This window comes from Burkholderia pyrrocinia (assembly GCF_018417535.1).
GTDB lineage: Bacteria > Pseudomonadota > Gammaproteobacteria > Burkholderiales > Burkholderiaceae > Burkholderia > Burkholderia pyrrocinia_E.
The window spans coordinates 738837-1661582 of record NZ_CP070977.1; the positions used below are offsets into that span (position 1 = coordinate 738837).

At 66.3% G+C, this 922746-nt stretch carries 843 protein-coding genes, 10 tRNA genes, 1 other RNA gene, 9 pseudogenes and 3 riboswitches (2 of these 866 running past the window's edge); of the genes and pseudogenes, 432 read left to right on the top strand and 431 right to left on the bottom strand.

Annotated elements, in window-relative coordinates:
- From JYG32_RS03485 to JYG32_RS03500, 4 genes are all read left to right on the top strand, one after another.
- Positions 1-311 carry the 3' portion of a Dabb family protein gene (locus tag JYG32_RS03485; RefSeq protein ID WP_174380865.1) on the top strand. The gene continues 4 nt to the left of window position 1, outside the view, so 311 of the gene's 315 nt are visible here — the last part of the coding sequence; its start codon lies off the left edge, out of view; its stop codon occupies positions 309-311.
- Entirely contained in the window at positions 308-787 is a 480-nt protein-coding gene (locus JYG32_RS03490) for a PaaI family thioesterase (protein WP_047900904.1), read from the top strand. Before JYG32_RS03485 ends, JYG32_RS03490 begins: the two co-directional genes overlap by 4 nt.
- A 195-nt stretch (positions 788-982) precedes the next feature.
- Entirely contained in the window at positions 983-1942 is a 960-nt protein-coding gene (locus JYG32_RS03495; protein ID WP_213264659.1) for an alpha/beta hydrolase, read from the top strand.
- Positions 1943-1984: 42 nt separating this feature from the next.
- Positions 1985-2425, top strand: coding sequence for a GNAT family N-acetyltransferase (locus tag JYG32_RS03500; protein WP_213264660.1), 441 nt, complete (start codon positions 1985-1987; stop codon positions 2423-2425).
- Positions 2426-2441: 16 nt separating this feature from the next.
- On the opposite strand, the gene JYG32_RS03505 is transcribed toward JYG32_RS03500, so the two are convergent.
- On the bottom strand, positions 2442-3287 hold the full coding sequence (locus JYG32_RS03505; RefSeq protein WP_174380862.1) for an NRDE family protein: 846 nt from the start codon (positions 3285-3287) through the stop codon (positions 2442-2444).
- A gap of 76 nt (positions 3288-3363) precedes the next feature.
- Positions 3364-4398 carry a YgfZ/GcvT domain-containing protein gene (locus JYG32_RS03510; protein WP_213264661.1) on the bottom strand — a complete coding sequence of 345 codons (1035 nt, stop codon included), beginning with the start codon at positions 4396-4398 and terminating at the stop codon, positions 3364-3366.
- A gap of 77 nt (positions 4399-4475) precedes the next feature.
- On the opposite strand from JYG32_RS03510, the gene mltG reads away from it, so the two are divergent.
- From mltG to JYG32_RS03555, 9 genes are all read left to right on the top strand, one after another.
- Positions 4476-5495 carry an endolytic transglycosylase MltG gene (gene mltG / locus JYG32_RS03515; protein ID WP_213264662.1) on the top strand — a complete coding sequence of 340 codons (1020 nt, stop codon included), beginning with the start codon at positions 4476-4478 and terminating at the stop codon, positions 5493-5495.
- Complete coding sequence (gene tmk, locus JYG32_RS03520; RefSeq protein WP_213264663.1) at positions 5495-6115, top strand: dTMP kinase; 621 nt, start codon at positions 5495-5497, stop codon at positions 6113-6115. The genes mltG and tmk overlap by 1 nt, the downstream gene beginning before the upstream one ends.
- A gap of 19 nt (positions 6116-6134) precedes the next feature.
- Complete coding sequence (locus tag JYG32_RS03525) at positions 6135-7163, top strand: DNA polymerase III subunit delta' (protein WP_174380858.1); 1029 nt, start codon at positions 6135-6137, stop codon at positions 7161-7163.
- A gap of 141 nt (positions 7164-7304) precedes the next feature.
- Positions 7305-8084: a TatD family hydrolase gene (locus JYG32_RS03530; RefSeq protein WP_213264664.1), complete on the top strand. Its 780-nt coding sequence runs from the start codon at positions 7305-7307 to the stop codon at positions 8082-8084.
- A gap of 43 nt (positions 8085-8127) precedes the next feature.
- Positions 8128-8835, top strand: a complete 708-nt coding sequence (locus JYG32_RS03535) for an ankyrin repeat domain-containing protein (protein WP_213264665.1) — start codon at positions 8128-8130, stop codon at positions 8833-8835.
- A 131-nt stretch (positions 8836-8966) separates the two neighbouring features.
- Positions 8967-9323 (top strand): Rap1a/Tai family immunity protein, encoded by a 357-nt coding sequence (locus tag JYG32_RS03540; RefSeq protein WP_011885036.1) that lies wholly within the window; start codon positions 8967-8969, stop codon positions 9321-9323.
- A 96-nt stretch (positions 9324-9419) separates the two neighbouring features.
- Positions 9420-10592: a mechanosensitive ion channel family protein gene (locus tag JYG32_RS03545; RefSeq protein WP_213264666.1), complete on the top strand. Its 1173-nt coding sequence runs from the start codon at positions 9420-9422 to the stop codon at positions 10590-10592.
- A gap of 30 nt (positions 10593-10622) precedes the next feature.
- Complete coding sequence (locus JYG32_RS03550) at positions 10623-11801, top strand: AAA family ATPase (protein ID WP_213264667.1); 1179 nt, start codon at positions 10623-10625, stop codon at positions 11799-11801.
- A gap of 283 nt (positions 11802-12084) precedes the next feature.
- Positions 12085-13149, top strand: coding sequence for a glycosyltransferase family 4 protein (locus JYG32_RS03555; RefSeq protein WP_213264668.1), 1065 nt, complete (start codon positions 12085-12087; stop codon positions 13147-13149).
- A gap of 96 nt (positions 13150-13245) precedes the next feature.
- On the opposite strand, the gene JYG32_RS03560 is transcribed toward JYG32_RS03555, so the two are convergent.
- The 3 genes from JYG32_RS03560 to JYG32_RS03570 all read right to left on the bottom strand — a co-directional run bounded on the left by JYG32_RS03560 (position 13246) and on the right by JYG32_RS03570 (position 15136).
- Positions 13246-13833 (bottom strand): BPSL1445 family SYLF domain-containing lipoprotein, encoded by a 588-nt coding sequence (locus tag JYG32_RS03560; protein WP_047900893.1) that lies wholly within the window; start codon positions 13831-13833, stop codon positions 13246-13248.
- A 233-nt stretch (positions 13834-14066) separates the two neighbouring features.
- Entirely contained in the window at positions 14067-14516 is a 450-nt protein-coding gene (locus tag JYG32_RS03565; RefSeq protein ID WP_213264669.1) for a hypothetical protein, read from the bottom strand.
- Positions 14517-14845: 329 nt separating this feature from the next.
- On the bottom strand, positions 14846-15136 hold the full coding sequence (locus JYG32_RS03570; RefSeq protein WP_034181226.1) for a PsiF family protein: 291 nt from the start codon (positions 15134-15136) through the stop codon (positions 14846-14848).
- Positions 15137-15396: 260 nt separating this feature from the next.
- On the opposite strand from JYG32_RS03570, the gene JYG32_RS03575 reads away from it, so the two are divergent.
- A complete protein-coding gene (locus JYG32_RS03575) occupies positions 15397-16419 on the top strand; it encodes an asparaginase (RefSeq protein WP_213264670.1) in 1023 nt (340 codons plus the stop codon).
- Positions 16420-16514: 95 nt separating this feature from the next.
- Here JYG32_RS03575 and lysM read toward each other — a convergent pair whose 3' ends face one another.
- The 4 genes from lysM to gcl all read right to left on the bottom strand — a co-directional run bounded on the left by lysM (position 16515) and on the right by gcl (position 21019).
- Positions 16515-16985 (bottom strand): peptidoglycan-binding protein LysM, encoded by a 471-nt coding sequence (gene lysM, locus JYG32_RS03580; RefSeq protein ID WP_034181228.1) that lies wholly within the window; start codon positions 16983-16985, stop codon positions 16515-16517.
- Between the two features lie 459 nt (positions 16986-17444).
- A complete protein-coding gene (locus JYG32_RS03585; protein ID WP_174380851.1) occupies positions 17445-18338 on the bottom strand; it encodes a 2-hydroxy-3-oxopropionate reductase in 894 nt (297 codons plus the stop codon).
- A 52-nt stretch (positions 18339-18390) separates the two neighbouring features.
- On the bottom strand, positions 18391-19200 hold the full coding sequence (gene hyi / locus JYG32_RS03590; protein WP_213264671.1) for a hydroxypyruvate isomerase: 810 nt from the start codon (positions 19198-19200) through the stop codon (positions 18391-18393).
- Between the two features lie 43 nt (positions 19201-19243).
- The gene (gene gcl / locus JYG32_RS03595) at positions 19244-21019 is read right to left on the bottom strand and encodes a glyoxylate carboligase (protein ID WP_213264672.1); all 1776 of its coding nucleotides are present in this window, start codon (positions 21017-21019) and stop codon (positions 19244-19246) included.
- Positions 21020-21191: 172 nt separating this feature from the next.
- Here gcl and JYG32_RS03600 point away from each other — a divergent pair, with 172 nt between their 5' ends.
- From JYG32_RS03600 to JYG32_RS03705, 22 genes are all read left to right on the top strand, one after another.
- Positions 21192-22103: a LysR family transcriptional regulator gene (locus JYG32_RS03600; RefSeq protein WP_174380848.1), complete on the top strand. Its 912-nt coding sequence runs from the start codon at positions 21192-21194 to the stop codon at positions 22101-22103.
- A gap of 176 nt (positions 22104-22279) precedes the next feature.
- Positions 22280-22921, top strand: a complete 642-nt coding sequence (locus JYG32_RS03605) for an RNA polymerase sigma factor (protein ID WP_213264673.1) — start codon at positions 22280-22282, stop codon at positions 22919-22921.
- A complete protein-coding gene (locus JYG32_RS03610) occupies positions 22911-23813 on the top strand; it encodes an anti-sigma factor family protein (protein WP_213264674.1) in 903 nt (300 codons plus the stop codon). The genes JYG32_RS03605 and JYG32_RS03610 overlap by 11 nt, the downstream gene beginning before the upstream one ends.
- Before the next feature lie 237 nt (positions 23814-24050).
- Positions 24051-24425 (top strand): 30S ribosomal protein S6, encoded by a 375-nt coding sequence (gene rpsF, locus JYG32_RS03615; protein ID WP_004193673.1) that lies wholly within the window; start codon positions 24051-24053, stop codon positions 24423-24425.
- A 40-nt stretch (positions 24426-24465) separates the two neighbouring features.
- Entirely contained in the window at positions 24466-24765 is a 300-nt protein-coding gene (gene priB, locus JYG32_RS03620) for a primosomal replication protein N (RefSeq protein ID WP_011657069.1), read from the top strand.
- Between the two features lie 4 nt (positions 24766-24769).
- Positions 24770-25045, top strand: a complete 276-nt coding sequence (gene rpsR, locus JYG32_RS03625) for a 30S ribosomal protein S18 (protein ID WP_174382170.1) — start codon at positions 24770-24772, stop codon at positions 25043-25045.
- 27 nt (positions 25046-25072) lie between these two features.
- Positions 25073-25525, top strand: coding sequence for a 50S ribosomal protein L9 (gene rplI, locus JYG32_RS03630; protein WP_174382169.1), 453 nt, complete (start codon positions 25073-25075; stop codon positions 25523-25525).
- A gap of 139 nt (positions 25526-25664) precedes the next feature.
- On the top strand, positions 25665-28088 hold the full coding sequence (gene dnaB, locus JYG32_RS03635; RefSeq protein ID WP_213264675.1) for a replicative DNA helicase: 2424 nt from the start codon (positions 25665-25667) through the stop codon (positions 28086-28088).
- 460 nt (positions 28089-28548) lie between these two features.
- On the top strand, positions 28549-29541 hold the full coding sequence (locus JYG32_RS03640; RefSeq protein WP_249744575.1) for a tyrosine-type recombinase/integrase: 993 nt from the start codon (positions 28549-28551) through the stop codon (positions 29539-29541).
- A 489-nt stretch (positions 29542-30030) separates the two neighbouring features.
- Positions 30031-30219 (top strand): helix-turn-helix transcriptional regulator, encoded by a 189-nt coding sequence (locus JYG32_RS03645; protein ID WP_244137034.1) that lies wholly within the window; start codon positions 30031-30033, stop codon positions 30217-30219.
- 10 nt (positions 30220-30229) lie between these two features.
- Positions 30230-30436 (top strand): MarR family transcriptional regulator, encoded by a 207-nt coding sequence (locus tag JYG32_RS03650; protein WP_213264676.1) that lies wholly within the window; start codon positions 30230-30232, stop codon positions 30434-30436.
- A complete protein-coding gene (locus tag JYG32_RS03655; protein ID WP_213264677.1) occupies positions 30429-31184 on the top strand; it encodes a helix-turn-helix domain-containing protein in 756 nt (251 codons plus the stop codon). The genes JYG32_RS03650 and JYG32_RS03655 overlap by 8 nt, the downstream gene beginning before the upstream one ends.
- Before the next feature lie 586 nt (positions 31185-31770).
- Positions 31771-32286, top strand: a complete 516-nt coding sequence (locus JYG32_RS03660) for a hypothetical protein (RefSeq protein WP_213264678.1) — start codon at positions 31771-31773, stop codon at positions 32284-32286.
- Positions 32287-32300: 14 nt separating this feature from the next.
- Positions 32301-32612 carry a hypothetical protein gene (locus JYG32_RS03665; protein WP_213264679.1) on the top strand — a complete coding sequence of 104 codons (312 nt, stop codon included), beginning with the start codon at positions 32301-32303 and terminating at the stop codon, positions 32610-32612.
- Between the two features lie 19 nt (positions 32613-32631).
- A complete protein-coding gene (locus JYG32_RS03670) occupies positions 32632-32892 on the top strand; it encodes a hypothetical protein (RefSeq protein ID WP_213264680.1) in 261 nt (86 codons plus the stop codon).
- 354 nt (positions 32893-33246) lie between these two features.
- The gene (locus JYG32_RS38810) at positions 33247-35784 is read left to right on the top strand and encodes a hypothetical protein (protein WP_249744576.1); all 2538 of its coding nucleotides are present in this window, start codon (positions 33247-33249) and stop codon (positions 35782-35784) included.
- A 289-nt stretch (positions 35785-36073) separates the two neighbouring features.
- Positions 36074-37195 (top strand): hypothetical protein, encoded by a 1122-nt coding sequence (locus JYG32_RS03680; protein ID WP_213264681.1) that lies wholly within the window; start codon positions 36074-36076, stop codon positions 37193-37195.
- A 59-nt stretch (positions 37196-37254) separates the two neighbouring features.
- Entirely contained in the window at positions 37255-39375 is a 2121-nt protein-coding gene (locus JYG32_RS03685; protein WP_213264682.1) for a hypothetical protein, read from the top strand.
- Positions 39375-39653: a hypothetical protein gene (locus JYG32_RS03690; RefSeq protein WP_213264683.1), complete on the top strand. Its 279-nt coding sequence runs from the start codon at positions 39375-39377 to the stop codon at positions 39651-39653. The genes JYG32_RS03685 and JYG32_RS03690 overlap by 1 nt, the downstream gene beginning before the upstream one ends.
- Before the next feature lie 84 nt (positions 39654-39737).
- Positions 39738-40142 carry a hypothetical protein gene (locus tag JYG32_RS03695; protein WP_213264684.1) on the top strand — a complete coding sequence of 135 codons (405 nt, stop codon included), beginning with the start codon at positions 39738-39740 and terminating at the stop codon, positions 40140-40142.
- A 46-nt stretch (positions 40143-40188) separates the two neighbouring features.
- Positions 40189-40752 (top strand): HGGxSTG domain-containing protein, encoded by a 564-nt coding sequence (locus JYG32_RS03700; RefSeq protein ID WP_283842726.1) that lies wholly within the window; start codon positions 40189-40191, stop codon positions 40750-40752.
- On the top strand, positions 40752-41324 hold the full coding sequence (locus JYG32_RS03705) for a helix-turn-helix domain-containing protein (RefSeq protein WP_213264686.1): 573 nt from the start codon (positions 40752-40754) through the stop codon (positions 41322-41324). Before JYG32_RS03700 ends, JYG32_RS03705 begins: the two co-directional genes overlap by 1 nt.
- 41 nt (positions 41325-41365) lie before the next feature.
- Here the strand turns inward: JYG32_RS03705 and JYG32_RS03710 are convergent, their stop codons facing one another.
- Entirely contained in the window at positions 41366-41767 is a 402-nt protein-coding gene (locus tag JYG32_RS03710; protein WP_213264687.1) for a DUF4145 domain-containing protein, read from the bottom strand.
- Between the two features lie 431 nt (positions 41768-42198).
- On the opposite strand from JYG32_RS03710, the gene JYG32_RS03715 reads away from it, so the two are divergent.
- Both JYG32_RS03715 and JYG32_RS03720 read left to right on the top strand, forming a co-directional pair.
- Positions 42199-42786, top strand: a complete 588-nt coding sequence (locus tag JYG32_RS03715) for a recombinase family protein (protein WP_213264688.1) — start codon at positions 42199-42201, stop codon at positions 42784-42786.
- A 60-nt stretch (positions 42787-42846) separates the two neighbouring features.
- Positions 42847-43773: a hypothetical protein gene (locus JYG32_RS03720; RefSeq protein ID WP_213264689.1), complete on the top strand. Its 927-nt coding sequence runs from the start codon at positions 42847-42849 to the stop codon at positions 43771-43773.
- Between the two features lie 27 nt (positions 43774-43800).
- On the opposite strand, the gene JYG32_RS03725 is transcribed toward JYG32_RS03720, so the two are convergent.
- Together JYG32_RS03725 and JYG32_RS03730 are read right to left on the bottom strand one after the other, a co-directional pair.
- Positions 43801-44079, bottom strand: coding sequence for a pyocin activator PrtN family protein (locus tag JYG32_RS03725; RefSeq protein WP_213264690.1), 279 nt, complete (start codon positions 44077-44079; stop codon positions 43801-43803).
- A 30-nt stretch (positions 44080-44109) separates the two neighbouring features.
- Positions 44110-44379: a pyocin activator PrtN family protein gene (locus JYG32_RS03730; protein WP_034195384.1), complete on the bottom strand. Its 270-nt coding sequence runs from the start codon at positions 44377-44379 to the stop codon at positions 44110-44112.
- A 425-nt stretch (positions 44380-44804) separates the two neighbouring features.
- Here JYG32_RS03730 and JYG32_RS03735 point away from each other — a divergent pair, with 425 nt between their 5' ends.
- Positions 44805-45230 carry a hypothetical protein gene (locus JYG32_RS03735; RefSeq protein ID WP_213264691.1) on the top strand — a complete coding sequence of 142 codons (426 nt, stop codon included), beginning with the start codon at positions 44805-44807 and terminating at the stop codon, positions 45228-45230.
- 122 nt (positions 45231-45352) lie between these two features.
- Here JYG32_RS03735 and gspG read toward each other — a convergent pair.
- Both gspG and JYG32_RS38820 read right to left on the bottom strand, forming a co-directional pair.
- A pseudogene (gspG, locus tag JYG32_RS38815) lies at positions 45353-45661 on the bottom strand (type II secretion system major pseudopilin GspG); the annotation flags it as partial.
- An 81-nt stretch (positions 45662-45742) separates the two neighbouring features.
- Positions 45743-45904 (bottom strand): annotated as a pseudogene (locus JYG32_RS38820) (hypothetical protein); the annotation flags it as partial.
- A gap of 320 nt (positions 45905-46224) precedes the next feature.
- Between JYG32_RS38820 and JYG32_RS03745 the strand changes: the two are divergent.
- Both JYG32_RS03745 and JYG32_RS03750 read left to right on the top strand, forming a co-directional pair.
- Positions 46225-46851: a DUF47 domain-containing protein gene (locus JYG32_RS03745; RefSeq protein ID WP_166965829.1), complete on the top strand. Its 627-nt coding sequence runs from the start codon at positions 46225-46227 to the stop codon at positions 46849-46851.
- Between the two features lie 10 nt (positions 46852-46861).
- Positions 46862-47872, top strand: a complete 1011-nt coding sequence (locus JYG32_RS03750) for an inorganic phosphate transporter (RefSeq protein ID WP_174382167.1) — start codon at positions 46862-46864, stop codon at positions 47870-47872.
- Between the two features lie 144 nt (positions 47873-48016).
- On the opposite strand, the gene JYG32_RS03755 is transcribed toward JYG32_RS03750, so the two are convergent.
- Together JYG32_RS03755 and JYG32_RS03760 are read right to left on the bottom strand one after the other, a co-directional pair.
- The gene (locus tag JYG32_RS03755; RefSeq protein ID WP_213264693.1) at positions 48017-49111 is read right to left on the bottom strand and encodes a C40 family peptidase; all 1095 of its coding nucleotides are present in this window, start codon (positions 49109-49111) and stop codon (positions 48017-48019) included.
- 238 nt (positions 49112-49349) lie between these two features.
- Positions 49350-51152 carry a PhoH family protein gene (locus tag JYG32_RS03760; RefSeq protein ID WP_174382165.1) on the bottom strand — a complete coding sequence of 601 codons (1803 nt, stop codon included), beginning with the start codon at positions 51150-51152 and terminating at the stop codon, positions 49350-49352.
- Here JYG32_RS03760 and JYG32_RS39560 point away from each other — a divergent pair.
- A pseudogene (locus JYG32_RS39560) lies at positions 51048-51292 on the top strand (hypothetical protein); the annotation flags it as partial. The gene JYG32_RS03760 and the pseudogene JYG32_RS39560 sit on opposite strands and share 105 nt — an antisense overlap.
- A 192-nt stretch (positions 51293-51484) precedes the next feature.
- On the opposite strand, the gene JYG32_RS03765 reads toward JYG32_RS39560, so the two are convergent.
- The 9 genes from JYG32_RS03765 to JYG32_RS03805 all read right to left on the bottom strand — a co-directional run bounded on the left by JYG32_RS03765 (position 51485) and on the right by JYG32_RS03805 (position 59848).
- Positions 51485-51946: a peroxiredoxin gene (locus tag JYG32_RS03765; RefSeq protein WP_174382164.1), complete on the bottom strand. Its 462-nt coding sequence runs from the start codon at positions 51944-51946 to the stop codon at positions 51485-51487.
- 110 nt (positions 51947-52056) lie between these two features.
- Complete coding sequence (locus JYG32_RS03770) at positions 52057-52953, bottom strand: polysaccharide deacetylase family protein (RefSeq protein ID WP_124450330.1); 897 nt, start codon at positions 52951-52953, stop codon at positions 52057-52059.
- A 13-nt stretch (positions 52954-52966) separates the two neighbouring features.
- Complete coding sequence (locus JYG32_RS03775) at positions 52967-54022, bottom strand: bifunctional UDP-4-keto-pentose/UDP-xylose synthase (protein WP_174382163.1); 1056 nt, start codon at positions 54020-54022, stop codon at positions 52967-52969.
- Positions 54019-54966: a formyltransferase gene (locus JYG32_RS03780; protein ID WP_213264694.1), complete on the bottom strand. Its 948-nt coding sequence runs from the start codon at positions 54964-54966 to the stop codon at positions 54019-54021. Before JYG32_RS03780 ends, JYG32_RS03775 begins: the two co-directional genes overlap by 4 nt.
- Entirely contained in the window at positions 54963-56000 is a 1038-nt protein-coding gene (locus JYG32_RS03785) for a glycosyltransferase (protein ID WP_213264695.1), read from the bottom strand. The genes JYG32_RS03780 and JYG32_RS03785 overlap by 4 nt, the downstream gene beginning before the upstream one ends.
- 6 nt (positions 56001-56006) lie before the next feature.
- The gene (locus JYG32_RS03790) at positions 56007-57158 is read right to left on the bottom strand and encodes a DegT/DnrJ/EryC1/StrS family aminotransferase (protein ID WP_213264696.1); all 1152 of its coding nucleotides are present in this window, start codon (positions 57156-57158) and stop codon (positions 56007-56009) included.
- A 130-nt stretch (positions 57159-57288) separates the two neighbouring features.
- Positions 57289-57660 (bottom strand): SMR family transporter, encoded by a 372-nt coding sequence (locus JYG32_RS03795; protein ID WP_114177246.1) that lies wholly within the window; start codon positions 57658-57660, stop codon positions 57289-57291.
- Between the two features lie 13 nt (positions 57661-57673).
- The gene (locus tag JYG32_RS03800) at positions 57674-59350 is read right to left on the bottom strand and encodes a glycosyltransferase family 39 protein (protein WP_213264697.1); all 1677 of its coding nucleotides are present in this window, start codon (positions 59348-59350) and stop codon (positions 57674-57676) included.
- A 123-nt stretch (positions 59351-59473) separates the two neighbouring features.
- The gene (locus JYG32_RS03805) at positions 59474-59848 is read right to left on the bottom strand and encodes an Mth938-like domain-containing protein (RefSeq protein ID WP_174382157.1); all 375 of its coding nucleotides are present in this window, start codon (positions 59846-59848) and stop codon (positions 59474-59476) included.
- 316 nt (positions 59849-60164) lie between these two features.
- On the opposite strand from JYG32_RS03805, the gene JYG32_RS03810 reads away from it, so the two are divergent.
- The 6 genes from JYG32_RS03810 to JYG32_RS03835 all read left to right on the top strand — a co-directional run bounded on the left by JYG32_RS03810 (position 60165) and on the right by JYG32_RS03835 (position 66759).
- Positions 60165-61403, top strand: coding sequence for a pyridoxal phosphate-dependent aminotransferase (locus tag JYG32_RS03810; protein ID WP_174382156.1), 1239 nt, complete (start codon positions 60165-60167; stop codon positions 61401-61403).
- 53 nt (positions 61404-61456) lie between these two features.
- A complete protein-coding gene (locus JYG32_RS03815; RefSeq protein ID WP_174382155.1) occupies positions 61457-62785 on the top strand; it encodes a homoserine dehydrogenase in 1329 nt (442 codons plus the stop codon).
- A gap of 19 nt (positions 62786-62804) precedes the next feature.
- Complete coding sequence (gene thrC / locus JYG32_RS03820) at positions 62805-64256, top strand: threonine synthase (protein WP_213264698.1); 1452 nt, start codon at positions 62805-62807, stop codon at positions 64254-64256.
- Between the two features lie 276 nt (positions 64257-64532).
- Positions 64533-65780 carry a molybdopterin molybdotransferase MoeA gene (locus JYG32_RS03825; RefSeq protein ID WP_213264699.1) on the top strand — a complete coding sequence of 416 codons (1248 nt, stop codon included), beginning with the start codon at positions 64533-64535 and terminating at the stop codon, positions 65778-65780.
- Between the two features lie 19 nt (positions 65781-65799).
- Positions 65800-66057: a molybdopterin converting factor subunit 1 gene (gene moaD / locus JYG32_RS03830; RefSeq protein WP_011352296.1), complete on the top strand. Its 258-nt coding sequence runs from the start codon at positions 65800-65802 to the stop codon at positions 66055-66057.
- A 225-nt stretch (positions 66058-66282) separates the two neighbouring features.
- Positions 66283-66759, top strand: coding sequence for a molybdenum cofactor biosynthesis protein MoaE (locus tag JYG32_RS03835; protein ID WP_213264700.1), 477 nt, complete (start codon positions 66283-66285; stop codon positions 66757-66759).
- A 66-nt stretch (positions 66760-66825) separates the two neighbouring features.
- Here JYG32_RS03835 and JYG32_RS03840 read toward each other — a convergent pair whose 3' ends face one another.
- Entirely contained in the window at positions 66826-67386 is a 561-nt protein-coding gene (locus JYG32_RS03840; RefSeq protein ID WP_213264701.1) for a group III truncated hemoglobin, read from the bottom strand.
- A gap of 252 nt (positions 67387-67638) precedes the next feature.
- On the opposite strand from JYG32_RS03840, the gene JYG32_RS03845 reads away from it, so the two are divergent.
- Entirely contained in the window at positions 67639-68157 is a 519-nt protein-coding gene (locus tag JYG32_RS03845; RefSeq protein ID WP_213264702.1) for an Rrf2 family transcriptional regulator, read from the top strand.
- A 139-nt stretch (positions 68158-68296) separates the two neighbouring features.
- Positions 68297-70894: an ATP-dependent chaperone ClpB gene (gene clpB, locus JYG32_RS03850; RefSeq protein ID WP_213264703.1), complete on the top strand. Its 2598-nt coding sequence runs from the start codon at positions 68297-68299 to the stop codon at positions 70892-70894.
- Positions 70895-71007: 113 nt separating this feature from the next.
- Here the strand turns inward: clpB and JYG32_RS03855 are convergent, their stop codons facing one another.
- Complete coding sequence (locus JYG32_RS03855) at positions 71008-71445, bottom strand: YidB family protein (RefSeq protein ID WP_047900861.1); 438 nt, start codon at positions 71443-71445, stop codon at positions 71008-71010.
- Positions 71446-71533: 88 nt separating this feature from the next.
- Positions 71534-72139: a ComEA family DNA-binding protein gene (locus JYG32_RS03860; protein ID WP_213264704.1), complete on the bottom strand. Its 606-nt coding sequence runs from the start codon at positions 72137-72139 to the stop codon at positions 71534-71536.
- A gap of 285 nt (positions 72140-72424) precedes the next feature.
- On the opposite strand from JYG32_RS03860, the gene JYG32_RS03865 reads away from it, so the two are divergent.
- Positions 72425-72886: a MerR family transcriptional regulator gene (locus JYG32_RS03865; protein WP_174382147.1), complete on the top strand. Its 462-nt coding sequence runs from the start codon at positions 72425-72427 to the stop codon at positions 72884-72886.
- Positions 72870-73304, top strand: a complete 435-nt coding sequence (locus JYG32_RS03870; protein WP_213264705.1) for a carboxymuconolactone decarboxylase family protein — start codon at positions 72870-72872, stop codon at positions 73302-73304. The genes JYG32_RS03865 and JYG32_RS03870 overlap by 17 nt, the downstream gene beginning before the upstream one ends.
- 19 nt (positions 73305-73323) lie before the next feature.
- Here the strand turns inward: JYG32_RS03870 and JYG32_RS03875 are convergent, their stop codons facing one another.
- Complete coding sequence (locus JYG32_RS03875; RefSeq protein WP_213264706.1) at positions 73324-75240, bottom strand: sigma-54-dependent Fis family transcriptional regulator; 1917 nt, start codon at positions 75238-75240, stop codon at positions 73324-73326.
- Positions 75241-75777: 537 nt separating this feature from the next.
- Between JYG32_RS03875 and JYG32_RS03880 the strand changes: the two genes are divergently transcribed.
- The 5 genes from JYG32_RS03880 (at position 75778) to lipA (ending at position 81158) form a co-directional block, all read left to right on the top strand.
- Positions 75778-76836, top strand: coding sequence for an ATP-NAD kinase family protein (locus tag JYG32_RS03880; protein ID WP_213264707.1), 1059 nt, complete (start codon positions 75778-75780; stop codon positions 76834-76836).
- Positions 76837-77027: 191 nt separating this feature from the next.
- Positions 77028-78011: a thiamine pyrophosphate-dependent dehydrogenase E1 component subunit alpha gene (locus tag JYG32_RS03885; protein WP_213264708.1), complete on the top strand. Its 984-nt coding sequence runs from the start codon at positions 77028-77030 to the stop codon at positions 78009-78011.
- Between the two features lie 54 nt (positions 78012-78065).
- Positions 78066-79070, top strand: coding sequence for an alpha-ketoacid dehydrogenase subunit beta (locus JYG32_RS03890; RefSeq protein ID WP_213264709.1), 1005 nt, complete (start codon positions 78066-78068; stop codon positions 79068-79070).
- Between the two features lie 4 nt (positions 79071-79074).
- On the top strand, positions 79075-80190 hold the full coding sequence (locus tag JYG32_RS03895; protein ID WP_213264710.1) for an acetoin dehydrogenase dihydrolipoyllysine-residue acetyltransferase subunit: 1116 nt from the start codon (positions 79075-79077) through the stop codon (positions 80188-80190).
- A gap of 2 nt (positions 80191-80192) precedes the next feature.
- A complete protein-coding gene (lipA, locus tag JYG32_RS03900) occupies positions 80193-81158 on the top strand; it encodes a lipoyl synthase (protein ID WP_213264711.1) in 966 nt (321 codons plus the stop codon).
- Positions 81159-81169: 11 nt separating this feature from the next.
- Here lipA and JYG32_RS03905 read toward each other — a convergent pair whose 3' ends face one another.
- The 8 genes from JYG32_RS03905 to trxA form a co-directional block, all read right to left on the bottom strand.
- Positions 81170-82525, bottom strand: coding sequence for an MATE family efflux transporter (locus JYG32_RS03905; RefSeq protein WP_174383375.1), 1356 nt, complete (start codon positions 82523-82525; stop codon positions 81170-81172).
- A gap of 2 nt (positions 82526-82527) precedes the next feature.
- Positions 82528-84360, bottom strand: coding sequence for an ArnT family glycosyltransferase (locus JYG32_RS03910; RefSeq protein WP_174383376.1), 1833 nt, complete (start codon positions 84358-84360; stop codon positions 82528-82530).
- Between the two features lie 143 nt (positions 84361-84503).
- Positions 84504-84764 carry a type B 50S ribosomal protein L31 gene (locus JYG32_RS03915; RefSeq protein ID WP_006753671.1) on the bottom strand — a complete coding sequence of 87 codons (261 nt, stop codon included), beginning with the start codon at positions 84762-84764 and terminating at the stop codon, positions 84504-84506.
- Between the two features lie 157 nt (positions 84765-84921).
- Entirely contained in the window at positions 84922-85755 is an 834-nt protein-coding gene (locus JYG32_RS03920) for a zinc-dependent peptidase (RefSeq protein ID WP_174383377.1), read from the bottom strand.
- 38 nt (positions 85756-85793) lie between these two features.
- Positions 85794-87350: an MFS transporter gene (locus JYG32_RS03925; RefSeq protein WP_213264712.1), complete on the bottom strand. Its 1557-nt coding sequence runs from the start codon at positions 87348-87350 to the stop codon at positions 85794-85796.
- Positions 87347-87847, bottom strand: a complete 501-nt coding sequence (locus JYG32_RS03930; RefSeq protein WP_213264713.1) for a MerR family transcriptional regulator — start codon at positions 87845-87847, stop codon at positions 87347-87349. Before JYG32_RS03930 ends, JYG32_RS03925 begins: the two co-directional genes overlap by 4 nt.
- Positions 87848-87978: 131 nt before the next feature.
- Positions 87979-89241: a transcription termination factor Rho gene (gene rho / locus JYG32_RS03935; protein WP_006478662.1), complete on the bottom strand. Its 1263-nt coding sequence runs from the start codon at positions 89239-89241 to the stop codon at positions 87979-87981.
- A 194-nt stretch (positions 89242-89435) separates the two neighbouring features.
- Entirely contained in the window at positions 89436-89762 is a 327-nt protein-coding gene (trxA, locus tag JYG32_RS03940) for a thioredoxin TrxA (RefSeq protein WP_006402348.1), read from the bottom strand.
- Between the two features lie 391 nt (positions 89763-90153).
- Here trxA and ffs point away from each other — a divergent pair.
- From ffs to JYG32_RS03990, 10 genes are all read left to right on the top strand, one after another.
- Positions 90154-90252, top strand: an RNA gene (gene ffs / locus JYG32_RS03945) — signal recognition particle sRNA small type.
- A 127-nt stretch (positions 90253-90379) separates the two neighbouring features.
- Positions 90380-92779: a DNA polymerase III subunit gamma/tau gene (locus tag JYG32_RS03950; protein ID WP_213264714.1), complete on the top strand. Its 2400-nt coding sequence runs from the start codon at positions 90380-90382 to the stop codon at positions 92777-92779.
- A gap of 92 nt (positions 92780-92871) precedes the next feature.
- Positions 92872-93198, top strand: a complete 327-nt coding sequence (locus JYG32_RS03955; protein ID WP_006482124.1) for a YbaB/EbfC family nucleoid-associated protein — start codon at positions 92872-92874, stop codon at positions 93196-93198.
- A gap of 31 nt (positions 93199-93229) precedes the next feature.
- Complete coding sequence (gene recR, locus JYG32_RS03960) at positions 93230-93826, top strand: recombination mediator RecR (RefSeq protein WP_034181272.1); 597 nt, start codon at positions 93230-93232, stop codon at positions 93824-93826.
- 48 nt (positions 93827-93874) lie between these two features.
- Positions 93875-95080: a CaiB/BaiF CoA transferase family protein gene (locus tag JYG32_RS03965; RefSeq protein ID WP_174384352.1), complete on the top strand. Its 1206-nt coding sequence runs from the start codon at positions 93875-93877 to the stop codon at positions 95078-95080.
- A gap of 106 nt (positions 95081-95186) precedes the next feature.
- Positions 95187-95948 carry a 5'/3'-nucleotidase SurE gene (surE, locus tag JYG32_RS03970; RefSeq protein ID WP_213264715.1) on the top strand — a complete coding sequence of 254 codons (762 nt, stop codon included), beginning with the start codon at positions 95187-95189 and terminating at the stop codon, positions 95946-95948.
- Positions 95945-96877 carry a protein-L-isoaspartate(D-aspartate) O-methyltransferase gene (locus JYG32_RS03975; protein ID WP_174384354.1) on the top strand — a complete coding sequence of 311 codons (933 nt, stop codon included), beginning with the start codon at positions 95945-95947 and terminating at the stop codon, positions 96875-96877. The genes surE and JYG32_RS03975 overlap by 4 nt, the downstream gene beginning before the upstream one ends.
- Before the next feature lie 5 nt (positions 96878-96882).
- Positions 96883-97785 carry a peptidoglycan DD-metalloendopeptidase family protein gene (locus tag JYG32_RS03980; protein WP_213264716.1) on the top strand — a complete coding sequence of 301 codons (903 nt, stop codon included), beginning with the start codon at positions 96883-96885 and terminating at the stop codon, positions 97783-97785.
- Between the two features lie 11 nt (positions 97786-97796).
- A complete protein-coding gene (gene rpoS / locus JYG32_RS03985; protein ID WP_213264717.1) occupies positions 97797-98882 on the top strand; it encodes an RNA polymerase sigma factor RpoS in 1086 nt (361 codons plus the stop codon).
- Between the two features lie 3 nt (positions 98883-98885).
- Positions 98886-99662, top strand: coding sequence for a 3'-5' exonuclease (locus JYG32_RS03990; RefSeq protein ID WP_213264718.1), 777 nt, complete (start codon positions 98886-98888; stop codon positions 99660-99662).
- A 30-nt stretch (positions 99663-99692) separates the two neighbouring features.
- Here the strand turns inward: JYG32_RS03990 and JYG32_RS03995 are convergent, their stop codons facing one another.
- Complete coding sequence (locus tag JYG32_RS03995) at positions 99693-100547, bottom strand: endonuclease/exonuclease/phosphatase family protein (RefSeq protein ID WP_213264719.1); 855 nt, start codon at positions 100545-100547, stop codon at positions 99693-99695.
- Positions 100548-100767: 220 nt separating this feature from the next.
- On the opposite strand from JYG32_RS03995, the gene rlmD reads away from it, so the two are divergent.
- A complete protein-coding gene (gene rlmD, locus JYG32_RS04000; protein WP_174384371.1) occupies positions 100768-102165 on the top strand; it encodes a 23S rRNA (uracil(1939)-C(5))-methyltransferase RlmD in 1398 nt (465 codons plus the stop codon).
- A 62-nt stretch (positions 102166-102227) separates the two neighbouring features.
- On the opposite strand, the gene JYG32_RS04005 is transcribed toward rlmD, so the two are convergent.
- Positions 102228-102926 carry a Bax inhibitor-1/YccA family protein gene (locus JYG32_RS04005; protein ID WP_006761414.1) on the bottom strand — a complete coding sequence of 233 codons (699 nt, stop codon included), beginning with the start codon at positions 102924-102926 and terminating at the stop codon, positions 102228-102230.
- A gap of 249 nt (positions 102927-103175) precedes the next feature.
- On the opposite strand from JYG32_RS04005, the gene ndk reads away from it, so the two are divergent.
- The 17 genes from ndk to JYG32_RS04090 all read left to right on the top strand — a co-directional run bounded on the left by ndk (position 103176) and on the right by JYG32_RS04090 (position 121904).
- Positions 103176-103601, top strand: a complete 426-nt coding sequence (ndk, locus tag JYG32_RS04010) for a nucleoside-diphosphate kinase (RefSeq protein ID WP_174383085.1) — start codon at positions 103176-103178, stop codon at positions 103599-103601.
- Positions 103602-103656: 55 nt separating this feature from the next.
- Complete coding sequence (gene rlmN, locus JYG32_RS04015; protein ID WP_213264720.1) at positions 103657-104796, top strand: 23S rRNA (adenine(2503)-C(2))-methyltransferase RlmN; 1140 nt, start codon at positions 103657-103659, stop codon at positions 104794-104796.
- Between the two features lie 164 nt (positions 104797-104960).
- On the top strand, positions 104961-105980 hold the full coding sequence (locus JYG32_RS04020; protein ID WP_213264721.1) for a helix-turn-helix domain-containing protein: 1020 nt from the start codon (positions 104961-104963) through the stop codon (positions 105978-105980).
- A 112-nt stretch (positions 105981-106092) separates the two neighbouring features.
- Entirely contained in the window at positions 106093-107400 is a 1308-nt protein-coding gene (ispG, locus tag JYG32_RS04025; RefSeq protein ID WP_174383088.1) for a flavodoxin-dependent (E)-4-hydroxy-3-methylbut-2-enyl-diphosphate synthase, read from the top strand.
- 16 nt (positions 107401-107416) lie between these two features.
- Entirely contained in the window at positions 107417-108757 is a 1341-nt protein-coding gene (gene hisS, locus JYG32_RS04030) for a histidine--tRNA ligase (protein ID WP_174383089.1), read from the top strand.
- Positions 108758-108812: 55 nt separating this feature from the next.
- Positions 108813-109442, top strand: coding sequence for a tetratricopeptide repeat protein (locus JYG32_RS04035; protein WP_047900839.1), 630 nt, complete (start codon positions 108813-108815; stop codon positions 109440-109442).
- Positions 109443-109483: 41 nt separating this feature from the next.
- Entirely contained in the window at positions 109484-110629 is a 1146-nt protein-coding gene (gene bamB / locus JYG32_RS04040; protein ID WP_174383090.1) for an outer membrane protein assembly factor BamB, read from the top strand.
- Between the two features lie 247 nt (positions 110630-110876).
- Entirely contained in the window at positions 110877-112214 is a 1338-nt protein-coding gene (der, locus tag JYG32_RS04045; RefSeq protein WP_174383091.1) for a ribosome biogenesis GTPase Der, read from the top strand.
- 155 nt (positions 112215-112369) lie between these two features.
- Complete coding sequence (gene hfq, locus JYG32_RS04050) at positions 112370-112609, top strand: RNA chaperone Hfq (protein ID WP_047901242.1); 240 nt, start codon at positions 112370-112372, stop codon at positions 112607-112609.
- A gap of 72 nt (positions 112610-112681) precedes the next feature.
- The gene (gene hflX / locus JYG32_RS04055) at positions 112682-113857 is read left to right on the top strand and encodes a GTPase HflX (RefSeq protein WP_174383097.1); all 1176 of its coding nucleotides are present in this window, start codon (positions 112682-112684) and stop codon (positions 113855-113857) included.
- A gap of 47 nt (positions 113858-113904) precedes the next feature.
- Positions 113905-115245, top strand: coding sequence for an FtsH protease activity modulator HflK (gene hflK, locus JYG32_RS04060; RefSeq protein WP_213264722.1), 1341 nt, complete (start codon positions 113905-113907; stop codon positions 115243-115245).
- Positions 115246-115260: 15 nt separating this feature from the next.
- Positions 115261-116160, top strand: coding sequence for a protease modulator HflC (gene hflC, locus JYG32_RS04065; RefSeq protein WP_213264723.1), 900 nt, complete (start codon positions 115261-115263; stop codon positions 116158-116160).
- A gap of 36 nt (positions 116161-116196) precedes the next feature.
- Entirely contained in the window at positions 116197-116388 is a 192-nt protein-coding gene (locus JYG32_RS04070) for a DUF2065 domain-containing protein (RefSeq protein ID WP_006478685.1), read from the top strand.
- A gap of 113 nt (positions 116389-116501) precedes the next feature.
- Complete coding sequence (locus JYG32_RS04075; RefSeq protein ID WP_213264724.1) at positions 116502-117650, top strand: ATP phosphoribosyltransferase regulatory subunit; 1149 nt, start codon at positions 116502-116504, stop codon at positions 117648-117650.
- A 113-nt stretch (positions 117651-117763) separates the two neighbouring features.
- Complete coding sequence (locus tag JYG32_RS04080) at positions 117764-119110, top strand: adenylosuccinate synthase (RefSeq protein ID WP_096471056.1); 1347 nt, start codon at positions 117764-117766, stop codon at positions 119108-119110.
- A 6-nt stretch (positions 119111-119116) separates the two neighbouring features.
- Complete coding sequence (locus tag JYG32_RS04085) at positions 119117-119713, top strand: phosphoribosyltransferase (protein WP_174383095.1); 597 nt, start codon at positions 119117-119119, stop codon at positions 119711-119713.
- Positions 119714-119987: 274 nt separating this feature from the next.
- Positions 119988-121904: a potassium transporter Kup gene (locus JYG32_RS04090; protein WP_174383096.1), complete on the top strand. Its 1917-nt coding sequence runs from the start codon at positions 119988-119990 to the stop codon at positions 121902-121904.
- Between the two features lie 273 nt (positions 121905-122177).
- On the opposite strand, the gene JYG32_RS04095 is transcribed toward JYG32_RS04090, so the two are convergent.
- Positions 122178-124502, bottom strand: a complete 2325-nt coding sequence (locus JYG32_RS04095) for a Tex family protein (RefSeq protein WP_213264725.1) — start codon at positions 124500-124502, stop codon at positions 122178-122180.
- A 160-nt stretch (positions 124503-124662) separates the two neighbouring features.
- On the opposite strand from JYG32_RS04095, the gene JYG32_RS04100 reads away from it, so the two are divergent.
- From JYG32_RS04100 to JYG32_RS04110, 3 genes are all read left to right on the top strand, one after another.
- Positions 124663-125418 (top strand): hypothetical protein, encoded by a 756-nt coding sequence (locus JYG32_RS04100; RefSeq protein WP_174384144.1) that lies wholly within the window; start codon positions 124663-124665, stop codon positions 125416-125418.
- Positions 125419-125495: 77 nt separating this feature from the next.
- Positions 125496-125711: a YdcH family protein gene (locus JYG32_RS04105; RefSeq protein ID WP_174384145.1), complete on the top strand. Its 216-nt coding sequence runs from the start codon at positions 125496-125498 to the stop codon at positions 125709-125711.
- 55 nt (positions 125712-125766) lie between these two features.
- Positions 125767-128016, top strand: a complete 2250-nt coding sequence (locus tag JYG32_RS04110; RefSeq protein WP_174384146.1) for an ATP-dependent DNA helicase — start codon at positions 125767-125769, stop codon at positions 128014-128016.
- A gap of 121 nt (positions 128017-128137) precedes the next feature.
- Here JYG32_RS04110 and JYG32_RS04115 read toward each other — a convergent pair whose 3' ends face one another.
- Complete coding sequence (locus JYG32_RS04115) at positions 128138-128962, bottom strand: outer membrane protein assembly factor BamD (protein ID WP_174384147.1); 825 nt, start codon at positions 128960-128962, stop codon at positions 128138-128140.
- Between the two features lie 41 nt (positions 128963-129003).
- On the opposite strand from JYG32_RS04115, the gene JYG32_RS04120 reads away from it, so the two are divergent.
- The 7 genes from JYG32_RS04120 to JYG32_RS04150 all read left to right on the top strand — a co-directional run bounded on the left by JYG32_RS04120 (position 129004) and on the right by JYG32_RS04150 (position 137378).
- Positions 129004-130212: an RluA family pseudouridine synthase gene (locus JYG32_RS04120; protein ID WP_213264726.1), complete on the top strand. Its 1209-nt coding sequence runs from the start codon at positions 129004-129006 to the stop codon at positions 130210-130212.
- 6 nt (positions 130213-130218) lie between these two features.
- Positions 130219-131058: a peptidoglycan editing factor PgeF gene (pgeF, locus tag JYG32_RS04125; RefSeq protein ID WP_213264727.1), complete on the top strand. Its 840-nt coding sequence runs from the start codon at positions 130219-130221 to the stop codon at positions 131056-131058.
- Between the two features lie 362 nt (positions 131059-131420).
- The gene (phaC, locus tag JYG32_RS04130) at positions 131421-133286 is read left to right on the top strand and encodes a class I poly(R)-hydroxyalkanoic acid synthase (RefSeq protein WP_213264728.1); all 1866 of its coding nucleotides are present in this window, start codon (positions 131421-131423) and stop codon (positions 133284-133286) included.
- 99 nt (positions 133287-133385) lie between these two features.
- A complete protein-coding gene (locus tag JYG32_RS04135) occupies positions 133386-134567 on the top strand; it encodes an acetyl-CoA C-acetyltransferase (RefSeq protein WP_213264729.1) in 1182 nt (393 codons plus the stop codon).
- A 119-nt stretch (positions 134568-134686) separates the two neighbouring features.
- Entirely contained in the window at positions 134687-135427 is a 741-nt protein-coding gene (locus JYG32_RS04140) for a 3-ketoacyl-ACP reductase (RefSeq protein ID WP_174381539.1), read from the top strand.
- A 119-nt stretch (positions 135428-135546) separates the two neighbouring features.
- A complete protein-coding gene (gene phaR, locus JYG32_RS04145) occupies positions 135547-136113 on the top strand; it encodes a polyhydroxyalkanoate synthesis repressor PhaR (RefSeq protein ID WP_129512258.1) in 567 nt (188 codons plus the stop codon).
- 371 nt (positions 136114-136484) lie between these two features.
- Positions 136485-137378, top strand: coding sequence for a lysozyme inhibitor LprI family protein (locus JYG32_RS04150; RefSeq protein ID WP_249744577.1), 894 nt, complete (start codon positions 136485-136487; stop codon positions 137376-137378).
- Between the two features lie 65 nt (positions 137379-137443).
- On the opposite strand, the gene JYG32_RS04155 is transcribed toward JYG32_RS04150, so the two are convergent.
- A complete protein-coding gene (locus JYG32_RS04155) occupies positions 137444-137698 on the bottom strand; it encodes a hypothetical protein (protein ID WP_174381538.1) in 255 nt (84 codons plus the stop codon).
- A 448-nt stretch (positions 137699-138146) separates the two neighbouring features.
- Here JYG32_RS04155 and darT point away from each other — a divergent pair, with 448 nt between their 5' ends.
- Complete coding sequence (gene darT, locus JYG32_RS04160) at positions 138147-138788, top strand: type II toxin-antitoxin system toxin DNA ADP-ribosyl transferase DarT (RefSeq protein ID WP_213265371.1); 642 nt, start codon at positions 138147-138149, stop codon at positions 138786-138788.
- Between the two features lie 10 nt (positions 138789-138798).
- On the top strand, positions 138799-139845 hold the full coding sequence (gene darG, locus JYG32_RS04165) for a type II toxin-antitoxin system antitoxin DNA ADP-ribosyl glycohydrolase DarG (RefSeq protein WP_213264730.1): 1047 nt from the start codon (positions 138799-138801) through the stop codon (positions 139843-139845).
- A gap of 49 nt (positions 139846-139894) precedes the next feature.
- Here darG and JYG32_RS04170 read toward each other — a convergent pair whose 3' ends face one another.
- Together JYG32_RS04170 and JYG32_RS04175 are read right to left on the bottom strand one after the other, a co-directional pair.
- Positions 139895-140182: a hypothetical protein gene (locus JYG32_RS04170; RefSeq protein WP_213264731.1), complete on the bottom strand. Its 288-nt coding sequence runs from the start codon at positions 140180-140182 to the stop codon at positions 139895-139897.
- A 1208-nt stretch (positions 140183-141390) separates the two neighbouring features.
- Entirely contained in the window at positions 141391-141882 is a 492-nt protein-coding gene (locus JYG32_RS04175) for a helix-turn-helix domain-containing protein (RefSeq protein ID WP_213264732.1), read from the bottom strand.
- Between the two features lie 74 nt (positions 141883-141956).
- On the opposite strand from JYG32_RS04175, the gene JYG32_RS04180 reads away from it, so the two are divergent.
- Positions 141957-142214, top strand: a complete 258-nt coding sequence (locus JYG32_RS04180; RefSeq protein WP_213264733.1) for a hypothetical protein — start codon at positions 141957-141959, stop codon at positions 142212-142214.
- Positions 142215-142409: 195 nt separating this feature from the next.
- Here the strand turns inward: JYG32_RS04180 and JYG32_RS04185 are convergent, their stop codons facing one another.
- A complete protein-coding gene (locus tag JYG32_RS04185; protein WP_213264734.1) occupies positions 142410-142688 on the bottom strand; it encodes a hypothetical protein in 279 nt (92 codons plus the stop codon).
- Positions 142689-142831: 143 nt separating this feature from the next.
- Here JYG32_RS04185 and JYG32_RS04190 point away from each other — a divergent pair, with 143 nt between their 5' ends.
- The 18 genes from JYG32_RS04190 (at position 142832) to JYG32_RS04270 (ending at position 154272) form a co-directional block, all read left to right on the top strand.
- Positions 142832-143131: a DNA-binding protein gene (locus tag JYG32_RS04190; RefSeq protein ID WP_213264735.1), complete on the top strand. Its 300-nt coding sequence runs from the start codon at positions 142832-142834 to the stop codon at positions 143129-143131.
- Positions 143132-143273: 142 nt separating this feature from the next.
- On the top strand, positions 143274-143894 hold the full coding sequence (locus tag JYG32_RS04195; RefSeq protein WP_213264736.1) for a hypothetical protein: 621 nt from the start codon (positions 143274-143276) through the stop codon (positions 143892-143894).
- A gap of 22 nt (positions 143895-143916) precedes the next feature.
- The gene (locus tag JYG32_RS04200) at positions 143917-144189 is read left to right on the top strand and encodes a hypothetical protein (RefSeq protein WP_213264737.1); all 273 of its coding nucleotides are present in this window, start codon (positions 143917-143919) and stop codon (positions 144187-144189) included.
- A gap of 80 nt (positions 144190-144269) precedes the next feature.
- On the top strand, positions 144270-144539 hold the full coding sequence (locus tag JYG32_RS04205) for a hypothetical protein (RefSeq protein ID WP_213264738.1): 270 nt from the start codon (positions 144270-144272) through the stop codon (positions 144537-144539).
- A gap of 94 nt (positions 144540-144633) precedes the next feature.
- Entirely contained in the window at positions 144634-144843 is a 210-nt protein-coding gene (locus JYG32_RS04210) for a hypothetical protein (RefSeq protein WP_213264739.1), read from the top strand.
- Positions 144830-145642 (top strand): hypothetical protein, encoded by an 813-nt coding sequence (locus JYG32_RS04215; protein ID WP_249744579.1) that lies wholly within the window; start codon positions 144830-144832, stop codon positions 145640-145642. Before JYG32_RS04210 ends, JYG32_RS04215 begins: the two co-directional genes overlap by 14 nt.
- Positions 145643-145664: 22 nt before the next feature.
- On the top strand, positions 145665-146756 hold the full coding sequence (locus JYG32_RS04220; protein WP_213264740.1) for a transporter substrate-binding and LysM peptidoglycan-binding domain-containing protein: 1092 nt from the start codon (positions 145665-145667) through the stop codon (positions 146754-146756).
- 22 nt (positions 146757-146778) lie between these two features.
- Positions 146779-147207, top strand: coding sequence for a hypothetical protein (locus tag JYG32_RS04225; RefSeq protein ID WP_213264741.1), 429 nt, complete (start codon positions 146779-146781; stop codon positions 147205-147207).
- Between the two features lie 12 nt (positions 147208-147219).
- Positions 147220-147933: a metallophosphoesterase gene (locus tag JYG32_RS04230; protein ID WP_213264742.1), complete on the top strand. Its 714-nt coding sequence runs from the start codon at positions 147220-147222 to the stop codon at positions 147931-147933.
- Complete coding sequence (locus JYG32_RS04235) at positions 147930-148151, top strand: hypothetical protein (RefSeq protein WP_213264743.1); 222 nt, start codon at positions 147930-147932, stop codon at positions 148149-148151. The genes JYG32_RS04230 and JYG32_RS04235 overlap by 4 nt, the downstream gene beginning before the upstream one ends.
- Positions 148152-148394: 243 nt before the next feature.
- The gene (locus JYG32_RS04240) at positions 148395-148814 is read left to right on the top strand and encodes a hypothetical protein (RefSeq protein WP_213264744.1); all 420 of its coding nucleotides are present in this window, start codon (positions 148395-148397) and stop codon (positions 148812-148814) included.
- On the top strand, positions 148811-150097 hold the full coding sequence (locus JYG32_RS04245; protein ID WP_213264745.1) for an ATP-binding protein: 1287 nt from the start codon (positions 148811-148813) through the stop codon (positions 150095-150097). Before JYG32_RS04240 ends, JYG32_RS04245 begins: the two co-directional genes overlap by 4 nt.
- Positions 150084-150614, top strand: coding sequence for a hypothetical protein (locus tag JYG32_RS04250; protein WP_213264746.1), 531 nt, complete (start codon positions 150084-150086; stop codon positions 150612-150614). Before JYG32_RS04245 ends, JYG32_RS04250 begins: the two co-directional genes overlap by 14 nt.
- Positions 150615-150633: 19 nt before the next feature.
- Positions 150634-151794: a DNA-methyltransferase gene (locus JYG32_RS04255; RefSeq protein WP_213264747.1), complete on the top strand. Its 1161-nt coding sequence runs from the start codon at positions 150634-150636 to the stop codon at positions 151792-151794.
- Complete coding sequence (locus JYG32_RS04260; RefSeq protein WP_213264748.1) at positions 151791-152753, top strand: phosphoadenosine phosphosulfate reductase family protein; 963 nt, start codon at positions 151791-151793, stop codon at positions 152751-152753. Before JYG32_RS04255 ends, JYG32_RS04260 begins: the two co-directional genes overlap by 4 nt.
- A 111-nt stretch (positions 152754-152864) precedes the next feature.
- Positions 152865-153392 (top strand): hypothetical protein, encoded by a 528-nt coding sequence (locus tag JYG32_RS04265; RefSeq protein ID WP_213264749.1) that lies wholly within the window; start codon positions 152865-152867, stop codon positions 153390-153392.
- Positions 153393-153479: 87 nt separating this feature from the next.
- Positions 153480-153800, top strand: a complete 321-nt coding sequence (locus tag JYG32_RS39665) for a ParE family toxin-like protein (RefSeq protein ID WP_433960847.1) — start codon at positions 153480-153482, stop codon at positions 153798-153800.
- Positions 153801-153882: 82 nt separating this feature from the next.
- Positions 153883-154272 carry a hypothetical protein gene (locus JYG32_RS04270; RefSeq protein ID WP_213264750.1) on the top strand — a complete coding sequence of 130 codons (390 nt, stop codon included), beginning with the start codon at positions 153883-153885 and terminating at the stop codon, positions 154270-154272.
- Here the strand turns inward: JYG32_RS04270 and JYG32_RS04275 are convergent.
- Positions 154240-154803, bottom strand: coding sequence for a hypothetical protein (locus tag JYG32_RS04275; protein WP_213264751.1), 564 nt, complete (start codon positions 154801-154803; stop codon positions 154240-154242). The two genes, JYG32_RS04270 and JYG32_RS04275, sit on opposite strands and share 33 nt — an antisense overlap.
- Positions 154804-154897: 94 nt before the next feature.
- Here JYG32_RS04275 and JYG32_RS04280 point away from each other — a divergent pair, with 94 nt between their 5' ends.
- The 36 genes from JYG32_RS04280 (at position 154898) to JYG32_RS04455 (ending at position 193520) form a co-directional block, all read left to right on the top strand.
- Positions 154898-155053: a hypothetical protein gene (locus JYG32_RS04280; protein WP_213264752.1), complete on the top strand. Its 156-nt coding sequence runs from the start codon at positions 154898-154900 to the stop codon at positions 155051-155053.
- On the top strand, positions 155050-156579 hold the full coding sequence (locus JYG32_RS04285) for a UvrD-helicase domain-containing protein (RefSeq protein WP_213264753.1): 1530 nt from the start codon (positions 155050-155052) through the stop codon (positions 156577-156579). The genes JYG32_RS04280 and JYG32_RS04285 overlap by 4 nt, the downstream gene beginning before the upstream one ends.
- A gap of 83 nt (positions 156580-156662) precedes the next feature.
- A complete protein-coding gene (locus tag JYG32_RS04290; protein ID WP_213264754.1) occupies positions 156663-157781 on the top strand; it encodes a YdaU family protein in 1119 nt (372 codons plus the stop codon).
- Entirely contained in the window at positions 157741-158574 is an 834-nt protein-coding gene (locus JYG32_RS04295; protein ID WP_213264755.1) for a hypothetical protein, read from the top strand. The genes JYG32_RS04290 and JYG32_RS04295 overlap by 41 nt, the downstream gene beginning before the upstream one ends.
- On the top strand, positions 158571-158810 hold the full coding sequence (locus JYG32_RS04300; RefSeq protein WP_213264756.1) for a hypothetical protein: 240 nt from the start codon (positions 158571-158573) through the stop codon (positions 158808-158810). Before JYG32_RS04295 ends, JYG32_RS04300 begins: the two co-directional genes overlap by 4 nt.
- Before the next feature lie 31 nt (positions 158811-158841).
- Complete coding sequence (locus JYG32_RS04305; protein WP_213264757.1) at positions 158842-160047, top strand: hypothetical protein; 1206 nt, start codon at positions 158842-158844, stop codon at positions 160045-160047.
- Positions 160048-160081: 34 nt separating this feature from the next.
- Positions 160082-160264: a hypothetical protein gene (locus JYG32_RS04310; protein WP_213264758.1), complete on the top strand. Its 183-nt coding sequence runs from the start codon at positions 160082-160084 to the stop codon at positions 160262-160264.
- A 147-nt stretch (positions 160265-160411) separates the two neighbouring features.
- A complete protein-coding gene (locus JYG32_RS04315) occupies positions 160412-160936 on the top strand; it encodes a hypothetical protein (RefSeq protein WP_213264759.1) in 525 nt (174 codons plus the stop codon).
- Positions 160936-161514 (top strand): hypothetical protein, encoded by a 579-nt coding sequence (locus JYG32_RS04320; RefSeq protein ID WP_213264760.1) that lies wholly within the window; start codon positions 160936-160938, stop codon positions 161512-161514. The genes JYG32_RS04315 and JYG32_RS04320 overlap by 1 nt, the downstream gene beginning before the upstream one ends.
- 225 nt (positions 161515-161739) lie before the next feature.
- Positions 161740-162576, top strand: a complete 837-nt coding sequence (locus JYG32_RS04325) for a ParA family protein (RefSeq protein WP_213264761.1) — start codon at positions 161740-161742, stop codon at positions 162574-162576.
- On the top strand, positions 162566-163732 hold the full coding sequence (locus JYG32_RS04330; protein ID WP_213264762.1) for a ParB/RepB/Spo0J family partition protein: 1167 nt from the start codon (positions 162566-162568) through the stop codon (positions 163730-163732). The genes JYG32_RS04325 and JYG32_RS04330 overlap by 11 nt, the downstream gene beginning before the upstream one ends.
- Positions 163733-163734: 2 nt before the next feature.
- A complete protein-coding gene (locus JYG32_RS04335; RefSeq protein ID WP_213264763.1) occupies positions 163735-164367 on the top strand; it encodes a hypothetical protein in 633 nt (210 codons plus the stop codon).
- Positions 164367-165011, top strand: coding sequence for a lytic transglycosylase domain-containing protein (locus JYG32_RS04340; protein WP_213264764.1), 645 nt, complete (start codon positions 164367-164369; stop codon positions 165009-165011). The genes JYG32_RS04335 and JYG32_RS04340 overlap by 1 nt, the downstream gene beginning before the upstream one ends.
- On the top strand, positions 165011-167155 hold the full coding sequence (locus JYG32_RS04345) for a DNA topoisomerase (RefSeq protein ID WP_213264765.1): 2145 nt from the start codon (positions 165011-165013) through the stop codon (positions 167153-167155). Before JYG32_RS04340 ends, JYG32_RS04345 begins: the two co-directional genes overlap by 1 nt.
- Positions 167156-167357: 202 nt before the next feature.
- A complete protein-coding gene (locus JYG32_RS04350) occupies positions 167358-167651 on the top strand; it encodes a TrbC/VirB2 family protein (protein ID WP_213264766.1) in 294 nt (97 codons plus the stop codon).
- Between the two features lie 27 nt (positions 167652-167678).
- Positions 167679-170492, top strand: coding sequence for a VirB4 family type IV secretion/conjugal transfer ATPase (locus JYG32_RS04355; protein WP_213264767.1), 2814 nt, complete (start codon positions 167679-167681; stop codon positions 170490-170492).
- Positions 170492-171688 carry a type IV secretion system protein gene (locus JYG32_RS04360; RefSeq protein WP_213264768.1) on the top strand — a complete coding sequence of 399 codons (1197 nt, stop codon included), beginning with the start codon at positions 170492-170494 and terminating at the stop codon, positions 171686-171688. Before JYG32_RS04355 ends, JYG32_RS04360 begins: the two co-directional genes overlap by 1 nt.
- Before the next feature lie 20 nt (positions 171689-171708).
- A complete protein-coding gene (virB5, locus tag JYG32_RS04365; RefSeq protein WP_213264769.1) occupies positions 171709-172428 on the top strand; it encodes a P-type DNA transfer protein VirB5 in 720 nt (239 codons plus the stop codon).
- Positions 172429-172639: 211 nt separating this feature from the next.
- Positions 172640-173410 carry a virB8 family protein gene (locus JYG32_RS04370; protein WP_213265372.1) on the top strand — a complete coding sequence of 257 codons (771 nt, stop codon included), beginning with the start codon at positions 172640-172642 and terminating at the stop codon, positions 173408-173410.
- Between the two features lie 41 nt (positions 173411-173451).
- Entirely contained in the window at positions 173452-174312 is an 861-nt protein-coding gene (locus JYG32_RS04375; RefSeq protein ID WP_249744580.1) for a TrbG/VirB9 family P-type conjugative transfer protein, read from the top strand.
- Positions 174305-175687 carry a type IV secretion system protein VirB10 gene (gene virB10 / locus JYG32_RS38830; RefSeq protein ID WP_249744581.1) on the top strand — a complete coding sequence of 461 codons (1383 nt, stop codon included), beginning with the start codon at positions 174305-174307 and terminating at the stop codon, positions 175685-175687. The genes JYG32_RS04375 and virB10 overlap by 8 nt, the downstream gene beginning before the upstream one ends.
- A gap of 74 nt (positions 175688-175761) precedes the next feature.
- Positions 175762-176796, top strand: coding sequence for a P-type DNA transfer ATPase VirB11 (gene virB11, locus JYG32_RS04385; protein WP_249744618.1), 1035 nt, complete (start codon positions 175762-175764; stop codon positions 176794-176796).
- 12 nt (positions 176797-176808) lie between these two features.
- Entirely contained in the window at positions 176809-177027 is a 219-nt protein-coding gene (locus JYG32_RS04390) for a TraR/DksA C4-type zinc finger protein (protein ID WP_213264771.1), read from the top strand.
- An 862-nt stretch (positions 177028-177889) separates the two neighbouring features.
- Entirely contained in the window at positions 177890-179587 is a 1698-nt protein-coding gene (locus JYG32_RS04395; protein WP_249744582.1) for a YadA-like family protein, read from the top strand.
- A 70-nt stretch (positions 179588-179657) separates the two neighbouring features.
- Positions 179658-180680, top strand: coding sequence for an OmpA family protein (locus tag JYG32_RS04400; RefSeq protein WP_213264773.1), 1023 nt, complete (start codon positions 179658-179660; stop codon positions 180678-180680).
- 120 nt (positions 180681-180800) lie between these two features.
- Complete coding sequence (locus JYG32_RS04405) at positions 180801-181604, top strand: hypothetical protein (protein WP_213264774.1); 804 nt, start codon at positions 180801-180803, stop codon at positions 181602-181604.
- A gap of 137 nt (positions 181605-181741) precedes the next feature.
- Positions 181742-182272: a phospholipase D family protein gene (locus JYG32_RS04410; RefSeq protein WP_433960848.1), complete on the top strand. Its 531-nt coding sequence runs from the start codon at positions 181742-181744 to the stop codon at positions 182270-182272.
- A 33-nt stretch (positions 182273-182305) separates the two neighbouring features.
- Complete coding sequence (locus tag JYG32_RS04415; RefSeq protein WP_213264776.1) at positions 182306-183643, top strand: type IV secretory system conjugative DNA transfer family protein; 1338 nt, start codon at positions 182306-182308, stop codon at positions 183641-183643.
- 12 nt (positions 183644-183655) lie between these two features.
- On the top strand, positions 183656-184141 hold the full coding sequence (locus tag JYG32_RS04420) for a PH domain-containing protein (RefSeq protein WP_213264777.1): 486 nt from the start codon (positions 183656-183658) through the stop codon (positions 184139-184141).
- A 10-nt stretch (positions 184142-184151) separates the two neighbouring features.
- The gene (locus JYG32_RS04425; protein WP_213264778.1) at positions 184152-184532 is read left to right on the top strand and encodes a hypothetical protein; all 381 of its coding nucleotides are present in this window, start codon (positions 184152-184154) and stop codon (positions 184530-184532) included.
- The gene (locus JYG32_RS04430; protein ID WP_213264779.1) at positions 184529-186508 is read left to right on the top strand and encodes a type IV secretory system conjugative DNA transfer family protein; all 1980 of its coding nucleotides are present in this window, start codon (positions 184529-184531) and stop codon (positions 186506-186508) included. Before JYG32_RS04425 ends, JYG32_RS04430 begins: the two co-directional genes overlap by 4 nt.
- 1 nt (position 186509) lies before the next feature.
- A complete protein-coding gene (locus JYG32_RS04435) occupies positions 186510-189101 on the top strand; it encodes a pentapeptide repeat-containing protein (RefSeq protein ID WP_213264780.1) in 2592 nt (863 codons plus the stop codon).
- Between the two features lie 83 nt (positions 189102-189184).
- A complete protein-coding gene (locus tag JYG32_RS04440; protein WP_213264781.1) occupies positions 189185-191149 on the top strand; it encodes an LPD7 domain-containing protein in 1965 nt (654 codons plus the stop codon).
- 3 nt (positions 191150-191152) lie between these two features.
- Positions 191153-191719 carry a plasmid mobilization protein gene (locus tag JYG32_RS04445; protein ID WP_213264782.1) on the top strand — a complete coding sequence of 189 codons (567 nt, stop codon included), beginning with the start codon at positions 191153-191155 and terminating at the stop codon, positions 191717-191719.
- 8 nt (positions 191720-191727) lie between these two features.
- On the top strand, positions 191728-192726 hold the full coding sequence (locus tag JYG32_RS04450) for a relaxase/mobilization nuclease domain-containing protein (protein ID WP_213264783.1): 999 nt from the start codon (positions 191728-191730) through the stop codon (positions 192724-192726).
- Between the two features lie 5 nt (positions 192727-192731).
- On the top strand, positions 192732-193520 hold the full coding sequence (locus tag JYG32_RS04455; protein ID WP_213264784.1) for a DNA adenine methylase: 789 nt from the start codon (positions 192732-192734) through the stop codon (positions 193518-193520).
- A 99-nt stretch (positions 193521-193619) separates the two neighbouring features.
- On the opposite strand, the pseudogene JYG32_RS04460 reads toward JYG32_RS04455, so the two are convergent.
- Positions 193620-193846 (bottom strand): annotated as a pseudogene (locus tag JYG32_RS04460) (hypothetical protein).
- Between the two features lie 206 nt (positions 193847-194052).
- Between JYG32_RS04460 and JYG32_RS04465 the strand changes: the two are divergent.
- From JYG32_RS04465 to JYG32_RS04510, 10 genes are all read left to right on the top strand, one after another.
- On the top strand, positions 194053-202296 hold the full coding sequence (locus JYG32_RS04465; protein ID WP_433960849.1) for a filamentous hemagglutinin N-terminal domain-containing protein: 8244 nt from the start codon (positions 194053-194055) through the stop codon (positions 202294-202296).
- A 416-nt stretch (positions 202297-202712) separates the two neighbouring features.
- Positions 202713-203291, top strand: coding sequence for a hypothetical protein (locus tag JYG32_RS04470; RefSeq protein WP_213264785.1), 579 nt, complete (start codon positions 202713-202715; stop codon positions 203289-203291).
- A 557-nt stretch (positions 203292-203848) separates the two neighbouring features.
- Positions 203849-204064 carry a hypothetical protein gene (locus tag JYG32_RS04475; protein WP_213264786.1) on the top strand — a complete coding sequence of 72 codons (216 nt, stop codon included), beginning with the start codon at positions 203849-203851 and terminating at the stop codon, positions 204062-204064.
- Positions 204065-204084: 20 nt separating this feature from the next.
- Positions 204085-204489 carry a hypothetical protein gene (locus JYG32_RS04480; protein WP_213264787.1) on the top strand — a complete coding sequence of 135 codons (405 nt, stop codon included), beginning with the start codon at positions 204085-204087 and terminating at the stop codon, positions 204487-204489.
- 173 nt (positions 204490-204662) lie between these two features.
- Positions 204663-206699 (top strand): filamentous hemagglutinin N-terminal domain-containing protein, encoded by a 2037-nt coding sequence (locus tag JYG32_RS04485; RefSeq protein ID WP_213264788.1) that lies wholly within the window; start codon positions 204663-204665, stop codon positions 206697-206699.
- A gap of 3 nt (positions 206700-206702) precedes the next feature.
- Positions 206703-206843, top strand: a complete 141-nt coding sequence (locus JYG32_RS04490) for a hypothetical protein (RefSeq protein WP_213264789.1) — start codon at positions 206703-206705, stop codon at positions 206841-206843.
- Complete coding sequence (locus tag JYG32_RS04495) at positions 206840-208639, top strand: ShlB/FhaC/HecB family hemolysin secretion/activation protein (protein ID WP_249744584.1); 1800 nt, start codon at positions 206840-206842, stop codon at positions 208637-208639. The genes JYG32_RS04490 and JYG32_RS04495 overlap by 4 nt, the downstream gene beginning before the upstream one ends.
- Positions 208639-209487, top strand: coding sequence for a peptidylprolyl isomerase (locus tag JYG32_RS04500; RefSeq protein WP_213264790.1), 849 nt, complete (start codon positions 208639-208641; stop codon positions 209485-209487). The genes JYG32_RS04495 and JYG32_RS04500 overlap by 1 nt, the downstream gene beginning before the upstream one ends.
- A gap of 13 nt (positions 209488-209500) precedes the next feature.
- Entirely contained in the window at positions 209501-209959 is a 459-nt protein-coding gene (locus JYG32_RS04505) for a hypothetical protein (RefSeq protein WP_213264791.1), read from the top strand.
- Positions 209956-211425: a DUF746 domain-containing protein gene (locus JYG32_RS04510; RefSeq protein WP_249744585.1), complete on the top strand. Its 1470-nt coding sequence runs from the start codon at positions 209956-209958 to the stop codon at positions 211423-211425. The genes JYG32_RS04505 and JYG32_RS04510 overlap by 4 nt, the downstream gene beginning before the upstream one ends.
- Positions 211426-211567: 142 nt before the next feature.
- Here the strand turns inward: JYG32_RS04510 and JYG32_RS04515 are convergent, their stop codons facing one another.
- Positions 211568-212209: a hypothetical protein gene (locus JYG32_RS04515; RefSeq protein WP_213264792.1), complete on the bottom strand. Its 642-nt coding sequence runs from the start codon at positions 212207-212209 to the stop codon at positions 211568-211570.
- Positions 212210-214721: 2512 nt separating this feature from the next.
- On the opposite strand from JYG32_RS04515, the gene JYG32_RS04520 reads away from it, so the two are divergent.
- On the top strand, positions 214722-214976 hold the full coding sequence (locus JYG32_RS04520) for a hypothetical protein (protein ID WP_213264793.1): 255 nt from the start codon (positions 214722-214724) through the stop codon (positions 214974-214976).
- Positions 214977-215736: 760 nt separating this feature from the next.
- Positions 215737-218214 (top strand): hypothetical protein, encoded by a 2478-nt coding sequence (locus tag JYG32_RS04525; RefSeq protein WP_213264794.1) that lies wholly within the window; start codon positions 215737-215739, stop codon positions 218212-218214.
- 708 nt (positions 218215-218922) lie between these two features.
- Here JYG32_RS04525 and JYG32_RS04530 read toward each other — a convergent pair.
- Both JYG32_RS04530 and JYG32_RS04535 read right to left on the bottom strand, forming a co-directional pair.
- On the bottom strand, positions 218923-219363 hold the full coding sequence (locus JYG32_RS04530) for a hypothetical protein (RefSeq protein ID WP_213264795.1): 441 nt from the start codon (positions 219361-219363) through the stop codon (positions 218923-218925).
- 42 nt (positions 219364-219405) lie between these two features.
- Entirely contained in the window at positions 219406-219870 is a 465-nt protein-coding gene (locus JYG32_RS04535; RefSeq protein WP_249744619.1) for a hypothetical protein, read from the bottom strand.
- Positions 219871-220198: 328 nt separating this feature from the next.
- On the opposite strand from JYG32_RS04535, the gene JYG32_RS04540 reads away from it, so the two are divergent.
- On the top strand, positions 220199-220870 hold the full coding sequence (locus tag JYG32_RS04540; protein ID WP_213264797.1) for an SOS response-associated peptidase family protein: 672 nt from the start codon (positions 220199-220201) through the stop codon (positions 220868-220870).
- A gap of 101 nt (positions 220871-220971) precedes the next feature.
- On the opposite strand, the gene JYG32_RS04545 is transcribed toward JYG32_RS04540, so the two are convergent.
- Together JYG32_RS04545 and JYG32_RS04550 are read right to left on the bottom strand one after the other, a co-directional pair.
- A complete protein-coding gene (locus JYG32_RS04545) occupies positions 220972-221328 on the bottom strand; it encodes a hypothetical protein (RefSeq protein ID WP_213264798.1) in 357 nt (118 codons plus the stop codon).
- A 66-nt stretch (positions 221329-221394) separates the two neighbouring features.
- A complete protein-coding gene (locus tag JYG32_RS04550) occupies positions 221395-223098 on the bottom strand; it encodes a recombinase family protein (RefSeq protein ID WP_213264799.1) in 1704 nt (567 codons plus the stop codon).
- Here JYG32_RS04550 and rimO point away from each other — a divergent pair.
- The 5 genes from rimO (at position 223080) to JYG32_RS04575 (ending at position 228499) form a co-directional block, all read left to right on the top strand.
- Positions 223080-224453 (top strand): 30S ribosomal protein S12 methylthiotransferase RimO, encoded by a 1374-nt coding sequence (gene rimO / locus JYG32_RS04555; protein ID WP_213264800.1) that lies wholly within the window; start codon positions 223080-223082, stop codon positions 224451-224453. The two genes, JYG32_RS04550 and rimO, sit on opposite strands and share 19 nt — an antisense overlap.
- Positions 224454-224456: 3 nt before the next feature.
- Complete coding sequence (locus JYG32_RS04560) at positions 224457-225383, top strand: sugar kinase (protein WP_213264801.1); 927 nt, start codon at positions 224457-224459, stop codon at positions 225381-225383.
- 69 nt (positions 225384-225452) lie between these two features.
- The gene (gene bktB, locus JYG32_RS04565; RefSeq protein ID WP_213264802.1) at positions 225453-226643 is read left to right on the top strand and encodes a beta-ketothiolase BktB; all 1191 of its coding nucleotides are present in this window, start codon (positions 225453-225455) and stop codon (positions 226641-226643) included.
- A gap of 18 nt (positions 226644-226661) precedes the next feature.
- Entirely contained in the window at positions 226662-227204 is a 543-nt protein-coding gene (locus JYG32_RS04570; RefSeq protein WP_174381529.1) for a hypothetical protein, read from the top strand.
- 113 nt (positions 227205-227317) lie between these two features.
- Positions 227318-228499 carry a cystathionine beta-lyase gene (locus JYG32_RS04575; protein WP_213264803.1) on the top strand — a complete coding sequence of 394 codons (1182 nt, stop codon included), beginning with the start codon at positions 227318-227320 and terminating at the stop codon, positions 228497-228499.
- Between the two features lie 87 nt (positions 228500-228586).
- Here JYG32_RS04575 and serB read toward each other — a convergent pair whose 3' ends face one another.
- Both serB and JYG32_RS04585 read right to left on the bottom strand, forming a co-directional pair.
- Positions 228587-229432 (bottom strand): phosphoserine phosphatase SerB, encoded by an 846-nt coding sequence (gene serB, locus JYG32_RS04580; protein ID WP_213264804.1) that lies wholly within the window; start codon positions 229430-229432, stop codon positions 228587-228589.
- 205 nt (positions 229433-229637) lie between these two features.
- The gene (locus tag JYG32_RS04585) at positions 229638-230579 is read right to left on the bottom strand and encodes a LysR family transcriptional regulator (protein ID WP_213264805.1); all 942 of its coding nucleotides are present in this window, start codon (positions 230577-230579) and stop codon (positions 229638-229640) included.
- 124 nt (positions 230580-230703) lie between these two features.
- Here JYG32_RS04585 and JYG32_RS04590 point away from each other — a divergent pair, with 124 nt between their 5' ends.
- The 3 genes from JYG32_RS04590 (at position 230704) to JYG32_RS04600 (ending at position 233262) form a co-directional block, all read left to right on the top strand.
- Complete coding sequence (locus tag JYG32_RS04590; RefSeq protein ID WP_174381526.1) at positions 230704-231720, top strand: zinc-binding alcohol dehydrogenase family protein; 1017 nt, start codon at positions 230704-230706, stop codon at positions 231718-231720.
- 264 nt (positions 231721-231984) lie between these two features.
- Positions 231985-232536, top strand: a complete 552-nt coding sequence (locus JYG32_RS04595; RefSeq protein WP_213264806.1) for a DUF6013 family protein — start codon at positions 231985-231987, stop codon at positions 232534-232536.
- Between the two features lie 252 nt (positions 232537-232788).
- On the top strand, positions 232789-233262 hold the full coding sequence (locus JYG32_RS04600; RefSeq protein WP_174381524.1) for a PliI family lysozyme inhibitor of I-type lysozyme: 474 nt from the start codon (positions 232789-232791) through the stop codon (positions 233260-233262).
- Between the two features lie 40 nt (positions 233263-233302).
- Here the strand turns inward: JYG32_RS04600 and JYG32_RS04605 are convergent, their stop codons facing one another.
- Together JYG32_RS04605 and JYG32_RS04610 are read right to left on the bottom strand one after the other, a co-directional pair.
- Positions 233303-234106, bottom strand: coding sequence for an ABC transporter permease (locus tag JYG32_RS04605; protein ID WP_213264807.1), 804 nt, complete (start codon positions 234104-234106; stop codon positions 233303-233305).
- Positions 234103-234804: an ABC transporter ATP-binding protein gene (locus JYG32_RS04610; protein WP_213264808.1), complete on the bottom strand. Its 702-nt coding sequence runs from the start codon at positions 234802-234804 to the stop codon at positions 234103-234105. Before JYG32_RS04610 ends, JYG32_RS04605 begins: the two co-directional genes overlap by 4 nt.
- Before the next feature lie 152 nt (positions 234805-234956).
- On the opposite strand from JYG32_RS04610, the gene JYG32_RS04615 reads away from it, so the two are divergent.
- The 7 genes from JYG32_RS04615 to JYG32_RS04645 all read left to right on the top strand — a co-directional run bounded on the left by JYG32_RS04615 (position 234957) and on the right by JYG32_RS04645 (position 244120).
- A complete protein-coding gene (locus JYG32_RS04615) occupies positions 234957-237245 on the top strand; it encodes an AsmA family protein (RefSeq protein ID WP_213264809.1) in 2289 nt (762 codons plus the stop codon).
- Positions 237246-237377: 132 nt separating this feature from the next.
- Positions 237378-238970, top strand: a complete 1593-nt coding sequence (locus JYG32_RS04620) for an ABC-F family ATPase (protein WP_213264810.1) — start codon at positions 237378-237380, stop codon at positions 238968-238970.
- Between the two features lie 244 nt (positions 238971-239214).
- Positions 239215-239964: an FkbM family methyltransferase gene (locus JYG32_RS04625; RefSeq protein WP_174381519.1), complete on the top strand. Its 750-nt coding sequence runs from the start codon at positions 239215-239217 to the stop codon at positions 239962-239964.
- Positions 239965-240960 carry a phosphotransferase enzyme family protein gene (locus JYG32_RS04630; RefSeq protein ID WP_213264811.1) on the top strand — a complete coding sequence of 332 codons (996 nt, stop codon included), beginning with the start codon at positions 239965-239967 and terminating at the stop codon, positions 240958-240960. It begins immediately after the preceding gene.
- A gap of 1 nt (position 240961) precedes the next feature.
- Positions 240962-241840 carry a 4Fe-4S cluster-binding domain-containing protein gene (locus JYG32_RS04635; RefSeq protein ID WP_213264812.1) on the top strand — a complete coding sequence of 293 codons (879 nt, stop codon included), beginning with the start codon at positions 240962-240964 and terminating at the stop codon, positions 241838-241840.
- Positions 241837-242907, top strand: a complete 1071-nt coding sequence (locus JYG32_RS04640; protein ID WP_213264813.1) for an asparagine synthase-related protein — start codon at positions 241837-241839, stop codon at positions 242905-242907. The genes JYG32_RS04635 and JYG32_RS04640 overlap by 4 nt, the downstream gene beginning before the upstream one ends.
- 7 nt (positions 242908-242914) lie before the next feature.
- Positions 242915-244120 (top strand): glycosyltransferase, encoded by a 1206-nt coding sequence (locus JYG32_RS04645; RefSeq protein WP_213264814.1) that lies wholly within the window; start codon positions 242915-242917, stop codon positions 244118-244120.
- Here the strand turns inward: JYG32_RS04645 and JYG32_RS04650 are convergent.
- Positions 244077-244766 (bottom strand): cephalosporin hydroxylase family protein, encoded by a 690-nt coding sequence (locus JYG32_RS04650; protein WP_213264815.1) that lies wholly within the window; start codon positions 244764-244766, stop codon positions 244077-244079. The two genes, JYG32_RS04645 and JYG32_RS04650, sit on opposite strands and share 44 nt — an antisense overlap.
- A gap of 25 nt (positions 244767-244791) precedes the next feature.
- Here JYG32_RS04650 and JYG32_RS04655 point away from each other — a divergent pair, with 25 nt between their 5' ends.
- Positions 244792-245757 (top strand): phosphotransferase, encoded by a 966-nt coding sequence (locus JYG32_RS04655; protein ID WP_249744586.1) that lies wholly within the window; start codon positions 244792-244794, stop codon positions 245755-245757.
- Positions 245758-245769: 12 nt separating this feature from the next.
- Here JYG32_RS04655 and JYG32_RS04660 read toward each other — a convergent pair whose 3' ends face one another.
- The 5 genes from JYG32_RS04660 to JYG32_RS04680 form a co-directional block, all read right to left on the bottom strand.
- Complete coding sequence (locus JYG32_RS04660; protein ID WP_213264817.1) at positions 245770-246345, bottom strand: polysaccharide deacetylase family protein; 576 nt, start codon at positions 246343-246345, stop codon at positions 245770-245772.
- Positions 246346-246485: 140 nt separating this feature from the next.
- On the bottom strand, positions 246486-247295 hold the full coding sequence (locus JYG32_RS04665) for an ABC transporter ATP-binding protein (RefSeq protein WP_213264818.1): 810 nt from the start codon (positions 247293-247295) through the stop codon (positions 246486-246488).
- Entirely contained in the window at positions 247288-248352 is a 1065-nt protein-coding gene (locus tag JYG32_RS04670) for a FecCD family ABC transporter permease (protein WP_213264819.1), read from the bottom strand. Before JYG32_RS04670 ends, JYG32_RS04665 begins: the two co-directional genes overlap by 8 nt.
- Positions 248349-249278 (bottom strand): alpha/beta hydrolase, encoded by a 930-nt coding sequence (locus tag JYG32_RS04675; protein ID WP_213264820.1) that lies wholly within the window; start codon positions 249276-249278, stop codon positions 248349-248351. The genes JYG32_RS04670 and JYG32_RS04675 overlap by 4 nt, the downstream gene beginning before the upstream one ends.
- A gap of 1 nt (position 249279) precedes the next feature.
- Positions 249280-250401, bottom strand: coding sequence for an ABC transporter substrate-binding protein (locus JYG32_RS04680; RefSeq protein WP_213265377.1), 1122 nt, complete (start codon positions 250399-250401; stop codon positions 249280-249282).
- Between the two features lie 161 nt (positions 250402-250562).
- On the opposite strand from JYG32_RS04680, the gene JYG32_RS04685 reads away from it, so the two are divergent.
- The 6 genes from JYG32_RS04685 (at position 250563) to JYG32_RS04715 (ending at position 257058) form a co-directional block, all read left to right on the top strand.
- Entirely contained in the window at positions 250563-251534 is a 972-nt protein-coding gene (locus JYG32_RS04685) for a helix-turn-helix transcriptional regulator (protein WP_213264821.1), read from the top strand.
- A gap of 117 nt (positions 251535-251651) precedes the next feature.
- A complete protein-coding gene (locus tag JYG32_RS04690) occupies positions 251652-253859 on the top strand; it encodes a TonB-dependent receptor domain-containing protein (RefSeq protein WP_213264822.1) in 2208 nt (735 codons plus the stop codon).
- A gap of 151 nt (positions 253860-254010) precedes the next feature.
- Positions 254011-254634 (top strand): phosphopantetheine-binding protein, encoded by a 624-nt coding sequence (locus tag JYG32_RS39435; RefSeq protein ID WP_283842724.1) that lies wholly within the window; start codon positions 254011-254013, stop codon positions 254632-254634.
- A complete protein-coding gene (locus JYG32_RS04705) occupies positions 254631-254957 on the top strand; it encodes a DUF2218 domain-containing protein (RefSeq protein ID WP_213264823.1) in 327 nt (108 codons plus the stop codon). The genes JYG32_RS39435 and JYG32_RS04705 overlap by 4 nt, the downstream gene beginning before the upstream one ends.
- Before the next feature lie 44 nt (positions 254958-255001).
- Positions 255002-255784 carry a condensation domain-containing protein gene (locus JYG32_RS04710; RefSeq protein WP_249744587.1) on the top strand — a complete coding sequence of 261 codons (783 nt, stop codon included), beginning with the start codon at positions 255002-255004 and terminating at the stop codon, positions 255782-255784.
- A gap of 35 nt (positions 255785-255819) precedes the next feature.
- Complete coding sequence (locus JYG32_RS04715) at positions 255820-257058, top strand: MFS transporter (protein WP_213264824.1); 1239 nt, start codon at positions 255820-255822, stop codon at positions 257056-257058.
- Between the two features lie 35 nt (positions 257059-257093).
- Here JYG32_RS04715 and JYG32_RS04720 read toward each other — a convergent pair whose 3' ends face one another.
- On the bottom strand, positions 257094-257651 hold the full coding sequence (locus JYG32_RS04720; protein WP_213264825.1) for a hypothetical protein: 558 nt from the start codon (positions 257649-257651) through the stop codon (positions 257094-257096).
- A 299-nt stretch (positions 257652-257950) separates the two neighbouring features.
- Here JYG32_RS04720 and JYG32_RS04725 point away from each other — a divergent pair, with 299 nt between their 5' ends.
- Positions 257951-258427, top strand: a complete 477-nt coding sequence (locus tag JYG32_RS04725) for a DUF2501 domain-containing protein (RefSeq protein ID WP_174381834.1) — start codon at positions 257951-257953, stop codon at positions 258425-258427.
- 271 nt (positions 258428-258698) lie between these two features.
- Here JYG32_RS04725 and JYG32_RS04730 read toward each other — a convergent pair whose 3' ends face one another.
- Positions 258699-259064, bottom strand: a complete 366-nt coding sequence (locus tag JYG32_RS04730) for a hypothetical protein (RefSeq protein WP_047900785.1) — start codon at positions 259062-259064, stop codon at positions 258699-258701.
- A 416-nt stretch (positions 259065-259480) separates the two neighbouring features.
- Between JYG32_RS04730 and JYG32_RS04735 the strand changes: the two genes are divergently transcribed.
- The 3 genes from JYG32_RS04735 to JYG32_RS04745 all read left to right on the top strand — a co-directional run bounded on the left by JYG32_RS04735 (position 259481) and on the right by JYG32_RS04745 (position 262937).
- Positions 259481-260917: an aldehyde dehydrogenase family protein gene (locus JYG32_RS04735; protein ID WP_213264826.1), complete on the top strand. Its 1437-nt coding sequence runs from the start codon at positions 259481-259483 to the stop codon at positions 260915-260917.
- Positions 260918-261039: 122 nt separating this feature from the next.
- Positions 261040-262230: an NAD(P)H-dependent flavin oxidoreductase gene (locus JYG32_RS04740; RefSeq protein WP_213264827.1), complete on the top strand. Its 1191-nt coding sequence runs from the start codon at positions 261040-261042 to the stop codon at positions 262228-262230.
- A gap of 65 nt (positions 262231-262295) precedes the next feature.
- Positions 262296-262937, top strand: coding sequence for an OmpW/AlkL family protein (locus tag JYG32_RS04745; RefSeq protein WP_174381831.1), 642 nt, complete (start codon positions 262296-262298; stop codon positions 262935-262937).
- A 73-nt stretch (positions 262938-263010) separates the two neighbouring features.
- On the opposite strand, the gene JYG32_RS04750 is transcribed toward JYG32_RS04745, so the two are convergent.
- Positions 263011-263214 (bottom strand): DUF1289 domain-containing protein, encoded by a 204-nt coding sequence (locus JYG32_RS04750; RefSeq protein WP_006493160.1) that lies wholly within the window; start codon positions 263212-263214, stop codon positions 263011-263013.
- A 532-nt stretch (positions 263215-263746) separates the two neighbouring features.
- Between JYG32_RS04750 and JYG32_RS04755 the strand changes: the two genes are divergently transcribed.
- From JYG32_RS04755 to JYG32_RS04770, 4 genes are all read left to right on the top strand, one after another.
- Positions 263747-264841: a polyamine ABC transporter substrate-binding protein gene (locus tag JYG32_RS04755; RefSeq protein ID WP_174381830.1), complete on the top strand. Its 1095-nt coding sequence runs from the start codon at positions 263747-263749 to the stop codon at positions 264839-264841.
- Positions 264842-264928: 87 nt separating this feature from the next.
- Positions 264929-266089, top strand: a complete 1161-nt coding sequence (locus JYG32_RS04760) for an ABC transporter ATP-binding protein (protein WP_174381829.1) — start codon at positions 264929-264931, stop codon at positions 266087-266089.
- Complete coding sequence (locus tag JYG32_RS04765) at positions 266086-267012, top strand: ABC transporter permease subunit (protein WP_072441279.1); 927 nt, start codon at positions 266086-266088, stop codon at positions 267010-267012. Before JYG32_RS04760 ends, JYG32_RS04765 begins: the two co-directional genes overlap by 4 nt.
- Complete coding sequence (locus JYG32_RS04770) at positions 267009-267830, top strand: ABC transporter permease subunit (RefSeq protein ID WP_174381828.1); 822 nt, start codon at positions 267009-267011, stop codon at positions 267828-267830. Before JYG32_RS04765 ends, JYG32_RS04770 begins: the two co-directional genes overlap by 4 nt.
- A 106-nt stretch (positions 267831-267936) precedes the next feature.
- On the opposite strand, the gene JYG32_RS04775 is transcribed toward JYG32_RS04770, so the two are convergent.
- From JYG32_RS04775 to JYG32_RS04785, 3 genes are read right to left on the bottom strand one after another with little or no spacing between them, the layout of a single operon-like run.
- The gene (locus JYG32_RS04775; protein WP_213264828.1) at positions 267937-268743 is read right to left on the bottom strand and encodes a sulfite exporter TauE/SafE family protein; all 807 of its coding nucleotides are present in this window, start codon (positions 268741-268743) and stop codon (positions 267937-267939) included.
- A gap of 18 nt (positions 268744-268761) precedes the next feature.
- Positions 268762-270432, bottom strand: a complete 1671-nt coding sequence (locus JYG32_RS04780; protein ID WP_213264829.1) for a bifunctional protein tyrosine phosphatase family protein/NAD(P)/FAD-dependent oxidoreductase — start codon at positions 270430-270432, stop codon at positions 268762-268764.
- A gap of 29 nt (positions 270433-270461) precedes the next feature.
- Positions 270462-271346: an MBL fold metallo-hydrolase gene (locus tag JYG32_RS04785; protein WP_174381825.1), complete on the bottom strand. Its 885-nt coding sequence runs from the start codon at positions 271344-271346 to the stop codon at positions 270462-270464.
- 249 nt (positions 271347-271595) lie between these two features.
- Here JYG32_RS04785 and JYG32_RS04790 point away from each other — a divergent pair, with 249 nt between their 5' ends.
- The 5 genes from JYG32_RS04790 (at position 271596) to JYG32_RS04810 (ending at position 275329) form a co-directional block, all read left to right on the top strand.
- Positions 271596-272978 carry a sigma-54 interaction domain-containing protein gene (locus JYG32_RS04790; protein WP_213264830.1) on the top strand — a complete coding sequence of 461 codons (1383 nt, stop codon included), beginning with the start codon at positions 271596-271598 and terminating at the stop codon, positions 272976-272978.
- An 80-nt stretch (positions 272979-273058) separates the two neighbouring features.
- Positions 273059-273589, top strand: coding sequence for a M949_RS01915 family surface polysaccharide biosynthesis protein (locus tag JYG32_RS04795; protein WP_174381823.1), 531 nt, complete (start codon positions 273059-273061; stop codon positions 273587-273589).
- A 159-nt stretch (positions 273590-273748) separates the two neighbouring features.
- Entirely contained in the window at positions 273749-274312 is a 564-nt protein-coding gene (locus tag JYG32_RS04800) for a DUF2975 domain-containing protein (RefSeq protein WP_174381822.1), read from the top strand.
- Positions 274313-274320: 8 nt separating this feature from the next.
- Positions 274321-274545 (top strand): helix-turn-helix domain-containing protein, encoded by a 225-nt coding sequence (locus tag JYG32_RS04805; protein WP_048250941.1) that lies wholly within the window; start codon positions 274321-274323, stop codon positions 274543-274545.
- Positions 274520-275329: a hypothetical protein gene (locus JYG32_RS04810; protein ID WP_249744588.1), complete on the top strand. Its 810-nt coding sequence runs from the start codon at positions 274520-274522 to the stop codon at positions 275327-275329. Before JYG32_RS04805 ends, JYG32_RS04810 begins: the two co-directional genes overlap by 26 nt.
- Positions 275330-275383: 54 nt before the next feature.
- Here JYG32_RS04810 and JYG32_RS04815 read toward each other — a convergent pair whose 3' ends face one another.
- The 4 genes from JYG32_RS04815 to JYG32_RS04830 all read right to left on the bottom strand — a co-directional run bounded on the left by JYG32_RS04815 (position 275384) and on the right by JYG32_RS04830 (position 282349).
- The gene (locus tag JYG32_RS04815) at positions 275384-276412 is read right to left on the bottom strand and encodes a MerR family transcriptional regulator (RefSeq protein ID WP_213264831.1); all 1029 of its coding nucleotides are present in this window, start codon (positions 276410-276412) and stop codon (positions 275384-275386) included.
- A gap of 122 nt (positions 276413-276534) precedes the next feature.
- The gene (locus tag JYG32_RS04820; RefSeq protein WP_213264832.1) at positions 276535-278091 is read right to left on the bottom strand and encodes an efflux transporter outer membrane subunit; all 1557 of its coding nucleotides are present in this window, start codon (positions 278089-278091) and stop codon (positions 276535-276537) included.
- A 2-nt stretch (positions 278092-278093) separates the two neighbouring features.
- Entirely contained in the window at positions 278094-281243 is a 3150-nt protein-coding gene (locus JYG32_RS04825; protein WP_213264833.1) for an efflux RND transporter permease subunit, read from the bottom strand.
- Positions 281240-282349, bottom strand: coding sequence for an efflux RND transporter periplasmic adaptor subunit (locus JYG32_RS04830; protein WP_174381816.1), 1110 nt, complete (start codon positions 282347-282349; stop codon positions 281240-281242). The genes JYG32_RS04825 and JYG32_RS04830 overlap by 4 nt, the downstream gene beginning before the upstream one ends.
- A gap of 147 nt (positions 282350-282496) precedes the next feature.
- Between JYG32_RS04830 and JYG32_RS04835 the strand changes: the two genes are divergently transcribed.
- Entirely contained in the window at positions 282497-283117 is a 621-nt protein-coding gene (locus JYG32_RS04835) for a TetR/AcrR family transcriptional regulator (RefSeq protein WP_174381815.1), read from the top strand.
- A gap of 77 nt (positions 283118-283194) precedes the next feature.
- Here JYG32_RS04835 and JYG32_RS04840 read toward each other — a convergent pair whose 3' ends face one another.
- Together JYG32_RS04840 and JYG32_RS04845 are read right to left on the bottom strand one after the other, a co-directional pair.
- Positions 283195-284928, bottom strand: coding sequence for a ClcB-like voltage-gated chloride channel protein (locus tag JYG32_RS04840; RefSeq protein WP_213265378.1), 1734 nt, complete (start codon positions 284926-284928; stop codon positions 283195-283197).
- Between the two features lie 103 nt (positions 284929-285031).
- Positions 285032-286099: a YeiH family protein gene (locus JYG32_RS04845; protein WP_213264834.1), complete on the bottom strand. Its 1068-nt coding sequence runs from the start codon at positions 286097-286099 to the stop codon at positions 285032-285034.
- 112 nt (positions 286100-286211) lie between these two features.
- Here JYG32_RS04845 and JYG32_RS04850 point away from each other — a divergent pair, with 112 nt between their 5' ends.
- The 8 genes from JYG32_RS04850 to JYG32_RS04885 all read left to right on the top strand — a co-directional run bounded on the left by JYG32_RS04850 (position 286212) and on the right by JYG32_RS04885 (position 294249).
- Positions 286212-287105, top strand: a complete 894-nt coding sequence (locus JYG32_RS04850; protein ID WP_174381812.1) for a LysR family transcriptional regulator — start codon at positions 286212-286214, stop codon at positions 287103-287105.
- Positions 287106-287266: 161 nt separating this feature from the next.
- On the top strand, positions 287267-288031 hold the full coding sequence (locus JYG32_RS04855; RefSeq protein ID WP_174381811.1) for a sugar phosphate isomerase/epimerase family protein: 765 nt from the start codon (positions 287267-287269) through the stop codon (positions 288029-288031).
- A gap of 28 nt (positions 288032-288059) precedes the next feature.
- Positions 288060-289052 (top strand): sugar kinase, encoded by a 993-nt coding sequence (locus JYG32_RS04860; protein WP_174381810.1) that lies wholly within the window; start codon positions 288060-288062, stop codon positions 289050-289052.
- A 158-nt stretch (positions 289053-289210) separates the two neighbouring features.
- Positions 289211-290491, top strand: a complete 1281-nt coding sequence (locus tag JYG32_RS04865) for an MFS transporter (protein WP_174381809.1) — start codon at positions 289211-289213, stop codon at positions 290489-290491.
- Positions 290492-290496: 5 nt separating this feature from the next.
- Positions 290497-291474 (top strand): NAD(P)-dependent oxidoreductase, encoded by a 978-nt coding sequence (locus JYG32_RS04870; protein ID WP_213264835.1) that lies wholly within the window; start codon positions 290497-290499, stop codon positions 291472-291474.
- A 513-nt stretch (positions 291475-291987) separates the two neighbouring features.
- Positions 291988-293031, top strand: coding sequence for a LacI family DNA-binding transcriptional regulator (locus tag JYG32_RS04875; RefSeq protein WP_213264836.1), 1044 nt, complete (start codon positions 291988-291990; stop codon positions 293029-293031).
- A gap of 53 nt (positions 293032-293084) precedes the next feature.
- Positions 293085-293873: a YhfC family intramembrane metalloprotease gene (locus JYG32_RS04880; protein WP_213264837.1), complete on the top strand. Its 789-nt coding sequence runs from the start codon at positions 293085-293087 to the stop codon at positions 293871-293873.
- Positions 293874-293886: 13 nt separating this feature from the next.
- Entirely contained in the window at positions 293887-294249 is a 363-nt protein-coding gene (locus JYG32_RS04885) for a DUF3022 domain-containing protein (protein ID WP_174380238.1), read from the top strand.
- A gap of 33 nt (positions 294250-294282) precedes the next feature.
- Here the strand turns inward: JYG32_RS04885 and JYG32_RS04890 are convergent, their stop codons facing one another.
- Both JYG32_RS04890 and JYG32_RS04895 read right to left on the bottom strand, forming a co-directional pair.
- On the bottom strand, positions 294283-294714 hold the full coding sequence (locus JYG32_RS04890) for a PGDYG domain-containing protein (RefSeq protein WP_174380239.1): 432 nt from the start codon (positions 294712-294714) through the stop codon (positions 294283-294285).
- 135 nt (positions 294715-294849) lie between these two features.
- Positions 294850-295401: a Spy/CpxP family protein refolding chaperone gene (locus JYG32_RS04895; protein ID WP_174380240.1), complete on the bottom strand. Its 552-nt coding sequence runs from the start codon at positions 295399-295401 to the stop codon at positions 294850-294852.
- Positions 295402-295776: 375 nt separating this feature from the next.
- Between JYG32_RS04895 and JYG32_RS04900 the strand changes: the two genes are divergently transcribed.
- Positions 295777-296241, top strand: a complete 465-nt coding sequence (locus JYG32_RS04900) for an Lrp/AsnC family transcriptional regulator (RefSeq protein WP_047900755.1) — start codon at positions 295777-295779, stop codon at positions 296239-296241.
- A 3-nt stretch (positions 296242-296244) separates the two neighbouring features.
- Here JYG32_RS04900 and JYG32_RS04905 read toward each other — a convergent pair whose 3' ends face one another.
- The 4 genes from JYG32_RS04905 to JYG32_RS04920 all read right to left on the bottom strand — a co-directional run bounded on the left by JYG32_RS04905 (position 296245) and on the right by JYG32_RS04920 (position 299642).
- Entirely contained in the window at positions 296245-297669 is a 1425-nt protein-coding gene (locus tag JYG32_RS04905) for a sensor histidine kinase (RefSeq protein ID WP_213264838.1), read from the bottom strand.
- On the bottom strand, positions 297645-298310 hold the full coding sequence (locus JYG32_RS04910; RefSeq protein ID WP_213264839.1) for a response regulator transcription factor: 666 nt from the start codon (positions 298308-298310) through the stop codon (positions 297645-297647). The genes JYG32_RS04905 and JYG32_RS04910 overlap by 25 nt, the downstream gene beginning before the upstream one ends.
- Before the next feature lie 82 nt (positions 298311-298392).
- Positions 298393-298821: a hypothetical protein gene (locus JYG32_RS04915; RefSeq protein WP_213264840.1), complete on the bottom strand. Its 429-nt coding sequence runs from the start codon at positions 298819-298821 to the stop codon at positions 298393-298395.
- 38 nt (positions 298822-298859) lie between these two features.
- Positions 298860-299642, bottom strand: coding sequence for a COG4705 family protein (locus JYG32_RS04920; protein ID WP_213264841.1), 783 nt, complete (start codon positions 299640-299642; stop codon positions 298860-298862).
- Between the two features lie 249 nt (positions 299643-299891).
- Here JYG32_RS04920 and JYG32_RS04925 point away from each other — a divergent pair, with 249 nt between their 5' ends.
- On the top strand, positions 299892-300992 hold the full coding sequence (locus JYG32_RS04925; protein ID WP_034181371.1) for a saccharopine dehydrogenase family protein: 1101 nt from the start codon (positions 299892-299894) through the stop codon (positions 300990-300992).
- 96 nt (positions 300993-301088) lie between these two features.
- On the opposite strand, the gene JYG32_RS04930 is transcribed toward JYG32_RS04925, so the two are convergent.
- Together JYG32_RS04930 and cydX are read right to left on the bottom strand one after the other, a co-directional pair.
- On the bottom strand, positions 301089-301706 hold the full coding sequence (locus JYG32_RS04930) for an AAA family ATPase (RefSeq protein WP_213264842.1): 618 nt from the start codon (positions 301704-301706) through the stop codon (positions 301089-301091).
- Positions 301703-301849: a cytochrome bd-I oxidase subunit CydX gene (cydX, locus tag JYG32_RS04935; RefSeq protein ID WP_213264843.1), complete on the bottom strand. Its 147-nt coding sequence runs from the start codon at positions 301847-301849 to the stop codon at positions 301703-301705. The genes JYG32_RS04930 and cydX overlap by 4 nt, the downstream gene beginning before the upstream one ends.
- Before the next feature lie 179 nt (positions 301850-302028).
- On the opposite strand from cydX, the gene corA reads away from it, so the two are divergent.
- Positions 302029-303006: a magnesium/cobalt transporter CorA gene (corA, locus tag JYG32_RS04940; RefSeq protein WP_213264844.1), complete on the top strand. Its 978-nt coding sequence runs from the start codon at positions 302029-302031 to the stop codon at positions 303004-303006.
- Positions 303007-303019: 13 nt separating this feature from the next.
- Here the strand turns inward: corA and JYG32_RS04945 are convergent, their stop codons facing one another.
- Both JYG32_RS04945 and JYG32_RS04950 read right to left on the bottom strand, forming a co-directional pair.
- Entirely contained in the window at positions 303020-303307 is a 288-nt protein-coding gene (locus tag JYG32_RS04945) for a YciI-like protein (RefSeq protein ID WP_174380248.1), read from the bottom strand.
- Positions 303308-303624: 317 nt separating this feature from the next.
- Complete coding sequence (locus JYG32_RS04950) at positions 303625-304113, bottom strand: adenosine-specific kinase (RefSeq protein WP_174380249.1); 489 nt, start codon at positions 304111-304113, stop codon at positions 303625-303627.
- Between the two features lie 142 nt (positions 304114-304255).
- Here JYG32_RS04950 and JYG32_RS04955 point away from each other — a divergent pair, with 142 nt between their 5' ends.
- The 16 genes from JYG32_RS04955 to JYG32_RS05030 all read left to right on the top strand — a co-directional run bounded on the left by JYG32_RS04955 (position 304256) and on the right by JYG32_RS05030 (position 326142).
- Complete coding sequence (locus JYG32_RS04955) at positions 304256-305242, top strand: cysteine synthase A (protein ID WP_174380301.1); 987 nt, start codon at positions 304256-304258, stop codon at positions 305240-305242.
- 93 nt (positions 305243-305335) lie between these two features.
- On the top strand, positions 305336-305821 hold the full coding sequence (locus JYG32_RS04960; RefSeq protein WP_174380250.1) for an aminoacyl-tRNA deacylase: 486 nt from the start codon (positions 305336-305338) through the stop codon (positions 305819-305821).
- An 855-nt stretch (positions 305822-306676) separates the two neighbouring features.
- Positions 306677-307378, top strand: a complete 702-nt coding sequence (locus tag JYG32_RS04965; protein ID WP_213264845.1) for an energy transducer TonB — start codon at positions 306677-306679, stop codon at positions 307376-307378.
- Between the two features lie 86 nt (positions 307379-307464).
- A complete protein-coding gene (locus JYG32_RS04970) occupies positions 307465-308373 on the top strand; it encodes a MotA/TolQ/ExbB proton channel family protein (protein WP_213264846.1) in 909 nt (302 codons plus the stop codon).
- A 20-nt stretch (positions 308374-308393) separates the two neighbouring features.
- Positions 308394-308816, top strand: a complete 423-nt coding sequence (locus tag JYG32_RS04975; RefSeq protein ID WP_174380253.1) for an ExbD/TolR family protein — start codon at positions 308394-308396, stop codon at positions 308814-308816.
- A gap of 273 nt (positions 308817-309089) precedes the next feature.
- Complete coding sequence (locus JYG32_RS04980) at positions 309090-309521, top strand: ExbD/TolR family protein (protein WP_047900734.1); 432 nt, start codon at positions 309090-309092, stop codon at positions 309519-309521.
- A 16-nt stretch (positions 309522-309537) separates the two neighbouring features.
- On the top strand, positions 309538-310728 hold the full coding sequence (locus tag JYG32_RS04985) for a tetratricopeptide repeat protein (protein ID WP_213264847.1): 1191 nt from the start codon (positions 309538-309540) through the stop codon (positions 310726-310728).
- 301 nt (positions 310729-311029) lie between these two features.
- Positions 311030-311605, top strand: a complete 576-nt coding sequence (locus JYG32_RS04990) for a helix-turn-helix domain-containing protein (protein ID WP_174380255.1) — start codon at positions 311030-311032, stop codon at positions 311603-311605.
- A gap of 354 nt (positions 311606-311959) precedes the next feature.
- On the top strand, positions 311960-314758 hold the full coding sequence (locus tag JYG32_RS04995; RefSeq protein ID WP_213264848.1) for a TonB-dependent receptor: 2799 nt from the start codon (positions 311960-311962) through the stop codon (positions 314756-314758).
- Positions 314759-314998: 240 nt separating this feature from the next.
- On the top strand, positions 314999-316921 hold the full coding sequence (locus JYG32_RS05000; RefSeq protein WP_213264849.1) for an extracellular solute-binding protein: 1923 nt from the start codon (positions 314999-315001) through the stop codon (positions 316919-316921).
- Positions 316922-316932: 11 nt separating this feature from the next.
- Positions 316933-317985 carry a microcin C ABC transporter permease YejB gene (locus JYG32_RS05005; protein ID WP_213264850.1) on the top strand — a complete coding sequence of 351 codons (1053 nt, stop codon included), beginning with the start codon at positions 316933-316935 and terminating at the stop codon, positions 317983-317985.
- Entirely contained in the window at positions 317939-319042 is a 1104-nt protein-coding gene (locus JYG32_RS05010; RefSeq protein ID WP_174380259.1) for an ABC transporter permease, read from the top strand. Before JYG32_RS05005 ends, JYG32_RS05010 begins: the two co-directional genes overlap by 47 nt.
- Complete coding sequence (locus JYG32_RS05015; protein ID WP_213265379.1) at positions 319042-320676, top strand: ABC transporter ATP-binding protein; 1635 nt, start codon at positions 319042-319044, stop codon at positions 320674-320676. Before JYG32_RS05010 ends, JYG32_RS05015 begins: the two co-directional genes overlap by 1 nt.
- A gap of 112 nt (positions 320677-320788) precedes the next feature.
- A complete protein-coding gene (locus tag JYG32_RS05020; protein WP_213265380.1) occupies positions 320789-323962 on the top strand; it encodes a multidrug efflux RND transporter permease subunit in 3174 nt (1057 codons plus the stop codon).
- A gap of 188 nt (positions 323963-324150) precedes the next feature.
- Positions 324151-325635 carry an ISNCY family transposase gene (locus JYG32_RS05025; protein ID WP_213264851.1) on the top strand — a complete coding sequence of 495 codons (1485 nt, stop codon included), beginning with the start codon at positions 324151-324153 and terminating at the stop codon, positions 325633-325635.
- Positions 325636-325935: 300 nt separating this feature from the next.
- Positions 325936-326142 (top strand): type II toxin-antitoxin system VapB family antitoxin, encoded by a 207-nt coding sequence (locus JYG32_RS05030; protein ID WP_213264852.1) that lies wholly within the window; start codon positions 325936-325938, stop codon positions 326140-326142.
- A 265-nt stretch (positions 326143-326407) separates the two neighbouring features.
- On the opposite strand, the gene JYG32_RS05035 is transcribed toward JYG32_RS05030, so the two are convergent.
- Both JYG32_RS05035 and JYG32_RS05040 read right to left on the bottom strand, forming a co-directional pair.
- On the bottom strand, positions 326408-327748 hold the full coding sequence (locus tag JYG32_RS05035) for an APC family permease (RefSeq protein WP_213264853.1): 1341 nt from the start codon (positions 327746-327748) through the stop codon (positions 326408-326410).
- Between the two features lie 131 nt (positions 327749-327879).
- A complete protein-coding gene (locus JYG32_RS05040) occupies positions 327880-328725 on the bottom strand; it encodes a carbon-nitrogen hydrolase family protein (protein ID WP_213264854.1) in 846 nt (281 codons plus the stop codon).
- 177 nt (positions 328726-328902) lie between these two features.
- Between JYG32_RS05040 and JYG32_RS05045 the strand changes: the two genes are divergently transcribed.
- On the top strand, positions 328903-329721 hold the full coding sequence (locus tag JYG32_RS05045; RefSeq protein ID WP_213264855.1) for a response regulator transcription factor: 819 nt from the start codon (positions 328903-328905) through the stop codon (positions 329719-329721).
- A 79-nt stretch (positions 329722-329800) separates the two neighbouring features.
- Here the strand turns inward: JYG32_RS05045 and JYG32_RS05050 are convergent, their stop codons facing one another.
- Positions 329801-330499: a GNAT family N-acetyltransferase gene (locus tag JYG32_RS05050; protein WP_213264856.1), complete on the bottom strand. Its 699-nt coding sequence runs from the start codon at positions 330497-330499 to the stop codon at positions 329801-329803.
- 330 nt (positions 330500-330829) lie between these two features.
- On the opposite strand from JYG32_RS05050, the gene JYG32_RS05055 reads away from it, so the two are divergent.
- Genes JYG32_RS05055 through JYG32_RS05080 form a run of 6 tightly spaced genes read left to right on the top strand, consistent with a single transcriptional unit; the run spans position 330830 to position 335930 of the window.
- Positions 330830-331282 carry a MaoC family dehydratase gene (locus JYG32_RS05055; RefSeq protein ID WP_174380264.1) on the top strand — a complete coding sequence of 151 codons (453 nt, stop codon included), beginning with the start codon at positions 330830-330832 and terminating at the stop codon, positions 331280-331282.
- A gap of 40 nt (positions 331283-331322) precedes the next feature.
- Entirely contained in the window at positions 331323-332042 is a 720-nt protein-coding gene (locus JYG32_RS05060) for a flavin reductase family protein (RefSeq protein WP_213264857.1), read from the top strand.
- A gap of 17 nt (positions 332043-332059) precedes the next feature.
- A complete protein-coding gene (locus JYG32_RS05065; RefSeq protein ID WP_213264858.1) occupies positions 332060-333223 on the top strand; it encodes an alpha/beta fold hydrolase in 1164 nt (387 codons plus the stop codon).
- 25 nt (positions 333224-333248) lie between these two features.
- Positions 333249-334142 carry an alpha/beta hydrolase gene (locus JYG32_RS05070; RefSeq protein WP_213264859.1) on the top strand — a complete coding sequence of 298 codons (894 nt, stop codon included), beginning with the start codon at positions 333249-333251 and terminating at the stop codon, positions 334140-334142.
- Positions 334143-334171: 29 nt separating this feature from the next.
- Positions 334172-334960 (top strand): enoyl-CoA hydratase/isomerase family protein, encoded by a 789-nt coding sequence (locus JYG32_RS05075; protein ID WP_213264860.1) that lies wholly within the window; start codon positions 334172-334174, stop codon positions 334958-334960.
- Between the two features lie 58 nt (positions 334961-335018).
- Positions 335019-335930, top strand: a complete 912-nt coding sequence (locus JYG32_RS05080) for a LysR family transcriptional regulator (RefSeq protein ID WP_174380269.1) — start codon at positions 335019-335021, stop codon at positions 335928-335930.
- A gap of 95 nt (positions 335931-336025) precedes the next feature.
- Here the strand turns inward: JYG32_RS05080 and JYG32_RS05085 are convergent, their stop codons facing one another.
- Entirely contained in the window at positions 336026-336739 is a 714-nt protein-coding gene (locus JYG32_RS05085; RefSeq protein WP_213264861.1) for a gamma-glutamylcyclotransferase, read from the bottom strand.
- A 158-nt stretch (positions 336740-336897) separates the two neighbouring features.
- On the opposite strand from JYG32_RS05085, the gene JYG32_RS05090 reads away from it, so the two are divergent.
- Positions 336898-337320 (top strand): DUF4148 domain-containing protein, encoded by a 423-nt coding sequence (locus JYG32_RS05090; protein WP_249744589.1) that lies wholly within the window; start codon positions 336898-336900, stop codon positions 337318-337320.
- Between the two features lie 154 nt (positions 337321-337474).
- On the opposite strand, the gene JYG32_RS05095 is transcribed toward JYG32_RS05090, so the two are convergent.
- Positions 337475-338860 carry an ATP-binding protein gene (locus JYG32_RS05095; RefSeq protein WP_213264862.1) on the bottom strand — a complete coding sequence of 462 codons (1386 nt, stop codon included), beginning with the start codon at positions 338858-338860 and terminating at the stop codon, positions 337475-337477.
- A complete protein-coding gene (locus JYG32_RS05100) occupies positions 338857-339522 on the bottom strand; it encodes a response regulator transcription factor (protein ID WP_213264863.1) in 666 nt (221 codons plus the stop codon). Before JYG32_RS05100 ends, JYG32_RS05095 begins: the two co-directional genes overlap by 4 nt.
- 149 nt (positions 339523-339671) lie before the next feature.
- Between JYG32_RS05100 and JYG32_RS05105 the strand changes: the two genes are divergently transcribed.
- The 9 genes from JYG32_RS05105 to JYG32_RS05145 all read left to right on the top strand — a co-directional run bounded on the left by JYG32_RS05105 (position 339672) and on the right by JYG32_RS05145 (position 347619).
- A complete protein-coding gene (locus JYG32_RS05105) occupies positions 339672-340325 on the top strand; it encodes a DedA family protein (RefSeq protein WP_249744590.1) in 654 nt (217 codons plus the stop codon).
- A 43-nt stretch (positions 340326-340368) separates the two neighbouring features.
- Entirely contained in the window at positions 340369-341100 is a 732-nt protein-coding gene (locus tag JYG32_RS05110; RefSeq protein ID WP_213264864.1) for a class I SAM-dependent methyltransferase, read from the top strand.
- Complete coding sequence (locus tag JYG32_RS05115; protein WP_213264865.1) at positions 341097-341972, top strand: lipid A biosynthesis lauroyl acyltransferase; 876 nt, start codon at positions 341097-341099, stop codon at positions 341970-341972. Before JYG32_RS05110 ends, JYG32_RS05115 begins: the two co-directional genes overlap by 4 nt.
- A gap of 368 nt (positions 341973-342340) precedes the next feature.
- On the top strand, positions 342341-343345 hold the full coding sequence (locus JYG32_RS05120; RefSeq protein ID WP_213264866.1) for a LysR family transcriptional regulator: 1005 nt from the start codon (positions 342341-342343) through the stop codon (positions 343343-343345).
- 142 nt (positions 343346-343487) lie between these two features.
- On the top strand, positions 343488-344285 hold the full coding sequence (locus JYG32_RS05125; protein ID WP_213264867.1) for an alpha/beta hydrolase: 798 nt from the start codon (positions 343488-343490) through the stop codon (positions 344283-344285).
- A gap of 49 nt (positions 344286-344334) precedes the next feature.
- Positions 344335-345096: an SDR family oxidoreductase gene (locus JYG32_RS05130; RefSeq protein ID WP_213264868.1), complete on the top strand. Its 762-nt coding sequence runs from the start codon at positions 344335-344337 to the stop codon at positions 345094-345096.
- Positions 345097-345245: 149 nt separating this feature from the next.
- Positions 345246-345650 carry a nuclear transport factor 2 family protein gene (locus JYG32_RS05135; RefSeq protein ID WP_213264869.1) on the top strand — a complete coding sequence of 135 codons (405 nt, stop codon included), beginning with the start codon at positions 345246-345248 and terminating at the stop codon, positions 345648-345650.
- Positions 345651-345688: 38 nt separating this feature from the next.
- Positions 345689-346411: a hypothetical protein gene (locus tag JYG32_RS05140; RefSeq protein WP_213264870.1), complete on the top strand. Its 723-nt coding sequence runs from the start codon at positions 345689-345691 to the stop codon at positions 346409-346411.
- 242 nt (positions 346412-346653) lie between these two features.
- Positions 346654-347619: a D-2-hydroxyacid dehydrogenase family protein gene (locus JYG32_RS05145; protein ID WP_213264871.1), complete on the top strand. Its 966-nt coding sequence runs from the start codon at positions 346654-346656 to the stop codon at positions 347617-347619.
- A 220-nt stretch (positions 347620-347839) separates the two neighbouring features.
- Here the strand turns inward: JYG32_RS05145 and JYG32_RS05150 are convergent, their stop codons facing one another.
- From JYG32_RS05150 to JYG32_RS05170, 5 genes are all read right to left on the bottom strand, one after another.
- A complete protein-coding gene (locus JYG32_RS05150) occupies positions 347840-349396 on the bottom strand; it encodes a DHA2 family efflux MFS transporter permease subunit (protein WP_174380280.1) in 1557 nt (518 codons plus the stop codon).
- A 78-nt stretch (positions 349397-349474) separates the two neighbouring features.
- Complete coding sequence (locus JYG32_RS05155; protein ID WP_213264872.1) at positions 349475-350635, bottom strand: HlyD family efflux transporter periplasmic adaptor subunit; 1161 nt, start codon at positions 350633-350635, stop codon at positions 349475-349477.
- A 69-nt stretch (positions 350636-350704) separates the two neighbouring features.
- A complete protein-coding gene (locus tag JYG32_RS05160) occupies positions 350705-352225 on the bottom strand; it encodes an efflux transporter outer membrane subunit (RefSeq protein ID WP_213264873.1) in 1521 nt (506 codons plus the stop codon).
- A gap of 119 nt (positions 352226-352344) precedes the next feature.
- Positions 352345-352779, bottom strand: a complete 435-nt coding sequence (locus JYG32_RS05165; RefSeq protein WP_213264874.1) for a MarR family winged helix-turn-helix transcriptional regulator — start codon at positions 352777-352779, stop codon at positions 352345-352347.
- A 106-nt stretch (positions 352780-352885) separates the two neighbouring features.
- Positions 352886-353791 (bottom strand): LysR family transcriptional regulator, encoded by a 906-nt coding sequence (locus JYG32_RS05170; RefSeq protein WP_213264875.1) that lies wholly within the window; start codon positions 353789-353791, stop codon positions 352886-352888.
- 834 nt (positions 353792-354625) lie between these two features.
- On the opposite strand from JYG32_RS05170, the gene JYG32_RS05175 reads away from it, so the two are divergent.
- Positions 354626-355333: an SDR family NAD(P)-dependent oxidoreductase gene (locus JYG32_RS05175; protein ID WP_174380284.1), complete on the top strand. Its 708-nt coding sequence runs from the start codon at positions 354626-354628 to the stop codon at positions 355331-355333.
- A 29-nt stretch (positions 355334-355362) separates the two neighbouring features.
- On the opposite strand, the gene JYG32_RS05180 is transcribed toward JYG32_RS05175, so the two are convergent.
- Entirely contained in the window at positions 355363-356328 is a 966-nt protein-coding gene (locus JYG32_RS05180) for a LysR family transcriptional regulator (RefSeq protein ID WP_213264876.1), read from the bottom strand.
- Between the two features lie 215 nt (positions 356329-356543).
- Here JYG32_RS05180 and JYG32_RS05185 point away from each other — a divergent pair, with 215 nt between their 5' ends.
- From JYG32_RS05185 to JYG32_RS05205, 5 genes are all read left to right on the top strand, one after another.
- Positions 356544-357008, top strand: a complete 465-nt coding sequence (locus JYG32_RS05185; protein ID WP_213264877.1) for a RidA family protein — start codon at positions 356544-356546, stop codon at positions 357006-357008.
- 275 nt (positions 357009-357283) lie between these two features.
- Positions 357284-357703, top strand: coding sequence for an organic hydroperoxide resistance protein (locus JYG32_RS05190; RefSeq protein WP_174380287.1), 420 nt, complete (start codon positions 357284-357286; stop codon positions 357701-357703).
- A gap of 63 nt (positions 357704-357766) precedes the next feature.
- Positions 357767-358093: a DUF4148 domain-containing protein gene (locus JYG32_RS05195; protein WP_213264878.1), complete on the top strand. Its 327-nt coding sequence runs from the start codon at positions 357767-357769 to the stop codon at positions 358091-358093.
- A gap of 74 nt (positions 358094-358167) precedes the next feature.
- Positions 358168-358497 (top strand): DUF4148 domain-containing protein, encoded by a 330-nt coding sequence (locus tag JYG32_RS05200; RefSeq protein WP_213264879.1) that lies wholly within the window; start codon positions 358168-358170, stop codon positions 358495-358497.
- Between the two features lie 248 nt (positions 358498-358745).
- The gene (locus JYG32_RS05205; protein ID WP_174380289.1) at positions 358746-359462 is read left to right on the top strand and encodes a GNAT family N-acetyltransferase; all 717 of its coding nucleotides are present in this window, start codon (positions 358746-358748) and stop codon (positions 359460-359462) included.
- 49 nt (positions 359463-359511) lie between these two features.
- On the opposite strand, the gene JYG32_RS05210 is transcribed toward JYG32_RS05205, so the two are convergent.
- From JYG32_RS05210 to JYG32_RS05235, 7 genes are all read right to left on the bottom strand, one after another.
- Complete coding sequence (locus JYG32_RS05210) at positions 359512-359967, bottom strand: MarR family winged helix-turn-helix transcriptional regulator (protein WP_174380290.1); 456 nt, start codon at positions 359965-359967, stop codon at positions 359512-359514.
- 124 nt (positions 359968-360091) lie between these two features.
- Positions 360092-360220, bottom strand: coding sequence for a hypothetical protein (locus JYG32_RS39440; protein ID WP_258281806.1), 129 nt, complete (start codon positions 360218-360220; stop codon positions 360092-360094).
- A complete protein-coding gene (locus JYG32_RS05215) occupies positions 360217-360588 on the bottom strand; it encodes a GFA family protein (protein WP_174380291.1) in 372 nt (123 codons plus the stop codon). The genes JYG32_RS39440 and JYG32_RS05215 overlap by 4 nt, the downstream gene beginning before the upstream one ends.
- Positions 360589-360768: 180 nt before the next feature.
- The gene (locus tag JYG32_RS05220; protein ID WP_213264880.1) at positions 360769-361869 is read right to left on the bottom strand and encodes an NAD(P)H-dependent flavin oxidoreductase; all 1101 of its coding nucleotides are present in this window, start codon (positions 361867-361869) and stop codon (positions 360769-360771) included.
- A 259-nt stretch (positions 361870-362128) separates the two neighbouring features.
- A complete protein-coding gene (locus JYG32_RS05225) occupies positions 362129-363385 on the bottom strand; it encodes an MFS transporter (protein ID WP_213264881.1) in 1257 nt (418 codons plus the stop codon).
- Positions 363382-364584, bottom strand: coding sequence for a YbfB/YjiJ family MFS transporter (locus JYG32_RS05230; protein WP_213264882.1), 1203 nt, complete (start codon positions 364582-364584; stop codon positions 363382-363384). The genes JYG32_RS05225 and JYG32_RS05230 overlap by 4 nt, the downstream gene beginning before the upstream one ends.
- Positions 364585-364702: 118 nt before the next feature.
- Positions 364703-365629, bottom strand: a complete 927-nt coding sequence (locus JYG32_RS05235; RefSeq protein ID WP_213264883.1) for a LysR family transcriptional regulator — start codon at positions 365627-365629, stop codon at positions 364703-364705.
- Between the two features lie 233 nt (positions 365630-365862).
- Here JYG32_RS05235 and JYG32_RS05240 point away from each other — a divergent pair, with 233 nt between their 5' ends.
- Together JYG32_RS05240 and JYG32_RS05245 are read left to right on the top strand one after the other, a co-directional pair.
- Positions 365863-366495: a 5-formyltetrahydrofolate cyclo-ligase gene (locus JYG32_RS05240; protein WP_213264884.1), complete on the top strand. Its 633-nt coding sequence runs from the start codon at positions 365863-365865 to the stop codon at positions 366493-366495.
- A 62-nt stretch (positions 366496-366557) separates the two neighbouring features.
- The gene (locus JYG32_RS05245) at positions 366558-367241 is read left to right on the top strand and encodes a hypothetical protein (RefSeq protein ID WP_213264885.1); all 684 of its coding nucleotides are present in this window, start codon (positions 366558-366560) and stop codon (positions 367239-367241) included.
- 64 nt (positions 367242-367305) lie between these two features.
- Here the strand turns inward: JYG32_RS05245 and JYG32_RS38835 are convergent.
- Positions 367306-367551, bottom strand: a pseudogene (locus JYG32_RS38835) (AAA family ATPase); the annotation flags it as partial.
- A gap of 265 nt (positions 367552-367816) precedes the next feature.
- Here JYG32_RS38835 and JYG32_RS05250 point away from each other — a divergent pair.
- The 4 genes from JYG32_RS05250 (at position 367817) to JYG32_RS05265 (ending at position 372880) form a co-directional block, all read left to right on the top strand.
- Entirely contained in the window at positions 367817-369202 is a 1386-nt protein-coding gene (locus JYG32_RS05250; protein WP_213264886.1) for a sodium:solute symporter, read from the top strand.
- Positions 369203-369236: 34 nt separating this feature from the next.
- Entirely contained in the window at positions 369237-370193 is a 957-nt protein-coding gene (gene speB / locus JYG32_RS05255; RefSeq protein WP_174380299.1) for an agmatinase, read from the top strand.
- A gap of 75 nt (positions 370194-370268) precedes the next feature.
- The gene (locus JYG32_RS05260; protein WP_174380300.1) at positions 370269-371183 is read left to right on the top strand and encodes a LysR family transcriptional regulator; all 915 of its coding nucleotides are present in this window, start codon (positions 370269-370271) and stop codon (positions 371181-371183) included.
- A gap of 239 nt (positions 371184-371422) precedes the next feature.
- Entirely contained in the window at positions 371423-372880 is a 1458-nt protein-coding gene (locus JYG32_RS05265) for an MFS transporter (protein WP_213264887.1), read from the top strand.
- A gap of 58 nt (positions 372881-372938) precedes the next feature.
- Here the strand turns inward: JYG32_RS05265 and JYG32_RS05270 are convergent, their stop codons facing one another.
- The 5 genes from JYG32_RS05270 to JYG32_RS05290 form a co-directional block, all read right to left on the bottom strand.
- On the bottom strand, positions 372939-373832 hold the full coding sequence (locus tag JYG32_RS05270; RefSeq protein ID WP_213264888.1) for a LysR family transcriptional regulator: 894 nt from the start codon (positions 373830-373832) through the stop codon (positions 372939-372941).
- 95 nt (positions 373833-373927) lie between these two features.
- Entirely contained in the window at positions 373928-374755 is an 828-nt protein-coding gene (locus JYG32_RS05275; protein WP_174383587.1) for an alpha/beta hydrolase, read from the bottom strand.
- Positions 374756-374989: 234 nt separating this feature from the next.
- Positions 374990-375373, bottom strand: a complete 384-nt coding sequence (locus tag JYG32_RS05280; RefSeq protein WP_034184203.1) for a VOC family protein — start codon at positions 375371-375373, stop codon at positions 374990-374992.
- Between the two features lie 23 nt (positions 375374-375396).
- Positions 375397-376359 carry a hydroxymethylglutaryl-CoA lyase gene (locus tag JYG32_RS05285; protein WP_213264889.1) on the bottom strand — a complete coding sequence of 321 codons (963 nt, stop codon included), beginning with the start codon at positions 376357-376359 and terminating at the stop codon, positions 375397-375399.
- A gap of 29 nt (positions 376360-376388) precedes the next feature.
- The gene (locus JYG32_RS05290) at positions 376389-377579 is read right to left on the bottom strand and encodes a CaiB/BaiF CoA transferase family protein (protein WP_213264890.1); all 1191 of its coding nucleotides are present in this window, start codon (positions 377577-377579) and stop codon (positions 376389-376391) included.
- Here JYG32_RS05290 and JYG32_RS38840 point away from each other — a divergent pair.
- Both JYG32_RS38840 and JYG32_RS05295 read left to right on the top strand, forming a co-directional pair.
- A complete protein-coding gene (locus tag JYG32_RS38840) occupies positions 377578-377970 on the top strand; it encodes a hypothetical protein (RefSeq protein ID WP_249744591.1) in 393 nt (130 codons plus the stop codon). The two genes, JYG32_RS05290 and JYG32_RS38840, sit on opposite strands and share 2 nt — an antisense overlap.
- A complete protein-coding gene (locus JYG32_RS05295; RefSeq protein WP_249744620.1) occupies positions 377909-378808 on the top strand; it encodes a D-2-hydroxyacid dehydrogenase in 900 nt (299 codons plus the stop codon). Before JYG32_RS38840 ends, JYG32_RS05295 begins: the two co-directional genes overlap by 62 nt.
- A gap of 286 nt (positions 378809-379094) precedes the next feature.
- Here the strand turns inward: JYG32_RS05295 and JYG32_RS05300 are convergent, their stop codons facing one another.
- Positions 379095-379307: a hypothetical protein gene (locus JYG32_RS05300; protein ID WP_047900698.1), complete on the bottom strand. Its 213-nt coding sequence runs from the start codon at positions 379305-379307 to the stop codon at positions 379095-379097.
- 219 nt (positions 379308-379526) lie between these two features.
- On the opposite strand from JYG32_RS05300, the gene JYG32_RS05305 reads away from it, so the two are divergent.
- The gene (locus tag JYG32_RS05305) at positions 379527-379820 is read left to right on the top strand and encodes a DUF4148 domain-containing protein (RefSeq protein WP_213264892.1); all 294 of its coding nucleotides are present in this window, start codon (positions 379527-379529) and stop codon (positions 379818-379820) included.
- 134 nt (positions 379821-379954) lie between these two features.
- Here JYG32_RS05305 and JYG32_RS05310 read toward each other — a convergent pair whose 3' ends face one another.
- The 13 genes and pseudogenes from JYG32_RS05310 to JYG32_RS05370 all read right to left on the bottom strand — a co-directional run bounded on the left by JYG32_RS05310 (position 379955) and on the right by JYG32_RS05370 (position 391817).
- Positions 379955-380392 (bottom strand): hypothetical protein, encoded by a 438-nt coding sequence (locus tag JYG32_RS05310; RefSeq protein ID WP_174383582.1) that lies wholly within the window; start codon positions 380390-380392, stop codon positions 379955-379957.
- 171 nt (positions 380393-380563) lie between these two features.
- The gene (locus tag JYG32_RS05315; protein ID WP_174383581.1) at positions 380564-381487 is read right to left on the bottom strand and encodes an ABC transporter permease; all 924 of its coding nucleotides are present in this window, start codon (positions 381485-381487) and stop codon (positions 380564-380566) included.
- Complete coding sequence (locus JYG32_RS05320; RefSeq protein ID WP_047900691.1) at positions 381487-382356, bottom strand: ABC transporter permease; 870 nt, start codon at positions 382354-382356, stop codon at positions 381487-381489. Before JYG32_RS05320 ends, JYG32_RS05315 begins: the two co-directional genes overlap by 1 nt.
- A 37-nt stretch (positions 382357-382393) precedes the next feature.
- Positions 382394-383473, bottom strand: a complete 1080-nt coding sequence (locus JYG32_RS05325) for an ABC transporter ATP-binding protein (RefSeq protein ID WP_213264893.1) — start codon at positions 383471-383473, stop codon at positions 382394-382396.
- Positions 383474-383522: 49 nt separating this feature from the next.
- Positions 383523-384698, bottom strand: a complete 1176-nt coding sequence (locus JYG32_RS05330; RefSeq protein ID WP_213264894.1) for an ABC transporter substrate-binding protein — start codon at positions 384696-384698, stop codon at positions 383523-383525.
- Between the two features lie 374 nt (positions 384699-385072).
- Positions 385073-385351: pseudogene (locus JYG32_RS05335) on the bottom strand (type II toxin-antitoxin system death-on-curing family toxin); the annotation flags it as partial.
- Between the two features lie 108 nt (positions 385352-385459).
- Positions 385460-385633, bottom strand: a complete 174-nt coding sequence (locus JYG32_RS05340; protein WP_167347848.1) for a hypothetical protein — start codon at positions 385631-385633, stop codon at positions 385460-385462.
- Between the two features lie 133 nt (positions 385634-385766).
- A complete protein-coding gene (locus JYG32_RS05345) occupies positions 385767-386360 on the bottom strand; it encodes an RBBP9/YdeN family alpha/beta hydrolase (protein WP_213264895.1) in 594 nt (197 codons plus the stop codon).
- A gap of 17 nt (positions 386361-386377) precedes the next feature.
- Positions 386378-387706, bottom strand: a complete 1329-nt coding sequence (locus tag JYG32_RS05350) for an MFS transporter (protein ID WP_213264896.1) — start codon at positions 387704-387706, stop codon at positions 386378-386380.
- Between the two features lie 156 nt (positions 387707-387862).
- Positions 387863-388918, bottom strand: coding sequence for a 3-keto-5-aminohexanoate cleavage protein (locus JYG32_RS05355; protein WP_213264897.1), 1056 nt, complete (start codon positions 388916-388918; stop codon positions 387863-387865).
- A gap of 117 nt (positions 388919-389035) precedes the next feature.
- A complete protein-coding gene (locus JYG32_RS05360) occupies positions 389036-389884 on the bottom strand; it encodes a TauD/TfdA dioxygenase family protein (RefSeq protein ID WP_174384440.1) in 849 nt (282 codons plus the stop codon).
- A gap of 10 nt (positions 389885-389894) precedes the next feature.
- Positions 389895-390875 (bottom strand): quinone oxidoreductase family protein, encoded by a 981-nt coding sequence (locus JYG32_RS05365; RefSeq protein WP_213264898.1) that lies wholly within the window; start codon positions 390873-390875, stop codon positions 389895-389897.
- 18 nt (positions 390876-390893) lie between these two features.
- A complete protein-coding gene (locus JYG32_RS05370; RefSeq protein WP_213264899.1) occupies positions 390894-391817 on the bottom strand; it encodes a universal stress protein in 924 nt (307 codons plus the stop codon).
- A 250-nt stretch (positions 391818-392067) separates the two neighbouring features.
- Between JYG32_RS05370 and JYG32_RS05375 the strand changes: the two genes are divergently transcribed.
- The 3 genes from JYG32_RS05375 to JYG32_RS05385 all read left to right on the top strand — a co-directional run bounded on the left by JYG32_RS05375 (position 392068) and on the right by JYG32_RS05385 (position 397138).
- Positions 392068-394761 (top strand): LuxR C-terminal-related transcriptional regulator, encoded by a 2694-nt coding sequence (locus JYG32_RS05375; RefSeq protein ID WP_213264900.1) that lies wholly within the window; start codon positions 392068-392070, stop codon positions 394759-394761.
- A gap of 354 nt (positions 394762-395115) precedes the next feature.
- Complete coding sequence (locus tag JYG32_RS05380) at positions 395116-396240, top strand: porin (RefSeq protein WP_213264901.1); 1125 nt, start codon at positions 395116-395118, stop codon at positions 396238-396240.
- 193 nt (positions 396241-396433) lie between these two features.
- Positions 396434-397138, top strand: coding sequence for a glutathione S-transferase N-terminal domain-containing protein (locus tag JYG32_RS05385; RefSeq protein WP_213264902.1), 705 nt, complete (start codon positions 396434-396436; stop codon positions 397136-397138).
- Between the two features lie 113 nt (positions 397139-397251).
- On the opposite strand, the gene JYG32_RS05390 is transcribed toward JYG32_RS05385, so the two are convergent.
- Positions 397252-397776: a MarR family winged helix-turn-helix transcriptional regulator gene (locus JYG32_RS05390; protein WP_213264903.1), complete on the bottom strand. Its 525-nt coding sequence runs from the start codon at positions 397774-397776 to the stop codon at positions 397252-397254.
- A gap of 131 nt (positions 397777-397907) precedes the next feature.
- Between JYG32_RS05390 and JYG32_RS05395 the strand changes: the two genes are divergently transcribed.
- The gene (locus JYG32_RS05395; RefSeq protein ID WP_213264904.1) at positions 397908-399086 is read left to right on the top strand and encodes an MFS transporter; all 1179 of its coding nucleotides are present in this window, start codon (positions 397908-397910) and stop codon (positions 399084-399086) included.
- 46 nt (positions 399087-399132) lie between these two features.
- Here the strand turns inward: JYG32_RS05395 and JYG32_RS05400 are convergent, their stop codons facing one another.
- The 6 genes from JYG32_RS05400 to cbiE all read right to left on the bottom strand — a co-directional run bounded on the left by JYG32_RS05400 (position 399133) and on the right by cbiE (position 404213).
- Entirely contained in the window at positions 399133-400002 is an 870-nt protein-coding gene (locus JYG32_RS05400) for a hypothetical protein (RefSeq protein WP_213264905.1), read from the bottom strand.
- A 97-nt stretch (positions 400003-400099) separates the two neighbouring features.
- Positions 400100-400285, bottom strand: a complete 186-nt coding sequence (locus tag JYG32_RS05405; RefSeq protein WP_213264906.1) for a hypothetical protein — start codon at positions 400283-400285, stop codon at positions 400100-400102.
- 86 nt (positions 400286-400371) lie between these two features.
- A complete protein-coding gene (gene cobM / locus JYG32_RS05410; protein ID WP_174383934.1) occupies positions 400372-401100 on the bottom strand; it encodes a precorrin-4 C(11)-methyltransferase in 729 nt (242 codons plus the stop codon).
- Between the two features lie 43 nt (positions 401101-401143).
- Positions 401144-401875, bottom strand: coding sequence for a cobalt-precorrin-6A reductase (locus tag JYG32_RS05415; RefSeq protein ID WP_174383935.1), 732 nt, complete (start codon positions 401873-401875; stop codon positions 401144-401146).
- A complete protein-coding gene (locus tag JYG32_RS05420) occupies positions 401872-402960 on the bottom strand; it encodes a cobalt-precorrin-5B (C(1))-methyltransferase (protein WP_213264907.1) in 1089 nt (362 codons plus the stop codon). Before JYG32_RS05420 ends, JYG32_RS05415 begins: the two co-directional genes overlap by 4 nt.
- Complete coding sequence (gene cbiE, locus JYG32_RS05425; RefSeq protein ID WP_213265383.1) at positions 402960-404213, bottom strand: precorrin-6y C5,15-methyltransferase (decarboxylating) subunit CbiE; 1254 nt, start codon at positions 404211-404213, stop codon at positions 402960-402962. Before cbiE ends, JYG32_RS05420 begins: the two co-directional genes overlap by 1 nt.
- Positions 404214-404413: 200 nt before the next feature.
- Positions 404414-404605, top strand: a riboswitch (cobalamin riboswitch).
- A gap of 68 nt (positions 404606-404673) precedes the next feature.
- On the opposite strand from cbiE, the gene cobG reads away from it, so the two are divergent.
- From cobG to cobJ, 4 genes are read left to right on the top strand one after another with little or no spacing between them, the layout of a single operon-like run.
- The gene (gene cobG, locus JYG32_RS05430) at positions 404674-406077 is read left to right on the top strand and encodes a precorrin-3B synthase (RefSeq protein WP_249744592.1); all 1404 of its coding nucleotides are present in this window, start codon (positions 404674-404676) and stop codon (positions 406075-406077) included.
- A complete protein-coding gene (locus JYG32_RS05435; RefSeq protein WP_213264909.1) occupies positions 406070-406696 on the top strand; it encodes a precorrin-8X methylmutase in 627 nt (208 codons plus the stop codon). The genes cobG and JYG32_RS05435 overlap by 8 nt, the downstream gene beginning before the upstream one ends.
- Positions 406693-407427 carry a precorrin-2 C(20)-methyltransferase gene (locus JYG32_RS05440; protein ID WP_174383939.1) on the top strand — a complete coding sequence of 245 codons (735 nt, stop codon included), beginning with the start codon at positions 406693-406695 and terminating at the stop codon, positions 407425-407427. The genes JYG32_RS05435 and JYG32_RS05440 overlap by 4 nt, the downstream gene beginning before the upstream one ends.
- On the top strand, positions 407424-409133 hold the full coding sequence (gene cobJ / locus JYG32_RS05445) for a precorrin-3B C(17)-methyltransferase (RefSeq protein WP_213264910.1): 1710 nt from the start codon (positions 407424-407426) through the stop codon (positions 409131-409133). Before JYG32_RS05440 ends, cobJ begins: the two co-directional genes overlap by 4 nt.
- A 6-nt stretch (positions 409134-409139) precedes the next feature.
- Here the strand turns inward: cobJ and JYG32_RS39670 are convergent, their stop codons facing one another.
- The gene (locus JYG32_RS39670; RefSeq protein WP_433960841.1) at positions 409140-409508 is read right to left on the bottom strand and encodes a hypothetical protein; all 369 of its coding nucleotides are present in this window, start codon (positions 409506-409508) and stop codon (positions 409140-409142) included.
- A 217-nt stretch (positions 409509-409725) separates the two neighbouring features.
- Between JYG32_RS39670 and JYG32_RS05455 the strand changes: the two genes are divergently transcribed.
- Positions 409726-411081, top strand: coding sequence for a chitinase (locus JYG32_RS05455; RefSeq protein ID WP_213264911.1), 1356 nt, complete (start codon positions 409726-409728; stop codon positions 411079-411081).
- A gap of 112 nt (positions 411082-411193) precedes the next feature.
- Here the strand turns inward: JYG32_RS05455 and JYG32_RS05460 are convergent, their stop codons facing one another.
- The 4 genes from JYG32_RS05460 to JYG32_RS05475 all read right to left on the bottom strand — a co-directional run bounded on the left by JYG32_RS05460 (position 411194) and on the right by JYG32_RS05475 (position 415873).
- Complete coding sequence (locus tag JYG32_RS05460; protein WP_213264912.1) at positions 411194-411937, bottom strand: IclR family transcriptional regulator; 744 nt, start codon at positions 411935-411937, stop codon at positions 411194-411196.
- A gap of 53 nt (positions 411938-411990) precedes the next feature.
- Entirely contained in the window at positions 411991-413157 is a 1167-nt protein-coding gene (locus JYG32_RS05465) for an acyl-CoA dehydrogenase family protein (RefSeq protein ID WP_213264913.1), read from the bottom strand.
- A 127-nt stretch (positions 413158-413284) separates the two neighbouring features.
- A complete protein-coding gene (locus JYG32_RS05470; RefSeq protein WP_174382854.1) occupies positions 413285-414586 on the bottom strand; it encodes a CitMHS family transporter in 1302 nt (433 codons plus the stop codon).
- A 123-nt stretch (positions 414587-414709) separates the two neighbouring features.
- Positions 414710-415873 (bottom strand): CaiB/BaiF CoA transferase family protein, encoded by a 1164-nt coding sequence (locus JYG32_RS05475; RefSeq protein ID WP_213264914.1) that lies wholly within the window; start codon positions 415871-415873, stop codon positions 414710-414712.
- Positions 415874-416148: 275 nt separating this feature from the next.
- Between JYG32_RS05475 and JYG32_RS05480 the strand changes: the two genes are divergently transcribed.
- Positions 416149-416379 carry a hypothetical protein gene (locus JYG32_RS05480; RefSeq protein ID WP_174382852.1) on the top strand — a complete coding sequence of 77 codons (231 nt, stop codon included), beginning with the start codon at positions 416149-416151 and terminating at the stop codon, positions 416377-416379.
- A 150-nt stretch (positions 416380-416529) separates the two neighbouring features.
- Positions 416530-416952 carry an NUDIX hydrolase gene (locus tag JYG32_RS05485; RefSeq protein ID WP_174382851.1) on the top strand — a complete coding sequence of 141 codons (423 nt, stop codon included), beginning with the start codon at positions 416530-416532 and terminating at the stop codon, positions 416950-416952.
- A gap of 21 nt (positions 416953-416973) precedes the next feature.
- Here JYG32_RS05485 and JYG32_RS05490 read toward each other — a convergent pair whose 3' ends face one another.
- From JYG32_RS05490 to JYG32_RS05525, 8 genes are all read right to left on the bottom strand, one after another.
- Positions 416974-417300, bottom strand: coding sequence for a low molecular weight protein tyrosine phosphatase family protein (locus JYG32_RS05490; RefSeq protein ID WP_174382850.1), 327 nt, complete (start codon positions 417298-417300; stop codon positions 416974-416976).
- 24 nt (positions 417301-417324) lie between these two features.
- On the bottom strand, positions 417325-417897 hold the full coding sequence (locus JYG32_RS05495) for a DUF1993 domain-containing protein (protein WP_174382849.1): 573 nt from the start codon (positions 417895-417897) through the stop codon (positions 417325-417327).
- A gap of 172 nt (positions 417898-418069) precedes the next feature.
- Entirely contained in the window at positions 418070-418522 is a 453-nt protein-coding gene (locus JYG32_RS05500; RefSeq protein WP_047900659.1) for a YaiI/YqxD family protein, read from the bottom strand.
- 82 nt (positions 418523-418604) lie between these two features.
- A complete protein-coding gene (locus JYG32_RS05505; RefSeq protein ID WP_213264915.1) occupies positions 418605-419213 on the bottom strand; it encodes a vWA domain-containing protein in 609 nt (202 codons plus the stop codon).
- A 68-nt stretch (positions 419214-419281) separates the two neighbouring features.
- Positions 419282-420358: an ATP-binding protein gene (locus JYG32_RS05510; protein WP_213264916.1), complete on the bottom strand. Its 1077-nt coding sequence runs from the start codon at positions 420356-420358 to the stop codon at positions 419282-419284.
- The gene (gene cobN / locus JYG32_RS05515; protein WP_213264917.1) at positions 420355-424164 is read right to left on the bottom strand and encodes a cobaltochelatase subunit CobN; all 3810 of its coding nucleotides are present in this window, start codon (positions 424162-424164) and stop codon (positions 420355-420357) included. The genes JYG32_RS05510 and cobN overlap by 4 nt, the downstream gene beginning before the upstream one ends.
- A gap of 6 nt (positions 424165-424170) precedes the next feature.
- Positions 424171-425250 (bottom strand): cobalamin biosynthesis protein CobW, encoded by a 1080-nt coding sequence (cobW, locus tag JYG32_RS05520; protein ID WP_213264918.1) that lies wholly within the window; start codon positions 425248-425250, stop codon positions 424171-424173.
- A 25-nt stretch (positions 425251-425275) separates the two neighbouring features.
- Positions 425276-426334 (bottom strand): HoxN/HupN/NixA family nickel/cobalt transporter, encoded by a 1059-nt coding sequence (locus JYG32_RS05525; RefSeq protein WP_213264919.1) that lies wholly within the window; start codon positions 426332-426334, stop codon positions 425276-425278.
- Positions 426335-426522: 188 nt separating this feature from the next.
- Positions 426523-426788: riboswitch (cobalamin riboswitch) on the bottom strand.
- Positions 426789-426972: 184 nt separating this feature from the next.
- Here JYG32_RS05525 and JYG32_RS05530 point away from each other — a divergent pair.
- The 5 genes from JYG32_RS05530 to JYG32_RS05550 all read left to right on the top strand — a co-directional run bounded on the left by JYG32_RS05530 (position 426973) and on the right by JYG32_RS05550 (position 432742).
- On the top strand, positions 426973-429123 hold the full coding sequence (locus JYG32_RS05530; protein WP_213264920.1) for a TonB-dependent receptor: 2151 nt from the start codon (positions 426973-426975) through the stop codon (positions 429121-429123).
- 143 nt (positions 429124-429266) lie between these two features.
- A riboswitch (cobalamin riboswitch) is annotated at positions 429267-429504 on the top strand.
- Positions 429505-429614: 110 nt separating this feature from the next.
- Positions 429615-430424 (top strand): uroporphyrinogen-III C-methyltransferase, encoded by an 810-nt coding sequence (gene cobA, locus JYG32_RS05535; RefSeq protein WP_213264921.1) that lies wholly within the window; start codon positions 429615-429617, stop codon positions 430422-430424.
- Complete coding sequence (locus tag JYG32_RS05540; RefSeq protein WP_213264922.1) at positions 430421-430798, top strand: cobalamin biosynthesis protein; 378 nt, start codon at positions 430421-430423, stop codon at positions 430796-430798. The genes cobA and JYG32_RS05540 overlap by 4 nt, the downstream gene beginning before the upstream one ends.
- Positions 430799-430832: 34 nt before the next feature.
- Entirely contained in the window at positions 430833-431435 is a 603-nt protein-coding gene (gene cobO / locus JYG32_RS05545; protein ID WP_174383737.1) for a cob(I)yrinic acid a,c-diamide adenosyltransferase, read from the top strand.
- Between the two features lie 2 nt (positions 431436-431437).
- Complete coding sequence (locus tag JYG32_RS05550; RefSeq protein ID WP_213264923.1) at positions 431438-432742, top strand: cobyrinate a,c-diamide synthase; 1305 nt, start codon at positions 431438-431440, stop codon at positions 432740-432742.
- Between the two features lie 91 nt (positions 432743-432833).
- Here JYG32_RS05550 and JYG32_RS05555 read toward each other — a convergent pair whose 3' ends face one another.
- The 4 genes from JYG32_RS05555 to JYG32_RS05570 all read right to left on the bottom strand — a co-directional run bounded on the left by JYG32_RS05555 (position 432834) and on the right by JYG32_RS05570 (position 435333).
- Positions 432834-433133, bottom strand: a complete 300-nt coding sequence (locus tag JYG32_RS05555) for a type II toxin-antitoxin system RelE/ParE family toxin (protein ID WP_213264924.1) — start codon at positions 433131-433133, stop codon at positions 432834-432836.
- Positions 433123-433368 (bottom strand): type II toxin-antitoxin system ParD family antitoxin, encoded by a 246-nt coding sequence (locus JYG32_RS05560; protein WP_213264925.1) that lies wholly within the window; start codon positions 433366-433368, stop codon positions 433123-433125. Before JYG32_RS05560 ends, JYG32_RS05555 begins: the two co-directional genes overlap by 11 nt.
- Positions 433369-433489: 121 nt before the next feature.
- Complete coding sequence (bamE, locus tag JYG32_RS05565; protein WP_213264926.1) at positions 433490-434029, bottom strand: outer membrane protein assembly factor BamE domain-containing protein; 540 nt, start codon at positions 434027-434029, stop codon at positions 433490-433492.
- A 134-nt stretch (positions 434030-434163) separates the two neighbouring features.
- On the bottom strand, positions 434164-435333 hold the full coding sequence (locus JYG32_RS05570) for a M20 aminoacylase family protein (RefSeq protein ID WP_213264927.1): 1170 nt from the start codon (positions 435331-435333) through the stop codon (positions 434164-434166).
- Between the two features lie 342 nt (positions 435334-435675).
- Between JYG32_RS05570 and JYG32_RS05575 the strand changes: the two genes are divergently transcribed.
- Positions 435676-436749 (top strand): type IV toxin-antitoxin system AbiEi family antitoxin, encoded by a 1074-nt coding sequence (locus tag JYG32_RS05575; protein WP_213264928.1) that lies wholly within the window; start codon positions 435676-435678, stop codon positions 436747-436749.
- Positions 436718-437623, top strand: coding sequence for a nucleotidyl transferase AbiEii/AbiGii toxin family protein (locus tag JYG32_RS05580; protein ID WP_213264929.1), 906 nt, complete (start codon positions 436718-436720; stop codon positions 437621-437623). Before JYG32_RS05575 ends, JYG32_RS05580 begins: the two co-directional genes overlap by 32 nt.
- 48 nt (positions 437624-437671) lie before the next feature.
- Here the strand turns inward: JYG32_RS05580 and JYG32_RS05585 are convergent, their stop codons facing one another.
- The 9 genes from JYG32_RS05585 to JYG32_RS05625 form a co-directional block, all read right to left on the bottom strand.
- Positions 437672-438088: a type II toxin-antitoxin system VapC family toxin gene (locus JYG32_RS05585; protein WP_213264930.1), complete on the bottom strand. Its 417-nt coding sequence runs from the start codon at positions 438086-438088 to the stop codon at positions 437672-437674.
- A complete protein-coding gene (gene vapB, locus JYG32_RS05590; protein WP_174383728.1) occupies positions 438085-438348 on the bottom strand; it encodes a type II toxin-antitoxin system VapB family antitoxin in 264 nt (87 codons plus the stop codon). The genes JYG32_RS05585 and vapB overlap by 4 nt, the downstream gene beginning before the upstream one ends.
- Before the next feature lie 250 nt (positions 438349-438598).
- Positions 438599-439615, bottom strand: coding sequence for a GNAT family N-acetyltransferase (locus JYG32_RS05595; protein WP_213264931.1), 1017 nt, complete (start codon positions 439613-439615; stop codon positions 438599-438601).
- A complete protein-coding gene (locus tag JYG32_RS05600) occupies positions 439615-440454 on the bottom strand; it encodes a formyltransferase family protein (protein ID WP_213264932.1) in 840 nt (279 codons plus the stop codon). Before JYG32_RS05600 ends, JYG32_RS05595 begins: the two co-directional genes overlap by 1 nt.
- An 86-nt stretch (positions 440455-440540) precedes the next feature.
- On the bottom strand, positions 440541-442829 hold the full coding sequence (locus JYG32_RS05605; protein WP_213264933.1) for a TonB-dependent siderophore receptor: 2289 nt from the start codon (positions 442827-442829) through the stop codon (positions 440541-440543).
- Positions 442830-442851: 22 nt separating this feature from the next.
- A complete protein-coding gene (locus JYG32_RS05610) occupies positions 442852-444228 on the bottom strand; it encodes a lysine N(6)-hydroxylase/L-ornithine N(5)-oxygenase family protein (RefSeq protein WP_213264934.1) in 1377 nt (458 codons plus the stop codon).
- A 32-nt stretch (positions 444229-444260) separates the two neighbouring features.
- Positions 444261-445301, bottom strand: coding sequence for a GNAT family N-acetyltransferase (locus JYG32_RS05615; protein ID WP_213264935.1), 1041 nt, complete (start codon positions 445299-445301; stop codon positions 444261-444263).
- Positions 445291-450294, bottom strand: a complete 5004-nt coding sequence (locus tag JYG32_RS05620; RefSeq protein WP_213264936.1) for a non-ribosomal peptide synthetase — start codon at positions 450292-450294, stop codon at positions 445291-445293. Before JYG32_RS05620 ends, JYG32_RS05615 begins: the two co-directional genes overlap by 11 nt.
- 9 nt (positions 450295-450303) lie before the next feature.
- Positions 450304-459978, bottom strand: a complete 9675-nt coding sequence (locus tag JYG32_RS05625; protein WP_213264937.1) for a non-ribosomal peptide synthetase — start codon at positions 459976-459978, stop codon at positions 450304-450306.
- A gap of 271 nt (positions 459979-460249) precedes the next feature.
- Here JYG32_RS05625 and JYG32_RS05630 point away from each other — a divergent pair, with 271 nt between their 5' ends.
- On the top strand, positions 460250-461995 hold the full coding sequence (locus tag JYG32_RS05630) for a cyclic peptide export ABC transporter (protein ID WP_213264938.1): 1746 nt from the start codon (positions 460250-460252) through the stop codon (positions 461993-461995).
- 177 nt (positions 461996-462172) lie between these two features.
- Here JYG32_RS05630 and JYG32_RS05635 read toward each other — a convergent pair whose 3' ends face one another.
- The 7 genes from JYG32_RS05635 to JYG32_RS05665 all read right to left on the bottom strand — a co-directional run bounded on the left by JYG32_RS05635 (position 462173) and on the right by JYG32_RS05665 (position 468969).
- Positions 462173-463195 carry an ABC transporter substrate-binding protein gene (locus tag JYG32_RS05635; RefSeq protein WP_213264939.1) on the bottom strand — a complete coding sequence of 341 codons (1023 nt, stop codon included), beginning with the start codon at positions 463193-463195 and terminating at the stop codon, positions 462173-462175.
- Positions 463192-463992: a siderophore-iron reductase FhuF gene (gene fhuF / locus JYG32_RS05640; RefSeq protein ID WP_213264940.1), complete on the bottom strand. Its 801-nt coding sequence runs from the start codon at positions 463990-463992 to the stop codon at positions 463192-463194. The genes JYG32_RS05635 and fhuF overlap by 4 nt, the downstream gene beginning before the upstream one ends.
- Positions 463989-466079: a Fe(3+)-hydroxamate ABC transporter permease FhuB gene (fhuB, locus tag JYG32_RS05645; RefSeq protein WP_213264941.1), complete on the bottom strand. Its 2091-nt coding sequence runs from the start codon at positions 466077-466079 to the stop codon at positions 463989-463991. Before fhuB ends, fhuF begins: the two co-directional genes overlap by 4 nt.
- Positions 466076-466924: an ABC transporter ATP-binding protein gene (locus JYG32_RS05650; protein WP_213264942.1), complete on the bottom strand. Its 849-nt coding sequence runs from the start codon at positions 466922-466924 to the stop codon at positions 466076-466078. The genes fhuB and JYG32_RS05650 overlap by 4 nt, the downstream gene beginning before the upstream one ends.
- Positions 466914-467933 carry a TauD/TfdA family dioxygenase gene (locus tag JYG32_RS05655; RefSeq protein ID WP_213264943.1) on the bottom strand — a complete coding sequence of 340 codons (1020 nt, stop codon included), beginning with the start codon at positions 467931-467933 and terminating at the stop codon, positions 466914-466916. Before JYG32_RS05655 ends, JYG32_RS05650 begins: the two co-directional genes overlap by 11 nt.
- Before the next feature lie 45 nt (positions 467934-467978).
- A complete protein-coding gene (locus JYG32_RS05660) occupies positions 467979-468212 on the bottom strand; it encodes an MbtH family protein (protein ID WP_213264944.1) in 234 nt (77 codons plus the stop codon).
- Positions 468213-468300: 88 nt separating this feature from the next.
- Positions 468301-468969, bottom strand: coding sequence for an RNA polymerase factor sigma-70 (locus JYG32_RS05665; RefSeq protein ID WP_213264945.1), 669 nt, complete (start codon positions 468967-468969; stop codon positions 468301-468303).
- Positions 468970-469368: 399 nt separating this feature from the next.
- On the opposite strand from JYG32_RS05665, the gene JYG32_RS05670 reads away from it, so the two are divergent.
- Both JYG32_RS05670 and JYG32_RS05675 read left to right on the top strand, forming a co-directional pair.
- Positions 469369-469632: a hypothetical protein gene (locus JYG32_RS05670; protein WP_213264946.1), complete on the top strand. Its 264-nt coding sequence runs from the start codon at positions 469369-469371 to the stop codon at positions 469630-469632.
- Between the two features lie 48 nt (positions 469633-469680).
- Positions 469681-469818 (top strand): HHHH-motif protein, encoded by a 138-nt coding sequence (locus tag JYG32_RS05675; RefSeq protein WP_213264947.1) that lies wholly within the window; start codon positions 469681-469683, stop codon positions 469816-469818.
- An 89-nt stretch (positions 469819-469907) separates the two neighbouring features.
- On the opposite strand, the gene JYG32_RS05680 is transcribed toward JYG32_RS05675, so the two are convergent.
- The 7 genes from JYG32_RS05680 to JYG32_RS05710 form a co-directional block, all read right to left on the bottom strand.
- Positions 469908-470933, bottom strand: a complete 1026-nt coding sequence (locus JYG32_RS05680) for a fimbrial protein (RefSeq protein WP_213264948.1) — start codon at positions 470931-470933, stop codon at positions 469908-469910.
- On the bottom strand, positions 470930-471676 hold the full coding sequence (locus JYG32_RS05685; protein WP_213264949.1) for a fimbrial biogenesis chaperone: 747 nt from the start codon (positions 471674-471676) through the stop codon (positions 470930-470932). The genes JYG32_RS05680 and JYG32_RS05685 overlap by 4 nt, the downstream gene beginning before the upstream one ends.
- Before the next feature lie 16 nt (positions 471677-471692).
- Positions 471693-474146 carry a fimbria/pilus outer membrane usher protein gene (locus JYG32_RS05690; protein WP_213265384.1) on the bottom strand — a complete coding sequence of 818 codons (2454 nt, stop codon included), beginning with the start codon at positions 474144-474146 and terminating at the stop codon, positions 471693-471695.
- A 122-nt stretch (positions 474147-474268) separates the two neighbouring features.
- Positions 474269-474781, bottom strand: a complete 513-nt coding sequence (locus JYG32_RS05695) for a fimbrial protein (RefSeq protein ID WP_174383965.1) — start codon at positions 474779-474781, stop codon at positions 474269-474271.
- A gap of 854 nt (positions 474782-475635) precedes the next feature.
- Positions 475636-477102: an efflux transporter outer membrane subunit gene (locus tag JYG32_RS05700; RefSeq protein ID WP_213265385.1), complete on the bottom strand. Its 1467-nt coding sequence runs from the start codon at positions 477100-477102 to the stop codon at positions 475636-475638.
- On the bottom strand, positions 477102-480239 hold the full coding sequence (locus JYG32_RS05705; protein ID WP_213264950.1) for a multidrug efflux RND transporter permease subunit: 3138 nt from the start codon (positions 480237-480239) through the stop codon (positions 477102-477104). Before JYG32_RS05705 ends, JYG32_RS05700 begins: the two co-directional genes overlap by 1 nt.
- Positions 480240-480254: 15 nt before the next feature.
- Complete coding sequence (locus tag JYG32_RS05710; protein ID WP_174381093.1) at positions 480255-481457, bottom strand: MexX/AxyX family multidrug efflux RND transporter periplasmic adaptor subunit; 1203 nt, start codon at positions 481455-481457, stop codon at positions 480255-480257.
- Positions 481458-481606: 149 nt separating this feature from the next.
- Between JYG32_RS05710 and JYG32_RS05715 the strand changes: the two genes are divergently transcribed.
- Entirely contained in the window at positions 481607-482269 is a 663-nt protein-coding gene (locus tag JYG32_RS05715; protein WP_174381094.1) for a TetR family transcriptional regulator, read from the top strand.
- Positions 482270-482592: 323 nt separating this feature from the next.
- Positions 482593-483861 (top strand): M23 family metallopeptidase, encoded by a 1269-nt coding sequence (locus JYG32_RS05720; RefSeq protein ID WP_213264951.1) that lies wholly within the window; start codon positions 482593-482595, stop codon positions 483859-483861.
- Positions 483862-484027: 166 nt separating this feature from the next.
- Here the strand turns inward: JYG32_RS05720 and JYG32_RS05725 are convergent, their stop codons facing one another.
- The 20 genes from JYG32_RS05725 to JYG32_RS05820 form a co-directional block, all read right to left on the bottom strand.
- On the bottom strand, positions 484028-484753 hold the full coding sequence (locus JYG32_RS05725; RefSeq protein WP_213264952.1) for an amino acid ABC transporter permease: 726 nt from the start codon (positions 484751-484753) through the stop codon (positions 484028-484030).
- A 2-nt stretch (positions 484754-484755) separates the two neighbouring features.
- Complete coding sequence (locus JYG32_RS05730; RefSeq protein ID WP_213264953.1) at positions 484756-485478, bottom strand: amino acid ABC transporter permease; 723 nt, start codon at positions 485476-485478, stop codon at positions 484756-484758.
- A 94-nt stretch (positions 485479-485572) separates the two neighbouring features.
- Positions 485573-486388 (bottom strand): ABC transporter substrate-binding protein, encoded by an 816-nt coding sequence (locus JYG32_RS05735; RefSeq protein ID WP_213264954.1) that lies wholly within the window; start codon positions 486386-486388, stop codon positions 485573-485575.
- A gap of 203 nt (positions 486389-486591) precedes the next feature.
- The gene (locus JYG32_RS05740) at positions 486592-487698 is read right to left on the bottom strand and encodes a fimbrial protein (protein ID WP_249744593.1); all 1107 of its coding nucleotides are present in this window, start codon (positions 487696-487698) and stop codon (positions 486592-486594) included.
- A 131-nt stretch (positions 487699-487829) separates the two neighbouring features.
- Positions 487830-490826: a GLUG motif-containing protein gene (locus JYG32_RS05745; protein WP_213264956.1), complete on the bottom strand. Its 2997-nt coding sequence runs from the start codon at positions 490824-490826 to the stop codon at positions 487830-487832.
- An 80-nt stretch (positions 490827-490906) separates the two neighbouring features.
- Positions 490907-491554 (bottom strand): fimbria/pilus periplasmic chaperone, encoded by a 648-nt coding sequence (locus tag JYG32_RS05750; protein ID WP_249744594.1) that lies wholly within the window; start codon positions 491552-491554, stop codon positions 490907-490909.
- 154 nt (positions 491555-491708) lie between these two features.
- Positions 491709-494351, bottom strand: coding sequence for a fimbria/pilus outer membrane usher protein (locus JYG32_RS05755; RefSeq protein WP_213264958.1), 2643 nt, complete (start codon positions 494349-494351; stop codon positions 491709-491711).
- Between the two features lie 179 nt (positions 494352-494530).
- A complete protein-coding gene (locus JYG32_RS05760; RefSeq protein ID WP_213264959.1) occupies positions 494531-495289 on the bottom strand; it encodes a fimbrial biogenesis chaperone in 759 nt (252 codons plus the stop codon).
- Between the two features lie 24 nt (positions 495290-495313).
- On the bottom strand, positions 495314-495898 hold the full coding sequence (locus JYG32_RS05765) for a fimbrial protein (protein ID WP_213264960.1): 585 nt from the start codon (positions 495896-495898) through the stop codon (positions 495314-495316).
- 998 nt (positions 495899-496896) lie between these two features.
- On the bottom strand, positions 496897-498201 hold the full coding sequence (locus JYG32_RS05770; protein ID WP_213264961.1) for an MFS family transporter: 1305 nt from the start codon (positions 498199-498201) through the stop codon (positions 496897-496899).
- 235 nt (positions 498202-498436) lie between these two features.
- Positions 498437-500116: a SpoVR family protein gene (locus JYG32_RS05775; RefSeq protein ID WP_174381105.1), complete on the bottom strand. Its 1680-nt coding sequence runs from the start codon at positions 500114-500116 to the stop codon at positions 498437-498439.
- Positions 500113-501381, bottom strand: coding sequence for a YeaH/YhbH family protein (locus tag JYG32_RS05780; RefSeq protein WP_174381106.1), 1269 nt, complete (start codon positions 501379-501381; stop codon positions 500113-500115). The genes JYG32_RS05775 and JYG32_RS05780 overlap by 4 nt, the downstream gene beginning before the upstream one ends.
- Before the next feature lie 125 nt (positions 501382-501506).
- Positions 501507-503429, bottom strand: coding sequence for a PrkA family serine protein kinase (locus tag JYG32_RS05785; protein WP_174381107.1), 1923 nt, complete (start codon positions 503427-503429; stop codon positions 501507-501509).
- A gap of 544 nt (positions 503430-503973) precedes the next feature.
- The gene (locus JYG32_RS05790) at positions 503974-505746 is read right to left on the bottom strand and encodes a methyl-accepting chemotaxis protein (protein WP_213264962.1); all 1773 of its coding nucleotides are present in this window, start codon (positions 505744-505746) and stop codon (positions 503974-503976) included.
- Between the two features lie 292 nt (positions 505747-506038).
- The gene (gene rbsK, locus JYG32_RS05795) at positions 506039-506968 is read right to left on the bottom strand and encodes a ribokinase (RefSeq protein WP_213264963.1); all 930 of its coding nucleotides are present in this window, start codon (positions 506966-506968) and stop codon (positions 506039-506041) included.
- Positions 506965-507996 carry a LacI family DNA-binding transcriptional regulator gene (locus tag JYG32_RS05800; RefSeq protein ID WP_174381110.1) on the bottom strand — a complete coding sequence of 344 codons (1032 nt, stop codon included), beginning with the start codon at positions 507994-507996 and terminating at the stop codon, positions 506965-506967. Before JYG32_RS05800 ends, rbsK begins: the two co-directional genes overlap by 4 nt.
- Before the next feature lie 35 nt (positions 507997-508031).
- A complete protein-coding gene (locus JYG32_RS05805; RefSeq protein ID WP_174381111.1) occupies positions 508032-509051 on the bottom strand; it encodes an ABC transporter permease in 1020 nt (339 codons plus the stop codon).
- On the bottom strand, positions 509048-510661 hold the full coding sequence (locus JYG32_RS05810) for a sugar ABC transporter ATP-binding protein (protein ID WP_213264964.1): 1614 nt from the start codon (positions 510659-510661) through the stop codon (positions 509048-509050). The genes JYG32_RS05805 and JYG32_RS05810 overlap by 4 nt, the downstream gene beginning before the upstream one ends.
- Before the next feature lie 145 nt (positions 510662-510806).
- A complete protein-coding gene (locus JYG32_RS05815) occupies positions 510807-511757 on the bottom strand; it encodes a sugar ABC transporter substrate-binding protein (RefSeq protein ID WP_174381112.1) in 951 nt (316 codons plus the stop codon).
- A 326-nt stretch (positions 511758-512083) separates the two neighbouring features.
- Positions 512084-512470 (bottom strand): DUF805 domain-containing protein, encoded by a 387-nt coding sequence (locus JYG32_RS05820; protein WP_174381113.1) that lies wholly within the window; start codon positions 512468-512470, stop codon positions 512084-512086.
- Between JYG32_RS05820 and JYG32_RS05825 the strand changes: the two genes are divergently transcribed.
- Complete coding sequence (locus JYG32_RS05825) at positions 512470-512808, top strand: hypothetical protein (RefSeq protein WP_213264965.1); 339 nt, start codon at positions 512470-512472, stop codon at positions 512806-512808. The two genes, JYG32_RS05820 and JYG32_RS05825, sit on opposite strands and share 1 nt — an antisense overlap.
- A gap of 145 nt (positions 512809-512953) precedes the next feature.
- Here the strand turns inward: JYG32_RS05825 and JYG32_RS05830 are convergent, their stop codons facing one another.
- The 5 genes from JYG32_RS05830 to JYG32_RS05850 form a co-directional block, all read right to left on the bottom strand.
- Entirely contained in the window at positions 512954-513880 is a 927-nt protein-coding gene (locus JYG32_RS05830) for a CysB family HTH-type transcriptional regulator (protein WP_027784384.1), read from the bottom strand.
- A 75-nt stretch (positions 513881-513955) separates the two neighbouring features.
- A complete protein-coding gene (locus JYG32_RS05835) occupies positions 513956-515014 on the bottom strand; it encodes a sulfate/molybdate ABC transporter ATP-binding protein (protein ID WP_213264966.1) in 1059 nt (352 codons plus the stop codon).
- Between the two features lie 13 nt (positions 515015-515027).
- Positions 515028-515978, bottom strand: coding sequence for a sulfate ABC transporter permease subunit CysW (cysW, locus tag JYG32_RS05840; RefSeq protein ID WP_174381116.1), 951 nt, complete (start codon positions 515976-515978; stop codon positions 515028-515030).
- Complete coding sequence (gene cysT / locus JYG32_RS05845) at positions 515975-516868, bottom strand: sulfate ABC transporter permease subunit CysT (protein WP_174381117.1); 894 nt, start codon at positions 516866-516868, stop codon at positions 515975-515977. Before cysT ends, cysW begins: the two co-directional genes overlap by 4 nt.
- Before the next feature lie 121 nt (positions 516869-516989).
- Positions 516990-518027 carry a sulfate ABC transporter substrate-binding protein gene (locus tag JYG32_RS05850; RefSeq protein ID WP_213264967.1) on the bottom strand — a complete coding sequence of 346 codons (1038 nt, stop codon included), beginning with the start codon at positions 518025-518027 and terminating at the stop codon, positions 516990-516992.
- A gap of 264 nt (positions 518028-518291) precedes the next feature.
- On the opposite strand from JYG32_RS05850, the gene lexA reads away from it, so the two are divergent.
- Genes lexA through JYG32_RS05865 form a run of 3 tightly spaced genes read left to right on the top strand, consistent with a single transcriptional unit; the run spans position 518292 to position 520046 of the window.
- The gene (gene lexA / locus JYG32_RS05855; protein ID WP_009689103.1) at positions 518292-518939 is read left to right on the top strand and encodes a transcriptional repressor LexA; all 648 of its coding nucleotides are present in this window, start codon (positions 518292-518294) and stop codon (positions 518937-518939) included.
- A 25-nt stretch (positions 518940-518964) separates the two neighbouring features.
- On the top strand, positions 518965-519300 hold the full coding sequence (locus JYG32_RS05860) for a hypothetical protein (RefSeq protein ID WP_034184111.1): 336 nt from the start codon (positions 518965-518967) through the stop codon (positions 519298-519300).
- Between the two features lie 29 nt (positions 519301-519329).
- Positions 519330-520046: a DUF2939 domain-containing protein gene (locus tag JYG32_RS05865; RefSeq protein ID WP_213264968.1), complete on the top strand. Its 717-nt coding sequence runs from the start codon at positions 519330-519332 to the stop codon at positions 520044-520046.
- Between the two features lie 79 nt (positions 520047-520125).
- Here the strand turns inward: JYG32_RS05865 and JYG32_RS05870 are convergent, their stop codons facing one another.
- Positions 520126-520623: a universal stress protein gene (locus JYG32_RS05870; RefSeq protein ID WP_034184109.1), complete on the bottom strand. Its 498-nt coding sequence runs from the start codon at positions 520621-520623 to the stop codon at positions 520126-520128.
- A gap of 331 nt (positions 520624-520954) precedes the next feature.
- On the opposite strand from JYG32_RS05870, the gene nodI reads away from it, so the two are divergent.
- Positions 520955-521869: a nodulation factor ABC transporter ATP-binding protein NodI gene (nodI, locus tag JYG32_RS05875; protein ID WP_213264969.1), complete on the top strand. Its 915-nt coding sequence runs from the start codon at positions 520955-520957 to the stop codon at positions 521867-521869.
- A 6-nt stretch (positions 521870-521875) separates the two neighbouring features.
- Positions 521876-522709 (top strand): ABC transporter permease, encoded by an 834-nt coding sequence (locus tag JYG32_RS05880; protein ID WP_174381121.1) that lies wholly within the window; start codon positions 521876-521878, stop codon positions 522707-522709.
- Positions 522710-522744: 35 nt separating this feature from the next.
- Here JYG32_RS05880 and JYG32_RS05885 read toward each other — a convergent pair whose 3' ends face one another.
- The 4 genes from JYG32_RS05885 to JYG32_RS05900 form a co-directional block, all read right to left on the bottom strand.
- Positions 522745-523167 (bottom strand): hypothetical protein, encoded by a 423-nt coding sequence (locus tag JYG32_RS05885; RefSeq protein ID WP_164462574.1) that lies wholly within the window; start codon positions 523165-523167, stop codon positions 522745-522747.
- Positions 523168-523268: 101 nt separating this feature from the next.
- Positions 523269-524327, bottom strand: a complete 1059-nt coding sequence (locus JYG32_RS05890) for a permease (RefSeq protein ID WP_174381122.1) — start codon at positions 524325-524327, stop codon at positions 523269-523271.
- Positions 524324-525451 (bottom strand): tRNA 2-selenouridine(34) synthase MnmH, encoded by a 1128-nt coding sequence (mnmH, locus tag JYG32_RS05895; RefSeq protein ID WP_213264970.1) that lies wholly within the window; start codon positions 525449-525451, stop codon positions 524324-524326. The genes JYG32_RS05890 and mnmH overlap by 4 nt, the downstream gene beginning before the upstream one ends.
- A gap of 63 nt (positions 525452-525514) precedes the next feature.
- Entirely contained in the window at positions 525515-526468 is a 954-nt protein-coding gene (locus JYG32_RS05900; RefSeq protein ID WP_174381124.1) for a LysR family transcriptional regulator, read from the bottom strand.
- A gap of 165 nt (positions 526469-526633) precedes the next feature.
- Here JYG32_RS05900 and JYG32_RS05905 point away from each other — a divergent pair, with 165 nt between their 5' ends.
- Entirely contained in the window at positions 526634-528055 is a 1422-nt protein-coding gene (locus JYG32_RS05905; RefSeq protein ID WP_213264971.1) for a M20 family metallopeptidase, read from the top strand.
- 35 nt (positions 528056-528090) lie between these two features.
- Positions 528091-529377, top strand: a complete 1287-nt coding sequence (locus JYG32_RS05910) for an MFS transporter (RefSeq protein ID WP_213264972.1) — start codon at positions 528091-528093, stop codon at positions 529375-529377.
- 77 nt (positions 529378-529454) lie between these two features.
- On the opposite strand, the gene JYG32_RS05915 is transcribed toward JYG32_RS05910, so the two are convergent.
- Both JYG32_RS05915 and JYG32_RS05920 read right to left on the bottom strand, forming a co-directional pair.
- The gene (locus JYG32_RS05915; RefSeq protein WP_213264973.1) at positions 529455-530507 is read right to left on the bottom strand and encodes an NADP(H)-dependent aldo-keto reductase; all 1053 of its coding nucleotides are present in this window, start codon (positions 530505-530507) and stop codon (positions 529455-529457) included.
- Between the two features lie 196 nt (positions 530508-530703).
- Positions 530704-531141, bottom strand: coding sequence for a PaaI family thioesterase (locus tag JYG32_RS05920; RefSeq protein WP_174381675.1), 438 nt, complete (start codon positions 531139-531141; stop codon positions 530704-530706).
- A 176-nt stretch (positions 531142-531317) separates the two neighbouring features.
- Between JYG32_RS05920 and JYG32_RS05925 the strand changes: the two genes are divergently transcribed.
- Together JYG32_RS05925 and JYG32_RS05930 are read left to right on the top strand one after the other, a co-directional pair.
- Entirely contained in the window at positions 531318-531806 is a 489-nt protein-coding gene (locus JYG32_RS05925) for a winged helix-turn-helix transcriptional regulator (RefSeq protein WP_174381676.1), read from the top strand.
- A gap of 312 nt (positions 531807-532118) precedes the next feature.
- Positions 532119-532742, top strand: a complete 624-nt coding sequence (locus JYG32_RS05930) for a phospholipase D family protein (RefSeq protein ID WP_034201824.1) — start codon at positions 532119-532121, stop codon at positions 532740-532742.
- 124 nt (positions 532743-532866) lie between these two features.
- Here the strand turns inward: JYG32_RS05930 and JYG32_RS05935 are convergent, their stop codons facing one another.
- Together JYG32_RS05935 and JYG32_RS39675 are read right to left on the bottom strand one after the other, a co-directional pair.
- Positions 532867-533094 (bottom strand): hypothetical protein, encoded by a 228-nt coding sequence (locus JYG32_RS05935; RefSeq protein WP_213264974.1) that lies wholly within the window; start codon positions 533092-533094, stop codon positions 532867-532869.
- A 39-nt stretch (positions 533095-533133) separates the two neighbouring features.
- The gene (locus tag JYG32_RS39675; protein WP_433960855.1) at positions 533134-533664 is read right to left on the bottom strand and encodes a hypothetical protein; all 531 of its coding nucleotides are present in this window, start codon (positions 533662-533664) and stop codon (positions 533134-533136) included.
- On the opposite strand from JYG32_RS39675, the gene JYG32_RS39680 reads away from it, so the two are divergent.
- Positions 533549-533857 (top strand): diguanylate cyclase domain-containing protein, encoded by a 309-nt coding sequence (locus tag JYG32_RS39680; protein ID WP_433960842.1) that lies wholly within the window; start codon positions 533549-533551, stop codon positions 533855-533857. The two genes, JYG32_RS39675 and JYG32_RS39680, sit on opposite strands and share 116 nt — an antisense overlap.
- Before the next feature lie 66 nt (positions 533858-533923).
- Here JYG32_RS39680 and JYG32_RS05945 read toward each other — a convergent pair whose 3' ends face one another.
- The 6 genes from JYG32_RS05945 to JYG32_RS05965 all read right to left on the bottom strand — a co-directional run bounded on the left by JYG32_RS05945 (position 533924) and on the right by JYG32_RS05965 (position 536917).
- Positions 533924-534397 carry a VOC family protein gene (locus JYG32_RS05945; RefSeq protein ID WP_213264975.1) on the bottom strand — a complete coding sequence of 158 codons (474 nt, stop codon included), beginning with the start codon at positions 534395-534397 and terminating at the stop codon, positions 533924-533926.
- Positions 534398-534563: 166 nt separating this feature from the next.
- On the bottom strand, positions 534564-535103 hold the full coding sequence (locus JYG32_RS05950) for an aspartyl-tRNA synthetase (RefSeq protein WP_213264976.1): 540 nt from the start codon (positions 535101-535103) through the stop codon (positions 534564-534566).
- A gap of 215 nt (positions 535104-535318) precedes the next feature.
- The gene (locus JYG32_RS05955) at positions 535319-535726 is read right to left on the bottom strand and encodes a lysozyme inhibitor LprI family protein (protein WP_213264977.1); all 408 of its coding nucleotides are present in this window, start codon (positions 535724-535726) and stop codon (positions 535319-535321) included.
- A 34-nt stretch (positions 535727-535760) separates the two neighbouring features.
- Positions 535761-536015, bottom strand: a complete 255-nt coding sequence (locus tag JYG32_RS05960) for a hypothetical protein (protein WP_174381681.1) — start codon at positions 536013-536015, stop codon at positions 535761-535763.
- A gap of 147 nt (positions 536016-536162) precedes the next feature.
- Positions 536163-536402, bottom strand: coding sequence for a hypothetical protein (locus tag JYG32_RS39570; RefSeq protein ID WP_349631811.1), 240 nt, complete (start codon positions 536400-536402; stop codon positions 536163-536165).
- Between the two features lie 206 nt (positions 536403-536608).
- Positions 536609-536917, bottom strand: coding sequence for a phosphatidylserine/phosphatidylglycerophosphate/cardiolipin synthase (locus JYG32_RS05965; RefSeq protein ID WP_213264978.1), 309 nt, complete (start codon positions 536915-536917; stop codon positions 536609-536611).
- A 197-nt stretch (positions 536918-537114) separates the two neighbouring features.
- Between JYG32_RS05965 and JYG32_RS05970 the strand changes: the two genes are divergently transcribed.
- On the top strand, positions 537115-537858 hold the full coding sequence (locus JYG32_RS05970; RefSeq protein WP_213264979.1) for a DUF695 domain-containing protein: 744 nt from the start codon (positions 537115-537117) through the stop codon (positions 537856-537858).
- 396 nt (positions 537859-538254) lie between these two features.
- Here JYG32_RS05970 and JYG32_RS05975 read toward each other — a convergent pair whose 3' ends face one another.
- Both JYG32_RS05975 and JYG32_RS05980 read right to left on the bottom strand, forming a co-directional pair.
- Positions 538255-538845 (bottom strand): hypothetical protein, encoded by a 591-nt coding sequence (locus JYG32_RS05975; RefSeq protein WP_249744597.1) that lies wholly within the window; start codon positions 538843-538845, stop codon positions 538255-538257.
- A 270-nt stretch (positions 538846-539115) separates the two neighbouring features.
- Complete coding sequence (locus JYG32_RS05980; RefSeq protein WP_213264980.1) at positions 539116-539514, bottom strand: hypothetical protein; 399 nt, start codon at positions 539512-539514, stop codon at positions 539116-539118.
- 313 nt (positions 539515-539827) lie between these two features.
- Between JYG32_RS05980 and JYG32_RS05985 the strand changes: the two genes are divergently transcribed.
- On the top strand, positions 539828-540292 hold the full coding sequence (locus tag JYG32_RS05985; protein ID WP_174381685.1) for a plasmid fertility inhibition factor family protein: 465 nt from the start codon (positions 539828-539830) through the stop codon (positions 540290-540292).
- 95 nt (positions 540293-540387) lie between these two features.
- On the opposite strand, the gene JYG32_RS05990 is transcribed toward JYG32_RS05985, so the two are convergent.
- Positions 540388-540903 carry a GNAT family N-acetyltransferase gene (locus tag JYG32_RS05990; RefSeq protein WP_213264981.1) on the bottom strand — a complete coding sequence of 172 codons (516 nt, stop codon included), beginning with the start codon at positions 540901-540903 and terminating at the stop codon, positions 540388-540390.
- A gap of 566 nt (positions 540904-541469) precedes the next feature.
- Between JYG32_RS05990 and JYG32_RS05995 the strand changes: the two genes are divergently transcribed.
- Positions 541470-541988 (top strand): papain-like cysteine protease family protein, encoded by a 519-nt coding sequence (locus tag JYG32_RS05995; protein WP_174381687.1) that lies wholly within the window; start codon positions 541470-541472, stop codon positions 541986-541988.
- A gap of 355 nt (positions 541989-542343) precedes the next feature.
- Positions 542344-543450: an acyltransferase family protein gene (locus JYG32_RS06000; RefSeq protein WP_174381688.1), complete on the top strand. Its 1107-nt coding sequence runs from the start codon at positions 542344-542346 to the stop codon at positions 543448-543450.
- Between the two features lie 57 nt (positions 543451-543507).
- Here JYG32_RS06000 and JYG32_RS06005 read toward each other — a convergent pair whose 3' ends face one another.
- A complete protein-coding gene (locus tag JYG32_RS06005; protein ID WP_249744598.1) occupies positions 543508-543855 on the bottom strand; it encodes a putative metallopeptidase in 348 nt (115 codons plus the stop codon).
- A 166-nt stretch (positions 543856-544021) separates the two neighbouring features.
- Between JYG32_RS06005 and JYG32_RS06010 the strand changes: the two genes are divergently transcribed.
- Together JYG32_RS06010 and JYG32_RS06015 are read left to right on the top strand one after the other, a co-directional pair.
- The gene (locus JYG32_RS06010; RefSeq protein WP_213264982.1) at positions 544022-544282 is read left to right on the top strand and encodes a winged-helix domain-containing protein; all 261 of its coding nucleotides are present in this window, start codon (positions 544022-544024) and stop codon (positions 544280-544282) included.
- 120 nt (positions 544283-544402) lie between these two features.
- Positions 544403-544708 (top strand): hypothetical protein, encoded by a 306-nt coding sequence (locus JYG32_RS06015; protein ID WP_213264983.1) that lies wholly within the window; start codon positions 544403-544405, stop codon positions 544706-544708.
- Between the two features lie 282 nt (positions 544709-544990).
- On the opposite strand, the gene JYG32_RS06020 is transcribed toward JYG32_RS06015, so the two are convergent.
- The 3 genes from JYG32_RS06020 to JYG32_RS06025 all read right to left on the bottom strand — a co-directional run bounded on the left by JYG32_RS06020 (position 544991) and on the right by JYG32_RS06025 (position 545670).
- On the bottom strand, positions 544991-545236 hold the full coding sequence (locus JYG32_RS06020) for a hypothetical protein (protein ID WP_213264984.1): 246 nt from the start codon (positions 545234-545236) through the stop codon (positions 544991-544993).
- Complete coding sequence (locus JYG32_RS39445; RefSeq protein ID WP_283842730.1) at positions 545233-545364, bottom strand: hypothetical protein; 132 nt, start codon at positions 545362-545364, stop codon at positions 545233-545235. The genes JYG32_RS06020 and JYG32_RS39445 overlap by 4 nt, the downstream gene beginning before the upstream one ends.
- Before the next feature lie 87 nt (positions 545365-545451).
- Complete coding sequence (locus JYG32_RS06025; protein ID WP_213264985.1) at positions 545452-545670, bottom strand: hypothetical protein; 219 nt, start codon at positions 545668-545670, stop codon at positions 545452-545454.
- Between the two features lie 88 nt (positions 545671-545758).
- Here JYG32_RS06025 and JYG32_RS06030 point away from each other — a divergent pair, with 88 nt between their 5' ends.
- Genes JYG32_RS06030 through JYG32_RS38855 form a run of 5 tightly spaced genes read left to right on the top strand, consistent with a single transcriptional unit; the run spans position 545759 to position 548942 of the window.
- On the top strand, positions 545759-546310 hold the full coding sequence (locus tag JYG32_RS06030) for a hypothetical protein (protein WP_213264986.1): 552 nt from the start codon (positions 545759-545761) through the stop codon (positions 546308-546310).
- A complete protein-coding gene (locus JYG32_RS06035; protein WP_213264987.1) occupies positions 546307-546543 on the top strand; it encodes a hypothetical protein in 237 nt (78 codons plus the stop codon). Before JYG32_RS06030 ends, JYG32_RS06035 begins: the two co-directional genes overlap by 4 nt.
- The gene (locus tag JYG32_RS06040; RefSeq protein ID WP_213264988.1) at positions 546540-547634 is read left to right on the top strand and encodes a phage Gp37/Gp68 family protein; all 1095 of its coding nucleotides are present in this window, start codon (positions 546540-546542) and stop codon (positions 547632-547634) included. The genes JYG32_RS06035 and JYG32_RS06040 overlap by 4 nt, the downstream gene beginning before the upstream one ends.
- Before the next feature lie 10 nt (positions 547635-547644).
- Complete coding sequence (locus JYG32_RS06045) at positions 547645-547824, top strand: DUF4224 domain-containing protein (protein ID WP_213264989.1); 180 nt, start codon at positions 547645-547647, stop codon at positions 547822-547824.
- Positions 547821-548942 (top strand): hypothetical protein, encoded by a 1122-nt coding sequence (locus JYG32_RS38855; RefSeq protein WP_249744599.1) that lies wholly within the window; start codon positions 547821-547823, stop codon positions 548940-548942. Before JYG32_RS06045 ends, JYG32_RS38855 begins: the two co-directional genes overlap by 4 nt.
- An 11-nt stretch (positions 548943-548953) precedes the next feature.
- Here the strand turns inward: JYG32_RS38855 and JYG32_RS06055 are convergent, their stop codons facing one another.
- The 9 genes from JYG32_RS06055 to ssuD form a co-directional block, all read right to left on the bottom strand.
- Entirely contained in the window at positions 548954-549454 is a 501-nt protein-coding gene (locus JYG32_RS06055; RefSeq protein ID WP_213264990.1) for a hypothetical protein, read from the bottom strand.
- A 136-nt stretch (positions 549455-549590) separates the two neighbouring features.
- Positions 549591-549666, bottom strand: a tRNA-His gene (locus JYG32_RS06060).
- 56 nt (positions 549667-549722) lie between these two features.
- Positions 549723-550709, bottom strand: a complete 987-nt coding sequence (gene dusA / locus JYG32_RS06065; protein WP_249744621.1) for a tRNA dihydrouridine(20/20a) synthase DusA — start codon at positions 550707-550709, stop codon at positions 549723-549725.
- A 130-nt stretch (positions 550710-550839) separates the two neighbouring features.
- Positions 550840-551088 (bottom strand): hypothetical protein, encoded by a 249-nt coding sequence (locus JYG32_RS06070; RefSeq protein WP_174381691.1) that lies wholly within the window; start codon positions 551086-551088, stop codon positions 550840-550842.
- A gap of 55 nt (positions 551089-551143) precedes the next feature.
- On the bottom strand, positions 551144-551341 hold the full coding sequence (locus JYG32_RS06075) for a hypothetical protein (RefSeq protein WP_114176916.1): 198 nt from the start codon (positions 551339-551341) through the stop codon (positions 551144-551146).
- Between the two features lie 143 nt (positions 551342-551484).
- Entirely contained in the window at positions 551485-551700 is a 216-nt protein-coding gene (locus JYG32_RS06080) for a TOBE domain-containing protein (RefSeq protein ID WP_006400187.1), read from the bottom strand.
- Between the two features lie 57 nt (positions 551701-551757).
- The gene (locus JYG32_RS06085) at positions 551758-552717 is read right to left on the bottom strand and encodes an ATP-binding cassette domain-containing protein (protein WP_213264991.1); all 960 of its coding nucleotides are present in this window, start codon (positions 552715-552717) and stop codon (positions 551758-551760) included.
- A complete protein-coding gene (ssuC, locus tag JYG32_RS06090; RefSeq protein WP_213264992.1) occupies positions 552714-553526 on the bottom strand; it encodes an aliphatic sulfonate ABC transporter permease SsuC in 813 nt (270 codons plus the stop codon). The genes JYG32_RS06085 and ssuC overlap by 4 nt, the downstream gene beginning before the upstream one ends.
- 17 nt (positions 553527-553543) lie before the next feature.
- Positions 553544-554701 carry an FMNH2-dependent alkanesulfonate monooxygenase gene (gene ssuD, locus JYG32_RS06095; protein WP_174381694.1) on the bottom strand — a complete coding sequence of 386 codons (1158 nt, stop codon included), beginning with the start codon at positions 554699-554701 and terminating at the stop codon, positions 553544-553546.
- Between the two features lie 341 nt (positions 554702-555042).
- Between ssuD and JYG32_RS06100 the strand changes: the two genes are divergently transcribed.
- Entirely contained in the window at positions 555043-555471 is a 429-nt protein-coding gene (locus JYG32_RS06100) for a hypothetical protein (protein ID WP_213264993.1), read from the top strand.
- 121 nt (positions 555472-555592) lie between these two features.
- Here the strand turns inward: JYG32_RS06100 and JYG32_RS06105 are convergent, their stop codons facing one another.
- The 3 genes from JYG32_RS06105 to JYG32_RS06115 are packed head-to-tail and all read right to left on the bottom strand — an operon-like array spanning position 555593 to position 557618.
- Positions 555593-556747 carry an enoyl-CoA hydratase/isomerase family protein gene (locus JYG32_RS06105; RefSeq protein WP_213264994.1) on the bottom strand — a complete coding sequence of 385 codons (1155 nt, stop codon included), beginning with the start codon at positions 556745-556747 and terminating at the stop codon, positions 555593-555595.
- 31 nt (positions 556748-556778) lie between these two features.
- Entirely contained in the window at positions 556779-557117 is a 339-nt protein-coding gene (locus tag JYG32_RS06110; RefSeq protein ID WP_174381697.1) for a DMT family transporter, read from the bottom strand.
- A 3-nt stretch (positions 557118-557120) separates the two neighbouring features.
- Positions 557121-557618 (bottom strand): heme-degrading domain-containing protein, encoded by a 498-nt coding sequence (locus tag JYG32_RS06115; RefSeq protein WP_174381698.1) that lies wholly within the window; start codon positions 557616-557618, stop codon positions 557121-557123.
- A gap of 197 nt (positions 557619-557815) precedes the next feature.
- Between JYG32_RS06115 and JYG32_RS06120 the strand changes: the two genes are divergently transcribed.
- From JYG32_RS06120 to JYG32_RS06150, 7 genes are all read left to right on the top strand, one after another.
- Positions 557816-557892, top strand: a tRNA-Met gene (locus JYG32_RS06120).
- 180 nt (positions 557893-558072) lie between these two features.
- Positions 558073-558618 (top strand): NUDIX hydrolase, encoded by a 546-nt coding sequence (locus tag JYG32_RS06125; protein WP_021161562.1) that lies wholly within the window; start codon positions 558073-558075, stop codon positions 558616-558618.
- A gap of 10 nt (positions 558619-558628) precedes the next feature.
- Positions 558629-559393 (top strand): leucyl/phenylalanyl-tRNA--protein transferase, encoded by a 765-nt coding sequence (gene aat / locus JYG32_RS06130; protein WP_174381699.1) that lies wholly within the window; start codon positions 558629-558631, stop codon positions 559391-559393.
- A gap of 33 nt (positions 559394-559426) precedes the next feature.
- Entirely contained in the window at positions 559427-560257 is an 831-nt protein-coding gene (locus tag JYG32_RS06135; protein WP_174381700.1) for an arginyltransferase, read from the top strand.
- A 98-nt stretch (positions 560258-560355) separates the two neighbouring features.
- Entirely contained in the window at positions 560356-561393 is a 1038-nt protein-coding gene (locus JYG32_RS06140; RefSeq protein ID WP_213264995.1) for a quinone-dependent dihydroorotate dehydrogenase, read from the top strand.
- Positions 561394-561493: 100 nt separating this feature from the next.
- Complete coding sequence (locus JYG32_RS06145; protein WP_174381702.1) at positions 561494-562288, top strand: cystine ABC transporter substrate-binding protein; 795 nt, start codon at positions 561494-561496, stop codon at positions 562286-562288.
- Between the two features lie 122 nt (positions 562289-562410).
- Complete coding sequence (locus tag JYG32_RS06150) at positions 562411-563103, top strand: amino acid ABC transporter permease (RefSeq protein WP_174381703.1); 693 nt, start codon at positions 562411-562413, stop codon at positions 563101-563103.
- A gap of 52 nt (positions 563104-563155) precedes the next feature.
- Here JYG32_RS06150 and JYG32_RS06155 read toward each other — a convergent pair whose 3' ends face one another.
- The 6 genes from JYG32_RS06155 to rnr form a co-directional block, all read right to left on the bottom strand.
- Entirely contained in the window at positions 563156-564142 is a 987-nt protein-coding gene (locus tag JYG32_RS06155; protein ID WP_213264996.1) for a Gfo/Idh/MocA family protein, read from the bottom strand.
- 101 nt (positions 564143-564243) lie between these two features.
- Positions 564244-564960 (bottom strand): FadR/GntR family transcriptional regulator, encoded by a 717-nt coding sequence (locus JYG32_RS06160; protein WP_096470823.1) that lies wholly within the window; start codon positions 564958-564960, stop codon positions 564244-564246.
- Between the two features lie 290 nt (positions 564961-565250).
- The gene (gene rpiA, locus JYG32_RS06165; RefSeq protein WP_213264997.1) at positions 565251-565946 is read right to left on the bottom strand and encodes a ribose-5-phosphate isomerase RpiA; all 696 of its coding nucleotides are present in this window, start codon (positions 565944-565946) and stop codon (positions 565251-565253) included.
- Positions 565947-566037: 91 nt separating this feature from the next.
- On the bottom strand, positions 566038-566910 hold the full coding sequence (locus JYG32_RS06170) for an N-acetylmuramoyl-L-alanine amidase (protein ID WP_213264998.1): 873 nt from the start codon (positions 566908-566910) through the stop codon (positions 566038-566040).
- A 97-nt stretch (positions 566911-567007) separates the two neighbouring features.
- Positions 567008-567751, bottom strand: a complete 744-nt coding sequence (gene rlmB / locus JYG32_RS06175; RefSeq protein WP_174381706.1) for a 23S rRNA (guanosine(2251)-2'-O)-methyltransferase RlmB — start codon at positions 567749-567751, stop codon at positions 567008-567010.
- 148 nt (positions 567752-567899) lie between these two features.
- A complete protein-coding gene (gene rnr, locus JYG32_RS06180) occupies positions 567900-570389 on the bottom strand; it encodes a ribonuclease R (protein WP_213264999.1) in 2490 nt (829 codons plus the stop codon).
- Positions 570390-570638: 249 nt separating this feature from the next.
- Between rnr and JYG32_RS06185 the strand changes: the two genes are divergently transcribed.
- Positions 570639-570725: transfer RNA gene (locus JYG32_RS06185), tRNA-Leu, on the top strand.
- A 225-nt stretch (positions 570726-570950) separates the two neighbouring features.
- On the opposite strand, the gene JYG32_RS06190 is transcribed toward JYG32_RS06185, so the two are convergent.
- Both JYG32_RS06190 and JYG32_RS06195 read right to left on the bottom strand, forming a co-directional pair.
- A complete protein-coding gene (locus tag JYG32_RS06190) occupies positions 570951-571388 on the bottom strand; it encodes a MarR family winged helix-turn-helix transcriptional regulator (protein ID WP_174382911.1) in 438 nt (145 codons plus the stop codon).
- Positions 571389-571487: 99 nt separating this feature from the next.
- Complete coding sequence (locus tag JYG32_RS06195; protein WP_213265000.1) at positions 571488-573050, bottom strand: DHA2 family efflux MFS transporter permease subunit; 1563 nt, start codon at positions 573048-573050, stop codon at positions 571488-571490.
- 372 nt (positions 573051-573422) lie between these two features.
- Between JYG32_RS06195 and JYG32_RS06200 the strand changes: the two genes are divergently transcribed.
- Positions 573423-574412: an aliphatic sulfonate ABC transporter substrate-binding protein gene (locus JYG32_RS06200; protein ID WP_174382913.1), complete on the top strand. Its 990-nt coding sequence runs from the start codon at positions 573423-573425 to the stop codon at positions 574410-574412.
- A 108-nt stretch (positions 574413-574520) separates the two neighbouring features.
- Positions 574521-574607: transfer RNA gene (locus tag JYG32_RS06205), tRNA-Leu, on the top strand.
- Positions 574608-574956: 349 nt separating this feature from the next.
- On the opposite strand, the gene JYG32_RS06210 is transcribed toward JYG32_RS06205, so the two are convergent.
- Entirely contained in the window at positions 574957-575520 is a 564-nt protein-coding gene (locus JYG32_RS06210; RefSeq protein WP_174382914.1) for a flavodoxin family protein, read from the bottom strand.
- A gap of 431 nt (positions 575521-575951) precedes the next feature.
- Here JYG32_RS06210 and JYG32_RS06215 point away from each other — a divergent pair.
- The 6 genes from JYG32_RS06215 (at position 575952) to JYG32_RS06240 (ending at position 582498) form a co-directional block, all read left to right on the top strand.
- Positions 575952-576038: transfer RNA gene (locus JYG32_RS06215), tRNA-Leu, on the top strand.
- A gap of 501 nt (positions 576039-576539) precedes the next feature.
- Positions 576540-577787, top strand: a complete 1248-nt coding sequence (locus tag JYG32_RS06220) for an ROK family protein (protein ID WP_174382915.1) — start codon at positions 576540-576542, stop codon at positions 577785-577787.
- A complete protein-coding gene (locus tag JYG32_RS06225) occupies positions 577774-579327 on the top strand; it encodes a sugar ABC transporter ATP-binding protein (RefSeq protein WP_174382916.1) in 1554 nt (517 codons plus the stop codon). The genes JYG32_RS06220 and JYG32_RS06225 overlap by 14 nt, the downstream gene beginning before the upstream one ends.
- Before the next feature lie 41 nt (positions 579328-579368).
- On the top strand, positions 579369-580406 hold the full coding sequence (locus JYG32_RS06230) for an ABC transporter permease subunit (RefSeq protein WP_174382917.1): 1038 nt from the start codon (positions 579369-579371) through the stop codon (positions 580404-580406).
- Positions 580407-580490: 84 nt separating this feature from the next.
- Positions 580491-581435 (top strand): ABC transporter substrate-binding protein, encoded by a 945-nt coding sequence (locus JYG32_RS06235; protein ID WP_065500159.1) that lies wholly within the window; start codon positions 580491-580493, stop codon positions 581433-581435.
- Between the two features lie 127 nt (positions 581436-581562).
- On the top strand, positions 581563-582498 hold the full coding sequence (locus JYG32_RS06240; RefSeq protein WP_213265001.1) for a carbohydrate kinase family protein: 936 nt from the start codon (positions 581563-581565) through the stop codon (positions 582496-582498).
- Between the two features lie 22 nt (positions 582499-582520).
- On the opposite strand, the gene JYG32_RS06245 is transcribed toward JYG32_RS06240, so the two are convergent.
- From JYG32_RS06245 to JYG32_RS06255, 3 genes are all read right to left on the bottom strand, one after another.
- The gene (locus tag JYG32_RS06245; RefSeq protein ID WP_174382919.1) at positions 582521-584251 is read right to left on the bottom strand and encodes a SulP family inorganic anion transporter; all 1731 of its coding nucleotides are present in this window, start codon (positions 584249-584251) and stop codon (positions 582521-582523) included.
- A 24-nt stretch (positions 584252-584275) separates the two neighbouring features.
- The gene (locus tag JYG32_RS06250) at positions 584276-584902 is read right to left on the bottom strand and encodes a ParB-like protein (protein WP_174382920.1); all 627 of its coding nucleotides are present in this window, start codon (positions 584900-584902) and stop codon (positions 584276-584278) included.
- Positions 584903-585031: 129 nt separating this feature from the next.
- On the bottom strand, positions 585032-585574 hold the full coding sequence (locus tag JYG32_RS06255) for a GNAT family N-acetyltransferase (protein ID WP_174382921.1): 543 nt from the start codon (positions 585572-585574) through the stop codon (positions 585032-585034).
- A 281-nt stretch (positions 585575-585855) separates the two neighbouring features.
- Between JYG32_RS06255 and JYG32_RS06260 the strand changes: the two genes are divergently transcribed.
- The 4 genes from JYG32_RS06260 (at position 585856) to JYG32_RS06275 (ending at position 590969) form a co-directional block, all read left to right on the top strand.
- A complete protein-coding gene (locus tag JYG32_RS06260) occupies positions 585856-587076 on the top strand; it encodes an MFS transporter (RefSeq protein ID WP_213265002.1) in 1221 nt (406 codons plus the stop codon).
- Positions 587077-587291: 215 nt separating this feature from the next.
- Entirely contained in the window at positions 587292-588110 is an 819-nt protein-coding gene (locus tag JYG32_RS06265; protein WP_174382923.1) for a TetR/AcrR family transcriptional regulator, read from the top strand.
- A 157-nt stretch (positions 588111-588267) separates the two neighbouring features.
- Positions 588268-590022: an AMP-binding protein gene (locus JYG32_RS06270; RefSeq protein ID WP_174382924.1), complete on the top strand. Its 1755-nt coding sequence runs from the start codon at positions 588268-588270 to the stop codon at positions 590020-590022.
- 29 nt (positions 590023-590051) lie between these two features.
- The gene (locus JYG32_RS06275; protein WP_174382925.1) at positions 590052-590969 is read left to right on the top strand and encodes a DUF1571 domain-containing protein; all 918 of its coding nucleotides are present in this window, start codon (positions 590052-590054) and stop codon (positions 590967-590969) included.
- A 27-nt stretch (positions 590970-590996) separates the two neighbouring features.
- Here the strand turns inward: JYG32_RS06275 and JYG32_RS06280 are convergent, their stop codons facing one another.
- Positions 590997-591281, bottom strand: a complete 285-nt coding sequence (locus tag JYG32_RS06280) for a PXPV repeat protein (RefSeq protein WP_174382926.1) — start codon at positions 591279-591281, stop codon at positions 590997-590999.
- 296 nt (positions 591282-591577) lie between these two features.
- On the opposite strand from JYG32_RS06280, the gene hfq (JYG32_RS06285) reads away from it, so the two are divergent.
- A complete protein-coding gene (hfq, locus tag JYG32_RS06285) occupies positions 591578-592159 on the top strand; it encodes an RNA chaperone Hfq (protein WP_213265386.1) in 582 nt (193 codons plus the stop codon).
- 81 nt (positions 592160-592240) lie between these two features.
- On the opposite strand, the gene JYG32_RS06290 is transcribed toward hfq (JYG32_RS06285), so the two are convergent.
- The 14 genes from JYG32_RS06290 to JYG32_RS06355 form a co-directional block, all read right to left on the bottom strand.
- Positions 592241-592948: a DUF2968 domain-containing protein gene (locus JYG32_RS06290; RefSeq protein WP_213265003.1), complete on the bottom strand. Its 708-nt coding sequence runs from the start codon at positions 592946-592948 to the stop codon at positions 592241-592243.
- Positions 592949-593002: 54 nt separating this feature from the next.
- The gene (locus tag JYG32_RS06295; protein ID WP_213265004.1) at positions 593003-594394 is read right to left on the bottom strand and encodes a sigma 54-interacting transcriptional regulator; all 1392 of its coding nucleotides are present in this window, start codon (positions 594392-594394) and stop codon (positions 593003-593005) included.
- A gap of 108 nt (positions 594395-594502) precedes the next feature.
- Positions 594503-596443 (bottom strand): pilus assembly protein TadG-related protein, encoded by a 1941-nt coding sequence (locus tag JYG32_RS06300; protein ID WP_213265005.1) that lies wholly within the window; start codon positions 596441-596443, stop codon positions 594503-594505.
- 101 nt (positions 596444-596544) lie between these two features.
- Complete coding sequence (locus tag JYG32_RS06305; RefSeq protein ID WP_213265006.1) at positions 596545-596874, bottom strand: DUF3613 domain-containing protein; 330 nt, start codon at positions 596872-596874, stop codon at positions 596545-596547.
- Between the two features lie 20 nt (positions 596875-596894).
- Positions 596895-597737, bottom strand: a complete 843-nt coding sequence (locus tag JYG32_RS06310) for a tetratricopeptide repeat protein (RefSeq protein WP_213265007.1) — start codon at positions 597735-597737, stop codon at positions 596895-596897.
- 18 nt (positions 597738-597755) lie between these two features.
- The gene (locus JYG32_RS06315) at positions 597756-598748 is read right to left on the bottom strand and encodes a type II secretion system F family protein (RefSeq protein ID WP_213265008.1); all 993 of its coding nucleotides are present in this window, start codon (positions 598746-598748) and stop codon (positions 597756-597758) included.
- A 4-nt stretch (positions 598749-598752) separates the two neighbouring features.
- Positions 598753-599751 (bottom strand): type II secretion system F family protein, encoded by a 999-nt coding sequence (locus tag JYG32_RS06320; protein WP_213265009.1) that lies wholly within the window; start codon positions 599749-599751, stop codon positions 598753-598755.
- Positions 599744-601114, bottom strand: coding sequence for a CpaF family protein (locus tag JYG32_RS06325; RefSeq protein ID WP_213265010.1), 1371 nt, complete (start codon positions 601112-601114; stop codon positions 599744-599746). The genes JYG32_RS06320 and JYG32_RS06325 overlap by 8 nt, the downstream gene beginning before the upstream one ends.
- Before the next feature lie 3 nt (positions 601115-601117).
- Positions 601118-602392: a fimbrial protein gene (locus JYG32_RS06330; RefSeq protein WP_213265011.1), complete on the bottom strand. Its 1275-nt coding sequence runs from the start codon at positions 602390-602392 to the stop codon at positions 601118-601120.
- Between the two features lie 60 nt (positions 602393-602452).
- A complete protein-coding gene (locus tag JYG32_RS06335; RefSeq protein ID WP_213265012.1) occupies positions 602453-603784 on the bottom strand; it encodes a type II and III secretion system protein family protein in 1332 nt (443 codons plus the stop codon).
- A gap of 65 nt (positions 603785-603849) precedes the next feature.
- Entirely contained in the window at positions 603850-604779 is a 930-nt protein-coding gene (gene cpaB / locus JYG32_RS06340; protein WP_213265013.1) for a Flp pilus assembly protein CpaB, read from the bottom strand.
- A gap of 93 nt (positions 604780-604872) precedes the next feature.
- Entirely contained in the window at positions 604873-605319 is a 447-nt protein-coding gene (locus tag JYG32_RS06345) for a TadE/TadG family type IV pilus assembly protein (RefSeq protein WP_213265014.1), read from the bottom strand.
- The gene (locus JYG32_RS06350) at positions 605316-605816 is read right to left on the bottom strand and encodes an A24 family peptidase (RefSeq protein WP_213265015.1); all 501 of its coding nucleotides are present in this window, start codon (positions 605814-605816) and stop codon (positions 605316-605318) included. Before JYG32_RS06350 ends, JYG32_RS06345 begins: the two co-directional genes overlap by 4 nt.
- Positions 605817-605932: 116 nt before the next feature.
- Positions 605933-606139 (bottom strand): Flp family type IVb pilin, encoded by a 207-nt coding sequence (locus tag JYG32_RS06355; protein ID WP_213265016.1) that lies wholly within the window; start codon positions 606137-606139, stop codon positions 605933-605935.
- Positions 606140-606816: 677 nt separating this feature from the next.
- Between JYG32_RS06355 and JYG32_RS06360 the strand changes: the two genes are divergently transcribed.
- The 4 genes from JYG32_RS06360 (at position 606817) to JYG32_RS06375 (ending at position 612405) form a co-directional block, all read left to right on the top strand.
- Positions 606817-608484, top strand: a complete 1668-nt coding sequence (locus tag JYG32_RS06360; RefSeq protein WP_213265017.1) for a collagen-like triple helix repeat-containing protein — start codon at positions 606817-606819, stop codon at positions 608482-608484.
- A gap of 40 nt (positions 608485-608524) precedes the next feature.
- Complete coding sequence (locus JYG32_RS06365; RefSeq protein WP_213265018.1) at positions 608525-609949, top strand: collagen-like triple helix repeat-containing protein; 1425 nt, start codon at positions 608525-608527, stop codon at positions 609947-609949.
- 142 nt (positions 609950-610091) lie between these two features.
- Positions 610092-611777: a ShlB/FhaC/HecB family hemolysin secretion/activation protein gene (locus JYG32_RS06370; protein WP_174381462.1), complete on the top strand. Its 1686-nt coding sequence runs from the start codon at positions 610092-610094 to the stop codon at positions 611775-611777.
- Between the two features lie 166 nt (positions 611778-611943).
- On the top strand, positions 611944-612405 hold the full coding sequence (locus JYG32_RS06375; RefSeq protein ID WP_213265019.1) for a DUF2147 domain-containing protein: 462 nt from the start codon (positions 611944-611946) through the stop codon (positions 612403-612405).
- Positions 612406-612507: 102 nt separating this feature from the next.
- Here JYG32_RS06375 and JYG32_RS06380 read toward each other — a convergent pair whose 3' ends face one another.
- The 6 genes from JYG32_RS06380 to typA form a co-directional block, all read right to left on the bottom strand.
- Positions 612508-612918 (bottom strand): transposase, encoded by a 411-nt coding sequence (locus JYG32_RS06380; RefSeq protein WP_174381460.1) that lies wholly within the window; start codon positions 612916-612918, stop codon positions 612508-612510.
- 144 nt (positions 612919-613062) lie between these two features.
- On the bottom strand, positions 613063-614160 hold the full coding sequence (gene zapE / locus JYG32_RS06385) for a cell division protein ZapE (RefSeq protein WP_096470789.1): 1098 nt from the start codon (positions 614158-614160) through the stop codon (positions 613063-613065).
- 98 nt (positions 614161-614258) lie between these two features.
- On the bottom strand, positions 614259-615689 hold the full coding sequence (gene lpdA / locus JYG32_RS06390) for a dihydrolipoyl dehydrogenase (RefSeq protein ID WP_213265020.1): 1431 nt from the start codon (positions 615687-615689) through the stop codon (positions 614259-614261).
- Between the two features lie 83 nt (positions 615690-615772).
- The gene (odhB, locus tag JYG32_RS06395; RefSeq protein ID WP_213265021.1) at positions 615773-617047 is read right to left on the bottom strand and encodes a 2-oxoglutarate dehydrogenase complex dihydrolipoyllysine-residue succinyltransferase; all 1275 of its coding nucleotides are present in this window, start codon (positions 617045-617047) and stop codon (positions 615773-615775) included.
- Between the two features lie 135 nt (positions 617048-617182).
- Positions 617183-620047: a 2-oxoglutarate dehydrogenase E1 component gene (locus JYG32_RS06400; RefSeq protein ID WP_174381457.1), complete on the bottom strand. Its 2865-nt coding sequence runs from the start codon at positions 620045-620047 to the stop codon at positions 617183-617185.
- Between the two features lie 319 nt (positions 620048-620366).
- Complete coding sequence (typA, locus tag JYG32_RS06405; RefSeq protein ID WP_174381456.1) at positions 620367-622193, bottom strand: translational GTPase TypA; 1827 nt, start codon at positions 622191-622193, stop codon at positions 620367-620369.
- A 328-nt stretch (positions 622194-622521) separates the two neighbouring features.
- Between typA and JYG32_RS06410 the strand changes: the two genes are divergently transcribed.
- The 4 genes from JYG32_RS06410 to JYG32_RS06425 all read left to right on the top strand — a co-directional run bounded on the left by JYG32_RS06410 (position 622522) and on the right by JYG32_RS06425 (position 627455).
- Positions 622522-623013 carry a MarR family winged helix-turn-helix transcriptional regulator gene (locus tag JYG32_RS06410; RefSeq protein ID WP_213265022.1) on the top strand — a complete coding sequence of 164 codons (492 nt, stop codon included), beginning with the start codon at positions 622522-622524 and terminating at the stop codon, positions 623011-623013.
- A gap of 87 nt (positions 623014-623100) precedes the next feature.
- A complete protein-coding gene (locus JYG32_RS06415; RefSeq protein WP_213265023.1) occupies positions 623101-624597 on the top strand; it encodes an efflux transporter outer membrane subunit in 1497 nt (498 codons plus the stop codon).
- A gap of 52 nt (positions 624598-624649) precedes the next feature.
- The gene (locus JYG32_RS06420; protein WP_174381454.1) at positions 624650-625867 is read left to right on the top strand and encodes an efflux RND transporter periplasmic adaptor subunit; all 1218 of its coding nucleotides are present in this window, start codon (positions 624650-624652) and stop codon (positions 625865-625867) included.
- Positions 625868-625895: 28 nt separating this feature from the next.
- A complete protein-coding gene (locus tag JYG32_RS06425) occupies positions 625896-627455 on the top strand; it encodes a DHA2 family efflux MFS transporter permease subunit (protein WP_213265024.1) in 1560 nt (519 codons plus the stop codon).
- Positions 627456-627552: 97 nt separating this feature from the next.
- Here the strand turns inward: JYG32_RS06425 and truB are convergent, their stop codons facing one another.
- The 9 genes from truB to JYG32_RS06470 form a co-directional block, all read right to left on the bottom strand.
- A complete protein-coding gene (gene truB, locus JYG32_RS06430; RefSeq protein WP_213265025.1) occupies positions 627553-628485 on the bottom strand; it encodes a tRNA pseudouridine(55) synthase TruB in 933 nt (310 codons plus the stop codon).
- A gap of 13 nt (positions 628486-628498) precedes the next feature.
- Positions 628499-628897, bottom strand: a complete 399-nt coding sequence (gene rbfA / locus JYG32_RS06435) for a 30S ribosome-binding factor RbfA (protein ID WP_174381451.1) — start codon at positions 628895-628897, stop codon at positions 628499-628501.
- 115 nt (positions 628898-629012) lie between these two features.
- A complete protein-coding gene (gene infB, locus JYG32_RS06440) occupies positions 629013-631958 on the bottom strand; it encodes a translation initiation factor IF-2 (protein ID WP_213265026.1) in 2946 nt (981 codons plus the stop codon).
- 91 nt (positions 631959-632049) lie between these two features.
- Positions 632050-633525, bottom strand: coding sequence for a transcription termination factor NusA (nusA, locus tag JYG32_RS06445; RefSeq protein ID WP_174381449.1), 1476 nt, complete (start codon positions 633523-633525; stop codon positions 632050-632052).
- Positions 633525-633983 carry a ribosome maturation factor RimP gene (gene rimP / locus JYG32_RS06450; RefSeq protein ID WP_011351796.1) on the bottom strand — a complete coding sequence of 153 codons (459 nt, stop codon included), beginning with the start codon at positions 633981-633983 and terminating at the stop codon, positions 633525-633527. The genes nusA and rimP overlap by 1 nt, the downstream gene beginning before the upstream one ends.
- A 456-nt stretch (positions 633984-634439) precedes the next feature.
- The gene (rluB, locus tag JYG32_RS06455; RefSeq protein ID WP_213265027.1) at positions 634440-636206 is read right to left on the bottom strand and encodes a 23S rRNA pseudouridine(2605) synthase RluB; all 1767 of its coding nucleotides are present in this window, start codon (positions 636204-636206) and stop codon (positions 634440-634442) included.
- Between the two features lie 60 nt (positions 636207-636266).
- On the bottom strand, positions 636267-637298 hold the full coding sequence (scpB, locus tag JYG32_RS06460) for an SMC-Scp complex subunit ScpB (RefSeq protein WP_213265028.1): 1032 nt from the start codon (positions 637296-637298) through the stop codon (positions 636267-636269).
- 272 nt (positions 637299-637570) lie between these two features.
- Positions 637571-638773 carry a pyridoxal phosphate-dependent aminotransferase gene (locus JYG32_RS06465; protein WP_174382251.1) on the bottom strand — a complete coding sequence of 401 codons (1203 nt, stop codon included), beginning with the start codon at positions 638771-638773 and terminating at the stop codon, positions 637571-637573.
- Between the two features lie 75 nt (positions 638774-638848).
- Positions 638849-639751, bottom strand: a complete 903-nt coding sequence (locus JYG32_RS06470; RefSeq protein WP_213265029.1) for a LysR family transcriptional regulator — start codon at positions 639749-639751, stop codon at positions 638849-638851.
- Positions 639752-640182: 431 nt separating this feature from the next.
- Here JYG32_RS06470 and JYG32_RS06475 point away from each other — a divergent pair.
- Both JYG32_RS06475 and JYG32_RS38860 read left to right on the top strand, forming a co-directional pair.
- A pseudogene (locus JYG32_RS06475) lies at positions 640183-640578 on the top strand (transposase); the annotation flags it as partial.
- A 201-nt stretch (positions 640579-640779) separates the two neighbouring features.
- The gene (locus tag JYG32_RS38860; protein ID WP_249744600.1) at positions 640780-641031 is read left to right on the top strand and encodes a hypothetical protein; all 252 of its coding nucleotides are present in this window, start codon (positions 640780-640782) and stop codon (positions 641029-641031) included.
- Positions 641032-641226: 195 nt separating this feature from the next.
- On the opposite strand, the gene JYG32_RS06485 is transcribed toward JYG32_RS38860, so the two are convergent.
- Positions 641227-641544 (bottom strand): hypothetical protein, encoded by a 318-nt coding sequence (locus JYG32_RS06485; RefSeq protein ID WP_006495354.1) that lies wholly within the window; start codon positions 641542-641544, stop codon positions 641227-641229.
- A 157-nt stretch (positions 641545-641701) separates the two neighbouring features.
- Between JYG32_RS06485 and JYG32_RS06490 the strand changes: the two genes are divergently transcribed.
- The 3 genes from JYG32_RS06490 to JYG32_RS06500 all read left to right on the top strand — a co-directional run bounded on the left by JYG32_RS06490 (position 641702) and on the right by JYG32_RS06500 (position 643311).
- Entirely contained in the window at positions 641702-642418 is a 717-nt protein-coding gene (locus JYG32_RS06490) for a YdcF family protein (protein ID WP_249744622.1), read from the top strand.
- A 220-nt stretch (positions 642419-642638) separates the two neighbouring features.
- On the top strand, positions 642639-642917 hold the full coding sequence (locus JYG32_RS06495) for a hypothetical protein (RefSeq protein ID WP_213265032.1): 279 nt from the start codon (positions 642639-642641) through the stop codon (positions 642915-642917).
- 136 nt (positions 642918-643053) lie between these two features.
- Complete coding sequence (locus JYG32_RS06500; RefSeq protein WP_011351788.1) at positions 643054-643311, top strand: hypothetical protein; 258 nt, start codon at positions 643054-643056, stop codon at positions 643309-643311.
- A 41-nt stretch (positions 643312-643352) separates the two neighbouring features.
- Here JYG32_RS06500 and JYG32_RS06505 read toward each other — a convergent pair whose 3' ends face one another.
- Together JYG32_RS06505 and bamC are read right to left on the bottom strand one after the other, a co-directional pair.
- The gene (locus JYG32_RS06505; protein ID WP_213265387.1) at positions 643353-643643 is read right to left on the bottom strand and encodes a putative quinol monooxygenase; all 291 of its coding nucleotides are present in this window, start codon (positions 643641-643643) and stop codon (positions 643353-643355) included.
- 532 nt (positions 643644-644175) lie between these two features.
- Positions 644176-645384: an outer membrane protein assembly factor BamC gene (gene bamC / locus JYG32_RS06510; protein ID WP_213265033.1), complete on the bottom strand. Its 1209-nt coding sequence runs from the start codon at positions 645382-645384 to the stop codon at positions 644176-644178.
- 357 nt (positions 645385-645741) lie between these two features.
- On the opposite strand from bamC, the gene JYG32_RS06515 reads away from it, so the two are divergent.
- The 3 genes from JYG32_RS06515 to JYG32_RS38865 all read left to right on the top strand — a co-directional run bounded on the left by JYG32_RS06515 (position 645742) and on the right by JYG32_RS38865 (position 648489).
- Positions 645742-646764 (top strand): tyrosine-type recombinase/integrase, encoded by a 1023-nt coding sequence (locus tag JYG32_RS06515; protein ID WP_213265034.1) that lies wholly within the window; start codon positions 645742-645744, stop codon positions 646762-646764.
- A gap of 78 nt (positions 646765-646842) precedes the next feature.
- Positions 646843-648053, top strand: a protein-coding gene (locus JYG32_RS06520) for an IS3 family transposase (protein WP_213264349.1) whose coding sequence is annotated in 2 segments (ribosomal slippage) — positions 646843-647158 and positions 647158-648053 — 1212 coding nt in all. Because the reading frame shifts where the segments join, the coding sequence is not laid out codon by codon here.
- Between the two features lie 238 nt (positions 648054-648291).
- Positions 648292-648489 (top strand): hypothetical protein, encoded by a 198-nt coding sequence (locus tag JYG32_RS38865; RefSeq protein ID WP_249744601.1) that lies wholly within the window; start codon positions 648292-648294, stop codon positions 648487-648489.
- Positions 648490-648974: 485 nt separating this feature from the next.
- Here JYG32_RS38865 and JYG32_RS06530 read toward each other — a convergent pair whose 3' ends face one another.
- The 3 genes from JYG32_RS06530 to JYG32_RS06540 form a co-directional block, all read right to left on the bottom strand.
- Positions 648975-649493, bottom strand: coding sequence for an SMODS domain-containing nucleotidyltransferase (locus JYG32_RS06530; RefSeq protein WP_249744602.1), 519 nt, complete (start codon positions 649491-649493; stop codon positions 648975-648977).
- 1541 nt (positions 649494-651034) lie between these two features.
- Positions 651035-652756, bottom strand: coding sequence for a GMC family oxidoreductase (locus JYG32_RS39685; RefSeq protein ID WP_433960843.1), 1722 nt, complete (start codon positions 652754-652756; stop codon positions 651035-651037).
- 238 nt (positions 652757-652994) lie between these two features.
- Entirely contained in the window at positions 652995-653603 is a 609-nt protein-coding gene (locus JYG32_RS06540) for a TetR/AcrR family transcriptional regulator (protein WP_213265037.1), read from the bottom strand.
- 145 nt (positions 653604-653748) lie between these two features.
- Between JYG32_RS06540 and JYG32_RS06545 the strand changes: the two genes are divergently transcribed.
- Positions 653749-654699, top strand: coding sequence for a hypothetical protein (locus JYG32_RS06545; RefSeq protein WP_213265038.1), 951 nt, complete (start codon positions 653749-653751; stop codon positions 654697-654699).
- A gap of 135 nt (positions 654700-654834) precedes the next feature.
- On the opposite strand, the gene JYG32_RS06550 is transcribed toward JYG32_RS06545, so the two are convergent.
- The 6 genes from JYG32_RS06550 to JYG32_RS06575 are packed head-to-tail and all read right to left on the bottom strand — an operon-like array spanning position 654835 to position 659684.
- A complete protein-coding gene (locus tag JYG32_RS06550) occupies positions 654835-655893 on the bottom strand; it encodes a maleylacetate reductase (RefSeq protein WP_213265039.1) in 1059 nt (352 codons plus the stop codon).
- A gap of 12 nt (positions 655894-655905) precedes the next feature.
- Entirely contained in the window at positions 655906-656250 is a 345-nt protein-coding gene (locus JYG32_RS06555) for a Dabb family protein (RefSeq protein ID WP_213265040.1), read from the bottom strand.
- A gap of 12 nt (positions 656251-656262) precedes the next feature.
- A complete protein-coding gene (locus tag JYG32_RS06560) occupies positions 656263-657174 on the bottom strand; it encodes an intradiol ring-cleavage dioxygenase (protein ID WP_213265041.1) in 912 nt (303 codons plus the stop codon).
- Positions 657175-657185: 11 nt separating this feature from the next.
- The gene (locus JYG32_RS06565) at positions 657186-658388 is read right to left on the bottom strand and encodes an alpha/beta hydrolase family protein (protein ID WP_213265042.1); all 1203 of its coding nucleotides are present in this window, start codon (positions 658386-658388) and stop codon (positions 657186-657188) included.
- Positions 658381-659358: an NAD(P)-dependent oxidoreductase gene (locus tag JYG32_RS06570; protein ID WP_249744603.1), complete on the bottom strand. Its 978-nt coding sequence runs from the start codon at positions 659356-659358 to the stop codon at positions 658381-658383. The genes JYG32_RS06565 and JYG32_RS06570 overlap by 8 nt, the downstream gene beginning before the upstream one ends.
- Positions 659355-659684: a YciI family protein gene (locus JYG32_RS06575; RefSeq protein ID WP_349631812.1), complete on the bottom strand. Its 330-nt coding sequence runs from the start codon at positions 659682-659684 to the stop codon at positions 659355-659357. Before JYG32_RS06575 ends, JYG32_RS06570 begins: the two co-directional genes overlap by 4 nt.
- Positions 659685-659790: 106 nt before the next feature.
- Between JYG32_RS06575 and JYG32_RS06580 the strand changes: the two genes are divergently transcribed.
- Positions 659791-661518 (top strand): extracellular solute-binding protein, encoded by a 1728-nt coding sequence (locus JYG32_RS06580; RefSeq protein WP_213265043.1) that lies wholly within the window; start codon positions 659791-659793, stop codon positions 661516-661518.
- Positions 661519-661649: 131 nt separating this feature from the next.
- Here JYG32_RS06580 and JYG32_RS06585 read toward each other — a convergent pair whose 3' ends face one another.
- From JYG32_RS06585 to JYG32_RS06595, 3 genes are all read right to left on the bottom strand, one after another.
- Positions 661650-662882, bottom strand: coding sequence for a porin (locus JYG32_RS06585; RefSeq protein WP_213265044.1), 1233 nt, complete (start codon positions 662880-662882; stop codon positions 661650-661652).
- Positions 662883-663094: 212 nt separating this feature from the next.
- Positions 663095-663817 carry a TetR/AcrR family transcriptional regulator gene (locus JYG32_RS06590; RefSeq protein ID WP_213265045.1) on the bottom strand — a complete coding sequence of 241 codons (723 nt, stop codon included), beginning with the start codon at positions 663815-663817 and terminating at the stop codon, positions 663095-663097.
- A 125-nt stretch (positions 663818-663942) separates the two neighbouring features.
- Positions 663943-665193 carry an MFS transporter gene (locus JYG32_RS06595; protein WP_213265046.1) on the bottom strand — a complete coding sequence of 417 codons (1251 nt, stop codon included), beginning with the start codon at positions 665191-665193 and terminating at the stop codon, positions 663943-663945.
- A gap of 1172 nt (positions 665194-666365) precedes the next feature.
- On the opposite strand from JYG32_RS06595, the pseudogene JYG32_RS06600 reads away from it, so the two are divergent.
- A pseudogene (locus tag JYG32_RS06600) lies at positions 666366-667400 on the top strand (IS110 family transposase); the annotation flags it as partial.
- 1022 nt (positions 667401-668422) lie between these two features.
- Here JYG32_RS06600 and JYG32_RS06605 read toward each other — a convergent pair.
- Positions 668423-668764: a helix-turn-helix domain-containing protein gene (locus tag JYG32_RS06605; RefSeq protein ID WP_213265047.1), complete on the bottom strand. Its 342-nt coding sequence runs from the start codon at positions 668762-668764 to the stop codon at positions 668423-668425.
- A 142-nt stretch (positions 668765-668906) separates the two neighbouring features.
- Here JYG32_RS06605 and JYG32_RS06610 point away from each other — a divergent pair, with 142 nt between their 5' ends.
- Together JYG32_RS06610 and JYG32_RS06615 are read left to right on the top strand one after the other, a co-directional pair.
- Positions 668907-669281: a hypothetical protein gene (locus tag JYG32_RS06610; RefSeq protein WP_213265048.1), complete on the top strand. Its 375-nt coding sequence runs from the start codon at positions 668907-668909 to the stop codon at positions 669279-669281.
- A 122-nt stretch (positions 669282-669403) separates the two neighbouring features.
- Positions 669404-669889 carry a hypothetical protein gene (locus JYG32_RS06615; RefSeq protein WP_213265049.1) on the top strand — a complete coding sequence of 162 codons (486 nt, stop codon included), beginning with the start codon at positions 669404-669406 and terminating at the stop codon, positions 669887-669889.
- 216 nt (positions 669890-670105) lie between these two features.
- Here the strand turns inward: JYG32_RS06615 and JYG32_RS06620 are convergent.
- Positions 670106-670182 (bottom strand) — tRNA-Pro (locus JYG32_RS06620).
- 160 nt (positions 670183-670342) lie between these two features.
- Positions 670343-671056, bottom strand: a complete 714-nt coding sequence (locus JYG32_RS06625; protein ID WP_174382256.1) for a class I SAM-dependent methyltransferase — start codon at positions 671054-671056, stop codon at positions 670343-670345.
- 530 nt (positions 671057-671586) lie between these two features.
- On the opposite strand from JYG32_RS06625, the gene JYG32_RS06630 reads away from it, so the two are divergent.
- Together JYG32_RS06630 and JYG32_RS06635 are read left to right on the top strand one after the other, a co-directional pair.
- Entirely contained in the window at positions 671587-672270 is a 684-nt protein-coding gene (locus tag JYG32_RS06630; RefSeq protein ID WP_249744604.1) for a tyrosine-protein phosphatase, read from the top strand.
- Between the two features lie 348 nt (positions 672271-672618).
- Positions 672619-674829 (top strand): hypothetical protein, encoded by a 2211-nt coding sequence (locus tag JYG32_RS06635; protein WP_213265051.1) that lies wholly within the window; start codon positions 672619-672621, stop codon positions 674827-674829.
- Between the two features lie 101 nt (positions 674830-674930).
- Here JYG32_RS06635 and JYG32_RS06640 read toward each other — a convergent pair whose 3' ends face one another.
- The 13 genes from JYG32_RS06640 to JYG32_RS06700 all read right to left on the bottom strand — a co-directional run bounded on the left by JYG32_RS06640 (position 674931) and on the right by JYG32_RS06700 (position 688044).
- On the bottom strand, positions 674931-675344 hold the full coding sequence (locus JYG32_RS06640; protein WP_174382259.1) for a MerR family transcriptional regulator: 414 nt from the start codon (positions 675342-675344) through the stop codon (positions 674931-674933).
- 62 nt (positions 675345-675406) lie between these two features.
- Positions 675407-675793, bottom strand: coding sequence for an integration host factor subunit alpha (locus JYG32_RS06645; protein WP_006486093.1), 387 nt, complete (start codon positions 675791-675793; stop codon positions 675407-675409).
- A gap of 72 nt (positions 675794-675865) precedes the next feature.
- Entirely contained in the window at positions 675866-678295 is a 2430-nt protein-coding gene (gene pheT / locus JYG32_RS06650; protein ID WP_213265052.1) for a phenylalanine--tRNA ligase subunit beta, read from the bottom strand.
- A gap of 96 nt (positions 678296-678391) precedes the next feature.
- Complete coding sequence (gene pheS / locus JYG32_RS06655) at positions 678392-679405, bottom strand: phenylalanine--tRNA ligase subunit alpha (protein WP_031402190.1); 1014 nt, start codon at positions 679403-679405, stop codon at positions 678392-678394.
- Between the two features lie 232 nt (positions 679406-679637).
- The gene (rplT, locus tag JYG32_RS06660) at positions 679638-679997 is read right to left on the bottom strand and encodes a 50S ribosomal protein L20 (protein ID WP_004192938.1); all 360 of its coding nucleotides are present in this window, start codon (positions 679995-679997) and stop codon (positions 679638-679640) included.
- Between the two features lie 30 nt (positions 679998-680027).
- Entirely contained in the window at positions 680028-680225 is a 198-nt protein-coding gene (gene rpmI, locus JYG32_RS06665; protein WP_004191477.1) for a 50S ribosomal protein L35, read from the bottom strand.
- 190 nt (positions 680226-680415) lie between these two features.
- The gene (gene infC / locus JYG32_RS06670; RefSeq protein WP_174382269.1) at positions 680416-680940 is read right to left on the bottom strand and encodes a translation initiation factor IF-3; all 525 of its coding nucleotides are present in this window, start codon (positions 680938-680940) and stop codon (positions 680416-680418) included.
- Positions 680941-680989: 49 nt separating this feature from the next.
- On the bottom strand, positions 680990-682897 hold the full coding sequence (gene thrS / locus JYG32_RS06675) for a threonine--tRNA ligase (protein ID WP_213265053.1): 1908 nt from the start codon (positions 682895-682897) through the stop codon (positions 680990-680992).
- Between the two features lie 271 nt (positions 682898-683168).
- Positions 683169-683245: transfer RNA gene (locus tag JYG32_RS06680), tRNA-Val, on the bottom strand.
- 85 nt (positions 683246-683330) lie between these two features.
- Positions 683331-685565, bottom strand: a complete 2235-nt coding sequence (locus JYG32_RS06685; protein WP_213265054.1) for a RelA/SpoT family protein — start codon at positions 685563-685565, stop codon at positions 683331-683333.
- 44 nt (positions 685566-685609) lie between these two features.
- Positions 685610-685963, bottom strand: coding sequence for a RidA family protein (locus tag JYG32_RS06690; protein WP_014897238.1), 354 nt, complete (start codon positions 685961-685963; stop codon positions 685610-685612).
- Positions 685964-686043: 80 nt separating this feature from the next.
- Positions 686044-686940 carry an alpha/beta fold hydrolase gene (locus tag JYG32_RS06695; protein ID WP_213265055.1) on the bottom strand — a complete coding sequence of 299 codons (897 nt, stop codon included), beginning with the start codon at positions 686938-686940 and terminating at the stop codon, positions 686044-686046.
- 195 nt (positions 686941-687135) lie between these two features.
- Positions 687136-688044, bottom strand: a complete 909-nt coding sequence (locus JYG32_RS06700) for a LysR family transcriptional regulator (RefSeq protein ID WP_213265056.1) — start codon at positions 688042-688044, stop codon at positions 687136-687138.
- A 138-nt stretch (positions 688045-688182) separates the two neighbouring features.
- On the opposite strand from JYG32_RS06700, the gene JYG32_RS06705 reads away from it, so the two are divergent.
- Genes JYG32_RS06705 through JYG32_RS06715 form a run of 3 tightly spaced genes read left to right on the top strand, consistent with a single transcriptional unit; the run spans position 688183 to position 690520 of the window.
- Positions 688183-688740: an ester cyclase gene (locus JYG32_RS06705; protein WP_213265057.1), complete on the top strand. Its 558-nt coding sequence runs from the start codon at positions 688183-688185 to the stop codon at positions 688738-688740.
- An 11-nt stretch (positions 688741-688751) separates the two neighbouring features.
- Complete coding sequence (locus JYG32_RS06710; protein ID WP_213265058.1) at positions 688752-689768, top strand: polysaccharide deacetylase family protein; 1017 nt, start codon at positions 688752-688754, stop codon at positions 689766-689768.
- A 35-nt stretch (positions 689769-689803) separates the two neighbouring features.
- Positions 689804-690520, top strand: coding sequence for an SDR family oxidoreductase (locus JYG32_RS06715; RefSeq protein ID WP_213265059.1), 717 nt, complete (start codon positions 689804-689806; stop codon positions 690518-690520).
- Between the two features lie 142 nt (positions 690521-690662).
- On the opposite strand, the gene JYG32_RS06720 is transcribed toward JYG32_RS06715, so the two are convergent.
- Together JYG32_RS06720 and JYG32_RS06725 are read right to left on the bottom strand one after the other, a co-directional pair.
- A complete protein-coding gene (locus JYG32_RS06720) occupies positions 690663-691304 on the bottom strand; it encodes a CoA transferase subunit B (protein WP_047900502.1) in 642 nt (213 codons plus the stop codon).
- Position 691305: 1 nt separating this feature from the next.
- Positions 691306-692010 (bottom strand): CoA transferase subunit A, encoded by a 705-nt coding sequence (locus tag JYG32_RS06725; RefSeq protein WP_213265060.1) that lies wholly within the window; start codon positions 692008-692010, stop codon positions 691306-691308.
- Positions 692011-692233: 223 nt separating this feature from the next.
- Between JYG32_RS06725 and JYG32_RS06730 the strand changes: the two genes are divergently transcribed.
- Positions 692234-692779 carry a LuxR C-terminal-related transcriptional regulator gene (locus JYG32_RS06730; RefSeq protein ID WP_174382266.1) on the top strand — a complete coding sequence of 182 codons (546 nt, stop codon included), beginning with the start codon at positions 692234-692236 and terminating at the stop codon, positions 692777-692779.
- A 115-nt stretch (positions 692780-692894) separates the two neighbouring features.
- Here the strand turns inward: JYG32_RS06730 and JYG32_RS06735 are convergent, their stop codons facing one another.
- Together JYG32_RS06735 and JYG32_RS06740 are read right to left on the bottom strand one after the other, a co-directional pair.
- A complete protein-coding gene (locus JYG32_RS06735) occupies positions 692895-693335 on the bottom strand; it encodes an acyl-CoA thioesterase (RefSeq protein ID WP_213265061.1) in 441 nt (146 codons plus the stop codon).
- Positions 693336-693367: 32 nt separating this feature from the next.
- Positions 693368-694150, bottom strand: coding sequence for an SDR family oxidoreductase (locus JYG32_RS06740; RefSeq protein WP_174382267.1), 783 nt, complete (start codon positions 694148-694150; stop codon positions 693368-693370).
- A gap of 176 nt (positions 694151-694326) precedes the next feature.
- Here JYG32_RS06740 and JYG32_RS06745 point away from each other — a divergent pair, with 176 nt between their 5' ends.
- Complete coding sequence (locus JYG32_RS06745) at positions 694327-696000, top strand: electron transfer flavoprotein-ubiquinone oxidoreductase (RefSeq protein ID WP_213265062.1); 1674 nt, start codon at positions 694327-694329, stop codon at positions 695998-696000.
- 149 nt (positions 696001-696149) lie between these two features.
- Here the strand turns inward: JYG32_RS06745 and aroC are convergent, their stop codons facing one another.
- The 3 genes from aroC to JYG32_RS06760 form a co-directional block, all read right to left on the bottom strand.
- Positions 696150-697250: a chorismate synthase gene (gene aroC / locus JYG32_RS06750; protein WP_213265063.1), complete on the bottom strand. Its 1101-nt coding sequence runs from the start codon at positions 697248-697250 to the stop codon at positions 696150-696152.
- A 246-nt stretch (positions 697251-697496) separates the two neighbouring features.
- Positions 697497-699431, bottom strand: a complete 1935-nt coding sequence (locus JYG32_RS06755) for an MFS transporter (RefSeq protein WP_213265064.1) — start codon at positions 699429-699431, stop codon at positions 697497-697499.
- A 142-nt stretch (positions 699432-699573) separates the two neighbouring features.
- Entirely contained in the window at positions 699574-700029 is a 456-nt protein-coding gene (locus JYG32_RS06760; protein ID WP_006488504.1) for a CBS domain-containing protein, read from the bottom strand.
- 161 nt (positions 700030-700190) lie between these two features.
- Between JYG32_RS06760 and JYG32_RS06765 the strand changes: the two genes are divergently transcribed.
- The 3 genes from JYG32_RS06765 (at position 700191) to JYG32_RS06775 (ending at position 701297) form a co-directional block, all read left to right on the top strand.
- Entirely contained in the window at positions 700191-700508 is a 318-nt protein-coding gene (locus JYG32_RS06765; RefSeq protein WP_096470759.1) for an Mpo1-like protein, read from the top strand.
- Positions 700509-700636: 128 nt separating this feature from the next.
- Positions 700637-700990: a type II toxin-antitoxin system RelE/ParE family toxin gene (locus JYG32_RS06770; protein WP_249744605.1), complete on the top strand. Its 354-nt coding sequence runs from the start codon at positions 700637-700639 to the stop codon at positions 700988-700990.
- Positions 700983-701297: a helix-turn-helix domain-containing protein gene (locus JYG32_RS06775; protein ID WP_213265065.1), complete on the top strand. Its 315-nt coding sequence runs from the start codon at positions 700983-700985 to the stop codon at positions 701295-701297. The genes JYG32_RS06770 and JYG32_RS06775 overlap by 8 nt, the downstream gene beginning before the upstream one ends.
- Positions 701298-701417: 120 nt before the next feature.
- Here the strand turns inward: JYG32_RS06775 and JYG32_RS06780 are convergent, their stop codons facing one another.
- Both JYG32_RS06780 and JYG32_RS06785 read right to left on the bottom strand, forming a co-directional pair.
- Positions 701418-701618 carry a hypothetical protein gene (locus tag JYG32_RS06780; protein ID WP_213265066.1) on the bottom strand — a complete coding sequence of 67 codons (201 nt, stop codon included), beginning with the start codon at positions 701616-701618 and terminating at the stop codon, positions 701418-701420.
- Positions 701615-702034: a hypothetical protein gene (locus tag JYG32_RS06785; protein ID WP_249744606.1), complete on the bottom strand. Its 420-nt coding sequence runs from the start codon at positions 702032-702034 to the stop codon at positions 701615-701617. Before JYG32_RS06785 ends, JYG32_RS06780 begins: the two co-directional genes overlap by 4 nt.
- A gap of 255 nt (positions 702035-702289) precedes the next feature.
- On the opposite strand from JYG32_RS06785, the pseudogene JYG32_RS06790 reads away from it, so the two are divergent.
- A pseudogene (locus tag JYG32_RS06790) lies at positions 702290-702499 on the top strand (transposase); the annotation flags it as partial.
- Positions 702500-702539: 40 nt separating this feature from the next.
- Here JYG32_RS06790 and JYG32_RS06795 read toward each other — a convergent pair.
- From JYG32_RS06795 to JYG32_RS06805, 3 genes are read right to left on the bottom strand one after another with little or no spacing between them, the layout of a single operon-like run.
- The gene (locus tag JYG32_RS06795) at positions 702540-703775 is read right to left on the bottom strand and encodes an IS256 family transposase (protein ID WP_213265068.1); all 1236 of its coding nucleotides are present in this window, start codon (positions 703773-703775) and stop codon (positions 702540-702542) included.
- On the bottom strand, positions 703772-704062 hold the full coding sequence (locus JYG32_RS06800; protein ID WP_213265069.1) for a hypothetical protein: 291 nt from the start codon (positions 704060-704062) through the stop codon (positions 703772-703774). The genes JYG32_RS06795 and JYG32_RS06800 overlap by 4 nt, the downstream gene beginning before the upstream one ends.
- Positions 704063-704116: 54 nt before the next feature.
- Entirely contained in the window at positions 704117-704419 is a 303-nt protein-coding gene (locus JYG32_RS06805) for a hypothetical protein (RefSeq protein ID WP_213265070.1), read from the bottom strand.
- A 169-nt stretch (positions 704420-704588) separates the two neighbouring features.
- On the opposite strand from JYG32_RS06805, the gene JYG32_RS06810 reads away from it, so the two are divergent.
- The 4 genes from JYG32_RS06810 (at position 704589) to JYG32_RS06825 (ending at position 707089) form a co-directional block, all read left to right on the top strand.
- Positions 704589-705158: a hypothetical protein gene (locus JYG32_RS06810; protein WP_213265071.1), complete on the top strand. Its 570-nt coding sequence runs from the start codon at positions 704589-704591 to the stop codon at positions 705156-705158.
- A gap of 246 nt (positions 705159-705404) precedes the next feature.
- Positions 705405-705755 (top strand): hypothetical protein, encoded by a 351-nt coding sequence (locus JYG32_RS06815; RefSeq protein WP_213265072.1) that lies wholly within the window; start codon positions 705405-705407, stop codon positions 705753-705755.
- 195 nt (positions 705756-705950) lie between these two features.
- Positions 705951-706097, top strand: coding sequence for a phage integrase Arm DNA-binding domain-containing protein (locus JYG32_RS06820; RefSeq protein ID WP_213265073.1), 147 nt, complete (start codon positions 705951-705953; stop codon positions 706095-706097).
- Positions 706098-706573: 476 nt separating this feature from the next.
- The gene (locus JYG32_RS06825) at positions 706574-707089 is read left to right on the top strand and encodes a tyrosine-type recombinase/integrase (protein ID WP_213265074.1); all 516 of its coding nucleotides are present in this window, start codon (positions 706574-706576) and stop codon (positions 707087-707089) included.
- Between the two features lie 91 nt (positions 707090-707180).
- Here the strand turns inward: JYG32_RS06825 and JYG32_RS06830 are convergent, their stop codons facing one another.
- Positions 707181-708512, bottom strand: coding sequence for a YihY family inner membrane protein (locus JYG32_RS06830; protein ID WP_213265075.1), 1332 nt, complete (start codon positions 708510-708512; stop codon positions 707181-707183).
- Positions 708513-708656: 144 nt separating this feature from the next.
- Between JYG32_RS06830 and wrbA (JYG32_RS06835) the strand changes: the two genes are divergently transcribed.
- Genes wrbA (JYG32_RS06835) through JYG32_RS06850 form a run of 4 tightly spaced genes read left to right on the top strand, consistent with a single transcriptional unit; the run spans position 708657 to position 711953 of the window.
- The gene (gene wrbA / locus JYG32_RS06835; RefSeq protein WP_213265076.1) at positions 708657-709268 is read left to right on the top strand and encodes an NAD(P)H:quinone oxidoreductase; all 612 of its coding nucleotides are present in this window, start codon (positions 708657-708659) and stop codon (positions 709266-709268) included.
- A complete protein-coding gene (locus tag JYG32_RS06840) occupies positions 709265-709657 on the top strand; it encodes a DUF2069 domain-containing protein (RefSeq protein WP_213265077.1) in 393 nt (130 codons plus the stop codon). Before wrbA (JYG32_RS06835) ends, JYG32_RS06840 begins: the two co-directional genes overlap by 4 nt.
- Positions 709658-709675: 18 nt before the next feature.
- A complete protein-coding gene (locus JYG32_RS06845) occupies positions 709676-711097 on the top strand; it encodes an FAD-binding oxidoreductase (protein WP_213265078.1) in 1422 nt (473 codons plus the stop codon).
- A 25-nt stretch (positions 711098-711122) separates the two neighbouring features.
- Complete coding sequence (locus JYG32_RS06850) at positions 711123-711953, top strand: metallophosphoesterase (RefSeq protein ID WP_213265079.1); 831 nt, start codon at positions 711123-711125, stop codon at positions 711951-711953.
- 59 nt (positions 711954-712012) lie between these two features.
- On the opposite strand, the gene JYG32_RS06855 is transcribed toward JYG32_RS06850, so the two are convergent.
- Both JYG32_RS06855 and JYG32_RS06860 read right to left on the bottom strand, forming a co-directional pair.
- A complete protein-coding gene (locus tag JYG32_RS06855) occupies positions 712013-712177 on the bottom strand; it encodes a hypothetical protein (RefSeq protein ID WP_174384446.1) in 165 nt (54 codons plus the stop codon).
- Positions 712178-712296: 119 nt separating this feature from the next.
- On the bottom strand, positions 712297-713238 hold the full coding sequence (locus JYG32_RS06860) for a LysR family transcriptional regulator (RefSeq protein WP_213265080.1): 942 nt from the start codon (positions 713236-713238) through the stop codon (positions 712297-712299).
- Between the two features lie 157 nt (positions 713239-713395).
- On the opposite strand from JYG32_RS06860, the gene JYG32_RS06865 reads away from it, so the two are divergent.
- From JYG32_RS06865 to JYG32_RS06880, 4 genes are read left to right on the top strand one after another with little or no spacing between them, the layout of a single operon-like run.
- Complete coding sequence (locus tag JYG32_RS06865) at positions 713396-715003, top strand: efflux transporter outer membrane subunit (RefSeq protein WP_213265081.1); 1608 nt, start codon at positions 713396-713398, stop codon at positions 715001-715003.
- 15 nt (positions 715004-715018) lie between these two features.
- A complete protein-coding gene (locus JYG32_RS06870) occupies positions 715019-717223 on the top strand; it encodes an FUSC family protein (protein WP_213265082.1) in 2205 nt (734 codons plus the stop codon).
- The gene (locus tag JYG32_RS06875) at positions 717220-717423 is read left to right on the top strand and encodes a DUF1656 domain-containing protein (protein WP_011351756.1); all 204 of its coding nucleotides are present in this window, start codon (positions 717220-717222) and stop codon (positions 717421-717423) included. The genes JYG32_RS06870 and JYG32_RS06875 overlap by 4 nt, the downstream gene beginning before the upstream one ends.
- Before the next feature lie 12 nt (positions 717424-717435).
- Positions 717436-718311 carry an efflux RND transporter periplasmic adaptor subunit gene (locus tag JYG32_RS06880; protein ID WP_014897260.1) on the top strand — a complete coding sequence of 292 codons (876 nt, stop codon included), beginning with the start codon at positions 717436-717438 and terminating at the stop codon, positions 718309-718311.
- Between the two features lie 21 nt (positions 718312-718332).
- Here JYG32_RS06880 and JYG32_RS06885 read toward each other — a convergent pair whose 3' ends face one another.
- Positions 718333-720006, bottom strand: coding sequence for a methyl-accepting chemotaxis protein (locus JYG32_RS06885; RefSeq protein ID WP_213265083.1), 1674 nt, complete (start codon positions 720004-720006; stop codon positions 718333-718335).
- A gap of 404 nt (positions 720007-720410) precedes the next feature.
- On the opposite strand from JYG32_RS06885, the gene JYG32_RS06890 reads away from it, so the two are divergent.
- Complete coding sequence (locus JYG32_RS06890) at positions 720411-721649, top strand: MFS transporter (protein WP_174383046.1); 1239 nt, start codon at positions 720411-720413, stop codon at positions 721647-721649.
- A gap of 63 nt (positions 721650-721712) precedes the next feature.
- Here the strand turns inward: JYG32_RS06890 and JYG32_RS06895 are convergent, their stop codons facing one another.
- Together JYG32_RS06895 and JYG32_RS06900 are read right to left on the bottom strand one after the other, a co-directional pair.
- Positions 721713-722510 (bottom strand): 5'-methylthioadenosine/adenosylhomocysteine nucleosidase, encoded by a 798-nt coding sequence (locus JYG32_RS06895; protein ID WP_213265084.1) that lies wholly within the window; start codon positions 722508-722510, stop codon positions 721713-721715.
- Complete coding sequence (locus JYG32_RS06900) at positions 722507-724870, bottom strand: UvrD-helicase domain-containing protein (RefSeq protein ID WP_213265085.1); 2364 nt, start codon at positions 724868-724870, stop codon at positions 722507-722509. The genes JYG32_RS06895 and JYG32_RS06900 overlap by 4 nt, the downstream gene beginning before the upstream one ends.
- A 213-nt stretch (positions 724871-725083) precedes the next feature.
- Between JYG32_RS06900 and JYG32_RS06905 the strand changes: the two genes are divergently transcribed.
- Positions 725084-727951 (top strand): valine--tRNA ligase, encoded by a 2868-nt coding sequence (locus JYG32_RS06905; protein ID WP_213265086.1) that lies wholly within the window; start codon positions 725084-725086, stop codon positions 727949-727951.
- Positions 727952-728052: 101 nt separating this feature from the next.
- A complete protein-coding gene (galU, locus tag JYG32_RS06910) occupies positions 728053-728937 on the top strand; it encodes a UTP--glucose-1-phosphate uridylyltransferase GalU (RefSeq protein ID WP_047900480.1) in 885 nt (294 codons plus the stop codon).
- A 52-nt stretch (positions 728938-728989) separates the two neighbouring features.
- Here the strand turns inward: galU and JYG32_RS06915 are convergent, their stop codons facing one another.
- The 7 genes from JYG32_RS06915 to JYG32_RS06945 form a co-directional block, all read right to left on the bottom strand.
- Entirely contained in the window at positions 728990-729604 is a 615-nt protein-coding gene (locus tag JYG32_RS06915; RefSeq protein ID WP_213265087.1) for a DUF4136 domain-containing protein, read from the bottom strand.
- Between the two features lie 42 nt (positions 729605-729646).
- Positions 729647-732034, bottom strand: coding sequence for a CHASE2 domain-containing protein (locus JYG32_RS06920; RefSeq protein ID WP_174383041.1), 2388 nt, complete (start codon positions 732032-732034; stop codon positions 729647-729649).
- Between the two features lie 10 nt (positions 732035-732044).
- Complete coding sequence (locus tag JYG32_RS06925; RefSeq protein ID WP_213265088.1) at positions 732045-733406, bottom strand: FecR family protein; 1362 nt, start codon at positions 733404-733406, stop codon at positions 732045-732047.
- Complete coding sequence (locus JYG32_RS06930; protein ID WP_174383040.1) at positions 733403-734107, bottom strand: response regulator transcription factor; 705 nt, start codon at positions 734105-734107, stop codon at positions 733403-733405. Before JYG32_RS06930 ends, JYG32_RS06925 begins: the two co-directional genes overlap by 4 nt.
- A gap of 268 nt (positions 734108-734375) precedes the next feature.
- Positions 734376-734798 carry a peptidase gene (locus tag JYG32_RS06935; RefSeq protein WP_213265089.1) on the bottom strand — a complete coding sequence of 141 codons (423 nt, stop codon included), beginning with the start codon at positions 734796-734798 and terminating at the stop codon, positions 734376-734378.
- A gap of 228 nt (positions 734799-735026) precedes the next feature.
- A complete protein-coding gene (locus JYG32_RS06940; RefSeq protein WP_006402122.1) occupies positions 735027-735254 on the bottom strand; it encodes a sulfurtransferase TusA family protein in 228 nt (75 codons plus the stop codon).
- A 114-nt stretch (positions 735255-735368) separates the two neighbouring features.
- On the bottom strand, positions 735369-736304 hold the full coding sequence (locus JYG32_RS06945; RefSeq protein WP_213265090.1) for a LysR family transcriptional regulator: 936 nt from the start codon (positions 736302-736304) through the stop codon (positions 735369-735371).
- A 109-nt stretch (positions 736305-736413) separates the two neighbouring features.
- Between JYG32_RS06945 and JYG32_RS06950 the strand changes: the two genes are divergently transcribed.
- On the top strand, positions 736414-737934 hold the full coding sequence (locus tag JYG32_RS06950) for a CoA-acylating methylmalonate-semialdehyde dehydrogenase (RefSeq protein WP_213265091.1): 1521 nt from the start codon (positions 736414-736416) through the stop codon (positions 737932-737934).
- A 57-nt stretch (positions 737935-737991) separates the two neighbouring features.
- Here the strand turns inward: JYG32_RS06950 and JYG32_RS06955 are convergent, their stop codons facing one another.
- From JYG32_RS06955 to JYG32_RS06990, 8 genes are all read right to left on the bottom strand, one after another.
- Positions 737992-738876: a MurR/RpiR family transcriptional regulator gene (locus JYG32_RS06955; RefSeq protein ID WP_174382975.1), complete on the bottom strand. Its 885-nt coding sequence runs from the start codon at positions 738874-738876 to the stop codon at positions 737992-737994.
- Between the two features lie 291 nt (positions 738877-739167).
- Positions 739168-740340, bottom strand: coding sequence for a Gfo/Idh/MocA family protein (locus JYG32_RS06960; protein ID WP_174382976.1), 1173 nt, complete (start codon positions 740338-740340; stop codon positions 739168-739170).
- A 48-nt stretch (positions 740341-740388) separates the two neighbouring features.
- Positions 740389-741315 (bottom strand): TIM barrel protein, encoded by a 927-nt coding sequence (locus JYG32_RS06965; protein ID WP_213265092.1) that lies wholly within the window; start codon positions 741313-741315, stop codon positions 740389-740391.
- 59 nt (positions 741316-741374) lie between these two features.
- Entirely contained in the window at positions 741375-742388 is a 1014-nt protein-coding gene (locus JYG32_RS06970; protein ID WP_213265093.1) for a Gfo/Idh/MocA family oxidoreductase, read from the bottom strand.
- 60 nt (positions 742389-742448) lie between these two features.
- The gene (locus JYG32_RS06975; RefSeq protein WP_213265094.1) at positions 742449-743360 is read right to left on the bottom strand and encodes a sugar phosphate isomerase/epimerase family protein; all 912 of its coding nucleotides are present in this window, start codon (positions 743358-743360) and stop codon (positions 742449-742451) included.
- 43 nt (positions 743361-743403) lie between these two features.
- Positions 743404-744429 (bottom strand): ABC transporter permease, encoded by a 1026-nt coding sequence (locus JYG32_RS06980; RefSeq protein WP_174382980.1) that lies wholly within the window; start codon positions 744427-744429, stop codon positions 743404-743406.
- Between the two features lie 27 nt (positions 744430-744456).
- Entirely contained in the window at positions 744457-746052 is a 1596-nt protein-coding gene (locus JYG32_RS06985) for a sugar ABC transporter ATP-binding protein (protein ID WP_213265095.1), read from the bottom strand.
- 69 nt (positions 746053-746121) lie between these two features.
- Complete coding sequence (locus tag JYG32_RS06990; protein WP_213265096.1) at positions 746122-747048, bottom strand: sugar ABC transporter substrate-binding protein; 927 nt, start codon at positions 747046-747048, stop codon at positions 746122-746124.
- Between the two features lie 307 nt (positions 747049-747355).
- On the opposite strand from JYG32_RS06990, the gene JYG32_RS06995 reads away from it, so the two are divergent.
- The 5 genes from JYG32_RS06995 (at position 747356) to JYG32_RS07015 (ending at position 753670) form a co-directional block, all read left to right on the top strand.
- Positions 747356-749311 carry a bifunctional 5-dehydro-2-deoxygluconokinase/5-dehydro-2-deoxyphosphogluconate aldolase gene (locus JYG32_RS06995; protein WP_213265097.1) on the top strand — a complete coding sequence of 652 codons (1956 nt, stop codon included), beginning with the start codon at positions 747356-747358 and terminating at the stop codon, positions 749309-749311.
- A gap of 47 nt (positions 749312-749358) precedes the next feature.
- The gene (gene iolD / locus JYG32_RS07000) at positions 749359-751242 is read left to right on the top strand and encodes a 3D-(3,5/4)-trihydroxycyclohexane-1,2-dione acylhydrolase (decyclizing) (protein ID WP_213265098.1); all 1884 of its coding nucleotides are present in this window, start codon (positions 749359-749361) and stop codon (positions 751240-751242) included.
- Positions 751243-751303: 61 nt separating this feature from the next.
- Complete coding sequence (gene iolE, locus JYG32_RS07005; RefSeq protein ID WP_213265099.1) at positions 751304-752233, top strand: myo-inosose-2 dehydratase; 930 nt, start codon at positions 751304-751306, stop codon at positions 752231-752233.
- Positions 752234-752277: 44 nt separating this feature from the next.
- Positions 752278-753096, top strand: coding sequence for a 5-deoxy-glucuronate isomerase (gene iolB / locus JYG32_RS07010; RefSeq protein WP_213265100.1), 819 nt, complete (start codon positions 752278-752280; stop codon positions 753094-753096).
- Positions 753097-753175: 79 nt separating this feature from the next.
- Positions 753176-753670 (top strand): heme-degrading domain-containing protein, encoded by a 495-nt coding sequence (locus JYG32_RS07015; protein ID WP_213265101.1) that lies wholly within the window; start codon positions 753176-753178, stop codon positions 753668-753670.
- Positions 753671-753731: 61 nt separating this feature from the next.
- Here JYG32_RS07015 and JYG32_RS07020 read toward each other — a convergent pair whose 3' ends face one another.
- The 8 genes from JYG32_RS07020 to JYG32_RS07055 all read right to left on the bottom strand — a co-directional run bounded on the left by JYG32_RS07020 (position 753732) and on the right by JYG32_RS07055 (position 760766).
- Positions 753732-754478 (bottom strand): SDR family NAD(P)-dependent oxidoreductase, encoded by a 747-nt coding sequence (locus JYG32_RS07020; protein ID WP_174382988.1) that lies wholly within the window; start codon positions 754476-754478, stop codon positions 753732-753734.
- Between the two features lie 161 nt (positions 754479-754639).
- Positions 754640-755344 (bottom strand): ABC transporter ATP-binding protein, encoded by a 705-nt coding sequence (locus tag JYG32_RS07025; protein WP_174382989.1) that lies wholly within the window; start codon positions 755342-755344, stop codon positions 754640-754642.
- The gene (locus tag JYG32_RS07030) at positions 755341-756093 is read right to left on the bottom strand and encodes an ABC transporter ATP-binding protein (RefSeq protein WP_213265102.1); all 753 of its coding nucleotides are present in this window, start codon (positions 756091-756093) and stop codon (positions 755341-755343) included. The genes JYG32_RS07025 and JYG32_RS07030 overlap by 4 nt, the downstream gene beginning before the upstream one ends.
- Entirely contained in the window at positions 756090-757319 is a 1230-nt protein-coding gene (locus JYG32_RS07035; protein WP_213265103.1) for a branched-chain amino acid ABC transporter permease, read from the bottom strand. The genes JYG32_RS07030 and JYG32_RS07035 overlap by 4 nt, the downstream gene beginning before the upstream one ends.
- The gene (locus JYG32_RS07040; RefSeq protein ID WP_213265104.1) at positions 757312-758247 is read right to left on the bottom strand and encodes a branched-chain amino acid ABC transporter permease; all 936 of its coding nucleotides are present in this window, start codon (positions 758245-758247) and stop codon (positions 757312-757314) included. The genes JYG32_RS07035 and JYG32_RS07040 overlap by 8 nt, the downstream gene beginning before the upstream one ends.
- Positions 758248-758256: 9 nt before the next feature.
- Positions 758257-758694 (bottom strand): acyl-CoA thioesterase, encoded by a 438-nt coding sequence (locus tag JYG32_RS07045; protein ID WP_174384159.1) that lies wholly within the window; start codon positions 758692-758694, stop codon positions 758257-758259.
- 139 nt (positions 758695-758833) lie between these two features.
- Positions 758834-759370: an NUDIX domain-containing protein gene (locus tag JYG32_RS07050; protein WP_174384158.1), complete on the bottom strand. Its 537-nt coding sequence runs from the start codon at positions 759368-759370 to the stop codon at positions 758834-758836.
- Between the two features lie 121 nt (positions 759371-759491).
- The gene (locus JYG32_RS07055) at positions 759492-760766 is read right to left on the bottom strand and encodes a YbfB/YjiJ family MFS transporter (RefSeq protein ID WP_213265105.1); all 1275 of its coding nucleotides are present in this window, start codon (positions 760764-760766) and stop codon (positions 759492-759494) included.
- A gap of 123 nt (positions 760767-760889) precedes the next feature.
- Between JYG32_RS07055 and JYG32_RS07060 the strand changes: the two genes are divergently transcribed.
- A complete protein-coding gene (locus JYG32_RS07060) occupies positions 760890-761804 on the top strand; it encodes a LysR family transcriptional regulator (RefSeq protein WP_213265106.1) in 915 nt (304 codons plus the stop codon).
- Positions 761805-762036: 232 nt separating this feature from the next.
- On the opposite strand, the gene alaS is transcribed toward JYG32_RS07060, so the two are convergent.
- Positions 762037-764661 (bottom strand): alanine--tRNA ligase, encoded by a 2625-nt coding sequence (gene alaS, locus JYG32_RS07065; RefSeq protein ID WP_213265107.1) that lies wholly within the window; start codon positions 764659-764661, stop codon positions 762037-762039.
- Between the two features lie 250 nt (positions 764662-764911).
- On the opposite strand from alaS, the gene JYG32_RS07070 reads away from it, so the two are divergent.
- The gene (locus JYG32_RS07070) at positions 764912-766132 is read left to right on the top strand and encodes a CaiB/BaiF CoA transferase family protein (RefSeq protein WP_174383926.1); all 1221 of its coding nucleotides are present in this window, start codon (positions 764912-764914) and stop codon (positions 766130-766132) included.
- A 49-nt stretch (positions 766133-766181) separates the two neighbouring features.
- On the opposite strand, the gene JYG32_RS07075 is transcribed toward JYG32_RS07070, so the two are convergent.
- Complete coding sequence (locus tag JYG32_RS07075; RefSeq protein WP_213265108.1) at positions 766182-766730, bottom strand: RBBP9/YdeN family alpha/beta hydrolase; 549 nt, start codon at positions 766728-766730, stop codon at positions 766182-766184.
- 164 nt (positions 766731-766894) lie between these two features.
- The gene (locus JYG32_RS07080) at positions 766895-767104 is read right to left on the bottom strand and encodes an ornithine acetyltransferase (RefSeq protein WP_213265109.1); all 210 of its coding nucleotides are present in this window, start codon (positions 767102-767104) and stop codon (positions 766895-766897) included.
- A gap of 252 nt (positions 767105-767356) precedes the next feature.
- Here JYG32_RS07080 and JYG32_RS07085 point away from each other — a divergent pair, with 252 nt between their 5' ends.
- Entirely contained in the window at positions 767357-769066 is a 1710-nt protein-coding gene (locus JYG32_RS07085; protein ID WP_174383924.1) for a glutamine--tRNA ligase/YqeY domain fusion protein, read from the top strand.
- Between the two features lie 135 nt (positions 769067-769201).
- Here JYG32_RS07085 and JYG32_RS07090 read toward each other — a convergent pair whose 3' ends face one another.
- The 3 genes from JYG32_RS07090 to JYG32_RS07100 form a co-directional block, all read right to left on the bottom strand.
- Positions 769202-769672, bottom strand: a complete 471-nt coding sequence (locus JYG32_RS07090) for an NUDIX hydrolase (RefSeq protein ID WP_174383930.1) — start codon at positions 769670-769672, stop codon at positions 769202-769204.
- 11 nt (positions 769673-769683) lie between these two features.
- Positions 769684-770070, bottom strand: coding sequence for an RT0821/Lpp0805 family surface protein (locus JYG32_RS07095; RefSeq protein WP_174383923.1), 387 nt, complete (start codon positions 770068-770070; stop codon positions 769684-769686).
- A 108-nt stretch (positions 770071-770178) separates the two neighbouring features.
- Positions 770179-771519: a cytochrome-c peroxidase gene (locus JYG32_RS07100; RefSeq protein WP_213265110.1), complete on the bottom strand. Its 1341-nt coding sequence runs from the start codon at positions 771517-771519 to the stop codon at positions 770179-770181.
- Between the two features lie 222 nt (positions 771520-771741).
- Between JYG32_RS07100 and JYG32_RS07105 the strand changes: the two genes are divergently transcribed.
- On the top strand, positions 771742-773328 hold the full coding sequence (locus JYG32_RS07105) for an acid phosphatase (RefSeq protein ID WP_174383468.1): 1587 nt from the start codon (positions 771742-771744) through the stop codon (positions 773326-773328).
- Positions 773329-773437: 109 nt separating this feature from the next.
- On the opposite strand, the gene JYG32_RS07110 is transcribed toward JYG32_RS07105, so the two are convergent.
- Genes JYG32_RS07110 through JYG32_RS07135 form a run of 6 tightly spaced genes read right to left on the bottom strand, consistent with a single transcriptional unit; the run spans position 773438 to position 779153 of the window.
- Positions 773438-774985 carry an alginate export family protein gene (locus tag JYG32_RS07110; protein ID WP_249744607.1) on the bottom strand — a complete coding sequence of 516 codons (1548 nt, stop codon included), beginning with the start codon at positions 774983-774985 and terminating at the stop codon, positions 773438-773440.
- Positions 774982-775677, bottom strand: a complete 696-nt coding sequence (locus tag JYG32_RS07115) for a YoaK family protein (RefSeq protein WP_213265111.1) — start codon at positions 775675-775677, stop codon at positions 774982-774984. The genes JYG32_RS07110 and JYG32_RS07115 overlap by 4 nt, the downstream gene beginning before the upstream one ends.
- Positions 775674-776588 carry a glyoxalase gene (locus tag JYG32_RS07120; RefSeq protein WP_213265112.1) on the bottom strand — a complete coding sequence of 305 codons (915 nt, stop codon included), beginning with the start codon at positions 776586-776588 and terminating at the stop codon, positions 775674-775676. The genes JYG32_RS07115 and JYG32_RS07120 overlap by 4 nt, the downstream gene beginning before the upstream one ends.
- A gap of 26 nt (positions 776589-776614) precedes the next feature.
- Positions 776615-777076 (bottom strand): DoxX family protein, encoded by a 462-nt coding sequence (locus JYG32_RS07125; RefSeq protein ID WP_213265113.1) that lies wholly within the window; start codon positions 777074-777076, stop codon positions 776615-776617.
- Position 777077: 1 nt separating this feature from the next.
- A complete protein-coding gene (locus tag JYG32_RS07130; protein ID WP_213265114.1) occupies positions 777078-778967 on the bottom strand; it encodes an amidohydrolase in 1890 nt (629 codons plus the stop codon).
- Between the two features lie 18 nt (positions 778968-778985).
- A complete protein-coding gene (locus JYG32_RS07135; RefSeq protein WP_213265115.1) occupies positions 778986-779153 on the bottom strand; it encodes a DUF1427 family protein in 168 nt (55 codons plus the stop codon).
- A 125-nt stretch (positions 779154-779278) separates the two neighbouring features.
- Here JYG32_RS07135 and JYG32_RS07140 point away from each other — a divergent pair, with 125 nt between their 5' ends.
- Positions 779279-780202: a LysR family transcriptional regulator gene (locus tag JYG32_RS07140; RefSeq protein WP_213265116.1), complete on the top strand. Its 924-nt coding sequence runs from the start codon at positions 779279-779281 to the stop codon at positions 780200-780202.
- Between the two features lie 63 nt (positions 780203-780265).
- Here JYG32_RS07140 and JYG32_RS07145 read toward each other — a convergent pair whose 3' ends face one another.
- Entirely contained in the window at positions 780266-780952 is a 687-nt protein-coding gene (locus JYG32_RS07145; protein ID WP_174383461.1) for a hydrolase, read from the bottom strand.
- Positions 780953-781233: 281 nt separating this feature from the next.
- Between JYG32_RS07145 and JYG32_RS07150 the strand changes: the two genes are divergently transcribed.
- Genes JYG32_RS07150 through JYG32_RS07165 form a run of 4 tightly spaced genes read left to right on the top strand, consistent with a single transcriptional unit; the run spans position 781234 to position 784466 of the window.
- The gene (locus tag JYG32_RS07150) at positions 781234-781494 is read left to right on the top strand and encodes a XapX domain-containing protein (protein ID WP_213265117.1); all 261 of its coding nucleotides are present in this window, start codon (positions 781234-781236) and stop codon (positions 781492-781494) included.
- Between the two features lie 25 nt (positions 781495-781519).
- Positions 781520-783100: a cation:proton antiporter gene (locus JYG32_RS07155; protein WP_213265118.1), complete on the top strand. Its 1581-nt coding sequence runs from the start codon at positions 781520-781522 to the stop codon at positions 783098-783100.
- Between the two features lie 47 nt (positions 783101-783147).
- Complete coding sequence (locus tag JYG32_RS07160; protein ID WP_047900437.1) at positions 783148-783540, top strand: OsmC family protein; 393 nt, start codon at positions 783148-783150, stop codon at positions 783538-783540.
- Between the two features lie 32 nt (positions 783541-783572).
- Positions 783573-784466 (top strand): pirin family protein, encoded by an 894-nt coding sequence (locus JYG32_RS07165; protein ID WP_213265119.1) that lies wholly within the window; start codon positions 783573-783575, stop codon positions 784464-784466.
- A gap of 54 nt (positions 784467-784520) precedes the next feature.
- Here JYG32_RS07165 and JYG32_RS07170 read toward each other — a convergent pair whose 3' ends face one another.
- The 13 genes from JYG32_RS07170 to JYG32_RS07230 all read right to left on the bottom strand — a co-directional run bounded on the left by JYG32_RS07170 (position 784521) and on the right by JYG32_RS07230 (position 804251).
- Positions 784521-784718 carry a hypothetical protein gene (locus JYG32_RS07170; protein WP_065500252.1) on the bottom strand — a complete coding sequence of 66 codons (198 nt, stop codon included), beginning with the start codon at positions 784716-784718 and terminating at the stop codon, positions 784521-784523.
- Entirely contained in the window at positions 784700-786259 is a 1560-nt protein-coding gene (bcsG, locus tag JYG32_RS07175; RefSeq protein ID WP_213265120.1) for a cellulose biosynthesis protein BcsG, read from the bottom strand. Before bcsG ends, JYG32_RS07170 begins: the two co-directional genes overlap by 19 nt.
- A gap of 27 nt (positions 786260-786286) precedes the next feature.
- On the bottom strand, positions 786287-788824 hold the full coding sequence (bcsA, locus tag JYG32_RS07180) for a UDP-forming cellulose synthase catalytic subunit (RefSeq protein ID WP_213265121.1): 2538 nt from the start codon (positions 788822-788824) through the stop codon (positions 786287-786289).
- Entirely contained in the window at positions 788821-789600 is a 780-nt protein-coding gene (bcsQ, locus tag JYG32_RS07185) for a cellulose biosynthesis protein BcsQ (protein WP_213265122.1), read from the bottom strand. The genes bcsA and bcsQ overlap by 4 nt, the downstream gene beginning before the upstream one ends.
- Positions 789597-789806, bottom strand: coding sequence for a hypothetical protein (locus JYG32_RS07190; protein WP_213265123.1), 210 nt, complete (start codon positions 789804-789806; stop codon positions 789597-789599). The genes bcsQ and JYG32_RS07190 overlap by 4 nt, the downstream gene beginning before the upstream one ends.
- The gene (gene bcsE, locus JYG32_RS07195; RefSeq protein WP_213265124.1) at positions 789803-791764 is read right to left on the bottom strand and encodes a cellulose biosynthesis protein BcsE; all 1962 of its coding nucleotides are present in this window, start codon (positions 791762-791764) and stop codon (positions 789803-789805) included. The genes JYG32_RS07190 and bcsE overlap by 4 nt, the downstream gene beginning before the upstream one ends.
- Positions 791765-791773: 9 nt before the next feature.
- Positions 791774-795706 (bottom strand): cellulose synthase subunit BcsC-related outer membrane protein, encoded by a 3933-nt coding sequence (locus JYG32_RS07200; protein WP_213265125.1) that lies wholly within the window; start codon positions 795704-795706, stop codon positions 791774-791776.
- Positions 795691-796920 (bottom strand): cellulose synthase complex periplasmic endoglucanase BcsZ, encoded by a 1230-nt coding sequence (bcsZ, locus tag JYG32_RS07205; protein WP_213265126.1) that lies wholly within the window; start codon positions 796918-796920, stop codon positions 795691-795693. Before bcsZ ends, JYG32_RS07200 begins: the two co-directional genes overlap by 16 nt.
- 3 nt (positions 796921-796923) lie before the next feature.
- Positions 796924-799272, bottom strand: a complete 2349-nt coding sequence (bcsB, locus tag JYG32_RS07210) for a cellulose biosynthesis cyclic di-GMP-binding regulatory protein BcsB (RefSeq protein WP_213265127.1) — start codon at positions 799270-799272, stop codon at positions 796924-796926.
- A 695-nt stretch (positions 799273-799967) separates the two neighbouring features.
- Entirely contained in the window at positions 799968-800420 is a 453-nt protein-coding gene (locus tag JYG32_RS07215) for a hypothetical protein (protein ID WP_213265128.1), read from the bottom strand.
- Positions 800420-801820: a phosphatase PAP2/dual specificity phosphatase family protein gene (locus JYG32_RS07220; protein WP_213265129.1), complete on the bottom strand. Its 1401-nt coding sequence runs from the start codon at positions 801818-801820 to the stop codon at positions 800420-800422. The genes JYG32_RS07215 and JYG32_RS07220 overlap by 1 nt, the downstream gene beginning before the upstream one ends.
- Complete coding sequence (locus tag JYG32_RS07225) at positions 801817-803586, bottom strand: bifunctional alpha/beta hydrolase/class I SAM-dependent methyltransferase (RefSeq protein WP_174383441.1); 1770 nt, start codon at positions 803584-803586, stop codon at positions 801817-801819. The genes JYG32_RS07220 and JYG32_RS07225 overlap by 4 nt, the downstream gene beginning before the upstream one ends.
- Positions 803587-803645: 59 nt before the next feature.
- On the bottom strand, positions 803646-804251 hold the full coding sequence (locus tag JYG32_RS07230) for a CDP-alcohol phosphatidyltransferase family protein (protein ID WP_072436404.1): 606 nt from the start codon (positions 804249-804251) through the stop codon (positions 803646-803648).
- A gap of 461 nt (positions 804252-804712) precedes the next feature.
- On the opposite strand from JYG32_RS07230, the gene JYG32_RS07235 reads away from it, so the two are divergent.
- Both JYG32_RS07235 and JYG32_RS07240 read left to right on the top strand, forming a co-directional pair.
- A complete protein-coding gene (locus JYG32_RS07235) occupies positions 804713-805342 on the top strand; it encodes a lysophospholipid acyltransferase family protein (RefSeq protein ID WP_213265130.1) in 630 nt (209 codons plus the stop codon).
- Between the two features lie 37 nt (positions 805343-805379).
- On the top strand, positions 805380-806309 hold the full coding sequence (locus tag JYG32_RS07240; protein ID WP_174383443.1) for a phosphatidate cytidylyltransferase: 930 nt from the start codon (positions 805380-805382) through the stop codon (positions 806307-806309).
- A gap of 42 nt (positions 806310-806351) precedes the next feature.
- Here JYG32_RS07240 and JYG32_RS07245 read toward each other — a convergent pair whose 3' ends face one another.
- Both JYG32_RS07245 and JYG32_RS07250 read right to left on the bottom strand, forming a co-directional pair.
- Positions 806352-807167, bottom strand: a complete 816-nt coding sequence (locus JYG32_RS07245; RefSeq protein ID WP_213265131.1) for a topoisomerase IV — start codon at positions 807165-807167, stop codon at positions 806352-806354.
- Between the two features lie 62 nt (positions 807168-807229).
- Positions 807230-807985 (bottom strand): hypothetical protein, encoded by a 756-nt coding sequence (locus tag JYG32_RS07250; protein ID WP_249744608.1) that lies wholly within the window; start codon positions 807983-807985, stop codon positions 807230-807232.
- A 666-nt stretch (positions 807986-808651) separates the two neighbouring features.
- Between JYG32_RS07250 and JYG32_RS07255 the strand changes: the two genes are divergently transcribed.
- Positions 808652-809473: a carbon-nitrogen hydrolase family protein gene (locus JYG32_RS07255; RefSeq protein WP_213265132.1), complete on the top strand. Its 822-nt coding sequence runs from the start codon at positions 808652-808654 to the stop codon at positions 809471-809473.
- Positions 809474-809507: 34 nt separating this feature from the next.
- On the opposite strand, the gene JYG32_RS07260 is transcribed toward JYG32_RS07255, so the two are convergent.
- Genes JYG32_RS07260 through JYG32_RS07270 form a run of 3 tightly spaced genes read right to left on the bottom strand, consistent with a single transcriptional unit; the run spans position 809508 to position 812516 of the window.
- Complete coding sequence (locus tag JYG32_RS07260; protein WP_213265133.1) at positions 809508-809819, bottom strand: AtuA-related protein; 312 nt, start codon at positions 809817-809819, stop codon at positions 809508-809510.
- Positions 809819-811177, bottom strand: a complete 1359-nt coding sequence (locus tag JYG32_RS07265) for an acyclic terpene utilization AtuA family protein (RefSeq protein ID WP_213265134.1) — start codon at positions 811175-811177, stop codon at positions 809819-809821. The genes JYG32_RS07260 and JYG32_RS07265 overlap by 1 nt, the downstream gene beginning before the upstream one ends.
- A 40-nt stretch (positions 811178-811217) precedes the next feature.
- A complete protein-coding gene (locus tag JYG32_RS07270; protein WP_213265135.1) occupies positions 811218-812516 on the bottom strand; it encodes a CitMHS family transporter in 1299 nt (432 codons plus the stop codon).
- Positions 812517-812613: 97 nt separating this feature from the next.
- Here JYG32_RS07270 and JYG32_RS07275 point away from each other — a divergent pair, with 97 nt between their 5' ends.
- Positions 812614-813510 (top strand): LysR family transcriptional regulator, encoded by an 897-nt coding sequence (locus JYG32_RS07275; protein ID WP_213265136.1) that lies wholly within the window; start codon positions 812614-812616, stop codon positions 813508-813510.
- 39 nt (positions 813511-813549) lie between these two features.
- On the opposite strand, the gene JYG32_RS07280 is transcribed toward JYG32_RS07275, so the two are convergent.
- A complete protein-coding gene (locus JYG32_RS07280; protein ID WP_213265137.1) occupies positions 813550-814134 on the bottom strand; it encodes a flavin reductase family protein in 585 nt (194 codons plus the stop codon).
- Positions 814135-814267: 133 nt separating this feature from the next.
- Positions 814268-814693, bottom strand: a complete 426-nt coding sequence (locus tag JYG32_RS07285) for a VOC family protein (RefSeq protein WP_213265138.1) — start codon at positions 814691-814693, stop codon at positions 814268-814270.
- 112 nt (positions 814694-814805) lie between these two features.
- On the opposite strand from JYG32_RS07285, the gene JYG32_RS07290 reads away from it, so the two are divergent.
- Entirely contained in the window at positions 814806-815693 is an 888-nt protein-coding gene (locus JYG32_RS07290; protein WP_213265139.1) for a LysR family transcriptional regulator, read from the top strand.
- A 34-nt stretch (positions 815694-815727) separates the two neighbouring features.
- On the opposite strand, the gene JYG32_RS07295 is transcribed toward JYG32_RS07290, so the two are convergent.
- From JYG32_RS07295 to JYG32_RS07310, 4 genes are read right to left on the bottom strand one after another with little or no spacing between them, the layout of a single operon-like run.
- Positions 815728-816507 carry a hypothetical protein gene (locus JYG32_RS07295; protein WP_213265140.1) on the bottom strand — a complete coding sequence of 260 codons (780 nt, stop codon included), beginning with the start codon at positions 816505-816507 and terminating at the stop codon, positions 815728-815730.
- Positions 816508-816562: 55 nt separating this feature from the next.
- Positions 816563-819139 (bottom strand): TonB-dependent siderophore receptor, encoded by a 2577-nt coding sequence (locus JYG32_RS07300; RefSeq protein ID WP_213265141.1) that lies wholly within the window; start codon positions 819137-819139, stop codon positions 816563-816565.
- A gap of 54 nt (positions 819140-819193) precedes the next feature.
- Positions 819194-820180 carry a FecR domain-containing protein gene (locus JYG32_RS07305; RefSeq protein WP_213265142.1) on the bottom strand — a complete coding sequence of 329 codons (987 nt, stop codon included), beginning with the start codon at positions 820178-820180 and terminating at the stop codon, positions 819194-819196.
- Between the two features lie 3 nt (positions 820181-820183).
- Positions 820184-820693: a sigma-70 family RNA polymerase sigma factor gene (locus JYG32_RS07310; RefSeq protein WP_213265143.1), complete on the bottom strand. Its 510-nt coding sequence runs from the start codon at positions 820691-820693 to the stop codon at positions 820184-820186.
- Between the two features lie 537 nt (positions 820694-821230).
- Between JYG32_RS07310 and JYG32_RS07315 the strand changes: the two genes are divergently transcribed.
- The gene (locus JYG32_RS07315; protein WP_174384076.1) at positions 821231-822391 is read left to right on the top strand and encodes a porin; all 1161 of its coding nucleotides are present in this window, start codon (positions 821231-821233) and stop codon (positions 822389-822391) included.
- A gap of 412 nt (positions 822392-822803) precedes the next feature.
- Positions 822804-824030 carry a transglycosylase SLT domain-containing protein gene (locus tag JYG32_RS07320; RefSeq protein WP_213265144.1) on the top strand — a complete coding sequence of 409 codons (1227 nt, stop codon included), beginning with the start codon at positions 822804-822806 and terminating at the stop codon, positions 824028-824030.
- 31 nt (positions 824031-824061) lie between these two features.
- On the opposite strand, the gene JYG32_RS07325 is transcribed toward JYG32_RS07320, so the two are convergent.
- The 3 genes from JYG32_RS07325 to JYG32_RS07335 form a co-directional block, all read right to left on the bottom strand.
- Positions 824062-824508, bottom strand: a complete 447-nt coding sequence (locus JYG32_RS07325; protein WP_249744609.1) for a hypothetical protein — start codon at positions 824506-824508, stop codon at positions 824062-824064.
- Between the two features lie 119 nt (positions 824509-824627).
- Positions 824628-824957 carry a hypothetical protein gene (locus JYG32_RS07330; RefSeq protein ID WP_213265146.1) on the bottom strand — a complete coding sequence of 110 codons (330 nt, stop codon included), beginning with the start codon at positions 824955-824957 and terminating at the stop codon, positions 824628-824630.
- Between the two features lie 323 nt (positions 824958-825280).
- The gene (locus JYG32_RS07335) at positions 825281-826027 is read right to left on the bottom strand and encodes a MipA/OmpV family protein (protein WP_174384080.1); all 747 of its coding nucleotides are present in this window, start codon (positions 826025-826027) and stop codon (positions 825281-825283) included.
- Positions 826028-826273: 246 nt separating this feature from the next.
- Here JYG32_RS07335 and JYG32_RS07340 point away from each other — a divergent pair, with 246 nt between their 5' ends.
- Together JYG32_RS07340 and JYG32_RS07345 are read left to right on the top strand one after the other, a co-directional pair.
- A complete protein-coding gene (locus JYG32_RS07340; RefSeq protein WP_174384081.1) occupies positions 826274-826999 on the top strand; it encodes a response regulator in 726 nt (241 codons plus the stop codon).
- A complete protein-coding gene (locus JYG32_RS07345; RefSeq protein ID WP_249744610.1) occupies positions 827000-828376 on the top strand; it encodes an ATP-binding protein in 1377 nt (458 codons plus the stop codon).
- 50 nt (positions 828377-828426) lie between these two features.
- Here JYG32_RS07345 and JYG32_RS07350 read toward each other — a convergent pair whose 3' ends face one another.
- The 6 genes from JYG32_RS07350 to JYG32_RS07375 form a co-directional block, all read right to left on the bottom strand.
- Positions 828427-829467: a FecCD family ABC transporter permease gene (locus JYG32_RS07350; protein ID WP_213265147.1), complete on the bottom strand. Its 1041-nt coding sequence runs from the start codon at positions 829465-829467 to the stop codon at positions 828427-828429.
- A complete protein-coding gene (locus JYG32_RS07355) occupies positions 829464-830456 on the bottom strand; it encodes an ABC transporter substrate-binding protein (protein WP_213265148.1) in 993 nt (330 codons plus the stop codon). The genes JYG32_RS07350 and JYG32_RS07355 overlap by 4 nt, the downstream gene beginning before the upstream one ends.
- Entirely contained in the window at positions 830453-831250 is a 798-nt protein-coding gene (locus JYG32_RS07360; protein ID WP_213265394.1) for an ABC transporter ATP-binding protein, read from the bottom strand. The genes JYG32_RS07355 and JYG32_RS07360 overlap by 4 nt, the downstream gene beginning before the upstream one ends.
- Positions 831250-833340: a TonB-dependent receptor gene (locus JYG32_RS07365; protein ID WP_213265393.1), complete on the bottom strand. Its 2091-nt coding sequence runs from the start codon at positions 833338-833340 to the stop codon at positions 831250-831252. The genes JYG32_RS07360 and JYG32_RS07365 overlap by 1 nt, the downstream gene beginning before the upstream one ends.
- Before the next feature lie 483 nt (positions 833341-833823).
- Positions 833824-834555, bottom strand: a complete 732-nt coding sequence (locus tag JYG32_RS07370; RefSeq protein WP_213265149.1) for a transporter substrate-binding domain-containing protein — start codon at positions 834553-834555, stop codon at positions 833824-833826.
- A 52-nt stretch (positions 834556-834607) separates the two neighbouring features.
- A complete protein-coding gene (locus JYG32_RS07375) occupies positions 834608-835915 on the bottom strand; it encodes a pyridoxal phosphate-dependent aminotransferase (RefSeq protein ID WP_249744611.1) in 1308 nt (435 codons plus the stop codon).
- A gap of 20 nt (positions 835916-835935) precedes the next feature.
- Here JYG32_RS07375 and JYG32_RS07380 point away from each other — a divergent pair, with 20 nt between their 5' ends.
- On the top strand, positions 835936-837369 hold the full coding sequence (locus JYG32_RS07380) for a PLP-dependent aminotransferase family protein (RefSeq protein ID WP_174383782.1): 1434 nt from the start codon (positions 835936-835938) through the stop codon (positions 837367-837369).
- Positions 837335-837610, top strand: a complete 276-nt coding sequence (locus tag JYG32_RS07385) for a hypothetical protein (protein WP_213265150.1) — start codon at positions 837335-837337, stop codon at positions 837608-837610. Before JYG32_RS07380 ends, JYG32_RS07385 begins: the two co-directional genes overlap by 35 nt.
- A 35-nt stretch (positions 837611-837645) precedes the next feature.
- Here the strand turns inward: JYG32_RS07385 and JYG32_RS07390 are convergent, their stop codons facing one another.
- The 22 genes from JYG32_RS07390 to JYG32_RS07495 form a co-directional block, all read right to left on the bottom strand.
- Entirely contained in the window at positions 837646-838398 is a 753-nt protein-coding gene (locus JYG32_RS07390) for a response regulator transcription factor (RefSeq protein WP_213265151.1), read from the bottom strand.
- An 83-nt stretch (positions 838399-838481) separates the two neighbouring features.
- Complete coding sequence (locus JYG32_RS07395; RefSeq protein WP_213265152.1) at positions 838482-839219, bottom strand: TenA family transcriptional regulator; 738 nt, start codon at positions 839217-839219, stop codon at positions 838482-838484.
- On the bottom strand, positions 839216-841633 hold the full coding sequence (locus tag JYG32_RS07400; RefSeq protein ID WP_213265153.1) for a putative bifunctional diguanylate cyclase/phosphodiesterase: 2418 nt from the start codon (positions 841631-841633) through the stop codon (positions 839216-839218). The genes JYG32_RS07395 and JYG32_RS07400 overlap by 4 nt, the downstream gene beginning before the upstream one ends.
- A gap of 194 nt (positions 841634-841827) precedes the next feature.
- Positions 841828-842604, bottom strand: a complete 777-nt coding sequence (locus JYG32_RS07405) for a Crp/Fnr family transcriptional regulator (protein WP_213265396.1) — start codon at positions 842602-842604, stop codon at positions 841828-841830.
- Between the two features lie 430 nt (positions 842605-843034).
- Entirely contained in the window at positions 843035-844048 is a 1014-nt protein-coding gene (locus JYG32_RS07410) for a lipase secretion chaperone (RefSeq protein ID WP_213265154.1), read from the bottom strand.
- Positions 844049-844051: 3 nt separating this feature from the next.
- On the bottom strand, positions 844052-845164 hold the full coding sequence (locus JYG32_RS07415; protein WP_213265155.1) for an esterase/lipase family protein: 1113 nt from the start codon (positions 845162-845164) through the stop codon (positions 844052-844054).
- A gap of 40 nt (positions 845165-845204) precedes the next feature.
- The gene (locus tag JYG32_RS07420; RefSeq protein WP_213265156.1) at positions 845205-845621 is read right to left on the bottom strand and encodes a DUF4345 domain-containing protein; all 417 of its coding nucleotides are present in this window, start codon (positions 845619-845621) and stop codon (positions 845205-845207) included.
- A 16-nt stretch (positions 845622-845637) separates the two neighbouring features.
- Positions 845638-846963 (bottom strand): hypothetical protein, encoded by a 1326-nt coding sequence (locus JYG32_RS07425; protein ID WP_213265157.1) that lies wholly within the window; start codon positions 846961-846963, stop codon positions 845638-845640.
- Complete coding sequence (locus tag JYG32_RS07430; protein ID WP_174383982.1) at positions 846960-847739, bottom strand: outer membrane lipoprotein-sorting protein; 780 nt, start codon at positions 847737-847739, stop codon at positions 846960-846962. The genes JYG32_RS07425 and JYG32_RS07430 overlap by 4 nt, the downstream gene beginning before the upstream one ends.
- Before the next feature lie 36 nt (positions 847740-847775).
- The gene (locus tag JYG32_RS07435; protein ID WP_213265158.1) at positions 847776-849203 is read right to left on the bottom strand and encodes an ABC transporter permease; all 1428 of its coding nucleotides are present in this window, start codon (positions 849201-849203) and stop codon (positions 847776-847778) included.
- Positions 849200-849913: an ABC transporter ATP-binding protein gene (locus tag JYG32_RS07440; RefSeq protein WP_213265159.1), complete on the bottom strand. Its 714-nt coding sequence runs from the start codon at positions 849911-849913 to the stop codon at positions 849200-849202. The genes JYG32_RS07435 and JYG32_RS07440 overlap by 4 nt, the downstream gene beginning before the upstream one ends.
- Positions 849910-851286 carry a flavin-containing monooxygenase gene (locus tag JYG32_RS07445; protein WP_213265160.1) on the bottom strand — a complete coding sequence of 459 codons (1377 nt, stop codon included), beginning with the start codon at positions 851284-851286 and terminating at the stop codon, positions 849910-849912. Before JYG32_RS07445 ends, JYG32_RS07440 begins: the two co-directional genes overlap by 4 nt.
- 20 nt (positions 851287-851306) lie before the next feature.
- Positions 851307-855395: a cytochrome P450 gene (locus tag JYG32_RS07450; RefSeq protein WP_213265161.1), complete on the bottom strand. Its 4089-nt coding sequence runs from the start codon at positions 855393-855395 to the stop codon at positions 851307-851309.
- Positions 855392-861490, bottom strand: a complete 6099-nt coding sequence (locus JYG32_RS07455) for an SDR family oxidoreductase (protein WP_213265162.1) — start codon at positions 861488-861490, stop codon at positions 855392-855394. The genes JYG32_RS07450 and JYG32_RS07455 overlap by 4 nt, the downstream gene beginning before the upstream one ends.
- Positions 861491-861568: 78 nt before the next feature.
- Entirely contained in the window at positions 861569-863083 is a 1515-nt protein-coding gene (locus JYG32_RS07460; protein WP_213265398.1) for an acyltransferase domain-containing protein, read from the bottom strand.
- A 26-nt stretch (positions 863084-863109) separates the two neighbouring features.
- Positions 863110-864537: a TolC family protein gene (locus tag JYG32_RS07465; protein ID WP_433960844.1), complete on the bottom strand. Its 1428-nt coding sequence runs from the start codon at positions 864535-864537 to the stop codon at positions 863110-863112.
- Positions 864534-866819: a peptidase domain-containing ABC transporter gene (locus JYG32_RS07470; protein ID WP_213265163.1), complete on the bottom strand. Its 2286-nt coding sequence runs from the start codon at positions 866817-866819 to the stop codon at positions 864534-864536. Before JYG32_RS07470 ends, JYG32_RS07465 begins: the two co-directional genes overlap by 4 nt.
- Positions 866820-866830: 11 nt before the next feature.
- Positions 866831-868108, bottom strand: a complete 1278-nt coding sequence (locus tag JYG32_RS07475; RefSeq protein WP_213265164.1) for an HlyD family secretion protein — start codon at positions 868106-868108, stop codon at positions 866831-866833.
- Positions 868109-868252: 144 nt separating this feature from the next.
- Complete coding sequence (locus JYG32_RS07480; RefSeq protein ID WP_174379991.1) at positions 868253-868450, bottom strand: hypothetical protein; 198 nt, start codon at positions 868448-868450, stop codon at positions 868253-868255.
- Between the two features lie 1125 nt (positions 868451-869575).
- Positions 869576-870175, bottom strand: a complete 600-nt coding sequence (wrbA, locus tag JYG32_RS07485) for an NAD(P)H:quinone oxidoreductase (RefSeq protein ID WP_213265165.1) — start codon at positions 870173-870175, stop codon at positions 869576-869578.
- A gap of 171 nt (positions 870176-870346) precedes the next feature.
- A complete protein-coding gene (locus tag JYG32_RS07490) occupies positions 870347-870763 on the bottom strand; it encodes a DoxX family protein (protein ID WP_213265166.1) in 417 nt (138 codons plus the stop codon).
- 49 nt (positions 870764-870812) lie between these two features.
- The gene (locus JYG32_RS07495; RefSeq protein WP_213265167.1) at positions 870813-871511 is read right to left on the bottom strand and encodes a pirin family protein; all 699 of its coding nucleotides are present in this window, start codon (positions 871509-871511) and stop codon (positions 870813-870815) included.
- A 180-nt stretch (positions 871512-871691) separates the two neighbouring features.
- Between JYG32_RS07495 and JYG32_RS07500 the strand changes: the two genes are divergently transcribed.
- Positions 871692-872609: a LysR substrate-binding domain-containing protein gene (locus tag JYG32_RS07500; RefSeq protein WP_213265399.1), complete on the top strand. Its 918-nt coding sequence runs from the start codon at positions 871692-871694 to the stop codon at positions 872607-872609.
- Between the two features lie 84 nt (positions 872610-872693).
- On the opposite strand, the gene JYG32_RS07505 is transcribed toward JYG32_RS07500, so the two are convergent.
- From JYG32_RS07505 to wecB, 6 genes are all read right to left on the bottom strand, one after another.
- Positions 872694-873674 carry an NADPH:quinone oxidoreductase family protein gene (locus JYG32_RS07505; protein ID WP_213265168.1) on the bottom strand — a complete coding sequence of 327 codons (981 nt, stop codon included), beginning with the start codon at positions 873672-873674 and terminating at the stop codon, positions 872694-872696.
- 148 nt (positions 873675-873822) lie between these two features.
- Complete coding sequence (locus tag JYG32_RS07510; RefSeq protein ID WP_213265169.1) at positions 873823-875652, bottom strand: acyl-CoA dehydrogenase; 1830 nt, start codon at positions 875650-875652, stop codon at positions 873823-873825.
- Between the two features lie 109 nt (positions 875653-875761).
- Positions 875762-876529 carry a class II aldolase/adducin family protein gene (locus JYG32_RS07515; RefSeq protein WP_213265170.1) on the bottom strand — a complete coding sequence of 256 codons (768 nt, stop codon included), beginning with the start codon at positions 876527-876529 and terminating at the stop codon, positions 875762-875764.
- A 69-nt stretch (positions 876530-876598) separates the two neighbouring features.
- Positions 876599-878923, bottom strand: a complete 2325-nt coding sequence (locus JYG32_RS07520) for a xanthine dehydrogenase family protein molybdopterin-binding subunit (protein ID WP_213265171.1) — start codon at positions 878921-878923, stop codon at positions 876599-876601.
- Complete coding sequence (locus JYG32_RS07525; RefSeq protein ID WP_213265172.1) at positions 878920-879381, bottom strand: (2Fe-2S)-binding protein; 462 nt, start codon at positions 879379-879381, stop codon at positions 878920-878922. The genes JYG32_RS07520 and JYG32_RS07525 overlap by 4 nt, the downstream gene beginning before the upstream one ends.
- 583 nt (positions 879382-879964) lie before the next feature.
- A complete protein-coding gene (gene wecB, locus JYG32_RS07530; RefSeq protein ID WP_213265173.1) occupies positions 879965-881182 on the bottom strand; it encodes a non-hydrolyzing UDP-N-acetylglucosamine 2-epimerase in 1218 nt (405 codons plus the stop codon).
- 1322 nt (positions 881183-882504) lie between these two features.
- Here wecB and JYG32_RS07535 point away from each other — a divergent pair.
- Positions 882505-883593 (top strand): hypothetical protein, encoded by a 1089-nt coding sequence (locus tag JYG32_RS07535; RefSeq protein ID WP_174380001.1) that lies wholly within the window; start codon positions 882505-882507, stop codon positions 883591-883593.
- Between the two features lie 48 nt (positions 883594-883641).
- Positions 883642-885459, top strand: coding sequence for a glutamine--fructose-6-phosphate transaminase (isomerizing) (gene glmS / locus JYG32_RS07540; protein WP_174380002.1), 1818 nt, complete (start codon positions 883642-883644; stop codon positions 885457-885459).
- 224 nt (positions 885460-885683) lie between these two features.
- Here the strand turns inward: glmS and JYG32_RS07545 are convergent, their stop codons facing one another.
- The 4 genes from JYG32_RS07545 to JYG32_RS07560 all read right to left on the bottom strand — a co-directional run bounded on the left by JYG32_RS07545 (position 885684) and on the right by JYG32_RS07560 (position 889116).
- Entirely contained in the window at positions 885684-886652 is a 969-nt protein-coding gene (locus JYG32_RS07545; protein ID WP_213265174.1) for a hypothetical protein, read from the bottom strand.
- 106 nt (positions 886653-886758) lie between these two features.
- Positions 886759-888402: a DUF2334 domain-containing protein gene (locus tag JYG32_RS07550; protein WP_213265175.1), complete on the bottom strand. Its 1644-nt coding sequence runs from the start codon at positions 888400-888402 to the stop codon at positions 886759-886761.
- A gap of 12 nt (positions 888403-888414) precedes the next feature.
- On the bottom strand, positions 888415-888711 hold the full coding sequence (locus JYG32_RS07555) for a hypothetical protein (RefSeq protein WP_213265176.1): 297 nt from the start codon (positions 888709-888711) through the stop codon (positions 888415-888417).
- Positions 888712-888807: 96 nt separating this feature from the next.
- Positions 888808-889116, bottom strand: coding sequence for a hypothetical protein (locus tag JYG32_RS07560; protein WP_213265177.1), 309 nt, complete (start codon positions 889114-889116; stop codon positions 888808-888810).
- Positions 889117-889685: 569 nt separating this feature from the next.
- On the opposite strand from JYG32_RS07560, the gene JYG32_RS07565 reads away from it, so the two are divergent.
- Positions 889686-891641: a glycosyl transferase family protein gene (locus tag JYG32_RS07565; protein WP_249744612.1), complete on the top strand. Its 1956-nt coding sequence runs from the start codon at positions 889686-889688 to the stop codon at positions 891639-891641.
- The gene (locus JYG32_RS07570) at positions 891638-893332 is read left to right on the top strand and encodes an NfrA family protein (protein WP_213265179.1); all 1695 of its coding nucleotides are present in this window, start codon (positions 891638-891640) and stop codon (positions 893330-893332) included. The genes JYG32_RS07565 and JYG32_RS07570 overlap by 4 nt, the downstream gene beginning before the upstream one ends.
- A 35-nt stretch (positions 893333-893367) precedes the next feature.
- On the opposite strand, the gene JYG32_RS07575 is transcribed toward JYG32_RS07570, so the two are convergent.
- Together JYG32_RS07575 and JYG32_RS07580 are read right to left on the bottom strand one after the other, a co-directional pair.
- Complete coding sequence (locus JYG32_RS07575; RefSeq protein WP_213265400.1) at positions 893368-894336, bottom strand: hypothetical protein; 969 nt, start codon at positions 894334-894336, stop codon at positions 893368-893370.
- Positions 894337-894836: 500 nt separating this feature from the next.
- Positions 894837-894969: transfer RNA gene (locus JYG32_RS07580), tRNA-Ser, on the bottom strand.
- Between the two features lie 109 nt (positions 894970-895078).
- Here JYG32_RS07580 and JYG32_RS07585 point away from each other — a divergent pair.
- The 21 genes from JYG32_RS07585 to JYG32_RS07685 all read left to right on the top strand — a co-directional run bounded on the left by JYG32_RS07585 (position 895079) and on the right by JYG32_RS07685 (position 911223).
- Entirely contained in the window at positions 895079-896446 is a 1368-nt protein-coding gene (locus tag JYG32_RS07585; RefSeq protein ID WP_213265180.1) for a tyrosine-type recombinase/integrase, read from the top strand.
- Between the two features lie 133 nt (positions 896447-896579).
- The gene (locus JYG32_RS07590) at positions 896580-897719 is read left to right on the top strand and encodes a hypothetical protein (protein ID WP_213265181.1); all 1140 of its coding nucleotides are present in this window, start codon (positions 896580-896582) and stop codon (positions 897717-897719) included.
- A 174-nt stretch (positions 897720-897893) separates the two neighbouring features.
- Positions 897894-898103: a DNA-binding protein gene (locus JYG32_RS07595; protein WP_213265182.1), complete on the top strand. Its 210-nt coding sequence runs from the start codon at positions 897894-897896 to the stop codon at positions 898101-898103.
- The gene (locus JYG32_RS07600; protein WP_213265183.1) at positions 898100-898816 is read left to right on the top strand and encodes a Rha family transcriptional regulator; all 717 of its coding nucleotides are present in this window, start codon (positions 898100-898102) and stop codon (positions 898814-898816) included. Before JYG32_RS07595 ends, JYG32_RS07600 begins: the two co-directional genes overlap by 4 nt.
- Positions 898813-899049 (top strand): transcriptional coactivator p15/PC4 family protein, encoded by a 237-nt coding sequence (locus JYG32_RS07605; protein WP_213265184.1) that lies wholly within the window; start codon positions 898813-898815, stop codon positions 899047-899049. The genes JYG32_RS07600 and JYG32_RS07605 overlap by 4 nt, the downstream gene beginning before the upstream one ends.
- 150 nt (positions 899050-899199) lie before the next feature.
- A complete protein-coding gene (locus tag JYG32_RS07610) occupies positions 899200-899463 on the top strand; it encodes an XRE family transcriptional regulator (RefSeq protein ID WP_175887506.1) in 264 nt (87 codons plus the stop codon).
- 337 nt (positions 899464-899800) lie between these two features.
- A complete protein-coding gene (locus JYG32_RS07615; RefSeq protein WP_213265185.1) occupies positions 899801-900100 on the top strand; it encodes a hypothetical protein in 300 nt (99 codons plus the stop codon).
- Positions 900093-900305: a hypothetical protein gene (locus JYG32_RS07620; RefSeq protein ID WP_213265186.1), complete on the top strand. Its 213-nt coding sequence runs from the start codon at positions 900093-900095 to the stop codon at positions 900303-900305. Before JYG32_RS07615 ends, JYG32_RS07620 begins: the two co-directional genes overlap by 8 nt.
- Positions 900298-900699, top strand: a complete 402-nt coding sequence (locus JYG32_RS07625) for a hypothetical protein (RefSeq protein WP_213265187.1) — start codon at positions 900298-900300, stop codon at positions 900697-900699. Before JYG32_RS07620 ends, JYG32_RS07625 begins: the two co-directional genes overlap by 8 nt.
- Positions 900699-903089: an AAA family ATPase gene (locus tag JYG32_RS07630; protein WP_213265188.1), complete on the top strand. Its 2391-nt coding sequence runs from the start codon at positions 900699-900701 to the stop codon at positions 903087-903089. The genes JYG32_RS07625 and JYG32_RS07630 overlap by 1 nt, the downstream gene beginning before the upstream one ends.
- Positions 903086-903574 (top strand): hypothetical protein, encoded by a 489-nt coding sequence (locus JYG32_RS07635; RefSeq protein ID WP_213265189.1) that lies wholly within the window; start codon positions 903086-903088, stop codon positions 903572-903574. The genes JYG32_RS07630 and JYG32_RS07635 overlap by 4 nt, the downstream gene beginning before the upstream one ends.
- Before the next feature lie 124 nt (positions 903575-903698).
- Positions 903699-904070 (top strand): single-stranded DNA-binding protein, encoded by a 372-nt coding sequence (locus tag JYG32_RS07640; RefSeq protein WP_213265401.1) that lies wholly within the window; start codon positions 903699-903701, stop codon positions 904068-904070.
- Between the two features lie 10 nt (positions 904071-904080).
- Complete coding sequence (locus JYG32_RS07645) at positions 904081-904788, top strand: hypothetical protein (RefSeq protein ID WP_213265190.1); 708 nt, start codon at positions 904081-904083, stop codon at positions 904786-904788.
- Between the two features lie 171 nt (positions 904789-904959).
- A complete protein-coding gene (locus JYG32_RS07650; RefSeq protein WP_213265191.1) occupies positions 904960-905916 on the top strand; it encodes a hypothetical protein in 957 nt (318 codons plus the stop codon).
- A gap of 109 nt (positions 905917-906025) precedes the next feature.
- Positions 906026-906688 (top strand): head decoration protein, encoded by a 663-nt coding sequence (locus JYG32_RS07655; protein WP_213265192.1) that lies wholly within the window; start codon positions 906026-906028, stop codon positions 906686-906688.
- 157 nt (positions 906689-906845) lie between these two features.
- Entirely contained in the window at positions 906846-907925 is a 1080-nt protein-coding gene (locus JYG32_RS07660; RefSeq protein ID WP_213265193.1) for a hypothetical protein, read from the top strand.
- 544 nt (positions 907926-908469) lie between these two features.
- On the top strand, positions 908470-909036 hold the full coding sequence (locus JYG32_RS07665) for a hypothetical protein (protein WP_213265194.1): 567 nt from the start codon (positions 908470-908472) through the stop codon (positions 909034-909036).
- Positions 909037-909075: 39 nt separating this feature from the next.
- Positions 909076-909152 (top strand) — tRNA-Met (locus JYG32_RS07670).
- 489 nt (positions 909153-909641) lie between these two features.
- The gene (locus JYG32_RS07675; RefSeq protein ID WP_213265195.1) at positions 909642-910550 is read left to right on the top strand and encodes a DUF4238 domain-containing protein; all 909 of its coding nucleotides are present in this window, start codon (positions 909642-909644) and stop codon (positions 910548-910550) included.
- Positions 910547-910807, top strand: a complete 261-nt coding sequence (locus tag JYG32_RS07680; protein WP_213265402.1) for a pyocin activator PrtN family protein — start codon at positions 910547-910549, stop codon at positions 910805-910807. Before JYG32_RS07675 ends, JYG32_RS07680 begins: the two co-directional genes overlap by 4 nt.
- A 155-nt stretch (positions 910808-910962) precedes the next feature.
- On the top strand, positions 910963-911223 hold the full coding sequence (locus JYG32_RS07685) for a pyocin activator PrtN family protein (RefSeq protein WP_213265403.1): 261 nt from the start codon (positions 910963-910965) through the stop codon (positions 911221-911223).
- 20 nt (positions 911224-911243) lie between these two features.
- On the opposite strand, the gene JYG32_RS07690 is transcribed toward JYG32_RS07685, so the two are convergent.
- The 6 genes from JYG32_RS07690 to JYG32_RS07715 all read right to left on the bottom strand — a co-directional run bounded on the left by JYG32_RS07690 (position 911244) and on the right by JYG32_RS07715 (position 915247).
- Complete coding sequence (locus JYG32_RS07690) at positions 911244-911732, bottom strand: hypothetical protein (RefSeq protein ID WP_213265196.1); 489 nt, start codon at positions 911730-911732, stop codon at positions 911244-911246.
- Positions 911733-912021: 289 nt separating this feature from the next.
- Positions 912022-912369 carry a hypothetical protein gene (locus tag JYG32_RS07695; RefSeq protein ID WP_213265197.1) on the bottom strand — a complete coding sequence of 116 codons (348 nt, stop codon included), beginning with the start codon at positions 912367-912369 and terminating at the stop codon, positions 912022-912024.
- A 225-nt stretch (positions 912370-912594) separates the two neighbouring features.
- Positions 912595-913539 (bottom strand): hypothetical protein, encoded by a 945-nt coding sequence (locus JYG32_RS07700; protein ID WP_213265198.1) that lies wholly within the window; start codon positions 913537-913539, stop codon positions 912595-912597.
- A gap of 6 nt (positions 913540-913545) precedes the next feature.
- A complete protein-coding gene (locus JYG32_RS07705; protein WP_213265199.1) occupies positions 913546-913746 on the bottom strand; it encodes a hypothetical protein in 201 nt (66 codons plus the stop codon).
- Positions 913747-914159: 413 nt separating this feature from the next.
- Positions 914160-914236 (bottom strand) — tRNA-Arg (locus tag JYG32_RS07710).
- Between the two features lie 180 nt (positions 914237-914416).
- Entirely contained in the window at positions 914417-915247 is an 831-nt protein-coding gene (locus JYG32_RS07715) for an undecaprenyl-diphosphate phosphatase (RefSeq protein WP_213265200.1), read from the bottom strand.
- A 479-nt stretch (positions 915248-915726) separates the two neighbouring features.
- Here JYG32_RS07715 and JYG32_RS07720 point away from each other — a divergent pair, with 479 nt between their 5' ends.
- The 5 genes from JYG32_RS07720 (at position 915727) to JYG32_RS07740 (ending at position 921245) form a co-directional block, all read left to right on the top strand.
- Positions 915727-916638 (top strand): aldose epimerase, encoded by a 912-nt coding sequence (locus JYG32_RS07720; RefSeq protein ID WP_213265201.1) that lies wholly within the window; start codon positions 915727-915729, stop codon positions 916636-916638.
- A gap of 132 nt (positions 916639-916770) precedes the next feature.
- Positions 916771-917472 (top strand): peptidoglycan DD-metalloendopeptidase family protein, encoded by a 702-nt coding sequence (locus JYG32_RS07725; RefSeq protein WP_213265202.1) that lies wholly within the window; start codon positions 916771-916773, stop codon positions 917470-917472.
- Positions 917473-917839: 367 nt separating this feature from the next.
- The gene (locus JYG32_RS07730) at positions 917840-919459 is read left to right on the top strand and encodes an acyl-CoA synthetase (protein WP_213265203.1); all 1620 of its coding nucleotides are present in this window, start codon (positions 917840-917842) and stop codon (positions 919457-919459) included.
- A 72-nt stretch (positions 919460-919531) separates the two neighbouring features.
- Complete coding sequence (locus tag JYG32_RS07735; RefSeq protein ID WP_174380014.1) at positions 919532-919855, top strand: DUF2288 domain-containing protein; 324 nt, start codon at positions 919532-919534, stop codon at positions 919853-919855.
- A gap of 10 nt (positions 919856-919865) precedes the next feature.
- Positions 919866-921245: an MATE family efflux transporter gene (locus tag JYG32_RS07740; protein WP_213265204.1), complete on the top strand. Its 1380-nt coding sequence runs from the start codon at positions 919866-919868 to the stop codon at positions 921243-921245.
- A gap of 19 nt (positions 921246-921264) precedes the next feature.
- Here JYG32_RS07740 and JYG32_RS07745 read toward each other — a convergent pair whose 3' ends face one another.
- On the bottom strand, positions 921265-921441 hold the full coding sequence (locus JYG32_RS07745) for a hypothetical protein (RefSeq protein WP_174380016.1): 177 nt from the start codon (positions 921439-921441) through the stop codon (positions 921265-921267).
- 136 nt (positions 921442-921577) lie between these two features.
- Between JYG32_RS07745 and JYG32_RS07750 the strand changes: the two genes are divergently transcribed.
- Positions 921578-921748, top strand: coding sequence for a hypothetical protein (locus JYG32_RS07750; protein WP_174380017.1), 171 nt, complete (start codon positions 921578-921580; stop codon positions 921746-921748).
- Between the two features lie 208 nt (positions 921749-921956).
- Here JYG32_RS07750 and JYG32_RS07755 read toward each other — a convergent pair whose 3' ends face one another.
- Positions 921957-922746, bottom strand: partial view of a GNAT family N-acetyltransferase gene (locus JYG32_RS07755; RefSeq protein ID WP_047900365.1) — the 3' portion only. 17 nt of this gene lie beyond the right edge of the window; 790 of the gene's 807 nt are visible here — the last part of the coding sequence; its start codon lies beyond the right edge, outside the window; its stop codon occupies positions 921957-921959.

Consider the following 922746-nt stretch of genomic DNA (forward strand, 5'->3'; position numbering starts at 1 on the left):
TCAGACATATTGTCATGTGGAAGTTGAAGGAATCGGCGGAAGGCGCGACGCGCGCGCAGAACGCGCTGAAGCTGAAGGAAAAGCTCGAAGGCTGCCGCGACCTCGTGCCGGGCATCCTGCAGATCGACGTCGGCGTAGCGACGCCGGGCCTCGATGCGACCTCCGACATCGTGCTCGTATCCGATTTCACGGACAAGGCCGCGCTCGACGCCTACCAGGTGCACCCGGTTCACCAGGAAGTGAAGAAATTCGTCGTCGCGGTGGCCGAATCGCGCGAGTGCGTCGACTACATCGTCGACAACGCACGATGAGCGACGCGGCATCCCCGACGGACGGCCCGTCGATCGAAAGCCCGTTCGTCGACCTGCTCGGCGTGCAGCTCGTGTCTGCGAAAGACGGCGCGAGCGAGATCGTGCTGCCGCTCGAAGAGCGGCACATGAACACGTGGAGTATCGCGCACGGCGGCGTGACGATGACGCTTGCGGACATCGCGCTCGCGATGGCCGCGCGCAGCCTGACCGACGACGGCGTCGGCGTCGTCACGGTCGAGATGAAGGTGAACTTCATGCAGCCGGGCCGCGGCGAGTTGCGCGCGTACGGGCGCGTGATGCATCGCTCGACCACAATGGCCTACTGCGAAGGCGAAGTGCGCGACAGCGACGGCAACTTCGTCGCGAAGGCGCTCGGTACGTTCAAGTACATGCGGCGGCTCGCGGTGGGCCGCGACATCAAGCGGCAACGCTCGCGCACGGCGCCGGACGCGCAGCCCGGCCCGAGCGACGCGTAAGCGCGCTCCCGGCCCTGCTGCTTCACCGGCAGGGCCGTTTTGTTTTGCGGCGCGGATTCGCGCGCCGGACGCGTTTCGCGGGACGCCGAAGTGCCGGTATTTCGACATGCAGCGTGCGTAGCGCCCGCCCGACGCGGGCGTGGCATCATGTGACGCTTGACCGTTTACGGCGCCGCGCAGGCGCCGTCCTCACCGATGCCGCTGAATCCGAAGATCGCCCAGGTGCTCGACATGATCGAGCGCGCGAAACGTCCGTCCTATCACCACCAGACGGCGCAGCAGGCGCGCGCCGCGTACGAGAAGAGTGCGCCGATCCTCGACGTGGCGCCGGCGCCGATGCATTCGATCGAGGAATGCGTCGTGCCGACGCGCGACGGCCGCACGATCGGCGCACGGCTTTACCTGCCGGTCGAGCCGAGCCTCGCGGAGCCGTTGCCCGCGCTCGTCTACTATCACGGCGGCGGCTTCACGGTCGGCAGCGTCGACACGCACGATGCGCTGTGCCGGATGTTCGCGCGTGACGCGCAATGCGCGGTGCTGTCGGTCGGCTACCGGCTCGCGCCCGAACACCGGTTTCCGACCGCGGTGAACGACGCCGACGATGCGTTGCGCTGGCTGCATCGCGAGGCTGCAGCGTTCGGCATCGACGCAGCGCGGTTGGCGGTCGGCGGCGACAGCGCGGGCGGCACGCTTGCGACCGTCTGCGCGGTGCTCGCGCGCGATGCAGGCATTCAACTTACGCTGCAAATGCTGATCTACCCGGGCGTGACGGGCTACCAGGACACCGCATCGCACGCGCGGCTCGCGAACGGCTACCTGCTGTCGCAGGACACGATCCAGTGGTTCTTCACACAATACGTGCGCGATCCGGCGGACCGCGACGACTGGCGCTTCGCGCCGCTCGACGGCATGCGCGGCGCGCCGTCGTTCGCGGGCGTCGCGCCGGCCTGGATCGCGACGGCCGAATACGATCCGCTGAGCGACGAGGGCGCCGCGTACGCGGACAAGCTGCGCGCGGCCGGCAATGCGGTTACGCTGGTCTGCTATCCGGGAATGATCCACGAATTCTTCAAGATGGGCGGCTACGTGCCCGAGGTGCGGGCCGCGCATGCCGATGCGGTCGCGGCGCTGAAGGCCGCATTCGACGACGTTTGACGGCGGGCGTTTGACGGCGTGCTTGCCGCATGGAGAACTGCTATGACGGACGGCGTGGTGGAAACGGGCGACTGGACGCTACTGGGAGGCGACGCCGCGCGCATTCGCGACGCGGTGTTCGTGCGCGAGCAGCAGATTCCGCCGGAATGGGAACTCGACGACGACGATCCGTTATCGTTCCATGCGGTCGCGTACCGGGTCGACGTGGCGACGGGAATCCGCCGTGCGGTCGCGACGGGGAGGCTGCTGCCGTCCGGTACGATCGGCCGCGTCGCCGTGTTGGCCGACGCGCGCGGGCAGGGCGTCGGGTCGGCCGTGCTGAACGCGCTGCTCGATGGCGCGCGGCGCCGCGGCGAAACCGTCGTGCGGCTCTACGCGCAGGATTCGGCGGTGTCGTTCTATGTGCGGCACGGCTTCGCGGCGGTCGGTGAACCGTTCGTCGAGGCCGGTGTGCCGCACGTCGAGATGACGCGCGCGCCGTAGCGCAGGGAATGCGCGTTCAGCGCGGCCGCGTTGCGTCGAGGTCGAACGTGAACGCGCGCTCGAACGAACCCGGGCGGACGGTGCGGTGCGAACCGTCGTCGTCGCAGCGCTCCTTGATCTCGACCGTCAGCCGCACGCCTTCCTTCATCGTGACGCGCAGCGCGGTCGTGCCGCGCGTGCCGTACTCGGGCGTCTCGATGAACGCGGCCGACAGCGCGCGCTCGCGCTCGATCGGAATGCCCGTGTGCGGCAGCGCGTCGTCGTCCGCGACATGCGGGTCGCGCATCAGATCGATCAGTTCGTCGAGCGACGGGGTCGGATTGTCGGTGAGCAGCGTGCCGAGCTCCGCGCGCTTGCGCACCACTTTCGGCCAGGGCGTATCGAGCCGCGCATTCGACAGCGCGTGCACACCGGGCGGGACCGCGACGGGCGCGGCGACGGCGCTCTCGCCCTCGGGCGCACGGTTGCAGAACCACGCGAGTTCGCGCCGCTTCCAGTCGCCGACGAGCAGGTTGAAGCCGTTGTACACGGCCGCGTGCTCGGCAAGCTGCCCGAGATAGTCGAGCGGCGCGACGGACGGGCCGCGGAGGAAATCGGACACGAGCTTGCCGCGCGTCGGCGCGCCGGCGCGGATGTCGAACGGCGCGCGGTAGTTCGTCAGCGCCGCGAAGCGGCCGTCGCGCGATACGCCGAGCCACGTGCCGCCGGCTTCGAGATCGCGGCCGGCCAGCACGCCCGGTACATCCTCCCACCAGGTGAGCGGCGCGCTCGTGCGACGAAAGAACTCGTCGCGGTTGGCGGTCAGGGTAAAGACGGGACCGGCGGCGGCATCAGGCTGCCAGTCGAAGGCAATCAGGCACATCGGGCGAATCTCTCGCAGGAAACATCGTGCACCGGCTGCGACTCGCGAGCCGGCGCACGAACGGGTTGTCAGTGCGTCACGCTTCCGTCGGCCACGCGTACGGGAGCGCGTCGAACGCGAGCACCGGGCCATCGGCCGAACCGAGGTGCACCGTGCCGTTGTCGAGCGCGGCGAGCTTGATCTCGACGAGCGCGTCGACGCCGCCCGCGGGCGCGGCCGCCGCGTTGACGATCATCCCGCACGGCTGGCCGGGATCGTCGCTGTGGAACAGTTCGACGCCGGCATGCACGGTATCGGTCTCGCCGGCGACGTGCGCGAGCGCGGTGCGGCGCTTGATGGTGCCGCGGTACTGGCTGCGCGCGACGATTTCCTGGCCCGGGTAACACCCCTTGCGGAAGTTAACGGCGCCGATTACGTCGAAGTTGACCATCTGCGGCACAAACTGTTCGACGGCCGGCTGCGTGATGCGCGGCTCGCCCGCACGAACGTCGAGCCAGTCCCACACGGCCGGCGACACGACCGGCAGTGTGCTGGCAAGCGCGGCGATGCGCGCATCGACTTCCGCGCGCGGGCCGATCCACAGATAACGCTTGCGGCCGGCCGCATCGGGCACGCGAATCAGCGTGCCGGCCGGGCCGTCGACCTTCACGTGCACGCCGTCCGGCAGCGCATCGAAGATGCCCGACAGCGCGTCGCGCACGTCGCCCGCGAAGCCGACCACCGCGAGCGCGTCGCTCGCATCGGTGAGCTTCGCCTTCGAGCGCAGCACGAACATCGACAGCCGCTTCTGCACGGCAGGCTGGACGTCCTTCGACACGAGCAGGCGCACGCCGTGGCCGGCACGCCACGTGAGGAACGACCCGAGGAGGCGCCCCTTCGGCGAGCAATAGCCGGACAGCCGCGCGCTCGCGGCGTCGAGGTGCTCGATGTCGTTGGTCAACTGGCTGTGCAGGAACGTCGCGGCGTCGTCGCCGGCCACGTCGATCACGCCGAATTGCGGCAGCGGCATGCAGGCGCCCGGCGCGTCGAAATCGGCGGCGGACGGGCGGGGGAAAACGGGGAGCGAGGCGGGTGCGGCCTGGGCAGCCGGTGAAGCGAACGGTGTGCTCATGGAATGAGGGAACAGTCAACCCTGACTTTGACGGAGGCGAGCAAGTATTATATGGGTCTTACCTGAGTCACGTTTCCATGTCCCTACTGAAGAAATGCGCCGCGACAGTCGTGGCGCTGGCCGTCGTTGTGGCCGCTGCCGGCGCGGGCGGCGGGTATTACTGGGCGACCCGGCCGCTGCTGCTGGGCTCGGCATCGCTCGACGTCACGATCAAGCCGCGCAGCACCGTGAAGAGCGTCGCGCTGCAGCTCAAGCGCGGCGGCGTGCCGGTCGAGCCGCTCGGTTTCGTCGCGATGACGCGCGTGCTCGGGCTGTCGAGCCGGCTCAAGTCCGGCAACTACGAATTCAAGACGGGCGTCACGCCGTACGAAGTCCTGCAAAAGATCGCGCGCGGCGACGTGAACGAGTACGTCGCGACCGTCATCGAGGGCTGGACCTTCAAGCGGATGCGCGCGGAACTCGACGCGAATCCCGATCTTGCGCACACGACGGCCGGGATGAGCGACACCGAGCTGCTGCGCGCGATCGGCGCGTCGGACAGCGCCGTGCAGCGCGGCAGCGGCGAGGGGCTGTTCTTCCCCGACACCTACCTGTTCGACAAGGGCACGAGCGACCTGAACATCTACCGGCGCGCGTACCACCTGATGCAGACGCGCCTCGACGAGGCCTGGGCCGCGCGCGTGCCGGGGCTGCCGTACAAGTCGCCTTACGAAGCGCTGACGGTCGCGTCGATCGTCGAGAAGGAAACGGGGCACGCGGCCGACCGCGCGTTCGTCGCGGCCGTGTTCGCGAACCGGTTGCGCATCGGGATGCCGCTGCAGACCGATCCGTCGGTGATCTACGGGCTCGGCGACGCGTACGACGGCCGCCTGCGCAAGCGCGACCTGCAGGCCGACACTCCTTACAATACCTATACGCGACGCGGCCTGCCGCCGACACCGATCGCGTTGCCGGGCGTCGCCGCGCTGCAGGCGGCAATCAATCCGGCGCAGACGAGCGCACTCTATTTCGTCGCGAAGGGCGACGGCACGAGCGTGTTCTCGGAAACGCTCGGTGACCACAACAAGGCCGTGGACAAGTACATACGAGGTCAATAATGGCGAGCGGTAAATTCATCACGTTCGAAGGCATCGACGGGGCGGGGAAGACCACCCACCTGCAATGGTTCTGCGAACGCCTCCAGGGCAAGCTGGCCGCGGCCGGCCGGCAGGTCGTCGTCACCCGCGAGCCGGGCGGCACGCAGCTCGGCGAGAAACTGCGCGAGATCCTGCTGAACCAGCCGATGGATCTCGAGACGGAAGCGCTGCTGATGTTCGCCGCGCGCCGCGAGCATCTCGCGCTCGTGATCGAGCCGGCGCTCGCGCGCGGCGACTGGGTCGTGTCCGATCGCTTCACCGACGCGACGTTCGCGTACCAGGGCGGCGGCCGCGGGCTGCCGCGCGACAAGCTCGAGACGCTCGAGCGCTGGGTGCAGGGCGGTTTCCAGCCCGATCTCACGGTGCTGTTCGACGTCGCGCCGCAGGTCGCGAGCGAGCGCCGCGGCGCCGTGCGGATGCCCGACAAGTTCGAAAGCGAGTCCGACGCGTTCTTCGCGCGTACGCGTGGCGAATACCTGCGGCGAGCGGAAGAGGCGCCGCACCGCTTCGCGATCGTCGACGCGACGCAGTCGATTCCCGAGATCCGCCAGCAGCTCGAACGCGTGCTCGCCGCGCTGTAACCCGCAAGGAACGCACCACATGATCTATCCGTGGCAGACCGACGACTGGAACCGCCTGCAGCAACTGCGAGCGCAATGGCCGCATGCGCTGCTGCTGCACGGCCAGGCCGGGATCGGCAAGCTGCAGTTCGCGCAGCATCTCGCGCAGGGCTTCCTGTGCGAATCGCCGCGGCCGAACGGCGAGCCGTGCGGCACCTGCGCGGCCTGCACCTGGTTCTCGCAGGGCAACCACCCGGACTACCGGATCGTGCTGCCCGAGGCGCTGGCCGGCGAAGCACCCGGCGCCGCGGACGACGCGAAGCCGGCCGACGCGGATGAAGGCGGCAAGAAGACGCGCGCGCCGAGCAAGGAAATCAAGATCGAGCAGGTGCGCGCGCTGCTCGATTTCTGCGGGGTCGGTTCGCACCGCGGCGGCGCGCGCGTCGTCGTGCTGTATCCGGCCGAGGCGCTCAACGTCGCCGCGTCGAACGCGCTGCTGAAAACGCTGGAGGAACCGCCGTCCGGCGTCGTGTTCCTGCTCGTGTCGGCACGCATCGACCGCCTGTTGCCGACGATCATCAGCCGCTGCCGGCAATGGCCGATGACCGTGCCGGCGCCCGACGCGGCTGCGGCCTGGCTCGCGGCGCAGGGCGTCGACCATGCGAGCGCGCTGCTCGCCGAAGTCGGAGGCGCGCCGCTCGCCGCGCTGGCGCTCGCGAGCGACGAGAACCGCCCGCTGCGCGACTACACGCTCGGGCAACTCGCGGCCGGTGCGGCGTGCGACCCGTTCGCATGCGGCGAGACGCTGCAGAAGTTGCCGGTGCCGCTGGTGCTGGGCTGGCTGCAGCGCTGGCTGTACGATCTGCTCGCGCAGCGGATGGCGGGCACGCCGCGCTACTTCCCGACGCACGCGGCGGCGCTCGCGCGCTGCGCGGAGTCGGTCGACGCGAACGCGTTCGCGCGCTTCATGAAAGCCGTGACGCGGCAGCGGACGGTCGAGAACCATCCGCTGAACGCGCGGCTCGTATTCGAGGAATTGTTTCTCGGATATCGGGAAATGTTCGCGTGATCCGCCATTGTTTCCCGGGGGTTTGGAAACGATGAACGGCTCACGCAGCGACGCGACCGTGGCCGGCCGGCCCGCGAACGCCGCCCGTTGCCGCACGCCGGCGAGCGCATGAGCGCCCGCCTTACGAATTCAGGAAACACGATGTTCGTCGACTCTCACTGCCACATCAATTTCAAGGGCCTGGCCGATCGCCTGCCGGCTGTTCTCGAGAACATGCGCGAGCACGACGTCACGCACGCGCTGTGCGTGTCCGTCGATTTCGAGACGCTGCCCGAGGTCCTCGCGATCGCCGACGCATACGACAACGTCTACGCGTCGGTCGGCGTGCATCCCGATCACGAGGACGCGCGCGAGCCGACGCTCGCGGAGCTCGTCGAGCTGGCCGCGCACCCGAAGGTCGTCGCGATCGGCGAATCGGGCCTCGACTATTACCGTCTCGAAGGCCGTTCGATCGCCGACATGGAATGGCAGCGCGAACGCTTTCGCACGCACATCCGCGCGGCGACCGCGACGATGAAGCCGCTGATCGTCCACACGCGGTCGTCGTCGGAGGACACGCTGCGGATCATGGCCGAGGAGCGCGCGGACGTGCCGGGCGGCGTGATGCACTGCTTCACCGAGCCGTGGCCCGTCGCCGAGCAGGCACTCGCGCAGAACTTCCATATCTCGCTGTCGGGCATCGTCACGTTCAAGAACGCGACCGACGTGCAGGACGTCGCGCGGCGCGTGCCGCTCGACCGGCTGCTGATCGAGACCGACTCGCCGTACCTCGCGCCGGTGCCGTATCGCGGCAAGCCGAATGAACCTGCGTACGTCAGCCATGTCGGACGCTTTATCGCATCCGAGCGCGGGATCGCCGTCGAGGCGCTCGCCGATGCGACCACACAGAACTTTTTCCGGCTGTTCAAGATCGCCCGCTAACGAAGCGCGCGCAGCCGACAACCCAGGGAAGGAGCCCACAACAATGTCGAAGCCGACCAACCATCTGACCAAACGCGCACTCGTCGCCGCCGCGCTGGTCGCGAGCGGCCTGTTCGCCGCCGCCGGCGCGCATGCCGAGTCGCTCGACGCGATCGTCAAGGCCGTCAAGTTCGACGACATCGCCGATATCGGCAAGCAGCTCAAGAACGGCCTCGATCCGAACACGCTCGCGCCGAACGGCGACCCGCTGCTGGTGATCGCCGCGCGCGAGAAATCCGACAAGGTCGCGGCGGCGATCGCCACGACGCCGAACGTCGATCTCGAGAAGGAAGACAAGGCCGGCGAGAACGCGCTGATGCTCGCGTCGCTGAACGGCGACCTCGGCCTCGTCAAGCTGCTGATCGACAAGGGTGCGGAAGTCAGCAAGAAGGGCTGGGCGCCGCTGCACTACGCGGCGACCAACGGCCAGGACGCGGTCGTCAAGGTGCTGCTCGACCACGACGCGTATATCGACACCGCGTCGCCGAACGGCACGACGCCGCTGATGATGGCCGCGCGCGGCAACCATGCGTCGACGGTCACGCTGCTGCTCGACCAGGGTGCCGATCCGCAGGTGAAGAACCAGCTCGGCATCACCGCGCTCGAGTTCGCGAAGCATTACAAGGCGCCGGATGCGATCGACATCCTGAGCAAGCGCACGGTGCGTATCGGCGGGTCGGCGCCGGCTGATGCGCAAAAGAGTGCAAAATGACGGTTTTCGGTGCGACCGGCCAGGGCGGCGGCGCGCACCCGGCCGGCCGGATTCCGGCCGGAGCAGGGTGTCCGGCGCCGCGCCGGCCAAGGCAGCAGGCGGTCTCGGGCCGCATTGACATAAGGAACACCATGTTGCGCGCAATGTTTTGTGCCGCGGCGTTTGCCGTGCCGTTGTCGGCGGCGGCTTTCACGGGCGCGGATCTCGACCGGCTGTGCGCGAAGACGGACGTCAAGTCGCGGGCGTCGTGCGCGGCCTATATCGAAGGCGCCGCCGACGGCGTCTACAACACCATCGACGCGATCGGCGGCACCACGGGGCCGCGTGTCGGCCAGTATTTCTGCCTGCCGCCCGACATCCGGGCGCAGCAGATGACCGATGCGGTGCGCAAGTACATCGCGGAAAATCCGAAGCTGGCCGACTACAACGCGAGCACCGCGGTGTCGCTCGGTCTCGGCAAGGCGTTTCCCTGCAGGGGCGGCAACTGATCTGACGCCGTGTCCGGGCGCGTGCATTGCCCGGATGTCGCCGACGCATCCAGGACGAGGCGTGCGCGCCTCATAACCGAAGCATCCCGGGCGCCGATGATTTCAATCGAGGAACTGCCGCGCATCGCCGATGCGCCGCTGCATTCGTGGCTCGGCACGCTGGCCGTGTCGGTCATCGTCGTACTGGTCGTCGCGATCGCGCACCGTCTTGGCGCACGGATCGTCAAGCGTATCGCGCAGCCGTATCCGCTGATGAGCGCAATCCTGCGCTACATCGACAAGTCGTCGCTCGTCGTACTCGCGCTGCTGACGCTCGAATTCCTGTGGGTCCAGGCCGACGACGGCATGTCGTTCGTGGGTGGCATGCGCACCGCGGCGGCGGTCGGCTCCATCGTGTCGCTCACGTGGCTGCTGGTGCGGCTCGCGGCCGGCGTCGGCGACGCGATCATCAAGGCGCATCCGATCGATACGGCCGACAACCTCCAGGCGCGGCGCATCCATACGCAGGCCCGGGTGCTCGTGCGGACCGTGATGGTGCTGGTCGTGATCATCGGCACCGGCGCCGCGCTGATGACGTTCCCGAATGTGCGCCAGGTCGGCGCGAGCTTGCTGGCGTCGGCCGGCGTCGCGGGCCTGGTCGCCGGTATCGCCGCGCGGCCGGTGCTCGGCAACCTGATTGCCGGGCTGCAGATCGCGCTCACGCAGCCGATCCGGCTCGACGATGTAGTCGTGATCCAGGGCGAGTGGGGGCGCATCGAGGAAATCACCGGTTCGTTCGTGTCGGTGCGGCTGTGGGACCAGCGGCGCCTCGTCGTGCCGCTGCAGTGGATCATCGAGAACCCGTTCACGAACTGGACGCGCAACAGCGCGGAAATCATCGGCACGGTCTACCTGTCGGTCGACTACCGCACGCCGCTCGCGCCGCTGCGCGAGGAACTCGCGCGGCTCGTCCACGCGGCGCCCGAGTGGGACGGCCGCGTGCAGGTGCTGCAGGTGACCGACGCGACGGAGCGTGCGATGCAGTTGCGCGCGCTCGTCAGCGCGGCCGATTCGCCGTCGTGCTGGGATCTGCGCTGCCGCGTGCGCGAAGGGTTGATCGCGTACCTGCAGGATCGCTATCCGCAATGCCTGCCGCGCAGCCGGACGGAGCTGTATCCGCATGAGTCCGCGCCGGACGCACCGAACCCCGAACGGCCGCACGCGCGGCCGCCTGCCGCCAGCACGGCGGCCAACACCGCAGCCGATCCGCAGGCCACCGACGGCCGCTGAACGCGGCCCGCGTGCCCGCCATCCATCGCCATGACCGCGCTGAACACGCTCGCCATCGCCAATTACCGCTCGCTGCGCGAGCTGATCGTGCCGCTCGCGGCGCTCAACGTCGTCACGGGGCCGAACGGCAGCGGCAAGTCGAGCGTGTACCGCGCGCTGCGGCTGCTCGCCGACACCGCGCAGGGCCGCGTGATTCCGTCGCTCGCCCGCGAGGGCGGCTTGCCGTCGACGCTGTGGGCCGGCCCCGAGCGCTTCTCGCGCGCGATGCTGGCCGGCGATGCGCCGGTGACCGGCACGGTGCGCAACGGGCCCGTGAGCCTGAAGCTCGGCTTCGCGTGCGACGATTTCGGCTATTCGATCGATCTCGGCCTGCCGGTGAAGAACGACGCGTCGATGTTCCGGCTCGATCCGGTGGTCAAGCGCGAGTGCATCTGGGGCGGTGCGCTGCCGCGCCCGTCGACGCTGCTGGTCGACCGGCAGGGCGCGCAGATCCGCGCGCGTACCGCGTCGGGCGACTGGCAGACGATTCCGCAGCCGGTCGCGAGCTTCGACAGCATGATGACCGAGTTCGCCGATCCGACCGGCGCGCCCGAGATGATCGCGGTGCGCGAGCGGATCCGCTCGTGGCGCTTCTACGACCATTTCCGGACCGATGCGCAGGCGCCGGCACGGCAGTCGCATATCGGCACCCACACGCCGGTGCTGGCGGACGACGGCGCCGACCTGGCCGCCGCGCTGCAGACGATCCGCGAAATCGGCGACGGCGCGGCGCTCGATGCGGCGCTCGACGACGCGTTTCCCGGCGCGTCGGTCGAGATCGACAATCCGGGCGGCCGCGGCCGCTTCGACGTGCTGATGCGCCAGCCGGGGCTGTTGCGGCCGCTCGCGGCGGCCGAGCTGTCCGACGGCACGCTGCGCTACCTGCTGCTCGCGGCCGCGCTGCTGACACCGCGGCCGCCGGCGCTGATGGTGCTGAACGAACCGGAGACGAGCCTGCATCCCGATCTGCTGCCGGCGCTCGGCCGCCTGATCGCGCAGGCCGCGCAGCGTTCGCAGGTGCTGGTCGTGTCGCATGCGGCGCGGCTCATCGCGACGCTCGAGCGCGAGGCCGGCTGCGAATCGCTGGTGCTCGACAAGCAGCTCGGCGCGACCGCACTCGTCGATGCCGACTCGCGCGACCTGCCGGCATGGAAGTGGCCGTCGCGCTGACGGGCACGGCGGCGTGGGTTCGGCCGCGCGCGTCGCCCAAGGGCCCGAACCGGCCCGGCTGTACCCGATGCGGTGCGATCGGGCCCGACGGGCGGAATGTATCCGGTCTGTAACAACGCCCATAAAATGAAAGACGGGCGGTTCCGCGCGTCGGGATCGCGAATAATAATGAGATATCCGGCTGGCGCCAGGCCGGTCGGCGCTGCACGGGAGCGGGACGGGCGCGAAAGCGCAAACGCCCGCCGGCCGTGCGGCAACGGACAGGACACAGGAGACGTGGACCATGAGAATCGCCCAGATCGCCCCGCTGACCGAATCGGTGCCGCCGAAGCTGTACGGTGGCACGGAGCGCGTCGTGTCCTATATCACCGAGGCGCTCGTCGATCTCGGCCATGATGTGACGCTGTTCGCCAGCGGCGATTCGACGACACGGGCGAAGCTCGAACCCGTCTGGCCGCGCGCGCTGCGCCTCGATTCGTCGATCCGCGACCGAGTCGCCCCGCACATGCTGCTGATGGAGACGGTTGCGCGCCGCGCGCAGGACTTCGACGTGCTCCATTTCCACATGGACTACTACTCGTTCTCGGTCTTCAACCGGCAGGAAACGCCTTACGTGACGACGCTGCACGGCCGGCTCGACCTGCCCGAGCAGCAGCCGGTGTTCGACACGTTCAACACGGCGCCGGTGATCTCGATTTCGAACTCCCAGCGCCAGCCGCTGCCGCAGGCGAAATGGCTGACGACCGTCTACCACGGGCTGCCCGATACGCTGTACATGCCGCAGCCCGTCGAGCCGCGCTATCTCGCGTTCCTCGGCCGCATCTCGCCGGAGAAGCGCGTCGACACCGCGATCGGCATCGCCCGCCAGTGCGGGCTGCCGATCCGGATCGCCGCGAAGATCGATGCGGCCGACCAGGAATACTTCGACCGCGAGATCAAGCCGCTCTTCGCGTTGCCGCACGTCGAATACATCGGCGAGATCGCCGATCACGAGAAGGCCGAATTCCTGTCGGGCGCGCATGCGCTGCTGTTCCCGATCGACTGGCCGGAGCCGTTCGGCCTCGTGATGATCGAGGCGATGTCGTGCGGCACGCCGGTGATCGCGTTCAATCGCGGCGCGGTGCCCGAAGTGGTGGACGAGGGCGTGTCGGGTTTCATCGTCGAGGACGAAATCAGCGCGGTGGCCGCCGTGAACCGGCTGCACCTGCTGCCGCGCGCGCGCGTGCGGCGGCGCTTCGAGGAGCGCTTCACGTCGCGCCGGATGGCACAGCAGTACGTCGACGTCTACCAGTCGGTGATCCGCGCGCAGAAGCGCTCGCGCTTCAAGGTGATCGATTCGACGACCTGACGCGGCGCGCGAGCGAATAAAAAAACGGCGATGCCCGCAAGGACATCGCCGTTTGCGCATGGCCCGCGCGCGTTGCGCACGGGCGGTGCGTGAGCGTCAGATCTTGAGCTTCGTGACCTTCGTGCCGTTGATCGACACGTCGCCCATCAGGCCCGCGTTTGTCAGCACGACGACCTGGACCGGCGCGGTGGCCGTGGTCGTGTCGACCGCGCCGTTCGCGCCCATTTTCACGAGCGCGACCGATGCGCCGGCGCCGGCGGCCCAGCCGTCCGAGCCGCGGAATTCGTCGAGCGCTTCCTGCGTCATGAACAGGAACACGATCGCCTTCGACTGTGCACCGGCCTGCAGGCCGACCGACAGCGACGACGTGTTGTAGTAGCCGACCGTCGCGCCACCGACGCGCAGCGCGCCGTTGCCGCTCTGGCCGCCGACGATGAAGCCGGCCTGGAGCACGTCCGGGAACACCAGCACGCCGCGCGACTTCGCGACGAGTTCACGCGAACCCTTGACCGTGGAATACAGGCGCGACAGCGTCCCATCGACACTCGCGTCGATCGCCTGGCGCTTCGACGCGTTGGTCGCCGCGTTGTCCGGCTTGTCCGGGGTGGTGGTGCAACCGGTAAGCGCGAGGCTACCGACGATGAGCGCAGCGGCGGCTTTCAGCACAAGATTCCGTTTTTGCATCGTTCTTCTCCATCGGATGACGTTCGGAGTGAGTCTCGCTCAAGGAGCGGATCACGTCGGCAGTTATATCACAGCGGATTACAACCCCTTTTCGATCGCGCATGAAAGAGCGTCAAATCGCGTTGGGTGTCGCGGCGCACCAACGGACGGACCGGCGCCCGCACGCCGACGCGGCATGCGGGGAGTGCAATGGTCAATCGGGCGGCGACGGCGCTTGCCGGCGTGTCAGTGCGTCAGTGCGTGACCGGCGGGACGGGCGGCTTGATCGGCGGGCGGCGCAGCGCGCGGCGGATCAGCGCGATCACGACGCCGCAGGCGAACAGGAACGCGGCCGGTACGACCCAGTAGCCGACGAACGCATGCCACAGATAGCCCGCGAGCGTATTGCGGCGCACCATATATTCGTCGCGGGCCGCCTGCTGGCGCGGCGCGTTGGCGGCGAGCACGTCGGCCGGGCAGCCGGCCGCGCGCGCCTCGTCAGGATCCCCGTGGCACTTCGCGGCGGCGCCGGCGGCCTGCTGCGCGTCGGTGAGTTGCCAGGTGGTCAGCGCGAGCTGCAGGTCTGCCTTGTTGTAGGCCATTTCCTCGCGGATCTCGCGCACGGCGACGATCGCGACGGGCACGGCCCAGAACACGATCACGATCAGCCAGCGGCGGAACCAGCGGTGTTGTCTCCATGCCATCCATGCCTCCGTTTGACGCGCGTGCGCGTCTGTCTCGAGGGCGGCCCGATGGCGCTTCTTGTACTTGGGTGGGCCGCGTTGCAGCCATCATAGAAGAAAACGCGGCGAATTGCCGCACCATCTGGCGGCGCCGGTACGGCGGGCCGGGAAAGCGGGGCGGGCGGAGGCGGGCAGGCGAACGGCGGCGGCGGAACGCGCGTTTCAGGTCGAGGTGCGCGACGCGCGCGGCAGGCGCTTCAGGCGCGTACGCATCGATGCGCATGCAACGAAAACAAAAATGCCGCGCCCGCCGAAGCGGTGCGCGGCATCCGAGGCGGGAGCGCCGGAGCTCAGGCGGCCGGCTGGCTGCTCAGGCAGCTCTTCATGAACGCCTTGCGGTCGTCGCCCTTCTTGCCGGTGGCCTGCGTGTTGCACGCCTTCATCTTTTCCTGCTGCGTCATCGCCTTCGCGGGCTTGGCAGACAGGCAGTCCTTCATGAACGCCTTGCGTTCGTCGCCCGTCTTGCCGGCTGCCTGGGTATTGCAGGCCTTCATCTTGTCCTGCTGGCTGTTCGCGGCGAACGCGGGGGAAGCCAGCATGCCGCCGAGAAGCACTGCGGCTACGAGCGATTGGATTTTCATTTCGACACTCCCATGGGGTGAATTGCGTGTTATCGACGCCGTCACGAAGCACGTCGCGATGCGGATAGGGCCGCATCGCACCGCGCGCTGCGATTATGGCAAATCAATGTGAAAACACCAAAACGGCACTTCCTATAACGTTGCGGACGTCACGGCCGTTGACGACGCGTGCGACCGGGCGATCGGGACAAACCATGACGCGCGGCGCCGTGCCGCCGGAACCTGCCGGCTCGCGGCCGCGAGCCATTACAATCGCGGCCATGAATACTCCGAATCCCGCATCTCCTCCGTCCGCGACGGCCCTGCCGCGCATCGCCGTGCTCGCCACCGGCGGCACGATCGCCGGCGCCGCGCCCGACGCGGCCAGCACGGCCGGTTACCAGGCCGGCGCGCTCGGCGTCAATTTTCTGGTCGACGCGGTGCCGGCGCTCGCGTCGGTCGCGCGTATCGACGCCGAGCAGATCGCCAGCATCGACAGCAAGGATCTCGCGCTGCCGCTGTGGAACACGCTTGCCGCGCGGATCGACGCGCTGATGGCCGATCCGGCGATCGACGGCATCGTGATCACGCACGGCACCGACACGCTCGAGGAAACCGCGTATGCACTGCATCTGGTCGTGAAAGGCGACAAGCCGGTCGTGCTGACGGCCGCGATGCGGCCGGCGACCGCACTGTCGTCCGACGGCCCGCTGAACCTGCTGAACGCGGTGACGGTGGCCGCGCATCCGGCCGCGCGCGGGCAGGGCGTGCTGGTCGCGTTCAACAACCGGATCCACGGCGCGCGCGACGTCGTGAAGACGAGCACCTATGCGGTCGACGCATTCCAGTCGCCGGAACTCGGCGCGCTCGGCTGGGTGCAGGACGGCCGCGTCGAATTCGCGCGCCGCGTCACGCGTTCGCGCGACACGCAACTGGCGATTGCAGCAACCTGGCCGCCGGTCGAAGTCGTCGCGAGCTATGCGGGCGTGACGCGCACGGCCGTCGACGCGCTCGTCGCGGCCGGCGTGCGCGGCCTCGTCGTCGCGGGCACGGGCAACGGGTCGATCCATGCGACGCTGCAGGCGGCGCTTGCCGATGCGATGCAGGCGGGTGTTGCCGTGATCCGCGCGTCGCGCGTCGGCTCGGGGCACGTGATGCGCAACGGCGCCGCGAACGACGATGCGCTCGGTTTCGTCAGCGCGGGCTCGCTGAATCCGTTCAAGGCGCGCGTGCTGCTGATGCTCGCGCTGGCGAACGGCATCAGCGCGCGCGACGAACTGCAGCGCCTGTTCGATACGTTCTGACCGATGTCCGCCCGCCGCTCCGGCGGCGCAGCGTCGCCAAAGAAAAAGGCAGGCCCGATGGCCTGCCTTTTTCGTTTTCAATCCTGCGCGTATGCTCAGGACTGCGGCGGAATCACGAGCTTCTGGCCTGGGTAGATCCGGTCCGGGCTCGACAGCATCGGCTTGTTCGCCTCGAAGATCGCCGGGTACTTGTTCGCGTCGCCATACACTTCCTTGGCGATCGCCGACAGCGTGTCGCCCGGCTTCACGTCGTGGTACTGCACTTCCGGATCGTCCGGCTGCAGATCGTCGTCGTTGACGCCTGCGACGCCTTGCACGTTGCCGGCCGCAACCTTGACCTTGGCCTTCGTGTCGAGATCGGCGACGCTGCCCGACAGCGTGACGGTGCGCGAGGCGCCGTCGAACGCGACGGTCAGGTTCGACGTGTCGAGACCTTGCGTGCTGATGTAGTTCTTGATTGCATCGGCCGCGGTCTGGTTAGCGGCATTCGGATCTTCCGCCGCTTGCGCGTCGGCATGACCCAGCAGTTTTTCACCCGCCTCTTTGATAAACGAAAGAAGACCCATCGTTGCACTCCTTAGGTGGTTGAAAAGAATACGCGCCGTGAAGTGGCGAAAAAAACACCGCGCTGGGCGCATTCACCGGAGTGAACGCAAGCGCGGCGGTTTTCTCGAAAGGCGTGGCGAAAGTGTAGGCGTTCATCGCGACGATTGCATGAAAAATCGCACGCTTGAACGTAAAGAAATGTAATACGCGAAATCCGACAGGCGGACACCCGACGACGACGTCTGACCGACCAAGGCTTCCCCGGCGCCGCCGGGTGCCGCTGCGGACCCCACCACGCCGCTCTCAGCCCAGAGCGGCGTTTTTCGCCCCGTCCCGCACGCGGTTGGCGATGCGGAGCGGGGCGCCCCACCGTGATGCGCGAGTGCGTCGCGCATCGATGCGACCGGCCGCAGCCGGATCGCGCGTGTCTGTCGCGCGCGTCCGCCGTTGCAGCGGAACCGCGCGTTTTTGCGTCCGCGTTACGCGGCCGGCGTCTGGCCGATCTCGAAGTTCGACATGATCTCGAGCGCGCGCACGAGTGCCGAGTGATCCCATGCCTTGCCGCCGTGCGATGCGCACACGCTGAACAGTTGCTGCGCGCTTGCGGTGTGCGGCAGCGCGAGGCCGAGCTTGCGTGCGCCGTCGAGCGCGAGGTTCAGGTCCTTCTGGTGCAGCTCGATGCGGAAGCCCGGATCGAACGTGCGCTTCGTCATCCGCGCGCCGTGCACTTCGAGGATGCGCGAGGCGGCGAAGCCGCCCATCAGCGCCTGGCGAACGCGCTCCGGATCGGCGCCCGAGCGTGCGGCGAACAGCAGGGCTTCGCCGACGGCTTCGATGTTCAGCGCGACGATGATCTGGTTCGCGACCTTGCAGGTCTGGCCCGCGCCGTTGTCGCCGACGAGCGTGATGTTCTTGCCCATCTTCTCGAACAGCGGCTTCGCGCGCTCGAAGGCCTGCTCCGGGCCGCCGACCATGATCGTCAGCGTCGCTTCGCGCGCGCCGACTTCGCCGCCGGACACCGGCGCGTCGAGGTAGTCGCAGCCGAGCGCGTTGATCTGCTTCGCGAAGGCCTGCGTGTCGAGCGGCGAGATCGAGCTCATGTCGATCACGAGCTTGCCGGCCGTCAGGCCCTTCGCGACGCCGTCGTCGGCGAACAGCACGTTACGCACGTCGGGCGTGTCCGGCACCATCACGACGATGACGTCCGCGTTCTGCGCGACTTCGGTCGAGTTCGCGACCACCTTCGCGCTGGCGCGCAGGTCGTCCGGGATCGGGAACGCACCGTTCACGACGAGCTGGTGGTCGCCCTTGAGCAGGTTGCGCGCCATGTGCGCGCCCATGATGCCGAGGCCGATGAAACCGATGGTTGCCATGTGAAAGTCTCCTATAGGGGCGAAAGCGGGAAAGGCGCGGGAAGGGCGGATCTCAGGCGGCGCGGCGCGCCGAGCCCGGTGCGCAGCCGGCAACGCTTTGCAGCCAGCCGAGGCCTTCCGTCGTGGTGGTGCGGGGCTTGTATTCGCAGCCGACGTAACCCTGATAGCCGAGCCGGTCGAGCAGTGCGAACAGGAACGCGTAGTTGATCTCGCCCGTGCCCGGCTCGTTACGGCCCGGGTTGTCCGCGAGCTGGACGTGGCCGATCGAGGCGAGGTTGCGTTCGATCGTCGCGGCCAGTTCGCCTTCCATGCGTTGCATGTGATAGATGTCGTACTGCAGGAACAGGTTGTCCGAGCCGACCGCGCGGATCACGTCGAGCCCTTCGGACGAGCGGTTCAGCGCGAAGCCCGGGATGTCGAAACTGTTGCACGGCTCGACGAGCAGGCGGATGCCTTCGCGCTTCAGCGCGTCGGCGGCAAAGCGCAGGTTGTCGACGATCGTGACGAACGTCTTGTCGCGCGCCGTGCTGGCCGACGGGATGCCGACGAGGCAGTTCAGTTGCGGCACCGTCAGGGCCTTCGCGTACTCGATCGCACGGCCCACACCTTCCTGGAACTCGCCGACGCGATCGGGCAGGCACGCGATGCCGCGCTCGCCCTGGTCCCAGTTGCCGGCGGGCAGGTTGTGCAGCACGAGGCGCAGACGGTGCGTCTCGAGCCGCTCGGCGAGCTCCTCTTTCGCGTACGGATACGGGAACAGGAACTCGACGGCGTCGAAGCCCGCGTCCGCGGCCGCCTTGAAGCGGTCGAGGAACGGCACTTCGTTGAACAGCATGGTCAGGTTTGCAGCAAACTTCGGCATGAGCTAAGCCTCTTCGGTCGGTCAGTCAAAAATGTCCTGCGGATCAGTCGAGCATCGAGATGGCGGTCGGTGCGTGCTCGGCCTTTTCGGCGAGATCCTCGAATTCGTTGATCGCGTCGATCTCGGTGCCCATCGAGATGTTCGTCACGCGCTCGAGGATCACTTCGACGACCACCGGCACGCTGAATTCTTCCGCGAGCGATTGCGCCTGCCGCAGCGCCGGCTCGATCTCTTCCGGCTTGAACACGCGCAGCGCCTTGCAGCCGAGACCTTCGGCAACGGCCACGTGGTCGACGCCATAGCCGTTCAGTTCCGGTGCGTTCACGTTGTCGAACGCGAGCTGCACGCAGTAGTCCATGTCGAACGCACGCTGTGCCTGGCGGATCAACCCGAGGTACGAGTTGTTCACGACGACGTGCACGTACGGCAGCTTGAATTGCGCGCCGGCTGCCAGTTCCTCGATCATGAACTGGAAGTCGTAGTCGCCGGACAGCGCGACGATCGGGCGGCTCGGATCGGCCGCACGCACGCCGAGTGCGGCGGGGATCGTCCAGCCGAGCGGGCCGGCCTGGCCGCAGTTGATCCAGTTGCGTGCCTTGAACACGTGCAGGAACTGCGCGGCGGCGATCTGCGACAGGCCGATCGTGCTGACGTAGCACGTATCGCGGCCGAACACCTTGTTCATTTCTTCGTACACGCGCTGCGGCTTGACCGGAACGTTGTCGAAGTGCGTCTTGCGCTGCAGCGTGCGCTTGCGTTCCTGGCATTCCGAGACCCACGCGCTGCGGTCCTTCAGCTTGCCGGCCGCCTTCCATTCCCGTGCGACGGCGACGAACAGTTCCAGCGCGGCCTTGGCGTCCGACACGATGCCGAGATCCGGGCCGAACACGCGGCCGATCTGCGTCGGCTCGATGTCGACGTGCACGAACTTGCGGCCCTTCGTGTAGACCTCGACGCTGCCCGTGTGGCGGTTCGCCCAGCGGTTGCCGATGCCGAGCACGAAGTCGGACGCGAGCATCGTCGCGTTGCCGTAGCGGTGCGACGTCTGCAGGCCGACCATGCCGGCCATCAGCGGGTGGTCGTCCGGAATCGCGCCCCACGACATCAGCGTCGGGATCACCGGCACGCCGATCGTTTCGGCGAACTGGACGAGCAGGTCTTCGGCCGCTGCGTTGAGCACGCCGCCGCCCGACACGATCAGCGGCCTGTCCGCGTCGTTGAGCATCGCGAGCGCCTTCTCGATCTGCGCGCGGCTGGCCGCGGGCTTGTAGACCGGCAGCGGTTCATACGTGTCGATGTCGAACTCGATCTCGGCGAGCTGCACGTCGATCGGCAGGTCGACGAGCACCGGGCCCGGACGGCCCGAGCGCATCAGGTGGAATGCCTGCTGGAACACGCGCGGCACGAGCGCCGGCTCGCGCACGGTGACGGCCCACTTGGTGACCGGCTTCGCGATCGACTCGATGTCGACGGCCTGGAAGTCTTCCTTGTACAGGCGGGCACGCGGTGCCTGGCCCGTGATCGCGAGGATCGGAATCGAATCGGCCGATGCCGAGTAGAGACCGGTGATCATGTCGGTGCCGGCGGGGCCCGACGTGCCGATGCACACGCCGATGTTGCCCGGCGCGGCACGCGTGAAGCCTTCGGCCATGTGCGATGCGCCTTCGACATGGCGGGCCAGCACGTGGCTGATGCCACCCGACTTGCGCATGGCGGAGTAGAACGGGTTGATGGCTGCGCCCGGCACGCCGAACGCGGTCTGGATGCCTTCCTTCTCGAGCACGAGCACTGCCGCGTCGACGGCTCTCATCTTGGCCATGAATGTCTCCTTGAATGTGGCGGATCTTGCGAATGGGTCTGTTGGGAACACTTTAGGGACGCAGGAAAGGTTTGATAAGATCCTCCGGAGTCGCTTATTTCGAAACTAAAAGTATGGAATGACGGCCGGACGGGGTTTCCCGCCGGTGTCGGAACAGAGACGGAGACGGGAGATGGATCGCTTCAAGCAGATCGAGACGTTCGTGCGGGTCGCCGACGCCGGCAGCCTCGCGGCGGCGGCGCTCGAGGAGGGCGTGTCGCCGGTGGTGCTCGGGCGGCGCATCGACGCGCTCGAGCAGCGCCTCGGCGTGAAGCTGATGTACCGCTCGACGCGGCGGCTGGTGGTCAGCGAGGAGGGCGCCGCGTTCCTCGAACGCTGCCGCGGGCTGCTGTCGGAATGGGACCAGGCCGAGAACGAGCTGGCCGCCGGGCGGCGCGCGGTCAGCGGGCACCTGATCGTGTCCGCGCCGGCCGCGTTCGGGCGCAAGCACGTCGCGCCGCACGCGCCCGGCTTTCTGGCCGACAAGCCCGAGATGCAGTTGTCGTTCAACCTGACCGACCGCGTCGTCGATCTCGTGCGCGAAGGCTACGACCTGTCGATCCGGATCGGCGGCGCCGTCGATCCGAACTTCGTCGCGGTGAAGCTCGCGTCGAACCGGCGCGTCGTGTGCGGCACGCCCGACTATTTCCGCCGGCACGGCCGGCCGAAGTCGCTCGACGACCTGCTGAAGCACAACTGCCTTGCCTTCAACCTGCAGGGCGGGCAGAACCGCGGCTGGTATTTCCAGCGCCACGGCAAGATCGCGACGATGCGCGTGGCGGGCAATCTCGACTGCAACGACGGCGAGCTGCTGCACCGCTGGGTGGCCGAAGGCCTCGGGCTCGGCTGGCGCTCGACGTGGGAAATCGCCGCACAGCTCGAAACGGGCGAGCTCGAGACCGTGCTCGACGAGTATGCGCTGCCCGACTACGACATCCTCGCGGTCTACCCGCAACAGCGCTACGTGCCGGCACGCGTGCGCTATTTCATCGACTACCTGCGCGCCGCGTACGCGCGCCCCGGCTACTGGAGCACCACGCCGTAACGGGGTCGGGCGCCCGGCCACCGGGCAGTCCGGTGTTTTTTTACGCTTCATGTGCGTTGCGCGGGAATAAACTCGACGCAACGACGGTAAGGTCATCAAGCGAGCACGTTGCCGGTCTGTCCGGGCACTGTGCGCGGAACGGGCGCGGTTTCGGCCGCCGGGACCAGGGAGGCCATGTGGGGCAAGCCGGACAGGCGGTCGATGAGCGGGTGGCGGACGACGCGATAGCGCGCGGCGAGCGGTTTCGTACGCTCGTGCTGCCGCATCTCGACGCCGCTTACAACCTCGCACGCTGGCTGAGCGGCAGCGCCAGCGATGCGGACGACGTGGTCCAGGACGCGTGCATGCGCGCGTTGCGCTTCGTCGATTCGTGTCGCGGCGACAACGCGCGGCCATGGCTGCTGACGATCGTGCGCCACACCTGGTACACGGAATGGCGCCGCCGTACGCACGCGCACGAGGTCGCGCTGCCCGACACGCTCGACGACACCGACGTTCCCGACGACTGGCAACCCGCGACCGAGGATCCGCTCGCGCAACTGCTGCGCGGCGAGAACGTGCGGCTCGTGAATGCAGCGCTTGCCAAGCTGCCGCCCGAATACCGCGAGGTGCTCGTGCTGCGCGAGATGGAGGACCTGAGTTACCGCGAGATCGCGGCGATCGCGGACGTGCCGGTCGGCACGGTGATGTCGCGACTCGCGCGCGGCCGGCGCAGGCTCGCCGCGTTGCTGGGCGGCGCGCCTGCGCCGGCGTCCGGAGGCAAGCCGGGCCGTGCGTCGGCGGGTGGAAATGCATCGGAGGCTATCGATGGACTGTAACGAAGCGCGAGCGTTGCTGGACGCGGACGTCGACCGCGAGCTGTCGGCGTCCGATGCGTTGCGGGTCCAGCAGCATGTCGAAGGGTGCGACCTGTGCCGCCGCGAACGCGCGCGGATCGTCACGCTGGTGCAGGCCGTGCGGCAGGCCGATTATCACCGCGCGCCGGATGCGCTGCGGGCGAGCATCCTTGCGAGCCTGCCGGCGGCGGCGGACGCACCCGCTCGCGAGCAGTCGCGGGCGGAGCCGCGGCCCGAACCTCGATCACAGGCGCAGCCGCGGCCGCGGCCGCGCGGTCGCCGCTGGTTCGCGTGGCTGACCGGTCGCGGCGAGTCGGCACGCCCGGCGCCGGCCGGCCTTGGGCCGCGCGTCGCCGCGCTGCCCGGGCTCGGCTGGGGCGTCGCGCTGCTGGTGGCGCTTGCGGCGGCGGCCGGGATGGCGCTGTCCGCGCGCCACGCCGATACCGACCGCACGGTCGACGAACTCGTCGCGAGCCACGTGCGGGCCGACCTGTCGGCGCGCGACATCGACGTGATCTCGACCGACCGGCACACGGTCAAGCCGTGGTTCAACGGCCGGCTCGACTATGCGCCGCCGGTCGAGGATCTCGCGGCGAGCGGCTTCGCGCTGGTCGGCGGCCGGCTCGATTACGTCGGGCGGCGCCGTGTCGCGGTGCTCGTCTACCGTTACCGGCAGCACGTGATCGACGTCTACGTGCGGCCGGCCGGCGAAGGGCCGGCGGCTCCGTACGCGACCGTGTCGCAGGGTTATGCGCTCGACCGCTGGGACGCGGCCGGGATGACGTGGTGGGCCGTGACCGACGCCGAGCCGTCGGCGCTGGCGGCGTTCAGGACGGCGCTCGACGCGCGGCTCGCCGGCACGCGCAGCGAGTGACGGCTCGCCGGGCCGCGGGCCCGGCGAGCGCATATGTTCCGACTCCGGTCGAACAAGGGCCGAACGGCGGCCGCTCGCGCCGGCCCGGCCCTTCAAGTCTTTGAAAACACGGCCGAATCCGGCCGCGAATCGTCGATTGGCCTTGCATGCGCCCTGTATCCGGGTTAGAATCTTCGGCTTCTCACTTGCCACACCGGTTCAGACGCCCGGGTGGCTTTTATCCACAAGGAGTGTGTAATGCGTCATTACGAAATCGTATTCATCGTGCACCCCGATCAGAGCGAGCAAGTGCCCGCGATGATCGAGCGTTACAAGTCCACGATCACGTCGCACGGCGGTCAGATCCACCGTGTCGAAGACTGGGGCCGTCGCCAGCTGGCCTACATGATCGAGAAACTCGCGAAGGCTCACTACGTCTGCATGAACATCGAGTGCGACCAGACGACGCTCGACGAACTCGAACACGCGTTCAAGTTCAACGACGCCGTGCTGCGCCACCTCATCGTCAAGATGAAGAAGGCCGAAACCGGCCCGTCGCCGATGATGAAGGAAGTTCAGCGCGAAGAAGCCAAGAAGGCGGCTGCAGCTCAGCCGACCGAAGCGCAGGCTTAAGTTCGTCATTCATTAAGCCATCGAGGAGCGCGTCACTCACGTGAACAGGTTGCAATTGACGGCGAGCGTCGTCGAACGCGCACCGGTGCGATATACGCCGGCAGGTGTTCCGATCGCAAGCGCCACATTGCATCACCGCACGGAAGTCGTCGAAGCAGGCATTCCCCGTCAGGTCGAAATGACGATCGAGGCGGTGGCGGCCGGTGAGGCGAGCGGCAGGCTGGAAAGCCGTGAAATGGGCGTCGAAACGCTGTTCACGGGCTTCCTGGCAAAGAAAAGCCGCAACGCGAGAACCTTGGTGTTTCACATCACTGCATTGCAGGACATTGGAAAGGACTGAAATCATGGCCCGCCCGACTGGTAAAAAATTCGACAAGCGTCGTCAGCAACAAAACCCGCTCTTCAAGCGCAAGAAGTTCTGCCGTTTCACGGCCGCCGGCGTCGAGCAGATCGACTACAAGGACACGGAAACGCTGAAGGACTTCATCGGCGAAAACGGCAAGATCACGCCGGCTCGCCTGACGGGTACGAAGGCGCACTATCAGCGTCAGCTGGATACGGCAATCAAGCGTGCGCGTTTCCTCGCGCTGATGCCGTACACCGATCAGCACAAGGCGTAATCAGGCGACGCAATAAGGAGAATTCGAATGCAAATCATTCTGTTGGAAAAAGTCGCCAATCTGGGCAACCTCGGCGACATCGTCAAGGTCAAGGACGGTTACGCTCGCAACTTCCTGATCCCGAACCGCAAGGCTCGCCGTGCAACGAAGGAAGCGATCGCCGAATTCGAAGTGCGCCGCGCTGAACTCGAAAAGATCGCCGCTGAAAAGCTGGCGGCATCGCAGGCAGTCGGCGAGAAGCTGAACGGCCAGGCGTTCGAAATCACGCAGAAGTCGGGCGTTGACGGCCGTCTGTTCGGCTCGGTCACGAACGGCGACGTCGCGGAACTGCTGAAGAAGGCAGGTTTCGAAGTCGAGAAGCTGCAAGTTCGCATGCCGGAAGGCCCGCTGAAGATGATCGGCGAGCACAACGTCCAGGTCGCGCTGCACACGGACGTCGTCGTCGACGTCACGATCAACGTGATTGGCGACCACGCGTAAGCGTACGCAAGCTTCCCGGGCGGCCTCCGCTGTCCGGACAAGGGCAGGCGCCCGGGCAACCGGGGCCTGCCTTTTTTATTGCCGCATCACTGGCGGCCGGTATGGCGCCGACCGGTGTAATTCGCGATAATCCCAACCCATGAACGCGCCGCAAGATCCCCAAATCGAATCGCTGAAAGTCCCGCCGCATTCGGTCGAAGCCGAACAGTCGGTGCTCGGCGGCCTGTTGCTCGACAACGCGGCATGGGACCGGATTGCCGACTTCCTGTCGCAGGGCGATTTCTACCGCTACGACCACCGGATCATCTACGAGCACATCGGCCGGCTGATCGCGTCGACGCGCCCGGCCGACGTCGTGACCGTGTACGAAGCGATGACCACGTCCGGCAAGGCCGACGACGTCGGCGGGCTCGCGTACCTGAATGCACTCGCGCAGAACACGCCGAGCGCGGCGAACATCCGTCGTTATGCGGAAATCGTGCGCGACCGTGCGGTGCTGCGCCGGCTCGTGTCGGTCGCCGATGAAATCTCGGCCGACGCGTTCAATCCGCAGGGCAAGGAAGTCCGCCAGTTGCTCGACGAAGCCGAGTCGAAGGTGTTCTCGATCGCCGAAGAGGGCGCGCGCGGCAACCAGGGCTTCCTCGAGATCGGCCCGCTGCTCACGCAGGTCGTCGAGCGCATCGACACGCTGTACCACACGGCGAACCCGAGCGACGTCACGGGCACGCCGACGGGCTTCGTCGACCTCGACCGGATGACGTCCGGGATGCACGGCGGCGAACTGATCATCGTCGCGGGGCGGCCGTCGATGGGCAAGGCCCAGCCGCTCGACGCACGCGTCAGGACGCTGACGGGCTGGAAGCCGATGGGCGAGCTGGCGGTCGGCGATGCGCTCGCTTCGGTTGACGGCGCACCGTCGGTCGTGACCGGCATCTACCCGCAGGGCGAGCGCCAGGTGTATCGGGTCCGCTTCTCGGACGGCCGCTCGGCCGAATGCTGCGACGAGCACCTGTGGTGCGTCCATTTCCGCGGGTGGGGCAAGCCGCGCGTGCTGTCGACCGGGGAGATTCGCACGTTGCTGGCGCGCGAACGCTACCGGAACCGGTTGTGGATCGACATGCCGAGCGGCGAGTTCGGCCATCGGGAAGCGCTGCCGGTCGACCCGTGGGTGCTCGGCGCGCTGCTGGGCGACGGCGCTATCGGCGGTACTGCCGTGCGTTTCAGCGTGAAGGCCGAGGAAACGCTGAACCGGATGCGTGCGCGCGTCGACGCGTCGCTCGAGCTCGAACACGCGGGCCAGTACGACTGGCGCATCAAGCGCCGTCCATCCGCGGCCGGCCAGGCCCGGCCGTCCGCCAACCCGCTCAAGACCGCCCTCGAGCAGCTCGGTGTGTGGGGGAGGACGAGCTACGACAAGTTCATTCCGCGCAGTTACCTCGATTCGGACAAGGACGCGCGGCTCGATCTGCTGCGCGGGCTGCTCGACACTGACGGCTGGGTCGAATCGTGGGGCACGGTGCGCTATTCGACCGCCAGTGCGCAGCTGGCGAACGACGTGCGCGAACTGGCGCGTTCGCTCGGTGCGTGGTGCCAGATTGCCGAAAAGGCGACGAGCTTCACGGTCGACGGCGAACGCAAGACCGGCGCGACGGCCTACGTTTGCACGATCAGTCATCCGGATCCGCAGAGCCTGTTCCTGTTCGAGGGCAAGCGCGAGCGGCTCGCGGGCGGACGGATGCGCCGCAAGATGCCGGTTATCACCGGCATCGAGCCGACGCGCCGAACGGCTACGCAATGCATTTCGGTCTCGCATCCGTCGCGGCTGTACGTGACCGACGATTACGTCGTGACCCACAACACGGCCTTCTCGATGAACATCGGCGAATATGTCGCGGTCGAGTACGGGCTGCCGGTCGCGGTGTTCTCGATGGAAATGCCGGGCACCCAGCTCGTGATGCGTATGCTCGGCTCGATCGGCCGGCTCGACCAGCACCGGATGCGTACGGGCCGCCTGACGGACGAGGACTGGCCGAAGCTGACCCATGCCGTGCAGAAGATGAGCGAGGCGCAAATCTTCATCGACGAGACGGGCGGCCTGAACCCTATGGAATTGCGCTCGCGCGCGCGGCGTCTCTCGCGGCAATGCGGCAAGCTCGGCCTGATCATCGTCGACTACCTGCAGCTGATGTCGGGTTCGTCGCAGGGCGAGAACCGTGCGACCGAAATCTCGGAAATTTCACGTTCGCTGAAGAGTCTCGCGAAGGAGCTCGACGTGCCGGTGATCGCGCTGTCGCAGTTGAACCGCGGCCTCGAACAGCGCCCGAACAAGCGTCCGGTGATGTCCGATTTGCGTGAATCGGGCGCAATCGAACAGGATGCGGACGTGATCCTGTTCATTTACCGCGACGAAGTCTACAACCCGGACAGCCCCGACAAGGGCACGGCCGAAATCATCATCGGCAAGCAGCGTAACGGCCCGATCGGCCCCGTTCGGCTCACGTTCCTGGGTCAATACACGAAGTTCGACAATTTTGCCGGAGCGCAGACCTTCTACGGCGAGTAACGCCGGTTGTAAAGCCCTAAATCGCCAAACGTTGTATCCAATCCCGGCGCGCGCATGTGCGCGCGTCGCGGCGCGACCGAAAACGGTACAATGTCGCCCGTTTTCGTGACAGTAGTTTGACAATCTCTCAGGAATCCCATGTTCGGTCGATTCATGCCCACCGAGGGCAGAAAATGCGGTCTGAGGGTGTCCAAGGTTGTCTGGTGAGGTACCTATAAGGTGCTGAAAATAAAGAAATTAGTGTGTGTTGATCTGATCTCGTCCGGCCTCGTCATTTCGTATAAAATCCGTATACGGAAATTGGTCGGGGTCAGCGGTGAGAAGAGAGAGCATCCTAACGAAGACGGCGAGAGCGAAGCTGACGCCTCGTCGCGAGCCCTATTGGGAGCGCGTCAGTACTGGCGTTCACGTGGGGTATCGAAAGTTGGAATCAGGGGCCGGTACCTGGATCGGGCGTCGCATGGCCGAGAATGGGAAATACCAGTTCAGCTCATTCGGCGATGGAATTTGCGAATACGACGAGGCGCGGAAAGCCGTCGAACGATGGGCGGAAGAGCTAACGGCGGGCGTCCATCACGACAAGAAATCTGTTGCTGACGTATGCCGCCTGTATGTCGAGAACCGGCGCAGGGAGAAAGGTGAGGCCACTGCCTATGACGCCGATGGGCGGTTTAGGCGGTTGGTGTACGACAGGCCCATCGGTGCAATCAATATTGCTAGATTGCGACCTCTCGACGTTGAGCAATGGCGGAACGCCCAACTGGACGACGATGATCCAGACGATGAAGAGAGCTATAAGCGAGCAAAGGATTCGGCGAACCGCAATCTCAAGTCGTTGAAAGCTGCACTGAACTACGCTAAGACGCGGCTCAAACTTGTTTCGAGCGATGCGGGTTGGAAGGAGGTCAATCAATTTCCTGATGTCGGCTCGCGTCGGAAAGGATGGCTGACGACCGAGCAGCGAACCGCGCTTCTCGGTGCGATGCAGGACGATTTGCGCACCCTTGCAACGGCACTGCTGCTCATAGGTGCGCGCCCAGGCGAACTCGCGAGTGCGAACGTATCTGACTTCGATCGCAATGCGGGCGTGCTCGTTCTCAATGGTAAGACCGGTCGTCGCGAAGTGCCGCTGTCCGATAAGGCTCGTGAATTCTTTGCGTTGCAAGCCAAGGACAAGATTTCCGGTGCGCCGTTGCTGACAACGGCGGATGCGCAGCGTTGGACGGCGCCAGCGTGGGGAAGGGAATTTAGGGCGGCGAGGGAGGCGGCGGGAATGTTTGATGCAGTTTTGTACTGCATGCGGCATACATACATCAGCGAGGCAATCGCGCAAGGTATCGACGTTTACACGGTGGCCGAGTTGACTGGTACGAGCGTGACAATCATCCAGTCGAATTATGGGATGCTCACAGGCAACATTGTGGAGCGGCTCAATCGGGTTTCCGTGTTGTAAGCGATGGAATTGGATTTATAAATTTGTGAATTAATATTTGTTTTTGATATTTTAGTTTTCGTATTTGAAAAGTCCCTCCTGGTTGTTTGACGTGGTGACGGGATTCCAGTAAGATTCAGCTACCGTCCGTTTTGTGCGTCGCTTGAATTTATTGACCAATCCGGTCAAGTCCACTATAGTTTAGCTACCGTGGCAGTAGTGCGTAGACGGTGAGGCGACAAAGATTCCAAGGGGCGAGCATTCGAAAGATGCTCGCCCTTTGTTTTGTGCGAAATTGACAGACTGGAACGACTCCACTATGATTTAGCTACCGTGACTTAGGTGCGCGGACAGAAAGCCGGCCTCTCCAATTCGGAGGGCCGGTTTTTTTTCGTCCGATGCGTCTGAGGTATTCCATATTTATCTGTATGTGGCTGTTGCTCGACAGAGCAGCAGCCATTTTTTCGTTTACCGCCCGTGTACCGCGGGTCCTTTGCGTTGGAGATGGTCATGATCGTTGATCGAGGTTTGTTGCGTATCGCAGATGTTGTGAAACTGACGGGCATCGGGCGGGCGACGATTTATGAGTTGATTGCACGCGGTGATTTTGTGCCCCGTATTCGTTTGTCTCCTGGTCGAATCGCTTTTCGAGCTGAAGACATCGAGCGATGGGTGGAATCGCGGCGTGAGAGCATTTAAGGGGGGCGATATGGCGAACGACAAATGTGCTCTGCCGCTCGTGACGCGCGAGCCGCTCTTTATCGGCGATCTTGCGAAAGAAGCCAGCATGAGCGTCGAGGCTTTTCAGCGGACGATGGCTGATCTTGAGCGCAAGGGGTGGCTCCGAGTCGAGCGAGTATCAGGCGACCTCATGCGGATTACGCCGACGATTCCTGTGGGGGCGGCTCATGAGTAAATCGAAGCCGCTCTACTTGCTAATGCAGGAGGCGATCCTCAGTTCCGACCTGACGATGGCCGAAAAGATGGTGTTCATCGCTCTGAAGGCGCACTACCACTTCGAGGACGAAGAGCCGTACTACGTTTCGCACAAACGGCTCGCGAAAGAATCTGGTTGTTCGGTGTCGACCGTCAAGCGCGCCATTGAGCGCCTAGAGTGTGACGGATGGGTGCGAGCTGGTGGCAGTGGGGCGCGGGACGGAAGCGCGCAGAGGTACCACGTGATGATTCCCCCCAAGTTCGAGCAGTGGACGGACGATAGCCGAGGGAAGGTAGCCCATGATGAGCTAAGGGTGGTTCACCATGAGCTAGGGGTAGCTCACAGTGAGCTAGGGGCAGCTCATGGTGAGCTACAAGTATTGAAGTCATTGAAACCATCGGATCCATCGGAAAAACATACGCCCGCCGTCGCGGGCGAGGCGGCGGCATCCGCCGCCGCTGCATCTGTCGTCTCAACCACGAGTTCTGCCGAAACGGATGCTTCGGCAACCGGCGACGAAGTGCCCGGCTACCTCCGCGCATTCTGCCAAGCGAGCCGGATCGGTGACGTTGATGGCACGTTTGACGCCTTCCGTAGGTACGCGGTGCGGGAGCGCTACCGATTCACGGGGGCGGCATGGGGAAAGCCTGCTGCCGAGCAACTGTTCAGCAAGTTTGTGCGTATTGGCATGGCGCAGGCGCTTGGAACTGCGGAAGAGGCCGCGTAGTCGACGCCCCTCTACAAGCCGTTTTTCCTGGGCGTCTACCTCGACGCCGATCAATCGGGGGTGTCCGACCGTGAAAAACGCCCGGATTCGACATATCCTCGCCCGCTGCGCCGTTCGCGTGGCGCGGGTAATGGGGTGGTTGGGGCGGGCGCTGCCGACGGCTCGTAGAGGGCGCGAACAGCAGAATCCAAAACCGACTGTTAAAGGAGTCGAAATGCGGAAAAGGCCAATTGCCAATGATCGACGCATCGCCGATCGGGTAACCGGGATCGTTGAGCGACTCGTTCGAGCCGCGTTTGCGTGCATGCCCGCTGATGAGGCGAGCAGGTTCGCGAAGCAACTCATCTTCAAGATGCACCGGCTGCGCGACGAGGTTCGCGCGTCCTAATCGCTGCGGCAGTGAACGAAACTGCCGCACGAAAGTTTGTGTCGTCCGAAATGTGATTTGGCTAGATTTCGTTCATGCCTGGAAGGCGTGATCGAATCCGTCCGATTTCGTGCAGCCCGGACGCCACGAACTGACCAGTAGCGCCCACACGCTAGACGTGCTGGGCGCTTTTTTTTGTTCAATCGAAAGGAGCATTGAATGTCGCAGGAAACCGCAACTGAGTCGAGCGTTGCAGACCGAGTAGCGAGCGCTTGGAACGAAGTGATTCGCGCTCGCAGCCACCATCAAGCCGTGCTGGACGAAATCAGATCGACGACCCGGGATCTCCACGAAGCCCAACGTGCCGCACATCGTGCGCGAGAACGATCGGCCGGATCCGAAGAGCTTCGGCATGTCGACGCCAGTGTAGCGGCCTCGTCTCAGAAACTCACGTCGTTGCAAGCTGAGCAACGAAATGCCGAGATCGCGGTGACGACTGCTGAAATCGCGTACTCGAAGGCGGCCGATATGGTCACAGAAGCGGAACGAGCGCGCGCGTCTGCTGAATATAGAGATCTGCTCGCGGAGTGGGCGGCGGTCATTGACGCAAACCGTGACCTACTGACCAACGTTATCGGTGCCGTGCGGGGTGAACGCCACTGCCGAAGCGGCAAGGCGCATGACGTGCTGACCCTGGTCGAGGTCGAAAGCCTTGTCCGCAATGGTCTTCTCTGATTCGGGGTTGTGACATGAAAACGATGGTTTCGCCCAATACCGCATCAGTGGTCGTAAACGGTCGCACGTATTCGGCGCCGGTTGCTGGTTTGACCGTTGCGAATGTTCCAGACGCCGACGTGGCGGGGCTCATGGCGCACGGCTGGCGGGATGCAGCTCATTTCCAGGGCCTAAGTAAGCCGACTCAGACCGCACGTCAGACGCAAATCGACGATGTGGCTGGCAACTTCTCGCCGAACAGTACTTACGGGAGAGTGTTCCCGTCGCTGAACGTCGAAGACGCGCTCGCGCAACTCGCAGCCCGACTGACCAAGATCGGTGCGTAACGAACAGTTTGGAGGATAGATGAAGGATAACGAAACGCTCGACGAATTCGAGACGCGCCTTAAGCGCGAATTCGACGAGCGTCAGGAGGCGGCTCGCCGCGAGAGTGGAAACGTGCGCGGTGTGTCGAGCGGTGATTACGAGTCGCGCAAGGCGGCGATGCTGTCGGGGACGAAAGCTGCGTTGATGCGTCGACCGGTGATCGAATATCCCGACGTGCGCGGTATGACGGATGCTGAGTATCGAGCAGAGCGGGCGAGGTTTGTGCGAGGCGGACGCTGATCGTGTAGCTAACGCAGTGGCGAGACATGGAGAACGGAGCGCGTGACGCTCCGTTTTTGCTTTTTAAGGGGATCCAAATGGATAGCGCTAGAAGAATTGACGGTGTAATTGAACCAAACGGAATCGGCGATGCCGTGCCGCTCGATCAGCACGAATCGGTAGTTGCGAACGTTCCTGAAGTTTGCTGGCCGCCAAATTTGGTTTCGAACCGCGGTTACGGATGCATGGGTGCCGGATACGGGCAGGGTGTATCGACAGGCGATCAGCCGTTGCAAGGGGCGAAAGCCTAATCTCGAAAGATTACTTCGGAGGGCGAAGGAAATGCCGCTACCGCTCTCTAAGATTGGAGAATGAATGGATCGACAAATAATTTACCCAGGTCAGACACCGCTCGAAACGGACCTGCTCAACACGAACCGGAATGCGTACACCGCTCTCGGCATGCTCATTCAAGATATGCTTGGAACGAACACAGTTTTCTCTGGGCTCGGATGCGTTCCGACTTCGCCCGCTGGAATGACGGTCAACGTGAATCCGGGGCGCGTGTACTCCCTTCAGCAGCGCGATCCGACCGCGTATTCGTCGCTCGGCCAGGACACGACGAACCAGATCATGAAGCAAGGGATCTTGCTGGCTGCGGCGAACTTCTCGTGTCCCGCGCCTGCAACGTCCGGCTACTCGATCAACTACCTGATTTCGGCGTCGTTCCTCGAACAAGACACGAACGCCGTTGTTCTGCCGTATTACAACTCGAATAATCCTGCGCAGGCATTCAGCGGGCCGCCGGTCAACGGACAGTCGAGCGGAACCGCGCAGAACACCACGCGACAAGACACGATCCAGCTCACGCTTACGCCGGGCGTTGCAGCGGCGACCGGATCGCAACAGACGCCCGCGACGCCGACCGGGCAAACCGCGCTGTGGGTCGTGACGGTCGCATATGGTCAGTCAACCATTACCGCATCCAGTATCGCCCCTGTAGCGAATTCGCCAACCACGCCGTTAGGCGGCTTCCTGAATGCGATCGGCGAGGGCTTCTCGACTATTCAAGTGGCAAGCGTGTCGGCAACACTGACGCTCGCATCGCTCGGCGCGTTGGTGAACATCGTCGCGACGGGCACAACGCAGACGCTCCCATCCGCGAGCCTCGTGCCGAAAGGCAAGGGAATTGCGTTCTCGTATGCGCAAGCGTCAGGTAGCGCGACGATTCAGCGCTCTGGCGCGGATACGATCACTTACGGGCAAGGAAACAACAGCTCGACGTTCACGCTTAACCCTGGTGAAGGCGCACTGTTTGTATCGGATGGCGTGAGCTACTGGACGGTCACCAGTCAAACACTGACGACGGGTGCAACGCCGGCGCAATTCGACAGTAGCAGTAAGCTTGCGACGACAGCATTCGTTCAGCGTGCGCTTGGCACGTTCAGCAGCGCGGCGTCTGCAATTAACGCCAACGTTACTCTGACGGCCGCCCAGTCCGGTACGTTCTTCGAGGTAGGGAATAGCTCGACGATTACGCTGCCAGCAGCACAGGGCGCATTGTCGTACATGTTTGGGTCGACAGCGAACTTCACCGTCAAGAGCCCGGGTCCGTCGATCTTCTTCGACAATATTTCTGCCACTAGCTGGGATTTCCCGGCCGGCGCGGCCGTCACGCTGTTCTGCGACGGCGCTAGCTGGTGGGTTGTCGCCTTTTCTGGTGTCGCAAACACGCCGGCGCAGTTCGACAATTCATCGAGACTGGCAACGACGGCATTCGTGCAAAACGCGCTTGGCAACTTCCAGTCGCGCCAAGTCGTTTATGGCGCTACAACATTCGCAAGCTCAGCGAGCGGATCATGGATCGAGTGTTCTGGTGGGGGGGGTTATTCGGTCACGCTGCCCTCGCCAACTACCCCAAATCTGACGTTCACGTTTTCAAACGTTGGTAGTGGTGTAGTTACGATTGCCACGCCGTCGGCAAATATCTATAACCAGGGCAACCCGGCGACGACGCTTGCGATCGATATTAGCGGGGCAGTGGAACTGGTAAGTGACGGTGCGAACTGGACAGTGCTCGGCTATTACTCGCCTACCCCTAAGGCGACGACTGCGACGCCACTCGACAACAGCACCAAGATTGCGACGACAGCATTCGTCAATTCCGTGGGTGGCGTGGTCGGCGCCGTGCGCAACGCGCAAATGTCCGTTACCGCAGCGAGCGCGAGTGCAACGTTCACCGCCGACGAGATCATTGTCGAGACTGCGCTCGGCGGTGCGCCGCGACGCCTGGGAGGCTTCAGCAAGGCGATCAACCTCGCGACGACTGGCGCGGGAGGCATGGACACGGGCAGCGCACCGGCAAGCGGCTACGTGGCCCTGTACGCGATCTACAACCCGACGACGCAGGCATCGGCGCTGCTCGCAACGAACGCAACTTCGTCGGTGGCGCCGAACGTGTACGGTGGCGCGAACATGCCGAGCGGCTATACAGCGTCCGCCCTCGTCAGCGTTTGGCCGACGAACGGCAGCGGGCAGTTCGTGGTCGGCGACCAAATTGATCGGCTCGTTTTGCTTCCGTATGCCTCGATCGCGAGCACATCGTCGCAGATTTCCACGCTCACTTCGCTGAGCATTTCGACGTTCGCGCCGCCGAATGCGAAAACTGTGAGCGGCTTCGTGAACATCGCAAGTTCGAACTCCAGCAACTCGTCGATCAACCTCGCTTCACGGGCATCGGGAATCGGGCAGCAGCAAAGCTCGTGCAGTGGCACGTCGGCCGGCGGCCTTTTGGCGGGTTCGTCGTTCAATAATCTGGCGGTTCTCACGCCTCAGACAATCTATTGGTCGGCAAGCGCCGCCTCCGGTACGTTCTCTTCGGCAGCCATCTTCCTGTCTTCATATAGCATCTAAGGAAAAATATGACGACTCTCAACGTTCAATTTTCAAGCCCGGCGCAATCCGAAATCGTCGCGTACTTCGCCGGTCCGCAAGACCCATCGGTCTATGAAAATCTCGGTACTGTCGAACGGAGTGATATGCGTTGGTCGACGTTCTATAACAACGTCGCCAGTTCTGGTGCGGGGTTTCCTTCGCCAGTATCAACGACATCGTAGCGCTTACGTGCCGATAGTCGGCACAGTCAGTCAACTTGAAAGCGGAGCGCATGACGCTCCGCTTTGTTTTTTGGAAGGGAGTATCGATGTCTGATTCGAATGCGAGTTCGGTTCGCGGTCTGGTCAAGGTGAACGACGAACGAATCGACGGATGGATCGATTTCGAGGTCGAGAACAATACATATGCATCGTCCGACTCGTTTAGAGTTCGGTTCGCAGCGAACGCATTACCGTCGGATAGGGCGGCCACATGGTTCTCGCAGCAACAAGACATGTACGTTGAACTGTTCGCGGGCGCGCCCGCTTATCCGACGAACTGGACCACGGCGGACATTTCGAGTTGGATCTACGGACAGGTCGATAACATCAACCATGACCCCGTGTCGGGCACCGTTGAGGTTTCCGGGCGTGATTTGGCGCGCATGCTCATCGACGCAAAGACGACTGAGAAATTCCAGAATAAAACGTCGTCGCAGATCGCCACAATCCTGGCAGCGCGCCACGGCCTCACCCCGCAAGTAACGAAAACTTCGACCCTCGTCGGCAAGTATTACGCGATTGACCATGATGCGATGAACAACGCTCGAACCGAGTGGGATTTGCTCTGCTACCTCGCTCGCATCGAGCAATTCGTTGTGTACGTGCGTGGGAAGACGCTGTACTACCAACCGAGGCCGGATCCGACGAAGACGACGCCGTATCGAATTAGGTGGACGCCTCCCGACGCGCACAACGGGTCTCCGACCTGCAACGTTGAGGGTCTGAAATTCTCGCGAACGCTGACGGTATCCCGTGGCGTCTACGTTCAAGTTCGATCGTTCAACGATGTCGACCAGCGCGCGTACACCGCGACTTATCCAACGTCTGCGAGCAAGAAGTCTACCGCGCCGGGTACGGTTGGAAGCTCCGGTGACGCTCAAACGTACTTTTACAGCATCCCGAATCTGACACAACAGCAGTGTGTACAAATGGCGCAAGCCAAGTATCAGGAAATCGTGAAGCATGAAGTGCGCGCTGAATTCGAGTTGCCCGCAGCAGGTAACGACGGGCTTGGCACGACATCCATCATCGAGATTTTGGGTACTGGCACGGCACACGACCAACTTTATTACCCGGAGTCGATCACGCGAGAACTCAGCTTTCTTAATGGTTACCGGATGACCGTGTGCGCGAAAAATCACGCGCCGGACTCGTTAGCGCAAGGCTAACGTGATGCCCGTCTTGTCGGGCACAGGAGAAGATCATATTTGAGGCATTCAAAATCGGTGTGCGGATCAGCCTCATCAACAGCGCGTCTCTCGGGCTGGCCGCACTATCGAAAGACTTCCTGAAAACGGAAGGGGCTGCGAACCGACTTCAACGACAAATTGCCAGTATCCAAAAGCAGGCCGCGAAGGGTGCTTTGATGCTGGGTATGTCCGCGGGTATTGCCGGAGCGCTCAAGGTTCCATACGAAGAAGCCAAGAAACTTCGCATGGAGCAAGAAAAGTTTCAAACGCTTAACCTCTCGTCTGCCGATAACGCGAAGGTATTCGCGACCGCGCAGACGCTCGCGCACAAGAACCTCGGCGCGACGATCGCGGACAACATCGCGCTCATCACCGACCTGCACACGGCGACCGGCGACCTCGGAAAAGCGCTGTCGCTGTCCGACGCATACAACCGGTTTGCGATCGCCGCGAAGATTCAGAACGACGGAAAGAATGTCGACGGTCTGGTGTACAACTCGGTCAAGGCGCTTGAGCATCGCGGCGACAAGGTGATGCAGAACCCGACCGAGTTAGCGAAGGAACTCGCGATGCAATCGCAGGTGTACTTCGCGACTCGCGGGCGCGTTTCGGCGAACGATTATTTCCATGCGTCGCAGACCGGCAAGATCGCCTATCAGCTCGCGTCGCCCGAATACCTGTATGGCGCATTTGCCGCGCTCATCAGCGCGAAGACGGGCTCGACCGCTGGCACAACGCTGATGACGTTCAATAGCTCGCTGATCGGCGGGCACATGGACAAGAAGGCGAAAGGATTCCTTTCTGGCCTGGGCCTATGGGATACGAAGATTTCTCCCGAGGCGCTCGCAATTCAGCGCGCCATCAACAAGACCGCCGACCCGGCAATGCGGGCGGCGCTTCGAGCGCAACACGTCGAAACGCCGGTAACGGGCGGCCTGTCAGGGGAGAACGCCAAGCTCGCGTCTCAGCGCCCGGATCTGTTCATTCACGACGTGCTCGTGCCAGCGATGCGACGCAAGTACGGAAATCTTGATGAAGAACAGCTCGCGATTCTCGTCGCGCAGCACTTCAACCGGGCGACTGGCGATTTCATCGGCTCGAACATCACGAGCGCGCAGAAGAACGCGAAGGACACGGCGATCTTCCGGAAGGCGGACGATTTTTCGGGAGCATATCGGCAGTACATCAAATCGCCGGAAGGCGCGGAAGTTGCCGCCGATGCCGCGTGGAAAAATTTCCTCGCCGTGTTCGGTTCGGTCTACCTGCCGACGATCACAAACGGGCTTTTGAAGATTGCGGGCGGCCTGGATCGATTCGGTCAGTTTGTCGAGCGGCACCAAACGCTGTTCAAGGTCATAGCGGACGGGTTCATTCTACTCGCTGGTGGCCTCGCTATAAACGGTGCCGTTCTGCTCGTTACGGCGGCGCTCCGCGGCTTCGGTTTGGCGCTTGCCATGCGCGCCATTGGCGGCCCGGCCGGATTGATGCGGCTCGGTCGCACTGCGGCCGGACTCGGAATGTCGATTTTCCGAATGGGCGGTATTGCGTTCCGGGCGCTGCGTATCACGGGCAACGGGATCGCGTTTCTGCGGGGCATGGCATTTATCGTGACGGGGCCGATCAGCGCCATCGCGCGCGGCCTTCTCTTCCTCGGCCGCGCTCTCGCGATGCAGGCGGTCGGCGGCGCCGCGGGGATTGTCCGCCTCGCAGGCGCGATCGCCGGAAGCGCATCGACGGCGTTCACTGGCGCGCTCGCCGCGCTCGTGAGTCCGCTCGGGATTGCCGTGCTCGCGCTCGGCACGCTGGCCGCCGCCGCTTACGCCTTCCGGCCGTTCACGCAGTCGGAAATCGATAGTTACAAGACGGACGGGGGCGTGAAGCTCTCGGCGGGTGCGCAGAAGCGCGTCGACGCAGGCGAACTCAAAGGCGCCACGGCGCCGACATTCTCGAGCGTCAATCAGCCGACGACAACGCAATCGCGATTCGTTCGCCCCGGACCTCCTGCTGTTCATGTAACAACCTACGCAGACTTCGGAAACGGATTCGAGAAGGGCGTTACGAAGGTCGTCGGCGGGATCGTTTCTAAGTCTTCGGCGCCGCTCGGATCGGGTTTCTACGACTCCGGTCTGAGCCAGCCGATTCCAGGACAGGGGTATTGATGCTGGCCGAAAACCAAGTGTTGAAGGCGCGCGATTACTTCGTTGGTGAGGTGATTCGATCCGGCGGTGACGATGCCGTAACGGCGGATGCGTTGAGGTGGGTGACGGGTGCGGCGACGGTGGCCGTCGATGAGCGCGAGGCTCTGGCGCGACGGTATCTCAGTGACAACGGGCTGAAGCCGAATCCAGGCGAAAGCGCGGTCGAGGCTCTTGACCGGTTTAGCGCGATGAGTGACGCCGAGCTTGTCGCGCACTTGATCGCGTGCGGAAGGCTGTAACGATCGAGTGGCCGGTAGAGATCGACGGGGTGCCGAGGTACGGCACCCCGTTTTCATTTGGTGACCAGGGTACAGGAAGCGAGTATGGGCAAGATGGAAGTAGGAGGCGTTCGAGGGCTGCGCGCCGAGGTTGATCGGTTGCGCACGGACATCGAAGCATTGGGGCGCGAGATTGCGACGGCGCCGCGGCCCGGCCTGCGTGCGGCGCTCGCGGCGAGACGGGAGACGTACGGAAGGCGGCTGCGGAGACTGGCCGAAATCATGCTCGCTGCGCCGATGCCGCGGCGCGAACTGACTCCGCTGCTCCGGAGGCAGCTCGACGCGATGGGGGCGACGGAACGCGATCGCGAGTGGATGTCAGGGCGTGCGCCATGCCCGACGTTCGACGGACGGGATGGCGAACTGACGGCGATCCGGGCGGAATGGTACGGGGGCGCGACGGAAGAGGCGGCCGACGATCGCGAAGGGGGCGCGCATGGCAAAGCGTGAGAATGATGTCTCGGTCGCTCCTGGAGGCGATCGGCGAAACAATGCCATGACGCCCGCGCGCGCACCCGCGCGTGGTCGTGCCAAATGTGGCGCCAAGACTCGATCCGGAACGCCATGTCAGGCGCCTGCGGTGAAGGGCAAGACACGATGCCGTCAGCACGGGGGATCGCTTCCTGGTGCCCCGGCGACCAATCAGCGGGCGAAGAAACACGGCATCTACGGAACCCACTTCACGCCCGACGAAATCGCCGAGCTTGATGACATCCGGGCACGGGTCGGCAGTCTCGATGCCGAAATCGAGTTGATGCGCATGCGCATTCGGCGCGCACTCAATGCTGAGGCCCGTGCGGCAGTGAACGAGCACAACGGCCTTGAACTGCAAAAGTTCGTGGACAAGCAAGCGACCGAGTTCACGGCAGGCCCCGAGCACGTCTACGAGCGGGTTGATTACAACGCGCATATCGAGCGCTTGGTGCGACGCATTGAATCGTTGGAGCGGACGCGGGCGGAACTGCTCGAAGCCGAGGCGAAGCGACGCGAGAACGAAGACCCGGACGGCGACGAAGCGCCGAGGTGGGAAATCACGATCGTTTCAGGGAAGGAGCGGTAATGGCGCAACCTGAAATCAACGCCGCGACCGATCCTCAACGGCTGGCGCTGCTGCATACCGACGAGCGAGTCGAGATACCGAACCGCGCGTCTATCCGCCCCATTGACGCGCCGTTCATCGACTTCGCGTCACCGTGCCAGATATGGATGAGGGCCACGGTCAAGGGTGGCTATCCGCTCGCCTTGGTCCGAGGGCGGATGACGATCGTAACGCGTTTCGCCTGGGCGCTGTCGCGGCGCGTGAGTCTTTCGGACATCGACGGGCTTGTCGTGCGGCACATAGTTTGCGATACGCCGGGATGCATCAACCCGTTTCACCTTGCGATCGGAACGCAGAAAGACAATGTCGGTGATTGCAAGCGGCAAGGTCGAACCAGGAAGGCGGGAGGAAGGTGCCCCGGCAACGCGGGCGAACGGAGCGCGCACGCGAAGCTGACGACGGCCGATGTTGTGGAGATTCGAAGCCTATTCGCTGAGGGGTGTCGGCAGCGCGTGCTCGCGCAACGGTTCGGCGTAAGTGAGACGCAAATTTCGCGCGTCGCCCGGCGTGTTTCGTGGGCGCACGTCGAATAAATCGGGATGCTCGAAAAAATGGCACGCAGCAAGCGGACGGCTTACTTTGCGCCGTCCCGCTTCTCAATGGCAGCTAGCGCACCGGCTGGCAAAGACGCGTATATGTCATCAACCATGCGCGGTCGGGTGATGCGATCTTCGACGATCATGTTGACGAGGGTGAACAGCGTTGTGCTTACACCCGAGATGTCTTCGTCGTCCATTTGTCCGGGGTGAACGGCATTGTTTCCTGTAACTCGGACGACATCCATTGCCTGAGCAATCTTCGGCGGCAGACCCTGACGAACCAAGTACGCAATTTGGGCGTTGATGTTTGCGCCTTCGGCGTTCAGGGTGACACAGAGTTTTTCGATGCACAGGCGAAGCAGCGCCGCTGCGGCGCGAGGCGAGACAGAAACAACCTGCCTCGCTTCTTCATAGTCTTGGAGCGCGATGTCGGGCATATCATCATGCGGCGGGGGCGCCGACGTTGTGCGCGGATATACCATCACGCCGTCCGCGTCGGTTGTGCTTTTCGACCACCAAACGCTTTCGCCATTACACCGGGTGCAGTGTGCCAGTGATACCCGAGTATGCGCGATGCCACTGCCTACAACGCACAACTGAGACCACATCATCTGCGCATAAGCTTCGCAATGCGGGCAGGTGAAAGCGGTCGCTCGAAATGAAGGTGCCTCATGTTTCATCGCGTACCCCGTGGCTCGTGTTTGCAGAGAAGCCTACCATTTTTTGCATGCGGGACAGCGCACGGGGGCTGCACGAAACCGAGCGGTTGCGTGCACGATCGTTCGTGGTGAACGAAAAATAGCTTTTACATGTTTCGTGCGGGATGTATGATTCGTTCGTCCATTTCGTTCACCCAAAGAGGCAGAACATGTCGCGCACGTTCATCTACGCCCGTGTTTCCACCGCAGAGCAGACGCCGGAAAACCAAATCCGTGAGATTGAGGCGGCGGGCTTCGCCGTTGACCAGGACAAACGGAAGCAGCGCATCGTCGCTGAGTGCATCAGCGGTAGCGTCGCGGCCAGCGAGCGGCCCGGCTTCTCGAAGCTCTTGGACAGGATGGAGTCGGGTGACGTGCTGATTGTGACTAAGCTCGATCGCCTAGGCCGAAACGCGATAGATGTGCGTGCCACTGTCGAGCGATTGGCGGCCGATGGCGTGCGGGTGCATTGTCTGGCACTAGGCGGCGTTGACCTGACCAGTAGCGCGGGAAAGATGACGATGCAGGTTTTGTGCGCCGTCGCCGAGTTTGAGCGCGATCTACTAATCGAGCGCACGCAAGCCGGGTTGGCCCGCGCGAAGGCGGAAGGTAAGGTGATGGGGCGCCCGTCAGCATTGTCCGCGGAGCAGCAAGAAGACGCACGCAGTAGGCTTGCGCAGGGTGCTACCGTATCGGAGCTTGCTCGCGCTTACAAGACGAGCCGCACTACGATTCAGCGTATCCGCGATCGTGGATGAGGCCGGAATAATCGTCATACAATAGTGCGGTAACACTGACCGACACAAGGAGTCATTGCAGTGGATACCGCACGCGACAAAAATACCCTCGAATTAGTTGAGGCCGAAGAGCTGTGGAATATGGCCACCGTCGATCAAGACGGGTACATATGCCCAGGATGCGAGACGAGCGTATTCCCCGCGTCATACGACAAGGAGAAGAACAAGAAGCGCCCGTATTTCACATTAGGGCCGACCAATAAGCACGTGCCCGGTTGCGACGTGGATGGCGAAGAGAAAGTTGTTAAGCGCGCAAAGAAAGAACGCGTAGGCACGCCCGAAGGGTTTCCACTTCCGTTTCCGAACAGATTGACGCTGACTGACGAGCGTCCGGTTGTTCCTAGCGGTGGAGGGAATCTGCCGACAGAGCAAGGTCCGGTGCGGACTGGTAGTCGGGCGCGGGCGGGAAGCGTGGGGGCCGGGCACCACGGACACACGGTAAAAACTATTCGCCCAGCCTGCCGAGCATTCATCAACTACCCGCACGATCGCGGACACCTGCCGTTTTCGATTGATGGTGTTCCGGGGAAAACTTACGCCGAGGTATTCTGGTACTTGCGCTCCAAAAAGCCGGAACATTTTAACACTCCAAGACATCTTTACTACGCGACGATACGCTGGAAATCTGAGCCTGTCGTAGCAGACTCACATTGTGAGTTGACGCTCAACGTCGGGGAGTGGGACGCAGCAAAGAAAGCGCACAAGAGTCTCTCGCGAGTCCGGGTGGATTGGTCGAATTGGAGTCAAACGCGCCGCGATTCGCTCATCAGAGAGTTTGAGGCGACTCGAAATGAAGCTGCGGAGCAAGCCAAGACAAGTAGCGACGTAAAAGGCTGGTTGTTTTTTGTTGGTACACAGGACACCGAGGATCCGGAGGTGTTTCACGTCAACAATCATCGACTGATCTGTTGTCTGTCCGCCGAAATAGTGTGGCCCGCAAGGTCGTGAGATAAGCGTTCCGGCCGGGCTGTCGGCTCATGGGCGGGATTGGCGTAGTCCGCAAAGCTGGTCCCGCTCCTTTACTGCCACGGCGCGCCGTTTGTCTATGTAATCCGCCAAGTCCTGCACATACACGCCGCGCATTGACTTTTGGCTCGACTCGATCTTGACCACTGGAATAGAGATTTCACCGAGCGCAATCTTTCTGAGCATTATATTGAATTCCAGGTGTGGAAAATATTCTCTGCGAACGTCGTCCAATGGAATGATTGCGCGTGCCCCAAATTGAGCTAAGAGTAAAAATACAGTGTTCATGTCGATTTCGGTCGGGGTTGCTTCGGCTGGTCAGAATATTTTGGCGAGCCGCTGCCGCTCTTTTTCGGCCTCTTCGCGTCGTGAATCGATGTATATGGCTAAATCGATCATATAAATTCCTTTCGTTGATTTTTGACTTGCCTCGATTCTCAAGAGCGGTAGTGGAATTTCACCGTGCGCGAGCTTTCTGATGAACACATGGGGTTCGAGGTGGCTGAAGTATTCCTTGCGCACCTCGTCGAGTGGGATCACTGCGCGCGGGCCGAACTGAGCCATAAGGAAAAAGAGTGTGTCAGTCATTTTCTGATTGCATGAAGGTAGGATGCCTATGATGCCATCAGTGGCGTTATATTTCATATTTTCTACCTAATTGGTTGCTGATCGTGAGCTATTGTGTGGATTTTGCTACCGAATTGGGATTAATGCGACGCTGAGAAAATATCGCTTGTAAACGCGGCCAATGATGATTAAACTGAATTCATCGCTGAAACAACAGCGATCAGGTTTGGCGACCTGAACTTACACACGGCGGACAGCCGCCTAAGCGCGGTTTTTTTACGTCCGCACGTCTCTGCACGCCTTCAAGATCAATGGGCGGGCCTGGACGGGGAGACCTTCGGGTCTGCCGGTTTCCGTGTGTGCCGGTTCGCCAACCCCGCTCAGTGCCCGCCCACCCCGTTTGGCGACGGGAGGCGGGCCTCCAACTCACACGCGGAGGTCTCATCATGCGTCAGTCCCAATGCAAGCAAGCCGTCCAATCTTCCGTTCGTGATTACGACCGAGCCGCAGAATTCGACGTGAACATGTATATCGGCATCCCTGCCGAGGTTCGCTCGCTTCTCAATGTTCCCGCTGTAGATCGCGCCGAAGCGTGCAATATCGGTGCGTTGTGTGCTGCGTTGCTCGCCGAGCATTTGCGCGATGAACCCGTGCTGACCGGTAGCAACCGTGTCGGGGCCGTGATCGAGCGCATGAAGGTGTTGGGCGGCGCGGGCGGCTATGAAGCCGGGCTCTTCGCTGTGCTTGAGCACTTGATTGTGGAGGGAGCGAAGCACGTCAACCCGGACGCGCTTGCAATTCGGGTGCTTGCGACAGGGGCGCGCACGCGATCGGCAAGAAGACGCGAGGAATCGGTAGCATCAATCGTCTAAGTCGGCTCAGGCGCCGCAGAAATCGCGGCGCGTCAGCAATAGAGCCCGTCGCGAGCGGGCTCGAACGATGGTTGCGGTTGGACGCGCTGTCGCCGGACTGCGGGTGATGCGGAGAGGGAGCGCTATTGCCAAGATCCGACGAATGAATCGCTGCCGTTTCCTTGGCCGCCTCCCGTGCTGAACACATCGATTTCCCCGTGCGTACCTGGGTTGCGATATTGGTACGGCGCACCCCACGGATCCGGCGGCATACGTTCAAGGTATCCGCCTTCCTTCCAATTGGCGGGCGCCGGGGCGCCGGTAGGCTTTTGCACGAGGGCGGCTAGGCCTTGCTCCTGCGTCGGATAGGCGCCGTTGTCGAGTCGGTACAACTTCAGTGCCTGGATCACCGTGCCGATGTCTTGGCGGGCGGCGAGTCGGCGCATTTCATCCTTGCCATTGCTTGTCGTTATCTGCGTCGCTGCCGCTGCCGCGTTGATGCAATTGGGATCATCTTTGAGTTGGCCTGGATTCGAACCGCACTCAGAGAGCGCGCGGTTGAGAGCGTCGCGATTTGCCACAAACTCGTCGACCTTCATCACACGATCGAGTCCGGCGACTTGGGTTCGATTGCACGCGGTTAGCGTGACCGTGAGCAAGACGGTGAGTGACGCCGCTTTGAGAGTGGTTCTCATGTGGATGGCCCCGTTTGAGTTGTTTTCGTGCTGCTGCGCATAGGCACAATATCCCCATTTGGCCCCGTATACAAGCGGGGTGAGGGCCGTTCCGTGACTGTCAAGTGCAAGGAATATGCATGCAACACGCTGCGCATCGAAGCTACGCAGTTACCGGACTATGGACGGTTTCCTATAGAATGCGGCCTGTCATGAATCCGTCATGAGCGGATGATTCGTGCGCGATATTCGTACAAATTTCGTATGGCCCAGTGCCTGGGTGCGCAGAAATCATCTAACGTACTGATTTAATTGCAAATTTACGCACTGGTCAAGCCCATATGTTTGGTCGTTTTATGCCCACCGAGGGCAAGTTCTTTGAACTCTTCAATGCGCACGCGAAGTACATCGTTTCCGGTGGCCGCGAGCTCGAACTGCTGATCGACAATCTCGCCGACGCCGAGATTCACAAGCAAAACGTGCAGACCGCCGAGAAGGCCGCTGACAAGCTCACGCACGAAGCGATCGATTTGCTGCACAAGACTTTCATCACGCCGCTCGATCGCGACGAGATCCACAAGCTGATCACGACGATGGACGACATTCTCGACCTGATGGAAGACGTCGCGACGGCCGTGTCGCTGTACGACGTGCAGTCCGTCACGTCCGAGGCGAGCCAGCTCGCGCACATCGTCACGCAGTCGGCACAGCACGTGCAGCAGGCAGTCGGGATGCTGTCCGACATGAAGCAGTCGGCGCAGATCCTCAAGCAGTGCGAGGAGATCGACCGCTGGGAGTCGGAGGCCGATCGCGTGCTGCGCGCGGCGATGTCGAAGCTGTTCCGCGAAGAAGACGACGTGAAGACGCTCATCAAGCTGAAGGCGATCTACGAGCTGCTCGAAGAGATCACCGACAAGTGCGAGGACGTCGCGAACATCATCGAAGGCATCGTGCTGGAAAACGCCTGAGCGGACCACGATGCATTCGATACAACTCGCCCTATGGATGGTCGCGACGCTGGTGCTCGTCGCGCTCGTATTCGACTTCATGAACGGCTTCCACGACGCAGCGAACTCGATCGCCACCGTCGTGTCCACCGGGGTGCTGAAGCCCCAGCAGGCCGTGGTGTTCGCGGCGGCGTTCAACGTCATCGCGTATTTCATCTTCCACCTGAAAGTTGCGCAGACCGTCGGTAAAGGCACGATCGATCCCGAGATCGTCGACCACTATGTCGTGTTCGGCGCGCTGATCGGTGCGATCGGCTGGAACGTGATCACCTGGTACTACGGGATCCCGTCGAGCTCGTCGCATGCGCTGATCGGCGGCCTCGTCGGCGCGGCACTCGCGAAGTCGGGATGGAGCTCGCTGAACATGGACGGGCTGATGAAGACCGTCGCGTTCATCTTCATTTCGCCGCTGCTCGGCTTCATCCTCGGTTCGCTGTTCATGCTCGGCGTGTCGTGGCTGTATTTCCGTACCGCGCCCAGCAAGGTCGACCGGCGGTTCCGGCGGCTCCAGCTGTTGTCGGCCGGCCTGTACAGCCTCGGCCACGGCGGCAACGACGCGCAGAAGACGATCGGCATCATCTGGATGCTGCTGATCGCGTCGGGCTATGCGTCGGCGACGTCCGATGCGCCGCCCGCGTGGGTGATCGGCGCGTGCTACCTGTCGATGGGCCTCGGCACGCTGTTCGGCGGCTGGCGCATCGTGCGCACGATGGGCCAGAAGATCACGAAGCTCAAGCCGGTCGGCGGTTTCTGCGCGGAAAGCGGTGGTGCGATCACGCTGTTCATCGCGTCGTTCCTCGGTATCCCCGTGTCGACCACGCATACGATCACCGGCGCGATCGTCGGCGTCGGCGCGACCCGGAAGCTGTCGGCCGTGCGCTGGGGCGTTGCCGGCAACATCGTGTGGGCGTGGGTGCTGACGATTCCCGCATCCGCGCTGATCGCGGCCGGCGGATGGTGGCTCGGACACCGGATCTTCTGATCGCAGACGCTGCCGGACCGACATGCAATGCGCCGCGAGCCGAAAGGCTGCGGCGCATTTTCCTTGTGGAGTGCGGGAGCTTGCGACGAGCGGCGGGGCTGCGGCGGATGCCGCCGAGGTTACCGTCGGGGTTTGAGCAGCGGGTCAGTAACTTCCGTTCGCGAACCGGGCAATCGGATCGTCTGACGTGCTGGTACGCGGGCTGACAGGCGCGGATTGCGTCGATGCACGCAACACCTGCACGGCTGTGGGCTCGGTGCTGCGCGGCGACGTCGCGGCGGGCGTCGCGGCAGGCGTCGGTTCCGCATCGAAAGCGGCAGCCTGGGCGGCGGTCAGTGCCGTCGTCGGAATCTGCGTGCCGGCCTCTGCCGGGCCGGCCGGTGCTGCATTCGCCGTCATCTCGGTCGCACCGCCATTCGCAGACGTCGCCTGTTGCTGAGCCGCCTGCACGCGCGGCGGCGGCGGTTCGTACGGATCGGCGGGCGCGGCCGCCGGTGCAACTGCAACGGCGGCGGTCGACACGGCCTGCGTGGCCGGCATGACCCGAGCGGGCGACTGGGTCGCTCCGGCTTGCGGCAAAGCATAGGCCGGCTGCCGCGGCGCGGCGGCAGTCATGACCGGGGCGGGCGCAACCGCCGGCGGGTTGCGCGGCTCGTCGCGCTTCGCCTCGTAGGTCGGCGCATCGAACGGCGTGGGCGTCGCGCGCGGCGGCGCGACGCGGCGAATGCCGTCGAAACGCTTGGCCCAGTACGGGTTCGTCAGGTAGTCGAGCCGCACGGTGCCGCCTGTCGACGGTGCGTTGACGAAGCGCAGCTTGCCGACATAGATGCCGACGTGCGAATGCGGTCGTCCGGTCGTATTGAAGAAGATCAGGTCGCCCGGCGCGATCTGGTCGGGTTCGATCGACGCGCCGCGGCCGCTCATGTCGGCGGTCGTGCGCGGCAGGTTCACGTCGGCCGCGCGGCCGATCACGTAGCGCACGAGCCCGCTGCAGTCGAAGCCGCTCGTCGGTGTGTTGCCACCCCAGCGATACGGGACGCCGACGAGGCTCATCGCCTGGATCGAGATTTCCTCCTGGCCGACGCTGTGATCGACGAATTTCGGGAAATTGGCGGGAGCGGGGAAGGCGCGCGGCGTCGTGATCGCCATTCCGGGCGCGCGCGATGCCGACTGCGGCGGCACGCTGGAGCAGGCCGCAAGCAGGGAAACGACGGCGACGGGAACCCAGATTCGAAACATGGCAAGGCGGGCGAACGCAGCGCGCTCGCGAATCGTATGACAACAGACAGACCCGATGGTAGACGCTCCGGCGGGGCTTAAGCAACCATTCTTGAGAATTTACTTGAAGTTTCGCGCGTAAGTGGGGTTGTTGCGTGACGATGCGTTACCTGCGTTTTCGACCCCAAATAAAAACGGCGCTCCGGAAACGGAGCGCCGCGATGCGTCGAAAGCCGGCCGGGGCCGGCCTGCCGCGTTGTTACAGGATGTCCGACGCGTAGTCGGCGAGTCGCGAGCGTTCGCCGCGCGCGAGCGTCACATGGCCGCTGTGGCCCCAGCCCTTGAAGCGGTCGACGACGTAGGTCAGGCCCGAACTGCCTTCGGTCAGGTAAGGCGTGTCGATCTGAGCGATGTTGCCGAGGCACACGATCTTCGTGCCGGGGCCCGCGCGCGTGACGAGCGTCTTCATCTGCTTCGGCGTCAGGTTCTGCGCCTCGTCGATGATCAGGTACTTGTCGACGAACGTGCGGCCGCGCATGAAGTTCATGCTCTTCACCTTCAGGCGCGAACGGATCAGCTCCTGCGTCGCGGCACGGCCCCATTCGCCGGCTGCGTCGTCGGTCTTCTGCAGCACTTCGAGGTTGTCGTCGAATGCGCCCATCCACGGCTGCATCTTCTCTTCCTCGGTACCGGGCAGGAAACCGATGTCCTCGCCGACGGGCACGGTCGCGCGCGTCACGATGATCTCGTTGTAGCGCTTGTCGTCGAGCACCTGCGCGAGGCCGGCCGCGAGTGCGACGAGCGTCTTGCCGGTGCCGGCCTGGCCGAGCAGCGTGACGAAGTCGATCTCGGGGTTCATCAGCAGGTTCAGCGCGAAGTTCTGCTCGCGGTTGCGCGCGGTGATGCCCCACACGTTGTTCTTGTGGTGGCTGTAGTCGCGCAGCGTCTGCAGCAGCGCCGTCTTGCCGTTCAGCTCGCGGACGATCGCGTGGAACGTCGGCTCGCCGTTCTGCGGCTCGAGATAGACGAACTCGTTGACGAGCATCGACGCGACGAGCGGGCCCGTCACGCGGTAGTACGTGGTGCCCGTCTTCGTGTCCTGCCAGCTCTCCATGCCCTTCGCGTGCTTGGTCCAGAAGTCCTGCGGCAGTTCGCGCACGCCGTTGTACAGGAGATCCGAGTCCTCGAGCACCTGGTCGTTGAAGTAGTCTTCCGCGGGCAGGCCGAGCGCGTGCGCCTTGATCCGCATGTTGATGTCTTTCGACACCAGCACGACCAGGCGGTCGGGCCGGTCGCGCTGCAGCGCGCGCACGACGCCGAGGATCTGGTTGTCGGCTTTGCCTGCGGGCAAGCCTTCGACGGGGGCGATGTCGGCGAGCTTCGTCTGGAAGTAGAGGCGGCCGAGCGCCTCGCGGCTGCCGAGGCGCGACAGCGGAATGCCGGACGAGATCGGGCCGCCATCGGCGACGAGCGCGTCGAGCGTACGGCTGACCTGGCGCGCGTTGCGTGCAACTTCGGACATCCCCTTCTTGTGGTTGTCGAGTTCCTCGAGCGTCATCATCGGCAGATAGACGTCGTGTTCCTCGAAGCGGAAGAGGCTGCTCGGATCGTGCATCAGCACGTTGGTGTCGAGCACGAACAGTTTCTGCAGTTCGGCTTCGGCGGGCTTGCGGTTGCGCGATTTCGTCGCTGCGCCGGCGTCGCGCGCGGGCGCAGCGGCCGGTTTGTCGGCGGCCGGTTTGTCGTTGCGCGCGACGACCGGCGCAGCGGGTTCGGCGGGCGCCGGCATCGGCTGCAACAGCGCAGCCGTCTGTTTCGTCTTGCGGCCGCGTGCGGGTGCGCTCGCGGCATCTGGCGCCGAAGACGCGACGGCACGCAGCGGCGCGGCCGTGTTCGCGGCTTCGATCATCGGTTGGGCCACGCTGGCCGGACCATAGTCACCGGCTGTGGATGCGTCCCCTTCGGCGGATTTCTTCGCGGCTTTCGCGGGCCGCGCTTTCGCCTTGTATTCGTCGGGCGGCAGCAGGCTGCCGAGCTTGCTGGGGGGAGTAGGCAAAGGCATGGTGTCCCTCGGGAGGAATCGTGTCGCATGGCATGCGCCGCTGATCGCATCCTGCGTGACGTAGACGCATGCAGTTTGCGCGCGGTGGCGCACAGGAATTTCGTCTAGCCGGTTCGCCTAAGTGTCGATCAGCTCCTTGACGGGGTGAGGGCCGGACCGAGGGCCGGCGCGCAATCCATAAAAAAAGCCGCTGCCCCGTCGACAGGGGCATGCGGCTCGGCTGATACCGTCGTGATGCGCGTCAGGTGCCGGGAAGCATCGCATCGAGCACCGGCGCAGCTACGAGAAATATGGGGCGAACTGGCATTCATTGCGGCCCAATATAACGCGCCTCAAAGCGCTTGTACAGCACTTAGCACGTCGTCGACATGACCCGGTACCTTGATGCCGCGCCATGCCTGACGGAGCACGCCGTCGGCGTCGATCAGGAACGTCGAGCGCTCGATTCCGCGTACTTCCTTGCCATACATTTTCTTCATCTTGATGACATCGAACAGCGCGCACAGCGCTTCGTCGGCATCGGAGATCAGCGGGAACGGCAGTTCGAGCTTTGCCTTGAAATTGTCATGCGAGCGCAGGCTGTCGCGCGACACGCCGATGACTTCCGCACCGGCTTTCTTGAACTTCGGATAGAGATCACGGAACTGCAGCCCTTCGGTCGTGCAGCCCGGCGTGTTGTCCTTCGGATAGAAGTACAGCACGAGCTTCTTGCCCTTCAGGTCGGACAGCGAAATGTCGCCACCCGTGGCCGCTGCGGTGAAATCGGGAACTTGACGGTCAACTTCGACAGACACGTGTTTCTCCTGTTGTTATGGAAAGGCGCCGCTGCGGGGGCGCGGTTCGGCGGAGCATCGCGGCAGCGCGCCGCAAGGGCGCGGCGGGCGACGCCGGCTCGCGTGCGAACTCAGTCGGGCTGGACGATCAGTTCGCCGGAACGGCCGGGGATTTCGCCCCACGTGACAGGGTACGATGGCAGCGAGTCGCGGTCCAGCGTCGCGTGGTAGTCGCCCATCGTCGCAAACGTGTGGCCTTGCGCGCGCCAGCCGGCGAGCAGTTGCTCGAACACGGGCGCGAGCTTCTGGCCTTCCAGTTCCGCATGCAGCGTGAACACCTGGTCGTGCGGATTGGTTTCGGTGAACTTGAGGATGTGCGCGGCGACGTTGTGCGTGTCGACGCCGTCGATGCCGAGCACTTCGTCGAGCGTGGGCAGCGTCGTCGGCATCTGCACGTGCGACAGCGTGCGGCCGCCGACGACGGGCAGGTACGGCGAATGGCCGCGACCGTCGGATGCGTAGCGCATCCCCCATGCGTCGATCTGCTCGAAAGCCGAGTCGTTCATCTGCCAGCCGGCCGCGCCGTGCGTGACGGGCGGTGCGCCGAAGATCTCGATGAAGCGCGCGTGGCTCTTCTGCATTTCACGCGCGGTCCAGTCGCGATCGCGCGCGCGGACGTTGTCCTGCCAGTACACGTGATCCCACGTGTGGATCCCGCATTCGAAGCCGGCCTCGTGGATCGCGCGCATGTCGGCGATCGCACGGCGGCCGATGTCGGGGCCCGGCAGCAGCACGCCGTACATCAGCTGCTTCACGCCGTAGTGCTCGACTACCGACGTGCGCGACACCTTCTTCAGGAAGCCGGGGCGGAACACGCGCCGCAGCGCCCAGCCCGTGTGATCGGGCCCGAGGCTGAAGAGGAAGGTCGCGCGCGCACTGAAGCGGTCGAAGATGCGCGCGAGGTTCGGCACGCCTTCGCGCGTGCCGCGCAGCGTGTCGACGTCGATCTTGAGGACGATGCGAGCCAAGCGAGCGTCCCGGTCAGCCTTGCTGTTCGACGAGCGCGCGGGCGTCGGCGACGTGGCCGCGATACGCTTCGAAGATGTTGCGCAGCGCGTCGTCGAACGTCGCTTGCGGCGCCCAGCCGAGTTCCTGCATCGTGTTGTCGATCTTCGGCACGCGGTTCTGCACGTCCTGGTAGCCGTTGCCGTAGTAGGCGCCGGACGTCGTCTCGACGAGCTTCACCTGCTTGGCCGAATCGGCGTACTCGGGGAATTCCGCCGCCAGTTCGAGCATCTTGTGCGCGAGTTCGCGAACCGAGAAGTTGTTCTTCGGATTCCCGATGTTGTAGATCTTGCCCGACGCGACGCCGTTCTTGTTGTCGATGATCTTCATCAGTGCGCTGATGCCGTCGCCGATATCGGTGAATGCGCGCTTCTGCGAGCCGCCGTCGACGAGGCTGATGTTCTCGCCGCGCACGATGTGGCCGAGGAACTGCGTGACCACGCGCGAGCTGCCTTCCTTCGGCGTGTAGATCGAGTCGAGGCCCGGGCCGATCCAGTTGAACGGACGGAACAGCGTGAAGTTCAGGCCTTCCATCCCGTAGCCCCAGATCACGCGGTCCATCAACTGCTTCGAGCACGCGTAGATCCAGCGCGGCTTGTTGATCGGGCCGTAGGTGAGCGCCGATGCGTCCGGGTCGAACTGCTCGTCCGCGCACATGCCGTAGACCTCGGAGGTCGACGGGAACACGAGGTGCTTGCCGTACTTGACGGCCGAACGCACGATCGGCAGGTTCGCCTCGAAGTCGAGCTCGAACACGCGCAGCGGCTGCTGGACATAGGTGGCGGGCGTCGCGATCGCGACGAGCGGCAGGATCACGTCGCACTTCTTCACGTGATACTCGACCCACTCCTTGTTGATCGTGATGTCGCCTTCGAAGAAATGCATCCGCTCGTGGTTGACGAGGTCGCCAAGCCGATCGGTCTGCATGTCCATGCCGAACACTTCCCAATCGGTGGTTTCAAGAATGCGCTTCGACAGGTGATGGCCGATGAAGCCGTTCACACCCAGGATCAGGACTTTTTTTGCTTTCATGAATGACGGGAAGAATGAATGAACTGCGCGAATTCCGCGGGCGTCACGACGGTTTCGCTGCCGTCGCGCTGCTGCCACAGCTCGAGAATGGATAGGGCGCGGCTGTCGCCGCAGACGCCGAATAGCGCATTATCGCTTACGTGCAGGCCGGGCGGCAAATCTGCCGCGGCGGCGGCCGCCGCGCTGCCGGGCGCCGCGAGGCGCGCGCGCGCGATCACGAAACGCGTGCCCTCGACGTCGGTGAACGCGCCCGGATACGGGGGCGCGACCGCGCGCACCAGGTTGTAGACGTGCGCGGCCGGCTTCGACCAGTCGACGCGGCCGTCTTCGGGCTTGCGCCCGCCGAAGTAGCTGCCGGTCGAGAGATCGTTCGGCAGGTGCGCCGCTTCGCCCGCGAGCAGCGCTGGGAGCACGCGCCAGAGCGTCTGCTCGGCGGCCACCGTGACCTTGTCGAACACCTGCGTGGCCGTGTCGTCCGGCAGGATCGGCACCGCGGTCTGGCCGATGATCGCGCCCGCGTCGGGCTTCGCGGCCATTTCGTGCAGCGTCGCGCCGGTTTCGGTCTCGCCGTTCAGCACGGCCCAGTTGGTCGGTACCCGACCCCGGTATTTCGGCAGCAGCGAACCGTGCATGTTGTACGCACCGCGCGGCGCGATCGCGAGCAGGTCCACCGGCAGCATGTGCCGGTAGTAGAACGAGAAGATGAAATCCGGCTGCGCGTCCGACACCGCGCGGCGCAGCGCCGGATCGGCGGGGTCGGACGGCGTGACGACCGGAATGCCGTGCTCGGTCGCGACCGACGCGACGCTGCCGAACCAGATGTTCTCGTTCGGGTTGTCCTCGTGCGTGACGACGAGCGCGACGTCGACGCCGCGTGCGAGCAGCACCTGCAGGCATCGCACGCCGACGTTGTGATACGCGAAGACGACCGCGCGCGGCTTCATTGCGTGGCTCCCGCGCGGTTCGCGCCGGCCGGCACCGCCGGCACGCCGTCGTGCTGCTCGAGCACGGCCTGGATCAGGTAGCGCGGCCGCGCGCGCACCTGCTGGTAGATGCGGCCGACGTATTCGCCGAGCAGGCCGAGCGCGAAGATGATCACGCCGAGCAGGAAGAACGTGATCGCGAACAGCGTGAACACGCCTTGCACTTCCGCGCCGACGATGAAGCGCCGCACGAGCAGCAGCACGAACAGTGCGGCGGAGCCGAGCGACAGGATCACGCCGATGAACGACAGCCACTGCAGCGGCACGACCGAGAAGCCCGTCACGAGGTCGAAGTTCAGCCGGATCAGGCTGTACAGCGAGTACTTCGACTCGCCCGCGAAGCGCTCCTCGTGCGCGACCTCGATCTCGGTCGGGTTCTGCGCGAACGTATAGGCAAGCGCGGGGATGAACGTGTTGACTTCGCCGCACACGTTGATCGTGTCGATGATGCGGCGGCTGTACGCGCGCAGCATGCAGCCCTGGTCGGTCATCTTGATGCGCGTGATGCGCTCGCGCAGCCGGTTCATCATCTGCGACGCCTTGCGTCGCCACAGGCTGTCCTGGCGCTGCTTGCGGATCGAGCCGACGTAGTCGTAGCCCTCGCGCATCTTCGTGATCAGCTTGCCGATTTCCTCGGGCGGGTTCTGCAGGTCGGCGTCGAGCGTGATGACGATCTCGCCGCGCGACTGCGCGAAGCCCGCGAGGATCGCCATGTGCTGGCCGTAGTTGCCGTTGAGCAGCACGACGCGCGTCGTGTCGGGGCGCACGCGGAACTGATCGGCGAGCATCGCGGCCGAGCGGTCGCGGCTGCCGTCGTTGATCAGGATCACTTCGTATGACGTGTCGAGTGCGTCGAGTGCCGGATACAGCCGCGCGAACAGCGCGGCGAGGCCATCTTCCTCGTTGTACACCGGAATGATGACCGATACTTCGGGCCGGCCGGCGTCCAGGTGTCCGGCGCCCGGATGCCCGGCGCGTGCTTCAAGGTGACTCATGTACGCTTATTTTCCGTATTGTTCGCAAATCTGGTTGACGGCGTCGACCACGCGACGCACGTCGCCTTCCGTCATCTGCGTGAAGAGCGGCAGCGTGACGGTCGACGCGCCGTACCGTTCGGCGTGGGGGAACATGCCCTCCTTGAAGCCTCGCGCGCGGTACAGCGTGAAAAGATGGATGGCCGGGTAATGGATCCCGGTGCCGATGCCGCGTTCCTTCATCTGCGCCATGAACTCGGCGCGGGTGATCGTCAGCCGGTCGAGCGGCAGCGTGACGAGGAACATGTGCCAGTTGCCGTGCTCGAATTCGGCGAGCGGCAGGCCGAGGCCGAGCTGCGCGGCCGGGCCGCTTTCGAACGCGGCGAAATACGCGCGGGCGAGCGCATGGCGCTGCGCGGTGAAGCGCTCGAGGTGCGGCAGCTGGCCGAGGCCGACGCGCGCGGCGACGTCGGTCAGGTTGTACTTGCCGCCGAGCACGTCGCAATCCATCCCGTCGAAGCCCGTGCGCGTGATGCCTTGCAGCCGGTACTTCTGCGCGAGCGTGGCCTCGTCCTCGTTGTTCAGCACGAGCGCGCCGCCTTCGATCGTCGTCAGGTTCTTGTTCGCGTGGAAGCTGAACGACACGATGTCGCCGATCGCGCCGATGCGCTTGCCGTTCCACGTCGAGCCGAGCGCCTGTGCCGCATCTTCGATCACGCGCAGGTTGTGCGCGCGCGCGATCGCGTACAGGCGATCCATGTCGACCGGCAGGCCGGCCAGGTAGACGGGGATGATCGCCTTCGTGCGCGGCGTGATCACCTGCTCGAGCTTGTCGAGGTCGATGTTGCGCGTGACGGGATCGATGTCCGCGAACACGGGTGTCGCACCCGTCTCGAGGATCACGTTGCTGGTCGAGACCCACGACGCCGGGCTCGTGATCACTTCGTCACCGGCGCCGACGCCCGCGATGCGCAGGCCGATTTCGAGCGTGCAGGTGCCCGAGTTGAACGCGCGGACCGGACGGGCGCCGCAGTATTCGGACAGCGCCGCTTCGAATTTCTGGCACTGCGGGCCGGTGGTGATCCAGCCCGAGCGCAGCACTTCGACGACGCCCTGGATGGTTTCCTCATCGATCTCGGGGCGGGTGAACGGCAGAAACGGAGCGGTAGTCTGGCTCATGAACGCTTTGGCCTGTAATGGCGTGTAATAAAAGGGTCGGGCAATCCCGTCCGAAACCGGCATTAAACACTGGTTGGCGGATTCGTACCGTGATTTTTTGTAGGCAGACGCTTAACGCCGCGAGGCATGCTCAGCTTCGCGCGAGCACGAGCACCCCGATCAGGATGATGCCGATGCCGATGAGCCGCTGGACCGACAGCACCTCGCCGAACAGGTACCACGCCGCGAATGCGTTGACGACGTAGCCGAGCGACAGCATCGGGTACGCGATCGACACGTCGACCCGCGACAGCCCGAGGATCCACACGACGACGCTCAGCACGTAGCAGCCGAGACCGCCGATGATCGGCAACTGGGTCGCGATCTTCAGGCCGACCGGGACGATGTTCGCGCGGCTGAATTCGAAGTGCCCGACGGCGTTGACGCCGGCTTTCAGCAGAAGCTGCGCACAGGCGTTGAGCATCACGCCGGTGATGATGCAGACGAACGAAACGGGATTCATGCGGTGGGCGTCCTTACGATTGCGGTTTCTCGACGATCACGCGGCGGTTGTCGCGCGCGATCACGCGCATCGGCACGCCTTGTTTGACCAGCGTGTCGTACTGGCCGGGCGGCATGATCGCGAGCGCATGGGTTTCCTGTTTCCAGCGCGCGATCCATTCGTCGACGGTCGGAATCCACTTGTTCGGCTCGACCGAGATCCCGAACGCGAGCTCGTCCTGGCGCTGGACCATGATCGTCGTGTGGCCCATATAGAACGGGAAGGTGTGATCGAGCATCTCGATCGAGTAGAACGGCGTGTCGGGCGGCAGCTTCGCGAGTTCAGCGCGCACGGCGGGCGCGAGCAGCGCGCCCGAGCTGTAGCGGCCGAACTCGTCGTGCCCGGTGCCGCCGATCGTGCCGAACGCGAGCCATGCGGCACCGAACGCGGCGATCGCGGCGGCCACGCCCGCGCGGCGGTTCAGCCACGCGGCCGCGAGCGTCAGCGCGGCCGCGACAGCGAGGCCCGCGTACAGCCACATCTGGAACGCGCGGTACAGCGCGTTCGGCGTGCGGGCGTCGCCCAGGTACGCGAGGAAGATGATCCCGAATGCCGCGACGACGACGAACACGAGGTAGCCGAGCAGGTGGCGGCGGAACCGGTCGGCCGACATCAGCGGCAGGTACGCGCCGATGATCAGCGCGAGCGCCGGCGCGACCGGCAGCACGTACGAGATCAGCTTCGAATGCGACGCGCTGAAGAACAGGAAGATGAACGCGCTCCAGATCAGCAGCACGAGCATCGGCGAGAAGCCGTTCGGCTGGCGCGGCATCCGCAGTGCATGGCGGATGCTCTGCCACGCGACCGACAGCCAGGGCAGGAAGCCGACCAGCAGCACCGGTACGAAGTAGTACAGCGGGCCCGGGCGGTTCTGGTCCGGGGTCAGGTACCGGCGGAACTGCTGGACGATGAAGAAGAAGTTGAAGAACTCGGGGTTGCGCTGCTGGACGAGCACGAACCACGGCGTGACGATCGCGAAGAAGATCACGAGACCGCTGACCAGGTACAGGCGCTTCCACAGCGCCCAGTCGCGCGCGATCAGCGTATAGAGCACGAGCACGGCGCCGGGCAGGATCAGGCCGACGAGGCCCTTCGACAGCACCGCGAACGCCATCGCGGCCCAGCACGCCCACATCCAGCCGCGCACCGCGGCCGGACGCAGCCCGGGCCGCTGCGCGAGCAGCAGCGAGCAGAGCGACAGCGCCATCCAGAACGCGAGCCCCATGTCGAGCGCGTTGAAATGGCCCATCAGGTTCCAGTACGGCGAGCACGCGAGCACGACGGCCGCGAGGAAGCCCGACAGCGGGTTGAACAGGCGCGCGCCGGTGAAGCCAACGAGCAGGATGCCGGCGAAGCTCGCGATGGCCGTGTAGAGGCGCGCCTGCCATTCGCCGATGCCGAACCACGCGAACGTCAGCGCGTTCAGCCAGGTCTGCAGCGGCGGCTTCTCGAAGTACTTGTAGCCGTTGTAGCGCGGCGTGATCCAGTCGCCGGTGACGAACATCTCGCGCGCCATCTCCGCGTAGCGGCCTTCGTCGCTCGGGATCAGGTGGCGCAGCCCGAGCGGCGCGAACCAGACGATCGCGAGCGCGACGAGCAGGAGGACGAGCGTGATGCGATTGAGCGGTAGCCTCGACGGCGTATCGTTCATGGATTTTCAGCCTGTTGGTTGTTGTGACGGGCCGCCGGCGGGTTGCGCCGGGGGCGGGCGGCCTGGCCGGGCCGATCCGGGGATCGACCCGCTGCGCCGGCCCGAGTTTTACCGCATCGGGGATTAACGTTCAATTAAGAGCGCGGCAGCGACTTTGCGGCCCTCGGCCATCAGGATGTTGTAGGTGCGGCAGGCCGCCTGGAAATCCATCGTCTCGACGCCGATCCGCCTGGCCGTGAGCGCCGCGACAAGCCGCGGGTGCGGGAAGCGCAGCCGCGCGCCGCTGCCGAAGATCACGAGTTCGGGGGGCGGGTCGAGCAGCATCGCGAAATGCTCGGGCGCGAGCGCGTCGAACGACGACACGGGCCATGCCTGGACCGGCGCGCCGGGCAGTACGATGACGCTCGTTTCATGGCGTTCGAGATTGACGTCGACATAATCGGGGCCGTAGCCGGTGACGGTGTTGAGCGCGCCGCTCGTGTCCTGGTGCAGTTTCAAATCGGTATTCCGCGGTTCCGTAGGGGGAATGTGTCGCAGGGCCGCAGGGGCCCGGGCGGCCGGTTTCGCGCGCCTGCGCACGCGGGACGCCTGACGGCGCGGGCCCGGCGCGGCTATGGTGCATTGCGAAAGTCGGCCAAAATCCGCTAAATTATAACTTTTTGGTCGCCCCCGGGCGGCACTTGCATCGCGCGCTGCCACAAGTCGTGCCCGATCGCCCGCTTTTTCCCAGTCTAGACAGCGCGCACAGACCGGCCGCTTTCCAGTTTTGATCCCGTCCCCCCGGCCGCAAGGCCAACCCAGGAACCGTGTCGTCGTGAAACCGATTCAGAAGTCGAACAAGCTGCTCAACGTCTGCTACGACATCCGTGGCCCGGTGCTCGAGCACGCAAAGCGCCTCGAGGAAGAAGGCCACCGCATCATCAAGCTGAACATCGGCAACCTCGCGCCGTTCGGTTTCGACGCGCCGGACGAGATCATCCAGGACATGATCCGCAACCTGCCGACGTCGTCGGGCTATTCGGATTCGAAGGGCGTGTTCTCGGCCCGCAAGGCCGTGATGCACTACACGCAGGAAAAGGGTGTCGTGGGCGTCGGCCTCGACGACATCTACATCGGCAACGGCGCGTCCGAGCTGATCGTGATGGCGACCCAGGGGCTCCTGAACGACGGCGACGAAGTGCTGCTGCCCGCGCCCGACTACCCGCTGTGGACGGCGGCGGTGAGCCTGTCGGGCGGCACGCCCGTGCACTACGTGTGCGACGAGCAGAACGCGTGGATGCCCGATCTCGACGACATCCGCCGCAAGATCACGCCGAACACGAAGGCGATCGTCGTGATCAACCCGAACAACCCGACGGGCGCGCTTTATTCCGACGAATTGCTGCTGGAGCTGATCGAGATCGCGCGCCAGCACGGGCTGATCGTGTTCGCCGACGAGGTCTACGACAAGATCGTCTACGACGGCCTCGAGCACACGGCGATGGGCGCGCTGTCGGAGGACGTGATCACCGTCACGTTCAACAGCCTGTCGAAGAGCTATCGCTCGTGCGGCTACCGCGCGGGCTGGATGGCCGTGTCGGGCCTCGGCGGCGACAACCGCCGGCGCGCGAAGGACTACCTCGAAGGGCTCGGCATCCTGTCGTCGATGCGCCTGTGCGCGAACGTGCCGGGGCAGTTCGCGATTCAGACGGCGCTCGGCGGCTACCAGAGCATCAACGAGCTGATCGTGCCGAGCGGGCGCCTGTACAAGCAGCGCGAACTCGCGTATGACATGCTTACGTCGATTCCCGGTGTGACCTGCGTGAAGCCGCAGGCTGCGCTGTACATGTTTCCGCGCCTCGATCCGAAAATCTATCCGATCCAGAACGACCAGCAGTTCATACTCGACCTGCTGCTCGAGGAGCGCGTACTGCTCGTGCAGGGCACGGGTTTCAACTGGGCGACGCCGGACCACTTCCGCGTGGTTTTCCTGCCGAACCTCGACGACCTGACCGATTCGATCAACCGGATCGCACGCTTCCTCGACGGTTACCGCAAGCGCCATTCGGCCTGAGCGGACAGGACCACACGGAACTCACTACTTCTTACTCATCGATCACACGCAGCATGGAACCGATCAAAGTTGGCCTGTTGGGCTTCGGCACGGTGGGCAGCGGCACCTTCACGGTGCTGCGCCGCAACCAGGAAGAAATCAAGCGACGCGCGGGGCGCGGCATCGAGGTGGCGCGCATTGCCGTGCGCAACCCGGCCAAGGCGCAGGCTGCGCTCGGCGGCGACGCCGGCGCCGCGCAGATCACCGACGATTTCAATTCGGTCGTCGACGATCCGTCGATCGCGATCATTGCCGAGATGATCGGCGGCACGGGCATCGCGCGCGAGCTCGTGCTGCGCGCGATCGCGAACGGCAAGCACGTCGTGACGGCGAACAAGGCGCTGCTCGCGGTGCACGGCACCGAGATCTTCGAGGCCGCGCGCGAGCAGGGCGTGATGGTCGCGTTCGAGGCGGCCGTCGCCGGCGGCATCCCGATCATCAAGGCGCTGCGCGAAGGCCTGACCGCGAACCGCATCCAGTACATCGCGGGCATCATCAACGGCACGACCAACTACATCCTGTCGGAAATGCGCGATCGCGGGCTCGACTTCGCGACCGCGCTGAAGGCCGCGCAGGAGCTTGGTTACGCGGAAGCCGATCCGACCTTCGACATCGAAGGCGTCGACGCCGCGCACAAGGCGACGATCATGAGCGCGATCGCGTTCGGCGTGCCGGTGCAGTTCGACCGCGCGTACGTCGAGGGCATCAGCAAGCTCGACGCGACCGACATCCGCTACGCTGAAGAACTCGGCTACCGGATCAAGCTGCTCGGCATCACGCGCCGCGCCGAAAACGGCATCGAACTGCGCGTGCACCCGACGCTGATCCCCGAGAAGCGCCTGCTCGCGAACGTCGAAGGTGCGATGAACGCGGTCGTCGTGCACGGCGACGCGGTCGGCACGACGCTGTACTACGGCAAGGGCGCGGGCGCGGAGCCGACCGCGTCGGCAGTGGTCGCGGATCTCGTCGATGTCACGCGCCTGCATACGGCCGACCCCGAGCATCGCGTGCCGCACCTCGCGTTCCAGCCCGACAGCCTGTCGAACACGCCGATTTTGCCGATCGAGGAAGTCACGAGCGGCTATTACCTGCGCCTGCGGGTGGCCGACCAGACCGGCGTGCTCGCCGCCATCACGCGCATCCTCGCGGAATCGGGCATCTCGATCGACGCGCTGCTGCAGAAGGAATCGGAGCAGATCGACGGCGCGAACGGCGAGACCGACATCATCCTGATCACGCACGAGACGCTCGAGAAGAACGTCAACGCGGCGATCGCGCAGATCGAGAGCCTCGCGACGGTCGTGTCGAAGGTGACGAAGCTGCGCATGGAAGCGCTGAACTGAGCGCGCTGAGGAAGACGACATGAATTACATCTCCACGCGCGGCGCCGGGATCGGCGAGCGCCATACGTTCTCCGACATCCTGCTCGGCGGCCTCGCGAAGGACGGCGGGCTCTACCTGCCGGCCGAGTATCCGAAGGTTTCGGCCGACGAGCTCGCGCGCTGGCGCGCGCTGCCGTACGCGGATCTCGCGTTCGAGATCCTGTCGAAGTTCTGCGACGACGTGCCGGCCGACGACCTGCGCGCGATCACGCGTCGTACGTATACGGCCGACGTGTACAGCAACACGCGCCACGGCGAGAACGCGTCCGACATCACGCCGCTGAAGACGCTCGGCACCGAGAACGGCGTGCCGATCTCGCTGCTCGAACTGTCGAACGGCCCGACGCTCGCGTTCAAGGACATGGCGATGCAGTTGCTCGGCAACCTGTTCGAGTACACGCTCGCGAAGCACGGCGAAGCTCTGAACATCCTCGGCGCGACGTCGGGCGACACGGGCAGCGCGGCCGAATATGCGATGCGCGGCAAGGCCGGCGTGCGTGTGTTCATGCTGTCGCCGCACAAGAAGATGAGCGCGTTCCAGACGGCGCAGATGTTCAGCCTGCAGGATCCGAACATCTTCAACCTCGCGGTCGAAGGCGTGTTCGACGACTGCCAGGACATCGTGAAGGCCGTGTCGAACGATCACGCGTTCAAGGCGCAGCAGAAGATCGGCACGGTCAACTCGATCAACTGGGCGCGCGTCGTCGCGCAGGTCGTGTACTACTTCAAGGGCTACTTCGCGGCGACGCAGTCCGACGACGAGCGCGTGTCGTTCACGGTGCCGTCGGGCAACTTCGGCAACGTCTGCGCGGGCCACATCGCGCGGATGATGGGGCTGCCGATCGCGAAGCTCGTGGTCGCGACCAACGAGAACGACGTGCTCGACGAGTTCTTCCGCACGGGCGCGTATCGCGTGCGCAGCGCCGAGAACACGTATCACACGAGCAGCCCGAGCATGGACATCTCGAAGGCGTCGAACTTCGAGCGCTTCGTGTTCGACCTGCTCGGCCGCGATCCGGCACGCGTGATGCAACTGTTCCGCGACGTCGAGGAGAAGGGCGGCTTCGATCTCGCGGCGAGCGGCGATTTCGCGCGCGTCGCCGAGTTCGGCTTCGTGTCGGGCCGCAGCAGCCACACGGACCGCATCGCGACGATCCGCGACGTGTTCTCGCGCTACGACACGATGATCGATACGCACACGGCCGACGGCGTGAAGGTTGCGCGCGAGCATCTCGACGCGGGCGTGCCGATGGTCGTGCTCGAAACGGCGCAGCCGATCAAGTTCGGCGAGACGATCCGTGAAGCGCTCGATCGCGAAGCCGAGCGGCCGGCCGCATTCGACGGGCTCGAGGCGCTGCCGCAGCGCTTCGAGGTCGTGAAGGCCGACGCGCAGCAGGTGAAGGACTTCATCGCCGCGCATACGGGCGCATGACGCACGGCCGGGCCCGCAGGCCCGGCTGCGCAGGACGGCCGGAATGCCGATTCGTCGAACGGATCGGGGTTCCGGCCGTTTCGTTTGGTGGCGTGGTGCTGCGATGCGCAGGCGTTCGGCAGCCCGCCGCGCGCGTGCCGCCGCACTTCGCGCGAAACAGGTGCCAGACCCGCGCGTTTGCGCCGATCACAGTTTTCGCATGTCGGCCATATCGCGCGCCCTCGCGACGGCGTCGCTACAATGACATATTGACGCCAACGATCCCCGATTCCATCGATGTCGAACCCGAATCCCGCGGCGCCGCGCGCGCCGATGCTGTCGACCGCCGAGGCGCTCGCCGCGCTGCTCGAAGCCGCGAAGCCGCTGACCGGCACCGAAACCGTCGCCACGCTTGACGCGCTCGGCCGCGTGCTGGCTGCCGACGTGAGCTCGCCGCTCGACGTGCCGCCGATGCATACGAGCGCGATGGACGGCTATGCGGTGCGCGTCGGCGACCTGCTGCACGGCGAGCGGCGTTTACCGGTGTCGCAGCGGATTCCGGCCGGTCATCCGGCCGCGCCGCTCGCGGCCGGTACGGCTGCGCGGATCTTTACCGGTGCGACGGTGCCGCCTGGCGCCGACGCCGTCGTGATGCAGGAGCAGGCATCGGCCGACGGCGACGCGGTCGAGATCCTGCATACGCCGAAGGCCGGTGAATGGATCACCGCGCAGGGCGCGGACATCCGGCAGGGCGCGGTGATCCTGCCGGCCGGCACGCGGCTCACGCCGCAGGCGCTCGGCCTTGCCGCGTCGGTCGGCTGTGCGCAGCTGTCGGTCGCGCGGCGGCTTCGCGTCGCGGTGTTCTTCACCGGCGACGAGCTGACGATGCCGGGTGAGCCGCTGAAGCCCGGCGCGATCTACAACTCGAACCGCTTCACGCTGCGCGGGCTGCTGGAGCGGCTCGGCTGCCACGTGACCGACTACGGGATCGTGCCCGACTCGCTCGCCGCGACGCGCGACACGCTGCGCGAGGCCGCGCGCGATCACGACGTGATCCTGACGAGCGGCGGCGTATCGGTCGGCGACGAGGATCACGTGAAGCCGGCCGTCGAGTCCGAAGGGCGGCTCGCGCTGTGGCAGATCGCAATGAAGCCCGGCAAGCCGCTCGCCTACGGCGCGGTGCGCCGCGGCGACGAACGCCCCGATGCGCACTTCATCGGGCTGCCCGGTAACCCCGTATCGAGCTTCGTCACGTTCCTGCTGTTCGTGCGGCCGTTCCTGCTGCGCCTGTCCGGCGTGCGCGACGTCGCGCCGCGCGCGCTGTCGCTGCGTGCCGATTTTTCGCAAGGCAAGGGCGACCGGCGCAACGAATTCCTGCGCGCGCGCGTCAATGCGGCCGGCGGCCTCGATCTGTTCCCGAACCAGAGCTCGGCGGTGCTGACGTCGACGGTCTGGGGCGACGGCCTGATCGACAATCCGCCGCAGCACGCAATCAGCGCCGGCGAGACCGTGCGTTTCATTCCGTTTTCCGAACTGCTGTCGTAACGCGACGGTTTCCCTAACCATGAAGATTCAACTGAAATTTTTTGCAAGCGTACGAGAAGCGCTGGGCGTCGCCGACGAGCAGGCCGACGTGCCGGACAGCGTCACGACCGTCGGCGACGTGCGTGCGTGGCTGCGCGTGCGCGGCGGTGCATGGGCCGAGACGCTCGCCGAAGGGCGCGCATTGCGCATGGCATGCAACCATGAGATGACCGATCCCGACACGCGACTCACCGAAGGTTGCGAGGTCGCGTTCTTTCCGCCGGTGACGGGCGGTTGAGCTTTGCATGGGACCGGGTGTGAAGCATGGGGCTGGATAAGTGCTGAAGCGCCAACTCCGGTCGACCGCGAAGCATGGGACCAGAGTAAGCGCTGAAGCGCTAACAGCTTTGCATGGGACCGGACTAAGCGCTGAAGCGCCAAGTCCGGTCGACATCTGGTCGACCGCGAAGCATGAGACCAGAGTAAGCGCTGAAGCGCTAACTCTGGTCGACAGAGGCAGATGATGGCAACGATACGAATCCAGACCGACGACTTCGATCTGAACGCCGAAGTCGTAGCATTGCGCGCACGCAACCCGAAGATCGGCGCGCTCGCGTGCTTCGTCGGCACCGTACGCGACCTGAACGAAGGCGATTCGGTTGCCGCGATGGAGCTCGAGCACTATCCGGGGATGACCGAAAAGGCGCTCGAGAAGATCGCCGCCGAGGCCGGCCGGCGCTGGCCGGGCATCGACGTCGCGATCGTGCATCGCGTCGGCAAGCTCCTGCCGCTCGACCAGATCGTAATGGTGGCGACGGTTGCCGCGCACCGCGGCGATGCGTTCGCGTCGTGCGAGTTCGTGATGGACTACCTGAAGACCGAAGCGCCGTTCTGGAAGAAGGAAACGACGCCGGACGGCGAGCGCTGGGTCGACGCGCGCAGCACCGACGATGCCGCGCTCGCGCGCTGGGGCGTCGAATCGGGCAATACGCCGCGCTGAGCACGGCGTCAGCACGATGCGGCGATGTGCTGCAGGTGCGCGATCGTCGCGCGTGATGTGTACGCGTTACGCGTCCGGATCGGCACTGCGCCCGATGATCTTCGTCGGAAACGGCTCGCCGCTGGCGCGCGACGGCAACGTGTGCGGATCGTCACCCGCATCGCGGCGGCGCGGCGCAATCGCATCGAGCAGCGCCTGCTGCTCGGGCGGAATCTGATAGTCCCAGCCGAACCGGCTCAACTGCAGGCTCTGCGCGATCCGCAGCGCGGGTTCCATGAAGCGGATCGCCGCGGGCGGCGCGTAGCGCGCGTCGACGGTCTTCAGGAACAGCGACAGCCAGCGGCTGAAATGGGCCGGCTCGATCCCGTCGAGCGGCTGGTGCGCCTGCTGCACGTTGCCGCGATAGCCCTTGGTGCCGAGCACGAGGCTCGACCAGAACGTGACCATCTTCGGCAGATGGTCGCCCCAGCGGCCGGCCAATTTCGCGTCGAACACGGGCCCGAGCAGCGGATCGGCGCGCACGCGGTCGTAGAACGCGTAGACGAGATCGCGGATGTTGTCTTCGGTCGGCTCGGCATCGCGAGGGCGGGCCGGTGCGGTTTCGGGCGAGGCGGGCAGGGCGGTCATGGCAAAAGGGCCGGAAGATCGGGGCGAAAAGCGGAGCGGCGGTGCGGGCGACAGGCAGGACGCCGGCAGGATTTTGACGCAAAATAGCGTCCACCAACCCCTGAAAAACGTGTAGATGCCACGCATCTTATTGCGCGCACGCGATCCCGGCAACCCACCGTCGCGGAACGGGGCCGCCGGCTGGCCCGGCGTGCGTTCCGGTCGGCTCGACTCACGTAATCGGGGCACGATCGATCCTTTCCGTATTCGCCCATGAGACTCACCGACTACACCGACTATTCGCTGCGCGTGATGCTGTACCTTGCCGTGCGGGGCGAGGGGCTCGCGACGATCCAGGAGATCTCGGACGCCTACGGCATCTCGAAGAACCATCTGATGAAAGTCGTGCAGCAGCTCGGCGAGCTGGGATGGGTCGACACGGTCCGAGGCCGCAATGGCGGGCTGCGGCTGTTCGCGGAATCGCTGCTGCTGACGGTCGGCCAGGTCGTGCGTGCGACCGAGAGCGACTTCGCGCTGGTCGGCTGCTTTTCGACCGACGGTAGCGAGTCGCGCGGCTGCGTGATCGAACCGCAGTGCCGCCTGAAGGGGGTGCTGGCGGCCGCGCGCGATGCGTTCTTCGCCGAGCTCGACCGCCACACGCTCGGCGAGCTGGTCGAACCCGCGTCGCCGCTCATGGCATTGCTCGGCATCCGTCCGGTCACGCTCTCGCGCGCCGCGCCGTCACCGGACGAATCGCCTGAGCCTGTCGAGCCGCCATCGACTGCCGGCTGACACGCGGCGCCGCGTCCCGCCCCCCGGCTGCGGCATTGCCATCCAGCGATTTTTTGCGCTGAATCAACCCGAATTTCGCTTGAAAGCCGCATAACCATCCTCATCTTGGTGTTAATCGAAAATTGGAGGTCTCGACTAAATGAGAATCGACAAGCTCACCACCAAGTTCCAGGAAGCACTCGCGGACGCGCAAAGCCTTGCGGCAGGCCGCGACAATCAATACATCGAACCCGTTCACGTACTGGCCGCGCTGGTCGCGCAGCACGACGGTTCCGCCCGCTCGCTGATGTCGCGCGCGGGCGTTCACATCCAGGCGCTGCAAGGCGCGCTGAACGAAGTGATCTCGCGCCTGCCGCAAGTCACGGGCACGGGCGGCGACATCCAGATCGGCCGTGAGTTGGCCGGGCTGCTGAACCAGGCCGACAAGGAAGCGCAGAAGCTCAACGACACGTTCATCGCGAGCGAGATGTTCCTGCTCGCCGTGTCCGACGACAAGGGCGAAGCCGGCAAGCTCGCGCGCCAGCACGGCCTCACGCGCAAGGCGCTCGAAGCCGCGATCGCTGCAGTACGCGGCGGCTCGCAGGTGCATAGCCAGGACGCCGAAAGCCAGCGCGAGGCGCTGAAGAAGTACACGGTCGACCTGACCGAGCGCGCCCGTTCGGGCAAGCTCGATCCGGTGATCGGCCGCGACGATGAAATCCGCCGTTCGATCCAGATCCTGCAGCGCCGCACGAAGAACAACCCGGTGCTGATCGGCGAGCCGGGCGTCGGCAAGACCGCGATCGTCGAAGGGCTCGCGCAGCGGATCGTCAACGGCGAAGTGCCCGAGACGCTGAAGGGCAAGCGCGTGCTGTCGCTCGACATGGCCGCACTGCTCGCGGGCGCGAAGTACCGCGGCGAGTTCGAGGAGCGCCTGAAGGCCGTGCTCAACGACATCGCGAAGGACGAAGGCCAGACGATCGTCTTCATCGACGAAATCCATACGATGGTCGGTGCGGGCAAGGCCGAAGGCGCGATGGATGCGGGCAACATGCTGAAGCCGGCGCTGTCGCGCGGCGAGCTGCACTGCATCGGCGCGACCACGCTCGACGAATACCGCAAGTACATCGAGAAGGACGCCGCGCTCGAGCGCCGCTTCCAGAAGGTGCTCGTCGACGAGCCGAGCGTCGAGGCGACGATCGCGATCCTGCGCGGGCTGCAGGAGAAGTACGAACTGCACCACGGCGTCGACATCACCGACCCGGCGATCGTCGCCGCGGCCGAGCTGTCGCACCGCTACATCACCGACCGCTTCCTGCCCGACAAGGCGATCGACCTGATCGACGAAGCCGCTTCGAAGATCAAGATGGAAATCGATTCGAAGCCCGAAGAGATGGACAAGCTCGACCGCCGGCTGATCCAGTTGAAGATCGAGCGCGAAGCCGTGAAAAAGGAGCAGGACGAAGCGTCGCAGAAGCGCCTGCAACTGATCGAGGAAGAGATCGACCGCCTCGGCCGCGAGTATGCGGACCTCGAGGAGATCTGGACCGCCGAGAAGGCCGCGGTGCAGGGCAGCGCGCAGCTCAAGGAAGAGATCGAGAAGGTGCGGGCGGACATCGTGCGGCTGCAGCGTGACGGCAAGCTGGAGAAGGTTGCCGAGCTGCAGTACGGCAAGCTGCCGCAGCTCGAGGCGCAACTGAAGCATGTCACGCAGGCCGAAGAGCAGGAGCAGCACAACCCGACGCGTCCGCGCCTGCTGCGCACGCAGGTCGGCGCCGAGGAAATCGCGGAAGTCGTGTCGCGTTCGACGGGGATTCCCGTGTCGCGGATGATGCAGGGCGAACGCGAGAAGCTGCTGCACATCGAGGAAAAGCTGCATGAGCGCGTGGTCGGCCAGCACGAGGCGATCGGCGCGGTGGCCGACGCGATCCGCCGTTCGCGCGCGGGTCTCGCCGATCCGAACCGTCCGTACGGCTCGTTCCTGTTCCTCGGGCCGACGGGTGTCGGCAAGACCGAGCTGTGCAAGGCGCTGGCGTCGTTCCTGTTCGATTCGGAAGAGCACCTGATCCGCATCGACATGAGCGAGTTCATGGAGAAGCACAGCGTCGCGCGGCTGATCGGCGCGCCGCCCGGCTATGTCGGCTACGAGGAAGGCGGCTACCTGACGGAAGCCGTGCGCCGCAAGCCGTATAGCGTGATCCTGCTCGACGAGATCGAGAAGGCGCATCCGGACGTGTTCAACGTGCTGCTGCAGGTGCTCGACGACGGTCGCATGACCGACGGGCAGGGGCGCACGGTCGACTTCAAGAACACGGTGATCGTGATGACGTCGAACCTCGGCTCGCAGGTGATCCAGGCCATGACGGGTTCGCCGCAGGACGAGATCAAGGACGCGGTGTGGCTCGAGGTGAAGCAGCATTTCCGCCCCGAGTTCCTGAACCGGATCGACGACGTCGTCGTGTTCCACGCGCTCGATCGCAGCAACATCGAGTCGATCGCGAGGATCCAGCTTGCGCGTCTGCACGACCGGCTCGAGAAGCTCGACATGGCGCTCGACGTGTCGGAAGCGGCGCTCGAGCAGATCGCGAAGGTCGGCTACGATCCGCTGTTCGGTGCGCGGCCGCTGAAGCGCGCGATCCAGCAGGAGATCGAGAACCCGGTCGCGAAGCTCATCCTCGCGGGCCGCTTCGGTCCGAAGGACGTGATTCCGGTCGACGTCAACGACGGCAAGTTCGTGTTCGACCGCGTCGTTCACTGATCGCAGGCCATCGGCCGCCGCCCGGTTCGCGCCGGGCGCGCAAAAACAAACACCCCGCCTCGGCGGGGTGTTTGCTTATGGAGCGGCCGAACGGACCGCTGTGCGGCGCGCGCTTAGCCCTGCTTGTTGCCGCCGAACATGCCTGCGAGCTGCGACAGCGAGCCGAGCACGTTCGACGGGTCGACCTGGGCCTGGCCATCGGCCGGCACCGCGCCGTCCGGCGTCGCGTGGTTGACGACGTGCGGCAGCACCTGCGCGAGGACGGTCGATGCCATCGACGGGTCGACGCCGAACTTGCTTGCCAGCGCACCGATCGCGTCCGAGCCGAGCACGTTCTGCAGCGCGTCCGGCGAGATCGGCTGGTTCTGGCCGGTGCCGACCCACGAGCCGATGATGTCGCCGGCGCCGCCTGCCTTGAACTTCTCGATCAGGCCGTTCAGGCCGCCCGGCTGATTGTTGATGAATTCGAGCGCGGTCGTGATGAGCGCGCTTTGCGAGTTGCCGCCGGCCTGGCCGCCGATCAGACCGCCGACGATGTCGAGGAGACCCATGGTTCTTCACCTTTACTGAGAAGGGCGCCGTGACGACGGCGCCCGTTGAACGAATGCCGCGCACACGCCATCGCGCGCGCAGCGCATATCAGGCGCCCGACGCCGCGGCGGCGGAGGCTGCCTTGTCCTTCTTGCTCTTTTTCTTCGAACCCTTCGTCGCCTTCGCGGACGACGCTGCGGCCGGTGCGCTCGCACCCGCGTCGGCGGATGCCGCTGCGGCCGCTGCCGCCTTTTCCTTCTTCGACGCGCGCTTGGCCTTGGCCGGCTTCGCCGCCGCATCCGGTGCGCTTGCCGCCGGGGCCGGTGCTGGTGCCGCAGCCGTCGTGCCGGCCGTCGCGGTCGTGGACGTCGGCGCGGTGCCTGCCGACGGAGTGGCCGACGTCGTTGCGGCCGGCTTCGACAGCTTCACGCCCTTCGGCGGGGTCGACGAGCCGCCGATCGTCAGGCCGTTTTCCTCGAGATGCCCGACCGATTTCGTGCCGAGGCCCTTCACGCGGTTCGCCAGATCGTCGGCGTCCTTGAACGGGCCGTTCTTGGTGCGTTCGTCGATGATCGCCTTAGACTTCACGGGCCCGAGACCCTTCACGGATTCGAGCGCGGCCTGGTCAGCCGAGTTGACTTCGACGGCCGCGGCAAAGCCTGCGGCGAGCGACAGCGATAGCGCGACGAACAGCATCAGCAGCTTTTTCAGCATGGCAAAGGCTCCCTGGTTCTGACGGATGAATGGCTGTTGCAACGGACGGCGGGGCGAGACCTGGCCGGGCGCCGCCGTTAAGCATAGGACAAACGCGTGCCCTTTTTAAGACAGGCTGACCGAATCTTGCAGAAGGCTTGCGTCGCTGTAAAGTCGGAAACCCGCGCCGGCGGCGATTTTGACCATTGTTTACGGTGTCGCGGGGGTGTCGCGCGTTGTCGCCGCACTGGCCGTACGACAGGGCTTGACTTAGAGTGAACTCTAACTCCTAACCTTGTTCCTGCCATGTCGAAAACCGTATCCCAACCTTCCGCCGCCGGTCCGCTGACGATCGGGCAAGTCGCCGAGCTGACGGGCGTGTCGACGCATACGTTGCGGTATTACGAGCAGGCCGGCCTGCTGCGCGCAATTTCGCGCACGGCGGCCGGGCACCGGCTCTATGCGCCGGCCGACCTTGACTGGCTGGCGTTCGTGATGCGCCTGAAGGCGACCGGCATGCCGATCGCGCAGATGCAGCAGTTCGCGGCGCTGCGCGCGCAAGGCGAGCCGACGTTCGGCGCGCGGCGCAGGTTGCTGGTTGCGCATCGCGACGCGGTGCGCGCGCATATCGCGGAGCTGCAGGCGAGTCTCGACGCGATCAGCGACAAGATCGCGTACTACGAGGCGCAGGAGCGCGATACGGAACGGCGGGCGACCTCTTCTCACTCTCCATCGGAACAGGACGGACACAATGGAACAACTGATTGAAGACCGTTATACGCGCGGCTGGAACAAACTGAAGGAAATCGACGGCGAAGTGGGCGAACGCGTGATCGCGGCGCTTGCGCCGATCGCGCCGGACTTCGGGCGACTGTTGGTCGAGTTCGGTTTCGGCGATATCTACTGCCGGCCGCAGCTCGACCTGAAAGCGCGCGAGATCGCGACGATCGCGGCGTTGGCCGCGCTCGGCAACGCGCAGCCGCAACTGAAGGTGCACATCGAGGCCGCGCTGAACGTCGGCTGCACGCGCGACGAGATCGTCGAGGTGTTCATGCAGATGGCCGTCTACGCGGGTTTCCCGGCCGCGCTCAACGCGCTGTTCGCCGCGCACGAGGTGTTTGCGCGGCATGACGAAGCGGCCGGTGAGGCCGGGAACGCAAGCGAAGCGGCTGCGCAGGCCGCATGATGGCGGTCGCGCCGGTGCGTCACGCGCGGTGCGGCGCGACGATCCGGTGCTTGGCGATGCGCCGGTACAGCGTCGCGCGCGAGATGCCGAGCGCGTGCGCGGTCGCGTCCGGCCGCCAGCGGTGCGCGGTGAGCGCCGCGACGATGCGCCCGCGCTCGTCGTCGGGCAGTGCGCCGGCCGGGGCGGCGCCGAGCTGCGCGGCAATGTCGGCCGGCAGGTCGCGCCGCGTCACGCGCGCGGCGTCGCACACCGCGCACGCATAGCGCAGCACGTTGCGCAGTTGCCGTACGTTGCCGGGCCACGCGTACGCGGCGAGCTGTTCGGCGAGCGTCGTGTCGAGCGTGAGCACGTGGCCGGTCGCCTGCGCTTCCTCGGCGAACACGGCGGCAATCACGTCGCGCACGTCCGCGCGCTCGCGCAGCGGCGGCAGTTCGAACGTCGCGCCGCTCAGCCGGTAGTACAGGTCCTCGCGGAACGTGCCGTCGGCCACCATTCGAGCGAGATCGCGGTGCGTCGCGCAGATCACGTCGAGATCGACGCGCACCGGCGTGTCGCTGCCGAGCGGCACGACCTCGCCGTCGGCGAGCACGCGCAACAGGCGTGTCTGCAGCGCAAGCGGCATATCGCCGATTTCGTCGAGGAACAGCGTGCCGCCGTCGGCGAGCGCGATCTTGCCGCGCGCGCCGTGCTTGCGCGCGCCGGTGAACGCGCCGGCCGCATACCCGAACAGTTCGCTCTCGATCAGCGCTTCCGGCAACGCACCGCAGTTGACGGCGACGAACGGCCGCGCGCGCCGCGCACCGGCGTCGTGGATCGCGCGCGCGAACACTTCCTTGCCCGCACCGGTTTCGCCGAGCACGAGAATCGGCAGGCGCTTGCTCGCGACACGCAGCGCGAGTTCGGCCTGTTGCGCGATGTGTGCGTCGCTGCTGTGCAGGAACGGCGTCAGCGCGCCGACGTGGCGTGGCGCGGTGCCCGCGCGACGCGATACCGTGCCGGGCTCGCGGCCGGCGCGCCGTAGCGGCGCACGCAGCCGCGCATAGAGCGGTGCGCCGGTCGCGCGCAGCCGCAGCGCGACGATCGTGTCGAGCCGCGCGGCATCGCGCAGCGGCATCTCGGTCGCATCGAAGATCTCGTCGATATGGCGCGGTTCGCGCAGTGCCGGCAGCGCGTCGCGCGCCTGCCGGTTCGCGGCGACGATATTGCCGCATTCGTCGAACGCGATCAGCCACTCGGGTTGCGCTTCGACGTAGTGACGGTTCGGATGCCCGAACAAGATCCAGTGCTGCGCGGTGCTGTGTACGAAGTAGCCGTCCTCGATCAACGCCGCGCTCTGCCGCACGAGCTGGTAGACGAGGCGCTGGCTGTCGCGGCCGTCGGGCGAATGCACGGCCGACGCGTCGAGCACGCCGATCAGTTCGCCGCGCGGCGAGAAGATCGGCGCCGCGCTGCAGGTGAGCGTCGTGAACGCCGCGCGAAAGTGATCGGTCTTGTGCACGGTGATCGGCGCGAGATCGGTCAGCACGCTCGCGACGCCGCACGTCCCTTCCTCGCTTTCGGACCAGCACGAGCCGATGTGCAGCCCCGCATGGCGGAAATCGTTGCGGCGCTCGCGATCGATCCGGTAGTCGATCGTCACGCCGTGCGCGTCGGTCAGCATCACGCAGTAGTCGGCGACGCGGATCATGTCGTGCAGCCGCGTCAGGCATTGGCCCGACGCGCGCAGGAAGGCCTCCTCCTTGTCGCGCACTTCGCGCAGCTCGGCCGCGGTCAACACGCGCGGGCCGATCGACGAAGCGGGGTCGAGACAGTAGCGCTCAAGCGAACGTTGCCACGACGACACGAGGCGCGCGGAATCGGCCGGCGCGGGCAGGCGTCCGGCGAGCGCGCCGAGCACACGGTCGGCGTGCTGGGCCTGGGGGACGGCGTAGGGCATGGTCGGCTCCGGTTCCGTACGGCGGGGAATTCGATGCTCTTGTAGCACATCCGGTCCGACGGATCACATTGCAACGCAGCACGCGGTACGCGTGAGACGTTCGTCTCACTCGTCTCTTGCCCGGTCTCGCGCAATTGAGACGCCCGCATGCGTGGCGCACGGCGGTTGTCCGGCTTGTCGCGGCATGCGCTACGCCGCGTCAACGCAGGGTTTGCGGGCAAGGCGGCACGCTTGCGCAGGCGCCACGACGATCGCGTCGTCGCATCGACGACGTGAGACGCACCGACGAATTCGCCACGCGCTGCGTCGTCACGATCGCGAATTCAAAACACGTGCATGCCCGCCGCGCCAGCGTGCGCGCGGGTTTCACGGTCATCGCACACACGGTGGCACGCCGCTTGCAGAGATCACGGGCAAGTCCGGCGCGGTCGCGTCGGCGACGACGATCCGCAGCCCGTCGATGGCCGCGGACGAAACAGACAGGACCGGAGAGGACGCCAATGCGCCCATGCCGGTCCACCGGATGGAGACAAACCCGTGACGACGCCCGTTACCGTCGGTGTGATCGCGAACCCCGCATCGGGGCGCGACATCCGCCGCCTCACGACGCATGCATCCGTGTTTCCGACGGCGGAGAAGGCGAACATGATCGTGCGCCTGCTGGCCGGCCTCGGCGCGATGGGCGTCGAGCGCGTGCTGACGCTGCGCGACCGGACGGGCATCGCGACGCTGCTGCTGCGCGCACTCGACACGCATCGCGCGGTCGCGTCGCACGAGCGCTGGCCCGAGGTCGAGTTCGTCGACCTGCCGATCACCGACACCGTTGCCGACACACAGGCCGGCGCCGCGTACCTGCGCCGGATGGAAGTCGCGCTGATCGTCGTGCTCGGCGGCGACGGCACCCATCGCGCGGTGGCCGCGCATTGCGGCGCGACGCCGCTCGTCGCGCTGTCCACCGGCACCAATAACGCCTTTCCCGAACATCGCGAGGCGACCGTCGCAGGCATCGCGGCAGGACTCGCCGCGACCGGCGCCGTGCCGGCCGAAGTCGCGTTCACGCGCAACAAGCGGCTCGTCGTGCGCTGCGTGGCAGGCGCACAGCCGGGGCGCGAGGAGATTGCGCTCGTCGACGTGTGCGCGGCGCGACAGCGCTTCATCGGCGCTCGCGCGATTTCCGGGCCCGACGACATCGACTCGCTCTACCTGACGTTCGCGGAACCGGACGGTATCGGCTTGTCCGCGCTCGGCGGCGCATGGGCGCCGCTCGAACGCAGCGCGCCGCACGGGCTCGCAATGCGCTTCGCGGACGACGGCACGACGGCCGGCACGCCGCTCGTCGCGCCGATTGCGCCGGGCCGTGTCGACCGCGTCGTGATGCGCAGTTGCGAGCGGCTCGAACCGGGCGCGTGGCAGACGATCCCGTTCGAGCGCGGCACGCTCGCGTTCGACGGCGAACGCGAGATCGAGGTTGCGCGCGGCGATCGCTACGAGATTTCGCTCGACTGGCGCGGGCCGCTTACCGTCGACGTCGGCCGCACGCTGCGCTACGCGTCTTCGCGGCAATTGCTGCGCGACGCCGGCGCGTGGCGCGACTGAGCATCCGGGTTTCCGAACGACATTTCGACATCCATAACGATTATCAGGGAGATATCGATGGACAACGTGACCGGCCAGGCCGTGAACGTCGACGGCGGCTTCACGTTCCACTGACGGCCGCAGGCCGTGCAATCCGTCGCCACGGCACGGCCGCGGCGGCATTCGCAGTCAGACCTACCCAGGAGACACACATGACCGTTTCGACCCAGCTCAGCAGGGACAAGCTGCTGGACGCCTATCGGCTGATGCGCACGATCCGCGAATTCGAGGAGCGCCTGCACGTCGAATTCGCGACCGGCGAGATCCCCGGCTTCGTTCACCTGTACGCGGGCGAGGAGGCGTCCGCGGTCGGCACGATGCTGCACCTCGGCCTCGCCGACTACGTCGCGACCACGCACCGCGGCCACGGCCATTGCATCGCGAAGGGCGTCGACGTGCGCGGGATGATGGCCGAGATCTACGGCAAGAAGACGGGCGTCTGCCACGGCAAGGGCGGCTCGATGCACATCGCCGACCTGTCGATGGGGATGCTCGGCGCGAACGGGATCGTCGGCGCGGGCGGCCCGCTCGTGTGCGGCGCGGCGCTCGCGGCGAAGCACCGGAAGACCGGCGGCGTCGGCGTGTGCTTCTTCGGCGACGGAGCATCGAACCAGGGCGTGATCTTCGAATCGATGAATCTCGCGTCGGTGTGGCGGCTGCCTGCGATCTTCGTCGCCGAAAACAACGGCTATGCGGAAGCGACGTCGTCGAGCTGGTCGGTCGCGACCGACAACATCGCCGATCGCGCGAACGGGTTCGGGATGCCGGGCGTGATCGTCGACGGCTTCGACTTCTTCGCGGTGCACGAAGCGCTCGGCGAGGCCGTCGAGCGTGCGCGCCACGGTGGTGGCCCGACGCTCGTCGAGGTGAAGTTCACGCGCTACTTCGGCCATTTCGAAGGCGATGCGCAGACCTACCGCGCGCCCGGCGAGGTGCAGAAGCTGCGCGACGAAAAGGACTGCCTGAAGCATTTCGAAACGCGCGTCGTGCGCGCCGAAGCGCTGACGACCGCCGACCTGCGCGCGGTCGACGCCCAGGTGAAGGCGCTGATCGACGACGCGGTTGCGCAGGCGAAGGCCGCGCCGCTGCCCGACGCGGCCGACCTGCTGACCGACGTCTACGTGTCGTATCCGTGAGCGCGGCCTGACACCGCAGCCGGCACGGCGAACCGAACATTCCAGGAGACAGACATGGCAAGGAAGATCACTTATTCGCAGGCGATCAACGAGGCGCTTGCGCAGGAGATGGCGCGCGACGACAGCGTGATCGTGATCGGCGAGGACAATGCGGGCGGCGCGGGCGCGCCGGGCGAGGACGACGCGTGGGGCGGCGTGCTCGGCGTGACGAAAGGGCTGTTCCACAAGTTTCCGGGCCGCGTGCTCGATACGCCGCTGTCCGAAGGCGGCTACATCGGCGCGGCGGTCGGCGCGGCCGCGTGCGGGATGCGGCCTGTCGCGGAACTGATGTTCATCGACTTCATGGGCGTGTGCTTCGACCAGATCTTCAACCAGGCCGCGAAATTCCGCTACATGTTCGGCGGCAAGGCGGTGACGCCGGTCGTGATCCGCGCGATGTACGGCGCCGGGCTGCGCGCGGCCGCGCAGCACTCGCAGATGCTCACGTCGCTGTTCACGCACATCCCGGGGCTGAAGGTGGTGTGCCCGTCGACGCCGTACGACGCGAAGGGGCTGCTGATCCAGGCGATCCGCGACAACGATCCCGTGATCTTCCTCGAACACAAGCTGCTCTATACCCGCGAGGGCGACGTGCCTGAGGAATCCTATGCGATTCCGTTCGGCGAGGCGAACGTCATGCGCGACGGCGACGACGCGACGATCGTTACGTACGGGCGGATGGTGCATCTCGCGATGGATGCGGCCGCGAAGCTCGCGAAGGACGGCATCCAGGTCGACGTGATCGACCTGCGCACGACGTCGCCGCTCGACGAGGAAACGATCCTCGAAAGCGCGGAGCGCACCGGGCGCGTGGTGGTGGTCGACGAAGCGAACCCGCGCTGCTCGATCGCGACCGACATCGCCGCGCTCGTCGCGCAGCGCGCGTTCCATTCGCTGAAGGCGCCGATCGAGCTCGTGACCGCACCGCATACGCCCGCGCCGTTTGCGAGCGTGCTGGAAGACCTGTACATCCCGTCCGCCGATGCGATTGCGCAGGCGGTCCTGAAGACGAGGAGCTGACACGATGTCGATTCACATGATCACGATGCCCAAGTGGGGGCTGTCGATGGAGCAGGGGCAGGTCAACGGCTGGCTGAAGGCGATCGGCGAACGCGTGACGAAGGGCGACGAAGTGCTCGACGTCGAGACCGACAAGATCTCGTCGGGCGTCGAATGCGCGTTCGACGGCACGCTGCGCCGGCAGGTCGCACAGGAAGGCGAGACGCTGCCGGTCGGTGCACTGCTCGGCGTCGTCGCGGCCGCCGAGGCGAGCGATGCCGACATCGATGCGGCGATCGCCGAGTTCCAGCGCGATTTCGTGCCGAGCGCGGCATCCGACGAAGCCGCGGGCCCACAGCCCGAGAAAGCGCAGATCGGCGGCCGTACGGTACGTTTCCTGAAGCTCGGCGACGGGACGGGCACGCCCGCCGTGCTGATCCACGGCTTCGGCGGCGACCTGAACAACTGGTTGTTCAATCACGCGGACCTTGCCGCGCACCGGCCCGTGTGGGCACTCGATTTGCCCGGTCACGGCGAGTCGGGCAAGGCGGTCGACACCGGCAGCCTCGATGAACTGGCCGACGCGGTGCTCGCGCTGCTCGATGCGCAACACATCGACCGCGCGCACCTGATCGGCCATTCGATGGGCGGCGCGGTCGCGATGGCCGCGGCCGAACGCGCGCCGCAACGCGTCGCGTCGCTGACGCTGATCGCGAGCGCGGGGCTCGGCACCGACATCAACCGCGCGTATATCGACGGCTTCGTCGCCGGCAACAGCCGCAACACGCTGAAGCCGCACCTCGGCGCGCTGTTCGCGGACAACGCACTCGTGACGCGGCAACTCGTCGAGGATCTCGTCAAGTACAAGCGGCTCGAAGGCGTGCAGGCCGCGCTGGAGAAAATCGCGAACGCCGCGTTCGACGGCGCGGTGCAGCGGCGCGTGTTCCGTGCCCGCCTTGCGTCGCTCGCGCCGCGCACGCTCGTGATCTGGGGCGAGCGCGACCAGGTGATCCCCGCGCAGCACGCGCAGGGCTTGCCGGACGGCGTGCGTGCCGAGGTGATCGCCGGCAGCGGGCACATGGTGCAGATGGAGGCGGCCGCCGACGTGAACCGCCTGATCGCCGCATTTCTCGGAGACTGACGATGGCCGCCGCGCTCGAACGACCCAGCCTCACGGCGCTCGGCCAGCCGGGCGCGAGAAGCCGCGACAAGCTCGCGCGCATTCCGGTGCGCGTCGAGCCCGCGGCCGGCACGGCGCTGCCGAAGCCGCCGTGGCTGCGCGCGCGGCCGATGATGAGCGCGGCGGTTGCCGACATGGCGGCCGTGCTGCGCGACCATCGGCTGCATTCCGTCTGCGAGGAGGCGATGTGCCCGAACATCGGCGAATGCTTTGCGCAGCGCACCGCGACCTTCATGATCATGGGCGGGCTGTGCACGCGGCGTTGCCCGTTCTGCGACGTCGCGCACGGCCGTCCCGAGCCGCTCGATCCCGACGAGCCCGCGCGGCTGGCCGACGCGGCCGCGGCGCTCGGGCTGCGCTACGTCGTGATCACGTCGGTCGACCGCGACGACTTGCGCGACGGCGGCGCCGCGCATTTCGCCGCGTGCATCGCGGCGGTGCGAGCGAGCGTGCCGGGCATCGGTGTCGAGGTGCTGACGCCGGACTTCCGAGGCCGCGTGGCGCGCGCGCTCGACGCGCTGTCGTCGGCCTGGCCGGACGTGTTCAACCACAACATCGAGACGGTGCCGTCGCTGTATCGCGCGGCGCGGCCGGGCGCCGACTATCGCGGCTCGCTCGAACTACTTGTGCAGGCGAAGGCCGCGCGGCCGACGCTCGTGACGAAGTCGGGGCTGATGCTCGGGCTCGGCGAGCGCGACGACGAGGTGCGCGACACGCTGCGCGACCTGCGCGCGCACGAAGTCGACGTGCTGACGCTCGGCCAGTATCTCGCGCCGTCCGCGCACCATCTGCCGGTGCGGCGCTACGTGAGCCCGAACGCATTCGCCGCGTGGCGCGTCGAGGCGCTCGCGCTCGGTTTCAGGGAAGTCGTTGCCGGCCCGCTCGTGCGATCGTCATATCACGCAGCCGACGTGCTGGCGGATGCGTAGCGGACAGTGCGTCAGGCCTGGGCCGATACGTGCGCGCGGCTTACGTGGCGGAGGTAGAACACGAGCCCGGCGCCCGCGAGCATCAGGCTGACCGTGTTCGCGAACCAGAAGCCGCGCGCACCGGTCAGCCACGCGGGCGCGATGCCGCCGACGTCGAAGCCGAGCACGTAGCCGCCGCTGAGTCCGACGCCCCACAGCGCGACCGCATAGATCACGGTCGGCACGATCGCGACCTTGTACGCACGCAGCACGAACGCCGACGTGACCTGCAGCGCATCGAAGACGTGGTAGCACGCGACGATCGCGACGAGCGGCATCGCGGCCGCGGCGACGGCCGGGTTCGGCGTATAGCCGCTGACGATCAGCGGGCGCAGCGTAAACACGAGCACGCCGTATGTCGCGGCAACGCCGCACGCGAACATCACGCTGTGCCGGCCGAGCAGCCGTGCTTCTTCGGGGCGTCCGGCGCCGAGCGCGCGCGCGACCAGCGTCGAGGCCGCGACGCCGATCGACAGCGGCGTCATGTACAGCACCGCGCCGATGTTGCCGGCGATCTGGTGGCCGGCGAGCGTCGTCGTGCCGAACTGCGCGATGAACAGCGCCATGCACGTGTACGACGTGACCTCGATCAGGTACGACAGGCCCATCGGCACGCCGAGTTTCAGGATTGCTTTCTGGCGTTCCCAGACGGGCCAGCAGAAGCGCGAGAAGATCGCGAGCGGCGCGAACACGTCGAGCTTCGCGAGCAGCGTGTAGCCGATCAGCGCGAGCGCCCAGTTGATCAGCGTGCTGGCAAGCCCGCAGCCGGGGCCGCCGAGGGCCGGCACGCCGAACCCGCCGAAGATGAACCACACGTTGAGCGGAAACTTGAGCAGCAGCGCGCCGATCTGCAGGATCATCGCGAGCCGCGGCTTGCCGGCCGCGTTGGTGAGCGCGTTGTAGATGCGGAAGACGAGGCTGGCGGGCAGCCCGTACGACAGGATGCGCAGGTAGTCGACAGTGCGGTCGTGCAGCGCGGCGGGCGCGTGCGCGACGCGCAGCAATGGTTCGGGAAAATGCAGCAGCAGGAAGCCGGGCACCGCGAGCAGCAGTGCGAGCCATAGCGCCTGGCGCACTTCCTCGCCGATCTCGGCATAGCGCCGCGCGCCGTACAGTTGCCCGGTGATCGGCTGCAGCGCGGACAGGATGCCCGTCAGGCCGATATAGATCGACACGTAGATCGACGAGCCGAGCCCGAGCGCGGCCAGATCGGTGGCCGAGTAGCGGCCGACCATCGCGGTGTCGATCACGCCGAACGCGATGATCGCGAGCTGGCCGACCAGCACCGGCCACGCGAGACCGACGATCCGGCGGATGTCGCCGAACATCGTCAATCGGCCGCCTGGCGGCGCGGCGGACGCCGCTTGACGGGCGTCTTCGGCCGTTCGATGCGCTCGTACAGGCGGAAGCGTTCGTCGCGGTCGGCGACGCGGCGGCCTTCCCACACGAGACGCCACACGTATTGCGACATCGCGCTCGGCTCGCCGAAGTCCGAGCGGTCCTGGCGCAGGATCACGTCGCAGTCGCCGGAGAAATCGAAGTGCATGTTGCCGAAGTACGCGAAGGTCGCGAGCTGCGCATCGCCGAGCCGCACCGGCGAGATGCACTCATAGTCGGACGGCAGGTGCACCGCGATCTGCTGCGCGACATCGCGATAGGTCCGGCCGTAGTTGACGATCGGCAGCCACAGCGTCATCAGCAGCACCCACATCAGCGTGGTGCCCGCGCTCGACAGCACGACGCTGCGCCACAGCACCTTCGGCTGCCGCGAGATACGCCAGCGCGCGAGCATGCACCAGCACACGGTGACGATCACCGCGCAGATGAACGACAGGATGCTGAAATGCGGTTCGTAGCCGGGCACGAGACGCGCGAGGTTGCGCGCGAGCGGATGCGGGAAGCCCGTGAGCGACGCGAGCCACACGAGCCACACGAAGGTGCCGAGGATTGTGAAGCTCAGCACCGCGAACCAGTCGATCGCGTTGATAGCGCCGCGCTTGAGGGTCGGCAGCGCGAATGTCGCGAGTACCGCGAGCGGCGGCAGCAGCAGCATGTACATGCGGTTCGACTGCTGGCTCTGCAGGATGACGAGCGCGACGAGCGGCACGGCGACCGACAGCGGAATCGCGATGTGCGCACGGCGGCGCATGCCGGCCCAGCTCCACCATGCCCAGATCGCGAGCGGCCACGCGGGCCACGTGAACAGCGGCAGGTTCTTGGCCGCATAGCCGAGCACGGCGGTCGGCGGGCCCGAAAAGCGCATCAGGCTGCCGTGGATCCACTGGTTGAAGAACCATGCGGCGTCGTCGGGCGCCGCGACGAATGCGGCAAGCGGCCACAGCGCGAAGATCGCGGCCGCGAGCGGCACGCCGACCAGCGGCAGGCGCAGGTTGCGCATCTCGGGCGTGACGAGCCACAGCGCCGCGGTGCCGGCGAGCAGCGCGACGACCAGCACGGGGTTGCCGGACAGCGCGACGAGGCCGATCGCGAGGCCCCACCACAGCGCGCCCTGCATCGGCTTGTCGATGCCGCGCACGATCCCGTAGACGAGCATCGCGATCCACGCGAACTGCGCGAGCTGCGGCGTGGTCTCGTGCCCGCGTTCCGCGAGGCCGAAGCACGCGACGAGGACCAGCAGCGCGCCGTCGGCGAGCGTGCGGCCGTAGTCGCGCGGCTCCGGCTCGCCACCGAATGCGTACTTGAACGGCTGGACCTCGGCGCGCCGGCCGAGCAGGTAGGCCGCGTACCAGACGAACGCGCACGCGACGCAGAACAGTACGCCCGTGTCGACGCGCGACGCGTTGCTCGCATCGACCCACGGGCCGAGGCCGCGGATCGACAGCGCGCCGAGCCAGTAGCCGAGCGGCCCGTCGGTCGTGATGAACTTGCCGACCAGGTTTGGCAGCAGCCAGTCGTGCCAGCCGCCCTTGGCCATCGTCCACATCACGCCGAAGCCCGCCGCGTCCTCGTTCTTCCACGGGTCGCGGCCGAACAGGCCGAATGCGGCATAGACGAAGCAAAGCGTGAGCAGCAGCCAGCGCGGCAGCGCACGCGTGGCGGAGGCGGTGAGACGGACGACAGGCTTCATGCAGATGAGCGATTTGTTATGGGCGGGCGGCCGGCGCGGGTGCGCGCGGTCGAGCCGGTTTCGAGCATCCGGCATTGTAGACGCGCCGGCAGCTGCGCGTCAGGTCGATGCCCGGCGCCGGCCGGCGCTTTCCCGGCGAGCAGAGACAAAAAAGGGCAGCCTGGGCTGCCCTTTTGTGCGACACCGGTGCGTTGCAACCACCGGATGCGGTGCGAAGCTTACTTCGCCTTGCCGCTGGCGCGTACGCCGAACTTGTTCTTGAACTTCTCGACACGGCCTGCCGTGTCCATGATCTTTTGCTGACCCGTGTAGAACGAGTGCGATTCCGACGACACTTCGATCTTGGCGAGCGGGTAGGTCTTGCCGTCGAGTTCGATGTTTTCACGCGTCTGGATCGTCGAGCGCGTGATGAACTTGAAGCCGTTCGACATGTCTTGGAAGACGACTTCGCGGTAATTCGGGTGGATGCCTTCTTTCATGGTCTTTCCTTGGTGAGAGCGGTAGCCAACCCGCCGCTTGCCGTGCCGGATCGCGCAAATTGCGCGTACCAGCCGACGCCAAGCCCGGCGCGAGCCACTTGCCTAAGGTCGAAAAACGGCGATTATGCCAGAAAATCAGATGGTTGACGAATAATTTTCACGGTGCGTCGAGTGCGCCGGTGCCGGCCGGATCCTGCCGGTAGTAACGCGCGAGCAGCCGGTACAGCTCCGGAAATTCGGACTCGAACGCGCGCGGCCGCACGAACAGCGCTTCGCTGCACACCGCGAAGAATTCCGACGGGTGGTCGGCTGCATAGGGATCGATCAGCGATTCCCGCTCGAAGCGCGCCCACGCGCGCTCCGGTACCGCGTCGACCCGTGCGCAGAACTGGTCGTACGCATGCTCGAACACGTCGGCCCACGCTTGCGCGTCGAGGTGCGGCGCGTGCCAGCGGCGAAAAAGGGGCGGATAGCCGTCGGCCGCGCCGTTGACCATGTCGATCTTGTGCGCGAACTCGTGGATCACGACGTTGTACGCGTCACGGCCGTCCGTCATCTGCGCGTCTTCCCACGACAGGATCACGGGGCCGCCTTCCCATGCCTCGCCGCTCGCATCCTGCTCGACTTCGTGGACGACGCCGTCCTCGTCCTGCACGGTCTTGCGGATCAGGAATTCACCCGGATACACGACGACGCCGACCCAGCCGTCGTACAGCGACAGGTCGAGATTCAGTACGGGCAGGCAGGCCTGCGCGGCGATCGCGACGATCATCGCGTCGGTCAGTTCGAGCCCGTGCGCGGTCGAAAACGATTTCTTCGCGACGAACAGGCTCGTCAACTCGCGCAGCCGGCCGAGCGCGTCGGGCGTCAGTGTCGCGAGGAACGGCAGGCGTTCGACGGTTTCCTGCCACAGCGCGTCGGGAATCGGGTGGCTGCGCAGCGCGCGGTCGCGGCGGCGGTCGTCGAACCAGCGGGTCAGTTTCGAGAGCATGGAGGCTGCGGACGGATATCCAAAGCCTGTCTTTTAACTCAATCGATCTCTTTTTGCCATGCCGCGAAGAGGCCGCCGACGAGTGCAACGCCCGCGAGGAAGTAAAAGCCGTCGAGCGATGCCAGGAACGACGCCTGTTGCGCGACCATTCGGGCGATGGCGGCAATCGCGAGGCCGTGCGCCTCGTTCAGCGCGTGGCCGGCCGCTGCATAGCTGCGTGTCAGGGTGTCGACGGTCTGCTGAAACAGCGGATCGAACACGTTCGCGCGCTCGACGAGCCGCGTCTGGTGCACGGCCACGCGATGCTGCTCGACGATGATCACCGACGACGTCGCGAACGAGATCGTCAGTTGCCTCACGATGTTCTTCAGCCGGTAGCCGTGCGTATATTCGTCGATCGCGAAGATCCGGAACGTCAGGTTGGCCACCGGCAGCACGATGAAGAGCAGCAACAGCCCGCGCAGCAGCAGCGGCACGATCAGCGCGGCTTCGCCGACCTGCGGCGTCATCCGCGTCATCCACAGTGCGGCCGTGACGGCGATCGCGAACCCCGGCACGACGAACCACTTCTTGTGCGTGACGAATTTCGCGTAGCGCAGGTAGGCGAACAGCGCGGTGGCCGAAATCAGCGACATCGTGCCCACCAGACGCCCGGCGTTCTCGACCGGATAGCCAAGCCCGCTTTCGAGAAACCGCGATGTCAGGTAACTGAAACCCGTCGTCTCGTAGTAATAAAACATGTAGAGCAGCAGCCCGACCTGGAACGTCCGCTCGCGGAACGCATGCAGCCGCACGAGCGGCGTCGGGTGATGCCACTGGTGATACGCGAACCACGCGAGTGCGCCGATCCCCGCGATCGTCAGCAGGATCAGCATCGGCGAGCCGCTGTAGAGCTGGTAATGCACCTGTTGCAGCACGATCTGCAGCGCCCCTTGCGCGAGCGCAAACACGACATACGGCCAGAAGTGCCCGGAACCGCGTTCGTCGTCGGGGGCTCTGCCCGAATCGGGCAGCGTGAGCAGCGCGAGGATCGCGAACGCGATGCCGGCGGGCGCCGTGCACGCGAACAGCGCGCGCCACGTCGAATGCGCGACGAGCAACCCGCCGACGATCGGCGCGAGCGCGCTGCCGAGCAGGATCATGATCAGGAACGCGCGCGTCGCGGGCGGCCGTTCCTGCGGCTTGAAGCTGATCTGGATCAGGATCCGGCACGCGCCCATCATCGGGCCGATGAAATACCCCTGGAAACCGCGCGCGAACGCGAGTTCCAGCGACGTATCGGCGAGCGCGGCCGCGATCGCGCCGAACGAGAACATCAGCATGCAGCCCGCGACATAGCGGCGATGCCCGAGCCGGTCGACCCACCATTGCTGCTGCAGGATGCCGAGTACGGCGGTGACCGCATACGCGCTCGACGACCACACGAGTTCGTCGGGCGATGCGTTGATGCCGCCCGCAATGTAGCTCGCGAAGAACGAGAAGACCGCGTTGTCGAAGTAGTCGATGCCGGTGACGAGCGCGAGCGCCCACGGGAACAAGTCCGCGCGCAGGTTCGCGCGGCTCCACAGCGGCGAGCGGCCGGGCACCGCGTTCATTCGCGATCCTTGCGCGCGCGCCGGGTTCCGGCTTCGGCCTGCCGCTGCGCGATCAGCGCATCGGGGCTTTCGCCGGCGAGACGCCGCTCGACGTAGTCGATGTCGTGCTGCAGTTCCTTGCGCAGCGCGACTGCTTCCTTCAGCTCGCGCTGGACGGCCGCGATCCGCCGGTCGAGCGTGCCGATCTGCTCGGCGAGGCCGGTGCGGATGTCGCGCAGCGACGCATCCGAGTAGCGGCGCCGGCCGTCACCAGTTTCTTCCAGCGGGCGCTTCAGCATTTCAGTGATGCCATGCAGCGAGAAGCCGAGCGCGCGCAGGCGCAGGATGCGCGCGAAGCGCTCGAGGTCGGCTTCGTCGTAGAGGCGGTAGCGGCCTTCGCTGCGCGACGGCGTGACGAGCCCGCGCTCTTCGTAATACTTCAGCGTGCGCGGCGTGACGCCGAGCCGCGACGCGGCATCGCTCACGGTCAGCAGCGGGGTGGAGGTGTCGTTCGGCATCGGGAGGCGGTGGATTCGATCGGGGCGATGACGCGATTATAGATCAACCTGTACGTTCACGTTCAGGTTGGGATCGAAAAACGGCCGCCGGGCGAGATGCGCGGGCGGCCGTTCGTTGCGGGGCGGGGCGATCAGCCGCCGCGGCGCATCAGGTCGAAGAACTCGGAGTTGCTCTTCGTCTGGCGGATCTTGTCGAGCAGGAATTCCATTGCCTCGACTTCGTCCATGTCGTGGATGAACTTGCGGAGCACCCAGATCTTTTGGAGGATCTCGGGCTTGATCAGCATTTCCTCGCGGCGCGTGCCCGACTTGTTCAGGTTGATCGACGGATACACGCGCTTTTCAGCGAGGCGGCGCTCGAGGTGCACTTCCATGTTGCCGGTGCCCTTGAACTCTTCGTAGATCACGTCGTCCATGCGGCTGCCGGTTTCGATCAGCGCGGTGCCGATGATCGTCAGCGAACCGCCTTCCTCGATGTTGCGCGCCGCGCCGAAGAAGCGCTTGGGACGCTGCAGCGCGTTCGCGTCGACACCGCCCGTCAGCACCTTGCCCGATGCCGGGATCACGGTGTTGTATGCACGTGCGAGACGCGTGATCGAGTCGAGCAGGATCACGACGTCGTGCTTCATTTCGACGAGGCGCTTGGCCTTCTCGATCACCATTTCGGCGACCTGGACGTGGCGCGTGGCCGGTTCGTCGAACGTCGATGCGATCACTTCGCCGGCGACCGAGCGCTGCATTTCGGTCACTTCTTCAGGGCGCTCGTCGATCAGCAGCACGAACAGGATCACGTCCGGGTGGTTCTGCTTGATCGCGTGCGCGATGTGCTGGAGCATCACGGTCTTGCCCGACTTCGGCGACGCGACGAGCAGGCCGCGCTGGCCCTTGCCGATCGGCGCGATCATGTCGATGATGCGGCCCGTGACGTTCTCTTCGCCGCGCATTTCGCGCTCGAGCGACAACGGCTTGTTCGGGTGCAGCGGCGTGAGGTTCTCGAACATGATCTTGTGTTTCGAGGCCTCGGGCGGCTGCCCGTTGACTTTGTCGACCTTCACCAGCGCGAAGTAGCGCTCGCCGTCCTTCGGCGTGCGGACTTCACCTTCGATGGTGTCGCCGGTGTGCAGGTTGAAGCGGCGGATCTGCGACGGGCTGATATAGATGTCGTCGGTGCTCGCGAGGTACGACATTTCCGGCGAGCGCAGGAAGCCGAAGCCGTCCGGCAGCACTTCGAGCGTACCGTCGCCGAAGATCGTCTCTCCCGTCTTGGCGCGCTTTTTAAGAATGGCGAACATCAACTCCTGCTTGCGCAGGCGGTTCGCGTTTTCGATCTCGAGGCCATTGGCCATTTCGATCAGTTCGGACACGTGCAGAGACTTGAGCTCGGATAAATGCATACGGAGAACCCGCCAGGGAGGAGAAGCGACGAAAGAAATAAGGGAGGAGGGCGAGCGGAAGCGCTCAGAGACTTAAATGCGTCTTGTAGACGTTTTTTAATTCTAGCATAGGCCGATTCGCGCTTGAGCGGCCGATCGGCGGCTTGACGGCGGACGTGTTGCCGGTTGACAACACGCCCGCGGAACTGCCGGTATTACAGGTGGCTGTCCAGGAATGCGGTGAGCTGCGACTTCGACAGCGCGCCGACCTTCTGCGCGGCGGCCGCGCCGTTCTTGAACAGGATCAGCGTCGGGATGCCGCGCACGCCGAACTTCGCGGGCGTTGCCTGGTTGTCGTCGACGTTGATCTTCGCGATCTGCAGCTTGTCGCCGTAGTCCTTCGCGACTTCGTCGAGGATCGGGGCGATCATTTTGCACGGGCCGCACCATTCGGCCCAGAAATCGACGAGCACGGGCTTGTCGGACTTGACGACGTCCTGTTCGAACGATGCGTCGCTGATGTGTTTGATCTGTTCGCTCATTGGGTCAATACCTCTTACGGTTCGGGGACTGCCTGCTTGCGCGTTGCGGCGTACCGGCCGCCGTAGGCTGCCGGCCGCTGCGGCAGGTCACTCCGCTCTCCGGAAAGGAGGGGGCGTAAGCGCTGCATGCCGCGGCTCGCGGGTCGTTCGGGCGTCATATTAGCCTAAATTGCTATCTGCTGCGGGCGGCGATAGTAGCCGTTACGCGAGTAGGGGTACGACGCGACGTTCGACCGTTGTGCCCTGCAGGTGGAGGCCGGCTCGTAAATTACAAGGGGGCGGCATATATGTAGCGATCCGGGTGGCTGGACGCGCGCTGGCTGGCAGGGTTGTTCGCATTGATGCGAACAAACGGTCGCATTCATCCGGAAGCGGTGATAGAATATGCCGTGACGGGCCTCCTCGCATGGTGGGGCGGTGAACCTGGTCAGGTCGGGAACGAAGCAGCCACAATCGTTTTCCGCCAGTGCCGAGGGTCGGGCTCGTCACCTTCCTTCTCGCCCCGTTCGCAGGGCGTTTTTTATTTCCGCGTCACACTCCGTTTTGCCTGCACCTTGCCCGTCTTCCGCACCGTTTCGCGTGTCGGCGCGACGCAGCGTTACTGATACAATTTCCCGATGACCTATCAAGTTCTCGCACGCAAGTGGCGTCCGAAGGATTTCGCTTCGCTCGTCGGCCAGGAGCACGTCGTCAGGGCGCTCACGCACGCGCTCGACGGCGGGCGTCTCCATCACGCCTATCTGTTTACCGGAACCCGCGGCGTCGGCAAGACGACGCTGTCGCGGATCTTCGCGAAGGCACTCAACTGTGAAACCGGCGTCACGTCGCAACCGTGCGGCGTGTGTCGTGCCTGTCGCGAGATCGACGAGGGGCGTTTCGTCGATTACGTCGAGATGGATGCCGCGAGCAACCGCGGCGTCGACGAAATGGCCGCGCTGCTCGAGCGCGCGGTGTACGCGCCCGTCGATGCGCGCTTCAAGGTCTACATGATCGACGAAGTGCACATGCTGACGAACCACGCGTTCAACGCGATGCTGAAGACGCTCGAGGAGCCGCCGCCGCACGTCAAGTTCATCCTCGCGACGACCGATCCGCAGAAAATTCCCGTCACCGTGCTGTCGCGCTGCCTGCAGTTCAACCTGAAGCAGATGCCGGCCGGGCACATCGTGTCGCATCTCGAGCGGATCCTCGGCGAAGAGCAGATCACGTTCGAACCGCAGGCGCTGCGCCTGCTCGCGCGTGCCGCGCAGGGCAGCATGCGCGACGCGCTGTCCCTCACCGACCAGGCGATCGCCTATTCGGCGAACGAGGTGACCGAGTCGGCCGTGTCGGGCATGCTCGGCGCGCTCGACCAGACTTACATGGTGCGCCTGCTCGACGCGCTCGCGGCCGGCGGCGGCACGGAAGTCCTCGCGATAGCCGACGAGATGTCGCTGCGCAGCCTGTCGTTCTCGACCGCATTGCAGGATCTCGCGAGCCTGCTGCACCGGATTGCGTGGGCACAATTCGCGCCGGGCTCGGTGCTCGACGAATGGCCGGAAGCGGCCGACCTGCGCCGCTTCGCGGCGACGCTGAGCCCCGAACAGGTTCAGTTGTTCTATCAGATCGCGACGGTCGGCCGTGCGGAGCTCGGCCTTGCGCCGGACGAGTACGCCGGTTTCACGATGACGCTGCTGCGGATGCTCGCGTTCGAACCGGCCGTTGCCGCCGGCAGTGCATCGGGCGGCCAGCCGTCCGTGCCGCGTGCCGTGCCGGGCCCGCGCGCTGCCGCGGCTTCGGCCGCTGCGGCGAAGCCGGTATCGGCTGCACCCGTCGAGGCAGTGCGTCCGCAGGCTGCCGCACCGGCTGCACCGGCTGCACCCGTTGCACCCGTTGCACCCGTTGCACCGGCCGCGCGATCAGCAGCACCGGCACAGTCCGGCGACGAAGCAGGCCGGCCGGTGGTGAAGCCGGCTGCTGCTCCGGCATCCGCGCCGGCTTCGGTTGATGCACAAGTTGTCGAGACGCCGCAGCCGGAAACGAATCCGGCGCCGCAAGCGGTGACGGCCGGCGATATGCCGCCACCGGCCCGCAAGGAACCCGAACAGCTTGCCGCTGCCGCTGTCGTCGCCGTTGCGCAGCGAAACGACGAACCGGCTACGCCGGCCGAACCGGTGCCGCGCGCTGCGCCGTCCGAGCCCGCCGCGCGTCCGGCTTTGCGCGCAGGCGGTGCCGCCGCCGCGCTCGACGTGCTGCGCAATGCGGGGATGCGCGTGTCGTCCGACCGTGCGCGAGCAGGTGCCGCCCCGAAACCGACGGTGCCGACGGCCGCCGAGAAGCCGGCTGCACCGCGCCCCGCCGTCCAGGTGCCGACGCCGCGCGCTGCCGCCCGTGCGCCGCAAGCAGCCGATTCGCGCCAGGCTTCGCCGCCGTGGGAGGACATCCCGCCGGACGACTACGTACCGCTCAGCGCCGACGAGATGTTCGGCGGGCCCGACGATGGTTTCGTCCCGGTGTTCGACAGCGGTCCCGACGATGTGCGCGTTGCGCCGAAGTTCGCGGAAGCGCGTCCGGCCGCGCCGGTCGACACGCGGCCGTTGCCGCCCGCGATCGCGCTCGATCCGATCGGCTTCGACGGCGAATGGCCGGCGCTGGCTGCGCGGTTGCCGCTGAAGGGCGTCGCGTACCAGCTCGCGTTCAACAGCGAACTGACGGCCGTCGATGCGACGACATTGAAACTTTCCGTGCCGGTGCCGCAGTACGCGGACACCGCGCAGGTTGTGAAGCTGAAGGTCGCGCTGGCCGACGCGCTCGGCAAGCCGGTCGAGGTGGCGGTCGAGGTCGGGCCCGCACGGCGCACGGCGGCGGCGCTCGATGCGGCCGCGCGCGCGGCGCGCCAGCGCGAGGCCGAGCAGGAGATTCACGGCGACCCGTTCGTGCAGCAGCTCGTGCGCGACTTCGGTGCACGCATCGTCGAGGGTTCGGTGCGTCCGCTCGCCGATTCCGCACCGGACGGCCCGCCGCCGACGCTGCATTGAACTGACCGCACCGCGACAGGCACAATCACGCCCACACATTGGCCGGCACGCGCCGCGTGCCGGTTTTCACACGATCAAGAAGGAGTATTCCCATGTTGAAAGGCAACCTCGCCGGACTGATGAAGCAAGCGCAGCAAATGCAGGAAAACATGAAGAAGATGCAGGAGCAGCTTGCGCTGATCGAAGTCGAAGGGCAGTCGGGGGCGGGCCTCGTCAAGGTGACGATGACGTGCCGCAACGAAGTGCGTCGCGTGTCGATCGACCCGAGCCTGCTCGCGGACGACAAGGACATGCTCGAGGATCTCGTCGCGGCCGCGTTCAACGACGCCGTGCGCAAGGCCGAAGCGACGTCGCAGGAAAAGATGAGCGGCATGACGTCGGGCCTGCCGCTGCCCCCGGGCTTCAAGCTGCCGTTCTGAGCGCGGCGTCCTTGCCACTGTTTGCCGCCGTATGAAACAGCCGTCTGCCCTGTCCGCTCTCGTCGAAGCGTTGCGCGTGCTGCCCGGCGTCGGGCCGAAATCCGCGCAGCGCATGGCGGTCCACCTGATGCAGCACGACCGCGAGGGCGCTGAGCGGCTGGGCCGGTCGCTGCTGTTCGCGACCGAGCACCTGCAGCACTGCGAGAAGTGCAACACGTTCACCGAAGCACAGATTTGCGAGGTCTGCAGCGACGAGGAACGTGACCCGACGCTGCTGTGCGTCGTCGAGACGCCTGCCGATCAGATCATGCTCGAGCAGACGATGACTTACCGCGGGCTGTATTTCGTGCTGATGGGGCGACTGAGCCCGCTCGACGGGATCGGCCCGAAGGAAATCCATTTCGACCGCCTCGTGCGCCGCGCGTCCGACGGAATCGTCAAGGAAGTCGTGCTCGCGACCAACTTCACGAACGAAGGCGAAGCCACCGCGCACTACCTCGGCCAGACGCTGAAGGCGCGCGGCCTTGCGGTCACGCGCCTCGCGCGCGGCGTGCCGGTGGGCGGCGAGCTCGAATACGTCGACGCGGGCACCATCGCCCGCGCGATGCTCGATCGCCGCACGATGTAAGCGGGGCGCCGCTTGCCGGCGGCGCCGTTCCTCATGCCAGGGAGACACATGAGCACCAGCCAGGGCCCGCTCGCGGGCGTCAAAGTGCTCGAATTCGGAACGCTGATCGCGGGGCCGTTCGCGTCGCGGCTGTTCGCCGAATTCGGCGCGGAAGTGATCAAGATCGAGGATCCGAACGGCGGCGACCCGCTGCGCAAGTGGCGCAAGCTCCACCCGGAGCAGGGCGGCACGTCGCTGTGGTGGTCCGTCCAGGCGCGCAACAAGAAGTCGGTCACGCTCAACCTGAAATCCGATGCCGGCAAGGCGATCGCGCGGCAACTCGCGAGCGAGGCCGACATCGTGATCGAGAACTTCCGTCCCGGCCTGCTCGAAAAGCTCGGGCTCGGCTACGACGTGCTGTCGGCCGACAATCCGGGCCTCGTGATGGTGCGCCTGTCCGGCTACGGGCAGACGGGCCCGTACCGCGACCGGCCCGGTTTCGGCGCGATCGCCGAATCGATGGGCGGGCTGCGCCACATCACCGGCTATCCCGACCTGCCGCCGCCTCGCATCGGCATCTCGATCGGCGATTCGATCGCCGCGCTGCACGGCGTGATCGGCGCGCTGATGGCGCTCCATCACCGCAAGGTCAACGGCGGTGCGGGGCAGGTGGTCGACGTTGCGCTGTACGAAGCCGTATTCAACATGATGGAAAGCGTGGTGCCCGAATACGGCGTGTACGGGATGGTGCGCGAGCGTACCGGCGCGTCGCTGCCGGGCATCGTCCCGTCGAATACGTATGCGTGCCGCGACGGCAGCATCGTGATCGGCGGCAACAGCGACCCGATCTTCAAGCGGCTGATGAAGGCGATCGAGCGCGACGACCTCGCCGACGATCCCGCGCTCGCGCGCAACGACGGGCGCGTGCCGCGCACGCAGGAAATCGACGACGCGATTGCCGCGTGGCTCGCGCCGCGCACGATCGACGACGCGCTCGCCGTGCTCAACGCGGCCGACGTGCCGGCCGGGCGCATCTACAGCGCCGCCGACATGTTCACCGATCCGCAGTTCGTCGCGCGGCAGATGATCCAGCGCTTCAAGCTTGCCGACGGCACCGACATTCCACTGCCGAACATCACGCCGAAGCTGTCGGACACGCCGGGCGAAACGCGCTGGCTCGGGCCGGAACTCGGCGAGCATACGGACGAGGTGCTGCGCGGCCTCGGCTATGACGCGCAGGCGATTGCCGCACTGCGCGACGCGGGCGCGATCTGAGCGCAGAACGCCGCCGCGCAATGCGGCGGCGCACCGTGCGCCCCCGGCCATCCGCGGCGGCCGGACTGTCGCTCTCGCGCCATCTTTCCTCGGTTACAATCGCCGGATGCGAATCCTACTCAGCAACGACGACGGCTATCTTGCCCCCGGTCTCGCCGCGCTCAGCGAAGCGCTGCGGCCGCTGGCCGAACTCACGGTGATCGCGCCCGAGCAGAACTGCAGCGGCGCGTCGAATTCCCTCACGTTGTCGCGGCCGCTGTCGGTACAGCGCGCGCCGGGTACGGGTTTCTTCTACGTGAACGGCACGCCGACCGATTCGGTGCACGTCGCGTTGACGGGAATGGCCGACGCGAAGCCCGACCTCGTCGTGTCGGGGATCAACAACGGCCAGAACATGGGCGAAGACACGCTCTATTCGGGGACAGTTGCGGCAGCCACCGAAGGCATCATGTTCGGCGTTCCGGCCATCGCCTTCTCGCTGGCCGACAAGGGCTGGGCCCATCTGGCGGACGCCGCGCGCGTCGCCGCGGAAATCGTCGAGCACACCCTCGCGCATCCGCTGCCGGGCCAGCCGCTGCTGAACGTCAATATTCCGAACCTGCCGTACGACGAACTGAAAGGCTGGAAGGTCACGCGCCTCGGCAAGCGTCATCCGTCGCAGCCGGTGATTCGCCAGACCGACCCGCGCGGCGAGCCGGTGTACTGGATCGGTGCGGCGGGCGCGGCGCTGGACGCAAGCGAAGGCACCGATTTCCACGCCGTCGCAAACGGTTTCGTGTCGATCACGCCGCTGCAGCTCGACCTCACGCATACGCAGATGCTGCCCGCGATGCGCGAATGGGCGCGCGCCGGAGGGCGGGCTTCATGAGCGGCGAGCGCGCGAAGCGGTTCCCGCTCGCGCTCGAAGATCTCAAGCGAGCGCCACGCAAGTCGGAAGGTCGGGCCGGCGAACGCCATGCGGCGGTCGCGGTACCGAAGGCCGCCGACAAGCCCGCGGCCGTGCTGAAACCGGTTGCGGTGAAGCCGGCTGCCGGGCGGGCGCCGCTGTCCGGTTCCGCCGCCGCGAAGCCCGCGACCGCGCCGAAGCCGACCGCGCTGAAGCCTGCGCTGCCGAAGCCGGCCGCGCCGAGCGTCGCGCCGGCCGGCGCGTTTGCGCTCACGTCGGAACGTGTGCGCGAGCGGATGGTCGAACGGCTGCGTGCGAACGGCGTGACCGACGCGCGCGTGCTGGAAGCGATGGCCGCGGTGCCGCGCCACCTGTTCGTGGATCCGGGGCTCGCGACACAGGCCTATGAGGATTCGGCGTTGCCGATCGGCCACCAGCAGACAATTTCAAAGCCGTCGGTCGTCGCGCGCATGATCGAGCTCGCGATGGCCGGCCGCACGCTCGAGCGCGTCCTCGAGATCGGCACGGGCTGCGGCTACCAGGCCGCCGTGCTGAGTCACGTGGCACGCGACGTGTATTCGATTGAACGCATCAAGCCGCTCTACGAGCGCGCGAAGCTGAACCTGCGGCCGCTGCGCGTGCCGAACATCCGTCTGCACTACGGCGACGGGCGTGTCGGCCTGCCGTCCGCGGCCCCGTTCGACGCGATCGTGATCGCGGCGGCGGGGCTCGACGTGCCGCAGGCGCTGCTCGAGCAGCTCGCGATCGGCGGGCGGCTCGTCGCGCCGGTCGGCGCGCAGAGCGGGCAGCACCAGGTGCTCACGCTCGTCGAGCGCGTCGCGCACGCGCAATGGCGAGAGTCCCGGCTTGATCGCGTTTTCTTTGTCCCTTTAAAATCCGGAGTGATTTGAAACCGATGAGTATGTTGCGCGCGATGCAAAACAACCGATCCAGGGAACCGCTCACGTTCGCCCAGCGCGCGATCTGTGTGGCTGCGTTCTCCACGCTACTGGCCGCCTGTGCGACGCGGCTCGACAACGCGCCTGTCGTCGACCGCTCCGGGTCGCTCGGCACGACGGCCACCGCGCAGCCCGCGGTGCCGCTCGGGCCGCCGCCGCCGGGCTTCTACCGTGTGAAACCGGGCGACACGCTGTACCGGATCGCGCTCGAGAACGGGCAGAACTATCGCGACATCGCGTCGTGGAACAACCTGGCGAACCCGAACCAGATCGAGGTAGACCAGTTGCTGCGCGTTGCGCCGCCGGGCGGCGCCGCGGTTGCGGGCGTACCGGCTGCGGGCGCACCGGCCGCCGCACCGATCGCGGGCGCCGCCGTCGCGACCGCACCGCTCAGCAGCGGCCCCGCGACGCCGGCCGCCGGTACATCGTCCACGCTCGCAACGCCGCCGGCTGCGGCCACCGGATCGAGCGACACGGCGGCGGCCCCGAGCGGCCCCGTGACGTTCGCGTGGCCCGCGCGCGGCACCGTGCTGAACGGGTTCGACGACGCGAAGAACAAGGGTGTCAACATCGGCGGCACGGCCGGCGAGCCCGTGAAGGCGGCGGCCGACGGCCGCGTCGTCTACTCGGGCAACGGCCTGCGTGGCTACGGCAACCTCATTATCATCAAACACGATGCAACTTACCTCACGGCGTATGCACATAATCGCGCTTTGATGGTAAAAGAGGGGGACGCGGTAACGAAGGGGCAGAAGATCGCCGAGATGGGTAACAGCGATGCCGACCGCGTGATGCTGCATTTCGAGGTTCGCCGGCAGGGTAAGCCTGTCGATCCGCTGAAGTATTTGCCGCCTCAATAACCGAGACGACCATGCCGAAATCGAAGCGCCACGAGCCGCAAGCCGAGTCTGAGAAAATCAGTCGTGCCACGCAAGCATCGGTGGGGCGGGCTGGAGCTTCGACGGACGACGACGACGTCGCGGAAAACGAACGTGATCTCGAGGCACGCGACGCAGAGGCGGACGGTGGCGACGACGAGCGCGAAGGCCGCCCGGAAGCATCGCCCGATGTCGACGATTTCCGCACGATGCTGCAGGCCGAGCTCACGGCCGACACGATCCAGCATTACCTGAACCGCATCAGTGTGAAGCCGCTGCTGACCGTCGAGGAAGAGCAGCGCTATTCCCGGCTCGCCAAGGCCGGCGAATTCGAGGCGCGGCAGGTGATGATCGAACGCAACCTGCGGCTCGTCGTCAGTATCGCCAAGGGGTATCTGAACCGCGGCGTGCCGCTGCTCGACCTGATCGAGGAGGGCAACCTCGGCCTGATGCACGCGATCGAGAAGTTCGACCCGACGCGCGGGTTCCGCTTCTCGACCTATGCGACCTGGTGGATCCGGCAGAGCATCGAGCGGGCGATCATGAACCAGGCCCGCACGGTGCGCCTGCCCGTGCACGTGATCCGCGAACTGAACCAGGTGCTGCGCGCGAAGCGCCACCTCGAAAAGAATTCGATGTCGACGGGCGAGGCGGCCGAGCGCCGCGAAGCCAGCATCGACGACATCGCCTATCTCACCGGCAAGACCGCCGAGGAAGTCACCGACATTCTCGCGCTCAACGAGCACACGGCGTCGCTCGACGCGCCGCTCGACCTCGATCCCGCGAGCAGCCTGCTCGACCTGCTGCCCGACGACCAGAGCCAGTCGCCCGACGCCGAGGTGCAGCACCGCGAGCTCGAGACGCTGACGCGTGCGTGGTTGTCGCGGCTGTCCGACAAGCATCGGCACGTGATCGAGCGCCGCTTCGGCCTGAACCACATCGAACCGGCGACGCTCGAAGAGCTGGCCGACGAGATGGGGCTCACGCGCGAGCGCGTGCGGCAGATCCAGCAGGAAGCGCTGGTGCGCCTCAAGCGGTTCTTTGCCTCCAACGGCGTGCGCAAGGACGCCGTTCTGTAACTGATGACACCGATTCTTGTTTTTGACATCGAGACGATTCCCGATGTCGACGGCATTCGCCGTCTGGAAGACCTGCCCGCGACGCTCGACGATGCCGCGGTGGCCGAACACGCATTCGCCGCACGCCGTGAGAAGACCGGCGGCGATTTCCTGCCGCATCACCTGCAGCGCATTGCGGCGATCTCATGCGTGTTCCGCGACAACAACGGTTTTCGCGTCCGCTCGCTCGGCACGCCGCAGGACAACGAAGCGACGCTGATCCAGTCGTTCTACCGGGTGATCGAGAAATACACGCCGCAACTCGTGTCTTGGAACGGCGGGGGTTTCGATCTGCCGGTGCTCCATTACCGCGCGCTCGTGCACGGTATCCCCGCGACGCGCTACTGGGATCTCGGCGAGGACGACCGCGAATTCAAGTGGAACAACTACATCTCGCGCTATCACTCGCGGCATACCGATCTGATGGATGTGCTCGCGATGTATCAGGCGCGCGCGAACGCGCCGCTCGACGCGCTTGCGAAGCTGTGCGGCTTTCCGGGCAAGCTCGGGATGGACGGCAGCCAGGTGTGGCCGGCGTTCCAGGACGGGCGGATCGAGGAAATCCGCAATTATTGCGAGACCGATGTCGTCAATACGTACCTGCTGTACTGCCGGTTCCAGTTGATGCGCGGCGGCCTGACGCAGAGCGAGTATGCGGACGAGATCCTGCTCGTGAAGAACGCGCTCGCGCAGGAACCGGCGTCGCACTGGGCCGAATACCTGGCCGGTTTCGACGCGTAACGCAGGCGGGCCGCACCGTGGCCGGCGCGATCAAGCAAGTTCGAACAGCACCGGCTGGTGATCCGATGCGCGCACGTCGCCGTCGATCTCGCAGCGCATGACGCGCGGCAGCAGCGTATCGGTCACGAACACGAAGTCGCACGCGAGCGGCCCGTCCGACCATTGCACCGTATCGTAGACGCCGGCCGTCGGTGGCGGCGTGCGGCCGGGATGGCGCGCAACCCATGCGTCGACGAAGCGCGGGGCGTCGGCGACCGGCTCCAGGAAGCGCCGGTACGCATCGCTGCCGAACGCGCTGTTGAAATCGCCGCAGACGATCGCATCGCGCGGCTGGCCGGTCGCGCTGAACGGCCCTTCGGCAGTTTCGGCGGGCGCGGGCCGTTCCGCGTGCGCGCAGGCCTCGCGATGCTGGTCGCGCAGCGCATCGACCTGCGCAAGGCGCTGGCGCGCCGAATAGTATTCGAGATGCGTGGTGACCACGCGCAGCGGGCCGACAGGTGTCTGCAACTCGACGTCGAGCGCGACGCGCGGCATCGACGGTGCGCCGGCGTCGGCCGGCCACGGCAGCAACTGGCGCAGCACGCGCCCGACCGGCAGCCGGGTCGCGATCGCATTGCCGAACTGGCGGCGCGGTGCGCCGGGTTCAATGGCCGGCAGGTCTGCGCCGATGGCTTCGACGATCGTATAACCGGGCAGCAGTGCCGCGAGTTCGGCGAACTGGTCGGGGCCGGGCCGGCCGGGCAGTGCGCCGAAGCCGCGCGTGACCTCCTGCAGGCACAGCACGTCGAAATCGCCGAGCCGGCGGATCGTCGCGACAGTGAGCGAAAGGTCGACAACGCCGTCGGCGTCCCGACCCCATTGGATGTTCCAGTCGATCAATCGCATGGTCGAATCTCCTGCCGGGTGGATCCTGCGCTTCAGGCGGTCCGGTTGGCTTGGCGTCCGCCCGGCTGTTTGCCGGCTTCCGTCGCCTGGCTAACCCGTTCCGGCGAAATGCGGGGCCCCGTATATGCTTAAGTGTCGGCGCTTGCCCCATGCAAAGCGGCCGATGCGGGCCTGCGTCGTCTACAATCTCGCCTTCTTCAACGTTTGTCAGGAAAAGCTGGTGTCCGAAGCCGTCCCCACTTCTGCGCGCAAATCGAAAAATGCGCCCGTCGCGCCCGGGATCGCCCCGGTTCTCGAGATCGAATCGCTCGACATGGAAGCGCGCGGTGTCGGCCGCACGATGACCGAGGACGGCGAGCCGGGCAAGGTCATCTTCGTCGAGGGTGCGCTGCCCGGCGAACGTGTGACCTATTCGAGCTACCGTCGTAAGCCGAGCTACGAGCAGGCGACGGTTGTCGACATTCTGCGCCCGAGCGTGATGCGCACGCAGCCGAAATGCAAGTTCTTCGGCACCTGCGGCGGCTGTTCGATGCAGCATCTCGACATGCGCGCGCAGGTGGCGGTCAAGCAGCGCGTGCTCGAAGACAACCTGTGGCACCTGGCGAAGCTGCGTGCGGAAACGATGTTCGCGCCGATCCACGGCCCGTCGTGGGGCTATCGCTATCGTGCGCGCCTGACCGTGCGCAATGTGGCGAAGAAGGGCGGCGTGCTGGTCGGGTTTCACGAGAAGAAAAGCAGCTATGTCGCCGACATGACGAGTTGCGAAGTGCTGCCGCCGCATGTGTCGGCGATGCTCGTGCCGCTGCGCCGGCTCGTCGAGGGGCTGTCGATCCGCGATCGGATGCCGCAGATCGAGCTCGCGGTCGGCTCGGAGGTCACCGCGCTCGTGCTGCGCGTGCTGGAGCCGATCAACTCGGACGACGAAGCGTTGCTGCGCGCGTTCGCGGACGAACACAAGGTGCAGTTCTGGCTGCAACCGAAGGGCCCCGACACGGTGGCGCCGTTCTATCCGCTTGACGTGTCGCTTGACTACACGCTGCCGGAGTTCGGCATTCGCATGCCGTTCAAGCCGACCGACTTCACGCAGGTCAACCATCAGATCAACCGCGTGCTGGTGGGCCGCGCGCTGCGCCTGCTCGCGCCGTCGCGCGACGATCGCGTGCTCGACCTGTTCTGCGGGATCGGCAACTTCACGCTGCCGCTCGCGCGGCTGTCGCGCGAAGTGATGGGCATCGAGGGCAGCGACACGCTGACGACGCGCGCGCTTGCGAACGCGCGCGAGAACGGCGTCGACGGCCACACGACGTTCGCGTGCCGGAACCTGTTCGAAGTGACGGGCGACGACATCCGTGCGCTCGGCGCATTCGACAAGTTCCTGGTCGACCCGCCGCGCGAAGGCGCGCTCGCAGTGTCGAAGGCGCTGGCCGAGATTGCGCAAAGCGGCGAAGGCCCGCTGCCGAAGCGGATCGTCTACGTGTCGTGCAACCCGTCCACGCTGGCGCGCGACGCGGGCCTGCTCGTGCACGAGGCCGGCTACCGGCTGAAGGGCGCCGGTGTCGTGAACATGTTCCCGAACACGTCGCACGTCGAATCGATCGCGCTGTTCGAGCGCGACTGAGCCCGAGGCGGACGAAAAAAAACCGGCCCGAGGGCCGGTTTTTTCGTGGTGCGTGGCGAACCTCAGTTGCGGTTGCCGCCGAAGATGCCGAGCAGCGCGAGCAGGTTCGTGAACACGTTGTACAGGTCGAGGTAGATCGCGAGCGTCGCCGAGATGTAGTTCGTCTCGCCGCCGTTCACGACGCGCTGGACGTCGAACAGCATGTATGCGGAGAAGATCGCGATCGCGAGCACCGACACGGTGAGCATCAGTGCCGGCAGTTGCAGGAAGATGTTCGCGACCGACGCGAGCAGGATCACGATCACGCCCATGAACAGCCACTTGCCGAGCCCCGAGAAGTCGCGCTTGCTGACGGTGGCGATCGTCGCCATCGCGGCGAAGATGATGCCGGTGCCGCCGAACGCGAGCATGATCAGCGACGGGCCGTTCGAGAAACCGAGAATGAAGCTCAGCAGCCGCGACAGCATCAGGCCCATGAAGAACGTGAAGCCGAGCAGCACGAATACGCCGGCCGCGCTGTTCTTCGTCCGCTCGATCGCGAACATGAAGCCGAACGCGATCGCGAAGAACGCGAGCAGGCTCATCATCGGGCTCGTGGCCGCGAACAGCGAGAAGCCCGTCGCGACGCCGACCCAGGCGCCCAGCACGGTCGGTACCATCGACAGCGCGAGCAGCCAGTACGTGTTCCGCAGCACGCGGTTGCGAACCTCGGCGGTGCTGACGGAACCGCCGCGACCGAAATTGTACGGATAGTCGTTCATGGTTTCTCCTAACATTGAACGCGTGGGCGTCCGGGGCCGGGTCGGCGCGCGCGGTGTGCGGCGCAGCAAACCGGAGCAGCTATGGCTAAGATACGTTCCGCGCCGCGAGGTTTCAATGGCTGCGCGGCGCAAAACATATGGATTCGGAACCTTTCACGTGTGTAAGGGTTCAATCGCAATGATACACGGGATCGTGCTACAATAGCGGATTCATTTGAACCTGTAACTTCTTAATTTCTTGGAGTTTTTATGGCAATCGAGCGCACCCTGTCGATCATCAAGCCGGATGCGGTGGCAAAGAACGTGATCGGCCAGATCTACAGCCGTTTCGAAGGCGCCGGCCTGAAGATCGTCGCATCGCGCATGGCTCACCTGTCGCGTGCTGACGCAGAGAAGTTCTACGCGGTTCACGCAGCGCGTCCGTTCTTCAAGGATCTCGTCGATTTCATGATCTCGGGCCCGGTGATGATCCAGGTTCTGGAAGGTGAAGGCGCGATCCTGAAGAACCGCGACCTGATGGGCGCAACGGATCCGAAGAAGGCGGAACAGGGCACGATCCGCGCCGACTTCGCCGACAGCATCGACGCGAACGCCGTGCACGGCTCGGACGCAGCGGAAACGGCTGCTGTCGAAATCGCGTTCTTCTTCCCGGAAATGAACGTTTACTCGCGTTAAGCCCTGGCTGACAGCAAGTAGGCAGGATTCAGCGCACGCGGCAAGGCAGCACATCATGACGAGCGAAACTTCCGTCAATCTTCTCGACTTCGATGCCGAGGGTCTTGTCGCGTACTGCGGCAGCCTCGGCGAGAAGCCGTTCCGCGCCAAGCAGTTGCAGCGCTGGATCCACCAGTACAACGCCGGCGATTTCGACGGCATGACCGATCTCGCGAAGTCCCTGAGAGAGAAACTCAAGGGCCGCGCGTCGATCGTGATGCCGGATATCGCCAGCGACCACGTTTCCACCGACGGCACGCGCAAGTGGCTGATCGACGTAGGAAACGGCAATGCGGTCGAAACCGTGTTCATCCCGGAAGAGACGCGCGGCACGCTGTGCGTGTCGTCGCAGGCCGGGTGCGCGGTCAACTGCCGCTTCTGCTCGACGGGCAAGCAGGGCTTTTCCCGCAACCTGTCGACAGCCGAAATCATCGGCCAGCTACGGATGGCCGAATTTGCACTGCGAGCGTCGCTGGGCCGTGCGCCCGGCCCGAACGGCAAGGCTGAACGGGTCGTCACCAACGTGGTGATGATGGGCATGGGCGAGCCGCTCCTGAATTACAGCGCGGTCGTGCCCGCGATGCGGCTGATGCTCGACGATAACGCGTACGGCCTGTCGCGCCGCCGCGTCACGCTGTCGACGTCCGGCGTGGTGCCGATGATGGACCGCCTCGGCGCCGAGTTGCCGGTTGCGCTGGCCGTTTCGCTGCACGCGCCGAACGATGCGCTGCGCGACGAGCTGGTGCCGCTCAACAAGAAGTATCCGCTTCGCGAGCTGATGGCTGCGTGCCAGCGCTATCTGAAAGTCGCGCCGCGCGATTTCATTACTTTCGAATACTGCATGCTCGACGGCGTCAACGACACCGAAGCGCATGCGCGCGAACTGCTGGCCGTCACGCGCGACGTGCCGTGCAAGTTCAATCTGATCCCGTTCAATCCGTTTCCGGAATCGGGCCTCATCCGCTCGAAGCCCGAGCAGATCAAGCGCTTTGCACAGGTCCTCATCGACGCGGGTGTCGTCACGACCGTGCGCAAGACGCGCGGCGACGATATCGACGCCGCGTGCGGCCAGTTGGCCGGCGCGGTGAAGGACCGCACGCGCCTCGCGGAACGAACGGGCGCAGCAGCAAAAATCATCGAAGTTCGGGCGATTTGACGGGGATGCCCGTCCGGGGATGCCCGAACCTTTTGGCAGTACAACACGCGAATAGCGATCGGTCGCGGTGCCACGGCACCGCGCATGGTATGAACAGTTGCGGGTGCCGGGCGGCGGGAGCCGGCGGCGGCCGCCAGTGAAGAAGAATCGACGCGAGGACAAGGATGAGTGAGCCGCAGCCGACTAACGGCGCAGAGACGAATGCCGCAAAACCGGCACCGGCGGGACTGGAATCGCTGGCGGCGGTCGGCAGCCGGCTGGCGCAGCTTCGGGAGACGAAGGGCTGGACGGTCGACGACGTATCGGCGCGGCTCAAGGTCGCACCGCAGAAGCTTCGGGCGCTCGAGGCCGGCGACATCAGTCATTTGCCTGGCGCGACGTTCGCGCTCGGTGTCGTGCGCAGCTACGCGAAGATGCTCGGCGTCGACCCGGAACCGTTCGCGCAGGCGCTGCGCCGCGAGCGCGGGGTGCCGGAAGTCGATCTGTCGATGCCCGCGTCGTCGGGGACGGATCTGCCGCGCGGCCGCGTGTCGATTCCGCTGGGCGGCTCGTCGCGCCACCATCCGTGGCTGTGGGGAACGGCGATCGTCGTCGTGGCGGTGGTTGCCGTACTGATGTGGCACACTGGCGGCGATTCGTCGAGCCTGCTCGCGCGCTTCAAGGGCGGCGACACGGAGCATGCGTCGGCTGCGAGCGCACCGGCGGCACCGTCTTCTGTCGTCGAAGAGGCGGCGTCGAACGGCGCGTCGGCCGTAGCCGCCAATGAGGTTCCGGCTCCGGCCGCGACGTCCGCTGCAGCGACGCAGGCGATTGCGTCCGCCGTGCCGGCGCCCGCGCCCCTGGTCGTGACGGCCGCTGCATCGCAGCCCGTCGCGGCAACGACGGCGGCGAGTGCCGCTACGCCGGCCGAGCCGGCGAGCGTCGTGGTTGCGGCAGGCCAGTCGATGGTCGAACTGAAGGTCAAGCAGGATTGCTGGTTCAGCGTGCGCGACAAGAACGGCAAGGAGCTGTTCTCGGCGCTGGTGCGGGCCGGCGAAACGAAGCAGGTCGCCGGCAACGGGCCGTTCAAGGTCACGATCGGCAACAAGGCAGGCCTCGACGCGGTAGCGTTCGACGGAAAACCTGTCGATCCGGCAAAATATTCGGCAGCGCGGGGTAATGTGGCGCGGTTCACGTTGCCCTGACGTCAAGCGCCGTGGCGAAGGCCTGTCGTCGGTATCGGCAGGCCGTGAGGGCACGGCGCTTTTTCAATTCATGCGCCGCGTTGCGGCGCATTCCGCGTAAATGGATCTATCGATGCAATCCGAAGCTCAATCCCCACGCAGCAGTCAGATTTGTTCAACCGAGCCGGTGTTCGGCGGGCATCAGCCGCGCCGCGTGTCGCATGCGGTGGATGTCCGCTGGGGCGGGCAGCTCGTGACGATCGGCGGCGCTGCGCCGGTGCGCGTGCAGTCGATGACGAATACCGACACGGCCGACGCGATCGGCACCGCGATCCAGATCAAGGAACTCGCGAACGCAGGCTCCGAACTGGTGCGCATCACGGTCAACACGCCCGAGGCGGCGGCCGCCGTGCCGGCGATCCGCGAGCAGCTCGACCGGATGGGCGTGACCGTGCCGCTCGTCGGCGATTTCCACTACAACGGCCACCTGCTGCTGCGCGACTACCCGGGCTGCGCGGAGTCGCTGTCGAAATACCGGATCAACCCCGGCAACGTCGGTCAGGGCGCGAAGCGCGATACGCAGTTCGCGCAGATGATCGAGGCCGCGGCCAAGTACGACAAGCCGGTGCGGATCGGCGTGAACTGGGGCAGCCTCGACCAGGACCTGCTCGCGCGCATGATGGACGAGAACGGCGCGCGTTCGCAGCCGTGGGACGCGCAAAGCGTGATGTACGAGGCGCTGATCCAGTCGGCGATCGGCTCGGCCGAGCGTGCGGTCGAGCTGGGTCTCGGCCGCGACCGCATCGTGCTGTCGTGCAAGGTCAGCGGCGTGCAGGACCTGATCGCCGTGTACCGCGAACTCGGCCGCCGCTGCGGCTTCGCGCTGCACCTTGGGCTGACCGAGGCCGGCATGGGCTCGAAGGGCATCGTCGCATCGACGGCCGCGCTCGGCGTGCTGCTGCAGGAAGGGATCGGCGACACGATCCGCATCTCGCTGACGCCGGAACCGGGCGCGTCGCGCACGGGCGAGGTGATCGTCGGCCAGGAAATCCTCCAGACGATGGGCCTGCGCTCGTTCGCGCCGATGGTGATCGCGTGCCCGGGCTGCGGCCGTACGACGAGCACGCTGTTCCAGGAACTCGCGATGCAGATCCAGACCTACCTGCGCGAGCAGATGCCGGCTTGGCGCAAGGAGTATCCGGGCGTCGAGAAGATGAACGTCGCGGTGATGGGCTGCATCGTCAACGGCCCGGGCGAATCGAAGCACGCGAACATCGGCATCAGCCTGCCGGGTTCGGGCGAAAACCCGGCCGCGCCCGTCTTCATCGACGGCGAGAAGGTCAAGACGCTGCGCGGCGAGCGGATCGCCGAGGAATTCCAGCAGATCGTCAGCGACTACGTCGCACGCAACTATGGCCGCGTCGACGCGGCCGCGAATTAATTCGTCCACACACACGATGACTGAACAGAAACGCAAGATCGAGAAGCTCACCGGCGTCAAGGGCATGAACGACATCCTTCCGCAGGATGCCGGCCTGTGGGAATTCTTCGAAGCCACCGTGAAATCGCTGCTGCGCGCGTACGGCTACCAGAACATCCGCACGCCGATCGTCGAAAACACGCAGCTCTTCACGCGCGGCATCGGCGAAGTCACGGACATCGTCGAGAAGGAGATGTACAGCTTCACCGACGCGCTGAACGGCGAGAACCTGACGATGCGCCCGGAAAACACCGCGGCCGTCGTGCGTGCGTCGATCGAGCACAACATGCTGTACGACGGCCCGAAGCGCCTGTGGTACATCGGCCCGATGTTCCGTCACGAGCGTCCGCAGCGCGGCCGCTACCGCCAGTTCCACCAGGTCGGCGTCGAGGCGCTCGGCTTCGCGGGCCCCGATGCGGATGCCGAGATCATCATGATGTGCCAGCGCCTGTGGGATGACCTCGGCCTGACCGGCATCAAGCTCGAGATCAACTCGCTCGGCCTCGCCGAAGAGCGCGCCGCGCACCGCGTCGAACTGATCAAGTACCTCGAGCAGTTCGTCGACATGCTCGACGAGGATGCGAAGCGCCGCCTGTATACGAACCCGCTGCGCGTGCTCGACACGAAGAATCCCGCGCTGCAGGAGATCGCGCAGAACGCGCCGAAGCTGATCGACTTCCTCGGCGACGAATCGCGCGCGCACTTCGAAGGGCTGCAGCGCCTGCTGCTCGCGAACAACATTCCGTTCAAGATCAACCCGCGTCTCGTGCGCGGCCTCGACTACTACAACCTGACCGTGTTCGAGTGGGTGACCGACAAGCTCGGCGCGCAGGGCACGGTCGCGGCCGGCGGCCGCTACGATCCGCTGATCGAGCAGCTCGGCGGCAAGCCGACCGCCGCGTGCGGCTGGGCGATGGGCATCGAGCGTATCCTCGAGCTGCTGAAGGAAGAGGATCTGGCGCCGGAGCAGGAAGGTGTCGACGTGTATGTCGTGCACCAGGGCGAGACTGCGCGCGAACAGGCGTTCATCGCGGCCGAGCGTCTGCGCGACACGGGCCTCGACGTGATCTTCCACTGCAGCGCCGACGGCGCGCCGGCGAGCTTCAAGTCGCAGATGAAGCGGGCCGATGCAAGCGGCGCGGCATTCGCGGTGATCTTCGGCGAAGAAGAGGTCGCGAACGGCACGGTGGGCGTGAAAGCGCTGCGCGGTGCGGGTGAAGAAGGGGAAAAGAACGTTCAGCAGACCGTACCGGTCGAAAGCTTGACCGAATTCCTAATCAATGCGATGGTTGCATCCGCCGAAGACGGCGACGACTGATCGCGCTGGCATTCGCTCGACTAGAACGGCTTGAACAGGAAGGAATCGCTCGCCGATGAGTTACCACGACGAACAAGAATCGATTGAAAGTCTCAAGGCGTGGTGGGCCCGCTGGGGCAACCTCACCACGTGGATCGTGCTCGCGGCGCTCGTCGTCGCGGCCGGTTTCAACGGCTGGAACTACTGGCAGCGCCGTCAGGCCGCCGAGGCGTCCGGGCTGTACGAGCAGGTCCAGAAGGCCGCCGCCGCGAACGACAAGGCGACGATGGCCCGCGCGGCCGCCGACATGGAAGACAAGTTCGGCAGCACGCCGTATGCGCAGATGACGGCGCTCGCGGCCGCGAAGGTGCTGTACGCGGCCGGCGACGCCGCAGGTGCGAAGACGCAACTGCAATGGGCCGTCGATCACGCCAAGGATGACGAGTACAAGCAGATCGCGAAGCTGCGTCTGGCGTCGCTGCTGCTCGACGAGAAGGCATACGACGCGGGCCTCGCGCTGCTGTCGGGTACGCCGCTCGATGCATTCAAGGGCCTCGTGGCCGATCGCCGCGGCGATCTGCTTGCCGCGCAAGGCAAGACCGACGACGCGCGCGCCGCTTACAAGCTCGCGCTCGACGGCCTGTCGAAGGACGACCAGTCCGCGCGCCAGCTCGTGCAGTTCAAGCTGGACGCGCTCGGCGGCTGAACCCCGGCCCCCTCAACCTCTTAACTCTGCTTCGCTAACCGATGAATTTGCTGAAACGTTACGCTGTGCCCGTTGCCTGCGCGGCGGCTGTCCTGGCATTGGCGGCCTGCTCGTCGTCGAAGGATGCGCGCCGCGTGCCGACGCCGCTCACCGAGTTCAAGCCCGTGATGGACGTGCAACAGGTCTGGAAGGCAAGCGTCGGCAAGGGCGGACGCTACCTGTTCTCGCCGGTGGCCGTGGGCGACGCCGTCTACGCGGCGGGTGAAAACGGTTCGGTCGAGAAGATCGACGCGAAGACGGGCCAGTCGATCTGGCGCTCGAAGGTCGGTTCGGACCTGTCGGCCGGTGTCGGCAGCGACGGCAACCTGACCGCGGTCGGCGCGCTGAAGGGCGGCGTGTTCGTGCTGGGCCCGGACGGGAAGCAACTGTGGAAGACCAGCGTACAGGGCGAGATCTTCTCGCCGCCGCTCGTCGGCAACGGCCTCGTGGTCGTCCGCACGATCGACGGCCAGGTGATCGCGTTCAACGCGCAGACGGGCGAGCAGAAGTGGAACTACCGTAACCGCGCGGTGCCGCTGAACCTGCGTGTGTCGGCCGGCATGACGTTCGCGGGCGACGCGGCGGTGCTGGCGGGCTTCCCGGGCGGCGGTCTCGTCGCGATCAACCTGCAGACGGGCGAGCCGTTCTGGCAGACGCCCGTGTCGTTCCCGAAGGGCGTGACCGAGGTCGAGCGCATCAACGACGTCAGCGGTCCGCCGACGCTCGTGGGCGCCGAAGCCTGCGCGGTGACGTTCCAGGGTCAGCTTGGCTGCTTCGATGCGAACTCGGGCCGCCCGCTGTGGGAAAAGGCGTTCTCGAGCCGCAGCGGCCTTGCACAGGACGATTCGGTGGTCGCCGGCGGCGACGACTGGTCGGTCGTGACCGCGTACGACGCGGCCTCGGGCAACCAGCTGTGGCGCAACGACAAGCTGAAGAGTCGTGACGTCGGCGTGCCGTACCTGCTCGGGCATGCGGTCGTGATGGGCGACTACCAGGGCTTCGTGCACTTCCTGTCGCGCGAAGACGGCAGCTTCATCGCGCGGATGAAGACCGACGGCAGCGCGATTACGGCGGCGCCGGTCCTCGCGGGCAACACGCTCGTCGTGCAGACGAAGGACGGCGGCCTGTACGGGTTCCGTCCGCGCTGACGCGCAGGAAACATGCGCAGCCGCGGCGCGGCGGGCTTGTCCCGCGCGCCCCGGCCGCGCGACATGAAGGCGGCCGGTGTTCCCGGCCGCTCGGTATTTGAAAGGCAGTTCGAGACGAAAGACGACGGCGCGCGACGCGCGCCCGGCGCGCGCATCCGGCGCGGCGCGAATTCGTGATATTTTCATTCAGCGCAGCCGCCCGCAGCAGCGGGCCTCCCGCTGCTGCGCTTCACCGTAGAAAACACAGATGAAACCGGTCATTGCCCTCGTTGGGCGCCCCAATGTGGGGAAATCCACGCTGTTCAACCGGCTCACGCGCTCGCGCGATGCGCTGGTCGCCGACTTGCCAGGCCTGACGCGCGATCGCCATTACGGCGAAGGGCGCGTCGGCGAACGGCCGTACCTGGTCGTCGATACGGGCGGCTTCGAACCCGTCGCGAAGGACGGCATCCTGCACGAGATGGCGCGCCAGACGCGGCAGGCGGTCGAGGAAGCCGACGTCGTCGTGTTCATCGTCGACGGCCGCAACGGGCTCGCGCCGCAGGACAAGTCGATTGCCGACTACCTGCGCAAGACCGGCCGGCCGATCTTCCTCGTCGTCAACAAGGCCGAGGGGATGAAGTACACGGCGGTCGCGACGGACTTCTACGAGCTCGGGCTCGGCGATCCGCGCGCGATCTCGGCCGCGCACGGCGACGGCGTCACCGACATGATCAACGAGGCGCTGGACGTCGCGTACGCGGACCAGCCGGAAGAGGAAGACGACAACGACCCGTCGCGCGGCATCAAGATCGCGATCGTCGGCCGTCCGAACGTCGGCAAGTCGACGCTCGTGAACGCGCTGATCGGCGAGGACCGCGTGATCGCGTTCGACATGCCGGGCACGACGCGCGACTCGATCTACGTCGACTTCGAGCGTAACGGCAAGAAATATACGCTGATCGACACGGCCGGCCTGCGGCGTCGCGGCAAGGTGTTCGAAGCGATCGAGAAGTTTTCGGTCGTGAAGACGCTGCAGTCGATCTCCGATGCGAACGTCGTCATTCTTCTGCTGGATGCGCAGCAGGACATTTCCGACCAGGACGCGCACATCGCCGGCTTCGTCGTCGAGCAGGGCCGCGCGCTCGTGATCGGCGTCAACAAGTGGGACGGGCTCGACGAGCACGCGCGCGATCGCGCGAAAGCGGATTTGACCCGCAAGCTGAAATTCCTCGACTTCGCGAAATCGCACTTCATTTCGGCCGCGAAGAAGACGGGCATCGGCACGCTGATGCGCTCGGTCGACGACGCGTACGCGGCGGCGATGGCGAAGCTGCCGACGCCGAAGCTCACGCGCGCGCTGATCGAGGCCGTCGAGTTCCAGCAGCCGCGCCGTCGCGGCCCGGTGCGTCCGAAGCTGCGCTACGCGCACCAGGGCGGCCAGAATCCGCCGATCATCGTCATCCACGGCAACGCGCTCGACGCCGTGACGGAAACGTACAAGCGCTACCTGGAAAACCGGTTCCGCGAAACTTTCTCGCTGACCGGGACTCCATTGCGCATAGAGTTCCGTTCGTCGAACAACCCGTACGCGGACAAGGGCTGAAGCACGCCTGTTACACGTGTCCCGCAAGGGATAGGCCGCAAGGCCTATGCCCCGGGCGGGGCAGGCAAAATCGGCTATAGTGTAGCGATTGGCGCCGGATCTCTTTTTCTTCGCCGCCAATTCAGATCAACCTGCAAAAAAAGATGGAGTACGCCATGAGCAACAAAGGGCAATTGTTACAAGACCCGTTTTTGAACGCACTGCGCAAAGAGCACGTTCCCGTTTCGATCTACCTCGTCAACGGCATCAAGCTTCAAGGGAACATTGAATCGTTCGACCAGTACGTCGTGTTGCTCCGTAATACGGTGACCCAGATGGTCTACAAGCACGCCATCTCGACGGTCGTGCCGGCGCGCCCGGTGAATTTCCACCCGGACGCGGAAGCTACGTCCTAACCTATCGCAGCGGCCGGCATCCGGTCGCCGCGAGCGACCGATGCCAGCCGCCTTATCTTGACACCCGATAATTTGATCAACGCAGCGCTCGTCGGCATCGATTTCGGCAAGACCGATTTCGAGGCCAGTCTCGAAGAACTCAGTCTTCTCGCCTCCAGCGCGGGGGCCCATCCCGCCGTCACCCTCACAGGTCGTCGCGCCAGTCCCGATGCCGCGATGTTCATCGGCAGCGGCAAAGCCGATGAACTGCGGCTCGCCTGCGACGCTCACAACGTCGAAATCGTCATCTTCAACCACGCACTGGCGCCGGCCCAGCAACGCAATCTGGAGCGGGCACTTAACAGGCGGGTCATCGATCGCACGAGCCTCATCCTCGACATCTTTGCGCAGCGCGCCCGCAGCCACGAAGGCAAGCTGCAGGTCGAACTCGCGCAGCTTCAATACCTGTCGACGCGGCTCATTCGTGCATGGACCCACCTCGAACGGCAGAAGGGTGGTATCGGCCTGCGCGGCCCCGGCGAAACCCAGCTCGAAACCGACCGCCGGCTGATCGGCGAGCGCATCAAGATGCTGAAGTCGCGGCTCGACCGGCTGCGCCGGCAACACAGCACGCAACGCCGGCAGCGCGCGCGCAGCGGCACGATGTCCGTGTCGCTCGTCGGCTATACGAACGCGGGCAAGTCGACGCTGTTCAATGCGCTGACGAAAGCGCAGGCCTACGCGGCCGACCAGTTGTTCGCCACGCTCGATACGACGTCGCGGCGCGTGTACCTCGGCGACGAGGTCGGCCAGATCGTCGTGTCGGATACGGTCGGGTTCATCCGCGAGCTGCCTCACCAGCTCGTCGCGGCGTTCCGCGCGACCCTCGAGGAAACGATCCACGCGGATTTGCTGCTGCACGTGGTCGATGCGTCGAGCGCGGTCAGGCTCGAGCAGATCGAGCAGGTCAACGGCGTGTTGCACGAGATCGGCGCGGACACGATCCGGCAGGTGCTGGTGTTCAACAAGATCGACGCGGTGCCCGAACTGGCGGCCCGCGGCGACGCGGTCGAGCGGGACGAGTATGGTAATATTTCGCGCGTCTTTTTGAGCGCGCGCACCGGTCAGGGTCTTGACGCGTTGCGTGCCGCCATCGCCGAGATCGCCACCGCGGAACACCTTTCGAGCGCGACGTTACTCAACGGCGCGCTCGACGGCGCGTCCGCGGAACCACACGAAGACCACACGATTTCCGAACACGGGCGCTAACCGGTCCCGGCCGGTTCGCCGGCGTCTTATCTGGTGAACAAACTCTGGTGAACGAATACAACAAGCGGAGTACCTGGCGGCGGATGCGCGCCTTGCTGTCGATCAACGATCCCCGCTGGGGACGCGGCGAAGGCAATGGCAAAGACGGATCCCGACCCCGCGCGAACGAATCGAAGCGTCCGCAAGGCGGCGACGGCGATGGTCCGCCCGATCTCGACGAGATGTGGCGCAACTTCAACCGACGCCTGAGCGGCCTTTTCGGCGGCAAGGGCGGCAACGGCTTCCGTCCTGACAACGGCCGGGCCGCGCGGGTCGGCGTGGGCATCGTGATCGGCGTGCTGGTCGCGGTCTACGCGGGCAGCGGGCTGTTCGTCGTACAGGACGGCCAGACGGGCGTCGTGCTGCAGCTCGGCAAGCTGTCGGGCACGGTCGGCCAGGGCGTGCACTGGCGCGCGCCGTATCCGTTTGCGTCGCACGAGATCGTCGACACGTCGCAGGTCCGCTCGATCGAGATCGGCCGCAACAATGTCGTGCGTCTCGCGAACGTGAAGGAAGCGGCGATGCTGACGCGCGATGCCGACATCGTCGACGTGCGCTTCATCGTCCAGTACCGGATCCGTTCCGCAACCGATTACCTGTTCCGCAGCGTCGATCCCGAGCGCAGCGTGTCGCAGGCCGCGCAGGCCGCGGTGCGTGCGATCGTCGGTACGCGCAGCGCAGCCGATGTGCTGAACCAGGACCGCGACGCGCTGCGCGAGCAGCTTTCCGCCGCCATCCAGCGCGATCTCGACCGCTACCAGTCGGGGCTCGAGGTAACGGCCGTCACGATGCAGAGCGTCGCGGCGCCGGAGCAGACGCAGGCCGCCTACGGTGAAGTCGCGAAGGCGCGCGACGAGCGCGAGGCCGCGAAGCGCGCCGCGCAGGCGTACGCAAGCGACCTGCTGCCGAAGGCGCAGGGCGATGCCGCGAAGCTCGTCGACGAAGCGAAGGCCTATTCCGATCGCGTGGTCACGCAAGCCGAAGGCGATGCCGATCGCTTCAAGCAGGTCTACGCGCAGTACTCGAAGGCGCCGGCGGTGATCCGCGAGCGCATGTACCTCGAGACGATGCAGGAAATCTATTCGAACGCGACGAAGGTGTTCGTCGGCAACAAGGGCGGCAACAGCGTCGTCTATCTGCCGCTCGACAAGCTCGTCGAGCAGGGGCGGCAAAACGCCGCGACGTCGACCGGTGCAACCGCGCCCGATGCGGCGTCGGCACCGGCGGCCGTTGCGCCGGCGGCGGCCGTACCCGCGAGCGCGGCACCGGCCGCCGCGGCATCCGGCAGCGACGTGCTGCGATCGCGCGAAGCGTTCCGCAGCCGGTCGCGTGAAGACGATCTGAAGTAACGGGGAGCGCAGAACATGAACCGAATCATTGCGCTCGTCGTCGCGATCGTGATCGTTGCCTTCGCGGCGTCCTCGACGATCCTGACCGTCGATCCGCGCCATACGGCCGTGCTGTCGGGCCGCGACGGCGCGCAGCCCGAACTCGCCGGCCCCGGCATCCATTTCAAGCTGCCGCCGCCGCTGCAGACGGCCACGCTGATCGACACGCGCCTGCAATCGCTCGAGTCGTCCGATCCGCTGCAACTGGCCACGGAAGACAAGCACGACCTGCTCGTCGCCTATGCGGTGAAGTACCGGATCAGCGATCCGATGAAGTATTTCACGGCGACGGGCGGTGACCCGGCGGCCGCTACCGAACGCCTGGCCGGCGTGCTGAAGAGCGCGCTCGGCGACGCGTTCGGCAAGCGTGCGCTCGACGACGCCCTCGGCAGCCAGCGTACGATCGCCGATGCGGCCCGCGATGCGGCGAAGGCGAAGGCATCCGGTTTCGGCGTCGACGTGGTCGACGTCCAGTTGACGCGTGTCGACTTGCCGGCCGCGCAGACGGACGCCGTCTATCAACGGATGATCGGCGCGCTGCGCGATCAGGCGGCACAGGTGCGTGCGGAAGGCGCGGCCGACGTCGAGCAGATCAAGGCCGACGCCGAACGCGAACAGCAGGCCGTGCTTGCGAACGCGTACAAGTCTGCGCAGACGATCAAGGGCGAGGGCGACGCGAAGGCCGCGACGATTGCCGCCGATGCGTTCGGCCGCGATCCGCAGTTCTATCAGTTCTACGCGAGCCTGCAGGCCTACCGGAACACCTTCAAGCGCAACGACATCATCGTCGTCGATCCCGACAGCGAGTTCTTCCGCTTCATGCGCAGCCCGACGGGCGGTGCCGCACCGGCGGCGCCTGCTCCCCGCAAACACTGACCTTGGGGCGCCGCGACGAGCGGCGCCGTCGCTCGCATGGACCTGGCTGGCTCGTTGTTGCTCGCAGTAGCGCTGATGCTGATCATCGAGGGGGCGTTCCCCTTCGTGTTTCCCGTCGCCTGGCGCGACACGTTTCGTAGAATAGCTGAGCGGCCGCCGCATCATATCCGGATCGGCGGGCTGATCGTGATGGTGCTCGGGCTCGTGCTGCTGCTGCTCGCCACCTGACCGGCGACCTGATCCGGACGGCGCATCCGCCGTTCGTCCCGCCCGATTTCGAATTTCCGATTCACATCGCGGCGCGCGTGTCGTGCGCCGTTTCCTGTCGTAGGACCGTACCGATGTCGACCTGGTTACTTCCCGAGAATATCGCCGACGTACTGCCGTCGGAAGCGCGCAAGATCGAGGAGCTGCGCCGCAGGCTGCTCGACCGCTTCCGTTCGTACGGCTACGAAATGGTGATGCCGCCGCTGCTCGAGTATCTCGAGTCGCTGCTGACGAGCGGCGGCGCCGATCTGCGCCTGCGCACCTTCAAGCTGGTCGACCAGTTGTCGGGCCGTACGCTCGGCCTGCGCGCGGACATCACGCCGCAGGTCGCGCGGATCGACGCGCACCTGTTGAACCGTCAGGGCGTGACGCGCCTCTGCTACGCGGGCCACGTGATGCATACGCGCCCGCGCGGCCTGCACGCGACGCGCGAGCAGATCCAGATCGGTGCTGAAATCTACGGGCATGCCGGTCTGGAAGCCGATCTCGAGATCCAGCAACTGATGCTCGACGCACTGCATCTCGCGGGCCTGTCGCGCATCCGTCTCGACCTCGGCCACGCGGGCGTGCTCGCGGCGCTGCTGGCGCGCGATGCGCAGGCCGCCGAGCGCGGCGAGTCGCTGTACGACGCGCTGTCGGGCAAGGATGTACCGCTGCTGAACGAACTCACCGGCGATCTCGGCGCCGATACGCGCGCAGCGCTGCGCGCACTGCCGAACCTTTACGGCGACGCGAGTGTGCTCGCCGAGGCGCGCGCACGGTTGCCGGCGCTGCCCGAAATCACGCGGGCGCTCGACGATCTGGCGCAGCTCGCCGCACAGGCGAAGGGCGCCGAAGTGGCGATCGACCTCGCCGACCTGCGCGGCTACGCGTACCACAGCGGTGCGATGTTCAGCGCCTACATCGACGGCGTGCCGAACGCGATCGCGCGCGGCGGCCGCTACGACCACGTGGGCCAGGCGTATGGCCGTGCCCGTCCGGCAACGGGCTTCTCGCTCGACCTGCGCGAGCTCGCGCGGATTTCACCGGTCGAGGCGCGCGGCACCGCGATTCTCGCGCCGTGGGCACAGGACGACGCGCTGGGTGCGGCCGTCGCGGCGCTGCGCGATGCGGGCGAGGTCGTGATCCAGGCACTGCCGGGCCACGACCACGTGCTCGACGAGTTTGCATGCGATCGTTCGCTCGTCGAGCGCAACGGCGCATGGGTGGTCGAACCCCGATAAACAGGCGTCCGCGGGCCGTGCTTCGGCGTGCATATCGTTGAAGCGAAACGGAAAAATTCGGAATCGCCCGCGAACATAGGTAGAATACGTTTTTAACCAGCTAACGAATCAACATGTCTGCCAGCGCAGTGAACGTGACTCCCGGGCGCAATGTCGTCGTCGTGGGAACTCAATGGGGTGATGAAGGCAAGGGCAAGATCGTCGACTGGCTGACGGACCACGCTCAGGGCGTCGTGCGTTTCCAGGGCGGCCACAACGCCGGCCACACCCTCATCATCGGCGGCAAGAAAACGATCTTGCGCCTCATTCCGTCGGGCATCATGCGTGAAGGCGTCGCCTGCTACATCGGCAACGGCGTCGTCCTGTCCCCCGAAGCACTGTTCAAGGAAATCGGCGAGCTCGAAGAAGCCGGCGTGAACGTGCGCGACCGTCTGTTCATTTCCGAAGCCGCAACGCTGATCCTGCCGTACCACATCGCGATCGACCAGGCGCGCGAAGCGCGCAAGGGCGCAGGCAAGATCGGCACGACGGGCCGCGGCATCGGCCCCGCGTACGAAGACAAGGTCGGCCGCCGCGCGCTGCGCGTGCAGGACCTGTTCGACGCGAAGACCTTCGCCGACCGCCTGCGCGAAAACCTCGACTTCCACAACTTCGTGCTGACCCAGTACCTGGGTGGCGCGGCCGTCGACTTCCAGGCCACGCTCGACACGATGCTCGGCTATGCCGATCGCCTGAAGCCGATGGTGGCCGACGTGTCGCGCCGCCTGTACGACGCGAATAACGCAGGCCAGAACCTGCTGTTCGAAGGCGCGCAGGGCACGCTGCTCGATATCGACCACGGCACCTATCCGTTCGTCACGTCGAGCAATTGCGTCGCGGGTGCGGCGTCGGCCGGCGCGGGCGTCGGTCCGCAGAAGCTCAACTACATCCTCGGCATCACGAAGGCGTATTGCACGCGCGTCGGCTCGGGCCCGTTCCCGAGCGAGCTGTACGACGCGGACAACCCGCAGCGCCAGGACCAGGTCGGCGTCACGCTCGCGAACGTCGGCAAGGAGTTCGGTTCGGTCACCGGCCGTCCGCGCCGCACGGGCTGGCTCGATGCGGCCGCGCTGCGCCGCTCGATCCAGATCAACGGCGTGTCGGGCCTGTGCATGACGAAGCTCGACGTGCTCGACGGCCTCGACGAAGTCAAGCTGTGCGTCGGCTACAAGATCGACGGCAAGGATGCGGACATCCTGCCGCGCGGCGCAGCCGATGTGGCCCGTTGCGAGCCCGTGTACGAAACGTTCGCCGGCTGGAAGGAAAGCACGGTCGGCATCAAGACGTGGGAAGCGCTGCCGGCCAATGCGCAGGCCTACCTGACCCGTGTCCAGGAAGTGGCTGGCGTGCCGGTCGACATGGTGTCGACGGGCCCGGACCGCGACGAAACGATCCTGCTCCGCCATCCGTTCAAGGTGTAACCCCAGATGACGCAGCAAATCACGATGACGGCGGCAGACTTGATGACCGATCCGCGCAACGACGACAAGAATCTGTGGGTAGGCTGGGACGAGTATCACCGTCTGATCGAGCTGCTCGCGCTCCAGGTGCACGCATCGGGCTGGAAGTTCGACCAGATCCTGTGCCTCGCGCGCGGCGGCCTGCGCGTCGGCGATCAACTGTCGCGCATCTATGACGTGCCGCTCGCGATCCTCGCGACGAGTTCGTACCGGGAAGCGGCAGGCACCGAGCAGGGCGACCTCGACATCGCGCAGTACATCACGATGACGCGCGGCAACCTCGCGGGCAACGTGCTGCTGGTCGACGATCTCGTCGATTCGGGCGTCACGCTTGCACGCGTGCAGGAGCACCTGAAGGAGCGCTATCCGGCCGTGACGGCCGTGCGTTCGGCCGTGCTCTGGTACAAGGGTTGCTCGAAGGTCAAGCCGGACTATCACACGCAGTATCTGCCGACGAATCCGTGGATTCATCAGCCGTTCGAGGAGTGGGACACGGTTCGTCCGCACAACCTCGAGGCGTGGATCAAGCGCGGTCGCGCGCAGCGCGACGGTTCGGGCGCCTAAGCGCCCGGCCGATCGAAGGAAAGCCTTGTACGGCGCCGCTTGCGGCGCCGTTTTTCATTGCGGCACTGATTGCGCGGCACGGCGTGCCCTGCGTATCCGGTAGGCAGACGGCGCCGCCCCGGCTATGATGGCAGCCCTGCCACAGCTCGCGCCGGATTGCATGCGCAGCGTGGATCACGTGGTTTCGCGGCAACAGAGCAGGGCGGTGTTTCACGGGGGCGCGAGTAGAATAGCGCTCGTTTTGTCCGACCCGGACCCGATTATTACGCTTCATATGAACGACACGATCCACGCGACCGACGCAGCACACGCGCCGCACTCGACGCACCAACACTCGATGCGGGCGCTAGCGATAGCAGCCATCGGCGTCGTGTTCGGCGACATCGGCACCAGCCCGCTGTATTCGCTCAAGGAGGCGTTCAGCCCCGCGCACGGCATCCCGCTGACCGAAGGCTCGATTCTCGGCGTGATCTCGCTGCTGTTCTGGGCAATCATCCTGGTGGTCGGCATCAAATACCTGCTGTTCGTGATGCGGGCAGACAACAACGGCGAAGGCGGCGTGCTCGCGCTGATGGCGCTGTCGCTGCGGCCGCTCGACTCGAAAACCCGCGTCGCGGGCGCACTGATGGCGCTCGGGATATTCGGCGCGTGCATGTTCTACGGGGACGCGGTGATCACGCCGGCGATCTCGGTGATGTCGGCCGTCGAAGGTCTCGAGATCGCGACGCCGCACCTGTCCCATCTCGTGATGCCGATCACGATCGTGATCCTGATCGCGCTGTTCTGGATCCAGCGCCACGGCACCGCGCTGGTCGGCAAGCTGTTCGGCCCGATCATGGTGCTGTGGTTCGTCGTGATTGCCGCGCTCGGCGTGTACCACATCGTCCGCGTGCCGGGCATCATCGCGGCAATCAACCCGTATTACGCCGCGTCGTTCATGTCGGAGCACGTGCTGCAGGCCTACGTCGTGCTCGGCTCGGTCGTGCTGGTGCTGACCGGCGCGGAAGCGCTCTACGCGGACATGGGCCACTTCGGCGCGAAGCCGATCCGCCTCGCTGCATACGGGCTCGTGATGCCGTCGCTGGTACTGAACTACTTCGGCCAGGGCGCGCTGCTGATCCAGAACCCGAAGGCGATCGAGAACCCGTTCTTCCTGCTGGCGCCCGAATGGGGGCTGCTGCCGCTCGTCGTGCTGTCGACGGTCGCGACCGTGATCGCGTCGCAGGCCGTGATCTCGGGCGCGTATTCGCTGACGTCGCAGGCGATCCAGCTCGGCTACGTGCCGCGCATGAAGGTGCTGCATACGTCCGAACTCGCGATCGGCCAGATCTACGTGCCGGTCGTGAACTGGTTGCTGCTGTTCGTGATCCTCTGCATCGTGGTCGGCTTCAAGAGCTCCGACAACCTCGCGGCCGCGTACGGCATCGCGGTGACGGCGACGATGGTGATCACAACCGTGCTCGCGGCTGTCGTGATGGTGAAGGTGTGGAACTGGAACCGCCTGCTGGTCGGTGCGATCATCGCCGTGTTCCTCGCGGTCGATCTCGGCTTCTTCGGCGCGAACCTGCTGAAGGTCGCGCAGGGCGGCTGGCTGCCGCTCGGCATCGGCGCGCTGCTGTTCTTCCTGCTGATGACCTGGTACAAGGGGCGCCACATCGTCAAGGAGCGCACGGCAGCCGACGGCATTCCGCTCGAGCCGTTCCTGCAGGGGTTGCTCGCGCATCCGCCGCATCGCGTGTCGGGCACCGCGATCTACCTGACCGGCAACGACAAGCTCGTGCCCGTCAGCCTGCTGCACAACCTGAAGCACAACAAGGTGCTGCACGAGCGGACCATTTTCCTGACGTTCGTCACGCGCGACATTCCTTACGTGCGCGACGACAAGCGCCTGAGCTCGCGCGATGCGGGCGGCGGACTCTACATCGTGACGGCAGAGTACGGCTTCAACGAGACGCCGGACGTGAAGGCCATGCTCGAGGAATTCGGCCGCACGCGCGACATGACGTTCGAGCTGATGGATACGTCGTTCTTCCTCGCGCGCGAAACGGTCGTGCCGACCCATCTGCCCGGGATGTCGATCTGGCGCGAGCGCGTGTTCGCGTGGATGCATCAGAATGCCGCGAAGCCGACCGATTTCTTCTCGATTCCGGCGAACCGCGTCGTCGAGCTCGGCACGAAGATCGAGATCTGACCGGGCGCGGCGCGCGGGCCTTCCGGCCGCGCGCCGCGTCTGTCGACCGCCCCGACAGGCCGCGATCGTTCGCCTTGCCGGCCGTCGCCGCAAGAGCAAACGCAGCCGCATCACGCTGCGTGTTCCGCACAAGCCAAACCAGCCAAACCAGCCAATCCGGTAGCCGACTGCGTGCCCGCAGGCGCCAGTACGCGTCAAGCCGTGCGCGCTTGCGGCAGTAATGAAAAAGCCCGCCTGCGGCGGGCTTTTCGCGCGTCAACGGCTTTCGCGGGCTCAGCGCTTCAGCTTCGCGAATGCCGCGGCCATCGCGCCGGCCGGTTCCGGCTCGCGCGAACGCGGCGGGCGCGCGGCGCCGCGTCCCGCGTTGCCGCGATCCTGGCCGCCGCGCGGCGACATGCCGGGTGCTGCCGCATCGTCGTCGAGGCGCATCGTCAGCGCAATGCGCTGGCGCTTCACGTCGACGTCGAGCACCTTTACCTTGACGACCTGGCCGGCCTTCACGACTTCGTGCGGGTCCTTGATGAATTTCGTCGACATCGCGGACACGTGGACGAGGCCGTCCTGATGGACGCCGATATCCACGAATGCGCCGAACGCGGCGACGTTCGTCACGACCCCTTCGAGCGTCATGCCCGGCACGAGATCCGACACCTTCTCGACGCCTTCGCGGAACGTCGCGGTCTTGAATTCCGGACGCGGATCGCGGCCCGGCTTCTCCAGTTCGGACAGGATGTCGCGCACGGTCGGCAGGCCGAAACGTTCGTCGACAAATTCCGACGGGGACAGGCCCGACAGCGCTTCGCGGTTGCCGAGCACGTCGTCGATGCGCTTGCTGATCTTCGCGAGCATCCGCTCGACGACAGGATAGGCTTCCGGGTGCACCGACGAGCGATCGAGCGGATTGTCGCCGCCGTTGATGCGCAGGAAGCCGGCGGCCTGTTCGAACGTCTTGTCGCCGAGGCGCGGCACCTTGCGCAGGTGCTCGCGCGACGGGAACGGGCCGTTCGCATCGCGGTAGTCGACGATGTTGCGCGCGAGCGTTGCGTTCAGGCCCGACACGCGCGCGAGCAGCGGGGCCGATGCCGTGTTCGCGTCGACGCCGACCGCGTTCACGCAATCCTCGACGACCGCGTCGAGCGAGCGGGCGAGTTCGCGCTGGTTCACGTCGTGCTGGTACTGGCCGACGCCGATCGCCTTCGGCTCGATCTTCACGAGCTCGGCGAGCGGGTCCTGCAGGCGGCGCGCGATCGACACGGCGCCGCGCAGCGACACGTCGAGCTCCGGGAATTCCTTCGCGGCGAGTTCGGACGCCGAGTAGACCGACGCGCCGGCTTCCGACACGACGATCTTCTGCAGGCGCAGCTCGGGGTGTTTCGCGATCAGTTCGCTCGCGAGCTTGTCGGTTTCGCGCGACGCGGTGCCGTTGCCGATGCTGATCAGCTCGGCCTGCGTCTGCGCGGCGATGCGCGCGAGTTTCGCGAGCGAGCCGTCCCAGTCGCGGCGCGGCTCGTGCGGGTAGATCGTGTCGGTCGCGAGTACCTTGCCGGTGCGGTCGACGACCGCGACCTTCACGCCGGTGCGCAGGCCGGGGTCGAGACCGATCACGGCCTTCGGGCCGGCCGGTGCCGCGAGCAGCAGGTCGTTCAGGTTGCGTGCGAACACGCGGATCGCTTCGGTTTCGGCGGTTTCGCGCAGTTGCGTGAGCAGCTCGTTCTCGATGTGCGGCTGCACCTTCACGCGCCAGCACCAGCGGCACACGTCGGACAGCCATTTGTCGGCCGGGCGGTTCTGGTTCGCGATGCCGAAATGGCGCGCGATCATCGCCTCGCCGGGATGCGGCACCTGCGCGTCGAGCTCTTCGCCGAGGCCGAGCTTGACCGTCAGCACGCCCGCGTTGCGGCCGCGGAACAGCGCGAGTGCGCGGTGCGACGGCACGGTCTTGATCGTTTCCGCGTAGTCGTAGTAGTCGCGGAATTTCTCGCCTTCCTCGTTTTCCTTGCCCTCGACGACAGCCGACGACACGACGCCCTGGTTGTGCAGGTAGTCGCGCAGCTTGCCGAGCAGCTCGGCCGTTTCGCCGAACTGTTCGGACAGGATGTCGCGTGCGCCGTCGAGCGCGGCCTTCACGTCGGCGACGCCCTTGTCGGCGTCGACATACGCGGCCGCCTCGGCCTGCGGGTCGAGCAGCGGGTTCGCGAGCAGCGCCTGCGCGAGCGGCTCGAGGCCGGCTTCGCGCGCGATCTGCGCGCGCGTGCGGCGCTTCGGCTTGTACGGCAGATAAAGGTCTTCGAGCACCTGCTTGCTGTCGGCCGCATCGATCGCGGTACGCAGTTCGTCGGTCAGCTTGCCCTGTTCGTCGATGCTCGACAGGATCGTCGCGCGGCGATCCTCGAGTTCGCGCAGATACAGGAGGCGTTCCTCGAGCTGGCGCAACTGCGTGTCGTCCAGGTTGCCGGTCACTTCCTTGCGGTACCGGGCAATGAACGGAACGGTCGAGCCTTCGTCGAGGAGTTGCACGGCCGCCGCGACCTGGCGCGGCTGGACGGACAGTTCGGTGGCGATGCGCTGTACGATCTTGAGTGCTACGGTTTCCGTCATGTCGTGGATGATCTGCCTGCTGAAATCGCGGCGCGGGCCGGCAGGCCCGGAGCGGCGGGCTGCATGGCGGGCCCGACGGGCCAGATGCCGCGGGTGAGTGAAGCGGGGCATTTTGCCATAAATGGCGGAGCGTCCAGCCGGGGGTGATAGAATTTGACACATGTCCCGCAGCTTTCCTACGACGTTGCCAACTTCCCGTATTTCTCTCGTCGCGCTCGGCGCAGCGCTCGCCGCGGCTTTGTCTGCCGGGCCTTCCGGCGCGTTCGCGCAGGCCTCGGGCGCAACCGCGCCGGCGGCCACTGCAGCCGTGCCCGTGACGGCCGCAGCCGCACCGGATTTCGACGCCCGTCAAAAAGTGCTCAATCAGCGCACCGCGGAAAACGATTATCGTTATGCGGTGGCCGAGCACGATTGCTACAGCAAGTTCTTCGTCAATCACTGTCTCGGCAAGGCGCGCGACCAGATGCGCGACGAGCGCGCGAGCATCCGCCAGGAGCAGCTCGCGCTCGATGACGAGCAGCGTGCGGTGCGCGCGCAGCAGCGCGACCAGCAGCAGGCGCTGAAGCAGGCGCAGAATGCGGCGGAAGCGCCGCAGCGCGCAGCGAACGACGCGGCGAACGCGGCTGCGTTCCGCGACAAGCAGGAGCAGAATGCGCTTAAGCAGGCGCAGCGCGGCGCGGAAGGGCCGCAGCGCGCGGCGAGCAAGCAGGCATACGGCCAGAAGCAGGCCGACTTCCAGCACAAGCTCGACCAGGCACACCAGCAGGCGGCGCAGAAGGCGCAGGAGCGGGCGGACAACGCCGCGCGCTACGAGCAGAAGCAGAAGGAAGCCGCGCAGCACAAGGCCGATGTCGAGCGGCGTCAGCAGGAAGCGGCCGAGAAGGCCAAGCAGCAACAGCAACAGCAGGGGCAGTAACGTGTTGGGTTGATCTGGAATCAGTCTCGTGCGCGTCGGCACGCCGGTCGGCGCGCTGCTTCGATGAGGAGGCAAACATGCAAAACCGTCTCACGGAACAGCAGCAGGAATTGCACAACCGTTTGGCTGCATTGCAGGAGCAGCACCAGCAGCTCGCTCGGGAGATCGAGCTGAAGGAAGGACACTCCGACATCGACGACGTCACGCTGCACCGGCTGAAGAAGGAAAAGCTGGCAGCCAAGGACAAAATCATTTTGCTGCAATCGCAGCTGGAACCGGATAAGCGCGCCTGAGCGCGGCCTGGCAAGCGCCGGCGCCGCACGGGCGCTGGACACAGGAACGCTTGCCTTGAATTCACCGCTTGAAGCCACCCCAGATGCCCGGCGAGACGCGTCGTCCGCCGGGCGTGTTCGTGCGCCCGAAGGCACCTTCGAGCTGAGCCGCAAGCGCGTCGACGAACTCGACACGATCTTTGGCGTTGGCGGGTTGCTGGCTCGCGCGCTCGACGGCTATCGGCCCCGTACGTCGCAGATCGAGATGGCGCGTGCGGTCGCGTCCGCCATGGAAGCCTCCGCGCGCCGGATGCCCGAGCCCGAGATCTTCGAGACCCGCAAGCGGCCGGCGCGTCGCCTCGGCGACGGCGACAAAACGGCCGAACCGGTCGCGGACGATGCCGCGGCAGCCGGATCCGACAGCGACGCAGGCGACAACACGTTGATCGTCGAAGCTGGCACGGGCACCGGCAAGACCTATGCGTATCTCGTGCCCGCGATGCTGTGGGGCGGCAAGGTGATCGTGTCGACCGGCACGAAGCACCTGCAGGACCAGTTGTTCCAGCGCGACATCCCGACCGTGCGCAACGCGCTCGCGGTACCGGTGACGGTGGCGATGCTGAAGGGTCGCGCAAACTACCTGTGCCACTACTATCTGCAACGCACGGCCGACAACGGCCGGCTGCCGTCGCGGCAGGACACGGCCTATCTGCAGGAAATCGTCCGTTTCGCGAAGATCACGAAGAGCGGCGACAAGGCCGAGCTCGCGAGCGTGCCGGAAACGGCGCCCGTGTGGTCGATGGTCACGTCGACGCGCGACAACTGTCTCGGCCAGGAATGCCCGCATTACAAGGAGTGCTTCGTGATGCAGGCGCGGCGCGAGGCGCAGCAGGCCGACGTCGTCGTCGTCAACCACCACCTGTTCTTCGCGGACATCATGCTGCGCGACACGGGGATGGCCGAGCTGCTGCCGAACGCGAACACGATCATCTTCGACGAAGCGCACCAGTTGCCGGAGACGGCGACGCTGTTCTTCGGCGAGACGCTGTCGACGACGCAGATCCTCGAACTCGCGCGCGACACGGTGGCCGAAGGCCTGAGCCATGCGCGCGACGCGGTCGAGTGGGTGAAGCTCGGCGGCGATCTCGAACGCGCGGCGCGCGACTTGCGCCTCGCGTTCGCGAACGACCAGATCGTCCGCATGTCGCTCGCCCAGCTTGGCGACGATCACCCGATGTTCGGTGCGCTCGACGCGCTCGAGGCGGCGCTCGATGCGCTCGCGTCGGCGCTCGCGAGCCAGGCCGAGCGGGCGGAATCGCTCGGCGCATGCCTGCGGCGCGCACGCGAACTGCAGGACCTGTTGGCCGGCTGGGTTGCACCCGGCGCGGCGGAAGCGGCCGTGAAGGCCGATGCGGCAGCAGCCGGCGACAAGGCGGCGTCCGACGGTGACCCGAACGAGAAGGTGCGCTGGGTCGAGGTGTTCGCGCATACCGTCCAGTTGCACGAAACGCCGCTGTCGGTTGCGCCGATCTTTGCGAAGCAGCGTGCGGGCGTGCCGCGTGCATGGGTGTTCACGTCGGCCACGTTGTCGGTGCGCGGCGATTTCACGCACTACGCGGCGCAGATGGGCCTCAGCTCGCGTCGCTCGATGACGCTCGCGAGCCCGTTCGACTACCAGTCGCAGGGGCTGCTGTACGTGCCCCGCAACCTGCCGCAGCCGTCTTCGCCGGCGTTTACCGATGCCGTCTTCGATGCCGCGCTGCCGGCGATCGAGGCGTCCGGCGGCGGCGTGTTCATGCTGTGCACGACGTTGCGCGCGGTCGACCGGATCGCGTCGAAGCTGCGGGACGTGATCGAGTCGCGCGGCTGGAACACGCCGCTGCTCGTGCAGGGCGATGCGAGCCGCACCGAGCTGCTCGATCGCTTCCGTGCGTACGGCAACGCGATCCTGGTCGGCAGCCAGAGTTTCTGGGAAGGCGTCGACGTGCGCGGCGACGCGCTGTCGCTCGTCGTGATCGACAAGCTGCCGTTCGCGCCGCCGGACGATCCGGTACTGGCCGCGCGGCTCGACGCGCTGACGAAAAAGGGCTTGAGCCCGTTCGCCGTGCATCAGTTGCCGCAGGCCGTGATCACGCTGAAGCAGGGCGCGGGCCGGCTGATTCGCGCGGAGACGGATCGCGGCGTGCTGATGATCTGCGACACGCGGCTCGTCGACAAGCCTTACGGGCGCCGGATCTGGCAGAGCCTGCCGCCGTTCAAGCGGACCCGCGAGATCGCGGTCGTCCAGGACTTCTTCGACGAGCACCGTTCGGAAAAGCGCATGTGACGGCACGCGCGGCGATCGCCGGGCAACCGCACCAGTGCCGCCGGAATACGGCGCCAACAAAAAACCCGGCTCGATGGCCGGGTTTTTTACGTGTGCAACTGGCGTTGCGTCGCGCCGTGCTTCAGAACTGCCACCACGACTTTTTCGCACCGGGGCGCGAATGGCCCGTCACGTACGGGCTGTCGGGGAACGTGCCCGCGAGCACGCGCTTCGTGTCCTCGGCGAGTTGCGGCTGGTCCAGCTTGCCGTACGACAGGATCATGATGTGCAGCGCGTCCTCGATCGCCGGCGCGCCCTTGTAGTCCTTGATCGCGAGCTGCGCGCGGTTGATGGCTGCGACATACGCGCCACGACGATAGTAGTAGTCGGCCGCGTGCACTTCGTGCGACGCGAGCGCGTTGACGATGTAGCGCATCCGTGCGGCCGCATCGGGCGCGTACTTGCTCTTCGGGAAGCGGTCGACGACGACCTTGAACGCATCGTACGATTCGCGCAGTGCCTGCGGATCGCGCTCGCTCATGTCCTGGCCGGAGAAGCGGCCGAACAGGCCGAGATCGTCGTTGAAGTGGATCATCCCCTTCAGGTAGTACGCGTACGGGATATCCGGATGATCGGGGTGGAGCTGGATGAAGCGGTCGACGGCCTGGTCGGCGGCTGCCGCTTCGTTATCCTTCCAGTTGCAGTATGCAACGTTGATCTGCGCCTGTTGCGCGAAATGGCCGAACGGATCGCGACCTTGCAGCGATTCGAAATATTTCGCGCACTTGCCCCAGTCGCCGCCGGACAGTGCGTCCTGGGCCTCTGAGTATAATTTGTTGTTCGACCAGGTAGCCGTCTCGTCCTGTTTCTGCGGCAAGCCGTGGCAGCCGGCGATGAGGGCCACGGCCGCTACCGCCGCAGCCCGGGCGGCGACGGTTCTGGCCGTACGTTTGGTCGAATTCATCATGCTCGCATGTCCTAGCTTCAAGTCTCGGTGACCCAGTCTAAATGACCCGTTCAAGTTCGCAGAATGCCCAGCCGGGCACACCAAATCGCGAAGATTATAGCCCAAGCGATCGGCCCGCCGACGCTGCCTCGGGGGATTCCCTCGATGACGATCTGACGGGCGACGCATTGCAACCGCCCGTGGCGCCATCCGCGGCGGCCGATGACGCGCCGCGCGTCGTCGAAGTGCCGCTGTCGCTCGCGGGCGAACGCCTCGACAAGGCGCTCGCCCAACTGTTCCCCGAATTCTCCCGCAGCCGCCTGCAGAGCTGGATCGAGGCGCAGCGCGTGCTGATCGACGGCGCGCCCGCGAAGATCCGCCAGCCGGTGCCGCTCGGCGCGAAGATCACGCTCGTGCCCGACCTGCTTCCCGAGCAGCTCGCGTTCACGCCGGAGCCTGTGCCGCTCGACGTCATCTACGAGGACGACGCGCTCGTCGTCATCAACAAGCCCGCCGGCGTCGTCGTGCACCCGGCGGCCGGCAACTGGAGCGGCACGATCCTGAACGGGCTGCTGCATCGCTACGGCGACGCGGCGGCCGGCCTGCCGCGCGCGGGGATCGTCCACCGGCTCGACAAGGAGACCTCCGGCCTGATGGTGGTGGCACGCACGCTGGCCGCGCAGACGGACCTCGTGCGCCAGTTGCAGGCCCGCACCGTGAAGCGCCGCTATTTCGCGCTCGTGTGGGGCACGATGCCGGAGGAAGGCACGATTGACGCGCCGATCGGCCGCGATCCGCGCGAGCGCACGCGCATGGCTGTCGTCACGGGCGCGTCGGGCAAGCCGGCGCGCACGCATTTCCGCACGGTTGACACATGCGTGTGGCAACGTCAGCCGGTTTCGGCGATCCAGTGTGACCTCGAAACCGGCCGCACGCACCAGATCCGCGTGCACTGCGCGCACGCCGGGCACCCGCTGCTCGGCGATCCAGTCTACGGACGCGCGCGCGGCAAGCGCTCGGTCACGCCGCTGCCGGACGGGTTCGCGCGACAGGCGCTGCACGCATGGCGGCTCGGCCTCGTGCATCCGGTCACGGGCAAGGCGATGCAGTGGCGCTGCCCGCTGCCGGACGACATGAACGTACTCGTCGCGGCGCTCGGCTTCGGGCGGGGCGACGAGGAATTCGACGACGATGACGGTGTCTACGACGACGACGATTTCGGCGGCGAGTATCACGACGATGAGCCGTATCCGGACGATGAGGAGGAGTGAGTGCCGATGACGAACCTGGCGCCGTTGACGTGGCAGGACTGCGTGCAGCCCGATTGGCAGGTGTCGCCGCGCGTGCGCGCGCTGATCACGACGCGCGACGGCGGTGTGAGCGAAGGCCCGTACGGGCGCTGGCAGGACGGCGCCGCGCTGGCTGGCGGGATGAATCTCGGCCTGCATACCGGTGACGATCCCGTCCATGTCGCCGGGAATCGCGCGCGCTTGCTCGCGCTGGCAGGCCAGTCGAGCGCGGCATGGCTCGAGCAGGTTCACGGCGCGCAGATCGTGCGCGCCGACGAGGTGATCGCGGCGGCGCCCGCAGCCGCGGCGCCGGTGCAGGCGGACGCGAGCGTCACGGACCGGGCGGGTGCCGTCTGCGTCGTGATGGTAGCCGATTGCCTGCCCGTGCTGCTGTGCGACGCGCAGGGCCGGGCGGTCGGTGCCGCGCATGCGGGCTGGCGCGGGCTCGCGGCCGGCATCGTCGAGCAGACCGCGGCGCGCGTCGCGGCGCTCGCGGGCGGCGCGACGGACACGCTTCATGCGTACCTCGGGCCGGCGATCGGCCCGCAGGCGTTCGAGGTCGGCGCCGACGTGCGCGACGCGTTTCTCGACACGGCCCCGCAGTCGGAGCATGATGAAACCCGTCATGCGTTCGTCGCGATCGACGGCACGCCCGGCAAGTTTCTCGCCGATCTCTATGCGCTTGCGCGCTTGCGCCTCGCGCGTGCGGGCGTGGCGAACGTGAGCGGCGGGACGGCCTGCACGGTCTCCGAACAAGCGCGCTTCTATTCGTACCGGCGCGACCGGGTGACGGGCCGCATGGCGGCGGCGATCTGGCTGGCAGATTGACGGCATGCGCATGTGCGCCGGGTTCTGTTGCGCCGCGAAATCGGGTTATCTCGATATTTAGGCGGCAATACGGCGTTGCATGCGCAGTCGAATGAAAAATCCCGAAGTCAAGTCGACCAAAATGGTTTATGTTTCGCCGGAACCCTTGTCCCGTCTGTTGCACACGGATTATCTCCGCGCAGAAATCTTCAGCGGTTTGACATGGCGCTTCACATGGGGAAAACGATAATGATAAAAATACCGCACTGCGGCAGAATCTGGAGACGCCTCTCCAGAGCATGACGGCCCGGCTCGCAGCCGGCACGCCGCGCGCGAGCAGGATTTCACGATAGACGCTCACGAATCACCGGTAAGGCAAGGTAATGACAGCATCGAAAAATTCGTCGACGTCCGCTCAGGCGGGCACTTTCGCGGGCAGCATCGGCTTCGATCCGGCCGCCCAGCCGATGCAGCAGATGTTCGAGTCGTGGTTGAACGCGTGGCGCGGTTTTGCAGATCCGGCACGCGCCGCGACTGCGTCGGCCACCGTGAATCCGTTCGCGACATTCCAGTTCCCGACTTCGTTTCCGTTCCAGGTGCCTTCGATGCCCAATCTGGGCAGCATGGCGTCGCCGTTCGCGGGGCTGAAGCTGCCGGCTGCCGCGATTCCGCCCGAACGGCTCCAGGCGCTGCAGGCAGACTACGTGCGCGATTGCATGACGCTGATGCAGCAGGCGGCCGCCGCGAAGCTCGAGTCGCCCGAACTGAAGGACCGCCGCTTCAGCGGCGATGCGTGGAAGGCGTCGCCGGCGCATGCGTTCGCGGCGGCCTGGTATCTGCTCAACGCGCGCTACTTGCAGGAACTGGCCGACGCGCTGCAGACCGATCCGAAGACGCGCGAGCGCATCCGCTTCACGGTGCAGCAATGGACGGCCGCCGCCGCGCCGAGCAACTTCCTCGCACTCAATCCAGACGCGCAGAAATCGATTCTCGAGACGCAGGGCGAAAGCCTGCGGCAAGGGATGATGAACCTGCTCGGCGACCTGCAGCGCGGCAAGATTTCGCAGACCGACGAATCGCAGTTCGTGGTCGGCAAGAACCTCGGGTGTACTGAAGGTGCGGTCGTCTACGAGAACGACCTGATCCAGCTGATCCAGTACGCGCCGAAGACGGACAAGGTGTTCGAGCGGCCGCTGCTGATCGTCCCGCCGTGCATCAACAAGTTCTACATCCTCGACCTGCAGCCCGAGAATTCGCTTGTCGCGCACGCGCTGTCGAACGGCCATCAGGTGTTCCTCGTGTCGTGGCGCAATGCGGATGCATCGGTCGCGCACAAGACGTGGGACGACTACATGAACGAAGGGCTGCTCGCGGCAATCGACGCCGTGCAGCAGGTCAGCGGCCGCGAGCAGATCAATACGCTCGGCTTCTGCGTCGGCGGCACGATGCTCGCGACTGCGCTGGCGGTGCTCGCCGCGCGAGGCGAACATCCGGCCGCGTCGATGACGCTGCTGACCGCGATGCTCGACTTCACCGACACGGGCATCCTCGACGTGTTCGTCGACGAGGCGCACGTGCAGATGCGCGAGCAGACCATCGGCGGCAAGAACGGCACGCAACCGGGGCTGATGCGCGGCGTCGAGTTCGCGAACACGTTCTCGTTCCTGCGGCCGAACGACCTCGTGTGGAACTACGTCGTCGACAACTACCTGAAGGGCCGCACGCCCGCGCCGTTCGACCTGCTGTACTGGAACAGCGACTCGACGAGCCTGCCGGGCCCGATGTACGCGTGGTACCTGCGCAATACCTATCTCGAGAACAAGCTGCGCGAGCCGGGCGCGCTGACCGTGTGCGGCGAATCCGTCGACCTGTCGCTGATCGACGTGCCGACCTTCATCTATGGCTCGCGCGAGGATCACATCGTGCCGTGGCAGACGGCCTACGCATCGACGTCGATCCTGACGGGCCCGCTGAAGTTCGTGCTCGGCGCGTCGGGTCACATCGCGGGCGTGATCAATCCGCCGGCGAAAAAGAAGCGCAGCTACTGGGTCAGCGACAGCGACCTGCCCGAAACCGCGGACGACTGGTTCGCCGGTGCGACCGAGCAGCCGGGAAGCTGGTGGACGACCTGGGTCGAGTGGCTCGACCAGTACGGCGGCCGCAAGGTGGCGCCGCCCGCCCAGCCCGGTTCCGCGCAGTTCCCGGTGATCGAGCCGGCACCGGGACGCTACGTGTTGCAGCGCGATTGACGAAAACCGGACAGCGGCGCACGCTGTCCGGTGCACCGCAGTTTTTTTAACAGGGCCGGTAACGATGCGCCGTGTCGTGCGGGCCTGGAGGAAAGGGAAATGACGGACGTAGTGATCGTATCGGCCGCGCGGACCGCGGTCGGCAAATTCGGCGGCTCGCTTGCGAAGATTGCGGCGCCCGAGCTGGGTGCGACGGTGATCCGCGCGGTGCTGGAGCGCGCCGGCGTGAAGCCGGAGCAGGTGAGCGAAGTGATCATGGGCCAGGTGCTGACGGCCGGCTCGGGGCAGAACCCGGCGCGGCAGTCGCTGATCAAGGCCGGGCTGCCGGCGGCAGTGCCGGGGATGACGATCAACAAGGTGTGCGGCTCGGGCCTGAAGGCCGTGATGCTGGCGGCGAATGCGATCGTCGCGGGCGACGCGGAGATCGTGATCGCGGGCGGCCAGGAGAACATGAGCGCGTCGCCGCACGTGCTGCCGGGCTCGCGCGACGGGTTCCGGATGGGCGACGCGAAGCTGGTCGACACGATGATCGTCGACGGCCTGTGGGACGTGTACAACCAGTACCACATGGGCATCACGGCGGAGAACGTCGCGAAGGAATACGGGATCACGCGCGAAGAGCAGGACGCGTTCGCGGCGCTGTCGCAGAACAAGGCGGAAGCCGCGCAGAAGGCCGGGCGCTTCAACGACGAGATCGTGCCGGTGTCGATTCCGCAACGCAAGGGCGAGCCGCTGCAGTTCGCGACCGATGAATTCGTGCGTCACGGCGTGACGGCGGAATCGCTGGCGGGGCTGAAGCCGGCGTTCTCGAAGGACGGTTCGGTGACGGCGGCGAACGCATCGGGTCTGAACGACGGCGCGGCGGCGGTGCTGGTGATGTCGGCGCAGAAGGCGGCGGCACTCGGCCTGACGCCGCTTGCGCGGATCAAGGCGTATGCGAACGCGGGCGTGGATCCGAGCGTGATGGGCATGGGCCCGGTGCCGGCCTCGCGCCGGTGCCTGGAGCGCGCGGGCTGGACGCCGGGCGACCTGGACCTGATGGAGATCAACGAAGCGTTCGCGGCGCAGGCGCTGGCGGTGCACAAGCAGATGGGCTGGGACACGTCGAAGGTGAACGTGAACGGTGGGGCGATCGCGATCGGTCACCCGATCGGCGCATCGGGCTGCCGGATCCTGGTGACGCTGCTGCACGAGATGGCCAAGCGCGATGCGAAGCGCGGGCTGGCGTCGCTGTGCATCGGCGGCGGGATGGGTGTCGCGCTCGCGGTCGAGCGTCCGTAACCGGTCTCCGTTACCGGCGAACCGAATCCGGGCGCCGGCCGATTGCGGCTTCGGCCGGCGTCACGTGAAGTCAGAGGGGGCCTCGGCAGCTCCCGAAACCAAAAAATGGAGTGAGATTTATGTCTCAGCGAATTGCGTACGTAACGGGCGGGATGGGCGGCATCGGCACCAGCATTTGCCAGCGTCTGTTGAAGGACGGCTTCAAGGTGGTCGCGGGTTGCGGCCCGAACTCGCCGCGCCGTGTGAAATGGCTCGAGGAGCAGAAGGCGCTCGGGTACGATTTCATCGCGTCGGAAGGTAACGTCGGCGACTGGGACTCGACCAAGGAAGCGTTCGACAAGGTCAAGGCCGAAGTCGGCGAGATCGACGTGCTGGTCAACAACGCGGGCATTACGCGCGACGTCGTGTTCCGCAAGATGACGCACGAGGACTGGACCGCCGTGATCGACACCAACCTGACGAGCCTGTTCAACGTGACGAAGCAGGTGATCGACGGGATGGTCGAGCGTGGCTGGGGCCGGATCGTCAACATTTCGTCGGTGAACGGCCAGAAGGGGCAATTCGGCCAGACCAACTACTCGACCGCGAAGGCCGGCATCCACGGCTTCACGATGTCGCTCGCGCAGGAAGTCGCGACGAAGGGCGTGACGGTCAACACCGTGTCGCCGGGCTACATCGGCACCGACATGGTGAAGGCGATCCGTCCCGACGTGCTCGAGAAGATCGTCGCGACGATCCCGGTGCGGCGTCTCGGCGGACCGGAGGAAATCGGCTCGATCGTCGCGTGGCTCGCGTCGAACGATTCCGGCTTCGCGACGGGCGCCGACTTCTCGCTGAACGGCGGCCTGCACATGGGCTGAACGCCCGGGCTGCGCGGGCCGGGTGGCCGCGCAGCCGGGTGTGTTCCGAAGGCCCCCGCCTCCCGGATTCGGGCGGCGGGGATTCGTCACTTGCGCTACGCTGCACTGAAAGGCGTTACATGACTACTACAAAGAAGACGGCCGAACGGCTCATCAAGAAGTACCCGAACCGCCGGCTCTACGATACCGAGACAAGCACGTACATTACGCTCACCGACGTGAAGCAACTCGTGCTGGAGCAGGAGGATTTCAAGGTCGTCGATGCGAAATCCAGCGAAGACCTGACGCGCAGCATCCTCCTGCAGATCATCCTCGAAGAGGAAAGCGGCGGCGTGCCGATGTTCTCGTCGTCGATGCTGTCGCAGATCATCCGTTTCTACGGTCATGCGATGCAGGGCATGATGGGCACGTACCTGGAAAAGAACATCCAGGCGTTCATCGACATCCAGAACAAGCTCGCGGATCAGTCGAAGAACCTGTACGACACCAATGCGATGAATCCGGAAGTCTGGTCGCAGTTCATGAACATGCAGGCGCCGATGATGCAAGGGATGATGACGAGCTACATCGAGCAGTCGAAGAACATGTTCGTGCAGATGCAAGAGCAGATGCAGAACCAGGCGAAGTCGATGTTCAGCACGTTCCCGTTCAAGCAGCCGGGTGCATCGGAGCCGGAAAAGAAGTAGCGATGTCGCGGCAGGCCGGCCGCGGCGGCGCGAGCCGTCGGGCGTCGGTGCCGCGAAGCAAGGTGGTGCCGGTCGGCCGATCGTGTGCTCGGGCACGACGATGCGCGGCCGCCGCGTGCCGGAAGATATCGCCGACGATCGTTCATGATCGTCGGCACAACATGCTCGCGCCGCGTATGGGGCGGGCATGACCGTTGTTCAGTCGATCGAGATCCAGTCAGTAAACGAATGGAATGCCGGGACACGCCGCGCCGGACGGTGCGCGCTTGTACCGGTGCGGGTGTTCGCCTGCCGCACTCGATACGGCGCGGACCGCGATGTGTCGATGCGGCCTTTGGCGAATCGCCGTATCGGTTCACGGGCACGACAAGATGTTCGATGCCGCGTCGATGCGGTGCGGCCGAGAAAAAAACTCACTGAGAGAAAGCATGCGAGGGATTCGAACGGCATCGGCCGGCAGGCTGGGCGGTCTTGCTGCGATGTTCATGTTTGGCGCTGGCCTGGCCGTGCCGGGCTTTGCGATGGATTGCGCGAAAGCCGCGCAGCCGATCGAGAAGCGCATCTGTGCGAACCCCGCGCTGCGCGCGGCCGATGCGCGAATGAATTCGGCTTATGCGGGCGCGCTGAAGGCCGCGCCGGACGCCGCTATCCACGACATGCTGGTGCGCAGCCAGCGCCGCTGGATCGATGCGCGCAACAACCGTCTCGATGCCGATTACGATGGCCATCCGCTGGCCGTCGACGAAGTGCGCAAGGCAATCGACCGGCGCACCGCCGTGCTGGCCGATCAGTCCGGTAAAGGGCTGATCGCGCGAGCGCTGGCCGAGCGCCGGTGGCTCGCGAAATACACGAGCGGCCCGTTGACCAGTTTCGATGGAAACTGCGATTTCATTCCCGACGATGCGAGTGGCGCGCATGTTTCATATGCGTGTTTCGGTGCAGTCCATGTGCAGCATCGTGCGCGGATTTGCAGCCAGAGCGAGGACTGGGCGACCGGCGCGGTCTATCAGTATCGCGCGGTGAGCGTGGCCGACGGCGGGAAGGTGCACCCGGTGGCGTTCTGCGAGGCACAGGCGCATGGGCATGCGTGCGATAACGGGGGGGCGCAATCGGCGTGGATGCGTGCGGGGGTGTCCGGTGACGATAAGCGTGCGCCCGCGCCGGCAACCGGTTTGCCGCAACTCGATGCGGAAATGTGGCCGATCGGCGATGGAGACGATGCGGTGTGGTTTGAGCGGTGTCTGACCGCGGCAATGTTTCCATGAGTGCAGGACCGGATTGAGCCCGCTCCGGCGGGCTTTCTTACGATCTCGTCAGGAGATTGGGTGCGTCACGACTCCGGATCGAATCCGTGTTCACCATCCGACGGCGGCAGGTCGAGAACGAGCTTGACCGCGCTGTAGTTGGCCTTGAGCGAAAACACGCGGCCGATCACGAGAAACGTCTGTCGCGAATTCTCGAGTTCGACGAAGTCGCCCGGTTGCGGCACGTGCGCGCCTTGATCGTAGGAAAAGCTGGTGCTGGTTTGTTCGCCGATGGCCTCTGCTGCGTGTTCGGTGAATTCGATCGTGATGTGAGTGGTCATGCGGGCCCCGTTGTGGGTGGATTGATGAGACTGGATGCCTCGATTTTCGCATAGCGCCCGGCAGCATTCGGGCGGTTCTTGTGCGATACGGCCAGCCGATGACGGGTAGACCGTTTCCTGTTTTGAAGTGAAAGGGTCGTATCCAGCGCTGTGTCGGAGACGGTACGCCGGTGCGCGACATGCGCGAACCGACGCCCTCTGTTGCCGCTCTCCGCCCATTTTGAGCTGCTGGACCTAAATCGCTGTAAACTCACGCTTTTGTTGCCACGCCCCCACATTCCAGATGTCCCAATCCCCCAAAGTAGGGTTCGTATCGCTCGGGTGCCCGTAAGATGTGTTATGTATACTAGCCGGATTGGGGATGGAATTTCGGGCGAAAGTAACGCAAACTTCCGGCTGAACATAACCACATAACGGCATTGGCGCCGATCCGGGGTGCTTGAGCAAGATGGCCGTCCCTTTCAATCCAAAGATCTATCACATTGTTCATGTGGACCGACTCGCTTCGATCATCGCGAATGGCGGCCTCTGGTGTGATGCCCGGGTCGTGCGCGATGGTGCGGCGGGCACAACTATCGGGATGGGTAGTATCAAGACACGGCGTCTCCAGGATCTGACGCTCAATAGCCACCCCGGACTCTACGTGGGGCAGTGCGTCCCTTTTTACTTCTGTCCACGCTCGGTGATGCTTTTTCTCATCCATCGAGCGAATCATCCGGAACTCACCTATCGTGGAGGTCAGGGGCCGGTTATTCATCTCGAGGCTGATTTATATCAGTCGGTAGCGTGGGCCGCTCAAAGCAATCGGCGTTGGGCATTCACCCTTTCGAACGCGGGTTCGAACTACTTCGAAGACAGATCCAATCTGGCTCAACTTACTGAGGTCAATTGGGAGGCTGTGCAGGCAGTCGACTGGCGCGGAAAGAGTGAAGGCAAGCAGGCAGAATTTTTGATGGAGGATACTTTTCCATGGAGCTTGGTCGAGCGGATTGGAGTTGCGTCGCCGCAGGTGTACCAACAGGTGGTCAATGCACTGCCGGTCGGTGGACATCGTCCAATTGTCGAGGTCAAGCGTGACTGGTACTACTGAGGACGTGACCATGATCCAATTCACCAGCGGAAACATACTTCATGCTGACGTTGAGGCGGTGGTCAACACGGTGAACTGCGTCGGTATCATGGGGCGTGGGATCGCGCTGCAGTTTAAGAATGCCTATCCGGAAAACTTTGCGGCGTATGCTCGCGCCTGCAAGGCGGAAGAGGTGCGTCCGGGCCGAATGTTCGTCTACGACATGGGCTCCCTGACAAATCCGCGGTACATCATCAATTTTCCGACCAAGCGGCATTGGAAGGGCAAAAGCCGTATTGAAGATATCGAATCGGGCCTAGAGGATCTTGAGCGTGTCATTCGAGCTAAGGGCATCCGATCGATTGCAATTCCTCCGCTCGGTGCCGGGCTAGGCGGCTTGGAGTGGGACGATGTTAAGCCCCGAATCGAACATGCGATGGCATCGCTTGACGACGTGAACGTACTTGTCTATGAGCCTAATGGTGCGCCTGAGTCAGACAAGATGGTCCACAAGCGCGACGTGCCGAAAATGACAGCGGGGCGCGCCGCGCTTGTCGAATTGGTATCGCGATACCTCAAGGGGCTCTTGGATCCGACAGTTTCGTTGATCGAAGTTCACAAGCTGATGTACTTCATGCAGGAAGCTGGACAGCCCCTGAAATTGAAGTTCACAAAGGCACACTATGGTCCCTACGCGGAAAATCTCAGACATGTGATGAAAGAGATCGAGGGGCATTTTCTGGTCGGTTATGCTGACGGTGGAGATGATCCGGAGAAAGTGCTTTCCCTCGTGCCAGGCGCTGAAGATGAAGCGGCGAAGTTTCTCTCCGAGGAGGCCGATGCCCGTCAAAGATTCGACCGCGTTGTGGAACTGGTTGAAGGCTTCGAGTCGCCGTTTGGCCTCGAGCTGCTTGCTACCGTCCACTGGCTGGCGAAAGACAAACCCGCGGCGTCCGTGGACGACATCACTCAGCGTGTCTACGAGTGGAATGATCGTAAGCGTCAGTTCACGCCGCGTCAGATTCGGCTCGCGGCCGAGGTGCTTTCGAAGAAAGGATGGATTGAGCACGCGGTGTGATTGCCGAGCGCTAGCCTAAGAATAAACGGCGCCGTTAGGGCGCCGTTTCTCATTGCTTGATTCGTTCGGGAGGTTTTGCCAAAACTCGTAGGTGCCCGTTTCCGATCAGGAAATTGCGATACGATCGAATGGCGACGTCCCACACCGCACGCATTACGCTCGGGCCGGCCTCGATGACCTTGCCGTTTTGATCGACGACAGCGAGCGTCGCAGGGGCACCGTCCGGGGTCACTATGGTGAGCCCTTGAAAGCTTACTGCGCTGATCGTGCTCGAAATCTCTGCTTTAATTTGCGTGTCGGCAGTCGAGGTTTCATGTTTCGATTGTTTCTTCGTCATTCCGACGTACCTCCCACTCGTTTAAATTCGATGACCCATACTCATGGGTTCGCATCCCAGCCGTGGCCGCGCGGGGCGTTGAGGCCGTCCCACAGCGTCTGAAATGAGTGAACTGATGCAATGTCACGGCCTTCCGGAAACCAGTCGATCATAGAACTATCGGTTACCTGTGTAAAGTACCCAAAGTGACTTTGGCGTGGAATTTTGTAACAGCCTCACGATCTCCTATGCTGGAACCTCTGGGAACGAGCTATGACGGCAGGCGGCGTTCGAGAGACTGAAGTCGTTGGGGGAAGGGCGGACGTGCCGGTGGACGAGGTTTGCGCCGGGTTTGCCGGCTGGCCGGCCGAGGCGTGGGAACGCCTGGATGATGAGATTGCGCTGCTGACGTCGGTCGGTGCGACTCTATGGCGGGGGATTCGAGCGGCTGGTGAAATTAAAAGCCCCGCGCGTGCGGGGCATATGGATACTTGAAAATCTCAACCTGAATATCGATAGAACGATAATATTTAATACCTGTCATTTATGACAGTAGGTTAATTCTTAAAATAGTAGGGAAAACCTCAAAATAATTTGGTCGACTTTTTTGTTGTGATGTTGCAACGAAAACGCCCCAATTGTGAAAATTGGGTGTCAATCGTGAAAATCCCCGTCGGGCGGGGCTTGGGCGATATTCGTTACGACACAATGACTTGCGCGCAAACGTTTCATTTCTCAATGTACCATTTTGCACACATATTAATCTGACGAAAGCGTGAATTTAAGAAAAGGCATCCGAATTGTTTCGCCGGTCGATATGATTAGTCGTGGCTGACAGTTGAATTTCCAGCCGCAGGCTTCTTTCGGGCCGTCTACCTCGGTGTTCTATCGGATGTACATGCACTGCCCGACGAATCCGGTTGTAGGCTTCCCATTTATGAGGCTAAGCTACTGTACATGCATACAGTTGTATGGGGCGACGAAAGACAGGTGATGAATGAAGGATGCAGGGAAGGCAAGGAAGTGGCGGTTCGAGCCCGGGGATAAGGCGATTGTCAGCCGGTGTAAGAACCGGTCGCGGGTGGGGCTAGTCGTGGCCGTCATTGGCCCGCACGAGGGTGGTGATTTCGATTGGGACGTCGAGATTTTGGGCATGCCCGTGAAGGGGCGCGCCATTCACTCTGGGCGAGTGGGGAAGTATCGGCGCGCAGCTGTCTTCGACTGGAACCTCACTCCTCTGCGGGGTCTGGGGCATTCAAGTCAAGAAGCTCATCGGGCGGCTGATCGAGAAAAGCTTCAAACGTCCTGAGCGTTTCGTGTAACACCTGAAAAGCCCGGGGTGGCATGTCCGCCCTGTCGGCCACAGCCAGCGCGTCGACAAGGACTTTCGCGGCTGGTCGCAACTCAATCGCCGTGGAGGGAGCGACAAGCGACGCCCCTTGTGCTTCGCGCACAATTGACGCGCTCGGGCGCAGCGTTAGCGGATCGCGGCCAGTCGCCAACCATTCGAAACTGACGTTATAACGCTTCGCCATTTCGATTAGGCGGGTAGTTTCGGGGACGCCTTCCCCCTCAAGCCATTTCCGTACCCCTTTCTGGCTTAAGCCCCAGTCTCTTGCTAGTTGGTTCTGGCGACCGCTGCCCTTCGGCGGCAAACCTTCCTCGTCCAACACCAGATTCAGTCGATCCGAAAACGCCTGTCTTTCATCGATGGTAACCATAAGTTCTATTTTGACTGGCATCGCGGGAACAATCAGTTCTTGCGAATGGTAACTATTAGTTCTAGAATGGCGCCATGAACCCTATCGAATCGGCGGTAGCCCATGTCGGCAGCATCACGGCTTTCACGAAGGCGCTCAACGAACGTATCGAGCGCCCAGTGACCTATCAAGCGGTTCGAAAGTGGATCGCCAAGGGGAGATTGCCGCGTACTGAATGGACGGGCGAGACCGAGTACTCGCAAGCCATTGAGGCCATCACCGGCGGGGCGGTGTCGCGTTCGATCTTGCTTCGTCTCGATGGCAGGGACGCACAAGAGAGGGAGGGCGCGTGAAGCGGATGGTGATCAATGCAATGCGGATGCGAGTGGGTGCTGAAATGAAGCAACTGTATTCGCGTTTGGTGCTGTGGCTGATCCAGCCAGTGCTTCGCCTCGATAGGGAGCCGGGGCGCGGCCGGATCAATATTGCTGTCGACCTCGATGCCTCAAGTATCGGCACGGCGGTCAGCAAGGCAACGGTGGGTGACGTTATTGGCCAAGCTTCGACCACACCTGAAGGCCGCTCTCCTGCGGTTCCGATTTCGGAACAAGGTCGAGCAGCACGCGCACGGTAAGTGAATCCTCGTCGTATGCGAATACACGTTCGACAACCTGGAATGTGCGCGGAGCATCCTCGATTCGCAATTCGACGAACTCCCCCGTTTGTGGAAAGGGCAGGCCGATATCGTAGGAGAAGTGCATGTTCACTGCCGGCGGAAGCGTCGCAACCGCCTGCTCGGTGAACTGAATATTGACGTTTACGTTCATGTGAACCCCGTTGTGTGTGGGTTGAGGAAGTAAGGCGCTTCAATTCTCGCATAGCGGTGGTTCGCATCTAGTTGTGTCAGTTGCAGGTTACGCAGGTCGACATGCAATCGCATTCAGAAAGTTTTGAACGGAGTTGCATCGCAATGAACACGATTGAAGTTGTCCGAAAGCCGAGCATCGAGCGGGCATTTCGCGATGCCTTGACTGACCCGCGCCGACGCGGGCCCGTAGCCAAGGCACTCGGCTGGGACGACACGCAGGTCAGCAAGTTTCTCGCCGGCAACATGGGTATCACGATCGACAAGATCGATGCGGGGATCATGGCGCTCGAACTGCGATGCGTCTCGCGCGAATACCTCGACGGCCTGTCGACGATGAGCAAGGTCGGCGTCAATTGCCACTGCGCGCGAGAAGGGTTTGGCGAATGCGGCGGTCGTTGGTGAAGTAAAAGCGGGATCCCGTCAAAAGCGCTTTCAGCGGAGAGTGCTTCTGTCTGGAACATGGACTACCTGGCGAAGGGCGACGTCATCGGATCGAACTGCGAATGTGCCCGCGCGAACATGGGTGCGTGTGGAGGGAAATGAGATGGAAAATTGTTCCAATACGCTCGTTGATGTACCGGTGGCGAGTTGCACCAACTTTGACGAAATTGCTCGATCTGTTGCCGGCACGCACAACGCGCCAGTCGAACTCGCCGGTGCAACGTGGAACGCATGGTTCTTCGATACCCCCTCACTGCGCCGCCTCACGCGTGATGTAACAGCCGGCAAGGCTGATATTCGCGAATGGTCGCGCCCAGTCGGAAACGGCGGCTTCCACCTCACAGTCACTCATCCACGGTGCTCACACGTCAAGCGCAGCAGCCGTCACGAGAGCCTGGCCGACGCCGCAGTTGCCGCAGAGGCTTTTCGCTGGGAAATTCGGGAGCATGCCGACCTGACCTGGTACGTCGAGCATCTGAGTGTGTCGTCGACCTGGACCGCGATCCTGGCCGATGACGAGCAGTCAGTGCGTGATGTCGTCGTCGTGAGCAAAACCTTTGATGGTATCTACAACGTGAGCCGTAAAGTGTCGCCGCGGTCCGGCGCCAGCTACGAGGTGTCCTTCAGCCACTACGGCGATCAAGCGGTGCGGAGCTTCGAAGAAGCCGTGGCGATCGTGCTGACGCTGCCGACCTTCGTCGCAACCCTTGCAACGAAGCTCTGACGGACGGGATCGGGAACACCTCATGAACACTTCGACCTTCTCCAGCGTGCCTCCGTCCGCAGTCGACGGGCAGATCCTCGCCTACGTCGACCGCGTCGGTCGCAACGAATTGTCGTGGCACGACAAACCGCTGATCGCGATCAAGAACGAGGCCGACCAGATCTATCGCGTCGTCGTGACGAAGGACGAGTCAGAAGCTGACGCTGCAGCAGAATTCCTCGCCGTACTGGGATGCCGTCGTCTGCCGACCAACGCGCATTGCCACAGCATCTTCAGGGTACCGAGGGAGGCGTGACGTTCTGAGTATTGGTTCTTCTGGCATGAGGATAACAAGCCACGCATGTAGTAGTCCTAACGTAATTTAAAGGTGTTGTCATGGCTGACGACGAAATGGCATGGACCGATTTGAAGCGGGCACTCCGGCCGCCGCCGGGGCGCAGTCCTGCATGTGCTGGCAAGCGCCTGGGCGATCTGGTGCGCGCCGAGGCGATGCGGCGCGGCGGTGCGTTTGCGCGTCGCGCAAATGAGTATGCCCGCCAGGCGGAACAAGCCTATGGCACGCGTCCGGTATCGGGCGACGACCTGCGCATCGTGTTCGGTCAAGTGTTCGGAACCGAGTTGAATGCGGGGTCGACGCGGCGATGAAAACACGCCTGATCCAGTGCTGTCACTGTGGGTTTACGTGGCGCGGCGGACGCGGATGTCCGCAGTGCTTGCGACGCTTTGTGTGGGGTGCGTGATGACTGAGCTGCGTCGTTACCGCGTCCGCTATACCCATCACCCGCTCGTCGACAACGGGCCGCTCGAACACGTCGAGGAAGTGAAAGCGGAGACTCCCGAGCAAGCTGCCGTGATCGTCAAAACCGCGATGAAGTGCGAATGCGTGCTGGACGTCGAGCGGATCGACGTCGACCACACGCGCAAGGAGAAACGGAATGCCCGAACGTAGAACTGATTCGAACGTGAGCACCACGACAAAGGTTCGCCTGATCAAGTGGGGCATTGTTGCCCTGTGCATCGCCGTCGGCGCACCGGTCGCGCTCTTGCTGCTCAAGGGGATTGTGGGTCTTGCTGTCGCGGGCCTGCTTGGGCTGTTCGCGATCAACTTCGCGCCGGTGATCGCGATGAAGCTCGCCAACGCGAAGGTCAAGGCGGTGGTGTCGGAGGCACAGACGAATCCAATCGAGACGCTGATCAACCAGCTCGCCGAAAAGCGCCAGGCATCCGAGCGATTTGCGGACAGCATTACCGCATTCCGCACCGAAGTGAAGAATTTCGAGAACAAGACGGCGACGTTCGAAAAGCAGTATCCGGACGATGCACCGCGCTTCCGTGCGCAGCTCGACACCATGAGGCAACTGCTCGCGTATCGCGAGAGCCGTTACAAACAGGTGCAGGACGAACTGAAGAACTTCGCGCTTGCGATCGATCGCGCGAAGGCGATGTGGGAGATGTCCCAGGCGGCCCAGCAGATGAACAAGCTTGCCGGCCGGCAGCCGATCGACACCTTCGAACAGATCAAGACCGATGCGGCGGTCGATTCAGTGATGCGCTCCGTGAACAAGGCGTTCTCCGAAATGGAGACGTCACTGCTCGCCAATCCAGAAGTCCGGCAGGCCCATGCGCAGGCGAACAGCGTGCTCCTGCCAGGTCTGCCTGCCGATGCCGTAGGGATTGCGCAGCGGTACGGCATGACGTCCGTCCAGGCCGCGCAGGACACGGCGGATCTGTTGTCGAACAAGCACTGAATTCATTCACGAGGCGCAATCCATGAACGTCAAGAACATTGCCCTGTCCGCTACCTTTATCGCGCTGCTTGGCGGCGGCTGGTACGTCTACCAGTCGGGCCTGCTGACCGGTGCGCTGGCACCGGTGTCCTCGAATACCGGCGGATCACTCCCGATCGTAGTCCGTCCGGATGCTCCGTCAGCAACCGACACGCTGCAGCGCATCCTTTCGACGCACGTTGTACGAATCTCGGTACAAAACCCCTCCGAGCCGATCTATGGCGAGCCGAACGGCGTTCCTCACGGCTTCAATTGGGATTTTGCGCACCTGCTGTTCGCGCAGCCCAAGTTCGCCGCGACCGGGCCGATCAAGATCGATACGCATCACGAGGTCGACGCCTACGTGGACGTGCCGCGTCAACTGCTCGCGTCGACGGGCGGCCAACCGAGCGTTGACGTCGCGATGGACGGCCTGACGTTTCCCGACAACACGCCTGCCGGCGTCGTCTACACGAATCCGTACCTGGACGATTTCGGATACGCACTGATCGTGGGAGCCGACTCGCCGATTCGCTCGGCGACGGATGCGGCCGGCAAGACGATCGGCGTCCTGCAGGGCGATCCGGACGTGAAGGCGTTCGTGCAACGCGCGTTTCCGGGCAGTCGCATCGTCGAGGTCAACGATGCCGATCCGCACTTCGTCGACAAGAGCGTCGACGGGCACGTCGTTGACGCGTTCGTCTACGACTATCCGTTCGCGGTCGACTCGATCAAGGGTACGGATCTGCACTTCGCGGTGACGAAGCTCGAGGGCTCGAGCATCTCGTACAAGATCGGCGTGCGCGCAAGCGATGCCGATCTGCTGATGACGCTCAACAGCGCGATCGCGCGCGTGAAGGCGAGCCCCGAATACCTCGTGCTGATGCGGAGATATTTCATCAGCCACCAGGCGTTGACGACTGCGGCCACTGCAGGCGAGCGCACGTACCGGGTGCGGCCGGGCGACAGGCTCGCCTCGATCGCCGCGCGGCAGCTCGGCGCGGCATCGCGCTACCGCGAGATCCAGACCCGGAACAACCTGCCGAACCCGAACTTGATTCTGGTCGGGCAAGCGCTCGTCATTCCGCAACGCTGACATGGGGCACCGAGGAGAAAGCATGTCCGTCACCCTTTACGCCTTTGATGACGCACGCCTTACCGAGACCGTGCACTACGTCGTGCTGTTGTCGGATCCGTCGGCGCCTTCGCCGCATCGGGCGATGATGACTGTCTTGCCGAACGATTTGCAGATCGCCCGTTATGTGGTGTGTGCGGATGAACGGCCGGTTGACTTGGAGTCGCCCTGCGCGGCAATGGACGAAGCGCACCGCACGGCCAAGACAATGCTCGACAAGCAATACGGCGAAGGCCAGTGGTCCGTTCGGTGGATCGATCTTCCGCGTGAATGCGAGCCGTTGCAGAAAGCATTGACATTGTTGCGCGCCGAGTTTGAAAGGCACGGAACTTACAACCTGGCGGATCTCATTGTCTCGTATGCCCGGCGCAACGCGAACGACGTGGCTCAGTTCTCTGGCACGCGGCATTGACGGATGCGAAACATGAATTTGCCACCGAATGGCTCGCGGGCCGTCCCGCATTTTGCGGCGAATTGCCTTGGCCGCGACTTCGCCGTGGGCGACATCCACGGATGCTTCGGCCTGCTCGAGGCGGAGTTGGCGCGCGTCGGGTTTGATCCGGGCCGTGGGGATCGCCTGTTCGCGGTCGGCGATCTGGTCGATCGCGGCCCCGAATCGCACCGCGTGTTGTCGTTCCTGAGCCGGCCGTGGTTTCACAGTGTGCGCGGCAATCACGAGCAGATGGCGATCCAGTTCGCCTGTGGTGACCTTGCTGAGCGTGCTTACAGCCATAACGGCGGCGATTGGTTGATTCGCCTCGAGCCGGTGCTGCGCACGCGCTTCGTTGTCGCCTTCCAGACGCTGCCGATCGCGATGACCGTGCAGGTGGGTGATCGCCGAATCGGCGTCGTGCATGCGGATTGCCCTTTCGCGACGTGGGCCGATTTCGAGTCGGCCCTGAGAGACAACAACGTCCTGCGCCAGTACACGGAGTTCTCAGCGATGTGGGAACGGTCGCGGTACGTGTCACATGGCATTGACAGCGTCGCGGATATTGACGCGGTGATTGTCGGACACACCTCTGTCGACCGACCGATGCAGCTCGGCAACGTGCATTTCATCGATACCGGCGCGTGCTTCCAGGGCGGTCGCCTGACGGTGATGAATCTGACTGAAACATTTGGAGAGTGGCGATGACGCGATCGCGAGGATACGACACGACGCATGAGCTGGGCTTCATCGACTTGCTCGCATCCAGCAGTCAGGGTTGGGATCTGCTGCAGAACTATCTTGCGGCGATGCGTGGCTATAAGACGCCGTTCGGGACGATTCTGCGCCGAACAGAACTGGATGGAATCGATGCACCGCGCGTGATCGCGTATGCCGAGCGGCGGCTGAGTGAAGTGCGGGGTTGAGGTAGGAGATTTGCGAGGTTGATCGTGTTTGGTCATGGCTTGGCAGGGCCAGGCATGGCAAGACAAGGGCTGCTCTGCAGCGGTTAGGCGGTTCGCAAGAGCCGTCCTCCCGGTGCGTGAGCATCGAGGTAACCACTGCACACATTTGGACCTCGGACGTGCAGTGGTTTGGGGTGGGGTGGCTCGTTCAAGCACCCCCGCTTTTTAAGGAACGTTATGGCTCTGACAATCCGTCCGTCGATTTTGACGATCGTCCCGTCATTCGCGCAGTCGATGCTGCTTTGCGCGTTGCTCGACATCGCACTCAGCGTCGCAGGTGCCAGCGCGTCGTCGTGGGTCGGGGCAGGCGCCCAGGTCATCCAGTTCGGGCTCTACATGATGCCGACGATTCACGGTTTCGAGTTGACCCGGATGCGCGTCGACGTGACGGGCGCATCGGCGATGCTCGCGGCCGGCGTATTCATCAAGGTACAAGCCGAGATGGATTTGACGGGCGCTCGCGTCACCGTCACACAAACTGGCTGGGAACGGTTCTGCGGATTGGGGACGTTGAGCATCAAGGCATCGAACGGCAATTGCTGGTCGGTTCCCGGCGTGCGACGTGCGTCAGACCTCCGAGAGCAATTGCACTGCACCGGGCAATCCGGCGGGAGGGCTGCATGACGGCGAAGGCACGTGTGCCGATGTGGCAGCAGGCGATTGACCTGCATCGCGAGATCTATCCGGATGAGTTCGGCGAATTGGTGAAGGATGCCGAGTATTACCCGAAGCTCGCCGAGCTGATGATCAAGCGCCGTCGCTCGCGCACGCTATCGTCGACTGTGCGCGTCGAGCGGCTTGCCACAGGCATTGTCAGCACACAGGTCGGCCCCATCCTGGTGAAACGGCGCGACGGCGAGCACTTGATGTTCTCGAACGGGTCTGGCGCGTTTCGCATCCATATCGGCGAGCACGTCGTGCACATCGTGCGTACCACGCTGAATCCGAAACTCGGCGTGGAATACGCAATCGGTACGCGTGCCGGTATCGTGGCCCTGCACAAACTCGCGAGCTGGAAAGAACAGACGAAGCGACAGACTTTGCCGAAGCGGGGGATGTGGAACGCATCGAGCCGCTATTCCGATACCCATTTGACGTATACGCGCGTCGAAGATCAGTTGGCAGACGAAGTGGACCGCTTTGCGAGCCATCCGATGTATGCCGAACTGGAAGCGGACTGCAACCAGTTCTTCGCGGACCTGGAGTGGTACACCCGCTACGGGCAGCCGGGCATGCGCAAGGTGCTGTTGACGGGCCCGCCGGGCACGGGCAAGACGACGATTGCCAAGGTGCTGGGGGCGCGGCTTTCGCGGCGCATGCTCGCCGTGCAGTGCGACAACGGCGCGCTCGTGACGGCATGCGAAGAAGCGGCCGCCGCGAAGATTCCCGCGATCGTGATTGCCGAAGAGGTCGAGGAGTTGTACCGCCCTTCGTCGGGCATGCTGAGTTTCCTGGATGGAATGGCCGCGCCGCGCAACCCTGCCGGCACCTTCGTGATCTTCTCGACCAACTATCCGAAGCGAATCGACGATCGAATCATGAAGCGGCCCGGCCGCATTGATCGCGTACTGCCCGTCGGTGCATTCCGTCGCAAGGCTGCCGCGGCTTGCGCGCGCCTCTACCTGCCACCCGACTGCGAGATCGATGACAAGACGCTCGGCGCAGCACTCGACCGCACGACGCCTGCCGAAATCAAGGAAATCGCTGTCATCGCGATGAACCTCGCGCGCGTCCGGCGCTGCGTGCTCGATACCGACCTGCTGGCTCAGGCGCGGCAGTTCCTGTTTGGCTCGGCAAAGGAGGGCGTGCGGGTCTGCGAGGACGACATGGACACGCGTGCTCGCCAGCACCGCGAGCTGGGGCCGGAGCCTGACTACGAAGCGTACGGCGACGATGAGTCTGATTGACCAGGAGATGAAGTTGAACGAAGAACGCAATCCTTCGAAGGGCACGTTGCGTGCTTTCCTGCGTCGTTTTCGGTTGCTGGGCGGCCGAAAACCCGCCGCGGCCAGCACAAGCACCGTGCCGCGCTCGCCGACGCCGGCGGCGCAATCGGACGGCGATTTCAGTACGTCGTATCTCGTCGCGGACGCGACGGACAGCGCCCCATTGGGCTACCTGGCCGGTGGATCTCTCGTCGGTGCCGTGCTTGGCGCCGATGTGGCCCAGGCGCGACTCGATGCCCGCGCGGACGTTGAGGTAACGGATAGCGCGCCATCGAGCGGTCACACGGACTGCGGCGCCGATGTGGGCTTGTCCTCTGGGTCCAGTGATGCAGCCGGCGGATCGGTCCACTCCGACAGCGGTTGGACCTGCGATTCGAGTTCGAGCCTGGGTTCGAGCAGCGATTCGGGCTCGTCATCCGGCTCATCGAGCTTTGACAGCGGCTCGTCCAGCGTCGACTCAGGCTCGAGCAACTGGTAACCGATACGGAGCGGATAACATGGACTGGATTGACCGGTGCCACTTCGGCGATTGCCGTGACCTGATGCGCGCGATGATCGCCGACGGCGTGCGCGTGCAGACGATCGTCACGTCGCCGCCGTACTGGGGGCTGCGCTCGTACCTGCCAGTCGGCCATCCCGACAAGCACCGCGAGATCGGCCAGGAGCCGACGCTGCGCGAGTTCATCGACACCATGGTCGGCGTGTTCGAGCTGGCGCGCGAGTTGCTCGCGGACGACGGCACGCTCTGGCTGAACATGGGCGACAGCTACGCGGGTTCGCGCAGCGGTCCGGAAACGGCATCGACGCTGAACGGCACGCGCCGCAACCAAACCGAGGCGAACCGCGCGATGACCGCGAGCCGCCGGCGCGACGATGCACCGATACCGCGCTCAGACGTGCGCGTCGACGGCCTGAAACCGAAGGATCTGGTCGGCCAGCCGTGGCGTCTCGCGTTCGCGCTGCAGGACGCCGGCTGGTTTCTCCGCCAAGACATCATCTGGCACAAGCCGAACCCGATGCCGGAAAGCGTGCGCGACCGCTGCACGAAGGCGCACGAATACCTGTTCCTGCTCAGCAAGAGCGAGCGCTACTACTTCGACGCCGACGCGATCAAGGAGCCGGCCAGCTATGGCCCGACCCCCAGCGGCGTGGGCTTCGGGCACGGGTTCGATGCAGATGCCCGCGAGCGCGGACGTGTGCGCGTGCCGGGGAATGTCAATCCGGCGAAGGGACAAGCAGCCTATGAAGCAGGTGACAACCGGCACCGCACGAAGGCCGGCCTTCAGACATATTCGCAGAAGGTGCGCGAGAGCGTGGCGCGCGGCGATTTCGACGGCAAGACGAATGCCATTCCGGGCCGGGAGGCATTCCGCGCGATCACCGAGATGCGCAACAAGCGGTCCGTATGGACCATCGCGACTCAGTCGTACAGCGGGGCGCACTTCGCGACGTTCCCCGAAGCGCTCGTCGAACCGTGCGTACTCGCCGGCAGCCGGCCGGGCGACGTCGTGTTCGATCCGTTCTTCGGCAGCGGCACGACGGGTCAGGCCGCGCAGCGGCTCGGGCGCCGCTTCCTCGGCTGTGAGCTCAATCCCGATTACGAGCTGCTGCAGCGCGATCGTCTGCGGCAACTCGGCTTGGTGCTGGAGGCCTCGTGAACGAACGCCAGACCCTTCACGTCGTCTCGCTGTCTGGCGGCAAGGACAGCACCGCAACGCTGCTCGTCGCGCTCGAACTGCACGGACGCGATAGCGTGCGAGCAGTGTTCGCCGACACCGGTAACGAACACGACGTGACTTATGAATACGCTCTCGACTACCTGCCGCGCGCGCTCGGCATCACGGTCGATGTCGTGAGCGCTGACTTCACCGATGAGTTCGCGACGAAGCGCGCGAACCTCGTGCGGATCGCCGCAGGTGAGCCTGAGTCGGCTGTCTACGGAGCGCGTCAACTTCAGTACGCTTGGACGCCCGAAGCGGCGAGCCGCGCGCTCGAGCTGCTGCATCCAACAGGTAATCCGTATCTCGATTTGTGCATGGTGCGCGGTGGCTTTCCGTCGTCTCAACGTCAGTACTGTACCGAGGATCTGAAGCGCAACCCGCTGATGGAGCACGCCATCGGCCTGATTGATGCTGGGTATTTCGTCGAGTCGTGGCAGGGCGTACGCGCAGACGAAAGCCTAAATCGCCGCTGGCTCGCTGAATACGAATTTCGCGAGGGGCATTACGCGGTCTACAGGCCGATTCTGCGATGGCGAGCCGAGGACACATTCGAAGCGATGGCGCTTGCCGGGATCGTACCGAATCCCCTCTATCGCCAAGGCATGGGGCGCGTCGGCTGCATGCCTTGCATCAACGCAGGGAAGGGGGAAATCCGCGAGATCGCGCGCAGATTTCCGGAGCACATCGAGCGGATCGCCGAGTGGGAACGGCTCGTGACAGAGGTTTCGCGTCCAGGCCGTGTCGTCACCTTTTTCCACATCGAGAAGGGCAACAACAACGGTATTGCCTCCGTCGTCGAATGGTCGAAAACGACCCGCGGCGGCCGGCAATACGACCTTCTTGCGGACGCGGAGTCGGCAACGGCTTGCGCATCCGCCTATGGGCTTTGCGAATGAAACGTCGATCGGAGATCCATTGATGCACATGACAACCATTCCGACCGAGATCTGCTGGTGGCTCGGGGTGAGCGACAGAAAATCGCCCGACAGCGAATCGACGGAGGCGAAGTGAATACGAAGAAAGCACATCCCCACCCCGCTTCGCTCGTTCGCACTGCGATGCTGGGCTGCGCACGCGCGATCGCGTTGAGCATCGTGGGCGTGACGTTGGTCGCGCTGTTGGTTTACGGCTTGTATCTGGCGGGTCCGACGATTGGAGACGGCATCGTGTTCGTCTGGTACGCATGGGCGCACATCCTGACCGGCAGCTACACGACCGTGTTGCCGGCGGCGCTGATCGACTGGGGCGCGCTGCTTATTACGGCGTGGATGATCTGTGTGAGCGTGAAGCTTGGCGAGGCCGGTCATGACGCATGGCTCGGCTTCGCGGCAGCCGCCGTTGCGGCATTCGTGCTCGGAGTCGTTCCGGCCAATTGTGCGATCTGGGCTGTCGAAAACCTCGATGCCAACTATGTCACGGACTTGACAGGTGTACTCAACGTTGCCGCAAGCGCCACCGCCAGCGCGGTAGTGGCGTTCGGGCCAATGTGCTTGGCGGTGTCGGCCATGTGGGTCATAGCCGCCGGCGCCCAATAACCTGGAGATGCCCGATGACTTCATTTTTTCCGAACACGTCCACTGATCGGCGCGCTGATGAGTTCGTGCAATTTGCCTGATGCAGTGATGTCACTCCCGAGCGCGAGGGTGGATCTGCGAGTTGTCGCACATTTGCCGAGTGTTGCGCAACGGGCACGCGCACTTCTCGACGCGCTTGCAGCCGGTCGGCATCCGCTTGCGCTCGGCGGCAAGCTGCTGAAGTGCTGTGCCTTGTACTCGCTGCCGATCGGGCGCAGTTATCGGCTGCTGGTGGACAAGCGTTCGATGCGGCCGATTCGCCTGTTGACGCACGAACGGTACAACGGGCTGACCGGGCGAGGCGGTCGTGGTGGCCGGCTCGAGCATGCGACGAAGGCTGAATGTCCGCCAACAGGGAAAGTGCGATGAGCGGGATAGGCGAAGCGATGCAAGATCGGCGGGGCGGCAAGCGAACGATCAAGTCGATGACTGATGCGAATGGAGATGCGTAATGGAAACCACGCAGGAGCAGCTTGGCCGCGCGCTGTCTGTACTAGGCGTCGAAACCAGTGACGCTGTATCGCCCTGTCAGCTACGCGAGCGGGTGCGTCGAAAGCAGCCCGAGTCGCTTTGTTCAAATGCTGCGATTGTCATTGCGTACCTGCCGCCGGAATCTCCGAGCGAAGTGGTCGCGCAGACAAGTTCATTTGTCAGTGACGACGAGCGGACGGAACTAACGGCGCTAATCGTCGAATGGGTTGCGGCCAACGGCGTCCGCGATGTGGTGCCGGCTCGGGCTCTGTTCGAACAATTGAGAGACGGTGAGGTGTTCCTTCGTCGGTGGATTGTCGAAAAGGCGTTGATCGGATTACGAAATACGAGCGGCCAGTCGAATGGGTAAATCGTTTCCGACGGCCACGGGATGGTATCGAAAGCCTTTCACTTCGCTGGCGGGTTTTGCTATGACGCCAAATCCGTTGAGGAGCTTTTGATGAAACATTGTGGGTTCGATTGTGAAGTCGACGATTTGCATTCCGGGCACCGTAAGCCAGGCATGAAAAGGGGCTTGCGACGTCTGAATCACGGTGGCGTCGTGATGCATCCATGCATCGACGTCATCCCATGTGCAGGAAAACAGCGGACGGCCCGTATCTGTAATGACAGATCCGACCGTAAACGCTGGTGTCACGCCAAGAATTGCCTCGACGCGTTGAAGCAGTTCGAAATGGACGTTGACACAGCGCGCGACGACAGATTGCAGACTGAGATCTTCGTCAACCATCTTCTGCAGCAAAGCCGCGAGCTGCTGTTGTCGGGGAAGGTCAAGCTTGGATGGCGCCGCAGATGCCCAGTCGGGGATATCGAAGCCGCGATTTTGGGACGCGACTATGGCTTGTGCAAAGAGCGTCTCGTATGCGTTGGTATTCGGCATGTGCGATTTCTGGCGAAGGTGATGAATGGCGAAACGTAACCGGAAACATGCTAGCACGCCGTCCGAGCGCGTCCAGAAATGCCGAGCCCGGTTGATGGATGCGGGCGGGCGCCGTCTCGAGGTGCTGCTGAATCCCGACGCGACTCAGGCGCTGGATGAGCTGCTCGCGCATCACGAGGGCACGTTGCGCAGTTGCATCGAGGATGTACTGATTCGCGCGGCGAAGCGGCGCAAGGGAATCAAGAAGTGAATCTCACAGACGAACAAACCGGCGTCGTCGACGCCATGCAACAGAGCGCGGCCTGCATCAAGGTCGAGGCCGGCGCCGGCACGGGCAAGACGTCGACGATCGTCGCCGGCGCGCGCGGCGTTCCGAACAAGCGCGGGCTGCTTACCGTGTTCAACAAGCTGATGGCCGAGGAAACGAAGCCGAGGCTCGCGGATACGCGCTGCGACGTGTCGACGCTGCACTCGGTCGCGTATCGCAGCGACGTCGCCAGGCCATTTCGCTCGCGCGTGACGATGCGCCTGCCTGCGCGCACGGCGGCGCAGGCGGCTGGGATTCGCGGGCCCCAGGTGATCGCCGGCGTGAAGCTCACGCTGAACGCTTGCGGCTATCTGCTGCTGGACTGGGTCGCGCGCTTCTGTCAGAGCCCGAACACGGAGCTGGGCGCGAAGCACTTTCCGCGCAGCACGCTGTTGGACTGGCTCACCCGCGACGATACCAAACGCGCGGAACAGGATCCCGCGTGGACAAAGCACCTGGTGAGCGCGGTTGCGACGGATCTGCTGCCGAATGTGGCAATTCTCTGGAAACGGCTCTCGGATCCGTCCGAGCGCGAGTTCCCGTCGACGCACGACGTCTATCTGAAGCTCTACGTAATGAGCGAGCCGCGCATCGCGGCCGACTACGTGATGCTCGACGAGGCACAGGACGCCAATCCGATCATGCTGCAGTTCATGCGGCTCGCGGCCCGCCAGGGGGCGCAGACGGTCTATGTCGGCGATTCGCGCCAGCAGATGTATTCGTGGCGCGGCGCGGTCGACGCGATGGGACAGATCGATGCGGATGCGACGCTGCGCCTAACACGCTCATTCCGGTTCGGGCCGGCCGTCGCCGACGCTGCAAATGCCGTGCTCGGCGGGCTGCTGCGCTCGGACTTCCGCATCGTCGGAGGGGGCGGCCCGTCGTCGATCGCCGGCGGTCTGTCGAACCCGACCGCGATCATCTGCCGCTCGAACGCCGAAACGCTCGCGCAGGCGCTCGAGCTGCACGATGCTGGTGTGCGCTGCGGGTTGTGCATGGAACCCGCCGCGATCCGGCGCGAAATCGAGTCGCTCGAATGGTTCCATGACAAGGGCTTCAGCGGCGATCGCCGGTACTGCCACTTCCAGAACTACTACGAGCTTGAGGAAGCGATCGAGGCTGGGCAGATGCCTGATCTGAAGGTGCTCAAGGATGTGATCGACGAGTACGGCTTCGACGGCGCGCGCGCCGTGCTGATGCCGTTGGCGGTCGGCAAGAGCGCGAAAGCCATTCGCGACGCGGGCGTGGAAACGATGCTGCTCACCGCGCACGCGGCCAAGGGGCTGGAGTTCGAGCGGGTGCTGCTGGGCGGGGATTTCAAGAGCGTCGCGCCTGAGGGCCAGGATCTTAAGGTCGAGGAAGCCAACATCCTCTACGTGTCGGTGACGCGCGCGCAGTCGGTGCTATGCCTGGGCAGTTCGGAAGCCGCGGGCGAGATCCGCGCGGCGATGGGAGTGATGACGGCATGAGTGTGTGGATCGAAACGGTGTGGTCGTGTGGCACGCGTCGCCGCGTCGTCGTGTCGCCGTGCGGGTATTAAGGGAGAGCGCGATTGGACAGTTATCGGCGCGACATCGGCGCGTATCTGATGGATGCGGGGCATCTGCCGCCCCTGAAGCACGGGCTGCTGGTGCGGCTCATGGACGTCTACATGGTGCGCGAAGGTCCGATCCCCAACGACCGGGCGGCGGACCTGGTTGGGGCCCGCACGCGGGCGGAGCGACGTGCGACGCGCGAGGTGCTCGAGGAGTTTTTCGAGCGGGTCGATGACGCGTGGCAGCACGCGGGGTGCGATGCCGAGATCGAGTGGGCGTATTCGCACCCTGAAGAGGTCCAGGCGGCGCCAGGCGGTGAGGCGGCGATCGCTGAGCCGGGTGGATCTTCCCGCCCGCGCGCGAGGTCGCCGGGTGCGATCCGCGCGAGCCGGTGCCGTGAGAAGAAGAAACGACTGGAACTGGAACGGCAAGCGGCGGCCGACGTGACGCGTCACGTCGAAAGCGTTACACCAGGCGTTACGGAGGGCGTTACGCGTAACGCGACAAGCGTTACGGCCAGCGTTACGCGTAACACTCTCTCTTCTTTCTCTCATAACGGTAGTAACGGAAAAGAGAGGGAGAGCGTAACGCCCGAGACCGTTACGGAAAGCGTGACGCGTAACGGCTTGGTTACGGGCGAAAGCGTTACGCGTGACGCCGACGCGGCGGATCTCGCGGCGGAGGCGGCGCTGGCATCGGTGCGTGCGGCTGATACGCCGCGTGAGACGGATGCGCGGCGTCCGATGCCGCTGCCCGCCCGCGCGAGCAGCGTGAGCAAACCCGCGCGCCCCGCCCCGCTGCTCAAGACCCCGCTGCCAGCCGATTTTGGAATCAACGACGCAGTCCGGCAGTGGGCATTTGCGCAGGGCGTGACGGACGCGGATCTGCGTCAGCATCTGGAGTGCTACAGGAACAAGTGCCGCGCCGGCGGCTACGTGTATGCGGATCACGACGCGGCGTTCATGGAGGCGATCCGCGCGGACTGGGCGGGTCTGAGTCACGCGCGTGCGGCGTCGGTGATCCGGCTGGGCCGGGAGCCGCAAGAGAAATTCAACCCGCTGGGGTACGTGAAGCAACGGAACAAGGGGAACGGATATGAGCGCACGGTGGATATTCACGCAGAACTGGTGGGTTGAGCGGCGGGCCTGGCCGGATCGCCGCGACGACGATCAGTCGTCGGGGATGGACCGATTGTTTGCGGAGTTCGGCGCCATGTATGGAAACCGCTGGTACCGGGATTTCCCGGACGCGCAGGCGGTGGAGAACTGGTCGCGAACCTGGGCGGAGGCGTTCGAGGATGAGCAGGTGACGCCTGGGACGGTGTTGCGCGACGCGCTTGCGGCGTGCCGAAAGCGATACGACTGGCCGCCGTCGCTCACGGAGTTTCTTGCGCTGTGCAAGCCGGCGATCGACATTGACGCGGCACTGTACGAAGCGATCGAGCAGCTGCGTGCGCGGCGAGGAGGTCGCGACGTCTGGACGAATCCGGCGATCTATTACGCCGCGGTCCGGCTCGGCGAGCACGACATGCTGCAGTTGTCGTTCTCGCAGCTCAAGCCGCGCTTCGAGGCGGCGCTGTGCGCGGTGCTGGCGAGCGGGAACGTGCCGCCCGTGCCGACGCGTCAGGTGGCGCTGGTCGCGCCGGGGCGATCGGAAACGGCGCGTGAGCGCGGCCGGGAAGCCTCAGGGCAACTCCGCGCCCTGCTCGCGTCGATGCGGTTCGCCGTGGGCGATGTGCAGTGGGCGTATGACTTCCTGCTGCGTGGCACGGGCCGCAATGGCGAACCGCTCACGGCGGAGATCCGGCAGAACGCGATCGACGTCGTGCAGTCCCGCCCCGGCCGGGTGTTCCTAATGAGTGCGTCGCCCGAGGTTCGGGCGCGTTATGCACCGGTGGTGGCGTTGCTCGAGAGCGAGGTGGCTGCGTGAATGCCGGGACCGGCACGAAGGCGGAGACCGCGTTCTGGTTGGTGTGGTCGCCTTCGGGCGCGAAGCCGCCGACGTACCGCCACGGCACCCCCGAATCGGCAGTGCGCGAAGCGGAACGCTTGGCGAAGCTGCATCCGGGCGAAACGTTCGTGGTGCTAGAGCCGATCGCGGCGCGCTGCGTCGACAACATGATCCGGACGACGTATGTCGGTGGATCGATGGACATTCCGTTCTGAACAAAGGCGTGACATGAAAACGATGAATGCAATGGATCCCACGACCCGCGGCGCCGCAGCGGGTCTGGGCGTACTCGCGACGGCAGTCGCGCTCGGGCTCGCGGCCGTGGTCGGCTGGGAGCGTGGCGCGACGGTGGCCGAGCGAGCGCTGTGGGTCGCGCTCACGGCGACGCTGGTGCTTGCTTGCCACTGGCTGCCCGCGTTCGCGTGGCGGGCGTCGGCCGGCTTGCGAGCGATCGCGGCGCTCGTGTGGCTGGCGGCGACCGGCGCGACCGTATACGGGCACGTGTCGTTCGTGATGCTGTCTCAGGCCCAGGCGGGCGACGCGCGCGCCGAGGCGGTGTATGTGCCGCCGGTCACGGGTGATACGGCCGTGTCGGCGCAGCAGATCGCGGCCGCGCGTGAACGGGCCGCCGTGCTGGCGCGGCTCGCGCATACGCGTACGGTTGCGCAGCACACGGCGCTGATGGCGCGTCTGGCTGCGGCGGACGTGGCGCTCGCCGAGGCGAAGCGCGAGGAATCGGCGAACGACCGGGCGGTGGCGCTGCAGGATCGCGCGCTCGCCGCGCGGGATGCCGCTCGCGCGAATCCCGTCGTCGATGCGCTCGCGGGCGCGCTCGGTTGGCCGTCGTCGCACGTGAGCGTCGCGGTGGGGCTTTTGTGCGCGGCCGCGCTCGAGGGCGTGGCGATCGCGGCGTGGGTCATCGCGTGGTCGCGGCCGGCGACGGGCGAGCTGCGGGATGCGCAACCGAGTCACGGCGTGACTGCCCAGTCGCGAGGGGTGGCGACCATGTCCGGTGACGCGACTGCTGCGACTGATGCAACCGGGGCGAGTCGCGATGCGAATGAACGGGCGAGTCATGCGGGAGTCGCGCGACTCGCCCCGTGTGGCGGGCCTCTCCCGGAATCGGTGAATGCGGCAGTCGCGTCGTCAGTCGCGCGCGACGGGCCCGGAGTCGGGTCGGCAGTCGCGGTAGTCGCGAGGCCGGTCGCGACTGGAGTCGCGGCGAGTCGCGATGCGTTGCGCGACCCGGCGCAGCAGACCCTGGTATTCGACGTGCGTCATGCGTCCGACGAGGATGCGCGATGGCGCGACGCAGCCGAGCGGGTGCGGGACGGATTGTCGCGCGGCGTGTTGCGTGGCACGGTCGCGGATATCCGGCGTTACCTCGGGTGCTCGCAGGCGAACGCCTTGCGGGTACGTCGGCAACTGCTGCATGACGATGTGCTGGCGTGACCGATACAACGAATTCGTTCGATAGGAGGTGGGTATGCCGTACTGCATGAGGTTGACGCCCGACGTGCTGATCGCGCTGGAGGTCATCGCGCCGCGAGACAGGTTGCCGCCGCAGCCGCACGACATTGTGATTGTGGGCGAGGCGGGTTACGTCAACGACGAAGAACCCGAATGGATGTCAAAATCCGATCAGGCATCCTTATTTGATGCCACATAGCCTTTCAATCTGGCCCAAGGGGATTACGGATTGTCGCGCGGCGCGTTACGCGGCACGGTCGCGGATATCCGGCGTTACCTACCCGGAGTGCTCGCCGGTGAACGCCTCGAAGATACGTCGACAACTGCTGCAAGAGGGTGTGTTGGGATGAAGGAAAAGAACGAAGTCGTAGTGGGCCACGATCAGGCGCGAGACCAAGGCGCCGAGGGTGATGATGCTTTCCGCCGCCAATCCGGAGTGGCCGAACAAAGGCCAATTCTTCGCGCTCGGCCGGGAGCCGCTCGGCGTATCGTCAAGCAAAACGATTGCAGTGTCCGAATCGTAGCCGGAACCGGCACTGGAACTGGAGGCGCGGCAAATGCAGTTGGGGATTGGGGAGTAGAGGCGCGGGGCAATCTGGAGGCGCGGTTGGAGAACTGGGGGACGATGAGACGTAACGGCACTGGTTCAACGCAGGATGCGATGCATATCCAGGCGGCATGGCTGCGACTCGATCCTATTCGGAGGGAATTGCTGCAAATGAAGTATGTTTGGCGAGCCAATCGAGAAGTAATTTGCCGTAGGTTGAAGATTCGACGCGTCCCGTCGACAGTACTTGATTTAGAATTGGCGGCGGCCTATCGTGCCGTCGAAAGCGCGCTGAATAAGCTAGATCAAGCCGGAGGAGTTTGATGAGAGTTCGATTGTTGAAAGCAGTCTTTTGTTTGCCGACTGCGGTTGGCGTTGCGGCGCTAGTAGGCTTGTCCGGGTGCAGCAAAGACAAAGGTAGTGCGAATCTTGCCGATTTGTTGAAAAATCCGGCGTCGATACAGGAAGAGTTAAATTGGTGTGGACAGCAACCGAACCCTCAGCTTATTAAGGGATGCAAAAATGCAAATGCGGCGAATTTTGTGATTGGCCATCCTGTCGTGCTTGCTGCATGGGACAAAGCTGAGCCGTGGCCGAACAAGGGGCATGAGTTTTTTGTGAAAGCCCGAGTGGCCGAAATGGCCCAATCGCAATTGGATTCAGGGAAGATCACCTATGTTTCCAGTAGAGAAAGGGCAATTGAGCAGTTGAAGGAGTTAGTGTCTGCCATTCCTGCGGAGCAAAGGCATGCTCAAGAAGAGGAGGATGCTTGGTGTACGGTGCAAGCAATCAAGGCTCAAGAGGCTGCGGAAAAGAACAACGAGCCCCCAGCGCCAGTGGCCGCGGAGTCTTGCAAAGTGGTGTCGTTCCGAGCGCAGGAAACACTCATCCCACTACGATGATGGTAATCAACGCCGGTTCTTCTTGCATGTTTCGGAGAACTGCGCTATTGTTGGTACGACAATTTGATCCGGTTACAAGGCGTAAGCCTACCGAGGCCCACTGTGGCTCCGATGCGGCGTCCTGAGCACTGCTCGACGGATCATATTTAACCCGCCATTTGGCGGGTTTTTTCGTTTACGGCCTCGGCCTCATCGGCGCTGCGCAAACCCGATGACCCGAGTGCAATGAAGAAGCTCACAATCTGGACGCAGAAAGGCGGCGTAGGCAAGTCGGCACTGACATGCCAGCTTGCGTACGTACTGCGTGCTCGCGAGTATCGCGTCCTGGTCATCGATCTTGACAGCCAGGGCAACGCCAGCGCGTCGTTGCTGCGTGCCGAGAGAGCCGTAGCGCTCGACCTGAGCGCTTCCGCGCTGATCATGAACGCCAACCCGGCGATCCAGGTGCCGGACACTCAGTTCGCCGTTGTCAAGGCGGACGAAACGCTCTCCAAGATTCCCGAAAAACCGGCTGATTTCAGTCAGTTTGCTGCCAATCTCGCCGCCAATCTCGAGCGGCTTTCTCCTCATTTCGACGTCTGCATCATCGACTGCCCGCCGTCGGACGACATGCGCGTCTTGCTGGCATTGACCTGCTCGGATTCCGTTCTTAGCCCGATCCACCTGTATCAGGAGTCGATGGAGGGCGTTTACCGCACGTTGAACGGTCGTCGCGGCGTGGCTCGTGTTCAGAAGGCGTCGAATCCGGCGCTGCGCTTTTTGGGCATTCTGCCGACGATGGTGGAGCCGATCCCGATCCATCGTCGCAACCTCATGGAGGTCGTGAAGCACTTTGGGAACTATCTGGTGCGCAGTGAGGACGGGGTACCGCTGCGTTTGCTGAAGCGGTCGGCCGTGGCTGAAGCCCAGGAATTAGGCGTGCCGCTGTGGGAGCTTGGCCGGCAAAAGACCGCGGCCCGCGAGGCGTGGGCTGACACGAAGCCGGTGTTTGATCGCCTCGCGCACCTCGTGATGGAGCCGTCTGAACAGCCTGAGCAGGCGGAGGCGACGCGTGGCGCTTGACCTTTCGATGTTCGACGACGTCGACGCGCCGGCACATCAACGCGGTGCGGTGTTGGACCTGCCGATCGACGAGATCGAGGAGGACCCGGACCAGCCACGCAAGGTGTTTAAGCAGGCATTGCTGGAAGCGACGGCGGGACGTATTCGCAAGAAGGGTGGCATCGAAGTGCCGATCCGGGTGCGGCCAAAACGTAACGGCAAGTACCGCATCGTCGACGGTGCGCGTCGCTTTCGTGCGTCGCAGCTCGCGTCAATGATGACAATTCGCGCAATCGTTGAGGAAGACGAAGCTGTCATCGATCCTTACACGCAGGTGGTGATGAACCTGCAGCGCGAAGAACTCAAGCCGATGGAACTGGCGCAGTTCATGGCGCAGCGTAAGGCCGCGGGTGACTCGCGGGATCTGATTGCATCGGAATTGGGCATGGCCGCGGCTGACGTGACGGCACACCTTGCGCTGCTCGAAGCACCGGCGAACGTACTGAGCGCATTTGAGGCGGGCCAGATTCAAGGCGTCGGTGGTGCCTACGAACTGTGCCGCTTGCACGAAAAAGATGCCACGGCCGTAGACGATTTTTTGGCCGAACAGGCTGAAGGGCCGATCACGCTTTCGATGATCCGGCGGCTGGGTGCATCGATCCGCAATCCCCAGAAGCCGGCCGATCATGGCGCGCCGACAGATCCCGCGAATCAGTCCGCGACGGGCGTGGCTGGATCCGGCGATTCTCGGCCGCTTCGCGACGCCGGCGTCCATGGCGATGACGTGATGATCGATCTGGCGGAACGTACGGAAACAACGGCGCATGACTCCGCCGCACCGAGTTTGGCGAGCAAAGAAAGCCGGCGTGATCGAGGTAATCCTGGCGATGAACAGGGCGATGGTGAATCGGGCGGTGCCGACGTGCAACTGCATGCAGTGCCGTTCCACAACCCGGACATCGAGAACGATTCGAAGCCGGTAAAGCTCGACGATCCGACACGTATCAAGAAGCCACTCTTGCTCGCGAATTTCGAAGGCGATGCCGTCATGGTGCGCCTCGACAAAATGCCGACCACTCCGGGGCTTGCGTTTGTGAAGTACGAGGACGGGCGTGGCGAGATTGAAGTGGTGTTGAACGATCTCACGAACTGGACTTTGACGGATTCGAGGGTGTGACGATGAAGAAATTCTTCCGCAATCTGATTATGGCGCTGTCGTTGATGACGGTCTGGTCCGTCGTCGCACCGACGCTGGCTCGCGCTGACGACTGGGGCTGTCAGGTGCTGCTGTGCCTGGCGAATCCCGGTGGCCCTGAGCAATACGCACAGTGCGTTCCGCCGATCGAGAAGTTGTGGTCGGCCCTGAGCCACGGCGATCCGTTCCCGTCGTGCGATTTCAGCGCGGGCCTCGCAAACCTTGCACCAGCGATTCGTGCTGCTATCCCGGCCTCCCTGCTCGCCAATCTCGGCGCGGGCACGGGCGCGTCGAACACATGGGCGGGCGGCGGCTACTGTCGCGAAGACCTCGTGTACTGGGGCGGGCCGGAGCAAAGCGTGCTGATGTGCGGCGCATCGGGTGCAATCAACGTGATAATCGACGGGACGCTGTACACGCGAGTGTGGTGGGGCGTGAGCTACCCGGGATCGCTTGCCGGGCTCAGCCTTAATGGCTCGACCAGTTCGACGATCACGGAGTTTTACGGCTCGGGCAGCACGCAGAAGCCGTACGACCCGACGCAGGCCGGCGCGCAGTTCCTCCAGCAGCAGCAACAGCAGCAGAACGGTACGCAGTCGGGCGGAGGCGGCAATTGATGGGCGTGATCGATTTCATGACGCTCGCGCAGCAATGCGCCCCGCACGTCGCGCCAGCGACGATGGCGGCGATCGTGCGCACCGAGTCGGGCTTCAACCCATACGCGATCGGCGTCGTGAACGGGCGCCTCGTGCGTCAGCCTCGCACGCTCGCGGAAGCCACGGCGACCGTGGATGCGCTCGAGCGTGGCGGTTGGAACTACAGCGTTGGGTTGTCGCAGGTCAACCGGCAGCACTTCGCACGCTACGGACTGTCGAGCACGACGGCGTTCGACGTATGCCGCAATCTGCAGGCCGGGGCGGACATCCTTTCGCGCTGCTACGCGCAGGCCACGGGCCGCACGCGCCAGCCCCAGACTGCGTTGCGCGATGGGCTGTCGTGCTACTACAGCGGCAATTTCCAGACGGGGTATCGGACGGGCTATGTCCAGCGTGTGGTGATGAACGCCTCGCAGGGCGGGGACGGTGAGGTCGTGCCGGCGATTGATGGCAGCTCAGTGATCCCGGTGGTGCCGTCGAAGCGGGCCAGCGCGAATCGCGCCCCGAATCGAGTACGTGTCGAACGCGTTCAACCGGACGGGGCGCAATCGGAGCCGGCGTTGCCGACGGCACCGGTTCAATCCAACAGTGCGGTGGTGTTCTGATGGAAAAAGCGCTCATTCTGGCCGAGAAGCCGTCCGTGGCGAAGGATATTGCCGCGGCGCTCGGTGGTTTCCGGGAAGCCGAGCGGAACGTGTTCGAGCGCGACGACCTGATCGTGTCGTGTGCGGCGGGTCACCTGGTGGGCATCGCCGCGCCGGAATCGATCGCTCGTCAGGTGCCGGTCATTCCGGAGCAGTTCGATCTGGTGGTGCGCGAGAAGGCCGAAGATCGGCTGAAGGCAGTGCTCAAGCAAATCCGCCGGAAGGACGTCGGCATGCTGATCAACGCGTGCGACGCGGGCCGCGAAGGCGAGCTGATTTTCCGGTTGATCGTCGAGTTTGCGCAAAGCCGCAAACCGATCAGTCGCATGTGGTTGCAATCGATGACGCCGCAGGCGATCCGCGACGGCTTCGCGGTGATGCGCACGGACGCGCAGATGCAGCCGCTGGCTGCTGCTGCACGCGCGCGTGCCGAGGCGGACTGGATCGTGGGCATCAACGGCTCGCGTCTGTGCAAGCTTCTGACTGGTGATCAGACGCCGGTCGGCCGAGTGCAGACGCCGACGCTGATGATCGTCGTGGCACGGGAGGAGGCGATCCGGCGCTTCCAGGCGCGCACGTTCCACGAGGTGCACCTGAAGGTCGGGTTGCAGGCGGGCGAGTTCGTCGCGCGCTGGCAGAACCCCGAGGTAAATCGTGCCGAGGGCGACCCGCTCGAGCGCATCTGGGACGCAACGCTAGCGCAAGCGATCGCGAAACGCTGTGGCATTCGTGGGCTCGACAGCGTGGCTGACGAGACGCAGCCGTCGAAGCGCGTCGCGCCGACGTTGTTCGATCTGACGACGCTGCAGCGCGAGGCGAACCGGCTCTATGGCCTGTCGGCGAAGGACACGAGCGACCTCGCGCAGCTGCTGTACCAGACGCACAAGGTATTGACCTATCCGCGTACCGACGCGAAGGCACTCCCTGAGGATTATCTGCCGACGGTGACGCAGATCATGGGTGCATTGACCGAGAGCGGTTACGCGAAGGAAGCGAACCCGATCCTCGAGCAGAACTGGATCCGTCCAACAAAGCGCATCTTCGACAACAGCAAGATCTCGGACCACTTCGCGATCATTCCGACGGGCGACACGCCGAGCGGCCTGTCGCAGGCCGAGCAGGCGATCTATGACCTGGTTGTACGACGCATGCTCGCCGCGTTTTACCCGGACGCGGAGTTTGCGGTTACGACACGCACGGTTCAGCTCGGTGACGATCGTTTTGTCGCACGCGGGAAAGTGCTGGTGACGCCGGGTTGGCTTGCGGTCTACAAGGGCGAGACGAGCGACGGGAAGAGCGATCGCAAGGAAGACAGCGCGTCGCTGCCGGTGCTACAACCTGGCGAGGCCGGGCGTCACGCAGGGGTGTCGATTGCGCAGGGCGAGACGCGGGCGCCTGCGCGCTACAACGAGGCCACGCTGCTGTCAGCGATGGAGCACGCTGGAGAAGAGGTTGCGGACGAAGCATTGCGCGAGGCGATGTCTGAGCGCGGCCTCGGGACGCCGGCCACGCGGGCCGCACACATTGAGGGGCTCATCGCGGATGGTTACCTCGAGCGCCAGAAGAAGCAACTGGTGCCGACGGCACGCGCCTTCGCGTTGAAGGCGTTGCTCTCGAAGCTGCGGGCCGAGGCGCTGCTGTCGCCTGCGCTGACCGGCGAATGGGAGGCGCGCCTGAAGGCGATCGAGCGCGGCGAGATGTCGGTCGAGGGCTTCCGGCCGCCGATCGTCGCGTTCGTGCGGGAGTTCGCACAACGCACGAAGGTGGCTGAGGCCGCGCAGCTTGCGGGCAATCCGCCGTGTCCGACGTGCGGCCAACCGCTGCGCCGCGTGTCGGGTTCAAAGGGACCGTTCTGGAGCTGCTCGGCGTATCCACATTGCACGGCGACGCTTCCGGACGAGAACGGGCGGCCGGGTAAGCCGAAACCGAAGGCGCAGGTGAGTCAGCACAAGTGTGCATGTGGCGCGGGCTTGATCAATCGCACCGGGATCGCGAAGAAGTCCGGCAAGCCGTACAGCCTATGGTCCTGCAGCCAGTATCCAAAATGCACGCGATCGTACAACGACAAGGGCGGCCAGCCGGACTATGCGGATCGGCCGGTTTGACGCGAAATCGACAAGGAGGTGTGACGCATCATGAAAGAGTGAGCCGGTAGCTAACTGAGAAGCACGCGTGTCGACAGAACGGAAGGAATCAAGGCGGCACGGCAGGATTTTGGGAGCAGTGAAGAGCAGTGAGGGGTGGGCAGTGAAGACTGTGGCAGGGAAGCACTGCGCATCGATTTTAGGAGTACTGACGGAGAGAAACATGAAGAAACGAAATATTAGCGAACGATTGTTCGCGGCACTCGGCGCCGTGATGTTGGGGATGCTGCTGGCAAACCCGGCATTCGCGCAACTGTCATCGCAGGCGAGCACGATCCTGAACCAGGTATCCGCCGCGCTGACGGCGATCGGGGTAGTCACCTGCACGATCGCGATCATGTGGGCAGGCTTCAAGATGCTGTTCCAGCACGTGCAATTCGGGGACATCGCGAAGATTTTCATCGGTGCCATTCTGATCGGTGGCGCCAGCACGATGGCCGGCGTCCTGCTCTCCTGATCGGGCTAATGAAAGGGAGTCGAGGCCATGAATGCACCGAACCTGCGTGACGAAATCTTCAAGGGCTGCACGCGCCCGGCGATGTTGTTTGGGGTTCCGATCGTGCCGTTTGTCGTCACGGTCGGCGCGATTCTCATCGCCGGCATGTGGACGTTTATCGTGTCGTCTGCTGCGGCGATGATCGTGCTGTCGCTGATGATTCCGGCGCTGTTCGCGATGCGCATGGTGACGCGTAGTGACGACCAACGGCTTCGGCAGCGTTTCATGGCCTTGCGGATGCGTCTATCACAGCGTAACGGAAAGTTCTGGGGGGCGAGTTCGTACTCGCCGACCCGGACGAAGAAGCGTAAGAGCGGCGAACCGGCTTCGAAGTTCGAAGCCGAAGCCGCGCGCGAAGTGATGGTCGCCGATTTTGTACCGTACTCGTCACATCTGACGGACACGGTTATTCGGACGCGCGAAGGCGACTACCTGCGGCTGTTCCGGCTCGAGGGGATTCCGTTCGAATCCGCCGACCCGATGGAGCTCCTCGCGCGTCATGAAGGTTTCAATAGCCTGGTGCGCAGCTTCGCGACGGGCAACGTCGCGCTGTGGTCACATCGTATCGGCCGCCAGGTTGCAGACCGCTTTGACTCGCAGTACGCGAACGAACGGATCGACGAGGTCGCACGGAACTACTACGACGGGCTCGAGCAATACCGGATGATGGCGCGCGACCAGTATCTGGCGGTGATCTACCGGCCAGTACGTTCGAAAGTCGGTCGCGCGCTTAAGCGCGGAGGGTTGCGCACGCTGGAGACGATTCGCGAGGACGAGCGCGCGGCGATCAAGGTGCTGGACGACGTCGGTCGCGACGTGATGGCCAGCCTGAAGCGCTACAAGCCCGAGCCGCTCGCGACGTACCAGCACAACGGGCGCACGTTTTCACGGGCGCTGGAGTTCCTCGGGTATCTCGTGAACGGGGTATGGGAGCGCGTGCCGGTGCCGAGCGGAAAGATCTCGGACGCGTTGCCGACCTCTCGCCTGTTCTTCGGGGGCGAGAAGCTGGAAATCCGGACGTCCGACGGCCGCCGCCGGTACGGCGTAATGCTGGACCTGAAGGATTACCCGGAGAATTCGGAGCCCGGTATGCTCAACGGCCTGCTGTACGGCCAGTTCGACTACATCGAAACACAGAGTTTTTCGATCCTGGACCGGGCGAGTGCGAAGGATGCGCTGGAACGCCAGCGCGGCCACCTGATCGCGAGCGAGGATGCGGCGAGTTCGCAGATCGCAGCGATGCACCAGGCGCTCAACGACCTGATCAACGGCACGTTCGTGCTGGGCGAGTACCACTACTCGCTGGCGGTGTTCGGCGATACGCCGGCGGAGGCGGAGCGGGCCGCGTCGACCGCGCGGGCGATTTTGCAGGAGGCCGGATTCCAGGCGGCAATGGTCGATCTCGTCGCAGATTCGGCGTGGTTCGCGCAACTGCCGGCGAACTGGCGGTACCGGCCGCGCGAGGCGAAGCTCAGTTCGCGCAATTTCTGCGGGCTGTCCTGCTTCCACAACTTCCCGTCGGGCAAGCGCAACGGAAACCCGTGGGGGGAGGCGATCGCGATTCTCAAGTCGCCGAGCGGGCAGCCGGTGTATCTGAACTGCCACGTGACGCCGGAAGATCAGGATTCGTTTGACCGGATGGCGCTCGCGCACACAGTGCTGATCGGCCAGGCGGGCTCGGGCAAGACCGCGCTCGAGATGTTCATCCTCATCATGCTCACGAAGTACGGCGCGTCGATCGCACTGTACGACAAGGACCGTGGCTGCGAGATCGCGATTCGCTGGATGGGCGGCACGTATCTGGTGATGAAGCGTGGCGATTCGACCGAGCTGAACCCGTTCTGGCTCGATCCGACACCTCAGAACGTCGACTTCTGGGCACGCCTCGTGACGAAGCTGGTCGAGCGCCCGAATCGGCCGCTCAGGACGAAGGATGAGACGGATATCTGGACGGCGGTATCGGCAGTGGCTGGGATGCCGCGTGAGGTTCGGCGCCTGTCGATGGTGTGGCAATTGTTGCCGAAGGACGGCGAGGACAGCCTGCACGAGCGCCTGGCGAAATGGTGCCGGCCGGGCAAGCTCGGCTGGGTACTGGACAACGCGACGGACAAGGTCGCGGCGTCGATCGCGAACTGCAAGATCTTCGGGTTCGACGACACCGATCTGATCGACGATCCGGAGATTGCGCCGATCGTGACGATGACGATGCTGCATTACACGGATCTGAAGATCGACGGCAACCGGTTCGTGGTGGTGTTGGCTGAGTTCTGGAAACGGCTGCAGAGCGATGTGTACACGGCATTCGCGGAAGACATGCAACGCACGGGCCGAAAGGAAAACACTTTCGCGATCTACGACACGCAGTCGCCGTCCGAAGTGATCGCAAGCCGTGCGGCGAAGGCCCTGATCGGCCAAATGGCGACGGAAATCTACCTGCCGAACCCGAAAGCGGACGAAAAGGACTACATCGACGGTTTCAAGCTGACGCGTGCCGAGTTCGACATCGTGCGCAGCCTGGGCGAGAACAGCCGGCGTTTCCTCGTGAAGCAGGGCTCGCGCTCGTTCGTCGCCACGCTCGACCTGTCTGGTCTGAGAGCGGGCGACGGTGACGCAATCGACATCCTGTCGGGCTCGAAGGACAACGTCGAGCTGCTCGACGACGTCCGGCAGGAAGTCGGCGATGACCCGCAGACCTGGCTTCCTGTGTTTCAACGGAGGCTCGCAGAGCGGCGTGCGATGGAGCGTCGCGAGAAGTATCTGGGCCGTGCCGAACAGGTGTCACCTGCGACGAGGAGGGCGTGATGGCGACAACGACAGGTGTGTTCTCGATGATCGGAACCGGGATCGAGAGCGGCATTGGGGCTTACGTCACGTCGACGTCGGCGGCGCTGTCGAGCGCGTTGGTGCCAGTCGTGACCACGGCGGTGACGCTGTGGATCATGGCGTATGGATTTGCGGTGATGCGCGGCGACGCGTCGGAGTCGATCCCAACGTTCTCGTGGCGGGCGGCAAAGATCGCGATGTTCCTCGCCGTTGCGCTCGGTAGCGGCATCTATCAAAGCACGGTTCTGAATGACGTCCAGACTGGCACGGCTGCGCTGGCGCAGACGATCTCGCAAGCCGGCGGTGGCATGTGCGCGACGAGCGCGAATGTATCCGGATCGTCGGCCAGCAGTGTCTATACAGCACTTGATTGTTATGACGCAGCGATAGGCGCGATCGCGAGCCAGGATATTACGCGCGCCACACAGGCAGGTGCAACGCAGTTCGGTGCGGCGCTGGGCTACTTGATGAGCGCCGTCATCGTAAGCATCGGTGGTGGTGTCTTTCTAGTCGTGTGCTCATTCGAAACAGTGCTCGCGCGCGTTTTTCTCGATCTCGTGCTGGGACTGGGGCCGATCTTCATCGCGTGCGCTGCCTTCGAGCCTTCACGTCGATATTTCGACGCATGGGTCGGCAAGGTCGTCACGTATTGCCTGCTGCAGGTATTGATCGCTGCGTTTCTGGGGATGGCGCTGTCGGTGTTTTCAAGTGAGGTGCAATCGTTGACAGGCTTGTCATCTGCACCGGCCGCAGATAACGGTGGTAACGCCTTTGCGAGTTTTTCGAACCTGGTGTTTGGCAGTTCGGGATCGGCGACCACGACCGACGATCAGTACTTCGTCAGCGCGCTCGGGATGCTGGCGACGGGGATCTTTCTTGCAATGTTGTGCTGGCAATTGCCATCGATCGCGTCGGCGCTCGGCGGCGGCAGCGCCGTGTCAGGCATAGGCGCATTCGCGGCCGGTGTCGGGAGCCGCGGACTGCCCGGAGCGGTGGGCAAGATCGCAGGCGGAATCGGCGGCCTCGGCCAGAACCTCGGCGGCAAGCTGCCGTGGAATCGGGGAGGTGGCGGCGGCAGTGTTTCGAGTGGCGGTGGCGGAGGAGGTGCCGGACTGCGCCCGGCCTATCAACGCATCGTGATGGACAACCTGAACCGGCCCGGTGCCGATTCGTAGTCGAGGGTATGGAGGTAAGCATGTTCAAGAATCGTATCAAACGGAGCGCGATGGCAGTGGCAATTGCGTGCTCGATTGGGCTCGCGGCCGTGCCGCAGACGTTCGCGCAAGGCATCCCGGTGTTCGACGCGGCGTCTGTCGCGCAAATGCTGCTCACTGTTCAGAACCTGCAACAGCAGGTTCAACAAGCGATCGCGCAGTACAACGCGCTCACGGGCATGCGCGGCTTCGCCCTCATTGGCAGCCTGCTCAATAACCCGGTGATCGCGCAGTCGCTGCCGTCCGGCTGGCAGAACATCTATACGGCCATCCAGAATGGCGGTTACTCAGGTCTGACAGGGGCTGCGCAGGCGCTGCGGGCGGCGAGCCAGATCTACAACTGCGAGAACCAGTCGGGTGTCGATCAGCAGATTTGCCAGCGCGCGCTGAACAAGCCGTTCCAAGACAAGGCGCTGGCATTGCAGGCATACCAGACCGAACTGAGCGAGCTAACCGAGATCCAGAATCTCGTTCAGCAGATCCAGCAAACGCAGGATCCGAAGGGTATCGCGGAGCTTCAGGCGCGCATTCAGGGCGAACAGGCAGCGGTGCAACAGGAAACGACCAAGCTGCAACTGTTCCGAATGATGGCCGACACCGAAGACAAGCTGATCGCCGAGCAGCAGCACGAGCTGGACCTGAAGCGCGCGTCGAGCACGCAGCGTGCCCAGGACCGCCTGCAGTCGGTGACCTTCAACTGACAGAGGCAGTGATGAAGGGATTTATTTCAACTTCTATTTTCGTAGTCCTTATTGCAGCGTTGCTGCCTGGCTGTAGCAGCACGCCGAAGCCGCCGCCGCTGCCGGATGGACACCATCGCGTGCCGGTCAACGCGACGCAAACCGGAGGTCAGTCGTGAGCGTATTCAAAAACAAGCCATCGGCGCTCGACTGGGAGGCGTCGGCCGTCCAGATGCGCGACCAGTCGGAACGGCGCGCATGGCGAGTCGCGGTGGGCGCATGTGCAGTCGCGATCGCTTGTGCGGCCGCTTTGGCTGTCATGACGCCGTTTTACCGCAACGTGCCGATCCCGATCGAGGTCGACAAGCTCACGGGCGATGCCCAGGTGCTCGACGTGCTGGATGCCCAGCACGTGCCGGTTGCCCAGGTCATCGACAAGCATTGGTTGACGACGTATGTCCAGATGCGCGAACGGTACTACTGGCCATTCTTGCAGATGGACTACGACGCGGTGCGCGCGATGAGCGACGGCCAGGCGCTGAAGGATTACGACGCGATTTACACCGGCCCAAACTCGCTCGATCAGCAGCTCGGCGCCGACGTGCAGCGGCGCATCAAGATCCTGGCGACGACGCTGCCGCCGGGCGAGCCGGGCCGCGCGGTGGTGCGGTTCATGCGCACGACGACCGATCATGGCGAAACGGGGCAACCGACGTGTTTCGTGGCGACGATCGCATACAGGTATCAGCCGAAGATCCTTCGCTCAGAGAAGGATGCGACGACGAACCCGCTCGGATTCAAGGTGACGGCGTACAGCCGCGACGCCGACTATGGCTTCTGCGGTGACGGTCCTGCACCGACACCCGCGAAATCGCCGTCGGTGGCTACCAGTCTGCCGGTTGCATCGTCGGTACCGGCCGTGACTGGCGCCGCGGGCGCATCGGTTCGGATCGAGTCGCCGGCGGCATCGGTTGTCTCGGCTCAGAAGGGGGCACGGCCATGATGCGCGCACGGATTGTTCATGAATGGGCGCTGGCAGTTGCAGTGGCAGTCGCAGCACTTGCGAGTGCGCATGTGCTCGCAGCGCAGGTGCCGGGTTACCAGGGCGACAGTCGGGTGCGGCAGGTGCGCTATGACTCGGCAGAAGTCGTGCGGGTCTATACGCAGCGCGGGATCGGCACGCAAATCGTGCTGGGCCGTGCCGAGAAGATCGTGATGGCAGCGATGGGCGATAACGCCGATGCGGCGAGCTGCACGCAAACCGCGCAAAACGGTGGCGGTCAGCAGGTGGCCGTTGCTGACTGGCGAATTGCGGCGTGCAAGGGCGACTCGGTGATTTTTCTGAAACCGGGCCTGCACGCCCACGATACGAACCTGATCGTCCACACGGATCGCCGCGACTACTCATTCGATCTCGTCGTGCTGCCGCTGAAGTCGAAATTCGGCAACAGCGACGTGATGTATCGCGTGACGTTCTCGTACCCGGACGACGCCGCAGCGGCAGCTTCTGCCGCGGGCGCGGTGCGTCTCATCGCGCAGCGGGAGGCCGCAGTGCCCGCGAAGCGGAACGAAGCGTACTCGATGCAGGCGGTGCCGCATTCGGATGACATCGAGCCGTCAGCGGTGTGGGACGACGGGCGCTTCACGTACATCACGATCCCCGACAACCGCAAGGTCCCGACGGTGTTCCGGCTCGCGGACGACGGCACCGAGCACGTGCCGGACAAGCATATGGACGGCGACACGATCGTCGTACACGAGGTCGCGAAGCAATGGGTGCTGCGTCTGGGAGACGAAGCGATCGAGATCTGGAACAACGCGTTCGATCTGAACGGCGTGCCGCCCGTGGATGGCACGACGGTGCCGGGCGTGGCGCGCGTATTGAAGGGTGGCGAGCATGAGTGACGAAATCCATCGCCTCCCGCCGGAGGCAGGCAGTAACGCGCTACACGACGAGCCTGTTCAGGAAACGCCATCTCACGAAAGCGAAATCGGGCGCGGGGAAGCGGCGCATGCGGATCTCTACGATTCGCCGCCGTCGCCGCAGGTCGAGACGACGCATGCCGCGGCCCCGGCGAGCGGCCACGAATCGCCGTCGGCCGAGGCGAAGTTTGCACCGACTCACCCGGACCATCCGACATCGCCGGATCAGCCGGACGGATTTCCGGATCTGGCGCGCCCGAGGTCTTCAGGCGCTGGCGCTGGATGGCGTCGTAGCCTGATGTGGTTGGGTTTTGCGGTGGTTGTGATAGGTGGCGCAGTGTGGTCGGTGCACCGGGTGATCACGCAGCACCAGGCCGACGTCAAGCACGAGCGCGACGTGACCGCCAACGCGTCGAATGGTGGCCGCTCGTTCGACCCGACGCCCCCGGCAACGCCGACTGGCGCGTCGGCGCCGGTCGGCACGGCGACCGGGGCTGTGCCGGTACCGCCGGTGACGCAGGGCCAGACGGGGGGGCAGGTTGTCGCGTCGCAACCGGGGACGGCTGCGGCACCGGTGCAGATGGCGGCACCGCACGAGACGGCAAGCTGGTACGACGCTGGGCTGATGATCGGCGCAGGCAGTTCGACGCTTGAAACGCCGAGCGCATCCCAGAGCCAGGGCTTGTCGACGACGGCTTCGTCAAGCACGAGCGTGCAGGGTGGCCTTGCCGCGGCCTTGACGGCGACGCCGCTTCACGCGGTACAGGCAACGACGTTCGCGAACCGCGACCTGTTGCTGTCGGCTGGCGCCAAGATTCCGTGCGGTGGCGATACGGCGTTCGATTCGACGTTCGCGGGCGTCAGCACGTGCACGGTCAGCTCCGACGTGTATTCGGACACGGGCCATGTGCTGTTGATCGAGCGCGGCTCGACGGTCAACACGGAGTTCCGGTCGCTGCCGGCGCAGGGGCAGCGACGGGTGTTCATCCTGTCCGCGCGCATCAAGACGCCGCACGGTGTGGTGGTGCAGATCGACTCTCCGGCGGCTGACGCACTGGGCCGGATGGGCATCGACGGCGATGTGAACAACCACTGGGGCGAGCGGATCGGTGCTGCTCTCCTGTTGGCGCTGGTTCAGGACTCGATTGGCTATCTGGCGTCGCGTAGCAGTAGTGGATCGAGCGGGACGGTGGTGTTCCAGAACACGCAGCAGACCGGCAACGACATGGCAGGCAAGGTGCTGAACAGCACGATCAACCTGCCGCCGACGATCTCGAAGAACCAGGGGGCCGATTTCCTGATCGTGCTGGCGCGCGATCTGGACTTCAGCAGCGTGTACCAGCTGGAGGCGAAATGAACGCGCCGATGCCGCCTGTGAAGTTCGACGACGTCGACGAGCGCCTGCCGGCGGATGCCGCGCTACGCGTGCTGATGCCGGAAATCGCGCAGTTGCTGGCGATGGACGGCATCACGGAGCTGGTGATCAACGATGCGGGACGGGCACTGACGGAGACGGAGACGGGTTGGCTGGTGCATGAGGTGCGGGAACTGACGCACGAACGGCTCGAGGCGATCGCAGTCGCGGTGGCGACGTTCACGAGTCAGGGGATCTCGGCGCACCGGCCGATCCTGTCGGCGCTCTTGCCCGATGACGAGCGGATCCAGATCGTGGTGCCGCCGGCGGTGCCGGCGCGCAGGATTTCTTTCACGATCCGCAAGCCTACCTCGTCGATTATCGAACTACCGGTGTACGAGGCGCGCGGTGTGTTCGAGGGCACGGTATGGCGGCGTCCCGCAGGCCTCGACCGAGTATGGAACGCACTGAGCCCGGTTGATCGCGAACTGGTCGAATTGCTCGAGGCGAAGCGATTCGTTGAGTTTTTCATACAAGCCGTGCGCGAGCGCAAGAACATCGTGCCGGTCGGAGACACGGGCTCAGGCAAGACGACCTTTACGAAGTCGCTGTCGCTGCACATTGGCACGACGGAGCGCGTGGTCACGATCGAGGATGTGCGCGAGCTGTTTCTGGGGCACCTGCAGAACGTGGTGAATCTGCTGTACAGCAAGGGCGGACAAGGCCAGGCGAAGGTGACCCCGGCGGACCTCATTGCATGCTCGATGCGCATGAAGCCGGATCGGGTGCTGCTCGCCGAGCTGCGGGGAGCAGAGGCGTTCGATTTCCTGAAGCTGATGACGACGGGCCACGAAGGCTCGCTTTGCACATATCACGCGCGCTCGCCGGCGGTGGCGCTCGAGCGCTTCGCGCTGATGGCAAAGGAGCACCCGGAGGCACAGAGCTACGACGATGCCGCGCTCAAGCGCTTGCTGATGCTGACGGTGGACGTGATCGCGCATCTCGAGGCGAAGCCAGTCTATGACGAATACGGGCTCCAGACCGGCAAGAAGCGACGGATGACGGAGATCTGGTTCGATCCGGTGAAGAAACTCGAAGCGTCGTATGCGTGAGGAATGAGCGGAATGGATGAATTCGATCAGGCTTCCGAGCTGGAGGAGGCCGAGCGCGCCAGGGGGATTGCAGCGGTGTTGGCCGCGCAGGGGGCCGGCGAATCGGCGCATGAATGTATCGGCTGTGGCGAGCCTATTCCGCAGGCGCGCCGGGAGGCGGTGATGGGGTGCCGGTATTGCGTGGTGTGCCAGAGCCGCCGTGAGCGGGTGGGCCGGCGAATGAGCCGGTAAAAGAGGGTCCCGCATTCCGAAGACCGTGGCAGGGAAGCGGAATGCGGGACTTGACGGAGAGGGCCAGTCCTGACGGACGGGCCAATGGCAACCCGTTTTCCGGGCGGCCTTAACGTTATGGATGGGTATTGTAATGAAAACTCTGAAGGAACGCCGACGGACGGCGGTTGCGGCGGCGATTGGTGGGGTGATCGCAGTGTGGGCGGGCACTGCGAATGCGCAATTTGTCTGCATCAGCGCCAGCACTGGGCAGGCTGGCGCAACCGCCACGTATGCGACCGATGTCGCGTGTGGCACGAATGCTGTTGCAAATGGCAGCAGTACCACCGCGAATGGGGAAGCAACGGCTTTCGGTAATGGCGCAAGCGCAACCTCTTTCGGTGCAACGGCCATAGGTGATGGCGCTAGCGCATCGGCTGTCAGTGATGTCGCCATCGGCAACGGCGCAACTGCCAATTCGAAGACCTATGGGAATGGTACCAGCGCGGTTGCGATCGGCAGTGCCGTGGCTCAAGGAGCCGCATCGGTGGCGATCGGCGAGAGCGCGAATGCTAACGGCGACCATGCCGTCGTAGTCGGGAACGGGCAAGCGAATGGTACTGGCGCCGTGTCGATCGGTGGTGCATTTGCAAACGCGGCCGAGTCGACAGCATTGGGACACTTCTCGTTCGCGAACAACGCGGACGATGTCGCGCTCGGATCCTACTCGAGGACGACGGCACCGCATACGGGCACCACCGGATTGTACGGCGTCACTGCGGCAGGTACGCCGGACAGCGTCGTGTCGGTTGGTTCTGCAAGTGGTGTCGTGTTGCAACGCCAGATTCAAAACGTTGCTCCGGGCGTGATCAGTGCGACCAGCATGGACGCGATCAATGGCAGTCAGCTGTATTCGGTTGCACAGGGGGTGAATGCGCTCGGTGCATCGACGGCTTCTGCGCTCGGCGGTGGCTCGACCTTCAACACGGCGACCGGCCAGATCAGCGCACCGTCGTACCCGGTGTACGGCACGGCCTACACGAACGTTGGCAGTGCGATCGCTGCGCTGCAGTCGGGCAGCCCGGTGCAGTACACGGCGGCGGCCGGCAGCACCACGCCGCTCGCGGCCGGTTCGGCGCCGACCAACAGTGTCACGCTGGTCGGGGCGGGCGGTGCATCAGCCAATACGACGCCGGTGACGCTCTCGAACGTCGCGCCGGGCGTGGCGGCGACGGATGCGGTCGACGTGCAGCAGCTGAACACCGCGGTGGCGAACGCGGGTGCGCACTATTACAGCGTCAATGACGGCGGCACGCAGGGCGCGAATTACGCGAACACGGGGGCGACCGGCACCAACGCGCTCGCGGCCGGCGTTGGCGCGACGGCGGCCGGTGCGTCGGCGAGTGCGATTGGCGCGAACGCGGACGCCGTGAATGCGAACGACGTCGCGCTCGGCTCGGGATCCGTCACGGCCGCGCCGGATACGGGCACGACCGCGCTGTATGGTGAAACGGCCGCGGGCACTGCGATGTCGGTCGTTTCCATCGGCGCCGCCGGCAGCGAACGGCAGCTCACGAATGTCGCGCCGGGCGTGATCAGTGCGACGAGCACCGACGCGATCAACGGTAGCCAGCTCTGGTCGGTTGCGCAGGGCGTCAACAGCCTTGGCGCGGGCGTCGCTTCAGCGCTAGGTGGCGGCGCTGCGTTCAACACTTCGACGGGCGTCTTCACGATGCCGTCGTACACGGTCCAAGGCACGACGTACAGCAATGTGGGCGCGGCGCTGTCGGGCCTCGACGCGGCGGTCACGACCGCGCAGAACACCGCGAACCAGGCGCTGTCGATCGCGAACAACAGCGTGCAGTACGACCCGTCGAAGGCGGGCACAGGCAGCACCACGACCGGTACCGGGGGCGGCACCAGCGTCACGCTCAATCCGAGCGGCACCGCGGCCGGTGTTCACAACGTCGCGGCCGGTGCGCTCACGTCGACCAGCACCGATGCTGTCAATGGCAGCCAGCTCTACGCGACCAACCAGAACGTGACGAACGTGCAGACGAGCGTCACGAACCTGACGAACGCAGTGACGAACGGCACGATCGGCATCGTACAGCAGCAGGGCGGCTCGAGCGCGCCGATCACGGTCGGCGCACAGACGGGCGGCACGCAGGTGAACGTCGCGGGCACGGCGGGCGATCGCCGGATCTCGGGCGTCGCAGCGGGTGTCGCCAACGACGACGCAGTCAATGTGAGCCAGCTGAACAACGCGGTCCAGCAGGCGACGTCGGGTGCCGTCAACCAGGCCAACGCGTACACGAACCAGCAGGTTTCGGGCCTGAGCCGCCGGCTCGATGCGCTCGGCGCCGAAGCAATGGCGGCCTCCTCGCTGATGCCGAACGCACGGGCGGAAGGCAACGTGCAGCTCGCGGCGGCAGCCGGCACGTACGGCGGCGCTACGGCGCTGGCGCTCGGCGCGAACGTGTGGCTGTCGGACCGCGTGCTCGTAAACGCGCACGTCGCGCAGTCGACGGGCTCGGGCGGGCGTTTCGGTGCGTCGGTTGGCGCGACGATCGGTTTCTAACCCACCCTCGAAATTCTGACGGGTTCGCAGGTGTGTGCCGCACGACGCGCCGGCGGGCCGGGAGACTGACATGAAACGTACGCTCATGACGGGCGGAATGGTGGCAGCGATGACCGTGATGGTCGTGGCGTCAGCGCCGGCGTTTGCCAGCATCTCGCGAGATGCTGACGCGCTCGTGCCGGCCGCGCGGTCCGTTGCGGATCCGTACTCGCGCGGTCTGGCGCAGGGCTGGCTCGAAATTGCTGCGCGCCAGGATCGCGAGGTGCTGGTTTCGCACACCTACAACGACGCGGCACCGAAGGCACTGCAAAACGCGAAGCATTTCATCGACGGCAGCGTGCCGTTCGCGCAGATCTATGACACGAAGCACTGGCCTGTCGGCGACCGGCCGGATTGGACCTCTGCGCTGCGTGAAATCGAGCGCGTCGACGAACGTGCGGCGCAGTCGCCGTGCAAGGGGGAATCGGCGGGAAGGTTGGCCGCATTGACCGACGAAGCCTGGAAAGAACAGGACGAAACGCACGGCACGCGCTGGGTGCATGGCTGGACGCAGATAGAAAGCGTCCAAAAACTAGCGCAGCTGGTTGATCGCGAGCTCGACGCGTGTCGTCCGGTGCCGCCGAAGTCGGCGCCCGAACCGGTCGTGCTGTCCGCCGACGCGCTATTTGCGTTCGATAGCGCGGACCTGACGCCGGAGGGCGAGCAGGTGGTTACAGGTCTGGCGGAGCGACTGAAGCCGCTTACCCATCGCATCGTGAAGGTGACGGGCTATACCGACCGGATGGGTGGCGATCGGTATAACGCGGCGCTGTCGTGGCGACGGGGGCAGGCGGTTGCGCAGGCGTTGATCGCGGCAGGCATCGAGGCGGGCAACGTCCAGGTATGGGGCATGGGCAGCTCCAACCCGGTGGTCGATTGCCCGGGACCGCAGTCCGATTCGGTGATCGCGTGCCTCGCGCCAAACCGTCGTGTGACGGTTCAGTCGGAGGACGAAGCGAGCGTGCCGTCGCATCTGACTCCCGCGCAGATGCAGCAGATGCAGCAACTGATGCTACGGCTGCGCGTGATGGGGGGCTATGGCCCGTGGGACTGAAGGATCCGGTGATACGGACCACCTTGATGTGACTGGGGCGTTCGACGGCGCGATGAAGCGGGCGGGCACGGGGTCGTACGCGGTGTTTAACCAGGGAATGGAATTGAAGCGGAGGACAGGATGGCGCGCGAACAGGTGACGAGCCGGCAGGCATTGAGGTTTGGCTATAACCCGGTCACGGGATGGTTGATGGAGTTGAACGATCGAACGAAGGCCGCGCTTGACGAAGTGCGCAAGCAGTTCGACGAAGACGATTGGAAGCATGGCTTCACCGGCAACCGCGGCGTGACGACGGAAGCGCGGCGGATGCTCGAGGAGCGAGGCGTCGCGGGCGAGCGGCTCACCGGGCGGATCGTTGCGGCGTACTACGCCGAGAGCCAGGATGAGGTCCGCAAGCTGACGTATCCGTACGTGCGGGTGAAGCTCGTCGACGGCGCTGAAGGCTATCTGGTGTCGTTCGGTTTGCACACCGGCCCCGCCCGCATGCTGATCCAGAAGCTGCTCGCGGTGAAGCCGGGGCAGGTCGTGACACTGGCCGCGTTCGGCAAGCTGAACGACGAGGGCTATGCGAATCACGCGGCGAGCCTGAAGGACGAAGCGGGTGAGGAGATCAAGGGGCCGGGCGGCCTGTTCAAAGCGGCCGAGGCGGTTGCCCAGGAAAAGATCGCGGCGCTCAAGGCGCAGGGGATGGACGACCGCGAGCTGATCGCGCGCGCGCGGGCGCAGGCGTATCTGGAGTTTCATCGCCAGTTGCTCGAGGACAGCGTGATGCCGGCGTTCAAGGCGTATGCGGACAACGCGCGAGCGGAAGCCGGGCCGGCTCAGGATCCGCCGCCCGAGCTGGAGGCGGCGACGGCGAAGGATGGATACGCCTATGGCGGAGACGGCGGATTCGACGAGATGCCGGACGACGTGCCGTTCTAGGAGGGTTGACCAACCGTTGAATATCGGAAATGTCGGCTAATTGAAAAGGACTGCTAATAATGAAGGCGAAAGGATGGTGGGTAGCGCTGGCGCTGATCGTGCCCCTTGCGGCCCAGGCGGGCGGCCTGCTGGGATGGATGGTGGCACCGACGCAAACGCAGGCGAGCGCGCCTGGGACGACGGCGTCCGGCGCGGTGTCGATTGAGGTCGGGTTTTCACCGGACGGCAGCGCGCAGGCATTGGTGTTGAAGACGATTGGGAGCGCGCGCTCGTCGATCCGCCTGGCGGCGTACTCGTTCACGTCGCCGGAGGTGGTGCGCGCGCTGATCGATGCGAAGCGTCGCGGCGTGGATGTCGCGGCGGTGGTCGACGAGAAGAACAACTTGCGCGAGGACCGATCGGGCAAGGCGCGTGCCGCATTGAATCTGTTGGTCAACGCCGGCATTCCGACGCGCACGATCAGCGTGTACCCGATTCACCACGACAAGTACTTCGTCGTCGACGGTCTGGATGTCGAGACGGGGTCGTTCAATTACAGCGAGGCGGCCGCGCGCCGCAACAGCGAGAACGCGCTCGTGATCTGGCGGGATCCGGCGCTTGCGAAGGCATATCTGGACCACTGGCAAAGCCGCTGGGCACAGGGCATCGACTACCGGTCGTCGTACTGAGCCAACGGTGAGGGTTTTCGGGAGCGCAAAGACATGATGACCGAACGGATGGGGCAGTGGTGGTATCGGCTGAGCGGGCAGCGGGATCGGGACGCGGTGTCGCTGTTGAAACCGGGCGTGGTGGTCGGCCGGCGGGGGCGGCACGGGTACGAAGTGCTCGGCGGTACCGCTCACGTGCTGGTCGAAGGTCAGTGCCGCTCGGGCAAGGGCGTGGGCGTCGTCATTCCGACGCTACTCGCGTGGCCGGATTCGGCGTTCGTGATGACGGCTCATCGCGAATTAATTGACGCGACAGCGGGCTGGCGCGCGTCGCTGGGCGATGTCTATGTCGTCGATCCGTACGACCGGGAAGACCGCACGCACCGCTACAACGCGCTCGACGACGTGCGACGGGATCGAGCGAGGTCGGATTGCCGCGAGATTGCGAATGCGCTTCTCGGTGACTGGGACGACAAGGAACGCTTCTGGCGGGACCAGATCGTCGACCTGTTCGCCGCGCTGGCGTTGTATCTGCGCGAAGAACGCGATCGACTCGGCGACGCGGCCCGGCCGGTCACGATCGGTGAGATCCGGCGCCTGCTGACAAATCCGTCGCTCAGAGAGTGGCTGTGGGATGAGCTTCTCGCCAGCGTCGCCTTCGAGCAGGCCGGTGACCAGTTATGGGGTGAGATGTTGAGCAATCTTATACGCAACGTTGACGAATCGTCATGGGAATGGTTCCGGAGTGTGTGGCTGACGATGCTGGCGCCGTGGGGCGACCCTCGGATCGACGCTGCGACGTCCGCATCGGATTTCAGTCTGATTGACGGGACCCAGCGTCAAACCGTGTACCTGAACCGGAATGCTATTGCGCACGAGCGGACTGCTCCACTTGCCCGGTTGATGGCGTCGCGTCTCGCGGCGCGCGAACCGGCTGCTGCGCATTGCCCGTGCCTCGCGGTGTTCGACGACGCGATATTGCTGCGGACGGCTGACTATGCGGACTATCTGAATGCCTGGACGAAGTGCCTTGTACGCGCCGTCACGGTTATTCAGGCAGACGAGCAGCTCGATCACGCGTTTGGTCCCGCTGCCGCGCGGGTGCGCGCTGCACACCGGGACCGGGTTCGGTGCGGACTGGCCCACCCGCCGGCCGTGCGGCGGGTTCTGGTGCAGGCCGGCAACGATGAGTGGAAGTGGATCGATGCGATCGGCTACTTCTCGGAACCGCTGTTGAACGAGCGGTCGGCGTTGCGGGCACCGCAGGGGCCCTTGCCGGCGGCCGCGCAGGGCTACCCGGTCGAACCGGGCGCTCGCATGAATATCCCGGATCAGTTCTCGGTCCTCGCTGACGATGCGACGACGGCAGGCTCGTCCGCATCTGACACCTGATAGGAGACCGCGATGATTTACGAAGGTTCGCCGTCCCTCGCGCTGGTGGTTCCTGGAGCGTTTGGGGCTGCGCTTGTTGGTGTTGTGGTGGCAGCAACCGCGGCGATTGCGAGCGGGCTGGGCGTGGAGATGGCCTGGGGCGTGGCGCAGATGATTTTCTTGTTGCTCGCGTTAAGCCTTGCAGTGCGGATCGTCCATCTGCTGACGTGCCGCATCGAGATCGACGACGCGCGCATGAGGGTGACGACGGGGCTCATCGTGCGTGAGGTGTGCAGCCTGGAACTGTTCCGCATCCAGAACGTGTGGTCGGTGACGCGCTGGTGGCAGGGCGCGTTCGGCATCGGCGAGCTCGTGATCGAGACGAGCGATGCGCGACATCCGGTCTGGAATCTGCCCGGCCTTCGTCACCCCGAAACGCTCCGTGACATGTTGAACGCGATCGCGGTCGAGCTGCGTACGTCGCGCGGCATCGGCGAAGTGAATCTGGGGGCGATCTAGGAGAGAGGCGATGAAAACCCCTGACATGAAGGCTTGGTGGGGCTCGAGCGGCCGCGTGATGACGATTGCACTCGGCGTGCTCGCCGTGCTGGCGATCGAGACGGTGGTCGCGCTCTGGCTCGCCGGATTCGTGTTCTTCGCGCTCGCGCGGCACAACCCGTTCCTGGCGGGCGGCTTCGGTTACGTCGACGCGCTCACCGATTGGTCGCATGGGCTGCTCGACGGTTACGGAAAGCGCCTCGTGATCGCGGGTGCGATCGGAGGACTGGTCACGTATGTCGGTCCGTTGGCGGTGGTCGGCGTGCTGCGCGCCCAATCCGGAAAACGCGAATTGCACGGCAGCGCCCGTTTTGCGAACGAGCGTGAAATCCGCAAGGCAGGACTGCTATGAGTATCAAATCTACCCCGGTGTCGGAGAAGCCCGGCATCGTTGTCGGCGTATGGCGTGGCCGCTACCTGCGCTTCTGTACGCAACAGTTTGTGCTGTTGTCGGCGCCGACGCGTTCGGGCAAGGGTGTCGGTATCGTAATTCCGAATCTGCTGTCGTATGAACACTCGGCCGTGGTGCTCGACACGAAGCAGGAGAACTACAACATCACGGCGGGATTTCGCGCCAGGCACGGGCAGGAAGTGCACCTGTTCAACCCGTTCGCCGAAGATTTCCGCACGGCTCGGTACAACCCGCTGTCGGCGATCGACCGGCGGCCCGAGGACCGGCACCCGGATAAGCGCGGCGGGCCTGTCAATCCGGAACACGACAAGGTATTCCGTGTCGGTGACATCCTCGCGATCGGCTATGCACTGTATCCGACAGGCGGCCACGACTCATTCTGGAACGACTCGGCGCGCAACCTGTTCCTGGGCCTCACGTTAATGCTGTTCGAACTGCGCGATGCACGGCGTGACCGTACCCATCCCGAGCTGGCGATTCCGGACTATCCGGTGACGATGGGCGAAGTCCTGCGTCAGTCGTCCGGCAAGGGACAGCCGATCAAGCAGTATCTGGCCGGCGTGATCGCGAAGTACGGCGCTGTGCTGTCCGGCTCGTGCGTGGATGCACTGAACCGCTTTATCGCGAACGACGACAAGGTGCTCGCGAGCATCCAGGGCACATTCAACGCGCCGCTTACGATCTGGGCGAATCCGATCGTCGACGCGGCGACGAGCGCGAACGATTTCGATTTGCGCGATGTCCGTCGCAAGAAAATGACGGTGTATCTGGGCGTCACACCCGATCACCTCGATGACGCCAAGGTGCTGCTGAACCTGATGTTCTCGCAGCTCGTGAACCTGAACACGAAGGCGCTGCCGCAGGACAATCCCGAACTGAAGTACCAGTGTCTGCTGCTGATGGACGAATTCACGGCGATCGGCAAGGTCGGGATCATTGCCAAGGCAATTTCGTACATGGCGGGCTACAACATGCGGCTGCTGGCGATTATCCAGTCGATGTCGCAGCTCGAGTCGACGTATGGCCGCGAGGATGCGCGCACGTTCGCGACGAACTGTGCGATGCAGATCCTGTATCCGCCGCGTGAGCAGAAGGACGCGAACGAGTATTCGGAGATGCTGGGCTATTTGACCGAGAAATCCGCGAGCGTCAGTCGTCCGCGCGGCTGGTCGAGCCGCGGCGGTGGTCCGAGTGAGAGTGTGTCCGATCAGCGCCGCGCGTTGATGTTGCCGCAGGAGTTGAAGGAACTGGGGCAAGAGAAGGAAATCATCATGCTCGAGAACACCAAGCCGATCCTGGCCGACAAGATTGTTTACTACAAGGATCCGGTGTTCACGAGTCGCCTGATGTCGGCGCCGGCGGTGAAGCTGCTTGATGTGATGGGTTATCAGGCGCGTGTCGAGCATCGCGTGCGCGATTTGCTGCGCACCGAGATCGACGATCAGGGACGGCTCTCAGTGCCGATTGAGTACCTCGAAATTCTCGCCGAGACCGATGTGCGGGATTTACCGCAGGCACGCGACGACCTGGACGACGATGACATTGCGGGGTATGTCGAACATCACTTCTCGTTGCTCGGCGTGCCGCAATCGCCGCTGCACCGTGCGCTTGGCCTGGAGGAGATGGACGCGGCGCTGAGCAGCGTCGACGTGTCGACCGCGCCGGTGCAGCTCGATGCGGCGCTCGCGGACGCGCTCGGCAGTGAGTTCTTCGGCGGCGAAATCGAGGAGGAGTCGTCGGGGCCCACGCTGGAGATGCCGCGCCGGTTCGGCCGTGACGTCGACAACGACGATGAAGGCTCGGATTTTGCGATACCGCTGCACGACAACGATGATCTGAGCGTCGCAGTGCTCGCTGCGGCGCCGCGCAAGCGCTCGTCGCGTGGCAAGTCGGCGTCCAGCCGCAAGGGAGGCTGACATGCGGCCGGGCAACGATCGGTGGGAACCCCTGTATGGGAACGAGCAGGCCGTGCGTGCGGCACTGTCCTATATCCCGGCGCACGATCGTGACACATGGGTACGCATGGCGTACGCGGTGAAACACGGGCTCGGTGAGTCGGGCAAGGATATCTGGGAGAGCTGGAGCCAGACGGCCGAGAACTACGACCGGAAGGCGGCGCTGGCGGTGTGGCGCTCCGTCAAGAACCCGACCGGCAGCGTGTCGTTGTCGACGTTGTTCTGGGAGGCGTCGCGCCACGGATTTGATCCGGCGCATGAGCTGGGCGCGATCGCGGTCAATCCGCAGGAGCTTGAACGCCGGCGCGCTGAGCGTGCCTCGCGCGACGCGACCGAGGCAGCGAAGCTGAAAGCCCGGCAGGCATCAGCGGCCCGCACGGCTGTCGACGTATGGACGGTGTCGACACCGGCCGGGGCCGATCATCCATACCTCGCGCGAAAGGGTGTCGCGCCGACGTCGACATTGCGTGAAATTGACGCCGCGGACCTCAAGCGCGTCGCGGGCTACGCGCCGAAGAGCGACGGCGTGCCGCTACAGGGCCGTGTGCTGGTCGCGCCGGTGAAGGTTGACGGCCTTGTGTCGACGATCGAGTTTATCGACGGGTCAGGGCGCAAGTCGGCGCTGTCGAATGGCGTGAAGTCGGGCGGTTACTGGGCGAGCGGACCGCTAGGCGACGCGGTGAGCGCTGGTCGGCCGATCCTGATCGGAGAGGGTGTCGCGACGGTCGGGACCGCCCGCGATGCGACGGGTGGAACGGCTGTGGCCGCACTGACTTGCTACAACCTGCCGAAGGTCGCGAAGGCGATCCGCCGACAGTACCCGGACGCTGACCTGGTGATTCTGGCCGATCGCGGTAACGGTCAGAAGGATGCCGAGCGTGCCGCGCGCGAGACCGGCGCGCGCCTGGCGGTTCCCGAGTTCGGTCCCGACGAGTGGATCGACAGTCAACGTCCGACCGATTTCAACGACCTGGGGCGGCTGCGCGGACACGCTGCTGTCGCGCAGGCTGTCGCGCAGGCCCGGCCGCTCGATGCCGAGCTGGCGCCGGCGTTGCCCCAGCGCGTCGAGATCCGCGATCACGCCGATAACGTCCTGTACGCGCGCGAATCTGCGCCGAGTGTCGCAGCCGCGGTCGAATCGGCCGTCGCGGAGGGGGTGTCGCTGAAGGGGGCCGCGCTCGCGAAAACCAATCTCGACGATACGAATCTGGCCGGCGCCGACCTGGCGTATGCAGATCTGCGGGAGGTGAGCCTGCGCAATGCGGACCTGCAGCGATCGAGCTTGCGCGGTGCGGATATGTCGGGGGCAAATCTGAGTGGCACGGAACTGGACGGCGCCGACCTGGAGGGGACGAATCTGACGGGTATCTCGCGTGACTCAGTGATGCGTGAAGACGTCGTGCACGTCCAGAGCGGTAGTGCGGATTTCGGCACGGAAATGGTGAACGTCAAGGGAGGTTCGAAGGATTGGAATGATCGGCTCAAGGCGATGCGCGAGGTGATCGACGAACGTACGGAGCGACGCGAAGCGTTACCCGATCACCTTCGCGACGCCGCGGTCATGCTGTTGGAAGGGCCGGGCTTTGACTTTGCGTTGCAGGACCGGCCTGGTTCGATGTGGGCCGCGCTGAAGGCGGTCGAAGCGCTCACGAAGCACGATCGGTTGATCGAGCCGTACGCGGTTAATCCGTTTCGCGAGTCACGGCTGCGCGATATGTACGACATCGGCCGAGCGAAACGGGGCCCAGATGTGGCGACGGTGTCGGACAGCAGTGCGAATAGAGATGGTGCGGGATTGTCCCGGCCGAGTGTACCGGGTGGTGGACGTCCGGTGGATAAAGTGAAGGAGAGCGAAATGAGTGATGTAACGAAGGAAAAGGCGGAAAAACCGGCTCGGAGCAAGAAGGCTGCGCCGGAGAAGGTCCAACAGGCGCCTACTCAGGCGCCCGCCGCGGTGGTGCCCGCCCCGGCCGCACCGGCCCCGCAGGAGAAGCCCGCGCCGGAGCAGCCTGCTGCGACTGGGAGGCGTGAGGCTGGTGCTCACCTTTACGATCTGAAGGACGTACCGACTGAAATCAAGGCGGCCGCGCAGCAGCGTTTCGGGATGGATCTCAGGATGGGTACGCCGCGCGAGAACGCGACGTATCGGGGAGAGGCGTACAACACCGATCGCTATCTGGTGCAGGAAGTCGCGCCGCGCAGTGTCGTATTCCACAAGAAGGAGGGCATGGAGTTCGTCGACAACCGCCTGAAGTGGTGCAACGAGAATCAGAAGCTGAACGGTGCCGACATCACGGTCGGGTACGACGCAGACAAGGCGAAGGTGTTCCCGTACGACCGTCAGCGCGACCAGTTCGAGAAGGCGGTCGCGTCGCTGAAGAAGTCGAGCAAGGAACTCGGCCTCGGCGAGGACTTTGACAAGAAGCTCGACCAGGCGAAGGAGGCGTCGTGGGATCGCGTGAAGGAGGCGCGTAAGACGGCGCTTGAGGCGGCGAAGGAGAGGCGGGCGCAGGCGCAGCCGGCGAGTCCGACGCAAGCGGGCCCGGACCGGTAAACGGTCGGCGATGGCGAGCAGGGTAGCCCCGGCGCGGCTTGTCGCGCCGCGGCATCGAGAGCATATCGGAAGCGAGTGACAACATGAGCGAGCGAGCAGAAAACGTAGCGGGGATCGACGGTGCGGGCGGGGTGCCGTTGAACTCGGTGGAGCCGGATCTGGGAAGGGAAATCGATGTGCCATCGGACGATCCGTCGGCACTGTTCATGCGACCGGAACTGGATTGGTTCGACGAAGATGCGATTCAAGCGGTCAACAAGCGCCGAGACCGTGAAACGCGCGAAGCGCTCAAAGGGTTGGCGCGGCCGGAGTGGGTGCTGCAAAACCAGCCGGCCGGCGCTTCGCAGCCGCAGTCGCCGGCACCGGCACCGGCGCCGAATCCGACGCCTTCGGGCAGCGAGTCAGCACCGCCGAAAGATGCGACTGCGGATCGTTCGGCGACGGCCGCCGCGAACGACAAGTCGAAATTCACGACCGAGCCGCTGGCCGAACCGCCCGCTTCGGTGTCCAAGCGCTACCTGCAAGCGGGCAGTCGCTATTTCCTGCGTGACGGCTCTCAGCAGCTCGCATTCGAGGACAGCGGCGCACGCATGGTGACGGCGCACAATCGGCCGGACATCGCGGAATCGATGGCGGAGATGGCGCTGGCGAAAGGCTGGCCGAACATCCGTGTGAAGGGCCACGAGGATTTCCGACGCGATATGTGGCTGCACGCAGCGGTGCGCGGCATTGGCGTGACGGGGTATGCGCCGAACGAGGTCGATCGCGCGCGCCTCGAGGAACTGATGGCCGAGCGCATGACGAACCGGGTCGAGCAGGCACCAGGTCGCGAGCAGCCGGGGGAACAGAAGTCGGCTGCGGCCGGCGCCGCTTCGAAGGCTGCGCCGGAGGAAGGAAAGCCGGCACCAGCCGAAGACGGTTTTCCCTATACGCTGGTCAAGCATGGCGCAGCACCTTATCGGAATGAGAAGGATGCGTCGCCTTCGTACTTTGTGACGGTCCAAGATGCCCAGGGCGCGACGAAAACGGTTTGGGGCGTTGATCTCGCACGTGCGATGCCGGCGTCGGGTGTTCAGCCTGGCGATCGGATTGCGCTGGCAAATCTAGGGCGTCAGGCCGTTATGGTCGACGAGCCGGTGCGCGACGAGGAAGGGAGGATTGTTGGCACGCGGCCGAAGGAAACCGACCGCAACGTCTGGGAAATCAAGCGGGTCGAGCCGACGCGTAGCGCGTCCGCAGGGACGCCCGATGTTCCGTCGGGTGCGGCGAATCTGCTGCCAACCTCGAAAGATTCGGCGGTGGCTGCACCGGCACCCTCGACTGACATCAAGCAGGAATCGACACCTGTTGGCGAGTCGGCGCCCGCAACGGTAAACCTGGAGCGGTCGCTGGCGTTGCCGATCGATGTGAAGGGGCACTCTCCCGAGTCGGAATTTCGCGGAACGCTCGTGGCGCACGGTGCGGCGCCGTATCAGAACCGCGAGGGTGCGCAACGCGCTTATTTTGTGACCTTACGCGACGAGTCCGGCAGTAACGTCACCGTGTGGGGCGCGGACCTCGAGCGCGCGATCGCAGGAAGCGGTGCGCAGGAGGGCGACCGCGTCATGCTGTCGAACTATGGACGACATCGCGTGACGGTGCCGGTGCCTATCTCGGACAGGCTCGGTCACGTGACCGGAGTCGAGCCGCGCGAGATCGAGCGGTACGTCTGGAATGCGACAGTTGAACCGCGCGAGCGCGCTCCGGCTGCGGCGCCGATCGTGCCGGAAGATCCCTCTCGGGCGATGCACCTAGCTGTGATTGCCGAGGCGATGCGCGCGCAGGGTTTTAGTGAGCGCTCGGTCGCGAAGGTGCAGGCGAAGGCTGGGGTGGTGCTGGACAAACTCGGTGAGGACGGCGTGGCGGTGCCAGCGCCGCGTGTGTTCGATCCGAGCGGCCGCGCGCAGCAGCCGCGTTCGCGCGGCGAGCCAGTTGCGCCGTCTCCGGGCAAGGAGGTGGAGCGGGCGTTGAACTCTCAGCCGGCGTCGCCGGGAATGCCGGGACGGTAAAACATGGCCACCCGGAAAGCGAGGCGGTCCGGTGCGCGCCCGCGCGCCGGCCGTCGCATCGACGTTGACCTCGGTGAGATGAAAGACGAGCTGCTGGCGTTTTGCCGTCGTCAGAATGTCAGCGTCAGCGATGCGCTGCGGCAAATAGTCGGGCGCGTGCTTGACACCGACGTTCGGCGGCTTCCGCCGATCGAGACGGGACCGTCGGCGGGAGAACCGGTACCGGTCAAGGTACGGCTGAGCGCGGCAGAGCACGAAGCCGTGCGTGAAGTCGCGGCCCGGATGGGCTTTACGACGAGCCGATTCTTCGTGGCGATGGTTCGCGCGCTGGCGATGCGGCAGCCGCAGCTCGGCGAGCGGGAGGTGGCCGCCCTCGAGGAATCCAACTATCAACTGGCTGCGATCGGCCGCAACCTGAACCAGATCGCGCGGGCATTGAATGCCGATCTGGGCGTGGCGGGGCAGCGGGATCGCCTGGTGGTTATCGACGCGCTTCGCCGCGAGATCCACGCACATCTGGAAAAAGTGCATGACATGCAGCGCGCGAATCTCGAGCGCTGGCAACGATAGGAGTCGTCGTGGGACACCCTCAAGTGTATGTTGACGGCATTCTTGTGCATTGGGGCGACCGGCTTTTCTACGAGCCGGTGCGTGGCCGCCGGGCGCCGCGCGCAGCCCGCGTGCAGTGGGCGGGTCGGGCCGCGCGCGCGAGCGCGATGCGGGCGCAGATCGATCGTACGCTGAGGAAGGTGCCGGAAGTGATGGTCAAGATCACGAATCGGCCCGGTACGCGCAACGGCATGGCGGCGATTCGTAGCCATCTCGAGTATGTCAGTCGTAACGGCGAGGTCGAGCTGGAGGACCAGGACGGCGAATCTATCGCTGGCTGGCATGACGTGCAGGATCTTGCGCGTATGTGGCGGCACGCGGGTCGCGGGATCGCCGAAGAAAGTGAGCGGCGGGAAGCATTCAACGTCATGCTGTCGATGCCGCCTGGCACGGATCGGGCGGCGGTCAAGGCGGCCGCGCGTGAATTTGCGCGCGAGGAATTCGGCGGCAAGCACGACTACGTGTTCGCTGCGCACAACGACGAGAACCATCCGCACGTTCACCTCGTCGTGCTGGCGCGTGGCCGTGACGGGCGGCGCCTGAATCCGCGTAAGGCGGATCTGCAACGCTGGCGCGAGCGCTTTGCGCACGAGCTGCGCGAGCATGGCGTCGAAGCGAACGCGACGCCGCGGCGCACGCGTGGTGTGACCCAGCGTTACGAGCGGCAGTCGATTCGGCAAATGCGGGAGCGGGGCGTGACGCCGCGCGCGCGGCCTGCGGCCCCGGATGCTCGCGCGACGTTCGAAGCGCATCTGCCGACGATGACGGCGTGGCGCGCGACGGCCGAGGTGCTGGCCTCATCCAGTGATGTGTCCGACCAACGCATGGCGCGTGAGATTACGGATTTTGTGAGGGAGATGCCGGTCGCCGTTGGAGCACGCGGGATCGACAAGCGCGATGTTGTGCCGCAGGCCGGTAAAAAACCGAGCGGGCATCGCCGTCGCGGTGTTCCCGACGCTGAGCGCTAACCGTCATGGCACAACCGATCATCCCGTGGATGGGAGGCAAGCGACGCCTGGCCGATGTCCTGATTCCACGTTTTCCACCGCACGCGTGCTATGTCGAGGTATTCGCGGGCAGCGCGGCGCTATTTTTTATGCGCCCGCCGGCGGACGTCGAAGTGCTGAACGACCTGAGCGGCGACATCGTGAATTTGTATCGCGTCGTCCAGCATCATCTCGAAGAGTTCGTCCGGCAATTCAAGTGGGCGTTGAGTAGCCGGCAGGTATTCAGGTGGTTGCGGGAGACGCGACCAGAGACGCTTACTGACATTCAGCGCGCTGCACGGTTCTACTATCTGCAGCAAAACTGCTTCGGTGGTCTTGTCACTGGGCAGACGTTTGGCACGGCGACGACGCAGCCGCCGGGGCTCAACCTATTGCGCATCGAAGAGACGTTGTCGGCTGCGCACTTGCGCCTGTCGGGTACCTATATCGAAAATCTCGACTGGCAGGTTTGCGTCGAGCGGTACGATCGGCCGCACACGTTCCAGTACCTTGATCCACCTTACTGGCAAACGGAAGGCTACGGCGTGCCGTTTGGTTTCGAGCAATACGAAGCAATGGCCGAGTTGCTGCGCCGGCTGAAAGGGAAGGCGATTGTGAGTTTGAACGATCACCCGGACATTCGACGCGTGTTTGAGGGATTCGAGTTCGAGGTCGCACCGATCACGTATACGGTGAACGGTGCGCAGCCAGCGAAGCGGTCAGAGCTGATCATCTACAGTTGGGACCGTTCGGTGGACCCGGTTGGCCTGTTTTGAATTGACCTAACAGTCGGTCGTACGACTAGACGAGATGGAAACGAAAGCGGGAGGCGATGCCTCCCGTTGTTATTTCAAGTCGCGACTGTAGCGATGCGGTCAAGCCGTCGCGTTGTCGTCGGCTTGATCCTGAGATGCGTCGGTCGACGCGGAGCTGGGCTCGTCGCTTTTCTTTTCGAGGAGCCCCTCGAGCACCTTCGCACCCTCGAAGCCCGCTACGGCGGCCGCCACCTTGGTGAGCAGGCCGCATCCGGGGCGAGTTTCTCTGCTGCTTCGACGGCCGCAGCGGCGCCGGCAATTTTGCCGACGGTATCGAGAATTCCCATAACTACCTCGTTGGTGAAACGTTGTGATGCGGCATTCCCGCACTGGACAATGCGGGTTGTAATAAATATGAAGGGATTGCCTGACGATTTGTGACCCTCACCAAAAATCGCACGTGATACGCTCCGCCCGGTAAAAAATGCAAAAGCGAAATGTTGTGTCGGAATAATTCCGACACGACCTAACAATAAGCCTTCGCAGGGTCGGGATTATGCGTAACAAGAAAGCGCAGCGTGTCGGACGCATGCGCATCGCACAGCACGAATTGGCGTGCGAGTCGGCGTGTACGGATTATCGATTTGCCGGGCCCGCATGTGCCGAGGTCGCGCGTCCCGCATGGATGCGAGGCGTCGCCGCTGTGATGGCGGTCGTGATGTACTTCGCGCCGGCGGTGTTTCTGGCCGATGAAGTGGCGCACGCCGCACCGATTGTCGATCCGCGCGCGCCGATTCCGTTTCAGCCGACGATCACGCAGACGAGTTCGGGCGTAGCTGCGGTGAACATCGCAACGCCGAATTCGAACGGCGTCAGCGTGAATCAATACCAATCGTTCGGGATTGATTCGTCAGGTTTAGTACTCAATAACAGCACTGTCGCGGGAACCCCTTTGCTGGGCGGGGCGCTGGGCGCGAACCCGAATTTGAACGGTCGCTCCGCCTCGCTGATTATCAACCAGGTAACGTCGTCGGGGCCGGCAACGCGCCTCTATGGGCCGCTTGAGGTTTTCGGGGCGCCGGCCTCTGTCGTGATCGCATCGCCGAATGGTGTTTCGGTCTCAGGGTTGAGCGTTACCAATGTCACGAATCTGACGCTGACCACCGGCACACCGCAGTTTCTCACCGGTGTTGGCGGCACAGCAACGGATTTTGCGCATGCGGGCGCCGTGGCGTACGACGTTCGCTCGGGCAATATTTCGATCAGCGGGCCGGCCGGTAACGACGGCACGCCGGGTGCCGGGGTGGAGGGCACTGTCGGGAATTTGGATCTCATCGGCCAAAGTGTCACCGTCAACGCACCGCTGCGCGCGGATCAGCGCGTAAACATCGTCACGGGCAATCAACTCGTGACACCGACGTCGTCGAACGCGACCGGCATCACGTACGGAACGGCCGCGAACGGCACGACCAACACGGTCGCGGCGATTGGCAAGAACGTCGCGGTCGACGCGAACCAGTATGGTTCGGTCACGTCGGGCACCGTCTATATCGTGTCCACGGCGGCGGGTATGGGAGTCAATACCCAAGGTCCACTGTCGGCAACGGCCGGCAACGTGGTCGTCAACTCGAACGGTGACATCGCGGTCGGACAGACGTTTGCCAATCAGAACGTCACATTGGCCAGTGCGGGCAACACAACGATCAGCGGCACGGGTCTCGCGAACCAGAACTACACGGTCAATGCGAACGGCGACATCAGTGCGCCGGGTGCGGTGTCGGCCGGGCAGAACGTCACGATGACGGCGGGCGGCAATCTGAATGCCGCGTCCGTTGCCGCGAACGGTGCGGCCAACCTCACGGCCGGCCAGTCGATGACGATCGGTTCGTTGTCGGCGCATGACATCGCGCTGCAGACGACCAACGGTGATCTCACGGTCGGCGGCTTGAGTGCGCCCGGCACGGTGTCGGCGAAAGCGGGGCGGGATCTGACGGTCAACGGCGCGGTGCAGGGCGGTAGCACGGTCGCGCTCGCGGGCGCGCGCAACGCGACCGTCAACGGGCAGGTGTCGGGCGTCGGCGATACGACGATCGCCGCGCAAACCGGCTCGGCGACGGTGAGCGGCAATGCGCAATCGAACGGTGCGTTGTCGGTGACGGCGGGGCAGAACGCTGCGGTCGGTGGCACGGTGCAGGCGCAGGGGCCGGTGACGATCGTCGCACAAGGCGGCTCGATCACGGGGCAAGGCAACGTCGCGTCGTCGCAAGGCGCGGTGAATCTGAATGCGGGACAGGCCATTGCGTTGAATGGCGCCGTGCAGAGCGGCAGCACGATCAACGCGACCGCCGGCACGAACGCAAGCTTCGGTGGAACGGTTTCCGCGCCGGGCGCGGTGACGATTCAGGCGGGGCAGGACACGACGCTCGGCGGAAACGTCACGAGCGGCGCAGCCCTGAATGTGACCTCCGGCGGCAACACCAGCGTGCAGGGAACGGCCGCGTCGGTCGGCGACATGACGCTCGCGGCCAACGGCGGCTCGTTGACGACGACCGGCAACGTGGTGTCGCTCGGCACATTGAACGCGAGCGGATCGCAGGGCGTGAGCCTGGGCGGTCTCGTCTACAGCGGCAGTAACGCATCGATCGGATCGAGCGCGGGTAGCGTCGCGATCGCGGGTGCTGTGTCGACGCCGGGCGCGGTCAATATCAATGCCGGGCAGGACGCGACGGTCGCCGGGACGATCCAGAGCGGCCAGACCACGACGATTGCAGCCGCGCGCGATGCGAACCTGAATGGGGGCCTCGCAGTCAGCAACACGGGCAACGCGAGCGTGACGGCGGGCCGCGACATCAACGGCACGGGTGCGATCAGCGTCGCGAACGATACGACGCTCAATGCCGGTAACAACGTCGCCATCTCAGGCGCGATCCAGACTGGCAACAATCTGAGTGCAGCCGCTGGCCAGAACCTGTCGGTCGGCGCGACGACGGCCGTGGGCAGCAGCACGCTGACGGCGACCAACGGTAGTGCGACGCTCGCAGGCGATTCACTGTCGGGCGGGACAACGACGATCACGGCCGGTACGGACGTGAATGCACAAGGCAGCCTGAAGAGCATCGGCGATCTGAACGCCAATGCGAAGACAGGGAACCTTACGGCAGCCGGTCCAGTTTCGACGGCGGGCAATGCGAGCCTGGCCGCCGGCCAGAATCTGACGCTCAACGGCCAGACGACCGCGTCGAAAAATGCGAGCCTCACGGCGACGAACATCACGACGCAGGGCGTGGCGGTGGGTGGCAATCTGACCGCAACTGCGACGAATAATCTCGATACGTCGGCAGGCCAGCTCAATCAGCCCTTCAGCGCCACCGCGCCGGCCTTGTCGGTCGGCGGCAATGCGACCATGTCGGGTGCGAACGTGACGACCGCGAATGCAGTGGTCGGCGGCACGACGCAGATCACCGGGACGCAAAGCCTGACGACGGGTGGCACGGCGGCCTTCAAGGGCGACGCGACGCTCGCCGGCGGCACGGTCAATAACGTCGGGACGCAGATGGCGGCCGGCAACCTGAACGTGTCCGGCTCGACCGTCTCGAATTCGGGCAGCTTGTCGTCGCTGCAGACCGCGAACGTCACCGCGACGAACCTCAATAACTCGGGAACGATCTACGGGCCGACTGCGAATTTCAACGTGTCGGGTACGACGACCAACTCGGGCGGCTTGCTCGCGACGAACGCACTGAACCTGACGACCGGCAGCCTGAGCAATGCGAACGGGCTCATTTTCTCGGGCGACGTCAACAACCCGACTACGGCGATCGGCAATACGACCGTGACGGTCACCGGCGGCAATGGTTCGTTCGACAATACCAACGGCCGGATACTCGCGCAGAACGTGGCGACGTTGAATTTGCCGAACCAGATGCTCGACCCTTCGGCAGCCAGTTACGGGACCGTCAACGGCGGCAACGGCCTGAATCTGTCCGCGCAGTCGGTGAACAATTCCGGGACGTGGACGCTGCCGGGGACGGCGGTTACAGTCTCGGCGACCAATGGTATCAACAACGCAGGCACGATCAATCAGGGCACGGGCTCGCTGACGCTGAATGGCGCGGTCGGCAATACCGGAACCGTCAACGGCAACGACCTGACGATCAACGGCTCGTTCGCGAACCAGGCGAGCGGTACGGTCACGGCCAATAACGTCTTCACGCTGAATGGCTCGGGCGCCAACGCCGGTACCGTACAAGCCGCCAATACGCTGGCGATTGTCGGGACGAGCTACGACAACTCGGGCGGCACGACCAAGGCTGGGAACAGCAACAGCCCGGCGGGTAGCGGCAACGCGACGATCAACCTGAGCGGTGATCTCGGCAATTCCGGTGGCACGCTGACGGCGACGAACGACCTGTCGATCACGGCAAACAATGTCAACAACTCGGCCGCGTCGAGTTCGACCACCACTACGACCACGACGACGGTGACGAATCCTGCGCTGACGATGGCGTTGCTCGTTGGGACAGAGCCGATTGAGGCCGATCGCTGGTACCACGCCGGTCAGCAATGTTGCATCTCGGCATCGTGGGCGTATAACGCGTCACTTGCGGACCTGTTGTCGCCGGACGGTTTGGCTAGCACCAATACGGTTTTGGCGAACATGCCATCGGGGACGTATTGGGTCGGTCAGTCGAGTTTCACGACGAGTCCCCCGGTTGCGACCTCCGGGACGGTGACCTTTGTACAGGTGCCGACGATCACCGGCTACAACAACAATTCAGGTTCACCGCAGATGGCGAACCTGTGGTTTGTCGAGACGCCCGACAACGCGGGCTTGGCCATCGCCAGGAAGACTGTCACGCTGCCGACCGTCACCGAGACCACCACGACGGTTGGCGCAGTCACGACAACCCCGTCGGTCATCGCGGCCGGTCACGATCTGAGTCTGGCGGCCAACACGTTGAACAATCAGGGCGGATCGGTGAGTGCCGGTCACGATGCCAATCTCAGTGTCCAGACGCTGAACAACGGCGGCTCGTCCTATACATCGACCGTGACCGATACGGTCGACGCCGCATCGATCAACGCGATGCTGTCGCAACTCCCTGCGACCGTTTCGATCTGGAGCGCCTACAACGGACCGAACCCGATTACCACTTGCCTGAACGTCAATGCATCCTGTATCAGTCGACCTCAAATTCAGCTTGCGCAGCAAGGGGCGGTGACGCCGACCACGACGTCGCAAACGGTCACGGTGCAAGGTTCGACGGGGCAGATCGTTGCCGGCAATAACGTGAATCTGTCGGGCGGCAACCTGACCAACGCTGGCACGATCACGGCCGCCAATGACGTCGCGGTGCATGCGGCGAGCTTCACGAATCAAGGCGCGAACGTCGGTTCGAAAACCGTGACGGCAGGTTGTGCTCCGGGCTACTCCGGTTGCACGTCGACCGGCACGACGAATCCGAATTCGGAAACCTATAGCTACCAGCAGACCAACAGCAACGTCACGGCGGGCCATGACATCGTCATTGCGGCGAATCAGGTTAGCAACACCTACGGGAATCTGGTCGCGAAGCACGATGTCGTGATCGGTGGTGCAGGCACGACGGCTGCTGCCACCACGCAGGCGTCGAGCGTAACCAACACGTCGGCCGCGATCGAGGCCGGCAACAACGTCCAGATCAACGCGGCGAATGTGACGAACACGATCGCTGCACCGGCCACGATCCATCAGAACTACGGAACGGGCTCGCCATACTCGGGTTGCGGGCAGAACTGCGAAGCCTATATCGAGGTGCAGTCTGCCAAGCCGGCGACGATCACGGCGAACAACAACTTGTCGATCACGGCTGGCGTGTTCAGCAACACGGGCAGTCTCGTGACGGCTCTGAACAACGCGACGATCAACGCCAGCTCGAGCGCGTCGAGCGACAACCAATACCTGCACGCGTATTGGACCGGTAACCCCGCCGGCATTCGCACGTGGGGTTGCCAAGGTTCGGCCGTGACCTGCCAGAACCTGTACGGCGGGGCGTTCAGTCTCGGCGATGCGCAAGCCGCACCGGGGCTGCCGTCGAACGTCGGGATGTCGGATTTCGTGCCGGCGACGATTCAGGCGGGCAACTCGCTTGCCGTGAACTCGCCGACGTTGACGAACACCGGCAACGTGATCGGGCAGTCGATCGCGCTGACGGGTTCGCAGCTCGTCAACGGGATCACGAATCCGAACGTCTTTACGCCGCCGCCGGTCGTGTCGGGGCAGGTGATCTCGCTTGGGCCGGTGTCGGCTCCGTCCGGCGTAGCGACGACTGTCAACGGGTTCGACCAGGTTGTCGACGCGAGCGGCCAGCCGACGTCGGTGACGGGCACGGCTGGCTTGCCCCCGAACACGCCGATCGGCGCGCGAACCGTCGGCACGCCGGTTGCACCGACCGTCACGCAGGCAAACGCGCCGTTGAGCGCGACCGTCAAGACGATTTCGGGGCAAACCACCACGATCACCTACCTGACGAACAACCCGGCCGCGCAGGTCGTCGACACGGTGTCGTCGGCGTCGTTGATCGCCAATCTGCCGGCGAATCTGCAGCCGGCCAACGTGCCGTTCTACTACGATCCGTACACTGAGAATCAGCAGATCGAGCTGGCTGCGCTGCAGGCCACCGGCAAGAGCAGTTTCTACAGCACGACGAGTGCGACGGACAGTACGAGTCAGGCGTCGATCGCCAATCAGGACAAGGCCGCGCTGTACGGTGCGGCACTCGAGTACGCGAAAGACCACGACATTGCGCTCGGTACGAAGTTGTCCGACGCGCAACTGGCGATGGTCGATCATCCGATGCTCTGGTACGTCGAGCAGTCGGTGCCGGAGCCGGGCTGCTCGACGACGGGTGGCGCGACGTGCCCGACCGTGCAAGCGCTGATGCCTGAAGTGTTGTTGCCGAAGAACTACGCGGTGGTCAATGCCGATGGCGAGATCACCGGCACGAACGTCACGCTGAATTACGCGAACAGCATCCTGAACACGGGCACCGTTACGGCGCAGAACCTGACGGTCAACACGAACTCGCTGACCAACGAACAACGCTCGACGAACATCGGCACGATCTACCAGACCGGTCAGGACGGCGTGCTGTTGCAGACCACGGGCACCGTCGCGCAGCAAGGCGGCTTCATGTCGGCCGCCAACTATCAGCTCAATGCGGATTCGATCGCGCAGATTGGCGGGGCGCTGCAGCAAGTCAATGCCGACGGGAGCGTGAATCAGGCGGCGACGCAGCAGATGCTGTCGAACCTGAAGGCGAAGCTCGGCGGGAATTTTACGCAACAGTCGGTCAGCGACAACCTGCACACGGACGTGGTCGACGGCGATGCGTGGTACGACCAGGTTTTCATGACGGCGGTCATTACGGGCCTCTCGATTATGTCGGGGATTGCAGCGTCGGCTGCGATCGGGGCGATGGCGTCGGCAACGGCGGGGACGACCTTTGCGGCGGCGGTGCCGGCGACCACGTCCACGATAGCGATTGGCACGACGACCGTGACCACGACGACGGCGGCGGCTGTTGGCGCCGGCACAGCGAACCTCGCGTTGTCGGCCGGTTTTGCCGGCATGATGAACAGCACGATGAGCCAGTTGAATTCCGGTGGCTCGTTCAGTGTTGGGCAGATGCTGGAAACAGGTGGTGTGGCGGCGCTGACGGCCGGTTTGACGAATGGCATCACGTTTGACAACGGCGCTCCGGGCTGGTCGTGGAATGCCTCCCAGAACAGTCTCGCGTCACTGGCCGGTGTGCAGTCGGTGGGGAACACGCTTGTACCCCAGGCGGGCGCAGCGACGGGTTCGTTGCCGACGGCAGTCGCTGCAATCGCCGGTGAGTCGGTGCTTCAGGCAACCGTACAGACGGCGATTCAGGGCGGCAGCTTCCTGACGAATCTGCGCAACAGCGCTGTAGCCGACGTTTCGGCTGCAGCCGCTTACTCGATTGGCAATGCGGCGAGTATTCCGGGATCGCCGATCGAGGTCGGAACGCCGGGTTATTGGTTGGCGCACGCTGCCCTTGGCTGTGCTGCCGGCGCGGCGACGGGACAGGGCTGCGGCGGAGGTGCGATTGGCGGGGCGACCAGCGCGCTAGTTTCGCCGTTCCTTGTGGATCAGGCGGGTGGTGCGTCGAATCTGACCGATGGAGAACGCGCGGCGATCACGACAATTGCGATGATCTCGGGCGGCTCAGTGGCAGGGTTGCTGGGTCAGAACGTGCAGGGCGCGATGACGGCGGCTCAGAACGAGGCGCTGAACAACAGCGAGCAGGAGCACACGAGTGAGGCGCAGCGCGAGCAAGACGCACTACGCAAGCAGCAGAGTAAGGAGAAAGCCCAACTCGGAGAAGGCTCGATCGTTGACAGGGGTGATGGCGTCAGTGTCCTCAGCCCTAATCCGATGGCGTTTGGCGGTGCCAAAAATAGTGGGACGGCTGGTGCAGGTTCGGCGCAGAATATCGCGACTGCCGGTCAGTTGGCGAAACAGTTGCAGCTTGAGTCGGCCAATTCGCCGTTCACGGTTAGTGGTACTCTGACGCAAGCAGCTATCGACAGTTCATCACAGATATTTCCTCCCGGCAGCATGGGCAATCCGGCGATACCGGTAGGCGTCGGAAAATATACGACGAGTACGTATCAGAGTCCGGCAGGTGATTTCCAGGTTCACTTCTACATGAATCCGACGACAGGGCAGGTGTATTACGGACTCGACTACAAGGCAATATTCAACAAGATGTCTGGCGTGCCCAAGAAACCATGAAAGTTAAATGCATAAAGTTGTTCGACGCTCGCGGACGCGAGGTAGATATTTCACCTTGGTTAGTGCTTGAGCGCGTGTACGTCGTGTTTGGAATTCTTGTGGACTCAGACGGGAGGCGGAGCTATCAAATCATTAGCCACGATCTGGATCCGGGGTTTGCAACTATGGCTTGCCACCCAGCCGAGTGTTTTGAGATTATTAGTACGGTAGTGCCGTCGAACTGGTGTTTGAAAATTCGGCAAAACGGGGTGATGAGCATTGCACCAAGAGCTTGGCAGGAGCCAGGTTTCATGGAGGCTTTTTATGACCGAGATCCCGCGGCGTACCCGATCTTCGAAAGAGAGCGGGATCTCATTCTGAGCGAAGATCCTTAACCTCAGCCCGAGGCGGTAGGATATGGTGCGATTGGCGGGGCCGTGTCGGCCGGACTGAATCCGATCATCGATGCGAACGGGAATATCCCGCCTGCGGTGCTGGCTGGTATTGAAGCGCTGGTGGGCGGCAGCGTGGCCGGGGCGCTTGGCTACAATGTGCAGGGTGCAATGACGGCGGCGCAGAACGAGACGCTGAATAATTGGGCCGGGCACGTCGGGCTCGCGCTTAGCTTTACCATTCCAGGTACTCCGCTTGCGTTCTCGGGCGGTGTCGGCTTAGTCGCGGACGATAAAGGGAACGTTGGTTGGTATACCGTGGGCAATCAAAAATATGCTCCCGGTATCGGCGTCGGTGGCGACGGTTCCATCGGGCTGAGTGTGGGTGCATATCCGGGAGCTACGACGATAAACGACTATGGTGGCCCGTTTAATAACGGCTCTGTTGGAGCAGGGGCCGGGCCATATGGAAGTATCGATGTATTCCAAGATCCCAGTAAGAGCCCACTGAATCCGGCAAGCTATGGTGGAGGCTTAACGATCGGTGTTGGCGTAGGAGGCGGCGGTTCCGTCATGCGGACAGATACGAAAGTGCATCCGATTGGCAAGGTGAGCGGACAATGAACGATTCAAGGAAGCGGCGCTTCTCTCCCCTTTACTTGGCGGGCTTGCTGATTGGCGTGGCGTGCTTGGCCTACAACGTCGTGAGCTACGATCAAGACATTTTGACCGCTCCGCGTGCTCCGAATGTTGCCAGTGGAAACGTGATTCCATACAACAATCACGGGACCACTGTTTACCTCACTAGAAGGCAAGATTTAATAGAGCGGTGGGGGCCTTTGGGTTGGCTCGCTTGGTGGGTATCGGAAGGGAAGGCAGGATAGGCGAGCGCCGGTTATTGCCCGAGCAGCAGCGAGCGAACCCGGACGCGCGTGCGCGGGAGAACCGCTGCGCCTTGCTCTCCAATAAAGTCCGTGCCTCGATTTGGACAAGTGTATCGGAGCGAGAACTGGGATAACGAACTCCATCTAGGCCGCGGACGCTGGCACCGCCGTGCCGCGTCTAGGTTTGCGGGGTGTTGCGAACGCGGGTCGCGTCGGGTGCTGGATACGGTGCGATTGGCTGGGCCGTTAGCGCAGCGTTTTCGCCGGACGTGCTCACGATAATCGATCGGAGCGGTGGTGACGCCGCCGGTCGCACTGCCCGGCCCCTACGACACGATGGTGACGACGCCGCCATTGATTGCGCCTGGTGGCGCGCCCATTCAATCGTCCGGTGGCAATGGAGGTGACAATACTTCTGGCCCGAACAACTTCCCGACGACGGACGCCGTTTCGGTGATGGGCAGTTGCTCGATCGACAAGGCGCGAACCTATGAGGACGCGGTGCAGGGTTAAGTGATTTAAGGAGGAAAAAGATGGTTACTCAGCACGGTCGACTGGAGGGGGTGGGCGACAATCTTGAGAGTCGGGATGCGCGCGTAATTCCGGGCACGGTTAAAGTCGATGGCACGGAATTTATCTATTTCTCTGACGATGGTGTGAATAAATTTAGAAAGCAGTTCAAGAATGTGACTGAATTTACTAACCCGCCGAATGCAAAATCTGGTGGGGTTAGCGAGCGAGGTTGCAGGATAGCTTCTCCTGATGGTCGATTATTTCACGCGATTGGTTATCATGGGGATATTGAGGGTTGGCGCAAAGATGTCGCGGCCGGTGCTCAAGCATTTGGTTTGCTTGTGGCGAGAGTTGAAGCCGGTTTATTCGTAATATCGGATGGCAATTCTTTTTCTTTGGATCAATGCAGGGTTGATTTTTATTGATATCGATAGCGAGCCGGTTCTATCATGGGAATCAATATGGATCAAGATGCAAATAGATGAGGCGTATGTGTCTAGTCCTTAAGGTGCTGGTATTAAGGAGCGGAAAGCACTTCAAGATGTGCGGAAATTTAGTTAAGTTTACAAACACTATATAAAATTGGTTCGGGGCATCAATGATGAGGAAAGCGATTCGGCGTGCATTTGCGCTCACTGGAGCAGGGCTCTCTTGCTCTGTTTTTGCCGCCGGTATCGTTCCGGACGGCCAGAACTCGACGTCCGTGTCGTCTAGCGCAAACGGCCGACAGACCGTCAACATCGCTCCTGCGATCGGCGGCGTCTCGAACAACACGTACTCGTCTTTTAACGTCTCGAAGGCCGGCGCCGACCTGAACAACGTCGGCATCAATGCGCGCACGATCGTCAATCAGGTCACGAGCACGAACCCGTCGCTAATTCAGGGGAACATCAATGTGCTCGGCCCTCGCGCGAACGTGATCCTGGCGAACCCGAACGGCGTCACGGTCGACGGCGGCAGCTTCACGAACACTGGACACGTTGTATTGTCGACCGGGCAGGTGAGCTTCAACGATCTCACGCTCGCGCCCGGCGTCGTGCAACGCAACGTAGTTCTCACCACCAACCGCGGCGGAATCGCGATCGGTCCAGGCGGTCTTTCCGGCACGCTGGTCAACCTTGACCTGATAGCGAAGCAATTGAGCATCGACGGCCCGGTGACCAACGATTTCACCAGTTCGACGAGCGGCATCCGTGCGATCGTCGGCGACAGCACGACCACCTACGACACCAGCTTTTCTCCATCCGACAACGGCCACGACTGGCTGATCGGCACGACGTCTCCCGGCACGAAAAGCAATGCAATGGCAGTCGACATCACGGCGGCCGGGGGCCTGACGGCAGGCCGCGTCCAACTGATCGTCACCGACCAGGGTGCGGGCGTCCGCAGCCTCGGCAAGCTTTACGCGAACGCCGGCGACGTCGTGGTCACGACGAGCGGTGATATCGCGATCGCAGATGGATCCGTGAAGGCAGAGCACGACGTCGCGCTCACGACGCCCGGTTCCATATCGTTGCAAGGGGCGCAGGTCACCGCCGCAAACAATGTGAACGTTCAAGCCGGCAATATCGCGCTGTCGGACGACGCCACCGGCCCCACGACCCTGAGCGCGGGCAACACGGTCAACCTGACGAGCAGCGGCGCGATCAGCAACACCGGCAGCCTGATTCAGGCAGGCGCGACGGCGAGCGACGGCACGACAACCGGCGGTGACGTGATCCTGACCGCCGCCGGCGACATCACGAACCGTTCGAGCGCAAACAACCTCGGAATCGTCTTTGCCGCCAACGGCCAGACGAAGCTGACGGCCGGCGGCAACATCATCAACGACGACGCTCGCATCCTGTCGAACAACGCGGTGAGCCTTACCGCGGCCGGCGACGTACAGAACATCATCGACCATACGGGCGGCACGAACGGCGGCCAGCCGACCGCGTATTCCGATCGCGGCGGCAGCTTCCTGTTCTTCACGCACACGACGAGCGGCTTCAACGTCGACTACGGCGCCGTCAGCAATCCCGACCAGCTCGCGTATATCGCCGCGGTTCACGGTCCGGTGACGATCAACGCGCGCAATTTCAGCAATTCGGGCGGCATCGTTCAATCGAACGATAGCGACGTCAACATCACCGCCCAGAACGCCTTCACCAACGCCGCCGTCTTCACGGGCCAGGCGAGCTATACGCGTAGCTGCTGGATCTTCTGCCACGCCGACGCGTCGAGCAACGTGACGCCATACGGCGGCACGATCCAGGCGGGCGGCAACATCGGCATCAAGGCGGGTGCGGTCGCCCGCAACGTCGGCGGCAACGTGTTCGCGACGGGCGACATCAAGGTCGACGCCCCCGTCACGTATGCGCAAGGCGTCACGGGCTATTCGGCGATCAACCAGCACCGCGGCTTCAAGGCATTCTTCGGCAGCACGTGGGCGCAGATCATCGCAATGGACGTCGGTGGCGGCTTCACCGCGAACGGCAGCGTGACGCTGACCGGCGACGGCGTGATCGACGGCGGTTCGTTCAGCGGCGGAAAAGGCGTGACGGCGGCCGGTGGCATCACGACCGTACGCGCGCCGTCGCGCACACCGGTGCAGATCGATCAGCACCTGGGTCTGACCACGTGGTGGTGGCGCTAGCCAATGAACTATCAAAGCAAAAATCGTCTCGGGCTGGCAGTCGTCGTTTTCCTCGCAATGGTGATCTTCATTGCCGCCTCGCAAAGCGGCGTTTTCGGTAAGGCCGTATTAACGCTCGGGCATCCGCACGCACAACAACGATGAAACCACGCGCTTTCCCTCGACTGAAGCTGCCGCTGCTGATTGCGAGCCTGGCCGCGCTACATGTACCGGCGCATGCGCAAACCTCGCCTCCCGCGGCCCGCCCCGTTCAGGATCCAGCGCAGCTGATCATCGAACAGCAGCGCGAGCAGGCGCGTCGACGGCAGCTCGAGCAGCCGCCCGCATCGATTACGATCGCGCCGACTTCGGAGACGACGCTCGACATTCCGCCCGGCACGCCGGTCGATTCCATCGTCGAAACCGGCCCGACCTTTCCGGTGCAACGAATCGTGTTGCAAACCGCCGACGGCAAGTCGTTCGAGCCGCCCGGCGGCATCGCGGCCCAGCAGCTCGACGCGGTCGTGGCGCCGTTCATCGGTCACGATCTCGGTTCGCACCGTATCAACGTGATGCTGAAGCGGATCACGGACGTATTCGTCGAACATGGCCTCGTGACGACGCGCGCACTGCTCGGCCCGCAGAATCTCGCGAGCGGCACGCTCAAGATCACGATTCAGGTCGGCGTGATCGAAGCGTTCACGATCAACGGCAAACCGATTCACCGGCTCAAGCCGGGCGAGTCATCGTCGGGCGGCGGCTGGTTCACGGACGCCGGCTACGAGAACGCATTCCCGACGGCGTCCGGCGATCCGCTGCGCCTGTCCGATATCGATCAGGGCGTGGCGCAGATCAATCGCCTGCGCCGCAACCAGGCAACGGTCCAGATCCTGCCGGGTCAGAATCCGGGCGAATCGATCGTCGATATCGGCAACAAGCCGGGCGATCGCCTGTACTACACGTTGGGCGTCGACAACTACGGCAGTTCGGCCACGGGCGTGACGCGCTACCGTGCGGGCGTCGAGGCCGACAACCTGCTCGGCCTGCAGGAATCGCTGAGCGTGAATTTTCTCGACAGCCTCGACAGCAACGCGATCGTCGGCTCGTTCGCCGTGCCGTTCGGCCGCCATACGTTCAGCTACACGATCTCCGATTCCGAGTATCAGCAGGTGATCGGCACGACCGCGCTCGAATATGGCCGGACGCTGTCGCACATCTTCGGCTGGAACTATCTGGTCAGCCGCAGCGTGAGCGACATCACCAGCGTCGACGCCACGGTGTCCTGGCGCCGCACCGACCGCGAGGTCAACGGCATCGATCTCGATCCGCAGCGCGTTGCTGTGTTGCGGATGGCCGGCAACTGGCTGCACAAGTTCGTGATGAACGATGCGCAGGGCAACTTCACGATCAACGGCGGGCTGTCGCAGGGGCTGCCTTGGTTCGGCGCGAACCACGATCCGCATGGCATCTCGCGCGACGAAGCGCACAGCCAGTTCACCAAGGTGGATGCGACGGCCGCATTCACGCTGCCGCTGCCGAAGATCGGTCGCGCATTGATCGCCTATCGGGGCGTGTTGAGCGGGCAATATACGAACATGGCGCTGTTCGGCTCGGAGCAACTGTACCTCGGCGGGATGGACACGGTCCGCGGCTTCCGCTCGGGCGAAATCGCCGGCGATCGCGGTTTCTATTCGCGCAACGAGCTCGCGTGGGTGAACGCGCCGGCCTGGAAAGACGGTCGAATCGAACCGTACGTGTTCCTCGACGCGGGCAAGGCGAGCCTGGTCGCGGTGCCGGGTTTCCCGACGCTGGCCGGGGCGGGCGCGGGGCTGCGCGCGCAATGGCAGTGGCACAAACAGTTTCTGTCCGGCGAGGTCCTGATCGGGCGCGCGCTGACGCAACCGGCCGTGCTGGGCCCGAAAGCGACCCTTGTACTTGGAACTTTGAATTGGACAATGTGATGAACTTCTCGAACTGGAAACCCTTTATCGCCGCATCCGCGCTTTACCTCGGCATTGCCTGCGCCGCACACGCTCAGACGCAAACGTCGTCGACGTTGCCGGCTGGCACGGCTGCGATCGTGAACGGCACGTCGATCACGCAGGCTGAGGTCGATGCGGTGTTGAAGGCTTCCCGCCAACCCGACTCGGCGCAGGTGCGTCAGGCGATCAAGAATCAACTGATCACGCGCGTGCTGATCCAGCAGGCCGCGGAGAAAGCGAACTACGGCAGCAGGCCCGAAGTGCAGACGGCCATGCAGGTGGCGAAAGCGAATGCCGAGACGCAGTTGTATCTGAAAGACAACGTGAAGCCGGAGCCGGTCACGGATGTGCAGGTGAAGTCGCGCTACGACGAAATTGTCGCGTCGCTCGGCAAGGACGAATACAAGCCGCGCCTGATCGTCGTCAGGGATGCCGCGACGGCGGCGACCGTCGTGAGCGAACTGAAGGCAGGCAAGTCGTTTGAAGGTCTGGCTCGGCAGTACAGCATCGCGCCGAGCCGCGATAGCGGGGGGGAGTTGCCTTGGGTGAGCTTCAAGACGCCGGCGACGGAGGGCAAGACGTCCGGTTTGCCGGTCGCGATCGCGCAGGTGCTGGAAAAGCTTCCGGTCGGCGCGGTCACACCGGAGTCGATCACGGTCGATGGCGCACGGGCGATCGTGAAACTCGACGCGAAGCGGCCGACGCAGGTGCCGGCATTCAATCAGGCGCAGGCGACGATCCGCCAGCAACTGGAGGCGCTTGCACTTGAAAAGGCGAGTGCGCAATTCGTCGGCGGCCTGTTGAAGAGCGCGGCCATTCAGCAGTAGGGAGCGCTCCCGCATGGCTCGAAAGCACAAACCGCGTCGCCCGCGCAGCAAAGCCGAGCTCTTGCCGCTGCCGGCCGCGCTGGTGCGCGATATTTCACTCGCGAATCATCTTGCATTGGCGGCGATGCGGGCGGGCCATGGGACCGCCGAGACCATGATCGCCTTGCTGCGTGTCCTGTATCTCGCGTATTTCGTAGTGGAGGACGAGATATCGGACGCCGACCTTACGCTTTTCCTGGAAGCAGAAGCGGTACTCGATCAGAGCGTCGAAGCGGCCGGCGACGGACAAGACTGGCAGGTGACGGAAGATGCGCTTGAGGCGATCGAGCGATTGCTGCTGCGTGCGGACGCGATCGTCGGCAGTGTTCCCAAATACCGCTACCTGGAGGCATGGAACAAGCTTTGTCACTTCGCGGAATCGGCTGATCGATCACCCATCCCAGGCAGCAAACTCGAAGAGGTGTTGCTGTGAACGACGAGCATCGCAACGTCACGGCCGCTGCGTCGACGCAGACCCGGACGCAGGGGGAGAAACCGCCGGTTCGACATGACAATAGTCTTTCAGTTGCCCTCGAAGTTCCGGCGCGCCACTTCGATGCGACGGTGGGAGCCATCACCGCAAGGGAAGCGGTCGACGACGAAGAGACGGAGGACCCGGCGCTGACGGACTACCTGATGCGAGCGTGGCTCGAACTCATGAGCCCATCGCCGACTCCCGTGCCACGCTGTCCATATTGCGACGGATTGCGCATTCGTGGCGAGCGGCCGCAAGGGAAGAGTCGGCTTCCAAACTATTTTTGCCACGCGTGCAAACGCAGCTTCAATCGTTTGACGGGCACGCCGTTCGCGCGTCTGCACAATTACGCGAAGGGCGAGGCGATGATTCCGCTGCTGTCGCGACAGATGTCGATGCTGCAGGCGGGCGAGCGACTCGGGCGCACGCAGAAGGCGATCCTCTCCTGGTTGTTGGCATTTCGCCGCTATCTGCTCGAACTCGATCCGTCCGGACAGTGGGAAGCGCGGGTCCGGCTCGGGGTGCGCGTGGCGCCGAGGGCGCGTTGCGCGCGATGTGGATTCGAGGGCGGATTCCTGTCCGGCGGCTTTGATCCCCAACGCCGAAGGCGGATCCGCTGTCCGCAGTGCGGCCGCAGTCGGCTGTTGGATGTGCTGCAGGGCAACGGCGAGGCGTTCGACGGCGAGGTGATGCACGATGCGATTGAGACCGCAGTACGGGCGCGGCGCAAGGTGCATCCGGATACACCCTCGCCGACCGTTGCACGTGCTGCGCGTGTGGACGATGCCGCGCCTGCGGTGACGGTTCGGCGTTCGTTGGCGGAGGTGGTGTTGCCGTCGCGAGAATCGCCGCCGGGACCGACGGATCGGCGCGAGGATCCCGTGCTGTCGGCGTTTCTGCTCGAGCAGATCGACGCGGCACTCAGTTTGGACACTACGCCGCCGCCGTGCCAATGGTGCGGCAGCGACCATACCGAGCACCACGCCCAGGCGCGGCCAAACGGGCTGCCGTGCTTTCGGTGCCGGACGTGCCTCGCCTACTTTTCGCGCGTATCGAATACGCCACTGCTTAAGGGGCACGCACGTGCATTCGCCCGACGTCTGGTGCCAATGCTCGGCTGGCGTGACACGGCGAAGGCGGCGTCACATGCACTGGGACTGCCGTCGTTTGCGGTCCAGAAATGGCTGCGTCCGTGGCGGCAATGGCTGCTGCTGCTCGATCCCAGCGGGGCAATGGAAGCGCGCGTCAGACTCGGCGTACCCACTGCGGGGGCGGTGCTGACTTGTGGAAAGTGCGGTCATACGGGCACCGTATTGCGATTGGCGTCGACTGGGCGGCCGCCGGCGGCAGACGGCGCGCGCCAGGTCAAATTCCAGTGCCGGCAGTGCGAACGTCACAGCCGAGTATGGGTGCCGGCTGCGTGATGGACAACGGCGGTGGGCGAGGTGAGGAATGATCGCGTAGCCCGGTAAATTGGGCCTGCTGGCCTATCCTGCACTAGATCAAAAAAGTTGGTTAACTAACTTTGGTTTGTCCCTATTTGTGATTTTTCCGAGGCGGTTGGACTTAGTTCGTGGCAAGTGGATGGCCAACAAATTCGTGGTTGCCGATATGTCCGATGCGTAGCCACGGACACGCCCATACCTTCCGGCCGAGCGCGCGAACATCAGCGCAGAACGCGATGTCTTCACTCAACCCGTCAGCGTTCCGAGCACCACCAAAGTAGGCGACGGTGCCCTTATGAATACTGTTTCCCGCCTGGAGCCAGTCGGGGTGGGTTTCCTTCAGCGCGTCGAACACGTCACGGCGAATGAGCATCATCCCAGTCCCGATCGCATTGACCTCGAGCACATCATCATGCACCGGGATGTCGAGAACCTGTTTCACGCCATACAGCGCCAATTCACTGGCAGGAAGGTCGGGGCGCTCCCTCGTGATTTTCGCGATGCGCTCCCAGTCATACTCCTTTTTCAGACACATCGTACCGACGACGTCGAGATCGGCGTGACCCAGCATCCGAATGATGTCAGCCGTTCTCCAGCTTATGTCGCTGTCGATGAATAGCAGGTGGGTAGCCGACGTTTTTTTCAGGAAGAAATCGGCGCAGAGATTACGCCCGGGAACGACGAGCGCGCCCTTGCTTGTGGTGAAGTAAGCGCCAATTTGCCGGTGCATCAGTTCGATAACAAGCGGCAGTAGACTTTCCACTTAACCCATCTTGCACGTCCCGTCGTATGCTGGTGTTGCGATGCAGACGGATGATGGGAACTTGTTCGCTCCGGTCATGAAAATCCTTTAACGTCGACATAATGGGTAACGCGTTCCTTGCGCCCCGATGCACTGATGCACCGAGTGTAACTGGCGCGGGTTTGGAGGAAATCTTTGGCTCCTCCGTCAACGAACGTGTAGGCACTGATCGGTTAGGGCGGACCTGGGCGTGATGCCGATCTACGTGCCGGGCATCGGCAAGGTGCACCGCGGCTTCTGGGAGGCGTGGTACGAAATCGCCGTGCCGGAATTGGCCGCCATCGACGGGCGTCCGGTGACTTGGTCGGGCATTCTCTCGGCGCGGCGATCTGTGCGCAAGTCAAGACCTGATCTCTCAGTCACCGTCAGATCAGGTCTGAGATTGCTTGGCCGTCACTTGATCAAGGGCCGTGATCGGTCGAGGCTGTGTGAAAACGCGAAACTATCCGGTTTTTGGATGTCGCTTTACCCTTCCCGAGCCGCTACCAAGCCTATACAGCGCGATCTGAAGGGGCGAGTTTCTGCAGCAACGCGTCCAGCCCGCGTTTTCACACAGCCTCGACCCATAAGAGACGCTCAAGTACGACATGATGGATGGCCGCTCTCAGGCCGTCACCCAAAGCCGCCAGCCCGATCGGCCGGGAGGCGGGAGGTTCTCCCATCCCTGCGTTGCTCCGACGCTATCACGGAGGAGTTGTTTCATTGGGGAGGCAGGATGGCAGCCTGTCCACGGTGACAGGCGACGAGAAGGTGGCGCCAACGTCGGAATTGACCAATTCCCCAAAGCGGGTACGTAAGCTGCAGTGGCGGCAGGGCAGTAACCGTCCGTTTGTGACCATGTTGACCCTTATGCACGGGCCGCCACGGGAACCCGCAGCCTGCTGCGCGAACGTGGTCAGGTTTTGTGCAAACTGCTTTCGCGTGCCCATCGGGTCGAGCGAATTGAAGTGGCGTCACCTATCGGCCATCGCAGGCACTTCCTCATGGTTTCACTGACCGTTCACACAATCGTCACTCATACAAGCCGGCAAGAATAATGCAGGAAGAAAGACTTGCCGGGGAAAGTACGGAGGGCGCACATCGAGTTCGGCTACTAGATTTCAAAGGACTGTTTCTCCGTGCGATAAAACTGCAACTATGAGCCAAGCATTTAAGCTTTGCCAGAAAAACGATATTGGTGATTTGCGTCAGTGCGACCATTGTGGTTTCTGGCCACACTTTCTGCCTTCCAGTCCCCTTCGTTAGCGGCGTTTTGTAGGGACCACTGGATTCGTCAATTCTTGCACGGTTCTGCGCGGAGGGCAGTCGACTCCTTTAGACCGCGATCACTCTGTTTCCAGCGGGTAACCCTGAGCCCAATTGGATCTAAAGAATAGTGGAGGTATTGATATGGATGAGCGCATCACGGCAGGGCATGTCGTGTCCCGACCAGCATTGAGGGCAGCGGTCGCCAGGCTGCCCTTGACACGAAGATCATCGGTAGCCACCTTAGCTTCCACAGTGGTAAATACGCTTGCCAGCAGTGAGGCAGGCGCGTCCCGACTGGTCACGATCACAGCCACTGGGCCGATTTATGCAAAAGTCGGAATGTTATGGGCCTTGCCAGCCACGGCCGCTTGGCGGCAGCTCCAAGAATTGCACCTTAAGACCGTGGGGAGAGAAGACCAGATTCGGAGTGAAACAATCGCTAATTTTTCACGGAAACGAGCCTTCCGCGCATATAGCAATGCACTTGCAACCACGATCGCACAAATCGCGATAGTTCATCAAAGCGCGCACCGTCGGATTCTCGGCTCGCTTTGCGACTATGCCTTCAGGGCTCGATCTCTCGATGGACTAGAAAGTGTTTTCCTGAGTGTACTGCTGGCGGCGGTGCGAAACGGAGACCGTCGGCTCGCAGACTGGGGCGCGCAGCTTTGGGTGGCAATCCCGCGGCCCAAGAGCTTAGGCGGCGGAGTGCGCACTGCTCCTATCGTCGATGCGTCGAGTGGCAGGATCACGTTCGTAGATGAGCGTGGGTTCTACGACCTCTTTCGAACCGGGCGCGTTGGCGGGCTAGCGACACTCATTAACCTCTTTCCGGGCGGAGCGCTCAATGTCGGTGGTGGCGGCTTCGACGGTTTTGCTCCTAGTAATCTTGGCGCAGCAGCGGATGGATTCTCAGACTGGGCTAGCGCCTGTGCGAATTCGTTCACGATTGCAATAGGCACCGGCACGGCTATCGGAGGGACCATAGGCGCCTCCGGAGGTCCTCCCGGAGCTGCTGCCGGCGCGGGCACCGGTGCTGGGATCGGGGCAGCATTTGGCCTCGGCTTATGTGTTGGCGAAGCAATCGGATACGCCATTTTTGGAGACGACTCCGGGTCTGGAGAGCCAACGCAGGCGACCCAGCCACCAGATATGGGTGTGCCCGTGGACGACGGAACCTCCGGGACCCCTGGAGATCAACAAGGGGGGATGTCTGGCGGTGGCGGTGAGCAAGGAGGAATGTCTGGTGGTGGCGGTGAGCAAGGGGGAATGTCTGGCGGTGGCGATGATAGCGGCGGAGGTGGTAGCGGTGGTGGTGATAGCGGCCCGATCTGCATTGACCCAGGGATGTCTGGCGGAATGCCTAACCCTGACGACAGCGGTGGCGGCGGCGGTCGCGGCCCTGTTCCTGGTCCAAATCCAGTCGCAGGTGCAACCATCTACGGTGCTGGGCCAGGCGTCGCAGGTCTGGTCGGGGTAGTCGGCCCTGCGTCATTCTCATTAAGTGGACTACCCTCGTTTGGCGCCGACGGCAGTGTGGCCAGCCGGGGGCTCCTGCTATCTTCATTCGTTAGCCCCGAAATAGGTGGAAGCTAAGCGGGTGCAGACGAATGTGTCGAGTAGGCGGTTTGCCGCTAGTACCTTCGACAGACAAACCGCTTTCACGCGTTGCTTAAATGTGTATTCGTCTACCTGTTCAATGAGCTGCCGTAGAATCTCCTGACCGGTCCTCTTCCAGGACTGGAACCTTTTGAAGAAATCTGGCTCACGGCCGATTCCAGCGCCAGGCGAGGCGTGGACGTCCGGAAAGCACCTCGTAGCCGCCTCAAGGATGCGAATACCCGAATGTCGGCTAAGGCCGATGCAGCATTCGAGCATTTGAATCGAATGACCGTTTGTTGGGCAGAGCCAACTTCTGAACGTCTCCTGGTGGCCGAACCCAGTCGATGGCCGCTCAGACAAACCGCGACTGGCTCAACCCGACTCGAAGCCGACATTCGGCGTGCCGTCGTCGAGCGTCCGATCTCAGAGTGATTCCCGTCAGTGAGGATCCGCTGATGTGGACGTCTTTGATCCTTTGCTTTTTCGCGAAACCGATCTGGTGATGCTAAGGCACCACGGCAGTTCCGGACTGTCTGTCTATCGCACATCCACGTTTACGTGGATTCTTGCATGCCGCATTCCCAATATGGATGCCTTGAACCAGCCCGGCGCGGGCATAGGGCGGACGACGCGCCAACGTGCTTTCCCCACTGTTGTTAAACTTCGTCATCGGGGAAAAAATACATCTGGATCGTATGCGCGGCACCGTTAACATCAAGATTCGACCGACCAAGCTGGCCTTCCTGGTTGATCCCAATAGCGCATCGCAGGTTCGTGAGGCCATCCGTCTCGCCAGTAGCCTGTGGGGAGGGGTCTTCTTTCCGATCATCCCGCTCTTCAAGCGGATGCCCGCGAGCTGGCGTGAACGGCCCTTTTCGCTTCCTGCCTCAAGCGATGTGGTGCGCGGCTACGTTGATGCCTTCGATCCGGACATCCTAGTGCAGTTTTCTGGAAGCGTTCCGCCTTATATCACCGATACGCGCCTGCCGATTGTAAAACCGCAAGAAGTGTGGGAGGGAGCTCGATCCTTGGGCGAACCCACCTACGGTATTGGTGCATTCACACTGCTCGATGCAATTTACAAGGAATGCTTCAAGTACAAGTCAAAGTACCCCACAAGAGTCGTTGTTCCAGTTATTCCGAATAAGCTGGGCCTTTTTTGGGCAGGCGTATATGGAGAGTACAGCGACGACATTCTTTCGGCGATAACCAGCCACTACACTGAACCACTGGACATCGAGAGACCACCGGTTACAGCGGAATCATTTCCGGCACTCACGGGACAGGACGTTCTTTTCCCAAGAAGAATTACGGCATGGGGACTTCCCAATCAAGGCCGATTGAAATATGGACGACACGCATGTATCTTTTTCATGGATGCGAGCAGCGTTGAAGACGTCGTCGATTACTGGAATCTTCGAGCCACTGGTAGGAACGTGCTTCCGCTACCGAAGCAGTTTTTGCAGGAGGAGTCATTCAGGAGCGTGGTAGTTGAGTTCCTCCTCCAGGAGCGACGGCAATGGCCGCACGATCCTAAGCACTTCGATGTCGCCTCTTTCATTCGCAGTCGCCATTCAACCATGGATGAAATGCAGGCGTATGCGAAAACGCTTGAGTTTCCTAGGACAGACTCAAACGCCGCTAACGAATCGTACTGTTCATTGCAGCACTGGTATCCACGTATATGGGACGAATGGGCCCGTAGCAAGGACGGCGGTGTGGTCGACGTCTATGCAGAGGGCGAGCACTCTATCGACATTGCCAGCGCCTCCGACCTTGAAATGCGAATCAAGCCTTTGGTGCCGGATTTTGCGCCGCAGGATTGGTTTCATAGCGAAGGACTTTGTGCGAACGAATTCGACTGGCGTTTGTTTGGCGCGGAGGAGCATCTCGCAGAGGTCTATCCGAAAATCAAGGGGGACCATCTGGCCGGCGCGATTTCGGGCATTGGTGGTCTCCGAGGTATATGGCGCATTGGGCGACACGGCCTGGTGAAACTTGTGCAACACTCGTTCGTCGAGTCGCGCACTGTACCCTCCTCGGAAACGATCTTCTTTGCTTGGTTGGAAGATCAGGGGTGGAAGGCCGAGTTGTCACCGCCCGGCATCCTCGCCAAGCAGATTTTCAAACGACTTGGCGGCTATCCAAGGCTGCTTGCGGACAGGGCGATCCTAGGACTGCTCGAACACATGAATGGCGGGTCCGTCAGCAGGAACGGAACGCCGATTGACGCGAGCCGGATAACAACGGCACGTGAGATGTCTGTCGGTGAGGTCAAGAGCCGACTTAAGAGTCCGACGTTGTACGACACGTTTCTCAAGTGCGGCGTCTTCAAGCTGGGGCTGCGAACACAATGTCCTACCTGCCAACGCAATACCTGGTTTGCCATGTCAGCACTTAGCGAGTCGCTGGAGTGCCCGAAGTGCCTGAGCCCATTCTCCGCTGCCGGCAATGTCGACCAGTCATCAGGCGGATGGTACTACCGGACTGCCGGACCATTCAGTGTTCCAAATTACGCAGACGGTGCGCACGCCGTATTGCTGACCATTGACGCCCTCAGTGACCGAATGCTTACCACATTAAGGACGACATCGGTTCCTAGCTTCATGGCAACGTCACCCGGCAAGCGCAATATGGAAGCAGACTTCGCCATGTTCTGGAGAGAAACGCTCTACGGCGAGCAAAGCGAAGGTCTGTTGTTCGGCGAGTGCAAGACATACGGTCAATTCGAGGCAAAGGACATCGCCAGAATGCGTGAGTTCGCCGAGACTTTCCCGGGGGCCATCCTCGTGTTTAGTACGTTGAGGGAAACACTGACCGCGAAGGAGATCGCCTCAATTAGTAAGCTTGCGAAGTTCGGGCGAAAGCACTGGAAAGCCGAGCGCTCTATCAACCCTGTTCTGATCCTCACTGGTGCTGAGCTGTTGCATTGGAATCGGCCTCCACACTGTTGGCCTGAAACGCAGCGCGCAAGATTCGCCCACGTTCACGGATTACTCGCCCTCTGTGATGCGACTCAGCAGATGTACCTGAACCTGCCGCCGCTGCATCAGGAATGGCAGAGGCGCTGGGAGCAACGGCGGGCGCGCCGGAAGACACTTCGCGAGGCCGAGTAAATCAACTTAAACGCAATCAATTTGGGGCGACTTTGAGTGCCAAGGTATCAGTCGAAACATGCCAATGATTTCCGCAACGCGAGCCGTCGAACGTCGTGCGGAAGTTCTAGCGTTCAGAGGCTTCGTCCAAATGCACTGAACGGCGTGCCTGATGCCAACCCCATTTTTCGGTGAAGCTCCTTTGCACGAAGTACGCTGCCGACGACGCAATAGGGTCTCCTCGCACTGCAGCGTGGAGCGAAGCGGCCGGCGTCCATTTCTCGACAAAATGCGGACGGCCAGTCAGCGCACAACGACTGACAGAAACTGGCCGAACTGAGTCAGACGAACTTACGCTGTCTGTTTGGTCTAGTCCAACCTTATACGGATCATGAGCGCTGCGGCGACGGTTGCCGCCGGCAACCTCCCCGGTGTCCGTCTACGGCTTCGAGCCTCAGCGCGCGTGTCCGGATGGCGTTGTCGCGGCACTGCTCGCGAAGGTGCCCCTCGGCATATACAAGAACGGCAACGACCTCGTGCCGGATCTGCCGCTTGACTGGCACCGTGCTGGGAACGTTTAGCAGATCGACCGGCCGGCGTTTCCGTTTCGGAATGTGACGGATCATGCGATTGCGAGAGTGATCGCGGCGCCGGCCCCGAGCTCGCATTGCCGTCCAGCAGTGTGAACGCGACTACTATACCCTGATGGCATTCACGCTCTGACGAAATTCAGTTCTCAGGGCCGTCGTCTATGTCGTCCTGGCTGCGGTAGATGGCGCCGGGTTCATCGATCGGCACTATGTCGTAGCCACGCGCCGTCAGGCTGATCTCGAAATCGCTGAATGCCTCGAACAGGTCAAGGCCGCACTTCACTACAGTGAATTTCGAATCGAGGGTGTTGGTTGCGACACGCTCATGGAACGCGGCGACGGGATCGGGCATCTCCCCAGCATCGAAGTGCGAGATTCGGAGAAATGGGGTGCGTCCTTCCTTTGCGTACGTCGTGCACATCACAATCTGCACATTCGTGATCACGTGATGGGCCGGAATTTCCGGCGCAATTCGTTGCAGGTAGGCCCGAAATGAACCGGCTGCCTCGCGTTCGTGGGCGTATGCAGTCCCATGCCAGTCGTCAGTCGATCCGCGAAACTCTTCCTCGATCGTGGACATGGTCGGCTCCTGTTCGGTATCCATCAAGGTGTTGCCGGCGCATTACAGCATCCCGGCGCGCCCCTTTTCCTTTCGGAGAAGATGGCGCAGCTCCTGAAACTTCCCATTCCCGCCACTGAGCTCCCCGCGATCCTCGACGTTCTTGTCTACGAAGTCGAACCATTCCTGAATTCTGTCGAGCGATTTCCGGAGAGCCATAATCTCGAGGATCAGCCAGCGTACCTGCAGATCAGTGTACTCGCGCCATAGGGCGCGAAGCTCTGCATCCGACGGAGCATCGAACTCCGGCATCGTAGGCTTCATCTTGAAGCGTGGATCTGTGAGCGGCACACGGTTACGATCGATCCTGGTGGCTTCGATCGGCGTGCACGAGCCTAGGAACACGGCCCTTGCGTCCTGATCGATCCAAAATTCAAATTCCGGTTTCGTGAGCTCGATCGGGGTCCTCAGGCGGTTCTTGTCGCCTTGGAACCCGTACTCCCAAATGTAAGCCCACTGCGGCTTGATCACGTTGCCACCGCTGTATAAAAACACAGTATATTGCGCGATAAACTACCCTAGTCAAGATCAGAAAAATGGGGAACGCTATGAAGTGGTGCGCCGATCGTGTCGATGCCTACCTTTTCGAAAATGGCGTGACGATCGAGCACTATTTTTTGCAGGGTGACGTCATAGGATACGTATCGAATGGTCGGACGTTCGACCTACACACTGGTGATGGCGAGCTTCACAATGCGTGTCGATCTCGACTGGTTGAGCTCGGGGTGAGGGTGCTGCCTGAGCAGTGATGGTGATGCTGGCACGGTCGAGGAGTTGACCAGAGGGGAGGCATTCGATGTGCACACACTACCGGGCGCCGCACGAGGATTACGAGATCCGCGAGCTACGAATCGAGCCATTCAGTGAGATCTACCGGCGGTTCCCATGGGAGCAGGAGATCTATCAGGACTATCGGGCGCCGATCGTCGCGAACGTCGACGGAAGGATCCTGCCGTTGGTCGCCGGATTCGGCTTCTGGCCGCGTGCCCTGCAGAAGGCCAACATCGAGAAAGCGAAGGAGCAGGGCCGGAAGCCGCCGATCATGCGCAGCACGATGAACGTGCGCGACGACAACCTCGGGAAGTCGCCCCTATACGGTCCCGCTTGGCGCGCCGGCAGGCGCTGCCTGATTCCCGCGGAATGGATATACGAACCGTGCTACGAGACGGGCAAGAACGTCTGGCACCAGATCGGCCTGTCCGACTGGCGAACGATGTGCGTTGCCGGCATCTGGCGGACGCTGCAAGGCGCGGACGGCATGGACCATCACACGATGTCGATGATTACCGTCAATGCCGACGGCCACCCGCTGATGTCGCGCATGCACAAGCCGGCCGACGAGAAGCGGTCGGTCGTGATTCTGCGTCCGGACGACTGGGAGGAATGGCTGACGACGTCGAACGTCGAGGCGGCACGCGCGATGCTGCAGTTGTACCCGGCCGACGATATGTCGGCCGAGCCAAGGTAATGAACAGCGTATATCTTATCCCGGAGATCAGGCGGAGCCACATAAATGATGCTCGCGGCGATCCGAGTTCACCCCGAGACAATTTGTCATTCGTCCCCCAATTACTTGCTGGACACGATGTCGCCCGCCGCCGGGAGTGCAGAGGACTGTGCGGATGAGAATAGTTTGTCAAAATGATTGAGAAACGTTTCAGTCAAGTGGCCGTGGTAATAGCCGTAGGCGACCGACGAAACGCCATCCTTATTTTGTGACTTTACGATGTTGAACGTCAGATTCTTTCCCTCTGCTATTGAGGGTTTGAACCATGCCTCATATTGCCATTCTTTAGATTTGTGGGTGAAATAACCATCTTTTTCTTCCCAGGTAGTGATTTTTCCTTGTTGCTCTTCTTGAAAGATTCTCTTTCTAAAGTTCGCAAGCAGACCGTTTGGATCAGTCGTGAAAAAGTAAATCGCCATTGCACCGAGCCCCGTAGAATGGTTGTAGAAAGCAAATCAGCTGTTGCCAATAACAGCAGTCAAAGGTTAAGCGTTTTTTTCTGTGGTGAATAGGGTTTGCGCGACCAAAATATTGGCAGATTGAATATCTTCTGCGGCGCGCCATTCGCCGGTCCTACGATCGACATGTAGCATGCGTGTCGTGCCACGCTTCGCAATGAGAAGCAGCCCGATCGTCCCATCGTCGACGTCAGGACGGAACCCAGACTGATAGATCACGATCCTCGAGAACGTATCCGCTACGAGCTGGCGGGCCAGCATTCGGGCGTCGTAGTCGAGATTCTCGACTCCTTGCACGAGGTCCCGCCAAGCGTCCGCTGCGGCCGGCGCGACGCTCGACGCCGACGCCGCGAGGTGGTGCTCGAGCGACTCGACGTCGCGTCGCTCGCTCGCGAGCTGACTTTCGAGCTCGCGGACGCGGCGCAACACGGCCACCGGGGCTTCGCCGTCGTCCAATAGCAACGCATCCGTGACGCGCTGAACCTGCGCTTCAAGTTCCGCGACGCGTTGGCGCGCGCTCGCCAGTTGCGCGCTCACCGTTGCCGTACCTGCGGCTCCTTCGAGTAGCCGAGACAAATTTATCTGGTCTGAGCAATACAGCATCAGAGCGCGTTCGACCGGAACGACGCTGCAGCTACCGCTCATCTTGCAGCCGGCACCGATGCTGTATGTAACGCAGTGCAGTCGGCGGTGGCCCGGAGCGGGTCGTCCGTCCGACATGCGCTTGCGCCCCATAAGGTTCTGCGCGACGACAGCGGCTCCACAGTATCCGCAGTGCGTGATGCCGAGGCCGGTTACGACGCCGGGAATTTCTCCCTTTCCCTTGCGCCGGCCGCGCTGCTCGGCCAGGTATCGAAGGTCCGCGAATTCGGTCGGCGTCAGCAGGGCGGGATAGTAGCCTTCGAGGCGGAAGGCTTCGCCATCCACCTCTACGGATTTCTCGCCGAGCAGCATGCGATTCGCCAGCAGCCGGTAGAGGTTCGACGACTGCGTGCGCCCGCTATCGGTGACCTGCAGTCCGCGCTCGGCCAGATCGCGGACAATGCGGACGGCTCCGTGCCCCTGCCGGAACATCGCGATCACATGGCGCACAGCTTCAGCGCGCTCCGGTATCAGCTCGAACCCTCCGCCTTCGCTTTCTCGGACCCAATGCGGATCCTTCCCGACGCGGATCGGCGCGCGCCACGTGCCGGCGATCCAGCCTTGACACTGCCGGCGGATGGCCGCCTTGACGCGCTTGCTTTTCGTGTCCGATTCCTCGTGTGCCCGGATCATAACCAGCAGGCTGTACACGAGATCCATAGGCTGAGCCTTCAGGCGCACGCGGTTGTATTCCCGGCCGTCGCTGGCCGTCACCACCGTGATGCCGGCGTTCACAATCTGCGCGAGCTGCGCCTGTGCCTGCAGCGGCTCGGCGCGACTCAACCGGTCCAGACCCTCGACGACCAGTACTGATCCGGCCGGAACCTGTCCGTCCTCGACGGCGCGCAGGAATACGCCCAGCGCACCTTGCCGGACGTGCCGCTGATGGTAGGCCGACAGGCCCTCGTCCCGAAGTGATAGGGACGCATCGAGTTCCATCTCGTGGTCGGCCGCCCAGCGGGCGGCGTATTCCAGCTGGCGGTCTATGCTGCCGCCGGCCGCTTGTTTTGGGTCGCTGAACCGTAAATAGCTGTAAACTCTCGCTTTTGCTGCCACGCCCCACACTCCAGATGTCTCAAAAAATTTCATCGGCACCGCGTATAGGTATGGTATCCCTCGGGTGCCCGAAAGCCCTCGTCGACTCCGAACAAATCATCACCCAGTTGCGCGCCGAAGGTTATGAAATCTCCGGCACCTACGACGGCGCCGACCTCGTGGTCGTGAACACCTGCGGCTTCATCGACGAAGCCGTGCAGGAAAGCCTCGACGCGATCGGCGAAGCGCTGACCGAGAACGGCAAGGTAATCGTCACCGGCTGTCTCGGCGCGAAGGCGAGCGCGAGCGGCTCGAACCTCATCGAGGAAGTCCATCCGAAGGTGCTCGCCGTTACCGGCCCGCACGCGGTGGGCGAAGTGATGCAGGCCGTGCATTCGCACCTGCCGAAGCCCCACGACCCGTTCGTCGACCTCGTGCCCGCGGCCGGCATCAAGCTCACGCCGCGCCACTACGCGTACCTGAAGATCTCCGAAGGCTGCAACCACCGCTGCACGTTCTGCATCATCCCGTCGATGCGCGGCGATCTCGTGTCGCGTCCGGTCGCCGAGGTGATGCTCGAGGCCGAGAACCTGTTCAAGTCGGGCGTGAAGGAACTGCTCGTGATTTCGCAGGACACGAGCGCCTACGGCGTCGACGTGAAGTACCGCACGGGCTTCTGGAACGGCAAGCCGATCAAGACACGCATGACCGACTTGGTCGCCGCGCTCGGCGAACTCGCCGCGCAGTACGGCGCGTGGGTGCGCCTGCACTACGTGTATCCGTATCCGAGCGTCGACGAAGTGATTCCGCTGATGGCCGAAGGTCCGTTCAAGGGCCACGTGCTGCCGTATCTCGACGTGCCGTTCCAGCACGCGCACCCTGAAGTGCTGAAGCGCATGAAGCGTCCGGCGAATGCCGAGAAGGTGCTCGAGCGTGTGCAGAAGTGGCGCGAGATCTGCCCGGACCTGACGATCCGCAGCACGTTCATCGCGGGCTTCCCCGGCGAGACGGAAGAGCAGTTCGAAACGCTGCTCGACTTCATCCGCGAGGCGGAACTCGATCGCGTCGGCTGCTTCGCGTACTCGCCGGTCGAAGGCGCGACCGCGAACGAACTCGACGGTGCGCTGCCCGACGAGGTCCGTGAAGAGCGCCGCGCGCGCTTCATGGAAGTCGCCGAGGAAGTGTCGGCGAACCGCATCCAGCGCAAGGTCGGCAAGACCCTCAAGGTGCTGATCGACGAAGTCGGCGAAGAAGGCGGCATTGGCCGCACGGCAGCCGATGCGCCGGAGATCGACGGCGTCGTCTATGTCGAGCCGGCGACGAAGGCGTCGAAGCGCTACAAGGTCGGCGATTTCGTGTCCGTGAAGATCACGGGCGCCGACGGCCACGATCTGTGGGGCGAGGTGTAAGCGATGACCGCCGCATTTCCGGAGATCCTCGCGCTCGGCGAGGCGATGATCGAATTCAATCAGTCGCAGCCGGGCCGTCCCGAATTCCTGCAGGGCTTCGGCGGCGACACGTCGAACTTCTGCATCGCCGCGGCGCGCCAGGGCGCGTCGACGGGTTTCGTGTCGGCGATCGGCGACGACCCGTTCGGCCGCCTGCTGGCCGACATGTGGCGCGCCGAGCACGTCGATACGACGTACGTGCGGGTCGATCGCTCGGCGCCGACCGGCGTGTATTTCGTCACGCATGGCGCCGACGGCCACCAGTTCGACTATCTGCGCGCGGGCTCCGCGGCGAGCCGCTATGCGACGGGCGACCTGCCGCTCGACGCGCTGGCGGCCGCGAAGGCCGTGCACCTGTCGGGCATCAGCCTTGCGATCAGCGCGGCCGCGTGCGACGCCGCGTTTGCGGCGATCGACCATGCGCGCCGCAACGGCGCAAAGGTCAGCTTCGACACGAACCTGCGCCTGAAGCTGTGGCCGCTGCCGCGCGCTCGCGCGGTGATGCGCGAGGCGTTGCGCCAGACGGACATCTGCCTGCCGAGCTGGGACGACGTCACGGCGCTCACGGGCGCGAACGATCGCAATGCGATCGTCGACGCGATGCTCGAACACGGGCCGCAGGTCGTCGCGCTGAAGCTCGGGAAGGAAGGCGCGTATGTCGCGACGCCGAACGAACGGCGCGTCGTGCCGGGCTTCGCGGTCGAGGCCGTCGATGCAACGGGTGCGGGCGACTGCTTCGGCGGTGCCTTCGTCGCGCGGATCGTCGCGGGCGACGATCCGTTCGCGGCGGCACGCTATGCGAACGCGGCGGCGGCACTGTCGACGACGGGCTATGGCGCAGTCGCGCCGATTCCGCACCGCGATGCGGTGGAGCGCCTGATGCAAGGCTGACGCGACACACGCACGCCGGCCACGGCCCCGCACGATCGATTCATTCGATGAGAAGGATGAGGAGGCAACATGCAACGTGAAGTGGTGGTGGTGAGCGGCGTGCGTACCGCGATCGGCGATTTCGGCGGCGGCCTGAAGGACATCGCGCCGACCGAGCTCGGCGCGAAAGTCGTGCGCGAAGTGTTGCAGCGCGCGCAGGTGTCGGGCGACGAGGTCGGCCATGTGGTGTTCGGCAACGTCGTGCACACGGAGCCGAAGGACATGTATCTCGCGCGCGTCGCCGCGATCAACGGCGGCGTCGCGCAACATGCGCCGGCGCTCACGGTCAACCGGCTGTGCGGTTCGGGGCTGCAGGCGATCGTATCGGCCGCACAGGGCGTGCTGCTCGGCGACGCGGACATCGCGATTGCGGGCGGCGCGGAGAACATGAGCCGTGCGCCGTATTCGATCCCGGCCGCGCGCTTCGGGCAGCGCATGGGCGACATGCGCGCGGTCGACATGATGGTCGGCGCGCTGAACGATCCGTTCCAGACGATCCACATGGGCGTGACGGCCGAGAACGTCGCGGCGAAGTACGGTATTTCGCGCGACGCGCAGGATGCGCTCGCACTTGAATCGCACCGCCGTGCGTCGCATGCGGCGAAGGCCGGCTACTTCAAGGATCAGATCCTGCCGGTCGAGCTGATCGGCTCGAAGAAGGGCACGCCGGTCGTGTTCGATCACGACGAGCACGTGCGCCACGACGCGAGCCTGGACGACTTCTCGAAGCTGCGGCCCGTGTTCGTGAAGGAGAACGGCACGGTGACGGCCGGCAACGCGTCGGGCATCAACGACGCGGCGGCCGCGGTGCTGCTGATGGAGCGCGGCGTCGCCGAGAAGCGCGGCGCGAAGCCGCTCGCGCGCCTCGTCGCGTATGCGCATGCGGGCGTCGATCCGGCCTACATGGGGATCGGCCCGGTGCCGGCCACGCAAAGGGTGCTCGAGCGCGCGGGGCTGACGGTTGCCGATCTCGACGTGATCGAGGCGAACGAGGCATTCGCCGCGCAGGCATGCGCGGTGACGAAGGCGCTGGGTCTCGACCCGGCAAAGGTGAATCCGAACGGGTCCGGCATTTCGCTCGGCCACCCGATCGGCGCGACGGGCGCGTTGATCACCGTCAAGGCGCTGTACGAGTTGCAGCGCATCGGCGGCCGATACGCGCTCGTGACGATGTGCATCGGCGGCGGGCAGGGCATCGCCGCGATTTTCGAGCGAATCTGAAGCAAGGAGCAACGCAAGGTGGGTCGATATTCGGAATGGCAACGGGCGCTCGTCGTCGCAGGCGCGCTGGCGGCGGGCATCGCGCTGCCGGGCGCGGTTGCGGCGCAGGCCGTCGCGCCGGGCGCGCAACAGGATCAAGCGGCACCCGCGCGGCCGCTGCGGCCGAATCCCGAATTCGCCCGCCTGCCGCGCTACGAAGGCACGCTCGGCGACCGGCCGATCGTCGTGCATCTCGGCCCGAAGACGGACGAGGAAGGTGTGCATGGCGAATACCAGTTCGCCGATACGGGTGAGGTCGTCCTGCTCGCGGGCGATCGCGACGGCGATACGCTCGAGATCGAGGAATCGAACGACGGCACGAACATCACCGGCGTGTGGGTCGGCCGCTTCGACGCGACGGGCGAATTGAAGGCCGACCGGATGAACTCGGACGAATCGGACCCGCAGCCCGTCGTGCTGCGCCTGGCGCCGGGCAAGCGCACGGCGCTGCAGGTGCGCGACGGCCGCGTGCAGGAAATCGAGACGGTGGGCGGCATCGTCAACCTGCGCACCGACGACTGAGTCCGCGCTGGCTCGGCGTGCGCGGCGCGCATTGTACCGGGCCAAATGCGCCGATTTTGGCTAATCTAGCGACATATTCCGCAACCGAACGGCCTTGTGCCCGGCTTCCTGTCATGACTGCATCCACTCCCAAGCGCGCACTGCAAACCCGCATCGTTCAACCCGACGACGTCATCCCGGAAGGCTTCCGTTCGTTCGTGCCGCCCGTCGCGCGTGCGTCGACGGTCGTGTTCCCCGATCTCGCGACGATGCGCGCGCTCGTCTGGCACAACGACAACCAGTGGCGCTACGGGCTGCACGCAACGCCGACGTCGCTCGCGCTCGCGCAGCGGCTCGCCGAGATCGAGGGCGGCACGCACGCGCTGCTGCAGCCGTCGGGCCTCGCGGCGATCATGAACGTCTATTTCGGGATCGTGAAAGCGGGCGACGACGTGCTGATTCCGCACAACGTCTACGGGCCGAACGCCGATTTCGGCAACTGGCTCGCGAAGGATTTCGGCATTACCGCGCGCTTCTACGATCCGCTCGTCGGTGCCGGCATCGCCGATCTGATCCAGCCGAACACGCGGCTGATCTGGATCGAGGCGCCCGGCTCGGTGACGATGGAAGTGCCCGACGTGCAGGCGATCACGGCGGCCGCGCAGGCGCGCGGCATCGTCACCGCGATCGACAACACCTATTCGGCCGGGCTCGCGTTCAAGCCGTTCGAACACGGCGTCGACATCTCGGTGCAGGCGCTGACCAAGTACCAGTCGGGCGGCAGCGACGTGCTGATGGGCGCGACGATCACCGCGAACGCTGAACTGCAAGCAACGCTGAAGCTCGCGCGGATGCGCTGCGGGATCGGCGTATCGGTCGACGATTGCTCGCTCGTGCTGCGCAGCCTGCCGAGCATGCAGGTGCGCTTCGACGCGCACAGCAAGAGCGCGCTCGCGCTCGCGCAATGGCTGAAGGCGCGGCCGGAGATCACGGCGGTGCTGCACCCGCAGATCGCCGATTGCCCGGGGCATGCGTCGTTCGTGCGCGACTTCACGGGCGCGGGCGGGCTGTTCTCGGTGGTGTTCGACGCGCGCTACAGTGCGGAGCAGATCGACCGCTTCGTCGAGTCGCTCGAACTGTTCGCGATCGGCTGGAGCTGGGGCGGCGCGTGCAGCCTTGCGATGCCTTACGACGTCGCGTCGATGCGTCCGGACTGGCCGCATCGCGGCACGCTGGTGCGTTTCTATGTCGGTCTCGAGGACGAAGCCGACCTGCGCGCGGACATCGAGCGCGTGCTGCAGGCCGTACTCGGCTGATCGCAGGCCGATCACGTCCCGCGGAAAAACGAAACGCCGGCGCGATGCAAGTTCGCGCCGGCGTTTTTCATTCGAGGTCGTGCGGGATCAGAACAGCCGCAGCAGCCCGTCGAGGCCGACGTGATCGAACGCGACCGTCGCCGCATCGCGCACGACAGGCTTCGCGTGGAATGCGATCGACAGCCCGGCTTCGGCCATCATCTTCAGGTCGTTCGACCCGTCGCCCATCGCGATCGCGCGGCTCGGCTCGAGGCCGAGCGACGCGCAGGTGTCGCGCAGCATGCGCGCCTTCACGTCCGCGTTGACGATCTCGCCGAGCACCTTGCCGGTCAGCTTGCCGTCGACGATCTCGAGCGTGTTCGCATGCGCGTAGTCGAGGCCGAGGCGTGCCTTCAGCCGCTCGGTGAAGAACGTGAAGCCACCCGACACGAGCAGCGTCTTCATGCCGGCGGCCTTCACGCCGGCAAGCATCGTTTCGGCGCCCGGCGACAGTTGCAGCCGTTCCTCGTACACGCGCTCGAGCGCCTGCGCGTCGAGCCCGGCCAGCAGTGCGACGCGGCGCGTGAGGCTCTCGTTGAAGTCGCGGATCTCGCCGCGCATCGACGCTTCGGTGATCTCGGCGACCTGCGTCTTGAGCCCGCAGAAATCGGCGATCTCGTCGATGCATTCGATCGTGATCAGCGTCGAATCCATGTCCATCACGACGAGCCCGAAATCGCCGAGCGTGCGGCCGGCCTCGACGAACGCGAAGTCGAGTGCGTGCGTGCCGCAGTACGCATCGATGTCGAGGCGCTGCGCCGGGTTCGCGTTTTCGATGCGCAGCGCGTGATCGTCGGTCTGCACGATGCGGGTGCCGCGCGACAGCGCGAGCAGCGGTTTGTGATGGGCGTCCGACAGCGGCGCAAGACTCTGGATGACGAGGTTGTGGGTCATGGCGGGATGGTTGGGAGGCGAATGAAACACGTGCGCGGCCAACGGGCGGCCGCCTGCGGACGCGGGCCCCGTTCGGCTGCGGGCCATTGCGTCGCGAACGCGCCATTGTAGCCGGTTGGCCGGGCCGGGCGGTCGCGGCAGGTACGAATCCTGAGGCCCGACTCGAACCGGCACGCCCGCAGCGCGAGCCGAACAACGCCGACACCTATCGCTCGTCCGCACGGTCCCAGTACGGCGGATCGCCGAAATGCCCGGCCAGGAACGCGATGAACGCGAGCGTCTTCAGCGGCACGTGCGCGCGGCTCGGATAGACGGCCCAGATCGCGACGTCGTCGGCGAACGGATAGTCGTCGAGCACCGTGACGAGCGCGCCGCTCGCGAGCAGCGGGCCGACGTCCCAGGTCGACTTGATCGCGATCCCGAAGCCGTCGACGAGCGCTTCGCGGATCGCCTCGCCGTTGCTCGCGACGAGCCGGCCGCCGACCCGCACGGTCAGCGGGCCTTGCGGCGTCGCGAACGACCAGTCGCGCTGGTCGCCGAGGATCACGCACTCGTGCTGCGCGAGGTCGGCCGGATGGCGCGGCGTGCCGTGTTCGGCGAGATACGCGGGCGAGCAGCACAGCACGCGGCGGTTCACCGCGAGCTTGCGCGCGACGAGCGTCGAATCCTTCAGTGCGCCGAGACGGATCGCGACGTCGTAGCCGTCGTCGACGAGATCGACGATCTCGTCGGACAGCCGCAAGTCGAGCGACACGGACGGGTAGCGGCGCAGGAACGCGGGAATCACCGGCGCGACATGCTGGCGGCCGAACGACGACGACATCGATACCTTCAGCCGCCCGTACGGCTCGCTGCGACCGCGGCCGACCGACGCGCGCGCGGCGTCGGCGGCAGACAGCAGCGCGTCGGCGCGCGCCATGAAGACCTCGCCGTCCTGCGTGAGGCTGATGCGGCGCGTGGTGCGGTGCAGCAGCCGCGCGCCGAGCTGGCGTTCGAGCTGCGCGATGCGCGCGCTCGCGACCGCGGCGGACACGCCGAATTCGCGTCCGGCCGCGGTGACGTTCGCGAGCAGCGCCGCGCGCACGAACAGCGCGACGTCGAGCAGGTCGAGCGGCTTGTCGGGTGCCGGAATCGGATCGGGTGCCATTATTCCGAAATTCCTGAAAATGTTTCAGGAAATATAGCGGTTTTCTCGAAGGATCGGGTTGCCTACGATGACGTTCGTGGGGCTGCGCCGCGGCCCGCCCGGTTTCCGTGAAAGGAGTTTCGTGATGAAAGCCGTTGGACTGACCCGTTATCTGCCGATCGACGACCCGCAGGCCTTGCTCGACGTGGAACTGCCGCAGCCCGTACCGGGCCCGCGCGACCTGCTCGTGAAGGTCGAGGCCATTTCCGTGAACCCGGTGGACACCAAGGTGCGCGCGCCGAAGCCGCAGGTCGAGGAGACGCCGCGCGTGCTCGGCTGGGATGCCGCCGGCACGGTCGTCGCGGTCGGCGCGGACGTCACGCTGTTCCGGCCCGGCGACGAAGTGTTCTACGCGGGCAGCATCACGCGGCCCGGCGCGAACAGCGAATTCCATGCGGTCGACGAGCGGATCGCAGCGTTGAAGCCGCGCACGCTCGACTTCGCCGCGGCAGCCGCGCTGCCGCTCACCGCGCTGACCGCATGGGAGGCGCTGTTCGACCGGCTGCACGTGTCGCCGCAGGGCGCGGACGCCGGCAAGTCGGTGCTGATCATCGGCGGCGCGGGCGGCGTGGGCTCGATCGCGATCCAGCTCGCGAAGACGCTCGGCAAGCTGCACGTGATCGCGACCGCGTCGCGGCCGGCATCGGCCGAATGGGTGCGCTCGCTCGGCGCGGATGCGGTAGTCGACCATTTCGGCGACCTGCCTGCACAGTTGCGCGAGGCCGGGCATCCGAACGTCGACTACGTGCTGGTGTTCAACGATACGGACCGTCATTTCCCGGCCGCTGCGGAAGTAATCCGGCCGCAGGGCGGCATTTGCACGATCGTCGAGAACGAGAAGCCGGTGCCGGTCGAACTGCTGAAGGCGAAGAGCGCCGCGTTTCACTGGGAATTCATGTTCACGCGCGCCATGTTCGAGACGCCGGACATGATCGAGCAGCACCGGATCCTCGGCGAAGTCGCGCGGCTCGTCGACAGCGGCACGCTGCGCACGACGCTCGGCGAGCAGCTCGGCGCGATCAATGCCGCGAACGTGCGCCGCGCGCACCAGTTGCTCGAGGCCGGGCGCTCGATCGGCAAGATTGTGCTGAGCGGTTTCTGAGCGCCCCCGAACCTGTCGCTTCGCGCCAGGCCCCCGAGGGGGCATCCCCCAAGGGGACTTCCTTCGGGGCGGAAAAGTTGGGGGCGGCCCGGCGTTTTCTTGAGAGCCGGCAGCGCGCGTAAGGTTGCAATGCCGCGAACGCAAGCGGGGTAACACCCGATGCGTTTGCGGCGCATTGCATGCCGCTTGGCGGTAGACTGGCAACGCATCATGCATCGAAAACCGCGCGGCACGCGCGTGCCGCCGCATTACAAGGAGGTCAGCATGAGCCAACGCAGCTTGTCAGTCGCCGCATCGTGGTCGGCCGTGTTCGTGGCGGCGTGCGTCAGCGTGAGCGTATTCGCGGCGCCGCCGGTCAAGGGCAGCCTGAAGGGCGGCGGTACGGGACAGCTCGAATACACCGTCAAGGTCGATTCGAAGGCCTTCGGCAATGCGCAGGAGACCCGCAAGATCCGCTCGGGCGAAACGGACGACTTCAACTGGAAGTCGGTGCCGCCGAGCGGCGCGGTCGCGATGCCGGACGGCTGCCCGAACGCGGACAACCTGCCGCGCGACGAGAACGGCGCGATGGTGCGCCAGACCCAGGTGCGGCTCGCGCCGTCGGTCGACGCGAAGGGGATCGCCAACGTGCAGATGAGCTTCCAGGCGGCCGCGCCGAAGGGCACGCGCAACGTGACGGCCGGCGGCAAGTCGCTGCAGTGCCCGGACGTCGTGTCGGTGAGCCAGGTGAAGTGGGTGTCGCTTTCGACCAATGGCGGATCGAAGTCCGTGACGATGAGCGACGGCACGAAGGTGACGGTGTCGATCAAGCGTTGAGCGGCGCGCGCAGGCCGGCGTTTCGTCCGGTGCGCGCGCAACGGGTTCGACTGGCGGGACAAGCAGGGCGGCACGTGAGCGTTTCGTGTCGCCGTCACGATGCTTTCCCGCGACCTGCTCCGCGGCACAGTGCCGCGGCAACGGCATGGCGATCGTTCGTTGTGCGACCGCGTTGCGTGGCGACCTGCGTGACGTCATGCAGATATCACGTTATGCTCGCCGGCATCATCATCTTCCCGTAATGACATCCCGATGAAATTCCGAATTCACATGCTGCCGCTGGCCGCTGCGTTCGTCGCCGCGCAAGCGCAGGCGGCCGACGATTGCAGTTTCGTGAAGAAGGTCGAGCTGCCGTCGCGGCAGCAGGTGGCGGTCGTGTCGAGCGGCGTACTCGAACCGTGCTCGACCGGCAGCTACGCGGTGCGCGTGTATTCGACCGCGCATGCCGCGCCCGGCTTCGATACCGACGATTACGTGAACGGTGCGCTGCATGCGCGCGATGGCACGGTTACCGACGCGTACGCGGCCGACCTCGGCGCACGTGCGCCGCAGGCGCTCGTCGTGACGACGCGCTCGGCCGGCAGCGGCGGCTATGTCGGCGCGCAGGCCTATGTGACGACACCGCGTGCGGTGCGGCTCGTCGCGTCGGTCGACGGGCTCGCGCCCGACGCGGACATCGCGGCCGCGTTGCGGAAGGCGATCGGCAAGCGCAGCGGCGCGCGCTGACCGCGTACCGCGCGAATGCATCGCGTGGCACCGCCGCGTGTCAGTGCGCGCGCTCTTCGAGCCGCGACGCGAGAAAGCGGTGATCGGCCGAGAACAGCCGGCGATAGGTCATCAGCACCGCGCCGACGGTGCCGAGCGCGGACGCCGCGGCAATCAGGAACATGATCACGATCTGGTAGCGCACGGCCTGCAGCGGCGACTGGCCGGCCAGCACCTGGCCCGTCATCATCCCCGGCAGGCTCACGACGCCGACGACGGCCATCTGGTTCAGCGTCGGCAGCATGCCCGCGCGCACGGCCTGGCGCGCGGCATCCTGCGCGGCTTCCCAGCGTGTCCCGCCCAGCGCGAGCACGGTCTCGACGCGGTCGCGGCGTGCCGTGAGCTCTTCCATCATCCGCTCGACGCCGAGCGACACGCCCGTCAGCGTATTGCCGAGAATCATCCCGAGGATCGGAATCGCGTATTGCGGCGCGTACCACGGTTGGATGCGGATCACGACGAACAGGCCGACCGCCGCGACGAACCAGCTGCTGAACCAGATCGACGCGATGCTGTCGACGCGCTGGCCACGGTACGTACGCTTGCCGCGTCCCGCGCCGGCGAAGCCGGCGATCAGCGTCATCAGCGCGGTGAGCGGCAGCACGACGTACCAGTGAGGATGGCCGAACACCCAGCCGAGCACGTAGCCGATCGCGAGCAACTGGACGACGGTGCGCACCGCCGCGAGCGCGAGCTTGCGGCCGAGGCCGAGCGACAGCGCCGCCGAGATCGCGCCGTTGACGGCGACGAGCGCCGCGGCGATGCCGACGTCGACGAGGCTCAGGTCCTGCAGTGCCGGGCTCATTGCGTGGCCTCCATCGGGTTCGCGACATGCAGCACGCCGGCCTGCATCACGAGCCGGATCGTGCCGATCCGCGCGGCCTGCGCCGGATCGTGCGAGATCCACATGTACGCGCGTGCGTCGGGCGCCGCGTCGAACCATGCATCGACGAGCGCCTCGATCGCGCGCGCCGATTCGGGATCGAGCGCGGAGGTCGGCTCGTCGAGCAGCAGCACGTCGGGATCGAGCTGCAGCACGCGCAGCAGCGCCGTGATCTGCGCTTCGCCGCCCGACAGGTCGCTCGCGCGCTTGTCGAGAAAGTCGGGGCCGCGGCCGGCGCGCGCGGCGAGCGCTTCGGCACGCGTGCGATCGAACGCGACGTCGCGATAGATCGAGAGCGAATACGGATAGCGCAATTGCGATTCGACGGTGCCGTCCATCTGCGCGGGACGCTGGCGCACGTACGCGACGCTGCGCCGGTAGCGCGGAATCGCGCTGCGCCGGATCCGGCTGCCGCGCCACAGGAGGTGGCCGCCGTCGAGCGGATCGAGCAGCGCGAGCGCGCGCAGCAGCACGCTCTTGCCCGACCCGGACGGTCCCGTGATGGCAATTCGCGATCCCGCTGCGAGGCTGAAATCGGTCGGGGCGAGCAGGGTCTTGCCGCTGCTGGCGTCGCGCCGCGTAATGCGCTGCGCATCGATGAGGCCGGTGGGGGCTGTCATGTCACAAATGAAAAAAAGCGTTAATGGCGCTGAAACGTCACCATGGCGTGCGTCATAATACCGATTGAAAAGCCGCGGGTGTCGTGCGCCGTTCGTCCACGCAAGCGGCCCGGCATGGTGCGGCAACACTTCAGAACAACAACGGAACCGCCATGACGCTAACCCGAGCCATCGGCAAATCGGCTGCATGGATCGTCGGTATCGTCGCGGTGCTTATCGCGGCGGCCGGCGTCTTTCTCTTCACGTTCGACTGGAACCGCGCGAAGCCGTGGGTCAACGAACAGGTGAGTGCGGCACTCGGCCGCCCGTTCGCGATCAACGGCGACCTCAAGGTCGGCTGGCGTCGCCCCGACGGCGAGACCGGCTGGCGCGCATGGGTGCCCTGGCCGAGCTTTTCGGCCACGCAGCTCGAGATCGGCAACCCCGACTGGGCGAAGGTGCCCAAGTTCGTCACGCTCGATGCCGCGCACTTCGATCTCGCGATCCTGCCGCTGCTCGCTCACGAAATCGTCATTCCGTCGATCGACGTCGTGAATCCCGCCGTCGACCTCGAGCGGCTCGCCGACGGCCGCAACACGTGGACCTTCCAGTTCAAGCAATCGGCGCAGCCGTCGCCTTGGAAGGTGCGGCTCGACAGCTTCGGCTTCGCGAAGGGCACCGTCACGTATCGCGACGCGATCACGAAGGCCGACCTGTCCGTTGCGATCGATACGCTCGGGCAGCCGATTCCGCTCGGCGACGTGCTGAAGGAACAAGAGCAGACGTCGCGTGCGGCGTCCGCGCAACGTGTCGGCAAGCACGGCGCTGCGCAATTGAGCGCGAAGGCCAACGCGGAAGCCGCGTCGAGCGCTTCCGCGGCACAGGCTGCGAGTGCGGCGTCGTCCGCGGGTGCTTCGGCCGCGTCTTCCGTTGCTTCGGCTTCGTCGTCCCCGTCTGCCGCTTCCGCTTCGACGGCGGCCGTCGCGTCCGGCGCAAGCGGCGCCGCGGCGCCCGCGAAGCCGTCCGGCCCGACCTATGCGTTCGGGCTGAAGGTCGACGGCCGCTACAAGAACGTGCCGATCAGCGGTACCGGCAAGCTCGGCGGCGTGCTGGCGATCCAGGACGCATCGCGGCCGTTCCCGTTGCAGGCCGACGTGAAGGCTGGCGACACCCGGCTCGCGATCGTCGGCACGCTGACCGATCCGATGCATCTCGCAGCGATCGACCTGCGGCTGTGGCTGCAGGGCACGTCGATGTCGCACCTTTACCAGCTCACTGGCATCACGCTGCCCGATACGCCGCCTTACGCGACCGAAGGGCGGCTGATCGGCAACTTCAAGCGGCACGCGAGCACGTTCCGCTACGAGAACTTCAACGGCCGCGTCGGCGGCAGCGATCTCGGCGGCACGCTGGTGTACGAGCAGCGCGAGCCGCGGCCGAAGCTGTCGGGCGAGCTCGTGTCGAACCTGCTGCAGTTCTCCGATCTAGCGCCTGTGATCGGCGCGGATACTGCCGCGAGCAAGGCCAAGCGCGGCGACACGACGCGCCAGCCGTCCGGCCGCGTGCTGCCGGTCGAGACGTTCCGTACCGATCGCTGGCGCGCGCTCGACGCGGACGTCAAGTTCACGGGCCGCAAGCTGATCAAGAGTTCGAACCTGCCGATCACGAACCTGTACACGCACATCGTGATGCAGGATGGCGTGCTGTCGCTCGAGCCGCTGCAGTTCGGCGTCGCGGGCGGCACGCTCGCGACGACCGCGCACCTCGACGGCAGCGGCGCACAGCTGAAGGGCCGCTTCATGGTGGCCGCGCGGCATCTGAAGCTCAAGCAACTGTTCCCGACGCAGAAGGTCATGCAGTCGGCGCTCGGCGAGATCAACGGCGACGCGTCGCTGTCGGCGACCGGCAACTCGCCGGCCGCGCTGGCCGCGACGTCGAACGGCGAAGTGAAGGCGCTCGTCACGGACGGTCGCATCAGCCGCCTGCTGATGGAGGCGGCGGGGTTGAACGTTGCGAACGTCGTCTACGAGAAGCTGTTCGGCAACAACGACGTGAAGATCAACTGCGCGGCGATCGACTTCGTCGCGACCAACGGCATTCTCGACCCGAAGGTGTTCGCGCTCGATACGGACGACGCGCTGATCAACGTCGACGGCCCGATCAGCCTGCGCGACGAAACGCTCGACCTGAAGATCCATCCGCATACGAAGGGTTTCCGAATCTTCTCGCTGCGCTCGCCGCTGTATGCGAAGGGCACGTTCAAGAACCCGGACGTCGGCGTTGATGCGGGTGCGCTCGCGCTGCGTGCCGGCGCGATGATCGGGCTCGGGCTGATCAACCCGTTCGCGGCGCTGATCCCGCTGATCGCGCCGAGCAACAACCGGGACGTGCCGTGCTCGGAACTGTTCGGGCAGATGAACGCGAAGGCGGCGCAAAGGGCGGCCGCGAAGGCCGGCAAGTGAGGCGGGCGGGCACCGGCGGGTGCCCGGCGCGGAGGGCGGAGCGGCGGGGCCGGAACGGCATGGTCGGCAGTTTCTCCGACTCCTGCTAAAATACGCGGTTTTCCGTCGATTTATCCTTTAACGGGACCTGCCGTGCTTTCTACTGCCAACATCACGATGCAATTCGGGCCAAAGCCCCTGTTCGAGAATATCTCGGTCAAATTCGGCGAGGGCAACCGCTATGGTCTGATCGGCGCGAACGGCTGTGGCAAGTCGACGTTCATGAAGATCCTCGGCAGCGACCTCGAGCCGAGCGCCGGCAACGTCGCGCTGGAGCCGAACGTGCGTCTCGGCAAGCTGCGCCAGGACCAGTTCGCGTACGAAGACGTGCGCGTGCTCGACGTCGTGATGATGGGCCACACCGAGATGTGGGCCGCGATGACCGAGCGTGACGCGATCTACGCGAACCCGGAAGCCACCGACGACGACTACATGCACGCGGCCGAGCTCGAGGGCAAGTTCGCCGAATACGGCGGCTACGACGCCGAGGCGCGCGCGGGCGCGCTGCTGCTCGGCATCGGCATCGAGGAGAAGTTCCACAGCGGCACGATGAGCGACGTCGCGCCGGGCTGGAAGCTGCGCGTGCTGCTCGCGCAGGCGCTGTTCTCGAAGCCGGATGTGCTGCTGCTCGACGAACCGACCAACAACCTCGACATCAACTCGATCCGTTGGCTGGAGGGCATGCTCAACGAGTACAACTCGACGATGATCATCATCTCGCACGATCGTCACTTCCTGAACTCGGTGTGCACGCACATGGCCGACATGGACTTCGGCACGCTGAAGGTCTGGCCGGGCAACTACGACGACTACATGCTCGCGTCGGCGCAGGCGCGCGAGCGGCAGGCCGCGGCGAACACCCGCGCCAAGGAGCGAGTCGCGGAGCTGCAGGACTTCGTGCGCCGCTTCTCGGCGAACAAGTCGAAGGCCCGCCAGGCGACGAGCCGCGCGAAGCAGATCGACAAGATCAAGATCGAGGATTTTAAGCCGTCGTCGCGCCAGAACCCGTTCATCCGCTTCGAGTTCGAGAAGAAGCTGCACAACGTCGCGGTGGTCGCCGAAGACATCACGAAGAAGTACGAGCGTACGATCTTCCAGAACTTCAACCTGTCGGTGCAGCCGGGCGAGCGGATCGCGATCATCGGCGAGAACGGCGCGGGCAAGACGACGCTGCTGCGTTCGCTGCTCGGTGCGCTCGCGCTCGAGCACGGTACGGTGAAGTGGTCCGAAAACGCGAATGTCGGCTACATGCCGCAGGACACGTACGAGGAGTTCCCGAACGACATCACGCTGATGGACTGGATCGACCAGTACCGCAAGGACGGCGACGACGAAACGATGGTGCGCGGCACGCTGGGCCGCCTGCTGTTCTCGTCGGACGACATCAAGAAGTCGGTGAAGGTGCTGTCGGGCGGCGAGAAGGGCCGCATGATCTGGGGCAAGCTGATGCTCGGCCGCCACAACGTGCTGCTGATGGACGAGCCGACCAACCACATGGACATGGAATCGATCGAGTCGCTGCAGATCGCGCTCGAGCAGTTCGAAGGCACGCTGATCTTCGTGTCGCACGACCGCGAGTTCGTGAGCGGGCTGGCGAACCGGATCATCGAAGTGAAGACGGACGGCAACCTGTTCGACTTCGGCGGCAATTACGAGGAATTCCTGACGAGCCAGGGGCAGGAGTAATTGCCCTGACGCTTCCGTTCATGTGCCGCGGCTAGACAATACGAAGCCGGGCACATACAGCGAAGCCGCAAGAAACGCATCAGGCCCGCATCGACAGCATTGTCGATGCGGGCCTTTTCATTTCCGTCCCCGGCAAAGCCCGGCGGCGTCGCGCAATCCAGTTTCCTCCGGCGAGTCGACTTCGGGTAAATTACGCTCCGAACACCAATCCCCATTCCCCAATCCGACCCGGAGCCGCCCCTCGATGCAGGACCATCCTCTCCCGCTCGACCTGTCCGGCCTTGCGCCAAGCCTGTACGCGCAGGGCACCGAGGAAAGCATCCTGGCGCGGCTGATGGAGCGGATCGCACCCACGAATCGCTTCTGCGTCGACATCGGCGCGAGCGACGGCCTGCGCAACAGCAACACCGCGCGGCTGCTGCGCGAACAGGATTGGGCGGGTGTGCTGGTGGAAGGCAGCGCGTACCGGTTCGGCAAGCTTGCCGTTCACTACGCGGGCGCGGAGCGTGTCCGTTTGCACCACGACCGCGTCCAGCCCGACACGGTCGACCCGTTGCTCGCCGATGCGAACGTGCCGGCCGACTTCGACCTGCTGTCGATCGATATCGACGGCAACGACTACTGGGTGTGGCGCGGCCTGCGAGCGTTTCAGCCGCGCATCGTCGTGATCGAATACAACCCGTACTACACGCCACCCGAACGTTGGGTCATGTGCTTCAATCCGGACCACGAATGGGACGGATCGACCTATTACGGCGCGAGCCTCGAATCGCTCGTTCACCTCGGCAGGCAGAAGGGCTATGAGCTCGTCTGCTGCGACGACATGGGCAACAACGCGTTCTTCGTGCGGCAGGACCTGTACCCGCTGCTCGGCATCGCGAACAACGATCCTTCGGTGCTGTTCCGGCCGGCGATGTACAAGCTGCGCTACGTCGGGCACAACACGTTCCTGAGCGGCCATCCTTATCGGCACGGGCCGGCCGAGCACATCTGAATGGACCAACCCGCCGTCACCTTCGACGAGATCCGCGACGCGTACGCGCTCGGCCACAGCGGGCCGCCGCGGCAGGTAGGCGAACGCGTGTGGCATCTGCCGACCGACGGCGGCGGCGTGGCGGTCAAGCGCTATGCGCCGCAGCATCATGCGCGCGCGGCCAAGGAAGCCGCCGTACTCGCGCATTTCGAGACGCATGGCGATGCGCGCTTCCGTGTCCAGACGCTGAAACGCACGACGGCCGGCGAACCGCTGTGGACGGGCGCCGGCTCGCACGCGATGCTGACGCGCTGGGAAGCGGGGCAGTTCAGAACTTACGATACGTTTTCGCCGGCCGAGTGGGATGCGCTCGGCGCGAGTCTCGCGGCGTTGCACCTGAGCCTCGAACGGCTTCATCTGCCGTCGCTCGATACGATCCGCGCGCGGCTGACCGCGATCGACGCGGACGCGGTGCGCCGCAGCCTGCTCGACGCGCTGGATCGCGTGCGCTCGAACGACGGCGCCGCGAACCTGCGCCGCTATGTCGAGCTCGCGCTGCGCATGATCGACCGCTACTATCCGGGCAGCATCGAAGCGTTTCCCGCCGACGATCCGCAGCACCCGATCCACAACGACTACAACCAGTTCAACTACCTGTTCGCGGGCACGGGCACGCCGCCGCTCATCCTCGACTGGGAAGCGACGATCGGCGCGCCGCACGAATACGAGCTGGTGCGTTGCCTGAACCATCTGCCGCTGGAAGCGCCGCACCTGGCGGAGGCCTTCGTGCTCGCGTATCGGCGGGTCGGGCCGGTGAATCCCGCGCGCATCGCCTGGGCGGTCGATGCCGCGTGTCTGCAGCACGCGCTCAAGTTGTGGGTCGTGCAAGGCTGGCTCGACGATCCGGCACGCTTCGCTGCGCACCTGAACGGGGCGGTGACGATGGCGTCCGCGATGGTGGACGCGCGCGGCCGTCTCGTCGATTTCTTTTCCCGTTGCGTGGAAGCAGGAAACTGAAGTGAATGCGAATCCGAACACGCTTTCGAATCCGGCCTCGTCCGGAGAGCGGCAACATGTCTTCCCGCCGCCGCTGGATCGCGACTACCGCGTCGAAGACGGGCGCGTCCTGACGCGCTCGCTGGAAGCGCATATCGTCGATCACTGCAATCTGACCTGCGCGGAATGCTGCTCGCTGTCGCCGCTCCTGCCCGAGTGGCATGCGAGCCCCGATTCGCTCGAGGCCGATCTGCGCAAGGCCGCGAAGGTGCTGAGCCCGCGCATGTTCAAGCTGGTCGGCGGCGAACCGCTGCTGCATCCGGCGCTCGTCGAGCTCGTCGAACGCGTGCGCGCCACGGGCATCGCACCGGTGATCTCGGTCACGACGAACGGCCTGAAGCTCGGCGAGATGCCGGACGCGTTCTGGCAGTCGGTGGATGCGCTGACGATCTCGCGCTACCCGAAGCCGTCGCTTTCGCGCGACCTGATCGCGCATGTCGAGCACCAGGCCGCGCGCTTCGACGTGCGCCTGAACTGGAAGGTGCAGGACGTGTTCACGACGATGAATCGCGCGCAGCCCGGCACGGACCGCGACGATGCGCAGCGCCTCTATCGCGATTGCTGGATCCGCGAGCGCTGCCATATGATTCGCGACGGCATGTTCTACACGTGCACGCGTCCCGCGCATTTCCATACGCTTTACAAGGGCGAGAAGGATTTTCAATCCGACGGCCTGCCGTTGCGCGACGACGCAGGCATGCTCGAAGCGATGCTCGCCTATTTGCAACGCGAGGCGCCGCTCGAAGCGTGCCTGCATTGCCAGGGCGGCAGCGCGCCGGTGGCGCCGCATCGCATCCTGAAACGCATTGAAGTGGACACCTTGAAGGCTCGTTATCCATGATCGTCGGCACGCGCGACCTGTTCGGTTTCGATCGCCTGCACTACCATCCGCGCAGCGGCGTGTCGGCGTCCGGCATTCGGGCCGTCCTGCATGCTTCGGGGCAACCGGCCGGCGCGCCGGACACGGCCGCCATCGCGGGCTACCTGAGCGGCGAGCGTCCCATCAGTCGCACCGTGCTGCGCGACGTGCTGGCGGTGCCGCCCGGCCACGCGCTGATCCGTTCGCCGCAAGGGCTGGCGGTGCAGCCGGCGCCGGAGCGGCCGCAGCGCGGCGATCTGGAAACCGTGCTGCGCGCATCGCTGCAACGCGCGCTCGACAGCGGCAAGCGCGTCGCGCTGGCGCTGAGCGGCGGGCTCGATTCGGCGCTGCTGCTCGCGTTGCTGCGCGAACTCGGCGCGCAGCGGCACGTGACGTCCTACATCCTCGCGACCGACATGCCGGACTATTGCGAACGCGATGCCGCACTCGAACTGGCCGAGCAGATGCAGGCGACGGTGAAGATCGTGCGCGCGAACGAGGCCGATTTCGTGGCCGCGCTGCCGAGAACGACCTATGCGGTCGAGGAGCCGATGTTCAACCTGCATCCGGTCGCGAAGCTGTTGCTGGCCGAGGCGATGGCCGCTGACGGCATCGAGGTGGCCGTCACCGGCGACGGTGCGGACCAGGTGCTGCGCCGCGACCGGTCGGCCAACTATCTGCCGCTGTGCCATGCATTGTTCGATGCGGCGTCGGTCGACCTGCATCCGCCGTTTGTCGACGCCGCCGTCGTCGCGCATCTGACGAGCATCGCGCCCGACCCGAACAAGCAGTGCCTGCGCGATCTCGGTGCGCGCCTGAACCTGCCGGACCGTCTCGTGCACGGCCCCAAGCGCGGGCGGCTCGCGCCGGCGATGGACCTCACGACACTGCTCGATCGCGAGCGCACGCGTGCGCTCGCCGACACGCTCGGCCTGGCCGCGCCCACGCTGCAGGCGGATACCGAACGCGTGCTGTGGGCGACGCTGACACTGATCCTCGATCATCTTGACCACTTCGATCACCGCGATGCCGCGCATCGCCCAACCTGAGCCGCTCATGAAACGCATCCTGTTCTGCGTGGTGCCCGAAAAAGGGCACGTCAATCCGTGCATCGGTCCGGCCCAGCATCTGCGCGCCGCCGGCTGCGACGTCGCGTTCTACGCGCCGGCCGACATCAGCGCGCAACTTGACGGCGCGGGCGACTTCGCGTTCGTCGGGCCGCGCGAGACGCCCGAACGCCACGACCTGTCGCGCGGCGCGAGTTTCGCCGCGAACATCCGCGACGCCGACTGGCTGCGGCACTGGATCCGCACGCTGCTGATCGACCTTGCACCCGCGCAGGTGGACGGCATCCGCGCGGTGCTGCGCGAATGGCGGCCCGACGTGGTCGTGATCGATCCGCTGCTCTATGCGGCGGCGATCGCCGCCGAGCTGGAAGGGCTGCCGTGGGTCTCGATGTCCAATTCGCTGAATCCGGTGCTGCCGGACGAGCTCGATTCGGAACTGTTGCGCACGGTGCGCTGGCTCGCACCGGAACGCACTCGCCTGTTCGCGCGCTACGGTCTCGACGCGCGCTTTCGTGGATGCGACATCCTGTCGCCGCATCTGACGCTCGCGTTCACGACCGATGCGCTGGTCGGCGCGCCGCCGCCAGGTGTCGAGCTGGTCGGCCCGGCGTTGCCGTCCGGCCCGCGCGGCGACGAGACGCCGTTCCCGTGGGAACGCCTCGATGCGGATCGTCCGCTCGTCTACATGTCGCTCGGCAGCCAGCTTTACTACCACCCGGACGTGTTCGCGAAGGTCATCGACGCGACGCGCGCGACGTCGGCACAACTGGTGCTGTCGGTGGGCGAACTGGTCGATTCGGATTTGCTGCCGGCCGGTGACGAGCGCGTCGTCGCGGTGCGTTATGTGCCGCAGCTGGCGTTGCTGCGGCGCACGCATGCGTTCGTCAGCCACGGCGGCGCGAATTCGGTGATGGAGTCGCTCGCGTGCGGCGTGCCGATGCTGCTGTCGCCGTTCTGCAACGACCAGTTCCATTCCGCACACTTCGTCGAGCGGGCCGGCGCCGGATGCGTGTTGGATCTGCAGCAGGCCGGCGTCGCGGACATTGCCGATGCGCTCGAACGCCTGTTGCGTCCCGGCCCGCTGCGCGAGCATGCGGCGCGAATCCGTGCGAGCTACGCGCGCGACGGCTCGGCGCAGGCCGCCCGGCTGATCAGCGAACTCGCTTCAGGAAGCCGCCTGGCGACAGCGTCATGAGCACGCGGTCCTCGATGTTCTCGTCGACTTCGAACCGGTCGTCGCGGGCGAGAAATTCGCGTACGGCCGTCGCCGGGTTGTTGCCTTTGCCGTACGGCTTGCCGTCGAACATCGATGGCGGCAGATATTCCATGATGGTATCCATCACGATCGCGTAGCTGCCGGGCGTCACGAGCGACGCATAACATTCGAGTTCGCGCAGCACGTGCGCGTGCGTATGCGTGAGATCGAGGATCGCCATCACGCGCGCGCCGTCGCCGATCTGTGCGTGCACCGACGCGAGCGTGTCGGCCGCGCACGATTCGCCTTCGATCAGCACCATGCGATGGGCGAGCCGGTGCGATTGCAGGCGCTGCCTGACCTCGTCGCGCAGGCGCGGTTCGATCGCGACGACGCGCCCGTGACCGCCCGCCAATTCCAGCATCGACGCGGAGAATACGACGCCGCCGCCCGCCGCGATGCCGGTCTGTACGATGCAGTCGGGGCGCTCGCGCCAGATCAGTTCCTGGAGCGCGAGCATGTCGCCGGGCAGATGGAAGAAGCGCTCGCCGAGCCAGCGCGTCTGGAACAGATGGTCGAATTCGGCAGCACGTGTCAGCCATTCGATATTGATGTCCCGCATGCGGGCCGAAGGACGCTCTGACATGGTCAATGCAACGAGTAGGAGTGACGTGAAAACGCTGGAACCCTGGCTTCACCGGCACTGGCAGCTCGGGCCGGCGCGCCTGCAGGCGCTGTCGTCGGGCCATACTAACAAAACGTATCTCGTCGAGTGCGATTCGGGGCGCACGGTGCTGCGCGTGTCGTGGTCCGGCAAGCCGATCGAGCAGGTGCATCGCGAGGCGTCGATACTCGGCGATCTCGGCCGTTCGCGCACGGCGCCGATGCTACCCGCGCTGCCGCGACTGCGGCCGACCGTGGACGCGCAATCCGGCGTGCAGGTGCCTGATGGAAGCTGGCTGCATCTGTTCGAGCATATCGACGGCAGCCCCGGCCTGCCCGACGATGCGCACGCGGGCGCGATCGATGCGATGCGCGCGCTCGCGCATCTGCATGCGGCGCTGGCGGCGATCCCCGTGAGCGAATCCGCGCTGATGGCCTGGTTGGCGGCGCGCCATGCCCGTGTATCGGCGCGCGCGATGCCGTCGTTGCCGGGCGACTTGAGCAGCGATTACGACACGGTGATCTGGCGGATTGGCACGCATCTGGACACCGCGGCCCGCTGGCTGACGGGGCCGGTGCATTGGCTGCACGGCGACTATCACGCGGGCAATCTGCTGTACGTGGGCCATGCGGTGAGCGGCGTGCTCGATTTCGACGATGTCGGGCAGGGTGCGCAGTGGCTCGAGGCGGCCTTTGCGCTGTTCGCGCTGTCGCGCGATGCGGGCAGGGACGATCGCTTCGTCTTCGATGCGCAGCGATGGGATGCCGGCCTGCGAGCCTATGCAGCGACGCGGCCCGATGCTGCGCCGGACTGGATGCGCATGAACCGAGATGCGTTGATGGCGCTGTTCTGCGTGGACCAGACGCTGATCCATCTGGAAGCTGCGCAACGCGGCCTGTGGATGCCGGGGCCCGGCATCGGATTTCTAGGTGGCTGGCGGCAGTTGCTGGACGGCGCGGCGCCCGGAAGTTAGCTGGCTGCCGCGTCAGTCCTGTCGATTCAGGAACAGGCGCACGGCTTCGACCGTGTTGGGTCGCGCTTCTCCATGCCGCGATCCGTCGTGCATGCAGAACAGCACGTCCTGATGCCGCGCTGCGCTGCCGGCGACATGCGCGCGCATAGCGTCGCACAGCGCCTGGGGCGACGGCGCCGGCCGCTGCCAATCGTCGAGGATTGCGGTCCAGCCCGTGTGTTCGCGCTTCATCCGCGCAAGTACGCCGGCACGATTGTCCTGCGGCACGAGCCCGTAGGGCAGGCGCAGCGGAATCGTGTCCGGCGCGGGAACGCCGGCCCGGCGATAGGCTTCGCGAATCAGCGCGTCGGTCGCATCGATTTCGGCGATCAGCACGCCGTCCGCCAGCGCGCCCGGCCTCGCATGCGAATGGGTGTGATTGCCGAGCCGGTGGCCTTCGCGCGCCATTCTCGCGGCGACGTCGAGTGCGCCAGCGAGGTTCTTGCCGAGTAGAAAGAAGGTCGCCGTGCACGAGGCATCGCGCAGGACGTCGAGCAAGGGCGGTGTCGATGGGCCCGGGCCATCGTCGAAACTGAGGCGAATGGACATCGCGTGGAGGGCGCGTCGTGTGAGTGGAACCTGAACGATAGCGCAATCCGGCGCCGGACCGGTTGTGCGTCGTCAGCGAGCGGAAGCATGCGGGCGCAACGCGGCCGTGCGAAACCACCCGTGCTCAAGCGTTGAATCGCTCAATCGTCGCAAGCAAGCGCCGGCTCGTCCGGAATCGCCCGCTCCGCCAGCGCGACATAATCGCCCGACGCCGTGCGCTCGACCCTTGCATCGACGCGGTACGCGCGCCGCAGGTTCGGCGGCGTCAGCACGTCGGCCGGCGCGCCGTCCGCGACGAGTCCGTCGGCGCTCAGCAGCACGAGCCGGTCGCAGAAACGCGATGCGAGATTCAGGTCGTGCATCGCGACCAGCACGATCGCGCCGCGCCGGCGGGCCGCCTCGCCGACCGCCTCCAGCGCGAGCAATTGCCAACGGAGGTCGAGCGCGCTGGTCGGTTCGTCGAGCAGCAGCAGCGGCGTGTCGCGCACGAGCACCTGCGCGAGCCCGACCATCTGCCGCTGGCCGCCCGACAACCGGTCGAGCGGCGACATCGCCAGCGGGTGCAGCCGCAGCCGCGTGAACACCTGTTGCAAACGCCGGTCGCGCATCGCGTCGGACAGGCCGCCGCAGGTGGCGCGCAACGCGCTGCGCACGGCTTCGTACACGAGCAGCGACGACGGTTGCGGCAAGGTCTGCGGCAGATAGCCGACCTGCCGCGTGTGTTCGCGGCGCGACCCGTGCAGCAGATCGAAGCTGCCGAATGCCGCGTGACCGGTCGCGGACGCGAGCCGCGCCAGCGCGCGCAGCAGCGTCGACTTGCCGACGCCGTTCGGCCCGAGCAGCCCGATCGTCGTGCCCGGCTCGACCGGCGCGAGCGACAGCCCGTCGAGCACGACCCGGGCGCCGTAGCGGACGCACAGCGCGTCGAGGTGCAGCATCGGCTCAGCCATCGAGCCTCCTGCGCCGGCTGACGAGCAGCATGAACAACGGCACGCCGACCAGTGCGGTGATGATGCCGATCGGCAGCGTCACGCCGGGAATCAGCGTCTTGCTGAGCACGGACGCGCCGGCCAGCATGATCGCGCCGGCGAGCGCCGCGCCCGGCAGGTAGTAGCGATGCTCGTCGCCGACCAGCAGCCGCGCGACGTGCGGCCCGACGAGGCCGACGAAACCGATCGTGCCGACGAACGACAGCGCCGTCGCGGACAGCAGGCTGATGCGCGCGAGCGCGACGAGCCGCAGCCGCTCGACCGCGATGCCCATGCTGCGCGCCTGCTCGTCGCCGGCGCGCAGCGCCGTCAACGACGCGACGTCGACGCTCGCCCACAGCGTGCAGGCGGCGAACACGCAGGTCAGCAGCACGATCTTGCCCCACGTCGCGCGCGCCAGGCTGCCCATGCTCCAGAACACGATCTGCTGCAGCGCATTCGCGTCGGCGATGAACTGCAGCAGCCACAGCAGGGCCTCGAAGCTGAACATCAGGCCGATGCCGAACAGCACGACGGTTTCGGTCGTTGCGCCGTGGCGCCACGCGAGCCAGACGATCAGCAGCGTCGCAGCGCTCGCGCACGCGAACGCGCCGAGCGACAGCGCGACGTTCTCGTTCCACAGCACCAGGTGCCAGCCGGAAATCACGACGAGCGACGCGCCGACGCTCGCAGCGGCCGACATGCCGAGCGTGAACGGGCTCGCGAGCGGGTTGTTCAGCACGGTCTGCATTTCGGCGCCGGCGAACCCGAGCGACGCGCCGACGAGCACGGCCATCAGCGCATACGGCAGGCGCACGTCCCACAGGATCACGCGCTGTTCGAGCGGCAGCCCGTCGGGCCGGAACAGGCCGCCGACCAGGTCGGCGACCGGAAACGGCGACGGGCCGGTCGAGACGTCGACGACGAGCAGCGCGACGAGCACGCATGCGAGCGCGGCCAGCGCGCCGACACGCCGCGCGGCGACCGCGCGGTAGCGGAGTCGCAGCGACGGCGGCGAAACGGGCGTCGTCGTGCTCATGCGGCCGCTCCGGACGCGGGCTCGAAAACCACGCGTGACGCAAGCGCGAGGCTCGGCAGCACGACGCCGCCGTGATCCTCGCCGTCGATCAGCCGAAACGCGGCGTCGAGCCCTGGGCGGCCGCCTACGCGCGCGACGAAGTCGCGGGCGGAACTGACCTGCTTGCGGGCCTGCTGGCGGCGCATCCGTTCGGCGTCGGGGTTCGGTACACCTTCCTCGAGGCTGCCTGCGGTCACGAGGACGCGCAGCGGTGGTGCGAGCGGGGCGGTTTGCACGGCGAACCGGTCGGCATAGGGCAGCAGCGTGCGCTCGCCCCACCAGATCGACGGGCTCGCGGCCACGTAGCGCCGAAACAGGTGCGCGCGCGTGAGCATCGCGTACAGCGTCAGCAGGCCGCCGTACGAGTGGCCGAACAGCGTCTGCCGCTCGGGATCGACCGGCAACTGGCGGGCGAGCCACGGCTGCACGTCGTGCTCGATGAAGTCGAGAAAGCGGTCCGCGACGACGCCGCGGCCGTTCGGCAACGGCGCGAGCGTGTAGTCGTCCGCGCGCGCGGCCATGTCGTAGGGTCCGTCGACCGGATAGCCGATGCCGATCACGACGGCCTCGGCGTCGCGCGAGCCGTCCGGCTGCGCGCGACGATTGCGGGTGAGCTGCGCCGCGAGCGGGAACAGTGCATTGCCGTCGAGCACGGTGAGCACCGGATGGGGGGCCGAGCCGGAACGGTCGGCCGGCAACGCGACGAACAGACGCCGCGTGCGGCCGGCGATCGTCACGTCGAACTGGCGGCTGTTCGGCACGAAGACCGGCGGCGCGGCGTCGAAGCCGGGCCAGGCAGGTGCATCGGCGGCACACGCGGGCGCGAGCGGGCCGGCCAAGCCGGCGACGAGCAGGGAGCGGCGCATGGAGGAGGTGGGCATCCGCATGTCAGGATCCTTCCTGCACCCAGTATTCGCCTTGCAGCGGAATGGGCTGGAAGCGTCGCACCATCGTGTCGAACGTGGTGCGCGGATCGAGATCGGCGAACAGCGCCGGATGCAGCCACTTGGCCATCGCCTGCACGGCGACGACGTTGAACGGCGAATTGTAGAAGTGATGCCAGATCGCATACGCGCGCCGCTCGCGGACCGCACGCAGCGGCGCGAGCTGCGGCCGCTTCAGCGACCGGTCGAGCGAGCGGACGGCGGCGTCGCGCGGCACGCCGGCGCCGAGCGCGATGCGTTGCGGCGCGCTTTGCAGCGTCTGGAGCGAGCCGATCGCGGTGCCGATGTAGAAATCGGGCTGGCGGCTCAGCACGTATTCGGGGTTCAGCGTGCCGTGCTCGCCGGGCACGCGGCCTGTCGCGACGTTGTTGCCGCCGGCGGCGTCGAGCAGGTGGCCCATCATGCCGGTCATCGTGTCGCAGCAGTCGCCCGACAGGCCGACGCGGCTTTCGAGGAACACGCTCGGCGCGGCCGGGCGCGCGGTCGCGAGCCGTGTGCGGACGAGGTCGAGCTGCTGCTGCCAGTACGCATTGAATTCCGCCGCGCGCTGCGGCGAGCCGAGTATCTGGCCGAGCAGCGCGATGCTGCGCGGCGTGTTGGCGAGCGGGTCGTGCCGGAAGTCGACGAACACGATCGCGACGCCGGCCGCCTCGAGCCGCGCGAGCGTTTCGCGATCGCGCTCGCCGGGGCCGTGGCCGCCGCCGAGCCCGAAGATCGCGACCTGCGGACGCAGCGCGAGCGCGCGCTCGTCGCTGAAGCTGCCGGACTGCGAGCGTCCAATGCGCGGCACGTCCTTCAGGTGCGGGAAGCGCGCGAGCCATTGCGCGTAGCTCGCGGGATCGAGTTGCTCGAAATCCCCCATCATGCCGACGAGGCGGCGCGTCGGATCGTCGCTGTCGACCACCGCCAGCGCCGGCAGCAGGCGGCCCTCGCCGAGCAGCACGCGCTCGACGCGCGCGGGAATCCGGACCTGCCGCCCGGCCAGGTCGGTGACGGTCGTCGTGTCCGCGTGCGCGGCATGCATCACGAGCCAGCCGCACAGCCATACGCCCAGCATGGCCCACATTCCGCTTGTCTTTTTCACGCGACTCCCGATACGATATAAATGAGAACAATTCTCATTTAATTGTAGCCGACCCGAGGCCATGGCAGGGGCATCGGCCGTTTGATCGAACACCAGAATAGTTTGCGCGGGCGCAAGAGGCCTGCGCGCGGGGGTATGACGACATGACAGCGCTGACGCCAGCCGCTTCCCATTCCGATCGCTATCGACACGACGCGCACGTCGCGCGGATCCGCGAGGTGCGGCCCGGGCTGCGGATCCATTCGGACGACGCAACAGACGAATTCGACGCCGTGATGTCGGGGCAGTGTTCGCCGGGCCTGCATCTCGTGCTGCTGCTCGAGGGCGCGCTCGACGTGTCGTACGGCGACCGGCGCGTGGTGTTGACGACGGACGGGCGCCGCACCGGCCGCGCGGACCGCGAAGCCGCGCGGTCCGCGGTGCGGATGCAGTCGTTCCTGCTCAACGCGGTCGAGCCGGACACGTTCCGCAGGCGGCTCAGCAAGGGCGGTTACGCGCGGCGGCTGAGCCTCGCGATGTCGGGCGAATGGCTCGGCCATCTGCAGGCGGCCAGCCGAGGCGTCCTGCCGGAACAGCTCGGTGCGATGCTGTCCGCGCATCTCGCGATCCGCTTCTGGCAGCCGACGCCGCGCGCGACGGCGCTCGCCGAACAGATCGTGCGGCCGCCCGCCTATCAGCCGATGCTGCAGGCAATCTACCTGGAGAGCCGCGTACTCGAACTGCTCGCCGAGGCGTTCACGCCGCTCGAGACCGACGCGGCGCAGGCGGCGGACGCGTCGCTCGGCTCGCGCGACTATCGCCGGATGGCCGAGCTGCGCGCGTTCCTCGCGAGCGACGCGGCGCAGGAACTGTCGCTCGACGACATCGCGCGGCACGCCGGGATGAGCGCGAACGCGATGCAGCGCCAGTTCCGTGCGGCCTACGGCACGACCGTGTTCGACTTCGTCCGCGAACATCATCTGCAACGCGCGCGGCTCGCGCTCGAGCGCGACGCGATGAGCGTCAAGCAGGCCGCGGCGCTGGCCGGCTACACGAGCGCCGCGAATTTCGCGACGGCCTACAAGCGCCGCTTCGGCGTCACGCCGACGCTCGCGCGACGCAGCGACCGGCGCTGACGACGGCCGGCGACGGCGCTCAAACGACTTCGATGCTTACGCAAAGATTTCGGTTGATTACATGTTTCATAATACAAATGAGAATCAATAGCATTATGAAACGTAGAAGGCGCCACCATGTCGAGTCAAGCTGCAAGCTTTGCGTTGAAGCCGGTCGTCGTTGCCGGCCTGTATCTGATGGGTGCGTCGTGCGCGTGGGCGCAGACGCCTGACACAACGGCGGAACCCGCCGCCGCGTCCTCCGTCGCCGCCCGATCCGCCGCCGCCAAACCAGACGACCCGGCGAAGCCGGCCGAAGCCGCGCCGCCGGAGGCCGCCGCCGATCCGGCCGCGCTGAAGGAGATTGTCGTCACGGCGAGCCGCCGCGAGCAGGCGATCCGCGAGGCACCCGCGAGCATTTCGGTGATCAGCCGGGAAAACATCGACGCGAAGCCGTATACGTCAGTCGCCGAGATCGTCGCCAACGTCGAGGGCGTGAGCGTCGTCGGTGCATCGCCGAACGACCAGGACATCTCGATTCGCGGGATGCCGGGCGAGTACACGCTGATCCTCGTCGACGGCCGCCGCCAGAACACGCGCGAAACGATGAACCGCGGCACGGCCGGCGTGCAGTCGAACCTGATGCCGCCGCTGTCCGCGATCGAGCGGATCGAGGTCGTGCGCGGGCCGATGTCGTCGCTGTACGGCGCCGACGCGATGGGCGGCGTGATCAACGTGATCACGCGCAAGGTGCCGAAGCGCTGGGGCGGCACGATCACGGCCGGCAGTGTGTGGCAGCTCGAATCGAACCAGGGCGACACGCAGAGCGTCGACTTCTGGCTCGGCGGCCCGCTGAAATCCGACGTGCTCGGGCTGCAGGCGTCGGGGCGTCTCCTGCATCGCGGCGAAGACGACATCTACTACCCGAACAGCGGAACGGGCGGGGCGAACGGGCAGCGGATCGGCAGCTTCGACGTGAAGCTGTCCGCGAAACCCGCGAGCAACCAGGACGTGAGCGTGAACATCGGGCGCGAGCAGCTCACCTATCTCAGCACGCCGGGCAAGAGCGCCGCGCCGCTCACGCCGCGCACGGCGGCCACCGCGCTTACGGAGACGCGTCATGTCCGCGATTACTGGGGCATCACGCACGACGGCCGCTGGGGCTTCGGCGACACGACGGTGTCGCTGTACGGCGAGCGCGGCGTGCAGGACCAGTGGACGCCGGCCGGGCGTTCGCCGGTGAAGCCTGCGCTGACCGACACGATCCTCGAAGCCAAGGCCGCGGTGCCGTGGTGGGGCGAGCGCAACATCCTGACCGTGGGCGGCCAGCACATCTGGTCGAGGCTGTCGGGCGTCAGCGTGCAGGACGCGGTGCCGAAAGGGCATGGGGTCAATGCGGATCGCGTCACACGCAACGCGTGGGCGCTGTTCGGCGAGAACGACTACTTCTTCAACGACCGCTTCACGCTGACGACCGGCGTGCGACTCGATCACGACGACCGCTACGGCAGCCACGTGAGCCCGCGCATCTACGGCGTGTACCAGCTCAGCAAGACGTGGACGGTGCGCGGCGGCGTATCGACCGGTTTCCGTCCGCCGTCGCTGCGCCAGAGCACGGCCGGCTACTGCATGACGTCGGGCGGCGCGGCGGGCGCGACGCCCGGCACGCTGTGCGGCAATCCGGATCTCAAGCCGGAGACGAGCCTGACCGAGGAGCTCGGCGTGCGCTACGACCTGGGCGACACGTACGCGGGCCTGACGCTGTTCAACAACCTGTTCAAGAACAAGGTGGCGAGCTACGACACGGGCAAGCCCGATCCGCGCTCGCCGGGCCGCAACATCTACGTGTACGACAACATCGACCGGGTCAAGCTGTACGGGCTCGAGATCGGCGCGGGCACGCGCCTGTCGCGCACGCTGAAGGTGTCGGGCGCATATACGCTGACCGAATCGCGCCGCGAGGGCAGCGGCGAGAAGGCGTTCAACGGCAGCTCGCTCGACGGCTTTCCGCTCGACAAGACGCCGAAGCACAAATTCAACGTGCAGGTCGACTGGACGCCGACGGCCAAGCTCGATCTCTACGCGGCGGCGAACTACAGCGGCAGCGAATACTGGGCCGCGTTCCGCAACGGCGCGCAGGGCGTGCGCGAGCGGCCGTCGACGACGACCTTCGATCTCGGCGGGCGCTACCGGATCGACAAGCGTTTCTCCGTCAATTTCGCGGTGCTGAACCTGACCAACAAGATGGTGCCGATCGACGATCGCACGCGCACGACCGGGCTGAGCGGCAACTGGCTCGTCGACCAGGGGCGCCGCATCGCGGTGAGCCTGACCGCGGAAATGTGACGGCATGGCCGGCGCGCCGCGTCGGCTCGTTCAATCTGGAGGCAATGTCATGAATGCGATTTCCCGACCTGACGAACTATTAGTACCCCATAACGTATGGGATGTGTATCGCGCTGATACCCCGCTGTTTCTCGCAACGCCGGCGCATACGTTGCTGGCCTGCGATGTCGCGGAGGCGATCCCGCATGCGGACGCACCGCTCGCGGCGCGTGTGAACGACGCGTTGCGCCGTGCGCGGGCCGACGGTCACGTGGGCGCGGCGGTCGTCGGTGCGGTACCGTTCGACGTCGACGCGCCGGCCGTGCTGCGGGTCGCGCGCACGATGCTGCGCGCGCGGCCGCTCGACGCGCAGCGGGCAGCCGGGCCGGCCGGCACGCGCTACGCGACGCGCGAGGTGCCGTCGGCGGACGCGTATGCCGACGCGGTCGCGGATTTCTCCGAGCGCGAGCACCGCATGGCGCTCGACTACGTGGCAGGCCGCTGCGGAATGGCGGTGACCACGGACGCGCTCGTCGGCGTCGCGCCGGCGGACGATGCGGCACCGATGCTCGCCGCGATCGCGGCGCAGGTCGCCCGCAGCCTGCGGATGCCGGCCGCCGACCTGCGCGAGCACGACAACCTGGTCGATTGCGGGCTCGATTCGATCCGGATGATGACGCTCGTCGAGCAGTGGCGCGCGCAAGGCTACGACGTCACGTTCGTCCAGCTCGCCGAACAGCCGACGCTCGGCGCATGGACGCGGGTGCTGCAGCGCGCGGCGCAGGTGAGCGCATGACGGCGCGTCCGGCGATGCCCGATGCCCGTCCGGCGTCGTTCGTCAGCACGGCGGAGGTGTCGGTGCCGCAGGCCGACCGCGTGCTGTTCAAGCTGTGCAAGCACTACGCGATCAAGGTGCCCGTCGTGTTCGACGAACATCGCGCGACCGTCGATTTCCCGTACGGCGTCTGCCGGATGCTGCGCACCGACGACGTGCTGCAGTTGCGCTGCGAAGCCGATTCTTCGGAGCAGCTCGAGCAGATCCAGTACGTGATGGACGAGCACCTGGGGCTGATGTCACGCAACCGGACGCTGGTGGTCGCATGGGAGCGGGGCGCGTGACGCGGCCCGCCTCCGGCTCAACGAACTTCGAAGCAAGCCCGCTCATGAAAAACGAATCCCTGCCGATCCGCGCGACTGCCGCGCAATACGGCATCTGGGTCGCGCAACAGGTCGACTCCGACGATCCGGGCTATCTGACGGCCGAGACCGTCGAGCTCGACGGCGCGCTCGACGTCGCCGCGCTGACCGACAGCGTCGAAGCCGTGCTCGATCACGCCGACGCGCTGCACATGCGGTTCGCGTGGCAGGACGATGCGCTGTGGCAGGCGCGCCGGACGCCGCGCACGCGGCTGCCGCTCGTCGACCTGTCGGCGCAAGCCGATCCCGTGCAGGCGGCGCACGCGTGGATGAAGGCGTCGCTGTCGATCTGCTGCGACGTGACGGACGATCCGCTGTACCGCACCGCGCTGCTGCGGCTGTCGCCGACCCGGCACTGGTGGTATCTGCAGGTGCATCACATCGCGCTCGACGGCTTCGGCTACGGGCTGCTGCAGCAGGCCGTGGCCGTCCGCTACAACGCGCGCGTCGGCGGCGGGCCGCTGCCGGCGCTGCCCGACTGGCGGATCGATCGCGTGGTGGAGGCCGACGCGCGTTATCGCGCCGACGGCGGCTTCGATGCCGATCGCGCGTTCTGGCGTGCGCATCTGCGCGACGTGCCGGGACGCGCGCAGGTGCGCGCGATTCTCGAACGGCGCGACGCGCGCCGGATCGTCGTCGTCGTCGGCCCGTGCTCGTTCACCGATCCATGCATCGACTGGGAGGCGACCGAGGACGCGCTGCTGCGCGCCCGCCGCCTGCTGACCGGCGACCGCGTCCATTCGCGCTGACGCACGACGTTTACCTTCTTTCATCGGACCACCTTATGTCGACGACTTCCGCTGACTCCCTGCCCACGCCGGCCGATGCCGGCGTGTCTCTCCTGCCGCTGCTGCTCGTCAATTTCGCGATGGTGGCCGGCACCTATGCGTTCGTCACGATCGCCGGACCGATGGCGCGGCGCATGCATCTCGAACCGCTGCACGTCGGCGCGATCATCGGCATCGTCGGGCTCGTGTGGATGATCGCCGCGCCGCGCTGGGGGCGCGTGGCGGACACGCGCGGGCGGCTGCCGGCGATGCGCGCGGCGATCGGCGGCTTCGTTGCGAGTTCGCTGCTGCTGGCCGGCTACGTCGGCTGGGCGTTGCGCGACGGCGGCAGCGCCGTGCCGCCGGTGTGGGTGGGCTTTGTCGCGCTGCTCGTCACGCGCGCGGCGATGGGCGGCTGCTACGCGGGGCTGCCCGTCGCGGCCACGGCGTGGATCGCGGACCGGACGTCGGCCACGGGGCGCGCGGCAGCGATCGCGCGATTCGGCGCGGCGGGCGCGATCGGGATGGTGCTCGCGCCGCCGCTCGCGGGCTGGCTGGCCGGATTCGACATGACGCTCGCGCTCGCCGTTTTCGCGCTGCTGCCGCTCGCCGGACTTGCGGGGCTGCGACGGCTGCGCGACGACGGCGCGCATGCGGTGCGGCAGGCGCCGCCCCGGCTGAAGCCGACCGATCCGCGCGTGCGCCTGCCGTGGTGCAGCGCGTTCGCGCTGTACAGCGCGGTGATGATCGCGAACAGCGTGCTCGGCTTTTACGTGATCGACCGGCTGCACGTGCGAACGGGCGACGCGTCGATGGTGGTCGGCTACGCGCTCGGCAGCGCCGGCATCGGGCTGATCGCGACGCAGTCGCTGGTCGGCCGCCTGCGTGCGGTCGAGCCGCTCCAATGGCTGCGCTGGGGCGCGCTGGCGGGTGGCGCGGGGTTCGTGTCGGCGCTGGCCGCGCAGGCCGCGCACCCGCTGCTGCTGTGCGCGAGCTACTTCGTGGCGGCGTGCGGGATGGGCGCCGCATTTCCCGCGGTCGCGGCGCTCGCGAGCACGCGCGTCGAAGCGCACGAGCAGGCCGCGTGTGCGGGCACGATGTCGATGGCGCAAGGGCTCAGCATGGTCGTCGCGCCGCTGGCCGGCACGACGCTGTACGAACTGCATCCGGCGGCGCCGTTCGCGTCGATCGGCATGGTGCTCGCGGTCGTATTCGTCGCGACATGCGGCACCGGGGCACGCGCGCCGGCGGCGTGACGGTTTTCGTGAGTGTCGCGCGAATCGGTCGCCGGTTATTCGACTGGCGCAACGACCAGCGGACAGGTGCCGATCGTGCGCAACCGCGTGCCGGTCCATTCGTAGAAGAACCGCGCCGCCTTCGCGTTGCTGTCGTCGCAGTCGTCGTTGAAACAGCCCGCGACGACCAGCAGCGTGCTGGCGGCGCGGAAATCGACGCGATCGTCGTCGTTGCCCATCACGCCCGAGATCGCGTTCACGCCGGGCATCGTGTACGTCGCGCCCGTGTACTTGTCGACGATCGCGAAATTTCGGCAATCCGTTCCGCAGCCCCAGATCGCGACGCGATAGTGGCCGGCAAAATTGGCCGGTTGCGTGAATTCGTCGCGAATGACGGTGCGGTACAGGCGGGCTTCCTTGGTGGTCAGCCGCGGCGATGCGGCCGGCTTGCGCGGCGCGCTTGCGGCGCGTGCCGGATAGCGGTCGAACGACGGCGACGGGCACGCGGCGGCGGCCGCTACTGCGGACGGAGGCACCGCGCGGGCCGTGCCGGAACCGGCAATCAGCGCGGCCGCAGCGCCGGCGCTCAGCAGAAATCGAAAGGCGAGCGTCACGCCAGCATCCTTCATGTTCGGGGTGGGATCGGGCCGGATGGTTCGGACGACCGGCGACGACGATTCTATGACGCTTCGCGTGTGCCGGCGACACGGAATGGCGATTGCGCGCGAGTGCCTTCAGTCGCGCATCGAACCGGCCACGCGTGATATGGCACCCCGTCAAGCATTGTCAAATCGTGGCGATATCACGATGCCTGACGTTTCGGGCCGTGCACGAAGGCTGTCATGCACCGGTCGATTGAGTATCCTTGGATTCGATTCGCGGCACTTATGCAGTCACAACCGGGAGGCTTCACATGAATGCACGTCTATACCGCGCGACCGTTGCCGGCGCGCTGATCGGATTGCTCGCGCCGTTTTCGGTGGCCCATGCGCAGCTTGGCGACGTCCTGAAGCAGGTCGGCGGCGGCGATTCGGGCGGCAGCGCGGGCGGTGCGCTCGGCAACCTCGGCGGTCTCGGCGGCGCATTGACGGGCGGCGGCGGTTCGTCGCTGATGCCGGGCAGCACCGGCAACGTCGCGGGCCTGCTGCAGTTCTGCATCCAGAACAACTATCTCGGCGGGGCGTCCGGCGGCGCGTCGTCGGTGAAGGACGCGCTGCTCGGCAAACTCGGCGGCAATGCGTCGTCCGACAGCGGCTACACCAGCGGCGCGAGCGGGATCCTCGACGCCGGCAACGGCAGCAAGCTCGACCTGAGCGGCGGCGGCCTGAAGCAGCAGCTGACCAGGCAGATCTGCGACAAGGTACTGACGCAAGGGAAATCGCTGCTGTAAGCACGGGGGCGTGCACCCCGCAACGGGGCGCACGATATCGAACGCCGGCGCGGCGGATGTGCAGCATGACAGCGCGACTGCCAGCCGCGCATGCATTTCGCCGCAGTTGCGGCGCGGCGTATGTCCGGCGCGTTGTTTCGGCTACCGTCGTCCGATCCGCCGCTCGATGCAGGGAAATGGTCTGGTCGGGCGCTCCGGTCGTGCCGACGATTCACGTCGGCAGCCGCTGCAGGCTGGCCAGCCGCCGCTTGTGTACCGCCCACCGCGTGCGTCAATCGGCCAGCCGCTTGTCCGCGAGCGCCTTGCAGCAGTCTTCGTACACCCATTGCACGAGTTTCGCCCGGTAGTCGAGATCGTCGGTATCGACGATTTCCTCGACCGCGTCGCGTGCCCACGACGCGTCGACGAACCCGGCGTGGCGCTTCGCGATGTCCTGCGCGAGCGCCGCGAGCTTGGCGACCGCGAGCCAGTCGGCCTGACGGTGATGGCGGTCGAGCCAGCGGTGCGCGGCCTGGACCTGGAACGTGGCGTCCGGCCACGATTCGTTGAGGTAAAACGCGCCGAGATTGCCGCAGGTGAGCCAGCAAAGCAGCTCCAGGCGGTCTTGCGAGCCGAGGGTATGGGATGCGTCGGACATGGCAGCGCTCACGAAATGCATTGATTCCGGGCGGCGCCGGTCGCAATGGATCGGTGCCGATAATAAAAACATAGCACGATGCGGGCCCGGCCGCGCACCCGGGCGGATGCTGACACGACGGCGGAATGGCGGACGCCCGGCCGGCGTTTGCGGCCGACGGCGGAGTGGCGCTGCGACGGGTCAAAGACCTTTCGAATGACTGTCAATCGTCACACCAGCCGATCGAAACGCTCGTTAGAATGTCGGCTTCCCTGCGAAGCATGGGACCAGACGCGACGCATGGGGCTGGAGCAGGTGCTGAAGCACCTACTCCAGCCGACATGAGCGCGAAATCGCCAACTCTGGCCAACCGCACAAGGCATGGGACCGGAGTAGGCGCTAAAGCGCCAACTCCGGTCGACAGGAGACGGAACACGATGAAAATCTACGACCAGTTCTATATCGACGGCGCATGGCGCAAACCGGCCGGGACGGGCACGATCGACGTGATCGACTCGGGCACCGAAGCCGTGATCGGCCGGATTCCGGAGGGCATCGCATCCGACGCGCAGGACGCGATTCGCGCTGCGCGCGCGGCCTTCGACGCATGGGCGGCCACGCCGGCCGCGACGCGCGCGGGCTACCTGCGCAAGATCGTCGAGCATCTGCAGGCGCGCAGCGAGGAACTCGCACAGTCGATCACCGGCGAAGTCGGGATGCCGATCAAGCTGTCGCGCGCGATCCAGGTCGGCGGCCCGATCTACAACTGGAAGGCGTACGCGAAACTCGCCGAGTCGTTCGAGTTCGAGGCACAGGTCGGCAACTCGCTCGTGGTGCGCGAGCCGGTCGGCGTGGTCGCGGCGATCACGCCGTGGAACTACCCGCTCAACCAGGTCACGCTGAAGGTCGCGCCGGCGCTTGCGGCCGGCTGCACGGTCGTCCTGAAGCCGTCCGAAGTCGCGCCGCTCAACGCGTTCATGCTCGCCGAAGCGATTCACGAAGCCGGCCTGCCGGCCGGCGTGTTCAACCTCGTGTGCGGCTACGGTCCGGTCGTCGGCGAGGTGCTGGCCACCGATCCGGACGTCGACATGGTGTCGTTCACGGGCTCGACGCGCGCCGGCAAGCGCGTGGCCGAGCTGGCGGCCGCGGGCGTCAAGCGCGTCGCGCTCGAACTGGGCGGCAAGTCGGCATCGGTGATCCTCGACGATGCCGATTTCGCGACGGCGGTGAAGGGCACGGTCAACGCGTGCTACCTGAACGCGGGGCAGACCTGCTCGGCGCACACGCGGATGCTGGTGCCGGAAGCGCGCTACGAAGAAGCGCGCGAGATCGCGAAGGCCGCGGCCGAAACGTACGTCGCGGGCGACCCGCGGCAGGACGCGACGCGCCTCGGCGCGCTCGCGTCGGCCGTGCAGCAGCAGCGCGTGCAGGCGTACATCCAGCGCGGGATCGACGAAGGCGCGGAACTCGTGACGGGCGGCACGGGCTTGCCGGAAGGACTTGCGAAGGGTTTCTTCGTGAAGCCGACCGTGTTCGGCCGTGTCGATCCGAAATCGACGATCGCGCAGGAGGAGATCTTCGGGCCGGTGCTGTCGATCATCACGTATCGCGACGAAGACGAGGCCGTGCGGATCGCGAACGATTCGCCGTACGGGCTCGGCGGCGCGGTATGGGCCGGCAGCGACGAACGCGCGATGAGCGTCGCGCGCCGCATCCGCACGGGGCAGGTCGACATCAACGGCGGCACGTGGAACGGCACCGCGCCGTTCGGCGGTTACAAGCAGTCGGGGCATGGCCGCGAGAACGGCGTATACGGGCTCGAAGAGTATCTCGAGTACAAGTCGATGCAGTTGAAGCCGGCGACGCCGGCCTGAGCGCTTCGCGCCGCATGAACCGGAAACGGCACGCTCGCGTGCCGTTTTTTATTGACGCCCGTCAAGGTGCGCGACGGTGGATCGTCGATCATCGCGGTTCCGATGTTCCGACGAGGTATCCGATGACCGTACGCACTCCCTTTCCGCCGCTGACGATTCGCGGCCGCACCTTGTTGCCTGTCGTGCAGGGCGGCATGGGCGTCGGCATCTCTGCGCATCGGCTGGCGGGCAGCGTCGCGCGCGAAGGTGCGGTCGGCACGATCGCGAGCATCGACCTGCGTCACCATCATGCGGACCTGCTCGCGCGTTGCCGCGCGCAACCCGATCGCGCCACGCTCGAGGCCGCGAACCTCGACGCGCTGGCGCGCGAGATTCGTCTCGCGAAGACCTACAGCGAAGGGCGCGGGATGATCGCGGTCAACGTGATGAAGGCGGTGAGCGCGCATGCGGACTACGTGCGGGTTGCGTGCGACGAGGGCGCCGACGCGATCGTGATGGGCGCGGGCCTGCCGCTCGATCTGCCCGATCTCACGCAAGGACACGACATCGCGCTGATCCCGATCCTGTCGGACAGCCGCGGGATCGCGCTCGTGCTGAAGAAGTGGATGAAGAAGGGGCGCCTGCCCGATGCGATCGTGATCGAGCATCCGGCGCACGCGGGCGGCCACCTCGGCGTCACGCAGATCGACGACATGCACGATCACCGTTTCGATTTCGCGCGCGTGCTCGACGAGACCGCGCAGGTGATGGCGTCGCTTGGCCTCGCGCGCGACACGATCCCGCTGATCGTGGCGGGCGGGATCAACAGTCACGACGCGGTGCGCGCGGCGCTCGCGGCCGGCGCGAACGGCGTGCAGGTCGGGACGCCGTTCGCGGTGACGGAAGAAGGCGATGCGCATCCGGATTTCAAGCGCGTGCTTGCCGATGCGGCACCCGACGACATCGTCGAATTCGTCAGCGTGACGGGGCTGCCCGCGCGTGCGGTGAAGACGCCGTGGCTCGATCGTTACCTGCGCAACGAGACGCGCATCCGCAACAAGCTCGGCGCATTCAAGCAGCGCTGTCCGACCGCGCTCGAATGCCTGAGCGTATGCGGTTTGCGCGACGGCATCGAGAAGTTCGGCCATTTCTGCATCGACACGCGGCTGGCGGCCGCGCTGCGCGGCGACGTCGCGAACGGGCTGTTCTTCCGCGGCCGCGAAGCGTTGCCGTTCGGCCGCGCGATCCGCAGCGTGCGCGATTTGCTCGATCTGCTGCTGACGGGCTGTGCGACCGAGCCTGCGGCAAACCGTCCCACGTTTACGCTGGCTTGACGGATATCAAGATACAGAAAAGACCCTGCAGGGAGAATGGAAACCATTCTTTGGGGGTCCGTACCATGCATAAAACGATTCGAACTTGTGTCACCGCTGCCGCCGTCGCGGCAAGCCTCGTCGCGATGCCGTCGCTGTCGCACGCGGCGTCGCCGGGCGACGGCATCAACCAGGGTGACGTACTGGTTCGCCTGCGCGCGATCAGCATCCAGCCGAACGAGCGCGCGAGCGACACGCTGGGCGCGCTCAACGTCGGCGTGAACAACGCGATCGTGCCCGAGCTCGACTTCACGTACATGATCCGCGACTACCTCGGCGTCGAGCTGATCCTCGGCACGTCGCGGCACCAGTTGACGTCGAGCCTCGGCAACCTCGGCGGCGTGGGCGTGCTGCCGCCGACGCTGCTGCTGCAGTACCACTTCAACCATGCCGGCAAGGTGCGTCCGTACGTCGGCGCGGGGTTGAACTACACGTACTTCTACAACAACGGGCTCAACGTCGGCGGGCAGGGCGTGTCGATCAACAAGAGCAGCTTCGGTCCCGCACTGCAGTTCGGCATCGACGTGCAGGTGACGAAGAAGGTGTTCATGAACGTCGACGTGAAGAAGATCTGGATGAGCACCGATGCGACGCTCGGCGACAAGGGCATCGGCACGCTGCACATCGATCCGCTGATCGTCGGCGTGGGCGTCGGGATGAAGTTCTAGACGCAGCAGGAAAGAACAGAGTTGGGGTTGGCGGCATGGCGGTCGGCATGCCGCTTTTTTTTGCGCGGCGGATTTACAGCTTGTCGTACTGGAAGCGCATCGCGGTGCCTTCGCGCGTGATGCGCTCCCACACCGCGCGCTTTTCGTCGTCGCTCAGGAACACCCAGTTCGACACTTCGGCGGCCGTGCGGCCGCAGCCCTTGCAGACTTCGTCGAAGAGGGTCGAGCACACGCCGATGCAGGGGCTGTCGGGCAGGTCGTGAAGATTGGAGGCCATCGGGAGGGTTCGCGCAGTTGAATCGTCAGCCGTCATTTTAATGCATCGCGGCCGATCGGCCCGGCGGGTGCGGCCGGTGTGCCGTACCGGCGCAGCGTCATGACAGGGCGGCCGGTCGGTCCGGCACGGCAGCACGGCAATGGCTGGCCGACGGGATTGCCCGCCAGGCGCCTGACGCCAGGCGACTGTGCGCGAAGCGCGCCGCGATTTCACCGGTGAAACGGCGGTGTGCGCAACCGTTGGACGCGCGACTCGCGCGGCCGGCGAACGCGGTTTCGCCGCAGCCTGTTTTTCCCGGTGGACAGCCGCCGATTACCCGATAGAATTCCCCTCGGAATACCCGGCTGCACGGGCGGCCTGACTGGCCGGCAGCGGTATTCTGTTCCGTTTGCGCGACACCGGCATGATTTTTTTGTGACGGAGCGCGAATGGTGGTAGTTTTCGGGGTTTTCGAGGGGCGGAGCGCCAGAATTCACCGCCGTGACGAGGCAGAAGGCAGCCGGACAAACGGTCCGGCCGGAGGGAGAACGGGATGAAAGCAAAGGTAGTGGGCCGGTTCGCAGCGCTCGCGCTGTGCGTGGGTGCATCGGCGGCAGCGGCGAAGGATACGCAGCTCAATATCTATAACTGGTCGGACTACATTGCGAAGGACACGATCCCGAACTTCGAGAAGCAGGCGGGCGTCAAGGTCCGCTACGACAACTACGACAGCGACGACACGCTGCAGGCGAAGCTGCTGACGGGCAGCTCGGGCTACGACATCGTCGTGCCGACCAGCAACTACGCGGGCAAGCAGATCGCCGCCGGCATCTTCGCGCCGCTCGACAAGTCGAAGCTGCCGAATCTCAAGTACCTCGATCCGCAACTGATGGCGCTTGTCGCCGGCGCGGACCCGGGCAACAAGTACTCGGTGCCCTGGGCGTACGGCACGACGGGTCTCGCGTACAACCTGACGAAGGCGCAGCAGGCGCTCGGCAAGGTGCCGCTCGACAACTGGGACATCCTGTTCAAGCCGGAAAACCTCGCGAAGCTGAAGACCTGCGGCGTGTCGGTGCTCGACGCGCCCGACCAGATGTTCGCGGCTGCGCTGCACTACATCGGCAAGGATCCGATGAGCACGAACCCGGCCGACTACAAGGCCGCGATGGAAGTGCTGAAGAAGATCCGCCCGTACATCACGCAATTCAACTCGTCCGGCTACATCAACGACCTGGTCGGCGGCGACATCTGCTTCGCGTTCGGCTGGTCGGGCGACGTCGTGATCGCGAAGCATCGCGCGATCGAGGCGAAGAAGCCGTACAAGGTCGAGTACTACATTCCGAAGGGCGGCGCGCCGGTGTGGTTCGACGTGATGGCGATCCCGAAGGACGCGAAGAACAAGGACGCCGCGCTGCAGTGGATCAACTACATCGAGGATCCGAAGGTGCACGCGGCGATCACGAACGCGGTGTACTACCCGAGCGCCAACGCCGAGGCACGCAAGTACGTGCGGCCCGACGTCGCGAACGACCCGGCCGTCTACCCGCCGGCCGATGTCGTGAAGACGCTGTTCCTGCTCAAGCCGCTGCCGCCTGAAATCCAGCGCCTGCAGACGCGTCTGTGGACCGAGCTGAAGTCGGGCCGCTGACGCGAGCCGAAGTGAGCCAGCAGTCATGAAGCCCCTGGTGCCCCCGGGGGCTTTGTTCGTTCAAACGCAGGAGAGAAGCAGCACATCATGAATAGCCAGTCGGGTGCGCCGGTCGCGGGCGCACCGTCCTCCGTTTTCTCCTCCGGCGCCGATGCGCGCGCCGAGAATTTTGTCCAGATCGTCGACGTCGTGAAGAAATTCGGCGACACCGAAGCCGTGCGCAGCGTCAACCTGACCGTGCGCCAGGGCGAGCTGTTCGCGCTGCTCGGCAGCTCGGGCTGCGGCAAGTCGACGTTGCTGCGGATGCTCGCGGGCCTCGAGACGGTCACGTCGGGCAAGATCCTGATCGACGGCGAGGACCTCGCGCAGATGCCGCCGTACAAGCGGCCCGTGAACATGATGTTCCAGTCGTATGCGCTGTTCCCGCACATGTCGGTCGAGTCGAACGTCGCGTTCGGCCTCAAGCAGGAAGGCACGCCGAAGGCCGAGCTGAAGGAGCGCGTCGCGTCGGCGCTCGAACTCGTGCAGATGAGCAAGTACGCGAAGCGCAAGCCGCATCAGCTCTCCGGCGGCCAGCAGCAGCGCGTCGCGCTCGCGCGTTCGCTGGTCAAGCGCCCGAAGCTGTTGCTGCTCGACGAGCCGATGTCCGCGCTCGACAAGCAGATCCGCCAGCGCACGCAGATCGAGCTCGTCAACATCCTGAACAAGGTCGGCGTCACCTGCATGATGGTCACGCACGACCAGGAAGAAGCGATGACGATGGCGAACCGCCTCGCGGTGATGAGCGAAGGGCAGATCGTGCAGATCGGCTCGCCGAACGAAGTCTACGAATATCCGAACAGCCGCTTCTCGGCCGAGTTCATCGGCTCGACGAACCTGTTCGACGGCGTGACCGTCGAGGACGAACCCGATCACGTGTACATCGAATCGCCGGAACTGCCGAGCCGGCTGTACGTGAGCCACGGGATCTCGGGCCCGCTCGGGATGCCGGTCACGGTGTCGGTGCGCCCCGAGCGGATCGCGCTCACGCGCAAGCCGCCCGAAGGCGCGTTCAACTGGGCGCGCGGCAGGATCAGCAACGTCGCGTACATGGGCGGTTATTCGCTGTATCACGTGAAGCTCGACGCGGGCAAGACGGTGATCGCGAACGTATCGAGCCTCGCGATTTCCGAGCTCGACACGCCGGCGCTCGGCGACGAGATCTACGTGCGCTGGAGCGCGACCGCGGGCGTGGTGCTGACGTCATGAGCGCGTTCAAGTCCCTGCTCGAGTGGCCGGTGCGGCGCTTCAACCTGACGGGCGCCACGGCGGTCGTCGCCGGGCCGTTCACGTGGCTCGTGCTGTTCTTCCTCGTACCGTTCGTGCTGGTCGTCAAGATCAGCTTCGCGGAGCTGCAGCTCGGCATCCCGCCGTACACGGAGCTCGCGTCGTACGCGGACGGTGTCGTGCACGTCGCGCTGAACCTGTCGCACTACGCGTTCCTGTTCACCGACAGCCTGTATTTCGCGACCTACGTGAACTCGGTGTGGGTGGCCGCGGTCACGACGCTGCTGTGTCTGCTGATCGGCTATCCGATGGCGTACTACATCGCGCGCTCGAACCCGGCGACCCGCAACCTGCTGATGATGGGCGTGATGCTGCCGTTCTGGACGTCGTTCCTGATCCGCGTGTATGCGTGGATCGGCATCCTGAAGAACAACGGCCTGCTGAACAACTTCCTGATGTGGATCGGCCTGACCCATACGCCGATCGAGCTGTACCGCACGAACTACGCGGTGTACATCGGGATGGTGTATTCGTACCTGCCGTTCCTCGTGATGCCGCTCTACGCGCACCTCGTGAAGATGGACCTGCGCCTGCTCGAGGCCGCGTACGACCTCGGCGCGAAACCGTGGAAGGCGTTCGTGCAGATCACGCTGCCGCTGTCGAAGAACGGGATCATCGCGGGCTGCCTGCTCGTGTTCATCCCGGCGGTCGGCGAGTACGTGATCCCGGAACTGCTCGGCGGCGCGAACACGCTGATGATCGGCCGCGTGATGTGGAATGAGTTCTTCAACAACGCAGACTGGCCGATGGCGTCGGCGGTGACCTGCGCGATGGTGCTGCTGCTGCTCGTGCCGATGGCGATGTTCCAGCACTTCCAGGCGAAGGAGCAGGAGGCCCGCCGATGAAGCCGAATCGTTACCTGCAGTTCGCGGCGCTGTTTGCCGGTTTCGCGTTCCTGTACATCCCGATCCTCAGCCTGATCGTCTATTCGTTCAACGAGTCGAAGCTCGTCACCGTGTGGTCGGGCTTCTCGTTCCGCTGGTACTCGGCGCTCGTCGAGGACGACGAGCTGCTGACGGCCGCGTGGCTGTCGCTGAGGATCGGCGTGCTGACCGCGTTCGCGTCGGTGTTCATCGGCACGTGGGCCGGCTTCGTGCTCGCGCGGATGGGGCGCTTTCGCGGCTTCGCGCTGTTCAGCGGGATGATCAACGCGCCGCTCGTGATTCCCGAGGTGATCCAGGGGATCTCGCTGCTGCTGCTGTTCATCGAACTGGCGAAGTGGATCGGCTGGCCGGCCGAGCGTGGCGTCTTCACGATCTGGCTCGGCCACGTGATGCTGTGCATCTCGTATGTCGCGATCATCGTGCAGTCGCGCGTGCGCGAGCTGAATCCGTCGCTCGAAGAAGCCGCGCTCGATCTCGGCGCGACGCCGCTGAAGGTGTTCTTCACGATCACGCTGCCGCTGATCTCGCAGGCATTGATCGCGGGCTGGCTGCTGTCGTTCACGCTGTCGATCGACGACCTCGTGTTGTCGGCGTTCCTGTCGGGCCCCGGCTCGACGACGCTGCCGCTCGTCGTGTTCTCGCGCGTGCGTCTCGGGCTGAACCCGGAAATGAACGCGCTCGCGACGCTGTTCATCGTCGCGGTGACGGCCGGCGTCGTGATCGCGAACTTCGTGATGCTGCGCCAGGAGCGCAAGCGGCTGGCGGGGTTCGCGACCTGACGCCCGCTGCGGTTACAACTGCAACTGCAACTAAAAACGCCCGGTGCCGACGATGAGTCGGGCCGGGCGTTTTGTTTGGCGGCGCGTACCTGCAGCCGCCGGCGGCTCAAGCGCCGAACGCCGCCTTCGCAAGCAACCCGAGCGCGACGAATACGAGCACGGCCGCGAAGCCGGCCTGCACGTGTCGCGCGGCAAGGTGCCGCGATGCGCCGCGGCCGGCGGCCATGCCGAGCGCGGTCGCGACGGTGAACCACAGCGTCACGTCGAGCGGCGCGCGCGTGCCCGACACGAGGGTCGCGAACATGCCGCCGGTGCCGACCAGCGCGATCACCATCAGCGACGTCGCGACGACACCGTGCATCGACACGTTCGTAAACTTGCGCAGCATCGGCACGATCACGAAGCCGCCGCCGACGCCGAGCAGCCCCGTCATCAGTCCCGTTACCGCGCCGGTCGACGCAAGCGCGAAGCCGACCGGCCAGGACCACACGAGACGGCCCGTATCGGGATTCACGCGGCCGACGCACAGCGGCGACGCGTCCGCGTCGATGGGTGCCTGCCGCAGCGCCTGCCGCAGCAAGCGGCCGGCGACGACCAGCATCGTCAGCGCGAACAGCGTGAGCAGCAGGCGCTGCGGCAGCACGTGCGCGAGCCGCACGCCGAGCGTGGTCAGCGGCACGCCGGCCACGGCCATCAGCAGCGCCGCGCGATAGCGCACGAGCCCGCGGCGAAAGCCTTCGAGCGCGCCGAGCGCGGCACTGCCGGCCACCGCGACGAGTGCGACGGGCGTGGCCTGCTGCATCGGCCAGCCCATGCCGACGACGAGCGCGGGCACCGCGAGAATGCCGCCGCCGGCGCCGGTCAGGCCGAGCACGGCGCCGACGAAGCCGCCCAGTACGAGGGAAATCAGCATGACGTCATCGGGCTCCGGTCAACCTGCGATCGCGGGCTTCGCGAGCCATTCGCGGCCCTTGAGCATCGCCTTCCAGTAAAGCGGCGGCAGCACGCGTTCCTTGAGCAGCCACGCGAGCCGCGACGGGCGCTTGCCGTCGATCAGCCATGCGGGGAAGGTCGGCGCGACCTTGCCGCCGTACAGGAACTCGGCGAGCACGATCTTGCCGCGCTCGACGGTGAGCGGGCATGAGCCGTAGCCGTCGTACGCGGCGTCGCCGTGCGCGCGGCCGAGCGATGCGAGCAGGTTGTGCGCGACGACGGGCGCCTGCTTGCGGGCAGCCGCGGCCGTCTTCGCATTGGTCGTGTTGGTGGCGTCGCCGAGCGCGTAGATGTCCGGAAAGTGCTTGTGCCGCAGCGTCGCCGGATCGACGTCGATCCAGCCGGCTGCGTCGGCGAGCGGGCTCGAACGCACGAAGTCGGGTGCCTTCTGCGGCGGCACGACGTGGATCATGTCGAACGAACGCACGACGGTTTCGTTGCCGCCGTCCGGCAGCGCGCGCGCGAATGTCGCACGGCGCGCGGGCCCGTCGATCGCGACGAGGTTATGGCCGAACGACAGCGCGATGTCGTAGCTTTTCACATACTCCATCAGTGCGGGCACGTAGTCGGCAACGCCGAACAGCGCGCCGCCCGCATTCAGGAACTCGACGTTCGCGGCTTCGAGGCGCCCCGCGCGCCGCCAGTGGTCGCACGACAGGTACATCGCCTTTTGCGGCGCGCCCGCGCACTTGATCGGCATCGGCGGCTGCGTGAAGAGCGCATGGCCGCCGCGGAACGCGCGGACGAGCTCCCACGTATACGGCGCGAGATCGTAGCGGTAGTTCGACGTGACGCCGTTGCTGCCGAGCGTGTCGGCGAGGCCTTCAATGGCGTGCCAGTCGAGCTTGAGCCCCGGGCACACGACGAGCTTGCGGTAACCGATGCGCCGGCAGTCGTCGAGCACGACCGTGTGCGCGTCGGGCTCGAAGCCCGCGACGGCGGCCTGGATCCGGTGCACGCCGCGCGGCAGCACGTCGGTCATCCTGCGCGCGGTCGTCTCGGGCCGGAATACGCCCGCGCCGACCATCGTCCAGCCCGGCTGGTAGTAGTGGACGTCGGCCGGATCGATCACCGCGATGTCGAGCGACGCATCGCGCGCGAGCAGGCTCGATGCGACCGCGATACCGGCCGCGCCCGCGCCGACGATCACGATGTCGTGCCGCGCGTCGACGGCCGGCGCCGCCTGCCGGCCGCCTTGCGTGACGCGCGATGCGAGCGCACGCAGGTCGTAGCCGGCCGCGCCGGCCGTCGCGACGATGTCGTTCAGCGGGCGCAGGCCCGCTTGCGACAGCGCCCACAGCGTGGCTGAACGCGTGCCGCTGCGGCAATACGCGAGCACCGGGCCGTCGAGCGACGCGACGAGCGCGCCGAACTGCGCGGCCTGGTCGTCGGTCACCTTGCCCGTATCGACCGGCAGGTAATGCACGTCGATGCCGAGCGGCGCGGCGGCCGCGCGGATCTCGGTGACGGTCGGCTGGTCGGGGCCTTCGCCGTCGGGCCGGTTGCAGACGATCGCGCGGATGCCTGCCGCGTGAAGCGCGGGCAGGTCGGCCGCCGCGATCTGCGGCGAGACCGACAGCGCGTCGGTCAGCTTGCGAATGGTGGTCATGTCGGGGTTCTCGGTTGGGGCGCTGGCGCTCAGATCGCGTCGAGCGGGATCTTCAGGTAGCGCACGCCATTGTTTTCGGGCTCGGGCAGGTGGCCGGCGCGCATGTTGACCTGCACGGACGGCAGCATCAGCACCGGCATGGCGAGCGTCGCATCGCGCGCGGTGCGCATCGCGACGAAATCGTCCTCGGTCACGCCGTCCTTCACGTGCACGTTCGCGCGGCGCTGCTCGGCGACGGTCGTCACGAACTGCACGTCGCGGCCGCCCGGCTGGTAGTCGTGGCACAGGTACAGGTGCGTGTCGGGCGGCAGCGCGAGCACGCGCGCGATCGAGCGGTACAGCATGCGCGCGTCGCCGCCCGGGAAGTCGCAGCGGGCCGTGCCGTAGTCGGGCATGAACAGCGTGTCGCCGACGAACGCCGCGCGCTGCGTCGCGTCGTCGACGCAGTAGGTCATGCACGCGGGCGTGTGACCCGGCGTGTGCAGCGCGCGGATCGTCAGCGCGCCGAGCGCGAGCGTGTCGCCGTCGTCGACGAGCCGGTCGAACTGGCGGCCGTCCTCCGCGAAGCCGGGGCCCGCGTTGAACAGCGTGCCGAAGACGTGCTGTACGCGGCGCACGTGCGAACCGATCGCGATCAGGCCGCCGACCTGCGTCTTCAGGTACGGCGCCGCCGACAGGTGGTCGGCGTGCACGTGCGTCTCCAGCAGCCAGCGCACGGTCGCGCCGAGTTCGGCGACGCGGGCGATCAGCCGGTCGGCGCTCGCGGTGCGCGTGCGGCCGGATTTCGGGTCGTAGTCGAGCACGCTGTCGACCAGCGCGCACGCGCGGCTCGCGGTATCGAGCAGGAGATAGCTGACGGTGTGGGTCGCCGGGTCGAAAAAGCCCTCGACCGACAGCGTGGGGGCGTTGCTCACGGGGTGTCCTCGATCGGGTTCTGCATCTGCAATCGGGATCTGTAACTCAAGAAGCGTGCCAACCTATGTAGCGGCACTGATCGAAGTGCCAGAGACTTGATTCGGCTCGGATTTTCGGCGCGGCAGCCACGATATCCAGGCGTTGGCCGCAGCCGGTCGAGCATCTGGACTGCCATATCTGGCAGTGCCGTGGCAGAATTGGCAGCCAGCCTGGCAGTCCGCCCGGCAGAACCGTCACCGAGCGTCCGCATGAATCCGCACGACACCATCCCGATCGTTCCCGCGCCGCACCGCGACGTCATGCCCGACGTCCGCGCGCTCGTCGCGTATCTCGAGCAGGACCCGCAGCCGATGATCGTCGTCGATCCGGACTACCGCATCCTCGCGGCGAACGATGCGTACCGGCGCCAGTTCGGCGTCGCGGGCGTCGAGCACGTGGGGCGGCATTGCTTCCGGGTCTCGCATCACTACGACGTGCCGTGCGACCAGGCCGGCGAGCATTGCCCGATGAAGCAGGCGCTCGAATCGCGCGGGCTGAACCGCGTGCTGCACATCCATCACACGCCGCGCGGCCCCGAACACGTCGACGTCGAACTGCGGCCGATCTTCGATGCGGACGGCAACGTGATCGCGTATGTCGAGCGGTTGACGACGGTACGCAGCGCATCCGCGCAGCCGAGCGCGGAAGGGCTCGTCGGCGGCGCCGACGCGTTCAACGCGGCACTCGGCGCGCTGCAGCGCGTCGCGCCGTCGATGTTGCCGGTGCTGCTGCTCGGCGAATCGGGCACCGGCAAGGAACTGTTCGCCCGAGCGCTGCACGAGGCAAGCGATCGCGCGATGGGGCCGTTCGTCGTCGTCGATTGCTCGGGGATCGCCGAGACGCTGTTCGAGAGCGAACTGTTCGGTTACGAGAAGGGCGCGTTCACGGGCGCGAACCAGCGCAAGCCGGGTCTTGTCGAGACCGCGCAGGGCGGTACGCTGTTTCTCGACGAGATCGGCGACGTGCCGTTGCCGATGCAGGTGAAGCTGCTGCGGCTGATCGAGTCGGGCACGTTCCGGCGCGTCGGCGGCGTCGAGGCGCTGCGCGCCGATTTCCGGCTCGTCGCGGCCACGCACAAGCCGCTGCGCGAGATGATCGACGACGGCCGGTTCCGGCAGGACCTGTACTACCGGATCAACGCGTTTCCGATTCCGTTGCCGGCGCTGCGCGAACGGCAGGGCGACGTTGCGCTGCTCGCCGAATCGATCCTGCGGCGGATCGCGAACGCGCGCGCGAACGCGGGCGATGCGGGCGCGCGACCGTTCGTGCTGACCGAGCGCGCGCGTGCGTGCCTCGATGCGTATGCATGGCCGGGCAACATCCGCGAGCTGCGCAACGTGCTCGAACGCGCATGCCTGTTCGCGGACGACGGGACGATCCGGGTCGAGCATCTGCCGGCCGAACTCGTGGCGGCGGCTTCGACGCAGCAGGACGGCGCGGGCGCGGCGGGCGCGCTGACGGATGCCGAACTGGCGCGGATTGCCGGAGAATTCACCGGCACGCGCAAGGCGCTGGCCGAGCGCACGGGGATGAGCGAACGCACGCTGTACCGGCGGTTGAAGGCGCTCGGGCTCGGATCGCGCGAACGATGAGCGGCGCGGGCGCCGGGTGCAACTGGCGGTGGCAGGCGGCTTTGCCGATAATGGCGCGTTCTATCCGGAATTCATCGTCGATGAAGAAGAAGCCCTTCCTTCCGCCTTGCCTGTTTCTCGCCGCCACTGCGCTGGCCAATCCTGCACCGGCTGCCGATTACACGTGGACCGATGCGGCCGGCGCGCATACGGTGACGCTCGCCAGAACCGCATCCGGCGATGACGTCGAGCTCAAGGTATCCGCGACGCTCAACGGTCGGCCCGACTGGGCGGTGCGCGACTACGTGAAGGAATGCCCGGTCGATGTGATCCTCGACGTCGTGCCCGCGTCGATCGAAATGCGCGACCTGCTCGGCAACGGCCGCAAGCAGTTCCTGTTCGCGTACAGGATCGGCTGCCGCGGCGACGTCAGCGCCGATCAGGTCAAGTACTTCCTGGTCGACAACGGCACGAAGTACGTGCTGCGCGGCGAGGAAACCGTGACGGTCAAGGGCAAGTTCATGGACGGCGGCGCGGCCCCCGTGCCGAATGCGGACCTGAAGGCTCATGCCGCATTTCTGCGCTACATGACGACGCATTGGCGCGGGATCAGCGTGCACGACTATGAGTAGAGGGCCGCGCGGCCATTGGGCGCGTGCGAAGCGGGTTCGTCGAACCGGCAAGCGTCCGTTGCGCGATAAAAAATCATATAAAAATGACAATTAATTATCGTTTTACGATAATTATCGGCGTACAATCGACGCACGTTCATTCTCCGTCGAGGACATCGCATGCATTCCGATCGCATTGCCCGTATCAGCCAGCGCATGGCCGCCGTCACGCTGTGGTTCATCGTCGCGATGCTGGTGCTCAACGCCGCTTGCTGGGCGTTTCCGTCGCTGAGCGCGGCCGACACAGGGCCCGGTTTCGTATTCGGCCTCACGGACTCGGTGATGTCGAACCTGCGCGTTGATGTCGCCGCATTCCCGTGGTGGCAAAAGGCGGTCGGCATCCTGCTGTCGAGCGTGCCGCTCGTCGCGCTCGCGAACGGCCTGCGCCATCTGCGCGCGCTGTTCCGGACTTACGCGCGCCGCGACTATTTCTCCGCGCAGGCGGCCGGCCATCTCGGCAAGACGGGCCGCGCGATCGGCCTGTGGGTGCTGCTGAGCCTGTTGTGCGAACCGCTTCTGAGCGTGTGGACGACGATGCGCGAGCCGGTCGGCCATCGCGTGGTCAGCATCGGCTTCAGCATGCCGTACGTCGTCGCGTTGTTTACCGCGGCGTGTATTGCGGTCATCGCGCATATCCTCCGGCAGGCGAGCGAACTCGACGCCGAACATCGGCAGTTCGTCTGAGGCGCGCCATGTCGATCGTAGTCAAGCTCGACGTGATGCTCGCGACCCGCAAGGTCCGCTCGAAGGATCTCGCGGCGGCGGTCGGCATCACCGAACAGAACCTGTCGCTGCTCAAGCAGGGGAAGGTCAAGGGCATCCGCTTTGCGACGCTCGAGGCCATCTGCCGTTATCTCGATTGCCAGCCCGGCGACCTGCTCGCGTTCAGCGATGACGGTGGCGGCGAGCCGGATTGACGTGCCGCCACGGCGGACTGCCGATGCGGCGCGGCGTCGCCGGTCGGGGATCGTTGCCGTCGCCGCGGTGATCACTTTATCGGTCCACGTGCTTGGATGGTTCGCGCTTCAGTGGATGCCGACGGCGGCCGGCCCGGCTGCAAAAAAGATCGACGAATCGGACAGGCTCGCGCTGAGCGTCCGGTTGATTCCGGTTACGCCGGAGCATGCGCGCGCAACGAAGGCAGACGGGCGCACCGCGCCTGACGCACGCGTACCCGGCACGCGTGAATCGGCGCGCCGCTCCGGCGCTGCGGCGACGCCGCGCATCGCGACACGTTCGCTTTCCGAAATGCCGCGCGCGTCGGACACGCAAAGGACGGCGCGCGCAGCCCGCACGCCGGATCAGCGCGAAAGCCGGTCGGAGCGTGCGTCAATGCCCGAGCTCGACTGGGGGAGCGATCTGGCGACGATTGGCGCGCGGCGCGCGGCGCGCGACGCCGCACAGTCCAGCGGCCGCGGCGATCGGCGCGTTGGGCGCATCGTCCGGACCCCCGGCGTCACGCCGCAATTCGGTCGACGAAAAGCTGGCAGGCGGAATGTCGGGGGCGCGTCGCGCCGATTGCCGAAGCGCATATTCGGGCGCAGGCTTGCTTGCGCTGCCGATGCTCGCGCTGGATGCGGTTCGCGATACGGGCTGCAAGTGGTGAAGCGTGCGGCTCGAACCGTGGTGCGTGTGCGCGGGTTGCGCGGCGGTCTCGTTGCGCGATCGGCCGTCGGCCGGACCGGCTGCCGGCTACCGTGACGGCCCGCCCGGGCGGCGCGCGAAACCGCCACGCACCGCCCGGGCATCACGCAATCAGCGCGCAGGCGCCAACTGCACCATCGCGTCGCGGATGAAACCGAGCAGCGTATCGTCGACCCACGCATCCTTCGTCAGCGCCGGCTCGTTCATCATCGCGTGACGGAATTTCGCATGCGTGGCCGGGTCGTGGCCCGCATAGCTGCAGAACAGCTCGAGCCAGCGCTGCGCGAGCGCGCGGCCTTCCGGCGCATCGGGCTTCGTGCCCGCGTCGATCGCGTCGCGCACGTCGGCCATCAGTTGCGGCCAATCCATCGCGCGTTCGCCGTAGTGCGCCCGCATGAAGCGGATCTCGTCCGGCGCGAGATACTTCTCGAAGATCCGCATCTTCGTCTCGGCGGTCGCGCGCAGCACATAGTCGCGCAGCGCGGTCGAAATGCCGATCTTCGACTGCATCGCCGGTTCGTGCTCGTGCATCAGGTTCAGCTTCGCCAGCAGACGCGGGTCGTTGTTCGTGTCGCGCACGAGCAGCGTCATCCAGCGGCCGGCGAGCGCGCGGGCGCGCTCGTCCTCGGGCGGCACGCCCGCGTCGTACAGCGCGCGCACGTCGCCGACGAGCGCGATCCATTCCGCGTCGCCCGTCTGGCTCTTGCGGTACATCGGCATGCGCGCGAGTTCTTCCTCGGAAAAGTATTTGTCGTACACGGTCATCAACTCCAGTGTGGTGAGCCAATCGGCCAGTTCCGGCTCCGTGCCCGCGGCGAGCTGCGCGTGCAGGTTCAGGAGTCGCGCACGCAACTGCGCGGTCTGCGCGAGCTGACGGTCGAGCAGCGCGATCTGCTTCGCGACGAGATCGACGAGCGGGGTGCCGGGCTGGTTCAGGTAGTCGCCGATTTCGGTGAGCGACATTCCGAAGCGACGCAGCGCCTGGATCTGGTGGAGCCGGGCGATGTCGTGGCGGTCGTACAGCCGGTAGCCGTTGTCGGCGCGTGCCGAAGGCGTCAGCAGACCGATCGCGTGATAGTGATGAAGCGTGCGGACGGTCAGCCCGCTGCGTTTCGCCAGCTCTCCCACTTTCAGTCGCATTCGTTCCTCCGTTCGGTACGCACACTGGAGTCTCGAACGTTACGCTACGTGAGGGTCAAGCGGAAGATCGGCAATCGGGCGCGCGCAGGGATGCGCGTCGCGCGCCCGATCGGTGGGCCGGCTTATTGCGGCGAAGGCGCGGTGTCGGGCGTGGCGGCGCGCGCTTGCTTGCCGGTTGCGCCGTCGCCGGCTGCCTTGTCGGTTTTGCCGGCCTTGTCGGCCGGCGGCGTGCCCATCGCTTGATAAAGCCGCGCGGTATCCGCGAACCGTGCGCCGGTCGCGCGGATCTCGTCGAGCCGCGCATTGCGGTACTGCAGTTCGCTGGCGCGCGCGGCCGACGGCGCCAGCGCGCCGAGCCGCACGCGGGCGGCCGCGTCGTCGTACGCGCCGCGTGCGGACAGCGCCGCGCGGGACGACGCGTCGAGCGCCTGGGCATCGTGCTCGAGCGCCGCGAGCGAATCGGCGACGTTCTGGAACGCGCCGAGCACGGCCTGCTTGTACTGGTCGACCGCGGCCTCGTAGGTCGCCTTCGCCGCGCGGCGTTGCGCGAGCAGCGCGCCGCCGTGGAAGATCGGCTGGCTGAGCGACGCGCCGACGTTCCAGATTGCACCGGCGCCCGACAGCATCGTCGGCCAGCTGAAGCCGCCTTTGCCCATCGCCGCCGACAGCGACAGTTGCGGGAACATCTGCGCGGTCGCGACGCCCACTTCGGCGGCGGCCGCCTTCAGTCCCGCGTCGGCCGCCTGGATGTCCGGGCGGCTTTGCAGCAGGTCCGACGGCACGACGACGGGCACCTGCTCGGGCAGGTGCAGATCGGCGAGCGTGAGATCGGCCGGCGGCCGGTCGGGCGTGCGGCCGACCAGCACCGCGAGCGCGTGGCGCGCCGAATCGCGCTGCTGGCGCAGCGCGGGCAGGCTCGCCGCGAACGTGTCGGCGCTTTGCCGCGCGTTCAGCGCGTCGCTGCGCGACGCCGAGCCGAGTGCGTAGCGGCGTTCGGCGTCGTGCGCCTGGTCGTTCGCGAGCGCGACGAGCCGCTCGGTCGTGTCGATTTGCGCGTTGAGCACCGACACCGTGATCGATGCGGTGACGATGTTCGCGGCCAGCGCGCGCCGCGCGGATTCGAGCTGGAACGCGCTGACGTCGACGCGTTTCGCGAGCGCGCGGTTCGCGAAGCGCGAGACGCCGAACAGGTCGACCGTGTAGCTCGCCTGCAGTTGCCCGACGAACGTGTCGTACAGCAGCGTCGACGCGCCGAGCGCGGGAATCGGCACGCCGAGCGCACGCTGGCGCGTGGCCTGGCCGACCGCGTCGATCGACGGCAGCATCGAACTGCCGATCTGCCCGCGCAGTTGCTCGCGCGCGGCATCCAGCGAATGCGACGCCGCGCCGAGCGTCGGGCTGTTGCGCAGCCCTTCGTCGACGAGCGCGTTCAGCGAATCGGAGCGGTACTGCTTCCACCAGTCGGGCACCGGCTGCGCGCCGACCTCGAACTGCTGCGCGACGCCTTGCGCGGACACGGTCTGTTCGACTTGCGGCGCGGCGCCGTAATGCGCGGGCGACGGCATCGCGGGCGGCTCGCCGCTCGGCGCGAACCACGCGCAGCCGGCCAGCGGGCCGGCGAGGCTCGCGGCCGCGAGCGCCCGCACGGCTTGGGTTTTCAGGTTCATCGATACATCCATGGTCAGGCTCCCGACGGCGCGGCCGGCGTGCTGCCGCCTTGCGGCGGGCCGTCCTGCGGGTCGCGTTCGTCGCGCTTCACGCGGAACCACGTCGCGTACAGCGCAGGCAGGTAGAACAGCGTCAGCACCGTGGCGCTCGTGATACCGCCCATCAGCGCGGTCGCCATCGGCCCGAAGAAGTTCGAGCGCAGCAGCGGGATCAGCGCGAGCACGGCGGCTGCGGCCGTCAGCGTGATTGGGCGGAAGCGCCGCACGGTCGCGCCGATGATCGCGTCGACGCGGCCGTGGCCGACCGCGATGTCCTGCTCGATCTGGTCGACGAGGATCACCGAATTGCGCATGATGATCCCGAACATCGCGATCACGCCGAGCATCGCGACGAAGCCGAACGGCTGCCCGAACAGCAGCAGCGTGGCGACCACGCCGATCAGCCCGAGCGGCGCGGTCAGCACGACCATCAGCACGCGCGAGAAGCTCTGCAACTGGATCATCAGCAGCGTGAACACCGCGATCGCCATCAGCGGCATCTGCGCGTTGATCGAGTTCTGCGCCTTCGCGCTTTCCTCGACCGAACCGCCGATGTTGATCTGATAGCCGACCGGCAACTGCGCGCGCAGCGCGTTCAGCTTCGCGTCGACCGCATGCGTGACGTCGATGCCCTGTGCGCCGGCGCGCACGTCCGACTGCACGGTGATGGTCGGCTGGCGGTCGCGTTCCCACACGACGCCGTATTCGAGCGTCGGCTCGAAGCGGCCCAGCGAACCGAGCGGCACCGGCCCGTTCGGCGTCGGCAGCGCGAGGCCCGCGAGCTTCGCCGGATCGACGCGGTCGGCCTGCGGCGCGCGCAGGTCGACCGCGATCAGCTTGTCGCGCTCGCGGTACTGCGTGACGGTCGTGCCGGACAGCGTCATCGCGAGGAAGCTAGACACGTCCTGCGACGTGACGTTCAGCTCGCGCGCCTTCTTCTGGTCGATCTCGAAGCGCACCGAGCGCTCGGCCGGCTCGTCCCAGTCGAACTGCACGTTGACCGTCCGCGCATCGCCGCGCATCGTCGCCGCGACCTTCTCGGCGATCGAGCGAACCGTCGCAATGTTGTCGCCGCTCACGCGGAACTGCACCGGATAACCGACCGGCGGGCCGTTCTCGAGCCGCGACAGCCGCCAGCGCACGGCCGGGAAGCGGTCGCGCAGCGTGGTTTCGAGCCAGGTTGCGAGTTTCTCGCGATCCTCGACCGATTTCGCGGTGATCACGAACTGCGCGAAGTTCGGCAGTTGCAACTGCTGGTCGAGCGGCAGATAGAAACGCGGCGCGCCGCTGCCGACGAAGTTCACCGAATGATCGATCTCGGGGCGCTTGTCGATCGCCTTCTCGAGGCGTTCGGTTTCGCGCAGCGTTGCCGCGAACGACGCACCCTCGGGCAGCCGCAGGTCGACCAGCAGCTCGGGCCGGTCGGAGCTCGGGAAGAACTGCTGCGGCACCAGCGAGAAGCCCATCAGCGATACGACGAAGAGGGCGCCGGTGATCAGCAGCACGACGAAGCGCCGCTCGATGCACCAGTCGATCCAGCCGCGCAGCCGCCGGTAGAAGCGCGTGTCGTAGATATCGTGCTCGTGGTCGTCGGGCAGGTGCGCTTCGTGCGCGTGCCGCTTGCGCTCGGGCAGCATGTGGAAGCCCAGCAGCGGGATCAGCACGACGGCCGCGAACCACGACGCGATCAGCGCGATCGCCGACACCTCGAAGATCGAGCGCGTGTATTCGCCGGTGCTCGATTTCGCGAGCGCGATCGGCAGGAAGCCCGACACCGTGACGAGCGTGCCCGTCAGCATCGGGAACGCGGTGCTGGTGTATGCGAATGCGGCGGCGCGCGCGCGGGTGTAGCCCTGTTCGAGCTTCACGGCCATCATCTCGACCGCGATGATCGCGTCGTCGACGAGCAGCCCGAGCGCGAGCACGAGGGTGCCGAGCGACACCTTGTGCAGCCCGATGTCGAACAGGTACATGAAGAGGGCCGTCACCGCGAGCACGACCGGAATCGAGATCACGACGACCATCCCGGTGCGCAGGCCGAGCGACACGAGGCTCACGACCAGCACGATCGCGATGGCTTCGGCGACGGCTTCGAGGAAATCGTCGACCGAATGCGCGACCGCATGCGGCATGCTCGACACCTCGACCAGCTTGAGGCCGGCCGGCAACTGCGCCTGCAGGTCCTTCGATTCGGCGTCGAGTGCCTTGCCGAGCCGGATCACGTCGCCGCCCGGCTGCATCGTGACGCCGATGCCGAGCACGGCTTTCCCGCCCGCACGCATCTGCGTGACGGTCGGATCGTCGTAGCCGCGCTTCACCGTCGCGAGATCGCCGAGCCGGAACGTGCGGCCGTTGATGCGGATCAGCGTATCGGCGATCGCGTTGACGTTGTCGAACTGGCCGCTCGGCCGCACGAACACGCGATCGTCGGCGGTCGTCAGCACGCCGGCCGACGAGATGTCGTTCTGCGCGTTGATCGCCTGCCCGAGCTGCTGCGGCGAGATGCCGAGGCGCGTGAGCTGCGCGTTGTTGACCTCGATGAAGATCCGCTGGTCGGGGTCGCCGAAATAGTCGACCTTGCCGATACCCGGCACGCGCAGCAGCACGGTGCGCAACTGGTCCGCGTAGTCGTGCAGCTGCGCGGGCGTGAAGCCGTCGCCTTCGAGCGTCCAGATGTTGGTGTAGACGTCGCCGAATTCGTCGTTGAAGAACGGGCCCTGCACGCCGGGCGGCAGCGTATGGCCGATGTCGCCGACCTTCTTGCGGATCTGGTACCAGGTCTCGGGCACGTCCTTCACGGGCGCCGAATCCTTCATCGTGAAGAAGATCAGCGATTCGCCGGGGCGCGAATAGCTGCGCAGGAAGTCGATGGCCGGCGTTTCCTGCAGCTTGCGGCCGATCCGGTCGGTCACCTGCTCCTGCACCTGCCGTGCGGTCGCGCCGGGCCAGAACGTGCGGATCACCATCACGCGGAACGTGAACGGCGGGTCTTCGGACTGCGCGAGCCGCGTATACGCGAGGATGCCCGCGAGCGTCGCGAGCGCGATCAGGTAGACGACGAGCGCCTGGTGGCGCAGCGCCCATGCCGACAGATTGAACCGGCCTTCTTCGCGGGTGGCGCTCACGATGCGAAGTCCTCCGGATGCAGCGGCGCGATCGGGCGCACCTTCTCGCCCGCGCTGACCGTGTGCACGCCCTGCAGCACGACGCGCTCGCCCGGCTGCAGCCCGTGCGACACGGTGACGGTGCGCTCGTTGAAGCGTGCGACGTCGACGCGGCGCAATTCGAGCGTGTCGTCCTTCGTGCGCACGACCCACACGGCCGGATGCGCGCCGTCGTGGAACAGCGCGGTCGCGGGCAGCGTGATCGGCGGCGCGTCGCCGGCGGCCGGCGCGCCGTCGAACGCGACGCTCGCGGTCATCCCGAGGCGGATCGCCGGATCGGGCGCGGCGAGCGTGAGCTTCACGCGATACGTGCGGCTTTGCGGATCGGCGGCCGGCGCGATTTCGCGCACCTTCGCGGCGAACGGGCGGCCCGGCAGCGACGGCAGCGTGACGGTTGCCGCATGGCCGGGCGCGAGCGACGCGAGCGCGGCCTCGGGCACGTCGCTGACGACGTCGACGTCGCCGGACCACGCGAGCTGGTAGACGGCCTGGCCGGCCGACACGTTCTGGCCGGTGTCGGCCTGTTCGGCGGTGATGTAGCCCGCATGATCGGCGACGAGCGTCGCGTAGCGGAGCTGGTTTTTCGCGAGCGCGAGCTGCTGCTGCGCCTGGTCGCGCTGCGCGAGCGCCGACGTGTAGCTGTTCTGGGTCTGCTCGAGCTGCGCGGTCGCGATCAGGTTTTCGTGCGCCTGCGCGCGATCGCGGTCGAGCTGCTGCTTCGCGAACGCGAGGCTGTGGGTCGCGGCATCGAGCTGCGCCTGCGCGCTCGCGGCATTTTTCTCGACGTCGGACGGATCGAGCAGCGCGACGACCTGACCGACCTTGACCGTATCGCCGAGCCGCACCTTGCGCTCGACGATCTTGCCGGCGATGCGGAATGACAGCGGCGTGGCGTAACGCGGCTGGATCTCGCCAGGCAGCGTGCGCGCGACCGCGGCGTCGTCGGCATGCGCGGGCAGCGCGACGACGGGGCGCGGCGCGGGCGGCGCGGATTCTTTCGGGTGACAGGCGGCGACGAAGAGCGCGACGCCGATCAGCAGCGCGGCGCGGGAACCGGAGCGATTCACGAAACCCCCAGGTGAGGTGGAGCGGAACGAAGCCGGCAGGAACGCACCGGCGGGCAGCATCTTCGGAAACTGTGGTGCATTCTAATACACACCTGTATTCGAATGCAAAAATGAATCCGAAAGCGGAAGAGTGCTAGACTGCGCGGCATGAAACCACAGCGCTTAACCCGCGAGCAGAGCAGGGACCAGACGCGCGAACGTCTGCTGAATGCCGCGCACCGGATTTTTATGAAGAAAGGCTATGTTGCCGCGAGCGTCGAGGACATCGCGGCGGCGGCCGGCTATACACGCGGCGCGTTCTATTCGAATTTCCGCAGCAAGTCGGAACTGCTGCTCGAACTGCTCGCGCGCGACCATGATTCGGTGCGGGCCGATTTCGAAGCGATCTTCGAAGATGGCGGCCCGCGCGAGCAGATGGAGTCGATGGCGCTCGCGTACTACCGGACGCTGTTTCGCGACGACGAATATTCGCTGCTGTGGGGCGAGGCGAAGCTGCAGGCGGCGCGCGACGCGAAGTTTCGCGTGCGCTTCAACCAGTTCCTGCACGGCAAACGGCTGCAGATGGCCGAATTCATCCAGCGCTTCGCCGAGCGCGCGGGCACGCCGCTGCTGTTGCCGGCCGAGACGCTCGCGTTCGGCCTGATGTGTCTGTGCGACGGCGTGCAGTCGTTTTACACGGCCGATCCGCAGCACGTGTCGGCCGAGACGGCCGAGGCCGTGCTGGCGGGATTTTTCGCACGCGTGGTGCTGGGGCGCGCGCCGGACTGACGGGGAAGCGGGTTCGCGGGCGTCGTGCCCGCCCGCGGCAGGCTGGAAGCGATGCGGCGCGTGCCGTACCGCGCGTGTCAGCGCTCGCCGGTCATCCGCCGATACGCGTCGAGCAGCGACGTCTTGTAGACGACGCCCGCGAGCGTCGGCTCGGCTTCGCTCTCGATCACCGGCAACCGTTCGCCCTGAAACGCCATGAAGCGTTCGAGCGCCGTCGCAAGCGGCATGTCGGGCGTGAGGAGCGGAAACGGCGTATGCGCGTAGTGCGCGGCCGTCTTGTCGGACGTGTCGCGCTTGTCGAGCAGGTCGGACGTGATGTCCTTCAGCGCGACCGCGCCGCGGAAGCGCCCGGCGTCGTCGGTCACGTACAGGTACTTCACCGGATATTCGAGAAACACGCGCGTCATGTCGGCGACGCTCGCGGCAAGCGGCACGACCGTCTGCGCGGGCTGGATCAGCTCGCGCATCTGCGTGGTGCGCAGCCGCAGCCGTTCCTGCGCGTCCTGGTAATGGTGCTGCGTGATCTCGTACATCGACGTCGTGCCCGTCGCACGTGCGACGAAATACGCGAACACGCACGACACCAGCAGCGGCAGCACGACCTGATAGCTCAGCGTCATCTCGAAGATCATCAGGATCGCCATCAGCGGCGCCTGCGTGGCGCCCGCCATGAACGCGCCCATCCCGACGATCGCATACGCGAAATACGCCGACGTATGGCCGGGCCACAGCGCCTCCATCGCGAGCCCGAACAGCGAGCCGAATACCGCGCCGACGAACAGCGTCGGCGTGAAGACGCCGCCGATCGCGCCGGAGCCGGCCGTCGCGGCGGTTGCGATCACCTTGAACACGAGCACGGCGACGAGCGCCTGCCAGGTCCACGGTGAATGGAGGATGTGGTTCACGACGCTGTAGCCGTTGCCCCACACGTCCGGAATCCACACCGAGATCACGCCGACGACGAGGCCGCCGAGCGCGAGCCGCACGGGCAGCGGCACGGGCAGCCGCTTGAACTGGTTCTTCGACGCGTCGAGCAGGTGCAGGAACTGCGGCGCGAGCACGCCGCACAGCGCGCCGAGCACGACGAACAGCAGCACCTCGGGGCCCGTGACGGCCGGAAACACGGGCATCTCGTACGGCGGCCGGTAGCCGGCGAATTCGCGCATCACGATGTTCGCGACGACCGACGCGACGACCATCGGCCCGAAGCTCTCCATCGCGATCGTGCCGAGCACGATTTCCGACACGAAGAACGCGCCGGCGATCGGCGCGTTGTACGCGGACGTGATGCCGGCTGCGGCGCCGCAGGCGACCAGCAGGCGCAGGCGCGGCGGGTCGAAGTGCACGAAGCGGCCGACGAGCGACGCGGCGAGCGCCGCGAGTTGCACCATCGGGCCTTCGCGGCCGATCGAGCCGCCGCTGCCGATCGTCAGCAGCGACGACACGCTGCGCCACAGGCTCTGCCTGACGGGCACGATGCCGTTGCCGAGCGCGACGGATTCCATGTAGTCGGTCTTGCCGGATTTCCTGTCGCCGCGCGTCGCGAGCAGCAGCACGCAGCCGGCAAGGAAGCCGCCCGCGGCCGGCATCCAGAACCGCACGTACCACGGCAGGCTCTTCGCCATCTGGACGAAGCTGCCGCTGTGCCCCGAGATCAGGTGCTGCATCAGGTCGATGCCTTCGCGGAACGCCATGGTGGCGAAGGCGCCGCCGACGCCGACGATGGCCGACCAGATCAGCATCGTATGGGCGTCCGACAGGCGGAACAGCGTTTGGGCGCGAGTGCGCAGCTTCAGCAGGAACGAGAGCACGGCTGAAAGAGGGCGATGGAAAACGACGCGAAGCATAGCACTGCGCCGCGCCCGCGGGACCATCCCGTCGGGCGCGGCGCGCGAAGTGTTGCGGACAGGCGGCTCAGCCAAGCCAGTGCTGCACGGCCCAGGTGATCCCGTAGCCGCCGGCGATCAGCCACACGTACAGGATCAGGCCGGTCACCAGTGCGCGGGGGCCGGCTGCGCGGATCTGCGACACGCGCGTCTCGATGCCGAGCGCGGTCATCGCCATCGTCAGCGCGAAGGTGTCGAGCACGTTCAGCGTATGCGTGACGTCGGCGGGCAGCACGTTCAGCGAATTGACGATCACGAAGCCGAGGAAGCCGAGCGCGAACCAGGGCACGGCCACCTTGCGCTTGCCTTGCGCGCCGCCGGCCGTCGCGCGAGCCGAGCGGGCGAGCCACCAGCCGAGCACGAGCAGCACCGGCACCAGCAGCATCACGCGCGTCATCTTGACGATCGTCGCGACGTGCGCGACCTGCGGGCTGATGTCGCTGGCTGCGCCGACCACCTGCGCGACCTCGTGGATCGTGCCGCCGAAGAACAGGCCGAGGCCGGCCGGATCGAGGTTCAACAGCCCGGCGTGATACGCGATCGGGTACAGGAACATCGACAGCGTGCCGAACAGCACGACGCTGCCCACGGCCATCGCGCTCTGGTGCGGCTTCGACTGCAGCGTCGATTCGAACGCGAGCACGGCGGCCGCGCCGCAGATCGCGCTGCCGGCGGCGGTCAGCAGCGCCGCGTCGCGGTCGAGCTTCATCAGCTTCATGCCGGCCCAGGTGCCGATCGCGAGCGTGCTGACGACGACCAGCACCGAGACCGTCAGGCCCGGCAGGCCGACCTGCGCGATTTCCTGCAGGCTCACGCGCAACCCGAAGAACGCGACCGCGATGCGCAGCAGCTTGCGCGCGGAGAAATTGACGCCGGCCGCCCAACTGGCCGGCATGCCGTCGCGCAGCGCGTTGCCGTACAGCGCACCGGCGACGATGCCGACGATCAGCGGCGACAGGCCCAGCCCGGCGATCGCGGGGAGCTCGGACAGGCTCGTGACGGCGGCGGCGAACAGCGCGACGAACAGCACGCCGTTCAACTGGCCGCGCATCGTCGGCGCGGCGTGGCTGAGAGGGGAAGTCGGGGCAGTGGGCATGGAAGCACCGGAATGGAGCGAGTTGCGATGCTGTAATCCTAGTTTCGTTATATCGATATGAAAAATTGTGATTTGTGACGTAAACTATCCGGAAAGCCGATAATTTATCCCCATGACCCCGGATCAACTGATAACGTTCGCGGCCGTCGCCGAACACCTGAACATCAGCCACGCCGCCGTGGCGCTGCACCTGTCGCAGCCGGCCGTGTCGGGCCAGTTGCGGCTGCTGCAGGACGAATTCGGCGAGCCGCTGTACCAGCGCGACGGCCGCGGCATCCGCCTGACGCCGGTCGGCGAACAGCTCGCGCAATACGCGAAGGCGCAGCGCGACACGTTCGCGCAGGCGCGCGCGTTTCGCGACGCGGTGCGCGGCCTCGAGGCCGGCACGCTGAGGATCGGCGCGAGCACGACGCCGGCGAGCTACCTGCTGCCGTACCTGATCGCGGCGTTCCAGCCGCGTGCGCCGCGCGTGACGATCCATACGATGAGCGGCAATACGGCCGACGTGGTCGCCGCGCTGCCGTCGCTCGACATCGCGATGATCGAAGGGCCGCCCGGCGAGGCGCTGCCGCCCGGCACGACCGTGCATGCGTGGCACGAGGACGAGATCGTCGCGATCGTGCCGGCCGGTCATCCGCTGGCCGCGCCCGGCTACGATGCGGGCGTGACGCTCGATGCGCTTGCCCCGCACCCGCTCGTGCTGCGCGAGGAAGGCTCCGGCGTGCGGCAGCTGGTCGAGCGCGCGTTCGCGCACGGCGGCGCGCCGATGCGCGTCGCGCTCGAGATCGCGGGCGTCGAGGCCGTGAAGGAGGCCGTGCGTGCCGGGATGGGCGTCGGGTTCGTGTCCGCGATGTCGCTGCGTCACCAGGATGTGGCGCTCGTACTGCGCTCGCTCGCGCCCGCGCCGCTCACGCGTCATTTCTCCATCCTCGTGCCGCACGGCGGCGCGCCATCGCGGGTCGCCGCGCAATTCCTCGAAATGAGTCTCGCGCAGGACCTCGCCTAAGCGGCCGGAGCCGGGCCGGGAACACGCGATGCGCGCCGTCGGGCGCGCGGTTGCGTAGTGCACGGGCCTTAGGGATTTCCTCTATGGCGTGCGTCTGAAGCGAAGCGCACCATCCGTCTCAAGCAAATGGAACCGGTTCCATTCCGGTAAAAAAGGGCAAAATGGCAGACATCGTGATCGTGGCGAGCGCATTCGGGATGGACCGCGTGCGTCAGGAGGGCCACAGCGCATTCGTCGCGACCGCGGCGGCAGCCGGTGCGACCGGTTTCGAGGTGCGGCGCGAGCTGTTCGCGTCGGACGACGACGCGGCACCTGGCGCGCTGGCCGTGCTCGGCGCGCAACTGGCCGGGCACGGGCTGTGGTCGGTCTATTCGACGCCGGCCTCGCTGTACACGGAAACGGGCGCGCTCGACGCCGACGCATTGCGCGACGCGCTCGCGGAAGCCGACGCGCTCGGCGCGCGCTTCGTGAAATTCCAGCTCGGGGGCTTCGCCGGCGAGGCCCATGCGGCCGACATCGTCGCGCTGTCGCGCGGCGCGCGTGCGCGCGTGGTGGTCGAGAACGGCCAGCTTTCGGTCGGCGGCGCGCTCGCGCAGTTTCGCGGGCTGTTCCAGGCGCTGGGCGAGGCGGGCATGCCCGACGCGCTCGGGATGACGTTCGACATCGGCAACTGGCAGTGGCCGGGCGAAGCGCCGCTCGACTGCGCGCAGGTGCTCGCGCCGCATGTGGAATACATTCATTGCAAGGCCGTCGAGGGCGAGGGCGCGCGCCGTTTCGCGGCGGCGCCGGTGCCGAACGACCCGCTCGTGACCGGTGTGCTCGCGGCGCTGCCGCAGCATGCGCCGCGCGGCATCGAGTTTCCGTTCGACGCGGCCGACCTGGCCGGCGATGCATGCCGGCGCGTCGCGTGGCTCGCGACCGCGTGACGGCAAACGGATCCCGAGGAGTCCACTCATGAAAGCAGCACTCGATGTCGTGACCTACGGCGAAGCGATGGCGATGTTCGTCGCGACCGAGCCCGGTCATCTCGCGCATGCGGCGCAATTCACGAAGCGGATCGCGGGCGCCGACCTGAACGTCGCGATCGGCCTGTCGCGGCTCGGCTTCCGGGTCGGCTGGATGAGCCGCGTCGGCCGCGATTCGTTCGGCGGCTACGTGCTCGACACGCTGGCGCGCGAAGGCATCGACGCGTCGTGCGTGACCGTCGATCCGCGTTACCCGACCGGTTTCCAGTTGAAGTCGCGCAACGACGACGGCAGCGACCCGACCGTCGAATATTTCCGCAAGGGCTCGGCCGCGAGCCACCTGTCGTGCGACGACTACGTGGCCGACTACGTGCTCGGCGCGCGCCACCTGCACCTGACGGGTGTCGCGCCGGCGATCTCCGCGACGTCGTGCGAACTCGCGTTCCAGCTCGCGCGCGAGATGCGCGCGGCCGGCAAGACGATCTCGTTCGACCCGAACCTGCGCCCGACGCTGTGGCCGTCCGCGGACGCGATGGCGAAGACGCTGAACGCGTTGGCCACGCTCGCCGACTGGGTGCTGCCGGGCGTCGCCGAGGGGCGGCAGCTCACCGGGCACGATACGCCGGCCGACATCGCGGGCTTTTATCTCGCGCAGGGCGCGCGCGGCGTCGTGATCAAGCTCGGCGAGCAAGGCGCGTACTTCCGGATGGCCGACGGCCGCGAAGGCACGGTCGCGGGCGAGCGCGTCGAGCGCGTCGTCGACACGGTCGGCGCCGGCGACGGCTTCGCGGTCGGCGTGGTCAGCGCGCTGCTGGAAGGCCGGAGCGTCGAGCAGGCCGTCGCGCGCGGCAACCGGATCGGCGCGCTCGCGATCCAGGTGATCGGCGATTCGGAAGGCCTGCCGACGCGCGACGCACTTGATCGGATCGAAAATGTCAGCAATCGCGCCGATCGCTTAGAGGAAACCGTCACCGCGCAATGAGAGGCCGGACACGGCACAATCCGCGGATCCATTTCGTGCATCAAGCACCGCTTTGCGTGCGACCGGACGGCAAAGCAGGCGACCGGAGCGGTGCTGAAGCGCCGGTTCCGGCCGCGAAGCGCTGAAGCGTCAGCCCGGTCAACAAAGGAGACATTCTGATGGCAACCAATCTCGCAGCCCGACGCTGGTGGACGATCATGCCGATCGTCTTCATCACCTACAGCCTCGCCTACCTCGACCGCGCGAACTACGGGTTCGCGGCGGCGGCCGGCATCAACCAGGATCTCGGGATCAGCAAGGGCCTGTCGTCGCTGATCGGCGCGCTGTTCTTCCTCGGCTACTTCTTCTTCCAGATTCCCGGCGCGATCTATGCGGAACGCCGCAGCGTGAAGAAGCTGGTGTTCGTCAGCCTGATCCTGTGGGGCGGCTGCGCGGCGCTCACGGGCGTGGTCAGCAACATCCCGTCGCTGATGGCGATCCGCTTCGTGCTCGGCGTCGTCGAGGCGGCCGTGATGCCGGCGATGCTGATCTACATCAGCAACTGGTTCACGAAGAACGAGCGCTCGCGCGCGAACACGTTCCTGATCCTCGGCAACCCGGTCACCGTGCTGTGGATGTCGATCCTGTCGGGCTATCTCGTGCACGAATTCGGCTGGCGCCACATGTTCATCGCCGAAGGCGTGCCGGCCGTCCTCTGGGCCGTGTGCTGGTGGTTCCTCGTGCAGGACAAGCCGGCCGATTCGCCGTGGCTCGACGCGCAGGAAAAACGCGACCTCGACGCCGCGCTCGCGGCCGAGCAGGCGGCGATCAAGCCGGTGCGCAACTATGGCGAGGCGTTCCGCTCGCCGGCCGTGATCAAGCTGTGCGCGCAGTATTTCTGCTGGAGCATCGGCGTGTACGGCTTCGTGCTGTGGCTGCCGTCGATCGTCAAGAACGGCTCCGATCTCGGGATGGTCGCGACCGGCTGGCTGTCCGCGCTGCCGTATCTCGCGGCGACGATCGCGATGCTCGCCGCATCGTGGGCGTCCGACAAGGTCGGCTCGCGGCGCGGCTTCGTATGGCCGTTCCTGCTGATCGGCGCGGCCGCGTTCGCCGCGTCGTACGCGCTCGGTTCGTCGCATTTCTGGATCTCGTATGCGCTGCTGGTCGTCGCGGGCGCCGCGATGTATGCACCGTACGGCCCGTTCTTCGCGATCGTGCCGGAACTGCTGCCGAAGAACGTCGCCGGCGGCGCGATGGCGCTGATCAACAGCATGGGCGCGCTCGGGTCGTTCGTCGGCTCGTACTTCGTCGGCTACCTGAACGGCGCGACCGGCTCGCCCGTCGCGTCGTACGCATTCATGAGCGCCGCGCTCGTCGCCGCGGTGATCCTCACGCTGTCCGTCAAACCCCAGGCGCGCGATGCGCATGCGCTCGCCGCGCCGCTGCAAGGAAAATGAAACTGATGAAGCCTCGTATCGTCGCGTACAAGCCGCTGCCCGATGACGTTCTCGCGTACCTGCGCGAGCATGCGGACGTCGTGCAGGCCGACGGCGCCGACGCACTCGCCGACGCACTCGCCGATGCGCTCGGCGATGCGGATGGCGCGATCGGCGCGAGCCTGAAGGTCACGCCGCAGATGCTCGACCGCGCGCCGCGGCTGAAGGCCTGGTCGACGATCTCGGTCGGCTACGACAACTTCGACGTCGCGGATCTCACGCGGCGCGGCATCGTGCTCGCGCATACGCCGGACGTGCTGACCGAGTCGACCGCCGATACGGTGTTTGCGCTGATCCTGGCGTCCGCGCGGCGCGTGGTCGAGCTGGCCGAGTGGGTGAAGGCCGGCCACTGGCATCGCAGCATCGGCCCCGACCTGTATGGCACCGACGTGCAGGGCAAGACGCTCGGCATCGTCGGGCTCGGGCGGATCGGCGGCGCGGTCGCGCGCCGCGCGGCGCTCGGCTTCCGGATGCAGGTGCTGTACGCGAACCGGTCCGCGCATGCCGAAGCCGAGACGCAGTACGGCGCGCGGCGCGTGACGCTCGACGAACTGCTCGCGCAGTCGGATTTCGTGTGCGTGCAGGTGCCGCTGTCGCCGGAAACGCACCACCTGATCGGCGCGGCCGAATTCGCGAAGATGAAGCGCGGCGCGATCCTGATCAACGCGTCGCGCGGGCCCGTCGTCGACGAGGCCGCGCTGGTCGACGCGCTGCGTGCGGGCACGATCCGCGGCGCGGGGCTCGACGTGTTCGAGAAGGAGCCGTTGCCGGCGGATTCGCCGCTGCTGCAGATGAAGAATGTCGTCGCGCTGCCGCATATCGGCTCCGCGACGCACGAGACGCGCCACGCGATGGCACGCTGCGCTGCGGAAAACCTGGTCGGCGCGCTGGCCGGCACGCTGCGCACGAATCTCGTCAATCCGGACGCGCTCGAGCGGGCCTGAGCCGCGCAGGGTAACGGGCCGACAGCCGGCCGGCGGGGTGTCGGTGCGGTTAGAGTCGATGGTCTTGGTGCCGGAGGGCTGGCTGCGTTATGATCGCCCGCTCGTCGCCACGACACCACGGCAACCCTGCCGGCGGCGTCCGGCGACGGGCATCCGCGCCAGGTCCGGTGCGGCCGACTGCTTTTGCATGCGACTGGGGCGGGCGCCGACGCGCCGGCGCCGATCGACCGCGAAGCATGGGACCAGCGTAAGCGCTAAAGCGCTAACGCTGATCGACCGCGAAGCATGGGACCAGCGTAAGCGCTAAAGCGCTAACGCTGATCGACCGCGAAGCATGGGACCAGCGTAAGCGCTAAAGCGCTAACGCTGGTCGACCGCGAAGCATGGGACCAGCGTAAGCGCTAAAGCGCTAACGCTGGTCGACAGAGGAGTCTGCCGGGTGGCTTTCGTATCCAACAACAAAGGTCCGTCTGCTCACGAAGCGGCGCGGATCGTACGTCGCGAGGCTCGACAGTGACCGATTCGCAACCTACCACGACGCGTCCGGCGACGATCAGCGACGTCGCGCGCGAGGCCGGCACGGGCAAGACCAGCGTTTCGCGCTTCCTGAACGGCGAGACGCATGTGCTGTCCGTCGATCTGCGCCAGCGGATCGAAGCGGCGATCGCGCGGCTCAACTACCGGCCGAACCAGATGGCGCGCGGGCTCAAGCGCGGCCGCAACCGGCTGCTCGGGATGCTCGCGGCCGACCTGACCAATCCTTACACCGTCGAAGTGCTGCAGGGCGTCGAGGCCGCGTGCCATGCGCTCGGCTACATGCCGCTCATCTGTCATGCGGCGAACGAGGTCGAGATGGAGCGCCGCTTCCTGCAGCTGCTCACGACCTACCGTGTCGAAGGGCTGATCGTCAACGCGCTCGGCGCCGAAGAGGATGTGCTGCGCCCGTTGCGCGGCGCCGGCATCCCGGCCGTGCTCGTCGACCGGACCGTCGAGGGCTTCGAGGCCGACCTGATCGGCCTCGACAACGCCGATGCGATCGAGACGGCGCTCGCGCACCTGGTCGAACACGGCTTCGACGCGATCCATTTCGTCGTGCAGCCGTTCGAGCGCGTCAGCTCGCGGCGCGTGCGCGAGGCCGCGTTCCGCGCGGCGCTGGACGCGCGCGGGCTGCCGGTGCCGTCGACGGTCGTGCTCGATCTGAACGAGCCCGGCGCGGCCGCGGCGGCGCTCGCCGACGTCGATACACGCATCGACGACGCGGCACGGCGCGGCGTGCGTGCGGCGCTGTTCGCCGCGAACGCGCCGGTCGCGCTCGCGATCGCGCGCCACCTGCGCGCGCGTTTCGGCGCCGCGTGGCAGCAGCAGGCGGCGCTGCTGTCGATCGACGATCCGGAATGGGCCGAGCTGATCGGCATCACGACGATCCGTCAGCCGACCTACGAAATCGGCTACAAGGCCGTCGAATTCGTGCACGAGCGGATCGACGGCGCAGCAGGCGACGTGCGCGTCGCGATGCTGCCGGGCGAGCTGATTGCGCGCGCGTCGACCGCAAGCTGAGTATCATTCGGGGCACGCAGCGCGTCAGTGCGCTGCCCCGAACAAGGAAATACATGACTGTCGCTCCCGTCACGCTGGCGGTGCTGATCGCCGCCACGCTGATCATCGCGCTGCTGCCGCTCGTCCTCTTCCGCATCCTGCGCAAGCCGCTTGCGCTCAACCGCCGCGACACGATCGTCGGCGTCGCCGTCTTCACGCTGTTCGCGATGATCGTCGAACGCGCATTCCACGGTCTTGTGCTGAGCCAGACGCCGCCGGATGGCTGGCTGACGCAGCCGCTCGCGTTCGTCGCGTACAGCGCGCTCGCGACCGCCGTGTTCGAGGAAGTCGGCCGCTATCTCGGGATGCGTTTCCTGAACCGGCGCTACGGCGCGTCGGCCGGCGACGGCCGCGCGATCGGCTACGGGATCGGCCACGGCGGCGCCGAAGCGTGGTTCGTCGGCGTGCTCGTGTGGGGCCAGTGGTCGTATCTCGCGTGGCTGGCAAGCCGCGGCCAGCTCGAGACGCAACTGGCCGACCTGCCGGGCGATACCGTCGTGCGGCTGCATGTGATGCTCGCGACGCTGTCGGTACAGTCGATCCTGCTGTTGCTGCTCGAACGCTGCGCGGCATTCGTGCTGCAGCTTGCGCTGTCGGTGCTGGTATGGCGCGGCGTGCGCGCGGGCCGCGCGGGCGTGTTGCCGCTCGCGATCGTGCTGCATGCGCTCGCGGCGGCGCCGGCGCTGCTGTACCAGGTGCGCGTGCTGCCGGCCGGATGGGTCGAGGCTGCGTATTTCGTGCTGGCCGCGATCCTGGTCGTCGTGATGATCAAGACGTGCCGGCCGTCGCATACGGCAGCCTGACGGGAGAGACGGGATGGACGACTACCTGATCGAATGCCAGAGCGCGGAATTCGACGCGCTCGCGCGCGTGATCTGCGATCTCTTTCCGGAGCAGACGCGCTTCACCGAAAGCAGCGACGAGCGCGGGCGGTTCCTGTCCGTGCACTGGCTCGCGATGCGTTTCGGCGCGACGCCGAAGCGGATGACGCTCGATATCCGCGTCGTGCCGGCCGCGCTCGCGCGCTACCTGGCGCTCAGGCCGATGCAGCGCGCGCGCAGCCATGCGGTGCTGCATGCGTATACGGAAGCGATGCTCGGGTCGCTCGAGGAGCGGCACGCGGCCGGCGAGGCCGTCGAGCGCAACGCGGAACTCGAACTCGACGAAGACTTTGCGTGAGCGGGTGCGCCGGCATCATGCCGGCGCGGCGGATTACGCGTCGCGGTAGACCTGCGCGAAGCGCTGCGCCTGCACGACGCCGTAGTCGCCGGGCGCGTACTGCATTACCCAGTCGCCGGCGACGCCGCGCAGCGTGTCGCCGTTTTCGGAGCGGGCGATCGTAAATGGCTCGTCCATTCGGCGCGCGAGCACGACGGTCGGCCGATTCCGGTAGGCGCCCGGCGCGCCGTGCGCGAGTGCCGGATCGGCGGGCAGGTATTTGGCGTCGAAGCGCGCACGCGACACGACCCAGCGGTCGCCGGTCGAGCCCGTGATCAGCGCGTCGCCCGCCACATAGCGGTTCGGGCCTTCGAGGCTCATCAGTTCGCCGTCGGCGTCCGCGAATGAAACGGCGACGGTTTCGTCCTTGACGACGCGACGGGCCTGCGGGTCGGTGCGCAGATCGATGTGCTTGAGTTCGAGCATGGCGAGGAAGTGCGGGAAAAGCCGGGAGCTTATCCCGAATTCGGCGCGCCGTGTGGCGTGCGCCGATCGCCGGCAGGACGCGCGGCGCCGTTCGGCCCGGACGGGCGGCGCGGCGCGGCGCCGGCGGGGCGGGCGTCAGGGTTGCGCGGGTGCGCTCGCAGCCTGCGCGGCTGCCGCCTTGCCTTCCTTGCCCTTCGTCTTGCCCTTGCCGCGGTGCTCGCCGCCATGGTTCAGCCAGCTACGGAACGTCGTGTCGGCCAGCGCCTTCTGCTCGGCCGGGAAGCTCCCGTAGAGCGGCGCGAACGCGTCGGCGAGCTTCTTCGCGCCGTCGGCGTTCGCCTGCGACAGTTCCGCATACTGCTTCATGTCGTCGAGCGCGGAGACGTCGTGCTTGGCCATCCGGTCGCGATAGAGGCGGCCCATCGTTTCGCCGTTGTCGCGCATCGTGTCGGCGAAGGTCTTCCATTGCGGTTCCTGCGCGGACGTGATCTTCAACTGGTCGTGCAGGTACTTGATGCGCTGCTCGACGCGCGCTTCGTGGCGTGCCGCGCGCTGCTCGGCGCTCGGGGCCGACGCCGCGGCCGCGGCCGTCGTGGCCGGAGCGGGCGCTTGCGGCTGCGCCGGGGTTTGCGCGAACGCACTGGCTGCAACGACGAGCGTAGCGAGGGTGAGCGAGATTTTCTTCATGGTTGGCTCTCCGGGGTGGTGTCTTGCGAGCGGGCGCGGCGGCAACTGCCGCAAGCGCGTATCTCGCGTCGCATGCTATTAGTAGCACGTTGCATGCGGCGCGGCAGTGAATGCGACACTTGCTTACATCCGAAACGAATCGAAATTGAAAGGGACACAGCGGGTCGGCACGGGGCCCGCGAGGGTCCGGCGCGTACCGGCGACGGGCGCGGCAAACCCGATCCGGATGCGGCCGTTGCGCACGGACAAGGCTGCGTGACCGCATGGCAGTGCGCGATGCCTCGGTCGTGCGACGCCGTTTGGGCGCACCGGCGTTCGGCGCTATCATCGCGTCACCTTCCACTTAGCCGGCGCGTCGTACGCCGGCCCAGCCTCATGCGTCCACCCCGTCTCGACCAACTCGACGATCTCGACCGGCAACTCGTCGCGCTGCTGCAAGCCGATGCGCGCGCAAGCGTCGCGGATCTCGCGCGCCAGCTCGACGTCGCGCGCACGACGGTCGTCGCACGCATCGCGCGGCTCGAACGCACCAACGTGATCGCCGGCTACAGCGTCCGGCTCGGGCAGGACGTGCTCGACGCGAGCATTTACGCGTATGTCGGCATCATCCTCACGCCGAAGTTCGGCAAGGACGTGTTGCGCAAGCTCGACCGGATGCCCGAAGTGCAGTTGCTGTGCGCGGTGAGCGGCGAGTACGACTACGTCGCGTGGCTGCGCGCCGATTCGCCCGAACGGCTCAACGACCTGCTCGACCAGATCGGTACGCTCGAAGGCGTCGAACGCACGACGACGTCGATCATCCTGTCGCGCAAGATCGATCGCGGGACGGTCGGCGGCTGACGCTCACGTCCGGGGCACGTCGCGCCGCGCGTCTTGCGCCGGCGCATCGGCGTGGCTGTCGGGTTGCGCCGCGCCGGGTGGCCGTACGAGCGGAATCCGCACCGAGACACGCAGCCCGCGCGATTCCCGTTCGTCCGCATAGGCAAGCGCGATGTCGGCGCCCATCCGGTCCGCGAGGATCTTCACGATCGACAGGCCGAGCCCGGAGCCGATCTGCGCGTTGCCGGGCACCCGGTAGAAAGGATCGAACACGCGCTCGCGTTCTTGCGGTGCGATACCAGGCCCGGTGTCGGCGATCGTCACGCACGCGTGCGTGTCGGTCTGTTGCGTCGACAGATCCACGCGTCCGCCGGACGGCGTGTAGCGGATCGCGTTGTCGACCAGATTCATGACCAGCGACGTGAGTTCGAGCTCGTCGACGGGCACGCGGGTGTCCGGGCCGTCGTCGACGCCGATATCGATCGTCTTGGCGTCGGCGAGCGGCATCAGGTCTTCCAGCACGCGGCGATAGGTCGCATGGACCGACACGGCGCCGGGCGGCGCGGCCGGCGCGCTTTGCGCACGCGCGAGCGCGAGGAGCTGCCCGATCAGGTGGCGGCTGCGGTCGAGCCCGCCGCGCAGCGCGGCAAGCCGCGCGCGCGCATCGTCCGGCAGGTCGGTGTCGGCAAGGCGCTCGGCCTGCAGCGACATCGCCGTGAGCGGCGAACGCAGTTCGTGCGCGGCGTCGGCGACGAAGCGGCGCTGCGCGTCGACCGATTGCGCGACACGTTCGAGCATCCGGTTGATCGCGACGACGAACGGCCGCACCTCGACCGGTACGTGTTCGGCCGGCACCGGGCGCAGGTCGTGTTCGTCGCGCGCGTCGATGCCGGCGGACAGCGCGGCCACCGGGCGGAACAGCTTGCGCACGAGATCGGCGACGAGCAGCAGCAGGATCGGCACGAGGATCAGCAGCGGCAGCGCGGTGCGCCACGCGCTCTCGCGCGCGACGTCGTCGCGCATGCCGGTTTCCTGCGCGACCGCGATGCGCTCCCCGTTCGCGAGCGTATGGACCATCACGCGATAGGCGTTGCCGCTGCTATCGACCGTATGCAGCCCGTCGGCGAGCGTCGGCGGCAGGGCAAGCCGCGGCGTGCCGTCGGCGGCCGGCTGCGGCGCGCCGCCGAGCGGCTGCACGATTACGCGCGACAGCTCGTCGCTTTCGCTCGCGTGCCCGGCACCGCCGGCACGGGGCGCCGGCGCGCGCGCGCGGTCGAGCAGCGTCGCGACCTCGCGCAGCACGTCGTCCTGCAATTCGTGCGCCTCGTCGAACGCCGACGAAAACGCAAACGCGGCCGCGGCAATCGCGACGACCAGGATCGCGGCCGACAGCGCGACCGACAGGCGGAATCCGATCGACTCGCTCAGGCGCTTCTTGAAACCATCCATCCCGCACCCCTGACGTTCTTGATCACGGTGCTGCCGAGCTTGCGGCGCAGCGAATGGATCAGGAATTCGACCGCGTTGCTTTCGACTTCCTCCCCCCAGCCGTACAGGCGATCCTCGAGCTCGCGGCGCGACAGGATCGCGCCGGGGCGCACCAGCAACGCGCGCAGCAGCGAGAACTCGCGATTCGACAGCGGGACCGGCGCCTGCCCGTCGACGGCGGCTTCGCGCGTCGCGGGGTCGAGCGACACGATCCCGTTGCTCAGCAGCGGCGCGGCCGAGCCGGCCCGGCGCCGGATCGCGACGCGAATCCGCGCGAGCAGCTCGGCCATCTCGAACGGCTTCACGATGTAGTCGTCGGCGCCGCCGTCGAGGCCGCGCAGGCGGTCGTCGAGACCGTCGCGCGCGGTGACGATCAGCAGCGGCGCGCTGGCGTCCTTCGCGCGAATGCCGGCCAGCACGTCGAGCCCGTCGCGGCCGGGCAGGCCGAGATCGAGCAGGATCAGGTCGTAGGGCTGTGCCGCGAACGCGGTCAATGCACGCGCGCCGTCGGTGACCCAGTCGGTGGCGTACGACGCGTCCTTCAGCGCGGCATGGACTGCCTCGCCGATCATCGGGTCGTCTTCGACGAGCAGTATTCGCATGCGTGTTCTCCGTGCGGCGCAAACGCCGCCAGCGTATGCGATTCCCGGGCGCGCGTCACGTGCCGCGCGCCCGGTGCGACGCTTATTTGCCGCTGAACCGGTCGAACGCCGCGAGCAGGCTCTTCATCGCGGCGGCCGAATCGGCCTGGGTCGGATGGTCGGCGCGCAGCGCGGAGAGCGCGCGGTCGATCTCCTGGTCGACCATGTGCCAGTCGGCGGCCGCGCGCGGCTTGAGGCCGGCCTCGGCCGCATCCCACGCGATCTCGAGATCCTTGATGCGTGTCTTCGCACTGGCCAGGTCGCCCTTGCCGACGAGCGTGTCGACGTCGGCGGCGATCGTGCGGAACTGCGACAGGTCGCCGAGCTTCGATGCATGCGCCGCCGCGGCCGGCGCGGGCGCCGAGGTCGATGCGTTTGCATCCTGTTGCTTCGAGCAGCCGGCGGCGGCGCCCAGCACGGCAATCACGGCCGCGGCAACGGCGAAACGGGAAACGGAGTACGGGAAGCGCATGAGGTGTCCTCGATTGGATGAACGGAAAGGAAAGGGCGTCATTCGGCCGCGCCGGCACGCGTGTGCGGGCCGCTGCCGAACTGCGCGACCGCGACGAGCAGCACGATCACGGTCAGGAACAGCAGGCTCGTCCACGCGGCGCCGAAGCCGAGCCCGCCGTATGCGCGGGCCTGCGTGAGGAGGTCGCCGAGCGATGCGCCGAACGGCCGCGTCAGGATGTACGCGATCCAGAACGCCAGCACGGCATTGACGCCGAGCCGCCACATCGCGAACACGGCCGCGATCGCCGCGCCGAAGCACAGCGCGCCGAGCGTGAAGCCGAGCCCGAGCGCTTCGGTCGCGAGATCGCCTGCGGCGGTGCCGAGCGCGAACGTGCAGAGGATCGCGGCCCAGTAGAACAGCTCGCGCCGCGGCGTGACGATCGTGTCGATCGACAGCGTGCCTTCGATGCGATGCCACACGAAGAAGATCGCGGCGAGCGCGACGGCGAACGCGGCGGTGCTCGCATACAGGCTGACGTTCAGGCCGTCGGTGAGCAGGTCGGTGATCTGCGTGCCGACGATGCTGACCAGCACCACCGTGAGCCAGTAGATCCACGGCACGTAACGGCGTGTGCGCAGCTGCAGCCACAGCGCGATCGCGAGCAGCGACGCCATCGCGATGCGCGTGACGGTCTGGCCGAGGCCGGCGTTGACCGCGAGAAAGTCCGCGCCGGTTTCGCCGACCGTGGTCGACATGATCTTGATGATCCAGAACGACAGCGCGACGTCGGGCACCTTGTTCAGCCAGTGCGACGCGCGATTGACGGGCAGGGATTGCATGCGGTGCCTCCTTGGAAATCGGTTGGTCGGCACGCAGTCTGAAACGGGAGACTTAGGCCAGCCATAGCGCGGCCGGCGGCGGCGTAAAACGCATCGTTTCGACATATCGACGAAATATATCGTCACAACGTCGAAATTATCGGTCGTTTCGCATCATTCTTCGTCTTGGAACTGATTTTGCGCGTCCCTAAACTGTGTTCATGGCTCAACGCCGTCCACAACACCAACCCATCATCAGGAGATAAGCGCATGAAAATCGCCATCGTCGGCGCAGGTCTGATCGGCCACACCATTGCTCACATGCTGCGTGAAACGGGCGACTACGAAGTCGTCGCGTTCGACCGCGATGCGGACGCGCTCGCGAAGCTGTCGCGCGAAGGCATTGCGACGCAACGGGTCGATTCGGCCGACGCGAATGCGATTCGCGAAGCAGTGAAGGGCTTCGATGCGCTCGTCAACGCGCTGCCTTACTACCTCGCGGTCAACGTCGCCGCCGCCGCGAAGGCTGCCGGCGTCCATTACTTCGACCTGACCGAAGACGTGCGCGCGACCCACGCGATCCGCGAACTGGCCGACGGCTCCGACCGTGCGTTCATGCCGCAATGCGGGCTCGCGCCGGGCTTCATCGGCATCGCCGCGCACGAACTCGTGAACGGCTTCAGCGAAGTGCGCGACGTGAAGATGCGCGTCGGCGCGCTGCCCGAGTATCCGACCAACGCGCTGAAGTACAACCTGACGTGGAGCGTCGACGGCCTGATCAACGAATACTGCCAGCCGTGCGAAGCGATCCGCGACGGCCGCAAGCAGTGGGTGCAGCCGCTCGAAGGCCTCGAGCACTTCTCGCTCGACGGCACCGAATACGAAGCGTTCAACACGTCGGGCGGCCTCGGCACGCTGTGCGAGACGCTGTCGGGCAAGGTCGAGACGCTCGACTACAAGTCGGTGCGCTACCCGGGCCACCGCGAACTCGTCCAGTTCCTGCTCGAGGACCTGCGCCTGTCGACCGATCGCGACACGCTGAAGTCGATCATGCGCCGCGCGGTGCCGTCGACGAAGCAGGACGTCGTGCTCGTGTTCGTCACGGTGACGGGCGTGAAGGACGGCCAGCTCGTGCAGGACGTGTTCACGCGCAAGATCTTCGCGAAGGACGTGTGCGGGATGCACATGAGCGCGATCCAGATCACGACGGCCGGCGCGATGTGCGCGGTGCTGGATCTGTTCCGCGAGAAGAAGCTGCCGCAGAGCGGTTTCATCCCGCAGGAAAAGGTGTCGCTGAAGGCGTTCCTGTCGAACCGCTTCGGCAAGCTGTACGAAGGCGGCACGATGGAGCGCGTGCACGCGGTAGCCTGACCGCCCGCCAGCCTCTGGCACGAGGGGGGCCGTACGACGCCGGGAACGCAGCAGCGCTTCCGGCGTCGTTTTTTTGGGGAGCGAAAAGTGCGCCGGTCAGGCTGGCAGCGGCGGGACGATCGTCGCCGGCGGCGGGGGCGGCGCGATGCGGTACAGCAGCGCGTCGACGTCCGCGTCGGACGGCGCGGTGTTGTCGAACATCACGATGCCGTCGCATTCGTGGCCGGTCGGCACGAAGCGGCGCTGCCGGTATTCGTCCCAGTGCGTGAGCTTGTATGCATCGTTCGGGTTGCCGCGCGCGACGATCCGTGCGTGTGCGACGTCCTCCGACGTGTGGACCCAGACGACCGTCAGCGTGACGTCGGGCGCGATGCCGAGCCATGCGCGGTCGAGGATGCGCCGGTCGCGCACTTCGCGCGACAGCGGGCCGACCACGATCGCGCTGATGCCGAGCGCGAGATTTTCACGGGCGGTGTCGAGCAGGCCGTGGTATTCGGGATCGCGCAGATGCTTCAGGTAGAGCGGGCTGTCGCGGTCGTTCGGATCCTCGGTGAGCGCGCCCATCGCGGCCGAGCTGTAGCGGCCGTACAGCGTGTCCTTGTCGAGCAGGCAGAAGGCCTCGCCGGTTGCGCGCATCAGCGGCCCGATGAGCCGCTTCGCGAGCGTGGTCTTGCCAGTGCCGGCGTGACCGCAGAAGAACACCAGGTGTGTCACGAAACCTTGCTCCCCGCCCCCTGGCTCGACGTGCCGCTGCGGTTGTCGCCGCGCGAGAACACTTCCGCTTCCAGCCACATCGCGTTGATGATGCCGAAGCCGAGCGCCACGCAGATGCCGAGTATCCACGAGAAATACCACATGGGTGTGTCTCCTTGACGGTTGGGCCGCACGGCCGTGCGGCGGGCGTGCTGACGTGCCTTGGTGCGCGTGCTGCGGCGCAGGCAGTCCGATCATGACCAATATCGGCGTGCCGCGCAAGCCGGGCCGCCCTCGCAGCAAACCGGTAAACTGATGCGCAAACCGCAACATCACGGACAACATGCTGATCAACTGTGCTGCATACCAGGACGGCCGCAAGCTGGCCGACATCGATATCGACGCCATCAGCGACTACGTGTCGAAGCCCGAGTGCTTCGTGTGGGTCGCGCTGAAGGATCCGACGCCCGACGAAATCGACCTGATGGGCGAGGAGTTCGGGCTGCACGAGCTCGCGCTCGAGGATGCCCGCAAGGGGCATCAGCGGCCGAAGATCGAGGAGTACGGCGATTCGCTGTTCGCGGTGCTGCATATGGTCGAGCTCGACGATGACGACGAACTCAAGGTGGGCGAACTGAACGTGTTCGTCGGCCCGAACTATGTGCTGTCGATCCGCAACCATACCGAGCAGGATTTCCGCGACGTGCGCAAGCGCTGCGAGCGCGAGCCGCATCTGCTGCGGGAAGGCTCGGCGTTCGTGTTCTACGCGCTGATGGACCAGGTCGTCGATCGTTACTTCCCGATCCTCGAAACGCTCGGCACCGAACTCGAGGAACTTGAGGATCGCATCTTTGCGAAGGCCACGCCCGCGTCGTCGCGCGCGATCATCGAGGATCTCTATTCGCTGAAGCGCAGGCTCGTGATGCTGTACCAGCACACGGCGCCGCTGATGGAGCCGCTGGCGAAGCTCACCGGCGGGCGCATCCCGCAGGTATGCAGCGGGATGGAGCATTACTTCCGCGACGTGTACGACCATCTGCAGCGGATCGTGAAGACGATCGAAGGGCGGCGCGAGATGGTCGTGACGGCAATCCAGGTCAACCTCGGAATGATTTCGCTGGCCGAGAACGAGGTGACGAAGCGGCTCGGCTCGTTCGCCGCGCTGTTCGCGATACCGACGATGATCGCCGGCATTTACGGGATGAACTTCGCGAACATGCCCGAGTTGCACCTGAAATACGGCTTCTACGGCTGCATTGCCGTGATGGTCATTGCCGATTTCGCGCTGTGGTGGCGCTTCAAGCGAGCAGGGTGGCTGTAGCCGTTCTTCGCGCCTAGCGCGGCGCGTGCTTGCCGACCACGACGCGCCACGGACGCACGCGCCACGATTTTACGAGGCCGTTCTGCACGTACGGATCGGCGCGCGCGAACGACTCGGCCACTTCGGCCGAATCGCCTTCGAAGACGAGCACGGCCTGGTCGGCGGGGTCCGCGAACGCGCCCGCGAGCACCAGTTCGCCGCGCTCGGTGGCGGCATGCGCGAGCGCGAGGTGTTCGGCGCGGAACGGTTCGCGCTTTGACAGGTAGTCGTCGACGAGTTCGTAGATCAACTGGTAATGCATGCAGGGCTCCATGAATCGGCGAGATGCCAGCCATTGACGACCGGCAGGCGGCGCGGCGTCCGGTGGCAGACGCCGAGGTCAGTATAGGGCACGCGTGCGGCAGGCGCGGGGGCGGTTTGACGCGGACGTGCGACGCATGCGATTCGTCCTTTGGCTGACGACTGATCGACGGACGACTCAAAAATGCAACTAACGGTCCAACGTTTTCTCGCCCGCCGATTGCCCCGGTTTCTCGCGCCGACGGAATTTCCCGTGATACGTCTTCAGGGCAGGGGGGCTCATCCGGATCCGGTTCGACCGATCGACGCCGGGCGCCTCTAAGCCTTGTATCCGATCGTGCGCAGCAGATCCTTGCGCCAGCGCACGTCGTCGTCGTTCTCGATGCCGAGCGGCGGAAAGCCGTCGACGACGCCGACGATCCCGCGTCCTTGCGCGGTTTCCGCGACGATCACGTCGGTCGGGTTCGCGGTCGCGCAGTAGATCCGGCAGACCTCCGGCACGGCCTTGATCGCATTGAGCACGTTGACCGGATAGAAACCGTCGCCGAGGAACACGATGAAAGCGTGACCGGCGCCGATCGCGCTGGCGTTGCGGCACGCGAGTTCGACGAGCTCCGCATCGGTGCCGGAACGGCGCACGAGCCGCTTGCCCGATGCCTCGCAGAACGCGAGCCCGAAACGGATGCCGGGCACGGTGCCGACCAGCGTCTCGTGGATGTCCTCGACGGACTTGATGAAATGCGACTGGCCGAGAATGAAATTCACGGCCTCGGGCTTGTCGACGGCGACGGTTTGCAATTGCAGCATGGCGGACCTCGTCTGGCGATGCGGCGCGCGCGCCGCAATGGGCTCTCCAAGCTTAGTACGCGGCGGCCGGCGCCGAAAGCGGCGGGCGCGTCCTATCCTTCGTTGTGTACGGCGCGCGAGCGCGAATGCAAAGGAGGGGAACATGGACGTGCGACAAGGTTTCGTCGACTGCGTGGGTCGCACACCGCTGATCCGGCTGGCGAAGCTCAGCGCGGAAACGGGCTGCGAGATCCTGGGCAAGGCGGAATTCATGAATCCGGGCGGATCGGTGAAGGATCGCGCGGCGCTCTACATCATCCGCGACGCCGAGCAGCGCGGCGCGCTGAAGCCGGGCGGCACCGTCGTCGAGGGCACGGCGGGCAACACGGGCATCGGTCTTGCGCATATCTGCGCGGCACGCGGTTATCGCTGCGTGATCGTGATTCCCGACACGCAATCGCCGGACAAGATGGAGATCCTGCGCACGCTCGGCGCCGATGTGCGCCCGGTGCCGGCGGCGCCGTACCGCGACCCGAACAACTATCAGAAGATTGCCGGGCGGCTTGCAGACGAACTCGACAACGCGGTATGGGCCAACCAGTTCGACAACGTCGTCAACCGGCAGGCGCACTACGAGACGACCGGGCCGGAAATCTGGCGCGACACGGCGGGCACGGTCGATGCATTCGTCTGCGCGACCGGCACGGGCGGCACGCTGGCGGGCGTGAGCCGCTACCTGAAGGAGCAGAATCCGGAGGTCCGGATCGTGCTGGCCGATCCCCACGGCAGCGGGCTCTACGGTTACGTGAAAACGGGCGACCTCGGCGCCGAAGGCAACTCGATCACCGAAGGCATCGGCTCGACGCGCGTCACTGCGAATCTCGCCGGCGCGCCGATCGATGACGCCGTGCGAATCGATGATCCGTTGTGCGTGAAGATGGTCTACCGGCTGCTGCGCGAGGAGGGGCTGTACGTCGGCGGATCGAGCGGCATCAACGTCGCGGCGGCGGTCTGGCTGGCCCGCCGGATGGGCCCGGGGCACACGATCGTGACCTTGCTGTGCGATCGCGGCGACATCTATCGAGCGCGGCTTTTCAACCGCGAATGGCTGCGTGAAAAGGGGTTGGAACCGGGGTTGGAGCCCGAATGAGGAAGGGGCGATTTCCATCGGGCCGAATGCGACCTATGCTGAAAAAATCCGGAGCGAACGCCGTTCGCCCGATTCGCCCAGACGAGGTGTGCCATGTCCGTGTCAGCCACCCTGCAGGATTGCCTGCGCCAGAAGTCATCGCGGTACGAAGTCGTGTACCACCCCTATAGCCATACGAGCATGGAGACGGCCGCCGCCGCGCATATTCCCGGCGATCGCCTCGCGAAAACCGTGCTACTCGAGGACGACGAGGGCTACGTCGCCGCCGTGTTGCCGACGACGCACGCGGTGCGCTTGTCGGATCTCTGGGTGAAGACGGGCCGCCATCTCGTGCTCGCCCGGGAGGTCGAACTGCGCGAACTGTTCAAGGATTGCGACATGGGCGCGCTGCCGCCGGTCTGCATGGCGTACGGGATGAAAACGTTCCTCGAGGAACGCCTCGCGCAGCAGCCGGAAGTGTATTTCGAGGCCGGCGACCACGAAGCGCTGATCCACATGATGCAGGACGAATTCCTGATGCTGATGGAGACGGCCGAGCGCGCGCATTTCTCGCACAGGATGCAGGGCATGCAGTCCTGACCGTGCGGCGCATGCGGCGAAGCGCGGGGCCGGTGCGCACGCGTGCGCGGCGATGCGTGGGCGACGTGGTCGCCCGCCGGGACGTCGCGCGTCATTCCTGGCAGTTAATTCGATATCCGAAATGGTTTTGCGGACTTTCACGTGGTGAAGGCCCGCTTCCTGTTTGTATCGGATTGCATATCAATTGTATGGAGCGCAGTCGTGCGCTCGACGTGACCCGGGAGCGGTGTCGGCCGACCAGGGGCAGGTGAGCAGAGGCGCTGGGCGACCGATGCAGGTGTTGGCGACGCGAAGGGGCGAGCCCTGCAAGTCGCTTCCGGCGCGGATCATTGTGGTGCAATGCGGGAAATACAAGGATATTTATGTCGAAAGGATTTAATATTCGATTCCATATATATCCATACAAAACAATTACCGTTTCAATAATAAAAGTTGGATTTCTGCTTACCGGAATATTATTTCGAATAAACCCTCCAAACTTTGTATTCGGGCATCAAATAAAGTTTGACGGCAAAATTTTTTCCTTGCTATCTTCTGCACCCAAGTGAACGGCGCTACTGACATCACCGTGTAACGAACGGCGAATCGTCATACGAAACACGAGGTGGCGCCAGCTCAGCTGACAATTGCCTGAACGTGCAGGCGCGTGGATTTCCGGTGTGGCACCGGGCCGCGCCGGCCGGAACGATTCCTTGAAAACGAATGAATTGGAATTCGAATGTGATTCTTTCAATTCGGATTGCTAATTGAATTTGAAATGAAATGTTCGGGTTGATGCGGTAGTGGTGCCGACCTGGCTCCGCCGCCGGCAGCAATCCGAAACTGGGCGAATCGCTTGGGGGATGGATGGTGGGCATGAAAGTCGAAGAAGGTCTGGCTACTTCGAACAGCGGACTGGCTACGCTGGGGCGTCCGCGAGAGTTCGGCAAGAAGCAGCAGAATCCGGTGCGCCGGTTCGGCGGCATCGGGATCGTCCTGATGCTGCATGCGGTGCTGATCTACGCACTGCTCAACGGCCTCGCGACGAAAGTCGTGCAGGTGATCCAGCATCCGATCGAAACCCGCATCATCGAGCCGGTCAAGCCGCCGCCGCCGCCGCCGATGCCCGTGGTCAAGCTCCCGCCGCCGAAATTCGCGCCGCCGCCACCGCCGTTCGTCCCGCCGCCGGAAGTGCCGGTGCAGGCGCCGCCGCAGGCGACCATCACGCACCAGTCGGCACCGGTACCCTCCGCGCCGGCCGTGCAGGCGCCGGTCGTGGCGCCCGCTCCGGCGCCGGCCAAGCCGGTCAGCCATGACGTGGGGGTCGTCTGCCCGAATTCGGACACGCTTCGCGCGTCGATCCAGTACCCGAAGGAAGCGCAGGAAAACAACATCACGGGCGACGTGACGATCGAATTCGTCGTGGATGCGGAGGGGAACATCACGAACGAGCGCGTGGCGCAGTCCGCGGATCCGATCCTCGACCGCGCCGCCTACAACACCGTGAAACGGTTCAAGTGCGTCGCGCAGGGCCAGTCGGTGCGGGTCCAGGTGCCGTTCTCGTTCAATCTGAATTGATGCAGTGGGCGGCCCGGCACGAGCCGGGCCGGGGAAAACCGGCTCGAACTGAAGTAATAAGTTCACCGAAAGAACTGGAGTGGGGTATGACGAAGCGTTCACTGGCCGCGCTGGCGGCAAGCATGTTGATGTCCGTCGCCGCAGTCGACGGGTTCGTTGCACCGCAGCTCGCTCACGCGCAGGCAAGCGGGGCGGCCGGCACATCGGCGCAGGCCGCGGCGCCGTCGGTCACGCCGGCCCCGGTCCCGGCCGCCGCGGAGCCGGCTCCGCCGCCCGCGCCGGCCACGACGGAAGCGGTCGAGAATCCGTACGGGCTCGGCGCGCTATGGAAGAACGGCGACTTCGTTGCGCGTTTCGTGCTGATCCTGCTGGTGATCATGTCGATGGGAAGCTGGTACATCATGATCACGAAGTTCCTGGAACAGTTGCGCGCGAATCGTCGCGCGAAGCTGGCGGACGCGCAGCTCTGGACCGCGCCGTCGCTGGCGGAGGGCGCCAAGCTGCTCGACGAGGCGTCGCCGTTCCGGTTCATCGCCGAAACGGCGATCGAGGCCGGCGAGCATCACGAAGACGCGCTGCTGGAAGCGGTGGACCGCAACACATGGATCGACGTATCGGTCGAGCGCTCGATCACGAACGTGTCGAACCGGATGCAGGACGGGCTCGCCTTTCTGGCGACGGTGGGCTCGACGGCCCCGTTCGTGGGGCTGTTCGGCACGGTCTGGGGGATTTATCACGCGCTGACGGCGATCGGCATCGCGGGCCAGGCGTCGATCGACAAGGTCGCGGGCCCGGTGGGCGAGGCGCTCATCATGACCGCGATCGGCCTCGCTGTCGCGGTGCCGGCGGTGCTCGGCTACAACTTCCTGGTCCGGCGCAACAAGTCGGTGATGGAACGGGTCCGCAACTTCGGCGCGCAACTGCACACGGTGCTGCTGGCCGGCAACCGGCGCCCGGTGCGCGCGCCGTCGCCGGCGGCGTCGCTCGCGAACTGATCGGCTGACGGAGAAGCGCGATGGCCATGAACGTCGGGCAGGACGATAGCGACGAGGTGATCGCCAACATCAACACGACGCCGCTCGTCGACGTGATGCTGGTGTTGCTGATCATCTTCCTGATCACGATTCCGGTGGTGACGCACACGATCCAGCTTCAGCTTCCGAAGGAAACGGTGCAGCCGCTGCAGACGACGCCGAAGAGCATCGAGATCGCGGTGAATCGCGACGGCGATTTCTTCTGGGGCGAGCAACTGGTGGACGCGGCGACGCTGCTCGCGAAGCTGAAGGACGTGTCGCAGCAGCAGCCGCAACCGAGCGTCCACGTGCGGGGCGACCAGAGCACGCGCTACGAGTTTATCGGCCGGGTGGTCACGATGTGCGAGCGTGCGGGGATCGCGAAGCTGTCGTTCATTACGGAGCCGCCTGCGCGCGGCGGCTAGCTTCGAGCGGGAGCCGCTGCGAAGCAATGGGCTGGAGCAGGTGCCGAAGCACGCGCGCCGGCCGACACGAGCGCCGGAGCGCGGACGCTGATCGACCGCACAGCATGGGATCAGATGCGAAGCATGGGGCAGGAGTAAGTGCTGAAGCACTTACTCTGATCGACCGCAAAGCATGGGATCAGAGTAAGCGCTAAAGCGCCAACTCTGATCGACCGCAAAGCATGGGATCAGAGTAAGCGCTAAAGCGCCAACTCTGATCGACAGGAGTCGACGATGGGAATGAATGTGCCTTCGGGCGGAGGCAATGCGGAACCGGAAGTGATGGTCGACATCAACACCACGCCGCTGATCGACGTGATGCTGGTGTTGCTGATCATGCTGATCATCACGATCCCGATTCAGATGCATTCGGTAAAGATGGACTTGCCGGTGGGCAATCCGCCACCGCCGGCAACGCCGCCGGAAATCGTGCAGATCGACATCGACTTCGACGGCACGACGACGTGGAACGGCGCGCCGGTGCCGGACCGCGCGGCGCTCGAGGCGAAGCTGACCCAGGTGGCGGCGGAGCCCGTGCAGGCGGAGATCCACCTGCGGCCGAACAAACTGGTGCCGTACAAGGACGTGGCAGCCGTGCTGGCGTCCGCGCAACGCGTGGGCGCGACCAAGATCGGCCTGATCGGTAACGAACAGTTCATGCAATGACGAAACGGACGAGCCGATGAACCAGCGACGATGGAAACGGATGGTGGCGGTGACGGCGCTCGGCGCGGCATGCATGCTCGGCCGGCCGGCGCTGCCGGCGGACGCGCTGCGGCCGGACGTGGCGAAACCGCTGGCGGCGGCGCAGGAGCTGTACCGGGCGCACAAGTATCGCGACGCGCTCGGCAAGATCGCCCAGGCGGCCGCCGTGCCCAACCGGACGCCGTACGAGACATACATGGTGGAGGAGATGCGCGGCGCGGCGGCGATGGCGGCAGGCGAATCGGGCACGGCCGCGCAGGCGTACGAGGCCGTACTGAGCTCGGGGCGGCTGTCGGGCGACGACGAGCAGCGGACGACGGCGGCGCTGGCCGGTATCTACTTCCAGCAGAAGAACTACCCGCTGGCGATCCGGATCGCGCAGCGCTACCTGAAGGCAGGCGGAACGGATCCGGAAATGCGCACGCTGCTCACGCAGTCGTATTACCTGTCGAACGATTGCGCGCCGGTCGTGAGCCAGTTGAAGGCGAGCACGGACGCGCAGGCGAACGGCGGACACGCACCGGATGAAGGGCAGTTGCAGATGCTCGCGACGTGCGCGCAGAAAGTGAAGGACGGCAACGCGTACCGCGGTGCGCTCGGGCTGCTGGTGGCCTACCACCCGAGCCCCACGTACTGGGACGAAATGATCACGGCCATTCGCGGCAACCCCGGGTATCTGTCGTCGCTCGACCTCGACATCTACCGGTTGCGCCGCGCGACAGGGTCGCTCGCGACGGCCGACGCATACATGGAGATGACGCAGCTCGCGCTGGTTGCGGGGTCTCCCGCCGAAGGCAAGCAGGTGATCGACCAGGGGTTTGCGTCCGGCGTACTCGGCAAGGACGCGCAGGCGGATCGCGAGAAGCGGCTGCAGGCGCTCGCCGCCAAGCGCGCGCAACCGGGCGGCGACGCCGCGACGCCGGCGGCGCCGATCGACGCGGGCATGAACCTCGTCTTTGCGGGCCATGCGCAGCAGGGCTTGCCGATGATGGAGCAGGCAATCGCGAAGGGTGGGCTCGAACATCTTGACGCGGCGCGACTGCGGCTCGGCGAGGCGTACTACGTGGCTGGCCAGAAGGCGCGCGCGATCCAGGTGCTGCGCACGGTCAAGGGGGCCGACGGTTCCGGCGACCTGGCAAAGCTCTGGACGTCGGTGGCATCCCGGTAACGCAACGGAAAGGCACGACGGCGCGCGACGCGGGCGCGGTCGACAAGCGGCATACCGCCGCGGCAGTGCAAGTGCTTGACGGTCAGGTCCGACGAGGAAAGGGGCAGCCTTGTTAGTTAGTAAACCGAATGAAATATGCGAAGGCTGCGAGACGGTGCAGCGACGGTGCCGGGTTGCGCCGCGCGCGGCCTGCACGCGGCGGCAGCGCGCAGCCGGGTATCGCGCCGGGCCGGGCGCGTCGTCGCATCGGTCAAGGATCGCCGACATCAAACCGATTTCGACTGCGAGGCTGCGTCATTCCATGGTTTTGCCCCCTGATGAGTCGGTGCTCGTCGCCGTGTCGCTAGGCAACAAGATCCGGGCGCTGCGCCAGCGCCTGAAACTCACGCTCGACGAAACGTCCACGATCGCCGGCATTTCGAAGCCGTTCCTGTCGCAGGTCGAGCGCGGGCGGGCAACGCCGTCGATCACGTCGCTGGTCCGGATCGCGAAGGCGCTCGGCGTGACGATGCAGTATTTCATCGACACGCCGACGGAAGCGCGCTCCGTGTGCCGCGGAAACGCATTGCAGTATTTCCAGTTCGCGAACTCGGCCAGCCAGTTCGCCAGGCTGACGAATCTGGTGGATGGCCGCAAGCTCGACGCGATTCTCGTCAGGATGCCCGCGGGACAGTTGCCGTCCGAGGTGACGACGCATGCGGGCGAGGAGTTTGTCTACGTGATGCGCGGGCAGGTCGCGCTGACGCTCGAGGATTGCACGTTCACGCTGAACGAGGGCGATACCGCGCATTACGAATCGACGATGCCGCATGCGTGGCACAACACGGCCGACGAAGAGGCGGTGATCGTCTGGGTCGGCACGCCGAGGCTGTTCTAGCGGAGGGCGGCCGGCGCTGCGCCGCGCCGCGATGAAGGAGAAGTACCCGATCGACAGCGGATGGCACGGAGTACGGCGCGCGAGACGTTCTCGTCGCCTGCAGGATTCGCCGTCCATCGAATCGGGAGGTAGCAGGAAGCGCGCTCATTGTAGGTAATCAGTATGACGAATCAAAATCAAGAAAGACGGTGATGCTGACTGGCACGGGTGCCCCGAGGACGATCCGTTCGAGTCATGGCAGTCGGAAAAGTGGCAATCGCGGGTTCCGATACACGGGCGCCCAGGACGCGCAAGGAATTCACAAGGTTCCGGCGCACGGCAGGTGGGGTCTTACTACGAGCGAGAGGGAACAAGATGAAGCAGAGAGTTTTGGCGTTGGCCATCAAGAGGATAGTCTGGGCGGAACTGGCACTGACGGCCGCACTGGTGCCGCCGGCGTTCGCCCAGAGCCAGCCGGCGCCGGGCGCCGTCGCGATCGCGGATGCGGTCGCGAACGGCGCGCCCGTGACCGTCGCACAGGCGGACGGCACGGCGGGCGCCGCTGCCGCCACGGGCGCCGCGGCGCCCGCGGCGGCATCCGGTGCGACAGCCGAGGCGACGCCTGCCGCACCCGGCGCGAGCGGCCAGGGCAAGGTCGCGCAGATCAAGCGGTTCGAAGTGACGGGCTCGCTGATCCGGCAGGCCGACAAGACCGGTTTCCAGCAGGTGCAGACGATCACGCCGAAGGAAATCCAGAGCAGCGGCGCGGTGACCGTCGCCGACTTCCTGCGCGATGCGGCGGCCAACTCGGCGAACAGCTGGGGCGAGGGGCAGTCGGGCAACTTCGCGGCCGGCGCCGCCGGCATTGCGCTGCGCGGCCTGTCCGAAAAATACACGCTCGTGTTGGTCGACGGCCAGCGCGTGGCGCCGTACGCATTCTTCTCGAACAGCGTCGATTCGTTTTTCGACCTCAATACGCTGCCGCTCAACGACATCGAGCGCATCGAAATCGTGAAGACGGGCGCGGTCTCGCAATACGGTTCGGACGCGATCGGCGGTGTCGTCAACATCATCACGAAACACAATTTCCGCGGCCTGCAGCTCGACGGCAGCCTCGGCAGCGCGATCAACGCCGGTAACGGCGACGGGACGATGAAGTTCGGCGTGCTCGGCGGCTTCGGCGACCTGAACGCCGACCGCTTCAACGTGACGGCGGCGCTCAGCTACTACAAGTCGAACGGCTTCACGCTCGCCGATCGCGATTCGACCCGCAACCAGGACTTCACCGGCAAGCCGGGCGGCTTCTCGCTGCTCGCGCCGTCCTACTGGAACATGCCCGGCGGCGTCGCGCAGGCGTTGAACGGGGGCTGTCCGTTCGGCGGCTCGGTCCATCAGGCCGCGTCGAATTCGCTGTCGTCAGGGATGCCGGGCACGGTCTGCGGGTACAACACGGCCGAAAGCACGTCGATCCTGCCGATGACCGAGCGCCTGAACGCGAAGCTCCATGCGGACTTCAAGATCGACGACAAGACGACCGCGTTTGCGGATTTCCTCGAGAGCTACAACACGACCACGACCAACGACGGCCTGTGGAACAACGTGATCGGCAACCCGCAGAACCCGGCGCTCGTCTGGAATCCGCAGACGAAGCTGCTGTCGCCGTTCAACTTCGTCGTGCCGGTCGGCAACCCGTACAACACGACCGGTGCGGCCACGCCGCTCACCTACGCGTTTCCGAACACGGTCGCGCAGAAGACCTGGGCCAACTACTGGCGTGCGGCCGCCGGTATCAAGGGGTCGTTCACGCTGCCGTACGGCGACTGGGACTGGGCGACGTCGGTCAGCCATTCGCAGAGCACGGTGTCGAACGTGTTCACGAACCAGTTGAACGTCAACGCGCTGAACAACATCTACCAGAACGGCACGCTGAATTTCGCGAACCCGGCGGCGACGCCGAACGCGTTCAACGGGCTGTTCCAGGAAGCGAACAACCTCGGCATCTCGAAGCTCGACACGATCGACGCGACGCTGTCGACGCCGAACCTGTTCCATCTGCCGGCAGGCGACGTCGGTATCGGCTTCGGCGCGCAGTTCACGCACCAGAGCGAAACGCTGACGCCGGGCTCCGAATACCTGAGCGGGGCGGTCATCACGCCGGACCTGGAGACCGTGAACGGCCAGCGCAACGTCGCGGCCGTCTATTACCAGATCAACGTCCCGATCCTGGAAAACCTGACGTTCAGCCAGGCGGGCCGCTACGATCACTACACGGACGTGGGCGGCGCCTTCTCGCCGCGCTTTGCGTTGCGCTATCAGCCGATCAAGGCACTCACGCTGTATACGTCGTACAACCGCGGCTTCCGCGCGCCGACCTTCGTCGAGGACAGCAAGTCGCAGACGCTCGGCATCCAGGTCGACCCGGCCACCGGCCAGAACTACACGTCGATTACCGTCGGCAACCCGAACCTCGCGCCGGAACGCACGCGCAACTTCAACATCGGCTTCCAGGTCTCGCCGAGCCGCTACACGGATCTCGGCTTCGACTGGTACAAGATCCGCATCGACAACGTGATCGGCCAGGGCACGCCGTCGCAGGTCGTGACCGACCCGACGACGGGCCAGTTGCTGTACAAGGTGATTCCGTATCAGAACCTCGGCTACCTCGACACGAACGGCTTCGAAGGCACGTTCCGCCAGGGGCTGCCGCTCAAGGGCTGGGGTACGGTCACGCTGTCGGGCGACTGGGCGTACATCAACAGCTACAAGATCGGCTTCCCGGACGGCGCACCGGTGAACGGCGCGGGCAACAACTTCACGATCACGCAGCCGTTCGGCGGCAGCTTCCCGCGCTGGCGCGGCAACACGACGCTGGACTGGAACTACCGGAAGTTCGATGCGGCGCTGACGTGGCAGTTCACCGGCCCGTACGCGCAGAACCTGCTGCCGGCGCCGGCCCCGTCGAAGGTCGGTTCGTACAGCCAGTTCAACCTGATGCTGACGTACACGGGCTTCAAGAACTGGACGATCTACGGCGGCATCGACAACATCTTCAACCGCACGCCGCCGTATGACCCGATCTTCGCGAACGGCACGCTGGACCAGAGCGGGTACGACACGTCGGTGTATTCGTACATCGGCCGGTTCGCGCAGATCGGCGCGACGTACAAGTTCTGACGGCGACCGCGATGCACTGACAGGCTTTAGACCGGCCGCTCCACGTCCACCCCCCCTTTCTCTGGAGCGGCCTTTTTTCGCCTGGCGCCATGACGGCCCGCAACCGGGACGGACGACGGCGCAGCTTGTCGGATCGTTTGCAACACGAACAACCCGCGGGACGCGGCCGGTACGCGGCGTCCGGCACAGGCATCGACCGCGCGCAGGCATCGCGCCCGCACGCTTCCGGACAGACCGACCATGACACTGTTGAAATGGCGATGGGCGCGGGTGCCGCGCCACGCGAGCCTGGTGCGCGCGCAGGTGCGCACGCGCAACGGCACGTGCGCCGCGCTGTGCGCCTGCGCGGCGCTGCTCGTGTCGGGCGGCGTCATGCCACGGGCCGCGCTCGCGGTGTCGGCGATCTCGCAATACGACCAGCCGAAATATCCGCCGGACTTCACGCATTTCGACTACGCGGATGCGGATGCGCCCGACAACGGCACGCTCGATTTCGAAAACTACGACGAAAGGCAAAGCTACGACTCGCTGAACCCGTTCCTCGTGCGCGGCTCGCCCGCGCCGGACATCAAGAACCTGATGTTCGACACGCTGATGCAGCGGAGCTGGGACGAGCTCGCGTCCGAATACGCGCTGATCGCCGACGACGTCGAGATCGCGCCGGACCGGCTGTCCGCGACGTTCCACGTCAACCCGGCCGCGCGCTTCTCGAACGGCGACGCGATCACCGCGGCAGACGTCAAGTATTCGTTCGACACGCTGACGAGCCCGCAGGCGTCGCCGATCTACAACGCGGAGTTTTCGATCATCAAGCGCGCGGTGGTGGTCGACAGCCATGCGATCCGCTTCGAGTTCAGGCACGCGGAGCGCGACGCGGCGCTGATCGCGGGCGACCTGCCGGTGTTCTCGCCGAAATGGGGGCAACGCGCGGACGGCACGCGGCCGCCGTTCGACCAGATCGCGACCGTGCCGCCGATCGCGAGCGGTCCCTACCTGATCGAGCAGCGCAAGAACGACAAGCAGATCCGCTACGTGCGCAACCCGCACTACTGGGCCGCGAACCTGCCGTCGCGGCGCGGGATGTTCCGCTTCGCCCGCGTGTCGTTCAAGCTGTACCTGGACCAGTACACGTCGCTCGAAGCGTTCAAGGCCGGCGATGTCGACGCGCGGATGGAATACAGCTCGACGCAGTGGGCGCGCAAGTACGTCGGAAAGAATTTCCGCAACGGCATGCTGAAGAAGGGGGAGTTTCCGGACGGCCCCGCGCAGATGCAGGGTTTCCTGATGAACATGCGCAAGCCGATGTTCCAGGACGTGCGCGTGCGGCATGCGCTCGCGCTGGCGTTCGACTTCGACTGGATGAGCCGGATGATGTTCTACGGGCAGTATCGCCGCACCAGCAGCTTCTGGGAGGCGAGCCCGTTCGCGGCGTCCGGCGTGCCGAGCGCCAGGGAGCTCGCGCTGCTCGAACCGTACCGGTCGACGCTGCCGCCGGCAGTGTTCGGCCCGATGGTCGGCCAGCCTTCGACGCTGCCGCCCGGTTCGTTGCGTGCGAACCTGAAGGAGGCGCGCGACCTGCTCGCGCAGGCCGGCTGGCACTATCGCGACGGCGCGCTGCGCGACGCGAACGGCACGCCGATGACGATCGAGATCATCGACGACCAGCCCGGCATGGACCGCCTGATCCTGCCGTACACGCAGGCGCTCGCGACGCTCGGCGTCCACGCGTACCTGCACGAGATCGACAGCGCGGTCTACCTGAAGCGACTCGACAATTTCGAGTACGACATGACGACGTACATCTACCTGCCCGTGACGATCCCGGGCGCGGAGCTGACGCGCCGTTTCGGCAGCGCGGCCGCATCGGAGCCGGGCTCCGAGAACTATCCGGGCGTGAAGTCGAAGGCCGTCGATGCGCTGATCCATGCAGCGCTCGCGGCCGACACGCTCGACGATCTCGAGACGGCCACGCACGCGCTCGACCGCGTGCTGATCAACCTGTACGCGCTCATCCCGCAGTACTACCTGCCGAACGCGCGGATCGCGTACAAGGCGACGCTCGGCCATCCGGCGATCGTGCCGGACTCCTATCAGTACGAGGACTGGATCATTGACTACTGGTATGTGAAGAAGCCGGCGGCACAGCCCGCTCCGGCGGCCTGACGGGGGCATCGATGCTGGCATACATATTCAGGCGGCTGCTGTTGATGATCCCGACGCTGGTCGGGGTGGTGACGATCACGTTCGCGGTCACGCAGTTCGTGCCGGGCGGCCCGGTGGAGCAGGTGCTCGCACAGTTGCGTCACGGCAGCGCACGCGGGGGCGAGGCGGGCGGAGGCGGGGGCGGCTACCACGGCAGCCAGGGCGTCGATCCGCAGCAGATCGAGCAGATCCGCAAGCAGTTCAGCTTCGACAAGCCGCCGCTCGAACGCTATCTGCTGATGCTGAAAAGCTATGCGACGTTCGACCTCGGCCAGTCGTACTTCGCGCACCGCAGCGTGTGGGCGGTGATCCGGTCGAAGCTGCCGGTGTCGATCACGCTCGGGCTGTGGACGGTGATCCTCACGTATCTCGTGTCGGTGCCGCTCGGCATCGCGAAGGCGGTGCGCAACGGCTCGCGGTTCGACACCGTGACGAGCGTGCTGGTGCTGACCGGCTACGCGGTGCCGGGTTTCGTGCTCGGCGTGCTGCTGCTGATGCTGTTCGGCGGCGGCACGTTCTGGCAGGTGTTTCCGATGCGCGGGCTCACGTCGGACAACTTCGACGACCTGACGCTGATCGGCAAGACGCTCGACTATCTGTGGCACATCGCGATGCCGGTGACCGCGGCGGTGATCGGCAATTTCGCGATCGTCACGATCCTGACGAAGAACACGTTTCTCGAGGAAATCGGCCGGCAGTATGTGCTGACCGCGCGCGCGAAAGGGGCGCCGGAGCTCGACGTGCTGTGGAAGCATGTGCTGCGCAATGCGGCGATCCCGCTGCTCACCGGGCTGCCGGCGGCATTCGTCGGCGCGTTCCTGAACGGCAACCTGCTGATCGAGACGCTGTTCTCGCTCGACGGGATGGGGCAACTGTCGTACGACTCGGTGATCCGCCGCGACTATCCGGTCGTGCTCGGCTCGCTGTTCCTGTTCACCCTGATCGGTCTGCTGACCAAGCTCATCGCGGATATCTGCTATGTCCTCGTCGACCCCCGTATCCAGTTCAGCCGCCTGGACCACTGATCCCGCGTGCGCGCCGTCGCCGTCGCCATGGCGGCGCACGTGGCAGCGTTTTCGCGCGCAGCCGCTCGGCTATGCAAGCTTCGTGATCTTCGCGGCGCTGTTCGCGCTCAGCCTGTGTGCCGACGGCCTGTCGAACGACCGGCCGCTGCTCGTGCGCTACGACGGGCACTATTATTTTCCGATCGTGAAGGACTATCCGGAGACCGCGTTCGGCGGCGACTTCCCCGCGAAGACGAACTATCTCGATCCCTACATGCGCGCGAAGCTCGAGTCGCACGGCAATTTCGCGGTCTATCCGCCGAATCGCTACCGCTACGACACGATCGACTACTTCGCATCGCAGCCGTATCCGGCGCCGCCGTCGTCGAGCAACTGGCTCGGCACCGACCAGTTCGGGCGCGACGTGCTCGCGCGGCTGCTTTACGGGTTCCGGTTGTCTGTACTGATGGCGTTCGCGCTGACCGTGTCGGGGGTACTGGTCGGCGTACTGACGGGCGCGCTGCAGGGTTTCTACGGCGGCCGCACCGACCTGATCGGGCAGCGCCTGATCGAGATCTGGAGCGCGCTGCCGGACCTGTACCTGCTGATCATCTTCGCGTCGATCTTCACGCCGTCGCTGTGGCTGCTGTTCATCCTGCTGTCGATGTTCGGCTGGCTCGTGCTGTCCGATTACGTGCGCGCCGAATTCCTGCGCAACCGCACGCTCGATTACGTCAAAGCGGCGCGCACGATGGGGCTGACGAATGCGCAGATCATGTGGCGCCACGTGCTGCCGAACAGCCTCACGCCGGTGATCACGTTCTTGCCGTTCCGGATGAGCGCCGCGATCCTGTCGCTGACGAGCCTCGATTTCCTGGGCCTCGGCGTGCAGCCGCCGACGCCGAGCCTGGGCGAGCTGCTTCAGGAAGGCAAGAACAACCTCGACGCATGGTGGATCTCGATCTCCGCATTCGCGGCGCTGGTGGTGACGCTGCTGCTGCTGACCTTCATGGGCGACGCGCTGCGCAATGCGCTCGACACGCGCGCGCGCGGCTCGGCGTTCGGCGGGGGGCGATGATGGCGAAAGCGTTGCTGCAGATCGACGGGTTTTCGGCGCGCTTCGGCGCGAGGGCGGCCGTGCAGGACCTGAGCCTGTCGATCGGCCGCGGCGAGCGCGTGGCACTCGTCGGCGAATCGGGGTCGGGCAAGAGCGTGACGGCGCTGTCGATCCTGCGCCTCGCGCAGCAGGCGACGCTGTCGGGACGGATGCTGTTCGACGGCGAGGACCTGCTCGCGAAGACCGAACAGCAGATGCGCGGCATTCGCGGTGCGGACATCGCGATGGTGTTCCAGGAACCGATGACCGCGCTGAATCCGCTGTATACGATCGGCAAGCAGATCGCCGAGAGCCTGCGGCTGCACGAGGGGCTGCGGCCGGGCGACGCGCGCGAGCGGGGAATCGCGATGCTGCGGCGCACCGGTATCCCGGAGCCGGAGCGGCGCATCGACAGTTTTCCGCATCAGTTGTCGGGCGGGCAGCGGCAGCGCGCGATGATCGCGATGGCGCTGGCGTGCCGGCCGCGGCTGTTGCTGGCGGACGAGCCGACGACGGCGCTCGACGTGACGGTACGCCAGCAGATCGTCGATCTGCTGATCGAACTTCAGGAGCAGGAGGCGGCCGCGCGCGGGATGGCCGTGCTGCTGATCACGCACGACCTGAATCTCGTGCGGCGCTTCGCCCAGCGCGTGGCCGTGATGGAGCAGGGCGTGCTCGTGGAGACGAACACGACCGACGCGCTGTTCGCAGCACCGCAGCACGCCTATACGCGCCGGTTGCTCGACAGCGCACCGCAGCGGGACGTCGAGCCGGTCGCGGCCGGCGCGCGGACGATCCTCGACGTCCAGGGTCTTGCCGTCGATTACCGCATCGCGGCGAAGGGCTGGCGCGCGGCGCTCGGCAAGACGACGTTCCGGGCCGTACACGACGTGAAGCTGAACCTGAGGCGCGGCGAAACGCTCGGGATCGTCGGCGAGTCGGGCTCGGGGAAATCGACGCTGGCGGCGACGGTGCTCGGCCTGCAGCGGCCGGCGGCCGGCTCGATCGAGATTGACGGCATGCCGCTCGACGCGCTGCGGACGACGGGCGGCAGGCGCGCGCTGTACGGCAGGATGCAGGTCGTGTTCCAGGACCCGTTCGGCTCGCTGTCGCCGCGGATGACGGTCGAGCAGATCGTCGGCGAGGGGCTCGCCGTGCACCGGCCGCAGGTGGCCGGAGGTGCGCGGCGCGCGCGCGTCGCCGCGCTGCTTCAGGAGGTCGGCCTGCCGGCCGAGTCGATGCTGCGTTATCCGCACGAATTCTCCGGCGGCCAGCGGCAGCGGATCGCGATCGCGCGCGCGCTGGCGGTGGAGCCTGAGCTGCTGGTGCTGGACGAACCGACGAGCGCGCTCGACGTGTCGATCCAGAAGCAGGTGCTGAATCTGCTGACGAATCTGCAAAAGAAGTACAAACTGAGCTACCTGTTCATCACGCACGATCTCGCGGTAATGCGTGCGATGGCCCATCGGGTCGTCGTGATGAAGGCGGGGCGCGTGGTCGAGGAGGGCGATACGCTCGACGTGCTGCATGCGCCGTCCCATCCGTATACACGCGCGCTGCTTGCGTCGTCGATGCTGGCTCCAGTGCGCGGTCCGCAAGAGAGAACCGATGATTGACGTGAACCGGGCGAAGCGCGCCCAGGCTATCCACGTGCCGTGCGGCGGTGCCGATGCCGATGTTGTCCACCGGCCCTGCGCCGGAACGCCGGCGGTTCGCTGACGCATGTCGATGCCGTCGTTCTTCATCGATCGTCCCGTCTTTGCATGGATCGTTGCGCTCGCAATCGTCGTCGCGGGCGTGCTCGCGATTCCGCAGCTTCCGATCGCGCAATATCCGCGCCTTGCGCCGCCGCGGGTCGTGATCACGGCCGCGTATCCGGGCGCGTCGACCGAGACGGTCGACGGCGACGTCGGCAGCATCATCGAGGAAAGCCTCGACGGCGCCGACGGGCTCCTGTACTACGAGACGAGCAGCGACGGTCACGGCAACCTCGAGATCGACGTGACGTTTTCGCCCGGCACCGATCCGGACATCGCGCTCGTCGACGTGAACAACCGGCTGAAGCAGGTCGAGTCGCGGTTGCCGCAGCAGGTCGTCCAGCAGGGGATCGGCGTGTTCAAGGCGGCGAACACGTTCCTGATGCTCGTCACGCTGACGTCGACCGACGGCACGCGCGATTCCGCGCAGCTCGGCGATTACCTGAACCGCTATGTGCTGCGCGAACTGAAGCGTGCGCCGGGCGTCGGCGCGGCCGAGTTGTGGGACGCCGACGAGGCGCTGCGGGTTTGGCTCGATCCGCACAAGCTGCGCGAATACGGTGTCGGCGCCGACGACGTGATCGCGGCGATCGGTACGCAGAACGCGACGGTGACGGCCGGTGCGATCGGCGATGCGCCGTTCCCGGGCGGCCAGCAGCTCACCGCGTCGATCGTCGTCAAGGGGCAACTGGCGTCGCCTGACGAGTTCGGCCGGATCGTGCTGAAGTCGAAGACGGACGGTTCGGCGGTGCGCGTCGCCGACGTGGCGCGCGTCGAAATCGGCCGCGACGACTACTCGTTCTATTCGCGGCTGAACGGCCGGCCGGCGGCCACCGTCGGCATCCAGCTCGGCCCGCGCGGCAACGCGCTAGAAACGTCGAACGCGATCCGCGTGCGCCTCGCCGAGCTGTCGAGGGTGTTGCCGCCGGGCGTGGCGATCGAGATTCCTTTCGACGGTGCGCATTTCGTGAAGATCGCGATCCGGGAGGTCGTGCTGACGCTCGTCGAGGCGGTCGTGCTGGTGTTCTGCGTGATGTGGCTGTTCCTGCGCGACCTGCGTTACACGCTGGTGCCGACCGTCGTGATTCCCGTCACGCTGATGGGCGCGTTCGTCGCGATGTGGGCGTTCGGGCTGTCGATCAACGTGTTCACGATGTTCGGTCTCGTGCTGGCGATCGGCATCCTCGTCGACGACGCGATCGTCGTCGTCGAGAGCGTGCACCGGGTGATGGAGGAGGGCGTGTCGCCGCGCGACGCCACGCGCCGGGCAATGAAGCGGATCGGCGGGGCGATCGTCGGCGTGACCGCGGTGCTGACCGCCGTATTCGTGCCGATGGCGTTCTTTCCGGGCACCGTCGGTGGCATCTACCGGCAGTTCGCGGTGGCGATGATCGCGTCGATGCTGGTGTCGTCGTTCATGGCGCTGTCGCTCACGCCCGCGCTGTGCGCGAACCTGCTGAAGCCGGTCGCGCGACACGATGGTGGAACCGGCCGCGCGCGGCGACGCGGCATCGGCACGCGTCTGGCCGACCGGTTCGGTGCGGCTTTCACACGCGTCGAAACCGGTTATCGCCGCATCGCCGTGTTCGCCGTGCGCCGCACCGGCCTGGTCGTGGCAGTCTATGCGGCGCTCGTGATCGCATGCGGGCTGCTGTACTGGATGATGCCGGGCGGCTTCCTGCCGACCGAGGATCAGGGGCAACTGCAGGTGATGATCCAGTTGCCGGCGGGCGCCACGCAGGCGCGCACGCTCGCGGTCGTCGAGCGTGTCGAGGCGATCCTGCGCGCGGAGCCGGCGATCGCGAACGTGACGAGCGTGATCGGCTGGAGTTTCGCGGGCAGCGGGCAGAACGTCGGGATGGCGTTCGTGGAACTGAAGGACTGGGCGCAGCGCGACGTCGACGCGATGGCGTTGCGCGACCGGCTCAACGGGCGTTTCGGCACGATCATCGACGGCGACGTCGAGGCGGCGCTGCCGCCTTCGGTGCGCGGTATCGGGCATTCGGACGGATTCACGTTCCGGCTCGAGGATCGGGGCGGCGTCGGACTCGACGCGTTGAAGGCGGCTCGCGAGCAGCTATCCGCGCGCGCGAAGGCGAATCCATTGCTCGCCGCCGTGCATTTCGAAGACCTGCCGGACGCGCCGCGAATCGAACTCGAGGTCGATCGCGCGAAAGCGTATGCGCTCGGCGTACCGTTCGAGCGGATCGCGGGGCTGCTGGGCGGCACGTTCGGCTCGAACTACGTCAACGATTTTCCGGCGTCGGGCCGGATGCGGCGGGTGATCATCGAGGCCGACCCGGTCGCACGCGCGACCGATGCGCAACTGATGGCGCTGACCGTGCCGAACCGCACCGGCGACATGGTTCCGGTGTCGGCCATCGCCGCGCCGCACTGGACGATCGGCCCGGTGATGCTGAATCGTTACAACGGTTATCCGTCGCTCGACATCAGCGGCCGGGCGGCGACCGGCACGAGTTCGGGCGCGGCGATGGCGGAGATGGAGCGGCTCGCCGGTGTGCTGCCGGCCGGGATCGGCTTCGACTGGGTCGATGCGGCGCGCGAGGAGCGGGTCGCTGCGCGGCAAACGCCGCTGCTCGTCGGGCTGTCCGTGCTCGCGGTGTTCATGGCGCTTGCCGCGCTGTACGAGAGCTGGTCGATTCCGCTGTCCGTGCTGACGATCGTGCCGCTCGGCATGATCGGCGCGATCGCGGCGGCGCTCGCGCGCGGCATGCCGAACGACGTGTACTTCAAGGTCGGGATGATCACCGTGGTCGGGCTGGCGGCGAAGAACGCGATCCTGATCGTGCAGTACGCGCGCGACCTGGCCGGGCGCGGCGTGCCGCTGCGGCAGGCGGTGATCGACGCGGCCGCCGCGCGATTCCGGCCGATCGTGATGACGTCGATGGCGTTTTTGCTCGGGGTCGTGCCGCTCGTGCTGGCGACGGGCGCCGGTGCGGAAAGCCGGCGTTCGATCGGCACGGGCGCGTTCGGGGGCGTGCTCGCTGCGACGATGTTCGGGCTCGTGTTCGCGCCGGTCGCGTTTCGGGTGGTGGTGTCGGTCGGCCGGCGCGGCCGGCACGCTGCGGTGACGAGGCGCGGGGCGCGGCGGGCGGAAACGGTTGGGGATCTGGAGGTGGATTGACGGTCGCGGCGGGTTGTTGGCGGCGGGATCGGGGGTTTTAGGACACGATTATCATATTTGACATAATCAATATTATCGAATATTTGTGTGTAGTAGCTTTTTAGAAATGTCGTGTTCTAGCCATTTAGAAATGTCGCGTTTGGACCTCGGTAAGCTTGCCGGCTCCCCGTCAGATCATGGAGCCGGCGATGCACCGAACAGCACTGGTGACATTGAACATGCGAGAACTCGACCGTCTGAAGGTAATCCAGGCTGTAGTGGATTTGGGCCTGAGGCCTGGCCGCGCGGCCGAACGACTGGGCCTAACGGTCCGGCAGATCGAACGGCTAGTGATTCGGTACCGGGAGTCTGGTGCGGCTGGACTGATGTCGCGCAAACGTGGTCGTCCGGGGAACCGGCGATTGGACGAGGAACTGGCTCGGAGAGCGCTGACGATCATTCGCGAGCGCTACGCGGATTTTGGCCCGACGCTGGCCTGCGAGAAGTTGTCCGAGTGCCATGGCATCCAGTTGGCCAAGGAGACGGTCCGGAAGCTGATGACGGATGCCGGTTTGTGGGTGCCACGCCGGCAGCGGCCGCCGAAGGTCTATCAGCCGAGGGCCCGGCGCGCCTGCTTGGGTGAACTGATCCAGATCGACGGCAGCGATCATCGATGGTTCGAGGAACGGGCGCCGGCCTGCACGCTGCTGGTGTACGTCGACGACGCGACGAGTCGGTTGATGCATCTGCACTTCACGCAGACCGAATCGACCTTCAGCTACTTCGAAGCGACGCGGGCGTATCTGGAGCGTTACGGCAAACCTGGAGCGCTCTACAGCGACAAGTACAGCGTGTTCCGCAGCCCGACCGCGGGCAAGACCGGAAGCAGCGTGACGCAGTTTGGCCGGGCCATGTATGAGCTGAACATCGATACGTTTTGCGCGAACAGCAGCTCGGCCAAGGGCCGTGTCGAGCGAGCGCATCTGACCTTGCAAGACCGGCTCGTGAAGGAACTGCGGCTGCGCGGGATCAGCACGGTAGCCGAGGCCAATGCGTATGCGCCCTCCTTCATGGCAGCCTACAACACACGCTTCGCGAAGCCGCCGCGCAGCGACTTCAATGCGCATCGGCCACTGCGAGACGACGAGGATCTGGATACGTTATTGACGTGGCGTGAAACACGTCGGGTATCGAAATCGCTGACCGTGCTCCACGACCGAGTGCTTTACTTGCTGGACGACACGCCGGTCAACCGGAAGCTGATTCACCGCTACATCGATGTATGGGAGTACCCCGACGGGCGGATCGAAATCCGAGCCGATGGCAAGGTTCTGTCTTGCCGTCTTTACGACAAGCTGGCGGAAGTCGATCAAGGTGCAGTGATCGAGCAAAAGCGATTGAGTCACGTGCTACAAGTTTCGCAAGCGCTTCAGGCTCAGCGCGACAACCGTCGAACCTCCGGATCGCCGTCGCGAACCAATCAAGGTCAGGCCGTCCGCGGTTCAAAGCAACCCGTTGGCACGAAGAAGCAACGTGCATTTACGCAGGCCGACGTCGAGCAGGTAATCGTGGATCTCGCCGAACACCGACAGGCACAGAATCAACCTCGCAAACCTGGCCGACGGTCTGCGAAGACCAACGCAGTAAGCGTAAGCGCCCTGCCCGATCAGGACCAGCTCTTCGACACGGCGTGATCTGCAGCCCATGAGAAACAAATCCTGAACCCCTGAAAACACGACATTTCTATTTAGCTGGCGCCACGACATCTTGAAATGGCTACGACATTGTGTGTAGGTCCCAAGTTCAGATGTCGCGTTTCCGCTAAATAAAAATGTCGTGTTTTGGCTTGTAGGTTGATCGCCGACACCCCTCGGGAAGCGTCGGCGACCAATCGATCCATCTTCAGAGTCGGCGCGGCGGTTGCGTGCCGGCCGACACGCCATGTTGGTGATACTGTTGGAGCGTCACAGCATCAATTTTGACGAGGGAAAACCATGCGAACCACTGTCACGATCGACGACGATCTCTATACGAAGGCCCTGCAGATGGCCGAGCCTGGTATGGATAAGGCGGATCTGTTCCGCGAGGCCATCAAGACATTCGTTCGCGTCCAGGCAGCCAAACGCTTGTCTTCGCTGGGCGGCACCATGCCTAACATGGCGGATATCCCGCGGCGGCACCAGGATCTGGAGTCGCAATGAACGTGCGCGTCGACATCGCAAGCCGTTTTGACGTGCCTTATGAACCAGCAGCACGGCAGTAATCGATACGCGTGAGGCGTAACCAGTGCCGCGAAACGGACCGGCGCGGACCATTGTCCGCGATCGCTACGTCGATTTCGCCCCGGCGCTGGCCTGCAAGAATCTGTCCGAGGCCACGGCATCCAGTTCGCCAGGGAAGCGTTCGGCAAGCCGATGACGGACGCCGGCTAATGGCGCCGCCACGGCAGCCCCCTCCTCGCCTCCGTCAAATCGCCACTTCAGGCGGCGCCTGGCGAAACAGGCGCGTAATCCAGCACAGATACACCAGTCCGAGCGCGAACCACACGACGCCGAGCACGAGCGCCGTTTTCTCGAGGCTGACGAGCAGCCAGATATCGGAAACCGCGCCGATCACCGGAAAGACGATCCCGCCGAACACCCCGATCCTGCGCTCGCCGTGATTGCCCGAAAGATACAGGCGAATCACGCACAGATTGACGGCCGTAAAGGCGAGGAACGCACCGAAGTTGATGAACGACGTCGACGTGGCGACATCCAGCTTCAGCGCGATCAATCCGACGACGCCGGCCAGCGCGATGTTGATCGCGGGCGTCTTGAAGCGCGGATGAATGAACCCGAAGATGCGCTTCGGCAGGATTTCGTCGCGGCCCATCGCATAGAGCAGCCGGCCGACGCTCGCTTGCGCCGAGATGCCGGACGCGAACTGCGCAAGGATCAGGCCCGCGAGGAACGCCGTCACGAACAGATCGCCGCCGATCATCTTCGCCACTTCGAACGCGGCCGAATCCGTGTCCTTGAACTCGACGCCGGGGTGTGCGAGTTGCATCGTGTACGCCGCGATCACGAAGATCGCGCCACCGATCAGCGCAATCAGCAGGATCGCGCGCGGCATGTTCTTTTTCGGATCGATCGTTTCTTCGGTCAACGTCGAGACGGCGTCGAAACCGAGGTACGAATACGCGGCGATCGCGGCGCCTGCCATCGTCGCGCCGAACGGCACGTGCGGCTTGAAGAACGGCTCCGCCATCGCGATACCGCCCGCGCCTGCCGCCGCCGATGCGTAGTGCCAGCACAGCACGACGAACATCGCGACAATCGCGAGTTGCACGACCATCAGCACGATATTGAAGCGCGCGGCCAGTTCGATGCCGAAGATGTTCAGGCCGCTCGTCAACACGATGAACGCGACGATCCAGATCCAGGTCGGCACATGCGGAAATGCGGCGTTCAGATACGCGGCGCCGATCAGCCAGATCACCATCGGCAGGAAGAAATAGTCGAGCAGCGTCGCCCAGCCGATCATGAAGCCCAGGTGCGGGTTGAACGTCTTGCGCGTATACGTATAGGCGGAACCTGCGGCTGGGTAGAGCCGTGCGAGCTTGCCGTAGCTGAGCGCGGTGAACGCGATGGCAATCAGCGCGAGCAGGTACGCGAGGGCCGCCGTGTCGTCGCTGGCCTTGGCGAGCACGCCGTAGGTACCGTAGACGATCAGCGGCGCCATATAGGCGAGGCCGAACAGCAGCACGGACGGCAGGCCGAGCGTGCGCTTCAGGCTTGGCGATTCACGGGATGACGACGCTTGCATGTTATCTCCTGGGCCTTCCGGGGCCGATACGCATGCCTGTGCCGTCGGGCCGGCATTGCAATGGAACGGGCAGGCATGTGCAGGGCACGGCACCCTGCTCTATGCCGCGAACGGACTGTTGTGGATTCGGACTACTCGGCGCGGTGACGGCACGCTTCGATCGTGAGCGCGCGATGCCCGCCAGATTGTTCGACGGGCGCGAGACCGAGCGCCACGCGTGCGTCGTGCAGATAGCTGTAGTGTTCGCGGCTCGCTTCGAGACGCGTCAGGTCGAGGTTCGCTTGCACAACCGCCTCGCTCCGGCCCAGTTCGATCGCGGTGTCGCCAAACGGATCGACGAGCGCGGACAGGCCGGCGAACGTCAGGTTGTCGTCGCCGGACCCGCAGCGGTTCACCATCAGCGCGAACATCTGGTTTTCCATCGCGCGCGCCGCGATTGCGCGACGATGCACCGGACCGAACGGGTCCATGTTGCCGTTGGTGACGATCAGCAGATCGGCGTCGAGCGCACCGACGGCGCGCGCCGTCTCGGGGAATTCGATGTCGTAGCAGATCAGCAGGCCCACCGTCAGGCCGTTCCAGATGCAGGTCGCGAAGCGGTCGCCCGGCGTGAATACGCCGACATCCGACGCCCACAGATGCGTCTTGCGATACCGCAGGACGATGTCGCCCCGTTCGTCGACGAGCACCGTGGTGTTGTAGAACTGTCCGCCGTCGCGTTCCGCGAGGCCCACCGCGACGGCGACGCCCTTTTGCCGTGCCGCGTCGCGTACTGCCGATAACCCGGGACCGTCGAGCGTTTGTGCGACATCGGCGACGTTTTCTCGCGTCGGAAAGCCCGACAGTGTCGTTTCGGGGAACACGATCAGCTTCGTGCCGCCTGCCGCGTCGACGCGCCCGATCGTGTCGATCACCTTGCGCGTGTTATGCGCGACGTTGCCGTCGATCAGCGAGAGTTGCGCGAGTTCTACCTGCATGAAACCGTCTCCTTCCAATAGCCTTTCATTTGCGTGTCGTATGCACCGCACGTCTCACACGACGCTTCGCCAAGCGAGACAGCGCTTGTGCGACTGCCTTTCGAAGTGAGGCCGATTATCGGGTTATTATTTTTGACCTGAAATTCCCCGCCAGGGTTACCCTCACTGGAGGACACGATGGACTTCGAATGGCGAGATCTCGCTTTTCATCGGGAGATTGGTTCGGCCATCGACGCCCTCGATGGCCCGCATTTCTGGGCACGCCTCACGCGCGTGCTCGAGCGGCATCTCGGTTTCGACAACTGGGTCGCGCTGCGTTTCGCGCGCGATGCCGCGCCGCTCGTGCTCGCCGAACAGGCGATGCCCGACGGCAAGATCGACCTGATGTTCCAGGACTATCTGGCCGCGCTCTATCAGCTCGATCCGTTCTATCTCGCCGCGTTCGAAACGCAGGCGTCGGGCTTCTACACGCTCGCCGACGTCGCACCGGACAACTTCCGGATGACCGAGTACTACCAGCGGTACTTCAAGAAAAACATCGTCGGCGACGAAGTGCATTTCAACGTCGTGATCGATCGGGATCACACGCTGGGCTTTTCGCTCGGGAAAACAAGCAAGTACGACGAACGCGAGATGGCATTGCTTACGCTGTACACGCCGTGGGTGCTGTCGCTGATGCAGCAGCGCTTGCGCTTCGAGACGTTCGTGGTGAAAGAGATGCCGCGCATCGCCGAAGGCGAAGCGCCTGACCCGCATGCGCGCTTCGGCATGCTGACCGGAAAGAACGGACGCGGCGCGTTGACCACGCGCGAAATCGAAGTGGCGATGCTGTCCTTGAGCGGATTCTCGTCGCGCGCGATCGGGGAGAAACTGTCGATCTCGTTCGAGACCGTGCGCGCGCACAAAAAACACATCTATGCGAAGCTGGGTGTCGGATCGCAGTCCGAACTGTTTGCGATGTTCTACGATCCGGGGAGAGCGAACGAGCCCGCGTGATTTGCATCGTGTTACGACTTGTGCGGACGCCGCAAGCGAAACCGGCCGACGGTCCGCCGTCAGCAAGCGCCCCGCTGTTTCAGGCTTCGCCCGGTAGCGCGGAATGACGGGCATCCAGATCGAGCCGCAGATTCGTCACGAACGCGGCCCCTGGTTCGCGGGACAGCCTGAATCCGAGTGACCGCGCCAGGCCGATCATCGCGTCGTTCTCGCTCAACGTCGTGCCGACCACCCGCTTCATGCCCGACCGTTCCGCAAGATCGATCAGGCTTGACAACAGCGCGCGGCCGAGCCCTTGCCGATGCCAGGCATCGTCGATGACGATCGCGCATTCGACGACATCGGTTTCGCCGTCGTTCATCGCATAGCGCGCGACGCCGATCAGCCGTTCGCGGTCGCCCGCCCGGATGGTCGCGATCACGGCGCCTTCCCGCCGGCGGTCGATGCGGGTCCATCGCACCATCTCGTCTTCGGTCGGCTTGCGCGCCGACATCAACCGCATGTAGCGGCTCTGGCTCGACAGCCGGTCGACCAGGTCGCGTTCGATCTCGAGATCGCTGTGCTCGATCGCACGCAGGAGTATCGGCGTTCCGCCCCTCGCCTCCCAGATGTGCCGGATGCTGAGGGCCGGCGTGTCCGGCATGGCCTCACGGTACGGGGCCGGTTCGATCCCGGTCGTATCCATCCTTACCTCCGCATGGTTTTCGCGCTGCCCGGCGTGCGGCTGGATTCCGTTCGGTACGGAAAGCGACATGGCCTTCGGCTGGCGCGTCATCATGCATTCAGTCTAGCGATACGCCCGCTTCTACCCCAGGCGTACCGGGTCAAAGCGGTTTTCCAATCGCATCAATAATGCCGAACGACAAACGGCGCGAGCCCGACGGCCGGGCGGCACCCTGCGGCCCGGCTACGCGTGGCCCTCTCCGCCGTTCGTTGCCGCTTGCGGCACCCGCATCCCGGTGCGCCGATTATTGACCGATCCGGAATGCCGCATTCATCGCCACCCCCTTACTCCGCATCGGAACGTTTCATACAGTGGCGTCAAGCCCGAACGACAACGCATCAGCGGCGCCGCCCGGATCTCCCCTCCAGCGCATCGGATACGTCCATGGAACAGCAGCTTTTCTACTTCGACGATTTCACCGTCGGCGACACCTTCGTCGGCGCTACGCACGAGGTCACTGCCGCCGACATCAAGCGATTCGCCGCGGAATTCGATCCGCAGCCGTTCCATCTCGACGACGAAGCCGCGCGCGGCACGATATTCGGCGGCCTGGCCGCCAGCGGCTGGCATACCGCGGCGATCACGATGCGGCTGCTCGTTACGAGCGGGCCGAAACTGGCGAACGGAATACTCGGCGCCGGCGCCGACATCGAATGGAAACAACCGACGCGCGCGGGCGACGTGCTGCGCGTCGAGAGCGAAGTCGTGGAGCTGACGCCGTCCCGGTCGCGCCCGCAGTACGGACTGCTCACGCTGCGAACCAGGACGGTCAATCAACGCGGCGAAGTCGTGCAGATCCTGACCGCCAGGCTGATGGTCGCGCGTCGTCCCGCGTGACGCGTATCGCCCCGAACCGCTCGAATCAAGGAGACATATCGTGATCGTCGACCCCTCCACCCAGGACGCCGCCGCGAACTACAAGCTGCTGATCGGCTCGATGCTGCCGCGCGCCATCGCATGGGTCAGCACGCTTTCCACGACCGGCGTCGCGAATCTCGCCCCGATCTCGTTCTTCACCGTGGTCGGCCGCAAGCCGCCGATCGTGTCGATCTCGATGCAGCCGCGCTCGGACGGCGTCACGCTCAAGGACACCTTCGTCAACATCCGCGACACCGGCGAATTCGTCGTGAATATCCCGAACCTCGAGCTGGCCGACGCGATGCACCGCAGCGCCTTCGAATTCCCGTCCGATGTCGACGAGTTCGACGCCGTCGGCCTGGAAAAGGCCGAATCGCTGACGGTCCGGCCGCCCCGCGTCAAGGCGGCGCCGATCGCGTTCGAATGCCGGCTGGAACGGATCATCCCGATCGGCGAACACCACGATCACGTGGTCTTCGGCGAAGTGCTCCGCTTCCGGATTCGCGACGATCTCTATCTCGAGCGCGGCCGCATCGACACCGCCGCGCTGCAGGCGGTCGGCCGCCTCGCCGCCGAATACACGGTCGTGCAGAACGCGTTCACGACACCGCTCGACCCGCAGGTGGTCACGAAGCTGCAGAACCGCCGAATCGGCCGGCTCGACGGCCTCGACGACGGTTACTCGCCGATCGACGCGAACAACTGGTCCGCTTCCGGCGCCACGCGCCCGGCCGAATGATCCGACAGGAGACAAGCATGAAACCGACTCACCCGGCCGCCCCCGTATTCGTGTTCATCCACGGGTTCCTCGACGGCGCCGCTGTATGGGACGACGTCGTCCGGCAGCTTGGCGACCGCTCCGCCGACGCGCTGCGCGTCGATCTGCCGGGGATGGGGGCACGCGCAAGCGAACCGGGCCCGTACAGCCTCGACCGTTTCGCGGTCGACGTCACGACCCGGGTACACGCACTGTCGCGTCCGGTCGTGCTCGTCGGGCACAGCATGGGCGCGCAGATCGCCGAACTCGTCGCGGCACGGCTCGACGATCAGGTGCGTGGCCTCGTGCTGCTGACGCCGGTGCCGCTGCGCGGCGCCGGCCTGCCTGCCGACGTGATGCACGCGTTCCACGCCATCGGCGGCGATCCTGCCGCGCAGCGCGCGCTGCGGCGCAGCCAGTCGGTCAGCCTCGACGACGCGAAGCTCGAACATCTCGGCCGGCTCGGCGACCGGGTGGCACCCGAAGCAGTCGGCGTGTTCGCCGATCTGTGGAACGACGGCCATCCGTCGGGCGCCGAGCCCGCCCGCTATCGCGGCCCGGTGCTGATCGTGCGCGGCGACGGCGATGCGTTCGTCAATGCCGAACTGATCGCGTCGAGCGTGGCACCGCGCTTTGAAGCGCCCGCTGTCGTATCGATCGAACGCTCGGGCCACTGGCCGCACGTCGAGCAAGCGGCGGCGGTCGTGCGTGCGCTCCGATCGTTCGTCGCGAACGTCGAGTCGGTACCGGATACGCCCGTCGCGCCGCAAGGATGGACGCGCGCATTCGCGCAGAAATCCGCGGACACGTTCGCCGACGCGTTCGCGCCGAACGTCGTGCTCGAAGCCAGCGTGCTCGCGAAGCCGGTCATCGGCATCGAACAGGTGAAAACCGTCATGACGACGGCGAGCAAGATCTACGAGGCGCTCGCCTTCACGCATGAAGCGCGCAAGGACGCGCGCGATTATCTCGAATGGGAAGTCCAGGCCTTCGGTGGCGAACTGATGCGCGGGATCACCGTGCTGACGAAGGATGCCGACGGCAAGATCGTTCACGTGGCGATCCACCACCGCCCGCTCGGCGGCGCACTCAAATTCTCGGCCGAACTCGCTCGCCGTTTGCACGGGCAGATCGACGCGAGCTATTTCTATTCCGGCGCGTGACACGCGCCCATCCAGGAGATCGAAAATGATCAATCGCACCGACGTAGCGTTCGAAGTCGACGGTGGCATCAAGTTGCGCGGCTGGCTGTTCGTTCCGCCCGGCGCGGGCCCGCACCCGGCGATCACGATGGCGCACGGTTATGCCGGCGTGAAGGAACACGGGCTCGAACCGTTCGCGCGCGCGTTCGCCGAGGCCGGCTTCGTCGTGCTGCTGCACGACCATCGGGGCTTCGGTGCCAGCGAGGGCTTGCCGCGTCACGACATCGACCCGTGGCGCCAGATCGCGGATTGGCGACGCGCGATCAGCTTCCTCGAAAGCCTCGATTTCGTCGATGCCGCGCGTATCGGCCTGTGGGGCACGAGCTATGCGGGCGGCCACGCGATCGTGCTCGGCGCGACCGACCGGCGGCTGCGCTGCGTCGTGGCCCAGGTGCCGACCATCAGCGGCTACGAACAGGGGCTGCGCCGCATTCCGCCGGACCAGGTCGCCGCGATCGAGGAAGCCTTCTCCGCCGACGACCGCGCGCAACTGTGCGGCGAACCGCCGCGTCGCCAGGCCGTCGTCAGCGCCGATCCGGCAGTTCCAGCCTCGTACCGCGCGAAGGATGCGATCGACTTCTATCTGCAGCCGCTGCCGGACGGCGTGTGGGAAAACGACGTGACGGTGCGCTCGACGCGCGCTGCCCGCATGTACGAACCCGGGCAGTGGGTCGCACGCGTATCGCCGACGCCGCTGCTGATGGTCGTCGCGACGCGCGATGCGATCACGTTGACCGACCTCGAGCTGGCAGCCTACGAACGCGCGTTGCAGCCGAAGCAGCTCGTGACGATCGAAGGCGGCCATTTCGACCCGTACCTGTCGCAATTCAAGCATTCCAGTGCAGCCGCGATCGCGTGGTTCCGCCAGCACCTCGGCTAACGTTCAGACTCGTATTCAAGGACCTCCCCATGCCCCATCTCACTGTCAGCTTCGACGACGGACTCGCGACGATCGTCCTCGACCGCCCTCCCCAGAACCGCATCGACGACCGGATGATCGACGAACTCGCCGACGCCGTCACCGCGATCGAGCGCAGCGACGCGCGCGCGGTGCTGGTGCGCAGCGAAGGCGAAAACTTCTCGTTCGGCGGCGACATCATGACCTGGCCGGACGCGAGCCAGCGCGAACTGCGCGCCCGCTTCGAGCATTACATGGCCGTATTCAACCGCTTCGAGAACCTGTCGATGCCGGTCGTTGCGGCGGTTCAGGGTTTGTGTTTCGGCGGCGGATTCGAGCTCGCATTGCGGGCCGACGTGATCTTCGCGGCCGAATCCTCGACGTTCGGGCACCCGGAGCAGACGCTCGGGATCGTCACCATCCTCGGCGGCATCTACCGTGTCGCGGCACGCGTGGGGCATGCACGCGCGTCCGAGTGGGCGCTGACGTCCGAAAAGGTTGCCGCGACGACGATGGAGCGCTTCGGGATCGTGAATCGCGTGGTTGCCGATACGGACCTCCTGAAGGAAGCGTCCGCGTTCGCCCGCAAGATCGCCGCTGGCCCCACACGTGCCTACGCCGCGCACAAGGCGCTGTTGCACACCTGGGCGAACGGCGGGGTTTCGGCGGCGGACGAAGCGATGTTCGACATCGCGATGCCGCTGTTCGAAACCGACGACGCGCGACGTGGCATCCGCTCGGCCGTCAACGCGCTCAACGAAGGCCGACCGCGCCCGGCGATGGATTTCCACGGGTGCTAGCGGGTCGCAGCCGGATTGCGGTTTAATGGCGACTCCACCCCCGACTGGAGTCGCGCACATGGACCGCATTGCTGCGATGAATGCATTCGTCCGCGTCGTGGAAGCCGGAACCTTCACGAAAGCGGCCGATACGCTCGACATGCCGAATGCGACGTTGACGCGGTTGATCCAGAAGCTCGAGGAAGACCTGCAGGTTCGCTTGCTGCATCGCACCACGCGATCGGTGACGGTCACCCCGGAAGGGGCGATCTACTACGAGCGCGTCGTGCGGCTGCTCGCCGATCTCGCGGAAATCGAATCGTCGACGACCCATGCGCGCGCGAAGCCGTCCGGCAAGATTCGCGTGGATACCGCCGCGGCGATCGGCACGCTCGTCCTCGTGCCCGCGCTCGCGGAATTCTATGACGCATACCCCGACGTCGAGATCGAACTCGATATCGGCAACAAGCGTACCGACCTGATCGCCGAAGGCGTCGATTGCGCGATACGCGCGGGCGAAGTCGACGAGCAGTCGCTGGTCGCGCGGCAGATCGGCAGCTTCGGCTTCACGACCTGCGCGACGCCCGCGTTCCTCGACGCGCACGGCACGCCGGCGTCGCCGGATACGTTGCGCGATTTCCCGACTGTCGGCATGATCCCGTCGCGCGGCGGCCGCGCGCTGCCGTTCCAGTTTTCGCACGACGGCAAACGAAGCGATCTCGCGCTCGATCATCGTCTCGTCGTGAACGATACGAACGCCTACCTTGCCGCGGGCCACGCGAACCTCGGCATCATCCAGGCGCCGTCCTATTCGGTTCGCCATGCCATCGCCGCCGGCACGCTCGTGCCGATCCTCGAGGACTGGACGCCCCACCCCAACCCGGTCTGCGTGATCTACGCGCCCAACCGCTACCTGAGCGCGAAAGTGCGCGTGTTCATCGACTGGGTTATCGCACTGTTCGAGCGCGACGAGCACCTCAGGCGCCGCTGATGCCGGGTCTGACCGAGCGGATTGGCCGCGACAGGCGCGCGTCCGTCTGATGCACCGACCGCCGAAATTCGCATGCAGTCCGCAAACGCGGGAGATCAACCGTTCGCGGATTCGGCTTCGTCCGCGCTGCGTATCTCGCGCCGAAGCCGTTCGATGCCGGCGTCACGGAGACCGAGGCGCGTCAACGCCTGCACGGTCGAGTCGAAGTAATCGCGCGACGTGCCGAGCGGGCCGCGGCCGGTGCGGATCAGGTGCGCGACGCGGTCGAGCGTGGTTCCGCCAAGGTAACGGTCGTGCGACCGGTTGACGACGAAGGTCAGCGCGCGGATCGATTGGTCGTCGACCTTCGCCGTGATCCATCGCGGTTCGTACGAATCGGCGAGCATTTCGCGTCGCCACAGCAGGCGCAATTCGGATTCGACCTTGGTGGCGTCGATCCGGTACAGCACGCCATCGCACCTGCCGCCGCGGTCGAGCGCGAGCATCGCGCCCGGCTGCTCGGGCGTGCCGCGCGCGATGACGAGCCGCAGGCAGAACGCCCGGTGCCAGCCGTCGACGCGCGCAACCGACGAACCGGCGACATCGAGCGCCGGATTCCACATCAACGAACCGTACGCGAATACGTGCAGGTCGCGCCCGGATGCGTGGCGGTCGAGCGTGGCCCGCAACGTGCGTTCGAGTTCCGCATCGCTTCGCACCGTCATGCCGGCCGGCGGGTCGGCGCGCAGCGCCTGCAGCAGCGTGCCTCGCGCCAGGCGCTCGCGCGTCATTTCGTAGATTGAGTCGGTGGTGCGTCGATCGTCGGACATGGCCGGAGGCGATTGCGCGTCGTGATGGTGAGACGACTGTATGTCGCGCTGCCGTCACGAGGAAGCCGGGGGCAAACAATGCGCTTTTGTCGCGAATGAAAAAGCGGACGTGATGCGGCCAATGCGTCACCAGCAGCCCTTCTCGTCGGACGGCACGATTGCTCAGGCATTTTTGTTCCAGCTGGAACGTTGAATTGGCGCGGCGGGTATTTATCGCGATGTCGTCCGGTCCTAAGCTCCACTCAACGACTGAAACAAAGGTCGCTTCGCTCAATCTTCCGGAGGTGGTCATCATGAAATCGCTGATTCGCACGCTCGTCGTTGCAACCGCACTCGCTGCGCCCGCAATCGCTTTCGCGCAGGAAACCCAGCCGCTGACGCGCGCGCAGGTTCGCAACGAACTCATCGAGCTCGAGCAAGCCGGCTACGACCCGATGGACTACGACTCCGCGAAAAGCCTGCAGGCCGCCGAAGCGAAAATTGCGCGCCGGCACGAACTCGACGCACAGGCGGGATCCGGCAGCAAGCAGGTCATGTCGCAGGCCGACGCGCATTCGCCGCTGAACGTCACGCGGAAATGACGGCTCCCCGTGCACCATTGACGCGGCGTCTCTCGCGGTCGAGCCCGGACGCAACGAACGTCGCGCTTTTGGGTGCAACGCGTTGGAAGCAGTCGGCGCTTGCGCCGATTGCGAGATCCGGTCTCGAGATGTCGTGGTTCTTGCCGAGCCCACGCTAGCGCTCCCAGCGCTCCGGCTCCAGCCATATCGGGAACGACAGGATCACCGCCAGTCCGCGCCCCTCGATACCGGCCGCCACCTCGACCGCCCCGCCGTGAGACTCGGCGATTCGCGCGACAAGCGACAGGCCGATGCCGCTTCCCGGCTGCACCGTACCCGGTACCCGGTAAAAGCGTTCGAAGATCCGCGCACGCTCGTCGACCGGCACGCCCGGTCCGTCGTCCGCGATACGCAGCCTGACCCACGCCCCGTCCGCGTCGGCAGGGCTGTCGCACGTAATCTCGACCCGCCCGCCTTCACGGCCGTAACGCAGTGCATTGTCGATCAGGTTACGTACCGCAATCGCGATCTCGTCCAGATCGCCCCAGACGCACACCGGTTCGACCGCGACCCGCACCGTCTGTCGGCGTGCATGCGCCGCCGCGTCGAAGTCGCTGGCGATCAGCGCAACGAGCCGCGACAGGTCCACCGGCCCATGCTGTTCGGCGCGCGACCCCGCATCCAGCCGCGCCAGTTCGAGCAACTGCCCGGATAGCCGCGCGCTGCGCTCGACGCCCGTTGCCAGCCGACGCAGTGCTTCGTCCTTGTCCGCCAGACTGTCCGCCCGCAATGCCACTTCCGCCTGGGCCGACAACGCCGCAAGCGGAAGGCGCAACTCATGCGCCGCATCGCCGATGAAACGGCGCTCGGTGTCGACGGCCTGACTCAGTCGCGCGAGCAGACGATTGAACGACTCGACGAGCGGCCGGAGCTCGCGCGGCAGCGTCGTCAGCGGCAACGGCGAGAAATCGAATGCCGCCTTCCGCTGGATCGCCCGCTGAACGTCGCGCACCGGCCCGAACGACCAGCGGATCACCCACCAGATCACGACGCCCAGCATCCCGAGCATCACCGTCGTATTGAACAGGCCGAGCTGCAGCGCATTGTTCGCCTTCTCCTGCCAGGTCGTGGCCGGCCCGCCCGTCTGAACGCGAATCCGGCGCGCCGGGTCCGACAGCGAGTAGACCCGCCAGGTTTCGTCGTGCGCGTTGCCACGCCCGGTGCTCACACCGTATCCGTCCTGCGGGTCGGCTTTGAGCGCCGGCCCCGGCGCATCCGCGCTGTGCATCACGTTGCGGCCATCGACCCAGATCTGGAACGCGACGTCGTATTTGCCATACGCGGTTTTCGGCAACACCGCCTGGGCGCTCGCTTCGGGCAGGCGATCGATCGCATCGGGCAACGACAGCAGCAGCAGTTGCGCGGCGCCCTCGAGCATGCCGTCGCGCCAGCCGCGCTGTTCGCGCCACAGGCCGATGCCGAGAAACGCACCCCAACTCGCCCAGAACACGACGACCGTCGCCATCACGGTCGCGAGCAGGCGCAGGCGTAGCGACTTCATGCCGTGCCCTCCCCGACGCGATAGCCGAAGCCATGCACTGTCACGATCAGTTCGTCGCCGAGCTTGCGGCGAAGTTGATGGATGTACACCGCGATCGTGTTGCTTTCGATGGCGCCGTCGTTGCCGTACACGCGCTCTTCAAGCTGCGTGCGCGTGACGACTCGCCCTTGCCGCTCCATCAGCGCGAGCAGCGTCCGGTACTCGTGAATGCTGAGCGCGACGGGTTCGCCGGCTCGCGTGACTTCCTTTCGAGCCGGATCGACGTGAACATCGCGGTAGATCAACCGCTCCGACACGCGGCCCTGGCTGCGGCGCGTCAGCGCGCGAAGCCGCGCATAGAGCTCCTCCAGCTGGAACGGCTTCACGAGATAGTCGTCGGCGCCTGCGTCGAGGCCACGGATGCGGTCGCTCAACTGATCGCGAGCGGTCACGATCAACACCGGCGTCGGGTCGTAGTTCGCGCGCATCGCGGCGAGCAGCGTGAAGCCGGACGCGCCCGGCAACTGCAGGTCGAGCAGCACCGCGTCGTAGTCGTGACCGACGAGCGCAAGCCGCGCGGCCGGCACGTCGGCCGACCAATCCGCGCGCCAGCCGTTCTGCACAAGGCCGGCACGAACGGCATCGGCCAGCATGACATCGTCTTCTACCAACAGGATATGCATCGGTTTCGCTCCTCGAATGGCGAGGTCACCAGCCTGACGGACCGCGATTAAAAACTTCTTAAAGCCAGGGGGCCACGATGCGTGTCGATCGCCGCATTGCCGGTGCAATGCATCTGGCGCTTTCTCGAGAGGCCCGCCATGACCGTGTTATGTCCTTCGATTCCGTTGCTGCGATGCAATGCGGCACGGCGCTCCACCTTCGCGCCGTCCCGGTGCGGGCCATTCTGGCACGGAAGGCCGCGCGCGTTGCGCGCCTGCCGCGCGGGAGCGGCGCGATGAACCAATTCGCCACGCTCGTCCCGTTCGGCCTCGCGCTCAGCCTGGCCGGCGCCAACAGCATCGCCTGCCTCATTGGCCTGTCCCTGATCGAACGGCTGATCCCCGTGCTGCCGTCCCACGTGCTCCTCACGATGATCGGCGTCGCCGGCGCGCAAGGGGCGTGGACACTTCCGGAAGCGATCGTCGTCACGGCGCTCGGCAGCTTCGCAGGCTGCCTGTTTCATTACGCGCTCGGCAATCTGTGGCCGGACGACCGCGCGCTGGCCCTGCTGCGCCGCGTCGCGCCCCTGGGCAGGCTGCAGCCCGCAAGAATGGACGCGCTGATCGACGGAATCCGCGCGCGGCCCACGCGGCTCGCACTCTGGTCGCAACTGGTGCCGTTCGTGCGGCTCGTGGCACCGGCGCTCGCCGGATTGCTGGAAGCGAGTTTCGCGCGTTTCGCGTCGGGTGCCGCGGCCGGCATCGCGCTATGGAACACGCTGTTCATCACGGCCGGCTATCTGGCCGCGCAAGCGGCCGTCTAGCCGGACATGTCATTGACCGATCGATTCCGCCAGGAGCCTGTCGATGCGAATCCCTGAATGGATGCTGTTCCTGCGTACCTGGTTGCGCAATCCGCGCCGGGTCGGCGCGCTCGCGCCGTCCGGCCCGGCGCTCGCCGCGCTGATCACCGCACGGATCCCGCGCGACGGCGCATCCGTGATCGAACTCGGTGCGGGCACCGGCGTATTCACGCGCGCACTGCTCGCGCGCGGCGTCGCGAGCGACAGGCTGGTGCTGGTGGAAGCCGATCCCGCTTTCGCGAACGCGCTGCGGCATCAGTTCCCCGCGTTGCGGGTCATGCAGATGGATGCGGCCCAACTCGGCATGACGGGTGATTTCTTCGGCGGGGCGCGCGCACATGTTATTGTGAGCGGATTGCCACTCGTCGCGATGCCGGTCGAACAGGCCGTCGCGATCGTTCACTGCGCCTTCGCGCGCCACCTGGCTGCCGGTGGTGCGTTCTATCAATTCACGTATGTGCCGCGCTGCCCGATCCCGGCGCGTTATCTGGAGGCCATGCGCATTCGCGCAGTCCGAGTCGGCATCGCGTGGATGAACTTCCCGCCCGCGATCGTGTATCGCTTCGAACGCCGAATCGATGCGGCCGGCCATCAGCGGCCTGGCGCGCGGCCTCTGTCAGAGGTGGTCGCGCAAGCCACTACTTCATACAGCCTCGACACAACCCGATTTTCCCGTACTCCATCACTCGACTCGAGCGGCGCCGGGCAGTCAACAGACGGAAGTCCATCATCATGAACGCTCTCGGGTACTGGCTGATGTTCGGCCTGCTACGGTTCCTGTCCTTTCTTCCGTACTCGCTGGTCGCGAGAACCGGCAGCAGCATCGGCGCTGCGCTTTACCGCATACCGAGCCGACGCAAACACGTGGTGCATGTCAACCTGCAACTCTGCTTTCCGCTGAAGACCGACGAGGAACGCGACGTTCTCGCGCGTGCCCATTTCGAACACGTCGTACGGAGCTACCTGGAGCGCGGATTCCAGTGGTTCGGCAGCGCGCGGTCGCTCAATCGCCTGGTCGAACTGGACAGCCACATCGATCTCCACGACCCGGATGCGCCGCCGACGATCTTCATGGGTTTTCACTTCGTCGGCATCGAGGTGGGCTGCATGCTCTATTCGTCGTCGCTGCCCGTGGCGGCACTCTACACGCGCATGTCGAACCGCCGCATGTGCGATCTCGCCAAACGTCAGCGCGGACGCTTCGGGGCCGAGATGATCGAACGCAGCGCGAGCGCGAAACACCTCGTCAGGCTTCTGCGCGCGGGCACCCCGGTGATGCTCGCCGCGGACATGGATCACGGCACGACGGGTTCGGTGTTTGCGCCGCTGTTCGGCGTGCAGGCCTGCACGTTGACGTCGGTATCGCGGCTGGCGAAGCTGAGCGGCGCGCGGGTCGTACCGTTCGTGACCGAAGTGCTGCCGGAATTTCGCGGCTACAAGCTGACTATCTTCGAGCCGCTCGGCAGCTATCCGACCGATAGCGAGTCGTTCGACGCGCGCACGATGAACTCCTTTCTCGAAGGGCAGATCCTGCGATTTCCCGAGCAGTACTACTGGGTGCACCGACGTTTCAAGCATCGTCCGGCAGGCGAGCCGGGCGTCTATTGACGGCAGCATGAGCGGCAAGGCACGGCGTGGGTGCGCGGACGCGAATCTGAAAGATTTTTGTCGTGCCATAACGGGTCGACTTCTCTCATTCGGGACGAACCGCCCAGGGCCTCGGACGCCTTGACTTACGTGGAAATCCGTTTCGCCGCGCATGGCGACGGGTTTCACGCGCGCATCGACTGCGGACCGGCCATCGTCGACATGAACCGTCGGGCAATCACGAAGCCGCCGCGCCGTGTGGCGGCCTTCTTCGCTGCGGTTTAGACTGCGCGCTGGGCGTCATGGTCCCGGTGGTGGCCTCCCCTGCGTATCGAACGCGCCGGAAGGCCGCATGAATTTTCAATGCGTCGTTCTGAAAGGTCCGGGTAATGGATATCGTGCTGGCCATGAGAGTATTCGCGCGCGTCGTCGAAACGAAAAGCTTTACGCGTGCAGCCGATACGATGGACCTGACACGGGGGCGCGTGACCGTGATCGTCCAGGGCCTCGAAGCGCACCTGAAAGCCCGGCTGCTGCAGCGCACCACGCGCAGCCTGAACCTCACGGCGGACGGCGCGGCCTATTACGAGCGATGCGTGCGCGTCCTCGCGGATCTCGACGACATCGAGAATTCGTTCCTCGGCAAGGACCGATCGCCGCGCGGCCGGTTGCGCGTGGACATGCCCGGCGCGCTCGGGCGCGTTATCGTGATGCCCGCGCTGAGCGACTTTCACGCGCGTTACCCGGACATCGACCTGATGCTCGGCCTCGGCGACAAGCCGCTGGACCTGGTCCAGGAAGGCATCGACTGCGTGGTGCGCATCGGCACGCTGCAGGATTCGTCGCTCGTGGCGCGACGCGTCGGCATCTACCAGGGCGTGACCGTCGCGAGCCCCGACTATCTCGAGCAAGCCGGCACGCCGCAGACGCTGGAAGAACTCGCCGATCACCGTACCGTGAACTACTACTGGGGCCGCACGGGCCGGATCATGCCGCTCACGTTCGACGTCGACGGCAAGGCAGTCGAGGTGAGGATGCGCGGCTCCATCGCCGTAAACGATGCGGAAGCCTATCTGAACGGCGCGCTGAAGGGCCTCGGCATCGTCCAGGGCGCCCGCTTTCTTGCGCTGCCGCATCTCGAATCGGGCGCGTTGGTCGAGATTCTGTCGCAATGGAAACCGCCGCCGCTGCCGGTCTCCGCGGTCTATCCGCACAATCGCCACCTCTCCGCTACCGTGCGCGCGTTCGTCGACTGGATTGCCGAGCTGTTCCGCACCGACCCGCGGTTGTCCAGTACGCCCGACGCGGATGCGCGGTGCGGCCCGGCCAGCATCGATACGCAGGACGGCGACGCGATCGACCTGGACGGTGACGAAGACGAGCCGATAGCGTAGGCCAGCCCCGTCGGCAAAGGCTGCCGCATTGTTCTCGAGGAGAGAACACTGTTGCGGCAAGCGCGAGATTTATCGGTTCCGCGGTAACAACCAGAATGCGTTCATTGTTCAAGCAAACGAGAACGCCGCCGCGTTGACTGGTATGTCTACCGTTTCCCTATCCGGTTTGCTGGTTGAAGAAGCGCGCATCGACGGCTACAGTCAGCCGATCGACGCGCGCAGCTTCCGGCCGTCGACGCAGAAGCACCCGCTGCCGATCGTCCTCTATTTCCACGGCGGTCTGTTCACCGCCGGCTCGCTCGACGAAACGAATGCCGTGTGCGAGGCGCTCGCATTGCAGGTGCGCGCGTGGGTGCTCTCCGTCGGCTACTCGCTCGCCCCGGCTTGTCCTTTCCCGAATGCGGTGGAAGACGCGCATCGTGCGCTGCAGTGGGTGCGATCGGAAGCCAAAGGGATGCGTGCGGACCAGCGGCTGACGGCCGTTGCCGGCCATGACGCCGGCGGGAATATCGCCACGGGCCTCGCCGCGATTGCGCGCGACCGCGGCGACGCCGGCATCCGTGCGCAGGTGCTGATTGCGCCGCTGCTCGACCCGAGCATGACGCGCATCGGCCCGTACACGATGCATGCGACACCCGCCATCGACGCGTTGGCGGCCAGCTATCGCGCGTATCTGCCCACGGTGTCGCAGCGCGTTCATCCGTATGCCGCGCCGCTCGAATCGTGTCGCCTCGCCCATCTGCCGGCCACGTTCATTGCGACGGTCGAGCATGACCCGCTGCATCTCGAAGCCGAACATTACGCGGCGTCGTTGATCGCCGCGGGCGTCCCCACGGAATGCGCGCGTTATGCCGGCACGACACGCGCGGGCATCGTGACCCATCCGCCCGTGCTGCTTGCAGTCAGCGGCTTTCTCCAACGCCATCTCGCGGGCCGCTAACGGCCGCGAATGCATGCCCATGCATTTCATCCACCCAGGAGCGTTCATCATGAAACTCAACGGAAATACGATCTTCATCACCGGCGGCACGTCGGGTATCGGCCGTACGCTGGCGGAAGCCTTTCACCAGCGCGGCAACAAGGTCATCGTCGCCGGCCGTCGCAAGGCGCTGCTCGATGAAATCGCGAAGCAGAACCCCGGCATCGACACCGTCGAGCTCGATATCGGCGACGCGGCGCAGATCCGCACGGTCGCCGCGCAATTGATCGAACGCTATCCGGCGCTGAACGTCGTGATCAACAACGCGGGCATCATGCCGTTCGACGATGCCGGCGGGCCGCTCGACGACGAACAGGCCGTCCGGCTCGTCACCACGAACCTGCTTGGCCCGGTGCGCGTGAGCGCGGCGTTCGTCGAGCACCTGAAGCAACAGCCCGACGCGACGATCATCAACAACAGCTCGGTGCTCGCGTATGTACCGCTCGCCGCGACGGCGCTCTATTCGGCGACCAAGGCCGCGATTCACTCGTACACGCTGTCGCAACGCTTCGCGCTGCGCGATACCAGCGTGCGCGTGCTTGAAATCGCGCCGCCGTGGGTCGACACCGATCTCGTGCACAAGAGCGGCGACCCGCGCGCGATGCCGGTCGACGCGTTCGTTGCCGAAACGCTGAAGCTGCTCGAAACCGCGACAACCGAGGTCGTCGTCGAGGCAGCCAGGCCGTTGCGCGCCAACGCGGGGCCGAACGAACACGCATTCGTCGAGCAGTTCAACCAGTTCATCGCCGAGAACCCGATTCCCGTTGCATGACAGCAGCACGCGCCACGCATGCGCGGCGCAAGAAGTCGTACTGAAGACGCTTTTCCCGTCACCCAGACGTGTCGTTCCGGACCATCGAGCCCGGGCGAAAGCAAACCGGAAAGAACGGAACGACACCCTAAACCATCGGAGTCCGAATCATGAGCAAGGAACCTGAAGCAAGGAACATCGCGCTCGTTCTCGATGCGCTCGACACGTTGTTCAACAAGAAGGATTACGAGAAGGCCGCGCAGTTCTGGTCCGACACCTATGTCCAGCACAGCCGGCACGTACCGGCCGGCCGCGCCGGCCTGTTCGGCCTCGTCGACTCGATGCCCGACCTGCGTTTCGAGTACGACATGGTGGCCGCCAACGGCGATTTCGTGTGGATCCACAGCCGCTACAGCCACTCGGCCTCGCCGACCGCGCTGATCGCGCTGGATATCCTGCGGATCGAGGGCGGGAAGCTGGTCGAACACTGGGACGTGCTGCAGAACGAAGCGGCGCGCAGCGAATCGGCCGGCGGCCATCCGATGTTCGGCGACCAGTTCGGCGACGAGCGCTAACGCGCACGCGACACGCCGCTCGATACACGGAGGACGCAATGAACACGCTGCTCGAACAGGCCATTCAGGCCCATGGCGGGATCGACAACTGGGAAAGGTTCCGCACGGTTTCGGCGGAACTCGATATCGGAGGTGCCGTCTGGCACCTGAAAGGCCAGCCGGACCTGTTCCAGCGGATCGAACTGGCTGCCGACCTGCGGCGCCAGCACGTCGCGCTCACGTCGAAGGCCGGCGGCTGGCGCGGCACGTTCGAGCCGGACGTGGTCGGCATCGGCGCCGTGAACGGCGAGCCGCCGGATGAGCGGCACGCGCCGCGAGACGCTTATCGAGGGCATACGCAGCAAACCCGCTGGGATCGCCTGCATGCGCTGTACTTCACCGGCTACGCGCTCTGGACTTACCTGGCCATTCCGTTTCTCTACGCCCGCCCGGGTTTCCAGACGGAAGAACTGCCCGACTGGCACGAGAACGGCGAAACCTGGCGGCGCCTGAAAGTCACGTTCCCGGATGCGATCGCCAGCCACAGTCGCGAGCAGGTGTCCTATTTCGGCGAAGACGGGCTGCTGCGCCGCCACGATTACACGGTCGACGTGATGGGCGGAGCGCGCGGTGCCAACTATGCGTCCGGCTATCGCAATGTCCGCGGCGTGATGGTGCCGATGTCGCGCCGGGTCTTTGCCTACGACGAGGCCATGCACAGGATCGACGAACCGCTGCTGGTGTCCATCGACTTTCGCAGCATCGATTTTCATGCTGCGTAAGCGTGCGCCGGAGAGTGTCAGCCGCTGTTCCTTGCGCTGACCGAAGCGAGCCTTGTCCTTTCTCGAGTATCGTTGAGTGCCGCGGGTGGGCGTCGCATGCATTCGGATTCGGTTTCGAGTGGATCACGGCTGCATTGCTTGTGCAGACAGGCGGGTACGCGTGATCGACGCCCGTGGACCGATCATTGCCGCCCGGTGGCCGTGCGCTTCGGAAACCGGGCTACCTTCGAAGGAGAAAGTTCATGTCGGATTCCTCTCTCATCCAGGTCGCGATTCTCGACGACTACCAGAACGTCGCGCTGGACCTCGCCGATTGGTCTCCGTTGCAGGGTCGTGCGAGCATCACGGTCTTCAACGACCACCTGGCGGATGACGCACAGGTCATCGCGCGCCTGAAACCGTTCGACGTGCTGTGCGTGATGCGCGAGCGCACGCCGCTTACGCGAGCCATCATCGAGCAACTGCCCAATCTCAAGCTGATCGCGTCGACCGGAGCCGGCAACGCGTCGATCGACGAAGCGGCGGCGGCCGAGCGGAACGTGAAGGTTGTTCACACGGGATACGCGTCCACACCGACCATCGAATTCACCTGGGCGATGATCCTGGGCCTGGCCCGTAACCTGGCCGTCGAGAATCGGGCCGTGCGCGACGGCGGGTGGCAGGTCGCACTCGGCACGCAACTCGCCGGCAAGACGCTGGGCCTGCTCGGGCTCGGCAGGGTCGGTTCGGCCGTCGGCGTGATCGGCCGCGCGTTCCGCATGAACGTGATTGCGTGGAGCGAGAACCTGACGGCGGAGCGCGCCGAGTCGAAAGGCGTGCAACGGGTCAGCAAGGATGAGTTGTTCTCGTCTTCGGATTTTCTGTCGATCCACGTTCGCCTGAGCGAACGGACGCGAGGCCTGGTCGGCGCTGCCGAGCTTGGCCGGATGAAACCCACGAGCCGCCTCGTCAATACGTCGCGCGGCCCGATCGTCGACCGGGCTGCGTTGCTCGCCGCGCTCGACAGCGGGCAGATCGCCGGGGCGGCGATCGATGTCTACGATACCGAGCCGCTGGAACCCGCTGATCCGTTGCGCTCGCTGGACAACGTGCTTGCCACGCCGCATATCGGCTACGTGACACGCGAACTGTACGAGACGTTCTACGGCGACACCGTGCGCAACATCGTCGAATGGCTCGACCAGACGCAGCCCCCTGCGCTTCCGTAACCGGCGGGGTAACCGGGGCGGTCGACTGCATCCGCGTCGGGTCATCCGGGATCGAACGGCTTCCCGACATGCGTTGATCGAATGACAGGGCATGCGATGCATGGCCCGATGCGAAAGGCCGCGCTCCGATTCGGGCGCGGCCTTCCGCTGCATCGTTCATTCTTCGTTCGGCGTTCGGCGGACAGAAGCGCCACCGTCGAACGTGCCGAGGCGCCGCTGCTCAGTGCGCGGCCGCCGCCGCATCGCTCGATCCCCCCGCCTTGCCCGGCTTGGTGATCCAGATGAGCGGGATGATGACGATCATCACGATCGCCGCGCCGTAGAACACGTCGTTCAGCCCGAGCATCGCCGACTGCGACTGCACGACGCGATCGAACAACGCATACGACGATCCCTGGCCGAGCCCGAGCAGCGAATGGTAGCTGTCCATCTGCGCATTGAAGATCGGGTTGGTCGGGCTCGACTGCTGCGTCAGGATCTCGTGGTGCGTGATCGTCCGGTTGTTCCACACGACACCCGCCAGCGAGGTGCCGATGCCGCCGAAGAACATCCGCGCGAAGGTCGACAGGCCTGCCGCGGCGGGCACTTTTTCAGGCGGCTGGCCGGACAGGATGATCACGGTCAGCGGCGCGAAGAACAGCGCCATCGGGATACCCTGCAGCAGCGTCGGCAGGATGATGTAGCCCTCGCTGATGTCCGTGAAGAAGAACGTGCGCATGAAATAGACGGCCGCGAAGCCGACGAACGCGAGCGTGCCGATGATGCGTGCATCCGAGCGCGGCAGGATCTTGCCCATGATCGGCGCGCCGATCACCGCGAAGATGCCGAGCGGTGCCGTCGCGAGCCCCGCGTCGACGGCCCGGTAGCCGAGATATTCCTGCATCCACTGCGGCAGCAGCACGAGCGTCCCGAAGAAGATCCCGTAGGCAATCGCGATCGAGATCGTGCCGCCGAGGAAGTTGCGCTGCTTGAAGAGCGTCAGGTCGACGACCGGATTCTTGTCGGTCAGTTCCCAGATGACGAACAGCACCAGGCCCACGACCGCGACGATGGTCAGGATGACGATCGTGTTCGACGAGAACCAGTCGAGGTCCTTGCCCTTGTCGAGCATCACCTGGAGCGACGCGACCCAGACGATCAGCAAGGTCAGCCCCACGAAGTCGATCGGCAGCTTCCGGGTGGGCGTATCGCGCTTGCGGTAGAGGAACCAGACCATCGTGGCCGCGAACAACCCGACCGGGATATTGATGTAGAAGATCCACGACCACGCGTAGCTGTCGGTGACCCAGCCGCCGAGCGACGGTCCGACGATCGGCCCGGTCACGACGATCATCGAGAACAGCGATAGCGCGAGCGACGATTTCGCCTTCGGCCACGAACTGAGCAGCAGCGCCTGCGACATCGGGATCAGCGGCCCCGCCACGAGGCCCTGCAGCACGCGCGCCATCAGCAGGAACGGCAGCGACGGCGCGATGCCGCACAGCCACGACGCGAGCACGAACAGCAGGATCGAGCCGACGAACAGCCTGACCTGCCCCAGCCGCTGCGTCAGCCAGCCGGTCAGCGGGATCGCGACGGAATTCGCCGCGGCAAAGACGGTGATGACCCAGGTGCCCTCGTCGACCGATACGCCGAGGTTGCCCGAGATGGTAGGAATCGCGACGTTGGCGATCGATGAATCGAGGACGGTCATGAAACCCGCAAGGCCCACGCTCAACGAGCCGAGTGCGAGTGTCATCCCCGTCAGCGGAGGAGGATTCGATTGGTTGGCGGTCATGCTGATCATCCGGTTAGGTCAGGTCCGGCGCAGCAGGCGCACGCGGTGTCGCGCGCCGGCTCGCCGGGCGACGGGAAGTCATTGGTTGGCGGCGATGATGTCGGTGATCGCGGCATCGGCCTTGTCGCCGTATTTCGCGAACACGTCGGTCTTGTAGATCGATGGGGGATCGGCTTCCGGGCCGGCACTGCCCTGGTTCTTCACGTTGACGTCGACATTCATCGACAGCCCTACGCGCAACGGATGCTTTTCCAGTTCGCCGGCCGGAATCTCGATCCGCACCGGCAGCCGCTGGACGACCTTGATCCAGTTGCCCGTCGCGTTCTGCGCCGGCAGCAGCGCGAGCGCCGATCCGGTGCCCGGCGTGAAGCCCACCACCTTGCCGTGGTAGACCGCCGACGAACCGTAGACATCGGCCGTCAGCTCGACCGGTTGCCCGATGCGGATCTGGCGCAGTTGCCACTCCTTGAAGTTCGCATCGACCCACACCTGGTTCAGCGGCACGACCGACATCAGCGCCGCCCCCGGCGACACGCGCTGCCCGACCTGGACCGATCGCTGCGCGATGTAGCCGGTGACCGGCGCCGGCAGCGTCGTGCGGGAATAAGCCAGATACGCGTCGCGAACGCGCGCGGCGCTCGCCATCACGTCCGGATGCCGGTCGACGGTCGTGTTCGACGTCAGCGCGCGATTCGAGCCGAGTTGCTGCTTCGCGGCGTCGAGCGCGGCCTGCGCCGACCGGACGGCGTCCCGCGCATGCGAGATCTCCTCCTCCGACACGGCCCCCGTCATCCCGGTCGCCTGGCGGCGCCGCAGGTCGTCCTGCGCCTTCGCGAGATCGGACTGCCGCTCCGCGATGTTCGCGCGGTACTTGTCGTCGTCGACATAGAGGCCGTGAACCTTGCGCACGGTCTGGCCGAGATTCGCTTCGGCCTGCTGCAGCGCGATCTTCGCATCCGCGGGATCGATCTGCACGAGCGGTTCGCCGGCCTTCACGATCTGCGTGTTGTCCGCGTTCACCGCGATGACCGTGCCCGATACCTGCGGCGTGATCTGCACGACGTTGCCGTTGACGTACGCGTCGTCGGTTTCGACGTGATAACGCGCGTCGAGGAAGTAATAGGCACCGTAGGCGGCGCCGGCGATCCCGAGCGACGCGGCTACCAGTGCAAGCAGCGCGCGGCGCTTGCCCGGTTGCTTCGGTGCTGCGTCGGTCGGCTGTGAATCGGGGGTGTTCATGAATGGCTCCAGTCAAGGTTGAGGTTCAAGGTGTTCCGTTCGACGCGATCCAGCCGCCGAACCAATCGATCAGTTCGACGCCACGGGTCGGGACGGCGCGGGAATCGGTGTTTCGGCGCTCGCCGCGAGGCCGGCGCGCGAAGCATCGAAGCCGCCGCCGAGCGCCTTGATCAGCCCGATCTGCTGGCTGCGACGGCCCATCTCGAGATTCACCACGGCCGTCTCGGCCGCGAGCCGGTTGTCGTCCGCGTTCAGCACCTGCAGTTGCTGGTTGAGCCCAGACCGGTACCGGACGACCGCCAGTTGATAGGCGGTGGTTTGCGCATCCAGCGCCTTGCGTGCATCGACCAACTGGAGGTCGGTCGAGCGGATCTGCGTGACCTGCGTGGCGACGTCGGACAGTGCGCCGATCAGCGTCTGGTTGTAGGTCGCGACGTCGTAGTCGAAGTCCGCATAGCGGCCCTTCAGTTGCGCGCGCAGCGCGCCGGCGTCGAAGATCGGCAGGTGAATGGCCGGGGCCGCCTGGAATTGCCCGCTGCCGGCCGTCAGGAAGCGTCCCCAGCCGAATGCGTCGAGCCCGGCCGCCAGCGACAGATTGACGTCGGGATAGAACTCGGCCTTGGCTTCCTTCACGTCGTGAACGGCCGCGTCCACCTTCCAGTAGGCCGCGACGATGTCCGGCCGGCGCGACAGCAGGTCGGCCGGCAGGTTGTCGGGAAGTGCGACGATGTCGCCGCCGTGCAGCGACGGCTTGGCGATCTGGAGGCCGCGATCCGGGCCCGCGCCGAGCAGCGCGCCCAACTGGTAGCGCACGGTCTTGATCTGCCCGTCGAGATCGCTGACGCTGGAGCGGCTCGTCGCGGTGTCGCCGTAAGCGGTCTGCCGCTCCACATTGCTGTCGAGCCCCGCACTGACGCGGCCTTCGGTGATGTGCGCAATCGCCTCGCGGTTCGATACTTCCCGAACCTGGATGTCGCGCAGCGCATGGAGCAGCGCCAGCCGGTTATAGGTGCTCGCCACCGACGCGGCAAGCGTGATGCGCACCTCCTCGGCTTCCGCGTCCGCCACCTTTTCCTCGGAGACGGCCTGACGCAACCGCTCGCGGTTCTTGCCCCACAGGTCGAGATCCCACGACACGCTTGCCAGCAGGCTGTTCTCGCTCTGCCACGAGCCGCCGTACGGCGGCGGCACGATGCCGTTTTCGGTGTAGCGCTGGCGCGTCCACGTATAGCTGCCGTTCGCATTCGGATAGAGCGCGGATTTGGCGGTGCCGATGTACGCGGACGCCTTCTCGATCCGGGCGCGCGCCTGGTCGATCGTCGGATTGCCGCGCAGCGCTTCGTCGATCAGCGCCGACAACTGCGGATCGCCGAACTGGCTTGCCCAGTTCATCGCGGGCCACTTGCCGCCCTCGGCCGGGAGGCTCTGTTGCGACTCGAACTTCGTCGGGGCCGCCATCTGCTTGTCGCTCTTGATGCCTGCGTAGTTCACACAGCCGGCCAGGCTGAACGCCAGCGCCGCCGCGGCGATCCATCCCTTACGAATGCCCGACTGCGGCCGGGGGCGCGAGTGATACGTCGTCGTTTCCATTTCCATTTTTTCCTTGAGTCATCAAGTCATCGCACGATCAATTAGTGCATATGCACACATTAGCCAGCCAGGTTTCGCGCATCAATGTCTGTAACTGCATGAATGAGTTGCCGGGGCGGCTAACTGTCCGACGCGTCGTGCGTCATGCGAAACAGTTCGCGACGCAGGTGAGCCGCCTGTTGCGATCCGAAATCGCGTTCGAAGCTGGCCTGTGCGGCCGCCCAGTGAACGGCCGCTTCAGCGAGCTTCCTCGATCCATGCGCGGTCAATACGACCTGGAGCCGACGATGGCGCTTGCCTTCCGCAGGCGCGGCCACCAGGCCACGCCGCAGCAACGGCTTGAGTGCCCGCACCAGCGTCGTTCTGTCCATCACCATCGCTTTCGCGAGTTCGGCCATGGTCATGCCGGCCGTGACGGCGAGCGTGCCCAGGAGGCTGAACTGCGTGGGCGTGATGTCGACGGCCGACAGGTGGTGCTCGTAGAGCTTCGAGATATGCCGCGAAGCCTGGCGAAGCGCGAAACAGTCGTCGTCAAGGAGGTCGATCGAGTGCATGCGCACAGCGTAGTACCCGGCCCGCCGGAGAACGATGGCGGGCGGGTTATCAGATTGTTGCGGCTTCGTGCAGGAATGCGTGCAGGAATGGCGCGCGGACTGCGGCTTAACGGGTTCTCGAGGTTTCGAAGAAATCGACCGCGTAGTCGATGAAGGCGCGCACCTTGGCCGGCAGCAGCGTCCGGTTGCTGTAAGCGAGCTGAAGCTCGATGCTCTCGTCGACCAGCGGGAAGTCGGCGAGCAGCCGCAGCAGCTTTCCGGAAGCCAGGTCGTTTTCGACCAGCGCCAGCGGCGCGATGCCGATGCCCATTCCCTGCAGCACCAACTCGCGGTTGAACGCGGGACTGTTGGACGAAACGTCGAAGCTCAGCGCAATGGCGAGTTCCTGCCCGTCGATCCGGAAGCGCAGGTCGGGACGGCGGATCGACGGCGACAGCGGCACGAAATGGTGCGTGGCCAGATCCGACGGATGCGCGGGTGTCGATGCCGTCTTCAGGTAGTCGGGCGTCGCCACGATGACCACGGGAATCCGGTCGAGCACGCGGACGACCGTCGTCTCGCTCATCAGCATGAAGGGGACGACAATGGCCAGGTCGTACCCTTCACCGACCAGGTCGACCGGCCGCTCCGTCAGCGTCACGTCCAGCGTGACCTTCGGATGGGCCCGCTTGAATCCTGCAATCAGCGGGACGAGCCGCTGTATCGTCGCAGTTGCATGCGCGACCAGGCGCAACACGCCCTGGGCCTCCCGCGTCTGGTTCGCGACCTCCGCCTCGACCGTATCCACCTCTTCGAGAATACGCACGCAGCTTTCGTAGAACCGCTCCGCGGCTTCCGTGAGCGATAGCCGGCGGGTCGTCCGGTTCAACAGCCGGCACCCCATCCGCTGTTCGAGCGCCGCGATCGCTTTCGACACCGCCGGCGGCGCCATGCCGTGATGATCGGCCGCCCGGGTGAAGCTCTTCAGTTCGACCACCGTTCGAAAGATACGCATGCTTTCAATGTAATCCATGGCCACATCTCGAGAACGGGTAGAAGTCAGACGCAACACCGGTATGCGTCACGTGTTTTGTTGACGCGGGACGGAGTTGCAGCGTGCCGAAACAACCTCGCGGCTTGTTCGCTGAAATATAGCAAAACCGGCAGGCCGGACCGACGCAAGCGCGCGTGGATGCCCGCGACCGAACGCATCGCGGCAACTACCACGACTGCCAGTTCCTCCGCTGTCCTTGCCCCGTTGACCTTGTCGGCATCGCTGGCGCGCCGCTTCGACCGGCGCCGCGCTCGACACGCAGTCGGACGCGATGCGCGCGTTCGCTTCGAGACCGCCGCTGGCTGGGGCGGCGGCGCTTTTACGACCGCTTCCCTGCCCTCGAATCGACAGCGAGTCGCATGAGAACGGTCTGGACGGTAGCGTCACGCACGTTTCGGTAGCGGCGAGTTTTGATTGGTAATCGTGCTGTTGTGATAAGAAAAGTTATCCGGATAGCCGCTTCAATTTATCCAACTGAGTGTTCCGTGACGGAAAAATCGGGATGCGGTATTGGTCGTATTTCGACCGTGTTGTCGTGAACGATGGCGATGGTGATGGCGATCGCCCACGCGCAGTCACCGCCCAGGCTTCCGGCGATCGGCCCGGCTCGTCAGGCCGTGGAAAAGTCGATCCCGTCGATGAGATTGCACCCCGCTTCAAACCCGGCCTCCCCTGCATTTGTTCCCGCGACGCAAGACTGTTGCTCCACGGCGGGTGTTCGAAGCCGGACGCGACGCGCCTACAGTCTGCCCATCGGATTCATCGATCCGGTCGGCACTGAAGCCGAACACCCTTCACCTATCGAGGCATGTCATGAGCGCATCCAAAGTCATCATCGTCACCGGCGCATCGCAAGGCATCGGCGCGGAAACGGTCAACGCCTTCCGGGCACGCGGCCATCGCGTCGTCGCGACTTCCCGTTCGATCGGGCCGTCGAACGATCCCGATCTCGTCACCGTCGCGGGCGACATCGGCGATCCGGCCGTCGCGCGCCGCGTGGTCGACGCGGCAATCGAACGCTTCGGCCGCGTCGACACGCTCGTCAACAACGCCGGCGTGTTCATCGCGAAGCCGTTCACGCAGTACACCGCGGACGACTACGCGCAGATCACGAGCGTCAACCTGAGCGGTTTCTTCCACGTCACGCAGCGCGCGATCGCCGCGATGCAGCAGCACGGCAGCGGGCACGTGGTCAGCATCACGACGAGCCTGATCGATCACGCGAACAGCAACGTGCCGTCGGTGCTCGCATCGCTGACGAAAGGCGGATTGAATGCGGCGACGAAGTCGCTCGCGATCGAATATGCGAAGGCCGGCATCCGCGTCAATGCGGTGTCGCCGGGCATCATCAAGTCGCCGATGCATGCACCCGAAACGCATGCGACGCTCGCGTCGCTGCACCCGGTCGGCCGCATGGGCGAGATGAGCGACATCGTCGACGCGATCCTGTATCTCGACTCGGCGCCGTTCGTCACCGGCGAGATTCTGCACGTCGACGGCGGCCAGAGCGCCGGGCATTGAGCCGCGGTGTCGAAAACGAGCCGGCGTGCCTATCGCGATGCGCCGGCTCGTTTGGTGCGTGTACCGCCCGCCTTCTTGGCGGGCGCACGCTCCAGATGCTCGACGAGAAAATCGACGAACACGCGCACGCGCGACGACAGAAAACGCGCATGCGGATACAGCAGCATGAACGGCCGCGACCGGCCGCCAAGGCCGGGCAGCACCTCCACGAGCGTGCCGGCGCGCAGGTCCTGTTCGACGATGAAGCGGTAGGTCTGGAACAGGCCCGCACCGCTGCGCGCGAGCGTCACGCCGGCGAGGACGTCGCCCGACGTGCTGTAGTTGCCGGTCGTCGCGATTTCGATCTCGTCCGATCCGTCGTCGAACAGCCACGGAATCGGCCGCCCGCTGCTCGGCAGCTCGAACTGGATGCATTCGTGCGCATGCAGATCGTCGATGGCGCTCGGCATGCCCGCGCGCTTCAGGTAGCCGGGCGTGGCGACGATCACGAGTTCGGCGTCCTCCAGCTTGCGCGCGACCAGGTTCGAATCGGCCGGTGCGCGGCCGCGAATCGCGAGATCGAAGCCTTCTTCGGCGAAGTCGATGTTGCGGTTGCTCAGGTGGGTTTCGACGCGCACGTCCGGATAGCGCTCGCGAAACGCGGGCAGCAGCGGCAGCACGCGATAGTGCCCGTACGGCGTCGGCATGCTGATCCGGAGCACGCCGGCGGGCGTTGCCTGCTGGCCGGTCGCTTCGCGTTCCGCGTCGACGAGTTGCGACAGCGCATCGCGGCATTGCTCGAAATAGCGCCGGCCGGAATCGGTCAGGCGGATCTGCCGTGTCGTGCGCACGAACAGCCGCACGCCGAGCCGCTCCTCGAGCCGCGCCACCGACCGGCTGACCGCGGCTGGCGTGACGCTCGCCGCGGTTGCCGCCAGCGTGAAACTGCCGAGTTCGGCAGCGAGACAGAACAGCTCGATGCTGCCCAGCAGCAGGTCGTCGAATTGTCGTTGCATGGGGCGGTTCCTGCCATCTCCGGCGTGAGGCGCGCGATGAAGCAACGAGTGTGCATGAATATCGCGCGGGAAACCAGCCGGCGCGCGCGGCGCGATTCGTTACACGGTGTCCCGAATCAATTGCGCCGCTGACATTTACCGGCTTCGGCCGCATGACTAGAGTGACTGACAGGCAACACCGATCGCCCGATCCATTTTCCCGCAAGGAGAACGACATGACCGTCGAACAGAAACTGGCCGAACTCGGCCTCGCGTTACCCGAACCGCCGAACCCGCTCGGCAGCTATACGGCCGTCAGCGAAGCCGGCAACCTGCTGTTCGTGTCGGGACAACTGCCGCTCGTCGACGGCAGGGTCGCCTATACCGGCCGCGTCGGCGAACAACTGAACGTCGACGAAGGCCGCGATGCCGCGCGGCTTGCGGCGCTGAATGTGCTCGCGCAAATCCGCAGGCATCCGGGCGGGTTCGAGCGACTGCGCAAGATCGTGCGCGTCGAGGGGCACGTGAGCTCCGCCGACGGCTTTTTCGGACAGCCGGCCGTGATCGACGGCGCGTCGGACCTGTTCGGCGCCGTGCTGGGCAGCAAGGCGGGACACGCGCGTTCGGCGTTCTCCCAGCGCCAGTTGCCGGCCGATGCGGCCGTCATCCTCGTCGTGATTGCCGAGATCGACCCGGCGTGACCAGTCGGCCGCCTTGCGGGGCGGCAATCGCGTACCGCGGGCGTTTCCGCCCGCCCCTCCCCGCAGGCACCGCGTGCTCCCGCCCCTGAATATCAGGGATTGATCGCCTGAAAGCCTTGTCCAGCAATGCCCGACGCGTTCCGGATACATTGGAATACAAAATAGCGCATGCGATTTAATCGAATGCGCTTGACGTGGATGATCGACTCGATGAAACTCCATCGCATGCGATCGAATCGCATCTGAGAAAACCCTGCCAACTGACGGAGCAAATGATGAGCAAGATCGAAAAAGTGCTGTACACGGGCAAGACGCATACGACTTCGGGCGGCCGCGACGGCACGGCTCGCAGTTCCGACGGCCGCCTCGACATCCAGTTGTCGTCGCCGGGCAGCGCCGGCACCGGCACCAACCCGGAGCAACTGTTCGCGGCCGGCTGGTCGGCCTGCTTCATCGGTGCGATGCAGCTTGCGGCGCGTGCCGCGAAGGTGACGCTGCCGGCCGATCTCGCCGTCGACGCCGAAGTGGATCTCGGCACGGCCGGCAACGCGTACTTCCTGCAGGCCCGGCTGAACGTGAGCGTGCCGGGGCTCGATCGCGACGTCGCACAACGCATCGTCGATGCCGCGCACCAGACCTGCCCGTATTCGAAGGCGACGCGCGGCAACATCGACGTCGACATCCGTATCGCCTGAACGTTGCATCGGGCGGCCGAGCGCCGCTTTCCCGCATCCCATCCCTTCTTGTCGAGGTGAATCATGAAGACCCAACTGATCGCTGCCGTTCTCGTGGCTGTTTCTGCAACTGTTGCCGCCCCGGCGTTTGCCGACGAAGCCGGCGTGTCCCGCGCGCAAGTGCGTGCCGAACTCGTCCAGCTCGAACAAGCCGGCTATCGGCCGGGCCGCGCGAACGATCCGCACTATCCGGACGACCTGCAGGCCGCACTGACGCGTGTTCACGCGAACGACGCCGTGACGGCCGAGGCATCGGCATCCGGTTACGGCCGCGACGCCATCGCCGCCACGCAATCGGGCAGCCGGCCCGCGACGCGCACGGCCGAGCGCTCGATCTACTTCGGTCATTGAACGAAACCGTGAACGGCGCCGGTTGCCGGCGTGCGGTGCGCGACTCCTGAGTTCGTGATTTCTTTTCGAGGGGAATGATGAAGACCCAACTGATTGCCGCCCTCCTGGTTGCCGTGTCGGCCGCCGTCGTCGCGCCGGCTAACGCCGGCGAAAGCACCGTGACGCGCGCGCAGGTGCGCGCGGAACTGGCCGCGTTGCAGCAGGCCGGCTACCTGCCGAACCGCCCCAACGATCCGAACTACCCGGACAATCTCCAGGCGGCGCTGAGCCGGATTCACGACAGCGGCGCCGGCGCGGCCGATACGATGGCATCCGGTTTTGGCAACGATGCCGATGGCGCGACGCAGTCCGGCAGCCGCAGCGCGGTTCGCACGGCCGAGCGCTCGATCTATTTCGGTCATTGAGCATTGCACGACGGAATCGGCCGTCCACGTTCGTCATATGAAGCGCATGCGATGTAATCGCGTGCGCTTTTTCTATTTTCGGCGCCCGGATTTGCATCGATGTTTCCCGGACATGGCTCGATCGTCCGGCGCGAAGTACGGCAACGTGCCCCGCGCAAATGACGCGATCCCTGTCGCTACGGCGCTACCCGCCCGGCCGATCCCGGTCTATTCTGTGCGACACGAAATCATCAATCGAGGAGCAGCCGATGCCGGATGCCACAACCGGAAATGCGACAGGTAATGCACACCCGCTCGACCATGTCGTCTGGAATGCGCTCACGGGCAAACAGCGCCGCTTTGCGCTCGGCAACGACCGCGCGCTACGGTTTCCAGCGGCCATTGCGCCGTTCGCCGCGATCGCCGACACGGGCCCGGCATCGTTCGACGCGTTGCGCGAACTGATCGCCGCGCACGGGCCGGCGGCATTGGTCACGCCGGACGAGATCGAGACTCCAGCGCGATTGTCGGTGATCCGGCGCGCGACATTGCTTCAAATGATCTGGCAAGGGGCACCCGACCCGACGTATGCATCGGAGCATGTCACGCTCGCCGAAACCGATGTGCCGGACATGCTCGCGCTGACCACGGCCGCGCAGCCCGGCCCGTTCGGCCCGCGCACGATCGAGCTCGGCGACTATATCGGCGTGCGCAGCGAAGGCCGGCTGGCCGCGATGGCCGGCGAGCGGATGCAGATCGATGGCTATACCGAGATCAGCGCCGTCTGCGTGGATGCCGCGTTTCGGCGGCAAGGCCTGGCGGCGCGGCTGATCCGGTCGTTGATTGCGGCGACCGGGGCGCGCGCGGAAACGCCGTTCCTGCACGTCCTCACGTCGAACCAGGTCGCGATCGAGCGCTACCTCGCACTCGGTTTTGTCGTTCGTCGCGAGATGAACCTGCTGGTGCTGGGCGACGAGCACGCATGACAACGCGGCCGACGCGATACGCGCGTCGGCCGCGTTGCTGCCAGTGCGTTTATTCTTCGGTCGACCGGATCAGGTTGCCGCGCAGCGTGACGATCGCCTTCTGCATCTTCGCGAATTCGTCCGGCTTCAACCCGGTGGCTTCGACCAGATTCATGTCGATCCCCTTCTCGCGCACGCGGCGGCCGCTCTTCGTCAGGCTGACGAGCACCTGGCGTTCGTCCGACGGATCGCGGTGCCGCTCCAGGTAACCCATCGCCTCGAGCTTCTTCAGGATCGGCGTCAGCGTATTGGATTCGAGGAACAGCTTCTCGCCGAGCTGGCCGACCGTCTGGTTGTCGTGCTCCCACAGTGCAATGATCGTGATGTATTGCGTATACGTGAGGCCGAGCTCGTCGAGGATCGGCTTGTAGGCCTTGCCGAACGCGAGGTTCGTCGAGTAGATCGCAAAACACAGGAACTCGGACAGCTTCGGCGCGGCGAGCGATGGGGCTTCGGTCGGTTTCATCAACTTCCTCCAGCAACGCGAACGGTCGCAGATAAGCGCATTATATATCGCGTGCGATATTATCGGAAGCATGATAATCGGTCTCGATGAACCGGCGGGATGGCGCGCCGCGGCCGGATCGCCGTCAGTCCTGCCGGCGGCGCTTGCCGGTCTGCAGGCGGCTTTCCGACAATAGCGAGCATTGCACCGGATGCGCGATTTCGGTCGCGAGCCCGCCTGCGGCAAACAGCAGGATCATCAGCCAGCGTTTCATGCGTCCTCCACGACCGACAGGCTCGCGCCGTCGGCGACCGTTGCGTCGAGCGCATACGGATCGATGCCGTCGAGGCAGCCGAGATTGACGCGCCAGCATGCGGGGTCCTTGCGCGTCTGATGGAACGGATAGACGCCGCAACGGCTGCAGAAATAGTGACGGGCCGTGCGCGTGTTGAAGCGGTAGCACGTTAGCGCGCCCTCGCCTTCGACGATCTTCAGGTCGTCAGCGGCGAACATCGGGCTCATCAGCGCGCCGCGTCGGCGGCACAGGCTGCAGTTGCAGCGGGCCGCCGGCGCAATCGCCGTTATCACTTCGAATTTGACAGCCCCGCAATGGCAGGACCCTTTGAACCAGGTTGCAGACATGATGGGCTCTCGAAGAGGTCATGCCTGCTTTATAGCGGATGCCCGAACACGCGTTGTATCACGCTGTATCCGGGGTCAGCCCAGATACAGAACATTGCAAATCGGCGGCGGCCGGAGCACGTTCTGCGCGGCGATCCGCGGCACGATCGCCGGCACGTGCCCGCAGCCCGTGGATCGCGATCAGTCCAGTGCGTGCTGCAAGCGCTCGATCGCAGCCCGCGTTTCGCGTTCGAGCGTCGCGAACAGCTCGGCGGCCGGCAGCGGGCGGACGAGCGGCGCTGCCTGCCCGGCCCACTGCGCGCCGTAGCCGAATTCGCCCTTTGCCTTCGCGGCCGCATGCAGCGCCTTGCCCGCGTCGTACGCGATCGGATACGCGGGCGTGGCCGGCGCGTGCGGGTCGTCGCCGAGCGCGGTCAGCCGGTTCGCGATGCCGCGCGCGACACGGCCCGAGATCGCGGAGGTAAACGTCGTGCGGCGCGCCGCGTCGCCGAGGATCGCGCGGCGATAGCCGTCGTCGATCGACGTCTCCGGGCACGCGACGAACGCGGTGCCGAGTTGCGCGGCCTGCGCACCGAGCGCAAGCGCAGCGGCGATGCCTTCGCCGTCCATGATGCCGCCGGCGGCGATCACGGGCAGCGCACATTCGCGCGCGATCAGGCGCGTCAGCGCAAACGTGCCGAGGCGATCGTCGTGGGCGGTCGAATCGAACACGCCGCGGTGCCCGCCGGCTTCGATGCCTTGTGCGACGATCGCGTCGATGCCGGCGGCGGCGATCTGCCGCGCTTCGTCGAGATTCGTCGCGGCCGCGAACAGCGTGATGCCCGCGCGCTTCAGGGCGGCGATCACGTCCGCGGACGGCAGCCCGAAATGGAAGCTGACCACGGCCGGCTTTTCTTCGGTGAGCATCGCCTGCATTGCGTCGTCCGCGACGAAGCTCGTATAGATTTCCGACAGCGATGCGGGCGGCGTCGCGCCGTATTCGCGGAACGTGGGTGCGAGCCAGTCGAGCCACGCGCGTTCGACGGCCGCATCGGCCCGGGCCGGACTGTGGCAGAACACGTTGATGTTGAATGGCCGGTCGGTGAGCGCGCGCGTGTCGCGGATCATCTTGCGCGCGCCGTCGGCGTTCGTCGCGCCGACACCGAGCGAGCCGAGCCCGCCCGCGTTCGACACCGCCGCAGCGAGTGCCGGCGTGCTGACGCCGGCCATCGGCGCCTGGACGATCGGTGCGCGAATGCCGAGCGTGCGCAACAGCGTCCGGTTATCGGTCGAGTGATTCATGTCGGTTGCCTCCTGCGATATCCGCAATCGAAATGCATCGACCGCATGCGGGTCGATGCGCGTTGGTCGGGGCCGGCAGGACGCGCGTTCGTCGTTCTTTGCGCGCAGCCGGTCATGTGAAAGCGGTGTCCAAAACGATCGCCCGCCTTGAGATGCGGCGTCCGGAACGCGTGGCGAAGGTGTGCGTTGTCGCCGCTTCCGTGCGCGGCACCTGCCACTGCGCCCATCCTACGCCAGCCCCCGATCCGCAGGCCCGCCGCTAACGGCGGCGCGCCCAGTGCGCGAGCACCGCACAGGCCGCCAGCAGCACGCCCGTCACGAAGAACACCGAATGCAGGCCGAGCGCGACACCGATCTGCCCGCCGATCACCGGGCCGATCACCTGCCCGCTGAACTGCGCGGACTGCAGGTAGCCGAGCATCTGCCCGGTCGCGCGCTCGTCGACCGATTGCCGCACGAGCTTGCCGATCGACGGCAGCAAGCCCGCGAGCGTCATGCCCATCAGCACGCGCAGCGCGGCAAGCTGCCACCAGTGCGTGACGAACGCCTGCGGCACCATCGCGAGCGCGGTCAGCAGCAGGCAGCCGACGATCACGTTCCAGCTGCCGATCCGGTCGGCCAGCGCGCCGAGCCGCGCGGCGGTCAGCATGCTGCCGAGCGCCGAACACGCCATCACGACGCCGGCGACGCGCGCGAGGTGATCGCCGCCTACGCCGAGGCCGCCGATATAGATCGTGATGATCGGCTCGATCGACATGTTCGCGAGCAGCACCATCATCGCGGTCACCAGCAGCGCGGCGACCGCCGCGCGATTCGTGCGGTGCGCCGTACTCGCGGCCGCGCCGGAGCTGCGCGCTTTCGCGTCGGTGTCCGCGTGGAAATCCTCCTTCACGACGAAGATCGTCAGCAGCGCGGCGACGGCGATCATCGCGCCGCCGGCGAAGAACGTGCCGCGAATGCCGACCCAGCCCGGCAGCAATCCGCCGACGAGCGGCCCGACGAGATTGCCCGCAAGCGCGCCGGTCGACAGGATGCCGAGCGCCCAGCCCGCGCGCTCGCGCGGGGCCTGCGTGCCGACCATCACGGTCGACGCCGACGCGTAGCCGCCGACGAGCCCCGCGATCAGTCGCAGCGCGACGAGTTCGACCACGTTGTGCGCGATGCCGATCAGCGACATCACGATGGCCATCCCGATCGCCGCGCGCACGAGCATCGGCTTGCGGCCGAAGCGGTCCGCGAGGCGGCCCCACAGCGGCGCGGTGACGGCCGTGCCGAGAAACGTCGCGCCGAACGCGATGCCCGACCACTGGATCACGGCCGACTGCGTGTCGACGCCGAGCTGCCGCACGTACAGCGGCAGGAACGGCAGCAGCATGCTCAGGCTGACGAGCGTCGTGAACGACCCGAACACGCAGACTGCGAGATTGCGTCGCCAGTAGCGCGTGTTGCGTTCGGCATAGCTGGCGGGAGTCGGTTCGGCGCGCGCCGGTGCCGGGGTCCGGAGGATGGTGCTCATCGCGCCCTCGCCGTGGCAATCAGATCGACCGCAAGCGCCAGCGCCAGCGCGGCGGCGCCGACCGCGAACAGCGTTTCGTAGCGGCCGCCGCTCGATGCGAACAGGTAAGACAGACCGTACGCCGCCACCGCCTGCATGACGGCGAAACTGGTCGTCGCGCCGCGCCACGCGCCCTTCGCGACCGACGGATGATGCGCGAGCAGTTCGTTCACGCGACCCAGCGCGAGCGGCACGATGCCCGGCGTGAACGCGCCGACCAGCACGCTCGACACGATCAGACCGCCCGGCCCGAGCCCGAACAGCGGCAGCGCGACGGCGACGGCCTGGATCGCGAACGCGGCACGCAGCGCGCGGCCGAAGCCCGCGCGATCGGCCAGGTGCCCGCATGCGAGCGGCCCGACGATTGCGCCGAGCCCGTACAGCACCCAGTACTGCGCGCCCGCGTCGACGCCCTTGCCGAGCCCGCGCGCGACATAGTCGACGAGGAAGATCATGTGCGGGACCAGCCCGACCGCGTTCAGTCCGTATTCGACGTACAGCGCGCGCAGGCTGCTGGTCGGCACACCGCGCGCGTGCGCAGGCGCAGGCGCGGCCGCGGCGGGTGGCGTATCGTCGGCGGGCCAGCCGCGCCATGCGACGGCCGTCAGCAGCAGCGACACTGCCGCGAGCCCGACCCAGGTCGCGGTGAGGCCCTGCCGCAGCAGGATCGGCACAATCGTGCCCGATGCCGCGATGCCGAGACCGATTCCGGTAAAGATCCCGCCGCTCGCGAAACCGCGCCGCGCGGGCGGCACGTGCGCGAGGATCGTCGGCGCGGCGAGCACCATCAGGGCCCCGCCCGACAACCCGGACGCGAAACGCCAGACGAAGAACCACAGGAACGACACGGGCAGCGCGCACGCGACGAACGCGAGCGTCGCGAGCAGCATCATCGCGCGCAGCACGCCGGTCGAGCCCATGCGCCGCGCGAGCTGGCCGGCGACGAGCGCGCCGGCCAGGTATCCGCCGAGGTTCGCCGCACCGAGATACGCGGCCGTCGACGCGGGGAACCAGTGCGCGCCGATGATCGCCGGAAGCAGCGGCGTATACGCGAAACGCGCGAGGCCGATGCCGATCAGGCTGGCGCTGGCGCCGGACACCGTGCCGCGCCACACGTTGAACGCGGCCGCACGGGGCCGATCCAGAAGCGCTTGCTGCATGTTGACCTCCCTTTGCTGGACGGGCGCGAGCGTGCGGCCGTCGGTTGAAGGAAGTCTAGATTGAGTCGATTGTCGGGAGAATCCATGTCATACGGAAGCCATTCTTCCGCAATCCGGCTCAATCGCCATCGGTAATCGTGGCGAGCCGCGCGAAGTGCTCGCGCAGCCTCGGTGTCGCGAAATCGACGAATGCGCGCACCTTCGGGACCGACAGCCGACCGTAAGGTGTGACGAGATGAATGGGCAACGGCGCATGCTCGCTGCCGCGCAGCACGATCCGCAGCGACCCGTCGCGCACCTGTTCAGCGACGTGGTAGGAAAAAAGCCGCGTGACGCCGTGGCCCGCGACCGCCGACGCCACCGCGCCGCGGATCGTATTGACGATGAAGCGCGGCGCGAACTGTACGACCTGCGGGAGCGCAGACGGCCCGGCCGGCGGGAAGCTCCACGAATCGAGTCCGAAGTGCGTCATCGAGATGATCCGGTGCTGCGCGAGATCGGCCGGCGTATCGATCGGCGGATGCTTTGCGAGGTAATCGGGCGACGCGACCACGACCCGCCGCACCGCGCCGACCGGAATCGCGACGAGCGTGGAATCGGACAGATGTGCGATACGCAGCGCGACGTCCATCCCTTCGTCGATCAGGCTGACGGGACGGTCGAGCAGTTGCAGGCGGATCGACACGGCCGGATGGCGTTCGATGAATTCGTCGAGCAGCGCGCGCAGCACGTCCTCGCCCGCGGCGACCGGCGCGGTGACCGTCAACATGCCGCGCGGCGCCGAGCGTTCGTCGGCGACCAGCATGTCGGCTTCCTCGAGATCGGACAGGATGCGGCGGCACGCGGCCGCGTAGCGTTCGCCGGCCTCGCTCAACCGGATCGTCCGGGTGGTCCGGTACAGCAGCGCGGTGCCCGTGTGCTCCTCGAGAAACGCGATCGCGCGGCTGACCGCCGCCGGCGACCGGCCGAGCCGCCGGCTCGCGCCCGCGAGGCTGCCCTCGTCCAGCGTAGCGACGAACACCTTCATCGCATCGATTCGATCCATGGCGTGTGAGTGGGCGCGAGCGGTCGTGTAATGGGCGGCGGGCCAGCGAGCGTGCAGTCTACCGCACGCAGGCGCGGCGCTTCGCCGGGGCGATGCTGCGCTCACCGTTTTGGCCCTACAATGCGCACACGAAGAAACCGCACGAACGGCCGTCACGACGCTGCGTTCATCGAACGCCGTGTCCGACATTCAAGCGGTTCCGTTGAATAACGAACAACACTCGTACAGCACTCATGAAAAGAAGAACATTTCTCGCGCTACCCGCCGTGGCGGCGTCCGGCATGCTCGTCGGCTGCGCCGATTTTGGCCCCGTCACCAAGCAATGGATGAAGGATTCGAAATACGACGAAACGTTGTCGACCTTCCTGATTACCGCGGACGGCAAGCAACTCGTCGTGCTCGGCACAAAGTACCACTACATCTTCGATATGCCGCCGGGTCTCGCGACTGTGCTCACGGCACCCTATCGTCCGAAGCTTCAGACGGCGTTCCTCGATTTCGAGGCGCACGGCGAGCGGATCACCGGTCGTTACGCGATGCGGCTCCGCTATGCGGATGCGCCGGACGGCTCCGAGATGCGCGAGCGCGCGCTCGCGGACGGTTTCAAGGAAGCGTACGGTTCCCTGGAGGAAGAAGGCACGATCAGCGGCAAGCGCTACCTGCCGAACGAGGTGACGCCGTCGTCGGTGCCGCAGGCGTTCAATCGTCCGTACCAGGTCACGGTGACGGAGAAGCTATCGGCAGTCGGCAAGGGCGCCAAGCTGGCGTTGTCGCCGATCACGATGGCGGCGGACGGCGTGGTGGGGCTGCTCGGCGTCGCGCTATTTCCGTTCGCGCTTACCGCATTCATCGTCATGGCGAGCTAGGGCCGGCGCATCGCGGGCTGGCCGCGATGCGTCGACAACCCCGCGACACACCGGAATCCAAGATGAAATCTCCTGCCCGAAAGATGTTCCGGATCGGTTGCCTGGCCGGTTGCCTGGCATTCGCGCAACATGCCTTCGCCGAAAGCGACTGGGACGCCGCGCGCCATGTTCGTACCGGCTGGGTGTTCGCGTCGATGAAGGAAAGCGACGTGCGGCCGACGCTCGATCGCGCATTGAAGGACCAGGCGCGCTGGGCCGACCTGCCCGGCAACGGACCCGATGCGGGCAACTTCCGCTGCACGAAGCTCGCGCTGCCGCCGCCGTCGGCCGAAGCGCAGGCCGCGTTCGATGCGGCGCTGGCGCCGCGCGGCCGCGACGCCGATATCGCTTATGCGAAAGCAGCGTCGCTCGGTTCGTGGCGCGCGGCCGCGCGTCTGGTGAACAGCTCGCTCGACGACGAGGATTGGGAGGGCGCGCAGCCGGCGATCGCGTGGCTGCTCGTTCATCACGTGCCGGCCGGATACAACAAGCTCGCGGACGTGCTGCAGGCGATGTCGGGCTACGACGGCGAAACGCCCGGCGAGCGCACGCGCGGGACGATCGCGTCGTTGCGCTGGCGCGCGGCGCGCGAAGGCGACCCCGTCGCGCAGATGGAAATGGCCGATCTGTTCGAGAAGCTGGGCAAGACCGACCTCGTCGCCGCGCTGCGCGCGTGCGCGACGCAGCAGAATGCGGGACTGAAATGACGCGCGCCGGTACGCCGCCAGTGAAATTCGGCGTACCGGCGCGAGCAACGACGTTGCCGCGTCGGACTTCGTACCGCACCGCGTGCGCCTCGGTCGGCCGCGGCAGATCCCGGCGCAGCAGCATCGTCTCGAGTGCGCGGTTCGTCAGCGACGTATCGCGCCGCGCATTACGGCGCAACAGTTCCGCGCGCGGCTGTTCGAGGTAGACGAGCGTCACGTCGGCGCCGTACGCATACGGCAGGTCGGGCGTCTTCTTGCGCATCGGCGGCGACAGGTTCGTCGCGTTCCACACGAACGGCTGCCGATCGCGCCCTTGCGCGAGTGGTTGAGCTGGAGCGCGGCAATCCGGTGCGCGTGTTTCATGGCGCGGCGTTCGTGCCCGCGCCTTGAGCGCGCCCGATTCAGCCCTGTCGCGGCGCGGCATGGAATCCATGCTGCGCCGCCACGCACTTTACCGCGAGCGAAATTCGAGTTGTCGAATCGGGAATTCCCTATTGGCCCCCGACGCTTCAGACTCCGCAAAAGCAGTCCAGACGGGCTGCCAGAACGACAACAAGCAAACGGAGATCCCCATCATGCTGCTCGATTACCTGGTCATGCTGGTCTATGCGCTGACGATGCTCGCGCTCGGCTGGTACGGCATGCGCAAGGCGCGCAACCGGAACGATTTCCTGGTCGCCGGCCGGCGCCTCGGCCCCGGGCTGTATCTCGGCACGATGGCCGCCGTGGTGCTCGGCGGCGCATCGACCATCGGCACGGTCAAGCTCGGTTACCAGTACGGGTTGTCGGGGCTGTGGCTGGTCTTCATGCTCGGCCTGGGGATCATCGTCCTGAGCCTCGTGTTTTCGCGGCAGATCGCCCGGCTCAACGTCTTTACCGTCACCCAGGTGCTGGAGCAGCGCTATCAGGCGTCGTCGCGGTTGATCGGCGGCATCGTGATGGTCGCGTACGACCTGATGGTGGCCGTTACCGCCACCATCGCGATCGGCTCGGTCACCGAGGTGGTATTCGGCGTCCCGCGCATCGCGGCGATACTGTGCGGCGGCGGCATCGTGATCGTCTATTCGGTGATCGGCGGCATGTGGTCGCTGACCCTCACCGACATCATCCAGTTCGTCATCAAGACGATCGGGATCTTTTTCGTGCTGCTGCCGCTGTCGATTCACGACGCGGGCGGCCTCGCGCGGATGCAGGCCGTGCTGCCGGCGGGCTTCTTCGATCTCGGGCACATCGGCCTGGAAACCATCGTCACCTACTTCCTGCTGTATTTCTTCGGCGCGCTGATCGGCCAGGACATCTGGCAGCGCGTGTTCACCGCGCGCAGCGAGACGGTCGTGCGTTACGCGGGCCTCGGCGCGGGGATCTACTGCATGCTCTACGGCGTGGCTTGCGCATTGATCGGCGCGGCCGCACGCGTGCTGATACCGGATCTCGCGGTGCCCGAAAACGCGTACGCCGAAGTGACGCGCCAGGTCTTGTCGACGGGCTTGCGCGGCCTCGTGGTGGCCGCCGCGCTGTCGGCCATCATGTCGACCGCGTCCGGCTGCCTGCTGGCGGCCGCCACCGTGCTCCAGGAGGACGTCTATGCGCGGTTCATGCGCGCCGGCGGAGCCGGCACCCTGTGCGAGAGCCGCCTGTTCACGCTGCTGATGGGCGTGGCGATGCTCGTCCTCGCGTGCATGGTCAACGACGTCATCGCCGCGTTGAGCATCGCGTACAACCTGCTCGTCGGCGGCCTGCTGGTGCCGATCGTCGGCGCGCTGCTGTGGCGCCGCGCGACCGCCCGCGGCGCGATCGCCAGCATCGTCGCGGGCAGTGTCGTGGTGGTGCTGTTCATGGTGCTCGACGGCGTGCTCGCGACCACGCCGATCGTCTACGGGCTGGCGGCCAGCCTCGTGACCTTCGTGGCGGTCAGTCTCGCCGGGCGGCCGGCGGCGGCCCTCGAACCGCAATCGGACTGAACGGCCCCCCTTCCCCCAAGCCAGGAGACGACTCATGCCCCACGACTTCCCGCAACCCCTCGACGCGGCCGAGATTCCGCGCTTCGCCGGTATTCCCACGTTCATGCGCCTGCCGGTTTTCGACGATCCGGCGCAGGTGCAGATCGCGCTGGTCGGCGTGCCCTGGGACGGCGGCACCACCAATCGCGCCGGCGCGCGCCACGGCCCGCGCGAAGTGCGCAACCAGTCGAGCCTGATGCGCCGCGTGCATCACGTGAGCCGCATCGCGCCGTACGACCTCGCGCGCGTCGGCGATCTCGGCGACGCGCCGACCAATCCGATCGACCTGCTCGATTCGCTCGCGCGGATCGAACGCTTCTATCGGCGCATTCATGCGGCCGGCGCGGTGCCGCTGTCGGTCGGCGGCGACCATCTGGTGACGCTGCCGATTTTCCGCGCGCTTGCCGCCGACCGGCCGATCGGCATGGTTCATTTCGACGCCCATTCGGACACCAACGACCGCTACTTCGGCGACAACCCGTACACGCACGGCACGCCGTTTCGCCGCGCGATCGAGGAAGGCCTGCTGGATCCGGCGCGCACGGTCCAGATCGGCATCCGCGGCTCGGTCTACTCGGCCGACGACGAAGCGTTCGCGCGGGAATGCGGGATCCGGGTCATCTCGATGGAGGAATTCGTCGAGCTGGGCGTCGCGGCCACGATCGCCGAGGCGCGCCGCGTGGCGGGCAGCGGGCCGACCTACGTCAGCTTCGACGTCGACGTGCTCGATCCGGCCTTCGCGCCCGGCACGGGCACGCCCGAAATCGGCGGCATGACGACCCTCGACGCGCAGCATCTGGTACGCGGGCTGCAGGGCCTGGATCTCGTCGGCGCGGACGTCGTGGAGGTGTCGCCGCCGTTCGATGCGGGCGGCGCCACCGCGCTGGTGGGCGCGACCATGATGTTCGAGCTGCTGTGCCTCCTCGCCGATGCGGTCGCCGCGAGGGGCTGAAACAGGCCCGGGGGATCGCGCGGCGGCGCCGGACGGGCTATAAAAGAGGCTCGTCCGGCAGCAGCGAGGATCTCCATGCTTGGCAATCTTTCCAACGTCGACCTGCGCTTGCTTCGCACCTTCTGCGCGATCGTCGAGGCAGGCGGCTTTACCGCTGCCCAGGTGCGCCTGAACACGAGCCTGTCGCGCCTGAGCGTGCTGGTGCGCGATCTCGAAATGCGGCTGGGCTATTCGCTGTGCCGGCGCGGCAGCAGCGGCTTCCAGCTCACCGACGAAGGGCAGGAACTGTACGAGGCCGCACAGGGCTTGTTCGGCGACATCGAGCGGTTTCGCGAGCAGGTCAGCGGCCTCGGCGGCCGCGACCGGGAGACGCTCCAGCTCGGCTGTGTCGACGGCGTGATCGGCCAGCCGTGCGCGCCGCTGCCGCTCGCGATCCGGCTGTTCCGCGAGCGCGTTCCCGGCGTGCGCGTGAACCTGCATACGCAACGTCCGGACGAGCTCGAACACGCCGTTCTCGAGGAGCGCCTGCAACTGGCGGTCGGCGCATTTCATCATCGCCTGTCCGGGCTGCGATACCGGTTCCTGTTCCGCGAGGAACAGAATCTCTACTGCGCGCGCGAACATCCGTTCTTCGCGCGCCGCGACCCCGAACCCGAACTGGACGAAATCTGCGCCGCCGACTATGTCGGGCGCGGCTACATGGCCGAGGGCCAACGGCCGCACGGCCTCGTCTTCAGTCACGGCACGAGCGCCTACAGCATGGAGGCCATCGCGACCCTCGTGTTCAGCGGCACCTTCGTCGGCTACCTGCCGACCCACTACGCCGCCGCCTGGGCTGCCGAGGGACGCTTGCGCGCGATTCGTCCGGCGCAGCTCGCCTACTTGTCGGCGTTTCATTGCGTCACGCGCCAGGGCGCCGAGCCGAGCGGGACGCTCGATGCGTTTCTCGCCGCGCTGGACGACGCGCAATCGGCGCTCGGCGGCGCGTGATCGCCGCGCGCCGGGCCGCACGGCGCGCCAGCCTTTCTGTCCGGGAAAGGACGCTTGAAGCTTCCTCAATTATCGCGAGCGGGAAAATCGCCGACTATGTGCCGGACGATGGGCGCAGCCCGCGCATCCGGCCTTTCACGGGCCCGCGCGGCGGCTGCCGCCCGATCGTGCGGCCGGCCTCTCGCCGGCCGCGGATGGCCTGGCCACGCGCCGCGGCATACCGATAATCAGGAGACACGATGAACAGCCAATCCCTCGACCTCGGCGGCGACGCGGGCGGACACGCGTCCGCCGCGTCGTCGGCCCCCCGCCTCGACACCGATGCGGTGCCGCGCGCCGCGCGCGGCATCACGCTCGGCGATTTCATGGACGACCTGCCCGTCGGTGCGCTGCACCGTTTCGTCGTATGGGTGATCGGCGTCGGGCTGTTCTTCGACATGTTCGAGATCTTCCTCGTCAGCACGATCGGCTCCGCGCTGCAGCACGAATACGGGCTGGACCGGCAGAGCGCCGACTTCAAGCTGCTGCTCGCGTCCGCCTTCATCGGGATGTTCGTCGGCGCGATGTGCCTCGGCAGCCTCGCCGACCGCATCGGCCGGCGCAAGGCGTTCCTGCTGACGCTCGTGTGGTACAGCGCGTTTTCGCTGCTCGGCGCGTTTTCGGTGAACGCCGACATGCTCGTCGCGTGCCGGTTCCTGACGGGTATCGGCGTCGGCGCGATCTACCCCGTTTCCGACAGCTTCCTGTCGGAAATCTTGCCGAAGGAAAAGCGCGGGCGGCTCGCCGCGTGGGCCTATACGACTTCCTATGTCGCGGTGCCGCTCGTCGGTTTCCTCGCGCTGTGGCTGAACCCGCTGCATGTGGCGGGCGTGGCCGGCTGGCGCGTCATCCTCGCGATCGGCAGCCTCGGCGCCGTGTACGTGCTGTTCGTCCAGCACCGGCTGCCGGAGAGCCCGCGCTGGCTGCTCGCGCAGGGCCGCACCGCCGACGCGCATGCGGCGTTGCGGCGCTTCGCGGAAGGCACCGGCGTGCGCGTGCCCGAGCACTTCGCGGAATCGGCCGAGCCGCAGCGGCCGCTCGGGCTCGGCGAGCGCATTGCGCTGCTGCGCCGCGAACCCTACGGCGCGCGCTACCTGATGCTCGCGATCTTTCACCTGTTCCAGGGCTTCGGCTACTACGGCTTCGGCACGCTGGCCGGCACGGTCGTGAAGAGCCGCGGCTTCGACGTGACGGACAGCACGCTGTTCATCGCGCTGTCGTTCATCGGCTATCCGATCGGCTCGCTGCTGTCGATTCCGCTGCTCAACTGGATCGAACGCCGCACGCTCGTGATCGCGTCGATCCTGTCGATCGCCGTATTTGGGCTGTGCTTCGCGTATTCGGGCAATACCGTGCTGATCGTCGGCTTCGGATTGCTGACGACCTGCGCGTCGAACGTGTTCAGCAACGCGTATCACGTGTACCAGGCGGAGATTTTCCCGGCGCGCGTGCGCTCGACGGCGATCGGCAGTACCTACTCGCTGTCGCGCATCGTCAGCGGCGCGCTGCCGTTCGTGTTGTTGCCGGTGCTCGGCAGCTACGGCGCGGGCGCGATGTTCGGCGTGATCTCGATTGCGCTCGGCATCGTCGCCGTCACGCTGCGCGTACTCGGGCCGCTGACCACGCGGCGCAGCCAGGACGAAATCAATCCGGTGTAACGCGGCGACCGGCACGGGGCGCACGCAGGCGTGCCCGTGCGTCGTCGTTTCTTCGCGCTCAGCGCGCCGACATGAAATCGAACAGCTTCGCGATGTCGGTCGTCAGCACGGTGCCCGCCTTGACGCCGACCCACAGCGTGCGCGTTGCCCACGCATCATCGAGCTTCACGACGCCGAGCCGCGCCGCGCGCTCGCCGGTTACCGCATCGCGCGGCAGGATGCCGATCCCGAGCCCGGCCTCGATCATCCGGCTCACGCCGTCGAAGTTCGACACCTGGATCCGCAGCTTCAGCGAGCGTTCGGCCGCGAACGCCGCGTCGGTCATCCGCGCGAGCAGCGAGCTGCCGTCGCTGAGGCCGACGTAATCCTCGTCGAGCGTCTCGGCGAAACGGATGCTGGCGCGCGCCGCGAGACGGTGCGCACGCGGCACGAGCAGCACGAGTTCGTCGCGCCGGTACAGCCGGCGCTCGATGCCGGGCGCCGGCACGTTGTCGGCGAACACGCCGAGATCGGCCTTGCCCGACGCGAGCGCGTCGACGATCTCGTGGCTCAGCCGTTCTTCGAGGCTGACCTTGATGCCCGGGTTGTCGGTGAGAAAGGCCGCGAGATCGACCGGCAGGAACTGGACGATCGCGGACGTGTTCGCCCATACGTGGATATGGCCGCGCACGCCGGCGACGTAATCGCTCATCTCGTGCGCCATCCGGTTGACCTGGTCGATCACCTTCGCCGCATGGTCGAGCAGCGCGCGGCCCGCGGGCGTCAGTTCGACGCCACGCGCGTGCCGGACGAACAGCGCGCTGCCCGTCACGCTCTCGAGTTCCGCGATGCGCTTGCTGACCGCGGACAGCGTGAGCTGACCGTGTTCGGCCGCCTTGGTCAGGCTACCGTGCTCGGCGACGAGCGCGAACACGCGCAGCGACTGCAGATCGAAATGAAGCGGATTCACCATGTGATGGGTCCTGGGAAGGCCGTACGGCGCGCGCCATCATCGCGGCAGCCTGACGCCGATCATACGCCCGGCCGTGTCTGCGCGATACGGCGCGGCTAGCGCGGCGCGATCGCCTGCAACGCGGCGAGCATCGCGCCGTCCGGCTTCGCGAGATCGTCGAGCACCGCGAAGTGCTGCATGCCGGGCAGCCAGGTGCGCGCGATCCGTTCGCCGGCCGCTTCGCACGCTGCCGCGTATTCATGCGCTTGCCGGACGAGTTCGGGCAGTTCGGCGTCGCCGACCGCAACGACGGTCGGCGCGCCGGGCCCGATGTAGCGCAGCGGGCTGTACGCGTCGACTTCGTGCGCGCTGAGCCGCAGCTTGTCGTTCAGGCAGCACAGCGAGATCGGTTCGAGATCGACGAGCGGGCTGATCGCGAGCGCTGAAACAACGGCCGGATGCGCGCGATGCATGGCCGTCAGGTGGCCGCCCGCCGAATGTCCGCTCAGATGGATCGGCCGGTTCGCGGTGCCGAGCCCGTCGGGGTCGGTGACGAGGAAATCGAGCAGCGCGCCGATCTCGCCGACGATGTCGGTCATCGTCGCGACCGGCGCGAGCGTGTATTCGGCAAGCACGACGTCGAAGCCGCGCGCGAGCGGGCCGCTCGCCGCGTACGCGAAATCCTCTTTCGTGCAGTGTTGCCAGTAGCCGCCATGAATGAACACGAACAGCGGCGCGTCGGGCTGCCCGCACGGCAGCCAGTCGAAGCGCTGCGCGGGCCGCGCGCCGTAACGCAGGTCGCGGCGGCCGGGCGTCGCGTCGTAAAGCGCCGCGCTGCGCGACTGGCACGATGCGAGCAATGCGGGGAAATCGGGAACGGCTTTCGTGTTCAGGTAGGCGGCGTCGAGCGCCGCGCGGTCCATGCCGCGATAGAGGATCGTCATTCGGGGAGTGTCCGGGGCGGGTTGCGGATGTGCGGGGCAGGTTCGTCGCCTCGCTGCGAAGGCATCGGCCGAACCGACGCCTCGCACCATTATCGGCAGCACGGCCGGGTCGGGCTATCCGGATTCGGCGGGGGCGGCGCGTGCCTGTCCGCTTTCGGCGAAAGACTGCGACGCCCGGTGCTCGCGCGACCGGCACGATGCGCCGAAGCGGTGCGGCCGGCCGGCCGCCGCCGGTCAGATCAACTCGGAGATCTCGATCAGGTTCAGGTCGGGGTCGCGCACGTAGACCGAACGGATTTTTTGCGTCGCACCCGTGCGCTCGACGGGCCCTTCGACGATCGGCCATTCGACGCGCTTCAGGTGTGCGATCACGTCGTCGAGTGGTACCGACGCGATGAAGCACAGGTCGAGCGCGCCGGGCACCGGCACATGCGCTTTCGGTTCGAACTCCGCGCCGCGCACGTGCAGGTTGATCTTCTGGTTGCCGAAGCGGAACGCAAGCCGGCCGGCGCCGAAGGTTTCGAGTTGCATCTGCAGCACCTCGGTGTAGAAATGCTTCGTCCTGTCGGGGTCGACGCAGGTCAGCACGAGATGGTCGAGGTGATCGATCAGCGCCATGGAATTCGCTCCTGTGTTCCTGTTCATGAGAATGCGCGTTGCGCGGGCATGTCGCCGGCGTCGGCGCGCGGTGGCGGATGAAGATCCGAGCGGCGCCCGGCCTTCAGGATCTGGCTCGGCACGTCGTGCCCGATCAGCGCGGGCAGCCGTGCCGACGCGGCCAGGATGGCCGCGAGATCGATGCCCGTATCGTAGCCGTCGAGTTGGAGCATGTGCACGAGTTCCTCGGTGCATGCGTTGCCGGTCGCGCCCGGCGCATACGGGCAGCCGCCGAGCCCGCCGAGCGACGCGTCGAAGCGGTCGATGCCCGCGTCGAGCGCCGCGAGCGTATTCGCGAGCGCCATCCCGCGCGTATTGTGAAAATGCAGCGTGAGTTGCAACGCGCCGAAGCGCTCGCGGGCGCGTTCGGACAGATCGCGTACCTGCGACGGAAACGCCATGCCGGTCGTGTCGCACAGCGTGAAGCTGTGCACGCCGAGCTCCGCGAAGCGCTGCATCCACGCAAGCACGGCCTCGGCCGGTACGTCGCCTTCCATCGGGCAGCCCATCGCGGTCGACAACGACACGTTGATCGCGACACCCGTGCCGCGCACTGCGTCGATCACATCGCGCAGCTGCGCGAACGACTGCTCGCGCGTCATCCGCAGGTTCGCGCGGTTGTGGCTCTCGCTCGTCGACATCACGAGGTTCACTTCGTCGACGCCGCACGACAGCGCGCGCTCGGCACCGCGCACGTTCGGCACGAGCACCGTATAGACGACGCCCGGTGCGCGCGCGATGCCGTGCATCACGGCCTCCGCGTCGCGCAATGCGGGGATCGCCTTCGGCGACGTGAACGACGTGACCTCGATCTTCGCGTAGCCGCACGCGCTCAATGCATCGACGAGCGCGATCTTGTCGTCGGTATCGACGAACGCCGCTTCGTTCTGGAAACCGTCGCGCGTCGCGACTTCGTGAATGTAGAGCCGTTTGCGTTGCGTGCTCATGATGTCGCCTCCTGTATCCCGTCTCCGGTTCAGATCACGCCGCGCGTGCGCCAGTCGCCGCGCGTCGCCGCATCGATGCCGATCGATTCGAGCACCGCATCGGTATCCGCGCCGAGCGCGGGCGCCGCGCGCTCGATGCGCCCGGGCGTCGCGCCGAGTTTCGGCACGATGCCCGGCACCAGCACGGGCGTGCCGTCGGGGAGCGCGGCATCGACGATCATGTCGCGCGCGCGGTAATGCGGATCGGCCGCGATGTCGGCCACGTCGTAGATGCGCCCGGATGGAATGCGTGCTTCGTTCAGCGCGGCGAGCACGTCGTCGAGATCGTGGCGCGCGCTCCAGTCGCCGATCGCCGCGTCGATGCGCGCGACCTGAGCGACGCGCCCGTCGTTGTGCGCGAGCGCGGGATCGCTGCCGAGATCGGGCCGGCCGATCAGCTCCATCAGCCGCCGGAAGATGCTGTCGCCGTTGCCGGCGATCAGCGCGTACTTGCCGTCGCGGCAGCGGTACGCGTTGGTCGGCGCGATGCCGGGCAGGCTGCTGCCGGCCGCCTCGCGCACCGCGCCGAACGCCGAGTATTCGGGCAGCAGGCTTTCCATCAGGTTGAACACCGATTCGTACAGCGCGACGTCGACGACCTGCCCCTTGCCGCCCTGCTGCTCGCGATGCCGCAGCGCGAGCAGCACGCCGATCACGCCGTGCAGCGCCGACAGCGAATCGCCGAGCGAGATGCCGACGCGCACCGGCGTGCGGCCGGGCTCGCCGGTCAGGTGCCGCAGGCCGCCCATCGCCTCGGCGATCACGCCGAAGCCGGGACGGTCGCGATACGGGCCGGTCTGCCCGAAGCCCGACACGCGCAGCATCACGAGCCCCGGATTGATCGCGGACAGCGCGTCCCAGCCGAGCCCCCAGCCTTCGAGCGTGCCGGGCCGGAAGTTCTCGATCAGCACGTCGGTTTCCGCGACGAGGCGGCGCACGACGTCCTGCCCTTCGGGCGTGCGCAGGTCGAGCGTGAGCGAGGTCTTGTTGCGCGACTGCGCGGCCCACCAGACCGATGTGCCGTCGTGCAGCAGCCGCCATTTGCGCAGCGGGTCGCCGAGGGCGGGCGGCTCGACCTTGATCACGTCCGCGCCGAATTCGCCGAGCATCCGGCCCGCGAACGGCCCGGCGATCAGTTGGCCGAGTTCCAGCACGCGGATGCCGTCCAGGGGTCGCGTCATGGCTGTCTCCGATGAAATCGCGTTGTCGATGACGGCGATCATGAACGCGTTCGCGCATCGCGAAAATCGATCGATGCTCAACCAGCCTTTCCGAAACGGAAAGGCGCAGGTCGATGCGATTGCCGCATCCGTTTTTGTGCGCGGTGCGTCAGCCTTTCCATACGGGAAAGTGCGCTCGCGCAACGGTCAAACGACACCGTGCGCGCCGCCGGCAGAATCGAAGCCGTTCCGCGCCCGCCGGGCGCCTGCCAGCGAGACCCGCCATGTTTTCTGTTTCTTCTCCCGCGAAGATCGTGTTTCTCGATCGCGCGACACTGTCGCCGCAAACCGTGCTGAAGCCGTTTCCGTTCCCGCACGTGTTGCATGCGTTCGACCGGACGGCCGCGCATGAGGTGGCCGCGCGCATTGCCGACGCGGACATCGTCGTGACCAACAAGGTGCGGCTCGACGCTTCGGCACTCGCCGCTGCGCGGCGCTTGCGGATGATCGCGATCGCCGCGACAGGCACGGACATCGTCGATCTCGACGCGTGCGCGGCGCGCGGGATCGTCGTGAGCAACATTCGCGGCTATGCGGTCCGCACGGTGCCCGAACATACGTTCGCGCTGATCTTCGCGCTGCGCCGCAGCCTCGTGGCTTACCGCGACGCGGTGCGTGCGGGGCGCTGGCTCGACAGCGGACAGTTCTGCTTCTTCGATCATCCGATCCGCGACCTGGCCGGCTCGACGCTCGGGATCGTCGGCGACGGCGTGCTCGGGCGCGCGGTGGCCGGCATCGCGCGTGCGCTCGACATGCGCGTGCTGTTCGCGGCGCACGGCGATGCCGCAGGTGACGACTACGCGCCGCTCGACACGCTGCTGCGCGACAGCGACGTGATCACGCTGCACTGCCCGCTCACGCCCGCGACACGGCACCTGATCGATGCGGCCGCGTTCGCGCGAATGGCGCGCCGGCCGCTGCTGATCAATACCGCGCGCGGCGGGCTCGTGGACGAAAACGCATTGGTCGATGCATTGCAGTCGGGGCAGATCGCGGGCGCGGGGTTCGACGTCGTCACGCAGGAGCCGCTGCCGGCCGTGCATCCATTCCACGCGATCCTGTCGCATCCGGCGTTCATCCTGACGCCGCACGTCGCATGGGCGAGCGCCGAGGCCATGCAGGCGCTGGCCGATCAGCTCGTCGACAATGTCACCGCGTTTGTCAGTGGTGAGCCGCGGCATGTGGTGTGACTCGTGCGATGCACGCCGCTGCGGGCGTTCGTTGCGACCGCACAAACGGAACGGCCCCGCTCGATTGCTCGAAGCGGGGCCGACTGATTGAGGGGCGGCTTACGCCAGCGACTCGGCACGTGACGGGTTCGTGCATCCGCCCTGTCTTGCGGCCGGTTTCTGAACTCCCGACGGGTTCTACTTTAAGGAATTCAGACCGCCAACGCTGTAGGGCTGGTCTGAAACTGGACGGGACGAATCATGAAAAACGTCCGGTTCGGCTGCAGCGCACCGCTCGACGCAAATTTCAGTATGCGGACATCTCGACGCAAGGATCGACCTTGGACGGCGAGCAGATGACCGAATACTTCGCGCTCTCGCGCATCAGCGCTTCGCCTTCGTGCAGCGCGATCTTGATCTCGGGGTGACGCTCGTATGCGAGGAATGCCGAGCACATGACCGCGGACATCACGACGAGGGAAAACACAAATTTTTCAAGGGTTTGGAAACGTTCAGGCATGGTTCGACCTTTCTCTCAGCCTGTGATTATACCTTGAAGTAAGGGTTTTCCCTATAACGCGACCCGCATACCGAGGATGCGCTCAACCGAAGGCCGACCGGGTGCTCGCGCCCTTTTTCTCCGTTAATCCGCGCTTAAGCGCCGGTCGAACAAGATGGGTCTACCGGTTGCGGCAACCTTGCCGCGCCGGCCGCCCTGTCCTTATCGGAGATCCTGACGATGAAAACCGCCCTTTCCCTGCTCGTCCTCGCCGCCGCGATCGCGGCGCCCGCCGTGTCGTTTGCGCAGACGGCCAACGGCCCTGTCACGCGTGCCGAAGTGGTCGCGCAGTTGCGCCAGCTCGAACAGGCCGGCTACAAGCCGCTGAAAGGCCAGTACCCGGACGACGTCCAGGCTGCCGAAGCGCGCGTCGCGCAATCGTCGGGTATTGGTGCGGAAGCCGGCGCGTCGAACGCGTCCGGCCGTCCGGCACTGCCGGCAATCGTGTCCGGCCAGGCTGGTCGCGGGCGCTGACCGGCTCGACCGGCGCATACTCGTGCGGGCAATCGCCGTCGATGGCGTGCCGTCAGCGGAAGGAACGGGACGGTGCGGCCTTCAAGAACGACAGACCGTGCACCGAAGGAAGAGAAAGGCGCGCCGCCGGTGTGTCATTTCGGCGCCGACGCGGCACTGGCCGCGTTGCCGGGCCATGCCTTGCCGATCTGGTCGATCAACGATTTCGCGGTGCCGGTTGCGAGCGCCGCGTCGACGCCTGACGTCTGCCACGAGCCGTCAGCGGCCTTCACGAAGGTCAGGTTCGCGCGCGACGGCGAGTAATCGGCATTGCGCCACGTGACGACGACGTCGCACGAGTACGTGCGATCGCCGAGCTTCTTGCAGTCGCCGTCGGGTTTCGCCGACACGACGTCGGCCGATACCGGCAGCGGCTGGCCGAACAGCGCGTTCAGGCCGCCGTGGTTTTCCGCTTCGAGCGCGCGGCGCACCGCGGCGTCGACGTCGCTCGATCCGGGGCCGTCGTGGAGCAGGTTGCAGGCGGCCAGCAGCGTCGATGCACAGCCGAGTGTCAGCAGCGTTTGGAACTTCATGGATATCCGTCAATCGGGTGAACGTCGGGGGGCGCGCGGCGACATGCATGAATGCAGTCGCCGTGCCGCTACGCCGCGTAGTCTGCAACGTCCGCGCGTCGTTCGCGGTATCCATTTGTAACCAATTGCACGGACGCGCTGCGGCACGGCGCGTCCGTGTGACGCCCGCGCCTACTGCCGCTCTTGCTTCACGCGGCTGACGAGCTGCGTCGGGCTCACGAACTGCAGCGCGATCACGACCCATACGAGCGTGATGGCCATGTAGATCATCGCCATCGCGTCGATCGACTGCGGCGCGCGCACGCCGGTCGAGAACACCGCGTAATACAGCGCGACGACGAGCGTCTGCGTGCTCGGGCCTGCGGTGAAGAACGTCAGCTCGAACATCCCGATCGTGCGCACCAGCACGAGCAGCCCGGCGGCGAGCATGCCGGGCACGAGCAGCGGCAGCAGCACGTAGCGGAAATAGCGCCACGTGTTCGCGCCGAAGATGCGCGCGGCGGCTTCGAGATTCGGATCGATCTGCTCGATGAACGGCGTCATCACGAGGATCACGAACGGCAGCGCCGGCACCAGGTTCGCGAGGATCACGCCCGACAGCGTGCCCGCGAGCCCGACCTTGTACATCACGGTCGCCATCGGGATCCCGTACGTGACGGGCGGCACCATCAGCGGCAGCAGGAACACCAGCAACGCGAAGCGCTTGCCGCGAAACTGCACGCGTGCGAGCGCATAGGCGGCCGGCACGCCGAGCGCGATCGACAGCAGCACGACCGCGCCGACGACCTCTACCGTCACCCACAGCACGCTCGCGAGCTGGAAGTCCTCCCACGCCTTCGCATACCAGTGCAGCGTGAAACCCTGCGGCAGCGGCGTGCCGAACCAGCGTGTCGCGATCGAGTTCACCGCGACGGTCGCGATCAGCAGCATCACGTTCAGCAGGAAAAACGCCATCAGCCCCCAGACGAGCGCCTTCCAGGCACGGCCGGCGAGGTTGCTTCTCATCTTCTGCGGTGTCCTCGCATTGACGGGCCGTGCGTCGGGCGAGCCCTGCTTCGGCGGCCAGGCCGGCGCGGCGTGATTGTCGGTCGCCATCAGCCCTTGCCCCCCGTCACCGGCCCCGTATAGAAGAAACGGCGCGCGCCGAGCATCGATGCGACCACCAGCAACTGCACGAAGCCCATCACGATCGCGATCGCCGACGCGAGCGAATAGTCGTAGCTCTCGAACGCGGCCTCGGCCGCCGCGATCGAGATCACGCGTGTCGGCCCGGCCGGCGCGCCGAGCAGCACGGCCGACGGGAACACCGAGAACGCCTGCACGAACGACAGGCACGCGGCCATCGTGAGCCCCGGCACGAGCAGCGGCAGGTAGATCTGCCGGAACTGCTGCCACGGGTTCGCGCCGAGCGTCGCCGCCGCGCGCGCGAGCGTCGGGTCGATGCCGCTGATGTACGACAGCATCAGCAGGAACGCGAACGGAAAGCCCGACACGATCAGCGACAGCAGCACGCCCCAGTAGTTGTGCGTGAGGCGCACTTCGTCGGTGTACAGGTGCAGCCCCTGCAGCGCCTGCGGGAACCAGCCGTTCGGCCCGAAGTACGTGAGCATCCCGTCGGCGACGAGCACCGTGCCGAGCGTGACGGGAATCACGAGCAGCGTCGTGACGAACTTCTGGTACGGCGAATTGCGGCGCAGCGCGAACGCGACGGGCACCGAGACGCCGACGTTGATCAGCGTGGCCGGCACCGCGAGCTTCAGTGTGACGAGCACCGTCGGCCACATCGCGGTATCGGTGAAGAACTGCACGTAGTTCGCGAGCGCGCCGCCGCCGTTCATCGGCTGGAACGACAGCACGAGGCCGTACGCGAACGGATAGATGAACAGCGCGACGATGAACGCGAGCGCGGGCGTGACGAGCCAGGCCTTCGCGTCGCGCGGCGTGCCGGCCGCGAGCGTGCTCATGCGGCCTCCCGGCGCGATGGCGCGGCGGTCGGGCCGCTCATGCCGGCGCTCCCGCATAGACGAGCGTGCGCGACGGCGCGACGCGCAGCCGCAGCCGTTCGCCTTCCGAGAATTCGCCCGCGACGCGCGCCCAGATCGGGCCGAACGGCGTGACCGCGCGGATCAGCGAATCGCGGCCGCCGTACTCGACCGTTTCGACCGTCGCGTCGAACGTGTTGTCGCCGGCGTCGTCCGCGCGCTCGATGTCGTCGGGGCGCAGCGCGACCACGACGTCCTTCGCGTCGAAGCCGGCCATCGGCAGGCCCGCGACGCGCACGCCGCCTGCCGTGACGTTCACGTAATCGCCAGCCATCCCTTCGAGCGTGAACGGCAGCACGTTGCGATAGCCCATGAAGCGCGCGACATGCAGGTTGTGCGGGCGCGTGTAGACATCCTTCGGCGACGCGACCTGCTGCACGACGCCCTCCTTCATCACGACGATGCGGTCGGCCATCGACAGCGCCTCGTCCTGATCGTGCGTCACGTAGATCGTCGCGCGTTCGAGCTGCGTGTGGATGCGGCGGATCTCCGCGCGCATCTCGATGCGCAGCTTCGTGTCGAGGTTCGACAGCGGCTCGTCCATCAGCACGAGCGGCGGCTCGATGACGATCGCGCGCGCGATCGCGACGCGCTGCTGCTGCCCGCCCGACAGTTGCCCGGGCAGCTTGCCCTCGTGGCCGACGAGCTGCACGAGTTCGAGCGCCTGCTGCACGCGCCGCCGCGTTTCCTGCTTCGGCACGCCGCGCATCTTGAGACCGAAGCCGACGTTGTCGAGCACCGACATGTGCGGAAACAGCGCGTAGTTCTGGAACACCATCCCGAAGCCGCGGCGCTCGGGCGGCAGCACGTCGATGCGCGTGTCGTCGAGCCAGATGCCGCCGCTCGTGAGCGGCTGCAGCCCCGCGATGCAGTTCAGCGCGGTCGACTTGCCGCAGCCCGACGGGCCGAGCAGCGCGATGAACTCGCCGCGCCGGATCTCGAGGTCGAGCCCGTCCAGCGCGGCGACCTGCGCACCCTCCGCATTGGTGAAGCTGCGGCACACGCCGTCGAGCCGCAACCGTTCGAAACTGTGCTTCATTACGCGAACTCCATGAACGCGGGCGCCGTGGCGCCCGCCGGTTCAAGCGTCACTTCGACTTCTGCGAGCCGATCTCGCGATCCCACTTCTGGAACGCGGCGACCATCGCCTGCGCGCTGAGCGGCTGCACGTGCGGACGATCGGCGAGCAGCTTCGCGTATTCGGGGCGGCCGAACTTGCGGATCACCTCCTGGCTGTGCGCGGGCGCCATCTCGAGCGTCACGCCCTTCACCGCCGGGCCCGGATAGAAGTAGCCGTCGTCGTAGGTCATCGCCTGCTGCGCCGGCTCGAGCAGGAAGTTCATCAGCTTGAACAGCACGTCGAGCTTTTCCTTCGGCACGCCCTTCGGGATCACCATGTAGTGCGCGTCGTTGACCCACGTCATGTTGTCGAACGACTGGACCCTGAACTCGGCCGGCACGATGCCGAGCGCGCGCGGGTTGAGGTCCCAGCCCGTGACGGTCACGGTCATGTCGCGCGTGCCCTCGCCGAGCTCCTTCATCACGGCCGACGTGCCGCCCGGGTAGTACGGCACGCAGTCGTTCAGCGCTTTCAGGAACGCCCAGGTCTTGTCCCAGCCGTTGATCGGGTCCTGCGGGTTCTTGTCGCCGAGCACGTACGGCAGCCCCATCAGGAACGTGCGGCCGGGGCCCGAGTTCGCCGGGCGCGCATAGATCAGCTTGTTCGGGTGCGCCTTGCACCACGCGAGCAACTGGTCGGGCGTCTTCGGCGGGTCGCCGACCTTCGCCGGGTTGTATTCGAGCAGCGGGCCGGCCGGCATGTAGGTCACTTCGAGGCCGAAGCCCTGCGCGAGATCCTGCATCTTGCGCGGGCCGGGCGCGTATTTGTCGAGCACGCCTGGGAACGCGGGCGCGTTGTCGGGCAGGAGCTTCTGCCACAGGTTCTGTTCGATGCCGGCGGCCAGCGCATCGGTGCCCGTCAGCACGAGGTCGATGTCCGAGCGCCCGGCCGCCTGCATCGCCTTGATCTTGCCCGGCAACTGCGGCGCGGGTGCATTCGTGAACGTGACGTTCGATACGAGATTCGGGTTCTTTTCCTTGAACGCTTCGATGGCCTTCTGCGTGAGCTGCAGGTTGCCCGCGACGTCGACGATGTTCAGCGACACGGGCGCGGCGATGGCCGTCGCGGCCCCCGCGGCCGACAGCGTGAAGCCCAGCGCGAGGGCGATCCGGCAGGCACGGCGCGCGATCGTGGTTGTGTTCATGTCTCCTCACTTCGGTCGGTGGATGGGACCTTTCTTTTCAGGAAATCATGACGGCGTTATACGATGTCGGTCAACAAAAAACCGTGATGCGCGGGGCGGGACTTTCCCTGACAAAAACCCTTCTGCGATGGTGTGATTCAACAGGCCGAACGGATGCCGGGTGTGCTGCGGCAGGTTGAATGCAGCGTGTTAGGACATCGTATGTCGGCGTGAGAGCAGAATCAGGCCGGTGCGTCGGGAACGCCCGGCCGGCGTGTTTCGTGGGAGGAATGCAACGTCGACCGGATATCCGGAAGATGTATCGAGCCCGTGCAGGTTATCGGCGCGCGGTCATCAGGACAAGGCCGCAGAGAATGGCTGCGTGAGGCAGGGTTTCAACGGGACAGGGACAATTCCCAGACCGCACTGAAATACTCAGCCAGTTCCTCGCTCGTGACACTGCCGTCGGCGACATCGACCATGAGGTCTTCGAGATCGGCAAGGCGAGGAATCGAGATACCTTGCCGCTCCATATACGTCAAGGCGCAAGTGAGGCCAGTACGCTTGTTTGCATCATTAAACACATGGCCGCGCGCGATTGCGATGGCATAGGTCGCGGCAATACCGAACACGTCATCAAGGCCCGCGTAATGAACATGATTTTCGACGCGATGGAGAGCGGCCTCGACGCCGCCTCGCCGGCATGAGCGAAACCGCTGAGGCCGCCGAGGTCCCGGATGATCTCGTCGTGAATGGTGATGACGTAATCGAGATCCAGCAAATCAGCGGTCCTTCAGCGCGATCAGCACGTCCCGGTGTTCGGTAATGACTTTTCGTGCTGCACGCAGCACGTCGCCTTTCTCGGTTTCGGTCGAGACCTTGACCTCCGTCGTGGGGCGAATGATCGTGCGAGGTTTCAGCTCGACTCCGTACAGCGTTTTCCTTTTGGGAGCCATGACAGATTTCCGATAAAAAATGATATTAATCAGCCATTTATCTCGCATTGGCATGCGGCGGCCACACTGCTGATAATCATGGCATCCAACGAACCGCATCAGAATGTCTGCGCAGGCACACGATGGCGGCGTGTCAATCCGTCATATCGGCACGGCTTTCGCCGAGCGCAACCACTTCGCCGATCCACCGTTCCGCGTCATGCCATTCGCCATACCCGGATGCCGGGTTCAGGTGCCCGACCTCGCCGAGATCGACGAGCCGGCTGCCCCACCCGGCCGCCAGCGCCTCGACGCGTTCGAAGCGCGCGAGCGGATCGTTGCGGCTCGCGGCGACGACGCTCGGGAACGGCAGCCGCGCGGTCGGCACGGGCGTCCAGCCGTGCGCATCGATCGCATCGGGTGCCGGATAGCCGGCCGGCATCGGCGTATCGAGATCGGCCGGTGCCGCGAGCAGCGCGCCGTGGATCGCGCGTGTGGCCTGCCGCGCCCAGTGCACGGTGATCATTACGCCCGCGCTGTGCGCGACGAGGATCACCGGGCCGTCGATCGCGGCCAGCGCAGCATCGAGCGCCGCGACGCGCGCGGCGCGGCTCAGTTTGTCGGCTTCGAGCGGTGCCACGGAGCGTGCGTTCGGCAGCCGCCGTTCGAGGTGCGTCTGCCAGTGGTCTTCGACGTGATCGCGCAAGCCGGGCACGATCAGGATGGTGGGCGCGGTCGCCAGGGTCATGCTGCCTCCGGGAGGGTTCAGGAAAGGTGTGTCGCGCGCCGTTCGCGTTCGACGCGCGCGAGATCGGCCGCGTAGCTCGCGCGTCCGATCGCGAACAGCACGGCGGCCGCGAGCGGCACGACGGGAATCCATTGCAGTGCGCCGACGAGCCCGGCGCGATCGGCCACCCACCCCGTCAGCAGCGGGCCCGGCGCCATGCCGAGCAGGTTGTTGGCGAGCGTGAGCGTCGCGAACGCCGACGCGTGGATCGCGGCCGGCGTCAGGTTCGCGACCATCGCGCCCGATGCGCCGGACGCGCCTGCGCCGACCAGCATGCCCGCGCAGATCAGCGCGAGCTGCAGCGGCCCGGGCGGCAGCCGGAACGCGACCGTAAGGCAGACGCCCGTCAGCACGCAATACGCGATCGCGGTCAGCCATTTGCGCGAACCGTCGGCACGGCCGACGCGGTCGGTGACGATGCCGCAGCCGACCATCCCGACGCCCGCGAGCAGCACGAAGCCGGCTGCAAGCACCGCGGCGCGGTCGGGCGCCATCGCGTAGTAGCGGTTCAGGTAGCTCGGCAGCCATGCGAACAGCGCGCCGGGCACGAACAGGTGCAGCCCGCTGCCGATATAGGCGCATACCACCGAACGCGATGCGAACAGCCCCGACATCAGCGCGCGCACGCTGCCGAGCAGGTCGCGCGGCGCGTCGGCATCGCGCCGGCACGGTTCGATGCGGCATGCCGCGAGCCGCCGTTCCGTGACGACGCAGCGATACGCGACGAGCAGCACGATGCCGAGCGCGGCCATCACGCCGAACGACCAGCGCCAGCCGAGATGCGCGCCGACCAGCCCGCCGAGCGCCATCCCGAACACGGAACCGAAGGCGCCGCCGGCCATGAACGCGCCGGTCAGCGTCGCGCGCAGGCGAGCCGGAAAGATGCTGAGGATCAGTGCGACGCCGACACTGCCGTACGCGGCTTCGCCGAGCCCGACGAGGCCGCGCGCCACGAGCATTTCGGCGTAGTTGGTCGACAGCGCGCAGCCGAGCGTCGCGACGCTCCACAACGCGGCCATCAGCACGATGCTGCGCACGCGCCCGAAGCGGTCGGCGAGCACCGACAGCGGAAACGTCAGCAGGCCGACCAGCAGCGCGACGACGCCGCTCAACGAACCGAGCTGCGTGTCCGACAGCTCCCACGCGTGCTTGAGCAGCGGAAACACGGCGTTGAGCACCTGCCGCGACATGTAGTCCGACAGCAGCAGGCCGACGGTCAGCCCGAACACGAGCCACGCATACGCAGGCGCGCGCCGCTCGGTGGCCGTCAGGTCCTGCAGCGACGGCTCGACATGATGAATCAACATGCGTGTCTCCTCCGGCACCGGTGCGGCAACGCGCCGGCGCGGCTTGCGCGGCCCCGCTCCGTTCGGCGGAGCTTGCCTCGCGCGATGCGCGAGGGTGGGTGCCGCACCACATCGATCGGCGGGCGGCGCTCGCGGGCCGCCCGGATGCGCGGCGCGTCAGGCCGCGCGCAGCGGCACGCTCACCTGGCCCGGCCGGCGGTTCGGCGCCATCCCGAGCTGCGCGAGCGTTTCGTCGACGCCGTCGAACTGCACGCCGATCCGGTAGATCGCCTTCGCCTCCTTGCCGGTCGCGATGTCGCGGCCGAGTTCGCGCGCGATTCGCGCGCACTGCTCGACCTGCTGCACCGACGTCATCCGGTTGCCCTTCTGGTCGATGATCGTGTCCTCGATCCCGCAGCGCGGATGCAGGCCCAGCGCCATCGCGATCGTGTTGATCGGCAGCACGTTCTTCATCAGCGATTCGAGCGTGATGCACGCACCGTCCGGGCAACGTCGCACGAATTCCATGAAGTTGTACGGATTCGGGCCGTCGAAGCCGCCGCCGATGCCGACCCACGTGACGTTCAGCGGGCCGCGATAGACGCCGCGGCGGATGATCCGTTCGAGCGTTTCGAGCGCGTGCATGCCGGTGAGCTGGAAATGCGGCTGGATGCCGGCCGCCTGCAGGCGGCGCAGGTGTTCGTCGACCCAGCCGGGGCCGGCCGGTACGGTCATCTCGCGGTATGCGTCCCAGTACGCGGTTTCGTTCAGCGACGTGCCGGCGATGTCCTTGCGGTTCATCAGCTCGGTGATGTTCATCTGCACGGTGTTGATCGCGACCGTCACCTGGTCGGGCTTCGGCGTCAGATCGGCGAGCATGTGCCGCGTGTCGTCGGACAGCCATTTCGCTTCCGCGCCGTCGCCTTCCGGCGCGAACGAGATCGAGCCGCCCACCTGCAGGATCATGTCGGGCACGGCCTCGCGCAGCCGGCCGAGCAGCTCGTTGAACTTCGACAGCCGCTTGCTGCCCTTGCCGTCGAGTTCGCGCACATGCATGTGCAGCACCGTCGCGCCCGCGTTGTAGCAGTCGACGGCCTTCTGCACGTGCTCGTCCATCGTCACCGGAATGTCTTCCGGAAAATCGGCGGGCATCCATTCGGGGCCGTACGGCGCGACCGTGATGACTACCTTGTCCTGGTTTTCCGGGTGCAGCGAATCGTCGAGAAATTGCATGTCGTCCTCCAGTGGAAAGCGTTGTATTCGGGCGTACGGGCGTGCGTATCCCGTCGCGCCGGGCGGCGGGCCCGGCGCGTTGCATGGGGTTGCGGATCGGTTACGGTGCGGGCGCGCTCAGAACGGCACGTCGCCGACGATGCCCGCGCGCTCCATCTTGCGAACGCACGGCGGGTAATCCATCACCGCGTAATGCTGGGTGCTGCGGTTGTCCCAGATCGCGACGCTGTTCTTCTTCCAGCGCCAGCGCACCTGGTATTCGGGGATATGAGCCTGGCTGATCAGGTAGTGCAGCAACTGGCCCGCGCCGGGGTTCGCGTCCTGCCCGAAACGCACGCGCCCGGGCGTATGGAAGTTCGTGAAATGCGTCGTGAACGCATTCACGTACAGCACCTTCTCGCCGGTTTCCGGATGCGTGCGCACGACCGGATGCTCGGCGTCCGGATACTGCGCCTTCAGCGCGAGGCGCTTGTCGATCGGCATCGCCGCGCCGAAGCTCGCCTCGATGCTGTGGCGCGCGCGCAAGTCGTCGATCTGCTGCTTCACGTGTTCCGGCAGGCGCTCGTACGCGAGCACCATGTTCGCCCACATCGTGTCGCCGCCAACCGGCGGACCTTCGATGCAACGCAGCACGCAGCCGAACGGCGGCGCCACGCGCCAGCTCGCATCGCTGTGCCACGCATTCTCGTAGCGGTCGTTCGGCTGGTCGGGCGACTTGTAGATGCGCACGAGCCCCGGGTGCTCGGGATCGCTGCCGGCGACCGGATGATCCTCGAGTTCGCCGAAGCGCCGCGCGAACGCGACGTGCTCGGCGCGCGTGATGTCCTGGTCGCGCAGGAACAGCACGCGATGCCGAAGCAGCTGCGCGCGGAGTTCGGCGAACAGGCCGTCGTCGTGCACGGCGTCGGCGAGGCTCACATCCAGCAGTTCCGCGCCGATCGCGCAGGTCAGGGGTTCGACTCGCATGCGCGTCTCCTCAGACGATGAACACCGACGAACCGGTCGTCCTGCGCGATTCGAGATCGCGGTGCGCCTGCGCGGCGTCCTGCAGCGCATAGCGCTGGTTGATCTCGATCCGGATGCGGCCGGCGGCAACGTGCGCGAACAGTTCGCCGGCCAGGTCGTTCTTCTCGGCCGGGTCGGCAATGTAGTCGGCCAGCGCCGGGCGCGTCAGGTACAACGAGCCCTTCATCGCGAGGCGTTGCGGATCGAACGGCGGGATCGGGCCCGACGCGGTGCCGACGCACACCATCAGCCCGCGCCGCTTCAGCGAATCGAGCGAGCCTTCGAAGGTGTCCTTGCCGACGCTGTCGAAGACGACGTCGACGCCCGCGCCGTCCGTCAGTTCGCGCACGCGTTTCGCGACATCCTCGCGGCTGTAGTCGATCGTATGGTCGCAGCCGTGCGCGCGGGCGATATCGGCCTTGTGTTCGCTCGACACGGTGCCGATCACCGTGAGCCCGAGCAGCTTCGCCCATTGCGACACGATCAGCCCGACGCCGCCGGCGGCCGCGTGCAGCAGCAGCGTGTCGCCCGGCGCGAACGCGTGGATGCGGCGCAGCAGGTAGGCCGACGTCAGGCCGCGCATCGTCATCGCCGCGGCGGTATCGCACGCGATGCCGTCCGGCAACCGGATGAGCGGCGCGGCCGGGATCAGGCGTTCGGTGCTGTACGCGCCGAGCGTGTTGATGAAGCCCGTGTAAGTCACGCGATCGCCGGCGGCGACGTTCGTCACGCCGGGGCCGACGGCCTCGACCACGCCAGCCGCCTCGACGCCGATGCCGGACGGCAGCGGAACCGGATACAGGCCGCTGCGGAAATAGGTATCGGCGAAGTTCAGGCCCACCGCCTCGTGCCGCAGGCGCACCTGGCCGGGGCCCGGATCCCCGACGTCGACTTCTTCCCAGCGCAGCACGTCGGGGCCGCCGGTTTCGTGGAATCGCACTGCATGTGCCATCTTGTTCTCCGTATGGTGTCAGTCGGATGCGCGTCGCGCATCGTCGGGTTCGTTTGCGCCCGGCCGCGTCGCGGCTGCGCCGCCCGCCGGGGGCTCGTCCAGTTCGGCCCAGTCGGCGTCGCCCAGGTAGCGCCGCGCGGCCGGGAAAATCACGCCTTCCATCCGCCCCATCTGCTCGAACGTGCCATGTGCATAGCGCGCGAGCGCCGTGTCGAACGCGGGCGACGGCAGCCCGTCGGATGCGATCCGGGCCAGCGCGTCGAGCGCTTGCGCGTCGCGGCGTTGCTGGCGGTCGAGCTCGTCCAGTTCGGCCGCGACGCTCTCCGCGCGGGTGCGCAACGCCGCGAAGAGTTGCGCTTCCGCGGCACTGCCGAAACGCGCGCGTTGCAGGGCCGCGAGCGCTGCCAGGGTGCCGCGGATGTCGACGGCTTCGTGCGCCGCCGACGGTTCCGCTGCGGCCATTTCCGCCGCTTCCCCACCGTGCGCGATCAGCTCATGCAGCATCGCGGTCACCGCGCGATGCGCATCGAGGCAGCGAGCGATCACGCGCGCCGCGGCCGGCGGGCGCGGCGACGCGCATACCAGCACCGGCACGCCGCACATCGCGAGCAGTCGCTGCCGCTGCTGGCATTCGGCTGCATCCGCGTGGGGCGGCAGCGCCGCCATGCCGATCAGGTCGCAGCCGAGCTCGCCGGCGAGCGTACCGGGCGACGTGTCGCCGGCCGCCGCGATCGCATGGGACAAACCCTGTGCCCGCGCGGCGGCTTCCACTTTCGCACCGTGTTCCGGCAGCCGCGCTCCGGATAAACGCGAGTCCGGCGTGGCGCCGGGCAGCACGAACGTGACCCGCGCGCCGACCGCGCGCGCCAGTTCGAGCGCATGGCCGATCGCGTCGATGCCGCCGGGCGCGCCGTCGACCGTCACGAGCAGATGGCGGTACATCGTGCCGCTCCGCTTATCCGGCGGTCGGCGCGCTGCGCCGCGCGCCGGTCGATACGATCTTCATGGGTGCCCTCCTCGTGGTGTTCGTCATTCGTCATGCAGCGGAACCCATGCTATCGGCGTGGCGCCGGTGCGGCCCCACTCGTCGCGGGGGGGATTGACGCGCGAACGCGGTTCGACCGATCCTTCCCCCCACGCCCACCCCGGACGCTGGCCCGCACGGCACCGCCGGATTCCGACTGCTGCCCCGATGGCCCACCCACCCGATCGCGCCGACGCGCCCCCCACCGAACTGGTCCTGAAGACGACCGCGCCGCGCGTGCCGGCGCAGTTGCTCGCCCGCGCGCGGCTGAGCCTCGCCGCGCCGGCCTTCGACGGTCGTCCGGTCACGCTCGTGCAGGCGCCGGCCGGCTACGGCAAGACGTCGCTGCTCGCGCAATGGCGCCGCGAATACCTCGCGCTCGGCCGCGCGGTGGTGTGGCTGTCGGCCGACGAGCGCGACGACGCGCCGCGGCTGCTGCAGGGGCTCGTGCAGGCGGTGCGCACCGGCTGCGCGCGGCCCGGCTTCGGGCGCCTGATCCCGGGCGGCGCGGCGCGCGCGCTGGACGGCCTGACCGCATGGCTGGCCGAGGTCGCGCAACTGTCGATCGACGCGCTGTTAATCGTCGACGACGCGGAGCGGCTGCCGGCCGCCGGTCTCGACGCGCTCACCTATGTACTGCACAACGCGCCGCAAAACCTGCAGGTCGTCGTCGCGGCGCGGCGCGGGCTCGATCGCGCGGCCGGCGACCTGCTCGCCGGCGGGCAATGCATGCTCGCGGGCCCCGACCGGCTGCGCTTCACGCTCGACGAGACGATCGCGCTGGTCGGCGCGCGCTTTGCGCAGCGCGTCGACGCCGACGCGTGCGCGCGGCTGTTCGAGCGCGTCGACGGCTGGCCGCTCGGGCTGCAGCTCGCGATGGCCGCGATGGCGCGCTCGGCCGATCCGCGCCAGGCGGTCGACGCGCTCGCCGCGCGTGTGGACGGCACGCGCGACCGGCTCGTCGAGTTGCTGCTCGCGAACCTGTCGGCCGACGACACCGCGTTCCTGACGCGCACGAGCGTCGCCGATCGCCTGCATCCGTCGCTGTGCGCCGCGCTGCTCGACGACGCAGGCGCGCCCGACCGTCTCGCGCGGCTCGCGCGCGATACGCCGCTGTTCATTGCATCGGACGATTCGGACTGGTGCCGGCTGCATCCGCTCGTACGCGACACGCTGCGCGACCGTCTGGCCGCGGCCCCGGACGCCGAGCGCAGCGTGCTGCATGCGCGTGCGGCCGCGTGGCTCGACGCGCACGGGATGACCGGGGAAGCCGCGCGCCACGCGTATGCGGCCGGCCAGTTCGAGACTGCATACGCGCTCGCGCAGCGTTGCCTCGAGGATGCGATCAAGCAGGGCCGCATCAACGACGTGCTCGACTGGCTCGCGCTGTTGCCCGACGCGGAACTCGACAAGCGCCCGACGCTGCGGATCGCGGTCGCATGGGCGCTGGCGCTCGGCGAGCGCCATGTCGAGGCGCAGCGGCAGATCGCGGGCATCCTGGCCGACCCCGGAACGCCGGCCGCAATGCGCTACGAATGCGCGCTGATTCTCAGCGCGGCCGCGTATTACGCCGATGAAATCGATCGTTTCGTCGAACTGTTCGAACCGTGGGCCGACTTCACGCCGCCAGCGGCGACGTGGCTCGCGCAGATGCACGCGAACCGGTTGTCGGCACGCGCGATCATCGTCGGCGAACCGGCGCAGGCGCGACGCTTCCAGCAGGCCGCGCCGCGCGGCGAGACGGCGGCCGGGTTTGGCTACGTCGCGCGCTGGGGCGAGCTGATCACGGGCCTGAGCTACCTGCGCGAAGGCCAGATCCGGCTCGCGGACGACGCGCTGTCGCCGGCGCTGGCGCGCGCGGAAGCCGATCTCGGGCGCCGCCATCCGCTGACCTGCATGCTCGCGGCGATGTGCGCGGCGATCGCCTACGAGGCCGACCGCGTCGATCAGGCCGCCGCCTTGCTCGCGAACCGGCTCGACGTGCTCGAACACGCGGGCACACCCGACACCGTGCTGCTCGGCTACCGCACCGCCGCGCGCATCGCGCTGCTGCGCGGCGTCGAGCATCGTGCGATCGACCTGCTCGAGGCGCTCGATGCGATGGGCGTCGCGCGCCGGCTGCCGCACCTGTCGGTCGCGAGTCTCGCCGAGCAGGTGCGGATACACGCGGCGCGCTATCGCGAGGCAACCTGCCACGCGCTCGTCGAGCGGATCGATGCGATCGCCGCAGCGGAGTTTCCGTCGCACGGGCCGCTGTGGCGGCGCCCCGTCGTGCTGCTGCAGGCGACCGCGCATGCGGGTGCGGCGCTTGCCGCGCGCCGCTGGGACGACGCGAGCGCGGCGCTCGACGAAGCGGCCGTGCTGGCCCGCGAAATGAGCATGGGGCAAGCACGGATCGAGATCATGGCGCTCAGCGCGTTCGCGCTCGAACAGTCGGGGCGCGGCGGCCGCGCGCTGCTCGACGAGGCGATGAACCTCGCGGACATGTTCGGGCTCACGCGCACGCTCGCGGACGCGCATCCGGCCGTCGCCGACTGGGCGCGCCGCGTCGGCGACGAGGCCGCCGCCGGCGACGGCCCCGCGCGACACGCGCTGCCGCAGCCGCGCATCGTGCCGCCCGCGCCGCGCGGCGCGGCCAGCCCGCGCGCGGTGCCGAGCGTCGTGCTGACGCCGAAGGAGCGCGCGATTCTCGAACTGCTCGCGCGCAACCTGTCGAACAAGGAGATCGCGGTCGCGCTCGCCGTCGGCGAGGAAACCGTGAAGTGGCACCTGAAGAACCTGTTCGGCAAGCTCGACGCCAGCTCGCGCAAGCACGCGGTGCGCCGCGCGCTGGTGCTCGGGCTGCTCGAAAGCGCGCCTTGACGCTTGCCTGAAACGGCCTGTTCCGCCCGCATTGCGGCGTCGTTCGTCGTTGCAATAGCTGCGGCTATCGCGCCCCCCCTCTCCTTGCACGCGCCCAAAGGAAGTCGCCTTCGGGGACGGGCTGAAACGCACGTTCGCAAGCCCGTTATTGGCGTGCACCGGCCCTAACCCCCTTCCGATTCTCCGCAACCCTGCCCCCCGCGCATGGGGGGGAGCGGCCGCTCGCCGTTGCGTAGTCTTTCCGCACGGCTCGCACCGGCGCCTCATCCCGCGCCTGCCCGCCTGCCTCGCTGCTTCACCGCTTCTCCCGGCCGGGCTCGATCCCGTCCGGTCCATTACGACCCTGGAGACTTCATGAAGACGAAACTGGCCGCGCTCGCGGCGCTTGCCGGCTGTTCCGCGCTCGCGCACGCGCAATCCTCCGTCACGCTGTACGGCGTGGTCGATACGGGCCTGCTGTACCAGAGCACGTCGGCCGCGTCGTTCAGCCCGACCGCGCCGAATACCGGCAAGGTGTTTCGCATGAAGGACGGCGGCATCTATTCGAGCTTCTGGGGCATCAAGGGGAACGAGGACATCGGCGGCGGCTACAAGGTCAACTTCAAGCTGCAGGGTTCGTTCGACAGCGGCACCGGCAAGCTGCAACTGAGCGACACGCCGGGCGCCGTCGCGATCTTCAACCAGGTCGCGTCGCTCGGCGTGTCGGGCCCGTTCGGCACGTTCACGGCCGGCCGCCAGATCGTGCCGATGATCTATGCGATGGCCGACACCGACGTGCGCAACGCGCAGTTCTTCGGCAGCGTGCTGACCGCGTGGCTCGGCCTGAACACCGCGGCCGGCTGGCCGGGGACGAGCACCAACGGCTCGATCGGCGCGCTGTACGACAGCAATGCGCTCGTCTACCAGTCGCCGACGTTCGCGGGCGCGTCGATCGCGCTCGAATATGCGCCGGGCGGCGTCGCCGGGCAGTTCCAGGGCGGCACGCGCGAATCCGTCGTGCTCAGGTATGCGAACTACGGTCTGAATGCGTCGGCCGTCTACTACAACGGGCATGACACGAATCCGGCACAGGGCGTCGCGCCGACCGGCGTCGACAACAACCGCTTCATTTACTTCGGCGCGAAATACACGATCCGCGATTTCTCGGTGTCGGCGTCGTACGGCAACGGCAGGAATCCCGCGCATGCCGACCGGGTGAACCTCGACCTGCTGTCGGCCGGCGTCGGCTATCGCTTCACGCCGGCGCTGCAGGTCGCGTCGGCCGTGTACTACCTGAAGGATCGCAACAATTCGGCGAACAAGTCGACGTCGGTCGTGCTGAGCGCCGACTACAGCCTGTCGAAGCGGACGCTGGTCTATGCGCAGGTCGGCCACGTGAACAACCGCGGCACGATGGACCAGATGCTCGTGTACGGGCAGCCGGTCGCGCCCGGTGTCGGCACGACGGCCGCGATGGTCGGGCTGCGGCACAACTTCTGACGAGGTGATGCGCCGACGCGGAATGGGCGTGGCGGCGCCCGCGTGCGAATCCCGGCCGCCGCCTGCATCGATTCCGGGGATCGGCTAAAGTGGGCGTTTTTCGGCGCGCCCCGCCGCCCGCCGTGTCGAGCCCCAGGCGCGACACGCGGCGATACGGTGGACGCGGATCATCCACTTCGACGAGCGAATCTCCATGCCCGACCTGTCCGTCTTCCCGATTACGCAAAAGTGGCCGGCCCAGCATCCCGACCGTCTCCAGCTCTACTCGCTGCCGACGCCGAACGGCGTCAAGGTGTCGATCATGCTCGAGGAAACCGGCCTGCCGTACGAGCCGCACCTCGTGCGCTTCGACACGAACGACCAGTTGTCGCCCGCGTTCCTGTCGCTGAACCCGAACAACAAGATCCCGGCGATCATCGATCCGAACGGCCCCGACGGCAAGCCGCTGCCGCTGTTCGAATCGGGCGCGATCCTGATCTATCTCGCGGACAAGACCGGCCAGTTGATCCCGAAGGATCTCGCCGGCCGCTACGAGACGATCCAGTGGGTGATGTTCCAGATGGGCGGCATCGGCCCGATGTTCGGCCAGGTCGGCTTCTTCCACAAGTTCGCCGGCCGCGACTACGAGGACAAGCGCCCGCGCGACCGCTACGTCGACGAGTCGAAGCGCCTGCTCGCGGTGCTCGACGCGCATCTCGCGGATCGCAAGTGGGTGATGGGCGACACGTACACGATCGCCGACATCGCGATCTTCCCGTGGGTGCGCAACCTCGTCGGCTTCTACGAAGCGGGCGATCTGGTCGGCTTCAGCGAATTCCGGCATGTCGCGCGGGCGCTCGACGCGTTCGTTGCGCGTCCGGCCGTCGCACGCGGGCTCACGATCCCGGCCCGCGACTGATCGGCAGCGCGGGCGCACCGAGTGCGGCCCGCGATCCGCGCAGCCCGCCCCCCACGGCGCGGCGGGCGCTGCTGCCTTCCGGCCGGCGCGGGCGCGCCCGCCGTGCGCCGACGCTACTTTCCGCCCGGCCCTTCCGGTCGTTCCGCCGGGCCGTCGGCCAGCCCCGCCAGCAGTTTTTCCAGCAGTTTCGACAACTGCGCCTGTTCCGCGTCCGACAGCGCGGCCAGCAGCGCGCGCTGGTTGTCGATGTGCGCGACGACCGCGTCGTCGATCAGCGCGCGCCCGGTATCCGTCAGCGCGACGAGCGTGCCGCGCCCGTCGGCCGGGTTCGGCCGGCGCTCGACCCAGCCGGCCTTCTGCAGCCGGTCGATGCGCGCGGTCATCCCGCCCGACGACATCATCAGCGCATCGTACAGCGCCGTCGGCGTCAGCGCGAACGGCGCACCGCCACGCCGCAGCGTCGCCAGCACGTCGAATTCGCCCGGTTGCATCCCGTAGCGCGCAAACAGCGGATTGAGACGGTCGCGCGCGATTACCAGCGCGGCTTCCTGCAGCCGCCCCATCACGACCATCGACGACGCGTCGAGATCCGGACGCTCGGCGCGCCATTGCGCGAGCGCATGCGCGGCTCGATCCATTAACCCTCCTCGGCTCACCAGTTATCTTGACGTCGAGATAAACCACCGTTTATCTTGATGTCGAGATACTTTACCTGAAAACGCACGGCCCCCGGACGGATGCCGTGCACCGATACCGAGAGGGCCTGTCGATGAAGCGCTTCACTTCCCCCGGATGGCGGCTCGCCGCCATCGTGCTGGTCGGGCTGAACCTGCGGCCGGCGCTCGCCGCGGTCGGCCCGCTGCTCGACATGATCCAGCGCGCGACCGGCATCGGCGACGGCGCGGCCAGCCTGCTGACGACGATCCCGATCCTGCTGATGGGGCTCGGCGCGTTGAGTGCGCGGCGCCTGCAGCGCGTGACGGGCATTGCGGGCGGCGTGTGGCTCGGCGTCGCGCTGATCGCGCTGGCCTGCGTGTCGCGCATCGGCGCGCAGCACGCATGGCTGCTGCTCGCGAGCGCATGCTGCGCGGGCGTCGGGATCGCGATGGTGCAGGCGCTGCTGCCCGGTTTCGTGAAGGCGCATTTCGCGACGCACATCGGCAGTGCGATGGGCGTCTATTCGACGTCGATCATGGGCGGCGCGGTGCTCGCGAGCGTCGTCGCGCCGTTCGCCGCGGTGCGCTGGGGCTGGCTCGCCGCGCTCGCGGGGTGGGCACTGCCGGCCGCGGTGGCTGCGCTCGCCTGGCCGCTGGCCAGCCGCGGCGGCGATGCACTCGCCGCCGGGCCGGCTTCGGCGTCGGCTGCGCAGCCGTCGCGCTCGCCGCGCGCATGGCGGCTCGCGCTGTTCTTCGGGATCGCGACGGGCGCGTACACGCTCGTGCTCGCGTGGCTGCCGCCGTACTACATGCGGCTCGGCTGGTCGCCGACGGCGGCCGGCAGCCTGCTCGGCGGCGTGACGCTCGCGGAAGTCGTCGCGGGGCTGACGATCTCCGCGACGATCGACCGCCTGCCCGATCGCCGGCCCGCGCTGCATGCGGCGATCGCGTCGTTGTTCATCGGCTTGCTGGTGATGCTGGCCGCGCCCGAAGCGCTCGCGCTGCCGGCCGCACTGCTGCTCGGCGCGGGGATCGGCGCGCTGTTTCCGCTGTCGCTGATCGTCACGGTCGACCATGCGGCGACACCGGCGGACGCCGCATCGCTGACGGGGTTCGTTCAGGGTGTCGGCTACCTGATCGCCGGGTTGTTCCCGTTCGCGGCCGGCGTCGTGCGCCAGCATCTCGCGGACCTGACGCCCGCATGGGTGGCGATGGCGTGCCTGTGCGTCGCGCTGTTCGCGCTGGCGGCGGGTTTTGCGCCGCGGCTCGCGCGGCATGTTGCGCGGGCCTAGCGCGGGTCGGGGAACACGGCCATGGCCGTTCGGCTGCGGCCGCCGTTCAGTTGACCGGCTCGCAGAAAGACACCTTGTCGCGCAGCGCGGTGCCGGCGGAAACAGGATCCTGCGCTGCCGGCAACGTCACGGAAACCGACGTGTGCTCGATCGTGCTTTTCGGCTTCAGCCCCGGCCAATGCGTCTCTTTCCAGGTTGCGATCCAGTCGAGTTTGCCGGCACTCGCGCCGGGCACGAAGCGCAGCCGCAACGAACCGTCGAAGTCTTCGCTGCAATGCGGCGAGTGCTGGTACTCGCGTTCGGAAAAGCATGCGCGAATCTCCTTGTTGCAACTGAACGGCAGCTTCGATATCCGTGGCGTGCCGGCATGCCCGCCATTCGGCTGCAGTTCGACGAAGTCGGCGTTTTCCCAGCTTCCGCCGCCGCCCGAATAGCTCTCGGACCATCCGGCCAGCACCGCGACCGCGAAGCGCTCGCCGCCCAGCGGGTACAGCGCGGGGTAGATCCCGAGCGGCGGCGCGTCGCCATCGCCGTCTACGCGGTCGGCGGGCCGGTAGTCGGAGAAATCCCACCGTTGCAGGACTTTCCAGCCGGTGGCGGATGCGAAGCTCACCTTCAGCAACTGCGGGCCGGGCAGGATCGCGTAGTAATTGCCGGGCGCGTCGTTCCTGACCCGGTACAGCGACGGCGCTTTGCTTGCGTCGCTTGGCTGGCCTGCCGTACCGCATGGTGCCGAAACCAGTTGGCAGACCCTGGGTTGCCAGTCGCGATCGGGCACGGCGGCTTTCGCGACCTCGACGAACGGCACGGCGCGCGCTTCGTTTGCCTCGCCGGCGGCGTGCACTGCGGATACCGCCAGCAAAGCGGCCGCCAATCCCGCCAAGCCGAAAATGCCCGATCGAATACGGTGATTCATTCAGCAATGTCCTTGTGAGGTGGTCTGCGCGCCGTGATCCCGCGAAGTGGGCCAGTCTGACCGAAAGTGCCCGACATGCCCAGGCACCGTGCCGGTATCAGCCGCCCGCGTCGCGCTCCGCGAGGAACCGCCGGCAGGCGCGCTCGGACGGACACCGGCGCAAGTCGCACGCGTCTTCGTCGCACTGCCGGCACACCTGGATCGCATTCTGCATGTCGTCCGCCGGTGCGCGGACCGGTTGCTCGCAGATCGGCTGAGCTGCGAACACCGTTCGGGCGTCCACGTGCATGTGATGTCCGCGATGGCCGCGCCGCGATCTACACGCACCTGCGCGAACGGCGCGCCGAACGCCGGCCGGCGCGCGCGTGATCAGCCTGCGCTCGCGTACAGCGTCGAATCCGCGAACCCTTCGGCGTCGAGCACGCGCCCGATCAGGATCAGCGCGGTGCGCTCGATCTGCGTGCCCTGCACCTTGCCGACGATGTCGGCGAGCGTGCCGGTCACGCGTTCCTCGTCGGGCCAGCTCGCGCGATAGATCACCGCGACCGGGCAATCGGCGCCGTAATGCGGCAGCACTTCGTCGACGATGCGCGCGAGATGGCGCACGCCGAGATGGATAGCAAGCGTCGCGCGGTGCGCGGCGAGCGAGCCGAGCGCTTCGCCTTCCGGCATCGTGGTCTTGCCCGCGAAGCGCGTGAGGATCACTGTCTGCGCAACACCGGGCAGCGTCAGTTCGACGCCGAGCGTCGCCGCGCACGCGGCCGTGGCCGTTACGCCCGGCACGATTTCGTACGGAATCCCGAGTGCCTTCAGCCGGCGGATCTGCTCGCCGATAGCGCCGTACAGCGACGGATCGCCCGAATGCACGCGCGCGACGTCCTGCCCTTTCGCATGCGCGGCGGCGAGCAGCGCGACGATCGCGTCGAGGTCGAGTTCGGCCGTATTGACGATCTGCTCCGCGCGATGGCCGTCGAGCACGGCCGCCGGCACCAGCGAGCCCGCATACAGGATCACCGGGCAGGTACGCACGAGGCGCTGCCCCTTCACCGTGATCAGCTCCGGGTCGCCGGGGCCCGCGCCGATGAAATACACCGTCATCGAAAAATCTCCGTCAATTCGTTGGAAGATCGACCGCGCGATGTCACGCGCGCACGGCCGGATCGAGTGCGTCGAGCAGCGCGGCAGCCGAGTCGAACGCGCGGTCGGGCTCGGGCAGCGGCGGCCGGCGCAGCATCACGACCGGCAGCCTGCGTTCGCGCGCGACGTCGAGCTTGGCCTCGGTGGCCGCACCGCCGCTGTTCTTGCTGACGACGACGTCGATCCCCATCAGCGCGAACAGCGCGCGCTCGCCGTCGAGCGTGAACGGCCCGCGCGCGGCGACGATCTGCGCGTGCGCGTTGCCGGGATGCGCGTCGAGGCAGCGCACGAGCCAGAACTGGTGCGGCGGGATCGCGTCGAGATGCGCGAGCGGTTCGCGGCCCAGCGTGAAAAGCGGCCGCCGGAACGGCGCGAGCGCGGCCTCGATGCCGGCCCAGTCGTCGACCATCCGCCAGTCGTCGCCGGGTTGCGGCGCCCATGGCGCGCGGCGCAGCGCCCACAGCGGCACGCCCGCGTCGCGTGTCGCGGCAGCCGCGTTCGCGCTGATTCGCGCGGCATACGGATGCGTCGCGTCGATCACGAGACCGATGCCGGTGCTGCGCAGATACGCGGCCAAGCCGGCGGCGCCGCCGAAACCGCCGACGCGCACGTCGCAGCGCAGGTCGTCGGGCACCTTGCCGAGGCCGGCGAGGCTGTACACGTGATGCGGACCGAGTGCGCGCGCGATTGTCAGCGCATCGCCGGTGCCGCCGAGCAGCAGGATGCGCGCGCTCATCGCGCTTGCCCGACGAAGCGGCCCTGCCGGTCGATCGCGAACATCTCGACGGCGACCGATGGCGGCACGATATCGCGCGCGACGCGCAGCGCCTGCGCGCAGACGAGATCGCCGAGCGGCACGCCGTCGGCCAGCGCGAGCTTCAGTGCTTCTTGGCTCGTGTTCGCGGCGCGCATCGCGGCCTGCAGCGCATCGCTCGCGCCGGCCTCGGCCGCCCACTGCGCGAGCAGCGGCAGGTCGATGCTCGAATGGCGGCTGTGCAGGTCGAGGTGGCCCGCCGCAAGCTTGCTCAGCTTGCCGAAGCCGCCGCACATCGACAGCCGCGCGATCGGTGCGCGTCGCAGGTGCTTGAGCACCGCGCCCGCGAAATCGCCCATCTCGACCAGCGCCATGTCGGGCAGGTGGTAATGCGCGCGCATCGCGTCCTCGCTCGCATTGCCCGTGCACGCGGCGATATGCTCGATGCCGTTCGCGCGCGCGACGTCGATGCCCTGGTGGATCGACGCGATATAGGCCGAGCACGAGAACGGCCGCACGATGCCGGTCGTACCGAGGATCGACAGCCCGCCGACGATGCCCAGACGCGGGTTCATCGTCTTCAGCGCGAGCGCTTCGCCGCCTTCGACACCGATCGTCACGTCGAAGCCGCCCGCGTAGCCATGCTCGTCTGCCAGCGCGTCGAGGTGCGTCGTCATCATCTGGCGCGGCACCGGGTTGATCGCCGGTTCGCCGACCGGCAGCGTCAGCCCCGCACGCGTGACCGTGCCGACGCCCGGCCCCGCGTGAAAACGCACGCCGGGCGCCGCCGCGAGCGCGACGCGCGCGAAGATCAGCGCGCCGTGCGTGACGTCCGGATCGTCGCCGGCATCCTTGATCGTGCCGGCTTCGGCGCCGTCGGCCGTGGTCCGGCAGAACTCGAGCCGCATCATCACGCGCTGCCCCTTCGGCAGCACGATCTCGACGGCATCGTCCGCGCGGCCCGCGAGCAGCAGGCGCGCGGCCGCGAGCGACGTCGCGGTCGCGCAGCTTCCGGTCGTATAGCCGAAGCGCAGCGGCGCGGGATGTTCGGGGGTTTCGTCGCGCATCACGCGTCCGTTGCGTTCGTCACGTTCGACGGTCCGGTCGTGGCGGCCGCGTCGGGCTTGCGCACGTCGTACAGCGTGACCGGCAACGGCTGCCGCCACGTGTCGAAGCGGCCGAGCGGTTCGGCATGCGCAAGCGACACGCGCGTGAGCGTGCCGCCGTGCGCATCGCGCCATGCGGCGAGCGCCATCTCGCCCTGCAGCGTGACCGCGTTCGCGACCAGCCGGCCGCCGGGCTTCAGCGACGACCAGCACGCGTCGAGTACGCCGGGCGCCGTCGCACCGCCGCCGATGAAGATCGCGTCCGGCGCGGCGAGCCCCGCGAGCGCATCGGGCGCGCGGCCCGCGACGAGCTGCAGGCCCGGCACGCCGAGCGCGTCGCGGTTGTGCTCGATGAAGCGCTGCCGTTCCGCATGGGCTTCGATCGCGATCGCCTGGCATGACGGATGCGCGCGCATCCATTCGATGCCGATCGAACCGCTGCCCGCGCCGACGTCCCACAGCAGCTCGCCGGGCGCGGGTGCGAGGCGCCCGAGCGTCATCGCGCGCAGGTCGCGTTTGGTGAGCTGGCCGTCGTGGCGGTACGCATCGTCGGGCAAGCCGGGCGTGAGCGCGCGGCGCGGTGCGTCGGGGCCGGCCTGGCAGTCGAGCGCGACGAGATTGAGTGCGGCCGTTTCGTCGACGTTCCAGTCCTGCGCGAGGCCGTCGAGACGCCGCTCGAACGGGCCGCCCAGATGTTCGAATACGCTGATGCGGGTCGGCCCGAAGCCGCGTGCGGTGAGTTCGGCCGCGACGGCGGCCGGCGTGCGGCCGTCGGCACTCAGTACGAACAGGCGCCGGCCCGGCAGCAGGTGACGTGCGAGCGTCGCGAGCGGACGGCCGACGAGCGATACCGCGCCGACGTCCTGCAGCGCCCAGCCGAGGCGCGCGGCCGCGAGCGACAGCGACGACGGCGCGGGCAGCACGCGCCATTCGTCGGGGGAAAGCTGGCGCGCGAGCGTCGCGCCGACGCCGAACAGCATCGGGTCGCCGCTCGCGAGCACGCATACGGGCGACGCGCGACGCGCAAGCACGCCCGCGAGATCGAACGGCGACGGCCACGCTTCGCGCGCGGCCGGCAGCCGCGCGGGCAGCATGTCGAGATGCCGCTTCGCGCCGACGACGAGCGTCGCGTCGAGCAGCGCGCGCCGCGCGCTGCGTCCGAGCCCCGCGTAACCGTCGTCGCCGATGCCCACTACCGTCAGCCACGCCGTCATGCACCCTTCCCCATCGTTCGATTCCATCGTGTCGCCGCGCGGCCGTGAAAGAGCCGGCGCAGCCGTCCCCATTGCGAAAGACGGCATGGTACCGTGTTCCATCCCGCGTTTCATCTGCCGGCACGCCAGCGCCGGGCTGTCCCGCCTCGTCTGTCGCGAACCGCCTTCCGGTCGCGAAACGCGGTCGAAATCAGGTATCCTACGGCCGTTCGTTCGCCGGTGCCCTTCGGGGCCGAAGAGGGAACACAGGGCGCATCGCGCGCCGCTGTGGCTGCCCCCGCAACTGTAGACAGCGAGCCGATCTCCCCCCTGATGCCACTGGTTCGACCGGGAAGGCCGGGAGCCGGCGCCGACCTGTCAGCCAGGAGACCTGCCGGCCAGAAAGTGCGTGCGTGCCAGTCGGCGTCGGGCGGGGTGTACCGATGCGTTGGCCGCGGCGCGACACTGTCCCGGTACCCCGTTGAGTTCCGCCCCCGATTCGATTCCTGCGTCGCCCATCGTACGCCCGTCGGCCTGCCCGGGGCTCGTGCGCGTCGTCGCGGCCGCCGATGGCGGACTGTGCCGGATCAAGTTGCCGGGCGGCCGGCTCGATGCCGCGCAGGCCCGCGCGATCGCCGCCGCCGCGCGTGCGTACGGCTCCGGCGCGATCGATGCGACCAATCGGGCGAATCTCCAGCTGCGCGGCATTCGCGACGGCGCGACCGACGCGCTGACGCGCGCGTTGCTCGACGCGGGGCTCGGCCCGCGCGCCGATGCAACCGCAGACGCCGCCGCCGATGCGGCCGCGCTTGCCGCGAGCGACGACGTCCGCAATGTCATGCTCAGCCCGCTCGCCGGGCATGACCCCGCCGCGCTCGTCGACAGCCGCGCGCTCGCCATTCCGCTGCTCGACATGCTGGCGAGCGAGCCGCGCCGCGGCGAGCTGTCGCCGAAATTCTCGATCCAGCTCGACGGCGGCGAATCGGTCGCGGCGCTCGATCATCCGCACGACATCTGGCTCGCCGCATGGCGCCGCGACGACGGCGCGGTGCGCATCGCGGCCGGGCTGGCCGGCTGCCCGCCGGTCGCGCACGACGATCCGCCTGCTTCAGTCGATGTGTCGCCCGGCCAGGCCGTCGCGCTCGTCCGCGCACTGCTGCTCGCGTTCCTCGATCTCGCGCCGGCCGACGTCACGCGGATGCGTGCGCTGCTCGCGACGTGCGGCGAACGCGCATTGTTCGAACGCGCCCGGCACTACCTGCCCTTCCCGCTCACGGCCGATCCCGCGCTCGCCGGCTGGCGGCGCATGCGCTCCGATTCCGCACTGCGGTTCGGCGCGCGCCCGTCGCTCGATGCGCCCCGTTGCAGCGTCGGCGCGCAATTCGCGCTCGGGCGGCTCGACGCGACGCAACTGGAACGGCTCGCCGCATTGGCCGAATCGGACGGTAACGGCACGCTGTCGATGACGCCGTGGCAAGGCGTGTTCATCCACGGCGTGTCGCACGCACGCGCACCGGCCACGCTCGATGCGCTCGCGACGCTCGGCCTCGTCTGCGCGTCGTCGGACCCGCTTGCGACGATCGTCGCGTGCACCGGCAGTGCGGGCTGCGCGAAAGCGCACGCCGACACGAAACACGACGCGCTCGCGCTCGCCACGCGCATCGGCCATCCGGTCGACGTGCACCTGACCGGCTGCGAGCGCCACTGCGCGCTGCCGCATCCCGCGACGCACACGCTCGTCGCGGTTGCGCCCGCACACTACGACCTTTACCGGCGCGACGCCGCCGCGGGCCTCGGCGCCCCGCTCGCGCGCCATCTGACGATTGACCAGGCCGCGGCCCGACTGACGGGCGCGCGGCATAGCCAGGACACCACCGATGCTTGACTACATTCGCGACGGGCAGGAAATCTACCGCCAGTCGTTCGCGACGATCCGCGCCGAGGCCGACCTGTCGCAGGTTCCGCCGGATCTCGAGAAACTCGCGGTGCGCGTGATCCACGCGTGCGGGATGGTCGATGTCGTCTACGACCTGCGCTTCTCGGCCGGCGCCGGCACCGCGGGCCGCACGGCACTCGCGGCCGGCGCGCCGATCCTGTGCGACGCGAAGATGGTCGCCGAAGGCATCACGCGCGCACGGCTGCCGGCCGGCAATCCCGTGATCTGCACGCTCGGCGAGCCGGAGGTGCTCGACCTCGCGCGCCATCTCGGCAACACGCGCTCGGCCGCGGCACTCGAACTGTGGCGCCCGCATCTCGCGGGCAGCGTCGTCGTGATCGGCAATGCGCCGACCGCGCTGTTCCACCTGCTCGACATGATCGACGCCGGCGCGCCGCGCCCCGCGCTGATCCTCGGGTTCCCGGTCGGCTTCATCGGCGCGGCCGAATCGAAGGCGATGCTCGATGCCGACAGCCGCGGCGTGCCGTACGTCGCGCTGCTCGGCCGGCGCGGCGGCAGCGCGATGGCTGCCGCCGCGATCAACGCGCTCGCGACGGAGGTCGAATGACGGCCGCGCGCGGACGCCTGTTCGGGGTCGGGGTCGGCCCCGGCGACCCTGAACTGATGACGATCAAGGCGCTGCGCGTGCTGCAGGCCGCGCCCGTGGTCGCGTATTTCGTCGCGAAGGGCAAGAAAGGCAATGCATATGGCATCGTCGAAGCGCACCTGCTCGACACGCAGACGCAACTGCCGCTCGTCTATCCGGTAACGACCGAGGCATTGCCGCCGCCGCTTTGCTACGAGACCGTGATCGCCGATTTCTACGATACGGCCGCCGAAATCGTCGCGGCGCATCTCGACGCGGGCCGCGACGTCGCGGTGATCTGCGAAGGCGATCCGTTCTTCTACGGCTCGTACATGTATCTGCACGACCGCCTCGCACCGCGCTACGACACCGAGGTCATCCCGGGCGTGTGCGCGATGCTCGGCGGCACGGCCGTGCTCGGCCAGCCGCTCGTCTATCGCAACCAGAGCCTGTCGGTGCTGTCGGGCGTGCTGCCCGAGCACGAACTGCGCGCGCGGCTCGCGCAGGCCGACGCGGCCGTCGTGATGAAGCTCGGCCGCAATTTCGACAAGGTGCGGCGCGTGCTCGACGAACTCGGGCTCGCGAAACGCGCGCTGTACGTCGAGCGCGCGACGATGGCGAGCCAGCGCATCGTGCCGCTCGACGAAGTCGATCCGATGGCGTCGCCGTATTTCTCGCTGCTCGTCGTGCCGGGGGAAAAATGGCAAGGATGACGACTCCGCCCGCGATCGTGATGCTCGGCGCGGGCGCGCTCGACACCGCGCGGCGGATCCAGGCGCGCTACCCGGGCGCCCGCGTGCACGGGCTCGCGTCGCGCGTCGACGCCGACGTGCCGTTCGACGAACTCGGCGCGCACCTGCGCGAACTCTATGCGCGAGGCTTGCCGATCGTCGCGCTGTGCGCCGCCGGCATCGTGATTCGTTGCCTCGCGCCCGCATTGGCCGACAAGGGCGTCGAGCCGCCCGTGCTCGCGGTCGCGGAGGACGGCTCGGCCGTCGTGCCGCTGCTCGGCGGGCTGACGGGCGTCAACGTGATCGCGCGCGAACTGGCCGAATGGCTCGGCGTCGCGCCGGCGATCACGACGAGCGGAGAACTGCGCTTCGGCGCATGCGTGCTCAATCCGCCCGAAGGCTATGCACTCGCCGATCTCGCACAGGGCAAGCGGTTCGTGTCCGACCTGCTCGCGGGCGCGTCGACACGCATCGACGGCGCGGCGCCGTGGCTCGACGATGTCGCGCTGCCGCGCGACGACGCGGCTGCGCATGCGATCCGCGTGACGCCCGAAGCATGGCGCGGCACGCAAGACGAACTCGTGATCCATCCGCGCAGCGTGATGGTCGGCGTCGATGCGCATGCCGTGCACGCGGACGAAGCGCTCGCCGCGCGCATCGAAGCCGCGCTCGACGCACAAGGCCTCGCGCGGCTGGCGCTCGCGGCCATCGTCGCGCCGGCATCGGCGATCGGCGAAGCCGCGCTGGAAGAAGCGGCGCAAACGCTCGACGTGCCGCTGCGCTTCGTCGATGTCGACGGTGACGCGCAAGCCGATGCGGCCACGCTGCTCGGCCGTGCATTGCGCGTCGCACACACGCTGCGCGCAGCGTCGAACGGGCTCGCGTGCGCGGTCGCGTCGCAGCCGGTCGATCCCGCCACGCTCGGCCGTGCGCGCGGCCGCCTGACCGTGCTCGGCCTCGGCCCGGGCGGCGCCGCGTGGCTCACGCCGGCCGCGCGCGCTGCGCTCGCGGAGGCGACCGACATCCTCGGCTACACGACCTACGTGAACATGGCCGGCCCTTTTCGCGACAACCAGCGCGTGCACGGCACCGACAATCGCGAGGAGATGCAGCGCGCGCGCCATGCGTTCGAGCTCGCGGCCGAAGGCCGGCGCGTCGCGGTCGTGTCGTCGGGCGACCCCGGCGTGTTCGCGATGGCCGCGGCCGTGCTCGAAGCGCTCGACGAAGCGCGCGACCCGCAATGGGCGAAAGTCGACCTGCGCGTGGAACCCGGCGTATCGGCGTCGCTCGCGACGGCCGCGCAAGCTGGCGCACCGCTTGGCCACGACTTCTGCGCGATCTCGCTGTCCGACAACCTGAAGCCGTGGGACGTGATCGAGACGCGCCTGCGGCATGCGGCGCAAGCTGATCTCGTGATGGCGTTCTACAACCCGATCTCGCGTGCGCGGCCGTGGCAGCTCGACCGCGCGCTCGATGTCGTGCGCGCGCACCGTGCCGCCGATACGGTGGTCGTGCTCGGCCGCGACATCGGCCGGCCGGGCGCGACGCTCGCGACGACGACGCTCGGCGCGCTGCGCAGCGATCAGGTCGACATGCGCACGATGGTGATCGTCGGCTCGTCGACCACACGGCGTTTCGCGATCGACGGCGGACGCGAGTGGGTCTATACGCCGCGCTGGTATCGCTGAACGCGGTTAGCGCGTAAACCGGGCGCCGCACACGTCGGCGTGCCCGGTGCCGGCCTCACTGCCGGTTCGCCAGAACCGGTACACGAGCACGCCGACGATGGCCTGCGCAACGACGACGAACGCGACGCAGCCGGCCCATCCCCACCGATGCCAGCCGGGTACCGGCAGGATCGACCCGAGACTGCTGCCGAAGTCATGGCAGGACAGGTAGATGCCGCTCGCCGGCACGCGTGCCGTCGAGCAGATCGTGTCGTGGCGCGAGCCGTTTGCGTCGGCGTGCGTCGAGCGCTTCGTCGCACGGGCACGCTCGCTGGTGCAACCTGCATTGGCATAAGCGACATAAGCGACGCGCATCGAGCTTCGCGCGATCGGCACGATCGATCGGGAAAATCGCCCGCCCGATGCATTGCGCAACGGTGTCGAATCGGCAAGATCGTTTCGTATCGGAAATCAAATAACAAAAAGAACTCCTGACTATTCACTATTCGACGCGAATCCTCCAAGATGGGCACGCCGCCGGCCAGGCATGCCCGGTCGTCCGCCCGGCGGCGATACGCGGGCCAGCGTATCCCTCTTCCACTTGGAGAACAGAATGAACAACAATGTGTTGCCGCGTTTCATCCCGCGCGCGCTTGCCGCGGGCTGTCTGCTCGCCGCCGCGAGCGTGTCCCAGGGCGCCGGCGTCTATGCGCCGTTTGTCGACGTGACGCTCTATCCGACGCCGCTCGTCGACCAGATCGGCGTCCGGCAAGGCATCCAGCAGTTCACGCTCGCGTTCGTGGTGGCGGGCAACGGCTGCGCGCCGTCGTGGGGCGGCGTGCAGCCGATCGGCAACGGCGCGAGCGGCGGCCTGCTCACCGCGCTGTCGACGTCGATCGCGAGCTATCGCGCGAAAGGCGGCGAAGTCGCCGTGTCGTTCGGCGGCGCGAACGGCACGCCGCTGATGCAGGCCTGCTCGACGGTTCCCGCGTTGAAGAGCGCCTACCAGACGGTGATCGACACGTACGGCCTCACGCATGTCGATTTCGACATCGAAGGCGCGTCGCAGCAGGACACCGCCGCGGTCGCGCGCAACTTCCAGGCCGTCGCGCAACTGCAGGCCGACTATGCGGCGAAGGGCAAGCCGCTGCACGTCACGCTGACGCTGCCGACGATGCCGACCGGGCTCACGCAGGACGGCTTGAACGTCGTCAACGCGGCGATCGCGAACAACGCGGCATTCGACGCGGTGAACCTGATGACGATGGACTACGGCCCCGCGAACATCGACATGGGCGCGGCCGCGATCAGCGCCGCGCAGGCGCTGTACGCGCAGCTCGACACGGCGTTCAAGTCGGCCGGCCAGCCGAAGACCGGCGCGCAGCTGTGGCAGATGGTCGGCGTCACGCCGATGATCGGCGTGAACGACGTGCAGGGCGAGACCTTCACGCTCGCGAACGCGCAAAGCGTGCTGAACGCGGCGGTCAACAACGGCTACGGGTTCTTCGGCAACTGGTCGGTCGGCCGCGACCAGCCGTGCCCGAACAACGGCGCGTATGCATCGCCGACCTGCTCGGGCGTCGCACAGCAGCCGTACGCATTCGCGGCGATCTTCAAGGCACTCGACGGCAAGTGGGGCACGGGCGTCACGCAGGATCCGAACTACGGCGGCGGCTCGGACGGCGGTACGCCGCAGCCGGGCGCGCCCTGGGCGGCCGGCCAGGTCTATACGGCCGGTGCGACGGTTACCTACCAGGGCACCACGTATCAGGCGCAATGGTGGACGCAGGGCGACGTGCCCGGCCAGGCGGCCGTATGGAAGCCGGTCGGCGGCGGCTCGCCCGTGTGGTCGGCCACGACCGCCTACCAGGGCGGCACGTGCGTGATGTACCAGGGCGCGAAGTACTGCGCGAAATGGTGGACGCAGGGCGACAACCCGAGTGCCGGCGGCGTGTGGGTGAAGTCGTGACGGCGCAACGCACCGGCGCATGACGCACGGCGGGCCGTTTCCGGCGCGGCAGGATCGAACGCCGGCGAACGGCCCGCGATGCAGGCCCGCTGCCGGCCGTCGTGCCGTTGCCCTACCCGCGCGCGTGCTCGGCCAGCAGCCGCGCCTTCGCGTCGACGAGCAGCGCCGCATGCGTGTCGCGATGCTGGCGGATCCGCTCGGTCGGCCCGACAACCGACAGCCCGTACCAGTCGCCGTCGAGTATCAGCGCGACCGCGATCGCCGACAGCTCGGGCGCGCTTTCGCCGAAGTTCTCGGCCCAGCCGAGTTCGCGAAACCGCGCGGTTTGCGCGACGAGCGCCGGCAGGTCCGCCACCGTCGCGTCGGTGAAGCGCTCGAACGGCAACTGCGCGCCGAGCGCCTGCTGCGCAGCGCCGGCGAGTTCCGCGAAGATCGCCTTGCCGATCGAATTCGCGTGCAGCGGGCGCAGTTCGCCTGGCTGGCGCGTATAGCGGATCGCCTGCTCGGACTCGACGACGTCGAGGTAGGTCACCGACAGGCCCTGGATCTTGCCGAGCACGGCCGTCTCCCGGCTCGCGTCGCGCAGCGCGACGAGATGCGGATGCACGATGTCGACGACGGGATCGGTCGCATCGATCGCGGCGGCGATCGTCTGCAGGCGTCGCGTCGGGTAGTAACCGCCGCGCTTGCGCACTTCGTACAGGTAGCCGCGGCTCACGAGCGTGCGCGCCATCGCAAGGCAGCTCGACGCCGGCACGTTGAGCAGGCGTGCGAGTTCGGTAAGCGGCAGCGGCCGCCGTTCGGCGGCGAACAGCTCGAACAGGTCGAGCGTGCGGGCAACGAGTTTGACGTCCATGACGAGTGCTTGAATCGGAACGGGAAACCGCGCGCCGGGCGGGCCGCCGCGCGTCAGTACGACTTCGGCAGCCCGAGCACCTTCTCCGCGATGTAGCACAGGATCAGTTGCGGACTCACGGGCGCGAGCCTCGGAATCATACACTCGCGCAGGTAGCGCTCGACATGGTATTCCTTCGCGTACCCCATCCCGCCGTGCGTCGCGACCGCCGTCTGGCACGCCTGGAACGCGGCTTCCGCGCCGAGGTATTTCGCCGCATTCGCCTCCGCGCCGCACGACTGGCCCGCGTCGTAGCGCGTCGCGGCCTTCATCACCATCAGCCACGCGGCCTCGAGCTGCATCCACGCCTGTGCGAGCGGATGCTGGATCGACTGGTTCTGCCCGATCGGCCGGCCGAACACGACGCGCTCGTTCGCATACTGCGTCGCGCGGCGCAGCGCCGCCTGCCCGAGCCCGATCGCCTCCGCGGCGATCAGGATCCGCTCGGGGTTCAGCCCGTGCAGCAGATAGCGGAAGCCGTCGCCTTCGTTGCCGATCAGGTCGTCGCGCGAGACGCGCAGGTTGTCGATGAACAACATGTTCGAATCGACGGCCTTGCGGCCCATCTTCTCGATCTCGCGCACCTCGATGCACGAACGGTCGAGGTCGGTATAGAACAGGCTCAGCCCGTCGGTCGGTTTCGTGACCTGGTCGAGCGGCGTCGTACGCGCGATGATCAGCATCTTGTTCGCGACCTGCGCAGTCGAGATCCAGATCTTGCGCCCGCTCAGCACGTAGTGATCGCCGTCGCGGCGCGCCTGCGTGGTCAGGTGCGTGGTGTCGAGGCCCGCGTCGGGTTCCGTCACCGCGAAGCACGCCTTGTCGCGCCCGGCGATCAGCGGCGGCAGGAAGCGCGCCTTCTGTGCGTCGTTGCCGAACACCTGCACCGGGTTCAGCCCGAAGATGTTCATGTGGACGGCCGATGCGCCGGACAGGCCGGCGCCCGACGCGCTGATCGTGCGCATCATCAGCGCGGCCTCGGTCATCCCGAGCCCGGCGCCGCCGTGGGCCGGGTCCATCGCGATGCCGAGCCAGCCAGCCTCGGCGAGCGCCGCGTGGAAATCGGCCGGAAACCCGCCCGCGCGATCGCGTTCGAGCCAGTAGTCGTCGCCGAAGCGCTCGCAGATTTTCTCGATCGCGCTTTCGATCGCGCGCTGGTCGTCGGTCAGGTCGAACTGCATGGACTGCTCTCCCGGAAAAGGTGAACGGTCGCGCCGTTCTCAAGAAAACGCCGGGCCGCCCCAAGGGTTCCGTCCCGAAGGAAGTCCCCTCGGGGGGCATGGCGCGAAGTGACGGGGCTGCGGACGCTCATAGCGGAAACACGCCCGTCGCGACCGCGGCGAAAACCATCAGCACGGTGGCGGCGAACAGGAACGGAATCGTGAATTTCTGGTGCTCGGCGAGTTCGACGCCGGTCAGGCCGACGATCAGGAACGTCGCGGGCGTGAGCGGGCTCACCGGAAAACCCGTCGTCATCTGGCCGAGCAGCGCGGCCTGCGCCATCTGGATCGGCGGCACGCCGAGCAGCTTGCCGCTCTCCGCGAGCACCGGCAGCACGCCGAAATAGAACGAATCGGGGTCGAACAGCAGGCTGAGCGGCATCGACAGCAGCCCGAGCACGAACGGCATATGGCGCGCATGCTCGACCGGCACGTGCGCGACGACGACTTCCGCCATCGCCTTCAGCATCCCGGTGCCGGACATGATGCCGGTGAACGCACCGGCCGCGAGCAGCACGCTCGCCATCATCAGCGCGGCCTTCGCATGCGCGTCGATCCGCTCGCGCTGGGCCTGCACGTCCGGGTAGTTGATCACGAGCGCGGCGACCGTGCCGAGCATGAACATCACCATCGGGTCGACGATGCCCGACACCAGCGTGGCGAGCACGACGAGCGTCAGCGCGAGGTTGATGCGGAAGCGGCCGGGCCGGCGCAGCGCGCGTTCGGCGTCGGTCAGCTCGCGTGGCGCGATCGCGAGTGCCGCCGCGCCGGCGCGATCGAGCCCGAGCCGTTTCGCCTCGCGTACGCCGAGCACGTACGCGGTGCCGAACACGAACACGAGCCCGACGATCTGCACCGGAATCATCGGCATGAAGATCGCCGAGCCGGGAATGTGCAATGCCGCCGACGCGCGCAGCATCGGCCCGACCCACGGCAGGAAGTTGACGCCGGCCGCCATCGATGCAACGCATGCCAGGATGCGGCGATCCATCCCGAGCCGCGTATAGAGCGGCATCATCGCGGGCAGCGTGACGAGAAACGTGACGGCGCCCGAGCCGTCGAGATGGATCAGCAGCGCGAGCAGCGCCGAACCCATCACGATGCGCGGCGGATGGCAGCCGATCACGCGCAGCACGCCCGCGATGATCGGGTCGAGCATCCCCGCATCGGTGAGGATTCCGAAAAATAGAATCGCAAAAACGAACATCCCGGCGATCGGGCCGATGTTCTGTACGCCGTGCACGATGAACTTGCCGGTCGTCAACCCGAAACCGGCCGCGAGCGACGCGGCCACCGGCACGACGATCAGCGCCACGAGCGGCGACAGCCGCTTCGTGATGATCAGGCCGAACAGCGCGACGATGGCGATCGCGCCGATCCATGCGAGCATGATGCGTCTCCTCTTCAGCCGGTGCGTCCGTGCGCGGGCCGGCGTGGTGTCCGAATGGGGCGTGCGGCCCGCGGCCGTGCGCCGCCGCCGGGCGCGCGGCACGGCCGGCGGCCGCGATGCCGGTCAGTCCCGGCGGTTGTCGTGATCGTTGTCGGCGTCGGCAAACACCTGCGCCGCATGTTCGTTCAGCGCGGGCGGCGGCCGCCGGTACGTGGCCGGCGTGCGGCCGAGCTTGATCGGCGACGCGATGCCGCGATGCCGGCCCAGCTCGACCTTCATCTGCCGATGCGCGACATGCGGATGGTCGAGCGCCGAATCGAGCCCGAGCACCGGCGCGCACGGCACGCCGCGGCGCATCAACTGTTCGGCGAGCGCCGCGCCGTCGTGTCCGGCCAATGCCGTCTCGAGCAGCGCGCGCAGCGCGGCGCGGTTCGCGCTGCGCGCGCGGTTGTCCGCGAAACGCGGATCGCCGGGCCACTCGCGCGTGCCGAGCACGTCGCACAGTGCCGCGAACTGCCCGTTGTTGCCGACCGCGAGAAAGATGTCGACGGTTGCCGTCGGAAAGCTGTCGTACGGCGTGATGTTCGGATGCGCATTGCCGGTGCGCCCGGGCGCGTTGCCCGAATGGAAGAAGTTCGGCGTATGCGGATGCAGGATCGACAGCGCGCAGTCGAACAGCGTCGCTTCGACGAACTGGCCGCGGCCGCTCGCGTCGCGCTCGCGCAGCGCCATCAGCACGCCGAGCGCCGCGTTCAGCCCCGTGACGAGATCGACGATCGGCACGCCGACGCGCAGCGGCGCGCCGCCGGCTTCGCCATTGACGCTCATCAGCCCCGCGAGCGCCTGCACGGCCGCGTCGTAGCCGGGCAGCCCGCCCAGCGGGCCGTCCGCGCCGAAACCCGACACGCGGCAATGGACGAGGCGCGGAAACCGCTCATGCAGCGCGTCGAAACCGAGCCCCCAGCGTTCCATCGTGCCGATCTTGAAGTTCTCGACGACGGCGTCGGCGTGTTCGAGCAGGCCAAGCAGCCGCTCGCGGTCGTCCGGCTGCGTCAGGTCGAGTGCGATGCCAAGCTTGTTGCGGTTCACGCCGAGGAAGTACGACGCGGTGTCGCCGTCGAATGGCGGGCCCCACGTGCGCGTCTCGTCGCCGGACGGCGGTTCGACCTTGATCACCTCCGCGCCGTGGTCGGCGAGGATCTGCGTCGCGTACGGGCCGCCCAGCACCCGCGACAGATCGACGATGCGCAATCCTGCCAGCGCGCCCTGCTGCTCCCGCTCCGCCATGCGTCTCGCTCCTGGTTCCGGTTGATCGGACTGCCGGTTCCGGTAGGCCGGCGCGTGCAGCGTAGCCCTCCGGAATCGGCGAATAATTCTTGCATGTGAATTTATATTCACACTCAGGAATTGTATTGTCAAGCCCGGATGCACCCGGCCGACGCGCGGATAACGCTGCCGGACGCAAGTGGGGCCGAAACCGAATCCGGGCCGGTTGCGCCGTCGCCCCGCCGTTCGTTAAGCTGACGAAAATCGTTCATCTCGAAAAACAAGGCGGAATATTCATGAAACGGATACTGCTGGCGGCCTTCATGCTGGCGTCGACGCTCGGCGTCGGACACGCACAAACCCAGACTTTCCATTTCGGCGAAGGACAGACGCAGACGCCCGGCGCACGGCCCGCGCCCGCGCGCCGGCACGTAACGGCGCCGCCCCATCACCGGCGCGCCGTTCACGAGCGCCGCCAGCCGCGCCACGCGAAGCCGACGCGCAACGGGATCTATACGCACGCATAACCCGGCGCAGGCGGCGCGACATCATGCACGGAACTGTCACGAACGGCCGGTATGATCGCCGCGGCTGCCTGCATGCCTTCGCGGCCCGCTGCCGGATCACGAACCGCCGACGCGCAATTTCTCCACGATTCAGCACCTGTTTTGCCGAACATGAGTACCGGGCCGGACACCCTCGCCGTCATCAAGGAAAGAGCCACGATCGTGTGCTGCCAGCGCAGCAGCGTGCTGCTGGTCGCCCGCACCGCGTCGCGCTGGGCCCTGCCGGGCGGCACGATCCGGCGCGGCGAGACGCCGCTCGAGGCTGCGCAGCGGGAACTCGCCGAGGAAACGCGGCTGGAGGGGCTCGCGCTCGACTACGCGGTGCAGTTCGGCGGGCTGACGAAGCTGCATCACGTGTTCGTGGCCGACGTGCCGGCGCACCTGACGCCGCGCGCGAGCAACGAGATCGCCCGCTGCAAGTGGTTCACCGTCGACCGGCTCGACACGCTCCGTGCGAGCGTGCCGACGCGCAAGATCATCGAGTTGCTGCGCCTCGACTGCTTTTCGGCGATCGCGAACGGCCCGCTTCGCTGACGTCGATGTCGCCTGCGCCGGTCACGCGCGCAGGAACGGGCCGGCCTTGCGTTCGAGCAGCGCGACGAGTTCGGGCTGCATGAACGCGTAACGGTCGGGGATGTCGAGGCAAACAATCTTCTTGTGCTTCAGACGAGCGCCGAATTGGGCCGACAGCCGCGCCTTGTGCGCGCGCTCCATCACGAAGACGATCTCGGCCCAATCGAGCTGCCCGGCGCACAGGCGCGTGTCCGCATCGGGCGCGAGGCCCGCGGAGTCGGTCTCGACGCCCGGCCACGCGGCGAATACCGCTTCGGCCGTCGGACTGCGCAGCCGGTTGCGGCTGCAGATGAACAGTGCCCGTGTCATGTCGCTTCGCGGCCTGCTCGCCACTCACCCTTGCGGAATCGTGCCGGGCCGCACGTACGCGAGCATGTGCGGCACGTAGTCGGCCTTGCCGAGTTCGACGCCGTGATGGCGCAGGATCGCGTACGCGGCGATCGCGTGGAAGTAGAACTGCGGCAGCGCCCAGTCGCGCGCGTACTGTTCGCCCGTCATGTCGAATGCGATCCCGTTCGGCATTTCGAGCGCGATCGAGAGCGCAGCGCCGCCATCGAGCGCATCCGGTGCGAGTTCGCCGAGAAACGCGAGCGTGCCGGCGATGATCGCCTGCGCGTCGCTCAACGTGCCGGGCTGCGCATCCGCATTCCATCCGGCCTCGCGCAAGGCCAGCAGCGCCGCCGGCAGCGGTTCGGCGCGCAGCCGGTAGACCGGCTCCATCGCCTGGAAGCACGAGAAGCGCACCTGTGCGGCGAGCGGATACATGTCGGCTGCGAGCTTCAGCACCATTACCGTATCGGGATCGCCGCCCGCGGCCTGCCGGTGCGCGACAGCCTTGTCGAGCCACGCGGACTGCGCGCGCAGCATCTGGGTAAATGTCGGAACGAGAAGTTGGGTCGGTGACACGTGTGCGCTCCTGTGTAGTGGTTCGCGCCACGATATCAGCGTCGGCGAAAACCTGCATCTCGACCTGGGTGGCGCACATGATCCGATGCGGATCCGGCGCATTGTCGCGTGGCGCGTGCGAGCGTTTTCGCACGCGGGACGATCGACGGCGCCTGACCGCCGACACGCGGCGTCATGGCTTGCCGTGGCGTGCCAGGAACCGGTCGAGCTGCGATGCAAACGTCTTGCCGTCGCGCGCGCTGAACGGCGCCGGCCCGCCCGTGTCGATGCCCGCGCTGCGCAGCTGGTCCATCATCGCGCGCGTTGACAGGCGTTCCTCGATGTTCTCGCGGCTGAACCAGTTGCCGCGCGGGTCGAGCGCATGCGCGCCCTTGTCGAGCACGGCGGCGGCGAGCGGGATGTCGGCGGTGATCACGAGGTCGCCGGCCTCGGCCAGCTCGACGATGCGCGCGTCAGCGACGTCGAAGCCGGCCGGCACCTGCACCGCCTTGATGAACGGCGACGGCGGCGTGCGCAGAAACTGGTTCGCGACCAGCGTCACGCAGATTTCGGCACGACGCGCGGCGCGAAACAGCATGTCCTTGATGACGGCGGGACACGCGTCGGCATCGACCAGTACTTGCATGGCGGGTTTTCCAGTGGGTAGAAGCAGAAGCGGCGATCATATCGCACCGTCGGCCGTGGCCTTGTGCCGGCACTCGGCCCGATCAGCCTGCGAGGTCCGTGCAAAGCGCATCGGCCATCACCCACTGCCCGCCCCACGCATCGGCCAGCCGTGCACCCTGCCCGAGCCGCACGGCCGCGTCGTCGAAGTCGACGAACACGACATGATCGGCCGCCGCGGGTTTCGCCGGCACTTCGCGCGTGCGCCCGTCGGACAACACCCACAGCCAGCGCTGCTTGTCGGGCGCACGCCGCGCATCGCGCGCGAGCAACTGGGCGGCGGCCGCGATGCCGTCCGCGAGCGGCGTGCCGCCGCCGCCGTCGACCGGTTCGAGCCAGCGCGCATTCCACCAGCGCGGCACGGCCGGGCCGAAGCGCCGCGCGGCGCCGTTGCCGCCGAAGCAGATCAGCGCGGTTTCGACGCGGTCGCGCGCGGCGCGATCGAAATACGCGACGATCAGCCCCTTGGCCAGCGCGAGCCGCTCGTGCGATAGCATCGACGCCGAACAGTCGAGCACGAAGCAATGCAGCGCGTGCGGTGCGCCGGCCCGCTTCCGGAAGCGCAGATGGCCGTGATGCAGCGGGCCGCTGCGTTTCGCGGCGAGCGTCGCCGGCCACGCAACGGCGGTGCCGGCGCGCGCCGTGCCCGGCACGCGCGCGGCGGCGCCTTGCTGCCATCGAGGACCGCGAATGGTGTTCGCGGCGGCGCCGGCTCGATGGCTCAGCGTTTTTTTAGCGGCAGCGGCACGACGCTTTTCACGTCGCGCAGCCCGGCGGGTTCGGGCGGCAGGTAGCCCCAGTCGCCCTGCGATGCCGCGGCATCGTTTTTTGTCGCGCCCGGTCGGTCGTCGGGCTGCTGGCGCGCGTCCGGCGGCGAGCGATCGTCGCGTTCGCCGCCCGGCTGCGACGCGCCGGAAGGTGGCGGCGTACCCGCATGGCGCCGGTGCCGCAACACCGCTTCGGCCACGCGCTCCACATGCGACACCGTCACCGCATCGGCCTGTTCCAGCGCGGCGAGTGCGCGCGCGGCGCGCAGCATCACGAGATCGGCGCGCAATCCGTCGACGGCCGCGTCGATGCACAGCGCGCTGACGCGCGCATGGACCGCATCGTCGAAATCCAGCATCGGCAGCCGTGCGCGCGCCGCATGAATCCGGTCGCCGAGTTCGCGCTGCGCGGCTGCATGCCGTGCGCGGAACGCGTCCGGATCGAGATCGAATGCGAGTCGGGCCTTCACGATCCGCTCACGCTGCGCGGCGTCGAAGCAGTTCTCGAGCTCGACCATCAGCCCGAAGCGGTCGAGCAACTGCGGGCGCAGCTCGCCCTCCTCGGGATTCATCGTGCCGACCAGCACGAAGCGCGCATCATGCGCGTGCGATACGCCATCGCGCTCGACGATGTTCACGCCGCTCGCGGCGACGTCGAGCAGCGTATCGACGAGCCCGTCGGCGAGCAGGTTCACTTCGTCGACATACAGCACGCCGAGATGCGCGCGAGCCAGCAGGCCCGGCCGGAAGCGCACGCCGTTCTCCGCGAGCGCATGCGCGAGATCGAGCGAGCCCGTCACCTGTTCGTCGCTCGCCGACAGCGGCAACGTGACGAACTGCCCTTCGGGCAGCAGCTCCGCGAGGCCGCGCGCGGCGGTCGATTTCGCGGTGCCGCGCGGGCCGCTCACCAGCACGCCGCCGAGCGACGGATCGATCGCGGCGAGCAGCAGCGCCTGCTGCAAGGCATCCTGCGCGACGAGCGCCGCAAACGGAAAGACCGCGCGGGCGCGGTGCGTTGTCGGATCGGTCATCGCCGTCCCCCTTCCTGGAGTTGTTCACTCGCGAGCCAGACCGCTTCGATCCGTTCGCGATAGTCGCCCGGCTGCTGCCACAAGCCGCGCTGCATCGCCTCGACGAAGCGTTCGCAGATGCCGTGCAGCGCCTTCGGGTTGTGCCGTTCGAGGAACGCGCGCGTGTCGTCGTCGAACAGGTATGCGTCGGCGACGAGCGCGTACTGGTGATCGGACAGCACGCGCGCGGTCGCGTCATAGCCGTACAGGTAGTCGACGGTCGCGGCCAGCTCGGCCGCGCCCTTGTAACCATGGCGCTTCACGCCGTCGAGCCATTTCGGGTTGACGACGCGCGAGCGGATCACGCGCGCGATCTCCTCGCGCAGCGTGCGCATCTTCGGCGCGACCGGGTTCGCATGGTCGCCGTGGTAGATGCTCGGCTGCTGCCCGGACAGGTGCCGCACGGCCGCCGTCATCCCGCCCTGGAACTGGTAGTAGTCGTTCGAATCGAGGATGTCGTGCTCGCGGCTGTCCTGGTTCTGCACGACGACGTCGATCGTCGCCAGCCGCTCGCCGAACACGTCGGGCGCGGCGTCGCCCGCGCTGTTCTGCGCGTACGCATGGCCGCCCCACTGGCGGTACGCATCCGCGAGATCGGCGTCGGTCTGCCAGCGGCGCTGGTCGATCAGGTCCTGCAGGCCCGCGCCGTAGCTGCCCGGCCGCGCGCCGAACACGCGCCAGCCGGCGCGGCGCCGCGCTTCGTCGGGCGGCACGCCCTGCGTGATCCATTTCGCGCGTTCGCGCTCGATGCGTGCGCGGATCGGGTTCATTTCCTCCGGCTCGTCGAGCGCGGCGACGGCCTGCACGGCCGCGTCGAACAGGTGCATCAGGTTCGGAAACGCGTCGCGGAAGAAGCCCGATACGCGCAGTGTCACGTCGATGCGCGGCCGGTCGAAGATCTCGATCGGCAGGATCTCGAAGTCGGTCACGCGATGGCTGCCGTGCGCCCATTTCGGCCGCACGCCGAGCAGCGCGAACGCCTGCGCGATGTCGTCGCCGCCCGTGCGCATCGTCGCCGTACCCCACACCGACAGGCCGATCGCGCGCGGATAGTCGCCGTGATCCTGCAGATGACGCTCGATCAGCTGTTGCGCGGATTTCAGGCCGAGCGACCACGCTGCCTGCGTCGGCACTGCGCGCGTGTCGACCGAGTAGAAATTTCGGCCGGTCGGCAGCACGTCGGGACGGCCGCGCGACGGCGAACCGCTCGGCCCCGGCGGCACGAAGCGGCCGTCGAGCCCGCGCAGCAACTGGCGCATTTCCTCGCCGCCGCATGCGTCGAGCGCAGGCATCAGCGTCGCGCGAACGCGTTCGATCACCGCGAGCGTATGCGGCCATTCGCCGGGCGGCGTCGCGTCGGTGCCGGGGTTGCCCCCGGTGGCCGCGCACAGCCCGTCCAGCCATTGCTGCGCGAGCCGTTCGAGCCGCTCGCGCGTATCGCCCGCATGACGCCACGGCGATCCATCGAGCGCCTGCAGGATCGCCGGGCGCGGGCCGGCCCACGGCGCGGCCCAGTCGGCCGACAGCGGATCGAAATCGTCGCCGAGCATCAGGTCGCGCGCGAGCGCGCCGATCAGCCCCGCGCGCGCGCCCTTGCCGTCGCCGACCGGAAAGCGCGCGAGCGCAAGCAGCGTGTCGCGTCGCTGGCGATCGGCCGGCGACACGCCGAACACGTGCAGCCCGTCGCGAATCTGCGCTTCCTTCAATTCGCACAGCCACGCGTCGACTCGCGTCAGCAGCGCATCCTCGTCGCCCGCGTCGCGCGGCGGCGATACGCTCAGTTCGTCGTGCAGCCGATGTTCGGCGATCGTCGCGAGGATCGTCTTGCGCAGCAGCTTCGCGCGCCGCGCGTCGACCATCAGCGCTTCGTAGTATTCGTCGACCTGCCGCTCGAGATCCTGCAGCGGCCCGTAGTTTTCCGCGCGCGTGAGCGGCGGCATCAGGTGATCGACGATCACCGCCTGCGCGCGGCGCTTCGCCTGGCTGCCCTCGCCCGGATCGTTGACGATGAACGGATACAGGTGCGGCAGCGGCCCGAGCGTCAGGTCGGGCCAGCACGCGTCGGACAGCGCGACGCTCTTGCCCGGCAGCCATTCGAGGTTGCCGTGCTTGCCGAGGTGGATGACCGCGTCGATGCGATACGCATCGCGCAGCCAGAAATAGAACGCGAGGTACGCATGCGGCGGCACGAGATCCGCGTCGTGGTAGCTCGCGTAGTCGTTCTCGCCGCGCGAGCGCGACGGCTGGATGCCGACGAACACGTTGCCCGCGCGCCAGCCCGCGATCGTGAAACGCCCGTGGCGCAGCGTCGGGTCGGCCTCGGGCGGGCCCCAGCGCTCGTTCAGCGCGTCGCGCACGGCCGCCGGCAGCCGCGCGAAATGCGCGGCGTAGTCGGCCAGCGCGAAACTCTGGAACGCCGGGCGCAGCGCATGCACGGCCACGTCGTTGGTCACGCCTTCGGTGAGCCGTGCGATCAGCGCGTCGCCATCGGGCGGCAGGTCGGCCAGCGCGTAGCCCGCGTCGCGCAGCGCCGCGAGCACGCGCAGCGCGGACGCCGGCGTGTCGAGCCCGACGCCGTTGCCGATCCGCCCTTCGCTTTGCGGATAGTTCGCGAGAATCAGCGCGATGCGCTTGCTCGCGTTGTCGAGCGTGCGCAGCCGGCACCAGCCGCGCGCGAGCGCCGCGACGAACGCGATCCGCTCGGCGTCCGGCTGATAGCGCACGACGTCGACCTCGGTGTGCGGACAGCGATACGCGAGCCCCTTGAAGCTCACCGCGCGCGTGACGATGCGCCCGTCGACCTCGGGCAGCGCGATATGCATCGCGATGTCGCGTGCGTGCAGGCCCTGGTTATCGGTGACCCATGCGTCGCGATTGCCGCCGGACAGGATCACCTGCAGCACCGGCGCGTCGCCGGCGAGCACCTCCGGCTCGGCCGCATCGATCGCGCCGGCCGCGAACGCGGTCGTGTTCAGCACGAGCGCGACGCCGTGCGTATCGCAGAGTTGCGTGATGACCTCGCGACTCACCGCGTCCTTCAGCGACGTCACCGCGATCGGCAGCGGATTCAGCCCCTCCCGAACGAGTGCGTCGGCCAGCGCATCGAACACGGCCGTGTTCGCGGCCTGCCAGTGCGCACGATAGAACAGGATCGCGACGACCGGCGCGCCGGGCGTGCAGCGCGGCCGCCAGTCGTCGACGCTCGCGCGGTCGCGCGCCGGGTGATACAGCGCGGCGGCCGGCAGCGGACGCGGCAGCTCGGGTTCGTCGCCGAAGCCGAGCGTATGGAATGCGATGCTGCGCAGCAGCGCGTCGGCGTTGTGCACGCCGCCTTCGCGCAGGTAACGCCACCACAGCCGGCACAGGTCGGGCGCGACCGTGCTTTTCGCGACGAGGTTCGGGTCTTCCTGCAGGTCGCCCGAGAACATCGCGAGCTGCTGAGCGCGCTTCGACGCGAGCGACTCGGCCTGCTCGATCCCGTACGGCCAGTACGCTTCGCCGCCGAGATGATCGATCACGACCGTCTTCGCGTGGCGCAGCACGTCGTCGACATAGAAATCGACGGACGCCGGCTGCCGCAGGAACGTGACGTTCGCGAGCCGCACGCTCGGGAAGCCGGCCGGCAGTTGCGGCACGACGCTCGCGAGCAGCGACAGCGTCGTGTCGGCCGAACTCAGGATCACGATGTCGGCCGGCTGCTGGTCGATCCGGACGACGCCCTGCGTATCGTCGACGAAGCCGCCCGGCGTGGTGCGCAGCAGATGCATCGCGCGTTACGCCTGTTGCGGTTCGGCCGCGCACGCGGCGTCGAACGCGCGCTGCAGCGCGGCCGCGTCGAGATCCTCGCCGATCAGCACGAAGCGGCTCGCGCGCGTTTCGCCGTCCTGCCAGCGGCGGTCGAAATAGCTGTCGAAGCGGCGGCCGACGCCCTGGATCACGAGCCGCATCGGCGCGCCGGGCAGCGCGGCGAAGCCTTTCGCGCGGTAGATCGTGTGCGTCTCGACGACACGCTGCAGCGCGGCGATCGTCGCTTCGCGCGTGAGCGCGTCGCCCGACACGACCACCGAGTCGAAATCGTCGTGATGATGATCGTGATCGCCGTCGTCGGCCGAGCCGTGATGGTCGTGACGCAGGTGGATCGTTTCCTCCGACGCCGATTCGAGCCCGAGCAGCATCGCGAGGTCGAGCTCGCCGCGCGTCGCGCGCACGATCTTCACCTGCGGCGGGATCTCGTCGCGGATCGCGGTTTCGATCTGCGCGAACTGCGCGTCGCCGACGAGATCGGCCTTGTTCACGATCACGAGATCGGCGGACGACAGTTGGTCGGCGAACAGTTCGTGCAGCGGCGATTCATGATCGAGGTTCGGATCGGCGCGGCGTTGCGCGTCGACGGCCTGCGGGTTTTCCGCGAACTGGCCGCTCGCGGCCGCCGGCCCGTCGACGACGGTCACGACCGCGTCGACCGTGAAGCTGTTGCGGATCGTCGGCCAGTTGAACGCCTGCACGAGCGGCTTCGGCAGCGCGAGCCCGGAAGTCTCGATCAGCACGTGGTCGATGTCCGCGCGGCGCTCGACGAGCGCCTCCATCACCGGGTAGAACTCTTCCTGCACCGTGCAGCACAGGCAGCCGTTCGCGAGCTCGTAAAGCTGGCCCGACGCTTCGTCCTGCGCGTCGTCGCAGCCGATGCCGCAGCCCTTGAGGATTTCGCCGTCGATGCCGAGCTCGCCGAATTCGTTGACGATCACCGCGATGCGGCGGCCTTCGGCGTGCTGCAGGATGTGGCGCATCAGCGTCGTCTTGCCGCTGCCGAGAAAGCCCGTGACGATCGTGACGGGCAGCTTGCGTAGGGTCATGGAATATCCAGTGTCGTAAGGGGAGTCAGGCCGAGATCGTCACGTCGATCTCGTCGTAGCGCTTTAACCGGTAGATCAGGGCCGACACGAGCCAGCATGCGAGGAACAGGCCGATCACGACGTAGCCGAGCATGCCGAAATGCGACGCCACCATCGACGCGAAGTCCCACACCGGGCCCTGCAGCGACAGCTTGTCCGCGAGCAGCGCGAGCACCTCGATGCCGCCGATCAGCGCGGCGACCAGCACCGACACGAAGGTGATCGTCATGTTGTAGTAGATCTTGCGGATCGGCCGCACGTACGCCCAGCGATACGCGCCCATCATCAGGATGCCGTCGGTCGTGTCGACCAGCGTCATGCCGGCGGTGAACAGCACCGGCAGCGCCATCACGGACCAGAACGACAGACCGCCCTGCACCTGCGCCGCCGAGATGCCGAACAGCGCGATCTCGGTCGCCGTATCGAAGCCGAAGCCGAACAGGAACCCGACCGGATACAGGTGCCAGCTACGCGACACGAGCCGGAACAGCGGGCGGAACAGGCGCGCGAGCACGCCGCGCTGGTTCAGCAGCAGGTCGAGATCGGCGTCGACGATCGGCTCGCCGCGCCGCGCGGCGCGAAACGTCCGGTAGACGGAAATCAGGATCAGCAGGTTCGCGATCGCGAGCACCAGCAGGAAGAACGCCGACACGCTCGTGCTGATCACGCCCCCCCACGCTTTCATGCTCTCGAAGCGCGCGAGCGACGCGGCCGTGAGCGTGACCACGACCGACATCACCATCACCACCGTCGAGTGGCCGAGCGAGAAGAACAGGCCCGCGCCGAGCGGGCTGCGGCCCTCCTGCATCAGCTTGCGCGTGACGTTGTCGATGGCCGCGATGTGGTCGGCGTCGACCGCATGGCGCAGCCCGAACACGTACGCGAGCAGCGCGGTGCCGAGCAGCACGGGCTGGTCGTGGAAGGCGGCGAACGCCCAGATCCACGCGCCTGCGTTGAAGGCGATCAGCAGCGCATAGATCGCGACGATCTTGCCGCGCAGCCCGGAGGAACTGTCGTTGAACAGGCGAAACAGCGAATCGAGCATGACGCTCCTTTGCGAACGGTCGACATGAAGAATGCCAACACGGCCGTCGCTGCCCGGCCCCGCGCGGTCCGGCCTGCCATCGGGCCGGATCATGCGCGCTCGCGCAGGCGGCCGGACGACGGGAATCGGGAAACGCTCGGGTGTCGGGCACGCTGCGGCCGTGGACGATGCGCCGCCTCCCCGCGGCGCTGAACCCCAATGTTTAGGCCGGTATCCGGGCTGGCGAACACGCCGCTTCGCCTTCCCGGGTGCACAGGGCATCCAGTGGCGGTCGTCCGCATGCGCGCGCGGCATGCGGCGAAGCGGCGCTGCATCGCGGCGGGCACGATGCGTTCGCTTACCGTTGCGGGGGCAGCACAGGTTGGCTCGACTGCGATGCAGGCAGGCTCCCTGTTTCCCGTTTAACTGCGCGCGCCGGAGGGCGCGCGCGAGCACCAAAACGCGTGCGAGTGTAGGCGCCGGGGGCGGGAGCGTCAAGGCGGCCGCCGACGGGCGCGTCGGACGGGTTCGGTGCGTGTGTGCATCCTGCCGTCAACTTCAGACGAGAACGATTGTCGTTTTCGCTTGCACGGGATAAACTTTTCCTGATCGCAAGCCGAAGCAGAAAAACCCGTTCATTCAGTAATCCTGATATTCAAATGCCGAAACGTCTCAATTACGGGCGGCGGCGCGACGCGCTGCCCATCGCGCTGTGCGCAATGCTGTCGACTTGTCCCTGCGTGTCCGGGGCCGCCGAAGCCGAAGTCGGCGCCGAAGCCGAGCTGCCGGTGCTGGAGGTGCGCGCGCGCCGCCATCCGCACGATCCGCGTCCCGAGCAGGTGAGCACCGCGACGCGCGCCGCGAGCGACCCGCGCGACGTGCCGCAGACCATCGACACCGTGTCGGTCGACGAGACGCTGTCCTACGGCGGCCGCACGCTCGCCGACGCGCTCGCGGGCGTGCCCGGCATATCGAACACGTCGGACACGCGGTTCGACGCGTTCCGGCTGCGCGGCTTCTCCAGCGCGGGCGACCTGCTGCTCGACGGCATGCGCGACGACGCGCAGTACGTGCGCGGTCTCGGCAACATCGAACGCGTCGAGGTGCTGAAGGGGCCGGCTGCGGCGCTGTATGGCCGCGGCAGCGGCGGCGGCGTGATCAATCGCATCACCAAGCAGCCGCAGCCCGAGAATTTCGGCAGTGTGTCCGCGACGACGGGCAGCTACGGCCGGCTCGGCGTGTCGGCCGACCTCAATCGCGCACTTTCGCCGCGCTGGAGCATGCGCGTGAACGCCGGGCGCGAGTATCAACGCAGCTTCCGCGACGCGGTCGACGGCACGCGCCAGTATGTGGCGCCGTCGCTCAAATGGCAGGGCGAGCGCAGCAGCTGGCTGATGCAGTTCGAATACGACGCTTACGAGCGCGTACCCGATCGCGGGATGCCCGCGGCGGTCGCCGCGGTCGATCCGGCCGGCAAACCGGTCGCGTTCACGCTGCCGCCGGCGTCGCGCCGCACCTTTTTCGGCGTGGCCGACCGCGACACGATCCGCGACGCGAGCATGAACTGGCGGTCGGTGTTCACGCGGCAGCTGGGCGGCGACTGGCAGGTGCGCCACCTGCTGAGCGTGCTCGACCTGCACAGCACGTTCGACAACACCTACGTCACGCAGGGTTACGTGACGAAACCGCGCGACTACGCGCGCGTGCAGCGGGCCCGCTATCTGCAGGACCTTCGGCACCTGAACGTGCAGACCGATCTTGAACTGAGCGGCAGCGTGACGACCGGGCCGGTCGCCCATCACCTGCTGCTCGGTGTCGAATACGGCTGGCAGCGGCGAGCGCCGCGGTTGTGGAGCGCCACCGCGTCGCCGGTCTCGATCACCGCCCCCGACAACGTCGACCGTCGCGGGTCCGCGCCGGTCCCGTACATGATGAACCGCCATCTCGCGACCGACTACGCGCTCTACGCGCAGGACCGGATCGACATCGGGCGCGCATGGAAACTGCTGACCGGCCTGCGCTGGGATCGCTTCGTCGCCGATTCGACGAGCCAGTTGAACGGATTGCAGGCGCGACGCGCGTCGACCGCGTGGAGCCCGCGGCTCGGCATCGTATGGTCGCCGCTCGACGCGCACAGCGTCTACGCATCCTGGAGCAAGAATTTCGCGCCGGTCGGCGGCGACCTGATCGGCATCACGCCGGGCGCGCGCGGCAATGCGAACGATCTCGGCCCGCAATACAGCCGGCAGGTCGAAGTGGGCATCAAGAGCGACTGGCTGGACGGCAAACTCAGCACCACGCTCTCGGCATTCCAGATCGATCTGTACAACCGCAAGACCGCCGATCCGGTCAGGCCCGGCTATTTCGAGCTGACCGGCCTCGAGCGCAATCGCGGCGTCGAACTCGGCATTGCCGGCAGGCTGGCCGGCGACTGGTTCGCGCGCGGCGGGATCGGCTGGCAGAACGCGCGGATCGTCGAGGCCGAAGCGAAATCCGTCGGCAAGCGATCGGCCGGCGTGTCGTCGTCCAACGGCAGCCTGTTCGTCGGCTATGCGCCGCTCTCCGGCTTCTTCGCGGAAGCCGGCGTGATCTACGAAGGCGCGCGCTACGCCGATCGCGACAACCTGCTCACGCTGCCCGCCCATGTACGCTGGGACGGCAAGCTTGGCTACCGCATGCGCGACCTCGATCTGACGCTGGCGGTCGTCAATCTCACGGGTCGCAACGACTACGCGAATGCGACGAGCGTCGCGCAGATCATGCCGGGCGCACCACGAACGTTCACGCTGACCGCCGCCTACAAGTTCTGACGACGCAGGGTCGCCGCCGCATGCCGGTCAACGCGTGCGAGTCAGCCTGGCGACCGACGCGACGTTTTTGCAACGCATGGAATCGGATTTGCCCTTGCCGTGCGTGGCGCCAGGGTCACGCATCGGCATGCCGACGCGTGTGCTATCGTATGCGCCGCGTTCGGTGCTCGCATGCGCATTCCGCGCATGCAGTTAAACGGGAAACAGGAGGCGGACCACCGCCCGGCCTGTGCTGTCCCCGCAACGGTACGCCGCCCGCGCGACGCGCTTCCCCGCGCACGCGCCCATGCCGCCCACGATGCCACTGCCCTTCAGCCGGGCGGGAAGGCTGCGGCCTGGCGAGCGGCCAGCCCGGATACCGGCCGACGCAAGGGGCGAGCCCGACGCTCGCCGAACGCCCGATCCGCGGGGGACGGATGGGGTGCGCATTCCGCCCGCGTTCGCGCGGGCTTCGCCCGATCCTTTATGCGTTGCCTGTCCGCCGGCCGCCGATGTGCCGCCCGCCTTCCCCTTTCCACTGTCTCGACACGGTGCGCGCCGTGCCGCGCGCGATGAGCCGCGCATGGCTCGTCGGCGCCGGCCCCGGCGCCGCCGACCTGCTGACGCTCAGGGCCGTGCGCGCGATCGGCGCGGCGGACGTGCTGCTCGTCGACGATCTCGTGAACCCCGACATGCTGTGCCATGCGCGCGCCGACGCGCAGATCGAGCATGTCGGCAAGCGCGGCGGCCATGCGTCGACGCCGCAGGAGGCGATCGTCGCCGCGATGCTCGCGCACCTGCGCGCGGGCCGCAGCGTCGCACGGCTCAAGGGCGGCGATCCGTTCGTGTTCGGCCGCGGCGGCGAGGAACTGGCCGCGCTCGGCGCGGCGGGCTTTCCGGTCGAGGTCGTGAACGGCATCACGGCAGGCATCGCCGCGCCGGCCGCGCTCGGCATTCCGGTCACGCAGCGCGGCGACGCGCAGGGCGTGATCTTCGTCACGGGCCACGGCGCGGGCGCCGACGAACCCGACTGGCGCGCGCTGGCGGCCACGCGCATGACGATCGTGATCTACATGGGCATCCGCCGGCTCGATGCGATTGCGGCGGCGCTGCGCGCCGGCGGCCTGCCCGGCGATACGCCGTGCGCGGCGATCGAGAACGCGACGCGCCCCGAACAGCGGCACGTGCTCGCGACACTCGACACCGTCGTCGAACGCGTCGGTGCAACCGGCATCGGTTCGCCGGCGATCGTCGTGATCGGCCGCGTCGCGGCGCTGGCCGACGATCCCGCGGTGCGCGCGGCGCTCGGCGGCGGTGCATGATGCGCGTCGCGCTCGGCGTCGGTTTCCGCGCGGGCGTGACGGCCGCGCAACTCGATGCCGCGATCCGCGCGGCGCTGGCGCTCTACCCGGCCGCCGAGCCGGCGCTCGTCGCGACGCTCGCCGACAAGGCGCGTGCCCGCGCGCTGCGCACGCTGTGCGCGCGACGCGGCTGGCCGCTCGTCGCAGTCGACGCGGCGCGGCTCGCGAGCCGTCCGGAACTGGCCGCGAGCGGTCCGTCGGACGCCGCGCTCGCGCGCTTCGGCGTCGCGGGCGTGGCCGAGCCGTGCGCGCAGCTCGCGGCGCCGCACGGCCGGCTGCTGGGCCCCAAATCCATCCGGGACGGTGTGACGGTCGCACTCGCCGGCCCGCTCTGAACCTTTTGTTTCGCTTTCGACAGGACGATTCCCGATGAAGACCGATTCCGAATCCCATCAGCGGATGACCGAACGCCGCCGTGCCGGCCACGAGAAGAAGCAGGCCGCCGCCACCCATGAAAAAGGCCTGCTGATCGTCCACACCGGCAACGGAAAGGGCAAGAGCACCGCCGCGTTCGGCATGGCCGTGCGCGTGCTCGGCCACGGCATGCGGCTCGGCGTCGTGCAGTTCATCAAGGGTGCGCTGCACACGTCCGAGCGCGACTTCCTCGGCGCGGTCGCGGAATGCGACTTCGTGACGATGGGCGACGGCTACACGTGGAACACGCAGAACCGCGATGCCGACATCGCGACCGCGCGCAAGGGCTGGGACGAGGCGCGCCGGATGATCGAAAGCGGCGACTACCGGATGGTGATCCTCGACGAGCTGAACACCGTGCTGAAGTACGAATACCTGCCGCTCGACGAAGTGCTCGCGACGCTCGTCGCGCGCCCGGAGTCGGTGCACGTCGTCGTTACCGGGCGGCACGCGCCGGATGCGTTGATCGACGCGGCCGATCTCGTCACCGAAATGCGGCTCGTCAAGCATCCGTACAAGGAGCAAGGGGTGAAGGCGCAGCGCGGCGTGGAGTTCTGAGCGTGCCGGCCTGCCCCGCGCTGTTCGTCAGTGCGCCCGCGTCCGGCCAGGGCAAGACGTCGGTGACGGCCGGCCTCGCGCGGCTGCACCGCCGGCTCGGCCGCCGCGTGCGCGTGTTCAAGACCGGGCCTGATTTTCTCGATCCGATGCTGCTCGAACGCGCGAGCGGCGCGCCGGTGCATGCGCTCGACCTCGGGATGGTCCGCGAGGCCGGCTGCCGCGCGCTGCTTGCCGACGCCGCGCGCGAGGCGGACCTGATCCTGATCGAGGGCGTGATGGGGCTGTTCGACGGCACGCCGAGCAGTGCCGACCTCGCGGCCGCGTTCGGCGTACCGGTCGTCGCGGTGATTTCAGCGAAGGCGATGGCGCAGACGTTCGCGGCGATCGCGTTCGGGCTCGCGCGGTTCCGGCCGGGGCTGCCGTTTCACGGTGTGCTGGCGAACCGCGTCGGCTCGGCCCGGCACGCGGATTTGCTGCAACAGGCGCTGCCCGCCGACCTGCGCTGGCTCGGGCACGTGCCGGCCGATGCGGGCATCGCGCTGCCGGAGCGGCATCTCGGCCTGCACCAGCCGGCCGACATCGACGACCTCGATGCGCGGCTCGAGCGCGCGGCCGACGTGCTCGCGCAGACGGCGCTCGCCGAATTGCCGCCTGCCGTCGCGTTCGCGGAACCGGACGTCGCGGCGCCGCTGCCGCGTGCGCTCGCCGGCAAGCGGATCGCGATCGCGCGCGATGCGGCGTTCTCGTTCATCTATCCGGCGAATCTCGCGCTGCTCGACGCGCTCGGTGCGCAGTTGCGGTGTTTCTCGCCGCTTGCCGACGAGGGCGTGCCGGACGATTGCGACGCGCTGTTCCTGCCGGGCGGCTATCCGGAACTGCATGCGGCGACGCTCGCGGCCAATGCCGAAACCGCACGGACGATTCGCGCGCATGCGGCGGCCGGCCGGCCGATCGTCGCGGAATGCGGAGGGATGGTGTATCTGTGTGAATCGCTGACTGACGTGGACGGCGCGACGACGCCGCTGCTCGGCCTGTTGCCGGGCCACGCGACGATGCAGCGCCGGTTCGCGGCGCTGGGAATGCAGCAGGTCGACACGCGGCACGGCACGATGCGCGGCCATACGTTCCACTATTCGCGGCTCGCCACGCCGCTCGAGCCGATCGCGACCGCAAGGCGCCCGGACGGCGCGTCGGGCAGCGGCGAAGCCGTCTATCGCCGCGGCGCGATCGTCGCGACGTACATGCACATGTACTGGCCGTCGAATCCGGATGCTGTCGTGGCGTTGTTCGGTGGGGAAGCGTTCTAGACTGCTCGATGCCTCGCTCGGATCGAGACGGCACCAGTCATGCCGGGATTGCGGGCCACTTTGCAACGATCGCGCCGCTTGACGTGCTCGGCTACAAATGTCGTTCGATATCCATCCGCTGATGCAGGACCCGAATCACATCGATTGCGTCATCCGTTTCGCGATAGAACACGACGTGAGAACCAACTGCGTACCGGAAATACCCATCCCGAACAATGCAAGTCCGGCCAGCCTTTTTGCCGCGCGCCAGCGCTTCCATCGTCCCGATCAGATCGCGATGGTAGTGGTCTGCCTGCTCGAGCGACCAATGCTCGACGGTATAACGCCAAATGTCTTCGAGATCGAGTTCGGCCAGCGGTGTCAGCCGAAGCTGTCTGCCTTTAACCGCCATGCGTGGCCCGCATGCGGACCAGGAAGGCCTCGCTGTCGAATGGCTTGGGCACCCCTGATGCCTCACCGGCCTTCAACGCTTCTTGCAACGCACGCATTTGTGTTTCGTGTGACTCGAGGAGCCGCAAACCGGCTCGCACGACGTCGCTTGCGGAACCGTATCGCCCCGATTGGACTTGAGCGTCGACGAATTCGGCAAAGTGGTCGCCCAGGGAAACGGATGTGTTTCGCGACATGAGTCACCTCCTTTTCAATGCGATCATCATATACCAAAATTTGGTACATTTCGCGTTGAACCACAGTGGCGACCTTGCCGATGTCCGACCCCGTGCCGCATGTGTTGCTTCCTTCGTCAGGTCAGGGTTTTTCGCGGCCCGGCGCTTCCGAACGCGAAGTCCGGATCACGGTGCCGTCGGGCGAGAAATGCGCGTTGAACATCCCGTCGCCCGATACGCCACCCTCGGCCCAGTGCCAGCTCCATACCTCTTCATGGCTCAACGCGTATTGCGCGACCTCGGTCGGCTTGCCGAGCAGTTGCCGCACGTCGTCCTTCGACATCCCGGGCACGACCTTCGCGATGTTCGCCGCCGTCAGCGCCTGCGTGATCGACACGAGCCGGCCGTCGGACCCGAAATCGAGCATATAGGTGCTCGTGCCGTACGGGCCGCGCGGATACTCGAACCGCTGCGAGCCGTCTTCACCCTGCCTGACCATCTCGGGCTTGCCGGCCTGGCGGAGCACGTCCTCGACCATCGAGACGCCCGGCTGCAGGTTGCCGAACGCCATCGGATCGGGCTTGATCGCATTGACCGCGTCAGCCACCTTCTGGTCGTCGCACCCGGCCGCCAGAACGCCGACCGCACAGGCCGTCAGCACGGTCAGAAGCTGTTTTCGCATATCGTCCACACCTGTATTCATCGAGCCGATTCGGCGTCGCGCGCAGCGTAGCACGCGACCTGTCCCGCCGATGTCAAGGAGCGTCAAATTCACGCGCATGCCACGCACCGGGTGGCGGCTTCCACGCCGCCGCGTCAGATCAGAAACGCCTCGGCCAGCTTGACCCAGTACGACGCGCCCGTCGGCAGCGCAGCGTCGTTGAAGTCATAGCCGGGGTTGTGCACCATACAGCCGCCCTCCCCGTCGCCGTTGCCGTTGCCGATGATCAGGTAGCAGCCCGGCCGCTTCTCGAGCAGGAACGCGAAATCCTCGCTGCCGGTGAGCGGCACCATCCTGTCGATCAGGTTCGCATCGCCCACCCACTCGCGCGCGACGTTGCGCGCGAACGCGGTCATCTCCGCGTCGTTGACGAGCACCGGGTAGCGGCGCTGGTAGTCGATCGTCGCGGTCGCACCGAACACGGCCGCCTGCGCATGTACGACTTCCTTGATGCGCGTCTCGAGCAGGTCGCGCACCTCCGGTTTCAGCGCGCGCACCGACAGGCGCATCTGCGCGCGATCGGGAATCACGTTCGGCGCCTCGCCCGCGTGGATCGCGCCGACCGTGACGATCGCCATGTCGAGCGGCGACACGTTGCGCGACACGATCGTCTGCAACGCGAGCACGATCTGCGCGCACACGACGACCGGGTCGATCGCCTTGTGCGGCACCGCGCCGTGGCCGCCACGGCCCTGCACGTCGATGACCACGGTATCCGACGACGCCATGAACGGCCCCGGCAGGAAGCCGAACTTGCCGGTCGGGAAGCCCGGCATGTTGTGCATCGCGAAGATCGCGTCGCACGGGAACAACTCGAACAAGCCTTCGTCGAGCATCTTCTTCGCGCCGCCGAGCCCTTCCTCGGCCGGCTGGAAAATCAGGTTCAGCGTGCCCGAGAAGCGGCGCTCGCGCGCGAGATGCTTCGCGGCCGCGAGCAGCATCGCCGTGTGGCCATCGTGGCCGCACGCGTGCATCTTGCCGGCGATCGTGCTCTGGTACGGCAGGCCCGTCGCCTCGTGGATCGGCAGCGCATCCATGTCGGCGCGCAGGCCGAGGCGCTGCGTGCCGTTGCCCACCTTCAGCTGCGCGACGACGCCCGTGCCGCCGAGCCCGCGATGCACCGTGTAGCCCCACGACTGCAGTTGCTCCGCGACGAGGTCGCTCGTCGCGAATTCCTCGAAACCCAGTTCGGGATGTGCATGGATGCGGTGCCGGATCTCGATCATTTCGTCGGCGAGGCCCGCGGGAATCACGCTGTGCGTCACGGTGTCGTCTCCTGTGTTCGGTGGGGAATGTGCAGGCAAGGATAGTCGGTTCGCTGGCAACCGGGCAGACGAAAAGTCGTCGTGGCAGCAACCGGTAGTTGCCGTATCGGGCACGGTGCGCGGTATGCGCAAGCCGGCCATCCGGATGACTGCCGCACATGATCCGGACACGTAAAACTGTGCGCTCCGCATCGATTTTATGTGCATAAGGGCCCGGCGATGACCGTTCAAACATCCAAAATAACTCCATAGCATCAAAGACTTATGGATATTTGTTCACTTTTTGACGTTTGTACACTTTCTGTGTACACTGACAAAGAAGTGAACAAGCGATTGCCTCTGATGCCCGAGAACGCCCCTCTCCCGATGTCGGAACAGCATGTGCTCGACGAAGCCTGCGCCGCGTTCGAACGCGCGACCCGGCGCTTCAGGGCGCGGCCCGTGCGCGTGCCGGCCGCGTACCACGCGCGTGCCGACGCGATGATCCGCTTCGACGTTGCCGGGCAGGCATTCGAGATGCCGGTCGCCGTGAGCCTGCGCGCCGAATCGCTGCAGGGCGCGCTTGCGGAATTGCGTCGCCGCCGCGGCGCTGCCGCGATGCCCGGCGAGCGGCCGCTGATGCTGGTCGCGCCGTATCTTTCGGCCGAACTGGCCGCGCGCCTGACCGACCAGGGCATCCCGTTTCTCGACACCGCAGGCAACGCATGCCTGATTCAGCCGGAGGCGACCGTGATGATCGCGGGGCGGCCGAAGCCCGCGCGCGCGCCCCGCCGGCAGGCGTCGCGTGCGACGACACCGAAGGGACTGGCCGTGATGTTCGCACTCGCGACGCAGCCGGGCCTCGTCGCGCAGCCGTATCGGGGGATTGCCGCCGCGTCGGGCGTCGCGCTCGGCACGGTCAATCTCGCGATGGACGATCTGATCGCGCGCGGCCTCGTCGGGCAGCGCCGTAACGGCGAGCGCCTGATTCCCGACTGGCCGCGCTTCGTGCAGGAATGGGTCGCGTTGTACCCGAGCCGCTTGCGCGCGAAACTGCCGAGCCACCGGTTTGCCGGCCTCACGCCCGACTGGTGGCGCGGTTTCGATTTCGCGTCATTCGACGCGCAGCTCGGCGGCGAGCCGGCGGCCGACCTGCTGACGCACGATCTGAAGCCGGCCGCGATCACCGTCTACACGCACGGCGCGGTGTCGAACCGCCTGCTGCTCCAGGCCCGCCTGCGTCCGGACGAGCGCGGCGACATCGAAATCCTTGAAGCGTTCTGGCCGCACTCGCCTGCGCTCGACTGGCGCGAGCAGGATGTGCCGCTCGTACCGCCGCTCCTGATCTACGCGGATCTCGTCTCGTCCGGGGACAGCCGCAATCTTGCCGCCGCCGAACGGATCCATGACCGATACCTCGCCCACCCGCCCGCTTGAAGTCGATGCGCGCCGGCCGCTCGAGCCGGCGGCGGTCGCGCTGCTGCAAGCGGTCAGCGTGGCCTGCGCGCGCCTCGATACGGCGTTCGTCGTCGCCGGCGCAACCGCGCGCGACATCCTGATGTGGCACGTCCACGGCATCCGGCCGGTGCGCGCGACGCGGGACGTCGACGTCGCGGTGTGCGTAGTGAGCTGGCCGTTTCACGAGCAACTCGTCGATGCACTTATCGCGACCGGGCAATTCACGCGCGCACCGAAACAGCAGCAGAAACTGCTGTTCGATGGCGGAACGCACGGTTTTCGCACCGAGCTCGATCTGGTGCCGTTCGGGCCGCTCGAAACGCCGCCGGGCGAGATCGCATGGCCGCCGGGCGGCGAATTCGTGCTGAACGTGCTCGGGTTCCAGGAAGCGGTCGACACGGCACAGCCGGTGTCGATCGATGCGCGCACCGTGGTACCTGTGGCCAGCCTGCCGGCGCTCGCGCTGCTGAAGTTGCTCGCATGGAAGGACCGGCGTGCGCGCCAGAACAGCGACGCGTACGACCTGCTGTTCCTGCTGCGGAATTTTCACGACGCCGGCAATCGCGAACGCATCTGGAAGGCCGCGCCGGACCTGCTCGAAACGCACGCGTTCCAGCCGGGCCTCACCGCCGCCGCACTGCTCGCGCGAGAGGCGAAACGGATTGCTTCGCCGCAAACGCGCGACGCCATCCGCATGCTGCTATCCGACGAAGCGACTTACGCGGCGCTCGGCCAGGATCTGCTGGCACGTGCGTTCGCGCTGCTGCCGGGTGAGTTCAGCGATGACGCCGACCGGTATCTCGACGCGTTCCGCAACGCCTTTCTCGCTGATCCGCACGCGCCGCACGCGTGACGCGACGCGGCGGAGCAGCAACGTCATCGCGCTTGCGCCCCGCCGCGCTCAGGCCGCCCAGTCTTCGAACGACAACCCGGCGACACGGCCGAATTCCCGGCCGTTGTTCGTGACGAGCACCGCACCGGCCGCAATCGCATGCCCGGCGATCGACGCATCGTTCGCGCCGATCGGCGTGCCGCGCGCGGCGAGATCCGCGCGAATCGCGGCCGTTGCATCGACGGCCGCCGGATCCCACGACAGCACGCCATCCAGCCGCGAAACAAAGGCCGTCACGAGTTCCGCATGCTTCGGCGACGCCTTCCTGCCGACCGCGCCGAACCGCATTTCGGCATAGGTAATTGCCGACACGACGATCCGGTGCTGCGCATTGACGCACGACTGCAACCGCGACAGCACCACGGGCGGCCGCTCGCGCATGATGAACGAACAAATGTTCGTATCGAGCATGTAGAGCGTGGTCACCGGCCGGACTCCGTCGGCGAGCCGGCATCGCCGGACAGGTCGAAACGGCCGGACTCGATGACGGCCGGGCGTTCGGCGAGGAAATCGGCGTCGGCCAGCGGTTCGTTCGCGAACGAAAGCCACGTGGGACGCACCGGCCGCAGCAGCAGCGTATCGCCCTCGCGGCGGATCTCGAGTTCCGTCACACCCTCGAACTCCATGTCCTTCGGGATGCGGATTGCCTGGTTACGGGCGTTCTTGAAAATGGAAACAGTGCGCATGAGCCACTCCATGGGAGTACGGTGCGCCCATTTTAGACATATGTCGGCATATGTCAATTTCAGGGGGCGCGAATCGGACGTCGCGCCCCACGCTGTCACGGGTGTTTTTGTCATGCTGCCGGCCTGTCGTCGATGAGGAGAGCGATCCATTCTTCACGACGCGGGCCGCGCGGTCCATATCCCGAACGGCCGATGCAGGCGCGATGCACGGCCGCGCGCAACGTCGCACCGACGCTGCGCGCCCGCCCCGTCACGGCAACCGGAAAGTGTCGAAGAATGTTTCGCGCTCGATCACGGTGAGCGCCGCGCGTTTGTGCGGGAAGTCGAATTCCTTCAGCGTGTAGAACCCGAGCCGGTGCATGTACGCGATGTGCCGCACGTGATCGACGCGCGGCTCGCCAACGAGCCGCTGGGTGCGCGGTTCGTCGACGAACATGTAGTGCAGCACCCCGCTCCACCACGCATGCAGCTTGCCCGCGCTCTGGAAGCGCGAGTCGCCGATCAGCAGGTGCAGCCCGCGATCGTAGTCGTGCGCGTCGTAGAACGGCGCGAGGCGGTCCTCCTTCGCCCAGTAGAACTCGAAATAACCGAACGGCGTGTCGTCGAAATAGCCGATCATCGGGTGCATGTGCGGATCGGCGAGCCGCTCGGCGAGATACGCCGCATGCTCGTCGCGCGTGCCGCGCTGGTCCCAGAAATGCGCGACGCGATCGAGATTCATCCAGCCGCTGAACAGGTCAGCGTGCGCGTCGATATCGACGGTGCGCAGGCTGAACCTCATCCCGACCTGCGGCATGGCGCGCGCGTAGATCTCGCCGACCGGCGACGGCGGCCGCACCGGGTGCCGGTGGCCGTTCGTGATCGCGTAGCGCAGCGGCATCCCGCCCGATGCGGGCGCCTTCAGCCACGGCTGCGGGTTCTGCCAGAACGTCGTGCGCGACACGTTCAGGCGCAGCGTGCCGCCGGCGACCTGCGCGCCGTCGATCACGCCTTCGCGCACCGCGCGGGCGACGTACGACGCGACGGCCGCCGGATCGGTGCCGGCGAGCGGCACCGAGATCGTCGCCGCATCGTGCCGCGTGTCGGTGTTGAACAGCGCGACGAACGCCGCGAGCAGCACGTCCGGCGAGTCGTCGGGTCGCCATGCGTCGAGCGTGCGCTCCGCGACCGGCGCCGCCTGCCCGTGCGCGGCGCCGTCCAGCGCGGCGGCCACCTCACCTTCGACGGCGTCCGCGGCGCCGGCCGGTTTCGTCAGCGTGTCCTCCATCACAGTGCTCCCGCGTCGTGGCGGTCGGCGAGCACGTGAAGCCCCCGCTCGAGCGCCGGAAACAGGCTGCGCTGGAAGTTGTTCCAGCGCAGTTCGAGGATCGTGTCGTCCGGCGCGATCGGCGTGTCGAGCACGTCGCAGATCACCTCGCCGGAATCGATGCCGTTGTCGACGTAGTGGAACGACGCACCCGTCATCGTCACGGGTTCGACGGACGACGTCGCGCCGCTCGCCCAGTCGACCCGTTCGCCGCGCGCGCCGTGCAGCGCGTCGAGCGTCGCCCACGCGCCGCGCCGCTGGTACGGCGAATCGTCGGCCGTGATGCCCGGGTGGATGTTCGCGATGCGCCGGTGAAAGCGCGCACCGGGCCGCACGAGTTCGTCGAGGATCACGAGCAGCCCGTCGAGCACGACGACGTCGGCGTCGAGTTCGAGCAGGCGCTCGAGCAGGCGGCGCTCGAACGCCTGTTTGCCCGCCGCGCGCTCGCGCGCGTCGCGCGGCAGCCGCCGGTACATCGACGGAATCGTGCAGAACAGTGCGTCGACCGGCCGGCCCTGCACCGTCAACCCGTCCGGCAGGATCCACGGGCGGCCCGGCGTGCGCGTGAAGCCGTAGTCGGCCACCTTCGCGCGGTCGGCCGGCGAACCGTCGTCGTCGTCGACGATCACGCCCCGGAGCGTGTAGCGCTCGCCGAGCGGCGAGTCGTTCAGGCGCTCGACGAGGAATTCGAGCGGCGCCTTCATGTAGCGCGTGCCGCCCTGATACGCGACCGGCTGGCCGGCGCGATCGGCCGCGCCGTTGCGCAGCGACTGGATGTAGACGAGATTTTTCTTCGGCATGGATGCGTCGTGGAAAAGCGGACGAAGGCGCCGCGGCCGGCCCGCGCCAGCCACGAAGGCTGGCCGGCGCACCGCGGCGCGCAACGTCACCAGTTGTATTTCGCGGTCGCGATCACGGTACGGTCGGTGCCGAAAACGCAGACGTTCATCGACTGGCAGCCGCTGATGTAGTGGCGGTTGGCCAGGTTCGTCCCGTTCACGGCGAAGCGCCAGTTACGCGTGTCGTAATGCACGCCCGCGTCGAACAGCGTGACGCTCGACACCGCCAGCGAGTTGTCGGCCGCACCGGCCGACGCGCTCTGGTAGCGAACGCCGCCGCCGAGGCCGAAGCCCGCGAGCGGCCCCGTGTGCCATGTCCAGTCGGCCCACATCGACGCCATCTGGCGCGGACGCGGAATGTCGACCGGCCAGTTGTTCAGCGACACGTCGTTCGCCTTCACGTTCTTCACGTCCTGGTACACGTACGACGCGATCAGCGACAGGTTCCGCGTGAGCTTGCCGGTCGCGCTCAGCTCGATCCCGCGCGAACGCACCTCGCCCGCCTGCACCGACTTCGTGCCGGTCGTGTCCTGACTCGGCAGCGCCGGCGTGATCCCGTTGGTCTGGTTGATCTGGTAGATCGCCGCGTTCAGCATCAGGTTCTTGCCAGGCGGCTGCCAGCGCAGGCCGGCCTCGATCTGCTTGCCGCGAGTCGGCTGCGGCAGCCCGCCGCCGAGCAGGTTCACGCCGATCAGCGGATTGAACGACGTCGCGTAGCTGATGTACGGCGACAGCCCGTAGTCGCCCTGGTACGTGAGGCCGACGCGGCCAGTGAACGCCGTGACGTCCGCCTTCGTCTGCGTGCCGCCCGCGCGGTCGTCCATCCGCATGTTGACCCAGTCCTCGCGGCCGCCGAGCGTCAGCGTCCAGCGGTTCCACTTGATCTGGTCCTGCGCGTACAGGCCGAACGTGTTCATCGTCGTGTACGTGTTGGTGCGGAACGTCGACGCCGGATCGAACACCGCCGTCGTGACCGGCAGGTAGACCGGGTTGTAGATGTTCAGCGGCGGCGCCGCGGCGAGCCATTCGCTGTCGGTCGCGGTCTGGCGGTTGTACTGGAAGCCGAGCAGCAGCGTGTGCTGGAGCGGGCCCGTCGCGAAGCGGCCTTCCACGTTGTTGTCGATGTCGAAGCGGCTGTAGTTCATCTGGAACACGCCGGCCCAGCGCGACACGTCGGTCGTGCTGCCTTCGACGAAGCCGTTGCCGAACACCGAGCCGTTGTCGAGCGACAGGTGCATCAGGCGGACGTTCTGCCGGAACGTCCACATCGGCGTCAGGTTCTGCTCGAATTGATAGCCGACCGACCACTGCTTCTTGCGGTAGTAGTTGAAGTTCGGGTCGCCTTCGTACACGTCCTTGTTGATCTGCCCGTTCGGGTTCGGCAGCACCGTGCCCACCGCCGGCAGGAAGTTCGACGAGATGTCGCCCCAGTCCTGCAGGTAAGTCGCGGAAAGCGTCAGCGACGTATCCGCGTTCGGGCGCCAGCGGAACGACGGCGCGAGCGCGACGCGCTGGTCGTTGTTCGGGCCCGTCAACGCGTTGCCGTCGCGCGCGACGCCGACGAACCGGTATGCGTACTTGCCGTCGGCATCGAGCTTGTCGCCGACATCGATCATGAACTGCTTGCGCGCGTAGTTGCCGATCTGCACCCCGGCTTCGCGCACGCGCTCGCCGTCGGCGAGCTTGGTCTGCACGTCGATGATCGCGCCGGGGTCGCCCGCGCCGTACAGCACCGACGTCGGCCCGCGCAGCACGGTGATGCTGTCGATCATGTACGGATCGACACGCCAGCTCGCGAGGTTGATCGTGTTCGGCACCTGCAGCCCGTTCACGAAGGCGGTCGGCGTGAAGCCGCGCAGCGCCGCGTACCAGTCCGACCGGTTGTCCGAACCGTACGACGAGAAGCCCGGCACGTAGCGCAGCGCCGCGTTCACGTCGGTCGCGCCGGTCATCTCGATCTGCTGTGCGGTGACGACGTTGATCGTCTGCGGGATCTCGTTGATCGGCGTGTCGGTCTTCGTGCCGGTCCGGCTGCGCTTCGCGACGAGCCCGACCGTGCCGTCGCCTTCCGAGGCCGCGTTGACGGTGATCGCCGGCAGCGTGCCATTCGGCGAGCCGCTCGTCGTGCCATTTTGCGCGCCGGTCGACGCACTCGCCGCCGCGCCGTTCTGCGCACTGCTGGCCGACGCCGCGGCGCCTGCGTTCACGGCCGGCGCCGCCTGGGCGTAAGCCTGCCCCGCCGCAGCCGCACCGAACGCGACGCTCGCCGCGGCTGCGATCGCACGCAAACGCGTGCCTGTTGCCCACTCCATCTTTCTCTGCTCCACTTTTTTCATGCGGTCTCCGACCGCGCCTTTGTCAAAGAGCGAAAGCCATCCGGCCCGCGCTCACCCCGTTTTCCTGTCGTTTTTCGTGCGGTGCCCGGGCCGCGCCATCGTCATGGGCGGGTGCGATCCCGTCTTCGAGCGACGCGCAGATTTCGTCCGCGCGGCGCGCCAGTACCGACAGCAGCGTGTCGGACAAGCCGTGGCTGTCTTCGCAGCAGCCTTGCAGGTAGATGCGCGGCGCGAACTGCTCGGGCGTCGCGAGCAGGTAGTCGCGCGTCACGTCGCCGTGCGTGAGCGCGTCGCCCAGGTGCGGCGCGAGCCCTTCGAGCAGCGCCGAATGCGTGTCGCGGCGATAGCCGGTCGCGAGCACGAGCGCGTCGAAGCGCTCGACGCGCGTGGCGCCGCTCATCCGGTCGCGCAGCGTCAGCTCGATGCGGCCGTCGGCGGTGCGCACCGCCGCCTCGATCGCGCTGTTCGCGAGCAGCGCATGACGCGGTGTGCCGTCGATGCGCTGCAGGTACAGCATTTCGTAGATCTGCTCGATCAGCGGCCGGTCGACCACCGCGTAGTTCGTGTCGCGATAGCGCTCGAGCAGCGCGCGGCGCGCGTCGTGCGGCTGCGCATAGACGACATCGGTGAACTCGGGGCTGAAGATCTCGTTGACGAACGGGCTGTCGTCGGCCGGCTTCAGCGCACCGGCGCGCATCACGAGGCTCGCGTCGACATGCGGGAAGCGGCGCGCGAGGTCGATGAACACCTCGGCCGCGCTCTGCCCCGCGCCGATCACCGCGACGCGGCGGCGCTCGCCGTCCGGCGACGCGACGAGCCGGTCGATGTCGGTCAGATACGACGACGAATGGATCACGCGGTCGCGGCCGAGCGCGGCGAACGCGTCCGGAATCGCGGGCGTGCCGCCGACGCCGACCGACAGTGCACGCGTAACGCGCTGGCGCTCATGGCCGGACGCATCGCGCGACAGCACGCGCAGCGCGTCGATCCGGGCGCCGTCGCCGCGCACGGGCTCGATCGCCAGCACGGTCTCGCTGTAATGAACGTGTTCGTCGAACGCATCGGCGACCCAGCTCAGGTAGTCGTGGAATTCGACGCGGGTCGGATAGAAGTTCTTCAGGTTGACGAATTCGTTCAGCCGGCCGCGTTCGAACAGGTAGTTGATGAACGTGTAGCGGCTTTTCGGATCGCGCATCGTGACGAGATCCTTCAGAAACGAGATCTGCATCCGGCAGTCGTCGAGCAGCATCCCGCGATGCCAGCCGAATTCCGGCTGGCGCTCGACGAAGCAATGGGCGAACGTGCGTGCGCCGCTGCGCTCCGCGAGGCGAATGGCCAGCGCCAGATTCGACGGCCCGAAGCCGACGCCGATCAGGTCGAATACGGTTTCTCTCTGCATGTCTCAGCTCCCTTGTCGGTGATTCCGGCCCGTCAGACGTGACGGCCGGAGAAGAACGTCTCGCGCAGCGTGCGCATCCACAGCGGCTGCGCGTCGGCCAGCGCGAGACGGCGCTGCCGCGCGAAGCCATGCCGCGCGAGATGGTCGGCAACCCGCGTGTGGCCGGCCGGAACGGCGCAGCCGACCGCTTCGGTACGCGGGTCGTCGAGAAACAGGTAATGAACGACGGACGGCAGCCAGCCCGCGACGCAATGCGGGCCGCGCCAGCGCGACTCGCCGACCAGCATCCGCAGCCCACGGTCGTAGTCGTGCGCCGCGACGTGCGGCGCGAGCGCGTCTTCCTTCAGCCAGTACGCCTCGAAGTACGCGAACGGCTCGCCGTCGAAACAGCCGACCAGCGGCGTCACGTGCGGATCGGCGTCGGGTGCGGCGCCTTGCGTGCCGTCCGCGCCGGGCTGCGCGCCCGGCCAGCCGTCGCGCACGCGCGGCTCAGGCTCAGCGAACCAGCGCGCGACCCGCCCGGCATCCTCCGCCGGCTGCCAGCCGCGCAGCGTGAAGCGCACGCCGAGCGCAGGCAGGTCACGTGCGTAGACTTCGCCGCGCGGCGCGGGCGGCCGGCGCGGATGACGCCGGCCGTCGGTGAGCATCGGCAGCGTCGCGCAAGGCAGGTGCGTGCCGACGAGCCACAGATCGGCCTGCTGCGCCCAGCCGTCGCGCATGCAGCGGCCGCCGTCGGCGAGCACGCCGCTCGCGCGCAGCGCATCGAGCGCGACCGCCGGCCACGCGGCCGGGTCGAGCCGGATCGCCGCATGGTGCGCGCCGTCCGAAAACGCCGCGGCCAGCGCGGCCAGCAGCGCGCGCCGCTGGTCGGCCAGCGCCGTGCGATGGTTGTACGCGACGAGGCGCAGCGTGCCGTCGTCGGCGAGTTGCGCACGCAGCAACTGCGCGCCGATGCCGTCGCCCTGCGCGACGCGGATCTCCGTGCCGTCGCGCGCGGCGAACAGGCCGTCCGCGAACGCGAGGCGGCACGTATCGGGCATCGTGAATCCGTCCGGACGCACTTCAGCCAGCATGGCGTTCCTCCTGTCCTGTTTCCGCCCGCGCATCGAGCCGTGCGCCGAGGGCCGCGAGCGTCGGCGACGCGAACACGTCGGCGACCGTCAGCGCATGACCGGCACGGCCGGCCGTGTCGACGAAACGCACGACGTCGAACGACGTCGCGCCGGCTTCGAACAGGTCCGCGCCAGGCTCGGGCGCGGCCGTCGCGAACGTGTCGGACCAAAGTGCCGCGAGCACGGCCGCTGCGTGCGACGGCGCGTCGGCCGGTGCTTCCCGGCTTGCTTGCGCGCTGAACGCCGCCTGCGTGGTCACATGCCTGTCGGGCGCGCCGAGCGTTGCTTCCGATGCGCCGGCAAAGCGCGCGACTTCGTCGTGATAGACATCGACGAGCGCATCGACGAAACCGCGGTCGAGCAGTTCGTCCGCATACGAGAATGCGGCGCTCACGCGGCCGTCCGGATGCTCGACGACGTCCAGCTCCAGCGTGAACACGACGCGATGGCGCACGTCGTCGAATTCCGCGAGCGACAGGCCGGCCCAGTCGCGTGCGGCAGCGCCCGTCGGGCGCAGGTAGTTGAACATCACCTGGAACAGCGGATTGGCCTGCGCGGCACGCGGCGCGCGCAGCGCCGCGACGACGTCGGCGAACGGCACGTCGGCATGCGCATACGCGGCGAGCGCCGTGTCGCGCACCTGTGCGAGCACGTCCGCGCGACGCGCGGCCAGGTCGATCCGCGTACGCACGACGACCGAATTGATGAACAGGCCGAGCGCATCGCGTGCCGCGTCGCCCGTCAGCTCGCGTGTCGACGCGAGCACGCCGACCGGCTGGTCGGCCGCGCCCGTCGTGCGGAACAGCGCGGCGTTGAGCGCCGCGTGCAGCAGCATCGGCAGCGTCGCATGCGCGGCCGATGCGGCATCGCGAGCGGCGCGGATCAGCGGTGCGTCGAATTCGAACGCGATGCGTGCCGCGCGCCACTGCGGCACGGCCGGCGCACCCGCGCGCTGCGGCAGCACACACGACGGCAGATCGGCCAGCGCGTCACGCCAGTACGCGACGCGGGCCGGATGACACGGTGCGGGCAGCACGAGCGCTACGACCGGTTGGGCGGCCAGTTGGACGGTCTCTCCAGCCGGCACGGCGTCGCCGCGCACGCGAGCGACATAGCGCGCGCGAACCGCATCGAGCCACAGCTCGATCGATTCGCCATCCGACACGATGTGATGGATCGTCACCGACAGCACGTGGTCGTTCGCGCCGAGCCGCAGCACGCGCGCGCGCCACAACGGCGCATCGGCTGCGAGGTCGAACGGCGCGAGTGCATCGTCGTCGGTCAGCGCCGCCGCGCGGGCGAGCGCATCGGGTTGCGCCGACAGGTCGACGACCGGCAATTCGACCGTCGCCGCCACGTCGATCCGCTGGCCCGGCAGCACGCCCTCGCGGGCGACGAGCCGCGCACGCAGCGCCGGATGCACGGCCGACGCATCGGAGAACGCCGCGCGCAGCGCATCGATGTCGAGCGGGCCACGCACGCGCAGCGCGACCGGAATGTTGTACGCGGCACTGTCCGGCTGCGCGCGCCACAGGAACCACAGGCCGAGCTGCGCGGGCGACAGCGGCCACACGCCGTGCGCGTCGGGTTTGGCGACCGCGACGCCCGGCGCCGCAGTACCGCCGTGCGCGGCATGCGCAGCGCGCGGCGCATCGGCCACCTGAAGCGCGTACTGCGCGAGCACGGGTGCCTCGAACAGCGCGCGCACCGGCACGTCGCGGCCGAGCCGTTCGACCACGCGCGTCGCGACGCGCACGGCAGCGAGCGAATGGCCGCCGAGATCGAAGAAGTGATCGCCGCGGCCGACGCGCTCGAGATTCAGCACATCGCACCAGATCGCCGCGAGCGCGGCTTCGTCGCCGTCGTGCGGCGCCTCGTACGCGCGTTCGACGCGCACGGGCGCCGGCAGCCGCGCTCGGTCGACCTTGCTGTTCGCGTTGCGTGGCAGCGCGTCGAGCACGATCAGTTGCGCGGGCACCATGTAATCGGGCAGCGTGCGGCGCAGGTGTGCGTCGAGCGTCGCGGCTTCGACGGGCTGCGCGGCCGTCTGTGCGTCGGCGGTCAGTTCGACATACGCGACGAGCTGCGCAAGCGCGCCCTGCCCGTGCACGACCGCGCACGCTTCGCGCACCGCATCGTGCGCGGCAAGCTGTGCCTCGATCTCGCCGAGCTCGATGCGCAACCCGCGCAGCTTCACCTGGTGATCGACGCGGCCGATGAAGTCGAACACGCCGTCCGCGCGGCGCCGCACGAGGTCGCCCGTGCGGTACAGGCGTGCGCCCGGCGCGCCGTACGGATCGGGCACGAAGCGTTCGGCCGTCAGCGCCGGGCGGTCGAGATAACCGCGCGCGACGCCGATCCCCTCGCCGCCCAGATACAGCTCGCCGATCACGCCGACCGGCAGCGGATGCAGCCGCTCGTCGAGCACGTGCGCGGTGCGTGCGCCGACCAGCGTGCCGATCGGCAAATACGCGGCGTCGCCGAGCTTGGCGAGATCGTCGCCGGGCCGGAACATCCACAGCGTCGGCGTGATGACCGTCTCGGTCGGGCCGTAGCCGTTGACCACGCGCACGTTCGGCAGCGCGCGGCGCAGCAGCGCGAATGCCTCGCGCGACGTCGCCTCGCCGCCGACGGTCAGCGACCGCAGCGTCGGCGGCGCGCCGTGCGCGAGCGCCCATTCGGCGAGCTGCGCGGCGCAGCCGGGCGGCACGTAGGTCATCGTCACGCCGTCGCGGACCATCATCGCGCAGGTCTGTGCGGGCGGCCACAGCACGTCGGCCGTTACCGATACGGCGGCGCCCGACATGTATTGCGAAAACCAGCCTTCGTGCGCGCCGTCGAAGTTGACCGACTGGAACAGCAGGAACACGTCCTGCTCGCCCGCGCCGTAGCGTTCGGCAATCGCCGCGCAATGCAGCGCGAACGACGCATGATCGACGATCACGCCCTTCGGCTTGCCGGTCGAGCCCGACGTGTAGATCGCGTACGCGGCATGGCCGGGCAGCACGTCCGGCAGCGCGACGTCCGCGGCTTCGTCGAGTGCATCGATTTCGTCGGCGCGCCACACGCGCAGTTCCGGCAGATCGGGCAACGACACGGCGCTCGCGCCGTCGGTCAGCACGTGCGCGATGCATGCGTCGCCGACGATCTGCGCGAGCCGTTCGCGCGGATGGGCCGGATCGAGCGGCACGAACGCGGCACCGGATTTCAGCACCGCGATCAGCGCGACGAGCAGGTCGACCGAGCGCTGCAGTGCCACGCCGACGCGCATCTCCGGCCGCACGCCGGCTGCAACCAGATGCCGCGCCAGGCGCGCCGCGCGTGCATCGACTTCGCCGCGCGTCAGCGCGCGATCGATATCGGCGACGCCACGTGCGTCGGGCCGCGCGTGTGCATGCGCGGCGATGCGCGCGTGCACGGGTACGAACGGTTCGGCGTCGGTCGCGCCTGCCGGCGCGTTCCATGCAAAGAGCTGCGCGCGCTCGTCGGCGGGCAGCCAGTCGAGATCGCCGACCGGCATGTCGGGGCGCGCGAGCGCATCCGCGAGCAGCGTGACGAAGCGCGCGGCCAACCGCGCGATCGCGTCGGCGTCGAACAGGTCGAGCGCGAAGATGAACGCGGCGTCGAACGTGCCGTCGGGCGTCGCCTCGACGGCGAGCGTCAGGTCGAATTTCGCGGAAGGCGTGCCGGACGGCAGCAACGCGGCCGATGCCGCACCGAGCGCCGGCAGCGCGCGGCGCTCGCCATACGCGGCCATCACCTGGAACAGCGGATGGTGGCTCGCGCTGCGTGGCACGCCGAGCGCATCGACCACCTGCTCGAACGGCACGTCCTGGTGCATCTGCGCGTCGACGAGCGCGCGCTGCGTGCGCGCGACCAGCGACGAGAAATCGCCGTGTGCGGGCACCTCGACATCGATGGCAAGCGTATTGACGAAGAAGCCGATCAGGCCGGCGACCTCGGCACGTTCGCGGTTCGCTGCCGGCACGCCGACGCAAATCCGCGCATCGCCGGTCGCACGCGCGAGCAGCGCATCGAGCGCGGCGAGCAGCACCGCGAACGGCGTCGCGCCCGACGCAGCCGCGAATGCACGCAGTTGCGCGCCGATGCGCGAGTCGAGCGAAAACACATGGCGCGCGCCGCGCGCACTGCGGCGCGCCGGCCGTGCGGTCGCGCCCGGCAGCGTCAGCACGCCGCGCTGCGGATCGAGCCGTTCGCGCCAGAACGCAAGCTGGCGATCGCGTTCGCCGGCGTCGAGCCAGCGGCGCTGCCACAGCGCGTAGTCGGCGTACTGGATCGGCAGCGGTGCGAGCGGCACCGGTTTATCGGACGCATACGCGTGGTAGAACGCCGCGAGTTCCTCGAGCATCACCGCCGACGACCAGCCGTCCGACACGATGTGGTGCACGGTCAGCGCGAGCCAGTGATGCGTCGCGTCGAAGCGGACCAGGTGCGCACGCACGAGCGGCGCCGCGCCGAGATCGAACGGTTCGGCTTCGTCGGCCGTCGCGACGGCCTCCGCGCGCGCGGCGCGCTGCGCGTCCGGCAGCGCTTCGAGACCGGTTTCGCGCCACGGGCAGCGCAGCGGCGCGTGGATCGTTTGCGCGACGCCGTCCTGTGCCTCGTCGAAGGTGGTACGCAGCGCCTCGTGGCGCGCGATCAGCGCATCGCACGCGAGACGCAGTGCGTGCGTGTCGAGCGGGCCCGTCAGCGCCAGACGCTCGGTGATGTGATACGCATCGGGCGCATCGATCAGCCGTGCATGCAGCCACAACCGCGTCTGCGCGAACGACGCCGGCACGCGGTCGCTGCGCGGCGTGCGCGGCGGGATCGGCAGCACGCGAAAGTCGATGCCGGCCGCACCGAGCTTGTCGATGAAGACCGAGCGCTGCGCGTCGGGCAGTTGCGCGAAACGCGTCGCGAGCGCGAGCCAGTCGGGTTGAACCTTCGTCATCCGTCGTCCTTATTGGGTTTCCAGTTCGCCGAGCAGCGCGTCGATCGCGCTCGCCGCATCGGTCGCGCCGCGTGCCGCACAGGCCGCGTCGATCGCTTCCGCGCAGCGCGCGAGCGTGCGCGTGTCGAACAGCGTGCGCAGCGGCAGCGCGAGCCCCCAGTGCAGGTTCGCCTGCGCGTGGGCCCGCGTCGCGAGCAGCGAATGGCCGCCGAGCAGGAAGAAATCGCCGTCGCGGCCGATCGCGTCGACATGCAGCACGCGTTGCCAGATGTCCGCGAGCGCACGTTCGGTATCGGTCGCTAGTTCGACGGCTTCGGCTGCTTCGCGCACCGGCGCGGGCAACGCATGACGGTCGCACTTGCCGTTCGGCGTGACGGGCAGCGCATCGAGTTCGATCAGTTGCGACGGCACCATGTAGGCCGGCAGTTGCGCGCGCAACGCATCGAGCAGCGCCACGCGGTCGAGCGGGCCCGCGTCGCCGCGGGCGACATAACCGATCAATTGCTCGTCGCGCACGATCACGACCGCATCGTTCACGCCGGGCGCCGCGCGCAGCAGCGCCTCGATCTCGCCCGGCTCGATCCGCTGGCCGCGCAGCTTCACCTGCGTGTCGACACGGCCGAGATAGTCGAGCGCGCCGTCGGCGCGCCGGCGCGCGAGGTCGCCCGTGCGGTACATGCGTGCGCCCGGCACGAACGGATCGGGTACGAAGCGCTCGGCGGTCAGCGCCGGGCGGCCGAGATAACCGCGCGCCAGGCCCGCGCCTGCCAGGTACAGTTCGCCGGTCGCGCCGGCCGGCACCGGCTGCCATGCGGCATCGAGCACGTGCAGTTGCAGGTTCGCGATCGGATGGCCGATCGGTACCGCGCCCGCATTCGCGTCGTCGGGGCCGCAGGTCCAGTGCGACACGTCGATCGCGGCCTCGGTCGGCCCGTACAGGTTCACGAGCGTCGCGTTCGGCAGCAGCCGCGCCATCTTCGCGACGAGTTCGGGCGCCAGCGCCTCGCCGCTCGCGACGATCAGGCGCACGCTGCCGCATTGCGCGGCGGCCGGGAAATCGTCGAGATACACGGCGAACGCGGCGAGCATCGACGGCACGAAGTGCAGCACCGTCACGCCGTGCGCATGGATCGCGGCCGCGAGACGCGCCGGATCGCGATGGTCGCCGGGCGCGGCGATCGCGAGCTTCGCGCCGATCGCCAGCGGCCACACGAATTCCCAGACCGACACGTCGAAGCCGAACGGCGTCTTGTGCAGCACGACGTCGTCGCGCGTCAGACGATAGGCGTGCTGCATCCACGCGATCCGGTTCGCGAGCGCGCCGTGCGTGTTGCCGGCGCCTTTCGGCTTGCCGGTCGAGCCCGACGTGTAGATCAGGTAGGCGAGTTGGGCGTCGTCGACGGCGACGCTTGCGGGCGCCGCGTCACGTTCGTCCGCGTCATCGGCGAGCAGGTCAGCAACCGTCAGCAACTGCGTCGCGGCATCGTCTCCAAGCGCGGCCTCGACCTGCTCGCGCAGGTGGGCCTGCGTGATCGCGACGGCCGGCCGCGCGTCGCGCAGCAGGTATGCAATGCGCTCGGCCGGATAGTCGGGATCGACCGGCAGGTACGCCGCACCGGCCTTCAGCACGCCGACGAGCGCCATCACCATGTCGAACGAGCGCTCGACGCACAGCGCGACCGGCGTATCGGGCCGCACGCCGCGCCGGCGCAGTGCGCCCGCGATGCGTGACGTGCCGAGGTCGAGTTCGCGATAGGTCGCGCGATGCACGCCGCCGTGAACGTCCGCGTATTCGAGCGCAATCGCGTCGGGCGTCGCGTGCGCCGCATCGACGAATTGCAGGTGCAGCGGCTGCCGTTGCGAAGCCGGCCATGACTGCGCGGTGTCCTGTGCAAGCACCAGTGCGTCGCGGGTTGCGTCGTCGGCGATCGACAGCGTGCCGAGCAGCGCGTCCGGCGTGCGGGCCAGCGCATCGAGCGCACACGCGAACGCACGGTGCCAGGTCTCGACCTGCCGCGCATCGACGCGGGCGGTGTCGTAGCCGTAGTCGATCGTCAGTTCGGCGCCGCTCTCGATCACCAGCGTCAGCGCGAAATCCGTCGCCTCGATGCTGCGCACGCCGCTCAACGCAAGCGCGCGCGGATCGGCGTCGCGCGCCGTCTCGTCGACCGGGTAGTTCTCGAACACGACCAGCGTGTCGAACAGTGCGCCGCCCGCGCCGCGTGCCCAGCGCTGGATGTCGGCGAGCGGCGTGTGCGCATGCTCGGCGGCCGCCGCATTCTCGCGCTGCAGCGTTTGCAGCCAGTCGGCCGCGCGTTGCTGCGGCGCGGGCGCCGTAATCACCGGCAGCGTGTTGATGAAGAGACCGAGCACCGTGTCGACATCCGCGAGCGCATCGGGACGGCCCGCGACGGTCGCGCCGAACGCGACGGCCGGCTGGTGCGTCATCCGCTGCAGCGCGAGCGCCCACGCACCCTGCACCAGCGTGTTGACGGTCAGCTTCAGCGCGCGCGCCGTCTGCGCGACGCGCGTCATCGCGTCCGCGTCGATCGTCGCGCGCCACGTAACCATGTCGGCGTCCGCGCGGTCTGCGGTGCGTTCCGCGATCAGCGTCGGCGCGTCGAGCCGCGCGAGGCGGTCGGTCCAGAAGCGTCCGTCGGCATCGCGATCGCGCGTGCCTAGCCACGCGATGAAGTCGCGGTAGCGCAGCGCCGGACGGCTTGCGAACGGCGACACGGCGTCCGGGTCGCGATAGTCGCGCAGCACGTCCGCGAGCAGGCGCGCGGTACTCCAGCCGTCGAGCAGCACGTGGTGACGCGTCCACACGACGCGCCATGCGTCGTCCGACACGCGAATCAGCGTGAGCCGCATCAGCGGCGGCTCGCGCCAGTCGAAACCGCGCGCGCGGTCAGCCGCGAGCCATGCGTTGAAATCCGCGTCGAGCGTGCCGCCGCGCGTGCGCCAGTCGAGCTGTTCGACCGGCATCTGCGCGTGGCGATGCACGCACTGCAGCGGCGCGGCTTCGTCGGGCATCACGCTCGTGCGCAGGATGTCGTGGCGCGCGACGGACGCGTCGAACGCAGCCGCAAGCCGGTCGGCATCGAGTGCGGTCGCGGTCGCGACGAGCTGGTTCACGTAGCTCGCGTGGCCCGGCGCGAACAGCGCATGGAACAGGATGCCCTGCTGCATCGGCGACAGCGGATACACGTCGTCGATCGCGCGCCAGTCGAGCGGCGTGCGTTCGATCGCGGCCTGAGTAAGGCCGGCGGCCTGCGCGAGCGGGAAATCGCCCGGCGTCGCGCCACCGCCGCGGTGCGCGACGCGCGATGCACATGCGTCGACGAGCTCGCGCAGCGCGGCTGCGAAGCGTTCGGCGAACGCGTCGATCGTCGCGCGCTCGAACTGCGGCGCACCATAGACCCAGTGCATTTTCAGCGCGCGCGCGCCATCGCGGTCCGTATCGAGGTAAGCGTGGATCGCGAGCGTGTTGCCGAGCGGCCCCTGCGGATCGCGCTCGACGCCGGTGCCGCCGAAGCGTGGCACGAGCGTTGCGTCGCGCGGCGCGTCGAACTGGCCGAGATAGTTGAACGTGACGCGCGGGCGCGGCACGGCGGCCAGCGCCGCGCGCGTCGCCGCATCGCCGTAGTGTGCAAGCACGCCGAAGCCGAGCCCCTTGTGCGGCACCGCGCGCAACGTGTCCTTGACTGCACACAGCGTGTCGCGCGCGGTCGCTTCGACCGGCAACGTCACCGGGTAATGGCTCGTCAGCCAGCCGATCGTGCGGCTCGCGTCCGCGTCGTCGAACAGCGCCTCGCGGCCGTGCCCTTCCAGTTCGACACGGCACGATGCGGTGCCGCTGCGTGCGCCGGACAGTGCCAGCGCGAGTGCGGCACCGAGAAGCTCGATCGTCTGCGTGCGATAGGCCGCATGCGCATCGGTCAGCGCCGCGCGGGTCAATGCCGCATCGATCGTCTGCACGACGACGACCGCATCGGCATTCGTCGCCGCTGCGTCGGGATGATCGGGCACGAGGTCGTCGCCCTGCGCCATGCCGGCCCAGTACGCGGTCTCGGCAGCGAACGGCGACGCCGGTTCCGTCGCGGCGCGCGCGAGCCGCGCGGCCCATGCATCCGCGCGCAGGCCCGGCTGCGACAGCCGGAACGGCGTGCGGTCGCACGCGGCGCGGTAGGCCGAGTCGAGGTCGTCGAGCAGGATGCGCCACGACACGCCGTCGACGATCGCGTGGTGAATCGCGAGATAGAGCTGTGTCGAGCCGTCCGGCAGCCGTGCCGCGCACGCGCACGCGAGCGGCCCGCGGCCGAGGTCGAGGCGGCGCTGCAGCGCGTCGAAACGTGCGAGCGCGTCGGCTTCGTCGCGTGCGGCGACTTCGACGAACGGCAGCGCATCGTACGGCTTCGCGGCATCGCTGGCGTGCCACGTGCCGTCCGTGCCGCGCGCGAAGCGCTGGCGGAATGCATCGTGATGCGTCAGCAACGCATCGAATGCGCGCGCGAATGCGTCCGTGTCGAACGGCCCGCGCACGTCGAACGCGACCGACTGGTTCCAGTGGCCGCGCTGCGGGACGTCGAGCGCGAAGAAGCGTTGCTGCGCGGGCGTCAGGATTGGCGCGGCAGCCGGCGTTGCCACTGCGGATGCGGCTGCGATCGCAGGCTGAGCGGCGGCGGCGGCCGCGTCATCCGTCTTCGCGATACGCGCGAGCTCGGCCACCGTCGGGCCGTCGAACAGTTGCTTCGGCGTGAATCGCACGCCGCGCCTGCGTGCACGGGCAATCACCTGCAGCACGAGGATCGAATCGCCGCCGAGTTCGAAGAAGTTGTCGTCGCGGCCCACATGCGGCGCCTTCAGCACGGCCTGCCAGACTTCGGCGAGCACCGATTCGATCGCGCCCTGCGGCGCATCGCCGGACGCGATCGCGGCCGGCGCGGCCGCCAGTTCGCGCAGCGCCGCACGATCGATCTTGCCGTTCGCGGTCACCGGCAGGCGCGCGAGCGCGACGAACTGCGCGGGCACCATGTAGTCGGGCAGCTTCGCGGCGAGCGCCGCGCGTACGGCGGCCTCATCGAACGCCGCGCCATCGCGCATCACGACGAAGGTCGCAAGCCGCAGCCGGCCGTCGTGCTCGATCGCGAGCGTTTCGGCCTGCGCAATCGGGCCGGCCGCGCGCACGGCCGCACTCACCTCGCCCGGTTCGACACGGTAGCCGCGGATCTTCACCTGGTCGTCGATGCGACCGAGGAACGCGAGACGGCCATCCGCACGCAAGCGCACGCGGTCGCCGGTGCGGTACAGCCGCGCGCCGGGCGTGAACGGATCGGGCACGAAGCGTTCGGCGGTCTGCGCCGGACGACCCAGGTAGCCGCGCGCGACGCCCGGCCCGCCCAGATACAGCTCGCCCGTCGCGCCGGCCGGCACGCATGCGCCGAACGCGTCGAGCACGAGCGCGCGCGCATTGGGCAGCGGCAGGCCGAGCGGCACGCCGCTCGCGGGATCGCGCGCATCGGCGGCGATCGACGCCGTGTCGCATGCGATCGCGCCGACCGTCGCTTCGGTCGGCCCGTAATGATTGATCACGCGGCAGGCCGGCGCGAGCGCGGCCAGGCGCGCCACGAGCGCCCACGTAAGCGTTTCGCCGCCCGTCACGAGCGCGTGGCGCGGCAGCACGTCGGCCGGCACGCGCGCGTCGAGCAGCGCCTGCAGATGGCTCGGCACGATCTTCAGCACGCCGACGTCGCGCCGGCGCATCTCGTGCGCGAACAGGTCCGGATCGAACGCGCATGCGGCCGGCAGCAGGTGCAGCGTGCGGCCCGCGCACAGCGCGCCGAACAGCGTTGTGTGGCCGAGATCGGCCGCGACGGTCGACACCATCGCGAACGACGCGTCCGGTGCGAACGCGAGTTCGTCGAGCATCCCCTGCACGTAGTCGGCCAGTGCGCCGTGCGACACGACGACGCCCTTCGGCGTGCCGGTCGAGCCCGACGTATAGATCAGGTACGCGCCCTGTTCCGGATGCGGCGCGACGCGCACGCCGGCCGCATGGGCGAGCGTCGCGTCCTGCGCGAGCGTGTCGACGTCGAGCGGCTGCGCGCCGATGCCGGCCGGCCACGCGACCGTATCCGCGACGAGCGCCCAGCGTGCGCCGCAATCGGCGGCCGCCGCGGCCAGTCGCGCGGCAGGTTGCGCGGGATCGAGCAACACGGCAAGCGCGCCGGCTTTCAGCGCGCCAAGCAGGCCGACGACGAAGCGCGCCGAACGTTCGATGCAGACGATGACGGACGCTTCGGCGGCCACACCGCGCTGAGTCAGCGCGCGCGCGATTCGGTTCGACGCGTCGTCGAGTTCGGCGAACGTCAGCGCCGCCGACGCGTCGGCGAGCGCGACGCGATGCGGATACGCGGCCGCCTGCCGCGCAAACGCGGCGACGATGTCGGCATGTTCGACGCGCAGCGCGCGGCCGTCGCGCGGCTGGCGCGATTCGGCCGATGCGTCGCACGGCAGCGCGGCCGTCGTGCGTTGCGGATCGTGCGCGGCCGCGCCGACGAGCGCCGCATAGCTGTCGAGCCAGGCGCGCGCGGTGTCGGCGTCGATGCAGTCGGTCGCATGGGCCGCGACCAGTTCGATCCCGTTCGCGTCGTCGGTGAAATCCAGCGCGAAGTCGAAGCGCGCAGCGAGATCGGGCCCCGGCGTCGCGACCGCCGTTGCGCCCGGCAGCACGCTGTCGTGCCGCGCGTCGAACTGCTGCGCGAATTTCACGCGCAGCCATTCGTCGCCGCGCTTGACCGACGGCTTCACCGCATCGACGACGCGCTCGAACGGCACGTCCTGGTGCGCGACCGCGTCGAGCGCCGCCGTGCGTGCCGCGTCGACGAGCGCGCGGAACGGCAACATCGGCGCCACGCGCACACGCAGCGCGACCGTATTCAGGAACAGCCCGAGCAACGCGCGCGTTTCGGGGCGCTGGCGATGCGCGACCGGCACCGCGACGACGACGTCCGTCTCGCCGGTCAGGCGCGACAGCCATGCATCGAGCGCGGCCAGCAGCACCGTGAAGACGGTGGCCTGCGCGTCGCGCGCGAGTTGCCGCACGTCGGCCGCGACCGCGTCCGGCAGGCGCACCGACACGCGTGCGCCCTGCAGCGTGCGCGCGGCGCCCGGCTGACGATCGACCGGCAGCGCGATCGGGCCCGGCGCGTCGCGCAATGCGCCGCGCCAGTAGTCGAGCTGACGTTCGCCCTCGCCGCCTGCCAGCATGTCGCGCTGCCAGTCCGCGTAGTCGGCGTACTGGATCGGCAGGTCGGGCAACGACGGTTCGCGGCCTTCCGCATACGCGCGGTACGCGGCCGACAGTTCGTCGAACGCACAGCGCGAGGTCCAGCCGTCGGTGATCGCGTGATGCGCGGTCAGCAGCAGGCGGTGACGGTCGTCGGCAAGCACGACGAGCGTCGCGCGCAGCAGCGGGCCGCGTGCGAGGTCGAACGGCTCGGCCGCATCGCGCTCGGCGAGTCGCGCGGCTTGCGCGTCGCGCGCGGCCGGCGGCAGGTCGCGCAGGTCGATGTCGGCGATCGACACCGGCAGATGCGCATGAATCCGCTGCATCACGACGCCGTCGTCGTTGTCGACGAGCGTCGTGCGCCACGCGTCATGACGCCCGATCACGTGATCGAGTGCGCGCTGCAGCGCGTCGCGTTCGAGCGTGCCGTCGATCGTCCAGTGCGCGGCGATGTGATACGCGGCGCTAGCGTCGCGCGTTTGCGCGAGCACCCAGAAACGTTGCTGCGCGAGCGACGCCGCACGGTCGACGTGCGGCTTACCCGATGCGGCTGCGTCGGCCGCCACGTGGCGCGCAGAAATAATGGCGGCCAGCGGCTCGCCCGTTTCGCGTTCCGCACGATCGACCGTTTCGGCCAGTTCGGCGAGTGCCGGATCGGCGAACAGCGTATCGAGCCGCAGGTTCACGCGCCAAGCAGCGCGAATCGCGGCCTGCAATTGCATCGCGGCGAGCGAATCGGCGCCCAGCGCGAAGAAACGGTCGTCGCGCGACGGCGCGGCATCGAGGCCGAGCAGCGTCTGCCACAGGCCGGCGAGCTGCTGCCCGGTCGGCGTGCGCGGCGCGTCGCCGGCGCCTTGCGTCGTGTCGCGCGCGGCGGCAATCCGTTCGCGCAGCACGGCGCGGTCGATCTTGCCGTTCAGCGTATACGGCAGTGCATCGCAGCGCACGAACCGGTGCGGCTGCCATGCCGCCGGCAATTGCGCGGCCACGTGCGCCTTCAGCGCCGCATCGTCGGCCGCCGCGCGCAGCGCGACACACGCGATCAATCGCGTCGGCCCGTTGCCGGTTTCGGCGACCACGGCCGCGTCGGCCACGGCCGGATGCGAGCGCAGGCACGCGGCGATTTCCGCGGGCTCCACGCGCACGCCGCGCACCTGGACCTGGTCGTCGAGGCGGCCGAGATAGTCGAATGCACCGTCGTCACGCAGGCGCGCGAGATCGCCCGTGCGGTAGACGCGCGCGCCGGGCTCGCCGTCCGGATCGGGAATGAAACGTTCGGCCGTCAGCGCCGGGCGGCCGTGATAACCGCGCGCGATACAGACGCCGCCGAGCAGCAGTTCGCCGCCTTCGCTCGACTCGCCGTCAACGCGCGCGACGCGCGGGCCGATCACGCGGCCGATCGGCAGCGACGCATACGCGTCGTCGGCGGCCAGCGCGGGCGTCTCGCCCGGCTCGACCGGCCACAGCATCGGCGAGATCACGGCCTCGGTCGGCCCGTAGCCGTTGATCAGGCGTACCGACGGGAAGGTGCGGCGCACGAATTCGAACGCCTGCTGCGGCAGCGCTTCGCCGCCGAACGCGAGCACGCGCAGTGCCGGCGGCACGGCATCGCGCGCGGCGACGGTCGCGAATTCGCGCAGGTACGCGGGCGGGAACGCGGCGACGTTGACCGCTTCGCGCACCATCAGCGCATGCGCGGCGTCCGGTGCAAACGGCTGCGGCGGCGCCACGACGATACCGGCGCCGATGGCGAGCGGCGCGAGCCAGCACTCGTGAGCGGCGTCGAAGTTGACCGACGCGAAATGCAGCAGACGGTCGCCGGCTTCGATCGGCAGCGCGGCCGCGAGCGCGTCGCAGTGCGCGGCGAGCGGTCCGTGCTCGACGACCACCGCCTTCGGCGTGCCAGTCGAGCCCGACGTATAGATCATGTAGGCCGCCGAACGGGGGTGCACCAACACATCTTCGTCATCGGCAGCGAGGTCCTGCTCGCCCGCCGCTTCGGCAGCCGCGTCGAACGCGTGTTCGAACGGCGCGCCGAGCGCCGCGCGGCCGGCTTCGTCGACGATGCCGTGCCGCAGTTGCGCGTCCTGGACGATCCAGTCGAGGCGCGCGGCCGGATGACGCGGATCGAGCGGCACGAACACGCCGCCCGCCTTCAGCACGGCCAGCAGCGCGACGAACAGCTCGCACGAGCGCTCGACGCAGACGCCGACCCGCACTTCCGCGCCGACGCCGGCCGCGCGCAGTTGCCGGGCCAGCCGCGACGCACGCGCGTCGAGCGCGCCGCGCGACAGGCGCAAGTCGTTCTGGAAAGGTACGGCGATCGCGGGTGCGTCGGGCGCAATGCGCGCCAGTTCGCGAATTCGGTGATGCAGCGCAGTCGGGAAACTCGTCATGTGCGTGAAATCCTTCGGTCCGGCCGCTTCGGCCAAGTCTCGGGGCCGCTTGGGGCGGCTTCACTGGTGTGACGAACGGCGCAGCCGATTTTTTACCGTTTTGCGCTCGAAGCGCGCGCAGCCGTCTTTTTTTGCAGGCGCGGCTAAATATTTGCGCCGCCCGTTCGTCTATCAGGGAGGAAAGCCGGAACGGGGCTCGCCCCGCCCGCCGCTTTCGCTTTACCTTTCCGTTTCCGCGTATTCGCCTGCCTTCCCTTTACCGACGTTGCCGATGACAGCCGCCCACGAGCCTTCTTCCCCGCCGTCCCTCGACGCCTCGCCCGCCCGCCCCGCGGCGCGCCTGATCCTCGCGCTGTTGCGCGAAAGCCGCGTGTCGCTCGCGCTGGCGCTCTCCGCGTGCGTGCTGAACGGCGTCGCGAGCGTGCTGCTCGTCGCGACGCTGAACCGTGCGCTCTCGCAGCCTGGCGCGGCCGATGCGTCGCTCGCGTGGCGCTTCGCGCTGTGCGCGGTGATCGCGCTCGTCACGCGGATCGTGTCGGGCACGCTGTTCGCGCGCCTGTCGCAGGACACGATGGCGCGGCTGCGCGTGCATCTCGCGCGACGCGTCGGCGCGGCCGAGCTGCGCGACATCGAGCGGATCGGCGCGGCACCCGTGCAGTCGGTGCTGACCGACGACGCGACCAACGTGTCGATGCTGTTCTTCGCGCTGCCGAACCTGGTCATGCACGGCTCGATCGTGTTCGGCTGCCTCGGCTATCTCGCGTGGCTGTCGTGGCCCGTGTGCGTGCTCGCACTGGCCGCGATCGTCGCCGGCTCGCTCGGCTATCACACCGGCGACCGCCGCGCGATCGCGTCGCTCGAAGCGGCCGGCCAGGCGCAGGATCGCCTGTTCGGTTATCTCGGCTCGCTGTTTTCCGGTGCGAAGGAACTGAAGCTGCACGATGCGCGCGCACGCCAGTTCGTCGACGGCCAGCTCGGCGCGGCGATCGGCGAAGTGCGCGACCACCGCCGCCGCGCGTTCAGCGCGTACGCGGTCGGGGTCGGCTGGATCATCTTCCTGTTCTACGTGTTCCTCGGCGTCGCATCGTTCTGGCCGCAGCTTGGCGTGCATGCCGGGCCGGGCGTGGCCGCCGGCTACGTCGTCGTGTTCCTGTTCATGCTCGTGCCGCTCGACGGGCTCCTGAACAACCTGCCGACCGTCAACGCGGCACGCGTGTCGCTCACGCGGATCGAAGGCGTGATGGCCGAATTCGGTGCGCTGCGCACGGTGCCGCCCGCGGCCGACGCGCCCGACGTGCCGCCGGCCGGTGCCGTCACATTGCGCGGCGTCACGCACGCGTATTTCCACGAACGCGACGAACGGATGTTCAGCATCGGGCCGATCGACCTGACGATCAAGCCGGGCGAGCTCGTGTTCATCGTCGGCGGCAACGGCAGCGGCAAGACGACGCTCGCGAAGGTGCTGACGGGGCTCTACGAGCCCGAGGAAGGCACGATCGAGGTCGACGGCCGCACGATCGGCTGGCGCGAGCGCGCCGCGTACCGGCAGCGCTTCAGCGCGGTGTTCAACGATTTCCACCTGTTCGATGCACTGCTCGGCATCGTCGATCCCGACGATCCGGCCCGCGCGCAGGCCGATGCGCGGGCGAACGCGCTCGTCGCGAAGCTGGCGCTCGACCACAAGGTGAAGGTCGTCGACGGTGCGTTCTCGACCCGCGCGCTGTCGACCGGGCAGCGCAAGCGGCTCGCGCTCGTCGTCGCGTATCTGGAAGACCGGCCGTTCTACCTGTTCGACGAATGGGCGGCCGACCAGGATCCGTCGTTCAAGGCCGTGTTCTACGAGCAGTTGCTGCCCGAGCTGCGCGCACGCGGCAAGGCCGTGATCGTGATCACGCACGACGACCGCTATTTCGATCTTGCCGACCGGCTCCTGAAGCTCGACAACGGGCGCATCGTCAGCGACACGATGCCCGCGGGTCTGCGTGCGCGGGACGGCGTCGATGCGCTGAGCGCGTAAGCCATTCATGGATCGATCGCCGACGCGCCGCAATGGCAGCGCGCCGGCGATGTTCGGTTCAGAAGGGAATGTTGCTGACGACTGGCGGAAAGGAACGGCCGAGGCCTTCCACCGTCAAGCCGAAGACAACGCCCTGCCCGTCGAAGCGGCACGATCCGCAGACAAACCGCCGCGCGCTCAACGCGCGGCCGGCAGCTTCAGCATCGTATCGGTCATCACGTCGGCCAGCTTCAGCGCCGACATCGGCCCGCCGAACCCCCAGATATTGCGCTCGATGAGCGCGATCCGGCGATCGCGCAGCGCGGGCACGAAACGCCACACCGGCGAATCGAGTTTCGCCGACAGCGGCACGTCCAGCCCCGACGCGGTCACGAACATCACGGCCAGATTGCGTTGCGTGAGCAGATCGGCCGACGTCACGTACAGCGTACCTTCCCGCGTCGGCTTCTGCGGCCACGGATCGAGCCCGAGCGCACGCGCGAGACCCGCCGACGTGCTGTTGCCCGTATAGGCCCAGTAACGGTCGGGCAAGCCGAGATCCTGCAGCAGCGCAATGCGCTCGCCCTGTCGGCCCGCGGCCGCGAGCCGCGCCGCATTGCGCGCGATCCCCGCGTCGAGTTTCGCATCGACTGCCTGCGCACGCGCGGCGCGCCCCGTGACCGCGCCAATCGTCCGGAAGATCTGCCGCATCCAGTCGAGCTGCGTGACGGGCACGCCGCCGTCGGAAACATTCGGGCTGAACTGGAACAGGATCGTCGGTGCGATCCGGTCGAGTGCGTCGAAGATCGGCGCATGCCGGAAGCCGACGCCGATGATCAGGTCGGGCTCGACTGCCGCGATCGCCTCGAGCCCCGGCTCCTGCCGCGAGCCGATATCGGTCACGTGCGCGAGCCGGTCGCTCCGGTAGCCGAGCCAGCCCGGATAGAACGCGGTATCGGCCATCCCGACCGGCACGATGTCGAGCGCGATCACGCTCTCCGCGAACATGAAGTCGAGCGCGACCACGCGCTGCGGCCGCACCGGCATCTTCGCGCTCGCCTGCGACACGACCGGGTTGCCGGCCAGCGACACGGCGCCCGGCGTGCGGTGTAAGTCGCCGGCAACGGCACCCGCGCCGGCCGACGCGGAAAACACACCGCAGCACGCGGCACCGAGCGCGGCGAGTGCGCCCAACGCGTGCCGGCGGCCGGCATGCGTCACCGGATCGCGTCCTGCCCGGCCAGCGCCGCGTCGTCCATCGTCAGTAGCAGGGGGCAGCTTCCACACAGTTGCGTTTCTCCAGGAATTTCGTAGCGCAGGCAGCACACGCGGCGCGCGCGAAACGGCGTCGGCAGCAGCGGCGAGCGCGGCACGGCGTCGCGCACCGGCACGCGCAGCGGATTCGGCTCGCCGTGCACGCATGCCGGACCGAACAACCAGTCCGCGTCCCGAACGGGATCGGCCGCGCACGGCAGCGAACGACAGGTGTCGAGCAGATAGTCGAGCAGGTTGCCCGCGTTGTTCCACAGCACGCGCGGCGTCACGCGGCCCATCGCCGCAAGCAGGTCGATCACCGTGCCGAGATGCGCGACGAGCCCCGCATAGCGCGGCGCGGGATCGTCGCACGGCGCGCCGAGCGCGTCCGGCGCGAAATACAGCGCGGCGGGCATCCCGTCGTCGAGCGCGACGAATGTGCGCTCGGGCGCCATGTCGAGCGGCCGGCCGAGCGTCAGCGCCGCGACGACGCCGGCCGGCGCCGCGCGGCCGAAGTAGTACTTGCTCCATTGCGACATCAGCGCGCGTGCATGCTGCGCCGGATCGCCGCCGTAATGACGGACCATCGCGTCGAGCACAGCGTCGCGGTGCTCGGGCAACGCGCTGACAGGCACGACGATGCGGCCCGGCGCGTGTGCGTCGTCGGGCGTGCCGAGCCAGACGACGTCGAGATGGTCGGCGAACGGTTCGGGCGCGAACGCCGAGAAGCGCGTGGCGCGCGCGCCGTCGAACGACGGCGTCATCGCCCTGCGCGCCGGGCGCGGCGCCCCTCGAGGATCAGCAGTCCGAGCAGGTACGGCGCACCGATCAGCGCGGTCAGCACGCCGGCCGGCACTTCGCGCGGCGCGACGACCGTGCGGGCCGCGAGATCCGCGACGCCGAGGATCAGCGCGCCGCACGCGGCCGCGAGCCACAGCCGCGTGCGATGCCGGCGCGCGCCGAGCATCGTCGCGACATGCGGCGCCATCAACCCGATGAAGCCGACCGGCCCGACCGCCGCGACGGCCGCGCACGCGGCGAGCGTCGCGATCGTCAGCGCGAGCGGCCGCAGCGCGGCCACCGGCAGGCCGAGCGCGGCCGCCTGGTCGTCGCCGAGCGCGAGCATGTCGAGCGGTCGCGCAAGCCATGCGAACACGGGCACCGCGAGCACGCACCACGGCAGCAGCATCGACACCTCGCCCCAGCTCCGGCCATAGGTGCCGCCGACGAGCCACACGACGAAGCGCGCGGGTTGTACGCTTTGCTGCGTGATGAGCCATTGCGCGAGCGTGGTCCACAGCGCACCGATCGCGATGCCTGTCAGCGCCACCGCGAGCGGCGCATAACGATGCCGGTGATTCAATGCGAGCGTGATCGCGAGCGACAGTCCGCCGCCGATCAGCGCGGCCGCCGCGAGCGTCACGTGGCCCATCAGCGGCCACGTCGACAATGCGAATAGCGTAACGAGCCCCGCGCCCTGCGTGACGCCGAGCACTTCGGGGCCCGCGAGCGGATTGCGCACGACGCTCTGCATCGCGACGCCGCTCACGGCCAGCAGCGCGCCCGCAAGCAGCGCACACAGCAGGCGCGGCAGGCGCAGGTCGATCAGCATCCGCGCGAGCGTCTCCTGGCCGGACAGCGCGGCGGACCAGCGCGCGGGCGACAGCCACTCGGGGCCGGCCGACACGCCGACCAACACCAGCAGCGCGCCGACAACGACGAACAGCGCGGTGCGCAGCGGCCAGCCGAGCCGTTCGAGCCAGCCGACGAGCCGCGTCGAGCCGCCGCCCGACGCGCGTTCGGCATCCGCATGCAGCACGCCCGACCACGCGGCGCCGCGCCGGATCATCGCGAGCATCAGCGGCGTGCCGACCAGCGCGATCGCGACGCCGGTCGACAGCGTCGCGTCGAGGCCCGACGCGAGCACCGCGCTGTCGGTGACGAGCACGAGCGCGCCGCCGGCGAGCGCCGACAGCGGTACCAGCACGCCGAGCCGCGCCGCGCGCGCGCCGCGCACCTGGCGCAGCAGGTTCGGTGCAACGAGGCCGACATACGAAAGCGGGCCCGCGATACTGACGGCCACGCTCGTGAACGCGACCGCGACGAACGTCGCGGCGAGCCGCGTCGCATCGACGCGCACGCCGGCCGCGGCCGCAGCATCGTCGCCGAGCGTGAGCGGGTTCAGCGGCCGGATCACGAACGGCAGCGCGACCAGCGGCACGACGAGCCAGCGCGCGGCGAGCGCGAGGCCCGTCGCGCCCGGCTGGTAAAGGCTGCCGTTGGTCCACAGCGCGGCACCCGCGATGTTCTGCTCGAAGAACGCGAGCACGAGCGTCGACAGCGCGGCGAACAACAGCATGCACACGCTGCCCGCGAGCACGAGTCGCAACGGCGTCGCACGCCAGCCGCCGGCCGCGACGATCGCGCACGCGGCAGCGGCCAGCCCGCACACGAACAGCAGCGGCACCGACGCGACGCCCGCCAGTGCCGGCACGAGCATCGCCGCGAGCAGCCCGAGCTGTGCGCCGCCCGTCACGCCAAGCAGATCGGGCGACGCGAGCGGATTGCGCGTGAGCGACTGGAACAGCGCGCCCGCGATGCCGAGGCAGCCGCCCGCCACGAGCGCGGCCGCGACACGCGGCAAGTTGAGGTCGAACAGGAACACGTGCGCGAGCGCTGCGCCGTCGCTGCCGGGCGCGGCGTCCCACCACACGCGCAAATCGGGCGCGACGCGCAGCGCCGCGAGGATCGCGATCAGCACGACGAGGCCGATCGCGATCGTGCCGGCCCGGCCGGTAGCCGCGCCCTTGCGCGTCGCCGAGAGGCGCTTGCGCATCGCGAACGTCGTCATACGGCGAGATCCCGGTCGAATACACCGGCCGCCTGCGGCGTGCCGGTCGTGGACGGCCCGTAGGCCGGCACGCACATCGGCGCGCCCGTCTGCGGATGCGCGAGCTTCAGCATCTCGACGCCGAACGCCGCGCGCAACCGCGCCGGATCGAGCATCGCGTCGGGCGAGCCCTGCGCGACGAGGCGGCCCGCGCGCATCAGCACGATCTCGTCGCTGTACGCGGCCGCCTGGTTCAGGTCGTGCAGCACCCACACGATCGTCAGGCCGCGCGCGCGGTTCAGTGCACGCAGCGCATCGAGGATGTCGAGCTGGTGATGGATGTCGAGATAGGTCGTCGGTTCGTCGAGCAGCACGATCGGCGCCTGCTGCGCGAGCGCCATCGCGATCCACGCGCGCTGGCGTTCGCCGCCAGACAGCGCGCCGACGTCGCGGCCCGCGTCGTCGGCGAGGCCGCTCGTCTCGAGCGCCTCGTCGATCGCCGCATGGTCGGCCCGCGACAGCCCGCGCAGGAAGCCGCCGTACGCATAGCGTCCGTACGCGACGAGTTCGCGCACCGTGAGGCCCGACGGAATCTGGTTGAACTGCGCGAGCATCGTCAGCTCGCGCGCGAGCGCGCGACGGCGAAACGACGCGAGCGGCTTGCCGTCGACTTCGACATGGCCGGCACGCGCGGGCTGCAGGCCCGCGAGCGTGCGCAGCAGCGTGCTCTTGCCGCAGCCGTTCGGCCCGCACAGCGCGGTCACGCGGCCGGCCGCGATCGACAGGTCCAGCCCGTCGATCACGACATGGTCGCGATAACCCACCGTCAACCCGCGCGCGGCAAGCGCGGCGGTACTACGCGTCATCGGTCCTCCGTTCGGTCGCCCGCGGGACCGTGTAACTCTGCGCCATTGCGACGACGACCTTGCGCGGCCCTTCGAACGGATCGCGCGCATGCGCGGTCAGCATGTTGTCGAGCATCAGCACGTCGCCCGTGCGCCACGGGAACACGATGCGCTGCTGGTCGAGCACGCCGCGAATCTGGGCGAGCGCATCGGCCTCGAGCGGTTCGCCGTCGCCGTAGTACACGTTGCGCGGCACGTTCTCGAGCCCGACCGCGTCGACGAGCGCTTCCTGCATGTCGTCGTCGAGCGCCGACAGGTGAAACAGGTTCGCCTGGTTGAACCACACGCGATCGCCGGTGCGCGGATGGCGCGCAACCGCCTGGCAGCGTTCGCGCGTGCGCAGCAGCAGTTCGCCGTCGTCGTCGGTGCGCCATGTGCATTCGATGCCGCGCGCCGCGCACATCCGCTCGACCTCGGCCGGCTCGTCGGTGCCGAACGACTGCTGCCACGGCAGGTCGAGGCCCTGTCCGAAATTGCGCACGTACAGCAGCTCGCGCCGCTCGAAGCGTGCGATGAGCGCCGGATCGAGCGCGCGGTACACGGCGCGGCTGTCCGCGATCGGCGTCGCGCCGCCCTTCGGCGCCGCGAGCGCGCAGTGGAACCAGATCCGCAGCGGCCATTCGCGCGTATACGACTGCTCGTTGTGCAGCGGAATCGCGCGGTGCGGCGGGTATTCGGTCGACGTGTAAACGGCGCCTTCGACCTGGCTGCGCGGCGTCGACGCGTATTCATAGCCGATCAGCGGATCGCCGAACGACGCCGCGAACTGCTGGAACGCATCGATCGACGGCACGTGAAAGCCCGTGAACAGCACGCCGCCCGCCCGTTCGAGCGTGTCGGCCGCGATCTCGCGCGCCAGCGGCGCGACGTCGTCGATCGACATGCCGTCGCTGCCGCGCGGCGACACGACGGTGGGCAGCCCCGGCTCGATACGCAGATCGTCGAGCGTCGGCAACGAAAGCAGGGTCATGCAACGTCCTCTTCAGGTGGCGCGCCGGAAACGCGGCGCAGCGGGTCACGACGCGCGCTCGCCGTCCATTGCGCGGCGCAGGCTCGCGGGGCGCATGTCGGTCCAGACGGACTCGATGTGCGCGAGACAATCGGCCTTCGGGCCGCGCACGCCGACCTCGCGCCAGCCGGCCGGCACGGGCCGGAACGTCGGCCAGATCGAATACTGTTCTTCGTCGTTGATGACGACCGTGTAAACGAGATCGTCGGTGTCGGCGGAAGGCGTCGTGGCTTGCGTCATGATCGGAAAAAAGCGGGAGACGGTTGAAGGATGCGAAGCGGCGGATTTCGCCGCGCCTGTCTGATAGACGATTGGCCGGCGCGATTTTTTACCGGCGCTGCGCGCGGCCGCTCAGGAAGACCGGGCACGCGACGCCGCGATAGCACGCGTCGAGGCATTCGGCGCAGTGGCGCTCCGCGTCGCGCACCATGAAATGCACGAGCGTCTGCGACACGTTCAGTGCGCGCGCCGCGGTCTGCAGCGTCTCCTCGCGCAGCCGCACCATCTCGAATGCCGCGCGGCTGCGCGCCGGCAGGTCGTCGAGCGCGGCCCATACGCGCCGCAGCGTATCGCGCGTCATCAGCGCGGCTTCCGGCGTCGGCTCGGGCGACGGCACGTCGAAGCCGTCGTCCTCTTCCGTGTGATAGACGTTCTCGAGACTCTGCCGGCGGCACGCGTCGATCGACGCATTGCGCACCATCCGCGTCACGTACGCGACCGGCTGGCGCACCGCGTCCTGGTTCGGGAATTCGACGAGCTTCACGAAAACGTCGTGCACGACGTCCTCGGCGCGGCTCGCGCAGCCGACGAAGCCGCGCGCGACATTGACGAGCATCGCGCGATGCGAGATCAGCACGTCGAGCAGCGCGCCCTGCGCGTGGGGCGCCGCGGCACGGCGCGCACGCGGCGCGGCGCGCGGCGGCAGGTCTGGATAACTGTCGAGGAACGGGTTCGCCGTTGCCGCCGCCGGTCGGTCGAGCACTTCCGCCATGGCCATCGATCTGCTCCGTCAAATTTCGAGATAGCTCAATTTAACGTAAACGCAAATCATTCTCAATACGATTACCGAATGACCCTTTCCGCTGTCAGGATTTGTCTGAACAATGACCGGAATCGTTGTTTGAGCGGCGGGGTACGCATCGTCGATCGCAGCGTGCGGCGAGCTTTCGGTCCGAAAGGGCCGGACCGACGTGTGACATGAACCGCTGGCGACGGCGTGACCGATGCCCGGCGCGGCACGCGCAGATATCGGCCGGCGCGCGGTTTGCGTGGCGCCGGCACGATCTTTCACGCGCCTGACGAAGCGCCTGCGGTTGTCATTTGCGGTAGCAACTTCTTACTACGTGAAATTTTGGGGGCTCGTACGATCGAGCTGCTGTTTCCAAGGGAGAAAACCATGAAATCCATCGTGTTATCCGCTGTCATGGTTGGCGCGCTGTCGAGCGTGATGCTGACCGGATGCGTCGCCTACCCGGGCCCGGCTCAAGTTACGATCGGCTGGCATGGCGATCGTTACTGGGACGGAAATCGGTACTGGGAGCGCCACGACTGGGAAGCGCAGCACCCCCGTGGGTATGACGACCGCCGCGACGATCGCCGTAACGACCATCGGGACGACCGGCGCGACGACCGGCGCGACGATCAGCGGCCGCAGTGGTAATGCCTTTCCTCTTTCCGTGATCCGCTCATCAACGACAAGGACTTCAACATGAAAACGCTACTGAAATCGCTCGCCGTCGCGGCCGTCGCCGCCGCCATGCTCGTGCCGGCCATCGCCGAAGCGCATCAGCACCGCGAGTGCCGCTTCGATCATCACCATCACAAGGTGTGTCGCTGGGTGCGGTAAGCCACGCGCAGCAGATGCGGAAAAGCGCCGGCATGCCGGCGCTTTTTTTCGTGGCTCGCGTGCGGGGCCGTCAGCCGCACCCGCTCACATCAATAGATAAACAACCGAATCGTCGCCGTGCCGTTGAACGGCCCGATCTTCGGTGGCCCGAACGCCTTCAGCACCGCATCGAGCGTCACGCTCTGGAGGTTCACGTTGCCCGGCATCTGCGCGAGAACGAACTGCTGGTTGAACGGGATCGCCGTGCCGTTCCGATCCTCGATGCCGATACCGAAATTGCTCTTCGGATCGGGCACGAGCAGCCCGTTCTGCACGGTCTGCGATGTTTCGAAATAGCCGTCCACGCGCACCGGCACGCTGCACTGCTTGGTCAGCGCGAGGCTGAACGACTTGCGCGGCACCGCGGGCGAAAAACCGTTGCCCGTCGCCTGGACCTGGCCGAACTTCACGATGCCCGGTTCCGGCGTGACCTTCACGTCAATCATGCACGGCGTCGGCTTGAGATTCTGCAAACCGCTCAGCTTGTAGCGGAAACTTCCCTTGCTGTTCAGTCCGCGCTCGCCGTCGAACTGGAACACCGCGTAGATATCCGACGGTGGCCTCACCCACGCGCCCCTTTTGCGCACGACCACCTGATAGGTGATGTTGATGGGCCACTTGTCGCACAGCCCGGCATCGACCTGTCGATCGTTCAGCTTGCAGATTTCCACATAGCGGTTCGTTCCGATGCCGTTGCCCGGCTGGCTGCTACGTCCGTAGTAGTCGGTACCCTCGAAGCGAATGCCGATTTCGAGCCCCCATGCAGCGGGATTCTGTCGTTCCGGGTTCGCGTAGAAGTAGACCTGCTCGCGGAAGTTCTGCAAGCCGCCGATGTCCTTGTAGCAATAGCCGGTCGTCGTGCGCGGCGGCGACACCCAGATCACGTATCCGTCCTGTGCGTCGGTCGGATATGACGCGACATTGCCGATCGATTCGGTCAGCGACATGCCACCGTTGTCCGCGATACATTTCAGCGCCCACGCCGGCTGCGCCAGTGCAACGAACAGCGCGAGCACGCACCACCTGAGCCAAGCGGGCAGCCGCGACGCGATTGCGTTTCGTCGCGCCCCGCTCATTTCTTCACGCTCTTGCAAGCACCCGCGTCGCACGCATACTCGACCGCCACCTGGCCACCGAAGTCGTCGATATGCGTGACGAACAGCGTCGACGGCGTCGCGGCCTTGAACGGCACGTCGGCCGTGCTCATCGGGCTCACCATCACCGGCTCCAGCGGCACCGGGGTCTTCTGCGCGCCCGAGCTCACGTCGACGACCGTCACGTGATACGGCGTCGGGTTGTCGAACACCAGCTTGTGCGCGGCCGCGTCGACACGCAGCGTCATCGGCAGCGTCCAGTCCTCGTCGCGCGCGGGCTGCACGGCCTTCGGCCGGTAGAACAGCTTCATCTGCGTATGCAGCGCGATCTGCAGCGTGTTCGGCGTGTCGGTCTTCGGCGGCACTTCGCGGATGTTCAGGTAGAACACCGTCTCGCGATCGGCCGGCAGTTCGGTGCCCGGCAGCTTCGCGATCCGCAGCACGTTGCGCTCGTTCGCCTCGATGCGCTGCAGCGGCGGCACGACCATCAGCGGCGACGTAATCTTGTTGCCCTTCGCGTCCTCGAGCCACGACTGCACGAGATACGGATACGTCGTGCTCTTGTTGGTGATCGTGACGATCGCGGCCTGTTCGCCTTCGTTGAAGATCACGCGCGTGCGGTCCGGCACGATCGCCGCATGCGCGGCGCCCGCGAGCAGCGCGCCGGCGGTTGCGAACACGCATGACGCGCGGCGCAGGAAGGAAAGGGAAAAAGAGTTTTTCATCGCAGGATCCGTGGATTCATCGTTCGACCCGCGCGGCCGCTGCGTGCGACTCGCCGGGCGTCTGGCACGTCACGGGAATCGGCGTGCCTTCGAGTTGGAGCTGGTTCGGCAGCGCATCGACCGTGCAGAGCGTGCGTTCGCCCGCGCGCACCGCGAGCGACGACTTCGGCTGAACCTGCGTCAGGAACGCCGCACCGCTCTCGCCGACGATGCCGAGTTCCTTGCCGTTTGCCGCGTCCTGCACCGACGCACCGAACGGCAGCGGCTTGCCGGCCGGGTCGGTCAGCGTCAGGTACAGGTTGCTGCCGCGCGCGGCGGTGAACTTCACGAAGCCGATCGCGCCGTCGGTCAGCACCATGCGCTGGATCGGGTTCGACACCTGCACTTCGAGCGGCAGCTTCTCGACGTTGACGGTCGCGTCGTACACGTTGTACGGCGAGATGCCGTCGAGTACCGCATAGCCGCGCGAATCGGTATGCGTGAGCGTGCCGGACAGCGGCACGTCGCGCACGCCGTCGGTCGACACCAGCAGCCGCGTATCGCCCGCGTTGCCGTTCGCATGCGCGGACACGCCGTGCTGCGTCGCGACGAACGAGCCGTCGACTTCGAGCGACGCGGCCGCATACGCATTGGCGAGCGTCGACGCCTGCGCCGTGAGCTGGTACGCCGACGTGCGCTGGCGGAAGCTCGCGTTCGCCGACGCGCGGCCGTCGGTCGCGCCCGCATTGACCTGGTAGGTGCGGCCGTCCGGATCGTCGTAGATATAACCCGCGTTCACGCTCGTGCTGCCGCTGCCCGTCGTCAGGTTCGACGTGACGGTGTGGCGGCCGCCGATCGGCAGCGTCGCGGTAACCGAGAACTGGTTGCCGCTCGCGCCCGCGCTCTGCGTGCGAAATGCCGACACGCTGACGTTCAGGTTGCGCAGCGTGCCGATCGAGAACGCGCGCGTCAGCGTGAGACCGACGCGCTGCTCGGACGAACGCGCCCAGTAGGTCGTCTGGTCGTACGAGAAATAGGTCGATGTGTCGCCGAAGCGCTTCGACATCGTGGCCGAGTAGCGTTGCTTGCTGTTGGCGAGGCCGTACGCGGTCGGGTCGCCCGTGAACTGCGCGAAGTTCGTGTATTCGCGCTCCGAAAAACGGTAACCGAAGAAGCGCACATCGGCGTCGAGCACGTCGAAGTGCTTCGAATAGTTGACGCGATACGAGTTGCCGTTGCGCGTCGCGCCGTTCCACCACAGGCGCGCCCGCGCATGCGTGACGTCGGCCGACAGCGCGCCGAAGGTGCCGAAATCGCGGCCGACGCCGAGCGCGATCGACGTATAGCCCGACGCGGCGATGAAACCGCCGTATACGGTGAAGTCCAGCGGCAGGCCGTACGCGGCTTCGCCGAAGCCGAAGAACGGCGTGATGCCGGCGCCGCCGAACCGGCGCGGCTTGCCGACGGCGGCCTTGTAGCGCAATTGCCCGGTGCGCGCGAGGAACGGCACGGCGGCCGTCGTCACCTGGAAGCGCTGCACGCTGCCGTCTTCTTCTTCGACGGCCACGTCGAGCGTGCCCTGCACGCTCGTGTTGATGTTCTGCAGCGCGAACGCGCCCGGCGACACGCGTGTCACGTACAGCACGCGGCCGGCCTGCGACACGGTCACGGTCGCGTTGGTGCGCGCGACGCCCGAGATCAGCGGCGCATAGCCGCGCAGCGAAGGCGGCAGCATGCGGTCGTCGCTGCGCATCGACGCGCCCGTCAGCGCGAACGTGTCGAAAATGTCGGAGCTCAGGTAGTCGTCGCCGAATGTCACCGTCGACTGGATCGACGGCAGCGCGCGAAATGCGTAAAGCCGGCTGAAGCGGAACGTGCGGTCCGCGTACGCCGTGTTGCCCACGTTCGACTGCGCCTGGTAGTCGCCGCGAAAGCGCCATGCATCCCAGTTCGCGCCGATCGTCCCGTAGGCCTGGATCGAATTCGTCTGCCCGCCGCCCGCACCGAAGTTGCGATTGGTGTTCGCGATCACGCGATAGTCGAGCATCGCGCCGGGGATCCCTTCGGACCAGCGCTCCGGCGGCAGGTAGGTCGAATCGCTGAATTCGAGCGCGGCCTGCGGAATCGTGATCTTGAGCCGCCCGTCGCTCTTCAGGTAACGCACGGTCGCCCCCTCGATCGCGCCGAGGTCGACGCAGCGTCCACCCTGGAAGCGTGGCAGGTCCTTCGCGAGCGACGGCTTCAGCCCGAACTGCGCGACCAGCTCCGGCCGCAGGCACGGCTTGCCCGCGCCGGACGCGTCGACCGCGATGAACTCGATGGCCTGCAGCCCGTAGAACAGGTCGTTGACCTGCACATCGAGCATGTACTCGCCCGGCAGCGTGAAGTCGGCCTGCGAGAACTGCGACAGGTCGACATTGCTCGTCCCGTCGATGTCGAGGAACGACGAATTGAATTCCGTCGCATGGCTCTGGCTGCCGACGACCAGCACGGAGACGCAAAGGAAGGAATGTCTGATTCGCACGCGGCGCTACCGGAAGTCCGAGGAGAAGGAAACGGGGAGGAAAGAAGAAGGAGGAAGGGATGCACGCCCCCCTCCTCCGATACGGACGCTTACTGGTAGCGGACCGTGAAGTTCGCGACGCCGTCGGCGGTACCCGGCGTCACGCCGGCTGCCGTCGCTTCGTAGCGTGCCGCGAATCGCACGACGTTGTCGCCGTTCGACAGCATGGTCGCCGCAGCTTGCTCGACGCCGTTGTCGAGGTCTTCACCCGACGCGCTCTGCAGGCGGATGCCGACGTTGGTCGCAGAGCCGATCGTGGCGATCAGCTTCGGCTGCGCTGCGTTCGACGTGCCCGTGAACGTGAACAGTGCCTTGTTCGAGATGCTGGTGTCGCAGTCGGTCAGCTTGATGTCGAAGGGAACCGAGCGGGACTTGTCGCCGGCTTGCTTGAACGTGTGGGTCGGCACCTTGCCGAGGTGCACGGTCTGGTTATCCGAATTCGAATCGATACCGCATGCGCCCGCGACGATCTCGCCGGTGAAGTTGATCGTGCCGGTGCCTGCTGCGAAGGCCGAGGTCGACAGGGCCGCGAGTGCGACAGCGGTCAGGAGGGATTTCTTCATGACGTTTCCGTGAGAATTGCAAAGGGAATGGACGACGTGGCGGATACAAAAGGCAGCGTGTGGTTGGCTCCCGTCCGTCACGAGGCGGCATTATCGAGATAATCTTGAAAGAATTCTGTAAATCATTGTCAAATATCTCTGACAATGTTCGATTTATGGCCCATCAATCGCATTCTTTCCTGACAATTTTCAATCCCGCCATTTTTGTCCGCAGTCCTTTTTTGCTCAACGGAACTGATTGAAGATTAACGATATTTCTTTCCGACAATTGCCATCACCCCGTTCATCCTTGTCAGCATTGGCTCGCAGCAGATCCCCCCGGAAAAAGACAAAACATTGTCCAATGCCGCCATCGTTGCCAGACGACAACACCAATATCAAATCATTTACAACTGACAGGAAATTAACCGGCGCATTCCCCAACCCCGATTTATTGCGCAAACGATTGCGAGGCAAATATGAACGTTTTACCGCGACACTTTTCCGACCTCATTAATTCCAGTGCATTGATTAATCCGATCGTCAATTCCAGATCGAGAATCGCGCATTTGCGCCGCTGTCGGAGCGCGACATGAGTGCCTGAATGGACGAGATGAAAAATGGAAGATGCGACGCACACGTTTGCGCCGGATGGCGACACGATCGGTCGCCGGATGCGGGCCGGGCCGGAAGATCCCCTTCCGCCCTGCCGCGAGATGAAAAACGGTCTGGATGACTTGCCCGACAGCGGAAGGTATCGCCGATAGCGATCGGCGATACCGCGGGCAACGATGTCGATCGAAACGGCGACCGCACGTCGAGTCGTGCGGCCGCCGTCTTGTCGCCCGGCGCGCTGCGGCGTCAGGCGACGCGCATCACGCGGAAGCCGCGACCTCCGCCGCAGCCGATGCCGGCGCCCAGCCGCCGCCGAGCGCCCGATACAGCGCGATCGCGTTCGCGAGCCTGAGCTGCTTGAGCCGGATCAGCTCCTGCCCGGACTCGTACGTGCTGCGCTGCGCGTCGAGCAGTTCGAGATATGTCGCGACGCCGCCCGCATAACGACGCTCCGCGAGCTTCAGCCGCGCGCCGTCCGCCGTATACACATCCTGCTGCGCGGCGAGCTGGCGATCGATCCAGTCGCGCGCGGCGAATGCGTCGGCCACTTCGCGGAACGCGGTCTGCACGGTCTTCTCGTATTCGGCGACCGCGATGTGCTTGCGCGCGCTCGCGACGTCGAGGTTCGCGCGATTGCGTCCGCCCGCGAAGATCGGCAGCGTGATGCGCGGCGCGAACGTCCACACGCTCGTGCCGCCCGCGAACAGGCTCGAGAACGCGTCGCTGACCGAGCCGTAGTCGGTCGTCAGTGCGATACGCGGGAAGAACGCCGCGCGTGCGGCGCCGATCTGCGCATTCGCAGCCTTGAGCCGCGCCTCGGCCTGCCGGATGTCCGGCCGCCGTTCGAGCAGCGCGCTCGGTGCGCCGGGCGCCACGGGCGCGATCGACAGCGTGTCGAGCGCGGTCGCGTCGCCGGGCACGTTGCGCGCGAAATCGCCCGCGAGCAATTGCAGCGCCCGCACGGCCTGCGCATGCTCGCGCTGCAGCGCGGCCTGCGACGCACGCGCGGACGCCACCAGCATCTCGGCCGAACGCAGCTCGATCGCGTCGCTCGTGCCGGCCGCATAGCGGCGCTGCGTGAGCGCGGCGATGCGCTCGCGCGCGTCGAGCGTGCGCTGCGCCAGCGCGAGCTGCTCGTGCAGCGAGCGCTCCGATACGTATGCACCGGCCACTTCGGCGATCACGCCGATGCGGACCGTGCGCTGCGCGTCGGCCGTCGCGAAATATTCGGCGAGCGCGGCGTCAGACAGATTGCGCACGCGACCGAACAGGTCGAGTTCGTACGCGCTGACGCCGACGCCCGCACGATACAGCCCGCTGATCGCGCTTTCGCGCACGACCGGGTCGTACTGGCGCGCACGTTCATAGCCGAGATTCGCATCGACCGACGGCATCAGGTCCGCGCGCTGCACGCCGTACAGCGCACGCGCCTCGTCGACCCGGCCGGCCGCGATCCGCAGGTCGCGGTTGTTCGCGAGCGCCGCGTCGATCCACGCCTGCAGCGCCGGATCGGTGAAATACGCATGCCAGTCGTCGAGCAGCGCGGCATCGGCTGCCGCAGCCGGTTCGGCAGCCGGCGCGATGCTGCCGTCGGCCGGTACATAGGTCGCCGGCACGGGCGCCGCCGGCCGCTCGTAGCGCGGCGCGAGCGAGCAGCCGGCGAGCGCGAGCGCGGCGGCCAGCGCGAGCGGCGCCCGCAGCGCAGCGCGTGCATTCAGCGCAAACATCATTGCGAACCCTCCATCGTCGCCGGCTGCGACCCGCCGCGCCGGCGCGAGCCGACGTCGAACAGGCGGCCGACGATCACGAAAAACAGCGGCACGAGGAACACCGCGAGCACGGTCGCCGTGATCACGCCGCCGAGCACGCCGGTGCCGATCGCCATCTGCGCGCCGGACGCGGCGCCCGACGCGAACGCGAGCGGCAGCACGCCGACGCCGAACGCGAGCGACGTCATCACGATTGGCCGCAGCCTCAGGCGCGCGGCCTCGAGCGCGGCGTCGACGAGCGACATGCGCTGTGCGACCAGGTCCTTCGCGACTTCGACGATCAGGATCGCGTTCTTCGCGGACAAACCGATCGTCGCGATCAGTCCGACCTTGAAATAGATGTCGTTCGGCATCATCCGCAGCGTGACGCCGAGTACCGCACCGATCACGCCGAGCGGAACGACCAGCATCACCGCGAACGGGATCGACCAGCTCTCGTAGAGCGCCGCGAGCGCGAGGAACACGACGAGCACCGACAGCGCGAACAGCATCGGCGCCTGCGCGCCCGACAGCCGCTCCTCGAACGACTGCCCCGACCACGCGTAGCCGATGCCGGCCGGCAGCTTCGCGGCGATCCGCTCGATCGCGGTCATCGCCTCGCCGCTGCTGTGGCCTGCCGAGGCCGAGCCGTTGATCGTGAACGACGGATAGCCGTTGTAACGCGTCAGCTGCGGCGGCCCCATCGTCCAGTGCAGCGTCGTGAACGCCGCGAGCGGCACCATCTCGCCGCGCGCGTTGCGCACGCGCAGCTTCTTCACGTCGTCCGGATCGAGCCGGTGCAGCCCGTCGGCCTGCACGACCACGCGCCGCACCTGCGTGCCGTGCATGAAGTCGCCGATATAGTCCGAGCCGAACATCACCGCGAGCGTCGTGTTGATTTCGTCCATCGACACGCCGAGCGCCGAGGCCTTCGCGCGATCGATGTCGAGCTTCAGCTGCGGCGCGTCCTGCGTGCCCGCGAACATCAGGTCGGTCAGCGCACGGTCCTTGCCGCCCGCCGCGAGCAGTTGCTCGCGCGCGGCGCTGAACGTCGCGTAGTCGAGCCCGCCGCGGTTCTGCAGCCGGAAGTCGAAGCCGCTCGACGAGCCGAGATCGGGCAGCGCCGGCGAGTTCATCGCGAACACCGTCGTGTTCGGCGTACCCGCGAAGCGCTCGTTGATGCGCGCGACGATCGACTGCACATGATCGCGCTCGGCCTTGCGCTCCTTCCAGTTCTTCAGCGTGACGAAGATCATCCCGCCGTTCGGCCCTTCGCCGTACAGGTTGAAGCCGCCGAGGGCGAACGTATACGCGGCCGGCTCGTCGTGGCGGATATAAGACTCGACCTCGCGCACGCTCTGCATCGTTTCCGCGAGCGGCGTACCCTGCGGCCGGATCACCATCACCATGAAGTTGCCCTGGTCCTCGTCCGGCAGGAACGCGGTCGGCAGTTGCGTGAGCATCAGCGCCGCGGCCGCGGTCAGCGCGCCGTACACGACGAGCCAGCGCACCGGCTTCTTCAGCATCGTGCCGACGCGCGTCGCATAGCGCTGCGTCGCACGCGCGACGAAGCGGTTGAACCAGCCGAAGAAACCGCGCTTCTCGTGATGGTCGCCGGACACGGGCTTGAGCAGCGTCGCGCACAGCGCGGGCGTCAGCGACAGCGCGAGGAATGCCGAGAAGCCGATCGACACCGCGAGCGACAGCGCGAACTGCCGGTAGATGTTGCCCACTGCGCCGCCGAAGAACGCCATCGGCACGAACACCGACGTCAGCACCACGGTGATCCCGACGATCGCGCCGCTGATCTGCTTCATCGCCTTGACGGTCGCGTCGTACGGGCCGAGCCCTTCCTCGACCATCAGCCGCTCGACGTTCTCGACCACGACGATCGCATCGTCGACGAGGATGCCGATTGCGAGCACCATCCCGAACATCGTCAGCACGTTGATCGAGAAGCCGGCCGCATACATCACGCCGAACGTGCCTGCGAGCGCGACCGGCACGACGAGCGTCGGGATCAGCGTCGCGCGCAGGTTCTGCATGAACAGGAACATCACGAGGAACACCAGCACGCCGGCCTCGATCAGCGTCGTGACGACCTTGTTCATCGACACGCGCACGAACGACGACGTCTCGTACGGAATCTGGTACTTCACGCCCGGCGGGAAGTACGCGGAAAGTTCGTCCATCGTCGCGCGCACGCGCTGCTCGGTGGACACCGCGTTCGAGCCCGGCGCGAGCTTGATGCCCATGCCGGTCGCGACCTTGCCGTTCACGTACGACGGATAGTTGTAGTCGTTGCCGCCGAACTCGACGCGCGCGACGTCGCGCAGGGTCAGCGCGGAGCCGTCGGCCTGCGTGCGCAGCGCGATCGCGCCGAAATCGGCCGGCGACTTCAGCGGCGCGTCGGCGAACACGGTCGCCGCGATCGGCGCGCTGGCCGGCACCGCGCTGCGGCCGATGTCGCCGATCGTCACGCGCGCGTTGTGCGCGCGCACGGCCGACGCAATGTCCGACGCGGTGAGGCCGTGCCCGGCCATCTTCACCGGATCGGGCCAGATCCGCATCGCATATTCCGCGCCCCAGAACTGCACCTTGCCGACGCCGTCGACGCGACGCAGCGCCTGCACGACGTTCGCCGACGCATATTCGCCGAGCTGCACGTCGGTCATCCGGCCATCGTCCGACGTCAGCGACACGACGAGCTGGATGTTGTCGGCGGCCTTCTCGACCTGGATGCCGTCGCGGCGCACCGCCTCGGGCAGCCGTGCCTCGACCGTCTTCAGCCGGTTCTGCACTTCGACGGCCGCGAGATCGGCGTTCACGCCCTGCTTGAACGTCAGGTACAGCGACGCCATCCCGGCGCTGCTCGTCGCGGACGTATACATCAGCCCCGGCGCGCCGTTCATTTCGCGCTCGATCAGCGCGGTCACCGATTCCTCGACGACCTGCGCGGATGCGCCCGGGTACGTCGCATAGATGCTGACGACGGGCGGTGCGATGTCCGGGTACTGCGCAACCGGCAGCGCGCGGATCGCGAACATGCCGCCCAGCATGATGAAGATTGCGATCACCCACGCGAAGACGGGGCGATCGATGAAGAAACGTGCCATGTTGATTTGAACCGGTCAGGTTTGACGGGCGGCCGCCTGCGAAGCGGCCGCTGCCGGCGCCGCCTTCGACGGCGGCGCATTCTCGACGGGCTTGACGGCCGTATCGGGCGAGAACTGTGCGGCGTTGTCGACGATCACGCGCTCGCCGCCCGTCAGGCCGCGCGTGATGCGCCAGTCGTGGCCGCTCATCTGGTCGGCCTGCACCTCGACGTCCTTGACCTTGCCGTTCGCGCCGACGACGCGCACCGACGTGCGGTCGGTCGTGCGCAGCAGCGCGTCGCGCGGCACCAGGATCGCCCGCTGGTCGACTGCGGTGTCGAGCGCGATCCGCACATACGCGCCCGGCAGCAGCTCGCGTTCCGGATTCGGGAACAGCGCGCGCATCGCGACGGTGTCGGTGGTCGGATCGACCGCGAGATCGCTGAACAGCAGCTTGCCCTTCAGCGGATACGCGCTGCCGTCGGCGCGCAACAGCGTCACCGCGATGTCGTGCTGCGCAATGCCCGTCGCGCGCCCGCTCTTCACCGCACGGCGCAGCGCGTCGACGTCGGCGGCCGGCTGCGAGAAGTTCACGTAGATCGGATCGAGCTGCTCGACGGTCGTGAGCGGCGTCGCCTGGTCCTGGCCGACGAGCGCGCCTTCGGTCACGAGCGCGCGCCGTGCGCGGCCCGCGATCGGCGCGGTGACGGTCGCATAGTCGAGCTGCAGTTGCGCACGCGCGAGCTCGGCCTTCGCGGACGCGACCTCGGCTTTCGCCTGCGTGTCGGCCGCGACGGCCTCGGTATGGTCGCGCTCGCTGACCGCGCGGTCGCGCACGAGATCGTCGTAACGGCGGCGCTTGTCGCTTGCCGCGAGCGCGGCGGCCTGCGCCTTCGCGAGCGCGCCCTGCGCGGCGTCGCGCGCGGCCTTCAGCGGCGCGGGATCGATGCGGAACAGCACCGCGCCCTGCTTCACTTCCTGGCCTTCCTCGTAGGTGCGTGCGGTGACGATGCCCGCGACCCGCGCGCGCACTTCCGCCTGTCGGTACGCGTCGAGCCGGCCCGGCAATTCGACGGTCATCGGCACGGCCGTCGGGCGCACCGTCACGACGGTCGCCTGCTTCGCGGCCTCCGGCGCGGTGTCCTTGTCGCCCTTTCCGCATCCGGCCAGGGCCAGCACGGCCGCCAACGCGAACGGCGCCAGCCGGCGGCGTGACATGAAGCAATTGTTGTTATTCATGGTGACCTCGGATCGTTCGCCGCCGATAAAATGCGGCAGCTCAGGGTGGCCGATTATAATCAGTCACGACTGATTAAATAAACGCTGTTTCAATCTGACCGTCACACTGTCTCAATAAAACGACAGCGAATTGTAAGGAAACTCACGACATGGCCCGCAAGACCCGGGAAGAATCGCTCGCCATCAAGCACCGGATCCTCGACGCCGCCGAGCTCGTGCTGCTCGAGAAAGGCGTCGCGCAAACCGCGATGGCAGACCTCGCCGAGGCCGCCGGGATGTCGCGTGGCGCCGTCTACGGCCACTACCGCAACAAGATGGAAGTGTGTCTCGCGATGTGCGACCGTGCGTTCGCGCGCACGTCGGAAGGCTTCGACGCGGGCGATGGCCTGCCGCCGCTTGCCACGCTGCGGCGCGCCGCGTCGCACTACCTGCAGGAATGCGGCGAGCCGGGCCCGATGCAGCGCGTGCTCGTCATCCTTTATACGAAGTGCGAGCAGAGCGAGGAAAACGGCGCGCTGCAGCGGCGCCGCATGCTGCTCGAGCTGCAGATGCTGCGGATCACGAAGGCGCTGCTGCGCCGCGCGATCGCGGCCGGCGAGCTCGCCGCCGATCTCGACGTGCACCTGGCCGCCGTCTATCTCGTGTCGCTGCTCGAAGGCGTGTTCGCGTCGATGATCTGGACCAACCGGCTGCGCGGCAACCTGTGGAACGACGCCGAAGCGATGCTCGACGCCGGTTTCGACACGGTCCGCACGTCCGCCGCGCTGCGCGGCCGCGCGCAAAAATTGCCGGACCAGCGAAAATCGTCGTAACAAATGCTGATTTAACCCGATTTACCGCACTGCGAAACGAATGAGCTGACCCCCTTTAAAATTTTTAACGTTTCGCGGAACATCGGTAGACTGACGCTGTCATCTTTCTTTAGCGTCTTCGTGATAACCGGGTTCGACCCGGTATGCACGCCGCCGTTCGAAGCGGGCCCGCCCCGCGCGTTGGGTCGAACGGAAACGACACAGGCCCCTGGCGGGGCCTGTTTTGTTGCACGCCCGCCGCCCGCCCCGTCGCCATTCGACGGTTGTGCCGCCAGCGGCCCCTGCCCACACCCCTTTGAACCGCTTTCCTGGATGTGGACACCTTGGTCAAGCCTGCCGCAACCTCTGATGCTTTCGCGCCCGGCCGCGCGCAGCGCGTCGTGCGCGCGCTCGTGCCAGCCGCCGTGCTCGGCGCCCTCGCCGCACTCGGCCTTGCCGCCGCGCTGCCGGCCGTGTCGCAACTGCCGGGCGCCGTCGATTCCGGCACGGCCGCGCTGCCGCAGCGCGTGCTGTCCGACACGCCGTTTCCCACCGCGCAGCATTTCGTGACGAGCGAGCTCGCCCGCACGCTCGGCGAGCGCAATGAATACGGCGAACGCAACGAACGCAACCTGCAGCCGGGCCTGTTCGCGCCGCTCAGCGCGCACCGCAACGACATGCTCGGCTATGCGAGCCTGTTCCAGCTCGCGCCGCCCGAAAACCAGCACGGGATGCGCGCGGGCGACATCGAACTCACGCTGTCCGATACGCTGAACCGGCTCGACGTGCCGCCCGAGGTGCGCATCCAGCTCGGCGATCTCGTCACCGGCAAGGTCGCAATGCGCGCGAGTGCGCAGCGCGGCGACTATTACCGGGTCGCGTTCGACACGAACGACGGCACGCCGCGCCTCACCGCGCTCGAACTGCGCGTCGCCGGCCGCACGTTCGGCGCGATCTGGTTCCGCGCGCCGGGCGCCGAGCACGGCGCGTACTACAACACGCTCGACGGCTCGCCGCTCGAAGCCGCCGCATTCACGATGCCGGTCAAGTGGACGCGCATCAGCTCGTTCTTCGGCGAGCGCATCCATCCGCTGTCGCAGGCGATGGCGTTCCATACGGGTGTCGATCTCGCCGCGCCGAGCGGCACGCCCGTCGACGCGGCGGCCGACGGCGTCGTGTCGTTCGTCGGCACCGATCCGGGCGGCTACGGCCGCTATGTGATCGTCGATCACGCGGACGGCTACTCGACCTACTACGCTCACCTGTCCGCGTTCGCGCACGGGCTCAAGACGGGTGAAACCGTGAAGCAGGGCCAGCGGCTCGGCTCGGTCGGGATGACGGGCGCCGCAACGGGCCCGCACCTGCATTTCGAGGTGCGCGTCGCGAACGATCCGGTCGACCCGCTCGTCACGCTCGCCAACGCGCAGACGGCGCTGTCCGACATGCAGCTCACCGCGTTCCGCCAGGAAGCGGCGCAATGGCGCTTCCGCCTCGCGTCGATCAATACGGCGCCGTTCGCGTTCGCGCAGAACGACGGGCCGCTGTGGGGCGATTTCGCGACCGACAAATCGACGCTGCGCGCGGTCTTCAACACGCACTACTCGGCGTCGTGACGCACGTGCCGCCCGCTGCCGCTCCGGAAGCGGCGGCGCGGGCGGGCGGCCATCTACCGCCCTTGTCCGTACTGCACGCCGGGCCCGACCAGCCCGATGTGCAGTCCGCTGCGGATATTCACTGACGTTTCGTCACCGGCAGATCGCCATGGCGCGCAGCGCACCGTCACCGCGCCGGCTCCGTGCGCTCGGCCGTCGCGTGCTCGACGCGTTCCGCGCGCGAGCCGCGCGACAGCAGCCAGCGCGCCGCGCCGTCGAGCGACGTGCACAGCACCAGATAGATCACCGCGACGAACAGGAAGATCGGCGCCGGATACACCATCAGCCGGTTGTTCACCTGCGTCGCGACGAATGACAGTTCCGGCACGCCGACGATATACGCGAGCGACGTGTCCTTCACGAGCGCGACCCACTGGTTGACGAACGACGGCGTCATGATCCGGATCGCCTGCGGCAGCAGCACGTGGCGCACCGTCTGCCAGCGCGTGAGCCCGAGCGACAGCCCGGCCTGCCATTGCCCGTCACCCGCGGCGACGATGCCCGCATGCACCGCATGCGCGAGATACGCGCCGCCGACGAGCGCGAGCGCGCAGACGACCGTCGCGAGCCCCGGCACATCCATGTGCAGCAGCACAGGCATCAGGAAGTACGTCCAGAAGATCAGCATCAGCACGGGAATCGCGCGGAAGAAGCCGATGAACGCGAGCAGCAGCACGCGTACGGGGCCGCGCGCGAGCGCCATCGCGACGCCGAGCGCAATGCCGAGCACGGCCGAGGCAACGGCCGACGCGATCGCAAGTACCAGCGACAGCGCGGCGCCGCCGAGCGGGCCTTCAGGGAACGCGCCGACGAGCAGGTACGGCAGGTTGGCGAACAGCAGCGAAACGTCCATCGTCAGCGCCCCGCTCCCAGCCTGTCGCGCCATTGCGTGGCCGCGTATGCGCCGGCCTCGATCGCCGCCACCGCCGCGACGTACAGCAAGGTCGCGACGCCGAACGCGGCGAAGGTCTTGAACGTTTCCGTTTCGACTTGCCGCGACGCATACGACAGCTCGGCGACGCCGATCGCCATCGCGAGCGACGAGTTCTTCACGAGATTCATGTATTGGCCGAACAGCGGCGGCAACGCGATGCGCACGGCCTGCGGCAGCACCACATAACGCAGCGACTGCATCGGCGTGAGGCCGAGCGCCGCCGCCGCATCATGCTGTGCGCGGCGCACGCCGCGCAGTCCGGCTTCGCATTCCTCCGCAACAAACGCAGCCGTGTACGCGCTCAGCCCGACCCAGCCCGCGACGAATTCGAACGACGGCCATGCGAGCGTGAACCGGCCCGCGCTCAATGCATGGCGCGCGTTCAGCCACGCGATCCACGTGTCGGGCAACAACGACGCAACGCCGAAATACCAGAACAGCAACTGCACGAGCAGCGGCGTGTTGCGGAACGCGACGACATATGCGGACGCCGTCATGCGCAGTGCCGTGCCGCGCGCATGCCGCATGACTGCGAGCAACAGCCCGCCGGCCGTCGCGGCGACGGCCGACGCGGCCGCGAGGCCGAGTGTCAGCAGGAAACCCTGCCAGAGCCAGGACAGATATTTGGGAGCCAACCCGAGCATGCTGGAGTGCGGGCGCGAAGCGCGCGATCGGAAGAAAACGGAAAGCGCCGCGATGCCGATGTTCCGGCAGGTCGCGGCGCGCGTGCGGCACGGATCAGGTCTTGTCGCCGATGCGGAAGATACGCGTGAGCGGCGTCTTCGTCGTCGGCCCGAACCATGCGTCGTAGATCTGCGTGGCGCGGCCGTTCGCCTCGAGCCCCTTCAGCGTGTCGTTGACGAAGCCGAGCAGGCGCGTCTCGCCCTTCGGCACGCCGACGCCCATGTAGTCGTTCGAGATCGTGAAGGCAGGGATCTCGTAGTTCTGCTTGTCGGGCACGTTCGCGAGCAGGCCGATCAGCTTCGGGCCGTCCTGCGTGATCGCCTGCACGTTGCCGGCGCGCAGCGCGGCGAACGCGAACGGCGTGTCGTCGTACGCGACGATCGTCGCCTTCGGGAATTTCTCGCGCAGCGTGATCTCGTTCGTCGTGCCCTTGTCCGCGCCGACGCGCAGGCTGTTCAACTGGTCGGCCGATTTCAGCACGCCCTTCTTCGCGAGAAACTGCTGGCCCGACGAGAAATACGGAATGCTGAAGTCGACCTGCTTCGCGCGCTCGTCGGTGATCGTGAAGTTCGCGAGCACGAGATCGACCTTGCCGGAGGCCAGGAACGGTATGCGGTTCGCGGGGTTGGTCGGCTGGAGTTGCAGCTTCACGCCGAGCTTGTCGGCGAGCGCCTTCGCATAGTCGACGTCGAGGCCGACGATGTGGTTGTTCTTTGCATCGACATAGCCGAACGGCGGGTTGCTGTCGAACGTCGCGACGCGCAGCACGCCGGCCTTCTTGATGTCGTCGAGACGGTCCGCATGCGCGACGGTGCCTGCCGTGACGAGCGCAGCCCCGACGAGCCACGCAGCGAGAGTGTGGATTTTCATGAGCACGACCTGATTTGTTATGAAGGCCGCCGCGGATCGCGCGGCGGCCGGTTCGAGGAACATCGCGACGGCGTGTGGAGTCGCGAAGCCGCTAACGTAGCAGCGCGTGCGGCAAATCCGAACCAACAAATGGTGCTTTGCTCAGCGGGTTTCGTGATGACGCCGGGCCGGCGCCGGCCTGATCGCCGAACCGCGCGTCGCCTTCACGGGAACGTAAACGAAAATTCCGCGCCGCCGCCGGCATAGCCGGGCTGCAGCTCGGCATCCGCACCGGTACGGATGTACTGCGCGCGCAACGGCATCACCGCCATGTCGCCGGTGCGCTGCATCGGATACTCGGTGGCCGTGCCCGGCTCGCCGTACGCGATCCGCTCGCCGGTCAGCGCATTGGTCATCACGATGTTGAATCCGCGCGCGAGCTTCTGGCCACCCGGCGCGCTCAGTTGCAGCAGCGTGTTGTCCGGATTCGGCTGCGCGGCCTTGTCGCGGAAACTGATCGACGGCTTTGCCGCTGCCGCGCACTGGCTGAGCGCGATATCGAAGCTGATCGGCTTCGACATCGCGTTCACGCTGGGAAAATTGCTGATCGAAAACTGGCCGAGCGTCACCGGCACGATCATGTTCGACTGGATCTCGCAGCGGTTCGGCACATGGATCTCGCACTCGCTGCCGATGCAGACGTTGCCGACGCCGACAAAGGCCTTCATCTGCTTGCACAGATTAGGCGGCGTCGTATGCTCCGGCACCGTCACCGTACCGCCGATCGACGCGACGCCTTTCGGAAAGTCGATCGCATAAATCGCGACGGTCGGATTGCCCGGCAGGTTCTTGACGACCAGCTTGCCTTGCGGCAGTTGCGAAACAGGCTTGTCGAGCACCAGAAACTGCCGGAAGCGCGCCATCCGCGCATCGTTGCCGCCTTCTCCCGATCGAATGAGCTCGGTCTTTGCGGTTACCACCGGCAGTGCGCCTTGCTGCAGCGTGCGCTCGTTGCCGTCGTCGGACACGCCGGCCCATTTGAAGCCGATTCCGCTCACATTCGTCTTCGCAACACCGTCCGCGACGACGCTGCCCGGCTTCCAGTGTGCGGCACTCACCAGTTCGTGCGCGGTCGACTCGGCGCCGCCGTACTTGAACGAGACCATCAGCGAAACCGTGCGTTGATACAGGATCGCGCCGACCGGCGTCGTACTCGTCAACGGCGTGATCATGCGCCAAGGTGACGCTTCGGTGTTGCTGAACGTGCAATTCAGCGCCGTCGCAGCACCGCCGCCTTGCGCCATCGCGTGCATGCCGAATGCAAGAACCATGCATCCCGCCGTCGCCAAGCGACGCATTATCCGGCCGACTCGCCCGAGCCGGCGCCGTTGAAACATCTTCATGCTGCCCTCCCGTTGAATCGGCGGCGGGCGCCGGCCATGCTCGCCCGCCGCCTGCTGCATTACTCGATCACACCGAGATTGACGCCGGCAATCTTCTGCAGCGCAGCGTCGCCGGATGCGACGCTGTAGCGGAAGATGCTCCGGTTGACGCCGACGAGGCCGCCGAAGGTCTGGTTCGACGATCCGTTGACTCGCCCGCTTGCGGCAGAGTGCTCGACGAGTCCCGCGTTCAGGCCGACCAGGCCGCCGAGCGTCGCGCAGTAGCCGGCGCCGACCGTCCCCGACGCCGATACGTAGCGCAGCGTGCCGAGGTTTTCGCCTGCGAACCCGCCAACCGTGCTCGACCAGCCGCCCGTCACGTTACCGGTGGCCGACGCGACCTGGATCGTGCCGAACCGCGTGTTCGCGCCGGCGAACCCGCCCACCGACGCACCGGTGCCGGCCGACACGTCGCCGCTCGCGTCTGCGTCGGCCAATTCGGCCTCGTTGCTGCCAACGAAGCCGCCCGTCTTGCTGTAGCTGCCGCCCGTCGTCTTGCCGCGTGCGACCGCGTGAGCAATCCGGCCGCCGAGATGACTGCCGACGAAACCGCCATTCGCGCCCTGGCCGCCCGTTACCGCGCCATGTGCTTCCGCCATGTCGATGAACGCGTTGTCGCCGAGGTTGATGCCGACGAAACCACCCGTCGAACCTGCCGATGCGCTCGAGACGGCGCTCAGCGCCCGGCTGTCGGTCACCTTGCCCTGGTTCTGCCCGACGAAGCCGCCGACTGCCTGCGCGTATCGACCATCCACGACACCGCTCGCGCTCGAACCGGTGATCGTTCCGGTGTTGTTGCCGACGAACCCGCCTGCCGTGCCGCTCGAGCCGCCCGTCACACGCCCCAGCGCCGATCCGTCGACGATCTTGCCGAGCAGGTTCGCCCCCACGAGCCCGCCGACGTTCACGCCGGCGAGATACGCGCCGGAAGTGGTGCCGCGGCTCGTCGAGCGCAGGATTTCACCGCCCCGGTTCACGCCGACGAGACCGCCGATCGACGCGCGGTTCGATGCGCCGCCGAATACGGTCGCGTTGGACTCGCTGTCGACCACGATGCCGGCCTGCTGCTCCCGACGGTTCTCTCCGACCAGACCGCCGATGGCGTCCGACATGCCGTTGCCCGTTACCGATCCCGAAAACGATGCCCGGGAAAGCTCGCCGCTATTGATGCCGACCAGCCCCCCCAGCGCATTGCTGCGGCTGGCGCCGGCACTCACCTGCATGCCCGTCGCGGTCACGTTCGAGATCTTGCCCGCGTTTTCGCCCACCAGCCCGCCGATGGCCACCGGACCGACGCCCGCCGCAGCGCTGACACGCAACGACTTCAGGCTGAGGTTGGCGAGCGTGCCGGTGTTGCGGCCGAACAGCCCGGCATACGCATCGCTGCTCGCGATGGTAAGGTTGCTGATCGTGTTGCCGAGGCCGTCGAACACGCCGGCGAACGACGCACCCGAACCGATCGTCTTGAGCGTGGAGCCGTAATAGGAACCGGCGATGTCGTTGCCGAGCACGTACAGCCCGCCGAGATTCGCATTGACGGCCTGCAACTGCTGCAGATTCTGGATCACGGTATAGCGATAGCCGTTCGATTCGAAACCGGCGCCGGCCCCCGACAGCGTCACGGCCGCGCCGCCGGAGAGCGAGTGCGCGACGCCGTAGTCGAGCGTCAGCAGCGCGTTCGCGCCGGTCAGCGCAATCGGGGCCGCGATCCGCACGCTCTTCTTCGCGTCGATGGCCACTCGCGCATTCGCGCCCGTCGCGCGCAGCGCGCCGTTGACCGACACATCGCCCTGCCGGCTGGCCAGCGTCAACCGGTTGCCACCGGCCCAGGTCACCGGCCCGTCGACCGAAAGCTGCCCGCGTTCGGCGACCAGTTCGACATCGGTGGTCGCGAGATTGCGCGACAGCGTGTCGGCCACGATCGTGCCCGGCTGGTTCGCACCGGCCTTGACCGACACGTCGGACGATGCGATGCGCCAGGTGCCGACGCGCCCGTTGGTCGCGCGCGTGTCGACCATCGCGCCGAGCGCCACCTTCACGTCGGCGCCGCGCGTTTCAACCGTGCCGCCGTTGCCCGGCGTCGTCGCGCTCGCGTTCAGCACACCCGCGACGTTGACGGTGCCGGCGTCGTGACCGTCCAGCGAGATCCGGCCCGCGGCATTCCTGAGCGTGCGCGCTTCGATGACGCCCTGGTTGTTGACCACCGTGCGCAGCAGCGTATCGGCGGTCTTCGCGCTCATCAGCACCTGCCCGCCGTCGGCCCTCAGCAACTGCTCGTTGCTGACCAGCGCGTTGACGATGCCCTGGTCGATCTGCACGCTGAGCAGCTTGCTGCCGTCGAAGTTCAGCGTGGCGTCGCTGCCCGCGCCCAGCGCGACGGTGCCCATCTGCGCCTGGACGATCCCCTTGTTGATGACTTTCGCGCCGAGCAGCGCGATCGCGCCGCCTTCGCCCGCCACGAGATTGCCGAAGTTCTGCACTTCGCTCGGCGACTGGCCGGAAAACCGGAAGCGGCCTGCCTCGAAGTCGTCGTTCCTGATATCCAGCGTCGTCGCCACCAGGCCGCCGACATTGACCTGCGCGCTCTTGCTGAACAGGATCCCGTTCGGATTGACGAGGAACACGCGGCCGCTCGCATCGAGATTGCCGTGGATTGCGCTGCCGTCCTGGCCGACGACCCGGTTCAGCGCGATCGACGCCGCGGACGGCTGGTTGAACGTGACGCGCTCCCCTTTGTCGATGTTGAACGTTTGCCAGTCCGTCACCAGCTTGTCGCTATGCTGGTTGATCGACATCTGCTGCCCGTTGTCGTAGCGATGAATGTCGGCTGTCCCGGACACGATCTTCTCGCCCGTGGGCAGCGCATGCGCTGATGTCGCCACGCCGCCGGCGAGCAGTGCCAGCACCGCGACGACACGCGCACGCGTCGCGGACTTGCCGTGCCGGCGTACCCGTTCGCCGGCGACCTGCCAGGCGCCTTGCGCATCGTTCCATATCAAAGAGTAGGTCTTGTTCACTTTCGTTTTTCCTTGTTGTGGTTGAATCCCTGCCGATGCCCGCGGCAGGACGGGTACTGCAAGCATTCCCGCCCCGTCGGTCACGGCGGCGCGAGCCGCGCCCGGTATTCATGCGTTGCGCCGCTGTCGTCGACGGCGTCGAACACGATCTCGCCCGGACCCGCGCCGGCCTGCGTGCCGATCGGGATCTCGACCCGGCCGAACGGCGCGACATCCGTCACCGTGTTCGCCGGCACCGCACGCTCGCCGTTCAGCAACAGGCGCGTCAGCGTCACGTAGTACGGCGTGGGATTGAGCGCGACGATCGACGACGCTGCCTTCGTGCCGGCGTGCGTCCATGCGAGCCGGTTCGGTGCGTCGTCCGGATCGCCATCGAGACCGGGTGGCCGAACCAGCAGCTTCATCCTGAGCCGGTACGCGATGCGCAGCGCGTGGTCGCCCGCCGGCGCGGCCGGCGGCACTTCGAGCAAGTTGATCCAGAAACAGGATTCCCGGTCCGCGGCGAGACCGCCGCCAATCGACTGCACGCGGATCGACAGCGGCTGCCCCGGATCGAGTCGGGCGAGCGGCGGCGCGACGACGAACGGCACGCGCAGGCGGCTCGGATCGGCGTTCGCATCGCCATCGTCGAGCCAGGCCTGGACGAGAATGGGGGCGTCCCCGCCGTTGCGCGCGAAGATCGTCAGTGCGCGCGCCTCGCCCGGATAAACGAAGCGGGTACCGATCACGGACAACGCTGCGTCGCACCGGACCGTGCCGATACTCGCGACGCAGGCCAGCACCGCCGCGCGCACGATGCGACCGGCGCCGGGCCGCCCGCGCAAACGGCACGGCAACGTGTGAATGACGGAAACGAAACGAAAAGCCGAGCCGTGCATTGGGCTAGCGCGCCTCGATACGGCCAGCCGACGGTACGGCAGCCCTCGGCATCACCGTCGCCGCGCGGCAGATACCCTCCAGCGTCACATAGCCGCTTCCCGAACGCTGCGCGGCCGGCACCGCGTAATCGATCACGCACTGCTGATCCGCGCGTGTGCCCCATTCGACGCGAATCCGGCCGTCGTGTGCGGCACTGCGCACGAACAGGCGGCTGCCCTGCCCGACCACGCCGAGCGCCTCACCGGTGCGTGCGTCGAGCGCGCGCGCGGCGAACGGCAGCGGCCGACCGTCGTCGGTCTGCGCGTCGATCAGCAGCGCCCGCGCCTTCAGCGTGTCGTAAGACAGCATGACGATCGAACCCGAGCGCGGAGCAACGCTGTGCGACACGGTCTTCAGTTCGACGTCCTCGGGGACGTCCTTCGGATCGATGTCGATCTTGTTGAGCTGATACGGAATGAGGCTCGGCACGATCGCGTAACCGAAGCGGTCGACGCGTGCACTCGTGTTCGCAACCAGTGCGCCGCGCGCGTTCGGCACGTGCACGACACCGATGGTCTCGCTCAACGTGGGTGCCGGTGTCAGGCCGCCCGGGTGCAGCACCAGGCCGCCCGTTGCGCTCGCCGACGCCTGCTGGTAGTCGCGCCCGATGCCGAGGTTCGCCGACAGCGACACGGCCGGCCGCTGATAGCCGACGCCGAAACTGCCCGACGACGCCCGGTTGTTGCCGTCGTAGCTCGACGACAACGAGTACGATCCATCGTTGCGCTCGCCGAAACTGCCCGCCAGGCTCGCCGTGGCGCTCGTACCGGTGCTGCTGTCATGCGTCACCAGCGTGCTGAAGATCGGTGCGCGTCGCGCGTTGCGCCCCAGCGGAATCGATACGTTCAGGCTCGCGAGCGTGCTGCCCGCCCCGCCGCCGAACGACGGCTCCCGCGCGGACAGGTTGCGCACGCGCTGCACCGACGCGGTCACCGTGGCGTCGCGCCACTGCGTGCTGTAGCCGAGCGTGAAGCTGAGCGACTGTCCGCCGCCCGCCCAGTAGCTGAGCGCCGATCCGTTCGCATAGAGGTTGCCCGACCGCCCGATCTGCTGACTCACGTTGAGATCGACCCGATTGCGCAGCCGCGAAAACGACGCGGCGCCCGCGCCCTGGTCGCTTTGGCCGTTCAGCAGCAACGCGTCGCGCAGGCCGAGATAGCCTTTCGTCGAGTAGCGATACGCGAGCAGCGAAAAGTTCGTGCCGCTGTTCGGCAGGTTCTTGCTGTACGACACGCGGATACTCGAGCCGGTCAGGCGCTCGCTGCCTGGCGGCTGGGTCCGTGCGATCGTGACGTCCGCCGCGAAGCCGCCGATCGAGGTATTGAGCGCGACGCCCATCAGCATCGACTGGTAGCGGTTCGCGAACGCGGCGCCGCCGTAGGCCGTCACCGCATTGCTGACGCCACGCTGCACGGTGAACTGGCCGACGTACTGCGTGCCGATGTCGCCGCCGAGTTCGATCGCCTGCCCCGCCATCGCGCTGAACCGTGTGCTGCCGGGACGCAGCAGCTGGACTGTCGTCGCGAACGGAACCACGAAGCTGCGCGTTTCGCCGTTGGCCTCGGTCACCGTCACGTTCAGGTCGCCGCCGTAGCTCATCGCCTGCAGGTTGTCGATCGCGAACGGTCCCGGCGCGACGGTCGTCTCGTGAACGAGATAGCCGCGCTGGTAGATCGATACCTTGGCATTCGATTGCGCGACGCCGCGCACGACCGGCGCGTAGTAGCGCTGCTCGTCGGGCAGCATCCGGTCGTCGCTGGCGAGTTGCACGCCGCGAAACGACACGGAGTCGAACAGCGCGCCGCTGGTCGAGCTTTCGCCGGCCAGCAGCTGAGCGCGCCAGTCGGGCAGATCGGTTTGCGCGTAGACGTAGCCGCGTTGATAGCGGGCGCCGCCACGCTGCGACCAGGTGAGGTTGCCGTTGTGGCGAATCCGGAACCGCCCGGCGCTCGCGGCCATCGAGAGGCCCGTGTAGAGCTGCGAGAATTCGTAGCCGCCGGAACGCGTCGTGAACACGCTCGCGTTGTAGTTCAGCCACGCGGCCGGCACGCCGTTCGTCCAGTTCGCCGGATCGACGTAGGTACTCCGGCTGGCGAGCCGCATGTAGAACTGAGGCACCGTCAGATACAGTTTCTGTTCGGCCGCATCGAACGACAGCGCGGCGCCGGGCACGTACCGGGACGGCGCATCGCAGATCGGCCCGTCGGGCATTGGATTCGGCGGCTGGCTGGCGTCCTGGCCCCGCGCGCTTCGGTCGAGGTCGACGCCGGCCCGCTGCAGCAGCAGCCGGTCGTAGCAAGGCAGCACGTCGCCACGCGCGTCGTGACGGAACGTGATGTCTTCCACGCCGCGCCACTGCCCGTTGACGATCAGGTCCGCACGATGCACGCCCGGCGCGACGGCATTCGGACGCCCGAACGGCGTCGTATCGATCGGTTCGCTGTCCGGGCCATGCATCAGCATCGAATCGTCGAAGTGCGTCTCGCCGGCCGCCGGCGCAACCGGCGACGCGCTTGCGGGCGCGCGGCGCGCGTCTTCCCGCGCGACCGGGTCGATCGTATCCGCGACGGCGTTCGTGCCCGACGTCATCGCGACCGACGCGAACACGGAAGCGACCGCCAGCAGACAAGGCCGCTGCGGAAGCCGCGGGGCAAGCCCCGACGCGCATGAAGATTGGAAACCTGCTGAACTGCGCATGTGGATTCAGTTAATTCGCATGCCGAATCGATTATCCGGGCCCGGCATGCTGGATCGTGCCTTCTGGATGCGTTGCGTGGACAGACTGCTCAGTCGGTCAATTTTTTGGTTATCGTGCTTTGCCCGCCGTAGTCGTCGATGGTCACGAAGCGCACGGCCGTCGGGCGATGCGACAGCGCGGCGGCGCCCTGCAACGGGAAGCGCTGGGAGCCGAACGGTGCGACCATCCCCCCACCGGCCGGGATGAACGTGCCGCCGATGTCGCCCTCGACCATCCCGAACGAAACGTAATACGGCGTCGGATTGGAAACCTCGAGCGATATCTGCCGTCCGCCCGCGTGCGACGCATCGGCAGACGCCTTCCACACCAGTTTTTCCTGCGCCGTTTCGACGTCGTTCGCGAGCGACGAGGGCCGGTAAAACATCTTGATGCGGGTTCGGAAGGCGAAGCGCAGCTGATTGTCCGCGTCTTTCTGTACCGTCGGCACCTCGAGCACATTCAGCCAGAACACCGATTCACGGTCGACGGGCAACTGCGCCTGCATGTTCGTAATGCGCAGCACGGCGCCCCTCCCTGCTTCGACGCGCACCAGTGTCGGCGCAACTACGAATGGCGTGCGCATCTGTTCGGGCGGAACGTCGGCGCGACCGTCGTCGATCCAGCTCTGCGCGAGTACGGGTTCGGTGCCGGAATTTTCCATCCGGACCGTCACGTCGCGAGCACGCTCGGGGAAAATCACCCGGGTACCGTCCAGCAAAAGCGCCGCCTGCGCCAGCGTGGCGCAGGCGGCCCACGCCATGACACCGGCCACGACTTGTAAATAAGGATAACGAATTGACAAGGTCATGACGTGGAACGGGAAATACGCCGATCAGTGGTAAGCGAGCATATAGCGGATGAACGAGTTGCCCGAACCGGTCTTGATCGCATCCGGCGCGGCCGTCGACACGTACGACGCCGTATAGGTCAGGGTCGCGGCGTTGTTCGCGACGGTCGCGACCTGCGCATCCGCGAGGTTCTGCGGCTTGCCGAGCATGATCTTGCCGGCCTTTCCGTTACCCGCGTCGCTGATCTGGATCTCGACGCCTTCCGCCGGCTTGGTGCCGATGAGCTTCAGGTTGCCCGTCGCGGGATTGATGTTCACCGACACCGGATCGAATTCGATCACGACCTTCGTGCCGTTGGTACAGCCCGTATTGCCGCCGATAGCCAGGTTGAACGTGACAGGCGTCGACGTCGCACCGATCTTGTCGAAGGTGCTCGGGCTGATGCTGTGGCCGAGTGGCACCTCTTTCCGGTTGCCGGGGCCAGGTGCCTCGCCATTGATGTTGCAGGTGACGTCGGAGATGCTGCCGTTGAAATCGAGCTGGCCGTGGAACGCGTGGGAAACCGACGGCACCAGTGCGACACTCGCGATACCCGCTGCAACGAAACCCCGAAGCAGATTCATTTTCATCGTTGAATTCCTCTAAAAATGGACGATTTTTCTCGGAACAGACCGATCGACACGCAGGCATTCAACCCTTCCGCCGACTGCCCGCGACACGAATCGGATCGCCTTATTCCGGAAGACTGGATGATTCCATCCGAAAAGATGACGACCGAGCCATTTTATTTACCCAAACGATTTACCGATATCGTACGAGTAAGAAATATCGGAACCATTTTCCATTCATGAGAAATTCGAATGGCCGCACAGGCCAACGACCGTGCCTTCTAGCCGAGTCGCGGCTCTTGGAGCACACCATGCCGGCCAGGCCGCGTGTGCGGCTCTTCAACCGGCATCCGACAGCGGCGTGACGGTGCGAAATGCGGCCCGATCGGCACCCTTCAACGCGTGCAGAACAAAACCCTCAAGAATCGCCCCATTCGCTCAAAAAGTTAACAATTTTTTATCTTGAAAATTAACCAATCAAAAAATGTCCTATGACATAAAAATAAAATCTGACAAAGCGCATAAGCGAACGCCTCGCACCTCGATCTTTCACGAAGGCATTAACCGGGCATATCGCACATTGGCAACCGGATTTCGCTTTCCATACCGATTCGCCATCGCGAGCGGGCATTTCTTCCAGCGATCGCATCGACGCACACGCCGCTATGGACTTGTCCCATTCGCATCGTTCCGGGGCGGATCCGGACCGGCACCCACCCCGCCTCGGCCTGCGACGGACGCAGCACGCAAAAAAACGCCCGCTGCAAGCAGCGGGCGCGAATCCCAGTCAAGGAGGTGTCACACGAACTACGGGTTCAGAATAAAAGGATCGCCGGCCGGCGACAACGAAGGGATCGCCATATCGATATCGCGTGCGCGGCGATACGCTTGCATGGGTTCGCGCGACCATGCCCCGTCCGCCGCAAAAAAAAACGGCGCCCCGCCGCAATGACGGGACGCCGTGGTGGTGCGCCGGGCTGCGGCCGGCCGGATGGCCGGGGCAGCGCTGCGCGAGACGATCACGGTTCGTGACGCAAATACCCTTCCTTGCTCGGATCGCGCATCCGCCACGACACGATCAGCGAGATCGCGCACAGCACGGTCACGTACCAGTAGAAGGTTTCCTCGCTGCCGACCGACTTGAACCACAGTGCAACATACTCGGCCGAGCCGCCGAAGATCGCATTCGCGACCGCGTACGACAGGCCGACGCCCATCGCACGCACTTCCGGCGGGAACATCTCGGCCTTGATGAGGCCGCTGATCGACGTGTAGAAGCTGACGATCGCGAGCGCGACCGTGATCAGCACGAACGCGGCTACCGGGCTCGTCACGTCCTTCAGCGCATGCATCAGCGGCACCGTGCCGATCACCGCGAACGAGCCGAACAGGATCATCGACGTGCGGCGGCCGATCCTGTCGGACAGCGCGCCGAACACCGGCTGGATCAGCATGTAGACGAGCAGCGCGACAGTCATCACGTTGCTGGCCGTCTTCGCGTGCATGCCGGCCGTGTTCACGAGGTACTTCTGCATGTACGTCGTGAACGTGTAGAAGATCAGCGAGCCGCCGGCCGTGAAGCCGACCACCGTGAAGAACGCACCCTTGTGCTGCCATACGCCGCGGATCGTGCCGGCGTCCTTCTTGTCGCGCGACGCGCTGGTCGACGTCTCGTCGAGCGATTTCCGCAGGTACAGCGAAATCAGCGCGGCCGCCGCGCCGACGACGAACGGAATGCGCCAGCCCCACGCCTTCAGTTCGTCAGCCGACAGCGTCTGCTGCAGGATCACGAGCACGAGCAGCGCACACAGCTGGCCGCCGATCAGCGTCACGTACTGGAACGACGCGAAGAAGCCGCGCCGGCCCTTCAGCGCGACCTCGCTCATGTAGGTCGCGCTCGTGCCGTATTCGCCGCCCACCGACAGCCCCTGGAACAGCCGCGCGACCAGCAGCAGCGCCGGCGCGAGCGCGCCGATCTGCGCGTAGGTCGGCAGCACCGCGATCACGAGCGAGCCGCCGCACATCATCAGCACCGAGATCATCATCGCGGCGCGCCGGCCGTGACGGTCGGCGATGCGGCCGAACAGCCAGCCGCCGATCGGACGCATCAGGAAGCCGGCCGCGAACACGCCGGCCGTGTTCAGCAGCTGCGTCGTCGTGTTGCCGCTCGGGAAGAACGCCGGCGCGAAGTACAGCGCGCAGAACGAGTAGATGTAGAAGTCGAACCACTCGACGAGGTTGCCCGATGAGGCGCCGACGATGGCGAACACGCGCCGCCGGGTGTCATGCGCGGACAGCGCAGCTTGGTCGGTCTGGACGTCCATGGATTGGTCTGTTCCTTTTAGTGCTTTCTGGGCGAGACGGCTGGGAGCCGCCGCGTGCGGTCGCACGTGGCACCGATTCCGGCGGCACGGCGCTACGGGATTTTAGCGAAATGTAAAGTAACAGGCTTTCCGGGTTCGTCCGGATGTAGAAAATTTTTCTCCCGCCACGCGTTCGTCATATGAAAACGCCAGCCCGCAGGCTGGCGTCCGATGCAAACATTCTTGAAGCCGGCGATCAAACGCGCACCTCCGGCGGCACGTAGCGGCACTCGTAGCGCTTGCGCACGGTGCCGGCCTCGTCGACGCTTTCCAGGTACACGTCGAACTGCCAGAGCCGCGCCATGTGCTTGAGCACCTCGTCGCTGTCGTTCGACAGGTGGCGGTTGTCGGTCATGAAGTGGCGCAGCGTGAGGCTGCGATCGCCGCGTGTGTTCACCGCCCACACCTGGATGTTCGGCTCGCGGTGATGGATGTCGTACTGCCGCGACAACGCCTGCCGCACGTACTGGTAACCGTAGTCGTCGTGGATCGCCGACACCTCGAGCGAATCGCGCATGTCGTCGTCGAGCACCGAGAACAGCCGCATCTCGCGGATCAGGTTCGGCGACAGGTACTGCGCGATGAAGCTCTCGTCCTTGAAGTTGCGCATCGCGTAGTGCATCGCCGGCAGCCACGGGGTGCCCGCGATCTCCGGAAACCACTTGTAGTCCTCTTCCGTCGGCGCTTCGCAGATCCGCCGGATGTCGCTCATCATCGAGAAACCGAGCGCATACGGATTGATCCCGCTGTAGTACGGCTTCGTGACGGGCGGCTGGTAGACCACGTTGCTGTGCGAATGCAGGAACTCCATCATGAAGCCGTCTTCCAGCTTGCCCTGGTTGTACAGCGTGTTCAGCAGCGTGTAGTGCCAGAACGTCGCCCAGCCTTCGTTCATCACCTGCGTCTGCCGCTGCGGGTAGAAATACTGGCCGATCTTGCGCACGATGCGGATCACTTCCCGCTCCCACGGTTCGAGCAGCGGCGCGTTCTTCTCGGCGAAATACAGCAGGTTCTCCTGCGGCTCGGGCGGATAGCGGCCTTCCTGCTCCTCCATCAGCTCGGGTTTCTTGCCCGGCAGCGTGCGCCACAGTTCATTCACCTGCGACTGCAGGTACGCCTCGCGCTCGCGCCGCAGCGCCGCTTCCTTCGACAGCGACGGCTTCTGCGGCCGCTTGTAGCGGTCGACGCCGTAGTTCATCAGCGCATGGCACGAATCGAGCAGCTCCTCGACGCGGTCGAGGCCGTAGCGCTCCTCGCATTCCGCGACGTAGTTCTTCGCGTACACGAGATAGTCGATGATCGCGTGCGCGTCGGTCCACAGCCGGAACAGGTAGTTGCCCTTGAAGAACGAGTTGTGCCCGTACGCCGCGTGCGCGATGACGAGCGCCTGCATCGTCATCGTGTTCTCTTCCATCAGATACGCGATGCACGGATTCGAATTGATGACGATTTCGTACGCGAGGCCCATCTGGCCGCGGCGGTAGCTCTTCTCGGTCGAGAGGAAGTGCTTGCCGAACGACCAGTGGCGGTAGTTGACGGGCATCCCGACCGACGCGTATGCATCCATCATCTGTTCGGCGCTGATCAGTTCGAGCTGGATCGGGTAGATGTCGAGCTCGTATTGTTCGGCGACCTGCGAGATGTGCGTGTCGTATTCCTCGAGCAGTTCGAACGTCCAGTCGGACGGGCACGGCAGCGGCTTGCGTTCGGCAACGTTCATACGCGCTTCCTTTTGCCCGGAGCCGGGCAAGTCGGCGGCCGGCGGCGGCGGTTCGGCCTGCGCGCGTTGCTGCGATGCGGCAGGGCCGGCCGTGTCGTCGACGGAAGGGCGCGGCTCGTAGCCGCGCGACTCGTTGTGCAGATGGCGGGTCGTCATGACATTTCCACCTGCTTTTCGAACAATTCGCGAAACACCGGGTAAATTTCGGCAGCCGATTCCACTTTTTTCATCGCGAGATGCGGCTGCGACAGCGCCAGTTGCGCGTATTCCAGCCACAAATTCTGCTCTTCCGGCGCAACCTGGATATACGCGAAGTAACGCGTCTTCGTGAGGATATCCTCTTCCAGGATTTTGCGACACTTGGGCGAGTCGTCGGTCCAGTTATCGCCGTCGGACGCCTGCGCGCCGTAGATGTTCCACTCGGTCGGCGAGTAGCGCTCGTTCATCACCTTGCGCATCAGTTCGAGCGCGCTCGACACGACCGTGCCGCCGCTCTCGGTCGAATGGAAGAAGGTATCTTCGTCGACTTCCTCGGCGCGCGTATGGTGACGGATGAACACGACCTCGATGCGCTCGTAGTTGCGCTTGAGGAACAGGTACAGCAGGATGAAGAAGCGCTTCGCGAGATCCTTGCGCTGCTCGTCCATCGAGCCCGACACGTCCATCAGGCAGAACATCACGGCCTGGCTCGACGGCTGCGGCTGCTTCAAGCGGTTGATGTAGCGCAGGTCGAACGGATCGATGAACGGAATCCGCCAGATGCGCCCCTTCAGGTGATGGATCTCGGCCTCGAGCGTCGCGATTTCCTCGCGGCGGTCTTCCGGATCGCACTTCAGCGCTTCGAGCTGCGCCTCGAGTTCGTGCAGTTCGTTGACGAGCGGCGAGCCGAGCGCGATGCGCCGGCCGAGCGCGCTGCGCAGCGAGCGCACGACGTCGATGTTGTTCGGCGTGCCTTCAGCCGACCAGCCCGCGCGCACGTTCTTCCAGCTCGGCACCGTCAGCAGGTGCGTCTTCACGAGGCGCGGCAGTTCGAGATCGTCGAAGAAGTACTGCATGAATTCGTCGCGCGACAACTCGAACACGAAGTCGTCCTGCCCTTCGCCCTCGTTGCTCGCCTGGCTGCCGCCGCCGCCCGAGCCGCCCTGCGGACGCGGGATCTTGTCGCCGCGCACGTAGTCCTCGTTGCCGGGATGCACGTACTCACGTCGCCCGCCCGGCCCGTGCCGGAAATTCGGCTCCGCGATGTCCTTGCGCGGGATCGTGATGCTCTGCGTGCTCTGGATATCCTTGATGCTACGGTCGCGCACCGCGTCGGACACGGCACGACGAATGTAGTTCTTGACGCGACGCAGAAAGCGTTCGCGATTGGCGATACTCTTGTTCTTGCCGGCCAGCCTGCGGTCGATGATTTGATGAAGCACTGCCGGTCTCCCGCTCGAAAGTCGATATGCCGGGACGCTCGCCGCACATGCCGTCTCCCGTCATGCGGGCGGCGTCCCTGAAGTTTCCCGTACGGACTCGCCGTACGGGCGCGGCACCGCGCGCGTCATGACGACTTGCGCACGCGCAGGTACCAGTCGCAAAGCAGCCTCACCTGCTTCGGCGTATAGCCCTTCGCGACCATCCGGTTCACAAAGTCCTCATGCTTGCGCTGCTCCTCCGCCGAACCCTTCGCGTTGAACGAAATCACCGGCAACAGTTCCTCGGTGTTCGAGAACATCTTCTTCTCGATCACGACGCGCAACTTCTCGTAGCTCGTCCACACGGGGTTCTTGCCGGCGTTCGCCGCCCGTGCGCGCAACACGAAGTTCACGATCTCGTTGCGGTAATCCTTCGGATTGCTGATGCCGGCCGGCTTCTCGATCTTCTCCAGCTCCGCGTTCAGCGCGGCGCGATCGAAGCTCTCGCCGGTGTCGTGATCGCGGAATTCCTGGTCCTGGATCCAGAAATCCGCATACGTGACGTAGCGGTCGAAGATGTTCTGGCCATACTCCGAATACGACTCGAGGTAGGCCGTCTGGATCTCCTTGCCGATGAAATCCGCGTAGCGCGACGCGAGCACGTCCTTCACGAAGGACAGGTACTTCTGCTCGATTTCCGGCGGGAACTGCTCGCGTTCGATCTGCTGTTCGAGCACGTACATCAGGTGCACGGGGTTGGCCGCGACCTCGCTCGAATCGAAGTTGAACACGCGCGACAGGATCTTGAACGCGAAGCGTGTCGACACGCCTGTCATCCCTTCGTCCACGCCCGCGTAGTCGCGGTATTCCTGGTACGACTTCGCCTTCGGATCGGTGTCCTTCAGGTTTTCGCCGTCATACACCTGCATCTTCGAGAACAGGCTCGAATTCTCCGGCTCGTGCAGGCGCGACAGCACCGAGAACTGCGACATCATCTTCAGCGTGCCCGGCGCGCATACGGCCTCGGCGAGCGACGAGTTGCGGATCAGCTTCTCGTAGATCTTGGTCTCTTCCGACACGCGCAGGCAGTACGGCACCTTCACGACGAAGATCCGGTCGAGCAGCGCCTCGTTGTTGCGGTTGTTGCGGAACGCCTTCCACTCCGACTCGTTCGAGTGCGCGAGGATGATCCCGTCGAACGGAATCGCGCCGAAGCCTTCGGTGCCCTTGAAGTTGCCTTCCTGCGTGGCGGTGAGCAGCGGATGCAGCACCTTGATCGGCGCCTTGAACATTTCGACGAACTCGAGCAGGCCCTGGTTCGCGAGGCACAGGCCGCCCGAGTAGCTGTACGCATCGGCATCGTCCTGCGCGTACTGCTCGAGCTTGCGGATGTCGACCTTGCCGACGAGCGATGAAATGTCCTGGTTGTTCTCGTCGCCCGGCTCGGTCTTCGAGATCGCGATCTGCCGCAGGATCGACGGATAGCGGCGCACGACGCGGAACTGGCGGATGTCGCCGTTGTATTCGTGCAGGCGCTTGACGGCCCACGGACTCAGGATGCTTTTCAGGTAGCGGCGCGGAATGCCGTACTGTTCCTCGAGGATCGGGCCATCTTCGTCATAGTCGAACAGCCCGAGCGGCAATTCGTTGACGGGCGAGCCCTTCAGCGAATAGAACGGCACGCGCTCCATCAGTTGCTTCAGTCGCTCGGCGATCGACGACTTGCCGCCGCCCACCGGACCGAGCAGGTAGAGGATCTGCTTCTTCTCTTCGAGCCCTTGCGCAGCGTGGCGGAAATACGCGACCACCTGCTCGATCACTTCCTCCATTCCGTAGAACTCACGGAATGCGGGATAGACCTTGATGACCTTGTTCGCGAAGATCCGCGACAGGCGCGGCTCGTTGCGGGTATCGATGTGTTCAGGTTCCCCGATTGCTGCCAGCATGCGTTCACCAGCCGTCGCGTACGCGGATGGATCGTTCTTGCAGAGCGCGAGATACTCCTCCAGCGAGAGCTCTTCCTCTCGCGTTTTTTCGAAGCGGTTCGCGAAGCTGCTGTAAATATCCATGCTACCTCCCTCGCCTGAGTCTGAAGACGTGCCTGCCTTCGTACGACTGCGCAGAAGCAAGCGCGTTCGAATTCATCCTAAACCCTTTCTTATTTTTTTTCACGAACTCTTCGTATGAAGTTCGTTATTCTCGCCAACACCGCTTGGACAACACATTTCGTCGTTTTACAATCGATCTCCCGAGCCGCAGAAACTGCATCCGCCGCGTCTCGTCGAACGACGGAACGTCTTGTGCGTTGGACACTTCCGACGTCGTCACTTCCCCCCTCATCCCTATACGTTCGAGCCGTCGTTTACGACGACACGTCGCGCGCACCGTTACAAATTTTTTTCGCAGTGCCCTTACGGAGATACCCGTACGACGGATGCGGGAACGCGACGTGGATCGTTGCGCGCATCCGTCGGTGCGGGTCGAGCGATGCATGCAACGATGCACGACCGTTCATGCGCGCCGTCACATTTTGTCGGCCGCCGAAACGACAACGCCCGCATGTCGCGGGCGTCGTTCGTCACCAAATGGGGATAGATGCGCGGCACGCGCGAATCAGAAAGTCTCCCAGTCGTCCGCGCCTGCAGCAGCAGCGACCGGCGCCGCCGCGGGCGCTGCAGATGCAGTCACGGGCCTGCGTGCCGGCATCGCCGCAGCCGTGCGCTTCGGCGGTGCATCGCGATCGTCGCGCGCAGCAGCCGGTGCGGGCACGGCAACTGCCGCCGCGGGCGAACGCGACGCATGACGCGCCGCGACCGGCGCGACAGCGCCCGGGCGTGCCGCTTCGTCGTCGAGCTGGAACACCGACGCCGTTTCACGCAGGCGCCCAGCCTGTTCGTCGAGCGACTGCGCTGCGGCCGCGGCTTCCTCGACGAGCGCCGCATTCTGCTGCGTGACTTCGTCCATCTGCGCGACCGCGCGCGCCACCTGGTCGATCCCGCCGCTCTGTTCCTCGGACGCCGCGGCGATTTCGCCCATGATGTCCGTCACGCGCTGTACCGCGCCGATCACGTCGCTCATCGTGCGCCCCGCTTCGTCGACCAGCGTGGAACCCGACCGGATGCGCTCCACCGACGCGTCGATCAGCGCCTTGATCTCCTTGGCGGCGGTCGACGAGCGCTGGGCGAGGCTGCGCACCTCGCCCGCGACGACCGCGAAGCCGCGGCCTTCCTCGCCCGCCCGCGCGGCTTCGACGGCCGCATTCAGCGCAAGAATGTTGGTCTGGAACGCGATTCCCTCGATGATCGCGATGATGTCCGCGATCCTGGCCGAGCTGTCGTTGATCTCGCCCATCGTGCCGACCACCTGGCCGACCACCGTATTGCCCTTGTTTGCAATCTCCGACGCGTTCGCGGCCAGCGCGCTTGCCTGGCGTGCATTGTCCGCGTTCTGTTTCACGGTGCCGGTCAGTTGTTCCATGCTCGACGCGGTTTCCTGCAGCGCAGCGGCCTGTTCCTCGGTGCGCGACGACAGGTCGATGTTGCCGGCCGCGATCTGGCGGGCCGCGGTCGCGATCGACTCGCTGCCACCGCGCACCGTGCGCACCGTGTCGACGAGCCCGCGCTGCATCTTCGCGAGGCCGTCGAGAAGCTGGCCCATCTCGTCGCGCCGGTGCACGACGATCGACCGGCGCAGGTCGCCTGCGGCGATCGCGTCGAAATGCGCAAGCGCTTCCGCGATCGGGCGGCCGATCGCGCGGCTCAGCGTCAGCCACGACAGCAGCGCGGCGCCGATGCCGGCCGCGAGCGCGACGATCGACAGCACGCGCAACGTGTCGAACATCGTTTCCGCACGATCGAAGCTCGCCTTCGCATCGGTGAACTGGAAGTTGCGCAGCGCTTCGCTCGCCACCGCGAGGTCGTTGTAGAGCGCCTGGAGTTGCTTGGCGCCGTCGCTGATGCGATCGCGCTGGTCCGCCCCGACCACGCTCGCGAACGCGTCACAACTGCGTTGCAGCGCCTGCCGCTTCGCGGCGACATCCTGCGCGAGCCGATCCTCCTCCGGCCCGCGCGGCAGCGCGAGGTACTTCTGCCACCACGCGTCGGACTGCGTGCGCATCGCGCGGCTGCGCTCGATGGCCGCCGCCGAATCGGGCGTGCCGGACAGCAGCGCCGCGCGGTCGAGCGCGAGGCGCTCGCGCGCGGCGAACATTTCCGCGACCGCCACGTCGACCGCACTCGGCATCTGGTTCGTGAAAATTTCGCGCGTCGAGTCGTTCGAACGGGTCATCCCGTACAGCCCGAGCACCCCGGTTACGCCCAGCAGCACCGCCAGAAACGCCATCGTCAAACCGATGCGCGCACGAATCGTCAGGTTCCTGAACACCATCATCCATCCTGTGTTGCGTCGTCATGAACGGGCCAGGCCCGTTGGCTCGAAGCGTTGCTTCATCTCGTGCATTTACGACCATACAGCGCACAACTTGATGGTTTTGACGGAATTTTTTCGAATTATTCGTCTGTTTATTACAGATAGCTGAATAATTGATGCGAAATCGGGCGGTTCGACAAACAGGACGGGAGAAGGCCTGCCGGCGTGTCGGCCGGTGGCGAGAGGCACGGCCGGCCGTCTCGTGTGACGTGCCGGCCGCGATGCGGAATCGGGGATCCGGGATCGGGCCCTAATCGGCCAGTTCGGCGAGCGTCGGAATCGACGGCTGCGCGCCCGCTCGCGTAACCGACAGCGCCGCCGCGCGTTGCGCGAAGCGGATGGCCGTGTCGACGTCCGCGCCGGCCGCGATCCGCGCGGAAAAGCCGCCGATGAAGGTATCGCCGGCCGCCGTCGTGTCGACGGCCTGCACGGCCGGCGCCGGATAGTGCCGCGCGGCGCCGTCGGCCGTCAGCGCGAGCACGCCGCGCGCACCGAGCGTGACCAGCACGTTGCGCGCGCCGCCGGCCTGCAGCGTACGCGCGGCGGCTTCCGCTTCGGACGGGTCGCGCACCGGCAGCGCGGTCAGCGCGGCCGCTTCGACCTCGTTCGGGATCAGATAATCGACGAGCGGGAGCCAGCCGTCCGGCAGCGGTGCGACAGCCGGGGCCGGATTGAGCACCACCGTGCGGCCGAGCCGCCGGCCGGCCGACAGCGCCGCAAACACCGCGTCGGGCGGCGTCTCGAGCTGGCAGATCAGCACGTTGGCCGATGCCAGCGCGGCTTCGTGGCGCGCGACCGTGTCGGTCGTGACCTCGCCGTTGCCGCCCGCGACGATCACGATCGCGTTCTGGCTCGCATCGTCGACGACGATCAGTGCGACGCCGGTCGACGCCGACGCGCTCGTCGCCAGCCCCGTGCAGTCGATGCCCTCGGCTTCGAGGCCCACGCGCAGCGCAGCGCCGTGCGCATCCGCGCCGACGCAGCCGATCATCGCGACCTGCGCGCCGAGCCGTGCGGCGGCGACGGCCTGGTTGCCGCCCTTGCCGCCCGCCGCCTGCGCGAACGCGTGTCCGGCGAGCGTTTCGCCCGGCAGCGGCAGCCGCGGCGCACGGACGACGAGATCCATGTTCAGGCTGCCGACCACCGTCACGCGGCCGGCGCCCGCGGCCGGCGCCGTCATGCGCGACCGCCGGGGGCAGCCGGCTCGCGGTAGATCGCTGTCGATTCGCGCAGCACGAGGCGCGGCGACACGACGCGACGGCGGCTCGGCACGGCCGCCGAGCCGCCGCCGATCCGCTCGATCAGCGTCTGCGCGGCCATTTCGCCGAGCGCGCGCACCGACTGGCCGACCGTCGACAGCGCCGGATACGTGTAGCGGGAAAATTCGATGTCGTCGAAACCGATGATCGAGCAGTCGTCGGGCACGCGCATCCCGCGCTCGGCCGCCGCGCGCAGCGCGCCGACGCCCATCAGGTCGTTGCCCGCGAAGATCGCGCTCGGCCGCACCGTTTCGAACAGCCGCGACGCCGCGTGATAGCCGCCCAGGCACGAGAAGTCGCTTTCCGCGATCGCACCCGGCACGATGTCGACCCCGCGCTCGGCCATCGCGCGGATGAAGCCGTGCACGCGCATCGCGCTGACGGCCGTGTCGGTCGGTCCGGTGATGCAGCCGATCTTCGCGTGCCCGAGTTCGAGCAGGTGGCGCGTCGCCAGGTACGCGCCGCGCTCGTGATCGATCTGCACGAGGTCGGCCGCGAGCCCCTCGATGTTGCGGTCGACGACGACGAGCGGCGCATGTGTGTCCGCAAGCGTCTGCGCCAGCACGGCATCCTCGCCCGCCGATGCGACGATCAGCCCGTCGATGCGCTTTTCCTGCAGCACGCGCAGGTAGTTGCGCTGCTTCACGGGATCGTCGTCCGAATTGCAGAAGAACACGCAATAGCCGTTGGCCGCGCACTGATCCTCGATGCCGCGCGCAAGCTCCGCGAAGTACGGATTCGTGCTGTTCGGCACGACGAGGCCGATGGTCGCCGTCGACCGCGCCTTCAGCGAGCGCGCCACGGCCGATGGCACGTAGTTCAGCTCGCGGATTGCGCCCTCGACCTTCGCACGCACATCCGCGGACACCGGCCGCGAATTGTTCACCACGTGCGAGACGGTCGTAAACGACACGCCCGCCATGGCCGCCACATCCTTGATCGTCGCCATTTCCCGTTTCTCTCTGGTCTGTTCTGTCTGTCTTTCTACCGGACGCGCGCGCGCCGGCTGCGATACGTATCGAGCACGACCGCCACCACGATCACCGCGCCGGTGATGATCCGTTTCGTCGGCTCGTTCGCGCCGATCTGCGCCAGCCCCGCGGCCAGCACGGAGATGATCAACACGCCGAAGAACGTGCTGATCACCGAGCCGCGCCCGCCCATCAGGCTCGTGCCGCCGATCACGACGGCCGCGATCACCTGCAGTTCGAGGCCTACGCCCGCATTCGGGTCGGCCGCCTCGAGCCGCGAAATCTGGAACAGCGATGCGAGCCCCGCGAGTGCGCCCATCAATGCGAATACGAGAATTTTATACGGCCGCGGGTTAACCCCGGCAAGTCGGACGGCTTCCTCGTTGGTGCCGATCCCGACGAGATAGCGTCCGAACACGGTACGCGTGAGCACGAACTGGGCCGCGATCATCACCGCGACCGCGATCAGGAACGCCGGCGAAATGCCGAGCGCGATCGGGTTCGACAGGAAATCGAACGCGTCGCCGATATAGGCCGTGCGCGAATTCGTCAGTTGGTACGCGAGGCCGCGCGCGGCCTCCAGCACGCCGAGCGACACGATGAACGACGGGATCCGCCAGCCTACCGTGACCGCGCCCGTCAGCGCGCCCGTGACGGTCGCGACCGCGATCCCGATCAGCGCGGCCGGCAGCGGCCCCCACTGCCATTTCAGCGCGGCGACGCTGACCATCGACGCGGCGAGCGCGAGCACCGAGCCGACCGACAGGTCGATCCCGGCGATGATCAGCACGAAGGTCATTCCGACCGACATCACGACGAGATCGGGAATCTGGTTCGCGATCGTGCTGAACGTGTCGTAGGTCAGGAAATGCGAGCTCAGCACCGAAAACAGCGCGATCATCGCGGCCAGCGCGCCGGCAAGCCCGAGATAGTTCGACAGGCCGAGCCGCGTACCGGACAGCGTGCGCGCGCGGCGCCCCGTCACGTCCTGCTGTGCGCCTGCGTCGGTCGGGGATACGGGAGGCTGGGTCATTGCGGTCGTCCTGTCGTCGAAGTGCCGGGAGCGGCGCCCCGCGCCTGCCCCGCATCCGGATGCTGCGCGCCGCCCGGCGGCGTCTCGCGGCCGAAGCCGGCGAACGCCGCGGCCAGCAGCGCATCCTGGGTCCAGTTGCCGCGCTCGAATACGGCGGTCATGCGTCCGGCCGACATCACGCCGATCCGGTCGCAAATCAGCATCAGCTCGCGCAGGTCGCTCGACACGACGACGAGCGCGCGGCCTTCGCGCGCGAGCGCGCCCATCAAAGTGTAGATCTCGAATTTGGCGCCGACGTCGATCCCGCGCGTCGGCTCGTCGAACAGCAGCACGCCCATGTCGCGCGCGAGCCAGCGGCCGATCACGACCTTCTGCTGGTTGCCGCCCGACAGCTCGCCGACCGTCTGCGCCGCACCACGCGTGCGGATCCGCAGCGCGTCGATCTGCTGCTCGGCGAGCGCCGTTTCGCGCGCGGTGTCGACGATGCCGCCGCGCGCGAGCCGGTCGAGCTGGCCGAGCGATACGTTCGCGGTGACCGACTGCGACAGCAGCAGCCCTTCGCCCTTGCGATCCTCGGTAATCAGCGCGATGCCGTGCTGCACCGCATCGACGGGCGAATCGATCCGCGCCGGTTTCAGCGGCTGGCCGACCGCGATCATCCCCGCATCCGGCGTATCGGCGCCGTAGATCAGCCGCAGCAGCTCGGTGCGCCCCGCGCCGATCAGCCCCGAGATGCCGAAGATCTCGCCCGCGCGCACCTCGAGCGACACGTCCTGCACGGCCGAGCCGCGTGTGAGGCCCGACACGACGAGCCGCGGCGCGCCGATATGGCGCTCGCCGAGATCGATGTGTTCGCCGATCTCGCGCCCGACCATCAGCGTGACGAGCCCGTCGGACGTCGTCGCCGCCATGTTGCCCGCATGCACGAGCCGGCCGTCGCGCAGCACCGCGACGCGCTCGGCGACGCGCGCGAGTTCCTCGAGCCGGTGCGAAATGTAGACGATCGCGACGCCGCGCGCCTTCAGCCGGTCGATCTGCTCGAACAGCAGCGCAACTTCGCGCGCGGTCAGCATCGCGGTCGGCTCGTCGAGAATCAGCACGCGACAATCGCCGATCAGGTTGCGCGCGATCTCGACCATCTGCTGGTGGCCGATGCCGAGCGCGCCGACCGGCGTATCGGGATCGACTGCGTCGAGCCCGACCTGCGCCATCGCGGCACGCGCGTCGTCGCGCAACCGCGCGCGGTCGATGATCCCGAAGCGCCGCGGCAGGCGGTTCAGGAACAGGTTTTCGGCGACCGTCAGCGTCGGCAGCAGGTTCAGCTCCTGCATCACCATGCGCACGCCGAGCGCCTCGGCCTGCGTGCGGCTCGCCGGCGCATACGCATGGCCGCCGAGCTGCATCGTGCCGGCGGTCGGTTCGACGAGCCCGCCGATGATCTTCGACAGCGTGCTCTTGCCGGCGCCGTTCTCGCCCGTCAGCGCGAGCGCCTGGCCCGGCGCGAGCGTCAGCGTGACGTCGGCGAGCACGGGTTCGGCGTAGGTCTTGCCGATGCCCGAGACGGACAGCACGGGAATGGCTGGACGGGAAGGTTGGAAGGTCGGCTCCATCGCGATCCTGGTTGCGGCCGCGCGCACGCGGCGCGCGGGTGTGACGCTCACAAATGCATGTGCATGCAGTGGCCGTGATCGCGCTCACTCCAGATAACGGCCGCCACGCCGGATTCTTGAGGGCGGCGGCCGTATCGGCGAGGCATCACTTCGTCACGAGATCCACCGGCGTCTCGACCACGCCGGACATGTCGGCCTGCTTGCGATGCTCGGCGATCGCCTTGAGCGCCGTGTCGATGCCGAACACGGCCTGCTTGGCCGCGTACTGATCGGCGGTCGCGATCACGCGGCCGTCCTTCAGCATCGGCTTGATCGCGTTGATGTTGTCGTAGCCGACCACGAACACCTTGCCTTGCTTGCCGGCCGCGCGCACGGCCGACACGGCGCCGATCGCCATGTTGTCGTTGCCGCACAGCAGCGCCTTCAGGTTCGGGTATTCGTTGAGCATCGCGGCAGCCACCGCATTGCCCTTGTCGATCTCCCATTCGCCCGACTGTACCGACACGACCTTCATCCCGCCCGCCTTCATCGCGTCCTGGAAGCCGGCCGTGCGCTGCTGCGCATTGGTCGTCGTCGACACGCCTTCGACGATGCCGACCTGGTCGCCCGCCTTCAGCCGCTTCGCGAGGTAATCGCCGATCTTGCGCGCGCCCTTGCGGTTGTCCGGGCCGACGAACGGCACGTTCAGGTTCTTCGATTTCAGCACGTCGGGATCGAGCCGGTTGTCGATGTTCACGACGATGATGCCCGCGTCGACCGCCTTCTTCACGACCGGCACGAGCGCCTTCGAATCGGCCGGCGCGAGCACGATCGCATCGACCTTCGATACGATCATCTGCTCGACGATGCGAATCTGGTTCGCGGTGTCGGTCTCGTCCTTGATGCCATTGGTGATCAGATCGAACTGATTCGCGTTGTGCTTCTGGTATTCCTTCGCGCCGGTTTCCATGGTCAGGAAGAACTCGTTGGCAAGCGACTTCATCACGAGCGCGACCTTCGGCCTGGCCGCAGATTGCGCGTGGACGGCCGGTGCGGCGGCGACTGCGACGGCGGCAAGCGCGGCGGTCAGGAAGCGACGGCGAAAGAGGACATTCATACACATCTCCTGGCGACTGGCCCGAAGGGCCGGACTATTGTTTGACTGTTGTTTTAATGCGAGCAAACGTTTGCGCCACACTACCCGGGCAATGGCCATCGATGCTGCTGTCGGTACCACGGAATGGAAGCGAGGCAGACGGCCGACTGCCTGGCGCGTGCTGTCGTTGACGCGCCGCCGCCGGCGAGAAGCCGGCGGAGTGAAAGCTATGCTGTACCGATTCGCTTCGACGCGCAACCTGTCTGATCAATATTTAAGGGTTTATTCGGAGCGCGCGATCGTGCGTCGCGACGCGCAAAAGCGACACTTTCGGAGGCTGCCGCACGTCACGCCGGGTCTTGCGGCGCCGGCTCGTCTTCATCGGCCGACGGCGGCTCGCCGAAGCGGTTCGCATGCGGCGTGCCGGCGATGAAGCCGTTCATCACGAACAGCGCGATCGCGCCGACGATCGGCACGAAGAGCAGCAGCATCCACCACCCCGACTTGTCGATGTCGTGCAGCCGCTTCACGCCGACGGCAATCGACGACCACACCGCAACCACCGCTATCGCGAACAGCACGAGCATCACCAGCAGCGGCAGATCGTCGTTCGACGAACCGCGGGAACCTGCGTCGAAAAACGCGCTGAGCAACGCGGAAACCAGTGCGTAGATCCACCACGGCATGCGCCCGATCCGGCCTTCGAAGGAAAAGAGAAACCATTTGAGATTCATTGTTCACCTCTTCGTCGTGCGTGTCGGAATCGACCGTCCGCGCACGTATTTTTCTGAATACGGATGGCCTGCCGGTTTCGCTTTCCGCGCTTCGTCCTGGCGATGCGAGTTGCGCGTTGCGTTGCAGATGCTGGCCGGCCGGTCGGGATGACGGCCGTGGCGCGGCTCGGATGCCCGGCATCCGGCATTCGCGCATTGAATCATATCTTCTGAAAAATGGCCCGTCCGGTCTGGTCGAATGGCCGAACCGAAGCGTCCGGATGTGCGGTCTTGTTGTTGTGCTGACAGGCGCACGCGTGTCGATCGCCGCGCGCGGCGAATCGGACTGGAACGCTTGAAAACCGCGAACGCGGTCGATGGTTCGATGAATCTACCAACCATGACGGCGGCACAGACCCTGCCGCCGTCATGCGCATGACATTCCGGCGAATGCACGCCGCGCCGCCCGAGACAACAGCACGGACGGCGCGCGAAGCATTGCCGTCAGACGGCTTCGCGCAACTGCCCCGCGATTTCCGCTTCGTTCAGGTGCGGCGCGAACATCTCGATCAGCCGGTACGCATACGCGCGCAGGAACGCGCCCTTGCGCAGCCCGACCCGCGTCGTGCTCGCTTCGAACAGGTGCTGCGTATCGAGCGCGACGAGCCCCGTGTCGCGCTGCGGATCGTAGGCCATCGCCGCGACGACGCCGATCCCCATCCCGAGCTCGACATAGGTCTTGATCACGTCCGCGTCGATCGCGGTCAGCACGACGTCGGGCACGGCGCCCGCCTGCGTGAAGGCCTGGTCGATGTGCGAGCGGCCCGTGAAATCCTGGTCGTACGTGATGATCGGGTACTCGGCGATTTCCTCGAGCGTCAGGTTCTCGCGGCCGACCAGCGGATGGCCCTTCGGCACGACGACCGTGTGGTGCCACGAATAGCACGGGAACGTGACGATGTCCGGATAGCGGTCGAGCGCCTCGGTCGAAATGCCGAGATCGGCCTCGCCGTTCAGGATCATCTGCGCGATCTGCTGCGGGCTGCCCTGGCGCAGCGCGAGATGCACCTTCGGGAACACGTCGGTGAACTGCCGGATCACCTTCGGCAGCGCATAGCGCGCCTGCGTGTGCGTCGTCGCGACGACGAGGTGGCCGCTGTCCTGGTCGGCGAACTGACGCGCGACACGGCGCAGGTTCTCGGCGTCGAGCAGCATCCGCTCGATCAGCTGGTGCACGGCCTTGCCGGGCTCCGTGAGCCCCGTCAGCCGCTTGCCGCGCCGGATGAAGATGTCGACGCCCAGTTCATCCTCGAGATCCTTGATCTGCTTCGACACGCCCGACTGCGACGTGTACAGCACGTTCGCGACTTCTGTCAGGTTCATGTTCTGGCGCACCGCTTCGCGCACGAACCGCAATTGCTGAAAATTCATGGGTATGCCTCTTAGGCTGTCGTTGTTTGATGGTCGAATCGGAGCGAATTCCGCCCCCTGCCCTGCATTCTCGCTTCAACGCGCGGGAAACACGCGCACCGCGCGCGGCACGGCCGTCGCGCCGTCGCCGACCTGCAGCGCGAGCGCACGCCACGCGTCGCGATCGAGTTCCGCCTCGAGCGCACCGCCCGCGCGCGCCTCGAGCTCGACGCGCACCGAACCGCCGAGCGGGATCACGCGGCGCACGTCCACCGCGATGCCGTCCCGGTGCCCTTCGCCGGCCGGCCACAACTGCAGGTCATGCGGGCGCACGTACGCGTTCGCGGGGCCCGCGAAATCGGCGTCGACCGCGATCGGCGCAGCGGCGCCCTCGGCGACGAAGCCGCGCCCGGCGACCGTTCCCGGCAGCCGGTTCGCCGCACCGAGGAACTCGTACACGAACGCGCTCTGCGGATGATCGTAGACGTCCTGCGGGCTGCCGACCTGCTCGACGTGGCCACGGTTCAGCACGACGATGCGATCGGCCACCTCCAGCGCCTCCTCCTGATCGTGCGTCACGAAGATCGTCGAGATGTGCAGGTCGTCGTGCAAGCGTCGCAGCCAGCTGCGCAGTTCCTTGCGGACCTTCGCGTCGAGCGCGCCGAACGGTTCGTCGAGCAGCAGCACCTTCGGCTCGACCGCGAGCGCGCGGGCGAGCGCAATGCGCTGGCGCTGGCCGCCCGACAGCTCGGACGGATAGCGCTGCGCGAGCCAGTCGAGTTGCACGAGCTTCAGCAATTCGTGCACCTTGTCGCGAATCGCGGCTTCCGACGGCCGCTCGCGGCGCGGCTTCACGCGCAGCCCGAACGCGACGTTCTCGAATACCGTCATGTGGCGGAACAGCGCGTAGTGCTGGAACACGAAACCGACCTGGCGGTCGCGCGCGCCGACCGACGCGACGTCGAGCCCCTGCAGCACGACCTGGCCGGCGTCCGCGTGCTCGAGGCCCGCGATCACGCGCAGCAGCGTGGTCTTGCCGCAGCCGGACGGCCCGAGCAGCGCGACCAGCTCGCCGGGCGGGAAGTCGAGCGACACGTTGTCGAGCGCCGTGAAATCGCCGAAGCGCTTCTGAAGGTTACGGACGGTGATACCCATTCTGGTTGCCTCTTTACGATTTCGACGAAACGACGGCGACAGGGCCGGCATGTGCGGGAACGGCGTCGCGCGCGCCGGCCAGTTCGGCGGCGAGATGACGCTCGGCGAGCAGCTTCAGCGCGAGCGTGACGAGCGCGAGCAGCGCCAGCACCGACGCCACCGCGAACGCCGCCGCGAAGTTGTATTCGTTGTACAGGATCTCGACGTGCAGCGGCATCGTGTCGGTCACGCCGCGGATATGGCCCGACACGACCGACACCGCGCCGAACTCGCCCATCGCGCGCGCGTTGCACAGGATCACGCCGTACAGCAGGCCCCACCTCACGTTCGGCAGCGTCACGCGGCGGAAGATCTGCCAGCCCGACGCGCCGAGCACGCGCGCGGCTTCTTCCTCGTCGGTACCTTGCGCCTGCATCAGCGGAATCAGCTCGCGCGCGACGAACGGGAACGTGACGAAGATCGTTGCGAGCACGATGCCCGGCACCGCGAAGATGATCTGCACGTCGTGATCCTGCAGCCACGGCCCGAGCCAGCCCTGCGCGCCGAACAGCAGCACGTACACGAGGCCCGAGATCACCGGCGACACGGAGAACGGCAGGTCGATCAGCGTCGTCAGCAGCGCCTTGCCGCGGAATTCGAACTTCGCGATCGCCCACGAAGCGCACACGCCGAACACGAGGTTCAGCGGCACGGCGATCGCGGCGACGGTCAGCGTCAGCTTGATCGCCGCCCATGCGTCGGGATCGGCCAGCGATTCGAGATAGAAGCCGACGCCCTTGCGCAGCGCCTCGACGAACACCGCGGCGAGCGGCACGACGAGGAAGAACGCGAGGAACGCCAGCGCGATGCCCGTGAGCAGCCAGCGCACGACGCGCGACTCGCTGACGGGGTCGAGCCGTTTCGTGGCGCGCCCTTGTGCGGCCGACGACGGGGTTTTCAGCACGACGGTGGCCTCCTGGCTCATTGCTGGCCTCCTGCTGCGGTTGCGGTGACGGTCGCGGGCGCGGGGCCGCTTGCGCTCTTGCTCGTGCGGCGCTGCAAATACCATTGCAGCGTGTTGATCAGCAGCAGCATCAGGAACGACACGACCAGCATCACGACCGCGAGCGCGGTCGCGCCCGCGTAGTCGTACTGCTCGAGCTTCGTGATGATGAGCAGCGAAGTGATCTCGGATTTCATCGGCACGTTGCCGGCGATGAAGATCACCGAGCCGTATTCGCCGAGCGCGCGCGCGAACGCCAGCGCGAAACCGGTCAGCAGCGCCGGCAGCACGGCCGGCAGCACGACGCGGCGGAACGTCAGCCAGCGCGACGCGCCGAGGCACGCGGCGGCCTCTTCCTGCTCGCGTTCGAAATCCTCGAGCACCGGCTGCACGGTGCGCACGACGAACGGCAACCCGATGAAGGTCAGCGCGACCAGCACGCCGGCCGGCGTAAACGCGATCTTGATGCCGAGCGGCGCGAGATACTGGCCGACCCAGCCGTTGGTCGCGTAAACGGCCGCGAGCGAGATGCCGGCGACCGACGTCGGCAGCGCGAACGGCAGGTCGACGATCGCATCGACGAGGCGCTTGAGCGGGAACGTGTAGCGCACGAGCACCCACGCGACGAGGAAGCCGAACACGGCGTTGATCAGCGCGCCGCCGAGCGCGGCCGAGAACGTCAGCCGGTACGACGCGAGCACGCGCGGCGACGTGACGGCGGTGACGAACTGGTCCCACGACAGCGTCGCGGTCTTCAGGAACGTGGCGGCAAGCGGAATCAGCACCACGAGGCTCAAATAGGCCACCGTGATGCCGAGCGTCACGCCGAAACCGGGCAACGCGCTCGGCTTGCGAAAGGTGTACGTCGTCATCGGATGCTCTTGCTGGGTCGATGCTGCTCATGGGTCCGACGCAAACGCCGGCGCGATGAATTGCGCCGGCGGCCCGTCGGGGATGCGGCCGCTGTCGTGGCGCGCCGCTGTCGTTATGGCGTTACTGCGGCTTGTAGATCGAATCGAACACGCCGCCGTCCGCGAAATGCGTCTTCTGCGCATTCGTCCAGCCGCCGAACGTGTCGTCGACCGTGTACAGCTTCAGCTTCGGGAACTGCTTCGTCAGTTCCGCCGGCACGTTCTTCGAACGCGGCCGGTAGTAGTTGCGCGCCGCGATCTCCTGGCCCTGCGGGCTGTACAGGAAATTCAGGTACGCGTCGGCCAGCTTGCGCGTGCCCTTCTTGTCGACCACCTTGTCGACCACCGCGACCGGCGGCTCGGCCAGGATGCTCACCGACGGCACGACGATCTCGAACTTGTCGGTACCGAATTCCTTGACCGACAGGAACGCCTCGTTTTCCCAGGCGATCAGCACGTCGCCGATCCCGCGCTGCACGAAACTCGTCGTCGCGCCTCGCGCGCCGGAATCGAGCACGCCCGCATTCTTGTAGAGCTTCGTCACGAACTCCTTCGCCGTCTGCTCGTTGCCGCCCGGCTTGTGTAGCGCGTACGCCCACGCGGCCAGGTAGTTCCAGCGCGCGCCGCCCGACGTCTTCGGGTTCGGCGTGACGATCGAGATGCCCGGCTTGGTCAGGTCGTCCCAGTCCTTGATCCCCTTCGGATTGCCCTTGCGCACGAGAAACACGATCGTCGACGTGTACGGCGACGCGTTGTCGGGCAGGCGCTTCTGCCAGTCCTTGTTGACGAGCCCCTTGTTCGCGAGCGCGTCGATGTCGTACGCAAGCGCCAGGGTGACGACGTCGGCCTGCAGGCCGTCGAGCACCGAGCGCGCCTGCGCGCCCGAGCCGCCGTGCGACTGCTTGAAGTTGACGGTCTCGCCCGTCTTCGCCTTCCACTCCTTGCCGAACGCCTGGTTGAAGTCCTGATACAGCTCGCGCGTCGGGTCGTACGACACGTTCAGGAAGGTCGTATCGGCCTGCGCGTGCGTCGCGACGCCCAGCGTCGCCGCCGCGCCCAGCGCGAGTGTTGCGATCAGGCGGCCCACTCCGCCCACCAGCCCCGTATTGCGCTTCGCCATCCTTGGTTCTCCAGTGTTGTCGGTATTGCGATGTCGGGCCAGTCTAACGAACGGGTTACATGATTAAAAATAATCGTTCCTCATTTTTTAATACTCAAAAGTGCTAACGCAGACGGGATGGACGGTTGCGGCAGATAAACCGGCGTCCGGACGTCGCGAAATCGCGCCGGAACCGGCGTGATCGCGTCGAACCTCAAGTAACGCTTGAAATTCGCGAAGTACTGTATAAAAATACAGCTCACTGTCTATCCATACAGTTAAGCCATGACCAAACTCACCGCCCGTCAGCAGCAAGTGTTCGACTTGATCCGTCGCGCGATCGAGCGTTCCGGATTCCCGCCCACCCGCGCCGAGATCGCGGCCGAACTGGGCTTCAGCTCGCCGAATGCGGCCGAGGAGCACCTGCGCGCACTCGCGCGCAAGGGCGTGATCGAGTTGGCCGCCGGCGCATCCCGCGGCATCCGCCTGCTCGGCATCGACGACGCCCCGCACCAGTTCACGCTGCCGCACGCCGGCCTGATGCAACTGTCGCTGCCGCTCGTCGGCCGCGTCGCGGCCGGTAGCCCGATCCTTGCGCAGGAGCACATCTCTCAGCATTACGCGTGCGATCCCGCGCTGTTCTCCAGCAAGCCCGACTACCTGCTGAAGGTGCGCGGCCTGTCGATGCGCGACGCCGGCATTCTCGACGGCGACCTCCTCGCCGTGCAGAAGCGCACGGAAGCGAAGGACGGCCAGATCATCGTCGCGCGTCTCGGCGACGACGTCACGGTCAAGCGCCTGATGCGCCGGCCGGGCGGTCTGGAACTGATCGCGGAGAACCCGGATTACGAAAACATCTTCGTCAAGGCCGGCAGCGCGGAATTCGCGCTGGAAGGCATCGCCGTCGGGCTGATCCGCTCGGGCGAACTCTGACATTCCGTCTCGCTAGGAGAACATCATGGAACGCCTTGCCCGCCTGCTGCCTTTCCGTCAATTCGGTCGCCTGCGTCATCTGCGCGGCCGCACGCCTTGCGCACCGCTGTCCGCGGCAGCGCCTGTGAAAGAAGAAGTCGCAGTCGAACGGCAGGCGTCCCTGCTGCCGTCGGCGCTCCCCGCTTTCGCACGGGTATCGCTGAACGCCGGCCTGAATCACGCGGAACCCGCGCGCCGCGCGCCGGTGCGCGTCTATCACGGCCGATCGCGCCTGATCATGGTCGGCACGATCGATGCCGTGTGCCGGATGATCGATCGCTGCATCGCGGAGGAACGATCGGCCGCGCAAGGCGGTCTCTGATTGCGGAGCATTCCCGCACCGGAGGCAACGTGACTGGATCTTCGAGCCGCAAACGGCGGCTCAAGCCCCTGCTGGTCGTCGTGCTGGCCGTCGCCGTCATGACGGCGATCGGCTATGCATACGCGTCGCCGTACGTCGCGCTCGGTCGCCTGAAATCGGCGATCGATGCACGCGATGCGCAGGTCATCAGTGAATATGTCGATTTTCCGTCGCTGCGCATCAGCCTGAAGCAGCAGGTGACGGAAGAGTTGATGCGCCGGATCGACGCGGTGAAGAAGAACAATCCGTTCGCGGTGATCGGTGCGCTGATCGGGTCCGCGCTGATCGGCCCGCTGGTCGATGCGTATGCGACGCCGGAGGGTGTGGCCGCATTGATGAGCGGATTGCCGCCGCGCGGCAATCCGGGCGAGCGTCCGCCCGAATGGTCGAATTTGCCGCAAGGCGGTGCACCGGCCGACACGCCGGCCGCACCGCTGGTTAATCCCGCTCCGGCGAGTGCCGCCGTACCAGGCAGCAACGCGGCCGCCGCGGCTGCGTCATCGCCCGCACCGGCCGCTGCCGCACCGACCAGCGCGAACGATGCAACGCACCCGCCGCATCAGCAGCAAACCGGTGCCGGCTACCGGAATATCGACGAATTCGTCGTGACCTACCAGCGCAGCGCCGACGGCACGCGCTATGCGGCAATATTCCACCGCTTCGGGCTGTTTTCGTGGAAGTTGTCCGCGATCGACCTGCATGCTTAGCCAACCGCGATCGACGCCCACGCCGCTGATGCTGCGCGGCGCCTGACCGGCGCGCATCGCCGGTCAGGCCGTCATTGCGTCATTTGCCGCTCGCCGTGGCCGCTTCACGCTCGCGCGCGATTTCGGCCTTCTGCTCTTCCGCCGACGAACACGCAACCAGAATGCTGCAGTTCACGCGATCGAGCAGTTGCGTATTGCCCGAGCCCATCCACCATCTCGACAGCCCGCTGCGGCACCGGTGGCCGACGACGACGAGATCGACCTTCAGCTCCGACGCGAGATTCGCGATTTCGTCGATCGGATAACCGAACGCGAAATGGCCTTCAGCCTGCACGCCGCGCTCGCGCAGCCAGTTCACGCCTTCCTGCAGGATTTCGCGCGCGGTTTCCTCGAAGCGGCCGCACGCGACATCGGTCAGCAGACCCGCGCTTTGCGCAATGCTCGAGCGCATGTCGACGACCGACAGCAAGTGCGTTTCGGCCTTCAGGTCCATTGCGAGATTGGCGCCGCAACGCAGCGCCTTGCGTCCTTCGAGCGAGCCGTCATAACACAGCAAAATCTTGTTGTAGCTAGCCATGGAACCTCCCTATCGCGACAACGAGCCTACGCATTCATCATGGTGCGCCGCAATTCAGGACGCAAGGGATGGAAAACGCTGATTCGCCCCGCTCGGCGTGTGCGCGATGATGCGGTGCACGATCGGTGCGCGCCTGCATCGCACCGTGCAGGCATGCCCTGAAGAGACGCAGCCGATGCACTAGAATGGCCCGTTCGTACTCCAGCGGGTCATCACGCGCCGGCGTCGTGCGCTTCGGTCATGCCCATGTGACTCGCATTCGCCCGATCCGTTCGCAAACCGGCCACGCATCGGGCGGCGGAACGCGCCCGCTTACAACGACAACATGCCCATGTCCGTCGCACCGATCGATCTCCGCAACGTCGAAAAGCGCTATGGCGACAAGCTCGTCGTCAACGGCCTGTCCTTCAGCGTGCAGGCCGGCGAATGCTACGGCCTGCTCGGGCCGAACGGCGCCGGCAAGACCACCACGCTGAAGATGCTGCTCGGCCTCGCGTATCCCGATGCGGGCACCATTTCGCTGTGCGGCGAACCGGTTCCATCGCGCGCGCGGCTTGCGCGCCAGCGCGTCGGTGTCGTCCCGCAGTTCGACAATCTCGACCCCGACTTCACCGTGCGCGAAAACCTGCTCGTGTTCAGCCGCTATTTCGGGATGTCGGCGCAGGCTGCGCGCTCGCTCGTGCAGCCGCTGCTCGAATTCGCGAAGCTCGAGAACAAGGCCGATGCAAAGGTCGGCGAGCTGTCGGGCGGCATGAAGCGCCGCCTCACGCTCGCCCGCGCGCTCGTCAACGATCCCGACGTGCTGGTGCTCGACGAGCCGACGACGGGCCTCGACCCGCAGGCGCGGCACCTGATGTGGGAGCGGCTGCGCTCGCTGCTGGCGCGCGGCAAGACGATCCTGATCACCACGCATTTCATGGAAGAAGCCGAGCGCCTGTGCGACCGCCTGTGCGTGATCGAGGAAGGCCGCAAGATCGCCGAAGGCGCGCCGCACGCGCTGATCGAATCGGAGATCGGCTGCGACGTGATCGAAATCTACGGGCCCGACCCGGCCGCGCTGCGCGACGAGCTATCGGCGTTCGCGAAGCACACCGAGATCAGCGGCGAGACGCTGTTCTGCTACGTGAGTGACCCGGAGCCGCTCAGCGCGCGACTCAAGGGTCGCTCTGGGTTGCGCTATCTGCATCGCCCGGCCAATCTGGAGGATGTGTTCCTGCGGCTCACGGGCCGCGAAATGCAGGACTGATCGATCATGGACGTCCGCAACTATTCCGCCGCCGCACCGACCGCCCCGCCACGCGAGTCGCGCTTCGCGATCGCGATGCCCGCGAACGCGACGAACTGGGTCGCCGTTTGGCGGCGCAACTATCTCGTCTGGCGCAAGCTCGCGCTCGCGTCGATGTTCGGCAATCTCGCCGATCCGATGATCTATCTGTTCGGGCTCGGTTTCGGGCTCGGCCTGATGCTCGGCCATGTCGACGGCGTGTCGTATATCGCGTTCCTCGCGGCCGGCACGGCCGGGTCGAGCGTGATGATGTCCGCGAGCTTCGAATCAATGTATTCGGGCTTCTCGCGAATGCACGTGCAGCGCACCTGGGAGGCGATCATGCATACGCCGCTCGCGCTCGGCGACATCGTGCTCGGCGAGATTGTCTGGGGAGCCAGCAAGGCGATGCTGTCGGGTGCCGCGATCATGCTCGTCGCGGGCGCGCTCGGTTATGCGCAGTTTCCGTCGATGCTCGTGGCGCTGCCCGTGATCGCGCTTGCGGGCCTCGCGTTTGCCAGCATCGCGATGATCGTCACGGCGCTCGCGCCGTCCTACGATTTCTTCATGTTCTATCAGACGCTCGTGCTGACGCCGATGCTGCTGCTGTCGGGCGTGTTTTTCCCGATCACGCAGTTGCCGCCGGTCGCGCAGCACGCGGCGCATGTGCTGCCGCTCGCGAACGCGGTCGAGCTGATCCGGCCCGCGATGCTCGGCCGGCCGGCGACGGACGTCGCGTTGCACGTCGCGGTGCTCGCCGGCTACGCGGTCGGCGGATTCCTGCTGTCCGCGTGGCTGTTCCGGCGGCGGATGATGCGCTGACGGCCGGCGCGCACGGCGCCGGCTTCATGACGACGTTACTCGTCGTCGTCGCTCCACGGAATCTCGACGTCGGTCAGGAACGCGACGGTCGCGAGCGGGCCGCCTTCCTGGCGGCCGAGCTTGCCGTCCGCGCGATGCCATTCGACGCGGAACTGCGTGCCCGGATCGTCGGCGACCAGATAGACCGAGCGCAGTTCGTCCGCATCGGCTTCGTCCACCGGGCCGTCGAACGACACCAGCATCTTCTGCGGCCACAGGCCGTTGACGGGATCGTAAATGCGGTCGCCCTGCGGAATGTCGATGCTGGCGTCGACGCCGATCGTTGCGGAGGCCTCGATGATCATCGTGCCGAGTGCGTTCAGCACGGCAGTCGCCCGCGCGGAATTGGCCTGGCGGATCGCGAGATCGCCGCGCGTCAGCGCCTTTTCGAGTCGAGGATGGATCTTCGGTTGGGTCATGCGTTTTCCTGTTTGCTTCTTGTAAAGGGCGCCGCACACGTGAAGCAGCGGCGCCGGATGAATACGACGATTGCGCCCGCCCGGCGCGCCGCTCGTGCGCGTCAGAACCCGAACGCGACCGCGAGCAAGCCGCTCACGATCCCGAACACGACGACGAGGGTCGCGACGATCGCCAGCATGTAAGGCTTGAACGAACGCGCGAGCATCGCAAGCGACGGCACGCTGATCGGCGGCAGCGTCATCAGCAGCGCAGCGGCCGGGCCGACGCCCATGCCGAGCGACAGCATCGCCTGAATGATCGGCACCTCGCCGGCCGTCGGGATCACGAACAGCATGCCCGCGACCGCAAATACGACGATCCAGCCGAGATGATTGCCGATGTCCGGGCCGATATGCGGGAACAGCCATGCGCGCGCGGCGCCGAGCAGCAGCACGAGTACGATGTATTCGGGCACGAGCCGCACGGCCATGCGCGCAAGCAGCTTCACCCAGCGGACGAAAGGATTGCCGGCCGCGGCCTGCTCGGCCGCCAGTGCGGCAAGCTGCGCATCGTCGATGCTGCGGTCTTCAGGGCGCGCAATGCGGTTCAGCAGATAGCCGATCCCGAACACCATCGCGATGCCGAGCACGAAGCGCAGCGCGCTCCAGTGCCAGCCGAGCACGAAGCCCATGAAGACCAGTGCCGCCGGGTTCAGCACCGTGTTGCCGAGCCAGAATGCGACCGCACCGCCCGGCGACGCATGGCGCGCACGCAGGCCCGCGACGACCGGCGCCGCGCAGCACGTGCACATCATCCCGGGCAGCGACAGCAGGCCGCCCGCGGCGACGCTGCCGAACCCCGTACGGCCGAGCACGCGTGCGACCCAGTGCGCGGGCAGCAGCGCCTGCACGGCCGAACCGAGCAGCAAGCCGAGCACCATCGCCTGCCAGATCGCCTTGCCGTACGCCCACGCGTAGTCGAGCGCGGCCTTCAGCGACGGCTCGGGCGCGGCCGCCGACGTGCCCATCAGGATCGACTGGCCGATCGAATGGTGCTCGGCGGCAACGAACGCCTTGTTGTAGTACGGAAACCATTTCACATAGAACAGTCCCGCGACCGCGATCAGCAGGAAAGTCATCCAGCCGAGGGCCGGATTGGGTTGGGTGCGTGTGGTCGTCATCGTGTGGTCGTCGATTGGTCTTTATCGGTTTCGGATTGCGAGCCTGCCGCCATCGCGGCCGACGCGGGCAGCCCGGCCTGCGCGAGTTGGGCCAGCAGCGTGCGCGCCTGATCGCGCACGTCGGCCGCATTGGGCCGGAAAACGAACGTCAGCGCCCGGTTTGGCTTGCCGTATGCCGCACGGTAGGTGCGCGCATAGGCGGGATCGTAATGCTTGTCGATCAGGCTGGTGAACAGTTCGGCCCGCGCGTTCGCATCGATCAGCGCATTCCAGCGCGCGACCTCTTCGCGGCTGTGCAGGCCGATCAGCCGATGGAGCTGCGCCTTGAACGCGGCCGGTTCGTCGAACAGGTGGCCATAATCGTCGAGCAGGAACGCGATGCGCTCGTCGTGCGCCGCGTCGACCTGCACCCACGGCCCCGCATGAAACGCGTCGATCAGCGCGATCGGCAACTGCACGAGCCCGATCTTGCGGCTTTCCGATTCGACGAACACCGGCCATTCGGGGTCGAAACGTCCGAGCGTTTCGACGAGCCCCGAATCAAACCCCTTTTGCGACGGCTGCGGCGTGCCCGGCAGCGCGCCGAGCAGCGAGCCGCGATGGCACGCGAGTGCCTCGAGATCGAGCGTCTGCGCACCCGCGTCGCGCAGCGCGTTCAGCAGGCGTGTCTTGCCGCAGCCCGTATGGCCGACGAGCGCGATATAGCGAAAGCGCGTCGGCAGCGTGTCGAGCGTCGCGCACACCGAACGGCGGTACGCCTTGTAGCCGCCGTCGAGCTGGCGCGCCTGCCAGCCGATCAGGTTGAACCAGGTCGTCATCGAGCCCGAGCGCTTGCCGCCGCGCCAGCAATAGATCAGCGGCCGCCAGTTGCGCGGACGGTCGGCGAACGTCGTGTCGAGATGGCGCGCGATGTTGCGCGCGACGATCGCCGCGCCGACGCGGGTCGCCTCGTAGGGCGACACCTGGCGGTACATCGTGCCGACGAGCACGCGCTCTTCGTTGCTGAGCACGGGCGCGTTCAGCGCGCCGGGAATATGGTCCTCGGCGAACTCGAGCGGCGTGCGCACGTCGATGATCTCGTCGAACTCGCCGGCGCGATCGAGGGTGACAATCAGGTTCTTCAATTTGGCGTCGAACAGGGGGATACGGCTCGGTGAGCCGCATGGGCGCGGAAGGCGGATTGACGATTATCTCACGGGCCGGCGTCTCGGGCCGCGCGCGGCGGCCGGCGGCGGCGATGCGGCCTGCATCGCGTCGATCAGATGGTCGCGGAACGCCCGTACCGACGCGGGCAGATCGCGCCCCGCCATCGTCTGCACCTGGATGCTGCGCTCGCGAAGCTGCGGGTTCGTCACGGGCACGACGACAAAGCCGTCCGCCTCGCAGCGGTCGCGCACCGACAGCAGCCCCGTGAACATCACCGCGCCCGTGCGCCGCGCGTAGCCGTACATCGCCGCCGTGTTGTTGCTCGTCAGTTCGGGCTCGAGCAGCAGCCCGTCGAGCGCGCACGCGATGTCGATCAACTGGCGCACCGTCGTACCGGCCTCGGGCAGCACGTGCGGATGCCGCGCGACATCGGCGAGCGATACCGCGTCGCGCGCCGCGAGCGGATGGTCGTGCCGCACCAGCGCGAAGATCGGCGCGCGCTCGGTGTGCTCGACACGCACGCCCTTCTCCGGCGCGAGGCTGAAAGTCAGCGCGACGTCCACATCGCCGTCGCGCACGCGCCGCGTCGCGTCCGCCGGCGACACGACCCACACGGAGAAATCGACGCCCGGGTGGCGCGCCTTGAAGCTCGCGAGCGCGCCGGGCAGGAAATCGATCGCGAACCCCTCCGAGCACGCGATCTTCAGCAGGCTGCCGTGCAGCGCGTCGAGCCCGCCGATGTCCTTCATCACGTGCTCGGCCTCCAGCAGGCTGCGCTGCGCGAAGGCCAGCAGCCGCTCGCCCGCCTCCGACAGCGCCATCCCGCGCGGCCGTCGCTCGAACAGCGGCGCGCCGAGTTCGCTCTCGAGCTTCGCGATCTGGCGGCTGATCGCCGACACGGCCACGTGCAGCCGCGCGGACGCGTCGCTGATCGAGCCGGTGCGCGCCACTTCGACGAAATACCGCAACGCCAGGCCATGCAGGAAAGCCGCCATCGTTCTGTCTCCGCGCCGCGCCCGGCCGCGCTGCTTTGCTTTTTCGGCAAAGGAAGGTTCGAAATTCGATCATTGTGACAAAAAAAACGGCTTTCTAGAATCGATCGCACTTCACGCTGCATGCGCGATCCGCGCACGCCGCCAGCCCGACGGAGGAGACCCGACTTGAGCCGTACCGCCGCCATCCAGCACGCACTGAACCAGTTCGAATCCGGCGCGTTCTTCACGACCCTGAGCCGCCGCGTCGGCCTGCGCACCGAAAGCCAGGAAAGCGGCTCCGAAGCCGCACTGCGCGCGTACCTGACCGACGAGATCGCGCCGGAGGCCGCGCGCCTCGGCTTCACGTCGCGGATCGTCGACAATCCAGTCGACGGCGGCGGCCCGTTCCTGCTCGCGTCGCGCCACGAAGACGACGCGCTGCCGACCGTGCTGATCTACGGCCACGGCGACGTCGTGCGCGGCTACGACGCGCAGTGGCGCGCGCCGCTGTCGCCGTGGACGCTGACGGCCGACGGTGACCGCTGGTACGGCCGCGGCAGCGCCGACAACAAGGGCCAGCACACGATCAACCTGGCCGCGCTGGCGAGCGTGCTCGACGCGCGCGGCGGCCGGCTCGGCTTCAATGCAAAGCTGCTGATCGAGATGGGCGAGGAAACGGGTTCGCCGGGCCTCGACGCGCTGTGCCGCCAGGAGCGCGACGCGCTCGCGGCCGACGTGCTGATCGCGTCCGACGGCCCGCGCATCGCCGCCGCGCGCCCGACCGTGTTCCTCGGCTCGCGCGGCTCGGTCAATTTCAAACTGAGCCTGCGCGCCCGCGACGGCGCACACCATTCCGGCAACTGGGGCGGGCTGCTGCGCAATCCGGCGATCGTGCTCGCACATGCGCTCGCGAGCCTTGTCGACGCGCGCGGCGCGATCCGCGTCGCGGGGCTGCGCCCGCCGCCGATCCCGGCCGCCGTGCGCGACGCGCTCGCCGATCTTTCCGTCGGCGGCGGCCCCGGCGATCCGGCGCTCGACGCCGACTGGGGCGAGCCCGGCCTGTCCGCGGCCGAGCGCGTGTTCGGCTGGAACACGTTCGAAATCCTCGCGTTCAAGGCCGGCAACCCCGAGCACCCCGTCAATGCGATCCCGCCCGTCGCGTATGCGCATTGCCAGTTGCGCTTCGTCGTCGGCACCGACTGGGAAGCGCTGCAAGCGCACCTGCGCACGCATCTCGATGCGCACGGCTTCGCCGATATCGAGATCGACGTCGAGCGCGGCGCACCGGCAACGCGCGTGCCGCCAGACGATCCGTGGGTCCGCTGGGCCGTCGCCTCGCTTGCGCGCACCACCGGCAAGAAGCCCGCGATCCTGCCGAATCTCGGCGGCACGCTGCCGAACGAAGTGTTCGCCGACACGCTCGGGCTGCCGACGCTGTGGGTGCCGCACTCGTACCCGGCGTGCTCGCAACATGCGCCCGACGAGCACCTGCTCGCGAGCGTCGTCAGCGAGGGGCTGCAGATGATGGCCGGCCTCTTCTGGGATCTCGGCGACGACGCGCCGCCCGTTCGCCGCGCGGCACCCGCCGCGGCCGGCGCCGCCCTGTAACGCGCTTCGCCCCTTTCTCGGGACCTGCACACACGATGAATACGACCACCCTGACCTCGCAGGACGCCGCGCGCCCCAGCGCCGCGAAGATCCGGCGCATCATCTTCGCGGCGTCGATCGGCAACGCGCTCGAATGGTTCGACCTGATCGTCTACGGCTTCTTCGCGGTAACGATCGCCAAGCTGTTCTTCCCCGCGACGAGCGAAGCGACGTCGCTGATGCTGACGCTCGGCACGTTCGGGCTCTCGTACCTGATCCGGCCGATCGGCGGCTTCGTGCTCGGCGCATACGCGGACCGCGCGGGCCGCAAGGCGTCGCTGCTGCTGTCGATCGCGATGATGATGGCCGGCACGCTGCTGATCGCGCTGATGCCGACCTACGCATCGATCGGCATGCTCGCGCCGCTCGGGATCATGCTGTCGCGGCTGATGCAGGGCTTTTCCGCGGGCGGCGAATTCGCGAGCTCGACCGCGTTCCTCGTCGAACACGCACCGCAGAGGCGCGGTTTCATGTCGAGCTGGCAGTTCGCGAGCCAGGGCCTCGCGACGCTGCTCGCATCGGGCTTCGGCGCGCTGCTGACGTCCACGCTGACATCCGCGCAACTCGAAAGCTGGGGCTGGCGCGTGCCGTTCCTGTTCGGCCTCGCGATCGGCCCGGTCGGGCTGTACATCCGCCGCTACGTCGACGAAGGCGTCGAGTTCAAGACGCAGGCACGCTCCGAAGCGCCGGTGCGCGAGCTGTTCGCGGACCAGAAGTTGCGGCTGCTGCTGTCGATCGGCGCGCTGGTGATCTCGACCGCGATCAACTACATGATTCTGTACATGCCGACCTATGCGATCAAGCAGCTCGGGCTGCCCGCATCGACCGGCTTCGCGGCAACGCTCGCGACCGGCTTCGTGCTGACGCTCGTCACGCCGGTCGTCGGCCATCTGTCCGATCGCACCGGGCGGATCCGCATGATGGCGGTCGCGGCCGTCCTGATGCTCGTCACCGTGTGGCCGACGTTCGCGTGGCTCACCCGCCACGCGTCGTTCGCGACGATGCTCGCCGCACTGGTCTGGATCGGTGCGCTGAAGGCGATGTACTGCGGCGCGCTGCCGGCGCTGATGGCCGAGCTGTTCCCGTCGCAGACGCGCGCGACGGGCCTCGCGGTCAGCTACAACACGGGTGTCACGCTGTTCGGCGGCTTCGCGCCGTTCGTCATCACCTGGCTGATCAGCACGACCGGCAACCGGCTGTCGCCGGCGCTCTACCTGATGGGCTGCGCGCTGCTGAGCCTCGCCGCACTGTTCGTCGCGCGCACGCGACTCAAGATGCGGTAACGCATCCGACGACGGCGCGCCAATGCGCCGCCGATGCGGTCCGTCGCGGCATCGCTGCCGCGCGGGCCGCACGCCGTTTACGGCGCCGGGTTCGGCTGCAGTTCGTGCAGCGCGTCGATCTCGGCGAGGATCTCGTCGGACAGCTTCACGTCGATGCTGCCGATGTTCTCCTTCAACTGTTCGAGCGACGTAGCACCGACCAGGTTGCTGCGCACGAACGGCCGGCTGTTGACGAACGCAAGCGCGAGCTGCGCGGGCGACAGCCCGTGACGCTGCGCGAGCGCGACGTAGCGCGACGTCGCCTCGACGGCCTGCGGCCTGCTGTAGCGCTGGAAGCGCTCGAACAGCGTGATGCGCGCGCCGGCCGGACGCGCGCCGTTCTCGTACTTGCCGGACAGCCAGCCGAATGCGAGCGGCGAATACGCGAGCAGGCCGACGCCGTCGCGATGCGTGAATTCCGACAACCCGTTCTCGAACGTGCGGTTCAGCAGGCTGTACGGATTCTGGATGCTTGCGATGCGCGGCAGCCCGAGCTTCTCGGCCGCGCGCAGGAACTGCGCGACGCCCCACGGCGTTTCATTCGACACGCCGATCGCGCGCACCTTGCCGGCTTTCACGAATTCCGCGAGCACGCCGAGGGTTTCCTCGATCGGCACCGTGTACGCGTCGTCGACCCACGGATACGCGGGACGGCCGAACGTCGTCGTGCTGCGATCGGGCCAGTGCAACTGGTAGAGATCGACATAGTCGGTCTGCAGCCGCCTGAGGCTGCCGTCGAGCGCCTCGGTCAGGTTCTTGCGGTCGAACTGGTTACCCTCGCCGCGGATATGGCGCGGGTTGTGCGGCTGCCGCGCCGGGCCCGCGATCTTCGTCGCGAGCACGATCCGGTCGCGCTGCGCGCGATGCTGCGCGAGCCAGGTGCCGATGTACTGCTCGGTGCGCCCCTGCGTGTCGGGCTTCGGCGGCACCGGGTACATCTCCGCGGCATCGATCAGCGTCACGCCCTGTGCGATCGCGTAGTCGATCTGCTCGTGCGCGTCGCGCTCCGAATTCTGTTCGCCCCACGTCATCGTGCCGAGACCGACCAGGCTGACCTCGATGCCCGAATCGCCGAGTGTGCGGTATTCCATGCTGTTCCTGTCGCGTCGGTGGAAAGCAGGAACGCTATCACATTGAAGCGCCTGCTTCAGACGGGCGCCGCGTACGCTTACAGGCGGCCTTCGGCGCTGCCACGAATGCCCGGGCGTGGGCGCGGACAACGGCCTTGCAACCCGCATCGCACGTACGCGGCCTCAGCCTGCAGCCGGCCCCGCTTGCCGCCGTTCGTTACTGCGGCCGCTGAATGAAGCAGGTCGCCGACGCATGCGCGACGATCTTGTCGTCCGGCGTCTTCAGCGTGCCCTCCGCGACGCCCAGCGAACGCGACAGGTGAATCACGCGCCCTTCCGCGACCAGGTCGACGTCGCGCGGCACGGGCCGCAGCATCTTCACATGCAGATCGACCGTGCCGTAGCCGACACCCGCGTCGAGCATCGAATGCACCGCGCAACCCGTGACCGAATCGAGCACCGTCGCGGCGAACCCGCCGTGCACGCCGCCCAGCGGATTCAGGTGCCGACCGTCCGCCCGCGCCGAAAACTTCACATAGCCGAGCTCGACGTCGAGCGGACGCATCGGAATCGTCTCCGAAATCGACGCAAGTGGCACATCGCCCACCGCCGCGGCACGCAGCAGATCGAGACCAGACAGGGAAAGCGGATTCATCGGGTTGTCTCCGGGTTGAAAGCGCGTCGCCGCGCTAGTAAGTTCCAAATTGGAACCTATTATTGACAACGGGCGCGGCCGTTGTCAACGCAGCCGCGCCCGTTGCAACCGAAGGCGGGTTCTATAATCGAACCCGCTATTTCGCTGAACCGCCGCAAGACGCAAGAGACTCGACGATGAAATGGGATGACATCGGCACGCTGAACTGTTCGGTCGCACGCACGCTCGCCGTGCTCGGCGACCGCTGGACCATGCTGATCCTCCGCAACGCGTTCCTCGGCTGCCGCCGCTTCGACGCGTTTCAAGCGCAGCTTGGCCTCACGCGTCATGTCCTGGCCGAACGGCTCGCGCGGCTCGTCGACGAGGGCGTGCTGGTCAAGCGCGCGTATCAGGCGCGCCCGCCGCGCTTCGAATACCGGTTGACGGAAAAAGGCCTCGACCTGTACCCGGCCCTGCTCGCGCTGATGGCGTGGGGCGACCGCTGGAAGGACGACGGCCAGGGGCCGCCGGTGCAATTGCGTCACCGTACCTGCGGCCAGTTGATGCATGCGGTGACCGTGTGCTCGGCCTGCGGCGAACCGCTCGACGCACGCGACGTGCAGCCGGAGCCCGGGCCCGGATGGATCGCGCCCGATGAAGTTGGGGCGCCTGCGGTCAACGATTGACGCGCGGCGCGCGCATGACCGCCTGACGCTCGCCTGCTTCTGTCACGGGCAGCGCCGAGCACGCTCGACTGTGCTCGCGCATTGCCTGCACGCCGATATCCCGCGACAGCATGCGCAATCGCACACTGTCGTCAGCGACGTCTCCTGATCGATCTGCTCGCACATGCGGATGCCACGCAACGCAACTTTGCGTCATCGCCTCCGCCACCGCCGATCATCGCGCGGGCAATCCATTCGCATCCGCGCGTGACCGCGCCGCCGCGTCTGCGTTACACTCACGGCCCGCTGTCTCGAAATTGTTCGCTGTCCAAGATGTTGTCGCGCAATCGCCTCGCCGCTGCCTGCCTCGCCGCTTCCCTGCTCGCCACCCCGTTCGCCGCCTTCGGCAAGACGCAAAGTGAATCGCTGCTCCAGCAGGCGATCGACCTCGTGTCGCGATGGCTGCCGGCACCTACCCACGAAGCACCCGCGACGCAGGTTGTCGAATCGGCGTTCTCGCCCGACGGCGGCGCCGAGGCGCTCGTGCTGAAAGCAATCGGCGCCGCGCGCAGCTCGATTCGCGTCGCCGCGTATTCGTTCACGTCGCCGCCCGTCACGCGCGCGCTGCTCGCCGCCAAGCGACGCGGCGTCAACGTCGCCGTGGTCGTCGACGACAAGGGCAACCGCGCGAAGAGCAGCAAGCAGGCGCTGAACCTGCTCGTCAACGCCGGCATCCCGACGCGCACGATCGACGCCTATGCGATCCATCACGACAAGTACCTCGTGATCGACGCCGAGCACGTCGAGACCGGTTCGTTCAACTACAGCGCATCGGCGGCCAGCCGCAACTCCGAGAACGTCGTCGTGGTGTGGAACAATCCGCAACTCGCATCGCGCTACCTCACGCACTGGCAAAGCCGCTTCGACCAGGGCACGCCGTACCGCTCCAGCTACTGACGCACGCCACGCGCTTTCGCACGGCCCTCGACACTTCTCATTCGATTCGCCGTGTTACCGATGATCGGCGAGCGTGGCGCGGGTATCAATTCGGCCGAATGGCCAGCGCGACGGTCCGCCGCGCTCAATGGATTTCAGGCATCCGCCCGGTCGCGGCACCGGCCTGCGTAGTCGGCGCACAGCGATTCGCGTGCCCGTCCACGCCGCTTGCCGACGACGTCGACAAGCCTTGGGCACCGCTGGGCAGCGCATTGCGCACGCAATCCGTGCTGAATGCCAGCGTGTTCTGAACCATCGGGTAGAGGAGATACAGCGCAAACGCGAGATACCCCGCGTACAGGATTCGAACCATGGTGCGATGGCGTGTGATGAACGATTGGACTCGTCCTGTTTACGGCACCGCGACGAGCACCTTGAGGCATCGCGCAGCGGATTCGGCATCGGGACGCAACGCCGGCTCATGGCACCCGCTTCTCACCGCATCTTCATCGATCCGGACCGAACCGAAAACGCCCGTCGCCGGACCTGCGGCCCACTTCCACGACAACCCGCTCGTCAGCGGCACGCAGCCACGCTCGCTCGAACCTGACGAACTCGCGCTGCTCGGCGATCTCGCCGACATGACCGAATGCGAGATCGCCGCGCTGCATTTCGCCCCCCCGACGCGCTCACGCAACTGACGAACCGGCGCGGCTTCGAGGTTCTCGCCCGTCAGGTGCTGAGCCTGTGCGATCGCCTGGGTCGTCACGCCGTGCTGCTGTTCTTCGACCTGAACGATTTCAAGGCGATCGACGATCGCTTCGGCCATGCCGAAGGCGACCGCGCACTCAACACTTGCCGATACACTGACAGGCACGCTGCGCGATAGCAACGTAATCGCACGGCCCAGCGGCGACGAGTTCGCCGTGCTGCCGAGCGCCACCGATCCGGTCGAACGCGTGACGCAGGCGCCCGCGTTGCGCAATGCAGCCGATGCGAGCGGCTACGCGATCCGGTTCGGCGTCGGCAACGTCGCCTGCGATCCCGCGCGCCATCACGCGGTGGCCGACCTGCTCGCATCGGCCGATCACCGGGTGTACGAGGACAAGCAGCGCGGCAAGACGACCGGCACATAACCGCGGACGAACCGGGCGCGTGTGGATGCCGCCGTGCCGCCGCTCAACCGCGGTTGCGTGACTGCGTCAGCTTCCGCACGGCGGCGCGCTGGCCATTGCCTCCGCGATCTGCTCGGGCGTCAGGTCGCGCTGATGCGTCGCGAGCGACCAGCGATGCCCGAACGGATCCTCGACCTGCCCATAACGATCGCCCCAGAACATGTCGGCGGCCGGTATCGTGACCGTCGCGCCGGCCTCGACAGCCTTCGCGATCGCCGCATCGGTGTCCGGCACGTACAGGTGCAGGCAGACGGCAGTGCCTTTCAGCGCCTTCGGCCCGAGCGCGCCGTGCTCTGGCATTTCATCCACCAGCATCAGTGTCGAATCGCCAATCACGAGGCACGCGTGCGCGAGCCTGCCGTCGGGCATTGCGAGGCGAAACTGTTCGCTCGCATTGAATGCGCGCTTGTAGAAGTCGATGGCTGCGGCTGCGCCGGCGCAGATCAGGTGCGGCGTCAGCGTGCGCATCCCTTCCGGGATCGGTTTGACGGACGTGGACATGGGTGTCGCTCCTTCAGTCGGTTGTCGTATCGGAAATCGGGACGGACGCGCGATGCGCACGCCCCCGATGCTACGACGGACGAACCCGACGGAAATCGACACGGCGTCCGGCATTTTTTTGTTTCCTTGAGTGCCGGATCGCTCGGGGCATGCTCATCGGGCGCCATCAGCCCGTTCGGTCGGCCCGGTCGTCCTGCCCGCCGAACTGCCGGCGGCATGCTTCCAGCAAACCGGCCACCGCGTCGAGCGGGAGATCGGCAAACCGGGCGATCGGCAGCATCACGCCGCCCGGCACCTTGGTGCGCGACGAATGCGCCGAGAATTGGTAGCCGATGTAACGATTTCCGGCAACGCTGATAATCCGGAACTCGGTGACGTCGCGCCATTGCGTGACGGGTTTTTCACGCGCGGAGCCGATCAGCCTGAAACCCGTTTCGTCGACAAGCAGCGCCATCTTGCGTCGCGACGAGACGAAGAAGGCGGCACTCGCCAGCGCCAGCAGCACCGCCAGCGCCGCTATGGGCCAGAGCGTCGGGGCGGCCGCATAACCGCCCAGGCTCGCCGCGGCCAGCACCGCGCAGACGATTGCCCTTCTTTTCAGGCTCCGGCTGTCGACCGCCAGCGTGACCGGCAACTGGCCGATGACCGTTCCCGCGGCGGGATCGACGTGCCAGCCGGAATCGTTTGTTTCGCGTGCCTCGTTCATCGTTCAATCGCCCCGGAAATTGCCGCGCGCATCGACCTCTTGCCGCGCAACACGCGCTGACCATGAGCGGGTTCCAGCACCGGACCCGCTCGCGCCGACGTCGGTCATGTTACCCCTGCCTGCGTTCGTATCCATGAGCGCGACGGCCGACATGAACGCGTGATTCGTCGCGGTCGACGGCCGTTGCCGCCAGTCCATCGGCCGACCCTCGCACATCAGTCGCCATGCCCGTCGCGATAGCCCTGCAGTTGCGCAGTCCGTTCAGCCGTCAACTCCGACACGCACTGCGCCCGATTGACGGGAACCCATTGCGGCGCACCGCCGGCGTCGAGCGCGCGCAGGTCGCACTCGGCGTCACGAAACGTGATCCAGGCGCGCTGCGCCGCGCGCAACGCATCGCGTTCTTCCGGCTGGATGCCTACCGCCGCATTCAGGCGCCGGTAGGCCTCGTTCAACGCCTTGTCGTTCCTGGCCACGTCGCGTTCGGCGCATGCGAGACTCGCACGCGCGGCGTCGAGACCGATCCCGCCCGACGGCTCATTGCAATCGAGCGCCCATGCCGAAACGGGAATCGCTGCGAGCATCATGCTCGCCAGCCACTTGCTTGAAAACAACGCGCTCATCGAATTGTCCGGTGTCCAATCAGTCCAGGTTCATTCAACGGACGGCAATCCATGCCGCCGAAACGTCGACGATACGCGACAACGCATCCGGTTTCACGGCATCGAAGTCTGTGAATTGCACGATGCCGAAAGGTAACGACAGCGAAAACAGTGAAAGCCGCGAGCGCACTGTCTCGTCTATCGGAAAGAGGCGATCGTGCTGCTTCAGGCGATCGGCCTGCTGGCGATCAGCGCGACGACCACATATCGGCGGGCCGTCGGCAATCGGCCCGTCGAGGTCGAGCACCATGACGACGCAGCAAGAACGGACCGGAAGATCGAGATCAGCGATGAGCGGCTTGCCGGCAGGAAATGGCTGAGGTCGAGGATGGTCCGCTTCGACACGCGGTAACAAGCTTTCGTTCGCGCGGAACGGGCTCCGTTCAGTCAGCGTCGGTCAATTGCACACGTTGACGGTACCGTTGGTCGTGCATTGACCGACGGCCCAGTGGCTCTGCCCTGCCAGATGAGGCGCCAGCCCGATGCCGCGGATCGGCGTTGCCGGCGGCGACGCCGGCACGGCTGCCGACGCGGTCTCGGGCGACGGCTGCACAGGCGCCGGCTTGGACGCGCTCTGGCAGGCAGCCAGCGCCAGACAAAGCGCGGATGCCAACGGGGCGATGACAGGTCTGGGCATGGTCTCGTGCGCGTTTGCGTGATTCGCTTTTGCTACCGGCTCGCCACACATCGCGCGGCCCGTCAAACCGTTCGGCGCGATCGGCAATGCAGCAAGGCAGTTGTCCGATAATACTCCTCACGATCGACGTTGCGCGAGCGGCCTCTCGGCCACGTGTCGCAATCAATGCGGCTGCGAACGCTACCGGCAGCGCGTTGCCGACCCGGTCAGCTCTGCGGAAGATCCCGCAACGTGCGCGACTCGCTCGTCGCATCGATGTCGAGCTCGATGCCTTCCGACGTATCGCGGTACAACACGCGTTTCAGCCTGGGCCCGACCGCGGTAGCGTCCGACTCCGAGAAGATCGCGCGGACATCGTTGCCGGACGCGAGTGCGCGCGCCACTTCCACCACCGGCGCCTCGCTCGGCGTCGCCACCCACGACCGGTCGGCCGGATTCACGGCCGCCCAGCGCACGTGCGTCACGCGCGCGCTGAGTGGATCGATTCGGACACCATTCACCGCAAACATCGACATCGGAATCTCCTTCGAATTTTTTACGGCCCGCATTTGCGGCCCGTCACGCACATGCGCGGGTCACGGACAGCCCCGGATCTCGCATACGTTACCCGCAGGGTCCGCCATCACGCGCGCGTCTCCGGCGAACGCGATTTTCGATGATACATTGGGACGCTTTGCAACCGTCAACAGACAATCGTGTACGGGAGAAACACATGACCGACGCCTGGGGAACCTTCCCTGCCAGAATGGGCGACCATCAGGCTTTCATCAGCTTCAACCACAGCTTTGCGGAAATCGCCGAAGGCGATCCGCGCACGTCGCTGCTCAGCGTGCGCGTCCCCTTTGCGCATCCGACGCCCGAAGGCCTGCCGACCGGCGACGAATTCGCCGACCTCGCGAAAATCGAGGATCTGCTGGACGCCACGATCGCCGCGAAAGGCGGCGTGCAGGTCGGCCGCATCACCGTCGACGGCAACCGGGATTTTCTGTTCTATGTGCCGTTCGACGAAGAAGCCGCGGCGGAGATCGTCGACTCGCTGGCCGAACAGACAACCTACGCGCTGCAGTACGCACACCAGGACGATCCGGACAAGGAAGCGTACTGGCAGACCCTTTACCCGACCGACGACGACTGGCAGATCATGCGCGACATGCGCGTGCTGGATGCGCTGCGGCAGAAAGGCGACGCCAGCGACGTGAGCCGGCGCGTGATGCACTGGGCCTACTTCCAGGACCCGAGCGACGCACACCAGTTCGCGGACTGGGCCGAAGCGAAAGGCTATCCGGTCGAATCGGTCGCGCCGACCGAGGACGGCAAGTCGGCCGTACGGTTTTCGCACGAAGGCACCATGGCGCTGGCCGACATCACGCGCCATACGATTGCGCTCAATCGCGAAGTGCGTTCGCTCGGAGGTGAATACGACGGATGGGAAACCAGCGTCGAACAGGCTGGCTGAGCGGGTCGACATGCCCGCTGCGCACGATGTGATGCAACGCAGTCGGCGCAAAAAGCATCCCGGCAGCGCTACTGCACGCTGCCGGGACCAAGGCATCGCCGGCCGAAGCCGGCAATGGGCCTGAGGGTTCGCTCAGGCACGAGGAAAACGATTCGTGCGGATCAGGCGAACGGATGACGGGGTGCGCTTGGTTCGATTACGCAGCCTGCCGAACGCCTGTCCGGTTCCGCCGACGCAACGCTCCTGCGTCGGACGGGCAAAAAGCCCCGCTCCTGCGCGAGCGAGCGGGGAAACGGTTGACCGGGCCGGGGAAGAACGGTCAACCGGTCAAATTGTGATCGCGGGCCGCACGACGGTCTGTGCGGCAACTCACCCTTTGATGACAATGCGGCGGTATCAGGCAGGCCCGCGAGCCGCCTGGTGCACGGTCCGAGCGCGAGACTCGCGGACGGCGCGAGCACCACCACGAAGACGGGCAACAGCACCGCCGCCCCGACCATCATCACGCCGTCGGCCACGAGCGTAACGGGCGTCGCGAGCACGCGAACGACCTTGCCGGAAGTCGTGATGCGGTCGGTCACCTGAATCGTGTACGAATGGGTAATGGGTAAATGACGACCACGTCTTGCCCTGCGCGAAACCGTCGGCCAGATAGCGCGAACCGTCCAGCGCGCCCTTCATCTTCAGATCGTCGCGCCCGTCCTTCGTGACGCCGTCCGCCAGCGCGCGATCCCGGTCGACGTCGGTCATATCGGTACGGCGGAGTTCGAGCCGGAATTTGCCCGAGATCTTGCCGCCCTGCGCGACGAAGTCGTAAAGCGACGCCTTGATCGACCTCCGGTACGACGACGCCAATACGGCGCCGAGATACTCGGGCATGTCGAAGATGTAGTGATATTTCTTGCCGAGCACGACGAATTTCTTGCCGTCCTCGCTAACGAAGAATCGGTCGACGGTCTCTTCGTAATAGCCGTCTTCGAACAGCATCGCGGTACACCCTGCCAGACCGGCCGCGGCAACGATCGCGCCAGCCGTCAGCAGCGCTCTTCTTTTCACGCTTTGCGTTCTATTTTGTTTTATCTCAAGCGGACGTTTTCAGAAGCGGCCCAGTTTCCGGTAAATCGCGGACGATGTCAAAGCAGGATTATTCTATTTTTTCGAGCGAGGAGATTTCGGCTTCATTTTCTTGTGCTGAATTTCGTGAAACCACGTTTCGACAATACAATTACCCTGCATCAGGACAACCCGGTCTCGTCATCAAGGCGAGCCGCTGGAAAACCAGTCGACGACCATATCGATCCAGTCGAGATCGCTGACGATTTCAATAGCGGTTTCGCCGACGATTTCGGCAGTCGATGGGTCTGTTGCCGCCGCCCCTGCCGAGGCAACCGCGCTTGCCTTCGCAATTTCGGCCGACGCGCCGGACCTCGGGTCGGCAAGCCGCTCCAGCCAGTCGACGATATTTGCCCGCGCATCCTCTTCATCGGCGAAGTCATTCCGTTGGAGAAAGCGGTCGAACACGATCCACGCGAGCGTCTTGCTTCGCGAATCGGACTCCAGTTTCCAGTCGACAACGCCCGTCCGGCCGGACTCCCTGATTTCGAGCGTCGCGGTGAAACAGTAATCGAGATATTCGATCTCAAGTCTCGACGACATGGTTTTCTCCGGTCAATCCACCCTCTCTGTTCTTTTGACGATCTGCGCCCGCCCGGCTTCGCGACACTGTATGAAGCTTGCGTGAATTTCGCGCCGCGCTTCCTTTCTGCTGGCAGTATCGCGATATTCCCGCAACCTGTCGATATCGATCATCGACGCATGACCGCATCCGCTTTGTCAACCGTTCCTTCTGCGCGTCCGGTTCCGCTGTGAATCGTTCCGTTTTCCGATTCCCGGTATCGACCTGCCCCGCTGTCGCAATCGCACTGCTAAACTCCGGCCACGAAGTCCGCTTGCGCCACCTGAGGAAATAATGACGCTCGCCCGCGCACAACAGAACGGCGTAGATGTCTGGATTATCCAGCTTCCCGGGCACGCCCCCTATGCCTATACGCACCTCAAGCGGGTATTCTCGTCCGACGACTCGCGACATCGGGTCGTGACGATCGACTTGAAGAAATTGCTGACCTGCGCCGACCGCGACACGACGGACTACGTGCTGCCGTCAGTTCAGTACTGGGCACCCGGAAAAGCAGCAGGTATTCGCGAATTCCTCGATCCGAACCAGGACAGGATTCCGGACATGCCGTTCATCACGTTTCGCGAAACGAGAACGCGAACGCTGCTCGGCATCCCCGGCCTGTCGAAAGTCGGTGTCGCGTCGTTCCGCAACGGCCAGCATCGCGCACGCTACCTTGCTTATGCGGGCGCGACGACGCTGCCCGTCGAGATCCACGAGACGGAGGCCGATTTGCTTGTGCGGTATTGCGGCGAGTAACGACGGAGCAAATTCGGCTTTCGCCCGGCGTGACATCGTAGCAGCCGGGAGTGGCGGCCTGGCGCGCGACCGTTCGTCCGGATATCGGCAAGCCTTCAGGCCTGTATCGCGTAGATCCGATCGGTGACCTCCGTCTGGCCGATCCGGCTCGTTTCGATACCGGCCAATTGCCAGCCGTTGTGCTCATAGAAGCCGATCGCGCGGACGTTGCCTTCCAGCACCTGCAGGTGGACCTTGTCCACGCCGATCGTCCGGGCCCACGCGCGAACGGCTTCGATCATGCGTTTGCCCGTGCCGCTGCCGTGATGCGAAGGGTGGACGTGCAGGCAGTCGAGCAGCACGCCGAGCGCCGGGTCGACTGGGCGTTCGGCACTGACGAAGCCGACGGGCTCGCCATCCGACTCGGCGATCAGCACGAGGCCCCACTCGTCTTCATTGCGATCGAGATATTTCCGCCACCGGAGCGCGTGCTCCGTCGGCACCTCGTCGGACAGATAGGCCGCCGGAAGGATATGGCTGTATGCGGTTTGCCAACTCAGGGTGTGCAGGCGAGCGATGACGGGCGCGTCGTGCGTTGTCGCGACGCGAAGCGTGGTCCGGGTTTCCGGCATGGGTTGGTGACTCCTTCTGCTTGCTCTCTTGATCGGAATGTCTCGTCGCAAAATATACCGTTCTTTGCGGCATGCATTCCGTGGCGGCTCATCGTCGGGACATCTGCATGCAGGCAAAAAAAAATCCCGACGCCTTCAGTGATCGTCGGGATCGAACGGCCCTGCAAATCATGAGGGCACGAGGAAGACGATACATTACACCAATGTAAGATTGTTGCGCTTTGTCGGTTCACGCCAAGTCCCTGCTCTATTCCGCCAAATTTCAGGTTTCCGTCGCCGTAAACGAAAAAAGCCTGCTCACGCGGAACGCGAGCAGGCAAGAAAACGGATCAGCATTCGAGGCACGAGGGCTGTCCTGGGAAGATAACGGCACGGCGCGTGCAAACCTTAGCCGGGAAGGAAGCGACGAACGGATCGGCCCTGAAACGGGCTGCTGCACGTAACGTCGCTATCTGAAAGGCGCCCGGGTCGCCGAATACCCGGCGTCGCACTCCAGGTCACCGCCATTGCTTCCCGTTGCAAGTCTTCCTATTCTTCAGCGGATAGCGTCACTCCGGAGACTGCAAATGAACCGACCGAACTACCGGATATTGGATGTGCCGCTCGTCGGTCAACGAAAAAATTCCGACGGTACGTGGTTGATGCTGGAGAAGGGAAACGAAGGTCTGCAACCACATGGAGATAGGGCATGCTGGTATGCGGCCGTGTGCATGGTTTCCTATTACCGTCGTCCCGGACCACGTCGTGGCCTACCCAAGATTTGGCTAAAGGATCAGGGGCTCCCGTTAACGTCGATCAGCGAGCTCGCGAAAGTCGAAGGTCTCGTACCGCTCAAGCGGCCCGACGAAGTCACTGCGGAATGGTTGGAAGACGTTCTGAAAAAGCACGGCCCCATCTGGGCAGGCGGTGCTTTCCGCGGCACAGCGCATGCCATCGTTGTCACGGGAGTGCAGGATACAACCGTCTTTTACAACGACCCATGGGAACCCCGAGCAAAAGTCACACCCATAAAACTGTTTGATCGTCAGCTTGGACGTTATAAAGGCTGCCTGCTCGTGAAGGGTTCACTGGACGAATACTATTGAATTTCGATTCGTTCCGATCGACGAATGACCGTACAACGCTATCGGTGGCGATCGCTTTGCGCTGTCAGCAAAGCCCCCGCTCAGGTCGACATATCGCACTACCTGGATCCTGAAGCGGATACACGGCTACCCAGCAGTTGATGTCGTGGTTCCTCAGCCACAACCAAAAATTGCAGCCCATCTCCAATACCGCCTTCGCAGCGCTCGTCGCAAGATCGTTCTTCATCGATTCCCTGTAAGCGAACAAGCCGCCTGAGAGCGGCGGCTGCTTGTTCGGAACGAGCCGTGGCGACCGCCGAGGCGGCGATCCGTTCTCAGATACAATCGCGCAAATTCAACATCAGGCCATGGCACGATGAGCGGAAACGAACGGCTGCACGAACTAGATAGCCTCAGAGCATTGGCAGCGATCGGCGTGATCGCCTGGCACTACACGAACCACTTTCATGCGTCTCCGTTTCCCGGTCTGATGGCCCCGTTCTACGGTCATGGGATGCTGCTCGTCGACTTCTTCTTCGTGCTTTCCGGGTTCGTGCTCGCCCGCACCTACTGGAATGAAAAGCGTTCGCCGAACTTCTCGTCGAATCTTCGCGATCGAGTCGCACGCCTGTATCCGCTTCACTTCGTCATGCTGTGTCTCGTCGCGATCATGCAATGGGTGCTGGTGCAGCATCTCGACTCATCCCCGTTTGTCTACGCCTTCAACGACAAGCGAGAATTTGCCCTCAACCTCCTGCTGCTAAACAGAACCGGGCTCGAGCGCGGCTTCTCGTTCAACGCGCCATCGTGGTCAATCTCTGCTGAATTCGTCGTAAACTTCGCCTTCCTTGCCGTCATTTCGACCAGGAGAAAGGTATCTTCAGTTCTGGTGGGAATTGGATTCGTGGTCGCGCTAGCAGCCATGTTTCGTAACGGCCTGATCAGCAGCGCGACCTTCTTCGGCATCGACAATGATATTTTCCGAGCGACGTTCGGCTTCTGTATCGGCGTCGCACTGTTCCGCATCAACGACGTGTTCGACAAGGTCTCGGTTCCAAGACCTGCCTACGACCTCCTTGCAGTTGCATCGACTGCGTGCTTCCTGTACTACTGCGCCGGTTCCAGATTTTCGAGCGCCATGGACCTCGCGATTACTCTGGTTTGCTTTCCCACATTGATTGTCGGGGCGATGCGAGGGGCTGTCGTCAACAAGGTGCTCAAACTTCCTCCGCTTGTGTTCCTCGGCACCATTTCATATTCGATCTACTTGGTGCACTTTCCGATGCAACTCGCCGCACACATAACCGGGATCGCGTCCGGACACGAGTTGCCATATAACAGCCGCAGCTTCTTCGTTGCCTTTTTCATCGCGACCATCGCACTCTCGTGGCTGACATACCGCACCATCGAACTCCCCGGCAAAAATCTGATGAGGAAGCTTTTGGGCCACCGAAACCAGACTACGGCAGCCCATCAAGGCTAGGGTGATGGTCGGGGCCGGAAGGCAATACGCCGCGCCCCGAGCCACGCTCAAAGCGCTCTACGAAACCGATTTCGATTGGCAGGAGGGTTTGCCAGGTACCGACGAGCGCCGGAAGGCACAGATTGCGCTCGACGAGAACGCCGGCACACGGCCGAACCATTCGCAGAGCTGCTGCTCGTGCCGTGCGCGCTGCCAGCCGCCGGCGCGGATCATCACCTCTTCGCGCTGTCCGACGACGCGGCGCATCTGGCGCACGTTCTCGACGGCCGCCCAGAGGTAGGCGACGTCGGCGTCGATCAGGTGCGCATGGTCCTCATTGTGCAGCGGCGCTCCGTCCCGCAGGAACGTCTCGGTTACCCAGTCGGCAACACCATCGGCCGGCACGATACGGCTGATCCAGTTCAAGTCGCCGAACAGCACCTCAGGGGGTGATGGGCGCGTAACGGCCTCACACACTAGCGCTTTCGCTTTTGTCATAATGACTGCCGGCGCTCTCGGCCCCCCGACCTGATTCCAGCGGACGGCAGAGCGCTAAATCGCGCTACGACCAAAAAAATCACGGGAAGATCAAATGAAGCGAAATCCAGCCTTGCTCTTGGGCATCCTCATCGCACTGGAGGACAGCCCACAAGAAGAACTTTCAAGTATTGACCTGAAGGACACATTGAACGAAACGACTCAGTCGAATTACTCGGTGTCTGAAGTTCGATATCATGCTCACCTTCTCGGCGATCGCGGTCTCGTCGAGTCTGGCAATCGCGGCCATCGCCTCACGGACTCAGGTCACGACCATCTTGAAGCAGCCCGTCAAAAAGGCCGAGAGAACCTGTAAGACCGTATTCGACCAGCCAAACATTCAATCGGTTCTTTCAACGAGCCGGCTCATCGGTTTCGCGCCGCATCGTAGAATTACTCACCGGGACAATCCGGCACACTACGGGGATTAATAACTATGGCAAAAGTCAGCTTGGCACTCACTTCCGAAGTTGAAATCGGAAAAGTCGATCAAATTCTGACCGTAAAAAGTACCAATGGCCGCAAGATCGGCGCCCTGAAATTTAGCAAGGGGTCCGTCGAATGGTGGCCGAAGGGCAACAGCGTCAACGCTCACAAATACACTTGGGAACAACTGGCTGCGGTACTCGAGGATTCCAAGCCGACGGTGCGAGTTGCAGCAAAGAAGGCAGTGAAACCTGTAGCGAAAAAAACAAAGCCCACGGTCAAGCGCGTTCCCCGTACCAAACCTAACGCGAAATAACACCGCACGAAAAAGCCCGCTGGCTATCGCACAGCGGGCTTGAAATGCATGGTGCCAGCAGGGCGGCGGAAACCCGTCTGCACCTTTCGGCGCGCTGGCTGATCACCTCGCTACGTCTTCCCCGCCGGCGCAGCTAAGGCCGAGGCGAGTATAGCGCGGACACGCCACAACGAAAAAGCCCACTGGCTTGTCGGCTCAGCGGGCTTTGGTCGCAACTCTGCAATCTGGCGAAAATCTACACCCTATCCGCCACATTTGCAAGGGGAATTTTGGCTGTACCCCTTACGCCTCGGCGGTCTCAGGAAAAGTTACGTTGTTCCGCTCGAAGAGCGGCGTCAATCGCTGCACGGCCTGTTGTTCGAGGCCAATGAGGCGCTTCCGGATTATCTGCGCGTTCCGCTCCAGCGTCCGGACCGTGATGTGCGTTTCCTCGGAGATTGCTCGATACGACAGCCCGTCCTGGCGCTGCCTCGCCTGCGAGTGGCCAGCGATCAGCGCCATGATCGCGTCGCTGTTCGTCACGGTCAACGATTCACGCCGAGCACGCCGTTGTGCATCTCCGGCACGATGAGGTAATCGCGCAGATGGCCGTTCTCGATCGCGAGCTTGTTCAAGCTGCGCCAATCGCTGCCCGCTTCGACGAACGCGAGGCGCACCCACGTTTTCCACTGCAGCGACGGTACGCCGGGCCGTGATTCCGATTGTGGCGAATCAGCCGCGCCGACGAGCCAGCCAATCATCGGTTAATGGCCGACCTCCGGCTTTTCAAGTAGCTCGAACAGCTGCTCAATCGTTGCATTCGGCATGCACTCGTTAAGCGCGCCGAACACGATTTTGTCGTACAGCACCTGTCCCTCTTGGGAATCCACCGCGACCCCGTTTGCGGCCGCCAGGGCCTCGACGAGTTTGGTCGCAGCGTCAAGTACTTCGTGGGCTTCTGCCTTGGTGATTGTCGTCTTCATCCCTGAGTTATCGACGGTCACGTCTCAAACTTGAGTCCGCTCGGCCATAGCGGCTCGACCATCTGTAAAAATCCGGAGGAATCGAAGCATGTCGACGTCGACACGGAACCCGTGGACGACTGGCGAGAAGCGCCTGCTCGCCCGCCTCTATCCGTCCAACATCCCGTCCAAGGCCCTCTACGCTGCGTTTCCGCGACGCACACGCAAGTCGGTTCAGACGTACGCCCGAACCGTGCTCAAAGTCACGCGCCCACCTCGACGCCGCGGCCAGTTCGCGACGCCTGCGTGGGATCGCATGCGCGCCATGCTCGAGAACGAATCGCTATCGGTTCGCGAGCTGGTGCAGCGTTGTGGCGTCACACAGCAACGGGTCAGCGAGCTGCTGACACTTCACCGCACCGAGGTGCATATCGTCGACTGGATTCCGCCCGTCGGTCGCGCTCAGTGGCGATCAGTTTGGGCCTACGGAAACAAGCCCGATGTGCCCTGCCCGGGTTCGATCAAGTCGGATGCAGCCCGCAGCGCCATGAAGCGCAATCCGTTCCTTGCCGCAGCGGGTCTTGTGACGATCCCTGTCGGCGAGCGCGGCCGCGTCATTCAGCATTCCATGGATGTCGACGAAGAGGAGCTCGCAGCATGAGCACGCGAACCCTCATCGAGATCAACCACGACTTCCTGCAGCGGCTGCTCGACGACCCCGCGGGACTTGCCGTCACGTTGCGGTCTGTCTGCTGCGACCACCAGGCCGAGCTGAACGACGACAACGAGCGCGGCCGCGCGCTCGACCTCGGCGGTGGTATCCGCATCATCTACCGCCGTCACCACAGCGAGGACGCGCGCTTCGTCACCAAATACGTGGACATCGACCTATGAGCGAGAACAGCAAAATTGAATGGTGTGATTCCACGTGGAATCCGTGGGAAGGCTGCCAGAAGGTCGGCCCTGGCTGCAATCACTGCTACGCCGAGGCGCGCAATGCGCGCTTCGGCGGCGGCACGGCTGTGAACTGGGGACCCGGCGCGGCGCGCCGCCGCACCTCGGCCACGAACTGGCGCAAGCCACTCGCATGGAACGCGCAACCGTTCGTCGAGTGCGTTGCGTGCCACTGGCGTGGCGCACGACGCGATTTCGTACGACGCGGCCCGAACGATCTGCTGTGGGAAATGTGCCCCATGTGCAACAGCGTCGATTTCATACCAGCACGCATGCGCGTGTTCTGCGCGTCGCTCGCCGACGTGTTCGACAAAGCTGTCGATCCGGCGTGGCGCGTTGACCTGTTCAGGTTGATCGCCAAGACGCCGAACCTCGACTGGCTGCTCCTGACGAAGCGGATCGGCAACGCGCACGCGATGCTCAACGAAGTCGTCGACCAGCTGTCGTGCGGGCTCAACACGTGGGACGAGCTGCCTTGGCCGGGCGTCTGGCTCGGCGCGACGATCGTCGATCAGGTCGAGGCCGATCGCGACATTGAAAAGCTTCTCATGACGCCCGCGCGCCGCCGATTCCTGTCCATGGAGCCGCTGCTCGGTCCGGTCGATCTTCGCTCGTGGTTCGATCCGACTGGCGTCTGCTGCATGCAGGAAATGCAGTCCTGCGAAAACTGCCCTGCCGATGCGCCATGGATTCATGGTCCGACCACTGACTATGCCGAGGACGGTTCGGGATATAGCTCGCCCGAAATCGACTGGGTGATCGTCGGCGGCGAAAGCGGCCCCGGCGCGCGGCCGATGCATCCCGACTGGGCCCGTGCGCTGCGCGACCAGTGCGCGACCGCCGGCGTGCCGTTCCTGTTCAAGCAATGGGGCGAGTGGCTGCCGGTCGAGCCGAACGGGACCGCCATCAGAGGGTGCGGGGTGACGCCTGTTCGCGAACCTGCCTTTCGCTTCGCGGCGAACCACCACTTCACCAAAGTCGGCAAGCGCTCCGCCGGCCGCCACCTCGACGGTCGGCTGCAAGCCGTGTAGTCACGCCTGCATGAAGCGCTGGCTCGAGCGCAATCACTGGCCGTTCGCGGTCAACATCGCCGGCGTGCCGCTCGTCGCGCGGGAGTACTACGACGCGCGCATGAATGGCACCGCACCGCCATCAGCGCACACGCGCCGGCCCCGCGCCGCCGCACAGGAAGAACCCAATTTCGCCGCACTCAAAACATGATCGGACGACGCAAACGGCCGGATGGATTGCCCTTCCGGCTGTACGCCCATTACGGGAAACATAAGGTCAGCTTCGGCTACAAGCTGCCGAACGGACGCTGGGCGTTTCGCCTGTCGGCGCCGGCACACAACAAGGAAGCCCTTGCCGAGATCCGCAAGCAGGCGATCGAGCGCGCGGAGGCGCTCAACGGGAACGCGATCGAACCTGGCACGGTAGAAGCGCTCGTCGCACGGTACTTCGAATGGCAGGACGGGCTGCCGCACACCGACGAGCGCCGCAAGGCCCAGTCCACCCTAGACGAGAACCGCGTCGAGTCGAAGCGGCTGGTCAAGGTCTTCGGGAAGATGTCACCGGCGGCTATCAAGCCGAAGCATGTGTACGGCTACCTCGACAAGCGCGCGCAGCTCGGCGCGCCAGCGAAAGCGAACAAGGAAATCGCCCTCCTGTCCGCGATCCTCGAATACGGCCGGCGCCGCGGCGAGCTCGAAACAAACCCGTGCCGCGGCATCGAGTACAACCCGACGCGGCCGCGCCAGCGCTATGTGCGCCAGGATGAGATCGATCTCGCCGTGGAAGTCGCACGGTCACGCCGAAGCGTCGGCGATCAGCACCCCAGTTCTGCGTACCTGATCCTCGCGCTATGCGTGAAGGCTGCCTATCTGACCGTGAGCCGGCCGACCGAGATGCGCGAGCTGCACCGCCAGAGCATCCGCCTCGAAGGCGTCGAGGTACCGATCGGCAAGCGCAAGGCCGGCGAGCAGCAGCGCACGAAGCTCGTGCTGTGGTCGCCCGAACTGAAGGCGGTGATCGACGAAGCGCTCGCGCTGCAACGGACGTCAGGTGTTCACGTGTTCGGCAACACGGCCGGCCAAGTGTACACGCGTAGCGGATGGAACACGAACTGGTCGCGCCTGATGGGCTACTGCGAGAAGGAAGCGAAGGCGCGCGGCGTTCAGTTCGAACGTTTCGCGCTACGCGACATGCGTCCGGCGGCCGTCACCGATCGACAGGAGGAAGGTGATGATCGAATTATCGATGCGACCGGACATGCCGATGAACGCATCGTCCGGAAGACATACGACCGGCGACGGGAAAGGAAGGTATGGGCAACGCGATAGGTGCCTCAATGCTACGGTAGCAAGTGCCCTTCGGCTGCCTTCAAGTGGCGCGCCATACTCTGGGCTGCAGAATATGACGCGGTCGACATAAACGCGACAATACAAGACGAAATCGCGTAGAACCCGTAGACAAACGCAGGAAACATGCCGTATCCGAGTGAAGCGCCAGCTCCCCTCGTTATAAGTTGATGCGGATCAACTATAGAAATGGTTCCCAGGAGGCCCAAGAGGAATGTAGCCACGACGGCGCCAAATATCGCCGTATGTCGATACCTCACTTCTTCCCGAAAATAGGCGGCACGCGCCTCCGAACTCTGCTGCAACGCTGCAACCGTGCGAGCAAATTTATCCTTGGATTTTTCCGACCGATCAGCCCACTTCTTTCCGAAGTACAGGAAGAGCCGGTCTAGGCCGCGTGTTGCGTACGCAGCGACGATGCTCAAGAGAATCCCTACGGTAACCACCGAGAGCCACCAATACGGCGAATGCAGGTTCTGCAGAAAATCGTCCATCGCTTCCTCGAAAAATGAGCGCAAAAAAGCCCGCTCATCGGCGGGCTTTCAGACTTTCATCTTCCAAGTTTTGGAATCTCATCTTCCAAAACTTGTAACACGTCAGCTTCTTTGCGCTGTAGGTGTTTGAATTTTTTGGGGTGGCTGATGGGACTCGAACCCACGACGACAGGAATCACAATCCTGGACTCTACCAACTGAGCTACAGCCACCACTGATACTGCTTTCTGCTCTTCGCCGTCTTTGTTTCAGCAGCGAAGAAGCAAGATTATACGAAGTCTTTTGAATCTTGCAAAGCCTTTTTTTCAAAAATTTCTTCGGCTTCGTTCAGATGCGCACGCGCCTCGTCGAACACGGCCAGATCGCCGCGCGCGAGCTTCTTGTTGTCGGACAGCACGCGACGCCAGCCGCGTGCGCCGGGCATGCCGCGATACAGCCCGAGCGCATGCCGCACGATCGCGCCGAGGTAGGTCCCGCGCTTCAGCTCAGCCGCGCAGTATTCGATCAGTTGCGCTTCCGCTTCTTCGCGTGTCGGCACCGCGCCCGTCGATCCGTAGAAGCGCGCATCGACCTCCGCGAGCACGTACGGGTTGTGATACGCCTCGCGGCCCAGCATCACGCCATCGACATGCTCGAGATGCTGCGCGACCTCGTCGAGCGTCTTGATGCCGCCGTTGATGACGATCTCCAGCGACGGAAAATCGCGCTTCAACTGATACGCATAGTCGTACTTGAGCGGCGGAATCTCGCGATTCTCCTTCGGCGACAGTCCCTTCAGGATCGCGTTGCGCGCATGCACGACGAACGTTTCGCAGCCGGCCTCGGCCACCGTGCCGACAAAGTCGCGCACGAACGTGTAGTCCTCGACCGCGTCGACACCGATCCGGTGCTTGACCGTGACCGGCACCGACACCGCATCGCGCATCGCCTTCACGCAGTCGGCGACGAGCTGCGGCTCGTTCATCAGGCACGCGCCGAACGCGCCGCGCTGCACACGCTCGGACGGACATCCGCAATTCAGGTTGATTTCGTCGTAGCCCCACTGCTCGCCGAGCTTCGCGGCGCGCGCGAGATCGTCGCGTTCGCTGCCGCCGAGCTGCAGCGCGACCGGCGATTCGTTCGGCGTGAACGCGAGATGCCGCTGGGCATCGCCGAACAGCAGCGCCCCCGTCGTGATCATCTCCGTATACAGCCACGTATCGCGCGTCAGCGTGCGGTGGAACGACCGGCAATGGCGGTCGGTCCAGTCGAGCATGGGCGCGACGGATACGCGGCGGGGAGGAAGCGAGGACGGTACGGACATGGAATTCGGGCAACAGGCCAGGCGGCGCGGAAACAACCGAGCATTTTACCGCAACATGGGCCGTACCTGCCCGGCGCCGGCGCTAGTCGCCCTCACCCAGTTCCGCATCGACCGCCCGCCGCGCCGCGTCGAGCACCCGCTCGATCACGCGCCGTTCGGTCAGCAGCAGCCCGTCGACCTTGACGAGCCGCCAGTCGATCCGCACGGCGTCGCCCTGCAGCACGCGGTAGTGCGCATGCTCGCCGTCCCAGACCTGCTCGGTCTTCACCTCGATCTCGAAGCCGCGGTACGGCTCGCTGAAATCGCCGAGGTCGCTGCCTCTCGGTTCCATCGCACGCTCCGTGGCGACGCGGCGCCTGGCCGCCCGTGCAGCCGGCGCCGTGCGCTCAATCGTATTCGTTGGACAAAAAGGATTTGCCATCGGCAGTCAGGTCGACCCGGTCGGCCGCCGCCTGATAGATCAGCCCCTCGTTCAGCAACGCATAGACGACGTCGTCGAACGCAGCGGGAACCGGCCGGCTTTCGCCGAACTGGTCGATCCACTTCAGCGCCTCGATGGCTTCGGGGGAAAGGATGGGGGTCATGCGTTGCCCTCCGGCATCGGTGTCGTTCCATCCTAACACTTCGTCCGGACGCCGAATACCGAGGCAAACGCGCTGCGGGAGCACCGGACGACGCCGGCGGGCACGCTGCCCGCCGGCGCCGCACCGGCGCAGGAAACGCGCGTTCAGAGACGCGCGATCGATACCTCGGTCGACTTCACCAGCGCGACGACTTCCGCGCCGACTTTCAGTTCGAGTTCGTCGACCGAGCGGGTCGTGATCACCGACGTGACGATGCCGAACGGCGTCTCGACGTCGACCTCGGACACCACCGGCCCGCGAATGATCTCCTTCACCTTGCCTTTGAACTGGTTACGCACGTTGATTGCAGTGATGCTCATCGGGTTGATCGCTCCGAAGAAAAAAGTCTCAGAACGGGCGGCCGGGGCCGCCCGGATTTAAACGGCCCAGCGGATCTGCCCGACCGGTCGAACGTTGTCTGCTTCATGCAGCTCGCCCGGTTCGGCCGCGCCAGGCCCGCCGGCGAGCACGCGCTTCAGCACGCGATCTTCCAGCGCCGCAAACGCCGCCGATGCGCGGGCGCGCGGCCGGTCGAGGGGGACGGGCTGGTCGAGCGCCACGCGCCCCTGCTCGATGAGCAGGACGCGGTCGCCGAGCGCGACAGCCTCTTGCACGTCGTGCGTGACAAGCAGCGCGGTGAACCGATGCTCGCGCCACAGGCGCTCGATCAGCGCATGCATTTCGATGCGGGTCAGCGCGTCGAGCGCACCGAGCGGCTCGTCGAGCAACAACAATTGCGGCCGGTGCACGAGCGCGCGCGCCAATGACACACGCTGCCGCTGGCCGCCCGACAGTTGCGCGGGCCAGTCGTTCGCCCGCTCCAGCAGGCCGACCTCGTCGAGCACCGCGCGTGCGTCGTCGCGCGCACCGCGCCCGAGGCCGAGCATCACGTTCTGCAGCACGGTTTTCCAAGGCAGCAGGCGCGCATCCTGGAACATGATCCGCGTATCGAGCGCGCCGCCGCCCTCGCCGCGCGTCACGAGCGCGCCGCTGCTCGGCTGCTCGAGTCCCGCGACGAGACGCAGCAGTGTCGATTTCCCGCAGCCGCTGCGGCCGACGATCGCGACGAAGCTGCCGCGCGCGATGCCGAGCTCGACGTTGTCGAGCACGGTGCGCGCGCCATAACGCTTGCTGACGCCCGACAGCGTCACCGCATCGTCGGGTGCCGGGCTTCCCGCCCGCCGCCGCGCGAGTGGAACGACCGATGCGCTGCCGTCGCGATCGAGGATCGCCGCGTCTCGCGCATTGCCGTCCGTGACACGCGCCTGCGCAAGCTCGGCCTCGAGGTCTGCGCCGGCGAGCAGGCCGTAAGCGGCCGCCGAAGTCGTCGCATTCATGCTTTTGCTCCTGATTGGTAAGCGGGGTGCCAGCGCAGCGTCACGCGCTCGAGCCATTTCGCCAGCACGTCGGCCAGCTTGCCGAGCACCGCGTACAGCAGGATGCCGACCACCACCACGTCGGTTTGCAGGAATTCGCGCGCGTTCATCGTCATGTAGCCGATGCCCGACTGCGCGGAGATCGTTTCCGCGACGATCAGCATCACCCACATCAGCCCGAGCGCGAAACGCACGCCGACGAGGATCGACGGCAACGCACCGGGGAGGATCACGTCGCGGTACAGCGCAAAGCCGCGCACGCCGTAACTCTTCGCCATCTCGATCAGGTTCGTGTCGACCGAGCGGATCCCGTGATACGTGTTGATGTAGACCGGGAAGAACACGCCGAGCGCAACCAGGAACAGCTTCGCCTTCTCGTCGATGCCGAACCACAGGATCACGAGCGGAATCATCGCGAGCGCCGGGATGTTGCGGATCATCTGGATCGTCGAATCGAGTGCGACCTCGGCGGCCTTCGACAGGCCGGTTGCAAGCCCCAGCGCGAGGCCGACGCCGCCGCCGATCGCAAAGCCGAACAGCGCGCGCCACGTGCTCACCTTCACGTTCGCCCACATTTCGCCCGACGTCACGAGCGACCACGCCGCGCGCACGACCGCAACCGGCTCGGGCAGCACGCGGGTCGACAGCCAGCCGGTGCGCGCACCGACTTCCCACGCAAGCAGCAGCGCGAGCGGCACGAGCCACGGTGCGACGCCGCGCCATGCACGGGCGGCCACGACAGCCCCCGTCGTCGACGTTTTCGTTGTCATCGCAGGCCTCCCTTCGCTCAGCTCTGGCTCGCCTTCGGCAGATAGTTGTTGCCGACGATCTCGCCGAACGGCCCCGACAGCGGGCCGGCCGGCCGCTCCGCGCCCTTGCCCTTGATCAGCGGGAACACGAGTTCGGCAAAGCGATACGATTCTTCGAGGTGCGGGTAGCCGGACAGGATGAACGTCTCGATGCCGAGATCCGCGTATTCGCGCATGCGTTCGGCGACCTGCTCGGGATTGCCGACGAGCGCCGTGCCCGCGCCGCCGCGCACGAGACCGACACCGGCCCACAGGTTCGGATACACCTCGAGCGCCTCGCGGCCGCCGCGCTTGCCGCCGTGCAGCGCGGCCATCCGGCGCTGGCCTTCCGAATCCATGTTCGCGAACGCCTTCTGCGCACGCGCGATCGTGTCGTCGTCGAGACGGCTGATCAGTCGTTCGGCGTCACGCCATGCTTCGTCCTCGGTCTCGCGCACGATCACGTGCAGGCGAATCCCGAACTTGATCTTGCGGCCGCGCGCCTCCGCGCGGGCCCGTATGTCGGCGATCTTCTTCGCGACGGCCTCGGGCGGCTCGCCCCAGGTCAGGTAGGTATCGATGTGATCGGCTGCGATCGCGTGCGCGGCCGGCGACGAACCGCCGAACCACAGCGGCGGATGCGGACGCTGCACCGGCGGATAAAGCGCCTTGCCGCCCTTCGACTGCAGATGCTTGCCGATGTAGTCGAAGCCGCCGTTGTCATGCGATGCGGACAGCAGCCCGCGCCAGATGTTCAGGAAGTCGTCGGTGATCTCGTAGCGCGTGTCGTGATCGGCAAAGAGGCCGTCGCCTTCGAGTTCGGCCGCATCGCCGCCCGTCACGACGTTGATCAGCAGGCGGCCGCCCGACAGGCGGTCGAACGTCGCGGCCATCCGCGCCGACAGTCCGGGCGACGCGATGCCGGGACGGATCGCGACCAGGAACTTCAGGCGCTGCGTCGCCGGAATGAGGCTCGACGCAACGACCCACGCATCCTCGCAGGAACGACCGGTCGGCAGCAGCACGCCGTCGTACCCGAGCGTGTCGGCCGCGACGGCGACCTGCTTGAAATAGTCGTAATCCGCGGCGCGCGCGCCTTCGGCCGTGCCGAGGTAGCGGCTGTCGCCATGCGTGGGGATAAACCAGAACACATTCATCTGCTGCTCCTGCTTGACTGTTCTTGCCGAAATTTGGAAAAAACGTCGCCCTGCTCGCGTCGCGGATGCGCGGCGCATGCATGGTGTGCGTTCGAATCGGGATGGTTCGCCGGTCAAGCCGTGCAGCGGGCGAATACGCGATTGCACGGCTGTTTCTGGGAAATCAGTCTAGGGATCGGTGCAGGGCTTTGGAACGATTATTTTGAGCTTAGGTTTTCCGCTTTCGTGATTAGCACGACGCTGGAGCGAATATCGCGGCGGCCGGGCCCTATAATGACGCACCTATCCGAATAACTCCGCGCGAACGGCCCCGGCCGTGCGCGCCTGCGGTGCACTCATCGATGCAGAAAGTCATCCTGCCGTTCCTGTCCGGCTTCCTTGCCGCCCTGTTCTTCCGCGAGGCCACGCTCGCACTCCTTCACACAGCGGACCTGATCGCCTCGGCCGGCTTCTCCACGCAGCCGTTCGCGCCGCTCGGCATTCCTGAATTTGTCGCGAACGCGCTGATCAGCGCGTGCTGCGCGATCCCGATGGCGTGGCTGTTGCGCGTATCGCCGGAACGCGAGGCGTCGTGGATCGGCGCACTCATGTTCGGCGGCATCGTGCTGACGGCCGCGCGCGTATTCGCGATCGATCCGCTGCGCGGCATCTGGCCGTCGGGCAACATGATGCCGGTGCTCGCGGCCGGCTTCGCGGCGAACGCGGTATGGGGCTTCGGCGCACTCGTGTTCATGCGTGCGTTCATGTCGGACGACGCGGGCGACGAGTAACGCCGCCACGGGCTCTGCGCGCTTCGCCGCAAACCGATCGACATCCATAAACGAAAAGGCCGCCTGCGCATGCAGGCGGCCTTTTCGTTTCCATCTCGCGCCTGGGTCAGCCCGACGGACGTCAGTCCTTCAGGTTCCGCAGCGGATGCGTATCGGGCGTCCACGGACTGTCGAACATCGCGAGCACGTCGGCGCGACCGACGTCGGCGGCCGACCTGAAGCGCCAGACCGGCTGCTGATCCTTGTCGACGATCAGCGCACGCACGCCTTCGATCACGTCGCCGCGCGCGAACGTCGAGCGCGTGAGATCGAGATCGCGTCGCAGGCAATCGGCCATCGTCGCACCGCGTGCGCGTTCGACGACTTCGAGCGACACGGCCATCGACAGCGGCGACAGTTGGCCGCGCATTGCGTGGGTCGCCTTCTCGACCCAGCCGTCGACGGCCGCGCAATCCGGCTCGGCCTCGAGCGATGCGAGGATCGCGTTGATGTCGGGCTGCGCGAAATGGCGATCGATCCCGGCGCGCGCATCGGCCAGCACCGACGTGTCCGGAGTCGGCACGACCTTGTGCGCGGCAGCCGCGTCGGTCACGCAGGCGACGGCCTGCGCACCGCTGTCGATGCGCGTGCTGCGCAGCGTGTCGAGCAGCGCCGGCAGCGCGGCATCGGGCAAATAGACGTCGGCGAGCTGTGCATACAACGCACCGGCCGCATCGAGCGGCGCCCCCGTCACGGCGAGATAGCGGCCGATCGCGCCGGGCGTGCGCGCGAGAAACCAGCTCATCCCGACGTCCGGGAACAGGCCGATGCGCGTTTCGGGCATCGCCATCTTCGTCGAGTCGGTCACGACGCGCAGGCCGCCCGTATGCCGCGCCGCCTGCGAAATACCCATGCCGCCGCCCATCACGACGCCGTGCATCAGCGCGATATAAGGCTTCGGAAACGTGAAGATCGCATGGTTCAGCGTGTATTCGTCGATGAAGAACGTGTCGACCGCATCGCGGTCGCCGCGCTGCCACGCGTCGTGGAAGAAGCGCACGTCGCCGCCCGCGCAGAAGGCGCGCGGATGCGGACTGTGCACGACGACCGCGGCGACCTCCGGATCGTCGCGCCACGCGTCGAGCGCCTGCTGCATCAGCCGGATCATGCCGACCGACAGCGCGTTCAGCGCCTTCGGCCGGTTCAGTTCGAGAAAGCCGATGCGGTTCGCGACATAGGCACGCACGTCGGGCTGGGCGGAATCGGCGGAAACGGCAGCGGAAGTGGAATCGGTCATGAGGGCCATCCGGCAAATGGCAGTCGCACGTTCAGTGCGCCTGCATCTTCGAGAACAGGTTCAGCACCACGACGCCCGCGATGATCAGCCCGAGGCCGATCACCGCCGGCAGGTCCGGCACCTGACGATAGAGCAGCATCGCGACGAGCGTGATCAGCACGATGCCGGCGCCCGACCAGACTGCATAGATGATGCCGACGGGCATCGTGCGCAGCGTCAGCGACAGGCAGTAGAACGCGATGCCGTAACCGGCGACGACGAGCGCCGACGGCCAGAAGCGCGTGAAGCCGTCCGCCGCGCGCAGCGCGGACGTGCCGATCACTTCCGCGACGATCGCGATCGCGAGCCACGCGTATCCGGGAAGCTGCATCGCTCAGCTCCTCGCGAGGGCCAGCACGGCGTAGTCCTGGCCGAGCTCGGCACACAGCGCTTCGACGACGAATTCGTGGTCCGCGCGCTGCGGCAGCCCCGACGCGGTGATCGATCCGATCACGCCCGCACCGGCGACGGTCAGCGGAAACGAACCGCCATGCGGTGAATATTCGGCGAGCGGCAACCCGTGCTTGTCCGCCAGCGTGGCGCCGGCCTGCTGCATGCGCAGGCCGATCGCATACGAGCTGCGCCGGAAATGCGCGACGACGTTGCGCTTGCGGCGCACCCAGTCGGCGTTGTCGGGTGTCGCGCCGGCGAGCGCCGCGTAGAACAGCGGCTGGCCAAACGTGACGATGTCGAGCGCGACCGCGTGGCCGCGCGACGTCGCGAGCGCATGCATCCGGTTGCCGAGCGCCCACGCGCGGGCCGGGTCGAAATGGGGAAACACGAGCGCCTGTTCCTGCGCGCCGATCGATTGAAGATCGTGAGCGATGTCCATGAATCCGTCGATGCAGTTGGGTGAGTCGCAACGGCGCCGATGCGATCGCGCACGGCCCCGCTGCCGAAGTGACGAAACAAACCGCTCGATTCTAGCGCACGCGCCCAGCGCACCGCCCCCACCGGACGCGACACGCGATTGTCAGAAAGTGCTTGCACGCGTTCGGGGAACTCCTTATAATTCATTTCTTCGACGGACGCGGGGTGGAGCAGTCTGGCAGCTCGTCGGGCTCATAACCCGAAGGTCGTAGGTTCAAATCCTACCCCCGCAACCAACGTCCAGATTCATACAGGAAGCCCGGCCCCGTGCCGGGCTTTTTGTTTTTCCGCACCCGATCCCCGTCCCCTCTTCGCGCACGCGTGGCCCTCCGCTTCGCGCGGCACGCCGCCCGCAGGCGTTCGAGAATGCCGCGCCCCGGTGATACACTCGCATCACCTCGTCCCTTCCACTCGACATGAAATTCTGCTCCGTCTGCGGTCACGAAGTCATCGCGCGCATTCCTCCGGGCGACAACCGCGAGCGCTTCGTCTGCGATCACTGCGGCACGATCCATTACCAGAATCCGCGCAACGTCGTCGGCACGGTCCCGGTCTGGGGCGATCAGATCCTGCTGTGCCGCCGCGCGATCGAACCGCGCTACGGGTTCTGGACGCTGCCCGCGGGCTTCATGGAAATGGGCGAGACGACGGCCGAAGCCGCTGCACGCGAAACGCTCGAGGAAGCCGGCGCACGCGTCGAGGTGCAGAACCTGTTCACGCTGCTCAACGTGCCGCACGTGCACCAGGTCCACCTGTTCTATCTCGCGCGGCTCACCGATCCGGGTTTCGAAGCCGGCGAGGAAAGCCTCGAAGTGAAGCTGTTCGACGAAGCCGACATCCCGTGGGACGAAATCGCGTTCCCGACCGTCAGCCAGACCCTGCGATTCTTCTTCGCCGATCGCGCCGCAGGCGACTACGGCGTGCACACCGGCGATATCTTCCGCTCGCTGCGCAACGGCTGAGCCCGCCCCCATGGTCCCCTGGCTCGGCCCGGACGATTCGTTTCCGCCCATCGAACGCGCGCTCGGTCCCGCGACCGGCGCGCCCGGGCTGCTCGCCGCGAGCGCCGACCTGCTGCCTTCGCGCCTCATCGACGCGTACCTGCGCGGCATCTTCCCGTGGTACTCGGACGGCCAGCCGGTGCTGTGGTGGAGCCCCGACCCGCGCATGATCCTCGTGCCGGCCGAATTCAAGGTGTCGCCGTCGCTGCGCAAGACGCTGAAGCGAGTGCTGCGCGACCCCGCATGGGAAGTGCGCGTCGATCACGACTTTCCGGGCGTGATGCGTGCCTGCGCGCAGGCGCCGCGCCGCGGGCAGCGCGGCACGTGGATCACGGCCGAGATCATCGACGCGTATACGTCGCTCTATCGCTCCGGCAACGCGCACAGCATCGAGACGTGGCACGACGGGCGCCGTGTCGGCGGCCTGTACGGCGTGTCGTTCGGGCGGATGTTTTTCGGCGAGTCGATGTATGCGGATGCCACCGACGCATCGAAAATCGCACTGGCCGCGCTCGTCGCCCACCTTCGCGACCAGGGGCTGGAGATGATAGACTGCCAGCAGAATACGTCGCATCTAGCGTCGCTCGGCGGCCGCGAGATCGCACGCAAGGCCTTTGTCGCTCACGTGCGCAGCGCGGTAGCCGAACCGCCGATTCCGTGGCAGTTCGACAAGCGCGTGCTCGCCGCGCTGACGGGCGCCGCCGAAACGGCGGCGCCCTCCGGGATCGAGCGCTAGCGCGGCACTCCCTCCCTGCATCGAGAGCTGCCCATGACTCACCCGACTGAGCTGCCGCTTTCACCGCTTTCGGCGCTGCAATTCTATGCAACGGCGCCCTATCCGTGCAGCTATCTGGACGGCCGCATCGCGCGCTCGCAAGTCGCGACGCCGAGCCACCTGATCAACTCCGACATCTACACCGAACTCGTGAAGGCCGGCTTCCGCCGCTCGGGCGTCTTCACGTATCGCCCGTACTGCGACGGCTGCCGCGCCTGCGTGCCGGTGCGCGTGCCCGTCGACGCGTTCGAGCCGTCGCGCACGCAGCGCAGGATGTGGAAGCGGCACCGCGCGCTCGTCGCGACGGTCTCGCCGCTGCACTACGACGAAGAGCACTACGCGCTCTACATGCGCTACCAGTCCGCGCGCCACGCAGGCGGCGGCATGGATCGCGACAGCCGCGACCAGTACGAGCAGTTCCTGCTGCAGAGCCGGATCAACTCGCGCCTCGTCGAATTCCGCGACCTCGACGCGCCGGGCGGCGAGCCCGGCAAGCTGCGCATGGTCAGCATGATCGATATCCTCGGCGACGGGCTGTCGTCGGTCTACACGTTCTTCGAGCCCGACGATCGGCACACGAGCTACGGCACCTACAACATCCTGTGGCAGATCGAGCAGGCGAAGAGCCTGGGCCTGCCCTACGTGTATCTCGGCTACTGGATCCGCGAGAGCCCGAAGATGGCGTACAAGGCGAACTTCCATCCGCTCGAAGGGCTGATCGACGGCCGCTGGAAGATACTCGATCCGGATCGGGTCGACCTGCCGCCCGTCGACGCGGCGCTGGCCCGCGCGCCGCTGCCGGGCGGGCATTCCGGCTCGGGCTGACGCGCGCCGCGGGGGCGACGAAGCGAAGCGCGCCCCAGCCGCGCAACTCCCGGTAAAATAGCCGGTTGTCATTCATTCCGGCTGTCCGCCCAATTCCCGTGTTCAGTTCCCTTTATCCGCTGGCCCGCGCATCCCTGTTCAAGATGGATGCGGAAGACGCTCACCACCTCACGCTGCGCGCGCTCGGCGCGGCCGGCCGCACCGGCCTCGCCTGCGCGCTGTCGGCCCGCGTACCCGACGCGCCGCGCACCGTGATGGGGCTCACGTTCCGCAACCCGGTCGGCCTCGCAGCCGGCCTCGACAAGGACGGCGCGGCCATCGACGGCCTCGCGGCGCTCGGTTTCGGCTTCATCGAAGTCGGCACGGTCACGCCGCGCGCACAGCCCGGCAACCCGCGCCCGCGGATGTTCCGCCTGCCGCAGGCCGAAGCGCTGATCAACCGGATGGGCTTCAACAACCACGGCGTCGACCAGTTCGTGAAGAACGTCCAGGCCGCCCGCTATCGCGGCATCCTGGGCCTGAACATCGGCAAGAACGCCGATACGCCGATCGAGCGCGCCGCCGAGGACTACCTGTACTGCCTCGAGCGCGTGTACCCGTTCGCGAGCTACGTGACGATCAACATCTCGTCGCCGAACACGAAGAACCTGCGCCAGCTGCAGGGCGCGGGCGAGCTCGACGCACTGCTCGCCGCGCTGAAGGACAAGCAGCAGCGCCTCGCCGACCTGCACGGCAAGCTCGTGCCGCTCGCCCTGAAAATCGCGCCCGATCTCAACGACGAACAGGTCAAGGAAATCGGCGACACGCTGCTGCGCCACAAGATCGAAGCGGTGATCGCCACCAACACCACGCTGTCGCGCGCGGCCGTCCAGGGCCTGCCGCATGCGGACGAGGCCGGCGGCCTGTCGGGCCGGCCGGTGTTCGACGCGTCGAACGAAGTGATCCGCAAGCTGCATGCCGAAGTCGGCAGCGAAGTGCCGATCATCGGCGTCGGCGGCATTTTCTCGGGCGAGGACGCCCGGGCGAAGCTCGCGGCCGGCGCGGCGCTCGTCCAGCTCTATACGGGCTTCATCTACCGCGGCCCCGCGCTCGTCGCCGAATGCGTGAAGGCCATCGCCCGCGAGCGCACCGCGTAATATAGGCATAAACAAACGATATTTAGCTGTCGATTGCATTTTTGCTATCATCAGCGCCACTATCAGAATCATTGACCCGGACAGGGCAAGGAAACACACGATGAAATTTGCGCTGCTGAAGAAGCTGCTGGTTGCCGGCCTGATCGGCACGTCGTTCGCCGCCGCCACCGCGCATGCGGCCGACCTCCTCGACCAGGTGAAGCAACGCGGTACGCTGCGAGTCGGCCTCGAGGGCACGTTCCCGCCGTTCAACTCGAAGAACCCGCAAGGCGAGCTCGTCGGCTTCGACGTCGACATCGCGAAGGCTGTCGCCGCGAAGCTCGGCGTGAAAGCCGAGTTCGTGACGACCGAATGGAGCGGCATCATCGCGGGCCTGCAGGCCGGCAAGTTCGACGTGATTGCCAACCAGGTCGGCATCACCGACAAGCGCAAGGAAACGCTCGACTTCTCGCCGGCGTACACGTACTCGTCCGCGCAACTGATCCAGCGCAAGGACGACACGCGTGAGTTCAAGTCGCTGGACGACCTGAAGGGCAAGAAGCTCGGCGTCGCGCTCGGCACGAACTACATGGACATGGCGAAGTCGGTGCCCGGCGTCGACGTGAAGACGTACCCGGGCGCGCCCGAGTACCTGCGCGATCTCGCAGCCGGCCGTCTCGACGCCGCGCTCAACGATCGCCTGATGCTCGCGTACCTGACGAAGAATTCGCAACTGCCGCTGCGCCCGGGCGCGAACGTCGGCTCGGCGAACCCGTCGGGCATCCCGTTCAGGAAGGGCAACCCGAAGTTCCAGAAGGCGATCGACGACGCGATGGCGCAACTCGCGGCCGACGGCACGTTCACGAAGATCTCGGACAAGTGGTTCGGCATCGACGTGACGAAACCGATCAAGTAAGCACGCCTGCATTTCCCGCCTGACGGCGGGCCGGACAGGGCGGCATCCGCAACGATGCCGCCCTTTGTTTTATTCGTCCGGTTTATGATTGCGCTTTCGCGCTCGCATCCGATTCGTATTCCATGTCGACAACGTCCCTGCTCGTCCAATCGCTGCCGGTGCTCGCCCAGGGCGCCGTACTGACCGTCAAGTTCGCCGTGCTGTCGATGGTGTTCGGCCTGCTCGGCGCTCTCGTGCTCGCGATGATGGGCATCCGGCAAAGCGAGCCGCTCGACGGCTTCGAACGCATCTGGGTCAACGCGCTAGCGTGGCTCGCGCGCGCGTACGTGAGCCTGATGCGCGGCACGCCGCTACTCGTGCAGATCTTCGTCATCTACTACGGGCTGCCGAGCCTCGGCATCTCGCTCGACCCGACGCCGGCCGGCGTCATCGCACTGTCCGCAAACGTCGCGGCTTACATGTCCGAAAGCATGCGCGGCGCGATCAACGGCATTCACCGCGGCCAGTGGCTCGCGTCGTACAGCCTCGGGCTGTCGTGGGGGCAGACGCTGCGCTACGTGATCGGCCCGCAGGCGCTGCGCATCGCGGTGCCGAGCCTGTCGAACAGCCTGATCAGCCTGATCAAGGACACGTCGCTCGTGTCCGTGATCACCGTGACCGAACTGCTGCGCAGCGCGCAGGAAGTCATCGCGGCGACCTATCAGCCGCTGCCGCTCTATCTCGCCGCCGCGGCCGTGTACTGGATCCTGTGCCAGATCCTCGAATGGGTGCAGCGCTGGTACGAAAAGCGCCTGTCGCTGCCGTCGCGGCACTGAGCGCACACCATCCGCCGGGCCGCGCACGCGGGCCCGGCCCCTTGCTTCCCGCCTACTCGCCCGAATAGCGCACGCCGAGCGCGGCACGTGCGGCATCGGTCATCGCGATCATCTGCCGCGAATGGTCGTGCGTCATGATCGGGCTTTCGGTTTCGCCCGCGCGCAGCAGGTCGCAGAAATGCGCGGTCTCGTAGTTCAGCCCGCCGCCGTCGACCGGCGCGTCGAGTTCGACGGTGCGCCCGTCCGCATAGCGGATCGTCGCGCGCGCCGGGTTCCACCACTTCTCGTGAATCGTCACATGCCCGCCGGCCGCGGCGATCAGCGCGTCGCCGCGCCCCATCACGTCGAGCCCGCAAAAGAGCTGCGCGATCCCGCCGTTCGCATGCAGGCTGTTCAGGCTCGCGAACATGTCGACGCCGGTCGCACCGACGCGGCCGAGCGTCTGCACGTCGAGCGCCGCGCCGAGCCAGTCGACCGCGAGAAACGCCTCGTAGATCCCGATATCGAGCAGCGCGCCGCCCGCGCGATCGAGGCGATAGACGGAATGGTCACCGGGTACCGACGACGATGCGCACCCCGCGCGCACGAGCCGGATCTCGCCGATCGGATCGTCATGCAGGTGCGCGCGCAACTGACGGTACAGCGGAAAGAACGGCGGCTTCATCGCTTCCATGAAGAGCCGCCCGGCGTCGCGTGCCGCACGCAGCACGGTGTCGAGTTGCGCCGCGTTCAGCGTCGCGGGTTTTTCGCACAGCACGGCCTTGCCGGCGGCAAGCGCGGCCAGCGTGTACTGCGCGTGACTGTCATGGAGCGTCGCGATGTAGACGGCGTCGATATCGCTCGCGAGGAGCGCTTCGAGGCTGGCCGCAGGCGTGCCGCCGCACGTCTCGCAAAAGGCCGCGGTCGCGTCGGCGCGGCGCGCCCAGGCGCCTGCGAGCGTGGCACCCGGTACGTGCGCGAGGCTTTGCGCGAAGCGGCGCGCAATGCTGCCTGCGCCGACGATGCCGAAGCGCACCGGGCGATGGTCGTTGTCGTTCATCCTGATCTTCCGTGTCGGTCGTATGACGGTGGCCGGCACGCCGCCGGCCGACCGTCATGATAAACGGCTCGCCGGCACACGGATGAGCGACACGAGCAGCGTCAGGCTCGCACGGGAACGTCGACGGAGAAATCGCGCGAGATCTCGTCGGCGCTGAAATCGATCAGCGCGAGCGATGCCGCTTCGGCTTCGCGCGGATCGCGCCGCTCGATCGCGTCGACGACACGCGCATGCGCCTTGACGGCGATTTCGTGTGCGCCCTCCTTCTTCACGACGCGCGGATTCACGAGGCGCACCGCACCGCGCACGATCGCCGCCATCTGCTGGAAGAACTGGTTGCCGCTCGCCTGCACGATCCGCGTGTGCAGCAACTCGTCCGCCGTGTCGTAGCCGGGATCGCCGGGCTGCAGCACCTTGAACGCATCGAACGCTTCGCGAATGCCCGCGATGTCGGCCGCCGTCGCACGCACCGCCGCCTGCGCGGTCGCGCGCGGTTCGATCAGCATCCGGAATTCGATGACGTCGCGCATGAACTGCGGATCGGGTTTTGCCCGAAATCGCCAGCTCACGACATCTTCGTCGATCATCCGCCAGTCACGCATCGGCCGCACGCGCGTGCCGACTTTCGGCCGCACGTCCAGCATGTCGCGCGCAAGCAACATCGACAGCGCTTCCCGCATCACGGTGCGACTCACATCGAACTCTTTCGATAGCACGTCTTGCGGCGGCAAGATGCCGCCGTACTTGTCTTCGACGATACCCGAGACAAGCCCATCCATCACTTTGGCGACCAGTGACCGGTCTTTGCCCTGCTCCATGACACCTCCCCGTGCGTCGATTTGCGAACACCTGCTCCGCAGTTCCGCCGGCCCTGGTTACTACTGTTCTTATGATCTATAAGTTGATGAGTTCGAGGATATTTCGCTATCTGGTAAACACCTGACAGGGTTATCCCTCTTTTTGTCGGGGTGATTTATAAGGCTTCAAAAAAGGCCCGGGAAGCGCGCTGCGCCTGCCGGGCCTTGAATTCCACAAGATTTAACCATGCAATCCATTACAGTCGACATACAGTCGACATCGTGCCGCTACGGACTGCTTTTCATTTCTTTCAATTAGCCGAATAAACGATCGTTTCAACGCCGTTTTCCGTGCCGAGCAAGCACAGGTTCGCACCGCGCCCGGCAAACAGCCCGACCGTCACGACGCCCGGCCAGGCATTCACCTGCGCTTCGAAGCCGCGCGGATCGGCGATCTGCAGCCCCTTCACGTCGATGATCTCGTTGCCGTTGTCGGTGATGTACGGTGCGCCGTCCTTCGTCACGCGCAGCACCGGCACGCCGCCGAGCGCGGTCACGCGCCGGCCGATCGCCGTGCGCGCCATCGGCACGACCTCGATCGGCAGCGGGAACGCGCCGAGCACCGGCACGCGCTTGCTGGCATCGGCGATGCAGACGAACGTGTCGGCCACCGACGCGACGATCTTCTCGCGCGTCAGCGCGCCGCCGCCGCCCTTGATCATCGCGCCGCTCGCGTCGATCTCGTCGGCGCCGTCGACGTACACCTGCAGCGAGTCGACCTCGTTCAGGTCGAACACCTTGATGCCGTGCGATTTCAGGCGTTCGGTCGTGGCGACGGAGCTCGACACGGCGCCGCGATAGCGCGACTTGACGACGGCGAGCGCGTCGATGAAGCAGTTGGCGGTCGAGCCGGTGCCGACGCCGATCACGGCGCCTTCCGGCACGTTCTGGATCACGTAATCGGCGGCGGCCTGGCCGACGAGGCGTTTGAGTTCGTCTTGAGTCATGGAGTGGTCGTGCTGCGGGATTGCGGAAAACCGCCAGTTTACCGGACTCGGATGACGGCCCGCGTTTTTCGGCGCGCGGTGCGCCGAGCGTTCAGGGTGCACCCGCCGCAGGCGCGTTGTCTGCCGGTTGCGTGCCGGGGAAGTACTTGTCGAGCAATGCCTGCGCGATCGCGTCGCTTTCGGCATCCGGATTGCCCGCATAGTCGGACGGCCGGAAATGCATCTGGAACGCCGCGAATACGCGCCGCGTGCGAGCGTCGAGCACGCCGTCGGTCGGCACGTCGTAGCCGTAACGCGCGAGCTTGAGCTGCAGTTCGCGCACATCGACCAGTGCGTGCGGATCTCGACCGCCGAGCCGCGTGGCCACGGTTGCATCGTCCGGCCATGCACCGACACCGACCTGTGCAAGCGCATGCCACGGGAACAGCGGCCCGGGATCGATCTTGCGTTGCGGGGCGATGTCGCTGTGCCCGACCACGCGCGTCGGCGGGATCGCGTAGCGTGCGACGATGTCCTTCGACAGACGGGTCAGTGCTTCGACCTGTTCGGGCGGATACGGCTGCCAGGTGCGATTCTGCGGATCGAGCGGGCCGCGGTTCACGTTCTCGATGCCGATCGACGCCGCGTTCAGTTCGGTCGTGCCCTGCCACTCGCTGACGCCCGCATGCCATGCGCGTTCCGATTCCGGAACGAGCTGGTAGACGACGGGCATCCCGTCTTCGATGCGCGGCTGCGGCGGCACGACGTAATGCACGCTGACCGAATCGCCCGTCAGCGTGCGCAGCGACTTCGCTTCGTCGCTTTCGGTGTAATGCATCACGAGAAAGCGGATCCGCGAATCGGCACCGCGCGCTTGCAGGCTCGTGTCGGCGTAGTAGGTGCCGCGTTCGACGAGCGACGGCGACGTGCAGGCAGCCAGCAGGCATAACACGGCGCATGATGCGCCGAGGCGAAACGGGGTCATCGGTCGCGAGTTCCGGAGAACCGCGTGCCGCATCGCAGCGCGGCACGCGTCGTTCGGGTCATCCCGGGCCCGCGCACATCGCGCGAGACGGGTTGCGTCAGCCCTTCACGCGCCGCTGGCGCACGGCTTCGTACAGACACACGCCGCTTGCGACCGACACGTTCAGGCTTTCCACGCTGCCGGCCATCGGGATGCTCATCACGTCGTCGCAGGTGTCGCGCGTGAGCCGGCGCATGCCTTCGCCTTCCGCGCCCATCACGAGCGCGACGGGGCCGTCGAGCTTCGTGTCGTAGAGCGTCGCCGACGCCTCGTCCGACGTGCCGATGATCCACACGCCGGCCTCCTTCAGCTCGCGCAGCGCGCGCGCGAGGTTCGTCACCGTGATGTACGGGACCGTATCGGCCGCGCCGCTCGCCACCTTGGCCGCGGTCGCGTTCAGGCCGACCGCACGGTCGCGCGGCGCGATCACCGCGTGCGCGCCGGCCGAATCGGCAACGCGCAGGCACGCGCCGAGGTTGTGCGGATCGGTGACGCCGTCGAGCACAAGCAGCAGCGCGGGGCCCTGGATGCCGTCGAGCAGCTCGGACAGGTTCTGCGCGAGCGGCACGTCCTCGACACGCGCGACGACGCCCTGGTGACGCTCGGTATGGGCGAGGCCCCACAGGCGCGTTTCGTCGGCCGCGATCAGCCGCACGCCCGCTTCCTTCGCGGTATGCAGGAAGTCCTGCATGCGGCGGTCGCGGCGCGTCTGGTCGTACAGCACCTCCGCAACCGTCGATGCATCGTGCCGCAAACGTGCGGTCACCGCATGAAAACCGTAAAGAACCTTCAGACGTGACATGACTGGAACAACCTTCGATCAAACGTGCGGCCGCGCGACGCGCGCAGCCGCGATCCATGGAAAAGGAAAGCGCCGCGTAGCCGGCCGATGACCGGTGACGCGGCGTCTCTCGATACTGCAGGGCGTGCGCATGCGCCGCCCCGAACGCTCAATACTTCTTGCGGGCGCGCGGCTTTTTCGCGGTCGGTTTCGCCGCCGCACCGCCAGTGCCACCGCCGCCGCCCTTCTTCTTCGCGGCGGCACGCGCGGCATGCGCTTCCTTCACCGCGACGCTCGGCGCGCTCGCGGCCTTCTTGCGACGCGGTGCGAACTCCTCCGCCTGCGGCAGCGCGCGTACGCGCGGGCCGTTGCGATCGGCACCGGCACCGGCACCCGCGGCAGCCGGCGCGGGCGACGGACGCGGCGCCTTCACCGGCGTATCGCGCACGAGGCGGAAATCGATCTTGCGCGCGTCGAGATCGACACGGCTCACCTGCACGCGCACGCGGTCCGACAGCCGATAGCGGATGCCCGTCCGTTCGCCGCGCAGTTCGTTCTTGATCTCGTCGTACTGGAAGTAGTCCGAGCCGAGTTCGGTGACGTGCACGAGCCCTTCGATGAACAGCGTGTCGAGCTGCACGAAGATGCCGAACGACGTGACGCCGTTCACCATCCCGCCGTACTCCTCGCCGAGCTTGTCGCGCATGAAGTAGCACTTGAGCCATGCCTCGACGTCGCGCGACGCTTCGTCCGCACGCCGCTCGTTCGCCGAGCAGTGCAGGCCGAGCTCTTCCCAGATCGCCGTGTTCGGGCGCGAGCGGCCGCGCGCTTCGTCGTCGGCCTGCTGCATCGCGCGGGCACGCGGCGACAGCGCGGTGTTCAGCTCGAAGCCCTCCGGCGCCTTCGGCACGTACTTCTTGCCGGACAGGATCGCGTAGATCGCGCGGTGCGTGAGCAGGTCGGGATAACGACGGATCGGGCTCGTGAAGTGCGCGTACGCCTCGTACGCGAGACCGAAGTGGCCGATGTTGTCCGGGCTGTAGACGGCCTGCTGCATCGAACGCAGCAGCATCGGCTGCAGCATCTGCGCGTCGGGCCGGTCGCGGATCTGCGCCATCAGCGCCGCGTAGTCGCTCGCATGCGGCTTGTCGCCGCCGCCGAGCGACAGGCCCATGCCGCGCAGGAACGCGCGCAGGTTCTCGAGCTTCTCCGGCGTCGGCCCCGCGTGCACGCGGTACAGGCCCGGATGCTTGTTGCGCTTCAGGAAGTCGGCCGCGCAGACGTTCGCGGCCAGCATGCATTCCTCGATCAGCTTGTGCGCATCGTTGCGCTGGCGCGGCACGATCTGCTCGATCTTGCCTTGCGAGTTGCAGACGATGTAGGTCTCGGTCGTATCGAAGTCAATCGCGCCGCGCTTCTGCCGTGCGGCGAACAGCGACTTGTAGACGCCGTACAGGTTCTGCAGGTGCGGCAGCAGGTCCGCTCGGCGCGCAGCCTCCGGCCCCTTCGTATTCGACAGCACGGCCGCGACTTCGGTGTACGTGAGGCGCGCGGCCGAATGGATCACGGCCGGATAGAACTGGTACGCCTTGATCTCGCCGCGCGCGGTGATCACCATGTCGCACGCGAGCACGCAGCGGTCGACCTGCGGGTTCAGCGAGCACAGGCCGTTCGACAGCTTCTCCGGCAGCATCGGGATCACGCGGCGCGGGAAATACACCGACGTGCTGCGCTCGAGTGCATCGGCATCGAGCCCGTTGCCCGGCTGTACGTAGTACGACACGTCGGCGATCGCGACGATCAGCCGGAAGCCGTCGCCGCGGCCGACCTTGACCGGCTCGCAGTAGACGGCGTCGTCGAAGTCGCGTGCGTCTTCGCCGTCGATCGTCACGAGCGGTACGTCGCGCAGGTCGACGCGGAAACGCAGGTCGGCCGGCCGCACCTTGTCGGGCAGCGCGGCGGCTTCGTCGAGCGCCGGCTGACTGAATTCATGCGGCACGCCGTACTTGCGCACCGCGATTTCGATTTCCATGCCCGGATCGTCGATGTCGCCGAGCACTTCGACGACACGGCCGAGCGGCTGCGAATGACGGCTCGGGAAATCGGTCAGCTCGACGACGACGACCTGCCCGACCTTCGCCTTCTTCACGTTCTGCGTGATCAGGATGTCGTGGCCGATGCGCTTGTCTTCCGGCGCGACGATCAGCGCACCGTTCTCGTTGAGCAGGCGGCCGATCACGCGCTTGTTCGCGCGCTCGGTGACTTCGACGACATGCCCTTCCGGTCGGCCGCGGCGATCGTAGCCGACGATCCGCGCGAGCACGCGATCGTTGTGCATCACCTTCTGCATTTCGCCGTTCGGCAGGAACAGGTCGTCCTGACCGTCGTCGCGGATCACGAACCCGTAGCCGTCGCGATGCCCCTGCACGCGCCCCGCGACGAAGTTCGACGGATGCGTCAACTGGTAGTGGCCGCGCTTGTCGAGGCGGATCTGGCCGTCGCGTTCCATCGCGGCGACACGCCGGAAGAACCCTTCGCGCTCCTGACGCTTGATCGACAGTGCTTCGGCGATGTCGTTGGCAGCCAGCGACGCGTCGCTCGTACGCAGCACGCCGAGAATTTCTTCACGGCTCGGAATGGGGTACGGATATTTGCTCAAGGGTTTGTCGATGATTGTTCTCGTTGCGTTGACTGATGGTGCACGGCATCAACATAGAGGTGTCCGTCAGACAGTTCTATATTGACGGCGGCGAGTCATTCTATCACCGGCCTGTGTCGCCAAATAACGGGAATGCCGCGGGCCGGCGCGACGGCGGCCGGTTTGCGATGCATCGCAAAAAAGTGTTGACACGAAAAATTGGGGCGCTATAATTTCGCTTCTTTGCAGCAAGCAGCTACTGCAAAACGTGCCCAGGTGGCGGAATTGGTAGACGCACTAGGTTCAGGTCCTAGCGGTGGCAACATCGTGGAGGTTCGAGTCCTCTCCTGGGCACCATCTGTTTTCTAAAAAAGGTCGGCTTCTGCCGGCCTTTTTTCATTTCAAGCCCAGGAAGCAAAGCGCCTGCGCGCTTTGCGTGAGGACTCGAAAGGCTGCGCTTGCAAGCGCAGCCGGGGTCGCGCATGTGTGACCGAGTCCTCTCCTGGGCACCATCTGTTTTCTAAAAAAGGTCGGCTTCTAGCCGGCCTTTTTTCATTTCAAGCCCAGGAAGCAAAGCGCGGCTTACTCGCCGATGAACTTGCGCAGCAACCGGCACAGCTCGTCGAACTCGGCCTTCGTAAATTTCCGCAAGCGGGCATTGAGCACCTTCGGTGCGATCTCCGGAATCTGCGCGGCAACCGCCTGCCCCGCTTCCGTCAACGCGAGGTTCACGACTCGCCGATCGCTCATGCTGCGCGAACGCTCGACGAGCCCCTTGCTCTCCAGCTTGTCGAGCAGGCGCGTCATCAACCCCGTGTCGACCCCGAGCAACTTCGACAACTCGAAAGGCGTCGTCGCGCTGCCGATCCGTATCGACAGCAGGACGCCCATCTGCTGCGTCGTGATGTCGAGATCCTTCAAGGCCGCATCCATCTCGGACGCGACCAGGTTACGCGCCTTCGCGAGCGCAAACCCCACACTCTCGGTGTGCAGGAAATTCTTCGGCGTGTAGTGTTCCATCGTGCTGGCTGAATCGCATATTGTTGACGCACACAATAATTGCGATATCAGGATTTTTCAAGACGCGTCGATCCCGCACGCGAGCCGTCCCGCACCGGCTCAATGCCCGCCGGCGGCCGCGGCCCCGGCTGCCACGCCCTTGCCCGGCCGCGTCACCCAGACCAGCGGGATGATCAGCACGAAGATCACCGCCGACAACCAGAAAATGTCGTTCAGCCCCAGCATCGTTGCCTGCGCATTCAGCGTCGCCTCGAGGAACGTGAGCGCTTTCGGCGTGCCGCCGTCGAGCGCGCCCTGCACGCTGGCGACCGCACTCGCGAAGATCGGGTTGCTCACGCTGCCCTGCTCGGCCAGTTGCGCATGATGCAGGATCGTGCGGTCGTTCCAGCCGGTGCTCGCGAGCGACGTGCCGACCGCGCCCATGAACACGCGCGCGAAATTCGACAGGCCCGCGGCCGCCGGGATGCGCTCGGGCGGCAGCCCCGACAGGATGATCGACGTGAGCGGCGTCATGAAGAACGCCGTCGGAATGCCTTGCAGCAACGTGGGCGCCACGAGCGACCACGTATCGACGCCCGTCGTATAGCGCGAACGCATGAAAAACACGCCGGCAAAGCCGAGAAACGCGAGGGTGACGAGCACGCGCATATCTGACTTCGGCATCACCTTGCCGACCAACGGTGCGAGAATCACCGCGAAGATGCCGAGCGGCGCGGTCACGAGGCCGGCATTGACGACCGGATAACCGAGCGAGCCCTGGATCCATTGCGGCAGGATCACGAGATTGGCGAAAAATACCGCGAACGCAATCGAAATGGCCACCGTTCCGCCGAGGAAATTTCGCTGTGCGAACAGCCTGAGATCGACGATCGGGCGCGCTTCGGTCAACTCCCAGATCAGGAAGAACAGAAAGCCGACCACCGCCACGATAGTCAGGATCCAGATCGTCGACGAACTGAACCAGTCGAGATCCTTGCCCTTGTCGAGCATGACCTGCAGCGCGGCGACCCACACGACGAGCGCGATCAGCCCGACCTTGTCGATCGGCAGCTTGCGGGCCGGCGTTTCGCGGTTGCGATAGAGCGCCCAGATCACGGCAGCGGCGAACAGCCCGACAGGCACGTTGATGTAGAAGATCCACGACCAACTGTAGTTGTCCGTGATCCAGCCGCCGAGCGCGGGGCCGGCAATCGGCCCGACGGTCGCCGTCATCCCCCACAGCGACAGCGCGCTCGAACTCTTCTCCTTCGGGAACGAAGCGAGCAGCAACGCTTGCGACAACGGTACGAGCGGCCCGGCCACGGCACCCTGGACGATCCGCGCGGCAAGGAGCACGGTCAGGTTGGGCGCGAGCCCGCAGGCTGCCGACGACAGCACGAACAGCAGGATGGCCCAGACGAACAGCTTCACCTGCCCGACCCGCTGCGTGAGCCAGCCGGTCAGCGGGATCGACACCGCGTTGGCCGCCGAGAATAGCGTGATGACCCATGTGCCCTCGTCGATCGACACGCCGAGATTGCCCGAAATGGTTGGAATCGCGACATTGGCGATCGACGAATCGAGCACGTTCATGAACGTGGCAAGCGCCACCGCGAGCGTACCCAGCGCGAAGCTGGCGCCAGTCAGGGGCGCCGGCGCACCCGAACTTTCAGACGGTTTCATCGGATGTCCCTCTGATCAGGCGCCGTGCGAACAGCCGCCGCGGCGTCGAGGAAAATTAACTGACAAGTCAGATAAATGATGGAAAAAAAGCGATCGCCGCGGCCCGCGGGTCTTGCCCGCACCAACGCCAATCGCTGACTCCGAACTTTCTGCAAAGAATATATTTGACTATGCAGTCAAATGCAAGCGGAAGACAAAATGCACGGATCGATCGCCGGCCAGCGTACGGGCGCGCCCGATCCAGGGTGGCCCCCGCCTCCTTATGCCCGCCAGTCGGATCGATAGCAGAATTTATCGGTTATCGTCTGCCGTCCCCGTTGGTACGTTTGGCGGCTCGATTCAACGAAATGACCCCAACGAGGAGCACGATTCATGACGTCGATGAACCGCCGCGCGTTCGCGCGCGCGATGCTGGCCGCAAGCCTCACTGTCGCGGGTGTCCGAGCGCACGCCGAGAACGCGCCTGCCGCACTGCGCATCGGCTACCAGAAATCGTCGACGCTCATCACGCTGCTCAAGACGCGCGGCACGCTCGAGCAGGCGCTTGCGCCGCTCGGCCTGCGGGTGTCGTGGCATGAATTCGCGAGCGGACTCCCGCTGACCGAAGCGCTCAACGTCGGCGCCGTCGATTTCAGCGCCGACGTCGCCGACACGGTCCCGGTCTTCGCACAGGCCGCACATGCGCGTTTCGTGTACGTCGCGCAGGAAGCGCCGTCGCCGAAGGCACAGGCGATCGTCGTCAAGCAGGACAGTGCCCTGCGCACGCTCGCCGATCTCAAGGGCAAGCGCATCGCGGTCACGAAGGCGGCCGGCAGCCACTATCTGCTGCTCGCCGCGCTCGCACGTGCGAAGCTCGCGCCCGCCGACGCGGCGATCCACTACCTGACGCCCGCGGACGGCCGCGCGGCATTCGAGCGCGGCAGCGTGGATGCATGGATCACGTGGGATCCCTATGTCGCGTCGGTCGACCGGAATCCCGACGTACGGATTCTGGCCGACGGCAACGGACTTGCGTCGTACCAGCGCTACTACCTCGCATCGAGCAGTTTCGCCGCCGCGCGGCCCGACGTCGTGCAGATCCTGTTCGACCAGTTGTCACAGGCCGGCACGTGGCTGCGCGACCACCCTCAGGAGGCCGCGAATACGCTCGCGCCGATCTGGGGGCTCGACGCGGCGACGATCGAGCGCGCGAACGCGCGACGCAGCTACCTCGTCCGCGCAGTCGTCGCGCAAAACTTCGGCGAACAGCAGAAGATCGCCGACACGTTCCTCGCGGCCGGACTGCTGCCGGCTCGTGTCGATACGGGACAGGCACTGCGGTGGAATTTCGCGGCGAAACGCGCGGATCCGGTCGGCGCGTGAGACCTCGTCGCGCAAGGGACGAATTTTTATCGCTTCGGATGAAATTGTGTTGACAGACTCCGTCGACACGCTAAAATAGCCGTCTTCGCATCGCAGCAAGCGAAACGTGCCCAGGTGGCGGAATTGGTAGACGCACTAGGTTCAGGTCCTAGCGGTGGCAACATCGTGGAGGTTCGAGTCCTCTCCTGGGCACCATCTGTTTTCTAAAAAGGTCGGCTTCTAGCCGGCCTTTTTTCATTTCAAGCCCAGGAAGCAAAGCGCCTGCGCGCTTTGCGCGAGGACTCGAAAGGCTGCGCTTGCAAGCGCAGCCGGGGTCGCGCATGTGTGACCGAGTCCTCTCCTGGGCACCATCTGTTTTCTAAAAAGGTCGGCTTCTGCCGGCCTTTTTCCATTTCCGGCGCCGGAAAACCAAGCGCGATCCGGGCCGCGAATTCGAAATATTCAGCGAACGCAGACGGCACGCATCAAGCACATCGATCACGCATCGGCCCCACCCATCCACCAGCCGGACGACCATCGACACACGACCGCCCGGCCGCCAACGTCAGGCGCCGTTCCAGCGTTTCGCGGCAATCGCGACGCGTTCGCCCAACACTTCGGCCGTCTTTCGATCGCTCTCGAGAATCGCATCGCCGCCCTCGTCCGCGTTTGCCTGCGCCATCGCACCGAGGAACGACCCGAGCCGATTCAGATCGTTGACCGAACCCTTGCTGTTGTTGTTGCCGGGCATCAGACCGAGGCTGACCCACAGCATCTGATGCTGGGCAGCGAAGACAGCCAGTTGCTGCAGCGTCGCCAGCTTGTCGCCGCTTTGCGAAGCCGACACGGTAAAGCCGGCCGCCAGCTTGTCTCGCCACTTGCCCCAATACTTCGACGATGCGTCCATGAAGCCCTTGAACTGCGCGGACGCGCTGCCCATGTAGGTCGGCGAACCAAAGACGATCGCCTTGGCATCGCGCTCCAGGTACTCCCAGTGTTCGTCGATTGCGTCGACAGGGATCAGCTTGACCGACGCGCCGTCGACTTTCTCGACACCACGAGCGACCGCGTCCGCAATGACGGCCGCATGGCCGTAGCCGCTATGAAAAACCACTGCGATTTCAGACATGAGGAACTCCTTGACGCGGACTATTCCGCAAAAAAACGTTACTGCGATAGTAACAGAAATGATCGTGATGCAAACAACTTCGCTTGCGCGTGCCGCGCGCTCCATTGCGGTCGACGACTACACGATGCGCATGGTGCCGCCAAGCGAGCGAACCATAGCGGCATCCGCTGCGTGCATTCGCGAGCCAGCGTGGCACGACAGGCACCTACCGACAATAATTCGTCTGGCGACGGACTTGAACATGCGTTCAGGAAATTCGCTCGTTCCTCTCCGGCGGCAATCCTTCGCCTCGGGATCGACCCGGCAGCGATATACGAACGCGGCGAATCCGGCACCCGCCTCTTTCTCCCCCCAACGACCACGCAAAATCTGTTGACAAGCTCTTCGAGCACGCTAAAATAGCGGTCTTCGCATCGCAGCAAGCGAAACGTGCCCAGGTGGCGGAATTGGTAGACGCACTAGGTTCAGGTCCTAGCGGTGGCAACATCGTGGAGGTTCGAGTCCTCTCCTGGGCACCATCTGTTTTCCAAAAAGGTCGGCTTCTAGCCGGCCTTTTTTCATTTCAAGCCCAGGAAGCAAAGCGCCTGCGCGCTTTGCGTGAGGACTCGAAAGGCTGCGCTTGCAAGCGCAGCCGGGGTCGCGCATGTGTGACCGAGTCCTCTCCTGGGCACCACTTATTTAAAAAGGTCGGCTTCTAGCCGGCCTTTTTTCATTTCCGGCCCTGCATCAACCACACCGCCCCGTTGATCCACACGGTGTGCCCCCCTTCCCTCGCCATCTTCCAAACGGACAAATCGTCGTCGCTTCCGCGGCGAGTGCGCGCCCGCCACGCGAACTCCAAAGCTTTCGCCCCCGATTCCGCGACCCATCCCCGTTTCCCGAGGTCCGCCCCGCTATCCGTCATCCACGGCAAAAAACCGGGATTTCCCTAGGCTGACATGTCGGCGCTCACGCGGTTAAATAAATCAACGTGATTTATTTAATGCGCCACCCAGCGGCGCAACGTGGAAGGAGACACCATGAGAAGCCCGCACATCGGCCAGGGAAGCAATTCGGCCAACGTGCGCCGTTACAACGAGCGCCTGCTGCTGAAGACGCTGCGCCGCGCAGGCAGCGCGTCGAAGGCCGACCTTGCGCGTCTCGCGAGCATGACGGGCACGGCGGTCGGCAGCATCATCGCGTCGCTCGCCGACGCGAAGCTGATCGAATTCGCGGGTCGCACCGAAGGCCAGCGCGGCCAGCCGGCATCGCTGATCCGCCTCGACCCGCGCGGTGCATTCGGCATCGGTGTCCATCTCGACCGGATGCGCATCGAGACGGCGCTCGTCAACTTCGCGGGCGACGTGCTCGGCCGCCGCTCGCACGACACGCTGCTGCCCCCGCCCGCCGACGTGCTCGATATCGTGCGTCACGACATCGAAGCGATGCAGGCCCTGCTCCCCGACCACGAACGCGCCCGCCTGACCGGCGTCGGCGTCGCCCAGCCTTACAACCTCGGCGCGTGGATGCGCGAACTCGGCCTCGCGCCCGACACGTTCCGCGCGTGGGAAGACGTCGATTTCGCGAGCGACCTCGGGCGCACGCTATCGCTGCCCGTGTTCGGCGAAAACGACGGCAACGCGGCCGCGATCGCCGAGCTGTTCTACGGATACGGCCGGCAGTGCGACGATTTCGTCTACCTGTTTATCGGGCCGGCGATCGGCGGCGGCATCGCGATCGACGGCGACTGCCTGCGCGGCGTGACCGGCAATGCGGGCGACGTCGCCGTGATTCCCGTGCCGCCGAGCCGGCTGGCGTCCGCGCCGCCGCCGCGCGGCCGGTGGGACATCCTGCTCGCGCGCGCCTCGCTGCATGCGCTCGTGCGCCATCTGCGCCATCACGGCGAGACGGTCGAGAACCGCGCCGATCTCGAAGCGTGCATCGCCCGCGGCCTGCCGGCCGTCGACGAATGGATCGACGACTGCGTCGACGCGCTTGCACCGGCGCTGCGCGCGGTGCTGTGCGTGGTCGATGCGCCGGTGGTCGTGATCGACGCCGATACCGACGCGGGCCTGCTCGACGCGGTCACGACGCGCCTGCGCTCGGCGCTGGTTGCCACCGCCCCCGAAGCGCGCGGCACGCCAACGCTCGTGCGCGGCACGTTCGGCGCCGACGCCGGCGCGATCGGCGCCGCCACGCTGCCGATGTTCTTCAACTTCTCCCCGCGGGCCGGCATCCTCCAGGGCGCCCGCACCGACTCGCAGGAGGTCAACCATGTCGCGATCTGAGTCGCCCCGCCCGCTGCTCGAAATGCGCCGGATCAGCAAGACGTTCCCGGCTGTGCGCGCGCTCGACAACGTCAGCCTGACCGTCTACCCGGGCGAGATTCATTCGCTGATGGGCGAGAACGGCGCGGGCAAATCGACGCTGATGAAGATCCTGTCGGGCGCGTACCGCGCCGACGCCGGCGGCGAGATCCTGATCGACGGCGAACGCATCGATATCGACGGCCCGCTCGCCGCGCGCGATGCCGGTGTCGCGGTGATCTACCAGGAGCTGTGCCTCTCGCCGAACCTGACCGTCGCGGAAAACATCTACGTCGGCCGCGAACTGCGGCGCGGCAACCGGCGCTGGGGCACGATCGACCGCGCGGCGATGGCGCGCGGCTGCCAGGACGTGCTCGCGCGCCTCGGCGCATCGTTCGGGCCCGAAACGCTCGTCGACACGCTGTCGATCGCCGAACAGCAACTCGTCGAAATCGCGCGCGCCGTGCACACCCGCGCACGCATCCTCGTGATGGACGAGCCGACGACGCCGCTGTCGTCGCGCGAGACCGAGCACCTGTTCCGCCTGATCCGCCAGTTGCGCGAGGAAGGTCTCGCGATCATCTACATCAGCCACCGCATGGCGGAGATCTACGAACTGTCCGACCGCGTGTCGGTGCTGCGCGACGGCGCGTACGTCGGCACGCTCGAACGCGAATCGCTGTCGGCAGAGCGTCTCGTCTCGATGATGGTCGGCCGCGACATCTCCGGCTTCTACAAGAAGGAACACGCGCCGTACGATCCCGGCCACCTGCTGCTGTCGGTACGCGACATCTCCGACGGCGCGCGCGTGCGCGGCTGCAGTCTCGACCTGCATGCCGGCGAAGTACTCGGCATCGCCGGGCTCGTCGGCGCGGGTCGCACCGAGCTCGCACGGCTGATCTTCGGCGCGGAGCCGCGCGTGCGCGGCGACGTGAAGCTGGGCGACCGCACGTTCGGCGCGCACACGCCGCGCGGCGCAATCGACGCGGGCCTCGTCTACCTGACCGAGGACCGCAAACGCCAGGGCCTGTTCCTCGACATGAGCGTGCGCGACAACATCAACATCTCGGTGTGCAATCGCGATGCACGGCTCGGCGCGCTCGACCTCGCACGCGGTGCCGAACGTGCGCGCGACGCGATTGCGTCGCTGTCGATCCGCGTGCCCAACGCGAACGTCAACGTCGGCGCGCTGTCGGGCGGCAACCAGCAGAAAGTGCTGCTGTCGCGCCTGCTGGAGACGAAACCGCGCGTACTGATCCTCGACGAACCGACGCGCGGCGTCGACATCGGCGCGAAATCCGAGATCTACCGGATCATCAACGAACTGGCCCGCGCCGGTGTGGGCGTGATCGTGATCTCGAGCGAGCTGCCGGAAATCATCGGCGTCGCGGACCGCGTGCTCGTGATGCGCGAAGGCGAAATCGCGGGCGAACTCGGCGGCCACACGCACACGCCCATCACGCAGGAAGCGATCATCGCACTCGCGACCGGCTCGCAGGCCGAGCTCGCCGACGCGCACTGAGCCGCGCTCTTTCATTTGACTCTTACATTCAGGTTACCGAAATGATCAACCCGACCAAGCAGCGGAACCTCGCTTCCGCGACGGCCCATCCGGTGGGCGATCGTACACCCCAGTTGCGTGTCGCCGATCATCGCGCACGCATGCAGTCGCTGATACGCACCGCCGGCATGCTGCCGGTGCTGCTGGTTCTGTGCATCGGCTTCGGCTTCCTGACCGACGGTTTCTTCACGCTGCAGAACCTGTCGATCGTCACGCAGCAGGCGTCGATCAACATCGTGCTCGCCGCCGGCATGACCTTCGTGATCCTGACGGGCGGCATCGACCTGTCGGTCGGCTCGGTGCTTGCCGCCGCGGCCGTCGCCGCGCTGCTCGCGTCGACCATCCCCGGCTGGGGCTGGCTCGGCGTGCCCTTCGCGCTCGCCGTCGGCCTCGTGTTCGGCGCGATCAACGGCGGCCTGATCTCGTTCCTGCGCCTGCCGCCGTTCATCGTCACGCTCGGTGCGATGACGGCCGTGCGCGGCGTCGCGCGCCTGATCGGCAACGACACGACCGTGTTCAACCCGCAGTTGCCGTTCGCGTTCATCGGCAACGGCACGATCCTCGGCGTGCCGTGGCTCGTCGTGATCGCGTGTGCCGTGATCGCGATCTCGTGGTTCATCCTGCGCCGTACCGTGCTCGGAATGCGGATCTATTCGGTCGGCGGCAATCCGGAAGCCGCACGCCTGTCGGGCATCAACGTGCGGGCGATCCAGATGTTCGTGTATGCGGCGTCGGGGCTGCTCGCGGGCCTCGGCGCGGTGATGTCGGCCGCACGGCTTTATGCGGCCAACGGCCTGCAGCTCGGCCAGTCCTACGAACTCGACGCGATCGCCGCGGTGATCCTCGGCGGCACGAGTTTCGTTGGCGGCGTCGGCTCGATCGTCGGCACGCTGATCGGCGCGCTGATCATCGCGGTACTGACGAACGGACTCGTGCTGCTCGGCGTGTCCGACATCTGGCAATACATCATCAAGGGGCTCGTGATCATCGGCGCCGTCGCGCTCGATCGCTACCGCCAGCGCGATTCGGCGCGCACCTGACACCCTTCCCGTCCATTCAACCTTGCGGCGCAGGCATGCACGCCTGCGCCCATCCGCCCACAGACTTCACGGAGACACAACGACATGTTCAAGCACAAAGCCGCCCTGACCGCCATCGCCTGCGCGCTCGCATTCGGCGCTTCCGCCGCGCACGCCGCCGACAAGCCGCTCAAATCGATCGGCGTCACGGTCGGGTCGCTCGGCAACCCGTACTTCGTCACGATCGTCAAGGGCGCCGAGGCGCGCGCCAGGCAGCTCAACCCGAACGCGAAGGTCACGGCCGTGTCGGCCGACTACGACCTGAACAAGCAGTTCACGCAGATCGACAACTTCATCTCCGCGCACGTCGACATGATCCTGCTCAACGCGACCGACCCGAAGGCGATCGAGCCGGCGGTGAAGAAGGCGCAGGCGGCCGGCATCACGGTCGTCGCGGTCGACGTCGCGGCGGCCGGCGCGAACGCGACCGTGCAGACCAACAACGTGAAGGCCGGCGAGCTGGCGTGCGACTACATCGCGAAGAAACTCAACGGCAAGGGCAACGTGATCATCGAGAACGGCCCGCAGGTATCGGCCGTGATCGATCGCGTCAACGGCTGCAAGACCGTGCTCGCGAAAAACGCGGGCATCAAGCTGCTGTCGAGCGACCAGGACGGCAAGGGCTCGCGCGAAGGCGGGATGAACGCGATGCAGGGCTACCTGACGCGCTTTCCGAAGCTCGATGCGGTGTTCACGATCAACGACCCGCAGGCGATCGGCAGCGATCTCGCCGCAAAACAGTTGAACCGTCCGGGTATCGTGATCACGTCGGTCGACGGCGCGCCCGACATCGAGGTCGCGCTCAAGTCCAACACCCTCGTGCAGGCGTCGTCGAGCCAGGACCCGTGGGCGATGGCGCAGCAGGCCGTCAACGTCGGCTACGGGATCATGAACGGCCAGAAGCCGGCCAATCCGATGATCCTGATCGAGCCGACGCTCATCACGCGCGACAACGTGAAGACCTACAAGGGCTGGAGCTCCCCGCGCTGATCGCGCCGCCCGCCCACCGGACCGGGCGGTGCCCGGCCGCGTCGCCGCGCGCGACGGCCGGCGCCGCCCGCCCGCTCACTTCAATCGCTGCAAGGCCGCGCGGAACGCCGCGGCATAAGGTTTCCACATGACGACGACGTTCCCCCGCCTGATCGTATTCGGCGAAGCGCTGACCGATTTCATCCGCGACGACGCGCAACGCTGGCACAGCGTCGCCGGCGGCTCATGCTGGAACGTCGCACGCGTCGGCGCGCGACTCGGCGTGCCGACGGCCTTCGCCGGTACGGTCAGCCACGACATCTTCGGCGACGAACTGATGCGCAAGAGCGCCGACGCGGGGCTCGACATGCGCTTCATCCGGCAGGTCGATCGTGCACCGCTGCTCGCGATGGTCGTATCGAAGCAGCCTCCCCACTATTTTTTCATCGGCGAAAACAGCGCCGATCTCGCATTCGACCCGGCAGACCTGCCCGCCGGCGCACTCGACGCGGCGGAGGTCGTGCACATCGGCTCGCTCGGCGTCGTGCGCGAACCGCTCGCGTCGCGCCTGATCGACGTGGCGCAAGCCGCGCGCGCGGCCGGCAAGCGGATCTCGTTCGACCCGAACTACCGTGCGCCGATGGCCGCGCCATCGTATCGCGACACGCTGCGCCGGCTGGCCGGGCTCGCCGACTGGATCAAGGTATCCGACGAAGATCTGCACGGGCTGTTTCCCGAACTCGACGAAGCGGCCGCACTCGCGCAACTGCGCGCGTGGGCGCCCGACGCGACGATGCTCGTCACGCGCGGCGCATCCGGCATGCAGCTCCTGCATCGCGACACCGTGCTGTTCCAGCCCGCGTTCCCGACCGAGGTCGCCGACACGGTCGGCTGCGGCGATGCCAGCATCGGTGGCTGGGTCGCGAGCCAGCTTGCGCGGCCCGATGCATCGGCGGCCGAGCATCTGCGCTACGCGGCCGCGTGCGCGGCGGTCGCCTGTGCGCACGCCGGCGCCTATGCGCCGACGGCGGCGGAAGTGGCCGACATGATCGGTCGCGCTACCGACACCGTGCCCTCGCAATAGACGGCGCCGACACGCCGTCTCGTCACGCGGCGACCGTTCCGTCGCTGCCGTCCGGCGGCATGCCGGCCTGCAGCAATTGCAGGCTCTCGTCGACGCTCAGTTCGGACATCGCGTCTTCGTGCAGCGTATCGTCCGCCGCGCGGCGCAACGCATGCAGCGCGTGCACCTTGAGCCGCACGATCGCGAGCCGCAGCCCGCGCGCCGTGCATTCGGCCGCGAACGTGCGCAACGATTCGATCGTCGTGCCGTCGACATCCGGCGTTTCCTCGAGGCTCAGCATCACGGTACGCGTGTCCGGCGCGGCCTTCATCAGCGCCCGCACGCGGTTCAGCATCCGGTCCGCGTTCGCGAAGAACAGTTGCGCCTCGGGCCGCACGATCAGCACACCCGGCACCGGCTTCGCGTCGGCATGGCTCGCGACATCGACGAAGTCATGGCTGTCGCGCAGCCGGCCGAGCACACTGACGTTCGGCTCGGACAGCTTGCGCAGCGTCAGCAGCAGGCTCACGCCGATGGCAGCGAGCAAACCGTGCAGCACACCGAGCACGAGCACCGCGAGCAGCGCGGCGATCACGACGAGCCGGTCGCGATGCCAGTCCCAGTACGGCCGGAATACGGACGGGTGCAGCGAGTGGCTGACCGCGAAGATCACGATCGCCGCGAGCACGGGCTCCGGCGTGCGCGCGAGTTGCGGCAGCAACAGCCAGACGATCAGCGCGACCACGCCGGCCGCCCACAGGCCGGCGAAGCGCGACTGCGCGCCGGCCGCCTCGTTCGCCGACGTCGCCGAATAGCCGGCACCGACCGGCATCCCGTGCAGCAGGCCCGACACGAGGTTCGCGCAGCCGAGCGCGACGAGGTCGCGGTTCGGCGACACACTGTCGCCATGCTTCAGCGCGAAGTTGCGGATCGATCCGTACGACTCCGCGTACAGGATCAGCATCAGCGCGAACGCGAGTTCGATCGTCTGCATCCACGCATTGCGGTCGAGCTGCGGCAAGCCTAATTCGATGTGCTTGAAGTCGATATGGCCGACGATCGCGATTCCGTAGCGCTGCCAGTCGATCGCGTAGCCGGCTGCGATCGACAGCACGATCACGACGAGCGTCGCGGGCACGCGCGAGCCGCGTCCGAGCACGAACAGCAGCGCCAGCGCGGTCGCACCGAGCACGGCACTCGCGAGGTTCGCATGCGGGGCGCCGGTAATCAGGTCGAGCGCGACATGCGGCGCATCGCTGTGTTGCACGGAAATCGCGAGAATCTTCGGCAACTGCTTGATGACGATCGTCACCGCGAGGCCGAACGTGAAGCCGCGCAACACCGGCCGCGCGACGAAATCCGACATGCCGCCGAGCCGCGCGGCGCCCGCCAGGATGAACAGCACGCCCGTCATCGCGACCAGCGCGGCCGCCAGCGCGAGTTGCGCGGCTAGCGCCATCCCCGATTCGGCGAGCACGGTCGCCGCGAGCACGGCGGCCGACGACGACGTCGACGACACGATCGCGAAGCGGCTACTGCCCGTGAGCGCATAGACGACGAGCCCCGACAGCAGCGCGATGAGACCTGCCTGCGGCGGCAGGTTGGCCAGCCCCGCATACGCGACCGCCTCGGGAATCAGCAGGCCGGCGATCGACAGGCCGGCCAGCGCATCGAGGCCGATGCGCCGCGTGGGCGGCGGCGAGGCCGCGTCGAGCACGGAGAAATGGTCGGCATGCTGCGGGCCGGCGTCGGGGCGGATCGGGGCGGTCGTCATGAGGCGGTCGGCGCCGTGCGCCGGTCAGGGTTTGACGGCGATGACGCCCGACCAGCCGGGCAGATAGCGCGCATCCTGGTCGTGCGCGCGGTGCAGCGCGAGGTCGAGCGCCTTCGCGAAGTTCTTGCGAATTTGGTCGAGCGACACGTGCTGGCGCAGGTAATCGGCCCACAGGAATTCGCTGAACGGCGTCGCGTCCTTCGCATAACCGCCCGCCGTGCGCAGTTCGCCGGCAAGGCTGCGGTACGGATCGTCCTCGAGCCCCGTCAGCACCTTCGGCAAATGCGCATAGTCGCGGCGCGTCCCGTCCGCCCCGAACGGATGTACCCACTGGTTGTGCTCCATCATCCGCCAGAAAATCGTGTCGTCGAGCCACGACAGATCCTTCAGCAGCATCGCGTTCACGCGCGACTCGCCCTCCTCGATCAGTGCGAGGCCGAGATGGTGGTGATCGGTGATGTAGTGCAGCCCGTCCGGGCCGAGGACGGCCGGGAACCAGTGCGATTCGATCGCGGCCTTGCGCGCGCGCTTGTCGAGCGCCTTCCAGTGCTTGCGCTTCGCCTTGACTTCGCGATAGCCCACCGTCATCTGCGTCGGACGCAGCGCGTCGAGCCTGACCGGAATGAGATGAACGTCGGTGCCGAGTGCCATGGTCGTACCCCTGTTGCGAAATTCCGGCAACGATACTCCTGATCGTGCGAGCCGTTAATACGTCATGACCTCGATACGCATCGGATTGACGATCTCTGACAACCGGTCGCGCGTGCGCACGACGCTGCGCTACGCGCGCAGATCGTTGCGCTCGAGACGATGACGAATGTAAGGAATGCCGTCGTGCACGACGTTCACGCGACGCATCCCGAGCTTGCGCGCGACATTCAGCGAACCGCTGTTGGCCTCGGCGATATCGGCAATCACGCGCGGCAGGCGCACGGTATCGAATGCGTGCCGCACGACGGCGGCCGCAGCCTCGCTCGCGACGCCGCGCCCCCATGTCGTGCGCACGAGGCGCCAGCCGATCTCGACATCGCGCGCACCGTCCGCATAGTCGGGAATCAGCAGGACCCAGCCGATGAACGCATCGGGCGCGGCCTTCTCGAAGATCGACCAGTAGCCGAGGCCCGGCGGATAGTCACGCGTGATCCGGTGCGTGACGAAGCGGCGATGCTCGTCTGGATCGTGCCACGGGCCCGCGATGTGCCGCGTGACCTCGGGATCGCGATCCATCGCGAGGCACGCATCGAGATCGGCCAGCACGCGCGGACGCAGCCACAGCCTGGCGGTTTCGAGCACGGGCAGCGCGGCGGCGGAACGTTCGTTCATCGGGACTCCTGATTCGGTGACGATGCGCATCGAGCACATTACAAAATAAATACAAAAAGCCTTCCGGAATGATACGCATGCCTGTCGCCGGTCCGACGCGGCTCCGTTTCCATTTCCGCAACAGTTCATTTCGTAGGGATTATTCCCGATTCGCGGTTATCGCGCCCCACATCGCAATGCGCCGCGGCCTACACTCGATCAGTGCCCCCGCACTGCGCGCAAGCCGGGCCGGCATCCGCATGCACATCGTGAGCGCGCAAGCCAACGAGGAGACCTCGGACATGAGCTGGACCCGCGAACAACGCAACGTCACGATCGCCGCCTACCTGGGCTGGACGCTCGATGCGTTCGATTTTTTCCTGATGGTTTTCGTGCTGAAGGACATCGCCGCCGAATTCGCGTCGACGATCCCCGCCGTTGCGTTCGCGCTCACGCTGACGCTCGCGATGCGCCCGCTCGGCGCACTGATCTTCGGCCGGCTCGCCGACCGCTTCGGCCGCCGCCCGACGCTGATGGTCAACATCGCGTGCTATTCGCTGCTCGAACTCGCGTCGGGTTTCGCGCCGAGCCTGACCGCGCTGCTCGTACTGCGCGCGCTGTTCGGCATCGCGATGGGCGGCGAATGGGGCGTCGGCTCCGCGCTGACGATGGAAACCGTGCCGACCCATGCGCGCGGTTTCGTGTCGGGGCTGCTGCAGGCCGGCTATCCGAGCGGCTATCTGCTCGCGTCCGTCGTATTCGGTCTCTTCTACCAGTACATCGGCTGGCGCGGCATGTTCATGATCGGCGTGCTGCCCGCGCTGCTCGTGCTGTACGTGCGCGCGCACGTGCCCGAATCGCCGGCGTGGAAGCAGATGGAGAAACGCCCGCGCCCGAGCCTCGGGGCCACGCTGAAGCAGAACTGGAAGCTCACGATCTACGCGATCGTGCTGATGACCGCGTTCAACTTCTTCTCGCACGGCACGCAGGATCTCTATCCGACCTTCCTGCGCGAGCAGCATCACTTCGATCCGCATACCGTGTCGTGGATCACGATCGTGCTGAACATCGGCGCGATCGTCGGCGGCCTGACGTTCGGGGCGATCTCGGAACGGATCGGCCGGCGTCGCGCGATCTTCATCGCCGCGCTGATCGCGCTGCCGGTGCTGCCGCTGTGGGCGTTCTCGAGCGGCCCGGTTGCCCTCGCCGCGGGCGCGTTCCTGATGCAGATCTCGGTACAGGGCGCGTGGGGCGTGATACCGGTTCACCTGAACGAGATCTCGCCCGACGAGATCCGCGCGACCTTCCCCGGCGTCGTCTACCAGCTCGGCAACCTGCTCGCGTCCGGCAACGCGACGATGCAGGCGTCGCTCGCCGTTTCGAACGACAACAATTACAGTTTCGCGCTCGCGCTGGTGGCCGGCATCGTCGCCGTCGTGATCGCCGTGCTGATCCTGTTCAGCCGCGAGCGGCGCGGCATCGACATGACGCAATCGGTCAATACACGTAGCACGGTCGGCTGAACCCGCGCATTGCCGCATCGCAGCATCGCGCGCCCCCCGTCCCACCGGGGGTCGCGCGCGATGCTTTCCGCATTTGCACATCGAACTAGAGGAATTTGTCCAGATTCCCCGCTTGCCCGCTCCGCCCGCGTTTTTTTATCTTAATAAAAACGACTGTTTGAATCAGATAATCAAATCACTGTTCGCGGCCGGGCGACCGGCATGGGAGGCGGAACATGGCAGTAAGTCAGGAGGGGCGGCCGTCCGCGGGACGGCCGTCCGGGACGCGGTCATCCGGCACTCGGCAGACCGGCGGGACGAAGGCGCGCATCCTCGATGCGGCCGAGGACCTGTTCATCGAGCATGGCTTCGAGGCGATGTCGATGCGGCAGATCACGTCGCGCGCGGCGGTCAACCTCGCGGCGGTCAACTACCACTTCGGCAGCAAGGAAGCGCTGATCCACGCGATGCTGTCGCGCCGGCTCGATCAGCTGAACCAGGAGCGCCTCGGCATCCTCGACCGCTTCGATGCGCAGCTCGGCACGCACATCACCTGCGAGCACGTGCTCGGCGCGATGTTCATTCCCGCGCTGAAGGCATCGCGCAACCCGGACCGCGGCGGGCCCGGGTTCCTCCGGCTGATCGGTCGCGCGTACACCGATCCGTCGCCGTTCGTGCGCAACTTCCTGACCGCGCACTACGCGAGCGTCGCGGGCCGCTTCTTCGACGCGTTCCAGCGCGCGTTGCCGCACCTGCCGCGCACGGAGCTCGGCTGGCGGCTGCACTTCGCGATCGGCGCGCTGTCCGGCGCGCTCGCGGGTGCCGAGACGGAAAGCCTGATCGACGAATTCTCGCAAGGCCGCACGATGAACGACGTGCAGATGATCGCGCGGCTGTCATCGCTGATCGTCGCCGCGCTGAAGGCGCCGATGCCCGACAGCGCACAACTGTCGATCTTCGCGGCGGTACTCGACGACGCGGGAGCAAGCGAAGCGTTCGGGCTGCCGTCGGGTGCGGCAGCCGCCGATACGGCGACGCTGCATTCCGCGAACTGAGCGCGCGGGGCCACGCGCGACTTCCTGTTCACGCATTGTTTGGTACGCGGGGGCATGCGGCGCGTCGAGGCGCCCGTGTTGATCGCCCGTGAAGCATGGGGCACGGGCAGGCATTGAAGCACCTGCCCGCGCCGAAAGCAAAGACCGGAGACACGTCATGTCATCTTCCGCAGCATCCGCAGCGGCCCAGGTTCCGCCGAACACCGACGGCATCTGGTACGCGTCATACCCGCCCGGCGTACCGCACGAAATCGACGTCGCGCAATACGCGTCGCTCGTGCAGTTCTTCGACGAATGCACGACGCGCTTCGCCGCGCGCGTCGCCTACGTGAGCGCGGGCGCATCGATGACCTATCGCACGCTCGCGCAGAAAGTCGACGCGTTCGCGTCGTATCTGCAAAGCCTCGGCGTGAAGCCCGGCGACCGCGTCGCGATCATGCTGCCGAACACGTTCCAGTATCCGGTCGTGCTGTTCGGCACGCTGAAGGCCGGCGCGATCGTCGTCAACGTCAACCCGCTCTACACCGCGCGCGAACTTGCGCACCAGTTGAAGGACAGCGGCGCGCAGACGATCGTCGTGTTCGAGAACTTCGCGAGCACGCTGCAGGAGGCGCTGCCGGAAACGCAGGTGAAGAACATCGTCGTCACCGCGCTCGGCGACCTGCTCGCCGACGGCTTCAATGCGAAAGGACGCCTGATCAATTTCGTGCTGAAGCACGTGAAGAAGCTCGTGCCGGCCTACCACCTGCCGCAGGCGATCCGGCTGCGCTCCGCACTCGCGCTCGGCGCACGCGGCAAACCGCAGCCCGTGCAGACGACGCGCGACGACCTCGCGTTCCTGCAATACACGGGGGGCACGACGGGCGTCGCGAAAGGTGCGATGCTCACGCACGGCAACCTGATCGCGAACCTGCTGCAGGCGAAGGCGTGGATCGCCGACCAGGTCTCGGGCGACGTCGAAACCGTGCTCACGCCGCTGCCGCTTTATCACATCTATTCGCTGACCGTGAACGCGTTCATCTTCATGGGGCTCGGCGGGCGCAACATCCTGATCGCGAACCCGCGCGACATGAAGATGGTGATGAAGATCATCCGCAACGAAACGTTCACGGGGATCACCGGCATCAACACGCTGTACAACGCGTTCCTCGACAACGAGGAATTCCGCAAGCGCGACTTCTCGAAGCTCAAGCTCGCGATGGCGGGCGGGATGGCGATGCAGCGCGCGGTCGCGGAGCGCTTCCAGCAGGTGACGGGCCGGCCGGTGGTCGAAGGCTACGGCCTCACCGAATGCTCGCCGATCGTCACGATGAACCCCGTAAACCTGAACGACATGGCCTCGTTCAGCGGGTCGATCGGCCTGCCCGCGCCGTCCACCGTCGTGCGCTTTCGCCGCGAGGACGGCACCTGGGCCGCCGTCGGCGAGCCGGGCGAGCTGTGCGTGCATGGTCCGCAGGTGATGCGCGGCTACTGGCAGCGTCCGGACGAGACGGCAAAGGTGATCGACGCCGACGGCTGGCTCGGCACCGGCGACATCGGCGTGATGGACGAACGCGGCTTCATTCGCCTCATCGACCGCAAGAAGGACATGATCCTCGTGTCCGGCTTCAACGTGTATCCGAACGAGATCGAGGAAGTGCTCGTGATGCACCCCGGCATCAGCGAGGCCGCCGCGATCGGCATTCCGGACGAGGTGCAGGGCGAGCGGATCAAGGTGTTCGTCGTGCGCCGCGACCCGTCGCTCACGGTCGACGACGTGCTCGCGCACTGCCGCAAGAACCTGACCGGCTACAAGATGCCGAAATTCGTCGAGTTCCGCGACGCCCTGCCGCAGACGAACGTCGGCAAGATCCTGCGCCGCGCGCTGCGCGACGAGGAACTCGCCAAAATCAAGGCCGCGAAGCAAGGCTGAACGATCCATCACTCCGGGAGACGCTGTCGATGAACGCAGGAAAGAAGCGCAGCGCGCGGCACGCCGCCGCCGCGGCAGTCGCATGCATGCTGGCGCTCGCTCGGCCGGGGCTGCATGCACAGGAAACGGCCGAGGCCGCGAGTGCGGCACAGGAAGTCGCGCTGCCGGCGGACCTGGCGAAAGTCACGCGCGAGCCGGTCGCGCAACAGGCGCGCTGGCTGCGCACGGCCGCGCAGCGCGGCACGCTCGCGCAACTCGACGACGCAACGCTCGCGGCGCTCTTCAAGGCGCTCGATCCGCTCGCCGTGCCGCTCTATATCCGTCATGGTCCTAACGGCTATCCGTCGTACCAGTTCACGATGGTGCGTCAGGAGCGCATCAGCGGGAAATGGTCCGACACGCCCGACCGCATGCTCGTGAAGACCACGCGCGAGCCGCTGCGGGTGTATGCGAAATGGCTGCCGGGCGGTGCGCATGCCGGACAGGAGACGATCTACGACACGACGCAGCGCAAGGACGAGATGTACGGCCATCTCGGCGGCCTGCTCGGCAAGATTCCGTTGTGGACGGCGCTCGACGGCGCGCTCGCGCGCGCTCAGTCGAATCACCAGGTGAAGGATCTCGGCACCGAGTTCATCACGAACCTGTACCTGACCGAAGGGAAGAAATACCTGGAAGCCGGCGTGCAGCGGCCGACCCAGGTGGAGGCAAAGACGATCGGCGGCGTGCGCGTCGTCGCGCTCACCTACGAAACGCCGACCGGCCGGCCTCAGTTCTACGCGAAGAAGGAAGTCCTCGGGCTCGACCTGCACGCACCCTATTTCCGGACCGTCGAATCCTATGACAACGACGGCAAGATCTTCGAGCGGATCGTCATCGAGAAAATCGCGCCGGCGACGCTCGACGACACCGCATTCGACCCGAAAAACCCCGACTACGCGTTCTGATGCGCGCCGGCGGGGTCAACTTCGGAATCAATCGTCATCGTCGCCGCCGTGGTGCCGGCGCCATTGCTTGTATTGGTGCTTGCGCCACTTCCGGTAGCGATCGTCGTCGTCATCGCCATAGTAGCCGTATCCATAGCCCGGATAGGCGACCACGGCCGGCTGCGGCGCCACATAGACCGGTGCCGGCTCGACATAGACCGGTGCGACCGGTACGCCGATGCCGACCGACAGGTCGACATGCCCCGCCATTGCACTGCCGGAAGCCAGCAGCGCCACGCCGCCGACCCACCCTGCCCATCGCCTCTTGTTCATGTTCTGGATCCCTGATATGCCGGCCCATCCGGCTCGCGCGCCTAATGTAGGCGCAGCGCGCGCACCAAGGTGATACGGCGCTGCGAGAGTCGTAACGCGACGTAACGAAACAGCTTTGGCCGTTCGGCCGAATCGCGAAAATGCGCTGGAACGTCTATAGTGGGTTACGGTTCGACACAATCACGACTGCGCGCTTCCCTATCGAACAGGGTAGAATTCCGCCAAACGCCTTGTGGACGAACCACGTCACACACACGCACAACATATTCTCTGACGCAGGCTCCTGCCGCACCTCAATGGCCAATCCCGCAGAATCCCATCCGCAAAACGACTTCATCAATGCGGCGCGCAAGGAACGTAAGCGCGTTGAAATCTATCTCGTCAACGGCATTCGCCTGACGGGGTGTATCGAGTCGTTCGACCAGTATCTGGTGATGCTGCGCACCCCCGTGGGTCTGCAAGGCATCTACAAGCGTGCGATTTCCACGATCCAGCTCGACACGGGCGGCTCGCGCCCGGGCGGCGGCGGTCCCCGCGGGCCGCGCACCGGCGGGCGCCCCGGCGGCCGTGAAGGCGGCGGTCACAGCCCGTACGGCTCGCACGGCGGCCCGCGCGAATCGCGCGGCGACGGCGGCGGCTACGGTTCCCGCGAACCGCGTGAAGGCTATGGCTCCCGCGAGCCGCGCGAGGGTTACGGCTCGCGTGAACCGCGCGAAGGCTACGGCGCACCGCGCGAACCCCGTGAACCGCGCGAAAGCTACGGCACGCCGCGCGACACCGGCGACGCATCCGGCAACGCGTCGCCGTCGGATGCACGCGGCGGCAACGGGCCGGTCATCGTCACGCGCCGCCGGCGAATCGTGCCGGACGGCCAGTAAAACAAAAGGGCAAGCCAAACGGGCTTGCCCTTTTTTCTGGTGCGGCCGGCGCGGCATGTCGCCGCACCGCCACCTCTCGGCTCAACGTGCCGTCGTCGGCAGGCCCGCGTTGGCCTCGCGCTGCAGCGACCGCACCTGCTGCTGCAACGCGCGCAGTTGCGACTGGAGTTCGGCCTGTTGCGCCTGCAACGCGGCCGTCTCGCTGCGGACGCTCTTCTGGCGATCCGAGACTGCCGCCTGCTGCTGGCGTGCGATCGAGATATCGGCCTGCAGACGCCGCGCGCGATCCTGCGTGACTTCGATCTGCTTGTCCATTTGTGCCTTCTGCGATTCCAGCTTCGCCGCCCGCAGTTCGTTGACGGCCAGCCGCTCCGCCTGGCGCGAGAAATCGCGATAGATCGCTTCCGCGCGCGTTTCGTCGTAAGTCTTGATCACGCGCCAGAATGCCTTCTGCTGGAACAGCGCGACGAAATACGCACCGTCCTTCACGTTGAACAGCAGGCTCGCACCGTAGCTGCCGTTGTAGCTCGTGCGCATTTCCGTCAGCGAGTGCGCCTGGATCTGGCGCTGCAGGTCGTCGACCGTGCTCGGCCCCGTCGTCTCGCCCGCCTGCGGCTGCACCGACGTCTGGACCTGCGGATCGATCACCGGAATCGCGGCCACCGGCGCCGATGCCTGCTGCACCGCCGGTGAATCGCTGCCTGCCAGCCCCTGCGCGTAAGCGCCCTGCATGCCTCCCACCATAACGAGCAACACACACGCCCGCCCCAACCCCGTCATATGGCTCATGAAGTTTTATTCCCGCCCGAGTCGTTGTAATTCAGCGCGATTTTATCTCATTAATTACTCGCTTTCGCGTGTCTCGGGCTCTTCGTCGAAGATCTGATATTTGCGCATTTTTTCCCACAATACCTTGCGGCTGATGCCGAGTTGCTGCGCCGTGTCCTGACGCCGCCAACCGTTTGCGTCGAGCGCCGCGATGACGCGGTGGCGCTCGTTCATGTCCCACTTGCTGCGATCGACGAAGACCTCGGCCGCACTCTCCGCCGGCACCGGCTGCGCCGAGTTGCGCGCGTGTGCAATCAGCCGCTGGAGACGCGCGGCGTCCCACCCGCCCGTCTGCCGCACCGTCACGCCGACACGCTCCGCGAGGTTGCGCAATTCGCGCACGTTGCCGGGAAAGTAGCTGTCCGCGACCGAATCCGTCAGCCAGTACGGCAGATCGGACAACTCGGCGAGCCGGTCCTCGCCGACGACCTGTGCGACGAACGACTTGAACAGCGCGATCTTGTCGACTGCGCCGCGTTCTTCCAGAGACGGAATGCTCAGCTCGATCACCGCGAGCCGGTAGTAGAGATCGGCACGGAACAGGCCGTCCTTCACGAGCTGCGGCAGCTTCTTGTTGCTCGCCGCGACCAGGCGGAAATCGACCTTGACCGACGTCGCCGCGCCGACACGCAGCACCGCGCCGTCCTCGAGCACGCGCAGCAGCTTGACCTGCTGGTACAGCGGCAGATCGCCGACTTCGTCGAGGAACAGCGTGCCGCCCGCCGCCTGTTCGAAATACCCTTTATGCGCAACAACCGCGCCCGTGAACGATCCTTTCGCATGGCCGAAGAACAGCGATTCGAACAGGCCGTCCGGAATCGCGCCGCAGTTCACCGGCACGAATTCGCCGTGCCGGTAGCGCGAATGCTTTTCGTGCAGCAGTTGCGCGATACGCTCCTTGCCGACGCCGGTTTCGCCGTGCAGCAGCACGTTGGTGTCGCAGTCGGCGAACGTATCGACTTCGTGCAGCAGCGCCTGCATCGATTCCGAGTGCGCGACGAGCTCGGACGGCTGTAACGTTTCGGCCGTGTGCGCACGCAGTTGCGTGACGAGCTTGCCGATCATGCCGCGCAGCTCGGCACACGTGAAGTCGAGCGGCAGGATGTGCGAATACTCGGGCGGATACTGCGACGAGTCGTGGTCGCGCGCCGCGCCGACCCAGACGACCGGCATGCCGATGTTGGCCTGCCAGTCGCGCAGGAACGCTGCGCCGGATTCGATCATCGACACGCTGATGATCGCCAGCGACGGCCGCAACGCGGCGCGCTCGGGCGAGATCTCCGCGTTGTCGGCGCGGATCACTTCGACGTCGAAGCTCGCCATGCACCGGGCGACACGGTCGACGATGTCCGCCTTGCCTTCCCAGACGTACAGGTCGAGCTCTTCGATTGCGGGCGTGGTTCTCATGATTCGGGTGCGGCTTCAGTAATTGACGAGTTGCTCGGCATTGCGGGTCAGTGACCGGTTGCGGGCGGCAGCAACGCCGCCTGCTTCGATAACGGAACGTTCAGGCATTCATTGAACAAGCATGGGATTGCCGCATTTGATCGAGTCCGGTGTGTTCGTGACATAGGCGTTCCCCAGGCTCAGGCCGAGCAGGCCCGTGACCGAGGTCAGGAGCGAATCGATCGGTTGCAGGAGTAATGGAACGAGCGTGGTTGCCAGCGCGGACAGAAGCGGCCCGGTCACGACGCTCAGTACGGGATTCACTATCACACCCAGCCACGAAAGCACGCCGCTGTTCGCTGTCAGTTGCAACTGCAGACCGCTGTTCAAGATACCTTGAACGGCGGGCGACAGGAACTGATCCGTTCCCGTGCTCAGCATGTACGGCGACGCCGGGCTCGGCGAAGCGGACGACCCGGGCCCGGGATACGTGAACACCAGTGGCGTCGGATTTTGATTGGCGACGGGAACCGTCAACTGTCCGGGCAACAGGTTGACGTTGATCGAGATATCGGTCAGGTCGACGATCCCGAACGTCAGGGCTTTGACCAACGTCGTCAGCCCCGAAACCAGACCGCCGAGGTTCAACAGATTGAGCAGGCTCTGCAGGTTGACGGACACCAGCGTAATCGGCGCAGCACTGCCATCGGGAACATAACCGCTGGGCGCATTGAGATTGATCGGCGTATTCGCCGCGCCGCCGATGTAGACGGCCACTACCCCGGTCTGCACGTTGACCTGCGCGCTTTTCGTACCGTCAGCGGTACAGGTGACGGACATCAGGCCGGCCGTCGCCGGCGCCACATAGGCGGTGATCGGCAATTGCACCGCTGCAAGCGGCGTCGCCGTGCCGGATGGGCAACTGCCCCCCGGAAAGACCAGCGAGCCGTTGGAGCACGTCGACAGCAGCGAGATCGACGTATTGAGGAACACGTTCCCCTGTGCGGTCGACGTATTGGTCGTGCAGTTGGTGGTCCCGCAGTTCGACGGCCCGGGCGGACCGCTCGCGGTGGACGGCGGATTCGCCCCCAGCTTGACGGAACCCGACACGGTCACGTTCAGTAACGGCGCGAGCAACGTGGGCGTCTGGACCGTAACACTGGGAATGCTGACCGAATTCGTGCCGTTTGCGAGCTGCAATGCCGTCGACAACAATCCGAGCGCATTGACGCTGGCATTGACGGCGGAACTTCCATTGGCCACCGTGGCGGAAACCAGCTGGTTGAGCGCGATCTGCGGGCCGCCGCACACGCTGTTGGAACAGAGTGCGACGACGATCGCGTTCAGAACGTTCACATTCGCCGCCGCCACGTTCTGCTGCGTCGCCGCCTGTAGCGCCGCGCTGGCCAGTTGGCCGAGCGTCACGGTGCCGCTCAGCACGGCCGTGCTTGAGCCGACCTGCAGATTGGCGAGAATGCCGGCCAGTTTCAGGTTGACTTGCGCGAGCCCCTGGTAATCGACGAGCTGGAGACTCAGTGGATTGGGCGTACCCAGCAGCGCCTGGAGCAACTGATTGGCCAGTCCGCCGTTCAACGTCGCCAGCGACGTGGTCAGCGTAAACGTATCGGTCGGCACGCTCTTCGCGACTGCCGACGCATCGATGGTTACCCCGCTACGAAAAATGCCCGAGACCGGCTCGGAAACCGTCACGCATACCGCGTTGACCGATTGACCATTGATCGTTCCGGGCGACAAGCCTGCGCATTGACCATTGGTTGCTGCGCCTGAAGTCGGCGTAAACAGCGGATTGCCGCCGCCCTGAGGCGCGGTCCAGACACCGCACGTCACGGAAACGGTCGAGTTGGCCGGCAGCGGATTCGCCGCCGGATTCGCGATTCGATTGGCGGCGGTCGTCGCGGCCGTGCAGGTCGAATCGGCAGTAATTTGCGGCACGGCCGAAAGCGCGGCCAGATCGGCAGCCGCCTGCATGCTGCGCCGTTCGGAATAGAAATGGCCGATGTCGATCGCACCCAGCATGATGAAGGCGACCGACACCCAGATCGCGGCCATGACCGCAATGGTGCCGCGCTGGCGCTGCCGCCGCCCCGGACAGTAGGCAGCGCGGCGCCGCCGCGCTACGTGTGATTGATCTGCGTGCATCGCCGTCCCGCTTACTGCATACCCTGACCACCGCCCGACATGCCGCTGGCGGAACCGAGCTGCGGGCTCATCGAATTCGGGATCTTGTTCTTGAACGAATCGAGATAGCGCTGGTAGACGAGTGACGCGACGTCGCCGAGCATCGGCTGCGTCGGCGCCGCCGCGCGATTGTCGCGTTGCATCGTGAGCCAGTCCTTTGTCGAGCGGCCGACGTCGGATGCGCCCGCTGTCATGGCATCTTGCCCGTATGCTGCGGCGGAACCGGCCATCATGCAGACGATCGCGGCCAGCACCGTGGCCCGGTGCGCGTGCACGCTTCGATGATTTTTGTTGTCGTTCATGTCGTTCCCCCGATGCCTGTTCATTGTGCAAACCGTTGCAGCAGCGGCACGGTCTGATCGTAGCCAAAGTTGTTCGCCATCGGCGTGATCGGCGCGGCGGTACCGCGCCGCGACACCACCGGCGGCGTCGCAACCGCGCGTTGCTGCGCGCGCGCTGCCGCCGTAATCTTCGCTGCGTCGCTGACGATGTCCTTGCGGATATCCGCCGGCAGGTGCTGCTGGTTCATCAACTTCTGCGCGTCCTGCGGGCGGCCTGCTGCAAACAGGTAAAGCACGAGGTTGCTGACGATTTTCGGATTGCGCTGATCCAGTTCGGCCGCCTTCATCAACGGCACGCGCGCGCCGACGACATCGCCGCTGCGCAGCTTCGCGTATGCGAGATCGGACAGCATCGACGCATCGGTCGGCGCCAGTTCCGACGCCTGCGTCAGCGTCTGCGCCGCGCGGTCAAAATCACCCGCCGCGCCCGCAAGCAGCCCTAGCCCGCGATAGCCGCGCGCGGCGAGCGGCGTCTTCAGCAACTGCGTATAGGCGGCCGCGCTCGCGGCCGGCTGGTCGGTCATCCGCAGCGCGTCCGCGCGCAGCAGGATTGACTCCGGCATGACACCGTATGTCTTGTCGTACGCGTCGATGTGCGCGAGCGACGCGTAATAGAGCCCCTGCGACTGCATCCGCTGGATCAGGCCGAGGTACATGCCAGGCGTATCCGGCACGGCCTGCTTCTGGTCGGCTGCCTGTATCAGCGCCGCACGCTCCGTCTGCGCGTTCACGCCATAACCACTATCCTTGGTCGCGCACGCGCCCAGCAGCAGCACCGCCGCTACCGCACCCGCCCGCGTCGCCATTCCGCCTGTCCGCTTCATCGTCTTTCCTTCCGTCCTTCAATGATGCGGCGACAACGCGTGCATCACCGCCAACATGCCCGGCCCGGCAGTCACGATCAACAGCGCGGGCAACAGCGTCAGCACCATCACACCGGTCATCTTCACGGTCAACCGGCCGATCCGCTCGCGCAGCATGGCCCGGCGCGTTTCGCGCAGCCGGTCCCCGAACTGCTTGAGCGGCTCCTGCACCGCGCCGCCATGCTTGTCGACCTGGATCATCAATCGCACGATCGCGCGCAAATCCTCGTTGTCGAATCCGCCGGACAGCCGCTGCAGCGACTGCTCGCGCGTGCGTCCCGCGGCGAACTGGCGCTGCGCGATTCCCACCTCCGACGACAGCACCGGCAACATCCCGCGAAAATCGTTCGTCACGACCTGCAGGCTCTGATCGAGCGACAGTCCGACGCCCTGCAGCAAGCGCAACATGTCGACGAGCAACGGCAGTTCGTCGACCACGCTCTGCCGCCGCGCCGCCGCACGGCGCTGCACATAGAGCTTCGGCAACATGAAGCCGAGCCCGAAAGCGACGAACATGCCGATCATCCAGATACCGCCCTTCATGCGTCCGCTCGCGAAGATCGCGAACAGCAGCGGCAGTCCGACCCCGCATGCGACCCGCGCGCTCAGGAACAGCCCGCGCGTGCGCGCGTCGACATAGCCGCATTGCTCGAGCAGGCGGCGATCCTCTTCCGCGACTACGTATTTTCCGAGCCCGGTATCGAGCCAGCGCACGCCCGCCGCCGACAGCCTGTCGAGAAAACGTTCGACGCGCTGCCCGCCACGTACGTCGGGTTTCGCAGACGCCTCGCCATCCGGCGCGGTTCGCGCTTTCGCTGCCTCGAGCGCGGCCATGCGCCGGTCCAGCGCATCGACCAGCGCGCGTTCGGCGCGCGTCGCGGCACTCGCGCGCAACATCGCAACCATGCCGAGCAGCAGTACCCCGAGCGCGCCCACCGCCAACGCAATCGCTCCAATTTGAGTCGCTGTCATAGCCTCACCTGAGCCGAGCCATTCGATACAGCCATACGCTACCGGCCAATTGCATCAGGAACGCGATCATGAGGAGCGATCGCCCACTCGGATCGTTCCACATCCCATGCAGATACTTCGGATTGGTCATCACGACAAAGCTGCCGATCGCGATCGGCAGCATGACGAGGACAAACGCCGACAGCCGCGTCTCCGACGACATCGCGGTCAATTCACGCTCGGCCTGCTCCAGATCGCGCATGAACACTGCCATCCGCTCAAGCATGACGTCCGCGCGACCACCGTATTTGACGGACAAGCGCAGCACCGAGCCTACGAGTTCGAACTCTTCGGTCCGGTAGATCTTTGCGATGTGCATCATTGCGCGATCGATCTCGATACCGCCGCGCAACATCCGCGACACGAGGTCGAGACAGCTGCGAAGCGGCTCCTCGGTCGTCAGCAGGGCGGACTGGAACGCCGCCGGCACGCTGTTGCCAAGCGTCACGAGACGCACTATCCCGTCGAGGAACGACGGGATCTGCCGGACGATCTTCAACCGCCGCCGCTGGATCCGCGACGCGAGCCAGACGCCGAGGATCGCGCTTCCGCAAGCGATCGCCGCAAAGCATGCCAGCGCACCGCCGCGGCTGCCCGCGATGAACGCAACCGCGACAAGCACCGCAAGCGCGACGAGCGTCTTGCCGCGGGCATCCTCGATCCCCGCGCGACTCGCGAGGTTCGCCAGATACTCGGATGCCGTCGCATACCAGTACGCCCAGAATGCGTCGGACGATACATTCCGTGCCGCACCGGGCTGCGGCACGGCACGCGCGGCACCAGTCGGCGCCGGCCGTGCCGCCTGCGCAGCGACACCGGCACGTGCACCGGGTTCGAGTCGACTGTCGATAAAGCGCTTCGCGTCATTCCGCACGCGCCGGGTCTCCGCGTGACGCCACAGCATCATCGCCGCCGCGACGCACAGCATCGCCATCGCCAGCACCCACACCATGGCGCTATACATTGAAGCCCCCGCCGCCGCGGCCGAACCCGCCACCACCGAACCCGCCGCCAAACCCGCCGTCGCCGAACCCGCCGCTCGTCAGCGTCTGGCGAAAGCGTGCGAGCTTCGGCGAATGCGGATGAATGCCCAGCGTTTCCCAGTTGTCGACCTCCTCGCCCTCCGCCGTCACGCGCGCTTCGTAGCGGTAAAGCTCCTGCGTCGCGATGATGTTGTCGGACAGCCCGGTAACTTCGGTGATCGACAGGATCCGCCGCCGCCCGTTCGACAGGCGCCCGATCTGCACGATGAAGTCGATCGCGTTCGCGATCTGCCGGCGCAGGCTCGACTCGGTGCCCTGGAAGCCCGCGAAGCCCGCCAGCATCTCGAGACGGTACAGGCACTCGCGCGGCGAACTCGCGTGCACGGTGCCCATCGAGCCGTCGTGACCGGTGTTCATCGCCTGCAGCATTTCCAGCACTTCGCCGCCGCGCACTTCGCCGACGATGATCCGGTCCGGGCGCATCCGCAGCGTATTGCGCAGCAGGTCGCGAATCGACACCACGCCGGTGCCGTCGAAGCCGCCCGGCCGGCTCTCGAGCCGCACGACGTGCGGGTGGTTCAGCGACAGTTCCGCCGTATCCTCGATCGTCACGACACGCTCGATCTCGGGAATGTGGAACGCGAGCGCGTTGAGCAGCGACGTCTTGCCGGAACTCGTACCGCCCGACACGAGAATGTTGCAGCGCGCCTCGACCGCCGCCTGGAGCAGCGTGTTGATTTCTTCGTTGAACGTCCCGTTGCCGAGCAGGTCGGACGGCTTCAGCGGATCCTTGCGGAATTTCCGGATCGATACGACCGGGCCGTCGATCGACAGCGGCTCGATCACGACGTTCACGCGGCCGCCATCGGGCAGCCGCGCATCGACCATCGGGTTCGACTCGTCGAGACGGCGGCCGATCGGCGCGAGGATGCGCCGCACGATCCGCAACAGGTGCGCGTTGTCGGCGAAGCGCACCGGCAATTTCGCGAGGATCCCGTGACGCGATACGTACACGTCGTTGTAGCCGTTGATCAGGATGTCCTCGACAGCCGGGTCCGCGAGCAGGTCCTCGATCGGCCCGAAGCCCGCGAGCTCCTTCGTCAGCGCCTCGGCGATCGTACGCACCTCATTCTCGTTGAGCGGAATGCGGCGCAGGCGCACGAAACTGTCGATCTCGAGATCGACGAACTGGTTGATCGCCTCGCGGGACCATCGGCCGAACTCGGCGCCCAGTTCTTCGATGCGCGTCAGCAAGTGCTCGTGCGCGGCATTCTTGATGTCATGGAATTGCTGCGTCTGGGAGAACGGCGCTGCGCCGTCGGCGAATTGAATGTCGTGTGCCATCGCTTACGACCGCTTGGACGAGGGTTGAATGAAACGCTTCAGCGCGGACAGGCCGGATGCCGGACGCGGTGCGGCCGACCTGACCGACACGCCTGGCAGCCTCGCGGCGAGCGACTCGAGCGCGCGCACGTACGGATCGCGCTCCGCCATATCGACGATGAGCCGGCCCTGGTTCGCCGCATGGCCGATCGCGACGCGGCGCGACGGCAAGGTACCGACCAGCGACAAGCCGAGGCGATCGGCAATCTGCGCGGGCGTCAGGTCGAGTGCAGGGTCGTACTGGTTGACGACGAGCCGGACGCGATCGGTATCGACGCCCGCGTCGCGCAGCCCGGTAAGCAGATCGGCTGCCGACACGATCGACGCGACGCCCTGATCGCAGACGAGCCACGCTTCGTCGGCCGAGCTCGTGATCTGGGCAACGAACTCGCGGTTCGAAAAGCCGCCGAGATCGACGACCTGCTGATCGAAGAACGCGCGAAACCGGTTCAGCAAACCGGCACACGACGCATACGAGACGTCGCGCAGTCCGCCGAGATCGGCCGGCAGCGTCGTCAATGCGACGCCGCTCTCATGCCGGGTCAGCGCGGTATTCACGAAGGTCCGGTCGATGCGGCGCAGGTTGTGAACCGCATCGATGAAATGGAATTCGCAGCGGGTATTCAGGAACAGCGCGCCATCGCCTGCCGGCAGCCCCAGGTCGACGAGTGCGGTCTGGCGACCGGCCGGTGTGCCGCCAATCGGCACGCCGCCCGCCCCCGGGCTCGCCGCGCGCTTCTGCAGCCATACGGCGAGATTCGCCGCGAGCGTGCTCACGCCCATGCCGGCGCGCGCACCAAGCAACGCGACGAGCTTGCCGTGGCGGCTCGCCGGCTCGGCGACGTTCGCAAGCAGCCCGCGCGTCGTGCGCAGCGCCTCCTCGGCCGGTGCCGACACGTCGATGAAATCGCGAACGCCGGCGCGCAATGCGGCGAGTGTGCTCTCCGGCTGTGCGAGCGAACCGAGCGCAACGATCGGCAACCCCGGATGCGTGGCGCGAACCGCGGCGGCGGCAATGCTCGCTGCCGTGCTGCCGTCCGAGAAATCGATGAAGACGAGCGCCGGATTGAGGCCCGTGATGCGCTGTGCAAGCACGCCCGGTTCGAGCGATGCGGCCTCGACCGCACCGGCCGACACGAGCGTATCGGCCAGCCAGCGGACATGCGCCTCCTGTTGCGATGCGCAAACGAAATAATCGGTCACGGCGGGTTCACACAATGACTGGATTCGCGCGTTCATGTTGAACACCCCCGATTACGCAAGGTGTGCCAAAGCACCGCGACACGCGATGCTTCGCACTCATTTCGAAAACCCCGGTGCAGCGTCCGGTGATGCGGCGCCGCCGAGATACGATTGCCAGACCGGCCCGTTGCGCTGTTCGGACAGCTCGCCCGGCGTTGCAGGCAGCACCGCACCCTTCGCGATTGGTGCGACGAGATGCGGCGTCACGATGATCAGCAGCTCTTTGTCATTCTGCTGATAGTTCATGTTCTTGAAGAACGTGCCGATGATCGGCAGATCGCCGAGCAACGGCACCTTGCTCACGTTCGACATCGTCTGGCGATCGATCAGACCGCCGATCACGAAGCTCTCGCCGTCACCGAGCTCGACTGTCGTATCCGCACGGCGGGTCGTGATGCCCGGTACTGCGACGCCGCTGATCGTCACGCTGTTCACGAAATCGAGCTGGCTCGACTCCGGCGCAACCTTCAGCGCGATCCGCTGAGGACTCAGCACCGTAGGTGTCAGCGAAAGCCCGACGCCGTACTGCTTCCACTGGATCGCAGTCGAGCCAAGCCCTTGCGGCGACGGCACCGGAATCTCGCCACCGGCAAGGAAGCTGGCGCTCTGGCCCGACAATGCGACGAGCGTCGGCTCCGCGAGCACGCGGGCGAGATTGTTGGCCTCGAGTAACGACAGGTCGGCGAAGATGCCGCGCCCGGCTGCGTTCACGACCAGGTTGAAGGCCGACGCTACGGGCGCACCGAGCGTCGGAATGTATCCGGCGGTACCGGGGCCCGATCCGCCGTTGTATGACTGAACACCGCCCGGCGAGAACGAGCCGAACGAGAACCCGTTGCTTTGCTTGAAGAAGTTGAAGCCAACCTGCTTGAGCACCGAGCGGCTGAATTCGACGACGCGCACATCGACCTGCACGACATTCTTGCCTGCGATCGTCGAGCGATCGATCACGGCGCCTTTCGCGCTCATGTTCTTGCCGACCGCGACTGCGCGGTCGTGCGCATCGAGCGATGCCGACGCTCCCTGCAGCACCGCCGTTCCGCCGTACGCATTCACGCGCGGCGTGGAACCGTCGAGCACCGCATGCGCGGACGCATCGACGACTTCGACATTCCAGACCGTCGGCTCGTCGCGGCCGCGCTCCCACAGCATCACGTTCGTCGCACCCGGCGCCTTCGCGATCAGCAGCACCGATCCGGAACGACTGCCCTTCATGATCAGCACGTCGGCGACCGCAGGATCGCCAACCGCGACGCGCTGCAGCGCGCGGCCGGCCGAAATCTGCCGTTGCGCGCCAACGGCGAGTTCGATCGTGCCGCTTGCGCTGGCAAGCGATGCAAATGTCATGGCCCAGATGGCAATCGCGAATGCAATCAGTGTGTTTTTCATTGTTCGTTGGACCGTCTGTCGGCCTTTTACCTGTCGTCGCTGATATCGATGACCGTCGATGTCTTTCAGTAAGCAACCGTTTCCGAGCGGCCGCCGCGAATCACCTCGATACCGCCGCCGCCACCGCTCGGCCGCACCGACGGCGGCAGGCGCGGCGGCAGCGGCGGCACGTTCACGTTGGCCACCGCGTTGCGCTGCGTCCCGGACAGTTGCTGCAGCGACACGCCGGCGGCCGCGAGCGCCGACGGCGACAGCTTGTTGTCCGTACGTACCGCAACCGTCTGCATGGCAAGCTCGTCGTCGCGCGAGTTGCGCAATGCAAGGGTCAATCGGCCGCTCGCCTCGCCGAGCGTCAACGCATCGACCTGCGCGGTCGGCACCGCAAGCACCGCGATGCGCACATTCGACGGCTGGCCGTTATTGCCGTTCGTGTTGTTGCCGCTGTCGCGCTCGGTCGTTGCATCACCGAACGACAGCACACGCACCTTCGACAACAGCAATCGTGCCTGCGTCTGCGAGATTTCCCCGTCGAACATCGACGAACTGCTCTCGCGCTTGAGGTTCAGGAACACGTCGACGAAATTGCCGGGCCGCAGCCGGTTACCGACCGCGTTGTTCTCGTCGACGCGAACCGCGATCGCGCGCTCGCCCGGCTGCACGTCCTCGGCAAGGCCCGACACCAATGCGCCCGAGACAACCGGCGACGAAGCCGGAATGTCCCGCGTCGGCACCCGGCCGACGAGCTCGCCCGGATTGTCGAACGCACCGACCGGCATCGGCGCGGTCGGTTGAACCTTCAACGCGTCGGCGGTAATCGGCTGACCCGCCGGCAACGTGCGCGTCGCGATCACGACCGGCACGGGATTTGCCGTCGCGATCTGCTGCGTTGGCACGGGAGCCGGCGAACTGCGCCCGAGCATCCACGCATAGATTCCGAGCAGAACAGCGATCGCAATCAGCAGCCCCGCGATGATCTTGGTTAGGTTGTTGGCCATGTTTTTGTATGGATGCCGGAATAAAAGTCCGAGTAGGTTTTTCCTGTTGCTCGATTCATGTGCTCGCGAACCTGTTGCGTCACGCTGCCCCTCTCATAGGATGGACTGCGGGATCTGCACGACTGCCGTACTCGTCAACGGTTGGGTGATGATGGCCCCAAGGAATGGCATGGTCGTGACCCACGCTTCCGGCGAGTAGCTCACCGTGACCGTCAGGCAATACAGCGTCGGCGGATTCGTCGTGTCGTAACTGCACTGCGGCGCAGCCACTTGCGGCGGGCTGATATTCAGCCAGCCCAGGACATTCTGTGCGGCAGTCGTTGCGTTCGTCACACGCGCGGCCAGGGTCGGCGCGTAATTCAAGCCCGCACGCGCGCCTTCGCTGGCCGCCAGCGTCAAGCTTTGCTGAATGACGAAGATCATCCCGAAACTGAGGATCGCGTAGAAAATCATGAAGAACAGCGGAAAAACGATTGCGAATTCGACCGCTGTCGCCCCGCGCTGCCTCCGGTATCCCAGTGGCTGCCTCAGTCGCTTCATCGCACGCCCCCCGTTTCAACCAGATAGGCAAGCCACGCGGCAGCCGGTATCGCCAGACATGCCGCATAGGGCGTCGCCCGATATTTGCCGAGCGCCAGCACAGGCTCGCCGCGGCGCCACAACGTGCCAGGCGACGTCCGCGACAACAGGATCAAGACAACTGCATGAATACCGGCCGCCAGGCTCGCGGCAACCCAGAGCCAGAGCAGCGCGTGCGCGCCACACCACACACCGAGCACGGCAAATGTCTTTACATCTGCCGCCCCCATCACGCGCAGCATGAAAAAGGGGAAAAGGCCGACCAGCCCGACCAGCATGCCGAGCATTGCCTGAGGCAGCGAGATTCCGAATGGATTCGCGTTAAAAATCGCGCCCCCGAACCCGACGATCAACCCCGCCAGGACGAGCGAATTCGAAATGCGCCGAAATCGGATATCACTGGCCGCGACAAACGTCACCCAAGCCAGGAATGCCCCGCTGAAAATAAGATATGCCATCGCGCAACTGCCCGCCGCAAATGTCGGTGCGAGCAGATTGCCGAGGCAATCTGCTCGCTACCGAACCAAAACGACTTTCACGAAGTAATGAGGTCGTTCCAATTATTTACGGTAGGTCAGCCCCAGATGGTAGCGGCCGAACAGGCGGCAGCCGTGCGCGTAGTCACGCAAGTGCCGAGATTGGTGAACATGGTCCCGAGACTGCCGCCGATCGACGTCACACCGGCGACGATCGCGACAGCGATCAGCCCCGCAATCAGACCATACTCGATCGCGGTAACCCCGTCTTCTTCCCGAAGGAAGCGAATCAACATTGCTTTCATTTTATTCCTCGTGCCTGTATTTACGTTTTTTGGCCTTTTATACGTATACGTCCCCGCATATTGGCCCTTGCCCCGCGTCGTTCGCCACATCTTCTGCAACGACAACCGGGTGCGCTTTCTTTATAGGTCGCCCCGAAGGGCATGTCTCACGATTTGATGCAAGTTAACATTCGCGATAGCGACCCTCCTCGAACGTTGTGTACCGAACCGTACATTTGCTTACATCTGCTCCGGATTCTATATCCGATCCCATTTAACTTCCAACCTCTTTTACCGACCCGGATCGAAAAAAATGACCAGGAGCACGACGTATTTGTACGGCGTTTCGGTACGTCTTACACATAGGATTTACGATAGGTTAGATGTGCACACCTAAATCCACCAGTAAAACAATTGCCTCGTCCACCAAGCCTGCGCGGGCGCCACGTTACGCCGCACGCGTAACGCCAATGTTGTGACGTTACGTTACGAAACGGCCGAAACCGTTCTCATTCGTCCGCACTTAAACAGATTCAACAATCTTTCAATCTCCATAACTTCCTTTTCCGACAAGGAATTGCCTCGTTTAAAACCTGTTGCCGAACCGTCGGGCATCGAAATGGCACGACAGTTGCAGAGTAGTCCTCGCACCACTCAACACAACGCAGTTCACAACACATTTTTAATGCGAGGACAAAATGGACATTAAGGTTATCCCTCATGGCGTGTTCCGGACGACTCTGATCGCGGCCACCGTTGCAGCCATGCTTTCCCTCTCCGCGTGCGGCGGCTCCGGTTCCATCAGCCAGGGCCTCGGCGGTGGCTCGAGCTCGGGCGGTGGCGAGTCGCTCTCTACGTCGGGCGACGGTACCTCCGGCAGCACGTCGGGTTCGACGAGCGGCGGCACGTCGGGCAGCACCAGCGGCTCGACCAGCGGCAGCACGAGTGGTTCGACGAGCGGCAGCACCAGCGGCTCGACGAGTGGAACGACCAGCGGCACGAGCGGCACCTCGGGTGTGTCGTCGAACGCGGTGGGAACTGTCCTCGCAAACAGCAGCAATCTCGTCACGGGTGTCGGCGGAACCGTCTCGGGTCTCGGCTCCGTCATCGCCAGCCAGTCGCTGCCGGGCGTCAACCCGGCCACCACGCAAGCCGCGGGCGGCATCGTGCAAAACGTCGGCGGCGCGGTGACCGCACTCGGCAACGGCCTTGGCAACGGTCTCGGCCAGCTCGGCGCAACGAAGGACCCGATCGGCACGACGGTCGCCAGCACGGGCGGCGTGGTCAACCAGCTCGGCGGCGCGGTCACGCAGACCGGCAACCTGGTCACGAGCCTCGGCAGCGGCCCGCTGTCGCCGCTCGCACCGGTCACGGGCGCCGTCGGCGGCCTCGTGTCGACGCTCGGCGGCGCTGTGTCGAACGGCGGCACCACCCTCACGAACGCACTGTCGACCGGCCCGATCCAGCAAGTCACGCAGACGGTCAGCTCGGCCATCACGCCGATCACGACGATGGTCGGCCAGACGACCCAGACGATCGGCACGACGACCGGCCTCGGCGCCCCCGCCAACACACTGCTCGGCACCGTCGGCAATGGCCTGAACCAGGCCGGCGCGCTCCTTGCGTCGACAGGCGGCAACCCCGTCACGACGGGCCTCGGCAACACCGTCTCGACGACGGGCAATACCGTGAAGGCCGTCGGCGGCCTGCTCACGGGCGGCACCGGCGGCGTAACCAACCCGCTCGCACCGCTCACGGGCCTCGTCTCCACGGTCACCGGCGCACTCGGTGGCGCAACGGGCGGCGGCAGCGGCCCGCTCGCCCCGGTCACCGGCCTCGTCTCCACGGTCACCGGCGCACTCGGCGGCGCAACGGGTGGCGGCAGCGGCCCGCTCGCGCCGGTCACCGGCCTCGTCTCGACGGTCACCGGCGCACTCGGCGGCGCAACGGGCGGCAGCAGCGGCCCGCTCGCTCCGGTCACCGGCCTCGTCTCCACGGTCACCGGCGCACTCGGCGGCGCAACGGGCGGCAGCAGCAGCCCGCTCGCGCCGGTCACCGGCCTCGTCTCCACAGTCACCGGCGCACTCGGCGGTGCAACGGGCGGTACGAGCGGCAGCCCGCTCGCGCCGGTCACGGGTCTCCTCGGTGCAGTCACGGGCGCACTCGGCGGCGCGACGAGCGGTGCCGGCGGCAGCAGCCCGCTCGCTCCGGTGACGAATGCCGTGTCCACGGTCACCAGCACAGTCGGCGTACCGGCACTGAGCGGCGGCACGGGTGCCGTCACGAACTCGGGTTCGTCGTCGAATCCGCTCGCGCCTGTCACGTCGCTGATCGGCGGCCTGCTCGGCGGCACGCACGGCAAGTAAGCCGATATCCACTCATCCAAAAGACAGCGAGGAGTCCTTCATGTCCCAGCAACGTTCCCTCACGACGACCGCCCTGCGCCAGTGGCGCGCGCCCCTCACCGCCTTCGCCGCAGCCTGCCTGCTGGCCGCCTGCGGCGGCGGCGGTGTCAGCTCGCCGCCGACCAGCAGCAACAACGGCTCGTCCAGCGGCACCAGCGGTACGTCCGGCACGAGCGGCACCAGCGGCACGACCACCGGCACCAAAGGTGTCGTCAGCACGGTCGGCCAGACGGCCACCGACCTCGGCAGCACGGTCGGCAACATCAGCCTGCCGGGCCTCGGCGACGGCGTGACGAAGGGCGTCGGCAGCACGCTCTCCAGCACCGGCACGATCGTCGGCGCAGCCGCCGATGCGGTGAGCAACGGGCTGGGACAGATCGGCTCGACGAAGGATCCGGTCGGCACGACGGTTGCCGGTCTCGGCAATGTCGTCGGCGCGACGAGCAACACGGTGTCCGGCCTGAGTTCGACGGTCAAGGCGCTCGGCACGGGCCCGCTCGCGCCGCTCGCCCCCGTCACCACCCCGGTCGGCACCGTGCTCGACACGGTCGCCAACGGCCTGACGGCCGCCGGCACGACGATCGGCTCGACGCTGTCGTCGGGTGCCGTGCAGCAGGTCACGCAGCCGCTCAGCTCGGCGATCACGCCGCTCGTGATCACCGCCGGCCAGGTCACGCAACAGGTCGGCACGACGACCGGCCTCGGCCAACCCGTGTCGGGACTGCTCGGCCAGGTCGGCGGCGCGATCAGCTCTGCCGGCAAGCAGGTCGGTAGCACATCGAACCAGCCGCTCGTCGGCGATGTCGGTCAGCTCGTGACCGTGGTCGGCAACACCGTGACCAACGCGGGCGGCCTCGTCAACCCGAACGGCCCGAACGGTGCGGCACCGATCCCCGGCCTGATCACGAGCCTCGTCGGCGGCTCGACGGCTAACGTCCAGAGCGGCACGTCGTCGGGCTCCGGTTCGACGAACCCGCTCGGCGGCCTGCTGTCGGGTCTCGGCTCGACGCCGCTCGGCTCGCTCACGGGCGCACTCGGTGGCGCAACGGGCGGCACGAGCAGCGGCCCGCTCGCTCCGGTCACCGGCCTCGTCTCGACGGTGACCGGCGCACTGAGTGGCGCGGCAGGCGGTAGCGGCGGCCCGCTCGCCCCGGTCACGAATCTCGTGTCGACTGTAACGGGCACGCTCGGCGGCGCAACGGGTGGCGCAGGCAGTGCAAACCCTCTCGCGCCCGTCACCGGTTTGCTGAATACTGTCACCGGAGCGGTCGGCGGTGCGACAGGATCCGGGGGCTCGAGCCCGCTCGCGCCGATCACGTCGCTGGTCGGCAGCGCGTCGGGTACGGCATCGTCGGGTGGCAGTTCGACAGGCCTGCTGGCACCGGTAACGGGGTTGCTGGGCACGCTGGGTAGCGTTGGCAAGTAAGGAGGACGGTCGCGCCTTCGCAGCCGGTGCGGATGGCGCGGCCGTAAATACAACCGGCATTGCGGCACGCGGCGCGCGACACCCTGGTGTCGCGCGCCTGCATTAGAAAGAAGCTGAAAAGCAAGGCCTACGAGGAAGAACAATGAAATCCAGACTCGACAGATGGATGATGCTGCTCGCCATCGCGGCAGCAAGCACGGCACATGCACAAACGCGCGTCGCGGGTAACCCGCTCGACTCCCTTCCCCAGATCAACGCACCGAAGACGGGCCCGAACGTCACCGTGCAGGTCGCACCCCAGGCACCGCAACTGCAGGAACTGCTGTCGCGACACCTGACGCCGACGACGTTCCAGGTCGAAGGCGTGAAGTCGGTGCCGTTCGAGGAAATCTCGCGTCGCTTCACGCCCCTCGTCGGCAAGGACATCACGATCGGCCAGTTGATCGAAACCGCCAACGGCGTGACGAAGCTGTACCAGGATCGCGGCTACGCGCTGTCGTTCGCGTTCGTTCCCGCGCAAACGTTCGAGAACGGCGTCGTGCGCGTCACGGTCGTCGAAGGCTATGTGTCCGACGTCAAGGTCACCGGCAAGCCCGGCGCGATGGAACCGAAGATTCGCGCGATCGCCGCGCATATCACTGCGGATCGCCCGCTGCGCCGCGCGACGTTCGAGCGCTACGTGAACACGTTCGGCCTGCTGCCCGGCCTCACGGTGAAGGCGAATGTGCCGCCGCCGCAAACCACCGACGGCGCAACGACGCTCGAACTCGCGGTCGACCGCAAGCCGTTCAACGTCAGCACCGGTATCGACTTCAACCACCCGGGCGTCCAGGGCCTCATCACCGCGACCGAAAACGGCCTCACGTCGTTCGGCGAGCAGCTGAGCATCTCCGCGCTGGCGCCGCCGGGGCGCGACAAGCAGACCTACTTCGCGTTCAGCGGCGCGGTGCCCGTCGGCAGCAGCGGCCTGATCACGCGCCTCGACGCGAGCACCTATCGCGGCAAGCCGACCAACAACCCGGGTTTGCCGTCGTATGTCGAGCGCACCGTCAAGAACGAGAAGCTCGGTCTTTCGGCATCCTATCCGTTGCTGCTGAACAACCAGCGCAGCCTGCTCGGCACCGTGTCGGGCTATGCATCGCACAACGAGGACCGTTACCAGAACCAGATCAACGGCGCGACGCTCGACACCCGCTCGCAGGTCCGCGTGCTGCAGATGCAGCTCGACTACACCAGCGTTTCGTCGAAACAGGTACAGAAGCTGAGCGTCAACGTCGCGAAGGGGTTCAACATCCTCGGCGCGTCGAAAGCGCAGGACGTGACCGTCGGCACGACGACGACCTCGGTCGACAGCCCGATTTCGCTGACCTTCGTCCGCACCGGCGCGACCTTCACGCAAACCAACGAATGGCCGTTCCGGATCGGCACGTCGGTTTCGCTGACCGGGCAATACAGCCCTGACTCGCTGCCGACATCCGAACAGATCTCGTTCGGCTCGACCCGCTATGCGCTCGGCTACCAGCCCGGCGAAACGTCGGGCGACTCGGGCTGGGGGATGTCGCTGGAGGTCAACCGTGGCTTCACGCCGGGCTGGACGTATCTGAAATCCATCACGCCGTACATCGCATACGACATGGCGCGCGTCTACCTGCATGCGGGCACGCCGTCGCCGAGCCGCCTGTCGTCGGTCGGCATCGGCGTGCGGTTCACGGACAGCCGTTACTACAGTCTCGACCTGAACGTCGCGAAACCGGTTGGCGACGCCCCCGTCGAAAGCGCATCGCGCAGCCCGCGCATCAACGCCGCATTCTCGTATCAGCTCAACTGATCGGTCAGCAGGCAGCCCGCGTCATGCGGGCTGTTTCGATTAGAGTCCCCTCTATCAAACTTGGCGCGCGGTTTCACGTATTCTGGCGAAGCTCGCAACATGCCCGCCCCATGCAGACGGTCGTGCGAGCGAATCGAACACGACATGCAAAACAAGGAGGATGACAATGATTCAACTGACCCGCCCGTTGCGTGCAATCGCCGTCGCCGGCGCACTGCTCGCCTGCGCAGCACCCACGTTCGCGCAAGCCGACAACCCCATCGGCATGTGGCAGACGATCGACGACAACACCCATCAGCCGAAGGCACTCGTGCAGATCGCCGAGGACGGCGACGGATCGCTGGCGGGCAAGGTCGTCAAGGGCCTCGGCGCGAACGATACGCCCGATCGCCGCTGCACCGCCTGCACGGACGAGCGCAAGGATCAGCTCATCAAGGGCATGACGATCATCAAGGCGATGAAGAAGGAAGGCGATCACTGGGACGGCGGCAACATTCTCGACCCGGAGAACGGCAAGGTCTACAAGTGCAAGATGACGCTTGAAGACGGCGGCCAGAAGCTCGTCGTACGCGGTTATATCGGCGTGTCGCTGCTTGGCCGGTCGCAGACCTGGGTTCGCCAGCAGTAACGCGGCACGCGCCGAAACGCGCGGCTCAATGAAAAATCGGCCTGCGACGAAGTCGTCAGGCCGATTTTCTTTTGGCGCGTGCGTAGAAGCAAACGACGGACATCACGCCGCGTGCTTCAGTGCGTCCGGCGCATAACCACCCGGTGCGCGACACGCGGGCGCCACACTGCTGCGCGCCTCCGCTGCCTTCGATTGCGCGTGCTTGCGCATCCGTGTGGACAACTCGTTGCACAGATTCACGCCCGAGTCGCCATAAAGCTCACGCATCACGTTCAACAACGTGCCCGTCTCGTGCCAGACCTTGAAGCGGCGATGGCATGTCTGATACGAAGGGTAACGGCGCGGCATGGCGGACCACGTTGCGCCGCTGTAGATCACCCAGAGCACGCCGTTCAGAACAGCACGCGTATTGGCTAGCGGTCGGCCGCGCAACTCGGTGCGCGGCTGCATTTCGGGCAGAAGCGGCACGACGCAGCGCCACTCATGGTCGGTCAGATCGCGATACGGTGTCATGGACATCTCCAGCCTTGGTAACCATGACACAACGATATCGGCTCACCTCAACAATGAATATAAGACAAATCCGAAAATACCCTGGGATTCGATGAATTTGACCGGAATTGACGTTTGAATCGCGCCAATTGCCGGAAATCGCAATCAGGTCAGCGACGTATCGACGATGCGGCGCGGCGTTTCGAGATACTCCTTCGACTGCATCTCGACGATACGCGAGACCGTGCGCGCAAATTCGTTGGCCATCGGGCCTTCCACGTACAACTGCTCCGCCGGCACCGCCGCGGACATCAGCAGCTTGACCTTGTGGTCGTACAGCACGTCGATCAGCCAGGTGAAGCGGCGCGCCTCGGACGCCATCCGCGGCGACATCTGCGGCACCTCGGACAGCACGATCGCGTGAAAGCGGCTCGCGAGTTCGAGATAGTCGTTCTGCGATCGCGGACCGCCGCACAGCGTCGCGAAGTCGAACCATACGACGCCGTCCGCCTTGCGCAGCGCCTTCAGTTCGCGCTTCTCGATATGCAGGATCGGGCTCTCGTCGGGTACCGCGGCGAGCTTCGCGAATGCATGGCGCAGTTCGCGATCGGCGTCGGCGCCGAGCGGCGTGTGATACATCTTCACCTGCGCGAGCGTGCGCTGGCGATAGTCGACGCCCGCGTCGACGTTGAGCACGTCGAGCTTGTCCTTGATCAGCGCGATCGCCGGCAGCATGCGGTCGCGATGCAGGCCGTCCGGATACAGGTCGTCGGGATCGTAGTTGGACGTCATCACGAACTGCACGCCGTTGTTGAACAGGCGATCGAGCAGACGGTACAGGATCATCGCGTCGGCGATGTCCGACACGTGGAACTCGTCGAAGCAGATCAGCCGGTAGCGCTTCGCGATGCGCCGCGCGAGTTCGTCGAGCGGATCGGCCTGCCCTTTCAGTTCCTCGAGCTCGCGGTGCACTTCGCGCATGAATTCGTGGAAATGCAGGCGCGTCTTGCGCTGCACGGGTACGACCGCGTAGAAGCTGTCCATCAGGAAGCTCTTGCCGCGACCGACGCCGCCCCACATGTAGACGCCGCGCGGGAGGTCCGGATGAATGATGAGCTTCTTGAACGCGTTCGATCGGCGCGCCTTGTATTCGACCCACTCGTCGAAACAGCGCTGCAGGCGATCGACGGCCGCGCGCTGCGCGGGGTCGGACTGATAGCCGCGCGTGGTCAGTTCGCGCGTGTAGTATTCGGTGACGTTCATCGGGCAAACCGGAAAGAACGAAGGCGAGCGGGAAACCCCGCCCGCCTTCGTCATCAAACGGCGGCGCCGGCCGGACGCCGGCCGGCGCGATACCGCGCTTAGCTGTTCAGCGAACGCTTGTCGACGGCGAGCGCCGCTTCGCGCATCACTTCCGACATCGACGGGTGCGGATGGCAGATGCGAGCGATGTCTTCCGACGCCGCCTTGAACTCCATCGCCACCACGGCTTCCGCGATCAGGTCCGACGCGTTCGCGCCGATCACGTGCACGCCGAGCAGTTCGTCGGTCTTCGCGTCTGCAATCATCTTCACGAAACCGTCCGGCGCGTTCATGCCGAGCGCGCGGCCGTTGATCGAGAACGGGAACTTGCCCGACTTGATCTCGCGGCCTTCCGCCTTCAGTTGCTGCTCCGTCTTGCCGACCCACGCGATTTCCGGGTACGTGTAGATCACCCACGGAATGCAGTTGTAGTCGATGTGCGGCTTCTGGCCGTCGATCACTTCCGCGACCAGCACGCCTTCGTCTTCCGCCTTGTGCGCGAGCATCGGGCCGCGCACCACGTCGCCGATCGCGTAGACGTTCGGCACCGCCGTGCGGCAGTGGTCGTCAACGTCGATGAAGCCGCGCTCGTTCGCCTTCAGGCCGATTGCCTCGAGGCCGAGGTTGTCGGTGTTCGGCACGCGGCCGACCGACACGATCAGGCGGTCGGCGTCGAGCGTCTGCGGGTTGCCGTCCTTGTCCGTGTAGGCGATCGACACGCTGTCCGCGGTCGTCTTCACTTCGCCGATCTTCACGCCGAGATGAATGTCGAGGCCTTGCTTCTTGAACAGCTTCGCCGCTTCCTTCGCGAGCGCGTCGTCGGCTGCGCCGAGGAACGCCGGCAGCGCTTCGAGCACCGTCACTTCGGCGCCCAGGCGACGCCACACCGAACCGAGCTCGAGGCCGATCACGCCTGCGCCGATCACGGCGAGCTTCTTCGGCACCGAGTCGAACGTCAGCGCGCCTTCGTTGTCCGACACGATCTTGTTGTCGACCGGGATGCCCGGCAGGTGACGTGCCTTCGAGCCCGTCGCGATGATCACGTTCTTCGCGGTGACGACTTCGGCTTCCCCCTCACCGCTCACTTCGATCTGCACGCCGGCGTCGGTCTTGCCGGCGAACTTGCCGTGGCCCTTCAGCCAGGTGATCTTGTTCTTCTTGAACAGGAACTCGATACCGGACGTCATCTTCTCGACGATCGCGTCCTTGCGGCCGATCATCTTCGCGATGTCGATCTTCACGCCGTCGACCGCGATGCCGTGGTCGGCCAGGTGGTGCGACGCGTTCTCGAACTCTTCCGACGAGGCGAGCAGCGCCTTCGACGGGATGCAGCCGACGTTCAGGCAGGTGCCGCCGAGCTTCAGCGCGCCGACCGGGTTCTTCCACTTCTCGATACAGGCAACGGTCTTGCCCAGTTGAGCGGCGCGGATCGCGGCGATGTAACCGCCGGGGCCGGCGCCGATCACGACGACGTCAAATTCCTTGGACATGGCAATCCTTTCTTCTTGTGCCTCCGCACGGGCGGCGCGGGTCGCGCGCCCGTGCGGAGCGGGTCAATGCGGTGGAACTCGGCTTACAGGTCGAGCAGCAGGCGTGCCGGATCCTCGAGCGCATCCTTCATCGCGACGAGCGACAGCACCGCTTCGCGGCCGTCGATGATCCGGTGGTCGTACGACAGCGCGAGGTAGTTGATCGGACGGATCACGATCTGGCCGTTTTCGACGACCGGACGCTCCTTCGTCGCGTGCACGCCGAGGATTGCCGATTGCGGCGGGTTGATGATCGGGGTCGACAGCATCGAGCCGAACACGCCGCCGTTCGAGATCGAGAACGTACCGCCCGTCATTTCCTCGATCGACAGCTTGCCGTCCTTCGCCTTCTGGCCGAATTCGGCGATCTTCTTTTCGATGTCGGCGAGGCTCAGTTGATCCGCGTTGCGCAGGATCGGCACCACGAGGCCGCGCGGCGAGCCGACGGCGATACCGATGTCGAAGTAGCCGTGGTAGACGATGTCGTTACCGTCGATCGACGCGTTCACGAGCGGGAACTTCTTCAGCGCATGCACGGCCGCCTTCACGAAGAACGACATGAAGCCGAGCTTCACGCCATGCTCCTTCTCGAACTTGTCCTTGTACTTGTTGCGCAGTTCCATGACCGGAGCCATGTTGACTTCGTTGAACGTCGTCAGGATCGCGTTGGTCTGCTGCGATTCGAGCAGACGCTCGGCGATACGCGCACGCAGGCGCGACATCGGCACGCGCTGTTCCGGACGGTCGTTCAGCCAGGCCGTCGCCGACGCCGGCACCTTCACTTCCGGCAGCGACGGCTTCGCGGCGGCCTTGGCCGGTGCGGCGGCCGGAGCAGCCTTCGGTGCGCTACCCGCGGCCAGCGCGTCGCCCTTCGTGACGCGGCCGTCGCGGCCCGAACCAGCGACGTCGCCCGCCGACAGGCCCTTCTCGGCCAGCAGCTTCGATGCGGCCGGCGATGCGGCAGCCGAGCTCGATGCCGATGCGGCGACCGGCTGTGCTGCCGGTGCGGCTGCAGCAGGCGCTGCTGCCGGCTTGACTTCGGCGGCGCCTGCCGCTGCTTCGGCTGCACCTGCCTTCGCTTCGGTGTCGATCGTCGCGATCAGTTGATCGGCAACCACCGTGTCACCGTCGTTCTGCAGCACTTGCGCGAGCACGCCCGCGGCCGGTGCCGGCACTTCGAGCACGACCTTGTCGGTCTCGAGTTCGATCAGGATTTCGTCCTGCGCGACTGCTTCGCCCGGCTTCTTCTTCCACTGCAGCATGGTGGCTTCCGAAACCGACTCCGAAAGCTGGGGGACTTTGACTTCTACGATAGCCATGTGATTTTCCTGGATGCTTAATCTGGGTAATGACGAGGTTCGTGCGATTCCTTCGGCCGGTGCGGCGCGCGACGCGCCCGGCGGGCCAAAAGAGACGGGAAAGCGCAGCGCGCCTTCCCGTTTCGCTTCCGTCGGTTATTTCGCGATCGATGCGCTCTTCAGGCGGCCGAATGCACCTTCGATCAGGGCCTTCTGCTGCTCGTAGTGCTTCGCGTAGTAGCCAACCGCCGGCGAGGCCGAAGCCGGACGGCCGCTGTATGCCAGCTTCTGCCCTTCCTTCATGCCTTCCTTCAGATGGTGCTCGACGTAGAACCAGGGGCCCTGGTTCTGCGGCTCGTCCTGCACCCAGACCACTTCAGTCGCGTTCTCGTACTTCTTCATTTCGGTTTCGAACTGCTTGTGCGCGAACGGATACAGCTGCTCGATACGGATGATCGCGACGTCGTTCGCCTTCGCTTCGCGGCGATGTGCGACGAGGTCGTAATACACGCGGCCCGAGCATGCCAGCACGCGCTTGACCTTCTTCGCGTCGATGCCGCCGTCGGTTTCGCCCAGCACCGGCTGGAACGAACCCTTCGCCAGTTCCGACAGGTCCGACACCGCTTCCTTGTGACGCAGCAGCGACTTCGGCGTGGCGACGATCAGCGGCTTGCGGAACAGGCGGATCATCTGGCGACGCAGCAGGTGGAAGATCTGCGCCGGCGTCGTCGGCTGGACGACCTGCATGTTGTGATCCGCGCACAGTTGCAGGAAACGCTCGATACGGGTCGACGAGTGTTCCGGACCCTGGCCTTCGTAGCCGTGCGGCAGCAGCATCGTGAGACCCGACACGCGGCCCCACTTCACTTCGCCCGACGAGATGAACTGGTCGATCACGACCTGCGCGCCGTTGACGAAGTCGCCGAACTGCGCTTCCCACAGCACGAGCGTGTTCGGCTCGGCGGTCGAGTAACCGTATTCGAAGCCCAGCACGGCTTCTTCCGACAGCACCGAGTCGATCACCGTGAACTTCGCCTGGCCTTCGGCGATGTTCTGCAGCGGCACGTACGTGCCGTCGTTCCAGCGCTCGCGGTTCTGGTCGTGCAGCACCGCGTGACGGTGCGTGAACGTGCCGCGACCCGAATCCTGGCCCGTCAGGCGCACCGAGTAGCCCGATGCGACGAGCGACGCGAACGCGAGGTGCTCGCCCATGCCCCAGTCGAGCGGCTGGTCGCCGCGCGCCATGTTGCGGCGGTCGTTGATCACGCGCTCGACGAGCGGGTGGACCTTGAAGTTTTCCGGGACCGTCGTGATGCGTTCGCCGAGGCGTTTCAGTTCGGCGAGCGGCACGGCCGTATCAGCCGCGTCCGTCCACTTGCGGTTCAGGAACGGCACCCAGTCGACCGCGTACTTGCTCTTGTAGTTCGACAGGACCGGGTCGACCGTGTGGTGACCGTCGTCCATCGCCTTGCGGTACGCCTTCACGTAGTTGTCGGCGTCTTCCGCGGTGATCACGCCCTGCTGCACGAGCTTCTCGGCGTACAGCGCACGGGTGCCCGGGTGCTGCGCGATCTTCTTGTACATCAGCGGCTGCGTGACGGCCGGCGTGTCCTGCTCGTTGTGACCCAGCTTGCGGAAGCAGACGATGTCGATCACGACATCCTTGTGGAACTGCATCCGGTAATCGATCGCGATCTGCGTCGCGAGGATCACGGCTTCCGGATCGTCGCCGTTCACGTGCAGCACCGGCGCCTCGATCATCTTGACGACGTCGGTACAGTACAGCGTCGAACGCGCATCGCGCGGGTCGGACGTCGTGAAGCCGATCTGGTTGTTGATGACGATGTGCAGCGTGCCGTGCGTGCCGTAACCGCGCGTCTGCGCGAGGTTCAGCGTTTCCATCACGACGCCCTGGCCCGCGAAGGCCGCGTCGCCGTGGATCTGCACCGGCAGCACCTGCAGGCCGTCTTCGTCGCCGCGGCGGTCCATCCGCGCCTTCGCGGAACCTTCGACCACCGGGTTGACGATTTCGAGGTGCGACGGGTTGAACGCGAGCGACAGGTGCACCGGGCCGCCTTCCGTCGACACGTCCGACGAGAAGCCCTTGTGATACTTCACGTCGCCGGCCGGCAGATCGTCGACGTGCTTGCCTTCGAATTCGGCGAACAGGTCGGCCGGCATCTTGCCGAGCGTGTTGACCAGCACGTTCAGGCGGCCGCGGTGGGCCATGCCGATGATGATTTCCTGCACGCCGCGCTTGCCCGCGTGCTGGACGACTTCGTCCATCGCCGCGATGAAGCTTTCGCCGCCTTCGAGCGAGAAGCGCTTCTGGCCGACGTACTTGGTGTGCAGGTAGCGCTCGAGGCCTTCAGCGGCCGTCAGGCGATTCAGGATGTGCTTCTTCTCGTCTGTCGAGAAATTCGGCGTCGCGCGGGTCGACTCCAGACGCTCCTGCCACCAGCGCTTCTGCTCCGGATCGCTGATGTACATGTACTCGGCGCCGATCGTGCCGCAGTACGTGTCGCGCAGACCCTTGACGATGTCGCGCAGCGAAGCCTGGTCGAAACCGAAATACAGGTTGCTCGCGCTGTACGTCTGGTCCAGGTCGCCTTCGGAGAAGTCGTAGAACGCGGGTTCGAGTTCGGGAATGGCGGGACGTTCGCGACGCTTCAGGGGATCCAGATTGGCCCATTGCGAACCAAGGAAGCGATATGCGCTGATGAGGGACTGGACGTGAACCTGCTTGCGCGCCGCAGCCAGATTGGTGCCGCTTTCGCGCGGGATGAAGGCATTGGCCTTCGCACGCTCGGCAAACGATTCGACGATCGGGAAATGCGCGACGTCATTGGCATTCGAACCGTCCGTTGCAGGCACATTCTGCAGCGCGTCGAAATACTCTCGCCAGTTCTCTGGCACTGACGCCGGATTGTTGAGGTATGCATCGTACAGTTCTTCAACGTACGAAGCATTGCCGCCGAACAGATAGGAGTTCAGCTGAAACTGCTTCATTACATCTGACATTTTACGCTCACCTTTCTTCGAGCTTCTCGAGAAATAGCGGGTTGCTCAACCTTCCGCGACACGGCCTGACCGTTTAGCGGATTGCGAATCAAGTCTTGCTTGGAAGGACCTAAAACTTGCGTGCGCGCAGCATATCACAGAACCGATACCGGAGTTCACGGCGAAATGTGCCCGAAAGCACCGCGCGGCGGGGTTTTGCCGGATTGCCACGACCCTCGGGAACAGTGTTTTGCAGGCAACCCGATTGCGCATCGCGCAGATGCAAAAAAGGCTGCCCCGAGGCAGCCTTTTCCGTCATGCACGGGAACGGTCGAAACGCTTAGTCGACCGCGCCTTCGCGGCTCGCGCGGCGACGCTCGTGCTCCTTCAGGAAGCGCTTGCGCAGGCGGATCGACTGCGGCGTCACCTCGACGAGCTCGTCTTCATCGATGAACTCGACCGCGTATTCCAGCGACATCTGGACCGGCGGCACGAGACGCACGGCTTCGTCGGTGCCCGACGCACGCACGTTGGTCAGCTGCTTGCCCTTGATCGGGTTCACGACGAGGTCGTTGTCGCGGCTGTGGATGCCGATGATCATGCCCTCATACAGCGCGTCGCCCGGCTTCACGAACATGCGGCCGCGATCCTGCAGCTTCCACAGTGCGTACGCCACGGCGGCACCGTCGTCCTGCGAGATCAGCACGCCGTTGCGGCGCTCGCCGACCGAGCCGTCCTTGACCGGTGCGTACGAGTCGAAGATGTGGCTCATCAGGCCCGTGCCGCGCGTGAGCGTCAGGAATTCGCTCTGGAAGCCGATCAGGCCGCGCGCCGAGATCTTGTATTCCAGACGCGTGCGGCCGCGGCCGTCCGACGCCATGTCGAGCATCTCGCCCTTGCGGCGACCGAGCTCTTCCATCACGCCGCCCTGGTGCTCGTCCTCGACGTCGACCGTCAGCAGTTCGTACGGCTCGTGCTTCGCGCCGTCGATTTCCTGCATCACGACGCGCGGACGCGACACGGCCAGCTCGTAGCCTTCGCGGCGCATGTTCTCGACGAGAATCGTCAAGTGCAGTTCGCCGCGGCCCGACACTTCGAACACCGTTTCGTCGCCGGTGTCCTTCACGCGCAGCGCGACGTTGTGGTTCAGTTCCTTCATCAGGCGGTCGCGGATCTGGCGGCTCGTCACGAACTTGCCTTCGCGGCCGGCGAGCGGCGACGAGTTGACGAGGAAGTTCATCGTCAGCGTCGGCTCGTCGACGGTGATCATCGGCAGCGCTTCCGGCGTATCCACCGCGCAGATCGTCGCGCCGATGCCGACATCTTCAATACCGTTGATCAGCACGATGTCGCCCGCCTCGGCCGAGTCGACCTGCACGCGCTCGAGGCCCTTGAACGACAGCACCTGGTTGATCTTGCGGCTCAGCACGTCGCCTTCCGGGCCGAAGCGCATCACCACCGGCTGGCCCGGCTTGATGCGACCGCGCGTGATGCGGCCGACGCCGATCCGGCCGACGTACGTCGAATAGTCGAGCGACGTGATCTGGAGCTGCAGCGGCGCTTCCGGATCGGCCGGGCGGACCGGCACGTGCGCGAGGATCGCCTCGAACAGCGGGCGCATGTCGCCTTCACGCGTGGCCGGGTCGAGCGACGCATAGCCGTTCAGGCCCGATGCGTAGACGATCGGGAAGTCGAGCTGCTCTTCGGTTGCACCGAGCTTGTCGAACAGGTCGAAGGTCTGGTTGATGACCCAGTCGATCCGCGCGCCCGGACGGTCGATCTTGTTGACGACGACGATCGGCTTCAGGCCGAGCGCGAGCGCCTTCTTCGTGACGAAGCGCGTCTGCGGCATCGGGCCCTCGACCGCGTCGACGAGCAGCAGCACCGAGTCGACCATCGACAGCACGCGCTCCACCTCGCCACCGAAATCCGCGTGCCCCGGCGTGTCGACGATGTTGATGTGCGTGCCTTCGTACTCGACCGCGCAGTTCTTCGCGAGAATCGTGATCCCGCGCTCCTTTTCGATGTCGTTCGAGTCCATCACCCGCTCCGCAATCTGCTGGTTCTCGCGGAAGGTGCCGGACTGGCGAAGCAGTTGGTCGACGAGCGTAGTCTTGCCGTGGTCGACGTGGGCGATGATGGCGATATTGCGAAGGGCGCGGGTCATAGAAACCTGGAAATCGTTTGAACGCGCAAACGCGCCCGCTCGTTTTTCACGGGCGCGCGCATTTTGCAGCTTGGAAAGCCACAAATTATAGCACGTGAGAATGTCGAGAGCTGGCCGGCACGTTGCGACGCAGCACACCGCGCCAACCCGCCCCCTCCTCGAGCGCCCAAATCGGCCGACGGCCCTGCCGCCCGCAGGCCGAAAACCTTATCGACCGAAGGGATTCTTGCAACACGAAGCACGCCCATTGCCGTTCGATTAACATTTGCCGCGGCAAGCAATTGTACCTATACTACTGCCTAGTCAACTATTGCAGCTTCAGGGTTTTATGTCGGATTCTCCTACCCAACCGCCCGTTTCGCCGCTTTCGTCGTATCAGATGAACGACAGCGTCGGTTATCTGATGTCGCGCGTGAAGTCGGTGATGACCAACCTCGTCACGCAACGCACGCAGGAAGAGCTCGGCATCACGGGCACGCAGGCGAGCATGCTGTTCATGATCGCGGTCGGCAAGTGCTCGACGGCCGCCGAGCTCGCGCGCGAATACGGGATCGACGCGAGCGCGGTCACGCGCCTGCTCGACCGGGTCGAGAAACGCGGCCTGCTGTCCCGCGTGCGCAGCATCGAGGATCGGCGGGTCGTGCGCCTCGAGCTGACCGACGAAGGCCGCGCGCTTGCCGAGCGGTTGCCGCCGGTGTTCCGCAGCGTGCTCGACCAGCTGCTGGACGGGTTTACGCCGGAAGAAGTCGGGTTCCTGAAGAGCATGCTGCGCCGCATTCTCAGCAACTATTGCGAGACGGCCGGCGGCAGCATCACGTAATAGTTGCCATAACAATTACTTTTGAAAGATTAATGTAAGGAAATCCTTGCAGTGTCCATCATTCATTCCGAGTCAGGGGTCAGCGCGATGAAATCCTCCCCGTTGTCCGTGCGCACCGGGTCGTGCCGCGCCGCCGTCGCCGCCGCGGTCGCCGCACTGGCGCTGGCGGGCTGCGCGAATTACATCGGCATCAAGAGCGACAAGCAGATCGCCCCCGCGTCGCAATTCGAATCCGCCCAAAGCTTGCCGGCCCAGGGCGGCCAGTGGCCGGCGCTCGACTGGGTCAACCAGTTTGGCGATCCGCAATTGCCGAAGCTGATCGACGAAGCCCTCCAGGGCAATCCGTCGATCGCGCAGGCGCAGGCACGTATCGCAAAGGCGTCGTCGTACATCGAATCGTCGCGTTCGAACCTGCTGCCGAAGGCCGAAGCCAGCTACTCGTGGACGCGCGAGCTGTATTCGTCGAACGCGCTGTTCCCGCCCCCGTTCGGCGGCCAGTGGTACAGCGAGAACAACGTGCTCGCGAGCGCATCGTGGGAACTCGACCTGTGGGGCAAGAACCGCGAACGCCTGCACACCGCCGTGTCGCAGGAAAAGGCCGCCGAAGCCGACATGCAGCAGGCGCGCATCACGCTCGCGTCGTCGGTCGCGCGTACCTATAACTCGCTCGCGCAACTCTATGCGCTGCGCGACATCGCGCAACGCGAGATCTCCAACCGCGAGACAGTCGGCAAGATCACCGACGGCCGAGTCTCGGCCGGCCTCGATACCAACGTCGAACGCCAGACGGCCCGCGGCAATATCGCGACGACGCAGGCTTCGCTGTCGGATCTCGACGGCCAGATCACGACGGTGCGCTACCAGCTCGCCGCGCTGCTCGGCAAGGGTCCGGATCGCGGGCTGCAGATCGCGGCGCCCGTGATGAACCCGAGCGGCGAGGTCGCCCTGCCCGGCAACCTGCCGGCCGATCTCGTCTCGCGCCGCCCCGACATCGTCGCCGCGCGCTGGCAGGTCGAGGCCGCGATGCACGACGTGAAGGAAGCGAAGGCCGAGTTCTACCCCGACGTGAACCTAGCGGCCGGCTTCGGCTTCGATGCGTTCGGCTGGGGCAAATTCCTGAACTTCGCGAGCCGCCAGGCACAGTTCGGCCCGGCGATCCACCTGCCGATCTTCGACGGCGGCGCGCTGCGCGCCCAGCTCAAGGGCCGTTATGCGGACTTCGACCTGTCGGTGGCGAACTACAACCAGACGCTGATCAGCGCGCTGAACGACGTCGCGACGCAGGTCGCGTCGATCCGCGCGGTCGATCGCCAGATGGGCGACGCGCAACGCGCGCTCGACGCATCGACGCGCGCATACGATCTCGCCGTGATCCGCTACAAGGCCGGCCTGTCGCCGCAACTGCAGGTGCTGACCGCGGACAGCAACCGCCTCGCATCGGAGCAGACGGTGACCAACCTGAAGATGCGCCGGCGCGACATGCAGCTCGCGCTGATCAAGGCGCTGGGCGGCGGGTTCGACGCGACCGGCACGCCGCTCGCCGCGCCCGACGCCGACAAGCCGACAAAACAGGCCGCCAACTGATCCGGCGCCACCACTACGCAGACACTCGAAATAACGGACGGAGAAAATCGCCATGAGCGACCCTCAACAAAACGCCGCCAGCGCACAGCCGCAAAGCAACGGAAAGCGCAAACGGATGATGACGCTGCTCGTCGCGGTCATCGTGATCGCGGCCATCGCGTACGGCCTGTACTACTTCCTCGTCGCCCGCTTCCATGAAGGGACCGACGACGCGTACGTGAACGGCAACGTCGTGCAGATCACGCCTCAGGTCACCGGCACCGTGATCGCCGTGAAGGCCGACGATACGCAGACGGTCAAGGCCGGCGACCCGCTGGTCGTGCTCGACCCGGCCGACTCGCAGGTCGCGCTGCAGCAGGCGGAAGCCAACCTCGCGCAGACGGTGCGCCAGGTGCGCGGCCTGTTCGTCAACGACGATCAGTACCGCGCGCAGGTCGCGCTGCGCCAGTCCGACCTGTCGAAGGCCGACGACGACCTGCGCCGCCGCATGGCCGTCGCGCAGACGGGCGCCGTGTCGCAGGAAGAGATCTCGCACGCACGTGACGCCGTGAAGGCCGCGCAAGCGTCGCTCGATGGCGCGCAACAGCAGCTCGCATCGAACCGCGCGCTGACCGCGAACACGACGATCGCATCGCACCCGAACGTGCTCGCCGCAGCGGCGAAGGTTCGCGACGCCTACCTCGCGAACGCGCGTAACGTGCTGCCCGCGCCGGTCACCGGCTACGTCGCGAAGCGCTCGGTGCAGGTCGGCCAGCGCGTGTCGCCGGGCACGCCGCTGATGTCGGTGGTGCCGCTGAATGCCGTGTGGGTCGACGCGAACTTCAAGGAAGTCCAGCTCAAGCACATGCGCATCGGCCAGCCGGTCGAACTGACGGCCGACATCTACGGCTCGTCGGCCGTGTACCACGGCAAGGTCGTCGGCTTCTCCGCCGGCACGGGCTCGGCGTTCTCGCTGCTGCCGGCGCAGAACGCGACCGGCAACTGGATCAAGGTCGTGCAGCGCCTGCCGGTGCGTATCGAACTCGATCCGAAGGATCTCGACAAGCATCCACTGCGCATCGGCCTGTCGATGCAGGTCGACGTGGACATCAAGGACGAACGCGGCAACCAGCTCGTCAACGCACCGAACACCGTCTACGAAACCAGCGTGTTCGCGAAGTACGGCGACGAAGCCGACGCCGAAATCGCGCGCATCATCGCCGCAAACGCCGGCGGCAACGCGTCGGCGCCGGTCGCGGCGAAGCAAGGCAGCGCCGCGAAGATGATGTAACCGCTCCGACTCCGGAAAAACAACCGACATGGCACAGGCTCCTGCCTCCTACCCGCCCTTGCAGGGCGGGCAACTCATACTCGGGACGATTGCGGTGTCGCTCGCGGTGTTCATGAACGTGCTCGACACGTCCATCGCGAACGTCGCGATCCCGACCATCTCGGGCGACCTCGGCGTGTCGTCCGACCAGGGCACGTGGGTCATCACGTCGTTCGCGGTCGCGAACGCGATCTCGGTGCCGCTGACGGGCTGGCTGACCGACCGTTTCGGGCAGGTCCGCCTGTTCCTCGCATCGATCATCCTGTTCGTCATCTCGTCGTGGATGTGCGGGCTCGCGCCGAGCCTGCCGTTCCTGCTCGCGTCGCGCGTCCTCCAGGGTGCGGTCGCGGGGCCGATGATTCCGCTGTCGCAATCGCTGTTGCTGTCGAGCTATCCGCGCGCGAAGGCACCGATGGCGCTCGCGCTATGGTCGATGACGACACTGATCGCGCCGGTCGCGGGCCCGATCCTCGGCGGCTGGATCTCGGACAACTACTCGTGGCCGTGGATCTTCTACGTGAACATCCCGGTCGGCATCGCCGCCGCGCTCGCCACGTGGTCGATCTATCGCACGCGCGAATCGACGGTGCGCCGCGCGCCGATCGACGGCGTCGGCCTTGCGCTGCTCGTGCTGTGGGTCGGCTCGCTGCAGATCATGCTCGACAAGGGCAAGGATCTGGACTGGTTCGCATCGACGACGATCGTCGCGCTCGCGTTGATCGCGATCATCTCGTTCGCGTTCTTCGTGATCTGGGAACTGACCGCCGAGCACCCCGTCGTCGACCTGTCGCTGTTCCGCCGGCGCAACTTCACGGGCGGCACGATCGCGCTTGCGGTCGGTTACGGGCTCTACTTCGGCAACCTCGTGCTGCTGCCGCTGTGGCTGCAGACCCAGATCGGCTACACGGCGACCGACGCCGGCCTCGTGATGGCGCCGGTCGGGCTGTTCGCGATCCTGCTGTCGCCGCTGACCGGCAAGTTCCTGCCGCGCACCGACCCGCGCTACATCGCGACCGCCGCGTTTCTCATATTCGCGCTGTGCTTCTGGATGCGATCGGGCTACACGACGGGCGTCGACGAATGGTCGCTCACGCTGCCGACGCTCGTGCAGGGCGTCGCGATGGCCGGCTTCTTCATTCCGCTCGTGTCGATCACACTGTCCGGCCTCCCCGGCCACCGCATCCCGGCGGCGTCCGGTCTGTCGAACTTCGTGCGGATCATGTGCGGCGGCATCGGCACGTCGATCTTCCAGACTGCGTGGGATCATCGCAACAACTTCCACCACGCGCAGCTGGTCGAGCAGGCGAACGTGTACAACCCGACGTTCAACCAGGCCGTCACGCAGATGGGCAATCTCGGGCTGACGCAGGACCAGGCGCATGGCCTCATCAACAACCTGGCCACGCAGCAGGCCGCGCAGCTCGGCGTGAACGACCTGTTCTACATCTCGGCGGCAATCTTCGTGCTGCTGATTGCGCTGATCTGGATCACGAAGCCCGAACGCGCGGGCGGCGGCGATGCCGGTGCGGCGGCATCGGCAGCGCACTGAGCGTCACCTGACACCGCGCCGCCGCGCACCAAACAAAAAGCCCGGTCGATTTCGACCGGGCTTTTTCTTGCTCCGACGGCGCGTTCGCGCCGCGGCGTCAGGCGGCCGTCACGACAAGCCGTTCCGGTGCGAGCACGCCGTTCGCCTTGCGCGCCACGCCGAGCAGCCGCGTTGCGTCGTAGACGCGCACGCGTTCGCCATCCGCCGCATCGATCGGCCCGAGCTCCGACAGCGGCAGGCGCTGACCGTGCAGGAACCGCTTTGCACACGCATCGTCGAGTCGAACCGACGGAAACGTCGACAGCAATGCATCGACCGGCTGAAGCCACGCATCGCGCGCCGATTCATCGGCGTCCGACAGCGCATCGAGCGTCACCGCATGCTCGAGCGTCAGCGCGCCGACGCCCGTGCGGCGCAGCATCGTCAGATGCGCACCGCAACCGAGCGCTTCGCCGATATCCTCCGCCAGCGTGCGCACATAAGTGCCCTTGCTGCAGGTCACGCGAAACGTCACGTCGGGCAGCTCGCAGGCGAGCAGGTCGAGCGCATGGATCGTCACGTTGCGGCCTTCGCGCTCGACGGTCTGGCCCGCGCGTGCATATTCGTACAGCGGCTTGCCGTCACGCTTGAGCGCCGAATACATCGGCGGCACCTGCACGATCTCGCCGGTGAAACGCACGAGCGCGGCTTCCACCGCCGCGCGGTCGCATTCGACCGGCCGCGTGTCGATCACTTCGCCTTCCGCGTCGCCGGTGGTCGTGCGCAGGCCGAGACGCATCGTCGCTTCGTAGGTCTTGTCGGCCTCGAGCAGATCCTGCGAGAACTTCGTCGCCTCGCCGAAGCACAGCGGCAGCAGGCCCGAAGCCAGCGGATCGAGCGTGCCGGTGTGACCGGCTTTCTTCGCGAGAAGCAGCCGCTTCACGCGAATCAGCGCATCGTTGCTCGACAGGCCGACCGGCTTGTCGAGCAGGAGGACGCCGTCCAGCGCGCGCCGGGGCACACGCGGACGTTGGGATGCTGCATTCGTCATAGGCCGGTCGAACTCAGTCGTCCTTGGTGGGCGAGTCGGCCTCGTCGTCGTCCTTCGCGCGCGTCGAGTTCGCTTCCTTGATCAGGCGCGACATCTCGACGGCCTTTTCGATCGTCTGGTCGTAGTGGAAATGCAGCGTCGGCACCGTATGAATGTGCAGGCGCTTGAACAGCAGGTTGTGCAGGTGACCCGACGCATGGTTCAGCGCTTCCTGCGTCTTGGCCGGATCACCGGTCAGCGCCGTGAAGTAGACCTTCGCATGCGCGTAGTCCGGCGTGAGCTCCACGCTCTGGATGGTCACGATACCGACGCGCGGGTCTTTGACCTCGCGCATGATGAGTTCGGACAGATCACGCTGAATCTGGTCGGCGATCTGAACGTTGCGATTGGGGGAAGTACGTTTCCTGGACATGATCGATCCGTGATCGGTTTATCAGGATGAAGCGGCGGGCCATTGTTGGCACGCCACCATGAAAATGGGCGGGGCAAGCCCAAGCCTGCCCCGCCCATGAGCCGATGCGCGACGGTTACAGCGTACGCGCGACTTCGGTCACTTCGAAGACTTCGAACTGGTCGCCTTCCACGATGTCGTTGAAGTTCTTCACCGACATACCGCACTCGAAGCCTTGCTTCACTTCCTTCACGTCGTCCTTGAAGCGCTTCAGCGACTCGAGTTCGCCCGTGAAGATCACGACGTTGTTGCGCAGCACGCGAACCGACGACGAGCGCTTGACGATACCGTCCGTGACCATACAACCGGCGACCGCGCCGATCTTCGGCACCTTGAACACCTGGCGCACCTCGACCGTACCGGTGATGACTTCGCGCTTCTCCGGCGCCAGCATGCCGGACATCGCCGCCTTCACCTCATCCACCGCATCATAGATGATGTTGTAGTAGCGGATGTCGACACCATTGGCTTCCGCGAGCTTGCGCGCCTGCGCATCCGCACGCGTGTTGAAGCCGATGATGACGGCCTTCGACGCCGTTGCAAGGTTGACGTCGCTTTCGCTGATGCCGCCCACCGCGCCGTGCACGATCTGCACGCGCACTTCGTCGGTCGACAGCTTGAGCAGCGACTGCACGAGTGCTTCCTGCGAGCCCTGCACGTCGGCCTTGACGATAAGCGGCAGGTTCTGCACTTCGCCTTCGCCCATCTGCTCGAGCATGCTTTCCAGCTTCGCGGCCTGCTGCTTCGCGAGCTTCACGTCACGGAACTTGCCCTGACGGAACAGCGCGATTTCACGTGCCTTGCGCTCGTCCGGCAGCACGATCACTTCCTCGCCCGCACCCGGCACTTCCGACAGACCCTGGATTTCGACCGGGATCGACGGGCCGGCTTCCTTCGTCGGCTTGCCGTTCTCGTCGAGCATCGCGCGCACGCGGCCGTAGGCCGAGCCCGCGAGCACGATGTCGCCGCGGTTCAGCGTACCGGACTGCACGAGGATCGTCGCGACCGGGCCCTTGCCCTTGTCGAGCTTCGCTTCGATCACGAGGCCCTTGGCCGGCGCTTCGACCGGTGCCTTCAGTTCCAGCACTTCGGCCTGCAGCAGCACGTTCTCGAGCAGATCGTCGATACCCGCGCCCGTCTTCGCCGACACCGGCACGAACGGCGAGTCGCCACCGTACTCTTCCGGCACGACGCCTTCCGCGACCAGCTCCTGCTTGACGCGATCGGGGTTCGCTTCCGGCTTGTCGATCTTGTTGATCGCGACGACGATCGGCACGCCACCCGCCTTCGCGTGGGCGATCGCTTCCTTCGTCTGCGGCATCACGCCGTCGTCGGCCGCTACCACCAGCACCACGATGTCGGTCGCCTTCGCACCGCGTGCACGCATTGCCGTGAACGCCTCGTGACCCGGCGTATCGAGGAACGTGATGACGCCACGCGGCGTGTCGACGTGATACGCGCCGATGTGCTGCGTAATGCCGCCCGCTTCGCCCGCGGCAACCTTCGCGCGACGGATGTGGTCGAGCAGCGAGGTCTTGCCGTGGTCGACGTGACCCATCACCGTGACGACCGGCGGACGCGGCAGTTGCTCCGCATCGGTGGTCGTTTCGCCTTCGACGAGCAGTGCTTCCGGATCGTCCAGCTTCGCGGCAACCGCGCGATGGCCCAGTTCTTCGACGACGATCATCGCCGTTTCCTGGTCCAGCACCTGGTTGATCGTGACCATCTGGCCCATCTTCATCATCACCTTGATGACTTCCGAGGCCTTGATTGACATCTTGTGCGCGAGGTCGGCAACCGACACGGTTTCCGGCACGTGCACTTCACGCACGATCGGCTCGGTCGGCGCCTGGAACGACGATGCGCTGTCCTGGTGACGGCCACGGCCCTTCGGACCGCCGCGCCAGCCGCGATCGACGCCGCCGCTCGAATCGCCGCGCGTCTTGATGCCGCGGCGCTTCGCCGCGTCGTCCTGCCAGCCGCCCTTGCCTGCGCCCGGCTTCTTGTTGCGGTCGCCCGCGCCTGCCGGTGCCTGCGTGGTCGCCGGCGCTGCGCCGGCCGGCTTCTTTGCTGCAGCCGGACGCGCCGGCGTACCCGCACCTGCCGGCTTCGCCGGCTTGTGCAGCGTGCCCTTCGCTTCGGCCGGCTTCGGCGGCTCGACCGGCTTCGGCGGCTCGACCGCCTTGACCACGGCCTTGCGCGGCGTGTTCATCATTTCGCGAATCGCACGCGCTTCCGCCTCGGCGGCCGCGCGGCGCTTGCTGATCTCTTCCTGCTCGGCGCGCGCCTTGTCCGCTGCCTCGCGGGCAGCATCCTCGGCCTTCTTCGCCGCTTCGCGCTGCGCCGCACGTTCGGCAGCGGCGCGGGCTTCGGCGGCCGCGCGCGCTTCGTCCTGCGCGGACGGCGCGCTCGACGTTTCCTGCTCGGCCGCGGCGGCCTGCTGCGCTGCCACCTGCTGCTGTGCGACAGCGGCTTCGGCCGCGGCACGCTTCGCCGCAGCTTCTTCCTCGGCGCGACGGCGCTCGGCTTCGGCCGCTTCCTCGCGGGCGCGACGTTCGGCTTCCTCGCGCTCGAGGCGCTCCTGGCGCTCGCGCAGTTCCTGCGCCTGCTTCTCGAGCAGTTCGGCCTCGCGGCGCGCTTCTTCCTCGCGACGCTTCAGTTCCGCATCGTCGTCCGCTTCGGCGACCTGCGCCTGACCCTGTTCCGCACCATCGCTCACGTCGTCGCGCTTGACGAACGTGCGCTTCTTGCGGACCTCGACCTGAATGGTGCGAGCCTTGCCCGTCGCGTCAGATTGCTTGATCTCCGACGTATGCTTGCGGGTCAGCGTGATCTTGCGCTTGTCGCCGTCGGTTGCGCCGTGCGACTTGCGCAAATGATCGAGCAGACGCGCCTTGTCCGCTTCGGACAGCGCATCGTCTTCACTCGCTTTCTGGACGCCCGCTGCCTGCAGCTGTTCGAGCAGCACACCAGCAGGCATTTTCAGTTCCGCGGCAAATTGGGCTACGTTGTTACTCGCCATTCATTCCTCTTAGTGCAAGGACCGATTCCTTGCTGTTAGCATCGGGTCAGGCCATACGGCCGCCATCAAATCAGTGCGCCATGGTCATTTCTCACTGGAACCAATGTTCACGTGCTTTCATGATCAACGCCTTAGCGGCATCCTCTTCCATCCCGGTCAGGTCGACCAGTTCATCCACTGCAAGCTCGGCGAGATCGTCTCGCGTCTGCACACCATGTTCGGCCAGCTTCGTGAGCAACTCCGGCGTGACGCCGTCGAGGCCCTTCAGATCCAACGCTGCGTTCTCGACCTTTTCTTCGTTCGCAATCGCCATCGTGAGCAGCGCGTCGCGTGCGCGATTGCGCAGTTCGTGCACGGTGTCCTCGTCGAACGCCTCGATTTCGAGCATTTCGTTGAGCGGCACGTAAGCGATCTCTTCGAGGCTCGTGAAGCCTTCGTCGATCAGGATGTCGGCGACTTCTTCGTCGACGTCGAGACGCGCCATGAACAGCGCACGCAGCCGGTCGCGCTCTTCACCCTGCTTCAGGGCGGATTCGTCCGGCGTCATGATGTTGATCTGCCAGCCGGTCAGCTCGCCGGCAAGGCGAACGTTCTGACCGCTGCGGCCGATCGCGACGGCCAGCTCGTTCTCGTCGACGACGACGTCCATCGAGTGTTTTTCTTCATCGACGACGATCGACTGGACAGCTGCCGGCGCGAGCGCGCCGATCACGAACTGGGCGGGATCCTCCGACCATAGCACGATGTCGATGTTTTCGCCACCAAGCTCGTTGCGCACGGCCTGCACGCGGGAACCGCGAATGCCGACGCACGTGCCGATCGGGTCGATCCGCTTGTCGTACGCGATCACGCCGATCTTCGCGCGCACGCCCGGGTCGCGGGCCGCAGCCTTGATCTCGAGCAGGCCCTGCTCGATCTCCGGCACTTCCATCTCGAACAGCTTCATCAGGAATTCGGGCGCCGTGCGCGACAGCTCGATCTGCGGGCCGCGCGCGGTGCGGTCGACCTTCGCGATGTAGGCGCGCACGCGGTCGCCCACGCGCAGGTTTTCCTTCGGGATCAGCTGGTCGCGGCGCAGCAGCGCCTCGACACGGCCCGATTCGACGATGAAATTGCCCTTGTCGAGGCGCTTCACCGTACCCGTCATGATCTTTTCGCCGCGTTCGAGGTAATCGTTCAGGATCTGCTCGCGCTCCGCGTCGCGCACCCTTTGCAGGATCACCTGCTTCGCGGCCTGCGCGCCGATACGGCCGAACTCGATCGACGGCACCGGCTCCTCGACGTATTCGCCGACTTCGGCGTCGGGATTCTGTTCACGCGCTTCGAACAGCAGGATCTCGCGATCCGGCTCCTGCAAGCCTGCCTCGTCGGGCACGACGAGCCAGCGACGGAAGGTTTCGTGCTCGCCGCTTTCGCGATCGATATGGACGCGAATTTCGGCGCCTTCGTCGAACAGCTTCTTGGAAGCGGACGCGAGCGCAGCCTCGAGGGCGCCCAGCACCACATCCTTGTCGACGTTTTTCTCGCGCGCCAGCGCATCCACCAGCATCAACACTTCGCGACTCATTATTTGCGGCTCCTAAAGTCAACTTGCGGAATCAGGCGGGCTTTGTCGATATCGGCCAGCGTGAAATCCAGCATGGCTGCCTCGCCCTTCTTCCCCTCAAATTCCAAACCGATCGTTTCGCCATTCGGCGCGTGCAGAATGCCCCGGTACGTCTTGCGCCCGTCCAGCGGCTTTTTCAAGGTCACGGAGACTTCGCTGCCGGCAAAACGCTCGAAGTCGGCCAGCTTCTTCAACGGGCGGTCGAGCCCCGGGGACGAGACTTCGAGCCGTTCGTAATCGATGTTTTCGACCGTCAAGACGTGCTGGAGCTGACGCGTGACCTTTTCGCAATCTTCGAGCGAGATGCCGGCAGGCTGATCGATATAGATGCAAAGCATGCCGCGCCCGGTGCGCTCGAGATCCACCAGCTCGTAGCCGAGCCCGGTGACCGTGGTTTCTATCAGTTCCGTCAGTTGCACTGTGTCCTCTCAGGTGTTCGCGCCCGCCGCTCGCGATTCACCCGCGGGCGCGCGCCTTAGCCGGCGCAGGAAGCGCTACCCGAGATGCCTAACCGTTTCAGCAAAAAAAAATGGGCGGAACGCCCATCTTCTTACACTGGTGGTCGCACCTGAGCCGCACATTGAATCCGTACGCCCAGCGACTTCGCGATTATAGCGATTTTTGGCGCAAACGCCAAGCCAGCCGGTAAAAGCGGCGCGTCGCCTGCCTTTACGGACCGAAAATGCGAAATCGGGCTGCTCGATCAACCGGCACAATCCTGCCGCACGGGCGATCGGTGATGCCGGTTGCCATCCAGCAGCACGCGGCATATATACAGTCGAAATCAAAAAACGCACGCGTCGGGCCGACAAAACCGGACGGATGCCGATCCTGCCGGCACGCCGGCGGCTTTGCGCCGCGGCATGCCGACTCGCTCAGCGGCTGCGCGTGCGGCTGCGCTGCGGACGCTGGCCGCCGCGCGGGCCGCCGCCGTTACCGGCGCCTTCGGCACGATTGCCGTTCGGATTGCGATTGCCGCCCTTGCTGCCGCCGCCGCCGCGCTTGGCGCCCGCGCCCTCGCGCTTGGGGCCTGCGCCGTACGACGCGCGGTTGCCGTCGACATCACGGCCGCCGCCAGCGCGGTTGCCATCGCGGCCGCCGCCCGTGCGGTTGCCGTCGCGGCCACCGCCAGCACGGTTGCCGTAGCCCGACGGTGCGACCGGCAGGCTGCCGTAGCCGCTCAGGCCCGGCAGGCCCGGCCCGCCGCGACGGCCACCGCCGCGACGCGGCTGGTCGAGCTGCCCGTGCGTCGTCAGCACCGGCTCGCGGCCGATGAAGCCCATCGACGTCTGCATCGGATCGGGCTGGCGACGCTCGGCCTGGTCGGCACTGCCGCGCTTGCCCTTCTCCTCGGACGGCGCCTTCAGGCCGACGGTCGCCATCAGCTTGCGCACCTGCGCGTCGTCGAGCTCCTCCCAGCGGCCGCGCTTCAGGCCGCGCGGAAGCGGGATCGGGCCGTGACGCGTACGGATCAGCCGGCTCACCATCAGGCCGGCCGCCTCGAACATCCGGCGCACTTCGCGGTTGCGGCCTTCGGCCAGCGCGACGTGATACCAGTGATTCGTACCTTCGCCACCGCCGTCGCGGATACGCAGGAAGTTCGCCGGGCCGTCATCCAGCTCGACGCCGTGCAGCAGCTTTTGCCGGTTGCCTTCGGTGAGCTCGCCGACCACCCGCACCGCGTACTCGCGCTCGACGCTGTAGCGCGGATGCATGAAGCGGTTCGCGAGATCGCCCGACGTCGTCAGCATCAGCAGACCTTCGGTATTGAAGTCGAGGCGGCCCACCGCAAGCCATTTCGCCGTCTTCATCGGCGGCAGGCGATCGAACACCGACGGGCGGCCTTCCGGATCCGCGTGACTGACGATTTCGCCCGTCGGCTTGTGGTACAGCAGCACGCGCGGCGGCTTGTTCGGCAGCTTGCGCTTGACCGGCTTGCCGTTGATCCGCACCTGGTCGGTCGGCATGATGCGCTGGCCGATGTGCGCGGGCTCGCCGTTCACCGACACGCGGCCGGCGACGATCAGCTCTTCCATTTCGCGGCGCGAGCCCATGCCCGCTTCCGCCAGCACCTTGTGCAGCTTCGGCGCGTCGTCGTCCGGCGACAGCACGCGCTTGTTCGCCGGCTGGCTGCGGCCGCGACGCAGCATCGGCGCACGCACGCCGCTACCGCCCGCGGAGTTGTCCGCGTCGAATGCAGGCGACGTCACGTAGGCGAACAGTTCGTCCTGGGACGCATCGCCCTCCGCCTTCGCCGGGCCGCCTTCAGCCTTCGGCGCGCCGCCACGGCGGCCTTGGCCGCCCTGCGCACCCTGGCCGCCCTTGGCCGCGCCTTCGCGCTTGCCGGCCGGCTTGCGGCCGCCCTTGGCCGCACCTTCCTTGCGCGGCGCGCGTGCGGGCTGCGCTTCGGCGGCCTCGGCCGGCTGCGCGTCCGCGCCTTCGCCGCCCTGCGACTCGCCTTCGGCGCCCTTCGACTTGGCCGCCGCGCGACGCCGCGCGATCAGGCTGCGCGGGCCTCGCCGCAGACCGCGGCGGGGACGCTCGTCGCCACCCGCAGCCGAAGCGTCCTGCTCCGGCGCATCGTCGGCACGCGCTGCCTGCACGGCAGGCGCGGACGATTCAATATCGTGGATATCTGTCAAAACAACCTCAAAATGTCAGGTCTCGCGCCCGGCGCGGGCGCGGCAAGAAGTTGGCCGCGATCAAGCGCGACGCTGTTCGGGTTCTGCTTCGTCGTCCGGCAGCGCGTCGGCACCGATGGGCGCACTGGCGCTTCGTACGGCATCGGCGAGACTGTCGGACGTGTCGTCCAGCATCTCGCCGTCCGCGGGACGGGAACGGGAGGCGTCGGCCTGACCAGCCTCGCCGGGCATGTCGCCGGCCGCTTCCGCTCCGTCTCCGCCAGCCGCTTCGGCGGCCGGCTTGCGATCTTCCTCGCTCCAATCCGCGCGCAGCGGCTCGGGCTGCACACCGGTCGGCACTGCTTCGGTGCCAACCTGTTCCGTTTGTTCCGTTTGCCCGAGATCAGCATCGAGCGTATCGCGGTTCGGCGTTTCCTGCGTCGACGCAACATCGCCCGGCAATCCGGCGGATGCTCCATCCGCGTGCGCCTGCGGCACGTCATCCGCTGCGTCACCGGCTTGCGGCGCACCGTCGGCAACCGCTACGTCACCGTCGAAGTCCATTGCCTGCTGCGCAAGCAGCGCGGCCTCGATGTTCGCGGCCGGCTCTTCGAGCGCAGGCAGGTCGTCGAGCGCCTTCAGGCCGAGATCGTCGAGGAACTGCTTGGTCGTCGCATACAGCGCCGGACGTCCCGGCACATCGCGATGACCGATCACCTCGATCCAGCCGCGATCCTCGAGCTGCTTGACCACCTGCGTATTGACCGTGACGCCGCGAATCTCTTCGATGTCGCCGCGCGTGACGGGCTGCCGGTACGCGATGATCGCGAGCGTTTCGAGCACCGCACGCGAATATTTCGGCGGCTTCTCGGGATGCAGGCGGTCAAGATAATGACGCATCGCCGGCTTGCTCTGAAAGCGCCATCCGGTCGCCAGCGCCACCAGTTCGACGCCGCGGCCGGACCAATCCTGTTTCAGATCTTCGAGCAACGTGCGGACCGTGTCAGCCGACACACCGTCGGCAAAGAGCTTGCGCAAATCGCCGAGCTTCAGCGGTTCCTGCGCGCAGATCAAAGCAGTCTCGAGGACGATCTTCGCCTCTTGGGTATTCATGCAGCTAGGCCAGACCCTGTGGTCAAACGAACCGGATCAACAAACAGACGAAAGGAACGGAAGACGCGCTCGCCCGATTCTGATCGGTCATATTGATGGGAGCACGAACCGGGGGCGGCGAACCAACTTCAGGCCAGGCCCAAACCGGACGGAACAGCACGGTTCAACGACGGAACCGCGTGACTGAGCGCCATATTACGCAAAATTGCCCGGTGCGTAAAGATGAGCCGAACGGGCCGCCGCCAGTGCGCCGAGTCCGCTCCGGCCCTGCTTCAGCGCGCGGCCGTGCCGCGCGCGAGGAACCGGCGCAGCCGCTCGACGCCCGCGTCGAGTCGTGCCGGATCGCAGGCGTAGCACCAGCGCACGAATCCTTCCCCCTCCGGGCCGAATGCCCGCCCGGGCGCAAGCCCGAGCCCCGCATCGCGCACCAGCGTCTTGCAGAACGCGAGACTGTCGGCCGCGCCCGGCAGGCGCAGGAACAGGTACATCGCGCCCGGCGGAGGCGGCACCTCGACGCCCGGCAGCGTCCGCAGCGCGGCGACCAGGTGATCGCGCGCTTCGCGCAGCGCCGCGACGAACGACCGCACGAACGGCTCGCCGTCGCGCAGCGCGACCTCGCCCGCGGCCTGCACGAAGCCTGGTGCGCACGACGTGTTGTATTCGACGAGCTTCGACAGATCGCCCATCACCGATGCCGGCGCAATGAGCCACCCCAGCCGCCAGCCCGTCATCGCCCACGCCTTCGAGAACGAATTCACGACAACGACCCGCTCGTCGCGCGAAGCGATATCGAGGAACGACGGCGCGCCGCCGTCGCCGAACGCGAGCCGTTCGTACACCTCGTCGGCGACCAGCCAGATGCCGTGACGCCGGCAATGGGCCAGCACGGCCTGCTGATCGTCCCGCGACATCGTCCAGCCGGTCGGATTGTTCGGCGAGTTGACCAGCAGCATCCGCGTATCGGGCGTCAGCGCAGCGAGCAGCCGCTCGACATCGAGCCGCCAGCCCGCGTCGCCGTAGCCGAGCGGCACGCATTCGACCTGCGCGCCGAGGATTTTCGGAATCTCGACGAGATTCGGCCAGAGCGGCGTGACCGCGACGACGCGCTCGCCCGGGCCGACCAGCATCTGCGCGGCCAGCATCAGCGCGCTCACGCCCGAACTCGTCACGGCCACCGTGTCGGCCGCCGTCGCACCGTGACGCGCGCTGACGTAGGCTGCAATCGCGTCGCGCAGCGGCGCCGTGCCGAGGTTGTGTGTGTAGAAGGTCGCGCCGTCGCGCAGCGCCGCCGCTGCGGCGTCGCGGATGAAATCCGGCGTCACGCGGTCGGACTCGCCGAACCAGAACGGCAGCATGTCCGGCACGCCGATGCCGGCGTTCGCCACTTCCCGGATCAGCGATGGACGCAGCGCGTGCACCGCGGCGCGCGCTGCCGGCTCGCCGGTCGTCAGGGAAAAATCTGCGGAATGCGTCATCGAGAACCACCGTCGAGGAACACGATCCGCGTAGTGTACCGGGCCGCAAGCCGGGCCGGCGCACGCCCACGCACATCAGTCGAGGTCCTCCGCCCTCGCCGGCATCTGCCGCACGAGTTCCCAGATCGCCTGCGCCGCGGGCGACAACGACCTGTCGCGGCGGCGCACCAGTTCGACCGTGCGCTCGGTGCACGGCATGAGCGGCCGCGCGACGAGTGTCGAGCCGGCCGGCAGCGGCAGCGACAACCACGGCTGCACGCTCACGCCGACGCCGGCCTCGACGAGCCCGAACACGGTCGCCGAATGGCCGAGTTCCTGCATGACCGTCGCGTTGACGCGGTGGGCGGCCAGCGCGGCATCGATCAGCGGCCGGCTGCCCGATGCATGGTCGAGGAGTACGAGGCGCTCGCCGTCCAGCGCCGTCCACGGCACCTCGGCACGCGCCGCGAGCGGATGGTCGGCACGCGCGACGAGGCAGAACGAATCGGTCATCAGCGGCTCGCAGACGAGATCGGCGACCGTGAGCGGCCCGATCACGACGCCGAAATCGACCTCGCTCGACTTCACCTTGCGCAATACGTCGCTCTGCACGTCGTCGCGCAGGCCGAGCGTCACGAACGGGAACTGGCGCTCGCACGATGCAACCACGCGCGGCATCAGCCTGCAGGCGATCGTCGGGCTCGCCGCAACGATCACGCGCCCGCGGCGCTGCTCGCCGATCTCGCGAATCTCGCGCAGCGTGTCGTCGAGATCGTCGATCAGACGCGACACGCTCGCGATCAGGTTCGCACCGACGTCGGTCAGTTGCACGTCGCGCGTCGTGCGGTCGATCAGCTTCAGCCCGAGCTCGGCTTCGAGCTCGCGCACGCAGCGGCTGACCGCGGACTGCGTGAGCCCGATCTCGTCGCCCGCGCGACTGAAGCTCCTGAGCCGCGCTACCTCGATGAATACGCGAAGCTGGCGCAGCGTGACGTTCATCTCCTGACCTCATCAATCGTCGATATCGATGCGCGATTTTAATGCGCGAATCCGGCTTCGATGTGCGAATCCGGCACCGGCCGCACATGTTTCGCTGCGGTGCAATACACACGCAAACGCACGTAGCACGGGCGAACTGCACAAGATTGGTGATTGTCCCGATTTGCTGGCGGGTTATTTTGGCGTCTTATACGCCCCTAGCTGACTTAGCCGTTAGCTCGCTGCCAAGCGGCTCTCGAGGGATTCGCCTCCGACGTGGCACGCTTCGTGCATTACCTGACGCACAGGGCGCAGGTTTCGTCGGACGGAAAGGCAGAAACGCCGCTGCCGGCCAACCGGACGCCCCCACCCGGCACTCGACGCTCGAGTGCTTGAAGAGTGCGCGGCGCAGGGCAGCGCACCGGAGTTAGCTTCGCTGAGGTGAGGACATGATGCTGTTCGACGATTTGAGAGATAACGAGTGGGCGCTGGTCGAGGGTCTGTTTTGCTCGGAACCCGCACGGAGTGAGCGGCGCGGCCGCCCCCGCGTGGAAGCCCGCTCGGTGGTGAACGCCGTGTTGTGGGTGCTGTCGACGGGTGAAGGCTGGTCGAAGCTGCCGGGCCGCTATCCGTCGCCGCCGACCTGCCGCCGTCGCTTCGACGAATGGCAGGCGGACGGCACGCTCGCCGAAATCGTGAAGCGACTCGGTACGAGCGGCCGGCAGATCTCGCTGCGCGGGCGCATCGGCGCGAGCGCCGCGAAACCGCCGGCACCGCCGAGCCGCGACCGGCTGCGCGGCGCCTTCTGGACCAATCCGGAATCCTGGCGCGCGCCCGTCAAGATGGCGTAACGAATGCTCGATCGGGCGGCTTCGGCCGCCCGGTTTCTTTCCGCGCCGCGTATTTTTTGCGACGCCTGCGTTGCCGTCGATTACCGCTGTCGTGCCGCGATACATCTATTTACCAATATTTACAGCAAGCCTGCACTCCCGCGCTTACCTTAGCGATATATCAACAGGCCGCGTCGACGGCTTGAAGGGAGCCCCGCCATGAAACCAATGTCACTGCTCGTTGCATGCGGCATTGTCATTTCCCTGGCGCTGACCGCTCCAGCTCACGCCGACGATCGCACGAAACCGCCCCGTCACCAACAGGATCACCGCAATACCCTCCGCCAGCCGCCGTCCGCCGCGCAGTCCAGCCGGCAGACCGTGCCGCGCGGCGACCTGCGCGGCGACATCGCCAGCAATGCGCGCGCGCGCATCGGCTCGCAGCCGTCCGACATGCCGCGTCATCCGTAGTCCTGCGAATTTCAGGATTTCATCAAAGAAAATGCCCGCTTCCGGGAACTGCGCCGTATGCGACGAGTCACAACGTTGCCATGAGCACAGCGTGGCAACAGCAAAAGTATCCGGTACGCCCGTATCCTCGCGATACGGGCTTTTTTTTGGCATCGCCGGCTCGCGCGGCGACACACAAAGCAAGATGATCCGCCGCTACAGGCGACTTTCGAGAATCGCCACGGCGCTTGCTTCGCTCAATGCGTAGTCGTCCATGCGGCGATCGGTCCAGGAAAGTAATTTTTCGTCGCGCTCGAGGCGCGAGAATTCGGCTCGACCGCTGTCGGTCAGCACGGCGATGTCCACCGGCGCGTGGAAACCCGGCGCGGGGGCAACGGTCTTCTGCCTGACCGTGTCCATCAACCCGAGCGAACGGAGATACTCGAACACACCCGGGCGGCGTGCCCACGGTACCTGGCGGTACTGCACTCGTCTCAATGCGTCGAGCACCGCTTCGTTGGAATACGTGGCCATCTCGATTCTTTCTTAAAGTGCAGCGACAATGCGAAGCGGCGCGCCGGGCAGGGTCTCCGCCCGCCGATACCGCCACCGATTCTGGGGGCCGACGTTCGGCATCGCATCAGGGCCGGATCATCAGCCGTCCATAAAAAGACACCATACCCCAATCAAATTGATTCTGTTCGATTCATTTGTACTTCTCTTCATCTGTTTCATGCTCTGCCGCAAGCGACGGCGAATCATCTCGATCGCCGCCGTTGCGCTGTTCTGGCTGCTCGCGACAGGCTGGCTCGCCGCGCCGCTGATCGCGTGGACCGAGGCGGGCGTCGTGCCGGTCGAGCACCCGGACATGCACGGGCGGACCACGCTGATTCTCATTGGCGCCGGCACGCATCGCACCGACTCCGGGCTGCGGCCGCCACCCGATGGCGTCGCGCGCATCCACAAGATTGCGGCGCTCTATCGCGTGTGCCGGCAGCAGGCCGACCGCTGCACCGTGGTGATGTCGGGCGGCGACCCGCAGCGTCACGGCGAAACCGAGGCGGCCGTGTACGGTCGCCAGCTCATCGCGGAAGGCATCGCACCCGACGACCTCGTCCTCGAGCCGAACAGCCGCACAACCTACGAAAACGCGAAATTCACTGCGTCTATACTACGCCCACAGTATGACGACGCGCGCATTCTCGTCACCTCGTCGTATCAGATGCGCCGCGCACTGCTCGATTTCCACCGATTCGGCATCGATCCACAGCCCGTTTATGCGAATCGCCGGCGCGCGCAAACGGGCTGGCTGCCGCGCTGGCGCAATGTGGTCAACACCGAGCAGGCGCTGCACGAACTGGTCGGCATCGCGCAATTCCACGTCTACCGATGGCTCGGGTGGTTCTGACGGCTGCGCGGAAACGGGAACGAAATGGCAGCGCCGCCCAGGATGGCAGGCGCGTGACGAGGTGCACGAAGTGTTGCGCGACTTCAACGCGGCCTTGCGTTGCGCCAAGATCCGGTGCACATTGATCCGTCACTTTTGTTACACTCGACACGCACTCGTTTGCAGTCGCCAGACAAAACGGCAACATTCGGGTTCATCACCACTTAGCGGAGGTAAAGCAATGAAGAAGACGTCCCTGGCTATCCTGGTAGCGATGTCGGCGCTGACTGGCGCAGCGTATGCGCAAGAGAGCACGGAAATCAAGACCATCACCGATCCGGCCAAGATCTCCGAGATCGAGCAGCGCGCACAGGCGCTGCAGCAGCAGCAAGCGGCCGAAGCCGCACAGCCGGCGATGCAGGAAGAGCATCACCACGGCAAGAAGGCTGCTCACCACAAGACTGCTGCGAAGAAGGCCGGCAAGAAGGCTGCCAAGGCCGCAGACGCTGCCAGCCAGTAAGTTCGGCCGCACCGCACAAGTGAAAAGCCGAATCCGGGCAACCGGGTTCGGCTTTTTTGGTTGCGGCGCCCGCGCGCTGTGCTAAAGTCGCGCACCGAAATTTTCCACCCGTGCGCACCCCGGTGCGGAGGACAGCATGAGCAACATTCAACTCGACATCGAGTGGACCGAAGCCGCCACTCGCCAGATCAAGCAACTGATGCCCCGCGGCTCGGCCGACGCGTTTCTCGCGCTGCCGCCGATCGAGTGCCTGCCGATGGAGGGCGACGTGCTTTTCCTGGGCCCGCAAGGCAAGCAGCAACCGTTCATTGTCGCCGAGCGCCAGTATCATCACGACGGCGACGCCGACTGGACGATCATCCTGATCCTCGACGTACCCAGCACGTCGCACTGACGCGCCGCTGCGACCGGACAAGTCCGGTCGCCCCGCCCGGCTCAGACGAGCTTCGACAGCACGCGGATTTCGGAACTTTCAATCCAGTCCGCGGCCACTTCGCGATAAGCGAGAATGTGCGCGGAACGCGCATGGGCGGCCAGCGCCTCCTCGCTCTCCCAGCGCTCGACGAATACGAACCGCGCGGGCTCCTTCAGATCCCGGTGCAGGTCGTACTGCAATGCACCGGCTTCGTTGCGGGTCGGCTCGACGATCCCTTCAAGCATGGGGCGCAGCTTTTCCTCGGCGCCCGGCTTCGCTACGATCAGCGCCACGACTGCAATTTCCGCCATTCCCGACTCCTTCATCCAGAAAAGTCCGAGAATACGCGAATCACGCATCGCGCATCGACCGCGCCGATGCGACACTGCACGACGGCCCCAAAAAAATTGCCCGCGCTTCAAAGAAGCGCGGGCGAAACCGTCGCCCTACGAGGATAGGCGACGGGGCCATCGAGATCCGCACGCTGGCGCGGATCGTCATCAGTTGCGCCGGCGCTTGTCGCGCCGGCATTTGAAGACGTCGATACCGTTGATCACGCGCTCGCCGCGCACACCCGGTATCTGACGCCATCCTCCCTGTTCAAACGATTCCAATATACAAAGCAGGTTGCGTGCCAGGCACGGAATTCCGATTACTTCATTGATTTATAAGGACAATTTTTTCGTCCGCAACAATGTGACACGTGCTCTGCCGCCGTAACGCACGGATGTTACGTAACGTCACGAGGAGGGACCGAACCTCTCGCACATGCGCGCCGGCGAGCGACCACGAAAAAAGCCCGCCGAATGGCGGGCTTTTCACTGGTGCGGAGAAACGCCGGGATCAGCGGAGCTGATTCACGAGCAACCCCATGATCTGGCGAGCCGCCGACGACGTGTCGATCGTGCCCGCATCGTCGACGACCGCGACGCGCGTCTGGTCCGACGTGACCGCCTTCACGTTGACACGGTACTGCTTCGCCTGCTTTTCCTTCTTGCCGTGGAACAGCTGGCTCCAGAAGCCCTGCTCGGCCGAGCTCAGATCCTTCGGGTCGACGTAGCGCACGAAATACAGGCCCTTCGTGCGATCGCGATCGTCGACCGTGAAGTTCGCACGATCGAGCGCGAGACCGACGTGCAGCCACGACCGGTCGTACGGCTCACCGAGCGTGACTTCGGACGGCACCGCCGCATCGGCCGCATCATTGCCTTGCGCCGACGTGCGCGAGACGTTCTGCGCGGCGATCGCGGCGGCAGCCTTCGACGATGCGTCGGCGTCGGCCTTCTTGTCCTTCGGCACCGCGTTGTCCTTGATGTTCGCGATCGGCGGCTCGCCGTTCTTCGCGCGCTGCTCGTTCTGCGCGAGCACGGCCATCAACCGCTTCAGGTATTCGGTCTCGAGCGCCGGATCGTTCGGCTTCGGCTCCCACTTGCTCGAATCGTTGTTCGAGCCGGTGATCGCCTCGCGCATCCCCTTCTGGCTGACGAACACATAAGTGCCGCCGTTCGGCGCCGAATCGAGACGCGTGCGGTACTTGTTGCGCTCGGCCGTTACGTACGAATTGCCCATCGCCTTCGAGATCACACTGCGGATCAGGCCGTCGTTGATCTGCGGATGGGTTTCGTTCCAGTCGGTTTCCATCACGCCCTTGTCGCGCTGGTCGACGACGAGCAGGAAGCCCTGCTCCTGCCAGAAACGGCGCACCTGCGGCCAGATGTCGGCCGGCTGCTTGCCGTCGATCACGAGCCAGCTTTCGGTGCCGTCGCGCTGGATACGCATGCCGGCCACGGCTGGAGCGACGGTGTCCAGCGCAGGCGCCGCCTGCTGGACCTGCTGAAGTGCAGACAAGGAAGTCGCACCGCCCTGGGGCGGCAGCGAACGCTGATCGGCCGTCTCGTCGAGCATGTTGGGCGGCACTGCGAGCGACGCTTCCTTCGATTTCGAATCGCTCTTGTAGTCCACTTTCGTGGGCGACGACGTGCCACAACCGGCGACGAGCGCGCCGGTGGCGAGCACTGCAGCGAACCGCATGGTAAGACGAAGATCAGTCATGTTCGGGGAATCCTCTTCCGCTAAATCACGGCGCTTTCCGTGGATCAACCTTGCATTTTACCGGGGCCGCGCCGCGATGTGCAAAAAAGCGACCGGCAAGAAAAAAACCGCGCCAGCCTAAGCCGACGCGGGTTCTTGTCTGGTCGGGGCGAGAGGATTTGAACCTCCGACCACCTGCACCCCATGCACTTTTTTGTCGCTTCCACCGAGTTCCCTCGGCGTCCGATAAAATTACGCAATTCATTGATTATAATAGTTATTTATGCAAACACTTGCCCTAGCAATTCCATTACAATACGACCCATGCTTCCGGATCTGTGGGGGCAAATGTGGGGGCAATTTGCCCCGGAGGTTGCAATGAGCACGCTCACCACGAGGGAATTGCAAGGGCTAATCCCGGCTGATAACGGCCGTCGTCTGTCCGATGGCCACGGTGTCTTTGGTGTGGTCCGTGCCGGCGTGAAGGGCATATCGGTTCAATTTTCATTGCGCTATCGAGCAAACGGCGGGGTTCGTGAGATCCGTCTCGGTACGTTTCCGAAGGCGAGCCTGCGCCAAATCAGAGATGCCCGCGACCGTGCGCGTGCACACATTAGTTCCGGGGAAGACCCGCTGGAACAGAGACGCATCGATAGGCTGAGGAAGCTAGTCGACACGAGTGCAGAAGTCCGCACCCTCGAGGACAAGCTCGCACGTAAGACGTTCAAACAGCGATTCAACGAGTGGGCCGACTCCGCCCTGCAGAAGCGGACAGACAACGGACAAGAAGTCCGTCGAGCATTCAAAAAGGATGTCCTTCCAGTAATCGGTGACATCGCGATGGAAGACGTACGCCGCTCTGACATCATGTCCACGCTGGACGCGATTGTCGCGCGAGGCGCGAACCGGCTCGCCAACCGGACTCTCACAGATCTCAAACAATTCATCAAATGGTGTCAGGCGCGGGAGTACGTTTCCGCCAATCATCTGATGATGGTCTCAAAGAAGGATGTCGGCGGGACAGACACCGAACGAGAACGAGAACGAACCCTTTCCGATCACGAGATCGGCGCCTTTCCCAAAGCACTGGAGTCCGCGAACTTGCCGGAGATGACAAAGCACGTATTGATGCTGATCTTGGCGACCAACGCACGCGTGGGCGAGGTCATTAAGGCACGCAAGCGCGACATCAATCTTGAACTTCGGACGTGGCGCGTCCCGGTTGAAAACGCGAAGAACGGGGATGCACACATTATATTTCTGTCTGACTACGCCACAACGCACATGAGCGCACTGCTCCAGCTGTCCAACAGTAAGGAATGGCTGCTACCCGCCCGCCGGCACAAGGACAAACCGGAAACGCACATTGACCTTAAAAGTATCACTGGAGCAGCCCCCTGAAACGCCGGACACAGTCACCCACTTACAATAACGGGTAGGCATAAGACTGTGTTTTTGACTAACACCAGGCAGGAAGTGATGGAAGTGTTGACGGGCCCGGAGCGCCGGCGGCGCTGGACGGCGGAGCAGAAGCTGGCGATGGTTCGCGAGAGTTTGGAGCCGGGGAAATCGGTTTCGATGGTCGCGCGCCAGCACGGCGTGAATCCGAACCAACTGTTCCACTGGCGCAAGTTGTACCAGGATGGGAGCCTGTCAGCGGTCAAGGCTGGCGAGGAAGTAGTTCCGGCCTCGGAACTGGCCGACGCGCTCAAGCAGATTCGTGAGCTGCAACGGATGCTCGGCAAGAAGACCATGGAGAACGAGATTCTCCGCGAAGCAGTCGAGTACGGCCGGGCAAAAAAATGGATAGCGCACTCGCCCTCGCTGCCGGAGGACGACCAGTGAAACTGGTTTGTGAAGTTCTCGGCGTGTCGCGCTCGAACGTATCGGCACGACTGTCGCGTCCGGCGACGTGGCGCGATGGCCGTCAATCGAGGCAGACTGACGACGCGGTCGCGGTCGAGGAAATCCGCCGGGTCATCGGCGATTTGCCCAGCTATGGCTATCGCCGGGTTTGGGGCATATTGCGCAACGAGCGCGTCGCGGTTGGGCTGGTGCCGTTCAATGCCAAGCGCATCTATCGCGTCATGCGCACACATGGGTTGCTGATGCAGCGTCGACCGATTCCGCCTCGCCCCCAACGTCGACACGACGGCAAGGTGGCCGTAGCGCGCAGCAATCAGCGATGGTGCTCCGATGGATTCGAGTTTCGCTGTGACAACGGCGAGCCGCTGCGCGTGACGTTTGCGCTGGACTGCTGCGACCGCGAGGCGATGAGCTGGGCGGCCACGACGGCAGGCCACAGCGGTGACATCGTGCGCGACGTGATGCTGGCTGCAGTGGAAAATCGGTTTGGCAACGAACTGCATACCCCGTCCGAAATCGAGTGGCTGAGCGACAACGGTTCGGGCTACACGGCCGACGACACGCGTCGGTTCGCAGCGGCCATCGGCCTGAAGCCATTGACCACGCCGGTGTGCAGCCCACAAAGTAACGGGATGGCCGAGAGCTTCGTGAAGACGATGAAACGCGACTACGTCGCCTTCATGCCGAAGCCGGACGCAGCGACTGCTGCACGCAACTTGGCCATCGCGTTCGAGCATTACAACGAGAAACATCCCCATAGCGCGCTGAAATACCACTCGCCTCGCGAGTTCCGGCGCTCGATGGATTCAGCAACCTTAGTGTGACGCGGTGTCCGGTATTACAGGGGCAACTCCAATCACCAAGCAGGTCGCCGACCGTCAGTTAGTCTTCTACGAGCGTGGCGCACATACGAACCGAACCGCTAAAACGAACTCCCTCGTTCTCGGCGACGAGAAATGGACTCCGCACGACCTACGCCGAACAGCCGCCACCTTGATGCAGTCGATGGGAGTATTGCCCACCGTGATCGACAAGTGTATGAACCACCGCGAGCAGAACCGCATGAAACGCATCTATCAGTGGTATCCATATACGGTCGAGAAGCGCGCCGCATGGCGCCTGCTGGGGGCACGACTGGAACAACTGACGGGTCTGGATCGATCTGCTGAGCGAGTTGAGCATAACGGGGGCACGGAAATGAGGGAACACGCCATGCAGGCTGCCGCGATCGACGTCTCGACATCAGAGCCGGGGGGATAGTGACCCTGGCCCACTAAACATGCAAACCCGGACGCGGCTCCTCGATCGGCCGACCTACGAACCGTCGGAACAGAAGGGTGTACGAGGTCTGCTGGTTGCGCTGGAAGGCAAACCGCCTGCCGGCCCCAAAGCCTCGCCGGCGGAACGCACTGCCCTGTCGAGCCTGCACAGATGCGCTTACCTCGCGCAAGAATCCCACCCAATGCCCGCCTCACTCACGGAAGCGTCTATAGCCGAAAGAGCCTCCTGATCTCGGTCTCGGCTTCCTGCCCCATTGCGCCCAGCTCGTAATACCTCGTGTTAGCAACGATCTTCTTCGCACGCTTGATTTCGTCATTAACCCATTTCGGGTGTGACGAACTTGTGCTCAGACTGTCAATGACGGCAAAGAAGTAATCCTTTAGGCCAGCTCTCCACCAGAAACCCTGCTGACACCCCCATTTCTCCATAGCAAACGATTGGAAAGTATACCCATTAGTGGCATTTCAATACTTGAACAATCGGATTGTAGGCTTGATCAACGAACAATGACGCTTGTTCCGAGTCTCAAGAGTCCGATTGAAGTCGTTGGGATAGGTACTCTGCCAGTGACCGGGCCCATGCGGGATACGCAGTCGGCCGAGCCAGCTCAGTGTCGCAGGCACCAGATCGAACTTGATATGGTTGAGCTCGAGAACAATCGTAGGAGAAGACTGGAAAATTTCAGAGGCACGGTAATTTTCTTCGACGAAAATTTTCAGACGGCTCAGATAAGTCTGCGGAAGAAATCCGCCATCACCGAAGACAACCATGTAGTTAATGTCTGATTTTCTATCCATCGACCGCGGCAAGATTGTCCCTCGCGTCGAAGAGCCGAAGCAAAAATATTGCTTGATTACATCGCCCTCAAAATGAGTGGCCAGCCTGGATTTCAGAGCAGAAATAGAGGTAGAAATTGACGACTGCTCTCTCGGCGAAAGCACGGCCTTGCTGGCGGTGTCATTCAAAAAGCTCAGCACTGACATCTGACAAACCTCGATATGAAGACCATCCACCGATGCGTGGTCGATTCCTTAACTGCTTGGCGCCGCCTCACCGGCGGAAGTGCTCGATACATCAGCTGCTCTGTTCGTCGCCCAGAGATAGCGCTTTTTAAACCCTCTAGCTACGGAACTTCATGCGCTAGGAAGGCGCAATCTTGCCTCTCGGGTCGCGAGCATTACCCGCACCACTGGAGGCGACGTCGCTCTCGAGTGAAGCCTGCTCGGAGATGACCCATCCCGCCAACGGAAGTATTGAAATGCACGTATCTGACGCACGTTGCACATCTTCGCTCTGGTGCTGCGTCCGGTGTCACTTCGATCATTGCACGGTTCGTCCTTCTTATACACGGCGATGCACCTAGAAACATTAGATATTCAGAGTCCGCCGCCTCTCATCCCATTCATTCGTCAAATCATTGTTCTTCTTTTTGAATATTCGACTAGAAAGAGTAATCGCCGCAACAGCCTTGGTCGACTCGTACACGTTGAATTGCTCCACCGCGAACGCATTGAAGATTACCCCCTCAGACTTATTCAAAAATAGAGAATAAAGCCGCTCATAGACCGATTCGCATCGAGATCCAAAATACTCAAGCCGAATACAACGAATGACAATCTGCTCACCCAAGATTGTGAGCCGCTGCAATCGCCGAAAAAGCCAGATCTTCCTCACGGAGCTTATAATAAAAATTATAATTGCCAGCAAAGCCTGGATCGGCGTCCACAGACACATCTCCTTAGCAATTTCCATACTAAAGAAGCAATTCTCAAGCGTGGTTGCCGCCAACCTACCATGCCCATTAGGAAGAGGATTATTGCAGTACCCCTTGGTTATATGCTGGGCCAGCGGCACCCCGAAGCTATTCGAAAGCTGATCTGCTGCTCGCGCCTGTGTCGCCCGGGGAACAAATAAAGCCTTGCAACCACACCAATTGCAAAACTGACAAATGCCAGAACTACCAGTGCCATCCGAAGAAAATTGTATAGCTTCACACTGCTCTCTCGACTTACCGTGACGAGAAAAACCGAAATTCCGGTCGCCACAATAAATATCGCCCCCCAAAACTCCGCTCGCTCCAGAGGACTATAATATCGCTCCCGAATGGGATCATACCTATTTACGTTAGTCATACGATGGAAATTGATTTCCAAAAATACTACGCCATTGATTTATTGTTTGCTCGTAAGCCCCCAACATGCCCATAAACCAAGCGGCCCGTCGCGTGGAGCGTGCAGCGGACATCGCGGCCGCCGTCGAGTGCGGGATCTCATCGGGACAGCCGAGCCTGATCGAGATTCCGGTCAGCGTGACGTAGCCGGTACGCATGGTCCGGATTCGAATGGTCTTGTCGGGATCACGCCGCGAACGCCGCCGGAGAAAGAAGATCGGGGAGCGGCGCTACGTTTCGGCAACGCTCTCCCGAACGGTACGCCAGCCATTCGGTGTCGCCTCCTTCGGCCGCCCCGAGCAATTCCCGCCTGTGCCCGCAGCCGGACCGACGGTTGCCGCGTCAAAGGTGCGCTCAGCCCTCCGACGCGTCGGCACTTGCGAGCGCCCGCGTGCGGCGATCGCGGGCGCCGATTCGATCCGCAGCCATTTCGGCGAGCATCAGCGTGGGCAGATTCGTGTTCGCGCTTGGAATGAGCGGCATCACCGACGCATCGACCACAAAGAGGTTCCGGGCGCCGCGTACACGGAAGTCGTCATCGACCACGGCCATCGGATCGTCTGCGCTACCCATCGCACAGGTGCCGACCGGGTGCCCCATCGGGCTGATCGACGACAGGATGTCGTCGTCGGCAATCTCGCGACCGCCGCCACGGTACGCGACGGGTGGGCCGCTTCGAAACGCGCGGCCGAATATCGCACGACGCACCAAACCCGGGGCGTTGGCCGCCGCCTCGGCCGCTATCGCCAGCACTTTCCCGGTCAACCCGGTGCGGTTGAATTGCGTCACGGCAAGCGCGCCGGGCAACAGAAAAGCCTCGTGATACTGAGCCGCGACACCCGGTTCGCGCAACAACCGCTCGGTGAGCCGCGCCGCCTTGATCATCCGCGGAGGATCGGCCGGGTCCGACATGAACCGGAAGTTGACGACCGGATGCACGTGCGGATCGGCACTGCCGAGTGTCACCGAGCCGCGCGACTTCGGCGCATACAGCGCGCTTCCGACCAATGCGAAATCGGGCCCGAAAGATGCGCCGCTGACGCGACCGATCACGAATGAAAACAGGTCGCTCCCCGGACAGCCCGGCGCCGCCGACGACGCGCGCAGCCCCGCCACGGCGAACCGTCTGAGGTCCGCCGCGATGCGCTTGCCGCGAGGAAGCGTGAGCGCAAAGAACATGTACGGATGATTTTGCAGGTTCCGGCCCACGCCCGGTCGATCGACCACGACCCGGATGCCCAGCGACGACAATGCCGCGGCCGGGCCGATTCCCGACCGCAGCAACAGGGCGGGGGAAAAGATGCCGCCTGCCGACACGACGACGTTGCGCGCACTCAATTGCACGATCGTGCCGTCCCGCACGGCCTCGGCGCCCTGCACGACATTGCCTGTCATCCGCAATCGGGTGACCTGCGTGTCCGGCAGGATCTCGAGATTCGCGCGCGCCCTGACTTCCTGCGTCAGATAGCAGCCCGTGCTGGTCACGCGCGTGTCCGAATCGATCGCGAGCGGCATCGGGAAGAACCCGTCACCGGGCGTGTCGTTGATGTCCGGCACGATCGGGAATCCGAAGCGCTGCGCGGCCTGCTCCATCGCGCGCACGAAGGTCGGCCATTGCGCCTTCGGCATCCTCGCGATGGCGTGCGCACCACGCGCATCACCCGGACGATCGCGATCGTCCTCGACCTTGCGAAAATACGGCAGCACCGCATCCCATGAAAAACGACCGGCTCCGGCCTCGGCCCACCGTCCGTAGTCCGACGGCATGCCACGAAGCGCGAACATGCCGTTGATGCTCGAGCCGCCTCCCATCACCTTTGCCTGCGGATAGGGCGCCGGCTGGCCGCCGTCCGTCGCTGTCGCGGTCAGGCCGCGCCAGAAGTAATTCGCGTTAAGGGTTGCGGCCGGAAATGCGTCCTGGATATCCGCCGGCTCGCTGCCGGGCGGGATATCCGCGCCCGCCTCGACGAGCAGCACGCGACAATCCGGGTTGGCGGAAAGACGCGCTGCCATCACCGCGCCGGCGGTGCCGCCACCTACGATCAAGAAATCGAACTCCATGGTCTCCTCATGCATGTGCGGTGAGTCGCGGCGCGGAGCGCACCGCCTCGAAACGCAACCTCACACGTGCAATCAGGGTAACGACCGGGGTTCCCGGCACCAATCGCAGACTCGTCCAGAATGGACATCTCGGGCATGAAACACGTCGTGCCGGTGCCACGCACGCGCCCCCAACGCAAAACGGCCTGGCACAAGGCCAGGCCGTCATGATTCGAGTCCTGCCGGGTTGCGCTGCGGCAGCCCGTTGTTGTTCTTACTGAATCTTGTACAACTCGAACGGATCGATACGCTTCATGCTATCGAGCACGTTGTCGACGATCCCGACGATGCGATTCGCGTCGGCCCCAAAGCCGAACAATGCCGCACGCAGCACCGAGCGTATCCGTTCCTCCACGCTCAGGCGATCCCTCGACAACTTGTCCTCGACAACGGCGGCCATCGCGCCCTTCAGCACGAGCGTCGCCGCATAGAAGTCGCTCTCGGTCCAGTCCGGCAGCAGCTCGCCGAGCCAACTGCGATGCCGCAGGGTGGACGACGCAACGATCTCCGCCGAGATCTTCTTCGATGCATACGCAATGTCCAGCAATTCCGCCACGCGCCTATCCATTGAGGCGGCCACGATCAACATCGCCCACTTCAGGCTGAGTCGCAGATAAGGATCCCGGGCATCGGAAAATTCGCGATCGGTGAGGTGCTGAATCTCGTCGAATGCTTCCGTGACGAGGGCAAGGAAGATGCCTTCCTTGTCGGCGAAGTGATGGTAAATGCTGCCGTGAGAAACACCGGCGGCCGTTGAAATCTGTCGCAACGTGGTCTGGTCGTATCCGGTTTCGAAAAACAGGCGCTTCGCCGTATCGATCACCTGTCGCCGGACCCGCTCGCTTTGATCTGACCGATTCATCTCTAATGGCTAACCCTGAATTGACCACGTTGGGGCCGCATCTTATATTAGATCATGATCTAGATTTTGATCTAAATCCTCAACCGACCCGCTGCTGGAGCCAGACATGACAATGCGTCGCCGGAATTTCCTGCAAACGACCGCCGCACTCGGTGCGTCGACCCTGCTGCCATTCATCCTGCCGGGCTGTGGCGGCGAATCCGGCTCGGGCGCCGCCGCCGGCGCGTCGGCCCTCGCCGGCAACCGGAGCGCACAACCGCTCGCCAAACCTCAACTGACACTGACGTCCTATCTGAACGGCGCGACGGTCAGCCGGGACCAGGTGCTCCAATGGGAAGCCCGTCGCGTGCAGGTTGTCGCCAACAAGATGACGAACAACCTGCCCGCCTATCTCGTGTCGGATCTCGCGGCACTCATCGTCCGGCCGCCTGTTTCCATCGCCAATATCGACCAGGAGCGCAATGCCCTTGCGGATGCCAAGATCCGCGCAGGCGACGCTGCGATGAAGTCGCTGGTCGCCGCGGATTTGCTGGTTTCCGATCCGCTGACGACGGTGGCGGCCAGCACCAGCTTCGGCCATTACGCGCCGTGCAGGACCGAAGTGACCAGCAACCGGGGGACCGCGGAAGGATTCACGAACTGGTTTTTGAAGAAGTCGATTTTCGACTTCGACGAAAGATCGCTGCTGGTCGCCTGTCCCGATCACTACTTCTTCGCGCCTTTGCAACCCGAAGGCCAGGATGTCATCGAAGAAACCGGCGGGGCGCTCATCGTCACCCACTTCACGATCGACTACGATGGTTCGAACACGCTTCCGCAGTCCGATATCGACCCCGCCTACCCCATTCGACTGGCCGGCATGGCCGTGAATGGCCAGGGCGCCACCGTCGGCGGCGTCATGCATCAGTTCCGCGATCTCGACCAGGGATTTCACTGCAAACTCGCGATCTACTTTCCCAGCACGCTGCCGTTCTGGACGACGACCGAACACGCATGGCATCTCGCATGCGAGTTTTCGAACTGGATTACCGCCTATATCGCCGAAACCGGTGATTGACGGCAACGTTGCGTGCCCGCCGTCGACAGGCGTGACTGTCGGCGGCGGGGGCGGCCCGCCGCGCACGGCGCGCTTCGCCGAGTCGCGACACGCTGCCAGCCGGGGCACCATGCACCGGCTGGCAGCACCTTCCCGTCACATGCCCCGCCCGTGCCACGCATGCGTCAGCAACTCGCTCAGCGAATCCGCATCGACCGTCCTGGGGTTGGCGTACGGATTCGCGACTGCCTGTTCCACCGCGGCGGCGATGCCACGCTCGGGCATGCCGATGTCGCGCAGGGCAAGCGGAATCGCACAATCGCGCTCCAGCCGGAATATCGCTTCGATGGCGTTCGACACCTTCATCGCGCGAGCAAGACGTTCAAGCGCGTCCGGAATCCGCGATGCGTTGTACGCAAGCGCATAAGGCAGCACGATTGCGTGCGTCTGGGCATGCGGCAGATCGAACAGGCCGCCGAGCGTGTGGCACAACTTGTGATGCAAACCCATCGTCGTCGCGCCCAGGCAGCACGCGCATAACCACGCGCCATAGAGCAGCGCAGCTCGCGCGTCGACATCGCCCGGCGCGCGCATGACGCGCGGCAATGCGTCGGCGATCGCCCGCACGCCCTCTTCCGCCATCAACGCGACGATCGGGTTGCCGTCCGGCGCATAGAGCGCTTCGGCCGCATGCGCAATCGCATTGAATGCCGACAACGCGGAAATGGCCGGCGGAAGCGACAGCGTCAGGTCGACGTCGTAAATGACGACTTCGGGCTGAATCTTCGGGCCGCGCTGCGTCACCTTGCGCCCGTCCCGGGTCTCTCCGAGAATCGGCGTCATCTCGGAACCCGCGTAGGTCGTCGGCAGTACCATCTGCGGCAGATCGGTCCTGAGCGCAATGGCCTTGCCAAGGCCCGTGGTGGAGCCACCGCCGACCGCAACGATCCCGTCGGCGTCGTGCGCGTTCACCACGTCGAGCGCACGCTCCGTGACATCCACCGGCGTGTGCATGGTCGCGCCATTGAACGTACCGATCGCTTTCGAACCCAGCAAGCGACGCACGTCGTCGGCCAGCGCAGCCTGCTCGGGCGTCGACAGCACGAGCAAGCGCCTCAAGCCGAGGCGGTCCGCTTCCGCAGCCAGCATCGTCCGGGTGCCTTGCCCGAACACGACGCGCGCCGGCAGCATCTGATAGGTGAAGGCATTCACCATGATCCGTCCTCCTCAATGGCCCGACACATGCGCACCGTCGCCGGGACGCCCGGCAGGCACGACGCGATAGTCCACCTGATGCCGTGCAATACGCAGGTCGCCGAGCTCGTTCTTCACGCGCACATGTTCCGCATGCACGGCGTACTGCGCCAGAGATTCGTGAGAATCGAATTCCGAGTACAGCACGACATCGCACGCGTAATCGACACGACTCGAATCGACGCCGATCTCCAGATGCAGCAACCCCGGGATTCTTCCGACCAGGCTTTCGAATGCGGCTTTCAACCGGTCGATTGCCTGCGTGCGTTGTTCCGGCGTCTCGCACCTTACATTCCACATCACGATGTGTTTGATCATGTGACCCTGCCTCTAATGGTTCGTATCGCTGCTGGCAGCCCGATTCGGTGCGGCCGCATCAGGTTCGCTGCGATGGAGCACGAAACTGAAATCGAGCGTGCTGAACGGCGTATCGACGAGACTGCCGTCCGGCGCTTTACCGGGCGCGTGCTGCACCCAGTCCGTGATCAGCGACGACCTGACGCCGAACACCGCATCGGAATCGAGGTACTGGTCGCCGGAGCGGAACACATGGGTAATGAGCCGCTCGTAGCCCGGTGCTTCGATCAGGAAATGCAGATGCGCCGGCCGCCACGGATGCCGGCCCAGCGCCGTCAGCATGCGCCCCACCGGACCGTCGTGAGGAATCGGATAAGGCTCGGCGGTGATCGAGCGGAAATGGAAGGAGCCGTCGTCCAGGCTGCGCAACATGCCCCGCCCCTGACTCCCTTCGACGTCGCTGTACTGCACGTCGTAGAAGCCGTCCGAATCGGCCTGCCACACCTCGATTCGCGCATTCGGCACCGGTTCGCCTGCCGGCCCGACGATCCGCCCCGTCACGAAACACGGTTCGCCTTTCGCGCCGTTCGCGACGTCGTCGCCGTTCCGGTACGCCGGCGCGTTCTCCACGAAAAACGGCCCGAACACCGTCGATTCGGTACAGCCGTGCGGCTTGCGGTTGTTCAGCGCATTGACCAGCATCGACAACCCCAGCGTGTCGGACAGCAGAATGAATTCCTGCCGCTTGTCGTCGGTGATATGCCCGACTTCGGTGAGAAACCTGATCCCTTCGAACCACTCTTCCTCGGTCAGTTCGACATCGCGCGCGAACGCGTGCAGATGCTGCACGACGCTCGTCATGAGCTGCTTGAGACGCGGATTCTCCGCATCGGCATGCCGCGCGAGAACGATCTGCGTAATGGTGTCTTCGTCGACGTTTCGCATCATGTCTCCTTTTACAGGCACACCGGCCTCGATTCGTATTCCTTCACGTGCTCCACCGAACGTCGGACGAGCACATCTGCAATCCAGTCCGCCATGAAGTCGGTCGCGAGACTCATGTTGCCGATACTGCAGTGCTGCTCCCCGCCTTCCTGCGCGGTAAAGATCCGAAGCTCGCGATGCGGACTGTTGATGCATCCGTCGTACGTGCGATACGCATCTTCGACCGAGATCTGGCGATCAAGCTCGCCGTGCGTAATGAGGATCGGCACACGGATACGATCGAGCACGCGTTCGAGCGTGAAACGCTCCGCAATCGGCAGCGCCTCCGCGATGGATTTCGCCCCGAAGACCCACAGGATGTGTTCGACGAGATGCGGCACGGACGGCGCCAGCCCGGGATCGGTTGCGCCGTCGACACGCCGGCGAAAACGCGCCGCGAAATCGTGGTTCGCGCCCCACGCCACACAGCACTTGAACCGGCTCTCGAACGCGGCCGCGCGTGGCGCGTGATGACCGCCCATGCTCAGCGCGACCATGCCTATCCTCGCCGCGTCGACATCGCCACGGCCTTCGAGATAGTCGACGCACGCGGCCGCCGGCCGTTCCGCCTCCGCGAAATTGTGCAGATCGTGCTTTCTCAGTGCTTCCCCGACCCCCGGGTTGTCGACGACAAGCGTCGACACGCCGCGTCGCGCAAGCGCCGCCGGGAAGCCGGACAGGAACAGGAACTCTTTCAGGCCGTCCAGCCCGTTGAAGTGCACCATGCACGGCGCGGGGCCGTCGCCCGGTGCGCGCACGAACAGGGCCGGCAAAACCGATCCCTCATAGGGCACGAGTACGCGCTCGCAATTGACGCCGCCAAGCGACACGTACCGGGAAAAACACGCCAACAGCCGGTCGTACGCGTCGATACGCGGCGCGTAGTCATGCGGCGGCATCCGCTCCACGGTGATATACAGGATGGCGGCGCGACGATACTTCTCGGACGCACTCAGACTGTTGCCGTTCCGCTGATCCAGCTCGGCCTTCTCGACCAGTTGCGCGGCGGCATCGGCCCAGGCGTGAAAGAACGCCTTCGCCGGATCGCTGTCATCCTGCGTGCTTCGCTCGCGCAGCGTGCGTGACGCGCGATCGATCTCGTCCATGTTGGCGCCCATGTCGAGCGCCATGCCGAGCGCCAGGTTCCACGCGTAATCGTCGAAGTACTCAAGCACCTTCCACCTCAACACCGTTACCGGTCACGTTCGCCGCGTGCTCGACCACCTTGATGACGGCCGCATAGTCCTCGTCCGCATAGCCGCACGCCGATGCGCTGGACAGCAACTGAGCCGTCAGCGCCGTGAGGCCCAGCGGGACGTTCAACGACTTCCCGGCATCGAGGATGAGCCCGACGTCCTTGCGCATCTGCTCGACCGTGAAGGTCGCCGTGAAGTCCCGCTTCGTCAGCGCGCCGGCCTTCGCCTTCAGAATGGGCGACCCGACCGCGCTGGCCTCGACGACCTGCCACATGTCCGACCATGCGAGCCCGCCCTTTTGCCCGAGCGACAACGCTTCGGCCAGCATTCCCGCGGTGTGGGCGATCATGAGGTTGATCGACAGCTTCATCAGCTTGGCCTGTTCGGCTTCGCCCAGGTAGAAGCACTTGTCTCCCCAGCTGTCGAACAACCCGCTGCATGCATCGAATGCTGCGCGGTCGCCCGAGACCATGACGGTCAGTTTCGCGGCCTCCGCCATCACGGTGTTTCCGGACACAGTGCAACGCAGATACGTGATGCCTGCACGCGCGAGTTGCTCCGCGACCCTGGCCGATGCGTCGACCGAAACCGTGCTCGTATCGATGAAGATCGAAGCGGCTGCCGCATGCCGGGCAATCTGCTCGCCCACGCTCAGAAGCGCGGCATCGTTCGGCAGCGAAGCAATGACAACGCGGCTCGATCCCAGGAGGCTTTCGAGCGCCGACATCACGGTCAGCCCGGCGTCTCGCGCCGCAGCCTGACGCGCGTCGGACGTATCGAATCCCGTGAGCGCATGGCCGTTGCGGGCGATATGCGCGGCCATCGGAAGCCCCATCTTTCCGAGCCCGATGAATGCAATGGTGTCTTTCATGATTTCATTTCCGATCTCGACCTCGCGGCGGCGTTCGCACCCGGCGCTGACCGCCAGCGACGTCCGTACGTGCGTCATGCCCGGATGTCTACGCGCTTCAGGAACGGGTGGATGCTGACTGGCCCCCAGACTTCTGCCGCGCTGAACGGGTCGTTCCGGTTGAATGCGATCACCTCTTCCTTGCCTTCGGCCTCGACCAGGAAAAAGCTGCCGATCATCGTTTCTCCGTCGTCCGACACCAGCGGCCCGGAAATGATCGATCGCACCTTCGCACCGGCCAGATAAGCCTTGTGCGCTTCGTAGTTCGCGAGCCGGCGCTCGAGCGCGCCTTCACGGTCAACACAATGGATGACGAAATACATGCTTTCCTCCTCGGTTAAGTGGCCGGCGCCCGGTTCGTTCATCAGCGCGCCAGCGACGGAACCTAGACTAAAGGGGATCGCTCTGGACACCAATCGCCCGGTCGTCCAGAATGGATATTCCGCTCGGTCGGCTCGCGCGGCCGAGCCGATGACGGGAGACATCACCGACGTCAACACGATGAACGACCACGAATTTCTGAGAATCATTGAGTTCATAGACGGCACCCGGGCGCCGTTCGCGGCACAGATCGCCGGCATGTCGCCCGACTCGGACTGGGCGCTGACCAGCCACCTGGTCCGAGCGAAACTGCTGCAGCAAGCGGTATCGATTTCGCAGCTCATCGCGGCATCCGGTCTTCCATACGGAACCGCCCACCGGCGCATCAACATCCTGATCGACGAAGGGTTGATCGACATCGCGCCGGCATCGCCGACCGGAAAATCCCGCGTGCTCCTTCCCAGCAGCAAGCTGCTGCAAGGGTTCGAAGCGCTCGCGCTCCACGTCAAATTCCTGGTCGCCACGCTGGTGGGGCAGCGTGACGACAGCCAGAGCTCCGAGCAATATTATTTTGGTGAACCGAGGAAATCGCTGCAGCACCTGGTGCCACCGTCCAATCTTCTCGAATCGAAAGACGGCAACGGAAAGCGGCTGCGGTTCCTGTTTCACGACGACAATTATTTTTCGGCGCTGCGCAATCTCTGGATCGACTTCCGCGCCAACGCCGGCAGGAGCGAGGACTTCGAACTCGCGCACCTGCAGGATCTGTACGAGAAGGCGCTCGCCAACGGCGCCCGGAACGAATCCGAGTTCGACATCATCACGTTGAACTATCCGTGGCTCGCCGAATTTGCCCAGAAGGAGTTGATCTCGCCACTGGACATCGATGTTCATGGCGCCTCCGCGAACCTGCCCGACTTTCATCCGGCCGCGCTGGAATGCGTCACGTACGACGATTGCCTCTATGGATTGCCGGTCTACGTCACGGTCGAAAGCCTGCTCGCACGCCGGGACATTTTCGAAAGCAATGCGCTGGCATATCCGACGACCCCCAGGAATCTCCTTGCCGTGGCGCGTCGCCTGCACAAACCCAAGCGCGACCAGTACGGCCTCGTCTGGAATGCCGCACGCGGCATGCCGATCGCCAGCGCCTTCATGTTTTTCCTGAACGCGCACGGCGGCTCGATCATCGCCAGCAACGCTTCGACCGGTCGAACGCGCGCACGCCACCCGGGTGTCCGTGCCGGCCTCGACAGCAAGGAGGCGCGCACGACACTGGCATTCATGGAGCAACTGCTGAGCGTTTCCCCGCCCGATACACTCGCCTTCGACTGGGACGACAGTCTCGGCGAATTCATGTCCGGGCGCGCCGCACTGTGTTACGCGTGGTCGATGCGTGCTGCTCGCCTCGAGCTGGATATCCGGTCCAAAGTAAAGGGCAAGGTGACGTTTCTTCCCCATCCCAATATCCACGACGTACGGCGATCGGTGCCCATCGGCGGCTTTTTCCTCGCCGTTCCGAGCAACCTGCCGCCCGAGCGGGCGGCACTCGCTCACCAGGCGATCCAGTGGATGACTTCATCGCAGGCGATGAAGTCGAATGCGCGCAATGAACTGCCGGTTGCACCCCGCTTCAGTGTCAGCTCCGACCCGGAACTGAACATCGTGTCGCCGATCGTCAGCTTCGTCGACAAGCTGGCACGCAACGGCCTCATTTCCAATACGATGCGGCCGATTACGCCGGTGTACAGCCGAATCGAGGAGGTCGTGGGCATCGAGATCCACGACGCCCTTTGCGGCCGGATCTCGCACGAAGATGTGCTGCAGAAACTGCAGGGCCGGGTGCAGGACCTTCTGGATACCGTGCTTGACGACTAGCCGCGCATCAGCGACCGCAACCGGCCGCCCCGTGGGCGCCGCCATATTGCCCGTCGTCAACCGGTTCCGTAGGCGCACGACAAACACGCACTGCATGCGCGGCAGCCCCGGCCGCGCATGCAGCGTCGCGGTCAGAATCGATGCGCCAGGCCGATCGCGTCGACGAACTGCTGCCGTGACGCCGACGGCGTCATGCCGTTGATGGACGCCACGGCGGCTTGCCCGAGCGAATCGACGCCCGATGCCCGTTGATAGACCGCGACCATGTAGACATCCGTCCGTTTCGACAGCGCGTAATGGATGCCGGCGTTGGCCTGGTTGTAATGCGCATTGTTGGCTTCGGGACCGTGTGCCAGCGTGTACGAGTACGCGGCGCCCAGCGACACCGCGGGCGTGATCCGGTACGAGCCATTGACCTCGATCGTATTGAATGTGGCGCTACCGGCGTAGCCCAGCGGGTTCGGGCCGGCGGCCGAGCCGAGGCCGATGAAGCGTGTGTTCGTGTAGATCGCGCCCAGCGTCGCACGACCGAGTGCATAGCTCGCGCCGGCACCTGCCGTCTGCAACCGGTGCGCGGACGCATAGCCGGCGATCACCGGATTCTTTTCCGGCGTGGTCGCCGAGCCGAGCGAGCCGATGTTGTTCACCTCGCTGCCGCCACCGTTGGGCTGACTCCCCCATATCGAGACATTCGGGTCGTACGCGCTCATGTAGCCGAAGCCGATCCGCAGCGCGCCCGTCGTGTAACCGAGGCCGGCGGCAATGGTCTGATTCTGCGACGCATGCCCCGCGACACCGCCGACGCCGTACATCGCACTCGCCGACCACCCGTGCCACGTGGGCGACGTCACTTTCACCGCGTTGTTCTGGCGAGCCGTCATGCCAAGATTGTCGATATCGTCGGGATGCGCGGCGATAAAGCCGCCCCATTGCACGATTGCCGTCATCGGCGACAGGAAATCGACGACCGGCGAATATTGCCGCCCAAGCGTCACTTTGCCGATGTGCTCGTTGGCCAGCCCGACAAATGCCTGGCGGCCGAACAACGCGCCGCCTTGCCCAAGTGCGCCGTTCGCCGCATTGAAGCCGTTCTCCAGCGTAAAGATCGCCGACGTCCCGCCGCCCAGGTCCTCCTTCCCCTGGAGCCCGAACCGGCTGCCGGCATACGCCGACGTCGACGCATCCAGCATCGACACCTGGCTGGCGCCATGAAGGGCACCGCCCGCCTTGTTCACTTGCGCGTTGCTGACAAACACCACATCCGGATCGATGACCCCATACAGCGTCACGCTGCTTTGCGCACATGCACCGTATGCCCATGCACAAGACGTTGCGACCACCATCACCTGTACGACTCGTTTCATCTCCATACCTCGCCTTTATATTTAGCCATCCAAAATTAGCAAACCGTGCGTCAATCGATGAATCGACGAACGTCACACCGCTCGATCAGCGTATTTCAGTTGATACGTTCATCCTTCTTGTTTTTAGTTATCCGAACTTTTATGAATGCCAGATGGAAAAATTTCGATCTGGTTGCCTGCATGACGTGGTCGCCGGGTTCCGGCAACAGGAACTATACGGACCGGGCGAGCCCTTCAAAACCGCTGACCAGAAACGGAACGAGCCGCTGGTAGGCCTGCGTCAGATCCGTCGATGCAAAGCGCCCCGCAGACAGCAACTCGACGCGCCCCGGTTCAGCGCTGAGCGCCACCATCGCACCGACCATGAAACTGAAGCCATGGTAGACGTCCGTTTCCGCAACACCCGGCATCGCCCGGCGAAACTCCACCAGATAGTGCCGAGCGACCGCATCGAAATGCTTGCTGATCACCTTCGCCGCGCTCGGCGAGTTGGCCAGCCGGGAGATCACCAGCGAGTAATGCTTCCAGCCCTGCCCGCCGTTGACACTGCGCTCGACGAAGGGCCAGACATAGCCCTCGACGAGATCCTTCACCGGCACCGGGCCATCCGAAGCACGCAGCCTCGCCTGATCCAGTGCCTGGATGCGATGGTGCGCCATGACGGAAGCACGCCGCTCGATCACCTTGTCGAACAGAAGATCCTTGGTGCCGAAGTGGTAGGTGACAAGCGCAATGCGCGCATCCGACGCCTCCGCCACCTGTCGCATCGACGTACCGTGGAAGCCGTTTTCCGCAAAGAGCGCTTCCGCGGCATCCAGGATCTTCTCCCGCGTCGCATCGCCGGCCTTGCGTGTCCGGGTCCGGGCCACACCCGGCAGGTTCGTCGCGACGCGGCTACGCTGCGCTGCTCCGCTTGAAATGAAGGGCTTCTTCATAGGACTGGAAATGGACCGCACAAAATTGGACATCTGTACAGATTAAATTATCGCACAGCGTATTTTCCCGATTTACGCGTCCCCGCCCCCCCCCAAGCATGCCGCTTCGCTCGATTCTCCCGCCGTCATTCCCTTGCGAGTTGCACGCCGGATGCCGGTCGGGCCGGTGAGACACGGCGCCGTTGAGCGCGCGCCAGCATGACCGTGAAGATCGCGGCGAAGCCGAACGCCACGCTGCAAAGCGCAATACCGGTCGCCAGACTGGATTTCGTGGCGATCGCGCCGAGCGCGAACGGCGCAAATGCCGACAGTCCCCGTCCGAAGTTGAAGCAGAAACCGGCGCCCAGACTTCGGACGCGAGACGGGTACAGCTCGCCGAAGTACGCCCCGAAGAGACCGCCGAACGGAAAGAAGAGCGCGGTCAGCGGCCCCATCCAGAGCAACATCGTGTCGTTTCGCATCACTGCATAGATCGGCAACATCACGGCGGCCCCGATGAACGACACGACGACGGCCCGATCGCGCCCGATCCGGTCCCCCAGCCAGCCGAAGAAGTGCAGTCCGGCGAACATGCCCACATTGAGCAGGATCACGAAGGCCGTCATGCTTGCCGTGTCGAGCCCGTGCTCCTTGACCAGATAAGTCGGAATCCACGTATTCGCGCCCCAGTAGCCGACCAGCGCGCAAGTGGCCGCAAGAGTGCCCAGGATCGTCGTGACGCGCAGCTCGTCCGAGAAGATTTCCCAGACGGACACCGAACGCCTGGCCGCCGACGTCGACGCACGATCGGCGAGCCACGCTTCCGACTCACGCACGAAGACCTGCGTATAGAGTGCCGCGACTACCGCGCCGACTCCGCAGAAGAACAGCACGCGCCAGCCGTACGCCGGCAGCACGAATCGCGCGAGCAGGGCCGCGGCCCCGAACCCGATCGGCCACGCACTGATGACGAACGATGCGGCGCGCCCCCGTTGTCGCGACGGAAACACCTCGCTGATGAAAGCCGCGGCGACGCCCCATACCCCGCCGAGACCGAGGCCCGCCAGGAACCGGAAGATCATCAAATGGCTCCAGTCCTGCGCAAAGCCCACGGCGGCTGTGAACACGCCGAAGACGAGCAGGCTTCCGACCAGCGCCTTCTTGCGTCCATGGTTGTCCGCGTACCACCCGATCAGGACGCTGCTGAACCCGACTCCGATCAGCGTTGCCGTTCCGATCAGTCCGGCCATCGTGAGGGACAGGTGCATATCCGCCATGATCGCCGGCATCGCGACGGCGAGCAGCATGAAGTCCATTGCATCGAACATGTAGGCGAGAAAACTCGCGAACAAAACATGCCACCGGTTCGGTGACCCTACTTCAACCTTCGTCGACATCGCCTCGCTCCTAAGTAACCCCTGTCCGCCTGTAGCCGGATTTCGCCGTTTCCCGACGCTGCCCGTGCAAGGGGCGCTCGGAAATGGAATCGGCTGCCGGACTACCTGCCATTCCCTGATCGACGGGTGTGGGCGACAGGTTCAGGTGCGCCACCTTTCGCGGTATCGCACGATGCACCCGAGCACCCCGTCAATTCGCCGCCATTATCTGTACGAGTGTCCAACCAGATATCTAGAGAAAACCCGGTGTGGCCTTGCCTGGCATCGAAAAGCGGCAGGATTTATCGAAACTGGACAGATTCGACGTGAATCCGTCGGGTAACGAATAGTGGGTTACCTGTACCGCCCCCCTTCGTGACGCCTTTCTCGTCGTTACCGCGGCATGGAGGCGGGCGATTCCTCGTCATGAGGAAGCCCCGGCTCAGGGGAGGGAAAACGATCTGCGGGTTGAAGGAGGTCGAAGCGAACATTCAGGTCACTTCACTGCATCTTGCGCACGCGCTTATGCGTCGTCAACCCTCGTTTCATATCGTTATCGAATCAAATAGAATACAGAGGAATACGTAGTAAATTGTCGGAACACCAAATATTTTTTCTCTCATCTGATGTTGCACCTGGCGTCTCTTTCGTGCACATACGAACGCGAATCACAGTGAACATCGCCTGCCCGTCGATCGGTAGTACAGGACGCATTCGATGTCACCGCACCGCACTCGGCATTCACATCGTCAGCCCTGCCCTTTCAGCGTCGGCGCCATACGAGCGCGCCGGCGTTACGCAGACATTCACAGTCGCGCCACTGCGGATCCAACACGAGCACCACCAGCACACCGTGACGCGATGCGTTAGACGCACTAATCACTCAAGACACACTGACAGCGATTCTCCACGCCCCTACATCTGATGCACTCGGGATCATGCGATCGCGTATGCGCCACTCACTTCTTCACACCGCTGCATCAAACGCGACGCACACAGCAACTACACAAACGCGATTTCAGAATGCACATGACCTGCACATCGCGCGCACGGAAGTCACGATCGGCAGAGAAAACAACATGAAAATAGAATTACGGAATATCAGGGACTTTCGGCGCAACGACGCCGCTAGCGCGCGCGACGGCCGACGTCGCACAATCGTGCCGTCTTCTTTCGAATGACGAGGTGAACTCATGAACAGTCCCATCACGATCGGCATTGATCTGGCCAAGGAAATCTTCGCGATCTGCATACTTGACGATCGCGGCGCGGTCCGCGAACGGCGCGTGCTGCGCCGGGCCGCCTTCGAACGCTGGACGGCACAGGCGCCTGATGGCATCATCGCCATGGAATCATGCAGTTCAGCCCATCACTGGGGGCGCTGGTTCTCGGCCCGCGGTCATGTCGTCCGTTTGATCGCCCCGGAATTCGTTACCCCGTTCCGTAAAGGCGGCAAGAATGACGCAGCGGACGCGGAAGCGATCGCGGTTGCCGCCCGCCAACCGACGATGCGGTTCGTGACCATCAAGACCGTCGAGCAACAAGCCATCCTGAGCTGGCACCGTGCTCGCCAGGGATGGGTCGACGAGCGCACCGCCTTGATCAACCGCCTGCGGGGCCTGCTCGCCGAGTTCGGTATCGTGCTGGGCCGTTCCCGCTCGACATTGCGCACCGCGCTGCCCTGTCTCACCGACGATCCACGACTTCCGGTGCAGGTTCGAGCGCTTGCGTTGGAAACGCGCGAGCAATTCGCCGCCCTCGACGCGCGCGTCGCGCGCTGCGACGCCGAGATTGCCGCGCATCTGGTCGACAACGCACCGGCTCAGCGCTTGCGGGCCCTCCTCGGCATCGGGCCCCTCACTGCCAGCGCACTCGTCGCGACGGTCTCCAATGCATCCAGTTTCAAGAACGGCCGGCAATTCGGTGCCTGGCTCGGCTAGACGCCGCAGCAGCACAGTTCCGGTGGCAAGGCCAGACTGGGCAAGGTGACTCGGCACGGCGACGGCTATCTACGCGGGCTGCTGGTGCAAGGCGCGCGCAGCGCCCTGCAGTCGGCCTTGCGCTGTCTGCCCGAGCGTCTCTCCCGCCTCGGGCGCTGGATCGTCGATCTGTTTCACCGCAAGGGCTATCACAAGACACTCGTCGCGATCGCCAACAAACACGCCCGCATGCTATGGGCAATGCTGGCGCACGACGAAACCTACGATCCGCTCGCCTGGCAGCGCTATCGCGCTGCCGGCGGCGACCGTGTAGTACCGCGTAGTTCCTTCCCCCTCGCTGCACTGTGCGATAGCAACATGAGGTCAGACCGAACGGGAGCAAACCCCGGCTATCCTGCTGGCCAGCCCCATGCGCAGCGGTTGATCGCTGCTGCGCAGGCTGCGTCTCGGATGGAATTGGGAGCTCCCGGGCGGCTTCGATATGATGGCCCGCGCCGGCAGTTCTGGCGCAACAAGGCCGGTTACAGGGATGCAGTCTGCCACCTCGACGGCTAGACGCATATGCAGCAACTACAAACTCACGACACAGGAACAGCGAAACCACGCAGAGATCGAACATCAGGTCGTACACCGTGTCGAGCAAACGTGCTGCGCAGAGGCTCACACCTTCGCGCACATCCCGCGTGCGTCCGAAAACAGATACTAAGTAGAACTTGTGCAAATGTGATGCAATCACGCAGCACAGGAAAACGCGTTAAAAAACGCATCGTGCGTGCAACAACGATGGCGCACGTGACTCAACAAGCGTGAGTCGACATCGCAAATCGAGCGCGCGATCCGCGTGCATCAGAAACACATCCGGCGGCGAACATCACCGGCCCAAAATACCATTGACACACAGCGAAAGTCCTTACAGCAGGATAGGCTTGCGCCGGTTTTGGGCGCCATGCACATCTGAGCTGTGCGGAATAAAAGTTCGAGCGATGGAAAACCGCTTCACGACCTGTGGAAGCTCGACCACGGTCCGGCTGTGCCTCGGCCCTGCAATAGCCCGCATCTCCCTCCGGCAACACATGTCAATGGTCAGCAGCACACGTTAGGAAATACATCGGGTCCTGGCCACCGCACGAAATACCGCCACCAACGGCGCTTATATCTAACGAGACCCGCCATCATCGTAGTGCTGCGCGGTTGGGACGGCTGCGTCGAAGATGCTGGGCGTCGTTGCTAGGCAGGGCCGTTGACGGTTCTTCCATAGGTCGCGATCGTCAGATCGTACGATCCGTGAACGTGTCGACTTCTTAGTCGCCCTACGAATCACCGTTCTGTTTCGCACGGTGCGTCGATACACCCATGGTGTCCATAAGCGCCAGCATTGCAATGCGCTGATCTGCGTCGAGGGCCCTGTATCGAGACAAGATCTGCTGTTCCTCAACAGTCGACGCAAGCGTCGCGACCTGCCCAGTAAGCAGGTAGTACACGTCCACACCGGCAGACGCCAGCCCCACGAGGTAATCGGAATTCGGTCGGCGTGTCCCTCGCTCGTAATGAAACTGAGCCTGCTTATGAACCCCACCCAGCGCTGCAAATTCGGGCTGAGTCAAGCGCATGCGCTTGCGTTCCTGTTTGAGGCGTATCGGAAAATCATCCATTTGTCATGTTTTGTTCGTTGACAATGGTACGAACGAGTACCAATCTCGTCATACCATTTGACTTTCCGATGTTACCGCACGCTGTCGAGCGGGGCACCACTACGCCTACTCACGCGAGCGGCGACTAGGTCCGGAGGAAACCATGGCCAACTACATACTCCGCGGCGCGCTACCGGTCCGCGCCCAATTTCGCCATGCACACGCCGAAAACCTCGCCAATAGGTTGACCGAACACGTCAATGTCGACGTTTATTTTGCCACCGACACCGTGGCGCACTGTCTAGTCATCTGCCTCACAGGCGCGCTATTACCGAACGAATGGCTTGCAGTGGAGACGGTGCTTGCCGACTTTGCGCAGAAACACGCGAGCGCCGCTGCAATTTTCACTAGGAATTGGGCCGGCGACGTTTCATTCTTGCCGCTCGGCCTTGATCGCCATATTGACCTCTCCCGAGATTCGATCATCTGGACCCGCAAACTGGAACGTTGCGCGTCGACGGCGCATGGCGACACCTGACTTTTCTCCCGAACGCCCAGCACGGCAGCACGCCGTCGCATGGCCGCTGGCCGCCTGTCCCACGCCGGAGCATCCAGTCGGTCGCTTGACCTGTCCGGCGAAACATCGGCGGAGTGACGATCATGGAGATCGAAGATGCCCTAGACAAGGGCGAATATGTATTGTGCGGCGCAATGCCAGTGGATGCAGATATGGAGCTCGAGCATCTCGAAAGCGTTCGTCGGCACCTAGGAGGCATTGCGGATGTTTATCTCGCGCGTGACGATGCGGCGAATACAGTCGCGATCCGCCTATCTGGATCCATTTCGCGTGACGATGCGAAAGTGATCGACCGCCGGATCCAGAAGTTTGCACACGATCATTGCAGCGCCGGCGCCATCCTGTGGCGCGGATGGAACAATTCGTGGAAATGGTTCGTGGTCGGGTTGGATTGGCAAGCTCAATGCCTGCTGAAGCTTGCCGCGGCTGAGGAGCGGTTCGAGCGCCTCGAGGAGCGGGGCTTCGATTTCATTTTCTGGGCCCATTTAGATGCGATCGCCGACAGCGATCACAATAAACCCGGCAACACGGTCGGTCACCTTTCAATTGAGGCAGAAAGGCGGGAGTGACTTGTGACCAGTCTTACGCCAGCGGAGCGGCGCCAGCAGTGCTGTGCAAGTTGTACGGGGGCGGGCGAAGTCGCTACAACCGGAATACCGACCGGACGCCGCCCCGCTCGGTGGAAGTTCCGTGCCATTCCCGGGAGAACCACTCAACGTGTGGGGGCAAAATTTGCCCAAAATGGAAAAGGACTTACGGCTTTCACCGTAAGTCCTTGATTTTCCTGGTCGGGGCGAGAGGATTTGAACCTCCGACCACCTGCACCCCATGCAGGTACGCTACCAGGCTGCGCTACGCCCCGAAAGAAGAAAAGTATAACAGACACTTTCCCTATTTAGAATCGGGTCGCAGGCATTTTGTGAATGTTCTTGTGAAATTTTTTGGCGTGGCCGCGCAGATTCAGGTGGCGACACCCATGCCGGCGCGCCCCGCGCCCCGGCCACACGACATCCGCATCGCATTCACCGCTTGCGCGCAACGCAGATGACCGTCAGGCCGGCGACGCGGTTGAACCGGAACATCGGCAACTCTACGCGACAGATCGTCTTGAGCAAGCCGTTGACGAACGGATGGTGCCGGCGCAATTGCGACGCCGGCTCGCGCGAATGCCGACGCAACCGTTCGCCCAGCCGCAGCGCTGCCGCGAGCGGAAACGTGAGGCCGAAGTAATAGGCGCCGCGCTCGACCTCGAGCCCCGCACGACGAACCACGTCCTCGAGACCGCCGAGCGTATACCTGCGTTTGTGCTCGAGAAAATCGTCATGGCCGCTCCAGAGGAACTGGAACGCGGGAACCGTGATCAGGAACCGGCTGCCCGGAGGCGCCCCCTTCACATACTGCGCCAGCAGCCCGACATCGTCGTCGACATGCTCGAGCACGTCCATCAGCAGAACGAGATCGGCATCGAATCGCTCGACGGACCGCCGAAAGTGAATGGGCTTGCCGGCCGTCTCCTCGTCGCTATCGTCGGCGTAGCTCGTATCGACGCACCACGCCTCCGTCGCCTTCGTGCGTTCGAGCAGGTGCTTCGAGAAGAAGCCGGAGCCTGCACCGACATCGAGTATCCGGTTCGCGCCCGACCCGCCCAGGAACCGTCGGATCGCACGCGCCTTCGACGCGTAGTACCAGTGATCGCCCGCACTCGCCCCCAATACGTCGACTTCCTTCAGATCCATGACGCTTCCCCGTGATGGCCAAGTGTTTTGATTCATACAGCCACGAAGCCGATCTTACCTCGCCGTTGCCGCCGATCGTACCCGTCGACGCTGCACGGCCCGCACGGGCAACCCGCATGCCTCCCTAATCGAAAAGGACGATGGCTGTTTGGCCGCGGATCGCTACCGTGCGGTAACCCGGCGCGAGATTGATGCGCACGGCGAACCGTCCGACTGCATGCCGATCGATCCGGCCCGCCCCCGCTGTGCCGCGTCGCGCGCGGTACAGGAGGCACCACCACCGGTCACCATCGCGGTCGCGACCTCTTGTAACCGTCTCCGACACAGGGCCTTGAATGCATCAGAAAAACGAAATATCCCGTCGACATTTTCTCCGGCTGGGCGCCGGCACGATAGGCATCGCACTGGGGAGCGCGTCGCTTCTGTCGGCATGCGGCGGCGACTCGGTTTCGGTCGCGCCGGTCACGACACCGCGGCTGGGTTCGGCGTCGAACTTTCGCGACACGGGCGGACCCGACGGAACCGGCTATGTGACGACCAGCGGCGCGACGATGAAGAAAGGCGTGATCTATCGCTCATCCGCGCTTGCATTGTCCGCCGCAGACGTCGCGACCGTCGGCACGCTGGGCATCAGGCAGGTCTGCGACCTGCGCACGCCTGCCGAGATCAAGACGCAACCGGATGCGACGCTGCCCGGCGCCACCTGGCAAAACCTCAACGTGCTCGGGGCCGCCAGCATCGACCCGATTCCGACCAGCGGCGCAACCGCGACGGCATTCATGATGGGCATGTACCGGGCGTTCGTGACGTCGGACACCGCGCATGCAAGCTATCACGCGCTGTTCTCCGGATTCGCCGAGGCCGGCGAAAACCTGGTCTTTCACTGCACGGCCGGCAAGGATCGCACCGGCTGGGCGACCGCCGTTCTGCACACGATCCTCGGCCTCTCTCAGCAGACGATTCTCGCCGACTACCTGCTGACTAACGTCTATAGCGCATCCGCAATCGCCGCCTCTGTCGCCCAGGCTCAAAAGGCCGGCGGGCAAAATTCGGCAGACATGATGACCGCGCTGCAAGGCGCGCACGCCGACTATCTGCAGGCGGCATTCGATCAGGTCACCGCGTCGTACGGCTCGATGACGTCGTACATCGCCAATGGCCTGCAGATCGACCAGGCGACGCTGAACGCGATCCGGCAGCACATGCTGGTCTGATCGGCCCCGCGGGCGGCCACGACGGGGCCGGATCGCACGCTGGTTCCGACTGCATCGGCCGGCGCCTCGCGAAGCCGGTGAAACCCGCGCCGGCCAAGGCTGGCGGCGGGTTGGCCCGTTCGCCGAGAAACTCATTGGCCGAGGGGCCGCACAAACCGAACGATCGTTTGATCCGGCCGCCTCGCCACCCCGAATCCATTGTCCCGCAGCCCGCCCGGTTGCCGCGCCCGACCGCCCGTTGTTTGGTAACGCCGCTCTAGCGCGCTATGACACACTGCACGGCATCGACGCTCGCGCCGTGCAGTGGCGCGCGCCGCCGTCGATCACGACAAGACATGGAGACAGACGATGCGGAATGCGGTCCGGCGCGGCCATCGCTCGCCTTTGGCAATTTTCGACTGGATTTCCGGCCCGCGACGCGTGGCCACCCCGGTCTCGCACAAGACATCCCGCGTGTTCGGCTGCGGCGCGTTGGCGCTCGCGCTGCTCTGCACCGGCTGCGCGGAATCGTCCGCACAGCGCGACGGCAACACGTCGGTCGCGTCGACGAAAATCGAGCGCACCAAAGCCGAACGCCTCTCCCGCGAGCAGCAGATCGCGCGGACCGTGCCGTCGGTCGCATCGATCAGTCTCACGCAACCGCGCCCGTTCACGTTGCGCGACTCGGGCCAGAACGGCGCGATGACGTTCCTGCGCGACGTCGATTTCCGCATCGTCAACAACCTCGGCTTCTTCATCCATCAGTTGTCGGCCACGCTCGTGCCGACGCAGCCCGGCGCGCCGATCGTGTTCGACGATCCGACGAGCTTCGAGATCGACGTGCACGAAGGCGCGGTCACGCTCGACAACGCGAAGCTGACCGCCCTCTTCAACACCTATATCTTCGGCTATCGCAACGCGCCGCTGCGCAAGCTGGCCGTGTCGGCCGGCGACGGCGTGATCCATCTGCAAGGCGAGATGCAGCGCGACGGCTGGGTGCCGTTCTCCCTGACCGGCACGCTCGCGATCCGCGACGGCAGCCAGCTCGTGTTCCACCCGACCGGCGTGCGCGTGTCGGGCATCAACGCGCAGCCGGTGATGCGCGCGGCCAACGTGAAGATGGCCGACCTGCTGAAGGTCCAGACGCCGATCGCGAAGCTCGCCGGCGACGATCTCGTGATGTCGGTCGACAAGCTGATGCCGCCGCCGCGCCTGAAGCTCACGATCATCGCGCTGCGCGTGACGCCGGCCGGCCTCGACCTCGCGCTCGACGACGGCACGCATGCAGGCTTCGCGATGCCTGCGAACGCGCCGCAGCAGGCGATGGTCATCCGCGGCGGCGACGTGAAGTTCATGCGCTCGATGCCGATGAACGCGGACATCCTGATCGGGCCGGTCGATTCGACGCAGCGCGACCAGAATTTCGTGTTCGACCTGTATCACTATCGCGACCAGGTGTCAGCCGGTTACTTCAATTTCGACGAAAGCGGTGCGATGGCAATCCGGATGCCTTCGTACACGGGGCCGGCCAGCGGCGCGCTGCTCGGCAACGCGGCCGCGCGCCTGAACGACAGTTTCCTCGCCACGCAGCAAAATGCGCTGCGCGACGTGCGCCAGCACTGGGAAGCCTACGCGCTCGCAGCGGACACCGCGCGGCCCGGCATGCAGAAGGTCGCGATGCGGCGCACGTCGACCGCGCCGTTCAACGAACGGCACGTGTCGAACCGCAACCCGACGATCCATCTGCGCAACGTCGACTTCAACCTGTCCGGCGATATCGGCTTTCATGTCGAGGATCTCGACGTCGAACTCGTGTCGAAGCGTCCCGGCGAGCCCGTCGATCTCGACGATCCGAACCAGTACGACATCCGCATTCTCGGCGGCACGGTTGTCGAGTCGTGGAAGGCGATGTCCGCGCTCTTCAACAACTATTTGCTCGACTACTCGCCGCGCTCGCTGAACGACCTGCAGCTCAGCGCGGACGGCCAGAACCTGCGCGTCCAGGGCGGCATCAAGCTGTGGAATCACGTGCCGGGCGTCTGGCTGCCGACCGACATGAAGGGCTCGCTGACGGTGCTCGACGACCGGCACCTCGCGTTCAAGCCGTCCCAGGTGTCGGTGCTCGGCATTCCGCAGGCGAAGCTGCTGCGCTCGCTCGGCATCGAGCTCGCTTCGCTGACGCCGCTGCAGCGTCGCGGCGCGGAACTACGCGGCGACACGCTCGTGCTCGACCAGTACACCGTATTCCCGCCGCCGGTACTGAACGGCAAGCTCGGACTGGCAACGGTCGAGCGCGACGGGCTGCGCCTCACGTTCCGGCGCGCCTCGGGCGCGCCGGCGCCGAAGCGGCCGCAGATCGATGCGCCGAGCTACATGTGGATGGAAGGCGGCGACATGAAGATGTTCAACGTGCTCGAACTGAACGTGCGCGCGCTGATCCGGAATTCGGCCGAGGCCGGCCCGATGCGATTCGACCTGTACGGCTATCGCAGCCAGGTCGCGCAGGGCTCGGTGCGGATGTTGCCGGACGGTACGCTGGTCGTCGACATGGGACAGAAGAATCCGCTCGCGTCACGCTGATCCGCGGGCGCGACACGCATGAAAATAGCCCGGTGGCGCTTCGCCAACCGGGCTTTTCATTTCATCCTTCGCGCTGCACGTTTGACTCGCAAGACGGTTACTCAGTCGTGCTTCAGTCCGTCGATCACGTCGAGCAGTGCCTGCCGCAACGCAACGACGTCGACGGTTGCGCCGGGCTTGCCCGGCACACGCGCGTCGGCGGCTTGCATGTCGGGCTCGACCGGTTCCGCCGCGGCCCGCTGGCCGCCCGGCGAATCGAGCCGGTTGCGCGCACCGTTGATCGTGAACCCCTGCTCGTACAGCAACTCGCGAATCCGCCGGATCAAGAGCACTTCGTGATGCTGGTAATACCGACGATTGCCGCGCCGCTTCACCGGCCGAAGCTGAGTGAATTCCTGTTCCCAGTAACGCAGCACATGCGGCTTGACCCCGCACAGTTCGCTGACTTCACCGATCGTGAAGTAGCGCTTCGCGGGAATCGGAGGCAAGACGACTTTCTCAACCGTGGTGGTCATCGTCGGTTAACCGTCGGTAAAGGGTGCGCGGCGGCCGCGCGGGAAGGTCAGCGCGCGGGGCGTTACTCCGCGCCGTTTTCGACCAGCGCCTTCAGCTTCTGGCTCGCGTGGAAGGTTACCACCCGGCGGGCCGCGATCGGAATCGCCTCGCCCGTCTTCGGATTGCGGCCCGGACGCTGCGGCTTGTCGCGCAACTGGAAGTTGCCGAACCCCGACAGCTTGACGCTTTCGCCGTTTTCGAGCGCGTCGCGGATCACTTCGAAAAACGCCTCGACCATGTCCTTCGCTTCACGCTTGTTCAGCCCGACGCTGTCGAACAGCAGCTCCGCCAGTTCCGCCTTCGTCAGCGTCGGCGTCTCGGTGGACGCCGGCGCCGAAGCGTCGCGGTTCATGGCGCTGCGTTGCGCCGTCAGGAGGGCTTCGAATTCACTCGAGGTCATGTCGTTCATATCTGCCATACAGCGCGTTGAATCAAAACTTACGATCGGGAAAAGCCGCCCGCGAACGGGCGGGCCCTCTCCTTAGCCGCGCAGGCGCGCACCGGCACGAGCCATCCGCTCGACCAGCGTCTGGATCGCCTGATCGACGACCTCGTCCTGTAGCGTGCCAGCCGCGTCCTGCAGCGTCACGCGGAAGGCAAGGCTCTTCTCGTGCGCGGCGAGACCACCGGAAGTATTTGATTTTGCACGAAATTCGTCGAAGAGTACAACCTTCTGAACGAATCGGCAGGCCTCTTCGGCAAGCGCCTTCTTCATTTCGTCGAAAAGTGCCTGAACCTCGACCGCCTGATCGACGACAACGGCGATATCGCGACGTACCGGCGGGAATTTCGACACGTCGGTCGGCGCGGGCAGCGCGCGTGCAATCAGCGCGTCCGCATCGATCTCGAACATCACCGGTGCGTTCGGCAGCTCGTACTTCTGCATCAGGCGCGGGTGCAGCTCGCCGATCCAGCCGACCGCACGACCATCGACCTCGATCCGCGCGCTGCGGCCCGGATGGAGGGCCGGATGCTCCGCCTTCACGAAGCGCGCGGCCGCGGGCGCGAGCAGCGCCTCGAGATCACCCTTCACGTCGAAGAAATCGACCGCGCGGGTCGCTGCGCCCCACTGCTCGTCGAGTGCCGGACCATACGCAAGCGCGCCGACACGCTTCGGCTGCGCATGACCTTCGACCGCCAGCTCACCGGCCTTCACCGACGGATCGGCGAGGAACACGCGGCCCGACTCGAACACGCGCACGCGATCGGCGCGGCGGTTCAGGTTGTGGCGCAGCACGGCGATCAGGCTGCCGAACAGCGTCGTGCGCATCACCGAAAGCTGGCTCGCGATCGGGTTCAGCAGCCGGATCGGGTTGTCGTTGCCCGCGAAATCGTGCTCCCACTCCGCATCGACGAAGCTGAAGTTGACGGTTTCCGCATAGTCGCGCGCGGCGAGCGCGTGACGGATGTCGTGAATCGAGCGCCGCGTTTCGTTGGTCGCACGCATTTCGCTCGTCGCGACCGGCGGACGCGCGGGGATCTTCTCGAAGCCGTAGATACGCGCCACTTCCTCGATCAGGTCTTCCTCGATCTCGATGTCGAAGCGGTGCGACGGCGGCGTAACGAGGAACGCGTCGTCTTCACGCTCGAACGGCAGGCCGAGGCGCGTGAAGATGCTGGCGATCTCGTCGGCGCCGATCTTCACGCCGATGATGCGGTTCGCGCGCGACACGCGCATCTTCACCGGCGCGCGCTGTGGCAGGTTCACGGACTGATCGTCGACCGGGCCGGCCTTGCCGCCACAGATCTCCAGAATCAGTTGCGTGATGCGCTCGACGTGCTCGACGGTCGTCGCGTAATCGACGCCGCGCTCGAAGCGATGCGCCGCATCGGTCGAGAAGTTGTACTTGCGCGCACGGCCGCGGATGCTGTCCGGCCACCAGAACGCGGCTTCCAGGTAAATGTTGGTCGTGTCGAGCGTGACAGCCGTGCTGTCGCCGCCCATGATGCCGGCCAGGCTTTCGACCTGGCGGTCGTCCGAAATCACGCCGACCGTTTCGTCCAGTTCGACCGTGTTGCCATTGAGCAGCTTCAGCGATTCGCCGCGCTTGCCCCAGCGCACCTCGATGCCGCCGTGGATCTTGTCGAGATCGAACACGTGCGACGGGCGGCCGAGTTCGAACATCACGTAGTTCGAGATGTCGACGAGCGCGGACACGCTGCGCTGGCCCGAACGCTCGAGACGCTCGACCATCCATTGCGGCGTCTTCGCGTGCGCGTTCACGCCGCGGATCACGCGACCCGAGAAGCGGCCGCACAGATCGGGCGCAGCGATGCGCACCGGCAGCGTTTCGTCGAGCTCGACGCGCACCGGGCGGATGTCGACCGGCGTCAGCGGCACGCCGGTGATCGCAGCCGTCTCGCGCGCGATGCCGAACACGGACAGGCAGTCGGCCTTGTTCGGCGTCAGCTTGATTTCGAAGATCGTGTCGTCGAGATTGAGCGTCTCGCGGATGTCCTGACCGACCGGCGTGTCTTCCGGCAGGATCAGCAGGCCGCCGTGATCCTCGGACAGCTTCAGCTCGCGCGCCGAGCACAGCATCCCCTGGCTCTCCACGCCGCGCAGCTTCGACAGCTTGATCGCGAACGGCTTGCCGCCCTCTTCCGCCGGCGGCAGTTCCGCGCCGACCAGCGCGACCGGCACCTTGATGCCGGGCGCCACGTTCGGCGCGCCGCAGACGATATTCAGCGTCGCGCCGGTGCCGGCGTCGACCTGGCAGACATTGAGCTTGTCCGCATCCGGATGCTTGACGACTTCGAGCACGCGGCCGACGACGATCTTCGACGTCGGCGGCGCAGCCTTGCTCAGCGATTCGACTTCGAGCCCCGCCATCGTCAGCGCGTGCGACAGTTCGTCGGTCGTGAGCTGCGGGTCGACAAAGGTTCTCAACCAGGATTCAGGGAATTGCATGGATGTCTACGTTCGAAACAGGTTAGATCGACGCCCGGGCCCCGTCGGATCGTCCGTCGGAGCGTGCGCGGGCACAGGTCGGCGCGGCGAGCGGCGTTATGCGAACTGGCGCAGGAAACGCAGGTCGTTCTCGAAGAACAGCCGGAGATCCTGGACGCCGTAGCGCAGCATCGTCAGGCGCTCGAGGCCGCTGCCGAACGCGAAGCCGATGTAGCGCTCGGGATCGAGGCCCATGTTGCGAATCACGGTCGGATGCACTTGCCCCGAACCGGAGATCTCGAGCCACTTGCCGGCGTTCTTGCCTTGCTCGAACATCATGTCGATCTCGGCCGACGGTTCCGTGAACGGGAAATACGACGGACGGAAGCGCACGAGGATGTCGTCGCGCTCGAAGAATTTTTTCAGGAAGTCGGTATAGACGCCCTTGAGGTCGGCAAAACTGATGTTTTCGTCGATCCACAGCCCCTCGACCTGATTGAACATCGGCGAGTGGGTCGCATCGCTGTCGACGCGATACGTGCGGCCCGGCGCGATCACCTTGATCGGCGGACGGTTCATGCGCGCGTAACGCACCTGCATCGGGCTCGTGTGCGTGCGCAGCAGCAACTGGCGGCCGTCGGCGTCCTTGCCTTCGACGTAGAAGGTGTCCTGCATCGAACGCGCCGGATGGTTCTCCGGGCTGTTCAGCGACGTGAAGTTGTACCAGTCGGTCTCGATTTCGGGACCGTCGGCCACGTCGAAACCGATCGAGCGGAAAATCTGTTCTACACGCTCCCACGTGCGCATCACGGGGTGCAGGCTGCCTGCACCCGCGCCGCGGCCCGGCAGCGTCACGTCGATCGCCTCGGCGGCGAGGCGCTGATTCAACAGCGCGTCGGCCAGCGCCTGGCGACGTGCGGTCAGCGCGGCTTCAACCTGCTGCTTCGCGACGTTGATGCGTGCGCCTTCGGTCTTGCGTGCTTCCGGATCGAGCTTGCCGAGGCCCTTCAGCAACTCGGTCAGCGCACCCGACTTGCCGAGAAATCGTGCTTTCTCGTTTTCGAGCGTGGTGATGTCGGCAGCCTGTTCGAAGGACTGCTGCGCGTCGGCGACAATCTGGTCCAGATCCATAGATCCCATCATTTCCAACGTCATTCGGTCTTGGCGAGCGAAATCGCCCGTCCAACAAAAAACGGCCCCCACGCTCTCTTCATTCGCTGCCCCCCGAGGGGGCGATCGGCCCTCTTGGGGCGGCCCAGCGAGGGCCGATAAAAAAAGGGGCTCGGAAGAGCCCCGTTTTCGCTGCAGCGGCCGAAACTACCGGAACATCGCTGCAACTAACCACGCAGTGCTAATTTCGCAATTAGGCTGCAACGGCGGCTTTCACCTGCTTGACGATCGCAGCAAAAGCAGCCTTGTCGAACACCGCCATGTCGGCCAGCACCTTACGGTCGAGTTCGATCGACGCCTTCTTCAGGCCGTTGATGAACACGCTGTAGGTCATGTCGTGCTGGCGAACTGCCGCGTTGATACGCGTGATCCACAGTGCGCGGAACACACGCTTCTTGTTGCGGCGATCGCGGTACGCGTACTGACCAGCGCGCATCACCGCCTGCTTGGCGATGCGGTAGACGTTATTGCGGCGGCCGCGATAACCCTTGGCCAGGTTGATGATCTTCTTGTGGCGGGCCCGTGCGGTTACCCCACGTTTGACTCGAGGCATGTTTCTCTCCTTGGAGTATCGATTGAGGGGTTACGCGAACGGGAGCATCGCGCGGACGGAGTTCAGATCGGAATCATGAACTGCCGTGGCGCCGCGCAGATGGCGCTTGTTCTTCGTGGTTTTCTTGGTCAGGATGTGGCGCTTGAAGGCTTGACCGCGCTTGACGGTACCGCCCGGACGCACCACGAAGCGCTTTGCAGCGCTCTTCTTGGTCTTCATCTTAGGCATGACGAACAACTCCAGTTTATTAGATGGCGATGGGTGTGCGGTTGGCTTGCGCCCTTGACCCGCCCTTCGAAACCCAGTCCACTTGTGTACGGCGAACCGCTTGCGCAGCCGCCGTCATTGCTGGCGCGCCGCCCTGACCGGGCAACGCGCCGAACCACTTCCGAACCTGCGCGCGAAGCGCGCGAGCCCGTTACTTCTTTTTCTTCGGCGAGAGCACCATGATCATCTGGCGCCCTTCCATCTTCGGCATCTGCTCGACCTGGCCGACTTCATCGAGATCCGTGCGCAGACGCTCGAGCATCCGCATACCGATTTCCTGGTGAGCCATTTCGCGGCCGCGGAAACGCAACGTGATCTTCGTCTTGTCGCCTTCTTCGAGGAAGCGCACGAGATTGCGGAGCTTGACGTTGTAATCCCCGTCATCGGTACCCGGGCGGAACTTGACTTCCTTGACCTGGATGACCTTCTGCTTCAGCTTCGCTTCGTGCTGTTTCTTCGATTCCTGGTACTTGAACTTGCCGTAATCCATCAGACGGCAAACCGGGGGAACCGCTTGCGGCGCGATTTCCACCAGGTCAACATCCAGTTCTTCCGATTTACGGAAAGCATCAGCGAGTTTTACGATACCGAGCGGTTCGTTCTCGAGCCCGACCAGACGCACTTCCGGCGCAGTGATTTCACCGTTGATGCGATGCGACGACTTATCAGTAGCGATGTTACGTTTCCTCTAAAAATTAAAAAAACGAGCCGCGCTGCCAGGGCGGTTACTTGAACGAACGCAGGTCTTCCTGCAGACGCTCAACGAAGGCTTCGACCGGCATTACGCCAAGATCGACGCCGCCACGGGCACGCACGGCTACCGTTTGCGCATCACGCTCCTTATCGCCCACGACGAGGAGATAAGGCACCTTTTCCAGCGTGTGCTCGCGTATTTTATAGCTAATCTTCTCGTTGCGCAAATCGGCCGTCACTCTAACCCCTTGTTTTTGCAACGATTGGGCCAGAGACTGCGCATATTCGACCTGATTTTCGGCAATATTGAGCACAACAGCCTGGATCGGCGCGAGCCAGACCGGCATCGCACCAGCGTGGTGCTCGATCAAAATGCCGAGGAATCGCTCCATCGAACCGACGATCGCACGGTGCAGCATCACGGGCCGGCGACGGCTGTTGTCTTCCGCCACGTACTCGGCGCCAAGGCGCTCCGGCAGCATCATGTCGAGCTGCAACGTGCCGCACTGCCACGAACGGCCGAGCGCGTCCTTGATGTGGTATTCGATCTTCGGGCCGTAGAACGCACCTTCGCCCGGCAGTTCTTCCCACTTGAGGCCGCACGCCGTCAGCGCGTCACGCAGCCCCTGCTCGGCACGGTCCCACGTCTCGTCGGAACCCATGCGCTGCTCCGGACGCAGCGACAGCTTGATGTCGATGTGGTCGAAGCCGAAATCGCCGTACACGCTCATCGCGAGCCTGTTGAATGCGATCGACTCGGCAATGATCTGGTCTTCCGTACAGAAGATGTGCGCATCGTCCTGCACGAAGCCGCGCACGCGCATCAGGCCATGCAGCGCGCCCGACGCCTCGTTGCGGTGGCACGAACCGAATTCCGCGTAACGCAGCGGCAGGTCGCGGTACGAACGCAGGCCGTGCTTGAACACCTGCACGTGCCCCGGGCAGTTCATCGGCTTGATCGCGTAGTCGCGCTTCTCCGACTCCGTCGTGAACATGTTCTCGCGGTAGTTCTGCCAGTGGCCGGACGCTTCCCACAGCGAGCGGTCCATGATCATCGGCGTCTTGATCTCGTGGTAGCCGGCTTCGTTCACGCGACGGCGCATGTATTGCTCGACCTGCTGCCACAGCGCCCAGCCCTTCGGATGCCAGAACACCATGCCCGGCGACTCTTCCTGCATGTGGAACAGGTCGAGCTGCTTGCCGAGCTTGCGGTGGTCGCGCTTTTCCGCTTCCTCGAGCATGTGCAGGTACTGGTCCTGGTCTTCCTTCTTCGTCCAGGCCGTGCCATAGATGCGCTGCAGCTGCTCGTTCTTCGAATCGCCGCGCCAGTACGCGCCCGCGACCTTCATCAGCTTGAAGACCTTCATCTTGCCGGTCGACGGCACGTGCGGGCCGCGGCACAGGTCGGTGAAGCCGCCGTGCGAATACAGCTTGATTTCGTCGCTTTGCGGAATCGACTCGATGATCTCGGCCTTGTACTTCTCGCCGATGCTGCGGAAGTAACCCGCGGCCTCGTCGCGCGACACGACACGGCGCGTCACAGGCTCGTCCTTCTTCACGAGCTCCTGCATGCGCTTTTCGATCTTTTCCAGATCTTCCGGCGTAAACGGACGGTGATACGAGAAGTCGTAATAGAAGCCGTTGTCGATCACGGGACCGATCGTCACCTGCGCATCCGGATACAGCTCCTTCACCGCGTACGCGAGCAAGTGCGCCGTCGAGTGACGGATGATGTCGAGGCCGTCGGCATCCTTGTCCGTGACGATGGCGAGCGACGCGTCGCGGTCGATCACCGCGGACGTATCGACGAGTTCGCCGTCGAGCTTGCCACCAAGCGCAGCCTTCGCAAGGCCGGGACCGATCGAGGCCGCAACCTCGGCAACTGTCACCGGATGCTCGTATTGTCGAACTGAGCCGTCAGGCAAGCGTATCGAAACCATAGCAATCTCCGTGATGCCGACAGTGGGCGGCAGACCAAGCACGCGATGTAAAAGTCACGCGCGAAATTTTCGCGACAAAAAAAATGCGGCCCCGCTTTCGAGGGGCCGCATTCGATACTTCACTCAAACTGAAAGGGCGAAAACGTTCCTCGACTAGCGTCGCTCCGAAGTGGTTTCGGTCAACGTTCGCGGTGTCATAACCGTATTCGCCTTGTTTGCGTTGAGTTACTTACTGCATTGAACACCCGGAGACCGGGCATTCTCAATTCGTTGGTAGGCTCGATTGGACTCGAACCAACGACCCCCACCATGTCAAGGTGGTGCTCTAACCAGCTGAGCTACGAGCCTAGAGAAGCTGAAATTATATGGAGCCGCCATCGGTTTGGCAAGCGTTTTTATGCGGTCGCAGCAAAATAACGGGGCCGCAACCCCATCACGCCTTCCGCCCTGCCCGCACGACGCCCTGCACTTCGCCGAGCAGCGTGCAGGCGCGCTGCACCTGTGCCGAATTCGTCACTTCGACCGTGAACTGCATGAATGCCGCATTGCGGCGGCTCTGCGTCTTCACGCCCACCACGTTCATCTTTTCGCGTGCGAACACTTCGGAGATGTCGCGCAGCAACCCTTGCCGGTCGCTTGCCTCGATCATCAGGTCGACCGGATAGACGGACACGCCGCGCCCGCCCAGCACGTCGGCCGACCACGTCGTCTGCAGCACGCGTTCCGGCGCGCGCTCGACCATCCGGCGAAACGTCGGGCAGTCGCTGCGGTGGATCGACATCCCCTTGCCACGCGTGACGAAGCCGCTGATCGGATCGGGCGGCGCCGGCCGGCAGCAACGCGCGAGCTGGGTCAGCAACGCGTCGACGCCCACCACCAGCACGCCGGTCGACGCGCCGTGCGCGACGCTCGCGCCGCTGCCGCGCTTCTCGAAATCGGCAGGCGCCTCCGGCGCCGGCTCAGGCGGCGGCGCATCGGACAGCGCGTGCTCGACATTGCGCAGGCTGAATTCTTCCTTGCCGACGACCGAGAACAAGTCCTCGGGCGACTTGAAGCCGAGCTTCGCCGCGAGGTTGTCCAGGTTGACCGACGTCTTGCCCTCGCGCTGCAGCGTCTTTTCAACGAGCGCCCGGCCGTGCGAGACGTTTTCTTCCTGCTCGATCGAGTTGAACCACGCCCGCACCTTCTGACGCGCGCGCGGGCTCTTCAGGTAGCCGAGTTGCGGGTTCAGCCAGTCGCGCGACGGCCCGCCCTCCTTCACCGCGACGATCTCGACCGTCTGGCCGTTCGCGAGCGACGTGTTCAGCGGCACCATCACGCCGTCGACGCGCGCGCCGCGACAGCGATGGCCGAGCTCGCTGTGCAGGTGGTACGCGAAATCGACCGGCGTCGCGCCCTGCGGCAGCGCGATCACGCGCGCCTGCGGCGTCAGCACGTAGATGTGGTCGTCGTCGAGCGACGTCTCGCGCAATTGTGCCCACGCCCGGTCGCCCGATATCTCGGTGCCGTCCTCGACGTCGTCCTTCCATGCGAGCAACTGGCGCAGCCACGCGATCTTCTCATCGTACTTGTCGCTTGCCGAGAACTGGCCGCCATAACCGCGCGCACCGGCCTCCTTGTAGCGCCAGTGCGCGGCGACGCCGTATTCGGCGAAGCGGTGCATCTCCTGCGTGCGGATCTGCACTTCGAACGCGCGACCGTCGTCGCCGATCACGACCGTATGCAGCGACTTGTAGCCGTTCGGCTTCGGCCGCGAGATGTAGTCGTCGAACTCCTTCGGCACCGGCTGCCACAGGTGATGCACGATGCCGAGCACCGCGTAGCAATCCTTGATGTCCGGCACGATCACGCGAAACGCGCGCACGTCGTACAACTCGGAGAAATCGAGCTCCTTGCCGCGCATCTTGCGCCAGATGCTGTAGATATGTTTCGGCCGGCCGCTCACGTCGGCCTGGATGTTCGCGTCCGCCAGCTCGTGCTGCAGCCGCTCGATCGCCTGCGTGACGTATGCCTCGCGTTCGATGCGCTTCTCGTCGAGCAGCTTCGCGATCCGTTTGTAGGTAACGGGATCCTCGAAGCGGAACGCGAGATCCTCGAGTTCCCACTTCAGTTGCCAGATCCCGAGACGGTTCGCGAGCGGCGCATAGATCTCGAGCGTCTCGCGCGCGACGTCGGGTGGCGGGTCGATCTTCGCGGCCGCGTAATAGCGCAGCGACTGCAACCGCGACGCGAGCCGGATCAGCACCACACGGATGTCCTGCGCGAACGCGAGCAGCATCTTGCGCAGCGCCTCGATCTGCGTGCGCCGCTCTTCCGCCGCGTCGCGCCCCGCGTCGGCCACCGCGTTCTGCGCGGCGCGCAGGCTGACGGTGCCGAGCCGCAACAGCTTGCGCACGTCGGACACGAGCCGCGCCACTTCGTCGCCGAAACGCTCGCTGAGTTCGCGCCCGGGGTCGCTCAGGTGCGGCGTCAGCACGAACAGCGCGGCGGCCTGCATCGCGGACGGATCGACGTTCAGCGTGCGCATGATCGACGCCGTGCCCGCCGAGTGATCGGCGAGCAGTTCGCCGGACGACAGGCGTGCGTCGCCGGCCCGCTCGCGCACGAACGCGAGCACGTCGTCGAACGACGGTGGCGCGACGGGGGAAGCGGAAGCGGACTCGGTCATTGCGCGGCCTGACGGAATGCGATCATCGTCGGTTGATGCCCGGATCAGCTCCGCTGCGCGGCGACGACCACGATCTCGACGAGCAGCGCCGGATCCGCGAGCTTCGCCTCGACGGTGGCGCGCGGCGGCGTGTTGCCCTGCGCGACCCATGCGTCCCACTCCGCATTCATGCCTTCGAAGTTCGCCAGGTCCGAGATGTAGATCTGCACCGACAGCAGATGCGCCTTGTCGCTGTTCGCTTCGGCGAGCAGGCGGTCGATGTGGCCGAGCACTTCGCGCGTCTGGCCCTTGATGTCCTGCGTGGTGTCTTCGGCGATCTGGCCGGCCAGATACACGGTACCGTTGTGGATCGCGGTTTCGGAGAGACGGGCCCCGACGTGGTGACGAATGACTGCCATGGAATGTTCCGGTCGTGAGTGTGTGAAGATTCGGGCGACGACACGGCCCGCGTGCCGCCGAACCGCATATTATGACGCGTTTATGCGTCGCCTTCGACGAAAAACCGCCGCGCGAGCGCAATCTGGTCGGCGCTGATGAACGCCGGCGCGTGGCCCGCACCCGGAATCTCGGCCCGCGTCACATGCCGGCCGCGATGCATCATGTCGGCCACCGTCTCGCGCGACAGCAGGTCGGACGTCTCGCCGCGCACGACGAGCAGCGACGCGTCCGTCGTCTCGATGGCGCGCCACAGCGCGGCCTCGCCGAGCGCGGCCAGTTCGGGCGTCGTCATCTTGAACGGCTCCGCGATGCGCGGATCGTAGCGCATCGTCCAGCTACCTTCGGGCAGCTCGCGCAGCAGCGGCCCGTTGATCTCGCGCCACTCGTCGGCGGTCAGCGCGCCGAACGGCAGCGACAGCGACGTCAGGTAGTCGATACCTTCCTGCTCGGTCGCGAAGCGCGGCTGCACGCCGAGATACTCGCCGATGCGCGTCAGCGAATCGGGTTCGATGCGCGGGCCGACGTCGTTGACGATCATCCGGCGCAGCGGCGAACCGGGCAGCCCCGCGAGCGCCATGCCGATCAGGCCGCCCATCGACGTGCCGAACCAGTCGACCGATTCGACGTCGAGCCGCGCGATCAGCGTCACCATGTCGGCCACGTATTGCGGAATCGCATAGAGCCGCGGATCGGCAAGCCAGTCCGACCGGCCGCGCCCGACGACATCGGGGCACACGACACGATACGTATCGGACAGCGCGGCGGCGAGCCGGTCGAAATCGCGCCCGGAACGGGTCAGGCCATGCACGCAGACCAGCACGCGCGGGTTGGCGGGATCGCCCCACTCGGTATAGGCGACGTGGTGAAGGCCGGCAGCGCTCGCGCACTGCACGCGCCGCTGGCGAGGAACCGGGGGATTCGCTGGGGTCGTTGGCATCGTTGGCATCCTGTCGAACGGGGCCTGCAGCGAGGCAACGCTGGCGCGGCCCAATTCAAACAATTGTAAACCGCTTCGGTCGCGCGGCGCGGCCCGACGCGTTCCCCCGTCGGCCAGTCGCGCATCGGAACGCTGCGCATGGCATTCTCCATGCGTCCCCTTTCGGCGAAACGATCCGCACAATCGCGCGCATCGTCAGCTCGCGTCCCAGCGCCACGCCGCCTGCAAGTGCTCGCGCACGAAATCGACGAACGTCCGCACGCGCAACGCGAGATGCCGCCCGCCCGGATAGACCGCATGCAGCGGCGCCGCTGGCGCCGCATACGCAGGCAGCACCCGCACGAGCCGGCCCGCCTCGAGATCGGACGCGACGTCCCAAATCGACTTCAACGCAATGCCCGCGCCGTCGAGCGCAAGCATGCGCGCCGCGCCGCCATCGTTGGTCAACAGCGCCGCCGCGACCTCGACCGCGATCGGGCCGTCCACGCCATCGAACCGCCATTCGGTCTGCGGCTGCTCGCCCATCACGATGCAACGGTGCGCATGCAGGTCGCCGGGATGCACCGGCAAGCCGCATTCGGCCACGTATGCCGGCGACGCGCACAGCACACGGCGGTTCGGTGCCAGTTCACGGGCGATCATCGACGAATCGGCGAGACAGCCGATCCGCACCGCGACGTCGATCTCGTGCGCGAGCAGATCGACGACCGTGTCGGTCAGAATCAGTTGCACGCACACCTGCGGATGCCGGCGCCGGAACTCGGCGACGAGCGGCGCGATCCGCAGGCGCCCGATCTCGCCCGGCGCGGTCACGCGCAGCAGGCCGCTCACCGTGCCGCGGCGATCCTGCATCAGCGTTTCCGCCAGGTCGACTTCGGCGAGGATGCGCAGCACCTGGGCATGGAACAGCGCGCCCTCATCGGTCAGCGTCTGTCGGCGAGTCGTCCGGTGCAGCAGGCGCACGCCGAGCCGCGCCTCCAGATGCGCAAGCCGTTTGCTGATCACCGACAGCGACAAGTCCTGCTCCCGCGCCGCCGCCGACAGGCTGCCCGCCGCGACGACGACCGCGAAAGTTTCCAGCGCAGGCAGGTCGTCGATCAGCATCGGGACATCCTCGATCCGCCACCCTTTCCTTTTTTCGAATAATCCATTCGCCGCTTCTCAGTATTTGTATCGAATTCGGAAACCTACCATGACGTCACCGCGCCATCCACGCGCACCATCATGAAAAAGGAAAATCCGATGTCTGCCTTGCAACGATTCCTGCGCCACTCGATTGCCGGCACGCTCGCGGCGACACTTGCCGCAGTCGCGCTACCGCCGGTCACCGCCAATGCGGCCGATCTCGCGACTCCGTTGCACCTGACGGTCGCGGCCGGACTGCCCGCCGCGCAGGCGCGCGACCAGATCCTTGCGGCGCGCCGCTACGCCACGTTCTGGGATACCGGAGACGAGGCGCTTGCGCGCGCGGCACTCGCTGCCGACTTCACGGATCGCACGCTGCCGGCCGGACGCGCCCAGGGCCTGCCGGGGCCGCTCGCAGCATCACGAACGATGCGCGCGGCGATTCCCGACCTGCATTGCGAGATCGAGCAGATGATCGTCGCCAGCGATCGCGTCGTCGTCCACCTGCGGTTTCGCGGGCATTTCACCGAGGTCCTTGGCAACACGATCGGTCATGGGCAGGCGGTCGATTTCGTCGCGACCGACATCTACCGGATCGCGGCCGGCCGGATCGCCGAGAACTGGCACATCGAAGACAACCTGACGCTGATGCGCCAACTCGGCGTCGCAAATTGAGGGCCCGGCCGATGACGAACTTCGCTCCTTCGATGCGCACGTCCCGCCGCGCGTTCCTCGCACAGGCCGGTGCCGGCGCCGGGCTGGCCGCCGCGGGCGCGGTACTCGGCAGCGCGGCGCGGGGCGCAAGCGCCGCAACGGCCGGGCCGCTCGCCGCGCCGACCGCCGCGGACGGCAAGTTCTGGCCGGACGACATCCGCCTCGTGATCTCGATCTCGATGCAGTTCGAGGCCGGCGGCCAACCGCCCAAGGGCGCGGACAGCCCGTTTCCGGGCGTCGCGTTCCCCCCTTCCGTGCCGGCGGACCTCGCGTCGGGCACCTGGTTCGCGTACGGCTATCGCGAAGGCATCCCGCGCATGCTCGATCTGTGGGACCGGCACGGCGTGAAAGTCACGTCGCACATGATCGGCGAAGCCGTCCGGTATCGCCCCGATCTCGCACTGGAGATCGTGGCGCGCGGCCACGAAGCGTCGGCGCACGGCCCAAGCTGGCGCTCGCAGTTCGCGATGAGCCGCGACGACGAGCGCCGCTTCCTGATCGAAGCGCGCGACATGGTCGAGGCGGCGACCGGCACGAGGCCGATCGGCTACAACTGCAACTGGTTGCGGCGCGGGCCAAACACGCTGTCGCTGCTGCAGGAACTCGGCTACACCTATCACATCGACGACGTCAGCCGCGACGAGCCGTTCATCGAGACCGTGAACGGGCACGATTTCGTCGTCGTCCCGTACACGCTGCGCAACAACGACATCCTGCTGATCGAAGGTCGCAACTATTCGCCGTCGATGTTCGTCGAGCAGATCAAGCTCGACTTCGATCAGCTTTACGCGGAAGCCGGCCAGCGACGCCGCATGATGTCGATCAGCGCACACGACCGGATCAGCGGCACGCCGCAGATGGTCCGTGCGTGGGACGAATTCCTGCGCTACGCACGATCACATCCGGGTGTCGCGTTCATGCGCAAGGACGAGATCGCGCGTTACGCGCTCGGCAACGCGGCGACACTGCGCGAAACCGAGACGATCTGACCGGATTTCTTTCTTCTCAACGGGAACGAACCATCATGAACGATTCATTCAATGGCAACGCGGTGCTCGTGGTCGGCGGGAGCTCCGGGATCGGCGCGGCCGCCGCGCGGGCATTCGCGCAACGCGGCGCACGCGTGACGATCGCTTCGCGCGACGCACGCAAGGGCGAGGCGGTCGCGGCCGCGATCGGCCGCGGCACGCGCTTCGCACCGCTCGACATCACGCGAACCGACGAAGTCGATGCCTTCTGCGCACGCGCCGACCGGTTCGACCACGTCGTGATTTCCGCCGCCCAGACCGCAACGGGTCCGGTCCGTTCGCTCGCATTCGACGCCGCGCAGGCCGCGATGGACAGCAAGTTCTGGGGCGCGTATCGCATCGCACGTGCAATCGACATCGTCCCGGGCGGCTCGCTGACGTTCGTGTCGGGTTTCCTCGGCGTACGACCGAGCGCATCGTCGGTACTGCAGGGCGCAATCAATGCGGCACTCGATGCACTGGCCCGCGGCCTGGCGCTCGAACTGGCCCCTGTACGCGTCAACACGGTGTCGCCCGGCCTGATCGCCACGCCGCTGTGGGACAAACTCGCGACTGACGCGCGCGACGCCATGTTCGCAGGCGCCGCGCAGCGGTTGCCGGCGCGCCGTGTGGGTCGGCCCGAGGATGTCGCGAACGCGATCGTCTATCTGGCGGCGACGCCGTACTCGACCGGTTCGACCGTGCTCGTCGACGGCGGCGGCGCAATCGCATAGTACGTCGAGAAAGGTCTGCAACACGGGCGCGACCGTCATGGAAACGCGTATTCCCGTGCGCCAAAAGACAGCGCCCCGCATGCGTCGAAGCATGCGGGGCGCCGTAGCCGCGCAACAGCGCGCGGCGCCAAACGCCGTCGGCTTACGCGACTGCGCTGACGTCGAGCGGTGCGCCCGTCTTCGCCTGGATCTCGTCGGCGCTCACGCCGTCGGCGAGTTCGAGGACCTTCAGGCCGGCCGGCGTCACTTCGATCACGCCGAGATCGGTGATGATCAGGTCGACCACGCCGACACCCGTCAACGGCAGGTTGCACTCGTCGAGGATCTTGTGCTGGTCGCCCTTCGCGACGTGTTCCATCAGCACGACGACGCGCTTCACGCCCGCAACGAGGTCCATCGCGCCGCCCATCCCCTTGATCATCTTGCCGGGGATCATCCAGTTCGCGAGGTCGCCCTGCTTGCTGACCTGCATCGCGCCGAGGATCGCGAGGTTGATGTGGCCGCCGCGGATCATCGCGAACGAGTCGGCCGACGAGAAGATCGACGAGCCCGGCAGCGTCGTGACGGTCTGCTTGCCGGCGTTGATGAGATCGGCGTCGACTTCGTCTTCGGTCGGCGACGGGCCGATGCCGAGCAGGCCGTTCTCCGACTGCAGCCACACCTCGACGCCTTCCGGCACGTGGTTCGCGACGAGCGTCGGCAGGCCGATGCCGAGGTTCACGTAGAAGCCGTCCTGCAGTTCCTTCGCCGCGCGCGCGGCCATCTGGTCACGATTCCAGGCCATGTCAGTCTCCTTTCGCGCGTACGACGCGTTGTTCGATGCGTTTTTCGGGCGTCGCGTTCAGCACGATGCGCTGCACGAAAATCCCCGGCGTATGGACCTGGTCCGGATCGAGTGCGCCGTTCTCGACGATCTCCTCGACCTCCACCACGGTGATCTTGCCGGCCATCGCGCACATCGGGTTGAAGTTGCGCGCGGTGCGGCGGTAGATCAGGTTGCCGGACTTGTCCGCCTTCCAGGCCTTCACGAGCGCGACGTCGGCCGTCAGCGACGGCTCGAGCACGTAGTGGCGATCGCCGAACTGGCGCGTTTCCTTGCCTTCCGCGATCACGGTGCCGTAGCCGGTATTGGTGAAGAACGCCGGAATGCCCGCGCCGCCGGCACGCAGCTTCTCGGCAAGTGTGCCTTGCGGCGTGAATTCGAGCTCGAGTTCGCCGGCCAGGTACTGGCGCTCGAACTCCTTGTTCTCGCCGACGTACGACGAGATCATCTTATTGATCTGGCGCGTTTCCAGCAGCAGGCCGAGACCGAAGCCATCGACGCCCGCGTTGTTGCTGATGCACGTGATGCCCTTGACGGCCGAATCGCGCAACGCCGCGATCAGCGCCTCGGGAATCCCGCACAGGCCGAAGCCGCCCACCGCGAAGGTCTGTCCGTCGCGGACGATCCCTTCCAGCGCGGCAGCCGCGCTTGGATAGACTTTGTTCATCTGTTGTCCCTTCCTCTATGGAAACCAGCGAAACCGGTTCACGCGCCCACCTGGGCCGCAAGCCCGCCGCATCATTCTATGCATGCGCGGCGATGCCTGCGTCGAGGCGCGCTGTTTTTATGTCGCGGCAAACTGCCGCGAGATGCCTGAAAGGGTACGATGCGGCGCGGATGCGGCACAATACGCAAAAATACATAAGCGTTTGCCTCCGGTTGCCTGCGCCATGCCCGCTCTCGATTACCAGACTGCCTTTCACCTCGCGCCGCTCGGCCTCGTGATGTCGCGCGACCGCGTGATCGAGGACTGCAACGACGCGCTCGCGTCGATCTTCCGCTGCGCGCGGGCCGACCTGATCGGGAAATCGTACGAGGTGCTCTACCCGTCGACGGACGAATTCCAGCGAATCGGCGAGCGCATCGCGCGCGTGATGGCCGCGAACGGCATCTACTCGGATGACAGAATCATGAAACGGGCCGACGGCGAGCTGTTCTGGTGCCACGTGACGGGCCGCGCGCTCGACCGCACCGCGCCGCTCGCCGCCGGCGTCTGGACCTTCGAGGATTTGAGCGCGACGCGCCGCGTCGCCGTCGAGCTGACCCCGCGCGAGCGCGAGATCGCCGCGCAACTCGCGACCGGCAAGACCAGCAAGCAGATCGGGCGCGTGCTCGACATCAGCTCGCGCACGGTCGACATCTACCGCGCACGGCTGATGCGCAAGTACGGGACGAACAACACGCCGGAGCTGCTGCAGCGGCTGCTCGGGCAGTGAACGGGCGGTAAATGGCTTGCCCGGATGACAATCGGCCGCGCATGGCGGCCGATTCGGGCAACGACGGGCATGGCGACTCACCGGCGCGCCGGCGCTGGCCTCGCCGTATCGGCACTCAGCCGATTTTCGTCGCGAGCGCGCGCTCGATCGTGTCGCGCAACAGTTGCGGCAGCGGCACCGACTTGCCGAGCGCGTAGTCGACCCACACGCAGCGCGCGTTGCCGCGCGCATAGACGTGCTGCGGATCGTCCGCACGCGTGAGCTCGAAACCGGTGTCGAAGCTGCTTCGGCCGGGTTTCGCGGCCGACATCGTCGCGATCACGTCGCCCGGATAATGCAGTTGCTTGAGGAATTCCATCGACGCCGTGACGATGACGGGCCCCTGCCCCTCGCCGTTGCCGCCGGCGATGCCGAGCTCCTCGAACCAAGAGATCCGCGCCTGCTCCATGTAGCGGAAATAGACCGTGTTGTTCACGTGGCCGAACGCGTCCATGTCGCCCCAGCGGATCGGCATCGACATCTCAAAAACGGGTGAGTAATCGCTTGTTGCGCTCATTGCAGTCTTCTTTGTTGCTGAATGTCATCCGCTCAGGCGAGGCCGAAGCCGTCGTCGGCGGAGATAATCGAGCCATTGATGAACTGCGACTCGTCGGCCGCGAGCAGCAACAACAGCCCGTCGAGATCCTGCGGCTTGCCGACGCGCCGGCGCGGCAGCATCGCCTGCAGCTTCTGGCCCTGCTCGGTTTCCCACAGGTAATGATTGATTTCGGTATCGATATAGCCCGGACAGATCGCGTTGACGTTGATCCCGTGGCGCCCCCATTCGAGCGCCATCGCGCGCGTCATCTGCACGACCGCGGACTTGCTCATCGCGTACAGCCCGATCTGCGGAAACACGCGCAAGCCGGCCACCGACGCGATGTTGATGATCCGGCACGGCGGTTTGCCGTTACCGCTGCCGTTCGCGCGCATGATCATCCGCTTCGCGACTTCCTGCGCGACGAAAAATGCGCCGCGCGTGTTGGTATCGAACACGAATTCGAAATCGGCCGGCGTCACGTCGACGAGCTTCTGCATCGTCGAAACGCCCGAATTGTTCACAAGGATGTCGATCGTGCCGGCTTCCGTCTCCGCATGCGCGACCGCCGCCTTGATGCTCTGCACGTCGGTGACGTCAAGCGACACGACGTGCGCGGCACCGCCCGCCGCCTCGATCTCCGCGCGCAGCTCCTTCAGACGCTCGACGCGGCGGCTCGCGAGCACGACCTTCGCGCCGGCTTGCGACAGCACCTGCGCAAAACGCTGCCCGAGGCCGCTCGACGCGCCCGTGACCAGCGCAACCTTGCCTTCCAGATTGATCGATCGACCCATTGCACACCCCTTTCGATGTCGTTTCGCCGCCCCGGACAGCGCTGCCCGTGCGGCATAACCCTAGCATAAAAATAGAACGATCGTGCTAATCTAGCCGCCTGCTGTTGCGGCAAGCGTTTCGTTTCGCAGACAATACGCTCCCGAATAAAAGCATTCTAACGGTTAGAGGAACGCCAATGACCCCCGCAAGCCTCATCGAGCAATACGGCCCGCGCGAATCGATGGAATACGACGTCGTGATCGTCGGCGGCGGCCCCGCCGGGCTGTCGGCGGCGATCCGGCTCAAGCAGCTGGCCGCCGAGAAAGGCACCGAGATCGGCGTGTGCGTGCTCGAGAAGGGTTCCGAGATCGGCGCGCACATCCTGTCGGGCGCGGTGATGGACCCGCGCGCGATCACCGAACTGTTCCCCGACTGGAAGGAACAGGGCGCGCCGCTCACCGTCGAGGTGACGGAAGATCGCTTCCTGTTCCTGTCCGAGAAGAGCGCGGTGACCACGCCGAACTGGGCGCTGCCCGAGAACTTCAAGAACCACGGCAACTACGTGATCTCGCTGGGCAACGTCACGCGCTGGCTCGGCACCCAGGCCGAGGCGCTGGGCGTCGAGATCTTCCCGGGCTTCCCGGCCGCCGAGATCCTGTACCACGACGACGGCTCCGTGAAAGGCGTCGCGACCGGCAACATGGGCGTGGGCAAGGACGGCGAGCCGACCGAGAACTTCCAGCTCGGCATGGAGCTGCACGCGAAGTACACGCTGTTCGCCGAAGGCTGCCGCGGCCATCTGGGCCGCCAGCTGATCTCGAAGTTCAAGCTCGACGCGAACGCCGAGCCGCAGGCGTACGGGATCGGCATCAAGGAACTGTGGGAAATCGATCCCGCGAAGCACAAGCCGGGCCTCGTGATCCACACGGCCGGCTGGCCGCTGAAGTCGGATACCTACGGCGGCTCGTTCCTGTATCACATGGACAACAACCAGGTCGTGGTCGGCTTCGTGGTGGGCCTCGGCTACACGAACCCGTACCTGTCGCCGTTCGAGGAATTCCAGCGCTACAAGACGCATCCGTCGATCCGCGCGTTCCTCGAAGGCGGCAAGCGCGTGTCGTACGGCGCGCGCGCGATCACCGCGGGCGGGCTGCTGTCGCTGCCGAAGACGGTGTTCCCGGGCGGCGCGCTGATCGGCGACGACGCGGGTTTCCTGAACGCATCGCGGATCAAGGGCAGCCATGCGGCGATCAAGACCGGCATGCTGGCGGCCGACGCCGCGTTCGACGCGGTGCAGGCCGGCCGCCAGAGCGACGAACTCAACGCCTATCCGGACGCCTTCAAGCAGTCGTGGCTGTACGCGGAGCTGTACCGCGCGCGCAACTTCAAGCAGTGGATGGCCAAGGGGCTGTACCTCGGCACGCTGATGGTCGGGCTCGAGCAGAAGGTGATGGGCGGCAACGTGCCGTGGACGCTGCATCACCAGCACGCGGACCACGAGATGCTGAAGCCGGCGTCGCAGTGCGAGCCGATCGAGTATCCGAAGCCGGACGGCAAGCTGACGTTCGACCGGCTGTCGTCGGTGTTCATCTCGAACACGAACCACGAGGAGAACCAGCCGGCGCACCTGACGCTGAAGGATGCGAGCGTGCCGGTGAACGTAAACCTGCGCACCTACGCGGGGCCGGAGGCGCGCTTCTGCCCGGCGGCGGTGTACGAGTTCGTGAAGAGCGACGACGGCAGCGATCGGCTGGTGATCAACGCGCAGAACTGCGTGCACTGCAAGACCTGCGACATCAAGGATCCGACGCAGAACATCGTGTGGGTCACGCCGGAAGGCGGCGGCGGGCCGAATTACCCGAACATGTAAGCTGCCGGAACGCGCCGCCACGAGCGGCGCGTTTTTCGGGGCTACTGCAAACCGCCGCAAACGAAACGGGGCGCTGCATCAAGCAGCGCCCCGTTTGCATTTATCGCTCGACGGTCGAGACGGGGCGCGCCGCGACCCGCCCGCTTGCGTCAGGTCGCGCTGCCCGCGATCTTCGGCGTCGGCGTCTCGACGTCGCCGCATTGCGCGCGATGGCGCAGCGCATGGTCGATCAGCACCAGTGCGAGCATCGACTCGGCGATCGGCGTTGCACGAATGCCGACGCACGGATCGTGGCGGCCGAAGGTTTCCACCGTGGCCTGTTCGCCGGCCTTCGTGATCGAGCGGCGCGGCGTGCGGATGCTCGACGTCGGCTTGATCGCAATCGACACGGTGATGTCCTGCCCCGTCGAGATCCCGCCGAGCACGCCGCCCGCATGGTTGCCGACGAAGCCGTCCGGCGTCAGCTCGTCGCCGTGCACCGAGCCGCGTTGCGCAACGCTGTCGAAGCCCGCGCCGATCTCGACGCCCTTCACCGCGTTGATGCTCATCATCGCCTTCGCGATGTCCGCATCGAGGCGGTCGAACACCGGCTCGCCCCAGCCGACCGGCACCCCCGACGCGACGACGTCGATGCGCGCGCCGATCGAATCGCCATCCTTGCGCAGCGCATCCATGTAGGCCTCGAGCTCCGGAACGACCGCCGCGTTCGGCGAGAAGAACGGATTCTCGTGCACGTGCGACCAGTCGACGAACGGCACGTCGATCTCGCCGAGGCCGCTCATGTAGCCGCGCACCTCGACGCCGAAGCGCTCGCGCAACCACTTCTTCGCGACCGCGCCCGCGCCGACGATCGGCGCGGTCAGGCGCGCGGACGAGCGGCCGCCGCCGCGGTAGTCGCGGATGCCGTACTTCTGCCAGTACGTGTAATCGGCATGGCCGGGGCGGAACGTCTCGACGATGTTGCCGTAGTCCTTGCTGCGCTGGTCGGTGTTGCGGATCAGCAGCGCGATCGGCGTGCCGGTCGTCAAGCCCTCGAACACGCCCGACAGGATCTCGACCTCGTCGGCCTCCTGTCGTTGCGTCACGTGCCGCGACGTGCCGGGCTTGCGGCGATCGAGCTCGACCTGGATGTCGGCTTCGGTCAGCCCCATCCCCGGCGGGCAGCCGTCGATCACGCAGCCGATCGCGGGACCGTGCGATTCGCCGAAGGTCGTGACAGTGAAAAGCGTGCCGAGGGTATTGCCGGACATGATGGAACCGCCCAAAGAGAAATGGGCAAACCGATGCGCTGCCCGGGCCGCAGGCAGGTCGATCGTTTGCCGGTCGAGAAAAAGAGGTAAGCCGCTATTATGCCAGCCGTCCCGGGCCCGCGGGCCGCATGAAACGCCGGCCGGGCGCACGGTACGGGCATACGCGGCCCGGCCGGTGCGGCCGGAAGCCCGTTCGGGCCGGGTTGCAGCCGGATGCCTGCCCGCGCGATGCCGGCAGGCGCCCGCCTACTTCCGCGCGCCGCGCAGTTCGGTCACCGCGGCCTGCAGCGACTCGGGCGTCGCGACCGACGCCGGGACCGGCTCGCCGACCGCCAGCGTCAGCCGGCTCATCACGCCGCGCTTGATGGGCCGAGGCATCCGCGCATCGGAATGCCGTGAAAAATAGCTGCCCCACAATCCGCGCAACGCCATCGGAATCACCGGCGCCGGCGTGCGCTGCAGGATCTCGGTGATGCCGTGATGGAACGTGTTGATGTCGCCCGTCTTCGTCAGCTTGCCCTCGGGGAAGATACACACGAGCTCGCCGTCCTTCAGCGCAGCCTCGCACGCATCGTACGCGCGTGCGAGCATCGCGGGATCCTCGTGGCGCGGCGCGATCGGGATCGCCTTCGCATGCCGGAACACCCAGCTCGCGAAGCGCGTCTTGAAGATCCGGTGATCCATCACGAAACGGATCGGGCGCGGGCTCGCGGCGGCCAGCACGAGCGCATCGACGTAGCTGACGTGGTTGCAGACGAGCACGGCCGCCCCTTCCGCCGGGATCCGCTCCGCGTGCACGAGGCGAATCCGGTAGAAGGTGTGCACGAGCACCCATGCGACGAAGCGCAGCAGGAACTCGGGCACGAGCAGGTAGATATACGCCGCGACGACGACGTTCAGCAGCGCGGTGACGAGGAACAGGCCCGGGATGTCGACGCCGGCCTTGGTCAGCCCCATCGCCATCACGGCCGACAGGATCATGAACAGCGCGTTCAGGATGTTGTTCGCGGCGATGATCCGCGCGCGGTGCGTCGGCGCGCTGCGGCTCTGGATCAGCGCGTACAGCGGCACGCTGTAGAAGCCGCCGAACATCGCGAGCAGGAACAGGTCGGCGAGGATGCGCCAGTGGCGCGCGCCGGCCAGGAATTCGCCGACCGACAGCAGGTGGCCGGGCGACGGCAGCGCGTGGCTCGCGAAATACAGCTCGATCGCGAACACGCTGATGCCGATCGAGCCGAGCGGCACGAGGCCGATCTCGACGCGCCGCTGCGACAGCCGTTCGCACAGCAGCGAGCCGAGGCCGATGCCGACCGAGAACGTCGCGAGCAGGATCGTGACGACGTCGGGGCTCGCGGACAGCACGTCCTTCGCGAAATTGAAGAACGACGTGAGGAACGTCGCACCGACGAACCACAGCCACGAGATGCCGAGCAGGCTCAGGAACACCGTGCGGTTCTGCCGCGCGAGCCCGAGGTTGCGCCAGGTCTCGCTGACCGGATTCCAGTTGATCACGAGATCGGGCTGCGGCGCCGGCGTGGACGGCACGCGCTGCGCGACGAGCCGCCCCGCGAGCGCGATGACGACGACACTCACCGCGAGCACGCGCTCGCCGCTGCCTTCGAGGCCCGCGGCCGCGCCGCCGATGATCGTGCCGATCAGGATCGCGATGAACGTGCCCATCTCGACGAGACCGTTGCCGCCGACCAGTTCGTGCTCGCCGAGATGCTGCGGCAGGTACGAATACTTGACGGGCCCGAACAGCGTCGAGTGCATCCCCATCATGAACGTGCACAGATACAGCAGCGTCGCGCTGTGCGTGACGAAGCCGGTCGCGCCGACCAGCATCAGCGCGATCTCGAAGGTCTTCACGAAGCGCGTGAGGGTCGCCTTGTCGTACTTGTCGGCGATCTGGCCGGACGTCGCCGAGAACAGCACGAACGGCAGGATGAAGATCGCGGAAATCAGGAATGCGGCGGTCTTCGCGTCGACGCCGGAGAACCGTGCGGTGTGATAGGTGACGAGCGACGTGAAGCCGATCTTGAAGACGTTGTCGTTCAGCGCACCAAGGAACTGGGTCGTGAAGAACGGCGCGAAACGGCGCTCGCGCAGCAGGTCGAACTGCGATGCGTGGGCGCGCCGTTCGTCGCGCCGCCCCGGAGTGGCTTGCGTTTGATCGCTCATGCGGAATACGCGCGCGTCGTCTCGGCGAAGCTGCGCGGGCCTTGTCGTGTTGTCGTTGTAAAAACGGCGGCGCAGGACAAGCCTGCGCCGCCGCGTGCCGAATGGCGGCGCCCGCGCGTCAGGGCGCCGGGCGCGGCGTGGTTCACGGCTTGTGCGCTTCTGCTTCCGATTCCGGCCAGTCGCGGATGTACGCCTTCAGCATCCGGTTCTCGAAGCTCTGCGCCTCGACGACCGTCTTCGCGACGTCGTAGAACGAAATGACGCCCATCAGCACCTTCTTGTCGAGCACGGGCATGTAGCGCGCGTGGCGCTCGAGCATCATCCGGCGCACTTCGTTGACGTCCGTTTCCGGCGTGCACGTGAGTGGCTCGTCCATCACCTTGCGCACCTGCACGTCGCCAATGGCTCCGCCGTTGACGTGCAGGCGCAGGATGATCTCGCGGAACGTCAGCATCCCGACGAGATCGCCGTACTCCATCACGACGAGCGAACCGATGTCGTGCTCGGCCATCGTATCGACCGCTTCGCGCAGCGGCTTATCGGGCGTCACCGTAAACAGCGTGTTGCCCTTCACTTTCAGAATATCGCTGACGCGCATCGTAGTCCCCTCATGCTTGAATGCAAATCCTCTTTCGATCCTATCGGAAAGCCTGTCAAAAGGAAAGCGCGGGCCGGCGGGCGCGGCGGGCCGCCGCCGCTTGCGGACACCGGCCGCCGGCCGCACAATGGCCCCATGAACAGCGGCCCGAGGAGACGGCCATGGCGCATACGCATTCGGAGCAATTCGCCAGCTTCGCTGATTTCTACCCGTATTACCTGAACGAACACCAGAACCTGACGTCGCGGCGGCTGCACTTCATCGGCTCGCTCGGCGTAATCGGCTGCGTCGCGATGGCGATCGCGACAGGCAACTGGCTGTGGCTGCCGGCGGCTGTCGTCTGCGGCTACGGGTTCGCGTGGGTCGGACACTTCTTCTTCGAGAAGAACCGCCCGGCCACGTTCCGGCACCCGATCTACAGCCTGATGGGCGACTGGGTGATGTTCAAGGACATCTGCACGGGAAAAATCCCACTCTAGCCCGCCGGACAACGGATTGCGCCAGTTTTCGGACCTGAAAAAAGGTCCGAAAACTGACGTTTCGGCACGCGAAGAATCAAGGACTTACGGTGGGGTTTTGAACAGGCTGCCTGAACCGGTCTGAGCCCGTGACGCCTCGTTTAGCGTCGAAGGGAATCTTTCCAGTCGTTGCAAATTCTACGTCAGCGCCACTCTTCAAAGGCTACGTCTCCGACTACTGGACGGAAGATGAACGCGGCGAGTTCTGCGGATGGCTCGCGAAGAACCCCGAAGCCGGGACCGTGATCCCAGGCTCAGGCGGCTGCCGCAAGGTACGCTGGAAGCGTCAAGGCAGCGGCAAGAGCGGCGGCGTCAGAGTTATCTATTTCAACCGCCTCGGCGACGGCGAAATCTGGTTGCCAACCATCTACGCCAAGAGTGCTCAGGAAAACATTCCGGGTCAAACGCTCAAGGCAATCAAGGAGGCTATCGAAAATGCCTAAGACCGAAAAGGAGTTGATCGCACGCGATGCTTCGCGCGATATCGGGACCGAGCTACTGCAAGCCGTGAAAGAGATGAAACGAGGCGAAGCCGCTCGGACGACCCGAGTTGAAATCAGTACGGCCAGCGCGGCACGCAGCAAGGTCGGCCTATCGCAGACTCAGTTTGCAACTGCGCTTGGAATCTCTGTCCGGACCCTGCAGGAATGGGAGCAAGGCCGGCGCACGCCGACCGGTGCCGCGTTGCGCCTGCTGAACATTGCCGCGCGGCACCCGGAAGTATTGCTCGAAGAACTGGCGGTTCAGTAATGGCTGTCTTTGCTGAATTCGACGCGACCGATTACCTCGACACCGACGAAACGGCCGCCGAATTCCTCACTGCTGCGGCCGACGATCCCGATCCCCGGGTGTTGGCTGCTGCGCGCGATGCTATCGGCGCTCTCGCGAGTCGCCGCCAAGCTCGCGCACCCGCTTCTTCAGCCGATGGTTGTCGGCCAGCAAAACCGCGAACGCAATAATCGTCGCTGCCAGGAAAAACCAATCCCCTGAATAGTGCAGCACCGCCCACACGAGCGCCGCGACCACGACGGCGGTGGCAATCAGGGCAATCCTATCGGCGATCCTGCTCACGCGGCCGCCCTCCCGACGACGCGCGCCCGGATCGAGAACGTCACGCTGCTAGGCGACGGCTGAAGCACTTCCGGATGCAACGCGATCACGCGATACACGTCCTGCGGAACCGACAGGCCGCGTCGGGCCACCCACGTACGCACGCCCTCGACAGCGGCAATGCTGTGCTTTTCGCACACCAGCGACGCGTCCGTGGCGACGATAAGACTGCCGATCACCGCGCCGATATAGAAGCTCGCACCAAGGGCGGAGACGGCCGCCAGCACTTCCAGCCCTGTCGTTGCTCCGATCAGCTCGCCCATCGTCGCGTTCGGGCCGAGCGTCTTGAGTGTGCCGAGAATCGTCGCAAGCGTCCCGGTCGCGGTCTGCTGCGCAGCGAACAGGCTGGCCGGCGCGGGCAAGCCAAGAGCGTCCATGTTGTCTTTGAACGCCCCGTAGAATGTCTTGCATTGCGTCATGTGGAATCCCCAAGGGTGGAACGGGGATTCTAACAATGATGCGCGGCACAACCGAACCTGTCAGTTTCATCAGGTTTGTTCGTGCTGCTGCGCCACTGGCTCCTGCGCTCCCCGTCGACTCACCGCCCGCAATGATCTGCTCTAGTAATCCTGGACACAAATGAGTGTTAGTGTTTCCGAGGCAATTTTCCCAATAGGAACGGGAGGTTGGCGATGAAGCGCAAGCAATACTCGGTGGAGCAGATCGTGGCCGCGCTCAAGCAAGCTGAGCTGGGCATGCCGGTGGCGGATCTGGTTCGGCAGCTTGGGATATCGGAACAGACGTACCGATGGAAGAAGCAGTACGCGGGCCTGGAATCGAACCAGGTCTGCGAACTGAAGCAACTCCAGGATGAGAACGAGCAGCTCAAGAAGCTGGTCGCGGGGAGGTATCCGGAATTTCGTGTGTGAGGCGGGTTAAAACTCAGATTCCGATGCTGAATCGCTCCGGGTAAAGCAGCGCGAACTGCGTCATCGCGCTCTTCCAATCGTGCCGGGAGCCGGTCCACTTGGCAACGACGTTGCGCAGCGCCAGCCAGATCAGCTTGAGCGCGGCCTCGTCCGACGGGAAGTGGCCGCGCGCCTTGATGATCTTCCGAAGCTGCATGTGCAGCGACTCAATGGCGTTCGTGGTGTAAATGATCTTCCGGATGTCCGGCGCAAACACGTAGAACGGAATCACCTGCTCCCAGGCTCGCCGCCAGAGTGCGGCGATCGGTGGGTATTTCGCGCTCCACGGGCCGGCGTCGAACGCGTCCAGCGCTACGGCAGCCGCCTCGGCCGTTGGTGCCCGATAGACCTCTTTGAGCGCTGCCGCGACCGACTTCCGGTCTTTCCAGCTCGCAAAGTCCAGCGAGTTGCGGATCAGATGCACGATGCAGGTCTGAACCGTCGTTTCCGGGAACACGGAGTTGATCGCTTCGGGGAAGCCCTTCAGCCCGTCGACCACGGCGATCAGAATGTCCTGCACGCCACGCAGTTTTAGGTCGTTGACCACCCGCAGCCAGAACTTGGCGCCTTCGGTTTGCTCGATCCAGAGGCCGAGCACGTCGCGCGTGCCGTCGCGACGCACGCCCAGGGCCAGGTAGATCGCCTTGTTGCGCACTACGCCTTCGTCTCGGATTTTCACGCGCAGCGCGTCGAAGAACACCACCGGGTACATGGGCTCGAGCGGCCGCTGCTGCCATTCGCGCACTTCGTCGATCACCGCGTCGGTGACCGTGCTGATGAAGTCCGGCGATACCTCGATACCGTACATCTCCAGCAGGAAGCCTTGTATTTCCCTCACGCTCATGCCGCGCGCGTACATCGCGATGATCTTGTCGTCGAAGCCGGTAAAGCGTCGCTCGCCCTTGGCAATTAGCACCGGATCGAATGTCCCTTCACGGTCGCGCGGAATCTCGACGTCGAGCAGGTCGTCGTCGGTCGTGATGCGTTTGCGACTGGTGCCGTTGCGGTGGTTCGTGCTGTCCGCCGGCTTGGCTTGGCCTTTCTCGTAGCCGAGGTGGTGGGTCAGTTCGCCGCCCAGCGCACGCTCGAAGATCGCCTTCTTGAGCGCGGCGAGCTGCTCATTGATCGTCGCCCGGTCCAGCGTCCCGGGCACCAGTTGCTTGATCAGTTCCGAGGCCAGGTTCAAACCCTTGCCCGGTTCGATCGTCACTTCTGGTGATGCCAGCCGGTGATGATCCAGAATCGCTGACCGTCGATTTCATACTCGTCGACGAGCTCGATCGCGAGCAGTTCGTCGACCAGTCGGCGAACGTCTGCCGCGGTCAGGTCGTCTGCGGGGAACACCTCGGCCTTGAGGCGTTTCGGGCTCGCGGGGTATATGCCTGCGTCGTCGCAGAAATTCCATAGGCCGATGAATGCGAGCCGCGCGTCGCGCGACAGTTCCATGACCAGCTCGGAAGTCCAGAATCCGGGCTTGACGGTGCGGATGCGAGCCATGTCAGGCCCCCATCCGAATGGTGGCCGCGCCGAATCGGCGGCCAGGCGCGAGATTTACTCCTGTTCGCCTTTCCGCGACCGAATCAACTGCACATTCGATGAATTGACGATCGCCGCGAACTGCTCGTATTCCGCTTCCATTCGATCGGCCAGCTGCAACCAGTTGCCGACCCATCGCTCCCATTCTGGCGGAAGTTGTTCCTTGTCTACGAGGCACGCATGCAACTTCACAATCACGGCCAGCGCATCGCCAAGCGGCCCGCGCTTCGCCTCGTCGACGGCCAACTCCCAGTATTGCCGATCTGCCTCGCGACCGGCTCGCAGTATTTCTGACGGCCTGTTTTTGTGCTCGCTCATTGCTGGCTCCGTGGTGTGGTTCAAGGCTCTCGCCATGATACAGAGTGCGCGTTGATACCCAAACCGTAGACTGGTCGGTGAGAAGATTCGGGAAATCGAAGCTATCGGGATACCCCCGATTTCGAACATTCGCCACAATGCTGGTTTTGCTACGATGCGACGCTGCCACTTGAACAACAACCACGTGAGAGAGCAATTGTCGACATACTTTTTCGTATCCCAAGAACCGGCACGCGGCGCCGGAATTATTCAACCGGGCACATGGGCAGCAACATACATGGATGCGTATCGCACGCAGCGCGTCAACTGCGGTGATCCATGGTGGCTTGTTATCGAACAAGCCGTCGAAATCGAGCGGCTCAAGCTGGACCCTACGCTGCCGAGCCGCTGGCGATCGGCTTATCTGTTCCCTACCCTCAACGACGCAATGCTGACGTTGCATCCGCAATACTTTGGAATGCGGGAAAAGGTCATCTGGACCGCCGAATTCGTGGACAAGAGCGCAAAGACGCATATCGGGAATGCGGACCTCTTTAATCCATTGGAAAATCTTCCGTACAGCGCGTTCGTCGAACGCGCACGTAACTACTGGCGCGTCCCACAGGCGGCGAATCATCTCGAAGTGATCGCGGAATCGGCAGTGCGTCTGCTCGTGCCGGTGCGTGTCAGCCGACCGGACGGCATGTGGTATCCGGTTGTCCAACATAGCGCTACCGTTCCCACAACCCAGATCCTGTAACCGCGGCGACAAGCTGCGCGACGTCATATTGCTCTGGTCGGCATATCTCATGGTCGCTCATCCCACAGTGCGCTCTGCTCTGCTGCTCACGACGTCGTGTGCGCCTGCAGTCCGCGCTGCGCGTCCTCGATGCGGCGGCATGCCGTATCGAAAATGTGTGGACTAAGTTCGATTCCCACGAAGTCGTGCCAGCACTGCACGGCCGCAACGCCGGTTGTGCCGGAATGCGCACGGTCGCTGCGCGCCGTGACGGGGAGGCATCATGACAACGCCCCCGACGAAATCCTCGCGCGACTGAACCCGGGCCAGGTCTATGAATCCGGGCCGATCGCCGGCAAGTTCGGCAACAACGTCGCACAGGTGATGTCGATCCTCGAAGCGCTGGTCGACGCCGGCCGGCTGAAACGCGGCACGAAGCGACACAGCGGCCGCCAGTACGCAGGCTATGTGCGCATGTCCGACGTCGAGATCGAGCTCCGCGACACGACGACGATCGCGGGGCCGGCCTACACGCCGAACTGGCGATCGACGCTCACCGGATACGACAGCGCGAACCGTGAGCGCCAGGCGCTTTGCATGCTGGCGAGGTCGCGATGAAACTCAGTCTCGAAAAATGGATCGAGCGCGAATTCGATCCCGCGCCAACGATCCGCACCGCGCGCGCATGGTTGAAGGACCGCAAAATCTCCCCCCGCCGGCCAAGATCGGCAGGACCTACTACGTTGAGCAGAACGCCGTGTTTCAAGGCGGCACCGAACGCCAACGCCTCGCCAACCGCATCCCGAAATAATCATGGCTGCACGCCCCCGCATCCGCCAGCGCGCGAACTGGCCCGACAACCTGTACATGCCGCGCGACGGCTATTACACGTGGCGCGACTCGCGCGACGGCAAGACGCACATTTCTCGGCCGCATGCCGCTACAGCAGGCGATATATGAGGCGCAGGAAGCGAACCTCGTCGTCGCGCAAAGTGCGAAAACGAAGGCGCTCGCCGAGCGGATCGGGGGCACAGACGATACGCTCGCTGACCTGGTAGCGAAGATGCCGAAAGACGGCCTGAAGCCGAACACGATCAAGGCCCACAAGTATTACGACGCGTGCATCGTTGCCACGCTCGGCGCCGTTCGCTGCTGCGACCTGACGACGAAGCACTGTGCCGATCCGATCGACGCCCTGGTCGAGGAAGGCAAGATGACTTGGGCGCGTGCGATCCGCGTGCGCCTGATCGCGATCTGCCGGCGCGGCGTGTCCAAAGAGTTGATGACGACGAACCCGGCCGCCCTGACCGAGCGACCGAGCGACCGAGCGACCGAAGGTGAAGGTGAAGGTGAAGGTGAAGCGGCGCCGATGACGCTGCCGGAGTTTCAGGCGATCCTCGTGCGCGCCCGAGGTCGCCGACTGGCTACCGAACGCGATGCTGCTCGCGCTCGTTTCCGGTCAGGATCGGGCGACGGTCGCCGGATGGACTCGTGCGGACGTGCGCGACGGGCATGCCCTGACCACGCGCCCGAAAACCGGCGTGCGCGTGTTGATTCCGCTGGAGCTGCATCTCGACGTGCTCGGCATGTCGCTCGGCGACGTCGTGGCCCGCTGCCGGACGACCAGCGTCGTCAGCAGCTATCTGATCCACCACCTGCGCCAGCATGGGCCGGCGAAGCGCGGCGCCCGCGTGAAGCTCGACACGATCACCGAGGCGTTCAAGAAGGCCCGGATACTGGCCGGCGTCATAGGTGACGACGCGCCGACCTCCCACGAAATCCGCAGCCTCGCGAAACGCCTGTACGAGAAACAGCGCAACGTCGACACGAAGAACCTGCTCGGCCACACGACCGACGAGTCGGCCGATCTGTACGCCGACGATCGCGGCCTAGAACCGCTGAAAGTCACGATCAGCCCGTGCGGTTCTGAACGAATTTTGAACAACGGTTGAACACCTCTTTATAAATCAAGGGGTTAGACAAATCGGCGCGTAACAAGTATCTGCACCGGCAAGATTCCGCTGTAGCCGCCGGCCGCCGCATTCACGCGGGCCGCGGCGGCCGCGCGTGCGGATCCGGCACGCCGCCCGGCGCCTGTCCGGGGATGCCCGCCGGCTGCGCTCCCGCGAGCCGGTGCTCGGCGATCAGCGACACGAGCGACACGTCGAACCGCTCGTTCGACAGCACCTCGAGCAGCGCCGCGCCGTCGACATGGCTGCGGCGCCGCTGCAACTGGTAAGTCAGCTCCGTACGGTCGATCACCAGCACGTCGAACAGTTGCGCGAGCGTCAGTTGCTCCGGGTTCGCGAGCAGGATGTAGCGCGGCGTGGCGTCGTCGTCGCCGTCCAGCCGCGCGATCCATTCCCGCTCCTCCATCGTCGTCAGCAAGCGCTGCGCGGTTTCCATGTCGCACCGCAGCATGGTCGCGAGCCGCATCGCCGTGTAGCCGCGCTTGCCGGCCGCGTGCGCTTCGGCCAGCCGTGCGAGCAGCTCGAGCGCATCGAGCAGGTCGCTGCCCGGATAGTGGATGCGATGGAACTGGCCGACGCGGATCGCCGGCAGCGCGGACGCCACCATCGCACCGAGCAGCGCGATGAACCAGCTCAGGTACACCCACAGCAGGAACACGGGCAGCGCCGCGAACGCGCCGTACACGGCCGTATAGGTCGGAATGCGCCGCACGTAGTAGCCGAAGCCGCGCTTCGCGAGCTCGAACGCGACGGCTGCGAACAGCCCGCCGATCACCGCGTCGCGCCACGCGACCGTGCAGTTCGGCAAGTACACGTACAGCAGCGTGAATGCGAGCACCGTCAGCGGCAGCGACGCAAGCGCGAGCAGCCACTCGACGATCGACGTGGACGGCCCCGCGCCGGTGAACGCGAGCGACTGCGTGAACAGGTACGACGAGATCGACAGGCTCACGCCGAACAACAGCGGGCCGAGCGTGATCAGCGCCCAGTACGCGAGCACGCGCTGCGCGAACGGCCGCGGCTTGCGCACCCGCCAGATCAGGTTGAAGGCCGATTCGATCGTCATCATCGTCATCACCGACGTGACGACGAGCACGATCAGGCCGGCCGTCGTCAGCCCCTTGGCCTTCGACGCGAACTGGTTCAGGTACTTGAAGATCTGGATGTTGAACTGCGCGGGCATCAGGTGATCTGCGAGGAACCCCTGCAGCGAGATCTGGAACGACGCGAACATCGGGAACGCGGTAAACAGCGCGAACGCGACCGTCACGAGCGGCACGAGCGCCAGCATCGTCGTGAACGTCAGACTGCCCGCCACTTGCGGGATGCGATCCTCGGCACTGCGCCGGGCGGCGAACTGCGCGAGGCGCTTGAGGGTGTCGAGATCGACGCTCAACTTCGGCAAACGGCTTCTCCTTCTTGATACCGCGCGCCTCACGGCGCGCCGCCGCCGCGCTGCGCGACGGCTTCAGCCCCTATAATAGCCGCTCGATCCAGCAGGGGCCGACTGCACCGGGCACGCGCGCGGCCGCACGCGGCTCCGTCGCCCATGAAAGACATCCTCGTCCTCTATTACAGCCGTCACGGCGCCACGCGCGATCTCGCGCTCGCCATCGCCAACGGCATCGACAGCGTGCCGGGCATGCAGGCACGCATCCGCACCGTGCCGCCCGTGTCGACGGTCTGCGAAGCCAGCGCCCCCGACATTCCCGCCGACGGCCCGCCGTACGCCGAACTGCGCGACCTCGAGGAATGCGCGGGCCTCGCGCTTGGCTCGCCGACCCGCTTCGGCAACATGGCCGCATCGCTCAAGTATTTCCTCGACGGCACGACGCCGCAGTGGCTGTCGGGCGCGCTGACCGGCAAGCCGGCGAGCGTGTTCACGTCGACGGGCAGCCTGCACGGCGGCCAGGAATCGACGTTGCTGTCGATGATGCTGCCGCTGCTTCATCACGGGATGATGATTGTCGGGATCCCGTACACCGAATCCGCGCTCAGCACGACGCGCACCGGCGGCACGCCGTACGGCGCGTCGCATGTCTCGCACCACGACCGCACCGCGCCCGGCGGGCTGTCGGCGGACGAAAAGGCGCTCGCGGCCGCGCTCGGCGTGCGGCTCGCGCGCGCGGCGGCCGCCCTCGCCGCGGCCAACGCCGCATGAACGCGCCCGCCCGCCCCGCCGTCGCGGCCCGGCCGCGCTTCGCGCTGGCCGCCGCCGCGTGCCTCGTCGCGCTGATCGCGCTGTCGCTCGCGTGGGAGCTGTGGCTCGCGCCGCTGCGCCCGGGCGGCTCCGCGCTGATGCTCAAGGCCGTGCCGCTCGCGCTCGCGCTGCCCGGCGTCTGGCGGCGTAACATCTATACGATGCAGTGGGCAAGCATGCTGATTCTCGTCTATTTCGCCGAAGGCATCGTGCGCGGCATGTCCGATCGCGGGCTGTCCGCGACGCTCGGCTGGTGCGAGACCGCGCTTGCCGTCGGCTTCTTCGTGGCGGCGCTGGCGTACGTCGCGCCGTTCAAGCGCGCGGCGAAAAAAACGCGCGCCGCGTCCTGAACCTTACGCGACAAGGTGATGATGTCTTCCGAAGCTTTCGTTTCCGCGTGCCGCGACGCGATCGGCGCCGACCACGTGCTGACCGACCCGCACGATACCGAACCGTTCCTGACCGACTGGCGCCGCCGCTACAAGGGCGCCGCGTGCGCGGTGCTGAGACCCGCGAACACGGCCGAAGTCGCCGCACTCGTCAAGCTGGCCAACACGCACGGCATCGCGCTCGTGCCGCAAGGCGGCAACACGGGCCTCGCCGGCGGCGCGACGCCCGACGCGAGCGGCAGCCAGGCCGTGCTGAGCGTCGCGCGCCTGAACCGCGTGCGCGCGCTCGATCCGCACAACAATACGATCACCGTCGAAGCCGGCGTGATCCTCGCCGACGTGCAGGCGCGCGCCCGCGAAAGCGGCCGGCTGTTCGCGCTGAGCCTCGCGGCGGAAGGCAGTTGCACGATCGGCGGCAACCTGTCGACCAATGCGGGCGGTACCGCGGTACTGCGCTACGGCAACGCGCGCGAGCTGTGCCTCGGGCTCGAGGTCGTGACGCCGCAGGGCGAGATCTGGGACGGCCTGCGCGGGCTGCGCAAGGACAACACCGGCTACGACCTGCGCGACCTGTTCATCGGTGCGGAAGGCACGCTCGGGATCATTACCGCTGCCGTGATGAAACTGCATCCGCTGCCGGCCGCGCAGGTCACGGCACTGGCCGCGCTCGAATCGCCGCACGCGGCGCTCGACTTCCTCGCGCTCGCGCAGCGCGCGGCCGGGCCGCTGCTGACCGGCTTCGAGCTGATGTCGGATTTCTGCATGCAGCTCGTCGGCAAGCACTACCCGCAACTGCGCTACCCGTTCGCGCAGACGCATTCGCAGACGGTGCTGCTCGAACTGTCCGACAACGAAAGCGAAGCGCATGCGCGCGCGCTGTTCGAGAAACTGATGGAAGAAGCGTTCGAGGCCGGGCTCGTGGTCGACGCGGTGGTCGCGGAGAATCTCGCTCAGTCGCGCGCGTTCTGGGATTTGCGCGAACACATCCCGCTCGCGCAGGCGGACGAGGGACTCAACATCAAGCACGACATCGCGGTGCCGATCTCGTCGGTCGCGCGGTTCATCGACGAGACCGACACGGCGATCCAGCAGGCCGCGCCGGGCGCGCGGATGGTCACGTTCGGCCACCTCGGCGACGGCAACCTCCACTACAACGTGCAGATGCCCGAAGGCGGCGATCCGAAGGCGTTCCTCGCCGCGTTCCAGGCGCCGATCAACCGGATCGTCTACGACAACGTGCACCGCCACCACGGCACGATCAGCGCGGAACACGGGATCGGCCAGTTGAAGATCGACGATGCGCAGCGCTACAAGTCGCCGGTCGAAACGACGCTGATGCGCACGCTGAAGACCGCGCTCGACCCGCGCGGCCTGATGAATCCCGGCAAGGTCCTGCGCTGAAGCCGCCCACTCCGGAGCGAAACCCGTGAAAGTCCGCGTCCTGTCCGACCTGCATCTCGAAAGCAACCAGCCCGACGTGATCGCGCATGCCGACGCGGATCTCGTCGTGCTGGCCGGCGACATCCACAATCACGCGGAAGGCCTGCGCTGGGCCGCCGAGACGTTCGATCCGGATGTACCGGTGATCTACGTGCCGGGCAACCACGAGTACTACGACGGGGAATTCGGCGCGCTGGAGACGGCGATGCGCGACGCGGCGCATGCGCTCGACAACGTGCATTACCTGAACAACGGCATCTACGTCGATCCCGAGCAGCGCTTCCGCGTGCTCGGCACGACGCTCTGGACCGATTTTTCACTGTTCGGCACCGACGAAGCCGGCATCGCCGGCGCAATCGACGCCGCGCTGCGCGTGATGCTCGATTTCAAGGGATTGATCCAGGTGACCTGGCCGCACGACGCGGCGCTGCATGCGGCACCGGGCGCGGCGGAACGGGATTTCTCGCCGGCCGATGCGATCGCGCTGCATCGGCAAGGCCGCGCATGGCTGGAAGCGCAGCTCGCGGTGCCGTTCGCGGGGCGGACGATCGTCGTCACCCATCATGCGCCGCACCGGCGCTCGCTGGCGAAACGCTATGCGGAAGACCTCGCGTCGGCGGGGTTCGTCACGGATATGGCGGAACTCGTGCGGCCGCCGGTGGATTTGTGGATCCACGGCCACACGCATACGTCATTCGACTATGTGGCGGATGGCGGCACACGCGTGGTGTGCAATCCGCGCGGCTACATCCACCGGCGCACCGGCGAACTGGAAAATACCGCGTTCGCGTGGGACAAGGTCGTCGAGCTCGGCTGAACGCCGGCCCGCCCGGCCGCATTGCGCGGCCTTCTCCGACCCGAACTGATATGGCCCGATCAGCGGTCGGTGCGGCGCGATCCGTGCTGCGCCGCGCGCACGCGCACCGGCACCGGCTTCATCTGCGCCTTCGCCTTCATCGCACGCAGCAGGTCGCGGGTCGCCGCGGCGGCAGCAGCCGCGCCAAGCAGGACGCCAAGGCCGATCATCAGGTGCGTATCCATTGCTACTCCGGGGTGATGTATATCTCGATAACTTCAACAGTATCAAACTGTCCGACACGCGTTGGTAAAAAAATGTTGCGTGAAGGACAAATCTCGTCAGATTGCGGTCAACCGCGCGGTCATGTCGCACGTGTGTACTGCTCGAGCGCGGCTTCGTCGGCTGCGAGTGTGGACGGTAGCTCGTCGCGCAGGAAATCGACCCAGGTACGGATTTTCGCGTCGAGGTACTGACGCGACGGATACAGCGCATAGATGTTCATCACGTGCGACCGGTACTCGGGCATCACGCGCACGATGTGCCCACTGCGCAGCCAGCCGATCGCCGAATAGAGCGGCAGCCCCCCGATCCCCATCCCCTCCCGCACGGCCACCGCAAGCGCCTCGGCGACGTTCACGCGAAACGGCGGCGCAGTGATCGGAACGACCTCCTCCCCATTCGGCCCCGCCAGCGCCCATTCGTCGTAGTGAAAGCCCGGCGCGACCATCCCGAGGCACACGTGCTGCGCGAGATCCACCGGCCGCTGCGGCACGCCATGCGCCTCGACATAGCCGGGCGATGCGCACACGACGCTGTAGCTCTCGCCAAGCCGCTGCGACACGAGCCCCGAATCGGGCAGGTCGCGGCCGACGACGATCGCGACGTCGTAACCCTCGTCGAGCAAGTCGGGCATCCGCTGCGCGAGCGTCAGCTCGACGTGCACGTCCGGATAGCGCTCGCGATAGCGCGCGATGGCCGGCACCAGGTAGTGCTGGCCGAGGCTCGTGAAGCAATGGACCTTCAGCTTGCCCGACGGGCGCGCGTGCGCGTCGCCCGCCTCGGCTTCGGCCTGGTCGACATACGCAAGGATCTGCTCGCAGCGCTGCAGGTAGCGCTCGCCGGCTTCGGTGAGCGCGATCCGGCGCGTCGTGCGGTTCAGCAGGCGCGTGCGCAGGTGCGCCTCGAGATCCGAGATCGCGCGCGACGCATAGGCGGTGGTCGAATTCATCTGCTGGGCGGCCGCGGTAAAGCTTCCCGCGTCGACCACACGAACGAATACCCGCATGTTTTGTAACGTATCCATCCCATTACCCGTGTGAATCCGGACGGATTGTTGCACAGAGGCGAACAAGTATTGTCTCAGGATTCGTAAAAATGACTTGCACCGTTGTCCATTTATTCAGGAATCACTGAAAAATATAATCGCCTCCGACTCATCTATATCCGAAAGGGAGAAAATCGTGCAGTCTCCGGCGACAAAAGGGACGCTCGCACTGGCGGTTCTTGCAGTCTCATTAATAATGGCCGGATGCGCGAGCATGGGCGACAACAAGCCGCAGTCGGCCCGCATCGAAGCGGACGCGCTCGATGCCGGCGCCGCCATCCGCGCGGCCGACCGCGACGCGGGCTGGCCCGCGGCCGACTGGTGGCGCGCCTACCGCGATCCGCAGCTCGACACGTGGATCGCCGCCGCGCAGGCCGGCAACCCGACGCTCGCGGCCGCCGAGGCCCGCGTGCGCGAAGCGCAGGCCATGGCGCGCGTCGCCCGCTCGGCCGAACTGCCGCAGATCAACGGCAATCTTTCGCTGATGCGCCAGCACTGGCCCGACAACGTGTACTACGGCCCGGGCCCGCTCGCGAACACCGATACCTGGAACAACACCGGCACGCTCGGCCTGTCATATCACCTCGACCTGTGGGGCAAGGACAAGAACGCGACCGAGCGCGCGCTCGACACCGCGCATGCGACCGCCGCCGACGCGCGTGCGGCGAAGCTCGAGCTCGAAGTCAACGTCGTGCGCGCGTATGTCGGCATGTCGATGAACTATGCGCTGCTCGACCTCGCGCACGAAACGTTCGAACGCCAGCGCTCGCTCGCCGATCTCGCGCGCAAGCGGCTGCAGGCCGGCCTCGGCACGCAGCTCGAAGTGAGTCAGGCGGAATCGACGCTGCCCGACTACGAGCGCCAGATCGACAGCTATGAAGAAGCGATCCAGCTCGCGCGCCACCAGCTCGCCGCGCTGGCCGGCAAGGGCCCGGGTGCCGGCGACGCGATCAAGCGGCCGCAGCTTGCGCTCGACGCGCAGGCCGGCCTGCCGTCGGCGCTGCCGGCCGACCTGCTCGGCCGCCGCCCGGACGTCGTCGCGGCGCGCTGGACGGTCGACGCGCAGGCGCGCGGCATCGATGTCGCGAAAGCCGCGTTCTACCCGAACATCGACCTGCTCGCGACGGTCGGCGGCTTCGGCGTGACCGCGCCGTTCACCGACTTCCTGCGCGCGATGAACGGCGGCTGGACGGCCGGCCCCGCGCTGTCGCTGCCGATCTTCGAAGGCGGCCGGCTGCGCGCGCAGCTCGGCGCGGCGAATGCCGGCTACGACCAGGCGGTCGAGCGCTACAACCAGACGATCGTCGGCGCGCTCAAGGACATTGCCGACCAGGTCGTGCGAATCCGCTCGCTCGATACGCAGAAGAAGGACGCCGCGCGCTCGGTGGCCGCCAACGACCGCAGCTACCAGTTGTCGCGCGAAGGCTTCCGCCGCGGGCTGACCGATTACGTGAACGTGCTGATCGCGCAACAGCAGTTGCTGCGCGCGCAGGAGACGGCGGCCCGCATCGATGCGGAACGCCTTGCCGCGCACGCGCAGTTGATGGCCGCGCTCGGCGGCGGCGTCGAGACGGGCGAGGATGTGCGGGGCGGCCATCCGCGGGGCGGCCATCCGCCTCGCGACGAATCCGCCGCCGGCACCGCAGCGCCTGCCGCCGCGTCGGGCGCGAAGCCCGCGGCGGCGGTTGCCCCGCCCGCGCAGGTCGCCGCCGCCGGCGCGTCCGGCGTGCCGGCCGCACGGTAACGCGGAGCGCCCGCCATGTCAGCCTCCTCCCCCGCTTCCACGCACGCCGGCGGTCCGCTCGCGGCCTGGTCCGCCGCGTTCGGCGACTGGGCCCGCAGCGACGGCGCCGCGTGGCTTTACCTGTTCAAGGCGCTGCTCGCCGCGTTCATCGCGACCGGCGTGTCGATGCGGCTCGACCTGCCCGCGCCGAAAACGGCGATGACCACGGTGTTCATCGTGATGCAGCCGCAAAGCGGCGCGGTGCTCGCGAAGAGCTTCTACCGCGTCGCCGGCACGATCTTCGGGCTGATCGCGACGCTCACGTTCGTCGGGCTGTTCCCGCAGCAGCCGCAACTGTTCCTGCTGGCGGTCGCGCTGTGGGTCGCGCTGTGCACGGCCGGTGCCGCGCGCAACCGCAACTTCCGCAGCTACGGCTTCCTGCTGGCCGGCTACACGACCGCGCTGATCGGACTGCCCGCGTCGCAGCACCCGGACGGTGCATTCATGAGCGCGCTGACGCGCGTTGCCGAAATCATGGTCGGGATCGTGTCGGCCGGCGTGGTCAGCGCGCTCGTGTTTCCGCAGTACACGGGCGAGCAGATGCGCACGACGGTACGCAAGCGCTTCGGCAGCTTCGTCGACTACGTCGCGTCGGCGCTGTCGGGCCAGCTCGACCGCGCGCATATCGAAACCATCCATACGCGCTTCGTCGCCGACGTGGTCGGTTTCGAGGCCGCGCGCAGCATGGCCGTGTTCGAGGATCCGGACACGCGGATGCGCAGCGGCCGCCTCGCGCGGCTGAACAGCGAGTTCATGAGCGCGTCGAGCCGTTTCCATGCGCTGCACCAGTTGATGAACCGCCTGCATGCGGCCGGCGCGCAGGCCGCGATCGACGCGATCGAGCCGTACTTCCGCGAGATCGCGCCGCTGCTGCTGACGCCCGCCGGCGAACCCGTGCGCACGTCGACCGACGCGGGGCACGCGGCCGAGCAACTGCTCGCGTGGCGCGACGCGCTGCCGCGCCGCATCCGTGCGACGCGCGCGGCGCTCGAAACGCAGCCGGACTTTCCGCTGCTCGACTTCGATACGGCCGCCGAGCTGCTGTACCGCTTCATCACCGACCTGCACGAGTACGCGGCGACCTACGCATCGCTGTCGACCGCGACGCACGAACGCGAACGCTGGATCGAGCGCTACGAGCCGCGCACCAACATGACGGCGATGGTGATCGCGGCGATTCGCACCGCGACCGTGATCCTCGTGCTCGGCTGGTTCTGGATCGAGACCGCGTGGCCGAGCGGCGTGACGCTCACGCTGACGGCGGCGGCCACCTGCGCGCTCGCGTCGTCGACGCCGCGCCCGACCGCGATGTCCGCGCAGATGGGCATGGGGACGGCACTCGCCGTCTGCACGGGTTTCCTGCTGACGTTCGGCATCTATCCGCACATCGACGGCTTCCCGTTGCTGTGCGTCGCGCTCGCGCCGCTGCTCGCGATCGGCATCTTCATGACGCTGAAGCCGAAGCTCGCGGGCTACGGGATGGGCTACCTGATCTTCTTCAGCTTCCTCGCCGGCCCGGACAACATCACGCACTACGACCCGACCAGCTTCATGAACGACGCGCTCGCGCTCGTGCTGTCGATGCTGGTGTCGGCGATCGCGTTCGCGGTGCTGTTCCCGCCGACCGCGCCGTGGCTCAAGAAGCGGCTGTTCGCCGACCTGCGCCACCAGGCCGTCGCGGCCTGCCACGCGCGGCTCGCCGGCTTGCGCACGCGCTTCGAGAGCGGCGCGCGCGACCTGATGTACCAGGCCCACACGCTGTCGGCCGACCAGCCCGACGTGCAGCGCGATGCACTGCGCTGGATGTTCGCGGTGCTCGAAACCGGCAACGCGGCGATCGACCTGCGCCACGAGCTGGCGACGCTGCCGCCCGACCCGCGTTATGCGCCGGCGATGCCGTGGCGTCGCGCGATCGAGACGATGCGCGCCGCGCTGTCGACGCTGTTCGCGAAACCGAGCGCCGCACGCTTCGATGCGACGCTCGCCGCGACCAATGCCGCGATCGACGCGACCCGGCAGACGCTCGACGCGTTCGAGCCGACGCGCGACGAGCGCCACCGGCTGCAGCGCATCCTGAGCCATCTGCATTTCGTGCGCACCGCGCTGCTCGATCCGGAATCGCCGCTCGAGCCGCTCAACCGCAACCGCCCCGTGCGTCCCCAACCAGGAGCCTCGTCATGATGCCGCGTGAAATCGCCATTCTCGATGCCTACATGCCCACGGTGGTGCTGATGTTCGTCCTCGGCGCGCTCGCGACCTGGGCCGTCGACCGCCTGCTCGCCTACACGGGCCTCTACCGTCTCGTCTGGCACCCGTCGCTGTTCCGGGCCTGCCTTCTCGTCTGCATTTGCGGCGGACTGAGTCTTGCCGTTTACCGTTGATCCCGAACCATCATGATTCTCAGAAAACTCTTCGGCTTCGTCGCGACCGCCGTCATCCTTCTCGTCGCGATCCTGATCGGGCGCTCGCTGTGGGTGCACTACATGGACGATCCGTGGACGCGCGACGGGCGCGTGCGCGCCGAGATCGTCAACGTCGCGCCGGACGTGTCGGGCGCGATCGTCGAGCTGCCCGTGCATGACAACCAGCTCGTGAAAAAGGGCGACCTGATCATGCAGATCGACCCGTCGCACTACCAGATCGCGGTCGAGCAGGCACAGGCGGCCGTCGCCGCCCGTCGCGCGGAACTGCAGATGCGCCGCGACGACGCGGCCCGCCGCGCGGATCTCGATGCGCTGGTCGTATCGAAGGAAAACCGCGAGAACGCGGCGCACAGTGCGTCGAGCGCCGATGCGCAGTACCAGCAGGCGATCGCCGCGCTCGACGCCGCGAAGCTCAATCTCGAACGCACGCGCGTCGTCGCACCGGTCGACGGCTACATCACGAACCTGCAGACGTTCAAGGGCAACTACGCGGTGGCCGGCCAGGCGAAGCTCGCGATCGTCGACAGCCACTCGTTCTGGGTCTACGGCTACTTCGAGGAAACCAAGCTGCCGCGCGTGAAGATCGGCGCGCCGGCCGAAATGCGGCTGATGAGCGGCGGCGTGATGAAAGGTCACGTCGAAAGCATCTCGCGCGGCATCTACGATCGCGACAACCCGCAAAGCCGCGACCTCGTCGCGGACGTGAACCCGACCTTCAACTGGGTGCGCCTCGCGCAGCGCGTGCCGGTGCGCATCCGGATCGACGAAGTGCCGGCCGACGTGGTGCTGTCGGCAGGCACGACCTGCACGGTCATCATCGATCCGGACAAGCAGAAGAAGTCGTAAACGCGGGGCTGACAGGCGCGCTCAGGCCGCGATGCGAAAGCGCCCGACCAGCGACTTCAACGCCTGCGCCTGTTCATCGAGCGCATTCGCGGCGGCGGCTGCCTGCTCGACGAGCGCCGCGTTCTGCTGCGTGCCGGCATCCATCTGCGTGACCGCGCGGCCGATCTCTTCGATCCCGGCGCTCTGCTCGTCCGATGCCGCCGAAATCTCGCCGATGATGTCCGTCACGCGCTTGACTGCGCGCACGACGTCGCCCATCGTGCGGCCCGCGTCGTGCGCGAGCGCCGCGCCGTTCGCGACGCGCTCGACCGATGCGCCGATCAGCGCGCGGATCTCCTTCGCCGCGGTCGCCGCGCGCTGAGCGAGCAGGCGCACCTCGCCCGCGACCACCGAGAAGCCGCGCCCCTGTTCGCCGGCGCGCGCGGCCTCGACTGCCGCATTCAACGCGAGAATGTTGGTCTGGAACGCGATCCCTTCGATCGTGCCGATGATCTCGCGAATGTTCTTCGCGCTGTCGTCGATCTCGCTCATCGTTGCAACCACGCGCCCGACGACTTCACCGCCCGTCTCCGCAACGGCCGACGCATTGGCCGCGAGCGTGCTCGCCTGCCGCGCGTTCTCGGCGTTCTGCCGCACGGTCGACGTGAGCTGCTCCATGCTGGCCGCCGTGCGTTCGAGCGCGACGGCCTGCTGCTCGGTGCGCCGCGACAGGTCGAGATTGCCGGTCGAGATCTCGCCGGACGCGGCCGCGATGGCCTCGGCGCTGACGGCGATCTCGCCGACGGTCGCCGCAAGCCCCGTCTGCATCTCGGCGAGCGCGCGCACCATGCTGTCGCGGTCGTGCCGGCCGAGCGTGATCGGCCGCGTCAGGTCGCCGCGCGCGATGTCGGCGGCAATCGCCTTCGCGTGCGCGGGCTCGCCGCCGAGCTGCGACGCGAGGCGCCGCACGACGCGTTCGGCGATCGCGATCGCGAGCACGATCAGCGCGGCCGTCATGACCGCGATCATCGCAAACGACGACGAGAAAATGGTGGCCGACGCATCGAGCGTCGCCTTCGATTTCTCGCCGCGCGTCTTCACGAGTACGGCGACGAGCTTTTCGAGCTTGCCGGTTTCGACCAGCAGCGACACGTCCTGCGTGCCGACCTGCCAGTTCATCTGCGACAGGTCGAGCGGCTGCGCGCGCACGAGCGCGACGAAATCGCGCAGATGCGCGCTCCACGTACCGACGGCCGTCGAGAACGCGCGCAGCCGCGCCGAATCGTCGGCGTCGGCCGGATCCGCATAACGCTGCAGCGTGCCGAGCGCCTGGCCGATCGACGCGAGCCCCGCGCCGACCTCGGCGCCCAGCTCGTCGCGCTCCTTCGCGGTGGTCGCAGTCAGCAGCATCTTCTGTGCACGGCTCGCCCGCAGCACCTCGGCGCGGACCTCCTGCGCCGCGCGGCTCGCGACGTGGCCCTGCTCGTAGACCGATGCGATCGACGCGTTCAGCCGGCTGATCTGCCACAGCGAAAACACGCCGATCGCGAGCGTGCCGGCCAGCAGGATCGCGAACGCGGCGCGCAAGGTCGCCTTGACGGTCCACGGCCGGCGCTCGCGACGCGCCGCGCGCAGGCGCCGTGCGGCGCGACCGGCGGCAACGTCGGGTGCGGCGACCGCCGCACCTGGCTGCGGATGCAATGATGCTGCTTTCATCGATATATCCCCGTATGGATCACGCTGCCGGAAAGGTCGGTCCCGGCGTTCCCGCGATGGCAGGCCATGCCGCGCGTCCTGCGCCCGCACGGCGGGTAGCCGGTGCCGGGCGCGGCGCACCTGTTGTCATTGGGTCGTTCTACGGCCGCCACCGCCGTTTCTTGAGTCCGGTAAAACACGCACCGGGCCCCGGCGCGGCCCCGCTGGCAGGCGGACGCGCCGCCAGCGTTATACCCGGTCAAAAAAACGGGCAACGGCCGAACTGTCGGACGAATGTCTGATTCGCGATAAAACTTGGCCTGACATTCTTGATACGCCACATTACACTTCTTTGACGCATCAACGATTCAAAACGCGCCGATCCCCATCAGAGCGCGCCCGCCACCTCAACTCGTTCAGCTCACATGGAAACCAGCCTCGACACCGGAGCCGTCGGCGCAGCCGCCGCCCAGCCGTCCGCGCCACCCGCGTCCCGCACCGTCTATCCGGTGCTCGGCGCGATCAGCTTTTCGCACATGCTCAACGACATGATCCAGTCGCTGATCCTCGCGATCTATCCGATGCTCAAGAGCCAGTTCGCGCTGTCGTTCGCGCAGATCGGCCTGATCACGCTCACCTACCAGATCACCGCGTCGCTGCTGCAGCCGCTCGTCGGCCTCTATACCGACAAGCGTCCGAAGCCGTATTCGCTGCCGGTCGGCATGGGCTTCACGCTCGCGGGGCTGCTGCTGATGTCGGTCGCGCCGAGCTTCCCGATGCTGCTGGTGGCCGCGGCGCTCGTCGGCTGCGGTTCGTCGGTGTTCCATCCTGAATCGTCGCGCGTCGCGCGGATGGCGTCGGGCGGCCAGCACGGGCTCGCACAGTCGGTGTTCCAGGTCGGCGGCAACGCGGGTTCCGCGCTCGGGCCGCTGCTCGCCGCGCTCGTGATCATTCCGCACGGCCAGCACAGCATCGCGTGGTTCTCCGCGGCCGCGCTCGTCGCGATGGTCGTGCTCACGCAGATCGGCCACTGGTACAAGAAGCATCCGTCGATGAAGAAGAAGGTCGTGGCGGCCGGCCACCCGACGCTGTCGCGCGGCCGCGTGATCGGCGCGATCGGCGTGCTGGTGCTGCTCGTGTTCTCGAAGTATTTCTATCTCGCGAGCATCAACAGCTATTTCACGTTCTACCTGATCGACAAGTTCCACCTGTCGGTGCAGGCCGCGCAGATCCACCTGTTCGTGTTCCTCGCGGCCGTGGCGGCCGGCACGCTGATCGGCGGGCCCGTCGGCGACCGGATCGGCCGCAAGTACGTGATCTGGGTGTCGATCCTCGGCGTCGCGCCGTTCACGCTGCTGCTGCCGTATGCGAACCTGTTCTGGACGAGCGTGCTGACCGTGATCATCGGCATCGTGCTGGCGTCGGCGTTCGCCGCGATCCTCGTCTATGCGACGGAGTTGATGCCCGGCAAGGTCGGGATGGTCGCGGGCCTGTTCTTCGGCTTCGCGTTCGGCCTCGGCGGCGTCGGCGCGGCCGTGCTCGGCCAGCTCGCCGACGCGACGAGCATCACGTTCGTCTACAAGGTGTGCTCGTTCCTGCCGCTGATCGGCGTGCTGACGGTGTTCCTGCCGAACCTCGAAAGCAGCCGGCGCAAGCAGGCGTGACGAGCCGGCCGCGGCGTGCGCGCGGCGGCCGGTCGAACGGCTTGGGAGACAACGACGGCGGCTTCAGGCCGCCGTCGTCGCATGCAGCGTCAGGAAACGCTTGAGGATGCCGGACGAATAGCTGCTCGCGATCGCCGACAGGAAGTGCGAGAACGACTGCGTCGCGTGATCGTCGGCCGTATCGGAGATCGTGCGCACGAGCGCGAACGGCACGTCGTGCTCCGCGCACACCTGCGCGATCGCGGCGCCTTCCATTTCGACCGCGAGCGCGTCGGGCAGCGCGTCGCGCAGCGCGACGACCTCATGCTCGCTCGACACGAACCGGTCGCCGCTGATGATGAGCCCGGCGTGCAGCGTCGCGCCGGCGAGCCCGAAGCGTGCGGCGAACTGCGCGCCCTCTTGCGCGACGAACTGCGTGCATGCGGCCCTGAGACGGGCCGTCAGTGCCGCGTCGGTCGCGAAACGCGTGATGCCGAGCAGCGGCACCTCGTAGCGCGGAAAGAGCGGCGATGCGTCGAGATCGTGCTGCAGCAGCGTATCGGCCACGACGACGTCGCCCACCCGCACCGTGCGCGACACGCCGCCCGCGACGCCGGTGAACACGACGCCCGCGACGCCGAACACGTGGATCAGCGTGCTGACCGTCGCGGCGGCCGCGACCTTGCCGACCCGTGCGAGCGTGACGACGCAGGCCGCGCCGTGCACGGTGCCGACGTGGTAATCGCGGCGGCCGAGCGTGACCGTCTTCATCGCGCCGTCGGCGCGCATCGCGGCGATCAGGTCGCCGAGTTCCTCGGGCAGCGCGGCCAGAATGCCGAGCGGGCGGGTCGAAGGCGTGGCAACCATGTCGATGCCCATCATTCCACCGCCTGCAGTTTCGCGACCGCGAGCGCGAGCCACTTCTCGCCGTGCCGCTTGAACTTCACCTGCGCCTTCGCATCGGTGCCGTTGCCTTCGAGCGCGGTGACCGTGCCTTCGCCGAACTTGGTATGGAACACCTGCTGACCGACCCGGAAGCCGGCGCCGGCCGCGCGCTGCTTGTCCGCGAACGCGGGCAGCGGCGCGGACACCGCTGCATCGACGATCTGCTCGCGACTGCCGCCGCCCGGCCGCGCGAACCAGTCGCGCCCGTACCCGGCGTTGTCCGAACGCCCGCCCCAGCGCGAACCGGCCTCGACCTTCGGCGTCAGCCACTTCAGCACGTGCTCCGGCAACTCGTCGAAGAAGCGCGAGCGCACGTTGTAGCGCGTCTGGCCGTGCAGCATCCGGCTTTGCGCGAACGACAGGTAGAGCCGCTCCTTCGCGCGCGTGATCGCGACATACATCAGCCGGCGCTCTTCCTCGAGGCCGTCCGATTCGAGCACGCTGTTCTCGTGCGGGAACAGCCCTTCCTCGAGGCCCGTGATAAACACGGCCGAGAATTCGAGCCCCTTCGCCGCGTGCACCGTCATCAGTTGCACGGCGTCCTGCCCGGCCTGCGCCTGGTTGTCGCCGGCCTCCAGCGACGCATGCGACAGGAAACCGGCGAGCGGCGTCATCGTGTCGGGGTTCTGCGCCGGATCGCCGGGCGACGCCGGATCGAGTACCTCGACCGCCGGATCGTCGGTCGCCGCGCCGAGCTCGGGCGCCGCGATCGCACCCGCGCGCAGCGGGATCGAGCGAGCCGGCGTGTCGAGCCCGTAGCCTTCCTCCGCGACGAACGCGGTGGCCGCGTTCACGAGTTCCTGCAAGTTCTCGAGACGGTCCTGCCCTTCGCGCTCGCCCTGGTAGAAATCGGCGAGGCCGCTCGCGCGCACGACGTACTCGACCGTGTCCGGCAAGTTCATCTGCTGTGTCTCGGCGCGCATCTTCGCGACCAGGTTCGCGAACCCGCCGAGGCTCGTGCCGGCCTTGCCCGTCACGTACGGGATCGCGGCCGCCATCGAGCAATCGTAGAGGCGCGCCGCATCGGCGAGCTGTTCGATCGAGCGTGCACCGATCCCGCGGGTCGGGAAGTTCACGACCCGCACGAACGCCGTGTCGTCGTTCGGGTTGTCGATCAGGCGCAGGTACGCGAGCGCGTGCTTCACTTCCTGCCGCTCGAAGAAGCGCAGGCCGCCGTACACGCGATACGGGATGCCCGACGACATCAGCGTGTGCTCGATCGAGCGCGACTGCGCGTTGCTGCGGTACAGGACGGCCACTTCGCTGCGCGCCATCCCGGTGTTGATCAGCGAGCGGATCTCTTCGACGATCCAGCCGGCTTCCTGCGAATCGGTGCTCGCCTCGTACACGCGCACGGGCTCGCCGTGGCCCGCGTCGGTGCGCAGGTTCTTGCCGAGGCGGTGCGCGTTGTTCGAGATCAGCTGGTTCGCCGCGTCGAGGATGTTGCCGTGCGACCGGTAGTTCTGCTCGAGCTTGATCAGGTTGCGCACGCGGAATTCGTCTTCGAAGTCGCGCATGTTGCCGACGTTCGCGCCGCGGAACGCGTAGATCGACTGGTCGTCGTCGCCGACCGCGAAGATCGCGTTCTGGCCGCCCGCGAGCATCTTGAGCCACGCGTACTGCAGCTTGTTGGTGTCCTGGAACTCGTCGACGAGGATGTGCTTGAAGCGCGCCTGGTAGTGCGCGCGCAGCGGCGCGTTGTATGCGAGCAGCTCGTAGCAGCGCAGCAGCAGCTCGGGGAAATCGACGACGCCCTCGCGCTGGCACTGCTGGTCGTACGCCTGGTACAGCTCGACGAACTTGCGGTTGAAGCTGTCGGTCGCGTCGACCTTGTCGGGGCGCAGCCCCTGCTCCTTCGCGTTGTTGATGAAGTACTGGACGTTCTTCGGCGGGTACTTCTCATCGTCGACGTTCGCCGCCTTCATCAGCCGCTTGATCGCGGACAACTGGTCGGCGGTGTCGAGGATCTGGAAGGTCTGCGGCAGGCCGGCGTCGCGCCAGTGCGTGCGCAGCATCCGGTTGCACAGGCCGTGGAACGTGCCGATCCACATCCCGCGCGTGTCGATCGGCATCATCGCCGACAGGCGCGCCATCATCTCGCGCGCGGCCTTGTTCGTGAAGGTGACGGCGAGCACGGTGGGCGGCGACGCGTAGCCCTGCTGGATCAGCCACGCGATGCGCGTGATCAGCACGCGGGTCTTGCCGCTGCCCGCCCCTGCGAGGATCAGCGCCGGTTCGTTCGGCAACGTGACGGCGGCGTGTTGTTCGGGGTTCAGATTGGCGAGCAGATCGGGCATGGAGCGGCAGCGGGCGGGCGTAGGAAAAGCGGACCCGACATTATAAGGCGGCCGCGCGATGCCGTTCCCGATCCGTTCGGGCACACGTCGCAAGCACGTTGCGGCCGCGTCGCGACGGCCCCCAGCCGGCAACGCGATGGCTGGCCGATGGGCATCCATTTATAATTGTCAGATTCGGCATCCAATTCACGCATATTTCGGCAGATTTCCAACATGAGCGACAACACGCTTGCGAAGAGTTTCGAACCCCACACCATCGAAGCCCAATGGGGGCCGGAGTGGGAAAAACGCGGCCATGCCGCCCCGGCATTCGACCCGTCCCGCCCCGATTTCGCGATCCAGTTGCCGCCGCCGAACGTGACGGGCACGCTGCACATGGGCCACGCGTTCAACCAGACGATCATGGACGGCCTCGCCCGCTACCACCGGATGCTCGGCGAGAACACGCTGTGGGTGCCCGGCACCGACCACGCGGGGATCGCCACCCAGATCGTCGTCGAGCGCCAGCTCGACGCGCAGGGCGTGTCGCGCCACGACCTCGGCCGCGAGAAGTTCGTCGAGCGCGTGTGGGAATGGAAGCAGCAGTCCGGTTCGACGATCACGGGCCAGGTGCGCCGTCTCGGCGCGTCGACCGACTGGTCGCGCGAATACTTCACGATGGACGACAAGATGTCGGCCGCCGTGCGCGACGTGTTCGTCACGCTCCATGAACAGGGCCTGATCTACCGCGGCAAGCGCCTCGTCAACTGGGATCCGGTGCTGCTTACCGCCGTGTCGGATCTCGAAGTCGTCAGCGAAGAGGAAAACGGCCATCTGTGGCACATCCGCTACCCGCTCGTCGACGGCTCGGGCTCGCTGACCGTCGCGACGACGCGCCCCGAGACGATGCTCGGCGACGTCGCGCTGATGGTCCATCCGGAAGACGAGCGCTACGCGCACCTGATCGGCAAGCTCGTCACGCTGCCGCTGACGGGCCGCGAGATCCCGGTGATCGCCGACGACTACGTCGACCGCGAATTCGGCACCGGCGTCGTGAAGGTCACGCCCGCGCACGACTTCAACGACTACCAGGTCGGCCTGCGCCACAACCTCGCACCGATCGAGATCCTGACGCTCGACGCGAAGATCAACGACAACGGCCCCGAGCAGTATCGCGGCCTCGACCGCTTCGACGCACGCAAGGCGATCGTCGCCGACCTCGACGCGCTGGGCTTCCTCGACTCCGTGAAGCCGCACAAGCTGATGGTGCCGCGCGGCGACCGCACGGGCGTCGTGATCGAACCGATCCTGACCGACCAGTGGTTCGTCGCGATGACGAAGCCGGCGCCGGAAGGCACGTTCCACCCAGGCAAGTCGATCACCGAGGTATCGCTCGACGTCGTGCGTGACGGCCAGATCAAGTTCGTCCCGGAAAACTGGACGACCACCTACTACCAGTGGCTCGAGAACATCCAGGACTGGTGCATCTCGCGCCAGCTGTGGTGGGGCCACCAGATCCCCGCGTGGTACGGCGAGAACGGCGAGGTGTTCGTCGCGCGCAGCGAGGAAGACGCGCGCGCGAAGGCCGCCGCACAGGGCTACACGGGCGCGCTGAAGCGCGACGAAGACGTGCTCGACACGTGGTTCTCGTCGGCGCTCGTGCCGTTCTCGTCGCTCGGCTGGCCGAACGAAACGCCTGAACTCTCGCACTTCCTGCCGTCGTCGGTGCTCGTCACGGGTTTCGACATCATCTTCTTCTGGGTCGCCCGGATGGTGATGATGACCACGCACTTCACGGGCAAGGTGCCGTTCCATACCGTCTACATGCACGGCCTGGTGCGCGACGCGGAAGGCCAGAAGATGTCGAAGAGCAAGGGCAACACGCTCGACCCGCTCGACATCGTCGACGGCATCGATCTCGAAACGCTCGTCGCGAAACGCACGACGGGCCTGATGAATCCGAAGCAGGCCGCGACGATCGAGAAAAAGACGCGCAAGGAATTCCCGGACGGCATCCCCGCGTTCGGCACCGACGCGCTGCGCTTCACGATGGCGTCGATGGCAACGCTCGGCCGCAACGTGAACTTCGACCTCGCGCGCTGCGAAGGCTATCGCAACTTCTGCAACAAGCTGTGGAACGCGACGCGCTTCGTGCTGATGAACTGCGAAGGCCACGACTGCGGCAGCGACAAGCCGGAAGTCTGCGGCGCGGGCGACTGCGGCCCCGGCGGCTACCTCGATTTCTCGGCGGCCGACCGCTGGATCGTGTCGCTGCTGCAGCGTACCGAGGCCGACATCGCGAAGGGCTTCGCCGACTACCGCTTCGACAACGTCGCGACCAGCATCTACAAGTTCGTGTGGGACGAGTACTGCGACTGGTATCTCGAACTCGCGAAGGTGCAGATCCAGAACGGCACGCCGGAACAGCAGCGCGCCACGCGCCGCACGCTGCTGCGCGTGCTCGAAACGGTGCTGCGCCTCGCGCACCCGGTCATCCCGTTCATCACCGAGGCGCTCTGGCAGAAGGTCGCGCCGCTCGCGGGCCGCTATCCGCAAGGCAAGGCCGAGGGCGAAGCGTCGCTGATGACGCAGGCGTATCCGGTCGCCAACCTGGCGAAGCTCGACGAGGCGTCCGAGCAGTGGGCGGCCGACCTGAAGGCGATCGTCGACGCGTGCCGCAACCTGCGCGGCGAGATGAACCTGTCGCCGGCGACGAAGGTGCCGCTGCTCGCGGCCGGCGATGCCGAGCGCCTGCGCTCGTTCGCGCCGTACGTCCAGGCGCTCGCGCGCCTGTCGGAAGTGCAGATCCTCGCGGACGAAGCGACGCTCGACAAGGAAGCGCACGGCGCGCCGATCGCGATCGTCGGCCCGAACAAGCTGGTGCTGAAGGTGGAAATCGACGTCGCGGCCGAACGCGAGCGCCTGTCGAAGGAAATCGCGCGCCTCACGGGCGAGCTCGCGAAGTGCAACGCGAAGCTCGGCAACGAGGCATTCGTCGCGAAAGCGCCGCCGGCCGTGGTCGAACAGGAGCAAAAGCGCGTCGCCGAATTCCAGAGCACGCTCGAGAAACTGCGTGCGCAACTCGATCGGTTGCCTGCGTAAAGTTGCCTGCGTAACAAACCGTAAGGCCGTTTGCGTTCAATATAATGCGGACGTGAACATAAGCCGTCTGACAAGTCGATTACAGGGATAAAGGTTCGATCATGTTGAAAGTCACCAAGGCGGTGTTCCCCGTGGCCGGTCTCGGCACACGGTTCCTCCCGGCAACGAAGGCGAGCCCGAAGGAAATGCTGCCGGTCGTCGACAAGCCGCTGATCCAGTATGCGGTCGAGGAAGCGATCGCCGCAGGCATCACCGAGATGATCTTCGTCACCGGGCGCAGCAAGCGCGCGATCGAGGATCATTTCGACAAGTCGTACGAGGTCGAAGCCGAGCTCGAGGCGCGCGGCAAGGAAAAGCTGCTCGAACTCGTGCGCAGCATCAAGCCGAGCCATGTCGACTGCTTCTACGTGCGCCAGCCGGAAGCGCTCGGCCTCGGCCATGCGGTGCTGTGCGCGGAGAAGCTCGTGGCCGACAACCCGTTCGCGGTGATCCTCGCGGACGACCTGCTCGACGGCAACCCGCCCGTGATGAAGCAGATGGTCGACGTGTTCGACCACTATCACAGCTCGGTGATCGGCGTCGAAGAGATCCCGCCGTCGGAGACGAAGTCGTACGGGATCGTCGACGGCAAGGAGTGGGAAGAGTCGATCGTCAAGATGTCGGCGATCGTCGAGAAGCCTGCGCCGGAAGTCGCGCCGTCGAACCTCGGCGTGGTCGGCCGCTACATCCTGAAGCCGCGGATCTTCCAGCACCTGCGCGCGCTGAAGCCGGGCGCGGGCGGCGAGCTGCAGCTCACCGACGCGATCCAGGCGCTGCTCGCCGATGAACAGGTGCTGGCCTACAAGTACCAAGGCACGCGCTACGACTGCGGCAGCAAGCTCGGTTACCTGAAGGCAACGGTCGAATTCGCGCTGCGCCATCCGGAAGTCGCCGCGGAATTCGACGAATACCTGCGCACGCGCGGCGGCGCGCAACCGGCCGCCTGAACGCGGCAAGGGCTCGCCGCGGCGGGCCCGCCCTCACCTCACCGGCCGGCGCTCAGCGCGCTGCGGCCGGCTTCACCGAGACGACGCCCGGCATCCCGCCCGCGTCGTCTTTTTTCGTCTTGACGAGCCAGCCGTCGCCCGCGTCGAACGGCACCTTCGCGAGCGCGCTCTTCACGAGCGCCGGCGCGGCCTGCTGCGAGCCCGGTTCGCGATCGCGCAGCGCGGCCGTCACGCGATAGACGTCGGCGCCCGATTTCGCATCGACGAAACGCAGCGTCAGCACGTGGCGGTACACCGCGCCCGCGAACGGCAGCGCGAGCGGCGACGGCCCGTCGACCGTCACGCACGCACTGCTCGCGGCGCCGCACTGGTCGGCAATGGCCGCGACCGCCGCCGGCTGCGTCGCGTACGCGATCGACAGCCGGTAGCGCGCGTCCTTGAGCGGCTGCGCGTCGAAACCGCGGCGCGCGAGTTCGTCGCGCACGAGCGTCTCGATCTGCCGGTATTCGGCGTCGTTGGCCTGCGCGGCCGTGCGGACAAAATCGTAGCCGTGCGCGCCGGATGCAAACGCATTCGGCTGCCCGACCGCACTCACGCCGCTCGTCATACCGGCGCAGCCCGTCAACAGCGACGCCGCCAGCGCGGCCGCTGCCCATTCCTTTCTCATGGCTTTCCCCAAACCAAATGCCTGCCGTCGTGCCCGGCCCTGTCAGGCGGACGGCTCGTCGATCGCGGGCAACGACACTGTCACCGCAGTGCCGACGCCCACTTCGCTATCGACCGACACGCTGCCCCCATGGCGCGTGACGACCGTCTTCACGAATGCCATGCCGAGCCCGGAACCCGGGATCTCGGGCCGCTCGCCGGCATGGAATCGCTTGAAACGCTCGAACAGATGCCGCTGATCTTCCGGCGCAATGCCGTACCCCTGATCGCGAATCGTACAGAACATCCGCTTCGACGCGTGCTCGACCGTCAGCGTACACGTGATCACGGTGTCGGACGGACTGTATTTGACGGCGTTGTTCAGCAGGTTCACGAACGCGCGCGTGATCAGCGAGCGGTCCGCGCGCACCCAGCACATGCCGGTGCCGACATCGGTGTAGACGCGGATGTGCTTCGCCTGCGCCTGCGGCCATACCTCGTCGCTCGCATCGATCAGCACGTCGACGAGGCTCGTCGCCTCGAGCTGGTACGCCTGCGACTCCGCGCGTGCCAACTGCACGAACTCGTCGGCGAGCGACAGCGCGCGGTGCGCATAGCGCTCGATCCGCGCGAGCAGCGCGCGCATCGCGTCGGTCTCGACGCGGTCGCGCTCGATCTCGACGAGCGCGAGGATCGACGACTGCGGCGAGCGCATGTCGTGCGACAGCAGGTGCAGCGCTTCCTCGCGATGCCGTTCGGCCGCGTGCAGTTCGGTCACGTCGACGAGGCCGGCAATCCAGCCCGTCACGCGGCCCTGCGCGTTCGTGCAAGCGGCGTAGCGTAACAAGTGGTCGAGCCCGTCGCGATCGCGCACCTCGATGCCGCGCGCCATCGCATCGTGCTCGGCCTCGAGCGTCGGGTCGAGCGCGGCCGGCCAGTGCGCGCGGATCGCCGCATCGTGTTCCGCGTTGCCGTCGACGGTCTTCATGAACGTCAGCTCGCCGAGCGCGGTGCGCAGCGGCCGCCCTTCCGGCAGCGGCAGCGCGAGCCGCGACCCGTAGCGCTTCGCCGCATGGTTCGCGATCAGCACGGTGCCGGCCAGGTCGGTCACGAAGATCGGTTCGGGCATGCTGTCGAGACTGTCCCACACGAAGCGCTTCATGTCCTGCACGCGCTGCGCGGCTTGCGCCATCAGCGCCATCTGGCGCTCGAGCACGTCGCCCCCGACGCTGCGCGTGCGCGGCGCCTCGGGCAGCAGGTGCGGCTCGTCGGCGAGCCGCTGCAGCTCGCGGCGCAGGTACGACATCGTCATTTCGAGGCGCCGCCAGTTCCAGATCGGGTAGACACCGATCAGCCCGAAGATCGCCGGCGCCGGCGACAGCCAGATGCGCGCCTCGAACAGCAGCGCCGTGCTCGCAACGACGGCGAGCGCGGCGAGGCTCAGCGTCAGCAGCAGCGCGCGCCACGGCGACAACATCAGGAAGCCGCCCAGCAGCACGGCGAGCGGCAGCAGCGACGCGGCGAACAGCCCCGCGCGCGACGCGGGCGAGATCGCGCTGCCGGTAGCCAGCATGTCGAGCACGTTGGCATGGATATACACGCCGGCGAGCGGGCCGAAATCGCCGGACACGGGCGTTGCGAAGCGGTCGTACAGCCCCGACGCGGTCACGCCGACGACGACGATCTTGCCGCGCAGCGCGTCGGGCTTCGCGCGCCCTTCGAGCACGTCGTCGAACGACAGCGTCGGATACGCGGGCGTGTTGCGGCTGAACGGGATCAGGTAGCGGCCCTCGCCGGCCGCGTCGCGCGCCAGGTCGTGCGCGTTCGCGCCCGGCGCGCCGCCGACCGGATGCAGCCGGCCGGCCTGGATCGCGCGATAGACGGGCACCATCAGTTGCGGCCAGCGCACGCGGCCGTCGCTTTCGAACAGCGCGACGCTGCGCACGATGCCGTCGCGATCGACTTCGAGGTTGATGTGACCGAGCCCCGTCGCGCGCGCCGCGAGCGCGGCCACCGGCGGATCGACGGTACGCGTGCCGTCCGCCTGCTCGGGGCTCAGCAGCACGGGCAGGAAGGTCGGCACGCGGCTCATTGCGTCCGCGAACGCGCGATCCTCCGGCGACGGTTCGGTGAACAATACGTCGTAGACGACGGCGGCCGGCTGCGCGCGCGCCAGCGTGTCGAGCAGCCGCGCATGCACGTCGCGCGACCACGGCCAGCGGCCGAGCGCCGACACGCTCTGGTTGTCGATGTCGACGACGACCACGTCGGGCGATAGCGGCAGGCTGCGCAGCATCAGCAACCGGTCGTAGATCAGCCCGTCGACGCTCGACGACAGGCGGCCGAGCGCACACGCGAGGATCACTGCGATCCCGAGGCAGCCGATCGCGATCCATTCGATCAGGAAGCGGCGGCCGAGGTGCCGCCGTGGGGAAACGGAGTCGGGTTTCATGCGTCGCGGGTCAGCGCGACAGCGTGAACGCGCCAACCGGACTGGTCTTCTCGTAGAACTTGCCGCCTTCGAACTCCTCGACGGTCACCGCCCAGAAATAATCGCCCGGCGGCAGGTGTGCGACGGTGATCTGGCGCGCGTGCAGGCCGACCTGGTCGACGACCGGCGCGCTCAGGTCCTTCGAGCGCGACAGCACGAACCGGTAGCGCGCATCCTTGCCCGAACCGTTCGGGGTCCAGCGGAATTCGTAGCCGCCGGCGCCGGGCGACGCGCTCGCATCGAGCCCCATCACGCGGCGTTCGAACGCATAGGTGCGCGGCAGCCCCTCGAGGCCGTTGGCGTCGATCGCGGCAATTCGTACAAAGTAGTTCCCGTTCGGCACGTCGCGGAAGACCGCGCGCGGCGAATCGGTGCGCGTTTCGCGGAACAGGTCGAGCAGCCCCGCATCGTGCGCGAGCTGCACGCGGTACGCATGCGCCTGCGCGAGCGGCGCGACGTCGAACGCGACGTCGGGCTCGTCCTGAACCTTGTCGGGATGCGCGAGCGCCGGCGCCGCCAGCAGCTCGACGGGCGCACCGACCGCGCCGGACGACGTCGCGACGCTGCCGAAGTTCGCATGCACGAGCGTCGGGTCGACCGGCTGCCGGTTGCCCGCGACGCCGACGGTGCCGTCGAGCACTTCGACGCGCGTCGACGCATTGCCGACCGCGTCGTAGTTCACGCGAAAACGCGTGCCGCGCACGCCGGCCACGACCGACGGCGAGCGGATCTGGAAGCGGTCGTCGCGTTTCTTCAGATGGGTGACATCGCTGTCGACCGAGCCGCGCGTGAGTACGAACTCGCGATCGAGCGTGCCGGTCAGCACGGTGCGGCGCAGCGCCTTCAGGTCGAGCTGGCTGTCGGGCGGCAGGCTCATGTGCGTGCCGTCGGCAAGCTCGAGCGTCACGAAGCCGTTCGCGCCCGTGCGCACGCGATCGCCCTCGACGAGCGTCGCATCGTTCGCAAGCGGCGCGTAAGCATCGCCGGACGCGCGCTCGGCCGCGCCCTGCACCGCGACGACGCGTGCGGTCAGCTTTTCCTTGCGCAGGCGCGCGACCGGCAGCTTCAGCGCGACGCCGGGTTGCAGGCGCTTCGGCGCCGGCACGCCGTTGATCTGCTGGAGCAGTTGCCAGTCGTCCGCGCCCTGCAGGTAGCGTGCGGCAACGTCGTACAGCGTGTCGCCGGCCTGCGTGCGGTAGACGACCATCTTGCCCGCGGCAGCGGGCGGCTGTGCAGCCGCATGCTGCGCGGCGAACGCAAACGCGACCGCGCAGGCCGTGCGCAGCGCCATCGTGCGCAGGGTTGCCGTGCGCGGCGTGATTCCCGCGGTCACTCCGGTTCTCCCTGGCCGACCCGTTCGAGCCGGTAGCCGTAGCCGTAGATCGGCGCGAGGCGATAGCCGTTTTCGGGCCGCAGGCCGAGCTTGGAGCGCAGCATCGAGATGTGCGTATCCATCGTGCGCGACGGGATGTCGGTCGCCTGCTTCCACACGAGATCGAGAATGTGCGCACGCGACAGCGGCCGGTCGAGATGCTGGAACAGCAGCAGCGCGAGCTCGAATTCCTTCTGCGTCAGGCTCACGGGCTTGTCGCCGACGTAGGCCTGCTTCAGGTTCACGTCGAAACGGAACTGGTCGAATTCGCGAACGGTCGCCTCGGCGTTGACCGGATACGCGCGGCGCAGCAGCGAGCCGATGCGCGCGCGCAGGATCGGGCCCGACACCGGCTTGACCACGTAGTCGTCGGCGCCGGCGTTGAGGATCTGCGTGATCCCCGCCTCGTCGTCGCGGCTCGTCATGAAGATGATCGGCAGGCTGTGCTCGGTCTGGTTGGCGCGCACCCACTTGAGCACTTCCTCGCCGGACATGTCGGGCACGTTCCAGTCGAGCACCAGCAGATCGAACGTCTCGCGCTGCAGACGCTTCTTCAGGGCCTTGCCTTCCTTGAACGAATAGCACGTATGGCCAACGGCCGTCAGCGTTTGACTGACAAAATCCGTCTGGGCCGGATCGTCATCCAGTACAGCAATTCTCATAGCACCCCGCAAATCGAAATCGATTCGTCCAGTTCAGCTCTCCACCGCCACCCCGCCGCGCAGCACGCGCGCGGCTTCCGGATACCGGCCGGCGAGCCGTCGTTCGCCGCTCGCGCCACCTGCGCAAACCGGCGACCCCGGCAAAATATCTCAAAAACGGGGCGCGGACGAATCGGCGATTTCACCATAGTAGTATGAAATTCGCCAAGAAATTGCGCGGACTACCGTTCTTTCTTCGAATAATCCTTCCCGTCGCGCAATCCGACGCCTAATCGACGCCCGCGATGCCGGCCACCGGCTCGGCGAACTCGTCGGCCGGCAGGTGCCGCGACAGCGCCGGTTGCGCAAGCATCCGCTGCAACTGGCCGCGCACGCGCTCCCATGCGGCGGCCGCGTAGTCCGGCTGGCCCGCTGCCCATGCCTGCGCCAGATCGAACACACGCTCGATCGTCGCACCGCAATAGGTCGGGCCCGAGCCGTCATCCTGCGCGGCATCGCGCAGCCGTTCGTCGAGCCACTCGGCCAGCCACGGCATCTCGGCCGCGGCCGAATCCGCGTAGGCCTCCAGCGCGGCACGCGCGTGGCGATCCTGTTTCGGATCGAGCTCGATACGGCTCAATTCCGACCTGCGCTCGGACGCAATGCATTCCGCTCCGGACGGACTTCGTAGGGTCCCTGGTCTGAAGGACATGTCCTCTCCCCGTTGTACGACGGTAGCGCCAGGCATGGCCCCCGTGCCTGCCGTACGACGTACCGTGGCCGGCGCCTCCGCTGGGAGCGGACGACCGGCCGGGTCAGTATACGCAGCCGGTCACGAAGCGAGGTTTAAGAATTGTCAGAGGCTCGACCGGCCGGCGCCGGGCGTTGCCGGCCCGTGCACCGCGAGCGGACGCCGCGGCCGGGCGCGCGAGGCGGGCCGTCAGCGGCGGCGCATCAGGAACACGAAGGTCTTGTCCTGCGTCGTCGATTCGACGATCTCGTTGCCCGTCTGCTTCGCGAACGCGGCGAAATCGCGCTGCGAGCCCGGATCGGTCGCGAGCACCTTGAGGATCTGCCCGCTTTCCATATCGGCAAGCGCTTTCTTGGCACGCAGGATCGGCAACGGGCAATTGAGCCCGCGCGCGTCCACTTCCTTGTGAATCTGCATCGGCTGTCGACCTTCGAATGTCGCGCCACATGCGGCGCGGGAGGAAGCCGCGATTTTACCGCAGCGCAGCGCCGCCCGCCCGGGCAGCCCACGGCCCGGCGCTGCGGACCGGTGTCACGCGCCTGAGAAGCCGCCCGCGAGCCGTTCGCGCAGGTGCCGCACGAGCGCGCGCACCGCGCTCGGCACGACCGGGCTGTACGGGCGGATCGCGAAGATGTGGTCGCCGAACGCGCCTGATGGCCGCCAGCCGTCGAGCAGCGCGACGAGCCGGCCGGCGTCGAGATCGCGCCGCGCGCTGAAATCCGGCAGCAGCGCGATGCCGAGCCCGCCGAGCGCGGCCTCGCGCATCGCCTCGCTGTTGTTCGCCGCGAAACTGCCGCGCACCGGCACGCTCACGCGCTGGCGCCGCCGGCCGTCCGGCTCGAAGCTCCACGCGGCCGGTTCGTTGTCGCGCAGGTAGCACAGGCAACTGTGGTCGACGAGTTCGCTCGGGTGCCGCGGCGCGCCGCGCGCGTCGAGATAGCCGCGGCTCGCGACGAGCAGCGAGCGCGTATCGCACAGCTTCCACGCGACGTGGGTCTGCGGCGCGGTGGTCGTATGGCGGATCGCGAGATCGAAGCCCTCCTGCGTCAGCGAATGCAGCCGGTCCGACAGGTCGAGCTCGATGTGCACGCCCGGATGCTGCCGCAGGAAATCGGGCAGGTGCGGCACGACCTGCTGGCGCCCGAGCGCGACCGGCGCCGTCACGCGCAGCAGGCCGCGCGGCTCGCCGGCCAGGTCCTTCACGCGCGCGAAATGCTGCCCGATCGACTCGAACGCGTCGCGCGTGCTGTCGACGAGCGTCTGGCCCGCATCGGTGAGCCGCACGCTGCGCGTCGTACGGCGCACGAGCGGCACGCCGGCCGCCTTTTCGAGATCGGCGATGCGCTGGCTCATCGCGGCCTTGCTGATGCCGAGCCGCTGCGCGGCGGCCGTGAAACTGCCGGCCGCGGCCAGTACCGTCAGCGAATGGATATGCGGCCAGAGCGCCTGGACATTTTGCTGATTCATCCATCGATTATTCAGAATTCTGAACAGTGAATCAAGTTTCGCGGCCTTCTCCCGCCCTGCCGGTTTCCCTAGACTAGGTTCCGTTCCCCCTCATCCCCCAGGAGACACGATGAATCCGGTTCCCGCGTACACGTCCGACGCCGACGTCGGCCACTATGTCGACGGCGCGCCCGTTGCAGGCCGCAGCGGCCGTTTCCAGGACGTCCTCAACCCGTCGCTCGGCCGCGCGGTGCGCCGCGTGGCGCTCGCCGACGACAGCGAAGTGCAGCAGGCCGTCGCCTCCGCCCACGCCGCGTTCCCGGCCTGGGCCGCGACGCCGCCGATCCGCCGCGCGCGCGTGCTGCACCGCTTCCTGCAACTGATGAACGAGCACCGCGACACGCTCGCGGCGATCATCACGGCCGAGCACGGCAAGGTGTTCTCCGACGCGCAGGGCGAAGTCGCGCGCGGCATCGACATCATCGAATTCGCGTGCGGCGTGCCGCAGCTCCTGAAGGGCGACTTCACCGACCAGGTCAGCACCGGCATCGACAACTGGACGATGCGCCAGCCGCTCGGCGTCGTCGCGGGCATCACGCCGTTCAACTTCCCGTGCATGGTGCCGTGCTGGATGTTCCCGGTCGCGATCGCGACGGGCAACACGTTCGTGCTGAAGCCGAGCGAGCGCGATCCGTCGGCGGCGCTGTTCATCGCCGACCTGCTCACGCAGGCCGGGCTGCCGGCCGGCGTGTTCAACGTCGTGCAGGGCAACAAGGACGCGGTCGACGCGTTGCTCGACCACCCGGACGTGCAGGCTGTCAGCTTCGTCGGCTCGACGCCGATCGCGGCCTACGTGCAGCAGCGCGCGGTGCAGTCCGGCAAACGCGTGCAGGCGCTCGGCGGCGCGAAGAACCACCTCGTCGTGATGCCCGACGCGAACATCGAGCAGGCGGTCGACGCGCTGATCGGCGCCGCGTATGGCTCTGCCGGCGAGCGCTGCATGGCGATCAGCGTCGCGGTGCTGGTCGGCGACGTCGCGGACAAGATCGTGCCGGCGGTCGCCGAGCGCGCGCGCAAGCTGGTGATCGGCGACGGCATGTCGCCGGAAGTCGAGATGGGCCCGATCGTCACCGGCGAAGCGCTGAAGCGCATCGAAGGCTATATCGAGCAAGGCGTGAGCGAAGGCGCGCAACTGGTGGTCGACGGGCGCGGGCTGCGCGTGCCGGGCCGCGAGGCCGGCTTCTTCACCGGCGGCACGCTGTTCGATCACGTGACGCCCGACATGCGGATCTACCGGGAAGAAATCTTCGGGCCTGTGCTCGGCTGCGTGCGCGTGAAGGATTTCGGCGAAGCGGTCGACCTGATCAACGCGCACGAGTTCGGCAACGGCGTGTCGTGCTTCACGAGCGACGGCGGCATCGCGCGCGAATTCGCACGGCGCATCCAGGTCGGGATGGTCGGCATCAACGTGCCGATTCCGGTGCCGATGGCATGGCACGGCTTCGGCGGCTGGAAGAAGAGCCTGTTCGGCGACATGCACGCGTACGGCGAGGAAGGCGTGCGCTTCTACACGCGCCAGAAGTCGGTGATGCAGCGCTGGTCGTCGAGCATCGGCAAGGGTGCCGAATTCGCGATGCCGACCGCGAAGTAAGCCGGCCGGTGCTCCGCCCGCCGGTCGGTCAGGCGGGCGGTGCGCCGGCAAAACGCGTCAGCCGGCTTTCGTGCCGTGCGCGCCGTCGGCGGTCGGCAGGTACGACAGCTCGAGCCGGTACGCGAGCGCGACGAACAGGCTCTGCGCGAGGCCCATCGTGGCCGTCAGCGCGCGGAACCCGAACGTCTCGCTGTCCTGCACCATCAGCGTCACCTCGGCCTCCCGCGCGAGCGGGCTCATCCGGCTGTCGGTGATCGCGATCAGGCGCGCGCCGCGCTGCACGGCCTGCTGCGCGACCTGCACGGTCTCGTCCGCATACGGCATGAACGAGATGACGATCATCACGTCCCCCTTGCGCACCGACCGGATCTGCCCGAGATGCATGCTGCCGAGCGCGCTGAACAGCCCGATGCGCTTGTCGGTGTGCTGCAGCGCATAGTCGAGATACACGGCGATCGGAAACGCGCGCCGCGAGCCGGCGATCCAGATCGCCTGCGTGTCGGCGAGCAGGTCGACGGCCTGCGCGAGCGCCTGCGGGTCGAGCGTCTGCCGCAACTGCTGCATCCCGGCAATGCTGCCCTTGATGAATTCGTCGGCGATCTGCTCGGGCTGCAGGCTCGACGAACCCGATTCGATCACGTCGCGCAGCCGCAGGTTGTACGCGCGCCCCGGCGCGATCTGCTGCGCGAGCCCTTCGCGGAACAGCCGCTGCATCTCGGAGAAGCCGGAGAAACCGAAATGCTTCGCGAAGCGCACGACGGCCGACGGCTGGACGCCGCACGCTTCCGCGAGCGACTGGATGCCTTCCAGGCCAAGCTGATCCCGATGCGTTTCCACGTGGCGCGCAATGACCTTCAGGCGATTGCTGAGGCCGTCGTACTCCTGCGTCAGATGCTGCAGGAACTGCTCGACGGTGGCGGGAGGATTCTCGGATGAACTCATCGGATGGCGCGAAGTTGACGGCCCCGATGCGCGCGCGATGCTGACGGACGCGGCCCGGGGCTCACCTGGATACATGCGTGAAGGGCGAATTTAATCACGTTTGCGGCACGGCCCGCGCCGCGCGTTCGCTCCCACGCGCTCGATCATCACTTGCACACGCTCCACGGCAAGACTGGAAACGATTGTCCAACGCTCGCGCGGCGTCGTAAAGATTAGGGCGTCTACCGAGTCTACCGAGGCCGACGGCCGGCGCAAAGCGGCGCGCAGCGCGCCGCAGCCGGCCTGCCCTGCTCAACGATAATCGACCCACACGCCGCCCGCATCGGCGGAACGCACGCAGTTCTCGACCCATCGGACGCCCTCGACGCCCGCATGGACGTCCGGAAAGCGGATCCCCTTCAACGCCGCGGTGTCGCCGCGATCGGCCGCATCCATCGCGAACGCGAAGCGCGCATAGAGATTGGACCAGGCCTCGAACAGCCCTTCCGGATGCCCGGCGCCGATGCGATCCTCGCGCAATGCGTTCGGATGCAGGTAGCCCATCCCGCGATCGAGCACCTGCGCAGGCTGCCCCTGCACTTCGTAGCGCAACTGGTTCGGATGCTCGTCCCACCATTCGACGCTCGCCTTCGAACCGATCACGCGCACCTTCTGGCTATGCATCGAGCCCGCGTTCACCGCGCTCGACCACACGTAGCCGACCGCGCCCGTGTCGTATTCCATGATCGTGAACGCGTTGTCCTCGAGCGGCGCGCGGCTCTTCACGAAGCTCTGCCGCGAACACATCAGCCGCCGGATCTTCAGCTCGGGCGCCATCACCTCGGAGATGTACAGCGGATGCGTGCCGATGTCGCCGAGCACGTAACTCGGGCCCGCGAACTTCGGATCGACGCGCCAGCGCGCGGCCGCGCTCGCGGCCTCGACGCCTTCGCTGTGGAAACCGTGCGCGAACTGCATCTGCACGATGCGGATCTCGCCGAGATCGCCGCGCGCGATCATCTCGCGCGCCTGTTCGATCATCTGGTGACCCGAATAGCCGTACGCGACGCCGACGATCCGGTTCTTCTCGACCGACAGGCGCTGCAACGTCTCGGCTTCGTCGGTCGTGAAGCACAGCGGCTTCTCGCAGACCACGTGCAGCCCCGCGTTCAGCGCGGCGCGGCAGATCTCGAAGTGCGTGTTGTTCGGTGTCGCGATCGACACCGCGCGAATGCCGTCCGGGCGGCGTGCCTCGGCAGCGAACATCGTCGCGTAGTCGGGATAGCAGCGCTCGGCCGCGACGCCGAGCTTCACGCCGAACTGGCGGCCGCGTTCGGGATCGATGTCGAACGCGCCGGCGACCAGCTCGAAGCTGCCGTCGCGCAACGCAGCCGACCGGTGGCTGTAGCCGATCTGGCTGCCGAGCCCGCCGCCGACCATGCCCCAGCGAATCGAGTGTCCAAGCAGAATCTGTCCGTCAATCATGATGGTGGTGTTCCTGGTCCGTGTTCAGAGGTTCGGTGGTACGGGTGATCAGGCGAAACCGGCCGACGCGAGAAACGCGCGGCTCGCGGCGACATCGTGCAGGCTCGTGCCGGCATTGCGCGGGTCGCGCTCCTGCTCGATCGTGATGTAGCCCGCGTAGCCGATGTCGTCGAGCGCGTGCCGGATCGACCGGTAGTCGAGCACGCCGGTGCCGATCGGGCACATCACGCCGCGCGCGCATGCGGCAAAGAACGCGATGTGCTCGCCCATCACCGCGTCGTACACGGCCGCGTCGATATCCTTGAAATGCACGTAGTCGAGGCGCGCCGCATGGCGGCGCAGCCAGGTCTCCGGATCCATGCCCGAGTAATGCAGGTGGCCCGTATCGAGACAGAGGCCGACCGTGTCGGCCGGCAGGTCGGCGACGATCCGGTCGATCTCGTCCGCGAACTCGATGTAGCCGCCCGCATGCGGATGAATCACCGCGCGCACGCCGAACGCGTCGCGCGCGATCGTCGCGATCTGCCGGATGTGCTCGACCATGCGCGCCCAGCGTTCGCCGGACAGCCGCGGCGCGCGATCGGCGTGGCCGGCCGCGTAATCGCGTTCTTCGTGCCCCCAGTCCATCACGACCAGGTACGGCGCCGCGTAGCGCTGGCCGTCCTGCGTCGGCAGCTTCGGCAGCCGCGTGATCAGCGCGCAGATCTCGCGCGTCTGGCGCAGCAGGTTCGGCAGGTTCTCCGGCGCCACGAGATCGTCGAAGATCGTGCCGGCGGTGATGCTCAGGCGCTGCCGATCGAGCTCCGCGCTCACCACGTCGAGTTCGAGCGGGATATAGCCGTACGGCCCGAGCTCGATGCCCGAGTAGCCGGCTTGCGCGGCCTCGGCGAGCACCTGCCGCCACGGCGGCAGGTGCGGGTTCTTCACGTCGTCGACACCCCAGCAGCACGGTGCGCAACCCATCTTCATCGTCATGTCGGTCAGTCCGGCAGGTAGGCGGCGCACGGCCGCATGCGTGGCGACGCGGCCACGGTTCAGCCGCGATAGAACGCGGGGCGCTCGGCCATCGCGATCGGCTCGACCGCACCGCTCTGTTGCGCACGCACGCACGCGTCGGCCGCGACCGCCGCCGCGTAGCCGTCCCAGGCCGACGGGCCCGTCAACGCACCCTGCCGCACGCCGTCGACGAACGCCTGCAGCTCGACGTCGTACGACGCGATGAAGCGCTCCTTCCAGTCGGTCATGATCTCGACCGCATCGCGCGCCGCGCGCTTGACCGCGACGGCCGGCGGATCGGGCAGCTTCGCGATGCCCTGCTCGCCGACCACCTCGCACTGGATGTCGTAGCCGTACTGACAATTGACGAAGATCTCGACGTCGATGCGCACGCCGCTCGCGGTTTCCAGCAGCACGATCTGCGGATCGGCGAGATGCACGGACGCATGGCGCGTCTTTTTCGGATAGACGACCTGCGCGCTCGCGTAATCCTCGCCGAGCAGCCAGCGCAGCACGTCGAGCTCGTGGATCAGCGTGTCGGTGATCGCCATGTCGGTCGTGTAGCGCTCGCCGACCGACTGGTTGCGGTGCGCACAATGCAGCATCAGCGGCGCGCCGATGTCGCCGCTGTCGATCACGCGCTTCAGCGCGCGATAGCCTTCGTCGTACGGCCGCATGAAGCCGACCTGCACGAGCCGTTTGCCGTGCGCGACTTCCGCTTCGACGATCCGCATGCAGCCTTCGGCCGTTACGGCGAGCGGCTTCTCGCAGAACACGGGCTTGCCGTGCGCGATCGCGTCGAGCACGAACGCTTCGTGGGTCGGCCCCCACGACGTGACGAGCACGGCCTGCACGTCGGCAGCCGCGACCACTTCATGGCCATCGCCGTAGATCTCGGCATCGAGCCCGAACTTCGACACCGCGTCGCGCGCCTGCTGCGGATCGATGTCGTTGACGGCCACCACGCGCGCGCCGGACAGCGTGCGGGTCAATCTGCGGATATGGTCCTGGCCGATCGCGCCGCAGCCGATCACGCCGATTTGCAAGGTCATCTAGGGGTCTCCAGTCGTTTCATCAGCGGCGCGGCCCGTGCCGCGCCGGTCAGCAATCGGTCAGCGCGCCGTGCGATCGAAATGACGATCGACGTAGTGCTGGATCGTGTCGCGCATGTAGCGCGACGACGCTTCCGCGCGGTCCTCCCACGCGAACACGCACGACGACATCACGCCGTCGAAGCCCGCGGCACCGAGCGCGCGAAAAAAAACGTCCCAGTCGATCTCGCCCTGCCCGATGTCGAGATGCTGGTGCACGCGGATCTGGTTCGAGCCCGGCGGGTTCACGATGTAGCGAAGCTGGCTGCTCTTGCGGTGGTCGAAGGTGTCGGCCACGCGCACGTGCGCGAGGATCGGCGCGGCCTGCGCGATCATCGCGGCCATGTCGTCGCCGTAGTAGAACGTATGCGGCGCGATATACGACAGCTTCAGCGACGGCGAGCCGAGGTTCGTCACGATGTCGATCGCCGGCTGCAGCTGCTCGATCCAGTCCTCCGGATGCGGCTCGACCGACAGCACGATGCGTTCGCGTTCGAGCATCGGCAGTAGCTCGTCCATCGACCGGTACCACGCGGCTTCGCACAGCTCGTTCGGGTTCGCGCCCGGCCGCTCGCCGACCGAGCGCTCCGGCGACGCGCCGCGCCCGAACTCGGACACCATCAGCGCGCACTCCATCTCGACCGCGACCTCGATCGCCTTCTTCCAGCAGCGCACGGCCCATAACCGCTCGTCCTCGAACGGGCTCGCCCAGCGGTACATCGGCTGCAGCGACGCGAGGCCGACGCCGCTCGCGCGCAGCGCGTGGCGGAACGCGGTCATGCGCTCGCGCGTCGCGCGCGGCATCACCCACCAGTCGAGGAAATCGCTGCGTGGCGACAGCTCGATCTGGTCGTAGCCGAGCTCGGCCACCGCGTGCGGCAGGCGGTCGAGCGGCAGGTGGCGAATCATGTACGGGTCCAGCGCGATCTTCATCAGGCATCCTTGGCGATATCGGATTCCGGTCGGACAGGCAGGGTCAGCGACGCGTCTTCTTGTTGCGATACTGGTCGGCGATCACGGCCGCGACGATGATCGCGCCCTTGACCATCTCCTGGTAATACGCGTCGATGCGGATGAACGTGAAGCCCGACGTCATTACGCCGAGGATCAGCACGCCGATCACGGTGCCCGTCACGCGGCCGAGGCCGCCCGACAGCGACGTGCCGCCGATCACGACCGCGGCGATCGCGTCGAGCTCGTACATCACGCCCATGCCCGACTGGCCCGAGATCGCGCGCGCGGCCGTCACGGTGCCGGCGATCCCGCTCAGGAGGCCCGCGATCGCGTAGACGAAGATCAGGTGACGCGTGACGTTGATGCCCGACACGACGGCCGCGTGGCGGTTCGCGCCGATCGCGTAGGTGTACTTGCCGAAGCGCGTGTAGCGCAGCACGACGTGGAAGATCGCGGCGATCACGAGAAAGATGATCACCGGATTGGCACCTGCGCCGATGGCCGCGAACGGGTCGGTCAGCATCGACACCGGCATCCCGTTGGTGAACCATTTCGCGAACCCGCGTGCGGCGACCATCGTGCCGAGCGTCGCGATGAACGGCGGGATGCCGGTCAGCGCGATCAGCGAGCCGTTGAGCAACCCGACCAGCAGCCCGACGCACACGCCGGCCAGCACGGGCCAGATGATCGGCAGGTCGGTCAGGTGCGGGAACACCGCGCGCGGGAAGTCGGACACCTGCGCGAGGCTCGCCGACACGACGGCGGCCGCCGCGACGACCGACCCCGACGACAGGTCGATCCCGCTGGTGATGATCACGAGGTTCACGCCGACCGCGATGATGCCGATCACGGCCATCTGCAGCACGATGATCTCGAGCCGCTCGGCGTTGAACAGGAAGCTCTGGCCGACGACGATCCAGCCGACGATCTCGAAAAACAGGCTGATGCCGACCAGCACGAGAAAGATGCTCAGCTCGGGCGGCCACTTCGTGTGCCGCGCCTTGATTGTCATGGTCTGCGCATCCGCGACCGGATTCAGGTTGCCCATTTCAGTTGTCTCCAATCTTGTTTCGGGTCAGCGCGACGCGAGATCCATGATGCGGACCTGGTCGGCGTCCTTGCGTTCGACGATGCCGGTCATGCGCCCTTCGTGCATCACCATCACGCGGTCGCTCATCCCCAGCACCTCCGGCATCTCCGACGAGATCATCAGCACCGCGACGCCCTTGCCGGCGAGCGCGCTGACGAGCCGGTGGATCTCGGCCTTCGCGCCGACGTCGATGCCGCGCGTCGGTTCGTCGAGGATCAGGATGCGCGGCTGCGTGAGCAGCCAGCGCCCGATCAGCACCTTCTGCTGGTTGCCGCCCGACAGGTTCTGGATCTCCTCGTGCAGCCCGGGCGACTTCACGCGCAGCATCCGGCTCATTTCCTCGCAGTCGCGCTTCAACTGCGCCTGCTGCACGAAATTGAACTTCACGTAGCGGTTGCTGAGCACGGCCGCTTCCATGTTCGCGAGCAGGTCGAGATTCAGGAAGCAGCCGGTGTCCTTGCGGTCCTCGGTCAGGAACGCCATCCCGTGCTTCATCGCCTGCGCGGGCGTCGCGATCCGCACCGGCTTGCCGTCGATCCGGATCTCGCCCGACGTGGCCGGCACGACGCCGAACAGCGCCTCCGCGACGTTCGAGCGCCCCGAGCCGACGAGGCCCGCGACGCCGAGGATCTCGCCCGCGCGCAGCTCGAAGCTCACGTCGCGGAACACACCGTCGACGCCGAGGTTCTTCACCGACAGCACGACGTCGCCGATCGGCACCTCTTCCTTCGGGAACATCTGCGTGATCTCGCGCCCGACCATCATGCGGATGATGTCGTCGCGCGTGACGTCGCTCGACGCATGCGTGCCGATGTACTTGCCGTCGCGGAACACCGAGAACTCGTCGGCGATCTCGAACAGCTCGTTCATCTTGTGCGTGATGTAGACGATGCCCTTGCCCTGCTCGCGCAACTGGCGAATGATCCGGAACAGGTGCGTGACTTCCTTGTCGGTCAGCGCCGACGTCGGCTCGTCCATGATCAGCACGTCCGAATCGAACGACACGGCCTTCGCGATCTCGACCATCTGGCGGCTCGCGACCGTCAGCGTGCGCACGTCGGTTTCCGGATCGATGTCGATCGACAGCCGCTCGAACAGCTCGGCCGTGCGGCGGCGCAGTGCCGCGTGATCGATCAGGCCGAAGCGGTTCTTCGGTTCGCGGCGGATCCAGATGTTCTCCGCGACCGTCATGTACGGCATCAGGTTGAGTTCCTGGTGGATCATCGCGATCCCGCGGTCGAGCGCATCGAGCGGGCCGTTCAGCACGACGGGTTCGCCGTTGATCAGGATCTCGCCCTGGTCGGGCGTGTAGACGCCCGCGATGATCTTCATCAGCGTCGACTTGCCCGCGCCGTTCTCGCCCATCAGCGCATGGACGGTGCCGCGGCGCACGCGGAACTGCACGCCGTCGAGCGCGACGACGCCGGGAAAGGACTTGCCGACGCCGCGCACCTCGAGTACGCAGTCGGCCGCGGAAGAAGCCGGCGAACCGGACGATCCGGACGCGCCGGGCGATCCTCCTGATGAAGCGGCCGGCGCGTCGTCGCCGGCCATCGGGCGCGCGATCCTGGCTGTAAACATGGACGTTCCTCGACAAGTCGCGCGCGAACCCGGCGCTGCCGGGCCCGCGCAGTTCAACGGAAAAGCCGGTCAGTGCCTGGCGTACTGGTTCATGTTCTCGGGCGTCACGAGCTCGAACGGCACGTTCACGAAGCGGTCGACGCTCTGCTTCTTCGCGAGCTTCAGCGCGGCGGCAACCGACTGCGCGCCCTGCCCGATCGCGTTCTGGTACACCGACACCTTCAGCTCGCCGCTCTTCATCGAAGCGAGGCCGTCCGGCGTCGCGTCGATGCCGGCGACGACGGTCTTCGGCGTCAGTTTGCGCGCGGCCTTCAGCGCGTTGATCGCGCCGATCGCCATTTCGTCGTTGTTCGACACGATCGCGTCGAACTTCGTCCCGGAGCTCAGCCAGTTCATCGTGATGTCCTGGCCCTGCGTGCGGCTCCACTTGCCTTCGCGCTTGTCGACGATCTTCATGCCGGAGCATTCCTTCGTCGCGATCACGTCCTCGATATCCTTGGTGCGGGCACGCGCCGATTCGTTGGACAGCTCGCCCATCAGCACGAGCAGGTCGCCCTTGCCGCCGAGCAGCTTGCACACCTGGCGCGCCTGCAGTGTGCCCGACTGCTTCTCGTCGGATGCGACGACCGCGACGCCGGCCGGCAGCTTGTCGAAATCGACCGGCTTGCGGTTCACGTAGACGAGCGGGATCTTCGCCGCCGTCACCATCTTCGTGATCTTCGGCGTCGCGTCGGTGTCGACCGCGTTCACGATGATCGCGTCGACCTTCTGCGCGATCATGTTCTGGACCTGGCTCAACTGCTTGCCGACGTCGTTGCCGCCGTCCTCGATCTGCACCGTCGCGCCGTCCTTCTTCGCTGCGTCGGTGATGCTGTTGCGCAGGATGGTCAGGAACGTGTCGTCGAACGACGCCATCGTCACGCCGATCTTCTCGGCGTGCGCGAGCGGCGCAGCCAGGATCGCGGCGGCCGCGACGGCCATCAGCTTGGTCTTCATGATCAATCTGTCTCCTCATCTCCGGGGGGCGGAAGACGGCGCGTTGCGCGCCGCCGGCGCCGAGTCCGATACGGACTGAAGCATCCGGATGAAACTGTAGATCACTTCCTCGAAAATTTGGAAATTTATTTCTACGTGATTTCACCTAGGGAACTGGATTTCCAAAAAGTCTAGACTGCGTCCGTAGCCCGATTCCTTGCGGCAGGCAGCCTCGCGTCGTGCAGCGCACGTTGCGGACCGTCGCCGGCGGATCGGTCCCCTAAACCGCCGGCAGTGCCGAACGCCGGCCGCGAGCGTGATACGTGATATGAGCCTGCTGAACTTTCCGAGTGACCGCCCCATCGATCTCGCCTGCCTCGGCCGCGTGGCCGTGGATCTCTATGCGCAGCAGTACGGCAGCCGCCTGGAAGACGCGCGCAGCTTCCAGATGTATCTCGGCGGCTCGTCGGGCAACGTCGCGTTCGGCGTCGCCCGGCTCGGGCTGAAGACCGCGATGATCTCGCGCGTCGGCGACGAGCAGATGGGCCGCTTCGTGCGCGAGACGCTCGAGCGCGAAGGCTGCGACACGAGCCAGCTGCAGACCGACCGCGAACGCCTCACCGCGCTGGTGCTGCTCGGGCTGAAGGATCGCGACACGTTCCCGCTGCTGTTCGTGCGCGAGAACTGCGCGGACATGGCCGTGCGCGCCGACGAGATCCGCGAGGACTTCATCGCCGGCTGCCGCGCGCTCGCGATCACCGGCACGCATCTTTCCACGCCGGCCACGCGCGAAGCGTCGCTGACCGCGCTCGGCTACGCGCGCCGCCACGGCGTCGTGCGGATCCTCGACATCGACTACCGGCCCGTGCTGTGGGGGCTGACCGCGCGCGGCGCGGGCGAGAACCGCTACGTGCCGGACGCGCAGGTGACGCGGCAACTGCAGCAGGTGCTCGGCGAATTCGATCTGCTGGTCGGCACCGAGGAGGAATTCCTGATCGCGGGCGGCGTGCCCCACGACCTGATCGGTTCGTTGCAGGCGGTGCGCGGGATCACGAACGCCACGCTGGTCGTCAAGCGCGGCGCGCTCGGCTGCTGCGTGATCGAGGGCGACATCCCCACGCGCATCGACGATGCGCCGACCTTTCTCGGCGAACGCGTCGAGGTGCTCAACGTGCTCGGCGCGGGCGACGCGTTCCTGTCGGGCCTGCTGTCGGGGCTGCTGCGCGGCCGCGACTGGACAGAATCGACACGTATCGCGAACGCGTGCGGCGCGATCGTCGTGTCGCGCCATGCGTGCTCGGCCGCGATGCCGACGCCGGCCGAACTCGCGCACTGGTTCGACGGCAGCCGCAATCCCGTGGTCGACGCGGACCGCACGCTCGCGCACCTGCATCGCGTCACGGTGCCGCGCCGCGAATGGGACGACCTGTGCGTGATGGCGTTCGACCATCGCAGCCAGTTCTACGAACTCGCGGTGCAGGCCGGCGCGGACGAAGCGCGGATCAAGACGCTGAAGCGGCTGCTCGTGCGCGCGGCCGAACAGGTCGAGCGCGATCGCCATCTCGAAGGCCACGTCGGCGTGCTGATCGACGGCGGCGCGTACGGCAGCGACGCGCTCGCGTCGGCCACCGGGCGCGGCTGGTGGGTCGGCCGCCCGGTCGAGCTGCCGGGCTCGCGGCCGCTGCGCTTCGACGAGACGCGCTCGGTCGGCTCGTCGCTCACGCACTGGCCGACCGAGCAGGTCGTGAAGTGCCTGGTCCACTACCACCCCGACGACGACGTCGACCTGCGCGTCGCGCAGGAGCAGCGCGTGCTGGAGCTGTGGGAAGCCACGCGCGCCAGCGGCAACGAGCTGCTGCTGGAAATCATTCCGCCGCGCGCGGTCACGCCCGCCGGCACCGAGGACGACGCGGTGCTGCGCGCGGTCGCGCGCTTCTACAACCTCGGCGTGATGCCCGAATGGTGGAAGCTCGCGCCGATGAGCGCCGACGGCTGGGCGCGGCTCGCCGCGCTGGTCGCCGAGCGCGACCGCCATTGCCGCGGCGCGGTGATCCTCGGGCTGAACCAGCCGCTGCAATACCTCGTCGACAGCTTCCGCTCGGCGACCAACCCGATCGTCAAGGGCTTCATGGTCGGGCGCACGCTGTGGGCAGATGCGTCGCTGAACTGGCTCGCCGGCCGGATCGACGACCAGGCGCTGGTCGACGAAGTCGCCGGCAACTTCGCGCAGCTCGTGGACGCGTGGCTCGGCCGTCGCGGCGCCGCGCGCGCCGCCGCGGCCTGATGCGCGTGCCCGTCATGACCCATCCGATCCTTCTTCACTGACCGACGATGACCACCACCGTGAGACTGACCGTCAGCCAGGCGCTCGTGCGCTACCTGGCCGCCCTGCGCGCCGAAGTCGTCCAGCCCGACGGCCGCACCGAGATCCTGCCGTACTGCGGCGGCGTGTTCGCCATCTTCGGCCACGGCAACGTGGCCGGGCTCGGCGAAGCGTTGCATGCAGAAAAAGACCGGCTGCCGACGTTCCGCGCGCACAACGAGCAAGGGATGGCCAACGCGGCCGTCGCGTTCGCGAAAGCGAATTTCCGCCAGCGGATGATGGCCGCGACGTCGAGCATCGGCCCCGGCGCGACCAACATGCTGACGTCGGCCGCGCTCGCGCACGTCGGCCGGTTGCCGCTGCTGTTGCTGCCCGGCGACGTGTTCGTGTCGCGGCTGCCCGACCCCGTGCTGCAGCAGGTCGAGGATTTCGAACAGGGCGACGTGAGTGCGAACGACTGCTTCCGCCCCGTCACGCGCTACTTCGACCGGATCACGTCGCCCGAGCAGCTGCTCGTCGCACTGCCGCGCGCGATCCAGGTGATGACCGACCCCGCGCAATGCGGCCCCGTGTGTCTCGCGCTGCCGCAGGACGTGCAGACCTTCGCATACGACTGGCCCGAGGATTTCTTCGCGCCGCCGGTGATCCGGATGCGCCGGCCGCCGGCCGACGCACTCGAACTCGCCGATGCGCTCGACGTGCTGAAGGCCGCGAAGAAGCCGCTGATCGTCGCCGGCGGCGGCGTGCTGTACAGCCATGCGTGGGACGCGCTGCGCGCGTTCGCCGATACGCACGGCGTGCCGGTCGCCGAATCGCAGGCCGGCAAGGGCAGCCTCGCGTGGGACCATCCGCTGAACCTCGGCTCGATCGGCGTGACGGGCTCGCCCGCCGCGAATCGCGCGGCCGCGCAGGCCGACGTCGTGTTCGCGGTCGGCACGCGGCTGCAGGACTTCACGACCGGCTCGCACGCGCTTTACGGCGACGCGACGCTGCTGAGCCTGAACGTGCAGCCGTTCGACGCCGGCAAGAAACGCGGCCGGCAACTGGTTGCCGATGCGCGCACGGGCCTCGGCCAATTGTCGGCCGCGCTGGCCGGCTGGCGTGCCGACGCGGCCTGGACGGCCGCCAACAGCGACCAGGCCGCCGCGTGGCACGCGCGCGTGACCGAGCTGACGACGCGCGTGCCGAACGACACGCTGCCGTACGACGCGGAAGTGATCGGCGCGGTGCGCGACTCCGCGGCCGACGCGGGGCGCGACAGTGCGCGCGACGATCTCGTCGTGTGCGCGGCCGGCACGCTGCCGGCCGAGCTGCACAAGCTGTGGCGCAGCGGCGTGCCGGGCAATTACCACATGGACTATGCGTATTCGTGCATGGGCTACGAGGTCGCGGGCGGCCTCGGCGCGAAGCTCGCGCGGCCCGAACGCGAAGTGATCGTGATCGTCGGCGACGGCTCGTACATGATGCTCAACGCCGAGCTCGCGACCTCCGTGATGCTCGGCCGCAAGCTCATCGTCGTGATCCTCGACAACCGCGGCTACGGCTGCATCGAGCGGCTGCAACTGAATTGCGGCGGCGCGAGCTTCAACAACATGCTCGACGACTGCGTGCCGGAAGGCGGCGCGCGCTCGACGATCGATTTTGCGATGCACGCGCGCGCAATGGGCGCCGACGCCGTGCACGTGCGCGGCGTCGCCGAGCTGCGCAGCGAAATGAAGCGCGCACGCGCGGCGAAGACGAGCCAGGTGCTCGTGATCGACACCACGCACAAGCGCACGACCGACGACGGCGGCGCGTGGTGGGAAGTCGCGGTGCCGCAGGTATCCGAGCGCGCCGGCGTCGATGCGGCGCACCGCGCGTATCTCGACGCAAAGACCCGGCAGCGGCGCTGATGCCGCGCGCCGCCTACCCACCCGCCCCGCGAAAACCCCATTCGAACCAAGGAAGCAAGTCATGAGCTGGAACGTCCGCATCGGTATCAATCCCCTGTCGTGGATGAACGACGACCTGCCGTCGCTCGGCGGCGAGACGCCGCTCGAAACGGCGCTGAAGGAAGGCGCCGAAATCGGCTACGCGGGCTTCGAGCTCGGCAACAAGTTTCCGAAGACGGGCCCCGAGCTGAAGGCGAAGCTCGCCGAATTCGGGCTCGTGTGCGTATCGGGCTGGTATTCGGGCTTCCTCGCGGAAGTCGAACCGGGCATGAGCGACGCCAATGCGCTCGCCGCGGAAATCGAACGCTGCCGCGCGCACATGACGAAGCTGCAGTACAACGACGTGAAGGTCGTCGTCTACGGCGAATGCGCGGGCACGATCCAGGGCAGCATCGACACGCCGGTCGCGAAGCGGCCGCGCTTCGTCGACGACGCGGCATGGCAGCGCTACGCGGCGCGCCTCGACGCATTCGGCGCGCACCTGCTCGACACGTACGGGATCAAGCTCGCCTACCATCACCACATGGGCGCGTACGTCGAATCGCCGGACGACGTCGACCGGCTGATGGCGCTGACCGATCCGGCCAAGGTGTTCCTGCTGTTCGACACCGGCCACGCGTATTTCGGCGGCGCGGCCGACCCCGTCACGCTGCTGAAGAAGCACGTGTCGCGCGTGGTCCACGTGCATTGCAAGGACGTGCGGGCGCAGGTCGTCACGCAGGCGCGCAACGACGGCTGGAGCTTCCTGAACGGCGTGATCAACGGCACCTTCACGGTGCCGGGCGACGGCGCGCTCGACTACGACGCTACGCTGCGCACGCTGAAGGACGCCGGTTACGAAGGCTGGCTCGTCGTCGAGGCCGAGCAGGACCCGGCCGTCGCGCCGAGCTACGCGTATGCGAAAAAGGGCTATGAGTCGCTGCGCGCGATCGTCGACCGGTTGAGCGCGTGAGCGCCGAATCAGTTGAGCCCTATTCTATTGCGGAGCCCCACCCCATGACGATTTCTCCCCTGCTGGTCAAGGCATCTGCCGACCGCGAAATCTGCAACGTCACGCCCGAGTCGGCCGGCTGGAAGCACGTCGGTTTTCGCGCGCTGCGCCTGAAGGCCGGTGACACCGAAACGCTCGACACCGGCGCGCGCGAGCTGTGCGTCGTCGTGCTCACGGGCACGGTGCGCGCGGAGGTCGACGGCGAAACCCACGATGCGCTCGGCAAGCGCGACAGCGTATTCGACGACGTGTCGCCGGACGCGCTGTACGTGCCGGGCAGCAAGACCGTCACGCTGGTCGCGACGCGCGATGCGGAAATCGCGCTGTGCACCGCGCCGTGCGCGAGCGGCGACAAGCCCGTGCGGCGCCTCGACGGCGAACGGATGCGCCGCTCGGTGCGCGGGCAAGGCACCAACACGCGCTACGTGTGCGACATCCTGATGGGAGACAACCCGGCGGCCGAGCGCCTTCTCGTCGTCGAAGTCGTCACGCCCGCGAGCCATTCGAGCAGCTATCCGCCGCACAAGCACGACCGCGACGCGGCGCCCGACGAAACCTCGCTCGAGGAAACCTACTACCACCGGATCGATCCGCCGCAGGGCTTCGCGTTCCAGCGCGTGTACACCGACGACCGCAGCCTCGACGAAGCGTGCGCGGTCGAGAACCACGACGTCGTGATGGTGCCGCGCGGCTATCACCCGGTTGTCGCGCCGCACGGCTACAACCTGTACTACCTGAACGTAATGGCCGGGCCGAGCCGCGCGTGGGCGTTCAAGAACGATCCCGCGCACGAGTGGATGCTCGACGCGGCGCCGAAGCGCTGAGCGAACGACGGGCGAGCGCGCGGCCCGTGACGACGCGACGCCGGCGCGCGAACACGACTTGCGACGATACGGAGCCGCCATGGTGACGACCTTCCTGCGCATCGATCACGCGCCCTTCGACGACGACGCGCCGGACACGACGCTGCCGCACTTCAATGCCGACGTCGCGCGCCGGCTCGGGGAAATCGCGATCAATATCGCGTCGCGCCGCGGGCTGCCGATTGCGGTCGGCATCGTCGGCGAAACGGCGCCGCTGTTCTACTGCGCGCTCGACGGCAGCCGCGCGAGCGACAGCGACGCGATCCGCCGCCGCCAGAACACCGTGCTCCGTTTCGGCCTGAGTTCGCTCGAGGTCGGCACGCAGTTTCGCCGCGCCGGCTGGTCGCTGCGGTCGCAGGGCCTGTCGGACGACGACTATGCGCTCGACGGCGGCGGCGTGCCGTTGCGAGTCGCCGGCGCCGGCCTCGTCGGTGCGATGACGATCGCGGGGCTCGACTCCGAACGCAATCACGCGCTCGTCGTCGAGAGCCTGCTCTGGCACGTCGGTGCGAACGCGCTGGCGATGATCGCGTAACGACGCAATCGGCACGATCGGCGCACGCGCGCCGATCGTGCCGATTTGCCGTATCGCGGGATCAGTTCAACCCGCCGCTCACGACGAGGTGTTCGCCGGTCATCCAGCGTGCATCGTCCGATGCGAGGAACACCGCGACCGACGCGATGTCGTCCGGCTCGCCGAGGCGGCCGAGCGGCGTCTGGCCAAGCACCTGCGCTTCGAGATCGGAACCGATGATGCCCGCGCTGTGCGTGCCTTCGGTCACGATCATGCCCGGGTTGATCGCGTTCACGCGGATCTTGCGCGGGCCGAGCTCGAGCGCGAGCACGCCGGTGATCGCGTCGACCGCGCCCTTGGTGCCGCTGTAGACGGCGCTGGCGGGCGGCGTGATGCTGGTCACCACCGAGCTGATGTTGATGATGCTCGCGCCTTCGCCGAGATGCTTGACGGCCGCCTGCGTCGTGAGCAGCACGCCGAACACGTTCGTATCGAACTGCCGGCGGTAGTGCTCTTCAGTGATCGCTTCGATCGGCGCGAATTCGTACACGCCGGAATTGTTGACGAGCACGTCGAGACGGCCATACGTGTCGATCGCCGTATCGACGATGCGCTGCGCGTCGGCTGCCTTCGACACGTCGCCGCCGACCGCGACCGCGCGGCCGCCGGCTTCGACGATCGCGCTCACGACCGCGTCGGCGCCCGCCTTGCTGCTCGCGTAATTGACGACGACGGACGCGCCTTCCGCGGCCAGTGCCCTCGCGATCGCGGCGCCGATGCCCTTCGATCCGCCCGTGACGATCGCTACCTTGCCTGCCAGCTTGCTCATGATTTCATTCCTCAGTCAGAAGACTATCGATGGAGGGCGCCGGTTGCCGCGTCGATGCGGCGGCCCGGCATGAGTGGCAATTTAAGATGCCGCGCGGCGGCGATAAAGCGGCTCGACACGAATTGTCTGGCGGGGCCAGCCGAACAATCGGTTCGACGCCGTCAGCCGGCGCTCAGCCATGCGTTGGCGACATCGCCGCCCAGGCCGTCGAGCGCGCCGTCGTAGACGATCCGTCCGCGCCCCATTACCGCGACGCGCCGCGCGAGCCGCGGCGCGAACTGCAGCCGCTGCTCGATCAGCACGATCGCGACGCCGTCGGCCTGCAGTGCGGCGAGGCACGCGCCGACTTCGTCGACCGCGAGCGGCGCGAGCCCTTCGGCCGGTTCGTCGACGATCAGCACGCGCGGGCTGCCGGCGAGCGCACGCACCAGCGCGAGCACCTGCTGCTCGCCGCCCGACAGCCGACCTGCCTTCACGTCCGCGCGCGCGGCCAGCAGCGGAAAGCGGTCGAACAGGCATTCGAGCGCCGCGCGTTCGGCCGCGCCGCGCGTGCCGCGCAGCCCGAGCTTCAGGTTGTCGCGCACCGTCAGCAGCGGAAACACATCGCGGCTTTCGGCAACGTAAGCGACACCGCGCCGCGCGATCTCGAACGTGCGCGCGCCCGCGCATTCGGCGCCGGCGATGCGCACCGAGCCGGCGGTGCGCACGAGCCCCATCACGGCCTTCGCGAGCGTCGAGCGCCCCGAGCCGTTGCGGCCGAGCAGCGCGAGCGTCTCGCCCGGCGCGAGCGCGAGATCGACGCCGTCGAGCACGGGCTGCATCCCGTACCACGCGCGCAGGTCGCGAATGTCGAGGAGCGTATTCATGCGCCGCCCTCGCCCAGATACGCGGCGCGCACCGCCGGATCGGCGCGGATCGCATCGGGTTCGCCGGTCGCGACCACCGTGCCGCGCACGAGCACCGTGATGCGTTCGGCGAAGCCGAACACCGCATCCATGTCGTGCTCGATCATCAGCACCGTGCGGCCCTGCGTCGTCGCGCGGATCAGCGCGATCATCCGCGCCGCCTGCGCACGGCTCATGCCGGCCGTCGGTTCGTCCAGCAGCAGCGTGCGCGCGCCGCTCGCGAGCGCGATCCCGAGATCGAGCGCGCGCTGTTCCGCGTAGCTCAGTTCGGCCGCCGGCGTGTCGCGCCGCGCATCGAGACCGATGTCGTGCAGCACACGTGCGGCCGCGAGATCGACGGACGCCGATTCGCGCAGCCGGTTCCACCAGCGCCGCAGCTCGGCCGGCGCATGCAGCGCCGCGCAGCGCAGGTTGTCGAACACGGTCAGCCGCGCGAACGCGCTCGTCTGCTGGAAACTGCGGCCGATGCCGAGGCGGCTCGCGACGACCGGCCCGCGCCCGCGCAACTCGACGCCATGCAGCACGACGCGCCCGCGGGTCGGCCGCGTCGCACCCGCGATCACGCCGAACAGCGTCGACTTGCCCGCTCCGTTCGGCCCGATCAGCGCATGGCGCTCGCCGGCCGCGATGCTCAGCTCGACACCGTCGAGCACCGTTTGCGCGCCGAAGCGCTGCACGACACCGTGGAGCGCGATCGCGTTGCCGTTCATCGCCCGTCCTCCCGCTTGCCGGACTGCGCACCCTGCATGAGCCGCGCGCGCCAGCCCCACAGCAGCGTGCCGATACCGGCCGCCGAGCACGCGACGGCCCAGCCGGACGGCGTATCGGCGTCGATGCCCCACGCGCCGAACGCGAGGCCCGTGCCGTCGTCCTGCGCGAAGCGCCACGCATAACCGAGCTCGGCCGCGCAGACGATCGCGACGCCCCAGAACACGCACGCGCCGACGCCGCACAACAGGCGCCACCGCTCGGCCGCCGGCACGCCGCGCCGCAACGCATGCGCGAACGCTTGCGCGATGCCCGCGATCCCGCGCGGCGCGGCCACGACGATCACGACGAACAGCACGCCGAGATACAGCGCCCACGCGCGCGACACGCCCGCGACGACGACGCTCAGCGCGGTCAGCACGGCGGCGCCGGCCGCCGGCCCGAAGAACGCGCCGGTGCCGCCGATCACCGCGGCGATCAGCACGGTCGCTGAGCGCGCCATCGACACGCTGTCGGGCGCCGCGATTTCGACGTCGATCAGCGTCAGCGTGCCGGCAACGCCCGCGAAGAACGACGCGCAGGTGACCATCGCGAGTCGCACGCGGCGCGGATCGGTGCCGAGCGCGGCGACGCGCGCCGGGTTGTCGCGCACCGCGTTCGCGAGCCGCGCGAGCGGCGTGCGCGTCAGCGCGTGCATGGCCCACGCCGACACGACGCACCACGCGGCGATCACCGCATACGCGTGCGCCGGCGCGCCGAAATGCCAGTTGCCCCACGGCGTGCCGCTTGCGCGGTCGATCGGCACGCCGCCGATGCCGCCGAACCACGCGGGCACGCTCCACGCGGCGGCCGCGACGCATTCGCCGAGCCCGAGCGTGATCATCGCGAACGCGGTGCCTGAACGACGCGTCGCGAGCAGCCCGGCGACGCAACCGAAACCCGCGCCGGCGACGCCGCCGACGAGCGGCAACAGCGGCAGCGGGCCGCCGAAGCGGTTGAACCAGTGCGCGGCCGCGAAGGCGCCGAGGCCCGCGAACGCCGCGTGTCCGAACGACAGCAGCCCGGTCGTGCCGAGCTGCAGGTTGTACGACAGCGCGAGCACGACGAGCGCGGCCGTCTGCGCGAGATAACCGAGCACCGCGCCGTGCGGCCACAGCCATGCGGGCAGCGCGACGCACGCGACGAACAGTGCCCAGCGCGCCAAGCCGGCGAGCGCGCGGCTACGCATCGGCACGCTCGCCGAACAGCCCGCGCGGCCGTGCGACCAGCACCACGACGAGCAGCAGGTACGGCACCAGCGGCGCCAGCTGCGCGATCGACACCGCGGCCACGCTGTCGGGCAGCGCGACGCCGGCCCATTGCGCGAGGTCGCGCAGCGACGTGTCGCTCGCGGCCGCGAAGGTTTGCGCGAAACCGACCGCGAGCGACGCGGTGAACGCGCCGCCGAGCGAGCCGAGCCCGCCGATCACGACGACCGCGAACACGACCGACCCGACGGTCTCGGCCAGCGCGGGTTCGATCACCGCCAGCGGCGCGCCGATCACGCCGGCCAGCGCCGCGAGCGCGGTGCCCGCGCCGAACAACGCCGTCATCAAGCGCGGCACGTCGTAGCCGAGCGCCTCGACGGCCGCGCGATGCGTGAGCGCCGCACGCACGACGAGCCCGATGCGCGACACGCGCAGCAGCGCGCCAAGCGCGACCAGCATCGCCGCGGACATCCCCATCATGAACAGCCGGTAACGCGGCAACGCGAGGCCGAATACGGTCACGGGCGCGCCGTCGAACAGCGGCGGCACGGGCGCCGGCAGTGGCGCGAGCCCCCACAGCAGTTTCGCGCCCTCGCCGATCAGGTAGGCGAGGCCGAAGGTCAGCAGCAGCTCGCTCGTATGGCCGCGCGCCTGCACGCGGCGCAGCAGAGCGCGTTCGCAGCCGGCGCCGAGCAGCCCGACCGCGAGCGGCGCGAGCACGAGCGCGGGCCAGAAGCCCGCGCGCGCCGCGATGCTGTAGCCGACATACGCGCCGAGCATGTAGAAGCTCGCATGCGCGAAGTTGAGCACGCCCTGCACGCTGAAGATCAGCGTGAGGCCCGCCGACAGCATGAACAGCAGCAAGCCGTAGCTGAGGCCGTTGAAGGCCTGGAGCGCGAACGCGTGCACCGCGAACCGTCAGGCCGCGAGCGGGTCGAGCGCGGCGCGCAGCGCATCGGGCAGCGGCACGGGGCGGCGCGTGCCGCGATCGACGTACACGTGCACGAAATGCCCCTGCGCGGCGGGCGACGCGTCGCCTTGCGCGAACAGTCCGACCTCGTAGCGAACGCTCGACGTGCCGAGCTTCGCGACGCGCAGCCCCGCGTCGACCGACTGCGGAAACACGAGCGGCGCGAAGTAGTTGCACTGCGTTTCGACGACCAGCCCGATCGTCTGCCCGTGCTCGACGTCGAGCACGCCCGCGCGGATCAGGTACTCGTTCACGACGGTGTCGAAGTAGCTGTAGTAGACGACATTGTTCACGTGCCCGTAGACGTCGTTGTCCATCCAGCGGGTCGTGATCGGCAGGAAGTGGCGGTAGGTGTCGCGCGGACGCGGCTGCGGCTTGTCGGACATGGCGATGGCGGTCAGGACGGTGGGGGCGATGAGGACGAAGCGCGGCAGCCGTGCGGCACGGCGCGCCGGCAACCGGCGAAGCGCCGCGTCGCGATCGCGCGCGGCACGTCGGATGAAACGCTGCGGACCGGCCGGCCCGTCACTGCCCCGGCCGGTCGACGAATTCGAAATCGAGGCCGCGCGCACGCATCCAGTCGGCGAGCGCGACGCCCGTGCCGGCGCGCCAAGGGCGCAGCAGCGGCGGATCGACGAGCCTGTATTCGAGCAGTTCCGGCGACAGCGCGACCGTGCCCGACGCACGCACGTGGTACGCGATGATCAGTTCGTTCTTGCGGATGAATTCATAGACGCCGACGAGCGACACGTGCTCGGCCTTCAGTGCCGTTTCCTCGAACACCTCGCGCGCGATGCCGTCCTCGGGCGTCTCGCCGTTCTCGAGGAAACCGGTGATCAGCGCGAACATCCCTTCGGGCCAGGCCGCGTTGCGCGCGAGCAGGATCTTGCCGTCGAGCTCGACGATCGCGGCGACGACGGGCAGCGGATTGTTCCAGTGAACATAGCCGCAGGTGTCGTCGGGGCATGCCTGGCGAATGCGGCCGCCTTCGTGTTCGGGATCGGCGCGCTCGGTCAGCGGGCTCGCGCAGCGCGGGCAAAAGCGGTAGTCGGCGGTGGTCATCGATGGGAATCTGGCGGACGCCCGGCGGCCGCCTGCCGGCCGCCCGCGCACCCGCTCGGCGCGGGAAAGGCTTCATTCTAGCGAGTTTGCCCGGGTCGCAGACGATCCGGCCCCGCCGGCGTCAGGGTTGCAGGCGGCCCTTGGCGGCAGTCGCCGCGAAGCCGGCGGCGCCCGCGAGCAGCGCGGCCACCGCGACCCACAGCGCCGGAGAAAACGACCCGTGGCGCGCGGCGAGCGGCGCCGCGACGAGCGGACCGAGGATCTGCCCGATCCCGTACGACGCGGTCGCATAGCCCATCAATCCGGCCGCGCGCTCGCCGTGCAGGCGCCGCGCCTCGCGCATCGCGAACAGCGTGATCGCGGTGAACGGCAGGCCGAGCAACGCGCTGCCGACCGCGAAGCCGGCCGCGTTCGGCCACACGATCCCGGCCGCGATACCGAGCGCCTGCGTCGCGCAGCCGGCCGCCAGCAGCATCCGGTTGTCCCAGTGGCCGGGCAGCCGCGCGGCGGCGATCGCGCCGACGATCAGCGCCGCGCCGAACATCGGCCAGAACAGGCCGGGCCACGGCGAACCGGCGGGCAGCGCGGCGCGCGCGATCACGGGCAGGAACGTCGCGGTGATGATGTAGCCGAAGCCCGGTGTCCCGTACAGCACGACGAGCCACGCGGCGTCCGCGCGACGGCGGCACGCGTCGGCCGGCGCCGCGGAGGCTGCCGAAGCGGTCGAAGCCGCCGAAGCTGCGGCGGCCGCATGCGGTGCAGCGCCGGCCGCCGGCACGGCTTGCGCCGGCGCGACGGCAAAGGTGCGCCAGATCGCGACCGACAGCACTGCCGACAGCGCCGCGAAGCCGAGCCAGCCCGACGCCGCGCGCCGGCCGGCCAGCGCGCTGCCGATCAGCCCCGTCAGCACGATGCCGACGCCGGGCCCCGCGTAGATCACTCCGCTCCACTCGGGCGCATACAGCTCGGCCAGGCGCCGCAGCCCCCATTGCGACATGAACACGAACGTCCATGCGCTGACGACGCCCGCGACGAAACGCACCGCGAGCCACACGGGCAGCAGGTGGCCGACGCCCATCGCGGCGGTGAGCAGCACGGTGGCCGCGAGCCCGAAGCGGACCATCCGCGCGGGCGCGACACTCAGCGCCGCGCAACTGACCGCGCCGACGAAGTACCCCGCGTAGTTCGCCGATGCGAGCCAGCCGCCGGCCTTCAGGCCGATCGAGCCGTCGGCGAGCATCAACGGCAGCAGCGGCGTGAACGCGAAACGTCCGACGCCGAGCACGACGGCGAGGCCGACCATGCAGGCCAGCGCGACCGCGCCGGCGCGACGGTCGGCCTGATCGGACGGGAACCCGCCGGCATCGGCGGCGGTCGGGGCATCGGAGCGTGACATGGCGGCATGGGCCGGCGCGCGGCGCGCCGGCCGGATCGGAAACCGGAATGCTGCCATCGTAGCTTGACCAAACGTTCTCGAAAAATGAATAATCAAGAATCGACTCATCCCCTGGAGAGAATCATGGATCTGGCGGCGCTGGCGATATTCCGGGCGGTCGTGCGCGAGAACGGGGTGACACGCGCGGCGACCAAGCTCAATCGCGTGCAGTCGAACGTCACGACGCGCATCAAGCAGCTCGAGGAAGAGCTGGGTGCGGCGCTGTTCGTGCGCGACGGCCGCCGGCTCGTGCTGACGCCGGCCGGGAACACGCTGCTGCCGTATGCGGAGCGCCTGCTCGCGCTCGCCGACGAGGCGCGCGACGCGGTGCGCGAGGACACGCCGCGCGGGCGGCTGCGGCTCGGCACGATGGAGAGCACGGCCGCGAGCCGGCTGCCGACCGTGCTCGCGCGCTATCACCATGCTTGGCCCGACGTGTCGCTCGAACTGCTGACGGGCACGACGGGCTGGCTGATCGACAAGGTGCGCGACTTCGAGATCGACGCCGCGCTGTTCGCGCGCCCGCCCGCGCCGGACACGCTGCCCGACACGTTCGAGACGGTGCCGGTCTTCCGCGAGGATCTTGTGCTGCTCACGCCGCGCGGCCATCCGCCGGTGCACACGCCGCGCGACGTGATCCTGCCGACGCTGATCGCGTTCGAGCGCGGCTGCACGTATCGGAAGTACGTCGAGCAATGGTATGCGGCGCACGGGATGAAGCCGGCGCGCGTGCTCGAACTCGGGTCTTACCACGCGATCGTCGCATGCGTCGCGGCCGGCGCGGGCATCGCGGTCGCGCCGCGCTCGGTGCTCAACCTGCAGCCGGAAACCGACCACATCACCGCGCATGCGATTCCGGAATTCGAAGGGATCGATACACTGCTGGCGTGGCGGCAAGGTTATGCGTCGGCGGCACTCGCCGCGCTGCGCGACGCGCTTGGGGAGGCCGCACGGCAGCAGGACGCAGTACGGAAACCGCGTGTGACGCAGCCGGCCTGAAGCGATCCGCCAACGGACGCACGACGGCGCACTCGCGCACCGTCCGTTGGCGTGCCGGGCAACCGTTCGTGCGTCCGGTGTGGCGTCGGATCAGCCCCCCGCACCGCGTGTAAACGCAAAACGACCCGACCGGCACTCATGCCGATCGGGCCGTTTCATGCGGCTCGGTCGAAACAACCGCGCTGTGCCGGACGGCGCTCCGCCCTCACGGGCGCCGCGCCGGCCAGGCCGATCAAAGACGCTCTTCGACCCAGCCCTTGACACCAGCCAGCGCGCCCGGCAGGTTCGCCGGCTCGGTGCCGCCAGCCTGTGCCATGTCCGGACGGCCGCCGCCCTTGCCGCCGACCTGCTGCGCGACGAAGTTCACGAGCTCGCCGGCCTTGACCTTCTTGCTCGCGTCGGGCGTGACGCCCGCAATCAGGCTGACCTTGCCGCCTTCGACGGCCGCCAGCACGATCGCCGCGCTCTTCAGCTTGTCCTTCAGCTTGTCGACCGTTTCGCGCAGCGTCTTCGCGTCCGCGCCGTCGAGCGTCGCGGCCAGCACGTACACGCCGCCGATCTCGACAGCCTGCTGCGCGAGCTCGTCGCCCTGGCTCGATGCGAGCTTCGACTTCAGCGCGCCCAGTTCCTTCTCGAGCGACTTCACCTGGTCCTGCACCTGCGCGATGCGCTGCGTGAGTTCCGACGGCTGCGCCTTCAGCGCGGCCGCCGCTTCGTTCACGCGGGCATCGAGATCCTGCACGAAACGCACCGCGTTGTCGCCGGTGATCGCCTCGACGCGGCGGATGCCGGCCGCGACGCCGCCTTCGACGACGATCTTGAAGAAGCCGATGTCGCCGGTGCGGCTCACATGCGTGCCGCCGCACAGTTCGCGCGAGAAGCCGAGGTCGAGCACACGCACTTCATCGCCGTATTTCTCGCCGAACAGCGCCATCGCGCCGCCCTTCACCGCTTCGTCGTACGGCATCACACGCACGATGCCCGGCGCGTTCGCGAGGATTTCGTTGTTGACGATCTGCTCGACGCGACGGATTTCGTCGTCGGTCATCGGTGCGTTGTGCGCGAAGTCGAAACGGGTTTTTTCCGCGTCGACCAGCGAACCCTTCTGCTGCACGTGCGCGCCGAGCACCTCGCGCAGCGCCTTGTGCATCAGGTGGGTGGCCGAGTGGTTGCGCTGCGTGCGTGCGCGGCGGTGCGCGTCGATCTCCGCGCGCAGCACGTCGCCGATCTTCAGCGTGCCCTGCTCGAGCGTGCCGTGGTGGCCGACCACGTCGGCCTGCACCTTCAGCGTATCGGCCACCGCGAAGCGCGTCGCGGCATTCGCGAGCACGCCCTGGTCGCCGACCTGGCCGCCCGATTCCGCGTAGAACGGCGTGTGGTCGAGCACGACGACCGCATCCTGGCCGACCTTCACTTCGTTGACCGACGAACCGTCGACGTACAGCGCGACGACCTTCGCATCGTCGAACGCGATTTCCTCGTAGCCGTGGAAGGTGGTCTTCGCGCCCGTGTATTCGAGGCCCTGCGTGGCCTTGAACTTGCCGGCCGCGCGCGCCTGCTCGCGCTGACGCGCCATCGCATCGTCGAACGCCGGCTCGTCGACCGTCATGCCGCGCTCGCGGCACACGTCGGCCGTGAGGTCGAGCGGGAAGCCGTAGGTGTCGTGCAGCTTGAACGCGAGTTCGCCGTCGAGCACCTTGCCGCCCTTCGCTTCAACGTCGGCCAGCGCGCCCTCGAGGATCGACATCCCGTGCTCGATCGTCTCGAAGAAGCGCTCTTCTTCCTGGCGCAGCACGTCGGTCACGCGCTGTTCGGCTTCCTTCAGCTCCGGATACGCGACGCCCATCTCGGCGACGAGGTCGGCCACCAGCTTGTGGAAGAACGAACCCTTGCGGCCGAGCTTGTAGCCGTGGCGGATCGCGCGGCGCACGATCCGGCGCAGCACGTAGCCGCGGCCTTCGTTGCCGGGGATCACGCCGTCGACGATCAGGAACGAGCACGCGCGGATGTGATCGGCGATCACCTTCAGCGAGTTGTTGGTGAGGTCGTTGATCTCGGTCACGCGCGCGGCCGCCTTGATCAGGTTCTGGAACAGGTCGATCTCGTAGTTGCTGTGCACGTGCTGCAGCACCGCGGCGAGACGCTCGAGGCCCATGCCGGTGTCGACGCACTGCTTCGGCAGGGCCGTCATGTTGCCCTGCGCGTCGCGGTTGAACTGCATGAACACGAGGTTCCAGATCTCGATGTAGCGGTCGCCGTCTTCTTCAGGAGACCCCGGCGGGCCGCCCCACACGTCCGGGCCGTGGTCGTAGAAGATCTCGGTGCACGGGCCGCACGGGCCGGTGTCGCCCATCGTCCAGAAGTTGTCCGACGCGTAGCGCGCGCCCTTGTTGTCGCCGATCCGGATGATGCGCTCGGTCGGCACGCCGACTTCCTTCGACCAGATGTCGTACGCTTCGTCGTCTTCCTGGTACACGGTGACCCACAGCTTTTCCTTCGGCAACTGGTAGACCGTGGTCAGCAGCTCCCACGCGAACCGGATCGCGTCGTGCTTGAAGTAGTCGCCGAACGAGAAGTTGCCGAGCATCTCGAAGAACGTGTGGTGGCGCGCCGTGTAGCCGACGTTCTCGAGGTCGTTGTGCTTGCCGCCCGCGCGCACGCTGCGCTGTGCCGTCGTGGCCCGCGAATACGGACGATGGTCCGTGCCGAGGAAGACGTCCTTGAACTGGACCATGCCCGAGTTCGTGAACATCAGCGTGGGGTCGTTACCGGGCACGAGGCTCGACGAGCGGACGATCGTGTGGCCCTTCGATTCGAAGAATTTGAGGAATTTCTCGCGGATTTCGGCAGCTTTCATGGCGTGCGGGGACTGTCTGGCAAAGACGGCTTCAAACGCCGGCGCCCTTGGCGGGGCGCGCGGCGGCATGGATTCGGAAACGATCGATTATACGGGATCGGGGCCGGCTTCCGGGCAAAGCGCCGGCAAAGCGGCTCGGCCATCCGGCCGGCCCGGCCGGGCCACCCGCGCGGCCGATTCGCCGTAAGATGCTCGGCATGTCAATTCGCCTTGCCCGCCAAGGCCAGCCATGAAAGGAGACGATTCGACGATGGGTGCCCTGAGCCATATCCGCGTGCTGGACCTCACCCGCGTGCTCGCGGGCCCGTGGTGCGCGCAGACCCTTGCCGATTTCGGCGCGGACGTGATCAAGGTCGAGCGCCCGGGCGCCGGCGACGACACGCGCCACTGGGGGCCGCCGTACCTGAAGGACGCGGACGGCGCGGATACCGCCGAGGCCGCGTACTACCTCGCGGCGAACCGCAACAAGCGCTCGGTGACGATCGACATCGCGACGCCCGAAGGCCAGCAGATCGTGCGCGAACTCGCCGCGCAAAGCGACGTCGTGCTCGAGAACTACAAGGTCGGCCAGTTGAAGAAATACGGGCTCGATTACGAGTCGCTGCGCGCGGTGAAGCCCGATCTCGTCTACTGCTCGGTCACCGGCTTCGGCCAGACGGGCCCGTACGCGCACCGCGCGGGCTACGACTTCATCGTGCAGGGGATCGGCGGCTTCATGAGCATCACCGGCGAGCGCGACGGCGAGCCGGGCGGCGGCCCGCAGAAGGCCGGCGTCGCGATCGCCGACCTCGCGACCGGCCTCTACTCGACGATCGCCGTGCTCGCCGCGCTCGCGCACCGCGACCGTACGGGCGAAGGCCAGTACATCGACATGGCGCTGCTCGACGTGCAGGTCGCGCTGCTCGCGAACATGAACACCAACTTCCTCGCGAGCGGCAAGCCGCCGGTGCGCTGGGGCAACGCGCATCCGAACATCGTGCCGTACCAGACGTTCCAGACGAGCGACGGCTGGATCATCGTCGCGGTCGGCAACGACGGGCAGTTCCGCAAGTTCGTCGAGGCCGGCGGCCGGCCCGAACTGGCCGACGACGAGCGCTTCGCGACGAACCCGTCGCGCGTGCGCCACCGCGACACGCTGGTGCCGATCCTCGCGGAGATGGTGAAGGCGCGCGGCAAGGCCGACTGGATTGGCGTGCTCGAAGCGGCCGGCGTGCCGTGCGGGCCGATCAACGATCTCGACGAGGTGTTCGACAACGAGCAGGTCGTCGCGCGCGGGCTGCAGGTGTCGCTGCCGCACCCGTGCGGCGCGGACGTGCAGCTCGTGCGCAACCCGATCCGGATGAGCGCGACGCCGCCCGACGCGCGCACGGCCCCGCCGCTGCTCGGCGCGCAGACCGACGACGTATTGCGCGACATGCTCGGCTACGACGACGAACGAATCGCGGCGCTGAAGGCGAAACAGGCGATCTGACGGCCGGCCGCTTCAACGCCTCGCACGGCGGCGGCGGCCCGACCGGCGGCTACCTCGCGAGCGCGTCCAGCCAGCCGCGCGCGGCCGGCCAGTCGCCAAGCCCGCTGTCCGCGTTGATGTGGCCGCGCGGGCCGATGTCGCGAAATTCGCTGCCCCACGCGTGCGCGCAGCCGCGCGCGAACGCGATCGACCCGTACGGATCGTCGCTGCTCGCAACCACGCAAGTCGGAAACGGCAGCCGCTCGTGCGGCACGGGCCCGAAGCCGTGCGCGTCGGCCGGAAACGCCGGCCCGCCGGGATCGGGAAGCGCGACGAGCAGCGCGCCGCGCACTTTCGCGAGCGCGGCCGGGCGCGCATAGCGCGTCGCCCACCAGGCGGTCGTCAGCGTGCCGAGGCTGTGGCCGGCGATCAGCACGGGCCCGCACGCGGCTTCGACCGCGCGATCGAGCGCGAGACACCAGCCATTGCGGAACGCACGGTCCCAGTCGGGCATCGCAACGCGCGAGAAGCGTGCATCGGCACGCTCCCAGCGGCTCTGCCAGTGAAGCGGGCCCGAATTGGCGTAGCCCGGAAGGACGAAAACGAGGGGGTCGCTCATGGAGGAGTTCGTCGACGAATGGCGTAGTTTTGTAACGTCGACGAAGTGTCGCACACCCTCCTCTCCCTGATGCTGCCCGTCAAAAACCGGATGGGTGTGCGAAGGGCCGTGACGCGTTCAGGACGGCATCACGACCGGCCGGCGCTCGGTCGCGCCGGCTTCGATCAGCGTACGCCGGCGCCGACCAGGCCGCCTGCTGCCGCGCCGGCGACGGTGCCGACCGGGCCGCCCGTGATCAGGTAGCCGAGCGCGCCGCCCGCGGCCGCGCCGATACCGGCATTGCGTTGCGTATGCGTCATCGCACAGGCGCCGAGTTGCGACAGGGCAGCAACGATCACCGCGGTACGAACGAGAAAAGTGGTCTGCTTCATCATGGTTATTGGCTTCCTCCCGCCCTGCAATTACGCGAACGGCGGCATTGAATCGGTGAAGCCATCATAGGAAAACTCGAACGGCGCGGACAATCCGATTTACGTCGTGTTACAGCGGACACACTATGGAGATATTGCGGTACGTATCGCGAACGTACCGTGCCTGACCCGCAAGCCGCGCGGGACGGACCCCGGTCAGGTAGAATCACGGGATTAAACCGGCGCGACGCGCCGACACAACCTGACACCAACCGCATGAGCACCGAACGCAACGACGCCCCCGCGGCTTCCAATTTCATCCGCAACATCATCGACGACGACAACCGCACCGGCAAATGGGGCGGCCGCGTCGAGACGCGCTTCCCGCCCGAGCCGAACGGCTATCTGCACATCGGCCACGCGAAGAGCATCTGCCTGAACTTCAGCGTCGCGCGCGACTACGGCGGCGTGTGCCACCTGCGCTTCGACGACACGAATCCGGAAAAGGAAAGCGTCGAGTACGTCGACTCGATCGTCGACGCGGTGCGCTGGCTCGGTTTCGACTGGCGCAAGGACGCGGTCGATCACCAGTATTTCGCAAGCGACTACTACGACAAGCTGTACGAATTCGCCGAACTGCTGATCAAGCGCGGCAAGGCATACGTCGACAGCCAGAGCGCCGATGAAATGCGCGCGAACCGCGGCTCGCTGACGGAAGGCGGCAAGCCGTCGCCGTTCCGCGAGCGCACGCCCGACGAAAACCTCGACCTGTTCCGCCGGATGAAGGCCGGCGAGTTCAAGGAAGGCGAGCACGTGCTGCGCGCGAAGATCGACATGGCCTCGCCGAACATGAACATGCGCGACCCGGTGATCTACCGGATCCGCTACGCGCACCACTACCGCACCGGCGACGCATGGTGCGTGTATCCGATGTACGACTACACGCACTGCATCTCGGACGCGCTCGAAGGCATCACGCATTCGCTGTGTACGCTCGAGTTCGAGGATCACCGCCCGCTGTACGACTGGGTGCTGAACGAACTCGCGGAAGCCGGCGTGTTCACGCGCCCGCTGCCGCAACAGATCGAATTCTCGCGGCTGAACCTCACGTACGCGATCACCAGCAAGCGCAAGCTGCTGCAGCTCGTGACCGAAGGCCATGTCGACGGCTGGGACGACCCGCGGATGCCGACGATCGTCGGCGTGCGCCGCCGCGGTTTCACGCCGGAGAGCATCCACCTGTTCTGCGACCGGATCGGCGTGACGAAGATCGACTCGTGGATCGACATGAGCATCTTCGAAGGCGCGCTGCGCGACGACCTCGACGACAAGGCGGCGCGCACGGTCGCCGTGCTCGATCCGCTGAAGCTCGTGATCGACAACTATCCGGAAGACCTCGAGGAAGCGTGTACCGCGCCCGTACATCCGCACCATCCGGAGCGCGGCGTGCGCACGTTCCCGATCTCGCGCGAGCTGTGGATCGAGCGCGAGGATTTCGTCGAGAACCCGCCGAAGGGCTATTTCCGCCTGTTCCCGGGCAACAAGGTGCGGCTGCGCTACGGCTACGTGATCGAGTGCACGGGCTTCGACAAGGATGCCGACGGCAACGTGACGGCCGTGCACTGCAACTACTTCCCGGACAGCAAGTCGGGCACCGAAGGCGCGAACACGTACAAGGTCAAGGGCAACATCCACTGGGTCAGCGCGAAGCATGCGCAGCCGGCCGAAGTGCGGATCTACGACCGCCTGTTCAAGGAGCCGCACCCGGACGCGGGCGGCGCGAACTTCCTCGAAGCGCTGAATCCCGATTCGAAGAAGATCGTGCAGGCGTACGTCGAGCCGGGCAACAGCGACGTCGCGCCGGAAACGCGCCTGCAGTTCGAGCGGCACGGCTACTTCGTTGCCGACCGTGTCGATTCGAAGCCGGGCAAGCCCGTGTTCAACCGGATCGTCGGGCTGCGCGACAGCTGGGGCAAACCGGCCTGACGGCCGGCTCCGCGCGCGATGTACGGCACCAGGCCGCCGTCGCGCGACAACAAAAAAACCGGCCCGAGGGCCGGTTTTTTATTGCGTGCATCGAAGCGAATCGAAGCGATGCGGCCGCCGAAGCGCCGCGTTCACTCACGCGCCCGACAACCGCCGATGCAGTTCCGCCAGCGACAGCTTCGTGCGGAACAGCCGCGCGAGGCTGCGGCTCGCATACGCGTCGATGTCGCCCGGCACGGTCCAGCGGTACGCATCCATCTCGGGAATCATCGAGCCGTCGCGACGGCTCGGGAACAGCGACGTGCACGTGCAGTGCGCGGGATCGATCTCGCCGTCCGCCACCTGCACCGCGAACAGGTGCAGGTCCTTGTCGTGCCGGTACGCGAAGCGGCCAAGATCGAGCAGCCGGGCCGGCGCGAATTCGATGCCGGTTTCCTCGAGCAACTCTCGCAGCGCCGCGTCGGCCGGCGTCTCGCCGGGCTCGCCCTGCCCCTTCGGGATGTCCCAGTGCGTGGTATCCGTCGCATGCGCGAGGAACACGCGGCCCGCCGCATCGAGGATCACGACGCCGCACGACACCGTGCGCGGCGCGCCGCCCCGCTTCATCACGCGCGTGCTCAGCGCTTCTGCAACTGCCACTTGCCCGCGGCCGTCTTGCAGTAGACGGGCTTGAGCGTCATCGTCTGGCCCTTCGCGGTGATGTCGGTCGTGATTTCACGGCAGGTCTTGCCTTCCGTCTCGGTCGTGGTCGGCGTGAGCTTCGCTTCGATCTGCGTACGGCTGCCGCTGTTTTGCCACGTCGTCGTCTCGCCGTCCTTGGCTTCGTCGCGCACCTTCGCGGCGGCCTTCGACAGCGACGCCGTGTCGGCCTTGCTGAAATAGCTGAGCGGCGTGTCGTTCAGGAAGTTCAGGTTGTTCTGCGCATGGGCAGGCAGCATCGCGGCTGCGCACGCGGCGCCGGCCAGCACGCGCGTGACGACGGAAAGGGATGCACGCATCGACATGTTGTTCTCCTTGGATGTTCGATCGAACGGCGCGATGCATGCCGGCGAACCGGCACGCGCCACGCCCGCCAGCGAGCGAGCATAGCATGCGTGCCGCGTGCGACGCTTTTAGCGGGCCGCCTGTGTCGACGCCGGTTGATATCCGTCGGTCAGCGTACCCAGAAACGCGATCACGTCCTTGATCTCGGCCGCGTTCAGCGCCGGCTGCTCGCCGCGCTTGCGGTCGAACGGCGGTTCGCGGTTGATGTTCGGCCAGTAGCGCTTCGGCAGGTCGTCGTAGATCTGCACCTTGCCGTGCACGACCGGATAGAACTTCTCCGGATGGATGTCGCGCTCGACGTAGAAGCGCATCACGTCCTCGAGCGAGTGATACACGCCGTTGTGGAAGAACGTCTTGCGCAGCGCGACGTTGCGCAGCGACGGCGTGCGGAACAGCCCGCAGAATTCGTCGCGGCCCTTCAGGTCGGTGCGCTCGGGGCCGCACGCGCCGAGATCGTGGAAGCGCGGGTCGCGGTTGACGGGCAGCGCGCGGTTGCGCGGCACCGCGATCGCGATCAGCCCGAAATCGCTGAACTGCGGCGGGCCGCCTTCGAGCGTGCGCTGGCTGATGTGGCAGCTCGCGCAATTGCCCTTCTTCTCGTCGTTGAACAACTGCAGCCCGTGCAACTCGGCCGGCGTGAGCTGCGCGCGGCCGGCCAGGTACGCGTCGTACTTGCTCGTGTACGGATCGAACAGCGCAGGCTGCTGCTGGAACGCATCGAGCGCACGCAACACCGCATCGAAGGTCGCCCGATCGTCGCCGAGCACCCGCTCGCCGAACGCGTTGCGGAACGCGTCCGCATACGGCGCCGCGCGCACCGCCTGCGCGACCCGCGCCGGCGAGCTGCTCATCTCGAACGGCGACAGGAGCGGAATGCGCGCCTGCGCGTCGCGCGTGTCGACGCGGCCGTCCCAGGTCAGCCCGCCGGTCGGGCCCGCGTCGATGCTTTCGTCGCCCTCGTCGGGCGAATCGTGGAAGTGCTCGCTGAACGGCGGGATGCCGCGCACGTACTTCAGCGACGGCACCGCGCGGAACCCGGTGCGATGCATGTCGTCGCCGCCGAGCTGCACCGACAGCGCGTTCGGCGGCCCGAACGCATGTTCGGCGCTGTGGCACGACGCGCACGCGAGCTTGCCGGAGCCCGACAGCGACGGATCGAAGAACAGTTGCTTGCCGAGCGCCGTCATCTGCTTCACGCCCTCGAACACCTGCGCGCGCGTCTGCGGCTGGCCGGCCGGTGCGACCGCCGGCGCGGCCTGGGCGGCCGGTACGACGGACGCGGCCGGCGAATTCGCGCCGGGCCGCGCATCGCAACCGGCGAGCGCCGCGAGCCCGGCAGCCAGCGCCAGGGCCGCCGCGGCATGGATCAACGATCGCGCGGACGCAAAGGATTTCGGGGTGGTGGGCATCGTCGTTCTATTCGTAGCGGTGAGCAATCGGGCGGAGCTTATGTCAGTTCCGTGACCGTCGCATGACGTTCCACCGACAGTTAATTGAAAGCACCCCTACACCCGCCTGTCAAATGCGTTCCAGATAATGCGCGCAGCCGGTCGGCGCCCGGCTGCCTGCCGCGCCGGCCCTAAGCCAACCCGGTTCCCACACGCGACCAACGACGAAAGAGAGAACATCGCATGAAGAAGCACGCCTGGATTCGCTACACGCCGATCGCCCTCGCGGCCGCGCTCAGCCTGACCGCCTGCGGCGGCGACGATGTCACGCAACAGGGCCTGTCGGCCGTCAAGAACGTTGTCGTGATCTATGCGGAAAACCGCAGCTTCGACAACCTGTACGGCAACTTCCCGGGCGCGAACGGCCTGCAGAACGCCACGGCCGCGAACTCGGTGCAGAAGGATCGCGACGGCTCGACGATGGCGACGCTGCCGAAGATTTGGGGCGGCCTGACCGCGACCGGCATCACGCCGGCAGTCACCGAGGCGATGACGGCGAACCTGCCGAACGCGCCGTTCGCGATCGACGATCCGAAAGGCTTCAACCAGTCGATGAGCATCGCTACGCGCGACATCGTGCACCGCTTCTACCAGGACCAGATGCAGATCAACGGCGGCAAGAACGACATGTACGCCGCGTGGACCGATGCCGGTGGCCTGACGATGGGCCACTACACGCCGGACCCGTCGAAGCTGCCGCTGTGGAAGATCGCGCAGCAGTACGTGCTCGCCGACAACTTCTTCATGGGCGCGTTCGGCGGCTCGTTCCTGAACCACCAGTACCTGATCTGCGCGTGCGCGCCGTTCTACGCGAACGCGAACACGAGCCCCGCGGCAGGCAAGGTCGCCGTCCTGAACGCGGACGGCAAGTCGCTGAAGGTCGCCGCGAATTCGCCCGCGTCCGCGCTGAGCGGCCCGCCGAAGTTCGTCAACGACGGCGCGCTCACGCCCGACTTCTTCGCGGTCAACACGATGCAGCCGCCGTACCAGCCGAGCGGCAACAAGGCAGCCACGGGCGGCGACCCGCTGCTCGCCGATCCGGCCAACGGCTCGACGATGCCGGCGCAGACGTCGACCAACATCGGCGACCTGCTGACCAATGCGAACGTGTCGTGGGCATGGTACGGCGGCGCGTGGGGCCAGGCGCTGCAGGCGAGCCAGAACGGCACGTCGAACGTGATCTACGGCGCCGACCTGTCGACGCCGAACTTCCAGCCGCACCACCAGCCGTTCAACTACTTCGCGAACCAGGCGCCGGGCACCGCGAGCCGCGCGCAGCACCTGCTCGACGGCGGCGCGAATGGCGCCGAGTTCATCAAGGCGATCGACGCCGGCACGCTGCCGCAGGTCGCGTTCTACAAGCCGCAGGGCAACCTGAACGAGCACCCGGGCTACACGGACGTCACCTCCGGGGACCAGCACATCGCCGACGTGATCGCGCACCTGCAGGCGAGCCCGCAGTGGAAGAACATGGTCGTGGTCGTCACGTACGACGAAAACGGCGGCTTCTGGGATCATGCCGCGCCGCCGACCGCCGACCGCTGGGGTCCGGGCACGCGCATTCCGGCGCTGATCGTGTCGCCGTATTCGAAGAAGGGCTTCGTCGACCACACGCAGTACGACACGGGCTCGATCCTGCGCTTCATCACGCGCCGCTTCTCGCTGCCGCGCCTCGCGGGCCTGCAACAGCGCGACGACGCGCTGAAGGCCAACGGCGCGCAGCCGATGGGCGACCTGACGAACGCGCTCGCGCTGTCGCCGAACCTGTAACCTGCAACGGCATCGCGACGCACGGGCCGGCAGCGCTGCCGGCCCGGACGAACGAACGGCGGCCTCGCGGCCGCCCTTTTTCATGGGTGCGCGTTGCCGCGCCGCTTCGTCACCAGCCGTACTTGAGCTCGACGCCGGCATAGTCGGCGTTGTGCCCGCCCGCCTGCCGGATCGCGTCGCCGACCTGGAAATGCACGGCCTCGATCGCGCCGACCAGGTTCGCGGCGATCGTCCAGTCCGCCCGCAGCTGCACGTACATCCCCGTCCACAACCCGCCCTTGCCCGCCGTGCCCGGCACCACGGCGTTGCCCTGCTGGTAGACGGCGTCGCCGGTCGTCTCGCGCCACTGGAAACCGAGCGCGCCGAGCAGCGACAGGTCCGGCGACGGCTTCAGCGTCACCGACGGCTTCACGTGGATCAGGTTCGAGTAACCGGTGAAACCCGCGAGCGTGAAGTAATAGCCGTTCGGAAACAGCGGATTGAAGGTGCCGACACGGCCGTCGTGCGGATGCCGGTCGCCCGACGCCGCGTCGACCTGCAGCGCGACGCGCGGCGACCACGGTGCGTCGAGTCGATAACCGGCGATCGAACCGACGGCCCATGCGCGGATCGAGCTGCTGCCGACCGTGCCCGTCTGCATCATCGTTTCGAGATCCCAGTCGAAGCGGCCCTGCGTGCCCGTGTAGCGCAGGTCCCATACGTCGCGACGCTCGGCGCCGCTCGCATCGAGAAAACGCGCGTTACTGCGGTTGTAGCGCGACCAGTAGCCCGACAGGTCGCCGGGCCCGACCGATTGCCGCTCGAAGCGCACGCCGCTGAACGTGAGGTCGCGGTTCGATACATCGTCGAACGCGGACACGGTGCGGTTCTGCACGGGCTGCGTCGCGTACGCGATGAAGCGCCACTTTTGATATTCGTAGTCGACCCACACCGCATCGAACGCCTGCCGCACGTTCGGGCCGTCGCGCGCGGCGATGAAGCGCTGCAGGTCGAACGCCATCTCCTGGCGGCCGACGCGGAACTTGAACGTGCCGCCGCCGAGCGCGCCCGTGTAGGTCGCGAACGCCTGTTCGAGATCGAGCGGGTTCTTGTCGACCGGCGAGATCGTGTTCTTGCCGAACGCGCGGTCGTCCTGCAACTGCACGAAGAACTGCCAGTGCTGGCCGAGATGCGCATCGGCATGCACTTCGACGCGCTGGATCAGGTACGTATCCGATTGCGCGGAGCCGATCCCGAACAGCGGCGCGTCGTTGGTCTCCAGGCGCTCGCGCAGGTTTGCGCCGAGCGAAAGATAGGAGGCCGGATCGTTGCCGAGCGGAAGGTATTTCAGCCCGTCGAGCGGCACGCACGGATTCGCGAGCACCGACCAGTCTTCCTGCCAGCGGTTGAACAGCACCGTCGGCCGCTTGGCCGTGCACGTCGATGCGGGCGTACTGTCCGCCGCCGGTGCCGTCGCTGTGTCCGCGAACGCCGCGTCGGCACCCGCGAGCAGCAGCCCCGCGACCACCGATGCGCGGGCGACCCGGCCGAAGCGGCTGCGTCGCGTCGTCGCGGTACGCTGCCCGCTCGTCGCGGCCGTCCGTCCGCGACCGCGTGCATCCGTCCGGCCCGCTCGCCCCGCGTGGTCGCGACGCGTCCCGCCACGCCGCACGATCATGCCTGCTCCTGCGTAACGGTACGGGCGGACACCCCCACGCATGCCGCCAGCACCGCGAGCGCACCGGCGGGCGCAAGCAGCGCCCAGAACCCGACATGGCGAAAACCCAGCGCGCCGGCCGCCGCGCCCAGCGCGAACGCGACGATCGCCGGCCACATCTTGCCGAAGCGCGCCCGCGCGGCGGCGCGCACACTGTCGGCCGTGCCGGCGGACAGCAGGTCGACGACGTCGAGGATCGCCTGCGTGACGTTGCCGGTCATCACCGTGTTCGGCACGCCGGCACGCGCGATCACGCGCGGATGTGCGTTCTGCACGCCCATCGCGAACGTGCCGACGATGCCGGCCAGCAGCACCGGCAGGCTGTCGGATTGCGTCACGGGCGTCGCCCACATGCCCGCCGCGCAGAAGCCGAGCAGCAGCACGGCCTGTACCGTATGGAGCGCGCGCGCACCCTGCCACGCAGGCCGCCCGGAAAGCGCACGCGCAATCAGGCTGCTCGCGACGACGCCGCACACGAACGCGGGAAACACGCTGAGCTTCAGCAGGATGCCCTGCCCGAACCCCGCGACGCCGGCGCCGATCAACACGAAGTTGCCCGTCACGTGTGCGGTGAACAGCCCGAACAGCGCGACGAAGCTCAGCGTATCGACGAAGCCGGCCACCGCGGCAAGGATCGTGTCCTCGTGCTTCATCGTGCCGCGCTCGCATGGATCTCGGCGACGTAGCCGCCCGGGAACCGGACCACCGCCGCGTCACGCCCGTCCGCCGCGTACGACGGCACGAGCACGTTCACGCCCGCGGCCTGCGCCTTCTTCAGCGTCGCAGCCAGATCGGACACTTCATAGCCGGTCATCTCGTGCCCGTACGGATAAGGCAGATGGCCGTCCGTCACGAGCACGGTCATCTTGCCGAAGCCCGACGTGATGCGAATGCGGCGATAGGTGTCGTTCGGCCGGCCGATCTCGATGCCGGGCGCCTTGAGGTTGTCGGACACCACCTTGCCGTTCGAGAACTTGACGAAATCGTGGACGAACTTGCGCACGCTCTGCGGCGACACGTACACGCGATTCTCGGGGATGGTCTGCAGCGCGTCGTAGTTCGGCGCTTGCGTATGCCAGTAGAGCTGCATCTTCACGCCGCCCGTCCACGCGATCACGGCATCGCGGCCGATCGGATCGGGGAACGTGTCGACGATCACTTCCGCGCCATGCTCGCGCGCCACCTTCATCGCCGCGTCCATGTCGGTGACCAGGTAGCCCGTGCGTTCCGCGCCGAACGGCCATGGGGTCGGTGTCTTGAAGCCGAACACGGAGATCGTGCCGGACGGCGTGAAGACGAGCTGCGACATCGTCTGGCTCGGCGTCGGCGTGACCTGGAACACGCCCTGCTTCGACTTGCTGCCGCCGAACGTCGCGACGAAGCTGTCGGTGAAGCGATCGAAATCCTCGGGCGCCACGTACACGTGCGTCGTGTCGTATTGCGGCCCGACGGCCAGCGTCGGCGTGGCCGCCGGCGGCACGGGCGGCTTCGCGAACGCGGCCGGCGCCGCGACGAGGCCCGCGGCGGTCGCAAGCGCGAGCAAGGCGGAACGAAACGTTTTCATCACAGGATTTCCTTGTTGTTTCATCGTCATGGAGTGGTACGGCCGTTGCCGGCCGTGTGCTTCGCATCGGCGAGCAGCGTCGCGAGCACGAGTGCGGCGATCAGCCCGAGATGCTCGAAAAAGCTGTTGAGTGCCATGAAATGATCAGCGCCGCTACGGTTCCAGAAATCGTTCGCCACCGCCATCGCGACCAGCGTCAGCATGCCGAGGCTGCCGGCGCCGAGCCACGTGAAGCGGCGAAATACCACGCACAGCGAGCCGGCGATCTCGACCGCGATCGCGAGCGCCGCCCAGAGCGCGGCCGGATGCAGGCCGAAATGCGCCTGCTCGGCGACCGCGCCGTCGAAATCCAGCGCCTTCGCGACACCGCCGATCAGGTAGGCGGACACCAGCGCGAGACGCGCGAGCGGCAGGACCCACGGCTGCGCCAGCAACGCGCGGACCCACGCCGGGTTGTCGAAGCCGCCGCGATCGGTCGACACGGCCATGTCAGACCGCCCAGCACGAACAGCCGAACGCGCCCCAGAAGCCCTTCGCATCCGACGTCGGCAATGCGCTACCCCATGCACCCGCATGCGCATGTCCGTGTACGTTGCACGCGCTCGCGCAGCCGCACATCGCAGCGGCCGCCGCGCGCTGCAGCGGTGCGCCGTTGCGCTGCGTCGCGCCCCAGCCGCCATAGCCGCCGTACTCGCGCACGGGCGACCAGTCCGGCATCGCGGGCGGAATCGGCGCGTCGTGCGACGCGAACGGCCCCGCGCCCCAGACGATCTTTCCGCCGACGACCGTCAGCAAGGCGGTCGTGTCCACGATATCGTCCTCCGCACAGGTGAAGAAATCGCGATCCGGGACCATCAGGTCCGCGAGCTGCCCGACCGCGATGCGCCCTTTCTTCCCTTCCTCGTTCGAGAACCACGTCACGTACTCGGTCCACATGCGCAGCGCAGTCTCGCGATCGAGCAGGTTGCGTTGCGGATACATCCGCAGCCCGCCGACCGTCTTGCCCGTCACGAGCCATGCGAGCGACACCCACGGGTTGTACGACGCGACGCGCGTCGCGTCGGTGCCGGCCGAGACCTTGATGCCCTTCGAAAGCATCTTCGCGACGGGCGGCGTCGCTTCGGCCGCCTGCGCGCCATAGCGCTCCACGAAGTACTCACCCTGGTACGCCATCCGGTGCTGCACCGCGATACCGCCGCCCAGCGCCGCAATACGATCCATCGATTTTTCGGTAACGGTTTCCGCGTGATCGAAGAACCAGTTCAGGCCGGCAAGCGGAATGTCCTTGTTGACCTTTTCGAACACGTCGAGCGCACGGCTGATCGTTTCATCGTAGGTCGCATGCATGCGCCACGGCCAGCGGTTCTGCGCGAGCACACGCACGACGCCTTCGAGATCGTCTTCCATCTGCGCCGGCAGATCGGGACGCGCGACGCGGAAGTCCTCGAAATCGGCCGCCGAGAACACCAGCATTTCGCCCGCGCCGTTGTTGCGAAAATAGTCGGTGCCGTCGTGATACTTGACGCTCTTCGTCCAGTTCACGAAGTCTTCCTTCTCGGCATTCGGCTTCTGCGTGAACAGGTTGTACGCGATCCGGATCGTCATCTCGCCCGCGTCGTGCAGCTTGCGGATCACTTCGTAATCGTCGGGATAATTCTGCGAACCGCCGCCCGCATCGATCACGCCGGTCACGCCGAGACGGTTCAGTTCGCGCATGAAGTGGCGCGTCGAGTTGTACTGGTATTCGAACGGCAGCTTCGGCCCCTTCGCGAGCGTCGCGTAAAGGATCGTCGCGTTCGGGTTCGCGAGCAGCAGCCCGGTCGGGTTGCCCGCGGCGTCGCGCAGGATCGTGCCGCCCGGCGGCTCCGGCGTGTCCTTCGTGTAGCCGACCACCCGCAGCGCCGCCGCGTTCAGCAGCGCGCGGTCGTACAGGTGCAGGATGAACACCGGCGTATCGGGCGCGGCCGCGTTGAGTTCTTCGATCGTCGGCAGGCGCTTCTCGGCGAACTGGTGTTCGGTGAAGCCGCCGACCACGCGCACCCACTGCGGCGCGGGTGTGATCGCGACCTGCCGCCGGAGCATGTCCATCGCGACCGCGAGCGAACGCACGCCGTCCCAGCGCAGCTCCAGGTTGTAGTTCAGGCCGCCGCGAATCACGTGCGTGTGGTTGTCGATCAGGCCAGGCAGCACGGTGCGGCCGTCGAGGTCGACGACCTTCGTCGCGCGGCCCGCGAGCGGCACGATGTCCGCGTTGCCGCCGACCGCGACGAAGCGGCCGTCCTTGATCGCGACGGCGGTGGCGACGGGGTTCGCACGATCGAGCGTCGTGATGCGCCCGTTGTGCAGGATGAGATCCGGTTGAGTATCGATTGCGTTCATGAAATGTCCTCGATGCGGTCAGAAGCCGAGCCAGTGACGGACCGGCGCGACGCCCCCTGCGCCGATCAGCATGCCGGCGAGGCCGACCAGCGCGATCAGCGGCGGTGCCGGCGAGCGCACCTTGATCACGCTGTATACGACGCCGATCAGCACGCCGGCGCCCAACGAAAGTAGATAAGATTCCATAACGATTGTTCTCCCGGCCGGATTAGAATCACCTGCATCGCGCGCCCGCCTTCGCAGTGCGTCGCATCGGCGGCACGATCCGCTGCCGCCGCATCCGTTTCGCTTCCCTGCCATTCGTGCCGACCATGCAACACCTTCCTGATCTCGAAGCCTGGGCCATCTTTGCGCGCGTCGCGGAGACCGGCTCGTTCGCCAAAGCCGCCGACCTGCTCGGCGTGTCGCAACCGACCGTGTCGAAGGCGATCGCGCGCCTCGAAAAGCGCCTCGGCGCGATGCTGCTGTACCGCACGTCGCGCAAGCTGTCGCTCACGCCCACCGGCGAACTGCTGCGCGACCGCGCGATCCGCCTGCTCGCCGATGCGGAGCTGATCGAAAGCGAAGCATCCGCGCAGGCGCTCGAACCGCACGGCCTCGTGCGCGTGAATGCGCCGATGTCGTTCGGGCTGCGCCATCTGTCGCCGGTACTGCCCGCGTTTCTCGAACGCTATCCGCGCGTCGACATCGACCTCGTGCTCACCGATCACATCGTCGACATCGTGTCCGGCGGCTTCGACGTCGCGGTCCGCATCGCGGAGCTCAGCGATTCGTCGCTGCGCTCGCGCCGGCTCTGTGCGGTGCGCCGGCCGCTCGTCGCGGCGCCCGCGTACCTCGACCGGCGCGGCCGCCCCACGCACCCGCGCGACCTCGAACAGCATGTGTGCCTCACCTATACGAACCTGCCGACGCCCGAGCACTGGCGCTTTCGTCACCCGGCATCGGGCGAGGAGGTCGGCGTGTCCGTGCACGGCCGCATCCGCACCAACAACGCGGACGTGATCGTCCCCGCGCTCGTCGCCGGCCACGGCCTCGCGCTGCAGCCCGAGTTCCTGGTGTGGGACGCGATGCAGCGCGGCGAGCTCGAGGAAGTGATGAGCGACTGGAAGATCGCCGACATCAACGTCAACCTCGTCACGCCGCCCGGCATGCTGCGCGCCGCGCGCGTGACGGTGCTGCTCGAGTTCCTCGCCGAACACTTCTCCCACGCGCCGTGGGCGCTGCCCGTGGCCTGAACGCGCGGCGGCCGACGGCAGGCAATCGCCGCGTCCGTCGCGACGATCGCGGCAGGCGGCCCGTTACTTCGCCGGCACGGCCGGGATCGACTCGTGCGGCGTCAGCGTACGCTCGGCTGCCTTGTGGACCATCGTGTACGCGTAATCGACGCCCATCCCGTATGCGCCCGAGTGCTCCTTCGCGATCGCCATCACCGCGTCGTAGCTCTCGCGGCGCGCCCAGTCGCGCTGCCACTCGAGCAGGACCTGCTGCCACGTCACGGGCACCACGCCGGCCTGCACCATCCGCTGCATCGCGAAGTCGTGCGCGTCCTTCGACGTGCCGCCCGATGCGTCGGCGACCATGTAGATTTCGTAGTCGCCTTCGAGCATCGCGCACAGCGCGAACGTCGTATTGCAGACCTCCGTCCACAGGCCCGACACGACCACCTTCTTGCGGCCGTTCGCAGCCAGCGCGTCGCGCACCTTCTGGTCGTCCCACGAGTTCATCGACGTGCGTTCGAGCGTCTTCTGGTTCGGGAACACGTCGAGCAGTTCGGGATAGGTGTGGCCCGAGAAGCTTTCGCTTTCGACCGTCGTGATCGTGGTCGGGATGTCGAACACCTTCGCGGCCTTCGCGAGCCCGACGACGTTGTTCTTCAGCGTCTGACGATCGATCGACTGCACGCCGAACGCCATCTGCGGCTGCTGGTCGATGAAGATCAGCTGGCTGTTCTGCGGAGTGAGTACTTCAAGTTTCGGGTTGCTCATGACGCGTGTCGTCCTGTGAACGGAAAAAGGAGGGCCTGCCTCGACCGTCGGAACGGGAGGAGCCGCATTTGAATTGCGCCGGATCGGGATCGTCATCCGGCTCGCAGTATTTAATCTGCAAACGCGCGGCGCGAACACCCAAGAAACGGAATCGATCCGATTCCGGAATCGACGCCCGTTCGGGGTCGCCCACCCTTTTTTTCTTCACGCAAACCCGATACGCTTTCAGAATCTTGACGGCGCACACCGTACCGCCCGTCGGCCATCACGGGATGCTCACCATGAAACCGTATTTCCTGTCGCTGCTCGCCGGCATCCTCGCCGGCATCATCTACGGCGCGCTCGGCGTGAATTCGCCGGCGCCGCCGATCATCGCGCTCACCGGCCTGCTCGGCATGCTGGCCGGCGAACAGATCCTGCCGGTCGCTCGCCGGATGCTTTCCGGACACCGGCTGAATACCGCATGGCGCGAAGCGCAATGCAGCCAGCACATGTTCGGCGCGCTGCCGGGTGGCGCCGCGAACGACCGCAAGCCGTCGTGATGCACGCCGTCGCCGCAGGCCGCGCATGACCAACGTCGAGCTGTTTCACTACCTGCTGCTGTTGATCTGCGGCGCGGGCGCGCTCACGTGGCTCGCCGAACGGATCTCGATTCCGCCGGCCGTCGTGCTGCTGCTCGGCGGCTGCGTGGTGGCGATCGCCGGCAAGCGCGTGCCCGACATGGACCCGGCGCTGCTGCTTGCGGCCGTGCTGCCGCCGCTGCTGATGTCGAGCGGGTTCTACACCGCGTGGAAGGAATTCCGGCAGGAGCTCGCGTCGATCGCATCGCTCGCGCTCGGTGCGGTGGCGTTCACGACCGTCGCAGTCGCCGTGGCCGTGCGTGCCGCGAACCCGGCGCTGCCGTGGGCCGCGTGCTTCACGCTCGGCGCGATCGTGTCGCCGCCCGACGCGGTCGCCGCGAAGGCGATCCTGCAGCGCTACCCGCTGCCCGCGCGGCTCGTCGCGGTGCTCGAAGGCGAAAGCCTCGTCAACGATGCATCGGGCCTGCTGCTGTACCAGATGGCCGTGTCGACCGCGCTCGCCGTGTCGATCACGGCCGCGAGCGCCACCGGCCTGTTCTTCTCGCTCACGCTGATCGGCATCGCGGTCGGCCTCGCATGCGGCCATGCGATGTGCTGGGTGCTGCCGCGCCTGCGCGACCCGATGCTCGGCATCGTCGTGACTTTCGCGATGGCGTGGGGCAGCTACGGGATCGCGGAAGCCGTCGACGGCTCGGGCGTGCTGTCGGTGGTGACCTGCGGCCTCGTGCTCGGCGTGCGCCAGCATCGCGTGTTCGACGCCGACCTGCGGATCAAGGCGAAGGCGACGTGGGAAGCGATCGTGTTCGTGCTCGATGCGCTCGTGTTCATCCTGATCGGTCTCGCGCTGCATGCGATCCTCGCACGCGTGAACCACGAAGGCGCGGTGCTGATGGCCGGCCTGCGCGTCGCGCTGCCCGCCACCGCCGCCGCGATCGGTGCGCGCGTCGTGTGGGTATTCGTCGCGATGTGGCTGCCGGGCCGCCTGCGTGCGCCGCGCGCTGGCCACGCGCGGTGGTCGTGGCGCGAAGCCGTCGTGCTCGGCTGGTCGGGCATGCGCGGCGTCGTGAGCCTCGCGGCCGCGATCGCGCTGCCGGGCAACTTCCCCGGCCGCGACCTGATCCTGTTCAGCACGTTCCTGCTGATCATCGCGACGCTCGTCGTGCAGGGCGGCACGCTCGCGCCGCTGATCCGCGTGCTGAAGCTGCGGCCCGTCGCGCGGCATACGATGTCCGAGCACGCGGTACGCGCGCATGCGTTTGGCGCGGCGCTCGCCGAACTCGACGCGCTGGAGCAGCGCGGGTCGAACCTCGAGCGCCCTTCGCTCGACCGCCTGCTCGCCGAATATCGCAACCGTGTCATGTTCAACGAACGCGCGCATCGGCATGGTGCCGAACCGGCCGACATGCGCGCGCGGATGCTGCGCGTCGAACTCGAACTCGTCGGTGTGTCGCGCCAGGCGCTGCTCGACCTGCATCGCGACGGCAAGGTCGACGACACGGTGCTGCACCGGATCGAATCGGAACTCGATTTCGAGGAACTGCGGCTGCAGCGGCTGCTCGAACCGTAACGTCCGGCCAGGCCGCCGGCCCTCCCCCTTTTCCCCATGGAACTGCAATGAGCGAACTGTCCGTCGAAGCGAGCATCGGCTCGGTCGATTATCTCGTCCACTTCAGCGATGGCGTCCACCAGTGGCGCGCCGACGAACCGGCGTCGCTCGGCGGCGGCGATGCGGCGCCGACGCCCGTCGCGCTGCTGCTGTCGAGCCTCGGCGCCTGCACCGCGATCACGCTGAAGATGTATGCGCAACGCAAGGGCTGGCCGCTCGCCGAAGTGCACGTGAAGCTCGCGCACGAATCGGGCAGCGCGGGCAGCACGATCGTGCGCCGCATCACGCTCGAAGGCGACCTGTCCGGCGAGCAGCGCGAGCGCCTGCTGCAGATCGCGAACGCGTGCCCGGTACACAAGATCCTCACGCATCCGATCACGATCGACACGGCGATCGCCTGACCGCCCACCGCACCGAACACGAGTTCCCCATCATGTCCGCATCGATCAAGACCCTGCTCACGCCGCGCGAAAGCGACATCGGCAACCTCGTCGTGCGCCGCGTGCTGCCCGCGCGCGCCGCGCGCCTCGTCGGCCCGTTCATCTTCTTCGACGAGATGGGCCCGGCGGTCCTGCCGGCCGGCCGCGGCATCGACGTGCGGCCGCATCCGCACATCGGGCTCGCGACCGTCACCTACCTGTTCGACGGCTCCCTGATGCATCACGACAGCCTCGACTTCCGGCAGAAGATCGTGCCGGGCGACGTGAACTGGATGACGGCCGGCCGCGGCATCGTGCATTCGGAGCGTTCGCCCGACGAGGACCGGCCGCTCGAGCAGCCGGTCCACGGGATCCAGACCTGGGTCGCGCTGCCGGTCGAGCACGAAGACACCACGCCCGCGTTCGTCCATCATCCGGCCGACACGCTGCCGTCGTTCACGCGCGACGGCGCGAGCGTGCGCGTGATCGCGGGCACCGCATTCGGGTTGACGTCGCCGGTCGCCGTGTTCTCGCCGACGCTCTATGCGGTTGCCGAATTCGCGTCCGGCGGGCAGCTCGCGCTCGATGCGGAGCACGACGAGCGCGGCGTGTATCTCGTCGACGGCGACCTCGCCATCGACGACACGCCGCTCGCCCCCGCCACGATGGCCGTGCTCGAACCGGGCACGACCGTGGCGCTCGCCAGCGCGAACGGCGCGCGCGTGATGCTGCTCGGCGGCGCGCACCTGCCGGGCGAGCGTTTCATCGAATGGAATTTCGTGTCGAGCGAGCGCGCGAAGATCGACGCGGCACGCGCAGCGTGGGCCGCGCAGACCTTCGGCAAGGTGCCGGGCGAAGAAGACGAGTGGACGCGCCAGCCGGAACGCAAGGCGCGGCCGGCAGAATAGGCAGCTTCGCTCGCAAGCAAACGACGGCCGGCACGCATGCCGGCCGTCGTCCGTTCAGCGCTTCAATCCCATCAGTTTCGCGAGCGTCGGCCAGCGATCGAGCGATTCGATGAACGCGCGCCGCGCCTGCTCGTCGACATAGCGTTCAGGATCGAGCGCGGGCAGATGCCGCGCGAGGCCGAGCACGTCGTTCGGCTGCGACAGGCGATCGTCGTCGCCTTCGCCGGGAAGGATTACTGTTCGTCGATCCATACGCCGTCCGGAGTTTTCACCGCGTAGCCCGCGGCCGTCTGCATCGTCACCGTGCCCTCGTTCTCGCCGACCATCCGCGTGCGCGGCAGGTCCGCCGCATATTGCGCAAGCGTCGCGCCCGGCTTGAACGGGCTGTTCGATACGAGATTCGACAACAACTGCGCGAGCGCGAGAAAGCTGGTCGGCTGCTCGATCACGGTCGTCGCACCGTGGTTGCCGGCAAAGCCGACGAGCCGCACGCCGACCGGCCCGTGCACGACGCGCGGCGTCGGGATCTCGCGCAGCCCCGCGACCTGGTTCTTGTCGCCGCGCAGCGCGGCGCCGTGCTCGGGCACGAACACGATCACCGCGCGGCGGCTCGATTGCGCGATCAGGTCGGCGAGACGATCGAAGTCGCTCATCAGCTTCGTCGCGCGCTGCGGATACGAGTCGAGGCTCGTCAGCGAACTGCCGACCACGCGGTTGCCGTCGTGCAGGCTGATCGTGTTGTAGTACAGCGCGACGGGCCCCGGCACCGACGCGCGCTGCGCATACCAGTTCGCGAGCGTCCCGTAGTCGTCCTTGATCGCGGAGCCGTCGAACGCATGCATCGCGACGGGCGCGGCCGCGTTCGAGATCATCGGTGCGCCGGGCGCACCGAGGTTGTCGTGAATCACCTGCAGGAAGTTGTCGAAGTGGCCGTCGTGGTTCAGCAGCGACTGCACCGTGTAGCCGGCGCCCGCGAGTTGCGCGAACAACCGGCACTGCTGCGGCGCGGGCTTGTACAGGTCCTCGTGCGCCTCCTGCCCGCAGCTCGCGCGCAGCACGCGGATCGCCGCCGGGCCGCTGTAGCTCGCGGCCGTGCTGAAGTTCGTGAACAGGTAGTCGAAGTGGCTCAGCATCGGGTGGTTGCGCACCTTCGCCGCATCGAGGTCGTCCCACGACAGCGAGCAGACGTGCAGCACGATCACGTCGAACTGCGCGGCCGGATCGTTGCCGGGATGGCCGAACGCGACCTGCCGCTGCGACTCCTGCGCGCGGAACGTCGCGAGCGCCGCGTTGTGGTCCTCGGGCCGGTCGGAGAGGGTCGCACCCGTCGCGTTCGCCTGCTGCTGCGCGGACGGCGCGACGACGCGCGCCATCAGCCCGCTGCCTGCCTGCCACAGCGGCATCACGATCAGCGCGGCCAGCACGAACGTCGCGACGCGCAGCCAGCGGTTGACGATGAAATAGACGACCAGCGCGCCGACGACCGTCAGCACCAGCACGGGCGGCAGCAGGCGCGGCAGCAGTTCCATCCAGTAGTCGGCGCGGAACGTGCTCATTTCGCGGGCGGCCTCGGCGAGGCGTGCAAGCGGCGGCGCATGCATCTCGCGCGCAAGCAGCGGCACCGCGATCGCGATCGCCGCGACCTGCCGGACGATGCGCCACGCACGCTGCCGGATCGGCGCGCTCGCCGCGAGCGCCAGCGCGAACGCGAGGTTCGCGAGCCACAGCGGCTGCAGGTGCCCGGTCGCGAACAGCGCGAACTTCAGGATGAAATACAGATTCCAGAACGTCATCTAACCCACTCCATGATGAGCGCCGCGTCAGTCGCGCGCCCGATCGAGTTTCGGCGCCAGCACGGCCTGCAGGCCGTGCGCCGCACCCTTCCACATTCGCACGTAACCATTCACGCCGATGCGCAGCACTTCCTTCAGCCCGCCGAGCGGCGTGTCGGCGCGCGTGCCTTCGTGCCAGTCGAGCCACGCATCCGCGCGGCCGAACGTGCATTGCACGAGCTGGCGTTCCTGTTCGAGCGTCAGTTCCTCGAAGCTCACGCCGACGTGGGTCGGCGTCACGCGGCTCACGCGCACCGGGAACGGGAACGGCCGGTCGCCGCGCGTCACGCACACCGTCAGCGTGTCGCCGACGGCGAGCGGCAGCCCCGGCACGCGTTCGAGGCCGAGGCCGCCGGTCGAGTAGTCGCTCGTGAAGCATGCGGCAGTCGTTCCGTCGGCAAGCAGCAACGTGGCCGGCACGCGCATCGCGATCCGGTGCGTGACGCGCACCTGCCTGGTCTCGCGCGCGACGGCCAGCGCCGCGCCGAGCATCGCGAGGTTGTACACGGTCCAGCCGAGCGTGATCAGGATCGTCGACGCCTCGTCGCCCTGGTCGGCCACCAGCCGCCACAGGCCGGCGGCGATCGCGAGCACGTTCAGCCCGAACAGCACGAGATACGGCTTCGACGTCGACCAGTCGACATAGCCTTCGTCGATCTTGCCGCCCTTGTCGGTCACGTTGAACTTGCCGTGCTTCGGGCTGAAGAACGCGACGGTGGTCGGCAGCGCGATGTACCACGCGAGCACCGATTCGTAGACCTCGGCCCAGAACGAATGGCGGTAGCGCCCCTGCATTCGCGAGTTCGCGACGTTCGCGAGCACGAGATACGGGATCACGTAGCTCGCGAGCGCGAGCGCCGACGCGTTGATGAAGTACAGGTGGAAGAACAGGTACGCGAGCGGGATCGTCAGGAACACCAGCCGCGGAATCCCGTAGAAGAAGTGCAGCATCGCGTTGCCGTAGCAGATCCGCTGGATGAAGCCGAGCCCGCGCCCGAGGAACGGGTTGTCGATGCGGAAGATCTGCGCCATCCCGCGCGCCCAGCGCGTGCGCTGCTTCACGTGGCCCGCGAGGCTTTCGGTCGCGAGGCCGGCCGCCTGCACGGTCGGCAGGTACGCCGACGTATAGCCGCGCCGGTGCAGCTTGAGCGCCGTATGCGCATCCTCGGTCACGGTTTCCACCGCGACGCCGCCGACCTCCTCCAGCGCGCTGCGCTTGAGCACCGCGCACGACCCGCAGAAGAACGTCGCGTTCCACAGGTCGTTGCCCGACTGCACGAGCCCGTAGAACAGGTTGCCCTCGTTCGGGATCTCGCGGAACGTGCCGAGGTTGCGCTCGAACGGATCGGGCGAGAAGAAATGGTGCGGCGTCTGCACGAGCGCACACTTCGGATCGCGCAGGAACACGCCCATCGTCGTCTGCAGGAACGAGCGCGTCGGCACGTGATCGCAGTCGAAGATCGCGATGTATTCGCCGTGCGTCCTCGGCAGCGCACGGTTGATGTTGCCGGCCTTCGCGTGAAGGTTGTCGTCGCGCGTCAGGTAGTCGATGCCGGCCTCGGCCGCGAACGCCGCGAACTCGGGGCGCCGGCCGTCGTCGAGCAGGTAGACGCGCAGCTTCGCCGTCGGCCAGTCGATGCTCTGCGCGGCGAAGACCGTCGGCTTCACGACCGACAGCGGCTCGTTGTAGGTCGGGATGTAGATGTCGACGGTCGGCCAGGTGTCGGGATCGTCGGGCAGCGGCACGATCGGCCGGTCGAGCGGCCATGCGGTCTGCACGAAACCGAGCAGCAGGATCATCCACGTATAGGCTTCGGCGCCGTACAGCAGGTAGCCGGCGATCGCCTCGACCGGGCCGCGGAAGTCGAGCGTCTGCGTCGTGCGCCACCACACGTAGCGCAGCGTCGCGAGCAGCGCGAGCGACGCGAGCGCGAGCGTCGGCAGGTGGCCCGGCAGGCGGCGCAGCGCGAGCGCCAGCACCGCGACGATCGCGAAGAACGCAAACTGCGCGCCGGGCATCAGCGGCGACATCCCGGCCGCGGCCCACAGCAGCGCGCCGGCCACGAGCAGCAGCGGCACGAGCCAGCGGCGCCGGCCGACGCCGTTCGCGCGCGCATCGAGCCAGCCACCCCAGCGCGCCCACGGCAGGCGTGCGAGCAGCGCGTCGATGCGCCGGCCGACCGCGCGCCCGGCCACATAGACGGGCACGACGAACGTGTCGAACCACGCGAGCGGATCGCGCGCGGGCCGGCCGTCGGCCGCGCGCGGCGCGCGCACGATCGAGCGCCACAGCCATTCGCGCGGGCTGAGCGGCTGCAGCACGCCCCACTCGTGCGCGAGCCGCAGGAACGCGACGCGCACCCAGCGGCGCACGTGGTCGGGCCGGCCGGGCGGCGGCGCGTGGAAGAACAGCCGCACGAGCCAGTCGACCAGCGTGCGCTCCGCCGGCAGCCCGATGCCGCGTGCGAACCAGTCGGCCGCACGGCGGCCGAGTGCGCGCAGCCGCGGCGCGAAGGCGGCCTTCATCGCTTCGCTCCGGTGCGACCGGCGGCGGCCGCCGCCAGCCACGCATCGACCCAGTTCGCGATGCCGTTCAGGTCGTGCGACGTCTGCGAATACGGCGCGTCGTCGAAGATCCAGCTACCGCGCGCGAGCGCTTCGGGCACGGCCGCGTCGACGTGGATCCGCTGTTCGAGCATCGACGCCGGCCCGGCGACCGCGCGCAGCATCGCGATCGCGTCGCGCTGCATGTCGCGCGCCGGGTTCAGCCGGTTCACGACGATCTGCAGTTCGCCGCCACCGGCGCGGAGCGCGCCGAGCCGCGCGGCCACCGTCGCGCAGGCAGTCGGTTCGGGCGGCACGACGACGAGCGTCAGGTCCGCGCGGCGAATCGCCTGCTCGGCCTGCGGCGACGGATAGCGCGCGGTGTCGACCAGCACGACGCCGTCGGCCGGCAGCGCGATCTCGTCGAGCGCGCGCGACAGCCATGCGGGGTCGGCCGTGAGCCGCGCATCGCACGTGGCCGCGCCGGCCGCGTCGACCTGCCCGTACGGCACGAACAGCACGCCGTCGGCATTGCGCCACGTATGCGCGTGCCACGGCTCGGCGCCGCCGAGCACGGTCTGCGCGAGGCCTTGCTCGGCCAGCGTGTCGAGGCCCAGCGTCGCGCCCATCAGGTTCTGCGCATCGAATTCGACGGCGACGACCGGCCGGCCGCGGCGCGCGAGCAGCACCGCGAGCGCGGCGGCGAGCGTCGTGCGGCCCGCGCCGCCCGTCGTCGACGTAATGGCGATCGTCTTCATCGGGCCGCCTCGCCGTCGCGCTCGGCATCGGGCAGCAAACGCCCGCGCAGCGCGACCGGCACGAGTTCGCACGGCACCGCGTCGCGCCGGTCGATGCCGCGCGGCGCATGAAAGCCGCGGCCGATGCCGAGGTGCTGCGCGACGATCCAGACGGGCACCGCGATCACGATGCCGACGACGAATCCGATGACGAGTTCGGCGATCATGCGCCCTCCGGCTTGCGCAGCGGCATCGCGCTGCGGGTGGCGCCTCGCGTTCGCGCGACGGGAATCGCGGGAATGGCAGGCAGCGGCGCCGGCGTATCGGCGGCAGCGTGCGCGGGTTCCGGCAGTACGTCGCGATGCGTCCCGGTTCCGGCCGCACCGGTTACGTCGATCGCGTCGGCCACCGTCGCACCGTGGTCCGCACGCGCCGATGTCGCCGCACGCGTGGTGCCCGCCGGCTGCTTGACCGCGAACAGGTCGCTGTAGTCCGCGATCGGCGCACGCCGGTTCTCGGCCTTCAGCGCATCGAGCTCCGTGTCGATGCTGCCCTGCCCGAGGCATACGACGCGGTCGGACAGCGTGTCGACCGGCACGTCGAAGATCCGCGCGAGCGCGTCGTCGGCGTCGACCGGTTCGCACGCGAACAGGAACACGTACAGGTGCCCGGGATCGGCCGTCACGACGTCGCCCGCGCGGCGCGGCCGGCAGTGCCGCAGCGCGTCGACATGCGACACGCCCGGCAGCAGCGCGATCTTCGCGAGCGTATGCGGCAGCGCGAGCACGGCGCCGCGATCGAGCACCGCGCGAATCCGCAGGCAGAACGCGCCGACCGGCAGATAGCCGAGCACCGAATCGCCGAGCGCGGCCGCGAGTGCGGCGCGATAGTCGGCCGCGACGGGCCGCGCATAAAGCTGGCCGCGCAGCGCGTGCACGGCGGCCTGCATCCGCGACACCGGCAGGTCGCGCGCGACGACACGGTTCGCGCCGACGCTCAGCACGAGCATTTCGAACTGCTGGCGCAGCACCTCGCCGCGCTCGACGACCGCGATCTTCAGCGCGCCGCCGCACTGCCGGCGCAGCGCGTGCACGTCCGCGCACAACGCTTCGAGCTGCGCATGCGAGCGGAACACGAGCACCGCGGTCGCGGCCTGGGCACGCGCGCAGGCCGCGACGACGGCCGCGTTGTCGTCGACGATTTCCCAGTCGCCGGGCAGGCGGTTCGCATCGTCGAACACAGCGCGGCTGACGACGACGCGATCCTCGTCGCTCGCGAGCTTCATCCGGCGCGCCGGCTCGGTCGCGCCGCCATCGACGCTCGCCGACAGCCGGCCGCCCGGCGCAAAGCGCAGCGGCCGCACCTCGCCGGCCGCGAGCGTGTCGCCCGCGCGCCAGAAATCGACGACCCACAGCAGTTCGCCGTGCGTGCGCTGCATCTGCGCGACGCCCGAGCAGACGCCGTGGAAACCGCTGCGCGGCGTGCGATCGGCATCGCGCACGAGCGGCGGATCGTCGGTACGCGCATCGGTGCCTGCCCGGGCCGCTTCGGGATCGAGCAACAGCACGAGCGCGATGCGGCGCGTGCGGCACCAGTCGGCCAGTGCGTGCGCTTCTTCGGCAAGCGCGACCGGATCGTCCCAGCTGAACCAGCGCTGTGCGCCTTCGACGAAATACAGCGAACGCGCACGAAAACCGTAGCGCTTCATCGCGCGCAAGCCGCCGGTCAGCCGCGCGAACGGGCCCGGCGCCGCGCGGCGCGGTGCGTCGCCGATCGCGCCAGCGCCAGCGCCGTCGGCCGGCTCGGCCGCCGCCGGCATCGCCAGCACGCTCAGGTTGCGCGGCCAGCCGGCCGGCTGTGCGCCGCCCGTGAAGCCGCGCGCCTGCATCTGTTCGGCAACGCGCGCCGCATCGCGTGCGAGCACGACCGTGACGTCGCGCGTGCGCGCCTGCCGCGCGCTCTCCCATACGAGCGCGTCGCACGCCGGCGTGCCGCCGGCCGCGTAGATCGCATACAGGCCGCCGGCCTCCAGTTGCGTCCACGCATCGGGCAGGCCGTCGATCGCGAGCCGGCTCAGCGTGCCGACGCGGCCGCCGGCCGGCCCCGCGCGCAGCAGCGCGCGCAGGCGGCCCAGCAGGCCGGTAGCGCCGAGCGCGGGACGGGTGGCATCGATTTCCGTATTCACGACGTTCCCCTAGTAATCCGAATAAAGCCGCACCGGCGTCGGCGTGACGAGCCAGCTACGCTGCGCGCGCGCATCGAACGCATAGCGCAGGTACACGAGTGCCGAACTCGGCGCGTAATCGTGCGACCGGTCGACATGCAGTTGCGCACCGACGCTCAGATGCGGGTTCACGCGATACTCGACGATGCCGTTCACGCCGTACGAGAACGACACGCCGCGTGTCGAGCTGCCCGCGTACACGAACCCGGCCGCCACCTGCGCGGCCCGCTGGCCCGAGAACGTCGGGTAATACAGCGAATCCTTCTCGTAGCTGTTCGAGATCCCGCCCGTGAAGGTCAGGTCCCACGACAGCGCATCGTGCCGCCCCGCCCATTCGATCGGCACGCCGAGCGACAGGTAGCGTTGCGGACTGTAGTAACCGCCCTGCCCGTACGTGTAGTAGCGCAGGTTCTGCGCGTAGTGCCACGCATTGCCGACGAGCCCGGTGCTGACCTTCATCGTCGCGCGCTCGTACACGGGCACCGTGAACCCGGTGCGCAGCGTAACCTCCGCGTTGCGTTCGACGTTGCGGCCGGACAGCACGCCCGCGCCGAGTTCCGCGAACAGGTTCGTGCGGCCGACGTCGACCGACGCGCGCAGGTTCACGCCGTCGCGGCGCACGCCGCCCCAGACCGCGCCCGTCCACGGGTCGCGCATCCCCGCGTACGACAGCACGCTGCTCGTTTCCGGCCGCCGCGACGCATTCACGCTGAAGCTCGCCGGGCCCGCGTCGAAGCGGTAGCGCACGCCGCCGACGAGGTAATGCACCGGGAAACCGAGCGGCGACGTACCGAGATCGAAGCGCCATGCATCCGTGCGATAGCCGGCGCCGAGCGCGACGCCCGTCGTCGACTGGTGCAGCGAGCCCGGCGGATTCGCGATCAACGCGGCGGCCGGCTGATTCAACTGGAACGGGGGCGGTAGCCCGTTCTGAGCCTTGAGCGCCGCGTAGGTCCCGAACGTCTTCAGCGAATAGGCATTCGGGTCGCTCGTATCGAGCGTGCCCGGATCCAGATGCACGGTGTCGATCTGCGCGAACACATGCCCGTCGTAGCGGATCGGCATCTGCACGTAGATCGGCACCTGCTGCGCGCGATACGACGAGATGCCTTCGTCGCCCGACTTGTATGCCGGTGTCCAGCCGGTCTCGATCTCGGGGTCGCGCCGCTGTTCGAGATCCGCGAAGGCGGCCTGCGCGGGCGTCAGGCCGTCGCGGCCCGCGCTCACGCCCGCCGTGCGTTCCTGCGACCGCGACAATCGGTACAACGACGCCGCGTCGTCATAGCGGCCCTGTGCTTCGGCCACACGCCCGGCCGCGACCGTCACGTCCGCACGCGCCGGATACGCGGCCTGCAGCCGGTCGGTCAGCTGCGCGGCCTCGTCCGGGCGGCGCAGCGCGTTCAGCCGGCGCACGGCCGACAACCGCGTGTCGACGTCGTCGTCCGGCGTGCGTGCGAGCACGGCCTGCACACGCGCGAGCGCGGCCGCACGGTTGCCGCTGTCCTCGTCGATCCGCGCGAGCGCGAGCTGCGTATCGGCATCGTCCGGTGTCCGGGCAACGACCGGCGCGAGCGCGTCGCGCGCCGCGCCGTAGTGGCCTTGCGCGCGTTCGAGATCGGCCAGTTCGAGCGCGTAGCGCTGGTCGGCGCGGCCGGCCGGGCTCGCGCGCCCGAGCAGCGTGCGCGCCTGCGCGTAGTCCTGCCGCGCGATCGCATCGTCCGCCTGCCGCAGCACGAGCCGCAGCGACTGATCCTCGAGCCGCGCCGTCTGCGCGGGCGTCAGCGACGGTTCGCGGCGCAGCGCATCGAGCCACGCGGCGAGCGCATCGTCACGCCCCGCGCTGCCGAGCAGGTCGCCGTAGCGCAGCCGCACGTCGGCATCGGCTTCGCGCGGATGCGCGGCGATCCAGTCGCGCAACGGCGCGAGGCCGCGTTCGGGTTCGCCCGCATCGATCCACTGCGCGCCGATCGCGGCCAGCATGTCGGGATCGTCCGGGGCGCTCGCCTGCGCATGCGCAAGCGATGCGGCAAATGCCGCGCGATCGCCGCGCCCGAGCGCGCCGCGCGCATCGGCCAGCGTGCCTTCGGCGTCGAGCTTGCGCGCGAGCGCGCGCATCCCGTCCGAACGGTGCGCGTCGTCGACGGGCGCGAGCGCGGCCCGTGCGCCCGCGACGTCGTCGAGCGAATTGCGGTACAGCGCGGTCGCATAGCGCATCTCGGGCGTATCGCTTTGCGCGAGCCCGTCGTCCATCACCGTGCGGCCGAGTTGCGGCAACCCCATGTCGCGATACAGGCGCGCGAGCGCGAAGCGCGTCCACGGCACGTCGGGCGCCGCGCGCACGGCCGCCTCGTAGCGTTGCGCGGCGGGCCCGCGTTCGCCCTTGTCCGCGAGTACGCGCGCCTGGTTCGCGAGCAGGTCGGCGCGCAGGCCGTCGAGCGCGCGGCGATCGTCGCGGCCCGTCACGCGCCCTTGCAGCGCGTCGAGCAGCGGGCCGATCCGGTCCGCGCGGCCGGTGTTTTCATAGAGCAGCGCCGTGCCGCGCACGGCCGATACGCTCGGCGCACGCGTGGCCAGCAAGTCGCGCAGCAACGGCTCCGCACCGGCCCAGTCGTGCTGCGCGAGCAGCGCATCGGCGAGCTGCAGCTTCGCGTCGGGGTTGGCCGGCTGCATCGCGAGCGCGGCGCGCGCCGCGCGTTCGGCATCCTGCGGCCGCCCGGCCGACGACGCCGCGCGACCCTGCGCGAGCAGCCCCCAGAATTGCGCAGTGCGCGCGAGGCTCTGCCATTTGCCACGCTGATCGGTCGCGAGCGCAGCGGCACGCTGGAACAACGCGCGCGCTTCGTCGTGCCGCCCTTCGCGCAGACACAACAGGCCGAGCCCGCCGACCGCGTCCGCGTCGTCGGCCCGCGCACGCGCGGCGCGGGCGAGCAACGGATCGGCGGCCGCAAGATCGCCGCGTGCGAGCGCCTGCAGGCCGCGCTGCTGCGCGACGTAGTCGGGATCGCGTTCGAGCCGGCGCCGCGCATCGCGTCGACTGTCCAGTTCGACAACGCGACCGCGGAATTCGGTGTCGTCCGGCACGAGCGCGAGATACGCATGCAGCGCATCGAGATACGCGGGATCGTTGCCGGCCGTCTGCAGCACACGCCGCCACAGCGACATCGCCTCCGTATGGTCGGCGTCGTCCCGCTTCGCGAGCGACCATGCGATGCGGCTCGCCTCCGCGCGCGTGTCTCCATGCTGGTTCAGCAGCCGCGCCAGCGCCATGGCCGCGCCGGTGTCCTGCGGATCGGCCGCGATCGTGCGGCGCAGCGCGGCGATCGCCGGCTCGCGCGTGCCCGGCGCATTCGCGAGGATTTCGTAATACTCGGCGCCGAGCGCGCCTGACGGCGCGCCGTTCGGAAACAGCGCGACGATCCGCCGGGCCGCCTCGTCGGTGCGGCCGCTGCGCGCGAGCAGGCGGATCTGCGCCATCTCGCCGCGCCCGCTCGTCGCGACGCGGTATTCGTCGGCCACCCGCCGCGTGGCGGGCGCATTCGGCGACTGCGCCTGCAGGCGCGCGAGCGCGGCTTGCGCGCCCTTCGCGTCGCCGAGCCGCAGCAGCACGCGAACCTGCTCGGCAAGCAGTTCCGGATCGCCCGGCGCGATCAGCAGCCCCTTGCGCAGCGCATCGCGCGCGAGGTCGTCGCGATGCTTGACGCCCCACATGCGCGCGGTGTCGAGCTGACGCTGCGCATCGGCGGAAGCGGAAGCGGAAGCGGAAGCGGAAGCGGACGTCGCCGGCGTGACGGTTTTCGGCATCGCCGCGTCGGATGCAGTGCCGGGCGCCGCCGCACACACCGACGACGCGAGCCACGCAAACCCCGCGACATGCGGCGCGGCACGCTTCAGCGGGCGGCGCACGAACGGCCTCCCCAGCGGGCGTCGAGCGTGCCGTCCGTACCGAACTTGTAGCGTCCATCGCGCCAGCCGAGGCCGAACAGCGTCAGCACGCTCGTGTAATAGCCGGGCGCCGACTGGCGCGCGAGCGTGTCGACGCGAGCCGCCTGCGCATCGGCGAGCGCATGCTGGCCGCGTGCGTCGAGGAACGGCACGGCCGCCGCCGAGAACCCGGCGTTGCCGTCGTTCGGCCCCGCGACGCCCGTCGTCGTATCCACCTTCTCCGGCGGCGCGCCATGCGCGGCGATATGGTCGGCGAACGGCGCGAAACGCGCGAGCAACGGCGCGGCGAGCGGATCGGCGCGGTCGAGCATGCCGGCCCACAGGTACACGCGGATCGCGTTGTACGCGCTCTCCGCATGCGTCTGCGGATCGGGCCCGAAGCCCGTGCCCGCGCGATACAGCGCCCAGTCGGGCGCAAAGCCCTTCGGCGCCGTGTCGAGCAGCACGCGCCCGGTGCTGGATGCCAGCGCGGCCCAGCGCCGGTCGTCCGGCAGGCGTGCGCCGAGCGCGCGGATCACCTGCGGCGGCGAATAGCTCGGGTTCACGCGCCACTGGCCGTTGGGCAGCTTGAACCCGGTCGACCCGGGCAGCAGCGTGAGTCCGAGGCCCGGCACGGTCGCCGTCTCGTCGTCGAGCACGCGTTTCGCGAGCAGCGCGCCGCGCGCCGTATAGCTGCGCTCGTGCCACAGTCGCCCGGCCTCGACGAGCGCGTACGCGATCCACAGGTCGGCGTCCGATGCGGCGTTCGCGTCGAGCACGCGCCACGCGCCGTCCGGCGCGCGGCCCCACAGCCACGCGGGCAGGTGCGCGCTCAGGTCGCCCTGCGCGAGGTTGTTCTCGGTCCATGCGAGGATCGCGTCGAACATGCGCCGGTCGTTCGCGACCAGCGCGAAGAAAAGCCCATATGCCTGCCCCTCCGATACCGTGCGTGAATCGGCCGAGCCGACGTCGATCACGCGGCCGTCGGCCGAGATGAAATCGCGCTTGAACGCGTCCCAGCGCGGCCACGCCGCGCCGCATCCGGCCTCGGCCGCATCGGTCTCGTTGGCTCCCGCGGCCTGCGCGCGCCCGGCCGTGCCGGTTGCCGCGCACGCCATCGCGAGCGCCAGCGCGAGTGCCGCGCCGACGCGCCGCGCCGGCCGCGTTGCCCGTCGCTCCGCCATAACCCGCGCCATCCGTTACATCCCCCGTCGACGCGCGGCGATTCTCTGCAGCACGCTGAACACGCCGAGCGCGAGCAGCAGCCCCGCGACGACACCGACCGCGCCGAGGACGACCGGATGCCGCGCCGCTTGCGTCCAAACGCGCGCATACCACGGCACGAAGCCGACCACGTAAGGCTCGCCGACGCGCAGGCTGTCGACCCGCCCCGGCCGCACCAGCGCGAGGTCGCCCTGCAACTGCGACACGAGGCCGGCGTTCTCGAATACGTCGAGCAGATCGCCGAGGCGCGGCTGGTCGGTCGCAGTCAGCGCGACGACGCTGCGGCCCCGGCTGCCCGGCAGCTCGAACCCGGCGAGCGCCGCGAGCGAGCCCGTCTGCTCGATATGCGCGCCGCCGTCGGCCAGCCCGACGCCGTTGCGCCAGCGCTCCTTCACCGTGAACGCGACGCGCGTCGCGCCGTCGCCACCCGCACCGCCTTGCTCGCCGATCACGAGCGGCAGCACCGAGCGCCAGTGCGCGAGCAACGGCGACACGGGCGAGCCGTCGATCACGAGCAGATCCTTGCTGCCCGACAGCGCGGCGACGTCGCCGGGCCGCGCGACCTGCACGCGCAGTGCCGGGAAACCCGTCCACTCGCCCATGTGGCCGAGCATCGTCAGGTAGGCCTCGAGCTCCTGCGGCGACGGCCGGTCGGGCATCACGACGGCCGTCTGCGACAGGTCGGCGAAGCGCGTGAACGGAAAGCCGCTGTTCGCGAAGAACGCGAGGTTCGGCAATTGCGCGTAATGGACGAAGTGCGAGAAGTCGATCGTCGAATCGGGATCGATCGCCGCGCGCTGCGGCTCGGTGGCCGCGCTCGAGCACAGGCCCGTCTTCTGCGAGTCGAGCGTGAAGCGGAACTGCAGCTGGTTGCCGCTGCCGACCCGGAACGCCGGGATATCGACGTCGCTCGTCACGCGCCCTTCCGGCACCGACAGCAGCGGCAACTGCATGCGGCCACGCGCATCCTCGGCCTGAGCCGGCCCGAGCCGGTACGACTTCACGAGCTGGTCGTTGATCTCGACGGCGAGCGTCGAATTGTCCTGCACGGTCGGCGCCGTGTAGCGGTAGCGCAGCGTGATCGGCACGCCCGCACCGTTCCATGAATGGAGATCGGCCGGCACGCGCAGGTTCAGGCGGATCGCGTCGGGCGCCGTGCCGCGCGCTTCCAGTTCGCGCGGATCGGACACGAGCTCGCGAAACGCGATCGGCCGGTTCACCGGCAGCCAGCGCGGCGCGTCGTACGGCTTGCGCTGCGCGCCGGGATCGACGTGCGCGACCGTCGCCGCCGGCCCCGACAACGCCGCGCGGCCGAGCACGAGCGTCGCGACCGCGTCGTCGACCTCGGCCGCCGTGCGGCCCGTGACGACGAGCAGCTTGTGCCCCGGCGCGGCCGGGTTGTCGGCAACCGCGAGCAGCGGGCCGTTGACCGACGGCAGCGCGAGGCCGGCCGGCAACGTCGCGGCCGTGCCGACCACCACCGCCTGGTCGTTGGCCGGCAGCGCGGACGACACCGGGAAGCGCGCATGCCGGTAGTCGGCCAGCGCGCCGAACCACGACGCGAGCACGCCCGCGCTGCGCAGCGTCGCCGAATCGGGCGACACCGGCAGCACGAACGGCAGCCGCACGCGGCCGTTGTCGCGCCGGTCGAAGAACGGCGCGGGCAGCAGCGCGAGATCGTTCGGCAGGCGGACCGGCGATTCGTCGAGGATCAGCTCGCTCGTCGGGCTCACGTCGGCCCACAGCGCCGAGTTCGACGGATCCTCGCAATGGTCGAGCGAGTAATGCGCGATCAGGCGCAGGCCGATCTGGTTGAAATCCGAGAAGTAGCGCGGATCGATCGGGATGTCCTGCGTGACCGTACGGCCCGCGCGCGCGGCGTCGAACGGGACGGTCGCGATCACCTCGCCGTTCACCGACACCTTCAGGTGCGACATCGGGAACACGAGCGACGGCGAATACGCGTAGGTCAGGCGCAGCCGCGCGCCCGTGACCACACGGTCGAGCCGCACGCCCGCGTTGATCGTGCGCGCATCGTCGGCGCCACGCAGGTGTAGCGGATCGAACGCGCCGAGCGACGCGAACGGCAGGTGCACGGTCGTCGCCGGCAGCGCGGCGGACGGTGCGCTGGCCGCTGCAGGCGCGGCCGCGAGCACCGGCGCCGGCGCAGCGCCGGGTCCGGGCGACGCCGCATGACCGGCAGCAGCACCGGGCGCCGCAGCGGTCGCGGCCACCGCCGGCATCGGTGCGGCCGCCAGCGCGGCCGCGTGGAAAGCGCCGACCATGGCGGCCGACAGGACGAACAGCGACACGGCCGGCTTCATGCGCCGCTCCGTTTCGTCAGGGTCATCCGGTCATCCGTCACGTCGAAACCGACGCGCGCAACGCAGCTATGCCCGTGAGTGAACATCCCCACTGCTTCCCCTCATATAGCTAACTGGCCTGATTCAGTTATCGAAACAACGCGGCATGTTCCTTAATCGCCAGTCGTCGTGTTGCGCGCGCGCCTGGCACCGGCACACGCCCATTCGTCACACTATCTCAAAAATAGGACAAAACTTACCCCGATTCGCGACGGTGAAGCGAAAAAAGCCTCAATCCGGTTGGAAATGCTTCGCGAGAGGGATGAATGGTAAGAATTGCGCCGTTGTCGCCCGACGGGCCGAACGGCAAACTGCCGGCGCGGTGCGGCTGACCGGCGGCGGTCCGTTGCAGACCGCCCGGGACACGTTGCCGCGAGGCGGCGCGTATGCTACCGCAATCTCGCGACGCCGGACGTGCTTTCTTTCATGGAAAACTGACCTGTATCAAATCGCCGACATCGCCACCCTGCCCCCGGCACGCTGCTGCGCAGCATCGCGGTGCATGCCGGGATCGCGAAGCACGGGCTCGACCTCGGCAGCGTGATGGCCTGGGGCCTGATCGCGCTAATAGCAGGCCCTTCTGGCAGCCAGCCCACGAACGATTTCTCAAATCACGGGAACGTATCGTGCCGACCCGTTGCAAGCGTAAACAAGCGCTAGCCGATCTGCGGCACCGCGATCGCGAGCCCGACCACGAGCCACTGCACGATCGCGACGAGCACGCCGGCCCGGCACAGCCCGACCGCGCCGCGCACGCGCGCGTCGAGCGCGCGCCCGGCCTTCGACTCGTCGATCCAGCCGAGATCGGCAAGCGCACGGTCGAGCGCCGCGAGCCCGTCGTCGACCGACGCATCGCCCGCCGCCGCCCGCGCCAGCGCGGCGAACAGCCGGCGGTCGATCTCGATGCGCACCGCATACCACAGCGCCGCGATCCCCGACCCCGTGCTGACGACCGCCAGCAGCACGCGCTCAATCGTCGCCGGCGCCCAGCCCGACGCTATCCACCAGCCCGCGCCGGCCGCTGCCAATGCAGCCGCGATCGCCCACGCGCCCGCATCGAGCGCGCCACGCGCGGCGGCAATCCGAAATGGCGCGGACGGATCGCGCATCACACGCCTCCCGCGCCGCGGCGACGATCGATCCAGTGCTGCAGCACGGCCACGCCGTCGTCCGACCACACCGCGTGCGGCCGCACCGCTCGCACCGCGGCAAGCGCGTCGCGCGCATCGCCGAGCCCGCGCCGCGCGGCGAGCCACGCGGCCGCGCACAGCACGCTGCGCCCGTAGCCGAGCGCGCAGCAGACCAGCACGTCGCGCCCTTCGCCGTGCAGGCGTTCGAGCGCCGCGACGGCCTGCGCGAGCTGCGCCGCCGTCGGCGCGACGAGGTCGAGCTGCGGCACGGCCGCATACGCGAGCGACGCGTCGGCCGCCGCCCAGCGCGGCATCTCGGCGGTCAGGTCGACCAGCGCCGTGAAACCGTGGCGCCGCACGTCGCGCGTCGTCGGCGTGCGGCCGATCGACACGCGTTCGTCGATCCGCACCGGCGCCGGCTGCCGGAACGTCCACAGCCGCGAATTGACGAACGCGCCGGCGATCGTCGGCGCGAGCAGCCAGCGGATGAATACCGGGAGTCGCCCGTGCGCATCCTTCTGGAATGCACCGGGTGCGCCGCGCCGGTAAACCCATGCCACGCACGCAAGCGCCAGCGCGACCCACCCCGCTGCCAGCGCCCAGCCCGGCGCGCGCGGCACGCACCAGAGCGCCACGAGCGCGACCAGTGCCGCGCCGATCGCATAACGGCGCGCGAGCGCGCGGCCGGCCGCGCCCGGCGACGCGTCGGCGCCCGGCAGCCGGCCCGCGGCATCGCGCAACGGAAACAGGAACAGCGCGAGACAGCCGACGGCCGCGCCGGTCGGCACGTCGATCGCGTGATGCTGGTAGGTCGTCAGCACCGACACGCCGATCGCCGCGAACCACAGATGCAGCACGGCACGCGCGACCGTCCCGCGCAGGTGCTTCGCATAGACGGCCCACAGGACGACGAGCAACCCGATATGCAGCGACGGCGCCTGGTTGAACGGCTTGTCGAACCCCATCAGCAGCGTGAACAGCGCGCCGGCCACGCCGCCCGCGTCGGGCCGCTCGAAACCGAAGCGCAGCGGCCACACGATGAAGCACGCGACCGATACCAGTTGCACGGTCAGCAGCCGCTTCACGTGATCGAGCAGATCGTCACGGCGCGTCCAGAAGAAGAACGACAGCGCATACAGCAGATCGATCGACCAGTACGGCACGATCGTCCACGGCACGAACGGGATTGCGTGCTCCCACCCGAACGCGAACGTCGGCACCGCCGCGCGGCGCGCGGCGAGCCAGTTCGCGAAGCCGTACGTCGAGAAGAACACGGCGCCCATCGCCACGAGCCAGCCGAAGCGCAGCGCGAACGATGCGTCGCGCGCGCCGGCCGCCGGCTCGGCGAGGCCGCCCGCGCCGCCGCCGAGCGCGCTCATGACGCGTCGACCCGCTGCGCGAGGCTGACCGTGAAGATGCCCATCTCGTCGATCCGCTGGTCGAGCTTGCGGAAGCCCGCGCGCGCGACGAGTTCGTCCATCTCGGCCTGCGAGCGGCGGCGCATCACCCAGGTCGCCTCGCCGCGATGATTGTTCAGCGCGCGCGCGATGAATTCGAGCTGCGGATGCCACGGCTGCCCGGTATAGACGAGATAGCCGCCCGGCGGCACGGCCTGCGCGAGCCCGCGCAGCGAGCGTTCGATCAGCGCGTTCTCGCCGAACAGCTCGTAGAGGCCCGACACGATCGCGAGCGTCGGGCGCGGCTCGAGCGTCGCGAGCTGCGTCTCGTCGAACGCGTCGCCGCGCTCGAAACGCGCGATCGGCTCGAGACCGCGCTGTGCGATCAGCACGCGCCCGGCCTCGACGTTCGGCGGGCTGTAGTCGCGCAGCGTGATGTCGTCGGGCGCCGCGCCGTCGCGCTCGGCGGCCGTCGCGATCGCATCCAGCACGTAGCGCCCGTGGCCGGCCGCGATGTCGACGATCCGCACCGGCGTGCCATGGCCGCGCAGGCGGCCGATCGCCGTGCCGATCAGCTCCTGCAGATGCACCTTGCGCTGGCGGATGCCGACCCAGCCCGGCGAATCGAGATACGTGCGATCGATCAGCGCGCCGACGCCGAGCCGCCCCTGCGCGCGGTTGCGGTACACGTAATCGAGCGTCGAGCCCGAATCGAAACCGAGCCGCAGCCCGAGCGCGATGCCGTCCGACAGCGCGCCGCCCGCTTTCAGGCCGGCGCGCGTGAGCGCCCAGTACGCCCGCGCGAGCACGTTCGCGGGCGGGCGGCCGAGCGCCGCGTATTCGTCGTGGAACGCGCCGCGCCGGTCGGCGTCGGCGAGCGACACGCGCGGGCTCGGCGCATCGAACTCGCGCAGCACGAACGCGCGCAGCGGCGCGAGCGCCTGCGCACGGTCGCGCTCGCCGAGCGTGTCGTGATAGAAGCCCGGCAGCACGATGCGCTCCTTGCGCGCCGAGCCGAGCCGTTCGAAGAAGCGGTCCTGCGGGCCGCGATGCACGACCCAGTCGGCGCCCGAGATCAGCAGTTGCGTCGGCACGGTGATCGCGGCCGCATCGGCGACGATCCGCTGCGCGGTGTCGTGCAGGTCGAGCAGCATGTTGACCGCGATCGGCCGCGTGATCAGCGGATCGGACGCGTAGCTCGCGATCCGCTCCGGATCGTGCGTGAGGAATTTCGGCTTCACGTAGCTGTTCACGTAGAACAGCCCGCGCAGCTTGTGCATCAGCCGCAGCCCCGGCCGCGCGAACGGCACGTAGAGCTTGATATGGAATGCCGGCGACGCGACGACGAGGCAGCGGATCGGCGGCGCGTAGTCGTGCGCCCAGGTGGCCGCGAGCACGGCGCCGACGCTCTGGCCGACCACGGCCATGTCCTCGATCGCGATGCCGTGCGTGTCGCGGATATGCTCGACGAAGGTCTGCAGGTCGCGCACCGACGCGGCCGCGCTCGGGCTGTAGCCGCGCGCGCCGGGCGAACGGCCGTGGCCGCGCGCGTCCCATGCGAAAAACGCGAAATCGGGCAGGTCGAGCTCGTCGACGAGGTGCGCGACGCGCGCCGAATGCTCGTGGCCGCGATGCAGCAGCACGATTGCGCCGCGGCAGCGCGGGCCCGTCGCGGGCCAGTGACGATAGAACAGCGTTTCGCCGTCGTGCGTGATGAAGTCGGCCTCGCGGGCCGTGCGTGCGTTCATGCGATCTCTCTCGTTTCGTTATTCGAATCGTGTAGCGCCGCCCTCCGGCGCCTCGTAGGTCAACCGCCCTTTTCGGCGATGCCGGCCTGCACGCGCCGCACCACCGTCACGATCGACAGCACGATCAGCAGGCGCCACAACCACGCGGCGATGCTGCCGACCGGCAGGCCGAAGCCGATCCACAGCGCGAATGCGCCAAGGGCCAGCGCGCGGTCGCTCTTGCCGAACGGGCCGTCGTAACGGCGCGTGGCGCCGACGAGCGGCCCGATCAGCCCTGCGCATTCGACGATCACCGCCGTCAGCGCGAACAGCCAGACGTCCGCCGGAGCGAACGCCGAAATGGCGAGGAACGGCAGCACGAGCGCGACATCGGACACGATATCGCCCAGCTCGTTCAGGTATGCGCCGAGCGTGCTCTTCTGCCCGTGTTCGCGCGCGAGCATCCCGTCGATCGCGTTGAGCGCCATCCGCGCGAACAGCCACAGCGGGATCAGCAGGAACAGCACGCGGGCGAACACGCCGAGCCCGGCGAGCGCGCCGACGACGATCGAGCCGCCGGCCGCGAACAGCGTGACCTGGTTGGCGGTCACGCCGCGTTCGGCGAGCGAATTCGCGAACGGGCGCAGACGGTCCTGGAATTTGGGTTTGAGTGCGTAGAGGCTCATCGTTTCGTATTCGTATTGTTTGCGCGGCACAGTCGGACACGTTTCCCGCCGCCGTGCCCCGGGCGGCGAAACGGCCTGCGTCGGCCTTCAATGGACGGCCCCCATCGTCGCCGAGCAGCCCCGATGCGTCAAGCATGCGCGCGGCCCGCCCGCGCGGCGCCAATCTGGCGTTTTCGACGGAAACTCGCGATAATCCGCTGGCCCGATCGCAGCGAGATCCATTCGAACTGCAAACGGGCACTCGTGCAACAGCCGATTATCACGCCGCCGACCGGCACTTCGCCGCTACGCAACGTGCGTGTAACGGCGAACCGTCCGATTATCGCGGACCTGCGACAGGCAGCCACGAACTTGAAAAAATTTAAACAAGGGCCGTCCGGCGCGCATCCTGCCGCGCCGGCATTCCGGGATCCCGTCCACCGCACCTGCGGCCGGGCATGCAGGCAGGAGGCACCGCGCCGATGAACATCGTCAACGTCTGGCAGCGCGACTTCCTGCTGTCCATCGTGCGGCTCGTCGCCGGCGCGTATCCGGTCTGGCACCAGGCGCCGCCGTCCCCGACGCAAAAGATCTATTTCTCGAACCATACGAGCCACATCGACACGCTCGCGATCCTCGCCGCGCTGCCGCGCAACGTGCGCGCGGTCGTGCGGCCGGTCGCCGCGCGCGACTACTGGGACAGCAGCGACATGAAGCGCCACGTCGCGCAGAAGCTGCTGAACGTCGTGTTGATCGACCGCCACCGCGAATCCGGCGGCGACCCGCTCGAACCGGTGCGCGACGCGCTGCGGCAAGGCCACTCGATCATCATCTTCCCGGAAGGCACGCGCGGTGCCGACGTGCTGCCGCAGCCGTTCAAGAGCGGGCTGTTCCATCTCGCGACCGAATTCCCGAACGTCGCGCTCGCGCCCGTCTATCTCGAGAACCTGCAGCGCATCATGCCGAAGGGCGCGATCTGGCCCGTGCCGCTGATCTGCAAGGTGCACTTCGGCGCGAACGATGCGCTCGGCGACCAGGAAGACAAGCCGACGTTCCTCGCCCGTATGCGCGACGCGGTCGTCGCGCTCGCGCCGCAGCGGCCCGCGGGCTGAACGCGGCGCCCTCCTCTCCCTTTTTCCGGATATCCCCATGCGAACTCTTTTCTGGGAACTGGTCGCGGGCGTCACGGGCGTGCTCGTCGTCGCCACCGTGATCGGCGCGATCCTCGGCGCGCGCAGCGGCGGCACGAGCTCGACCATCGTCAACCTGAACCAGCGCATCCGCGCGTGGTGGGCGATGATCGCGATCATGGCCATCGCGATCGGCCTCGGCAACAACGTCACGTATCTCGTGTTCGCGCTGCTGTCGTACCTGACGCTGCGCGAATTCATCACGCTCACGCCGACCACCGCGAGCGACCACACGACGCTGTTCATCGCGTTCTTCGTCGCGATCCCCGTGCAGTACCTGCTGCTCGGGATCAACTGGTACGGGATGTATTCGATCTTCGTACCCGTGCACCTGTTCTTCGCGATGTCGCTCGTATCGGCGCTCACGCAGGACACGCGCGAATTCCTGAGCCGCAACGCGAAGATCAACTGGGCGCTGATGGTGTGCGTGTACGGCCTGAGCCACGCGCCGGCCGTGCTGATCCTCGACATTCCGCACTACGCGGGGCAGAACGCGCTGCTGCTGTTCTTCTTCCTGGTCGTCGTGCAGATCAGCGACGTGCTGCAGTACGTCGTCGGCAAGCTGTTCGGACGCCGCAAGATCGCGCCGCAACTGTCGCCGTCGAAGACGATCGAAGGCTTCGTCGGCGGCGGCCTGCTCGCGACGCTGTGCGGCGCGTCGCTGTATCGCGTGACGCCGTTCAGCTTCGGCGCGGCGTTCGGGATCTCGCTCGCGATCGTGATCGCAGGCTTCGTCGGCGGGCTCGTGCTGTCGGCCGTCAAGCGCTCGCTCGGCACGAAGGACTGGGGCTCGATGATCGCGGGCCACGGCGGGATGCTCGATCGCGTCGACTCGATCTGCTTCGCCGCGCCGGTGTTCTTTCACCTCGTGCGCTACCTGTACGTGTGATGCGCGGGCGGCGCAACGCCGCCCGTTCCGGCGCGCGCAGGCTCAATACCCTTCGCGCAATGCCTTCGGCACGATGTAGCGGCCGCGCGCCGCGTCGAACTTCACCGAAAAACGCGCGTGGACGTCCTTGTCGCCGCGCGTGCCCGTTTCCGTGACCGTCAGCGGATAGACGTCGCCGGTGCCCGCCGTATCGGGCACGATCGTGAACGTGCGGCTCTCGCAATGCGACTTCGCGTTCCCGCAATCGAGCGATCCCGAATTGTCGAGCGCTTCGTTGATGCGCGGCGCCGCTTCGACGATCGCATTGCCGATCGGCAGCCAGATCGACCGGCTCGCCTGCGTGTAGCCCTGCAGCGTGATCCCGTCGCCGATGACGAACCCGAACAGGTGCGGCCCGAGCCGCTCGATGCGCACGGTGCCCGGTTCGCCGTGCTTGCCCGATGCGATATCCGTCTTCTTCACGACCGGCTCGAGCGTCTTGCCGTCCGGCGCCGGCTTCAGCACGTACAGATCGATCGTGCCGGCCGTGCCGTCGGAATCCATGCCCGGCATCCCGTTCTGCACGGCCGCTTCGGTCTCGCCGCACATCGCGAGCAGATACCGCGGGCCGTCCGCGGTCGCGACACGCAGCGAGCCGCACGGCGAATAGATGAAATCGCCCGCGTCCGACTGCCAGCCCTTGCGGTCCGCGCGCCACTTGCCGTAATTGTCGTGGATGAACGTCTGCAACTGACCGTCGGGACGGACCGGATCGGCCGCGTAGACGGGCGACAACGCCGAGAGCGCGGTGAGCACCGCGAGTGCGGCGAGCGAAGCCGCGAACGGCTTGCTGCGTGTTTTTCGATGCTGGACAGTCATGACGGGCGTACGGTTGGGTCGGATTGGAAAGACGTTCAGCGGATGGCTGCGGGCGCGCACGATCAGGGTTGGCGCGGCGCGATGCCGGTGCCGTCCGGCTTCAGCCGCGTAGTTTGCACCCATCCTTCGGCGATGCCGTTGGTGCGCGGATTCAGGTAGACCACCGACGTGAAACGGCCGTATCCGGTTCGCGCATCGACGTGATCGTGCTCGACGATGAACAACCCATCGATCCGGCATGCGTCGTCGGGTGCGGAAAAGAACGGCAGGCGCCCCTTGCCCGTCACGACGCGGCCCGCGTTGCTACCCGTCGCGTAATCGCCCTGCGCTTGCGCGCGACGGTTCAGCGCATCGCAATCGACAGCGCCGTGCACGGGCGCGGCCGGTGCAGTACACGCGGACACGAAGCGCGACAGCGCGTGCCGGTCGATCGCCAGCACGTCCGGCCGGTCGGGATCGCGCGTGACGTCGAGCGCACGCATCGCTTGCGTGTCGAGCGTCACCCAGCCGATCGTCGCTTCCTGGTTCGGCGTACCCGGATGGTCGGGCATGACGAACAGGCGGATCCGGAAGATGTTGCCATCGCGCTCGTCCACATCGGCGTGGATCGCGCGCCGGTCCATCGCGGTCTGCCGCAGCGCCGGCACGATCAGTTGCGTCAACTGGTCGTTGCACGACGCCGGCGGCGCGGCAGCGGCCGACTGCGCGGCCGCCGCGCCCAGACATGCCAGCGCGACGCGCCCGGCGACGGCCGCGAACCGGCGACGACACACGGCCTCGCCATTCGCGCCGGCCGACGTTACGATCTCGTTCTTCATTGCAGGATCCGGTCGATGCGCGCGGCCCGTGCCGCGCGCGCGGGCATGCACCCGCGAGCCCGTAGCGTACACGCACGGCGCGGCATCGCAAGCGCGCATCGTCAACGAGAGCCTCGTCACCGACGCGACACTCGGCGAGCGCACGCGCTGCGAGCTGTTCGACCGGGCGCTGATCGACGGCTGGCCGCATCGCCCGCCGATACCGTGTATCGGCCACGCCGTCTGGGCAAACGCGACACCGGTCACTATCCTTGCCGAATCGGATTGTGCTCGTCCGTCCACGATACGCACCGGCCGAAACGGAACGGGCGACGCATGGTGGCCTGGGTTCCGATGGCACATCCTCGTCAGTCAGGACCGGTTCGCCGACCCTTGCAGAAGGGTCGGCGTTTTTTTACGTCTCCATTCATCGCGGCTGCAAATCCCGAAGCGCGGCGCGACCTCCCGGTCGAATCCACGATCGCCGGCCTCCCCGCGCAACCCGCTCCCGCAACCGTTGACCGTCGCATGCGGCCGCGCACGAATCGACGACCGGTCGCGGGATCAATACCCCCTACGGGTTAATGCGTCGGCGGGATGGGAAACCGCAGGGTTCGGCGCATACTAGGGCCTCGTTTCAACCGCTCCGCCGCGTGCCGCGACGGGCCACTGCCACCGAAATCGCCCATGAAACTGAAGCTCGACATCGTCCAGCTCGCCGGTCGCGACGGCGACACGCACTACAACCTGCAGCGCACGCTGGAAGCGATCGCGACCACCGCGCCCGGCACCGACATCGTGATGTTTCCGGAAGCGCAGCTCACCGGCTTCCTCGATCCGTCGAATCTCGCCGAAGTCGCCGAGCCGCTCGACGGCCCGAGCATCGGCGCGGTCATCGCGGCCGCGCGCGCACGCGACGTTGCCGTCGTGGTCGGGCTGATCGAGAACGATGGCGGCCGCTTCTACAACACGACCGTATTCGTGACGCCGGACGGCATCGCGCTGCGCTATCGCAAGACGCATCTGTGGGTGAGCGAGCGCGGCGTCGTGCTGCCCGGCGACCGCTACGCGACGGTCGAATGGCGCGGCGCGCGGATTGGCCTGCTGATCTGCTACGACAGCGAATTTCCCGAAACCGGCCGCGCGCTTGCCGCACTCGGCGCGCAGTTGATTCTCATCACCGACGGCAACATGGAACCGTACCACTACGTCCACCGCACGTCGGCGTCGGCCCGCGCGATGGAGAACCAGGTGTTCGCGGTGGTCGCCAATCGCGTCGGCGACAGCACGCACGACGTCGTGTTCGCGGGCGGCAGCCTCGCGGTCGATCCGTTCGGCAACGTGATCTTCGAAGCGGGCGGCACCGAATCGCGTCACGCGGTCGAGCTCGATTTCGACCAGCTCATCGCGTCGCGCGCGGTCTACGATTATCGCAAGGATCAGCGCCTGCACGTCGCCGGCGAGCGCATCGAGCACGCGGACGGGCGTCGCGAGCTGCTGATTCCGTGACCGGGTGCCCGCACCCCGGCGGCGACGTCGTCCGTCACGCCGGGTCGGGCACCTCGATCGCCAGCAACGCCGAACTGACCGACTTGCCGTGCGCATCGAGCGCGAGCGAGCGCGTCACGCCGCCGCCGAGCGCATCGCGCAGCACGAAGTTGAACGCACCCAGCGCCGGCAATTCATGACGCACGACATCGCCGTGCACGATGTCCGCGAGCCACGCCTTCACCTTGCCGGCATCCAGATGCGCGCGCAGATGGTCGTAATGACGCGGATCGCGGCAGATGACCGACACGTTCAGCGTATTGCCCTTGTCGCCGGTGCGCGCATGCGCGAGTTCACGCAGTTGCATCATGCCTCCACGAACGAAAACGACGGCGTCACGGCCGCGCGCGGCAGCAGCACCGACTGCACGGCGATCACCTCGCGGGTCGACTTGAACGCGCCGCCGCCGCCGGCTGGCCCGTTCGTATAGAGCGTCTCGACCTCGTTGCCGATCCGCGCCGCTTCATCGGCACTCGCCGCGCGGCCGGCCACCCGCACGCGCACCTCGGCCGGCTCGCCGCGCACGGGCGGCGTCGCGGCGCCATACAGCGAATCGACGCCGATCAGGTCGAAGCGCAGCTCGGTCGCGGCGACGCCGGTCAGCGCCAGCCGCTCGCGGACGATGTCGAGCGCGAGACGCGCGCGTGCGAGCGCGCCGGGGCCGCCGTACGAGATCTGGCCTTCGCCGATGTAGCCGTCGACGTAAGCCACCGACACCTTCAGCGTATCGGGCCGCGCGGTGCCGCGCCCGCCCGCCACGCGCACGCGATCCGTCGCCTCCTCGTCAACCGCGACACCTGTGAAATCCGCAACGACGTCCGGCTGCAGATACCGCGCCGGATCGTGAATCTCGTAGAGCAGTTGTTCCTTGCAGGTCGCCGCGCTCACGCGGCCGCCCGCATGCGGCACCTTCGTGATCACGACCGAGCCGTCGGCCGCGACTTCGCCGATCGGGAACCCGAGCCGGGCGAGATCCGGCACGTCCTTGTAGCCGGGATCGGCGAAATAGCCGCCCGTCACCTGCCCCGCGCATTCGAGCAGATGGCCGACGACCGTCGCCTGCCCGAGCGTGTCCCAGTCGTCCATCCGCCAGCCGAACGCGTGGATCAGCGGCGCGGCGAACAGCGACGGATCGGCGACACGCCCGGTCAGCACGACGTCCGCGCCGGCCGCGAGCGCGTCGACGATCGGCGCGGCGCCGAGGTACGCATTCGCGGACACGATGCGGTCGCGATACGCGGCGACTTCGTCGCCCGATTCCTCGAACCGGAACGCGCCGCGCAGCACGACGTCGAGCACGTCGTCGCCTTCGACCGCCGCGACCTTCAGCCCCGCGATGCCGAGCGATTGTGCGATCTGCGCGGTGCGCGTTGCCGCTGCGCGCGGGTTCGCCGCCCCCATGTTCGACACGATGCGCACGCCATTCGGCACGGCGACCGGCAGCACCGCACGCATCCGCGCGTCGAGCAACGGATCGTAGCCGAGCGCCGGGTCCTTGCGCCGCGCCTGCTGCGCGATCGCGATCGTACGCTCGGCGAGGCATTCGAAGACGAGATAGTCGAGCTGCCCGTGTTCGGCCAGTTCGACCGCGGGCTCGATCCGGTCGCCCGAGTAGCCGGCACCCGCGCCGATGCGCACGCGCCGTTCAGGTTGCTTTGCTGTCATGTCCGTACCGTCGTCCGGCGGGTTTCGCCGCCGGAAAAAATCAAAAGATGCCCAGCACGACGCACGCGATCGTCATCACGATCGAGGCGCCGAACAGCAGCGGGAACGTGAATTTCTGATGCTCGGCCAGCTCGATGCCGCACAGGCCGACGACGAGGAACGTCGCGGGCGTCAGCGGGCTGACCGGAAACCCGGTCGTCATCTGGCCGAGCAATGCGGCCTGCCCGACCTGCACGGCCGGCACGCCGAGCTGGCCGGCCACCTCCGCGATCACCGGCAGCACGCCGAAGTAGAACGAATCGGGATCGAACAGCATGCTGAGCGGCATCGACGCGAAACCGAGCACCACCGGAATGTGGCCGGCCATCGACGGCGGCACGAAGCCGACCGCGGCCTGCGCCATCGCCTTCAGCATCCCGCTGCCCTGCATGATCCCCGTGAACACGCCGGCCGCGAGCAGGATGCCGGCCATCATCAGCGCCGCGCGCGCATGTGCGTCGATGCGCTTTCTCTGCATGTCGACGTCCGGGTAATTCACCATCAGCGCGATGCACAGCCCGACCATGAACATGATCGCGGGTGGGATCTTCTCGCCCATCACGACCATCGTGCCGAGCACGACGAGCGTCAGCACGAGGTTGAACCAGAACAGGTGCGGCCGGCGCAGCGCCTGCTCGTCGGGCGTCAGCTCGCGCGTCGGCAGCGGGATCGACGCATCGTCACGCGACAGGCCGAGCCGCTTCTCCTCGCGCCGCCCGAGCCAGTACGCGACGCCGAACACGAACACGAGCCCGATCGCCTGGACCGGGATCAGCGGATTGAACAGCGCCGACACCGGCAGGTGCAGCGACGCCGACGCGCGGATCATCGGCCCCGTCCACGGCAGGAAGTTGATGCCGGCGGCCATCGACACCGCCGCGGCCAGCACGCGCCGGTCCATCTTCAGCCGGTCGTACAGCGGCAGCACGGCCGGGATCGTCACGAGAAAACAGACGGCGCCCGAGCCGTCGAGATGGATCAGCAGCGCGAGCAGCGTCGTGCCCATCACGATGCGCGTCGGCCGCGTGCCGACCGCGCGCAGGATCCGGTCGATGATCGGGTCGAGCGTGCCGGCATCGGTGATCGTCCCGAAATACAGGATCGCGAACACGAACATCCCGACGACGGGCGCGAGGCCCTTCAGCCCGTCGACGACGAACTTGCTGGTGTGCAGCCCGAAGCCGCCGATCAGCGACGCGGCGATCGGCACGACGATCAGCGCGACGAGCGGCGACATCCGCTTCGACAGAATCGCGGCCAGCAGCACGACGATCGTGCCAAGCCCGAGTAACGGCAGCATCCGTGTCTCCTACCTTGTCTTTTGTTGGAGACGAGCGTAAGGTCGGCGCAGCGATAGCACAATTGAAATGATTTGATCGCAGCAATCACGAACTGTTATGGATCTGAATCTTCGCGATATCCGCGCCTTCGTCACCGTCGCGCACGCCGGCAACTTCACGCGCGCGGCCGCACGGCTGCACCTGTCGCAGCCGGCGCTGACCGTGCAGATCCGGCGACTCGAGGAAATCGTCGGCGCGCGGCTGTTCGACCGCAACAGCCGCAGCGTCGCGCTCACGCAGACCGGGCGCGAATTGCTGCCGCTGCTGCAGCGCTCGCTCGACGACATGGAGCGCGTGCTGCGCGATGCGCGCGCGCTCGGCGAAGGCACGAGCGGCACGGTGCGGCTCGCGTGCCTGCCGACCTTCGCGTCCAGCGTGCTGCCTGAGCTGATCCAGTCGTTCCGCCGCGACGTGCCGCGCGCGGGCTTCGAGATCCGCGACGGCGTCGCAAGCCTCGTCACCGCGCTCGTGCGCAACGAGGAAGCCGATCTTGGATTGACGGGCGGCGATGCGTTCGATGCATCGCTGGAGGTGCTGTACACGGGCGCCGACCGGCTCGTCGCCGTGTGCCCGAAGGATCATCCGCTCGCGCGCAAGCGCCGCGTGAGCACCGCCGACGTCGCGGGCGTGCCGCTCGTGCTGACCGCGCAGGGCACCAGCGTGCGCAGCGTCGTCGATGCCGCGCTGGAAGCGGCCGGCTGCACGCCCGACATCGCGTGCGAGCCGACCTACATGATGACGGCCGTCGCGATGGTGCGCGGCGGCCTCGGCGTGACGATCCTGCCTGCGACCGCGCGCGAGGTGCGCGCCGAGCCCGATCTCGTCGTGAAGACGATCGACGATCCCGCGTTCGTGCGGCCGATCGCGCTCGTCACGAAGCGCGGGCGCACGCTGCCGCGCGTCGCGCAGGCATTCGCCGAAGCGATGCTGGCGGAATTGAAGAAGCGCGCGTGAGCCGCGTGCCCGGATCGGGAAAAGAAGCCTGCGTGACGCTTACGGCGCGTCCGGATCGACGTGCAGCGATTCGCCGATCGCATAGAAATTGCCGCCCGCGATGTAGTGCAGGCTGCGCAGCGCGGGATCGGCCGATTCGAAATACCAGTGGCCGTCGCGGAACACGCGCGTGTCGGACCACGCACCGACCACCTCGCCGATGAACAGGTCGTAGGTCTGCTGGTTGTGCGGCTCCGGAATCAGCTTGCACGCGAGCCAGCCCGAGCAACCGGCAACGAACGGCAGGTCGTGGCCGGCGACGTCGAACAGCGTGACGCCCGCTTCGCGCAGCTTGTCCGGCCGCTCGGCGAGACTGTGGCTGCCGACCGCATGCGTAAGCTGCAGTTGCGCGGCCGTCGGCACCTGGATCACGAACGTGCCGCTGCGCTCGACGAGCTCGCGCGTCTTCGCGGACTTGTCGAGCACGACCGTCAGCTTCGGCGGCAGGAAGTCCAGCGCGCACGCCCACGCGGCGGCCATCACGTTGTCGACGCCGTCGTGGCGGGCCGACACGAGCACGGTCGGGCCGTGATTGAGGAGTCGGTAGGCTTTCTTCAGCTCCACCGGAGCGATATGACTGTCCATACGGGTTCCTTGGAGAACGTCGCGCACGGACGGATGCCGTGCGGCGCGGCGCCGGCCGGCGCGCCTGCGCGCGGCCCGGCCGGAGGCCGCATTCTCGCACCCATTTTCGATCGGCGCAGACGCGCCCGATCCGTCACTTCGCGAACAGTTGCCCGATGTCGCGGAACGCCTTGAATTCGAGCGCGTTGCCGCACGGGTCGAACAGGAACATCGTCGCCTGTTCGCCGACCTGCCCCTTGAACCGCACATACGGTTCGATCGCGAAGGTCACGCCGAACGATTTCAGCCGCTCGGCCAGCGCTTCCCAGCTCGCCCAGTCGAGCACGATCCCGAAATGCGGCACCGGCACATCGTGACCGTCGACGGCATTCGTATGCGCGCCTTCCTGCGACACGGTCTGCGGATGCTCATGGATCACGAGCTGGTGCCCGTAGAAGTCGAAGTCGACCCATTGCGTGCTCGAACGCCCCTCTTCCAGCCCGAACACGCGGCCGTAGAAATCGCGCGCGGCCGGCAAATCGTAGACCGGAATCGCCAGGTGAAACGGGGAAAGACTCATGGTTGCCTCGTGAAGGAACGCTCGCGTGGCGCGAGGATCGCACCATGGTAGACAACGCCAAGCAAAAATTAAATCAATATATAGTGTTGCAATTCACAAACGGAATTGATGAATGATCCGCGAGCTGAAAACCCTCATCGCCGTCGCCCGCGAAGGCACGTTCGCCGCCGCGGGCAACCGCATCGGACTGACGCAGGCGGCCGTCAGCGCGCAGATGCAGCGTCTCGAAGCCGAACTCGGCTTTGCACTGTTCGACCGGCAAGGCCGGTCGGCCCGCCTCAACGAGATGGGCCATCACGTGCTCGACCAGGCGCAGGCGCTGATCGGCCTGTACGAGAACCTGAGCTCGACCGCGCCCGGCTCGCCGGCCGCCGTGCGCGTGACGATCGGCGCGATCGCATCGGTACAGAGCGCGCTGCTGCCGGCCGCGCTGGCCGACTTTCATCGCCGGCATCCCGCGTGCCGGACACGCGTGATACCGGGGCTGTCGATCGAGCTGGTCAACCGCGTCGACGCGGGCGAGATCGACATGGCCGCGATCATCCGGCCGCCGTTTTCGCTGCAGAGCGACCTGCACTGGACGACGCTCGCGCGGGAACCGTTCCGGCTGATCGTGCCGCGCAGCGTGAAGGGCAAGGAGTGGGCCGAGCTGCTCGCGAGCGAGCCGTTCGTGCGCTACGACCGCGCGTCGTTCGGCGGCCGCCAGGTCGATCGTTTCCTGCGGAAGATGCATATCGCGGTGCGCGACACCTGCGAACTCGACGAACTGGACGCGATCGTCAAGCTGGTCGAGCACGGCGTCGGCGTCGCGATCGTGCCGCAGACCGCCGTGTATCGCCGCTGGCCGGGCGGCGTGCGTGCGATCGACCTCGGACACCACACGTTCCACCGCGACATCGGGCTCGTGCATCGCGCACGGCGGACGATGTCGGAACCGGCGCAGATGCTGGCCCGGTTGATTGAAGAGGCGTCGCGGCGCTCGCCACCTCAAGCGGCCTGAGTCGCGCGCCCGGCGGCGCCGTTGTCGTTGCGGATCAGCGCCGCCCGGCCGCCCAGTCGACGGCCGCGTCGAACAGCGCGACGCCGGCCGGCGACAGGTTCGTGAACGTGTCGTTGTCGAGGAAGAACATCACGCGGCGTGCCGGTGCGAGCGCTTCGTAGTCCATCGTCGCGCCCTTCTCGTACGCGAAGATCGCGGCCTTGTCGGGTTGACCGTACACGGTCGCGATCGTGATCGCGCCGAGCCCCGGCTTGCCCCAGCTCATCGGCGCCTGCTTGCCGTACACGTTCGTCGCGCCGGCCGGCAAGCCGGCAGAAACCGGATGCGGCGCGTTGACGAGCCACAGGTAGCGCTCCTTGCCCGTTTCGCCGAAGTCGACGTCGTGACGCTTGCCCGTCATCGCGAGATCGTCGAGCAGGTCGTTTTCCCACGTCACGAGCGGCTTGTCGAGCGTGCGCCAGCCCGGCCGCACGTTCTTCGACGACACCGTCGACGAAATCACGACCAGGTCGGCATCGCGCGCCGCGTCGGGGGTCGCCGACTCGTCGATCAGGCGCACCGCGTAGCCGCGTTCGCCGAGATGCTGGCCGATGCGTTCGTCGACCTTCAGGTTCGGGCCGCGCAACTGCACGAGCATCGCGACGCGCGTGACGGCCGGCGGTGCATCGGCTGCAAGCGCGGGAGCGGGGACACCCGCGCTTAGGCACGCGCCCAGCGCGAGCACCGAGCCCGCGATCGTGCGCAATGCGCGACGCCGCGCGCCGGCGGCAGCTGCAACGGCGGGCACGGCGCCGATCTTCATCTTCCGGTTCATCTGGATCCTCTCCGAAGCCGCGCGCCGTGGTACCGGCCGCGCGGCGATTGCATGGTCAGAACTGCAGCGTGGTCAGCAGCGACACCTGTCGCGCGTCGCCGATCGCGACGAAGTAGCGGTTCGCGCTCGACGGGTAGTACGTGCGGTTGAACAGGTTCTTCACGTTGAGCTGGAACGACAGCTTCTGCTTGCCGATCCGCGTGTCGTAGGTCGCGAACGCATCGGCGAGCACGTACGACGGCAGCGTGAAGCTGTTCGCCGAATCGCCGGGCCGTGCGCCGACGTAGCGCGCGGCCGCGCCGATGCGCAGGTCGTCGCCGCCTGCCAACGTGCCGACGTCGTAGACGGCCGCGAGCGACGCGGTGTGGCGCGCGACGTTCCACAGCTGGTTGCCCGCGTACAGCGGATCCTCGACCGTCTTCGCATCGATGTATGCATAGCTCGCGATCACGTTCACGCGCTCGCCGATCCTGCCCGACAGGTCGAGCTCGACGCCGCGCGAGCGCGCCTTGCCCGACGTGCGCCATTCGGTCAGCTTCGTCGCGTCGTTGTACTGCGACACGAGCACGTTCTTCTTGTCGATGTTGAACAGCGCGAGCGTGCCGGTCATCCCGCCCGGCAGGTCGAGCTTGCCGCCCACCTCCCACGCGGTCGCCTCCTCGGGCGGCGTCGAGCCGTCGATCACGTAACCCGTCATCGGCGCGATCGACGAAGACGGCTTCAGCGATTGCGAATAGCTGCCGTACAGCGAGAACGAATCGGTCCACTTGTAGACGACTCCCGCGCGCGGCAGCCACTTCGAGCCGCTGAGGTCGGTGTTCGCCGTGAACGGCCGGCCGCGCCCCGCGACCTGGTTGTACGTGATGTAGCGCAGCCCGCCCGACACGATCCACTTGTCGGTCAGGTGAATGCTGTCCTGGAAGAACACCGACGTGTCGTGCAGCGTGTCGGTCTGGTCGCTGTCGCTCGCGGACACGGTGCTCGACGGCGGCAGCAGCCCGTACACGGGATCGATATAGCTGAACGGCGTCTTCACGGCCTGCCGCAGCATGTCCTTGCGATAGATGCGGCGGTATTCGCTGTCGACGCCGAACTGCACGTCGTGGCGCATTCCCGCGAGCGTCACCTTGCCGTTCACGTAGGCGATGCCGTAGCTGTCGGTGCTGAGCGAACCGTGCGTCGCATCGTTGCTGCGCGACAGCGTGCCCTTCACCGGATCGACGGCGGTCGTGCGCAACTGGTTCGCGTCGTAGGTCTCGCGGTTGTAGCTGTAGCCGAGATGCGCGCTCCAGTCCGCATTGAACTGGTGATCGATGCTCAGTTGCGCGAGATGCGATTCGCCGTCCATGTTGTTGAACGGCTCGTCGATCCGCCGCCGTGCGGGAATGTCGAGCGGCGCATTGGTGCGCGGGTCGAGCGCGGTGCCGCGATCGAACGGCGAATGGAACTGGCGGTACTCGTAGGACACCGCGACCTGCGTATCGCGGCCGTACCACGCGAGCGACGGCGCGACGAAGGTCTGTCGGTTTTCGCCGAAGTTGCGCCAGTACTGCTCGTTCGACTGGTCGACGATCAGCCGGTACGCGAGCCGCGAATCGCCGACCGGCCCCGTCGAGTCGAACGTCGCGCTGCCGCCGTTCTTGCCGTGCCCGAACGTCGACGCGCCGAGCGAGATCGCGTTGTAGCGCGTGAGCTGCGGCTGCTTGCCGACGACGTTGACGACGCCGCCCGGATCCATCAGCCCGTACAGCAGCGACGTCGGCCCCTTGAGCACCTCGACGCTGTCGACCGCCGCGTTGAACGAACGCCCCTGCACGATCGGCATCCCGTTGTGCATGATCGAGCCGTCGCGGTTGCCGCCGAAGCCGCGTTTCATGATGGTGTCCTGCGTGCCCGCGAGCGTGTTGCCCTGCGTGATGCCGCTCACGTTGCCGAGCGCGTCGTCGAGATTGCGCGGACGCTGGTCGCGCAGCACCTGCGCGGGCACGATGTTGACGGCCTGCGCGGTGTCGAGCAGCGGAATCTCGGAACGCAGCACGCCCGCTTCCTTCGGCGCGCGATAGCTTTCGGCGCGCAGCGCGCTGGACCGTACCGTGATCGCCGGCAATTCGGCACCGGCGGCCACGCCGGCCGCCGCGGGCCGTGCAACCGAACCCTCCGCGCGCATCAGCGTGTAGCCGCCGCCCGGCTGGCGCAGCGCGACGAGCCCCGTGCCCGCCAGCAGGCGGTCGAGCGCGCCGTCGACGTCGAACCGGCCCTGCACGCCGCCGCTCGTCAGGCCGGCCGTCAGCTCGGCCGGAAACGCGAGCAGGATGCCCGCGTCGCGCCCGAACCGGTTCAGCGCCCCTTCGAGCGGGCCGGCCGGAATGTCGAACGCGCGGCGCGATGCGCGCTGCGCGGCAGGCGCCGCATCGGCGTCGGTGTCGGCCAGCGCGGGCAGCGGCAGCAGCGCCGACAGCAGGACGGCGCCGGCCAGCCGGCGCGCGAAGCGGCCCGGCGCGGCGGGCACGGCCGCGCGCAACGCACGCGGCAGATGACGGGCGGGCGCCGTGCGGCGCCGATACGTGAGACGGATGGAAACCATGATCGGGGAGTCGGTGGACGATGGGCCAGTGCTGCTTTCATTACCCATGTCACGCGAACATCGAGAAACAGCTCAGGTCGGCGGAAAATTTTTTCGCCGCGCTCACGAACGGGCCGGTACGACCGTCGCCCAGTAGCGCGTCAGGTAGTCGACGTCGATCGGCAGCGTCGCCTTCAGCGTGTCGAGCACGCGCGCCGGATCGTCAAGCGGATAGGTGCCCGACACGCGCAGGTCGGCCACGGCCGCAGCGCAGCGCAGGCTGCCGCGGCGATAGCGGTCGAGCTCGGCGACGAGGTCGGCCAGCCGCATGCGTGACGCGACGAGCATGCCGCCTGTCCACGCGGACGCGTACGCATCGAGCGGCATCGGCGCGCCGATTGCGTCGCTCGTGAAATCCGCGCCCTTTCCCGCCGCGATCACGCGTGTGCCGGCCGTCGCGTCGGCCGGCTGCACGCGCACCGCGCCGGCGAACACTTCGAGACGCGTCGCGCCATCGCGCTGCCGTACCGTGAAGCGCGTGCCGAGCGGCCGCAGCTCGCCCTGGGCAGTCGCGACGACGAGCGGCCGTGCGGGCGCGCGATCGTCGTGGCCGCTCGTCACCATGATCGTGCCGCGCAGCAGGCGCAGGTGACGCGCGGTGTCGTCGAAGCGCACGTCGAGCGCCGTATCGGTATCGAGCACGACGACCGTGCGATCCGCGAGCGTCACCGTGCGCCGCTCGCCGACCGCCGTTCGCAGGTCGGCCGGCCAGATCGCCGCGCGCCGCGCGGGCTCGGCCATCCACGCGGCACCGCCCGCGAACAGCAGCACGGCCAGCGCCTTCCCGGCCGCGCGGCGGCGGCCCGCACGCGGCGGCAGCAGCGCCGCGTGCGCGGCCTGCGTATCGAGCCCGGCCGCCAGCCGGCCGAACCTGCGCTGCATCGTTTCGATATGACGCCATGCCGCGTCGTGTGTCGGATCCTCGGCACGCCAGCGCGCGAGCGCGGCGGCGAACGCATCGTCCGTGCGGCCGGCCTGCCGGTCGACCCACCATTCGACTGCGCGACGCGCGACATGCGGCGGCACCGCCGGCGCTCCCGGGGCGGCCATCGGTCAGGCCGCCATCGCGAAGAAGCACTGCGTGCCGGCCTTCACGAGATGGCGCTTCACGGTCGCGAGCGACACGCCGAGTTCGCGCGCGATCTCGGCCTGCGTGAGGCCATCGAGCTGCGCAAGCAGGAACGCGCGCTTCGCCGCGAGCGGCAGGCCGTCGAGCAGCCGGTCGATTTCGAGCAGCGCCTCGAGCACGACGGCCCGCTCTTCCGGCGACGGCGCATGCGCTTCCGGACACTGCGCGAGCACGTCGAGATACGCGCGCTCGATCTGCTCGCGCCGCCAGTGGTTGCTCAGCACGCGCTGCGCGACCGTCGTCAGGAACGCGCGCGGCTCGTCGGCGCAGATCGGCTCGTCGCGCGCGAGCAGGCGCATGAACGTGTCGTGCGCCAGATCGGCCGCGCGGTGCGCGCAACCGAGCTTCCGGCTCAGCCAGCCACGCAGCCACGCATGGTGGCCGGCATAGAGGGCGTCGATTTCTCGATGGAGAGACAGCTTGTCAGCGGACATGGCCGGGTTCCGGGTGCGCAGGCGGCGGCAATTTTGTAAATGAGAATGATTATTATATACAAAATCAGACAGGCGGCCGGGGTTTTGGTGCGCGGCGGCCGCAGCCGGTCACGCAGGCGCGCCACAAGCAGGGTGTGCCGCGCATGCAGCGGCCATGGAGACAGGGATGAGCGGCGCAGCCGCGATGGCGTCGCCGGACGCGGGCGGCGCGCCGCTAACACATTCATTACAGCCCGGCCAATTCAATTCATTCAATAATTAATTGACGGATCAATAACAATATCCGGGCTGCCGCCATTCCTCCGAAAATCGCCCGAAATTATAACGAGATATGTAAAACGCAATGGCGAAATCTCGAAATGACAATCAATTGATACGCGATTTTCAATAATTCAAATCCCTCAATGGTGAATGCCGGAGGATGTATCTGTCTGCTTCAGGTCACAAAGGAGAATTTCATTTTTGGCGTTTTATTCCGACTCTGTAGTCTCCTGCCATTCCGGTTCACGAACACAAGCCAATGCGCAAGGAGATGAAATGAAACGCACGACCCTCTCGCTGATTTCCATCGCGTCATTCGCGGCGATGCCCGCAGCGCATGCGCAGTCGAGCGTCACGCTGTATGGCGTGATCGACACGTCGATCACCTACGTGAACCATGCGCAGGGCAAGGACAACGCGTGGATGCTCGGCAACAGCAGCGCGGGCAACCTGGCCGGCAGCCGCTGGGGCGTGAAAGGCACCGAGGATCTCGGCGGCGGGCTGAAGGCGCTGTTCCAGCTCGAGAACGGCTTCGACCCGAGCAACGGCCGGCAGGGCCAGGGCGGCCGCCTGTTCGGCCGGCAGGCGTTCGTCGGCCTGACGAGCGACCGCTACGGCACGCTCACGTTCGGCCGCCAGTACGATCCGCTCGTCGACCTCGTGCAGGGCATCACCGCCGACAACTACCTCGGCAGCGTGTTCGCGACGCCGGGCGACGTCGACAACTACGACAACAGCTTCCGCGTCGACAATGCGGTGAAGTACACGTCGGCGGTCTATTCGGGCCTGCAGTTCGCGGCGATGTATTCGTTCGGCGGCATTGCCGGCAGCACGGGCTCCGCGCAGTCGTATTCGGCCGCCGTGTCGTACAACAACGGGCCGTTCAGCGTCGCGGGCGGGTACTTCCACGCGACCAACAGCCCCGCGTCGAACGGCCTGCGCAGCGGCTGGACCAGCTCGTCGGACGGCACGTTCGACGGCCCGATCAACAACGGTTATGCGAGCGCGCACTCGATCGGCATCGCGCGCATCGCCGGCCAGTACGCCGCCGGCCCGTTCACGTTCGGCCTCGGCTACAGCAACGCGCAGTATCGCCGCGACGCAAGCTCGGTGTTCGGCTCGAACGAGCACTACAACACGGGGCAAGGTTTCGTGAACTACCAGGCGACGAACGCGCTGCTCGTCGGCGTCGGCTACAGCTACACGCGCTCGGGCGGCGACACGTCGGCCACCTATCACCAGGTATCGGCCGGCGCGGACTACAGCCTGTCGAAGCGCACCGACGTCTATCTGACCGCCGCGTACCAGCACGCGAGCGGCCGGACCGGCGACGGCCAGGGCGGCTCGATGGCCGCGCAGGCGTCGATCGGCTCGTACGGCTATGCGGGCACGAGCTCGCAGACGATGGTCAACCTCGGCCTGCGCCACCGCTTCTGATGCGAAACGGCCGGCTGCGCGTCGCGCGGCCGGTTAAAAACCGCGCTCACCGGCACGGCGGCTTCGGTCGTCGTCGTTTTTTGATCGTCTCTTTATCGCCCTTTCCTGCCCGAATACCGACTGCCGGGCAATTTCCTTCCTGTTTGATCCAGCGCCGTTTTTCCTGCATGGCTGACGCGATGCGTCAGTATTCCAAGCATCGCCACTGCACCGGCATGCGCGTAAAAGGCGGCCATTTTTACCGGTCAAGCTTCGTCGCGACCGCTGATCCGACGCGATAAAAATGCGCGACGAGCGCATGGGCAATTGCAAAGGAAAGTTTGACGCGAGCCATTTGTCTGCTCGCTATGGCACACTTCGCGTCTCTCGTGATTTCCTTGCACCGGGCGGCCGGATTCCGCCCCATCCTGCCATGCCGTGTCAGACAACCCGTTCGATCAGCCGCGAAACGCTGAAGATCGCCTCGACGATTGCGATGTCGTGCGCGCTGCACGGCGTCGCACATGCCGATTGCCTCGACGACGCGGCCGCGTTCCAGCACGTGAGCGTCAGCCTGATGCGCGGCATCGCGCAGGTCGAATCGGGGATGAATCCGAACGCCGTCAACACCAATACGAACGGCACGGTCGACATCGGCCTGATGCAGATCAACAGCACGTGGCTGCCGACACTCACGCGCGAAGGCATCACGCAGCAGAGCCTGTTCGATCCGTGCACGAACGCGTATGTCGGCGCGTGGATCCTGTCGCAGAACATCCGCCAGCTCGGCCCCAACTGGAACGCGATCGGCGCGTACAACTCCGCGTCGCCCGACAAGCGCCTCGCGTATGCGCGCAAGGTCTATGATGCAATCCGGACCATGCCGGATTCGCCGGATACTCCCATGCCCATCCTTCCCCCCTCCTTTACGCCGCCGCAACAGCAACAGGCGTACAACCCGTTCGCGAGCCTGAGCGTCGCGGCGCCTCAGGTCACTCGCCCGCGCACGGTATCGCCCGCCCCGCCTCCGCCGCCACAGGGCGGCCCTGCCGGCCCGGCCGGCACGTACAACTTCGGATGGACGGTCACGGGCGCGGACCAGGCGAAGCCGACCCAGGTCTTCGACGACGGTGCGCGGATCTACGTGCAGTTCAGCGACATGAAGCACGTGCCGGCGATCTTCACCGAAACGTCGTCGGGCCGCGTGCTGATGTCGTGGGAGCTGCAGTTTCCGTATGCCGTTTTGACGCGTCCCGCGCAAACGTTAATCTTCCAGCTCGGGCCGTTCGAGGCGCGCGCGCAGCGTGGCGCGGCCGGCGGCGCGGGCATGACCGCGCAGACGGGCACGGCAACGCAGCGGCCGGGGGCGGCGACGGCTGCGGCCACCGCGTCGAATTCGAGGAAGTCCGCCGATGCGGCAGCGACCACGGCGGCCAATCCGGCGACGAAACGCACGGCGTCGGCCGATGCGCTCTGGTATCTGAACACGCCGTCGACGTCGGGATCGGCGTCCGCATCGCCATCGACATCGAATATTCCCGCCACGCTGCCGACGGCCGTGACATCGAACACGCCGCCGGCCGTGCCGGCTCAGGCACCGGCTGCCGCCGCTCAACCTTCGCGCGTCAGCACGGATGCGCTGTGGTACATCTCGAAGTAACGCGCGCCCGATCGCACGCCAGTCGCGGCAATCATTTCTCGCGGGTCGGCAGCCGTTCGGGCGCGTTCATGTCGTCCACCCATTGCAGTTCGGCCGTGCCGTTCTTCCTGAAATACACGTGCAGATAACGCGACGTCGACGATTCCGGCTGCGGAATCGTCACGTCGATCGTCTTGTGCCCGGCCGGGATGCCACGCTGGATCTCGGCCAGCGGTTGCGCGAACACCCATGACAGATTCACCGCCTGCCCCGGCGTGACCTTGCAGCCGCATGCGAACCCGCCGCCGAACGCCTCGCCCGCCTCCCGCGCCGAAGGATTGCCGAAGCATCCCGACCGGTGCGCGTCGTCGAGCCGGAACTCGTGGAGCTTGCGGTCGTACTCGTTGTATCCGGTGACGCACACGGCACGCGGTTGCGCCGCTGCTTCGCCATCATGCCGCCCGCATCCGGCAAGCACGCCCAGTATCGCCAGTGCCAAAGCACGCGCTCCTGCCCCGAACGTCATCGATACCCTCGCCGGCGCGGCAACCCCGAGCGCCGTCCGCACGTCGACGACATCCGCTTGCGCATTCGCGCGCGTGGCACCGGCGCAACCCGTCACCCGCGCCGCACCCAGATCACCTTCCCGTCGCGAATACCGAGATTGCGGCGCTCCTGCCGATAATCCATCGTGCCCGGCAACGACTTGCCGTCGCGCTCGAGCACACGCCACAGGCAGCCGTCGAGCTGCGCGGCCGCATCGGCCTCGGTCTTGCCGACCAGCGCATCGTCCTGCGCAGCGTCCGCCTTGCATGCCTGCGACGCGCCCGCCTGCCCGCCATTCGCCGGCGTGCTGCCCGCGCTGGTGATTTTCGTGTTCATGTCCGCACATCCCGAAAACGTTGCGCTCGCAACCAGCGCCATCATCATCGCGATCGTCTTCTTCATCGATTTCTCCCTTTCGCGCCGGCGGCGCAGATGCGGCGTTCCTCGCCGACCGGGCGCTGCATGCATGACGCGGTTCCGCGCGTCGCCAGCCGTTTCCCGACGGATGCCGGCCGGCGGATCGCGGCCTCGCGCGCCCCGGCCGCGCCGATTCGGCGTACCGGAGTCGCGGGCCCGGCCCAACGCCGAAGCCGCCTGCATGTTACCGCACGCGGTCAGCGGCTACGGCGCGGCGCCGACGCATCGCATCATTGCGCGTGAATCGATCGCATCGGCCGATGCATGCCAGTGCAGCGCGGCATTCCAGATCGCCGTCGACGACCCGCTCAGAACTTGTAGGTCACGCCCGCAATGCCGTAGTAGTTGCTGCGCGACTGGACGATCGGGCTGTCGCCGTAGCGGCCGAGCAGCCGCGTCACGCCGCCGGTCGCGAGCACCGACCAGTGCTGCGACAGGTTCCAGTTCCACGCGAGCGCCATCGATGCACTGTCGATCCCGCCGCTCGTCGAATACGGCCGGAACCGGCTCGTCATCGACTGTGCGTCGGTCACGCCGTAGAACGTCTGCGTATAGCGTCCCGAGCCCGCATGCACGGTGCCCGTCACGACGATCTCGTGCTGCGCGGTCTTGAACACGGGCACCGCGAGATCCATGTGCCCCGACACGCCGCGCGACGTGTGCGTCACGGGTGTGTCGATCGTGACGCTCAGTTCGGCCGCATTGAAGAGCGTCACGCCCGCACGCACGCCGACCAGCACCGAGCCCGGAATCCGGCCCATGCCCTTCAGGTAGTCGGAGCCGGGCAGGTCGAAGCGGTTCTCGTCCGCGCGGCCCGCATCGTAGCTCACGGCCGCCGACACGAACACGCCGTGCGGCAGGTCCAGCCGGTAGCCCGCGCCCTGCGTGCCGTCGATGAAGAAGCCGTTGCCGAACGTGGCGGAAAACGACGGCGCGACGACGCCGCGATACTGGTTGCTGCCCTGGTAGCGCGGCGCGAAACCGCCGCCGAGCGAGATTGAATACTGGTTTTCCGCGTGGGCGGCGGCGGCGAGGGTCAGGCCGGCGAGCGGCATGCAATAGCGGTAGCGGCGGAGTATTGGGCGCACAATATTGAGATAAGAGTGACGGAGCCCGCAGTCTAGGTGCCGCCCTGCGCCGAGACTGTCCTGAATCTGCGCAGAATCTGTGCTCAATTGTGTTCGATTGTTCGAGATTGTCGTACCGCTGCCCCGGCCGCGGGTACGGCGGATAGAATTCGCGTGCCGCGCCGCATACCGGCCTGCCGGGGTGTGAGATGGCGCGTGCCTCCTGAGGAGACCATGAACGACGATCCGCTCAAATACCGTGTGCTGCTGATCGAGGACGACGACCGCCTCGCGCAGCTCGTCCGCGAATACCTCGACGGCTACGAATTCGCGGTGACGGTCGTGCGGCGCGGCGACCTCGCGGTCGCGGCGGTGCGCGAGCACCAGCCGGCCCTCGTGATACTCGACCTGATGCTGCCGAACCTCGACGGCATGGAAGTCTGCCGGCGCATCCGTGCGTTCACCAACATCCCCGTGCTGATCCTGACCGCGCGCGCGGACGTCTACGACCAGGTCGCCGGACTCGAGACGGGTGCCGACGACTACGTGACGAAGCCGATCGAGCCGCGCGTGCTCGTCGCGCGCGCCCGCGCACTGCTGCGCCGCGCGCAGCCGGCCGTCGCGGAAGCGCCGGTTGCAGCGCCCGAAGCGCTGGTGTTCGGCGAACTGTCGATCTCGCCGCCGAACCGCACCGTCACGTGGCGCGGCGAGCCGGTCGACCTGAAGACCGCCGAATTCAACCTCCTGCTGATCCTCGCGCGCGCGGCCGGCACCGTGCTGAGCCGCGACGACATCCTGAAGCAGTTGCGCGGGATCGAGTTCGACGGGCTCGACCGCTCGGTCGATTCCGGCATCTCGAAGCTGCGCCGCCGCTTCGAGGATGCTTCATCGGAGCCGCACAAGATCAAGACGATCTGGGGCCGCGGCTACCTGTTCAGCCCTTCCGCGTGGGACGAATAAATGCTGCGTCCGTTGATCAGGCTGTACCTCGTCGTGATCCTGTTCGTCGCCGCGTCGATCATCTTCATCCAGTTGTCGTTCGACCGGATCTTCTACGAGCGCGGCGCACAAGCTCAGCGCGACTCGTTGACGACCTACTCGTTCGTGCTCAACGACTACCTCGAACGCCATCCGGGCGGGCAGCGCCTGCTCGCGCTGCGCGAACTCGCGAAGCACGGCCACGAAGGGTTCGGTTTCCTGTCGATGGCCGACGCCCGCGCGCAATTGAGCGGCGCGCCGCTGCGCGATCTCGACGCCGGCAGGATCGCGATCAGCTACAACGGCAAGGATTACTACATGCCGCTCGCGGACGGCTCGGTGCTGCACGCGCGCCCCGTCGAGGCCTCCGATCTCGACATCAAGATCTATGCGTACCTGCTGCTCGCGCTCGCCACGCTGTTCGCGGTGGTGCTGTGGATTCACTATCACTGGCGCGACCTGCGCAAGCTGCAGGACGCCGCGCGCGCATTCGGCGCCGGCACGCTTTCGACGCGCGTGAAGCTGTCGGGCAAGTCGAACATCGACGAGCTGTCGCAGCAGTTCAACGACATGGCCGAACGCATCGAAGCGTCGATCAAGCAGCAGCGCGAAATGATGCACGGCATCTCGCACGAACTGAAGACACCGCTCGCGCGGCTCGAATTCGGGCTCGCGCTGCTCGCCGAGCCCGACGAAACGGGACGGATGCGCGAACGCCGCGACGCGTTGCGGCGCGACGTGCGCGAACTCGACGAACTCGTCACCGAGTTGCTGACGATCGGCCGGCTCGAACAGGGCGCGAGCCAGCTCGCGCCGATGGAGGTCGTCGTCGATGCGCTGGTCGACAGTGTCGCCGGCAACGTCGCGAACGATATCGCCGATCTCGGGATTGCACTCGACGTGTCGACGCTCGGCGCGCCCGCGACCCACATATGCGATCCGAAGCTCGTCGCCCGCGCACTGCTGAACCTGATCCGCAACGGCGCGCGCTACGCGTCGCGCAAGGTGCTGCTGGCCGCTGCCGGCGACGGATCCGGCGCGCTCGTGCTGAGCGTCGACGACGACGGCCCCGGCATTCCGGCCGCCGAGCGCGCGCGCGTGTTCGAACCGTTCCAGCGGCTCGACTCCAGCCGCGACCGGCAAACCGGCGGCTTCGGGCTCGGGCTCGCGATCGTGCGGCGCGTTGCCCTGGTGCACGGCGGCGATGTGCGGCTCGAGGATTCGCCGCTTGGCGGCGCACGCTTCGTGATCACCTTGCCCGCGCGAACGCTGCCGGACAGATTCTTCGACGTGACGGGAGACCTCGCCCACGCCGACGCGCTCGGCGACAGCACGAGCACGGCCACGCCACCGCGCTGAAGCGCTCGGGCGGAGCCCCACCCCGCCCTCGCCTGCGCGTACGCTGCCGCTCAGCGCCGGCGCAGCAGTGCGACGAAGAACAGGCTGCCGAACAGCGCGGTCACGATGCCGATCGGCAAATCCTCCGGCGCCGCGAGCGTGCGGGCCGCGACATCGGCCCACACGAGCAGGATCGCGCCCGTCAGCGCGGCGACCGGCAGCAGCTTGCCGTGCTCGGCGCCGACGACGCGACGGCACAGATGCGGCGTCACGAGCCCGACGAAGCCGATCGCGCCGCTCACCGCGACCATCGCGCCCGTCGCGAACGATGCAACGACGAACACCTCGCGCCGCATCCGCGCGCTCGGCACGCCGAGCGCGGCCGCGGCGACATCGCCCGACATCAGCGCATTCAGTTCGCGCCGCCGCGCATACAGCGCGCCGCCGGCGAATACCGCGCACACGGCCGGCACCGGCAGCAGATCCCAGCGCGCGAGGCCGACGCCGCCGAGCATCCAGAACAGCACCGACGACGCGGCGCGTTGGTCGCCGAGATACAGCAGCAGGTTGCCGAACGCGGCCATCATGAACGATACCGATACGCCCGCGAGCAGCAGGCGATCCGATTCGAGCCGGCCGCGCCGGTAGGCGAGCGCGATGACGCATGCGGTCGCCGCGAGCGCGCCCGCGAACGCGGCGGCCGACAACGTGAACGGGCCGAACGCCGCGCCGGCCACCACCGTGACCGCGACGGCGCCGAGCATCGCTCCCGAGCTCACGCCGAGCAGGTGCGGATCGGCGAGGCGGTTCGCGGTCGCCGCCTGCAGCGCGACGCCGACCGCCGCCAGCGTTGCGCCGACGATCGCGGCCAGCAGCGCGCGCGGCATCCGGATCAGCCAGACGATGCTGTCGTCGCCCGCGCCCGCCGCGAGCGCGCCGGCAGCGCCGAACGCCGACGCGATATGCGTGGCGACGATCCGCACTGCATCAGGCATCGCGATCGGCGCCGGTCCGAACGCGGCCGACACGACGATCGACACGATCAGCAGCACGGCCAGGGCCGGCAGCACCACGCGCATGCCGGGCCGCGACGCATGCACGGCCGCGCTCATCGCGCCGGCCCGGCGAACGCGGCCGGATACAGCGCGCGCGCGAGCGTCTCGACGGCCGCGACGTTCTCGGGGCCCGGCGTTGCCGCATCGTACGGAATCGCGACGAAGCGCCGGTCGCGGATCGCGGCGACGCGCGCGAGCGCCGGCTGGCTCAGCAGGAACTGCTGCTTCTGCGCGGCCGTCACCGCCGAGTAGTCGACGATCACGATGACCTGCGGATCGCGCGCGACCACGCTTTCCCAGTTCACCTGCGTCCAGCTGCGCGGCACGTCGCCCATCACGTTGCGCGCGCCCGCCGCCGCCAGCAGCGCGGTCGGCATCGCGAGCCCGCCCGCCGTCATCGGCTTGTCGGTGCCGCTGTCGTAGACGAACACGCGCAGCGGCTCCGGGCGCCCGATCGCGCGCGACACCGCCGCGAGACGTGCGCGCATCGCGGCAACGACCTGCGCGGCGCGCGCATCGACACCGAAGATCCGGCCGAGATTGTCCAGGTCGCGGAACACGTCGTCGAACGACGCGGCGGATTGCTTCATCACGTGCGAACACGATTCGGTCAGTTCGTACGTGCGGATGCCGAACGGCGCGAGCGTCGCGGGCGTCACCGGGCCGCCGACATGCATCCCGTAGTTCCAGCCCGCGAGATAGAAGTCGGCACGCGCGGCGGCCAGCACCTCGAGCGACGGATACTGGCTCGCCAGTTCGGGCACGCCGCGCAATGCGTCGCGCGCGCGCGCGGTGCCCGTCTTCCAGCCGCCGATGCCCGTATAGCCGACGAGCCGGTCCTTCAGGCCGAGCACGAGCATCATCTCGGTCAGGTTCACGTCGTTGCTCACCGCGCGCGTCGGCGCGCGCTCGAACGTCACGTCGCGATCGCAACTGCGCACGGTGACGGGATAGGCGAGCGCGTGAACGGCGGCGCAGCCGAGCGCGGCGGCGACAGCCAACCGGCGGGACACGAAGGACAAGACAGGCAACGGCATGGCGGTCATTCCGGATGAAGCGGCGTGATGCGCGGCCGGCCCGTGACGGGATGGCGATCGACGAGCGCGGCGACGCCGAACACGTCGCGCAGCAGCGCTTCGGTCAGCACGTCGTCCGGCGCGCCGGACGCAACGATCCGGCCGTGCGCGAGCACATGGAGCCGGTCGCAATACGCGGCCGCGAGATTGAGGTCGTGAATCGTCGCGAGCGTCGCGATGCCGAGGCGCCGCACGCGCGCGAGCAGTTCGAGCTGGTGACGCAGGTCGAGATGGTTGGTCGGTTCGTCGAGCAGCAGCAGTTCCGGTTGCTGCACGAGCGTGCGGGCCAGCAGCGCGCGCTGCTTCTCGCCGCCCGACAGCGACGCGACACGTTGCGCGCGGCGCGCGGCGAGGCCGACGTCGTGCAGCGCGGATTCGACGATCCGGCGATCGTCGGCCGACTCCGCGTCGAACGGCCGCTTGTGCGGCGTGCGGCCCATGCCGACCAGTTCGTCGACCGTCAGCCCGAAATCGTCCGGCGTCTCCTGCTGCAGCACCGCGATACGCTGCGCGACCGCGCGCGGCCGCATGCGCCACACGTCCTGCGCATCGAGCGCGACAGCGCCCGCGTCGGGCCGCGCGTAACGGAACACGCAGCGCAGCAGGCTCGTCTTGCCGCTGCCGTTCGGGCCGACCAGCCCGACGAACTCGCCTTCGGCGACGGTCAGCGTGACCGAATCGAGCACGGCGATCGCGCCGCCGGGCGACCAGCTCACGCGCTCGATTTCGAGCATGTGCGTCACGGGAGGCTCGCCGCGCCGCATCAGAAGCGCATCGTCGCGACGAGCTCCGCCGAGCGCGACGGACCGAGCAGCCACTGCTCGCCGCCGTTCGACGTCGTCACCGCGTACGTGCGGTTCGCGAGATTGCGCAGATACAACGCCAGCTCGGTGCGCGACGTCGGCTGCCAGCGCAGCGACGCATCGAACACCGTGTACGACGGCACCTGCAGGCGGTTCGCATCGTCGCCGTACGTCGCGCCGACATGGCGCACGCCCGCATTCGCCTGCCAGCGCTCGGCGAACGCCCAGCCGAGCCACAGGTTCGCCGTCTGCTGCGGCACGTTGGATGGCACGTTGCCGGCCCGCGACACCGTCGTGCCGCCCGCCGCCTGGTTGAACGCGTCGTAGCGCGCGCGCAGCAGCGCGACGTTCGCATCGATCGTCCAGCCGTGCGGCAGCCGCGCGCCGCCCGTCAGCTCGATGCCGCGCGACGACTGCCGGCCGATCTGCTGGCGCAGCGCGGGATTGACCGGATCGGTGCCGAGCAGGTTGCGCTTCGTGATGTCGTACACGGCGAACGTCCAGTACGCACGGCCGTCGAGCAGCGCCTGCTTGACACCGGCTTCCCACTGTTCGCCGGTCGCGAGCCGGTAGTTCGCCTGCGACGCGGACAGCGTCACGAGCGAGCCGAGGCCCTCCGCGCCGGTCGTGTACTGCGCATACGCGCTGAGCGTCGGCGCGACTTCGAAGACGAAACCGGTACGCCAGCCGACGTTGGCGAAACGCTTGTCGAAGCCCGCGCCGGTCGCCGCCTGCTCGCGGCTGAACGCGATGTGGTCGTAACGCAGGCCGCTCACCCACGCGAGCCGCGGCAGCACTTCGAGCCGGTTCTCGGCGAACACCGCGGCCTGCCGCGCGCGCGTGCCGAACTGCGGCACCGTCGGATCGGGGCTCGCGAACACGCCGGGGTCGAAGCCGTGCGCGGCCACCGTCGATGCGCCGCCGTACGGCGAATTGTTGGTGCCGTCGAACGTGATCTGGCTGAATTCGGTGCCGACGACGAAGCGGTTCGCACGGCCGAACAGCGTGCCGTCGACACGCGCGCTCAGCCGGTCGCCGATCTGCCGCTGATGGTGGCCGATGTCGAGATAGTCGCCGCGCGTGACGAGCCCGGTCGCAGGGTCGAGCGCATACGATTCGGCGTTGCGCCAGTGGCGGTTCGACGTCAGGTAGTAGAGCTGGTTGTCGATCGTCACGCCGGCCGTGGGCCGGTAGCTGGCCGACAGGCGTGTCCACTGGTCGTAGTACGCGATCGTCGCGTCGCCGACGTTGTAGTTGAGCTTGCGCAGCGACGGATCGAGCACGCCGTTCGGCGCGGGCACGCCATAGTACGTCGCCGGCATCTGGCGGCCGTAGTCGTAGTCGAGCGTCAGCGTGAGTTGCGGGCTTACGTCGAATCTCAGCGCGCCGCCGACCGCCGTCGTATGCGTATCGGCCCGCTCGGCGAGACCCTTGCCGCGCGCATCGCTCGCGTAGAAGCGATACGACAGCCGCGGGCCGAGCGCGCCCGTCGTATCGAACGCGCTGCGCTTCGCGCCGTCGGGGCCGGCGCCGACCTGCAGCGTCGTCGCGCGCGTGCGCTGCGGCCGCTTCGGCACGACGTTCACGACGCCGCCGATCGCCCCTTCGCCGTACAGCACCGACGCCGGGCCGCGCAGGACCTCGATGCGCTCGACCGACCACGTATCGAACGGAAACGTGATCGTGCCGGCGGCCGGCATCAGCCGCACGCCGTCGAGCAGCGTCATCACCGATTCCTGGCCGCTGAAGCCGCGCACGCTCAACGCGGTGCCGCCGGTGCCGGGCGCCATCGCGCTCGAGAACCCGGCCGTGCGCGTGACCGCGTCGAGCACCGTGCGATCGCCGCGCGCTTCGATCGTGTCGGCCGTAACCGTCTCGACGCTCGCGGGCATGTCGAGGCTCGCCAGCCCGAGCCGCGAGCCCGTTTCGAGCGGCTGCGTCAGCGGATCGGCCGGCGCCGGGCGCGCGGTGACGCTGATCGCCGGAAGCGCATGCCGGTTGTCCGGTGCGGAGGCTGCCGCTTCGGCAGCCAATGCACCGGAGGTCGCCATCGCGCAACCCAGCAGGGTCGTGCAGCCGCGCGCCGCGCTTGCGCGCCATGCGCCGGTGTTCCGGCGCGGCGCGGCATGGTGCCGCTCCCCGCGCGCCGGGTTGCTTCTGGTTTTCGTCACGTCGTATCGATCTTCATGTGGTGTCGTCGCCGGCCGGTCCGCGACGAAAACGTCAGATGATACAATATATCAATTTGATTCGTCAGGGTTTTGTCAGCTTGCGTCGATGCGCATGGCGCACCTGCAGCGGAAAACTGAACGGCACCCACAGCTAGTTGCCCTGTGTCCGGTTGCGCACCGTGAACTCGTGCTGGACCTTCGCGACCACGCCCGACGCGGGCCACCGGGTACACGACCGACAACCACGCGTCCAAGCGCACCGCGTTCGTCTGCGACTGGTTCGTCGAGCGGCTCGCGCGGGCAGGTGCTGCGTGACGACGCATGCAGCGTCGACCGCGTGTACGGTCGACTCCGCCAGTCACGCTACGACTTCGCGCCGCCGCCCTCCACCACGTCGTCGATTTCCGCCCGCGTAAAGCCGTACTTCGCCATCCGCTCGCGATGATCGGTCGAGCCGAGATACTCGCGCAGTTTCGCATTCACGGCCTGCACGAGCGCATCGTCGGTCTTGCTGAACGAGAACCCGCCGACTGGAGCCGCCGCGCCCGCGCCACGCTCGTGTGCGACGGCCTCCACGCCCTCGTTCACGGCGGCGAGCACCCGGTTCCCGATCGCGGTGCTTGCATACGCATCGATCTGCCCCGCGAGCAACGCGGCGAGCGCATCGGGTTGATCCTTGAACACGACGATCTGGCTGTCGCGCACGCCTGCCGACCTGGCCGAGTCGATCTGCACCTGTGCGGCAATGCACCCCAGCCGCGCGTCGCTGCGCGCCGCGACGGCTGCGTAGCTCGTCAGCGCCTTCGGATTGCCTGCCTGAACCAGGAATCCGTCGCCGATCGCCCACACCGGCACGCTGAACGCAACGTGCTGCGCGCGTTCGGCCGTCACGAAGATCGGCACGTTCATGTCCCAGCGCCCGGCCTGCACACCCGGCAGCAGTTCGTCGAACAAGGTCGCGTGATATTCGATTTCCGTCACGCCGATCGCACGCAGCACCGCCTCGGCCAGCTCGATATCCGCGCCGGTCACGGCGCCGTCGTCGGCCGTCCAGTAGAACGGCGGTTCCTCGATGTAGGCAATCCTTACCTTCATGGTGTTACTCCTGACGTTCAATGATGTTCGCTACACCCGCCGGGCGCCCGGTTCATGCGACAGCCGCATCCATTGCCTGCGACAGCGCCGACAACGCGGACTGCAGGCGTTCCGGCGGAAGATAGCCGAAGCCCAGCCTGAACACGCGGCTGCTTTCGCCAAACCAGGTACCCGACGCCAGTTGCACGTCGTGGTCGGGCAATACCTGCCAGAAGCGGGCTACGGCCTGCTCGTCGAAAGCATCCTGACGCAGCCGCACGCAGCATAGCGCGCCGGCGTCGGGCCGCACCCACTCGACCCGCGCGCGGTCACCTTCGCACCAATCCGACAATGTACCGAGCGCGTCCGCAAGCAACCGGCGTCGAGGCGCGAGCACGTGCTCGCGGTGGCGCAATACGGTTGCAGCAAGCATCTCGTCGAGCACCGATCCCGAAATCACGGTATTCAGCTTGGCCACGATCAGGCGCGCCCGAAGCGCCGCGTCGGCCACGGTGAGCCACCCGGTCCGCAGACCGGGCGCGCCCAGCGCCTTCGACACCGACGAGCCCGTGACGATGCGTGGATCGACACCCGCGAAACTGGCAGCCACGGCGGCATCGCCATAGGTCGCTTCTCGATAGGTCTCGTCGATGAACAGTATCGCGTCCGGACACCGCCGCGCCATCAGCGCGAGCAATGCGTCGATCCCGGCGCGCGATGCCTGCACGCCGCCGGGATTCTGCGGAGACGCGATACTGACGAGCCGGGTCTTCGGCGACAGGCTGGCGTTGAACTGCGCGAGGTCCAGTCGATAGCCGTTCTCGAACGACAGTCGCACTTCGCGTACCGTTGCACCGGCACCGACCAGACAGTCGCGGCTCGGCGGAAAGCACGGCGTCGCGAGTACGGCTTCGTCGCCGGGGCGGCACACTTCATAGGCCAGCAGAAACAGCCCGAGCGCCGTACCTTGCGTCGTCACGATCTGCGCAGCCGGCACGTTGCAGCTATCGGCGATCGCGTCGCGCAGCACAGCCGCGCCGGCCGACCGGCTGTAGCCCAGCTTCAGGTTGCGGACCGTATCGAGGCCGGCCAGATCCAGCAGTTCGCCGACCGTCAGGTCTTGCGACGTGCTCTCCGCCAGGTTGAAGGTCCGGTTCACATCGAGCAGCGAGATGATTTCGTTGTACGGAAATCTTCCGCGCCACTCGCCGGAGGGCGTCTGTATTGCCTGCATATGCTTGCCTCGCATTGACCGATCGACGGATCGAAACACCGCCATCGTAGCGCTCGCACAAAAACCATAACAGCCACAATTTTCTGACGATTTGACCAACACAATTCTGCTTGGCGAGACACGGAATCCCGATCGATAATCGGGCACTCCCCTGCCGCAGGTGCCCCATGGAAACGCAGACGTCGTACCGCTACAGGCAACTGGCCGATCTCATCGTCGGCATGATCGAGAACGGCACGCTCGCGCCCGGCATGCGGCTGCCGTCCGTGCGTACTGTCAGCGAACAACGGCGAATCAGCGTATCCACCGCGCTGCAGGCCTATCGCCTGCTCGAAGATCGCGGCGTGCTCGTGTCGCGACCGCAGTCCGGCTTCTATGTCGCGGCCCCACGCGGCGGTACGCTCGCGTTGCCGACAGCGTCGCGCTCGCGCGCGAAAGCATCGACGGTATCGATCAGCGGCGCGGTCGCCGCGTTGCTCGAACACGCCGCCAATTCGGCACTCGTGCCACTCGGGTGCGCAGTGCCCGATACGGCGCTGCTGCAGTCGAAGCGGCTCGACTTCGCCCTCGCCCGCGCGGCACGCCAGCACGGCATGCGCTACAACGTCTATTGCGCGCCTTACGGCGAGCCGGCGCTGCGCCGGGAAATCGCGCGGCGTGCGATGCGCTTCGGGCATCCGCTATCCGCCGACGACATCCTCGTCACGAACGGCTGCACGGAGGCACTGACGCTCGCGCTGAATACCGTCGCGACGCGCGGCGATACGATTGCGGTGGAATCGCCGACCTACTTCGGTCTGCTTCACACACTGGAAGCACTGGGGCTGAAGGCGCTCGAGCTGCCGACCGACCCGCTGCGCGGTGTCGATGTCGGGATGCTCGCGCGGCGGCTCGAATCGGAATCGATCGCGGCCTGCGTGCTGTCGTCGAGCTTCGGCAATCCGCTCGGCTCGACGATGACCGAAGACGACAAACGGGCGCTGCTGGCGCTGCTCGCGCGGCATCGCGTACCGCTGATCGAGGACGACGTCTACGGCGACATCCACTTCGGGCGCGATCGGCCAAAGCCGTTCATCGCACTCGACGGCGGCGCCAATACGATCTACTGCAGTTCGTTCTCGAAGAGCCTCGCGCCCGGATACCGGATCGGCTGGATCGCGGCGGGCGCTCGCACGCAACAGGTGATGGAACGCAAGCTCGCGCTCAGCCTGTGCGGCCCCGTGCTGCTTCAGGTCGCGCTGGCCGACTTCCTCGCGAGCGGCGCATACGATGCGCATTTGCGCCGCATCCGGCGCCTGTTCGAGGAGAACCTCGCGCGGATGACGCGCACGATCGAGGCAAGCTTTCCGGCCGACACGAAAGTGAGCCGGCCCGCCGGCGGTTTCGTGCTCTGGCTCGAGCTGCCGAAGCGATTCGATTCACGCGCGCTGTTCGACGCCGCGCTCGAACAGGGCATCTGCTTCGCGCCGGGCGACATTTTCTCCGCCGGCCGGCGCTTCCGCCACTGCCTGCGCCTGAGTGCAGGGCACGTGTGGAACGAACGCATCGAGGACGGCGTCCGGCGCCTTGGCCGGCTCGCGCACGCGCAACTCGCGCGCTGACCGCGCAGCGGCCGTCGCCCGACAACCGCGCGGCTCAGCCGCCGACCTTGAATGCGGGCAACTGCTGCCCGAGCCGAGCGCCTGCGGCACACTGAATGGCCGAATCGTGATTCCGAATTCGACGAACCGTCCGGCGTCGTCGAAGCGGATCATGCCGATCCCCTTCAGCGCCTTGTCGACGACGGTCGCGCCGAATTCCGGCACCGCGTTCTTGCCGTCGTCGGCGACGAACCGGCGGTGACAGGTGAAATTCCCGAGGAGACGGCCCCGAGCCGGTCAGGCGCCGTCGTGCGCGTTGTCGTCCGCCAGCGCCCACGAGGGCACGAATATGTATCCTCTGCCGCGCACGGTCCGGATGTAATGGTAGTCGCCGACCGCATGCTCGATCAGGCTGCGCAGCCGGAATACCAGCACGTCCAGCCCGCGCTCGGAGCGGCCCTCCGCATTCTGCCCCAGCAGCGACAGGATCGCCGCGCGGGAAAGCACCTGCATCGGATGGGACACGAACAGCTCGAGCAGCGCGAATTCGCTTGCGCGCAAGCCGAGATCGGTTTCCGCGCGCGTCGCCCGCCGGTTCACGAAATCCACCTCGATCTCGTCGAACCGGTACGGTTCGCGTCTCTCCGGCTGACCGGCCGCACCTGCCGCACCGGCCCCGCTCGACCGATAGCGCCGCGCCGCGCGACGTACGCGCGCGACGAGTTCCATCAGGTCGAACGGGTCGACCAGGTAGTCGTCCGCGCCGGCCTCGAGCGCGATGACCTTGTCGACGACCGCCGCCGAATCGCTGAGCACGATCACCGGCATGTCATGACCGGCCCCGCGCAGTTCCCTGAGCGCGGTGTACGCGGAGATGCCCGGATCGCCGATCCGCAGCACGATCAGCGACGGCGGCTCCGCGGCGACGCCCGCCAGCAGCATCGACACGTCGTGCAGCGCGGACGTCCGGAGCTGGCATCCGTGAAAAAACGCGCGAATCATGTCGCGCATGCCCGGGTCGGGCTCAACGACGAGAACCTGGATAGTCATGGGAAAACGGGCGGACTTCGTGGCAGCCGCGACTGTCGGGTCTCGAGATCGTGCCGGCGGACCGGCCGAGCGGAAGGCGGTCGTTACGCATGCATGCAGCAGTCAAGGCTCGTCAGGAAATAGCTCAGGCTCCTGCGAACGGATTCCTCGACCTCCCTGACCCGTTCGGCCGAAGGCGACTGCCCGAGCAGCGTCGCGACGATCTCGAGCGCTTCCCACGGGTGCCTGTCGTCATAACTCGCATGCAGCGTGAGCCACCGCATCGCGCGACGGCGCACCGCCGGATCGAACTGCAGTTCGTACGGCGTCGCGCACAGTGCGGCGCTCCATTCGCCCGTGACGCCTTCGATCGCATAGTTGGTCGCCGCGATGCTCGCGGCAAGCGTGTCCGTATTGCTGCTCTTCCAGCACCAGTGACTCAGCGAGAAACCGGCGAGCGGCGCCGCGCCCTGCAAGAGCATCTCGGCGGACACACCCGATTCGGCGGCCCAGTTGATCCAGTGATCGACGTGATTCTGCTCGACGCGAATATTGCGGATCAGGTAGCGCCGCGCCTTCTCTTCGCCGCGCGAACGGAATGCCGCCGTCTTGAGCAGGTTCATCGCCATGTATTCCGGAAACTGGCTCACGACCGCCCAGCCGGTCACGAAGAACGTCCTCAGTTGCGACGCCTTCAGCCGGCCGCCGCTCATGTCCGCGAACACCGGATGCGCCCTCACGCGCTCGCGCAGTTCGCCCGTCGCGCCCACCATCTCGCGCACCCAGGCCGGATAGCTGTTCAGATCCATCAGATCGCCGGTCAACTCGAACGGAACCTTCATATGCTGCCTCCATGATGTTCAATGCCCCCTTCCTGCCACGGCGCGGGACGGCTGAAGTGATACCCCTGGCAGTAGTCGACGCCCAGCGAGCGGAGCATCTCCGCGGTCGCCGCATCCTCGACGTGCTCCGCAACGGTCCGGTACTGCATCAGATGCGCGATGTCGTTGATCGCGCACACGATGCCGCGCTTCACGCGGTCCATCGTCATGCCCGACACGAGGCCGCCGTCGATCTTCAGGTAATCGATCGGCAGCTTGCTCAGATAGGAAAACGACGACATGCCGGCGCCGAAATCGTCGAGCGCGAAGCGGCAGCCGAGGTCGCGCAGCTCGTGCATGAAGCGCGACGCCACCTCCAGATTGCGCACCGCGCTCGTTTCCGTGATCTCGAAACACAGCAGCGTCGGGTCGAGCCCCGACGACGACAGCTCGGCCATCACGAATTCGACGAAGCGATCGTCGGTGATCGACATCGCCGACAGGTTCACGTTGCATTCGAAATCGCTGCGCCGATCGACCTGTGCGAGTCGCCGGATGACGGTTCGCACCACCCACCGGTCGATCATCGTCATGTGGCCGTACCGCTCGGCAGCCGGCAGGAATATCGGCGAGATCAGTTTTCCGTCCGCGTCCGGGATCCGCAGCAGGATCTCGACGCGCTGCTGCGCCGCGAGCGCCGGCTGGATCGGCACGATGCGTTGCGCGTAAAGCTGGAACGTATTCGTTTCGAGTGCCGTCTTGACGCGACGGCTCCATTGCATGTGGTACGCCTGACGGCCCGAATTCATGTCCCGCGGCTCCGCCACGTGGACGCGGTTTCGGCCGCGGTCCTTCGCCACGTAACACGCGATGTCCGCGAGCTGCATCGCCCGTTCGACGCTGTCGGGCAGGCACTCGAGATCCAGCATGCCGATGCTGACGCTCAACTTGAAATGCTCGCCGTCCCAGCAGAACGTGAAATCCTCCAGGCTGGCGCGCAGCCGCTCCGCCTTGCCGCCGTCGGACGCACCGTCGCGCGGCACCGCGAGCAGGATGCCGAATTCGTCGCCGCCGAGCCGGCCGAACGCGTCGCAGCCGTCGAGACAGCGCTGGAATACCGTCGTCACTTCGCGCAGCAGCGCGTCCCCGGCCGCATGGCCGCAGACGTCGTTGACCTCCTTGAAGCCGTCCAGGTCGAGCACCAGCAGGATGGCCGCGGTGCGCAGCACGAGCGCTTCGCCGAGACGCCGCTCGAACTCCGTGCGATTGATCAGTCCGGTCAACGCGTCGTGCGACGCCTGCCACGTGAGCCGCGCGATCAACTGATGCTCGCGCGTCATGTCGCGCATGATCAGCACGTAGCCGACGCAACGGCCGGCCGTATTGTTCATCCTGGACAGCGACGCCCTGACCGCGACGGCGGTACCGCACACGCGGATCAGATCGAGGTCGCGCGTGAACGTGCTGTCGCCGCTGTTGCTCAGCGACGACAGCAGCTCGATCGACATGCCCTTCGACGTATCGACCAGGTCCAGCACGTCGTTGATCGGCTGGCCGACGCAACGCTCCGACGGGGAACCCAGCAATTGTTCGGCCGCCGGATTGACCGTCTCGATGCCGCTCGTCAGGCCGATCGTGACGATCGCGTCGGCGACCGAGTGCAGCGCGGCCTCGGCGAGCGCCTGGCTTCTGTCGAGCTCGGTCTGCATCGACATCTGCTGGTGCTGTGCGCGACCGGCCCATCGGACGGACAGGATCACGATCAGCAGCGACGCAGCGATGTAGGACAGAAACAGCTGAATGACCGCCGAACGGAATTCCGCGTTCAACTCGTCGGAAAAGTGCTTCGGCAGCGACTCGATCCGCGTATTGATGTCCCAGATCCGCTGGCTGAGCCTGTAGCTCTTCCGGGTATCGCCCGCGTGCACCGCATCCTGCAGTTCGTATGCGACGCTGCGCAACTCGATCAGTTCCCGATCGGCGTCTTCCCAGTACTGCAGCGCGACGTTCAGGCGTGCGAAGCTGCTCAGGATCGGATAGAACCACACCGCCGCCACCGCATCGACCGGGTTGATGCCGGCCTCGATCATCGCGCGCCGGGCGACCGCATGATCGGGCGGCACGCCGATCATCGCCTCGCGGGAAGTGCTCAGGTAGCGGAGCGTCCGGTCGACCGCCACGTATTCGTCGAACAGCTTTTCGTCGCCGGTTTCGCCATAGCGGCTCAAGAGAATGATTTCATCCTTCTGCGCTTTCGACCAATTGCTTTCGCCGCCGACGTAGACGCGCAGCGACATGATGATGATCAGGCTCACGACCACGAACCCAGCCAGCGCGATGATCACGACGACGATCGGCACGATACCCAGCGCCGGACTCCATGGCCATACATGAAACGAGCTGCGCTGACTCCGGAACCTCGATATGTTTTCCATACACCAACCACTGTTTTTATGATTATTCGCGACGCGTCCGGCCCGGGAATTCCACTCGCATCCGGCGTCTCGACATCTCCTCGTCCCCTGCCCGCACGGGCGCCGGTTCGCCGCGTCGAACCCTGCCTCCCGTTCGGTCCGGAACCGCTCCACGGTCGTCTGTCCGTCGCATCGACGATGCCGAACGCCGCCCGCTAGACCGTCAGCAACCGGTGTTGCGACGCCGCGCTCGAATTGACCCCGGCGTCCAGGATGCGCCGCATCTCGTCCCGGATAAGCCGGTGGCAACTGCAGGCGGCCCGCTCGAGATTCGCGAGATCGGTCAGGACGATCGAGCCGCGATGCTGATGAATCAGGCCGAGCTTGTGAAGCGCCTGAGTGGTATCGGTCACGGTCTCGCGCCTCACGCCGAGGATCTGCCCGAGCATCCCGTGCGTCACCGGGATCTCGATGCTCCGCGAGCGCTCCTGCGCGATCAGCAGCCATCGGCAGAGCTGATGCTGCATGCCGTGATGACGGCTGCAAAACACGGTCTGCGCGATCTGCGCGAGCACCATCTGCACGCGCATGAAGACCTGTCGCCGCACGGCCGGCGAGTTGTCGCACGCGTCGGCGAAGCGGGCCGCGTCGAGCCGGTACGCGAATCCGCCGCGATAGACCAGGACCCGGCGCGGCATGGCACTGCTGCCGCCGACGACGTCGGCGCAAATCACGCCCTCGCGCCCGATCTCCGCCACGCCGAGCGTCATCTTCGCGGTCGACAGATACTGAAGGGACACGGCCGTCGTCACCGGAAAATAAACCGCTTCCAGATCCGTGCCGACGTCGCACAGCACCTGGCCGGTCTCGATGTGGTGGAGTTGCAAATAAGGCGCCAGTGCCGAACGATCGACTCCGTCCAGCGCAGACAGGAAATAATTGGCATCGAGCGCATACGGAAACCCGATGACGTTCTGTGCCTGATGTGTCACGGTGCACCTCGTACGATTGTGTTGCTTCCCTCGGCCACCGAACATTGATGCCTCGCCTCGTCCGCGAGGCTTTTCGTATATTTTTTTTGAAATCTGATGAAAAGGTATCACGCACCCCGACGGCACGTCGCATCCTGTTTTTATTACATGAAGAAATTTTACAGTTCAGTGCTTTTCACACTGATGCATGGAACACTGACGCAGTCGATCGCGTTAAAAAATGAAAGTGCCAATTAAATACCTATTCACCGGATTGTCATTCGCATAACGAAGTGAATCGCAATATGGTCGGGATTCGATTCGTATCGATACCCGAAAGCCGATCGGGTACGAAAGAGCGCGCGATAAGTGCGGCAGCCCACACAACGGAGCGCGAACGACGCGGTAGAAACGGGAAGCACACGGCCGGCCCGGCGAGACCGGTCGCTCGTCAGAGTCCGGCGCCCGCATCCAGCGCCGCCGCCCTCGAAGCATCGGCCGGGTCCGCGAAATACCGTTGCCTCGCTTGCGCGACCTGCGCGGCGCGCGCGTCCGGCGCGAGCCGCTGCGCATCGATCCGGTCGCGTTCCGCGGCGTAGTCGCGATAGCGCGCCTGCCACGCGTCGTCGTCCTGCCGCATCCGGACGACCCGCGTCGCCACGTCGGGACCGAGCGCCGCGGCGGCCTGCGCGTGCAGCGCCCCCGACGCGTCGCCCGACCGTTCGAGCCGGGCAACCGTCGCGACCGCGTCGCGCTGCCGCCTCAGCCGCGCGCCCTCGTCGCGCAGGTCGGGCGGCAGCGATTGCTCGAGCGCGGCAAGCCGCTCGCGCTTTTGCGCGTCGGTCAGCGTCGGATCGCGCACGATCAGGAGCCGCTCGAGAACGTCGCGTTGCCGCTGCTGTTCGGCGCCGAAGAACGGCCCTGTCCATACGCCGAGCATACGGCTCGCCAGCGTGTCGCGCCGGTCGAGCGCGGCCGCTATCGCGCCCGCATCGAAGCGGCTGCCGGAAGTCGCGTCGCCGTCCGGCAGCCGTGCGAGCGCCGCGAGATACGCGCAATAGCGCTGCCACACATCGAGCGCTTCCCGCTGCGCGATGGTGCCGTCCAGTTGCGCGGCGATCTCGCGGGCGACGAGCGCGTCCAGCGCGGCGGCGCTCACGTCGTTCTGCGCGAGCAGGAAGTAGTCGAAGAAATCCCGCACCGCGCGCCGCTTCACGAGATGGCCTTGCGCATCGACCGGCAGGCGCGGCGCGTGCGTGCCGGCCAGCGGGGCCGGCAGGGCCGTGCCGGACGCCGCGGCGGCGGCCGGCGGCGCCTCGCGCGCCGGGACGATGCCGGCAACCCGCGTCGGCGCGGGCGCGGCCGGCGGCTCCGACCGGCCAAGCGCGTGCCACACGGCCGCGACCGCGACCACGCCGATGCCGCCATACCACGCGCCACGCGCGAGCGTTCCCCGGATCGTCATCGCTCAAACTCCCTGCAGCTTCAGCCGGTTCGCCTGCACGCGAAGCGCCGCGACCGGATCCGCCGCATACGCGCCGCGGATACCGAGCAACTGGTTGATCGCGTCGAAATGATTCCACCGGTAGGCCGTCGAGATCACCGTGCCGAACAGCGAGCTGCAGGTCGACGTGAAGCCGTCGTTCGGCCCCGCGCCGGCCAGCGCCATGATGTTGCCGGCCGTCAGGAACACGAGCGTCGACGGGTCCAGCACGTTCGCGGGATCGATCACCGGAATCACGCTCGTATCGACGGCGCCGGTCACGATGCCGAGCAGCGACACCGGCTGGTAAGCGGACCCGCTCCACGAATACAGCAGGTGCGTGTTGCCGCCGATCGATTCGGACGGCGCGCCGCCGCGGCAGGTGCCGGCCGGCCCGAGGCCCGGGCTCGGAAAGAGCTGGTTGAACCGCGCCGCGTAAGGGGTACTGAGCGCGTCGAGCGCGGCGATCGCGTCCTGGTTCGTGTTGTGCGAACTGCTGGTCAGGATGCCGAAAATATTCAGCAGCGCGCCGAACACCGGCGTCGACAGCCCGGTCGGGTCCAGCTTCAGCGCGCCTAGCACGAAATCGGCGAACTGCGACCCGCGGTGCGGCGTCGCGATCGTCGTCACCGACGCGACGAGCGCGGGCGCGACGGACGCCACGTAACGCGAGGTCAGCCCGCCCTGACTGTGCCCGATCAGGTTCACCTTCGCCGCGCCGGTCACCGCCAGCACCTGCTTCACGTATGCGAGCAACTGCTCGCCGCGGCCGTTCGGCCCGAGGTCGCCCTGGAAACCGGACAAGTCGGCGACATAGACCGTCGCGCCGTGCTGTTCGAGATCGGCCTGCATGCCGTACCAGTACGGCAGGATGCCGAAATAGTCGTCGGTTCCGGTCAGGCCGTGAACGAGGATGATCGGGTAGCGCGTGGCCGCGTAGTTGTCGACGGCCGCGCTCGCCGCCGTCTGCGCGCTCGCATGCGGCGCGAACAGGCCCGCGCACGCCAGCAGCGCGACGCGCGCGACGACGCCGGCACGCGGCAGGATCAGACGGCGCAGCGCAGCCGCCGCGCGCAATACAGTTGACGTGATCGACATCGGAGTCTCCTTCGTGAATATCGCGTGGCGCGCACGGGCGTCACGCATGCTGTCCGCCCCACCCCTCTCGCGCCGCGACCCGCCGCTGCCACGCGACGAACAGCGGCGCGCCGACGACCTCGAGCACCGTGAAGCCAACGAACGGCGGCCACGGCAGCCCGAGCGCCGCGAGCGAAATCAGCCGCCCGATGCCGCCGATGAAGATCATCATCCACAGCGTCGCGAACAGCCGCCCGTGGCGCTCGATCCCGGGGATCACCGAAAACGCCGCGAGACCGAGACCGAACCACACGCCCGCATAGAAGCGCAGGTTGCCGTCGAGCGTCGCGTCGCCCGGCAACGCGATGCCGAGCGACGCATAGAGCGGATCGTGGAGGCCCATCATGCCGAGCACGCCGGTAATCGTCGGAACCAGCGCGAGCACGGCCGTGGCCGCTTGAAGCGCGCGTTTGCTCATTCGTTCTCTCCTTCAGTCATCGATAAAAGATGCCCAGCACCTGCACGCCGGTCGACTCCGGCATCGCGCCGAAGCGGCTCCACGACGGCCCGGTCTGCCGCGACCACTGCAGCGCGATGTCGAACCAGTCGAAGCGCCGCCGCAATTCGACCCAGTACTGCCGGCCACCGCCGAGATCGGCCTGCATGAACCCCGTCAGGTCGAGGCGACGCACGCCGACATTACGCCATGCGGCCATCAGGAACAGCCCGTGCCGCGTCTGCAGTTCCTGTGCGGCCACCGACGTCCGCACCGCGTCGCCCCACGCATACGGGTCCACGCGCTGCAGCGAGCGCCAGCGGGACGCGGTCGCGCCACCGCCGTTGCTCTGGAATTCCGCCGTCAACGACAGGTCGACGGGCAGCGTCCAGGTCCCGCCGACCGACGAGCTGGCCCGGAACGCGCGATCGGCCTGGCTGCCGGCCGCGCGCGCGATCAGCGACGGCCGGTAGCCTCCGGTCCATTCCAGATACGCGACGACCGAGTTGCCGAGCAGCACGCTCAGGTTCTGGCCGAACTGCGGCGCCTGCCCGCTTTCACCGTACGCGACCCATTGCGGCTGGATCGCCGCGCTCAGCCGCTGGCTTCCGACGACCATCCAGCGATCGACGCCGTTGGTGCGCTGCAGGTCGGACGACGCGTTCGGGTCGCCCGGCACGCTGCGGGCGGCGAGGCGCGGCGACAGCAGCAGCGTGAGCGAACCCGACGCCCACACCTGCTGCGCGCGCAGCCCGACGGTGCCGAGCCGGTTCGTATGCCGGCTGTCCGGATCGGGCGGCACGTCGAGGCTCACCGCGCCCGCGCGAAAGAAGTCGGTCGGGTTGTAGCCGATGGCCGCGCCGATCCGCTCGTTCACGCGCCCCGCGTCGACGACGAACGCGGGCGTCGCGCGCCAGCTCGCGTACGCTTCCTTCACGAGCGTCACGTTGCGCGCGGACGTGCTCGACGTGAACAGCGGATCGAAGCGGTCGAAGCGCATCGAGAAGTGCGCGGCGAACGACGGTGTCAGCCACTGCCCGTATTCGAACTCGATCGACAACTGGTTGCGCCCGCTATCGTCGCTATTGCCGCTGTCGCCGCCGCGATAGCGGCTCACGCGCACCGCGTCCTGCACGTCGAGCTTCCACGGCTTCGCGGCCGCGGCCGGCGTCGCGGCCGACTGGTCGGCGAGATCGAGCGCCGCCGCGTCGGCGGCATCGGCGGCATCGGCCGCGCTCACGCCGCCCGCCTCCGCCGCACGCGCGAACGCCGGAAGCAACGCAAGCGCGAGCGCGGCCAGTACGCAACGGCCGCGCCCCGTCATTGCGCCTGGAAGCGGGACAGGTAGTCGCGCTGCAGCCATGCGTCGGGAATGTCGCGCCACGCGTAGTCGGAAAAGCGCATGACCGTCACCCAGTTGCTGTCGAGCCCGTCGATGATCACGGTCTCGGTCGGCCGCTCGACGCCGAGCTGCATCGTGTAGCGGCGATAGAACGCGGTCTTCAGCAGGCGGTCGCTTTCCGCATAGAAACGCGCCTTCAGCGGCCGGCTGTTCGCCGCGTCGATCCAGATCTCGATGCGCCGGTAGGTCAGCCCCTCGCCGTGGCCGGTCAGCGCCAGCCGGTACGCGCGGCGTGTCTGCCGGTCGCCGTCGGCGATGTCCTCCGCGCCCTTCATCTCGGCCGTGTAGTCGTGCGCGAGATTGACGGTCACAACGTCGCCGTTCGCCGCCTGGCCGAGCAGCCGCTGGTCCGGCGAGATTCGCACGCTCGCCTGGTTCGCCGGATCGTAGAACCACAGGTCGTTGCCGTTCTTCAGCATCAGCTTGCCCGTGTCGCGGGCCGGCGCGATGAACCGCACCAGCGTGCGGAACGCGCCGCCCGGCGCGTCCGGTTTCGAATAGATCGACAGCGTGTTGCCGTCGACCTGCTTGCCTGACCGGTACTCGATCAGCGTCGCCGTCAGCACGAAGGACTTTTCCGGCGCGCGGATCGCGTCGCTGGCCGCAAGCAGCTTCTGCGGATCGGGCGCCGGCTGCGCGTGCGCGGCACCGGACAGGAACGAAAGACTCAGACAGCATGAAACGAACAGGCGACGCACGAACGCTCTCCCTGAAGTGAAATGGACCCGATGACTTCACGCATGCCGCAGCGCGTCGACGATCGACAGCCGTGCCGCGTGACGCGACGGCAGCCAGGCGGACAGGCCGGCGACGCACGCGAGGCCGGTGAAGGTGACGGCGATGGAGCGCCACTCGCCCCACACGCGCACCGTCAGCGCGACGGCGTCGATCCGCGCGGGCGGCGTCCACGCCAGCCCGCTGTGATTGAGCGCCGCGGCAATCGCGAGCGCGACCAGCACGCCGAGCGACGCGCCGGCCACGCCGAGCAGCGCCCCCTCGCAGACGAACAGCGCCTGGATGCCGCCGCGCCGCATGCCCATCGCGCGCAGCGTGCCGATCTCGACGGTGCGCTCGATGATCGCGGTGCTCATCGTGTTGCTGATCACGAACAGCACGATCGCGCTGATCAGCACGAACACGAACCCGAAGATCACGGAGAACATCCGGTTGGTCTGGTCGTAGAACGGATTGAGCGTCGCGAAATCGACGACGTCGAGCGTCTGCCCGTCGAAACCGCCGCGCAGCAACTGCTCGATGCGCGCACGCGCCGCCGGCAGATCGGCCGTGCTCCGGAGCTGGATCTCGATGGCCGTCGCCCGCGGCTCGCCGCCGCCGTACACGAGCCGCTGCGCGTACGGCAGGCGCACCGCCAGATACACGTCGTCGAATTCCTTCACGCCCTGCTGTTCGGCCTTCACGACCGAAAAGCGGCCGACGTTCGGCGCACCGCCCGTGCTCGCGGCCAGCACCTCGATGTGGGTCGCGCCGCCGGCGGCCGGCCGGCTGCCCGCTTCGTCCTGCGCGAGCGCCATCACGTCGGCGGGCGCGTTCGCGGCCGCGCCCGCCGCCGCCGCCGCCGCCGCCGGGACCGGATCGGATGGCGCGGGCGGCGCGTCGTGGCAATCCGGCACATGCAGCGGCTCGCACAGATGCAGCACGCGCGCGACGCCGTTCCCGACCACCGCCGCGTCGTCTGCCGTGCCGCGCAACGCGAATTCGCGCGGCTGGAGCGGAAACCCGTACGCGTTCCATTGCTGCATCCGGTACTGGTCGTCGGGGATCGTGCCGATCCCCATCACGGTACGCGACACGCCCGCATCGAAATTGCCGGCGATCCCGCCGAACTGCAGTGTCGGCGTGACGACGGCGAGCAGCGGCGCGAGCTGCGGATCGCGCCGCAACGTGTCGATCAGTGCCCGATAGCCGCGGATGCCGTAGGCGGCCGGATCTCCGGTGCCGTACAGGAAGTAGCCGCGCCGCTGGATCTGCAGATGGCCGCTGCGCTGCACGAAATCGGTCTGCAGGCCGAGCGTGATGTCGCGGCTGAAGCCGCCGAACAGCAGGATCGCGCTCACGCCGACGATCATCGCGAGCAGCGTGGTCAGCGAGCGCCGCCGGTTGCGCTGCAGGTTGCGCAGCGCGAGCATCAGCGTATGGGTCATCGGCAGGTCTCCGTCGCGGCCGCGCCGCCGTGCTGCTCATGGGCGACGATGCGGCCGTCGAGAATCCGCACGACTTCGTCGGCGACGCGCACCACCTGCGGATCGTGCGACGACACGATGAACGACACGTCGCGCTCGCGCTGGATCGTGCGCATCAGTTCGATGATCGCGTGGCCGGTGGTGCTGTCGAGGTTCGCGGTCGGTTCGTCCGCGAGGACCATCGCGGGCTCCGCCGCCAGCGCCCGCGCGATCGCGACGCGCTGGCGCTGCCCGCCCGACAACTGGCTCGGCCGGTGCCGCGCCTTGTCGCCGAGCCCGACCGCGTCGAGCAGGTCGCGCACCCGCGCCGCGCGCCGCGGGGTCGCCCAGCCCGCCATCAGCAGCGGGTATTCGACGTTCTCGTACGCGGACAGCACCGGCAGCAGGTTGAAGGTCTGGAACACGTGGCCGACGTGGCGCGCGCGAAAGTCCGACAGCGCATCGTCGGTCATGGATGCCGTGTCGTGGCCGGCAATCGTCACGCGCCCGCTGTCGGGCCGGTCAATGCAGCCGATCATGTTGAGCAGCGTCGTCTTGCCGCTGCCCGACGGGCCGCTCAGCACGGTGAAGCGTCCGGCGTCGAGCGTCACCGACACGTCGGCGAGACCGGTCACGCGGACGCTGTCGAGCAGGTAGGTCTTCGACAGGCGGTCGACGGTCACGAGGCTCACGATGCGCCTCCCGCGTGCGCCGCGCCCGCCGCCCGACGCGCTGCGCCTGCGCCTGCCGGCGCGCCCGGCAGCGCGCCGATCAGCCGCTTGAGCTGCAGCCGGTACGCGAAGTGCTCGACCTCGATCGCGTGCCGCGGCGTCCGGTGGAACGCGATGCCGCCGTTCCAGTCCGAGCGGCCGCGCCGGATCAGCCGGTCGAGCCGCGCGGCCTTGCGCGGCGCGACGTCCCGCGCGTGCAGGTAGCGCGCGAGCAGTTGCGCCTGATAGTCCATCAACGGCCAGTTGCCGGTCGACGTCTGGAACAGGCCGATGAAGAACAGGTCGGGATGCTGCGCGTCGAACATGTTCAGATACAGCTTCGGCTGCTGCTTGCGCCACGGCAGATGCGCCTGGTCGATGAACGGGAAGCCCGGTTGGTAGCCGGTCGCGTACACGATGACGTCGACCGGCTCCTCGCTGCCGTCGACGAACGCGACACGGTCGCCCTTCAGCTCCCGCACGTCCGGCCGCGCGGCAAGATCGCCGTGACCGAGGTGATAGAACAACGTCGAGTTGATGATGAAATGCGATTCGAACAGCTTGTGGTCGGGCTTGCGCAGCCCGTAGTCCTCCGGCTGCCCGGCCGTCGTCAGGCGCAGCAGCCGCTCGCCGAACAAGCGCCGCGCCCACAGCGGCATGCGCAGCCGCAGCGGCCATTCCGCCCACTGGTCCGCCGGCATCCCGAACAGGAATTTCGGCCAGTAGTAGTACCCGCGGCGCGTGCTGTGGAACACCGCGCGCGCATGATGGGACGCCTCGACCGCGATGTCGCAGCCGGAGTTGCCGGCCCCGACGACGAGCACGCGCTTGCCGCCGAAGATCTCCGGCGTGCGGTATTGCGACGAATGAAGCTGCAGCCCGTCGAAACGGCCGGGATAGTCCGGCAGTTGCGGATGCGACAGATGGCCGTTGCAGACGATCACGCCGCGATAGCGCCGCACTTCGCCGCGATCGAGCTCGACGCGCCACTGCGTGCTGCCGGGCACCGGCGCGATCTCGAGCACCGAGCGGCCGAACTCGATCCGCTCGTACACGCCGAAGCGCCGCGCATACGCGCGCAGGTACGCGAGCGCCTGGTCGCCGCGCGCGTAGACCGGATAGTCGTCCGGCATCGGAAAGTCGGTGTACTCGGAAAACCGCTTCGAGCTGATCATGTGGATCGACCGGTAAACCGCGCCGCTCGGGCGACCGTAGTACCAGTTGCCGCCGACGTCGTCCTCGCGCTCGATCACGTCGACGCCGATCCCGAGCGCCTGCAGGTTCTTGGCCGCGGTGATGCCCGCCGCGCCCGCGCCGACGATGCAGTAGCGCTTGCCGTAGTCCCGCTCCGTCATGGTGAATCTCCTCATTCCGTTCAATGGGCCGGCGCAGCCTCGGTCTGCGTCCCGGCCTGCGTCTCGGTCGTGCCGACGAGCGTCGTGTCCCGCACGTCGGCAATCAGCGCGCCGCCGCGATCGGCGATGGCGAAGCGGTCGTCCGGATAGCGCAGCAGCAACTCGGCGCGGTCCGCGCACGGCGCGCCGAACGCGATGCGGCCGATCCGCCACGCGCGCGGCGCGTCGGTGCCGGACGGCCACGCGCCGAGCAGCGCGCGCAGCACGTTCTCCAGATGGTTGACCGGCAGCCAGAGCGCCGGGCACGGCGTGCTGCCGGCCGCGCCGGGCACGCGCCACAGTGCGGCCGGCTCGGCGGCCCGCGCCTGCGCGAACAGGCCATACCAGCGGACGGGCGGCAGCAGGTCGTCGCACCAGCTCGCGAGCGTCGCCTGCTGCGACGACGGGCCGTACTCGTCGAGCGGCAGCGTGACGGTCGCGCCGACCGGTGGTCGGCTCCGATAGACGAACGTCGCATCGAGCAGGGCCGCGCCGGCGGCCGATCGGCAGCGCACGCCGACACGCCAGCCGTCGTCCGCGGTCCGGCCCGCGACGTCGGTATCGACTGTCAGGTCGCCGCGCGCGTCGAGCGCGCCGGACAGCGCATCGAGCCGGATCGTCACGTCGTCGATCGCGTGCAGGTACGCGGGTTCGCCGTCCGGCGGCGCGACCCAGTCAGCCGCGACGCGCGCATGCTCGAGCAGCAGCGACGCGGGAACGGCCACGCGGCCGTCGAACCGGAACGCGCGCACACCCGGCGCGCCCGCGACGCGGTAGCGCGTCGAGAAATGCGCGAACGGCTGGAAACGCCGGGGCTCGCCCGCGTGATGCAGCCGCGTCGCCAGCTCCTGCAGGTTCGGCAGGCCGTCGACCGGGCCGAAGCCGCGGATCTGGATCGGCGTCAGCGCGCGGCCGACCGCGCCCATGTACATCACCTCCCCGCTGCGGGCGTCCGCGAGTTCCGCGAGCCAGTGCCGCACGCCGTCGTCGATGCGCATCGGCGTCACGTAGCGCCGCGTGACCGCGAGGTTGGTGATCATCCCGACGCCGTCCCAGGTCGGCCACACGAGCGTCTTCACGACGCGGCCGCCGGTGTCGTGCCGAGCCCACAGGCCGAGCCGCGCGAGCGCCTCGTTCGCGGCCGCGTAGTCGGTCTCGCCCGTCATCCCGCCCCAGCGGCCCGTCAGCGAGCCGACGTTGAAAAAGCCCGTGACGCCCGGGCGGTCGCGCACGGCCGCGTACAGGTTCGCGAAACCGACGACCTTCACCCGCGCGGTACCGATGAATTCGTCCGCCGTCTTGCCCGGCAGCCGGATCGGCTGGTCGACGCCGGCGTTGTGGATCACGCCGCGCAGCCGGTCGCCGAATTCATCGCACAGCGCGCGCACGGCGGCCGCGTCGGTCACGTCGCACACGCGGTAGTACACCGGCAGCCCGAGCGCCGTCGCCGCGTCGAGCGACGCGTACGCATCGCGGCGCCGTTCGAGTTGCCGCAGCGCGCGCCGGATCGCCTTCGGCGGCCGTTCCGGCGTTGCCTGCCGGAGCTGGTCGGCCCCGTAGCGCTTGAAGCCGGCCTCGTCGAGCGCGAGCCACGGCTCGTCGCCGGCGGGCAGCGGCTCGCGCCCCGTGACGACGACCGTACAGCCGCGGCGTTTCGCGATCTCGCACGCGGCCAGGAAACCGATGCCGCGCGCGCCGCCCGAAAACAGCACGACGTCGTCGGGCCCCCAGTCGGGCGCCGCACCGTCGGGCAGCGCACCGTGCGTCGCGTCGAGCGTGTAGCGGCGGCCGCCGCGATGGCCGACCTCGAAACGTCCCCAGCGATAGAGTTCGCGCGCGATCAACTGGTCGACGCGGCCCGTTTCGTCGGGCGCGATATCGAGCACACGCACGTTGCAGTTCGGCAGTTCCTGCGGCAGCGTCTTCGCGAGCCCGGCCCACAATCCGCCGAGCGGCTGCACGGGCGCCTCGTCGCCATAGCCCATCAGGCCGTCCATCCAGGTCGCCGCGAGATAGAACAGGCGCGACGTCGATGCCTCCCGCGACCAGTCGTCGTAGCACGCCTGCAGCAGCGCGACCGTGCGGCGCAGCGGCGCCTCCCACCGGTCGTGTGCGTCGAGCGAGAACGGGACTTCGAGGCCGAGGTCGACGATCCCGTCGAACGGTCCCGACTGCCGGACGAACGCACTCGCGGCCGCCGCGTGGTCGCCGCCTTCCGGTGGCGAGAACACGCTCGCTTTCGCGCACGCGCGCGTCAGCGCGGCCACCACGCGCTCGACCGTGCCGCCGCGGCCGTTGACCACCGCGATCCGCTTGCCGCTCAGCGCAGCCGCGGGCGCGTCGGGCAGCGGCTCGATCTCGACCGGCCGCCACGTGAACCGGCGTGTCGGAACTTCGTCGCCGTCCGGTGCCGCGTCACGCGCATGCGCGCCGCGCTGCAGGAACGCGAGCACGCCCGGCGCGAGCGCGGGGCCGGCGGCACGATGCGCCGCGGGTGCCGGCGCCTCGTGTGTCGGGCGCTCGGTGTCGGTCGCCGATGTCGATGTCGATGCCGATGCCGATGCCGATGCCGATGCCGGAACGGTCGCGGATGTTGCTGCCGGCGCTGACGCAAACGACGATGCCGATGCTGGCGCCTTCACATGCGCACCGCTGAACGGACAGCCGGCGGCCGGTGTCGGGGGCGACGGCGCCTCCGCCCGCGGCCGGCCGGGCACCCGCTCTTTCGCGCGCGGCTTCGCGATCAACCGGATGCCGTCGCGCGGGCGCAGCGAGATCGTCGGTCCCGTGTCGAGCGGATGACCGGGCACCGCACTCAGGTCGACGTGCTGCGCGACGACCGCGATCAGCACGCGCATCTGCAGCAGCGCGGTCTGGTAGCCGATGCATTTGCGCATCCCGCCGCCGAACGGAAAATACGCGTACTTGTGACGCGCCGGCGCATGCGATGCGAAGTTCTCCGGATCGAACGCGTCCGGATTGGCCCACAGATCCGGATGCCGGTGCGTGACGTACGGCGACATGAACACCGACGAGCCGGCCGGAATGTGATACCCGCCGATCTCGTCGTCGCCGACGAGATCGCGCGTGAAACCCCAGATCGGCGGATAGACCCGCAGGATCTCGTCGACGGTCTGCACCAGATACGGCAGGCGCTCGATGTCGGCGGCACCGGGCGCGCGGCCGCCGAGCACCGCGTCGAGTTCGTCGCGCAGCCGGCGCAGCACGTCGGGATGCTGCGCGAGCGCGTACAGCCCCCACGCCATCCCGCTGCCGGTCGTCTCGTGGCCGGCCAGGAACACGGTCATCACCTCGTCGTGCACTTCGCGCTCGGTCAGCGGCGCGCCCGTGTCGGGGTCGCGCGCGGCGAGCAGCAGCGAGATCACGTCGCTCGTTTCGCAGCGGCCCGCGCGATGCTCGGCGACGATCGCGTCGACGATCGTGTCGATCCCGCGGCGCGCGCGCGCAATCCGGCGATTGAACGGCGTCGGCATCCAGCGCGGCACGAAATCGTTCAGGTTGCCCTGCGGCATCATCGCCTCGATGCCGAAGCGCACCGCCGGCCCGACGTCGTCCGCGTGCCGCGAGATGTCCGCATTGAACAGCATCAGCCCGAGCATCCGCAGGCTCACGCGCATCATCTCCTCGACGACGTCGAACGGCGCCGGCGCCGGCCGCGCGCGCCAGCGCTCGACCAGCGCGAGCGCCGCGTCGCCGACCGCGGCCGCGTGCATCTCCACCTGCTTGCGGTGAAACAGCGGCTGCACCACGCGCCGGTGACGCTTCCAGAACTCGCCGTCGGTCGTGAGCAGCCCGTCGCCGAAGAACATCTTGAAGTTGTCGTAGAAGCGCCCGCGCACATAGTTGCGGTGGTTTTCCTGCAGCACGTGCTGGATGCCGTCCGGATGCGCGAGCGCGTGCGTGAGGAACGGGCCGAGGCGATTGCGCGCGATGTCGCCATACTGCTGCTGGAGCCTCAGCAGCATCGTGATCGGGTTGCGCTTGTACTCCGCGAGATTGCCCATCACGACGCTGCCGCGCGGCCCGGGCGCGAGTCGCTTCGCGCTCATGCGGACACCTGCTCGTCCGGCGTGCGCGCGGCCAGTTGCGCATCGATCTCGCCGCGCGCGGCGAACGCGCCCGTCACGCGATGCACGTAGCCGATCACGACGCCGGTCACGTCGCGCATCTGCATCAGGATTCGCCCGTCCGGACACACGGCGACGAACCGGTTGCCGCTGCTGTGCGGCCCTTCGAGCGCGAACTCGCGCGGCGTCACGCGCAGCGCGATCGATTCATGGCGACGCGACAGCTCGCAATCGTTGCCCGCCTCGTAGAGATCGATGCGCCCGATCGACATCGGCGCCGCGAGCGGAATGTAGTCGCCGGCGACATGGTCGAGTGCGGCCACGCGCGCGAGCCCGTCGAGCAGGATGCTCGGCACCACGAACCGCGAGAACACCGGATCGTCGCCGCGCACGTTCAGCCGGAAGCGGGCCTGCTTGCCGGCGTCGGTCATGCCCGTGTCGGTCGTCGACACGAACATGCCCGTCAGCCGCACCGGTGCCGCGTCGACATGGTACGGATCGGCGACGGGCACGAACGTGCCGCCCGGCGGTTCGCTCCACACCGGCGCCGGTGCGTACGCGTCGGCCAGGCGCACGGTGATCTCGAAGTGCGGCTTGTCGCGCACGAGGACTTGCCCGCCCGGTGCGAGCACGTCGCCGGAAATGCGCACGCGCACGAGCACGGCGTCGTGCTCCCGCGCCACGCGCTGCGCATGGATACGTTTCGCACTCGGGCGCTTCGCGTCGTAGACGCGCAGGAAGTGCAGGAACGCCGCGTCCGCGAAGCCGACGACCTTGAGCCCCGGCACGAGCCGCAACGCCGCTTCGGCCGCGACTTCGGGCACGAAGGTGCCCGGCAGCGTCGGAAAGCCGTTGACGACGTGATGGGACAGATACGCATCCCGCTCGAGGTCGAACACGCGTTCGAACGTCACGCTGTCGGGCGTACGCGCGATTTCGGCGCCAAGGTAGAAATCGGCGGCGCGCGGCGCGGTGTCGGCCGGCGCGGCATGCGTCGAAACCGGCACGTCGACAGCGACGTCGAAATAGCCGGGCAGATGCCGCTCGATCGCCCGTCGTTCGGCGTCGCCCAGGTGCACCGACATCGCGGCCCGCTCGCCGAGGCCGAGTTCGCGCATGAAATGGTGCACGCCCTCCGCCGTGCGCATGCTGGTGAACAACCCGCTCTTCTCGAGGAATGCACGCGTGACCGGATTCGCCCCGAGCCCGACCGAACGCCACAGCGTCCAGCCGATCGTGAATTCGTCGTGGCCGAGCGCCGCCCGGTGATACGACGCCTGCGTGTTGAGGAAATCGTTGCCCGACGCGTAATCGGTTTCTCCCGCCTGCCCGGTGAGGCCGATGAACGAGCCGAAGTTGCACCACAGGCGAGGCTGACGCGCACCGAATGCGCTGCGCAGGTTCCAGTAGCCGCGCACCTTGATGTCGCGCACCGCGACGAAGTCGTCGAGCGACTTCACGAGCACCGACGCCGACCGGTTCAGGCCCGCCGCGTTGACCAGCAGATCGACGCGGCCCTCGCGCGCAAGAATCGCATCGACGGCCGCGCGCACACTGTCGGCGTCGAGCACGTCGGCCTGCACGTAGGTCACGCGATGCGGGCCGCAGAACGCCTTCATCGCGTCGATGTTGCGGCACGCCGCGCGCGCCTCGGCGCGCCGCTCGAACGCGCGAATGATCGCCGGCAGCGGCAGCTCCGGATGCAGCGCCTTTTGCTCGCGAATGTAGTCGGGGCGACTTTTCGCGAACGCTTCGTCGTCGAGCGCGACGAGCTCCGCGTCGACCGCATCTAGCGCGCTGCTGCCGACCAGGTACAGCGCCGGCCGCACGTGCGCGGCCAGCGCCTTCATCAGTTCGGCGGTGATCCCGCGCGCGCCGCCGACCGCGACGACGACCGCCTCCTGGCCCAGCGCCAGCCGCTCGTCCACGCGCAGCGCGCCGGCGTCGCGCACCACGCGCGGCGTGCGGCGGCGGCCCGCGCCGAGCGCGACGACCGGCAGCCAGTGCTGCGCGGCGCTTTCGCGTTCGGCCTGCGGCAGCGCGTCGGCGAGCGTGCGCGCGTCGCTCAGCACCGCGATCGAGCGCGCTTCCGGCATCTCGATCGCGAACGCCTTCACGAGCCCCGTGAACAGCCCCGCATCCGGATGCGGCGTGCCGCCTGCAAGCGCGTCGAGCAGCAGCGCGATGAACGTCCCGTCTTGCTTCAGCGCGCCGTGGCAACGCTTGAGCGCGACGAACGCCAGATCGTGCAGCGCAAGCCGTGCGGGCGTGGCGGGCGCCGTGGCACCCGCCGCGAGCGCGCCGGCCTCCAGCGACGTCAGCACGCGCACGTGGCCGATGTCGTCGGGCAGCCAGTCGAGCGCCGTTTCGTCGGGCTGCTCGATCCAGTGCCAGCCCGGTCTCGGCGCGGCCAGCGGCCGCGTCGACAGCACCACGCAGTCCGGCCCCAAGTCGGCCTGCGCGGCCAGCGTGTCCGGGATGTCGGTCACCACGACGCAGCGCGGCGCGAGGAACGGCGCCGGCCGGCCGCCGGGCCGCCACGGCGCGTCCAGCCATTCGATCCGGTAGCGCGCCACGCCGAGCGGTTCGCCGTCCGCCGCGATTTCGGTCCGGCGCAACGCGCCCGGCAACAGCGTGCCGGGCGAAACGGGTGCGGGCGAAGCGGCTTCGATCGACGCGGCGACCGGTGTCGGCGCCGGTGTCGAAGCCGGTGCGGCGACCTGGCGAGCAGGACGCGTGTGCTCCGCGTCGCGTTGCGGCGCAGGCACCCCATCCGCACCGGATCGCACCGCTGCCTGCGTGCACGCGACATGCAGCGCATAACGCGGACGATCGCCGCCGCTGTCGCGCGCGAACGTCGCGGCCGGCGTTTGCGCGACCAGCGCGCGCAGCACGTCGATCGCGGCATCGGCGCCCGCGTACGTGATCGCGCGGCCGGCCGCATCGCGCGGCGCGACCGGCTTGGCCGCCACGCGCGCATCGCCGCCGCCGACCACCGCGAGCACCGGCAGCCCGGCCGCCTGCGCGCGCCGCACGGTGGTCACGGCGAACAGCACGATGCCTTCCGCGAGCGGCAGCCGGAACGCCGGCTGCACTTCGTCCGCCGCATTGCCGTTGATGCCGCCGACGATCGCCATGTCGAGTTCGCCGCTGCACAGGAAGCGCCCGGCCACCTCGAACGCGGCGAGCGTCGACGCATGCCCCGCGTCGACCGTCATGTTCATCCCGTGCAGGTCGTGGTAGTTCGCGACGCGCGCCGGGATCACGTTCGGCATCATCCCCGGAAACGAATTCTCGGTCGTCGGCGCGACCAGCTGCTTCGTCGCGTCGCGCAGGCCGTCCAGCAGCACCTCGGTCGCCGCGCGCTCATGCGGCGGCGTCGCGCCGAGCACCGCGGTCGCGATGTCGTCGAGATAGCAGCGGCTCGCATAGAGCGCCGCGTTGCGCGTCGGCCCCATGTGGCCCATCACGAGCCCGATCGTGTCCGCGTGCTCGCGCCAGAACGCGCCGAGGCGCTCGCGCAGGTCGTGCGCGGCGTCGAGCGCCATCAGCTGGCAGCGGTCGAGCGCGCGCAATACCGCGGGCGGCATCTTCACGCGCTCGAAGCTCGGCAGCGGATAACGAATGCCGAAACTCGCGTCCGGCGCGCGGCCGGCGCCGCGCAACCACGCGGCCACGGCCGCGTCGCCGTCGAGCCCGGGAAACTTGGCGGACCAGCCGACGATCGCGAGCGGCTCGCGGCGGAACCGGCCGCTCGCGCCGCCGGGCCGCAGGTCCGCACGGTATTCCGACACGATCAGGTGGCCGTTGGTGCCGCCGAAGCCGAAGCCCGACACCGCCGCGACGCGCGGCGCGTCCGGCCGTGCCGGCCACGGCACCGGCGCGACCGGAATGCGCAGGTTCGTGCCGTCGATCCCGAATTCCAGCGGCGGCTCGCTGAAGCGATGCTGCGGCGGAATCACCCGGTGCTGCAGCCCGAGCAGCACCTGGATCACCGACACCACGCCGGCCGCCCAGCCCGTATGCCCGACCAGCGACTTGTTCGACGTCACGTGCACCGGACGGTCGCGCCGGATCGCCTCGCGCAGGCTCTGGAATTCGGCGAGATCGCCGGCCGGCGTGCCCGTGGCGTGCGCGACGACCCAGTCGACATCGGCCGGCCCGGTCGCCGTCTGCGCATACGCGCGATGGATCGCGATGCCCTGCCCGGCCGAGTTCGGCGCGTAGATCGCCTTGCCCTTGCCGTCGGACGACGAGCCGAACGATTTCAGCACGCCGAGGATGCGGTCGCCGTCCGCGCGTGCGCGCGCCAGCCGCTTCAGGATCACGACGCCCGCGCCGTCCGCGAACAGCACGCCGTCGCAGTCGCGGTCGAGCGGACGGACCTCGCCGCTGCGCGACAGCCCGTGCAGCTTCGAGAACAGGACCGAGCCGCGCGGCGCCAGCGCGAACGCGCCGCCGCATGCGACGACATCCTGCTTGCCGAGCAGCAGCGCCTTGATCCCGAGATCGATCGAGTACAGCGACGACGAGCAGGCCGTGTCGACCATCATGAATTCCGCGCCGTCCGGCAGCACGCCCTTCATCGCATCGAGGCCGACGCGATGCGGGAAGAACGATGCGAGGTCGCCCGCGCCGCGCGCGTAACGCGCGCTCAGCACCGCGTCGATCGCCGCCACGCGCCGCACGCGCTCGTGCTCGCCGATCCCGGCTTCGTCGAGCACCGCGTTCAGCCGCGCCCGCGCGGCCGCCAGCACCATCCCTTCTTCCAGGTGCTGGCTGCCGTCCGCCGTGTAGCCGACGAGAAACGCGACACGATCGGCGTCGCGCAGCGTCACGCCGTCGAGCGACTGGCACAGCGCGTGGCGCAGCCACAGCGTCGTCAGCTCGGCCGGCGCGGTGCCCGCGTCGAGTTCCGCGCGCACCGTCGGCCACGGTTCGAACCGCTCGATGAACACCGAGCGCGACTGGTAGCTCTTGTCCTCGGCCGACGGATCGGGCGAATAGAACGATCGGTAGTCCCAACGGTCAGGCGGCACGTTGCCGAACAGCTCGGGGCCGTCCAGCAACGCGCGCCAGAACGCCTGCGGATCGCTGGCGCCGGGCAGCGCGAGCCCCATGCCGACGACGGCGATGTCGTCGCTGTCCGGCAGGTCTTCGCCCGGCTCGGCCGAGCGCGGCGCGGACGAAGCAGGCGCCGCGGGCGGCGCCGATGCCGCGTCGTCGCGCACGACGGCATCCTCGCGCGACGGATCCGTCGCGCTGCCGGCCGCCGCATCCGGCGCCGCCCATTGCGCGCGCGGCGACAAGCCCTCGCTGCACAGCGACAGGCCGCCGTCCGCGACGACCACCTGCCCGGTGACCCAGCGCGCCGCGTCGGACGCGAGGAACAGCACGACGTCCGCGAGATCCTCCGCGCGCGCGAGCCGCTTCAGCGGCGTCGCCGCGATGCTCGAGCGCTTGGTGTTCTCCGGATCGGGAAACTGCGCGGCGACGTCGCCGTCGATCAGCGTCGACGACGCGCCGTTCACGCGAATGTCGTGCCTCGCGTATTCGACCGCGAGATAGCGCGTGAGCGATTCGAGCGCCGCCTTCGCGGTGCCGACGACGAGATAGTTGGCCGGCACGAGCGTCGCGCCGACCGACGACACGTTGACGATCGCGCCGCCGCCCGAGCGTGCCATCAGCGCCGCGGCGCGGCGCGCGCACCAGAACGCGCCCTTCAGGTTCGTGTCGAGCGCGCGGTCGAAATGCTCGGCGCCGATCTCGTCGACGCCGAGCAGCGCGCCGGATGCCGCATTGTTGACGAGCACGTCGAGCCTGCCGTAGCGCTGCTCGATCTCGTCGAACATCCGGTCGACCTGCCCCCGTTGCGCGACCGACGCGCGGATCACGTCGACGCTCGCGCCGAGCGCGCGCAGTTCGTCGGCCGTCTGCTTCGACGCGTCCAGGGAATGGAAGAAATTGAGAATCACGTGCGCGCCCTGCTCGGCGAAACGCCTGCAGATCGCCTTGCCCACGTTCTTCGCGCCGCCCGTCACGAGGACGAGCTTGCCGCGCATGCTGGAATTCGACATGATTCGCCTGCCTGTCAAGAACTGGTCATTACCGGGCAGGAGCCCCCCCTGCCGACTTAGCTACCGGCCAACGGCCGGTCAAACCGTCGCTTGTCCCTGGTTCTCGTAGACGAAGTCGACGATCTGCCCCATCGCCTTGAAATCGCCGCTGCGGAAATTCGCCGGCAGCGGCGGCAGGCCGTAACGCGCGGTGATGCGCTGGATGATTTCGGTCTGCTTGACCGAATCGATGCCCAGTTCGGCTTCGAGCTCGATCGATTCCGAAAACACCTCGGTCGGGTACTCCATCGCTTGCGCATAGATATCGACGAGCTCCGTGAACAACCGCTCGCGCGGCACGCGTGCGGGCTTCGCGGCTTCCGGCACGGGTTGCGCGCGCGGCACCGCCGGCTCCGGTGCACGTGCCGGCGCCGCCGTCGACGTCGCCACCAGTGCGATCGCCGGCGCACGCTCGGCCACGGGCGCGGTCGCTGGCGGTACCGCGTTCGCGGCGTCGAACGCCTGACGCAGTTCGCTCTTCAGCCAGTCGACGATGAGCGGTCCGCGCGCGTTCCAGAACGCGTCGAAGCCCGGGCTGGCGTTGCCGATACGGATATCGTCTTTCATGATTCGGTTCTCCTCGAAGTAACGGGTGATCGTCGTAACGACGCTGGATTCCTCTGCGACGTTCGACGGGCCGCCGAACGTCCTGACCGTGCCGGGCCCCGCGATGCGCACGACGATCCGCGCGAGCGCATTCAGTGCGCCGCATTCCACGTAGCGCCCGATGCCGTCCGCGCACGCGGTGCGAATCGTGTCGGCGAAGCGCACCGGCAACACGAAGTGCGAGGCGAGGCGAGCGCCGGGATCGTCGGCGCCGCTGTAGCGGCGGCCGAGGATCGGCGAGTGGACGGGGATCGTCAGCGCGGCGTGCGGATAGGCGGCCAGGCGCGCCGCGAACCGCTCGCGCGCGCCGGCGAGTTCGGGATGGTGGAAGCCGTACGGCGAGCGCAGCCGCTGCGCACTCACGCCGCGCTCGGCGCAGGCCGCGACGAACCGCTCCAGCGCGTCGCGCGGGCCGGACACGACGGTCTGCGACGCATGGTTCTCGACCGCGACGCACACGTTGCGCACCGCATGCGTGAGCGCGCTGGCGTCGATCAGCTCGCGCGCCGCATCGGCATCGGCCGCGATCGCGGCCATCAATCCGTCCGCCGGCGCGGCCTCCTGCAGCGACGCGATCCGGTCGCAGACGATCTGCGCGCCCTGCTCGACCGAATACGCGCCGCCGCACACGAGCGCCGCGATCTCGCCGAAGCTGTGCCCGATCAGCACGTCGGGCACGACGCCGCGCGCGCGCAGCACGCCGAACAGGCCCACGGACGCGCCGTAAATCCCGAGCTGGAGCAGATCGGGCGCGTCGCGCAGCCACGTATCGGGGTCCGCGCCGTCCCGCCACAGCGCGCCGGTCAGCGGACGGCCGAGCCGCGCGGCCGCGACCGCGTCGATCGTGTCGAGCACCTGCCGTACGCTCGCGTGCTCGCGGCCGAGCTGCTGCAGCGCGCCCGCATAGAACGCGCCCTGCCCCGGGAACAGGAACGCGCACCCGCGCATTTCCCCGGGGCGCGGCCCCGCGCCATTCAACCCGCGTCGTTCCATAATCCCAATCTCCCGAGGCTCTCGGCCAGCTTCAGTCGCGCAGTCCGCCATTTCGACACCGCCAGCACCCGCTGCCGGCGCGCGTCCGCGAGTGCCGACTGCGCGTTCAGCAGTTCGGTGAACGTGCCGACGCCGGCCTTGTAACGACCGCGCGCGATGTCCAGTGAATGCAGCGCCGTGTCGAGCAGATGCTGCGAGTTGTCCAGGTTCGCGGTGTCGGTCTGCAGGCTCTGGTAGCTCTTCCACACGTCCAGCGACACCTGCAGCTCCGTGCTGCGCACGTCCGCGTCCTGCGCGTCGGCCTGCGCCTGCGCTTCGGCGACGCGGTAGCCCGACGCGAAACCCTCGAACAGCGGAATCGAGACCTGGATGCCGATCGAATTGCTGTGACTGCTCTGCAACTGGAGAAACGACGCCTGCTGCTGATACGACGGGTTGTTGCGTGCAACGCTGCCCGTCAGCGAAATCGTCGGCCGCGACTGCGCACGCACCACGCGGACTTCGTCGCGCGCGGCTTCGAGCTTCTCGCGCGCGGCAACCAGCTTCGGGTGATGGCGCTTCGCTTCCGCGATCAGGTCGGTGACACCGCGCGTGAAATCGTCGCGGTCGGGCGACGGCTCCGCATCGGCGACGCGCAGCGGCGTGTCGGGGTCGACGCCCAGCGTCGTCGCGAGCGTACCGAGCGCGGTCTGCAGATCGCCTTCCGCGCTCACGCGCTCGAGCAAGGCCTTGCGATAGGTGGTCTGCGCCTGCAGCGCGTCGCCCAGCATGCCCGCGCCGCCGTCGTGCCGCGCGGTGGCTTCGGCGAGGCTTTCCTGCGCCGCGTGCTCGACCGCGCGCGCCGCATCGAGCGCCGCCCGCGCGTCGCGCAGCGCGTAATAGGCTTGCGCGGCGTCGTAGAACACGCCCTGCAACGCATCGTCGTGCGCCGCGTTGGCCGCGCGCAGCAATGCGCGCGCGCGGTCGAGCGTCGCACCGCGCTTGCCGAAATCGAACAGCACCCAGCTCAGGTTCAGCATGCCGTAGCGGCTGGTGCTGCGCTGATCCTGCGAAAATCCGCCGCTGTATCCCGTCGTCAGGTTGTCGCGCTCGACGCCCGCCGTCGCGTTCAGCGTCGGCCAGTACGCGGCCTTCGACACGCCGACCTCGGCCGCCGCCGCACGTGCGTCCGACCACGTGCGGCTCAGGCGCGGATGCGAACAGATCGCGAGCAGGATCGCGTCCTCGAGCGCGAGCGGGCGATCGCCGATGCGCGCGCCGTCGCAGGAAGTGGCCGACGCCATCGCGGCGGACGGCGTCGCCGGAACCTCGCTGCGCGTCGAATAGATATCGAGCATCTGTGCGCGCGCAAGCGGCGCCGACGCCGTCAGTGCCGCGGCGGTCAGCATGATCGCGAGTCGGCGCGTCATCGCCCGGCGACCGGCGTGGCCGAAGCGGCCGCATGCGGCGCCGATTCGTGCGGCGCGGCCGCTGCCGGTGCCGCTGCCGGTGCCGCTGCCGCTGCCGGTGCCGCTGCCGGTGCCGGTGCCGCCGGTGCCACCGGTTGCGCCGCCGCCCGTGCCGCGCGCATCGCCGCGGTCGACTGGTCGAGCACGACCTTGCCGCCCTGCAGCATGATCACGCGCTGCGCCGACGCGATCGTCTCCGGACGATGCGCGACGATGAGCCGCGTCATCGCGAGTTGCGTCACCGCCGCGTTGACCTGCATCTCGCGCTGCAGGTCGAGATGGCTCGTCGCCTCGTCGAGCACGAGAATGCTCGGCCGCTTGTACAGCGCGCGCGCGAGCAGCACGCGCTGCTTCTGCCCGCCGGACAGCACGGTGCCCATGTCGCCGACCAGCGTGTTGTAGCCCATCGGCATCGCGGCGATGTCGTCGTGAACGGCGGCGATCCGCGCGCATTCGGCGACCCAGCGCGGATCGACGTCGGGATCGAAGAAGCTGATGTTGTCCGCGATCGAGCCGGCGAACAGCACGTCGTCCTGCAGCACCGTGCCGACCAGCCCGCGCAGCCGCTCGATACCGAGCCGGTTGACGTCGAGCCCGCCGATCCGCACGGTGCCGCCCGTCGGTTCGTGAATGCCGAGCAGCACGCTGATCAGCGTCGTCTTGCCGCAGCCCGACGGCCCCACGATCGCGACCGATTCGCCCGCCGCGATCTTCGCGCTCACGCCGTCCAGCACCAGCGGCTCGCCGTCCGCGTAGCGGAACGACAGGCCGTCGATGTCGATGCTCGCGTCGAGTGCGTCCGCCTCGCCCGGCACGCTGCGCAGGCTGGCGTCCGGCTCGGCTTCGGCGAACACGATGTCGGCCAGCCGTTCGCCCTGAAGCTGCAGCATCCTGACCTCGAAGTACTTGTCGATCAGGCTGCCGACGCGGCTGTCGAACTGTCCCTTGTACGCGTTGAACGCCATCAGCACGCCGACCGTGAACTGGCCGTCCATCACCATCCGCGCGCCGAACCAGATGATCAGCAGGTTCTCGACGCCGAACAGCAGGCCGTTGAGCTGCTGATAGAAGATCTGCAGCTTCTGCACGTGCAGCCCGGCGTTGACCTGCTCGACCAGCAGCGTGATCCAGCTCGCGCGCCGCTCCGCCTGCCGGTTGAACAGCTTGATCGTCTTCACCCCGCGCACGGTTTCGAGGAAGTGGCTCTGCTGCTTCGCCGCGTGCACGATCTGGTCCTCGGTCGCGCGGCGCAACGGCGCGTACCACAGCCACCGGACGAGTGCGTACAGCGCCATCGTCGCCAGCGCGACGAGCCCGAGCACGCGGCTGTAGACGAGCATCATCGCGAGCGTGACGATCGTCATCATGCCGTCGATCACTGCGCTCAGGAACGACGTCGTCAGGGTCTGCTGGATCGTGTCGATCGAGCCGAACCGCGACACCACGTCGCCGAGGTGACGCCGCTCGTAGTAACGCACCGGCAGGCTCAGCAGATGCGTGAAGACGTTCGCGCGCCACTGGATGTTCAGCGTGACCCCGACGTACATCAGCGCCCACGCGCGGATCGTGCCGGTTGCCTGCTGCATCAGCAGCAACAGGCCGAAGCCGAGTGCCAGCACCGTCAGCAGATCGCGATCCGCGCCGACGATCACTTCGTCGATCACCCACTGCAGGAAAAACGGCTGCACCAGCATGAAGATCTCGAGCGCGATCGCGAGCGCCAGGATCTGGCCGAACGAGCGCGACAGTCCCGAGACCGGGCCGAGCAGGTCGCGCAGCTTGACGGCCGGACGGGCGGCACGCGGCGCGAATGCGGCCGTCGGCCACAGCTCGAGCGCGACGCCGGTGAACGCGCGCGACACGTCGGAAAGCGACAGCTTCCGGACGCCGTGCGACGGATCGTGGATCGTCGCGGTCTTGCCGTTCACTTCCTTCAGCACGACGAAGTGGTTGAAGTTCCAGTGCAGCAGGCACGGCGTGCGAAGCTGGCCGAGCTGCTCCATGTCGAGTTTCACCGCGCGCGTGCCGAGCGACAGGCGCTGTGCGACCTCGATCACGCGGCCGAGCCCCGCCCCTTTCAGCGATACCGGGAATTGCCCGCGCAGCGCCGCGAGGTCGACGTGATGGCCGTGATAGCCGGTCACCATCGCGAGGCAGGCCAGCCCGCATTCCGCGGCTTCCGTCTGCAGGATCATCGGCAGCTTGCGGCCGACGCCGAACGAGAGTCGATCGAGTAAGGACATTCGCGACCTCGTCAAAGTTTGCCGGTCAGGCTGTAAAGCGGTTCGAGCACCCACTCGTACAGACGCCTGCGCTCCTGCAGGATGTCCGCCTGCAGCGCCATGCCCGCCTGCAACGGCTGCTTCGCGCCGTACGCGACGACGTTCTGCGCATCGAGCGCAACCGTCACGCGATAGTAGGTGGCGTCCCGCCCTTCGCCCGGCGTCGCCGCCGGGCCGCCGTCGCTCGCGAGTTCCGCAGCCGACAGCGCGGTGCGCGCGATCGCGACGACCGTCGCGCGATACTGGCCGAACTTCTGGTACGGGAACGCCTGGTAGCGGATCAGCACCGGCTCGCCGACGCGCACGAAGCCGATCGCCGCGCTCGGCACGAACAGATGCGCCTGCCAGCGCGCGCCGCCCGGCACGACGCTCGCCAGCGGACGGGACGTATCGACGGTCTGGCCGACGTCGGCGATCGCCGCCGTCACGACGCCGGTTTCCGGCGCGGCGACGACGATCCGGCGTTTCGCCTCGCTCTCGACGAGATTCCGGTCGACGTCGATCACGTTGCGGTCGATCTGCGCGAGCTGGTTCTGTTGCTTGAGCCCGAGGCCGGCCAATTCGTTGTTCGCTTCCGTCAGCGACTGCAGCGTCGACGCGCGCTCGCGCAGCAGGCCGTTCAGCTTCGACTGCTGGTCGAGCAGGTCGGCCTCGCGCTGCTGTGCCTGGTCCTTCGAGATGTAATCCTGCGCGAGCAGGCCGCGATAGCGCTGCGCGCCGTCGGCCGCAATCGACGTGCGCAACCGCTGCGCCGCAAGCTGGTCGTCGATCTGCGCGAGTTCGCCTTTCAAGTTCGCGAGCTTCGCGCGCACCGTGTCGCGCTCGTCCTGCTGCAGGCTGCGCGTCTTGTCCAGTTCCGTCAGCAGCGACGCCTTGCGCTGCTGCGCCTGCGCGATCAATGCGGCCTGCGTCGCGCCTTGCGCCGCGCTTTGCAGGTCCGTGGAAACCGTATACAGCGTCTGGCCGCGCGTCACGCGCTGCCCTTCCTTCACGTCGCGCTCGACGACGACGCCCGGCTGCAATGCATACACCTTCACCAGCCCCGCATCCGGCATCACCACGCCGGTGACCGTCGTGCGGCGCGTATAGGTGCCGAACGCGAAGAACAGCACCACGCAGACGGCCATCGCGGCCGACGTCGCGGTCAGCAGCTTCATCGACACCGGACGGACCAGCACGATCTCGCCCAGCGCACTTGCGCGTTGCGTCTGCTGTGCTTCGAGCCGGAAAAGGGAAGACGGGGTGGTCAAGATGACGAACGATCCTTGGGATTCGGCACTGACGTGCCGGAGATCCGGGAAATATCGCCGCGGCGCATGATCCCGCGCCGCGGCGATACGCGATTCACGCAGCGGCGGCGCAGTGCGCCCCGCTACGTGGCAATCGCATCCGGCTTAGGCAACCGCGTGGCCGGTCAGCAGGCCGAGCAGCGCGTTGCCCGTGCCGACGACAGCCGTCGTCAGCGATTCGCCGACGTTGTACAGCGTCTGGCCGTACAGCTCGACCACGTTGCCCAGCGTGTCGAAAATCGAGCCGCCGCCGTAGTAGCCGCCGGACACTTGAGCGATTTCCTGTTGATTCAGTTCTTGCATTGCTTTTCTCCAGATTGAGAATGCTAGATAACCCATCTAGCAAGGCATCGAACCGCGCCGCCGATGCAACGCGGATCAATATTTAAAATCGCTTTTCAACCGATTCATTGCCGAATTTATTCCAGCCATAAATTACCGAACGCATCCGGTCAATTGCAAAAAATACCTGCCCAGTCAATTGAAGATCAACTTTCGACGCGCGGAATTACCCCTCCGGCGAAAATCAAAATCTCCGCCGGACCGCTTATGCGATCCGCTTCCTCGCGATTGGCGATCAGCGGGCGACGCCCATCCGGCAACGGCCCGATAGCCGCCTGCAGGCCGGCGGCAAGCGTCTCCGTGCCGCCGGACGGCTGTTTCGAACGGAACGACTGATAGTGGCCCGCAAGTCCGCTGGATAATGCTCGACAATAATATGCAATCCCCTGGATCTTTAATGTGCTAATTAACGATGCCGGTCGATTAGATTTCTAACGATCGCATTTTCGACCTTTTTAAAAATTTCACGGCCTCATGGTGGGGGATATCCCTACCATCATCTGTGCGATACCGCACCATCGGTAAAAAAATCACCGAACCACTGAATTCATTCCAATTGCAATGGAATATCCGGCAACGGGAAGGCGATTGAACCGCGGGCGTTGATGCTGAATTGGAAGAAGGAACGCCGGGCCGGCGCAGATTCGTGGGCCGGCTTGCTGGAGGAAATTTGAAGAGATGGGGCTCGCTGCCGCGCCCGCCGTCGGGAGGATTGCCGCGGCGACGCGAGCCCAGGCTGCGTCGCGCGGCTCGCGATCACCCCGTCCGGTTCGGGGCGCGCTCCGCGTCGATCGGCGCCGGCCGTGCGCGACGGGCTGGTCGCGTTAGTGGCGGTCAGGAGCGGACAGGCGACCGTCGAGATGTTCGCGGCCTGGCATGACAGGAACGACACGGCTTCGACCAGCCTCGGCAGCCGCATGGCGCCGAGCGCTTCGTCATGGCCCGCGGCGACCGGGCTCGCGTTCGCGAGCGAACGATTTCGGAGCGAGTTTTCGCGGCAGGCACTCGAGATCCTGCGCCTGCCGAAGGATCGACCCGCATTCGCGCGGCCGCCTCATCGGCCGGCCGCACACCATGCGTCGACCGTCAGTCAAACAGCTTGTTCGCGGTCCGCGCGATCAGTTTGCCCTGATGACGCGCACCGGCCAGCTCGATCGCGCTCGGCAGTCGGTGCCCCTGCCCGCCTGCGATCGTGGTCGCGCCATAAGGCGCGCCGCCGACGATTTCGTCGAGCGTCATTTGCCCCTGGTGACTGTACGGCAGCCCGACGATCGTCATGCCGAAATGCAGCAGGTTGGTGATGATCGAGAACAGCGTGGTTTCCTGGCCGCCGTGCTGGCTCGCGCTCGACGTGAACGCGCCGCCGACCTTGCCGTTCAGTGCGCCGCTCAGCCACAGGCCGCCCGCCTGATCCAGGAACGCCGCCATCTGCGACGAGATGCGGCCGAAGCGGGTCGGCGTGCCGACGATGATCGCGTCGTAGTCGGCCAGTTCGGCCACCGTCGCAACCGGCGCCTGCTGCGCGAGCTTGAAGTGCGCGGCCTGCGCGACTGCCTCCGGCACCGTTTCCGGCACCCGCTTGACGTCGACCGTGGCGCCCGCCGCGCGTGCACCTTCGGCCATCGCATCCGCCAGCGCCTCGATGTGACCGTACGACGAGTAATACAGCACAAGAACCTTGGACATTTCGAACTCCTGATGAGCGTCGCGACGATGTCGAGACGGAACCGGCGCGCGCCAGCCGACGCACGCTGTGTTGCATGACCGGATGGATGTCGGAATAACCCGAGCGAGATCCTGACGAGACTACCGGGCCGGTCACGCGCCCGGTCGCCCCGGAGGATCGGCCCGTTCGGCTCACGCGGCCGGTGCGATACGCAACGCCGAGCGCCCGATCCGCGCGTCGAGGCTGAACGCGCCCGCGCCGAAGTACGCGATCTGCAGCAGGCCGCCGGCCATCATCACGTTCTTCAGAAAGTGAATCATCTGGTTCTGGTCGGCGAAGTTGTGGTGGAAGAACACCGCGGTCACCACACTGAACAGCGCCATCGCCAGCGCCACCGGACGGGCCCGATAACCCGACATCAGCAGCAGGCCGCCGCCCGCCTCGACGAGCACCGCGACGACGAACGCGAGCGATGGCGCCGGCAGGCCGACGGATGCGATGTAACCGACGGTTGCCGCGTGCGCGGCCAGCTTGCTCAACCCGCTCATCAGAAACGGCGCGCCGATCAGAATGCGGCCCAGAAGCGGAAGATACTTGTAACGATCCATGATGAACTCCTGAAATGAAATGACTCGATGGACTGGAAAATAAAGGCACTCAGCCGGCGTCCACCATCACCAGCTCGGAATCTTCGACCGCGGTGATGTCGAGCGCGGTCTCGTTCGTGATCGCGACGCCGTCGAGCGGCCCCACGCGCTCTCCGTTCACGTCGATGCGCCCCGAAGCCGCGACGAGATACGCGCGGCGCGATGCGTCCAAACCCTGTCGGACCCGCTCGCCCGCCTTCAGCGTCGCGCCGAGCACGCGTGCATCGGCACGGATCGGCAGCGCGCCGTCGTCGCCGGCGAAGCCGCTCGCCAGCACGACGAAGCGTCCGGACCGGTCGCCTTTCGGGAACTGCTTCGTACCCCACCCGGGCGCCCCGCCGCCGGCGCGAGGCCGCAGCCAGATCTGATAGACCTTGAGCGGCAGGTCGCCCCGGTTGAACTCGGCATGACGAATGCCGGTGCCCGCGCTCATGACCTGGACGTCGCCCGCGCGGATCGTTCCTTCGGATCCCAACGTGTCGCGATGGCCGAGCACGCCTTGCCGTACGTACGTGATGATTTCCATGTCGCGGTGCCCGTGCATCGGGAACCCGCTGCCGACGGCGATCTCGTCGTCGTTCCAGACGATCAGCGGGCCCAGCGGCGCGTGCTCGGGCGTGCCGTCGGCCGTGACCGCGAAATGGTATTTCGCGCGCAGCCAGCCATGATTCGCCGTATCCAGTGATGCCCAACGCCGATGAGTCAACATGTCCGCACCCTTTTTCCTGCTGCCCGAACAACGGGCGGTTACCTGGCGGCGCCTCGCCGGAATCCGCGAAGCACCGAACGTAGGAAGCATGCTAATTTCGCAAAGATCGCTCGCATATCTCCTGAACGGCAACGTATCATTGCTCTCAATAGAACGATCTCATCGAACGGAACCGTCGCCATGAACCCGATCGCCGACTTGAACGATCTCCGACTGTTCGCGGAAGTGGTTGAACGCGGGAGCTTCACGGCCGCCGCCCGCAGCCTCGGCGCGCAAACGTCGAAGCTCAGCCGGCGCATTCGCGCGCTCGAGGAGGAACTCGGCGTGCGGCTGCTCAATCGCACGAGCCGGAGCCTGTCGCTGACGGAAACCGGCCGGCAGTTCCATCAGCATTGCGTCGCGCTGGTTGCGGAATCGAAGGCCGCGAAGGACATCGTGGATCGCACGCGCACGCAGCCGCAGGGCACCGTGCGCATCAGTTGCCCGGTCGGATTGCTGAGCTCGGGCGTCGCCGCGATTCTGGCGCGATACATCGAGGACAATCCGCAGGTTCAGGTGCGGCTCGATGCGACCAACCGGCGCGTGGATGTGGTCGAGGAAGGGCTGGATTTCGCGATCCGCGTCAGGGTTCCGCCGCTGGAGAACACCGATCTCGCGGTTCGACAACTGGGGCTGTCGTTCCGGATCCTCGTCGCGAGCCCAGCGCTGGCCGCACGTTATCCGGCGCCCGAGTCGATCGACAGCCTGAAGGACTGGCCGACGGTTTCAACGTCCAGCAGCGGCGACCGTTTCGTGTGGAGTCTGACGGACGCCGACGGACGCGCGATCTCCTTCGCCCATCGGCCGCGGTTGGCAACGGACGATCTGGCGAGCCTGCGGCTTGCGGCGCTCGGCGGCATCGGCGTCGCCGAATTGCCGCGCGAACTGGTAAGCGCCGACCTGCAGGCCGGCCAGTTGATCCACCTGCTGCCCACGCTGTCGGCACCGACGGCGCTCGTCCATGCGATCTTCCCGACGCGCCGCGGCATGGTGCCAGCCGTTCGCCATCTGCTCGACGCGCTCGTCGCGGGCTTCGATGAACTGAACCGGATCGCATAGCGGCCGTCGGCGCGGCCGCAAACGCATCGCGATGACGCGCGCCGTTACGGGGCACGCATCACGCCGCCGCACGCCGGAACCGGATCATGCGTCCGGCAGGATCACCACCTTGCCCTTCACCTGCCGGTTCGCCATCCGCGCGATCGCGTCGGCCGCGCCGGCCAGCGACACGCGCTCGGTGATCGCGGGCCGCACCTTGCCGGCGGCGAACCACTCTGCAAGCAGACGCATGTTCGCGACATGCTGCGCCGGGTCGCGACGCACCGCGTCGCCCCAGAACACGCCGAGAATGTCGCGCTCCTTGAGCAGCGCCAGGTTCAGCGCGATCTTCGGAATCTCGCCGGCCGCGAAACCGACCACGAGGAACCGGCCGTGCCACGCGGTCGCGCGCAGTGCCGCCTCGCTGTATGCGCCGCCCACCGGATCGTAAACGACATCGGCACCGCGCCCGCCGGTCAGTTCGTCGACGCGGCGGCGCAGGTCTTCGGTCGAGTAGTCGATCGTCTCGTCGGCACCCGCTTCGCGACACAGCGCGAGCTTGTCCGCACTCGACGCCGCCGCGATCACGCGCGCACCGAGCGCCTTCGCGATCTCGATCGCGGCGAGCCCGACACCGCCCGCCGCGCCCAGCACGAGCAGCGTCTCGCCCTGTTGCAGGCGCGCGCGCTGCTGTAACGCATGCAGCGACGTGCCGTAGGCGAGCACGAGTGCCGCGCCCTGCTCGAACGTCATGCCCGGCGGCAGCGCGGCGATCTGATGCACGTCGGCCACGCACTGTTGCGCGAACCCGCCGTGCCCGGTGAACGCGACCACCGAATCGCCGGGCCGCCACGCGGTCACGCCTTCGCCGACCGCGTCGATCACGCCCGCAAATTCGGCGCCCGGCGAGAACGGCAGTGCCGGCTTCACCTGATACAAGCCCTGGACGATCAGCGCGTCGGGGAAATTGAGCGACGCCGCCTTCACCTGAATCCGGACCTGGCCCGCGGCCGGTTCGGGAATCGCGACGTCCTCGATGCGCAAGCGGTCGATCGGGCCGAATGCGGTACACAACAGGGCTTTCATGGTCTCCTCTCTCCTTGCGCGGCGTGGCCGGGCATCGGTATCGTTTGCGGGATACGCCCGCACGGCCGGTTCACGACGAATCCGCGGCGGCCGGCACGATCGGCATCTGCCACATCGTCAGCATTCCGTAATGACGGCACGGCAACGTTCAGAACCACGCGTCGCGCATGTCGAGCGTCGTCGTGTCGACGCTCGACAGCAGATCGAGCTGCGCATCCACTTTCGGCAATTCCCAGCGGAAAAAATAACGGGCCGCCGCACGCTTGCCGTCGTGGAAATCGCCGCCGTGCCCGTGCGCGGCGAGCGTCACGTCGAGCCACAGCCACGCGACGACGAGATGGCCGAACGCTTCCAGATAGACGCTCGCATTCGCAAGCCGCTGCTGCTGATCGCCGATCGCGCCCAACTGCTGCGTGACGTCGCATAGCCGCGTCCAGCGCTGCGCCAGCGCATCGGCCTGCTCGCGCGTGCCGGCTTCCAGCGCCCGCGCGCGTTCGACGGTCGCGCGGATGCGCGCGTCGAGCGCGCGCAGCAATGCGCCGTCGTCCTGCGCGACCTTGCGGCCCAGCAGGTCGAGCGCCTGGATCCCGTGCGTGCCTTCGTGAATCGGATTGAGACGATTGTCGCGATAGAGCCGCTCGACCGCGTAGTCGCGCGTGTAGCCGTAGCCGCCGTGCACCTGGATCGCGAGATCGTTCGCGGCGAGGCACCACTGCGACGGCCAGCTTTTCGCGATCGGCGTCAGGATGTCGAGCAGGCGCGTGGCATTGGCGCGCACCTGCGCATCTTCATGCGCACACCCTTCGTCGACCAGCTTCGCGCAGTACAGGATCAGCGCGAGGCCACCTTCGACATAGGCCTTCTGCGCGAGCAACATGCGCCGCACGTCCGGATGCTCGACGATCGGCGCCTGCGGCGCGGCCGGATCCTTGCCCGCCGGCCCGAGCGGACGCCCCTGCGGCCGGTTGCGCGCATAGTCGAGCGCGTGCAGATAACCCGTGTAGCCGAGCGCCACCGCACCCGCGCCGACACCGATGCGCGCCTCGTTCATCATGTGGAACATGGATGCAAGGCCGTGGTTCGGCTTGCCGACCAGATAGCCGATCGCGCCCGCACGCCCTTGCGGACGATAGCGCGTGCCTTCGCCGAAATTCAGCAGGCAGTTGGTCGTGCCGCGATAACCCATCTTGTGGTTCAGGCCGGCGAGCACGACGTCGTTGCGTTCGCCGGCTGTGCCGCCGTCGGTTCCCGGCAGGTACTTCGGCACGATGAACAGCGAGATGCCGCGCGTGCCCGGCTGCAAGCGGCCGTGTTCGTCGGGGATCTTCGCGAGCACGAGGTGAACGATGTTCTCCGCCAGTTCGTGTTCGCCGCCGGAGATCCACATCTTGTTGCCGGTCAACCGGTAGCGCAGGCCCAGCGGCGAGTCGCGTTCGAAATCCGCGCGTGTCGCGATGTCGGACAGCGACGAGCCGGCTTGCGGCTCCGACAGGCACATCGTGCCGAAGAAGCGCCCTTCCAGTTCCGGGCGCGCGAACGCGTCGATCTGTGCGGGGCTGCCGTGCGCGACGAGCAGGTTCGCGTTGGCAACGGTCAGGAACGGATAGGCGGCCGTCGCGATGTTCGCGGCCTGGAAGAACAGGAACGATGCGGCTTCGACCAGCTTCGGCAGCCGCATGCCGCCGAGCGCTTCGTCATGGCCCGCGGCGATCAGCCCGGCATCCGCAAACGCTCGCACGGCCGGTTCGACTTCCGGGATCAGCGTCACGCGTTCGCCGTCGAACTGCGGCTCCTCGCGGTCGCCGCGCGCTGCGTGCGGCGCGAACAGGTCGGCCGCGATCCGCTCGCTGGTGTCGAGTACCGCATCGAAAGTCTCGCGGCTGTGCTCCGCATAACGCGGCAGCGCGACGAGCGCTTCGGCATCGAGCCAGTCGTACAACAGGAACGCGAGATCGCGCCGCGACATCAACAGGCTCATCGTGCTGCCTCCCGGGGTGCCGGCTTTGTCAGCCGAATGAAGGGGTCCGTGGTTGCGAGTGCTGGCAGGAATTTAGCACGGTCGTTCGCAAACAACAACGGCGGACGCGCTACTCCGCGTACCCGGGATTACGCCGATCGAGGCGGCGCCGCAACCCGGGCCAGACGAGCGCGCCGGCGCCCATCCCTCTCGTGACCGCGGCGATCTGCTGCCTGATGCCGTCGAGAATCGGTTGCGCGATCGGCAGCAGCGCCGAGCCGCCGGACTGCGCGCGGACCTGGATCATGCACGCCGCTTCGAAGAAGTACATCGCGACGAATGCGTCGGCCGGCGTGGCGCCGACGGTCAGCAATCCGTGGTTGCGCAGCATCAGGTACGTGTTGCCGCCCAGGTCGCGCACGAGGCGGGATTTCTCGCCTTCGCTGAGCGCAATGCCCTCGTAGTCGTGATAACCGAGCGATGCCAGCACGCCGAGCGATTGCTGCGACAGCGGCAGCAAGCCCGCTGCCTGCGCCGACACGGCGACGCCGTTGATCGAATGCGTATGCATCACGCACAGCGCGTCGTCGCGTGCCGCATGCACCGCGCTATGAATGGTGAAGCCGGCCGGATTGATCTCGTACGGCGACTCGGACACCTTGCGTCCGTCGAGATCGACCTTGACCAGCGACGACGCGGTGATCTCGTCGAACATCATTCCATACGGATTGATCAGGAAATGGTGCTCCGGGCCGGGCACGCGCGCGGAAATGTGGGTGAACACGAGATCGTCCCAGCCGAACAGCGCGGTGAGTCGATAGGCCGCCGCCAGGTTGACTCGCACATCCCATTCGGCGGGAGAAACCGCCTGCTTCGGGCTGACATCGGATAAGGCCACGTCGACACTCCTTGTTCAAGGTTGGATGCGGGCCGGGCCGCACGATGCGGCCCGGCGTGGGGGATTGCGTCAACCCGCCTGCGGCTTCGCGAGCTGATCGGCGACAGGCAGGCTGCGGATGCGCGTGCCGGTCGCCGCGAAGATCGCGTTGGTCAGCGCCGGCGCGACGGGCGGCAGGCCCGGCTCGCCGACACCACCGAGCGGCGTCGCAAAGTCGTCCGGCGCGACGAGATGCACGCGGATCTCGCGCGGCGCCTCGTTCATTCTCAGCACCTGGAAGCCGTTGAAGTTGCTCTGTTCCGGATGGCCATCCTTGAACGTGATCTCGCCGTGCAGCGCGATGCCGAGCCCCATCACTACCGCGCCCTCGAGCTGCGAGCGCACGCGCTCCGGATTGACCTGCGGCCCGCAGTCGATCGCGATGTCGACACGCGGCACCGAAATCCTGCCGTCCGCGCCGACCTGCACCTCGCACACGGCAGCCGTGTACGACACGAAGCTGCGATGCGCGGCGATCCCGAGCCCGTGCCCCTTCGGCAGCTTGCGGCCCCAGCCGGCTTCGCGCGCGACCGTCTCGACCACGCGCCGCAGCCGCCCGGCATCGACCGGATACAGCGCGGGATCCTCGCCGTAGTTCACGTTCTTCACCGTGATGTGCGGCTCGAAACGCCGTGCGGGCCCGATCAGCTCGAGCAGGAAATCCTTCGGGTCGCGGCCGGCCGCGTGCGCAAGCTCCGACACGAAGCTCTGGATCCCGAACGCGTGCGGGATGTTGTAGACCGAGCGGAACCAGCCGATCCGCGTGTGCGCTTCCACGGCCGGATTCTCGATCCGCACGTTCGGAATCGCGAACGGCAGATCCGCGATCCCTTGCGCAAGCTCGCCCGGCTGCTCGTGCACGACGCCCGCCCTGAACGTCGACTGGATCGACGGCGCGACCGTGCGATGCTGCCACGCGACCACCTTCCCCGATGCATCGATCCCGCCGTCGAACGCTTCGAGCGACACCGCGTGGAAATAGTCGTGCGCAATGTCGTCCTCGCGCGTGAACGTCAGCTTGACCGGCGCACCGACCGCCTTCGACAGCAGCGCCGCCTCCACCACGTAGTCCGGTTTCGACTTGCGGCCGAACCCGCCGCCGAGCAGCGTCACGTTGACCGTCACGCGCTCCGTCGGCAGCCCGAGCGCTTTCGCGATCTCGTCGCGCGTGGTCTGCGGCGCCTGCGTGCAGGCCCACACTTCGCAGCGGCCGTCGGCCACGCGCGCGACGGCCGCGGGCGGCTCCATCGTTGCATGCGCGAGATGCGGGATGTAGTACGTCGCACGCACGCGTTTCGCGGCGCCGGCAAGCGCCGCGGCCGCGTCGCCGTCGTTGCGGATCACGTCGCCCGGCTGCGCGGCGGCCGCTTCGAGCGTCTTGCGATACGCGGCCGAGTCGTAGCCCGCGTTGGGCCCATGCTTCCAGTCGATCTTCAGTTGCGCGCGCGCCTGGATGGCCGTCCACGTGTCGCGCGCGACGACGGCCACGCCGCCGAGCGGCTGGAAGCCGGACGGCAGCGGCGCCGACGCGAGCTGCACGACCCTGACGACGCCCGGCAGCTTCTCCGCGGTCGATGCGTCGACCGACGCCACCGTGTCGCCATAGGCCGGCGGTCGCGCGACGACCGCATACAGCATGCCGTCGAGCCGCGTGTCGATCCCGTAGTGCGCGCGGCCGCCGACGATGTCGCGTCCGTCGATCAGTGCGGTTTTGCCCTTGCCGATATAGCGAAATTCGGCCGGCGCTTTCAGCACCACGGCGGCAGGATCCGGCACCGGCAGCGCGGCCGCTTTCGCCGCGAGCTCGCCGAAGCCGAGCTTGCGCCCGCTCTTCGTGTCGACGACCTCGTGCACCGTCACCTTGACCTGCCGCGCGTCGACGCCCCACGCCGTCGCGGCAGCCTGCTCGAGCATCGTGCGCGCGGCCGCGCCCGCGCGGCGCAGCGCGGCGAAGCTCTGGCGCAGGCTGCGCGAGCCATCGGTGTTCTGGTTGCCATAGCGCGGCTCGTCGCCGACTGCCTGCGCGACCTTCACGCGCGCCCAGTCCGCACCCAGCTCGTCGGCGACCACGAGCGCGACGCTCGTGCGCACGCCCTGCCCCATCTCGGAGCGGATGCAGGTCACGGTGACGGTACCGTCCGGTGCGATCGCAACGAACAGGTGCGGATCGTCGCGCAACCCGTGCGGCATCCCGGCGCCGCCATATTGCGGATTCGCGCTGACGGGCGGCTGCACCGGTACGGCCGCGCGCACGAGCGACGGCACGCCGAACGCGAGCAGCAGCCCGCCGGAGGCGAAGCCGAGCAGCAGCGCGCGGCGGCTTTCGTTGTGGACGGAGAGTTCAGGCGCGCTCATGCGGCACCTCCGCTGCGCACGGCCAGCCGGATCGCCGCGCGGATGCGCGTATAGGTGCCGCAGCGGCAGATGTTGCCGGACATCGCATCGTCGATGTCGGCGTCGGTCGGATGGGGATTCGTCTTCAGCAGCGACGCGGCCTGCATGATCTGCCCGGACTGGCAGTAGCCGCACTGTGCGACGTTCAGTTCCTGCCATGCCTGCTGCAGCGGGTGCGTCAGGTCCGTCGACAGTCCCTCGATCGTCGTCACGCGTTTGCCGGAAGCAGCCGCGACGGGCGTGATGCACGAGCGGATCGCGACGCCGTCGAGATGCACCGTGCATGCGCCGCACAGCGCCATGCCGCAGCCGAACTTGGTGCCGGTGTGGCCGAGGACATCGCGCAGATACCAGAGCAACGGCATGTCGGGATTGCCGTCGAAGTGCTGTTCGCTACCGTTGACGGTCAGCGTGATCATCGTTCACCTCCTGGTTGCGACGCCCGCGTCGGACAGGCATCGGGTGGGGATTCGAACGGCGCGGCGCACATTCCGGACAACCAGGCGGGCGTGGCGCCGTGTCGTGAACCGTGCCGCGTGCGGACACGATCGGGCCGATGCCGCAAACGAGGCTGTCGTCCGGTTGCCTTCGCAACGTTTCAATGACATCCCGGCCAACCGCTCGTCCGCATGGATCGCCGATCGCATTATCGAACCATTTTGGATTTGCCGTCGGATCGACGCGATTCGGGAGTTTTAGGCAATCGGGGAAGGAAGTTCGGCCGGGAATGGAATGTTGCGACCGGCATGCTTGTCGGTGATGTCGCCGGCTGCTTTCGTTCCGGCTTGCGGGGTGTTGTGCGCGGCAACGCGCAACGGAATGACTCGGGGAAACGTACCGGCCCGACACGCATCGACGGCGCCTGGCCGGGCGTGTATTCGGCTTCGTCAGGTTGTCGAACGAAGCGGTCGCGCACATGCAGATGTCCGGCCGGCCTCGCGGCCGGACCGGATCCTTGCCCGACTGCACCGAGCGGTTCGGTGCGCTACCGCGCGGTCACGCTCATGGCGATCGCAACGCCTGCAAGCCCAGCGTCAGCGCGTTGTACGGCATCTCCATGGCCCCCATCGAGAAGCTCGTCGTCTTCGCGGGCGCCCCCGGCGTACGCATCAGCGCGTGCACGATCCGCTCGCTCGCATGACCGTCGCCATACGGATTGCTCGCGCGCGACATTTCCTCGTACGCGCTCTCGCTGTCGAGCAATCGCGACGCCTCCCACACGATCCGCTCCTGATCCGTGCCGACGAGCCGAGCGGTGCCGGCCTGGATCGCTTCGGGCCGCTCGGTCGTCTCGCGCGTGACGAGCACCGGCTTGCCCAGCGCCGGCCCTTCTTCCTGAATGCCGCCCGAATCGGTGATGATGAAATGCGCGCGAGACATCAGGAATACGAACGACAGATATTCCTGCGGCTCGATCAGGTAAATGTTCGGCACGCCACCGAGCCGCGCGCGCGCCGGCTCCCGCACGTTCGGATTCATGTGCAGCGGATAGACGAACTGCGCGTCGCGATAGCGGTTCGCGAGCGTGCACAGCGCGTCGCAGAAATGCTGGAACGGCTCGCCGAAGCTCTCGCGGCGATGGCCGGTGATCAGCACCATGCGCCGCGACGGTTCGAGAAACGGAAAATGTGCGGCGACCTTTTCCCTGAGCGCGGTCGTGCGGTCCAGCATCCGCTTGACCTCGTGCAGCGCATCGATCACGGTATTGCCGGTGAGCGAGACCGCCCCGCCCGGCACGCCCTCGCTGAGCAGGTTGTCGCGGGCTTGCCCGGTCGGTGCGAAATGCCATGACGACACCGCGTCGGTCACGCGGCGATTCAACTCCTCCGGCCACGGCGACCAGATGTCGCCGCTGCGTAAACCGGCCTCGACGTGCCCGACCGGCAGATAGCGATAGAACGCCGCGAGACTGACCGCGAGCGTCGTCGTCGTATCGCCGTGCACCAGCACGACGTCCGGACGCAATTCGTCGAAGACCACGCCGATCGCCTGAAGAATGCCGGTCGTCACGTCGGTCAGCGTCTGGCTTTGCCGCATCAGGTTGAGATCGTAGTCGGGCTTGATGTCGAACAGCGTCAACACCTGATCGAGCATTTCGCGATGCTGCGCGGTCACGCATACCCTGGCGTCGACATCCGCGTGCGCCTTCAGCGCACGCACCAGCGGCGCCATCTTGATGGCCTCCGGCCGAGTCCCGAACACAAGCAAGATCTTTTTCATCGATATCCTCGATTAGCCGCTTTGCGTCGAGCGCCCCGCACATGGCGCAAAGCATGTATTCAGGCGGCACCTCCCGTACTCGTACGCGGTACACACGTCGATGTGTCGCGGGCGAGCGCGCCGTCCTGTCCGCGCGGTCTACGCCACGCGAATCGTCGTACTACCGGCGTCCCGATGCACTACGCAGTCACGTCATGATTCGTTCCTCGCCGTGTCGAGCGTCACGCCTGTTCGTCACGTCACTTCCACTACAGCAATATTCAAACCAGCCGCCCTGCGACCGGGTCCGGTTCGCGCGACGCATGCGGTTCATATGCGGCGTGTTTAGGAATGTTTCACAACTGCTACGGGTGTCGCATCGCCGTACGAGCGCGATACGGATAAACATCCGGCCATGCATGCGATCCATCCGACCACGTCATCCGACGAATGGCGGATTCATGTCGAGCGCCGATTACGAATCGGGCTTCACGCATCTTTCGAAACGCTTTACGACGCCTCGATTCGCACCTTTTGTCTGTGCAGCGAATGGTGCGCAATCGACTGCTGGCCACGGTCATGCATGAAGGATTCCCCCGACACGCAGCGTCTTTCGCATCGTCCGAATCGAAGGGTGGGAAGTGTTTCGAATGTGTAACGCAAATCCGGCACGATGCGATTACATCGGAGTCCGGTCCATTCGGTACAAGTGGCAGGCGGAACTACCCTGCCTTCCCGGTGATACGGACGCAACGATCGACGGTGACGCACCGATAACGCAAAGCCGCGCCCGGCAAGGCGGCAGAGCTTCGGCAGACCAATCGCTCGCTGCATGGCGCGTGCGCGCCGCGACGCCGACGGCGCGCGGTCACGCCGCTTGCGCACAAGCTGATTCGTCGGTGAATCAAAACACGCCGCCGCCACCCGGACCGCACGCGCACCCTGCCCCCCGCCCCTTGCTGCACGAGGCATCTCGACCGATGGCTCACACCTTGCTTATTCCAAGACAGGTGCGTCCCGAAGCACTCGCACGACAGCAGACAGACGGGGACGCCAAAGCAACGAAGCCGGGAGGCGAAGCGACGCGTCCGCGTGGGGCGAACGACATCTGCCCCAGCGCGACGAGCGTGCCGCCGCTTCCCGTTGATATCCGCGCGAACCGCGGGCCGCCTTCAAGCGCTGATGCGACGAACCGGCTCGTGAGCACGAATAGCGGCACCAGCCTCAAGTTCACCCGCGCCAGGGTGCACTGAGCCAAAACGTCGACACGCTCGCCAGGCGCGACACGGCCAACGCCGCGCCCGGCGACGATAGAGAAGGACCACCGCGCAGGAGCCCCGATCATGAACCGGCCCGCGCTTTTCCCGGCCGCGCACGCATGCGCGGCGGCCGCCACCCGGCTGTGCCGCCTGTGGCGCATCGCCTGCTGTGTGGCCGCGAGCGGCCTCGCGCTGCACGCGAGCGCCGCCGAACTCCAGCTCAACGGAATGTACCAACGCCCCGACGGCGCGATCACCGTGCGCCTGAACGGCGCCGGCATCGATCCTTATTTCGCGGCGAAGGCGCTGCTCGCAGCCGCCGATGCGCAACTCGACGCGCATCAGGCCGCTCTTGCGTGGATCGCCTGGCTGTTGCCGCGCCAGCGTCCGGACGGCAGCTTCGATCGCTACTGTGTGAAGAACGGCCAGTACAACGCATGCGTCGAGGCGGACGCCGTCGACGCGATGATGGCGACCTGGATCGAACTGCTCGCCCGCTTCGCACCACCCGACGGCATGCCCGCAGCATGGGAGCTCAGCCTGAACCGCGCAGGCGCGCATCTGGACACCCTGCTCGACAAGCCCGCTGGCGTCTATCAGGTCTCGTCGTCGCAGCACGTCGCGTTGCTGATGGACAACGTCGAGGTGCACAGCGCGTTCCAGGCGCTCGCCGCTTACTACGTCCGGCGCGCCGACTACACGCACGCGGGCCCGTGGAGCCAGCGCGCCGACCGGCTCGCGTCGGCAATCCTGAAGGTGTTCTGGCGCGGTGCGCAATCCGGCTTTCGCGCCAGCACGCAGCAGGTCAGCGATACGAGCTTTTATCCGGCGAAAATCGCGCAAATCTTCCCGCTCCTGTCCGGCATTCAGGTACCCGAAAAATCCAGCGAGACGATCTACGCGCAGTGGATGCAGAAATACGGCAAGACCTGGCAGCAACTCGCCGGCAGTGATTATCCGTGGGGCTTGATCGCGCTGGTCGCTTACAAGATGAACGACTGGAGCACGGTCACCTGCTGGCATGCGCGATCCGGCCCGTACCGCCACGGCCCACACTGGAACGTACTGGAGGAGTCGCTTTATCTGGCATTCGAAAGCCGGATGGCTGCCCCCGTCGCGCCCGCTCAATGCGGATTCACGACGGCTGCGGCAACGGCAACCGCGTTGCGATGACACAAGGTGCGCGCGGTCCATGATGATTGAATGGAAAGGAGACGTGTCATGTGTGGCATCGTCGGCGCGGTCGCGCAACGGGACATCGTCCCGATTCTGATTGAAGGTTTGCGCCGCCTCGAATATCGCGGCTACGATTCATGCGGCGTCGCAACGGTCGTCAACGGCCAGGCGCGCCGCGAGCGCAGCGTGTCGCGCGTCGCCGATCTCGACGCGCACGTGCGCAGCGCCGGCCTGACCGGCAGCACCGGCATCGCGCATACGCGCTGGGCAACCCACGGTGCGCCGGCAACCTGCAATGCTCATCCGATCTTCTCGCGCGATGAAATCGCACTCGTGCACAACGGCATCATCGAGAACCACGAAACGTTGCGCAAGCAACTTTCAGACGAGCACTACGAATTCGACGGCCAGACCGACACCGAAGTCGTCGCCCACCTGATCCACAGCAAGTATCGCGGCGACCTGCTCGCTGCCGTGCGCGATGCAACGTCGCAGCTACACGGCGCCTACGCGATCGCGGTGTTCAGCAAACACGAGCCGCAGCGGCTGATCGGTGCGCGGGTCGGCTCACCGCTCGTCGTCGGCGTGAAGGACGGCGAATGCTTTCTCGCGTCCGACGCGCTCGCGCTCGCCGGCATCACCGACCGCTTCATCTTTCTCGAGGAGGGCGACATCGTCGAGTTGACGCCGGGCGGCGTGCGGGTGCTCGATCGCACCGGCGCGCCGGTCGAGCGCACGATACAGACCGTTTCCTCCGCGCAGGGCGTGGTCGAACTCGGGCCGTACCGGCACTTCATGCAGAAGGAGATTTTCGAGCAGCCGCAGGCCGTGGCTGCGACCATCCCGGATGCGGGGCTGTTCGATCCGGCGATATTCGGCCCGGACGCCGCACGGGCGTTCGAGCAGATCGACAACGTGCTGATTCTCGCGTGCGGCACGAGTCATTATTCCGGCCTGACCGCGCGCCGCTGGCTCGAAACGATCGCACGCGTGCCTGCGCAGGTCGAAATCGCGAGCGAATACCGTTACAGCGACGCGCTCGCCACGCCGAACACGCTGGTGGTGAGCGTGTCGCAATCCGGCGAGACCGCCGATACGCTCGCCGCGCTCAAGTACGCGCAGGCGCTCGGCCATATCGACACGCTGGCGATCTGCAACGTGCCGACCAGCGCGATGATGCGTCAGACCGGCCTGCGGTTCCTGACGCGGGCCGGCCCGGAAATCGGCGTCGCGTCGACCAAGGCATTCACGACGCAGCTCGTCGCGCTGTTCATCCTCGCCGTGACGCTCGGCCGGCTGCGCGGCTACGTCGACGACGCGCAACTCGCGCGTTACACGACGCAGTTGCGACGGCTGCCCGGTGCGCTCGAAGACGTGCTCGGGCTGGAGCCTCAAATCGAGCGCTGGGCGGCGGAATTCGCGCAGCACGAGAACGCGCTGTTTCTCGGGCGCGGGCTGCACTACCCGATCGCGCTCGAAGGCGCGTTGAAGCTGAAGGAGATTTCGTATATCCACGCGGAAGCGTATCCCGCGGGTGAGCTGAAGCACGGGCCGCTGGCGCTCGTGACCCACACGATGCCCGTCGCGACGATCGCGCCGAACGATGCGCTGCTCGAGAAGCTGAAGTCGAACATGCAGGAAGTGCGGGCGCGCGGCGGGCAGCTTTACGTGTTCGCCGATGCCGATACGCGGATCGACAACAGTGACGGCGTGTCGGTGCTGCGGATGCCGGATTACTATGGGCTGTTGTCGCCGATCCTGCACGTGGTGCCGTTGCAACTGCTTGCGTATCACGCGGCGTGTTTGCGTGGCGCGGATATCGACAAGCCCAGGAACCTGGCGAAATCGGTGACGGTGGAGTGATGGGCTCGAGTGACTCCGCGCGTAGATTGACGACTACATCGAAAATACCGGCAGACAATAATCTTTTGATTGACTGAAATGACGTGCTCGGCAATGGGATCGTGTGATGCGATGCGCCGCAGGACACCTCCTGCAAACGATCCTTCTTCGCGGCATGCCTAAAGCATCATCGGTGTTGTCGGCACGTTACCTGCGCCCTACCCGAATTCCGAGGTAACGCAGGATCAGCGTCCCGTACCGGCGGGCCCGGCCGCGGGCGGCTTGGACGTCCAGGTTGCGAGCGCGCGTGTGAGGTCGTCCGACACGTAGTGGGGGCCATCGAACAGATAGGTCGAATAGCCGCCATAAGCCAATAGCTGCTTGCTCAACTCTTCGGCGCTGGCAGAACGGAATCCCCCATGCTCGGCTGGCCGGAAGGCTTCGGCGATGACCCGCACGCGTCGTTTGCCCAGGCGCGCAGCCAGTGCGTCGAGGTAGGCGCGCGCGACGTACGGCTCGCGGGCATAGACACCGCAGCCGTCCTGGAAGAACACGCCTACGTCTGTCGGCAGCCACGATGCGAGCCAGTCTGCGAGCGCCTTTCCGCCGACATTGGTCTGGTCGTAGACACTCACCCACAGCGGACGAGGCAGTCGCTGCAGGATCTCGGCGAGCTTGGGCGCCTCCTGCCAGGTCGGATCGATTTCGACTGGAAAATAGTAGCCGGTGACATGCAGCGGGACCGGCACGCGCACCGCCTCCTCGGATAGATTCGCGAGCGTCGACAGGTGAGTACGTGCACGTTTTTCGTCCTGGTAGCCGGCCAGGCCCAGGATGACGTTCCTGGCCCACGGCTCACGACCGATGCGTTCCCAGTCGGGAAGGTTCGCCGCGGTACGGATGCGGGTCCCGGGGATATACGCGGTATCGTCGACGACGACCCACTGGACCAACAGATCCCGCACGCCGAGCATCTGCCAGTTTCCGGCCGGACGCGTCGTCGCGCTGTCCAGTTGCCAGACGATTCCGCCGGCGTGAACGTCGTGCGCGGTCCAGCTGCACGCGGCCACCGCAAGCGATGCGCCGATGGCCGCGAGCGTCGCCACCCGCGGCGAATGCCGCGCGCCGGCGCGTCGGCGCAATCGGCCTGACCACCTGAACCGGCCCATGTGCTGTCGAATCTTGCGCAAAGCCGGTATGGCATACGCGGTCATCGCTGGCTCCCCGGAAGCACGCTCGCGCATCATCGTAGCCGATCAAACGCAAGCGTGCGACCCGCATTTTCGATGCGGGTCGCACGAGGCTGCCGCCACGCTCGTCTCACTTGGCAGTCGTGCCGTCTACCCACTTGTAGCCGAGATTCGTAATGCCGGTGACCAGACTCTGGAAGTCCTGGTAGGCCGGCAATCCGAGATCGGGCTCAAGCCAGTACGGATGGAAGAAGAAGGACGCGAAACCGTCCCGCACCGCCAAACCATATTGAGCATTGGTGACGATTTGCTGCCATGTGTACGTGATACACGAGAACGGGTCGATATTGCAGATGTTGTACTGGACACTGCCCAGGTTCTCCGGAATGATCCGCTGCCCGTAGTAATCGGAGTTGATGATGTACGGGAAGAACTGCCCGGCCGAAAAGTCCTGGTTGGGCGCCCCCGTTCCGAGTTGCGGCTTGGTCGCGGTGTAGTAGACGGCCCGCTGGAACGTCGTCGGGAACGTGAGGGCTGTGGCCGCCGCTGCCAACGGCGACACCTGGTACTGCGGCGCAGCCCAACCGACGATCTTGTAGCCGTTGGTCGTGAACTCGGCGATGCCCTCGGCCATTCTGCCTTCCGCCCATTGAATGGAGTCCTCATCGACGGGACGGTTCTGGACCGCATACCAGAACTCATAGTCGCTGCCGCTGACCGCAGTGAGAAGATTCGGCGTCGAATCGTACTGGTGCGTAAGGCCGTGCATCACGATCGAGCCGCCGCGCGCTATCGCGTAGTTCAGCGAACTCTTGAGGCCCGTCGCCTGCGCAAGATGGATCGTCTCCGGGACGCCGCCGGTGTAATAGCCGTTCGGATCCGTATACACGGGAATGGTGGCCATCGTGAACGGGATCCTCTTCGAATACAGATAATTCGTGAGCAATTTCATCGAACTCGTCGTTGTATACGCGTCGAGGTCCTCCAGACGGACGAGCGCACGGTGATTCACCGGTGCATTGGTCTGCAGAATGTCGTGCAGGATGTCGCATATCACCAGGTATCGATCCGTCGGGCCGATGTAGGAAAACGGCATATCCGCGAAATACCAGAACTTGCCCGAGCGCATGATGTATGGCGTGGTCGCCCCATTCGTGCTGTTCTTGATGGTGACGAGCGCTTGCGCCTTGGTGGCATCGACGACCTGGGTCAGCCCGACATCCGGGTCCGCGTTGATGGCGCCGGTTGAAGCGTTATACGCGTAGTACTTGACCATCGACAGGTTCTTGTACGTGACCGTGTCGTAGAAACCGGGGTTCGGATTGCTTGACGAAGGCGTCGCGTTCAACCCGGCAATGCCTTGAAAGCTGAACCCGAAGGTCTGGTTGAAGGTGTACGCCGTGTTCCATGCCAGCTGCCACAAGTTGTATTTGAACCAGACCACGGTCTTCGTGGCGGTCATCACGTCGCTCATGAACGCCGTCGGAATCGGGTTGTTGTAGTAGTCGCCGATGTAGAACGTGACGTCGTGGTTCGCCACCATCCCGGACGTGTAGTTCTGTATCGGAACCAGGTCGACCGTCGCATTGAAATGGCCCAGCAGGTTCCTCAACATGATGCTGTACATCAGGCCAAGCTTCGAATACGGGTCGTTGGCCGGGTTGTCGTACAGCACGAGCGTATGTGCCGTGGTAGCCTGCGCGTGCGCCGTGCCCGGCAACGTCATTTGCGCGAGTCCGGCAAGCAGGGCTATGACAAGCAAGATCTTTTTCATGACCGTTTCTCCCTAGTCACGTTGCACGTTGCCACCGGCTTTCTTGACGGATTTCAAGTTGAACTTGGGGCGCCCCGTCTCCTTGTATGCCTTCTCCCAATCCTCGTCGGACATGCCCGGCTTCACGTTGACCTGAGCAGAGCCGTTCGGCAACGGAGGTGGTTTGATCTTTACGGCAGATGAATTGCTTTTCTCCTGCGTATTCGCATCCTGAGCAGCGACGCCGAATACGAGTACTGAAATTAATGTGACGAGTGATCCGACGACGCTCAGCCCACGCCTAAAAGATTGATCGTGACGAGAAGCCATGATTTTCATCCTTTGATATGCAAATTAAGCCCATCTCATAAACGAAACGAGCACGGCAATATGCCATGCAGAATCGGGGTGTTATGTCGTTATTTTTTATGCGTGCTTGCTGCCAGCAGAAAATCCGGGATCGGATAGTTTTGTTTTCAAGCTAAAAACGTACCATCCGTCGCAAATGGGCACAGGGCAAAGGCATCGAAATTGACGCGCCAGGCGATCCGGATTTGTTTCAAAAAAACGTTTCACGCGTGCAACACGGCCGGCGTCACGTGCTGTCGTCCGGAAAACGAGTGAAATCCGTTCGGATGATTCAGGAAAATCCAGTTCGTCGGTGCGCCACCCGGAAATCGCCCCGGATGACTCGTCCATGGAACGGCAACCGGCGAACCGGGTTTCCTGGTTCAAAGAGGATCTTTCCGGTCGGTGCCCGCGGGAATCGCGAGACGAACTCCCGGCAACGGCAGCCCTGGACCTGTATCAGGTCTGAAAAGTTACCTTTCATCAGATCAAGTGACCAGGCGTTTCAGCACTGAAACATTTGGCTCGGTTTCGTGGGGCCGATCGCGTGCGGCGCGCCGCGGCGCCCTGAAGGTCAAGGGTGGCACAGCAATGGCGCATGATTTGCTTGATGGGCTGTGTATCGAGACGATGGTGCCCGGGGAGCACGGCGAAAAAGCGAGATCGAGCGGCTGCAAGCGTCGATGGTGCGGGGTTCATCCGTGCTGGAGACAGCGGTAGGCAAGCGAACAACCCGCTTTCAAAAGTCGTCCACTGAACACGTTGCATTTTTAAGGATGTTACGCGATCGCATCGGGAAGGCTCCGGGTCTGACCGAGCCTTTTACGAGCGAATACAGTTTCCGTGGCGCAAGCCACGGAGTGGAAGTGACGGGGTCGACGAGGATGGAGAAACATATTCGTCCAGCGTCGGTATGAGGGAGACGCGTCTCCATAAGAGAAAATCGCGGAAAAATGATGGAAAATACAATATGGATTGCATATTTATATGCATTCGACATTATTGCCATTGTGACCGCAATCGTCATCTTGGTAAGCACGCTGGATGACCTTACGTTGGACGTCTATTATTGGTCAGGCGAGATCGGGCGAATTCTGCGTCACGAAAAATCGCAGACTATCGATATCGCGATGCTGCGCGCGCAGGAAGAGCGCCATCTGGCGCTGATGGTGCCGGCCTGGAAGGAATATGACGTGATCGCCAAAATGATTGAAAACACATTGGCGACCCTCGAGTACGAGCGATATGTCATCTTCGTCGGAACCTATCACAACGACGCCGAAACCACGGCAGAGGTCGAACGGATGGTCCGCCGGTATCCAGGCCGGGTGACGCGCGTGACGGTCATGAACGACGGGCCGACCTGCAAGGCGGACTGCCTGAACTGGATCGTCGAAGCCATTCTGCGCTACGAAGCGACGCATCGTATTCAGTTCGCGGGCGTCGTGATGCACGACTGCGAAGATGTCATTCATCCAGTCGAACTCAAATACCTCAGCCATGCCATTGCCGACAGCGACCTGGTCCAGCTTCCGGTTCTGTCGTTGCCGCGGAAATGGAACGAGTTCGTGGCCGGATGCTATATGGACGATTTCAGCGAGACGCACCAGAAGGACATGCCGGCGCGAGCCCGCCTGACCGGCATCGTCCCGGGTGCGGGCGTTGCGTCTTGCTACAGCAGGCGCGCCATCGAAGCGGCAATGAAGGAACGCGACGGCTGTCCGTTCAACACCAGTTCGCTGACCGAGGACTATGACTTCAGCTTTCGGTTGAGGGATCTGGGCATGAAGGAAACCTTTGCCCGCTTTCCGCTTTCGAATATCGCACAAGATGCGGGAGCCGAGCGTGCAAATGGCGGCACCAATCAAAACCTGCTGGCCACGCGCGAGTATTTTCCAAAGACATTTCGCACCGCCTATCGGCAGCGTGCACGCTGGATCCTCGGCATCTCCTTTCAGGGCTGGGAGCAACTCGGCTGGAAAGGCGATTTCCTCACCCGCTACATGTTCTTCCACGACCGCAAGGGTATCGTTACGTCGCTTTTTTCGGTGATTGCCTATGGTGTCCTGATCAACTTCGTCACGATTGCCGCCCTTCATAAATTCGGTCATGTTGCCCCCGTCAGCGCCTCGCTCGTCATGGTGGGCGACTGGATCAATCCGCTGCTCTGGGTGAACACCGTCATGCTGCTTGCTCGCGCCGGGCAGCGCTACTACTTTGTCAGCAAGCTGAATGGTCCGGTCCAGGGGCTGCTGTCAATTCCGCGGATGCTCGTCAACAACCTGATCAATTTCTATGCGGTATGTCGCGCGTGGCGCATCTATATCGGCCACCTGACAAACGGCAAGCCGATCGCCTGGGACAAGACCAGCCATACCTACCTGTCCAACGAAGCGCTTGGCAAAGCACGCCGCAAGGTTGGCGAGATCCTGGTCGGTTGGGGCGTGGTCACACCAGGGCAATTGCAGGAAAGCCTCGAGAAGCAACTGACATGCGGCAAACGGCTGGGCGAACTGTTGGTCGAAGATAGCGCGATATCCACCGAATCGCTGGCGGATGCGCTCGCCGAGCAAGCGGATCTCCCCCGCGTGAGCCTGGGCAATGTGGCGGTCGGCCACTTCGCGTACTCGCTGGCATTCGAGCTGCAGTACGCGTATCGGGCCGTCCCGTTTTCGACTGCGGACGACGGCACGCTGAACGTTGCGGTCGGGCGGCCACTCACGAAAGACGAACAGGACATCGTGCGGCGCGGCGCCAAAACGAACGTCGCCTATTTCATTGCCTGCGATATGGAGATTGCAGCCGAACTCGCTCGACACTCGCGCTTTGTCGAGCTCGCACGAGTCCGCGGCGGCGATGAAGCAACGCCGCAGGCATCCGTAGCGATAAAGCCGTTGGGAGAACAAGCATGAAACGCTCGCGACTCCCGATCACGATCGGCTTCAAGCGCTGCGCCCGGTTGAGCGTATTGGCGATCGCCGTGTCGTTGGCCTGGCAGGCTCCGGCATGCGCCGAGCGGCCGCTCGCCCCCAAAGCCTATCGGCTCGCCGACGGCGCATACAAGGCGATCAGCGCCGGCGACCTGCCCCGCGCGGAAGAGTATGCGCTGCGCGCCCTCAAGATTCAGCCCGGAAGCGAACAACTCGGGCTGCTGCTCCTCGATGTACTCAAGCGGGAAGGAAAAATCGACGAAGCCGACGCGATGGTGGAATCGCTGAGAACCCGTTTTCCGAAAAGCGCGGCGGTACTGGCGGAGCATGGCTACCTGGCACAGAGGCAGATGCGTTACGACGTGGCGTGCAGCGACTTCTCGGCCGCCGTCGCGACCGGAAAATGGAGCAAGGAGCAGCAGCGCAACCTGCGTCTCGCGTGGTCGGACAGCGCGCTCGCCGCCAATCGCCTGCATGAAGCCGGCGTTGCGCTGGCACCGCTGGCAGACGAACAATCGGCCGTGATTCAGTTACGTATCGCGCAGTTGAGCCTGATGTCGGGCGATCGCGAAAGCGCGATCCGCGTGGCGGACCTGGCAGCCAGCAACGCGTCGACGGACGGCGAGCGGAAGATGGCCGCGTCGATCGCGGCGCAGGCACGGCAGCCCGTCGATCCGCCGCAAGCGCCCGTGGACAATACCGCGCGACAGAAGCTGCAGGAGGCCTACGACCTCCTGCGCGAACACAAGGATCGCGAGGCGCTCGACGCATTCCAGGAGGGTTTCGACGGCGGGGCCGGCAACGCGATGAACTACGCGGACGCAGGCTATGCGGCCAAGCGTATCGGCTTGAACGAGCAGTCCGTTGAACTGTTCGAGCATAGTCTCGACGCCGATGAAAACGAACACGCCTTCGATGCGCAACACAAGTTCGGCTATCGGCGAGAAGTCGAGCAACTGCAGCGCACCTGGGGTTTCGTGCTGAGCGCGCCCTACCAGTCGGCCGCGTTCGGTCCGCAAGGCACCATCAGCGTGTTGCAGCCGGGTATCGAGGCGTACTGGCAGCCACCGAAGATCGGCTACCAGAACGGACGCATTCTCCAGTTCTTCGTGCGCGGATACGGCACGGCATACGACGGGACAGGCAACGTGACCGGCATGCCGACCGTGCAGGGTTCGGTGGGGGTGCGCTACAAGCCGCTGCCCGACCAGAACGTCGTGATGACCGCCGAGCGGCTTTTCCACATCGGCAGCCTGTCGATGACGGACTGGCTGATGCGCCTGGGCTATTCGTCGGAAGCGGGCACCGACCTGAGGGTCACCGAACCGAGCTGGCGTAGCTGGCAGGCCTATGTCGAAGGTGCGTACTTCATCAAGGCAGGCCGATACATCATCTATTCGGAGTTGCGTTACGGACACACCTGGCGTCTGCCGATGCTCAGCGACCGGCTGACCGTCTACCCGCATGCCGCGGTTGCCGGCGATCACGACAACCGCCAGCCGGACAAGACCGCAATCGGTGCGGGGCCCGGCATCCAGTTTCGGTACTGGTTTCGCGAAGGCAGGTATAGCGCACCGGCAAGCTATCTGGATGTCACGGTGCAATACAGGTTTCCATTGACGTCAGCGGCACGCGCACGTGGTCTCGTGGTACGCGCGACATTGTGGTTCTAACCAGCGACGCTGACGCTTGCGCGCGGACGGCGCGATCAGTTGGGCGATTTAAGCGTGATGATCGTTTGACGCAGCAACTGGAAGTAGGAGCTCGTCGAGTACGGGAGCATCTCTTCGACGTAGTTCCACCAGAAGAAACCTCCGATGAAACGCGGGTCGGTCATGCTGTTGACCATCGGGTAATAGGTTGTGATCAGGTTCTGCTGCACCGAGGCCGGCGCGGCGGTATCCGAGGTACCGATTTCGCCGAAGCCGACCTTCGCGTTCGGGAAAATGCTTTCGAGCGCCGCGAAATCGTTCTTCCACGACGGATTCAGCCCCGGGCAATCCTGGTACGGGTAGTAGCTGAACAGCGCGTAGTCGGCCTGCTGGCGAACCGTCGACGGCAGGAACGTCGTCGGCCAGGTCTTCCAGTAATCCTGGGGCTTCGCCCAGCAGTTGTTGCCCTTGCTGTCATCGTTGTAGTACAGCGTGATGGCTGTCTTGCCGCCGTTCGATTTCACGATCGTGTTCGCCGCGGCGACCATCTGGCCGATCTGCTGTTCTTCCGAATTGACCACGGAGTTCGTGCCGTTCGGGTCGTTGCGCAGCCATTCGCCGTTGATTTCGTTGGCGATCTCCCACACGTCGACGGTGTTCTTCAACTGCGACACCAGCTCCTGCGTTCTCGCTTTATACGTCGCGAGATCCGTCGGGAAATAGTACGAATCGTAGACTTCGCCCATCACGTATGCGACCGCGTGCAGGCGCAACAACGGTGCGTAGTAGTCGGCGGCCGACGTACCCGGATCGAACACGACACGCACGGTCGGCCGGTACGGCAGGTTCTGCAGCGACGCGACGATCGCATCGAGGTTGGTCAGGTCGTCGAGCGTCACGCCGTAGACCGGATTCTTCAGAGGTTCGACCTGAGCCTGGGCGGACTGCGATAAAGGTAACAGCCCGGCAACAGCAACGCACGCGGCAACGGCCGTGCGCGAGAAATGTTTCGTCAGCTTTTTCAAAACGTCTTTCCGTCCAAAAGTAAGAAGAAGCGCGATTTTAGACGAAAATAAAAGGTAATTATCTGACGATATCGGCAACACAATGCGCGGCGCCGCGAGGCCGACATCTAATGCGGGCGCGCGAACGCCGTGCCGGAGAAGCTGCCCCGCGATGCTGTCGAGAGACAAACGCAGTTCGTTGCCGCTCATTCCTCGCAATGGAAAAACCGCGGCTATCCGCTGATATTGCGCGGCAAGTGCGCCGATCTTGTCGTGCATGCGCGTTCACGAGCTTAGCGACCATCTTGCATACGCCAGCACCTCGAGGTGCGCACGATCCGCGAGGCCGTCGGCTAAATGCAGCGCTCTGGAATCGCCGAACATTTGTACGGATAGCCAACGATACGCGTCGCGATAGCCTCCGACTCCCGCGTTGATCAAATCGAGCTGCATGGCGGTCACACGAAGCAGCGCCGAACAACCAACGATCGATGGGAAAACCCGGACATCTTTGAGGACATTGGCCCGCCCTACACGATTCGAACGTGTGACCTACGGCTTAGAAGGCCGAAAAATGGTGGCATTTATCGATGTTGATCAATTTTCATAAATCCCGTGAATCTATCGCCAGATAAGGCTGACAGACCAATCCGGCCGTCCCGTGATGTTGACCCGAATTGATTGATTTGCCTAGAATCGGGTTACATGACGGTTACATGGGGTGCGCGACGGCATGCGCAACCCGTCTTACAGAAACGAGGCGATGGCTAAGGTCAACTTCACGGCGGCGCGCGTCAACGGGCATAGTTGCCCCCCCGATAAATCCCAAGCGTTCATCTGGGATTCGGGGGCGACCGGCCTTGGTCTGCGTGCAACGGTTGCCGGCACTCGCACCTATGTCTGGCAAGGCAAGCTCAATGGAGCGACTATTCGCGTCACGATAGGGGCGCCAAAGGATTGGGGGATTGATGACGCGCGGGACGAAGCTCGCCGCCTGAAGCGTATGGCCGATAGCGGCAAAGACCCTCGCGAGGAAGCCGCCGAGCAGCGGGCTGCCGCCGAGCAACGCAGGCTGGAAGCGCTCCGGCAGGACGTTACAGTCGGTGAAGCATGGGCCGAATATCTGAAGGCGAATCAGGGCAAGTGGAGCGAGCGCCACTACGCCGACCATGAGAGGCTGGCCCACGCTGGCGGCGAGCCGAAAAAACGCGGCAAAGGTGTAACCGTTGCGGGTCCGATGGCCGCGCTTATGTCGTTGAAGCTGTCAAACCTGACCGCCGACACCGTTGCCGCATGGCTCGAAACCGAATCGCAAACGCGTCCGACGAATGCCGAGCAGTCTTACCGGAAACTCAGGGCCTTCATCCGCTGGTGCAACGACAAACCGATATATGCGGGTTTGGTTCCGACGAACGCATACGCATCGCGCGCCGTACGCGCTGTCGTACCTCGTACCAATGCCAAAGGTGATTGCCTGCAGCGCGAGCAGCTACCCGCATGGTTTGCAGCCGTACGCCAGATTAGAAACCCGGTCATCAGCGCCTACCTGCAAGCCCTGCTACTGACCGGCGCGCGCCGCGAGGAGATGGCGGGGCTCCGTTGGGAGAATGTGGACTTCCAGTGGCGCAGCCTTCACATTGCGGACAAGGTGGAGACGGAAACGGGCCGCGTCATCCCACTCACCACGTACCTCGCGAGTGTCCTGCGGGAACTCCAGCGCTTGAACAATACCCCGCCGAATGTTCGGCAATTGCGCGAGCTGAACGCAAAAGGCGAATCGTGGTCGCCCTCCCCTTGGGTGTTCCCTAGTAATAAATCGGCAGACGGGAAAATCGCAGAGCCGCGCATAGCGCACAATCAAGCGCTTGCGGCAGCGAGCCTACCCCACATGAGCCTACACGGCCTTCGGCGTTCGTTCGGCACGCTTTCCGAGTGGGTGGAGTGCCCGGTCGGTGTAGTGGCTCAAATTCAGGGCCACAAACCATCAGCGATCGCCGAAAAACACTACCGTCGGCGCCCGCTCGACCTTCTACGCTTATGGCACGAACGCATCGAGGGATGGATGTTGGCACAGGCGGGCGTGGTGTTTGAGGCTAGCGGCCCGCAACCGGGATTGCAGGCCGTGAAGTAATGAATTCAGCGGCCGCGCATCCATCGCGTGCGGCCGTCACTGTTTGCTCCCGCCTAGTCTTAGCGGGCGAAGAGCCGGACACCTTCGCCGGCTCGGCGGGGGAATCCCAACGAAGGGCGCTTGAAGGGCGCAAATGGTCGACACCAATCTAATACTACTGGCGACTGCCGCTGAACATTTCGCTCGGCTGCAATGGCCGGATAATGCATCGCGAGACGACGCCATTTCGTACTTGGAACGGATTGGAGCATCTGAGGCCGCATACACGCCAGTCTACGCCGCGCGGCTGCTAACCGAGGACCGAATTCATGAGCAGATTAAAGTGCTTTGCAAGGTGGCGCGCCTAACGCTATACGATCCCGCAGCGCAACAGCCCACCATCGACGTGCAGAACGCGCTGGTAAGCGCCCTGGACCTCGCGCAACTCCTTGCCGAGGGTGTTGTGCTCAGCAACAGCGTCGAACGCGAACTAAGCGCCCGTGCGGCTGCATGGAAAGGCACCGACGAATTCGAACGCCGTTTGCTTGATCTTCATGAGAAAGGGGTTACTCGCCCCCTGCACCTTCATGAATGGTTCAAACGCGATAACTGGACACCGCGCGAGGCCATGCCGCTGCTCCTCGGACTTGAGCCGGAGCATGACTGGTTCGCACTTGCTAATGAATCGGGAACCGACGTCACCATCGTAAGCGCGCGCTGGCTAGATGGCTCGCTCGTATGTCTCGACGGCTGGCGTAACGCAAATGTCTTTCAGCGCGAGATTGCCCCCGATCCGAGTGATGCCGTTCCGGACGACATGCCACTCACCTCGCTGAATTTGCTCGACATGTCCGTGAGGCTGAGTCAGATGATGGCGATATTGGACAGCGGCGACCATCCGCCGCGGAACCCACCTGCCTACTATCTCGAATGGGCGGCGAAAAAGGGCTTTGATGTTCCCTGGCTCGCATGGGCTGAAAGCCAGGGACTGATTGCTCCGCGCGCAGTCGGACGGGAAGTAGCAGGAGCGCCACCAACCGAGGCGCTGACAGCCAATGCAGCCGCAACCAATGGCGAAGGGTGGAAAGCGCAGGCAAGGGAAATAGCCGACGAGTGCTTTGACCGTGACACCACGAATAGCTGCCGGGATAGCCTGGCGGGCTATTCGAAGCGCGTCATGGAAGAGATGCAAAAACGCGGCATCAACGGGCCCCGTGGACGAATCGACAACCCGAACACGATTCAGCGCGAGGCGCTCCAAGGAAAGAAATGGTGGGCCGGCAAGGCCAAGTAATATTCCGAGGAACGCGGGGAATCCGGGGAACGCATTCCCCGTCAATTCCCCGGCATTGACGAATCATGCTGAGAGCCAGCGCCCATAAGGGTTTGCTGGCTTTTTCATTTGTGCTTGGCGGGGAAATTCCCCGGCAATGAAGTGGAAACACCATCAACGATAAGGGTGTTTCTTATGCAGACAATCAATCCCCTGGCAAACCGGGTCGGCTTCCCCGAGGTCCTGCCGACCGACGAAGCCGCCGCCGTAATCAATCGCAAGCCGCAAACCCTGCGCAAATGGGCCTGCCTCGAGAATGGCCCGATTCGTCCGGTGCGCATCAATGGGCGCCTGGCGTGGAAAGTCTCCGACCTGCAATCGCTGCTGAACGGGGGGCGCAAGTGAAAAACGCCCGACCCAGCAAAGCCGAATCGAGCGCCGTCGAACAGCGCGAGTTTACCGCACTCATCCTCAACGAGTCACGCAGCGAGCCCCGTGTCGACAGCCGAGTACTCGCCCAGCATTTGGGGAATTCTCATCAACACGTGCGCGAGTTGCTCGAGAGCTATTCGAGCGACTTCGAAGCGCTAGGGGTTTTCCGGTTTGAAACCGGGAAACCTCCCCGCGGCTCGCTCGGTGGCCGCCCCGAGCGCTACGCGCTGCTGAACGAAGACCAGTGCTACTTGCTGCTGACCTACAGCCGGAACACTGATCGCGTGCGTGCGTTGAAATTGCGCCTGGTGATCGCGTTCCGCGATGCCAGGAGCCGCCAGGCTCTCCACGACGGCGTGTATCTGCCGAGCTACCACGCCCTGCACGACGAGGTGGCCGAGATGGCTCGGCGAGCGCACGAGGCCGGGAGCGTGGCCGGTGACGAAGTGTTCCACTGCAATGTCAACAAGCTTGCCAACAAGGTTTGCGGCTTGCGAGCCGGCGAACGCCGATCGTTGAATCCAACCAAGCGGGCAATCCTGACGGCCACGCAGGAGGTAATCCGCGCGTCGCTGCAGCGTTCGATGGGCGCCGGCGACGATCACCGCGGTGCCTACCGCGCAGCCAAGCAGGCTGCGGAGGAATACGCCTCTATGGCTGGCCGTCTGCTCGGGGGCGCGCAATGAGCCACTCCGCCGAATTCCTCGACCTGCGTCGCTCTGATTCGGAGCGCCTCCGCGTAACCGTGGGTGAGTACCGCGGCCGCGTCCTCGTTGATCTCCGGATCTGGTTCGCCGCTGAACACGGCGAATGGAAACCCGGCCGTGCCGGTGTCTCGCTGCGTCCCGACCAGGTCGGCGAAGTCATGCAGGCACTCCGCTTGGCTGCGCAAGCAGCCGATCCGGCGGGGATGCGCTGATGGCAAATCAAAAAAAATCGGTCTTGACATGTAGGGCTTTTGGGCCTACCTTGTGCATCAGCGGCTGCGCTCTCGCGCGGCCCACCACAGCCGAGAGGATCCGACAAATGACGTACCCGTTCTGGGAGGCCTTGGGCCGCCCTATCTCCCATGCGATATACCCCACCGACTCCCAGCGATCTGGAGCAGTTGAAGCAAACCCTGCAGCTCAGCAGCGCGCAGATGGCGGATCTGTTCGGCGTGCAGGGTGGGCGACAATGGCGGAAGTACACGGGTGGAGAGACTCCGCGCGAAATCAGTCCGCACATTTTGTTCTTCGCGATGGCTCGGCTGGAGCTGGATGCGAAGACACTCGACCGGATCTTGAATCGGATGCGCGACGTCGGCGCGACGATCGACCTGGACAGCGAGTAACCGCCGGCGGGGCGTTCACCGCCACCGTCCCGACCCAATCGGTCGATCAGTTCGACCTTATACCGAGCGCCTGGCGCACCGGCCGACACGCGAAACCGACGCTGAACGTCAGCCCGGATCTGTTTGCGATTGCCGGCACCCGTGCCGCTGAAAACTGGTTGGCGACTCACCCGACGGCTCGCCCGAACCAATGGTGTCGGTCGACTTTCGACAATCTCGTCGCCGGCCTCGGCCGCATCCCCTCCTACGCCGATTGCCTCGCGGCCTTCGAACGTTCGTTCAAGCGTCGCATCGAAGCTGCCTCCCACACTGACCGTAAAGCTGCGGAGGTGCGCGCATGACCTCGTCAATTCTCGAAATTGTCCGCGCATCGCTGCGCGATTCGGCAGGCGCTGAACAATCCGTTGCCGCCAGCCTGCAATTTCCGATTTTCGTTCGTGCCGGATCTCGGGCAGCCGAGCTTTGGCTTGGGCAGTCCGCGCGGAGCATGGCTGACTTCCGTGATCACCGCTTCGCGAACCTGTTAGGTGGCTTGGCGCCGGCGCCTTCCGATGAGGATCGCCGGACTGCCTTCAATGTCGCATTCGCACGTCGCATTGCTACAGCAATCGTTCACGGTGAGGTGGCCCATGTTTAACGTTGCAGCAGTTCATCCGGCTGCACCATTCGCGTCGACGACCCTCCAGCAACTCGAGCAACTCGAAGCGATGTTCCATGCGATCCGCAGCGAGCTGGAGTCGGATTGCTACGCCTATCACCTGGCCAATCTCGGGCAAGAGATCGCGAGCAGCTACGTGGCCGCAATGGATAAAGTCGTTCAGATGGAGGTTCACCATGTCTAAGAGACAACCTGATGCAGCCGGCCTGCTCACCTTCTTTTGGGACCGCTTCGATGCGACCGTAGCAACTGATGAGGAGCTGGAGTATCTGTCCAGTGCTTCAGGCGAAGTTGCGCACGCGGCGTGGACACTCAGCTCACACATATCCGGGATTGGTGGTCTGATCGAGCGCGACCGTGGCTTCGAAGGCAAACCGCAGTGCGGCGAGCTCCAGGATGCCGACCAAGCGGCACTTCTTTATCGCATCGCCGGCGAGCTCGAGGCAATTGGCCATCTCGCCTACATCGGAAGCGAGTCGGATTCCGTGCTCCGCACTCGAAGGGCTGAGAAGCTCGCGGCAGGCAAATCTCGTCGTGTACGGATCCCTGAGCAGTCCTCAACGCTCGAGGAGGTTTGATGAGCGTTGCAGAAAAAGAACGTATCCGCGCGGCACTAAGCCACGTGCCAGCAGATGACCGCGATACGTGGGTCCAGATGGGTATGGCTATCAAGGCCGAGCTCGGCGAAGCTGGATTCGACTTCTGGGACGACTGGTCGCGTTCGGCGTCGAGCTACAGCGAAGCCGATGCGAAATCGGTCTGGAAATCGTTTCGCTCGGGCGGCATCACGATCGCCAGTCTGTTCAAACGAGCGATCGAGCATGGCTACCGTGAAAGCGAGCCCACGACCGCGCTGTCGGCCGACGAGCGCGAACGCCGCCGAGTTGAACGTGATCGCGAAGCGGCTACCGCCGCCGAGATCCACCAACGCGCCCAGGCGGAGGCGGCCACCAAGGCTCGCAATCTTTGGGAGAAGGCCGGGACCGTTCATGCGGACCACGCCTACGTCCGCACGAAGCGCATCAAACCCTACGGCGCTAAGCAACTGCGCGATCAGCTTGTCGTCAAGCTGCAGGACATTGACGGCGAGCACCACTCCGCGCAATACATCCGGCCGGACGGTCACAAAGCCTTTCAGACCGATGGCCGAATCAGCGGGTGCTTCGTCGCGGTCAGTGTCGGAGTCAAGCCGACTGGCAAGACACCGCTGCTGATCTGCGAAGGCTATGCGACGGCCTGCTCACTTCACGAAGCAACCGGCTATCCCGTCGCTGCGGCTATGAACGCCGGTAACCTGCCGAACGTCGCGCGCGCCTGGCGCGAAAAACATCCCGAGCTGCGCATCGTGCTCTGTGCTGATGACGACACGGAGACGGCCGGTAATCCGGGCATGAGCAAGGCAACCGAGGCAGCGCGCGCGATCGGTGCCTTACTGGCCGTGCCTGACTTCGGTAAAGACCGCCCTGGACACGCATCGGATTTCAATGACCTGTACTGCCTCGCCGGGCTCGAGGCGGTGCGACGCTGCGTCGACGCGGCGACTGCGCCGGAAGATGCCACCGCTCCGAAGAAGCGCACTGCGCCGACCGTCAACCTGTCCTGCGCGGCCGACATTGTGCCGGAGCCGATTCACTGGCTCTGGCCTGGCTGGCTGCCTGCCGGCAAGCTCTCAATCCTCGCCGGGCAACCTGGGTGCGGAAAGACGACCATCGCCATTTCGCTGTCGTCTGCCATCTCCAACGGCGCAGAGTGGCCGGACGGTACACGCTGCAAAGCGCCGGGGAACATTTTGATCTGGACCGGAGAAGACGGGCTCGCCGATACGCTCGTCCCTCGCCTCATGGCAGCCGGCGCTGATCTCAGGCGCGTTTTCTTCGTGGAGTCGATCACGAATGAGGCGGGCGGGCTCCAGCCATTCGATCCAAGCCGCGATGTTCCCATTCTGGCCGAGCGCGTCGAGCAGATTGGCGGTGCAAGCATGCTTGTCGTCGATCCGATCATCAGTGTGGTGAACGGCGACTCTCACAAGTCCGGCGATGTTCGGAAATCGCTTCAGCCGCTGATCGACCTCGGAGCTGCCCACGGCTGCGCAATCCTCGGTATCACGCACTTCTCGAAGGGCTCGAAGGGCTCATCGCCGACCGAGCGCATTCTTGGCTCGCAGGCGTTCGGCGCCGCCGCGCGGATGATTCTTGTGGCCGGCAAGGATGACACGTCCGACCGCCGGATCTTCGCCAAGTCGAAATGCAATATCGCCGGCGATTCCGGGGGGTTCGAGTATGCGATCGAAACGCTCGACGCTCAGGATGGTCTCGCATCAAGCCGAATCGCATGGGGCGAACCTCTCGACGGCTCGGCGCGCGAGATCCTCCGCGAACTGGAGGCCGATGACCAGGACACCGACGAGCAGAGCGAGCGCGAATCGAAGTTCGAGCGTGCGCGCTGCATGCTTTACGAATGGCTAACTCCTTTCATGAGCACCAAGGAGATGAAAGCGGCGGCCCAGGCCGAAGGCGTGAGCTGGCGCATGGTGGAGGCTGCTAAGGCCGCCGAGGTGAAGGCTGGCAATAAAATCCGGGCCGTGAAGCATGGCAAGGATTGGGGCTGGATTTGGGATAATTACGACGCCAAGTACGGTGATTCAACTCCGCAGTCGCAGATCGTCTCAAGTCCGCAAGGAATTCAAGTCCGCAAAGACGATTGCGGAGTTGAATCCCTTATCCAGAAAGGCTCAGAAGCCAAGTCCGCAAGTCCGCAGTCGGTTGACGGAGTTGCCGGCATTGTCGCCACATGTCCGCAATCCCCCGTCAACTCCGTACACTCAGGAAATCATTGCGGAGTTGCGGACTTGACGGCAAACCCTTACTCATCAAGGGAATCAACTCCGCAATCAAGTCCGCAGCCCTCCTTAGACTGCGGACTTGACGGTGATGTTGCGGCGGCGGCCGAACTGGAGGACGACGTATGAGCATTGTTGCGATTTTGAGCAAAGCCAGATCGCTGGGCATACGTCTGAGCGTCGCGGGAGATGTTGTGAAAATGAAGGGGCCGCCCGATGCAATCGCAGCAATCAAGCCCGAGATCGCCGCGCGCAAGCCGGAGATCATGGCATACCTGCTCGCCGCCACGGATGGCGGTCAGCAAATCCCGGCCGACTGCATTGGTGCGTTGTGCTCTTCGGATGGCGCCCTGTATTTGCCGTGGATGCCTGCCCTCGATCCGGAACAGCTGCAATCGATGCAACGGGAGCTATTCGACGTCGTCGACGAGCTCGCGCGGCTTGAGCGCTGGCCCGACGATGATTACGACATCGTCATCGGAGCAATCGAACGCCAACCTCCCTCGACGTTGCGCCCGGATCTTGCACACTTCCGTGAGCGGCTTCGGGTTGCTCGAATCGAAGCGGAAGCCAGGCAGGCAGCGAGCCGGCGAGCGTGGAGATTCGATCGATGATCTCCATCAACACGCGCTGCTACGGGTCGGCGACCAGGGGGAGCTTCCTCTGCTTGACGGCATGGGATCATATGCGGATGCGGCAGAGCACCGCTCGACGCGACATACAACCAGGGGGTAAATGATGATCGACGGCTTGGTAAGTGGCCGCCTCTACGGCGAAGCCCAGATCGGGACAGGACAGAATGGAAAGCGATTCGTGACCTGCAAGGTGCGCGCGACTGCCGGCGACGGTGAAACGCTGTTCGTGAACGTGATCGCGTTCAACGACGACGTGCAGACCGCATTGCTTGCTCTCGGAGACGCGGATAGCGTATCGCTCTCAGGCGCGCTCACGCCAAAGGTCTGGACTGACAAGAATGGCACCGTGAAGCCGGCGCTCGATATGGTTGCTCACGGGCTTCTGACGGCGTACCACGTGCAGCGCAAGCGGAAGGCAGTTCATCCACCCGCGTCGGACGGGCAACCGGTGGCTGGCACGGACGACGATCTTTGAGGGCGGGCACATGAACTTCTATAAGCTCAAGGAGGCCGCGGCGGCGATCGCTGCAGAGCTCTACCCCGCTGACGCTACCGACGACAGCAATGATCCGCACGCGGACGTCGAGCGTTGCTATCTCGCTGCGCTTCAAGACGCCGTCTGCACAAACGAAATCGTCTATCGCGACCCGGAAACGCGCTTGCCCATGCATCGCACCGGTCTCGAGGCCAGCCTCGCCGCACACTCATGCATCGTCAGCCAATACGACCTGAATGTGTGGCTGCAGGGGAAAGGCGTCGGTATCCAAATTCATTCGTCGTCTCCGGAAACCTACGCCGATGACTCCAGCGCCTCGACTGCGCCTGGTGACGCGTCAACTCCGCTCGATACCGCTGAATCCGAAGGGCCGATCAGCGCGCAGCTGGCCGCGGCTCTCGGTCCGTATCTGACCGAAGGGCGCGACCAAGAAACTCTGAAGGCCATGTTCAATGACGTTCGTGGTCGACCAAAGCTTGCCCGATACCGAAAAATGGCTCGGCTTGGCGCGCGCAATATCGCGACTTGGGAGGTCCCCGGCCTGGTGCTGCACTTGATTAAGGAAGGGTATATGACGTGGGAGCGTGCGAAAGACGCGCTCACCGAGCACTACCCGCAGCATCTAGACATACTGGACGGTCTTGGCCCCCAGGAAGAAGTGACTGCTGCCACGTGGATCCCTCGTGGTATCGGTTAATCGCGGCACGCGCGCGTCGCCACCTATAACAAACCTCGCCCTCCAATCCGCACTACGGTGACCGTACGGTCGCGCCACCGCTCTCACCGTATCTAGACTCCCTCTCGTCATCTCGGCAATCGAACCGATGCCCTCTTCCGGCATCGGCGATCGCCACACCGAGAGGGATTTATGAAACGCACCAACCAGAACGCAGCCGCGGTCCCCGCACCGAAGTTCGATCTGTCGATCGACGCCAAAACATTGAGTGAGCTGCGCGAGCTCCTCGATCAGCGCAAGAAGCTCGATGACGCCGTGAACAGCGCCCCTGCTGACATCGTGGCGGCAGAGGTGGAGCTTGCCGGTCTGCGCCAACAATTCGCTGCGCTCGAAGCAGATGTCGTGTTGGTCGACGACGCCAAGCTGCCCTCCCTGCAGAAAGAGATCGCGAAGCTCGCGGGCACGATCGACGACAAGGATCTTTCCATTCGCCGCATGAGGGCGCGTCTCGATGCGCTCGAGGCACGCGCTCCCGAACTCGACAACAAGATCGACCTCGCGATCGGATATGTGCGCGTCGAGGCCAGCATGGCAGCGCAGGACCTCCAAGTCGAACTGGCTGAGACGCTGCGCAGCAAGGTCGAGGAGGTGCAGATGATCTATGCGCAGGTGCGCGCGCTGAATCGCCTGGTACCGATGCCGCGAACGAGCGATTTCCTCATCAGCGCATACGTGCCCGACCTCGAAAGCTGCATGCGGGTCAACACTGGAACCGGGCACTACGATGCGGCCCCCAACCTTCTCGCGATCACCAACGCCGATACAGAATCGGCTGAATCCGAAATCGCCGAGACGATGAAGCTGATCGCTGATGCCCTCATCGCGGCCCGCAGCCATCGTCCGTATGTCCAGCTCGCCAAGCGCCCGAAGCCGTATGTCGTAAAGGGCGCGTGGGACGGCCCGGGAGGCCGTACGGAACGACCGGAAGGACCCCAAGAACCGCCATTGCGAATGAAAACTATGGAAGAGGCGCGTGCCGAACCCTACGAAATCAAGGGCGATTCGAGCGGTTTCCGGACGTGGAAGCAAGCTCAAGAAATGAATATGGCTGCGGCGGTCACCGATGCGCAACAGTCATCTGAGCAATAAGGATGGATGTCCACCGGCACGCGATCTTATCGGTAAGAAAGTGATGAGTCACATCACCACGAAGTCACCGAATCATCGTGCGACCGCGGATCATTAAAGGAGCATAGCTTTGACTTACGTTTCAATTCCCCCGCTCAATGAGCAATGGCACGCTGGCGGCTTCCTCGTCTCCCAAGGCGAAGGGCGCCGCTCAATGAATCGAGTGACCATCACAGGCGGCGCAAAGCTCTATCCGGGCACCGTGCTCGGACAGCAGACGATCGGCGGCAATCCCATCGGTACCGCCGCGGCGCTCGGCACGAACACCGGTAACGGAACGATCGGCGCAATCACTATCGCGACGGGCACTTCGCCGGGCGTGTTCACCGTCGAGTTCGACGACGCTACTCACTTCGTTGTGTCCTCGCCGGCTGGCGCCGAGATCGGCCACGGAGTCGCGGGCACCCCGTTCAGCGCTGGTGGAATCAGCTTCACGATCACCGCAGGCGGAACGGCATTCGCGCCGGCCGACAGCTTCACCCTGACCGTCGCGACATCGTCACCATCCATGAAGTATGTCCCTGTCACATCGACCGCAACAGATGGCTCGCAGATCGCCGTCGCCATTCTCTACGGGATCGCTGACGCATCCGAAGGTGACGTGAATGCTGCAGTTGTGGCTCGGGACGCCGAATTTAATGCCTCGGAACTTCTCTGGGATCCCTCAATGAATCCCGTAAACCAGGCAACAGCCCTCAACCAACTCGCGAAGCAAGGCCTGATTAGGCGGTAAGTGCGAAGCCCCGGCCGGCGGTGGGCATACTCAGAAAAACACCGGCATCTGCCGACGCTCGTGGAAGCGGGCAGCCTCTCCTGATTCTCGTCGATCAGGTCCAACTCGCGGCGGGCGGTAGAACCCTCTCATTAAACTCAGGAGTTTCGAAGTTGCCATGAAGAAAATCATCTCATTCACCGCTACAGCGAGTATCGCGTTCGCCCTCCTCTGGACGTCTACCGCATATTCACAGTTCAGCCCCGGACAGGTCCTCACAGCCAGTCAACTGAACCAAGCGTTCTCGAACGTGCTCCCGCTGTCGGGAGGTGCGCTGACGGGTCCACTCACAGTGCCGACGCTGACAAGTACCAATGTTGCAATTACGGGCGGTGCGATCAATGGCACCGCAATCGGAGGCAGTGCTCCCAGCGCCGCTGCATTCACGACCATCAACACGGGCAGTGCGAGTGTGTCGGGGGCGCTTAGCGTCGCCGGAGCTGCTACGGCAACGTCGATCTCGATCCCGACGAGCTCAGGCACGAACCCGATCACGCTGGTAAATAATAATAACAATCAGATCGCATGGCCGTCCGGATCCTCGATCCAACTGAATGGATCTGGATCGATCCAGTTTGGCGGAAGCGTCAACGGAGCGTTGCTGTCGAACGACGGCGCACCGAACGATATTGTGATGGTCGGTCCCTCCAATTTAGCTGGCTACGATACCAACTTTGTTTTGTATCCTTCCCCGCAGGCCGGCGCATTTTTGGTAGTAAATCGAGTCGGCGGCCCCAATCAAGAGCAGTTCATTTTCGGCGCTCCGGACCCGGCAACCAATGCGAAATATCTGTTTTCTCAGGTGATCGACGGTGCCGGGCACTACCGGCCGGTCCAGTTCAATGGCGGCGCGATTGACGCATTTACGCTCACGACGAGCGGTAATGTTCAATTCGACAATCATGTTTCCGCAGCATCGTCGGCACTCGGAAACGTCACGATGTCAAATTGCGGAACGGGTGCGTCCGCCGCATTCGCGAATGACGTTCGCGGCACGCTGGTGATGGGAACGGGTAGCGTTACCTCGTGTACCGTGACCTTCAACCAGGCCTACGCGTCGACGCCGAGTTGCGTGATCACCGGGTTAGGATCTGGCACTGCCGTGCTGTCCATGTCAGCGCTGTCTACGGCGGGGTTCACGATCGCGTCATCCGCCGACATCAGTGGCAAGTACGTCACGTACATGTGCATGCAGTAACCATTCAGAACGATGCCATCCACGAATGGCTTTCAATTAAACGGCGGTCCGAACCCGCTGCAGCCCTTTCTTAATGCGGGGCTTCAAGGGTTCGACCGCGCCAGTGGCGAACTACACCCCGCAACCCCAACAATGACAAAGAATCACGATCCCAAATGGTCATCGTGAATTTTCGGGCCGGTCGATCGAGTCTCGCTCGCAAAACGGCCGCCGTCGACGCGGAATTCGGCCCTTCGGACGACCAGGCGTGCCCTCGAAACCGCCCGGGTCCTTCGGCGGGATCTCCGAACATGCGGGCACTGCGCACCGCGATTTTCGACCAGCTACAAACTTCTGGATTTGCTTGACAGAATCATCGATAGGGAAATTCTATAGCTTGACAAAATGGACTTAAGCCCATGAAACGAAAAGAATTTCATTCGCGCGTTGACCGGCGAAATTCTGTCAAGTTGGTTGACAGCAGGTTGACAAATTGACGGGCGAACGAGCTCGAGCACCCAATTTCGCGGCCGTGCCGGCCGCACCTTTGCCAGAGGAAATCAACATGGCATTCATGAAGCAGTCGGAATTTGCGGACCTGTGCGGCGTGTCACGACAGGCCGTGCTCAACTGGAAGCGCGAGAGCAAACTCGTCATGCAGGGCGCGCGCGTCGACGTCGATGCGTCCCTGGCTCGGCTCGGCCGGGTTCGGCGCGGCGGCTCTCCCGTTCAGCCGGAGGCGAGCAAGGATGCAGTAGTCGACATCGAGATCCAGCCCGGCGAATCACTCGACCAGGCTGCTGAACGCCTCGCGGGCGAGATCGATGTCGATGGCACGAGTTTCGACGAAGCCAGGCGCATTAAGGAGGTCTATCTCGCCCTACTGCATCGCCTCGATTTCGAGAAGAAGTCTGGCGCCCTGGTGGAGCTCGATACCGCCAGCACCGTCCTCTTCGAGGAGTTCCGGGCACAGCGCGATGCGTGGCTCAACTGGCCGGCAAAGGTCGGGCCACTGATTGCCTCCGAACTCGGCATCGAGGCCGACAAGATCACCTCGGTGCTGGTCGCCCATGTCCACAAGCAGATTGCACAACTGGGGGAACCGGAGGTTCAGTTCAGCGAGGACCGCTGACCGTTTGACGCACTGCGGCGGTGCGAGTACACTCCGCGCCGCGGGGTGGAGCAGTCTGGCAGCTCGTCGGGCTCATAACCCGAAGGTCATAGGTTCAAATCCTATCCCCGCAACCAACATCGAAGCCCGCTTTGCGACAGCAAGCGGGCTTTTCATTTCGTACGCGGCATCTCGCCGTTGTGACGACAAGAAGCCACCCGCGACGAATTCTGATCATCACCTCCTCGATACCGATTCTCATATGGCAGATAATGATCTCCTTTTTCAAGGAGGCATTATGCAAATTGACGTTACGGGGCTGAAACCTGATCCGGATAACAAAGGGCATGTTCTGGGATGGGGAGTGATTCGACGAGCACCGTGGCACTTCGCTGGCGTTTACCCAAGCGAGGACGCTGCCAACGCGGTGGCAGCAGAGTTGGGCCCGGACTACGTTTTCGACTACGGCTCTCATCGTGTCGGTTCGGACGATTTCATCGGCGGCCTTGACCCGAGGACTGTACGCCAGTAATCACGCATGTTTTTTGCCCCGCATCACTATCGCGGGGCATGTGATCAACCGTAGGCCAATCAAAAAATCAATCCTTCGAAGCGCGAGAAATGACATGAGAAAGCGACTTCATCACCATGTCTGGCAACACTATCTGAAATCGTGGCTAGTCAACGGGGCGATAACATGCTTGGCCGCAGATTCGATCTTCCGAACCGGAACCGTCCGAGTTGCAGTGGATCGCGACTTCTACACACTGAAGGCTCTCAGCAATCAAGATCTGCAGCTCGCCCGCGTCTTGATCGGCGGAGTGAAGAACGAGGACGCACGTCAAAGCCAGCTTAGATTTTTGGAAAGGATTGCAATTCCTTCCAGGCTCAAAGGCATATCACCAGACATCGATAGCGAGATTGATACATTTCACAGCAACGTCCTCGAGGAATGGCACACAGCGATTGAACACTCGTTCATCCCGTTACTGAAAAGGGCGCTGGTTCACGACATCGATTTCTATAGACACGACCAAGACTGCATCCCGTTCCTTCACTACCTGTGCACTCAGAACATGCGAACAAAGGGTGTTCGCGAACGTGTTTTAGCGCTGAACGCGGAAAGCGGCGTTCTAGACATATCCAGAATCTGGCCGATCCTCGCCATTACCTTCGCGGAAAACGTTGGGGCGACCCTGTATGTTGAACGACGGCGACGCAAACTTGTGTTGATTCAGAACACGACTGACGTGCCGTTCATAACCGGTGATCAGCCCGTGGCTAATCTATTGGCCATTGCAGACGGCCCGCCTGAGCGTTTGGCCCTCTACTACCCGATTTCTCCTGACCTTGCATTGGTATTGAACGAGGTCGATGACGAACTCCCTCTTGCCAGCGAAACACTTACGACGGAGCAAGTCCGCGGCCTCAATGCGAAACTTGCATCAGGGTGCCACGCGCAGCTGTTCGGTACTTCGGAGGAGGCTTTACGCTCTGCTCAACACGATCCCGCATGGGTTCCACGCTCTTCATGAATACAGTCTTCTTACTGATGGCACAGTACGGGGCAACTGCCGTCGTTCCGGTCGAGCTCGTCTGTCGTGACTACTTCTCGCATCTCACCGTGCCCCAGTTTGTTCGCAAGGTAAGTACCGGCGACATTGCCATCCCACTCGTTCGGATGGAACGGTCAAAAAAGGCAGCAAAGGGCGTTCACATTCAAGATCTCGCGAACTACATCGATGAGCGGCGTGCTGCCGCATTAAAGGAATGCGAGCAGCTGCGCTCCTAGCGCTCTGCCAATCGATGCAGTTGCCGATTCAGTGGGCAAGGCTGATGCCAATTGCGCGCGTGCCATTGGCTGAATGGGCAGTTGGTGCAGCGCTGCTCATTCGGCCCAGCGTCGCCCGCGCGATCACCGGACAATTCAATTGCGACCCACGGACCATGAACACAGTCTTCTTGCTGATGGCTCAGTACAACGCGACAGCGATCATACCGATCGATGTCGTGTGCCGAGACTACTTCGCGCCGATGACGGTCGCGACGCTTGTCAGAAAGATCAGCACTGGCGAAATTCCGCTCCCGCTCATTCGGATGGGAAAGTCCCAGAAGTGCGCTAAGGGCGTCCATATTCAGGATCTGGCGAACTACATCGACGAGCGTCGGGCAGCAGCAGTGAAGGAGTGTGCGCAGTTACGCGCATAGCCGCTGATCGCGTATGTCGATCAGTTGACGAGACTGAAGCCGATCGCGAGCGTGCTTGCAATGGCAAGCATTGCGCTTACCCATCCACAAACCTGACCCGCAACATTGAGTCGTCTTCCGGCAGTGAGGCGATCGTACACATGGTCTATTTGCTTGGACAAATCCCCCACTTCCACCATTCGCGATTTGACTTCATTCAGCATCCTGTCAAAGCTCACTGAGGCGAGATACATATTGAGAATAGCGAAAGCAACCCCGAGCCCATATCCGAGCAACGCAGTGGCGCCGATCCACTTCGGATGAGGCAGCTTCGCACCCGCCAATAGAGTTGCCACGCCGGCCAAGCCAGCCGCATTCAGCACGACCAGGTGTTTGACTGTCTCAAGGTCCCATGTGGATGAGCGCTCCGACAAGCGTTCCCACCATTGCTCGAGCATGGAACGCGCTGCGTGCCGCCGGGCCGATTCCCGGCCTCGCGCGTCATCCACAAGATCATTTCGGATGTCCATAACCTAAGTCTCCTCGTTCGCTCCCGATACCCGAGAGAATATCGGATCAAGAGCGTCGCAAGATGCCCGCGCCCAAATTCGAACCGGCGCTACCGCTGCTGGCAAAGCCCTTGTACCCACGAGTCGGAACAGGCCTGCAATGCCGAGTATGAGCATCTCAAGGGTCGGAACGCCACTGCCCTACTAGCATCATCGAAGCCCATTCTGCGAAAGCACGCGGGCTTTTTATCTGGACCGTGGCAACGGGCATGTCACTTTACCGACGGCCCATTACGCGGCTGGGCAAATCTCATGGCTTCGCCTGATCCAACTTGCGCATAAACTCATCCTCCGACTTCTGTATCAGTTTATCCGCGAGTCCCTGAATGGTCGGATTGAGATGCACGGCCACGTATAGAACCTTTTCCATGGAACTACGAGATAGGCGAAAAGCAGGTGTGAACGCGCGTCCAGCATCCTTCACGAAATGAATTTCCCTTACCGCGACCGTGTCCCCAAACGCATCTATGTGGCTCTTGCGAGCTTCAACTGCGCGCCATGGCAAATATGGGTTATCGAGAGCGTTTAGCCTGTCCAGATCCCGCCAAAAATCCTCGTCGGACCTATATAAGCTGGCCTTTCCCGTTTTCGTATTCACATTGATTTCCTACGCAGAGCATTGTCAATCTGCGACGATCGACTGTTCCCGAGCATCTCGTCGACCTGAATCATCGAAACCTGCGGTGGCCTAGTATGCCGCTCTGCGAAGGGGTAGACAGCGCGAACCGCAATGGCTAGCGCCCGTCCCATACTGCTCCACTGGCACAAGCCACCTCGATTGATCGGCCGCAACTCAGCGAGTTTCGAGCGTAGCGCGTCACCCTCACCGCTGCAAGGCGGTCTCGTCACTGGTAGTATTTTCGTTAATCCCTGCGGCGACAAGCGCTTGACGCCCCTTTTCAAGTAGGCGGCCTTGCTCTTTTGATGTAATGTTGTCGCCCCAAAATCTGCGCTCGAGATAGAAATTGCTAATCTCCGCTCCGGAAAGAAACAGCATATCACTCTTATGTCGCTGTGATTTATCTACGTTAGCACTCTGCTGTAGCGGCCAATCGGGGCCTCTACTGACTGCGGCAGGGATAAACGGTGTTCCGAGCATATCCGCTGGTGATACAGCAACTATAGGAGCGCGGTTTGGTATTGCAACCACGCTACTCATTGCACTGGTGAGTGTAATATAACTAATCGCCCCGTCAGTCTTGACGTATATGTTACTAAGCTGCCCCTCATATAGGATGACCTGCCCGCTGTCCTGGACCTTTGATAATGCAGAAACAGCGATAATTGTCTCCCCTTTTCTTTTAGAATTAAAAGGCCCTCGTATCTCATACAGCCATGGGTGCCGAGCCAAGCGCGAGAATAACGGCAATTGATATTCAATTGCCAATCCGCACACCAATCCAATCGCAACACCAGCCACATCTATGCATGCAAAATATACAATGACGTGTGCAATATGCTGGGCAAGACCGAAGGATGTTGTGCGCAAATCTGCGCCCGAAATATTATCGGCGTGAAGTACCGGAAAGAAATAGCTAAGATCAACAGGAGCAATCCATCGAATGTGATTTGCCGCCCACCCGTTGATAACTATATAAAATGCCCCGTGAAGGAAAAACGAGGTGCAAACAATCCCCGCAAGCTGCCCTAATGGGCTAATAGCAACGGTTTCTCGACTAATCGCTTGCGGGGCATAAAGACCAGCAAAGAAAAAAGCGCCTGGCGTAAGCAGGACAGCAACAACTACCGTGGCCCAAGCAAGAGACACGTTGTCTTACAACGGCGTGACAGTCGTCAGATTCTTTCCTTTGAGCGCAATACGCCTTTCAACAATACGATTCACTGCTTCTTCGTATGTCACCGGGGAGCCATCCGCAAGAGGCTCTAACGCTTCGAGAACCAATTTAATATCGCCGCCAGCAAGGTCAACAAGCCCCTTGAAGCCCTCTTCGCTTCGATTGGTAGAGATACGCATTTGGACCTCCGGGGTTTCTCGAGACTCAAGCCAATAATGTGCGCCAGCGGTTCCATGATCAAGGAGGGGCAGTACCTACAGCGCGCAATTTGATCGTAGCAAACGTTCCCATGGTCAGTATGCCTCAGATCAAAAAAGGCAGGGGTACCGCTAGCTCAGCGTTGCTGCACAACCATTGATCGGCGGAGCTCGGCCGCTGCATTGCTGGCGCACTCGGTCAGGGGTCGCTCGGAGATAAGGCATCTCATGCCTGTGCTCAAACACGCTCGCCGGAGGGGTGTGCGGCTTTTCGAAGCGACCACGAAGGCGTGCACAAGCAGGTGGGTTGACAAAATCCAGTTACATGACGGTTACATGGAGCAATGACGGGGAATCTGATTGAAGCAAAAAAAGCCACAAACCCTTGATTTCACTGGCCCGCCCTACACGATTCGAACGTGTGACCTACGGCTTAGAAGGCCGTTGCTCTATCCAACTGAGCTAAGGGCGGTCGAGGAAAAAAGACACGGCGCCTGACGCGGACCGCATTTGGCACGAGGCTTCGAGCAGCAGCAGCAACAACAGCACCACCCAACTCAACGCCCCGAAACAAAACGGGCCCGGCATGAAACCGAGCCCGAAATTATACCCGATCATCGCGCCACATCACGCGAGACCGGCTATCGCGGCATCAAACCGGCTGCGGATGCAGCATGAACCAGCCGAGACAGAACACGCCGGCGATCACGCAATACACGCCGAACGACGCGAGCCGGCCGCGCCCTTCGAAATAGCGCATCAGGAACCGCACGCTCAGGTACGCGGCGATCGCCGTCAGCACGCCGCCGAGCAGCGCATCGGCGAGCTGGTCACGCGCATGGAACAGCTTCGGCAGCTCGAGCACGCCCGCCGCGAAGATGATCGGCGTGCCGAGCAGGAACGAGAATTCCGCCGCCTTCTCCGCCGTCAACCCGGCGGCATTGCCGGCGATCATCGTCAGCCCGCTGCGCGAGAACCCCGGAATCAGCGCGCCGATCTGCGCGAGGCCCACGAAGAACGCCTGCTTGAACGTCATCTTCTCGGGCGCCTGAAGCGCGCGGCTGCGCTGGATGCGATCGCCGAGCCACAGCAGCACGCCGTTCACGATCAGCGCGATCGCGACGATCCGCAGGTCGTGAAACACGCGTTCGATGCGCTTCTCGAGCAGCAGCCCGACGATGCCGGTCGGGATCGTCCCGATGATCAGCGCCCACATCAGGTGCCCGTCGTCGTTCTTGCGGCCGCCGAGCTGCGCGAAGAAGCCGCCGATCAGCGCGATCCAGCGCGCGCGGAAGTACCACAGCAGCGCCAGCGCGGTGCCGAGGTGGAGCGCGACGAGGAACGGCAGCAGTTGCGGCGCGTGCTTGTCGATATGCATGCCGAACAGTGCCGGCACGAGCAGCGTATGGCCAAGGCTGCTGACGGGGAAGAGTTCGGTGACGCCCTGCAGGACGCTCAGGAATACCAGAAACCAGAGACTCACGCGTCGGTCCTTTTAATGGAGATTAAGCGGGAAGAAAGACGGACGACGCGATGCGCGTCCGAAAAAACGCGCCCCGATTATGCCGAGCCAGGATTACTGCGCCAAGGCATTTGGCCGGATATTGCGGCATTGCACACAAACGCTTGCAATTTGTAAGCGCACAGAAAGCAAAAAGCCCGCCATTTGCATGGCGGGCTTTTCGACTTCGGCAGGAATTGCCGTCAGCGGCCGAGCTGATAGAAAAATAATACCGTGCTGCCGGTGAACATGCCGAACAGTGCGAGTCCCATTGCCATTGCCAGATCCATGGCCCCCTCCACGAAGTGTCATGACCCGGCAACCTCACCGGTTCAGAGGCATTATCCAGACCGTTGCGACTGTTAAAAACTCGCAATTTCCCGAGAAGGGTTTTCCCCGACCGGCGGCGGCCCGATAATGGAGCGCGCCGTGTCCCGTCCACCCGCCCAACCCGATTCGCCATGCCGATCTTCCAGCAACACGACATTCACGAACTTCACGCCGGCCCGTCGGTCGTCCGGGTCGCCCCGCAATTCGGCGGCCGCCTGCTGTCATGGGACGTCGACGGCGAACCGGTCATTTTCTGGCCGGAAACGGCCGACTGGAGCAACCTCGCGCGCGTGCGCGGCGGCAATCCGCTGCTGTTCCCGTTCCTCGGCCGCCACCGCGTCGACGGCGAACTCGGCCGCTGGCGCGACGCCGCCGGCGTGGTCCGCGACCTGCCGATGCACGGCTTCGCGCGCGACCTCCCGTTCGCCGCACAACCGTCGGCCGACGGCGCCGCGCTGTCGATGACGCTCGACGCGAACGACGCGCTGCGCGCGAGCTACCCGTTCGATTTCCGGTTCGAAACGACCTACCGGCTGGCAGACGCGCACACGCTCGAAGTCGCGCTCACGACGACCAATCGCGGCGACACGCCGCTGCCTTACTACGCCGGCCACCACTTCTATTTCGCATTGCCGCACGGCGAACGCACGGTCACGACGCTCGAACTGCCGCCGACCCGCCTCTGCCAGCAGCGCGCAGACGGCTCGATCAGCCCGCTCGAACCCGGCGAAGCGCGCTACCGCCTCGACAATCCGGACATCCTCGATCGCTTCCACTGCCTCGACGGCGAGCCGTCCACGCCGGTGCGCATCGTGATGCTGGGCCGCCGCCGCACGATCGAGATCGCGCTCGACGTGCCGGGCTCGATCCCGTGGTACGCGGTCACGACCTGGACCGAAAAGCCGGAGTCGGACTTCTACTGCGTCGAGCCGTGGCTCGGCCTGCCGGATGCGATCCACAACGGCCTCGGGCTGCGCATGCTCGCGCCGGGCGCGACCGAAACGGCCACGCTGCGGATTCGCGTGATCCCGCTCGCAGGCTGATAACGGGCGCGCCGAAGCAGTGCGTAACGGCGTCGAAAAGGCCCCAAACTGCGGTGCCCGGGTCGAACCCGTTAAAATCGGACGTTTTGTGTTGCCTGCCGCGTCATGAGCGGCAGGGTTTTGCGAGGTTCAATGTTCGGAACAACAACGAAGCGACTCTTCGCAGCCGCCTGCGCCGCCCTGCTCGTCGCGTGCGGCTCCGCGCCTGTCGGCCCCGGGTTCTACCGCGTCGAGCGCGGCGATACGCTCTACAAGATCGCACGCGACAACCGCACGTCGGTGCAGAACGTCGTGCGCTGGAACCAGATGACGAACCCCGATGCGATCGAAGTCGGCCAGGTGCTGCGCGTCGCGCCGCCGCCCGGCACGACCACCGCATCGACGCCGTCGACCACCGGCACCGGCAGTGCGGGCCGCGCCCGCCCCGCGCCTTCCGCGCCGGTCGAATCGGCCGTCAAGCCGGCCACGAGCATTTCGCTGATCTGGCCGGCGGCCGGCAATGTGGTCCGCACGTTCGACGGCTCGAAATCCAAGGGCATCGACATCGCGAACTCGCCGGGCACGCCGGTGATGGCGGCCGCGCCGGGCGTCGTCGTCTATGCGGGTAACGGGCTGCGCGGCTACGGCAACCTGATCATCCTGAAGCACAACGCCGATTACCTGACCGCCTACGCGCACAATCGCGCGCTGCTGGTGAAGGAAGGCCAGTCGGTCACGCAGGGGCAATCGATCGCGGAGATGGGCAACAGCGACAGCGAGCGCGTCGCGCTGCATTTCGAGTTGCGCTACGGCGGCCGCTCGATCGATCCGTCACGCTACCTGCCGGCGCGCTGAGCGCGCGACAGCCGGCGCGCGATGCCGATGCGCATCGCGTGCCGTCTCGGGCAAAATCGGGAAGGTCGAATCAGCGCTTGCGCAGACGGCCGGTAAACCGACCGGACAGCGGATCGACGTGGCAGGCAAACGCCACCAGCACGCCGATTCCGATCAGGCTGAACCCCGCAGCAATCAGAAGCAAATCCATGGTCCTATCACTGTTGTGTCGTGATCTTATGCGTCATTGTGGAATCGTGCACTGAGCCCTGGCTATTGGACGAGTCCGAAGATTCCCTATCAGCAGACACCATTGTGGATTCGTCTGCGTGAAACCCTGATGTAATCCGTTCGCCCGACGTCACGTTCGATACCCAGGAGACCCGCGATGCTGCCCGCCGCCGACTGCTACGACAACCTGCTCTCCCGCTTCCGGTGGGGCATTCCGGCGCGTTACAACATCGGCGTGGACGTCTGCGACAAATGGGCAGACGGCAGCGGGCGCCTCGCGCTGATTCACGAAACGGCGCAAGGCGACGTTTCCCGCATCACGTTCGACGACCTGAGGAATGCTTCTAACCGGCTCGCGAACAGCTTTGCGCGCGCCGGCCTGCGACGCGGCGACCGGATCGGCATCTTTCTCGCGCAGGGCCCCGAAACGGCCATTGCGCACCTCGCCGCGTACAAGCTCGGCGCGATCGCGGTGCCGCTCTTCACGCTGTTCGGCGTCGATGCGCTCGAATACCGACTCGCGAACAGCGAGGCATCCGCGCTCGTCACCGACGCGGCCGGCTACGCGAAAATCGCGCCGCTGCGCGCGCAACTGCCGGCGCTGCATACCGTCTACTGCATCGGCGACGATGCGCCCGACGCGCCGGGCGTGCTGCGCTACGACGCGGCGCTCGCCGCCGAGACGCCCGCTTTCGCGCCGGCCGATACGGCCGCCGACGATCCGGCGGTGATCATCTATACGTCCGGCACGACCGGCAAGCCGAAAGGCGCGCTGCACGCGCATCGCGTGCTGCTGGGCCACCTGCCGGGCGTCGAGATGTCGCAGCAGTGCTTTCCGCGCGACGCGCGCCTGTTCTGGACGCCCGCCGACTGGGCGTGGATCGGCGGCCTGCTCGATGTGCTGCTGCCGTCCTGGCATCACGGCGTGCCCGTGCTCGCCCGTCGCTTCGAGAAGTTCGACGGCGACGCGGCGTTCGCGCTGATGGCACGGCACGGCGTCACCCACGCGTTCCTGCCGCCCACCGCGCTAAAGCTGATGCGCGTCGTGGAGCGGCCGCGCGAACGCTACGCGCTGTCGCTGAAATCGGTCGCGAGCGGCGGGGAATCGCTCGGCACCGAGCTGACGGCCTGGGGACGCGACGCGCTCGGCGTGACGATCAACGAGTTCTACGGGCAAACCGAGTGCAACATGGTGCTGTCGTCGTGCGCGGCGCTGTTCGATGCGCAGCCGGGCGCGATCGGCAAGGCGGTGCCCGGTCATGCGGTCGCGATCGTCGACGCGGACGGCACGCCGCTGCCGCCCGGCGTCGAAGGACGCATCGCGGTGCGCCGCCCCGACCCGGTGATGTTCCTCGAGTACTGGCGCAATCCCGGCGCGACACGCGACAAGTTCGCGGGCGACTACCTGCTCACCGGCGATACGGGCATGATCGACGCCGACGGCTTCGTGCGCTTCGTCGGCCGCGACGACGATGTGATCACGAGCGCCGGCTACCGGATCGGCCCGGGTCCGATCGAGGACTGCCTGCTCACGCATCCGGCGGTGCGGATGGCGGCCGTCGTCGGCGTGCCCGACGCGACGCGCACCGAGATCGTCAAGGCGTTCGTCGTGCTGAACCCGGGCCATGTCGGCGACGATGCGCTGGTGCGCGCGTTGCAGGCACACGTGCGCACGCGGCTCGCCGCGCACGAGTATCCGCGCGCAATCGCGTTCGTCGACAGCCTGCCGATGACCGCGACCGGCAAGATCGTGCGCCGCGCGCTGCGCGACGCGTGAGCCCCAGCCACCCGCTCGGCCCGCCCGGCCGGATGGTTTATAGTGGCGCCACGCAGTCTTTCCAAGAAACCGATGTCCTCTGAACACCCATCCGCCGCGGGCGCGTCGCATAGCCCGCTCTACGCCAAACTCCTCGGCGAGACCGCCAAGATCGACTGGTGCGATCTCGAACGCTTCTTCGCGCAGGGCAAGCTGCTGTCCGTCGCACGCGACCTCGATCTCGTCAGCGTCGCGGAAGCGGTCGCCGGCGACGATGCCGAACAGGTCACGCGCTGGCTGTCGGCCGGCCTCGTCGCACGCATGCCGGCCGAGACCGCCGCCGACTACGCGGCGCGCAACCCGGAGCTGTGGGCGGTCGTCGTATCGCCGTGGGTCTGCGTGCAGGAACGCGCCTGACGCGTCCGCCATGTCCGAATCCGCGTTACCGCACGGGGCCGGCACCGGCTCGGCCACCGTCACGCACCGGCGCGTCCTCGCGCTCGCCGTCCCGATCGTCCTGGCGAACCTGACCCAGCCGATCCTCGGTGCCGTCGACACGGCCGTCGCCGGCCACCTCGACGGCGCGCAGTATCTCGGCGGCGTCGCGCTCGGCGGGCTGTTCTTCAATTTCGTGTTCTGGGGCTTCGGCTTCCTGCGGATGGGGACGACCGGCCTCGTCGCGCAGGCGCACGGCGCCGGCGACGACGCCGGCATCCGCCTGAACCTGCTGCGCGCACTGATCGTCGCGCTCGGGCTCGGTGCCGCGGTGCTCGCGCTGCAGGTACCGCTGCTGTCGTTCGCGCTGACCGCGCTCGGCGGCAGCGATGCCGTGCGCGCGACGGCGCTCGCGTACAGCCACGCACGGATCTGGAGCGCACCGTTCGCGCTCGCGAACTACGTCGTGCTCGGCTACCTGCTCGGTGTGCAACGCGTCCGGCTCGCGCTCGTCGCGCAGGTGTTCATCAATGCGGTGAACATCGGCACCGTGCTGCTCTACGTGTATGGCTTCGGCTGGGGCATCGCCGGCATCGGCGCAGCGACCGCCACCGCGGACGCATGCGGTTTCGCGCTCGGCGCGTGGATGCTGTGGCGGCTGCGGCCACGCGGCCTCGGGCCAATCGCCGCGCGTGCGCTCGCCGATCGCGTGGCGCTCAAGCGGCTGATCGCGCTCAATCGCGACATCTTCCTGCGCACGCTGTGCCTGCTCGGCGCATTCGGCTGGTTCGCGCACCTCGGCGCGAAACAGGGCGATGCGACGCTCGCGGCGAACGCGCTGCTGCTGAATTTCCAGACGTTCATGGCGTACGGCCTCGACGGCTTCGCGCATGCGGCCGAGGCGCTCGTCGGCGCGGCAGCCGGCGCGCGCGACCGCGGCACATTCCGGCAGGCCGTGCGCGTCACGCTGTTCTGGTCGGCGCTCGGCGCGCTGCTGTTCGCGCTCGTTTACTGGGCTGCCGGCAGCTGGATCGTCGCGCGCCTGACCGACCAGGCCGAGATCCGCGCGGTCGCGCTGCGCTACCTGCCGTGGGCCGCGATCTCGCCGATCGTGTCCGTCTGGGGCTTCCTGCTCGACGGCGTGTTCATCGGCGCCACGCAGACACGATCGCTGATGCGCGCGATGGTCGTGTCGTTCTCGATCTTCATCGCGGCCACGCTCGCCGCCGTCGGCACGTTCGGCAATCACGGCCTCTGGTTCGCGCTGCTGCTGTTCATGGCCGCGCGCGGCGCGACGCTCGCGCGCTACCTGCCGGGGCTGCTGCGGCGCATTGGCGCCGACGCACACGCCGCACCCGCGGCCCGCGCCTGACTGCCGGCCAGGCCGACCGTTACTGCACGGGCTTCGGCGGCGGCGCGTCGAGCATCGACGGCGGCGTCATGTCGGTCGGCACGCCGTGATAGTCGGCCGGATCTTCCGGCGGGTGGCCGCGGCGGGCCTGACGAGGATCGCTGGTGCAGCCGGCGAGAAGCGCTGCGGCCAGCACGGCCAGCATGAAACGGGGCATCGGTTAGGGCTCCGGAAATCGGCGCGCCCATCGCGCGCCACGACCGCGCCGAGTCTAGCGGAAATCCGGTTTCGGAGGCGCGCCGCGCATGTCCTACTATGTACGCATGGCGCTGTGCCGAGGAAAGGAGGCTGCCATGTCGTCTGAGGAAATTGCGGGCCTGATCGGTCTGTTCATCGGTCTGATGGTGCTGGTCGCGCTGTCGTACTTCGAGTCGCGCGAATACAAGCGGAGCCATGACGGTGAAGGGATGATCCACCACTGGATGGCGGAACACCACCTGCTCGACTGGCGGCGCAAGCACTGAGCGGGCCGCCCCGCTGTCCGGCCCGTGTCGAACCCGGGCCGTTCGCGAACGTGCCATCCCGTCGCACGGCAGGAGCCTCGCATCGTCGAAATTAACAGGGCCGGATACACACGTTGACTGAACGCAAGAACGCCGTCGCGCGGCAGGCTGCCGCGCGACGGCGTTCGCTTGCGCGCGCCCGGGACGGGCGCGACGCGATTCACACTACTCAGCCCAGAAAGTGACGGGCGTAGCGCGCGTTGATGTCGGACAGGCGGAACAGCGTCAGGAAATCCGCGCAGTTGAAGTCGGGATCCCAGGCCGGCGCGCCGCAGATCTTCGCGCCGAGACGCAGGTAACCCTTGATCAGCGGCGGCGGCGCCACGGCGACGCCCGTCTGCAGTTCGTCGACCGGCAGTGCCGTGTGCGGGAACGCGCGGTACTCGGGCGCCGTCAGCGAGCTCGCCGCCAGCGACTGGTACAGGTTTGCCGCATAGTGGCCGCCGTCGGCCATCGACACGCTCGCGCAGCCGAGCATCGTCTCGTAGCCGTTCTGCATCATGTACGCGCCGAGACCACCCCACAGCGCCATGATGACGGCGCCGCTGCGGTAGTCGCTGTGCACGCACGAGCGGCCGACCTCGACCATCTTGCCGCGCAGGTGCGTGAGGCGCGACAGGTCGAATTCGCCTTCGGCGTACAGGCGGCCGACACGCGCCGCCTGGTGCGGCGGCAGCACGCGATACGTGCCGACGACCTTCAGCGTATCGAGATCGCGAACCAGCAGGTGGTCACAGTACGCATCGAACGGATCGACGTCGAGACCGGAGGGGCCGCTGACCTGCGCGCCCATCTCTTCGGCGAACACGCTGTAACGCAGGCGCTGGGCTTCACGCAATTCGTCTTCGGTACGGGCCCACGCCGCGCGCAGGCGATACTCGGATGTGACGGTTTCAGCAGCGCGCGGCAGGTGGCGCCGCGACGTATCAAGGGGCAGCGAGGCAAAGGGGAGCGTAGGC

Coding starts and splice junctions, on each gene's coding strand:
- JYG32_RS03490 (WP_047900904.1), top strand. CDS start 308: ATGAGCGACGCGGCATCCCCGACGGACGGCCCGTCGATCGAAAGCCCG.
- JYG32_RS03495 (WP_213264659.1), top strand. CDS start 983: ATGCCGCTGAATCCGAAGATCGCCCAGGTGCTCGACATGATCGAGCGC.
- JYG32_RS03500 (WP_213264660.1), top strand. CDS start 1,985: ATGACGGACGGCGTGGTGGAAACGGGCGACTGGACGCTACTGGGAGGC.
- JYG32_RS03505 (WP_174380862.1), bottom strand. CDS start 3,287: ATGTGCCTGATTGCCTTCGACTGGCAGCCTGATGCCGCCGCCGGTCCC.
- JYG32_RS03510 (WP_213264661.1), bottom strand. CDS start 4,398: ATGAGCACACCGTTCGCTTCACCGGCTGCCCAGGCCGCACCCGCCTCG.
- mltG (WP_213264662.1), top strand. CDS start 4,476: ATGTCCCTACTGAAGAAATGCGCCGCGACAGTCGTGGCGCTGGCCGTC.
- tmk (WP_213264663.1), top strand. CDS start 5,495: ATGGCGAGCGGTAAATTCATCACGTTCGAAGGCATCGACGGGGCGGGG.
- JYG32_RS03525 (WP_174380858.1), top strand. CDS start 6,135: ATGATCTATCCGTGGCAGACCGACGACTGGAACCGCCTGCAGCAACTG.
- JYG32_RS03530 (WP_213264664.1), top strand. CDS start 7,305: ATGTTCGTCGACTCTCACTGCCACATCAATTTCAAGGGCCTGGCCGAT.
- JYG32_RS03535 (WP_213264665.1), top strand. CDS start 8,128: ATGTCGAAGCCGACCAACCATCTGACCAAACGCGCACTCGTCGCCGCC.
- JYG32_RS03540 (WP_011885036.1), top strand. CDS start 8,967: ATGTTGCGCGCAATGTTTTGTGCCGCGGCGTTTGCCGTGCCGTTGTCG.
- JYG32_RS03545 (WP_213264666.1), top strand. CDS start 9,420: ATGATTTCAATCGAGGAACTGCCGCGCATCGCCGATGCGCCGCTGCAT.
- JYG32_RS03550 (WP_213264667.1), top strand. CDS start 10,623: ATGACCGCGCTGAACACGCTCGCCATCGCCAATTACCGCTCGCTGCGC.
- JYG32_RS03555 (WP_213264668.1), top strand. CDS start 12,085: ATGAGAATCGCCCAGATCGCCCCGCTGACCGAATCGGTGCCGCCGAAG.
- JYG32_RS03560 (WP_047900893.1), bottom strand. CDS start 13,833: ATGCAAAAACGGAATCTTGTGCTGAAAGCCGCCGCTGCGCTCATCGTC.
- JYG32_RS03565 (WP_213264669.1), bottom strand. CDS start 14,516: ATGGCATGGAGACAACACCGCTGGTTCCGCCGCTGGCTGATCGTGATC.
- JYG32_RS03570 (WP_034181226.1), bottom strand. CDS start 15,136: ATGAAAATCCAATCGCTCGTAGCCGCAGTGCTTCTCGGCGGCATGCTG.
- JYG32_RS03575 (WP_213264670.1), top strand. CDS start 15,397: ATGAATACTCCGAATCCCGCATCTCCTCCGTCCGCGACGGCCCTGCCG.
- lysM (WP_034181228.1), bottom strand. CDS start 16,985: ATGGGTCTTCTTTCGTTTATCAAAGAGGCGGGTGAAAAACTGCTGGGT.
- JYG32_RS03585 (WP_174380851.1), bottom strand. CDS start 18,338: ATGGCAACCATCGGTTTCATCGGCCTCGGCATCATGGGCGCGCACATG.
- hyi (WP_213264671.1), bottom strand. CDS start 19,200: ATGCCGAAGTTTGCTGCAAACCTGACCATGCTGTTCAACGAAGTGCCG.
- gcl (WP_213264672.1), bottom strand. CDS start 21,019: ATGGCCAAGATGAGAGCCGTCGACGCGGCAGTGCTCGTGCTCGAGAAG.
- JYG32_RS03600 (WP_174380848.1), top strand. CDS start 21,192: ATGGATCGCTTCAAGCAGATCGAGACGTTCGTGCGGGTCGCCGACGCC.
- JYG32_RS03610 (WP_213264674.1), top strand. CDS start 22,911: ATGGACTGTAACGAAGCGCGAGCGTTGCTGGACGCGGACGTCGACCGC.
- rpsF (WP_004193673.1), top strand. CDS start 24,051: ATGCGTCATTACGAAATCGTATTCATCGTGCACCCCGATCAGAGCGAG.
- rpsR (WP_174382170.1), top strand. CDS start 24,770: ATGGCCCGCCCGACTGGTAAAAAATTCGACAAGCGTCGTCAGCAACAA.
- rplI (WP_174382169.1), top strand. CDS start 25,073: ATGCAAATCATTCTGTTGGAAAAAGTCGCCAATCTGGGCAACCTCGGC.
- dnaB (WP_213264675.1), top strand. CDS start 25,665: ATGAACGCGCCGCAAGATCCCCAAATCGAATCGCTGAAAGTCCCGCCG.
- JYG32_RS03640 (WP_249744575.1), top strand. CDS start 28,549: ATGGCCGAGAATGGGAAATACCAGTTCAGCTCATTCGGCGATGGAATT.
- JYG32_RS03645 (WP_244137034.1), top strand. CDS start 30,031: ATGATCGTTGATCGAGGTTTGTTGCGTATCGCAGATGTTGTGAAACTG.
- JYG32_RS03650 (WP_213264676.1), top strand. CDS start 30,230: ATGGCGAACGACAAATGTGCTCTGCCGCTCGTGACGCGCGAGCCGCTC.
- JYG32_RS03655 (WP_213264677.1), top strand. CDS start 30,429: ATGAGTAAATCGAAGCCGCTCTACTTGCTAATGCAGGAGGCGATCCTC.
- JYG32_RS03660 (WP_213264678.1), top strand. CDS start 31,771: ATGTCGCAGGAAACCGCAACTGAGTCGAGCGTTGCAGACCGAGTAGCG.
- JYG32_RS03665 (WP_213264679.1), top strand. CDS start 32,301: ATGAAAACGATGGTTTCGCCCAATACCGCATCAGTGGTCGTAAACGGT.
- JYG32_RS03670 (WP_213264680.1), top strand. CDS start 32,632: ATGAAGGATAACGAAACGCTCGACGAATTCGAGACGCGCCTTAAGCGC.
- JYG32_RS38810 (WP_249744576.1), top strand. CDS start 33,247: ATGGATCGACAAATAATTTACCCAGGTCAGACACCGCTCGAAACGGAC.
- JYG32_RS03680 (WP_213264681.1), top strand. CDS start 36,074: ATGTCTGATTCGAATGCGAGTTCGGTTCGCGGTCTGGTCAAGGTGAAC.
- JYG32_RS03690 (WP_213264683.1), top strand. CDS start 39,375: ATGCTGGCCGAAAACCAAGTGTTGAAGGCGCGCGATTACTTCGTTGGT.
- JYG32_RS03695 (WP_213264684.1), top strand. CDS start 39,738: ATGGGCAAGATGGAAGTAGGAGGCGTTCGAGGGCTGCGCGCCGAGGTT.
- JYG32_RS03700 (WP_283842726.1), top strand. CDS start 40,189: ATGACGCCCGCGCGCGCACCCGCGCGTGGTCGTGCCAAATGTGGCGCC.
- JYG32_RS03705 (WP_213264686.1), top strand. CDS start 40,752: ATGGCGCAACCTGAAATCAACGCCGCGACCGATCCTCAACGGCTGGCG.
- JYG32_RS03710 (WP_213264687.1), bottom strand. CDS start 41,767: ATGCCCGACATCGCGCTCCAAGACTATGAAGAAGCGAGGCAGGTTGTT.
- JYG32_RS03715 (WP_213264688.1), top strand. CDS start 42,199: ATGTCGCGCACGTTCATCTACGCCCGTGTTTCCACCGCAGAGCAGACG.
- JYG32_RS03725 (WP_213264690.1), bottom strand. CDS start 44,079: ATGAACACTGTATTTTTACTCTTAGCTCAATTTGGGGCACGCGCAATC.
- JYG32_RS03730 (WP_034195384.1), bottom strand. CDS start 44,379: ATGACTGACACACTCTTTTTCCTTATGGCTCAGTTCGGCCCGCGCGCA.
- JYG32_RS03735 (WP_213264691.1), top strand. CDS start 44,805: ATGCGTCAGTCCCAATGCAAGCAAGCCGTCCAATCTTCCGTTCGTGAT.
- JYG32_RS03745 (WP_166965829.1), top strand. CDS start 46,225: ATGTTTGGTCGTTTTATGCCCACCGAGGGCAAGTTCTTTGAACTCTTC.
- JYG32_RS03750 (WP_174382167.1), top strand. CDS start 46,862: ATGCATTCGATACAACTCGCCCTATGGATGGTCGCGACGCTGGTGCTC.
- JYG32_RS03755 (WP_213264693.1), bottom strand. CDS start 49,111: ATGTTTCGAATCTGGGTTCCCGTCGCCGTCGTTTCCCTGCTTGCGGCC.
- JYG32_RS03760 (WP_174382165.1), bottom strand. CDS start 51,152: ATGCCTTTGCCTACTCCCCCCAGCAAGCTCGGCAGCCTGCTGCCGCCC.
- JYG32_RS03775 (WP_174382163.1), bottom strand. CDS start 54,022: ATGAAAGCAAAAAAAGTCCTGATCCTGGGTGTGAACGGCTTCATCGGC.
- JYG32_RS03780 (WP_213264694.1), bottom strand. CDS start 54,966: ATGAAGCCGCGCGCGGTCGTCTTCGCGTATCACAACGTCGGCGTGCGA.
- JYG32_RS03785 (WP_213264695.1), bottom strand. CDS start 56,000: ATGAGTCACCTTGAAGCACGCGCCGGGCATCCGGGCGCCGGACACCTG.
- JYG32_RS03790 (WP_213264696.1), bottom strand. CDS start 57,158: ATGAGCCAGACTACCGCTCCGTTTCTGCCGTTCACCCGCCCCGAGATC.
- JYG32_RS03795 (WP_114177246.1), bottom strand. CDS start 57,660: ATGAATCCCGTTTCGTTCGTCTGCATCATCACCGGCGTGATGCTCAAC.
- JYG32_RS03800 (WP_213264697.1), bottom strand. CDS start 59,350: ATGAACGATACGCCGTCGAGGCTACCGCTCAATCGCATCACGCTCGTC.
- JYG32_RS03815 (WP_174382155.1), top strand. CDS start 61,457: ATGGAACCGATCAAAGTTGGCCTGTTGGGCTTCGGCACGGTGGGCAGC.
- thrC (WP_213264698.1), top strand. CDS start 62,805: ATGAATTACATCTCCACGCGCGGCGCCGGGATCGGCGAGCGCCATACG.
- JYG32_RS03825 (WP_213264699.1), top strand. CDS start 64,533: ATGTCGAACCCGAATCCCGCGGCGCCGCGCGCGCCGATGCTGTCGACC.
- moaD (WP_011352296.1), top strand. CDS start 65,800: ATGAAGATTCAACTGAAATTTTTTGCAAGCGTACGAGAAGCGCTGGGC.
- JYG32_RS03835 (WP_213264700.1), top strand. CDS start 66,283: ATGGCAACGATACGAATCCAGACCGACGACTTCGATCTGAACGCCGAA.
- JYG32_RS03840 (WP_213264701.1), bottom strand. CDS start 67,386: ATGACCGCCCTGCCCGCCTCGCCCGAAACCGCACCGGCCCGCCCTCGC.
- JYG32_RS03845 (WP_213264702.1), top strand. CDS start 67,639: ATGAGACTCACCGACTACACCGACTATTCGCTGCGCGTGATGCTGTAC.
- clpB (WP_213264703.1), top strand. CDS start 68,297: ATGAGAATCGACAAGCTCACCACCAAGTTCCAGGAAGCACTCGCGGAC.
- JYG32_RS03855 (WP_047900861.1), bottom strand. CDS start 71,445: ATGGGTCTCCTCGACATCGTCGGCGGTCTGATCGGCGGCCAGGCCGGC.
- JYG32_RS03860 (WP_213264704.1), bottom strand. CDS start 72,139: ATGCTGAAAAAGCTGCTGATGCTGTTCGTCGCGCTATCGCTGTCGCTC.
- JYG32_RS03865 (WP_174382147.1), top strand. CDS start 72,425: ATGTCGAAAACCGTATCCCAACCTTCCGCCGCCGGTCCGCTGACGATC.
- JYG32_RS03870 (WP_213264705.1), top strand. CDS start 72,870: ATGGAACAACTGATTGAAGACCGTTATACGCGCGGCTGGAACAAACTG.
- JYG32_RS03875 (WP_213264706.1), bottom strand. CDS start 75,240: ATGCCCTACGCCGTCCCCCAGGCCCAGCACGCCGACCGTGTGCTCGGC.
- JYG32_RS03885 (WP_213264708.1), top strand. CDS start 77,028: ATGACCGTTTCGACCCAGCTCAGCAGGGACAAGCTGCTGGACGCCTAT.
- JYG32_RS03890 (WP_213264709.1), top strand. CDS start 78,066: ATGGCAAGGAAGATCACTTATTCGCAGGCGATCAACGAGGCGCTTGCG.
- JYG32_RS03895 (WP_213264710.1), top strand. CDS start 79,075: ATGTCGATTCACATGATCACGATGCCCAAGTGGGGGCTGTCGATGGAG.
- lipA (WP_213264711.1), top strand. CDS start 80,193: ATGGCCGCCGCGCTCGAACGACCCAGCCTCACGGCGCTCGGCCAGCCG.
- JYG32_RS03905 (WP_174383375.1), bottom strand. CDS start 82,525: ATGTTCGGCGACATCCGCCGGATCGTCGGTCTCGCGTGGCCGGTGCTG.
- JYG32_RS03910 (WP_174383376.1), bottom strand. CDS start 84,360: ATGCCGGATGCTCGAAACCGGCTCGACCGCGCGCACCCGCGCCGGCCG.
- JYG32_RS03915 (WP_006753671.1), bottom strand. CDS start 84,764: ATGAAAGAAGGCATCCACCCGAATTACCGCGAAGTCGTCTTCCAAGAC.
- JYG32_RS03920 (WP_174383377.1), bottom strand. CDS start 85,755: ATGCTCTCGAAACTGACCCGCTGGTTCGACGACCGCCGCCGCGACCGC.
- JYG32_RS03925 (WP_213264712.1), bottom strand. CDS start 87,350: ATGAACGCGGTGCCCGGCCGCTCGCCGCTGTGGAGCCGCGCGAACCTG.
- JYG32_RS03930 (WP_213264713.1), bottom strand. CDS start 87,847: ATGCCGAACGACACCTCCACCCCGCTGCTGACCGTGAGCGATGCCGCG.
- rho (WP_006478662.1), bottom strand. CDS start 89,241: ATGCATTTATCCGAGCTCAAGTCTCTGCACGTGTCCGAACTGATCGAA.
- trxA (WP_006402348.1), bottom strand. CDS start 89,762: ATGAGCGAACAGATCAAACACATCAGCGACGCATCGTTCGAACAGGAC.
- JYG32_RS03950 (WP_213264714.1), top strand. CDS start 90,380: ATGACCTATCAAGTTCTCGCACGCAAGTGGCGTCCGAAGGATTTCGCT.
- JYG32_RS03955 (WP_006482124.1), top strand. CDS start 92,872: ATGTTGAAAGGCAACCTCGCCGGACTGATGAAGCAAGCGCAGCAAATG.
- recR (WP_034181272.1), top strand. CDS start 93,230: ATGAAACAGCCGTCTGCCCTGTCCGCTCTCGTCGAAGCGTTGCGCGTG.
- JYG32_RS03965 (WP_174384352.1), top strand. CDS start 93,875: ATGAGCACCAGCCAGGGCCCGCTCGCGGGCGTCAAAGTGCTCGAATTC.
- surE (WP_213264715.1), top strand. CDS start 95,187: ATGCGAATCCTACTCAGCAACGACGACGGCTATCTTGCCCCCGGTCTC.
- JYG32_RS03975 (WP_174384354.1), top strand. CDS start 95,945: ATGAGCGGCGAGCGCGCGAAGCGGTTCCCGCTCGCGCTCGAAGATCTC.
- JYG32_RS03980 (WP_213264716.1), top strand. CDS start 96,883: ATGAGTATGTTGCGCGCGATGCAAAACAACCGATCCAGGGAACCGCTC.
- rpoS (WP_213264717.1), top strand. CDS start 97,797: ATGCCGAAATCGAAGCGCCACGAGCCGCAAGCCGAGTCTGAGAAAATC.
- JYG32_RS03990 (WP_213264718.1), top strand. CDS start 98,886: ATGACACCGATTCTTGTTTTTGACATCGAGACGATTCCCGATGTCGAC.
- JYG32_RS03995 (WP_213264719.1), bottom strand. CDS start 100,547: ATGCGATTGATCGACTGGAACATCCAATGGGGTCGGGACGCCGACGGC.
- JYG32_RS04005 (WP_006761414.1), bottom strand. CDS start 102,926: ATGAACGACTATCCGTACAATTTCGGTCGCGGCGGTTCCGTCAGCACC.
- ndk (WP_174383085.1), top strand. CDS start 103,176: ATGGCAATCGAGCGCACCCTGTCGATCATCAAGCCGGATGCGGTGGCA.
- rlmN (WP_213264720.1), top strand. CDS start 103,657: ATGACGAGCGAAACTTCCGTCAATCTTCTCGACTTCGATGCCGAGGGT.
- JYG32_RS04020 (WP_213264721.1), top strand. CDS start 104,961: ATGAGTGAGCCGCAGCCGACTAACGGCGCAGAGACGAATGCCGCAAAA.
- ispG (WP_174383088.1), top strand. CDS start 106,093: ATGCAATCCGAAGCTCAATCCCCACGCAGCAGTCAGATTTGTTCAACC.
- hisS (WP_174383089.1), top strand. CDS start 107,417: ATGACTGAACAGAAACGCAAGATCGAGAAGCTCACCGGCGTCAAGGGC.
- JYG32_RS04035 (WP_047900839.1), top strand. CDS start 108,813: ATGAGTTACCACGACGAACAAGAATCGATTGAAAGTCTCAAGGCGTGG.
- bamB (WP_174383090.1), top strand. CDS start 109,484: ATGAATTTGCTGAAACGTTACGCTGTGCCCGTTGCCTGCGCGGCGGCT.
- der (WP_174383091.1), top strand. CDS start 110,877: ATGAAACCGGTCATTGCCCTCGTTGGGCGCCCCAATGTGGGGAAATCC.
- hfq (WP_047901242.1), top strand. CDS start 112,370: ATGAGCAACAAAGGGCAATTGTTACAAGACCCGTTTTTGAACGCACTG.
- hflC (WP_213264723.1), top strand. CDS start 115,261: ATGAACCGAATCATTGCGCTCGTCGTCGCGATCGTGATCGTTGCCTTC.
- JYG32_RS04070 (WP_006478685.1), top strand. CDS start 116,197: ATGGACCTGGCTGGCTCGTTGTTGCTCGCAGTAGCGCTGATGCTGATC.
- JYG32_RS04075 (WP_213264724.1), top strand. CDS start 116,502: ATGTCGACCTGGTTACTTCCCGAGAATATCGCCGACGTACTGCCGTCG.
- JYG32_RS04080 (WP_096471056.1), top strand. CDS start 117,764: ATGTCTGCCAGCGCAGTGAACGTGACTCCCGGGCGCAATGTCGTCGTC.
- JYG32_RS04085 (WP_174383095.1), top strand. CDS start 119,117: ATGACGCAGCAAATCACGATGACGGCGGCAGACTTGATGACCGATCCG.
- JYG32_RS04090 (WP_174383096.1), top strand. CDS start 119,988: ATGAACGACACGATCCACGCGACCGACGCAGCACACGCGCCGCACTCG.
- JYG32_RS04095 (WP_213264725.1), bottom strand. CDS start 124,502: ATGACGGAAACCGTAGCACTCAAGATCGTACAGCGCATCGCCACCGAA.
- JYG32_RS04100 (WP_174384144.1), top strand. CDS start 124,663: ATGTCCCGCAGCTTTCCTACGACGTTGCCAACTTCCCGTATTTCTCTC.
- JYG32_RS04105 (WP_174384145.1), top strand. CDS start 125,496: ATGCAAAACCGTCTCACGGAACAGCAGCAGGAATTGCACAACCGTTTG.
- JYG32_RS04115 (WP_174384147.1), bottom strand. CDS start 128,962: ATGATGAATTCGACCAAACGTACGGCCAGAACCGTCGCCGCCCGGGCT.
- JYG32_RS04120 (WP_213264726.1), top strand. CDS start 129,004: ATGACCCGTTCAAGTTCGCAGAATGCCCAGCCGGGCACACCAAATCGC.
- pgeF (WP_213264727.1), top strand. CDS start 130,219: ATGACGAACCTGGCGCCGTTGACGTGGCAGGACTGCGTGCAGCCCGAT.
- phaC (WP_213264728.1), top strand. CDS start 131,421: ATGACAGCATCGAAAAATTCGTCGACGTCCGCTCAGGCGGGCACTTTC.
- JYG32_RS04135 (WP_213264729.1), top strand. CDS start 133,386: ATGACGGACGTAGTGATCGTATCGGCCGCGCGGACCGCGGTCGGCAAA.
- JYG32_RS04140 (WP_174381539.1), top strand. CDS start 134,687: ATGTCTCAGCGAATTGCGTACGTAACGGGCGGGATGGGCGGCATCGGC.
- phaR (WP_129512258.1), top strand. CDS start 135,547: ATGACTACTACAAAGAAGACGGCCGAACGGCTCATCAAGAAGTACCCG.
- JYG32_RS04150 (WP_249744577.1), top strand. CDS start 136,485: ATGTTCGATGCCGCGTCGATGCGGTGCGGCCGAGAAAAAAACTCACTG.
- JYG32_RS04155 (WP_174381538.1), bottom strand. CDS start 137,698: ATGACCACTCACATCACGATCGAATTCACCGAACACGCAGCAGAGGCC.
- darT (WP_213265371.1), top strand. CDS start 138,147: ATGGCCGTCCCTTTCAATCCAAAGATCTATCACATTGTTCATGTGGAC.
- darG (WP_213264730.1), top strand. CDS start 138,799: ATGATCCAATTCACCAGCGGAAACATACTTCATGCTGACGTTGAGGCG.
- JYG32_RS04170 (WP_213264731.1), bottom strand. CDS start 140,182: ATGACGAAGAAACAATCGAAACATGAAACCTCGACTGCCGACACGCAA.
- JYG32_RS04175 (WP_213264732.1), bottom strand. CDS start 141,882: ATGGTTACCATCGATGAAAGACAGGCGTTTTCGGATCGACTGAATCTG.
- JYG32_RS04180 (WP_213264733.1), top strand. CDS start 141,957: ATGAACCCTATCGAATCGGCGGTAGCCCATGTCGGCAGCATCACGGCT.
- JYG32_RS04185 (WP_213264734.1), bottom strand. CDS start 142,688: ATGAACGTAAACGTCAATATTCAGTTCACCGAGCAGGCGGTTGCGACG.
- JYG32_RS04190 (WP_213264735.1), top strand. CDS start 142,832: ATGAACACGATTGAAGTTGTCCGAAAGCCGAGCATCGAGCGGGCATTT.
- JYG32_RS04195 (WP_213264736.1), top strand. CDS start 143,274: ATGGAAAATTGTTCCAATACGCTCGTTGATGTACCGGTGGCGAGTTGC.
- JYG32_RS04200 (WP_213264737.1), top strand. CDS start 143,917: ATGAACACTTCGACCTTCTCCAGCGTGCCTCCGTCCGCAGTCGACGGG.
- JYG32_RS04205 (WP_213264738.1), top strand. CDS start 144,270: ATGGCTGACGACGAAATGGCATGGACCGATTTGAAGCGGGCACTCCGG.
- JYG32_RS04210 (WP_213264739.1), top strand. CDS start 144,634: ATGACTGAGCTGCGTCGTTACCGCGTCCGCTATACCCATCACCCGCTC.
- JYG32_RS04215 (WP_249744579.1), top strand. CDS start 144,830: ATGCCCGAACGTAGAACTGATTCGAACGTGAGCACCACGACAAAGGTT.
- JYG32_RS04220 (WP_213264740.1), top strand. CDS start 145,665: ATGAACGTCAAGAACATTGCCCTGTCCGCTACCTTTATCGCGCTGCTT.
- JYG32_RS04225 (WP_213264741.1), top strand. CDS start 146,779: ATGTCCGTCACCCTTTACGCCTTTGATGACGCACGCCTTACCGAGACC.
- JYG32_RS04230 (WP_213264742.1), top strand. CDS start 147,220: ATGAATTTGCCACCGAATGGCTCGCGGGCCGTCCCGCATTTTGCGGCG.
- JYG32_RS04235 (WP_213264743.1), top strand. CDS start 147,930: ATGACGCGATCGCGAGGATACGACACGACGCATGAGCTGGGCTTCATC.
- JYG32_RS04245 (WP_213264745.1), top strand. CDS start 148,811: ATGACGGCGAAGGCACGTGTGCCGATGTGGCAGCAGGCGATTGACCTG.
- JYG32_RS04250 (WP_213264746.1), top strand. CDS start 150,084: ATGAGTCTGATTGACCAGGAGATGAAGTTGAACGAAGAACGCAATCCT.
- JYG32_RS04255 (WP_213264747.1), top strand. CDS start 150,634: ATGGACTGGATTGACCGGTGCCACTTCGGCGATTGCCGTGACCTGATG.
- JYG32_RS39665 (WP_433960847.1), top strand. CDS start 153,480: ATGTCACTCCCGAGCGCGAGGGTGGATCTGCGAGTTGTCGCACATTTG.
- JYG32_RS04270 (WP_213264750.1), top strand. CDS start 153,883: ATGGAAACCACGCAGGAGCAGCTTGGCCGCGCGCTGTCTGTACTAGGC.
- JYG32_RS04275 (WP_213264751.1), bottom strand. CDS start 154,803: ATGCCGAATACCAACGCATACGAGACGCTCTTTGCACAAGCCATAGTC.
- JYG32_RS04280 (WP_213264752.1), top strand. CDS start 154,898: ATGGATGCGGGCGGGCGCCGTCTCGAGGTGCTGCTGAATCCCGACGCG.
- JYG32_RS04295 (WP_213264755.1), top strand. CDS start 157,741: ATGAGCGCACGGTGGATATTCACGCAGAACTGGTGGGTTGAGCGGCGG.
- JYG32_RS04305 (WP_213264757.1), top strand. CDS start 158,842: ATGGATCCCACGACCCGCGGCGCCGCAGCGGGTCTGGGCGTACTCGCG.
- JYG32_RS04310 (WP_213264758.1), top strand. CDS start 160,082: ATGCCGTACTGCATGAGGTTGACGCCCGACGTGCTGATCGCGCTGGAG.
- JYG32_RS04315 (WP_213264759.1), top strand. CDS start 160,412: ATGAAGGAAAAGAACGAAGTCGTAGTGGGCCACGATCAGGCGCGAGAC.
- JYG32_RS04320 (WP_213264760.1), top strand. CDS start 160,936: ATGAGAGTTCGATTGTTGAAAGCAGTCTTTTGTTTGCCGACTGCGGTT.
- JYG32_RS04325 (WP_213264761.1), top strand. CDS start 161,740: ATGAAGAAGCTCACAATCTGGACGCAGAAAGGCGGCGTAGGCAAGTCG.
- JYG32_RS04335 (WP_213264763.1), top strand. CDS start 163,735: ATGAAGAAATTCTTCCGCAATCTGATTATGGCGCTGTCGTTGATGACG.
- JYG32_RS04340 (WP_213264764.1), top strand. CDS start 164,367: ATGGGCGTGATCGATTTCATGACGCTCGCGCAGCAATGCGCCCCGCAC.
- JYG32_RS04345 (WP_213264765.1), top strand. CDS start 165,011: ATGGAAAAAGCGCTCATTCTGGCCGAGAAGCCGTCCGTGGCGAAGGAT.
- JYG32_RS04350 (WP_213264766.1), top strand. CDS start 167,358: ATGAAGAAACGAAATATTAGCGAACGATTGTTCGCGGCACTCGGCGCC.
- JYG32_RS04355 (WP_213264767.1), top strand. CDS start 167,679: ATGAATGCACCGAACCTGCGTGACGAAATCTTCAAGGGCTGCACGCGC.
- JYG32_RS04360 (WP_213264768.1), top strand. CDS start 170,492: ATGGCGACAACGACAGGTGTGTTCTCGATGATCGGAACCGGGATCGAG.
- virB5 (WP_213264769.1), top strand. CDS start 171,709: ATGTTCAAGAATCGTATCAAACGGAGCGCGATGGCAGTGGCAATTGCG.
- JYG32_RS04370 (WP_213265372.1), top strand. CDS start 172,640: ATGCGCGACCAGTCGGAACGGCGCGCATGGCGAGTCGCGGTGGGCGCA.
- virB10 (WP_249744581.1), top strand. CDS start 174,305: ATGAGTGACGAAATCCATCGCCTCCCGCCGGAGGCAGGCAGTAACGCG.
- virB11 (WP_249744618.1), top strand. CDS start 175,762: ATGCCGGAAATCGCGCAGTTGCTGGCGATGGACGGCATCACGGAGCTG.
- JYG32_RS04390 (WP_213264771.1), top strand. CDS start 176,809: ATGGATGAATTCGATCAGGCTTCCGAGCTGGAGGAGGCCGAGCGCGCC.
- JYG32_RS04395 (WP_249744582.1), top strand. CDS start 177,890: ATGGACGCGATCAATGGCAGTCAGCTGTATTCGGTTGCACAGGGGGTG.
- JYG32_RS04400 (WP_213264773.1), top strand. CDS start 179,658: ATGAAACGTACGCTCATGACGGGCGGAATGGTGGCAGCGATGACCGTG.
- JYG32_RS04405 (WP_213264774.1), top strand. CDS start 180,801: ATGGCGCGCGAACAGGTGACGAGCCGGCAGGCATTGAGGTTTGGCTAT.
- JYG32_RS04410 (WP_433960848.1), top strand. CDS start 181,742: ATGGTGGCACCGACGCAAACGCAGGCGAGCGCGCCTGGGACGACGGCG.
- JYG32_RS04415 (WP_213264776.1), top strand. CDS start 182,306: ATGATGACCGAACGGATGGGGCAGTGGTGGTATCGGCTGAGCGGGCAG.
- JYG32_RS04420 (WP_213264777.1), top strand. CDS start 183,656: ATGATTTACGAAGGTTCGCCGTCCCTCGCGCTGGTGGTTCCTGGAGCG.
- JYG32_RS04425 (WP_213264778.1), top strand. CDS start 184,152: ATGAAAACCCCTGACATGAAGGCTTGGTGGGGCTCGAGCGGCCGCGTG.
- JYG32_RS04430 (WP_213264779.1), top strand. CDS start 184,529: ATGAGTATCAAATCTACCCCGGTGTCGGAGAAGCCCGGCATCGTTGTC.
- JYG32_RS04435 (WP_213264780.1), top strand. CDS start 186,510: ATGCGGCCGGGCAACGATCGGTGGGAACCCCTGTATGGGAACGAGCAG.
- JYG32_RS04440 (WP_213264781.1), top strand. CDS start 189,185: ATGAGCGAGCGAGCAGAAAACGTAGCGGGGATCGACGGTGCGGGCGGG.
- JYG32_RS04445 (WP_213264782.1), top strand. CDS start 191,153: ATGGCCACCCGGAAAGCGAGGCGGTCCGGTGCGCGCCCGCGCGCCGGC.
- JYG32_RS04455 (WP_213264784.1), top strand. CDS start 192,732: ATGGCACAACCGATCATCCCGTGGATGGGAGGCAAGCGACGCCTGGCC.
- JYG32_RS04480 (WP_213264787.1), top strand. CDS start 204,085: ATGGTTACTCAGCACGGTCGACTGGAGGGGGTGGGCGACAATCTTGAG.
- JYG32_RS04485 (WP_213264788.1), top strand. CDS start 204,663: ATGATGAGGAAAGCGATTCGGCGTGCATTTGCGCTCACTGGAGCAGGG.
- JYG32_RS04490 (WP_213264789.1), top strand. CDS start 206,703: ATGAACTATCAAAGCAAAAATCGTCTCGGGCTGGCAGTCGTCGTTTTC.
- JYG32_RS04495 (WP_249744584.1), top strand. CDS start 206,840: ATGAAACCACGCGCTTTCCCTCGACTGAAGCTGCCGCTGCTGATTGCG.
- JYG32_RS04500 (WP_213264790.1), top strand. CDS start 208,639: ATGAACTTCTCGAACTGGAAACCCTTTATCGCCGCATCCGCGCTTTAC.
- JYG32_RS04505 (WP_213264791.1), top strand. CDS start 209,501: ATGGCTCGAAAGCACAAACCGCGTCGCCCGCGCAGCAAAGCCGAGCTC.
- JYG32_RS04530 (WP_213264795.1), bottom strand. CDS start 219,363: ATGTCCACGATCGAGGAAGAGTTTCGCGGATCGACTGACGACTGGCAT.
- JYG32_RS04540 (WP_213264797.1), top strand. CDS start 220,199: ATGTGCACACACTACCGGGCGCCGCACGAGGATTACGAGATCCGCGAG.
- JYG32_RS04545 (WP_213264798.1), bottom strand. CDS start 221,328: ATGGCGATTTACTTTTTCACGACTGATCCAAACGGTCTGCTTGCGAAC.
- rimO (WP_213264800.1), top strand. CDS start 223,080: ATGTCTCAAAAAATTTCATCGGCACCGCGTATAGGTATGGTATCCCTC.
- JYG32_RS04550 (WP_213264799.1), bottom strand. CDS start 223,098: ATGAAATTTTTTGAGACATCTGGAGTGTGGGGCGTGGCAGCAAAAGCG.
- JYG32_RS04560 (WP_213264801.1), top strand. CDS start 224,457: ATGACCGCCGCATTTCCGGAGATCCTCGCGCTCGGCGAGGCGATGATC.
- bktB (WP_213264802.1), top strand. CDS start 225,453: ATGCAACGTGAAGTGGTGGTGGTGAGCGGCGTGCGTACCGCGATCGGC.
- JYG32_RS04575 (WP_213264803.1), top strand. CDS start 227,318: ATGACTGCATCCACTCCCAAGCGCGCACTGCAAACCCGCATCGTTCAA.
- serB (WP_213264804.1), bottom strand. CDS start 229,432: ATGACCCACAACCTCGTCATCCAGAGTCTTGCGCCGCTGTCGGACGCC.
- JYG32_RS04585 (WP_213264805.1), bottom strand. CDS start 230,579: ATGGCACCCGATCCGATTCCGGCACCCGACAAGCCGCTCGACCTGCTC.
- JYG32_RS04590 (WP_174381526.1), top strand. CDS start 230,704: ATGAAAGCCGTTGGACTGACCCGTTATCTGCCGATCGACGACCCGCAG.
- JYG32_RS04595 (WP_213264806.1), top strand. CDS start 231,985: ATGAGCCAACGCAGCTTGTCAGTCGCCGCATCGTGGTCGGCCGTGTTC.
- JYG32_RS04600 (WP_174381524.1), top strand. CDS start 232,789: ATGAAATTCCGAATTCACATGCTGCCGCTGGCCGCTGCGTTCGTCGCC.
- JYG32_RS04605 (WP_213264807.1), bottom strand. CDS start 234,106: ATGAGCCCGGCACTGCAGGACCTGAGCCTCGTCGACGTCGGCATCGCC.
- JYG32_RS04610 (WP_213264808.1), bottom strand. CDS start 234,804: ATGACAGCCCCCACCGGCCTCATCGATGCGCAGCGCATTACGCGGCGC.
- JYG32_RS04615 (WP_213264809.1), top strand. CDS start 234,957: ATGACGCTAACCCGAGCCATCGGCAAATCGGCTGCATGGATCGTCGGT.
- JYG32_RS04625 (WP_174381519.1), top strand. CDS start 239,215: ATGCAGGACCATCCTCTCCCGCTCGACCTGTCCGGCCTTGCGCCAAGC.
- JYG32_RS04630 (WP_213264811.1), top strand. CDS start 239,965: ATGGACCAACCCGCCGTCACCTTCGACGAGATCCGCGACGCGTACGCG.
- JYG32_RS04640 (WP_213264813.1), top strand. CDS start 241,837: ATGATCGTCGGCACGCGCGACCTGTTCGGTTTCGATCGCCTGCACTAC.
- JYG32_RS04645 (WP_213264814.1), top strand. CDS start 242,915: ATGAAACGCATCCTGTTCTGCGTGGTGCCCGAAAAAGGGCACGTCAAT.
- JYG32_RS04650 (WP_213264815.1), bottom strand. CDS start 244,766: ATGTCAGAGCGTCCTTCGGCCCGCATGCGGGACATCAATATCGAATGG.
- JYG32_RS04660 (WP_213264817.1), bottom strand. CDS start 246,345: ATGTCCATTCGCCTCAGTTTCGACGATGGCCCGGGCCCATCGACACCG.
- JYG32_RS04665 (WP_213264818.1), bottom strand. CDS start 247,295: ATGGCTGAGCCGATGCTGCACCTCGACGCGCTGTGCGTCCGCTACGGC.
- JYG32_RS04670 (WP_213264819.1), bottom strand. CDS start 248,352: ATGAGCACGACGACGCCCGTTTCGCCGCCGTCGCTGCGACTCCGCTAC.
- JYG32_RS04675 (WP_213264820.1), bottom strand. CDS start 249,278: ATGCGGATGCCCACCTCCTCCATGCGCCGCTCCCTGCTCGTCGCCGGC.
- JYG32_RS04680 (WP_213265377.1), bottom strand. CDS start 250,401: ATGTGGGCCATGCTGGGCGTATGGCTGTGCGGCTGGCTCGTGATGCAT.
- JYG32_RS04685 (WP_213264821.1), top strand. CDS start 250,563: ATGACAGCGCTGACGCCAGCCGCTTCCCATTCCGATCGCTATCGACAC.
- JYG32_RS04690 (WP_213264822.1), top strand. CDS start 251,652: ATGTCGAGTCAAGCTGCAAGCTTTGCGTTGAAGCCGGTCGTCGTTGCC.
- JYG32_RS04705 (WP_213264823.1), top strand. CDS start 254,631: ATGACGGCGCGTCCGGCGATGCCCGATGCCCGTCCGGCGTCGTTCGTC.
- JYG32_RS04710 (WP_249744587.1), top strand. CDS start 255,002: ATGAAAAACGAATCCCTGCCGATCCGCGCGACTGCCGCGCAATACGGC.
- JYG32_RS04715 (WP_213264824.1), top strand. CDS start 255,820: ATGTCGACGACTTCCGCTGACTCCCTGCCCACGCCGGCCGATGCCGGC.
- JYG32_RS04725 (WP_174381834.1), top strand. CDS start 257,951: ATGAATGCACGTCTATACCGCGCGACCGTTGCCGGCGCGCTGATCGGA.
- JYG32_RS04730 (WP_047900785.1), bottom strand. CDS start 259,064: ATGTCCGACGCATCCCATACCCTCGGCTCGCAAGACCGCCTGGAGCTG.
- JYG32_RS04735 (WP_213264826.1), top strand. CDS start 259,481: ATGAAAATCTACGACCAGTTCTATATCGACGGCGCATGGCGCAAACCG.
- JYG32_RS04740 (WP_213264827.1), top strand. CDS start 261,040: ATGACCGTACGCACTCCCTTTCCGCCGCTGACGATTCGCGGCCGCACC.
- JYG32_RS04745 (WP_174381831.1), top strand. CDS start 262,296: ATGCATAAAACGATTCGAACTTGTGTCACCGCTGCCGCCGTCGCGGCA.
- JYG32_RS04750 (WP_006493160.1), bottom strand. CDS start 263,214: ATGGCCTCCAATCTTCACGACCTGCCCGACAGCCCCTGCATCGGCGTG.
- JYG32_RS04755 (WP_174381830.1), top strand. CDS start 263,747: ATGAAAGCAAAGGTAGTGGGCCGGTTCGCAGCGCTCGCGCTGTGCGTG.
- JYG32_RS04760 (WP_174381829.1), top strand. CDS start 264,929: ATGAATAGCCAGTCGGGTGCGCCGGTCGCGGGCGCACCGTCCTCCGTT.
- JYG32_RS04765 (WP_072441279.1), top strand. CDS start 266,086: ATGAGCGCGTTCAAGTCCCTGCTCGAGTGGCCGGTGCGGCGCTTCAAC.
- JYG32_RS04770 (WP_174381828.1), top strand. CDS start 267,009: ATGAAGCCGAATCGTTACCTGCAGTTCGCGGCGCTGTTTGCCGGTTTC.
- JYG32_RS04775 (WP_213264828.1), bottom strand. CDS start 268,743: ATGCTGATTTCCCTCGTACTGGGCGGCTTCGTCGGCGCCGTGCTCGGC.
- JYG32_RS04780 (WP_213264829.1), bottom strand. CDS start 270,432: ATGACCACCATTCGCAAGCTGACCGACGCGCTGTCGGTCTCGCCGCAG.
- JYG32_RS04790 (WP_213264830.1), top strand. CDS start 271,596: ATGAATCCGCACGACACCATCCCGATCGTTCCCGCGCCGCACCGCGAC.
- JYG32_RS04795 (WP_174381823.1), top strand. CDS start 273,059: ATGAAGAAGAAGCCCTTCCTTCCGCCTTGCCTGTTTCTCGCCGCCACT.
- JYG32_RS04800 (WP_174381822.1), top strand. CDS start 273,749: ATGCATTCCGATCGCATTGCCCGTATCAGCCAGCGCATGGCCGCCGTC.
- JYG32_RS04805 (WP_048250941.1), top strand. CDS start 274,321: ATGTCGATCGTAGTCAAGCTCGACGTGATGCTCGCGACCCGCAAGGTC.
- JYG32_RS04810 (WP_249744588.1), top strand. CDS start 274,520: ATGACGGTGGCGGCGAGCCGGATTGACGTGCCGCCACGGCGGACTGCC.
- JYG32_RS04815 (WP_213264831.1), bottom strand. CDS start 276,412: ATGCGACTGAAAGTGGGAGAGCTGGCGAAACGCAGCGGGCTGACCGTC.
- JYG32_RS04820 (WP_213264832.1), bottom strand. CDS start 278,091: ATGGATGTATCGATGAACCTGAAAACCCAAGCCGTGCGGGCGCTCGCG.
- JYG32_RS04835 (WP_174381815.1), top strand. CDS start 282,497: ATGAAACCACAGCGCTTAACCCGCGAGCAGAGCAGGGACCAGACGCGC.
- JYG32_RS04845 (WP_213264834.1), bottom strand. CDS start 286,099: ATGCCCACTGCCCCGACTTCCCCTCTCAGCCACGCCGCGCCGACGATG.
- JYG32_RS04850 (WP_174381812.1), top strand. CDS start 286,212: ATGACCCCGGATCAACTGATAACGTTCGCGGCCGTCGCCGAACACCTG.
- JYG32_RS04855 (WP_174381811.1), top strand. CDS start 287,267: ATGGCAGACATCGTGATCGTGGCGAGCGCATTCGGGATGGACCGCGTG.
- JYG32_RS04860 (WP_174381810.1), top strand. CDS start 288,060: ATGAAAGCAGCACTCGATGTCGTGACCTACGGCGAAGCGATGGCGATG.
- JYG32_RS04865 (WP_174381809.1), top strand. CDS start 289,211: ATGGCAACCAATCTCGCAGCCCGACGCTGGTGGACGATCATGCCGATC.
- JYG32_RS04870 (WP_213264835.1), top strand. CDS start 290,497: ATGAAGCCTCGTATCGTCGCGTACAAGCCGCTGCCCGATGACGTTCTC.
- JYG32_RS04880 (WP_213264837.1), top strand. CDS start 293,085: ATGACTGTCGCTCCCGTCACGCTGGCGGTGCTGATCGCCGCCACGCTG.
- JYG32_RS04885 (WP_174380238.1), top strand. CDS start 293,887: ATGGACGACTACCTGATCGAATGCCAGAGCGCGGAATTCGACGCGCTC.
- JYG32_RS04890 (WP_174380239.1), bottom strand. CDS start 294,714: ATGCTCGAACTCAAGCACATCGATCTGCGCACCGACCCGCAGGCCCGT.
- JYG32_RS04895 (WP_174380240.1), bottom strand. CDS start 295,401: ATGAAGAAAATCTCGCTCACCCTCGCTACGCTCGTCGTTGCAGCCAGT.
- JYG32_RS04900 (WP_047900755.1), top strand. CDS start 295,777: ATGCGTCCACCCCGTCTCGACCAACTCGACGATCTCGACCGGCAACTC.
- JYG32_RS04905 (WP_213264838.1), bottom strand. CDS start 297,669: ATGGATGGTTTCAAGAAGCGCCTGAGCGAGTCGATCGGATTCCGCCTG.
- JYG32_RS04910 (WP_213264839.1), bottom strand. CDS start 298,310: ATGCGAATACTGCTCGTCGAAGACGACCCGATGATCGGCGAGGCAGTC.
- JYG32_RS04915 (WP_213264840.1), bottom strand. CDS start 298,821: ATGCGCTTCCCGTACTCCGTTTCCCGTTTCGCCGTTGCCGCGGCCGTG.
- JYG32_RS04920 (WP_213264841.1), bottom strand. CDS start 299,642: ATGCAATCCCTGCCCGTCAATCGCGCGTCGCACTGGCTGAACAAGGTG.
- JYG32_RS04925 (WP_034181371.1), top strand. CDS start 299,892: ATGAAAATCGCCATCGTCGGCGCAGGTCTGATCGGCCACACCATTGCT.
- cydX (WP_213264843.1), bottom strand. CDS start 301,849: ATGTGGTATTTCTCGTGGATACTCGGCATCTGCGTGGCGCTCGGCTTC.
- corA (WP_213264844.1), top strand. CDS start 302,029: ATGCTGATCAACTGTGCTGCATACCAGGACGGCCGCAAGCTGGCCGAC.
- JYG32_RS04945 (WP_174380248.1), bottom strand. CDS start 303,307: ATGCATTACCAGTTGATCTACGAACTCGTCGACGACTACCTGTCAAAG.
- JYG32_RS04950 (WP_174380249.1), bottom strand. CDS start 304,113: ATGCTGCAATTGCAAACCGTCGCCGTCGACAAGCCCGAGGCCGTGAAT.
- JYG32_RS04955 (WP_174380301.1), top strand. CDS start 304,256: ATGGACGTGCGACAAGGTTTCGTCGACTGCGTGGGTCGCACACCGCTG.
- JYG32_RS04960 (WP_174380250.1), top strand. CDS start 305,336: ATGTCCGTGTCAGCCACCCTGCAGGATTGCCTGCGCCAGAAGTCATCG.
- JYG32_RS04965 (WP_213264845.1), top strand. CDS start 306,677: ATGAAAGTCGAAGAAGGTCTGGCTACTTCGAACAGCGGACTGGCTACG.
- JYG32_RS04970 (WP_213264846.1), top strand. CDS start 307,465: ATGACGAAGCGTTCACTGGCCGCGCTGGCGGCAAGCATGTTGATGTCC.
- JYG32_RS04975 (WP_174380253.1), top strand. CDS start 308,394: ATGGCCATGAACGTCGGGCAGGACGATAGCGACGAGGTGATCGCCAAC.
- JYG32_RS04980 (WP_047900734.1), top strand. CDS start 309,090: ATGGGAATGAATGTGCCTTCGGGCGGAGGCAATGCGGAACCGGAAGTG.
- JYG32_RS04985 (WP_213264847.1), top strand. CDS start 309,538: ATGAACCAGCGACGATGGAAACGGATGGTGGCGGTGACGGCGCTCGGC.
- JYG32_RS04990 (WP_174380255.1), top strand. CDS start 311,030: ATGGTTTTGCCCCCTGATGAGTCGGTGCTCGTCGCCGTGTCGCTAGGC.
- JYG32_RS04995 (WP_213264848.1), top strand. CDS start 311,960: ATGAAGCAGAGAGTTTTGGCGTTGGCCATCAAGAGGATAGTCTGGGCG.
- JYG32_RS05000 (WP_213264849.1), top strand. CDS start 314,999: ATGACACTGTTGAAATGGCGATGGGCGCGGGTGCCGCGCCACGCGAGC.
- JYG32_RS05005 (WP_213264850.1), top strand. CDS start 316,933: ATGCTGGCATACATATTCAGGCGGCTGCTGTTGATGATCCCGACGCTG.
- JYG32_RS05010 (WP_174380259.1), top strand. CDS start 317,939: ATGTCCTCGTCGACCCCCGTATCCAGTTCAGCCGCCTGGACCACTGAT.
- JYG32_RS05015 (WP_213265379.1), top strand. CDS start 319,042: ATGGCGAAAGCGTTGCTGCAGATCGACGGGTTTTCGGCGCGCTTCGGC.
- JYG32_RS05020 (WP_213265380.1), top strand. CDS start 320,789: ATGCCGTCGTTCTTCATCGATCGTCCCGTCTTTGCATGGATCGTTGCG.
- JYG32_RS05025 (WP_213264851.1), top strand. CDS start 324,151: ATGCACCGAACAGCACTGGTGACATTGAACATGCGAGAACTCGACCGT.
- JYG32_RS05030 (WP_213264852.1), top strand. CDS start 325,936: ATGCGAACCACTGTCACGATCGACGACGATCTCTATACGAAGGCCCTG.
- JYG32_RS05035 (WP_213264853.1), bottom strand. CDS start 327,748: ATGCAAGCGTCGTCATCCCGTGAATCGCCAAGCCTGAAGCGCACGCTC.
- JYG32_RS05040 (WP_213264854.1), bottom strand. CDS start 328,725: ATGCAGGTAGAACTCGCGCAACTCTCGCTGATCGACGGCAACGTCGCG.
- JYG32_RS05045 (WP_213264855.1), top strand. CDS start 328,903: ATGGACTTCGAATGGCGAGATCTCGCTTTTCATCGGGAGATTGGTTCG.
- JYG32_RS05050 (WP_213264856.1), bottom strand. CDS start 330,499: ATGATGACGCGCCAGCCGAAGGCCATGTCGCTTTCCGTACCGAACGGA.
- JYG32_RS05055 (WP_174380264.1), top strand. CDS start 330,830: ATGGAACAGCAGCTTTTCTACTTCGACGATTTCACCGTCGGCGACACC.
- JYG32_RS05065 (WP_213264858.1), top strand. CDS start 332,060: ATGAAACCGACTCACCCGGCCGCCCCCGTATTCGTGTTCATCCACGGG.
- JYG32_RS05070 (WP_213264859.1), top strand. CDS start 333,249: ATGATCAATCGCACCGACGTAGCGTTCGAAGTCGACGGTGGCATCAAG.
- JYG32_RS05075 (WP_213264860.1), top strand. CDS start 334,172: ATGCCCCATCTCACTGTCAGCTTCGACGACGGACTCGCGACGATCGTC.
- JYG32_RS05080 (WP_174380269.1), top strand. CDS start 335,019: ATGGACCGCATTGCTGCGATGAATGCATTCGTCCGCGTCGTGGAAGCC.
- JYG32_RS05085 (WP_213264861.1), bottom strand. CDS start 336,739: ATGTCCGACGATCGACGCACCACCGACTCAATCTACGAAATGACGCGC.
- JYG32_RS05095 (WP_213264862.1), bottom strand. CDS start 338,860: ATGAAGTCGCTACGCCTGCGCCTGCTCGCGACCGTGATGGCGACGGTC.
- JYG32_RS05100 (WP_213264863.1), bottom strand. CDS start 339,522: ATGCATATCCTGTTGGTAGAAGACGATGTCATGCTGGCCGATGCCGTT.
- JYG32_RS05105 (WP_249744590.1), top strand. CDS start 339,672: ATGTCCTTCGATTCCGTTGCTGCGATGCAATGCGGCACGGCGCTCCAC.
- JYG32_RS05110 (WP_213264864.1), top strand. CDS start 340,369: ATGCGAATCCCTGAATGGATGCTGTTCCTGCGTACCTGGTTGCGCAAT.
- JYG32_RS05115 (WP_213264865.1), top strand. CDS start 341,097: ATGAACGCTCTCGGGTACTGGCTGATGTTCGGCCTGCTACGGTTCCTG.
- JYG32_RS05120 (WP_213264866.1), top strand. CDS start 342,341: ATGGATATCGTGCTGGCCATGAGAGTATTCGCGCGCGTCGTCGAAACG.
- JYG32_RS05125 (WP_213264867.1), top strand. CDS start 343,488: ATGTCTACCGTTTCCCTATCCGGTTTGCTGGTTGAAGAAGCGCGCATC.
- JYG32_RS05130 (WP_213264868.1), top strand. CDS start 344,335: ATGAAACTCAACGGAAATACGATCTTCATCACCGGCGGCACGTCGGGT.
- JYG32_RS05135 (WP_213264869.1), top strand. CDS start 345,246: ATGAGCAAGGAACCTGAAGCAAGGAACATCGCGCTCGTTCTCGATGCG.
- JYG32_RS05140 (WP_213264870.1), top strand. CDS start 345,689: ATGAACACGCTGCTCGAACAGGCCATTCAGGCCCATGGCGGGATCGAC.
- JYG32_RS05145 (WP_213264871.1), top strand. CDS start 346,654: ATGTCGGATTCCTCTCTCATCCAGGTCGCGATTCTCGACGACTACCAG.
- JYG32_RS05150 (WP_174380280.1), bottom strand. CDS start 349,396: ATGACCGCCAACCAATCGAATCCTCCTCCGCTGACGGGGATGACACTC.
- JYG32_RS05155 (WP_213264872.1), bottom strand. CDS start 350,635: ATGAACACCCCCGATTCACAGCCGACCGACGCAGCACCGAAGCAACCG.
- JYG32_RS05160 (WP_213264873.1), bottom strand. CDS start 352,225: ATGGAAACGACGACGTATCACTCGCGCCCCCGGCCGCAGTCGGGCATT.
- JYG32_RS05165 (WP_213264874.1), bottom strand. CDS start 352,779: ATGCACTCGATCGACCTCCTTGACGACGACTGTTTCGCGCTTCGCCAG.
- JYG32_RS05170 (WP_213264875.1), bottom strand. CDS start 353,791: ATGGATTACATTGAAAGCATGCGTATCTTTCGAACGGTGGTCGAACTG.
- JYG32_RS05175 (WP_174380284.1), top strand. CDS start 354,626: ATGAGCGCATCCAAAGTCATCATCGTCACCGGCGCATCGCAAGGCATC.
- JYG32_RS05180 (WP_213264876.1), bottom strand. CDS start 356,328: ATGCAACGACAATTCGACGACCTGCTGCTGGGCAGCATCGAGCTGTTC.
- JYG32_RS05185 (WP_213264877.1), top strand. CDS start 356,544: ATGACCGTCGAACAGAAACTGGCCGAACTCGGCCTCGCGTTACCCGAA.
- JYG32_RS05190 (WP_174380287.1), top strand. CDS start 357,284: ATGAGCAAGATCGAAAAAGTGCTGTACACGGGCAAGACGCATACGACT.
- JYG32_RS05195 (WP_213264878.1), top strand. CDS start 357,767: ATGAAGACCCAACTGATCGCTGCCGTTCTCGTGGCTGTTTCTGCAACT.
- JYG32_RS05200 (WP_213264879.1), top strand. CDS start 358,168: ATGATGAAGACCCAACTGATTGCCGCCCTCCTGGTTGCCGTGTCGGCC.
- JYG32_RS05205 (WP_174380289.1), top strand. CDS start 358,746: ATGCCGGATGCCACAACCGGAAATGCGACAGGTAATGCACACCCGCTC.
- JYG32_RS05210 (WP_174380290.1), bottom strand. CDS start 359,967: ATGAAACCGACCGAAGCCCCATCGCTCGCCGCGCCGAAGCTGTCCGAG.
- JYG32_RS39440 (WP_258281806.1), bottom strand. CDS start 360,220: ATGAAACGCTGGCTGATGATCCTGCTGTTTGCCGCAGGCGGGCTCGCG.
- JYG32_RS05215 (WP_174380291.1), bottom strand. CDS start 360,588: ATGTCTGCAACCTGGTTCAAAGGGTCCTGCCATTGCGGGGCTGTCAAA.
- JYG32_RS05220 (WP_213264880.1), bottom strand. CDS start 361,869: ATGAATCACTCGACCGATAACCGGACGCTGTTGCGCACGCTCGGCATT.
- JYG32_RS05225 (WP_213264881.1), bottom strand. CDS start 363,385: ATGAGCACCATCCTCCGGACCCCGGCACCGGCGCGCGCCGAACCGACT.
- JYG32_RS05230 (WP_213264882.1), bottom strand. CDS start 364,584: ATGCAGCAAGCGCTTCTGGATCGGCCCCGTGCGGCCGCGTTCAACGTG.
- JYG32_RS05235 (WP_213264883.1), bottom strand. CDS start 365,629: ATGGATCGAATCGATGCGATGAAGGTGTTCGTCGCTACGCTGGACGAG.
- JYG32_RS05240 (WP_213264884.1), top strand. CDS start 365,863: ATGAAAAGAAGAACATTTCTCGCGCTACCCGCCGTGGCGGCGTCCGGC.
- JYG32_RS05245 (WP_213264885.1), top strand. CDS start 366,558: ATGAAATCTCCTGCCCGAAAGATGTTCCGGATCGGTTGCCTGGCCGGT.
- JYG32_RS05250 (WP_213264886.1), top strand. CDS start 367,817: ATGCTGCTCGATTACCTGGTCATGCTGGTCTATGCGCTGACGATGCTC.
- speB (WP_174380299.1), top strand. CDS start 369,237: ATGCCCCACGACTTCCCGCAACCCCTCGACGCGGCCGAGATTCCGCGC.
- JYG32_RS05260 (WP_174380300.1), top strand. CDS start 370,269: ATGCTTGGCAATCTTTCCAACGTCGACCTGCGCTTGCTTCGCACCTTC.
- JYG32_RS05265 (WP_213264887.1), top strand. CDS start 371,423: ATGAACAGCCAATCCCTCGACCTCGGCGGCGACGCGGGCGGACACGCG.
- JYG32_RS05270 (WP_213264888.1), bottom strand. CDS start 373,832: ATGGTGAATCCGCTTCATTTCGATCTGCAGTCGCTGCGCGTGTTCGCG.
- JYG32_RS05275 (WP_174383587.1), bottom strand. CDS start 374,755: ATGACGATCCTCTATCGCGGCATGGACCGCGCGGCGCTCGACGCCGCC.
- JYG32_RS05280 (WP_034184203.1), bottom strand. CDS start 375,373: ATGGCGCTGATCGATCACCTCGACCATCTCGTGCTGACCTGCGTCGAC.
- JYG32_RS05285 (WP_213264889.1), bottom strand. CDS start 376,359: ATGAGCACGCAACGCAAACGGCTCTACATTCACGAAGTCGCGACGCGC.
- JYG32_RS38840 (WP_249744591.1), top strand. CDS start 377,578: ATGGCTGTCTCCGATGAAATCGCGTTGTCGATGACGGCGATCATGAAC.
- JYG32_RS05290 (WP_213264890.1), bottom strand. CDS start 377,579: ATGACGCGACCCCTGGACGGCATCCGCGTGCTGGAACTCGGCCAACTG.
- JYG32_RS05300 (WP_047900698.1), bottom strand. CDS start 379,307: ATGCCTGAACGTTTCCAAACCCTTGAAAAATTTGTGTTTTCCCTCGTC.
- JYG32_RS05305 (WP_213264892.1), top strand. CDS start 379,527: ATGAAAACCGCCCTTTCCCTGCTCGTCCTCGCCGCCGCGATCGCGGCG.
- JYG32_RS05310 (WP_174383582.1), bottom strand. CDS start 380,392: ATGAAGTTCCAAACGCTGCTGACACTCGGCTGTGCATCGACGCTGCTG.
- JYG32_RS05315 (WP_174383581.1), bottom strand. CDS start 381,487: ATGGCGACCGACAATCACGCCGCGCCGGCCTGGCCGCCGAAGCAGGGC.
- JYG32_RS05320 (WP_047900691.1), bottom strand. CDS start 382,356: ATGAGCACGCTCGCGGCCGGCACGCCGCGCGACGCGAAGGCCTGGCTC.
- JYG32_RS05325 (WP_213264893.1), bottom strand. CDS start 383,473: ATGAAGCACAGTTTCGAACGGTTGCGGCTCGACGGCGTGTGCCGCAGC.
- JYG32_RS05330 (WP_213264894.1), bottom strand. CDS start 384,698: ATGAACACAACCACGATCGCGCGCCGTGCCTGCCGGATCGCCCTCGCG.
- JYG32_RS05340 (WP_167347848.1), bottom strand. CDS start 385,633: ATGGCTCCCAAAAGGAAAACGCTGTACGGAGTCGAGCTGAAACCTCGC.
- JYG32_RS05345 (WP_213264895.1), bottom strand. CDS start 386,360: ATGACCCTGGCGACCGCGCCCACCATCCTGATCGTGCCCGGCTTGCGC.
- JYG32_RS05350 (WP_213264896.1), bottom strand. CDS start 387,706: ATGTTGATTCATCATGTCGAGCCGTCGCTGCAGGACCTGACGGCCACC.
- JYG32_RS05355 (WP_213264897.1), bottom strand. CDS start 388,918: ATGCAATTTCTCGACGATTCGCTGCACCCGGAAAACCAGGACAAGGTA.
- JYG32_RS05360 (WP_174384440.1), bottom strand. CDS start 389,884: ATGCGAGTCGAACCCCTGACCTGCGCGATCGGCGCGGAACTGCTGGAT.
- JYG32_RS05365 (WP_213264898.1), bottom strand. CDS start 390,875: ATGGCACATGCAGTGCGATTCCACGAAACCGGCGGCCCCGACGTGCTG.
- JYG32_RS05370 (WP_213264899.1), bottom strand. CDS start 391,817: ATGTACCGCCATCTGCTCGTGACGGTCGACGGCGCGCCCGGCGGCATC.
- JYG32_RS05375 (WP_213264900.1), top strand. CDS start 392,068: ATGGCCCACCCACCCGATCGCGCCGACGCGCCCCCCACCGAACTGGTC.
- JYG32_RS05380 (WP_213264901.1), top strand. CDS start 395,116: ATGAAGACGAAACTGGCCGCGCTCGCGGCGCTTGCCGGCTGTTCCGCG.
- JYG32_RS05385 (WP_213264902.1), top strand. CDS start 396,434: ATGCCCGACCTGTCCGTCTTCCCGATTACGCAAAAGTGGCCGGCCCAG.
- JYG32_RS05390 (WP_213264903.1), bottom strand. CDS start 397,776: ATGGATCGAGCCGCGCATGCGCTCGCGCAATGGCGCGCCGAGCGTCCG.
- JYG32_RS05395 (WP_213264904.1), top strand. CDS start 397,908: ATGAAGCGCTTCACTTCCCCCGGATGGCGGCTCGCCGCCATCGTGCTG.
- JYG32_RS05400 (WP_213264905.1), bottom strand. CDS start 400,002: ATGAATCACCGTATTCGATCGGGCATTTTCGGCTTGGCGGGATTGGCG.
- cobM (WP_174383934.1), bottom strand. CDS start 401,100: ATGACGGTGTATTTCATCGGCGCGGGCCCCGGCGACCCGGAGCTGATC.
- JYG32_RS05415 (WP_174383935.1), bottom strand. CDS start 401,875: ATGAGCGCGCGCATCCTGCTGCTCGGCGGCACCGGCGATGCGCTGACA.
- JYG32_RS05420 (WP_213264907.1), bottom strand. CDS start 402,960: ATGCGCGACGAAACCCCCGAACATCCCGCGCCGCTGCGCTTCGGCTAT.
- cbiE (WP_213265383.1), bottom strand. CDS start 404,213: ATGACGGCGTGGCTGACGGTAGTGGGCATCGGCGACGACGGTTACGCG.
- JYG32_RS05435 (WP_213264909.1), top strand. CDS start 406,070: ATGCTTGACTACATTCGCGACGGGCAGGAAATCTACCGCCAGTCGTTC.
- JYG32_RS05440 (WP_174383939.1), top strand. CDS start 406,693: ATGACGGCCGCGCGCGGACGCCTGTTCGGGGTCGGGGTCGGCCCCGGC.
- cobJ (WP_213264910.1), top strand. CDS start 407,424: ATGACGACTCCGCCCGCGATCGTGATGCTCGGCGCGGGCGCGCTCGAC.
- JYG32_RS05455 (WP_213264911.1), top strand. CDS start 409,726: ATGAACAACAATGTGTTGCCGCGTTTCATCCCGCGCGCGCTTGCCGCG.
- JYG32_RS05460 (WP_213264912.1), bottom strand. CDS start 411,937: ATGGACGTCAAACTCGTTGCCCGCACGCTCGACCTGTTCGAGCTGTTC.
- JYG32_RS05465 (WP_213264913.1), bottom strand. CDS start 413,157: ATGCAGTTCGACCTGACCGACGACCAGCGCGCGATCGAAAGCGCGATC.
- JYG32_RS05470 (WP_174382854.1), bottom strand. CDS start 414,586: ATGCTCGCATGGATCGGCGCGATCGCCATCGTCGCGCTGTTCGGCCTG.
- JYG32_RS05475 (WP_213264914.1), bottom strand. CDS start 415,873: ATGGCGGAGCGGGAGCAGCAGGGCGCGCTGGCAGGATTGCGCATCGTC.
- JYG32_RS05480 (WP_174382852.1), top strand. CDS start 416,149: ATGAAACGGATACTGCTGGCGGCCTTCATGCTGGCGTCGACGCTCGGC.
- JYG32_RS05485 (WP_174382851.1), top strand. CDS start 416,530: ATGAGTACCGGGCCGGACACCCTCGCCGTCATCAAGGAAAGAGCCACG.
- JYG32_RS05490 (WP_174382850.1), bottom strand. CDS start 417,300: ATGACACGGGCACTGTTCATCTGCAGCCGCAACCGGCTGCGCAGTCCG.
- JYG32_RS05500 (WP_047900659.1), bottom strand. CDS start 418,522: ATGCAAGTACTGGTCGATGCCGACGCGTGTCCCGCCGTCATCAAGGAC.
- JYG32_RS05510 (WP_213264916.1), bottom strand. CDS start 420,358: ATGACCGATCCGACAACGCACCGCGCCCGCGCGGTCTTTCCGTTTGCG.
- cobN (WP_213264917.1), bottom strand. CDS start 424,164: ATGCATCTGCTGCGCACCACGCCGGGCGGCTTCGTCGACGATACGCAG.
- cobW (WP_213264918.1), bottom strand. CDS start 425,250: ATGACCCTACGCAAGCTGCCCGTCACGATCGTCACGGGCTTTCTCGGC.
- JYG32_RS05525 (WP_213264919.1), bottom strand. CDS start 426,334: ATGCTCGATTCGCTGTTTCGCCTGTTCAACGACAGTTCCTCCGGGCTG.
- JYG32_RS05530 (WP_213264920.1), top strand. CDS start 426,973: ATGCCGAAACGTCTCAATTACGGGCGGCGGCGCGACGCGCTGCCCATC.
- cobA (WP_213264921.1), top strand. CDS start 429,615: ATGTGCCGCCCGCCTTCCCCTTTCCACTGTCTCGACACGGTGCGCGCC.
- JYG32_RS05540 (WP_213264922.1), top strand. CDS start 430,421: ATGATGCGCGTCGCGCTCGGCGTCGGTTTCCGCGCGGGCGTGACGGCC.
- cobO (WP_174383737.1), top strand. CDS start 430,833: ATGAAGACCGATTCCGAATCCCATCAGCGGATGACCGAACGCCGCCGT.
- JYG32_RS05555 (WP_213264924.1), bottom strand. CDS start 433,133: ATGGCGGTTAAAGGCAGACAGCTTCGGCTGACACCGCTGGCCGAACTC.
- JYG32_RS05560 (WP_213264925.1), bottom strand. CDS start 433,368: ATGTCGCGAAACACATCCGTTTCCCTGGGCGACCACTTTGCCGAATTC.
- bamE (WP_213264926.1), bottom strand. CDS start 434,029: ATGCGAAAACAGCTTCTGACCGTGCTGACGGCCTGTGCGGTCGGCGTT.
- JYG32_RS05575 (WP_213264928.1), top strand. CDS start 435,676: ATGCCCGAGAACGCCCCTCTCCCGATGTCGGAACAGCATGTGCTCGAC.
- JYG32_RS05580 (WP_213264929.1), top strand. CDS start 436,718: ATGACCGATACCTCGCCCACCCGCCCGCTTGAAGTCGATGCGCGCCGG.
- vapB (WP_174383728.1), bottom strand. CDS start 438,348: ATGCGCACTGTTTCCATTTTCAAGAACGCCCGTAACCAGGCAATCCGC.
- JYG32_RS05595 (WP_213264931.1), bottom strand. CDS start 439,615: ATGGAGGACACGCTGACGAAACCGGCCGGCGCCGCGGACGCCGTCGAA.
- JYG32_RS05600 (WP_213264932.1), bottom strand. CDS start 440,454: ATGCCGAAGAAAAATCTCGTCTACATCCAGTCGCTGCGCAACGGCGCG.
- JYG32_RS05605 (WP_213264933.1), bottom strand. CDS start 442,829: ATGAAAAAAGTGGAGCAGAGAAAGATGGAGTGGGCAACAGGCACGCGT.
- JYG32_RS05610 (WP_213264934.1), bottom strand. CDS start 444,228: ATGCAGAGAGAAACCGTATTCGACCTGATCGGCGTCGGCTTCGGGCCG.
- JYG32_RS05615 (WP_213264935.1), bottom strand. CDS start 445,301: ATGCTGGCTGAAGTGCGTCCGGACGGATTCACGATGCCCGATACGTGC.
- JYG32_RS05620 (WP_213264936.1), bottom strand. CDS start 450,294: ATGACGAAGGTTCAACCCGACTGGCTCGCGCTCGCGACGCGTTTCGCG.
- JYG32_RS05625 (WP_213264937.1), bottom strand. CDS start 459,978: ATGACGAGTTTCCCGACTGCGCTGCATCACCGAATTCGCGAACTGGCG.
- JYG32_RS05630 (WP_213264938.1), top strand. CDS start 460,250: ATGACAGCCGCCCACGAGCCTTCTTCCCCGCCGTCCCTCGACGCCTCG.
- fhuF (WP_213264940.1), bottom strand. CDS start 463,992: ATGACGCCGTCGTTCGACGGCGCGCGCGCCACGCGCTTCTCGGCGTTC.
- fhuB (WP_213264941.1), bottom strand. CDS start 466,079: ATGACGACGTTCGCGATGCGCAAGCGCCTCTCGGCGACGCGCAAGGGC.
- JYG32_RS05650 (WP_213264942.1), bottom strand. CDS start 466,924: ATGACGCGTAGTACCGCCGCGCTTGCCGCGCGCGGGTTGACGGTGGGT.
- JYG32_RS05655 (WP_213264943.1), bottom strand. CDS start 467,933: ATGACCCTGCTTTCGTTGCCGACGCTCGACGATCTGCGTATCGAGCCG.
- JYG32_RS05660 (WP_213264944.1), bottom strand. CDS start 468,212: ATGACGCAAGCCACGACGCCTTCCGCCGACACCGACGATCTCGTTTAC.
- JYG32_RS05665 (WP_213264945.1), bottom strand. CDS start 468,969: ATGGCCATGGCGGAAGTGCTCGACCGACCGGCGGCGGCAACGGCGAAC.
- JYG32_RS05670 (WP_213264946.1), top strand. CDS start 469,369: ATGAAATCCATCGTGTTATCCGCTGTCATGGTTGGCGCGCTGTCGAGC.
- JYG32_RS05675 (WP_213264947.1), top strand. CDS start 469,681: ATGAAAACGCTACTGAAATCGCTCGCCGTCGCGGCCGTCGCCGCCGCC.
- JYG32_RS05680 (WP_213264948.1), bottom strand. CDS start 470,933: ATGAGCGGGGCGCGACGAAACGCAATCGCGTCGCGGCTGCCCGCTTGG.
- JYG32_RS05685 (WP_213264949.1), bottom strand. CDS start 471,676: ATGAAAAACTCTTTTTCCCTTTCCTTCCTGCGCCGCGCGTCATGCGTG.
- JYG32_RS05695 (WP_174383965.1), bottom strand. CDS start 474,781: ATGAAGAAATCCCTCCTGACCGCTGTCGCACTCGCGGCCCTGTCGACC.
- JYG32_RS05700 (WP_213265385.1), bottom strand. CDS start 477,102: ATGTTTGCGCTGAATGCACGCGCTGCGCTGCGGGCGCCGCTCGCGCTG.
- JYG32_RS05705 (WP_213264950.1), bottom strand. CDS start 480,239: ATGGCACGTTTCTTCATCGATCGCCCCGTCTTCGCGTGGGTGATCGCA.
- JYG32_RS05710 (WP_174381093.1), bottom strand. CDS start 481,457: ATGAATAACAACAATTGCTTCATGTCACGCCGCCGGCTGGCGCCGTTC.
- JYG32_RS05715 (WP_174381094.1), top strand. CDS start 481,607: ATGGCCCGCAAGACCCGGGAAGAATCGCTCGCCATCAAGCACCGGATC.
- JYG32_RS05725 (WP_213264952.1), bottom strand. CDS start 484,753: ATGGACGTTTCGCTGCTGTTCGCCAACCTGCCGTACCTGCTCGTCGGC.
- JYG32_RS05730 (WP_213264953.1), bottom strand. CDS start 485,478: ATGCTCGGGTTGGCTCCCAAATATCTGTCCTGGCTCTGGCAGGGTTTC.
- JYG32_RS05735 (WP_213264954.1), bottom strand. CDS start 486,388: ATGAAAATCCACACTCTCGCTGCGTGGCTCGTCGGGGCTGCGCTCGTC.
- JYG32_RS05740 (WP_249744593.1), bottom strand. CDS start 487,698: ATGGTTCTTGCATTCGGCATGCACGCGATGGCGCAAGGCGGCGGTGCT.
- JYG32_RS05760 (WP_213264959.1), bottom strand. CDS start 495,289: ATGACCTTGTCAATTCGTTATCCTTATTTACAAGTCGTGGCCGGTGTC.
- JYG32_RS05765 (WP_213264960.1), bottom strand. CDS start 495,898: ATGAAAATGAATCTGCTTCGGGGTTTCGTTGCAGCGGGTATCGCGAGT.
- JYG32_RS05770 (WP_213264961.1), bottom strand. CDS start 498,201: ATGGACGTCCAGACCGACCAAGCTGCGCTGTCCGCGCATGACACCCGG.
- JYG32_RS05775 (WP_174381105.1), bottom strand. CDS start 500,116: ATGACGACCCGCCATCTGCACAACGAGTCGCGCGGCTACGAGCCGCGC.
- JYG32_RS05785 (WP_174381107.1), bottom strand. CDS start 503,429: ATGGATATTTACAGCAGCTTCGCGAACCGCTTCGAAAAAACGCGAGAG.
- JYG32_RS05790 (WP_213264962.1), bottom strand. CDS start 505,746: ATGGTGTTCAGGAACCTGACGATTCGTGCGCGCATCGGTTTGACGATG.
- rbsK (WP_213264963.1), bottom strand. CDS start 506,968: ATGACGGCGCCGGCCGCGGGCGCCGGCCGCGTGACGGTGGTCGGCAGC.
- JYG32_RS05800 (WP_174381110.1), bottom strand. CDS start 507,996: ATGGCGACGATCAAGGATGTGGCGGCCATGGCGGGCGTGTCGTTTACG.
- JYG32_RS05805 (WP_174381111.1), bottom strand. CDS start 509,051: ATGACCCAGCCTCCCGTATCCCCGACCGACGCAGGCGCACAGCAGGAC.
- JYG32_RS05810 (WP_213264964.1), bottom strand. CDS start 510,661: ATGGAGCCGACCTTCCAACCTTCCCGTCCAGCCATTCCCGTGCTGTCC.
- JYG32_RS05815 (WP_174381112.1), bottom strand. CDS start 511,757: ATGAATGTCCTCTTTCGCCGTCGCTTCCTGACCGCCGCGCTTGCCGCC.
- JYG32_RS05820 (WP_174381113.1), bottom strand. CDS start 512,470: ATGAATCTCAAATGGTTTCTCTTTTCCTTCGAAGGCCGGATCGGGCGC.
- JYG32_RS05830 (WP_027784384.1), bottom strand. CDS start 513,880: ATGAATTTTCAGCAATTGCGGTTCGTGCGCGAAGCGGTGCGCCAGAAC.
- JYG32_RS05835 (WP_213264966.1), bottom strand. CDS start 515,014: ATGGGTATCACCGTCCGTAACCTTCAGAAGCGCTTCGGCGATTTCACG.
- cysW (WP_174381116.1), bottom strand. CDS start 515,978: ATGAGCCAGGAGGCCACCGTCGTGCTGAAAACCCCGTCGTCGGCCGCA.
- cysT (WP_174381117.1), bottom strand. CDS start 516,868: ATGACGACGTACACCTTTCGCAAGCCGAGCGCGTTGCCCGGTTTCGGC.
- JYG32_RS05850 (WP_213264967.1), bottom strand. CDS start 518,027: ATGGCGAAGCGCAATACGGGGCTGGTGGGCGGAGTGGGCCGCCTGATC.
- lexA (WP_009689103.1), top strand. CDS start 518,292: ATGACCAAACTCACCGCCCGTCAGCAGCAAGTGTTCGACTTGATCCGT.
- JYG32_RS05860 (WP_034184111.1), top strand. CDS start 518,965: ATGGAACGCCTTGCCCGCCTGCTGCCTTTCCGTCAATTCGGTCGCCTG.
- JYG32_RS05870 (WP_034184109.1), bottom strand. CDS start 520,623: ATGGCTAGCTACAACAAGATTTTGCTGTGTTATGACGGCTCGCTCGAA.
- nodI (WP_213264969.1), top strand. CDS start 520,955: ATGTCCGTCGCACCGATCGATCTCCGCAACGTCGAAAAGCGCTATGGC.
- JYG32_RS05880 (WP_174381121.1), top strand. CDS start 521,876: ATGGACGTCCGCAACTATTCCGCCGCCGCACCGACCGCCCCGCCACGC.
- JYG32_RS05885 (WP_164462574.1), bottom strand. CDS start 523,167: ATGACCCAACCGAAGATCCATCCTCGACTCGAAAAGGCGCTGACGCGC.
- JYG32_RS05890 (WP_174381122.1), bottom strand. CDS start 524,327: ATGACGACCACACGCACCCAACCCAATCCGGCCCTCGGCTGGATGACT.
- JYG32_RS05900 (WP_174381124.1), bottom strand. CDS start 526,468: ATGGCGGCTTTCCTGCATGGCCTGGCGTTGCGGTATTTCGTCGAAGTG.
- JYG32_RS05910 (WP_213264972.1), top strand. CDS start 528,091: ATGAATACGACCACCCTGACCTCGCAGGACGCCGCGCGCCCCAGCGCC.
- JYG32_RS05915 (WP_213264973.1), bottom strand. CDS start 530,507: ATGGAATACCGCACACTCGGCGATTCGGGCATCGAGGTCAGCCTGGTC.
- JYG32_RS05920 (WP_174381675.1), bottom strand. CDS start 531,141: ATGAATCCGCTTTCCCTGTCTGGTCTCGATCTGCTGCGTGCCGCGGCG.
- JYG32_RS05925 (WP_174381676.1), top strand. CDS start 531,318: ATGAAATGGGATGACATCGGCACGCTGAACTGTTCGGTCGCACGCACG.
- JYG32_RS05930 (WP_034201824.1), top strand. CDS start 532,119: ATGTTGTCGCGCAATCGCCTCGCCGCTGCCTGCCTCGCCGCTTCCCTG.
- JYG32_RS05935 (WP_213264974.1), bottom strand. CDS start 533,094: ATGGTTCGAATCCTGTACGCGGGGTATCTCGCGTTTGCGCTGTATCTC.
- JYG32_RS39680 (WP_433960842.1), top strand. CDS start 533,549: ATGCCGAAGGCGACCGCGCACTCAACACTTGCCGATACACTGACAGGC.
- JYG32_RS05945 (WP_213264975.1), bottom strand. CDS start 534,397: ATGTCCACGTCCGTCAAACCGATCCCGGAAGGGATGCGCACGCTGACG.
- JYG32_RS05950 (WP_213264976.1), bottom strand. CDS start 535,103: ATGAACGAGGCACGCGAAACAAACGATTCCGGCTGGCACGTCGATCCC.
- JYG32_RS05955 (WP_213264977.1), bottom strand. CDS start 535,726: ATGAGCGCGTTGTTTTCAAGCAAGTGGCTGGCGAGCATGATGCTCGCA.
- JYG32_RS05960 (WP_174381681.1), bottom strand. CDS start 536,015: ATGGTGCTCGACCTCGACGGGCCGATTGCCGACGGCCCGCCGATATGT.
- JYG32_RS39570 (WP_349631811.1), bottom strand. CDS start 536,402: ATGCCCAGACCTGTCATCGCCCCGTTGGCATCCGCGCTTTGTCTGGCG.
- JYG32_RS05965 (WP_213264978.1), bottom strand. CDS start 536,917: ATGTCGATGTTTGCGGTGAATGGTGTCCGAATCGATCCACTCAGCGCG.
- JYG32_RS05970 (WP_213264979.1), top strand. CDS start 537,115: ATGACCGACGCCTGGGGAACCTTCCCTGCCAGAATGGGCGACCATCAG.
- JYG32_RS05975 (WP_249744597.1), bottom strand. CDS start 538,845: ATGCTGTTCGAAGACGGCTATTACGAAGAGACCGTCGACCGATTCTTC.
- JYG32_RS05980 (WP_213264980.1), bottom strand. CDS start 539,514: ATGTCGTCGAGACTTGAGATCGAATATCTCGATTACTGTTTCACCGCG.
- JYG32_RS05985 (WP_174381685.1), top strand. CDS start 539,828: ATGACGCTCGCCCGCGCACAACAGAACGGCGTAGATGTCTGGATTATC.
- JYG32_RS05990 (WP_213264981.1), bottom strand. CDS start 540,903: ATGCCGGAAACCCGGACCACGCTTCGCGTCGCGACAACGCACGACGCG.
- JYG32_RS05995 (WP_174381687.1), top strand. CDS start 541,470: ATGAACCGACCGAACTACCGGATATTGGATGTGCCGCTCGTCGGTCAA.
- JYG32_RS06000 (WP_174381688.1), top strand. CDS start 542,344: ATGAGCGGAAACGAACGGCTGCACGAACTAGATAGCCTCAGAGCATTG.
- JYG32_RS06010 (WP_213264982.1), top strand. CDS start 544,022: ATGAAGCGAAATCCAGCCTTGCTCTTGGGCATCCTCATCGCACTGGAG.
- JYG32_RS06015 (WP_213264983.1), top strand. CDS start 544,403: ATGGCAAAAGTCAGCTTGGCACTCACTTCCGAAGTTGAAATCGGAAAA.
- JYG32_RS06025 (WP_213264985.1), bottom strand. CDS start 545,670: ATGAAGACGACAATCACCAAGGCAGAAGCCCACGAAGTACTTGACGCT.
- JYG32_RS06030 (WP_213264986.1), top strand. CDS start 545,759: ATGTCGACGTCGACACGGAACCCGTGGACGACTGGCGAGAAGCGCCTG.
- JYG32_RS06035 (WP_213264987.1), top strand. CDS start 546,307: ATGAGCACGCGAACCCTCATCGAGATCAACCACGACTTCCTGCAGCGG.
- JYG32_RS06040 (WP_213264988.1), top strand. CDS start 546,540: ATGAGCGAGAACAGCAAAATTGAATGGTGTGATTCCACGTGGAATCCG.
- JYG32_RS06045 (WP_213264989.1), top strand. CDS start 547,645: ATGAAGCGCTGGCTCGAGCGCAATCACTGGCCGTTCGCGGTCAACATC.
- JYG32_RS38855 (WP_249744599.1), top strand. CDS start 547,821: ATGATCGGACGACGCAAACGGCCGGATGGATTGCCCTTCCGGCTGTAC.
- JYG32_RS06055 (WP_213264990.1), bottom strand. CDS start 549,454: ATGGACGATTTTCTGCAGAACCTGCATTCGCCGTATTGGTGGCTCTCG.
- dusA (WP_249744621.1), bottom strand. CDS start 550,709: ATGCTCGACTGGACCGACCGCCATTGCCGGTCGTTCCACCGCACGCTG.
- JYG32_RS06070 (WP_174381691.1), bottom strand. CDS start 551,088: ATGGAACCGAGAGGCAGCGACCTCGGCGATTTCAGCGAGCCGTACCGC.
- JYG32_RS06075 (WP_114176916.1), bottom strand. CDS start 551,341: ATGACCCCCATCCTTTCCCCCGAAGCCATCGAGGCGCTGAAGTGGATC.
- JYG32_RS06080 (WP_006400187.1), bottom strand. CDS start 551,700: ATGAGCATCACTGCAATCAACGTGCGTAACCAGTTCAAAGGCAAGGTG.
- JYG32_RS06085 (WP_213264991.1), bottom strand. CDS start 552,717: ATGAATGCGACGACTTCGGCGGCCGCTTACGGCCTGCTCGCCGGCGCA.
- ssuC (WP_213264992.1), bottom strand. CDS start 553,526: ATGACAACGAAAACGTCGACGACGGGGGCTGTCGTGGCCGCCCGTGCA.
- ssuD (WP_174381694.1), bottom strand. CDS start 554,701: ATGAATGTGTTCTGGTTTATCCCCACGCATGGCGACAGCCGCTACCTC.
- JYG32_RS06100 (WP_213264993.1), top strand. CDS start 555,043: ATGCAGAAAGTCATCCTGCCGTTCCTGTCCGGCTTCCTTGCCGCCCTG.
- JYG32_RS06105 (WP_213264994.1), bottom strand. CDS start 556,747: ATGACCGATTCCACTTCCGCTGCCGTTTCCGCCGATTCCGCCCAGCCC.
- JYG32_RS06110 (WP_174381697.1), bottom strand. CDS start 557,117: ATGCAGCTTCCCGGATACGCGTGGCTCGCGATCGCGATCGTCGCGGAA.
- JYG32_RS06115 (WP_174381698.1), bottom strand. CDS start 557,618: ATGGACATCGCTCACGATCTTCAATCGATCGGCGCGCAGGAACAGGCG.
- JYG32_RS06125 (WP_021161562.1), top strand. CDS start 558,073: ATGAAATTCTGCTCCGTCTGCGGTCACGAAGTCATCGCGCGCATTCCT.
- aat (WP_174381699.1), top strand. CDS start 558,629: ATGGTCCCCTGGCTCGGCCCGGACGATTCGTTTCCGCCCATCGAACGC.
- JYG32_RS06135 (WP_174381700.1), top strand. CDS start 559,427: ATGACTCACCCGACTGAGCTGCCGCTTTCACCGCTTTCGGCGCTGCAA.
- JYG32_RS06145 (WP_174381702.1), top strand. CDS start 561,494: ATGAAATTTGCGCTGCTGAAGAAGCTGCTGGTTGCCGGCCTGATCGGC.
- JYG32_RS06150 (WP_174381703.1), top strand. CDS start 562,411: ATGTCGACAACGTCCCTGCTCGTCCAATCGCTGCCGGTGCTCGCCCAG.
- JYG32_RS06155 (WP_213264996.1), bottom strand. CDS start 564,142: ATGAACGACAACGACCATCGCCCGGTGCGCTTCGGCATCGTCGGCGCA.
- JYG32_RS06160 (WP_096470823.1), bottom strand. CDS start 564,960: ATGGAGCAGGGCAAAGACCGGTCACTGGTCGCCAAAGTGATGGATGGG.
- rpiA (WP_213264997.1), bottom strand. CDS start 565,946: ATGACTCAAGACGAACTCAAACGCCTCGTCGGCCAGGCCGCCGCCGAT.
- JYG32_RS06170 (WP_213264998.1), bottom strand. CDS start 566,910: ATGACCCCGTTTCGCCTCGGCGCATCATGCGCCGTGTTATGCCTGCTG.
- rlmB (WP_174381706.1), bottom strand. CDS start 567,751: ATGTCACGTCTGAAGGTTCTTTACGGTTTTCATGCGGTGACCGCACGT.
- JYG32_RS06190 (WP_174382911.1), bottom strand. CDS start 571,388: ATGGAACACTACACGCCGAAGAATTTCCTGCACACCGAGAGTGTGGGG.
- JYG32_RS06195 (WP_213265000.1), bottom strand. CDS start 573,050: ATGAAACCGTCTGAAAGTTCGGGTGCGCCGGCGCCCCTGACTGGCGCC.
- JYG32_RS06200 (WP_174382913.1), top strand. CDS start 573,423: ATGACGTCGATGAACCGCCGCGCGTTCGCGCGCGCGATGCTGGCCGCA.
- JYG32_RS06210 (WP_174382914.1), bottom strand. CDS start 575,520: ATGTCTGAAATCGCAGTGGTTTTTCATAGCGGCTACGGCCATGCGGCC.
- JYG32_RS06220 (WP_174382915.1), top strand. CDS start 576,540: ATGAGAAGCCCGCACATCGGCCAGGGAAGCAATTCGGCCAACGTGCGC.
- JYG32_RS06225 (WP_174382916.1), top strand. CDS start 577,774: ATGTCGCGATCTGAGTCGCCCCGCCCGCTGCTCGAAATGCGCCGGATC.
- JYG32_RS06230 (WP_174382917.1), top strand. CDS start 579,369: ATGATCAACCCGACCAAGCAGCGGAACCTCGCTTCCGCGACGGCCCAT.
- JYG32_RS06235 (WP_065500159.1), top strand. CDS start 580,491: ATGTTCAAGCACAAAGCCGCCCTGACCGCCATCGCCTGCGCGCTCGCA.
- JYG32_RS06240 (WP_213265001.1), top strand. CDS start 581,563: ATGACGACGACGTTCCCCCGCCTGATCGTATTCGGCGAAGCGCTGACC.
- JYG32_RS06245 (WP_174382919.1), bottom strand. CDS start 584,251: ATGACGACCGCCCCGATCCGCCCCGACGCCGGCCCGCAGCATGCCGAC.
- JYG32_RS06250 (WP_174382920.1), bottom strand. CDS start 584,902: ATGGCACTCGGCACCGACGTTCATCTCATTCCGGTCAGGCTCGACGCG.
- JYG32_RS06255 (WP_174382921.1), bottom strand. CDS start 585,574: ATGAACGAACGTTCCGCCGCCGCGCTGCCCGTGCTCGAAACCGCCAGG.
- JYG32_RS06260 (WP_213265002.1), top strand. CDS start 585,856: ATGAGCTGGACCCGCGAACAACGCAACGTCACGATCGCCGCCTACCTG.
- JYG32_RS06265 (WP_174382923.1), top strand. CDS start 587,292: ATGGCAGTAAGTCAGGAGGGGCGGCCGTCCGCGGGACGGCCGTCCGGG.
- JYG32_RS06270 (WP_174382924.1), top strand. CDS start 588,268: ATGTCATCTTCCGCAGCATCCGCAGCGGCCCAGGTTCCGCCGAACACC.
- JYG32_RS06275 (WP_174382925.1), top strand. CDS start 590,052: ATGAACGCAGGAAAGAAGCGCAGCGCGCGGCACGCCGCCGCCGCGGCA.
- JYG32_RS06280 (WP_174382926.1), bottom strand. CDS start 591,281: ATGAACAAGAGGCGATGGGCAGGGTGGGTCGGCGGCGTGGCGCTGCTG.
- hfq (WP_213265386.1), top strand. CDS start 591,578: ATGGCCAATCCCGCAGAATCCCATCCGCAAAACGACTTCATCAATGCG.
- JYG32_RS06290 (WP_213265003.1), bottom strand. CDS start 592,948: ATGAGCCATATGACGGGGTTGGGGCGGGCGTGTGTGTTGCTCGTTATG.
- JYG32_RS06295 (WP_213265004.1), bottom strand. CDS start 594,394: ATGAGAACCACGCCCGCAATCGAAGAGCTCGACCTGTACGTCTGGGAA.
- JYG32_RS06300 (WP_213265005.1), bottom strand. CDS start 596,443: ATGGCCGCGATCTGGGTGTCGGTCGCCTTCATCATGCTGGGTGCGATC.
- JYG32_RS06305 (WP_213265006.1), bottom strand. CDS start 596,874: ATGAACGACAACAAAAATCATCGAAGCGTGCACGCGCACCGGGCCACG.
- JYG32_RS06310 (WP_213265007.1), bottom strand. CDS start 597,737: ATGAAGCGGACAGGCGGAATGGCGACGCGGGCGGGTGCGGTAGCGGCG.
- JYG32_RS06315 (WP_213265008.1), bottom strand. CDS start 598,748: ATGACAGCGACTCAAATTGGAGCGATTGCGTTGGCGGTGGGCGCGCTC.
- JYG32_RS06320 (WP_213265009.1), bottom strand. CDS start 599,751: ATGTATAGCGCCATGGTGTGGGTGCTGGCGATGGCGATGCTGTGCGTC.
- JYG32_RS06325 (WP_213265010.1), bottom strand. CDS start 601,114: ATGGCACACGACATTCAATTCGCCGACGGCGCAGCGCCGTTCTCCCAG.
- JYG32_RS06330 (WP_213265011.1), bottom strand. CDS start 602,392: ATGAACGCGCGAATCCAGTCATTGTGTGAACCCGCCGTGACCGATTAT.
- JYG32_RS06335 (WP_213265012.1), bottom strand. CDS start 603,784: ATGAAAAACACACTGATTGCATTCGCGATTGCCATCTGGGCCATGACA.
- cpaB (WP_213265013.1), bottom strand. CDS start 604,779: ATGGCCAACAACCTAACCAAGATCATCGCGGGGCTGCTGATTGCGATC.
- JYG32_RS06345 (WP_213265014.1), bottom strand. CDS start 605,319: ATGAAGCGACTGAGGCAGCCACTGGGATACCGGAGGCAGCGCGGGGCG.
- JYG32_RS06350 (WP_213265015.1), bottom strand. CDS start 605,816: ATGGCATATCTTATTTTCAGCGGGGCATTCCTGGCTTGGGTGACGTTT.
- JYG32_RS06355 (WP_213265016.1), bottom strand. CDS start 606,139: ATGAAAGCAATGTTGATTCGCTTCCTTCGGGAAGAAGACGGGGTTACC.
- JYG32_RS06360 (WP_213265017.1), top strand. CDS start 606,817: ATGGACATTAAGGTTATCCCTCATGGCGTGTTCCGGACGACTCTGATC.
- JYG32_RS06365 (WP_213265018.1), top strand. CDS start 608,525: ATGTCCCAGCAACGTTCCCTCACGACGACCGCCCTGCGCCAGTGGCGC.
- JYG32_RS06370 (WP_174381462.1), top strand. CDS start 610,092: ATGAAATCCAGACTCGACAGATGGATGATGCTGCTCGCCATCGCGGCA.
- JYG32_RS06375 (WP_213265019.1), top strand. CDS start 611,944: ATGATTCAACTGACCCGCCCGTTGCGTGCAATCGCCGTCGCCGGCGCA.
- JYG32_RS06380 (WP_174381460.1), bottom strand. CDS start 612,918: ATGACACCGTATCGCGATCTGACCGACCATGAGTGGCGCTGCGTCGTG.
- zapE (WP_096470789.1), bottom strand. CDS start 614,160: ATGAACGTCACCGAATACTACACGCGCGAACTGACCACGCGCGGCTAT.
- lpdA (WP_213265020.1), bottom strand. CDS start 615,689: ATGTCCAAGGAATTTGACGTCGTCGTGATCGGCGCCGGCCCCGGCGGT.
- odhB (WP_213265021.1), bottom strand. CDS start 617,047: ATGGCTATCGTAGAAGTCAAAGTCCCCCAGCTTTCGGAGTCGGTTTCG.
- JYG32_RS06400 (WP_174381457.1), bottom strand. CDS start 620,047: ATGTCAGATGTAATGAAGCAGTTTCAGCTGAACTCCTATCTGTTCGGC.
- typA (WP_174381456.1), bottom strand. CDS start 622,193: ATGACCCGCGCCCTTCGCAATATCGCCATCATCGCCCACGTCGACCAC.
- JYG32_RS06410 (WP_213265022.1), top strand. CDS start 622,522: ATGTCGGATTCTCCTACCCAACCGCCCGTTTCGCCGCTTTCGTCGTAT.
- JYG32_RS06415 (WP_213265023.1), top strand. CDS start 623,101: ATGAAATCCTCCCCGTTGTCCGTGCGCACCGGGTCGTGCCGCGCCGCC.
- JYG32_RS06420 (WP_174381454.1), top strand. CDS start 624,650: ATGAGCGACCCTCAACAAAACGCCGCCAGCGCACAGCCGCAAAGCAAC.
- JYG32_RS06425 (WP_213265024.1), top strand. CDS start 625,896: ATGGCACAGGCTCCTGCCTCCTACCCGCCCTTGCAGGGCGGGCAACTC.
- truB (WP_213265025.1), bottom strand. CDS start 628,485: ATGACGAATGCAGCATCCCAACGTCCGCGTGTGCCCCGGCGCGCGCTG.
- rbfA (WP_174381451.1), bottom strand. CDS start 628,897: ATGTCCAGGAAACGTACTTCCCCCAATCGCAACGTTCAGATCGCCGAC.
- infB (WP_213265026.1), bottom strand. CDS start 631,958: ATGGCGAGTAACAACGTAGCCCAATTTGCCGCGGAACTGAAAATGCCT.
- nusA (WP_174381449.1), bottom strand. CDS start 633,525: ATGAGTCGCGAAGTGTTGATGCTGGTGGATGCGCTGGCGCGCGAGAAA.
- scpB (WP_213265028.1), bottom strand. CDS start 637,298: ATGAATACCCAAGAGGCGAAGATCGTCCTCGAGACTGCTTTGATCTGC.
- JYG32_RS06465 (WP_174382251.1), bottom strand. CDS start 638,773: ATGACGCATTCCGCAGATTTTTCCCTGACGACCGGCGAGCCGGCAGCG.
- JYG32_RS06470 (WP_213265029.1), bottom strand. CDS start 639,751: ATGAACGTCACGCTGCGCCAGCTTCGCGTATTCATCGAGGTAGCGCGG.
- JYG32_RS38860 (WP_249744600.1), top strand. CDS start 640,780: ATGAAACCAATGTCACTGCTCGTTGCATGCGGCATTGTCATTTCCCTG.
- JYG32_RS06485 (WP_006495354.1), bottom strand. CDS start 641,544: ATGGCCACGTATTCCAACGAAGCGGTGCTCGACGCATTGAGACGAGTG.
- JYG32_RS06495 (WP_213265032.1), top strand. CDS start 642,639: ATGAAGAAGACGTCCCTGGCTATCCTGGTAGCGATGTCGGCGCTGACT.
- JYG32_RS06500 (WP_011351788.1), top strand. CDS start 643,054: ATGAGCAACATTCAACTCGACATCGAGTGGACCGAAGCCGCCACTCGC.
- JYG32_RS06505 (WP_213265387.1), bottom strand. CDS start 643,643: ATGGCGGAAATTGCAGTCGTGGCGCTGATCGTAGCGAAGCCGGGCGCC.
- bamC (WP_213265033.1), bottom strand. CDS start 645,384: ATGACTGATCTTCGTCTTACCATGCGGTTCGCTGCAGTGCTCGCCACC.
- JYG32_RS06515 (WP_213265034.1), top strand. CDS start 645,742: ATGAGCACGCTCACCACGAGGGAATTGCAAGGGCTAATCCCGGCTGAT.
- JYG32_RS38865 (WP_249744601.1), top strand. CDS start 648,292: ATGAAACGCATCTATCAGTGGTATCCATATACGGTCGAGAAGCGCGCC.
- JYG32_RS06530 (WP_249744602.1), bottom strand. CDS start 649,493: ATGTCAGTGCTGAGCTTTTTGAATGACACCGCCAGCAAGGCCGTGCTT.
- JYG32_RS39685 (WP_433960843.1), bottom strand. CDS start 652,756: ATGCATGAGGAGACCATGGAGTTCGATTTCTTGATCGTAGGTGGCGGC.
- JYG32_RS06545 (WP_213265038.1), top strand. CDS start 653,749: ATGACAATGCGTCGCCGGAATTTCCTGCAAACGACCGCCGCACTCGGT.
- JYG32_RS06550 (WP_213265039.1), bottom strand. CDS start 655,893: ATGGTGAATGCCTTCACCTATCAGATGCTGCCGGCGCGCGTCGTGTTC.
- JYG32_RS06555 (WP_213265040.1), bottom strand. CDS start 656,250: ATGATCAAACACATCGTGATGTGGAATGTAAGGTGCGAGACGCCGGAA.
- JYG32_RS06560 (WP_213265041.1), bottom strand. CDS start 657,174: ATGCGAAACGTCGACGAAGACACCATTACGCAGATCGTTCTCGCGCGG.
- JYG32_RS06570 (WP_249744603.1), bottom strand. CDS start 659,358: ATGACGCACGTACGGACGTCGCTGGCGGTCAGCGCCGGGTGCGAACGC.
- JYG32_RS06575 (WP_349631812.1), bottom strand. CDS start 659,684: ATGAACGAACCGGGCGCCGGCCACTTAACCGAGGAGGAAAGCATGTAT.
- JYG32_RS06580 (WP_213265043.1), top strand. CDS start 659,791: ATGACGGGAGACATCACCGACGTCAACACGATGAACGACCACGAATTT.
- JYG32_RS06585 (WP_213265044.1), bottom strand. CDS start 662,882: ATGAAACGAGTCGTACAGGTGATGGTGGTCGCAACGTCTTGTGCATGG.
- JYG32_RS06590 (WP_213265045.1), bottom strand. CDS start 663,817: ATGAAGAAGCCCTTCATTTCAAGCGGAGCAGCGCAGCGTAGCCGCGTC.
- JYG32_RS06595 (WP_213265046.1), bottom strand. CDS start 665,193: ATGTCGACGAAGGTTGAAGTAGGGTCACCGAACCGGTGGCATGTTTTG.
- JYG32_RS06605 (WP_213265047.1), bottom strand. CDS start 668,764: ATGGATGATTTTCCGATACGCCTCAAACAGGAACGCAAGCGCATGCGC.
- JYG32_RS06610 (WP_213265048.1), top strand. CDS start 668,907: ATGGCCAACTACATACTCCGCGGCGCGCTACCGGTCCGCGCCCAATTT.
- JYG32_RS06615 (WP_213265049.1), top strand. CDS start 669,404: ATGGAGATCGAAGATGCCCTAGACAAGGGCGAATATGTATTGTGCGGC.
- JYG32_RS06625 (WP_174382256.1), bottom strand. CDS start 671,056: ATGGATCTGAAGGAAGTCGACGTATTGGGGGCGAGTGCGGGCGATCAC.
- JYG32_RS06635 (WP_213265051.1), top strand. CDS start 672,619: ATGCGGAATGCGGTCCGGCGCGGCCATCGCTCGCCTTTGGCAATTTTC.
- JYG32_RS06640 (WP_174382259.1), bottom strand. CDS start 675,344: ATGACCACCACGGTTGAGAAAGTCGTCTTGCCTCCGATTCCCGCGAAG.
- JYG32_RS06645 (WP_006486093.1), bottom strand. CDS start 675,793: ATGAACGACATGACCTCGAGTGAATTCGAAGCCCTCCTGACGGCGCAA.
- pheT (WP_213265052.1), bottom strand. CDS start 678,295: ATGCAATTCCCTGAATCCTGGTTGAGAACCTTTGTCGACCCGCAGCTC.
- pheS (WP_031402190.1), bottom strand. CDS start 679,405: ATGGATCTGGACCAGATTGTCGCCGACGCGCAGCAGTCCTTCGAACAG.
- rplT (WP_004192938.1), bottom strand. CDS start 679,997: ATGCCTCGAGTCAAACGTGGGGTAACCGCACGGGCCCGCCACAAGAAG.
- rpmI (WP_004191477.1), bottom strand. CDS start 680,225: ATGCCTAAGATGAAGACCAAGAAGAGCGCTGCAAAGCGCTTCGTGGTG.
- thrS (WP_213265053.1), bottom strand. CDS start 682,897: ATGGTTTCGATACGCTTGCCTGACGGCTCAGTTCGACAATACGAGCAT.
- JYG32_RS06685 (WP_213265054.1), bottom strand. CDS start 685,565: ATGACCGAGTCCGCTTCCGCTTCCCCCGTCGCGCCACCGTCGTTCGAC.
- JYG32_RS06690 (WP_014897238.1), bottom strand. CDS start 685,963: ATGGCAGTCATTCGTCACCACGTCGGGGCCCGTCTCTCCGAAACCGCG.
- JYG32_RS06695 (WP_213265055.1), bottom strand. CDS start 686,940: ATGCCAACGACCCCAGCGAATCCCCCGGTTCCTCGCCAGCGGCGCGTG.
- JYG32_RS06700 (WP_213265056.1), bottom strand. CDS start 688,044: ATGCTGATCGACGACCTGCCTGCGCTGGAAACTTTCGCGGTCGTCGTC.
- JYG32_RS06705 (WP_213265057.1), top strand. CDS start 688,183: ATGTCTGCCTTGCAACGATTCCTGCGCCACTCGATTGCCGGCACGCTC.
- JYG32_RS06710 (WP_213265058.1), top strand. CDS start 688,752: ATGACGAACTTCGCTCCTTCGATGCGCACGTCCCGCCGCGCGTTCCTC.
- JYG32_RS06715 (WP_213265059.1), top strand. CDS start 689,804: ATGAACGATTCATTCAATGGCAACGCGGTGCTCGTGGTCGGCGGGAGC.
- JYG32_RS06720 (WP_047900502.1), bottom strand. CDS start 691,304: ATGGCCTGGAATCGTGACCAGATGGCCGCGCGCGCGGCGAAGGAACTG.
- JYG32_RS06725 (WP_213265060.1), bottom strand. CDS start 692,010: ATGAACAAAGTCTATCCAAGCGCGGCTGCCGCGCTGGAAGGGATCGTC.
- JYG32_RS06730 (WP_174382266.1), top strand. CDS start 692,234: ATGCCCGCTCTCGATTACCAGACTGCCTTTCACCTCGCGCCGCTCGGC.
- JYG32_RS06735 (WP_213265061.1), bottom strand. CDS start 693,335: ATGAGCGCAACAAGCGATTACTCACCCGTTTTTGAGATGTCGATGCCG.
- JYG32_RS06740 (WP_174382267.1), bottom strand. CDS start 694,150: ATGGGTCGATCGATCAATCTGGAAGGCAAGGTTGCGCTGGTCACGGGC.
- JYG32_RS06745 (WP_213265062.1), top strand. CDS start 694,327: ATGACCCCCGCAAGCCTCATCGAGCAATACGGCCCGCGCGAATCGATG.
- aroC (WP_213265063.1), bottom strand. CDS start 697,250: ATGTCCGGCAATACCCTCGGCACGCTTTTCACTGTCACGACCTTCGGC.
- JYG32_RS06755 (WP_213265064.1), bottom strand. CDS start 699,431: ATGAGCGATCAAACGCAAGCCACTCCGGGGCGGCGCGACGAACGGCGC.
- JYG32_RS06760 (WP_006488504.1), bottom strand. CDS start 700,029: ATGCGCGTCAGCGATATTCTGAAAGTGAAGGGCAACACGCTGTTTACG.
- JYG32_RS06765 (WP_096470759.1), top strand. CDS start 700,191: ATGGCGCATACGCATTCGGAGCAATTCGCCAGCTTCGCTGATTTCTAC.
- JYG32_RS06775 (WP_213265065.1), top strand. CDS start 700,983: ATGCCTAAGACCGAAAAGGAGTTGATCGCACGCGATGCTTCGCGCGAT.
- JYG32_RS06785 (WP_249744606.1), bottom strand. CDS start 702,034: ATGGACGCTCTTGGCTTGCCCGCGCCGGCCAGCCTGTTCGCTGCGCAG.
- JYG32_RS06800 (WP_213265069.1), bottom strand. CDS start 704,062: ATGGCTCGCATCCGCACCGTCAAGCCCGGATTCTGGACTTCCGAGCTG.
- JYG32_RS06805 (WP_213265070.1), bottom strand. CDS start 704,419: ATGAGCGAGCACAAAAACAGGCCGTCAGAAATACTGCGAGCCGGTCGC.
- JYG32_RS06820 (WP_213265073.1), top strand. CDS start 705,951: ATGGCTGCACGCCCCCGCATCCGCCAGCGCGCGAACTGGCCCGACAAC.
- JYG32_RS06825 (WP_213265074.1), top strand. CDS start 706,574: ATGCTGCTCGCGCTCGTTTCCGGTCAGGATCGGGCGACGGTCGCCGGA.
- wrbA (WP_213265076.1), top strand. CDS start 708,657: ATGAAAGACATCCTCGTCCTCTATTACAGCCGTCACGGCGCCACGCGC.
- JYG32_RS06840 (WP_213265077.1), top strand. CDS start 709,265: ATGAACGCGCCCGCCCGCCCCGCCGTCGCGGCCCGGCCGCGCTTCGCG.
- JYG32_RS06845 (WP_213265078.1), top strand. CDS start 709,676: ATGATGTCTTCCGAAGCTTTCGTTTCCGCGTGCCGCGACGCGATCGGC.
- JYG32_RS06855 (WP_174384446.1), bottom strand. CDS start 712,177: ATGGATACGCACCTGATGATCGGCCTTGGCGTCCTGCTTGGCGCGGCT.
- JYG32_RS06860 (WP_213265080.1), bottom strand. CDS start 713,238: ATGGATACGTTACAAAACATGCGGGTATTCGTTCGTGTGGTCGACGCG.
- JYG32_RS06870 (WP_213265082.1), top strand. CDS start 715,019: ATGTCAGCCTCCTCCCCCGCTTCCACGCACGCCGGCGGTCCGCTCGCG.
- JYG32_RS06875 (WP_011351756.1), top strand. CDS start 717,220: ATGATGCCGCGTGAAATCGCCATTCTCGATGCCTACATGCCCACGGTG.
- JYG32_RS06880 (WP_014897260.1), top strand. CDS start 717,436: ATGATTCTCAGAAAACTCTTCGGCTTCGTCGCGACCGCCGTCATCCTT.
- JYG32_RS06885 (WP_213265083.1), bottom strand. CDS start 720,006: ATGAAAGCAGCATCATTGCATCCGCAGCCAGGTGCGGCGGTCGCCGCA.
- JYG32_RS06890 (WP_174383046.1), top strand. CDS start 720,411: ATGGAAACCAGCCTCGACACCGGAGCCGTCGGCGCAGCCGCCGCCCAG.
- JYG32_RS06895 (WP_213265084.1), bottom strand. CDS start 722,510: ATGATGGGCATCGACATGGTTGCCACGCCTTCGACCCGCCCGCTCGGC.
- JYG32_RS06900 (WP_213265085.1), bottom strand. CDS start 724,870: ATGCCCGATCTGCTCGCCAATCTGAACCCCGAACAACACGCCGCCGTC.
- JYG32_RS06905 (WP_213265086.1), top strand. CDS start 725,084: ATGAGCGACAACACGCTTGCGAAGAGTTTCGAACCCCACACCATCGAA.
- galU (WP_047900480.1), top strand. CDS start 728,053: ATGTTGAAAGTCACCAAGGCGGTGTTCCCCGTGGCCGGTCTCGGCACA.
- JYG32_RS06915 (WP_213265087.1), bottom strand. CDS start 729,604: ATGAGAAAGGAATGGGCAGCGGCCGCGCTGGCGGCGTCGCTGTTGACG.
- JYG32_RS06920 (WP_174383041.1), bottom strand. CDS start 732,034: ATGAAACCCGACTCCGTTTCCCCACGGCGGCACCTCGGCCGCCGCTTC.
- JYG32_RS06930 (WP_174383040.1), bottom strand. CDS start 734,107: ATGAGAATTGCTGTACTGGATGACGATCCGGCCCAGACGGATTTTGTC.
- JYG32_RS06935 (WP_213265089.1), bottom strand. CDS start 734,798: ATGTCCTTCAGACCAGGGACCCTACGAAGTCCGTCCGGAGCGGAATGC.
- JYG32_RS06940 (WP_006402122.1), bottom strand. CDS start 735,254: ATGCAGATTCACAAGGAAGTGGACGCGCGCGGGCTCAATTGCCCGTTG.
- JYG32_RS06945 (WP_213265090.1), bottom strand. CDS start 736,304: ATGAATCAGCAAAATGTCCAGGCGCTCTGGCCGCATATCCATTCGCTG.
- JYG32_RS06950 (WP_213265091.1), top strand. CDS start 736,414: ATGAATCCGGTTCCCGCGTACACGTCCGACGCCGACGTCGGCCACTAT.
- JYG32_RS06955 (WP_174382975.1), bottom strand. CDS start 738,876: ATGAGTTCATCCGAGAATCCTCCCGCCACCGTCGAGCAGTTCCTGCAG.
- JYG32_RS06960 (WP_174382976.1), bottom strand. CDS start 740,340: ATGATTGACGGACAGATTCTGCTTGGACACTCGATTCGCTGGGGCATG.
- JYG32_RS06965 (WP_213265092.1), bottom strand. CDS start 741,315: ATGACGATGAAGATGGGTTGCGCACCGTGCTGCTGGGGTGTCGACGAC.
- JYG32_RS06970 (WP_213265093.1), bottom strand. CDS start 742,388: ATGACCTTGCAAATCGGCGTGATCGGCTGCGGCGCGATCGGCCAGGAC.
- JYG32_RS06975 (WP_213265094.1), bottom strand. CDS start 743,360: ATGAAGATCGCGCTGGACCCGTACATGATTCGCCACCTGCCGCTCGAC.
- JYG32_RS06980 (WP_174382980.1), bottom strand. CDS start 744,429: ATGGGCAACCTGAATCCGGTCGCGGATGCGCAGACCATGACAATCAAG.
- JYG32_RS06985 (WP_213265095.1), bottom strand. CDS start 746,052: ATGTTTACAGCCAGGATCGCGCGCCCGATGGCCGGCGACGACGCGCCG.
- JYG32_RS06990 (WP_213265096.1), bottom strand. CDS start 747,048: ATGAAGACCAAGCTGATGGCCGTCGCGGCCGCCGCGATCCTGGCTGCG.
- JYG32_RS06995 (WP_213265097.1), top strand. CDS start 747,356: ATGAGCCTGCTGAACTTTCCGAGTGACCGCCCCATCGATCTCGCCTGC.
- iolD (WP_213265098.1), top strand. CDS start 749,359: ATGACCACCACCGTGAGACTGACCGTCAGCCAGGCGCTCGTGCGCTAC.
- iolE (WP_213265099.1), top strand. CDS start 751,304: ATGAGCTGGAACGTCCGCATCGGTATCAATCCCCTGTCGTGGATGAAC.
- iolB (WP_213265100.1), top strand. CDS start 752,278: ATGACGATTTCTCCCCTGCTGGTCAAGGCATCTGCCGACCGCGAAATC.
- JYG32_RS07015 (WP_213265101.1), top strand. CDS start 753,176: ATGGTGACGACCTTCCTGCGCATCGATCACGCGCCCTTCGACGACGAC.
- JYG32_RS07020 (WP_174382988.1), bottom strand. CDS start 754,478: ATGAGCAAGCTGGCAGGCAAGGTAGCGATCGTCACGGGCGGATCGAAG.
- JYG32_RS07025 (WP_174382989.1), bottom strand. CDS start 755,344: ATGAATACGCTCCTCGACATTCGCGACCTGCGCGCGTGGTACGGGATG.
- JYG32_RS07030 (WP_213265102.1), bottom strand. CDS start 756,093: ATGAACGGCAACGCGATCGCGCTCCACGGTGTCGTGCAGCGCTTCGGC.
- JYG32_RS07035 (WP_213265103.1), bottom strand. CDS start 757,319: ATGCGTAGCCGCGCGCTCGCCGGCTTGGCGCGCTGGGCACTGTTCGTC.
- JYG32_RS07045 (WP_174384159.1), bottom strand. CDS start 758,694: ATGTCCGACAAGCCGCAGCCGCGTCCGCGCGACACCTACCGCCACTTC.
- JYG32_RS07050 (WP_174384158.1), bottom strand. CDS start 759,370: ATGACCACCGCCGACTACCGCTTTTGCCCGCGCTGCGCGAGCCCGCTG.
- JYG32_RS07055 (WP_213265105.1), bottom strand. CDS start 760,766: ATGTCACGCTCCGATGCCCCGACCGCCGCCGATGCCGGCGGGTTCCCG.
- JYG32_RS07060 (WP_213265106.1), top strand. CDS start 760,890: ATGGATCTGGCGGCGCTGGCGATATTCCGGGCGGTCGTGCGCGAGAAC.
- alaS (WP_213265107.1), bottom strand. CDS start 764,661: ATGAAAGCTGCCGAAATCCGCGAGAAATTCCTCAAATTCTTCGAATCG.
- JYG32_RS07070 (WP_174383926.1), top strand. CDS start 764,912: ATGGGTGCCCTGAGCCATATCCGCGTGCTGGACCTCACCCGCGTGCTC.
- JYG32_RS07075 (WP_213265108.1), bottom strand. CDS start 766,730: ATGAGCGACCCCCTCGTTTTCGTCCTTCCGGGCTACGCCAATTCGGGC.
- JYG32_RS07080 (WP_213265109.1), bottom strand. CDS start 767,104: ATGATGAAGCAGACCACTTTTCTCGTTCGTACCGCGGTGATCGTTGCT.
- JYG32_RS07085 (WP_174383924.1), top strand. CDS start 767,357: ATGAGCACCGAACGCAACGACGCCCCCGCGGCTTCCAATTTCATCCGC.
- JYG32_RS07090 (WP_174383930.1), bottom strand. CDS start 769,672: ATGAAGCGGGGCGGCGCGCCGCGCACGGTGTCGTGCGGCGTCGTGATC.
- JYG32_RS07095 (WP_174383923.1), bottom strand. CDS start 770,070: ATGTCGATGCGTGCATCCCTTTCCGTCGTCACGCGCGTGCTGGCCGGC.
- JYG32_RS07100 (WP_213265110.1), bottom strand. CDS start 771,519: ATGCCCACCACCCCGAAATCCTTTGCGTCCGCGCGATCGTTGATCCAT.
- JYG32_RS07105 (WP_174383468.1), top strand. CDS start 771,742: ATGAAGAAGCACGCCTGGATTCGCTACACGCCGATCGCCCTCGCGGCC.
- JYG32_RS07110 (WP_249744607.1), bottom strand. CDS start 774,985: ATGATCGTGCGGCGTGGCGGGACGCGTCGCGACCACGCGGGGCGAGCG.
- JYG32_RS07115 (WP_213265111.1), bottom strand. CDS start 775,677: ATGAAGCACGAGGACACGATCCTTGCCGCGGTGGCCGGCTTCGTCGAT.
- JYG32_RS07120 (WP_213265112.1), bottom strand. CDS start 776,588: ATGAAAACGTTTCGTTCCGCCTTGCTCGCGCTTGCGACCGCCGCGGGC.
- JYG32_RS07125 (WP_213265113.1), bottom strand. CDS start 777,076: ATGGCCGTGTCGACCGATCGCGGCGGCTTCGACAACCCGGCGTGGGTC.
- JYG32_RS07130 (WP_213265114.1), bottom strand. CDS start 778,967: ATGAACGCAATCGATACTCAACCGGATCTCATCCTGCACAACGGGCGC.
- JYG32_RS07135 (WP_213265115.1), bottom strand. CDS start 779,153: ATGGAATCTTATCTACTTTCGTTGGGCGCCGGCGTGCTGATCGGCGTC.
- JYG32_RS07140 (WP_213265116.1), top strand. CDS start 779,279: ATGCAACACCTTCCTGATCTCGAAGCCTGGGCCATCTTTGCGCGCGTC.
- JYG32_RS07145 (WP_174383461.1), bottom strand. CDS start 780,952: ATGAGCAACCCGAAACTTGAAGTACTCACTCCGCAGAACAGCCAGCTG.
- JYG32_RS07150 (WP_213265117.1), top strand. CDS start 781,234: ATGAAACCGTATTTCCTGTCGCTGCTCGCCGGCATCCTCGCCGGCATC.
- JYG32_RS07155 (WP_213265118.1), top strand. CDS start 781,520: ATGACCAACGTCGAGCTGTTTCACTACCTGCTGCTGTTGATCTGCGGC.
- JYG32_RS07160 (WP_047900437.1), top strand. CDS start 783,148: ATGAGCGAACTGTCCGTCGAAGCGAGCATCGGCTCGGTCGATTATCTC.
- JYG32_RS07165 (WP_213265119.1), top strand. CDS start 783,573: ATGTCCGCATCGATCAAGACCCTGCTCACGCCGCGCGAAAGCGACATC.
- JYG32_RS07170 (WP_065500252.1), bottom strand. CDS start 784,718: ATGGATCGACGAACAGTAATCCTTCCCGGCGAAGGCGACGACGATCGC.
- bcsG (WP_213265120.1), bottom strand. CDS start 786,259: ATGACGTTCTGGAATCTGTATTTCATCCTGAAGTTCGCGCTGTTCGCG.
- bcsA (WP_213265121.1), bottom strand. CDS start 788,824: ATGAAGGCCGCCTTCGCGCCGCGGCTGCGCGCACTCGGCCGCCGTGCG.
- bcsQ (WP_213265122.1), bottom strand. CDS start 789,600: ATGAAGACGATCGCCATTACGTCGACGACGGGCGGCGCGGGCCGCACG.
- JYG32_RS07190 (WP_213265123.1), bottom strand. CDS start 789,806: ATGATCGCCGAACTCGTCATCGGATTCGTCGTCGGCATCGTGATCGCG.
- bcsZ (WP_213265126.1), bottom strand. CDS start 796,920: ATGGCGCGGGTTATGGCGGAGCGACGGGCAACGCGGCCGGCGCGGCGC.
- bcsB (WP_213265127.1), bottom strand. CDS start 799,272: ATGAAGCCGGCCGTGTCGCTGTTCGTCCTGTCGGCCGCCATGGTCGGC.
- JYG32_RS07215 (WP_213265128.1), bottom strand. CDS start 800,420: ATGCGCGATCCGTCCGCGCCATTTCGGATTGCCGCCGCGCGTGGCGCG.
- JYG32_RS07220 (WP_213265129.1), bottom strand. CDS start 801,820: ATGAGCGCGCTCGGCGGCGGCGCGGGCGGCCTCGCCGAGCCGGCGGCC.
- JYG32_RS07225 (WP_174383441.1), bottom strand. CDS start 803,586: ATGAACGCACGCACGGCCCGCGAGGCCGACTTCATCACGCACGACGGC.
- JYG32_RS07230 (WP_072436404.1), bottom strand. CDS start 804,251: ATGAGCCTCTACGCACTCAAACCCAAATTCCAGGACCGTCTGCGCCCG.
- JYG32_RS07235 (WP_213265130.1), top strand. CDS start 804,713: ATGAACATCGTCAACGTCTGGCAGCGCGACTTCCTGCTGTCCATCGTG.
- JYG32_RS07240 (WP_174383443.1), top strand. CDS start 805,380: ATGCGAACTCTTTTCTGGGAACTGGTCGCGGGCGTCACGGGCGTGCTC.
- JYG32_RS07245 (WP_213265131.1), bottom strand. CDS start 807,167: ATGACTGTCCAGCATCGAAAAACACGCAGCAAGCCGTTCGCGGCTTCG.
- JYG32_RS07250 (WP_249744608.1), bottom strand. CDS start 807,985: ATGAAGAACGAGATCGTAACGTCGGCCGGCGCGAATGGCGAGGCCGTG.
- JYG32_RS07255 (WP_213265132.1), top strand. CDS start 808,652: ATGAAACTGAAGCTCGACATCGTCCAGCTCGCCGGTCGCGACGGCGAC.
- JYG32_RS07260 (WP_213265133.1), bottom strand. CDS start 809,819: ATGCAACTGCGTGAACTCGCGCATGCGCGCACCGGCGACAAGGGCAAT.
- JYG32_RS07265 (WP_213265134.1), bottom strand. CDS start 811,177: ATGACAGCAAAGCAACCTGAACGGCGCGTGCGCATCGGCGCGGGTGCC.
- JYG32_RS07270 (WP_213265135.1), bottom strand. CDS start 812,516: ATGCTGCCGTTACTCGGGCTTGGCACGATCGTCGTGCTGCTGGCCGCG.
- JYG32_RS07275 (WP_213265136.1), top strand. CDS start 812,614: ATGGATCTGAATCTTCGCGATATCCGCGCCTTCGTCACCGTCGCGCAC.
- JYG32_RS07280 (WP_213265137.1), bottom strand. CDS start 814,134: ATGGACAGTCATATCGCTCCGGTGGAGCTGAAGAAAGCCTACCGACTC.
- JYG32_RS07285 (WP_213265138.1), bottom strand. CDS start 814,693: ATGAGTCTTTCCCCGTTTCACCTGGCGATTCCGGTCTACGATTTGCCG.
- JYG32_RS07290 (WP_213265139.1), top strand. CDS start 814,806: ATGATCCGCGAGCTGAAAACCCTCATCGCCGTCGCCCGCGAAGGCACG.
- JYG32_RS07295 (WP_213265140.1), bottom strand. CDS start 816,507: ATGAACCGGAAGATGAAGATCGGCGCCGTGCCCGCCGTTGCAGCTGCC.
- JYG32_RS07300 (WP_213265141.1), bottom strand. CDS start 819,139: ATGGGTAATGAAAGCAGCACTGGCCCATCGTCCACCGACTCCCCGATC.
- JYG32_RS07305 (WP_213265142.1), bottom strand. CDS start 820,180: ATGGCCGCCCCGGGAGCGCCGGCGGTGCCGCCGCATGTCGCGCGTCGC.
- JYG32_RS07310 (WP_213265143.1), bottom strand. CDS start 820,693: ATGTCCGCTGACAAGCTGTCTCTCCATCGAGAAATCGACGCCCTCTAT.
- JYG32_RS07315 (WP_174384076.1), top strand. CDS start 821,231: ATGAAACGCACGACCCTCTCGCTGATTTCCATCGCGTCATTCGCGGCG.
- JYG32_RS07320 (WP_213265144.1), top strand. CDS start 822,804: ATGCCGTGTCAGACAACCCGTTCGATCAGCCGCGAAACGCTGAAGATC.
- JYG32_RS07330 (WP_213265146.1), bottom strand. CDS start 824,957: ATGAAGAAGACGATCGCGATGATGATGGCGCTGGTTGCGAGCGCAACG.
- JYG32_RS07335 (WP_174384080.1), bottom strand. CDS start 826,027: ATGCCGCTCGCCGGCCTGACCCTCGCCGCCGCCGCCCACGCGGAAAAC.
- JYG32_RS07340 (WP_174384081.1), top strand. CDS start 826,274: ATGAACGACGATCCGCTCAAATACCGTGTGCTGCTGATCGAGGACGAC.
- JYG32_RS07345 (WP_249744610.1), top strand. CDS start 827,000: ATGCTGCGTCCGTTGATCAGGCTGTACCTCGTCGTGATCCTGTTCGTC.
- JYG32_RS07350 (WP_213265147.1), bottom strand. CDS start 829,467: ATGAGCGCGGCCGTGCATGCGTCGCGGCCCGGCATGCGCGTGGTGCTG.
- JYG32_RS07355 (WP_213265148.1), bottom strand. CDS start 830,456: ATGACCGCCATGCCGTTGCCTGTCTTGTCCTTCGTGTCCCGCCGGTTG.
- JYG32_RS07360 (WP_213265394.1), bottom strand. CDS start 831,250: ATGCGGCGCGGCGAGCCTCCCGTGACGCACATGCTCGAAATCGAGCGC.
- JYG32_RS07365 (WP_213265393.1), bottom strand. CDS start 833,340: ATGGCGACCTCCGGTGCATTGGCTGCCGAAGCGGCAGCCTCCGCACCG.
- JYG32_RS07370 (WP_213265149.1), bottom strand. CDS start 834,555: ATGAAGGTAAGGATTGCCTACATCGAGGAACCGCCGTTCTACTGGACG.
- JYG32_RS07380 (WP_174383782.1), top strand. CDS start 835,936: ATGGAAACGCAGACGTCGTACCGCTACAGGCAACTGGCCGATCTCATC.
- JYG32_RS07390 (WP_213265151.1), bottom strand. CDS start 838,398: ATGACTATCCAGGTTCTCGTCGTTGAGCCCGACCCGGGCATGCGCGAC.
- JYG32_RS07395 (WP_213265152.1), bottom strand. CDS start 839,219: ATGAAGGTTCCGTTCGAGTTGACCGGCGATCTGATGGATCTGAACAGC.
- JYG32_RS07400 (WP_213265153.1), bottom strand. CDS start 841,633: ATGGAAAACATATCGAGGTTCCGGAGTCAGCGCAGCTCGTTTCATGTA.
- JYG32_RS07410 (WP_213265154.1), bottom strand. CDS start 844,048: ATGACGATCCGGGGAACGCTCGCGCGTGGCGCGTGGTATGGCGGCATC.
- JYG32_RS07415 (WP_213265155.1), bottom strand. CDS start 845,164: ATGTCGATCACGTCAACTGTATTGCGCGCGGCGGCTGCGCTGCGCCGT.
- JYG32_RS07420 (WP_213265156.1), bottom strand. CDS start 845,621: ATGAGCAAACGCGCGCTTCAAGCGGCCACGGCCGTGCTCGCGCTGGTT.
- JYG32_RS07425 (WP_213265157.1), bottom strand. CDS start 846,963: ATGACGGGGCGCGGCCGTTGCGTACTGGCCGCGCTCGCGCTTGCGTTG.
- JYG32_RS07435 (WP_213265158.1), bottom strand. CDS start 849,203: ATGACCCATACGCTGATGCTCGCGCTGCGCAACCTGCAGCGCAACCGG.
- JYG32_RS07445 (WP_213265160.1), bottom strand. CDS start 851,286: ATGACGGAGCGGGACTACGGCAAGCGCTACTGCATCGTCGGCGCGGGC.
- JYG32_RS07450 (WP_213265161.1), bottom strand. CDS start 855,395: ATGAGCGCGAAGCGACTCGCGCCCGGGCCGCGCGGCAGCGTCGTGATG.
- JYG32_RS07455 (WP_213265162.1), bottom strand. CDS start 861,490: ATGTCGAATTCCAGCATGCGCGGCAAGCTCGTCCTCGTGACGGGCGGC.
- JYG32_RS07460 (WP_213265398.1), bottom strand. CDS start 863,083: ATGCGCGGGTGCGCGTTCCTGTTCCCGGGGCAGGGCGCGTTCTATGCG.
- JYG32_RS07465 (WP_433960844.1), bottom strand. CDS start 864,537: ATGACGCGCCGACTCGCGATCATGCTGACCGCCGCGGCACTGACGGCG.
- JYG32_RS07470 (WP_213265163.1), bottom strand. CDS start 866,819: ATGTCCTTACTCGATCGACTCTCGTTCGGCGTCGGCCGCAAGCTGCCG.
- JYG32_RS07480 (WP_174379991.1), bottom strand. CDS start 868,450: ATGCAAGAACTGAATCAACAGGAAATCGCTCAAGTGTCCGGCGGCTAC.
- wrbA (WP_213265165.1), bottom strand. CDS start 870,175: ATGTCCAAGGTTCTTGTGCTGTATTACTCGTCGTACGGTCACATCGAG.
- JYG32_RS07490 (WP_213265166.1), bottom strand. CDS start 870,763: ATGGATCGTTACAAGTATCTTCCGCTTCTGGGCCGCATTCTGATCGGC.
- JYG32_RS07495 (WP_213265167.1), bottom strand. CDS start 871,511: ATGTTGACTCATCGGCGTTGGGCATCACTGGATACGGCGAATCATGGC.
- JYG32_RS07500 (WP_213265399.1), top strand. CDS start 871,692: ATGAACCCGATCGCCGACTTGAACGATCTCCGACTGTTCGCGGAAGTG.
- JYG32_RS07505 (WP_213265168.1), bottom strand. CDS start 873,674: ATGAAAGCCCTGTTGTGTACCGCATTCGGCCCGATCGACCGCTTGCGC.
- JYG32_RS07510 (WP_213265169.1), bottom strand. CDS start 875,652: ATGAGCCTGTTGATGTCGCGGCGCGATCTCGCGTTCCTGTTGTACGAC.
- JYG32_RS07520 (WP_213265171.1), bottom strand. CDS start 878,923: ATGAGCGCGCCTGAACTCTCCGTCCACAACGAAAGCCGCCGCGCGCTG.
- JYG32_RS07525 (WP_213265172.1), bottom strand. CDS start 879,381: ATGATCACGCTGACCGTCAACGGTAGCGAACAGCACTTCGACGGCAAT.
- wecB (WP_213265173.1), bottom strand. CDS start 881,182: ATGAAAAAGATCTTGCTTGTGTTCGGGACTCGGCCGGAGGCCATCAAG.
- JYG32_RS07535 (WP_174380001.1), top strand. CDS start 882,505: ATGAACCGGCCCGCGCTTTTCCCGGCCGCGCACGCATGCGCGGCGGCC.
- glmS (WP_174380002.1), top strand. CDS start 883,642: ATGTGTGGCATCGTCGGCGCGGTCGCGCAACGGGACATCGTCCCGATT.
- JYG32_RS07545 (WP_213265174.1), bottom strand. CDS start 886,652: ATGACCGCGTATGCCATACCGGCTTTGCGCAAGATTCGACAGCACATG.
- JYG32_RS07550 (WP_213265175.1), bottom strand. CDS start 888,402: ATGAAAAAGATCTTGCTTGTCATAGCCCTGCTTGCCGGACTCGCGCAA.
- JYG32_RS07555 (WP_213265176.1), bottom strand. CDS start 888,711: ATGGCTTCTCGTCACGATCAATCTTTTAGGCGTGGGCTGAGCGTCGTC.
- JYG32_RS07565 (WP_249744612.1), top strand. CDS start 889,686: ATGGAAAATACAATATGGATTGCATATTTATATGCATTCGACATTATT.
- JYG32_RS07570 (WP_213265179.1), top strand. CDS start 891,638: ATGAAACGCTCGCGACTCCCGATCACGATCGGCTTCAAGCGCTGCGCC.
- JYG32_RS07585 (WP_213265180.1), top strand. CDS start 895,079: ATGGCTAAGGTCAACTTCACGGCGGCGCGCGTCAACGGGCATAGTTGC.
- JYG32_RS07590 (WP_213265181.1), top strand. CDS start 896,580: ATGGTCGACACCAATCTAATACTACTGGCGACTGCCGCTGAACATTTC.
- JYG32_RS07595 (WP_213265182.1), top strand. CDS start 897,894: ATGCAGACAATCAATCCCCTGGCAAACCGGGTCGGCTTCCCCGAGGTC.
- JYG32_RS07605 (WP_213265184.1), top strand. CDS start 898,813: ATGAGCCACTCCGCCGAATTCCTCGACCTGCGTCGCTCTGATTCGGAG.
- JYG32_RS07610 (WP_175887506.1), top strand. CDS start 899,200: ATGCGATATACCCCACCGACTCCCAGCGATCTGGAGCAGTTGAAGCAA.
- JYG32_RS07615 (WP_213265185.1), top strand. CDS start 899,801: ATGACCTCGTCAATTCTCGAAATTGTCCGCGCATCGCTGCGCGATTCG.
- JYG32_RS07620 (WP_213265186.1), top strand. CDS start 900,093: ATGTTTAACGTTGCAGCAGTTCATCCGGCTGCACCATTCGCGTCGACG.
- JYG32_RS07625 (WP_213265187.1), top strand. CDS start 900,298: ATGTCTAAGAGACAACCTGATGCAGCCGGCCTGCTCACCTTCTTTTGG.
- JYG32_RS07630 (WP_213265188.1), top strand. CDS start 900,699: ATGAGCGTTGCAGAAAAAGAACGTATCCGCGCGGCACTAAGCCACGTG.
- JYG32_RS07635 (WP_213265189.1), top strand. CDS start 903,086: ATGAGCATTGTTGCGATTTTGAGCAAAGCCAGATCGCTGGGCATACGT.
- JYG32_RS07640 (WP_213265401.1), top strand. CDS start 903,699: ATGATCGACGGCTTGGTAAGTGGCCGCCTCTACGGCGAAGCCCAGATC.
- JYG32_RS07645 (WP_213265190.1), top strand. CDS start 904,081: ATGAACTTCTATAAGCTCAAGGAGGCCGCGGCGGCGATCGCTGCAGAG.
- JYG32_RS07650 (WP_213265191.1), top strand. CDS start 904,960: ATGAAACGCACCAACCAGAACGCAGCCGCGGTCCCCGCACCGAAGTTC.
- JYG32_RS07660 (WP_213265193.1), top strand. CDS start 906,846: ATGAAGAAAATCATCTCATTCACCGCTACAGCGAGTATCGCGTTCGCC.
- JYG32_RS07665 (WP_213265194.1), top strand. CDS start 908,470: ATGGCATTCATGAAGCAGTCGGAATTTGCGGACCTGTGCGGCGTGTCA.
- JYG32_RS07675 (WP_213265195.1), top strand. CDS start 909,642: ATGAGAAAGCGACTTCATCACCATGTCTGGCAACACTATCTGAAATCG.
- JYG32_RS07680 (WP_213265402.1), top strand. CDS start 910,547: ATGAATACAGTCTTCTTACTGATGGCACAGTACGGGGCAACTGCCGTC.
- JYG32_RS07685 (WP_213265403.1), top strand. CDS start 910,963: ATGAACACAGTCTTCTTGCTGATGGCTCAGTACAACGCGACAGCGATC.
- JYG32_RS07690 (WP_213265196.1), bottom strand. CDS start 911,732: ATGGACATCCGAAATGATCTTGTGGATGACGCGCGAGGCCGGGAATCG.
- JYG32_RS07705 (WP_213265199.1), bottom strand. CDS start 913,746: ATGCGTATCTCTACCAATCGAAGCGAAGAGGGCTTCAAGGGGCTTGTT.
- JYG32_RS07720 (WP_213265201.1), top strand. CDS start 915,727: ATGCCGATCTTCCAGCAACACGACATTCACGAACTTCACGCCGGCCCG.
- JYG32_RS07725 (WP_213265202.1), top strand. CDS start 916,771: ATGTTCGGAACAACAACGAAGCGACTCTTCGCAGCCGCCTGCGCCGCC.
- JYG32_RS07730 (WP_213265203.1), top strand. CDS start 917,840: ATGCTGCCCGCCGCCGACTGCTACGACAACCTGCTCTCCCGCTTCCGG.
- JYG32_RS07735 (WP_174380014.1), top strand. CDS start 919,532: ATGTCCTCTGAACACCCATCCGCCGCGGGCGCGTCGCATAGCCCGCTC.
- JYG32_RS07740 (WP_213265204.1), top strand. CDS start 919,866: ATGTCCGAATCCGCGTTACCGCACGGGGCCGGCACCGGCTCGGCCACC.
- JYG32_RS07745 (WP_174380016.1), bottom strand. CDS start 921,441: ATGCCCCGTTTCATGCTGGCCGTGCTGGCCGCAGCGCTTCTCGCCGGC.
- JYG32_RS07750 (WP_174380017.1), top strand. CDS start 921,578: ATGTCGTCTGAGGAAATTGCGGGCCTGATCGGTCTGTTCATCGGTCTG.